Source organism: Bacillus sp. FSL M8-0063, from assembly GCF_038005545.1.
GTDB classification, from domain to species: domain Bacteria; phylum Bacillota; class Bacilli; order Bacillales; family Bacillaceae_G; genus Bacillus_A; species Bacillus_A wiedmannii.
Map to the genome: position 1 here is coordinate 1,515,524 of NZ_JBBOTJ010000001.1, position 922,746 is coordinate 2,438,269.

The 922,746-nt window shown below is 33.5% G+C and carries 882 protein-coding genes, 56 pseudogenes, 3 riboswitches and 9 other annotated features (2 of these 950 only partly in view); of the genes and pseudogenes, 604 read left to right on the forward strand and 334 right to left on the reverse strand.

The annotated features are described in order from the left end of the window. On the reverse strand, positions 1–678 hold the 5' portion of the coding sequence (locus tag MKX31_RS07640) for a DMT family transporter (protein ID WP_064476376.1). Its footprint begins 228 nt before the window's first position; only the first 678 of its 906 coding nucleotides appear in the window; its start codon is at positions 676–678; its stop codon lies beyond the left edge, outside the window. A 97-nt stretch (positions 679–775) separates the two neighbouring features. Between MKX31_RS07640 and MKX31_RS07645 the strand changes: the two genes are divergently transcribed. The 4 genes from MKX31_RS07645 to MKX31_RS07660 all read left to right on the forward strand — a co-directional run bounded on the left by MKX31_RS07645 (position 776) and on the right by MKX31_RS07660 (position 3,578). Then, a complete protein-coding gene (locus MKX31_RS07645) occupies positions 776–1,645 on the forward strand; it encodes a LysR family transcriptional regulator (protein ID WP_222661017.1) in 870 nt (289 codons plus the stop codon). 120 nt (positions 1,646–1,765) lie between these two features. Further along, positions 1,766–2,197, forward strand: coding sequence for an Rrf2 family transcriptional regulator (locus MKX31_RS07650; protein ID WP_064476374.1), 432 nt, complete (start codon positions 1,766–1,768; stop codon positions 2,195–2,197). A 70-nt stretch (positions 2,198–2,267) separates the two neighbouring features. Continuing rightward, the gene (locus MKX31_RS07655) at positions 2,268–2,918 is read left to right on the forward strand and encodes a DsbA family oxidoreductase (RefSeq protein WP_000216675.1); all 651 of its coding nucleotides are present in this window, start codon (positions 2,268–2,270) and stop codon (positions 2,916–2,918) included. Positions 2,919–2,975: 57 nt separating this feature from the next. Then, a complete protein-coding gene (locus MKX31_RS07660) occupies positions 2,976–3,578 on the forward strand; it encodes a nitroreductase family protein (protein ID WP_064476373.1) in 603 nt (200 codons plus the stop codon). Positions 3,579–3,729: 151 nt separating this feature from the next. On the opposite strand, the gene MKX31_RS07665 is transcribed toward MKX31_RS07660, so the two are convergent. Beyond that, positions 3,730–4,149: a GNAT family N-acetyltransferase gene (locus MKX31_RS07665; RefSeq protein ID WP_258125884.1), complete on the reverse strand. Its 420-nt coding sequence runs from the start codon at positions 4,147–4,149 to the stop codon at positions 3,730–3,732. 184 nt (positions 4,150–4,333) lie between these two features. Here MKX31_RS07665 and MKX31_RS07670 point away from each other — a divergent pair, with 184 nt between their 5' ends. The 3 genes from MKX31_RS07670 to MKX31_RS07680 all read left to right on the forward strand — a co-directional run bounded on the left by MKX31_RS07670 (position 4,334) and on the right by MKX31_RS07680 (position 7,376). Further along, entirely contained in the window at positions 4,334–4,468 is a 135-nt protein-coding gene (locus tag MKX31_RS07670) for a hypothetical protein (RefSeq protein ID WP_258125885.1), read from the forward strand. Between the two features lie 105 nt (positions 4,469–4,573). Further along, positions 4,574–6,184 (forward strand): amidase family protein, encoded by a 1,611-nt coding sequence (locus MKX31_RS07675; RefSeq protein ID WP_098102317.1) that lies wholly within the window; start codon positions 4,574–4,576, stop codon positions 6,182–6,184. Between the two features lie 178 nt (positions 6,185–6,362). Next, a complete protein-coding gene (locus MKX31_RS07680) occupies positions 6,363–7,376 on the forward strand; it encodes an AI-2E family transporter (protein WP_064476370.1) in 1,014 nt (337 codons plus the stop codon). Positions 7,377–7,462: 86 nt separating this feature from the next. Here MKX31_RS07680 and MKX31_RS07685 read toward each other — a convergent pair whose 3' ends face one another. Continuing rightward, positions 7,463–8,407 carry an L-lactate dehydrogenase gene (locus MKX31_RS07685; RefSeq protein WP_064476369.1) on the reverse strand — a complete coding sequence of 315 codons (945 nt, stop codon included), beginning with the start codon at positions 8,405–8,407 and terminating at the stop codon, positions 7,463–7,465. A 201-nt stretch (positions 8,408–8,608) separates the two neighbouring features. On the opposite strand from MKX31_RS07685, the gene MKX31_RS07690 reads away from it, so the two are divergent. Both MKX31_RS07690 and MKX31_RS07695 read left to right on the forward strand, forming a co-directional pair. Beyond that, positions 8,609–10,045 carry a flavin monoamine oxidase family protein gene (locus MKX31_RS07690; protein ID WP_340980485.1) on the forward strand — a complete coding sequence of 479 codons (1,437 nt, stop codon included), beginning with the start codon at positions 8,609–8,611 and terminating at the stop codon, positions 10,043–10,045. Positions 10,046–10,148: 103 nt separating this feature from the next. After that, a complete protein-coding gene (locus MKX31_RS07695) occupies positions 10,149–11,072 on the forward strand; it encodes a CobW family GTP-binding protein (RefSeq protein ID WP_064476367.1) in 924 nt (307 codons plus the stop codon). 100 nt (positions 11,073–11,172) lie between these two features. Here MKX31_RS07695 and MKX31_RS07700 read toward each other — a convergent pair whose 3' ends face one another. Continuing rightward, positions 11,173–12,168, reverse strand: a complete 996-nt coding sequence (locus tag MKX31_RS07700) for an S-layer homology domain-containing protein (protein ID WP_149174108.1) — start codon at positions 12,166–12,168, stop codon at positions 11,173–11,175. A gap of 233 nt (positions 12,169–12,401) precedes the next feature. On the opposite strand from MKX31_RS07700, the pseudogene MKX31_RS07705 reads away from it, so the two are divergent. From MKX31_RS07705 to MKX31_RS07730, 6 genes and pseudogenes are all read left to right on the forward strand, one after another. Beyond that, positions 12,402–12,851 (forward strand): annotated as a pseudogene (locus MKX31_RS07705) (3-oxoacyl-[acyl-carrier-protein] synthase III C-terminal domain-containing protein); the annotation flags it as partial. A gap of 181 nt (positions 12,852–13,032) precedes the next feature. Continuing rightward, positions 13,033–14,250, forward strand: a complete 1,218-nt coding sequence (locus MKX31_RS07710) for a substrate-binding domain-containing protein (protein ID WP_340980487.1) — start codon at positions 13,033–13,035, stop codon at positions 14,248–14,250. 90 nt (positions 14,251–14,340) lie between these two features. Next, on the forward strand, positions 14,341–15,114 hold the full coding sequence (locus MKX31_RS07715) for an ABC transporter ATP-binding protein (RefSeq protein WP_240368853.1): 774 nt from the start codon (positions 14,341–14,343) through the stop codon (positions 15,112–15,114). Beyond that, positions 15,092–15,793 (forward strand): branched-chain amino acid ABC transporter ATP-binding protein, encoded by a 702-nt coding sequence (locus tag MKX31_RS07720; RefSeq protein WP_064476363.1) that lies wholly within the window; start codon positions 15,092–15,094, stop codon positions 15,791–15,793. The genes MKX31_RS07715 and MKX31_RS07720 overlap by 23 nt, the downstream gene beginning before the upstream one ends. A gap of 21 nt (positions 15,794–15,814) precedes the next feature. Beyond that, entirely contained in the window at positions 15,815–16,675 is an 861-nt protein-coding gene (locus MKX31_RS07725; protein ID WP_149174105.1) for a branched-chain amino acid ABC transporter permease, read from the forward strand. A 49-nt stretch (positions 16,676–16,724) separates the two neighbouring features. Next, a complete protein-coding gene (locus MKX31_RS07730; protein ID WP_064476679.1) occupies positions 16,725–17,678 on the forward strand; it encodes a branched-chain amino acid ABC transporter permease in 954 nt (317 codons plus the stop codon). Positions 17,679–17,770: 92 nt separating this feature from the next. Here MKX31_RS07730 and MKX31_RS07735 read toward each other — a convergent pair whose 3' ends face one another. Next, a complete protein-coding gene (locus MKX31_RS07735; protein ID WP_064476361.1) occupies positions 17,771–18,559 on the reverse strand; it encodes a LysR family transcriptional regulator in 789 nt (262 codons plus the stop codon). Positions 18,560–18,679: 120 nt separating this feature from the next. Between MKX31_RS07735 and MKX31_RS07740 the strand changes: the two genes are divergently transcribed. The 12 genes from MKX31_RS07740 to MKX31_RS07795 all read left to right on the forward strand — a co-directional run bounded on the left by MKX31_RS07740 (position 18,680) and on the right by MKX31_RS07795 (position 32,162). Then, positions 18,680–19,228 (forward strand): DUF4865 family protein, encoded by a 549-nt coding sequence (locus MKX31_RS07740; protein WP_064476360.1) that lies wholly within the window; start codon positions 18,680–18,682, stop codon positions 19,226–19,228. A gap of 41 nt (positions 19,229–19,269) precedes the next feature. Continuing rightward, entirely contained in the window at positions 19,270–19,677 is a 408-nt protein-coding gene (locus MKX31_RS07745; protein WP_064476359.1) for a tautomerase family protein, read from the forward strand. Positions 19,678–19,685: 8 nt separating this feature from the next. Further along, entirely contained in the window at positions 19,686–20,006 is a 321-nt protein-coding gene (locus MKX31_RS07750; protein ID WP_064476358.1) for a carboxymuconolactone decarboxylase family protein, read from the forward strand. 154 nt (positions 20,007–20,160) lie between these two features. Beyond that, complete coding sequence (locus MKX31_RS07755) at positions 20,161–20,604, forward strand: MarR family winged helix-turn-helix transcriptional regulator (RefSeq protein WP_001205523.1); 444 nt, start codon at positions 20,161–20,163, stop codon at positions 20,602–20,604. Positions 20,605–20,687: 83 nt separating this feature from the next. Continuing rightward, positions 20,688–21,743 (forward strand): LLM class flavin-dependent oxidoreductase, encoded by a 1,056-nt coding sequence (locus tag MKX31_RS07760; RefSeq protein ID WP_064476357.1) that lies wholly within the window; start codon positions 20,688–20,690, stop codon positions 21,741–21,743. Between the two features lie 616 nt (positions 21,744–22,359). Next, positions 22,360–23,763: a cytochrome ubiquinol oxidase subunit I gene (cydA, locus tag MKX31_RS07765; RefSeq protein ID WP_064476356.1), complete on the forward strand. Its 1,404-nt coding sequence runs from the start codon at positions 22,360–22,362 to the stop codon at positions 23,761–23,763. Then, positions 23,750–24,766 carry a cytochrome d ubiquinol oxidase subunit II gene (gene cydB, locus MKX31_RS07770; protein WP_064476355.1) on the forward strand — a complete coding sequence of 339 codons (1,017 nt, stop codon included), beginning with the start codon at positions 23,750–23,752 and terminating at the stop codon, positions 24,764–24,766. Before cydA ends, cydB begins: the two co-directional genes overlap by 14 nt. Then, positions 24,766–26,481, forward strand: coding sequence for a thiol reductant ABC exporter subunit CydD (gene cydD, locus MKX31_RS07775; RefSeq protein ID WP_064476354.1), 1,716 nt, complete (start codon positions 24,766–24,768; stop codon positions 26,479–26,481). Before cydB ends, cydD begins: the two co-directional genes overlap by 1 nt. Before the next feature lie 2 nt (positions 26,482–26,483). Next, the gene (gene cydC / locus MKX31_RS07780) at positions 26,484–28,208 is read left to right on the forward strand and encodes a thiol reductant ABC exporter subunit CydC (RefSeq protein WP_149173261.1); all 1,725 of its coding nucleotides are present in this window, start codon (positions 26,484–26,486) and stop codon (positions 28,206–28,208) included. Positions 28,209–28,637: 429 nt separating this feature from the next. After that, the gene (locus tag MKX31_RS07785) at positions 28,638–31,199 is read left to right on the forward strand and encodes a glycosyltransferase (RefSeq protein WP_222661037.1); all 2,562 of its coding nucleotides are present in this window, start codon (positions 28,638–28,640) and stop codon (positions 31,197–31,199) included. 205 nt (positions 31,200–31,404) lie between these two features. Further along, positions 31,405–31,626 (forward strand): hypothetical protein, encoded by a 222-nt coding sequence (locus tag MKX31_RS07790; RefSeq protein WP_048543215.1) that lies wholly within the window; start codon positions 31,405–31,407, stop codon positions 31,624–31,626. 89 nt (positions 31,627–31,715) lie between these two features. Further along, positions 31,716–32,162 carry a DUF6376 family protein gene (locus MKX31_RS07795; RefSeq protein WP_048543214.1) on the forward strand — a complete coding sequence of 149 codons (447 nt, stop codon included), beginning with the start codon at positions 31,716–31,718 and terminating at the stop codon, positions 32,160–32,162. Positions 32,163–32,251: 89 nt separating this feature from the next. Here MKX31_RS07795 and MKX31_RS07800 read toward each other — a convergent pair whose 3' ends face one another. Further along, complete coding sequence (locus MKX31_RS07800; RefSeq protein ID WP_064476351.1) at positions 32,252–33,253, reverse strand: S66 family peptidase; 1,002 nt, start codon at positions 33,251–33,253, stop codon at positions 32,252–32,254. A gap of 188 nt (positions 33,254–33,441) precedes the next feature. Between MKX31_RS07800 and MKX31_RS07805 the strand changes: the two genes are divergently transcribed. Continuing rightward, the gene (locus tag MKX31_RS07805) at positions 33,442–34,395 is read left to right on the forward strand and encodes a D-alanyl-D-alanine carboxypeptidase family protein (protein WP_064476350.1); all 954 of its coding nucleotides are present in this window, start codon (positions 33,442–33,444) and stop codon (positions 34,393–34,395) included. 236 nt (positions 34,396–34,631) lie between these two features. Then, positions 34,632–35,234, forward strand: a complete 603-nt coding sequence (locus tag MKX31_RS07810; protein WP_176713072.1) for a nitroreductase family protein — start codon at positions 34,632–34,634, stop codon at positions 35,232–35,234. 45 nt (positions 35,235–35,279) lie between these two features. Here the strand turns inward: MKX31_RS07810 and MKX31_RS07815 are convergent, their stop codons facing one another. Beyond that, entirely contained in the window at positions 35,280–35,450 is a 171-nt protein-coding gene (locus tag MKX31_RS07815) for a DNA mismatch repair protein MutT (RefSeq protein WP_141537796.1), read from the reverse strand. 699 nt (positions 35,451–36,149) lie between these two features. Between MKX31_RS07815 and entFM the strand changes: the two genes are divergently transcribed. Next, positions 36,150–37,436, forward strand: a complete 1,287-nt coding sequence (gene entFM / locus MKX31_RS07820; protein WP_000755538.1) for an enterotoxin EntFM — start codon at positions 36,150–36,152, stop codon at positions 37,434–37,436. Positions 37,437–37,535: 99 nt separating this feature from the next. Here the strand turns inward: entFM and MKX31_RS07825 are convergent, their stop codons facing one another. Beyond that, positions 37,536–38,300: an alpha/beta fold hydrolase gene (locus MKX31_RS07825; protein ID WP_064476347.1), complete on the reverse strand. Its 765-nt coding sequence runs from the start codon at positions 38,298–38,300 to the stop codon at positions 37,536–37,538. Positions 38,301–38,540: 240 nt separating this feature from the next. On the opposite strand from MKX31_RS07825, the gene MKX31_RS07830 reads away from it, so the two are divergent. From MKX31_RS07830 to hitS, 3 genes are all read left to right on the forward strand, one after another. Then, a complete protein-coding gene (locus tag MKX31_RS07830; RefSeq protein WP_064476346.1) occupies positions 38,541–40,301 on the forward strand; it encodes an ABC transporter ATP-binding protein in 1,761 nt (586 codons plus the stop codon). 88 nt (positions 40,302–40,389) lie between these two features. Continuing rightward, positions 40,390–41,067 carry an envelope stress response regulator transcription factor HitR gene (gene hitR / locus MKX31_RS07835; protein WP_064476345.1) on the forward strand — a complete coding sequence of 226 codons (678 nt, stop codon included), beginning with the start codon at positions 40,390–40,392 and terminating at the stop codon, positions 41,065–41,067. Further along, positions 41,064–42,137 (forward strand): envelope stress sensor histidine kinase HitS, encoded by a 1,074-nt coding sequence (gene hitS / locus MKX31_RS07840; RefSeq protein WP_064476344.1) that lies wholly within the window; start codon positions 41,064–41,066, stop codon positions 42,135–42,137. The genes hitR and hitS overlap by 4 nt, the downstream gene beginning before the upstream one ends. A 23-nt stretch (positions 42,138–42,160) precedes the next feature. Here hitS and MKX31_RS07845 read toward each other — a convergent pair. Continuing rightward, positions 42,161–42,749 (reverse strand): annotated as a pseudogene (locus tag MKX31_RS07845) (DUF3139 domain-containing protein). A gap of 196 nt (positions 42,750–42,945) precedes the next feature. On the opposite strand from MKX31_RS07845, the gene MKX31_RS07850 reads away from it, so the two are divergent. The 5 genes from MKX31_RS07850 to MKX31_RS07870 all read left to right on the forward strand — a co-directional run bounded on the left by MKX31_RS07850 (position 42,946) and on the right by MKX31_RS07870 (position 46,914). Beyond that, positions 42,946–43,665: a 3-ketoacyl-ACP reductase gene (locus tag MKX31_RS07850; RefSeq protein ID WP_000818985.1), complete on the forward strand. Its 720-nt coding sequence runs from the start codon at positions 42,946–42,948 to the stop codon at positions 43,663–43,665. Positions 43,666–43,805: 140 nt separating this feature from the next. Further along, entirely contained in the window at positions 43,806–44,477 is a 672-nt protein-coding gene (locus tag MKX31_RS07855) for an O-methyltransferase (RefSeq protein ID WP_064476343.1), read from the forward strand. Between the two features lie 53 nt (positions 44,478–44,530). Continuing rightward, the gene (locus MKX31_RS07860; RefSeq protein WP_064476342.1) at positions 44,531–44,971 is read left to right on the forward strand and encodes an ASCH domain-containing protein; all 441 of its coding nucleotides are present in this window, start codon (positions 44,531–44,533) and stop codon (positions 44,969–44,971) included. A gap of 125 nt (positions 44,972–45,096) precedes the next feature. Continuing rightward, entirely contained in the window at positions 45,097–45,969 is an 873-nt protein-coding gene (locus tag MKX31_RS07865) for an aminoglycoside 6-adenylyltransferase (RefSeq protein ID WP_340980504.1), read from the forward strand. A 117-nt stretch (positions 45,970–46,086) separates the two neighbouring features. Next, positions 46,087–46,914 (forward strand): peptidoglycan-N-acetylglucosamine deacetylase, encoded by an 828-nt coding sequence (locus MKX31_RS07870; RefSeq protein WP_064476340.1) that lies wholly within the window; start codon positions 46,087–46,089, stop codon positions 46,912–46,914. 184 nt (positions 46,915–47,098) lie between these two features. Here MKX31_RS07870 and MKX31_RS07875 read toward each other — a convergent pair whose 3' ends face one another. Beyond that, complete coding sequence (locus tag MKX31_RS07875; protein ID WP_064476339.1) at positions 47,099–47,707, reverse strand: NUDIX hydrolase; 609 nt, start codon at positions 47,705–47,707, stop codon at positions 47,099–47,101. A gap of 81 nt (positions 47,708–47,788) precedes the next feature. Between MKX31_RS07875 and MKX31_RS07880 the strand changes: the two genes are divergently transcribed. The 22 genes from MKX31_RS07880 (at position 47,789) to MKX31_RS07985 (ending at position 72,124) form a co-directional block, all read left to right on the forward strand. After that, positions 47,789–48,427, forward strand: coding sequence for a pyridoxamine 5'-phosphate oxidase family protein (locus MKX31_RS07880; protein ID WP_064476338.1), 639 nt, complete (start codon positions 47,789–47,791; stop codon positions 48,425–48,427). A gap of 234 nt (positions 48,428–48,661) precedes the next feature. After that, positions 48,662–48,893 (forward strand) — a binding site (T-box leader). A 154-nt stretch (positions 48,894–49,047) separates the two neighbouring features. Further along, positions 49,048–50,343 carry a homoserine dehydrogenase gene (locus tag MKX31_RS07885; RefSeq protein ID WP_064474237.1) on the forward strand — a complete coding sequence of 432 codons (1,296 nt, stop codon included), beginning with the start codon at positions 49,048–49,050 and terminating at the stop codon, positions 50,341–50,343. Continuing rightward, entirely contained in the window at positions 50,336–51,394 is a 1,059-nt protein-coding gene (gene thrC / locus MKX31_RS07890; RefSeq protein WP_098096288.1) for a threonine synthase, read from the forward strand. Before MKX31_RS07885 ends, thrC begins: the two co-directional genes overlap by 8 nt. Then, a complete protein-coding gene (thrB, locus tag MKX31_RS07895; RefSeq protein ID WP_048559639.1) occupies positions 51,391–52,284 on the forward strand; it encodes a homoserine kinase in 894 nt (297 codons plus the stop codon). Before thrC ends, thrB begins: the two co-directional genes overlap by 4 nt. A gap of 112 nt (positions 52,285–52,396) precedes the next feature. Beyond that, positions 52,397–52,606: a DUF6366 family protein gene (locus MKX31_RS07900; RefSeq protein WP_064474235.1), complete on the forward strand. Its 210-nt coding sequence runs from the start codon at positions 52,397–52,399 to the stop codon at positions 52,604–52,606. A 213-nt stretch (positions 52,607–52,819) separates the two neighbouring features. Continuing rightward, on the forward strand, positions 52,820–55,126 hold the full coding sequence (locus MKX31_RS07905) for a glycoside hydrolase (protein ID WP_149173264.1): 2,307 nt from the start codon (positions 52,820–52,822) through the stop codon (positions 55,124–55,126). A 283-nt stretch (positions 55,127–55,409) separates the two neighbouring features. Further along, the gene (locus MKX31_RS07910) at positions 55,410–56,411 is read left to right on the forward strand and encodes an LCP family protein (RefSeq protein ID WP_340980511.1); all 1,002 of its coding nucleotides are present in this window, start codon (positions 55,410–55,412) and stop codon (positions 56,409–56,411) included. Between the two features lie 164 nt (positions 56,412–56,575). After that, positions 56,576–57,823, forward strand: coding sequence for a hypothetical protein (locus MKX31_RS07915; RefSeq protein WP_064474233.1), 1,248 nt, complete (start codon positions 56,576–56,578; stop codon positions 57,821–57,823). A gap of 13 nt (positions 57,824–57,836) precedes the next feature. After that, the gene (locus MKX31_RS07920) at positions 57,837–58,526 is read left to right on the forward strand and encodes a response regulator transcription factor (RefSeq protein WP_064474232.1); all 690 of its coding nucleotides are present in this window, start codon (positions 57,837–57,839) and stop codon (positions 58,524–58,526) included. Continuing rightward, entirely contained in the window at positions 58,523–59,884 is a 1,362-nt protein-coding gene (locus tag MKX31_RS07925) for a sensor histidine kinase (RefSeq protein WP_064474231.1), read from the forward strand. Before MKX31_RS07920 ends, MKX31_RS07925 begins: the two co-directional genes overlap by 4 nt. A gap of 101 nt (positions 59,885–59,985) precedes the next feature. Then, positions 59,986–60,807 carry a peptidoglycan-N-acetylglucosamine deacetylase gene (locus MKX31_RS07930; protein WP_064474230.1) on the forward strand — a complete coding sequence of 274 codons (822 nt, stop codon included), beginning with the start codon at positions 59,986–59,988 and terminating at the stop codon, positions 60,805–60,807. Between the two features lie 14 nt (positions 60,808–60,821). Continuing rightward, positions 60,822–61,478: a YkyA family protein gene (locus tag MKX31_RS07935; protein WP_064474229.1), complete on the forward strand. Its 657-nt coding sequence runs from the start codon at positions 60,822–60,824 to the stop codon at positions 61,476–61,478. A gap of 159 nt (positions 61,479–61,637) precedes the next feature. Further along, the gene (locus MKX31_RS07940; RefSeq protein ID WP_000119503.1) at positions 61,638–62,318 is read left to right on the forward strand and encodes an MgtC/SapB family protein; all 681 of its coding nucleotides are present in this window, start codon (positions 61,638–61,640) and stop codon (positions 62,316–62,318) included. A gap of 96 nt (positions 62,319–62,414) precedes the next feature. Further along, positions 62,415–62,936, forward strand: a complete 522-nt coding sequence (locus tag MKX31_RS07945; protein ID WP_000402429.1) for a GNAT family N-acetyltransferase — start codon at positions 62,415–62,417, stop codon at positions 62,934–62,936. A gap of 298 nt (positions 62,937–63,234) precedes the next feature. Next, positions 63,235–65,043: an IucA/IucC family protein gene (locus MKX31_RS07950; RefSeq protein WP_064474228.1), complete on the forward strand. Its 1,809-nt coding sequence runs from the start codon at positions 63,235–63,237 to the stop codon at positions 65,041–65,043. A gap of 59 nt (positions 65,044–65,102) precedes the next feature. After that, positions 65,103–66,941: an IucA/IucC family protein gene (locus tag MKX31_RS07955; protein ID WP_149173266.1), complete on the forward strand. Its 1,839-nt coding sequence runs from the start codon at positions 65,103–65,105 to the stop codon at positions 66,939–66,941. Beyond that, positions 66,928–68,166, forward strand: coding sequence for a 3,4-dihydroxybenzoic acid-AMP ligase AsbC (gene asbC, locus MKX31_RS07960; protein WP_064474226.1), 1,239 nt, complete (start codon positions 66,928–66,930; stop codon positions 68,164–68,166). The genes MKX31_RS07955 and asbC overlap by 14 nt, the downstream gene beginning before the upstream one ends. Then, positions 68,163–68,417 (forward strand): petrobactin biosynthesis protein AsbD, encoded by a 255-nt coding sequence (gene asbD / locus MKX31_RS07965; RefSeq protein ID WP_064474225.1) that lies wholly within the window; start codon positions 68,163–68,165, stop codon positions 68,415–68,417. The genes asbC and asbD overlap by 4 nt, the downstream gene beginning before the upstream one ends. A gap of 44 nt (positions 68,418–68,461) precedes the next feature. Further along, entirely contained in the window at positions 68,462–69,445 is a 984-nt protein-coding gene (gene asbE, locus MKX31_RS07970) for a petrobactin biosynthesis protein AsbE (protein WP_064474224.1), read from the forward strand. Positions 69,446–69,482: 37 nt separating this feature from the next. Beyond that, positions 69,483–70,325, forward strand: a complete 843-nt coding sequence (locus MKX31_RS07975; RefSeq protein WP_064474223.1) for a sugar phosphate isomerase/epimerase family protein — start codon at positions 69,483–69,485, stop codon at positions 70,323–70,325. A gap of 126 nt (positions 70,326–70,451) precedes the next feature. Further along, positions 70,452–70,658 carry an alpha/beta-type small acid-soluble spore protein gene (locus MKX31_RS07980; RefSeq protein ID WP_000113545.1) on the forward strand — a complete coding sequence of 69 codons (207 nt, stop codon included), beginning with the start codon at positions 70,452–70,454 and terminating at the stop codon, positions 70,656–70,658. Positions 70,659–70,894: 236 nt separating this feature from the next. Next, positions 70,895–72,124 (forward strand): MFS transporter, encoded by a 1,230-nt coding sequence (locus tag MKX31_RS07985; protein WP_064474222.1) that lies wholly within the window; start codon positions 70,895–70,897, stop codon positions 72,122–72,124. A 53-nt stretch (positions 72,125–72,177) separates the two neighbouring features. Here the strand turns inward: MKX31_RS07985 and MKX31_RS07990 are convergent, their stop codons facing one another. Continuing rightward, positions 72,178–72,792: a LysE/ArgO family amino acid transporter gene (locus tag MKX31_RS07990; protein ID WP_064474221.1), complete on the reverse strand. Its 615-nt coding sequence runs from the start codon at positions 72,790–72,792 to the stop codon at positions 72,178–72,180. A gap of 118 nt (positions 72,793–72,910) precedes the next feature. Between MKX31_RS07990 and pdxR (MKX31_RS07995) the strand changes: the two genes are divergently transcribed. Together pdxR (MKX31_RS07995) and MKX31_RS08000 are read left to right on the forward strand one after the other, a co-directional pair. Continuing rightward, the gene (gene pdxR, locus MKX31_RS07995; protein ID WP_064474220.1) at positions 72,911–74,353 is read left to right on the forward strand and encodes a MocR-like pyridoxine biosynthesis transcription factor PdxR; all 1,443 of its coding nucleotides are present in this window, start codon (positions 72,911–72,913) and stop codon (positions 74,351–74,353) included. Positions 74,354–74,365: 12 nt separating this feature from the next. Beyond that, a complete protein-coding gene (locus MKX31_RS08000) occupies positions 74,366–74,533 on the forward strand; it encodes a DUF3933 family protein (protein WP_000816376.1) in 168 nt (55 codons plus the stop codon). 111 nt (positions 74,534–74,644) lie between these two features. Here MKX31_RS08000 and MKX31_RS08005 read toward each other — a convergent pair whose 3' ends face one another. Then, on the reverse strand, positions 74,645–75,610 hold the full coding sequence (locus MKX31_RS08005; protein WP_064474219.1) for a patatin-like phospholipase family protein: 966 nt from the start codon (positions 75,608–75,610) through the stop codon (positions 74,645–74,647). Positions 75,611–75,697: 87 nt separating this feature from the next. Then, complete coding sequence (locus tag MKX31_RS08010; RefSeq protein WP_000540425.1) at positions 75,698–75,844, reverse strand: YjcZ family sporulation protein; 147 nt, start codon at positions 75,842–75,844, stop codon at positions 75,698–75,700. 224 nt (positions 75,845–76,068) lie between these two features. Here MKX31_RS08010 and MKX31_RS08015 point away from each other — a divergent pair, with 224 nt between their 5' ends. From MKX31_RS08015 to MKX31_RS08030, 4 genes are all read left to right on the forward strand, one after another. Continuing rightward, positions 76,069–76,821 (forward strand): YwqG family protein, encoded by a 753-nt coding sequence (locus tag MKX31_RS08015; RefSeq protein WP_088048525.1) that lies wholly within the window; start codon positions 76,069–76,071, stop codon positions 76,819–76,821. Between the two features lie 146 nt (positions 76,822–76,967). Then, on the forward strand, positions 76,968–78,128 hold the full coding sequence (locus MKX31_RS08020; protein ID WP_088048526.1) for a transglutaminase domain-containing protein: 1,161 nt from the start codon (positions 76,968–76,970) through the stop codon (positions 78,126–78,128). A 99-nt stretch (positions 78,129–78,227) separates the two neighbouring features. Continuing rightward, on the forward strand, positions 78,228–78,425 hold the full coding sequence (locus MKX31_RS08025) for a DUF4083 domain-containing protein (protein ID WP_088048527.1): 198 nt from the start codon (positions 78,228–78,230) through the stop codon (positions 78,423–78,425). A 30-nt stretch (positions 78,426–78,455) separates the two neighbouring features. Further along, a complete protein-coding gene (locus MKX31_RS08030; RefSeq protein ID WP_088048528.1) occupies positions 78,456–78,917 on the forward strand; it encodes an NUDIX hydrolase in 462 nt (153 codons plus the stop codon). A 44-nt stretch (positions 78,918–78,961) separates the two neighbouring features. On the opposite strand, the gene nadE is transcribed toward MKX31_RS08030, so the two are convergent. Next, a complete protein-coding gene (nadE, locus tag MKX31_RS08035; protein WP_088048529.1) occupies positions 78,962–79,780 on the reverse strand; it encodes an ammonia-dependent NAD(+) synthetase in 819 nt (272 codons plus the stop codon). Between the two features lie 270 nt (positions 79,781–80,050). Here nadE and MKX31_RS08040 point away from each other — a divergent pair, with 270 nt between their 5' ends. The 4 genes from MKX31_RS08040 to galT all read left to right on the forward strand — a co-directional run bounded on the left by MKX31_RS08040 (position 80,051) and on the right by galT (position 85,247). Further along, complete coding sequence (locus MKX31_RS08040; protein WP_088048530.1) at positions 80,051–81,931, forward strand: FtsX-like permease family protein; 1,881 nt, start codon at positions 80,051–80,053, stop codon at positions 81,929–81,931. A 115-nt stretch (positions 81,932–82,046) separates the two neighbouring features. Beyond that, the gene (locus MKX31_RS08045) at positions 82,047–82,334 is read left to right on the forward strand and encodes an AbrB/MazE/SpoVT family DNA-binding domain-containing protein (RefSeq protein ID WP_064474212.1); all 288 of its coding nucleotides are present in this window, start codon (positions 82,047–82,049) and stop codon (positions 82,332–82,334) included. Positions 82,335–82,593: 259 nt separating this feature from the next. Continuing rightward, a complete protein-coding gene (locus MKX31_RS08050; RefSeq protein WP_064474211.1) occupies positions 82,594–83,544 on the forward strand; it encodes a serine protease in 951 nt (316 codons plus the stop codon). A gap of 212 nt (positions 83,545–83,756) precedes the next feature. After that, positions 83,757–85,247 (forward strand): UDP-glucose--hexose-1-phosphate uridylyltransferase, encoded by a 1,491-nt coding sequence (galT, locus tag MKX31_RS08055; protein WP_064474210.1) that lies wholly within the window; start codon positions 83,757–83,759, stop codon positions 85,245–85,247. A gap of 303 nt (positions 85,248–85,550) precedes the next feature. On the opposite strand, the gene MKX31_RS08060 is transcribed toward galT, so the two are convergent. Beyond that, positions 85,551–85,859, reverse strand: a complete 309-nt coding sequence (locus MKX31_RS08060) for an ArsR/SmtB family transcription factor (protein ID WP_064474209.1) — start codon at positions 85,857–85,859, stop codon at positions 85,551–85,553. 108 nt (positions 85,860–85,967) lie between these two features. Between MKX31_RS08060 and MKX31_RS08065 the strand changes: the two genes are divergently transcribed. The 4 genes and pseudogenes from MKX31_RS08065 (at position 85,968) to MKX31_RS08080 (ending at position 89,041) form a co-directional block, all read left to right on the forward strand. After that, positions 85,968–86,903, forward strand: a complete 936-nt coding sequence (locus MKX31_RS08065) for an aldo/keto reductase (RefSeq protein ID WP_064474208.1) — start codon at positions 85,968–85,970, stop codon at positions 86,901–86,903. A 201-nt stretch (positions 86,904–87,104) separates the two neighbouring features. Further along, positions 87,105–88,280, forward strand: coding sequence for an MFS transporter (locus tag MKX31_RS08070; protein ID WP_064474207.1), 1,176 nt, complete (start codon positions 87,105–87,107; stop codon positions 88,278–88,280). Positions 88,281–88,328: 48 nt separating this feature from the next. Next, positions 88,329–88,536 (forward strand): annotated as a pseudogene (locus MKX31_RS08075) (hypothetical protein). Positions 88,537–88,678: 142 nt separating this feature from the next. After that, the gene (locus MKX31_RS08080; protein ID WP_064474206.1) at positions 88,679–89,041 is read left to right on the forward strand and encodes a DUF805 domain-containing protein; all 363 of its coding nucleotides are present in this window, start codon (positions 88,679–88,681) and stop codon (positions 89,039–89,041) included. Between the two features lie 96 nt (positions 89,042–89,137). Here the strand turns inward: MKX31_RS08080 and MKX31_RS08085 are convergent, their stop codons facing one another. Next, complete coding sequence (locus MKX31_RS08085; protein ID WP_000162604.1) at positions 89,138–89,362, reverse strand: hypothetical protein; 225 nt, start codon at positions 89,360–89,362, stop codon at positions 89,138–89,140. A gap of 84 nt (positions 89,363–89,446) precedes the next feature. After that, positions 89,447–89,794: a DUF4257 domain-containing protein gene (locus MKX31_RS08090; protein WP_000426320.1), complete on the reverse strand. Its 348-nt coding sequence runs from the start codon at positions 89,792–89,794 to the stop codon at positions 89,447–89,449. A 171-nt stretch (positions 89,795–89,965) separates the two neighbouring features. Between MKX31_RS08090 and MKX31_RS08095 the strand changes: the two genes are divergently transcribed. The 6 genes and pseudogenes from MKX31_RS08095 to MKX31_RS08115 all read left to right on the forward strand — a co-directional run bounded on the left by MKX31_RS08095 (position 89,966) and on the right by MKX31_RS08115 (position 95,085). Further along, complete coding sequence (locus MKX31_RS08095; protein WP_064474205.1) at positions 89,966–90,493, forward strand: DinB family protein; 528 nt, start codon at positions 89,966–89,968, stop codon at positions 90,491–90,493. A gap of 182 nt (positions 90,494–90,675) precedes the next feature. Then, positions 90,676–91,725: a ribosome small subunit-dependent GTPase A gene (gene rsgA, locus MKX31_RS08100; protein ID WP_064474204.1), complete on the forward strand. Its 1,050-nt coding sequence runs from the start codon at positions 90,676–90,678 to the stop codon at positions 91,723–91,725. Between the two features lie 309 nt (positions 91,726–92,034). After that, positions 92,035–92,973: pseudogene (locus MKX31_RS29230) on the forward strand (HAMP domain-containing protein); the annotation flags it as partial. 123 nt (positions 92,974–93,096) lie between these two features. Beyond that, positions 93,097–93,915, forward strand: a complete 819-nt coding sequence (locus tag MKX31_RS29235) for a methyl-accepting chemotaxis protein (protein ID WP_420707519.1) — start codon at positions 93,097–93,099, stop codon at positions 93,913–93,915. Between the two features lie 199 nt (positions 93,916–94,114). After that, entirely contained in the window at positions 94,115–94,420 is a 306-nt protein-coding gene (locus MKX31_RS08110; protein ID WP_064474202.1) for a hypothetical protein, read from the forward strand. 296 nt (positions 94,421–94,716) lie between these two features. Further along, the gene (locus MKX31_RS08115; protein ID WP_064474201.1) at positions 94,717–95,085 is read left to right on the forward strand and encodes a DUF3979 family protein; all 369 of its coding nucleotides are present in this window, start codon (positions 94,717–94,719) and stop codon (positions 95,083–95,085) included. A 36-nt stretch (positions 95,086–95,121) separates the two neighbouring features. On the opposite strand, the gene MKX31_RS08120 is transcribed toward MKX31_RS08115, so the two are convergent. Further along, positions 95,122–96,162: a YkvI family membrane protein gene (locus MKX31_RS08120; RefSeq protein WP_064474200.1), complete on the reverse strand. Its 1,041-nt coding sequence runs from the start codon at positions 96,160–96,162 to the stop codon at positions 95,122–95,124. A gap of 241 nt (positions 96,163–96,403) precedes the next feature. Between MKX31_RS08120 and MKX31_RS08125 the strand changes: the two genes are divergently transcribed. The 3 genes from MKX31_RS08125 (at position 96,404) to MKX31_RS08135 (ending at position 98,562) form a co-directional block, all read left to right on the forward strand. Continuing rightward, a complete protein-coding gene (locus MKX31_RS08125; protein ID WP_064474199.1) occupies positions 96,404–96,847 on the forward strand; it encodes a Dps family protein in 444 nt (147 codons plus the stop codon). A 107-nt stretch (positions 96,848–96,954) separates the two neighbouring features. Next, positions 96,955–97,410, forward strand: coding sequence for a DUF3939 domain-containing protein (locus MKX31_RS08130; RefSeq protein ID WP_064474198.1), 456 nt, complete (start codon positions 96,955–96,957; stop codon positions 97,408–97,410). Between the two features lie 207 nt (positions 97,411–97,617). After that, positions 97,618–98,562, forward strand: coding sequence for an alpha/beta hydrolase (locus MKX31_RS08135; protein ID WP_064474197.1), 945 nt, complete (start codon positions 97,618–97,620; stop codon positions 98,560–98,562). 45 nt (positions 98,563–98,607) lie between these two features. On the opposite strand, the gene MKX31_RS08140 is transcribed toward MKX31_RS08135, so the two are convergent. Next, positions 98,608–99,609 carry an LLM class flavin-dependent oxidoreductase gene (locus MKX31_RS08140; RefSeq protein ID WP_064474196.1) on the reverse strand — a complete coding sequence of 334 codons (1,002 nt, stop codon included), beginning with the start codon at positions 99,607–99,609 and terminating at the stop codon, positions 98,608–98,610. 105 nt (positions 99,610–99,714) lie between these two features. Continuing rightward, positions 99,715–99,906, reverse strand: coding sequence for a DUF3896 family protein (locus MKX31_RS08145; protein ID WP_064474195.1), 192 nt, complete (start codon positions 99,904–99,906; stop codon positions 99,715–99,717). 177 nt (positions 99,907–100,083) lie between these two features. Here MKX31_RS08145 and MKX31_RS08150 point away from each other — a divergent pair, with 177 nt between their 5' ends. Together MKX31_RS08150 and MKX31_RS08155 are read left to right on the forward strand one after the other, a co-directional pair. Further along, positions 100,084–101,547, forward strand: a complete 1,464-nt coding sequence (locus MKX31_RS08150) for a flavin monoamine oxidase family protein (protein WP_064474194.1) — start codon at positions 100,084–100,086, stop codon at positions 101,545–101,547. Positions 101,548–101,631: 84 nt separating this feature from the next. After that, a complete protein-coding gene (locus tag MKX31_RS08155; protein WP_064474193.1) occupies positions 101,632–102,216 on the forward strand; it encodes a GNAT family N-acetyltransferase in 585 nt (194 codons plus the stop codon). A 24-nt stretch (positions 102,217–102,240) separates the two neighbouring features. Here the strand turns inward: MKX31_RS08155 and MKX31_RS08160 are convergent, their stop codons facing one another. Continuing rightward, positions 102,241–103,143: an aldo/keto reductase gene (locus tag MKX31_RS08160; protein ID WP_064474192.1), complete on the reverse strand. Its 903-nt coding sequence runs from the start codon at positions 103,141–103,143 to the stop codon at positions 102,241–102,243. A 165-nt stretch (positions 103,144–103,308) separates the two neighbouring features. Here MKX31_RS08160 and MKX31_RS08165 point away from each other — a divergent pair, with 165 nt between their 5' ends. Next, entirely contained in the window at positions 103,309–104,259 is a 951-nt protein-coding gene (locus MKX31_RS08165) for a CobW family GTP-binding protein (RefSeq protein WP_064474191.1), read from the forward strand. A 97-nt stretch (positions 104,260–104,356) separates the two neighbouring features. On the opposite strand, the gene MKX31_RS08170 is transcribed toward MKX31_RS08165, so the two are convergent. Next, the gene (locus MKX31_RS08170; RefSeq protein WP_064474190.1) at positions 104,357–104,827 is read right to left on the reverse strand and encodes a GNAT family N-acetyltransferase; all 471 of its coding nucleotides are present in this window, start codon (positions 104,825–104,827) and stop codon (positions 104,357–104,359) included. 135 nt (positions 104,828–104,962) lie between these two features. Continuing rightward, a complete protein-coding gene (locus MKX31_RS08175) occupies positions 104,963–105,913 on the reverse strand; it encodes a metal ABC transporter substrate-binding protein (RefSeq protein WP_064474189.1) in 951 nt (316 codons plus the stop codon). 267 nt (positions 105,914–106,180) lie between these two features. Here MKX31_RS08175 and MKX31_RS08180 point away from each other — a divergent pair, with 267 nt between their 5' ends. From MKX31_RS08180 to MKX31_RS08190, 3 genes and pseudogenes are all read left to right on the forward strand, one after another. Beyond that, positions 106,181–106,330, forward strand: a complete 150-nt coding sequence (locus tag MKX31_RS08180; protein WP_176713054.1) for a hypothetical protein — start codon at positions 106,181–106,183, stop codon at positions 106,328–106,330. Positions 106,331–106,445: 115 nt separating this feature from the next. After that, complete coding sequence (locus tag MKX31_RS08185) at positions 106,446–107,105, forward strand: oxidoreductase (RefSeq protein ID WP_048559679.1); 660 nt, start codon at positions 106,446–106,448, stop codon at positions 107,103–107,105. A gap of 506 nt (positions 107,106–107,611) precedes the next feature. Beyond that, a pseudogene (locus tag MKX31_RS08190) lies at positions 107,612–107,686 on the forward strand (DinB family protein); the annotation flags it as partial. Positions 107,687–108,009: 323 nt separating this feature from the next. Here the strand turns inward: MKX31_RS08190 and namA are convergent. Then, positions 108,010–109,047 (reverse strand): NADPH dehydrogenase NamA, encoded by a 1,038-nt coding sequence (gene namA, locus MKX31_RS08195; RefSeq protein WP_064474188.1) that lies wholly within the window; start codon positions 109,045–109,047, stop codon positions 108,010–108,012. A gap of 131 nt (positions 109,048–109,178) precedes the next feature. Between namA and MKX31_RS08200 the strand changes: the two genes are divergently transcribed. From MKX31_RS08200 to MKX31_RS08225, 6 genes are all read left to right on the forward strand, one after another. Further along, entirely contained in the window at positions 109,179–109,631 is a 453-nt protein-coding gene (locus tag MKX31_RS08200) for a methylated-DNA--[protein]-cysteine S-methyltransferase (protein ID WP_064474187.1), read from the forward strand. Between the two features lie 7 nt (positions 109,632–109,638). After that, positions 109,639–110,652, forward strand: a complete 1,014-nt coding sequence (locus tag MKX31_RS08205) for a DUF2628 domain-containing protein (protein ID WP_081257109.1) — start codon at positions 109,639–109,641, stop codon at positions 110,650–110,652. Between the two features lie 76 nt (positions 110,653–110,728). Further along, on the forward strand, positions 110,729–112,390 hold the full coding sequence (locus MKX31_RS08210) for a peptide ABC transporter substrate-binding protein (RefSeq protein ID WP_064474185.1): 1,662 nt from the start codon (positions 110,729–110,731) through the stop codon (positions 112,388–112,390). Positions 112,391–112,448: 58 nt separating this feature from the next. Then, entirely contained in the window at positions 112,449–112,865 is a 417-nt protein-coding gene (fosB, locus tag MKX31_RS08215; protein WP_000911696.1) for a FosBx1 family fosfomycin resistance bacillithiol transferase, read from the forward strand. A 12-nt stretch (positions 112,866–112,877) separates the two neighbouring features. Further along, positions 112,878–113,423, forward strand: a complete 546-nt coding sequence (locus tag MKX31_RS08220) for a short-chain dehydrogenase (RefSeq protein WP_064474183.1) — start codon at positions 112,878–112,880, stop codon at positions 113,421–113,423. Positions 113,424–113,436: 13 nt separating this feature from the next. After that, the gene (locus MKX31_RS08225; RefSeq protein ID WP_064474182.1) at positions 113,437–114,048 is read left to right on the forward strand and encodes a phosphoserine phosphatase 1; all 612 of its coding nucleotides are present in this window, start codon (positions 113,437–113,439) and stop codon (positions 114,046–114,048) included. A gap of 45 nt (positions 114,049–114,093) precedes the next feature. On the opposite strand, the gene exsB is transcribed toward MKX31_RS08225, so the two are convergent. Further along, positions 114,094–114,672: an exosporium protein ExsB gene (exsB, locus tag MKX31_RS08230; protein WP_000817494.1), complete on the reverse strand. Its 579-nt coding sequence runs from the start codon at positions 114,670–114,672 to the stop codon at positions 114,094–114,096. A gap of 181 nt (positions 114,673–114,853) precedes the next feature. Here exsB and cotH point away from each other — a divergent pair, with 181 nt between their 5' ends. The 8 genes from cotH to MKX31_RS08270 all read left to right on the forward strand — a co-directional run bounded on the left by cotH (position 114,854) and on the right by MKX31_RS08270 (position 122,640). After that, on the forward strand, positions 114,854–115,930 hold the full coding sequence (gene cotH / locus MKX31_RS08235; protein WP_000937986.1) for a spore coat protein CotH: 1,077 nt from the start codon (positions 114,854–114,856) through the stop codon (positions 115,928–115,930). Positions 115,931–116,036: 106 nt separating this feature from the next. Then, on the forward strand, positions 116,037–116,654 hold the full coding sequence (locus MKX31_RS08240) for an NUDIX hydrolase N-terminal domain-containing protein (RefSeq protein WP_064474181.1): 618 nt from the start codon (positions 116,037–116,039) through the stop codon (positions 116,652–116,654). 104 nt (positions 116,655–116,758) lie between these two features. Continuing rightward, complete coding sequence (locus MKX31_RS08245; protein ID WP_048559690.1) at positions 116,759–117,361, forward strand: DedA family protein; 603 nt, start codon at positions 116,759–116,761, stop codon at positions 117,359–117,361. A 97-nt stretch (positions 117,362–117,458) separates the two neighbouring features. Then, positions 117,459–118,838 (forward strand): putative polysaccharide biosynthesis protein, encoded by a 1,380-nt coding sequence (locus MKX31_RS08250; RefSeq protein ID WP_242289298.1) that lies wholly within the window; start codon positions 117,459–117,461, stop codon positions 118,836–118,838. 184 nt (positions 118,839–119,022) lie between these two features. Further along, the gene (locus MKX31_RS08255) at positions 119,023–119,964 is read left to right on the forward strand and encodes a magnesium transporter CorA family protein (RefSeq protein WP_000932392.1); all 942 of its coding nucleotides are present in this window, start codon (positions 119,023–119,025) and stop codon (positions 119,962–119,964) included. A gap of 198 nt (positions 119,965–120,162) precedes the next feature. Further along, positions 120,163–121,059: a permease gene (locus MKX31_RS08260; protein WP_000418724.1), complete on the forward strand. Its 897-nt coding sequence runs from the start codon at positions 120,163–120,165 to the stop codon at positions 121,057–121,059. A 3-nt stretch (positions 121,060–121,062) separates the two neighbouring features. Continuing rightward, on the forward strand, positions 121,063–121,938 hold the full coding sequence (locus tag MKX31_RS08265; protein WP_064474180.1) for a TIGR03943 family putative permease subunit: 876 nt from the start codon (positions 121,063–121,065) through the stop codon (positions 121,936–121,938). A 195-nt stretch (positions 121,939–122,133) separates the two neighbouring features. Then, positions 122,134–122,640, forward strand: a complete 507-nt coding sequence (locus MKX31_RS08270; protein ID WP_000141167.1) for an acyl-CoA thioesterase — start codon at positions 122,134–122,136, stop codon at positions 122,638–122,640. A 126-nt stretch (positions 122,641–122,766) separates the two neighbouring features. Here the strand turns inward: MKX31_RS08270 and MKX31_RS08275 are convergent, their stop codons facing one another. Beyond that, positions 122,767–122,853 (reverse strand): YjcZ family sporulation protein, encoded by an 87-nt coding sequence (locus tag MKX31_RS08275; RefSeq protein WP_000505094.1) that lies wholly within the window; start codon positions 122,851–122,853, stop codon positions 122,767–122,769. A 160-nt stretch (positions 122,854–123,013) separates the two neighbouring features. Between MKX31_RS08275 and cls the strand changes: the two genes are divergently transcribed. The 4 genes from cls (at position 123,014) to MKX31_RS08295 (ending at position 125,779) form a co-directional block, all read left to right on the forward strand. Beyond that, on the forward strand, positions 123,014–124,198 hold the full coding sequence (gene cls / locus MKX31_RS08280) for a cardiolipin synthase (protein WP_064474179.1): 1,185 nt from the start codon (positions 123,014–123,016) through the stop codon (positions 124,196–124,198). A gap of 31 nt (positions 124,199–124,229) precedes the next feature. Then, positions 124,230–124,688, forward strand: coding sequence for a spore coat protein (locus MKX31_RS08285; protein ID WP_340980551.1), 459 nt, complete (start codon positions 124,230–124,232; stop codon positions 124,686–124,688). A gap of 189 nt (positions 124,689–124,877) precedes the next feature. Continuing rightward, positions 124,878–125,057 carry a hypothetical protein gene (locus tag MKX31_RS08290; protein WP_001045960.1) on the forward strand — a complete coding sequence of 60 codons (180 nt, stop codon included), beginning with the start codon at positions 124,878–124,880 and terminating at the stop codon, positions 125,055–125,057. Between the two features lie 101 nt (positions 125,058–125,158). Continuing rightward, positions 125,159–125,779, forward strand: a complete 621-nt coding sequence (locus tag MKX31_RS08295) for an NAD(P)-dependent oxidoreductase (protein WP_000861614.1) — start codon at positions 125,159–125,161, stop codon at positions 125,777–125,779. A 25-nt stretch (positions 125,780–125,804) separates the two neighbouring features. Here the strand turns inward: MKX31_RS08295 and MKX31_RS08300 are convergent, their stop codons facing one another. From MKX31_RS08300 to MKX31_RS08310, 3 genes are all read right to left on the reverse strand, one after another. Continuing rightward, the gene (locus MKX31_RS08300; protein ID WP_000217333.1) at positions 125,805–126,287 is read right to left on the reverse strand and encodes a DUF456 domain-containing protein; all 483 of its coding nucleotides are present in this window, start codon (positions 126,285–126,287) and stop codon (positions 125,805–125,807) included. Between the two features lies 1 nt (position 126,288). Beyond that, the gene (locus MKX31_RS08305) at positions 126,289–127,596 is read right to left on the reverse strand and encodes a hemolysin family protein (RefSeq protein ID WP_046959212.1); all 1,308 of its coding nucleotides are present in this window, start codon (positions 127,594–127,596) and stop codon (positions 126,289–126,291) included. 208 nt (positions 127,597–127,804) lie between these two features. After that, positions 127,805–128,674, reverse strand: coding sequence for a hypothetical protein (locus MKX31_RS08310; RefSeq protein WP_340980553.1), 870 nt, complete (start codon positions 128,672–128,674; stop codon positions 127,805–127,807). 256 nt (positions 128,675–128,930) lie between these two features. Here MKX31_RS08310 and cbpA point away from each other — a divergent pair, with 256 nt between their 5' ends. The 4 genes from cbpA to MKX31_RS08330 all read left to right on the forward strand — a co-directional run bounded on the left by cbpA (position 128,931) and on the right by MKX31_RS08330 (position 132,294). Further along, the gene (cbpA, locus tag MKX31_RS08315) at positions 128,931–129,578 is read left to right on the forward strand and encodes a cyclic di-AMP binding protein CbpA (protein ID WP_064474177.1); all 648 of its coding nucleotides are present in this window, start codon (positions 128,931–128,933) and stop codon (positions 129,576–129,578) included. Positions 129,579–130,013: 435 nt separating this feature from the next. Next, positions 130,014–131,351: a branched-chain amino acid transport system II carrier protein BrnQ4 gene (gene brnQ4, locus MKX31_RS08320; protein WP_396021591.1), complete on the forward strand. Its 1,338-nt coding sequence runs from the start codon at positions 130,014–130,016 to the stop codon at positions 131,349–131,351. A 67-nt stretch (positions 131,352–131,418) separates the two neighbouring features. Beyond that, positions 131,419–131,748: a chaperone CsaA gene (gene csaA / locus MKX31_RS08325; protein WP_064474175.1), complete on the forward strand. Its 330-nt coding sequence runs from the start codon at positions 131,419–131,421 to the stop codon at positions 131,746–131,748. An 18-nt stretch (positions 131,749–131,766) separates the two neighbouring features. Continuing rightward, positions 131,767–132,294 (forward strand): DUF1572 domain-containing protein, encoded by a 528-nt coding sequence (locus tag MKX31_RS08330; RefSeq protein WP_064474174.1) that lies wholly within the window; start codon positions 131,767–131,769, stop codon positions 132,292–132,294. On the opposite strand, the gene MKX31_RS08335 is transcribed toward MKX31_RS08330, so the two are convergent. Both MKX31_RS08335 and MKX31_RS08340 read right to left on the reverse strand, forming a co-directional pair. Next, the gene (locus tag MKX31_RS08335; RefSeq protein ID WP_141669099.1) at positions 132,267–132,572 is read right to left on the reverse strand and encodes a permease; all 306 of its coding nucleotides are present in this window, start codon (positions 132,570–132,572) and stop codon (positions 132,267–132,269) included. The two genes, MKX31_RS08330 and MKX31_RS08335, sit on opposite strands and share 28 nt — an antisense overlap. Before the next feature lie 4 nt (positions 132,573–132,576). Continuing rightward, positions 132,577–132,873, reverse strand: a complete 297-nt coding sequence (locus MKX31_RS08340; RefSeq protein ID WP_064474173.1) for a hypothetical protein — start codon at positions 132,871–132,873, stop codon at positions 132,577–132,579. Positions 132,874–132,962: 89 nt separating this feature from the next. On the opposite strand from MKX31_RS08340, the gene spoIIP reads away from it, so the two are divergent. From spoIIP to MKX31_RS08365, 5 genes are all read left to right on the forward strand, one after another. Continuing rightward, the gene (spoIIP, locus tag MKX31_RS08345) at positions 132,963–134,117 is read left to right on the forward strand and encodes a stage II sporulation protein SpoIIP (RefSeq protein WP_098102950.1); all 1,155 of its coding nucleotides are present in this window, start codon (positions 132,963–132,965) and stop codon (positions 134,115–134,117) included. 226 nt (positions 134,118–134,343) lie between these two features. Continuing rightward, a complete protein-coding gene (locus MKX31_RS08350) occupies positions 134,344–134,841 on the forward strand; it encodes a GNAT family N-acetyltransferase (RefSeq protein WP_142315068.1) in 498 nt (165 codons plus the stop codon). Positions 134,842–134,852: 11 nt separating this feature from the next. Next, positions 134,853–135,593 (forward strand): M15 family metallopeptidase, encoded by a 741-nt coding sequence (locus tag MKX31_RS08355; RefSeq protein ID WP_064474170.1) that lies wholly within the window; start codon positions 134,853–134,855, stop codon positions 135,591–135,593. A gap of 23 nt (positions 135,594–135,616) precedes the next feature. After that, the gene (locus tag MKX31_RS08360; protein WP_064474169.1) at positions 135,617–136,063 is read left to right on the forward strand and encodes an NUDIX hydrolase; all 447 of its coding nucleotides are present in this window, start codon (positions 135,617–135,619) and stop codon (positions 136,061–136,063) included. 186 nt (positions 136,064–136,249) lie between these two features. After that, entirely contained in the window at positions 136,250–137,725 is a 1,476-nt protein-coding gene (locus tag MKX31_RS08365) for an amidase family protein (protein WP_340980560.1), read from the forward strand. Between the two features lie 45 nt (positions 137,726–137,770). Here the strand turns inward: MKX31_RS08365 and MKX31_RS08370 are convergent, their stop codons facing one another. Continuing rightward, entirely contained in the window at positions 137,771–138,988 is a 1,218-nt protein-coding gene (locus tag MKX31_RS08370) for an MFS transporter (RefSeq protein WP_064474167.1), read from the reverse strand. 276 nt (positions 138,989–139,264) lie between these two features. On the opposite strand from MKX31_RS08370, the gene MKX31_RS08375 reads away from it, so the two are divergent. The 8 genes and pseudogenes from MKX31_RS08375 (at position 139,265) to MKX31_RS08410 (ending at position 146,285) form a co-directional block, all read left to right on the forward strand. Next, a complete protein-coding gene (locus MKX31_RS08375; protein ID WP_064474166.1) occupies positions 139,265–139,693 on the forward strand; it encodes an NfeD family protein in 429 nt (142 codons plus the stop codon). 2 nt (positions 139,694–139,695) lie between these two features. Then, the gene (locus MKX31_RS08380; RefSeq protein ID WP_000257391.1) at positions 139,696–140,667 is read left to right on the forward strand and encodes an SPFH domain-containing protein; all 972 of its coding nucleotides are present in this window, start codon (positions 139,696–139,698) and stop codon (positions 140,665–140,667) included. A 234-nt stretch (positions 140,668–140,901) separates the two neighbouring features. Continuing rightward, positions 140,902–141,024 (forward strand): annotated as a pseudogene (locus tag MKX31_RS08385) (histidine phosphatase family protein); the annotation flags it as partial. A gap of 640 nt (positions 141,025–141,664) precedes the next feature. Then, entirely contained in the window at positions 141,665–142,795 is a 1,131-nt protein-coding gene (locus MKX31_RS08390) for an RNA-guided endonuclease InsQ/TnpB family protein (RefSeq protein WP_340980564.1), read from the forward strand. 141 nt (positions 142,796–142,936) lie between these two features. Then, positions 142,937–143,437 (forward strand): annotated as a pseudogene (locus tag MKX31_RS08395) (histidine phosphatase family protein); the annotation flags it as partial. 6 nt (positions 143,438–143,443) lie between these two features. Beyond that, on the forward strand, positions 143,444–144,226 hold the full coding sequence (locus MKX31_RS08400; protein ID WP_103654985.1) for a Cof-type HAD-IIB family hydrolase: 783 nt from the start codon (positions 143,444–143,446) through the stop codon (positions 144,224–144,226). A gap of 142 nt (positions 144,227–144,368) precedes the next feature. Further along, positions 144,369–144,914 (forward strand): MarR family winged helix-turn-helix transcriptional regulator, encoded by a 546-nt coding sequence (locus MKX31_RS08405; RefSeq protein ID WP_064474002.1) that lies wholly within the window; start codon positions 144,369–144,371, stop codon positions 144,912–144,914. Between the two features lie 171 nt (positions 144,915–145,085). Beyond that, positions 145,086–146,285 carry an MFS transporter gene (locus tag MKX31_RS08410; protein ID WP_142387345.1) on the forward strand — a complete coding sequence of 400 codons (1,200 nt, stop codon included), beginning with the start codon at positions 145,086–145,088 and terminating at the stop codon, positions 146,283–146,285. Positions 146,286–146,309: 24 nt separating this feature from the next. Here MKX31_RS08410 and MKX31_RS08415 read toward each other — a convergent pair whose 3' ends face one another. Beyond that, complete coding sequence (locus tag MKX31_RS08415; RefSeq protein ID WP_064474001.1) at positions 146,310–146,771, reverse strand: DinB family protein; 462 nt, start codon at positions 146,769–146,771, stop codon at positions 146,310–146,312. A gap of 171 nt (positions 146,772–146,942) precedes the next feature. Between MKX31_RS08415 and alr the strand changes: the two genes are divergently transcribed. Beyond that, positions 146,943–148,118, forward strand: coding sequence for an alanine racemase (gene alr, locus MKX31_RS08420; RefSeq protein WP_103655013.1), 1,176 nt, complete (start codon positions 146,943–146,945; stop codon positions 148,116–148,118). A 20-nt stretch (positions 148,119–148,138) separates the two neighbouring features. Here the strand turns inward: alr and MKX31_RS08425 are convergent, their stop codons facing one another. The 3 genes from MKX31_RS08425 to MKX31_RS08435 are packed head-to-tail and all read right to left on the reverse strand — an operon-like array spanning position 148,139 to position 150,634. Next, on the reverse strand, positions 148,139–148,852 hold the full coding sequence (locus tag MKX31_RS08425) for a class I SAM-dependent methyltransferase (protein ID WP_064474000.1): 714 nt from the start codon (positions 148,850–148,852) through the stop codon (positions 148,139–148,141). Beyond that, entirely contained in the window at positions 148,845–149,732 is an 888-nt protein-coding gene (locus MKX31_RS08430) for a GNAT family N-acetyltransferase (RefSeq protein WP_103654986.1), read from the reverse strand. The genes MKX31_RS08425 and MKX31_RS08430 overlap by 8 nt, the downstream gene beginning before the upstream one ends. Before the next feature lie 23 nt (positions 149,733–149,755). Then, entirely contained in the window at positions 149,756–150,634 is an 879-nt protein-coding gene (locus tag MKX31_RS08435) for an aminoglycoside phosphotransferase family protein (protein ID WP_242289944.1), read from the reverse strand. 385 nt (positions 150,635–151,019) lie between these two features. Here MKX31_RS08435 and MKX31_RS08440 point away from each other — a divergent pair, with 385 nt between their 5' ends. Both MKX31_RS08440 and MKX31_RS08445 read left to right on the forward strand, forming a co-directional pair. Next, entirely contained in the window at positions 151,020–152,228 is a 1,209-nt protein-coding gene (locus MKX31_RS08440) for a macrolide family glycosyltransferase (RefSeq protein WP_340980572.1), read from the forward strand. Between the two features lie 169 nt (positions 152,229–152,397). Then, positions 152,398–153,243: a YitT family protein gene (locus tag MKX31_RS08445; protein ID WP_087980914.1), complete on the forward strand. Its 846-nt coding sequence runs from the start codon at positions 152,398–152,400 to the stop codon at positions 153,241–153,243. A gap of 46 nt (positions 153,244–153,289) precedes the next feature. Here the strand turns inward: MKX31_RS08445 and pdxR (MKX31_RS08450) are convergent, their stop codons facing one another. After that, positions 153,290–154,690: a MocR-like pyridoxine biosynthesis transcription factor PdxR gene (gene pdxR / locus MKX31_RS08450; protein ID WP_340980575.1), complete on the reverse strand. Its 1,401-nt coding sequence runs from the start codon at positions 154,688–154,690 to the stop codon at positions 153,290–153,292. A 130-nt stretch (positions 154,691–154,820) separates the two neighbouring features. On the opposite strand from pdxR (MKX31_RS08450), the gene MKX31_RS08455 reads away from it, so the two are divergent. Both MKX31_RS08455 and MKX31_RS08460 read left to right on the forward strand, forming a co-directional pair. Further along, the gene (locus tag MKX31_RS08455) at positions 154,821–155,243 is read left to right on the forward strand and encodes a GNAT family N-acetyltransferase (RefSeq protein ID WP_340980576.1); all 423 of its coding nucleotides are present in this window, start codon (positions 154,821–154,823) and stop codon (positions 155,241–155,243) included. A gap of 147 nt (positions 155,244–155,390) precedes the next feature. Then, positions 155,391–156,503, forward strand: a complete 1,113-nt coding sequence (locus MKX31_RS08460; RefSeq protein ID WP_064473994.1) for a metallophosphoesterase — start codon at positions 155,391–155,393, stop codon at positions 156,501–156,503. Between the two features lie 26 nt (positions 156,504–156,529). Here the strand turns inward: MKX31_RS08460 and MKX31_RS08465 are convergent, their stop codons facing one another. After that, entirely contained in the window at positions 156,530–157,156 is a 627-nt protein-coding gene (locus MKX31_RS08465; RefSeq protein ID WP_340980577.1) for a DUF1648 domain-containing protein, read from the reverse strand. 136 nt (positions 157,157–157,292) lie between these two features. Between MKX31_RS08465 and MKX31_RS08470 the strand changes: the two genes are divergently transcribed. The 9 genes and pseudogenes from MKX31_RS08470 (at position 157,293) to MKX31_RS08510 (ending at position 161,937) form a co-directional block, all read left to right on the forward strand. Beyond that, positions 157,293–157,859 (forward strand): GNAT family N-acetyltransferase, encoded by a 567-nt coding sequence (locus MKX31_RS08470; protein ID WP_064473993.1) that lies wholly within the window; start codon positions 157,293–157,295, stop codon positions 157,857–157,859. Between the two features lie 6 nt (positions 157,860–157,865). Beyond that, positions 157,866–158,426, forward strand: coding sequence for a 2'-5' RNA ligase family protein (locus MKX31_RS08475; RefSeq protein ID WP_064473992.1), 561 nt, complete (start codon positions 157,866–157,868; stop codon positions 158,424–158,426). Beyond that, complete coding sequence (locus tag MKX31_RS08480) at positions 158,423–158,908, forward strand: GNAT family N-acetyltransferase (protein ID WP_064473991.1); 486 nt, start codon at positions 158,423–158,425, stop codon at positions 158,906–158,908. Before MKX31_RS08475 ends, MKX31_RS08480 begins: the two co-directional genes overlap by 4 nt. Positions 158,909–158,920: 12 nt before the next feature. Beyond that, positions 158,921–159,292, forward strand: a pseudogene (locus MKX31_RS08485) (cupin). Next, on the forward strand, positions 159,289–159,717 hold the full coding sequence (locus MKX31_RS08490; RefSeq protein ID WP_088046617.1) for a GNAT family N-acetyltransferase: 429 nt from the start codon (positions 159,289–159,291) through the stop codon (positions 159,715–159,717). The pseudogene MKX31_RS08485 and the gene MKX31_RS08490 overlap by 4 nt, the downstream one beginning before the upstream one ends. Before the next feature lie 203 nt (positions 159,718–159,920). Continuing rightward, the gene (gene ytfJ, locus MKX31_RS08495) at positions 159,921–160,346 is read left to right on the forward strand and encodes a GerW family sporulation protein (RefSeq protein ID WP_000349987.1); all 426 of its coding nucleotides are present in this window, start codon (positions 159,921–159,923) and stop codon (positions 160,344–160,346) included. Positions 160,347–160,506: 160 nt separating this feature from the next. Then, entirely contained in the window at positions 160,507–161,283 is a 777-nt protein-coding gene (locus MKX31_RS08500; RefSeq protein WP_064473989.1) for a hypothetical protein, read from the forward strand. 51 nt (positions 161,284–161,334) lie between these two features. After that, on the forward strand, positions 161,335–161,655 hold the full coding sequence (locus tag MKX31_RS08505) for a hypothetical protein (RefSeq protein ID WP_048540982.1): 321 nt from the start codon (positions 161,335–161,337) through the stop codon (positions 161,653–161,655). Between the two features lie 69 nt (positions 161,656–161,724). After that, positions 161,725–161,937, forward strand: coding sequence for a hypothetical protein (locus tag MKX31_RS08510; protein WP_000798747.1), 213 nt, complete (start codon positions 161,725–161,727; stop codon positions 161,935–161,937). Positions 161,938–161,967: 30 nt separating this feature from the next. On the opposite strand, the gene MKX31_RS08515 is transcribed toward MKX31_RS08510, so the two are convergent. Next, positions 161,968–162,306: a hypothetical protein gene (locus tag MKX31_RS08515; protein ID WP_001253201.1), complete on the reverse strand. Its 339-nt coding sequence runs from the start codon at positions 162,304–162,306 to the stop codon at positions 161,968–161,970. 204 nt (positions 162,307–162,510) lie between these two features. Between MKX31_RS08515 and MKX31_RS08520 the strand changes: the two genes are divergently transcribed. The 6 genes from MKX31_RS08520 to MKX31_RS08545 all read left to right on the forward strand — a co-directional run bounded on the left by MKX31_RS08520 (position 162,511) and on the right by MKX31_RS08545 (position 168,226). Continuing rightward, positions 162,511–163,191, forward strand: coding sequence for a class I SAM-dependent methyltransferase (locus MKX31_RS08520; RefSeq protein WP_064473988.1), 681 nt, complete (start codon positions 162,511–162,513; stop codon positions 163,189–163,191). Between the two features lie 94 nt (positions 163,192–163,285). Further along, positions 163,286–164,974 (forward strand): formate--tetrahydrofolate ligase, encoded by a 1,689-nt coding sequence (locus MKX31_RS08525; protein ID WP_046953671.1) that lies wholly within the window; start codon positions 163,286–163,288, stop codon positions 164,972–164,974. Positions 164,975–165,064: 90 nt separating this feature from the next. Then, entirely contained in the window at positions 165,065–165,592 is a 528-nt protein-coding gene (locus MKX31_RS08530) for a hypothetical protein (protein ID WP_000460226.1), read from the forward strand. A gap of 19 nt (positions 165,593–165,611) precedes the next feature. Further along, entirely contained in the window at positions 165,612–166,781 is a 1,170-nt protein-coding gene (locus MKX31_RS08535) for a DEAD/DEAH box helicase (protein WP_000588609.1), read from the forward strand. A 196-nt stretch (positions 166,782–166,977) separates the two neighbouring features. Further along, positions 166,978–167,772, forward strand: a complete 795-nt coding sequence (locus MKX31_RS08540) for a sugar phosphate isomerase/epimerase family protein (RefSeq protein WP_064473987.1) — start codon at positions 166,978–166,980, stop codon at positions 167,770–167,772. Between the two features lie 70 nt (positions 167,773–167,842). Next, on the forward strand, positions 167,843–168,226 hold the full coding sequence (locus MKX31_RS08545) for a VOC family protein (RefSeq protein WP_064056645.1): 384 nt from the start codon (positions 167,843–167,845) through the stop codon (positions 168,224–168,226). Between the two features lie 44 nt (positions 168,227–168,270). On the opposite strand, the gene MKX31_RS08550 is transcribed toward MKX31_RS08545, so the two are convergent. Continuing rightward, positions 168,271–168,909, reverse strand: coding sequence for a zinc dependent phospholipase C family protein (locus tag MKX31_RS08550; protein ID WP_061672518.1), 639 nt, complete (start codon positions 168,907–168,909; stop codon positions 168,271–168,273). A gap of 29 nt (positions 168,910–168,938) precedes the next feature. Further along, entirely contained in the window at positions 168,939–169,925 is a 987-nt protein-coding gene (locus MKX31_RS08555; protein ID WP_340980578.1) for a quinone oxidoreductase family protein, read from the reverse strand. 206 nt (positions 169,926–170,131) lie between these two features. Here MKX31_RS08555 and MKX31_RS08560 point away from each other — a divergent pair, with 206 nt between their 5' ends. Together MKX31_RS08560 and MKX31_RS08565 are read left to right on the forward strand one after the other, a co-directional pair. Continuing rightward, positions 170,132–170,710, forward strand: coding sequence for a sigma-70 family RNA polymerase sigma factor (locus MKX31_RS08560; RefSeq protein WP_340980580.1), 579 nt, complete (start codon positions 170,132–170,134; stop codon positions 170,708–170,710). Beyond that, entirely contained in the window at positions 170,707–171,387 is a 681-nt protein-coding gene (locus tag MKX31_RS08565; RefSeq protein WP_064473985.1) for a DUF3600 domain-containing protein, read from the forward strand. The genes MKX31_RS08560 and MKX31_RS08565 overlap by 4 nt, the downstream gene beginning before the upstream one ends. 54 nt (positions 171,388–171,441) lie before the next feature. On the opposite strand, the gene MKX31_RS08570 is transcribed toward MKX31_RS08565, so the two are convergent. The 4 genes from MKX31_RS08570 to MKX31_RS08585 all read right to left on the reverse strand — a co-directional run bounded on the left by MKX31_RS08570 (position 171,442) and on the right by MKX31_RS08585 (position 173,791). Further along, on the reverse strand, positions 171,442–171,684 hold the full coding sequence (locus MKX31_RS08570; protein WP_002065089.1) for a hypothetical protein: 243 nt from the start codon (positions 171,682–171,684) through the stop codon (positions 171,442–171,444). Positions 171,685–171,994: 310 nt separating this feature from the next. Beyond that, positions 171,995–172,429, reverse strand: a complete 435-nt coding sequence (locus MKX31_RS08575; protein WP_048561713.1) for a hypothetical protein — start codon at positions 172,427–172,429, stop codon at positions 171,995–171,997. An 85-nt stretch (positions 172,430–172,514) separates the two neighbouring features. Further along, complete coding sequence (locus MKX31_RS08580; RefSeq protein ID WP_064473984.1) at positions 172,515–173,486, reverse strand: MBL fold metallo-hydrolase; 972 nt, start codon at positions 173,484–173,486, stop codon at positions 172,515–172,517. Between the two features lie 95 nt (positions 173,487–173,581). Then, positions 173,582–173,791, reverse strand: coding sequence for a DUF3925 family protein (locus tag MKX31_RS08585; protein ID WP_064473983.1), 210 nt, complete (start codon positions 173,789–173,791; stop codon positions 173,582–173,584). Positions 173,792–174,015: 224 nt separating this feature from the next. On the opposite strand from MKX31_RS08585, the gene bsaA reads away from it, so the two are divergent. Continuing rightward, entirely contained in the window at positions 174,016–174,498 is a 483-nt protein-coding gene (gene bsaA / locus MKX31_RS08590) for a glutathione peroxidase (RefSeq protein WP_064473982.1), read from the forward strand. Positions 174,499–174,581: 83 nt separating this feature from the next. On the opposite strand, the gene MKX31_RS08595 is transcribed toward bsaA, so the two are convergent. The 5 genes from MKX31_RS08595 to MKX31_RS08615 form a co-directional block, all read right to left on the reverse strand. Next, positions 174,582–176,810 (reverse strand): transglutaminase TgpA family protein, encoded by a 2,229-nt coding sequence (locus MKX31_RS08595; RefSeq protein WP_064473981.1) that lies wholly within the window; start codon positions 176,808–176,810, stop codon positions 174,582–174,584. Then, a complete protein-coding gene (locus tag MKX31_RS08600; protein WP_064473980.1) occupies positions 176,807–178,021 on the reverse strand; it encodes a DUF58 domain-containing protein in 1,215 nt (404 codons plus the stop codon). Before MKX31_RS08600 ends, MKX31_RS08595 begins: the two co-directional genes overlap by 4 nt. Then, positions 178,021–178,983, reverse strand: a complete 963-nt coding sequence (locus tag MKX31_RS08605; protein ID WP_098110835.1) for an AAA family ATPase — start codon at positions 178,981–178,983, stop codon at positions 178,021–178,023. The genes MKX31_RS08600 and MKX31_RS08605 overlap by 1 nt, the downstream gene beginning before the upstream one ends. Before the next feature lie 403 nt (positions 178,984–179,386). Beyond that, positions 179,387–179,728 (reverse strand): hypothetical protein, encoded by a 342-nt coding sequence (locus MKX31_RS08610; protein WP_064473978.1) that lies wholly within the window; start codon positions 179,726–179,728, stop codon positions 179,387–179,389. 115 nt (positions 179,729–179,843) lie between these two features. Then, positions 179,844–180,344: a hypothetical protein gene (locus MKX31_RS08615; protein WP_044797210.1), complete on the reverse strand. Its 501-nt coding sequence runs from the start codon at positions 180,342–180,344 to the stop codon at positions 179,844–179,846. 477 nt (positions 180,345–180,821) lie between these two features. Here MKX31_RS08615 and MKX31_RS08620 point away from each other — a divergent pair, with 477 nt between their 5' ends. The 4 genes from MKX31_RS08620 to narI are packed head-to-tail and all read left to right on the forward strand — an operon-like array spanning position 180,822 to position 187,227. After that, entirely contained in the window at positions 180,822–184,505 is a 3,684-nt protein-coding gene (locus MKX31_RS08620) for a nitrate reductase subunit alpha (protein WP_064473977.1), read from the forward strand. Further along, on the forward strand, positions 184,495–185,970 hold the full coding sequence (narH, locus tag MKX31_RS08625) for a nitrate reductase subunit beta (RefSeq protein WP_048561721.1): 1,476 nt from the start codon (positions 184,495–184,497) through the stop codon (positions 185,968–185,970). The genes MKX31_RS08620 and narH overlap by 11 nt, the downstream gene beginning before the upstream one ends. 19 nt (positions 185,971–185,989) lie before the next feature. Further along, complete coding sequence (gene narJ, locus MKX31_RS08630) at positions 185,990–186,520, forward strand: nitrate reductase molybdenum cofactor assembly chaperone (RefSeq protein WP_340980587.1); 531 nt, start codon at positions 185,990–185,992, stop codon at positions 186,518–186,520. Positions 186,521–186,537: 17 nt separating this feature from the next. Next, the gene (gene narI, locus MKX31_RS08635) at positions 186,538–187,227 is read left to right on the forward strand and encodes a respiratory nitrate reductase subunit gamma (protein WP_000969205.1); all 690 of its coding nucleotides are present in this window, start codon (positions 186,538–186,540) and stop codon (positions 187,225–187,227) included. Between the two features lie 93 nt (positions 187,228–187,320). Here the strand turns inward: narI and MKX31_RS08640 are convergent, their stop codons facing one another. Next, positions 187,321–188,013, reverse strand: coding sequence for a Crp/Fnr family transcriptional regulator (locus tag MKX31_RS08640; protein ID WP_000013863.1), 693 nt, complete (start codon positions 188,011–188,013; stop codon positions 187,321–187,323). Between the two features lie 278 nt (positions 188,014–188,291). Between MKX31_RS08640 and moaA the strand changes: the two genes are divergently transcribed. The 7 genes from moaA (at position 188,292) to MKX31_RS08675 (ending at position 194,129) form a co-directional block, all read left to right on the forward strand. Next, complete coding sequence (gene moaA / locus MKX31_RS08645) at positions 188,292–189,305, forward strand: GTP 3',8-cyclase MoaA (protein ID WP_064473976.1); 1,014 nt, start codon at positions 188,292–188,294, stop codon at positions 189,303–189,305. Positions 189,306–189,322: 17 nt separating this feature from the next. Further along, positions 189,323–190,336 (forward strand): molybdopterin-synthase adenylyltransferase MoeB, encoded by a 1,014-nt coding sequence (locus MKX31_RS08650; RefSeq protein ID WP_340980590.1) that lies wholly within the window; start codon positions 189,323–189,325, stop codon positions 190,334–190,336. A gap of 42 nt (positions 190,337–190,378) precedes the next feature. Beyond that, entirely contained in the window at positions 190,379–191,668 is a 1,290-nt protein-coding gene (locus MKX31_RS08655; RefSeq protein ID WP_340980592.1) for a molybdopterin molybdotransferase MoeA, read from the forward strand. A gap of 44 nt (positions 191,669–191,712) precedes the next feature. Continuing rightward, on the forward strand, positions 191,713–192,183 hold the full coding sequence (locus MKX31_RS08660) for a molybdenum cofactor biosynthesis protein MoaE (protein ID WP_340980594.1): 471 nt from the start codon (positions 191,713–191,715) through the stop codon (positions 192,181–192,183). Beyond that, positions 192,180–192,413 carry a molybdopterin converting factor subunit 1 gene (gene moaD / locus MKX31_RS08665; protein ID WP_000573685.1) on the forward strand — a complete coding sequence of 78 codons (234 nt, stop codon included), beginning with the start codon at positions 192,180–192,182 and terminating at the stop codon, positions 192,411–192,413. Before MKX31_RS08660 ends, moaD begins: the two co-directional genes overlap by 4 nt. Positions 192,414–192,493: 80 nt before the next feature. Further along, complete coding sequence (gene narK, locus MKX31_RS08670; RefSeq protein WP_340980596.1) at positions 192,494–193,663, forward strand: nitrate transporter NarK; 1,170 nt, start codon at positions 192,494–192,496, stop codon at positions 193,661–193,663. Between the two features lie 268 nt (positions 193,664–193,931). Then, positions 193,932–194,129, forward strand: coding sequence for a PspC domain-containing protein (locus tag MKX31_RS08675; RefSeq protein ID WP_064473971.1), 198 nt, complete (start codon positions 193,932–193,934; stop codon positions 194,127–194,129). A 182-nt stretch (positions 194,130–194,311) separates the two neighbouring features. Here the strand turns inward: MKX31_RS08675 and MKX31_RS08680 are convergent, their stop codons facing one another. From MKX31_RS08680 to MKX31_RS08710, 7 genes are all read right to left on the reverse strand, one after another. After that, positions 194,312–194,785, reverse strand: a complete 474-nt coding sequence (locus MKX31_RS08680; RefSeq protein ID WP_149173278.1) for a precorrin-2 dehydrogenase — start codon at positions 194,783–194,785, stop codon at positions 194,312–194,314. Continuing rightward, the gene (locus tag MKX31_RS08685; RefSeq protein WP_064473968.1) at positions 194,778–195,488 is read right to left on the reverse strand and encodes a sirohydrochlorin chelatase; all 711 of its coding nucleotides are present in this window, start codon (positions 195,486–195,488) and stop codon (positions 194,778–194,780) included. The genes MKX31_RS08680 and MKX31_RS08685 overlap by 8 nt, the downstream gene beginning before the upstream one ends. Then, positions 195,485–196,909, reverse strand: a complete 1,425-nt coding sequence (locus tag MKX31_RS08690; RefSeq protein ID WP_088046621.1) for a uroporphyrin-III C-methyltransferase — start codon at positions 196,907–196,909, stop codon at positions 195,485–195,487. The genes MKX31_RS08685 and MKX31_RS08690 overlap by 4 nt, the downstream gene beginning before the upstream one ends. A 61-nt stretch (positions 196,910–196,970) precedes the next feature. Beyond that, positions 196,971–197,288, reverse strand: coding sequence for a nitrite reductase small subunit NirD (gene nirD, locus MKX31_RS08695; RefSeq protein ID WP_340980598.1), 318 nt, complete (start codon positions 197,286–197,288; stop codon positions 196,971–196,973). Positions 197,289–197,303: 15 nt separating this feature from the next. After that, positions 197,304–199,709 (reverse strand): NADPH-nitrite reductase large subunit, encoded by a 2,406-nt coding sequence (gene nirB, locus MKX31_RS08700; RefSeq protein ID WP_064473965.1) that lies wholly within the window; start codon positions 199,707–199,709, stop codon positions 197,304–197,306. A 211-nt stretch (positions 199,710–199,920) separates the two neighbouring features. Further along, the gene (gene ric / locus MKX31_RS08705; RefSeq protein WP_088046623.1) at positions 199,921–200,628 is read right to left on the reverse strand and encodes an iron-sulfur cluster repair di-iron protein; all 708 of its coding nucleotides are present in this window, start codon (positions 200,626–200,628) and stop codon (positions 199,921–199,923) included. Positions 200,629–200,827: 199 nt separating this feature from the next. Continuing rightward, positions 200,828–201,766: an excalibur calcium-binding domain-containing protein gene (locus tag MKX31_RS08710; protein WP_445661303.1), complete on the reverse strand. Its 939-nt coding sequence runs from the start codon at positions 201,764–201,766 to the stop codon at positions 200,828–200,830. A 208-nt stretch (positions 201,767–201,974) separates the two neighbouring features. Between MKX31_RS08710 and exsG the strand changes: the two genes are divergently transcribed. Both exsG and MKX31_RS08720 read left to right on the forward strand, forming a co-directional pair. Next, positions 201,975–202,127, forward strand: a complete 153-nt coding sequence (gene exsG, locus MKX31_RS08715; protein ID WP_000395678.1) for an exosporium protein ExsG — start codon at positions 201,975–201,977, stop codon at positions 202,125–202,127. A 216-nt stretch (positions 202,128–202,343) separates the two neighbouring features. Beyond that, positions 202,344–202,553 carry a hypothetical protein gene (locus MKX31_RS08720; protein WP_000830254.1) on the forward strand — a complete coding sequence of 70 codons (210 nt, stop codon included), beginning with the start codon at positions 202,344–202,346 and terminating at the stop codon, positions 202,551–202,553. Positions 202,554–202,648: 95 nt separating this feature from the next. Here the strand turns inward: MKX31_RS08720 and MKX31_RS08725 are convergent, their stop codons facing one another. Further along, positions 202,649–203,488 carry an arylamine N-acetyltransferase family protein gene (locus tag MKX31_RS08725; protein WP_340980600.1) on the reverse strand — a complete coding sequence of 280 codons (840 nt, stop codon included), beginning with the start codon at positions 203,486–203,488 and terminating at the stop codon, positions 202,649–202,651. A 548-nt stretch (positions 203,489–204,036) separates the two neighbouring features. On the opposite strand from MKX31_RS08725, the gene MKX31_RS08730 reads away from it, so the two are divergent. Continuing rightward, positions 204,037–205,638 (forward strand): esterase/lipase family protein, encoded by a 1,602-nt coding sequence (locus MKX31_RS08730; RefSeq protein ID WP_340980601.1) that lies wholly within the window; start codon positions 204,037–204,039, stop codon positions 205,636–205,638. 184 nt (positions 205,639–205,822) lie between these two features. Here MKX31_RS08730 and MKX31_RS08735 read toward each other — a convergent pair whose 3' ends face one another. Then, a complete protein-coding gene (locus MKX31_RS08735; RefSeq protein WP_064473960.1) occupies positions 205,823–206,407 on the reverse strand; it encodes a hypothetical protein in 585 nt (194 codons plus the stop codon). Positions 206,408–206,889: 482 nt separating this feature from the next. On the opposite strand from MKX31_RS08735, the gene spoVS reads away from it, so the two are divergent. After that, complete coding sequence (spoVS, locus tag MKX31_RS08740; RefSeq protein ID WP_000427790.1) at positions 206,890–207,162, forward strand: stage V sporulation protein SpoVS; 273 nt, start codon at positions 206,890–206,892, stop codon at positions 207,160–207,162. 240 nt (positions 207,163–207,402) lie between these two features. Here the strand turns inward: spoVS and MKX31_RS08745 are convergent. From MKX31_RS08745 to MKX31_RS08770, 6 genes and pseudogenes are all read right to left on the reverse strand, one after another. After that, positions 207,403–207,689 (reverse strand): annotated as a pseudogene (locus MKX31_RS08745) (tyrosine-type recombinase/integrase); the annotation flags it as partial. 72 nt (positions 207,690–207,761) lie between these two features. Next, positions 207,762–207,842 (reverse strand): annotated as a pseudogene (locus tag MKX31_RS08750) (exosporium leader peptide-containing protein); the annotation flags it as partial. Between the two features lie 262 nt (positions 207,843–208,104). Next, positions 208,105–208,701 (reverse strand): exosporium leader peptide-containing protein, encoded by a 597-nt coding sequence (locus MKX31_RS08755; protein ID WP_340980603.1) that lies wholly within the window; start codon positions 208,699–208,701, stop codon positions 208,105–208,107. A gap of 553 nt (positions 208,702–209,254) precedes the next feature. Beyond that, positions 209,255–210,121, reverse strand: coding sequence for an exosporium protein D (locus MKX31_RS08760; RefSeq protein WP_106081247.1), 867 nt, complete (start codon positions 210,119–210,121; stop codon positions 209,255–209,257). Between the two features lie 294 nt (positions 210,122–210,415). Then, positions 210,416–210,991: an exosporium leader peptide-containing protein gene (locus tag MKX31_RS08765; protein WP_340980606.1), complete on the reverse strand. Its 576-nt coding sequence runs from the start codon at positions 210,989–210,991 to the stop codon at positions 210,416–210,418. A gap of 524 nt (positions 210,992–211,515) precedes the next feature. Further along, positions 211,516–212,595 (reverse strand): BclA C-terminal domain-containing protein, encoded by a 1,080-nt coding sequence (locus MKX31_RS08770; protein WP_340980607.1) that lies wholly within the window; start codon positions 212,593–212,595, stop codon positions 211,516–211,518. Between the two features lie 1,054 nt (positions 212,596–213,649). Between MKX31_RS08770 and MKX31_RS08775 the strand changes: the two genes are divergently transcribed. From MKX31_RS08775 to MKX31_RS08790, 4 genes and pseudogenes are all read left to right on the forward strand, one after another. Beyond that, positions 213,650–214,306, forward strand: a complete 657-nt coding sequence (locus tag MKX31_RS08775) for a DUF6944 family repetitive protein (protein WP_340980608.1) — start codon at positions 213,650–213,652, stop codon at positions 214,304–214,306. A 159-nt stretch (positions 214,307–214,465) separates the two neighbouring features. After that, a complete protein-coding gene (locus tag MKX31_RS08780; RefSeq protein WP_240368319.1) occupies positions 214,466–214,636 on the forward strand; it encodes a hypothetical protein in 171 nt (56 codons plus the stop codon). 27 nt (positions 214,637–214,663) lie between these two features. Then, a pseudogene (locus tag MKX31_RS08785) lies at positions 214,664–215,133 on the forward strand (ArpU family phage packaging/lysis transcriptional regulator). Further along, positions 215,133–215,670, forward strand: a pseudogene (locus tag MKX31_RS08790) (site-specific integrase). The pseudogenes MKX31_RS08785 and MKX31_RS08790 overlap by 1 nt, the downstream one beginning before the upstream one ends. 253 nt (positions 215,671–215,923) lie before the next feature. On the opposite strand, the gene MKX31_RS08795 reads toward MKX31_RS08790, so the two are convergent. Together MKX31_RS08795 and MKX31_RS08800 are read right to left on the reverse strand one after the other, a co-directional pair. Beyond that, positions 215,924–216,550: a hypothetical protein gene (locus tag MKX31_RS08795; RefSeq protein WP_000069270.1), complete on the reverse strand. Its 627-nt coding sequence runs from the start codon at positions 216,548–216,550 to the stop codon at positions 215,924–215,926. Positions 216,551–217,138: 588 nt separating this feature from the next. Further along, positions 217,139–217,540 (reverse strand): WGxxGxxG family protein, encoded by a 402-nt coding sequence (locus tag MKX31_RS08800; protein ID WP_340980609.1) that lies wholly within the window; start codon positions 217,538–217,540, stop codon positions 217,139–217,141. A gap of 280 nt (positions 217,541–217,820) precedes the next feature. Here MKX31_RS08800 and MKX31_RS08805 point away from each other — a divergent pair, with 280 nt between their 5' ends. Beyond that, positions 217,821–218,336 carry a DUF3231 family protein gene (locus tag MKX31_RS08805; RefSeq protein ID WP_000512143.1) on the forward strand — a complete coding sequence of 172 codons (516 nt, stop codon included), beginning with the start codon at positions 217,821–217,823 and terminating at the stop codon, positions 218,334–218,336. A gap of 472 nt (positions 218,337–218,808) precedes the next feature. Next, the gene (locus MKX31_RS08810) at positions 218,809–218,946 is read left to right on the forward strand and encodes a hypothetical protein (RefSeq protein ID WP_340980611.1); all 138 of its coding nucleotides are present in this window, start codon (positions 218,809–218,811) and stop codon (positions 218,944–218,946) included. 48 nt (positions 218,947–218,994) lie between these two features. Here the strand turns inward: MKX31_RS08810 and MKX31_RS08815 are convergent, their stop codons facing one another. Beyond that, positions 218,995–219,132: a DUF3956 domain-containing protein gene (locus MKX31_RS08815; protein WP_000443221.1), complete on the reverse strand. Its 138-nt coding sequence runs from the start codon at positions 219,130–219,132 to the stop codon at positions 218,995–218,997. Between the two features lie 177 nt (positions 219,133–219,309). On the opposite strand from MKX31_RS08815, the gene MKX31_RS08820 reads away from it, so the two are divergent. Further along, on the forward strand, positions 219,310–220,275 hold the full coding sequence (locus MKX31_RS08820; protein WP_064473954.1) for an N-acetylmuramoyl-L-alanine amidase: 966 nt from the start codon (positions 219,310–219,312) through the stop codon (positions 220,273–220,275). Between the two features lie 302 nt (positions 220,276–220,577). Here MKX31_RS08820 and MKX31_RS08825 read toward each other — a convergent pair whose 3' ends face one another. Then, a complete protein-coding gene (locus MKX31_RS08825; protein WP_149173281.1) occupies positions 220,578–221,363 on the reverse strand; it encodes a hypothetical protein in 786 nt (261 codons plus the stop codon). A gap of 109 nt (positions 221,364–221,472) precedes the next feature. Here MKX31_RS08825 and MKX31_RS08830 point away from each other — a divergent pair, with 109 nt between their 5' ends. The 14 genes and pseudogenes from MKX31_RS08830 (at position 221,473) to MKX31_RS08895 (ending at position 241,620) form a co-directional block, all read left to right on the forward strand. Next, the gene (locus MKX31_RS08830; RefSeq protein WP_000165957.1) at positions 221,473–222,120 is read left to right on the forward strand and encodes an HD domain-containing protein; all 648 of its coding nucleotides are present in this window, start codon (positions 221,473–221,475) and stop codon (positions 222,118–222,120) included. Beyond that, positions 222,117–224,012, forward strand: a complete 1,896-nt coding sequence (locus MKX31_RS08835; protein ID WP_064473952.1) for an ABC-F family ATP-binding cassette domain-containing protein — start codon at positions 222,117–222,119, stop codon at positions 224,010–224,012. The genes MKX31_RS08830 and MKX31_RS08835 overlap by 4 nt, the downstream gene beginning before the upstream one ends. Before the next feature lie 75 nt (positions 224,013–224,087). After that, positions 224,088–224,819, forward strand: coding sequence for a Bax inhibitor-1/YccA family protein (locus tag MKX31_RS08840; protein WP_001260655.1), 732 nt, complete (start codon positions 224,088–224,090; stop codon positions 224,817–224,819). Positions 224,820–224,973: 154 nt separating this feature from the next. After that, entirely contained in the window at positions 224,974–225,228 is a 255-nt protein-coding gene (locus MKX31_RS08845; RefSeq protein ID WP_000975142.1) for a DUF4318 domain-containing protein, read from the forward strand. 158 nt (positions 225,229–225,386) lie between these two features. Beyond that, on the forward strand, positions 225,387–225,725 hold the full coding sequence (locus MKX31_RS08850; protein WP_064473950.1) for a single-stranded DNA-binding protein: 339 nt from the start codon (positions 225,387–225,389) through the stop codon (positions 225,723–225,725). A 164-nt stretch (positions 225,726–225,889) separates the two neighbouring features. Continuing rightward, on the forward strand, positions 225,890–227,017 hold the full coding sequence (locus MKX31_RS08855; protein WP_064473949.1) for a conserved virulence factor C family protein: 1,128 nt from the start codon (positions 225,890–225,892) through the stop codon (positions 227,015–227,017). Positions 227,018–227,020: 3 nt separating this feature from the next. After that, positions 227,021–227,404, forward strand: a complete 384-nt coding sequence (locus tag MKX31_RS08860) for a thiol-disulfide oxidoreductase DCC family protein (protein WP_262787107.1) — start codon at positions 227,021–227,023, stop codon at positions 227,402–227,404. Between the two features lie 83 nt (positions 227,405–227,487). Continuing rightward, the gene (locus tag MKX31_RS08865; RefSeq protein WP_000063705.1) at positions 227,488–227,922 is read left to right on the forward strand and encodes a BrxA/BrxB family bacilliredoxin; all 435 of its coding nucleotides are present in this window, start codon (positions 227,488–227,490) and stop codon (positions 227,920–227,922) included. A 49-nt stretch (positions 227,923–227,971) separates the two neighbouring features. Next, positions 227,972–228,748: a class I SAM-dependent methyltransferase gene (locus MKX31_RS08870; protein ID WP_103655002.1), complete on the forward strand. Its 777-nt coding sequence runs from the start codon at positions 227,972–227,974 to the stop codon at positions 228,746–228,748. A 40-nt stretch (positions 228,749–228,788) separates the two neighbouring features. Then, positions 228,789–229,003 (forward strand) — a binding site (T-box leader). Positions 229,004–229,047: 44 nt separating this feature from the next. Continuing rightward, complete coding sequence (gene argS, locus MKX31_RS08875; RefSeq protein ID WP_340980616.1) at positions 229,048–230,736, forward strand: arginine--tRNA ligase; 1,689 nt, start codon at positions 229,048–229,050, stop codon at positions 230,734–230,736. A gap of 175 nt (positions 230,737–230,911) precedes the next feature. Next, positions 230,912–231,776: pseudogene (locus MKX31_RS08880) on the forward strand (class I SAM-dependent methyltransferase). Positions 231,777–232,094: 318 nt separating this feature from the next. Continuing rightward, positions 232,095–236,324: a bacteriocin-processing peptidase family protein gene (locus tag MKX31_RS08885; protein WP_103655004.1), complete on the forward strand. Its 4,230-nt coding sequence runs from the start codon at positions 232,095–232,097 to the stop codon at positions 236,322–236,324. A gap of 69 nt (positions 236,325–236,393) precedes the next feature. After that, positions 236,394–236,633: a binding site (T-box leader), on the forward strand. Positions 236,634–236,687: 54 nt separating this feature from the next. Next, complete coding sequence (gene ileS, locus MKX31_RS08890) at positions 236,688–239,789, forward strand: isoleucine--tRNA ligase (protein WP_098111902.1); 3,102 nt, start codon at positions 236,688–236,690, stop codon at positions 239,787–239,789. 319 nt (positions 239,790–240,108) lie between these two features. Then, complete coding sequence (locus tag MKX31_RS08895; protein ID WP_340980617.1) at positions 240,109–241,620, forward strand: M36 family metallopeptidase; 1,512 nt, start codon at positions 240,109–240,111, stop codon at positions 241,618–241,620. A gap of 103 nt (positions 241,621–241,723) precedes the next feature. Here MKX31_RS08895 and MKX31_RS08900 read toward each other — a convergent pair whose 3' ends face one another. Then, entirely contained in the window at positions 241,724–242,206 is a 483-nt protein-coding gene (locus tag MKX31_RS08900; RefSeq protein ID WP_340980619.1) for a hypothetical protein, read from the reverse strand. Between the two features lie 244 nt (positions 242,207–242,450). Between MKX31_RS08900 and MKX31_RS08905 the strand changes: the two genes are divergently transcribed. From MKX31_RS08905 to MKX31_RS08995, 19 genes and pseudogenes are all read left to right on the forward strand, one after another. After that, positions 242,451–243,806 (forward strand): UDP-N-acetylmuramoyl-tripeptide--D-alanyl-D-alanine ligase, encoded by a 1,356-nt coding sequence (locus tag MKX31_RS08905; RefSeq protein ID WP_340981548.1) that lies wholly within the window; start codon positions 242,451–242,453, stop codon positions 243,804–243,806. A 65-nt stretch (positions 243,807–243,871) separates the two neighbouring features. Beyond that, positions 243,872–244,083: a binding site (T-box leader), on the forward strand. A gap of 105 nt (positions 244,084–244,188) precedes the next feature. Then, positions 244,189–245,487, forward strand: a complete 1,299-nt coding sequence (gene aspS, locus MKX31_RS08910) for an aspartate--tRNA(Asn) ligase (RefSeq protein WP_064473940.1) — start codon at positions 244,189–244,191, stop codon at positions 245,485–245,487. A 195-nt stretch (positions 245,488–245,682) separates the two neighbouring features. Continuing rightward, positions 245,683–246,447 (forward strand): vWA domain-containing protein, encoded by a 765-nt coding sequence (locus tag MKX31_RS08915; protein ID WP_064473939.1) that lies wholly within the window; start codon positions 245,683–245,685, stop codon positions 246,445–246,447. A gap of 9 nt (positions 246,448–246,456) precedes the next feature. Beyond that, on the forward strand, positions 246,457–247,230 hold the full coding sequence (locus MKX31_RS08920) for a hypothetical protein (RefSeq protein WP_064473938.1): 774 nt from the start codon (positions 246,457–246,459) through the stop codon (positions 247,228–247,230). Between the two features lie 29 nt (positions 247,231–247,259). Beyond that, positions 247,260–247,622, forward strand: a complete 363-nt coding sequence (locus MKX31_RS08925; RefSeq protein WP_064473937.1) for a hypothetical protein — start codon at positions 247,260–247,262, stop codon at positions 247,620–247,622. Positions 247,623–247,653: 31 nt separating this feature from the next. Beyond that, the gene (gene essC, locus MKX31_RS08930) at positions 247,654–251,661 is read left to right on the forward strand and encodes a type VII secretion protein EssC (RefSeq protein ID WP_142289300.1); all 4,008 of its coding nucleotides are present in this window, start codon (positions 247,654–247,656) and stop codon (positions 251,659–251,661) included. A 127-nt stretch (positions 251,662–251,788) separates the two neighbouring features. Further along, positions 251,789–252,061, forward strand: coding sequence for a WXG100 family type VII secretion target (locus tag MKX31_RS08935; RefSeq protein WP_064473935.1), 273 nt, complete (start codon positions 251,789–251,791; stop codon positions 252,059–252,061). A gap of 82 nt (positions 252,062–252,143) precedes the next feature. Continuing rightward, positions 252,144–254,819, forward strand: a complete 2,676-nt coding sequence (locus MKX31_RS08940; RefSeq protein WP_098111905.1) for a tetratricopeptide repeat protein — start codon at positions 252,144–252,146, stop codon at positions 254,817–254,819. A gap of 23 nt (positions 254,820–254,842) precedes the next feature. After that, a complete protein-coding gene (locus MKX31_RS08945) occupies positions 254,843–257,560 on the forward strand; it encodes a hypothetical protein (protein WP_340980624.1) in 2,718 nt (905 codons plus the stop codon). A 70-nt stretch (positions 257,561–257,630) separates the two neighbouring features. Next, positions 257,631–258,068, forward strand: a complete 438-nt coding sequence (locus MKX31_RS08950) for an SseB family protein (RefSeq protein WP_064473932.1) — start codon at positions 257,631–257,633, stop codon at positions 258,066–258,068. A 56-nt stretch (positions 258,069–258,124) separates the two neighbouring features. Next, the gene (locus tag MKX31_RS08955) at positions 258,125–259,510 is read left to right on the forward strand and encodes a WXG100 family type VII secretion target (RefSeq protein WP_340980626.1); all 1,386 of its coding nucleotides are present in this window, start codon (positions 258,125–258,127) and stop codon (positions 259,508–259,510) included. Between the two features lie 3 nt (positions 259,511–259,513). Next, positions 259,514–259,897 (forward strand): immunity 22 family protein, encoded by a 384-nt coding sequence (locus MKX31_RS08960; protein ID WP_340980628.1) that lies wholly within the window; start codon positions 259,514–259,516, stop codon positions 259,895–259,897. A gap of 363 nt (positions 259,898–260,260) precedes the next feature. Next, on the forward strand, positions 260,261–261,445 hold the full coding sequence (locus MKX31_RS08965) for a glycerate kinase family protein (RefSeq protein WP_340980630.1): 1,185 nt from the start codon (positions 260,261–260,263) through the stop codon (positions 261,443–261,445). Further along, positions 261,442–262,872 (forward strand): SLC13 family permease, encoded by a 1,431-nt coding sequence (locus MKX31_RS08970; protein ID WP_340980632.1) that lies wholly within the window; start codon positions 261,442–261,444, stop codon positions 262,870–262,872. Before MKX31_RS08965 ends, MKX31_RS08970 begins: the two co-directional genes overlap by 4 nt. Before the next feature lie 134 nt (positions 262,873–263,006). After that, positions 263,007–263,690 (forward strand): response regulator transcription factor, encoded by a 684-nt coding sequence (locus MKX31_RS08975; RefSeq protein WP_340980634.1) that lies wholly within the window; start codon positions 263,007–263,009, stop codon positions 263,688–263,690. 3 nt (positions 263,691–263,693) lie between these two features. Continuing rightward, positions 263,694–265,052 (forward strand): HAMP domain-containing sensor histidine kinase, encoded by a 1,359-nt coding sequence (locus MKX31_RS08980; protein ID WP_098111644.1) that lies wholly within the window; start codon positions 263,694–263,696, stop codon positions 265,050–265,052. 18 nt (positions 265,053–265,070) lie between these two features. After that, positions 265,071–266,030 carry a PepSY domain-containing protein gene (locus MKX31_RS08985; RefSeq protein ID WP_340980637.1) on the forward strand — a complete coding sequence of 320 codons (960 nt, stop codon included), beginning with the start codon at positions 265,071–265,073 and terminating at the stop codon, positions 266,028–266,030. Positions 266,031–266,137: 107 nt separating this feature from the next. Further along, positions 266,138–266,386, forward strand: a binding site (T-box leader). Positions 266,387–266,502: 116 nt separating this feature from the next. Beyond that, a complete protein-coding gene (locus tag MKX31_RS08990) occupies positions 266,503–267,843 on the forward strand; it encodes a sodium-dependent transporter (RefSeq protein ID WP_340980638.1) in 1,341 nt (446 codons plus the stop codon). 37 nt (positions 267,844–267,880) lie between these two features. After that, positions 267,881–268,395, forward strand: a pseudogene (locus tag MKX31_RS08995) (alpha/beta hydrolase). A gap of 39 nt (positions 268,396–268,434) precedes the next feature. Here the strand turns inward: MKX31_RS08995 and MKX31_RS09000 are convergent. Together MKX31_RS09000 and MKX31_RS09005 are read right to left on the reverse strand one after the other, a co-directional pair. Beyond that, entirely contained in the window at positions 268,435–269,010 is a 576-nt protein-coding gene (locus MKX31_RS09000; RefSeq protein WP_340980640.1) for a nucleotidyltransferase family protein, read from the reverse strand. Between the two features lie 31 nt (positions 269,011–269,041). Then, positions 269,042–269,839, reverse strand: coding sequence for a lipid II flippase Amj family protein (locus MKX31_RS09005; protein ID WP_340980642.1), 798 nt, complete (start codon positions 269,837–269,839; stop codon positions 269,042–269,044). A gap of 192 nt (positions 269,840–270,031) precedes the next feature. Here MKX31_RS09005 and MKX31_RS09010 point away from each other — a divergent pair, with 192 nt between their 5' ends. From MKX31_RS09010 to MKX31_RS09035, 6 genes are all read left to right on the forward strand, one after another. Beyond that, positions 270,032–270,697 carry an HAD family hydrolase gene (locus MKX31_RS09010; RefSeq protein ID WP_340980644.1) on the forward strand — a complete coding sequence of 222 codons (666 nt, stop codon included), beginning with the start codon at positions 270,032–270,034 and terminating at the stop codon, positions 270,695–270,697. Positions 270,698–270,903: 206 nt separating this feature from the next. Beyond that, a complete protein-coding gene (locus tag MKX31_RS09015) occupies positions 270,904–272,343 on the forward strand; it encodes a GntP family permease (RefSeq protein WP_064477378.1) in 1,440 nt (479 codons plus the stop codon). Between the two features lie 52 nt (positions 272,344–272,395). Further along, positions 272,396–273,598, forward strand: a complete 1,203-nt coding sequence (gene eutG, locus MKX31_RS09020; protein WP_064477377.1) for an alcohol dehydrogenase EutG — start codon at positions 272,396–272,398, stop codon at positions 273,596–273,598. Between the two features lie 147 nt (positions 273,599–273,745). Next, positions 273,746–274,444: an aspartate/glutamate racemase family protein gene (locus tag MKX31_RS09025; RefSeq protein ID WP_088046794.1), complete on the forward strand. Its 699-nt coding sequence runs from the start codon at positions 273,746–273,748 to the stop codon at positions 274,442–274,444. Positions 274,445–274,531: 87 nt separating this feature from the next. Further along, positions 274,532–275,005: an SAM-dependent methyltransferase gene (locus MKX31_RS09030; RefSeq protein WP_103655297.1), complete on the forward strand. Its 474-nt coding sequence runs from the start codon at positions 274,532–274,534 to the stop codon at positions 275,003–275,005. Then, the gene (locus tag MKX31_RS09035) at positions 275,002–275,442 is read left to right on the forward strand and encodes a GNAT family N-acetyltransferase (RefSeq protein ID WP_061679521.1); all 441 of its coding nucleotides are present in this window, start codon (positions 275,002–275,004) and stop codon (positions 275,440–275,442) included. Before MKX31_RS09030 ends, MKX31_RS09035 begins: the two co-directional genes overlap by 4 nt. Positions 275,443–275,499: 57 nt before the next feature. On the opposite strand, the gene MKX31_RS09040 is transcribed toward MKX31_RS09035, so the two are convergent. Together MKX31_RS09040 and MKX31_RS09045 are read right to left on the reverse strand one after the other, a co-directional pair. Continuing rightward, positions 275,500–276,027, reverse strand: coding sequence for an HAD-IIIA family hydrolase (locus MKX31_RS09040; RefSeq protein ID WP_064477374.1), 528 nt, complete (start codon positions 276,025–276,027; stop codon positions 275,500–275,502). A gap of 29 nt (positions 276,028–276,056) precedes the next feature. After that, on the reverse strand, positions 276,057–276,488 hold the full coding sequence (locus MKX31_RS09045) for a GNAT family N-acetyltransferase (protein ID WP_000009770.1): 432 nt from the start codon (positions 276,486–276,488) through the stop codon (positions 276,057–276,059). A 153-nt stretch (positions 276,489–276,641) separates the two neighbouring features. Between MKX31_RS09045 and MKX31_RS09050 the strand changes: the two genes are divergently transcribed. The 6 genes and pseudogenes from MKX31_RS09050 (at position 276,642) to MKX31_RS09075 (ending at position 281,223) form a co-directional block, all read left to right on the forward strand. Beyond that, positions 276,642–277,352 carry an ABC transporter ATP-binding protein gene (locus MKX31_RS09050; protein ID WP_000887839.1) on the forward strand — a complete coding sequence of 237 codons (711 nt, stop codon included), beginning with the start codon at positions 276,642–276,644 and terminating at the stop codon, positions 277,350–277,352. Beyond that, positions 277,345–278,544 carry an ABC transporter permease gene (locus MKX31_RS09055; protein WP_098103305.1) on the forward strand — a complete coding sequence of 400 codons (1,200 nt, stop codon included), beginning with the start codon at positions 277,345–277,347 and terminating at the stop codon, positions 278,542–278,544. Before MKX31_RS09050 ends, MKX31_RS09055 begins: the two co-directional genes overlap by 8 nt. Positions 278,545–278,826: 282 nt before the next feature. Continuing rightward, complete coding sequence (locus tag MKX31_RS09060; RefSeq protein WP_064477370.1) at positions 278,827–279,414, forward strand: YpjP family protein; 588 nt, start codon at positions 278,827–278,829, stop codon at positions 279,412–279,414. 106 nt (positions 279,415–279,520) lie between these two features. Further along, positions 279,521–280,156 carry an HAD family hydrolase gene (locus MKX31_RS09065; protein WP_001174998.1) on the forward strand — a complete coding sequence of 212 codons (636 nt, stop codon included), beginning with the start codon at positions 279,521–279,523 and terminating at the stop codon, positions 280,154–280,156. A gap of 1 nt (position 280,157) precedes the next feature. After that, positions 280,158–280,267 (forward strand): annotated as a pseudogene (locus MKX31_RS29240) (aminoglycoside phosphotransferase); the annotation flags it as partial. Between the two features lie 29 nt (positions 280,268–280,296). Beyond that, entirely contained in the window at positions 280,297–281,223 is a 927-nt protein-coding gene (locus tag MKX31_RS09075) for an aminoglycoside phosphotransferase family protein (RefSeq protein ID WP_098103303.1), read from the forward strand. 41 nt (positions 281,224–281,264) lie between these two features. On the opposite strand, the gene MKX31_RS09080 is transcribed toward MKX31_RS09075, so the two are convergent. Next, on the reverse strand, positions 281,265–282,548 hold the full coding sequence (locus MKX31_RS09080; protein ID WP_340980650.1) for a S41 family peptidase: 1,284 nt from the start codon (positions 282,546–282,548) through the stop codon (positions 281,265–281,267). A gap of 129 nt (positions 282,549–282,677) precedes the next feature. Beyond that, the gene (locus MKX31_RS09085; protein WP_098103302.1) at positions 282,678–284,135 is read right to left on the reverse strand and encodes a serine hydrolase; all 1,458 of its coding nucleotides are present in this window, start codon (positions 284,133–284,135) and stop codon (positions 282,678–282,680) included. A 184-nt stretch (positions 284,136–284,319) separates the two neighbouring features. Here MKX31_RS09085 and MKX31_RS09090 point away from each other — a divergent pair. The 6 genes and pseudogenes from MKX31_RS09090 (at position 284,320) to MKX31_RS09115 (ending at position 292,321) form a co-directional block, all read left to right on the forward strand. Next, positions 284,320–286,901 (forward strand): annotated as a pseudogene (locus MKX31_RS09090) (family 78 glycoside hydrolase catalytic domain). Positions 286,902–287,007: 106 nt separating this feature from the next. After that, on the forward strand, positions 287,008–287,964 hold the full coding sequence (locus tag MKX31_RS09095; RefSeq protein WP_000679597.1) for a thymidylate synthase: 957 nt from the start codon (positions 287,008–287,010) through the stop codon (positions 287,962–287,964). A gap of 19 nt (positions 287,965–287,983) precedes the next feature. Continuing rightward, positions 287,984–288,472, forward strand: a complete 489-nt coding sequence (locus MKX31_RS09100; RefSeq protein WP_000637214.1) for a dihydrofolate reductase — start codon at positions 287,984–287,986, stop codon at positions 288,470–288,472. 154 nt (positions 288,473–288,626) lie between these two features. Further along, a complete protein-coding gene (gene pbpC / locus MKX31_RS09105; protein ID WP_064477366.1) occupies positions 288,627–290,612 on the forward strand; it encodes a penicillin-binding protein 3 in 1,986 nt (661 codons plus the stop codon). Positions 290,613–290,854: 242 nt separating this feature from the next. Continuing rightward, positions 290,855–291,490 carry an FMN-dependent NADH-azoreductase gene (locus MKX31_RS09110; RefSeq protein WP_064477365.1) on the forward strand — a complete coding sequence of 212 codons (636 nt, stop codon included), beginning with the start codon at positions 290,855–290,857 and terminating at the stop codon, positions 291,488–291,490. A gap of 111 nt (positions 291,491–291,601) precedes the next feature. Further along, positions 291,602–292,321 (forward strand): lysophospholipid acyltransferase family protein, encoded by a 720-nt coding sequence (locus MKX31_RS09115; protein ID WP_064477364.1) that lies wholly within the window; start codon positions 291,602–291,604, stop codon positions 292,319–292,321. Positions 292,322–292,361: 40 nt separating this feature from the next. Here the strand turns inward: MKX31_RS09115 and trhA are convergent, their stop codons facing one another. After that, on the reverse strand, positions 292,362–293,018 hold the full coding sequence (gene trhA / locus MKX31_RS09120; RefSeq protein ID WP_064477363.1) for a PAQR family membrane homeostasis protein TrhA: 657 nt from the start codon (positions 293,016–293,018) through the stop codon (positions 292,362–292,364). Between the two features lie 213 nt (positions 293,019–293,231). Between trhA and MKX31_RS09125 the strand changes: the two genes are divergently transcribed. The 4 genes from MKX31_RS09125 (at position 293,232) to MKX31_RS09140 (ending at position 295,778) form a co-directional block, all read left to right on the forward strand. Next, entirely contained in the window at positions 293,232–293,417 is a 186-nt protein-coding gene (locus tag MKX31_RS09125) for a twin-arginine translocase TatA/TatE family subunit (RefSeq protein ID WP_064477362.1), read from the forward strand. A gap of 42 nt (positions 293,418–293,459) precedes the next feature. After that, positions 293,460–294,203, forward strand: coding sequence for a twin-arginine translocase subunit TatC (gene tatC / locus MKX31_RS09130; RefSeq protein ID WP_000390124.1), 744 nt, complete (start codon positions 293,460–293,462; stop codon positions 294,201–294,203). A 328-nt stretch (positions 294,204–294,531) separates the two neighbouring features. Next, positions 294,532–294,783: a DUF2535 family protein gene (locus MKX31_RS09135; protein WP_000629012.1), complete on the forward strand. Its 252-nt coding sequence runs from the start codon at positions 294,532–294,534 to the stop codon at positions 294,781–294,783. Positions 294,784–294,935: 152 nt separating this feature from the next. Next, positions 294,936–295,778, forward strand: a complete 843-nt coding sequence (locus MKX31_RS09140; protein WP_033657798.1) for a DegV family protein — start codon at positions 294,936–294,938, stop codon at positions 295,776–295,778. Between the two features lie 199 nt (positions 295,779–295,977). Here the strand turns inward: MKX31_RS09140 and MKX31_RS09145 are convergent, their stop codons facing one another. Beyond that, positions 295,978–296,952, reverse strand: a complete 975-nt coding sequence (locus MKX31_RS09145) for an MBL fold metallo-hydrolase (protein WP_088046797.1) — start codon at positions 296,950–296,952, stop codon at positions 295,978–295,980. Positions 296,953–297,287: 335 nt separating this feature from the next. Here MKX31_RS09145 and MKX31_RS09150 point away from each other — a divergent pair, with 335 nt between their 5' ends. Continuing rightward, the gene (locus tag MKX31_RS09150) at positions 297,288–297,875 is read left to right on the forward strand and encodes an SCO family protein (RefSeq protein WP_046959312.1); all 588 of its coding nucleotides are present in this window, start codon (positions 297,288–297,290) and stop codon (positions 297,873–297,875) included. A 34-nt stretch (positions 297,876–297,909) separates the two neighbouring features. Here the strand turns inward: MKX31_RS09150 and MKX31_RS09155 are convergent, their stop codons facing one another. Continuing rightward, complete coding sequence (locus MKX31_RS09155; protein WP_001288088.1) at positions 297,910–298,374, reverse strand: Hsp20/alpha crystallin family protein; 465 nt, start codon at positions 298,372–298,374, stop codon at positions 297,910–297,912. A 217-nt stretch (positions 298,375–298,591) separates the two neighbouring features. Here MKX31_RS09155 and asnB point away from each other — a divergent pair, with 217 nt between their 5' ends. The 10 genes and pseudogenes from asnB (at position 298,592) to MKX31_RS09205 (ending at position 307,108) form a co-directional block, all read left to right on the forward strand. Then, positions 298,592–300,493 carry an asparagine synthase (glutamine-hydrolyzing) gene (gene asnB, locus MKX31_RS09160; protein ID WP_064477360.1) on the forward strand — a complete coding sequence of 634 codons (1,902 nt, stop codon included), beginning with the start codon at positions 298,592–298,594 and terminating at the stop codon, positions 300,491–300,493. A gap of 93 nt (positions 300,494–300,586) precedes the next feature. Beyond that, positions 300,587–300,946: a GNAT family N-acetyltransferase gene (locus tag MKX31_RS09165; protein ID WP_064477359.1), complete on the forward strand. Its 360-nt coding sequence runs from the start codon at positions 300,587–300,589 to the stop codon at positions 300,944–300,946. Between the two features lie 48 nt (positions 300,947–300,994). Then, positions 300,995–301,324, forward strand: a complete 330-nt coding sequence (locus MKX31_RS09170) for a hypothetical protein (RefSeq protein ID WP_064477358.1) — start codon at positions 300,995–300,997, stop codon at positions 301,322–301,324. 386 nt (positions 301,325–301,710) lie between these two features. Then, the gene (locus MKX31_RS09175; protein WP_103655305.1) at positions 301,711–302,565 is read left to right on the forward strand and encodes a phosphatase PAP2 family protein; all 855 of its coding nucleotides are present in this window, start codon (positions 301,711–301,713) and stop codon (positions 302,563–302,565) included. Between the two features lie 138 nt (positions 302,566–302,703). Beyond that, positions 302,704–303,666 carry an ABC transporter substrate-binding protein gene (locus tag MKX31_RS09180; protein ID WP_340980659.1) on the forward strand — a complete coding sequence of 321 codons (963 nt, stop codon included), beginning with the start codon at positions 302,704–302,706 and terminating at the stop codon, positions 303,664–303,666. Between the two features lie 130 nt (positions 303,667–303,796). After that, the gene (gene dat / locus MKX31_RS09185; RefSeq protein ID WP_064477356.1) at positions 303,797–304,672 is read left to right on the forward strand and encodes a D-amino-acid transaminase; all 876 of its coding nucleotides are present in this window, start codon (positions 303,797–303,799) and stop codon (positions 304,670–304,672) included. A gap of 98 nt (positions 304,673–304,770) precedes the next feature. After that, on the forward strand, positions 304,771–305,418 hold the full coding sequence (locus MKX31_RS09190; protein ID WP_064477355.1) for a nitroreductase family protein: 648 nt from the start codon (positions 304,771–304,773) through the stop codon (positions 305,416–305,418). Between the two features lie 258 nt (positions 305,419–305,676). Next, positions 305,677–306,165, forward strand: coding sequence for a hypothetical protein (locus MKX31_RS09195; RefSeq protein WP_064477354.1), 489 nt, complete (start codon positions 305,677–305,679; stop codon positions 306,163–306,165). Positions 306,166–306,250: 85 nt separating this feature from the next. Next, positions 306,251–306,445, forward strand: a pseudogene (locus tag MKX31_RS09200) (hypothetical protein). Between the two features lie 114 nt (positions 306,446–306,559). Beyond that, a complete protein-coding gene (locus MKX31_RS09205) occupies positions 306,560–307,108 on the forward strand; it encodes a cysteine hydrolase family protein (RefSeq protein ID WP_098102801.1) in 549 nt (182 codons plus the stop codon). A gap of 35 nt (positions 307,109–307,143) precedes the next feature. On the opposite strand, the gene MKX31_RS09210 is transcribed toward MKX31_RS09205, so the two are convergent. Then, positions 307,144–307,593, reverse strand: coding sequence for an NUDIX hydrolase (locus MKX31_RS09210; protein WP_064477352.1), 450 nt, complete (start codon positions 307,591–307,593; stop codon positions 307,144–307,146). Between the two features lie 254 nt (positions 307,594–307,847). Here MKX31_RS09210 and MKX31_RS09215 point away from each other — a divergent pair, with 254 nt between their 5' ends. The 5 genes from MKX31_RS09215 to adhP all read left to right on the forward strand — a co-directional run bounded on the left by MKX31_RS09215 (position 307,848) and on the right by adhP (position 313,127). Further along, positions 307,848–308,741 (forward strand): mechanosensitive ion channel family protein, encoded by an 894-nt coding sequence (locus tag MKX31_RS09215; protein ID WP_064477351.1) that lies wholly within the window; start codon positions 307,848–307,850, stop codon positions 308,739–308,741. A 179-nt stretch (positions 308,742–308,920) separates the two neighbouring features. After that, a complete protein-coding gene (locus MKX31_RS09220) occupies positions 308,921–310,018 on the forward strand; it encodes a sensor histidine kinase (RefSeq protein ID WP_176713076.1) in 1,098 nt (365 codons plus the stop codon). A 14-nt stretch (positions 310,019–310,032) separates the two neighbouring features. Continuing rightward, the gene (locus MKX31_RS09225) at positions 310,033–310,680 is read left to right on the forward strand and encodes a response regulator (protein ID WP_064477349.1); all 648 of its coding nucleotides are present in this window, start codon (positions 310,033–310,035) and stop codon (positions 310,678–310,680) included. A 192-nt stretch (positions 310,681–310,872) separates the two neighbouring features. Further along, the gene (locus MKX31_RS09230; RefSeq protein ID WP_340980663.1) at positions 310,873–311,727 is read left to right on the forward strand and encodes a MurR/RpiR family transcriptional regulator; all 855 of its coding nucleotides are present in this window, start codon (positions 310,873–310,875) and stop codon (positions 311,725–311,727) included. Between the two features lie 362 nt (positions 311,728–312,089). After that, positions 312,090–313,127 carry an alcohol dehydrogenase AdhP gene (gene adhP, locus MKX31_RS09235; RefSeq protein WP_340980664.1) on the forward strand — a complete coding sequence of 346 codons (1,038 nt, stop codon included), beginning with the start codon at positions 312,090–312,092 and terminating at the stop codon, positions 313,125–313,127. A gap of 140 nt (positions 313,128–313,267) precedes the next feature. On the opposite strand, the gene MKX31_RS09240 is transcribed toward adhP, so the two are convergent. Next, on the reverse strand, positions 313,268–314,287 hold the full coding sequence (locus tag MKX31_RS09240; protein ID WP_340980666.1) for an ABC transporter permease: 1,020 nt from the start codon (positions 314,285–314,287) through the stop codon (positions 313,268–313,270). Next, positions 314,284–315,186 (reverse strand): ABC transporter permease subunit, encoded by a 903-nt coding sequence (locus MKX31_RS09245; RefSeq protein ID WP_340980668.1) that lies wholly within the window; start codon positions 315,184–315,186, stop codon positions 314,284–314,286. The genes MKX31_RS09240 and MKX31_RS09245 overlap by 4 nt, the downstream gene beginning before the upstream one ends. 512 nt (positions 315,187–315,698) lie before the next feature. Between MKX31_RS09245 and gntK the strand changes: the two genes are divergently transcribed. The 15 genes from gntK to MKX31_RS09320 all read left to right on the forward strand — a co-directional run bounded on the left by gntK (position 315,699) and on the right by MKX31_RS09320 (position 334,046). Next, positions 315,699–317,237: a gluconokinase gene (gene gntK / locus MKX31_RS09250; RefSeq protein ID WP_088046801.1), complete on the forward strand. Its 1,539-nt coding sequence runs from the start codon at positions 315,699–315,701 to the stop codon at positions 317,235–317,237. A 14-nt stretch (positions 317,238–317,251) separates the two neighbouring features. Further along, positions 317,252–318,601, forward strand: a complete 1,350-nt coding sequence (locus MKX31_RS09255) for a GntP family permease (protein ID WP_064477346.1) — start codon at positions 317,252–317,254, stop codon at positions 318,599–318,601. 18 nt (positions 318,602–318,619) lie between these two features. Further along, positions 318,620–319,516, forward strand: coding sequence for a phosphogluconate dehydrogenase (NAD(+)-dependent, decarboxylating) (gene gnd, locus MKX31_RS09260; RefSeq protein WP_098110998.1), 897 nt, complete (start codon positions 318,620–318,622; stop codon positions 319,514–319,516). A 270-nt stretch (positions 319,517–319,786) separates the two neighbouring features. Continuing rightward, positions 319,787–321,007 carry a tetratricopeptide repeat-containing glycosyltransferase gene (locus tag MKX31_RS09265; RefSeq protein ID WP_098102803.1) on the forward strand — a complete coding sequence of 407 codons (1,221 nt, stop codon included), beginning with the start codon at positions 319,787–319,789 and terminating at the stop codon, positions 321,005–321,007. 34 nt (positions 321,008–321,041) lie between these two features. Further along, positions 321,042–322,196, forward strand: a complete 1,155-nt coding sequence (locus MKX31_RS09270; RefSeq protein ID WP_340980671.1) for a glycosyltransferase family 1 protein — start codon at positions 321,042–321,044, stop codon at positions 322,194–322,196. Between the two features lie 146 nt (positions 322,197–322,342). Next, on the forward strand, positions 322,343–322,879 hold the full coding sequence (locus MKX31_RS09275; RefSeq protein ID WP_046955699.1) for an NADPH-dependent FMN reductase: 537 nt from the start codon (positions 322,343–322,345) through the stop codon (positions 322,877–322,879). 1 nt (position 322,880) lies between these two features. Continuing rightward, a complete protein-coding gene (locus MKX31_RS09280) occupies positions 322,881–324,110 on the forward strand; it encodes an MFS transporter (RefSeq protein ID WP_340980673.1) in 1,230 nt (409 codons plus the stop codon). A 201-nt stretch (positions 324,111–324,311) separates the two neighbouring features. Continuing rightward, complete coding sequence (locus MKX31_RS09285) at positions 324,312–324,869, forward strand: YdcF family protein (protein ID WP_064477341.1); 558 nt, start codon at positions 324,312–324,314, stop codon at positions 324,867–324,869. 100 nt (positions 324,870–324,969) lie between these two features. Then, positions 324,970–325,917: an ABC transporter ATP-binding protein gene (locus MKX31_RS09290; RefSeq protein ID WP_064477340.1), complete on the forward strand. Its 948-nt coding sequence runs from the start codon at positions 324,970–324,972 to the stop codon at positions 325,915–325,917. A gap of 3 nt (positions 325,918–325,920) precedes the next feature. After that, positions 325,921–327,432 carry an ABC transporter permease/substrate-binding protein gene (locus tag MKX31_RS09295; protein WP_048563114.1) on the forward strand — a complete coding sequence of 504 codons (1,512 nt, stop codon included), beginning with the start codon at positions 325,921–325,923 and terminating at the stop codon, positions 327,430–327,432. Positions 327,433–327,645: 213 nt separating this feature from the next. Next, positions 327,646–329,073: a basic amino acid/polyamine antiporter gene (locus MKX31_RS09300; protein ID WP_000129472.1), complete on the forward strand. Its 1,428-nt coding sequence runs from the start codon at positions 327,646–327,648 to the stop codon at positions 329,071–329,073. A gap of 56 nt (positions 329,074–329,129) precedes the next feature. Next, positions 329,130–329,408 (forward strand): LemA domain protein, encoded by a 279-nt coding sequence (locus tag MKX31_RS09305; protein WP_340981552.1) that lies wholly within the window; start codon positions 329,130–329,132, stop codon positions 329,406–329,408. A 106-nt stretch (positions 329,409–329,514) separates the two neighbouring features. Continuing rightward, positions 329,515–331,335, forward strand: a complete 1,821-nt coding sequence (locus MKX31_RS09310; protein WP_340980674.1) for an AAA family ATPase — start codon at positions 329,515–329,517, stop codon at positions 331,333–331,335. Next, on the forward strand, positions 331,325–333,175 hold the full coding sequence (locus MKX31_RS09315) for a hypothetical protein (RefSeq protein ID WP_340980675.1): 1,851 nt from the start codon (positions 331,325–331,327) through the stop codon (positions 333,173–333,175). The genes MKX31_RS09310 and MKX31_RS09315 overlap by 11 nt, the downstream gene beginning before the upstream one ends. Positions 333,176–333,449: 274 nt before the next feature. After that, positions 333,450–334,046, forward strand: a complete 597-nt coding sequence (locus MKX31_RS09320; protein WP_000487799.1) for a hypothetical protein — start codon at positions 333,450–333,452, stop codon at positions 334,044–334,046. Between the two features lie 96 nt (positions 334,047–334,142). Here the strand turns inward: MKX31_RS09320 and racA are convergent, their stop codons facing one another. Further along, on the reverse strand, positions 334,143–334,685 hold the full coding sequence (gene racA, locus MKX31_RS09325; RefSeq protein ID WP_064477336.1) for a chromosome-anchoring protein RacA: 543 nt from the start codon (positions 334,683–334,685) through the stop codon (positions 334,143–334,145). 353 nt (positions 334,686–335,038) lie between these two features. Here racA and MKX31_RS09330 point away from each other — a divergent pair, with 353 nt between their 5' ends. Beyond that, on the forward strand, positions 335,039–336,394 hold the full coding sequence (locus MKX31_RS09330) for a hemolysin family protein (RefSeq protein ID WP_064477335.1): 1,356 nt from the start codon (positions 335,039–335,041) through the stop codon (positions 336,392–336,394). A gap of 132 nt (positions 336,395–336,526) precedes the next feature. Continuing rightward, positions 336,527–337,951, forward strand: a complete 1,425-nt coding sequence (locus MKX31_RS09335; RefSeq protein ID WP_064477334.1) for an aldehyde dehydrogenase family protein — start codon at positions 336,527–336,529, stop codon at positions 337,949–337,951. A gap of 120 nt (positions 337,952–338,071) precedes the next feature. On the opposite strand, the gene MKX31_RS09340 is transcribed toward MKX31_RS09335, so the two are convergent. Beyond that, positions 338,072–338,464 carry a YueI family protein gene (locus MKX31_RS09340; protein WP_064477333.1) on the reverse strand — a complete coding sequence of 131 codons (393 nt, stop codon included), beginning with the start codon at positions 338,462–338,464 and terminating at the stop codon, positions 338,072–338,074. Positions 338,465–338,697: 233 nt separating this feature from the next. On the opposite strand from MKX31_RS09340, the gene MKX31_RS09345 reads away from it, so the two are divergent. After that, complete coding sequence (locus MKX31_RS09345) at positions 338,698–339,831, forward strand: BA2291 family sporulation histidine kinase (RefSeq protein ID WP_081257457.1); 1,134 nt, start codon at positions 338,698–338,700, stop codon at positions 339,829–339,831. 33 nt (positions 339,832–339,864) lie between these two features. Here the strand turns inward: MKX31_RS09345 and MKX31_RS09350 are convergent, their stop codons facing one another. Continuing rightward, the gene (locus tag MKX31_RS09350) at positions 339,865–340,614 is read right to left on the reverse strand and encodes a DUF4397 domain-containing protein (RefSeq protein WP_064477332.1); all 750 of its coding nucleotides are present in this window, start codon (positions 340,612–340,614) and stop codon (positions 339,865–339,867) included. Between the two features lie 1,004 nt (positions 340,615–341,618). Between MKX31_RS09350 and MKX31_RS09355 the strand changes: the two genes are divergently transcribed. The 10 genes from MKX31_RS09355 to MKX31_RS09400 all read left to right on the forward strand — a co-directional run bounded on the left by MKX31_RS09355 (position 341,619) and on the right by MKX31_RS09400 (position 350,923). Continuing rightward, positions 341,619–342,929, forward strand: coding sequence for an aspartate aminotransferase family protein (locus MKX31_RS09355; protein WP_001205889.1), 1,311 nt, complete (start codon positions 341,619–341,621; stop codon positions 342,927–342,929). Then, complete coding sequence (gene atoD, locus MKX31_RS09360) at positions 342,926–343,624, forward strand: acetate CoA-transferase subunit alpha (RefSeq protein WP_000208097.1); 699 nt, start codon at positions 342,926–342,928, stop codon at positions 343,622–343,624. The genes MKX31_RS09355 and atoD overlap by 4 nt, the downstream gene beginning before the upstream one ends. Then, on the forward strand, positions 343,609–344,271 hold the full coding sequence (locus MKX31_RS09365) for a CoA transferase subunit B (protein ID WP_064477331.1): 663 nt from the start codon (positions 343,609–343,611) through the stop codon (positions 344,269–344,271). The genes atoD and MKX31_RS09365 overlap by 16 nt, the downstream gene beginning before the upstream one ends. 15 nt (positions 344,272–344,286) lie before the next feature. Further along, a complete protein-coding gene (locus tag MKX31_RS09370) occupies positions 344,287–345,555 on the forward strand; it encodes a peptidase (RefSeq protein WP_064477330.1) in 1,269 nt (422 codons plus the stop codon). Continuing rightward, complete coding sequence (gene ablB / locus MKX31_RS09375; RefSeq protein WP_064477329.1) at positions 345,552–346,397, forward strand: putative beta-lysine N-acetyltransferase; 846 nt, start codon at positions 345,552–345,554, stop codon at positions 346,395–346,397. The genes MKX31_RS09370 and ablB overlap by 4 nt, the downstream gene beginning before the upstream one ends. 99 nt (positions 346,398–346,496) lie before the next feature. Continuing rightward, complete coding sequence (rocR, locus tag MKX31_RS09380; RefSeq protein ID WP_087980322.1) at positions 346,497–347,882, forward strand: arginine utilization transcriptional regulator RocR; 1,386 nt, start codon at positions 346,497–346,499, stop codon at positions 347,880–347,882. 210 nt (positions 347,883–348,092) lie between these two features. After that, positions 348,093–349,514, forward strand: a complete 1,422-nt coding sequence (gene ablA / locus MKX31_RS09385; protein ID WP_000902134.1) for a lysine 2,3-aminomutase — start codon at positions 348,093–348,095, stop codon at positions 349,512–349,514. Beyond that, positions 349,511–349,783 carry a YokU family protein gene (locus MKX31_RS09390; protein WP_000995761.1) on the forward strand — a complete coding sequence of 91 codons (273 nt, stop codon included), beginning with the start codon at positions 349,511–349,513 and terminating at the stop codon, positions 349,781–349,783. Before ablA ends, MKX31_RS09390 begins: the two co-directional genes overlap by 4 nt. 72 nt (positions 349,784–349,855) lie before the next feature. After that, on the forward strand, positions 349,856–350,071 hold the full coding sequence (locus MKX31_RS09395) for a YozE family protein (protein ID WP_000750728.1): 216 nt from the start codon (positions 349,856–349,858) through the stop codon (positions 350,069–350,071). Positions 350,072–350,260: 189 nt separating this feature from the next. Further along, a complete protein-coding gene (locus MKX31_RS09400; protein ID WP_000101496.1) occupies positions 350,261–350,923 on the forward strand; it encodes a hypothetical protein in 663 nt (220 codons plus the stop codon). 4 nt (positions 350,924–350,927) lie between these two features. Here the strand turns inward: MKX31_RS09400 and MKX31_RS09405 are convergent, their stop codons facing one another. After that, positions 350,928–351,095, reverse strand: a complete 168-nt coding sequence (locus tag MKX31_RS09405; protein ID WP_000456535.1) for a DUF3930 family protein — start codon at positions 351,093–351,095, stop codon at positions 350,928–350,930. Positions 351,096–351,245: 150 nt separating this feature from the next. Here MKX31_RS09405 and MKX31_RS09410 point away from each other — a divergent pair, with 150 nt between their 5' ends. The 5 genes from MKX31_RS09410 (at position 351,246) to MKX31_RS09430 (ending at position 353,989) form a co-directional block, all read left to right on the forward strand. Then, positions 351,246–351,425: a YozD family protein gene (locus MKX31_RS09410; protein ID WP_000658451.1), complete on the forward strand. Its 180-nt coding sequence runs from the start codon at positions 351,246–351,248 to the stop codon at positions 351,423–351,425. A gap of 110 nt (positions 351,426–351,535) precedes the next feature. Continuing rightward, positions 351,536–351,718, forward strand: coding sequence for a hypothetical protein (locus MKX31_RS09415; protein ID WP_000473373.1), 183 nt, complete (start codon positions 351,536–351,538; stop codon positions 351,716–351,718). After that, entirely contained in the window at positions 351,718–352,539 is an 822-nt protein-coding gene (locus MKX31_RS09420; RefSeq protein WP_064477327.1) for a serine/threonine protein kinase, read from the forward strand. The genes MKX31_RS09415 and MKX31_RS09420 overlap by 1 nt, the downstream gene beginning before the upstream one ends. Beyond that, positions 352,521–353,276, forward strand: coding sequence for a sporulation protein (locus MKX31_RS09425; RefSeq protein ID WP_340980683.1), 756 nt, complete (start codon positions 352,521–352,523; stop codon positions 353,274–353,276). The genes MKX31_RS09420 and MKX31_RS09425 overlap by 19 nt, the downstream gene beginning before the upstream one ends. 77 nt (positions 353,277–353,353) lie before the next feature. Then, entirely contained in the window at positions 353,354–353,989 is a 636-nt protein-coding gene (locus MKX31_RS09430; protein ID WP_064477325.1) for a phosphatase PAP2 family protein, read from the forward strand. Here the strand turns inward: MKX31_RS09430 and MKX31_RS09435 are convergent. Then, the gene (locus MKX31_RS09435; protein WP_000380378.1) at positions 353,979–354,860 is read right to left on the reverse strand and encodes a cation diffusion facilitator family transporter; all 882 of its coding nucleotides are present in this window, start codon (positions 354,858–354,860) and stop codon (positions 353,979–353,981) included. The two genes, MKX31_RS09430 and MKX31_RS09435, sit on opposite strands and share 11 nt — an antisense overlap. Positions 354,861–355,071: 211 nt before the next feature. On the opposite strand from MKX31_RS09435, the gene MKX31_RS09440 reads away from it, so the two are divergent. Then, complete coding sequence (locus MKX31_RS09440; RefSeq protein ID WP_088046811.1) at positions 355,072–355,452, forward strand: hypothetical protein; 381 nt, start codon at positions 355,072–355,074, stop codon at positions 355,450–355,452. A 66-nt stretch (positions 355,453–355,518) separates the two neighbouring features. Here MKX31_RS09440 and MKX31_RS09445 read toward each other — a convergent pair whose 3' ends face one another. Both MKX31_RS09445 and MKX31_RS29245 read right to left on the reverse strand, forming a co-directional pair. After that, positions 355,519–355,833: a thioredoxin family protein gene (locus MKX31_RS09445; protein ID WP_064477323.1), complete on the reverse strand. Its 315-nt coding sequence runs from the start codon at positions 355,831–355,833 to the stop codon at positions 355,519–355,521. 23 nt (positions 355,834–355,856) lie between these two features. Then, positions 355,857–356,009, reverse strand: a complete 153-nt coding sequence (locus MKX31_RS29245; protein WP_229135726.1) for a hypothetical protein — start codon at positions 356,007–356,009, stop codon at positions 355,857–355,859. Between the two features lie 604 nt (positions 356,010–356,613). On the opposite strand from MKX31_RS29245, the gene MKX31_RS09455 reads away from it, so the two are divergent. Next, a complete protein-coding gene (locus MKX31_RS09455; RefSeq protein WP_154131299.1) occupies positions 356,614–356,787 on the forward strand; it encodes a hypothetical protein in 174 nt (57 codons plus the stop codon). Here MKX31_RS09455 and MKX31_RS09460 read toward each other — a convergent pair. Further along, positions 356,766–357,374, reverse strand: a complete 609-nt coding sequence (locus MKX31_RS09460) for a hypothetical protein (RefSeq protein ID WP_088046813.1) — start codon at positions 357,372–357,374, stop codon at positions 356,766–356,768. The genes MKX31_RS09455 and MKX31_RS09460 overlap by 22 nt on opposite strands. Positions 357,375–358,074: 700 nt before the next feature. Between MKX31_RS09460 and MKX31_RS09465 the strand changes: the two genes are divergently transcribed. The 3 genes from MKX31_RS09465 to MKX31_RS09475 all read left to right on the forward strand — a co-directional run bounded on the left by MKX31_RS09465 (position 358,075) and on the right by MKX31_RS09475 (position 359,878). Further along, a complete protein-coding gene (locus tag MKX31_RS09465; protein WP_088046814.1) occupies positions 358,075–358,428 on the forward strand; it encodes a hypothetical protein in 354 nt (117 codons plus the stop codon). Positions 358,429–358,708: 280 nt separating this feature from the next. Continuing rightward, positions 358,709–359,365 (forward strand): DUF6944 family repetitive protein, encoded by a 657-nt coding sequence (locus tag MKX31_RS09470; protein ID WP_088046815.1) that lies wholly within the window; start codon positions 358,709–358,711, stop codon positions 359,363–359,365. Between the two features lie 234 nt (positions 359,366–359,599). After that, complete coding sequence (locus MKX31_RS09475; RefSeq protein WP_098110990.1) at positions 359,600–359,878, forward strand: hypothetical protein; 279 nt, start codon at positions 359,600–359,602, stop codon at positions 359,876–359,878. A 119-nt stretch (positions 359,879–359,997) separates the two neighbouring features. On the opposite strand, the gene MKX31_RS09480 is transcribed toward MKX31_RS09475, so the two are convergent. Continuing rightward, positions 359,998–360,135: a DUF3956 family protein gene (locus MKX31_RS09480; RefSeq protein WP_000443219.1), complete on the reverse strand. Its 138-nt coding sequence runs from the start codon at positions 360,133–360,135 to the stop codon at positions 359,998–360,000. A gap of 190 nt (positions 360,136–360,325) precedes the next feature. Here MKX31_RS09480 and MKX31_RS09485 point away from each other — a divergent pair, with 190 nt between their 5' ends. The 7 genes from MKX31_RS09485 (at position 360,326) to MKX31_RS09515 (ending at position 365,268) form a co-directional block, all read left to right on the forward strand. Then, positions 360,326–360,724: a CHRD domain-containing protein gene (locus MKX31_RS09485; RefSeq protein ID WP_064477318.1), complete on the forward strand. Its 399-nt coding sequence runs from the start codon at positions 360,326–360,328 to the stop codon at positions 360,722–360,724. A 376-nt stretch (positions 360,725–361,100) separates the two neighbouring features. Next, positions 361,101–361,352: a DUF3947 family protein gene (locus MKX31_RS09490; RefSeq protein WP_098110989.1), complete on the forward strand. Its 252-nt coding sequence runs from the start codon at positions 361,101–361,103 to the stop codon at positions 361,350–361,352. A 619-nt stretch (positions 361,353–361,971) separates the two neighbouring features. Next, a complete protein-coding gene (locus MKX31_RS09495; RefSeq protein WP_103655312.1) occupies positions 361,972–362,472 on the forward strand; it encodes a sigma-70 family RNA polymerase sigma factor in 501 nt (166 codons plus the stop codon). After that, positions 362,462–363,484, forward strand: coding sequence for an anti-sigma factor (locus MKX31_RS09500; protein WP_064477315.1), 1,023 nt, complete (start codon positions 362,462–362,464; stop codon positions 363,482–363,484). Before MKX31_RS09495 ends, MKX31_RS09500 begins: the two co-directional genes overlap by 11 nt. Next, positions 363,466–363,777, forward strand: a complete 312-nt coding sequence (locus tag MKX31_RS09505; protein WP_064477314.1) for a hypothetical protein — start codon at positions 363,466–363,468, stop codon at positions 363,775–363,777. Before MKX31_RS09500 ends, MKX31_RS09505 begins: the two co-directional genes overlap by 19 nt. Before the next feature lie 235 nt (positions 363,778–364,012). Then, on the forward strand, positions 364,013–364,549 hold the full coding sequence (locus MKX31_RS09510; protein ID WP_064477313.1) for a C1q-like domain-containing protein: 537 nt from the start codon (positions 364,013–364,015) through the stop codon (positions 364,547–364,549). 116 nt (positions 364,550–364,665) lie between these two features. Beyond that, positions 364,666–365,268 (forward strand): C1q-like domain-containing protein, encoded by a 603-nt coding sequence (locus MKX31_RS09515; protein ID WP_340981554.1) that lies wholly within the window; start codon positions 364,666–364,668, stop codon positions 365,266–365,268. A gap of 718 nt (positions 365,269–365,986) precedes the next feature. On the opposite strand, the gene MKX31_RS09520 is transcribed toward MKX31_RS09515, so the two are convergent. Together MKX31_RS09520 and MKX31_RS09525 are read right to left on the reverse strand one after the other, a co-directional pair. After that, on the reverse strand, positions 365,987–366,412 hold the full coding sequence (locus MKX31_RS09520) for a GIY-YIG nuclease family protein (protein WP_081257454.1): 426 nt from the start codon (positions 366,410–366,412) through the stop codon (positions 365,987–365,989). 418 nt (positions 366,413–366,830) lie between these two features. Next, positions 366,831–367,025 carry a hypothetical protein gene (locus MKX31_RS09525; protein WP_000412573.1) on the reverse strand — a complete coding sequence of 65 codons (195 nt, stop codon included), beginning with the start codon at positions 367,023–367,025 and terminating at the stop codon, positions 366,831–366,833. Positions 367,026–367,294: 269 nt separating this feature from the next. Between MKX31_RS09525 and MKX31_RS09530 the strand changes: the two genes are divergently transcribed. The 5 genes from MKX31_RS09530 (at position 367,295) to MKX31_RS09550 (ending at position 371,475) form a co-directional block, all read left to right on the forward strand. Then, positions 367,295–368,308, forward strand: a complete 1,014-nt coding sequence (locus MKX31_RS09530) for a glycoside hydrolase family 25 protein (protein ID WP_088046820.1) — start codon at positions 367,295–367,297, stop codon at positions 368,306–368,308. A 177-nt stretch (positions 368,309–368,485) separates the two neighbouring features. After that, entirely contained in the window at positions 368,486–369,337 is an 852-nt protein-coding gene (locus MKX31_RS09535; protein ID WP_064477310.1) for a peptidylprolyl isomerase PrsA, read from the forward strand. Positions 369,338–369,826: 489 nt separating this feature from the next. Further along, positions 369,827–370,045: a hypothetical protein gene (locus MKX31_RS09540; protein WP_000864293.1), complete on the forward strand. Its 219-nt coding sequence runs from the start codon at positions 369,827–369,829 to the stop codon at positions 370,043–370,045. Between the two features lie 228 nt (positions 370,046–370,273). Continuing rightward, positions 370,274–370,681 carry a hypothetical protein gene (locus tag MKX31_RS09545; protein ID WP_064477309.1) on the forward strand — a complete coding sequence of 136 codons (408 nt, stop codon included), beginning with the start codon at positions 370,274–370,276 and terminating at the stop codon, positions 370,679–370,681. 458 nt (positions 370,682–371,139) lie between these two features. Beyond that, on the forward strand, positions 371,140–371,475 hold the full coding sequence (locus MKX31_RS09550; protein ID WP_064477390.1) for a YolD-like family protein: 336 nt from the start codon (positions 371,140–371,142) through the stop codon (positions 371,473–371,475). Positions 371,476–371,692: 217 nt separating this feature from the next. Here the strand turns inward: MKX31_RS09550 and gerPF are convergent, their stop codons facing one another. Then, positions 371,693–371,908 carry a spore germination protein GerPF gene (gene gerPF / locus MKX31_RS09555; RefSeq protein WP_001141565.1) on the reverse strand — a complete coding sequence of 72 codons (216 nt, stop codon included), beginning with the start codon at positions 371,906–371,908 and terminating at the stop codon, positions 371,693–371,695. 209 nt (positions 371,909–372,117) lie between these two features. Here gerPF and MKX31_RS09560 point away from each other — a divergent pair, with 209 nt between their 5' ends. The 5 genes from MKX31_RS09560 to MKX31_RS09580 all read left to right on the forward strand — a co-directional run bounded on the left by MKX31_RS09560 (position 372,118) and on the right by MKX31_RS09580 (position 374,729). Further along, positions 372,118–372,453 (forward strand): hypothetical protein, encoded by a 336-nt coding sequence (locus tag MKX31_RS09560; protein WP_064477308.1) that lies wholly within the window; start codon positions 372,118–372,120, stop codon positions 372,451–372,453. 41 nt (positions 372,454–372,494) lie between these two features. Next, complete coding sequence (locus tag MKX31_RS09565; RefSeq protein WP_064477307.1) at positions 372,495–372,695, forward strand: hypothetical protein; 201 nt, start codon at positions 372,495–372,497, stop codon at positions 372,693–372,695. Positions 372,696–372,827: 132 nt separating this feature from the next. Next, a complete protein-coding gene (locus tag MKX31_RS09570; protein ID WP_064477306.1) occupies positions 372,828–373,535 on the forward strand; it encodes an SDR family oxidoreductase in 708 nt (235 codons plus the stop codon). Positions 373,536–373,722: 187 nt separating this feature from the next. Continuing rightward, complete coding sequence (locus tag MKX31_RS09575; protein ID WP_154132010.1) at positions 373,723–374,382, forward strand: DUF6944 family repetitive protein; 660 nt, start codon at positions 373,723–373,725, stop codon at positions 374,380–374,382. Positions 374,383–374,516: 134 nt separating this feature from the next. Further along, positions 374,517–374,729: a YqaE/Pmp3 family membrane protein gene (locus MKX31_RS09580; RefSeq protein WP_064477304.1), complete on the forward strand. Its 213-nt coding sequence runs from the start codon at positions 374,517–374,519 to the stop codon at positions 374,727–374,729. A gap of 68 nt (positions 374,730–374,797) precedes the next feature. Here MKX31_RS09580 and MKX31_RS09585 read toward each other — a convergent pair whose 3' ends face one another. Continuing rightward, positions 374,798–375,007, reverse strand: a complete 210-nt coding sequence (locus MKX31_RS09585) for a KTSC domain-containing protein (RefSeq protein ID WP_000977083.1) — start codon at positions 375,005–375,007, stop codon at positions 374,798–374,800. A 465-nt stretch (positions 375,008–375,472) separates the two neighbouring features. On the opposite strand from MKX31_RS09585, the gene MKX31_RS09590 reads away from it, so the two are divergent. Further along, positions 375,473–377,863 carry a transglycosylase domain-containing protein gene (locus MKX31_RS09590; RefSeq protein ID WP_340980695.1) on the forward strand — a complete coding sequence of 797 codons (2,391 nt, stop codon included), beginning with the start codon at positions 375,473–375,475 and terminating at the stop codon, positions 377,861–377,863. A 220-nt stretch (positions 377,864–378,083) separates the two neighbouring features. Here the strand turns inward: MKX31_RS09590 and MKX31_RS09595 are convergent, their stop codons facing one another. Then, positions 378,084–378,365: a hypothetical protein gene (locus MKX31_RS09595; RefSeq protein WP_064477302.1), complete on the reverse strand. Its 282-nt coding sequence runs from the start codon at positions 378,363–378,365 to the stop codon at positions 378,084–378,086. A gap of 237 nt (positions 378,366–378,602) precedes the next feature. Between MKX31_RS09595 and MKX31_RS09600 the strand changes: the two genes are divergently transcribed. The 8 genes and pseudogenes from MKX31_RS09600 to MKX31_RS09635 all read left to right on the forward strand — a co-directional run bounded on the left by MKX31_RS09600 (position 378,603) and on the right by MKX31_RS09635 (position 388,254). Beyond that, entirely contained in the window at positions 378,603–379,748 is a 1,146-nt protein-coding gene (locus MKX31_RS09600; RefSeq protein WP_088046824.1) for an MFS transporter, read from the forward strand. A 15-nt stretch (positions 379,749–379,763) separates the two neighbouring features. Next, positions 379,764–380,006: pseudogene (locus MKX31_RS09605) on the forward strand (HesB/YadR/YfhF family protein). Between the two features lie 396 nt (positions 380,007–380,402). Continuing rightward, positions 380,403–381,524, forward strand: a complete 1,122-nt coding sequence (gene mmgD / locus MKX31_RS09610; RefSeq protein ID WP_064477300.1) for a citrate synthase — start codon at positions 380,403–380,405, stop codon at positions 381,522–381,524. A 98-nt stretch (positions 381,525–381,622) separates the two neighbouring features. Beyond that, the gene (prpD, locus tag MKX31_RS09615) at positions 381,623–383,059 is read left to right on the forward strand and encodes a 2-methylcitrate dehydratase (RefSeq protein WP_064477299.1); all 1,437 of its coding nucleotides are present in this window, start codon (positions 381,623–381,625) and stop codon (positions 383,057–383,059) included. Positions 383,060–383,077: 18 nt separating this feature from the next. Then, entirely contained in the window at positions 383,078–383,986 is a 909-nt protein-coding gene (prpB, locus tag MKX31_RS09620; protein WP_063261135.1) for a methylisocitrate lyase, read from the forward strand. Positions 383,987–384,140: 154 nt separating this feature from the next. After that, positions 384,141–385,850 carry an acyl-CoA dehydrogenase family protein gene (locus tag MKX31_RS09625; protein WP_064477298.1) on the forward strand — a complete coding sequence of 570 codons (1,710 nt, stop codon included), beginning with the start codon at positions 384,141–384,143 and terminating at the stop codon, positions 385,848–385,850. Positions 385,851–385,866: 16 nt separating this feature from the next. Further along, positions 385,867–386,757 carry an NAD(P)-dependent oxidoreductase gene (locus tag MKX31_RS09630; RefSeq protein WP_064477297.1) on the forward strand — a complete coding sequence of 297 codons (891 nt, stop codon included), beginning with the start codon at positions 385,867–385,869 and terminating at the stop codon, positions 386,755–386,757. A 36-nt stretch (positions 386,758–386,793) separates the two neighbouring features. Further along, on the forward strand, positions 386,794–388,254 hold the full coding sequence (locus MKX31_RS09635) for a CoA-acylating methylmalonate-semialdehyde dehydrogenase (RefSeq protein WP_064477296.1): 1,461 nt from the start codon (positions 386,794–386,796) through the stop codon (positions 388,252–388,254). Between the two features lie 70 nt (positions 388,255–388,324). Here MKX31_RS09635 and MKX31_RS09640 read toward each other — a convergent pair whose 3' ends face one another. Both MKX31_RS09640 and MKX31_RS09645 read right to left on the reverse strand, forming a co-directional pair. Beyond that, complete coding sequence (locus MKX31_RS09640) at positions 388,325–388,957, reverse strand: LysE family translocator (protein WP_340980696.1); 633 nt, start codon at positions 388,955–388,957, stop codon at positions 388,325–388,327. Positions 388,958–389,184: 227 nt separating this feature from the next. Continuing rightward, positions 389,185–390,240, reverse strand: a complete 1,056-nt coding sequence (locus tag MKX31_RS09645) for an enoyl-CoA hydratase/isomerase family protein (RefSeq protein WP_088046895.1) — start codon at positions 390,238–390,240, stop codon at positions 389,185–389,187. Between the two features lie 316 nt (positions 390,241–390,556). On the opposite strand from MKX31_RS09645, the gene MKX31_RS09650 reads away from it, so the two are divergent. From MKX31_RS09650 to MKX31_RS09665, 4 genes are all read left to right on the forward strand, one after another. Then, positions 390,557–390,814, forward strand: a complete 258-nt coding sequence (locus MKX31_RS09650) for a hypothetical protein (RefSeq protein ID WP_046955733.1) — start codon at positions 390,557–390,559, stop codon at positions 390,812–390,814. A gap of 183 nt (positions 390,815–390,997) precedes the next feature. Next, positions 390,998–391,237: a DUF2584 family protein gene (locus MKX31_RS09655; RefSeq protein WP_000667347.1), complete on the forward strand. Its 240-nt coding sequence runs from the start codon at positions 390,998–391,000 to the stop codon at positions 391,235–391,237. A gap of 15 nt (positions 391,238–391,252) precedes the next feature. Beyond that, a complete protein-coding gene (locus MKX31_RS09660) occupies positions 391,253–392,410 on the forward strand; it encodes an exonuclease SbcCD subunit D (RefSeq protein ID WP_088046894.1) in 1,158 nt (385 codons plus the stop codon). Further along, complete coding sequence (locus MKX31_RS09665) at positions 392,407–395,496, forward strand: AAA family ATPase (protein ID WP_088046893.1); 3,090 nt, start codon at positions 392,407–392,409, stop codon at positions 395,494–395,496. The genes MKX31_RS09660 and MKX31_RS09665 overlap by 4 nt, the downstream gene beginning before the upstream one ends. 123 nt (positions 395,497–395,619) lie before the next feature. Here the strand turns inward: MKX31_RS09665 and MKX31_RS09670 are convergent, their stop codons facing one another. Continuing rightward, positions 395,620–395,793 carry a hypothetical protein gene (locus tag MKX31_RS09670; protein WP_064477291.1) on the reverse strand — a complete coding sequence of 58 codons (174 nt, stop codon included), beginning with the start codon at positions 395,791–395,793 and terminating at the stop codon, positions 395,620–395,622. 330 nt (positions 395,794–396,123) lie between these two features. Here MKX31_RS09670 and MKX31_RS09675 point away from each other — a divergent pair, with 330 nt between their 5' ends. Next, positions 396,124–396,423, forward strand: coding sequence for an ArsR/SmtB family transcription factor (locus MKX31_RS09675; RefSeq protein WP_064477290.1), 300 nt, complete (start codon positions 396,124–396,126; stop codon positions 396,421–396,423). A 58-nt stretch (positions 396,424–396,481) separates the two neighbouring features. On the opposite strand, the gene MKX31_RS09680 is transcribed toward MKX31_RS09675, so the two are convergent. Continuing rightward, the gene (locus MKX31_RS09680; RefSeq protein ID WP_000646787.1) at positions 396,482–396,667 is read right to left on the reverse strand and encodes a YkvS family protein; all 186 of its coding nucleotides are present in this window, start codon (positions 396,665–396,667) and stop codon (positions 396,482–396,484) included. A 489-nt stretch (positions 396,668–397,156) separates the two neighbouring features. Here MKX31_RS09680 and MKX31_RS09685 point away from each other — a divergent pair, with 489 nt between their 5' ends. From MKX31_RS09685 to MKX31_RS09730, 10 genes are all read left to right on the forward strand, one after another. Then, entirely contained in the window at positions 397,157–398,359 is a 1,203-nt protein-coding gene (locus tag MKX31_RS09685; protein ID WP_088046892.1) for an L-lactate MFS transporter, read from the forward strand. 637 nt (positions 398,360–398,996) lie between these two features. Beyond that, positions 398,997–399,782 (forward strand): 2,3-dihydro-2,3-dihydroxybenzoate dehydrogenase, encoded by a 786-nt coding sequence (dhbA, locus tag MKX31_RS09690; protein ID WP_064477287.1) that lies wholly within the window; start codon positions 398,997–398,999, stop codon positions 399,780–399,782. A 26-nt stretch (positions 399,783–399,808) separates the two neighbouring features. Next, positions 399,809–401,008, forward strand: coding sequence for an isochorismate synthase DhbC (gene dhbC / locus MKX31_RS09695; RefSeq protein WP_088046891.1), 1,200 nt, complete (start codon positions 399,809–399,811; stop codon positions 401,006–401,008). A gap of 12 nt (positions 401,009–401,020) precedes the next feature. Beyond that, a complete protein-coding gene (locus tag MKX31_RS09700) occupies positions 401,021–402,637 on the forward strand; it encodes a (2,3-dihydroxybenzoyl)adenylate synthase (protein ID WP_088046890.1) in 1,617 nt (538 codons plus the stop codon). A 30-nt stretch (positions 402,638–402,667) separates the two neighbouring features. After that, positions 402,668–403,561, forward strand: a complete 894-nt coding sequence (locus MKX31_RS09705; protein ID WP_064477284.1) for an isochorismatase family protein — start codon at positions 402,668–402,670, stop codon at positions 403,559–403,561. 33 nt (positions 403,562–403,594) lie between these two features. Continuing rightward, on the forward strand, positions 403,595–410,755 hold the full coding sequence (locus MKX31_RS09710; protein ID WP_340980699.1) for an amino acid adenylation domain-containing protein: 7,161 nt from the start codon (positions 403,595–403,597) through the stop codon (positions 410,753–410,755). Further along, on the forward strand, positions 410,752–410,976 hold the full coding sequence (locus MKX31_RS09715; RefSeq protein WP_000184070.1) for an MbtH family protein: 225 nt from the start codon (positions 410,752–410,754) through the stop codon (positions 410,974–410,976). Before MKX31_RS09710 ends, MKX31_RS09715 begins: the two co-directional genes overlap by 4 nt. Beyond that, complete coding sequence (locus MKX31_RS09720) at positions 410,976–412,418, forward strand: MDR family MFS transporter (RefSeq protein ID WP_340980700.1); 1,443 nt, start codon at positions 410,976–410,978, stop codon at positions 412,416–412,418. The genes MKX31_RS09715 and MKX31_RS09720 overlap by 1 nt, the downstream gene beginning before the upstream one ends. A 63-nt stretch (positions 412,419–412,481) precedes the next feature. Then, a complete protein-coding gene (gene sfp / locus MKX31_RS09725) occupies positions 412,482–413,231 on the forward strand; it encodes a 4'-phosphopantetheinyl transferase Sfp (protein WP_000573029.1) in 750 nt (249 codons plus the stop codon). A 35-nt stretch (positions 413,232–413,266) separates the two neighbouring features. Beyond that, entirely contained in the window at positions 413,267–413,809 is a 543-nt protein-coding gene (locus MKX31_RS09730) for a cold-shock protein (protein WP_340980703.1), read from the forward strand. Between the two features lie 37 nt (positions 413,810–413,846). Here the strand turns inward: MKX31_RS09730 and MKX31_RS09735 are convergent, their stop codons facing one another. Further along, a complete protein-coding gene (locus tag MKX31_RS09735; RefSeq protein ID WP_001043960.1) occupies positions 413,847–414,119 on the reverse strand; it encodes an HU family DNA-binding protein in 273 nt (90 codons plus the stop codon). A 204-nt stretch (positions 414,120–414,323) separates the two neighbouring features. Between MKX31_RS09735 and MKX31_RS09740 the strand changes: the two genes are divergently transcribed. Together MKX31_RS09740 and MKX31_RS09745 are read left to right on the forward strand one after the other, a co-directional pair. Continuing rightward, complete coding sequence (locus tag MKX31_RS09740) at positions 414,324–415,091, forward strand: DUF3891 family protein (protein WP_000577278.1); 768 nt, start codon at positions 414,324–414,326, stop codon at positions 415,089–415,091. A 14-nt stretch (positions 415,092–415,105) separates the two neighbouring features. After that, on the forward strand, positions 415,106–415,630 hold the full coding sequence (locus MKX31_RS09745) for a DinB family protein (RefSeq protein ID WP_088046887.1): 525 nt from the start codon (positions 415,106–415,108) through the stop codon (positions 415,628–415,630). A 100-nt stretch (positions 415,631–415,730) separates the two neighbouring features. On the opposite strand, the gene MKX31_RS09750 is transcribed toward MKX31_RS09745, so the two are convergent. The 3 genes from MKX31_RS09750 to MKX31_RS09760 form a co-directional block, all read right to left on the reverse strand. Further along, on the reverse strand, positions 415,731–416,924 hold the full coding sequence (locus MKX31_RS09750) for a S8 family peptidase (RefSeq protein WP_000790928.1): 1,194 nt from the start codon (positions 416,922–416,924) through the stop codon (positions 415,731–415,733). Positions 416,925–417,156: 232 nt separating this feature from the next. After that, on the reverse strand, positions 417,157–418,524 hold the full coding sequence (locus tag MKX31_RS09755) for an alanine/glycine:cation symporter family protein (protein ID WP_000451054.1): 1,368 nt from the start codon (positions 418,522–418,524) through the stop codon (positions 417,157–417,159). 107 nt (positions 418,525–418,631) lie between these two features. Continuing rightward, positions 418,632–418,751: riboswitch (glycine riboswitch) on the reverse strand. 208 nt (positions 418,752–418,959) lie between these two features. Further along, entirely contained in the window at positions 418,960–419,535 is a 576-nt protein-coding gene (locus tag MKX31_RS09760) for a hypothetical protein (protein WP_064477280.1), read from the reverse strand. Positions 419,536–419,667: 132 nt separating this feature from the next. Between MKX31_RS09760 and MKX31_RS09765 the strand changes: the two genes are divergently transcribed. From MKX31_RS09765 to thrS, 4 genes are all read left to right on the forward strand, one after another. Continuing rightward, a complete protein-coding gene (locus MKX31_RS09765) occupies positions 419,668–420,033 on the forward strand; it encodes a hypothetical protein (protein ID WP_098102826.1) in 366 nt (121 codons plus the stop codon). Between the two features lie 206 nt (positions 420,034–420,239). Next, positions 420,240–420,860 carry a YdbC family protein gene (locus MKX31_RS09770; RefSeq protein WP_064477278.1) on the forward strand — a complete coding sequence of 207 codons (621 nt, stop codon included), beginning with the start codon at positions 420,240–420,242 and terminating at the stop codon, positions 420,858–420,860. A gap of 183 nt (positions 420,861–421,043) precedes the next feature. After that, positions 421,044–421,751, forward strand: a complete 708-nt coding sequence (gene rluF, locus MKX31_RS09775; protein ID WP_001222161.1) for a 23S rRNA pseudouridine(2604) synthase RluF — start codon at positions 421,044–421,046, stop codon at positions 421,749–421,751. A gap of 125 nt (positions 421,752–421,876) precedes the next feature. Further along, positions 421,877–422,101, forward strand: a binding site (T-box leader). A 35-nt stretch (positions 422,102–422,136) separates the two neighbouring features. Beyond that, positions 422,137–422,359, forward strand: a binding site (T-box leader). Positions 422,360–422,403: 44 nt separating this feature from the next. Then, positions 422,404–424,323, forward strand: a complete 1,920-nt coding sequence (gene thrS, locus MKX31_RS09780; protein WP_088046886.1) for a threonine--tRNA ligase — start codon at positions 422,404–422,406, stop codon at positions 424,321–424,323. 125 nt (positions 424,324–424,448) lie between these two features. On the opposite strand, the gene MKX31_RS09785 is transcribed toward thrS, so the two are convergent. Next, positions 424,449–424,931, reverse strand: coding sequence for a DUF2975 domain-containing protein (locus tag MKX31_RS09785; RefSeq protein WP_088046885.1), 483 nt, complete (start codon positions 424,929–424,931; stop codon positions 424,449–424,451). A 388-nt stretch (positions 424,932–425,319) separates the two neighbouring features. Here MKX31_RS09785 and MKX31_RS09790 point away from each other — a divergent pair, with 388 nt between their 5' ends. From MKX31_RS09790 to MKX31_RS09815, 6 genes are all read left to right on the forward strand, one after another. Then, positions 425,320–426,087 (forward strand): ABC transporter ATP-binding protein, encoded by a 768-nt coding sequence (locus MKX31_RS09790; RefSeq protein ID WP_064474093.1) that lies wholly within the window; start codon positions 425,320–425,322, stop codon positions 426,085–426,087. A 12-nt stretch (positions 426,088–426,099) separates the two neighbouring features. Continuing rightward, entirely contained in the window at positions 426,100–427,983 is a 1,884-nt protein-coding gene (locus tag MKX31_RS09795) for an FtsX-like permease family protein (protein ID WP_064474094.1), read from the forward strand. Positions 427,984–428,243: 260 nt separating this feature from the next. Then, positions 428,244–429,275 (forward strand): alpha/beta fold hydrolase, encoded by a 1,032-nt coding sequence (locus tag MKX31_RS09800; RefSeq protein WP_088046884.1) that lies wholly within the window; start codon positions 428,244–428,246, stop codon positions 429,273–429,275. A gap of 238 nt (positions 429,276–429,513) precedes the next feature. Beyond that, positions 429,514–430,776: an MFS transporter gene (locus tag MKX31_RS09805; protein ID WP_229135892.1), complete on the forward strand. Its 1,263-nt coding sequence runs from the start codon at positions 429,514–429,516 to the stop codon at positions 430,774–430,776. A gap of 54 nt (positions 430,777–430,830) precedes the next feature. Next, positions 430,831–431,697, forward strand: coding sequence for an ABC transporter permease subunit (locus MKX31_RS09810; protein WP_098112040.1), 867 nt, complete (start codon positions 430,831–430,833; stop codon positions 431,695–431,697). 1 nt (position 431,698) lies between these two features. Then, the gene (locus MKX31_RS09815; protein WP_340980706.1) at positions 431,699–432,703 is read left to right on the forward strand and encodes an ABC transporter permease subunit; all 1,005 of its coding nucleotides are present in this window, start codon (positions 431,699–431,701) and stop codon (positions 432,701–432,703) included. A 43-nt stretch (positions 432,704–432,746) separates the two neighbouring features. Here MKX31_RS09815 and MKX31_RS09820 read toward each other — a convergent pair whose 3' ends face one another. Beyond that, positions 432,747–434,447, reverse strand: a complete 1,701-nt coding sequence (locus MKX31_RS09820; protein ID WP_340980707.1) for a pyruvate oxidase — start codon at positions 434,445–434,447, stop codon at positions 432,747–432,749. Between the two features lie 81 nt (positions 434,448–434,528). Continuing rightward, positions 434,529–435,266 (reverse strand): ZIP family metal transporter, encoded by a 738-nt coding sequence (locus MKX31_RS09825; RefSeq protein ID WP_340980708.1) that lies wholly within the window; start codon positions 435,264–435,266, stop codon positions 434,529–434,531. A gap of 135 nt (positions 435,267–435,401) precedes the next feature. Here MKX31_RS09825 and MKX31_RS09830 point away from each other — a divergent pair, with 135 nt between their 5' ends. The 3 genes and pseudogenes from MKX31_RS09830 to MKX31_RS09840 all read left to right on the forward strand — a co-directional run bounded on the left by MKX31_RS09830 (position 435,402) and on the right by MKX31_RS09840 (position 437,845). Further along, the gene (locus MKX31_RS09830) at positions 435,402–436,190 is read left to right on the forward strand and encodes a class I SAM-dependent methyltransferase (protein ID WP_340980709.1); all 789 of its coding nucleotides are present in this window, start codon (positions 435,402–435,404) and stop codon (positions 436,188–436,190) included. 48 nt (positions 436,191–436,238) lie between these two features. Further along, positions 436,239–436,869 (forward strand): annotated as a pseudogene (locus tag MKX31_RS09835) (immunity protein Imm33 domain-containing protein). A gap of 112 nt (positions 436,870–436,981) precedes the next feature. Then, on the forward strand, positions 436,982–437,845 hold the full coding sequence (locus MKX31_RS09840; RefSeq protein ID WP_340980711.1) for an MBL fold metallo-hydrolase: 864 nt from the start codon (positions 436,982–436,984) through the stop codon (positions 437,843–437,845). A 166-nt stretch (positions 437,846–438,011) separates the two neighbouring features. Here MKX31_RS09840 and MKX31_RS09845 read toward each other — a convergent pair whose 3' ends face one another. Together MKX31_RS09845 and MKX31_RS09850 are read right to left on the reverse strand one after the other, a co-directional pair. Continuing rightward, on the reverse strand, positions 438,012–438,950 hold the full coding sequence (locus MKX31_RS09845; RefSeq protein ID WP_098102818.1) for a nucleoside hydrolase: 939 nt from the start codon (positions 438,948–438,950) through the stop codon (positions 438,012–438,014). 37 nt (positions 438,951–438,987) lie between these two features. Beyond that, positions 438,988–439,590 (reverse strand): DUF2441 domain-containing protein, encoded by a 603-nt coding sequence (locus MKX31_RS09850; RefSeq protein WP_098102817.1) that lies wholly within the window; start codon positions 439,588–439,590, stop codon positions 438,988–438,990. A 212-nt stretch (positions 439,591–439,802) separates the two neighbouring features. On the opposite strand from MKX31_RS09850, the gene MKX31_RS09855 reads away from it, so the two are divergent. From MKX31_RS09855 to MKX31_RS09880, 6 genes are all read left to right on the forward strand, one after another. Further along, on the forward strand, positions 439,803–440,288 hold the full coding sequence (locus MKX31_RS09855; RefSeq protein ID WP_098102816.1) for a DUF2798 domain-containing protein: 486 nt from the start codon (positions 439,803–439,805) through the stop codon (positions 440,286–440,288). A 181-nt stretch (positions 440,289–440,469) separates the two neighbouring features. Then, entirely contained in the window at positions 440,470–440,895 is a 426-nt protein-coding gene (locus tag MKX31_RS09860; protein ID WP_098102815.1) for a DMT family transporter, read from the forward strand. A 19-nt stretch (positions 440,896–440,914) separates the two neighbouring features. Further along, complete coding sequence (locus tag MKX31_RS09865) at positions 440,915–441,610, forward strand: Crp/Fnr family transcriptional regulator (protein ID WP_340980712.1); 696 nt, start codon at positions 440,915–440,917, stop codon at positions 441,608–441,610. Between the two features lie 16 nt (positions 441,611–441,626). Continuing rightward, positions 441,627–442,097 (forward strand): DMT family transporter, encoded by a 471-nt coding sequence (locus tag MKX31_RS09870; protein WP_340980714.1) that lies wholly within the window; start codon positions 441,627–441,629, stop codon positions 442,095–442,097. Positions 442,098–442,680: 583 nt separating this feature from the next. Then, the gene (locus MKX31_RS09875; RefSeq protein ID WP_064474106.1) at positions 442,681–443,088 is read left to right on the forward strand and encodes a GNAT family N-acetyltransferase; all 408 of its coding nucleotides are present in this window, start codon (positions 442,681–442,683) and stop codon (positions 443,086–443,088) included. Positions 443,089–443,154: 66 nt separating this feature from the next. Next, positions 443,155–443,808: an MBL fold metallo-hydrolase gene (locus tag MKX31_RS09880; RefSeq protein ID WP_340980716.1), complete on the forward strand. Its 654-nt coding sequence runs from the start codon at positions 443,155–443,157 to the stop codon at positions 443,806–443,808. 127 nt (positions 443,809–443,935) lie between these two features. Here the strand turns inward: MKX31_RS09880 and MKX31_RS09885 are convergent, their stop codons facing one another. Continuing rightward, positions 443,936–444,559 carry a TetR/AcrR family transcriptional regulator gene (locus tag MKX31_RS09885; protein ID WP_081257100.1) on the reverse strand — a complete coding sequence of 208 codons (624 nt, stop codon included), beginning with the start codon at positions 444,557–444,559 and terminating at the stop codon, positions 443,936–443,938. A 116-nt stretch (positions 444,560–444,675) separates the two neighbouring features. On the opposite strand from MKX31_RS09885, the gene MKX31_RS09890 reads away from it, so the two are divergent. Continuing rightward, positions 444,676–446,907 (forward strand): MMPL family transporter, encoded by a 2,232-nt coding sequence (locus MKX31_RS09890; protein WP_340980718.1) that lies wholly within the window; start codon positions 444,676–444,678, stop codon positions 446,905–446,907. A gap of 50 nt (positions 446,908–446,957) precedes the next feature. Here MKX31_RS09890 and MKX31_RS09895 read toward each other — a convergent pair whose 3' ends face one another. Further along, positions 446,958–447,140, reverse strand: a complete 183-nt coding sequence (locus MKX31_RS09895) for a DUF4021 domain-containing protein (protein ID WP_000998381.1) — start codon at positions 447,138–447,140, stop codon at positions 446,958–446,960. A 198-nt stretch (positions 447,141–447,338) separates the two neighbouring features. On the opposite strand from MKX31_RS09895, the gene catA reads away from it, so the two are divergent. From catA to MKX31_RS09910, 3 genes are all read left to right on the forward strand, one after another. Beyond that, the gene (gene catA, locus MKX31_RS09900) at positions 447,339–447,989 is read left to right on the forward strand and encodes a type A chloramphenicol O-acetyltransferase (RefSeq protein WP_064474110.1); all 651 of its coding nucleotides are present in this window, start codon (positions 447,339–447,341) and stop codon (positions 447,987–447,989) included. 221 nt (positions 447,990–448,210) lie between these two features. After that, positions 448,211–449,137 carry a GNAT family N-acetyltransferase gene (locus tag MKX31_RS09905; RefSeq protein WP_064474111.1) on the forward strand — a complete coding sequence of 309 codons (927 nt, stop codon included), beginning with the start codon at positions 448,211–448,213 and terminating at the stop codon, positions 449,135–449,137. Between the two features lie 151 nt (positions 449,138–449,288). Continuing rightward, positions 449,289–449,801, forward strand: a complete 513-nt coding sequence (locus MKX31_RS09910; protein ID WP_048529052.1) for a GNAT family N-acetyltransferase — start codon at positions 449,289–449,291, stop codon at positions 449,799–449,801. 38 nt (positions 449,802–449,839) lie between these two features. Here the strand turns inward: MKX31_RS09910 and MKX31_RS09915 are convergent, their stop codons facing one another. After that, positions 449,840–450,727 carry a DMT family transporter gene (locus MKX31_RS09915; RefSeq protein WP_064474112.1) on the reverse strand — a complete coding sequence of 296 codons (888 nt, stop codon included), beginning with the start codon at positions 450,725–450,727 and terminating at the stop codon, positions 449,840–449,842. A 138-nt stretch (positions 450,728–450,865) separates the two neighbouring features. Between MKX31_RS09915 and MKX31_RS09920 the strand changes: the two genes are divergently transcribed. The 5 genes from MKX31_RS09920 (at position 450,866) to MKX31_RS09940 (ending at position 455,059) form a co-directional block, all read left to right on the forward strand. Next, the gene (locus MKX31_RS09920) at positions 450,866–451,459 is read left to right on the forward strand and encodes a helix-turn-helix domain-containing protein (RefSeq protein WP_306461236.1); all 594 of its coding nucleotides are present in this window, start codon (positions 450,866–450,868) and stop codon (positions 451,457–451,459) included. A 34-nt stretch (positions 451,460–451,493) separates the two neighbouring features. Beyond that, positions 451,494–452,441: a hypothetical protein gene (locus MKX31_RS09925; RefSeq protein ID WP_064474113.1), complete on the forward strand. Its 948-nt coding sequence runs from the start codon at positions 451,494–451,496 to the stop codon at positions 452,439–452,441. Positions 452,442–452,606: 165 nt separating this feature from the next. Further along, entirely contained in the window at positions 452,607–452,756 is a 150-nt protein-coding gene (locus tag MKX31_RS09930; protein ID WP_000424361.1) for an aspartyl-phosphate phosphatase Spo0E family protein, read from the forward strand. A gap of 113 nt (positions 452,757–452,869) precedes the next feature. Then, positions 452,870–453,598, forward strand: coding sequence for an alpha/beta fold hydrolase (locus MKX31_RS09935; protein WP_098111943.1), 729 nt, complete (start codon positions 452,870–452,872; stop codon positions 453,596–453,598). Between the two features lie 60 nt (positions 453,599–453,658). Then, positions 453,659–455,059: a protoporphyrinogen oxidase gene (locus tag MKX31_RS09940; RefSeq protein WP_064474115.1), complete on the forward strand. Its 1,401-nt coding sequence runs from the start codon at positions 453,659–453,661 to the stop codon at positions 455,057–455,059. Positions 455,060–455,110: 51 nt separating this feature from the next. On the opposite strand, the gene MKX31_RS09945 is transcribed toward MKX31_RS09940, so the two are convergent. Further along, on the reverse strand, positions 455,111–455,659 hold the full coding sequence (locus tag MKX31_RS09945) for a hypothetical protein (RefSeq protein ID WP_064474116.1): 549 nt from the start codon (positions 455,657–455,659) through the stop codon (positions 455,111–455,113). Between the two features lie 518 nt (positions 455,660–456,177). On the opposite strand from MKX31_RS09945, the gene MKX31_RS09950 reads away from it, so the two are divergent. After that, entirely contained in the window at positions 456,178–456,729 is a 552-nt protein-coding gene (locus MKX31_RS09950) for a GNAT family N-acetyltransferase (RefSeq protein WP_064474117.1), read from the forward strand. A gap of 38 nt (positions 456,730–456,767) precedes the next feature. Here the strand turns inward: MKX31_RS09950 and MKX31_RS09955 are convergent, their stop codons facing one another. Together MKX31_RS09955 and cspD are read right to left on the reverse strand one after the other, a co-directional pair. Then, complete coding sequence (locus tag MKX31_RS09955) at positions 456,768–456,953, reverse strand: cold-shock protein (protein ID WP_000286202.1); 186 nt, start codon at positions 456,951–456,953, stop codon at positions 456,768–456,770. Positions 456,954–457,039: 86 nt separating this feature from the next. Then, positions 457,040–457,243 (reverse strand): cold-shock protein CspD, encoded by a 204-nt coding sequence (cspD, locus tag MKX31_RS09960; protein WP_000176365.1) that lies wholly within the window; start codon positions 457,241–457,243, stop codon positions 457,040–457,042. Between the two features lie 373 nt (positions 457,244–457,616). Between cspD and MKX31_RS09965 the strand changes: the two genes are divergently transcribed. Together MKX31_RS09965 and MKX31_RS09970 are read left to right on the forward strand one after the other, a co-directional pair. Further along, positions 457,617–458,513: a CPBP family intramembrane glutamic endopeptidase gene (locus MKX31_RS09965; protein ID WP_340980722.1), complete on the forward strand. Its 897-nt coding sequence runs from the start codon at positions 457,617–457,619 to the stop codon at positions 458,511–458,513. A 17-nt stretch (positions 458,514–458,530) separates the two neighbouring features. Next, positions 458,531–459,172, forward strand: coding sequence for an AAA family ATPase (locus MKX31_RS09970; RefSeq protein ID WP_098112037.1), 642 nt, complete (start codon positions 458,531–458,533; stop codon positions 459,170–459,172). Positions 459,173–459,207: 35 nt separating this feature from the next. Here the strand turns inward: MKX31_RS09970 and MKX31_RS09975 are convergent. Then, a pseudogene (locus tag MKX31_RS09975) lies at positions 459,208–459,969 on the reverse strand (arginase family protein). Between the two features lie 210 nt (positions 459,970–460,179). On the opposite strand from MKX31_RS09975, the gene MKX31_RS09980 reads away from it, so the two are divergent. Then, positions 460,180–460,785, forward strand: a complete 606-nt coding sequence (locus MKX31_RS09980) for a PRK06770 family protein (protein WP_149173313.1) — start codon at positions 460,180–460,182, stop codon at positions 460,783–460,785. Positions 460,786–460,844: 59 nt separating this feature from the next. Here MKX31_RS09980 and MKX31_RS09985 read toward each other — a convergent pair whose 3' ends face one another. Then, positions 460,845–461,735 (reverse strand): LysR family transcriptional regulator, encoded by an 891-nt coding sequence (locus MKX31_RS09985; RefSeq protein ID WP_098102520.1) that lies wholly within the window; start codon positions 461,733–461,735, stop codon positions 460,845–460,847. 105 nt (positions 461,736–461,840) lie between these two features. Here MKX31_RS09985 and MKX31_RS09990 point away from each other — a divergent pair, with 105 nt between their 5' ends. From MKX31_RS09990 to MKX31_RS10000, 3 genes and pseudogenes are all read left to right on the forward strand, one after another. Then, on the forward strand, positions 461,841–462,884 hold the full coding sequence (locus tag MKX31_RS09990; protein WP_103655330.1) for an aspartate-semialdehyde dehydrogenase: 1,044 nt from the start codon (positions 461,841–461,843) through the stop codon (positions 462,882–462,884). A 167-nt stretch (positions 462,885–463,051) separates the two neighbouring features. Then, on the forward strand, positions 463,052–464,158 hold the full coding sequence (locus MKX31_RS09995; protein ID WP_340980724.1) for a C45 family peptidase: 1,107 nt from the start codon (positions 463,052–463,054) through the stop codon (positions 464,156–464,158). Positions 464,159–464,219: 61 nt separating this feature from the next. Beyond that, positions 464,220–464,482 (forward strand): annotated as a pseudogene (locus MKX31_RS10000) (hypothetical protein). A gap of 97 nt (positions 464,483–464,579) precedes the next feature. On the opposite strand, the gene MKX31_RS10005 reads toward MKX31_RS10000, so the two are convergent. Further along, positions 464,580–465,482 (reverse strand): LysR family transcriptional regulator, encoded by a 903-nt coding sequence (locus MKX31_RS10005; protein ID WP_098112022.1) that lies wholly within the window; start codon positions 465,480–465,482, stop codon positions 464,580–464,582. A 263-nt stretch (positions 465,483–465,745) separates the two neighbouring features. Here MKX31_RS10005 and MKX31_RS10010 point away from each other — a divergent pair, with 263 nt between their 5' ends. The 4 genes from MKX31_RS10010 to MKX31_RS10025 all read left to right on the forward strand — a co-directional run bounded on the left by MKX31_RS10010 (position 465,746) and on the right by MKX31_RS10025 (position 471,464). Further along, entirely contained in the window at positions 465,746–466,432 is a 687-nt protein-coding gene (locus MKX31_RS10010; protein WP_088046635.1) for an MOSC domain-containing protein, read from the forward strand. A 261-nt stretch (positions 466,433–466,693) separates the two neighbouring features. Continuing rightward, positions 466,694–467,578 carry a GNAT family N-acetyltransferase gene (locus tag MKX31_RS10015; RefSeq protein WP_064474125.1) on the forward strand — a complete coding sequence of 295 codons (885 nt, stop codon included), beginning with the start codon at positions 466,694–466,696 and terminating at the stop codon, positions 467,576–467,578. 342 nt (positions 467,579–467,920) lie between these two features. After that, the gene (locus MKX31_RS10020; RefSeq protein WP_088046636.1) at positions 467,921–469,675 is read left to right on the forward strand and encodes an ABC transporter ATP-binding protein; all 1,755 of its coding nucleotides are present in this window, start codon (positions 467,921–467,923) and stop codon (positions 469,673–469,675) included. Beyond that, positions 469,668–471,464 (forward strand): ABC transporter ATP-binding protein, encoded by a 1,797-nt coding sequence (locus MKX31_RS10025; RefSeq protein ID WP_064474127.1) that lies wholly within the window; start codon positions 469,668–469,670, stop codon positions 471,462–471,464. The genes MKX31_RS10020 and MKX31_RS10025 overlap by 8 nt, the downstream gene beginning before the upstream one ends. Before the next feature lie 276 nt (positions 471,465–471,740). On the opposite strand, the pseudogene MKX31_RS10030 reads toward MKX31_RS10025, so the two are convergent. Further along, positions 471,741–472,525 (reverse strand): annotated as a pseudogene (locus tag MKX31_RS10030) (sulfotransferase family 2 domain-containing protein). Positions 472,526–472,819: 294 nt separating this feature from the next. Further along, positions 472,820–473,080 (reverse strand): annotated as a pseudogene (locus MKX31_RS10035) (hypothetical protein). 278 nt (positions 473,081–473,358) lie between these two features. Here MKX31_RS10035 and MKX31_RS10040 point away from each other — a divergent pair. After that, complete coding sequence (locus MKX31_RS10040) at positions 473,359–474,096, forward strand: N-acetylmuramoyl-L-alanine amidase (RefSeq protein WP_064474129.1); 738 nt, start codon at positions 473,359–473,361, stop codon at positions 474,094–474,096. Positions 474,097–474,315: 219 nt separating this feature from the next. Here the strand turns inward: MKX31_RS10040 and MKX31_RS10045 are convergent, their stop codons facing one another. Next, entirely contained in the window at positions 474,316–474,900 is a 585-nt protein-coding gene (locus MKX31_RS10045) for a LysE family transporter (RefSeq protein WP_064474130.1), read from the reverse strand. A gap of 59 nt (positions 474,901–474,959) precedes the next feature. On the opposite strand from MKX31_RS10045, the gene MKX31_RS10050 reads away from it, so the two are divergent. Then, positions 474,960–475,574, forward strand: coding sequence for a helix-turn-helix domain-containing protein (locus MKX31_RS10050; protein ID WP_098103702.1), 615 nt, complete (start codon positions 474,960–474,962; stop codon positions 475,572–475,574). 406 nt (positions 475,575–475,980) lie between these two features. Here MKX31_RS10050 and MKX31_RS10055 read toward each other — a convergent pair whose 3' ends face one another. After that, positions 475,981–476,568 carry a BclA C-terminal domain-containing protein gene (locus tag MKX31_RS10055; protein WP_340980729.1) on the reverse strand — a complete coding sequence of 196 codons (588 nt, stop codon included), beginning with the start codon at positions 476,566–476,568 and terminating at the stop codon, positions 475,981–475,983. A 209-nt stretch (positions 476,569–476,777) separates the two neighbouring features. On the opposite strand from MKX31_RS10055, the pseudogene MKX31_RS10060 reads away from it, so the two are divergent. After that, positions 476,778–477,760: pseudogene (locus MKX31_RS10060) on the forward strand (DUF4183 domain-containing protein). Between the two features lie 60 nt (positions 477,761–477,820). Here MKX31_RS10060 and MKX31_RS10065 read toward each other — a convergent pair. Then, positions 477,821–478,111, reverse strand: a pseudogene (locus MKX31_RS10065) (DUF4183 domain-containing protein). Between the two features lie 450 nt (positions 478,112–478,561). Here MKX31_RS10065 and MKX31_RS10070 point away from each other — a divergent pair. Next, positions 478,562–479,851, forward strand: a pseudogene (locus MKX31_RS10070) (exosporium glycoprotein BclB-related protein). Between the two features lie 578 nt (positions 479,852–480,429). Here the strand turns inward: MKX31_RS10070 and MKX31_RS10075 are convergent. After that, complete coding sequence (locus MKX31_RS10075; RefSeq protein WP_064474135.1) at positions 480,430–481,062, reverse strand: cupin domain-containing protein; 633 nt, start codon at positions 481,060–481,062, stop codon at positions 480,430–480,432. 280 nt (positions 481,063–481,342) lie between these two features. Then, positions 481,343–482,731 carry an HD domain-containing protein gene (locus MKX31_RS10080; protein WP_098110721.1) on the reverse strand — a complete coding sequence of 463 codons (1,389 nt, stop codon included), beginning with the start codon at positions 482,729–482,731 and terminating at the stop codon, positions 481,343–481,345. A 205-nt stretch (positions 482,732–482,936) separates the two neighbouring features. On the opposite strand from MKX31_RS10080, the gene MKX31_RS10085 reads away from it, so the two are divergent. The 3 genes from MKX31_RS10085 (at position 482,937) to MKX31_RS10095 (ending at position 485,494) form a co-directional block, all read left to right on the forward strand. Continuing rightward, the gene (locus tag MKX31_RS10085) at positions 482,937–483,242 is read left to right on the forward strand and encodes a luciferase domain-containing protein (RefSeq protein WP_002035104.1); all 306 of its coding nucleotides are present in this window, start codon (positions 482,937–482,939) and stop codon (positions 483,240–483,242) included. A 94-nt stretch (positions 483,243–483,336) separates the two neighbouring features. Further along, positions 483,337–484,647 carry a phytoene desaturase family protein gene (locus MKX31_RS10090; protein WP_098110720.1) on the forward strand — a complete coding sequence of 437 codons (1,311 nt, stop codon included), beginning with the start codon at positions 483,337–483,339 and terminating at the stop codon, positions 484,645–484,647. Then, a complete protein-coding gene (locus tag MKX31_RS10095) occupies positions 484,625–485,494 on the forward strand; it encodes a sigma-70 family RNA polymerase sigma factor (RefSeq protein WP_064474138.1) in 870 nt (289 codons plus the stop codon). The genes MKX31_RS10090 and MKX31_RS10095 overlap by 23 nt, the downstream gene beginning before the upstream one ends. Positions 485,495–485,529: 35 nt before the next feature. Here MKX31_RS10095 and MKX31_RS10100 read toward each other — a convergent pair whose 3' ends face one another. Next, positions 485,530–485,688, reverse strand: a complete 159-nt coding sequence (locus tag MKX31_RS10100) for a hypothetical protein (protein WP_001100983.1) — start codon at positions 485,686–485,688, stop codon at positions 485,530–485,532. A gap of 311 nt (positions 485,689–485,999) precedes the next feature. Between MKX31_RS10100 and MKX31_RS10105 the strand changes: the two genes are divergently transcribed. The 3 genes from MKX31_RS10105 to MKX31_RS10115 all read left to right on the forward strand — a co-directional run bounded on the left by MKX31_RS10105 (position 486,000) and on the right by MKX31_RS10115 (position 488,869). Further along, positions 486,000–486,584 (forward strand): O-methyltransferase, encoded by a 585-nt coding sequence (locus MKX31_RS10105; RefSeq protein WP_000380142.1) that lies wholly within the window; start codon positions 486,000–486,002, stop codon positions 486,582–486,584. A gap of 314 nt (positions 486,585–486,898) precedes the next feature. Beyond that, positions 486,899–488,011, forward strand: coding sequence for a toxic anion resistance protein (locus MKX31_RS10110; RefSeq protein ID WP_000137410.1), 1,113 nt, complete (start codon positions 486,899–486,901; stop codon positions 488,009–488,011). Between the two features lie 24 nt (positions 488,012–488,035). Further along, the gene (locus MKX31_RS10115) at positions 488,036–488,869 is read left to right on the forward strand and encodes a DUF3974 domain-containing protein (protein WP_064474139.1); all 834 of its coding nucleotides are present in this window, start codon (positions 488,036–488,038) and stop codon (positions 488,867–488,869) included. A 54-nt stretch (positions 488,870–488,923) separates the two neighbouring features. Here MKX31_RS10115 and MKX31_RS10120 read toward each other — a convergent pair whose 3' ends face one another. Next, positions 488,924–490,483 (reverse strand): glycoside hydrolase family 10 protein, encoded by a 1,560-nt coding sequence (locus MKX31_RS10120; RefSeq protein ID WP_340981555.1) that lies wholly within the window; start codon positions 490,481–490,483, stop codon positions 488,924–488,926. A 226-nt stretch (positions 490,484–490,709) separates the two neighbouring features. Here MKX31_RS10120 and MKX31_RS10125 point away from each other — a divergent pair, with 226 nt between their 5' ends. The 11 genes from MKX31_RS10125 to MKX31_RS10175 all read left to right on the forward strand — a co-directional run bounded on the left by MKX31_RS10125 (position 490,710) and on the right by MKX31_RS10175 (position 501,772). Continuing rightward, the gene (locus tag MKX31_RS10125) at positions 490,710–491,015 is read left to right on the forward strand and encodes a PTS sugar transporter subunit IIB (RefSeq protein ID WP_064474141.1); all 306 of its coding nucleotides are present in this window, start codon (positions 490,710–490,712) and stop codon (positions 491,013–491,015) included. Positions 491,016–491,026: 11 nt separating this feature from the next. Next, positions 491,027–492,310, forward strand: a complete 1,284-nt coding sequence (locus tag MKX31_RS10130) for a PTS sugar transporter subunit IIC (protein WP_001032306.1) — start codon at positions 491,027–491,029, stop codon at positions 492,308–492,310. A 77-nt stretch (positions 492,311–492,387) separates the two neighbouring features. Further along, positions 492,388–492,654 (forward strand): hypothetical protein, encoded by a 267-nt coding sequence (locus MKX31_RS10135; RefSeq protein WP_016126936.1) that lies wholly within the window; start codon positions 492,388–492,390, stop codon positions 492,652–492,654. 22 nt (positions 492,655–492,676) lie between these two features. Beyond that, positions 492,677–493,834 (forward strand): anhydro-N-acetylmuramic acid kinase AnmK, encoded by a 1,158-nt coding sequence (gene anmK, locus MKX31_RS10140; protein ID WP_098112142.1) that lies wholly within the window; start codon positions 492,677–492,679, stop codon positions 493,832–493,834. Between the two features lie 9 nt (positions 493,835–493,843). After that, positions 493,844–494,743: a BadF/BadG/BcrA/BcrD ATPase family protein gene (locus tag MKX31_RS10145; protein ID WP_064474142.1), complete on the forward strand. Its 900-nt coding sequence runs from the start codon at positions 493,844–493,846 to the stop codon at positions 494,741–494,743. Between the two features lie 134 nt (positions 494,744–494,877). Then, entirely contained in the window at positions 494,878–495,426 is a 549-nt protein-coding gene (gene plsY / locus MKX31_RS10150; protein WP_064474143.1) for a glycerol-3-phosphate 1-O-acyltransferase PlsY, read from the forward strand. Between the two features lie 69 nt (positions 495,427–495,495). Beyond that, a complete protein-coding gene (locus MKX31_RS10155) occupies positions 495,496–497,079 on the forward strand; it encodes an aminotransferase class V-fold PLP-dependent enzyme (RefSeq protein WP_340980733.1) in 1,584 nt (527 codons plus the stop codon). Between the two features lie 86 nt (positions 497,080–497,165). After that, a complete protein-coding gene (gene tdcB / locus MKX31_RS10160) occupies positions 497,166–498,167 on the forward strand; it encodes a bifunctional threonine ammonia-lyase/L-serine ammonia-lyase TdcB (RefSeq protein ID WP_064474145.1) in 1,002 nt (333 codons plus the stop codon). Positions 498,168–498,616: 449 nt separating this feature from the next. After that, positions 498,617–499,729 (forward strand): RNA-guided endonuclease TnpB family protein, encoded by a 1,113-nt coding sequence (locus MKX31_RS10165; RefSeq protein WP_064474146.1) that lies wholly within the window; start codon positions 498,617–498,619, stop codon positions 499,727–499,729. Between the two features lie 185 nt (positions 499,730–499,914). Next, on the forward strand, positions 499,915–500,385 hold the full coding sequence (locus MKX31_RS10170; protein WP_064474147.1) for a MarR family transcriptional regulator: 471 nt from the start codon (positions 499,915–499,917) through the stop codon (positions 500,383–500,385). 157 nt (positions 500,386–500,542) lie between these two features. Beyond that, positions 500,543–501,772, forward strand: a complete 1,230-nt coding sequence (locus tag MKX31_RS10175; RefSeq protein ID WP_098112132.1) for an MFS transporter — start codon at positions 500,543–500,545, stop codon at positions 501,770–501,772. A 237-nt stretch (positions 501,773–502,009) separates the two neighbouring features. Here the strand turns inward: MKX31_RS10175 and MKX31_RS10180 are convergent, their stop codons facing one another. Continuing rightward, entirely contained in the window at positions 502,010–502,339 is a 330-nt protein-coding gene (locus MKX31_RS10180; protein WP_064474149.1) for a YkvA family protein, read from the reverse strand. A gap of 245 nt (positions 502,340–502,584) precedes the next feature. Between MKX31_RS10180 and MKX31_RS10185 the strand changes: the two genes are divergently transcribed. Continuing rightward, on the forward strand, positions 502,585–503,271 hold the full coding sequence (locus MKX31_RS10185) for an MBL fold metallo-hydrolase (RefSeq protein ID WP_064474150.1): 687 nt from the start codon (positions 502,585–502,587) through the stop codon (positions 503,269–503,271). 41 nt (positions 503,272–503,312) lie between these two features. Here MKX31_RS10185 and MKX31_RS10190 read toward each other — a convergent pair whose 3' ends face one another. After that, complete coding sequence (locus MKX31_RS10190; RefSeq protein WP_098111914.1) at positions 503,313–504,104, reverse strand: hypothetical protein; 792 nt, start codon at positions 504,102–504,104, stop codon at positions 503,313–503,315. Between the two features lie 29 nt (positions 504,105–504,133). On the opposite strand from MKX31_RS10190, the gene MKX31_RS10195 reads away from it, so the two are divergent. The 5 genes and pseudogenes from MKX31_RS10195 (at position 504,134) to MKX31_RS10210 (ending at position 507,664) form a co-directional block, all read left to right on the forward strand. After that, the gene (locus MKX31_RS10195) at positions 504,134–504,403 is read left to right on the forward strand and encodes a hypothetical protein (protein WP_098111915.1); all 270 of its coding nucleotides are present in this window, start codon (positions 504,134–504,136) and stop codon (positions 504,401–504,403) included. Positions 504,404–504,476: 73 nt separating this feature from the next. Beyond that, complete coding sequence (locus MKX31_RS10200; protein ID WP_340980736.1) at positions 504,477–505,817, forward strand: DEAD/DEAH box helicase; 1,341 nt, start codon at positions 504,477–504,479, stop codon at positions 505,815–505,817. A gap of 172 nt (positions 505,818–505,989) precedes the next feature. Then, positions 505,990–506,263 (forward strand): annotated as a pseudogene (locus tag MKX31_RS29250) (hypothetical protein). A 792-nt stretch (positions 506,264–507,055) separates the two neighbouring features. Next, on the forward strand, positions 507,056–507,391 hold the full coding sequence (locus MKX31_RS10205) for a DUF1064 domain-containing protein (protein ID WP_081257102.1): 336 nt from the start codon (positions 507,056–507,058) through the stop codon (positions 507,389–507,391). 123 nt (positions 507,392–507,514) lie between these two features. Continuing rightward, complete coding sequence (locus MKX31_RS10210) at positions 507,515–507,664, forward strand: hypothetical protein (protein WP_176546182.1); 150 nt, start codon at positions 507,515–507,517, stop codon at positions 507,662–507,664. A 136-nt stretch (positions 507,665–507,800) separates the two neighbouring features. On the opposite strand, the pseudogene MKX31_RS10215 reads toward MKX31_RS10210, so the two are convergent. The 4 genes and pseudogenes from MKX31_RS10215 to MKX31_RS10230 all read right to left on the reverse strand — a co-directional run. Next, positions 507,801–508,796: pseudogene (locus tag MKX31_RS10215) on the reverse strand (exosporium leader peptide); the annotation flags it as partial. A 425-nt stretch (positions 508,797–509,221) separates the two neighbouring features. After that, the gene (locus MKX31_RS10220; protein ID WP_064474155.1) at positions 509,222–509,686 is read right to left on the reverse strand and encodes a hypothetical protein; all 465 of its coding nucleotides are present in this window, start codon (positions 509,684–509,686) and stop codon (positions 509,222–509,224) included. 403 nt (positions 509,687–510,089) lie between these two features. After that, positions 510,090–510,817 (reverse strand): annotated as a pseudogene (locus MKX31_RS10225) (collagen-like protein). 822 nt (positions 510,818–511,639) lie between these two features. After that, positions 511,640–511,852: a hypothetical protein gene (locus MKX31_RS10230; RefSeq protein WP_098112170.1), complete on the reverse strand. Its 213-nt coding sequence runs from the start codon at positions 511,850–511,852 to the stop codon at positions 511,640–511,642. A 287-nt stretch (positions 511,853–512,139) separates the two neighbouring features. On the opposite strand from MKX31_RS10230, the gene MKX31_RS10235 reads away from it, so the two are divergent. After that, entirely contained in the window at positions 512,140–512,850 is a 711-nt protein-coding gene (locus tag MKX31_RS10235; RefSeq protein WP_000787500.1) for a class I SAM-dependent methyltransferase, read from the forward strand. Positions 512,851–512,970: 120 nt separating this feature from the next. Next, a complete protein-coding gene (locus MKX31_RS10240) occupies positions 512,971–513,378 on the forward strand; it encodes a VOC family protein (protein ID WP_098112129.1) in 408 nt (135 codons plus the stop codon). Positions 513,379–513,427: 49 nt separating this feature from the next. Here the strand turns inward: MKX31_RS10240 and MKX31_RS10245 are convergent, their stop codons facing one another. After that, positions 513,428–515,104 (reverse strand): alpha-keto acid decarboxylase family protein, encoded by a 1,677-nt coding sequence (locus tag MKX31_RS10245; RefSeq protein WP_340980739.1) that lies wholly within the window; start codon positions 515,102–515,104, stop codon positions 513,428–513,430. Between the two features lie 116 nt (positions 515,105–515,220). Here MKX31_RS10245 and MKX31_RS10250 point away from each other — a divergent pair, with 116 nt between their 5' ends. The 5 genes and pseudogenes from MKX31_RS10250 to spoIISB (MKX31_RS29255) all read left to right on the forward strand — a co-directional run bounded on the left by MKX31_RS10250 (position 515,221) and on the right by spoIISB (MKX31_RS29255) (position 518,157). Further along, positions 515,221–515,703 carry a MarR family winged helix-turn-helix transcriptional regulator gene (locus tag MKX31_RS10250; RefSeq protein ID WP_340980740.1) on the forward strand — a complete coding sequence of 161 codons (483 nt, stop codon included), beginning with the start codon at positions 515,221–515,223 and terminating at the stop codon, positions 515,701–515,703. 167 nt (positions 515,704–515,870) lie between these two features. Next, complete coding sequence (gene gpmA, locus MKX31_RS10255; protein WP_340980741.1) at positions 515,871–516,608, forward strand: 2,3-diphosphoglycerate-dependent phosphoglycerate mutase; 738 nt, start codon at positions 515,871–515,873, stop codon at positions 516,606–516,608. Positions 516,609–516,930: 322 nt separating this feature from the next. After that, entirely contained in the window at positions 516,931–517,671 is a 741-nt protein-coding gene (locus MKX31_RS10260) for a type II toxin-antitoxin system SpoIISA family toxin (RefSeq protein ID WP_064474160.1), read from the forward strand. A 112-nt stretch (positions 517,672–517,783) separates the two neighbouring features. After that, a complete protein-coding gene (locus MKX31_RS10265; protein WP_064474161.1) occupies positions 517,784–517,909 on the forward strand; it encodes a hypothetical protein in 126 nt (41 codons plus the stop codon). 75 nt (positions 517,910–517,984) lie between these two features. Beyond that, positions 517,985–518,157 (forward strand): annotated as a pseudogene (gene spoIISB / locus MKX31_RS29255) (stage II sporulation protein SB). Positions 518,158–518,200: 43 nt separating this feature from the next. Here spoIISB (MKX31_RS29255) and MKX31_RS10270 read toward each other — a convergent pair. The 3 genes and pseudogenes from MKX31_RS10270 to MKX31_RS10280 all read right to left on the reverse strand — a co-directional run bounded on the left by MKX31_RS10270 (position 518,201) and on the right by MKX31_RS10280 (position 520,336). Beyond that, positions 518,201–518,475: pseudogene (locus MKX31_RS10270) on the reverse strand (hypothetical protein). 26 nt (positions 518,476–518,501) lie between these two features. Next, positions 518,502–519,296 carry a hypothetical protein gene (locus tag MKX31_RS10275; protein ID WP_176713062.1) on the reverse strand — a complete coding sequence of 265 codons (795 nt, stop codon included), beginning with the start codon at positions 519,294–519,296 and terminating at the stop codon, positions 518,502–518,504. A gap of 59 nt (positions 519,297–519,355) precedes the next feature. Next, positions 519,356–520,336: a WXG100 family type VII secretion target gene (locus tag MKX31_RS10280; RefSeq protein WP_064475200.1), complete on the reverse strand. Its 981-nt coding sequence runs from the start codon at positions 520,334–520,336 to the stop codon at positions 519,356–519,358. A gap of 331 nt (positions 520,337–520,667) precedes the next feature. Here MKX31_RS10280 and spoIISB (MKX31_RS10285) point away from each other — a divergent pair, with 331 nt between their 5' ends. Both spoIISB (MKX31_RS10285) and pepD read left to right on the forward strand, forming a co-directional pair. Further along, the gene (gene spoIISB / locus MKX31_RS10285) at positions 520,668–520,844 is read left to right on the forward strand and encodes a stage II sporulation protein SB (RefSeq protein ID WP_000852619.1); all 177 of its coding nucleotides are present in this window, start codon (positions 520,668–520,670) and stop codon (positions 520,842–520,844) included. A 141-nt stretch (positions 520,845–520,985) separates the two neighbouring features. Beyond that, entirely contained in the window at positions 520,986–522,455 is a 1,470-nt protein-coding gene (pepD, locus tag MKX31_RS10290; RefSeq protein ID WP_064475201.1) for a beta-Ala-His dipeptidase, read from the forward strand. Positions 522,456–523,042: 587 nt separating this feature from the next. On the opposite strand, the gene MKX31_RS10295 is transcribed toward pepD, so the two are convergent. Further along, positions 523,043–523,513, reverse strand: a complete 471-nt coding sequence (locus MKX31_RS10295) for a DUF5065 family protein (RefSeq protein ID WP_098111442.1) — start codon at positions 523,511–523,513, stop codon at positions 523,043–523,045. 453 nt (positions 523,514–523,966) lie between these two features. Between MKX31_RS10295 and MKX31_RS10300 the strand changes: the two genes are divergently transcribed. The 7 genes from MKX31_RS10300 (at position 523,967) to MKX31_RS10330 (ending at position 533,028) form a co-directional block, all read left to right on the forward strand. Continuing rightward, a complete protein-coding gene (locus tag MKX31_RS10300) occupies positions 523,967–524,626 on the forward strand; it encodes a CatB-related O-acetyltransferase (protein WP_000682543.1) in 660 nt (219 codons plus the stop codon). A 265-nt stretch (positions 524,627–524,891) separates the two neighbouring features. After that, positions 524,892–526,205: a D-alanyl-D-alanine carboxypeptidase family protein gene (locus MKX31_RS10305; protein WP_340980743.1), complete on the forward strand. Its 1,314-nt coding sequence runs from the start codon at positions 524,892–524,894 to the stop codon at positions 526,203–526,205. Positions 526,206–526,722: 517 nt separating this feature from the next. After that, positions 526,723–527,871: an acyltransferase family protein gene (locus MKX31_RS10310; protein ID WP_081257232.1), complete on the forward strand. Its 1,149-nt coding sequence runs from the start codon at positions 526,723–526,725 to the stop codon at positions 527,869–527,871. 187 nt (positions 527,872–528,058) lie between these two features. After that, complete coding sequence (locus MKX31_RS10315) at positions 528,059–528,652, forward strand: SGNH/GDSL hydrolase family protein (RefSeq protein WP_064475205.1); 594 nt, start codon at positions 528,059–528,061, stop codon at positions 528,650–528,652. Between the two features lie 454 nt (positions 528,653–529,106). Then, the gene (locus MKX31_RS10320) at positions 529,107–531,077 is read left to right on the forward strand and encodes a penicillin-binding transpeptidase domain-containing protein (protein WP_340980744.1); all 1,971 of its coding nucleotides are present in this window, start codon (positions 529,107–529,109) and stop codon (positions 531,075–531,077) included. A gap of 600 nt (positions 531,078–531,677) precedes the next feature. Further along, positions 531,678–532,211 (forward strand): RNA polymerase sigma factor, encoded by a 534-nt coding sequence (locus MKX31_RS10325; RefSeq protein ID WP_060488847.1) that lies wholly within the window; start codon positions 531,678–531,680, stop codon positions 532,209–532,211. Then, positions 532,201–533,028 carry an anti-sigma factor gene (locus MKX31_RS10330; protein ID WP_088047194.1) on the forward strand — a complete coding sequence of 276 codons (828 nt, stop codon included), beginning with the start codon at positions 532,201–532,203 and terminating at the stop codon, positions 533,026–533,028. Before MKX31_RS10325 ends, MKX31_RS10330 begins: the two co-directional genes overlap by 11 nt. Before the next feature lie 11 nt (positions 533,029–533,039). Here the strand turns inward: MKX31_RS10330 and MKX31_RS10335 are convergent, their stop codons facing one another. After that, the gene (locus tag MKX31_RS10335) at positions 533,040–534,800 is read right to left on the reverse strand and encodes a peptidoglycan D,D-transpeptidase FtsI family protein (RefSeq protein ID WP_098111723.1); all 1,761 of its coding nucleotides are present in this window, start codon (positions 534,798–534,800) and stop codon (positions 533,040–533,042) included. A 393-nt stretch (positions 534,801–535,193) separates the two neighbouring features. On the opposite strand from MKX31_RS10335, the gene MKX31_RS10340 reads away from it, so the two are divergent. Together MKX31_RS10340 and bla are read left to right on the forward strand one after the other, a co-directional pair. After that, a complete protein-coding gene (locus MKX31_RS10340) occupies positions 535,194–537,332 on the forward strand; it encodes a peptidoglycan D,D-transpeptidase FtsI family protein (RefSeq protein WP_088047192.1) in 2,139 nt (712 codons plus the stop codon). A gap of 279 nt (positions 537,333–537,611) precedes the next feature. Continuing rightward, a complete protein-coding gene (gene bla, locus MKX31_RS10345) occupies positions 537,612–538,538 on the forward strand; it encodes a class A beta-lactamase Bla1 (RefSeq protein WP_370458083.1) in 927 nt (308 codons plus the stop codon). 19 nt (positions 538,539–538,557) lie between these two features. On the opposite strand, the pseudogene MKX31_RS29260 reads toward bla, so the two are convergent. Then, positions 538,558–538,632: pseudogene (locus MKX31_RS29260) on the reverse strand (undecaprenyl-diphosphatase); the annotation flags it as partial. Positions 538,633–539,240: 608 nt separating this feature from the next. Between MKX31_RS29260 and hblC the strand changes: the two are divergent. From hblC to MKX31_RS10375, 6 genes and pseudogenes are all read left to right on the forward strand, one after another. After that, positions 539,241–540,560, forward strand: a complete 1,320-nt coding sequence (gene hblC / locus MKX31_RS10350; RefSeq protein ID WP_064475210.1) for a hemolysin BL lytic component L2 — start codon at positions 539,241–539,243, stop codon at positions 540,558–540,560. A 65-nt stretch (positions 540,561–540,625) separates the two neighbouring features. Continuing rightward, a complete protein-coding gene (hblD, locus tag MKX31_RS10355) occupies positions 540,626–541,852 on the forward strand; it encodes a hemolysin BL lytic component L1 (protein WP_098101942.1) in 1,227 nt (408 codons plus the stop codon). Positions 541,853–541,883: 31 nt separating this feature from the next. Continuing rightward, entirely contained in the window at positions 541,884–543,017 is a 1,134-nt protein-coding gene (gene hblA / locus MKX31_RS10360) for a hemolysin BL binding component B (RefSeq protein ID WP_064475212.1), read from the forward strand. A 511-nt stretch (positions 543,018–543,528) separates the two neighbouring features. Next, positions 543,529–545,736 (forward strand): M60 family metallopeptidase, encoded by a 2,208-nt coding sequence (locus MKX31_RS10365; RefSeq protein WP_197248745.1) that lies wholly within the window; start codon positions 543,529–543,531, stop codon positions 545,734–545,736. Positions 545,737–546,274: 538 nt separating this feature from the next. Continuing rightward, positions 546,275–547,750: pseudogene (locus tag MKX31_RS10370) on the forward strand (serine hydrolase). Between the two features lie 475 nt (positions 547,751–548,225). Further along, positions 548,226–548,460, forward strand: a pseudogene (locus tag MKX31_RS10375) (hypothetical protein); the annotation flags it as partial. 220 nt (positions 548,461–548,680) lie between these two features. Here the strand turns inward: MKX31_RS10375 and MKX31_RS10380 are convergent. Beyond that, positions 548,681–549,970 (reverse strand): glycosyltransferase family 2 protein, encoded by a 1,290-nt coding sequence (locus MKX31_RS10380; protein WP_064475259.1) that lies wholly within the window; start codon positions 549,968–549,970, stop codon positions 548,681–548,683. A gap of 269 nt (positions 549,971–550,239) precedes the next feature. Between MKX31_RS10380 and MKX31_RS10385 the strand changes: the two genes are divergently transcribed. From MKX31_RS10385 to pseI, 9 genes are all read left to right on the forward strand, one after another. Then, complete coding sequence (locus tag MKX31_RS10385) at positions 550,240–551,007, forward strand: glycosyltransferase family 2 protein (protein WP_103655337.1); 768 nt, start codon at positions 550,240–550,242, stop codon at positions 551,005–551,007. 4 nt (positions 551,008–551,011) lie between these two features. After that, entirely contained in the window at positions 551,012–552,415 is a 1,404-nt protein-coding gene (locus MKX31_RS10390) for a CDP-glycerol glycerophosphotransferase family protein (protein WP_088046559.1), read from the forward strand. 227 nt (positions 552,416–552,642) lie between these two features. Then, positions 552,643–553,668, forward strand: a complete 1,026-nt coding sequence (locus MKX31_RS10395) for an SDR family NAD(P)-dependent oxidoreductase (RefSeq protein ID WP_064475262.1) — start codon at positions 552,643–552,645, stop codon at positions 553,666–553,668. After that, complete coding sequence (locus MKX31_RS10400) at positions 553,665–554,627, forward strand: GDP-mannose 4,6-dehydratase (RefSeq protein ID WP_064475263.1); 963 nt, start codon at positions 553,665–553,667, stop codon at positions 554,625–554,627. The genes MKX31_RS10395 and MKX31_RS10400 overlap by 4 nt, the downstream gene beginning before the upstream one ends. After that, positions 554,627–555,832 carry a UDP-4-amino-4,6-dideoxy-N-acetyl-beta-L-altrosamine transaminase gene (pseC, locus tag MKX31_RS10405; protein WP_064475264.1) on the forward strand — a complete coding sequence of 402 codons (1,206 nt, stop codon included), beginning with the start codon at positions 554,627–554,629 and terminating at the stop codon, positions 555,830–555,832. Before MKX31_RS10400 ends, pseC begins: the two co-directional genes overlap by 1 nt. Then, the gene (locus MKX31_RS10410; protein WP_064475265.1) at positions 555,833–556,828 is read left to right on the forward strand and encodes a cytidylyltransferase domain-containing protein; all 996 of its coding nucleotides are present in this window, start codon (positions 555,833–555,835) and stop codon (positions 556,826–556,828) included. It abuts the gene before it with no gap. Between the two features lie 39 nt (positions 556,829–556,867). Next, positions 556,868–557,968 carry a UDP-2,4-diacetamido-2,4,6-trideoxy-beta-L-altropyranose hydrolase gene (gene pseG / locus MKX31_RS10415; RefSeq protein WP_064475266.1) on the forward strand — a complete coding sequence of 367 codons (1,101 nt, stop codon included), beginning with the start codon at positions 556,868–556,870 and terminating at the stop codon, positions 557,966–557,968. Between the two features lies 1 nt (position 557,969). Further along, positions 557,970–558,530: a UDP-4-amino-4,6-dideoxy-N-acetyl-beta-L-altrosamine N-acetyltransferase gene (pseH, locus tag MKX31_RS10420; RefSeq protein WP_064475267.1), complete on the forward strand. Its 561-nt coding sequence runs from the start codon at positions 557,970–557,972 to the stop codon at positions 558,528–558,530. Continuing rightward, positions 558,523–559,578, forward strand: a complete 1,056-nt coding sequence (pseI, locus tag MKX31_RS10425; RefSeq protein ID WP_064475268.1) for a pseudaminic acid synthase — start codon at positions 558,523–558,525, stop codon at positions 559,576–559,578. Before pseH ends, pseI begins: the two co-directional genes overlap by 8 nt. A 727-nt stretch (positions 559,579–560,305) precedes the next feature. Here pseI and MKX31_RS10430 read toward each other — a convergent pair. The 3 genes from MKX31_RS10430 to MKX31_RS10440 all read right to left on the reverse strand — a co-directional run bounded on the left by MKX31_RS10430 (position 560,306) and on the right by MKX31_RS10440 (position 562,010). Beyond that, on the reverse strand, positions 560,306–561,283 hold the full coding sequence (locus tag MKX31_RS10430; RefSeq protein WP_064475269.1) for a CgeB family protein: 978 nt from the start codon (positions 561,281–561,283) through the stop codon (positions 560,306–560,308). Between the two features lie 31 nt (positions 561,284–561,314). Further along, positions 561,315–561,560 (reverse strand): hypothetical protein, encoded by a 246-nt coding sequence (locus MKX31_RS10435; RefSeq protein ID WP_000477970.1) that lies wholly within the window; start codon positions 561,558–561,560, stop codon positions 561,315–561,317. 216 nt (positions 561,561–561,776) lie between these two features. After that, positions 561,777–562,010, reverse strand: a complete 234-nt coding sequence (locus tag MKX31_RS10440; RefSeq protein WP_064475270.1) for a hypothetical protein — start codon at positions 562,008–562,010, stop codon at positions 561,777–561,779. A 1,398-nt stretch (positions 562,011–563,408) separates the two neighbouring features. On the opposite strand from MKX31_RS10440, the gene MKX31_RS10445 reads away from it, so the two are divergent. Next, complete coding sequence (locus tag MKX31_RS10445) at positions 563,409–564,608, forward strand: NAD(P)/FAD-dependent oxidoreductase (protein WP_088046567.1); 1,200 nt, start codon at positions 563,409–563,411, stop codon at positions 564,606–564,608. Positions 564,609–564,674: 66 nt separating this feature from the next. Next, the gene (locus tag MKX31_RS10450; RefSeq protein WP_340980745.1) at positions 564,675–566,111 is read left to right on the forward strand and encodes an MBL fold metallo-hydrolase; all 1,437 of its coding nucleotides are present in this window, start codon (positions 564,675–564,677) and stop codon (positions 566,109–566,111) included. 483 nt (positions 566,112–566,594) lie between these two features. Here the strand turns inward: MKX31_RS10450 and MKX31_RS10455 are convergent, their stop codons facing one another. The 5 genes from MKX31_RS10455 to MKX31_RS10475 form a co-directional block, all read right to left on the reverse strand. After that, positions 566,595–567,722 (reverse strand): Ger(x)C family spore germination protein, encoded by a 1,128-nt coding sequence (locus MKX31_RS10455; RefSeq protein ID WP_064475273.1) that lies wholly within the window; start codon positions 567,720–567,722, stop codon positions 566,595–566,597. Beyond that, complete coding sequence (locus MKX31_RS10460) at positions 567,719–568,822, reverse strand: GerAB/ArcD/ProY family transporter (RefSeq protein WP_088046569.1); 1,104 nt, start codon at positions 568,820–568,822, stop codon at positions 567,719–567,721. Before MKX31_RS10460 ends, MKX31_RS10455 begins: the two co-directional genes overlap by 4 nt. Beyond that, positions 568,809–570,317: a spore germination protein gene (locus tag MKX31_RS10465; RefSeq protein ID WP_064475275.1), complete on the reverse strand. Its 1,509-nt coding sequence runs from the start codon at positions 570,315–570,317 to the stop codon at positions 568,809–568,811. The genes MKX31_RS10460 and MKX31_RS10465 overlap by 14 nt, the downstream gene beginning before the upstream one ends. An 842-nt stretch (positions 570,318–571,159) precedes the next feature. Continuing rightward, positions 571,160–572,203, reverse strand: a complete 1,044-nt coding sequence (locus MKX31_RS10470; protein WP_098103462.1) for a Fic family protein — start codon at positions 572,201–572,203, stop codon at positions 571,160–571,162. Between the two features lie 1,689 nt (positions 572,204–573,892). Then, entirely contained in the window at positions 573,893–574,216 is a 324-nt protein-coding gene (locus MKX31_RS10475; protein ID WP_064475277.1) for a hypothetical protein, read from the reverse strand. 603 nt (positions 574,217–574,819) lie between these two features. Between MKX31_RS10475 and MKX31_RS10480 the strand changes: the two genes are divergently transcribed. Next, on the forward strand, positions 574,820–576,196 hold the full coding sequence (locus tag MKX31_RS10480; protein ID WP_064475278.1) for a lytic polysaccharide monooxygenase: 1,377 nt from the start codon (positions 574,820–574,822) through the stop codon (positions 576,194–576,196). A 194-nt stretch (positions 576,197–576,390) separates the two neighbouring features. Here MKX31_RS10480 and MKX31_RS10485 read toward each other — a convergent pair whose 3' ends face one another. Together MKX31_RS10485 and MKX31_RS10490 are read right to left on the reverse strand one after the other, a co-directional pair. Further along, on the reverse strand, positions 576,391–577,791 hold the full coding sequence (locus tag MKX31_RS10485) for a phosphatidylinositol-specific phospholipase C (protein ID WP_340980749.1): 1,401 nt from the start codon (positions 577,789–577,791) through the stop codon (positions 576,391–576,393). 418 nt (positions 577,792–578,209) lie between these two features. Continuing rightward, positions 578,210–578,779, reverse strand: a complete 570-nt coding sequence (locus MKX31_RS10490) for a hypothetical protein (protein ID WP_064475280.1) — start codon at positions 578,777–578,779, stop codon at positions 578,210–578,212. Positions 578,780–579,423: 644 nt separating this feature from the next. Between MKX31_RS10490 and MKX31_RS10495 the strand changes: the two genes are divergently transcribed. From MKX31_RS10495 to MKX31_RS10555, 13 genes are all read left to right on the forward strand, one after another. Continuing rightward, positions 579,424–580,266 carry a metallophosphoesterase gene (locus MKX31_RS10495; RefSeq protein WP_340980750.1) on the forward strand — a complete coding sequence of 281 codons (843 nt, stop codon included), beginning with the start codon at positions 579,424–579,426 and terminating at the stop codon, positions 580,264–580,266. Positions 580,267–580,473: 207 nt separating this feature from the next. Next, the gene (locus MKX31_RS10500; protein ID WP_000548621.1) at positions 580,474–580,725 is read left to right on the forward strand and encodes a hypothetical protein; all 252 of its coding nucleotides are present in this window, start codon (positions 580,474–580,476) and stop codon (positions 580,723–580,725) included. A 178-nt stretch (positions 580,726–580,903) separates the two neighbouring features. Continuing rightward, positions 580,904–581,629: an ABC transporter ATP-binding protein gene (locus tag MKX31_RS10505; RefSeq protein WP_064475282.1), complete on the forward strand. Its 726-nt coding sequence runs from the start codon at positions 580,904–580,906 to the stop codon at positions 581,627–581,629. Next, positions 581,626–582,645 carry an ABC transporter permease gene (locus MKX31_RS10510; protein WP_098103539.1) on the forward strand — a complete coding sequence of 340 codons (1,020 nt, stop codon included), beginning with the start codon at positions 581,626–581,628 and terminating at the stop codon, positions 582,643–582,645. The genes MKX31_RS10505 and MKX31_RS10510 overlap by 4 nt, the downstream gene beginning before the upstream one ends. A gap of 24 nt (positions 582,646–582,669) precedes the next feature. Next, positions 582,670–583,323: a TetR/AcrR family transcriptional regulator gene (locus MKX31_RS10515; RefSeq protein ID WP_064475284.1), complete on the forward strand. Its 654-nt coding sequence runs from the start codon at positions 582,670–582,672 to the stop codon at positions 583,321–583,323. Positions 583,324–583,327: 4 nt separating this feature from the next. Next, on the forward strand, positions 583,328–584,296 hold the full coding sequence (locus tag MKX31_RS10520; protein ID WP_340980753.1) for a YbgA family protein: 969 nt from the start codon (positions 583,328–583,330) through the stop codon (positions 584,294–584,296). A gap of 216 nt (positions 584,297–584,512) precedes the next feature. Further along, positions 584,513–585,658 carry an acyl-CoA dehydrogenase gene (locus MKX31_RS10525; RefSeq protein ID WP_000397276.1) on the forward strand — a complete coding sequence of 382 codons (1,146 nt, stop codon included), beginning with the start codon at positions 584,513–584,515 and terminating at the stop codon, positions 585,656–585,658. A 15-nt stretch (positions 585,659–585,673) separates the two neighbouring features. Next, positions 585,674–587,011 (forward strand): acetyl-CoA carboxylase biotin carboxylase subunit, encoded by a 1,338-nt coding sequence (locus MKX31_RS10530; RefSeq protein WP_000486754.1) that lies wholly within the window; start codon positions 585,674–585,676, stop codon positions 587,009–587,011. Positions 587,012–587,037: 26 nt separating this feature from the next. Next, a complete protein-coding gene (locus tag MKX31_RS10535; RefSeq protein WP_001987345.1) occupies positions 587,038–587,253 on the forward strand; it encodes an acetyl-CoA carboxylase biotin carboxyl carrier protein subunit in 216 nt (71 codons plus the stop codon). Between the two features lie 21 nt (positions 587,254–587,274). After that, on the forward strand, positions 587,275–588,186 hold the full coding sequence (gene mvaB / locus MKX31_RS10540) for a hydroxymethylglutaryl-CoA lyase (protein WP_000775428.1): 912 nt from the start codon (positions 587,275–587,277) through the stop codon (positions 588,184–588,186). A 4-nt stretch (positions 588,187–588,190) separates the two neighbouring features. Beyond that, complete coding sequence (locus MKX31_RS10545) at positions 588,191–588,979, forward strand: enoyl-CoA hydratase (RefSeq protein WP_048546966.1); 789 nt, start codon at positions 588,191–588,193, stop codon at positions 588,977–588,979. Positions 588,980–588,981: 2 nt separating this feature from the next. Further along, a complete protein-coding gene (locus MKX31_RS10550; RefSeq protein ID WP_064475286.1) occupies positions 588,982–590,523 on the forward strand; it encodes an acyl-CoA carboxylase subunit beta in 1,542 nt (513 codons plus the stop codon). Between the two features lie 49 nt (positions 590,524–590,572). Beyond that, entirely contained in the window at positions 590,573–592,513 is a 1,941-nt protein-coding gene (locus tag MKX31_RS10555; RefSeq protein WP_064475287.1) for an AMP-binding protein, read from the forward strand. 443 nt (positions 592,514–592,956) lie between these two features. On the opposite strand, the gene MKX31_RS10560 is transcribed toward MKX31_RS10555, so the two are convergent. After that, complete coding sequence (locus tag MKX31_RS10560) at positions 592,957–593,154, reverse strand: hypothetical protein (protein WP_000358738.1); 198 nt, start codon at positions 593,152–593,154, stop codon at positions 592,957–592,959. Between the two features lie 316 nt (positions 593,155–593,470). Between MKX31_RS10560 and MKX31_RS10565 the strand changes: the two genes are divergently transcribed. Beyond that, on the forward strand, positions 593,471–593,686 hold the full coding sequence (locus tag MKX31_RS10565) for a hypothetical protein (RefSeq protein WP_000237380.1): 216 nt from the start codon (positions 593,471–593,473) through the stop codon (positions 593,684–593,686). Between the two features lie 239 nt (positions 593,687–593,925). Here MKX31_RS10565 and MKX31_RS10570 read toward each other — a convergent pair. Together MKX31_RS10570 and MKX31_RS10575 are read right to left on the reverse strand one after the other, a co-directional pair. Then, positions 593,926–593,982 (reverse strand): annotated as a pseudogene (locus MKX31_RS10570) (exosporium leader peptide-containing protein); the annotation flags it as partial. 197 nt (positions 593,983–594,179) lie between these two features. Continuing rightward, a complete protein-coding gene (locus MKX31_RS10575; RefSeq protein WP_064475289.1) occupies positions 594,180–594,548 on the reverse strand; it encodes an FtsB family cell division protein in 369 nt (122 codons plus the stop codon). A gap of 665 nt (positions 594,549–595,213) precedes the next feature. Between MKX31_RS10575 and MKX31_RS10580 the strand changes: the two genes are divergently transcribed. From MKX31_RS10580 to MKX31_RS10590, 3 genes and pseudogenes are all read left to right on the forward strand, one after another. Beyond that, complete coding sequence (locus MKX31_RS10580) at positions 595,214–595,594, forward strand: hypothetical protein (RefSeq protein ID WP_064475290.1); 381 nt, start codon at positions 595,214–595,216, stop codon at positions 595,592–595,594. Between the two features lie 57 nt (positions 595,595–595,651). Next, positions 595,652–595,820 (forward strand): annotated as a pseudogene (locus tag MKX31_RS10585) (terminase large subunit); the annotation flags it as partial. Position 595,821: 1 nt separating this feature from the next. Next, a pseudogene (locus tag MKX31_RS10590) lies at positions 595,822–596,101 on the forward strand (N-acetylmuramoyl-L-alanine amidase); the annotation flags it as partial. Between the two features lie 210 nt (positions 596,102–596,311). On the opposite strand, the gene MKX31_RS10595 reads toward MKX31_RS10590, so the two are convergent. Beyond that, positions 596,312–596,548 (reverse strand): hypothetical protein, encoded by a 237-nt coding sequence (locus MKX31_RS10595; protein WP_340980756.1) that lies wholly within the window; start codon positions 596,546–596,548, stop codon positions 596,312–596,314. 698 nt (positions 596,549–597,246) lie between these two features. Here MKX31_RS10595 and MKX31_RS10600 point away from each other — a divergent pair. The 5 genes from MKX31_RS10600 to MKX31_RS10620 all read left to right on the forward strand — a co-directional run bounded on the left by MKX31_RS10600 (position 597,247) and on the right by MKX31_RS10620 (position 600,049). Next, on the forward strand, positions 597,247–597,603 hold the full coding sequence (locus MKX31_RS10600; protein WP_064475292.1) for a hypothetical protein: 357 nt from the start codon (positions 597,247–597,249) through the stop codon (positions 597,601–597,603). 118 nt (positions 597,604–597,721) lie between these two features. Continuing rightward, positions 597,722–598,243, forward strand: coding sequence for a GNAT family N-acetyltransferase (locus MKX31_RS10605; RefSeq protein WP_340980757.1), 522 nt, complete (start codon positions 597,722–597,724; stop codon positions 598,241–598,243). Positions 598,244–598,294: 51 nt separating this feature from the next. Beyond that, positions 598,295–598,855, forward strand: coding sequence for a hypothetical protein (locus MKX31_RS10610; protein ID WP_064475965.1), 561 nt, complete (start codon positions 598,295–598,297; stop codon positions 598,853–598,855). Then, positions 598,848–599,588: an alpha/beta fold hydrolase gene (locus MKX31_RS10615; RefSeq protein WP_064475294.1), complete on the forward strand. Its 741-nt coding sequence runs from the start codon at positions 598,848–598,850 to the stop codon at positions 599,586–599,588. The genes MKX31_RS10610 and MKX31_RS10615 overlap by 8 nt, the downstream gene beginning before the upstream one ends. Before the next feature lie 2 nt (positions 599,589–599,590). Continuing rightward, entirely contained in the window at positions 599,591–600,049 is a 459-nt protein-coding gene (locus MKX31_RS10620) for a DinB family protein (protein WP_088046630.1), read from the forward strand. Positions 600,050–600,107: 58 nt separating this feature from the next. Here MKX31_RS10620 and MKX31_RS10625 read toward each other — a convergent pair whose 3' ends face one another. From MKX31_RS10625 to MKX31_RS10635, 3 genes are all read right to left on the reverse strand, one after another. After that, positions 600,108–601,124, reverse strand: coding sequence for a D-alanyl-D-alanine carboxypeptidase family protein (locus tag MKX31_RS10625; RefSeq protein WP_340980759.1), 1,017 nt, complete (start codon positions 601,122–601,124; stop codon positions 600,108–600,110). Between the two features lie 181 nt (positions 601,125–601,305). After that, entirely contained in the window at positions 601,306–602,463 is a 1,158-nt protein-coding gene (locus MKX31_RS10630) for a sensor histidine kinase (RefSeq protein ID WP_064475297.1), read from the reverse strand. Then, positions 602,453–603,148 (reverse strand): response regulator transcription factor, encoded by a 696-nt coding sequence (locus MKX31_RS10635; protein WP_001038818.1) that lies wholly within the window; start codon positions 603,146–603,148, stop codon positions 602,453–602,455. Before MKX31_RS10635 ends, MKX31_RS10630 begins: the two co-directional genes overlap by 11 nt. 192 nt (positions 603,149–603,340) lie before the next feature. On the opposite strand from MKX31_RS10635, the gene yqeK reads away from it, so the two are divergent. The 7 genes and pseudogenes from yqeK to MKX31_RS10670 all read left to right on the forward strand — a co-directional run bounded on the left by yqeK (position 603,341) and on the right by MKX31_RS10670 (position 610,342). Beyond that, positions 603,341–603,949 carry a bis(5'-nucleosyl)-tetraphosphatase (symmetrical) YqeK gene (yqeK, locus tag MKX31_RS10640; protein ID WP_064475299.1) on the forward strand — a complete coding sequence of 203 codons (609 nt, stop codon included), beginning with the start codon at positions 603,341–603,343 and terminating at the stop codon, positions 603,947–603,949. Between the two features lie 13 nt (positions 603,950–603,962). Continuing rightward, positions 603,963–604,645, forward strand: a pseudogene (locus MKX31_RS10645) (DUF3885 domain-containing protein). Then, on the forward strand, positions 604,642–605,382 hold the full coding sequence (gene mtnN / locus MKX31_RS10650; protein ID WP_098102356.1) for a 5'-methylthioadenosine/S-adenosylhomocysteine nucleosidase: 741 nt from the start codon (positions 604,642–604,644) through the stop codon (positions 605,380–605,382). Before MKX31_RS10645 ends, mtnN begins: the two are co-directional and overlap by 4 nt. A gap of 15 nt (positions 605,383–605,397) precedes the next feature. Next, positions 605,398–606,033: an SDR family oxidoreductase gene (locus MKX31_RS10655; RefSeq protein ID WP_340980762.1), complete on the forward strand. Its 636-nt coding sequence runs from the start codon at positions 605,398–605,400 to the stop codon at positions 606,031–606,033. 102 nt (positions 606,034–606,135) lie between these two features. Further along, entirely contained in the window at positions 606,136–606,984 is an 849-nt protein-coding gene (locus MKX31_RS10660; protein WP_000617082.1) for a GNAT family N-acetyltransferase, read from the forward strand. A gap of 108 nt (positions 606,985–607,092) precedes the next feature. Beyond that, positions 607,093–607,467, forward strand: a complete 375-nt coding sequence (locus MKX31_RS10665) for a hypothetical protein (RefSeq protein ID WP_001059012.1) — start codon at positions 607,093–607,095, stop codon at positions 607,465–607,467. 208 nt (positions 607,468–607,675) lie between these two features. Beyond that, the gene (locus tag MKX31_RS10670) at positions 607,676–610,342 is read left to right on the forward strand and encodes a M4 family metallopeptidase (protein WP_340980765.1); all 2,667 of its coding nucleotides are present in this window, start codon (positions 607,676–607,678) and stop codon (positions 610,340–610,342) included. Positions 610,343–610,640: 298 nt separating this feature from the next. Here MKX31_RS10670 and MKX31_RS10675 read toward each other — a convergent pair whose 3' ends face one another. Further along, positions 610,641–611,867, reverse strand: coding sequence for an AraC family transcriptional regulator (locus tag MKX31_RS10675; RefSeq protein WP_064475303.1), 1,227 nt, complete (start codon positions 611,865–611,867; stop codon positions 610,641–610,643). A 572-nt stretch (positions 611,868–612,439) separates the two neighbouring features. Between MKX31_RS10675 and MKX31_RS10680 the strand changes: the two genes are divergently transcribed. From MKX31_RS10680 to MKX31_RS10730, 11 genes and pseudogenes are all read left to right on the forward strand, one after another. Next, the gene (locus tag MKX31_RS10680) at positions 612,440–614,119 is read left to right on the forward strand and encodes an LPXTG cell wall anchor domain-containing protein (RefSeq protein ID WP_088046642.1); all 1,680 of its coding nucleotides are present in this window, start codon (positions 612,440–612,442) and stop codon (positions 614,117–614,119) included. 92 nt (positions 614,120–614,211) lie between these two features. Continuing rightward, entirely contained in the window at positions 614,212–615,018 is an 807-nt protein-coding gene (locus tag MKX31_RS10685; protein WP_103655349.1) for a class C sortase, read from the forward strand. A 153-nt stretch (positions 615,019–615,171) separates the two neighbouring features. Next, complete coding sequence (locus tag MKX31_RS10690) at positions 615,172–617,409, forward strand: SpaA isopeptide-forming pilin-related protein (RefSeq protein WP_103655350.1); 2,238 nt, start codon at positions 615,172–615,174, stop codon at positions 617,407–617,409. Positions 617,410–617,528: 119 nt separating this feature from the next. Beyond that, positions 617,529–618,086, forward strand: a complete 558-nt coding sequence (locus MKX31_RS10695; RefSeq protein ID WP_064475307.1) for a class I SAM-dependent methyltransferase — start codon at positions 617,529–617,531, stop codon at positions 618,084–618,086. A gap of 79 nt (positions 618,087–618,165) precedes the next feature. Beyond that, the gene (locus MKX31_RS10700) at positions 618,166–618,903 is read left to right on the forward strand and encodes a hypothetical protein (protein ID WP_064475308.1); all 738 of its coding nucleotides are present in this window, start codon (positions 618,166–618,168) and stop codon (positions 618,901–618,903) included. 97 nt (positions 618,904–619,000) lie between these two features. Next, positions 619,001–619,480, forward strand: coding sequence for an SRPBCC family protein (locus MKX31_RS10705; RefSeq protein WP_064475309.1), 480 nt, complete (start codon positions 619,001–619,003; stop codon positions 619,478–619,480). Between the two features lie 79 nt (positions 619,481–619,559). Then, complete coding sequence (locus MKX31_RS10710; protein ID WP_258126102.1) at positions 619,560–622,730, forward strand: ATP-binding cassette domain-containing protein; 3,171 nt, start codon at positions 619,560–619,562, stop codon at positions 622,728–622,730. Between the two features lie 183 nt (positions 622,731–622,913). Beyond that, positions 622,914–623,723 (forward strand): MerR family transcriptional regulator, encoded by an 810-nt coding sequence (locus MKX31_RS10715; protein WP_340980768.1) that lies wholly within the window; start codon positions 622,914–622,916, stop codon positions 623,721–623,723. Between the two features lie 226 nt (positions 623,724–623,949). Beyond that, positions 623,950–624,186, forward strand: a pseudogene (locus MKX31_RS10720) (helix-turn-helix domain-containing protein); the annotation flags it as partial. A 64-nt stretch (positions 624,187–624,250) separates the two neighbouring features. Beyond that, positions 624,251–625,219 carry a helix-turn-helix transcriptional regulator gene (locus tag MKX31_RS10725; protein WP_340980770.1) on the forward strand — a complete coding sequence of 323 codons (969 nt, stop codon included), beginning with the start codon at positions 624,251–624,253 and terminating at the stop codon, positions 625,217–625,219. A gap of 33 nt (positions 625,220–625,252) precedes the next feature. After that, positions 625,253–625,885 (forward strand): type 1 glutamine amidotransferase family protein, encoded by a 633-nt coding sequence (locus MKX31_RS10730; protein ID WP_340980772.1) that lies wholly within the window; start codon positions 625,253–625,255, stop codon positions 625,883–625,885. Between the two features lie 269 nt (positions 625,886–626,154). Here MKX31_RS10730 and MKX31_RS10735 read toward each other — a convergent pair. Then, positions 626,155–626,406 (reverse strand): annotated as a pseudogene (locus MKX31_RS10735) (MFS transporter); the annotation flags it as partial. Between the two features lie 342 nt (positions 626,407–626,748). On the opposite strand from MKX31_RS10735, the gene MKX31_RS10740 reads away from it, so the two are divergent. Next, complete coding sequence (locus tag MKX31_RS10740; protein WP_064475314.1) at positions 626,749–627,324, forward strand: NUDIX domain-containing protein; 576 nt, start codon at positions 626,749–626,751, stop codon at positions 627,322–627,324. 42 nt (positions 627,325–627,366) lie between these two features. On the opposite strand, the pseudogene MKX31_RS10745 reads toward MKX31_RS10740, so the two are convergent. Continuing rightward, positions 627,367–628,084 (reverse strand): annotated as a pseudogene (locus MKX31_RS10745) (SDR family oxidoreductase). Between the two features lie 153 nt (positions 628,085–628,237). Here MKX31_RS10745 and MKX31_RS10750 point away from each other — a divergent pair. From MKX31_RS10750 to MKX31_RS10760, 3 genes and pseudogenes are all read left to right on the forward strand, one after another. Beyond that, positions 628,238–628,576: a winged helix-turn-helix transcriptional regulator gene (locus MKX31_RS10750; RefSeq protein WP_064469748.1), complete on the forward strand. Its 339-nt coding sequence runs from the start codon at positions 628,238–628,240 to the stop codon at positions 628,574–628,576. Positions 628,577–628,842: 266 nt separating this feature from the next. After that, on the forward strand, positions 628,843–629,595 hold the full coding sequence (locus MKX31_RS10755) for a class I SAM-dependent methyltransferase (protein WP_340980774.1): 753 nt from the start codon (positions 628,843–628,845) through the stop codon (positions 629,593–629,595). Positions 629,596–629,637: 42 nt separating this feature from the next. Then, positions 629,638–629,805, forward strand: a pseudogene (locus MKX31_RS10760) (alpha/beta hydrolase); the annotation flags it as partial. 140 nt (positions 629,806–629,945) lie between these two features. On the opposite strand, the gene MKX31_RS10765 reads toward MKX31_RS10760, so the two are convergent. Beyond that, entirely contained in the window at positions 629,946–630,389 is a 444-nt protein-coding gene (locus MKX31_RS10765) for a carboxymuconolactone decarboxylase family protein (RefSeq protein ID WP_064469746.1), read from the reverse strand. Positions 630,390–630,639: 250 nt separating this feature from the next. Between MKX31_RS10765 and MKX31_RS10770 the strand changes: the two genes are divergently transcribed. Further along, complete coding sequence (locus MKX31_RS10770) at positions 630,640–631,434, forward strand: VOC family protein (RefSeq protein ID WP_064475318.1); 795 nt, start codon at positions 630,640–630,642, stop codon at positions 631,432–631,434. A 116-nt stretch (positions 631,435–631,550) separates the two neighbouring features. Continuing rightward, a complete protein-coding gene (locus MKX31_RS10775) occupies positions 631,551–632,300 on the forward strand; it encodes an aminoglycoside phosphotransferase family protein (protein WP_340980777.1) in 750 nt (249 codons plus the stop codon). Between the two features lie 83 nt (positions 632,301–632,383). Here MKX31_RS10775 and MKX31_RS10780 read toward each other — a convergent pair whose 3' ends face one another. Continuing rightward, a complete protein-coding gene (locus MKX31_RS10780) occupies positions 632,384–633,331 on the reverse strand; it encodes a phosphotransferase enzyme family protein (protein ID WP_340980778.1) in 948 nt (315 codons plus the stop codon). A gap of 192 nt (positions 633,332–633,523) precedes the next feature. On the opposite strand from MKX31_RS10780, the gene MKX31_RS10785 reads away from it, so the two are divergent. Beyond that, positions 633,524–634,612, forward strand: coding sequence for a helix-turn-helix domain-containing protein (locus MKX31_RS10785; protein ID WP_340980779.1), 1,089 nt, complete (start codon positions 633,524–633,526; stop codon positions 634,610–634,612). A 14-nt stretch (positions 634,613–634,626) separates the two neighbouring features. On the opposite strand, the gene MKX31_RS10790 is transcribed toward MKX31_RS10785, so the two are convergent. Both MKX31_RS10790 and MKX31_RS10795 read right to left on the reverse strand, forming a co-directional pair. Next, positions 634,627–636,318, reverse strand: coding sequence for a M3 family oligoendopeptidase (locus MKX31_RS10790; protein ID WP_340980780.1), 1,692 nt, complete (start codon positions 636,316–636,318; stop codon positions 634,627–634,629). A gap of 17 nt (positions 636,319–636,335) precedes the next feature. Next, on the reverse strand, positions 636,336–637,274 hold the full coding sequence (locus MKX31_RS10795) for a DMT family transporter (RefSeq protein ID WP_340980781.1): 939 nt from the start codon (positions 637,272–637,274) through the stop codon (positions 636,336–636,338). A gap of 127 nt (positions 637,275–637,401) precedes the next feature. Here MKX31_RS10795 and MKX31_RS10800 point away from each other — a divergent pair, with 127 nt between their 5' ends. Both MKX31_RS10800 and MKX31_RS10805 read left to right on the forward strand, forming a co-directional pair. Continuing rightward, complete coding sequence (locus MKX31_RS10800; protein WP_340980783.1) at positions 637,402–638,781, forward strand: aminotransferase-like domain-containing protein; 1,380 nt, start codon at positions 637,402–637,404, stop codon at positions 638,779–638,781. 11 nt (positions 638,782–638,792) lie between these two features. Further along, positions 638,793–639,140, forward strand: a complete 348-nt coding sequence (locus tag MKX31_RS10805) for a carboxypeptidase regulatory-like domain-containing protein (RefSeq protein WP_340980784.1) — start codon at positions 638,793–638,795, stop codon at positions 639,138–639,140. A 189-nt stretch (positions 639,141–639,329) separates the two neighbouring features. Here MKX31_RS10805 and MKX31_RS10810 read toward each other — a convergent pair whose 3' ends face one another. Then, on the reverse strand, positions 639,330–639,740 hold the full coding sequence (locus tag MKX31_RS10810; protein WP_340980786.1) for a hypothetical protein: 411 nt from the start codon (positions 639,738–639,740) through the stop codon (positions 639,330–639,332). Positions 639,741–640,246: 506 nt separating this feature from the next. On the opposite strand from MKX31_RS10810, the gene MKX31_RS10815 reads away from it, so the two are divergent. The 3 genes from MKX31_RS10815 to MKX31_RS10825 all read left to right on the forward strand — a co-directional run bounded on the left by MKX31_RS10815 (position 640,247) and on the right by MKX31_RS10825 (position 643,368). Further along, positions 640,247–640,759, forward strand: coding sequence for a hypothetical protein (locus tag MKX31_RS10815; protein ID WP_000197227.1), 513 nt, complete (start codon positions 640,247–640,249; stop codon positions 640,757–640,759). A 440-nt stretch (positions 640,760–641,199) separates the two neighbouring features. After that, on the forward strand, positions 641,200–642,681 hold the full coding sequence (locus tag MKX31_RS10820; RefSeq protein WP_340980788.1) for a UDP-N-acetylmuramoyl-L-alanyl-D-glutamate--2,6-diaminopimelate ligase: 1,482 nt from the start codon (positions 641,200–641,202) through the stop codon (positions 642,679–642,681). Positions 642,682–642,735: 54 nt separating this feature from the next. Continuing rightward, positions 642,736–643,368, forward strand: coding sequence for a type 1 glutamine amidotransferase family protein (locus MKX31_RS10825; RefSeq protein WP_064475330.1), 633 nt, complete (start codon positions 642,736–642,738; stop codon positions 643,366–643,368). 146 nt (positions 643,369–643,514) lie between these two features. On the opposite strand, the gene MKX31_RS10830 is transcribed toward MKX31_RS10825, so the two are convergent. Continuing rightward, positions 643,515–644,216 carry a class I SAM-dependent methyltransferase gene (locus MKX31_RS10830; RefSeq protein ID WP_340980791.1) on the reverse strand — a complete coding sequence of 234 codons (702 nt, stop codon included), beginning with the start codon at positions 644,214–644,216 and terminating at the stop codon, positions 643,515–643,517. A 236-nt stretch (positions 644,217–644,452) separates the two neighbouring features. On the opposite strand from MKX31_RS10830, the gene MKX31_RS10835 reads away from it, so the two are divergent. Then, positions 644,453–644,617 carry a DUF2197 domain-containing protein gene (locus MKX31_RS10835; protein WP_064505453.1) on the forward strand — a complete coding sequence of 55 codons (165 nt, stop codon included), beginning with the start codon at positions 644,453–644,455 and terminating at the stop codon, positions 644,615–644,617. 66 nt (positions 644,618–644,683) lie between these two features. Beyond that, positions 644,684–644,940 (forward strand) — a binding site (T-box leader). A gap of 83 nt (positions 644,941–645,023) precedes the next feature. Continuing rightward, on the forward strand, positions 645,024–646,577 hold the full coding sequence (gene lysS, locus MKX31_RS10840) for a lysine--tRNA ligase (RefSeq protein WP_340980793.1): 1,554 nt from the start codon (positions 645,024–645,026) through the stop codon (positions 646,575–646,577). Positions 646,578–646,634: 57 nt separating this feature from the next. Here the strand turns inward: lysS and MKX31_RS10845 are convergent, their stop codons facing one another. Then, positions 646,635–647,063, reverse strand: coding sequence for a cell wall hydrolase (locus tag MKX31_RS10845; protein ID WP_064475333.1), 429 nt, complete (start codon positions 647,061–647,063; stop codon positions 646,635–646,637). Positions 647,064–647,219: 156 nt separating this feature from the next. Between MKX31_RS10845 and MKX31_RS10850 the strand changes: the two genes are divergently transcribed. The 3 genes from MKX31_RS10850 (at position 647,220) to MKX31_RS10860 (ending at position 649,948) form a co-directional block, all read left to right on the forward strand. Then, positions 647,220–648,134, forward strand: a complete 915-nt coding sequence (locus MKX31_RS10850; protein ID WP_340980794.1) for an acetamidase/formamidase family protein — start codon at positions 647,220–647,222, stop codon at positions 648,132–648,134. 126 nt (positions 648,135–648,260) lie between these two features. Then, a complete protein-coding gene (locus MKX31_RS10855; protein WP_088046637.1) occupies positions 648,261–648,968 on the forward strand; it encodes a response regulator transcription factor in 708 nt (235 codons plus the stop codon). Continuing rightward, complete coding sequence (locus MKX31_RS10860; protein ID WP_064475336.1) at positions 648,965–649,948, forward strand: sensor histidine kinase; 984 nt, start codon at positions 648,965–648,967, stop codon at positions 649,946–649,948. Before MKX31_RS10855 ends, MKX31_RS10860 begins: the two co-directional genes overlap by 4 nt. 472 nt (positions 649,949–650,420) lie before the next feature. Here MKX31_RS10860 and MKX31_RS10865 read toward each other — a convergent pair whose 3' ends face one another. Next, positions 650,421–651,047 (reverse strand): DUF6518 family protein, encoded by a 627-nt coding sequence (locus MKX31_RS10865; protein WP_340980796.1) that lies wholly within the window; start codon positions 651,045–651,047, stop codon positions 650,421–650,423. 367 nt (positions 651,048–651,414) lie between these two features. Between MKX31_RS10865 and MKX31_RS10870 the strand changes: the two genes are divergently transcribed. Then, the gene (locus MKX31_RS10870; RefSeq protein WP_064475338.1) at positions 651,415–652,314 is read left to right on the forward strand and encodes a LysR family transcriptional regulator; all 900 of its coding nucleotides are present in this window, start codon (positions 651,415–651,417) and stop codon (positions 652,312–652,314) included. Positions 652,315–652,386: 72 nt separating this feature from the next. Here the strand turns inward: MKX31_RS10870 and MKX31_RS10875 are convergent, their stop codons facing one another. Next, positions 652,387–653,376: an aldo/keto reductase family protein gene (locus tag MKX31_RS10875; RefSeq protein WP_064475339.1), complete on the reverse strand. Its 990-nt coding sequence runs from the start codon at positions 653,374–653,376 to the stop codon at positions 652,387–652,389. Positions 653,377–653,892: 516 nt separating this feature from the next. Here MKX31_RS10875 and abc-f point away from each other — a divergent pair. The 5 genes from abc-f to MKX31_RS10900 all read left to right on the forward strand — a co-directional run bounded on the left by abc-f (position 653,893) and on the right by MKX31_RS10900 (position 659,829). Continuing rightward, positions 653,893–655,521, forward strand: a complete 1,629-nt coding sequence (gene abc-f / locus MKX31_RS10880) for a ribosomal protection-like ABC-F family protein (RefSeq protein WP_340980799.1) — start codon at positions 653,893–653,895, stop codon at positions 655,519–655,521. A gap of 20 nt (positions 655,522–655,541) precedes the next feature. Further along, positions 655,542–656,135 carry a GNAT family N-acetyltransferase gene (locus tag MKX31_RS10885; RefSeq protein WP_064475340.1) on the forward strand — a complete coding sequence of 198 codons (594 nt, stop codon included), beginning with the start codon at positions 655,542–655,544 and terminating at the stop codon, positions 656,133–656,135. A 274-nt stretch (positions 656,136–656,409) separates the two neighbouring features. Next, positions 656,410–657,180 (forward strand): ABC transporter ATP-binding protein, encoded by a 771-nt coding sequence (locus tag MKX31_RS10890; protein ID WP_340980801.1) that lies wholly within the window; start codon positions 656,410–656,412, stop codon positions 657,178–657,180. After that, positions 657,155–659,089: an ABC transporter permease gene (locus MKX31_RS10895; RefSeq protein ID WP_064475341.1), complete on the forward strand. Its 1,935-nt coding sequence runs from the start codon at positions 657,155–657,157 to the stop codon at positions 659,087–659,089. The genes MKX31_RS10890 and MKX31_RS10895 overlap by 26 nt, the downstream gene beginning before the upstream one ends. 68 nt (positions 659,090–659,157) lie before the next feature. After that, complete coding sequence (locus MKX31_RS10900) at positions 659,158–659,829, forward strand: lipoprotein BA_5634 family protein (RefSeq protein WP_149173628.1); 672 nt, start codon at positions 659,158–659,160, stop codon at positions 659,827–659,829. 75 nt (positions 659,830–659,904) lie between these two features. Here MKX31_RS10900 and MKX31_RS10905 read toward each other — a convergent pair whose 3' ends face one another. Continuing rightward, positions 659,905–660,246, reverse strand: a complete 342-nt coding sequence (locus MKX31_RS10905; RefSeq protein WP_098102331.1) for a DUF3914 domain-containing protein — start codon at positions 660,244–660,246, stop codon at positions 659,905–659,907. A gap of 268 nt (positions 660,247–660,514) precedes the next feature. On the opposite strand from MKX31_RS10905, the gene MKX31_RS10910 reads away from it, so the two are divergent. The 13 genes and pseudogenes from MKX31_RS10910 (at position 660,515) to MKX31_RS10970 (ending at position 675,623) form a co-directional block, all read left to right on the forward strand. Beyond that, positions 660,515–661,756 (forward strand): esterase/lipase family protein, encoded by a 1,242-nt coding sequence (locus MKX31_RS10910; RefSeq protein ID WP_340980805.1) that lies wholly within the window; start codon positions 660,515–660,517, stop codon positions 661,754–661,756. A gap of 88 nt (positions 661,757–661,844) precedes the next feature. After that, complete coding sequence (locus MKX31_RS10915; RefSeq protein ID WP_064475345.1) at positions 661,845–662,888, forward strand: homoserine dehydrogenase; 1,044 nt, start codon at positions 661,845–661,847, stop codon at positions 662,886–662,888. 159 nt (positions 662,889–663,047) lie between these two features. Further along, entirely contained in the window at positions 663,048–664,496 is a 1,449-nt protein-coding gene (gene pdxR / locus MKX31_RS10920; RefSeq protein WP_000471626.1) for a MocR-like pyridoxine biosynthesis transcription factor PdxR, read from the forward strand. Positions 664,497–664,500: 4 nt separating this feature from the next. After that, a complete protein-coding gene (gene ddlB / locus MKX31_RS10925) occupies positions 664,501–665,415 on the forward strand; it encodes a D-alanine--D-alanine ligase (RefSeq protein WP_064475969.1) in 915 nt (304 codons plus the stop codon). A gap of 72 nt (positions 665,416–665,487) precedes the next feature. Continuing rightward, a riboswitch (TPP riboswitch) is annotated at positions 665,488–665,593 on the forward strand. A gap of 124 nt (positions 665,594–665,717) precedes the next feature. Beyond that, positions 665,718–666,407 (forward strand): thiaminase II, encoded by a 690-nt coding sequence (gene tenA / locus MKX31_RS10930; RefSeq protein WP_098112046.1) that lies wholly within the window; start codon positions 665,718–665,720, stop codon positions 666,405–666,407. Positions 666,408–666,852: 445 nt separating this feature from the next. Further along, positions 666,853–667,176: a heterocycloanthracin/sonorensin family bacteriocin gene (locus MKX31_RS10935; protein ID WP_141669115.1), complete on the forward strand. Its 324-nt coding sequence runs from the start codon at positions 666,853–666,855 to the stop codon at positions 667,174–667,176. 515 nt (positions 667,177–667,691) lie between these two features. Beyond that, positions 667,692–668,024 carry a DUF898 family protein gene (locus tag MKX31_RS10940; protein WP_000402399.1) on the forward strand — a complete coding sequence of 111 codons (333 nt, stop codon included), beginning with the start codon at positions 667,692–667,694 and terminating at the stop codon, positions 668,022–668,024. Positions 668,025–668,855: 831 nt separating this feature from the next. After that, entirely contained in the window at positions 668,856–670,388 is a 1,533-nt protein-coding gene (locus MKX31_RS10945; protein WP_340980810.1) for an alpha/beta hydrolase, read from the forward strand. A 386-nt stretch (positions 670,389–670,774) separates the two neighbouring features. Continuing rightward, positions 670,775–671,044: pseudogene (locus MKX31_RS10950) on the forward strand (thiaminase II); the annotation flags it as partial. Between the two features lie 329 nt (positions 671,045–671,373). After that, a complete protein-coding gene (locus MKX31_RS10955) occupies positions 671,374–673,764 on the forward strand; it encodes an RNaseH domain-containing protein (protein ID WP_340980812.1) in 2,391 nt (796 codons plus the stop codon). Between the two features lie 204 nt (positions 673,765–673,968). After that, positions 673,969–674,733, forward strand: a complete 765-nt coding sequence (locus MKX31_RS10960; RefSeq protein WP_098102617.1) for a DUF3959 family protein — start codon at positions 673,969–673,971, stop codon at positions 674,731–674,733. 130 nt (positions 674,734–674,863) lie between these two features. After that, positions 674,864–675,280 carry a DUF3995 domain-containing protein gene (locus tag MKX31_RS10965; RefSeq protein WP_340980813.1) on the forward strand — a complete coding sequence of 139 codons (417 nt, stop codon included), beginning with the start codon at positions 674,864–674,866 and terminating at the stop codon, positions 675,278–675,280. A gap of 139 nt (positions 675,281–675,419) precedes the next feature. Then, positions 675,420–675,623, forward strand: a complete 204-nt coding sequence (locus MKX31_RS10970; RefSeq protein WP_000878362.1) for a hypothetical protein — start codon at positions 675,420–675,422, stop codon at positions 675,621–675,623. Between the two features lie 250 nt (positions 675,624–675,873). Here the strand turns inward: MKX31_RS10970 and MKX31_RS10975 are convergent, their stop codons facing one another. Continuing rightward, complete coding sequence (locus MKX31_RS10975; RefSeq protein ID WP_000409414.1) at positions 675,874–676,086, reverse strand: hypothetical protein; 213 nt, start codon at positions 676,084–676,086, stop codon at positions 675,874–675,876. A 229-nt stretch (positions 676,087–676,315) separates the two neighbouring features. Here MKX31_RS10975 and MKX31_RS10980 point away from each other — a divergent pair, with 229 nt between their 5' ends. The 7 genes and pseudogenes from MKX31_RS10980 to MKX31_RS11010 all read left to right on the forward strand — a co-directional run bounded on the left by MKX31_RS10980 (position 676,316) and on the right by MKX31_RS11010 (position 682,121). Beyond that, positions 676,316–677,317 carry a DUF1835 domain-containing protein gene (locus tag MKX31_RS10980; RefSeq protein WP_149173583.1) on the forward strand — a complete coding sequence of 334 codons (1,002 nt, stop codon included), beginning with the start codon at positions 676,316–676,318 and terminating at the stop codon, positions 677,315–677,317. 177 nt (positions 677,318–677,494) lie between these two features. Then, positions 677,495–677,776, forward strand: a pseudogene (locus MKX31_RS10985) (hypothetical protein); the annotation flags it as partial. Positions 677,777–677,924: 148 nt separating this feature from the next. Further along, the gene (locus MKX31_RS10990) at positions 677,925–678,329 is read left to right on the forward strand and encodes a hypothetical protein (protein ID WP_064475354.1); all 405 of its coding nucleotides are present in this window, start codon (positions 677,925–677,927) and stop codon (positions 678,327–678,329) included. A 158-nt stretch (positions 678,330–678,487) separates the two neighbouring features. Next, positions 678,488–679,723: a cytochrome P450 gene (cypA, locus tag MKX31_RS10995; protein ID WP_340980815.1), complete on the forward strand. Its 1,236-nt coding sequence runs from the start codon at positions 678,488–678,490 to the stop codon at positions 679,721–679,723. Between the two features lie 266 nt (positions 679,724–679,989). Next, positions 679,990–681,273 (forward strand): MFS transporter, encoded by a 1,284-nt coding sequence (locus MKX31_RS11000; protein ID WP_064475356.1) that lies wholly within the window; start codon positions 679,990–679,992, stop codon positions 681,271–681,273. Then, the gene (locus MKX31_RS11005) at positions 681,263–681,892 is read left to right on the forward strand and encodes a Vat family streptogramin A O-acetyltransferase (RefSeq protein WP_064475357.1); all 630 of its coding nucleotides are present in this window, start codon (positions 681,263–681,265) and stop codon (positions 681,890–681,892) included. The genes MKX31_RS11000 and MKX31_RS11005 overlap by 11 nt, the downstream gene beginning before the upstream one ends. Positions 681,893–681,965: 73 nt before the next feature. After that, positions 681,966–682,121, forward strand: a complete 156-nt coding sequence (locus tag MKX31_RS11010) for a DUF1540 domain-containing protein (protein WP_000046093.1) — start codon at positions 681,966–681,968, stop codon at positions 682,119–682,121. Between the two features lie 102 nt (positions 682,122–682,223). On the opposite strand, the gene MKX31_RS11015 is transcribed toward MKX31_RS11010, so the two are convergent. Beyond that, complete coding sequence (locus tag MKX31_RS11015) at positions 682,224–682,721, reverse strand: PadR family transcriptional regulator (RefSeq protein WP_064475358.1); 498 nt, start codon at positions 682,719–682,721, stop codon at positions 682,224–682,226. Between the two features lie 140 nt (positions 682,722–682,861). Between MKX31_RS11015 and MKX31_RS11020 the strand changes: the two genes are divergently transcribed. The 6 genes from MKX31_RS11020 to MKX31_RS11045 all read left to right on the forward strand — a co-directional run bounded on the left by MKX31_RS11020 (position 682,862) and on the right by MKX31_RS11045 (position 691,906). Then, positions 682,862–684,076 (forward strand): cytochrome P450, encoded by a 1,215-nt coding sequence (locus tag MKX31_RS11020; protein ID WP_064475359.1) that lies wholly within the window; start codon positions 682,862–682,864, stop codon positions 684,074–684,076. Positions 684,077–684,188: 112 nt separating this feature from the next. Next, complete coding sequence (locus MKX31_RS11025) at positions 684,189–684,767, forward strand: cysteine dioxygenase family protein (RefSeq protein WP_064475360.1); 579 nt, start codon at positions 684,189–684,191, stop codon at positions 684,765–684,767. A 177-nt stretch (positions 684,768–684,944) separates the two neighbouring features. Continuing rightward, positions 684,945–685,796: a Cof-type HAD-IIB family hydrolase gene (locus MKX31_RS11030; RefSeq protein WP_064475361.1), complete on the forward strand. Its 852-nt coding sequence runs from the start codon at positions 684,945–684,947 to the stop codon at positions 685,794–685,796. A gap of 456 nt (positions 685,797–686,252) precedes the next feature. After that, entirely contained in the window at positions 686,253–688,040 is a 1,788-nt protein-coding gene (locus tag MKX31_RS11035) for a PAS domain-containing sensor histidine kinase (RefSeq protein WP_064475362.1), read from the forward strand. A gap of 222 nt (positions 688,041–688,262) precedes the next feature. Further along, positions 688,263–690,389: a peptidoglycan D,D-transpeptidase FtsI family protein gene (locus MKX31_RS11040; RefSeq protein WP_064475363.1), complete on the forward strand. Its 2,127-nt coding sequence runs from the start codon at positions 688,263–688,265 to the stop codon at positions 690,387–690,389. A 338-nt stretch (positions 690,390–690,727) separates the two neighbouring features. Next, positions 690,728–691,906, forward strand: a complete 1,179-nt coding sequence (locus tag MKX31_RS11045) for a macrolide family glycosyltransferase (protein ID WP_064475364.1) — start codon at positions 690,728–690,730, stop codon at positions 691,904–691,906. A 49-nt stretch (positions 691,907–691,955) separates the two neighbouring features. Here MKX31_RS11045 and MKX31_RS11050 read toward each other — a convergent pair whose 3' ends face one another. Next, positions 691,956–692,636, reverse strand: a complete 681-nt coding sequence (locus tag MKX31_RS11050) for an aspartate/glutamate racemase family protein (RefSeq protein WP_064475365.1) — start codon at positions 692,634–692,636, stop codon at positions 691,956–691,958. Between the two features lie 153 nt (positions 692,637–692,789). Beyond that, positions 692,790–692,905, forward strand: a riboswitch (SAM riboswitch). Positions 692,906–693,044: 139 nt separating this feature from the next. Here MKX31_RS11050 and MKX31_RS11055 point away from each other — a divergent pair. The 4 genes from MKX31_RS11055 to MKX31_RS11070 all read left to right on the forward strand — a co-directional run bounded on the left by MKX31_RS11055 (position 693,045) and on the right by MKX31_RS11070 (position 696,343). Next, complete coding sequence (locus tag MKX31_RS11055) at positions 693,045–693,593, forward strand: ECF-type riboflavin transporter substrate-binding protein (RefSeq protein ID WP_340980821.1); 549 nt, start codon at positions 693,045–693,047, stop codon at positions 693,591–693,593. A gap of 10 nt (positions 693,594–693,603) precedes the next feature. Continuing rightward, on the forward strand, positions 693,604–695,307 hold the full coding sequence (locus tag MKX31_RS11060) for an ABC transporter ATP-binding protein (protein WP_064475366.1): 1,704 nt from the start codon (positions 693,604–693,606) through the stop codon (positions 695,305–695,307). Next, a complete protein-coding gene (locus MKX31_RS11065; RefSeq protein WP_064475367.1) occupies positions 695,300–696,100 on the forward strand; it encodes an energy-coupling factor transporter transmembrane component T family protein in 801 nt (266 codons plus the stop codon). The genes MKX31_RS11060 and MKX31_RS11065 overlap by 8 nt, the downstream gene beginning before the upstream one ends. A 135-nt stretch (positions 696,101–696,235) precedes the next feature. Continuing rightward, complete coding sequence (locus tag MKX31_RS11070; protein ID WP_000120182.1) at positions 696,236–696,343, forward strand: YjcZ family sporulation protein; 108 nt, start codon at positions 696,236–696,238, stop codon at positions 696,341–696,343. 92 nt (positions 696,344–696,435) lie between these two features. Here MKX31_RS11070 and MKX31_RS11075 read toward each other — a convergent pair whose 3' ends face one another. The 3 genes from MKX31_RS11075 to MKX31_RS29270 all read right to left on the reverse strand — a co-directional run bounded on the left by MKX31_RS11075 (position 696,436) and on the right by MKX31_RS29270 (position 698,940). Next, complete coding sequence (locus tag MKX31_RS11075; RefSeq protein ID WP_064475368.1) at positions 696,436–697,704, reverse strand: sensor histidine kinase; 1,269 nt, start codon at positions 697,702–697,704, stop codon at positions 696,436–696,438. A 125-nt stretch (positions 697,705–697,829) separates the two neighbouring features. Then, a complete protein-coding gene (locus MKX31_RS29265; RefSeq protein ID WP_372584339.1) occupies positions 697,830–698,372 on the reverse strand; it encodes a site-specific integrase in 543 nt (180 codons plus the stop codon). After that, positions 698,299–698,940 (reverse strand): Arm DNA-binding domain-containing protein, encoded by a 642-nt coding sequence (locus MKX31_RS29270; protein ID WP_373696158.1) that lies wholly within the window; start codon positions 698,938–698,940, stop codon positions 698,299–698,301. The genes MKX31_RS29265 and MKX31_RS29270 overlap by 74 nt, the downstream gene beginning before the upstream one ends. Positions 698,941–699,175: 235 nt before the next feature. Here MKX31_RS29270 and MKX31_RS11085 point away from each other — a divergent pair, with 235 nt between their 5' ends. From MKX31_RS11085 to MKX31_RS11105, 5 genes and pseudogenes are all read left to right on the forward strand, one after another. Then, positions 699,176–699,637 carry a hypothetical protein gene (locus MKX31_RS11085; RefSeq protein ID WP_340980824.1) on the forward strand — a complete coding sequence of 154 codons (462 nt, stop codon included), beginning with the start codon at positions 699,176–699,178 and terminating at the stop codon, positions 699,635–699,637. Further along, a complete protein-coding gene (locus MKX31_RS11090; protein ID WP_340980825.1) occupies positions 699,630–699,989 on the forward strand; it encodes an IDEAL domain-containing protein in 360 nt (119 codons plus the stop codon). Before MKX31_RS11085 ends, MKX31_RS11090 begins: the two co-directional genes overlap by 8 nt. Before the next feature lie 15 nt (positions 699,990–700,004). Next, positions 700,005–700,451, forward strand: a complete 447-nt coding sequence (locus MKX31_RS11095; RefSeq protein WP_340980826.1) for an MFS transporter — start codon at positions 700,005–700,007, stop codon at positions 700,449–700,451. Between the two features lie 561 nt (positions 700,452–701,012). Continuing rightward, positions 701,013–701,177 (forward strand): annotated as a pseudogene (locus MKX31_RS11100) (dUTP diphosphatase); the annotation flags it as partial. A 2-nt stretch (positions 701,178–701,179) separates the two neighbouring features. After that, positions 701,180–701,353: pseudogene (locus tag MKX31_RS11105) on the forward strand (N-acetylmuramoyl-L-alanine amidase C-terminal domain-containing protein); the annotation flags it as partial. On the opposite strand, the pseudogene MKX31_RS11110 reads toward MKX31_RS11105, so the two are convergent. After that, a pseudogene (locus MKX31_RS11110) lies at positions 701,334–701,770 on the reverse strand (restriction endonuclease). The pseudogenes MKX31_RS11105 and MKX31_RS11110 overlap by 20 nt on opposite strands. A 121-nt stretch (positions 701,771–701,891) precedes the next feature. Between MKX31_RS11110 and MKX31_RS11115 the strand changes: the two are divergent. Next, the gene (locus tag MKX31_RS11115; RefSeq protein WP_064475373.1) at positions 701,892–702,341 is read left to right on the forward strand and encodes a hypothetical protein; all 450 of its coding nucleotides are present in this window, start codon (positions 701,892–701,894) and stop codon (positions 702,339–702,341) included. A gap of 25 nt (positions 702,342–702,366) precedes the next feature. Here MKX31_RS11115 and MKX31_RS11120 read toward each other — a convergent pair whose 3' ends face one another. Next, entirely contained in the window at positions 702,367–702,564 is a 198-nt protein-coding gene (locus tag MKX31_RS11120; RefSeq protein ID WP_340980828.1) for a helix-turn-helix transcriptional regulator, read from the reverse strand. A gap of 150 nt (positions 702,565–702,714) precedes the next feature. Here MKX31_RS11120 and MKX31_RS11125 point away from each other — a divergent pair. Both MKX31_RS11125 and MKX31_RS29275 read left to right on the forward strand, forming a co-directional pair. Then, a pseudogene (locus tag MKX31_RS11125) lies at positions 702,715–703,016 on the forward strand (hypothetical protein). Positions 703,017–703,025: 9 nt separating this feature from the next. Continuing rightward, a pseudogene (locus MKX31_RS29275) lies at positions 703,026–703,151 on the forward strand (replication-relaxation family protein); the annotation flags it as partial. 274 nt (positions 703,152–703,425) lie between these two features. On the opposite strand, the gene splB reads toward MKX31_RS29275, so the two are convergent. The 3 genes from splB to MKX31_RS11140 all read right to left on the reverse strand — a co-directional run bounded on the left by splB (position 703,426) and on the right by MKX31_RS11140 (position 705,050). After that, positions 703,426–704,454: a spore photoproduct lyase gene (gene splB / locus MKX31_RS11130; protein ID WP_340980830.1), complete on the reverse strand. Its 1,029-nt coding sequence runs from the start codon at positions 704,452–704,454 to the stop codon at positions 703,426–703,428. Then, a complete protein-coding gene (locus MKX31_RS11135; protein ID WP_064475375.1) occupies positions 704,451–704,714 on the reverse strand; it encodes a transcriptional regulator SplA domain-containing protein in 264 nt (87 codons plus the stop codon). The genes splB and MKX31_RS11135 overlap by 4 nt, the downstream gene beginning before the upstream one ends. 162 nt (positions 704,715–704,876) lie before the next feature. Continuing rightward, the gene (locus tag MKX31_RS11140; protein WP_000354585.1) at positions 704,877–705,050 is read right to left on the reverse strand and encodes a hypothetical protein; all 174 of its coding nucleotides are present in this window, start codon (positions 705,048–705,050) and stop codon (positions 704,877–704,879) included. 257 nt (positions 705,051–705,307) lie between these two features. Between MKX31_RS11140 and MKX31_RS11145 the strand changes: the two genes are divergently transcribed. Beyond that, a complete protein-coding gene (locus MKX31_RS11145; protein WP_340980832.1) occupies positions 705,308–705,670 on the forward strand; it encodes a carboxymuconolactone decarboxylase family protein in 363 nt (120 codons plus the stop codon). A 119-nt stretch (positions 705,671–705,789) separates the two neighbouring features. Here the strand turns inward: MKX31_RS11145 and MKX31_RS11150 are convergent, their stop codons facing one another. Both MKX31_RS11150 and MKX31_RS11155 read right to left on the reverse strand, forming a co-directional pair. Continuing rightward, the gene (locus MKX31_RS11150) at positions 705,790–706,245 is read right to left on the reverse strand and encodes a TspO/MBR family protein (RefSeq protein ID WP_088046698.1); all 456 of its coding nucleotides are present in this window, start codon (positions 706,243–706,245) and stop codon (positions 705,790–705,792) included. A gap of 347 nt (positions 706,246–706,592) precedes the next feature. Continuing rightward, complete coding sequence (locus MKX31_RS11155; RefSeq protein ID WP_064475378.1) at positions 706,593–707,474, reverse strand: protein kinase domain-containing protein; 882 nt, start codon at positions 707,472–707,474, stop codon at positions 706,593–706,595. 127 nt (positions 707,475–707,601) lie between these two features. Here MKX31_RS11155 and MKX31_RS11160 point away from each other — a divergent pair, with 127 nt between their 5' ends. The 9 genes and pseudogenes from MKX31_RS11160 to MKX31_RS11195 all read left to right on the forward strand — a co-directional run bounded on the left by MKX31_RS11160 (position 707,602) and on the right by MKX31_RS11195 (position 716,543). Continuing rightward, entirely contained in the window at positions 707,602–708,114 is a 513-nt protein-coding gene (locus MKX31_RS11160; protein ID WP_088046696.1) for a GrpB family protein, read from the forward strand. Positions 708,115–708,285: 171 nt separating this feature from the next. Continuing rightward, positions 708,286–709,275 carry a zinc-binding dehydrogenase gene (locus tag MKX31_RS11165; protein ID WP_064475380.1) on the forward strand — a complete coding sequence of 330 codons (990 nt, stop codon included), beginning with the start codon at positions 708,286–708,288 and terminating at the stop codon, positions 709,273–709,275. A gap of 261 nt (positions 709,276–709,536) precedes the next feature. Continuing rightward, the gene (locus MKX31_RS11170) at positions 709,537–710,136 is read left to right on the forward strand and encodes an undecaprenyl-diphosphatase (protein WP_064475381.1); all 600 of its coding nucleotides are present in this window, start codon (positions 709,537–709,539) and stop codon (positions 710,134–710,136) included. A 297-nt stretch (positions 710,137–710,433) separates the two neighbouring features. After that, positions 710,434–712,572 carry a penicillin-binding protein gene (locus MKX31_RS11175; protein ID WP_064475382.1) on the forward strand — a complete coding sequence of 713 codons (2,139 nt, stop codon included), beginning with the start codon at positions 710,434–710,436 and terminating at the stop codon, positions 712,570–712,572. A 176-nt stretch (positions 712,573–712,748) separates the two neighbouring features. Beyond that, positions 712,749–713,007, forward strand: a binding site (T-box leader). A 65-nt stretch (positions 713,008–713,072) separates the two neighbouring features. Further along, positions 713,073–714,311, forward strand: a complete 1,239-nt coding sequence (locus tag MKX31_RS11180; protein ID WP_064475383.1) for an MFS transporter — start codon at positions 713,073–713,075, stop codon at positions 714,309–714,311. A 123-nt stretch (positions 714,312–714,434) separates the two neighbouring features. After that, positions 714,435–714,540, forward strand: a pseudogene (locus tag MKX31_RS29280) (penicillin-binding protein); the annotation flags it as partial. A gap of 22 nt (positions 714,541–714,562) precedes the next feature. Then, positions 714,563–714,772: pseudogene (locus MKX31_RS11185) on the forward strand (GNAT family N-acetyltransferase); the annotation flags it as partial. A 257-nt stretch (positions 714,773–715,029) separates the two neighbouring features. After that, positions 715,030–715,536: a DUF3189 family protein gene (locus MKX31_RS11190; protein WP_064475384.1), complete on the forward strand. Its 507-nt coding sequence runs from the start codon at positions 715,030–715,032 to the stop codon at positions 715,534–715,536. A 200-nt stretch (positions 715,537–715,736) separates the two neighbouring features. Further along, positions 715,737–716,543, forward strand: a complete 807-nt coding sequence (locus MKX31_RS11195) for a DegV family protein (protein ID WP_064475385.1) — start codon at positions 715,737–715,739, stop codon at positions 716,541–716,543. A gap of 134 nt (positions 716,544–716,677) precedes the next feature. On the opposite strand, the gene MKX31_RS11200 is transcribed toward MKX31_RS11195, so the two are convergent. Continuing rightward, positions 716,678–717,250, reverse strand: coding sequence for a DJ-1/PfpI family protein (locus MKX31_RS11200; protein ID WP_064475386.1), 573 nt, complete (start codon positions 717,248–717,250; stop codon positions 716,678–716,680). 584 nt (positions 717,251–717,834) lie between these two features. On the opposite strand from MKX31_RS11200, the gene MKX31_RS11205 reads away from it, so the two are divergent. The 3 genes from MKX31_RS11205 (at position 717,835) to MKX31_RS11215 (ending at position 721,500) form a co-directional block, all read left to right on the forward strand. Next, positions 717,835–719,058, forward strand: a complete 1,224-nt coding sequence (locus MKX31_RS11205; RefSeq protein WP_064475387.1) for a methyltransferase domain-containing protein — start codon at positions 717,835–717,837, stop codon at positions 719,056–719,058. A gap of 112 nt (positions 719,059–719,170) precedes the next feature. Further along, the gene (locus MKX31_RS11210) at positions 719,171–720,475 is read left to right on the forward strand and encodes an MFS transporter (RefSeq protein WP_064475388.1); all 1,305 of its coding nucleotides are present in this window, start codon (positions 719,171–719,173) and stop codon (positions 720,473–720,475) included. 515 nt (positions 720,476–720,990) lie between these two features. Continuing rightward, complete coding sequence (locus tag MKX31_RS11215; protein WP_340980835.1) at positions 720,991–721,500, forward strand: DUF7018 domain-containing (lipo)protein; 510 nt, start codon at positions 720,991–720,993, stop codon at positions 721,498–721,500. Between the two features lie 198 nt (positions 721,501–721,698). Here MKX31_RS11215 and MKX31_RS11220 read toward each other — a convergent pair whose 3' ends face one another. Then, complete coding sequence (locus MKX31_RS11220; protein WP_064475390.1) at positions 721,699–722,397, reverse strand: hypothetical protein; 699 nt, start codon at positions 722,395–722,397, stop codon at positions 721,699–721,701. Between the two features lie 509 nt (positions 722,398–722,906). Here MKX31_RS11220 and MKX31_RS11225 point away from each other — a divergent pair. Together MKX31_RS11225 and MKX31_RS11230 are read left to right on the forward strand one after the other, a co-directional pair. Then, a complete protein-coding gene (locus tag MKX31_RS11225) occupies positions 722,907–723,707 on the forward strand; it encodes a GNAT family N-acetyltransferase (RefSeq protein ID WP_064475391.1) in 801 nt (266 codons plus the stop codon). Between the two features lie 45 nt (positions 723,708–723,752). After that, entirely contained in the window at positions 723,753–724,616 is an 864-nt protein-coding gene (locus tag MKX31_RS11230) for a glycerophosphodiester phosphodiesterase (RefSeq protein WP_064475392.1), read from the forward strand. Positions 724,617–724,874: 258 nt separating this feature from the next. Here MKX31_RS11230 and MKX31_RS11235 read toward each other — a convergent pair whose 3' ends face one another. Beyond that, positions 724,875–725,336, reverse strand: coding sequence for a DUF2306 domain-containing protein (locus MKX31_RS11235; RefSeq protein WP_064475393.1), 462 nt, complete (start codon positions 725,334–725,336; stop codon positions 724,875–724,877). Positions 725,337–725,510: 174 nt separating this feature from the next. Between MKX31_RS11235 and MKX31_RS11240 the strand changes: the two genes are divergently transcribed. Next, complete coding sequence (locus tag MKX31_RS11240; protein ID WP_064475394.1) at positions 725,511–726,041, forward strand: DUF4269 domain-containing protein; 531 nt, start codon at positions 725,511–725,513, stop codon at positions 726,039–726,041. 43 nt (positions 726,042–726,084) lie between these two features. Here MKX31_RS11240 and norG read toward each other — a convergent pair whose 3' ends face one another. Beyond that, a complete protein-coding gene (norG, locus tag MKX31_RS11245; protein ID WP_064475395.1) occupies positions 726,085–727,518 on the reverse strand; it encodes an efflux pump transcription regulator NorG in 1,434 nt (477 codons plus the stop codon). A gap of 151 nt (positions 727,519–727,669) precedes the next feature. On the opposite strand from norG, the gene MKX31_RS11250 reads away from it, so the two are divergent. The 15 genes from MKX31_RS11250 to MKX31_RS11320 all read left to right on the forward strand — a co-directional run bounded on the left by MKX31_RS11250 (position 727,670) and on the right by MKX31_RS11320 (position 740,383). Next, positions 727,670–728,584 (forward strand): DMT family transporter, encoded by a 915-nt coding sequence (locus MKX31_RS11250; RefSeq protein WP_340980840.1) that lies wholly within the window; start codon positions 727,670–727,672, stop codon positions 728,582–728,584. Between the two features lie 138 nt (positions 728,585–728,722). After that, a complete protein-coding gene (locus MKX31_RS11255; protein WP_340980842.1) occupies positions 728,723–730,084 on the forward strand; it encodes a glycosyl hydrolase family 8 in 1,362 nt (453 codons plus the stop codon). Positions 730,085–730,245: 161 nt separating this feature from the next. Continuing rightward, positions 730,246–731,169, forward strand: a complete 924-nt coding sequence (locus MKX31_RS11260; protein WP_064475397.1) for a nucleoside hydrolase — start codon at positions 730,246–730,248, stop codon at positions 731,167–731,169. A gap of 76 nt (positions 731,170–731,245) precedes the next feature. Next, positions 731,246–731,704, forward strand: coding sequence for a GNAT family N-acetyltransferase (locus MKX31_RS11265; RefSeq protein WP_098101551.1), 459 nt, complete (start codon positions 731,246–731,248; stop codon positions 731,702–731,704). 60 nt (positions 731,705–731,764) lie between these two features. Further along, positions 731,765–732,211, forward strand: a complete 447-nt coding sequence (locus MKX31_RS11270) for an NUDIX domain-containing protein (protein WP_149173575.1) — start codon at positions 731,765–731,767, stop codon at positions 732,209–732,211. A 199-nt stretch (positions 732,212–732,410) separates the two neighbouring features. Continuing rightward, the gene (locus MKX31_RS11275; RefSeq protein WP_064475399.1) at positions 732,411–732,683 is read left to right on the forward strand and encodes a heterocycloanthracin/sonorensin family bacteriocin; all 273 of its coding nucleotides are present in this window, start codon (positions 732,411–732,413) and stop codon (positions 732,681–732,683) included. Positions 732,684–732,785: 102 nt separating this feature from the next. Continuing rightward, the gene (locus MKX31_RS11280; protein ID WP_098101555.1) at positions 732,786–733,802 is read left to right on the forward strand and encodes a serine hydrolase domain-containing protein; all 1,017 of its coding nucleotides are present in this window, start codon (positions 732,786–732,788) and stop codon (positions 733,800–733,802) included. Positions 733,803–733,833: 31 nt separating this feature from the next. Continuing rightward, on the forward strand, positions 733,834–733,977 hold the full coding sequence (locus MKX31_RS11285; RefSeq protein ID WP_000653369.1) for a hypothetical protein: 144 nt from the start codon (positions 733,834–733,836) through the stop codon (positions 733,975–733,977). A gap of 284 nt (positions 733,978–734,261) precedes the next feature. Beyond that, complete coding sequence (locus MKX31_RS11290) at positions 734,262–735,470, forward strand: L-lactate MFS transporter (RefSeq protein WP_064475401.1); 1,209 nt, start codon at positions 734,262–734,264, stop codon at positions 735,468–735,470. Positions 735,471–735,759: 289 nt separating this feature from the next. Continuing rightward, a complete protein-coding gene (locus tag MKX31_RS11295) occupies positions 735,760–736,386 on the forward strand; it encodes a cadmium resistance transporter (RefSeq protein ID WP_064475402.1) in 627 nt (208 codons plus the stop codon). Between the two features lie 189 nt (positions 736,387–736,575). Continuing rightward, the gene (locus MKX31_RS11300) at positions 736,576–737,001 is read left to right on the forward strand and encodes a GNAT family N-acetyltransferase (RefSeq protein WP_064475403.1); all 426 of its coding nucleotides are present in this window, start codon (positions 736,576–736,578) and stop codon (positions 736,999–737,001) included. 206 nt (positions 737,002–737,207) lie between these two features. Beyond that, positions 737,208–737,651, forward strand: a complete 444-nt coding sequence (locus MKX31_RS11305) for an NUDIX hydrolase (protein ID WP_000757647.1) — start codon at positions 737,208–737,210, stop codon at positions 737,649–737,651. A 30-nt stretch (positions 737,652–737,681) separates the two neighbouring features. Next, positions 737,682–738,812, forward strand: coding sequence for a DNA polymerase III subunit beta (gene dnaN, locus MKX31_RS11310; protein WP_064475404.1), 1,131 nt, complete (start codon positions 737,682–737,684; stop codon positions 738,810–738,812). A gap of 22 nt (positions 738,813–738,834) precedes the next feature. Continuing rightward, positions 738,835–739,314 carry an NUDIX hydrolase gene (locus MKX31_RS11315; RefSeq protein WP_064475405.1) on the forward strand — a complete coding sequence of 160 codons (480 nt, stop codon included), beginning with the start codon at positions 738,835–738,837 and terminating at the stop codon, positions 739,312–739,314. A 130-nt stretch (positions 739,315–739,444) separates the two neighbouring features. After that, positions 739,445–740,383 carry a hypothetical protein gene (locus MKX31_RS11320; RefSeq protein WP_098101558.1) on the forward strand — a complete coding sequence of 313 codons (939 nt, stop codon included), beginning with the start codon at positions 739,445–739,447 and terminating at the stop codon, positions 740,381–740,383. Positions 740,384–740,443: 60 nt separating this feature from the next. Here MKX31_RS11320 and MKX31_RS11325 read toward each other — a convergent pair whose 3' ends face one another. Then, a complete protein-coding gene (locus MKX31_RS11325) occupies positions 740,444–741,406 on the reverse strand; it encodes an MBL fold metallo-hydrolase (protein ID WP_098101559.1) in 963 nt (320 codons plus the stop codon). Between the two features lie 296 nt (positions 741,407–741,702). Here MKX31_RS11325 and MKX31_RS11330 point away from each other — a divergent pair. Both MKX31_RS11330 and MKX31_RS11335 read left to right on the forward strand, forming a co-directional pair. Then, positions 741,703–742,295, forward strand: a pseudogene (locus tag MKX31_RS11330) (hypothetical protein). Between the two features lie 152 nt (positions 742,296–742,447). Then, entirely contained in the window at positions 742,448–742,843 is a 396-nt protein-coding gene (locus tag MKX31_RS11335; RefSeq protein WP_340980847.1) for a RidA family protein, read from the forward strand. Between the two features lie 714 nt (positions 742,844–743,557). Here MKX31_RS11335 and MKX31_RS11340 read toward each other — a convergent pair. From MKX31_RS11340 to MKX31_RS11365, 6 genes are all read right to left on the reverse strand, one after another. Further along, positions 743,558–744,373: a YwqG family protein gene (locus tag MKX31_RS11340; protein ID WP_098112145.1), complete on the reverse strand. Its 816-nt coding sequence runs from the start codon at positions 744,371–744,373 to the stop codon at positions 743,558–743,560. A gap of 78 nt (positions 744,374–744,451) precedes the next feature. After that, positions 744,452–744,859 carry a DnaJ family domain-containing protein gene (locus MKX31_RS11345; protein WP_078183532.1) on the reverse strand — a complete coding sequence of 136 codons (408 nt, stop codon included), beginning with the start codon at positions 744,857–744,859 and terminating at the stop codon, positions 744,452–744,454. A 21-nt stretch (positions 744,860–744,880) separates the two neighbouring features. Next, on the reverse strand, positions 744,881–746,077 hold the full coding sequence (locus MKX31_RS11350) for an alpha/beta hydrolase (protein WP_262763263.1): 1,197 nt from the start codon (positions 746,075–746,077) through the stop codon (positions 744,881–744,883). Positions 746,078–746,164: 87 nt separating this feature from the next. Further along, entirely contained in the window at positions 746,165–746,527 is a 363-nt protein-coding gene (locus MKX31_RS11355) for a hypothetical protein (RefSeq protein ID WP_002127600.1), read from the reverse strand. Positions 746,528–746,797: 270 nt separating this feature from the next. Further along, positions 746,798–747,169, reverse strand: coding sequence for a YxiJ-like family protein (locus MKX31_RS11360; RefSeq protein ID WP_002127599.1), 372 nt, complete (start codon positions 747,167–747,169; stop codon positions 746,798–746,800). 12 nt (positions 747,170–747,181) lie between these two features. After that, positions 747,182–748,033, reverse strand: coding sequence for a patatin-like phospholipase family protein (locus tag MKX31_RS11365; protein ID WP_340980852.1), 852 nt, complete (start codon positions 748,031–748,033; stop codon positions 747,182–747,184). 179 nt (positions 748,034–748,212) lie between these two features. Between MKX31_RS11365 and MKX31_RS11370 the strand changes: the two genes are divergently transcribed. Continuing rightward, positions 748,213–748,590: a PH domain-containing protein gene (locus MKX31_RS11370; protein ID WP_002065713.1), complete on the forward strand. Its 378-nt coding sequence runs from the start codon at positions 748,213–748,215 to the stop codon at positions 748,588–748,590. 112 nt (positions 748,591–748,702) lie between these two features. Here the strand turns inward: MKX31_RS11370 and MKX31_RS11375 are convergent. The 5 genes and pseudogenes from MKX31_RS11375 to MKX31_RS11395 all read right to left on the reverse strand — a co-directional run. Next, positions 748,703–749,182: pseudogene (locus MKX31_RS11375) on the reverse strand (GNAT family N-acetyltransferase); the annotation flags it as partial. A 1-nt stretch (position 749,183) separates the two neighbouring features. Then, positions 749,184–749,705, reverse strand: a complete 522-nt coding sequence (locus MKX31_RS11380; protein WP_064475413.1) for a YfiT family bacillithiol transferase — start codon at positions 749,703–749,705, stop codon at positions 749,184–749,186. A 17-nt stretch (positions 749,706–749,722) separates the two neighbouring features. Continuing rightward, positions 749,723–750,250 (reverse strand): GNAT family N-acetyltransferase, encoded by a 528-nt coding sequence (locus tag MKX31_RS11385; protein ID WP_064475414.1) that lies wholly within the window; start codon positions 750,248–750,250, stop codon positions 749,723–749,725. Positions 750,251–750,294: 44 nt separating this feature from the next. Next, positions 750,295–751,635 carry an FAD-dependent oxidoreductase gene (locus tag MKX31_RS11390; RefSeq protein WP_088046687.1) on the reverse strand — a complete coding sequence of 447 codons (1,341 nt, stop codon included), beginning with the start codon at positions 751,633–751,635 and terminating at the stop codon, positions 750,295–750,297. A 62-nt stretch (positions 751,636–751,697) separates the two neighbouring features. Beyond that, positions 751,698–752,477 (reverse strand): undecaprenyl-diphosphate phosphatase, encoded by a 780-nt coding sequence (locus tag MKX31_RS11395; protein WP_088046686.1) that lies wholly within the window; start codon positions 752,475–752,477, stop codon positions 751,698–751,700. Positions 752,478–752,609: 132 nt separating this feature from the next. Between MKX31_RS11395 and MKX31_RS11400 the strand changes: the two genes are divergently transcribed. Then, positions 752,610–752,816, forward strand: a complete 207-nt coding sequence (locus MKX31_RS11400) for a hypothetical protein (protein WP_000267713.1) — start codon at positions 752,610–752,612, stop codon at positions 752,814–752,816. Positions 752,817–752,869: 53 nt separating this feature from the next. Here MKX31_RS11400 and MKX31_RS11405 read toward each other — a convergent pair whose 3' ends face one another. From MKX31_RS11405 to MKX31_RS11420, 4 genes are all read right to left on the reverse strand, one after another. Next, complete coding sequence (locus tag MKX31_RS11405; protein WP_001048941.1) at positions 752,870–753,250, reverse strand: nucleotide excision repair endonuclease; 381 nt, start codon at positions 753,248–753,250, stop codon at positions 752,870–752,872. A gap of 77 nt (positions 753,251–753,327) precedes the next feature. After that, on the reverse strand, positions 753,328–753,891 hold the full coding sequence (locus MKX31_RS11410) for a GNAT family N-acetyltransferase (RefSeq protein ID WP_088046684.1): 564 nt from the start codon (positions 753,889–753,891) through the stop codon (positions 753,328–753,330). A gap of 39 nt (positions 753,892–753,930) precedes the next feature. Continuing rightward, a complete protein-coding gene (locus MKX31_RS11415) occupies positions 753,931–754,503 on the reverse strand; it encodes a hypothetical protein (RefSeq protein WP_064475419.1) in 573 nt (190 codons plus the stop codon). Positions 754,504–754,577: 74 nt separating this feature from the next. Continuing rightward, the gene (locus MKX31_RS11420) at positions 754,578–756,008 is read right to left on the reverse strand and encodes a PQQ-dependent sugar dehydrogenase (protein ID WP_088046683.1); all 1,431 of its coding nucleotides are present in this window, start codon (positions 756,006–756,008) and stop codon (positions 754,578–754,580) included. Positions 756,009–756,210: 202 nt separating this feature from the next. On the opposite strand from MKX31_RS11420, the gene MKX31_RS11425 reads away from it, so the two are divergent. Beyond that, positions 756,211–756,468 (forward strand): hypothetical protein, encoded by a 258-nt coding sequence (locus MKX31_RS11425; protein ID WP_088046682.1) that lies wholly within the window; start codon positions 756,211–756,213, stop codon positions 756,466–756,468. A 48-nt stretch (positions 756,469–756,516) separates the two neighbouring features. After that, positions 756,517–756,966 (forward strand): NUDIX hydrolase, encoded by a 450-nt coding sequence (locus MKX31_RS11430; RefSeq protein ID WP_088046681.1) that lies wholly within the window; start codon positions 756,517–756,519, stop codon positions 756,964–756,966. A gap of 441 nt (positions 756,967–757,407) precedes the next feature. Here MKX31_RS11430 and MKX31_RS11435 read toward each other — a convergent pair whose 3' ends face one another. The 8 genes from MKX31_RS11435 to MKX31_RS11470 all read right to left on the reverse strand — a co-directional run bounded on the left by MKX31_RS11435 (position 757,408) and on the right by MKX31_RS11470 (position 763,599). Further along, a complete protein-coding gene (locus MKX31_RS11435; protein ID WP_048560902.1) occupies positions 757,408–757,596 on the reverse strand; it encodes a hypothetical protein in 189 nt (62 codons plus the stop codon). A gap of 16 nt (positions 757,597–757,612) precedes the next feature. Further along, complete coding sequence (locus MKX31_RS11440) at positions 757,613–758,290, reverse strand: DNA alkylation repair protein (RefSeq protein ID WP_064475423.1); 678 nt, start codon at positions 758,288–758,290, stop codon at positions 757,613–757,615. 467 nt (positions 758,291–758,757) lie between these two features. Next, positions 758,758–759,873: an NAD(P)/FAD-dependent oxidoreductase gene (locus tag MKX31_RS11445; protein WP_000844362.1), complete on the reverse strand. Its 1,116-nt coding sequence runs from the start codon at positions 759,871–759,873 to the stop codon at positions 758,758–758,760. Positions 759,874–759,999: 126 nt separating this feature from the next. After that, positions 760,000–760,653, reverse strand: a complete 654-nt coding sequence (locus MKX31_RS11450; RefSeq protein WP_000022224.1) for a YdeI/OmpD-associated family protein — start codon at positions 760,651–760,653, stop codon at positions 760,000–760,002. Positions 760,654–760,806: 153 nt separating this feature from the next. Then, entirely contained in the window at positions 760,807–761,577 is a 771-nt protein-coding gene (locus MKX31_RS11455; RefSeq protein WP_098111186.1) for an arylamine N-acetyltransferase family protein, read from the reverse strand. Between the two features lie 194 nt (positions 761,578–761,771). Next, positions 761,772–762,275 (reverse strand): MepB family protein, encoded by a 504-nt coding sequence (locus tag MKX31_RS11460; RefSeq protein ID WP_064475427.1) that lies wholly within the window; start codon positions 762,273–762,275, stop codon positions 761,772–761,774. 102 nt (positions 762,276–762,377) lie between these two features. After that, entirely contained in the window at positions 762,378–762,749 is a 372-nt protein-coding gene (locus MKX31_RS11465; RefSeq protein ID WP_064475428.1) for a DUF4180 domain-containing protein, read from the reverse strand. Positions 762,750–762,906: 157 nt separating this feature from the next. After that, a complete protein-coding gene (locus tag MKX31_RS11470) occupies positions 762,907–763,599 on the reverse strand; it encodes an HAD family hydrolase (protein WP_242288816.1) in 693 nt (230 codons plus the stop codon). A 445-nt stretch (positions 763,600–764,044) separates the two neighbouring features. On the opposite strand from MKX31_RS11470, the gene MKX31_RS11475 reads away from it, so the two are divergent. The 4 genes and pseudogenes from MKX31_RS11475 (at position 764,045) to MKX31_RS11490 (ending at position 766,945) form a co-directional block, all read left to right on the forward strand. Further along, positions 764,045–764,710 (forward strand): response regulator transcription factor, encoded by a 666-nt coding sequence (locus MKX31_RS11475; RefSeq protein ID WP_046959592.1) that lies wholly within the window; start codon positions 764,045–764,047, stop codon positions 764,708–764,710. Then, a complete protein-coding gene (locus tag MKX31_RS11480) occupies positions 764,703–766,178 on the forward strand; it encodes a sensor histidine kinase (protein ID WP_064475431.1) in 1,476 nt (491 codons plus the stop codon). Before MKX31_RS11475 ends, MKX31_RS11480 begins: the two co-directional genes overlap by 8 nt. A 343-nt stretch (positions 766,179–766,521) precedes the next feature. After that, a pseudogene (locus tag MKX31_RS11485) lies at positions 766,522–766,608 on the forward strand (DinB family protein); the annotation flags it as partial. Positions 766,609–766,762: 154 nt separating this feature from the next. Continuing rightward, complete coding sequence (locus tag MKX31_RS11490) at positions 766,763–766,945, forward strand: hypothetical protein (protein ID WP_000273229.1); 183 nt, start codon at positions 766,763–766,765, stop codon at positions 766,943–766,945. A 295-nt stretch (positions 766,946–767,240) separates the two neighbouring features. Here MKX31_RS11490 and MKX31_RS11495 read toward each other — a convergent pair whose 3' ends face one another. Next, positions 767,241–767,918, reverse strand: coding sequence for an ABC transporter ATP-binding protein (locus tag MKX31_RS11495; RefSeq protein WP_064475433.1), 678 nt, complete (start codon positions 767,916–767,918; stop codon positions 767,241–767,243). A gap of 11 nt (positions 767,919–767,929) precedes the next feature. Continuing rightward, positions 767,930–769,363 carry an ABC transporter permease gene (locus tag MKX31_RS11500; RefSeq protein WP_064475434.1) on the reverse strand — a complete coding sequence of 478 codons (1,434 nt, stop codon included), beginning with the start codon at positions 769,361–769,363 and terminating at the stop codon, positions 767,930–767,932. 667 nt (positions 769,364–770,030) lie between these two features. Between MKX31_RS11500 and MKX31_RS11505 the strand changes: the two genes are divergently transcribed. Then, positions 770,031–770,987 (forward strand): alpha/beta hydrolase, encoded by a 957-nt coding sequence (locus MKX31_RS11505; RefSeq protein ID WP_064475435.1) that lies wholly within the window; start codon positions 770,031–770,033, stop codon positions 770,985–770,987. Between the two features lie 86 nt (positions 770,988–771,073). Here MKX31_RS11505 and MKX31_RS11510 read toward each other — a convergent pair whose 3' ends face one another. The 7 genes from MKX31_RS11510 to MKX31_RS11540 all read right to left on the reverse strand — a co-directional run bounded on the left by MKX31_RS11510 (position 771,074) and on the right by MKX31_RS11540 (position 790,086). Beyond that, the gene (locus MKX31_RS11510) at positions 771,074–772,528 is read right to left on the reverse strand and encodes a pyridoxal phosphate-dependent decarboxylase family protein (RefSeq protein WP_064475436.1); all 1,455 of its coding nucleotides are present in this window, start codon (positions 772,526–772,528) and stop codon (positions 771,074–771,076) included. A 55-nt stretch (positions 772,529–772,583) separates the two neighbouring features. Beyond that, the gene (locus MKX31_RS11515; protein WP_340980861.1) at positions 772,584–779,594 is read right to left on the reverse strand and encodes an amino acid adenylation domain-containing protein; all 7,011 of its coding nucleotides are present in this window, start codon (positions 779,592–779,594) and stop codon (positions 772,584–772,586) included. A gap of 32 nt (positions 779,595–779,626) precedes the next feature. Further along, positions 779,627–780,604 carry a SagB/ThcOx family dehydrogenase gene (locus MKX31_RS11520; RefSeq protein ID WP_064475438.1) on the reverse strand — a complete coding sequence of 326 codons (978 nt, stop codon included), beginning with the start codon at positions 780,602–780,604 and terminating at the stop codon, positions 779,627–779,629. 781 nt (positions 780,605–781,385) lie between these two features. Next, complete coding sequence (gene pulA, locus MKX31_RS11525; protein WP_088046676.1) at positions 781,386–783,956, reverse strand: type I pullulanase; 2,571 nt, start codon at positions 783,954–783,956, stop codon at positions 781,386–781,388. Positions 783,957–784,443: 487 nt separating this feature from the next. Continuing rightward, the gene (locus tag MKX31_RS11530) at positions 784,444–786,147 is read right to left on the reverse strand and encodes a M4 family metallopeptidase (RefSeq protein ID WP_088046675.1); all 1,704 of its coding nucleotides are present in this window, start codon (positions 786,145–786,147) and stop codon (positions 784,444–784,446) included. A gap of 890 nt (positions 786,148–787,037) precedes the next feature. Then, a complete protein-coding gene (locus MKX31_RS11535; protein WP_064475441.1) occupies positions 787,038–788,984 on the reverse strand; it encodes a bifunctional metallophosphatase/5'-nucleotidase in 1,947 nt (648 codons plus the stop codon). A 586-nt stretch (positions 788,985–789,570) separates the two neighbouring features. Beyond that, positions 789,571–790,086: a DinB family protein gene (locus MKX31_RS11540; RefSeq protein WP_088046674.1), complete on the reverse strand. Its 516-nt coding sequence runs from the start codon at positions 790,084–790,086 to the stop codon at positions 789,571–789,573. 535 nt (positions 790,087–790,621) lie between these two features. On the opposite strand from MKX31_RS11540, the gene secY reads away from it, so the two are divergent. Continuing rightward, entirely contained in the window at positions 790,622–791,926 is a 1,305-nt protein-coding gene (gene secY / locus MKX31_RS11545; protein ID WP_088046673.1) for a preprotein translocase subunit SecY, read from the forward strand. Between the two features lie 17 nt (positions 791,927–791,943). Here the strand turns inward: secY and MKX31_RS11550 are convergent. Together MKX31_RS11550 and MKX31_RS11555 are read right to left on the reverse strand one after the other, a co-directional pair. Continuing rightward, positions 791,944–792,814, reverse strand: a pseudogene (locus tag MKX31_RS11550) (DnaA N-terminal domain-containing protein). Positions 792,815–792,949: 135 nt separating this feature from the next. Continuing rightward, on the reverse strand, positions 792,950–793,867 hold the full coding sequence (locus MKX31_RS11555) for a DMT family transporter (RefSeq protein ID WP_064475444.1): 918 nt from the start codon (positions 793,865–793,867) through the stop codon (positions 792,950–792,952). 146 nt (positions 793,868–794,013) lie between these two features. Here MKX31_RS11555 and pdxR (MKX31_RS11560) point away from each other — a divergent pair, with 146 nt between their 5' ends. Then, entirely contained in the window at positions 794,014–795,447 is a 1,434-nt protein-coding gene (gene pdxR / locus MKX31_RS11560) for a MocR-like pyridoxine biosynthesis transcription factor PdxR (protein WP_088046672.1), read from the forward strand. Between the two features lie 126 nt (positions 795,448–795,573). Here the strand turns inward: pdxR (MKX31_RS11560) and MKX31_RS11565 are convergent, their stop codons facing one another. Next, complete coding sequence (locus MKX31_RS11565; protein WP_064475446.1) at positions 795,574–796,500, reverse strand: NADP-dependent oxidoreductase; 927 nt, start codon at positions 796,498–796,500, stop codon at positions 795,574–795,576. Between the two features lie 186 nt (positions 796,501–796,686). Between MKX31_RS11565 and MKX31_RS11570 the strand changes: the two genes are divergently transcribed. Beyond that, entirely contained in the window at positions 796,687–797,541 is an 855-nt protein-coding gene (locus tag MKX31_RS11570; RefSeq protein ID WP_064475447.1) for an alpha/beta fold hydrolase, read from the forward strand. A gap of 118 nt (positions 797,542–797,659) precedes the next feature. Here MKX31_RS11570 and MKX31_RS11575 read toward each other — a convergent pair whose 3' ends face one another. Beyond that, positions 797,660–797,995 (reverse strand): hypothetical protein, encoded by a 336-nt coding sequence (locus MKX31_RS11575; protein ID WP_064475448.1) that lies wholly within the window; start codon positions 797,993–797,995, stop codon positions 797,660–797,662. A gap of 11 nt (positions 797,996–798,006) precedes the next feature. Further along, complete coding sequence (locus MKX31_RS11580) at positions 798,007–799,176, reverse strand: ParM/StbA family protein (protein ID WP_000025617.1); 1,170 nt, start codon at positions 799,174–799,176, stop codon at positions 798,007–798,009. Between the two features lie 210 nt (positions 799,177–799,386). Between MKX31_RS11580 and MKX31_RS11585 the strand changes: the two genes are divergently transcribed. Continuing rightward, a complete protein-coding gene (locus tag MKX31_RS11585) occupies positions 799,387–799,788 on the forward strand; it encodes a hypothetical protein (protein ID WP_064475449.1) in 402 nt (133 codons plus the stop codon). 139 nt (positions 799,789–799,927) lie between these two features. Here the strand turns inward: MKX31_RS11585 and MKX31_RS11590 are convergent, their stop codons facing one another. The 9 genes from MKX31_RS11590 to sleB all read right to left on the reverse strand — a co-directional run bounded on the left by MKX31_RS11590 (position 799,928) and on the right by sleB (position 806,258). After that, positions 799,928–800,512, reverse strand: a complete 585-nt coding sequence (locus tag MKX31_RS11590; RefSeq protein ID WP_064475450.1) for an SMI1/KNR4 family protein — start codon at positions 800,510–800,512, stop codon at positions 799,928–799,930. Positions 800,513–800,608: 96 nt separating this feature from the next. Beyond that, a complete protein-coding gene (locus tag MKX31_RS11595) occupies positions 800,609–801,037 on the reverse strand; it encodes a hypothetical protein (RefSeq protein ID WP_098112032.1) in 429 nt (142 codons plus the stop codon). Positions 801,038–801,187: 150 nt separating this feature from the next. Further along, positions 801,188–801,724, reverse strand: a complete 537-nt coding sequence (locus MKX31_RS11600; RefSeq protein ID WP_098112031.1) for a DUF1697 domain-containing protein — start codon at positions 801,722–801,724, stop codon at positions 801,188–801,190. Positions 801,725–801,877: 153 nt separating this feature from the next. Beyond that, complete coding sequence (locus MKX31_RS11605) at positions 801,878–802,336, reverse strand: GNAT family N-acetyltransferase (RefSeq protein WP_064475453.1); 459 nt, start codon at positions 802,334–802,336, stop codon at positions 801,878–801,880. Positions 802,337–802,530: 194 nt separating this feature from the next. Beyond that, complete coding sequence (locus MKX31_RS11610) at positions 802,531–803,028, reverse strand: GNAT family N-acetyltransferase (protein WP_340980866.1); 498 nt, start codon at positions 803,026–803,028, stop codon at positions 802,531–802,533. 26 nt (positions 803,029–803,054) lie between these two features. Further along, the gene (locus MKX31_RS11615; RefSeq protein WP_064475455.1) at positions 803,055–803,411 is read right to left on the reverse strand and encodes a hypothetical protein; all 357 of its coding nucleotides are present in this window, start codon (positions 803,409–803,411) and stop codon (positions 803,055–803,057) included. A 106-nt stretch (positions 803,412–803,517) separates the two neighbouring features. Continuing rightward, positions 803,518–804,114, reverse strand: coding sequence for a YhcN/YlaJ family sporulation lipoprotein (locus MKX31_RS11620; protein WP_064475456.1), 597 nt, complete (start codon positions 804,112–804,114; stop codon positions 803,518–803,520). 26 nt (positions 804,115–804,140) lie between these two features. Beyond that, on the reverse strand, positions 804,141–805,481 hold the full coding sequence (gene ypeB / locus MKX31_RS11625; protein WP_064475457.1) for a germination protein YpeB: 1,341 nt from the start codon (positions 805,479–805,481) through the stop codon (positions 804,141–804,143). Between the two features lie 15 nt (positions 805,482–805,496). Then, positions 805,497–806,258 carry a spore cortex-lytic enzyme gene (sleB, locus tag MKX31_RS11630; protein ID WP_064475458.1) on the reverse strand — a complete coding sequence of 254 codons (762 nt, stop codon included), beginning with the start codon at positions 806,256–806,258 and terminating at the stop codon, positions 805,497–805,499. 144 nt (positions 806,259–806,402) lie between these two features. Between sleB and MKX31_RS11635 the strand changes: the two genes are divergently transcribed. After that, entirely contained in the window at positions 806,403–806,735 is a 333-nt protein-coding gene (locus tag MKX31_RS11635; protein WP_088046838.1) for a DUF3889 domain-containing protein, read from the forward strand. Between the two features lie 45 nt (positions 806,736–806,780). On the opposite strand, the gene MKX31_RS11640 is transcribed toward MKX31_RS11635, so the two are convergent. From MKX31_RS11640 to kynU, 5 genes are all read right to left on the reverse strand, one after another. Then, positions 806,781–807,404 carry a Pr6Pr family membrane protein gene (locus MKX31_RS11640; RefSeq protein ID WP_340980869.1) on the reverse strand — a complete coding sequence of 208 codons (624 nt, stop codon included), beginning with the start codon at positions 807,402–807,404 and terminating at the stop codon, positions 806,781–806,783. A gap of 16 nt (positions 807,405–807,420) precedes the next feature. Continuing rightward, positions 807,421–808,338: a serine hydrolase domain-containing protein gene (locus tag MKX31_RS11645; RefSeq protein ID WP_103656073.1), complete on the reverse strand. Its 918-nt coding sequence runs from the start codon at positions 808,336–808,338 to the stop codon at positions 807,421–807,423. 117 nt (positions 808,339–808,455) lie between these two features. Further along, on the reverse strand, positions 808,456–809,295 hold the full coding sequence (gene kynA / locus MKX31_RS11650; RefSeq protein ID WP_098102858.1) for a tryptophan 2,3-dioxygenase: 840 nt from the start codon (positions 809,293–809,295) through the stop codon (positions 808,456–808,458). Between the two features lie 32 nt (positions 809,296–809,327). Then, positions 809,328–809,957, reverse strand: a complete 630-nt coding sequence (gene kynB / locus MKX31_RS11655) for an arylformamidase (protein WP_098102857.1) — start codon at positions 809,955–809,957, stop codon at positions 809,328–809,330. A gap of 2 nt (positions 809,958–809,959) precedes the next feature. After that, entirely contained in the window at positions 809,960–811,246 is a 1,287-nt protein-coding gene (kynU, locus tag MKX31_RS11660) for a kynureninase (RefSeq protein WP_098102856.1), read from the reverse strand. Between the two features lie 159 nt (positions 811,247–811,405). Here kynU and MKX31_RS11665 point away from each other — a divergent pair, with 159 nt between their 5' ends. After that, complete coding sequence (locus MKX31_RS11665) at positions 811,406–812,017, forward strand: TetR/AcrR family transcriptional regulator (protein ID WP_088046841.1); 612 nt, start codon at positions 811,406–811,408, stop codon at positions 812,015–812,017. A gap of 258 nt (positions 812,018–812,275) precedes the next feature. Here MKX31_RS11665 and MKX31_RS11670 read toward each other — a convergent pair whose 3' ends face one another. The 6 genes from MKX31_RS11670 to MKX31_RS11695 form a co-directional block, all read right to left on the reverse strand. After that, the gene (locus MKX31_RS11670; protein ID WP_064475465.1) at positions 812,276–812,515 is read right to left on the reverse strand and encodes a DUF3953 domain-containing protein; all 240 of its coding nucleotides are present in this window, start codon (positions 812,513–812,515) and stop codon (positions 812,276–812,278) included. Positions 812,516–812,535: 20 nt separating this feature from the next. Beyond that, entirely contained in the window at positions 812,536–812,781 is a 246-nt protein-coding gene (locus MKX31_RS11675) for a DUF3977 family protein (protein ID WP_064475466.1), read from the reverse strand. Between the two features lie 111 nt (positions 812,782–812,892). Beyond that, the gene (locus MKX31_RS11680) at positions 812,893–814,743 is read right to left on the reverse strand and encodes a sigma-54-dependent Fis family transcriptional regulator (RefSeq protein WP_088046842.1); all 1,851 of its coding nucleotides are present in this window, start codon (positions 814,741–814,743) and stop codon (positions 812,893–812,895) included. 314 nt (positions 814,744–815,057) lie between these two features. After that, on the reverse strand, positions 815,058–815,396 hold the full coding sequence (locus MKX31_RS11685; protein WP_064475468.1) for an NIPSNAP family protein: 339 nt from the start codon (positions 815,394–815,396) through the stop codon (positions 815,058–815,060). Between the two features lie 4 nt (positions 815,397–815,400). Continuing rightward, entirely contained in the window at positions 815,401–815,952 is a 552-nt protein-coding gene (locus tag MKX31_RS11690) for a GNAT family N-acetyltransferase (protein WP_064475469.1), read from the reverse strand. A 12-nt stretch (positions 815,953–815,964) separates the two neighbouring features. Further along, positions 815,965–816,735, reverse strand: a complete 771-nt coding sequence (locus MKX31_RS11695) for a DeoR/GlpR family DNA-binding transcription regulator (protein ID WP_064475470.1) — start codon at positions 816,733–816,735, stop codon at positions 815,965–815,967. A gap of 250 nt (positions 816,736–816,985) precedes the next feature. Here MKX31_RS11695 and MKX31_RS11700 point away from each other — a divergent pair, with 250 nt between their 5' ends. After that, positions 816,986–817,477: a hypothetical protein gene (locus tag MKX31_RS11700; protein WP_088046843.1), complete on the forward strand. Its 492-nt coding sequence runs from the start codon at positions 816,986–816,988 to the stop codon at positions 817,475–817,477. A gap of 49 nt (positions 817,478–817,526) precedes the next feature. Here the strand turns inward: MKX31_RS11700 and MKX31_RS11705 are convergent, their stop codons facing one another. Beyond that, the gene (locus MKX31_RS11705; protein ID WP_088046844.1) at positions 817,527–818,183 is read right to left on the reverse strand and encodes a DUF4085 family protein; all 657 of its coding nucleotides are present in this window, start codon (positions 818,181–818,183) and stop codon (positions 817,527–817,529) included. A gap of 220 nt (positions 818,184–818,403) precedes the next feature. On the opposite strand from MKX31_RS11705, the gene MKX31_RS11710 reads away from it, so the two are divergent. Continuing rightward, positions 818,404–819,000, forward strand: a complete 597-nt coding sequence (locus MKX31_RS11710) for a hypothetical protein (RefSeq protein ID WP_064475473.1) — start codon at positions 818,404–818,406, stop codon at positions 818,998–819,000. A gap of 82 nt (positions 819,001–819,082) precedes the next feature. On the opposite strand, the gene lpdA is transcribed toward MKX31_RS11710, so the two are convergent. From lpdA to MKX31_RS11745, 7 genes are all read right to left on the reverse strand, one after another. After that, a complete protein-coding gene (gene lpdA / locus MKX31_RS11715) occupies positions 819,083–820,462 on the reverse strand; it encodes a dihydrolipoyl dehydrogenase (RefSeq protein ID WP_340980877.1) in 1,380 nt (459 codons plus the stop codon). A gap of 15 nt (positions 820,463–820,477) precedes the next feature. Beyond that, entirely contained in the window at positions 820,478–821,677 is a 1,200-nt protein-coding gene (locus MKX31_RS11720; protein ID WP_103656074.1) for a dihydrolipoamide acetyltransferase family protein, read from the reverse strand. 27 nt (positions 821,678–821,704) lie between these two features. Beyond that, positions 821,705–822,739 (reverse strand): acetoin:2,6-dichlorophenolindophenol oxidoreductase subunit beta, encoded by a 1,035-nt coding sequence (acoB, locus tag MKX31_RS11725; RefSeq protein ID WP_064475476.1) that lies wholly within the window; start codon positions 822,737–822,739, stop codon positions 821,705–821,707. Between the two features lie 17 nt (positions 822,740–822,756). Beyond that, positions 822,757–823,755, reverse strand: coding sequence for an acetoin:2,6-dichlorophenolindophenol oxidoreductase subunit alpha (gene acoA / locus MKX31_RS11730; protein ID WP_064475477.1), 999 nt, complete (start codon positions 823,753–823,755; stop codon positions 822,757–822,759). A 169-nt stretch (positions 823,756–823,924) separates the two neighbouring features. Then, positions 823,925–824,404, reverse strand: a complete 480-nt coding sequence (locus MKX31_RS11735; RefSeq protein ID WP_048560849.1) for a DinB family protein — start codon at positions 824,402–824,404, stop codon at positions 823,925–823,927. 41 nt (positions 824,405–824,445) lie between these two features. Continuing rightward, positions 824,446–825,642: an MFS transporter gene (locus MKX31_RS11740; protein ID WP_064475478.1), complete on the reverse strand. Its 1,197-nt coding sequence runs from the start codon at positions 825,640–825,642 to the stop codon at positions 824,446–824,448. Positions 825,643–825,765: 123 nt separating this feature from the next. Beyond that, entirely contained in the window at positions 825,766–826,725 is a 960-nt protein-coding gene (locus MKX31_RS11745) for a helix-turn-helix domain-containing protein (RefSeq protein ID WP_064475479.1), read from the reverse strand. Positions 826,726–826,860: 135 nt separating this feature from the next. Here MKX31_RS11745 and MKX31_RS11750 point away from each other — a divergent pair, with 135 nt between their 5' ends. Together MKX31_RS11750 and MKX31_RS11755 are read left to right on the forward strand one after the other, a co-directional pair. Then, positions 826,861–827,706: an oxidoreductase gene (locus MKX31_RS11750; protein ID WP_064475480.1), complete on the forward strand. Its 846-nt coding sequence runs from the start codon at positions 826,861–826,863 to the stop codon at positions 827,704–827,706. A gap of 40 nt (positions 827,707–827,746) precedes the next feature. Continuing rightward, positions 827,747–828,265: a GrpB family protein gene (locus tag MKX31_RS11755; RefSeq protein WP_064475481.1), complete on the forward strand. Its 519-nt coding sequence runs from the start codon at positions 827,747–827,749 to the stop codon at positions 828,263–828,265. Between the two features lie 72 nt (positions 828,266–828,337). Here MKX31_RS11755 and MKX31_RS11760 read toward each other — a convergent pair whose 3' ends face one another. The 6 genes from MKX31_RS11760 to MKX31_RS11785 form a co-directional block, all read right to left on the reverse strand. Next, a complete protein-coding gene (locus MKX31_RS11760) occupies positions 828,338–828,718 on the reverse strand; it encodes a DUF4181 domain-containing protein (RefSeq protein WP_064475482.1) in 381 nt (126 codons plus the stop codon). Between the two features lie 21 nt (positions 828,719–828,739). Further along, positions 828,740–829,180 (reverse strand): NUDIX domain-containing protein, encoded by a 441-nt coding sequence (locus tag MKX31_RS11765; protein ID WP_098102849.1) that lies wholly within the window; start codon positions 829,178–829,180, stop codon positions 828,740–828,742. Positions 829,181–829,207: 27 nt separating this feature from the next. Then, entirely contained in the window at positions 829,208–829,531 is a 324-nt protein-coding gene (locus MKX31_RS11770) for a DUF4181 domain-containing protein (RefSeq protein WP_081257260.1), read from the reverse strand. A gap of 68 nt (positions 829,532–829,599) precedes the next feature. Continuing rightward, the gene (locus MKX31_RS11775) at positions 829,600–830,424 is read right to left on the reverse strand and encodes a PP2C family serine/threonine-protein phosphatase (RefSeq protein ID WP_098112025.1); all 825 of its coding nucleotides are present in this window, start codon (positions 830,422–830,424) and stop codon (positions 829,600–829,602) included. Continuing rightward, a complete protein-coding gene (locus tag MKX31_RS11780; protein WP_098102847.1) occupies positions 830,408–830,899 on the reverse strand; it encodes an HIT family protein in 492 nt (163 codons plus the stop codon). Before MKX31_RS11780 ends, MKX31_RS11775 begins: the two co-directional genes overlap by 17 nt. Positions 830,900–830,992: 93 nt before the next feature. Further along, complete coding sequence (locus tag MKX31_RS11785) at positions 830,993–831,163, reverse strand: hypothetical protein (RefSeq protein WP_064475484.1); 171 nt, start codon at positions 831,161–831,163, stop codon at positions 830,993–830,995. Positions 831,164–831,381: 218 nt separating this feature from the next. Between MKX31_RS11785 and MKX31_RS11790 the strand changes: the two genes are divergently transcribed. Continuing rightward, positions 831,382–831,618 (forward strand): hypothetical protein, encoded by a 237-nt coding sequence (locus tag MKX31_RS11790; protein ID WP_064475485.1) that lies wholly within the window; start codon positions 831,382–831,384, stop codon positions 831,616–831,618. 48 nt (positions 831,619–831,666) lie between these two features. Here MKX31_RS11790 and MKX31_RS11795 read toward each other — a convergent pair whose 3' ends face one another. After that, a complete protein-coding gene (locus tag MKX31_RS11795) occupies positions 831,667–832,503 on the reverse strand; it encodes an ABC transporter permease (RefSeq protein ID WP_098112026.1) in 837 nt (278 codons plus the stop codon). Next, the gene (locus tag MKX31_RS11800) at positions 832,496–833,701 is read right to left on the reverse strand and encodes a quaternary amine ABC transporter ATP-binding protein (RefSeq protein ID WP_064475487.1); all 1,206 of its coding nucleotides are present in this window, start codon (positions 833,699–833,701) and stop codon (positions 832,496–832,498) included. Before MKX31_RS11800 ends, MKX31_RS11795 begins: the two co-directional genes overlap by 8 nt. 171 nt (positions 833,702–833,872) lie before the next feature. On the opposite strand from MKX31_RS11800, the gene MKX31_RS11805 reads away from it, so the two are divergent. Then, positions 833,873–834,730: a glycine betaine ABC transporter substrate-binding protein gene (locus tag MKX31_RS11805; RefSeq protein ID WP_064475488.1), complete on the forward strand. Its 858-nt coding sequence runs from the start codon at positions 833,873–833,875 to the stop codon at positions 834,728–834,730. Positions 834,731–834,775: 45 nt separating this feature from the next. Here MKX31_RS11805 and clpP read toward each other — a convergent pair whose 3' ends face one another. Then, positions 834,776–835,357 carry an ATP-dependent Clp endopeptidase proteolytic subunit ClpP gene (gene clpP, locus MKX31_RS11810; protein WP_000991621.1) on the reverse strand — a complete coding sequence of 194 codons (582 nt, stop codon included), beginning with the start codon at positions 835,355–835,357 and terminating at the stop codon, positions 834,776–834,778. Positions 835,358–835,378: 21 nt separating this feature from the next. After that, the gene (locus MKX31_RS11815) at positions 835,379–836,065 is read right to left on the reverse strand and encodes an RNA polymerase subunit sigma-70 (RefSeq protein ID WP_064475489.1); all 687 of its coding nucleotides are present in this window, start codon (positions 836,063–836,065) and stop codon (positions 835,379–835,381) included. Between the two features lie 143 nt (positions 836,066–836,208). On the opposite strand from MKX31_RS11815, the gene MKX31_RS11820 reads away from it, so the two are divergent. The 3 genes from MKX31_RS11820 (at position 836,209) to MKX31_RS11830 (ending at position 837,737) form a co-directional block, all read left to right on the forward strand. Next, the gene (locus MKX31_RS11820; RefSeq protein WP_001125375.1) at positions 836,209–836,529 is read left to right on the forward strand and encodes a 2Fe-2S iron-sulfur cluster-binding protein; all 321 of its coding nucleotides are present in this window, start codon (positions 836,209–836,211) and stop codon (positions 836,527–836,529) included. A gap of 1 nt (position 836,530) precedes the next feature. Further along, on the forward strand, positions 836,531–837,196 hold the full coding sequence (rpiA, locus tag MKX31_RS11825) for a ribose 5-phosphate isomerase A (protein WP_064475490.1): 666 nt from the start codon (positions 836,531–836,533) through the stop codon (positions 837,194–837,196). Between the two features lie 106 nt (positions 837,197–837,302). Further along, the gene (locus MKX31_RS11830) at positions 837,303–837,737 is read left to right on the forward strand and encodes a GNAT family N-acetyltransferase (RefSeq protein ID WP_048560834.1); all 435 of its coding nucleotides are present in this window, start codon (positions 837,303–837,305) and stop codon (positions 837,735–837,737) included. A gap of 179 nt (positions 837,738–837,916) precedes the next feature. On the opposite strand, the gene MKX31_RS11835 is transcribed toward MKX31_RS11830, so the two are convergent. After that, entirely contained in the window at positions 837,917–838,519 is a 603-nt protein-coding gene (locus tag MKX31_RS11835; RefSeq protein ID WP_048560833.1) for a DUF6944 family repetitive protein, read from the reverse strand. A 701-nt stretch (positions 838,520–839,220) separates the two neighbouring features. Here MKX31_RS11835 and MKX31_RS11840 point away from each other — a divergent pair. Beyond that, positions 839,221–839,684: pseudogene (locus tag MKX31_RS11840) on the forward strand (exosporium protein D). A 303-nt stretch (positions 839,685–839,987) separates the two neighbouring features. Here the strand turns inward: MKX31_RS11840 and MKX31_RS11845 are convergent. The 8 genes from MKX31_RS11845 to MKX31_RS11880 form a co-directional block, all read right to left on the reverse strand. Further along, entirely contained in the window at positions 839,988–841,355 is a 1,368-nt protein-coding gene (locus tag MKX31_RS11845) for a lytic polysaccharide monooxygenase (RefSeq protein ID WP_098112178.1), read from the reverse strand. A gap of 357 nt (positions 841,356–841,712) precedes the next feature. Then, positions 841,713–842,906 (reverse strand): macrolide family glycosyltransferase, encoded by a 1,194-nt coding sequence (locus MKX31_RS11850; protein ID WP_340980888.1) that lies wholly within the window; start codon positions 842,904–842,906, stop codon positions 841,713–841,715. A gap of 69 nt (positions 842,907–842,975) precedes the next feature. Continuing rightward, a complete protein-coding gene (locus MKX31_RS11855; RefSeq protein WP_098112176.1) occupies positions 842,976–843,653 on the reverse strand; it encodes a formylglycine-generating enzyme family protein in 678 nt (225 codons plus the stop codon). A gap of 32 nt (positions 843,654–843,685) precedes the next feature. Next, positions 843,686–844,204, reverse strand: a complete 519-nt coding sequence (locus MKX31_RS11860) for a DNA topology modulation protein (RefSeq protein ID WP_103655053.1) — start codon at positions 844,202–844,204, stop codon at positions 843,686–843,688. Positions 844,205–844,225: 21 nt separating this feature from the next. Next, positions 844,226–844,612: a ribosomal maturation YjgA family protein gene (locus tag MKX31_RS11865; protein WP_098111921.1), complete on the reverse strand. Its 387-nt coding sequence runs from the start codon at positions 844,610–844,612 to the stop codon at positions 844,226–844,228. A 65-nt stretch (positions 844,613–844,677) separates the two neighbouring features. Further along, entirely contained in the window at positions 844,678–845,385 is a 708-nt protein-coding gene (locus tag MKX31_RS11870; RefSeq protein ID WP_064475496.1) for a class I SAM-dependent methyltransferase, read from the reverse strand. A gap of 21 nt (positions 845,386–845,406) precedes the next feature. Continuing rightward, a complete protein-coding gene (locus MKX31_RS11875) occupies positions 845,407–845,760 on the reverse strand; it encodes an MmcQ/YjbR family DNA-binding protein (protein ID WP_098111923.1) in 354 nt (117 codons plus the stop codon). 15 nt (positions 845,761–845,775) lie between these two features. Beyond that, positions 845,776–846,180: a GNAT family N-acetyltransferase gene (locus MKX31_RS11880; protein ID WP_098103155.1), complete on the reverse strand. Its 405-nt coding sequence runs from the start codon at positions 846,178–846,180 to the stop codon at positions 845,776–845,778. Positions 846,181–846,487: 307 nt separating this feature from the next. Between MKX31_RS11880 and MKX31_RS11885 the strand changes: the two genes are divergently transcribed. Together MKX31_RS11885 and MKX31_RS11890 are read left to right on the forward strand one after the other, a co-directional pair. Further along, positions 846,488–847,873, forward strand: a complete 1,386-nt coding sequence (locus MKX31_RS11885; protein ID WP_098111214.1) for an S-layer homology domain-containing protein — start codon at positions 846,488–846,490, stop codon at positions 847,871–847,873. Between the two features lie 2 nt (positions 847,874–847,875). Continuing rightward, positions 847,876–848,088 carry a DUF3006 domain-containing protein gene (locus MKX31_RS11890; protein WP_064475499.1) on the forward strand — a complete coding sequence of 71 codons (213 nt, stop codon included), beginning with the start codon at positions 847,876–847,878 and terminating at the stop codon, positions 848,086–848,088. A 67-nt stretch (positions 848,089–848,155) separates the two neighbouring features. Here the strand turns inward: MKX31_RS11890 and MKX31_RS11895 are convergent, their stop codons facing one another. From MKX31_RS11895 to recQ, 11 genes are all read right to left on the reverse strand, one after another. After that, positions 848,156–848,962: a GH25 family lysozyme gene (locus MKX31_RS11895; RefSeq protein ID WP_098103153.1), complete on the reverse strand. Its 807-nt coding sequence runs from the start codon at positions 848,960–848,962 to the stop codon at positions 848,156–848,158. Between the two features lie 285 nt (positions 848,963–849,247). After that, positions 849,248–849,664 carry a GNAT family N-acetyltransferase gene (locus MKX31_RS11900; RefSeq protein ID WP_064475501.1) on the reverse strand — a complete coding sequence of 139 codons (417 nt, stop codon included), beginning with the start codon at positions 849,662–849,664 and terminating at the stop codon, positions 849,248–849,250. A gap of 32 nt (positions 849,665–849,696) precedes the next feature. Further along, positions 849,697–850,068 carry a hypothetical protein gene (locus MKX31_RS11905; protein ID WP_064475502.1) on the reverse strand — a complete coding sequence of 124 codons (372 nt, stop codon included), beginning with the start codon at positions 850,066–850,068 and terminating at the stop codon, positions 849,697–849,699. A 207-nt stretch (positions 850,069–850,275) separates the two neighbouring features. Continuing rightward, positions 850,276–850,788, reverse strand: a complete 513-nt coding sequence (locus MKX31_RS11910; protein WP_033662712.1) for a GNAT family N-acetyltransferase — start codon at positions 850,786–850,788, stop codon at positions 850,276–850,278. Positions 850,789–850,831: 43 nt separating this feature from the next. Continuing rightward, entirely contained in the window at positions 850,832–851,833 is a 1,002-nt protein-coding gene (locus tag MKX31_RS11915; protein WP_098111215.1) for an HAAS signaling domain-containing protein, read from the reverse strand. Further along, positions 851,820–852,167 (reverse strand): PadR family transcriptional regulator, encoded by a 348-nt coding sequence (locus MKX31_RS11920; protein ID WP_061679735.1) that lies wholly within the window; start codon positions 852,165–852,167, stop codon positions 851,820–851,822. The genes MKX31_RS11915 and MKX31_RS11920 overlap by 14 nt, the downstream gene beginning before the upstream one ends. A gap of 169 nt (positions 852,168–852,336) precedes the next feature. Beyond that, a complete protein-coding gene (locus MKX31_RS11925; protein WP_064475504.1) occupies positions 852,337–852,669 on the reverse strand; it encodes a DUF952 domain-containing protein in 333 nt (110 codons plus the stop codon). 82 nt (positions 852,670–852,751) lie between these two features. Beyond that, entirely contained in the window at positions 852,752–854,827 is a 2,076-nt protein-coding gene (locus MKX31_RS11930) for a HelD family protein (RefSeq protein ID WP_242288812.1), read from the reverse strand. 116 nt (positions 854,828–854,943) lie between these two features. Continuing rightward, positions 854,944–855,687 carry a class I SAM-dependent methyltransferase gene (locus tag MKX31_RS11935; protein WP_340980895.1) on the reverse strand — a complete coding sequence of 248 codons (744 nt, stop codon included), beginning with the start codon at positions 855,685–855,687 and terminating at the stop codon, positions 854,944–854,946. A gap of 179 nt (positions 855,688–855,866) precedes the next feature. Continuing rightward, entirely contained in the window at positions 855,867–856,250 is a 384-nt protein-coding gene (locus MKX31_RS11940) for a gamma-glutamylcyclotransferase family protein (RefSeq protein ID WP_098112193.1), read from the reverse strand. A 25-nt stretch (positions 856,251–856,275) separates the two neighbouring features. Then, positions 856,276–858,393 (reverse strand): DNA helicase RecQ, encoded by a 2,118-nt coding sequence (gene recQ, locus MKX31_RS11945; protein ID WP_098112192.1) that lies wholly within the window; start codon positions 858,391–858,393, stop codon positions 856,276–856,278. Between the two features lie 279 nt (positions 858,394–858,672). Here recQ and MKX31_RS11950 point away from each other — a divergent pair, with 279 nt between their 5' ends. The 4 genes from MKX31_RS11950 (at position 858,673) to MKX31_RS11965 (ending at position 861,219) form a co-directional block, all read left to right on the forward strand. Then, positions 858,673–858,834, forward strand: a complete 162-nt coding sequence (locus tag MKX31_RS11950) for a hypothetical protein (RefSeq protein WP_176713064.1) — start codon at positions 858,673–858,675, stop codon at positions 858,832–858,834. A 684-nt stretch (positions 858,835–859,518) separates the two neighbouring features. Further along, positions 859,519–860,142 (forward strand): hypothetical protein, encoded by a 624-nt coding sequence (locus MKX31_RS11955; RefSeq protein ID WP_064475509.1) that lies wholly within the window; start codon positions 859,519–859,521, stop codon positions 860,140–860,142. Between the two features lie 129 nt (positions 860,143–860,271). Then, complete coding sequence (locus tag MKX31_RS11960) at positions 860,272–860,628, forward strand: hypothetical protein (RefSeq protein WP_064475510.1); 357 nt, start codon at positions 860,272–860,274, stop codon at positions 860,626–860,628. Between the two features lie 138 nt (positions 860,629–860,766). Further along, on the forward strand, positions 860,767–861,219 hold the full coding sequence (locus MKX31_RS11965) for a hypothetical protein (protein WP_064475511.1): 453 nt from the start codon (positions 860,767–860,769) through the stop codon (positions 861,217–861,219). Positions 861,220–861,221: 2 nt separating this feature from the next. Here the strand turns inward: MKX31_RS11965 and MKX31_RS11970 are convergent, their stop codons facing one another. From MKX31_RS11970 to MKX31_RS11980, 3 genes are all read right to left on the reverse strand, one after another. After that, on the reverse strand, positions 861,222–861,404 hold the full coding sequence (locus MKX31_RS11970) for a hypothetical protein (protein ID WP_306461243.1): 183 nt from the start codon (positions 861,402–861,404) through the stop codon (positions 861,222–861,224). A 401-nt stretch (positions 861,405–861,805) separates the two neighbouring features. Next, complete coding sequence (locus MKX31_RS11975; protein WP_064475513.1) at positions 861,806–862,255, reverse strand: DUF6884 domain-containing protein; 450 nt, start codon at positions 862,253–862,255, stop codon at positions 861,806–861,808. Positions 862,256–862,275: 20 nt separating this feature from the next. Beyond that, complete coding sequence (locus MKX31_RS11980; protein ID WP_064475514.1) at positions 862,276–863,481, reverse strand: hypothetical protein; 1,206 nt, start codon at positions 863,479–863,481, stop codon at positions 862,276–862,278. 161 nt (positions 863,482–863,642) lie between these two features. Here MKX31_RS11980 and MKX31_RS11985 point away from each other — a divergent pair, with 161 nt between their 5' ends. After that, on the forward strand, positions 863,643–863,840 hold the full coding sequence (locus tag MKX31_RS11985) for a DUF4017 family protein (protein ID WP_098112157.1): 198 nt from the start codon (positions 863,643–863,645) through the stop codon (positions 863,838–863,840). Between the two features lie 18 nt (positions 863,841–863,858). On the opposite strand, the gene MKX31_RS11990 is transcribed toward MKX31_RS11985, so the two are convergent. From MKX31_RS11990 to MKX31_RS12005, 4 genes are all read right to left on the reverse strand, one after another. Further along, on the reverse strand, positions 863,859–865,505 hold the full coding sequence (locus tag MKX31_RS11990; protein ID WP_098103145.1) for a M3 family oligoendopeptidase: 1,647 nt from the start codon (positions 865,503–865,505) through the stop codon (positions 863,859–863,861). A gap of 108 nt (positions 865,506–865,613) precedes the next feature. After that, the gene (gene ppaC, locus MKX31_RS11995; RefSeq protein ID WP_340980896.1) at positions 865,614–866,543 is read right to left on the reverse strand and encodes a manganese-dependent inorganic pyrophosphatase; all 930 of its coding nucleotides are present in this window, start codon (positions 866,541–866,543) and stop codon (positions 865,614–865,616) included. Positions 866,544–866,704: 161 nt separating this feature from the next. Next, positions 866,705–867,370: a lytic polysaccharide monooxygenase gene (locus tag MKX31_RS12000; protein ID WP_064475516.1), complete on the reverse strand. Its 666-nt coding sequence runs from the start codon at positions 867,368–867,370 to the stop codon at positions 866,705–866,707. Between the two features lie 237 nt (positions 867,371–867,607). Continuing rightward, complete coding sequence (locus MKX31_RS12005) at positions 867,608–868,111, reverse strand: GNAT family N-acetyltransferase (protein ID WP_064475517.1); 504 nt, start codon at positions 868,109–868,111, stop codon at positions 867,608–867,610. A 105-nt stretch (positions 868,112–868,216) separates the two neighbouring features. Between MKX31_RS12005 and MKX31_RS12010 the strand changes: the two genes are divergently transcribed. Next, positions 868,217–868,858, forward strand: a complete 642-nt coding sequence (locus MKX31_RS12010) for an HD domain-containing protein (RefSeq protein WP_064475518.1) — start codon at positions 868,217–868,219, stop codon at positions 868,856–868,858. 247 nt (positions 868,859–869,105) lie between these two features. On the opposite strand, the gene MKX31_RS12015 is transcribed toward MKX31_RS12010, so the two are convergent. From MKX31_RS12015 to MKX31_RS12045, 7 genes are all read right to left on the reverse strand, one after another. Then, positions 869,106–869,543: a carboxymuconolactone decarboxylase gene (locus MKX31_RS12015; RefSeq protein ID WP_139326442.1), complete on the reverse strand. Its 438-nt coding sequence runs from the start codon at positions 869,541–869,543 to the stop codon at positions 869,106–869,108. 30 nt (positions 869,544–869,573) lie between these two features. Continuing rightward, complete coding sequence (locus tag MKX31_RS12020) at positions 869,574–871,064, reverse strand: alanine/glycine:cation symporter family protein (protein WP_064475519.1); 1,491 nt, start codon at positions 871,062–871,064, stop codon at positions 869,574–869,576. A gap of 130 nt (positions 871,065–871,194) precedes the next feature. Then, on the reverse strand, positions 871,195–872,679 hold the full coding sequence (locus tag MKX31_RS12025; RefSeq protein ID WP_064475520.1) for an aldehyde dehydrogenase family protein: 1,485 nt from the start codon (positions 872,677–872,679) through the stop codon (positions 871,195–871,197). An 18-nt stretch (positions 872,680–872,697) separates the two neighbouring features. Next, the gene (gene dapA, locus MKX31_RS12030; protein WP_064475521.1) at positions 872,698–873,594 is read right to left on the reverse strand and encodes a 4-hydroxy-tetrahydrodipicolinate synthase; all 897 of its coding nucleotides are present in this window, start codon (positions 873,592–873,594) and stop codon (positions 872,698–872,700) included. 22 nt (positions 873,595–873,616) lie between these two features. Further along, positions 873,617–874,558, reverse strand: a complete 942-nt coding sequence (locus tag MKX31_RS12035) for a proline racemase family protein (RefSeq protein ID WP_064475522.1) — start codon at positions 874,556–874,558, stop codon at positions 873,617–873,619. After that, entirely contained in the window at positions 874,555–875,592 is a 1,038-nt protein-coding gene (locus tag MKX31_RS12040; protein WP_340980897.1) for a proline racemase family protein, read from the reverse strand. The genes MKX31_RS12035 and MKX31_RS12040 overlap by 4 nt, the downstream gene beginning before the upstream one ends. Next, entirely contained in the window at positions 875,589–876,764 is a 1,176-nt protein-coding gene (locus MKX31_RS12045; RefSeq protein ID WP_340980898.1) for an NAD(P)/FAD-dependent oxidoreductase, read from the reverse strand. The genes MKX31_RS12040 and MKX31_RS12045 overlap by 4 nt, the downstream gene beginning before the upstream one ends. Positions 876,765–876,945: 181 nt before the next feature. Here MKX31_RS12045 and MKX31_RS12050 point away from each other — a divergent pair, with 181 nt between their 5' ends. The 4 genes from MKX31_RS12050 to MKX31_RS12065 all read left to right on the forward strand — a co-directional run bounded on the left by MKX31_RS12050 (position 876,946) and on the right by MKX31_RS12065 (position 880,512). Continuing rightward, positions 876,946–878,607: a sigma-54 interaction domain-containing protein gene (locus MKX31_RS12050; protein ID WP_340980899.1), complete on the forward strand. Its 1,662-nt coding sequence runs from the start codon at positions 876,946–876,948 to the stop codon at positions 878,605–878,607. 71 nt (positions 878,608–878,678) lie between these two features. Next, positions 878,679–878,951 carry a (2Fe-2S)-binding protein gene (locus tag MKX31_RS12055; RefSeq protein WP_098103141.1) on the forward strand — a complete coding sequence of 91 codons (273 nt, stop codon included), beginning with the start codon at positions 878,679–878,681 and terminating at the stop codon, positions 878,949–878,951. After that, complete coding sequence (locus MKX31_RS12060; RefSeq protein WP_064475526.1) at positions 878,948–879,280, forward strand: (2Fe-2S)-binding protein; 333 nt, start codon at positions 878,948–878,950, stop codon at positions 879,278–879,280. The genes MKX31_RS12055 and MKX31_RS12060 overlap by 4 nt, the downstream gene beginning before the upstream one ends. Then, positions 879,277–880,512, forward strand: a complete 1,236-nt coding sequence (locus tag MKX31_RS12065; RefSeq protein ID WP_064475527.1) for an NAD(P)/FAD-dependent oxidoreductase — start codon at positions 879,277–879,279, stop codon at positions 880,510–880,512. Before MKX31_RS12060 ends, MKX31_RS12065 begins: the two co-directional genes overlap by 4 nt. 40 nt (positions 880,513–880,552) lie before the next feature. Here the strand turns inward: MKX31_RS12065 and MKX31_RS12070 are convergent, their stop codons facing one another. Then, positions 880,553–880,846, reverse strand: coding sequence for a YxcD family protein (locus MKX31_RS12070; protein WP_103655049.1), 294 nt, complete (start codon positions 880,844–880,846; stop codon positions 880,553–880,555). Then, on the reverse strand, positions 880,834–881,283 hold the full coding sequence (locus MKX31_RS12075) for a hypothetical protein (protein ID WP_000914488.1): 450 nt from the start codon (positions 881,281–881,283) through the stop codon (positions 880,834–880,836). The genes MKX31_RS12070 and MKX31_RS12075 overlap by 13 nt, the downstream gene beginning before the upstream one ends. Before the next feature lie 259 nt (positions 881,284–881,542). On the opposite strand from MKX31_RS12075, the gene MKX31_RS12080 reads away from it, so the two are divergent. The 3 genes from MKX31_RS12080 (at position 881,543) to MKX31_RS12090 (ending at position 883,542) form a co-directional block, all read left to right on the forward strand. Continuing rightward, positions 881,543–882,307 (forward strand): DUF1836 domain-containing protein, encoded by a 765-nt coding sequence (locus MKX31_RS12080; protein ID WP_000447228.1) that lies wholly within the window; start codon positions 881,543–881,545, stop codon positions 882,305–882,307. A gap of 233 nt (positions 882,308–882,540) precedes the next feature. Further along, positions 882,541–883,146, forward strand: a complete 606-nt coding sequence (locus MKX31_RS12085) for a DedA family protein (protein WP_064475528.1) — start codon at positions 882,541–882,543, stop codon at positions 883,144–883,146. A gap of 171 nt (positions 883,147–883,317) precedes the next feature. Continuing rightward, positions 883,318–883,542 carry a hypothetical protein gene (locus MKX31_RS12090; RefSeq protein WP_000558703.1) on the forward strand — a complete coding sequence of 75 codons (225 nt, stop codon included), beginning with the start codon at positions 883,318–883,320 and terminating at the stop codon, positions 883,540–883,542. Positions 883,543–883,581: 39 nt separating this feature from the next. Here MKX31_RS12090 and dltD read toward each other — a convergent pair whose 3' ends face one another. The 7 genes from dltD to MKX31_RS12125 form a co-directional block, all read right to left on the reverse strand. Continuing rightward, complete coding sequence (gene dltD, locus MKX31_RS12095; protein ID WP_098094607.1) at positions 883,582–884,763, reverse strand: D-alanyl-lipoteichoic acid biosynthesis protein DltD; 1,182 nt, start codon at positions 884,761–884,763, stop codon at positions 883,582–883,584. 333 nt (positions 884,764–885,096) lie between these two features. Continuing rightward, complete coding sequence (locus MKX31_RS12100; protein WP_340980900.1) at positions 885,097–886,719, reverse strand: peptide ABC transporter substrate-binding protein; 1,623 nt, start codon at positions 886,717–886,719, stop codon at positions 885,097–885,099. 20 nt (positions 886,720–886,739) lie between these two features. Then, the gene (locus MKX31_RS12105; RefSeq protein ID WP_064475532.1) at positions 886,740–887,741 is read right to left on the reverse strand and encodes a C40 family peptidase; all 1,002 of its coding nucleotides are present in this window, start codon (positions 887,739–887,741) and stop codon (positions 886,740–886,742) included. Positions 887,742–887,780: 39 nt separating this feature from the next. Then, positions 887,781–888,842, reverse strand: coding sequence for a dipeptide epimerase (locus MKX31_RS12110; RefSeq protein ID WP_141669117.1), 1,062 nt, complete (start codon positions 888,840–888,842; stop codon positions 887,781–887,783). 154 nt (positions 888,843–888,996) lie between these two features. After that, positions 888,997–889,323: a DUF3870 domain-containing protein gene (locus MKX31_RS12115; RefSeq protein ID WP_046954146.1), complete on the reverse strand. Its 327-nt coding sequence runs from the start codon at positions 889,321–889,323 to the stop codon at positions 888,997–888,999. Between the two features lie 259 nt (positions 889,324–889,582). Then, complete coding sequence (locus tag MKX31_RS12120; RefSeq protein WP_222655627.1) at positions 889,583–889,939, reverse strand: FtsB family cell division protein; 357 nt, start codon at positions 889,937–889,939, stop codon at positions 889,583–889,585. 394 nt (positions 889,940–890,333) lie between these two features. Continuing rightward, entirely contained in the window at positions 890,334–890,924 is a 591-nt protein-coding gene (locus MKX31_RS12125) for a DJ-1/PfpI family protein (protein ID WP_064475536.1), read from the reverse strand. Positions 890,925–891,181: 257 nt separating this feature from the next. On the opposite strand from MKX31_RS12125, the gene MKX31_RS12135 reads away from it, so the two are divergent. Further along, positions 891,182–891,613 (forward strand): cytidine deaminase, encoded by a 432-nt coding sequence (locus MKX31_RS12135; protein WP_064475537.1) that lies wholly within the window; start codon positions 891,182–891,184, stop codon positions 891,611–891,613. A gap of 257 nt (positions 891,614–891,870) precedes the next feature. Here MKX31_RS12135 and MKX31_RS12140 read toward each other — a convergent pair whose 3' ends face one another. From MKX31_RS12140 to MKX31_RS12150, 3 genes are all read right to left on the reverse strand, one after another. Next, the gene (locus tag MKX31_RS12140) at positions 891,871–892,101 is read right to left on the reverse strand and encodes a hypothetical protein (protein ID WP_000789031.1); all 231 of its coding nucleotides are present in this window, start codon (positions 892,099–892,101) and stop codon (positions 891,871–891,873) included. 374 nt (positions 892,102–892,475) lie between these two features. Continuing rightward, the gene (locus tag MKX31_RS12145; RefSeq protein ID WP_064475538.1) at positions 892,476–892,739 is read right to left on the reverse strand and encodes a hypothetical protein; all 264 of its coding nucleotides are present in this window, start codon (positions 892,737–892,739) and stop codon (positions 892,476–892,478) included. Between the two features lie 202 nt (positions 892,740–892,941). Then, positions 892,942–893,706: a class I SAM-dependent methyltransferase gene (locus MKX31_RS12150; protein ID WP_340980901.1), complete on the reverse strand. Its 765-nt coding sequence runs from the start codon at positions 893,704–893,706 to the stop codon at positions 892,942–892,944. Between the two features lie 194 nt (positions 893,707–893,900). Between MKX31_RS12150 and MKX31_RS12155 the strand changes: the two genes are divergently transcribed. Then, the gene (locus tag MKX31_RS12155; protein WP_098102868.1) at positions 893,901–894,182 is read left to right on the forward strand and encodes a hypothetical protein; all 282 of its coding nucleotides are present in this window, start codon (positions 893,901–893,903) and stop codon (positions 894,180–894,182) included. 62 nt (positions 894,183–894,244) lie between these two features. Here the strand turns inward: MKX31_RS12155 and MKX31_RS12160 are convergent, their stop codons facing one another. The 3 genes from MKX31_RS12160 to MKX31_RS12170 all read right to left on the reverse strand — a co-directional run bounded on the left by MKX31_RS12160 (position 894,245) and on the right by MKX31_RS12170 (position 898,256). Further along, positions 894,245–896,038, reverse strand: a complete 1,794-nt coding sequence (locus MKX31_RS12160; RefSeq protein WP_154131985.1) for a Xaa-Pro dipeptidyl-peptidase — start codon at positions 896,036–896,038, stop codon at positions 894,245–894,247. 201 nt (positions 896,039–896,239) lie between these two features. Continuing rightward, positions 896,240–897,616, reverse strand: coding sequence for a sensor histidine kinase (locus tag MKX31_RS12165; protein ID WP_098102870.1), 1,377 nt, complete (start codon positions 897,614–897,616; stop codon positions 896,240–896,242). Beyond that, positions 897,609–898,256, reverse strand: coding sequence for a response regulator transcription factor (locus tag MKX31_RS12170; protein WP_098102871.1), 648 nt, complete (start codon positions 898,254–898,256; stop codon positions 897,609–897,611). Before MKX31_RS12170 ends, MKX31_RS12165 begins: the two co-directional genes overlap by 8 nt. A gap of 121 nt (positions 898,257–898,377) precedes the next feature. Between MKX31_RS12170 and MKX31_RS12175 the strand changes: the two genes are divergently transcribed. Next, on the forward strand, positions 898,378–898,794 hold the full coding sequence (locus MKX31_RS12175) for a hypothetical protein (RefSeq protein ID WP_064475544.1): 417 nt from the start codon (positions 898,378–898,380) through the stop codon (positions 898,792–898,794). 58 nt (positions 898,795–898,852) lie between these two features. Here the strand turns inward: MKX31_RS12175 and MKX31_RS12180 are convergent, their stop codons facing one another. The 5 genes from MKX31_RS12180 to MKX31_RS12200 form a co-directional block, all read right to left on the reverse strand. Continuing rightward, complete coding sequence (locus tag MKX31_RS12180) at positions 898,853–899,302, reverse strand: GNAT family N-acetyltransferase (protein WP_340980902.1); 450 nt, start codon at positions 899,300–899,302, stop codon at positions 898,853–898,855. A gap of 390 nt (positions 899,303–899,692) precedes the next feature. Beyond that, entirely contained in the window at positions 899,693–900,397 is a 705-nt protein-coding gene (locus MKX31_RS12185; RefSeq protein ID WP_154131823.1) for an alpha/beta hydrolase, read from the reverse strand. Positions 900,398–900,566: 169 nt separating this feature from the next. Continuing rightward, entirely contained in the window at positions 900,567–901,946 is a 1,380-nt protein-coding gene (locus MKX31_RS12190; protein ID WP_064475546.1) for a 5'-methylthioadenosine/adenosylhomocysteine nucleosidase, read from the reverse strand. A gap of 22 nt (positions 901,947–901,968) precedes the next feature. After that, the gene (locus MKX31_RS12195; protein WP_064475547.1) at positions 901,969–903,558 is read right to left on the reverse strand and encodes a M3 family metallopeptidase; all 1,590 of its coding nucleotides are present in this window, start codon (positions 903,556–903,558) and stop codon (positions 901,969–901,971) included. A gap of 116 nt (positions 903,559–903,674) precedes the next feature. Next, the gene (locus tag MKX31_RS12200) at positions 903,675–904,943 is read right to left on the reverse strand and encodes an APC family permease (protein WP_064475548.1); all 1,269 of its coding nucleotides are present in this window, start codon (positions 904,941–904,943) and stop codon (positions 903,675–903,677) included. A gap of 142 nt (positions 904,944–905,085) precedes the next feature. Between MKX31_RS12200 and MKX31_RS12205 the strand changes: the two genes are divergently transcribed. Further along, entirely contained in the window at positions 905,086–905,520 is a 435-nt protein-coding gene (locus tag MKX31_RS12205) for an Lrp/AsnC family transcriptional regulator (protein WP_000357671.1), read from the forward strand. A gap of 33 nt (positions 905,521–905,553) precedes the next feature. On the opposite strand, the gene MKX31_RS12210 is transcribed toward MKX31_RS12205, so the two are convergent. Then, positions 905,554–906,414, reverse strand: a complete 861-nt coding sequence (locus MKX31_RS12210; protein ID WP_000538283.1) for a DegV family protein — start codon at positions 906,412–906,414, stop codon at positions 905,554–905,556. An 834-nt stretch (positions 906,415–907,248) separates the two neighbouring features. On the opposite strand from MKX31_RS12210, the gene MKX31_RS12215 reads away from it, so the two are divergent. Continuing rightward, on the forward strand, positions 907,249–907,680 hold the full coding sequence (locus tag MKX31_RS12215) for a GNAT family N-acetyltransferase (protein WP_064475549.1): 432 nt from the start codon (positions 907,249–907,251) through the stop codon (positions 907,678–907,680). Between the two features lie 297 nt (positions 907,681–907,977). Here MKX31_RS12215 and MKX31_RS12220 read toward each other — a convergent pair whose 3' ends face one another. The 4 genes from MKX31_RS12220 to MKX31_RS12235 form a co-directional block, all read right to left on the reverse strand. After that, on the reverse strand, positions 907,978–909,105 hold the full coding sequence (locus tag MKX31_RS12220) for a BC_2427 family protein (protein ID WP_340980904.1): 1,128 nt from the start codon (positions 909,103–909,105) through the stop codon (positions 907,978–907,980). A 129-nt stretch (positions 909,106–909,234) separates the two neighbouring features. Beyond that, positions 909,235–909,930: a CsxC family protein gene (locus tag MKX31_RS12225; RefSeq protein WP_262765796.1), complete on the reverse strand. Its 696-nt coding sequence runs from the start codon at positions 909,928–909,930 to the stop codon at positions 909,235–909,237. 521 nt (positions 909,931–910,451) lie between these two features. Beyond that, entirely contained in the window at positions 910,452–911,222 is a 771-nt protein-coding gene (locus MKX31_RS12230) for a GNAT family N-acetyltransferase (protein WP_222655314.1), read from the reverse strand. Positions 911,223–911,480: 258 nt separating this feature from the next. After that, complete coding sequence (locus tag MKX31_RS12235) at positions 911,481–912,260, reverse strand: BC_2878 family exosporium-associated protein (RefSeq protein ID WP_262765803.1); 780 nt, start codon at positions 912,258–912,260, stop codon at positions 911,481–911,483. Between the two features lie 253 nt (positions 912,261–912,513). Here MKX31_RS12235 and MKX31_RS12240 point away from each other — a divergent pair, with 253 nt between their 5' ends. Then, positions 912,514–912,834, forward strand: a complete 321-nt coding sequence (locus MKX31_RS12240) for a hypothetical protein (RefSeq protein ID WP_001062728.1) — start codon at positions 912,514–912,516, stop codon at positions 912,832–912,834. A 54-nt stretch (positions 912,835–912,888) separates the two neighbouring features. On the opposite strand, the gene MKX31_RS12245 is transcribed toward MKX31_RS12240, so the two are convergent. The 5 genes from MKX31_RS12245 to MKX31_RS12265 form a co-directional block, all read right to left on the reverse strand. Beyond that, entirely contained in the window at positions 912,889–914,424 is a 1,536-nt protein-coding gene (locus MKX31_RS12245) for an MDR family MFS transporter (protein WP_222655312.1), read from the reverse strand. A gap of 23 nt (positions 914,425–914,447) precedes the next feature. Beyond that, positions 914,448–915,155, reverse strand: coding sequence for a hypothetical protein (locus MKX31_RS12250; RefSeq protein ID WP_000401032.1), 708 nt, complete (start codon positions 915,153–915,155; stop codon positions 914,448–914,450). A gap of 18 nt (positions 915,156–915,173) precedes the next feature. Further along, positions 915,174–915,884: a bactofilin family protein gene (locus MKX31_RS12255; RefSeq protein ID WP_001258388.1), complete on the reverse strand. Its 711-nt coding sequence runs from the start codon at positions 915,882–915,884 to the stop codon at positions 915,174–915,176. A gap of 13 nt (positions 915,885–915,897) precedes the next feature. After that, on the reverse strand, positions 915,898–916,521 hold the full coding sequence (locus MKX31_RS12260) for a YhbD family protein (protein ID WP_000102255.1): 624 nt from the start codon (positions 916,519–916,521) through the stop codon (positions 915,898–915,900). 159 nt (positions 916,522–916,680) lie between these two features. Next, positions 916,681–918,417 (reverse strand): ABC transporter substrate-binding protein, encoded by a 1,737-nt coding sequence (locus MKX31_RS12265; protein ID WP_340980910.1) that lies wholly within the window; start codon positions 918,415–918,417, stop codon positions 916,681–916,683. Between the two features lie 101 nt (positions 918,418–918,518). Here MKX31_RS12265 and MKX31_RS12270 point away from each other — a divergent pair, with 101 nt between their 5' ends. Next, positions 918,519–919,745 carry an MDR family MFS transporter gene (locus tag MKX31_RS12270; RefSeq protein WP_340980911.1) on the forward strand — a complete coding sequence of 409 codons (1,227 nt, stop codon included), beginning with the start codon at positions 918,519–918,521 and terminating at the stop codon, positions 919,743–919,745. 65 nt (positions 919,746–919,810) lie between these two features. On the opposite strand, the gene MKX31_RS12275 is transcribed toward MKX31_RS12270, so the two are convergent. From MKX31_RS12275 to MKX31_RS12295, 5 genes are all read right to left on the reverse strand, one after another. Continuing rightward, positions 919,811–920,479 carry a YjgB family protein gene (locus MKX31_RS12275; protein ID WP_340980912.1) on the reverse strand — a complete coding sequence of 223 codons (669 nt, stop codon included), beginning with the start codon at positions 920,477–920,479 and terminating at the stop codon, positions 919,811–919,813. Positions 920,480–920,496: 17 nt separating this feature from the next. Next, positions 920,497–921,354 (reverse strand): aminopeptidase, encoded by an 858-nt coding sequence (locus MKX31_RS12280; RefSeq protein WP_340980913.1) that lies wholly within the window; start codon positions 921,352–921,354, stop codon positions 920,497–920,499. Positions 921,355–921,569: 215 nt separating this feature from the next. Then, complete coding sequence (locus MKX31_RS12285) at positions 921,570–921,965, reverse strand: hypothetical protein (protein ID WP_000847586.1); 396 nt, start codon at positions 921,963–921,965, stop codon at positions 921,570–921,572. Between the two features lie 77 nt (positions 921,966–922,042). Then, positions 922,043–922,285, reverse strand: a complete 243-nt coding sequence (locus MKX31_RS12290) for a GlsB/YeaQ/YmgE family stress response membrane protein (RefSeq protein ID WP_064475557.1) — start codon at positions 922,283–922,285, stop codon at positions 922,043–922,045. A 165-nt stretch (positions 922,286–922,450) separates the two neighbouring features. Then, a protein-coding gene (locus MKX31_RS12295; protein WP_064475558.1) for a nucleoside hydrolase crosses the window boundary here: on the reverse strand, positions 922,451–922,746 show its 3' end. Its footprint extends 670 nt past the window's final position; the window shows 296 of its 966 coding nt (coding positions 671–966); its start codon lies off the right edge, out of view — the gene reads right to left on this strand; it ends in the stop codon at positions 922,451–922,453.

Here is a 922,746-nt window from a genome sequence, read left to right on the forward strand (position 1 = left end):
TGCAATAACAAAGAATGAAATAAAGAGTAGTACGCTAACAAATGGTATACTCCAAGCGATACTAGACCAGCTTTCAAACTCTGAACCAAATCCAATTAAGCAAAGCCCGCCAATAATGAGCTGAAGTGTTACCATCCAAATGGAATTAACGCGGTGCCCAGTCTTCTTAATAAATACTGTTCCAAGTGCCCAGCCAATCGCGCATCCTATCGCGAGAAGGATTCCGATAATAGAAATATGTCCAGTTAAACTACTAGAGCTAATGACACCCACGCCAATAAATCCAAGAACAAGCCCAAAAATTTTTAAGCCGTACATAGATTCTTCAAGCCAAATCCATGAGAAAATGCCGAGTAAAACAGGTTGTAGAAATACAATGGCGGAAAATAACCCAGCGGGCATATATTGAAGGCCTACAGTTTGTAATCCGTAAAATATAATGATGTTAAGTAAAGAAGAAATAACGTATAAATGCCAAGTTTCTTTTAAGTGTAACTCTTTGTATTTCGGTAATGCGAAAAGGAGTAAAATGAATCCTCCAATTAAAGTTCGAACGCCTGCAAATAAAACGGGTGGTGTATAATGCAGGGCAAACTTAGATAAAGGCCAATTGATTCCCCACATGAAAACGAGAAAGGTAAGGATTATGGCCGTCTTAGTTCGAGAAAGCTGTGTCACGGTAAGACCTCCTTGTTGTTATTCATTTCACTATGATATGATATCGACTGTAATAAATAAAATGAATCTTTTTTATGGGGAGTATAAGTGATTAGTTATGACCATTACACAACTGCAAGTATTAATAAAAACTGTTGAGTTAGGTAGTTTTACGAAGGCTGCTCGGGTGTTAAATATGACGCAGCCAGCTGTAAGTCATGCAATTTCAAGTATTGAGTCAGAGTTAGGAGTTATGATTCTTATACGTGATAAACGAAAAGGGCTAATCGTGACGGATGTAGGAAACAGAATTCTTGTGCATATTAGAGAGATTTTGAACGGTGTAGAGAAAATTGAGCAAGAAGTTGCGATGGAGAAAGGACACGAAGTTGGGACGATTCGAATTGGGAGTTTTCCGAGTGCCTCTGCACATTTCTTACCCAAAATGATAAACCTTTTTAAGGAGAAGTATCCGAACTTAGAAGTCGTTCTTTGTGAAGGAACGATTAAAGAAGTTGAAGATTGGTTAGTATCGAGGGTTGTTGATATAGGAATTGTTATTTTGCCTAATAAAGAGATGGAGATTGTCCCATTAACGAAGGGGAAAATGGTTGCTATCTTAAGAGATGATCATCCTCTTTGTAAGAAGGACTCTATTACAATTAGTGATTTAGAGAATGAACCGATCATATTATGTAAGGGTGGATACGAACCACCCATTATTGATATGTTTAAACAAGCAAACGTACCACTTCGGGCTGAGTATGTAATATCAACCGTTACTACAGCTTTAAACATGATTCAAGAAGGGCTAGGTATTGCAATATTAGCCGAATTATCTTTAACGAATTTACCACAGAATGTGCAAACGAGAGAATTGGAACCACAAGTATGGAGAGAAATTGCTTTAGCTGTTCCTTTATTAAAGGATTCCTCAATCGCTGTGCAGCTATTTATTGAAGAATTTCAAGCGCTATTTGCAGAATAAAAAGAGGTGTCTCATATATCATAATGGGACACTTTTTTATTTGCTTATAAAAAATCTATGAAAAGGATTGACTTATCTTTTCGTTGTAACTATAATGATTACATCAGGGTGGTGATCACGATGAAAATTAGTAGCCGCTTTTCTATAGCTGTTCATATTTTATCTATTTTGAAAAACAATCCATCTTCACTTTGTACTTCAGACTATATAGCTGAAAGTGTAAACACAAATCCAGTAGTCATTCGTAAAATTATGTCGTACTTGAAACAAGCTGGTTTTGTATATGTAAATCGCGGTCCAGGTGGTGCGGGATTATTAAAGGATTTACATGAAATCACATTGTTAGATGTATACTATGCAGTAAATGTAGTCGAAGAAGACAAACTATTTCATATTCACGAGCAACCAAATCCAGATTGTCCAATTGGAGCAAATATTCAAGCGGTGTTAGAAGTTATATTAATACAAGCGCAATCCGCGATGGAAGAAGTTTTGAGAAATATTACGATGGGGCATTTGTTTGAAATTTTGCAAGAAAAAATGAATGCTTAAATCATATTTATATTTTTTTGTTATCAATGTAACTGATTTGATTACAACTATAAAGGTAAGGTGTAAAAGTATGACTGTAAAAATGAAAGTATACTCAGATTTTATATGTCCATTTTGTTTTTTAGCAAAAGGTCCATTAGATGAAGTAGCGAAAGAGAAAGATGTAGAAATTGAATGGATGCCATTTGAATTACGTCCAAGTCCATATTCAAAAATAGATCCATGGAATGAGCCAGAAAAATTAGGCTCATGGGATGCTTTTATTCTTCCAACTGCGAAGAAGTTAGGAATCGATATGCGTTTGCCACGTGTTTCTCCGCATCCATATACACATTTAGCTTTCGAAGGGTGTCAATTTGCGAAAGAACGTGGACTAGGAAATGAGTATCATCACCGCGTATTCACAGCATTTTTCCAAGAAGAGCAAAACATTGAAGATATTGATGTTTTAACAAAATTAGCGGTAGAAGTAGGTCTTCCTGAAGCTGAATTTAAAGATGCGTTAGTAACTCGTAAATATAAAGAAAAGCATCAAGAAGCAATTCAGCATGCATATGATGAAGCGAATATTATGGCTGTTCCAACTGTCATGATTGGAGATGAAGTCATTCAAGGGCTAGCTAGTAAAGAAACGCTACAAAGAGTCATTGATAAAGAAATTGAAAAGGATAAAACAAATTCATTTGAAGGTATGCAATGTAATACAGATGGATATTGCTAATTCGCTTGTTATGAAATAACAAAATAAATTATAAAACAAATATTTGGAGGAATTAAAATGTCAGCAACTACAACAAACTTAAAAGAAGCAATTGTGAACCGTCGTTCTATTCGTAAAGTAACAAAAAACGATGCAATTACGAAAGAAAGAATTGAAGAAGTTTTAAAAACAGCGTTACACGCACCAACATCTTTCAATATGCAAAGTGGTCGTATGGTTGTATTAATGGATGGAGAGCATGAAAAGTTTTGGGATATTGTTAAAGAAACACTAAGAGCTCGCGTACCAGCAGAAAACTTTGAAGCGACTGTAGAAAGATTAAAAGGTTTCCATACAGGTGTTGGGACTGTGTTATTCTTTGAAAATCAAGCAACAGTAGAAAAAATGCAAGAAAATGCACCATTATATAAAGATCAGTTCCCATTCTGGTCTCATCAAGGAAATGCAATGTTACAACATACTGTATGGATGTTATTATCGGCTGAAGGAATTGGTGCATCATTACAACATTACAATCCAATCGTAGATGCTGAAGTGAAAGAAACTTGGAACATTCCAGCAGAGTGGAGTTTAGTAGGACAAATGCCATTTGGTGAGCCAAATGAACAACCAGGAGAAAGAACTTTCTTACCTACTGAAGATGTAGTGAAATTTTATTAAGAAATTTAATGTATAAAAAGTTAAATAAAAGGAGAGTACATATTAGCCATATATGTACTCTCCTTTCGTATGCAATGTTAAACTCTTACTGCAAGAACGATTTCCTTCATATGAATTGAAGTTTTTCCGTACAATTAAAAATCTGTTATGTTTATTGTTTTGTAATGACAGTAAACATCCCCGTCATGTGTGGTGAGTAATCCTTAAAATCAAATTTTTCATAGAACGATTCTTTACCTTGTGATGCAAATAAACCGACAAACGCCTTATCAGGGGCATTCTCATGTAAGTATGCAGCTAAACGATACATGATTTCTTTCCCGATACCATGTTTCTGATAATCTGGATGAACTACTATATCTTGAATATAGAAATAGATAGATCCATCGCCGACAATTCTTCCCATGCCGATAATTTGTTCATTATCTTTGACTGTGATGCATTGAATAGAATGCTTCAGTGAAGTTTCCGCCACTTCAAAATTCATATAATTAGACCAACCAACAGAATCACACAAATATTTATACTCTTGTAGAGTTGGAATGTTATGTTTAAACTCATATGTATTCAAAATATATCCTCCAAGTCCTTAAATTCAACAAGTATATAAATTCGACATTTTTTTGTCTTTTCCTCTTACGTAATTGCCTTCACCTATTGAGTTTCGTACAGTTTCCTTATTTATATTTGTGTTAATTTATAAGAGTTTAGGGGAAAAATATAAGAAATAATGCAGTAGAAAGGGAAGTGGAAAAATGAATGATGAGAAAAAATATACAGTGGTAGGTACTAATGTTGAGGAAGTAAAACGTTTAAATAAAGATTCAGGATTAACGTATAATCAAGTGAAGGAATTATTAGTGAAGCAAATGCAAAAAAGAATGAATTAAATTGAAATTCTTCATTTTTTCATTTAGCATTTTAATAAGAGAGGGTTATAAGGATAACTCTCTTTTTCAATACAATTTAGCAACTTTTAGAGCGGAGGAAACAGCATGAAAAAGTGGGTAAAGATAACGCTGTCAATTGCTGGGGGTATTGTCCTATTGGCATGTGCCGGAGGATATTACGTGTATAAAAATTATTTTCCAAAGGAACCTGAGCGTATCGTATATGATAAAGATAGAGTGTTAAAACCGATACATAATCAGCTGAAAGGAATCAACATAGATAAAGTAAAGATAAAAGAAAAAGAGGTTGTAAATGCGACTGTGAACGAGCTTCAAAAAATGATTGATGATGGAAAATTATCATATGAAGAATTAACGAGTATTTATCTTTTTAGAATACAAGAACATGACCAAAATGGAATATCATTAAATGCTGTTACAGAGATTAATCCAAATGCAATGGAAGAAGCGCGAAAGTTAGATAAAGAAAGGTCTTCAAATAAGAAATCGAACTTATACGGTATGCCGGTTATCGTAAAAGATAATGTACAAACAGAAAAGGTGATGCCGACAAGTGCGGGCACGTATGTGTTAAAAGATTGGATTGCAGATAAAGATGCGACAATCGTGAAGAAGTTGAAAGAAGAAGGTGCTTTTGTTTTAGGGAAAGCGAATATGTCTGAGTGGGCAAATTATTTATCCTTTACAATGCCTAGCGGATATAGCGGGAAAAAAGGACAAAATTTGAATCCATACGGTCCGATTACGTTTGATACATCGGGATCAAGTTCTGGATCTGCTACAGTAGTTGCGGCAGATTTTGCACCACTTGCAATCGGGACGGAAACGACTGGGTCAATTGTAGCACCCGCGACGCAACAATCAGTAGTTGGGTTACGTCCATCACTAGGTATGGTGAGTAGATCTGGCATTATTCCGTTAGCTGAAACACTTGATACAGCAGGGCCGATGGCAAGAACACTGAGGGATGCGGCAACGTTATTTAGCATAATGGTAAGTTATGATGAAAAAGATGCTATGACAGAAAAAATGAAAGATAAAGAAAGAGTTGATTATGCGAAGGATTTATCGATAGATGGATTGAAAGGGAAAAAAATAGGAGTTCTTTTTTCAATAGATCGACAAGATGAAAATAGAAAAGAAGTAGCAGAAAAAATTAGAAAAGACCTTCAAGATGCAGGTGCAATATTGACTGATGATATTCAGTTAAACGCTGAGGGTGTAGATAATCTACAAACATTAGAATATGAGTTCAAACATAATGTTAAGGATTATCTTTCACAGCAAAAAAATGTGCCGGTAAAATCGCTAGAAGAGATTATAGCGTTTAATAAAAAGGATAGTAATAGACGAATAAAATACGGACAAACATTAATTGAGGGATCTGAAAAATCTGCTATAACGAAAGATGAGTTTGAAAAAATAGTGCGATCGAGTCAAGAAAATGCAAGAAAAGAGCTAGATAGATATTTAGTAGAAAAAGGTTTGGATGCTTTAGTTATGATTAACAACGAAGAAGTTCTTCTATCAGCTGTAGCTGGCTATCCAGAATTAGCGGTGCCAGCAGGATATGATAACAATGGAGAGCCGGTAGGTGCAGTGTTTGTCGGGAAGCAATTTGGTGAAAAGGAACTGTTCAATATGGGATATGCGTATGAGCAGCAGTCTAAAAATAGAAAATCACCAAAACTGTAAAAGGATAAACGAAAAATAGAGCTCCACTGAAATATGTTGGTGGGCTAATATGAAAAGAATCTAACAATATAAAAAGAAAAAAAGGATTCTTCTCAATTAGTAAGAAAGATTGTCTATAGAAGTTCATAAAATGTAATATATTCAATTTCCATCCATTGAAGGGGGAGGTTAAATTTTAATGAATGAAGTGAAAAATTTCTTTCGAAGTAGAGGGTTCCAACGGTTTCTCGTTTTAATAATAGTAGCGCTTGTATTATATGGATTAAAAAGTATGATCAATTTAATATTAATTACGTTCATACTGACATTTTTAATGGATCGGTTTCAACGTTTTATTTCAAAGAAATTGAAAGTGAATCGGAAAATTGTTATCGCATGTTTGTATATAATATTAGTTACTTTTATCGGCACAACATTATATAAATATTTACCTGTGCTAACGATACAAATTTCCCAATTGATTTATCAGTTTAGGTTGTTTTTTCAAAATCCACCTGATAATGAAATCATTAAATATGCACTTTCAACAATTAATGGGATGGAAGTATCAAAATATGTAGAACAAGGTGTAGATGTCATATATCAATCGATTGCAAATATAGGAAAAGTCAGTTTGCAAATACTACTTTCTCTTATTTTAAGTTTATTTTTCTTATTAGAAAAAGAACGCATAATATCATTTACTTCGAAATTTAAAGATAGTAGTCTGAAGGTTTTTTATGAGGAGATTGCATATTTTGGTGAAAGGTTTGCAAGATCGTTCGGTAAAGTAATTGAAGCACAGTTTTTAATTGCGGTTGTCAATTGTGTACTCACTGTAATTGCACTTGTGATTTTAGGATTTCCGCAGCTTCTTGTATTGGCCGTCATGGTCTTTCTACTCGGTTTGATTCCAGTTGCTGGTGTTATCATTTCCTTGTTTCCACTTTGTATTATTGCTTATAACGTAGGCGGAGTAATGTACGTTGTGTACATACTTGTGTTCATTACAGTAATCCATGCTCTTGAAAGTTATTTTTTAAACCCAAAATTCATGTCTGCGAAAACGAATTTACCAATCTTTTATACATTTATGATTCTCATCTTCTCAGAACATTTCCTTGGAATATGGGGGCTTATTATAGGGATACCAATCTTTATCTTTTTATTAGATGTACTTGATGTAAACAATGAGGAACAGTTTAAAAAATAGGAAAAGATAGAAAATAACTGATGTTTTTAAGGAGCAATCAAAAAAAGCAATCCAAAATAAATTGGATTGCTTTTTTGCATACACGATTACAGAACAGGAGCCATTGTTTCTTTCAAAACTTGAACAGAGTGATCGAATTTTAATTCTTCTTCTTCACTTAATTCCACTTCTAAAATTTCACGAACACCGCCGCGATTTAATACAGCAGGTACACCGATATAAACATCTTTTTGACCATATTGACCTTCTAAGTAAGCTGATACTGTTAATACGCTATTTTCGTCGTTTAAAATCGCCTTTGTAACACGTAGAAGTGACATACCAATACCATAGTAAGTTGCACCTTTTCGCTCAATAATATGGTAAGCTGCGTCACGAACGTTTATGAAGATTTTGTCTAAATCTTCTTGCGTGTATGTGTTGTCTTTATCAAGAAGCGTTTGTAGTTTTTGAATACCAATTGATACGTGACTCCAAACAGGAAGTTCCGTATCACCATGTTCTCCGATAATATAAGCATGAATGTTGTGTGGACCAATATCGAAATACTCACCTAACATATAGCGGAAACGAGCAGAATCAAGCGTTGTACCAGAACCGATTACGCGTTCTTTTGGTAAACCAGATTCTTTCCAAGTTACGTAAGTTAAAATATCGACAGGGTTAGTTGCGATTAAGAAGATACCATCAAATCCGCTATCCATAATACTACGAACGATTTGTTTAAAGATTTTCGCGTTTTTCTCAACTAAATCTAAACGTGTTTCGCCTGGTTTTTGTGGTAATCCAGCCGTAATGACTACAAGGTCAGCATCTTTACAATCTTCGTAGCTACCTTTCCATACTCTAGTTGGAGCTGGTGCAAAAGGAACAGCATGACTTAAATCCATTGCTTCTCCTTCAGCTTTTGCCTCGTTTACATCAACTAAAACAAATTCTTCAGCTACAGCTTGGTTAATCATACAGTAAGCATAACTACATCCAACTGCTCCTGTTCCTACTAATACTACACGGTTAATACCCTTTTTCATTTCAAAATTCCTCGCAATTTCATTGATTTTATTATGTAAGATAATACGTCTTACTTCTATAGATTCATATCTAGTTTATTACATTTTATAAAAGATATTCAAGTTTTTGAAAATGTATCCGTGCAATTTCGTGCACGAAACATAGGAAGTAAGTGAACCGAATATAATGCAATAAAATCCTTTATCGAAGGGGAAAAGGGCATGATGCAGCCATTAACGATGGAAAGAATGCTTCATATTATTAATGTGGGACTCGTAAAAACGAAGAATCCAAAGCAAATTATTATTGCTGGTGCAGGAATTTCAGGATTAGTTGCAGCCTCGTTATTGAAAGAATCAGGGCATAGCATAACAATTTTAGAAGCGAATAACCGAATAGGCGGAAGAATATATACGATCCGTGAACCGTTTAGCAGAGGCTTATATTTTAATGCAGGGCCAATGCGAATTCCTGAAACGCACGAGTTAACTTTAGCTTACATTCGTAAATTTAAATTACCGTTAAATCTTTTTATAAATAAAACCGCTTCAGATATTATTTATACGAATAATATTAAAACGAGATTGAATGTGTTTGAAAAAAATCCAAGTATACTTGGATATCCAATTTTAGAGAACGAAAATGGAAAAACGGCAGAAGAGTTAATGTTAGTAGTATTAGAACCAATACTTAATTTTATAAAAAAAGATCCTAATAAAAACTGGATCATCGTTGAAAAAAAGTATAAAACATATTCACTCGGATCATTTTTAAGTGAGTATTATTCAGATGGAGCAATAGATATGATTGGGGTACTTCTAGATATGGAAGCATATATGGGAATGTCTTTAATTGAAGCATTACGTGAAATGATCTTTTTTACTTCAACGACAAAATATTATGAGGTAACGGGCGGAATGGATACATTACCAAATTCATTTTTACCGAAGTTAAAAGATAATATTTTTATGTCTTATAAAGTAGAAAAAATTATACAGGAAGATAATAAAGTGATGATGCAAGTAACAAATGAACAAACGTCACATCCATTTATGGTAACAGGCGACATTGCTATTATCACAATTCCATTTTCAGCGTTACGATTTGTAGAAGTTCAGCCATATCATTTATTCTCTTATTTTAAAAGACGAGCAATTCGTGAATTAAATTATATTGCTGCAACTAAAATTGCGATAGAATTTAAAAGTAGATTTTGGGAGAAAGCGAGACAATGTGGTGGAAAATCTATTACAGATTTACCTATACGATTTACATATTATCCGAGTTATGGTATTCATACACAAGGGGCAGCTATCGTTTTAGCGAGTTATACGTGGGCAGATGAGGCGTTAACATGGGATAGTCTCCCGCAAAGAGATCGTATTCGTTACGCATTGAAAAATTTAGCGGAAATATACGGTGACATCGTCTATAGTGAGTTTGTTACTGGAACATCTTTTAGCTGGAGTCAAAATTCATATTCTTGCGGCGCATTTACAGCTTTCGAACCAGGCCAAGAGTTAGAGTTATTTCCGTATATTACGCCGCCAGCTGGCAAAGTACACTTTGCAGGAGAGCATACGACATTAACGCATGGATGGATGCAAGGAGCAATAGAGTCTGGAATTAGAGTTGCTTATGAAGTAAACGAACAGTGAAGATATATTTACAAATCACAATTCTTTTAATAAAATAATAAATATAAATCGTAATTATTACGCTTTGAATACGTTTGAAATAAAGAAATGGATGGTCGATCAAATGAAAAAAGTAGAAATTCATATATTAGGTGGCTTTTTAGGTAGCGGAAAATCAACATTATTACAAAATTTATTGTTAGCGGAGAAAAAGAAGAATAGAAAAGTTGCAGTATTAATGAATGAAATTGGTGAATACTCGGTAGATACGGATATTATTGGAAAAGAAAATGTGTTAAGAGAACTTCTGAAAGGATGTATTTGTTGTACGCTAAAAGAAGAGCTTGAAATACAATTACACTCGTTATATCAGCAAGAAAGACCAGATGTCATTTATATAGAAACGACAGGTGTTGCACATCCAATTGAAGTGTTAGATGCATGTGTATCACCCATTTTAGCACCTTTCTTAGAAGTGAAATCAATTGTAGTCGTTTTAGATGCAGTAAGATGGTTAAATCGAAGAGTATTAAGTGCAAACGTTCAGCAATTACTGCATGAGCAACTGAAGTTTGGTAGCCACATTTTAATTAATAAATCAGATTTACTAACAGATGCGGATAAGAACAAAGTAATTGAAGAAGTGAAAGCAATAAACAATCATGCGAAATTGTTTGAAACAAAATATTGTAATATATCTTTAGAAGACATAGAAGAAGCTGAATTTACGAATGATGGGGAACATGAGACACTACATGTCAAACAGCATTTACATATACAAACGATGACGTATCAATTTACGAAATCGATTGATCAAGATAAATTATACGAATGGCTTTCGAATGTACCAGATAGTATTTATCGCGTAAAAGGATTTGTGAAATTCCATGGAGATAAATACCCGCACCTATTCCAATATTCGTTCGGGGTACCGACTTTATTGGAACAAGACTTCGGTTTCCCAACGAACTTGGTAGTAATAGGAGAAGGGCTAGATAAGAAACAATTGGCTAAAGGATTAGAGAAAGTGGAACTTAATTCTAATTAAGATTAAAGGAGCTGCCCCACAAGTCGTTGAAACCGACTTGTGGGGCAGCCTTTTTATTTCTTATGAGAGCTACTTGTATTCATGTTAAATAGTCACTCTTTTAGTATTTTTGTTTTCCAAGATAAACATTTACACTAGTACTAGAGTCTCTACTAAATTCAATTTTGCGACCATCTAATTTTATTGTTCGAGAGCTTGTAGTAGGATTTTTAATTAGACTATACAGATAATCTGCTTTAGTTGGTAGTAGTGTATTTAGGATTTTTTTCACCGGCTCGTTTAATACAGGATCATCACTATGAATAGACATTCTATATGCGCTGTCATCATAGGGAGAAAAATTAAAATACATAATGCCATCATATGTTCGACCAGTTTTAGTATATACATAGTTATAATCTGTTTTTAAAAATCCAGAATCAATCAGTATATTCTCAATTTCTTTATACTTATCCTCATCTTTCGCAGGAATAGAATCAGGAACAAAATAAGGGTTTACATTAATTGCGTTATACATAAACGTTGCAAATTGTTCTCTTGTTACATTCATTTCTCCGCCGTATCGATAGTTTCCAATTCCTTTTGTAATTCCATTACTATACAATGAACGAACAGAGTCTGTTGCCCAAAAATTATTTGGAACATCATAGAAAAGGTCGTTTGTTTTTACAGGTAGATGAAACGCTTTTTGTAAGATAACAGCCATTTCGTATCGAGTTAATGTATCGTCTGGTCTAAACTTGTCAGTGCTATTGTCCCCTGTCATGAGTCCTTTTTGAGCAACTGCTTTAATATTGTTTTCAAACATATGCCCATGAATATCAGAGAAATGTTTAATTGTAGATCCAGTATTTTCTAATTTTAAGTATCTTGAAATAATCGCAGCTACTTGCCCACGAGTTACATTGTCCCCAAATCCAAATTTTCCGTTGCCATAGCCACTAATGACCTTTTGTTCAGTTAAGTAGTTAATCGAATCTTTAGACCAATGTTCCTTTGGTACATCAATGAAATGTTCAGTTTGTGCATGAGCATTCGTTGCACCAAATAGTGTGGCGGTAATTAAGCCTGTTGCAAGTACATGTTTAAAATTCATTATGATTCCTCCTAAGTATGTAAAACAATATCTTCTCACTTATATCAGTTCCTTTTAAGTGATAATCACTTATCTATTATATTAGCATATTTTGTTTTTGTAAAATATGGATTTACCTTCGTAATGTTGTTTAAATATATGTGGTGTTATAAGAAGGAGGGGAGTGCAAAAAGGTTAACTGACGGGGGCGTTTATTCATTTTGATTAGGGATATGCTATAAAATTCTGATAAATTAACAGATGGTTCATTTCATGACGATGTTCGTATTCCAGCTGGTGGATCGAAGCAGGTTGCGAGCTATGATACAGTTGAGAATCGACAACATTATATTGATGTAATAGATCCTAATAGTATGAAAGAACGTCTAGACCGGGTTTCAATCCCTAATTTTGACAAGGTTATTAGGGAGGCGTTAAGAAAAAGTGGATGTACTCCTAAAGATATTAAAGTATTGTTACCACTGCATACAAAACGTTCCATGTTAATAGAATTGATACAGGGACTAGGGCTAGAAGAAGAACAAGTTGTATATTTAGATCATTATGGACATATGTCAGCGCTTGATCCTTGCATTGGTCTTCACTTTGCAAATGAACAGGGAAAATTACAGGCCGGAGATATTGCAGTAGTAGTTAGTGCCGGGACTGGGTATACATGGGCAGCGACTGTAATTAGGTGGTGAAAAATACTAGATGAATATATGATAAATGGAGGTATTTGGAAAGAGGCGGCGAATGTAAAGGTACTTCATTAAATTTTTCAAACAGCTGTGTTTGTATGATTCAAAGGAAAAGTCATAATTACGGATGGGTAACTTTGGCGTGTTTGACTCTATCAGAAAGTAAAGTATGGGGAGGATCACAATGTCGATAAAAAAACGTAAATGGCTAAGAATGGTGGCTACTGGTTGTGTGTTAGGTTCGTTATTAATAACGGCAGCTTGTTCAGGAAAGAAAACAAGTACTGAGGATGAAAAGACGATTAAGGTAGGGGTTCTTGCTTCATTAACAGGTCCATTAGAATCATATGGAAAACAAACAGTGAATGGATTTGAATTAGGGTTAGACTATGCGACGGATGGAACGGGGAAAGTGGAAGGGAAGAAGATTAAGTTTGTTGTAGAAAATACGGAAACGAAAGCAGAGGTAGCAGTTAAAAAAGCTACGAAATTATTAGAAGAAGAGAAAGTGGATTTTTTAGTCGGATCGTCTAGTTCAAGTGATACATTAGCGGTTTTACCACTAGCTGAAGAATATGAAAAAATAATGGTTGTAGAACCGGCAGTTGCTGATAGTATTACCGGAAAGAATTGGAATAAATATGTTTTTAGAACAGGAAGAAGCTCTTCGCAAGATGCGATTGCAGGAGCAGCTGCAATTGCAAAAAAAGATATAAAGATTGCGACGTTTGCCCCGGATAATGCATTTGGCCGTGAAGGGATTGCAGCGTTTAAAGCTGGAGCGAAGAAATTAGGTGCGAATATTGTAAACGAGCAATATGCAGATACAAATTCGACTGACTTCACTGCAAATATTCAAAATATCATTAGCTCAAAACCAGATTATTTATTTATCGTTTGGGCAGGGGCAAACTCACCTTGGAAACAGTTAAAAGATATGAATGTGGAAGCACAAGGTATTAAAATTTCTACAGGTGCACCAGATATACCGGCATTAAAAACGATGGATGCGTTAGTAGGAATGCAAGGTTTTTCTGTTTATTATCATACACTTCCGAAAAATAAGGTGAATGATTGGTTAGTTGAAGAACATAAAAAACGATTTAATGGTGCGGTGCCAGATTTATTTACAGCGGGTGGAATGTCAGCGGCAATTTCTATTGTAGAAGCTTTAAAGAAAACAAAAGGTGATACAGATGTAGATACATTGATTAAGAAAATGGAAGGAATGGAATTTGATACACCGAAAGGAAAGATGAAGTTTAGAGAAAAGGATCACCAAGCGATGCAGACACTGTATTCTATCAAATTGAAAAAGCAAGATGGTGTTGACTATCCGGTGCCAGTATTAGAGCGAGAATTAACGATGAAAGAGACAGAACCACCAGTTCAAAATAAATAAACTGAATTTTCCGTTGATTTTGTATAAAGAGGGGGACGCCCTCTTTATACGTATTTCTTTTGTACTTAAAGCTTTAAAAGGAGGGATTTCGTGACACATTTGCTAGAAACGAAAAATCTTTGCGTATCTTTTGGCGAGCATCATGTTATTAAAGATGTGAATGTAACAGTACAAAAAGGAAAGCTCATTTCCATTATTGGACCTAATGGTGCAGGAAAGACAACGTTATTTAATTTACTAAGTGGACAAATTTCTCCAACAAAGGGGGAAGTATATTTTAAAGGACGAGAGATTACAAAATTATCAATTTCGGATCGAACTCGATTAGGAATTGGTCGTTCTTTTCAACTTACAAATATATTCCCAGAGTTAACGGTACTTGAAAATGTTCGTTTAAGTGTTCAATCATTTGTGCAAGATTACTATAGTTTTTTTCCGAGTTCGGCAAAATTTAAGCAACAAGTGGGAGAGGCGAGACGTGTCTTAAAAACTGTATTACTTCAGGAAAAAGAACATGTATTAGCGAAAGATTTAGCGCATGGAGAAAAACGAAAGTTAGAGCTTGCAATGTTATTAGCTTTAAAAACAGATGTGTTACTACTTGATGAGCCGACGGCAGGTATATCAGTTGAGGAAGTACCGGCTATTTTACAAGTGATTGAAAATATTAAGAAACATCCAGAGAGTACAATTGTACTAATTGAACACAAAATGGATATGGTACTAGATTTGTCAGACCATCTTATCGTTTTATTCCATGGAGAGCTATTGGCTGAAGGTTTGCCCGAAGAGATTATGAAAGATGAGCGTGTACAAAGTGCTTATTTAGGGGGATTATATAGTGGCACTATTACAAGTGAATAATATAGAGACGTATTTAGATCAGTTTCATATTTTACAAGGCGTATCTCTTGCTGTTGAGAAAGGAACGATTACTGTACTGTTTGGAAGAAATGGGGCAGGGAAGACGACGACATTACGTTCGGTTATGGGATTTCACCATATCGCACATGGTGAAATTTATTATGATAGTACACAAGTAAATGGATTATCTACACATTTAATTTCAAGAAAAGGAATAGGGTATGTACCAGAAAATCAAGGTATTTTTCACGATTTGACAGTAGAAGAAACATTCGCTCTTGCTAGGGGTAAGGGAGAAGAAGCGGAAGAGAAAATTGAGTGGATGCTTGAACTATTTCCAGATTTAAAGCAGTTTTGGCACAAAAAAAGCGGACTATTAAGCGGAGGACAAAAGCAAATGCTAGCAATTTCAAGAGCATTTATTAATAGTGATGGTTTATTACTTATCGATGAGCCGAGTAAAGGCTTGTCCCCTATTATGATAGAAAAATTAATGATAGCCATTTTGAAAATGAAGAAGAAAACAACCGTTTTACTCGTTGAACAAAACTTTATGATGGCTAGTCAAATTGGTGATTACTTTTATATTATGGATAACGGAAAAATTGTTCATAACGGTTTTATGCATGAATTAAAAGAGGATAAGGAAATGTGTCACAAATATTTAGGAATCTCTTAACATGAATCCGAGGTGAGAAGGATGGATGTGTTAATCAATTTATTTGTAAATGGGATTTCAACAGGGATGCTCATTTTTTTATTAGCATCAGGTCTTTCACTGATTTTCGGTTTAATGAGCGTTCTAAACTTCGCACATGGTGGTTTATTTGCCTGGGGAGCGTTTACAGGTGTTTGGCTATTTAATATGACAGGTAGTTATGTATTAGCGTTAATTGGAGCAATTGCTATGGGAATGTTTCTTGGATTCATTTTAGAAAGATTCCTTATTAGACCGGTATATGGAAATCATGTTCGCCAGCTTCTTGTGACGCTTGGAGGAATGCTTGTACTTAGTGAATGTATTAAAGTATTTTGGGGGCCAAATCCAATTGGTGCTAAATTACCGTTATGGTTACAAGGTAGTTATACATTTGAAGGTATTATATTAATTAAATATCGTCTATTCGTAATTTTAATTGGGATCATCATTTATATTGCCTTACTATTATTGCTTAAAAAAACAAAGATAGGTCTAATGATCCGCGCAGGTGTAATGGATAAAGAAATGGTTCAAGCGCTCGGTATTAACGTAAAAGCGATATTTTCTTTCGTCTTTTTATTAGGAGCAGGGATGGCAGCGTTGGGAGGCTTCTTATTAGCGCCGTATTCAGGAGTTATTTTCGCCGAGATGGGTATGCAGTATGCGATTTTAGCTTTCATAGTAGTAATAATTGGAGGATTAGGAAGCGTACAAGGTTCAGCAATCGCATCTTTAATTGTCGGATTAGCTGGTGCTTTTACAGCGTATTTTATGCCGGATTTCTCACTTGCAATCAATATGTTAATGTTACTATTTTTCTTAATCGTGAAGCCAAATGGACTTGTTAGTGAAAAGGGGTGAAATGGTGAACAGCACTTCAAATCGAATTAAAGTATACTTCGGAGTATGTATGCTCATTTGTTTAAGTGTATTTCCATTCGTAAATGATTCACGGAGCTTGTTAATTTTGTTCACTCAAATCTTCATCTTTGCTATTTTTGCAATGAGTTTTGATGTATTGCTTGGATATACAGGAATTGTATCATTCGGTCATTGTATGTTCTTTGGAATAGGGGCATATGGCGTAGCACTTTTATTTGATCGGCAAGGAGTATCCATAACGAACTTTTTAATAGGGCTAGTAGCTGCAATTATCATTTCAGCAATTGTTAGTTATATAATCGGTTTGCTTTCGTTACGACTGAAAAGTCATTTTTATGCAATGTTAACACTTGCTATTTCACAGTTGTTTTTCGTACTTGCTGAAAAATGGCGTGGGCTCACTCACGGAGGGGACGGTTTTACATTTGGTGTACCAGACTTATTCCGTGATCGTTTTACGTTTTATTATGTAACACTTATATGTTTAATTGTCATTTTTATTCTGTTACGTCTTTTCACAAAATCTTCTATCGGAAAAGTATTAAAGGCAATTTCACAAAATGAACAACGTGTTGAAGCATTAGGATATAAAGTTCTTCATTATAAAATTATTGCTAGTATTGTTGCAGGAGTAGTTGCTACGATTAGCGGTGGTTTATTTGTTATCACACTACGCTTTGTTAATACAACTGTATTTTCAATTGAAATGACATTAAATGCATTATTGATGACAATGATTGGAGGCGTTGGAACGTTAATTGGAGCAATTGCTGGAGCTGGAATTATTGAATCACTGAAATATTATTTATCAGAACTAGCTACAGCGTATCCGATTTTTGAACGATGGACGATTATTCTTGGTTTATTGTACATTATCGTCTTGCTAGTTTTCCCGAAAGGATTAGTTGGAACGGTAAAGAGTTTGAAGAATATGAAACGGAATAAGAAGGAGAAAAGTGCAGAAGTGGAGCAAAATGTGTGAAAAATCAATTGTATAGAATATGAAAATCCCTCTTTTAGATTCGTAAAGGAGGGATTTTTATTGGTGTATGTAATTAGTTTATAGCTATTCTATTAATTAAATAGTTCATCAGGGATTTGTTTTAAAGAGTGTTGATTCGTAAAAAAATGAACAGCTAATTTCTCAATTGGAAAATCTTCAATTGGTACCAATGTATCATTTCTAATCGGCAAAAAGGCTATTCCTTTTCCATCCTGAATAAACTCTTCCATAAGCGAATAAGAATCTAATTGTTGAAGTTGACGCTGAGATAAATTATTTTCTTTTAAAAATTGTATTGTCTTATTTCTAAAAGGGCACCTTTTGTCATTACTAACGAAGAAGAGTTCCTTTGAATAGTCAATGGTAGGCGTTTCTTTCGCTTTTAATAAGCCTACAGAAATTGAAGCAGTAAATACTTTTTTAAAAGCTGCGTCGGGATCATCCTCGTAAGTAATGACCATATCAACTTTTTGTTGTTGCAGTAATTTTTGCAAATGACTACTATTTTCTACATATATTTGATAATTCCTGAAATTTTCTTTAATGCGCTTACTTACATAATTAGTCAAAATAGATTGTGACGTCGCGATTATATAAGAAGAACTACTCGTTTTAATTTTATCTTTCGCTTCTTCTACTAGAGTTAATATTTGATTCGTGTAGTCTAATAAAATATCACCAGAAGGTAACAAGGATACTCCTTTGTTATCTCTATGTAGTAAAGGCGTTTCTAATTCTTGTTCTAATTTTTTGATTCGCTCAGTTACGTTCGGTTGAACATATCCTAACTCTTTCGCAGCTTTACTAATAGAACCTTCGCTGGCTACAGTTTTGAATATAATAAGATCATTTATGTCCATATATCACAGCCCCTTATTTGATATCATTATAAATGATATCAAATATAATTTATACCTATTTTACGTTAGTCAATCATCGGTTTATCATTGTGTATATAAGATTGAAAGTGAGTGATAAACATGATTGGAATGCAATATAAGGTCATTTTGCCAAAGGATTATGACATAGAGATTATTAAAAAAAGGGTAAAGGATAATGGATATAAAACGGATGGTTTTCAAGAATTGAATTTCAAAGCATATTTAATTACTGAGACAGGTAAGGATGGGAATTTCTATAACTGTTATGCACCTTTATATATTTGGAATGGCCATGAAGGAATGAACAAATTTATCTTTGAAGGGTATTACGATAATATTTTACAATCTTTTGGGTGGCAACAAATAAATATAGGTGTTCCATTAGTTGTTAATCTAAGTGATGATTTTAAGAAAAGTAAATATGCTGTTGAATATGTAGGGAGTATTTCTCAAAGTAATTCACTGAGGGAGACTCAATTAAAAACTATGAATGAATGTGTACAAAATATAGAAAAGTGTTTAGGAAATGTAATGATTTATAATTCAGATAAATGGAGGTATAGTCAGTTAAGTTTTTATGAAGAAAAGCCTGAAATGGTAACAAATAAAGGTGTTACAGTATATGAGATTTTGCACATTTCACGATGAAAACTTGTTGAAGTTAAATTAGGAAAAAGGAATGAAAATGTATGCCTTTTGTGAACGTTTATTATCATGAAAATATATTAAATAAAGAAGAGTTGAAAAAGATAGGTGAATGTATTCATCTGTCATTAATTGAACATTTTAACATCCTTGAAAATGATTTTTTTCAAATGTTTTTACCTTATCAACAAAATCACTTTTTATATAATCCATATTATTTATTAGAAAGAGGAGAAAAGAGAACAGAGAAGATGATTTATGTTTCTATTACATGCGGACCGGGAAGAACGATAAAACAGAAAATGAATCTATATCAGTCGATATCCTTGAAGATTTCTGAATGTTCTAGTATAAAAAGTGCAGATATTTTTATTACGCTAAATGAGACATCTGCTGAAAATTGGTCATTTGGTCAAGGATTGACACAATTGGTAAAAGTGAAGGGAGAGTGAAATGATGAATGAATCAATCAATTAAATATTGTATTCAAGAGAGAATGAAAGAAATGGCACCTGCATTTGCTCATTATAGTGAAGAGATATTGTTCGAGGAAGTGTGGCGGGATGACACTTTAACATTAAGAGAAAGAAGTTTATGTACAGTGTCGGTATTAATCAGTCTTGGTCATACAGAACAATTACCATTTCATTTGCGACTGGCCAAACAAAATGGAATTGGAGAAAATGAAATGATCGCATTAATAACACATATGGCTTTTTATGTTGGTTGGCCCAAAGCAGTGGGAGCTTTAAATATAGCAATGAATGAAATGGAAAGTTAAGAATAACGATAAGAAAGAATTCATTTAAATATGAATTCTTTCTTATCGTTATTTATGCAATACTCTAATGAGATTATTTTTCACTTTTTCTCTTGCTTTTTTATCACTTGCGTAGTAAAGTGATAGTAAGATTCACGATAGGAAGTGATCAAACATGCGTGATAATACGATAGGGTCATTAATATGGTTACGCTTAATACGATTTACGAACCAAAGTAATCAGATGTCAAATGAGTTTTTAAAACGGTTTGATTTAACGACAGCTCAATTTGATGTGCTTTTGCAAATACGTACGTATCAGCCACTCACACAAATGGAGTTAGCTGAAAAGGTAACTGTTACACAAGGCGGTATTTCTCGAATGTTAACTCGTCTTGAAAAAGAAGGATATATTGTACGAAAACAAGATTGGAAAACGAAAACAATTAGTCTTACAGAGCAAGGGGAAGCAGCTTTAGAGAGAGCATTGCCAGAGCAACTTGCATTTCAATCATCGTTTTTTGATGATGTATTAAATGAAGAAGAGCAGAAAATATTATACGAGCTAATGACGAAAGTTCATAAGCATAGCGAAAAAAAAGAATTGCCGCAAGAGTAATTTTTTTTACACTATCAATTGACTAATCAAGTGAAAAATAATTGAAGAATATGAATACGACTGAATTAAAGGAGAGAGCAACTATGGAAAAATACCGTATGGATACAAGTAAAGGAATAGAGTTTGGATTATATTCAATTGGGGATCATGTTTTAAATCCGCATAATGGAGAGAAAATTAGTGCAGAACAAAGAATTCATGAATTAATTGAAACAGCTAAGTTAGCGGATGAAGCTGGACTTGATGTATTTGCTGTCGGTGAAAGTCATCAAACTCATTTTACAACGCAAGCTCATACAGTTATTTTAGGAGCTATTGCACAAGCTACGAAAAATATAAAAATTGCAAGTTCAGCAACGATAGTAAGCACATCTGATCCGGTACGAGTATATGAGGATTTTGCTACAATTGACTTGATTTCTAATGGACGTGCAGAAATCGTGGCTGGTCGTGGATCTCGTATTGGGGGATATAGTTTACTTGGTTATGACGTGAATGATTATGAAGAGTTATTTGAAGAGAAGATGGATCTTTTATTAAAAATTAATAACGAGGAACATGTAACATGGAACGGACAGTTCAGAGCGCCGCTTGCACATGCATCGGTGATTCCGAGAGCGAAGAATAATAACTTACCAATTTGGCGTGCAGTTGGTGGCCCGCCAGCTAGTGCGATTAAAGCAGGACGTGCGGGTGTACCTATGATGATAACAACACTAGGTGGTCCAGCTATTAACTTTAAAGGGTCAGTAGATGCTTACCGTGAGGCTGCGGCGCAAAGTGGATTTAATCCAGCAAGTTTGCCAGTTGCAACGACGAGTTTATTTTATACAGCAAAAAATTCACAAGATGCATTTAGTGAATACTATCCTCATATTAATGCTGGTATGCTTACACTGCGTGGTGGTGGGTATCCGAAGCAACAATTTACAAATGCAGTAGATTACCGTGACGCATTAATGGTTGGTAGCCCGCAACAAATTATTGAAAAAATGCTTTACCAATATGAATTGTTTGGACAACAACGTTTTATGGCACAAATTGATTTTGGTGGTGTACCACTTAATAAAATTGAGAAAAATATTGAATTAATTGCTACTGAAATTTTACCGGCTGTTAGAAAACATACAGCGAAATAATTTAAAAAATACCGAGAGTCTAATCGATTCTCGGTATTTTTTATGTATGAATTCAGTTTGAAAAAATGATAAAAAAATGAATTTTCAGTCTAGAAAGAGGGAGGGGATTTTCTATTTTCGAATAACAATATTTTGTGTTTGAATTTTAAAAATACATTTTCTTCTTGACAAAAAACTAACTGATTTCTCCTTTAGTTTAGAGGACATTTTTCTGCGTGAAAGTCAAGTGTATGAAGAGGGAAATGATTATTTTATTGATATGGAAGTAAGTCTTATATTAAAAAAATACATTTTATTAATGAGAAAAATATAATTCAAAAAAATGACAAAAGACATATTTCAGACAAAATGATGTCAATAATACGTCAAAAATCAGTTGAATTTACTATGCAGGTATATTATACAATTCGATTAACGGATAAAACACTACTGAAATAGTGAAAAGGTAAATTTTATGAGAAAGTTCTTTTGTAATGATCTTGAAAACTGAAAATTTATATTTTCTAAAAGTACATAAACAAATTTATCTTTCTATATTTCTAAGATTTGAGTTGTTTTATTCATACAACTCAATCGAAAATACGATATAAAAAATTATGAAGGAAGTGATTGTAGTATGGAAACGCTCGAATTGGCACGAATACAATTCGCATCAACAACGATTTTCCATTACTTTTTTGTTCCGCTGTCTATTGGTTTAGCTTTTATCATTGCATTAATGCAAACGTTATATGTGGTAAAGGGACAAGAAATTTATAAGAAGATGACGAAGTTTTGGACACAAATATTCCTTGTAAACTTTGCGGTAGGTGTAGTAACTGGTATTCTACAAGAATTCCAGTTTGGTATGAACTGGTCAACCTATTCACGTTTCGTAGGTGATGTGTTTGGTCCATCACTTGCGATTGAAGGTTTATTAGCATTTTTCATTGAGTCTACATTCCTAGGTTTATGGGTATTCGGTGAGGATAAATTGCCGAAGCGTGTTCACCTTTTATGTATTTGGCTCCTTTCAATTGGAACAATGTTATCAGCATTTTGGATTTTAACTGCAAGTGCATTTATGCAATCGCCAGTAGGGTATGAAATGGCAGCAGATGGACGTGCACAAATGAATGATTTCTTAGCGATTATTCAAAACCCACAATTATGGGTACAATTCCCGCATACAATTACAGCGGCAATTGCAACTGGTGCATTCTTTATTGCAGGTGTGAGTGCATGGAAAATAACAAAAGCTCAAGAAACTGAAGTGTTTAAAAAATCGTTCCGCATTTCTATCATTGTTGGAACACTTACAACTGCGCTAGTATTATTCTTCGGTCATGCGCAAGCACAACAATTAATTAAGACACATCCAATGAAAATGGCAGCAGCTGAAGCGTTATGGAATACGAGTGAGGATCCAGCGCCATTTACAGTATTTGCGAAAATTGATGCAGAGAAGCAAGAAAATTCGTTTGAAATTCAAATCCCTTATATGCTAAGTCTATTATCATTTGATAAATTTAGTGGTCAAGTAGAAGGAATGAATCAAATTCAAAAACAATATGAAGAAAAATATGGGCCTGGAGATTATATACCGCCAGTACACACTATGTTCTGGAGTTTTAGAGCGATGGTAATGAGTGGAACATTTATGCTTCTTCTAGGAGCATACGGATGGTTCTTATCAAGAAAAGATCGTTTAGCTGAAAAAACTTGGTATTTAAAATTAATGGTGTATGCAATTGCACTACCGTTTATCGGTAATACAGTAGGATGGATTATGACTGAAATGGGACGTCAGCCTTGGGTAGTTTTCGGTGTTATGAAAACGGAAGATGCTGTATCTCCAAATGTTACGTTCGGAGAAGTATTATTCTCTTTAGTTTCGTTCACATCACTATATTTAATTATAGGTGGAATTACTATTTACTTATTCGTTCGTGTCATTAAAGGACATGAGAATAAGAAAACGAAACAGGATTCTCAAAGCCATGATCCATTTGATAAGGAGGATGAGTATGTTATCTCTTAATGAGTTGTGGTTTATCATTATTGCAATTTTATTCGTAGGCTTCTTTGTACTTGAAGGTTTCGATTTCGGTGTAGGTATAGTTTCAAGGTTTTTAGGGGAAAACGATTTAGAGAAAAGAATATATTTAAATACAATTGGTCCATTTTGGCACGCGAATGAAGTATGGCTTGTTTGTGCTGGTGGAGCTATGTTCGCAGCATTCCCGCACTGGTATGCAACTTTATTTAGCGGGTTTTACATTCCGTTTGTATTTATGCTTCTTGCTTTAATTATAAGAGGGGTTTCCTTTAAATTCCGTGCGAAAATAGATAATCATAAATGGAAAGGTTTTTGGGATTGGGGTATGTTTTTAGGAAGTTTACTACCACCTATCCTTTGGGGGGTTGCAATTGCTAACTTTATGGTAGGTATTCCAATTGATGAAACGAAAAATGCTGTAGGTGGATTCTTACCATTACTACATCCATTTGCATTACTTGGAGGAGTTATGTTCCTTCTGCTATGTATTGTTCACGGATTGCAATTCCTTACTATACGTACAACTGGTAAGTTAAGAGAACGTGCACGTATTGCTGCGTTGAAAATTGCACCGCTTGCAATTATAGCACTCCTTATTTTTGCCGGATTGGGATTATGGAAAACAGATATTTTCACTGCCCATGGTACAGAGTGGATTATGGTTCCGATTGGAGCTTTTGTAGCATTATGTGCGTCAACATTATTAAATAAAAGAAGAAGAGATGGTTGGGCTTTCGTTATGACGAGTTTAACAATCATTTTACTAAGTGCGAGTGTGTTCGCCGGCATGTTCCCACGTGTCTTAATTAGCTCGTTAGGGTCAATATACGATTTAACAATTTATAATGCAGCATCAGGAGATTATGCACTAAAACTGATGACGTATTTTTCAATTGCTATATTGCCATTTGTTTTGGGAAGTCAAATATGGAGTTTCTATGTGTTTAGACAACCTGTTAAGTCAGATAAAGATTTGGAGTACTAATGAAAAGAAAAAGAGGACTTCCGTCGTATCCTGGTAGCCGAGTTTTATATGTAGTGTTAACAATCATTAGCATTTTAGAAGCTGTAAGTATTATTGCCCAAACAGTGTTTTTAGCGCGGGCTATTACGTTTTTATTTCAAGGAGAAACTGTGCAATCTTTGTTAAATGAAACGGTTTATTTTGGGATCACGTTTGCAGTACGTCATATGCTAGTGCGAATATCGCAAATATTAGTGGAACGTTTCGCTGAAAAAACAGGATCACTACTGAGAAAACAATTAATAGAGGCGTATTTCACATTAGGTCCACGTTATGTTCAAACTGCTGGAACTGGTCATCTGGTTACCTTATCGATAGAAGGTATTGAGAAGTTTAAAACATATATAGAATTAACAATTCCTAAAATGATTAGAAGTAGTATCATACCGGGGCTAATTGTACTATATGTTTTTACGCTAGATATTGAGTCTGGAATCATTTTAGTTGTAACGATTCCTATCGTGATTATATTTATGATCCTACTAGGATTAGCAGCGCAAAAGATGGCGGATAGTCAGTATGAGTCGTATCGTGTACTTTCTAATCATTTTGTAGATACGTTAAAAGGATTAGAAACATTAAAGTATTTAGGTAAAAGTAAACAGCACGAAGGAAAGATTGAAAAAGTAAGTAAAAGATATAGAAAAGCAACGATGCGTACTTTGCGAGTTGCTTTTCTTTCTTCTTTTGCATTAGATTTCTTTACGAGTTTATCAATCGCATTTGTGGCGGTCGGATTAGGGATACGTTTAATAGATGGGACAATTGTACTATTGCCAGCCCTTACGATTTTAATTTTAGCTCCGGAATATTTTCTGCCGATTAAACAAGTTGGAGCGAATTATCATGCTACGTTAGATGGACAACTTGCAATGGAGCAAATAGAAGAGATTTTACAGCAACAAAAAGAAATAGGAACGAAAGAATCAAATGTAGGTCTAATATGGAATTCCTCTAGTAACTTGAAATTACAAGATGTAAAAGTAAAGAATGATGAATCGGAAAAATCTATATTAGAGGGAATTGATTTTACTTGGAAAGGTACCGGTGCTATAGGTGTAATTGGTGAAAGTGGGGCAGGGAAATCGACGTTAATTGACGTATTAGCAGGATTTTTAACTCCTTCGGGTGGAAAGCTGATAGTAAATGGTGTGGAAATTGACGGGGCTACTCGAGAAGATTGGCAAAAGAATATTGCATATATTCCACAGCAACCTTATATTTTCCCGCTTTCATTAAAAGATAACATTTGTTTCTATGAAACAAATACAACTGATGCAGAAGTGGAAAGAGTTATTAATGAAGTTGGTCTTCGTTCACTCGTTACATCGCTTCCGAACGGGATGTATGAAAGAATTGGAGAAGGTGGACGTATGCTTAGTGGCGGGCAAGAACAACGTGTCGCTATGGCGCGTGCTCTTTTAAGTAAAAAGCCAATTATTCTATTAGACGAGCCTACAGCACATCTTGATATTGAAACTGAATTTGAAATAAAGCAAGCGATGTTACGTCTGTTTGAAGGTAAGTTAGTATTTCTTGCAACACATCGTCTTCACTGGATGAAACAGATGGATCATATTCTTATTTTAAATAAAGGGGAAATGATAGAAAGAGGAACGTATGAAGAACTTTTAAAGAATGAGGCATTACATTTTCACAGGAAAGAGAGGGGATAGAGATGAGTAACTGGATTAAACCTTATATACAGCAAAATAAAGGTAGAATGACTTTAACTATTTTCCTTGGTCTTCTTGGAGTTAGTTCAGGTGCGATGTTACTTTTCATTTCAGGTTATTTAATCTCTAAATCTGCTCTTAGACCAGAAAATGTAATGGCTGTATATGTTCCTATCGTTGCAACACGTGCGTTTAGTATAGGACAAGCGGTATTTCATTATTTAGAGCGTTTAGTTGGACACGATGTCGTACTACGCATATTAGAAAAGATGAGAACGAAACTATACAGAATAGTAGAACCGCAAGCGTTATTTTTCCGTTCACGATTTCAAACGGGCGATATGTTAGGTATATTATCCGAAGATATAGAGCATTTGCAAAACCTATATTTACGTACAATATTTCCTAGTCTATTAGCATTAGTTGTATATAGCATATTCGTACTTGTTATCGGTGCATTTGACGTAGTATTTGCACTTATTGCAGCATGTATGTTGGCTATTATCGTTTTTCTGCTTCCGTTTGTATCATTACTTTTAATGAAGCAACATCATGTTACTTTAAAACAAGGAAGAAGCCGTTTGTATCAACAATTAACAGACGCTGTTTTTGGATTATCAGATTGGCAAGCAAGTGGTAGAAAAGATGAATTCATCGATAAGTATGTAGAGCAAAATAATGAGTTGTTAAAAACGGAAAAAAGAATGAAACGCTGGAATCATATTCGGGACAGTATCATTCAATTAGTAGTGGGGATTGTAGTTATTTCAATGATCATATGGACTGGAAATGAGGCGGCAAGTGAACAGATTGCACCTACCGTTATTGCGGCTTTCGTCTTAATGACGTTATCAGTCACAAACGCGCTTATCCCTCTTTCAGATGCTATCGATCGAATTCCATCATATGTAGAATCTGCTCATCGTCTAAATAAAGTAGAAGCTAATGATGTTTTACAGGATGAAAAGGAATTACATGAGGATAAAGATTATGTTGCATCAAAACATATAGACATTGAATTAAATAATGTATCGTATCGTTACCCAGATAGTAATGAATTTGTATTGAAAGAAGTATCACTGCAAATAAAGGCAGGAAAGAAAATCGCCATTTTAGGAAGAAGTGGAACAGGAAAATCTACTTTGTTAAAATTGTTAGCAGGTGCGCTAAGCCCGTTACATGGTGAAGTTTTATTGAATAGTGAACATGCTCATACGAATCTTATATCAAAATATATCTCTGTATTGAATCAAAAGCCGCATTTATTCGATACGACAATTGGAAATAATGTGCGAATCGGTAAACCAGAGGCTACGGATGAAGAGATATGGACAGCTTTAGAGAAAGCACAATTAGCTTCGCATATAGCTTCTCTTCCAGATGGATTGCAAACAAAAATGCATGAAATGGGAAAAAGGTTTTCTGGTGGAGAAAGACAACGGGTTGCTTTTGCTAGAACGCTAATGCAAGAGGCTCCAATTATTGTACTTGATGAACCTACGATCGGCTTAGATCCAAAGACAGAACTATCTTTAATAGAAACAATGTTTTCTGCAACAGAAGAAAAGACTGTTATTTGGATTACACACCACCTTGTAGGAATTGAACATGTAGATGAAGTTATATTCCTTGATCGTGGCCAAATTGTGATGCAAGGCAGTCATGAACAACTTCTGAAAGAAAACGAGAAGTATCGTAAGCTGTATGAGTTAGATAAAGGAATATAGTTTGAATAAGTAATAATTGTAAAATAGCTACGCCTAATGGTGCAGCTATTTTTTTGTTAAGAAATATATTCTTTTTAAGGTATAGATTTATCTCGCTATTTGCAGGGCAAGATCCGGCTGATGTGAGGAAGTTAGGCGGGAGATTAACTGTACGTAAAAGTCCGATTGGTGAGGGGGATAATCAGAAGGGATGGAGAAGCCCCCCTGATTAAAGTTTCGTTTTATTTGTCTTACATTATTTTATGATAGAAATCAAATGTATAAAAAACAGCTAATCAAATACTTAAATTATTGAATATGTATATTTTGGAGTGAAAAGTAGGATATTTTGTTATGGGCTTGCATAAAAGTATAAAGGTTTCATACGGTTTAAGTAATGTGATATTATGTCGCGTATATAAATAATATGCGAAAAGGTGGAGGGAAAAGATGGGGAAACGTTTTGAAAAAAGTGAAGAGGCGATAGAGCGAATTCCGTTGGTAAGTGTATTAATTCCTACTTATAATCGTCCTGGCTACTTTGAAAAAGCATTGTGTAGTGTATTACAACAAACATATTCTAATATAGAAATTATTGTTGGAGATGATAGCACGAATGACGAAACGGAAAATGTGTTACAAAAATACTTATGTGATCATTCAAATATTATTTATATAAAAAACAGGTCAACTCTCGGACAATTTGAAAATGCGCTAATGTTATTTAATGAAGCGAACGGTGAGTATATAAATTTTTTAATGGATGATGATATATTTCATATGAATAAAATTGAAAAAATGATGAAGTATTTTTTCAATGATTTAGATAATGAAATCAAGCTTGTAACATCTCATCGTCAAGTAATTGATGATAAAGGGAAAGAACTACGACATATTTATTCAACTGTCCGTTTATTTGAAGAGGATACGATTATAGAGGGAACAGAATTAGGAAATAGGGTAATTGTGGATCAAAAAAATTATATTGGAGAACCGACAACAGTTTTATTTCGTAAAAATGATTTACAAGAACCGTATGGGATTTTTGATAAGAGGAGGTATCTATGTAATGTAGATATAGCCTCATGGTTATCTTTATTAAGTAAAGGAAAAGCAGTATATATAGCAGAGACACTTAGTTACTTCCGATTACATTCAGGTCAACAGTTGAATGAATCTAATAAACTTATGGATGGAGTAGAGGATTTTTCACATAGTATTATAGTTGGAGAAAAGTATGGTTTTTTATCTACTGAAAAAGAGTTATATAAAGCGATAACTAATTTCCTAGACTATGCAAAAAAATTAGTTCCATCATCAATATTATATACATTAGACTACTACCGACAAATTAAGCGAAAGGAAATAAATATAGAAAAGAAAAAACAGTATCGGAATAACAACTCTCATTTACCGAAAGTCAGTATACTTATTCCTGCCTATAATAAACCTCATTACTTGGAATTAGCTCTCAAAAGTGCTTTGAATCAAACATATGAAAATATTGAAATAATAATTTCTGACGATAGTACAAACGGTGAAATTCAAGCGATGATCCAACCATATTTAAGTGAATATGAATGTATTACATATGTTAAAAATAAACCTCGATTAGAAGCAGAGAACTTTAATAAGTGTATAGAACTTGCAAATGGAGATTATATAAACTTTTTATTAGATGATGACTTATTTCATCCTGAAAAGATTAAAAGAATGATGAACTGTTTTTTTAGACTAGAAAACATTTCATTTGTGACGTCATATCGGGAATTAATTGATGAGAATGGAAAAGTATTACCACCATCAACATTGAATATGAAAATTGCAAAAGAAACTACACTTTTTAAAGGGAAAGAATTAGGTAATTATATGTTAAAAAACTTAAAAAATGTAGTTGGTGAGCCTACAACAGTTCTGTTTAATCGGAAATTTTTTGAAGGGGCTTTTGGGTGTTTTAAGGGAAAGGGTTATTCAGCTATTAATGACATTGCAACATGGCTAGATATGATGAAGAAAGGAAATGTAGTTTATATAGAGGAACCTCTTAGTTATTTTAGACAACATGGTGGGAAAAATCAAAAACAAATGCAATTTACATTAAGGGCAATTGAAGAATGGACTGAATTAATAATAGATGCATATAATAGTGGGTTTTTAAATCGTGAGCAAGATTATAAAACGTGTTTAACTCATTGTTTGGAAAATGTGGTGTCAATAATTAAGGATGCGGTAAAAAATGGACAATTAAATCAAATTGATAATGAAAAGATGGAGAGGGAATTAAATAAGTTAGTTAATCGTATATTTGAGGAAGAAGTATGCTATTGTCAATTTTGCAATCAACAATTTGAAAAATTTTCTCCTTGGCCAGAACATTATGATTTTCCAAAATATAAATTTGAGATGTGGAATAAAGATACGGGAATTTGTTCGGTATGTGATTCGATGGATCGTGAAAGGTTATATCGTGTATATATTGAAATGGAAACGGAGTTATTAAGTGGAAATGATACTATGCTTCATATTGCACCTGAAGCGAAGTTAAGAAGTTGGTTTGCCCAGTATAAAAACATTACATATGTATGTGGAGATATTGAACCAAAGGATCCATTAATGCAGGAAATTGATGTTACTAGAATTCCATATGAAAATGATACATTTGATGTGATTTTATGTGGTCATGTATTACAGCACGTTCAAGATGATGAAAAAGCGATGAGAGAGTTATATAGAGTATTAAAGACAAATGGATGGGGAATTATTCAAGCGCCAATCGTAATGAATGTAGATAGTATTATAGAGAATGAATTAATTTTAACGCCAAAATTGAGAAGATTAGCTTTTGGTCATGAAGAACATGTAAGGATTTATAATCGATCAGGATTTATACAACGATTAATGAATGTAGGATTTAAGGTGGAATTGTATAACATAGCTGAAAAACAAGGAATGAGAAGTGCTAGGAAATTTGGTTTATCTGAAACTGATGTACTCTATATTGTCCGGAAATGAAGAATTGAGGGGAATTGAAATAATTCGCATAATACGGATTATGGGCAGTTAAATCGAAGTTTTGAAGAAGCATTAACCTTAAAAAAAGAATTAATGCTTCTTATTTTAATTATAGAGCGATGTGCATCTTATTTTTAGGTTTTAAATTTAGCTGACAAAGGCAATACTGAGCCATAGTGAATGTAAAGTTGGAGGGCGAGCGTATATGTTTGATGAGGATGGGATTGTTTTAATTATGGAACCAGCTGATGAAAGAAACTTGAGGAGATTTATTTTTTCGGTGCCAAAGTCAGTGTATGAAAAAAAGGGGCTTACATTACACTATGGAGCAGCTATAGGACAAGGATATATGGATATAATTGAAGATATTATTAGCGTACACATAGAAGTAGATGTGGTAACGATTATAGGACATGTAAGAGTCTAGATAGTTATTTAAAAAAGGGTATAGGCAATTTGGCTAGAAGTTATGATAGAGAAAATTGTAGACAATTATAAAGACGAAGGGAGTCTAAAATGAAAATCAAATCAATTTTATTAGTATTTATAGTTTCAATTGGTTTAATGGGATGTTCACTAGTAGAGCAAGGAAAGAACTCTTTAGATTATGCTCAGAAAGCGACAGACTACGTAAATGAAATAAGTGCATTTGCAAATGATGCACCAGCATTAGCTGAAAAAGCCGTTAATGATAGCGAAGCTCGAAAAGAATTAGAAACGAAGCTTAGTGAAATTAAAAAAGATATACCCGCTTTCAATGAATTAACGCCACCTGATGTAGCAAAGGATCTTCATCAGCAAATCGTCGGATATAACGAAAAGTTAAACACATTAATTGATACGGCGATGGCAAAGATAGAAGAAGGTAAAGTGGATGTAGAGCAATTTAAAAACTCTGAGCTTATGCAGACGATAGATCAAGTTCGTGATTTGAAAGACAAGGTTCAAAATTTAGGACAATAATAAAAAGGCTCCGTTTGTGATGAACGGAGCTTTTTTCTGTTTTCTAATGGAAAGTTTATAATATTTTCTTCCTATAATATAAGCTTTTTTTAATTCTTCCATTTCTCTAAAATATGTATTGTTTTATTGGTTGCATCCATGTTCACTTGAACACCTATCGGCATAGTGATCATCGGATGGGTATGACAACAATCAAAGTCAGCTAGTAAAGGGATTCTTTGATTTTGCAGTACTTCCAATAATATTTCGTAAGGTTTGCGATTTGTACCACAATCATCAAACTGCTCATGTTTTCCAAGAATAATACCTGAAACTTTATCAAATACGCCGTTAACCTTAAGTAATGAAAAGCTTCTTTCAATAGTAGCTGCATCTTTTGAGCTATCCTCAATAAATAAAATATCGCCTTCTTGAATGCTTGGCATATAAGAGCTACCCCAAATTCCTTCTATTGTATTTAAGTTCCCACCAATAATACGTCCAGTAGCTTGTCCGTTTGTTACAGAAATCCAATTGTTTGGTCTAAGTTCTTTTTCTTTCGTCTTCTCTTCCCAATTAATAAATTCATCTGACCAAAATAAAGGTTGTTTTATGTTGTAAGGAAGCAATTGATCATGTAGTAATGTTTCTACAAAATATTTGTATGTATTATCTACAAAAGGCTCAAATTCTCCAAAGGAGGGAATGAGTGCTGGACCGTAAAATGTAGGGATTCCTGTTTTTGCATAAATCCCTAATAATAAAGCTGTTGCATCTGAATAGCCAATCATTATTTTAGGGTTATTTTGAAAAGCATCATAATCAATATAAGGTAATAAGGAATTAGAATTCATACCGCCAATTGTTGACATAATACAAGATACATTAGGATTCCTTATTAAAGCATTCAGTTCCTCGGCACGCTCTTGTATACTGCCAGAGCGATAATAATCATATCGACCTGTTAGGGAACCTTCTAATATGTGAAATCCTTTCTGTTGTAAATAAGATTTCGCTCGTTCAAATCTTTTTGGAGAAGTGTATGTTGCTGGTGAAGAGGGCGAATAAATGCCGATTGTGTCTCCGTATTTTAATGTTTTTGGAAGTAGCATCGTAAGAATCCTTTCTATTAAGTAGTTAAATTAAGAAAATATAACATTGAATATTCTTATATTTCGGTATTTTAATTGTAACATAAATGTATTAGATGAATAAATATGCCTTTTGCCTTGACGATATAAAGTAATTATTGTTATGGTTAAACGTGAGTGTATAAAAGGTTTGCTAAAGGAGTTTTGAAATGAAGCGGTTAAAATGGGGAAGGCTGACGATCCTAGTAGTCATTATTTTAGGGATATGTTGGTTCTTATTCCAAGGAACTCAAAAGAGTGCAACAAATATAGAGGGACAACCTTTACAAGTGGCAGAACTACCTCAAACAGGATTAGCTGAAAAAGTAGTGCCACCAAAGTACATACCACCTGAAATTGATGCAAAAGCAGCTATGATTATCGATGCGAGTAATGGAGATATTATTTATCAACATAATGAAAATGAAGCTTTTGCGCCAGCAAGTATGTCTAAGATGATGACAGCGTACCTTCTATTAGAAAATGTACATAATGGGAAAGTTCGCTGGGAAGATCCGGTGAAAATGAGTGCGAAAGCGGCACAAACAGAGGGTGCGAGAATCCCAGTCCAAGTGAATGACACATTAACTGTTAAAGATTTGTACCATGCATTAATGATTGAATCAGCAAATAATTCGGCTGTAGCTCTAGCAGAACATATGGCTAAGACGGAGAAAGATTTCGTGCAGCTTATGAATGAAAAAGCAAAGCAGTTAAAAATGTCGGATTATGCTAAATTCGCAAATGCATCAGGACTACAAGAACCTGATGGAAGTGAGACGAAGATGACAGCTGCTGATGTAGCAAACTTGGCGTATCATCTAATAAAAGACTATCCAGAAATATTAGAAGTGACTCACTTACGTCAAAGTCAGTTAGCATTTAATAATATTAATGTTGTAAGTACAAATGATATGTTAAACAAAAATAATAAAGCTTTATATATAGAAGGAATAGACGGATTAAAAACAGGATTCACAGATAGCGCAGGGTATTGTTTTACGGGTACAGCAAAACAAGGTGATACTCGTATTATTACAGTTGTAATGGGAACGAAAGGTAAAACGAAGCGTTTTACAGAGACGAACAAGCTAATGTCTTATGCATTTGGCTTAGTTAATTAAGTGAAATACTGAGTTGGATCATCATATAAGAAAGGCAATTTGTTGTTACTTATTATCGGTAACAATAAATTGCCTTTTTATTTTTAGCATTAGGAAGTAAAAATGTGAGTGTAATTATTTGAGTTTATTATTGTTTGTTGATAGTCTAAAGTTAGAAACTTATTAATGATAAGTTTTAAGAGGCGAAACATGATGTATACATATGAAAAAGCCTCAAATGAAAATTGGAGGGAATTATGATGGCAAAAGATTTTTACACAGCAATTGAAGACAGAAGATCTATTTACGCGATTAGTAAAGAGCAAGTAGTTTCTGATGAAAAAATTCAAGAAGTGATTTATCATGCTGTAAAACATACACCTTCAGCTTTTAACTCTCAGAGCGCTCGCGTTGTCGTCTTGCTAGGAGAACAACATGATAAGTTATGGGATATTACGAAAGAAACGTTACGAAAAATTGTACCTGAAAATAACTTTGCATCTACCGAAGAAAAAATGAATGCATTTAAAAGTGGTTATGGAACGGTTTTATACTTTGAAGACAGTCAAGTAGTGGAAAAACTGCAAGAAAACTTTGCATTATACAAAGAGAATTTCCCAACGTGGTCACAGCAATCCTCAGGAATGTTACAATTTGCAATTTGGACAGCTTTAGAAATTGAAGGATTTGGTGCTACATTGCAGCATTACAATCCATTAATTGATGAAGAAGTGAGAAAAGAATGGGAAGTTCCAGAAAGCTGGAAACTTACTGCGCAAATGCCGTTTGGTAAACCGGTGGTACCTGCAGGTGAAAAAGAATACCAACCTTTAGAAAATCGTGTAAAAATTTATAAATAATGTAGGAACTATAAAAGGTGAACAGGGATACAACCTGTTCACCTTTTATAAGTAATAAGGATTTTTTTGATAGGAATTTTTCATCTGATTTTTTAATTCGTTTTTACGTGTTTCAATAGTTGATACTTTTTGTAAGGTAATAAATGAAACGAATTGGAAAAAAGCATAGTACAATTCTATATTTTTATTTATAGGATCATCTATTATGTTTTTCATAAATATACCTCCTTTTTTAATCCCAATATTTGCGGGCAATAAGACTTCCATCTTAAAATTCAATGTACCGACCTGTAAAAGTTCGATAGGTTTCAGTGTAGGGTAAATAAAATTTGTATTGGTTAACATACCACTATATATATGATAATATAAATATCCTGGAAATTCCATAGTTAGTGAAAAGTAGGTAGTGAGGTGTGTGTTTTCGCCAAATTAGAACAGGATTCTTGAAGTTAAATCTTACAAATCGTCAAATCTTTTAAAAGCGATAGATAGTATCAAAAATAGTTTTCTAAAAATATTATACTATTGATAAAAAAAGTATTTTTTGTCATGATAAGAGTATGCTTCATGGAAGGAACTTTACTAGGAAATACATTCATTGCATTGGATTAGATAAATAGAGTTTTTCAAATTGGATAGAAAATGTATATTAAGATAATGAATGAAATGTCGAATTTTCAATAAAATACATAAGAGAATTGAAAAAAGCATTGCAAAAACAATAAGTTTAATGGTAAAGTTCACATGAAGTTCACACGGAATTCACTTCATTCGTTTAAAATGAACTCTGTGTGAAAAATAAAACTCTTGTTAAAAAATGGAACTTAATGAATATTTTACTTTGATAATATTGTAATGTATTAAGTTTATAAGTTTTTTTAAGAGGATAGTAGGGAAAGGAAGTAAAGACAACTTATGAAAAAAGTAATTGCAGGTTTAGCAGCAGCTTCTGTAGTGGGTGTTGCAGTTCCAGGTATGGATTCTGCTCAGGCACAAGTTTCAAATGAGGCGCTAAAAGAAATTAATGGACAAACTCAAACTCAAACGACTGTAACTGAAACAAAAAAGGTAGAAACAACTTCTGAATTAAAATACACGGTAACAGCTGATGTATTAAATGTACGTTCAGGTGCTGGTACAGGACATAACGTTATTTCTAAAGTGAAATCAGGTCAAGTACTACAAGTAATTGGACAAGAAAACGGTTGGTTCAAAGTAACTGTAAACGGTCAAACTGGTTATGTAAGTGGTGACTTCGTAACGACTGGTGGTAAAACAGGAACTACTGTTCAACAAGGAACTGGTACTTACACAGTAAACGTTTCTTCACTTAACGTACGTACAGGCCCAAGTACATCTCATACAGTATTAGGCTCTGTAAATAAAGGTAAAACAGTACAAGTTGTAGGTGAAGTACAAGATTGGTTTAAAATTAACTTCAATGGTGGAACTGGATACGTAAGCAAAGACTTCGTAACAAAAGGTGGTTCTGCTGTATCTAACGAAACAAAACAACCAACTACAAACAACAATACTACTACAGTTCAAACTGGTGGTTCTTATGTTGTTAACACTGGTGCTTTAAAAGTACGTACAGGCCCAGCTACATACAACGCTGTAATCGGTGGCGTAACAAACGGTACAGTATTAAACGTTACTGGTGCTGAAAATGGTTGGTACAAAATTAACCATAACGGCCGTACAGGTTACGTAAGCGCAGACTTCGTTAAGTTTGTAAAAGGCGGAGTAAACAACGTTACGAATAACAATAACAATAACGTTACAAATAACGTTCAACAACCAGGTAAAGACGTACAAAAACCAACAACAGGTGGAGATACATCTTCAATCGCTGGATTCGCTAGATCTTTAAATGGTTCACCATACAGAACTGCTGGTACAACACCTGCTGGTTTTGACTGCAGTGGATTCATTCACTACGTATTAAATCAAACTGGTCATAAAGGCGCTCGTCAAACAGTTGCTGGATACTGGAGCTCTAAAACAAAAACTAGCAATCCACAACCAGGTGATTTAGTATACTTCCAAAATACTTATAAATCAGGTCCTTCTCACATGGGCGTTTACTTAGGAAACGGTCAGTTCATTAGTGCAGAAACTGATGCAACTGGTGTACGAATTAGTTCTGTAAGTAACTCTTACTGGAGCAAGCACATGTTAGGTTACACAAAAGCATACTAAGAAAAAGTAGTTTTATATACTTTTCGTATAGAGAAAAGGCTTTCCAGGGAAACTTGGGAAGCCTTTTTATAGTTGAATAAATTGGGAGTGTAGTAGTTTTTACTGTAACTTCCCATTTAAAAATCGAGCGTATAGGTCATGAAAGTAGTTCGGACGAAATAAGTTTGCTGCATGTCCTGCAAGCGGTATTTCTTTATATAAAACGTTAGGAAGAATGGATTTTAAATCAAAAAGACAAGATTTATAGAGATGATCATGTTCACCCATTACCCATAGAATAGGATGGGGAAGTGATTTTAATTTAGATTTCAAATCAAATTCTAACCGGTGTCGTAATGATTGGGCAATAATTGATGAATGTAATTGCAATCCGAAACGGTAATAAATATTTCTTGAAATGACTGCGAACGGATTTGCCTTTAATATGCCACTTGGAAAAATAGTATTTGCGTATTGAGAGAGCCATTTAGAGTAATCGTCTCCTCGCTTCTCCCAAAACTTTTGAAATACGTTATATAAAAGGGAAGGGTTATTATAATGTCCACCAATATGACAAATGCTCAAAACTTTTTCTGGGTGCATTTGTGCAAAAATTGTAGAGATATAACAGCCGTAGCTTAAAGCGCAAATATGGGCCTTTTTAATGCCTTCTTTTTCGTATAAATTCAATAATTGATCTACGAGACGCTGTAATGAAAATTCGATAGCTTCTCCTTTATCGTCGCCGTGACCTAATAAGTCATAGGTAATAATGTTGTAAGAGGTGGAAAATCGTTTATGCTCTTTTTTGAAGGCACGACGATTGCCAACTAATCCATGAATAAAAATGATTGTTTCTTTTTCGGAATGTATACTTGTTTGCAAAAAGGATACTCCTTTCAATAACGGGAGATTTATATAGTATCGTAAATTGGTTATTTATAATTCACATAGAATAATATTTAGTACTAGGTAATAATATCAGATGTTTATATCTGTTGTAAAGATGCGTTTTTATGTATATTTTGTAAAAATAGAAAAAGTGTGTTTACATTCAGTTTACATTCGTATTGTATTCTATTTTTAGAAAGAACAGTTTGGTTTAACACGAGGAGATGAACAGGAATGGAAGTTAGAAATGAGATGAAGAAAAAAGGGAGCTGGAGGCAGTTTTTACGCCTTATTCAAGATACAAATCCTCCGAAAGGGATTCTTGCTTTTGCATTATTAATGAGTTTGCTTTCTACGGGAGCGAGTTTATTTATTCCGATGTTAACGAAGGGGTTAGTAGATAATTTTTCACTTTCTTCAATTAGTACAGGGCAAATTGTTGGGCTAGTTGCATTCTTTATTATGCAAACTATAGCTGCAGGATTGTCTATATATTTATTAAATTATATTGGACAGAAGATTGTAGCTGGACTGAGAGAACGTTTGTGGAAAAAGGTGCTTATTTTACCGGTAACTTATTATGATCAAAATAGAACAGGCGATACAATTAGTCGTATGACAAATGATACAGGAGTTGTGAAAACGTTAATTTCTGAGCATTTGTCAAATTTATTAACAGGCGGTATTTCAATTGTTGGATCATTAATTGTATTATTTGTTTTAGATTGGAAAATGACACTTTTACTTTTAACGGTTATTCCATTATCAGTACTCATTTTAGTTCCGCTTGGACGAAAAATGTATAAAATTTCAAAAGCACTTCAAGATGAAACAGCATCTTTTACTAGTGTATTAACACAAGTGTTATCAGAAATTCGTTTAGTGAAATCTTCGAACACAGAAAAAAAGGAATATGAAACTGGAAATAAAGGTATTGAAAAGCTATTACAATTTGGTTTGAAAGAGGGAAAAGTGCAAGCGTTAATTTCACCAGTTATGTCGTTTGTTTTAATGGCATTGCTTGTTATTATCGTAGGGTATGGTGGAATGCGAGTTTCTAGCGGTGCATTAACAACAGGAGAACTAGTAGCGTTTATTTTATATTTAGTTCAAATTATAATGCCAATGAGTCAATTATCTATGTTCTTTACACAATTTCAAAAGGCGATTGGTGCAACGGAAAGAATTAATACAATTTTAGAATATGAAGTAGAAGATCATGAAACTGGTGTGAAGGTCACAAATGCTAAGCAGCCGATCGTTCTTGAAAATGTGCATTTCGAGTATAACGAAGAAGAGCAAGTTTTAAAGAATATTGATTTCACAATTGAATCAGGAAAAGTAACAGCAATCGTAGGACCAAGTGGTAGCGGGAAAACGACGTTATTCTCACTATTAGAACGTTTTTACGAGCCAACTAGCGGTGCTATTAAATTAGGAAAAGACTCAATTACGAGTTATTCATTGCAATCATGGCGACGTCAAATTGGTTACGTTTCACAAGATAGTCCGTTAATCGATGGGACAATTCGTGATAATATTTGCTACGGTGTTGAGGGTGAAGTGACAGATGCAGAAATTGAAAAAGTAGCAGCGATGGCATATGTTGATGCATTTATTCATGATTTGCCAAACGGATACGCAACAGAAGTTGGAGAACGTGGTGTGAAGCTTTCAGGAGGGCAAAGACAACGAATTGCGATTGCTCGAGCGTTACTTCGAAATCCACAAATTCTTATGTTAGATGAAGCAACTTCAAGTCTAGATAGTAAATCAGAGTCTGTCGTTCAGAAAGCGTTAAATAACTTAATGAAAGGCAGAACAACGTTAGTTATTGCACATAGACTTTCTACTGTTGTGGATGCAGATAAAATTATCTTTATAGAAAAAGGGAATCTTACAGGAAGTGGTACACATGATGAATTATTACAGACACATGATATGTATCGTGAATTTGCAACGCAACAATTGAAAATTAAAGAGGGCGTATTATAAAATGAATCATCAGTGGGGTTTTTACTCCACTAATGATTCATTTTTAAAAGTTTTATAAAGGATGCGAATTAGAAAGGAAATGGTTTCTTTGATACCTAACATTTTAATAGTAGACGATGATCCGCATATTAGAGAACTTGTTTCTGTATTTTTAGAACGAGAAGGTTTTCAAACATATGAGGCAATTGATGGACTAGATGCACTTCAGAAAATAGACGAAGTAAAAGTTGATATGGTTATTCTTGATATTATGATGCCAAATATGGATGGATTTGATGTATGTTTTGAATTAAGGAAGTACTATGATATTCCGATTTTGATGCTAACTGCTAAAGGGGAAACGTCTCAAAAAGTAAAAGGATTTCACCTTGGCACCGATGATTATCTTGTAAAACCATTTGATCCTATAGAACTAGTAGTGAGAGTTAAGGCGTTATTGAAACGTTACCAAATTACAGTGTCGCAATCGATTCAAATTGGGAATGTACTGTTAAATCGTAAAACATTTGAAGTTACAGCCGGAGAACAAACAGTCACATTACCGCTAAAAGAATTCGAATTGCTCTTTACTTTAGGTTCTAAAGCAGGAAGAACATGTTCGAGAGAGCAGTTAATTGAAGATGTATGGGGATATGATTTTGAAGGGAATGAACGTACACTGGATGTTCATATTAATCGTCTACGTGAGAAGTTTCAAGAAGAGAAATCGAAATTTAGTATTAAAACGATAAGAGGATTAGGGTATCGCTTAGAGGTAAGTAAATGAGGAAAAGAAAACGAATGAGTAAGGTGAAGATGTTGAAAGTAACGGGAGCGGTATTAGCGCTTTTTTCTTTTCTCACTATAATTTGGTCTATCGCATTTTATGTAGCAACTAGTATATTGAATGCTTTTGAAGTAAACGTATCGTCGTTTGTTGCCTTTCTAATTAGTGATATGGTCGGTTTTATATTTATTGTTCTTATCTGGACATTGATTGGGATATTAATGAGACCAAAACGAGAGGCAATGATTTGGACTATTATTGAACCGATACAAAAAATTGCAAAAGGAGACTTCTCCGTAAAAATACGAAATGAAGAAAAGTATGATGGAGAAATTGGTGTACTCGTAAAAAGTATAAATGATATGACAGATGAACTGAATGCGATGGAGAAAATGCGCCAGGAATTTGTATCGAATGTTTCTCATGAAATACAGTCACCTTTAACTTCTATAAAAGGATTTGCTAGAGCACTACAAGATAACAATCTTTCGGAGGAAAAAAGAAAGCATTATCTTACCATTATTGAAACGGAAACGACGAGATTATCTAAACTAAGCCAAAATTTACTGAAACTAACTCTTTTAGAGTCAGAGGAGTATACACCAGAAAAAGCGACTTATCGATTAGATCAACAGTTAAAGCAAATTGTGTTAAATAGTGAACCGCTCTGGGCTGAAAAAGAAATTGAATTAGACCTTGATTTAGAAAAAGTGCATATAACTGCCGATCAAGAAAGTATGAGTCAAGTGTGGATTAATTTAATTCATAATAGTATTAAATTTACTCCAAGTCGTGGCACAATTACAATTCAGTTACAAGAACATGAGAAATTCGTAGAAATACGTATTCGTGACACTGGAATTGGTATATCTGAAGAACAGAAACAACATATTTTTGAGCGTTTTTATAAAGCGGACTCTTCACGAAATCGTACTTATGGAGGAAGTGGATTAGGTTTAGCTATCGTAAAAAAGGTACTCGACCTTCATCAAGGAAAAATAAAAGTCGAGAGTGAAGAGGGGAATGGGACAGAATTTATTGTTTGTATTCCAAATTCTGAAGAGAAATAGTGTTAGGAGGATATCTTCTAACACTATTTCTCTTTAAAAATACATTTTCCATTACTGCAACTATATTGATAAGCTTTTCCTTCGTTATTCATACGGTGTGAATAATCTGATTTTTTATCTTTCTTAAAGTCAACATATGCTTCTGCACCGTTTTTATCATTATCGATATCAATGAATTGAACATAGCGTATAGAATAATCTTTCTTTTCACTTAAACCTCTTTTTTTGCAGGTTTGTATGAATACCGTCTACTAACTCGTCAAACAATGACCAGTTTAAATTAAGACTTTCAAATGACTCAGTATGTCTTCCTAAAATGCCGTTGTCTTGTATTATTTTCTTATTCTTATCGTATGTATAAGAGTATGTAAAATAAGGTTCGTCTTTATATACGACCTCTGCATAATAGCCGATATTATAAATGAGAGTATATTTTCCGGTTATGCTTTGTATTTCTTTTTGCTTATAGCCTTTTATAGTATAGAGGTAGTCGCTAGTATCTTTTTCTATTACTTTATAATGTAATGGATTACCAAATATAAAGTACATAGCCAAAAATATGATACATAGTCCGACTGCAGTTAGTGATAAGAACCATTTTTTTCTTTTCATACACATGCACTCTCCTATGCAGGATTTATTTTTATTTTACATGAATTATGGCAAAAACATGAGACTTATCAATAAAAACTTTCCATAGTTACCTATAAGTAACCTACGCACATGAAAGTGCATCATTGCCTTTTTACATAAACACAGATACAATTTTAATATAATACATAACTGAGATGATTAAGGAGTGTTATACTTGGCAGAATTATTACAAGGTAAAAATGCTTTAATTACAGGAGCAGGTAGAGGGATTGGTCGTGCTGTAGCGATCGCATTAGCGAAAGAGGGCGTAAATGTAGGTCTTTTAGCTCGTTCAGAAGAAAACTTAAAAGCTGTAGCGAAAGAAGTAGAAGCAGAAGGCGTAAAAGCTGTTATTGCGACTGCTGATGTATCTTCATATGAAGAGGTAACGACTGCAATTGAAACGTTAAAAAATGGTTTAGGATCTATCGATATTTTAATTAATAACGCTGGTATTTCTAAATTCGGTAAGTTTTTAGAACTAGATGTTGCTGATTGGGAAAAAATCATTCAAGTAAACTTAATGGGTGTATACTATGCAACTCGTGCAGCTTTACCAAGCATGATTGAACAACAATCTGGTGATATTATTAACATTTCATCTACAGCAGGACAAAAAGGTGCACCTGTAACAAGTGCATATAGTGCTTCTAAATTTGGTGTTCTTGGCTTAACGGAATCGTTAGCGATGGAAGTTCGCAAACATAACATTCGTGTAACAGCTTTAACTCCAAGTACTGTAGCAACTGATATGGCTGTAGATTTAGGATTAACTGATGGGAATCCAGATAAAGTAATGCAAGCAGAAGATATTGCAGAGTTTATCGTAGCGCAGCTGAAATTAAATAAACGTACATTTATTAAATCAGCAGGACTTTGGTCTACTAATCCGTAAGGGATAAATGTATAAACAAAAGAAGGGATATTTATTCTGTAATGGAGTAGATGTCCCTTCTTTATTTTTGTTTATGAGACGGAATTTTCGGTATAATCAAATGTGAATAGTAGAAAAGTATTGAAAGGGATGGTATTTACATGAGTACGATTGAGAAATGGACGGCTGTTGATCAATATGTGAGTGATGTATTAATACCGAAAGATTCTACATTAGAAGAAGTACTTCAAGCAAACGCTGCAGCTAATTTACCAGCACATGATGTATCGCCAACGCAAGGGAAGTTTTTGCAACTATTAGTACAAATTCAAGGAGCTCGAAACATTTTGGAAATTGGTACTCTAGGTGGATATAGCACGATATGGCTTGCAAGGGGATTGCCACCTGGAGGCAGAGTTGTTACATTGGAGGCAAGTGAAAAGCATGCTGAAATTGCACGTAGCAATATTGAGCGTGCAAATTTGAATGATATAATTGAAGTGCGAGCAGGATTAGCTTTAGATTCTTTACAGCAAATCGAAAATGAGAATTATAAACCTTTTGATTTTATTTTCATAGACGCTGATAAACAAAATAACCCTACCTATTTTGAATGGGCACTGAAACTATCACGCCCTGGTACTATAATTATTGGTGATAACGTAGTACGTGAAGGAGAAGTTATTGACAATACGAGTAACGATCCTCGCATACAAGGGATACGTCGCTTCTATGAATTAATAGCTGCAGAGCCACGTGTAAGTGCTACTGCGCTTCAAACTGTCGGAAGTAAAGGATACGATGGGTTTGTAATGGCAGTCGTAAAAGAGTGACACGGTTCGAAAGTCTATTACACTTATAGTAGAGTTTAGGGGAGTGAGAGATAATGAATGAAGCAGCGCAACAATACTGGACGGAGTATTGGAAAGATGCTGAGATACCAAAATCGGTGAGTGCATGGAAATTTGGTGATACCCCAAATCGTCTTGCTAAGCAAGTAGTTGACGGAACGAAAACCGCAACTTGTTCTGCATATCTCTTCTATGAATTAAAGAATATACCGTTACCAACTACAGAGGACTACTCTGTTATTTTGGATCACGATGAAAATCCGGTAGCAATTGTAAAGACGATTGAAGTAACAATAGTACCTATGAATGAAATTACAGAAGAATTTGCAATTGCTGAAGGGGATGAAAGCTATAAAAATTGGAAGGAGATCCATGAAAGATATTTCAGAAGTAAATTGAATGAAGTGGGTCATGATTTTTCTGATGATATATTGCTTGTATGTGAACGATTTAGAAGAATAGATATAAAAAAATAGGAGGAGAGAAAATGAAAAAGATGTTTCAAAAATTATAACATGTATCGTGTACAACACAGCTAGCTCGTGGACCTCCAATATACTTGGAAATATAAGCTTATATAAAAATTGGAGGTTAGGAATAGATGAGAACTGAAAAAGACATGCTAGACTTAATTATTAATACAGCAAAAGAGGATGAAAGAATTCGAGCTGTCATCATGAATGGATCACGTGTAAATCCAAATGTGAAAAAAGATTGTTTTCAAGACTATGATATTATGTATGTTGTAAATGATATACAATCTTTTACGTCTAATCATAATTGGATACGTAGATTTGGAGAAATAATGATTGTACAAATGCCAGAAGAAATGTCATTAGTTCCAGCGGACGAAGACGGGAAATTTCCGTATTTAATGCAGTTTATGGATGGAAATCGAATTGATTTAACGCTCGTTCCATTTGATTTGATAAATAAGTTTGTTGGACAAGATAGTTTAAGTGAACTGCTTCTGGATAAAGATGATTGTATTGATGAATTTCCACCAGCAAGCGATAAAGACTACTTAATAAAAAAGCCTACAGAAAAAGAGTTTTTAGATTGCTGTAATGAATTTTGGTGGTGTAGTACGAATGTGGCAAAAGGACTATGGAGAGAAGAACTTTCTTATGCGAAAGGAATACTTGATGGCCCGGTGCGGGATATGTTTATCGTAATGTTAGAATGGCATATTGGTATGAAAACAGACTTTACAGTTAATGTAGGGAAGTTTGGAAAGATTTTCGAGCAATATATTGAAAAAGATATGTGGGAGCAATTTAAACGGACCTATTCGGATGCTGAATATGAAAACATATGGGAGTCATTTTTTGTAATGGGCGATTTATTTAGAAAAGTTGCGAACGAAATTGCTAACACATATGGGTATCAATACCCGCAAGGTGATGATGACAGAGTGACAGGCTATTTAAAACATGTGAAAGCTTTGCCGAAAGATAGTGCATCGATTTATTAATTGTATAAAGCAGTAAGACTGTCCTAATTATGGACAGTCTTATTTTTGTTCATGAATAATAATTTCTCTAACAAAGTGCAGATGAATCACATATGAAATTTTAGGGAGGTTTTTATCATGTATTATTTTTATTCGTCAGAAATGTTTGCCCCATATCAATGGGGACTAGAACGAGATGTTTCGTACGCCTATATGCCATATCACTCATTTTATTATGGAGACTATATAAGCTCATTGCCATACGCATATATCCCTCAAAACTATACAGTACAAATGAAAGTATATGAGCGTGGATCGTGGACACCATTTTCTTGGGTCGAAAAATATGCGTATGCATTTTCAGGGTCGTACAATAAAGCGGAAGTCGCTCTTACATTTGATGATGGACCAGATTTAGAATTTACGCCGAAAATTTTAGATAAGTTAAAACAACATAATGTGAAGGCGACTTTCTTCTTGCTTGGTGAAAACGCAGAAAAGTATCCGAATGTAGTAAAACGTATTGCAAATGAAGGGCATGTAATTGGTAATCATACGTACAGCCATCCAAATTTAGCGAAAGTAAATGAGGCGGAGTATCGTAATCAAATTATAAAAACAGAAGAAATATTAAATCGTTTAGCTGGTTATGCACCGAAATTTATTCGTCCGCCATACGGTGAAATACTTGAAAATCAATTGAAGTGGGCAACAGAGCAAAATTTTATGATTGTACAATGGAGTGTTGATACGGTTGATTGGAAAGGAGTAAGCGCTGATACGATTACAAATAATGTGTTAGGGAATTCATTTCCAGGTAGTGTCATACTTCAGCATTCAACTCCAGGCGGGCATTTACAAGGATCTGTAGAGGCGCTAGACAAAATTATTCCGCAGTTAAAAACGAAAGGGGCACGCTTTGTAACGCTGCCAAGTATGTTCCAGACATCGAAAGAGAGAAAATAAAATGGATTTTAAATCACTCGGATTGTGTCTGTTATCTACTGATTATTAGCCCACTCGTACGGGCGCCCGACTTCAAACTCACTCATTGCATTTACAGAAATTTGAGGTGGGATTCTTATTGCACGCAAATAGCAGGATAAAGAATAGGAGTCCCAAGTACTTTAAAATGGGAGTCCTATTTTATTTATAAACTATTATTTTTTAGTAATTCTTTTCCTTGTTCTACAACGAATTCATAGTATGCAAGATCATACGGATAAATATCTTCAAATGTTATCGTTATCGGTGTATTGCTTAAAACAGAAATAGCCGTAAAAGATGAAATCTCTCTTTTTAATAGTTGTAGAAAAGGAGTTGCATGTATTTTCATCACATCGTCTACTTCTTCACCTGGTGCAAATGGAAGTGTATTGATGACATTATGAAAATACATATGACAAAATTCACGATCAGTAAGATTTGAAATTTCATAATCTATTTTAAAGATTCCTTTGTATGCTAAATCGGTAGTTTGAAAGAAAAGCCCTAGTTCTTCTTCAATTTCACGAAGACCGCCAATTTGTACATCTTCATTATGCATAATATGTCCAGCTGAAGTAATATCCCATATACCCGGAGCTTCTTTTTTATTTTTAGAGCGTAATTGGAAATATAAAAACATATCTTCAGCATCTTTTTCTACAAACCAACAATGAAATGTTTCGTGCCAATCACCGTCGCGATGCACTTCATCACGTAATTTCTTCCCAAGTATATTATTTTCAGTATCAAATATTGTTAACCACTCTGTCATTTAAATTCCCCTTTCTGCCAATTATATTATACAATATTTGTATTGAATTTTGGGAAAATAAAGAAAAAGGGGTGGGTATAAGTGGGGATAGAGAATAAGGAAATAAAATCGATTATTTCAACAGAGGAAGAGTTACGAAAAATATTGGGGCGACCAAGTGAGCGAGCTTTGAAAAAAGTTATTTCATCATTAGACCATCATTGCATAGATTTTCTGTCTAAATCTCCTTTTCTAGTATTATCTACTGCAAATAAATTAGGAGAGTGTGATGCTTCGCCGAGAGGAGACGCACCTGGATTTGTATACGTATTAAATAATAATAAAATTATCATTCCAGAAAGACCAGGCAACCGTCGTATAGACTCCATTTTGAATATTATTTCAAATCCGCACGTAGGGTTACTCTTTTTGATCCCTGGTCTTGGGGAGACACTCCGAATAAACGGCCGAGCATTCATTACAAACGATGAAGAAATTTTGCAAGAAATGCAGGCAAATGGACGCAATCCGTTACTTGGAATTGTTGTTGAAATAGAGGAATGCTATATTCATTGCGCAAAAGCTTTTATTCGTTCTAAGATGTGGGATTCAGAGTCATGGCTAAATAAAAAAGAGTTACCTTTAGCAGCAAAAATGTTGTTGGAGCATGCGAAAGTGAATGCTTCAGAAGAAGATATTGCACGTTCTTTAGAAGAAAGTTATACGAAAAGATTGTATTGAAAAAAACTTTAGTAATATATTTTTAAAGGCGGATTTCTAATCGTTTTGGAATGGAATATTTATATATGAACTGTTGATTTACAAACTGGAGAAATAACGAAATAGGTAAATCGAGAGGTAGTTGCATAATGTTATTGTGAAATATAATAAAATAGTATCTTGAAAATAGTTAGTAAAAATAGGCTTGCTTTTTAAAAAGTTGATAACTATAATAAGTTAACAAATAGACATGAACGAAAAGTAACGATAAGGACATGAAATCATTTTTACGGTTTACAGAGAGGGAAGTCAAGGGTGTGAGCTTCCTAACACGAGAAATGATTTTACCACCTTTGAACTTCAATAGTGAACGAGTAATCTAGTAATTATTGACGGAATCAGCCGTTATCTGAACTTGAGCAATCTAGAAGGAAATAAGTCTGGATTGGAACAAGGGTGGAACCACGAAAACACATTCGTCCCTTTCCTAGGGATGAGTGTGTTTTTTTATTACTTTGAAAGGAGGTGCTGTAACATGAAACGATTTGTACGTACGGAAATAACCACCACCTGCATGATTAAAAAACAGAGCAAGGTGATTGATAGAGATAAAAAATAAAATTGTAGGAGGAGATTAGAAGATGAATAACGTTATTAATATTGGAGTGTTAGGCTTAGGTACGGTCGGAAGTGGTGTTGTCCATATTTTGAAAGAACATTATAAAAAAATTGCACTTGATACAGGGTATGAAGTGAAGGTAAAGACAGTCGTTGTACGTGACTTAGAAAAAGAACGTGATGTTTGCATTGATGGGATCGTAGTAACAAGTCATGTTGATGAAGTTCTAAATGATTCAAATATTGATATTGTAGTAGAGGTAATGGGCGGAATTGAAGAAGCAAAGCAACATATTGTTAAGGCTTTACGAAATAAGAAACATGTCGTGACAGCAAATAAAGATTTAATGGCTGTATACGGTGCAGAACTTCTTCAATTAGCGAACGAAAATGATTGTGATCTATGTTATGAAGCAAGTGTAGCGGGCGGTATTCCGGTGTTAAGAGGATTAACAGACGGATTAGCTTCAGATCAAATTGAAAAAATAATGGGAATTGTAAATGGAACAACAAATTACATGTTAACAAAGATGAGTCAAAAGGGATGGTCGTATGAAGAGGCTTTACAGGAAGCGCAAAAATTAGGTTTCGCAGAATCGGATCCAACAGCGGATGTAGATGGGTTAGATGCGGCGAGAAAGGTAGCCATTCTTGCAAACTTAGGTTTTTCGATGAATGTTTCTTTAGATGATGTGCAAGTAAGAGGGATTCGAAAGGTCGAAAAAGAAGATTTACAAATGGCTGAAAAGTTAGGATTTACTATGAAATTAATTGGTAAAGCAGAGAAACAAGGGTCAGCCATTCATTTAAGTGTAGAACCGACTCTTTTACCAAGTCATCATCCATTATCGAATGTAAATAATGAATTTAATGCAGTATATGTTCACGGTCAAGCAGTAGGAGAAGTAATGTTTTACGGGCCTGGAGCTGGGAAGTTACCAACTGGTTCTGCTGTAGTAAGTGATATTATTTCAATCGTTAAAAATATGAATCAAGTTCCGAAAAGTAAAAGTGCGTTAAAAGAACCAGAGCCATATGAGTTACAAGGGGATGAAGAAGTCGTTTCGAAATATTTCTTACGTATTTCATTACGAGATGAACCTGGGATGTTGCAAAAAATAACAGAATGTTTCGTTAATTATTCTGTAAGTTTAAAAGAAGTGATTCAATTACCTTTAAATCGCGAACTTGCAGAAGTCGTTGTTGTGACACATCAAACTTCAAAGTATCAATTTCAACGAGTACTAGGAGCGATAGAAGATGTCGCAAGTGAAATAAACAGTTATTACATTATTGAGGAGGAAAAACAATATGTATAAAGGATTATTAAAACAGTATGCTTCTTATTTACCGGTGAATGAAAATACACCTGATGTTAGCTTAATGGAAGGAAATACACCTCTTATTCCGCTATTAAATATATCAAAACAATTAGGGATTCAGTTATACGGTAAGTACGAAGGAGCGAATCCGACAGGTTCTTTTAAAGATCGTGGTATGGTAATGGCAGTCGCGAAGGCGAAAGAAGAGGGTTCAGAGGCAATCATTTGTGCATCAACAGGTAATACATCAGCATCGGCCGCAGCATACGCGGCACGCCTTGGAATGAAATGTATAATCGTAATCCCGGAAGGAAAGATTGCACATGGAAAATTAGCGCAAGCAGTCGCTTACGGAGCTGAAATCATTTCAATAGAAGGAAATTTTGATGATGCACTTAAGGCTGTAAGAAATATTGCTGCGGAAGAGCCGATTACATTAGTAAACTCAGTGAATCCTTATCGAATTGAAGGGCAAAAGACAGCAGCATTTGAAATTTGTGACCAGTTGCAAAGTGCACCAGATGTTTTAGCGATTCCTGTTGGGAATGCTGGGAATATTACAGCGTACTGGAAAGGTTTCTGTGAATATGAGAAAGAAAAAGGCTATAAGAAGCCAAGAATTCACGGATTTGAAGCGGAGGGAGCAGCTGCTATTGTAAAAGGACATGTCATTGAAGAACCTGAAACAATTGCAACAGCGATTCGTATCGGTAACCCCGCAAGTTGGTCATATGCAGTAGAGGCTGCTGAACAGTCTCACGGTGAAATAGATATGGTATCAGATGAAGAAATTTTACATGCGTATAGATTATTAGCAAAAACGGAAGGGGTTTTCGCTGAGCCGGGATCAAATGCTTCATTAGCAGGTGTAATTAAACATGTTCAATCTGGAAAAATCAAAAAAGGAGAGACAGTTGTTGCAATTTTAACTGGAAACGGCTTGAAAGATCCTGATATCGCAATTTCTTCTAATACATTAGACATTGCAAGTGTTTCAAATAATATAGAACAAATTAAAGAGCATATTAAAGGGGTGATTATGTCGTGATACCATTAAGTATTCGTGTTCCTGCTAGTACAGCGAATGTTGGACCAGGATTTGATTCAGTAGGAATAGCTTTGTCATTATATTTAGATGTGGTGGTAAAAGAAAAAGCTGATAGATGGCAAGTAATCCATTCCTTTGAAGAATCAATTCCGACAGACGATAAAAATTTAATCGTTAGCACGGCATGTAAAGTATGTCCTTCTTTATCACCTCAAATAATAGAAGTTACTGGTAATATCCCGCTTACAAGAGGTCTAGGAAGTAGTGCATCAGCAATTGTAGCAGGGATAGAGCTTGCGAATCAACTTGGTAATTTGAACTTAACGACTGATCAAAAAGTTCAAATTGCAACAAATTTTGAAGGGCATCCAGATAATGTTGCGGCTTCTATATTAGGAGGAACTGTAATCGGAGCACTTGATGGAAAGAATGTTTCGGTTGTAAGAATTGAAAGTAAGGAATTAGGTGTAATTTCTCTTATTCCAAATGAAGAGTTAAATACAGAGGAAAGCCGATCTGTATTACCAGATGTGTTTCCTTTTCATGAAGCAGTTAAGGCTAGTGCAATCAGCAACGTATTAGTAGCTGCGTTTTGTCAAAAGAAGTGGGAAGTTGTAGGGGAAATGATGGAAAGAGATCATTTTCACGAGCCGTATCGTTTAGAACTCGTACCGCTATTACCCTCAATTCGTAAATGTGCAAAAGAGTTTGGCGCATACGGCACAGCGCTTAGTGGTGCAGGTCCATCTATTTTTATATTAACGCCATATGATAAACGTCAAGAAATTGCTGAACAGTTAGCGAGAGTATTTACGTCTATGAAAGTGTGTGAGCTAGAAATCGATCATAGAGGAATTACTGTAAATAAAGAAGAACATATAGAACTATAAAAAAGCTAGCATTGCTAGCTTTTTTTGTTGTAAATATCTTTTCAGTTGGCATATATAAGAAAAGTAATAATGTATAATTTAGTAAAGCGTGTATTAATTTGGAGGTGATTATATGAATAAAGAGTCACCAGAAGAAAAAAGAGAACGTGTAAGGCAAAGTGAATTGAAAAATAATCCTACCGGTTCTTTACATGATGGACTCAACAGAGCTGAAACAGGTAGTCCAGTTGATATGGCGGGTGGTATGAATTGGAAAGGTACAGCGCTAGTAATTTTAGTGCTAGTTTTAGGGTATATTATATACACTTATTTTTTTAGTTAAGAAATGCATGTTAAAGCTTCGAATTATTTGCTTTTATATTTAGTGGAGATGAAAAAACACGGTTATTGTACTACATATACTTTAAGCAGATTATAGTTGTTCATACACATTTATTTATAATACTCAAAATAGAGCTAGCATTATGCTGGTTCTATTTTTTTGCCACATTCCTGTAACAAAGCTCCTGTATATTCAGTGGTGGAGGTGCAGAAGATGAAAAAAATGATAGCAATATGTCTTCTTACAACGATGCCATTTTCGACTTTAGTCGGGTGTGATGTAAAAGGTAGCAATACTGTACAAGAGTCTAAGGTAAAGAAAGCGACCTATAAAGAGTTCACTTACGATGTAAATCCAGAGACTTTCACGTTAACTGTAGAACATGATGGTGTAAAGGAACAGGCATCACAGCCGTTACCGAAAATGAAGGTGTCGAATGTAAAAAAAGACAAGGGTCGCACATCTTGGGAATATCCAGATCAAAAAGTAAAAGTGAATCTAGAAAAGAAAAAAGATCACTTAAATATTGAAGTGGAATCGACTGGTGCAGAAAGTTTTACATGGCCGAAAGTACAAGCTGAAAATTATACACTTCCGTTATGGGAAGGAAAGCAAATTCCGAGTAATGATGAAAATTGGAAGAAGTTTTTAAAGGATGATGCATATTCATTTGCTGAATCATTTTCTATGAAGTTTTTTGCGTTAAATGGTTCGAAATATTCCATTGTATATATTGCGAACAATATGTTTAATAATGAATTGAAATTTCATTCCGATCCGAAAATAGGATTTGATTTTATACATGAATTCCCGCGTATAAATAAAAATAAAGCATATGGATTTCAATTATATGTGACAAATAATGATGCAGTCAGTATTGCTAAACTGTATAAGGATAATATTGCTCAAAAAGGTGAATTTAAAACATTACAAGAAAAAGCTAGAAAAAATAAAGAGATTGAAAAACTTTATGGTGCGGCTCATTTTTATTTTTGGAATCAAAATGGTTTGTCTGACAGTAACATAAATTGGCCGAAGATAAGAGAACAAATAAATAGTCCTGTGTTTAGTCATATAAAAGGGCTTATTCAAAAGAATAGTTCGGAGCCTGGAGAACTGAGTGTGTTTGAGCAAGTAAGTAAACAAGATTTCATTGATAAGTACCAAAAAAATGTTATTTTGCGTTATGTAAATGAAGTATTATCAATGAAGGAATTGTATAAAAAGGATATTTTCCAAAATGTTGATCAGAAGGCTAGTGAGTTATTAAACAAAGGGGTAGATCACTTATCGAAGATGGAGTTATATAACTTAAATAAGCATGTATTAAAGTCGGCGCTCGGTGATGCGGTTGAAGAAGTAAGTAAATGGGGTAAGGCAGATGGAACGGATATTATAAAGGAAATGAAAGAATCAGGAATAGACAATGCATGGATTGGGCTACCGAACTGGGAACAAGGGTATATGCAGCCTGATTTCGTGACAGAAGCTAAGAAAATAGGATATTTAGTTGGTCCGTATGATTCTTATCATTCTATTCACGAAAAAGCTGATAAAAATTGGAATACAGCTTCTTTTCAGGATTCATCGCTATATGAAGAGGCAACTGTGACGAAGAAAAATGGAGAAAAAGTGCAAGGATTTTTAGGTAGAGGGCGAAAATTAAATCCAACTTTATCTCTTAATAGTGTAAAAGAGCGAATGAACGAGATATTACAAAATGGACCTAAATATAATTCATGGTTTATTGATTGTGATGCAACAGGTGAAATTTATGATGATTATTCGGCCAAACATATAACGACACAAGAACAAGATTTAAAAGCAAGGTTGCAACGAATGGATTATATTGCGCAAGAAAAAGGTATGGTAGTTGGCTCAGAAGGCGGAAATGACTTTGCAAGTAGCACGATTGCATTTGCTCACGGCATTGAAACGCCTGTTATTAAATGGGACGATGAAGATATGAGGAAAAATAAAACAAGTCCGTATTATGTGGGCGGATATTGGTCGCCGAATCAAAATGTTCCAGAAAAATATGCAAAACAAGTACCGTTAAAAGAAGAATATAAACAAGTACATTTAAATCCAGTATATTCGGTACCGTTATATAAATTAGTATACAACGATTCTGTAATTACAACGCACCACTGGGAATGGGGAAGTTTGAAAGTAAAAGATGAGGTAGGAAACCGAATGTTATATGAGTTATTGTATAATGTGCCTCCGTTGTACCATTTAGATGAAGTAGAGTGGAATAAACATAAACAAGAAATTACGCAGCATCTAAAAGTTTGGAATGAAGTTCATGAAAAGGCAGTAAAAGAAGAAATGACGAACTTTGCATATTTGTCAGAAGATAAATTAGTCCAATCTGCCTCATATGGAAAAGATATTAAAATTATTGTGAATTTCTCAAATGAAGAGATAGAAATAGATAAGGTGAAACTAAAAGCAAAATCCGCTTTCATTTATAATCATGGGAAGAAAACAATGTATACACCGTTCGAGAAAAAATAAAATGCAATGTATTGTTGCATTGCTGATTTTTTAGGTGAAAATTGAAGGATTCGAAACGGATAAATTTATAAATCTGTAATTTCGGATGTTGCGAAGTGTTAAATATTTGAAGTTGGAAAATAGTGACTTGCCAAAAATAAGCACGAGAGTATAATGTGAAATGGAATACATATTGGATTCATCATGTAACCTTACAAAAATGTAAGGTGTTTGAAAGGAAATTCAATATGAAGAATACTAGACATACATTATACTAGGGAAAGAGAAAGAGAGGCGAATGAAGATGAGCTCTGAATTAGAACAAAATACGAGAAGTAATAAAAAACGTTCTAAAAGAAGGTCAATAAAATGGTTCATTTTAATTCCATTTTTCCTACTTATTTTTGGAGGAGTAGGATATGGATCATTAATATATAATAAAGCAAAAGCTGTTGTAAGTGATGCGTATGCACAAATTGATAAGTCATCGAAGCGTGATAAAGAAGTTGAACCTTTAAAGGATAACATTTCAATTTTAATCATGGGTGTAGATGGTAGTGAAATGCGAAAAAGTCAATATGGTGAAGCTGTTCGCACAGATGCACTTTTATTAGCAACAATTAATAAAGATGATAAATCAGTTAAATTAGTAAGTATTCCGCGTGATTCACGTGTATATATCCCATCTAGAAAGAAATTAGATAAAATTACACACGCACACGTATTTGGTGGTGTTGAAAGTACACGAGATACAGTGGAAAGATTTTTAAATGTTCCTGTTGATTATTATGTGAAGTTTAACTTTGAATCATTCGTACAAATTGTCGATTCACTTGGTGGTATTGATATTGATGTACCTGTTACTTTCACAGAGCAAGATAGTAAAGACCAAGCGGGTATGATTCATTTAGAAAAAGGCTTCCAACATTTAAATGGAGAACAAGCACTTGCACTTGCAAGAACGCGTAAAATTGATAGTGACGCAATGCGTGGACAAAGACAACAACTTGTAATAGAAGCAATTGCAAAAAAAGCGATGTCTGTGCAATCAATTAGCAAAATGAGCTCTTTACTTGATGCGGTTGATAAAAATATGAAAACGAACTTAACTTTCGATGATATGCTTGCAATTACAAAAAATATGGCAGGATCTAATTTGGAAATGGAAAAAATGCAAATAGAAGGTACGGATAAACGTATCGGAGGTATTTATTATTACATTCCAAACGAAAAAAATGTAAAAGATATTTCGAAAAAATTAAATGAGCATTTAGGTGTAACGCCAAAACCAGTTCGAAATGAATAATAAAAAAAGATTGGCTTTCGCCAATCTTTTTTTATCGGAATGGATTTGTAACTTTTCTGTAACGATTTTTTATTTTAGAAAAATTATACTCATATGTATGAGAATATTGGAGAAGCAAAAAGTAAAGAGAAATAATGAAAATCTGTAATAAGGAAAGATATCATATGCAGAAATGGATAGGCATTATGGGAATCATTTTTATGTTGACTGGATGTAAAATGTCTGAAGCTCCAACAAGTTTAATGAGTGCTCCCGCCAATGAAAAATGGATTAATGAACTAAAAGAGCAAATAGATAAAGATTTGCCTGTTAATTATCGATTGCTTACTCCAATGTCTAATAAAGATAAACAGATGATTTGGTCAATGGATTTTAAACAAGATAATAAGAAAGAAGCCATCTTATTTTATAAATTACCGAATGAAGATCATAGCGTATATTTAGCTGTCTATGAAGAAGTTGGAAATGGCTGGAAAGTAAAGTCCACGCATAGATTTGATGGTGGAGATGTAGATATCGTTGAAGTCGGTGATTTTACAGGGAACGGGAAGCGAGAGTTATTAATCGGAATTTCTGTAAGTCGTGAATCGTTAGAACATGTTATGTATGTTTTTTCGGAAGAAAATGAAGATATGAAGGAAATATATAATCGAAGTTATACGAAGTTATTCATAGAGGATTTAAATAAAAATGGACTGAAAGATATAAGCCTTGTTACGTATGAAAAAGATGAGAAGTTGACAGTTGAGTTTATGGAACAATTTAAAACTTTATCTGAAGCATCATTCGATCCATTTATAAATAGCATTCAAAGAATACAAATGGGCCGCATTTCTGAATCACTAAAGGCGATTGTAATTGACGCAGGTGTTGGCGCTCATTCAGGGATAACATATGTAGCAAAATTTGATAAGGGTCATTATGAGGTATTGCCTATAGATGGGAAAGAAGATTTGTTCAATGAATATGTTGTAGAAAGTAAAGATGTTAATGAAGACGGCATTATTGAATTTGTTCGTACAGTGCGTCCGCAAGGTTGGGAAGATAAATCACATGGTGATAGTCCGCTTTTTGAACGTTACATACAGTGGAGTGAATCTGGAATTAAACCAATTGAAGAAAGATATATCGATATAGAAAAAGGATATTATGTGAAAATTCCTGAAGAGTTAATTGGAAAAATTACGATACCAGATGAGCAAAAGGAATCAAATTCTCAAAAGTTTTTGGAGACAAGTACAAATGAACTATGGCTTGAAGTCCATATATTTAAGCGGAAAGAATGGTTCAAAATAAAAGGATACGAAGCAACAGTTAAAACAGCTTCTCACGTATATGCTGTACCGAAACAATCACATTTTGAAAAAGTGAAAGCATATGTAAAACCGCTAGCGGATTATCAACAAGAGTAGGGAGGTGGAAATTATGCCAACAATTTTAGTTTTAGAAGATGAAATGCCTATTCGTAGTTTTATCGTCTTGAATTTGAAACGTGCTGGATTTTATGTGTTAGAAGCTAGTACGGGAGAAGAGGCGTTACAGATTTTATGTGAACATACTGTTGATGTAGCATTACTTGATGTAATGTTACCAGGAATTGATGGTTTTCAAGTTTGTAAATCCATCCGGGAAGAAAATAAGAAAATAGGTATTATTATGTTAAGCGCACGCGTACAAAATGAAGATAAAGTACAAGGACTAGGAATTGGTGCAGATGATTATATCGCAAAGCCGTTTAGTCCAGTGGAACTAACTGCACGTATACAATCGTTACTAAGAAGAATAGAAGTACATGATGAAAAAGCGAATACGATCATATCTGGCCCGTTTTCGTTAAATGTTATAGAAGAAAGATTATATAAAAGTGGACAGTTAGTTGATTTAACCCCTACAGAGTATATGATATTACAGTATTTGATGAATCAGGCTTCAAAGCCGGTTTCACGTGATGAAATTTTAAATATGATTTGGGGAACGAATTATGTAGGTGAGACGAAAGTAGTAGATGTAAATATGAGGCGGTTACGCCAAAAGATAGAATGTAATCCATCAGAACCTGAATTTATTCTTACTGTGTGGGGAAAAGGATATGTGTGGAAGGAAAGTATAAGATGAAAAGAAAAGTGACTTTATATTTTATGACGGTCATTATACTTATGCTTGTATTATTTGAAGTCGTATTTTCAGTCTCCATTTATCGATATTATTATAATGGTATTGCGCAATATATAGAATCTCATGCGAAGACAAGTACACGATTTTTCTCTGAATACAATTCCCTATACTTTATTCGTTTGCAAGAATACAGCGGGGATATAATTGAGAGCTTTCAGTTAGAAGGAACTGAATTACAATTAATTGATCGACATGGTACGATTATACAATCGTCAAGTGGACAAAAGGTAGAAGGTAAAGTAGTTATTCCGTATTCGTTACTAGAAGGAGAAATGTATCATCAAGTGACTGCTACGAAAGAAAATGTGAAACAATTAGAAGTGATTAGTCCACTTATTCATCAAGGACAAACGATAGGTGTTTTGAAATATACGACTGTTTTAACGAGTGTAAATGCAAAGATTATTGAAATTATTATGTTTACTATTTCAGTTGGAATTGTCATTTCTGGTATCGTATTCTTAATCAGTAGACGATTAGCGAATTCGTTTGTTAAACCTATCGAATCTATTATTCATGCTTCTTCACAAATTGCAGAAGGTACATTAAAGAAGAAAATTAAAGAAGATTATCCAGGTGAATTAGGTGAGTTAGCATATAGTTTAAATCATATGTCTAATAAAATAGAAAAAGCGGAACAGATGAAAAATGAATTCATTGCTTCTATTTCTCATGAAATACGAACGCCTTTAACTGGAATTAAAGGTTGGAGTGAGACGTTAAAAACGGTAGATCATTTAACAGAAGAAGAGATAAAGCAAGGCATGGGAATTATTTCAGGTGAGACAGACCGATTGATTCATTTAGTAGAAGAATTGCTAGATTTTTCAAGATTACAATCAAATCATTTTAATTTATATAAACAAAATGTACAAATGTACGATATACTAGAGGAGACGATTTGGCAATTAACTCCTAACGCTGAAGAGAAACAAATTCAATTTATTAATACGATAGAAAGAATTGAATTGATGGGAGATCGAAATAGGCTAAAGCAAATTTTCTTGAATATCGTTCAAAATGCTATTAAATATTCACATGAAAAAGGTACAATTCATATTGAAGCGACTAAAAATGAAGGACAAGCAGTGATCAAGGTGAAAGACGAAGGGATTGGAATTGCTAAAGAGCATTTACCGTATATAGAACAGTCATTTTACCAGATTAATAACAATGCTACAGGTGCAGGTCTCGGTTTAGCCATCGTTAAAAAAATGATAGAGCTTCATGGAGGCACACTTAATTTTATAAGTAAAGAAGGAATAGGAACAACCATTTTGATAAAACTCCCACTATAATACATATATAGGTCTGTTTATATAGTGTAATAAAATAAATAGATGTATAATTATATTGGGTGATTTATATATAAGATTAATAGGGAGAGGAATTCGATAGAATGGAAAAAGCTTTTAAAATTAAACGAGTAGTAGTCGTTTTAATAGCGATTGCAGCAGTAGCTATTGGGTATTTCATGTTTCAATCCATTACTTCACCAGCAAAGGCTGTTGCAAAACAAGAAAACGTAGTACAGCTTGCAAGTGAACAACCGAAAGTAGAAATGAATAAAACGGCACCAAGTCGTTTTAATGGAAAAGAAAGAAAAGTTGCTTATCTTACATTTGATGATGGCCCAGGGAAATATACGGCTGAATTGTTAAATATGTTAAAACAGCATGATGCGAAGGCGACGTTCTTTTTAATTGGAGCGAATGTAAAAGAATTTCCGGATTTAGTGAAACGTGAAAATGCAGAGGGTCATTATGTAGGTATGCATAGTATGACACATAATTTTGCGAAGTTATATAAAAATGGCGAGTATGTAAATGAAATGAAAGAAAATCAAAGCTTAATCGCAAATATTATTGGAAAATCACCTAAATTAACACGTCCACCATACGGTTCGAAGCCTGGATTAAATGAAGGTCTTCGAAATAAAGTGGTAGAGGGCGGTTTTAAAGTATGGGATTGGACAATTGATTCATTAGATTGGAAATATAACAAAATGCAAGTTGATGCAGCGGCAGCACAAATTGCTCAAAACGTATTAACAAATGCAACAAAACCACAGGAAGTTATTTTAATGCATGACATTCACCCACAATCAGTTGCTGCTGTGCCAGCAATTTTAAAAGGGTTAAAAGAAAAGGGTTATGAGTTTGAAGCTTATCATGAAGAGAGTCACTTTCCAGTGAATCTTTGGCATGATAACCGTATGTAATGGAGGAATGAACGTTGAAGTATGGAAAAGTAGCAGTAGTTGGAGCACTATCAGTAGGACTATTAACAGGTTGTTTCGGTGAAAAACCAGAAGAAAATCTATACACAGCTTTTGAAACAGCAGCGACACAAGAAAAATCATTAGTTGATGAAGCGAAGAAATTAGAGAAATTAGAGAATGAAGGTCAAGAGCTATATTCTCAAATTTTACAAGAAGGTAAAGATCATAATGACGCTGTTATGAAGAAAATAGAGCAAGCTACTGCAAATGTAGATGACCGTGAAAAAGTATTGAAAAATGAGAAAGAAATGCTAGAAAAAGCTCAGAAAGAAACAAAATCTGTTCAAGGAAATATAGAGAAGCTTGAAGATAAGAAGTTACAAAAACAAGCGAAAGCGGTAGAAGAGTCGTATAAAAAACGTTATGATGCATTCCAAAAGATGAATGAAAATTATACGAAGGCGTTAGCGACTGAAAAAGAACTGTATGAAAAATTAAAAGTAAAAGAAACGAAATTAAAAGAGATTGGTGAAAAAGTTAAGGCTGTTAATGAATTAACTGTGGAAGCACAAAAATCAAAAGAGCAATTTAACAATTTTACAAAAGAGTATAATGACAGTAAATTAGCATTCTACAAAGATGCAGAGATTAAGATTAAAGATCAGAAATAAAGAAGAATCTTAAGCATAATAAAAAGCCGGAGAAACATCGTTACAAATGTTTTTTCGGTTTTTTACGTTGAATGAATAGAAAAGACTGGAATTGATATCATAAAAGAGTTATAGTGAATTATTCCAAGGGAAATATTGTAAAGTAAGGAGAATGGAAATATGTCATATGAATTTTTACTCAAATTAGGTTTAGCACTCTTTTTAGGATTATTCATCGGGATAGATAGGCAGCTAAAGAATAAACCGCTTGGTGTGAAAACAAGTATGGTTATTTCTGTAGCAAGTTGTTTAATTACGATGGTTTCAATTGAAGCCGTACATGTATATTCTGTTCCAGGGCATACAAATATGGATCCAATGCGTCTAGCTGCTCAAATTGTGAGTGGGATTGGTTTTCTTGGGGCAGGTGTTATTTTACGAAGAAGTAATGATGTTATTTCTGGATTAACGACAGCTTCTATGGTGTGGGCTGCTTCAGCTTTAGGTATAGCAATTGGGGCAGGCTTTTATTTACAAGCGACGGTTGCTATGATTTTAATTATTTTAGCAATTAACGTACTTCCACAACTTGTGAAAATTGCAGGTCCGTATTCATTAAGACAAAAAGATTTATCTATAAAAATTACTGTAAAAGAGCATCATGAGTTAGATGGTATATTTAAGCAAATTAAAAATTTAGGTATGCATGTGAAACGCGTAAAAATTAAAGATATAGATAGTGGAGCATTTCAGCAACTGGAAATGGTTATTTTAGCTCCAGAAGATTTATATACAACAGAGTTATATAGTTCCCTGAAAGAGATTGATCGTGTTGTTTCAGTTGAAGTGGAAAGTAGATAATTATGATAAAAAAGAGTGAAGTGCATTCGCTCTTTTTTATTTGGATTTTTAAGGAAAAAAATTGATATAATGATGAATAACAAGGGGGGAGAAATGATGGAAATACATATTAGAAGAGCGATAAAAGATGATATACGAGGTATAGCAAAGGTGCATGTTGATAGCTGGAAAACAACGTATAAAGGGATATTTGCTGACGAATTTTTAGAAAATATAACATATGAGCAACGAGAAAAACAATGGGAAAACATTTTTCAACAAGAAGATACATACCAATATAGATTTGTAGCAGAGACGTCAGATGAAACAATAATCGGATTCATTGACGGGGGAGTGGAAAGAAGTGGTGCATATAATTGTGATGGGGAATTATATGCGATCTACCTTTTACAAGAGTATCAAGGAATGAAAATAGGACAAAAGTTATTTCAATCTCTATTATCAGAATGTATAAATAATGATATGCAATCACTTTTAGTATGGGTTGTTACGAATAATCCTTCTAAAAATTTTTATGAAAAATTTAATCCAGAAAAAATTGATACAAAATTTTTAGAGCGAGTACAGGTAGAAGAGACAGCCTATTGTTGGAGAGATATAAATAATATTATTATGTAAACTTATTCTTTGAAAGAGGTATGCCAATTAAGGTATATCTCTTTTGTTTAACTATTTTGGATGGATTACTAATGAAAAATAGTAAGTATGTAGTTTGAAATTGAGTATTTTTTTCGTGAATTTTTAACTAGATTAAAGAAAAGAGAGAAAACAAGAAAAATTAAATTAGATAAAAAAATTCTGAAATATACTATTGAATTGAATATCGTTATCAATTAGAATCATAATTGATAACGATATTCAATTGTTGTTTATTATATAAAATTTCGATAGCTTTAATATAAAGAGGAGGACCAATATGCAGCATGCGAAACAAATCGCAGAACATGCAACATTACAAAGTTTTTTAAACTGTTATTTAAGAGAAACAGGGAGTGGAGAATGGATTACAGAGGATGAAAAAATGAAAAGTATCTTCAGTAATACGTTGAATAGAGATATAGTCCCCACATATTTATATTGTCGGCTATCGGCACAACACATTACTTTGTATGGAGAAGTTATATATAAATCAGCAACAGATCGCCATTTGTTTGGAGAACAATTTTATTATCAAATGGGAGAAAATAAGAATGTTATAAAAGCAGATTATGTTACAGTTATTACGTTCTTAATAAAAGAGATGTCTATCAACTACGGAGAAGGGACGAATCCTGCTGAACTTATGCTTCGAGTTATCCGTAGTTGTCAAAATATTGAAGAATTTACAAGGGAGAGAATAGAAGATACATCTGCATTATACGGTTTCCATACATCCTTTATAGAAGCGGAGCAATCTTTATTATTTGGACATTTAACGCATCCAACTCCAAAGAGTAGACAAGGTATTTTGGAATGGAAAAGTGCCATGTATTCTCCAGAATTAAAAGGAGAATGTCAGCTTCATTATTTTAGGGCACATAAAAGTATAGTAAATGAAAAATCATTATTGTTAGATTCTACAACAATAATTCTAAAAGAAGAGTTACGTAATGATGAGATGGTTAGTAAAGAATTTATATCGAAGTATTGTAATGAAGATGAATATTCATTACTTCCAATTCATCCGCTTCAGGCAGAATGGCTATTACACCAATCATACGTACAGGATTGGATAGATCAAGGAGTACTTGAATATATCGGTCCTGTCGGTAAGTATTATATGGCAACATCATCACTTAGGACGTTATATCATCCCCAATCAAAATATATGCTTAAGTTTTCATTTCCAGTAAAAGTAACAAATTCAATGCGTATTAATAAATTGAAGGAACTAGAGAGTGGTCTTGAAGGAAAGGAAATGCTAAATACAGCAATTGGTGAAGTGTTAGAGAAATTTCCAGGTTTTGATTTTATTTGTGATCCAGCATTTATTACATTAAATTACGGGGCAAAAGAATCTGGATTTGAAGTAATTATACGAGAGAATCCTTTTTATGGTGAACATGCAAATGACGCTACTTTAATTGCTGGATTAGTGCAAGATGCTATACCTGGGGAACGTACTCGTTTATCGAATATTATTCATCGACTAGCAGATTTAGAAGGTAGAAGCTGTGAAGAAGTAAGTTTAGATTGGTTTAGACGATATATGAATATTTCTTTAAAGCCGATGGTATGGATGTACTTACGTTATGGTGTTGCATTAGAAGCGCATCAGCAAAATAGCGTTGTTCAGCTAAAGAATGGTTATCCGGTCAAATATTATTTCCGTGATAATCAAGGGTTTTATTTCTGTAATTCAATGAAAGAGATGCTTAATAATGAGTTGGCTGGCATTGGAGAGCATACTGGAAATTTATATGACGATTATATTGTAGATGAGAGATTTCGTTACTACTTAATTTTCAATCATATGTTTGGTCTCATTAACGGTTTTGGCACAGCAGGATTAATTAAGGAGGAAATTCTTCTCTCTGAATTAAGGTCTGTACTTGAATCGTTCCTTCCGTATAACCGTGAACCTTCTACCTTTTTAAGAGAATTGTTAGAAGAGCATAAGTTGGCATGTAAAGCAAATTTATTAACGAGATTTTTCGATGTCGATGAGTTAAGTAATCCTTTAGAACAAGCAATTTACGTACAGGTACAGAATCCGCTTGTTAGAGAAGTGGCTGTACGTTCATAAATAACGTTAAAATTTCACGTAATACAAATAATGGTATTTTTTCGTAAGGCGGGGGAGTTATGAGAGTGGACATGTATCATACGAGAATATTGAAAGCGCTTGAATCAGAAGATTACATTTCAGTACGAAGAAGAGTGTTACGTCAATTAGTAGAGTCGTTAATTTATGAGGGAATTATTACGCCAATTCGCATAGAAAACGAAGAACAAATTCTTTTTCTTATACAAGGACTTGATGAGGACAACAAAAGTGTCACGTACGAATGTTACGGAAGAGAACGAATGACATTTGGACGTATCTCTATAGATTCATTAGTAATAAGAGTTCAAGAAGAAAAACAAGAAATACAATCAGTTTCGCAATTTTTGGAAGAAGTTTTTCGGATTGTTAACGTGGAAAAAACGAAATTAGATTCTTTTATTCATGAATTAGAACAAACGATATTTAAAGATACAATTGCACAATATGAAAGACATAATAAGGTGAAATATACTCAAAAATCGTACGATGACTTTGAAAGCCATTTAATAGACGGTCATCCATATCATCCTAGCTATAAAGCGCGCATTGGATTTCAATATCGTGACAATTTTCAATATGGATATGAATTTATGAGATCAATAAAAATTATATGGATTGCAGCGCATAAGAAATATGCGGCTGTAGGTAATGAAAATGAAGTGATTTATGACAATATTTTAAAAGGTGAGATAGGCGAGCATACATTAGAAGCGTATATGGAACAAATTCACAGTGCGGGATGCGATTCAAAGCAGTACGTGTTTATACCTGTTCATCCTTGGCAGTGGGAGAATTTCATCATTCCCAATTACGCTGATCATTTACAGGATAAAAATATTATTTATTTAGGAAAATCAGAGGATGATTATTGCGCGCAACAATCGATGAGGACGTTAAGAAATGTTACGAATCCAAAGAGACCATATGTGAAGTTATCGCTGAACATACTTAACACTTCAACACTCCGTACGCTGAAACCATATTCAGTTGTGAGTGCACCAGCTATATCGAATTGGTTAAGCGATGTCGTAAGTCAGGATTCTTATTTAAGGGATAAATCGCGCATTATTTTTCTAAAGGAATTTTCGAGTGTAACGTATGATACGAATAAGAAAGCCACATATGGTTCATTAGGATGCATTTGGCGTGAAAGCGTTCATAAATATTTAAATGAGAAAGAGGATGCGGTTCCCTTTAACGGCTTATATGCAAAAGAGAAAGACGGGACACCAGTTATTGATGCATGGTTAAACAAATATGGGATAGAAAATTGGCTACGATTACTGATTCAAAAAGCGATCATACCAGTTATACATCTTGTTGTAGAGCATGGAATCGCATTAGAATCACACGGACAAAATATGATTTTAGTTCATAAAGAAGGGCTACCTGTCCGTATTGCATTAAAGGATTTCCATGAAGGACTTGAGTTTTATCGTCCATTCTTAAAAGAAATGAATAAATGTCCAGACTTTACTAAAATGCATAAAACGTATGCGGATGGAAAAATGAATGATTTCTTTGAAATGGATCGTATTGAATGTTTACAAGAGATGGTATTAGATGCACTGTTCTTATTTAATGTAGGAGAATTAGCTTTCGTACTTGCAGACGAATATGATTGGAAAGAAGAAAGTTTTTGGATAATAGTTGTCGAAGAAATTGAAAATCATTTTAGAAAATATCCACACTTGAAAGATAGATTTGAAAGTATTCAGCTATACACTCCTACATTCTATGCTGAGCAATTAACGAAGCGTCGATTATATATGGATGTGGAATCGCTTGTTCATGAAGTTCCAAATCCATTGTATAGAGCAAGACAACTTATGAAACAAAAATCAGTTGTTACAGGGGGAAATTATGCTAATCGTTAATAAACAAGAGTATAGCAAAAGTGATTTTGATTTGAGATTACAAGTTTATGAGGAAATGGAACAATTTAAAGAAGCAGAAGGAAATAGATTTGCGCTTTGTCTGAAAGATCCATTCGATATTATTACGCTTGTTTTTTTCTTAAAAGAAAAGAAATTATCAGTATTGCTTATACATGAAGATACGCCAAAAGAAACGGCTATTGAAATGGCAAAGCGTGCAAATTGTATCGGGATATTATATGGAGAATATGGCGATTTTACGAAATTAGAAGTAGTGAACGCTTTACTCGAAGAGCCTTCTTTATTGCAATATAGTTCTGGAACTACCGGAGAACCAAAACTGATTCGTAGAGCATGGGCGGAAGTGGATACAGAAATTACGGCTTATAATGAAGCTTTAAACTGTGAAGTAGATGAAGTGCCGATTGTTATGGCTCCTGTTTCACATTCATACGGACTAATATGTGGTACGTTATCTGCAATTACGCGGGGAAGCAAACCTATCATCATTACAAATAAAAACCCTAAATTCGCCTTAAATATAGTTCGCAATACAGAAAAACATATCATATATGCAGTACCACTTATGTTACATATTATGGGGAGTTTCCCGCAAGGAACGTTTCAGTTTCATAAAATTATGACATCCGGAGCGCCTTTGCCAGAAGCATTGTTTTATAAACTAAAAGAAACGACAACATATATGATGCAGCAATACGGTTGTTCTGAAGCAGGTTGTATTAGTATATGTCATGATATGAAAAGCCATTTAGATTTAGGAAATCCACTACCTCATGCGAGTATAAGCATAGGTTCAGATGAAAATATGCCTGAAGAAATCGTAGTGAAAATGAACGATAAGGAAATTTTCACGAAAGATTTGGGGTATAAATCTGAGCGCGGCCTTCATTTTATGGGGCGCATGGATGATGTGATTAACGTTTCAGGATTAAAAGTCTTTCCTATAGAGGTAGAAGAAACGATGCTTCGACTAGAAGGTGTTAAAGAGGCAATTGTATATCGAGGGAAACATCCTGTGATGGGCGAAATAGTTAAAGCGAAAGTAATCTCTCATATTGATCCGGTTCGAATAAGAGAATGGTGTATACAGCATTTACCAGCTTATAAAGTTCCACATGAGATTGAAAGTGTAACTGAAATTCCGAAAAATAAAACTGGAAAAGTAAGTAGAAAGTTACTAGAGATGGGAGAGGTTACAACATGAGACGTGAAACATTAAAAAATGAAGTATTGAAAATTATGAAAGAAAAAATGGAACTAAAAAATGTAACGCATTTAGAAGAAACGATGCGTTTAAACCAAGATTTATATATAGATTCGGTAATGATGTTACAACTCATAGTTTACATAGAAATGGATGTAAAGCTATGCGTTCCAGAGGATGAGGTAGATCCAAAGGCATTTCTTACTGTAGGATCTTTACTTGATTTTATGGAGGAGCTACAGCTGGTATAAGAAGTAAATGTGAATAATTAACCTTTAGGAAAGTGGATGAGAATATGACTTCAATTAAAGTTCACTGTTTAGTGAGTTGTTTTTGTGAAATTATAAAAAGGCGTAGCGATATAGATTTCCGTCCATTTTATTTTGGATTATGGGACGGCGATTTTGATATAACAGAAGGCGGAATTATTTCGTATCACTCTGAAAACATTAACCATGATAATTACTTACTATGGTATGAAAAATTGTATGGTATGAAAGTGAACGAATGGTATGATCATGCAAAAGATAAAGATAGCAATGTAGAGACGTTTTTACAATTAGTAGAAAACAAGCCAGAAAATCGCTATGTCATTGTAATGGTTGATATGTCTCTATTGCCAGAGAGGGAAAATAAATTCCATCAAAAACCGTTTCCGCATTATTTAATGATATCGAAGACAGAGAAAGAAGAAGAATGGTTCATGCTAGACCCTGATTTTCGTTGGGAAGGGAATATGGAAAGAGAAAAAGTGCTTTACTCTGTTCAAGATAACCCATTTGGTGGAGGGTATTTCATTGATGTAGAAGAAATTCAGGAGCCAACAGAAGAAATGGTAGCGAGTTATTTCATAGAAACTTTCAAAAGAAATGACAATGAACTGACTATGGAGCTGAAAAATTTAATTATAAAAATGGCAAATGAAGAAGATGGGTATTCGCTTTCTGGTCTTGTAGCGGCAGTCAAACAAATACCAGTACTTGCGATTCGTAAATATAGTTATGAACATGCCTTTGCATACTTCCGTGAAACGTTGCAATATTCGGAGCAAGAGTTTGATTATTGGTGTGATCGGGTAGAGGATATTGTACAAGGATTTACAAATGTACAGTATCGAGCAATTAAAATGGCAATGACGAATAATAAAGGTATGTTATTATCAATTGTTGAAAAGTTGGATGAAATGAATGCAATTGAACTGCAAATTAAGGCTGAATTAGAGAGACAGTTTTTATCATGGAAAGAAATGAAAACAAACCAGTCTGTCTTAGCATTTTAAAAACCTAACTGAATTTAAGATAAGGGAGTTCAAACCTATGAAATATTCATTATGTACTATTTCCTTTCGTCATCAATTAATTTCATTTACTGATATTGTTCAATTTGCATATGAAAACGGTTTTGAAGGAATTGAATTGTGGGGGACTCATGCACAAAATTTGTATATGCAAGAGTATGAAACGACAGAACGAGAATTGAATTGTTTAAAGGATAAAAACTTGGGAATTACGATGATAAGTGATTACTTAGACATATCACTATCGGCAGATTTTGAAAAAACGATAGAGAAATGTGAACAACTTGCAATATTAGCTAATTGGTTTAAAACGAACAAAATTCGTACGTTTGCTGGACAAAAAGGTAGCGAAGATTTCTCGGAACAGGAGAGAAAAGAGTATGTGAATCGTATTCGCATCATTTGTGAAGTATTTGCTCAGCATAATATGTATGTACTTTTAGAAACACATCCAAATACGTTAACGGATACGCTGCCTTCTACTTTGGAATTATTAGGAGAAGTAGATCATCCGAATTTGAAAATAAACCTTGATTTTCTTCATATATGGGAGTCTGGTGCAGATCCAATAGACAGCTTCCATCGACTAAAGCCGTGGATACAACATTACCATTTTAAGAATATATCGTCAGCAGATTATTTGCATGTGTTTGAACCACATAATGTATATGCAGCAGCGGGAAGTCGAATTGGTATGGTTCCATTATTTGAAGGTGTGGTAAATTATGATGAGATTATTCAGGAAGTGAGAGATACTGACCATTTTGCTTCACTCGAATGGTTTGGACATCATGCGAAAGATATATTAAAAGAAGAAATGAAAGTATTAACAAATAGAAATTTAGAAGTAGTAACTTCTTAATATAAAATGATGTAAGAGTCTCTCATTGTAGAGACTCTTTTTTAAAAAATATAAATAACCAAAAATTACCATGTATTTAAATTAAAATTTAACACAATTTATATATAAATAAGGAGGTGATTGGTAATGGCTAGAAATCGTAATTCTAATCAATTAGCATCACATGGAGCACAAGCAGCTTTAGATCAAATGAAATATGAAATTGCACAAGAATTTGGTGTACAACTTGGAGCTGACACTTCTTCACGTGCAAACGGTTCTGTAGGCGGTGAAATTACAAAACGTCTAGTAGCGATGGCAGAACAACAACTTGGTGGCGGATATACTCGCTAATTGTAGAAGGTTATAGGAGAAAGGAAGGATTCTTCCTTTCTTTTTTTTCAATTAATTGGTATGAATATATTGCGAACTGAATTCAAAGAATAGGAATAATACTATATTTTCCCCAATTTCTTTTGTTGTAAATGGGAAGTAGTAAAGATGTAATAGCCCTGGTGGAATGAAAAATTACGTTCCAGCAGGGCTATTATATGGTCAGAAATATACGATGAAAGGGTTCCGAAGCCAACATGTTAAAAAAAGAAAACTGTTGTTTAATTGCGCTTGCATCAGTTCCACTTGTTATGACATTAGGGAATTCAATGCTCATTCCAATCCTACCGACTATCGAAAAGGAATTACATATTTCATCGTTTCAAGTATCCATGATTATTACAATTTACTCTATTGTAGCCATTTTACTTATACCGATTGCTGGTTATTTATCAGATCGATGGGGACGAAAGATGATAATGGTTCCGAGTTTGCTGATTGCGGCTATAGGAGGAGCGATAACTGGTTGGGTATCATGGAAAGTTGATAATCCCTACACTTGGATATTGATTGGTAGAGCGATTCAAGGTATTGGTGCTGCTGGTGCAATGCCAGTTGTTATACCGTGTGTTGGTGATTTATACAAAGATGAAAAACAAGTTAGTACAGGTTTAGGAATCATTGAAACATCCAATACATTTGGAAAAGTGCTGAGCCCTATTTTAGGATCTGCTCTTGCCGCCGTTGTATGGTTCTTACCATTTTGGGCGATTCCAGTTTTATGCGTAGTATCAATTGTTTTATTACTTGTTCTAGTAAAGGCAAAGAAACAAGAAGGAGAAGTACCACCACTTAAAGAGTTTATAAAATCGATTATCTCTACGTTTCGAGAAAAGGGAAGATGGTTGATTGCCATTTTTGTATTAGGTGCAATTATTATGCTTATTTTATTCGGAATTCTCTTTTATTTGTCGACTATACTGGAATCAAAGTATGACATTCATGGTATATGGAAAGGGTGTGTACTTGCTATCCCGCTACTTGTACTGTCACTTAGTTCATATATGGCCGGTAAAAAAATTGGAGATAATCAAAATGTTATGAAGAAGTGTATTTATATTGGTTTTTTAATGGCAGCTGCATCAGTCATCATTCCTTTATTTATAAAAGGAATTTATTTACTACTTCTTTGTCTCGTTATCATGGGGATAGGAATTGGTATGGCACTCCCATGTTTAGACTCCCTAATTACACAAGGAATTGAAAAGGAGCAAAGGGGAACGGTTACATCTTTTTATAGTTCAATGCGATTTATCGGTGTAGCAGCTGGACCACCTCTATATTCTTTTTTCATGAAGGGTGCTGACCATGAAGTGTTTTATGTAACTAGTATTTTCGCTGGTATTGGTGCTGTTATAGCAATGATTTGGATTAAACCAGCAAAAGATGCAAAGACGGTAAAACAGAAAACGGAACCTACTTCATAATCTGTAAGAGAATTGCATGGTGTTTTAAGGAACATGCAATTCTCTTTCGTTCATTAAGAATACATAACTTGTTTTAACATATAAAGCGCGACGCCCCAAATGATGAGACCCGAAAACTTATTTAATAATACGATTGTCTTTCCAGTTGAGTCTATTCTTTTTAGAAATTTCCCCGCTAAGGCTAAGCTTATAAACCAAATCCAAGAAACGATAATAGTTGCAAGTGTGAAAGCCCATTTTTCACTTCCTATGTATTGAATAGAATTTGTTCCGATTACACCGATTGTATCTAAAATTGCATGTGGATTTAATAACGAAACCGATGCAGCAAAAAGGATTTGCTTTTTTAATGGCATACTGTTTTCTTTTTTTTTATCGTTGGAAGGGTTACTTCTCCAAATAACAAAGCCCATATATAGGAGAAAGAAAAATCCAATTATATATAACGTGTTAGTTAGCCAAGAAAAAGTAAGGAGTATAAGGGAGACACCCTGCACTGCAATCAATATGAGTAACGTATCACATATAGAGGCAGTTAATACTACAGGGGCTGCCCTCCAAATGTTTGGTTGGCTCGCACCTTGGTTAAAGACGAAAATATTTTGGACACCTAATGGAATGATAAGACCAAATGCAAGAATGATACCATGAATAATTGCTTCACTCATCATATTACCTCCTATTTTAATTCAGTATGATAGTGTATATTGTATAGAAGAAATGAAAATTTGTATCCATCCATATGGTTGGAGAGGTTACCAACCATAAAGAATATAAGGTGATATGATGGAAAGATTCGTTTGGAAACCGAATATGTCTCTAGCGACTCCTCTGTATAAACAAATAGAAACGTATATAAAAGAAAGAATCGTTAATGGAGAATGGACTGTTGGAACGAAATTACCTTCACAAAGAGATTTGGCACATACATTCGGTGTGAACCGGAGTACAATTGTAATGGCTTTCGATGAACTAGTGGCAAAGGGATACATTGAAGGAAATGGCAGGAAAGGAACAATTGTTGTAAATAATAATGAGAATGCTTCAACGTACGCGCCCCCACCTAATTGGCAGTCTTATGTAGAAACAGGACTTCATTATCCGAATCTGCCTGCTATTCAAGAGATTAATCAAGCTGAATTTTATCCGCATGTAATTCGTTTAGGAACCGGGGAGCTCGCGCCAAGTCTTTTACCTGAAAAAAAGATGAAAGAGATTATGAATAAGCTTTTAGCATCAAAGGTGACACTTGGCTATGAAGAGCCGAAAGGAAGTCTCTCTTTAAGGGAAAAGATTGCGGACTATTTAAAAGGACATGGTATAGATGTAACTCCTGATTCTATATTAATTGTTTCAGGAGCGATTCAAGCGTTGCAACTTATTTCTATGGGGCTTCTTCCAAAAGGGGCATCCATCTTATTAGAAAAACCATCTTATTTATATTCTCTTAATGTTTTTCAATCAGCAGGAATGCGTTTAATTGGTATACCAATGGATGAGAACGGTTTACATGCATCATATATTACGAAATATAAGAAGCAATTTAATGCATCTATTTTATATACAATCCCGTCTTTTCATAATCCGACGAACTTTAGTATGAATGCGAAGAAACGAATAGAAGTGATGGAAATATGTAACGAAATTGGTTTGCCTATTATAGAAGACGCGGTGTACCAAGACTTATGGTTTGATGAGCCTGTTTCAAAGCCTTTAAAAGCATATGATAAAAACGGAATTGTACTACATATTGGGAGTATGTCTAAAGTTATTAGTCCAGGGTTAAGAATTGGATGGATTGTTGGATCTGAGCCAGTCATTCAAAGATTGGCAGACATAAAAATGCAAACAGATTATGGTTCAAGTTCTATATCCCAGCAAATTGCAGCGGAATGGTTTGCAGATGGATTGTATGATGAACATTTACAGTTTGTAAGAACTAAGTTGAAAAAACGTAGAGATTTTATGTTGCAAATGTTAGAGAAATATTGTCGTGATATAGCAACATGGTATGAACCGACAGGTGGTTTTTATATTTGGTTACATATGAATGTACCCGTTTCGAACCGTAGCTTATTCGACAAAGCTTTGAAAGAAAAGATTTTATTAAATCCAGGTACTTTGTATGATAGAAGTGCAAACCAATTTTTGCGTCTATCCTATTCATACGCAACGTTAGAAGAAATTGAAATAGGTATCAAAAAACTTGCACAACTAATGAAAAAGTAAGAGGAGAAAATAATGAAACAATACGTAATTTGCCAAATTATCAATGGAGAAAAATATTTAGCTGCTTATGCGGAGTCGAAGCAGGATGCAATTGAAAAAGCAGAATTGTTAGGATTACGAACGGGAAATCGATACACAGTTATTACTGCGGAAGAAGCTGAAGGGTTAACGTATCCTTAAGCAACGAATAATAATGATGCAGCAGGAAGTAAATAAGCCTCGTAATCTATGATATTACTAGGCTTATTTTTTTTGAAAGCGTTACGTGTTCTCGTATGAAAAATAATAGTATTATGAGTCAAGTTGACGGAAATACCGATTTGTTTTTCGGTCCTGATTTCCGTTTCTATAGTCATCAATATATTGTCTGAAGTTCCAAGATTGTAAAAACTTATTTGCGGCGTTATAACCAGAATTGTAAAGCCACTCTTTTTCTTCCTTTGTTAACTCAAAGTTTGTACTTGTAATGGATCCTGTTGGAATTGTAATTGTTCTTGCTTTTGATTCCTTATCTAAATGACGTAAATCATGGGCTTGCATCATTGTTTTAAAAAGTCCTTTGAACATGGAGATAGGCTCGTTATAATGGGCAGGATCAGCTTGAATCTCATCTTTTACGAAATGAAATCCAAATGTTGGCCAGCGAGGAGAGGAAGGTGAGTCGAAAATCCAAATTGGGTAATTGCTTAAAATCCCTCCATCAACCATATAACAAGGTTGCTTCCATTTTGGGGTTCTCCATTTTACCGGTTCAAAGAAGAAAGGGATTGTACTACTCATTCTTACAGCTTTAGCAATAGAGAAGCGATAATTTAAAAATCCGTAGTTTGGTAAGTCATCAGGAAAGATAACCATTTTACCATTACTTATATCAGAAGCGATAATTTTAAGTTTATTTAAATCAGGTAAATCTGTAAATAAGTGAACTCCTTTTTTACGAAGTAATTCTTCAATCCATTCTTCTATAAATATATTAGAGTAAATACCAAGAGTAGTCCATGCGCTTAATCCTTTTCCGATAAAGGGGATTCTGTCAATAAAGGTTCTCTTCGTAAATGTATTATAATCGATATCAGTTATAATCGTTTTTAACTCTGAACAAGAATATCCTGCTGCTAGGAGCGCAGCGATAATGGAACCAGCTGATGTTCCAGCTACACGCTCCCATTCATAGCCTTTTTCAGCTAACGCGCAAATTGCCCCTACATGTGCAATCCCGCGTACACCGCCTCCTTCAAAAACACCATCAATCTTCATCAATCATACTTCCTTTCGAATAAAAGATTTGAAAATGGAAAAAAAGCACGTATTGTACGTGCTTTTTTACAATAGTTTTTAAATTTACTAGCAGCCTACAAAGCCGCCCCAACAGCTAGCTCCGATGATGATTAGAAGGATAAATAAAACGATTAATAAAGCGAAACCTCCATAACCACATCCACCACAACTACCGCCGTAACCGTAACCGCCGCAACTATATCCGTAACCCATGTGGAATTCCTCCTTAAATTAAAAATAAAAATGAACGAGGGGAAAATGTACTGGAAGAAATAATGAACTATCGTGTTTGTAGGAACAATGTATACTATGCTTTTTTTAACTTGTTCGCGTATGAAGGAAGAGCCCGTTTTTTTGGAGGCTTGTTGTTTTTACAAAGAATGGAGTATAATTTTTGTGCGATGATACAAATAAGTATGTAAATATAAGGAGAATTTATGAATAAACAAATTGAAGTATTAATTGATAAATATGGGCTGACACATTTAAAAGAAGAACTTATTAATACTGTATTTCCTAGTGTGAAAGTTGTGCCAAAGCAGGAGGAAACAGTTGCGGTAGGTAGTTCGAAAATGGGAGGAGTTCCTGATTTACCATCTGCATTTGAATACCCAATGTACAAAGGAAACCCGTTACAGTTTATCGCTCAATTTAATTTAAATGATTTACAAAATGTTGGTATGGAGTACAATCTACCTAAGACAGGAATATTATACTTTTTCAGCGTTGAAAATTACTTTGAAGAAGATGTGAATCCAACTGAAGCGGGACGTGTACTTTATTATGATGTTCCTGTAGAGCAATTACGAAGGGCCGATGAATTGCAAACAAATTATAACCAGTGTGCAACTACTTTTGAACTGACATATAAATTGCCAGAGCTTTTCATTGAAGATGAGGCTGATTCAGATCGTTTCTTACAATTGCTTGAAGAGTTAATTCCAGATAACTACGATAACCATCAAATGTTTGGTGAGCCATTCTCTGTACAAGAGGAAGTATTATATGAGACAGGAGAATATATGGGGATCGACCCGCAGCAAATGACACTTTTATTCCAAATTGACTCAGATACTAAAAATTGTAATATGATGTGGGGAGATTTAGGGATGCTTTATTTCTGTATTGGAAATGAAGACTTGAAAAATCAACGTTTTGAAAATGCATGTTGCGTATTACAAACTTGTTAAGAAAAAAGGTTGTTCTTGTAAAAAGAACAACCTTTTTACAATGTTAAATATGCATAATCTCATATGACCTATACGAAAAAGTATTGTATACTCTGAAACTATACGATACTTTTTTCGTATAGTTATAGAATGTAAGGAGTGACGAGATGGGAAAGACAAGTAAGTATGTGACAGCTACCCTGCTTTGTTCAACAATAGTAATGGGAGGCTTACAGGCGTCATCTGTATCTTATGCAGCTACGAATTCAACTGTAGCGACATCACAATCAGATGCAAAGTTGTTAAATGATGTTAGAAAAGAATTAAAACAACAGGTTGATAATCGAGAAGAAAATATTACAATCACATATAAATCAAAAGATAGAAATGCTAGAAATGTTATGGACCAATTGTATGGCGAGTTTAATAAAGTTGTAGACGCAGATGAGTATGTAAAATATAATGTAGCGTCTACTAAATATTCTATTAAAGGGTTACCAGGAAACTATACGTTTACACTGCAAGTGAAATACCGTGAATCAAAAGAGCAAACACAATATGTGAAATCTCAGGCAAAAGCAATTATCGGTTCAATTGTAAAACCAGGAATGGATGAGCATGAGAAAGTAAAAGCTATTCACGATTATGTTGTGAAACATGTATCTTATGATACGTCTTATAAAGCGTATACAGCATATGAAGCATTAGCGAATCGTTCTGCCGTTTGCCAAGGATATACGTTATTAACATATGAATTGCTACAAGAAGCGGGTATCCAAAATCATATTGTAACAGGTACAGGAAATGGACAAGCTCACGCATGGAATATAGTGAACATTGAAAACAAATGGTACCACCTTGATACGACATTCGATGATCCAGTACCGGATAAAGCTGGGCGCGTAACATATTCATATTTTAATATGTCTGACGAGCAATTAAGTAAAGATCATGAATGGGATCGTAGTAAATACCCGGCGGCAACTACAAGTTACTTTAATGAATTAACAAACAAAATAAAAGCGGATAGTTCAAAAACTGCTACGTATGAACAAATGTTAAAAGAAACAAATTTAAAATATTTGTCTGCACAATACGGAGCAGATAATTATAGTGAATTTAAGAAAAAATTACAGCAACAATTCGCTTCTAAACCAGAAAAGGTAGAAGTACGATATAAGCAATCTATGGATGGAACGATGCAAGATATAAAGAAAGTGTTAAATGAAATAAATTGGCCAAAAGGTGCAAAACGTGTATCTTATGAAGTAGCACCATATAGTGCAATGGCAGATTATTCATTAGCGACAATTACATTTACTTATTAATTAAGAAGAGCATCTTGGAAAGGTGCTCTTTTTATTATGTATCACTTTAAAAAACAGAATTGTGTGATAAAATATAAAAAGGAAGGATGTGGGATTTGAATGGATTTGTTCGAAAGTAATATTTTTACATTGATATATACTTGTTTAGTAATCGGACTTATCGTTTTGTTTTTCCTATCATTTACTTTGTTCCATAGAAGATTATTGCAAAACAGCGCTGCAAAAAAACAACATGTAATTAATATGAATAAGAAGCTAGATCGAATGATTGAATTGCTTGAAAAAGATAAGAAATAATGATAGAAGATGTATGAAAAGGGGAAGAGGATGGCTAATTATATAAAAGAATTACGTGAAAAAGTAGGTCACGACTGTGTTCTCATAAACTTTGCGGGTGGTTGTGTGTTGAATGAACATGGAGAAGTATTACTGCAAAAAAGAGGTGATTTTAACGCTTGGGGATTTCCTGGCGGTGCAATGGAAATTGGAGAATCTGCCGCAGAAACCGCGATTCGAGAAATAAAGGAAGAAACAGGTTATGATGTGAAAATAAATGAGCTTATCGGGGTGTATACAAAATATTTTCAAGCATATCCAAATGGAGATAATGCCCAGTCAATTTTAATATTCTTTTCATGCTCAATTGCCGGAGGAGAGCAAAAAGTAGACGGTGATGAAACGTTGGAATTGAAGTTTTTCCCGCTAAACCAAATGCCACCATTGTTTAATCAACAACATGAGGATTGTTTACAGGACTTACTAGAGAAAAGAGTAGGGGTGTATCGTTAACATAAAAAAGAAGCTAATGAGGTTAGCTTCTTTTTTTATATAATTTATTTCCACCAATCATCAAACATAGACGCTGGTACTTGTCTTTTATGTTCGCTCACTGTGTAACGTTTTTCAATTTTTTCTGCAACGTCAGCTGGAACTGCTTTACCTTCTAAATAATCATCTAGTTGATCATATGTAATGCCTAACTCTGTTTCATCAGCTTGACCTGGTTTTTCATCTAATAAATCAGCTGTTGGCATTTTTAAGTAAAGTCGCTCGTCTGCATCTAATTCTTGTAATAGAGCGCGTCCTTGGCGTTTCGTTAATCCCGTTAATGGTAATAGGTCTGCACCACCATCTCCGAATTTTGTAAAGAATCCTGTAACAGCTTCTGCCGCGTGATCAGTTCCAATCACAAGTAGCCCTTGTTGACCACCGATTGCGTACTGCGTAACCATACGGATACGTGCTTTCACGTTACCTTTATTGAAATCTGTTAATGATTCACCTAGTACGTTTTCGTATTGATTTGAGAAAGTATCAACTGTTGACGCAATATCAAATGCAACAGATTGATCAGCTTGAATAAATTGTAATGCTAATTGCGCATCATCTTCGTCTTTTTGCACTTTATAAGGAAGGCGCACTGCGATAAACGTTGCGTTACCACCTTCATTACGAATTTCCTCCACTGCAAGCTGAGCTAAACGTCCAGCTAATGTAGAGTCTTGTCCGCCACTAATTCCAAGTACAAATCCTTTCGCACCCGTTTTTTTCACATAATCTTTTAAGAAATCAACACGTTTACGGATTTCTGTTTTCGGATCAATTACAGGCTGAACATGTAATGCTTTCATAATCTGTTCTTGTAATGTCATTATGTTTCCTCCTATTCGTATTAAAGCGGTAAATAAGTTTATATGTATATTGGCACATACTTCTATCCTTTATTATTTCGCAAAACTAACGAATGTACAATAGGATGCGTGTATGAATATGAATGTAGTCATTATAATGAAACTGCTTCATTTAAGCAATTTTTTTGAAACCTTTCAATAATGTAAGGTTTTTGTCATTTGAATCGATGGAAGCTATTTCCGCATTTTACTAATATAAGAACATAGTTAGCAGAAGGGCGGAGAAGTAATATGAACATTAGAGAACTCGCATACCGGAATGTAACACGAAATAGACGAACATACTCAGCATATTTTTTAAGTAGTGCATTTGCAATTATGGCCTTTTTTGTGTACTCATTTTTTGCGTTTCATCCGGCATTAAGCGCTGGAGAATTGGGGCAGTATGTATTCGTAAGTATGTCTTTTGCACAGTCCATTATTTACCTATTTACGTTTTTCTTTATTTTATATTCGATGGGAATGTTTTTAAAAACGAGAAAGCGTGAATTAGGAATTTTAATGATGTTAGGTATGACGAAATATCAATTAAAGCGTCTTATCTTCTTTGAAAATATTATGATTGGAATAGGGGCCATTATTTTTGGGATACTTGCTGGAATGCTGTTTTCCGGAATATTAATATTTGTAGCTCCGATGATATTAAAGTTAGATATTTCCTTAGCTTATTACATACCAATGAAAGCCATTGTTGTAACGAGTATTATGTTTTTCGTATTATTTATGATCATTTCATTGTTTAGTGCAGGAATGATTCGGAAAAATAAAATTATGAAATTGTTTAGAGGATCAGCAGAAGCGAAGCCGGAACCGAAAGCTTCCATTATTTCTTCTATATTAGCAGTCATATTGCTTAGTGCGGGATATGCAGGAGCGCTTCTGTCACACGGCGCAATGGTATTTGTCATGATGATTCCTGTTACAACGGTAGTCATTATTGGTACGTATTTGCTGTACAAGCAGTTGAGTGTCTTTATTATTAGACTATGTAAAAAAAGTAAACGTTTCTATTGGACACAGACAAATATTGTTACGTTATCAGATTTAGCTTACCGTATGAGAGACAACGCCAGAATGTTCTTTATTGTAACTATTATTTCAACTGTAGCATTTTCAGCAATAGGTACATTAGTTGGTTTCGCATCAATGACGAAAGGAATTATGGAGAGACCAATTGCGTTTCAGTATCATTCTAAGCAAGGAAATAGTAATGAATCACAACATTTGAAGCTGATTGACGAAGGATTAAAGAAGCATAGTATAGCAGCTGTTAAAGCTACTATTTCAACGAAAAGGACAGAGGAGCAGTCGCTAAGAAGCGTCATTTTCATAAAAGAATTAGATTATAAGGAGTATGCAAAGTTAACAGGAGAACCATTTCAAACTGTTGCAAATAAAGAAGCTTTATTTTTATCAGTCGATATACCAGGACCACCGATGAAAGAAAGAAAAGAAATTACTTTACCACATTTGAATGAATCTTTAAAAGTGAAAAAAGTTAATACTTCTTCATTAAGTAAAATACTAAGAGGTAACGTTTATGTAATCTCTAAAAATCAATATGACGCATTACAAGATGGATTTAAAGAGGAAAAAGATTATGTGTACAAAACAGAAGGAATGAAAGATGAAATAGAGGTTGGTAAAGAACTTACTCATCAAATGAAGACTTATGAAGAACATGCAACGTTTAGTGCAGAAGAGTATGAACAAAACCAAAGTTTACAAATCGCAGGACCAATTCTATTTGTAGGTTTCTTTATCGGTATAGTATTTTTCGTATGTGCAGGAAGCTTCCTTTACTTCCGTTTGTTTTCTGATTTGGAGGATGATACTCGTTTGTTTGAAATGATTCGAAAAGTAGGCTTAACGAGTGGAGAATTATCGAAAGTAGTTACAATTCGATTGGCACTTTTATTCTTCGTTCCAATAGGTGTTGCAACATTACATGGAGCAGTAGCGTTAACTGCTCTGGGACAGATGTTTGAGTATTCACTATTTAAAGAAAATGCGATTGTATTAAGTATTTTCGTAGGAATTCAAATTGGTTACTTTTTACTGATAAGATCCCGTTATTTAAAACAATTGAAAGAGAGATTACGCATTCGTTAAATGTGTTTTTTTAACTTGAGTACAAAATTTTCTAAAAAGAGACAAGTATTACCAAAAAGTGATAAAATGGAAAGAGCGAGGTGGAAAAACTAATAGAAAGTAAGGGGGAATTAATATGAAAGCAACAGGAGTTATTCGAAAAGTAGACGAATTAGGACGAATTGTTATTCCTAAAGAATTACGTGATGTATTGGGAATACAAATCAAATCACCACTTGAAATTTTCGTAGAAGAAGATAAAGTCATTTTACAAAAATATCAACCTTACAATGCTTGTCAAATAACAGGTGATGTTTCAAATCAAAACATATCATTAGCAAATGGAAACATTACTGTTAGTATAGATGGAGCGAAACATTTAATAAAAGAAATAGAGAAGTTTTTAAATAAGAGTGAGGTTTAGTCTTAATTTAATTTATTTTTAAAATTTCATATCATTCTTTAAAAACTATAAAAGGACCATTAAATTGGTTCTTTTATTTATCTCGTAATTTTTCGTGTCTAAAAATTACGAGATAAATAAAAGAGTAGTATAAAATTAGTAAGCTATATTGAGAAATATTTTTAAGGAAGGAAAACGAAACGAATAAAACGAATGTTACATTTAAACCTTTTCAAAAGTGGTCTGAAATGAAAATAATATATTTTCAGGAGGGATTACGATGAATAGTAGTACAGCGAATAAACAAAAAGGTATACAATTGATTCCTTTTACAGTAGATAAGGTGGTTGAACAAGTAAATGAAATTCCACCAGGTGTACAACTCATTCATGCTCCACAAGTATGGGAGAAGAGTGCGAAAGGAAAAGATATTGTTGTTGCCGTATTAGATACAGGTTGTGATGTGAATCATATAGATTTAAAGGATCGTATTATCGGTGGAAGAAATTTCACGAAAGATTACGAAGGGGATCCAAATATTTATCTTGATAATAACGGACACGGTACTCATGTAGCGGGGACAATTGCAGCGACTGAAAATGGGGTCGGTGTTTTAGGAGTCGCACCACTTGCTAAAATGTTAGTGTTAAAGGTTTTAGCGGGAGATGGTTCTGGAAGTTATGAGCAAATTATTGAGGCGATTCATTATGCTGTAAATTGGAGAGGACCTAATAAAGAAAGAGTTAGAGTCATTTCAATGTCACTTGGTGGCCCGCAAGACGTTCCAGAATTACATGAAGCAATTCAAAATGCGGTAAGGCAAGATGTTCTCGTCGTATGTGCTGCTGGGAATAATGGAGATTGTAATGATAACACGGAGGAACTGGACTTCCCAGGTGCGTACTCAGAAGTAATTGAAGTCGGCGCTGTTAATTTAGAACGGAAAATCACATGTTTTAGTAATTCGAATCAAGAAATTGACTTAGTGGCGCCAGGCGATGAAATTTTATCTACGTATCCTGAAGGGAAATATGCGGTATTAAGTGGAACTTCTATGGCGACACCGCATGTCGCTGGAGCGCTCGCATTGCTTATTAAGCAGTGTGAGAGAGAATATGGTAGAAAATTATCAGAGCCAGAAATATATGCACAACTTATTAAAAGAACTATACCTTTAGGGTATGAACGTACATCTGAAGGGAATGGATTAATAGATTTATTAAAAGAATAGCAAATACGAAAAAACATCTCATATGAATATGAGATGTTTTTTCGTATGGTTCTGTCGCATATACAAGGGAATCTAGTATTTAATTCTTTTTCATGCAACGTATATTAGAATGGTGGTTATCCCATACGTCTGTTCATAAAATTATAAAAGGTACATAAGAACTTGCATCGTAACAACGAAAACCGCTATAAGGTTAGAGGAGGTATATACGGATGATATATCAAGCTATCCAGCAGTTAATTGATCGTGCTATTGAAGTTCAATTGATTGAAAAAGAAGATGAAATATATACAAGAAATCAAATCCTTTCCTTACTTCGTTTAGATGACTTTGTAGTGGAAGCGTCAGCGCCCGCAAAGAAAGCAATTTCGGAGTTATTGGAAGAGTTAATTGAATATGCTTGTATGCATAAAGTCATTGAGGCAGTAATGGACGAGAAGGAGATTTTAGCAAGTGCAATTATGGATGTATTTATGTCCAAACCGTCCGTTATCAATTCGCTATTTTATGAAAAATACGAACAAAATCCGAAGGCTGCGACAAATTACTTCTATGAGTTAAGTAAAAACAGCAACTATATCCAGATGAAGCAAATTTCCAAAAATATAAATTATAAAGTAAATACGGAATATGGACCCATTGATATAACGATTAATTTATCAAAACCGGAAAAAGACCCGAAACAAATTGCTAGAGAGAGAGTATTGGAAAGTACAAATTATCCAAAATGTTTACTCTGTATTGAGAATGAAGGATATAGAGGCAGAATTGGACATCCAGCACGCTCGAATCATCGTATGATTCGTATGAATCTTACAGATGAAAGCTGGTTTCTACAGTATTCTCCGTATATATATTTCAATGAACACTGTATTGTATTGTCTTCAGAACACCGTGATATGAAAATTGACCGTCAAACATTTTTACGTTTGTTAAAATTTGTAGAAAAATTCCCACATTATTTCCTTGGTTCCAATGCAGATTTGCCAATTGTAGGAGGATCTATTCTAACACATGACCACTATCAAGGTGGAAACTATGAATTTGCTATGGCAAATGCATCAATCGACTTAATTTTTGAACTCACTAACTTTCCAGAAATGCAATGTTCTATTATTAAATGGCCTATGTCAGTTATTCGCTTAAGAAGTAACGACATAGAACAAATAGTAAATGCAGGGGAGTACATATTAGAGAGGTGGAAGGGATATAGTGATCCTTCTGTTCATACATTTGCATTTACGAATGATGTTCCACATAATACGATTACGCCGATTGCCCGCTACCGGAATAATATGTACGAATTGGACCTTGTTTTGCGAAACAATCGTATAAGTGAAGAACATCCGCTAGGTATTTTCCACCCTCATGCGGAAATACAACATATTAAAAAGGAAAATATCGGACTGATTGAAGTAATGGGGTTAGCTGTACTTCCGGCGCGATTAAAAACAGAACTTCAGGAAGTGGAAAAATTCTTACTTAACATTCCAAGTGATATTCCAACGCCTCATATACGATGGGCAGAACAATTAAAAATCAAATATGAAAATCGGATACATGAACAAAATGTACAGGAGATTATAAGAAAAGAAGTGGGACGGAAATTTATACAGGCGCTTGAAGATGCTGGTGTTTTTAAACGAGATGACGAAGGGATATCGGCATTTAAACGTTTTATTCAGAAGTTAAATAAGGAATGAACTTAGTAGTGATGGTGATTACAAAATGACCTAATTATATGATAAGGGAGGTAATAATATGGAGGAGTGTGAGCATAAGCAACTACAGGAATTGAAACAGATAGGCGGCCCTATATTAATGATGTGTATAAAATGTAATCAAATAATTAAAGTGTCCAAAGGATCCAGTACAAAAATAAAGTGAAAAAGAATGAAGTGTGTATATTCCTAGTGTGTGATGAACAAAGTTCCTGCTGATTAAAGTTGCATTTTATTAAAAGAATAGAAAAAACTAAAAACATCTCATATGAATATGAGATGTTTTTAGTATGGTTCTGTCGCATGTAATACGACGTCTAATAAACCGGGAAATCTAGCATGTAAGTCATCTTCACGAATTGAAATGAAACGCTGTGTTCCTTCAATGCGTGTATACATAACACCGGATTCACGTAAAACCTTGAAATGGTGAGATAAAGTTGATTTCGCAATTGGAATGTTTAACGCACCACAAGATTGTTCATTTTTCTCTAATAGCATCGTTACAATTTGTAAACGAATTTGATCGCTAAGTGCGTATAAAACAGAAGAGAATTGAATTTCTTCTCGATTTGGATGATAGAGAGTACGCATTTTTTCACCTGCTTGTATAAGTTAATATAGTTTGCACTATAACATATAAAGTGGTATATTTCTATTGTTCGAATATAATAGAACAATAGAAATATAGGGGGAGAAAAAATGAAATATACCAAATTGCAAAAGGCAGGACTACATATTTCGAAGTTGGGGTTAGGAACAAACGCTGTAGGGGGACATAATTTATATGCTGATGTGAATGAGGAGGAAGGAAAACGATTAATAGAAGAAGCTATCCAGCAAGGGATTACATTTTTTGATACAGCAGATTCATATGGTTTCGGTAGATCAGAGGAATTAGTAGGAGAAGTATTGAAAGGAAGACGCCAAGAATTTGTACTTGCTACAAAAGGCGGAATACAGCCGTTATTAAATGGAGAGGTTTATATTAATAATGAACGAAGCTATTTAAGAAATGCTGTGGAAAATAGCTTAAGAAGATTACAAACTGATTATATTGATTTATATTATTTACATTTTACAAATCCAGAAACAAGTTACATAGATTCAATTGGAGAGCTTGCTCGTCTAAAAGAAGAAGGAAAACTTCGTGCAATTGGAATATCTAACGTAAACGTAGAGCAATTAAAAGAAGCGAATCAGCATGGACAGATAGATGTTGTACAAGCACCGTATAATATGTTGGATCGTGCTGTTGGGGAAGAACTTTTGCCGTATTGTATAGAATCAGGTATTTCATTTATTCCATACGGGCCTCTTGCTTTTGGGATATTAGGTGGTAAATATACAGAAGATTTTAAATTGAATGAAGGAGATTGGCGTCAAAGTGTAAGTTTATTTGAAGAAAATACATATAAGAGTAACTTTAAAAAAGTTGAGAAGTTAAAAGGCGTAGCTAGAGAAGAGAGTGTCGAAGTATCGCATTTAGCTTTAGCGTGGCTATTAAACAAAAAAGGAATTGATACTGTTATACCTGGTGGGAAACGGGCGGAGCAAATAAGAGAAAGTGTAAGAGCGGTGGAAGTTTCATTGAATGAGAAGGTTATGAAAGAAATTGCATCTATTTTAGAAGATTAGTTGAGAAGAGGGGTACTTCCCTCTTTTTATCCCGCATTAACGGGCAGTAAGACACCCACCTCAAAATTTAGCGGAAGCAAAGAAGTTAGGTGGGGGATCAACTGCCCGTAAAAGCCCGATTGGTTCAACTAATAATCAGTGGGGGATGAATAAAACCCCCACTGATTAAAGTTTCACTTTATATAAAAGGAGAAGGTTTAAATGAAAAGAGTACTAGCTGTATTCTTTATGATAATGTTTATGATAGGTACAGATACTTTCTTAATTTCGCCACTTTTACCGACATTACAACAGGTGTATCATGTTTCAACTGAGCTATCAGGATGGATGGTGAGTTCATATGCTTTAGGATACGCTGGATTTGCGCTTATTGCTGGTCCTATATCAGATGGCTTAAATAGAAAAAAAGTGATGGTAATAGGAATGAGTTTTTTTGCGTTAAGTACGTTTTTATGTGGAATGGCACCGAGTTTTCTATGGATGCTAGCATTTAGATTTTTAGCAGGTGTAAGTGCAGCCTTTGTATCTCCACAAGTGTGGGCATCTATTCCGCTCCTTATAGAGAAGGAGCAAATTGTAAAGGCAATTGGAATTGCAACAGCAGGGTTAGCAATCTCTCAAATTTTAGGGCTGCCAGTTGGATCGTATTTGGCAATGATACACTACACAATACCATTCTTCATCATCGGTATATTATCAGCACTACTTGTCGTTCTTATCTATGTAGTATTACCAGAAATACAACCGGTTTATATAGGTGGAAGTAAAACAAACATCTTAAAGCGCTATAAACAATTACTTACAGATTCAAAGGTTTCACTTTCTTATTTTGCATATTTTGTTTTTCAAACTGGTAATTTTGCTGCATTTTCATTTTTCGGTGTATGGCTTTCCATTCAATTTGGTTTACAAGTTCATGAAATAGGAACAGCTATGCTTGTATTAGGGTTAGGAAATTTAACAGGGAATATTTTTGGCCCAAGAATTGTAAATAAAATTGGTTATAACCTTTCTTTCTATGGTGGAATTATATTTACAGCAGTGCTATATGTAGTACTTCCTCATGTAAAGAACATTATATTTGTGGAGCTATTATTCTTTGTTTTATTTTTTGTGACAGGAATTTTGTTTGTATTGATGATGAGGCACTTACAAAACCTGTCTAGTGTAGCAAGAGGAACAGGAGCCGCGCTTGCTAATGCTTCTATGTATATTGGTCAAATGATTGGAGCGGCAATAGCAGGACTGCTATTTGCAGCATCTCACAATTTTATACTTATAGGTAGTTTTACTGCGTTACTATATATAGGAGCTTTATTTTTGTTTAGAAAAAGTGAAAAGCTTAATGAAGATAGTGAAACAGGAATTGCATCATAAAGCCTGTATAAATATTTCGCAAATCAGAATTAATCAGAGTGTGAATACATGAATGTGCTTTTAATTACAGTGGTTACTAAAAGTATAGAAATAGTAGAAGAAATGTATTGTAACAATGTTATGAGGACTTCAAAAATAAAAAATCCCTACAAAGATAGGGATTTATATATCGGCATATAGTTCCTTGGAAAAGGATATATGTAGTTTAACATATAGGACTACTTATATTTGTGAAATAGATGTGAAAGTAATGTGAAAAATGCTGAAAAAAAAACTATTTAAATAGAGGGTAATTTAGATGAGGATATGGATTTTACATAAATGCTGTGTTATATTTCTACTTATCTGTTAATAATTACATGTTTTAATTTTATTGGGGATAAAAGGGAGAGATTTAAATGCAATGGTATTTGAAAGCTCTAAAGGATTATGGGAATTTTAGTGGTAGAGCTACGCGAAAAGAGTACTGGACTTTTAGTTTATCGAATATCGTAATTTTTTGGTTATTGGTATTTTTCTCATCATTTTCAGAGGTGTTAGTTGCTATTATTGCGTTGCTATTTATGTTAGTAATGATTATACCAAGTTTTTCGGTTGGTGCACGACGATTGCATGATATTGGGAAAACAGGATGGTGGCAACTATTAAATTTTGTACCGTTTGGTAGCATTGTTTTACTTGTATTTTTTATCATTGAAAGTGAAGAAAATGACAATCAATACGGACCAAATCCGCATTCAGATTTAAAAGAAGCGATTTAATAAACCTATTATTAAAATGGTTTGCACGGGCTAATATTATATAGCATGGCAAGAAGAAAAAATTCTAAATAAAAAGCACTGTTTTAGTTAATGTAACTAAAACAGTGCTTTTCTCTTTGATTGAACTGTTGCTGCATTTTCATCATGTATGCCTGCATCTTTAATAATTCGTTGTTTTGCTTTATTTAATAGATGGTCTACTGCTTCACCAAAATAATTAGCTTCGCTTTTTGTGCGGGCTTCTCGTAAACATTTATAGTTTTCTAGCAGTTCCTCTTTTTCAGTGTTTGTTAAGAAATCTTCTATTTTCTTTTTTGTCATACGAAACACCCTTTCTTCTGACAAACGACGCAATAGAAAATATTTATTGTTTATTATAGCAATAATTTTTAAAGAAAGTATAGACTAACGTCGTAATAATTTGTCAATTTCTTGAATCTTCTCATCAGCTTTCCCAATTTGTGTATTTTTAGCCTGCTCACCACCAAGCGCTTGGTGCAGTAAGAAAGTCTGACCGGAAATAGCAGTCACAATGGATACTTTTATAATTTCTTTTATTAAGGTGACATCGAATAGAACGAGTCCAAGAAGTGCAGCTAAGCTACCAGTGAAAATATCAGTCAAAAACCCAAAGTGAAAAAAAGTTTTCAAACGGCGTGGAAGCAATAACTTGCCTTGGTTATTGATAAGATGGGAAACGAAACCAGTAATGCCACCAACGAGAACAGCAGTTAGCCATTGATACATTTCCATCGAATCCACTCCTTTTAGTGAATAAGATTCGATTCTTTTATATTGATTCCTTTTAATATTTCATAGAAGCATATTGAGAAAGTTTGTTTGGGTTTATTACGTATTCAATTTAATTATAACAGAAAAATCTGATATTTTTCAGTCTATTATATGAAGCGGTTATTCCTTAATATGAATATAAATTATCGAATAAGAAGTGTAGATGGTTATACAAAAAATATAGGGGAATTAGTAAGGATGCTGGAGCATACGAGGGCTGTAACATTACAGGAAATAAACGATCTATCTGTTGAGCAATTAGATTTCATTATGACGAGTGGAGGGAATTCCATCGGAGCGTTACTAAAGCATATAGCAGCTATAGAAAAAGCCCATCAACTTATTTCATTTCAAGAGCGCGACTTTACAAAAGAAGAATTAGAAATATGGGAAGACGCACTATATTTAGGGAAAGCGGGGAGAATAATCCGTAGTCATGAAATACAGTATTATGTACAACTTCTACAAAGTGTTCGAGAAGAATCTCTGAAGTATTTGAATGAACAAGATGATGAATGGCTTATGTCAGAAGGAAAGTGGCCTAACGGTGTAGCGTATAACCAGCACTATCTGTGGTTTCATGTGCTAGAAGATGAGGTTAGTCACTGTGGACAAATTAGAATGATGAAAAATAAAATATTTGAAAATTGTGTTAAATAAGGTAGCTTTTTAAATGGATATTCCATATAATGAGAGTAATTAAAATGAGAACGGAGTGATGTATTATGGCGAAAATAACGTATATGAATAATAAACCAAATACAAAGGTGGATGGAAAGGGCGAGACTGTATAAGTGAGCGCACGATCCTTCCGCTTAGCTTAAACTAGGGAGGATATCAATTTGAATCAAAATATTTTAGAATCATTCGGCTGGGATTCTTTTTTTGAAGAACAAGCTGTAGAGAACTTTGAAGTAGGGCGTATTTTACTTGAGCATAAACATATATATCGAATTATTTGTAATGATGGTGAATATATGGCAGAGCTGTCTGGAAAGTTTCGGCATGAAGTAGTAACGAAGGGAGATTATCCAGCGGTTGGTGATTGGGTGTATATAAAGAAAATAGAGAATGAAAAGAAAGCAATTATTCATCGTATTTTTCAAAGAAGAAGCTCTTTTTCTAGACAAGAGGCTGGTAATCGAACGGAAGAACAAGTAATAGCAGCAAATGTAGATTATCTATTTTTAGTAAATGCACTTAACCATGATTTTAACGTAAGAAGAATAGAACGTTATTTACTATTAGCGTATGAAAGTGGTGCAATGCCTGTTATTGTTTTAACAAAGAGTAGCTTATGTGAAGACGTGGAACAGAAAATTGTTGAAACGGAAGCTGTGGCAATTGGTGTTCCGATTTTCGTCGTTGATAGTTTAGAGCATACTGGTATTGAATCGTTGCAGCAATTTGTTTCTTCTGGGAAAACAATTGCTCTAGTCGGATCATCGGGGGTTGGAAAATCGACTTTGCTAAATGCACTTATAGGAATTGAAGTAGCAAAAATGGGAGATATTCGTGAGGAAGATAGTAAAGGAAGGCATACGACAACTCATCGTGAATTGTTCCGATTACCGAGTGGTAGTTTAGTTATTGATACTCCGGGTATGAGGGAACTGCAGCTTTGGGAAGGTAGCGATGCAATTCAAACAACATTTTCTGATATTGAAAAATTAGCAAAAACGTGCCGTTTTAGGGACTGTAAGCATGAAAATGAGCCAGGATGCGCAGTGCATCATGCAATTGATAACGGAATTGTTACGATAAATCGTTTGCAAAGCTATAAAAAATTACAAAAAGAACTGGCGTATTTTATGAGAAAACAAGATGCTGTTCTTGCAAGAGCAGAGCGTGATAAGTGGAAAAAGATTTCTAAACAGCATAAAAAAATGTAAAAAGCCAAAGGGTGGTTCCCTTTGGCTTTTTTTTGTATTTGTAAATTTTATAATAATATTATTCAAATATATAGACAAAGGGAATTTAATTGTTTAAACTTTACAAAGTATTCATCGTAATAGATTATGAAAATAATAATTTAGGGATGGGAAATGTTTAGAACTCGCTAGATTTAACTTTTGAAATTGAAAAGCAGGAGGTTTGTAATGGGTAGACTATTAAATTGGTTTCGTGATATGAAAGTAGCAAAAAAACTACTAATTTCGTTTTTTATCATTTTAATTGCGGCTGTCTCTATTATTGGAGGTATGTCTTATCAAACAGCTAAAAAGAATTTTGAATCACAAATTACGAGCAGTGCTCACGACAATATAAAAATATTAGATAATTTAATCAATCAAATGATTGAGGCGAAATTTAATGATGTGAATAACTTTGCACGGGTGATTCAAGGTAATATGTATCAAGGGGATAATCAAGAAGAATTAAGAAAGATGTTATCTCAATATATCAATTTGAATAAAGATATTGAACAAGTATACGTTGCTGGGAATGATAAGAAATTTGTGCAAGAACCAAATATACAAATGGCAGCAGACTATGATCCAACAGAACGTTCTTGGTATAAAGATGCAGTGGCAAAACAAGGTGGTATTGTAATTACTGAGCCCTACAAAGCGAAGGGGAATGGACATATTGTCGTAACGATTGCAAAACAAGTAGAAGATAAAAACGGTGTTGTAGCGGTAGATTTAAGTTTAGAGAATTTATTAAAAACAACAAAGTTAATCAATATTGGTAAAAAGGGATATGCTTTCATTTTAGATGGGCAACAAAAAATAATTGCACATCCTCAAGAAAAATCAGGGGGAAAAGCAGCTGATTCTTGGGCGAAGAAAATTTATGAAGATAATCATGGCGCTTTTTCATATATGTATGATGGCAGCGAAAAACAAATGGTATTTGCTACAAATGTAAAAACAGGTTGGAAAATCGGTGGGACGATGTACTCAAATGAAGTAATTGAAGCTGCGCAGCCTGTATTTTACAATATGTTAATCGTTATGTTCATTTCATTAGTTATAGGTGGGTCACTTATTTATTTTGTGACACTTTCTATAACGAAGCCATTAAAGAGATTAGTTATTACTTCTAAAGAAATAAGTGAGGGAGATTTAACGCAAACAATCGAAATTCATTCTAATGATGAAATTGGCCAACTTGCAAAAGGATTTAATGAGATGACAGATGCATTGCGAACGTTAATTGGAAGAATTAATACTTCGGCCGGGCATGTTGCAGCAGCATCAGAAGAGCTAACGGCAAGTGTAAGACAAGCGAGTGAAGCGACTGAGCAAATTACAATGGCAATGGATGAAATATCGAGTGGGGCAACTACGCAAACGACAAGTGTAGAAAATGGTGCAATGTTACTATTTGATGTAACAGAAGGAATTCAGCATGTAGCAAATAGTTCATCATCAATTAGTACGGCTTCTGCTCATACTCGTGAAAAAGCAGAAGATGGTGGAAAACTAGTCGGAAAAACAGTAAATCAAATGCAGTCTATTGCAGAATCTGTTTCACAATCAGATGAAGTTATACAGTTGCTAAATAATAAATCAAAACAAATTGGTGACATACTAGAAGTCATTCAAAATATTGCAGATCAAACAAATCTTCTAGCTTTGAATGCGGCAATTGAAGCTGCAAGAGCAGGAGAGCATGGAAGAGGATTTGCAATTGTTGCAGATGAAGTACGTAAATTGGCGGAGAAGTCTAGCGAATCTTCTAGTGAGATTAGTAAATTAATATGTGAAATACAAGATGACATGAGTAAGACGGTAAAATCTATGGGTCATGTAAATGAAGAAGTTCAATCTGGACTTGTTATTGCGAATGAAACGAAGCAAAACTTTACTGAGATTTTACAATCTACAAATGAAATTGCAGATCAAATTAAAACGATGGTTGAAACGGCTAATGGGATGTCGAAAGGTGCAAATGAAGTGTCTATTTCAGTAGGTCAAATTGCAATGACAGCACAGAATAATGCGACGAGTACCCAAAACGTTGCAGCATCAGCAGAAGAACAACTAGCGTCCATTGAGGAGATTAGTTCTGCGGCGGGTACATTATCTCAAATGGCTGAAGAGTTACAAGGATTAATTGAAAGATTTAAAGTGTAACAGAGGACAGACTACTCCAAAATAGCAGTATGCGATTTTGGAGTAGTCTGTTTTTATTATGTAACATGAAATGGGATAGAGAGTATTTTTATGATGTTTAAAGGTATATCATGTATAATATTTGTCGAAAAATAGAGGTATTTGTTAACTTTATGTATAATTATAATCATATAGAATGCAAATAAAGGAGATTATTAATATGGGAGTGTACTGGGGGACCAAAAGACATTCTTGGCTTAGTTATGTCTCATTTTGGTTAAGTATTTCATTTTTTATTGTTTTTCTAATTGAAGTGTTTATTTTAAAAACACTTTCGAATAGTTCGGTGCAAATTGTTAAATATTTTTATTTTATATTTGTACCAGTAAACATCTTTCTTAGTTTAAAATTACTCTTTAAGAAGAATGAAAAGAAAGCATTACCTATTTTTAGTTTCATTGTATCATTATTATTTACAATTTTAATACTAGTATTAGCGTTAGCAGCTACTGGGAAATTCTTTTAAGGAGAGTGATATAAGTCACTCTTCTTTTTTGTTGTTGCAAGCAAATAATAAGTGGAGGATGGACAAAAAGTGGATTTGCTTAAGTGTGATATTATTTGAAAGCTATAGAAGAGTATTAAGAAATGAAATAGGAGATAACTCACACCGCAATGAAGAGAATCAGGTATTTTATATGCATCTATGAAGCAAATGAATACGGTAAAAACGGCGATATATGGTACAATACATATGGAAAGTGATAGAGATAAAGGGTATATAAAATACTCATCGTTTTTTAGTAAGAGAGGGGTTATCTTATGCTATACGAGGATTTGATGACATTATTTCAAGCAGCTCCGAAAGAAGAAGGTAGAGGCGGCTGGAAATATATAATCCAGGAACGAAATGATAAATATGAAATTGTTGATGAAATGTTGAAAAATCAAATGAGTGTTGAAGTGTATTTTAATGAATATGATGAGGTGAAAATCACTTTATATAAAGATGGAATGCCTATTTCTATTATGCAAAGAATTGCGATTGCAAAAGTTGAATTAGACGAAGATGAAGAAGGGATTCAATTCGTTTTAGAACGTATGCCTAGTCGGATGATTCGCTTGCAATTAAAGCCATATTTAGCACTCGAAATGGGGCCGTACTGGGAAGTATGCGATGATTGTGAATGAACATAAAAGAAGCATCCAATAACATGGATGCTTCTTTTATGTTTTTTGAAGTTGTTTAAAAGCAATAATTGGCAGTAAAATGATGCTGACCCACCCGATTATAGGGTATAGAATGTGGAGTAATTCACTGTAACCAATGTAACTAAAGCAATAACTAATTAGTAAAATGAAGAAAATAATATTGTTACTTTTCCATCCGGTGATGGATTGCATTTGTTTTGTCATTCCGAACACATTACCAACTAAAGTTGTGAACACTTCACCGAAAATGATAAGAACAAAGAAAAAGTGAAAAGTTGCATTGAATTTTCTTATGACTTCAGCCATTGGGATATTATATTGATAAAATTGATCGACTGATAAGATAGCTAAATGGCTACATAATAAAATTAAAGAAAGTCCTGCACCGCCTAAAATACCGCCCCATAAAATGGCCTTTCGATCTTTTACTTCACTGGCTAACGGGACGAGAACGCTTTGGGCGAGAGAAAGATTTAAGGCGACATATGTAATAGGACTAGTAATCCACTTCATATTCCAGCTTTCTGCAGGAATAGTGTCACTAATAGAAGTTGTACCGTGAAAAAAAGTTGTAATAGCAAGTCCGATAATAAAAATCATCATAATAGGTACGACAAGTGTATTAACTTCAAAAACCCCTTGTAACCCGCGACTACCTATAATGAGACAGGCGATCAATATAATGAAAATACCAAGTTGTCTTGGTAAACGAAGTTGCTCTTCAAATACCGCCCCCGCTCCTGATAACATAACGCTCGTTACACCAAATAATACGAGTAATAATAGTGTGTTTACAACATTGCCAAATACATCCCCAAATAAATATTTGTTAAATTCTTGCGCTGAAAATGCACCAATTTGTGATGAAAGTAACATCATCTTTGTGCCAAGCCAAATAAAAAAAAATCCACTTACACATATGCCAATTGTTCCATATAATCCGTTCACTGTGAAAAATTCAACAATTTCTCGTCCAGTAGCAAATCCAGCTCCAACGACTGTTCCAATATAAGTAGCAGCGACTTTCTTTGCCACTTGCCATTGTTGATTGTCCATGTTATCCCTCTTTCTACTACGATGAGCTTGATTTACTATTATGCATATGTATGAGCTTGGACAATTAGACGTATGAAGTGTTTGAAAACATACATGAATTAAAAGATATTAGGGAAGTATTAAAGGTGTTAAAACTTTGTTACATATGAGCCAATCGTTCGAAAGGATAGGAAATGTATGGTAACATGTAACTAGGTTATTAAAAGATAAACATTATGAAATGATAAGAGGAGTGGATTGTATGAGTACGAAAACAAATGTTGTTGAAGTATTAAACAAGCAGGTAGCAAACTGGAATGTGTTATATGTGAAACTACATAATTATCACTGGTATGTGACAGGACCACACTTCTTTACGTTACATGAAAAATTTGAAGAGTTTTACAATGAAGCTGGAACAAATATTGATGAATTAGCAGAACGTATTTTAGCGTTGGAAGGTAAACCGCTAGCGACAATGAAAGAATATCTTGTAACATCTAGTGTGAATGAAGGGACAAGCAAGGAATCTGCAGAAGAAATGGTGCAAACATTAGTGAATGATTATTCTGCACTTATTCAAGAATTAAAAGAAGGTATGGAAGTTGCTGGTGAAGCTGGCGATGAAACATCAGCGGACATGTTGTTAGCGATTCATACAACATTAGAACAACATGTATGGATGCTAAGTGCGTTCTTAAAATAAATATAAGTATATAAAGAAAAAAGGCATTGAAAAATTCTTTCAATGGCTTTTTTTGTAATTTTTCAGTTTTCTTTTATGCTATAATATAGTAAAAAGGAGGCGATGCGATGTTTCGCTTTTTCAGAACTGGAAAAGAAGAGCGTGAAATTACGAAAGATGAATTAGAACAAGCGATGGCTAAGTTTCTAGAAAAGAATGCTAATATTGTTTATACAGTATTAGTAAATGATAATTATACAGTAAATTATGATTTGTTAAAGCCGTATTTACTTGCATTTCCAACAAATAGTTTTCTTATTACGAAGGAAACGCTTGAGGTATTTGAACATACAGAAGAAAACCTAAACCTAGTTAAAGAAATTGATATCGTACAAAAAGCAGTAGATCAGTACGTAACAGAAAAAGAAATGTTTCCAATTGTTGAAGGTAGTGAAGAGCGTCTTATATGCGGGATGAAATTAGGACCGTATTTAAATCGTATATTAAAAAGAGATTTATATATTTCAGAAAAACATTATTTAGTTTCAAGTAAACCAGACAGAAAAAAACAAAAGAGTGGGTAGATGTATTGAAAACAACAATAAATATATTGTTGTCTTTTTTTGTTTATAAAAATATTGATTTTTCAGTCTATTCAATTTTATACTAAACTTATTGGACGAAGGGGAGTAATGATTAAGTATTGTTAGCTTGAGTTATATACAGTGATTACAGAATGGTATAAAGGTTTGAGAACTAAATATTATAAAAGATTACGGGGGAATGGGTGTATGAAAAATAGTATGACTTACATTCAATTATTAAATGAAACGTTACATTGTTACGCAAATAAAGGAAGTTTGGAAGCATACACTTATATAATGGAGCATGCGAAAGGCATAGTGGGGAATGAGGCGCAAATATATAATTTCAAATATGCACTAGCGAGTGCAGCGGGGCTTGAAGAAGAAGCGTTACAGTTAATGAAGGAAGCTATTATAGACAATGGATTTTGGTACGGAAATGAATATTTAATTACCGACGACGATTTAAAATCACTACATAAATTTGAAGAGTTTCATAAAATGGTTCAATTATGTAAAGAGAGAGAAGAATTAGCAAAGAAAACAGAACGAGCAGACGTGAAATTTATAGATGGTAAGAAAAAAGAAAAACTATTTATTGCAATGCACGGAGATCAAGAAAATATAGAAATAATAGAACCATATTGGAAAACTGTTTTGACACAAGACTATACGTTAGCTTTACCACAGTCTTCGCAAATTCAGTTTTCAGATGGGTTTGTTTGGGATGATATACATAGAGGGAAAGAAGAATTAAAAGAGCATTACGTTAATTTTAAAGAAAATCATACAGTAGAAAGTGTAATAATTGGTGGTTTTTCTGCTGGTGCAAGAGTAGCTTTGTATACGATTTTACAAAAAGATATAGATGTAGATGGTTTTATTTTTGTGGCGCCGTGGCTTCCAGAGATTGAAGAATGGAATGAGTTGTTAGGAGTGCTACAAGATAAAAATATAAAGGGATATATAGTGTGTGGGGAACAAGATGAAGATTGTTTCGAATGTACGCAGCAATTTGTACAATTATTAAAAGATAGGAACATTGAACATAAGTATAAAGTTGTACCTAACTTAAATCATGATTACCCTAATCATTTTGATGAGTTATTAAAAGAGGCTATTGAATATATAGAAAATGAAAACAAGAAGTAGTAAGAAAGGGAGATGCATCGTAATTGATGTATCTCCCTTTTATCATTATAAATGAAAAGCATTTGCTAGTAAGCGATAGGAATTCAATTTATCTTCAAATCGATGGGTAATTGTGACAATCATAAATTCTTCAGTATTGTACGCTTTGCTTAAGTTTACGATTTTTTCTTTCACAGAAGATGGATCACCGACGATCATACGTTGACGATTTTCTTTTATACGGAATAAATCATAAGCGCTGTATGAATAATTTTGTGCAGTTTCAATAGAAGGAGTACCAGTTGTACGCTTTCCTTGTTCTAGTAATAAGATTGATAAATCTAAACTAGAAGCGATTTTTTCAGCCTCTTCATTTGTTTCTCCGCAAATAACAAAAATAGCGACGATTGATTTTGGTTTATCTCCTAAATAGGAAGGTTGGAATTGTTCCTGATAAGCTTCCATTACTTCAGGGCCACCGTATCCGTTAATGAACTGTGCGAATACAAAAGAAGCACCTTGTTTTGCAGCAATCATTGCACTCTCTCCGCTAGAACCGAGCATCCACATCTCAGGAGATGTTGTAATTACAGGAGTAGCCTTTAAATTTGCATAATGATGGTTTTCTGGTACTTGATCATGTAAGTACATTGCCACATCGGCAATTTGTTCTGGATATTGATCAAGTGAGACCATTTTCCCTTCTTGAAGTGCGCGAGTTGCAATTGGCATACCACCAGGTGCTCTGCCGACACCAAGGTCAATACGATTTGGATAAAGCGCTTCTAAAACGCGGAAATTCTCAGCAACTTTATATGGGCTATAGTGCGGCAACATAACACCACCTGAACCCACTCTCATACGATCTGTTTTTGCTGCAATATGAGAAATAAGTATTTCAGGACTTGAACCAGCAAGGCTGACAGAGTTGTGATGCTCCGATACCCAAAAGCGTGTATATCCGAGTTTTTCAACTTCTTGTGCAAGCGTAACTGTATGTGAAAAAGCTTGGGCTGCTGTACTTCCATCTGAAATAGGTGATTGGTCTAATACACTTAATTTGATCATAGAATATACCTCTCAATCTTAATGTACATCCTATTATATATTTACTTACGAAAAATGCGTAATAAAATGCTCAAAATATAAAGTGGATAAATTCTATATTTACTTTTAACGAGAAAATCCTCGTTCATAATGATTCATTTCAACTAAATTTAAAATATATTCGTAGTTATCAATCTCAAGTTTTAGTTGTTCACGCTCTTTTTTAGATAGATGCTTACAACTAAGTTTGTTGCATAGTTGGTGTTTCTTTCCTTCTAAATATTTCTTTGTAGCGTGGTAGTCGTAAGTTTGTTTCATTTTCAACCACTCCTTCTTTGCTGTTGCTATATTATACGAAGCGTGAAGAGATGTGAAAGCTACCTCTTATGTACTTTTAGTGAATATTCCACTTGCTATGTTGTTATGTTTATAGGAATTTATGAATAAAATGCACTAAACCACTAATGCCCATTTTATGAAGTAAGGGGTGGAATTGTGCAGAAAGATATAATGTATAACATTGAGATGGATGAAGTGTTGAAAGTGATAAATCAAGGGTTAAAGAAGACGACACGTTCGAAACAAATTATAGTAGTAGGGGCCGGTATGGCTGGGTTGGTTTCGGCATCTTTATTAAAGGCTGCAGGACATGATGTGAAGATTTTTGAAGCAAACAACCGGGTAGGTGGCCGCATAGAGACGGTTAGAATGGAAGATACCGGATTATATTTAGATGTTGGGGCAATGAGAATTCCGTATTCGCACACATTAACGATGGCATATATAAGAAAATTTGGGCTACAGGTGAGCCCGTTTATTAATAGGAATGAGACGGATATCATTTTCGTAAATGGCCGGAAAACGACATTAAAACAATACGAAAAAGATCCAAGTATATTAAAGTATCCTGTAGAAATGAATGAGGTCGGAAAAACGTCTGAGGAGCTATTATTGCTAGCGGTACAGCCCATTATAAATTTTATAAAAAAGAACCCAGAGAAAAATTGGGATGTTGTAGTAAAGGATTTTGGGAGATACTCTACAGGACAATTTTTAAAGTATCATCCTTATCAATATAATACGTATTTCTCGCCAGTAACAATTGAGATGATCGGTGTTCTATTAGATTTAGAAGGTTTTTTGGAAAGGTCATTTGTTGAGACACTACGCTTTTTATACATTATGCAGGAGGAGAGTGGATTTTGTGAAATAGTAGGCGGGAATGATAGATTACCAAAGTCTTTCTTACCACAATTAGAAGAAAATATTATATATAATCAAAAATTAATGAAGCTACATCAACACAATAACGGTGTGACAGCTTTCTATCGAAACGAGGAAACTTTTGAGTATAGTAGTATTACAGGGGATTTAGTTATTATTACAATTCCATTTTCGACAATGCGCTTTGTGGAAGTAGATCCATTTGATTCTATATCTCATGAAAAATGGAAAGCAATTCGTGAATTGCATTATATGCCAGCGACAAAAATAGGAATTCAATTTAAAAGTCGATTTTGGGAAGAACAAGGACAGTTAGGTGGCAGGATTATAACGGATTTACCAATTCGTTACGCCTATTATCCAAGTCACGGAATTGGAGAAAAAGGACCTGCTATGATGTTAGGCAGCTATACATGGTCTTATGATGCGTTGTTATGGGATGGGTTATCAAAAGGTGATCGTATTTATTACACATTACAAAATTTAGCGACAATATTAGGCGGTCAAGTATATGATGAGTTCATGTCTGGCATATCAAAAAGTTGGACATTGGATCCATATGCACTTGGAGGGTTTGCGCTATTTCAGGCAGGGCAAGAATCTGAGCTACAACCAGCGATTATAAAACCAGAGGGGAGATTATACTTTGCAGGTGATCATACAACGTTATATCACGGATGGATACAAGGTGCAATTGAATCTGGAGTTCGTGTAGCGGTAGAGGTAAATGGTTAAAATGTGTAAAATTCAGAAATTTCTTTACTGTATGGTTTGAGATGGATATTATTATATATAAAAGCATTAAAAGGAGTGTTGAAAGTGAATCCGTTATTATTCGATTTTCCTTCTGAATTTTATACTGATAGGCTATTTATTCGAATGCCGAAACCGGGTGACGGTAAAGCTGTATACGATGCAATTCAAGCTTCTATGAAAGAATTAAAACCATGGATGGTTTTTGCACAGAAAGAGCAAACAGAGGAAGAAGTAGAGATGAGTATTAGAAAATCGCATATTCAATTTTTGCAACGTGAGGATTTAAGATTACTAGTTTTTTCGAAAGAAACAGGTGAATTTATTGCATCAGCTGGATTGCATCGCATTAATTGGGATATACCTCAATTTGAAATTGGGTATTGGATTGATTCAAGGTTTAGTGGAAAGGGTTATATGCTAGAGGCTGCAAAAGGTATAATGGAGTTTGCTTTCACTGAATTGAAAGCAAACCGCGTAGAAATTCGATGCGATTCTTTAAATAAGAAGAGTAGAGCGATACCTGAGAAATTAGGCTTTAAGTTAGAAGGCACATTGGAAAGTGCGAGTGTAGCGGTAGATGGAAATGGATTAAGGGATATGTGTGTATTTGCCATGACTAGAAATACATATGAAAAAGAAGAGCTGTAAAGAAACAGCTCTTCTTTTTGTGTATTATGGTACAGGATGTCCATTAGAGCTTTCGAAAATTGTAAACCATTGTTGACGATCTAAATTAACTTTTGTAGCAAGAGCGGCTGTTTTAACACGGTCTAATTTACCAGATCCAACGATTGGCATCATGTTAGCTGGATGAGCAAGCAGCCATGCATACATAACTGTATCGATGCTAGTAACATCTAGTTCAGTAGCAACCTTTTGTAACGTTTCACGTAAACGTACGGCACGTTCTGATTGACCAGTAAAGATTTCTCCGCCAGCAAGAGGCGACCAAATCATAGGATTGATTCGCTTTTCTTGGCATAAATCAATTGTCCCTTTTTCGAAATGTTCAAGCTGCATCGCAGATACTTCAATTTGATTTGTAATGAGCGGGAAATCTAAATAAGAACTTAACATATTAAACTGTGAAGGTAAAAAGTTAGATACACCGAAGTGACGGACTTTTCCTTCTTGCTTTAAGCGTGAGAACGCTTCTGCTACTTCATTTGGATCCATAAATGGATCAGGGCGATGAATGAGCAGTACATCAATATAATCAGTATGTAAGTTTCGTAATGAGTCTTCCGCGCTTTTTATTATATGTTCAGTACTCGTATTGTAGTGCGCAACATATCGCTCTGGAAATTTTGGTGATGGGGGAGCGATTCCACATTTTGTGATAATTTGCATGTCTTCGCGTAAGGAAGGCTTGAGTTGTAATGCTTCTCCAAATAATCCTTCACACGTATATCCGCCATAAATATCAGCATGATCGAAAGTAGTAATTCCCATATCCATACAAGCTTCCATAAAAGAGAGTAACTCTTGCTTTGTCATATTCCATTCTGCTAAACGCCAAAAACCTTGAATAATACGAGAAAATTCTAGTGTTTCGGCCATTTGAACTCGTTCCATTATAAGTACCTCCTTGATGAATGAATCATTTTTTGAAAAGGCTTTCTTGCTACATATTATTATATAGTTACAGTGTCGTACATACAATAAATATGTTTTGCTACAAAAACGATTTTCCCTATATGCTATAATGTAAAAACATATAGCTATAAGGAGATGTACGAAATGATTCCAGTAACGATATTAACTGGTTTTCTTGGATCAGGGAAAACGACATTATTAAATCGCATTTTATCAGAAAATCACGGTCATAAATTAGCAGTGATAGTAAATGAAATAGGGCAAATTGGTATTGATAATCAGTTAATTATGAATGTCGAAGAAGAGATTATGGAGATGACGAATGGATGTTTATGTTGTACTGTACGTGAAGATTTACTAGTCGCTTTAAAACAATTACTGGACGTAAAAGCAGAAGGTAAAATGGAATTTGATGGATTAGTAATTGAAACGACTGGTCTTGCAAATCCAGGTCCGATTATTCAAACATTCTTTTTAGATCCTGTGATTCAATCTGCATACCAAATTAACGGCGTTGTAACAGTAGTAGATAGTTACCATATACATAAACATTTTGAAAAAGGACTAGAAGCAAAGGAACAAATTGCATTTGCTGATGTCGTTTTAGTAAATAAATTAGATTTAGTGGATGAAAGTGAAAAGGAAAATCTATTGCAGGAACTGCAAGGTATTAACCCAACTGCAGAGTTAATCGAGGCGACTAACTGTGATGTAGATATTCCATCGTTACTACAAATTCAAACGTTTAAAACGAAAGATACGTTACAAATTTATCCTCATAAAGAGCATAATCATCTAGAAGGGGTAAAGTCGTTTGTACTACGCGAAGAGCGACCGTTAGATTTACAAAAACTAAATGAGTGGATGTCAGCTGTCGTTCAAGAGCTAGGGGAGTATTTATATCGCTACAAAGGAATTTTATCGATTGATGGAGTAGATAAACGTATCGTTTTCCAAGGTGTGCATACACTGTTTGCTGCATCATATGATAGAGAGTGGCAAGAGGGCGAAGAACGAGTAAGTGAAGTTGTGTTTATCGGAAAAGATATTAATAAGGAATGGTTCCAAGAACATTTCGGGGAGTGTGTGAAATAAGTCTGCATATATTGCAGGCTTATTTTTTTGACTTAACTAAGTATTTTGTAGAAAAATGCTAGATTGCAAAAAACGAAGGATAATAAAAAGCCTGTTTTCACAGGCTTGTATGTTCATCTAATAGTAACTCCATTACAACACCTACAACTGGACCATCGTCATCAATATCACCATTTAAACGGAAACCAAATGACTCGTATAACCCCATTGCGAGTTTGTTGTCTGGATGTAAACTTAAATAAATTATTTTACATTCATATTTATCTTGTAAGAATTGAATGAGTATGCGAAGGAAACGTTTTGCATATCCTTTTCCTTGATATTGTTGGTCAATCATAAATCGATCTAACCATACGCTTTTGCGTTTTTCCAAATACCATCCATACATTGCATACCCTACAAGTGTTTCTCCATCATATAAACCTACTGACGTTCCGTTTCCTTCAAATAATGATTCTGCTAGAGAAAACGCATTGCTTTCAATAAATTGCTGCTGGTCTTTTGCAACGTTTAAAGCAGCTACTGAACGCCAATTTTTTTCTGTTACTTCACGAATGTGAAGAGTCATAATTCCAACTCACCTTCTAAATTAATAAAGCTTAAAAGCTAATATGGATAATTTTACTTGTTATTTTAGTCAAGTCAAGTAAGAACAAATAAAAAAGAAGCTGAATGAAATATTCAGCTTCTTTTAAAAATTTGATTAGTTAGTAGCTTCTTTTAATGTATTTACGTTTTCTTCCATTAAAGTGAAGTAATCTTTATTGTTCTTCGCATCATCTTCAGAAATAGTAGCAAGATGATTTAAGCGTAAAATTTTTGTACCTGTCTCTTTCTGAATTACGGATGCTACCTTTGGTGTAGAGAATGTTTCAAATAAAATATATTGTAGATTATGTTCTTTTACTGTTTTTGTAATGTCAGCAAGCTGTTTTTGAGATGGTTCATTAGAAGCTGAAATACCAGCGATAGCAATTTGTTTCAGGCCATAGCGTTGTTCCCAGTATCCATAAGCCGCATGAGAAACTAAAATATCTTTCGTTTTTGCATTCGAAACAGCTGCTTTAAATTGATCATCTAAATCAGTAAATTTTGTTTGCAGTGCTGCGAAATTTTTTTCGAACTCTTGTTTATGATCAGGCTGTAATTCTACAAGTGCATTTTTTATTTTTTCTGCCTGTTTCATTGCTAGAGTAGGGTCTAACCAAATATGTGGGTCTTTATCGTGATGATGTTCATCCTCTTTATGGCCGTCTCCGTGATCATGATGCTCTTCTTCAGTAGAAGTACGCAGTTCAATACCTTTTGATGCATTTACAATTTTAACATTCTCTTTTTGTAATGCTTTTTCCATTTTTTCAGCAAATGGTTCTAATTCAGCGCCGTTATAAACGAATAAATCGGCTTTTGCAACTTGTACTGTTTGTTTTTGACTTGGTTCAAATGTATGTGAATCTGCACCAGGTGGGTAAATCGCTTCAACAGTTACATAGTCGCCACCAATTTTTTTTGCAAAATCTGCAAGAGGAAAAATAGTAGTATAAACAGTTAGCTTTCCGTCTTTCTTGGCATTACCTTCTTTTTTATTTGAGCAGCCAGTAAAAATTAAAGTGAAAATAAGTAAGAATGAAAATATAGTCAATCTTTTAGGCATGAAGTTCTCCTCTTTTCTTTTTTTACGGATATATTTTCCCCAATTATAGAAGAAAAATATCATTTTAATACAAAACGGAATAATTACGTTTTAGTTTGCGAACTTAGTATAATACATCTTTTATAAAGTTGCAATAAATAATAATCATTCCGATTTGTTTTTGTTATAAAGTTGTCAAATTTGGATGTATTATTTTTAGGAATGCATGCATATGTGACAACGCTACGTTCATATATTTGAAAGGAGGGTGTAGAGGGGGATGAGTGTTTGGGTTACTTAATGGAAGCTATTTTATTGATATTAGCGGTAGTATTACCATTAGTCTTAGTCTTAATTTTTTTAAGAAGATTAATAAGTAATTTAGGAGATGCATCAACAGTAACAAAATTGCGAGAGAAAGATGAGAAAAAAGAGTGAGTAAAGCACTATGCGTACGCATAGTGCTTTACTTGTGGTAAAATGAGAGAAGGAAACTCCTAAAAGTTGTATTTTACTGAAGGAGAGAAAAGTAAAATAAGAGGTATATGCATATATGAATAAGCGAACAGCGTTAGTACTTGGTGCAAGTGGTTTAGTTGGACAAGAGATAACGCGTCTATTACTTGAATCAGATTACTACGATTCGGTTACTATTTTTGTAAGGGAACCAATGCAATGGCAACATGAAAAGTTACAGCAAAAGCAAATAGATTTTTCGATGTTAGAGGAATATAAAGAGTTTTTTGCTGTAGATGACGTATTTAGTTGTCTAGGAACAACAATCAAAAAAGCAAAAACAAAGGCAAATTTCAAAAAGGTAGATTATGAATATACGTTACGAGCTGCTTGTTTAGCTGAAAAACAAGGGGTACAAAATTTCCTTGTTGTGTCCTCAATGGGAGCAAAACCTAAATCGTTCTTCTTTTATTCGCAAGTTAAAGGGAGAATGGAAGAGGAATTACAAAAGTTAGTCATTGGTGGTATTCACATTTTTAGGCCATCTTTATTAGTAGGAAATCGACAAGAATTTCGTTTCGGTGAACGAATGGCTGAAAAGCTGTCTCGTATCATTCCTTTTATATTTAAAGGGGCTTTCAAAAAGTATAAACCAATTTCAGCGAAAGATGTGGCGAAAGGGATGTATATCACTGCATTGCGAGAAGAAACGGGTATTTATATTTATAACTCAAATGAAATTACAACGATAGAATAAAAAACGAAAAAATGGCATGTATTTAAAAAAAGTTTGAATCTTGAATGAATAGTAAATACATGTAGTTTAACAATTATAAGAAAGTAAAAAAGGAGTGGGAAGCCCACTCCTTTTTTACGATAATTTATTATGCAAATCGCATTTTTATCCCGCTATTTGTCGACAGCAAACCCCCGCGGATTAAAGTTTCACTTTATACGCCTCCAACACTCTTGATCTTATACGACAAGTGACCTCGTTTATTGCAATGCTATTTTTAGAGTCGTATTATACAAACGGATGATTTCGTGTTATAAGAATGTTTCACCTCATTTGAAAATATACTACTATTATATATCCATTGTTTGTAATGCCAATAAATCAAATAGAATATACTTTCTATTTGGAAATAATCTGTTTTTATATCTGTTTGAGTAAAACCTGAAGGGAACTGGGTTCCGAAGATATAAAAGTCCTATATGTACTATTCCGTATTTTGGGGAGATTTGCAAAAGGAGGATATACGAATGAGTAAAAAAGAAATGGTGCAAAATGGAATTAAGCAAGTGTTTTACGAAGAAGAATGGTATCCACCTTGTTCATGGCCAGTGCATCGTTCTTATTTGTAAATGATAATTAAAATTGTTGGAGTTTCAAACTAAACACACGAATTAATATGTAGAATACTACTATATCAAAAAACAATTTCTCACTTAATCTGAGAAATTGTTTTTTTCGTAATCACGATTGTGGAATTCGATTTTTAACTCTGTCACATATTCAGAACGGGAGATAAATACATAAAAAAATAGGTGTATCAAGCAAAATGTTGATTCACCTTAAAACGATATTATGAAATAACATACGTTATCTTATAGTATACTTTTTATTCTTCTAGATTCAGTAGTACATATTATTCTCGGTTTTATTTATTCGTATGGATTTTCCCCGGTGCTCGTTTGTATTGATACGGTTCTTCTAACTCAAAGCTAAGTTCATTGGCGGCTATTCTTGGGAAGTAAGGATTGCGAAGTAACTCACGTCCGATAAAAATTAAATCTGCTTCGTTATTATTTAAAATTTGTTCTGCCTGTACTCCAGTCGTAATCAAACCAACAGCCCCAGTTGCAATGTTAGCATGTTCTTTAATATGTTTAGCATATTGCACTTGATACCCGGGATATACATCGATGTGTGCCGGAACAACAGCTCCAGAACTACAATCAATTAAATCTACTCCTTGTTCTTTCATCCAGTTTGTATATGGAACGTAATCTTGAACCGTTAAACCGTCAGGATGATAATCGTTTGCTGAAATACGAATAAATAACGGTCCGTTCCAAACTTTATTTATTGAGTCAATGATTTCACGTAAGAAACGATAGCGATTTTCAGGTGAACCTCCATATTCATCAGTCCGTTTATTAGAAAGTGGAGAAAGAAATTCATTAATAAGATAACCGTGAGCGCCGTGTATTTCAATAACGTCAAATCCAGCTTGTTTGGATCGTATTGCAGCCTCTTGAAAAGCTAATATGGTCTTTTTTATTTGCTGTATACTCATTTCTACTGGGATTTTCATAGTTTCATTAAACGGAATTGCGGATGGAGCGAGAGCATCCGTTTCTAATTCAGCTTTTCTTCCGGCGTGAGCAAGTTGAATGGCGGCTTTTGCGCCGTTATCATGTATAAAAGTTGTCGTTTTATGTAAGCCTTCAATTAGGCTATCATCCCATATACCTAGGTCTTTATTAGAAATTCTTCCTTCAGGTAACACGGCTGTTGCTTCGATCATAACTAAACCAACTTGACCAGCAGCTCTTGTTCCGTAATGAACGTGATGGAAATTAGTTACTTGGCCATCCTCGTTTTCTGATGAATACATGCACATAGGTGACATAACGATACGGTTTTTTAATGTAACGTCCTTAATTGTATAAGGTGAAAAAAGTTCAGAATTCATCATAGCCTCCTAGATCGAATTTTCTTACATTGTATCATTCTTGTTTTTGTTTCCCTAATAAAACGCTTATACGAAAAATTTTGTCTATTCGTGTTACAATAATTAATATGAATTGAATTGGAGGATGACATATGTACCAGGCTTATTATGAAAGTGAATTAGGCTTGCTGGAAATTACAGCGAACGATAAAGGAATTACGTCTGTTATATTTGTTGATGAGAGACAAGAAGAACATAAAAATGAAATAATAGATCAATGTATAAATGAGCTAGATGAATATTTTAAGGGGAAAAGAAAAGAGTTTACGGTCCCGCTGTCTGCTGAGGGAACAGCATTTCAAAAAAATGTATGGGATGCGCTCTATACTATCCCTTATGGCGTAAGTGCTTCATATTTAGATATTGCAGAGAAGGTCGGAAATACGAAAGCTGTACGAGCGATAGGAGGAGCAAATAGTCGTAATCCAATTTCAATTATCGTTCCGTGTCATCGTGTAATAGGAAAGAGTGGGAAGCTTGTTGGGTATGCGGGCGGTTTATGGAGGAAAGAGTGGTTATTAAATCACGAAGGTATTTTGAAATGACGTATGGATGGGAAGAGGGATTGTTTTGAAATGTATAAATTGTGGGCAACTTTGTGAGGGAGATCAGTTGAATTGTGAAAGTTGCCAGTGGACTTTGCATTCTGAACAAGGTGAAGGATGCTCGCTAATAGACAAGGAATTAGAAGTATATGTAGGTAGACAATATCGGTATTACAAAAAGAAATGGGAACTTGAGGATAAGCGGATTGCTAGGTGGAGCTGGAATGGTTGGGCTGCTATTTTCAATGTGGGTTGGCTTGGATATCGTAAGTATTATGTACCAGCAGCATTATTTTTACTGTTATTAGTAGCATGTGATGCGTTTTCTTATTATATGGGCTTCAACGTAGCGTTACCAATCATTAATATGGTGCCTCTTACGTTTCTATTACTCGTTTTTATTTTATTTGGAATGGCGATTTTTGCGAATGGATTATATTATCAATTTGCAGAAAGGCGTATATATCGAATAAAAGCACGAGAAATTCAAGATGAATCGGTTGAAAATTATCTCATCCGTGATAGTGGTGGAACGAGTAAAATGGGAGCAACGATCGTTACGATTTTAGCGGTTGCTAGTATTTTTTTCAGCCATTTCTTTTTCCCGACGGATCGAGATATTATTCAAAAAGTTCGTACAAGCTCGCTTTATGAATATCCGTTCTTTTCCATTGGTGAATCGTTTGAAAGTTACTTTAGAAATCCAGGTTGGGTATATTATCGTGGAACGGAAGGGTTAGAATTAGTAGAATTTCAAGGGACTAGTCCTGATATGCCAAGGAAAAAGGTGAAAATCCAATTTATTGTTGATTATAAATTGGGTGAGATTGAGCCGTACTCACTTACGATTAACGGCGAATCTAAAAATGAGGAAGAATTTTTGAAGATAATGGACGAAATATTTAAAGTTCAAAACCCATTTGATATAGAGGATGGATTACAAGTAAAAGAAATAGAAAAAGAAGTGGATAGAAGAGTTTTCTATCAGCTTCTTTTTTTACTGTACAAAAATAATATTTGAAATAATCTGAATCTTTTGTATAATAATATATATTATACTGGCTTTCATTTATACATATAGATTGGGGGAAGGAAGAATGAAGAGAAAGACAACAACAATTGCTGCACTTGCGTTAACGACGAGTGTATTGGTTGCAGGATGTGGGAATGGTGAGAAGGCTTCGACAACGAAGAAAGAATCGAATAAGGGAGCAGCAGATAAGCAAGTATTAAACTTACTAGAAACAGCAGAAATCCCTTCAATGGATACGTCAAAATCAACAGACTCTGTATCATTCCGTGCCTTTGTAAATGCAATGGAAGGGTTATATCGTTTAGATAAGGATAATAAACCAACACCAGGCATGGCAAAAGATGTGAAGATTAGTGAAGATAAAAAGACATATACATTTGAATTACGTGATGCGAAATGGTCAAATGGTGATCCAGTTCGAGCACAAGATTTTGTATATGCATGGCAACGTACATTAGATAAAGCAATAGCGGCAGAATATGCATTTATTTTATTTGATGTGAAAAATGCACAGAAAGTAAATAAAGGAGAATTACCGCTAGATCAATTAGGAGTGAAAGCGAAGGATGATAAAACGTTAGTAGTAGAATTAGAACAGCCAGCACCATATTTCCTTGAGCTTACTTCATTCCCTACATTTTTCCCTTTAAATGAAAAATATGTGAAAGAACAAGGGGATAAATATGCATTAGAAGCAGATAAACTATTATATAATGGACCATTTACGATGAGTGAATGGAAACATGAACGAAGTTATCAGTTAAAGAAAAACCCTAATTATTGGGATAAAGATACTGTGAAGTTAGAAGAAATTAATGTAAATATTGTGAAGGAAACGAGCACGGGAGTAAACTTATATGATAGTGATCAAGCGGACCGTGTTATTTTAAGTTCTGAATTTGTTGATAAGTATAAAAAGAATAAGCCGGATGAATTTAAAACGAAGTTAGATCCACGTATGTATTTCTTACGTTTTAACCAGAAAAATGCAACGTTTAAAAACCAAAAAGTTCGTGAAGCGATTGATCTGGCATACGATAAAAAAGGAATTGCAAATGTTATTTTAAATGACGGATCATTACCAGCATATTTCTTAGTACCTGAGAAATTTACGACAGGACCAGATGGGAAAGATTTCCGTACTGTAAATAAAAATTTCCGTGACAGCAAAGATAATGCTGAAAAAGCAAAAAAATTATGGGAAGAAGCGAAGAAAGAGCTTGGCCAAGATACAATTACAGTAGAATTTCTAAATGATGATAACGGTAGCCGTAAAAAAGTGGGTGACTTTATTAAAGAAGAGTTAGAGAAAAATTTACCTGGTATTAAAGTGAATTTGAAACAACAACCATATAAGCAAAAGCTAGAGTTAGAAAAGAAATTTGAATATGAATTCTCATTATCTGCATGGAGTCCGGACTATCCAGATCCAATGACTTATATTGATATGTTTGTTACTGGAAGCTCATTTAATGAAATGGATTATTCTAATCCGAAGTATGATGATTTAGTAGCGAAATCAAAAGGAGAGCTATTAAAAGATGATAAAGCACGCTGGAATGCCCTTGCAGAAGCTGAAAAAATCTTAATTGGTCAAGATGCTGCCATTTCTCCTACGTACCAACAAAGTACGGCTTACTTAGAGAAGCCATACGTAAAAGGTATTGCGAATCATACGTTTGGTGGGGACTTCAGTTATAAATGGGCATATATTACAAAGAAATAGTATAATAAAAGATGAGTGAATTTTCGCTCATCTTTTATTTGTATAGGAGGAATTAGAGTTGTTAAAGGGAATCAATCATCTTTGTTTTTCAGTGTCTAATTTAGAAAAATCTATTATATTTTACGAAAAAGTACTAGAAGGAGAATTATTAGTTAAAGGGAGAAAACTTGCGTATTTTAATATATGTGGGGTATGGGTAGCACTTAATGAAGAAACACATATTCCGAGAAATGAGATTCATCAATCTTATACGCATATTGCGTTTTCAGTTGAACAGAAAGACTTTGAACGTCTACTGCAACGATTAGAAGAAAACGATGTTCATATTTTACAAGGAAGAGAACGGGATGTAAGGGATTGTAAGTCTATATATTTTGTTGATCCTGACGGCCATAAGTTTGAATTTCATTCAGGGACATTGCAAGACCGACTGAACTATTATAGGGAAGATAAGTCTCATATGACATTTTACTAAGGGTGGAAGAAGTTGCATGCGCTAGTAATTGGTGGAACAGGAATGCTAAAGAGAGTTTCTATGTGGCTTTGTGAGCAAGGATTTCATGTTTCTATTATTGGACGAGATAAAGTGAAATTAGAAAATGTTAAGCGAGAGAGTGCTGCGCCAGAAAGTATCACATGTCTTCCGTTAGATTATCATAATGATGACGATGTAAAGCTAGCTATTAAAAGTACAATTGAGCGGAATGGCCCCATGACATTAGTTGTCGCATGGGTACACGCAAGTGCGAAGGATACGTTGTCATTCATTTGTAGAGAAGTGGATTTGTCGTCTGAAACATACAACGTTTTTCATATTTTAGGTAGTAAAGCGTCGCGTATACCCGCACAAAAAATAGGTGGTACGCGATGTAGCTACCATAGAATAATATTAGGTTTTATATTAGAAGATACATACGGGAGATGGCTTACCCATGAAGAAATATCGGATGGGGTAATAAAAGGAATTGAGAATAAATGTGATGAATGGATTGTAGGACGAGTAGAACCGTGGAGATTGCGGCCAAAATGGTAAGGGGGAATGTGAAATGAAGACAACTGTATATGTAACAAGGCACGGTGAGACGGAATGGAATGTATCGAAACGAATGCAAGGCCGGAAAAATTCTGCTTTAACTGAAAATGGTATGTTACAAGCAAAGCAATTAGGAGACCGAATGAAAGATTTATCTATCCATGCGATCTATAGTAGTCCGAGTGAAAGAACCCTTCATACTGCAGAGTTAATAAAGGGTGATCGTGATATACCGATAATAGCGGATGAGCATTTCTATGAAATTAACATGGGTATATGGGAAGGACAGACAGTCGCTGATATAGAAAGGGAATACCCAGATGAAATACAATTGTTTTGGTATGAGCCACATCTTTTTCAGTCAACATCAGGAGAAAATTTTGAGTCTGTTTATAAAAGGGTAATTGAGGGGATACAACTTCTTTTAGAAAAGCATAAAGGAGAAAGTATATTAATTGTTTCCCATGCGGCAGCGGCAAAACTACTTGTAGGACATTTTGCGGGTATTGAAATAGAAAATGTGTGGGATGATCCATTTATGCATAGTGCTAGTCTAAGTATAATAGAATTTGAAGAAGATAAAGGTGAAGTGAAGCAATTTGCAGATATAAGTCATTTTCAATGAACGTAAAAAAGGCCGCAAAACGGCCTTTTTTTGTAGGCATAAAAACTAGCAATTACGTTTTTTATACCAGAAGTGATCGAATTTCTTGTTTTTGCAAGATGGGAATTTATGTCCGCCTTTGCAATCATTCCATTTGTGTCCATTATCGTGACAGTCTCTGCCATGATCACATGAATCATCGCACGAGTGACCGTCTCTATGCGGGAAGAATTCGCATTTTTTACAGAAACTTCGTTTTGTCCAGAAAAATTTCTTTTCAAAGCGTATGCATTTTGTAACGAAAGTACAATGTTTTCTACGAGTACGTTTTGTAACTAAAACGCATTCTTTTCTACGAGTCACTTTCGTAACGAATGTCCATTTTTGAACGCGCACACGAGTACATTTTGTAACAAATGTCCATTTTTTTACGTGCGTACATTTTGTAATAAAAGTACAATGTTTCACGCGAGTACATCTTGTTCTTGGACATTTACCCCCAGTTGTACATTTACAACCTGTTGTACATCGATGATGAGAGAATTTATCATCATCGCACTCAAAAGTACTTGGATCTTGGTGTAAGAAATCCTCCATCCCAGCACTTTTGATTTCTTCAACAGCTTTTCTAATATCACGTTTCATAGAAATCCTCCTTATCATGTATTCAGGTGAAAAGGTATTCTTTTTCCTTAACATGATATGAGATATGACGTCTTTCTGAACAAGACAAGAGTGTAATTTTATATAAATGGATGATAGCGGATGTATGGACAAGACAAGGCGCATACATTGAATGAAGAGAACTGAGAAGGGATGAGAAAACATGCTACCTTCATATGATTTTTTTATTCATCCAATGTACTTAGTGGAATTAAAAAAAGACATTTGGTCAGATAGTCCAGTGCCAGCAAAATTAACTTATGGAAAAAAGAAGTATGATATTGATATCGTATACCGGGGGGCTCATATTCGTGAGTTTGAGAAAAAGTCTTATCATGTTATGTTTTATAAACCGAAAAAATTTCAAGGTGCGAAAGAAATTCATTTAAATTCTGAGTTTATGGATCCGTCTCTCATACGAAACAAATTATCTTTAGACTTTTTTCATGATATTGGTGTACTTTCACCAAAATCACAACATGTATTTATAAAAATTAATGGTCAAATTCAAGGTGTATATTTACAGTTAGAATCAGTTGATGAAAACTTTTTGAAAAATAGAGGATTACCAAGTGGTTCTATTTATTATGCAATAGATGATGATGCGAATTTTTCTTTAATGAGTGAGAGAGATAAAGATGTTAAGACCGAGCTCTTTGCGGGTTATGAATTTAAATATTCGAATAAAAATAGTGAAGAACAACTGAGTGAATTTGTATTTCAAGCGAATGCTTTGTCGAGGGAAGCTTATGAAAAAGAAATTGGAAAGTTTCTACATGTTGATAAATATTTAAGGTGGTTAGCTGGCGTTATTTTCACACAAAACTTTGATGGTTTCGTTCATAACTATGCACTATATCATAACGATGAAACAAATTTATTTGAAGTGATACCGTGGGATTATGATGCAACTTGGGGGCGAGATGTACAAGGGAGACCACTTAATCATGAGTATATTCGCATTCAAGGCTATAACACGTTAAGTGCAAGATTATTAGATATACCTGTATTTAGAAAGCAATACCGAAGTATTTTGGAAGAAATACTAGAAGAACAATTTACCGTTTCGTTTATGATGCCGAAAGTTGAAAGTTTGTGTGAATCGATTCGTCCATATTTACTACAAGATCCATATATGAAAGAAAAATTAGAAACATTTGATCAAGAAGCTGATATGATCGATGAATATATAAATAAAAGAAGAAAGTATATACAAGACCACTTACATGAATTAGATTAATTTTGAAAGAGATTGGAACATTATCAATCTCTTTTTTTGTATAATAAAGATGTATCAACAAAACTGACTTACTATTCACTTAAAAGAGTATGGGGGATGTGGAAACATGACGGTAAAATGGATTGATTGGGTAAAACAAATACAAGCTATAGCCCAAGCGGGTTTAACGTATTCTAAAGATGTGTATGATATAGAGCGTTTCCAACAATTACGGGATATTTCCATTTCGATGATGTCACATTACACAAAGACAGATTGGGAAATAGTAGAGAAATTATTTGCAAGTGAGACAGGCTATCAAACACCAAAAGTTGATATAAGAGCAGTCGTTTTTCAAAATGAAAAGTTATTATTTGTGAAAGAAAAAAGTGATGGGAAATGGGCATTGCCAGGTGGATGGGCCGATATCGGTTATACGCCAACAGAAGTAGCAGCAAAAGAAGTTTTAGAGGAGACTGGTTATGAAGTAGATGATTTTAAGCTATTCGCTATATTTGATAAAGAAAAACATCAACTATCGCCTTCAGCAACACACGTATATAAAATTTTTATTAGCTGTAAGATTATTGGTGGCGAAAAGAAAACTAGTATTGAAACAGAAGATGTGGAGTTTTTTGGTGAGAATGAATTGCCTAATTTATCGATTGCTAGAAATACAGAAGAGCAAATTAAAGAAATGTTTGCCTACATGAAAGAACCTCAAAAAGACACTTTAATAGATTAATCATGCTTATGCCGATAATATTGTTGAAATGAAGATATTGGCAGAATGCGACCTTTATGTAATAATGGGATGGTATGTGAAGAAAAAAGGAGATAGAAAATAAAATGTTAGCAAGCATAATAGATCAGTTATTGCAATTTTTTGCAAGCTTAGGTTACTTTGGAGTAGCGCTAGCTTTAATGATTGAAATTATCCCGAGTGAAATTGTACTTTCGTATGCTGGATTTTTAGTAGCGGATGGTAAAATTAGTTTTGTTGGTGCAGTTATCGCCGGAACTATTGGTGGTACTTTAGCCCAAATCTTTTTATACTGGCTTGGATATTACGGAGGGCGTCCGGTTGTAGAGAAATATGGGAAATATCTACTTATTAATAAACACCATTTAGACATAGCGGAAGGTTGGTTTAAGCGTTACGGAGCAGGAGTAATCTTTTCTGCACGCTTTATCCCAGTAGTACGTCATGCAATCTCGATTCCAGCAGGATTAGCTAAGATGCCATTAAAACTATTTACACTGTATACTGTGGTTGCGATTATTCCATGGTCAATACTATTTATCTACTTAGGTGAAAAGCTTGGTGGGAATTGGAGACACATTAAAGAGTATGCATCTGATTACACACATTACATAATTATAGGAGCTGTTCTCTTTGGTGCTCTATACTTCGGTTTAAAGTATTTCAAAAAGAAAAAAGCAGCGCGTTAAAGTCAATGATTGTTCATTGGCTTTTTTTATTTGTTTCGGTTCTAAAAAAAAAGAGTTGTCCATAATGTGTAATAATAAAGTGTAGCGGAGGAATGTGATGAAAGGGTCACCGTTTATACGTGGAACGATATTTTTAACGATGGCAACGATGATATCTAAAATGTTAGGATTTATATATGTTATACCGTTTACAGCAATGGTCGGTACGAGTGGGTACGTTTTATACACGTATGCTTATCGCCCGTATACGATTATGCTCAGCATTGCGACGATGGGACTACCACTTGCCGTTTCAAAAATGGTATCAAAATATGATCAACTGAATGATTATCATACGGTTAAGAGAGTACTTAAGAGTGGTATCTTTTTTATGTTAATAATGGGAGTCATCTCATGTTTTGCGCTATATATATTAGCTCCACATTTAGCTAAACTTGTAATCGATGGAAATGATCAAACTGGGAATAGCATAACAGCTGTCACTAATAATATTCAAATTGTAAGTTTTGCGTTAATACTTGTACCAGTAATGAGTTTATTAAGGGGCTTCTTTCAAGGGTTTCAATCGATGGGGCCTTCTGCTTTAAGTGTAGTTGTTGAGCAATTTTTTCGGGTCTTAACCATATTAATAGGAAGCTTTGTCGTTTTATATATTTTAAAAGCTTCTATCTCGCTAGCTGTTGGTATTTCAACGTTCGGTGCTTTTATGGGAGCGATAGGTGGATTAACAGTTTTAAGTGCGTATTACATAAGGAGGAGAAAGCACTTAAAGAAAAAAGAGATGGCAAGTATACCGCAAACAACGAAATCTTTCTTCTCGCTGTATAAGGAGCTCTTTACATATTCAATACCGTTTGTTGTGGTTGGTTTAGCAATTCCGTTGTATCAGACGATTGATACATTTACAATTAATAAACTACTTATACAAATAGGGTATATGCAAGGAGAAGCGGAGAAGATTAATGCAATAATTGGTCTTGTCCAGATGGTTGTACTTATCCCGGTTTCCGTTGCGACTGCTTTTAGTATGTCTCTCGTACCTGAGATGACAAAAGCCTATACAGCAGGGAATGTGAAGTTACTGTACAAACATTTTACGAGAACGAATGTATTAGTAGTAGGTATTACGGTACCAGCGGCGATTGGAATGATGGTGTTAGCAAAACCAGTATATACTCTTTTATTTGGTGCCGGAAATGATCCGGAGATGGGGAGAGTTATTTTACAGTATTATGCTCCTGCCTGTATACTATTTTCGCTTTTTACAGTAACAGCTGCGATGTTACAAGGAATTAATCAACAACAGAAAACAGTGCTAGGATTAGTAATTGGTATTATTGTGAAGATAGTTTTAAATATCGTATTGCTTCCGTATTTCGATTATGTAAGTTTTATTATTTCAACATACGCTGGTTATACGATTTCAGTTGGCTTTAACTTGTGGATGCTTTCTAAATATGTTATAAAGGCAACATAAGCTTTTTAAGGCAGAGAGCACTCTGTCTTTTTCTTTGTTTAGAATATTTTTCTTGTAAAAACGTTTTCAAAATAATTTTTCTATTGAAATTTAAACGTATGTTTCATATGCTGAGAATGGCGGTTCAAAAACTGTTATGTAAGAGAGGTAGATTCCTACATGTAAAAAGAATCGGGGTGATAGTATGTTAAATATTTATTTAACAGACCGAAACGGAAAACTACAAGAGGTTGAGGAAATGCAAAAGGGTTGCTGGATTAATGTACTTCATCCAACGGAAGAAGAAATTCAATATCTAGTACAAACTTTAAATGTAGACTTAGATTTCATTAAAGACCCTTTAGATGATGAAGAACGCTCTCGTATTGAAAAGGAAGACAATAATACTTTAATAATCGTGGATATCCCAACAGTTAGACATGATGAAGAAGGAAATTCGATTTATGACACGATTCCAATAGGTATGATTGTAATGCCAGATTGCTTTGTGACAATTTGTTTAGAAGAAAACCCAATTTTTGAACGTTTTATTAATCAACGTATTAAAGAATTTTATACGTTTAAAAAGACACGCTTTGCACTTCAGCTCTTATATACGATTTCTACTTATTATTTAAGATACTTAAAGCAAATTAACAGAAAAACAATCGATTTAGAGCACCAATTAAATAAGTCGATGAAAAATAAAGAGATTTTCACATTGCTAGGCCTTGAAAAAAGTTTAGTTTACTTTACAACATCATTAAAGGCGAATAAAATTGTAATTCAAAAATTAATGCGTAACAGTACATTTTTAAAAATGTATGAAGACGATCAAGATTTATTAGAAGATGTATTAATTGAAAATAAACAGGCTATTGAAATGGCGGAAATATATAGTCACATTTTAAGTGGAATGATGAATACTTTTAGCTCTGTTATATCAAATAATTTAAATAGTGTTATGAAACTGTTAACGTCTATTACAATCATTTTATCGTTACCAACGATGGTTTCTAGTTTCTTTGGAATGAACGTAAAGGTTCCGTTTGAAGGGGAAGCACATGGTTTTGTAATTGTACTCATAATATGTGTAACACTATCTTTCACATTAGCATTTGTTTTTTGGAAGAAACGTTACTTTTAACGAGAAGAAAGCTGCTCTAGCATAGTTGTGTAACTGCGCTAGAGCAGCTTTTTTGCTATGAAATCCAAAGTTTTGAATAGAATATAACTTATAAAATGTAATGTATATGAAAGGGGTGAATTCCGTATAAGTCTTGTCCAATTCATAAAATGGGGTTAAAATTACATATTGTTAATGAAAAGTTGGAGGAAATACATCATGGAATTGTTTCAATTACCGAAAGCATTCCTGCAAATGAATACAATTTTTATCTCCATATTGATCGAAGCACTTCCTTTTGTGCTCATTGGTGTATTTATTTCAGGATTCATTCAAATGTTTGTAACAGAAGATATGGTAGCAAAATGGATGCCGAAAAATCGATTTCTGTCTGTTTTAATGGCTACTTTTTTAGGGATGATGTTTCCGGGCTGTGAATGTGGAATCGTTCCGATTGTTAGGCGATTAATTGGAAAAGGGGTTCCGCCATATGCCGGGATTGCATTTATGTTAACTGGACCAATCATTAATCCAGTCGTATTATTTGCAACATACGTTGCCTTTGGCAGTAGTATGCACATGGTATGGTATCGTTCTATTGTAGCGATTATCGTAGCAATAATCGTTGGAATTATATTATCATTTATGTTTAAAGAACATCAATTACGAGATGATCACTTCCCAGAAGTGAATCATAAGCGTCCATTACGTAAAAAAATGTGGGATGTATGTACGCATGCTGTTGAGGAATTTTTCTCGATGGGAAAATATTTAGTATTAGGTGCGTTAATTGCAGCGGCAGTTCAAACGTTCGTACAAACTTCAACACTTCTTGCTATAGGACAAGGGCCGTTCTCTTCACCAGCTGTTATGATGGGACTAGCTTACATTTTATCACTTTGTTCAGAAGCGGATGCATTTATTGCTTCGTCATTCCAAAGTACATTTTCAACAGCGTCACTTGTCGCGTTCCTCGTATATGGACCGATGGTGGATATTAAAAATATGTTTATGATGCTTGCGACATTTAAAACGAAATTTGTAATTGTCGTTACAGTTACAGTTACACTTGTTGTTTATGCAAGCTCACTACTCATTTATGCGATGGGGTGGTAGGTTATGTTTCGAGCATATATATTATTAGGTTTTACAATCTTAATTGCGCAGCTTCATATTTCAGGTAATATTACGAAGTATATCAATATGAAGTATGCCTATTTATCAAAAACAGCAGCTATTATTTTAGGATTTTTAACGATTGTTCAAATTATTATCGTTTTCCAGAAAGAACATCAAAAAGAAAAAGAAAAAGAACAGCACAATTGTGGTTGCGATCATAGCCATTGTGGGCATGATCATTCAAAAGATGAGAATACATGGTGGAAAAAAGCATTTTCGTACACATTGTTTTGTTTTCCGATAGTCTCAGGATTGTTTTTCCCGATTGCAACGTTAGATTCAGATATCGTTAAGGCGAAAGGATTTCATTTTCCTGTTGCGCAAGCAGAAAGTACAGATCCATTTATGACAAGGCAATTTCTAAAACCTGATACGAGCATTTATTACGGGAAAGAAGGATACCGTGGTGTAATGGAAAAGGGGAAAAAAGAGTTTGTTACGAAAGATAGTATTACTTTAAAAGATGAAGATTTTCTAAAAGGGATGGAAACAATTTATAATTATCCTGGCGAGTTTACTGGGAAAAAATTATCTTTTAAAGGGTTTGTTTTCAAAGATGACTCTTCTCAAAAAGAACAATATTTCTTATTCCGTTTCGGGATTATACATTGTGTAGCGGATTCTGGTGTATATGGTATGTTAGTAAAAAAACCAGAAGGTGTAGAATGGAAAAATGATGATTGGATTCAAGTTGAAGGAGAAATATCAACGGAATTTTATCAGCCGTTCCATGCAAATATCCCTGTATTAGAAGTAACGAAATGGAATAAGGTTGAACCGCCAAAAGAGCAATATGTATTTAGAGGAGCCGATTGATAACATCGGTTCTTTTTTGTGGACTAAGAGTTCTGAATGTTGTTAATATTAAATGTGTAGTGATAGTAAGCTCATACCGTTCTAGTGTTAATTGGAAATAGAACTCTTACCGAACTTCTTTGCTCCAGCTGAATTTTGTGGTGGGAGTCTTAATGTCTGCAAATAGCGGGTTAAATAATCAAAGAGGTGATAACAATGACTGAAGTGAAAGGGAAAACAGCGAATGAGTCTAGAGTGTTTAAAACGAGCCGAGTATTTCCAACAGATTTAAACGATCATAATACGCTATTTGGTGGGAAGATATTAGCCGAGATGGATATGGTTGCTTCTATTTCAGCAACGAGGCACGCAAGAAAAGAATGTGTCACAGCATCTATGGATTGGGTAGATTTCTTACATCCTGTTCGCTCTTCAGATTGTGTTAGTTATGAATCCTTTGTAATTTGGACGGGTAGAACTTCGATGGAAGTATTTGTGAAGGTAGTAGCAGAAGATTTAATTTCAGGTGAGAAGCGTATAGCAGCAACGTCATTTGTTACTTTTGTTGCGCTTAGTAAGGAAAATAATCCAGTTCCAGTGCCGCGAGTAATCCCTGAAACAGAAGAAGAGAAAGAATTACATCGCATTGCTGTGTTACGTGCAGAACAACGCCATATACGTAAGGCGGAGAGTAAGAAAGTAGCTACATTATTAACTTTTTGAGTTGAATATGTAGTCGTTAAAGGCACAATAACAAACGGAAATGTTTTTCATATGAAAAGCGGACACCTAAAAATAGGTGTCCGCTTTTATAGTTTTTTCATCCACATATCATATGACGATAACTACTTAGCAGAAGCAAGCAGCACCGACGATGATTAAGAGGATAAATAATACGACTAATAGCGCGAATCCATTACCATGTGCGAAGCCCATTGTTATTTCCTCCTTTTATTTTAAGATACAACATACAATATGCAAATGAGCTATCGTTTGATATGGACATATATCATGTAATGACATATTTTCTTGAATGATATTGTATTAAAAAAGGGAAGATATAGAAATAACAGTAAGTGGAGGAAGGAAAATATCCATGAAACACTTTTTCGTTGTAATCCTTTGTTTAATAGGTGTATTCATATGGATGAACATCGATGTGGAAATGGGGAAAAAAATGGCTAGTGAATATGAATTAGGACAAGTTCGATTAGGTGAATTTCAACTTTATACGAACGGTGAAGAGTTATATAAGAAATTATTTGAGGATATACGTAATGCAGAAAAGTACATATATGTCCATTTTTACATTGTAGGTAAAGATGAAATAAGCCAAGAGTTTTTGCAGTTGCTTGAGAAAAAGGCATCGAGTGGAGTAGAAGTAAAATTGTCAGTTGATCGAATAGGTGGATATAAGCTGAAGAAAAAGGTAATTCGTCAACTAAAAAACAATGGTGTCCAGTTTACGTTTAGTAAAAAACCTAAATTGAAACATTTATTCTATTCGTTGCATCAACGAAACCATAGACGCATTGTTACGATTGACGGAAAAGTATCATATATCGGCGGCTTTAACATTGGAAAGGAGTATCTTGGACAAGATCCGAAATTTGGCCCGTGGCGTGATTATCATGTAAGAGTCAATGGGAATGGTGCTACGGATATGGAAAGAAAATTTGCTGCTGACTGGAAAGAAGATACGGGAGAAAAAATGCCTGTACATGAAAGTTTACCTGAGATAGGGAATGTAAAATATCAATATTTATTTTCAGATGGAAAAGGGTTATGGCAAAAATATGGAGCGCTTTTAAAGCAAGCTAAAAAGTCTTTAATTATTGCTACGCCATATTTTGTACCAAGTAAAGAAATGATAAAAGAATTAAAAGGTGCATTAAACCGAGGTGTCAATGTGAAAATTCTCGTACCATTTAAAAGCGACGCAGTATTGTTAAAACAAGCTGCCTATCCGTATTTGAGAGAGATGAACCATGCTGGAGCGGAGATCTATCAATATCGGAATGGTTTTTTTCACGGGAAAGTAACAATCATTGATGGAGAAATTGTTGATATAGGTACAGCGAATTTTGATAATAGAAGTTTTTATTTAAATTGTGAATCAAACTGTATCGTATATGATACAAGAGTTGTTGCTGACGTATGGAGCCGATTAAAAGAAGACTTTCATAAATCAAAAAGATTTTCAGAAGAAGACTTTGAGAAAATTAGTAAGTGGAATTGGTTTTTAGCAAGAATAGCAAATGTTATAGCATCATATTTATAACATATAGACAAAAGAGAAGGGAGGCATTTTCATGGATTGTATGAAAGAATTAATGAGGTATAGTTATATGCTTATTTATAAGGTTGGGGAGTATACAGGAAAGGTAAGAGACGAAGAATTAAAGGAGCTATTACAGCATCATTTACCATATATGTTGCAAGCGTATAATGAACAAGTGAATTTTCAAGAAGGAGAGAATGTACAGCATATAACTTGTGAACCAATTTCATCTCATTTTCATGAAATGGAAAAGGAGACTGATAGTAAATATACAGGGGATGTCCATATTGCAACTTGTTATATTTCGCATTTAAAACGGTTAGCACTAAAGTTCGCTCAAGTAGCAGTTGAAGTTGCGAATCCAGAATACCGCTCGTTTTTAGAAAATTGCTTCCTGAAAATGAATCGTTATGCCTATAGTGTATGGCAATATGTTGTGAAGAAAGAGTATAAGATTAAACATGTATATGAAAATGAGGAGTTTGCATAAGAAACTAAGGCGGAAAGATAGGCGCCTTAGTTTTTTTACTTTTCATGGAGAAAAAAAGAATAGGTGTCTGTATTTATTATCAGAAAATTTACAAATATTTACCGTTTATTTACTATTTTTCAATCTTTCCTTTAAAAATAGAGAGTAATATGGGGGTTGTACATATTCTATCTAAAGGAGGAAACGCAAATGAACAAATGGGTTAAATCATTAACTGCTATGGCACTTGCAAGTTCTTTATTAATGGTAGGTTGTAGTAAAGGTGAGGACAAGAAGAAAGAAGACGATACAACAACACAACAAGAGGACAAAAAGGATAAAGAAACAAGTGGAACTGAGAAATCTACAGATTCTAAAGAAAAGAAATAAAATAATAATAGAGCTTCCTCTTATATATGAGGAAGCTTTTTTGTTGAAAATTGATTAAAATTATTGAAAAATAGAGAAAGAATGAAAAAGGGGGAAAACAAATGAAAGTATGTATATTGGGAGCAACTGGTCGAGTAGGTTCAAACATAATAAAATTAGCATTAAAGGATGCAGCTGAAGTGACTGCATTAGCGCGTGATTTAAATAGAATAGAAATAAATCATGAAAGGTTACGAGTTATAGAAGGTAATGTATGGAATGAAAATGATATAAAGAAAGTGATAGAAGGAAGCGATATAGTAATTAGTGCACTTGGAACGGATCAAAATGGGACATTGGCGAAGAGTATGCCACATATTATAAAGAAAATGGAAGAAGTAGGGGTTCATAAGATCATTACAATAGGAACAGCTGGTATTTTACAAGCAAGAACAAATCTAAATTTATATCGTTTTCAATCAGCTGAGTCAAAAAGGAAAATGACAACAGCAGCAGAAGATCATTTAGCTGCATATAAGATACTTAGTAGTAGTAATTTATGTTGGACGGTCGTTTGTCCGACGCATTTAATAGACGGTGATGTGACAGGAGTGTATCGAACTGAAAAAGATGTATTACCAGAAGGGGGAGCGAAAATAACAGTTGGTGATACAGCGCAATTCACGTGGAATCTATGTAGTGAAAACAAATATGAGAATAGTCGAGTAGGTATTTCATATTAAAAAAACCATCCCGAAATTGGGATGGTTAAAAGATGATATAACATACAAATATGAGAATCATAATGATTTGGAGAATAGCTTTCGCTACTGTACTGCTTAAAAAACCAACTACAGTAGCAACTCCTACTAGAAAGGCGTCTTTTGGCGCTTTTTTATGCATGAGTTCTGTAATAAATACCGATAAGAACGGTATGATAATTAAACCGAATGGTGGGAAGAAGAAAGATCCGACAATGATAGAAATCATACCGACACGCTCTCCCCATTTAGAACTCCCGTATTTCTTTAAGAAATATCCATTTGCAATAAAATCAGCAATGAAAATAAATAGTGTGAAAATGACTTGAATAATCCAAAAGGAAGTTGTTAGTTCTCCGCCATTTATACCAAAATGGTAAATTAAATATCCAGCCCAGACAGCAAGGATGCCTGGAATGATAGGATAAATAAAGGCGAGAAATGAAACAATGAAACAGGCAATGATACAGATTGTTAATAATACTGTCACTTTATAACTCCTTCTTCGTGTCTAATTTATGTACCGCAATTTTTTTCACTTGATGTCCATCAAGTTCTAGAGCTTTAAATTGAAAACCGGCAAATTCAATGGAATAACCAGCTTCAATATTTAAATCAACTGCTTGAGAGAGGAGCCAGCCTCCGATTGTATCTAAATCGCTATCATCAATATGCAGGCCAAACATATCATTTACTTCAGAAATGAGCACCTTCCCATCTAAAACAGTAAGCTTCGGCGTACGTTTTTCAATCATAGGTGATTCATCCGCATCAAACTCATCTTGAATTTCTCCAATAATTTCTTCAAGAATATCTTCCATTGTTAAAAGTCCAGCAGTACCACCATATTCATCCATAACGATTGCCATCTGAACGCGATTCTTTTGTAGATGTACTAATGTTTTGCGAATTGGAACAGTTTCAAATACAGTTAGTACTGGATGTATGTAAGATTCAAGTGGTTTATGAATGCCTTTCGTTTGATCGTGAAAGACTTCTTTCGTATTGATCATACCGATAATATCATCTTTATCTTTTTCGATGATCGGATAGCGTGTATACTTTTCAGTTGCGACGATATCCATATTCTCTTCTAACGTATTTTCAGTAGATAAGCAAATCATTTCTGTACGAGGGACCATAATTTCTTTCGCGACCCGGTCGTCAAATTCAAAAATATTATTTACATATTTATATTCGGTTTGGTTTATTTCTCCGCTTTTGAAACTTTCACCTAAAATGAGTCGTAGTTCCTCTTCAGAATGGGCAAGTTCATTTTCTTTCGCAGGCTCTAAACCGAGTAGTTTTGTGAAAAAGATTGCCGTACTATTAAGTAGCCAAATGAATGGATACATAATTTTATCAAATAAAATAAGTGGTCGTGCAAATTTAAGTGTTATTGCTTCTGCTTTTTGAATGGCGAAAGACTTTGGAACTAGTTCACCTAATACAACATGGAAAAATGTAATAACACTAAAAGCTATAATAAAGGATAAAGTATTCGCCATTGTTCCAGTAATATTAATCTTTTCAAAGAGCGGTCGTAGTAAATGTTCCACAGTCGGTTCACCGAGCCAACCGAGGCCTAAAGAAGTAATCGTAATCCCGAGCTGACAAGCTGATAAATAAACATCTAAATTAGATAGGACACTTCTTGCAGCTAAAGCTTGTTTATTGCCTTCGTTTGCAAGTTGGTCAATTCGACTTTTTCGTACTTTTACAACAGCGAATTCTGATGCAACGAAAAAGCCGGAAATAAGGATGAGTACAAAGATGAGAAAAATATTTAATATGTCCAAGTGTGTTCCCTATTCCGTAGTTTGGAATAAAGATGTCACCTCCTGCGTTTATGTTATACTTTTATAATAAATCCAAACGAAAAGAATAGTCAAAGAAAAAGGGTAAATATTGGTATGTTTCTGCAATTGTTTTTGAATTTGCTGTTATTTTGTCCGCTATACAAAAGGAATAACCCCCTACTTTCAGATTATAGAGGGTTATTTCAAATTAAGGTTTTGGAATACTTCTCGTTAAAGCGTATGATTGTTGTTTAATGTGATTTGTCGTCCATAGTGTTTGAAGGAAAGAGAGTATGCAATATGGGATATACAAAAGTAATAAGCTAATTGTAACAATAACAGGTGCATTTCCGCCGAATTGAACGATAAATTGCAATAGTCCGCTTGCATGAAAAACGCATTCCATAATAACGAATGAAAGAATAATGGAACCTAGAATAGATTTGTGATTCGAAGTAAGCGCTAAAAACAATGTATCTACAAGGAAAGAAGATTGTTTTATTTCATATTCATTTGTGTTACTTAAGAAAGGAACCCACTTTTTAATTGCTTGCATAACGATAATCATGGAAGTACTACAAACGATGATAAAAGATGAGTAGTAAGGAAGCTTTATCAATTTTGTGATGTATAGGAGTAGTAATAAGACTGAGCATTGTAATAATACAGTACAAAAAGAGTACGGTATCCATTTTAATAAAGAAGTGAACTTCTTAACCGATTGAGGTGCTTTAAAAAATAAATGGCCGATCCCTAAGCTGATAAAGAATCCGATTGCAAGAGTAAAGGTAAAACGAACAGCCGATAAAAAATATATTTCCCATATGTAAGGGAATAACGGTGTTGAATGATTAGAAGTATGAACCATTTGATTTGCTGAGAAAAAGATAGATTCGTGCATCCAATCAATCTTTGGAATTGTCATAGAAGAAAGTTGTGCGAAGTTATGAAAAATGCTTATAAAGCCAGTTATGTATGAGTATTTATGTGTAATGAATAATGCAGGAATAGGACTAATGATAAATATAATGAGAACACCAACTATAAATTTACATATATGTGAGCGCAATAAAGACATGTAATCACCTACTCTTAGAATATTCAGAAAATTCTTATTCTTATTTTAGCTTTTTTTGGCGTAAGTTACAATATATTTTCTTAAAGAAGTTTAGAGAGAATGTTTCGTATTGTAGGGGATAAAAGTGAATGAAACGTGAATAAATTATGACAAGAAAATGGATAATTTTCAGAAAAGTGAAATAAATTATTTATTTTTTTCTGAAAATATAATATAGTTATGGCACAGAAAGTATTTTAACATAAGGAGGCTGTTTATGAGGATTAAAGGGAATTATGTGCCGAAAAGGGAAGTTTTATTTTGCTCAAGTTCAATTACGATAGGGGAAGCACTGGAGCATTTAAATAAAACTGGGTATCGTTGTGTACCAGTTTTAGATGAAAAAAAAGAGAAATATTTAGGAAATGTATACAAAGTAGATATTTTAGAATATAAAGGTTCGCTGGAAGAGAGTGTAGTACAATTATTAAACGATAAAGAAGGTTATGTTAGAGAAGATTCTTCGTTCTTTAAAGTATTTTTTACAATAAAAAAATTACCTTATTTATCAGTAGTTGATGAAAATGGAGTCTTTCTTGGAATTTTAACGCATAAAAAGGTTTTCGAGTTATTAGAAGATGCTTGGGGCGTTCATTCTAGTAAATATTCTGTCATGATTGGGACACAAGATTATAATGGAGCCATTCAAAAATTATCGACAGTATTAAAAAAATATACAGGTATCCAAAGTTTAATGACTTTTGATAATGATGCCTTATTAGTTCGTAGAATTATGTTTACATTAGGAGAAGAATTTAACGACGGTGAATTAGATACGTTATTGAAAGATTTAGAAGACCATGGATTTAGAGTTGTGTATGTGGAAGAGATGAAAAATCCACGTGAAGTTGAAACAATAGAATAACATACAAAAGCCATCTAATAATGTTGGATGGCTTTTGCTATGTTCGTGTATAAAATTATTTGGAAATAACGATAGGATAAAAGTTGAGATTGTAACAATATTTGTGTGAAAGAATGAAAAATGTAGATAATTTTGATTTTCAAAAAAATCAATTTGAAAATATGTTTTTATTTTTCAACTAAATATGGTACTATATGTGTGATAAAAACAAAGAGGTCTGACAACTATACTCCACGCAATACCACTCTAATGAGTTAAAAATTCAAAAAAATCAAAAATTAATAGTTAGAGTAAGAATAAGGGGAATGGAGAAATTATGGAGAAAGACACTGCTTTGTAAGGGGCATATTTTATCATCTTGAGCAGAGAGGAGGATGCATAGCATATTGTGAAAATAAAGATAAACAATGAAAAAGTGCTATGCAAATGAAAAGTATGAAGGGACGTTTAAGGCCAGGTGATACGATAGCAATTGGTTTAATGTTATTTGCACTATTTTTAGGAGCAGGAAATTTAATTTTTCCGCCAGTTTTAGGGCAACAAGCTGGAGAGAATGTTTGGATTGCTACAATTGGATTCCTAGTGACGGGAGTCGGATTACCCCTATTAGCTGTAACAGCTGTCGCGTTTGTAGAGGGGGACTTGAAAGCGCTATCTTCTAGAGTTCACCCTATATTTGCGTTTATTTTCCCATTGATTAGTTATTTAGCGATTGGACCATTTTTCGCGATTCCGCGTACGGGAGCCGTTTCATTTGAAATGGGTATGAAGCCGTTTTTATCAGAGGCAATGGTTTCAGAGTGGTATATGCTGTTTCTATTCACAATAGTTTTCTTCGGAATAACGTGGTATTTATCATTAAATCCATCTAAATTAGTGGATTGGTTCGGAAAATTCCTTACACCATTGTTAGTATTGATTGTTGCTGTTATTGTCGGAAAGGCAATTATTGATCCAATTGGAGAACCAGCTGCGCCGCTAGCGGCATATCAAGAAAATGCTTTCTTTGGTGGATTTATACAAGGATATTTAACGATGGATGCAATTAGTGCGCTTGTATTTGGAATTGTCGTTGTACAAGTTATCCGCTCTAAAGGGATACAAGAGAGTAGTGAAGTTGCAAAAATAACAGTAGTATCAGGTATTATTGCTGTACTTGGTTTAACGTTAATCTATTTATCACTTGCTTATCTTGGTTCAACAAGTACATCACTTGGTGTTTCCGAGAATGGTGGACTTATTTTAACGAATGTTGTAAATGAGTTATATGGAACAAGTGGTAAAATTTTATTAGGACTTGTTATTATACTTGCTTGTTTAACAACTTCTGTTGGATTAACATCAGCTTGTGCTGGCTTCTTTACAAACATATTCCCAAAACTTTCGCATAAAATGATTGTTACGATGGTATGTGTGTTTAGTTTAATTGTATCTAACCTAGGTTTAACACAATTAATTGCAGTCACTTTACCAGTGTTAATGATCATTTATCCAGTTGCAATCGTATTAATCGTACTTTCTTACTTCCATAAATGGATAGGGAAGCGTAATACCATTTATATTGGAGCTATTTTAGGTGCATTGTTAATTAGTTTCTTTAACGGTTTAGAAAGTGCGAACATTCAAATTGACGCGATTTCTAACGTATTACAAATGCTACCATTATATAAAGAAGGAATAGGATGGTTAATCCCATCATGTATTGGCGGGATTCTCGGTTTCTTCTTCTATAAATCAAATGAATCAAGTGAATTACAAAAGAAAGGTGCTTAGGCGCCTTTCTTTTTTTAAAAGGGAATTTTTGTGTTTTGTCTAAGTAATAATTGGGAGGAATGATAAAATGGCTAATTTTGAAGATTTTTTAGCTTTGGATTTACGAATTGGAACTGTAACACATGCAGAGGAATTTAAAGAAGCGAGAGTTCCGGCAATTAAACTTGAAATTGATTTTGGAGAGCTTGGAATTAAGCAGTCAAGTGCTCAAATTACGAAGAGATATAATCCAGAAGATTTAATTGGTCAGCAAATCGTTGCGATTGTAAACTTTCCACCGAAGCGCGTGGCTGGATTTAAATCAGAAGTACTTGTTTTAGGCGGAGTACCTGAAGCTGGTGATGTCGTATTACTTCAGCCTAATATGGAATTACCAAATGGAACAAAAATTAGTTAGTGTAAAGGCGGGGGTAACATGGATATTCGACGAGAATATTTACAATGTGCCATATCGAATTTTGAAGCAACAAAGAAACAAGGGGAACGGGTGCTTTCTCAATTATCATATGAACAGATCGAATGGTCTTCTCATGAAGCAACAAATAGTATATCGGTTATTATAAAGCATCTGCAAGGTAATATGCGTTCTAGATGGACGGATTTTTTAACATCTGATGGTGAAAAAATAGATCGTAACCGAGATGCTGAATTTGAAGGTGGTTATCATTCTAAGGAAGAGGTTCTAGCAGCATGGAATGGCGGATGGGAATATGTTTTGAAAACGATGCATGTGCTAACGCCAGAAGATTTATTACAGACGGTATATATTCGTGGTGAAGCACATACGGTCATGCAAGCAATTGAAAGACAAATTTCTCATTATGCTTTGCATATAGGACAAATTATTTACATTGGTAAAATGTTAAAAGAAAACGAGTGGGAATGTTTAAGTATTCCTAGAGGACAGTCTGCACGTTATGTAGAGAAAAAACGTTCAACATAATAATAGGAAAGAAAACGATATAAAATGGGAAATAAGAAAACCACCCAAATAATAGATGGTTCTGTAATCATAAGCATGCTGCCAAAAATAAGTCCATATATAATAAGAAAGAAATTAAAAAGCGTATTTACGGGGATAAATCGTGAGATGAATACTTGCTGTCGTTTAAAGCAATCACTGTGAAATAAATAAAAGCGGAAGTACGATGTGGCAGTAATAAGATCTTTCTTTCGCGCAATTCTTTTTTTGCATGTATGACAGATGAATGGTGGTTGCATTTCATTACGCTCCATTTTTTATTTTCGTAATAATGTAAGACAAGATTAAGTGCAAGGAGTATATTCCTATATACGCTCCTGATATAAGAAAAAATGGGTTTAGTAAAATTCCATGAATGCTTGTCATAAAAACTAAATCTTGTATTAAAACGTCATATATATTAATAGAAATAATTGTACCGAGTACATAAAGTGCTACATAAGCTGAAATATGTAACGCAACACGGATTGTAGGATGCTTAGTAAGCCAATAAAAAATAAATGATAGTACAATGGGTAATGTTCCTATTAGTAGCTTCAATTCATTTCACCTCATTAACAATATAGCCGGAATTTAGACGGTCTATTCTCTAGAGCTTGTACATAACTTGAAATAGAGAGGGTGATAGTATGAATCGAGGCTTTTTTTATGTGAAGTTCACAAGTGTACGTAAGTTAGTTTTATTTATTATTACTACAGTACTAGCGACTTTTTTTCTTATTAGTATGATGGTAACCTCTATGAAAGAGACAAAGTCAACGTATTTATATAATTGGTTAAATGAGTTATCGATGAATGGTTACATGTACGTTCTTGGGAAAGAGAATCATTATTTTACACAGGAGTATCGAAATTTAAATCAAGATTTTTCAATTTCTTCGTTTCTCTTTTCTATGGCTACGAATATTCGTTTTAACGATGTACGCAGTTTTGTCGGCAAAGAGTTACCTGGTTTTGGAAAGTACGATACAGAAATTGTTATTGCGGGTGAAGGGACAAATTATTCTAACTTACCGATAGAGTCGAGCGTTCCGCTTGAAGAAGTGGTAAAAGAACGGACTGGTGAAGGTGGACAGGCTCAAAAGCCGGATACAAACAAAGAGAAAAAGCAACCGGCTCAAACGACAGGAAAAAGACAAGTTGCGCTTATTTATCATTCGCATAGTTGGGAATCTTATTTGCCGTTACTAAATTTAGCAAACGATCCAAATCCGAATAAAGCAACAAGTTCCGTTACGAATATTTCAATAGTCGGCGATCGATTTCGTGAACAATTAGAAAGTGAAGGGATAGGAGCTACTAATGACAAGACTGATGTCGGCCAAAAGTTGATTAGTAAAGGGTTAAATAGTAATAGTTCTTACAAAGTGTCACGGGAAATTGTACAAGAAGCAATGACAGGCAATAAAGAACTGCAGTACTTCTTTGACTTGCATCGTGATAGTGCTCGGAAAAATGTCACGACAAAAGCAATTGGAGATAAATCATATGCAAAGCTTGCTTTCGTAATAGGGAAAGGCAATAAAAATTATGAAAAGAACTTAAAATTAGCAACAGCTCTTCATGAGGAAATTAATAAGAAATATCCAGGAATGAGTCGTGGTGTCATTCAAAAAGGATTCCAAACAGGAAATGGTGTCTACAATCAAGACTTATCAGGGCAAGCGATATTAATTGAAGTTGGTGGCGTAGATAATACAGAGGAAGAACTAAATCGATCAATTGATGTACTTGCTAAAGCGTTTGGTGAATATTTCTGGCAGGCAGAAAAGGTGAATGGATAAAATGAAACATAAATTAGTGGGAGAGTCTGAAAAAACGTGAGTGTAAATCTTGCGTTTTTTCTTTGTAATGATGAGGTGTCACAGAATAGACAAAATTTGCCGTTGTTATGGTAATATCGAAATTTGTCAAATAATACTGGGAGATTTACAAAGGGATTTTCGGAAAATTAGAGAAAATCTTTTTACAAGGAAAACTTTTTATTATAAAACTGGTAGGGTGATAGAAGTGATTAGGGAGATCAAAATAGAAGATGCAGCACCATTTTTGCAATTAAGTAAGCAACTAGATGAAGAAACGAAATTTATGTTATATGAACCAGGAGAAAGAAAATTTACAGTCGAGCAACAAGAACAAATGATTCATCGCTTTATAGAAAATGAATATGCAACAATATTCGTAGCAGTTGAAGAAGAACGTGTAGTAGGGTTTATTTTAGTGAATGGAAATCATATTCAAAGAAAGAGACATGTAGCAAGTATTGTAATTGGTATTTTGCAAGAGTATAGCGGGCGAGGTATTGGGACGAGATTGTTTAAAGATGCTGAGAAGTGGGCAAGATTACATGATGTATGGCGTTTAGAATTAACGGTAATGGCCCACAATACAAGAGCTCAGGCACTATATAAAAAAGCTGGATTTGAGAAAGAAGGTGTCAAAAGAGCTGCTCTTATTATCGATGGAGAGAACATCGATGAGTATGAAATGGCCAAATTATTAAAATAAGAGGTCGTTATATGAAAAAAAGATGGACACTACTTGGTATCGTAGCGATGATACTCATTGTTGGAGTAGCAGGAATCAATTATAAAATGTATAAGGATAAGCAGGCTCGAGAGGTAAATGTGAATAACATATTTCCGAAAGCGAAAGAAACGATTGCGAATATGGATGGTGATATTGCGGTAATTAGTAATCCGAATTCGATGCTTGTACTTGTGAATAAAAGTAGACGCTTACCAGATGGATATAGACCGCCAGATTTAGTTATTCCGAAAGTGCGCTATTCTAGTGAAGGTGATCAAGAAAAGAAAAAAATGAGAAAAGAGGCAGCGAGTGCGTTAGAGGAAATGTTTCAGCAAGCTGATCAGGAGCGCATTTTCTTGTTTGCAGTCTCTGGATTTAGATCTTTTGATCGACAAAAAGCATTAAATACGATGTATAAAAAGCAAGATGGAGAAGCAAAAACAGCGATGTCTAGCGCGGTTCCTGGTACGAGTGAACATCAAACAGGGCTTGCTATGGATATTACATCTCAAGCTGCTAAGTTTCAGTTAGAGACAATTTTTGGTGAAACGAAAGAAGGGCAGTGGCTGTCTGAAAATGCCCATAAATTTGGCTTTGTAATTCGATATTCAAAAGAGAAAGAATCGCTTACGGGCTATCGATATGAACCATGGCACGTAAGGTATGTGGGGAACCCACAAGCTACATATTTATATGAAAATCAACTGACACTTGAAGAAGTAACGCAGTGAACAATTGAGGGGAGAGAAGGATTATGACGGTGCTATATAAGAAAAAAGTACACGCATATGTGACAAGAGAAAAAGAAGGAGTAATGCAACTGCTTGTTTTTAAACATCGTGATATACCTGAAGCTGGTATACAAGTACCAGGGGGAACAGTTGACGAAGGGGAAACGTTAGAAGCAGCAATTTTACGTGAAGTACAAGAAGAGTCTGGATTACGTCATTTATGCATAGAAAGATTCCTAGCCGATTACATCATACTTGTGAAAGAGAAAAAGGAATATCAAAAGCGGCATTTTTTCCACGTAACGTTACTAACAGATGTAAAAGATGATTGGGAACATATTGTAAGTGCCGGTGAGGAAGATCAAGGATTAGCATTTTGCTACGAATGGATTAATATTGCAAAATGCCCTGCATTAGCTGGGAAACAAGGTGAGTTTTTACATTTGTTAGATGAGGTATATGTAAAGTAATAAAAGAGTCTGAAGCGGAAATCCAATCGTTTCAGACTCTTTTTATTTTTCAGGAAATAAAAGGTTTTTACATTGGTAAGTTGAATTCTTTGAAAGGGATTGTAGTTGTATATGCGAGGAGCGGAGAAAATGAAAAAGTAATAGATACACGTTATCAATAAAAGCTTTTAAAGAAGGAGAATGAAGATGGAGATTCAGTTCAATGCACGATTACAAAAAGAATTAACAATTCATGATATACAAGTAGCGATGAAAGCTGGGCAATTAACTTCAAAAGAATTAGTTATGTATTATCTTCATAGAATCGCGAAATATGATCAAGAAGGACCAAAAATCAATTCTATTTTAGAAATCAATCCAGACGCTATCTTTATTGCAGAAGCGTTAGATTATGAAAGAAAGACAAAAGGTGGACGGGGACCATTACATGGTATACCTGTTTTACTTAAGGACAATATTGAAACGAATGACTCTATGCATACCAGTGCAGGTACGATTGCCTTGGAACAAAATATTAGTAGTGAAGATGCATTTCTTGTTACGAAACTACGAGAAGCAGGAGCAGTGATAATAGGAAAAACAAATATGACAGAATTAGCAAATGGAATGTCTTTTGACATGTGGGCTGGATATAGTGCAAGAGGTGGACAAACAATAAACCCTTACGGTACAGGTGAGGATGATATGTTTGTTGGAGGCTCAAGTACAGGATCTGCGATAGCAGTTGCTGCTAATTTTACAGTAGTATCTGTTGGAACGGAAACAGATGGTTCTATATTGAGTCCAGCTGTTCAAAACTCTGTAGTCGGTATTAAACCGACTGTTGGTCTAATTAGTCGTAGGGGAATTATTCCGCTTACTTATTCACAGGATACAGCGGGACCATTTGCTAGAACGGTAACAGATGCTTCTATTTTGCTAGGGAGTTTAACTGGGGTAGATGAGAAGGATGTAGCTACTCATAAAAGTGAAGGTATGGCAGAGCAGGATTATACAAAATATCTTGATGTTAATGGCTTACATGGCGCAAAGATTGGTGTATTTAGCAATGCACCTAAAGGTTATTATGAAACTGGTGAGTATGATAAAAAATTGTTTAAGGAAACGATTGAAGTGTTGCGTAGTGGGGGTGCGACAGTAGTAGAGGATATTAATATTCCGTCTTTTCATAGAGAATGGAGCTGGGGTGTATCGCTCTATGAATTAAAGCATAGTTTAGATAACTATCTTTCAAAATTACCTTCTACTATTCCAGTGCATTCTATTTCAGAGTTAATGGAGTTTAATGAAAATATAGCAGAAAGAGCTTTGAAATATGGACAAACTAAGTTGGAGAGAAGAAAAGATGTTCCTAATACGTTAAGAAATCCAGAATATTTAAATGCAAGATTAGAAGATATATATTTTTCTCAAGAACAAGGCATTGATTTTGCACTGGAAAAATATAATCTGGATGCGATTCTGTTCCCTTCTTATATAGGCTCCACTATATGTGCGAAAGCAGGTTATCCGTCTATAGCAATACCTGCGGGATATATGGATAATGGGAGACCGTTTGGAATTACTCTTGCAAGCAATGCTTTTTCTGAGGGGACCTTGATTAAACTAGCATACGCTTTTGAACAAGCGACAAAGCATCGGAAAATCCCTAACTTATCATGAATAAAATAAATAGGACAGGAATTCCTGTCCTATTTATTTTGTTCATTAAAGTGAAATATCTTTTTTCTCTGTTTTATCATATTTTAATAAGTTAAATGATAAACAAGCAGAGCACAATATAAGGAAAGAAGCGAGAATATAAATAGTACGAACACCGAACAGGTCGGTAATAATTCCAACGCTAAGCATAGAAAGACCAGAAGCTGTCGAGAGGATTGCACCATGAGCTGTATACATTTTTGATAATAAAGTAGGGGCTACACTAGATTGTAGTACTGTCGTTTGAGAAATATCTCTAATTTGATAACATGGCCCCATTAGAACGCATAGAAAAAGCGCAATAAACCCGCTACTTGTCATACCATATAAAAATGTAAGAATACTAAACATAAGAGAGCCTATCGCCATGGAGCGTATTAAATTGTTTTGAATGTATGTACTCATTTTCCATGCTAATATCCCGCCAATTAACGTCCCTACATAATAACTTGTATTAATATATCCCCACCATTCTTCTCCTTTATGAAGAACAGTCGTTACATAAGCCATTGTAATAGCACCGATCCAGATTGTCCCTGCGAAAGTTTCAATTAAGTCCATACATGTAACGATACGGAGAGACGGGTTTTGAAATAAGAGTCTCCAACCTTCCAATAAAGCAGCGCCTTTTGAAGAAGAAGGCTCTATTACTCGTTCAGTATGTATGGAACGTAATGAAAGGTGTAGTGCAACACACCCAAAAATCATCAAAATGTTATTCATCATGAGTGTAGAAGTAGCATCGATAAGAAGAACTATAACACTTGTAAATGAATAAGCAGCGGCTTGCGCAATTTGTGTGGAAAAGGAAAAAATACTATTTACTTTTACTAATTGTTCTTTTCGTGTAAGGCGAGGAAGGATACCGTATAATAACGGTGCGCTCCAGCCGCTACATAAAGAAATGAAAAAAATGAAAATGAATAGTGTTACAACGTTTGAGGAAAGGGCCGGGAATAATATCATTAATAAAAATAATAGAACAGTTTTTGTCCATTGTAGTGTGAAAAGTAATGAATAAGATGAAAAACGATTCATTATAAGTGGTGCAGATGTATTTGCTATAAGATTAGTTATGACTTGTGCTAATGGAAAAAGAGCGGTTAATGTAGCTGATTTCGTTGTGATATACATATGAGTTGTAATAATCATGATGTATACGATGTCAGCGAGAGTAATGCATATTTTAGAGCCTAAATAGTAAGTTAATGAACGACTTTGCAACAAGCACACCACTTTCCTAAAAAATAATATTTTAGTAGTTAAAATAATTATAAATTGAAAATTAAATTTTCGAAAGAATTTCATTTTTTTGTCGCTTTTTGAAAGGGATTTTCATATATAATGAAGAATATATTAATATAGTATTTTATTGATGCTTTTTATAACAGTGAATATGTACAATAGCTTGTAGTAAATGCCCCGGTATAAGAAAGGGCGGATAAACCATTCTTTTCTTCATATACATATAGAAAATGAGAAAGAAAGTGAGGGTTGCATATGGCTGCTTGGGTAATTTGGTTTGTAATAGCTGGTATTTTATTTATTGCGGAAATGTTGTCGATTACGTTTTACATGCTTTGGCTTGGAATTGGAGCTGTTGTCGGAGGTCTAATTGCCTTGTTTGCTCCTGAAGCACTACTGTTACAAGTTGTTGCTGGTGCGATTGTAAGTTTAACATTGACTTTCTTTACGAAAAGAATTTCAAAAAACTTTCGAGAAGCAAAAGGTTTTACTGATACAGTAGATATGCTTGTCGGTAAAAAAGGCATTGTTATGCAAGCGATTACAAAAGAAGCGAATGGTATTGTGAAGGTGGATGGAGATATTTGGACAGCTATTGCAGATGATCCAATTGATGCTGGAGAAAAAGTTATTGTTATAAAGAGGCATAGTACTATATTACAAGTAAAGAAGGAGAGTGAATAAATATGGCAGTAGCATTAACATTAACGATTATTTTCGCACTAATTGTTGTTACATTTATTGCATTAACAATTAAAATTATTCCACAGCAAAAAGTTGGAGTCGTTGAAAGATTTGGTAAGTTTCAGCGTATTATGGAGCCGGGATTAAATTTATTAATACCAATTGTAGACCGTGTTCGTGTATATCATGACTTACGTATTCAACAAACGAATGTACCACCACAGAAGGTAATTACGAAAGATAATGTACAAGTAGAAATTGATACAATCATTTTCTATCAAATTGTGGAACCAGAACTTGCGACATATGGTATTTCGAATTATGAATATGGTGTTCGTAATATTACTTCTGCAACGATGCGTCAAATCATTGGTAAAATGGAACTGGATGAAACGTTATCTGGTCGTGAAAAAATTTCAACAGAAATTCGCTTAGCACTTGATGAAGCAACAGAAAAATGGGGCGTTCGCATTGAGCGTGTTGAAGTTGTTGATATTAATCCGCCAAAAGATGTGCAAGCATCGATGGAAAAACAAATGAAAGCAGAACGTAATAAACGTGCGATCATTTTAGAAGCTGAAGCTGCAAAACAAGATAAAGTCCTTCGTGCTGAAGGTGAAAAGCAAAGTAAAATCTTAATGGCTGAAGGGGATAAAGAAGCACGTATTCGAGAAGCTGAAGGTATAAAGGAAGCAAAAGAACTAGAAGCGCAAGGGGAAGCAAGAGCGATTGAGGAAATTGCAAAAGCAGAACAAAATCGAATTGAATTACTTCGTGCAGCAGATTTAGATGAACGCGTACTTGCCTATAAATCATTTGAATCATTGATTGAGGTTGCAAAAGGTCCAGCAAATAAAGTCTTTATTCCGTCTAATGCAATTGAAACACTTGGTACTCTCGGGGCAATTGGAGAAATCTTTAAAGAAAAACAAGCGAAGAAATTGCCTTCTTCCGATACACCAAAAGAACAATAAGAGTGAAAAAGAGAAATGGGATGCCATTTCTCTTTTTATTTTTGAGTAGGATAAAAAATATTAGTCCTTTGCCATTATGGATAGGGCTTTTTTGTTTGTCACTTTTCAAAGAATTATAAGTTTAGAGTGTTTGGAATTGTTAAGTGGAATAACACGTTTACTAGACGGTTAAAAAACTGTCAAAGTAATATATTTTTGTTAAAGAAAATTTAAAATATGATATAATGGGATTTTGTGGATATTAAACAAGGGAGTGGGAAACAAGTGCAAATATTATTAATACGTCACGGTGAATCCGAAGCAGATATTTTACATGTACATGAAGGACGAGCTGACTTTGAATTAACAGAAAAGGGTAACTAACTGTTACGATTTATTTAACCAATTATAACGAAAGTTAATTAAATATATCAGTAAGCCCTGCTAGTCAAGTGATTGGCTAGTAGTGAGGGTTAACTGCGGGCAATCCCTAAAGCTGATTGAACTACAACGTGGCTAGAAATAGCGAGCGTGAATGTCGCGAAAGCAGAAAAAATCAATCAGATCGTGCAAGGTTAAATCCTAAACACTAGAACAATGGGTCTTCCGCCTCGAATCATCTAAGTCAAAATGGATAAGAGGAACGTTCAACGACTATCTCGTATAACTGACGAGAGTACATCACAAGCCTATGGTGATGGAAAAATCCTCTATCTTTAAGTAGATAAACATATAGTCTGCGCTCATGTGAAAACATGAGAAGTTCATAAGAGAACTGGCTAAGGAATTGCGCCCTTAGTTGAACAAGATAAATTTTATTGAATCTATCAAACTTTATTGAAAACACCGAACATACGCGCTATGTTAGGTTCAATGAGGTGAGAATAATAATGAAATTTTCACGAGTTAGTCAAGTATCAGAATTAACAGGTTTGCATCCGAGTAGTCTAAGGAGAATGCTGGTGGAACACGCTACTATTCAGAAGAACAAATCTTTCATTAAAGGAGTTAAATTCTGATGATATTGGCGAAGAAAGTCAGACTAATTCCAACGCCTGAACAAGAAAAAGTGCTTAGAAACCATGCTGGTGCTGCAAGATTCGCTTATAACTATTGTAAAAGAATGAGTGATAGATATTATAAGCTATTTGGAAAATCTGTTTCACAGTTAGCTTTACAGAAACGATTTACAAGGATCAAGAAGCGAAAGAGATATGAGTGGTTAAAAGACATCAATGCACAAGTTCCTAAACAGGCTTCAAAAGATTTTGATACGGCGAGAAAAAATTCGTTCAAAAAGTACAAAAATGGTTCTCACACTTCTTATAAATCTAAAAAAGATTTAATCCAAGGATTTTATGCCAATTATGAAAGACTGGTTATAGGAAAGAAAGTAGTTCATATTCAGTCTATTGGAAAAGTGAAAACAAGCCAACAACTACCAAGAAACAAAAAACCATCCAATCCAAGAGTTACCTTTGATGGTCGTCACTGGTGGATTAGTGTAGGATTCCAAGAAGACTTTGAATTACAAGAACTAACCGATGAGTCGATTGGTGTGGATGTTGGTTTAAAAGAGCTGTGTGTAGCTTCTAATGGTACGAAAGAACGAAATATAAATAAAGATGCTAAGGTTAAAAAACTTTTGAAAAGGAAAAAGTTAGCACAAAGAGATATGTCTAGGAGATTTAAAAAAGGTGTAAAAATTCAATCTGCCGGATATGAAAAAGCGAAAGCTGAGCACCTGCGGTTATCTAGGAAAATTACGAATATCCGAAATAACCATATCCATCAAGCAACAGCAAAATTGGTGAAAACCAAACCAATGAGGATTGTTGTGGAAGACTTACCTATCTCAAACCTGTTAAAAAACAAAAAACTATCGAAAGCATTTTCACTTCAAAAATTAAACTTCTTCTTTCAATGTTTGTCATACAAGTGCGAGAAGTATGGCATTGAGTATGTAAAAGCTGATAAATGGTTCGCCTCAAGCAAGATTTGTTCATGTTGCGGAGTAAAATACGACCATTCAGTTCAACCAGAAGGACAGTGGAGTTTAAAAATACGTGAGTGGTGTTGTGTTGGGTGCAATAGCCACCACGATAGAGATTTAAATGCTTCGATAAATTTATCAAGATGGGTAAAATAAATGCTTGATAATAGGAGGTAACGATACTGCCTCGTGTGGAGTGTTATACCCCTCGTCCCTTCGGGGTTGCGAGAACACGATGAAGCACTAACTCGTGTAAATTTGATTGAATTGTATAGATTTAGTTAAGTTTATCGTATCGGAAGACAGCAAGTGCAAAGGCTTGTAAAGAAAGTGAAAGCAGATTTTCCACCAGATTTCATTTGGGCAAGTACATTAAAGCGTGCTCGTGAAACTGGTGAAACGTTAGCTGAAGGAATTGGATGCCCAATTCAACTAGAAGAGGAATTAATGGAGTTTAATAACGGAGTGCAAGCAGGCTTATCTTTTGAAGAAGCAAAGAAATATCCAGAGCCAAAGTTTCTTCATGACCGTTTTGAAAATGGGGAATCATTTATTGAATTTAGAATGAGAATAGAAGGAATCTTTTCTAAAATCGTGACAGAGAATACATATGACCGAATTGCAATCGTTGCACACGGTGGTGTAATAAATAGTCTATTACGTGCGTTTTTCAAAATGCCAATTTCAATGGATTATTATTTTAGAATGGGAGATACGGGAATAAGTTTAATTGAAATTGATGGGGAACAAAAAACGGTACATTTTATTAATGATACGAATCATTTGAACGGGGTGTAAAGACCTATGTACAAAGTAGTGTTCTTTGATGTTGACGGTACACTTTTAAGTGAGATTGACAGAAGTATGCACGAAAGTACAAAAGAAGCAATACAAAGATTAATAGATAAAGGGATTCACGTAGTTGTTACAACAGGGAGACCATATAGCTTATGTTCGCAATTTAAGGAACTAGGCATAAATACGTTTATTTCTGCAAATGGTGCACATATTAAGTGTGAGGAAACAGTTATACATAAATCAGTACTTTCCAGTGAAATCGTTCATGATATCTCAGAGTTTGCAGAATTAAATGGTCACGGCGTTTCTTATTTTACTGAGGGTTTTACAATGAACGGAATAGCCTCAGATAATGAGCGTGTAATGCAAGCGCTTAGCGAGACGTTAAATTTAGGGGAGTACCCTGAAAAAAGCAAGGATTTGTCTGAAGAGATCTATTGTTTATGTCTGTATGCGGATGAAATAGAATCTCAAAAATTTATTGAAAAATACCCAATGCTTACATTCGACCGTTTTCATGGTTATGTCATAAATGTATTGGAAGATAATAAAGTATCGAAGCTCACCGCAATTCAAAAAGTATTGGATCACTTAAACATTTGTAAATCAGAAGCAATTGCTTTTGGTGATGGTGGAAACGATATTGAGATGTTGCAATATGTAGGATTAGGAATTGCGATGGGGAATGGCGGAGAAGTACTAAAAACAAAAGCTGATTTCGTTACAAAGAAGGCGAGTGAAGGTGGTATTTCCTTTGCCTTAAAGGAGTTTCGTATTATTGAAAAATAATAGCTAGTCAGTTTGAAAAATCCTGTTTTCATGACAGGATTTTTTGTTTAACAATATTCTTGCAATAAAAGTAAAAATGTGAGTATAATGAAAAAGTAGTTAGGTAAGCTAATTAATTTAAGGGAAAGGAGAGTGAAGATAAATGGGTTCAAAAAATGATTCTCTTCCTTTAGGGATTGGGCCGTATACAGAGTTAATAAAAAAGACAGCATCAGCGGATACGGATCCAATCGCAGCAAAACTTGGTTTGTTAATGTTATGGACGTCTGATAATGTTCTTGATGCTGTTGATGTAGATTTAGCTCCGCTTGGTATATCGGAAAGTAAATTAGATTTTTTACTGTTGTTTATTTTGCGTGAAATGGAATCAAATGGGGAAGAAGTGAATATGAGTCCTTCTGATATTGCGAGTCGATTAGGGATAACACGTGCTTCTGTCACTGGCTTATTAGATTGGATGGAGAAACGAGAGTTAATCGTAAGATTCCATCATTCTGAAGATCGAAGAAGATTAAAAGTGAAAATTACTCCGAAAGGAAAAGAACTAGTTACGCACTCTTTACCAACTTTTTGGTTATCTTGCGCTTCATTAGTTGATGACTTTAATCAAGAAGAGCGTCAAGTTTTAGAGAAGCTATTAAATAAAATGCAAGTAAATATGCAGGTGAAATTAGGAGAAGGTAGGTAAATAAGTTGATTATAAGGGTCAACTTATTTATTTGGGAATATAATTAGTATACCTTATTATATGTTTAGCTAACTTTAGAGGCAATCATACTTTTTACGATGTAATTAAAATAAGTAAGCGTACTTTAGAGGTTTTAAATAGAAAAAATCGTAATAAGGGAGTGATATTATGATGGCAATAGGAAAGAAAATAAATAGTGAAAAGAATTACACAATAATGACCGTTGTATTATGTTGGTCGGGTATGGTAGTTATGTCTAGCTTATATGTAACAATCCCTTTAATTGCACTATTTTCAGACCTTTTTAATGTTTCACTAGCGCAATCTGCAGCTACAGGCAGTATATTTTCTGTTGGCTTTGCTATAGGTTGCTTGTTATTTGGGGCAATCTCTGATAAATATGGGCGAAAAAAAGTGATCTTCATTGGATTACTTGCTCTGTCGATTATTTCGTTTTCCTTAGGGTTTGTGGATAGTATATTGTGGCTTGTTATTTTTAGGGGCTTACAGGGTATTGCAGCATCTACATTTTCTCCGGTAGCGTTAGCTTACGTTGTAGAAATATTTCCAGTAGAAAAAAAGGTTACAACAATAGGATTTGTTAGTACCGGTTTTTTAGTAGCTGGAATTGTAGGTCAGGTAATAAGTACGGTTGTTAGTCAACATTTTGGATGGCATATGGTGTTCTTTCTTCTTAGCGTTCTCTACATGATTACTGCTGTATGGGTTCATTTTTCACTTCCGAAAGGGGGAATATCTCAATCCTATACTGATATTTTGGGACCGATTAAACAGATGGGTAAAGTATTTACACATAAAAGCTTAGTATTGAGCTATATGATTGCGTTTGTTTTATTGATGGCTTTTGTTAATATGTATACTGTTTTAGGGAATTATTTGAGCTCTTCTACTTACAATTTAACTGCAGAACAAATCCTTTATTTTCGCTTAGCGGGGCTATTTGGTATGATGATGTCACCGATTGCGGGTCGTTTAACAAAGAGGTTCGAAGTAAGGAAAGTTCTTCAAGGTGGATTGTTGGTCGCTATTTTTAGTCTAAGTGCAATGGGCTTTGTTTCGTATTTGCCTTTTCTTGTCATAATGAGTGTTTGTTTTGTAATAGGTATTGCTATATCCGTTCCGTCTTTAGTTGCTCTTGTCGGCCAATTGGGAGGGAAAGCAAGGGGAATAGCAGTTTCTATCTATACCTTTGTTTTATTTTTAGGTACTAGTATAGGACCCCTCATTTCTATTTATCTTATGAAAATAGGAAGTTATACTCAAACGTTTATTTTATTAGGAATGTTACTTTTTATTGGATTTATTGCTTCTCTATTTATTAATAATGAACGTGTATTTGATGATATGTAAATTGGATAATGAATGAGTGGAAAATCACTCAAATAAAGGAATGCGAGGATCTTTCATATGCTCGCACAATAAAATATGAACTTGCCCACGATGATGATAAAAATGTGAGAGAATTTCAAGTAACCATTCAAACCGAGAATAAGAAACACCCCAATAGGCAGTCATAACTTCTGCTAATTCTTCTTGGGAATAGGATAAAAAAGTTTTAGAAAGTAAATCGTAGCCCTGTATCATCGTTTGTTGCATTTGCGTAATTGTTTCGGGTGTTTGTTCTTTATAGAAAGTATGTAGTTGTTTTTCTGTAATACCATTTAAAATGAGTAAATCTGCATGGCAAATAAGAGAAAGATGTGCACACATTTCAAATACAGATCGCTTTGCGTGAATGGGTTGTATTTTTAAACTATCTTCATTATATTGGTTAAGCATTTGAATAGAAGTATCAACAGCAACTTGTAGTTGATGCAAGGCAGATTGTACAAACATTGTAATTCTCCTCTTCTCCGTATATAATAGTTTCTTAAGAGTATTATATCATACTCAAAATTCCGAAAATTCTAGTAGTTTGACTAGCATATTGAAAAGTATTATATTGTAAAAGGTCATATGAAACGTGAAATAGAATGGAATGCAATTATTGAGTTAGGAGTTAGACCAATGAGTTTGAAATATGGAAGAGATACAATTATTGAAATTGACTTAAATGCAGTAAAACATAATGTAAAAGAATTTAAAAAGCGTGTGAATGATGAAAATATTGCAATGATGGCTGCTGTAAAAGCAAATGGGTATGGCCACGGGGCGGTTGAAGTTGCGAAAGCTGCTATTGAAGTAGGAATAAATCAGCTTGCAGTTGCATTTGTAGATGAAGCGATAGAGTTAAGAGAAGCAGGAATTAACGTGCCGATTTTAATTTTAGGTTATACATCAGTAGCAGCGGCGGAAGAGGCAATTCAATATGACGTTATGATGACTGTTTATAGAAGTGAAGATTTACAAGGTATAAATGAAATCGCAAACCGTCTTCAAAAGAAAGCGCAAATTCAGGTGAAAATTGATACAGGAATGAGTCGTATCGGTTTACAAGAAGAAGAGGTTAAACCATTTTTAGAAGAATTAAACCGTATGGAGTATGTAGAGGTAGTAGGAATGTTTACACATTACTCTACGGCAGATGAAATTGATAAATCATATACGAATATGCAAACAAGTTTATTTGAGAAAGCTGTCAATGCAGCAAAAGAATTAGGAATTCATATTCCATATATTCATAGTTCAAATAGTGCAGGTTCAATGGAGCTTAGCAATACATTTCAAAATATGGTCCGTGTAGGTATTGGAATATATGGAATGTATCCTTCAAAAGAGGTAGATCATGCAGTCGTTTCTTTACAGCCTGCGTTGTCGTTAAAATCAAAAGTAGCTCATATTAAACATGCGAAGAAGAATCGCGGTGTAAGTTATGGGAATACGTACGTAACGACTGGTGAAGAATGGATTGCAACTGTACCGATTGGTTATGCTGATGGCTATAATCGTCAGTTATCTAATAAAGGGTATGCATTAATAAATGGAGTTCGAGTACCTGTTATTGGCCGTGTTTGTATGGATCAGCTCATGTTAGACGTTTCAAAAGCAATGCCAGTACAAGTTGGGGATAAAGTAGTATTCTACGGTAAACAAGGTGAAGAAGAAATTGCGGTAGAAGAAGTAGCGGATATGTTAGGTACAATTAACTATGAAGTTACATGTATGTTAGACAGAAGAATCCCGCGTGTTTATAAAGAGAATAATGAAACGGCTGCTGTCGTAAATATACTAAGAAAAAACTGAATCGTTATGATTCAGTTTTTTTATTTTTGACAAATGAAAAATGCTCTATTTGTACCGTGTAATTGAATGTTCTTAAAACCTACAGATTCCAACGAAGAAATTATTTCTTCATCGGAATAACAAGCTTCCTCAAAAGAAAAGTCACTTCTTGTCCAAGTATTATCTATGTCATGTTGAAATAGTATAAAGTTCATTTCTGCTTTTTTATTTTCGTTATCATAGGTAGAATCAATCGTACATACATATTCTTCCACTGAAATATGAAATGAAGCAATCCAATTTTCAAGAAAACCTTTCTCCATATTCATATCAAATACAAATGTACCTTTGCTATGTAATACGGAGTAAACATTACGAAAAACATTTATTAATTCATCTAATTTTAAAATATGGTTTAAGCTATCGCCAGTAGAGATAACATAGTGAAATTGCTCATTTATATTGAAATAACGAGCATCATCGACGATAAAGGTTGCATCCGGCGCGTTTTGACGTGCGTATTCAATCATTTGAGCAGAACCATCTATACCAGTTACTACAAAAGTATTATCAATTAATTTCTTAGTAAGGTGACCAGTCCCGCAGCAAAGATCTAAAATATGAGAATGTGGTGGTGCATATTGTAAAACGATTTTTTCCAAAAGTAGATAGGAGTGTTCAGCATAATGCCCCCAATGTTTATTATAAATGGATGCGAAAATATCATAATCAGAATAAATTAGTTTTTTACACATATGTATTCACCTCAAGATTCATTACATTATAATAGTCATGCTTCGTTTTCATTTCAAAACCACATTGTGTATATAGTTTTAAAGCATTGTTATTTTTCGTTTCGACGTCTAATTCAATTGTTGAAACTCCTTTTGTAATAAGGGTATGTACCATATAACTAAGAATATCTTTACCATATCCTTTACCTTGATAAGAAGGATGAACGGCGAATCCTGATAGTGTAGTAGATTGTTCTTGCTCAGAAACCGTAATCGTTCCTATCACTTTTTCGTCGATAAGGGCACTGTAAACTTGATGGGAAGGTGAATTCATCATTTTTTGTAGCCATGTAGCGGTATTTTCTACTGAATCTCCAAAAGCTTTACTGGAAATTTCAATAAGATCAAGAAGTGATTCTGAAGAGGCAAGAGGGAACTGTATAGTATTCTTTGTTGTTTTTTGTACTTCTTTTGCTTTGAACTCCATACTATATTCACTATATAAATAAGGTAACTTCATATGTTTTGCAAATTCTTTCCCGGAAATAGAATCTCCATTTATAATAAGAAGAGCTTCATCTGCCTCTCTTATTCGTATTTCTTTTATTGCAGCTTGTAAAAGAGTAGTGCCTATATGTTGTTTCCTATAGTTCGGATGAACAAACCCTATTAACTCCAGTTTTGTCGGTCTTTCAAAGTCATACATACTTAATACACCGATTAATTGAGTATCGTCATAAAGTAGAAAATCATTTATCTCTTTATTAGTACGAGCAGCTAAAAAGTTTATATGTAAATCTGACGAATAATCAATTTGATCGTATTCCCCGCAAATATGAGCTAAATCTTTCATTTGCTGGATTTCGTTCGCTGTTAAAGATTGTTTTTGTACAATATTCATTTCATAATCCCTCTCATTCTTATTTAAAAATAGGCTGGATGACTTAGCCACTTTTCTAAATCCACACTGCCCTGAACAGATAATAATCGGTACAAATATCGATAGGGATGTCTACATTCTTCAAGACGGGGAATGGGCATAATGGTTTCGTAACCTTGTTTAAAAGCATGAGCTTCTTTCTCTGTAAATACATATTCTAAGCTGATAAAATCAAACTCCCTTGGAGCAACTGCGTAGGCTTCTGTATCTACTAATCCCGTAATAGTTGTACCATCTGATAAAAACTGGGTAGGATCCATATCAATTAAAATGAGCGTTGATTCCTTTGGTGCTGGTAAGGAAGAAAGCTGTGATTCAAAAGTAGGAAATGCGCTTTGTATGCTTTCATTATCGGAATAAAACATAGTCACAAGCTCTTTACTCACATTCAAAATGTGTGATTGGAATTCATCTAGTGTAATTTGGAAGGAACTTGACACATTTCCTATGTAATTAGCTTTATATTTATGTATTTCTGCAAGCCCTTTTCCTAGACTGAATAAAATAGAATCAGGTTGTCCGATAAAAGATTGAACTGTGTTACCTACTAATTTTTCGGCTACAACGAATTCACGACCATTTAAAATATGTTTTTCTAATATTGCTGGGATAGGAAGATTAGTATGTTCTTGCAGCAATGTATGTACAGCTTCTAAATGATGTACGTTCCTTGGATCAATTCCAAATAGGTTTTTACATCCCCACCAAAAATCATTATTTGGTTCTTCATTCATTTTAGAAGAACGAACGATGACTTCTGCATCTTCTGTCCGGACGAGAAACACATCGCTTGCATGGTCTTCATAACCTGGGTGTAAAGCTTGAACAGATAAAATAGGTGAAGTGAATAGTTGTTGTAGCATGAAGTTACTCCTTTTTCTGTAAATTCTATAAATTCATTATATAACAGAATATGTTCCAAGTGGATAATGATGAGGACAACATAGAACTTAAATAAATTTATAGTGAGAAATCAGTGTGAAAATTATATTTTTCTACTTTTGTATGAATTATCAAAATAATATTTCTGATGATAAATCTGTAAAAACACCCGAATGTAAATCTCTTATTTTCAGTAAATGAAGAGTTAAGCGCTCTTTTATAAGAATTATAATGTTGGTTATGAAAAATATTTCTCAATAATAAAATGAAGAGAAATATATGAAGAAGTAGAATAGATTCCTTTATAATAGTTTTAAATTAATTAATATAATTAATTATTAATAATATTAGATAGGAGAGAATATGATGGCAAATGTACTCGTAATAAATTTCCCTGGAGAAGGTCATATAAATCCGACTTTAGCTATTGTAAGTGAGTTAATTCGGCAAGGGGAGACAGTTGTTTCGTATTGTATTGAAGATTATAGAAAGAAGATTGAAGCAACAGGTGCAGAACTCCGAGTGTTTGAGAATTTCCTCTCTCAAATTAATATTATGGAACGAGTAAATGAAGGTGGGAGTCCTTTGACGATGCTATCTCATATGATTGAAGCATCAGAGCGTATTGTGACTCAAATTGTAGAAGAAACAAAAGGGGAAAAGTACGATTACGTGATATACGATAATCATTTTCCCGTAGGACGTATTATAGCCAATGTTTTAAAATTACCTAGCGTTTCTTCTTGTACAACATTTGCTTTTAATCAGTACATTACTTTTCATGATGAACAAGAATCGAGACAAGTAGACGAAACGAATCCATTATATCAATCTTGTTTAGCGGGAATGGAAAAATGGAATAGGCAGTATGGAATGAAATGTAATAGTATGTATGATATTATGAATCATCTTGGTGATATTACTATCGTATATACTTCAAAAGAATACCAGCCCCGATCAGATGTATTCGATGAATCGTATAAGTTCGTCGGCCCATCAATTGCTACGCGTAAAGAAGTAGGCAGCTTTCCTATGGTAGATTTAAAAGATGAAAAATTGATTTTCATTTCTATGGGAACAGTTTTTAATGAACAACCTGAACTATATGAAAAATGTTTTGAAGCGTTTAAAGATGTAGAAGCGACAGTCATAATAGTTGTTGGTAAGAAGATAAATATAAGTCAATTTGAAAACATTCCGAATAACTTTAAGTTGTTTAATTATGTACCGCAATTAGAAGTATTACAGCATGCTGATGTATTCGTGACACACGGTGGTATGAATAGTTCGAGCGAAGCACTATATTACGGTGTCCCGTTAGTTGTAATTCCAGTAACAGGAGATCAACCTTTAGTTGCGAAACGAGTGAGTGAAGTAGGAGCTGGAATAAGGCTTAATCGTAAAGAATTAACTTCTGAATCGTTACGTGAAGCTGTAGAGAAAGTAACGAATGATGTAACGTTTAAGGAAAATAGTCGTAAAGTTGGAGAGTCACTTCGAAATGCTGGTGGGTATAATAGGGCAGTTGATGAAATATTAAAAATGAAAATGAATTCATACTCAAAACTTAAATAAATGTTTGGAGCACACTTACTGTAATATGTAAGTGTGTTTCTATAAATAAATTACATAAAAAATCACTGTAAAGGTGAAACTTTTGTGTATATAAACTCATATCTTTGAATTAGTAGTAAAATTACGTTAAAATAATACTAAGAAAATACATAAGTTTTGGGGGTAATGAATGAAAAGAGTATTTGAATACGTATTATTAACAATTGGATCGATTATTGTAGCGGGTTCATTAGAGCTTATTTTAGCACCTAATGGATTAGTAGATGGTGGGGTAACGGCCATTGCTATTATGGCAAATAAAGTTGCTGGATTACCGCTGTACGGAGTGTTTTTAGGACTTAATATTCCTATCCTGCTATTTACAGCAAGAGTAATGGGGAAGAAATTCTTTATCCGTACATCTTATGCAAATGTTGTTACAACACTCGGATTAATTTATTTAAAACCATTTCCAGCGATTACAACTTCTGAACTATTAATTGTACTTTATGGCGGAGTATTGTTTGGAATTGGCGTTGGGATTGTTGTTAAAATGGGCGGAGCAATAGACGGATCAGAAATGTTAGCAGTTTGGATGAACAAACACTTTAAAGTACCGATTAGTACATTTTTACTTGCGGTAAATGCAGTTATTTTCACATTTGTAGCGATTTTATTTTCAATCGAACAAGCGATGTTCTCATTAGCAATTTTCTATATTGTTACGAAGATGATTGATTTCATATTAGATGGTATAAATCAAGGAAAGAGCGTTATGATTATTTCTGGTAAAAATAAAGAAGTAGGCGATCTACTTATGAAAGAATTGCAATTATCCGTTACGTATCTACATGGAGAAGGTGGTTTTTTAGGAGAAGAAAAGAGAATCATTTATTGTATTACGAACCGTTTCATTTATCCGAAAATGAAAGATCTCGTTCTCTCTGTAGATCCAACTGCTATCATTGAAGCTTCTTATTCAACAGAAACAACAGGTGTTAAACGACCAGGAAGAACAGCGAAATCAGAAAAATAGTGAATGAAGATAGCTCCACGTAAGTATAACTTGCGTGGAGCTATTCTTATTTAGGGAACCAGGATTTTTTCAGTAATTGGACAACAGTTTCGATACGATCCTCTGGAATACTGCCAAAACCGAGTAATACATACGAGTCCTCTCTTATATTATGAACAGAATCGTATGTGGAGAGAGGGTATAACTTAATACGTTGTTTCGCAGCCGCATGAATAAGTTCTTGTTCGTTCATCCCATTATGAACGTGAAGTACGATATGAAGTCCTGATTGTTCACCGAGTATACGAATGTTATTACCCATTTCGTTTGTAATAGATTTAATTAAAGAAATATGTTTTCTTTTATATAACGTGCGGCTTCGGTTAATATGACGTTCCCAATCACCATTTTGAATAAAGGTAGCAAAGGTAAGTTGTTGCAGCGTAGAAACTGTTTGTTTAAACATACCACCAAGTTCTTGATAAGCTCCTAATAGATGAGGTGGTAAAACGATATATCCCATTCGTAAAGAAGGTAAAAAAGATTTTGAGAAAGTTCCCATATAAATAACACGTTCATTTGAATCTAGCCCTTGTAAAGAAGGAATAGGTTTTCCTATATAGCGAAATTCCCCGTCGTAATCATCTTCAATAATATAGCCCTTACAATCATTCGCCCATTTTAATAACTCGAGTCTTCTAGATAACGGCATAATGATTCCAAGTGGAAATTGGTGAGATGGAGTGACATACGCTACATTGGAAGCCGATTTACGTAAAGCGGAAATATGAATCCCTTTATCATCTAAAGGGATAGGGTGAACGGGAAGGCCAGAACTTTGAATCATAGCAGGGATACGGTGAAATCCAGGATTTTCGATTCCGTATTCTTTTTTTGGACCAAGTAGTTGAAGTAGTAGCCAAAGAAGAGGTTGCGTACCTGCTCCGATAATAATTTGATCAGGTGAAGAATGTACCCCGCGAGCATGATATAAATACTTTGAAATATGTTCTCGTAGAACGAGCGCACCTTGTGGATCTTCTTTAGCAAACAATTCATTTTCATACTGAAATAAAGTTTCGTGTATTGCTCTTTTCCAGTTTGTTATTGGAAAAGATTTTTGATCAATAAGTCCTTGACTACAATCATAGTCATATTGTTCTTTTTCTTTATCGTTAGTACTGTTTGACGCAATTTGCTGCTTCTTTTGAATGACATCAATATCAACTTCTGCAACAAAAATCCCTCGCTTCGGTTCGCTTTCTACATACCCTTCAGCTAGTAATTGTTGATAAGCAGATTCAACTGTAATACGGCTCACATTAAGTTGCATAGCTAAATTTCTGTGAGAAGGAAGGCGTGTACCGGCACATAGTGATCCATGAGAGATTTCTCGTTTCACATATTCGTAAATCTGTATGTAAATGGGTGTTTTACTTTGTAATTGTAATGGGATAGTAAGATCCATTCGTAGACACTCCTCTTTATACTGGCCTTATAAAAAAGAATAGAACTGTCACTTAAGCTAAGGGCAGTTGTTTTCTATAATGATGATATAACATTTAGAAAATTTTATAAATAGTAAGGAGAGAGTCATAATGAATATTAGAGCAGTAGTAACAGAAGTGGATTTACATGATGTATTTCCCGTATTACAGCAGTTAAGAACAAAACTTTCAAAAGAAGAAGCAAGTTCTTTATTTCAAAAAATGAAAGAAGAAAACTATAAACTATTTTCGCTACGTAATGAAGAGGAAGAAGTTGTGAGTCTGGCCGGTGTAGCGATTTGTACGAATTTTTATAATGAGAAACATGTTTTTGTGTATGACCTTGTAACTGCGGAAGCACACAGATCAAAAGGATATGGTAAAGTTCTACTGTCATATGTAGAAAAATGGGGGGAAGAAAAAGGGTGCAGCTCTATCGTTCTTACATCTGCGTTTCAAAGAATGGATGCACATCGTTTTTATGAAAGAGAGGGCTATGATAAGGTAAGCTATTCTTTTTATAAAGAGCTATAATATTAAGTAGGTTCCGTGTTTGAAAATATATGGAACCTATTTTCTTTTCTGGATTTGAGCTAGTAACAGGTCCAGTAATATAATTTGTTGAATATTAGAAAATAACAAGGGGATATTGAATTTAGAGAATGTTAGGAGCGTTTATACTTGGAAAAAATAAAGAAATTATCTATACCAAATGATGGAAGAGTCATCATTATTTCTGATATTCATGGAGAATTAAATCTTTTTAATGAACTACTACATAAAATTAATTTTAAAGATGAGGATTATTTAATTATTAATGGTGATCTTTGTGAGAAAGGAAGAAATAGCATTGGCGTCGTAAACTATGTGATGGATCTAGTAGTTAGCAAGCCAAACGTTTATGTAATTGAAGGGAATTGTGAAGTTGTAGTTGAAGCACTTGTAAATGAAAATCCCGCGCTAATACATTATTTATGTACGCGAAAGAATACAATTTTTAATGAGTGGCTAGCGGAATTGAGTGTTACCGTTAATGAAGAAAGTGATATTTGTGAAGTGAAAAACATATTGATGGGTCATTTTTCAAAAGAAATAAAGTGGTTAACAGAATTACCAACAGCGATTGAAACAGAAGATTATATTTTTGTACATGCTGGCCTTGATGATAAAGAAGATTGGAAAGAAACAGAGCGCAAAAATGCGATAGCAATGCCAGAGTTTTTCAATAAATCACATAGAGCAAATAAGTATGTAGTTGTCGGTCATTGGCCTGTTGTAAACTATTCAGACAAGGCACCGTCTAACAATCCAGTTATTGATGAGGAGAAAAAGATTATTGCGATTGATGGGGGAAATGCGATTAAAGAAGCAGGACAATTAAACGCATTTATCATTCAGAGGGAAAGTGGAAGGGATACGTTTTTTTATACATATGTAGACTATTTTCCAGAGTATGAAGTAATAGCTGATTTTAATGCGAACACATCAATGCAGGGCGGGGTGACCTATCCGTACTATTACATAGAGCCTATGGAGAAGATGAAAGATTATACAATATGTAAGCAAAAGGAAACGAATAAATTACTCTCTGTGAAAAATGAATATATTAGGCAACTTGAGACAGGTGAATACACAGTGAAAACCGATATTTCTTGTGCACAAATAAGCGTAAGAAAAGGGGACATTGTTTCTCTCATTGATGGCAGCTGCTCAGGATATGATTTAATTAAAAGAGATGGAGTAGAAGGCTGGATAGAGAAAGGTATTTTAGTTGAGATAGAAAAGATGAAATAGGAGGTATGGAGCCTCCTATTTTTTTATTATCTTTTTAAATGAGTAGATTGTTTACTGTCTTTCAGAAGTAAGTAAATCGTACTCGGTAAAATGACAAGCGTCATTCCTAAAAAAATTGTGAGTATAGCATAACCTCTATACGGAGCAGGAATGATAAATGGAAGCCCGGCTAGGAAAATACCTGCTATCATCATTGAAATACTACAAATATTTGAAGCTCTTTTTTCAAGATGCTTATCATTCCATTCCAATGAAATTGTTGATTTAGTCGTATCAATTTTTGAACTGAAATAGCCTATTAATATAAATAAAAGCCCTAATGCTAAAAATATTAAATGATCAAGAGGGAGTGCGAAGCCAAGAGCAATGAGAGCGATGACAATATCGACAAAAAATAAAAATAGTAAAATTGTGTTGCCGATCCAAAGGGGAGATTTCTGGTTACTCGCTGCTTTAGATAAAGCTAAAAATAAAAAGAATAAGAAGGAACAAATAATTATATTTACGATAACAAAAGTGCTTTTATCCATTGTTGATGTAGGCGTTCCATTGAAGTCCCATTTTGTAACAATACGTAATGGTAAGAAGAAATAGAGAATAATATTTGTTGTAATAATAGTGAGAAATAAAGTAATACTACATCGATTATTCATTGAATCACCAGCTTTCCACATGAATAATTGGTATCTTATAACAAAATTATACAATATAATAAAGGATATTTGTTTTGATTTTTCTGAAAAAATATTATAATTATATATGAAATAAAGAGGAGTGTAGGAGGAAATTATGCAAAACGTAAGAGTAAAAGGGGATAAAGTTACAATTCGTACAATTGAAGAATCAGATATAAAAACATTATGGAGTCTCGTATTTAAAGAAGAAAATCCAGAATGGAAAAAATGGGATGCACCGTATTTTCCGTTTTCAATGCAAGAATACCCGTCTTATAAAGAAAAGATGCAAACTCGTTTAAAAGAAGAACCTCTATCTAAATTAATTATAGAAAATAACGGCCAAATTATAGGGACAATCGGGTTTTATTGGGAGCATAAACTGACGCGTTGGTTGGAGATGGGGCTTGTTATTTATAATCCAAATTACTGGAATGGTGGCTACGGTACAGAAGCGTTAACGTTATATCGAGATTTAATATTTGAAAAGATGGAAATTGGTAGGGTAGGAATCACGACTTGGTCTGGTAATAAACGAATGATGAAAGTAGCGGAGAAAATAGGAATGACATTAGAAGGTAGAATGCGCAAATGCCGTTATTATAACGGAACATACTATGATTCTATTAGAATGGGTATGATTCGTGAAGAATGGGAAGCGCTATATGTAACGAAGGGGTGAGGAAGTATGTACGCTATTATTGCTACATTTGATCGTGTGTTTACTAATAAAATTATAGAATTGCAAAATGAAATAACAAATATCATTGGCACGAATCAATTAGCAGGAGTAGAACCTCATATTACATTAGCTGATTACCATGAGTTAGACGTTCATTTATATAAGGAGAAATTAGAGGTGTTTGTAGCTGTTCAAGAGAATATGGCTGAGGTAACTTTTCCTTCTGTTGGAATTTTTCCTACTAACGGAACGGTCTTTTTAGCACCGACCATTACAGATGAATTGTTAAAACTTCATCATTCTTATCATGATAATTTTAAAATTTTTCATGATAATTTAAATTCATATTATGTGCCAGGAAAATGGGTTCCACATTGTACAATTGCAAATAAGTTACATGTAAATCAGTTTTTAATTGCAATGGAATATATTTATGAAAAATTTGATCATGCAACAGCTTCCATTGAGAAATTAAAATTAATTAAAGTAAATTATGAAAATGGTTCTGCCATTTCTTCTAGTATATTAGCAGAATATAATTTTAAGAGAATGGAGACAACGAGATGACATATGTAATTAGAGAAATGAAGCAAGAAGACATTCACGCTGTACAATCAGTAGCGAAAATAGCTTGGCATGATACATACGAAGACATTATTCCGAGAAAGATTCAAGACAGTTTCTTAGATGAGGCTTATTCTGATGAAAAAATGAAATATCGTCTTGAAAATACACATTTATTCGTTGCGGAAGAAGAGGGAGAAGTAATTGGCTTTGCGAATTTTTCACCCGTTAGATTGCAAAACGAAGCAGAATTAGGAGCGATTTATTTGTTACCAGATCAGCAAGGGAAAGGGGTAGGAAGTGCTTTATTACAAAAAGGGTTAACGGAATTAAAAGGAATTCGGAAACTATACATTCATGTAGAAGCAGCGAATGAAAAAGGAAAACGTTTTTATGAAGCGAAAGGTTTTGCTCAATTAGAGGAATTTGAAGAAGATTTTGAAGGACATATGATGCAGACAGTAAGGATGGTTTTATACGTATAGGGAGGACTAGTAATGAAAATTTTTGATTTTAGTGAAAAAGTGGGAAAGAAAATCTCAGCATTTTAATCTAATTTCATAATGTCAAAAATATTAAACCATAAAGGAAATGTACATATTGGTGCTATGCATTTACGAGAGAATGGAATAATTGGATATCATGAAGCAGTTGTATCACAGCTGCTTCTTATTGTGGACGGAGAAGGATATGTATGCGGAGCAGATAAAGAAAAAGTGAAGGTGGAAGCGGGACAAGCTGTGTTTTGGGAGAAGGACGAATCTCATGAAACGAGTACGGAACAGGGATTGATGGCAATTGTGATTGAGTCGGAGGAACTTGAACGAGCAATATTAATGCCTATTAAAGAGGAGAGTTGTGAAAAATGATAGAAAAGGCGAATCGGGAAGAAACGGACGAAATAATACAATATGCAGCTCAATCGCTTTTTGAAGGAACGAGGGGAAATTGTCAGTTAAGTACAGAGAAAGCAATTGAAATTACAAGGCCGATTGTAGAAAAGGGAGCATATTATTTAGTCGTTAAAGAAGAAAAGAAAGTAATGGGGTGGATATTAATAGGGGAAAATGCAGACTATTTTTCTCGTGAAAAACTTGGATTTATATATGAGCTATACGTTTTTCCAGAATATCGCGGGAAAGGACTGTCGAGAGAACTGATGGAAGCTGGTATTAAGGAGTTGAAGGAGACGTTTTCAGAAATTCGTTTGAATGTATTTGCTGGGAATTTTGCGAAAGAGATGTACGAAGAGTTTGGTTTTGTTGAAAGACAGGTAATTATGACTTTGAAGTGAGAACATTAAGTAGGAGAATAAATAAAAAAGGTTATTTAATGTGAAGTGCCCTTGAATTGTTAGAGACATCCATACAATTCAAGGGCATTTTTTTGTTTTTGCTGAGATTATAAAAATATTTTTGAAATCAATATAAAATTTTATGTTTAGTTCACAAACTTTCGGAAAAACTAGGAAAGATATGACAAAGGAGGTTATGAACGGTGGATCATCCAATTCAAGGGTTAATGAAAGCGGCAATGGAAAATTTAAAAGAAATGGTCGATGTAAATACGATTGTTGGAGAGCCTGTTCAAACGGCTGACGGTGGTGTGGTGTTAACGGTTTCTAAAGTAGCGTTCGGGTTTGGAGCAGGAGGTTCTGATTTCCAAACGAATGATGGACAAAGAGCGAACGGTAACCCTGCATTTGGTGGCGGTAGCGCGGGTGGTGTTTCTATTACACCAGTAGCATTTCTTGTAGTGAATAAAGATGGAGTAAATATTCTGCATCTACAAAATGCGACACATTTAGCAGAAAAAATGATTGAATTAGCTCCACAAACAATTGATAAAATTCAATCGATGTTCCAAAAAGATGAAAAGAAAGAGGGAAATCATCACCCTCAAAACCCAGATGAAATCCTTTAAAAACGCCTGCTCACGAGCAGGTGTTTTTTCTTGTAATCACTATGTAATAAAACACATGAAATTGTAAATAGTTTTTGAATTTTTTTCTATGTTTCTAAAATTTTTCATGTTAAAATATGCTATAGAATTGAAACATATAAAACGAAGGTGGCTAGGTGCTTTGTCTGGAGGATCTGACCAAGTAAAGAATATGATATATATTAATGGTAATCGTCGGGGTCATTGTTTTATTACATCAGGAATTACGTTTAAAGAGTTTGCAAGTAACATCCCTTCACCGCTTCATCAAGTGTTGCTTTTGAAGCATAACTTTGAATGGACAGATTTTCATTATCATACTTTATTTGAATATGTTGAGGAAGAAAATATACATAAGCTAATTCAAGCAGAGATTGATGAATTTGATGAATTTTGTTGGGTAGATTTTGATGATGCAAGCGATTTAGATGAATTAGAGCCAAAAGAAATTGCAGAGCTTTTATATTTGGCTCACAAAAAAGAACCACTTGCAAGAACATTCTTTCCGCTATTGAAAAATAGATTTGTTTATTTTTCACATGATGATGGATGGTACAACAAAGTGTATTATCGTAGAATTGCTGACTTTGTAGGGATGTTAAGTAAAGTCATTCCTTATAAACTCGGTGCTTTCGGTAAGAAACGTTTTTCTTTGTTCCAAAAATCAAAAATTTTCCCAGCAATTTCGAAAGAAGTGATCATGGGGCTTCTTCCATTAATGGAGGATGGTCTTTATATTGATCTAGCAGGGAAAATTGAGTCAAGAAGAGGTCTTGAAATTCCGGTATATGTAGTTGGTTCGTATGAAAGCACGGATGAGGTACTAGATAATATTGATGAATTGAAAGCAGAAGCAACAGAGACAGGTTGGCTCATTTTTGATAAGAAAGAACAAGAATGGCAATGGGTTGTGGACTAAGAAAACTTGGCGCATGAAGTCAAGTTTTCTTGTCATTTGAAAGGAGTACAAATGAAGAAATATTATACAATTGTGGGTATTGTAAGTATTATTCTCGTAGCGATTTTACTTATTACTTGTCCGAAAGAATCGGATTTTAAAGTATATGTAGAGGATAAGTATGCATTGAAATGTGATGAGAGTAGTTTTGAATGCACACAAAATGTAGATGGTAAAAAAGAAAAATTACAATTTGAAAGTACAGATGCACGAAATGGTGTATTCTTTATGACTGCAAAGCAAACATTTAAAACAGAAGCTGGTGTTACGAAAGAATATAGCGGAGTAGGAATGTTTGGTACATTTCTTTTTGTTTCAGAGAAGACTTTCTAGTAATAGAAGGTCTTTTTTTTATGCTTATGTTCATATAGATGAAGTAAGACAAGCATAGGAGGGGTAGTGATGAAGAATACATGTATCGTTTGCGGTGGTGAGGAGTTTTTTTCCTCAACTTTGTATGCACGGACGAAACAAGATTGGGCATATGCACCAAATATGTATCGATTTGAAAAGGTGTTTATTGAGCATCGGGATGAAGAGAATTATCCAGTGTTTCAAGAAATTACAGCGAAACATTGTTGTGGATGCGGTCATATTATGTTGTACCACGAATGAACACACCAAGTATAACTTGGTGTGTTTTTTTTAAAACGCTGACAAAGCAAGCGGATAGAGTAAAGTAAATAAAACAGAAAAACTACCAAAACCAATTGCTGTATATCCAAGTGTTCTTGCGCCGAAATTGACAGCTAATAAGCCGACTAAAATCGCAAGAGAGCCGAGTGTAACCGGATAAAATGCAATTGAGAAAAGCGAAAGAAATAAAGCGACATAGCCTACCATTGCACCGGTATTTGTACCTTCTATTTCATTTGCAATTTCTTTACGCTTATGTCTAATTGGTATGCCAGCTGGTGATATTTCAGCTGCATACTCTTCGTTTTTTTCACCACTTTTAAAATGATGATTTCTCTTTCTTCGCATGTACATCCCTCTCTTTCAATTGGGTGTACCTATAGTATCTTACATAAAGAGAAGAACATGAGTATGAGTTAAACCCAAGTAAAGCAAAAATTGGAGAATAAAGATTCCATTATTAGCTTGTACATCTCCTAGTGAAGATAAACAGGAATTTTGGAAAATGATGTAGAATGAAATGAGTGATAAAACGTGAAGGCAGGGGAATGTATGACGAAATTTAATTGGCATGAATCAGCAGAGAAAAAATGGGATAGTAGTGCAGAATTTTGGACTCAAAATAGTCAAGAGATGTGGGACAGCGGGAGTAGGAGTACAATTATTCCATTTTTTGAAAAATACGTGAAAAAAGAAGCTCAAGTGCTCGATGTTGGTTGTGGTGATGGATACGGTACATATAAATTAAGTCGCGCGGGCTATAAAGCAGTTGGAGTAGATTTATCAGAAGTGATGATTCAAAAAGGGAAGGAGCGTGGAGAAGGACCGAATTTATCTTTTATAAAAGGGGATCTTTCTTACTTACCATTTGAAAATGAGCAATTTGAATCAATTATGGCAATTAATTCTTTAGAATGGACCGAGGAGCCATTACGGGCATTAAATGAGATAAAGCGCGTTTTAAAAAGAGATGGGTATGCATGTATTGCAATTTTAGGACCGACAGCAAAGCCTCGAGAGAACAGTTATCCTCGTTTATATGGCAAAGACGTTGTTTGTAATACGATGATGCCTTGGGAGTTTGAACAGTTAGCGAAAGAACAAGGTTTTGAAGTTGTAGATGGCATCGGTGTATATAAGCGCGGAGTAAATGAGAAGATGCTAGGTCAACTACCTATCGAGTTACAACAATCGTTAACATTCTTATGGGTATTTATGTTAAAAAACGTATAAAGAAATGAAAGAATTTTTAGGAGGTAAATAAGTGCAGAAAATACAAAAAACTGATACAATATCATCAGAACCAATTAAAGGGGGACTAGGGTATATGACAACTACTACAACAGTTAAATCCGACATTGAAATCGCACAAGAAGCGAGTATGAAGAAGATTCAAGAAATTGCAGCTGAATTAAATATTTTAGAAGATGAATTAGAGCCATACGGACATTATAAAGGTAAGTTATCTCTTGACATTTTTAAGCGCTTACAGGATGAGAAAGACGGTAAAGTTGTTTTAGTAACAGCGATTAACCCAACTCCAGCTGGAGAAGGTAAATCAACAGTAACAGTTGGTTTAGGTCAAGCTTTTAATAAAATTGGTAAGAAAACAGTAATTGCACTTCGCGAACCATCTCTTGGACCAACGATGGGACTAAAAGGCGGAGCAGCAGGTGGTGGTTTTTCACAGGTTGTACCTATGGAAGACATTAACCTTCACTTTACTGGAGATATTCATGCGATCACAACTGCTAATAACGCGTTAGCGGCGTTTATTGATAATCATATCCAACAAGGAAACACACTTGGGATTGATACGCGTAAAATCGTTTGGAAACGCTGTGTTGACTTAAATGATCGTGCCCTACGTAACGTAGTAATTGGTCTTGGTGGACCAGTTCAAGGTGTACCACGTGAAGACGGTTTCGATATTACAGTGGCATCTGAAATTATGGCCGTATTCTGCCTTGCAACAGATATTCAAGATTTAAAAGCGCGTCTATCTCGCATCGTAGTTGCTTATAACTTTGCAAATCAACCTGTAACGGTTAAAGATTTAGGTGTAGAAGGTGCGTTAACATTATTATTAAAAGACGCATTAAAACCAAACTTAGTGCAAACGTTAGAAAATACACCAGCTATCATTCACGGTGGACCATTTGCGAATATCGCTCACGGTTGTAACAGTGTTATCGCTACAACAATGGCCGCAAAATTAGGTGATTATGTTATTACAGAAGCTGGATTTGGTGCTGATTTAGGTGCAGAGAAGTTTTTAGATATTAAAGCTCGTGCTGCTGGCATTAAACCAGAAGCAGTTGTTATTGTTGCGACGATCCGTGCGCTTAAAATGCATGGCGGCGTAGCAAAAGATCAATTAAAAGAAGAAAATGTAGACGCATTAGCAAAAGGTATGGAAAACTTACAGAAGCATGTTGAAACAATTCAAAGCTTCGGTGTACCTTTCGTAATTGCAATTAATAAATTTATTACAGATACAGATGCAGAAGTTGCATACTTACAAGAGTGGTGCAATGAGCGTGGTTATGCAGTATCCTTAACGGAAGTTTGGGAGAAAGGTGGCCAAGGCGGAGTTGACCTTGCTGAAAAAGTATTAAAAGAAATCGAAAAAGGTGAGAACAACTACGCACCACTTTATGAATTAGAATTACCATTAGAAGAAAAAATTCGTACAATTGCTCAAAAGGTGTACGGTGCAAAAGATATTGAGTTTGCTCCGAAAGCACGTAAGCAATTAGCTCAATATGAAGGAGAAGGATGGAGTAACCTACCAATTTGTATGGCTAAAACACAATACTCTCTTTCTGACGATGCAACAAAATTAGGTCGTCCATCTGACTTTATCGTTACAATTCGTGAGCTAAAACCATCTATTGGTGCAGGGTTTATCGTTGCGTTAACAGGAACAATGTTAACAATGCCAGGCCTTCCAAAACAGCCAGCAGCACTACAAATGGATGTAAATGAAGATGGAAAAGCAGTAGGTTTATTCTAAAAGGTTGTAATTCATCTCGTTTATCTGTAAACTATATATACATCAAGTGGCGCCTTTCCATCGAAAGGCGCCTGTTTTTTGGAGGAAATTATGTTTGATCCAACTGCTTTTGATAATTTAAAAGTAATCGTAGAAGGTGCTGTTTATGATTTTGATTTACATGGAGATATTCTTGTAACAGATCGAAAAGATATGATGGACCTTGCCTCATTAAGTCGTATATACCATATTTCATTTCAATTAACAGAACCGTTCGAACCGGTAGTAAAAGCAACATTTTCACTATCTGTAGATGCAAAGAACTTGTCTGGTGAAATATTGGAAGTACCACAATTTACACCAGGTTGTGAAATGAAGTTAGCATTTTCATTCCCGATAGAAAAGCCAGAGGTAGTGTGTGAAGAAATTGAAACTTTCATGCATTCTATATGGGGAAAAGAAAGAATGATTACGCAGAAAATTTCATACGAATATAATAAGCAAGCGATTTCATATCATAATAAGGTAGAGGTTCTATTTCAAAAAGCGATTACAGAAGACCATGTTGATGATTTAATAGCTGTTATTTCACACATGATAGAAACGGTGCGAACAATACAACATTTTCTTCAAAAATAGAGATAAAGGAGAAAAACAAATGATAAAAGATATGCAACCATTTTTACAACAAGCTTGGGAGAAGGCTGGTTTTAAAGAATTAACTGAAATTCAAAAACAAGCGATTCCAACTATTTTAGAAGGACAAGACGTTATAGCTGAATCTCCAACTGGAACAGGAAAAACATTAGCGTACTTATTACCCCTTTTACATAAAATCAATCCTGAAGTAAAACAACCACAAGTTGTTGTTTTAGCGCCAACACGTGAGCTTGTCATGCAAATTCACGAAGAGGTTCAAAAGTTTACAGCAGGGACTGAAATTTCAGGGGCATCTTTAATTGGTGGTGCAGATATTAAGCGCCAAGTTGAAAAATTAAAGAAACACCCGAGAGTAATTGTCGGTTCACCAGGACGTATTTTAGAATTAATTCGAATGAAAAAGCTAAAGATGCATGAAGTAAAAACGATTGTATTTGATGAGTTTGATCAAATTGTAAAACAAAAGATGATGGGCGCAGTACAAGATGTAATTAAATCTACAATGCGAGATCGTCAATTAGTATTCTTCTCGGCGACAATTACAAAAGCGGCAGAAGATGCTGCACGTGATTTAGCAGTTGAACCACAATTAGTACGTATAACACGTGCAGAGTCAAAAAGCCTAGTTGAGCATACGTATATCATTTGTGAGCGACGCGAAAAAAATGATTACGTAAGAAGAATTATGCATATGGGCGATGTAAAAGCTGTTGCTTTCTTAAATGACCCATTCCGTTTAGATGAAATTACTCAGAAATTGCAATTCCGTAAAATGAAAGCAGCAGCTCTTCATTCAGAGGCAAGTAAGCAAGAGCGTGAAGCAACGATGCGTGCTTTCCGCAGCGGGAAATTAGAAATTCTACTTGCTACTGATATTGCAGCACGTGGAATAGATATCGATGATTTAACACATGTAATCCACTTGGAGTTACCAGACACAGTAGACCAATATATTCACCGCTCAGGACGTACAGGACGTATGGGTAAAGAAGGAACTGTCGTTTCTCTTGTAACACAACAAGAAGAGCGTAAATTACTTCAATTTGCAAAAAAATTAGGTATCGTGTTTACGAAGCAAGAAATGTTCAACGGATCATTTGTAGAAACGAAACCGAAAGCACCAAAGAAAAAGAAACCAGCATTTACTGGGAAGAAAAAACCTAGATAAATAATTAGGGAGACGTAACTATTTGTAGTTACGTCTTTTTTGTTTGTAATTCAATAACAAAGGGAATTTAAATGTACCTATATTATAAGAAATATCGATAAAGGTAAATTATTTCTCATTTAGTTTTGTACAAGGAAGTAATATAAAGAGAGTCGAATATTAAACTGATGCGAAATAATAAAAAGAAGGTACATATATGGATAGGAAATTAGGAATGTTTTTAAATACGAAACATATTGAAGTAAATGAAGGAATAAATAAGGCGAGAGAATGGAATGTAGAATGTATTCAATTATATGCTATGAATAAGAACTTCAACTTAGCTAATATTCCAAGGGTAGAATGGAATACTTTAAAGAAAAGCTTATCTTTTAATGGAATAAAGGTTCCATCATTAGCAATTAGCTTTGGAGAAAATGGAATTGTGGGAACGGAAGTTGACAGTGAAATAGATCAGTTTAAATACATTACTGACAGAGGTTTGGATCTAGGAGCAAAGATAATAACAGCTCATATCGGGGGAATTCCAGATGATGAAAAAAGTGAGTATTATAATAAAATGGAACGAGTTTGTTATGAGATAGGGGAATTAGCACTCAAATTTGGAGGGATTTTCGCAATTGAGACTGGTTCTGAAAAAGCGATAGTGTTAAAAAGATTTTTAGAAAATATAAATTCAAAAGGACTAGCGGTTAACTTTGACCCAGCAAATTTAATAAGTAATGTAAATGAAAATCCGGTAGAAGGTTTATTACTATTAAAAGATTATATAGTACAAACTCATATTAAAGATTGTAAAGAAGTAAAAAGTGATAGTTCGAGTAAGTATATAGAAGTAGCAGCAGGAAATGGTGAAGTGGATTTCGATATATTCTTCAAGGTATTAGATGAAATTAGATTCGACGGATATAACATGATTGAAAGAAATGATTACTTTGACGAATTGGATGGGATGAGTCAGTCGATAAATTTTGCAAAGAAGTACATATAAATTCAAAAGGAATAACGGTAGCACCTGTAGAAACCTACATAGAATATAAAAACCATTAGGGGGAAATGAAATGATCCATAAAGTTGGACAAATTATGTTGTATGTAAATAATCAAGATGAGGCAGTAAATTTTTGGACGGAAAAGGTAGGGTTTCATGTAGTTGCAGAGGAAGATAACAAGCAAGGAATGAGATGGATTGAAATCGCTCCGACTAACGGTGCAGAAACGAGTATCATACTACATAACAAAGAAGTTATTTCTAAGATGAGCCCAGAATTAAATCTTGGTACACCATCTTTAATGTTCTTCTCAGAAAATCTTGATCAATTATATACAGATTTAAAAAATAAAAATGTTACTGTTGGTGAAATGGTAACTATGCCTTCTGGTAAAGTATTTAACTTTGCTGATAGTGAAGGCAATTATTTTGCGGTTATGGAAAAGAACAAATAATAATATTGCTATGTGAAAATCCCCCTCAAATATATTGAGGGGGATTACATGTTTGAAGTGGATTTTTCATTAGAGAGTTGATTAATATAAAATACGCCTTTTTCAATAGCTGTCTCAATATAACCAATGATTTGATTAAACGTAAATACTTGTAAGTCTTCATGCAAATGTTGCTCCGGATACAACATATCTTCAAAAAGATACTTCCGAAAAGCTAATATGTTTTCTTTAGAAACTTCTTCAATATCCACAATGTGAGCCTCTTGGTTGAGAAGAGAGAAGAGCTGCTGTTCTGTATCATAATGATGAAGCAACTTTGCATTTAACAATTTAAAATCGTTATAGTACATAGGTGCGATCGTTTCGTCATTTTCTATTCTATTTTTTAGCCATGGTAGAAAAAAGCCACTTAGCCAATTGTCATCGGCAATGAGATGGGTGTAATAGCCAAGAAGAAAAGGGGAATCCATATGAGCTTTATATTTTTGAAAAAAAGAATTGAAATCTATCCTTCTCGTATAGTTTTTCGTTGTGCCAGCGTAAAAGTGTGAAGTTCCTTTTTCTTCTGCTGAATGAACCGCATCAGGGGCCACACCTCCAAGTATGAAAGAAGTTTTATCTTGAATAGATAATTTCTCGGCAATCCTGTTAGCGATAATAGCATGCATAATTCGTGATCCCATGAATGACACCTCGGTTTCAAGTATTCATTTCAGGAAGAGGACTGAACAGTTAGTATTACTTTCCCTGTACTTTTTCTACTTTCGACCCATTCATGTGCTTTCCCTGCATCTTGAAGTGGAAAAGATTTCGTGGCTTTAATTTGTAAACTTCCGTCACGCAAATAGCGGAAAACTTCATTTGCAGTTTCTTGGAGGAGTTCAGGACGTTTTTTTCGTGTAGTGCCGAAGCTAAAACCGAGTATAGAGCGGCAACTTGCGTGTAAATCTTTCGTTTGAAAGTTACCAATTTCACCGCTTGCATTACCGAAATGAACGAGGCGACCGTAATAAGCAAGACATTTTAAACTTCTTTCCGAAACCGTTCCAGAAATAGAATCTAAAATTACATCGACCCCTTCGCCATTTGTCAGCGCATTGATTTTCTCTACAAAACCCTCATCTTGATGACAAATAACATAATCAGCTCCAGCATCTAAAGCGATTTTACCTTTCGCTTCATTTCCAACAGTACCGATAATTGTTCCAGCCCCTAATCGTTTTGCAAGTTGAATTGCTGTCGTACCAATTCCACCAGCCGCTGCATGAATGAGTACAGAATCACCTTGTTGAAGCCTTGCAACATTTGCGAGTAAATTATAGCTTGTAAAAGATACAATCGGACAAGCAGCTGCAGTTTGAAAATCGACGTTATCAGGTAAAACGAAAGTAAGGTTTTCGTTTGCGAAAACGTATTCTGCGTAAGATCCATTTTGAGGAAAAGCAATGACACGTTGTCCAGGATAAATATTTTTCACTTGAGAACCGACACGTTCTACAATACCAGCGGCATCTATCCCTGGTATAAAAGGTAGTGCTGTATTTCCTTTTTTACCATAACGGGATTTAATATCGGCGAAATTTATACTAGTAGCAACAACGCGAATCAAAACTTGATCTTCTGAAATAGTCGGCATATCCACATCTGTATATTTCATCACTTCAGGACCACCGAACGACGTTACAATGATAGCTTTCATATACATCCTCCTAAATTTGAATATATATATTATTTTAAATCTTTATTAGAAATTGGAAAATTATATAATTGTTATGCAGGGTTATAAGTGAAGCTTATGAAGTCATTGCATCATTATATTAATTTATTTGAAAAAACTTTGAAAGAAATCGAACGAAATATCGTTTTCTTGCCAATATATAGTGTAGGACAAAGGAGGGATGGTACATGAAGGGGGAAACAGTGTATTCAGATTTAATCCAATTAACTTTATCAGGCAATAAAGAAGCGTATAGCGAATTGTATGATAAAACGATTCAAGAAGTATATAAAACAGCACATTTTTTAATAGGTGATAAAACGGATGTAGATGATGTCGTTCAAGAAATATACATACAACTATATGAATCGCTTCGTAAGTATGATGGTGAGAAGCTATTTCGTCCTTGGCTAATTGGACTTGCGATTAAACAAATTCACTCTTATAGAAGAAAGAGGTGGATGCGACTACGCATTATAAAAAAAGCAGAAGAACAAAGAAAACCAGTGCAAATTGATTTTTCTAATGATGTTGTAAGTAAAATATCAAATCAAAAACTAATCAAACTCATTCATAAATTACCGTATAAATTGAAACAAGTTATTATCTTAAGATACTTACACGATTACACTCAAGAAGAAGTAGCACACATATTACATATTCCAATCGGTACAGTGAAGTCTAGAATTCATGCGGCATTAAAGAAACTACGTCAAAAAGAGCAAGTAGAAGAAATCTTTTTAGGAGAGGTAGGGAATGTGAAATGAGCTTAGATTGTAGAGTTAGAGAATCTATACAAGAAGAAGCGAAGGGGATTATTGCTCCGCCGGAGTTAAAGGAAAAAGTAATTGTCCAAATAAAAATGAAGAGCGGGGGAAGTAAAAGGAAGAAGCGCCTTATCGCAGGGGTGCTTGCGGCAGCATTTTTACTCCCAACGACTGGTTTTGCGTATCAATCTATTATGGCGGATGGTATATACGGATCGTTTGAGAATTTAAAAAAACATGCTGGAGCAATGACGTTAGAAACATATATGCGTTTTAATGCAAAATTATCAGAAGCGAAAGATGAAATGGGTGCGAAGGAATATGAAGAATTTACAAAAGAACTAAAAAAATTAACAAATGCAAAGCTTGCGTACGGGGATTCGAACGGTAATATTGATTATGATCAATTATCACCAGAAAAAAGAGAAGAAATGAAAAAGGTAAGTATGGGCCTTCAACCATACTTTGATAAATTAAATGGTCATAAATCTAGTAAAGAAATATTAACGAAAGAAGAGTTTGATCGCTATATGGAAGCTTTAATGACACATGAAATAGTACGAGTGAAGACTAAATCGACTGGTGGAATAAAAGTAGAAGATATACCTGAGGCGTACAAAGAAAGGTTTATGAAAGCAGAGCAGTTTATGGAGTATGTAGATGAAAAGGTGCGATAAATAAAAAAGCTCATAGCCTAAGCTGTGAGCTTTTCTTATTGAAACGTAAATATATTAACCACCTATTCCTTTTGCTAGCAATAAGAAATATACAAATACTAATATTACTGCATTTAATGCTGTACCAACTATTCCGAATAACCAATTTTTTGATGCGATCGCAAAAATAATTCCGAGTAATGAAAGTATGCCTAAAATCGTAATAATTAAAGTTAAATTTGCATGAGGTCCTCTTAAAATAAAGAAAGAACATATACTTGCGAGAAACGTTAGAAACGAGAAAGTCCCTAATTTCATAATAAGTCTCCCTTGTTTGAAATATATTTTGACTTAGTGCACGACTTTCTTAATTTTAACATAAATTTCCTATTGTCAATTAAATATATGAACAATAAAAAACGAGTATAAAATCTATGCGATTTCATACTCGTTTTGTTATTACATAAATTTCCTTACCACATATATAGCAACTCTTACAAGGAGTATTGCACTTATAAATAAACTACCATAACCAACGACACTTAAAAATTGAACATTAAGTTCTTTTGCATACAAGTCAGGGCATAATTATCTTGATTTGCTTAATAAAGTAAAAGTGGGAAATCACTTAGTTATATTCCTTACTATTCTCCTTGTCTTTTTGTATAAAACAATCTAAAAGGGAATAACCAGCTATTAAACTAATTATCGTAACAAAAGTTGTATTTATAAGAATAATATTAGCTAAATAAGGTAGGTATGCACCAACGGGTGAAAAGAGTAGAGCTGGAGAAAAGGAAATGAATAGCGTAGGCAACGTAAGCGCGATAAATTTATCCGGTTGAAAGCTCCAGTTTTGTTTACTCGTTTCGCGATTAATGGATTGAAGGAATCGTAATAAAATGCCAACTATAAGAGGGAAGAGTGTAAAGTAGAATAACCTTGGATACACGTTAAAGTTCACCTGCGCGTCTGTATCTAAATAAAATTGAATTTTCACTCCGACAAATAATAATAAGACGATAAATAAGGTGAAGCAGAGATATAGCATCACTTTTTGCATTACATTCCACCATCCTTTACTCAAAATATATTCAAAAAAAGAAGAGATATACAATAACTACCGTTGTATATCTCTTCTTTTACGGTTATTTAATAGTGGAATTTACTTTTTCTTGCTTCGTGAAATAATCTATAATGCCCATCGCGCTAATTTCTATATCTAGATGTAAAATGTTATAAACGGAATGATCTGATGGAACCTTTAATTTTGTAAGGTGAGAAGAGATCTTATCCATTAATACAGTTTGTAATGCTTTAGTAGCCTCATCGAAATCATTATACTGTTCAAAGACCTCTTTACCAGTATGAACGAAAATAGGTAACCAATGTTCCAGTTGGTTATATACTTCTGTAACATTGGATGATGCACCGTAATGGCCGAAATAAATAGTATCTACATTCATACTTTGAATATGATTTTTAGAAGCAATCATCGCATCTGGTTGGAATTGTGAAGGGGACGTTGATGGTAAATATAGTTCTACACCAAGGTCTGCGAGTTCTCTATAGTAAATTCCTATTGTATCGCCAGTAAAAATGCCATTTGTTAATGAATCGTGAATGCTAATATGGTGCTTAGCATGTCCCGGTGTATCGTAAAATGTAAGTGTACGGTCTTCGGCAATTTTTAACGTATCACCATTTTGTACAATACGAACACGTTTTTCTTCTATAGGAAGAATTGGATCAAATAGTTTATCGAAATCTTCTTTGTATACAGCTTTTGCGCCTAAAATGAGTTTTGTTGGGTCAATCATATGACGAGCACCGCGAGAATGCACATATAAAGTAGCATGTGGACACTTTTCCATCATTAAACCAGCAGCCCCGGCGTGATCTAAATGAACATGTGTAACAACAATGTTTTTTACATCGCTTAAATCAATATGTAATTGTTGTAAGCCGTCTAAAATATACGGAAGAGAAGGGGCTGCACAAGTTTCAATTAAAGTAATATCGTCACCTAATAAAACGTACGTACCAGTTCGTTCGTTATGTTGTAAATCGAAATCATCAATAAGATATAGGTGAGAAGATAATTGCTCTACTTTTTTCATCATTACCACTCCTTAGTTACTGCATGTTTCTATTATACGCTAAAATAGAAAAAGGCAGAAAACGAAAGCTCGTCTTCTGCCTTTTTAAAGTGTTGTTATTTCGTTTGTTCTTTATTGATAGACATAACGAACAGTCCAACTATGCCACCAACGATTGGAAGCATAATTTCTCCTGCTAAATTAAAGTAGGAGCTTAAAAATAAACCATTTACATCGATTACCCAGCCAATCACATACAATAACATCATATATAGTACGAAATAAAACTCGCGATTTGAAATCATTTCATGTTGTGCAGTTTTCATAATGAACACCATCCTTTTCTTTTATAATGGAATATAAACTGTCACATTTTGTTCACAATTTAATTGTAAAACTTTCCATCATAAAAGTCTAGTAGTTTGTGTCGAATTTTCGAACAGAAATAAAGCGCTATCATTTGAGGGTGTAAGTACGTAAAAAGAGCTGTATATTCATGAATGTAGTATAGTATAAACATAGAATGATAGTGAAGAGAGGAGCAAGGACAATGACAATTTATGATTTTTCAGCTAAAACGATAACAGGAGAAGATAAATCGTTAAAAGATTACGAAGGAAAAGCACTTCTTATTGTAAATGTAGCTAGCAAATGTGGTTTTACACCGCAATATAAAGGATTACAAGAAGTATATGATAAATATAAAGACCAAGGACTAGAAATACTCGGTTTCCCTTGTAACCAATTCGGAGGACAAGAACCAGGTACAGAAGCGGATATTACTAGTTTTTGTGAATTAAACTACGGTGTAAATTTCCCGATGTTTGCAAAGGTTGATGTGAAAGGTGATAAGGCACATCCGCTTTATACATACATGACAGAACAAGCACCAGGTTTACTAGGTATGAAAGCAGTGAAATGGAACTTTACTAAGTTTTTAATCGGAAAAGACGGGAAAGTAGTAGGGCGTTTTGCGCCACAAACGAAACCGGTGGATTTAGAGGTTGAGATTGAGAAGGTACTTGGAGAATAACTAGGAGTTTCACTTTATTAAAAAAAGCCTCAAAGAACAATGTTGTTCTTTGAGGCTTTTTCTTTTAACTCACATTATCAAGATTAAATCGCTGAATGGAAGTCATTTGATTTAGGCGGAGAAGCTGCTTTTTTCATAAGAATTTCCCATAAGTGTACGGATTTTTTCCATTCTACTGCAGCCTGTCCTTTTTGATACATAGCGTTCTCATAACTGAAAGTAAGTTGTTGCATATCGGCCGAGTTGTAAAGTGTATCGATGTGGAGAGCGTATTCTCGGAACGTTTGACTTTCCCCACGTGGTATACCGGTTCGCGCAAATTGTTTTAAAAGTGCGCCATAAGCTTTGTTATAAACAGCATCATCTTTTCGGTATTTATAGAAAAGAATGATAAAAAATGTAATCCATTTCATTCTAGTAGCGAAGAGAGTGTATCCTATAATACTAATTAGTATCGAAGAGAGGAATATGTACCACCAAGAAAATCTATTTTTAGCAGTTGTAATCTTTTTAGTAGGAGTTTCTTCTGTATCTTCTATTAAACTTTTGAGCTTTGCTTCATTGTTTCTTTTGTGCATTTGCGCGTTTTGAGAATTAGTTTCTTCGCTATTTTGTGTAGTAGGAGCAGGCGTATTATTTGTAAAATTATAGGGATTCGTAAATCCTTTTGTTGGTTCGAATGGAATCCATCCGTATCCAGGGAAATATACTTCGACCCAAGAGTGTGCGTTATCGTTCGCGATTTTATAAACATCCTCACCTTCTGCAGAGGCAAGCGTATTATCAAGAGTTCCTTCAGTATAACCTTTTACCCAGCGAGCAGGAATACCGGCAGAACGAAGTAACACGATCATAGACGTCGAAAAATTATTACAGTAGCCACTTTTTGTATCGAAAAGAAATTGATCAACATAATCTTGGTTTTTGGCAGGGAACGAGACATTCATTGTTTCATATACAAAAGAATGGTCGGTAAAGTAGTTTTCAATAGCTAATACTTTATCATATCGGTTGTCTGTATCATTTGTTAGATTAGCAGCTAAGTCTTTTACTCGCTGCGGTAATGATTCGGGAAGTTGCGTGTATTTTGTCATGAAATAAGGATTTGTTTCTTGGCCTTCATTTGTCTTTACAGCTTTCAATTTTTCTATGGAAAACTCGGGAATCTCATACGTTACTTTATATGAATGTAAAGTAGTAGAGGAGTCTCCGTCCATCGTATAGATTTTTTCTGTAAATGGGTCAATGCTGTATTCTACATTAGAAGAAGCCTCAACAGATATTAACCCTGCTGGATAGGTAAGGTGAGGATAACTTTTTTGCATGTTGATTGTTGCCTTAGTTGTTTCCGTTTTTGTATGTTGTTCGTACCAGCTCACGACGTCGTTTTTATTTTTAAAAGAAATCTTTTTTTGATTTTCAGAAATTTCCCAGCCTTTTCCGGTATAAAAATCTTTCGTTTCAACTCTCCAATATTGTTTATTTTGCGTTTGTGCTGTGAAAACAATTGTAGGGTCAGCCTTAAAAGGACCGCCTAATCTCGAGTCATCTAAACCATACCCAATTTTAGAAACTTCTTGTTTTTTACTTGCTTCGGATGTGTTGAATTTTAAAAAATCCATTGGGTTTGGCCATTGAGGACCAAATTTTGGAGCGAAGTATGCGATGGTTGCTGACAATACAATAAATACTGTAAGAGGTCTAAGTAATTTTGAGATTTCTCTAGCATAATTTTGTAAGTGTTCCAGCTCTTTTATTCGTTCTATGCGAAGAAGACTAAGCATAATAAAGCCGATGACAACAGTACGAATAATAGCGTAGTTTGCATTGTATAAATGTAAGTTATGAAAAACGGTGATATAAATAATAGTCAATATAAGAAATAACAAACCGCGTTTTTTATGAATCATCCAAAAAGAGATGAAAGCACTCAAAAACCAAAATGATAAAAAAAATAAAAGTGTTGGAAAAACTGGAGAGATATCTAGTAAATTCCCCTGAAATAACAGGGAGAAATTTCGAGAAATATCAGTAAAAAATTTCGTTAGCCAAGATGGATTTATAAAAGCATTTTTATAATACAGGAAATGAATGATGAATAAAATCGTGATGATCTTTATTGGAATCTGCCATCTTGTTTGAAAAAAAGAGAGAGTGAGGCAAATTCCTATAAATATTACAAAAATATCTAATCTACCTACGTTTGTAATACCTATAAGAGGCCTTAGCCATTCTAATAAAAGTAAAAATGCACACGCATGCATAAAGAATCTATTCATATCCAATTGTTTTTTTGCCTGGAATGTTATCATTTGTTCACCTCAAAAAACACGTTTGTATACTGGTTTCCATAAACCGCTTTTACAAATATTTTTCGTTTTTGTAGAGTTTCTAGAATACTGAGTTCTCGATGTGAGAGTTGATTTGCTTTTTCTTTTACGACAAACACCATTAATTTTCTATTTTTAACAGCAGCATAGTCAGCCGCCTTTTGAATATCGGGAGATAGATCGCTTGTCACGAGTATAATCGTGACGGGCTCATAAATTTTTCTTAATTCCATTTCTACACTTCGGGAGAGCGGGAATACACTATCTGCTTGTACTTTCGCTAAATGACAAAAGATTTGATGCAACTGACTATCTCCATTGTCTAAAGGGAAAAAAGTTCGTTCTTTTCCGACAGATACGAATGACGCAGGTGAATTTTGCTTCAAGACAGACCTGACAATAGAGGCAGTAAATGTGACGACTGATTCGAATAGAGGGGATGGGGTTCTGTCCATGAATATCATAATATTATGGCTGCGCTGTTGTTCAAACTCTTTCGTCATAATGTTGTTTGTTCGGGCAGTTGCTTTCCAATCAATCCATGAAAAGCGGTCACCAGGTTTATAGTCTCTCACACCGACAGAAATGGTAGAGTCTTTTACTAAATTTATATTTGCTGAAAGTGCTCCTTGTTCGAAATGATTTTCCATTTGTCGATATGTTATATCTACATACTGGGGATAGACTAAAAATGTATCTGGAACTGAAAAAGTTATTTCTTTCTCCATCATACCGAATAAATCACCAGTTTTGACACGTACGCTTGAAAAAGAGTGCTCTCCTCTAGGGATTGTATCAATTGCATATTGAAACGAAATATTTCGTTTCAATCCTGGAAAGAGTATTACTTTATTCATCTTTGTTTGTTTACAATTTGTAAATTGTGATGGCAGTACATCTTCTATAATTAAATAAAGTAAGGGAAAAGGAAAACTTCTTTTTATTGTAATCGTACTTAAAAATGGTTCTCCTGCTACATATTCGTCTTGATTTGTTATTCGTTTTACCTCGGCGTTCCGTAAAGCATAGAAGGGAAGCAGTAGTGAATAAAGTCCAATAGGAATCATACTGTAAAACAAAAACCAACTTACAAATCCTCCTTGAAGCATAGCGTATACAAATGTTAAGACTAGGCATAACGGAATAAGTGATAACTTAGTAAAATGATAGAGTGCTCGTAGTATCCGTTTCATCAAAGGTTCATCTTCCTTTGAGTCGGAACGGTAGTTCGTGCAACGATTTTTGCAATAATTTGTTCTCCTATTATCCCTTCAAATTTTGCCTCCATTTTTAGAATGAGTCTGTGAGCCAATACGTAAGGAGCTAAAAATTTAACATCGTCTGGAATAACATAATTTCTGCCATGGATGAATGCATAAGCTTGTGAAGCTTTCATTAAAGCAATCGAGCCACGTGGACTTGCACCTAGTTGTATAGAACTATAAGAACGAGTCTGACTAACAAGCTTTACAATGTAATGCTTGATTGCTTTGTCCATGCTTATTTCCCGTACGCTTTGTTGTAAATAAAGTAATTCTTCTATTGTTGTAATAGCTTGTAAATGGGAGATGGGATTTGTTTTTTCCATCCGGTTTAAAATTTCAAATTCTTCTTCTGGTGTAGGATACCCCATTTTTAGTTTTAATAAGAAACGATCGAGCTGTGCTTCTGGTAAAGGGTATGTTCCCTCATATTCGACCGGATTCTGTGTAGCCATTACAAAGAACGGTTTTGGTAACGGTCTTGTCCTGCCATCTATTGTAATATTGCCTTCTTCCATACTTTCAAGTAAGGCAGATTGTGTTTTTGGAGATGTACGATTAATTTCATCAGCAAGTATAAAATTCCCCATGATTGGTCCAGGTTTGAACTCAAATTGGAGCTCTTTCGGATTATAAATAGAAACACCTGTTACATCTGACGGCAGTAAATCAGGTGTGAATTGAATGCGCTTGTAATCAGCATCAATAGATTTAGAAAGAGCACGTACTAACATTGTTTTCCCAACGCCAGGAACATCTTCTAATAGTACATGACCTTCAGCTAAGAGAGCTGTCAAAGCTAAGATCGTTTCTTTTCGTTTTCCAACCATTAATTTTTCAATATTGTTGATTATTTTTTCTATAATGGGATGTAATGAATCAAGCTGGTGCATCGTAATCCTCCTAATGTGTTATTATCGTTTTCTAATCTATTTGGTGAAAAATAGAACGTACCTCTCTATGTGCGAGTATAAAACTATTACCTTTAATTCTAAGAATATTCAGATTATTTATTCTGGTTACATCTAGTATAATTGTTTCAGTAACTAAGGGCAATATGGTAAATAATGATTTCTCTTTTTATGTGAAATATGTCTTGATATAGAATAGTATCGTCGGTAAAAGTAGAAGAGGAGAAGGAAAGATTGACCTCAATGAGCAAAATAAATAGCGTAGGAAACCCTACGCGTAAAGTTTGGAACATATATTAATACGCCTTGTGAATAAAATGTATATGAATAAAAAATAAAGTCGACTTCTCATGAAGAGGCCAGCTATTTAAATTATTACACTCCTTTATTTTTTATCTTTCTTATATTCTTTTCGTTTATTTAACCAAATATGAATTAATTCTACCAATTCCATTGTTTCAATCTCACAATATTCTCCTTTACCATCTTCGGCTAAATTGTCTAACACAGTAGTTGTGTCGTTCCGAATTTCTAAACTGCAAATGTTGCCATTTACTACTATATAATTTTTTTCTCCGTTTAAAACATTATGTATTTCTTCTAAAATCCAATCTCCAAAAGATGTAACTTCAATTCCTAAAAAAGTTTCAACAAGTTTAATTTCTTGAGGAAGTCTCATAACTAAATCACTACTGTTAAGCACTTCAAAACTATATGGATATTTCATGACTATTTTACTCCTTTATTTCTGGCTTTAGTGACTCTATTTACTTCTCTATTAATCTCATAAGCTCTATTAAGGTAATAAATTCTTATACTATCATCACTATTTCCTACTTAAATTATAGTAAAAGTAGATTATTATTAAACTTATCTATCCAATATTTCTCTGATGTAGGTATGAATTCAGTGAAATCTTCATATGTACCACTCCAATCTTTTGGTACATAGTTTTCGTATGATGCCGGTTCTGGAAACATTGAATATAGTATTTTATTATCAAAGTTAATTAATAAGATTGGACTAAAATCTAATAGATCTTCTCCTGCATTTTTCCTTTTAATATTTTCAAGTAGTAAATAATTTAATTCTTCTTTAGTTGTTTTATATTGATTAATCCTTACTAAAAATACTTCTACATTTTCATGATCTAATACTTTTATTCCATTTCTTTCTTCCGTTTCGTCATTATCTTCAATGCTTATACCTAAATTTTTATATGCATTATCTAATTTATTATAATCTAAAAACCATAGTTCTTTATCTGTTACATACCATCTAAACTCATTTTTATATATGACGGCTACTATAATGTTTTCTGCATAAAGCGGTTCTAATTTCATAATATACTCCTTGTATTATTATCTTAAAATCCTGCCATTCTTGGTTTATTCTTCTATTGATTCAATCCAAGTTGCTGACAATTCATATGGATTTCCTTGCGTTTTTTGTTCAACTATTTTCAGGATAGTTGCCCTTGATATGGTGGATTTAAAGTATTGTATTTTTATTTATTAACTCTTCTAACGATTTAGGTATACCAAATTTAACTACTCCCAAATTACTTCCTCTATTATATAAGAAATTTTTTGCAAGCTCATTATTATCTGTACTTCATCTTAAACTTTGCTAGAAGCAAGGAAGTAATTTAACAGTCAGTGAAGGATGTGAGCCCTCCACAATGATTAGATTTTCACTTTTTTATATTTTTTCCGGAATTTTTGACAATCTCTTGAACTGTGCGAAATGTCACATCTGAATTTTACAACCTCTCTTATAGTAAGGGTATGTAAGAGAGACGTATTAAAGGAGTGAACAGTATGAAGAAGAAACCTTCAGCACTAATGAGACGTTTAAAATATTTTTCACCAATAGATCGTTATAACGATAATCATACACAAGAAACATATGAAGATCGCGAATGGGAGAATGTGTACAGAAAGCGTTGGCAGCACGATAAAGTAATTCGTTCTACACACGGCGTGAACTGTACTGGTTCATGTAGCTGGAATATATATGTGAAAGATGGAATTGTAACTTGGGAAGGACAAGAGCTTAACTATCCGACTACAGGTCCTGATATGCCTGATTTTGAACCGCGAGGATGTCCACGTGGAGCAAGTTTTTCTTGGTACATTTATAGCCCGCTTCGTGTGAAATATCCATATGTACGTGGTGTTCTTTGGAATATGTGGCAAGAAGAACTGCAAAATAACGAGTCACCATTAGACGCTTGGAAAAGCATTGTGGAAAACCCTGAAAAGGCACGTACGTATAAGCAGGCGCGTGGTAAAGGGGGATTCATTCGTGCGAATTGGGATGAAGTATTACAACTCGTTTCAGCTTCTTTACTATACACAGTAATGAAATACGGTCCAGACCGAAATGTTGGTTTCTCACCAATTCCAGCTATGTCGATGTTAAGTCATGCAGCTGGTAGTCGCTTTATGCAACTTATGGGGGGACCGATGCTTAGCTTCTATGATTGGTACGCAGATTTACCACCAGCTTCTCCGCAAATTTGGGGTGATCAAACAGATGTACCAGAAAGTAGTGATTGGTATAACTCTGGTTACATTATGACATGGGGTTCAAATGTACCGATGACGAGAACACCAGATGCTCACTTTTTAGCAGAGGTTCGATATAAAGGAACGAAAGTTGTTTCTGTAAGTCCTGATTTCGCTGAGTCTACAAAGTTTGCGGATGATTGGATTAGTGTGAAACAAGGTACAGACGGTGCACTGGCGATGGCAATGGGGCACGTAATCTTACAAGAATTTTACGTAGATAATCAAGTGGAATACTTCACAAAGTATGCGAAGCAATATACTGATTTTCCTTTCTTCGTCACATTGAAACAAAAAGGGAATCAATTCGTTGCAGATCGTTTCTTAAACGCTTCTGATATTGGACGCGAAACGAAGTTAGGAGAATGGAAACCTGTACTTTGGAACGAGAACACGAATGATTTTGCAACACCTCACGGCACAATGGGGTCACGTTGGGATAACGAAAAGAAATGGAACTTACGTTTAGAAGATGAAGAAACAGGTGAAAAGATTGAACCACGTCTATCTTTACTTGGAATGGAAGATAGTGTTGAAACGGTGCAAATTCCATACTTCTCTGATGACGGAAATACAATATTAGAACGTACAATTCCAGTGAAAAAGGTTATGACAGAAGAAGGCGAAGTGTTCGTTACAACTGTATACGACTTAACGTTAGCAAATTACGGTGTGAACCGAGGGCTTGGCGGACAAGAGCCGAAAGACTTCAATGATGATGTACCGTTTACTCCTGCTTGGCAAGAGAAAATGACAGGAGTGAAACGAGAGCTTATTACTCAAATCGCTCGTGAGTTCGCACAAAATGCTGTTGATACAAATGGTCGCTCAATGATTATTGTCGGAGCTGGTATTAACCATTGGTTTAACTCTGATACGATTTATCGCGCCGTTTTAAATCTTGTTCTTCTCGTTGGGGCACAAGGTGTAAACGGCGGTGGTTGGGCGCATTACGTTGGTCAAGAGAAATTACGTCCAGCAGAAGGATGGCAAACAATCGCGATGGCAAAAGATTGGCAAGGGCCACCAAAATTACAAAACGGTACATCTTTCTTCTATTTCGTAACAGATCAATGGCGCTATGAAGATACACCAGTTGGACATTTAGCATCACCAGTGGAAGGCAACTCTCGTTATCAACATCACGGTGATTACAACGTATTAGCAGCGCGACTTGGCTGGTTACCTTCGTATCCGACATTCGAGAAAAATGGGATTGAATTATATAAAGAAGCTGTTGCTTCTGGTGCAACAACGCAAGAAGAAATCGGAAAATACGTTGCACAAAAATTAAAAGATAAAGAACTGAAATTTGCGATTGAAGATCCTGATAATAAAAATAACTTCCCGCGCAACTTATTCGTATGGCGTGCAAATTTAATTTCAAGTTCTGGTAAAGGGCATGAATATTTCTTGAAACATTTGTTAGGTACAACGAACGGATTAATGAATGACGATAGTGATTCGTTACGACCAGAAGAAATAAAGTGGCATGAAGAAGCACCAGAAGGGAAGTTAGATTTACTCATTAATTTAGATTTCCGTATGGCTGGAACAGCGCTTTATTCTGATATCGTCTTACCTGCTTCAACTTGGTATGAAAAGCATGATTTAAGTAGTACAGATATGCATCCATTTGTACATCCATTTAATCCAGCAATCGGTTCACCGTGGGAAGCACGCTCTGACTGGGACATTTTCACTTCTCTTTCTAAAGCTGTGTCTGATTTAGCGAAGAAAATAGATCTTGAACCAATGAAAGAAGTTGTTGCAACACCACTTCTTCACGATACACCACAAGAATTAGCGCAACCACTTGGCAAGATTAAAGATTGGAGCAAAGGTGAGTGTGAACCGATCCCAGGTAAAACGATGCCACAAATTCATGTTGTCGAAAGGGATTATAAAACGATTTATGACAAAATGACTGCGCTAGGACCAAATACCGGAAAACAGCCAATTGGTACGAAAGGGATTTCTTGGTCTGCGGAAAAAGAATATGAGCAATTAAAGAGCCGATTAGGAGTCGTTCGAACGGATTCTATTGCGAAAGGTTGCCCAGACATAAAAGAAGCAATTAATGCTGCTGAAGCGGTATTAACACTTTCTTCTACAACAAACGGTCATATGGCTGTAAAAGCATGGGAAGCACTTGAAAAACAAACGGATTTAAAACTACGTGATTTAGCAGAAGAACGTGAAGAAGAATGCTTCACATTCGAACAAATTACAGCGCAGCCGAAAACAGTAATTACTTCTCCAGCATTTACAGGTTCAGAAAAAGGTGGACGCCGTTATTCACCATTTACTACAAATGTAGAACGTCTCATTCCTTGGAGAACGATAACTGGTCGACAATCTTTCTATTTAGATCATGACATGATGAAAGAATTTGGTGAAACGATGGCAACATTTAAACCAATTCTGCAACATAAGCCGTTCCGTAAATCACGGCCTGAAGTAGAAGGGAAAGAAATTACTTTAAACTATTTAACACCACATAATAAGTGGTCAATTCATAGTATGTATTTCGATTCATTACCGATGTTAACGCTATTTAGAGGTGGTCCAACTGTTTGGATGAATAAAGAGGACGCTGCAGAAGCTGGCGTTGCAGATAATGATTGGATTGAGTGCTTTAACCGTAACGGAGTTGTTGTAGCACGTGCTGTTGTAACGCACCGTATACCAAGGGGAATGGCATTTATGCACCATGCACAAGATCGTCACATTAACGTGCCTGGTACGAAATTAACAAGCACCCGCGGAGGAACGCATAATAGTCCAACCCGTATTCATGTGAAACCGACACATATGATTGGTGGATATGGCCAATTAAGCTACGGATTTAACTATTATGGTCCAACAGGGAACCAGCGTGACTTAAACGTTGTAATTCGCAAACTGAAGGAGGTAGATTGGCTTGAAGATTAAAGCACAAGTCGGAATGGTAATGAACCTAGATAAATGCATCGGCTGCCATACTTGTAGTGTAACGTGCAAAAACACCTGGACAAATCGTCCAGGTGCTGAATATATGTACTTCAATAACGTAGAAACGAAACCGGGAATTGGTTATCCGAAGCAATGGGAAGATCAGGAGAAATATAAAGGCGGCTGGGAATTGAAAAATGGTGAAATTCAACTGAAATCCGGTTCAAAAATGAAGCGCCTTATGAATATTTTCCACAATCCAGATCAACCAACAATTGATGATTACTTTGAACCTTGGAACTATGATTATGAAACGTTAACAAATAGTCCGCAGCGTAAGCATCAGCCAGTTGCTCGTCCGAAATCAGCAATTACAGGTGAATTTATCGACAAAATTGAATGGGGTCCAAACTGGGAAGATGATTTAGCTGGCGGACATATAACAGGATTGCAAGACCCGAACGTAAAGAAAATGGAAGAAGAAATTAAAACGGATTTTGAAAATGTCTTTATGATGTATTTACCGCGCATATGCGAACACTGTATGAATCCATCTTGTGTATCTTCGTGTCCATCGGGTGCGATGTATAAACGTGAAGAAGATGGGATTGTCCTTGTAGATCAAAATGCATGTCGTGCTTGGAGATTTTGCGTATCTTCTTGTCCGTATAAAAAAGTGTATTTTAACTGGCAAACAAATAAAGCTGAAAAATGCACAATGTGCTTCCCGCGTATTGAAGCGGGTATGCCAACAATTTGTTCGGAAACATGTGTAGGACGTATTCGATATATTGGGGTAATGCTATATGACGCTGACAAAGTAAAAGAAGCGGCGTCTGTTGAAGATGAAAAAGATTTATATGAATCTCAGCTTACTGTTTTCCTAGATCCAAATGATCCAGAAGTAGCAGCTGAAGCGAAAAAACAAGGGATTCCTGAAGAATGGATTAAAGCGGCACAACAGTCACCAATCTATAAAATGATTATTGATTGGAAAATCGCTCTACCTCTTCATCCAGAGTATCGTACAATGCCGATGGTTTGGTATATCCCGCCGCTTAGCCCAATTATGAACATGGTGGAGGGGAAAGGTAGTAACTGGCAAGCAGAAGAGATTTTCCCTGCTATTGATAATATGCGTATTCCAATTCAATATTTAGCGAATTTACTCACTGCAGGAGATGAATCACATATTCGTCTTACATTGAAAAAAATGGCTGTTATGCGAACACATATGAGAGCATTGCAAATTAATAAAGAACCAAATGAATCGGTATTAAAAGAACTTGGCTTAACGAAACAAGATGTAGAAGATATGTATCGTCTTCTTGCTATCGCGAAATATAAAGATCGCTTCGTCATCCCGACATCTCACCGCGAGCAAGTTGCAGATTTATATAACGAACAAGGAAGCTGTGGTTTATCTTTCGCAGGTGGCCCAGGCTCTTGCACGACAATTTCTTAAATAATGGGGGCGGAAAAATATGAAACAAAGTTTACAAACTGCTTTTTCATGTTCTTCATTCCTTCTTTCCTATCCGGAACTCGGGTGGAGAGAAGCTTTAACTGAATTGCAAGAAGAGATTGAAGCGATTGAACAGGAAGACGTTAAAGCATCACTTACAGTATTTATAAAGCAAGCGCTGGATAAAATGGATGATCAATTAATTGACTGTTACGTATATACATTTGATTTTGGTAAAAAGACAAATATGTATTTAACTTATATGAACACCGGCGAACAAAGAGAAAGAGGTATTGAATTACTAGAGTTAAAGCAGCATTATAAAAAATCTGGTTTTGAAGTAACAGATAAAGAACTACCTGATTATTTACCGTTATTACTCGAGTTTTTTGCAAATGCAAATGAGCAAGACAGTGAACCAATTATGAGTAAATACAAGGAGAACATACAAGCATTACACGTTCAGTTAAAAGAAGCAGGTAGTATGTATGAACCGATTCTTGCGGCTGTTCTACTCGCTATCGATACATGGGGTGTACAGACAAATTAGAAAGGAGAGTTGTCAAAATGATGGATCAATTTCTATGGGTATTGTTTCCCTATATCATTTTTGCGATCTTTATCGGTGGACATATTTTCAGATACAACTATGATCAATTTGGATGGACATCAAAATCTAGTGAACTATTAGAAAAGAAAATGCTACGAATTGGAAGTCTATTATTCCACTTTGGGATCATGTTCGTAATTGGCGGTCATGTTATGGGGATTTTAATTCCAGAGGCTGTTTATCGTTCAATAGGTATTTCGGAGCATATGTATCACATAATAGCAATTAGTTTCGGACTTCCGGCAGGTATTGCTTCTATCATCGGTTTAATTATATTAACGTACCGCCGTGTAACAGTAAAACGCATCATTGCAACGAGTACAAAGGGAGATTATATTGCGCTTATTTTATTACTTATCGTAATGCTAGCAGGACTTTCTTCAACTTTTTTAAACATCGACTCAAAAGGGTTTGATTATCGTACAACGATCGGTCCGTGGTTCCGAAGTCTCTTTATTTTCCAACCGAAAGTTGAATATATGATGGAAGTGCCTGTATGGTTTAAAATTCATATTCTCGCAGGGATGGGGCTTTTCGCAGTATGGCCATTTACAAGACTAGTACATGTTTTTAGTGCCCCAATTAAATATTTAAGCCGTAGTTATGTGATTTACAGAAGACGTATTCCAAATGAATTGAAAAAATGATTTAGTTTTATATGTTTAGTAATTTATAAGGAAAGCCGAGATCTAATTGGAGACCTCGGCTTTCCTTATAGGTATAAGTATCTAAATAAGATGCTAATCAATACTACAAACAGAGGCAGAGCAATCTTCACATGCAATTTCACATTTTAAAAATTGTAAATCGTGGATTGTAATCTTTCCTTTATGAATAGAAATTGTGCCTTGCTTTTTTAATTCATTTAACATTCGATTTACACTTTCACGTGAAGTTGCACAGAAATTAGCAAGTTCTTGATTCGTTAATGGTAAATCGATGAGAATACCATTTTCCTTTAACACACCATAACTATTTGTCATTCGTATGAGAGTAGAATACAGGGCACCTTTTTTGCCGTGTAATACTAAATCTCGGAACTTCGTTTGCATTCTTCTTAAATGTTCACTAATCCATTTCATAAATTCAAATACAAGTGCGGGTTTTTGGAGTAATGCTTTTTCTAAGGTTTCACGCTTTATTACTCCTACTTCAACATCTTCAAGGCATTTTGAATTTAATAAATACTTCGCATTGTCCGTGAATAATGTTAATTCTCCAATAATGTCGTATGCCGAACAAATACGGAGTGTTAATTCTTGCCCGTCAGCACTTAGTTTACTAATTTGTACTTTTCCTGAGTGGATGATATAGAGTTCTGTTGCTTCCATACCTTCTTGAAAAATAAAACTCCCCTTTTTAATCTGCATTTTATATTCAACAGATGCAAGTAATTCCTTTAAATCTTGAGATAATGTCATACTGTTTGCCACAGCAATCACCTTTCTTCTTATAAGCAATACATTTCCTATTTTGAGTGTAAATATGCTGGAAATGCAAGAGCTATTTTAAAAATAAAGTGAAATTTCAATGACCGTAAGGAGGAGAGACTGAAGATGTGAACAAAATTCGAACGGATTTGTGAAAATTTTTTGAATGGGGAAAGTGATGTGAGAAATGTCACATTGAATATGTAGCTTCTTTTTTATAATAAAGGCAAATAAAAAATTGAAAACTTACTAAGGATTGCAGTAGAAAAGAAGGGATATAGATGCACGAGAAAATGAAAGATTCTTTAAAGCGGCCACTTCAAGATTTACGTATTTCAGTTATTGATCGTTGTAATTTTAGGTGCACATATTGTATGCCCGCTGAAGTGTTCGGACCTGATTACGCTTTTTTACAGGAAGAGTTTTTATTAACGTTCGATGAAATAGAAAGATTAGCACGATTATTTATAAGTATGGGAGTCAATAAAATTAGGCTTACTGGCGGTGAACCGTTATTGCGTAAAGACTTACCGCAGTTAATCGCAAGACTTGCAAAGATAGAAGGTTTAAAAGATATTGGGCTCACAACAAACGGTATTCATTTAGCAAAACAAGCTAAGGAGTTAAAAGACGCGGGATTAAAACGTGTAAATATTAGTTTAGATGCGATAGAGGATCACGTCTTCCAAAAAATCAATGGAAGAAATGTAAGTACAAAACCTGTATTAAAAGGAATTGAAGCAGCAAAGGCTGCAGGATTAGAAGTGAAAGTAAATATGGTCGTAAAAAAGGGAATGAATGATAGTCAAATCCTTTATATGGCTCGTTATTTTAAAGAACAAGAAATTCAGCTCCGCTTTATTGAGTTTATGGATGTAGGCAGTACGAACGGATGGAATTTTGAACAAGTTATTACGAAGGAACAATTAATAGAGAAGATTAATCGCGTATATCCGATTGAGCCTGTTCAACCTCGTTACTTTGGCGAAGTTGCGAAATTGTATCGATATGTAGGGAGCGATGCCGAAGTTGGATTTATTACTTCAGTATCTGAGTCATTTTGTTCTTCTTGTACGAGAGCTCGTATTTCGGCAGACGGCAAGTTTTATACGTGCTTATTTGGAGAAAAAGGAACGGATTTGCGAACGCTTCTTCGAGAAAATATTTCGGATGCCTCACTATTAAAAATTTTACAACATACATGGCGATATAGAACAGATCGATATTCAGATGAAAGAACGGTGGAAAGTACAAATAAACGTCCAAAAGTTGAAATGTCTTACATTGGCGGATAGTGAAAGGAGGATTCTCTATGCAAGAGCGATATTCAAGGCAAGTATTGTTTTCTGGAATTGGTGAAATGGGACAAAGAAAAATAAGAGAAAAGCAAGTGCTCCTAATCGGTGCGGGTGCACTAGGAGCTGCAAATGCGGAAGCGCTCGTTAGGATGGGAATTGGGAAATTGACAATTGCCGATCGTGACTACGTCGAATGGAGTAATTTACAGCGGCAACAGTTATATACAGAAGAAGATGCAAAGCAGTCTAAACCGAAAGCAATTGCAGCGGCAGAACATGTAAGAAAGATTAATTCTGAAGTGGAAATTGTACCAGTTGTAACGGATGTCACAATGCAAGAAATAGAAGAGTTAACAAAAGAAGTAGATCTCATATTAGATGCGACTGACAATTTTGATACGCGCCTACTTATAAATGACATCTCACAAAAAGAAAATATACCTTGGATATACGGAGGATGCATTGGAAGTTACGGTGTAACGTATACAATTCTTCCTGGGAAAACACCATGTTTTCGCTGTCTAATGGATCATCCTATGGGCGGTGCAACATGCGATACAGCCGGAATTATTCAGCCAGCTGTACAGATGGTTGTTGCTCACCAAGTGACAGAGGCGATGAAAATATTGGTGGATGATTATGAGTCGCTAAGAGGAACGATGTTATCATTTGATATTTGGAACAATCAATATCTCTCATTAAAAGTAAATAGACAGAAAAAAACTACATGTCCATCTTGTGGGAAATCACGAACGTATCCAAGTCTAGCATTTGAAGCGCAGATGAAAACGGAAGTGCTATGCGGACGGAATACGGTTCAAATCCGTTCAGGAATAAAGAGAAATCTTAATTTAAACGAAATTCAAAAACGATTACAAAAAAGTGTACATGTCCAAAAAACACCTTACTTACTATCATTTCAAATTGATGAATATCGTTTCGTTTTATTTACAGACGGAAGGGCATTTATTCATGGAACAAATGATGTAAAAATAGCAAAACGATTATACGCAAAATATATAGGATGAACAGAAAGAGCGTTGCCCCTTATTAAAACGAGGTGAAAAAGAATGTTAGAAAAACGTATACCAATTCCGGTGGCAGAAGCAGTGGCACGTGTAATGAAATACGCTCATCAAGGTGAAATAGAAGAGGTTTCTCTTATAGAAAGTTACGGAAGAATTCTTGGAGAAGATGTTATTGCAGATCATGATGTCCCTCACTTTGATCGCTCTCCATACGACGGGTTTGCGATTCGAGCAGAAGATACAAAAGAAGCAAGTAGCAGTAATCCCATTCTGTTTGAAGTGATTGGTGAGATTGGAGCCGGTTTTGTTTTTACAGAAGAAGTGAAAGCATTTCAAGCTGTCCGTATTATGACAGGAGCCGCAATTCCAAAAGGGTGTAATGCGGTTGTTATGTTAGAGCTAACGGAAGGATTTGAAGAAAAAGAAAAGACGTATATGAAATTAAAACGCTCCTTCGCCGCCGGTGATAACATTTCTTTTAAAGGTGAAGATGTAAAACAAAATACCATCCTTGTGAAAAAAGGGACTGTTATTAACCCTGGAGTAGTGGCGCTTCTTTCTACGTTTGGTTATAGTACCGTTTACGTTGTAAAACAGCCGGTTATCGGAATTGTAACGACAGGAAGTGAACTGCTTGAAGTACATGAACAATTAAAGCCAGGGAAGATTCGAAATAGTAACTCCTATATGATAGCTGCTCAAGTTGAACGAGCGGGCGGAGTTGTACAGTATTATGGACAATTCGCTGACGATTTTGAGACGTGTTATAACACTGTGAAAAAAGCGATAAAAGAAGTCGATATTTTAATTACAACTGGTGGCGTTTCGGTAGGAGACTATGACTATTTACCTGCTATTTATGAGAGATTACGAGCTAATGTGCTTTTCAACAAAATAGCGATGCGACCGGGAAGTGTGACAACTGTAGCTGAGCTAGAAGGAAAACTATTATTTGGTCTATCTGGTAATCCTTCAGCTTGTTATGTCGGTTGTGAATTATATGTTCGGCCAGTCATTGGAACATATTTGCATAGAAAAGATTCGCACGTATATCGTGCAGAGGCAATATTACAGAAAGACTTTCTGAAAGCAAACCCATTTACTCGTTTTGTACGAGGGAAAGTGGAAATTGTAGATGGAACATTGCAAGCTACACCAGTTGGTTTAGACAAATCTAGTGCAATTTCTTCACTTGCAGAGGCGAATGCATGTATCGTCCTGCCGGGAGGAACGAGAGGATTTAAAGCAGGAATAACTGTCTCGGTACTGTTATTAGAATCAAGCGCCGGAAGTGAGTGGAAGTGGGAAGGACAGTTTCGATCATACAAATAATAGAAAAATAGATTGCTAACTTATACAAAGATAAGAGGTGCAAGATGACACATACGTATTATGAAGTAATTGATACACCTATTTCAATTGAAGAAGTTACAAACAAAGTAATTCGTCGTGAATGTGGCGCAGTTGCAACTTTCATTGGTACTGTCAGAGAATTTACGAAAGGGCGTCGTACACTATATTTACAGTATGTAGCCTATAAGACAATGGCGGAGAAACAGCTTAAGAGAATTGGCACCGAAGTAGGAGAGAAGTGGCCTGGGACAAATGTCGCCATTACACATCGCATTGGTACATTACAAATTTCTGATCTTGCTGTTGTCGTCGCTGTTTCTACACCACATCGGAAAGCTGCCTATGAGGCGAACGAATATATTATGGAGCGTATAAAACAAATTGTTCCAATATGGAAGAAAGAGTTTTGGGAAGATGGTGAGTCATGGATAGGTGATCAGTTAGAGAAGGTAGCGTATGCAAATGGTGAGCCTAGAAAGGAGATGAGAATATGATTGAAGTACTATTATTTGCACATTTACAAGAAGAAGTAAGTAAGTCAGCATTACACATAGATTGTGAAAATATTACGGTTGCTGAACTAAAGGAAGTCCTTATTACGAAATACAACGTAGCAATTTCAAGTGAGATAATGGTCGCTATCAATGAAGAGTATGCAAATGAGGATGATATCATTCAAACTGGCGATGTCATAGCAATGATTCCGCCAGTAAGTGGTGGTTGATTCTTTTCAGCCTAATCATGTTAGGACGTGATTAGGCTGGAGGGAATGAATATAACTATGCATACATAGGAGGGAACAGGATGAAAGGTCCTAATTTTCAATTAAGTTTACAAACTTCTAATCTAGTTATCGGTTTTATGGTATGGGTTATTTTATCATCATTAATGCCTTATATTAAAGCGGATATTCTATTAACTGCGGGACAAATTTCTATGGTAACAGCAGTACCGGTTATTTTAGGTTCTGTTCTTCGCATTCCAATTGGTTATTGGACAAATCGTTTCGGAGCAAGAAAATTATTCTTTATTAGTTTTATTCTATTATTATTTCCTGTCTTTTATATTAGTGTTGCCAATTCAATGATGGATTTAATTATTGGTGGCTTATTCGTCGGAATCGGTGGGGCCGTATTCTCCGTAGGGGTAACTTCTTTACCGAAATACTTTCCGAAAGAGAGTCACGGTTTTGTAAATGGTATTTACGGTGTCGGTAACGCTGGAACAGCAATTACTTCGTTTTTAGCACCTGTCATTGCAACTTCAGTTGGCTGGAGAACGACAGTACAGTGTTATTTAGTTTTACTTGCAGCATTTGCACTTATGAACTTTTTATTAGGTGATCGTAAGGAGAAAAAGGTGAATACACCATTAATGGAACAAATAAAAGGTGTATATAAAAATGAAAAACTTTGGTTTTTATGTATCTTTTACTTTTTAACATTCGGATCATTTGTCGCATTTACAGTATACTTACCAAACTTTTTAGTATCTCACTTCGGATTAGAAAAAGTAGATGCAGGTATGCGGACAGCCGGATTCATCGTATTAGCAACAATGATGCGTCCGATTGGTGGTTGGCTTGGTGATAAGTTTAACCCGTTTAAAATATTAATCTTCGTATTTATCGGTTTAACACTTTCAGGTATTATTTTATCATTTATGCCTAGTATGAACGTGTATACATTTGGTTGCCTACTAGTCGCATTTTGTGCAGGGATTGGTAATGGTACAATCTTCAAACTCGTTCCAATGTACTTCTCAGAACAAGCTGGTATTGTAAATGGACTCGTTTCAGCTTTAGGCGGACTAGGAGGGTTCTTCCCACCCCTAATTTTAACTTTACTATTCCAACTAACAGGTCATTATGCAATTGGATTTATGGCATTATCAGAAGTCGCACTTGCTTGTTTAATCATTACAGTATGGATGTATAGTCAAGAAAAGCTGTTAGTGATGTTAAAGAATCATTAATAAAGAAAAAGAACCCTCCTAAAGTAATCTAGGAGGGTTCTTTTAGTAATAGGCTTCGATATGTTTTTTATTGCTAGCTTAACAAACACTTGTATTCTAAAATAATGTGGTTTAAAAATGAAAAACAGAAGTTTTATGGAATTTTATGTTAAAATATAGATATCAGATGTTATTCAATTAAAGGGTTAGTTAAAGAAATTTTAAATCTCTTCCAAAGATCGAACTAATTTTTAGCATACAAATATTTAATCGGATCGGGGGTGTTTAGATGAAAAAGTTATATAAGTCTACTCAAGATAAACAAGTATCAGGTGTATTAGGTGGCTTAAGCGATAAGTATGGAATTGATGTAAGTATCCTTCGTATAGTAACTGCATTATCAGCCTTTTTTACTAGCGGATTTACAGTGTTACTTTATATAATAGCTGCAATTGTTTTGCCTACAGATAAAGAAATTAAGAGATAAATGTATGAACTCAAATAATGGGACCTTTAACAGAACAAGTAGATAAAGGCATTCCGCCTCTTATACGACTAGGATATGAGAAAAGAACTTCCACTGACGTGAGTCATAGCTGTAGGAGTGGCAATTATTTGTTTAATAATAAAAAGAACAAACGTCTTTAAAAAACGTTTGTCCAAATTAAATTACGATTTATGTGTACGAGAAAGCTTTTTTATAAGTTTAGGAAACATAGATGTTAGTTCTTGCTTCATACGCTTTGTAAACGATGGATCTTTACCTGAGGTTGAAATCGTTACAACATATTCATCATATCGAATGATACCCGGTGTGTGAAACGATGATTCTGTACCGTCACTTACAACGTTAACCCATTGAAAATCAAGTGCGGCTTGTTTGACCATCATATTTATATCATGTTGATTTGTAGCTGCATAAATAAGATGAGCATCTTTAATATCATCATCACTAAAAGTTTTTTGCTTCCAAGTAATATAAGGCAGTTCTTTCAATTCCTCGCAAATTTCTGGGCTGATAATGGTGACAAAAGCGCCTGTATCTTTTAATCCAGACGCTTTTCGATATGCGATTTTACCTCCACCAATGATAACGACCACTTTTTTATTTAGATTAAACATAAGAGGGTACATGTTATACATACACACATTCCTCCATTCGTTCTAATAATGTTAACTTCATATATGTATCAAACTGAAGGCAGTTACAAGTCGTAACGTGATCATATTTTTTTGTATGCAATTTAATTTTTTGAAGCAACAATCCGGTAAAGAGCAGGTACGGCATGACATATACATGGGGCGCAGTCGATGTTATAGCCTTGAGCTCAGCAGTAAAAGAGGGCGCTCCTTTCGTTAAAAAGGAGCACGATACTTGCATACCGAGTTTTCGTTCGACAGCTGCTCCGATTTGTTGTAACTCATGTATCGGCTGTGGATCACTGCTACCTCGTCCTACGAGTAAAATACTACTATCTTGCATTGGCATAGTTTCACGTATTCTTTTCACTACAAGTTCCACCATATGTGGATGCGTACTAAAAGGTGGTACAACTGAAAATGTTATTTGTGGATATTTCTTTTGTAGTTGCTCTATTTCAAAAGGAATATCACGTTTATAGTGAGCTGCTGCAAATAATAAAACAGGTACAATCATTATTTCAGTTGATCCCTCCAGTATCGCTTCTGTAACTGCATCAGAAATGGTAGGTGTCGTTAGCTCTAGAAAAGCTATTTTTTGAATTCTTTCGTTACGTTCTTTCATAACAGATTGAATAAAGTGAATGAATTGTTCGTTCCCTTCTTGCAAGCGACTCCCGTGTCCAACATATACAATTCCTTTCATCGTACCACCAAATCTTTCTTCATAATCATGTCTTGTAATTGCTCATCTACATTATGAAATCCGACTTTATTCGCATAGTGTAAAGTTGGAATGTCGGTATACGAGAAGGGGAGAGTAAGAATATCGATAAAGCCAAGGCGCTTTACTTCTGATAGAAACGTATCAATTGAAGCACGGCCGTCAAACACAATGCTATCCCATGAGAATTCAGAAAGCATACGAGAATGGACTTCATCGAAACGATGATCAATTGTATACGCATGAGTCATCATATATGACCCGGCACCAATTTTCTCTTGAATAAAAGCAATCCGATTAATATTTCGTCCTAAATAAATAGTAGTATCGGAAGAGAACTCTGCTTGTTTACTTAGTAGCCCATATTGCATCAGTTTTTCTTGAGTGGCAACGTTCAAATATTGCAGTTGCGCCTGTAAGGAACGAATATCTTTCTGATGTTTACTACATGATCGCATCAATATTTCTACACTTTCAGCTGAACAAAAAACAAGGCGATCAACGTTAAAAATTTCATTGATTTGTTCAAATGTTAATGTGTATTCTTCCTTTTTGAAAGTTGGAATTTGATATATTTCTGCACCGGCTTCTTGTAACTTTTGCACCATTGAACTTGTTTTATTTGTTGCGGATGCAAATAAAACTTTTTTACCATGCAATGGTTTACGTTCTTTCCAAGCGATTTGATCCCGTAAGGAAACGACATCACCAACAATTGTCATGGATGGATTAGAAATATTTTCGTTTTTGACGATAGAAACAATGCTTGAAAGTGTACCTGTGACGACGCGTTGTTTACCAGTTGTACCCCATTCAATGACTGCTACTGGCGTATTGTCTTTCTTTCCTGCTTGTAGTAAGGTTTCACAAATTGTAGGTAAGTTTTTTATACCCATGTAGTAGGCGATAGTGTCGCTATTGTGAGATGAATTATATTTTCCATGATCGGTTAAAGGACCTTTTGCATGCCCAGTTAATAAAGTGACGCTATTACTGTAGTTACGGTGGGTGAGGGGGATACCTGCATAGCTACTAGCGGCGATGCTAGATGTAATACCTGGTACAATTTCATATGGAACGTTCACTGCTGCTAAAGTTTCTGCTTCTTCACCAACGCGGCCAAAAATAGATGGATCTCCGCCCTTTAAGCGGACAACGATTTTTCCTTCTTTCGCAAATTGAAGGAGGTGGGCGTTAATCATTTCTTGTCGCATAGTATGATTCTTTGGCATTTTTCCGCAATAAATAAGTTCACATGTTTCTTTTGTATAACTAAGAAAGAAAGGGTTTAATAAACGGTCATATAAAACGATATCTGCACGCTTTAAACAATCTATCGCTTTCTTTGTAATAAGCCCTTCATCACCTGGTCCTGCACCAACTAAATATACATATCCGTTCATAATCGCACCTCTTCTATTTTTATGTAAAAGGAAGCCAGGGGGAGGCTTCCTTTTTTAAAAATTACATGTATATATAAATGTCACCATTAATAACTTCTACTTCATAAGTTTGAATACAACCGTCATCAGGTTTTTGAACTTCACCTGTTAGTAATGAAATTTTCCAATCATGCAGTGGACAAAAGACGAATTCACCAGATACAATTCCTTCTGCTAACGGTCCGTTTTTATGAGGACAACGATTTTCTACAGCTCGAATATCGCCATTTGAAAGACGGAATAGGGCGATAGACATACCTTTCATTTGCACCTCTTTACCGATTTGTATAGGAAGGTCTTCTGCACACATAACTTTTATTTTTTCTTTCGTTTGTATCATTTAAATCACAGCTCCTTATTTCACAGTTTCTACTTCATACATCGCTTTTAATGACTTAGTTTCTAGTGCTTGTCCCCACGCTTCCGTATATGTGCTACGAGCTGTTTGGAAGCGTTCATTTAGCGTAGTAACCATACTTGTATCTTGCAGTATTTCTTTTATGTGATCGAAGCCTAAACGTTCTGTCCAGTAAGCAGTACGCTCTCCGTAAATACCAGTTTCACGATAATATTGCATGTAAGCTGTAGCGATGCGAAGGACATCATCTTCAGTAGGCACGATCATTACAAAATCAGCTTCGCGTACTTCTGTACCACCATTTCCGCCAATATAAAGTTGGTATCCATTTTCGACACATACAACGCCAAAATCTTTCGTCAGTACTTCCGCACAGTTACGTGGACAGCCCGTTACTCCCATCTTCATTTTATGGGGTGTATCTACCATTTCTAATGATTGTTCAAGTAACATACCAAGTCCTAATGAATCTTTCGTGCCGAAACGGCAGAAGCGAGAACCAACACATGATTTTACATTACGAAGCGATTTTGAATACGCATATCCCGAAGTCATATGTAAGTCAGCCCATACGTTAGGTAAATCTTGTTTTTTAACACCATATAAGCCGATTCGGCTCGCACCTGTAATTTTCACAAGAGGAACATCGTACTTTTTCGCAACTTCAGCAATTTTCATTAAATCATCTGCTGTTGTAACACCACCGTACATACGTGGAATAACAGAGAATGTACCATCGTGCTGAATGTTCCCGTTCATTCTTTCATTAACGAAACGGGACGCTTTATCATCTTCATATTCTTCTGGAATCGCCATCCGTAAGTAGTAATTTAAAGCAGGGCGACATTTTGAACAGCCATCTTCATGTACAAAACGAAGAACATTTCGTACTTCTTTTGGAGATTTTAAACCTTTCTCGTGAATGGCGGCTACGACTTCATCACGTGATAAAGTTGTACATCCGCACATACCAGCAGACTGCGCGGAAGCATCAAAAGCATCTCCGAGTGTATGAGATAAAACTTGCTCCACAAGCGGACGACATTTACCACAAGATCCTGCGGCTTTCGTGCATCCTTTTACTTCTTCAAAAGTAGTTAACTCTTGCTCTAAAATGGCATGAACGATTGTACCTTTCGTAACACCATTACATCCACAAATCGTGTCATCTGCACTCATTGTAGCAACGTCAAGTTCACTTTCTTCACCAGCTTTGTGAAGAAGGGAAGCGGCTGTATATTCTTGTATATCTTCTTCTTTCTTTAACATGCTAAAGAGGCGTGTACCGTCAGCTGTGTCACCATATAAAACGATACCGACGACTTTATTATCACGAATTAATACTTTTTTATAGGAACGTTTACATTCATCAAAGATTGAAATTGCTTTCGTTTGATCATCTTCATAAATTTGGCCAGCAGAGAATAAATCACAACCAGCAACTTTTAATTGCGTACCAACGATACTGCCCATATATCCATTCGTTTGTAAATTCGTTATATGTTTTGCTAATATTGTGCCTTGTTCATAAAGAGGGGCAACAAGTCCATATGCGATACCATCATGTTCTGCGCATTCGCCAACTGCATAAATGGCTTCATCATTTGTTAGCATATAGTCATTGACTACAATGCCGCGATTGACAATGAGACCAGCATCTCTGGCTATTTTCGTATTTGGTCGTATTCCGACAGCCATTACGATTAAATCACAATCTACAACTTCACCATCTTCAAATTGAATGCCAGCAACATAGTCTGTACCAAGAATTTTTACAGTTTTCTTTTCCATTAAAAACTTCATGCCTTGCGCTTCTAAATCTTCACGCAATAAAGAAGCTGCTTTCGTATCTAGTTGTTGCTCCATTAAGTTTGGCATTAAATGAACAACATGCACGTCCATTCCTAAGTCAATTAGACCTCTTGCGGCTTCTAAACCGAGTAACCCGCCACCAATGACAACGGCCTTTTTCTTTTCTTTAGCGGTATCTATCATAAATTGTGTATCTTCAATAGTTCGAAATCCTGTTACACCAGGAAGAGTGGAACCTTCAACAGGTAAAATAAAAGCACTAGAACCTGTTGCAATAATGAGCTTGTCATATGTAAGAGTACGATTCTTTTCTGTAATGATAATTTTTTCTTCTCGGTTAATACTTTGAACTCTTTCGTTTGTGTATAAAGTTATTTCGTTTTCTTCGTACCAACTATATTCATTCATAATGATATCTTGCATATTTGTTTTGCCTTGTAAAACATGAGAGAGCATAATACGGTTGTAGTTTGGATGCGGTTCATCTCCAAAAATAGTAATCTCATATGAATCACTATCATGTTTTAATATTTCTTCCATACAGCGTATGCCAGCCATACCATTTCCGATCATAACTAAACGTTTTTTCATTTTCGTTTCCCCTTTTTATGTGAAATGTTGAACAAAGGATTATATTTCTATTATAGAAAATCAAAAAAGCGGGAGATGTGATATTTATCACATTTCTATAATGATTCACAAATTATTAAAATTCGGGTTAATGTGAAGGGGAGAAGTGTGGATGTTATTCACGTAATGAAAAAGCAGGACATGAGTAGAAATACTCATGTCCTGCTTTTATTTATGCTCTCGTAATTGCACGTGGAAATAAAATATTATTTTCTAAATGAATATGCTCAAATAAATCAGACTCTAGCGCTTCAAGACGTTGATAAACAAGTCGATAAGTGCCGCAAGCTCCTTCTGGAGGAGTAAAGTCATTTGTCACTTTACGAAGTTCTTTTATAATATTTCCGGCATGATTGTGCTCATTTTCTAGTTCATCTACTACTTTACGTAATTTTGCATAGTTTTCATCAGTTGGATTTTGTTCAAATTCTAAAATTAATGGAAAATCTTCTGTTTCTTCTTTAATTAAATGCTGTTCTAATTCCATTTTAAGTTCATGAAACAGCTTATGAATTTGAGCTAAATGAGGCTGATTTGCTCCATGAACGCGTAATACTTTCGTCACATATGGACTTAACTGCGGTAACTCTTCATTTAAATAACGATGATGCTTATTAATTACATAATCAATCAATTCGCGATAAGAAGCATTTTTCCAATCAATTTCAGATTCATTTAATAGTTTCGTATTATGATAAAGCGTATTTAACTCTGTAATTACTTCAGAAGCTGATAAATTTCTTTCATGAATTGCATCAATAAGTGGCTTATTACCACCGCAACAAAAATCTATTCTATACGATTTAAAAAGATCACTAGCTTTCGGAAATTGTGTAACAATCTCACCAACAATTGAAGTTTCAGTAAATGTATGTTCCATATGAATGCCTCCATAAAGTTTAAATGTAATATCTAAATTAAGAATAGCGATAAATGAAAAACAATGTGGTGATTGAAATCACTTATAATGTGTCAGTTTTGAGAATAATAGGAGTGTTATAAACGGAAGAGAGAGGAGGTAATTAGTCGCAATACTATTTGATAAAAAAAGAAGCTTACTAGAAGCTTCTTTTTTATTACTATTTTTCACATGCAACTCCATCACCATCACGATCAAGTTTAGAGCTATAACCTGGTTGGTCTTTATATAATGGAGCTTTTCCAGCATTTTTAACTTCAGTACAATTTTTGTAAGTTACATTACTATTGTTACTTGCAGCTGGTTGTGTTTGAGCTTGCTGTGCTTTTTTTTGTTCCTCTTGTTGTTTGCGAGCTTGCTCATCAGCTTGGCGTTTTTGTTCCTCTTGTTGTTTACGAGCTTGCTCATCAGCCTGACGTTTTTGTTCTTCTTGTTGTTTACGAGCTTGTTCATCAGCTTGGCGTTTTTGCTCTTCTTGTTGTTTACGAGTTTGTTCATCAGCTAGACGTTTTTGTTCTTCTTGTTGTTTACGAGCTTGTTCATCAGCTAGACGTTTTTGTTCTTCTTGTTGTTTGCGAGCTTGCTCTTCGGCTTGGCGTTTTTCATCCTCTTGCTTACGAGCTTGTTCATCGGCTAGACGCTTCTCATCTTCTTGCTTTTGAGTTTTCTCGTCCGCTTCTTTCTTTTTATCATCTTTTTTCTCTGCATTATTAGAAGCGACTTGTTTATTTGTTGCTGTCGTCTTTTCAGAAGAAGGAGCTGAAATACTTGATAATGCAACAAAAATGACAAATAAAATAGCAGTGATAATAAATTGTTTTTTTGCTACACCTGTCTTTTTAATTACGGATAAGATTGCTAGAACAAGGAAAAAAATAAATAAAATTAAACTTAAAGTAGCAAAAAAATCGATGACTGGGTGTTCAGATTTTGTAGTGCCCATTCCTATTAAGAGAATTGAAATCATAAAAAGAATAGCAGTAGGACGACCATATTGTTTTGCTTTTCCATTTTTCTTAAAGAATGAAATGATACATAGTATTAAAAGAATAAAAGCAATAAAAAATAAAGCTGCACCAATATTACTCAAAATCGCCATTTTTATACCTCCATTTGTAAGATTTTCACTATTGATTATATAGGAACTTATTGGATATTACACGATTTATATAAATTTAGAAAATTAGTATTTTTAATAGACTTATAAACATTTATTTTATATATAAAGAAAAATAGATATATTTCCTATTACGTTTTTAAAGAGAATTCATAAAGTATAATATATCGATTGAAAGGAGGGGGTTTAAATGGAATTTCAATTATTGGTAACTTGCATATTACAAGAAGGTAATGCTTTCTTTTTAGTAACGAAAGTAGACGATGTTATTACGTTAAAAGTACCGATTACTGCGGGAGTAGCAGGTTTATTCTTAGCTTTAGGTGTACCAAGATGTTCTTAATTTAAATTTCTAGAGTAGAAGGGAAGGGATATAACTTTCTCTTCTACTATTACATAATATGATTATGTAAACTAAAATATTGTTTTGTAATAGCACGTTTAAAATGGACATGCATATACTATAATGTTTCATTGGATGTTAGTGATGAAAGGTAGTTTTCACACGTGCATGTAATGATGTTCATTAAGTTATGAAATTAAAGAGGTGCAATTATATATGAAAAGAAGAACATTTGATATTCCAGTTACATTGCGAAGAGAGTGGTTTTTAATAGAATTAGCTCATTTAACGAAAAAATATGGAATTGAAATTGCAACTAGCAAAATGGAAGCTGCACCGTTTTTAAGAGATCAAGTAACGGAATCAAAAATAGGATCAGGGCTCCAATACGATAAATATGATGATGAGTATATGATTGAAAATTAAAGGATAAGAGCAAAACAAATTTCTTTATAACAAAATATAAAATAAAGCAGATTCTAAATATGGAATCTGCTTTATTATGAAATACTTCTAGTCAACTAGCCTCTTTCTAGTGTTTTTCCTACATATTTCACTTGCGTTATTCCAAAAGATTCACGAAGAATGCGAGCATAATCTTTTGATTCTATTGGACGTTTATTTTTGATGCCTTTAAAGGTTTCTGTATAATTTTTATTTGTTAATGATACGTGACCATAATCAGTTAATTTACAAGTGATAGCTCCTTTATTAAAAGGAGATTCTTTATGTTCTACAATCACTTTTTGAATGTTATTCACCTTTTTCTCATCTATTGGATCTAAAGTAAAGGCATAGCCTATTTTCCATTCATGTGAAGGTTCAGATTGCAAGAAATTTGTAGATTCCCCGTTAGCTCCTTTTCTCATTTCTAAAATGTGTGTACCTTTTCGGGTAGTTCGTTTGCGAATTCGATATTCACCCGTTTGAGAAGAGATGACTTCTCCGTTAAAAGGGACTGGATGTAAAGGTAGATGAGAGGCAAAACCGGCATCTATAACATAATCTTTATTATTATGATTTAATATGATAATGACATGACCATCATCGGGTTTCCATTTATTATCATAAAGATCATAAACAGTACCAGCTACTTTATATACTTGAAATCCACAATCAATTAAAAAGTAATACAATAAGGAGTTTAATTCATAACAAAGACCGCCTCGTTTTTGAATAAGTAACTTTTCTACTAAGTTCTTTTTTGAGATGTCTTTAAAAGTACCAGCCATAATATCAAGATTTTCATAGGGCAGAATCAATCCCATTTTTAAGAGGATTTCATCTAAATCATCAAATGTTACTTCTTCTGCAGGAATTTTTAATCGTTTAAAAAACTCCTTTTGTAACTTGGTCATCATAAAGCATTCTCCTTTCTTGTTACAGAATTTTCTTCTGCTCATCGCTAGGTTAGTACTTCTAAAAGTTTAATTCAAGTCTGCAGAAATTATCATAATATATGTTTCTGGAAATGTTATTTTCTATTCTGAAATTTCAGTTTAATTTTTAATGTTAGGAAAGTCTTATAGTATAAGCCTCTATTTTGTTTAGTTTGTATTTAATTAAATAAAAGTACATATCTTCATTAACTTTTTTATAATTAGCTGGTAATAAAGTGTTTTTTTACTAAAGTTTTTTCAAGATTTGTATGCTTTATATAAACAATAATAATTGGAGGATATTTGGATTCAGTAAAGTTAACAATTGTTGAGAAACTTTTTTGTAGCGCTCTCTCAAAAGGAAGAGATTGAATCAAAGAGAATAACGTGTGTTAAGGAAGAAGGGGTACTAGTAATCTCTTGAGAATAGGGACAAGATCTTGTTTAAGTAAAAAGATTATCTAGTATTAAGAGAGAAGATAAAAAAATTACAAAGAGCACCTTCTTTCAAAAAAAGTGGGGGGAGTAACATGCGATTGATGAGAAGATGTGTTGCCTTACTAATTGTATTTTTTATCATGGTTCCAATGATTAGCACAAATGTGCGAGCAGAAGTTGTAAAAGAGCTTGGAAAGGGATTTCCTGATACAGAAGTATTTACACCTGGAGAATGGTTTTTAGGTCAAAAACCTGCTAATTACGATGAGAATAAGCCTCCAATTCTTTTTGTACAAGGAAGGAATGGGAATGCTGATAGTTGGTATGGAAAGACAGTGTATCACGATATAAATGATATGTATGACTATGCTTTAAAAGCAGGTTATCAAACAGTATTTATCCAATTATATGATGCTGCTGGGAAAGGGTCAGCTAGTCAGTGGGATAACGGAAAATTGTTAGCACAAAAATTAGAAGAAATATATAATCACTTCGGTAAAAAAGTTAATATTGTAGCACATAGTAAAGGCGGTATCGATACACAGGCTGCATTAGTAGGATATGGTGCAAATCGATTTGTTGGAAATGTTATAACGCTTGCGACGCCACATCATGGATCAAACTTGGCGGATTTATCATATAGTTGGTGGGCAGGATGGCTTGCTTCTATATTAGGTCAAAAAGATGATGGTACGTACTCATTACAAATGGGGGAAATGGCAAAATTTCGTTCAACGATTGATAATAATCCAGCAGCTAAATTAAACCGTTACTATACGGTTACCGGTACTAGCTGGGGACCAGTATTTTCTGCGTTATCTATGGGCGGGTTCTATTTGTCATCATACGGTTCAAATGATGGACTAGTAAATGAGTGGAGTGCTAAGTTACCGTATGGAACGCATTTATTTACAGATTCCAGATTTGATCATGATAATATAAGAAAAGGATCTGCTGTTTTCTCTCGAATTGAACCATATTTACGTACATCAAATGTAGCTGTACCAGCTTTAGTAGCATCCAGCACTAGTTCAAATGAAAATATAGAACAACTAAATACAACTTCAAATCAAAACATTTTAGGAGGAGAATTGCCACAAAATCAGTGGATAGAGCAAACCGTTACGGTTGATAAAAAAGCTGAAGGAATAGTTTCTATCTTAACAGCGTCTTCTGATGTAGAAGTACAAATGATATCTCCAAAAGGAAAAATGTATACAAATAAGGATAGCGTTATTACTACTGGTGAAGGTGAATCTTTCTTTGGTGGTGCGACAATTAGAACATTTAAATTTGATAAAATGGATGTAGGAGAATGGAAAGTTAAAATGATGGCGAAGCAGTCGAAAGATGCATTTTTAATTGTAAGCGATTACGATAGTGGCGCACCATTTGTTCTCCAAATGCCTACAAAAGTTAAAGTGAATAAATCTGAGTATAAATTGAAAAAATCACCTGTAGCACCTGAAATGAAAGGGGATCTTTCCATAACAGTAAGAGTAGTTAATAAAGAAGGGAAACTAGTCTCTGAATATAATGAATTACAAAATGTTAATAATACTACATTTACTGGTGCTTTGAAGGACATAAAGCAACCAGGAGTATACAACATTACGATGGATATAAAAGGGATGAATAAAGAAGGACAACCGTATAATCGTACAATTGTTAAGTCGGTTTATGTGGAGAAGTAAGAAAGAATGAGAAGTTTTTAATATAAAAAGTACCGAACTTTTGTAGTAGAAGAGTTCGGTACTTTTTTCATGTTTATTAGATTAACAGAAACGTACAATGGAATTTATGTTTGATTATAGGAATCAAAAGGACATTATTCAATAAAAAAGATGCTGAAATAGCATCTGAATGTGAAGAGGATTATTAACTTAGTTTTATAACTGTTAATTCAACGGAATTAATACCATTATCACAAGTTGTAATACTTTGACGATTAAAACCACTATTATTTTTCAGTTGAAGAGTGGAATTAGCTGTCACTGTAACAATTGTTTCGCCTGCTAGTTGAAGACATTCGTTATTTGATGAAGTATTCATTTGGAAAGCGAAATCACCTTGACTATTAGCAAGTGGATTATTATTTAAAAATATAGTCATGACTGGAATATGTGGAAAGACAGGATTTGAAGTAGTGTTAATAGTTGAAATGAAAGAAACTCTATAATCACCAGTTTGACTAATTTGTATAGTAGTAGGATTTAGTAAGGAAACTCCTCCTGCTATAGGGCCAACGTGATTAAATGGAAAAGGATCTCCAAAAGGAACAGTTATAAACTCAGTTTGCCAAAAAGTGCCGTATGCTGGACAGCTTTTTTTATGTGAATGGTCGCATGAACATTTTTTATAGGAACTGGAAGAAGAGTTACATGAACATTTTTTATATGAGCTGGAAGAAGAGTTGCATGAACATTTTTTATTGGAGTTTGAAGAATGATAGTATGAACCCAATATATTACCCCCTATTATGAATGAAGTGTATACTCATAGTATTTTATGCTTGTCTTATATAAAAGGTGATAGATTTGGAGTATAAAGTGCTAATACGATGAAATATAGTAATAGAATAGTAGTTGTAACAATTTTTGAAGAAGAAAAGGTTAATGATTTGGTAAAAATATCAGTGGAATATCTTGAAATGTTAAAGTATAGTGGGAATGCTTATTTTAATTTCACATGTAAAAATAAAACCAGTAGCCTCAGTTGCAATGATGTGATCGTTTAAGTGAATGTCTATTTTTGAAATGTTTGTATATTAGAGTTTGTGGTTGTTTTCTTTTATTTACGTAGTGGGGCAGGAAGAAGACGAAAAGTATCGAATGAATGTACATATGTAGCATTGTTTGCTTTTGGTGTGAATAGTAGTAAAAGATACGTTGAAATATTTTAAACCGTAACAAAAGAGCGATTAAATAATAGAGGGAGCAACTTACATGGAAAATATATTAAAAGTATCTTCAAAATCAAAACCAAATTCAGTAGCAGGTGCAATAGCTGGTGTACTAAGAACAAGTGGCAATGTGGAAATTCAGGCGATTGGGGCGGGTTCTATAAATCAAGCGATTAAAGCAATTGCAATCGCAAGAGGATTTGTTGCTCCAAGTGGTATTGATTTGGCCTTTGTTCCAGCATTTCAAGAGGTTACTATTAATGATCAAGAAAGAACGGCAATTAAATTAATTGTAGGTCCTAGAAGGAAAAGGTAACTGCAGTAATTCAGTATTGAAATGATATTTAACATAACAAACAAAAAGTGTCACAAATGCTTATGAAATAGGCATTTGTGACACTTTTATAGTTTTGTGAGAATAAAAACCCCTAAAACTGCTCATTCTTCTCCGAAGATTCCACAATATAGCATGAGAAACCTTATTATATCAAGGTTTGTAAGTGGTGATTTACCTCGATGCTCACATTTTGCTCACATTAAATCTTTTCATTTGTTATCAGGTGTTTTCATTAGATTTTATTATGCTCTCGAAGTTTTCCGCCGCTTGTTGCTGCATGTTCTGTGTGATGTGACTATACTTGTCTAAAGTCATTTGAATAGATGAATGCCCCCTCAGTGGTCTTGTACGATTTTAGGGTGTTCTCCAGCCTGAAGCATGAGTGTAGCGTGAGTATGTCGCAAGTCGTGTATACGAATTCGAGGAACACCAGCTTTTTTATAGTGATCGTTCAAAAAGCGATGAGGAGCATCTATATGTAAGGGCGAGTGTATCGTATTGCCGGTAGGTCCAGTGTCGCCGGTAGATCCAGTATTGCCGGTGGGCCCTGTAGATATTGTAAAAGTTGGAGTAGGTGGTAATGTAGGGCTGATAGAACTTGGATCTAATGTAGCTCCTTGTAAGATTTCATACGAATTAACTTGATTTTCTTTTGACATATTTCACCTCCAAAAATTAAATCACTATTAGTAAATGAAACTTGTAAGTGAAATATGAAATTAGAGAAGGAAAATAAATAGTAATGTTTAAAATTAAAAATTAAATAAAAGCGGTATTTGATATGTAAATTTTGCATAATTCCTCCGGAAATTTCAGCTATTAGTTAACATAGTGTTATCAAATGTATCTGGAGAAATTTAATAAATTCCCTTCAGGGGATCTAAAGGGAATTTTCGTTCGGAAAATCAGTATTATTGGTATTTAATTAGGAGTAATTTCTTCGGCAGTGAAGACAACATTGGTTATGCGTTCGTTATTCGTACCTGGAGGAGTAGTTACACGTATTAAATTTGCACTTAGTACATAAGTAAAAGTTCCTACTCCAGGGTTATCAAAAGCTGTAAAAGTAGTAGTTGTAAAGTCAAAATCTGTATTAGCAGCGCCGGAAACAGCTATAGGTGGTGCAACACGATCAATTCGATATGATACTAAAGTCCCATCGAGTGGGTTGCTACTTACGCTTGAAAACGTAGTCCCCGAATTTATTGTTACTATAAACCTGACGGTATTACCAGGGACATCTATGGTAATTGTCAATTGTGAAAGCGGAACAAGCACATCTAGAGTTGATAATGTGGGAAGAGGTGTAACATTAGTCCCCACTGTAACCCGATTAAATTCAGTCGGCCCAGTGTCACCAGTCGGTCCAGTAACGCCAGTAGGCCCAGTGTCCCCGGTAGGTCCAGTGCCTCCGGTAGGTCCAGTGGGTCCGGTAGGCAGTGTGAATGGTGGAATAGCTGGTAAAGTAGGTCCGAGTAAATCAGGACTTATTGAAGCAGAAGATAAAAAATCGTCCATTATATTTTCACCTCTGAAAAATTCGTATTACTAATAGTAAATGTGAAGATAGAGTAAAGTGAAATGGACAAACGAGGAATTAGGCAATGGGATTTAAAAAAAGCGTTATTTGAATAGAAAAGAGGCAAGCAAAGATAAAATAAGACCGCTCCTTTTATAGGGACGGCCGTACAAATATCATGTGCTGGAGGTCGCTCCAAATGGCATAAGATGTTTTCTCTAAAAAGTTTGGACAAGAAGTTTTACGATTATACGTAAAAACGGCAGGCAACTAATTAAGTTACCCGCCTGTCCTCAAGTGGTACGGAGGAGAGAGCTCCGTTTGGAAAGAGTACAGCCGTGGGAAATCGGCTTGCAGATAGTATGTACGATATAAAAAAGATTATTCGTAAAGTGAAATATGAATGATTTTTTAATGAAAGTATTATTTTGTAGGATATTAATTAAATTGGAATTTTGTTAAGAGATGAAATGTTGAACAAATGTAAATGATTAGATGATACTAAGGTAAAAGAAAAAGAACCCTTTATAAGGATTCTTTTGGGGAGTCAATCTAACATTCACATTCGTAATCACGGTAATATTCATCGCACGAATCATTTCTATCATTGCAGCAGATACAAAATGTCTTTTTAATCAATACTTCAATGAAATTAAGGAATTCGGTATTATTTGTGAGAGTAAGGCTTTGAAAATCTTCTACTTGAAATACTCTTGTTTCATTTGTAGCAAGAGTCACGATAATTGGTGTAGGAGATTTTCTTGTTTGAATAGTGACTTCGATGGGGGAGACATCTTCGGGAACAGATATTTGAAGTAATGTTTTGTTGTGATTATTAGTGAAATCTTCAAAAACTCTTCTTGAAGTGTCAGGGGGTACGATAATAGTTAAAGGTGCATTTTCGGTTGGGGTAGTTTCTGAACCAGCTACGGTATGAGTTTCGATGAAACAGTTATCTTTTTGATAGTGAGAATTTGATTGTTCTTTATAATACTTGTTACGAGAATCATTTTGATTATTGCAACAGATACAAAATGTTTTTTGAATGAATATACCAATATTGCTATTGATATTAGTATTATTTGTGAGAGTGAGACTATGGAAATCCTCTACTTGGAATACCTTGGTTTCACCTGCAACTATTGTTACAGTAATCGGCAGACGAGAACTTCTTGTTCGGATAGTTACTTCAATTGGTTGGGAAGTACCGGGAATGCGAAGATCAAGTAATGTTTTATTGTGGTTATTGGTGAAATCTTCAAAAGCAGTTCTTGTAGTGTTAGCTGGTACGCTGAAATTTAAAGTTGTATTAGAACCAGATAATGTATGGGTTTCAATAAAACAGTTGTCTTTTTGGTGGTGAGAATACGATTGTTTTTTGTAATATTTTTTACCATCTTTATAAAAATAATCAGCCATACTTATGTCGCTCTCCTTTCTTTGAGATATCTATATATTTTATTAAAAGAAGAATAGAGTGCTTGTACAAAATAATAAAATCCGCTCTCGTAATTAATTAAAAACGTTATTTGATATGTAAATGTAAGAGCACTTCGGGAAGTGCTCTGTAAAGACTATTCATTCTAAAAGAAAAGAATATAAAATATTTTATGAATTTATTTTTGATTTTGTGTGTATTCTTTGTACAAAAATTTCATTGGAAACTGCAAACTAGATGCCATAATAACACCTAGTTTTAAAGACGTACTTGTACTAGTTTAATTTGATAATGTTTAATTCTAAAGCATTTATTCCATTATCGCATGTACGAATGGCTGTTTCGCCTATAAAGCTATTATTTATAAGTTGAAGTGTTGAGTTGGCTGGGACTGATAAAATAGTGTCTCCAATGAGTTGAGCGCAATCTACATCCTCTGGATCTAGTATTGAAAGACCGAAAGTAGCTTTGAAATTTGGAATCAGACTGTTATTTAATAGTATAGAAATGGTAGGCGAATAAGGAAATGAAAGGGCTACAGTCAAGTTAATCGAGGAAATGAAAGAAATTCGATAATCCCCAGCTTGTGTGATATTAATTGTGGTTGGATTTAACAGAGAAATTCCCCCCACCATAGGGTCAGCCTGATTAAAAGAAAAAGGGGATTCGAAAGGGACTGTAATGATTTCCGTTTGCCAAAAAGTTCCGTAAGCTACTGATAGTGATCCAGTCGGTCCAGTCGGTCCAGTCGGCCCAGTTGGCCCAGTCGGTAGTGTGAATGGTGGAACGGGTGGTAAAGTAGGTCCAACTAAATTAGGGTTTATTGAAGTAGAAGATAAAAACTCGTCCATTATATTTTCACCTCTGAAAAGGTCAGTTCTTATTACTAATAGTAAATGTAGGGGTAGAACAAAATGAAATGGACAAGCGCTTGTATTTTATAAATTAAATAAAATAGTTATTGTATAGATAAAAATATACAGAACCCGCTAGTTATAACGGGTTCTGTGTACAAGGAATACAAGGAATACAAGGAATACAAGGAGGCTGGTCCAGGGCGACCTGTGTATTCACTTGGATGATAATACTATATTCAAAGTGGATAAAAAGGTTAATGGCAACTAAATAAAATTCTTATTTCATAGCAAATACAAAAGAGCACACATATAAGCGTGCTCTTAAATAAGAAAGGTAGAATGCTATGAATGGGAAGCTTCCATAAAATAACATATGCTTGTCTGGTTTAAATGTGAAAAGTTTTAAACAAAAGCGTTATTTTAATTAAAAGAGCAGCTAGCAAAAGCTAACTGCTTGTTAAAAAAAGAATCCACTCTAGGTTATTAACTGCTAGAGTTTCAAGAAATAAATCATTAAATTAAATTAATCTTTCAATTACAATCGAAGCATTTATATTCGTTTGTGTTCCACCTGCCAAAGTCTGCAAAGTAACTGCAGCAGCGGAAGTATGATTATTAAGGGTAATAATATCACCTGCAGCTAAAGCGAGGATTGTTTGGCCGTTGTTTGGTTGAGTTCCTGCACCTGATCCATAAACTGCGCTGGTAACCGGAGCACCATTTAAAAAAAGTGTGAATTGATTAGGCTCAACTCCTGATACAGAAAAAGAAATTTTATAATCTCCTGCATTAAGAACCATTAATTGAGAAGTTCCCAGTGTATGAGTAAAACCAGATGTCATTCTACCATGTGAATTAAAAAGAATAGGTGCTTCTAAGGCAACAACTTGAGCTGCTGTATTGAAAACATAAGCATAATGAGATAACCCAGATACTGTAAGTCCGGTAGGCCCAGTAGGGCCAGTAGCTCCAACAGTTCCTGGCAATCCGGTAGGTCCAGTAGGCCCTGGAGGTCCATCAGAAGGCCCAGTTGCTCCAGTTATTCCGGTAGGCCCCGGAGGTCCAACAGTTCCTGGCAATCCGGTAGGTCCAGTAGGCCCTGGAGGTCCACCAGAAGGTCCGGTTACTCCAGTTATTCCGGTAGGTCCAGTAGGCCCCGGAGGTCCACCAGAAGGTCCGGTTACTCCAGTTATTCCGGTAGGCCCAGTAGGCCCCGGAGGTCCAGCAGTTCCTGGCAATCCGGTAGGTCCAGTAGGCCCTGGAGGTCCACCAGAAGGTCCAGTTGCTCCAGTTATTCCGGTAGGTCCAGTAGGCCCTGGAGGTCCACCAGAAGGTCCAGTTGCTCCGGTTATGCCGGTAGGCCCAGTAGGCCCCGGAGGTCCACCAGAAGGTCCAGTTGCTCCGGTTATGCCGGTAGGTCCAGTAGGCCCCGGAGGTCCACCAGAAGGTCCGGTTACTCCAGTTATTCCAGTAGGTCCAGTAGGCCCCGGAGGTCCACCAGAAGGTCCTGTCGCTCCGGTTATGCCGGTAGGCCCTATTTGAGGTAAAGGAAAGGCACATGGAAAGGGTATGTGACAATTCTTTTTAAATTTACTCATTTTTTCACCTCCCTTATAAATTAACTACCAATTTATATTTATACTTTAACAACTTATGAGTAAACAACCACACGGGTGTAAGGAAAAAACCTATAATAATTACATAAAAGGTTTTAAGAGCAAGCCTTTATTTCACATTCCATACCAAAAAGAGCACTATATATAAGTGCTCTTCGGATCAAATCTCTTAGTGTAAAAGAGTACGTGATACCAAATGTAATTTTTTCATGTGCGTGAAGTATTTGAAGAAAAAGCTATTTTAGTAGGGAACAAGTTTAAAAGGCCCTGGTTGACACAGGACCTTTTAAAAGGGAACAACACTTGACATGTTAATAATTATGACTGAAAGTTACTTTCATATTACCATTATTGGGATTTTAATTCTAATAATGGTTGTTGAGAAATAAAAAATTATTTGGCACAACAAAGCAGCTAGCTGAAGTAGCTAACTGCTCCATTGTACGCTTTTAGAAGTAGCATAGGATACAACTATAGTATAAACGGATATCGAAATATTATGCAGGAAAGAAAACTAAACAAAAATTTCATTTTGTAGAAATATAGAAACTAAAAAAGAGCACCATGCATAAGTGCTCTTTAAGATAGGAGGTAACACTTTGAGCTGGGGCTAGGTTAGAAGCATATGGTGTAAAAAAAGAAATAAGACCTAAATTTTATTATTAAATCAATATAAAAGAGCAGCTAGCAAAAGCTAACTGCTCAGTCTTAAATAAGATCTAACTGGTTACAGCACATTAAAGATGGGTTATCTATAGTATGGATGGAATATTGAGTTTTATTCAGTGGATAGATGCATTTAATGAAAGAATGCAGACCACCATATTCCGAATAATGCAATCCAATCAATGCTAAGTAATATGTATAAAAGCAATATAGAATTACGTTTAATAAATACGTATAATTCCTAAAAAGGTACTTTTATAAGACATTATTATAAAAAAGGAGATGGTAAAGAGACATTTGAAATTATTACCAGTGAGATGAGTAATTGAATAGGATTATATTAATTACTTAATGCTGGGATATGTTTTAAATGGAGAACCAATTTAAAGAGATATTTGGTGCATGGGTTGCAGCAATAGGAACAATTACTTCCGCTATTGGAAGTACGCCTTTTGATTTTATAAGCAGTAATGTAAGAAAGGATTTAAATGTTTATGGAAACGTATTACAGGCTGTTGGAAATGCCTTAGAGGCTGATGGTCAAGGAGAAGTTTCTCTTGAACAAATTGGTAATGAAATCCAATCGATTGGTAACGTCACTGTAATATCTGGATTAATTATTGATTTTAAAGAGGAAACACAAATTAAATTAGTGATTGCCGGGAATTGGACGCAAGCATTGGGTGGACTTACAGCATTAGCAGATGAATTTGAGGATACATCCGATAAAGATGAACACTTAAATATTATAGGAAACTTATTACAATCAATTGGGAATTCATTACAGGTAATAGGGGGTATTGACGAATTAAAAAGTATCAGAAATGAGGACCAGTCTAATAAAGAAGGTAATGTAAATGATGTGGAGAAAGATACAAACACTCAGGTAAACAACGAAACTAATGAAAATGAAGAAGGAAAGCTAATAGATATTATAGGAAGTTGGGTTCAAGCAGTTGGTTCTGTAATTTCATTAATTGGACAAATACGTGAAGAGAGTGAGGAATTGGAAGGGAACGATGAATAGAGTAATTTAATAGAACAGTTAAAACAGTAATTCTTTTAAAGTGAAAGCAAACAGAATATAGTCCGGCTAGAAAACTAGAGGACACCAATTCATTAAAGCAGTAATTAAAGCTGTTTTAAGAATAGGTGTCCTTTTTATTTTAAAAAAGGGGATGGGGAAATGAAGGTGATAAGAGATCAGTTACGTGAGTGGGAAAAGCAATCAAAACAAGCAAAGAAGAAAAATAAGAAAAAACGAAAAGAGAAATTAAGCAATCGTGACATTGAAGATTTAATGGGATTTTATGGGCCGCGTTATGAGCGTAGACGTGGAGCTTTAAGACAAAAGTAATTAAAAAATAAAAAGGAGTGGTCTTACATGACTAAACAATTATCTTTCTTACCAAAAATCGATAGAACGGCAACACAAGAGGAATTAGAAGGCGTGTTGGAAAGTGTACGTATACATAGGCAATTTGGGATGATGCGTAAAGAAATGAAAGTCACTCCTTCTTATGAAATGCGTGAACACGGGCCTACACATGCAGTTGGTAAGCCATTAGAACAAACATTCAACAAAGCAAACGAGAAGAGTGGCTTGAAAGAATATCATTACGTATAGATCAATTTTTAAATCGATTAGGGAACGGACGTGCAGGAAGCATTCAAAGAGATATTATTTATAAACGCTATTTAGAAGAAGAGGACGTATGTGATTACATGGTTTATAACGAAATAGGGATGTCAGAGCGTACTTATCGACGTTGGAAGTCCAAAGCGTTTTATAAACTTGCTTTTGCACTTGGATTAGAAGTTTACGAGACAGAAGAAACGGGAGGTAATAAATAATGAATTTTGTTCAACCGATACGTGATCCAGAGCAAATACAACAGCTAAAAGAGTACTTTAAGGAAAAAAGCTTACGTAATTACATTCTCTTCATTATGGGTATTAATACAGGTCTTAGAATCTCAGATATTTTGAAACTAAAAGTAGGGGATGTCAAAGGCAGTCATATATCTATGAGGGAAAAGAAAACAGGGAAACAAAAACGAATACAAATTACTGCAGCACTGAAAAGAGAACTTAAATGGTTTATGGAAGAAAGAGAAGACAATGAGTATTTATTACAAAGTAGACAAGGGAAGAATCGTCCAATTGGTCGTAGCATGGCATATAAGATATTAAGTGGAGCAGCGGCAGAGTTTGGGTTAGATGAAATAGGAACCCATACGTTAAGAAAGACGTATGGGTATCATATGTACATGCAAACGAAAAACATAGCATTACTTATGGAAATATTTAATCATTCGTCAGAGAAGGTTACGTTATATAGGTGTAAATCAAGATGCAATGGATAAAGCAATGATTAGGTTTAAAATCTAATCATTGCTTTTTTCTTTTTAAATCTAGGGGTATTGCCAGCATTGTTGAAAAAACCACGCTAAGAGCATACAAAATTTTATACAGTTTTCGACTAATCCAGTAACAAACGAGAACTCGAAAACCCGCACCAGGAGTAGGTCCCCTTGTCAGAGTAAGGGGCCACTTTTTCCTTGCTACCGATAATAGGACGTTATATTAACTAGTTTTGTATAGAATATTCATGTGTTCCTTAGAAAACTAAAGGGCCAGTTTATCATTCACAACTGTACTTGAACTTAGGTTCTGTCTGAATATAAAAAGCATTTCTTACTTGTGCACTCCAATTTGCAAAAGCTGATCGCCATTCAGGAGTGTTAAAGAATTGGTCTACAGTTTGAGTTTCAGAATGCCAAACTATAAATAGGTTAAGTGGGGCAATTCCTCCTGCCCAAATTCCATTATTTACGTCAGTATCTTCTTCTCTTACTAATAATAAGGGTAGACCAAATTGAAAAGCCATTGAAGGTTCTACTTGTGAATAAACTGATCCTACCCAGAATGGAGTTGATGGTGGAAGAGGTCCTACATTGACGTCAACTGTTTGAATTTTAAAACGACGAAGGTTTACTGCCAACATTCCATAGCTTGATGAAACTAGACGACGAATATCAGTTAAAATGGATTCCGGATAACTTTCACTTAAAGGCAATGTACGTGGAAAAAGCAAAGCATACTCAATTTCTAAAATTAGACGGTTTAGAAACCGTTGTTGGTTGTCATTTAAATGAGTTGTCGTACTTAAAAATATGGGAATACGATAAGCACGGTCAATACACTCTTGATGTGCCGATTCTATTTTCACTTTATTTTTACTTAAAGATTTATGCTCATTATTACTCATTTTCTCACCTCCTTTTTTAATACTATATAGAAAAGGAATTAGTTAGTTTGGACATAATTGCCTTTATGGGAACCTAAAGGGTTTTTCTTAATTAAAAAAATAAGTTATAAAAATTAATACAGGTACTCAAAGAAGGAAAAACTGATAAAATTTAACTTCCAATAACGAGAAATATGTAAACAAGCTGTCCATATGGGCAGCTTATTTTATTTTTTTACACAGCGTAGGTTATTTTGCAAAATGTTGGTGGTATCCCTATACAGTTACTCATAATTTTTGTACTGTGTAACTCAAAAGAGAAAGTGAAATGAAATCAATGATAGCAAGGGATTTCACGCTAGGGTCAGTTACACACAATATAAGATATGGGTAAGTGAAGAAAAGGCATAAAAAAGGAGCGTAGTTCGTCAAATAGATGTAATGTTCTATTACTATTAAGTTGAGAAATTCATTGTTTCCGATTAATTGCATCTGTTTATTGTGATTCTTATTGATTTTAAAAAATAAAAAATCGCCTTATTAAAGGCGATTCATTTTGTATTCTTTTGATAAATAAATATCTTTTAAAATTAAATGCAATGTTCTACATTAACGTGTTTCTGGATCTTTGTCTTTTTTTCTAAGACCGAATAATCCTACTAGTCCCAATAAACCAAGCCAAGCCCAATTATTATTTTTATCACGATTATCATTTAAATCATTTGTCGTATTTACATTTCGAGTTCTCACATCATTATTAACTCTATTCATGTTATAGTCATTAACTCTATTCATGTTATAGTCATTAACTCTATTCATGTTATAGTCATTAACTCTATTCATGTTATAGTCATTAACTCTATTCGTGTTATAGTCATTAACTCGAGTTGTAGTATTATTATTGTTAACTCTATTCGTATTATATCCATCGTATTCAGCATGGACGCTTGTACCAAAAACCGTAATAGTTAGTAATAGGGCACCTAAAATAGATGAAAGTTTTTTCTTCATAGTTTTCCCCCTCCTTTCATATTCAGTAATGTCTCCAGTTTTTTAGGCAATATTCGTTTGAAAATATATAAAACCATTTGAATTGAAATGTATTTATTATTTATAAGAATAAATTTTTGGTAACTGTACATTCTATGAGAGGTAATTACTATATTTGGGTAAGGTGTTCCTTATGAGTTATAAGAACTTATTTTCTTTAATCCAGAACATGGTTAGGAAAATTTTTTCTATAGTAAGTATTGTTGCTAAAAGTCTAATTTCTTTAAGGAGGAATATTTTTATGGGTATTTTAAGTGGAAATCCACAAAATGAACCAATGCACTATGGAGAAGTCTTTGGGATTTGGAGTTACCTTGCGGCGGCACAAGGTGCAATTGCTGGATATCAAGTTCTTATTAACCACACAGGAGACGAGGATTTAAAGAAATTTTTAGAAAACCTTGTAGAGAATGATATCCAATCAGAAGTTGAAGAATTAAAAAATATATTAAAATTGAATGGTGTTGCATTACCACCAGCACCTCCAGAAAGACCAGTTGCATCTATTGAAACGATTCCTCCTGGTGCTCGTATTAATGATGCGGAAATTGCAGCTAAAGTTTCTATGGATCTTGCTGCTGGGTTAGTAGCATGTAGTCAAGCTATGGGACAATCTCTTCGAGAAGATGTTGGAATGATGTTTGGTCAATTTCATATGAAAAAAGCACAAGCTGGAGCTATATTACTTCGTCTAAATAAGAAAAAAGGTTGGATTATTCCACCTCCATTACATGTTCTACAATCAGATCAAGCATAATACCTAAATAAAATTCAATCTATTCTTTATGACTGTTGCAGTGAAGTTGTCTAGAAAAATAAAGGTTACTAGTGAATTAAAATAAGTGGCAGAGTCGTGACCGCTTTTTGGCAGTAAATGTGCCGGCTGTTTAGGAATCAACGTGATATATTTGTATTGTGAGTAGTGGCGGAAAACATCACTTATAAAATTCCTGATAACTGAAAATGGATCGTCATAACCGGTGGCGATGGTTGCAGATTGGATGAACAGTTGTTTCTTAATTTTACATTCAATTGCAATTTACGTTGTATAAACGGAGAAGGGCTTTAGCTCTTCTTCCAGTTACTTAATAATGCATAAAAAGATTTGTGCAGCAACATTAGGTGATTGGAAGAAGGGTAAAACTTCATTTACCGTAATTAAAATACAAATAAATAATTGATATCAGAGCATCCATTCAGGTTCTTTTTATTTTGGAGGAGATTGTACTTTGAAAATACCATTTAAAAAATGGTGCTTGAATAAAAGTTGTGGATTTAAAGAGGCTTCTCATACGATACGTGATGGTTGTAAATGCCATGAACGTAATGGGTCAATGATGAATCAAATTGGTGCAAATGAAAGATAAGAAAATAAAAAAGAGGGCTGAATCCCTCTTTTTCTTTTGATATGCTAATTAATCACAAATCGGTATTCCAAGCACTCTTAGAGCTAATGCTACTTGAAGAGAAATCTCTAATCTAGCAATCTCGATACCTGCTACTGTAAGAACTAAAAAAGGTTGGCCATTTACAAACACAACGCAACTTTCCATGGTTACGCCTCCTTTCTAGCAAACTACTACAGTATATGAATTGAATATGAATATGTAATAGTTAAATTGATGGATTTAATAGAATTGATAGATTTACCTTGTTCTAACAAAACAAACTCAACTCAACCCATTTAATGGAAAGATAGTTAAAATACCATCTAATGTAACACATCATATATTATCCAAGACTTGCCGAAACAAGCGTATCGCAACGGTGTAGGCGCGTATGAGGGCGTTGTAGCACATAGTACAGCAACACCAGAAGCACCAGCAATTAATATTCAAAAGTATGAGTCTCATACATGGCGCTCTGCCTTTGTTCATTATGCAGTAGATTGGGATGAAACAATCCAAATTGCTGATACAAAATATATCGCTTATGGTGCTGGACCAGCTGCTAACAAACGATTTGTTCACGTAGAGCTTTCTGAAACTAGTAATCCAGCTAAATTTAAAGCTTCTTATGAACGTTATATAAAACTATTAGCTAAAATTTTAAAAGATAGAGGAATTCATCCAAGCAAAGGATTATGGACACATAAAGATATTACTTACAAATTAGGTGGAACCGACCACGAAGATCCGCTTGATTACCTTCGTAGTCATGGTGTATCAGAATCACAATTCAGAGCGGATGTACAAAAGGCGTATGAAGGCGAAACAGTTACAGTTAAACCAAAACCACAAGAACCTTCTCAAAACGTAACATGGACAACAGGGCTTGCTTATATCGATGGATATAATGTAAACCTTAGAAATGGACCATCAACAAATTACGGTATTATCCGTCAATTAAGTAAAGATGAATCCTATCAAGTGTGGGGAAAGCAAGGTAATTGGTTAAATCTTGGTGGTAATCAATGGATTTATAACAATCCATCCTACATTAAATATCAAGGGGAACAAACTTCTGCTGCAAGTTCTGAAGTAGGAAAACGCGTTGTTTCTAAAGTGGACAACCTTCGCTTCTATGATTCTGCTTCTTGGTCTGATAAAGATGTAGCTGGAACTGTAGATGAAGGACTTGGTTTCATTATCGATGCCAAAATAAGTGTTAATGGCTCACCGCAATATAAAGTACACAACAGCCAAGGGAAAATATACTATGTAACTGCATGTGAAGTCTACGTATATATGAAGTGAAAAAGTATGCCCAAGTTTAGACATACTTTGGATGATGAAGAATTAGGGTTTACTGTGAATCTAAAAGTTAAAGTAAATGGTTTGCCCTGATATGAAATTCAAAATAGTAAAGGCGTTTCGTGTGCCGTTTATGTTCACATATTTGCTCACATTTTGTTCACGTATTATATAAAAAAGTATGAAAATCCATAAAAATAATTATTCTAATAAACTATATTTTGGATACTAAAAAGCGCCAAACCCCTTGTGGTATAAGGGATTTGGCACTTTTATATTTTTTATGTTTTATCAAATGAACACCCTTAAAACTGCTCATTCTTTTCCCAAGATTCCACAATATAATGTGCAATCGTCGGGTTGAATCCTTTCCCAACTAAAAACATAATCGCAGCAACTTCTGTTAAAGCGTGTTTGTGTGATGTATGTTTTGCTTCATTTAAACCGTAATCTACCCAAGGTTTTACGAAATCTAGTACAGGTTTCTTTAAAGGTAAAAACTGTGTACCGACCACTTGCTGGATTTGTTGTTGTGTTGGTTCTGTAATTGGTCCAGGGGGTAAGATTTGAGGTTGTGTAATATCGAGTGTTGGTCCTGGTGGCAAAATTTGTGGTTGTGTTGGATCGATCGTTTGAGGTGCCGGTGGTGAAACACGCGCGTCATAGTTTGGTTGATACATTTGCGGCTGAGTTGTGTATGGATTTTGTTGAAATTGTTGTTCTTGATTTTGAGGTGCTACATATGGATTTTGCGGGTATTCATAATTAGGACGTGTGTCGTATAAGTTTTGTTGATATTCAGTTTCATGATTTTGCGTTGTTGCGTATGGATTTTGTTGAAATTGTTGTTCTTGATCTTGTGGTGCTGCATATGGGTTTTGAGGATATTCATAATTAGGACGTGTGTCGTATGCGTTTTGTTGATAATTAGCTTCTTGATTTTGTGGTGTTGCGTATGGATTTTGTTCATATTGTTGTTCTTGTTCTTCATATTGTTGTTCTTGTTTTTCATATTGTTGTGTGTATCTTTGGTCCTGTTGCTGAGGGTAAAATGGTTGTTGTGGATAAGGCGGTTGGTTATTATAGAACATATTTATTCCTCCTTCATGATGATGCCTACCACCCAGTGTATGGGCGGACAAGAAAATATGTGATGAAAAAATGCGGGCGTGTTACAATAAGTAACTGGGTGAAGATAAAATGACAAAACAAGAAAAGATTCAAAAAACAATTACTTTTGTAAAACATATTTTAGAAAAAGATGCGAGTGGGCATGATTGGTATCATATTGAACGCGTACATAAACTGGCGATTTCTTTATCCGAGCAAGAAGGGGGAAATCGTTTTATAATTGAAATGGCAGCATTACTTCACGATGTGGCAGATGAGAAGTTAAATGAAAGTGAAGAAGCAGGAATGAAAAAAGTTTCTGATTGGTTAGAAGAGTTACATGTTGAAGCAGAGGAAAGTAAACATGTTCTTCATATCATTGCCAATATGTCTTATAAAGGTGGTCATGGCGGTAAAGTGGATTCACTTGAAGGGAAGCTTGTTCAAGATGCGGATCGCTTAGACGCTCTTGGAGCAATTGGAATAGCTCGCACATTTGCGTATGGTGGAGCGAAAGGGAGATTAATGTATGATCCAACTATTCCTCCACGTGAAGTGATGACGAAAGATGAATATAGAAAAAATAACGATCCATCTTTAAATCATTTTTATGAAAAACTTTTGAAACTAAAAGACTTAATGAACACGAACGCAGCAAAGCAAGAGGCTGAAGTTCGTCATCGTTATATGGAACAGTTTATTGAACAATTTATGAAAGAGTGGAATGCACAAATATGAAAATGTTAACTGTGGAAAACTTATCGAAATCATACGGAGAAAAACCGTTATTTGATGGATTATCATGTAGTATTACAGAAGGACAACGTGTCGGAATTATTGGTGTAAACGGTACTGGTAAATCGACATTATTAAAAATTATTGCAGGGTTAGAAACTCCTGATACAGGTGATATGACGCATTCCCGTGGGTATACAATTAGTTATTTATCACAGCAACCAGAGTTTGATGAAAAACTAACAGTATTAGAGCAAGTGTTCCATGGTGATACACCTTTAATTCGTCTTCTTCGTGATTATGAACAATCGTTATTAAATATCGAAAAAGATCCAAGTAATGAAAAAGTACAGGAACAATTATTTGCAGTGCAGCAACGTATGGATGCGATGAGTGCATGGGAAGCAAATGCGAATGCAAAATCGTTATTAACGAAATTAGGAATTACTGATTTTACAGCAACTGTTGGAAACCTATCTGGTGGACAAAAAAAGCGTATTGCAATGGCGCAATGTTTTATTGAAACACCTGATTTATTAATTTTGGATGAGCCTACGAACCATCTTGACCATGAGACAGTTGAATGGTTGGAAGAATATTTAGCAAGATATAATGGTGCGGTATTACTTGTAACCCATGATCGTTATTTCTTAGATCGTGTGACAAACCGTATTTTTGAATTAGACAATGGTAAACTATATAGTTACGAAGGAAACTATAGTACATTTTTAGAAGCGAAAGCACTTCGTGAAGAACAAGAAATTGCGCAAGAATCAAAACGTCAAAACTTATATCGCCGCGAACTAGCATGGATCCGCCGCGGTGCAAAAGCTCGTTCGACAAAGCAAAAAGCACGTATTCAACGATTTGATGAGTTAAAAGGTCAAGAAGGACCAGCTGCAAAACAGTCAGTTGATATTGCGCTTAGCGGCAGTCGCCTCGGTAAAAAAGTACTTGAGTTAAAAGATGTAACGAAAAAATTCGGTGATAAAACGGTATTACACAACTTTAATCATATTGTGAAACCAGGAGATCGTATCGGAATCATTGGAGCGAATGGAAGCGGAAAATCTTCTCTATTAAATATGCTTGCAGGCAAGTTAGCTCCTGATAGTGGTGAAGTTGAAGTAGGACAAACTGTAAAAGTTGCTTATTATACGCAAGAAAATGAAGAGATGAATTTAAATCAGCGTATGATTGAATACATTAAAGAGATTGCAGAAGTTATTCATACGACAGATGGAAAAGTAATTGGTGCATCTCAAATGCTAGAACGTTTCTTATTCCCGACGCACTCACATGGTACACCGCTTGGTAAACTATCTGGTGGGGAAAGAAGACGTTTATATTTATTACGTATTTTAATGGGAGAACCAAACGTACTATTACTGGATGAACCTACGAATGATCTAGATACACAAACATTAACAGTACTGGAAGATTATTTAGAAGATTTCCCAGGTGTCGTTTTAACTGTATCGCATGACCGTTACTTCTTAGATAAAGTAGTAGATGAATTGTTCATCTTTAGTGGTGGAGGCGAAGTGCGTGAATTCCTAGGTAGTTATACGGACTTTTTAGAAATGGAAAAGACGAAAGAACTTATTGAGAAGGCGGAAGTTCAAAAAGAGAAAAAAGTGGTAGAAGAAGCTCCGAAACAACAACGTAAACGTAAACTTTCATACAAGGAGCAGCGTGAATGGGAAACAATTGAAGATACAATTGCCGAACTAGAAGAGAAAATTGAGTCAATTGGAGAAGAACTTGCGAAAGTTGGATCTGACTTCACAAAGGCACAAGAATTATCTGAAGCACAGCAAAAAACAGAAGAAGAGCTAGAAAAAACGATGGAAAGATGGAGTGAACTATCAGACATCGTTGAAGGATTAAAATAAAAACAAGCTGCATATATTGAAAAGTAAAGAGAAAAACTTTACACTATTGGTAGAACCTATTTTAGGAGGGAAAAAATGAGAACATCTAATCCAATGTTGAAAAAAGAGGCATTCCGTAAAGAGGGAGCAAGTGCTTCTGCGATGACGATTGGCGGAACAGTAGGCAAAACGTTTATTATGCTTATCTTGCTACTTGCAACGTCTGTCTATTCATACATACAGATGATGCAGGGGACGATGAAGATGCCAGTACTAATTGGTGCTTTAATCGTTGCGGCAATCATCGCATTTGCGTCTATGTTCTTCCCACGTATTTCACCTTTTGGTGCACCAATCTATGCGGCAGTAGAAGGGGTTGTATTAGGTAGTATTTCAGCGGTTTATACAATGAAGTTTGGCGATTCTATCGTTTTAAATGCTGTATTACTAACAATCTCAATTCTATTTGCAATGTTAGTGTTATATGCAACGCGTGTAGTAAAGGTAACGGATAAATTCCGTACAGGCGTGATGGCAGCAACACTTGGAATTATGGTTATGTATTTAGTCGTATTTCTACTAAACATGTTTGGTGTAACTGTTCCGTACATTCACCAAGGCGGTACAATTGGTATTATTATTAGTGCAGTTGTTATCGTAGTTGCTGCATTAAACTTATTACTAGATTTCGATTTAATCGAAAATGGTGTACGTAGTCAAGCTCCGAAATATATGGAGTGGTACACTGCGATGGGACTAATGCTTACATTAGTTTGGTTATACTTAGAAATTCTTCGTTTCGTTTCTTACTTTACGAAAAATGACTAATAAAAAAATCCTGCATGAAAAATGCAGGATTTTTTTATTTTCAAAGATAGAGTGAAATTTTAATCAGTGAGGCTTATACTGCCTGTTAATGCAAGTTAATTTCGGTAATGGTATAATATGGTTGTTGGTAACTCAAATTGAAGGGGGATGGAATATGATGAAAGAGAAGAAAGGGATTATGAAAAAACTATTTTCTAAAAGTTTTTTCATAGAACTAGAAGATGCTTTAACGTATCCATCATCAGAAGTTATTATTTCCGCTATCGAAAGGTATGCGGTTGAATGTCAGGAACAATTGAATTTTGAGAGTAAAGTTAAACCGATTACTTTTTACTTAGAAAATGTAATGTATCGTGTTGAGATAAAGATGGCTCGCGGTGGATATTACATTTCCTGTAGTGAAGTATAAATTTTGAAACCTTACATGTTTAATATATGTAAGGTTTCTTTTTTTCTTTTACAGCATATAAAATAATATTTTTTACTTTAAAATATATTATTTTACGTTTTTTACCCTTCATACATTTTTCTTTACAATAAAGAAAAATATGTGAGGTGGTATAACATATGATGAATCGAGTTGTATTAATCGGTAGATTGACAAAGGAGCCAGAATTATACTACACAAAGCAAGGGGTCGCTTATGCACGAATATGTGTTGCGGTGAATAGAGGTTTTCGAAATAGTTTAGGTGAGCAACAAGTAGATTTTATTAATTGTGTCGTTTGGCGCAGATCGGCTGAGAATGTAACTGAATATTGTACGAAGGCGTCTCTTGTTGGAATTACCGGACGTATTCATACGAGTAATTACGAGGATGATCAAGGTAAGAGAATATATAAAACGGAAGTTGTAATTGAGAGCATTACATTTTTGGAGAGAAGGCGGGAGGGCGCATCGCAATAAGATGGGATTTTAAACAATGGGTTTGGGGGAATTAGGTGGAAAGAGAAAGAATGAAAAGTATGATGATTGAAAGAAATCAGCAAGATAAAGCATCCGAGTAGGTTTAAAGAGGTGGAACATGTTACAATACAGCTAAGAACATGCAATAAAGGAGAGTTTTTTACGTGAAGATTAAAGCAATTGAACCGACGCCAAGTCCAAATACAATGAAAGTTATTTTGAATGAAGTATTACCATCAGGAGCGCGTAATAATTATACAAATGAAAATAAAGAACAAGCACCAATGCAAGTGCAAGAAATTTTGAAAATTGAAGGCATTAAAGGTGTATATCATGTAGCCGACTTTTTAGCAGTGGAGCGAAATGCAAAGTTTGATTGGAAAGTTTTATTACAACAAGTTCGTGCTGTTTTCGGCGAAGAGGTAGTAGAAGAGAGTGAAGGACAACAACTTGCTCATTTTGGAGAAGTGAAAGTGTTTGTTCAAATGTTCTTTACAATTCCAATGCAAGTAAAGTTAACAGATGGAACAACAGAAGAACGTGTTGGCTTACCAGATCGTTTTAAAGAATCAATTATGAAAGTTCAAATGTCTGCACCAAACGTTGTAAAAGAACGTAAATGGGTGGAACAAAGTACACGTTACGGTAATTTTGAAGAAATCGGGAAAGAAGTAGTGGAAGAGATTGTTGCTGCTTATTCAGAAGAACGTGTAAATGAAACAGTTAAAGAATTATTAAACCAGGCAGGTGCTGTTGAAGTAACGATTCAAAAGCGTGAGCCATATAAAGTAACAGAAGAGATGATGAAAGATGCTGACTGGAAAAACCGTTTTGCGGCATTAGAACAAATGGATCCTACTGAAGAAGATATGCTAGTGTTGCAGATGGCGTTAGATGATGAAAAAGTTTCGATCCGCCGTTTAGCAACAGCGTATTTAGGTATGGTAAAAGGTGATGGAGTATTGCCGTTATTATATAAAGCGTTATTAGATCGTTCAGTAAGTGTTCGCCGTACAGCGGGCGATTGCTTATCTGACGTAGGTGATCCAGCAGCGATGTTCGTTATGATTAAATCTCTGAAAGATTCAAGTAAATTAGTACGCTGGCGTGCAGCGATGTTCTTATTTGAACTTGGAGATGAAAGTGCGATTCCGGCATTAAAAGCAGCGCAGGATGATCCAGAGTTTGAAGTAGCGATGCAAGCGCGTCTAGCATTAGAGCGTATTGAAGGCGGAGAAGAAGCAAAAGGTTCTGTATGGAAACAAATGACGGAGTCTCGTAAAGGAGAATAATGTATGATTGTTTTCTATGATAGTTGGTGCCCGATGTGTACGGCGGTTGCAGAACGTACGAAAAAATTAGATAAAAAGGGTAAGATGAAATTTGTTTCATTTCGAGATGAAGATGTAGTTGAGAAGTATGAACTCTCTCAAGAACTACAAAGCAAGATGGAACAAAGATTGTATATTTTAAAAAATAATAAGTGGTATGACGGGATTCATAGCATACATGTATTAGCAAAGGCTTTTCCATCTTACTGGTTTGCCGTGCCTTTTATAAAACTATCTATTGTACTTGGATTTGGAAGTAAAGTATACGATTATATCGCTAACAATAGAAAACTTGTACCAGTTGGACATTGCCGTGAAGGGGTTTGTGAAATCCCTACAAAAAAATGAAATCATCGTAATCTTTCTTTTGCACCTAGTAATAGAGCGTGATATGATGAATTTGGAATGAAAGTTGAAGGAGAGATTACAAGATGTCAAATGCTTATGAAGAATACATGCGTCAAATGGTAATCCCAATGCGTCAAGAATTAGTGCGTTCTGGGTTTGAAGAGTTAACTACAGAAGAAGCTGTAACAGAATTTATGGAAAACACGGCAGGTACAACTTTAGTAGTTGTAAACTCTGTTTGTGGTTGTGCAGCTGGTTTAGCACGTCCATCAGCAGGTCAAGCAGTTGTTCGTGCTGAAAAACAACCTGATCATCTTGTAACTGTATTCGCAGGCCAAGATAAAGATGCTACTGCAAAAATGCGTGAATACTTCGGAGAAATTCCTCCATCTTCACCATCTATGGCATTGTTAAAAGGAAAAGAAGTTGTTCACTTCATTCACCGACATGAAATTGAAGGTGCAACTATGGACGAAATTATTACGAACTTAGAACAAGCTTTCGAAAAGAATTGCTAAAGAAGGGGGAGAGTAAATCTCCCTCTTTTCTTTATATAGAGGTGAAAAAATGATCGTAACAACAGCAGGAAGAACGAACAAAGAAATGACAGATTATGCAAACAAGGTAGCAGCAGAATTAAATCGTTCTTTCGTTAAACGTAATGACGTAACAGTACATAAACTGCATGAGCAGTATGAACAAGATGTACTTGTTGTAGGGAAAAACCGATTAGCTATTTATCCGAGAGGAACGGAAGAGTCGTTTTTCTTTCATCCAAACTCAGCGATGTTTCGTGTGAAAAGGTTAATGCGCGGAGAACATGATCCGTTTGTACAAGCCACGCAATTAGAGACCGGAATGACAGTGTTAGATTGTACGCTTGGCATGGCATCAGATAGTATTGTAGCTAGTTATATTGTTGGTGAAAGAGGAAAAGTAACGGGACTTGAAGGCAATGAGTATATGGCTTATATTATGGAAAATGGTTTGAAAACATGGTCTTCATCTGTTTCTGAAATTGATGAGGCAATGCAACGAATCGATGTGAAACAAACGGAGCATTACGCATTTTTAACACAATGTGAAGATAATAGTTATGATGTCGTGTACCTTGACCCAATGTTTGAAGAAACTGTTATAGAATCAGATGGAATAAAAGGATTAAAACACTTCGCTTTGTATCATGATATTACTGATGAAACAATTGCGGAAGCGAAGCGTGTGGCGAGAAAGCGTGTCGTTTTGAAAGATCATTTCCGTAGTTCTAGATTTGAAAAACACAATTTTCACGTATACAAAAGAAAAAGTGCTAAGTTTCACTTTGGTGTAATTGACCCTTGCTAATTGTTTGAAAAGATGTATAATAAGCAATAATTAATTAAATATACTGTCGGTGACGAAGAGAGTAGTCTTTTTTTGAAGGAAAGCGAGCTAGGGGTGGTGTGAGCCTAGTGCAGAAGAAAAAGATGAAGCGCACTTCGGAGATGCTTCTTGAACGAATAGTAGAGTAAGCCGAGGCCCCCTGTCCTCGTTATAAACGGGAAAGTGGTTCGTAATGAACAACAAGGGTGGTACCACGGGTTAAAACTCGTCTCTTTTTAGAGACGAGTTTTTTGTGTTTTAAAAATTAAGGAGGTTGTAGTATGGATTATAAAACGCAGTTTGCGGAAAGTTTATCTAATATTTTCACGAATGAATTAACACAAAACCAAATTTTAGATTTAATCGAAACGCCGAAACAAGATGAATTCGGAGATGCGGCATTTCCATGTTTTTCACTTGCGAAGCAATATAAAAAATCACCAGCTATTATCGCAAAGGAAGTTGCGGAGAAATTACATGATCTGTTCTTTACGAAAGTAGAGGCTGTTGGTCCTTACGTAAATGTATTTTTTAATCGTGAAACTGTAAGTGATGCAGTGTTAAAAACGATTTTAGCGGAGAAAGAAAAGTACGGTCAAAATCACTTTGGATGTGAAAAGACTGTAGTTATCGACTATTCCTCTCCGAATATCGCGAAACCTTTTTCAATGGGGCATTTACGTTCTACAATGATAGGGAATTCATTGAAACATATCGCTGAAAAATGTGGCTACGAAGTTGTAGGAATTAATTATATTGGAGACTGGGGCACACAGTTTGGAAAGTTAATTACCGCTTATAAAAAATGGGGAAATGAAGCAGTAGTTAAAGAAGATCCAATCCGTGAACTATTTAAGTTATATGTTCAATTCCATGAAGAGGTAAAAGACGACGAAGAACTAGAAGAAGATGGACGCGCTTGGTTTAAGAAATTAGAAGAAGGTGATGAAGAAGCGGTTGAGCTTTGGAATTGGTTCCGTCACGAATCCTTAAAAGAATTTTCTCGTATTTATGAACTTCTCGGTGTTGAATTTACTAATTTTCAAGGAGAAGCTTTTTATAATAACTTAATGGAAGATTTTATTGGAATTTTAGAAGAACATGATTTGCTTGAAGAGTCTGAAGGCGCGTTAGTCGTTAATTTAGAAGAAGAGGGAATGCCGCCTTGCTTAATTAGAAAATCAGATGGTGCGACGATTTACGCAACACGTGACTTAACGGCAGCTGTATACCGTCAAAACACATATGCATTTGATAAAGCGTTATATGTAGTTGGCCCAGAACAAAGTTTACATTTTAATCAATTTTTCACTGTATTAAAAAAGCTTGGTTACAATTGGGTTGAGGGCATGGAACATGTACCGTTTGGGTTCATTTTAAAAGACGGTAAGAAAATGTCGACACGTAAAGGAAGAGTTATTTTACTTGAAGAAGTACTTGAAGATGCAATAGACCTTGCAATACAAAATATTGAAGAGAAAAATCCAAACTTAAAACAAAAAGAAGAAGTAGCAAAGCAAGTTGGTGTAGGGGCAGTTATTTTTCATGATTTAAAAAATGAGCGTATGCATAATATTGAATTCTCATTAGAAAATATGCTGAAATTTGAAGGTGAAACAGGACCGTATGTACAGTACACACATGCACGTGCTTGCTCTATTTTAAGAAAAGAAAGTGTAGAATTTGAAACGTGTACGTTTGCATTAAAAGATGATCATAGCTGGAGTGTCGTAAAATTACTTAATAAATTCCCACAAGTAATTGAGGCAGCCTTCAACAAAAATGAGCCATCAATCATTTCGAAATACGTATTAGATCTAGCACAATCGTTTAATAAATATTACGGAAATGTACGTATATTGGAAGAGAGTAAAGAGAAAGACAGCAGACTTGCATTAGTGTATGCTGTGACAGTTGTCTTAAAAGAGGGGTTACGATTACTTGGGGTGGATGCTCCTGAGGAGATGTAAAATAAATAGGTATACGTATCATAGTAGATATGTATGCCTATTTATTTTTATAGAAAATATGAAAGCAGAAGTTTTATTTTATTAAATCTAAATTTTTCTAGAATTGTTTCAGGTGTAGGAATGTCCTTATTAAATGGAGAATTGTAATGTCATATATAAAAAGGAGGTGTTAAACTTGGAAACATACGATTGGAACAGTAAATTAAAATATTTAAAAAACACGAGAGATTTATATTACAATGACGATTATGTCAGCTTTTTAGTAAATACAGTTTGGAAGATTACTAAGCCATTACATATCGTTGATTATGGTTGTGGATATGGTTATTTAGGCGTAGTATTAATGCCTTTACTTCCAGAAGGATCAAAGTATACAGGCATTGATAGTGGAGAAACATTACTAGCTGAAGCGAGAGAGTTGTTTCGTTTACTTCCGTATGAGACAGAATTTCTTGAGGGAGATGCTACAGAAATTGAATTGAACGATACATACGATATAGCAATTTGTCATGCTTTCTTATTACATATGAGTTCGCCAAAAACGATACTACAAAAAATGATACATTCAATTAAAAAGGGCGGAAAAATAATCTGTTTTGAACCACATTGCATATCAAATATGTCTTCATACTCTTTAGATGGAGAGAATCAATCGGAAATTATTAGGCTAGGTGCTTTGCAGAAGTTATTTGAAAGTGACATGCAGAGAAGCGGAAAAGATGAAAATACCGATGTTTTTAAGTGAACTAGGCGTAAAAAATATTGAATGTAGAGTAAGTGATAAAGTGAACTTTTTAGATTCTAATATGCACCATAATGATAAACAAAGGTTGTATCATTCATTAAAAGAAGAAGGGATTGCAGGGGATCCGGGTGATAAACAGCATTTTATAGAACGTTTAATGGCTAGAGGGCTAACATATGATGATGCGCTAACTCAATATGAAGCTGAACTACGATTTTTTAAAGCATTTCAATTGCATTCTTCTTTAGTATATGCACCGAATATGAAAATTACATTTGGTGAAATAGAATGTTGAAAGATAGCGGTTTATTGAGGATTGTCATTTTTTATCGGTAAGTCGATATCCACCGTATAATTGCTGATATATTTGAATTATCGCCGATATAATTTTATGTACTCATTTCAGTTTCAGAAAGATAAGATTCTCATGTTATGTTATTCCATTTAATTAAACAAAATATGGAGAAAAACAATCATTTTTACTATATTTTGTTATAAATTTGAATAATATTAATTAATACCATCCATTATAAGAGATTTTAGTTGAATACCTACAATATGATGTGTAAAATCTAAGCAAGTAGCAGTATAAATAAATATTCGAGGTGAATACATGCTAGATTTTAAGCAGTTAGATGCTTGTTTGAAAGACAAGAGATTTATAGATGGATTACAGGAAATAAATAATGAAATTTCATATATAAAAGAAAAGAATGCTTTATCTTATTTGAAGAATTGGCTTGCTAGTGTTCCTTCGCATAAGGAGTTTGACATATTAATACGTCTTACTGATGAAGGGCTTATGCACCAATACAGTTCATTCCTCATTCGCTACGCCTACAAAAAATTCCCAAATATGAGAACGCTCTCTTTATATTGTGATGAGTTAATTGATGAGCGGAAAATACTTGAAGTAGAACAGTTGTTAAAAGACTCATTAGAAGAGGTAAATAAAGAAGAAATAGAAGCTGATCTTTTAGCGAAAACATATTTTACGTTAGTACGATGTTTGTTGGAAATGAAACGAAATGAAGAAGCCCTAATCTATATGCAAAAGGCAGAGGAGTACAGTTCACGTGCCGTATTTGATAAATGGGGCTACGTCTATATGCATACAGGTGAATGGGAGAAAGCAGAAGAACAATTTATAGCTGGCATGCAGCATAAAGATTGTGAAGAGTTATCTACCTATTTATTATCACAGTTATATGCGAATCAAGGAGAACAAAAACGTGCTTTACAGCTAATTGATGATGCGATTGTAAAGTTCCCGCAAGTACCATATTTTCATTTTGAAAAGGTAAAATATTTATTAGATTTAAGGAAGTATGAAGAAATGTTAGCGGTAATAGATAATATAAATAATCAGCTTCCTTATCATGCGTATAAAGCTTACTTTGTACATTTACGTGCAGAAGCGCTTTACAAAATGAATAAACTTGTAGATTTACAACAGTTATTAAAAGAAGAAAAAAGTTTAAAAGAGTCTTTATATCATAATTTAGAAAAAAATCCAGATGGAAAAAAGGTGCACTTACCGATAGTTCCGATTGTACAAAAGGATAATTATTGTGTTCCGACAAGTTTAGAAATGATGTTGCAATTATGGGGAGAAAAACGTACACAAGATGAAATAGCAGAGTTTATTTTTGATATGACAGGCTCAAAGTTTTCAGATACTGTTTCTTATTTAGAACAATTAGGTTATGAGTATCGTTATTTTAAAGGTAATGAGGAAAATTATAAGAGACTGCTGGATGAAGGGATTCCTGTTTTATTAAGTATAGATATTGAGCATGCTTCACATGTACAAGTGCTATCTGGATATGATGATACGTTACAAGCTTTTTATGTTCAAGATCCGAACTTTATAGAACCAGTTATTGTGGAATATAGTAAGTTACAAGAAAAATATCGTTACACAGGTTGTTTAGCGATTACGTTTGTTCCGAAAGAAAAGAAGGAGCGATTAGCATTTTTAAATGAAGAAGAAAATCATTATTTTAAATCTGTTTTTTCTCTTACGGATCATTTAGATGAACATGATAAAGAGGGGATTCATAACTTAGTACAATTTTTAAAAGAGACGAGTGATAATCCGAATACGTGGTTATATACGGTTAAGCATTTAGATGTTGAAGTAGATAATGAGTTTATTATATGTTGTATTGAAAAGTTAATGGAGAAGTTTCCAAACTCAGATTTTGTTAAATTGCATGGTGCGCAGTGCTTTATTCGCCTTCAAGAATTAGAAAAAGCCGGGCAAATGCTGACAAGTGTTGAGAAGAAAAATAATCGTGCTTTATATCATTTAATAAACGGAAGATATGCTTTTGAACAGGAGAGTTATATAGAAGCGATTTCAAGTTTTCGTTCATCATTACAATTAGACGCAGATCAGCCGATTACTTGGAGTTTTCTCGCTTTATCATACATGTATATCGATCAATCTGAAAAGGCGTTGCAGTTTTCTCAAGTTGCTTTAGAACGTAGTCCAGAAAGATTCACTTTAACGAATCACGGATTAATATTAATAGATTTAGAAAGATATGAAGAAGCGTATGAAATTTTTAATGACCTATTAAGAGAGAATAAAAATGAGGCACATGTATGGTATGAGCGCGCGAGATGTGCGCATCATTTAGGGAAATTACATTTAGCGATAAAAGGGCTTAAAGTAGCGATTTATTTGGATAGTAATGCACCTTACATCTATACGAAACTTTCGGAAATATACGAGTCTGATTTGAAGGATGAGGAAAGTACGAAAGAAATTTTATTAAAAGGTATTGAGAATTGTGACGATAAGGCACCTCTATATGTAAAACTCGGTGACTATCATTTTCAAAATGATAGTCTGGAAGAAGCAGAAACATTGTATAATCGTGCATTAGAAGAAAATCATGATGATGTTTATTCTCACTTTGGACTTACGCAAGTTTATATGGCGAAAGAACAATACAAGGAAGCGAAACAATATATTCTCGGTATTGAAAAACAAATTGAAAAGAGCCAAGATTTTCTTATGAATGCGGGAATGGTTCTATGGGATGCTGAGGTTGAACTTGGTGGAAATGAAGAAGGGTTTAAAGTAGCTTTGTCTAAGTTAGAGAGTGGTATAAAACAGAGCGAATATAATGTGGCAAGTGCGTTAGATGAATATGTGAATCGAATTAAAGGAACGGTATTTGTACAAAGAGGTATAGCATTCTTAAGAACGTTACACAAAGAAAGAAATGAAATAAGCGAATACGGTTGTTATACAGGTATTTTATATGAATCTATTGGGCAGTACGGCCAAGCGATGAAAAGGTATAATAAGGCGATAGAACAAAAGGAAACGGCATTACCTTATTACCGAATGGGTGAAACACTTATGGTATTAGGGCAATTGACGGAAGCAAAACAAGCGTATGAAACATGTTTAGAGCTTGATGAGAATTTCGAAGGTGTACATTTACAGCTTGCAGAAATATACGAAAAAGAAGAAAATCGTTCTAAAGAACAAAGTCATATGGTTCAGGCTATGAAAGAAGAGCCGATGCATATTAATATGGAATATTTGGCGCAGCTTTCAGTAGAAATGAGTCTTCAGGAAGAGTTACTGACAGAACTAGAACAATTAGCGGACGAAGCACCTGAAATATGGCGATTAGATGCGATTGCATATGTGTATGGAGCGATGGATGAAATAGATAAAGAACAAGCACAGATTGAAGAGGCACTTCAATTAGATAGTGAGCATATAGAAGTTCTATATCATTATGCCAAAGTGTTAGTGAAAAAAAGAGATGAAAAAGCAATTGAAATTGCAATGAAAGTTATACAAAAAGATGCAAATAATGAACGAATATTTGATGTGTATGTAAAAGCGATAGAACAACATAAGAAATTGTCTAACATACGAGATTTTCTTCATACATTAAAGGTGAAGAAGGCAGAAAGAAGTATGGCATTTATGTATGCTGCATCTGCGGTGACGGAAAGATGGATTGAACGTCAACAAAATGAACAGCCGAAGAAATCCATAATTACGAGAGCTTTTTATCGTATGAAAAACCGTGCGAAAGAAATTTCGATTATTACTACAATCATTGATTTGTATGAAATTTCGTTAAAGTTAAATCAAAAAAATAGTATGGCAGCGCAGCGATTTTCACTATTTTACGAGAATGTGGCGATGTATAAAGAGGCGAAAGATGTATTGCAAACATCGTTAGAAAATAAATGGGATTACGATGTAGCGAAGCAACTTGTAAATCTTTTCATAGCGTGTGAGGAAGAAGATATGTTACGGGATGCTTCAGAAATAACGAAGCAAATGGTTCGAGAGTTACCAGATGATTATGATACGCTTCTTTTACAAGCGCAAGTATTCTTTAAAATAGGAGAAGAAAGAAAAGCAGAAAAGATTACCTTACAATTAATGGAGCAAACACCGTTTGTAAGTAGAGCGTTTCTTGCTTTAGGAGAAATGTATCAAAGTCAAGAAAGGTTTGAAGAGGCAATTCATGTATTAGAAAATGCTTCTATACATCATCCAAATGAAGCAGCAATTCTTCTTTCTTTAGCATCTTCGTATCATGGTGCCGGACAAACACTAAAGGCAGAAAAAATAACAAATGATGTATTAACAATAGATGCGAGTGATTTGTTAGCAAGATACGATCGCGCTTGTTATTTAGCACAGTTAAACAGAATTGAAGAGGCGAAGGAAGAGCTTGAAATTGTTCTTCGTGAGGATGAATCAGGATTCTTTGCTGAGCTTATTGAAGAAGATGAAGATTTAGCTGGAATACAAGAATTTGAGAAATTGTATAGGAATAGTGAAAAAAGGATATAAATAAATATATATTTCGAATTAGTTGACAATTTATTGCCCAATGGCATAAAATAGCTTTTAATAAAGTATACAAATCTGAAGACGAGAACGAGTAAAATAATGAATTGTTCCCCAGAGAGCCGGTGTATAGCTGAAAGCCGGTGTGCAGACATTATTTGAAAATCATCTCCGAGGAGCCGAGGCTGAAAATAAGTAAGCCCGGACGGATGTCTACCGTTACAAAGAACACGTATGATAGTACGTTGCTAAGTGCTATTAGCGAAGAGCTAATAGAATTAGGGTGGTAACGCGGTTAAACCCGTCCCTACTTCATAGGGACGGGTTTTTTGTGTGCTTTAAAATATTCAAAAGGAGTGATTGTAGATGAAGAAAGTAGATGTAAAAGAGTCAGCTGTAGGGAGAGAAACACGTATTCGTAAGCAGTGGAACGAGCAAAGTATTTTCGAGCAATCAATTCAGAATCGAGAAGGCGCACAGTCTTTCGTATTTTATGAAGGACCACCAACGGCGAATGGATTACCGCATGTAGGTCATGCGCTTGGACGGACAATTAAAGATGTAGTAGCAAGATATAAAACGATGGCTGGTTATAAAGTGTTAAGAAAAGCGGGATGGGATACACATGGTTTACCTGTAGAATTAGGTGTTGAGAAGCAACTCGGTATTTCTGGTAAACATGAAATCGAAGAGTATGGAATTGAGCCATTTATTCAGAAGTGTAAAGAGAGTGTATTCACATATGAGAAGCAGTGGCGCGAATTCACTGAAAGCATCGGTTATTGGGTAGATATGGATGATCCATACGTTACGCTAAAGAATCCATATATCGAAAGTGTATGGCATATTTTAGGGACGATTCATGAAAAAGGATTATTGTACAAAGGGCATAGAGTCTCACCATACTGCCCAAGTTGTCAAACTTCACTAAGTTCACATGAGGTTGCACAAGGGTATAAAACAGTAAAAGACTTAAGTGCAACAGTTAAGTTTAAAGTGAAAGATAGTGAAAATGAATATTTCCTAGGGTGGACAACAACACCTTGGACACTTCCAGCAAATGTTGCGCTCGCTGTACATCCAAATATGGAATACGTGAAAGCGAAACAAGAAGGTCATGTATATATTGTTGCGAAAGAACGTGTACAAGATGTATTAAAAGAAGACTATGAAGTATTATCTGTTCATAAAGGTGAAGAATTAGTAAACACATCTTATATGCCGCCATTTCCAATGAAAGAAGTTACAAATGGCTATCACGTTATCACAGCCGATTTTGTCACGGCAGATAGTGGTACAGGACTCGTTCATATTGCTCCAGCATATGGGGAGGACGATTATAGAGTCGTTCAAAGTGAAGGATTGTCATTCTTGCATGTTGTAGATGAGAAAGGTGAATATACAGAAGCAGTACCATTTTTGAAAGGGAAATTTGTTAAAGATTGTGACGTGGATATCGTTCGTTATTTAGCGAAGGAAGGTTTACTATATCATAAAGAAAAGTATGAACATAGCTACCCACATTGCTGGCGTTGTGATTCACCACTTCTTTATTATGCAGGAGAGAGTTGGTTAATCCGAACAACTGCAATTAAAGATACATTTTTGCAAAATAACGATTCTGTTACTTGGTATCCAGACCATATGAAACATGGACGCTTTGGTAAGTTTTTAGAAAATATGGTGGACTGGAATATTAGCCGAAATAGATATTGGGGAACACCATTAAACGTATGGGAATGTGAAAGTTGCGATCATCAATTCGCACCGAAAAGCATTGCCGATTTAAGAAAGCATAGTACGAAAGAAACACCTGAAGATTTGGAATTGCATAAGCCATATGTAGATGAAGTGCAAGTTAGCTGTGAAAAATGCGGAAGTACAATGAATCGTACACCAGAAGTAATTGATGTTTGGTTTGATAGTGGTTCCATGCCATTTGCGCAATATCATTATCCATTTGAAAATAAAGAGTTATTTGAAGAACAGTTTCCAGCGGATGTTATTGCAGAAGGCATTGATCAAACACGTGGATGGTTTTATAGTTTATTAGCAGTATCAGCACTATATACAGGAAAAGTGCCTTATAAACGAGTGTTATCACTAGGGCATGTATTAGACGAAGAAGGACAGAAAATGTCTAAAAGTAAAGGGAATGCACTAGATCCAGTTGATTTAGTAAATCAGTTTGGTGCAGATGCATTAAGATGGGCGCTACTCGTTGACAGTGCTCCATGGAATGCGAAACGTTTCTCGGAAAGAACAGTACTGGAAGCAAAGTCTAAATTTGTAGATACATTAGTCAATGTGTATAGCTTCTACGTTTTATATGCAAATTTAGATGAGTATAATCCGAAAGAAACGTATGACGCAAAGCGGACGAAATTGGATGAATGGGTATTATCAAGATTGCATAGCACAACGAAAAAAGTGAGAACAGCACTTGATGATTATCAATTTACGAATGCAGCTCGTGAAATCGCGGCGCTTGTAGATGAAGTAAGTAACTGGTATGTAAGACGATCACGTAATCGTTTCTGGGAAGCTGGTATGAATGCTGAAAAAGCAGCTGCGTATGAGACACTTCATGAAGTGCTTGTGACAATTAGTAAATTAATTGCACCATTTACACCGTTTGTCGCTGAAGATATTCATTTAAATTTAACTGGAAGTAGCGTTCATTTAGAGGATTATCCAGTTGTAAATGAATCACTACTTCAGCCGGAATTAGAAGCGGAAATGGATGCTGTTTTACAAGTTGTTGAACTTGGAAGAAGTAACCGTAATCAACATTCTTTAAAAGTAAAACAGCCGTTAGCAGAACTTGTATTACTAGCGCATAATGAAAATGATATGGATTGGGAATCTTATCGTGATATCGTCATGGATGAGCTAAATGTCAAAGCGTTTCATGTTGAACTCGATGAAACGAAATATATGTCCTATCAATTAAAGCTGAATTTTAAAGCGGCTGGGCCGAAGTTTGGTAAAAATGTGAATGCATTAAATGGATGGTTAAAACAATTATCAAAAGAAGAAGTACAACACTTTGTATCTACAGAAAGAGCAGTTTACGAAGCAGCATCAGGAGAAGAAGTAGTTGTAACAGCTGAAGATGTACTAGTAGAGAAAGTCGCAAAATCAGGATTTTCTAATACGACTAACGGACAATATACAGTTATGTTAGATACGAATGTAACGGAAGAGTTGTTACAAGAAGGAGTAGCGCGTGAATTTATTCGAGCGGTTCAAGAATATCGTAAGCAGTTGAATTTACCAGTTAATTTACGAGTCGATGTTATTCTTGATACAGAGGAAGAACTAAAGCGAACGTTAACGAATCATAAAGAGTTGTTGGAAGAAAACTTACTCGTTAAGCAATTTACATTTGGAAACTTAACGAATGAAGACGATGAACTATCTTTAGGTGAAGCGAAAGTTCGAATTAAATTAAGCGCGGCTCATTAAAGAAAAAAGGAAGTTGGAATCATTCCAACTTCCTTTTTGTATGATTAGAATTTCCTCATAATTCATGCGATAGGACCGCTAGCAAAGGTCTTTCTTCATAGCATACTAAATAAAATACTGTAGAAATATATTTCTACAGTATTTTTCTCATTTTATACATAAATATTGAGAAAATTTCACTCACCCTAAATGGAAAGGTAATAGAATTGTTTATAGAGAATTACTCGTAGATTCAATTTTTATCCTCCCATTTTGTGGGGAATGATTGCCTAGTGGTAATGGGATAAGGTTGAGCTACTTTATTAGGGGGAGTGGTTCTATGTTTAATAAAAAAATGGTGGCAATGGCAATGACTGTGCCGTTAGTAATGGGGACGATTTCTACGGTTTCGGCATTGGAAAAACAGCAGCAAGTAAAGCTAGAAGCTTATTCGCCGCAGAAAAAAGCAACTGAATATTTAAAAGAAAATGCTGCACAGTATGGATTGAAAACAGACCTTTCAGACTTGCAATATATTTCTACAACAGAAACGTCAGTAGCTTCATATGTTAGATTCCAACAAGTTGTTAATGGTGCGCCTGTATTTTCAAAACAAATTACAGTTACTCTTAACGGAGAGGGAAAGGGAGTACTTGCTGTATCTGATTATCAATCCGTTAAAGGTGTGAAGGAAGTAACGACAAAAATTAGTGAAAAAGATGCAATACAAAAATCAATGGCGTATGTTGGAGAAGCAAGTGAGCAAAACTTATGGGCTCCTACAGAGAAAGAATTCGGATATATTGTGGAAGAGGGAATTGCTCGTCCAGTATATAAAGTTGTAGTCCATTCTAATAATCCATTTGGTGCATGGGAAACATTTATTGATGCAGAAAATGGGAAGTTAATTAAAAAGGTTGATATAAACCGAAAAGCTGAAGGGACAGGAAAAGTATTTTTACCTAACCCAGTCGTATCTAGCGGTAGCAAAGTAGGCTTAAAAGATAATAACGATGCAGATTCAACAGCGTTAACGAATCAATTGAAGGCTGTTACGTTAAAAGGTTTAGATGGGACAGGATTTTTAATTGGAGAGTATGTAACGATTTCTTCAAAAGCAAAAACAAAATCTACAAATTTACAATTTAACTATACACGTGCAAATGATAGCTTTGAAGATGTTATGTCGTATTATCATATCGATACAATACAACGTTACATTCAAGGGTTGGGTTTTAAAAATATTAATAATCGCTCTATTAAAGTGAATGTGAATGGAACGACAGATGATAACTCATTTTATTCTCCGACAACGAAAGCTTTAACTTTTGGTACTGGCGGAGTAGATGATGCAGAAGATGCTGGTATTATCGCACATGAATACGGACATTCAATTCAAGATAACCAAGTTCCTGGCTTTGGTAGTTCAGCAGAAGGCGGAGCGATGGGAGAAGGATTTGGTGACTTCTTAGGTGCTACGTATGAAGATGCAGTATCGACAACAGGCTACGGAAAAGCATGTGTTGGAGAATGGGATGCGGCTGCTTATTCTAGTTCAGATCCAACGTGCTTACGCCGTTTAGATACGAATAAAGTGTATCCGAAAGATGTTACAAATGAGGTACATGATGATGGGGAAATTTGGGCACAAGGCCAATACGAAATGGCACAAGCTTTTGGACGTGATGTAGCAACGAAAATTATTTTACAATCACACTGGTCATTAACACCAAACTCTAAATTCAGTGATGGAGCAAAAGCGATTAAGCAAGCGGATGCTCTTTTATATGGCGGACAACATGCTGCTGATATCGATCGTATTTGGACAGCAAGAGGAATTAGTACGAATTAATATAAAAAGTCGTGGCGTTTATAAGCCACGACTTTTTAATTTGCTTAAGCACTGGTACTAGTAAAGTAAGCTATAGGAATGATAGTGTGAATTTATACGCATTCTATTTATTTTTTTCATCTTTAAAAACAAAATGCTCTTTAAATTTTCTAGACTCAACTTTTTGACCGTTTCGCATCGAGCGGAAAGGGTGTTCTTGCCAAGTAATGATTACATCAACTTCATTTGATTTTGTGGCAACGGGAAAATTAGTATGTTCAAATCCAGTTTTTCCACTTGCTAAGCGACTTTCCTTTCGTGAGAAAAGTTCATATTTCGTTTTTGTTTTTGGCTCGTTGCGGAATACTTCGACTTGTACGTTATATACTTCACTGTTACCAACATTTTTTACTGAAAATTGATATGTTTTAAATTCATCTTCTTTAGCTTGAAGCATATTTTTATCTATGTTCTTCGGTTCATCAATACTCACTTTCCATTGATCAGAGTTTTGGGAGATTGGTAAAGATTTTGGTGAATAGGCGTATGTTTCATTCACTGCAATTAGGCATAACAAAAGAAGAAAGAAACTAATCGCTTTTTTCATATAAACACCTCGCTATAAAATTTTTATCCCGCATTAACGGGCAGTAAGACCCTCCACCTCAAAATTCAGGGAAAGCAAAGAAGTTAGGTGGGGGATCAACTGCTCGTAAAAGCCCGATTGGTGAGGGCTGATAATCAGTGAGGAGGAACAAAATCCCCACTGATTAAAGTTTCACTTTATCAATATGCGTAAATGAAACGGAAATTATGTAATAAAATGGAAAAAAAGTGATAGTTTGATTCAAATGAATTTGAAAAAACTTGAAGAAGTAGTAGGTGGTGAAGGGTTACAAGAATCGTTTCATCACATAGAGATACATGGTGTCTGCATAGATTCCAAAAGCATGAAAGAAGGAAATTTATTTGTTCCAATCATTAGGGTGAAAGATGGACATGATTATGTGAAAGAGGCATTCGATAATGGAGCTGTCGCTTCCTTATGGAAAAAGTCTTACGGCACTCCGCCAAAAGGGATGCCAATTATATTTGTTGATGACACTTTGTTTGCTTTGCAACAATTGGCACAATTTTATCGAAAAGAGCTAAATGTAAAAGTAATTGGAATTACAGGTAGTAATGGTAAGACAACGGTAAAAGATATAATAAGCACGATTTTAAGTACAACTCATCGTGTGCATAAAACAAAGGGCAATTTTAATAGTCAAATCGGTTTACCATTAACAATTTTAGAGATGAAACGAGATACAGAGTTTTTAATTCTTGAAATGGGGATGAGTGAAAAAGGACAAATTCGAAACTTATCAATAATAGCACAGCCAGATGTAGTGATCATTACAATGATTGGACATTCTCACTTAGAGACGCTTGGATCAAAAGAAGAGATTGCGAAGGCTAAATTAGAAATTATTGACGGGTTAAAAGGAAATGGTTTGTTTTTATATAACGGTGATGAACCATTGCTTTTGCAAAATAAAAATCTATCGAGTATAAATTGTAAGACATTTGGTGAAAAGTATACAAATGATTTGTTTCCAACAAACGTGCAATTAGATGAATATGGTGTTCATTTTAAATTAAATGATTCAAAAATACAGTACGATGTTCACTTGCATGGAAAACATAATATTTTAAATACGATTGTCGGAATCGCTGTAGGTCAATATTATAATGTCCCTACAGAAAAAATACAGGAAGCATTACGACAAGTAAATATTACCCATATGCGCTTTCAATTTTTAACTGCAAAAACAGGATTTACAATTATTAACGATGCATGGAATGCCAGTCCCTCTTCAATGAAGGCTGCAATTGAAACGTTACAGACATTAAATGCCTATAAGAAAAAAATGATAGTAATTGGGGATATGTTGGAGTTAGGGAAGAATGCTGAAACATATCATAGAGAAATTGGTAAAATGTTAAATGAAGAGAGCATTCAATATGTATTCACTTATGGAGAGTTAGCTGAAATTGTAGCGGAAGAAGCAAGAAAGAAATATGATACAGGAAAAGTACAGTCATTTAATAGTAAAGCCAAGATAGCAGAGGAAGTATTAAAAGTTATAACGAAAAAGGACATCATATTATTGAAAGGCTCACGTGGAATGGCTTTAGAGGAGATTGTACAAAATTGGATATGAAAAATCAAAATATATTTAAAAGGCTTGCGTTTTATAAAACAAAGAGATAGAATACTCTGTAAATATAAAAAGTGAGGATCAGGAAAAGTACATGATGCAAAGGTCTACAGAGAGCAATCGGTTGCTGAGAAGATTGCGATACCGCATGATGGAAAGACACCTGTGAGTGTTGCTTTGAACGTGATAATTAGTAAAAGCAAACGGTACCTACCGTTATCAGGGCTAAGATGGTCATTATGACAATTTGGGTGGTACCGCGGAAAAATCCGTCCCTATTTATAGGGGCGGATTTTTGTATTCTTTGAAAGGAGGTGAGTGACCGTGGATGATGACGATGACAACAATAACGTAAATAAATATAAAATTACTGGAGGGAAAAATAATGGAGTCAATAATGAAGCGTGCACTCACAAAAGATTGTACGGAGCAAGGTGGAAAGGTTGTATTACTTCAAGGATGGGTAAAAAAGATTCGTCATCTAGGTAATGTTAGTTTTTTATTAATAAGGGATCGATCGGGAGTTATGCAATGTGTATTAGAACATGAGTTAGCTGGATTTAAAGTAGATGTGGAAAGTGTTGTGCAAGTCGTTGGTGAAATTGTAGAGACTTCGAAAACAGAGTTAGGGGTTGAAGTGCTTGCTCACGAAGTGAAAATATTAAATGGCGCAGAACCACTTCCGTTTGAAATAAATAAAAAGAAGTTACAAATTGGTTTAGATCAACTACTGAATGAGCGGGTATTATCATTAAGGCATGAGCGAACCGCGGCGATATTTAAAGTGAAATCTACACTCGTTCAGAGCTTTAGTGAATTTCTTATAGAGAACGATTTCACACGTATATTTACTCCGAAAATTGTTTCACAAGGGGCAGAAGGAGGAGCGAATGTTTTTAAACTTCCATACTTTCAAAAAGAAGCTTATTTAGCACAATCACCACAGTTTTATAAACAGATGATGGTAGCTGGAGGGTTAGAACGTGTTTTTGAAGTTGCACCTGTTTACAGAGCGGAACATCATAATTCTTCCCGTCATTTGAATGAATATATATCGTTAGACGTAGAACTTGGATTTATTCATGATTTTTATGAAGTGATGCAATTAGAAACGGATGTTTTACGATATATGTTTCGACAAGTAGCAAAAAACTGTGAAAAAGAACTACAACTATTACAAATAGAAGTACCTGCTATTACAGAAATACCGAAAATTACATTGTTAGAAGCACAAGAAATTTTGAAAAATAAATACCGGAAAGAGTCGCCAAGTGGGGATTTAGATACAGAAGGTGAAAAACTACTAGGGAAATATGTGAAGGAAACATATAAGAGTGAGTTAGTTTTCATTACACATTATCCGAAAGAAGCTAGGCCGATGTATACGATGCCGAGTAATGAGAATCCGTCTATTACTGATTCGTTCGACTTACTATATAAAGGATTAGAAATAACATCAGGGGCACAACGAATTCATGAATATGAAATGTTACTTGCTTCTTTTAAAGAAAAGGGATTACATCCAGATACATTTCAATCTTATTTAAATACATTCCGATACGGTTGTCCCCCGCATGGTGGTTTTGGAATTGGATTAGAGAGAGTTGTATACAAACTATTAGAATTAACAAATGTACGAGAGGCGAGTGCCTTTCCGAGAGATTGTATGCGTCTTATACCGTAATAATAAACCCCTTCTATAGTATGAAGGGGTTTATTCCTTTCAACATATGTTAAAAGGAATAAATTTTTTGTGTGAAAATATGTAAATTACATTAAGAACATTTTATAATGAATTGAGAAAAAGAAAATTCATAAGTTATAATGAAATATGAATATAAAAAAAGTTCATATAATAATGTATGGAAGGGTATGAAACATGTTATATCAAACTCAAGCAACACAGCAAACACCAGCTTATATAATTTATCTTCTTGATGTAAGCGCATCAATGAACCAAATGATGGATGCAGGCGGAGAAGAAAAAAGAAGAATTGATATTGTAACGGATGCTCTTTCTTTAGCGATTCGTCAAATGGTATTTCGTTCAACAAAAGGTAGTCGCTTGCTTCCGAGATATAAGTTATCTATTTTAGCCTATAGCGATCATGTTTTTGATTTATTGGGTGGTGTGAAAACAATAGATGAGGTAGCAAGACTTCGCCCACTAGAAAAAATCCAAACGCATCGTTTAACTGATACAGCAAAAGCTTTCTCTGTAGTGGAGAAGTTATTGCAAAAGGAACTACCAAATTTACAAGACGGACCAGCTCCTATTGTCTGTCATATGACAGATGGGGCATCAACTGGTGAAGATCCAGAATTAATTGTACGAAGAATTATGAATATGTCTGTACCTGATGGAAACGTACTAATTGAAAATATTTTTATTTCAGATGAAATTATGCAAGAACAAATTTCTAATATAAAGAAGTGGGAAGGAATTATGCCAAATACAGAGATTACAGATGAATATGGTGCAAAGTTGCAAAGACTTTCATCGCCTATCCCTCAAAGCTATCGTGAGATGATGATGGAACATGGGTTTCATATTGCAGATGGTGCTGTGATGATGTTTCCTGGGACAAATGCGGACTTAGTATCACTTGGATTTCAAATGTCTGCTGCAACGCCGGTTCGATAGGAGAGAAGTATGATGAAATATATTCTATCTCAAGAGAAAGAAACGGTATTGCAAGAAAAGGAAACGAAACATTTTACTTATCGATATAGCTATGTAAGAGCAAAAGAAACGCAGGATTTAAACGAGAGTGGAGAAGACTTTCTAGTATTTCTAGATAATGGAACTAGTTTCATATTTGCGTTATGTGATGGTGTAGGGCTGTCTTTTCATGGTGAAATTGCTGCGAAATTTCTTGGTATGAAGTTAGTAAACTTGTTTGAAACATGTCAAGAAAGTGGACTGGATATTGCTACATTATTAAATGAACAGTTAAAAAATTGGATAGAAGAAGCTTCAGAGGAAGTGAGTGCATTTCGATTGCCAGAAGAAACACCGTGGTTACTACGCGATGTTTTGGAAGAAAAGCGAAAACAAGGTAGTGAAACGATGTTTATTGGAGGGAAAATAGAACTTATTTCAAATCAAGATAAAGCAAAGATAACGATAGTTACACATGGCGATTCATTTGTACAGTTGTTTCAAGATAAGGAGAATTGTTCGAATGTAATGAAGTTTAAGAGAAATATAGAGAAAAGATGGTCTACACAGCGAGGCATTATTGGTGTGGAATTGGCGGTTTTTTCAAAGACATTATCAAGACAAGAAGCTAATCGGATAGTTATTCACTCAGACGGACTTGTACCGCTTAAGCAGTATAACTTTGAGGAAGTGTTAAAAGAAATTGAGAGGGCACAGAACTCTCCGACAAGCGATGATATTTCATTTTTAGATGTTTCTTGGTAACAAACATGATGGAAAAAAGGTGAATAAACGTGGAAGAGATTATTGTGACATACATAAAACAGTCAAATGAAGAAATTGATATTGCAATTCCAAATGACGTGAAAGCGGTACAAATTATTGAAGCAATTTTACATCATGAAAAAATAGATGAAGCATTAAGCGGGATCTATGAAATTAGAGTGGCAAAAGATAAAGAAGAGTGGCATTCTATTCGAAATGATGAAACGTTGCGCGATAATGATGTGTGGGATGGACAATATGTAATACTACATAAAAAAGGGACAATTATCCCTTCTTTTGAAATGATGCCGGCAGAAGAAGTTTATAATGAACCTGTTAAACAAGGTATGTCTTCTAGTGAAGAAGATTATGTATGGAAAATCATTGAGTAATAGTTTTTGGATGGGGAAGGAGAAATGTTTTGTGCAAAAATCACCGTATTTTCAACGCTCTCCGCGTGTGAAAGTAGATATACCGACAGGGGATGTTATTATTCATGATCCACCGAATATACCGGAGGAGCCGAAGTTTTCAATTGAAACAATGTTACTGCCTGCAATGATGACGGTTTTAACATTGGTATTATATTTTGTAATGATGAAATTTATGAAGATGAATTCAAGTTATATGCCATTAATGATGGTTTCAAGTATTCCGATGTTGGGGTCATATATAATTACAACGATGGGGCATTTCCGTAAAAAGAAAGAACATCGTCAAATGGTTGAACAATTACAAACAAGGTACTTAGAGCAAATTCAAAAGCATCGAGTGGAATTAGATACGTTAAAGGTTGAACAAGCAAAATATTTAATTACACAAAACCCAAGCCCATTAAAAAGTGTACAAAGAATTGAAAATCGGGAAAGTAATTTATGGGAGCGTACACCTGAAAGTCCAGACTTTTTAGATATTCGTATTGGTACAGGAGAAAGACCATTCCTTGTAGAATTGAAGGTGCCTGAGCAGAAAGGTTATGAAGAAAATCCATTAGTTACAGAAGCGCAAAATGTGAAAAGGGATTTCAATACGATACCAAATGGACACATTTCAATTTCTTTGAAAAAAAACGATGTAATTGGTGTAGTTGGAAATAAAGAAGATAGACTAAACTTTATTCGAATTGTAACGACACAAATTATGACGCATCATGCACCAAATGAAGTGAAAATAGCAGCATTTTATCATGAAAAGGAAAAAAAACAATGGGATTGGATGAGGTGGCTTCCTCACGTATGGGATGAACAGAGAAGTATGCGCTTTTTATCTGAAAATCAACAAGATGCACAGAAACTAGCAGAAGTATTATTTACTCCACTTAATATGCGCAGAATATATAATTCTTCTGCGCAAGCAGATGCAAAAGTTCCTTTAATTCCGATGTATGTCTTTTTCTTATCAGCGAGAGAATTTTTAGAGGATGATCCTTTAACTCCAATGTTACTTAGAGAAGGTGAAAGTGTAGGAGCTTCTACATTTATTTTTGCAGAACAAAGGGAAAGGTTACCGATGGAATGTGATCTTGTAATAAGCTTAAATGGAGAAAATGGAGAGTTAGTAGAAACGTTTTCAAGTTCAGCTGAAAACAATGGAACAACGCGTGCGAGTTTTAAAGTAGATCGACTTTCATTCGAACGATGTGAGCTAGGAGCGCGAAACATTGCTCCAATTCGAATGAAAAGTTCTACAGCAGCCAACATTCCGAAAGTATTAACATTTTTAGACTTGTTTCAAGCTAAAAACATGGAAGAGTTACAAGTGCTAGAGAGATGGAAAGAAAATCGGTATCCGACTTCATTACCGGTTCCAATTGGTGTAAGAGAAGGAAGTAAACCTGTTTTTCTAAATATTCACGATAAAATAGAGAAAAAGGGGCATGGTCCGCACGGTCTAATGGCTGGTACAACTGGATCAGGAAAAAGTGAAGTGATTCAGTCTATAATAGCCGCGTTAGCGGCAACCTATCATCCTCATGAGATGGCATTTATGCTTATCGACTATAAAGGTGGTGGAATGTCAAACACATTTGCGGGATTACCGCATATTATTGCATCTATTACGAACTTAGAAGATCCAAACTTAATTGAGCGTGCCAGAATTTCATTAAAGGCAGAATTAGAGCGGAGACAAAAATTATTCATTCAGGCTGGAAATGTTCAGCATCTAGATGAATATTATGAAACAAGCTGGCGTGAAAAAGAACCTTTACCACATTTATTTATTGTTATTGATGAGTTTGCTCAAATGAAAAAGGAACAACCAGACTTTATGGACGAGCTAATTAGTGTCGCTGCAATAGGAAGGACGTTAGGAGTTCATTTATTATTAGCAACTCAAAAACCTTCAGGGGTTGTAAATGACAAGATTTGGAGTAACTCGCGTTTTCGAATTTGTTTACGTGTACAAGATGATGCGGATAGTCGTGAAATGTTAAAGATTCCAGATGCATCTAAAATTAATGTACCAGGACGAGGGTATCTCCAAGTTGGTAGCAATGAAGTATTGGAATTATTCCAGTCTGCATGGAGTGGAGCACCTTATAATCCAGATGAAGAGAAAGTTCTTGATATTGTTGATTTTACAGAAGTTAAGCTCTCGGGTGAAAGAATAAAAGTGAAAAAGCGTCCAAAACCAATGACAAATAGTCCGAAACAATTACAAGCTTTTATTCAATATGTACAGAGCGTATCAGAAAAAGAAAATATTAAAGCATTACCAGGACCTTGGCTGGATCCATTACCGGAAAAATTATTGTTAAAAGAATTTTATGCTATGGAAGATTGGACAATTGGTGAGTGGAATAAACCGAAAGAATATTTACAAGTAACAGTTGGATTAATTGATGATGTTGCAAAACAAGCACAATTTCCGCTGAAGTTAGATTTACAAGAAGGGCATTTAAATATTTATGGTATGCCAGGTACAGGAAAAACAACGATGTTGCAAACTATTATTATGTCTCTAGCTGTATCTCACACACCAGAAGAAGTGAATTTCTATGTTATTGATTTTGGTCGTATGTTTTTAGATTTTAGAGATTTACCTCATATTGGTGGGATTATACAAGAAGGCGAAAATGAGAAAATGAAACGTCTATTCGGATTTTTAAAGAAGGAAATCACGCTTAGAAAAGAGAGCTTTTCTAATATCGGTGCAAAGTCATTCTCTATGTATAACCGAATGGTAGAAAAGAAAATACCAGCTATAGTAGTAATGGTAGATGGTTATATAAGGTTCAAAAATGAATTCGAGAAAGAAAATGAAGTATTAGAATTATTATTGCGTGAATCAAGTACATACGGTGTATATTTCTATTTCTCTCTGAATCAAACAATTGATATGTTTGATCGTGTTCGTAATAATATACCGATGGCACTTACATTTGAATTACAAGATGGAACAGAATATCATAACTTAGTTGGCAGACCTAAATTCCCATTAATTGAAGTTCCTGTTGGCCGTGGGTTAATGAAAGGACAACCGCCGGAATTATTCCAAGCAGCATTGCCGTTTATTGGTGAAAGTGAACTTGAGTACTCTCAACAATTAAAAACAATTATTCGAAAAATGAATGGAGAATGGGATGGTGAAAAAGCAAAAGCCATTCCAATGGTACCTAAAGAAATATTTGTAGAGCATATGGTTGAAAAATTGGAAACAGCCCAAATTTCAGCAGGTATGGAAACAGAGGATATTCAATTACAAAGTATTTCTTTAGATGAAATGAGTCATATATTTGTTGGGGGAAGAATAGAAGGTGGAAAAACATCGCTTTTACAAACACTTCTGTTCACTACTACATACCAATACTCTCCTGAAAAGGTTGAGCTATACTTAGTAGACCTTGGTGAAAGACCTACAGGTATATTAGCTCTTGGAGATTTACCTCATGTGAAGAAGAAAGTTACAGATGGTATGCAATTAAAAGAAATGTTAGATGAATTGTTAGAGCTAATAAATAATAGAGAACCAATAATGCCTTCTATAGATCCAAACGCAACAGTGGAGATTCCATATAAGAGAATAATCATTGCGATTGATGATATCGATCAAATGTTAACTATATTATCTACTGATTATGAAGCAAAAAACAAAATGGAACTAATTGTCCAAAACTGTAAAAATAAAGGGATTCACTTTATGACAGCTGCTACAACGTCTAGCTTAAATAGCTATTCTCATGAAAAATGGTTTGCGGAAATTAGAAAGAGAAGTATTGGATATTTATTGGGAACGACACAAAATAATGATGTGTATTTCTTTAATATGAAACTGCCACATACTGAAATGGATCAAGAATTATTAAGTGGGGATGGGTATTGCATACGTAGAAAGCCAATAAAAATAAAATGTGCATATACACCATTACATTTACTTCGCACGATGACAGATAAAATTAGTGTGAAATGGTCTGAATTAAAAGTGAAATAATATTAAAATAGGGTTAAATTACTAGAAAATAGAATATTTTTGTAATTAAACCCTTTAAAAATTGTATGAATATAGTTTATAATCTAATTGTTGTATTATTTATGATTTGAAAGGGGAAATTATTAAGATGGCAGAAATTAAAATCACACCAGAAGAACTTGAAAGAATCGCAGGAAACTTTAAAAACGCAGCAGGAGAAGCACAAAGTCAAATTAATAGACTTGAAGGCGATATTAATAGTTTAGAAGGACAATGGGCTGGGGCAACACAAGCAAAATTCCGTGGAGAATTTATGCAATCTAAACAAGCAATGCAACAATACATTCCAATTTTAGAAGGTATTTCAACAGATTTAAAACGTATCGCTGATAAATTCCGTAATACAGATAACGCATACTAAGAATAGAACAATTGCAAAAGACCAGGAGCTATTGTTCCTGGTCTTTTTTTGAAAAATTGTTATACGAGAGTAAGGGGATAAAATGGGATTCCGACCAGAAGTAGGAGAAAAAATTAGCCTTAATAAAGATGTTTATCGTTTTGAGAAACACCCAGCTGTAATTGGTATTGAGATGCCCTATGGTCAAGAGGGAAGACAAGGAACAGTTTATCAATTACAACAGGAAAATGGTGTTGAACGAATTGCATTAAAAGTTTTTAAGGAACGCTATCGCGAAGAAAAACATCAACTAGCATTTTTGAAACCACTATCTTCCTTAGTGGGTCTGAAAGTATGTTCACGTTATATCGTTACTAAAGAAGAACATACATCTGCTATCGAAAAATCAGAAGATCTTGCTAATAGTATTGTAATGCCTTGGATTGAAGGTCCAACATGGGCTGATATAATACAAGAACAAAGAATGTTATCAAAAGAACAATGTTTCTTTATTGCAGAAGCATTTCTTACAACACTTAAAATGATGGAAGAAAATGAAGTTGCTCATAATGATTTATCGTCTAGCAACGTACTCGTACCTTTCTTAAGTGAAAATCTAATTGAAGGTCAACACAATATCGAACTTGTTGATGTTGAGCAAATGTATGGCCCGAAAACGAAAAGACCTTCATTATTGCCAGCAGGTTCAGCGGGCTACGCACCGATGTATTTAAAAAGTGGAGTATGGCAAAAAGAAGCCGATCGATTTGCAGGTGCTATTTTATTAGGAGAAATATTAAGTTGGTGTAGTGAGGAAGTTCGAAATAAAAAATGGACGGATGCAAGTTACTTTAAAACGGAAGAAATGCAGACAGAATGTGAAAGATATACGTTACTTCAGCAAGTATTACATAATCAATGGAACGGAGAGATTGCAAAATTATTTAGGCAGGCATGGAGTAGTAACTCTTTCGCAGAATGCCCAAGCTTTGCGCAGTGGTACGATGTCTTTAATAGCGCGAGAGAAAGAATGAAAATTGATGCGGAAAGGCAGTCAACAGAAGAACACTCTCTTTTTGTATCAAAATGTTTGGAAATTGCAAGATTATTAGAAGAGAGAGGATTTAAACAAGCGGCATTATATGAATATAAAATAATTTTCAATTCACTCAATCCATCAACAGCTCTGCAAAAAGAACTCGCATATATCATTCAAACTATGGAGAGTCAAGAGCCTGAAATAAATAATAAAATGGTCCTACAACATTATTTGGAATTAGCTACTGAATTGGAACGAGAAAACAATGCAGCATTTGCTTGTTTCGTCTATTCACGAATCGTACAATTTCCAAACATTGACCAGGCGTTAAAACAGGAAATTGAAAGCATTATTGAAGAGATAAAAGAAGAGCAAGGAACACAGTCGCAGCAAGAAGTAGCAGCTACAATTACAGTGCCAACTAGCATTCTACAGAGCCGGAAACAAACGAAAAAACAAGTGGAATATGATGTAGATGATGAGATTTTAAATGCAAAAGCATCAAATCAACCACTTACAATAACGCATGAGCAAAGTGAACCGTCGGCCTTTTCTAAATGGTGGAAAAAGAATAAAAAACGGATTTTGATTATTGGCTCAACTGTAGTTGTTGTTATAGGTGGTTCAACGTTATTTTATTTCTACACAACAAACGCTAAATATCAAAAGTTTATGGAACAAGCACGACAAGCCTATCATGATAAAAAATATACAAAAGCTGAAGAAGCTGTTGAACATGCAATTGCTGTAAAGGGTAAAGACGAGGCTTATCTCCAATTAGCAACGATTTACGTTGCTGAAGGGAAAAATAAAATTGCAATCGATTATATTACAAAACTAATAAAAGATAGAGAAATCGATAAAGAAAATAATGAAGCTGCTTATCTATTAGCTTCAGCAAATTTCCGCATTGGAAAATATCAAGAAGCAGTGCAAAATTTTGAACAAGCGTTAGCGAATAATGCAAAAGGAATTGAACCATACAAAAAAGATGCAATGCGAGATTTAGCTGTATGTCATATGAAAATGAAAGAATTTGAAAAAGCGGAAGATGTTATTGTCAAAATGAGTACGAAGACAAATGAAGATAAAGCAATTGTTTCGTATTTAAAAGGTCAATTATCAACCGCAACGGTACAGTTAGACAAAGCAGAATCTTTCTTTAAAGAAGCTATTATGCAAGATTCAAAGAATGCCATATATACAATTGAACTTTCAAATCTATATGTGCTTTGGAATAAAACAAACCTAATTGATAGTGCGAAGAAAGAAATGAATTATCAACAAGCATCTCACATTTTACAAGTAGCGATTCAAAAAGATATGAAAAATATTGAGTTGTTAAATCAACTAGGAATTGTGTATTACGAAGCGGGTCAATTTTATGAAACGCGAGATGGTGCAAAGAGTACTGCCGCATATCAGCAAGCGTTAGAAGCTTACAATAGAGTTGTCAGCAGTGGAACACGCGACATAAATACGCTTGTAAATATAGGGATTTTATACGATAAAGTGGGACAAGGAAATGAAGCAGAGAAGCTTTTCACAGAAGCATACTCACAAAACGATGAAAATCCACATGTGAATTTTGCATTCGGGATGTTTAAAATTAAACAGAAAAAATACGAGGAAGCAAGTCGTTTCTTAAGAAAAACAGTTCAAGCAAATGAAAATGAATCCGAAGTAAGAGCTGCGCAAGAAAAACTAACAGAAATGAAAACAAACGGTTGGATTCAATAAAGATAGGAAAAGGGGAAAAGGACATGGAGGAAAACAATAATAACTTAGGGAAAAAAGTCGCTATATCAGTAATGTCGGTAGCATTACTAGGAACATCAGGATATCTTGTGTATGACAAAGGCTTTAAGACAGCAGGAAAAGAACAAGTAAAACTAGCAAGTAATACAGAAGAGAAAAAAGATGATCGTATTACAGGGGGCGATTTACAGTCTATGTTCCCAAATTTAGTCGCTGATCCTGCAAAAAAAGATGAAAAACCTGGCGAAAAACCAACTATTAATTTAGCAGACTTAATTGGAAATAATAAATCACCAATTACGCCAGTAACGTATAAACCTGATGAAGTATCGGTCGAAAAGAAAGATCCACAAATCAAATTATCAGATGCACCAACTCCGCAAAAGCCAGAGTTGCCAATTAATATGGTTGGACCTGTGGCGGATAATCCTAAGTCACCAGCAGATTCGAATACACCAGTGGACCCTAAGTTACAGGTAGATCCGAACACTAAGCCACCAGTAGATTCGAATACGCCAGTAGGTCCTAAGCTACCGGTAGATCAAAATACGCCAGTGGATCCAAAGTCACCAGTAGATCCAAATGCACCAGTGGTAGATCCAAAGCCACCAGTGGTAGATCCAAAGCCACCAGTGGTAGATCCAAAGCCACCAGTGGTAGATCCAAAGCCACCAGTAGTAGATCCGAAGCCACCAGAACCAACACACCCAACAATTACAGTATCACCAAAAACGGGTGATATTTTAGTTGAGTGGTACGCAGGAAATGGAAAATACTACTCATCTGTTTTCTTTAATGATTTTTATACGAGTCAAAAAGAACTGGATGAAAATGCATTAAATAATTTAACGAACTACTATAGCAAAAAAGAAGACTGGACGCTTGTTAGCCAATTGAATACACCATCAAAATCAAAATCGATAGCTGAACATAAGTTAGCATTAGATAATGTAGAACAAATTCTTACAAGTGGTGAATATTCAAATGAGAGAGCACTATTCTATTTACGTAATCAAATGAATGTACTAAATGAATCGGTTACTACACAAGAAGAGTTACAAAGATATTTAAGTGAAAATAAGAAAGATTATATTAAATCTGTAGCAGAAAAAGTTTATCAAACAGCAATAGAAGAAAAAAGAGAGTGGTCAAATACAGGGGATGTAGCATCTTTAGAACAAGCATTAAGTAAATTTTATTTAGTTACATCAGTACTTGAAAGCGTAGATCCTACATTAGTAGAAAAAGCGAATCAAGGTGTAGAAGATATTTTCAACAAGCTATTACAACAAGAATTACAGAACCTTAATATCCAAACAACAGTAGTGCAGTCTGCAACTGAGACAAAAGAAAAAGCAAGCCCTGTAAAAGAAAATACTAGCAGTAATGAAGGAAAGGCAGTTACAGAAGGAAATGAGGCAACAAGTACAGCAACAGAGAAAAACCTAAAAGATTCAAAGACTGAGGATGTCAAAAATAACGATAAAACAAATACTATTGATTCTAATACTCAAAAAGTACAAGTGAAATCTGACCCATTTAGTCAAGAGATTGATCAAATAGAAGCGTATTTAAATCCAGTGAGTCCACAATATGAAAATGCTTTACTATTAGCAAATCAGTATATTGGTGGGGCAACAGGTGAACAAAAAGAAAAGTTAGAAAAGCAATTTGTTGCGGCTGTAGAGGGACTTCGTGGACAATTAAAAGATCCTAATTTTAAAGTGGAAGATGCTATAAATAAAGCGAATTTATTAGCAAATACGGCAAGAGTAGAAAAATCTGTTCAAGATGAATCTCATAAGTTATTAATGCCGCTAATGTTTGAAAGAAAAGCAAACGATGCAGCAAATAATGGAGAATATTATACAGCGGTATTAAATATTGCAAATGCAATTCGTACAAAGCACCCATTGGAACGTTCAAGAGAAGAAATGGTTAATTATGCGAATAAATTATGGACAGATACAGAAAATGAATGGAATAAAATAAATGGAACGACAGGATGGCAAAGTGAAGTAAGTAAAAACTTATTACCATCATACACATTACTTGCACAGTTAAAGGATATTGATAAAACGATTGGCCAAATTAGTGGTATGAATATGATTGATAATGCATCCAAAAAAATGGAGGGAATTCAACTTATTCAGTTAGCAGGTGATGAAGCAAATAAAGAAGGACAAACGAGCCTTTATAATGCTTTACATTATTATGGTCAAGCAGCTTCACGCGGTGTGGTTGACAAAACAGGATTTTCTAATGTAGCTGGTCTTGTAATTAAAGAAGCAAAACAGTTAGAAAAAACGCAATATAAATCAGCATTAAACAACTATCAAATTTTATATAAAACACCAGGTATTGAAGAATTAGGAATTAAAGATGGGGTAAAAGCGGCAATTGAGTATTTGAGTACATTTGAAGCTGCAAAGGTAAGCGGGAATAAAGATACGATTGAAGATTTAGCTTCAGCAATTGAATTAACTTACCACTCTATGGAACTAGGATATCCAGAAGCAGATGCAAAAGAATGGATGAATACGGTAGCTCTAAAAATGTTTAATAAAGGCGCAGGATGTATGTCTGCAACTGATATGAATAATGCATATAAATGTTTTGAATTTTTAACTCGTGATAAATATGCAAATGCTATTAATGGAGAAATAACGAAACAAGCAAAAGAGAATGTAGAAAAAATTAAATCTATGAACGTTAAAAAATAATTAGATTTAACATTCGCCATCTTACTTTGCGTAAGATGGCGAAATTATTTCACATAAGGAGTGAAGTTCAATGAGTTTACTAGAAATTTGTCCATTAGATGAGGCGCTAGTGGAAGCTTTACAGAATGAAGAAAAAAGATTTCGTTTTTATGAGATATTACAGAAATCAAATTTGTACGTTGTTGCTTCTGTAGAGGGAGATACAAATGTAGATGAAGAAGGGAATTTGATTTCAACTGAAAATACACAATTGCAAATTCATTATTTTGAAATGGAAGAAGGATTAATGTTACCACTGTATTCTGATTTGAAACATTTAGAAATGGTTATTCCAGAAGAATGTCCATATGTCTCTATGAATGCGATTGAATTATTAAAGACGATAGATTTAGAAGCAAATGTAATATTAAACCCAGGAACAAAATTTCAAAAATTATTTGTGAAGGAAGAAATTGAAGCGATTTGTGATAACAGTATTTTTGATGTTTTTTCTAAAGGGAACAAGTAAAAATTGATGCAGTTATATTTCTTTTTGGTATAAAATAGAGGAAGGTGGGAGAGGGTTTGGAGATCAAGGTCAAACCTGAACAACTCGAACAAATTGCCAAAAACATATCAGAGATGCAAACACACAGCCAGAACATACAACAAAATCTCAATCAATCTATGTTTAGTATTCAAATGCAATGGCAAGGAGCAACGAGTCAGCATTTTTATGGGGAATATATGAGATCAATGAGACTCATGGAATCTTACATACGTAACTTACAAGTTACAGAAAAAGAATTACGGCGTATCGCTCAAAAGTTTCGTCAAGCAGATGAAGAATATCAAAAGAAACAAAATGAAAAATTGAAAGAAACCCATAAAACAGAAAAGAAACATGAAAAATCATGGTGGGAAAAAGGAGTAGAAGGAGCAGCTGAATTCATTGGAGTAAATGATGCAATTCGTGCCGTTACCGGTAAAGACCCTATTACAGGAAAAGAATTATCATCAAAAGAAAGACTCATCGCCGCAGGATGGACACTCCTAAACTTTGTTCCTGTTGGAAAAGTGGCAAGTCTTGCTGGAAAAGGAATAAAGTATGTCGCTTCTAGCTTTGGGAAGACGATTGTAAAAGCAGGAAAAAGACTAGGCGAAGGCGTAACAATGGTAGCCGGAAAAGCTGGAAAAGCAGCTGTCGATGGTATAAAAACAGCCAGCCACAAAGTAACAGAAGGTGTAAACTTTGTAGCCTCCACAGCAAAAGGCTTTGCCGATAAAATCGGAAGTCTATGGAATAAAGGTGCCACAACCGTAAAAACAACTTTCTTGCAGGGAAATGAAAAGATCCAGCACGCAGTAAAAACATTGCTGGAGTACAAATGGATCCCAGGTGAGGGAAAAGGCTTCGCCATGGCTGGAGTAGGAAATGTCTCAGGGGGAGGACAGTATTCTCTGAAAGAGGCTTATCAGTATATGGAGAGTAAGGTTGTTAAGGGTACGGGTGAAGGTAGTAAGAGTACTAGTGGGAATAGTAAGCATTTAAGTGATGTGAAAATTCCATCAGTAAGAAACAATGAGTTTAATAAATGGTTTGATAATCTGTCAGCAAAACAATTTGAGGAAATGTGGAATAATCCTCAGTTGAGAAGTAAAATAGAGGATAGGATTAGACGCCCAGGAGGATACCATGAGTGGCATCTTGTAGCAAGAACTCCTAAATTTAAGCAGTGGGGAATTAGTATGGATGATATTAAAGAAATGAGGTCTCTGACTAAAGATGTTGAATTTGTAAATCCACCTGGTCGTCATGGAAGAAGAGGCTCGACAAAAGCACATAATGAAATGTTAAAGATTATTGATTCTGCTTCTGACTATGAAAGTTTTGTTAAAGGGCTTAATGAGTGGGCTGAAAATAGAATGAAAAATGGCATTATGGATTTACCAGAAGGTTTGAGGAGGTAAAAAATGAAAAATGATGTTTCTTTATGGTTAGGATGCTTTAGTGATTTTGATGAACTCGAAACATACACTGAAATAAAATATAATGAAGATGGAGATAGTATTCCCTCTATTTTTGAGAAAGATTTTAAATTAGGTTATTATGATAGGGACTTAGTTGAAAAAGATTGGATTCCTGATGCTGAAGATGACATAGAAAAGCTGTTAGTAGATTTTTCATATGATAATCAATTAATACAACAGTACAATAACATTAAGTTAAGGTCTAAATACAATACCATTATTTTAATTTATAATTATGATTATAATAAAGAAGGTAAAATTGTTAACTTCGTAGATAAGACTACCTACAAATTAGATTTCATTGGTACGGCAGAATATATAGATTAATGAAAATCAAGTATATTTGCAGTGAAAAGAATAGGCTGTTAGAAAGTACGTACTTCATGATGTACAAAAGGTGTCATACTGTTACTACAAAACTTACAAAATATAAACTTAAAGCAATTGCTTGTTGAGTACAGGAAACGCGAAATCATACAAGTATTGTCCCGTAATAGAGAAATAAAATTGAATAAAGAGTAAAGGAATAAATCCGTTGTGCTATTTCATAGTACAACGGATTTTTTAGATCACAAAACTCAGCACTTTCTCACCAAATTTTAATGTAAGCTTAATTGTGCTCTCTTTTTTCACCTTTAGTATAAGCCTTAGAAACGAAAGAGATATACAAGGTGAAGGGAGAAATATTACATGCGTATTTTAGTTGTACCATCGGGATTTAAAGAAAGTTTAGGGGCGAAGGAAGCTGCTGATATAATGAAAGAGGGGATTTTAAAAGTCATGCCGTTAGCTACTGTAGAGACTTTACCAATGGTTGATGGCGGGGAAGGTTTTACAGAGGCAATTATAAATATTACTGATGGAAAAATGTATAAAGTACAAGTAACGGGACCTGTTGGAGAAAAGATACAATCTTATTTTGGAGTTTTTGAAACGAGAAATGGTGAGCGTACAGCTGTTATTGAAATGGCTGCTGCTGCGGGGCTACGACTTGTACCGAGAGATTTACGTGATCCTAGAAAAACGACTACTCATGGTGTTGGGGAGTTAATAGAATTAGCCTTAAATAAAGGGGTAGATCGTATATTAATTGGATGTGGTGATTCAGGAACATCTGATGGAGGAGCTGGTATGGCTGAAGCTTTAGGTGTAAAGTTTTTAAATGAAGCTGGAAAGGAAATACAAATTCATGGTGGAACCTCTTTATTACAAGTTTCAAAAATAGATACATCACAAGTAGATCCTAGATTAAGGCATGTTCAAATCGATGTTGCCTGTAATTGGTTTAATCAATTATGCGGCGAACAAGGAGTAGCGCGAGTATTCGGTCCGCAAAAAGGTGCTAACAAAGCACAAGTAATAGAACTAGAAAAAGCACTGGAGCGCTATGCTTCTGTTATAAAAAAAGATATGGGTATAGATGTACATCATACACCAGGAAGCGGTGCATCTGGTGGGCTTGGTGCTGGATTACAAGCTTTAATTGGTGCAACGCTTCATCCGAGATACAATATTATTATGAAGTATATGGATTTAAATAAACTATTGTTAGCGTGTGATCTTGTATTTACTGCGGAAGGAAGTATAGATTTTCAAACACCACGTGGGAAAATTCCAGCTGAGGTGGCTAAATGTGCAAAAAAATATGGATTACCAGTAATCGCATTAGTAGGGACAGTCGGTAAAGGTGCACGTATCAATTACGATTATGGAATTGATGCATATACAAGTATATTGCCAATGCCATCTTCATTAGAAAATGCATTTTCTAATGCGGAGAAATGGCTTCGTGATTGCACAGAGAGTACGATGCGTACAGTTTTAGTCGGTTATCAAATCGCTTCTCGGTTGAATAACAGTGGGTACGTATCATGATTGAAAAAAATGTAGTGGAATCACATGTGAATAGTACCGATAATCCGAAAACTAAGCCATCTTGGGTTTTGCCCGTAGCACTTATAGTAATGGTAGAAATAGTTCTTTTGCTTCCATCGTCATTAACGATGGAAGCAAAATGGAGTTTGTTTGGATTTTGCTGTGCAATTATTTTATGGACAACAACAACGATAAATTCGGCCTATATCGCACTAGGGTCTGTCTTATTTCTAATTATTTCAGGAACAGCAAAGCAAGATCTTTTATTCGATTCGTTAGCTTCAGATGTTATTTGGCTGATGATCGGTTCCTTTATTTTAGGAAGGGCACTTCAAGTTACCGGTTTAGCTGAGAAAATGACGTACTTTGTTGTAAATCGTGCTCGGAATATAGCCGGTTTGTGCGGGATTTTGACAATGATTATTCAAATACTCGCCTTTTTTATTCCATCAACATCTGGACGCGCAGCGGTTGTATTACCTGTTTTTCAAGCTATCTCAAAAGAAATTGGGAGTAGAAGAATTACGAAAGCATTAGCAATTTTAATGCCTACTGTTATTTTAGTATCAACAAGTTCTACAATTATTGGGGCAGGCTCACATTTAATCGCCCTAGATATGTTAAAAAAATTTAATAATAAAACCATTACATTTGTAGAGTGGTTAATATGGGGGTTCCCATTTGGAGTCATAATGAGCTGTATAAGTTGTCGCGTAATATTATTTTTATTTTTAGACAAAGAGGAAGTAAAAACAAAACTGAAACAGAAAAAAATTAAGTTTGAATTATCGCGAAATGAGAAGTATACAATTAGTATTTTAATAGCGATGGTCGCTTTTTGGTTAACAGAGTCGCTACATGGTTTGGAAATTGCAACTGTTACGATAATCGGAGTATTTTTATTAACTTTACCAAAACTCGGCGTGATGCAGTGGAAAGAAAGTTTAAAAGGTGTCTCGTGGAACTTAATTCTATTTGTTGGAGCAGCAATTGCATTAGGGAAATCTTTAATGGAGAGTGGTGCAGCGCAATGGATTATGCAAAAGTTATTTTTAGTAACAGAACTAATTAATAAGCAATCCATTTTTATCGTGTTACTCGTAATTGTTATTCTTTCAGTCACATCACATTTATATATTACATCTCACACGACGAGAGCGGTAATTTTTATTCCGCCATTACTATATTTTGCTAGTAGTCTACAGCTTAATGAAGTAGCTGTACTATTTTTAGGGATTGTTGGCATGAATTATTGTTTAACCTTTCCAGTCAGTTCTAAAGCTTTACTTTTATTTCAAGAAAGTGATAGAGAAACTTTTCAATCGCAAGATTTATTAAAGTTAAGTAGCTATTTAAGTGTTATATATATGCTTCTAATGGTCTTATTTTATTATGCATATTGGCAATGGGTTGGATTGTCTCTCTAACAATCAGGAATATATTTCGTTCCTCATTTTTTTCATTAAGTCGGACAGAATACTGGGCATTATTTCTTTTTGAGGAAAGTATTACTTGTTATACTGGAATGGTATGAAAAGATTATATAATGCGGGAGGCTTTTATGGGAGAAAGGATTTTAATTGTTGAGGATGAAGAAAAAATTGCGCGTGTCGTACAGTTAGAACTAGAATTTGAAGGATATGAAAGTGAAATTGCTAAAACAGGAACAGAGGCAATGGAAAAGTTTCACGATAGTAAATGGGATTTAATTTTACTTGATGTAATGCTTCCAAACATAAGTGGATTAGAAGTACTTCGAAGGATACGTTTGAAAAATGCTGTAATACCTATTATTTTATTAACCGCTCGTGACTCAGTTGTTGATAAAGTAAGTGGCTTAGATCAAGGAGCAAGTGATTATATTACAAAGCCATTTCAAATAGAAGAACTTTTAGCGAGAATTCGTGCATGTTTAAGAATTTCAAACGTAAGAAAAGAAGAGGAAAATAGTAGTTATCAAATTGCAGATTTATATATAGACGAGAAAACACGAGAAGTGAAAAGAGGGAATCATTTAGTGGAATTAACACCACGAGAGTTTGATTTATTACTATTTTTAATGAAGCATGAAAATCAAGTGTTAAATCGAGAACAAATCGTAACGAATGTTTGGGGATTTGATTATTATGGTGATACAAATGTTGTCGATGTATATATTCGATATATACGTAAAAAAGTAGATTGTAATGTGGACGTACCACTTATTCACACTGTTAGAGGTGTTGGGTATGTCTTAAAGGTATAGTATATGAAAATTAAAAATAAAATATATTTATTCTCTACAGTATGGTTACTACTTATTTTGTTACTTATTAATAGTTCTATATACTTTTTGTTTTATAAAGTTACAACGAACGGAGAGTTAGAACGTTTAAAACGTGAGGCAGTACATATTATAGAAGGAATGAATGCTGAATCAGCAAAAGAAATAGACGCAGTAAATCTACTACAGCCATACTTACCTTCAAACGGTATGATTAGAGTTATTAATGAAAATTCAAAGGTAATGATTAGACAAGAAGTGGATAGTGCAAAACCAATCCCAGCAGTAAATACGAAATTTGAAAGAAAAGAATCGGCGGGAATTTATGAGAAGAATGGTGGGAAATTCGCTTATATAAAAATGCCAATTATTTGGAATGATGGGAAAATCGTTTCATTAGAAATGACAGAACGTTTAGATAGTTTGCAAGAGAATTTAAATATGTTAAAAAATGTATTAGTTATTGCATCGCTTTTCGTTTTAATTCCGTCTTTTTTTGCGGGGAGAATGTTAAGTAAACTCATTTTAAAACCTGTAAATTCTTTAATACAAACAATGGAGCATATACAAGATAGAGGGATATTCAAAAAAATACCACTTGAGAAAAAATCAAAAGATGAATTGCATAAAATGGGGACAACATTTAATAAAATGATAGATTTATTACATCAAAACTTTGAAAAGCAGCAGCAGTTCGTTTCAGATGCTTCACATGAATTGAGAACACCGTTAACAGTTATTGAAAGTTATGCAAAATTATTAAAAAGATGGGGAATGAAAAAACAAGATGTTTTAGAAGAATCTGTAGAAGCGATATACTCCGAGGCAATAAGAATGAAAGGCATGACAAATCAAATGTTACTGCTTGCCAACAGTAGTGCAGAGTGGAAGTTGGAAACGAAAGAATCAGATTTAGTTCGGTTATGTAAGATGACTGCGGAACAACTAGAAAAAACATATAATCGGGATTTTCGTGTTATTACAGAGGAAGAAAAGATTGTTGTAAATATTGATGAACAAAAAATAAAACAAGTATTAGTAGTATTATTGGATAATGCAATGAAATACAGTAAAGATTCAATCGATTTGATAGTAGGAATACAAAAAGAAAGAATCTTTTTTTCTATTCAAGATTACGGTATGGGAATTCCTAAGGAAGATATACAGAAAGTGTTTGATCGCTATTTTCGAGTTGATAAAGCGAGGAGTAGGGAAACAGGAGGAACAGGTCTAGGATTGTCGATTGCGAAACAGATTATTGATGCTCATGAAGGAAATATACAACTGGAAAGTGAAGAGGGAGAATGGACGAAAGTTACCGTATATTTGCCTCGTTTTTTATAAAGAGATAGGAGTTTGAAAATGAAAAAGAAATGGAAGGTTACATTGTTACTTTGTTTTGTGCTTGTAAGTGTAGCTTTTGTATCACAACGTATTGTTTCTAAGCAAGGAGAAAAAATATTATCTGAAAAACAAATTCAGAATATTGTGTCTGAACAGTATCCTGGAAAAATAAAAAATATGAAATTAGTAAACAAAGGGGAACAAGATGTATATAAGGTAAATCTTTTAAATGAAAAAGGCTCATATGAAATAATAGTAGATGCTCAAAGTGGTAACATAAAACGTGCAAAAGAAATATCATTAAAAAGTAATACAATAACGAAAGAAAAAGCGGAAGAAATGGCACTTCAGAAAGTACAGGGGATCATTAAACAAACTATATTAGAAAAAAGAAAGGGGATAGAGGTATTTGTAATATCGGTAGAAACAAATGCTACTCAAAGTACAATAGTTGAGATTGAAAAAACTACCGGGAAAATTCAATTGTTACAGAAACAAACGACAAAAGTTACAGAGCAGCAAGCAAAAGAGATTGCAGTGCAGCAAGTACAAGGGAATGTGAAAGGGATAAGACTAGAGAAAAAGAACGAAAAAAATGTATATGTAATAGAGATAGAGAAAAGTGCAAATGAGAATGTAATGGTAGAAATTGAAGAAGCGACGGGTGCTTTTATTGGTACTTCACAAATACAAAAAGTCGTTACAGAAGAGCAGGCGAAAGAAGTTGCGTTACAAAAAGTACCAGGCGGTTTTATCGAGAAGGTAAGTGTAGTCGATATAAATGGTATGTCTACCTACCAAATTATAATAAAAAAACAAACAGAAACGGTTGATGTAAGAGTACATACAATAACAGGTGAAGTCATGTCTACTACAGCGGTAAATAATGCTATTCAGCAAAAGGAGTCATCTCAACAACAAGATGACGATGATCAAGAAGAAGGTACTGATGATCACGGTGATGATGATGAAGGATAATGAAAAATAAAAGGGGTTTCTCATCAAATTTTAATATAGCCCTTGACAGTTATAAATATAACCGATATACTTCATATTAATTTCAAAAGAAAATATATTCTAAATATTAAAATGTGTTGAATAGGAGTAGTAAGGTCGTATATTTGTACAGAGAGCTATGGGTTGGTGTGACATAGTCAAATGACATCCTGAACTCGCCTAGGAGCAGTAAGGTGGAACGGAATCACATTCTTAGTAAATCTTAACGGTTAACCTTCGATATTAGGTTTGTAATCAAACGATTACTACTAAGGTGGATTCATAATGGAATCAATAAGGGTGGTACCGCGTTAAGTAAATGGCTTAGCGTCTCTTTATATAGAGACGTTGAGCCATTTTTTTATTTTATGGAAATAGAAATGGAGGGTTTATTCGGATTGGTTTGAAAAATTTAATTATTTATATAAAGTAATTTAACTAGGAGGAAAATAAGATGAAACAGACGGAGCAATGGACTTCGAAATTAGGTTTTATAATGGCTGCAGCAGGATCAGCAATTGGACTAGGCGCAATATGGAAGTTTCCTTATATCGCTGGGAAGAGCGGGGGAGGAGCATTCTTTTTAATCTTTATATTATTTACGGTATTAATTGGACTACCACTACTTATAGCTGAATTTATGATTGGGCGCAGTACACAGAAACAAGCAGTTGGAGCATTTAAAAGTATCGCACCTAATACAGGATGGCACTGGATTGGACGCCTTGGCGTTGGAACATGTTTTATACTACTTTCGTTTTATAGTGTTGTAGGTGGATGGGTGTTAATTTATTTATTCAGAGGAGTAACGGGACAACTTATTACTCCGGGACAAAATTATGGAGTATTATTGACTGAAACAATTGGAAATCCCGCTTGGGCGATTATGGGACATTTCGCTTTTATGTTCATTACGATTTGGGTTGTATCAAAAGGTGTACAAAACGGAATTGAAAAAGCAAGTAAATATATGTTGCCAGCATTGTTCGTATTATTTGTTGCTCTTATTGTTCGCTCACTAACACTTGATAACGCAATGAAAGGTGTGAAGTTTTTCTTACAACCAGATTTCTCAAAGATTACTTCAGAAAGTATTTTGTTCGCAATGGGCCAATCATTTTTTGCGATTAGTATCGGGATTTCGATTATGGTCACGTATAGTTCCTATTTAAATAAAAAAGAAAGTTTACCAAAATCAGCAATAACAATTGTTGGATTGAATTTATTTGTTTCATTATTTGCGGGTCTTGCTATTTTTCCGGCCGTATTTTCATTAGGAATGGAACCAACAGAAGGGCCTGGGTTACTATTTATCGTATTACCATCTGTATTTAGTCAAATTCCATTCGGTGGGTTGTTCTTAACGGTATTTCTTGCACTATTTACATTTGCGACATTAACATCGGCATTTTCTCTACTAGAGACAGTTGTTTCAGCATTAGCAAATGGTGAACAAGAAAAGAGAACGAAATTATCATGGATGATCGGTTTCGGCATTTTCTTAGTAGGTATACCATCAGCATTATCATTTGGAGTATGGGGTGATATTACGATTTTCGGAAAGAATATTTTTGATGCAGTAGACTTCTTATCTAGTAATATCTTAATGCCACTTGGAGCACTATTTATTAGTATTTTCGTTTCATTCAAAATGGAAAAGAAGGTGCTAGAAGCAGAGTTTTTTGTAGGTGGAAATTATGGAAAGAAAGTATTTATTTGTTGGGCGTTTTTACTTCGATTTGTAGCACCACTTGCAATAATCGTTGTCTTTTTAAATGTAATAGGGATTATTTAACAGAAAATGTTATAATATTCAGTAAAAAAAGAAGGTGATGATTATAAAGACGAATTTGATAGAAGTAGGGAAACACATGAACATTAGAGGGAAAAAGCTATACGTTGAAACGCATGGGAATCCTAAAAATAAACCGGTCTTATACTTGCATGGTGGACCAGGAGAAAGTTGCTAGAAGCCTATATAAGATTAAGCGATGAATTAAAAGAAAAAAGAATGGAGATTTACAATTATAAGGAAGATGTGACAGATGAGAGTTTATATAGTGATGATGAGTGGGAAGTATTTTCAAATCGTTCCAAAATTCATTTTGATAGATTGAAATTAGAAGGAGTATTCCACACTTCATTATTACCTAAGATACAAGATATACAAAATCCAATGTTATTAATTGTAGGAAAACATGATGTAGTAACGTGTGAAAAACAAATTGAAACATTTAATAAAGATGCTCAAAATGGGGATTATATTGTATTTGAAGAGAGTGGTCATACACCGCATTATGAAGAAGCAGATCGATTTGCTGAAATAGTCATTCAGTTTTTGAAATAAAGTAGAAAAGGAGCTTCGTGTAATGCGAAGCTCCTTTTCTTACATTTTGGGATAAGTGATTGTAATATTAGGCCATTTGTTTTGCCAGTTCTTTTTATTAACTCTAGTGTTGTATATATGTAATCGTTCTTTTGTTTCAAGAAAATGAGCTGTTGGTCTCACTTGTAAGGAAAGAACATCTTCAATACCGCATGGGGCTGTTAATATAACTTTGTTTTTTTCGTCTAATGTAACCCCTAAAGCGGTTGCTGTTTCAGGAAATTTAGAAATAGCATCAACAGAAGAAGAGTACGGTGGCATATTATTCACCACATGCATACGAGCTTGATTCTTTACCGACCAAGGGATAATAGCATCAATATTCTTTAATTTCGTTTCTAATGATTGTTCGTATATCTCATCTTTATGTAGACTATTATAATAAATTACATCAACATCAGGCATAGTTGTTCTAGCTTCATAGTTATGTAAAGTATCCCAAATTTTAGAACGAACAAATCCGGCGCAAATCCACCAATCAGGTAACTCTATTGATTTTGCCATTTGTAATACGTTCATCATCCATTCGTCGTTTTCTATTAAGCGAATTATATCTTGCTCTGTTTGTATAGTCATTTGTTATCCCACCTACTATTTTTATAGAGGACTAATTCATCAGTTTAATAATCCATGTGATCCAGTAAGCACCTGGTATGAATAATAGTTGTGCTAATAACGTACCAAAAAGTCTAGAAATCATTAGCCAACCATACATTTTACTCATTGCTTCTGCACCTTCTTTTGATTGAAGAGCTCGCTCTGTTAAAAGAGCGATACGTGGATCAAGCAGCACTGTTAATAAAATAGTAGCAAAACCATTAATAAGGCCAGAAGCTGTAGTAGCTTTGGTTGCGTAAGCTGGAAGTAAAAAAGAAGCATATAGGGCTGAAAGAACACCAGCTGTATAAATTGCAGTAGCAAACATATTAATAAGCATAATACGTTTTGGAATACCACCGATACGCAGTCTATGAATCATTTCTAGTTTTGGAAAGCGTACATATTTTTTGGTGTACTTTAATTTTTGGATGTTATTCGTTTTCATCATTCGAATGAAAGAACCGTCAGTTTCAAAGTTTTGAATGACGTATCCAAATAATTTGGTCAAAGTTGGATACAGTATAATCGCAAGTAAAGTACCGACAGAGGCGGATAATAGAACGAGCCGTATAGTATGTTCTAAATTAATGGAAGCGTCTTGTTTTGCCTCATCGACAATCCCGCCGATTAAAAAGGCTTGTAGCATGTTAGATGTTCTTGATATAAGTAACACCATGCCTACGACAGATAAAGCAACAGCAATTCTCTTTAAACGCACTCCAGCTAATCGAATACTATAAGAGCTTGTTTCAACCGCGTGAATAACAATTGTGAAAATCATTATAACAATTAACGTTATTGACATTAGAATCACCAGTTTCTATTAAAATAATTGTAACTTTTTTACTTTATCATATGTATTCCATTTTGTAACTGAACGTATGTGACATAGAAGGGATAATTTTTTGAAAAGATAAATAATGGTAATATAGTAAAAGGTAGGCATGAAAAAGCCTTCTATATAATATGTAAAGTAAATTGGAGTGGGGGATTAAATGTGTATACAACATTTCTATTTGACTTAGATGGAACATTGACGGATCCGAAAGAAGGAATTATAAATTCAGTATTGTATGCATTAAAAAAAGTTGGAATTGAAGAATTACATGTAAATGAGTTAGACTCATTTATCGGTCCGCCCATCCAACAATCATTCGTAGAGAGGTATAATATGAATGAAGCAGAAGTTGAAAGAGCTGTTTTTTATTTCAGAGAGTATTTAAAACAAAGTGGATTGTTAGAAAATAATGTATACGAGGGTGTTCCAAGTCTTTTAAAACAATTAAAAGATACCGGAAATCGTTTATTTATAGCAACTTCCAAGCCTACTATATTTGCTGAACAAGTACTAGATCATTTTCAACTAACGAATTATTTCGAAAGTATCATTGGAAGTAACTTAGATGGTACGAGAATAAAAAAAGAAGAAATCATTGCTCATATTTTACAAACAAATGAAGATTTTAATAAAGAAGAGATTGTTATGATTGGAGATAGAAAACACGATATAATCGGTGCGAATTATAATGGAATTTCCTCAATAGGCGTTTTATATGGCTATGGTAGTGAAACAGAATTGACTGAAATTGGTGCGACTTATATAGTAAATGATGTAAAAGAACTACGGCATTTTTGTGCAGAAAATAGTTTGGTAAAGAAGTAAATATAGAGACTAACAATCCCTTTATAACGTATGACGATGAAATCGTTTATGTTTAAAGGGATTTTTCATATGTAATCGAATACTTATAATTAGACATTTTTAGCATGAAAAATTTGTATGAATAAGAGGAGGGATGTCAAAATCAAAAGATTAGTAGAATTATATTTATAAAAGTTTGAATTTTCTGTTTAAATGGAGGGGTATAATTGGAGCTAGTTATTATATTATTAGCACTTAGTTTACTAATGTTTGTAGCATATAGAGGGTTTTCTGTTATTTTATTTGCACCGATTTTTGCTTTATTTGCGGTATTTTTGACAGAACCTAGTTTTGTATTACCTTTCTTTTCGAATATCTTTATGGAGAAAATGGTAGGTTTTATTAAACTATATTTTCCTGTATTTTTACTTGGTGCAATATTTGGTAAAGTAGTAGAAATGTCAGGAATTGCAGACTCGATTGCAAAAACAATTATAGAGTTAGTTGGTGAAAAACGTACGATTTTAGCGATTGTATTAATGGGTGCTATTTTAACGTATAGTGGTGTTAGTGTGTATGTAGTAGTGTTTGCTGTATATCCGTTCGCAGCTAAGTTGTTTCGCCAAGCGAATATTCCAAAGCGTTTAATCCCTGGAACAATTGTTCTTGGAGCAGTTACGTTTACAATGGATGCGCTACCTGGATCACCACAAATTCAAAATGTAATACCTACAACCTTTTTTAAAACGGACATTTATGCTGCGCCGATACTTGGTATTGTAGGGGCAATTTTTGTACTCACGTTAGGTTTACTATATTTAGAGAGTAGACGTAAGAAGGCGAAGGTAGCAGGAGAAGGGTATTTTGGTTTTAACGATGGGAATACTGAAATGGCAGCTTCTTTGCAAGTAGAACAAAAAGATATGCCGATGCTTAAAAGTATTGAAATTACAAGAGTACAGCAAGTGATTGCTTTTATACCACTTATTTTAGTAGGTGTAATGAATAAAGTTTTTACTATTATGATACCGAAGTGGTATCCGAATGGTTTTGATTTTTCTGCAATTGGTATGAGAGCATTTGGAAAAGTAGAATTAAGTGCAGTAGTTGGAATTTGGTCAGTAGAATTAGCACTTATTATAGGTATTGTAACAACGTTATTATTATATTGGAAACGAGTAGTAACAGGATTTCAAGCTGGATTGAATACAAGTATTGGTGGAGCGTTACTTGCAACGATGAATACAGGTGCTGAGTTTGGATTCGGTGGGGTAATTGCAGCACTTCCAGGTTTCGCGATTATGAGAGACGGCATTTCTGCCACATTCACGAATCCTTTAGTGAATGGAGCAGTAACGACGAATATTTTAGCTGGAATTACAGGCTCTGCATCAGGAGGAATGGGAATTGTTTTAAGTGCGATGGGAGATAAGTTTATTGCAGCGGCCAATCAATTTGATATTCCATTAGAAGTAATGCATCGTATCGTGTCAATGGCATCGGGAGGAATGGATACATTACCACATAACGGGGCTATTATTACTATTCTTACAGTCACAGGTTTAACACATAAACAGTCGTATAAAGATATTTTTGCTATTACAATTTTGAAAACGGTTGCTGTATTTTTAGTAATTGCATTCTATACTGCAACAGGAATTTATTAAGTCGATATTTTATAAACTAAAATATAAATTAGGGTAAGAAGGGGTGGAGTACTTGCAAGATGTTGCTGAGTTTCGTATGCCGAAGTCTGTATTATATGGAAGAAATTCGCTTGAAAAGCTGGGGGAACAATCTAAGAAGTTGGGGAAAAGAGCGTTTATAGTTACGGATACAATTATGGAGGATTTAGGATATGTTGAGAGGTGTATACAACAATTAAATACGAAAGGTATAACTGTTATTACATATAATAAAGTAAATGCTGAGCCTACAAATATACACGTGTTAGAAGCGTTAACACTTTGTAAAGAAGGAAAGTGTGATTTTATTATCGGTATTGGTGGTGGAAGTTGTATTGATGCTGCGAAAGCAGTTGCGGTGTTATATACAAATGGTGGAGAAGTGGAAGATTACGTCCAAAAAGATATGGAAATAGAAAACGATCCGCTACCACTAATTGCAATCCCAACAACTTCTGGTACTGGATCGGAAGTAACAAGTGTAGCAGTAATTACGAATAAACGAACAGATGTAAAAATGATGATGAAGCATCCGAGTTTTACCCCACAAGTAGCGATTATTGACCCAATTTTAACGCGTTCGGTACCACCTCATATTACAGCAGCAACAGGGATAGATGCATTATGTCATGCAGTCGAAGCATATATATCTAAAGTTTCACAATCGCTTACCGATGTACTTGCACTTTCCGCTATTGAAAGTATTATGAAATATTTACGTATTGCATATGAAGATAGAGAGAATATGGAGGCAAGAGAAGCGATGATGATTGCTTCCTTACAAGCTGGAATCGCATTTTCAAATGCATCTGTTACGTTAGTTCATGGAATGTCAAGGCCGGTAGGAGCGTTATTTCATGTACCACATGGTATATCGAATGCAATACTATTACCTACAGTTTTAGAATATACAAAAGTTAGTGCAGTAAAAAGACTAGCAGAAATTGGACGTTGTATAAATAAAGATTTGTATTCCTATTGTGATGAAGAAGTAGCCGACTACACGCTGAGGGAAATAAAAAAACTTTGTTTTGATCTTCGTATCCCAAATTTAAAAGAATACGGAATTGGTGAAGTTGAATTTGAAACAGCTATTTCTAAAATGGCATTGGATGCAATTGAAAGTGGAAGTCCAGCAAATAATCCACGTGTGCCATCATATGATGAAATTAAACAGTTGTATCGAGAATGTTTTCATTATCAATATGAAGATTCTATAAAAACATCCAATAATTAATTTCAGAATATTCTTATAAAATTTCCTTGGAAATAGTTAAAACAAGACTTTATATTATAAACGTAAAGTCTTGTTTTATTATGTATAATATACATAATAAAATGTTGTGATTAGTTTTATAAAACAGTATAAGGTGGGTTTGTTGTAATGAAAACAATAGGTTTAATTGGTGGTATGAGTTGGGAATCAACTTCTGAATATTATCGAATCATAAATGAAGAAATAAAAGAGAGATTGGGAGGGTTACATTCAGCAAAATGTATGATTAATAGTGTGGACTTTGAAGAGATTGAGCGATTCCAGTCTAACGGAGATTGGAATGGAGCAGGAGAAATATTAGGAAATGCAGCATATTCGTTACAGAGGGGAGGAGCAGATTTTATAATTATTTGCACAAATACAATGCATAAAGTAGTTGAGAAAATAAAGAAGAATATTCATATTCCAGTCTTACATATCGCTGATGCAACTGCGAAAGAAATTAAAAGGAAAGATATTCAAAAGGTTGGTTTGCTTGGAACTAAATATACAATGGAGCAAGATTTTTATAAGTTACGCATAGAAGAGAATCATATAAAAGTAATGGTTCCATCAGAAAAGGATAGAGATAAAATAAATGAAGTAATATATAAAGAATTGTGTTTAGGAAAGATAACATCCCAATCTAGAGAGTATTATAAAAGAGTTATAGAAGAGCTAGTAAAAGAAGGGGCACAAGGAATCATATTAGGTTGTACAGAAATAGGGTTATTAATAAAACAGGAAGACATATCCATTCCGGTATTCGACACAACTTATATACATGCAGTTGAAGCAGTTAATTTCGCTTTACGAAATAGATCATAATTATATTATGTAACCTAGTTCGTGTTTGTGGAAAACATTCTGAAAATACTTTATAATGTAAGTGGTTACATTTAAGGGGGAATGCGTATGTTTTCAGTTCAACCAATCGCATTTGTACATAATAAAAGAAAGGAAATAAAAGATGATGAGTGGGGAGAAGTAAGATCCAATATTACTTTAACTGAAATATATACAGAGGAAAGTATACAAGGGATTGAAGATTTTTCTCATATTGAAGTTGTTTTTTATTTTCATAAAGTAACTGATGAACAAATTCAATATTTTGCTAGACATCCTAGAAATAATAATGATTATCCTAAAGTAGGCATTTTTGCACAGCGCGGGAAAAATCGTCCGAATCGCATAGGAACCACAATTGTAAAGGTGATCAAAAGAGAAGGTAAATCAATTATTGTTGAGGGATTAGATGCTATTGATGGCACCCCTATATTGGATATAAAGCCGATAATGAAAGAGTTTATGCCGAAAGAAGAAATTGTACAGCCTAAATGGGCAACAGATATAATGAGAGAGTATTGGAAGGGGAATGGAGTAAAATGAGAATATATGAGGCAACAATTGCAGATTTAGATGGACTAGCATCAGTTTTTAATAACTATCGTATGTTTTATAGACAAGATTCCGATTTAGAAGGAGCAAAAGTATTTTTGCGAAATCGAATAGAGAGAAAAGAATCCGTTATTTTTGTAGCAGTTGAAGACGGTGAATATATAGGCTTCACACAATTATATCCATCATTTTCTTCCATTTCGATGAAAGAATTATGGATATTAAATGATTTATTTGTACAAGCCACTAAGCGCGGAGCAGGAACAGGTAAAAAATTACTAGAAGCTGCTAAAGAATTTGCATTAGAAAATGGTGCAAAAGGTGTAAAATTACAAACGGAGATTGATAATTTATCAGCACAGCGATTATATGCTGAAAATGGTTATTTGAGAGATAATCGTTATTTCCATTATGAATTAACGTTTTAAAAAAATATAAGATTAAAAGAGATGCTTTCATTGTGAAAACGTCTCTTTTAATTTGTATTATTGTTGATTTAAAATCCAATTTGTAGCATCTTCAAAGTTTTCTGCAATGTAGTTTGGTTCAATATGTGCCCATTTGTCTCGGTACGTATGTAAAGCATCATATCCAGCGCCTGTTCGAACTAATATCGTTGTCGCATGTACTGTTGCTCCTGCAACGATATCAGTCCAGCGATCACCAATTACAGCGCATTTTGTTAAATTAAGCCCGTGTTTTTCAGCCGCTTGCAGCAGCATACCTGTACTTGGTTTACGGCATTCACAACCATCACCGTGTTTATGAGGACATACGTATATATCATCAAAACCGAAGCCTTCTAATTCTTGTACAAAATCAGCTACAGTCGCTATCCCATCTGCGATACCTGGTTGATTTGTGAAAGAGAAAATTTTTATATTTTGAGCTTTTAGTTTTTGCAGAGCTGCTTTTGTGAAAGGAAATAATGTAAAAGAGCCTGGATAATGTATTGTAGTGTCACCGCCAATTGTACCGTCACGATCAATAAAAATAGCTTCGATGTTTGTCATAGTTTTAGTCCTTTCCATTTATAAGTAGTTTAAAAATGTTTTACAAATCGATATCCATTTACTTCATATCCTAATTTTTTGTAAAAAGGATGTGCTTCTACTCTTTTTGTTCCACTGACTAGCCATGTGCCGATACAATTATGTGTCTTTGCTAATTGTTCTGCATAATCCATTAATACTTGTCCAATGCCTTTCCGTCGTATTGTAGAATTAACGCTAATAATTGAAATCTCCCCATAACGAGTTATATCTTCTAAATTTTCACGTATACGAAACCCAAGTAATCCACATATGGTTTCTTCTTCCTCATAAACATATAAAAAATCAAAAGGACTCATTTGTACGAATTGCAATCGGTTGTTCATATCTTCATAGGAAATAGAAGAACCTTTTAATTCTTTCGCTAAAGAACAAAGTGCATCTATATCGTCTATTGTAGCTTCGCGAATTTGAAAAGACATATAATCCACTCCAATAAAATGTAATCAAACATTAAATATTCTGTTAAAAAGTATGTATTCCTGCTATGAAAATAAATATTTTATAATGATATATAGATAGTTATATGTTATTCTTTTCCTTGATTTTATTGGAAATGGAAAGAAGGGGAATGTATGTTAGACGTGAATATTCGCTCTGCCGGATATGATATAGGGGAAAAGACAATTCATGATATTGCCTTTTCAATTGAAAAAGGTGAATTAGTTGCACTTATTGGTGCGAATGGTGCTGGGAAGAGTACGACGATTAAAACGATGCTCGGTTTACTTGTAAATATGAATGGTGAAATATCATTTGGTGAAAAGAAAAATCCTTATGCATACGTGCCGGAACACCCGACATATTATGATTATTTGACGCTTTGGGAACATATCGAACTATTAATGGATGCTCGCGAGAACGAAGTAGGAAGCTGGGAAAGAAAAGCAGAAGAGTTATTACATATGTTTCGAATGGATAAACATAAACATGAGTATTTATCAAAGTTTTCAAAAGGTATGAAACAAAAATCGATGCTCATTTTGGCATTTTTAACTGAACCAGATTTTTATATCATTGATGAACCTTTTATCGGTTTAGATCCAGTAGCTACGAAAGAGTTTTTAAGTTATTTATATAAAGAAAAAGAACGTGGCGCAGGTATTTTACTTTGTACGCACGTATTAGACACAGCTGAAAGAATTTGTGAGAGATTTTTACTCATTTCACAAGGTACATTAGTCGCAGATGGAAATCTAGAATCTATCCAAGCGTTAGCAGAAATGCCAGGGAGTTCATTATTAGACTGCTTTGATGTAATAGTAAGGCGTGAACAGCATGATTAAACAACAATTTTATAAAAGATTGCGCCATGAACTGGGGCGTAAATGGAAGTCCATACGTTCTATAACGGATTGGACGGTTGCACTATATATTATTATTCCTGCACTTATATTTATAGGGATTTATTATCGTTCACTATGGATGGAAGAATTATCGATGGGAGAGACAGTTTATTTCGGATTAGGTTTACTCGCATTTTATGTGATTACATATTCTAGAGGAGTTCGCTCATTTTTTGAACAAGCGGATAGTTTATTTTTAATTTCTTATCCCGCTCACATGCAAAAGTTAATCCAGTATGGCATGACATATACGTTAATTCGAATAGCGATAACGAATGTAGTGGTAGTAGTTGCTATGTTACCAGTGTTGATGAAAAGTATTGGAGTGGCGCAGGTACAAATCATATTATTTTGGCTATTTTTTACTGCATTTCGATTTATGTTGTCGTTGTTAACGAGATTTATTCATATACGTGTGGGGAAACGATGGCTACTATGGATTGTAAAAAATGTGATATTTTCTATAAGTCTATCCTTTTTTGGATTGAGTCTGTTTCTTATTTATAAAAATTCCTTTTATTCTATACTATGTATCGGTCTAGCAGTTTTATTAATTATCGTATTGATAAAAGAAAAACTAAATTATAAAAATTGCTTTTTTAAAGAAGTTGAGAAAGAGAAAGAAGAAAGTATGCGCTGGACGAGTGGGATTATGCAAGTTGGTGGTCATGCGGCTAAACCGAGTAGTTCGAATAAAAAGCCGTGGATGTTTCCATGTTCTAAAAAGTTTTTAGGGAAGAAAAAAGATTCTCGTATTGTTGAATCCTTTTTAAAAGAATTTTTCCGTACAAGTAGTGCACGAATATTTTATATTCAAATTGTATGTATAAGTACTGTAAGTATTATCATGAGTCCGAGGTGGATTGTAGCTATTATTCTTGTATTTTCTTTAGTTGCAATTTCTCGTTATGCGCGCGATTATTGGAATGAATTTACGAAAAAAATGTTTCTTCATTTATATTGTGATGAAGGAAAATTACTACTGTTAAGATGGAAGGCAGATCGCTATTTATTACTTCCAGTACTGCTTTTGTATGGAATAGTTATACTTTCTCATTTTTATTTATTACCTGCTGTAATTGCCGGGATTATTTTTATAGTATGGATTGGTTGGATTGTATTTTTACCATAGAAAAAGAGCCGGAAAATGGCTCTTTTTTTAATCTGTTACACATTGATAAAGGAAATATACTAAAACGAGTATGCTTGCGGCGGAATACATGACATCTAAAGTCATCTGATTGCCTCCTCATTGTTGTTGTACTTATATTGTATGAAATCTTACAATTTCATATTCAAGTGAAAAATATGTGAACGTTAACAAAATTGTAAAGTGCAAAAATTACAATCATTTTGTATAATAGAAGAAACAACCGTTATATAAAATATAATGAGTGAAAGGGAGGGAACATAAATGCCAAATTGGTTTAGAAAAACCTTAGTCGCATTAATTACCGTATTTACATTTGGTTTAGTGACGCCTCCTTCCATATTGCTTGATAATGCCAAAGCTGCGGACAAGCCTACGAGTACAGCTGGGCAACAAAATTTGGAGAGTACGTCCTATACATATGAAGAAACGAATGACAGGTTAACCACCGATACTTTTATTACTTATGCAATGCTAGAAGCAGAGAAGCAGTCGATGCAAAAGTTTGGCACTAAAATTGGTCCAGTAATTGAAGATGAGTTTAAAGATGTAATATTACCGAAAATTGAAGAGGCAATTGCTCAGCTTGCCAATGATGTACCAGAAGATTCGCTGCAATCATTAGCGATTTCTCAAAGGCCAGCTGGCGGAAATAATGAAAAGATTTTTCATGTGTATGACACGAAATCAGGAAATGACTTATTGCGATTTCATGTAAGAAGAGATCATCCACCGCAAGATGGTTACTATTTTAATTTCCACTATCATCGATTTGATGATGGGTACTCAGGACACCATGAGTTAGGAAATATTTATTGGAATACGAATGTACCGCCAAAATGGCTTTCTTAAAAAGAACAAGAGAAAATCTTGTTCTTTTTTATGCTTATAGAAGGGTAAGACAACTATATTGTTGAATAAAATAGGTTTAGGAAAAAAGAAGTAAGGGAGTATGGGAATGCAAAAATATATTGTTTTTGACTTTGATGGCACATTAGTAGATTCACAAAATATATTTGTACCAATTTATAACCAGCTTGCTGAAAAGCATGGATATAAAACCGTAAGGGAAGAAGAAATTGAGTATTTACGTAAATTAACGATGCCGGAGAGATGTAAACAACTCGATGTACCACTGTATAAACTACCGATATTAGCATTAGAGTTTTATAAATTGTATCAACCTGCTATAAAAGATCTCATTTTGTTCCATGGGATGAAGGATGTATTAGATGAACTACATAAGAAAGGCTACGGAATTGCAGTCATATCATCGAACTCAGAAGAGCATATTCGAGCATTTTTACACAATAATGATATAGAAAATATTCAAGAAGTGTATTGTTCAAAAAATTTGTTCGGAAAAGATAAAATGATAAAACGGTTTTTAAAATCCAAAAAGATAACAGAGAAAGATATGTTATATGTTGGTGACGAACAGCGAGACGTAGCAGCATGTAAAAAGGCTGGGGTAAATGTAATTTGGGTATCTTGGGGATATGATGTCATTGAAACAGTGAAAAAAGATGCACCAGATTATATGGTCAATACACCGATGGAAATTGTACAAGTAGTACAAGGGGCGTATTCTTAATATGAATACACTTCGAGCAGGTATTCATCATATTGAATTTTGGGTAGCAAATTAGAGGAGCCCATTTCTTTTTACGATCCGAATGGTTTTATAATAGAAGTAGCGTATACACCAAATGTAGAAATGTAAGGGGAGTATATATGAAGACAATTACAGCATGGCAAAACAATATACAAATAGTAAAGGATGCAGTTAATATTGAAGAAATCTCCAAAGGTTTCTCACCAGATAAGAAATATATAATTACGTGTGCGAATAACGAAAAATATTTATTGCGGACAGGCGATATGAAAGAGTATGAAAGAAAGAAAATAGAGTTTCAAATTTTAAATGAAATGCAAAACCGTAGTGTGCAAGCACAAAAACCAATTGAAATGGGTTTGTTGGCAGAAAAAGGTTTATGCTATGGCATTTTTTCATATTTAGAAGGGGAAGATGCGAAGAAGCTATTGCCTACGTATTCACCAAAAGAACAATATGAAATTGGTATAGAGGCAGGAAAAGATTTAGCAAAAATGCATACATATGAAGCTCCTAAGGATATCCTTCCATGGTATGAAAGAGCAATGAAAAAACATCGAAAATATGTAGAGGCATATAAAACATGTGGAATAAAAATAAAAAAAGATGATAAAATCATTAAGTTTATAGATGAAAATGAAATATATTTACAAAGCCGCCCAAATCGATTTCAACACGATGATTTTCATTTAGAAAATATAATTGTACGTGATGCGAAATATGTAGGTGTTGTTGATTTTAATGGCTACGATTGGGGCGACCCACTTCATGATTTCGTAAAAATTGCACTATTTGCAAGGGACATTAGTATTCCGTATTCAATCGGACAAATAGAAGGATACTTTAACGGGAGAATACCAGAGGAGTTTTGGAAATTATATGCGGTTTACGTTGGCATGACGGTTTTCTCTTCAGTTGTCTGGAGTTTACGAGCAGCACCGCACATGTTAGATGATACGTTAGAGCGTCTTACTATAGTTTTAGAAGATCATAAAGACTTTGAGTCATTAAAGCCAATTTGGTTTCAACCAGAAAAATTAATATGAAATAGAAAAGGTAGGTGTGATTCACATCTACCTTTATTTTTTTACCATTCTTCGTTTTGAAGCAGTTGTAATGCTAATTTTAAATCAACATCTTCTTGTAGATGTTCCGGAGTCCACGGGATATGTATATGCGGCTGTATACCAATTCCGGACATTCCTTCGCCTTTATCTATAATAGAGAGCCGTGAAGTAGGGTAGTAAAGTGCAAATGTATCAGCCCATTCCATTACCGCTAAATTAGAATAATCATTTAAACCAGCAGTAGGACGACCAATTACTTTTACTTTCAATGATTTTTTTGCTACTTCTACAAAAGAATCACCAGAACTTCCACATGTAACATCTGTTAATATAACTACTCTACAAGGTGATTTTCGTCCGTGTATTTTTAATGATTGAAGTTCTTTTGGTAACTCAGAAGTATCAAATGTAACGAATCCTTTTTTATAATTCTTTTTTAAATTTTGAATAAATATATCTGTGAATATTTTGGAAAGTTCGTCTAAAGAATCATAATCTTCCATTTCGATGTCTTTCATGCGTAAATGAAAGTTTCGTTCTGTATGATTTAATTGCATTGTATCTGAAGAATCTAAAAGGGAAATCTCTTTGTCTTCGAATAAGTAAGGAAGTAATTTAAAAAATGCATCATCACTCCCGCCACGATTCAATCGCACATCTATTATTAAGTTCGGAAAAGTATTAAGCTCATCTTTATGTAAGTCTAATAATTTATTAATAGCATCAGTATTTGCGAAATCCGTCAAAGTAATTAAGATTGTATCTTTATTCTGCTGTTTAAATGAATAAATAGGCGTATATTCGCTTTGTTTATACTTTTGTAAAGTAATGGTTTCGGTTACGCCATTTTCATCTATAAGTGTACAATTTGATGATTTTAATAAAACATAATCCCATTTTTCACGTTCATATGTATTCTCATTTAAATACTTCTTATATTTTATTAATAACTCTGGAATTTTCATATTATCTAATGCTAGAATAGTCTGTCCTTTTTTCACTCTTATTTCTTGTGAATTGGATGTAATATATAGGCGGTCTTCGTATCTTTTCACCTGGAAGCCAACACTGTTAAGAGGTTGATTTTTAGAGTGCATTTTGAAAAACATATGATTATCTTTAAAGTCTAGTAAGTAATCACGTACAATTTCAGTAAATTGTACTGGTGTTAGTTCTCCTTGTCTCTCTAGTTTTTCAACTGTCTGTAAATAAGTAGCAGGATCGTCCCATCCTTCCTTATCTATACAACCTGAATAATCGTGATGAGTAATCGAAACAATTTCTTTGGAAATTTCTGTGTACACAGCTTTTCCTCTTGGTAATTTAATTAGTTGAATAATAGAATTCTGTATCCTTTACGTATTATCCTTTTTTTCGGATGGATAATTTAAAGGGAAATAGAGGGAAGTGTTATCTTCCCTCTATTAAAATATTTATTTAATTTTCTTAAATGCAAGCGGCTGCGTGCTTAACATAGTTGGTACATGTAACTGAAGGGATGGGAATTCACCACTAACACTCATTTCATAAGCCAATAATAAACTCATTTTCATTTGGAATAAGTCAACTTTTGCAGAGAAGATGTCGTAATGATGATGCGCTAATTGAATGTCCATCTCCATAAATTTTACAAATAACGAATCATCTCGTTTGTATACTTGTAATGTTCCATATGCAGGATGCTCGAAAGTACCGGTATAATCTTCTAACTTGTGAGAAGGTGTAGTCCCTTTAATTTGTTCAGGAATGGATTCAGTTGCTTCTTTCATCATTTCCTTCATTTTTTCAGTATCTTCTACAGCACGTTTATGCCAATCAATGGATTCTAATTCAAGTAGTTCGTCATAAATTTGATTAGCGAGATAAGTAGGTAGTAATGTACCTCCAGCATTCGTTAAAATGACAAGGCCTATGTTTTCTGTTGGTATGAATGAAACAAGCGCTGAAAATCCATCAATATTACCACCATGATGAATCACCTTATTACCACGATAAGCGCTAATAAACCAACCAAGGCCGTAACTATTTAATGGAGATTCAGGTAGTGATAAAACCGGTTGATCTGGAATTGAATTGTGCGGTGTATACATTTGTTGTAATAATTCAGGAGAAATTAATTCATGCTCTCCAAATTTCCCTTGTTTTAAGTGAAGAAGGACCCAATTGGCCATATCTTCAATTGTAGAATTAATACAACCAGCAGCGCCAACCGTATCAATATTGCGGAATGGAACTTCTTTTATTTCACCTTCATTTTCAATGTAAGGTAAAGCATAATCATCTGTAGTTTGTGAATCTGTAACAGAGAAATTTGTATGTCTCATATTTAAAGGTTCTAAAATATGTTCTGTAGCGTATTGCTCCCACGTTTGATTTGTAATGTTTTCAACAATGTAGCTAATTGTTGCATACATTAAGTTGTTATAAAGAAATGCTGTGCGGAACGGTGCATCAAGTTGTAAATGTTTTATTTTTTCAACGAGATCTTTTCGAGATAAGGAAGAGCTGTACCAAAGAGCCTCATGACGGCTTACACCAGTTCGATGAGAAGCTAAATCTCGTCCGGTAACTTGTGAGCTAGCAAGTAGTTCAGATAAAGAGAAGTTAGGTATATAAGACTGGACAGGAGTATCCCAATTAAACTTATTTTGTTGTGCTAACAAGCTTAATGAAAGTGTACCAAAAGCTTTCGTTGAGGAACCGATTGCGAACCGAGTATTCGGTGTAACAGTGTCTTTTGTCCCTAAATTTCGATAGCCAAATCCTTCTGAAATAATAACTTCACCGTCTTTTATAACAGCTACAGCAGCTCCAGGAACATTTAAATCCTTCATCATTTTTTCAACCGTTGTTTGTAAAGAAGTCATAACAGGAGTTTCAATTTTAGACATACTTCTAACCTCCAAATATAAATTTTGTTCTACCGCACTATACTTTCGGTAATAGAAAATGAAAACCTTTATAAATTTGGAAAGTTAATAATTTTGTAAGAATGAATGAAATTATTATTTGTTTAGAATTTTATTTTTATTATAATTAATTTAAATTAAGATATAGAAAAGATGGTGAAGAAGTGTGCTAACAATAAAGAGAGTACTTTGCGATAATAAAAAAATCCGATAGGTATAGATTCAAAAGTTGTTAAAATGAGTTGGCTGCTTGAGTCGAGTAACCGAAATGTAAAACAACTTGCTTATCAATTGCAGGTTGCGAAGGATAGAGATTTTGAAATTATAATGTTTGATTCGCGAAAAGTAGAAACAGATCAAAGTTTACATATACCAATCAATTCATTTTCATACAGAGCGGAAACGCGTTATTTTTACCGGGTAAAGGTATGGGATAATTACGGAGAAGAATCATCTTGGTCAGAAGTAGCATTTTGGGAGACTGGATTACAAGGGCAAGATAACTGGAGCGGGAACTGGATTGCTGCGAAAAAAGAACGAACGCAAGTTATGTCTTTTAATAAATTTTTTTCTATTACAAAAGTAGTTAAAAAAGCGCGTTTATATATCACAAGTTTAGGATTATACGAGGCTTCTATAAATGGAGAGCGCATTGGAGATTGTTATTTTACCCCTGGATGGACAAGTTATGATAAGAGAGTACTGTATCAAACGTATGATATAACGCATTTATTAAAGGTTGAGCAGAATACTATTTCGGTTCTGGTAGGTAATGGCTGGTATAAGGGACCACTTACCATGCATCATGTACGTAATTATTACGGGAGAAGACGAGCAATAATTGCTCAATTACATATAACGTATGAAGATGGAACGAAAGAAAAAATTGTAACGGATGAAACATGGAAAGTAACTCCAAGCCCTATTTTGTATTCGGAAATTTATGAAGGTGAGGTTTATGACGCTAGGCTAGAAGAAAGTGGGCAAGAGCTAGAAGGTGTTGAAGTAACTGAGCATTCTAAACAAATAATTGTTGCACAAGAAAATGAATCAATTCGTAAAATGAAAATTATAAAACCGATTTCTATTTCAAAACTACCGAATCACGAATGGCTCATTGATATGGGGCAAAATATGGTAGGGTGGGTTCGATTTATAGTCCGTCATGTTTATATTGGGCAAAAGATAGAATTGCATCATGCTGAAATATTAAATAAAGATGGTAGTTTTTATACTGGAAATCTCCGAAAGGCAAAACAAAAAATAGTGTATATAGCAAAAGGAGAAGAAGAGGAAACGTTTGAACCACATTTTACATATCAAGGCTTTAGGTATGTGAAAATAAGTGGATTAACCCAGCCACCTCAAATAACAGATTTTGAAGGGATTGTATTACATACGGATATGGAAAAAGCGACTGAATTTGAAACGTCTAATCCATTAATCAATCAACTTCATCATAATGTGGAATGGTCTCAAAGAGGGAACTTTTTTGATGTGCCAACAGATTGTCCGCAGCGAGATGATCGACTTGGATGGACCGGAGATGCACAAATGTTCATTGGGACAGCTACGCAAATTATGAATGTACAATTGTTCTTTAAAAAGTGGCTCCAAGATTTATCATTAGATCAAAATGTTAATGGAGCTGTGCCTTTAGTTATTCCAGATGCTTTTGGGAAAAGAGCGGATTTTGATTTACATACTTCTGGTGGTTGGGGCGATGCAGCAATTATATGCCCGTGGGTTCATTATTTACATTACGGAGATGTATCGATTTTAAAAGAACAATATAACAGTATGAAGAAGTATATAGATTACATACGTTCACAAGGTGAGAACGAGTATTTATGGGATACAGGCTATCATTTAGGAGATTGGCTTGCATTAGATACGAAACCAGATGTATATGAAGGCGGAACAGACAAGCATTTTATTGCGACAGCTTATTATGCGTATTCTACATCGCTTTTACGAAGAATTGCTGAGATTTTAGATGAAACTACAGATGCTAAGTTTTATGCAGAGTTACATGGAAATATTGTTCAAGCGTTTCAAAATGAATTCGTTACACCGAATGGAAGGTTAATTTCAAATACCCAAACAGCCCACATATTAGTACTTCTTTTTGAACTAGTGAAAGATGATGTGAAGGAGAAAGTATTTAATCGCTTAATTGAGCTATTAAAAGAAAATAAAAATCATTTAACAACAGGTTTTTTAGGAACACCGTATTTGAATTTAATATTAAGCAAGTTTAACAGGCATGACCTTGCTTGTAAGCTTCTATTTTATGAAGATTATCCATCATGGTTATACCAAGTGAAAAAAGGTGCCACAACGATTTGGGAACATTGGGATGGCGTGAAAGAGGATGGAACACTTTGGAATGATAGTATGAATTCTTATAATCATTACGCATATGGCTCTATCGTTGAATGGATATACCGATATATTATTGGATTAGAAATGGATGAGACAAAACCTGCATATAAACATTTTTATGTACAACCACATTTTGATTCGAATTTAGAATGGATTAGAGTAAAACGTGAGACAGCTTATGGAGAAATTAAGATTGAGTGGCGTGTAGAAAATGAACAAGCCTTTCTCAAGATTTCTGTACCACCAAATACAAGCACTACATTGCGGATAGACGAAACGAATTGGAAAGCAGAACATAACATTGAAAAGGATTTAGGATCAGGCGATTATAAATTTACCTTTTGTAAAAATATAAAGGGGTAGAATTCTGTTAATATAGAAATATTTTTTATTGATTAGGATGATTAAATTTACTATTTTTCATGTTATGATAAATTTCATACACGATTGAAAGAAGGTTTTACTACATATGAAACATGCTGAAAATGAATACTTAAATTTATGCCGCCATGTAATGGAGCATGGTACGAAGAAAGAAGATCGTACAGGGACAGGCACTGTATCTGTATTTGGATATCAAATGCGTTTTGATCTAAGTAAAGGTTTTCCTTTATTAACGACAAAGAGAGTGCCGTTTCGCCTTGTAGCAAGTGAACTGCTTTGGTTTATGAAAGGTGATACAAATATTCGTTATTTATTGCAGCATAATAATAATATTTGGAATGAATGGGCATTTAAGAGCTGGGTAGAAAGCGATGAGTATACTGGTCCTGATATGACTGATTTCGGTCTTCGCTCACAACAAGATGAGGAATTTAAAGTGCAGTACGATGAGCAAATGGAATTGTTTAAAAAGAACGTTTTAGAAGATGATGATTTCTCAAATAAATATGGTTATTTAGGAGACGTATACGGTAAGCAGTGGCGTGCTTGGAAAACGACAGCTGGTGAGACACTTGATCAATTAAAAGATGTAATTGAAATGATTAAAAAAACGCCAGACTCACGTCGCCTAATTGTTTCTGCTTGGAATCCTGAAGATGTACCAAGTATGGCATTACCGCCTTGTCATACGCTATTCCAATTTTATGTAGCGGATGGCAAACTTTCTTGTCAGCTATATCAAAGAAGTGGAGATATATTCCTTGGAATTCCATTTAACATTGCAAGTTACTCATTACTAACACATTTAATCGCACATGAATGTGGTCTTGAAGTGGGAGAATTTGTTCATACAATTGGAGATGCACACATTTATACGAATCATTTTGAACAAGTAGAAAAGCAATTGGCACGTGAACCACGTCCATTCCCGGAACTTACATTAAATCCAGATGTGAAATCTGTGTTTGATTTTGAAATGGAAGATTTAACGATTGAAGGATATGATCCACACCCAGCAATTAAAGCACCGGTTGCAGTATAATTGTAGAGGAGATGAAAAAATGATTGTTTCATTTATGGTCGCAATGGACGAGAATAGAGTAATTGGCAAAGATAATAATTTACCTTGGCGTTTACCGAGTGAATTACAGTATGTAAAAAAAACAACGATGGGCCATTCACTTATTATGGGCAGAAAGAACTACGAAGCGATTGGTAGACCACTGCCTGGAAGACGTAATATTATTGTAACTCGTAATGAAGGGTATCATGTTGAAGGTTGTGAAGTAGCACATTCTGTAGAAGAAGTGTTTGAACTATGCAAAAATGAAGAGGAAATCTTTATTTTCGGCGGAGCACAAATTTATGATCTCTTTTTACCTTACGTAGACAAGTTATATATAACAAAAATCCATCATGCATTTGAAGGAGATACATTCTTCCCAGAAATGGATATGACAAATTGGAAAGAAGTTTTTGTTGAAAAAGGTTTAACGGATGAAAAGAATCCGTATACGTACTATTATCATGTATATGAGAAGCAACAATAATAATAAGGATTGATGTGAAATTCACATCAATCTTTTTATTTGTATTCGTTAATATAAGTTTATAGATGATATTCAATAGTGCTATAATGAAATCTAGCATGTAAAAATGCTAAAATTTTCAAAAGTATTCATATAGAAAGAGGAGGAGAATCGATTGAGAAAGATATGGGGGATTCTTTTTCTTTGCTTAACGTTCATGTTAGTTGGATGTGGTAAAGAAGAAAAACCACAAGAAGCGTTTGATACATATACAAAAGCATGGAATAAACAAAAATTTGCAGAAATGTATGATCAATTATCCGAAAAGGCAAAAAAAGATATTTCAAAGAAAGAGTTCACTGAGAAATATGAAAAAATTTATTCTGGCATTGAAGTGAAAAACTTAAAAGTAGAAGTAGGAGAACTAAAAGAAGATAAAAAAGATGAAGGTCCTGTTCCTTTTAAAGTAAGTATGGATACAGTTGGTGGTAAAATCACTTTTGGTCATGAAGCAAAAATGGTGAAAGAAAAAGATGGAGATAAAGAATCTTGGAAAATAGATTGGACTCCTGATTTTATATTCCCAGGTATGACAAAAGATAGTAAAGTGCGTATGCAAACAACACAACCAAAACGTGGTGAAATATACGATCGTAATGGAAAAGGTCTTGCGACGAATGGGAAAGCTTCTGAGATTGGAATTGTTCCAGAAAAATTAGATGAAACTGCTCCGCAAACGAAAGAAGCAGTAGCGAAGTTGTTAAATATGTCTGTAGAAGAGATTGATCAAAAACTAGCTGCGAAATGGGTAAAACCAGGGTATCTCGTACCAATTGGAATTTTGCCTGAGGGAGCAACGCAAAATACGTACATCAATTTACCAGGTGTTGCAGCAAAACCTGTAAATGTTCGTACATATCCGTTAGGGGAAGCAGCAGCGCATCTTACTGGTTATATCGGAAAAGTAAATGCTGAAGATTTAAAAACGCTTCAAAAGAAAGGCTATCAAGCCGATGAGCCAGTTGGTAAGGCTGGATTAGAGCAAGTATTGGAAGAACAGCTACGCGGGAAAAAAGGTGGCCGTGTCTTCATGGAAGATGCACAGGGAAAAGAAATTAAAAATTTAGCGAAGACAGATGCTGTTGATGGAGAAAATGTAACTTTAACTATCGATAGTGTTGTTCAAGAAAAAACGTATAATGAAATGAAGGGAGAAGCTGGTTCAAGTGCGGCAATTAATCCGAAAAGTGGAGAAACTATTGCTCTTGTAAGTAGTCCAGCTTATAATCCTAATTTAATTGCACGAGGAACATCAAAAGCACAACGCGAGGCTTGGAATAATGATCCGAAAAAACCGATGACGAATCGATTTACACAATTATCGGTACCAGGTTCTGTATTTAAGCCAATTACAGGTGCAATTGGTCTTGAAACGAAAACAATCGATCCAAAAGAAGAATTGAAAATTGAAGGACTGAAATGGACGAAAGATTCTTCTTGGGGCAATTATTACGTAACACGTGTAAAAGATGCGAATCCGATTGATTTTGATAAGGCAATGAAATACTCGGATAATATTTATTTCGCACAAGAAGCTTTGAAAATTGGAAAAGATAAATTTATGGCTGAGGCGAAAAAATTCGGATTTGATGAGAAATTACCAATTGAATACGGATTCCCAGCTTCTAAAATCGCAAATGATGGAATTAAAAATGATATTCAAATGGCAGACACAGGTTATGGACAAGGGCAAGTATTAATGACGCCACTCCATCTAGCATTAACGTACGCACCAATTGTTAATGATGGAAACATACCTTCTCCATATATTATTAAAACAGATAAGCAACCAAAAGTTTGGAAAGAGAATGTAATTTCAAAAGGCAATCAGGATATATTAAAGACTGCTATGACGAAAGTAATTAATGATCCAGATGGTACTGGAAAAATTGCTAAAATTGATGGTAAGACGCTTGCTGGAAAAACAGGTACAGCGGAATTGAAAGTATCAAAAGAGGCCGAAGGAAAAGAACTAGGCTGGTTCGCTGCATTTGATTTAAATTCACCAGATATGGTCATTACAATGATGATTGAAGATGTAAAAGGTAGAGGCGGAAGTAATATTCCGGCTGAAAAAGTGAAACATGTGTTTCAAAAATAACATGTAATAAAAGGCTATCTCTATAATTTGTAGAGATAGCCTTTTTGTATGAAAAAATTTTTAATATCTATATACTGAATTTTAAAGAAACAAAATAAATCATTAACTTACGAAAAAAAAGTAGCTATTTTTTATTGACATCACACACGACTTTTTGTATTATACTTACATAAGGTAAGTTATTTACTTTCGAATTATAAATCTCAAATTAAAGATAAAGTGTGTAAAAGGGAGAGAATACAATGACAAAAGTACTATTTATTACAGCAAATCCAAATTCAGCAGAAGGTTCTTTCGGAGTGGCAGTAGGGGAAGCTTTCATCGAAGCTTATAAAAACGAACATCCACAAGACGAAGTTGTAACAATTGATTTATTCAACACTACAGTACCAGCAATCGATGCAGATGTATTCGCTGCTTGGGGTAAATTTGCAGCAGGTGAAGGCTTTGAAACTTTAACTGAAGTTCAACAACAAAAAGTTGCAGCAATGAACACAAACTTAGAAACATTTATGCATGCGGATCGTTATGTATTCGTAACTCCAATGTGGAACTTTAGCTATCCACCAGTAGTAAAAGCATACTTAGATAACTTAGCAATCGCAGGTAAAACATTCAAATATACTGAAAATGGACCAGTTGGCTTATTAGAAGGCAAAAAAGCACTTCACATTCAAGCAACAGGTGGCATTTATTCTGAAGGAGCGTACGCAGCTGTAGACTTCGGCCGCAATCACTTAAAAACAGTATTAGGATTTATCGGTGTAAATGAAACTGAATATATTGCAGTTGAAGGTATGAATGCAAACCCTGAAAAAGCACCAGAAATTAAAGAAGCAGCAATTGCTAATGCTCGTGAATTAGCAAAACGTTTCTAATATAGAATACTTAAAAATGTCCAAGCACTTGTTGTTTGGACATTTTTTCTTCTTTTTCCTTCGTTTGTCTAGTATAATGAAGGTCGGAATGATAATAGGTGGGGGTTCTGTATGATTCAAACGTTTTTTAAAATCTTTTATTTAATTTTAATCGTAATTGCGATTACACCGAGAATGTGGCGTCTGAAAAAACAAGTAAATACGATGTCGCCACAAGAAAAAGATAATGTTGTGTATAAAACGACAAATTGGTTTGGTAAGAAAATGGTACGTGTAGCTGGTGGGGCAGTTGAAGTAAAGGGACTTGAAAATGTTCCTAAAGATAAGCCGGTACTAGTTGTAAGTAATCATCAAAGTAATATGGATATTCCCGTATTATTAGGTTACTTAAATAAGCCAATTGGATTCGTTTCAAAAGCAGAGATTAAGAAGTTTCCAGTTGTACCAACTTGGATGGAACTTATGAATTGTGTATTTATGGTTCGTAATGATCGTCGTCAATCTCTTCAAGCGATTAAAGATGGAATTGAACTATTAAAGAATGGACATTCTATCGTAATTTTCCCAGAAGGGACGAGAAGTAAGGGTGGCGAAATCGGAGAGTTTAAGGCTGGGAGTTTTCACCTTGCAGTAAAATCTGGTGTAGCAATCTTACCTGTAACATTAGATGGGACATATAAAATGTTTGAAGCGAATGGCAACCGTATGAAACCAGCTCATGCAACAGTAACAATTTCTAAGCCGATTACACCTGAAGAGTACGCGAATATGGATATTAAAGAGTTAACGAAACATACACAGGACGTTATCGCATCACAATTACATAAGTAATAAAAAAGGTTTCAGCTTACATTAAGCTGAAACCTTTTTATTACGCTGTAGGTAAGACATAAAAGAGTACGCAGAAGAACATCATCGCACTACCACCTAAAACGAAAAGATGCCAAATGGCATGATTGAAAGGTAATTTTTCCCAAAGGAAGAATATAGCCCCTACAGAATATAAAATTCCGCCTGCTAAAAGTAGTGAAAAACCATGTCCAGTTAGATTTTCATAAAGTGGTTTAATAGCAACGATTATGAGCCATCCCATTATGATATAACATAATGTTGATGCTTTAATAAAGCGACGTACAAAGAAAATTTTGAAGATGATACCCCCGATTGCTAGTGTCCATATAATAGCGAGTAACGTCCAGCCTAATGGTCCACGAAGTGTAATCAGTAAAAAAGGAGTATATGTGCCAGCGATTAATAAATAAATGGCTGAGTGATCTAGTATAGTAAATAATTTTTCTACTTTTGGATGGTGAATGCTATGTAACAATGTAGAAAACAAGTACAGTAAGAACATGCTTACACCATAAACCGTAAATGCAAATACAGCAGATGCGGTACCATGCTTAGAGGCATGAATAATTAATATAATTAAGGCAGGGATGCTTAAAATGGCACCGATACCATGTGTAATTGCATTTGCAATTTCTTCTTTCACAAATTGCGTCATTCTTGTCATTTTTTCAGTCATAATGCAAATCCTTTCTACTATCATAAAATAATATGTCGTTTCCCTTACCATATCATACACAAGGGCAATAGAAAATGAAATTTGTATAATTGATTATATTTTTGAATTTTTTTGACAAAAGGCAATGGATTTGTTGACGTTTTCAAACTTTTTTGACAAAATAAAATTATGCAATAGTAGGACAAGGAATCTACTAATAAAGGGGATGGAGAAATGTTTTCAAATATTGGCTTTCCAGGATTAATTTTAATTTTAGTAGCTGTACTTATTTTGTTTGGGCCGAAAAAATTGCCGGAAATCGGAAAGGCTTTAGGGGAAACGTTAAAAGAATTCAAGAAATCAACGAAAGAATTGACTGATGATGCATTTCAAGACAAGGAAAAGAAAGAAAAAATGTAATGGATTTTCCTCGAAATGGATAAATAAAGTGTGGTGAACGAGATGGAAGATCGGGAAATGAGCGTAGTAGAACATATTGTTGAGCTTCGCAAACGAGTAATATATACAGTGCTATCCTTTGTCCTATTTTTAATTATCGGATTTACTTTTACGAAGGATATTTATTTTTGGCTAGTAAAAGATTTACCAATGAAATTAACAGTTCTCGGTCCAAGTGATGTATTATGGATTTTTTTCTCGATTGCTACAGTATTTGCTATCGTTTGTACAATTCCTTTTGCTGCTATACAAATTTGGTTATTTGTAAAACCGGGTTTACATCCAAATGAACAAAAAATGACAGTAATGTATATACCGGTATTGTCTATATTATTTATTGCAGGTTTATGTTTTGGATATTTCGTTGTAATGCCGTTTTTATTTCATTTTTTAACTACGATAGGTAATGAAATGTTTAATACGATGTTTACGACAGAAAAGTATTTTCATTTTGTACTTAATTTAACAGTTCCATTTGCTGTGATTTTTGAATTACCTGTAGTTGTCATGTTTTTAACGAGTATTGGACTGTTAACGGCGGAATTTCTAATAAAAATAAGAAGGTATGCTTACGTAGCATTGATTATCATTGCATCGTGTATATCACCGCCTGATTTTTTATCTCATAGTTTAGTAGCGGTACCGCTTATTTGTATTTATGAAATTAGTATCGCTTTATCAAAGATTGTTAATAAGCGAAAAAAGAAAAGAGAAGAAGAAATACAGTCGAAAAGTGCCTCGTTATAAAGGCACTTTTTTTATTTATTTGTTATACTTTAGATATAAACGTATACAATATATAGAAGAAAAAAATTATAGAATCTCCAAAATTTAGACAAACTTTGCGCTTTGCTAAGTTTATACTAAAATTATTAAGCAATATACGGATAACGGGATTCCTGTCTTATCGGATATTTAGGACGGAGGATGAATAGAGTATAAATCTTCTAACCAAAAGGACTACAGGGATTGACTAAGGATACTTTTGTATTCATAGAAGTCTCCACTTTAAACAACGTGTTACAGCGTAAAGTAGAGGAAGTTCAAAAATCCAATGAAAAAGAGGATTGATATTGTGATTACGAAAAGTTTTTATTTCACTCATTCAACAGGGGATTGTATTAAAATATTCGAAATCCCTGTCCTACAGGCACAGCATCCATTATCGTTTCTAATTCAGTCTCGTCTTCAATTATTTATTGCAAAAATTCAAAAACAAAAGCACCCAAGATTTTCGTATTCTTTCCGTGAATATTTGCAAAATTGTTTGAAGTGGAATGATTATTTAAATGTATATAAAACAAATACCCTTGAAAAAAATGCATGATACAGAGTATGGACAGGGTTAGTAAACTCTGTCTTTTTCATTTTAGGTATAAAAATATAATTAATTTGGTGAAATTTGTTCGAAATTGTTGAAAGCACAGGGAATGCTAGTATAATAACAAGGAGAGCGTATTGGAAAGGGAAGAATATAATATGCAAAAAATTAAAATTGTAACAGATTCAACTGCGGATTTAACGCAGGATGTAATCGAAAAGTATGGCATTCATGTGCTACCATTATCAATCTCTGTAAATGGACAAACATATTTAGATCGCGTTGATTTACAACCTGATGAATTTATTGAAGAAATGATTAAATCAGAGGAATTACCAAAAACATCACAACCGGCAATGGGTACATTTGTAGAAATGTATGACAAGTTAGGTGAAGATGGAAGTGAAGTACTTTCCATTCATATGACAAGTGGAATGAGTGGTACTGTGGCAACTGCCAATAGTGCTGCATCAATGACCGACACAAAAGTAACAGTTGTTGATTCTCAATTTATTACACATGCTTTAGCATATCAAGTAATAGAAGCTGCGAAAATGGCAAATGAAGGACGCTCACTAGAAGAAATTTTAAAACGTGTAGATGAAGTGAGAAAGAATACTCGTTTATATGTAGTAGTAGATACATTAGAAAATTTAGTGAAGGGTGGGCGTATCGGTAAAGGAAAAGCGTTTATCGGTTCGCTACTTAATATAAAGCCAATTGCTAGCCTTGAAGATGGTGTTTATAACCCTGTTACGAAAGTGCGTAGCCAAGGTCAAATTGTAAAAACGTTAGCTAAGTTATTTGAGGAAGATACAGCTGGAAAAGTTGTAAAAGCTGTTGCAATTCCACACGCGAAAGCAATTCCTTTAGCTGAAAATGTAAAAGCGGCTGTTGAAAAAGTGAGTGGATTTGCTCAATCAGAAATTTTCTTTACAACGCCTATTATTAGTACTCATACAGGTCCGGGTGCGATCGGATTTATGTATTTAGCAGAGTAATAAAAAAGCTACTTGAAATGAATTTTCAAGTAGCTTTTTTATGTGAATAGAAAGTAAGAAATAAGAAGGGTTATACAGGCACTCCCGCTAATGATATAGCGAGTCTGTAAATATTCATTCATAGAAAACACCCACTGATTAAAGTTTTACTTTATGATTTTCTATAGTATATGTTGGATATAGAAAATAAGTAGTTACGTTATACGTGTAATGTTTCAATTTTTTCATTTACTTGCTTATCGTTTGTTGCGCTATTATAAGTAAAAGTTTGGCCTAAAAAGAGTACATGCAGTTGTTCCCACGGTAACATACGTAAATTCCAATTATTTCGGAGCTTTGTTACTGCCTCGCGGGGTGTTTCATCGGCGAGGGCAAAGGCTCCGTAATGCATCGGTATAAAGTGTGTAGCGTTTAAATCTAAATAAGCTTGCACTGCCTCTTCAGGTGAAACATGAGATACTTTCATAAACCATTCTGGTTCATAAGCGCCAATTGGCATAAGGGCAATATCAATTGAAAAGCGTTTGCCAATTTCTTTGAAACCTTGGAAATATCCACTGTCACCACAAAAATAAATGGTTTCTTTCGTTGTTTCATTGCTAATAATCCATCCACCCCAGTGAGATGTATTCATATCAAATAAGGATCTTCTCGTCCAGTGTTGGGCCGGTACGAAGTGAAAGGAAACATCATTAATGATTGTATTTTCCCACCAATTATGCTCTTCCACACGAGTAAATTTTTTGCGAGTAAATAGTTTTTTCAGTCCAATAGGTACAAGGTATAAAACATCATCATTTAGCTGGCGAAGCGTTGAAAAATCTAAATGATCATAATGACCGTGTGAAATGAGGACAATATCAATTTTAGGTAGTTCTTGTATAGAAAGACCAGGTTCAGTAAGTCTTGGAACTAATTTTAATTTAGTAGCCCATACTGGATCTGTTAATATATTTAGCCCATTCGTTTGGATAAGGAATGTGGAATGACCAATCCAAGTTACAGTCGTCTTTTCAAAGTTGTTTTGTAGGAATTTACTTTGTTTAACAGGTGATTGTTCTACTAAAAAAGAAAAATCCTTTTTATTTTGTTTTCGTTCTTTTCGCCAACGTATAAAGGAACGAATTGATTTTTTTGTACTCACATTATCCATGTTTTCATAACGTTTTGTCATGAACATCACCTCATTTAAAATCGTTGTAATTGTATTGTACCGAAATGTTGTTAAGGAATACAGTGTATAACATGGATGAATGTTTAAGGAATTGTTAAAAAATAGGGGGATGCGTTTACAAAAGTAACAATAAAATTAGTTTTGCAACTTCTATTTAGAGAAATAATAGTAAAAAAATAAATTTTGTCTAGTAATTAGCTTGAAATAAAGAAGTAACATACGTAAATTCGTACGATTTCGTGAACAAATGTAGTAAACAATTTTCTCGTAGTGTTAACTTTTGTTATGATAAACATAACCTATTTAAATTTAGGATAGAGAAAAGAGGTTTATAAATGAAGCGTTATCAAAAAATAATTGGTCTTATGGTTGTATTTTGTCTCTTTGTACTTGCTGGATGTAGTGGATCGGGTTCAAAGCTTCGTAAACCATTGAATTGGGATTTAGAAACTTTCCAATTTACAAATCAAGATGGAAAGTCATTTGGTACAAAAGATTTAAAAGGGAAAGTTTGGGTTGCTGATTTTATGTTCACAAATTGCCAAACAGTTTGTCCGCCAATGACTGCTAATATGGCAAAACTGCAAAAAATGGCAAAAGAAGAGAAATTAGACGTTCAGTTTGTTTCGTTTAGTGTAGATCCAGACCTTGATAAGCCGGAGAATTTGAAGGCTTTCATTCAAAAGTTTACAGAGGATACTAGTAACTGGAATTTATTAACGGGTTATTCATTAGAAGATATTACAAAGTTTTCAAAAGATAATTTCCAATCACTTGTAGATAAACCTGAGGATGGTCAAGTTATACATGGTACATCATTTTATTTAATTGATCAAAACGGAAAAGTAATGAAAAAGTATAGTGGTATTAGTAATACGCCGTACGAAGACATTATACGTGATATGAAGAGATTAGTGGATTAAAAAGAAGGGTGCACAGCACCCTTCTTTTTTTACATTAGTCTATGGATAAAATGTCATGTTGTTGTGGAAGTTTTGGTGCCCGAATTTCTAACACGCCGTTTTGATACGAAGCTTTCGCTGCTTTTTTATTAATTGAGTACGGTAATTTAATCAATCTTGATGCTTCTGAAATGGAACGTTCTCGGCGATAATAGTTATGAGATGTTTCTTCCTCGACCTCTTCAAGTATCTCTTCTTTTACAGAGACTTTTAAGTATTCACTTTGTATTTCAATTTGAATTTGTTCTTTTTGTATACCTGGTAGCTCAGCTGTAACAACGAGTTCTTCACCAACTTCATATAAATCTACGGGGAATGTTAATAAACGATTTCCTTTTTGGAAAAAATGATTTAAATCAGCGATTACATTGCGAAGTGGTGTTTGCTCGAAGAAATCATCAATTTGCTTTAAATAATTGCGAACCGGTGGGCGAGAAGAGTCTTTTTTTTCTTCACTCATGGTATTCCCTCCTAGAAATCAATTTGCAATATCATATGACAAAAGCGGAGAAAGGTGATTGCCTAGTTTTCATGTTTTCATAAAAAATTGTTAAAAATGTGAAATGGAGTGATTTTTTTATAGTTTTTGGTCGCCATATTCAATTGATTATGCTAGTATAAATAGGGTTGATATAGTAGTATATAGACAGAATGAAAACTGAAAGAGGGTAAGAAGTATGTGTGGTTTTGTAGGATGTTTATGTGAAAACCCTAGAGAGTTTTCAGAAACAGAAAAACATCAATTTGAAAATATGAACACGATGATTTTCCACCGCGGTCCAGATGACGAAGGATATTTTCGTGATGAACATGTACAATTTGGCTTCCGCCGTTTAAGCATCATTGACTTAGAGGCAGGACATCAGCCGCTAACTTATGAAAATGATCGATATGTAATTATTTTTAATGGTGAAATTTACAATTATGTAGAATTACGTGAAATGTTACTTGAAAAAGGTGCAACGTTTGCAACACAATCAGATACAGAAGTTATCATTGCATTGTATGCACATATGAAAGAAAAATGTGTAGACTATCTTCGTGGTATGTTTGCATTTATGATTTGGGATCGTGAAGAGAAGAAACTTTTCGGTGCACGTGACCACTTCGGTATTAAACCTTTATACGTCGCACAACAAGGTGATACTACATTCTTCGCATCTGAGAAGAAAAGTATTATGCATGTGATGGAAGATAAAGGCGTTAATCCAACGTCACTACAACATTACTTTACGTACCAATATGGTCCAGAGCCAGAAACATTAACAATTGATGTTAATAAAATCGAGCCTGGTCATTATTTCGTAAAAGAAATCGGTAAAGAGATGAAAATCCATCGCTACTGGAAACCTTATTTCAATGCTTCAAGCGCAACGAAAGAGGAGCATATCCAAGCAATTCGTGATGTGTTATATGATTCAGTAAAAGTGCATATGCGCAGTGATGTACCAGTAGGTTCATTCTTATCTGGTGGTATCGATTCATCTATTATCGCTTCTATCGCAAGAGAAATGAATCCAAATCTTTTAACATTCTCTATTGGTTTTGAACAACGTGGTTTCAGTGAAGTTGATGTTGCCAAAGAAACTGCTGAGAAATTAGGCGTTAAAAACCATAACGTATTCATTTCAGCGAAAGAGTTTATGGATGAGTTCCCAAAAATCATTTGGCATATGGATGATCCTTTAGCAGATCCAGCAGCTGTACCATTGTACTTCGTTGCAAAAGAAGCACGTAAGCATGTAACAGTTGTTCTTTCAGGTGAAGGTGCAGACGAGCTATTTGGCGGTTATAACATTTATCGTGAGCCAAACTCACTAAAAATGTTCTCTTACATTCCTAGCCCAGGTAAGAGCGTTCTAAAAGCATTAAGTGGTGCTCTTAAAGAAGGCTTTAAAGGAAAGAGCTTCCTAGAGCGTGGATGTACGCCGATTGAAGAGCGTTACTATGGAAACGCGAAAATCTTCCGTGAAGAAGAGAAAGTTGAATTAATGAAGTATTACAATGAAAGTGTTAACTATATGGATATCACGAAACCATTGTATAACGAAATTAAAGATTATGATGATGTAAGCAAAATGCAGTACATTGACATGTTCACATGGTTACGCGGTGACATTTTATTAAAAGCTGATAAAATGACAATGGCAAACTCATTAGAACTTCGTGTACCGTTCTTAGATAAAGAAGTATTCGATGTTGCATCTAAAATTCCAACTGAATTTAAGATTGCTAACGGAACTACGAAAGCTATTTTACGTGAAGCAGCACGCGGAATCGTTCCAGATCACGTATTAGATCGTAAAAAACTTGGATTCCCAGTACCAATTCGTCACTGGTTAAAAGACGAAATGCATGATTGGGCTATCAATATTATAAACGAGAGTAAAACAGAGCATTTAATCGACAAACAGTATGTATTAAACTTACTGGAAGCACATTGTGCAGATAAAGGCGATTATAGCCGTAAAATTTGGACTGTACTTGCGTTTATGGTATGGCATCAAATTTATGTTGAGCATAAATACGATACGAATAAGTTCCACGAAGAAACGAAACGTGCGTATAGCTTAGTTTAATTAGAAAAACCTTAAGATCGCATATGATCTTAAGGTTTTTTTCATAAATGGAACGAATTATTGATACAATAATAGTAAAAGGATGGACAACATATGATTACGTTTGAAAAAGTAAATGTAGAAAATGAAAACGTTGTTAAAGAAATGTTTCGCTCACATAGTTTAAGTGAGAATCAGGTACAGTATTGTGTGAAAGTTGATGATACATATATTGGTGTAATAGATTATCTTGTTCAAGAGGAGAGTGCGGTTTTATCTCAGTTAATTATTCACTTTGATTATCAAAGTTACGGTTATGGGACAAATACGTATTTTACATTTGAAGCAATGATGAAAGAAAGAAATGTGAAAGAGATAAAGGTACTGCAAACGGAATTAACAGAACAAGCAAAATCTTTCATAGAGGGCTTTGGTTTTAATGAAGAAGATGGAATATATGTGAAGAAAATATAACGATGAGTAGTTATGCAGGATAAATATAAGGCAGGTGGATGTATGACGATGACTTCTGGTCTTTTATTAATTGGAGGGTGTTTTCTAGTAGCAGAGCTAATCCATATGTTCATTCGAAAAAGAATGAATAAGAAGAGAAAGCCGTATGAATTACAATATGCCCCTGTGTTTTTCCTTTTATTTTGTATGCTTATTACATTACAAAACATAACGAACTTTCCGCCACTGTTAAATGTTTTTTTAAAGTTCGGTTTGCTGTATAGTAGCACTGGAATAGCCCTTTTATTTCTTTTATTTTGCATACGTTATATTCACTATCAATCGTATATATTTATTTTAAATTGGTTAAAGCACAACGATAGAAACCGCCTTACATAAGGCGGTTTTTTTATTTGTAATTGTAATGGCCTTATGTGTTACTTATACATAATGATGGGCACGGGCTTTGAAAGTTATATTTTTCTAATTGTAGTTCCATATATCAATAACACACACAAATACGAAGTGCGATGGATGCAATCTGAAATGAAATATAAGTAATGGGATAACAAGATGTATATGTTTTTGTATATAAAGCTCAAAATCCCACTAGAATTTATAAAAATGATTAGATGATTTAACATATTATCTATTATTAGTATGTGATACTATATATTCTTGATCTATAACGTAAGTAGGTGAATAAATTTGAAATGTGAATCAACTAGTTTATCTTAAGTGCTAACAAATAGTAGAAGGTGTTTTTTAGGAGGTATCGTTTTTGTATGTTTAATATTGATATGTTATTTCTTGAGTGGATGACCAGTCTGGAGGGAAGTGTGCCTACAACATTTTTTAAACTTGTATCTAGTATTGCAAATGAGACGTTGTATTTAGTTATTATTTCGATTTTATATTGGTGCGTTTCTAAAAGAAAAGCGTTTCATATGATTGTTATGCTTTGCTTCTCTGGTTATATGGGGATAGTGGTAAAGGAGTTCATGAAAATCCCACGACCGTATACATACGAGGGAATTCAAGCTTTATATGAAAAATCAGCAGCAGGTTATTCTTTTCCAAGTACACACGTCCACTTAGCTGCAACATTTTGGAGCTCACTCATGATTTTATGTAAAAAGAAAATCATTTGGATCATTGGAATTATTTTTATAATATTGGTTGCTACTTCTCGTCTATATTTACGTGTACATTGGCTCAGTGATATAATAAGTGCCGTTTTAATTAGTGTCATAGTTGTTTATTTATATACGAAAGTAACAGGGGAATTAAGTGATAGGAAATTTATATTGTTACAACGAATTGTATTGGCAGTTTCACTCATTATGTATTTTATAACAGACCAAATAGATAATTTAAAGTTACTTGGAGTTGTGACAGGTTCTACGATTGGTATAATATTAGAAAATCACTTTATTAAAATAAATGAAAATAATAATTTAAAAATGCAAGTGATAAAAACAGTATTAGGCCTTAGTGTCATGCTAATAATGCAGTTTATACTAAAAAAAGTAATACCTGATATGTATTATGTACGTTATGTATTGACTGGAATTACAATTACTTTCTTATGTCCATTTATTTTTTATATGCTACGGTTAAAAAATGTGAGTAGCAAATAAGTAAAGAAGTATTTTGAATAAAGATGAGGTCTGAATTATATATATTAAAAAAGTTTTCTGATATATCTATTGACAATGTATGAGATATACATTACTCTTTAAAATGTAAATGATAATCAATTTCAACTAGGAGGACTTATGACACGCACTAAAAATATGTTTATATTTTGCATTATGTTACTAACGATCATAATTGCAGGATGTAGTAAAGAAGAGAAGAAAGAAAATGATACATCAGCTAAAGCAAAAGATTCATATACGATAAAACATGCAATGGGCGAAACGACAGTAAATGGTACGCCAAAAAGAGTTGTTGTTTTAACAAATGAGGGTGCTGAGGCACTTTTAAGTGTTGGAGTAATGCCAGTTGGAACTACAAAACCACGAGCTGGTGATGAATGGTATTCTCATTTAGCGAAAGAGTTAAAAAATACGAAAGTAGTAGGAACAGAGCGTGACATTAATTTAGAGGCAGTAATGAAGCTTAAGCCGGATTTAATTATCGGAAATAAAATGCGTCACGAAAAAATATACGAGCAGTTAAAAGAAATCGCGCCAACAGTATATGCTGAAACATTGCGCGGTGATTGGAAAGAAAACTTTACGCTTTATACAAAAGCTGTAAATAAAGAAAAAGAAGGACAAAATGCTCTTAATGATTATAAAAAGCGTATTGCAGGAATAAAAGAACAATTAGGTGATAAAATTAACTCTAAAGTTTCAATTATTCGCTTCGTCCCAGGTGATGTTCGTATTTATCAAAAAAATTCATTCTCAGGCGTTGTATTAAATGATATTGGATTTAAACGACCACCACTACAAGATAAAGATGAATTTGCGATAAAAGGAATTACAAAAGAACAAATTCCAAATATGGACGGGGACTATTTATTCTATTTCACATCTGATAAAGATGCGGATAAGAATAATGAAGGAAACACGTTAGCGAAAGAATGGATAGAAGATCCGCTCTTTAAGCAGTTACAGGCTTCTAAAGATAATAAAGTATTCCAAGTAGATGAAGTGATTTGGAATACAGCAGGTGGTATTGTAGCTGCAAACCTTATGTTAGATGATATTGAAAAATATTTTCTAAAGTAAATAAATGGTCAAGTACATCACTGTAAATGAGTGATGTACTTTTTTAATTATAAAATACAGAAAATTCCTTCTTTTGATCGTGGATAAGTTGTACAATTAAAACAATTCTGGAATAAAGGAGTGGGAATGAATGAAAGCTACTCATAAAGATTGGATTTTGTTTAATGGAAGAATTGTAAATACGAAGGAAGAACAGCCGATGATTCCATTGGAGGAGAGAGGCTTTCAATTTGGTGATGGTATATACGAGGTATTCAGACTATATGATGGGAAGCCACATTTATTAGATCTACATTTGGAACGATTCTTTAATTCTATGGAAGAAATAAAACTAATTCCACCTTTTACTAAGAAGGAGTTAGTGGAAGAGTTGCATCAAATGATTGAAAAAAATCAATTTCAAGAAGATGGGAATGTATATTTGCAAATATCAAGAGGTGCTCAAGCACGTAATCATGTATATGAGTCAAATATGCAACCAACATATTTTGCAAATATTGTTTCGTTTCCAAGACCAATTGCTGCTATGGAACGAGGAGTAAAAGTTACTGTAGAAGAGGATATAAGATGGAAGTTCTGTCATATAAAATCTTTAAATCTGCTACCTAATATTATGATTAAAAATAAAATAAACGAACAAGGCTATCAAGAAGCGATATTAGTACGAGATGGAATTGTAACTGAAGGGTGTCATTCAAATTTCTTTATGGTGAAGAATAATAAATTGATTACACATCCGGCTGACAATTTCATTCTACACGGCATTACACGTCACTTCGTTATTACATTAGCGAAAGAGTTACATATTGAAGTAGAAGAACGAGAATTTTCACTACAAGAAGTATATGAGGCTGATGAGTGCTTCTTTACAGCGACACCACTTGAAATATTCCCAGTCGTTCAAATAGGTGATGAACAGTTTAGAACCGGCGAAAGAGGATCGATTACAAAGAAACTCCAAGTTGCATATGAAGAAAGTATTCGTTTGTTTAAAGTTACGAACTAATATTGAAGAAAAAAGCTGGTATTCCTCCAGCTTTTTTTCATGATATAATTCAAGCATAGGACCAGATTTGAAAACGCTGTAAAAAGGGGATTTAATGTATGAATTATGAAGATTTTAAAGAAGTAATTCACGGTAGACGAAGTGTTAGGAAGTTCACAGAACAAGAAGTATCCACTAGTGATATAAAAGAAATTATTGATTGTGCTCGTTATGCACCGAGTGATACAAACTCACAAACTTGGGAATTCTTGGTCATTATGAACCGAGAGAAAATTAAAGAAATTGAACAAATGACATGGGATGCATTACATAAACTTGCGGCAAAAGCGGCAGAAAACGGAGAAGAGAAAGCAGGGAAATTACTTACACGTTCTTTCGGACCATATGCAACAGCTTTCTCGGAGGCGCCAGTATTAATCGTATGTTTGGCAACACCATATGAATCAAAGTTTCGTGAAAAGATTTTTGATCCAATTGCTTTTGTTCCAGATTCAGTTTGGGAAGAAGAAGGAATTAAGAGTAGCTGTTTAGCGGCACAAAACTTAATGTTGGCTGCATATGCGAAGGGGCTTGGTACTTGCCCGATGACAGGACCGGTATTGTTAGCTCAAGATGAACTACGACAATATTTACAAATTGAGCCTGAAAAACAAATAAATATGGTTATTTCACTCGGTTTTCCAAAAGATAAGCCGAAGAAACTTCCAAGGAAAGAAGTAGATGAGATTACAACATTTGTTTTTTAAAGCCCAAAATAAAAAGACATTGAATGAACAATGTCTTTTTATTTTGGACAGGTATGTAATTCATCTGTTGGGCTAAAATGATAGATAAGAGGGAATTACTATTTATTTCATAAAAAAATTAATGTTCTATTAAGGAAAGTATGATACATTAATCGTGAGCAATATTCTATTTGTTCATGAAAGTGTAAAAAGTAGTCTTAAAATTTAAAAGTTATTTTTGTATAATAAATTATAATGAAATGACAGGGGGGATGAATTTTGAAAAAATTCATAATCACTGGATTGTCTGTATTGTTATTAGTTGGTTGCGGTGCTCCGCAGGAAAAAGAGGGTACACAACCAAAGCAGGAAGAAAAAGTTGTAAACGCAAGTAATGAGAATATAGTTGTATTTCCTGAAGGAGCAGTGCCAGTCGGAGAAGGAAAAGTAAAAGTCATTACACCAGATGGCACTTCTGAGAATGGTAATATACCGGCTGTATTCATCAAAAAGGATACTTTAATTCAGCAAGTTGAATTAGAGCTTTCTAATTTTCAAAACGATAAAGAAACATTTATATTTGTAGACCAAGTGTATGCAGATAAACATCAAGTCACTAGTACAACACAGACAACAGTACAATTAAAAGAAAAGACGCTTGAGACAGGTAGTCATACGATTACTGCAGTTCAGTATGAAAACAATGACCCAAAAGGAAAGGTTATTAGTTTAAATCAAGCAACATTCGAAACAAAACCAGCGTCATAAGAAGAATAAAAAGTACATTACTCAAAAAGTAGTGTACTTTTTTGTTTATACTAGAGGATGTCATGGTAAATCACTTGTTTCTACTATGACAGAGAAAGAGGCTGAAGATGTGAATCGGTGTATTCGTATCGTCTTTATTCGTATAACGATGTCATTAATTTGGTTTACGATACAAGAAGTAATTCAAATTACGCTCAATTAACAAATTCATGATTTGTTAAAAGGAGCTATTTGTTTTACCATTGTTTATCTATCATATGATAAACTCGGATTAAGGTAAGTTTTGAGGGAAATATGTAGGTATTTCATTTGAAATGTCGAATAGTACATACGATGTCGTAATAACAAATTTTCTATTGTTTACTGTGAAACAGAAGAAGGGGAGATAGTAGTTATGAAACGAGCGCTTATTAATATTGATTATACATATGATTTTGTAGCTGAAAAAGGTGCTTTAACATGCGGGAAACCAGGACAAGAAATTGAGAAGGAAATTGTCCATATAACGAAGCAATATATTGAAAATGGAGATTATGTTGTCTTTGCGATTGATAAACACGAAGAAAACGATGTATACCATCCAGAATCAAAGTTATTCCCGCCTCATAACATAGCTGGTACAAATGGGAGAGATTTGTTTGGTGAATTACAAGAAGTGTACGAAACATATAAAAATGCAGAGAATGTATATTATATGGATAAAACACGATATAGTGCATTTGCAGGAACAGACTTAGAAATGAAGTTACGAGAAAGAGGAATAGAAGAAGTTCATCTTGTAGGTGTTTGTACTGATATTTGTGTTCTTCACACAGCAGTAGACGCTTATAATAAAGGATTTAAAATCGTAGTTTATAAAAAGGCAGTTGCATCTTTTAATGCGCAAGGACATGAATTTGCACTTGGACATTTTAAGTCATGCTTACATGCAGAAGTGAAGTGAAAAAAAGAGGCCTTTAAAAAGGTCTCTTTTTTCGTTTAAATTGTGACGACGTTTTGCTCGATTAGTTTTTTTATGAATGGACTAATTTTTTCTGGTAATCCATTTAAATTAAAAAATTGTACATGCAATGATTCAAACCCATCAGCTTTTAACGTACCACCTGTAATATTTTTGCAAAGGTATGCGATTGTTATAGGGTAAAATTCATCTCCGTTCGGTAATTTCACAAAAAATTCTTTTCCGGAAAATACATGTATTAACTGTAAAGTTCCTATTTCAATCCCTGTTTCTTCAAGAACTTCACGTCTTCCGGCTTCTTCTGTTGATTCACCAAGTTCAACAAATCCACCGGGAACACCCCAAACACCATTTCGCCTTTGTTGTAGTAATATTTGTCCTTGTTCATTGAAAACAGCTACAGCAACGCCAGCTAGATTGAGTGGTCTTGATCCAATAATTTCTCTTAGTTCTTCGATATAGCCCATTGTTAGTTAACCTCCGCGAGTCAAAATATTTTCAAATGAACAATTCGGCGTTGTGTTAATATTCCCCTTTTTGTTTAGGTAAGTATTGAGGTCTTAACATAAAGGCATTTATAAAAAATTCTATTGTTATCTCCCTTTAGATAATAAAAAAGGGTATATTTATAGAAGAAAGTGTAACAAGTTTTAAGGAAATCAAAAGGTATGACAATAAATTAGTTTTTCATGAAATTTTCATTAGTTAAGGGTGTGGATGGATGAGTGTATTAACGTATACTGAAGAATTTTTTAATTATGTAAGAGAGTTTTTACTTTTAAGATTTTTACTATTTGCTTTAGTTTTAATCATTATCTCTTTTGTAATCAACCGAATTATTGATTGGTTTTTTAGGAAATCAAGCTTTTTTGATGAAGAGGTAGAGCAAACGATTCAAAGTGTGATTCGATCTATTTTTAGATATATCATTATCATCAGTCTAATCATATATTTAATTAGCCAATTTGTAGATATAAAAAGTATCATTGCAGGTGCAGGGATAGCGGGAGTTGTTATTGGTTTTGCTGCACAACAGATGTTAAAAGATGTTATATTAGGCTTTGCGAGATTAGCGGACAAAGAGTTTCGTGTTGGCGATTTTGTTACTTTTAACGGAACAAATTCAGGAACAATTGAGGAAATTAGTATTCGTTTTATGCAAATTCGTGAATGGTCAGGAAAACTCCTTACGATACCACACGGAGAGATTAGGACGATACAAAATTTTAATAAAGGATGGATGCGCGTAATTGAACGGATTACGGTAAGCTATCAGGAAGACCCTACAAGAGTTAAGGAATTGTTAGAAGAAGTTTGTGTTAACTGCAATGAAAAATTCGCTCCAAATCTTTATAAAGTAGAAGATGAAGCTGTGGAACCGTTTAAATACGTTGGTGTTACAGATTTAAATCCGAATCTTAAATACGTTGGATATGAATTTTGTATTACAGGTTTAATAAAGCCGGAAGATTATTTTGAAATTTCTAGACAAGTAAGATTTGAATTAATGTCTATGTTCCATAAGAATCAAGTGCAAATGCCATCAGCAAATATGTTCATTACTACTGAAAGTATACAGCATGCCCATGGTGGACAATCTTTATCGGACAGCTAAAATAGAATAGTTTGTTAACAAAAATCTAGCTTCCAACATTGGATAGAAAAACAATAATAAAATGATTAAAATAAAGAAAGAACTGAAGGAATTCAGTTCTTTCTTTATTTGTAGAATTTAGAAATTTCTTAATGTTATAATGATAGATGGTGATGAAAATGAACTTTGAAGAAAAAGAGATGTATCGTTTAGAAGCATTAAAAGCAATTGCAGAATTATTAAATGAAGCAACAGACTTACAAGACATGTTAGAAAAAGTGTTACATACATTGTTACAAGTTATGAATTTACAAACAGGGTGGATTTTTTTTATTGATGAAAGTGGAAAGCACCGTATGCTTGTAGATGAAAACTTACCGCCAGCTCTTACGTGGCAAGAGAAGAAGCCAATGTGTGAAGGAGACTGTTGGTGTGTAGAGCGCTTTGTGAATGGCAGATTGGAAAAAGCGACAAATATTATTGAATGTAAGCGAATAGAGGATGCGATTGAATGTAATTGGGGAGAGACCGAAGATGTTACGCATCATGCGACAATTCCCCTTAGGTCTGGATCGGAGAAATTTGGTCTATTAAATGTGGCCTCGCCTCAAAAAACACATTTTTCAGAGGAAGAATTAGCATTATTAGAATCGATTGCATTTCAAATAGGAACGACAATACAACGTATTCAGTTAGTGGAGAAAGAACGTAAATATGTAGTGGTAGCTGAAAGAAATCGATTAGCTCGTGATTTACATGATTCAGTAAAACAATTGTTATTTTCTATTATGCTAACAGCAAAAGGTACTTTAAATATGACGCAAGATAGAGACTTGCAAGAGATGTTGAGCTATATTGGAGAATTATCACAGGAAGCATTACAAGAAATGACACTTTTAATTTGGCAATTAAGACCGGAAGGGTTAGAGAAAGGTTTAGCAGAGGCGATTAAAAATTATGGTAAGTTGTTAGGGATTCACGTGGAAGTTCGAATTGATGGAATGGTTTCAATTGGAGATGAAATAGAAGAAGTTTTATGGCGTATTAGTCAAGAAGCAATACATAATTGTAAAAAACACGCTTTATGTGAAAAAGTAAATATTCTTTTGAAAATAGAAAATAATCAGTTGTATTTTTACATAGAGGATAACGGAATAGGATTTATACAAGATCACGTAAGAGAGTCAGCGCTCGGTTTAAAAAGTATGAAGGAACGTATTCAGTTAATGAGGGGATCATTTCAAATAAAAACTGAGCTGAAAAAGGGTACGAAAATTGAAATTCAATTGCCGGTTTAAAGGGGAGAAGAAGATTGAAGATTAAATTACTACTAGTTGAGGATCATCATATCGTTCGAAGAGGACTTGTATTCTTTTTAAAAACGAGAGAAGAATTTGAAATAGTTGGGGAAGCAGAAAATGGTGAAGAGGCATTAACATTCATTCAAACGGAAAGACCAGATGTAGTATTAATGGATCTATCAATGCCGAAGATGGATGGTATAGAAGCAACAAAACGGATAAAAAAATATGATGAAACAATAAAGATACTTATATTAAGCAGTTTTTCAGAGCAAGACTATGTTTTACCAGCACTGGAGGCTGGAGCAGATGGTTATCAATTAAAAGAAGTACAACCTGAGCAACTTGTTGCTTCTATCATTGCAGTACATCAAGGAAATGCGAATTTTCATCCGAAAGTAACACCGGCACTATTAGGACGGTCAGCAGAAAAGAAAGAAAAAGAAAACCCTTTTTCCATGTTAACGAAAAGAGAGCAAGAAGTACTTCGTGAAATCGCGAAAGGGCGAAGTAATAAAGAAATTGCAGCAGAGCTTCATATTACAGAACAGACTGTGAAAACACATGTTTCAAATGTTTTAGCTAAATTGGAAGTAGATGATCGTACGCAAGCTGCATTATATGCGGTGAAGCATGGAGGAAATAATAAATATGAATAATTATGTACCATGTAACGACAGAATACATAGGAGTATTTAAAATTTATCAAGCTATTTGCGGGCTTATAATCAGTGGGAGATGTACAATACTCTCACTGATTAAAGTTTCAATGTATAGTAGTGCCAAATAAAGGTTTTTCTTCTTTCGATAATTAGGTACAATAAAGCTACGATGGAAGGGGAAGATATGCTATGCCAGGTACAAGAAGTGGGATTGGTAAGATTCAGGCTTCGTTAAACGGTTTATCACCGAAATTGCGAAGTATTGCCGAACATATATTGAAACATCCACAAGATGTTGTACATAAATCTATTACAGAATTAGCTGAAGTTACGAATAGTTCTGAAGCTACGATATTCCGCTTATGTAAGCACCTTGGTTTTCAAGGTTTTCAAGATTTAAAGATTACATTAGCTCGTGAAATTGTACATACTCCGATGCAAAATATTCATGAAGAAGTATCGGCGGAAGATAGTATGGTAACTGTTGCTAAAAAAGTTTTTCATTCGCATATTACAGGACTGCAAGATACATTACATTTGCTAAATGATACAGCGCTAGAGCAAGCCGTAAAGGTATTACAAGACGCAAGTCGTATTGAGTTTTATGGAAATGGTGGTTCTGGTATTATTGCGATGGATGCATATCATAAATTTATGAGAACGGGTATTTCTTGTATTGCTCATACAGATTCACATTTTCAAATTATGGGTGCGGGTTTACTTACTAAAGAAGCAGTGGTCATTGCAATTTCTCATTCTGGTAGCAATAAAGGGTTACTGGAAGCGTTAGAAGTAGCAAAAGCAAGGGGTGCTAGCATTATTGCAATTACGAGCTATCAGAAATCAGCATTAAGTCAACTTGCTGATATTACATTATATACTTCAACACGTGAGACGGAATTCCACACAGAAGCAAGTTCATCAAGATTAGCACAGTTAAGTTTATTAGATACTTTGTACGTTGGGTTATCGTTACAACGCCAAGAAGAGACGTTGCAAAATTTACAAAGTATACGTGAAACAATTTCGATGAAACGAATATAAAAAGTCCTTCAGTTGAAGGGCTTTTTATATTGGCCAATAGTCTTTTGTGAAAATTTGATGATTATAATTTCCTGTTTTAAAAAATCTTTATTAATTGAGTCTCATACTCCGCACATTGAATTCTAATAAGCTTATATATGGATGAAATTTCAGTTTTCCTTCAAATATAGTAAGAAAACATTTGGTTAATAATTCAAATATTGTTCAATATTTAACAATAGGCTTTTAAAATTACATGTTATGATGAACATGTAATGATGATTGAACACTTAAATTTGGCATAATGATTAGCCGAACCAGTGAAGACAGAAGTTGTGAGATGAACTCATTAAAATTCTAAAACACTAAAGGGGAGATCACATATGAAAGCAGTAGTAGTTAATAAAAATAGTAAAGCAAACATTGAAGTTATTGAAAAGGAATTACGTCCGTTACACTCAGGTGAAGCGCTAGTAGATGTAGAGTATTGTGGGGTTTGTCATACTGATTTACACGTTGCAAATCATGATTTTGGAAACACAGATGGCCGTATTCTTGGTCATGAGGGTGTAGGTATTGTTACGAAAATTGCTGATGATGTAACTTCACTAAAGGTAGGTGACCGTGTAAGTATTGCATGGATGTTCCAATCTTGTGGACGTTGTGAATATTGCGTAACAGGTAGAGAAACATTTTGCCGTGAAGTTAAGAACGCTGGTTATTCAGTAGATGGTGGTATGGCAGAACAATGTATCGTTACAGCTGATTATGCGGTGAAAGTACCAGAAGGATTAGATCCTGCTCAAGCATCATCAATCACATGTGCGGGCGTAACTACATATAAAGCGATAAAAGTATCAGACATTAAACCTGGTCAACCTATCGTCATCTATGGTTGTGGTGGATTAGGTAACCTAGCTATCCAATATGCTAAAAACGTATTTGGTGCAAAGGTAATTGCAGTAGATATTAATGACGATAAATTAGCGTTAGCAAAAGAGGTTGGTGCGGATATGACTATCAATCCAATTTCTCAAGGTCCTGCTGATAAGATTGTTCAAGATGAGTTTGGTGGTGCTTATGCTGCTGTAGTAACAGCCGTTTCTAAAGTAGCATTCAACTCAGCAGTTGATGCAGTACGTGCTTGTGGTAAAGTCGTTGCAGTAGGTTTACCAGTAGAAACTATGGATTTAAACATTCCGCGACTTGTACTAGATGGAATTGAAGTAGTTGGTTCTCTAGTCGGTACTCGTAAAGACTTAGAAGAGGCATTCATGTTCGGTGCAGAAGGAAAAGTAGTGCCGATTGTTCAAACTTGTTCTCTAGATAAAGTACAAAATGTATTCGAAGAAATGGAAGAAGGTAGAATTCAAGGACGTATGGTAATCGATTTTAAACAGCATAATTGTGATTGCAAATAATTCACTTTAAATATAAAAAGCATGAGTCTAGCTAAAGACATGTAAAAAAGTTAGACAGCAGAAAGAAGATGATCCCTGCATTCAACAGGAATCATCTTCTTTTCATTCCACTACTATCAATGTCGACTAACGAGAAAGGATTAAAGGTTCACTTTATCTACAAACGAAAAAGAATCTTTACTTTTAACAATTTTTTTATGATTTGGAACGGTTTGAATTGCTACAACTTGCGAATCTCTTGCTTTCAGTGCATCTTGAATCCCGATTGTCATAAGCTTAATAAATAGAATCGTAATAAAGAATGAAACGAGAGTATACAAAATAATCCACCATGAAATATTCATTTCATAACGATTTAATCCAATAAGGCCTGCCCAATCATTCGATAGAGAAACAGGTTTGAGTACTCCGTCATAGAGTTCACGCATTTGTATCCCACCAATTATAATATCAAGCAACGCTAAATGGATAACGAGTATGAGAGTTTGGACGATATGTTCCATAAATAAAACAAATAAGCGGTCAAGTAATAAGACTCGTAAGTGTTTTTTGATAATATGAAAACGGCTAGCACCCAGTAATTGTGAACTTAAAATATAATCTTGTTTCATAAATTCATCAACCTCTGAGGATATATATAAAGAAAGTGTAGGCAGAGCGACGAAAATAAGTACAAGTACTTGATAAAATGCAAATGAAATATTTGGATCTAATCTATCAGCATTTGATATGATTACAATATTAACGGGCGTGATGAGTATAAATGCGATAAATAAAGTAGGAATATAGTAAAACACTTCTGAGCATGACTGGAAAAATCTCTTGAATTTTGGAGCATATAAACTTAAGAGAATTCCTATACATGTTCCGAATAAAATTCGAAAGAAGCTAATTGCCACAGCTAATAAGATAGTGAATTTTGCTCCTTCTATAATTTGTAAGAAAACAGACTCTCCAAAACGATCAGATCCAAAAGGCGGTATTAACGATGGTGGAAAGGGGGCCTTTCCAAGTAATTCGTTATTGTCATTGTAAAGTAACTGAGGAGGTTTTGGGATGTTATCTTTAAAGAACCAACTATAAATAAAACTAGCTGAAACAAGTATGAATAAATAAGTAAAGCCGATTAAAAAGCGTTTTGATTTCCAAATAGATTTCATAAAGCTGCTCCTTTCAATTGCTTTTGCCATCTATTCATCATGAAAGAGATTATTTGAAAAATGGCATAAAACGGTAAGATAATCATGACAAGTATGATAAATGCAGCTGGAGGTGAAATAAACGCCTTTTTAAATAAAAATTGAATAATGCCTTGCATATTAAAAACAAATTCTAAAATAAATAAGTTAGAAAGTAAGAAAACAAAAATCGTTTTTAAATGGTGGAAGAAGTGGATAGATATATTTTTGAATAAATGAATGCATAGTATATAACTTGATGAAAACCCTTTTCCATATGCAACCTCTACGTAATGTTTTCCATGTTCTTCTTTTATGTATAACACCATCGTCCGAAACATTTGTAATGTAGGTAAGACAGCTAAAGATAAAATAGGGAGTAAATAAGCTCGATTTTCATTAAAAGAAATAATGGTGACAGGTAATTCCCCGAATTTCCGCAGTAACCATATGAAAAATATTTGTAAACAAATCATCATCATCATATCAGGGACAGCTTCTAATATGAACACAATTCGGTTTATCCATTTTTTTATATAATCTTTTGCTAAAAAATAAAAAAATGCCATGCTAGATGAGATAAAGAGCGCAAGCAAAAAGGCTACAAATAATATAATAAACGAATATAGGTAAGGTTCTAAAACAGTTGGAAATAATGGTGTTGTTTTTAAATGACCAAACTTTGGGTCTGATCCTATAACCAACAATGATTCAGGTGAGAAAACCTGTTTTAACATAGTAACGATCTGGTTAAAAAAATAAATTGGTTGAAAGGTGAATCCTTGTTGAGTGATAAATAAATAAGGTAAATTTAATAATAGTAACAGTGATAAAAGAATGGATGAAAGCTTAATTGTGAATTGAGATATTTTATGTAACATTAAATCCCTCCGACATCTTTTTACAACATTATACAATAATGTCTAAAAAATTGTTTTATTTTTCTGAAAAATATAAATACTATTTGATTTTATAGCATGGAACATATATTTACAAGTTAATAAAGTGATAGTAGGATACGCGCTCTAAGACTATTAAGAGAAAAGTACGAGAGAACTTAATACAATAAAAACGAGCAAAGTGCACAAAGTTTCCATTGAGGAGGTAGTTGCTGTACAACTCCTTTTTCATGCAAATAAGTAGAATGTATGGAAGGAGTATATATGTGTTGTTAATGAAAGAAAAAGAGTGTGTTGCGCAACGAATAGAACGCAACTTTACCGCAGGGAAAAGCTAAATTTAGTATGTAAGTGAAATGGAATGAGGGGATTTATTTTTTGTGATGAAAAAAATTTTCTTTTTAAAACTTGATTAATGAAAAAATATTTTATATACTAATTCATGTAAACGGTTTACTAGTTCGTATTTTACTAGAAACGAAGGGAAGATTCGCATGGAAACAAGGGGGAGAGTAATCGGGATTGATATCGGTACCACAAGTACAAAAACGGTTGTGTTCACAGAAAAAGGAAAAGTCGTTGCATCACATGCAGTTGATTATCCAATTATTCAACCGAACGTCGGATGGGCTGAGCAAGATCCTGATGTAATATGTGCTGCTGTATACAAAACTGTAAGCGTTGCCATTGAAAAAGGTAACGTGTTACCAGAAGATATTTCGTCAATCGGTATTAGTACAGCGATGCACTCATTAATTGCAGTAGATGAAAACAGTACGCCATTAACGCGTTCTATCATTTGGGCAGATAATCGAAGTACGAAGCAATCAGAAAAATTATTACAACATATGAATGGGCATGAAATTTATAGACGAACGGGTACACCAGTTCATCCGATGTCGCCGCTTTCTAAATTATTGTGGATGAAAGAGGAAGAGCCAGAATTATATAGGAGCGCTTATAAATTTATTTCCATTAAAGAATATGTTATTTATCAATTATTTTCACGCTACGTAGTGGATTATTCAATTGCATCTGCTACTGGGTTATTTAATTTAGAAACATTAAACTGGGATGAAGATGTTTTAACGATGTTACATATGTCACCAGAACAATTATCAACACCTGTGCCAACTACATATATTTTATCGGGTATGAAACCTGAATTAGCACAGAAGATGGGCATTCGTGAAGATACGCCAGTTGTTATTGGTGCAAGTGATGGTGTTCTTGCGAATGTAGGCGTTGGGGCAATATCGCCTGGCTCAGCTGCAATTACAATTGGTACAAGTGGTGCAGTTCGAACAATTTCATCAAGTGTTAATACAGATGAAAAAGGAAGAACGTTTTGTTATGCATTAACAGACGAGCACTGGGTGATTGGCGGACCAACGAATAACGGCGGAATATTACTGAGATGGTTACGTGATGAATTTGGTAGCCCAGAACAAGAAGTTGCAAGGAAGCTTGGCATTGATCCGTATGATTTATTAATTAAGTATGCGGAAAGTGTACCAGCTGGAGCGGGTGGATTGCTATTTTTACCGTTTCTATCTGGAGAACGTGCACCTTACTGGAATGCAAATGCTCGTGGTACATTCTTTGGAATAAACCTTCAGCATAAACGAGAACATTTTATACGTGCAGTCATGGAAGGTGTTTGTATGAGCGTATATTCTGTTGCACTCGCAATCAGGGATTGTACAGGGCCACTTACTGAAATACGCGTTTCAGGAGGTTTTGCGAAATCTGCATTTTGGAGACAAATGTTATCCGATATGATGGGAAAAGAATTGCTTGTTCCTGAAAGTCATGAAGCATCTGCGCTTGGGGCAGCGGCAGTTGCTTTATATGCTGTAGGAAAAATTGATTCTCTTGAAGAGGTAAAGGATTGGATTGATATTGTTCATCATCATGTACCGAATAAAGAAAATACGGCTATATATTTAGAAATGTTTTATATGTATGAACGACTTTACAATCGCTTGAAAGAAGAATTTGATTGTATAGCTGCTTTCCAACGTAAACAATAGGGGGATTGGGAGAAATGGTAGTTGGAATCGTACTAGCGGCAGTTGTCATACTACTTTTACTTATTACGGTAGTAAAATGGCATCCGTTTGTCGCGTTAATATTAACAGCAATTGGTGTAGGGCTAGCAATGGGAATGCCATTGATTGGAACTTCACCAAAAGATCCAGGGATTATCGATTCTATTAAACTAGGGCTTGGTAATACGTTAGGGTTTTTAGCGATAGTTTTAGCATTAGGAACGATGCTTGGAAAAATGATGGCCGAATCTGGCGGTGCTGAACGAATTGCTACCACATTAATAGATCGTTTTGGGAAGAAACGTGTTCACTGGGCGATGATGTTCGTTGCATTTTTAGTAGGGATTCCAGTATTTTTCCAAGTTGGATTTGTACTACTAATTCCATTAGTATTTACAATTGCGTTAGAAACAGGGGTATCGCTTATTACAATTGGTATTCCACTAGTAGCAGGACTATCTGTTGTACACGGACTCGTTCCACCGCATCCGGCAGCGATGGCAGCGGTAGGTATTTTTAAAGCAGATGTAGGGAAAACAATTTTATATGCATTAATTGTCGGACTTCCAACTGCAATCATTTCAGGTCCGCTTTACGGGAAATGGATCGGTGCTCGTATACATAAAGAAGTACCATTAGATATAGCGGAGCAATTTATTGAAAGAGATAAGAAGAAGGAACTTCCTAGTTTCGGAAATACATTGTTTACTATTTTACTTCCAGTATTTCTTATGCTAGGTGCATCGATTGCGGAAGTAGGGCTAAGCAAAACAAGTCAACTTGCACAAGTATTGCACTTCATTGGAGATCCAATAGTCGCGTTATTAATTGCAACGATATATTCTTTCTTTAGTCTTGGTTATGCAAAAGGTTTCTCAAAAGATAAAGTATTACAATTTACAAATGATTGTTTAGGGCCAATTGCGAACATACTGTTAGTTATTGGTGCAGGCGGTGCGTTTAATAAAGTATTATTAGATTCTGGAATTGGAACGACAATCGCAGAAATGGCGAAAGAATCTCATATTTCACCGATATTATTAGGTTGGGGAATTGCGGCACTTATCCGAATTGCGACTGGATCTGCTACAGTTTCTATGATGACAGCAGCTGGAATTGTAGCACCGATTGCAGCAAGTACACCAGGTGTAAATGTTGAACTACTAGCACTTGCAACAGGTGCAGGTTCATTAATTTTATCACATGTAAATGATTCTGGGTTTTGGATGATTAAAGAGTATTTCGGAATGACTGTGAAAGAAACATTATTAACATGGACTGCAATGGAGACGATATTATCTGTTGTAGCACTTGGACTAATTTCGTTATTAAATATATTTGTATAGAATGGGAGATTGATGAATATGAAACTAGGTTTAATTGGATTAGGAAAAATGGGATTCCCATTAGCAGAACATTTATATGAAGACAAGCATGAAGTAGTTGTATATGACGTTAATAAAGAACTTGTTGAAAAAGCAGGGGCTTTAGGGATTACTGCTCGTCATACATTAAAAGAAATGGTTGCTGAACTAGAAGCTCCTCGTACAATTTGGGTAATGGTACCTGCGGGAGAAGTTGTAGAGTCAGTATTAAAAGATGTATATCCATTATTAGAGGAAGGCGATATCGTTATTGAAGGCGGAAATTCATTCTATAAAGATACGTTACGCCGTGCGGAAGAAGCGAAAAGATTTGGTTTACATTACGTAGATATCGGAACATCAGGAGGTGTAGAAGGAGCTAGATACGGTGCTTGCTTAATGGTTGGTGGAGAAAAAGAAATTTACGATCAATTAGAACCTTTATTTAAAGATTTAGCAGTAGAAAATGGGTATTCTTATGCAGGCCGCGTCGGAAGTGGTCATTTCTTAAAAATGGTTCATAACGGTATTGAATACGGTATGATGCAAGCAATTGCTGAAGGCTTTGAAGTGTTAGATAAAAGTGATTTTGATTTCAATTATGAAGATGTTGCAAAAGTATGGGCAAACGGATCGGTTATCCGCGGTTGGTTAATGGACTTAACTGAAAAGGCGTTTGCAGATGATCCAAAACTAGATGGCATTAAAGGTGTGATGAATTCTTCAGGAGAAGGGAAATGGACTGTGGAAACGGCACTTGAACTTCAAGCGGCAGCACCGGTAATCGCGATGTCATTATTTATGCGCTACCGTTCTCAAGAAGATGATACATTCCACGGAAAAGTAGTTTCAGCTCTTCGTAATCAGTTCGGTGGACATGAAGTTGTGAAAAAATAGGAAATGATTTTTGAAAGAAACTTGTGCAAAGGCGCAAGTTTCTTTTTTATAGTGTAAGAAATTTCTAAATTGAAAATACCAATCAATCATTATTTATTTGTACTGGATGTATCAAATATATAGTGAAGCATGAAAGATGTCCCAACATAAAAATAAGAATAAATAAAATGAAATTTTCATAAATAGTAAAAGGATGATTATGTCATCAATGTAGCTATGAAGTGGTGTTACATATGAAAAGAGCGTGTTAATAAAATATGAGGTGGTTAAATGGGAAATGAGCAAGTGAAGAATGCAGGGAAAGAAAAAAAGTTATGTCTTTGTATGATTGTTAAAAACGAGTCTAGAATTATGGAAAGATGTTTAAATGCTACAAAATCAATTGTAGACTTTGTTTCTATTTGTGATACGGGATCAACTGATCATACACCCGAAATTATTGAAAATTGGTGTAAAGAAAATGAAATCCCAGGAACAGTTCATCATGAACCATTTAAAAACTTTGGTTATAACAGAAGTTTAGCTGTTTCATTGGCACAAAAAACATATCCAGAAGCAGATTATTTATTAATATTAGATGCAGATATGATATTAGAAGTTGATCCTGAGTTTGATAAGACTAGTTTAACGGAAGACCATTATCTTACATTGCAATATGATATTCATATTAAGTATTGGCTTACACGCCTTTTGAAAGCTTCTTTACCATGGAAATCTGTCGGTGTTACTCATGAGTATTGGGATATAGATCGTTCCAAAGTTGGTGCGAATTACAATACGAGAGTAGCAAGGTTAGAGACGCTTGTCGTTAACGACCCTGGTGATGGCGGTAGTAAAGCTGATAAATTTGAGAGAGATGAGAGATTATTGTTAGAAGGGATTAATGATCCAGAAACAACGCCTGATTTGCATATAAGATATTTATTTTATTTAGCCCAAACTTATTTTCATTTAAGTCAATTTGAAGATTCGATTAAATGGTACAAAAAAAGAGTGGAAGCAGGGGGATGGGTTGAAGAAGTTTTCTATTCGTTATTGCGAATAGGATTTTGTTATGAACAATTAGCAAACCGTTCGGCAAATCAGCAACATGAAGTAACAGAAGCGGAAGAAAAAGAAACTATGAAGAAGCAAGAAGAACAATATACAGCATTAGCAATTCTTTATTTTCAAAAAGCGTGGGAATACCGACCAACTAGAGCTGAACCATTATACCAACTTGCAAGAATGTATCGATTAAAATCTCAAAATAATATTGCTTTGATGTATGCCTTGCAAGGGAAGGAAGTTCCTTTTCCGAATAATGATCTTCTATTTGTAGATTACCATGTGTATGATTACTTATTTGACTATGAGATTTCTATAAGTGCTTTTTATATACCGCATAAAAAACATTTAGGTGCAGTGTCACAAAAATTTTTGGAATCGAAAAAAGAAGAGTTACCGTTGCATATAGCAAATATGGTAGAAAGTAATGCGAAATTTTATTAAATACAATTTCGGTTAAAGGAGTAGTGGAGTAATAATGGAATTAATACGATGGGCGCTAGAACTAGGAGAATCTGTGCATGGAAATACGTATGAAGAATTGATGCCACTACTAGATTATTATTATGATCGTGATCATTTAAAAGCGTATTGTATTGCAAATCTGCTTTTAGACATGGACGTAGCAGATGAGCATCGGCAAAGGATTGAATTAAGAAGGTGCATTGCTGCTTATTATGCTGGATTATATAAAGTAGCAAAAAAACATGCAAATGAGCTTTTACTTAAATATCCGGATGTGGATTTGTATAAAAATAATTTAAGGCTAATGGAAGCTTATTTGAATAAAGAATATGATTATTGTCTTTTTATATGCCCAAAGACGTATGGTAGTTTCATAGATGTCGCGCGAGCTTTGAAATGGCGATTGGAGCAGGAGGGAAATACAGCAATTATTTCAGAAACAATACTAGAAAATGTGAAAAATACAATTGTTTTTGGAGCGCATACATATGCACATAACCCGAATCTACTTCCGAAAAATGCAATTATTTATAATTTAGAACAGCTATATGAAGGAAGCCCTTATGCGCACCCCCTTTATTTAATGTTATTAAAAGATAAGGAAATTTGGGATTATAGTAAACAAAATATAGCATGGTTAAAACAAAAAGGTGTAGGAAAAGAAATAAGACATATAGGAATGAACTATGCCCCAACTTTGGAAATAAAAAAAGATGCATTTGAAGATGAGATAACTGAAGACATCGATATACTGTTTATAGGTGCTCTTAATCCGAGGCGGCAAGCTATTTTAGATCAATTAAAAGCAGTTGCCCCCAATTTAAATATTGTTTTTAAAAATAATGCGTGGGGAATTGTTAGAAATGAGTTGATCGCTAGGTCTAAAATTATATTAAATATTCATTTTTACTTATCAGGAATTCTTGAAACACCTCGAGTTTCTTATGCGGTGGCAAATAAGAAATTTATTATTTCGGAAAATAGTAATCCAGAGGACGAGATAGAGTGGCCAGGAATTGTGTTTACTCCATACGAAAAAATAATAGAAAATATTATGAAATATGTAGCTTTACCAGAAGAGCGTATTAAATTAGCAGAAAAAGCGTATAACCATTTTGAAGCGAAAGGAAACATTGGCATACTGTGTCATAAAGAGGAGGAAAAGTAATTGTGAAGAACTCATACTTTCGTAGGAGTTCTTTTTTTCGTCTATCATACTATTTTATCAAGCTAGTTCCCTCTTTATATTGTGTTTTGTATAGAAATTTCTGATAATATATAAGTATAACTGAAAAACAAAGGAGAGAAATAATTATGAAACTAGTCGTTATTAACGGTACTCCAAGAAAATTCGGTAGAACTCGTGTGGTGGCGAAATATATTGCTGATCAATTTGAAGGGGAGTTATACGATTTATCAGTAGAGGAACTGCCTTTATATAACGGGGAAGAATCACAACGTGAATTAGAAGCGGTAAAAAAATTAAAGGCATTAGTGAAAACTGCAGACGGTGTAGTACTATGTACACCTGAATATCATAATGCAATGAGTGGGGCGTTGAAAAATTCGTTAGATTACTTAAGCAGTAGTGAATTTGTTCATAAACCTGTCGCATTACTTGCAGTTGCTGGAGGCGGTAAAGGTGGCATTAACGCATTAAACAATATGCGTATTGTTGCTAGAGGGGTGTACGCAAATGCAATCCCAAAACAAGTTGTGCTTGATGGACTTCATGTACAAGACGGTGAACTTGGAGAAGATGCAAAACCATTAATTCATGATTTAGTTAAAGAATTAAAAGCATATATGAGCGTATATAAAGAGGTGAAAAAACAACTAGGAGTTGAGTGATATGTCATCTCTGTATAAAGATTCACGCTTGTATTTCATTCTAGGGGCCAATAGTCTATCAGCTATTGGCTCCGGTATTGTTATGATAACGATTCCGTGGTTGTTAATTAAAGAGAATGGAGGAGAGACAACGTTTGGTTATGTCTCCATCATCGCAACTCTTATTATGTTTTTATTAACACCGTTTATCAGGCAGAGTATTGATCGTTTTTCAAGAAAATCTTTATTATTATGTAATGAAGGTATTGGGATAGTCATTATAGGGATGATGGCTATATGGGGATTTACTGGGCAACCTTATCATTCTATTCACTATATTCTTATATATATAGCAGGGTCATTTTACTATTTATTATTTTATCCTACAATATTTGCGTTTAACCAAGAGATATTTCAAGCAGAACATTATAAAAATTTAAGTGGAACAATGGAAATACAAGGACAGTTAACTCAAGTTATTTTAGGAGCGGCTGCTAGCTTCCTTATTGAAATCATTTCTTTAAAATGGATTTTGTTAGTAGATATGTTAACTTTTGCAGGAGCATTTTTCCTTTTCTTATGTATACCGTACGTAAAGAAAAAGGAAGTAAAAAGGAAAGTAACATTTAAGAAGCAATTGTTCGAAGGGATTCACTTTATGCAAAAGCGTCTGAAGTTCTTTTGGTTTTTACTGGCGACTTATATGCCGTTTATCGGTGTCATGATGGCAAATTATTTAATCCCGGTATATATTTCAGATCTATTAAAAGCCAGTGCCTCAGTATACGCAATAGAAGGTATGATGTACGGCGTCGGAGCGGTTCTTGCGGGAATAGGTATTCCAATTATGATGAAATATATAAAGATAGAAGTTTCAATCGTCATGACGATGCTCATTTATGTAATTTCAATTACCGCAATGATTATTGAACCTTCCGTAATGTTGTTATATGGACTTGCAATTTTTCATGCAATTGGCAATGCAGGTACAAGAGTGGCAAGAAATGTATTGATGATGGAGGAAATTCCAAACGAAGTAATGGGACGTGTAGACAGCTTATTTCGATTAATTGGTACAGGAATACGAATTGTATTATTAATGCTGTTTACAGCTGGTGTATCTAAAACTGGGGTAATGCTCCCTTTTTACGTATTAAGCTGCATATTGATTTTTTCATTAGGAATCGCAATTTATTATGTACTTTCACAACGTAAAGTAGGGACGAACGTTTCAAATAAATCAATCGTATAAAGTGAAACTTTATACCGTGGGGGTTCTGTTCACCCCTCACCAATCGGGCTTTTACGGGCAGCCCGAATCCCACCTAACTTCTTTGCTTTCGCTGAATTTTGAGTTGGGGGTCTTACTGCCCAGCAAATAGCGGGATAAAAAATACTTCTGCCTCCCTATCTTTTTCTATATAATAAAAAGAAAGGGAGTGCAAACTTATTTATGAACAAATGGATATTGCTTATAATCTTATTACTACCGCCACTATACATTCTTTATATGACGTTTCGAATGAAGAAAGTTGCTCGTGAAAAATTGAGTAATCACTCTCCATACGTTCTTATATTAGGCGCAAAGTTATTTGGAGATAGACCGTCTTTATCTCTTCAAAACCGTTTGGATGTAGCGTTGGAATATTTATATTCCCATCCTGAAGCGAAAGTAATTGTTTCAGGTGGTCAAGGGGAAGATGAAGATATACCGGAAGCTCATAGTATGAGAAACTATTTAATGGTACATGGTATAGATGAGAATCGTATTTTAATAGAAGATCAATCTACAAATACGTATGAGAATGTAAAGTTTAGTATGGATTTATATGATGTGAAACATGCGGTAGTTGTAAGTAATACGTATCATTTATATAGAACGAAAATAATCGCAAAGCGTTTAGGCATGAAGATGGAGGCACTAGCTGCTGAAACACCAATGCGCTCTAAGAAAAAAATGTATGTACGTGAATATGCTGCAATAATGAAAACAATATTGTTCGACCGTTAGAGCTCAAATGTGGGCTCTTTTTTAATTATAAAGCGTATCATTTGAAATGAATGCCGTATTCCATCAAAATAAAGGAAACAACATTAAAGGAGCTGTATTTGTGATTCAATTTAATCATGTGTCAAAAGCGTATGAAGATGGCACGAAAGCAGTGGATTCATTGCATTTAGAAATTAATAAGGGAGAATTTTTTGTTCTCATTGGTCCGAGTGGTTGCGGGAAAACAACGACAATGAAAATGATTAACCGTTTAATTGAAACGACTGAAGGATCTATTTTAATCGATGGAAAAGATATTCAACAATATAATATTAATGAATTGCGTTGGAATATAGGATACGTATTGCAGCAAATCGCTTTGTTTCCGCATATGACAATTGCAGAAAACATTGCAGTTGTTCCTGAAATGAGAAAATGGAGCAAAGAAAAAATAAAAGCTCGTGTCGATGAGTTGCTACAGATGGTCGGGCTAGATCCAGACGTATATCGCGATCGTATGCCTGATGAATTGTCAGGAGGGCAAAAGCAGCGCGTTGGTGTCGTAAGGGCATTAGCCGCAAACCCGAAAATCGTTCTTATGGATGAACCGTTTAGTGCGTTAGATCCATTAAGTAGGGAACAGCTTCAGAAGGATATCGTACAATTGCAAAAAAAGATTCAAAAAACAATTGTGTTCGTAACACATGATATGCAAGAAGCGTTATCGCTTGGAGATCGTATTTGTATTATGAAAGAAGGAAAAGTTGTTCAATTAGATACACCAGAAGGTATTATACATAATCCGAAAAATGAGTTTGTAGAGGAGTTCATTGGAAATCGTGGACGACCTTGGTATGAGGGGAAAAGTATAGAAGATGTATTACCACTTGATAAAAGTATGCGGATAGAAGGGGATGCACTATCATTGCATTCTTCTTTACAAGAAGCATTAATTCGTGTACGAGCTGACGAAGTCGTTCCAGTTGAAGAAAATGGTCAATATGTTGGAGCTTTAACAAGTCGTCATATTGTTAATTACATTGTTGAACAAATGAAGGAAAGAGGCTAAACAGTGACTGATTTTATACAAACGTTCCAAGAGCGAAAAATAGAATTACTAACTGCATTAAGTGAGCATTTACAAATATCGCTTATTTCACTATTTTTTGCAGTAATTATTGCGGTGCCACTTGGCATTTTATTAACGAGAAAACAACGAATGGCTGAATTTATAATAGGAACTTCTGCAGTTATGCAGACTGTCCCATCACTGGCATTACTCGGACTTTTAATTCCGTTAGTAGGAATTGGAAAACTTCCTGCCATTATTGCATTAGTTGTGTATGCACTATTACCTATTTTACGAAACACATATACAGGAATAAGGGAGTTAGATGAATCTTTAATCGAGGCAGCGAGAGCTATGGGGATGAATAGCTGGAGAAGACTGTGGAAGGTAGAACTTCCTCTTGCTTTACCAATTATTATGGCCGGTATTCGTACGGCGATGGTATTAATTGTTGGAACAGCTACATTAGCAGCTCTTATAGGTGCTGGTGGGCTCGGAAAACTCATATTACTTGGTATCGATCGAAATGATCATGCGCTTATCATTTTAGGGGCCGTACCAGCCGCGTTACTCGCTTTATTTTTTGATGTAGTACTTAGAGTGCTTGAGAGTCCAAAACGCTCCTCTAAGCGTATTATATTGACGATATGTATTACTTGTATAATGATTGCTTCTCCCTTTCTTTGGAACACACAAAAGAAAGATATTGTTATTGCCGGCAAACTTGGATCAGAACCTGAAATTTTAATTCAAATGTATAAGCAACTTATCGAACAAGATACCGATTTACACGTAGAATTAAAACCAGGTCTTGGAAAAACAGCATTTGTATTTGAAGCATTGAAATCAGGAGAAGTAGATATATACCCTGAATTTTCAGGAACAGCTTTATCTACTTTCGTGAAAGAAGAGCCAAAAAGTACAAATCGGGATGAAGTATATGAGCAGGCTCGCATTGGAATGGAAAAGAAATATAATATGGTTATGTTGAAGCCGATGGAGTATAACAATACATATGCACTAGCTATGCCGAAAAAAATAGCAGATCAAAATAATATAAATACAATTTCTGATTTAGGAAAAATGGCACAGGATGCTAAAGTAGGATTCACATTAGAATTTGCTGATCGTGAAGACGGTTATAAAGGAATGCAAAAATTATATAACTATAAGTTTTTAAATGTGAAAACGATGGAACCGAAACTACGTTATAGTGCAATTCAATCAGGGGATGTTAACGTAATCGATGCATATTCAACTGATAGTGAACTTGAGCAGTATGGACTGAAAGTGCTACAAGATGATAAAGGGTTATTCCCACCGTACCAAGGTGCACCATTATTAAGAAAAGAGACGTTACAGAAATACCCTGAACTTGAAAAAGTATTAAATACATTATCTGGGAAGATTACAGATGAAGAAATGCGAAAAATGAATTATGAAGTAAATGTGAATGGAAAAAGTAGTGAAGAAGTTGCGAAACAATTTTTACAAAAAGAGAATTTACTTCGTTAATTTTACAAGAAATATACAAATTTATATGTATGAAATGACCGTTCATTACAAAATGAACGGTTTTTTTGTGCATACTTATACATTTTTTCAAAAAAGTATTCCATTTTTCTTCATTTTCTTTTAGAATAAGTAATGTTTTCCTGAAAAAATATAAGAGAAACGTCTATTAGAGAAAAAGGTGACTTTAATAGTTGAACGAACATAACACCTAGAATGACAGATGGGGTGGTACAAATAGAAAAGAAGTTAGGTTTTTTTCCATTAATTGCATTAGTAGTCGGAACGATGGTTGGTGGCGGTGTTTTTAGTTTACCGCATGATTTAGCAGTAGGAGCGAATAGCGGCTCTATAATAATTGGTTGGTGTATTACAGCGATGGGAATGATTCCACTCGCGCTCGTATATCAAACGTTAGCAAGACAAAAACCGGAGCTTGAGGGCGGAATTTATAGTTATGCACGTGCTGGTTTCGGAGAATATATCGGATTTAACAGTGCTTGGGGATATTGGCTAGCAGGAATTTTAGGAAACGTTGCAACAATCATGTTACTGTTTAGTACATTAGGTTATTTCTTCCCCATTTTTAAAGGTGGAAATAATGTTGCGTCTATTGTTGGAGCGTCACTTTTATTATGGACACTTCATTTTCTAATTTTATTTGGAATTCGTGAAGCATCTATTATGAATGTTATTGCAACGATAGGGAAATTAGTTCCAATCGTATTATTTATTGTTGTAATGGTAACAGCATTTCGCTGGGATACGTTTACACATGATTTTTGGGGAGAAGGAACTATATCAGTTTCCTCTATACTTGGTCAAGTGAAAAATACAATGCTTGTAACTCTTTGGGTTTTCATTGGGGTTGAAGGAGCGGTTGTATTATCTGGTAGAGCGAAAAATAGCCGAGATGTTGGTAAAGCGACAGTACTTGGACTTATTTTAGTAATGTCTATTTATATTTTAATTTCTGTCTTGTCTATGGGAGCGATGACAAGAGGAGAGCTTTCCGTGTTAGAAACCCCATCAATGGGACATGTATTAGAACATGTTGTTGGGACATGGGGCGCAGTTGCGATTAACATTGGGTTAGTTGCTTCACTTGTAGGTACATTAATAGGCTGGTTTTTACTTGTTTCTGAAATTTCCCACGTAGCAGGAAAAGATGGCGTGTTTCCGAAAGTCTTTACGAAAACAAATAAAAAACAAACGCCACATATGGCATTATGGATTTCAAATTGCGTTGCCCAAATTATATTTATAATCGTTCTGTTTTCAGAATCAACATATCAAATTATGTATTTCATAGCTTCAACATCAATTTTAGTACCATATTTATTATCAGCGTTATTCCAATTCAAATTAGTTATTACAAACGAACTAAAAGATGCAAAAGTAAAAAACGGCTCGTTAGCTTTAATTGCTTCTATTTATTCTGTATGGCTTCTATATGCAGCAGGTTTGAAAAATTTATTACTTGTTTCAATCGTGTATGGAATCGGGATTATTGTTTACATGTATGCAAGAAAAGAAAAAGGAAATCGTTGTTTTAAAGGTATTGAGAGATATGTAATGTGGGCAATTGTTATCGCAGCTATCACATCACTTTATATGCTATTAACTGGAAATATAAAAATGTAAAAGTCCTTTTAAATAAAGGGCTTTTTTCTTTGTCTAGAGAATATTTAATACATAAGATATTCAGGAGGGATGAAAATGGAAGAAAAAAACAGTTAACCAGAATTGTTGATTTAGCGAGTGAAGTAAGGAAAGTATTAGTGCAAGAATCCTTTTTTAATCATCATCCTGAACTACGAGGAGTGATTGAAAATTTAGCGAGTGCTGTAGAGAATTTGGCGGAATTACAGCAAAATACAGATGAAAACGCTGAAGATCGATTACGATATGTACTTGCTAAAATGAAAATTGCTCATAATGCCATTTTACAAGAGAAAAAAGCATTTCCATCTCATTAATATACGTTTTTATTTTGAACCTGGCGGATAACGTCAGGTTTTTTGTTTCTAGTTTTTCATTTCTTTCATACACTAAGAATAGTATGAAAAAAAGAAGGTGACGAAGGTGAAATTACATAAAGCTCTTCAGCCAAGTTTTATAAAAAGAATGTACTATATGAGGTTTATCGGAAAGTTTACAAAAGCAGAGAGAGAGAAGAATGGAGAGAATTTTTTTGTGCAATGCCTATCGCCAATACCATTCACGTTACAAGAGCAATTAAAAAATGAACCATACGTATTTGAAGGTTTATGTAGCAATAAAAAGAATGAAAAAGTCTTTTCGGAATTAAAGAAAAGAAAATTAGAAAAGCAATTGGTTATGTTTCGTCTCTATTATGAAAGAGGACATATATACGTGGAGTTAATTTGTGCGGAAGAACCACGAGAAATGGCCAATGGCTATAAAATGATTCCAGTACCTAAAGTTTCCGAATACAAAAAAGGAGAGTCTTTAGAAAGAAAACTTGGAAATGGCTATTTGTCATTTCTAATGCCAAAATATCCGAAAGACTTTGAGCCTCCCGAATTATTGTGGCACGATGGAAGGTTATATGGAAATATATCTTTAAAGTCATCATCAATTAGTTCAATCGCCTATTTTGAACAGCAGCGGGAATGTAAGTATATAGACTTACATGACTGGATGAAGTATGTGGAAATAGCGGTAGAAGATCAATTGTATTTTGTAAGCAATCACATGTATGAGCAATTAAAAAAACGAATGACTGAAGAAGGTAAGCATGTAGAAGTAGAGGAAATAAAAGTGCACAAGGATGAATGGGAATGGGATGAGCGTGAATCCGTCTTTTTACAGTATGTAAAAAGTTTTGTACGTAATAAAGGGCTATATTTGGATGAAACGGACATTTATAATTTCCATATAAGTGCGAAAACAAATATGTTGACGATTCTAGGTGGTATACCAGGCGCTGGGAAATCCCGATTTGTGCAAGCTTATGCAGAAGCACTTGGATTACAGTATGGGGAAGAATTGGTTTGGATTCCGATTTCACCATCGTATCAAGAACCACATGATTTACTTGGTTACCTTCACCCAAATGGTACTTTTATTGAAAGTGAAACAAAATTAGTTAGGGCGTTAATGAAGGCAAAAGAAAATCAAAATCAACTATATATAATCGTTTTTGATGAAATGAATATGTCGCATATTGAGCATTGGTTTACTCCATTTCTATCTGTTCTTCAACTTGAAAAGCAAAACCGTATTCTAAATTTGTATGAAGGTGTACAAGAAAAAGAAAATCCAATTCCATCAACAATTGAAATTGGTGAAAATATTATATTTGTAGGTACAGTAAATTTTGATGAAACAACGAAAGAACTCTCAGATCGATTATTAGATCGGACGAATTTAATAACGTTACAAAAGATTCCGTTTTGTGAGATGTGTATGGAACAAGAGAAAATTGTATTACAACCACCTCTGAAAGTAACTGCAGGAGAATTTCGTATAAGCTGGGTCAGGAATAAAGCGATGATTGAGGTGTTTTCTGAAGAAGAGTTAGAACTATTAGATAAGTTACATGTTGTATTGTCATCACATGATATGTCAAAGGGAATTTCATTTCGATGTGCAAACGCAATCGCTACTTACTTGCAAAATATACCGTTCCAAAATAATCATTCCTATATGATCAGTAGAGAAGAGGGATTTGATTTACAAATCAAGCAACGTGTATTGACGAAAATAAGAGGGACTGAAATGATGGTTGGGTCTTTACTTTCTGAAGACGTAAAAAGGGGGGCAACATTACTACCTCTTTTGCAATCGCCACTTGCAAACAGAGTATCTACATTTGAACACTCTTTAGCATATATAAGAGAAAAGCGTAGAGAACTGGAGCTGTATGGCTATGCAAAATGAAGGGCGATATGAAACAGAAATCGTTGATACGAAAGAAACGCTCCCTTTTGTATTAAAGTTAATCATTGGAACTGAGGCAAAAGGGGAATATATTTTATTAAATCGTCTTTGTACATCTACTACAGAATTAGTTCAATGTATTTATAAAGTACAAGAATTAAAACCAATTAGATTGCATTACCATTATGAAAGTCCAATGAATATTACTTTTATATGGAATAAAGTATATGAGGGACAGAAAAATATAAAAGAGTCAAAATATGAAATAAATGAAAAAAAACAAAAGGTATTAATATATGAACATGGAAAAACGGAATTCTTTTATCCATGGCGTTGTGGATTATATCATTTTGAAGTGAATATAGAAGATAGAACGTATTATGGCGCATTTCAAATCGTCCCCAAAAATTTTTTTGATGATCAATTTGAAATGATTCAAAACTATGTAAAGTCAATTTTGAATGAGTTGATTTTAGATAGAGGTTATTATAAAAAGACTTTCTCTGCACTTAGTGATATTGAAGATTCTTCTTATTTAGTGTTACTTAGAAAGTTGCCGCAAAAAATGAAAAAGATAAAGCAAATTTTCAAGAAAATAGAATCGAGTTCAAAATTTATACATGAATATAAATGGGAAGAAAAGGAGCGGAAAGCGACGAGAAAAGGAGCCATAGTGGCGGAAAGAAAACCGTATGCAAAATATTATAATCGTAAGTTGATAGAACAAAAAAATAGTAAGGAAAATGCATTTCTTAAATTTAAAGCGATGCAATTTTATCTCTATTTACTTGAAGCGGAAAGTTTTTTGCGCCAAACAATTGAAATATTAGAAAGAGCAAAAAGGAAGAAATTAGAAGAATTTCAAGCTGTAAAAACGATTATACAAACAATTGAGCGTAATGGATCAGTGACCGATAGAGAGAAACAAAAATATAAAAATATACATTTACTAAAAGAGGCGGATTTGCGAAAAAGCTCTATGAAGATACAAGAATATAAAATATTAGCGCATTTTGTACATGAAAGTGTACAATACTTTCAAACTTTAATGCATTCTCCATTTTGGAGAGAAGTTTCCGAAACTGGTAACATGCACTCACATAATTTACCGATACCACATCAACAACTACTACAGCATTTAGATTTACTTCCACAATATACAGAACAATCTCCATCTTTATTATTTGTTTATAAACCAACATTTTTAGTGTATGAATATTACGCTTTTTTTATCGTTATTTCCATGTTAGAGCAAATTGGTTTTGAGGCTAGAAATTCCATTCGTGAACAAATTCAAGAACATTTTTATGTAGATGGATTACAGGATGGAACGACAGTAGTTTTACAACGAGATGATATTAGAGTACAAGTCGCATTTAATGATTTAATTGAAACTCATCCTCTTATTGCATTAAGTAAAGGGAGTAATTTTTATAATGGAGAAGATACGAAGAAGCCAGACATTCGCTTAGACTGTTATGTAAAGGAAGAAGGGAAATACGTATATCAATCTTCTATTATTATCGAAGTGAAGTATAGCCCCATGTACAATATTTTTCAGCACGTTGGAAATACGAAGGCAACTGAGCAAATGTATAAGTACTGGTCTATAAAATATGTAGAAGAACAGGATGGAAAGAGAGTCTATTATCGAAGGGCCATTTATGAAGTTATTTGTGTATATCCAGGAAGTCATATGCATAGTAAAAAAATTGAGTCTGGATGTGGTGTGTTCTTGCAATTATATCCATATAAAACGAAACAAGGGGAAGAGAAATTAGCCGGAAAACATGGAATGGTACAAATTTTTGAGAAGTGGTTAAAAAGCATGAAGAAGTAAAAAAATCCTTTTTTATAAAGGATTTTTTTAGATTAAGAAGAAATATATGCTGTATGGAAGGCAGCTTTATACGATTTGAATTTGAAAGTAATATAAATATATTGTTAGAAGAACGGTACATGAGGGATAAAAGACAATTAAGATGGAATTTAATTCACTTTGCAGAATATAATAAGTCATAAATATTTTTAGTTGCATACGAAGATTTGTTCTTATATGATAGATAGTGAAAGCGTTATCAAAAACAGAGCGGCGATGGGAAAGGCGGGTAAATATGTTCCAGCGTGTTCAAACAAAAGAAGAACATTTTTGGTTCGAGCAACTATGGGGAGATTTTTGTGAAGAAAGAAACTTAATGTTCGTAGAACGTAATTTAAATCCATCACGATTTTTATTAATAGAAGATGAACATCATATTGGTACAGTAGAATGTATTAAGTATACGGAACCAGAGCAATCGAATTCTGAGTTTTTCTATCCGTTTTCTAAAAATGATTTAGTGAAAGATTTGAAAAATGTGTATGAAATAGGCAAGTTAAGTATTGCGAAAACGTCTCGTGGGAGAGGACACTTCAAAAGACTAACAGCTATTTTATTTATGCATGCATTAGAAACGAAAGCAGAATGGTATATTGCAGCAGTGACAAAAAGAATGTATATGTATTTATTAACACTCGGTTTCCCAATTGAACCGGTAGATAAGCCATTTCAGTTTCATGATACTTTACAAGGTGTACCAGTGCGAATTCATGCCCGAAAAGGGGCTACGCATTTGTATTCTTTAAAAGAATTTCGAGATGTGATTCAAGGGAATGCTCATGCACAGGCATTAATCGCAGAATACAGTAAAAATATTATGTTAACAAAATAAAGCGAAATGAATATATATAATAAAGAGAATGCTATTTTAATATGAAGTCTTTCTTCATGAAAAAAGACCCTTATTATTTTAATAAGGGTCTAAAAATTATAATCCAAATATACTAAAAATCATTTTGCGGCGCTTCGGCTTCTTTTCTCGTTCATATGTTGGTTTTGAATCGGGAGTAATATATATTGGTTCTTCTTTCTTGAGGGAAGCTTCTAGCTTTTGAATCCGCTCTAACATTTCCTCCATTTCACGGCGATGTTGTAAAAGTTGGTACGTAACAACATCATTTGCCTTATCTTGCATTTGTTCTTCCATTCGATCTAGCCTTCTCGTAATAGTGTTTAATTGAGCTGCTAATTGCTCAAATTCATGTGATGATTTGTTTTGAACAATTGTATTTACTTGAGTTTTTAATTCTTCAACATCATTTGATGATGTTTTTTGAGTAGGGTGAGAGTTTTGAGACTGCTCTATTTGTAAAAGATGGAATTCTAACATTTGATCTAAATCTTCTTGTGTGAAAATAAAGTGACCATATTTATTTTTTTCTATCGTAAGATTTAATTGTTGTGCAATCCGGACAACAGCCTTTGGGCTAACACCTAATTTTTTTGCGATAAATGGTGTTTTATATTCCAAAATAATCCCTCCTATATATATCCTGTTGAATGATTTCGATCTATGAAGGAAGTTCCCTTCTAGTGTGACAAAAGAAGTGTGGAATCGGCAAAGAAAGTGTTTTTTCACGAAATGAAGCTGTGAAGAATATATCGTTTATATAAAATGTTTTATCTTAAGATTTAGAACTATTTGACTAAGGGAAATGAATTAGATTATCATAATGATAAATATCTTTTTTATGTATGCATATAATATATAAAAAGGTGGTTGCTAATGTAGAATTTTGTTAGAGTATTAGAATGCTTACTTCACTTGAATAAAATTAAGTAGGAGGTGGCTTCCTTGCTTACAATGTAAGTAAGGAGAAGTATTTGGACATATATAGTATAAGTATAGTGATTGTTTTAATTGCCTTAACGGCATTTTTCGTTGCAGCAGAATTTGCAATTGTTAAAGTGCGAAGTTCACGAATTGACTATTTAATTGCAGAAGGAAATAATCGCGCAACATCTGTCAAAACAGTCATTACAAACTTAGACGAATATTTATCTGCTTGTCAGCTAGGAATAACAGTTACAGCTCTGGGGATTGGGTGGTTTGGTAAACCGGCGTTAAAGCAAATGTTTGACACGCTTTTTGCAAATTTGAACATTTCTACTCAACTAGCAGACATGTTTGCTGTAATTTTAGTGTTTTTGTTTATTACATTTTTACATGTTGTAATAGGGGAATTGGCCCCAAAAACATTCGCGATTCAAAAAGCTGAACAAGTGAGTTTGTTTGTTGCTAAACCATTAATTTTCTTTTATCGTATGGCGTTTCCATTTATTTGGCTATTAAATGGATCAGCCCGCATTATTACGAAGTTGTTAGGGCTGAAACCACCGAAAGGGCACGATGAGGTTCATTCAGAAGAAGAATTACGGTTATTAGTTTCAGAAAGTTACAAAAATGGAGAGATTAATCAGTCTGAATATAAATATGTAAATAAAATTTTTGAATTTGATGATCGTATAGCGAAAGAAATAATGGTACCCCGAACTGAGATGCATATTATAAGTAAAGAAATGCCTGCTGAAGAAGCTTTGCAAAAAATGTCTCGGGAAAAATATACGAGATATCCAGTTGTAGATGGGGACAAAGATCACGTAATAGGCTTTGTAAACTTTAAAGATATTTTCACAGATTTTGTGCAGCATAATGCAGTAAGTAATAAGAAAGTAGAGCAATATATTAGGCCAATCATTTTAGTTATCGACTCTATCCCAATACACGACTTATTTTTAAAAATGCAAAAAGAAAGAACACATATTGCTATATTGATAGATGAATATGGTGGTACGTCTGGACTTGTTACAGTTGAAGACATTTTAGAAGAAATAGTGGGAGATATTCAAGATGAGTTTGATACGGATGAACAGCCAGAAATTCAAAAAGTTAGTGAAACGAAAACAATACTAGAGGGAAAAGTGCTTGTTAGTGAAGTGAATACGTTATTAGGTTTAACGATTGATGATAATGGTGTTGATACAATTGGTGGTTGGATTTTAACGAAGAATATAGAAATTGCTGAAGAGGATTTCATTGAAATTGAAAATTATAAGTTTTGTGTAAAAGAATTAGATGGACACTATATAAAGAGATTAGAAGTAACAAAAACTGTAGAATCAATTGTTATTTTAGAAGATGAAAAACAAATTCCATTTCAAGAACAAATTAGTTCGTAGACTCTGCTATATGGCAGGGTTTTTTTGAGCATAATGTTTTTGGCAGAATAAGTGCTATGATACAATGACATAAGTCAGACCTTTCACTAGGTGAAATATTGTTGTAAACATATATTTGGAAGGGGAAGAATTATGAAAAAGCATTTATATATAAATGGAGATTGGAAGCCTGTAAACACTTATAAACCATTATACGCACCATATTCTGAAGAAACGTTAGCGGAAATTGCACAAGGAACGGAAGAAGATGTACAAGAGGCTGTTACTGCTGCAAAAAATGCAATGAAAAAAATGAATACATTATCTGCATATGATCGTGCGACTATTTTAGAGAAGGTTGCACAAAAAATGGATGAAAGAAGAGAAGAATTTGCAGAGATTATTGCAAAAGAGGCTGCAAAACCAATTCGTGCTGCGAGGGGAGAAGTAGATCGTACCGTTCAGACATACAAATTTGCAGCGGAAGAAGCGAAGCGTATATACGGTGAGACACTGCCACTTGATGCAGCACCTGGTGCAGATGGGCGTATTGCATACACAATACGTAAACCGATTGGGGTTATAGGAGCTATTACACCATTTAATTTCCCATTAAATTTAGTGGCGCATAAAGTCGGCCCTGCAATTGCTGCCGGAAACACAGTTGTGTTAAAACCAGCTGATCAAACGCCATTATCGTCTTACGCATTAGTTGAATTATTTGAAGAGGCAGGATTGCCAAAAGGAGCTTTAAATATTATTTCTGGTCCCGGTTCAACTGTAGGTGAGGCGATAGTTACAAATGATGATGTTGCTTCCATTACTTTTACGGGAAGTCCGAAAGTTGGAATTGGAATTAAGGCAAAGGCTGGGTTAAAGCGAGTTACATTGGAACTAGGATCAAATGCTGCTGTAATTATTGATGAAGATGTAGAATTAGCAGATGAATTAATTGAACGTGTAAAATGGGGAGCATTTGTAAACAATGGACAAGTTTGTATTTCGGTACAACGTGTTTTTGTACATGAAAAGAGAATGGATGAATTTCTTTCAAAGCTAAAGAAAGCGATGGAAACAGTTGTTGTTGGGGATCCATTGCTGGAAGAAACGGATGTATCGGCTTTAATTTCGAAAAAAGATGTAGAGCGAATAGAAATGTGGGTGCAAGAAGCTATTAAGGAAGGGGCAGCTGTTTTATACGGTGGTAAGAAACGTGATGCAAGGATTTTTGAACCAACTGTATTAACAAATGTTCCAGAGTATGTATCTGTTCAGTGCCAAGAAGTATTTGGTCCACTCATGACAGTAAATACATTTAAAGAATTTGATGAAGCGATAGAGCAAGTAAATCATTCACGTTACGGCCTACAAGCAGGTGTGTTTACAAATAATTTGTTTAAAGCAATGCGTGCAATTGATGAGCTTGAAGTTGGTGGTGTCATGATAAATGATATTCCAACGTTTAGGGTAGATCATATGCCTTACGGTGGTGTGAAAGAAAGCGGTACGGGGCGTGAAGGAATTAAATATGCAATAGAAGAAATGACAGAAATGAAATTAGTGTGTATTAAAAAATAAAGTAGATTAAGCTTAAACAAAACAATAAAAAACGAGAAGGAAATGTTTACGATTCCATACTCGTTTTTTATTGTTTGTTTTACGTTTTTCAGAACGATTTCATTTAATCAAGTGTACCTTTTATTTCATTTCTTGTTTGAAAATAGCATCTTCTACATAAATTTGTTCTTTGTCAATAGCGGTGCTATGAGATAATACTAAACCGATTGGTGTTTCTATGCCTTTATTTTGAACAATTGTAAAAGGAACATTTTTTTCATTTGCTAATTTAATGTATTTTGATAAATGTGGGTAAGCAATGCCACCATTTAGGAATATTTGTAATGATTGAGAAGAGCGCATGCTACTAGCTACTTCAGAATATACATTACTTTGCATTACTTGACCGATAGTTAAAGCGATTTCTACACGCTCACGTAATGTAGTTAAATACATATTACGTTCTTCTGGTTTGTTCTGCTTTTGGCCGTAAATGCCTTCTTGGAGATAATCTTCCACATTTTTATTTACCATATTTTTCACACCTTTCATTTTCTATTGTACGAAAGAATGAAGCAGGATGCAAAAAAAGTCGCATCGAATGTAAAAAAATTTGAATGAAAGGAAGGAAAATGGAATGTATCAATTTAAACTTTTAATAAAGACATTAAAAATTTTATCAACACATATTAACAAAATGTGACAATAATCTATTAACGAATCGCATTTTTTGTGTTAATATTCAAAATATAAAGGGTATTCGTCGCATGGAAATGGAGGGAATGGGGGTTTTTCCAATCGATAAGGATATTAAAGAAGTATTTTGTTCGCACTTGAAAAACAACAGGCACCAATTCGTTGAGAACTGGAAAAACAAAATGATAATTTCCGATAAAGATCCATATAAACTAGAAGCAGTTCAAAATGGAGAGGATTTATTAGAGTTAATTATCGAACTTACTATGGAAGAAAAAGATATAGATTATCTTCAGCCATTATGCGAGAAAATTGCTATTGAACGTGCAGGGGCAGATGCGAATATTGGAGATTTTGTTTATAATGCAAATGTGGGAAGAAATGAACTTTTCGAAGCGATGTGTGAATTAGATGTTAGCGCACGTGAATTGAAACCGATTATGGCCCAAATACATACTTGTTTTGATAAATTAATTTATTATACTGTTTTAAAATACTCGGAAATTATATCAAAAAATTTAGAGGAAAAACAGCAATATATTAACGAAACACATAAAGAAAGGCTGACGATTTTAGGGCAAATGTCAGCAAGTTTTGTACATGAATTCCGTAACCCACTCACTTCAATTATGGGATTTGTTAAATTATTAAAAGCAGATCATCCAAGTTTATCGTATTTAGATATTATTTCGCATGAATTAGACCAGTTAAATTTTCGTATTTCGCAATTTTTACTCGTATCGAAAAAAGAAATGTGGAATGAATCAGAACGATTTTGGCTTAACGATTTGTTTCAAGATATTATACAGTTCTTATATCCGAGTTTGGTCAATGCAAATGTTTCGATTGAAAAGAATTTACCGTATCAAATTCCACTTGTTGGCTATCGGAGTGAAGTGAGACAAGTATTTTTAAATATATTAATGAACTCAATTGACGCTCTAGAATCAATGAAAGAAGAACGGAAAATTATCATTGATGTATTTGAAGAAGATCAATCGATTCGAATTGTGATAAAAAATAATGGGCCAATGATTCCAGCTGAAAGTGTAGAAACGATTTTTGAACCATTTGTAACTACTAAAAAGTTAGGAACTGGTATTGGATTATTTGTATGTAAACAAATTGTAGAAAAACATAATGGGTCCATCATGTGCCGTTCAGATAACGAATGGACAGAATTTCAAATTGTATTTCAAAAATAAACAGTCTACACCAAATGAATGGTGTAGACTGTTTTAATTTGTAAGTATAACGGCTTCTAATTTAGGATCTTTCGCTGAATAACCTAAAAGTGAAATTGTATATATGATGTTCGGTTCGACTTTGAAATTCGGTATAGTTAGTAAGACGCTGGGATTATCGGCGAGTGAAACTTCAATATCTGCTGTACCAGGACTAACTTCTAAAAAATCTGTTATTTGTTTAAAGAGTACATTTTCAAATAAATGATCTCCACCTTTTAAATCTACATTTACAACAGGGGTATCTGGAGAAAAATGTGCAAAACGCATTTTTGCTTGACCAGCTGGTAAATGTGTATTATCAAGCATAGGTTGTAATTGTAGATGATTGTCACTATTTATTGCAGCAAAAGTATAAGTGTGATTCCCCATTATTGGTACTAAAGCTGAAAAGATGGGAGTTTCATTTCCAACTGGGACAATATCTATACGGTATTTACCTTGCACTAATGTTAAATAGGGACTAAATTGTTTGAAAGAAATATTTTTAATAACCTTTTGCCCGTTTACTAAAATGTCAACCGCAGGTGTATTTGAAGCAGAGTGAAAAAAACGTATGTGTGACGGTAAAGCAGCTTCTTGTGAATCTCTTTTTTCATACGCCTGTACAAGTTTCGTAAGCGCATCGTAATATTTCATATATAGTTCTACATATTTTTTCGGATTATTAAATTGATAGTAACGAGCGAGCTGTTCGTAACGTGCAGCTTCTTGTCCATATTTTTCAATTTCAGATTGAGACATGAACATTCCTCCTTTGTCATCATTAAAACTATATGCTTAACAAGAAAGAAGTTATGCGAGAAAATTGTTTTTTGAAGGAGAAAACTTAAAAATTAATAAAGAGTATTGCTTATGGATAAGTGTATTTTAGGTGAAAGTGCCTTATAATTTTCTAGAGTAAACAGCAATATATCATCTATGTTGGGTGATGATGTACCGATTACAATGTATATTTCGAAATAAAAAACCTTAAGAGCGTATGAAGTAACATATCGAAAACATGTCCAAAAATCCTTAGGAAACTAGGGATTTTTTTAATAATGGGCAAATACACATACAAAGTGATAATTGTCCTACATAAATTATAAAGGAAAGGTAGTTCAAATATAAGGAAAGGAATGAAATATTGGGATGGGGATATCCCAAAAGGAATTATGAATGGCGTTATGGACGATTTTGTGCTTTAGGATGTAGGATGAATTTTGAATTTGTAACATTATTTTTTCTATTTACGTTAGCAAGTGGCAGTATTAACCGATAAAAGAGCGTCGTGCCGAACTGATTAATGTGGTTAATCGGTTCTTTTTTTATTGTATAAAACGGAGGAGAATGTATGTGAAATATTGGTTTCTATAAAAATAATTGCTATGCATTTAGTGGGATTAATTGTCGATATTTGTTTGAAAATATGCAATATAAAGTAGGAGAATAGGAAGGAGTTTAAAGGGAGTTTCGTCGAAGTTTACACAATGTCGGCAATTGAGGGCAGCTGATATTATGTTGAGAAAGTATGTAGTGAAGCGTTTATTTTATATAAAGGAGGGTTATTTGAGCGTATAGATAAGGGTTGGTCTTCGTTTTTAAGTTCTGAATTTTCTGTTTTTCGAATTAATATTTAGCACTCATTTGTATATTTTATAATAGTTTTTTGATAAAATCACTGCTTTCGCAGAGGGTTCTTTTTTATGAAAGAAACGTCAATTTTCTTCATATATATATACAAATTGGAGAAATGGGGGAGCGCTATGCGCGATTACTTAATTAAACCACTTGTTGGTCAGCCGTATCCAATGATTTCACATGGAAAAGGTGTGTATTTGTATGATCAAAACGGAAATAAATATTTTGATGGCTCGTCAGGGGCAATTACGGCAGGTATTGGGCATGGCGTAAAGGAGATTGCAGATGTTATAAAAAAGCAAGCAGAGGAGATTGCTTTCGTTTATAGATCACAGTTTACGAGTGAACCAGCTGAAAAATTAGCGAAGAAATTAAGCGATTTAAGTGTAGGAGATTTGAACTGGAGCTTTTTTGTGAATAGTGGTACGGAAGCAAATGAAACAGCTATGAAAATTGCAATCCAGCATTTTCAAGAGCGAGGTATTCAAGGGAAGCATAAAATTTTGTCACGATGGATGAGTTATCACGGTATTACGATGGGAGCCTTATCAATGTCTGGGCATCCACTGCGCAGACAACGTTTCGTGTCAATTTTAGAAGATTATCCAACTATTCCAGCTCCATATTGTTTTAGATGTCCAGTGCAAAAGGTATATCCAACTTGTCAGCTTGCTTGCGCGACTGAACTAGAAAGATCAATTGAAAGAATTGGTGCAGAACATATCGCAGCTTTTATCGCTGAACCGATTATCGGAGCAGCTGGAGGCGCAGTCGTTCCGCCGAAAGAATATTATAAAGTCATTAAAGATATTTGTAGTCATTACGATATTTTATTTATTGCTGATGAAGTAATGACAGGGCTTGGTCGTACTGGCGCATGGTTTGCGATGGAGCATTGGGGGGTAGAACCGGATATTATGACTCTTGGTAAAGGTTTAGGAGCTGGATATACACCGATGGCAGCGACGATTGTAAGTGACCGTGTTATGGAGCCAATTTTACGTGGATCGCGTTCTGTAATGAGTGGGCATACGTTAAGTGCAAATCCATTATCTGCAGCAACAGCTCTAGCTGTTATTGAATATATGGAGAAACATAATCTACCTGAAAAAACTGCAGAAAAGGGAGAGTATTTAATAAAAGGACTACAGAAAGTTCAGCAACAATCGACAATCATTGCTGATGTGCGCGGAAAAGGGTTGCTGATTGGAGTAGAATTGCAACCGTTTACAAAAGCGTCGGAACTTATTTCGGTTGCAGCTAAAAATGGTCTTCTTTTATACCAAGCTGTTTCAGGGCAAGCAGGAAAAGAAGATAGTGCACTGCTTGTAGCACCGCCGATGACAACTACATATTCCGAGTTAGATGAATTACTTTCGATTTTTGCAAAAAGTGTAGAAGAAATGATGCAAAAAGGAGGGCATAGTATCGCATGACAACTATTACGAATACATTCGATAAATTAAAAGAGATAGAGGAAGTAATTTCTTTGTTCCACGATGATATGACATTAATGTTTGGAGGATTTGGGGGGATCGGATCTCCCCCATCTTTAATACAGGCGATTTTAGAAAAAGGAGTTACAAATTTAAATTTAATAGGAAATGACACGGGATTTCCTGATGTAGGAATCGGTCGTCTTGTTACGAATGAAAGAGTAAAATCATTAATTACTTCACATATTGGTTCAAATCCAAATGCAGGAAGACAGCTCAACGAAGGAAGGTTACAAATCGAGTTTTCTCCTCAAGGAACATTAGCAGAGCGTATTCGCGCTGGTGGTGTAGGACTTGGAGGTGTATTAGTTGATGTAGGTGTTGATACGATTGTAGAAGAGGGAAAACGTACAGTTGAAATGAATGGCAAGACATATTTAGTTGAAACAGCATTAACTGCTGAGGTTGCAATTGTATATGCAAAAAAAGCGGATCCGTTTGGTAATCTTGTGTTTGATAAAAGTGCTCGAAATATGAATCCTCACGTTGCTATGGCAGGGGATATAACAATTGTAGAAGCAGAAGAAATCGTTCCACTTGGAAGTTTAGATCCAGAAGAAATTGTTGTCCCAGGAGTATTTGTAAATTATATCGTACCGTCGGAAGGAGTGAATTGGAAATGGGTATGGGCGTAGAAGTGAGAGATAAGATTGCTAGGCGCGCGGCAAAAGAAATACAAAATGGTATGATTGTAAATTTAGGTATTGGTATACCATCGCTTGTACCGAATCATCTTTCTGACGATATAAACGTTATGTTTCATGCGGAAAATGGAATTGTAGGTATGGGACCTACGCCAAGAAAAGGGAATGAAGACGAAAATTTATGTAATGCAGCAGGTTTACCGACTTCTCTTATTACAGGAGCGAGTTATTTTGATAGTTGCACAGCGTTTGGGATGATTCGAAAAGGTTTATTAGACATAACGATTCTTGGTTCATTACAAGTAAGTGAGAATGGTGATTTAGCGAACTGGATTGTACCAGGAAAACGCGTTCCAGGTATTGGGGGAGCGATGGATTTGGCACAAAAAGCGAAGCGGGTCGTTGTTGTGATGAATCATGTCGATAAATACGGAAATGCAAAAATTGTTTCGGAGTGTACATTACCATTAACTTCAAAGAAATGTGTAGATTTAATTATTACGGATATGGCAGTTATGGAAGTGACGCAGGATGGACTCGTTTTACAAGAATTAATGAGTCCATACACAGTGGAAGATATAAAACAACATACAGAAGCTGATTTTAAAATTGGCTCTAACTTACTAGTAATCGAATGAGGGGAGATGTAATATATGGAGCAATTAAAAAAGAAAATTTGTGATTATATCGAGAGTCATGAAGAGGAAAGCGTAAAATTTTTAAAACGATTAATTCAAGAAAAAAGCGTATCTGGTGATGAAAGTGGTGCGCAGGCAATTGTAATTGAAAAATTACGTGAGCTAGGTTTAGATCTTGATATTTGGGAACCTTCATTTTCTAAAATGAAAGATCATCCTTATTTTGTATCACCGCGTACAAGTTTTTCGGATAGCCCGAACATAGTGGCAACTTTAAAAGGAAGTGGCGACGGGAAATCTATGATATTAAATGGACATATTGATGTCGTACCAGAAGGAGATGTGAATCAGTGGGACCATCACCCTTATAGTGGTGAGCAAATAGGGAATCGTATATATGGTCGTGGAACAACGGATATGAAAGGCGGCAATGTCGCACTGATGCTTGCGATGGAAGCCATTATTGAATCTGGTATTGAATTAAAAGGAGATATTTATTTTCAAAGTGTAATTGAAGAAGAAAGCGGCGGGGCAGGAACATTAGCGACTATATTACGAGGATATAAAGCAGATGGTGTTATTATTCCAGAACCGACAAATATGAAGTTTTTCCCGAAACAACAAGGGTCCATGTGGTTTCGTCTACATGTGAAAGGCAAAGCAGCACACGGTGGAACGCGTTATGAAGGAGTAAGTGCAATTGAAAAAAGTATGTTTGTTGTAGATCATTTGAGAAAATTGGAAGTTAAGAGAAATGACCGAATTACAGACCCGTTATTTAAAGGAATCCCGATTCCAATTCCAATTAATATTGGGAAAATTGAAGGTGGGAGCTGGCCAAGTTCTGTTCCTGATTCGTTAAATTTAGAAGGAAGATGTGGTATTGCGCCGAATGAGACTATAGAGGCAGCAAAAGAAGAGTTTGAGAATTGGATCGCTGAATTAAATGATGTGGACAATTGGTTTGTTGAAAATCCTGTAGAAGTAGAGTGGTTTGGAGCGAGGTGGGTTCCTGGTGAACTAGAAGAAAATCATGAGTTAATTACGACACTAGAGCATAACTTTGTTGAAATCGAAGGGAACAAACCAATTATTGAAGCATCTCCGTGGGGGACTGATGGAGGTTTATTTACACAAATCGCTAACGTACCAACGATAGTATTTGGTCCAGGAGAGACGAAAGTAGCACATTATCCAAACGAATATATAGAAGTTGATAAAATGATAGCTGCCGCAAAAATTATTGCATGTACATTACTAGATTGGTGTGAGGTGAAAAAATGAAATACTATGAATCTTTTAGAGAACAGACGAATGGCTATACAGTAGAAGGCGTTTTAGACTATTTTAATAAACGTATTCGAGTAGACCACTACACAGGAAATATTGAGAGGATTATCCAAACAATTGACGAATTAGCAGAGAAGCATTCTTTCACTAAATGTATTATTAAAGGAAAGGGAGAGCATGTTTCTACATGGCTCTCTTTCGGTTTTTTATTGGAAGCAACAATACCGCATTATTTTCAAGGTCACGATGCATACTTCTTCGTGAAATTTATTAATGATGAAAGGCGAAATAGTATTCATTGGGCTGAGGAAGATACCATTTTAAGCGGTGTTAAAGCAAAAGAAGTAAAGGAAAAAATAGTCCCAGAGAAATTTTTATTAAGAAAAGCGACAGAAGAGGATGCGGAAGAATTAGCAGCTGTCTTTGGAGAAGTATTTGAAGTTTATCCGACGCCTTTAAACGAAGCGAGTTATGTAAAACAAACGATGAAAGAAGACGATACAATATACTATGTGTATGAATTTGAGGGGAAAATAATTAGTACAGCCTCTGCAGAAATGAATATAAAAGAAGGAAATGCAGAATTAACGAATTGTGCTACTTTACCCGAATATCGTAAACATGGGTTTATGAAAAGTTTACTAATTAAGTTAGAAGAAGAACTGCAAGAAAAATCGATTTTCTGCTCCTATACAATTGCTCGATCGCTTTCTTTCGGAATGAATGCGGCTTTTCATCAGTTAGGTTATACGTATACAGGAAGACTGGCGAACAATTGCTACATTTTCGATAAGCTGGAAGATATGAATATATGGGTGAAAGATTTGTCTAAATAGTACGGTATAAAAAATAGAACGGAATCGTCATGCTTATAATCGCATATAGGTATGCCAGAAATTCGGCATGTTATTGCTGGATTTTCGGCAAAAGGGGGGATGACATTGCTAGCAGTTTCGACACAAGAAGTCATTGAAGCGATTTTGGGCAGTATTGATGAGGCTATACACGCAGTAGATGAAAATGGTATTACAATTTTTTATAATACTGTAGCTGCAAAACACGATGGATCAAAAATTGAAAAAGTGTTAGGAAAACATTTGTTAGAAGCGTTTCCTTCTTTATCTAGGGAAACAAGTACGTTAATGAAAGTGTTAGATACAAAAAAACCAATCGTTCATCAAGTTCAGCATTATCAAAATTTAAATGGGGAAGACATTTGTACAGTAAATACGACGTTACCTATTTTTATAGATGGAAATATTGCTGGAGCTGTTGAAATTGCAAAGGACTATTCTACAGTTCAAAAACTTACGGATACAATTGTAGATTTGCAGTCAAAAATAAAGCGGTCATCTAGAAAAAAAGCAATTAAAAAGCATGTTGCATTTGAGACGATCGTGACGGATGATGCTCGATTTAAACAGACGAAAGAATTAGCACAAAAAGTAGCGCCAACTGATGCGAATGTTTTAATATATGGGGAAACAGGAACAGGGAAAGAGTTATTTGTACAAGCGATTCATGAAGATTCTAAACGGAAGAACAAGCCATTTATTGCACAAAACTGCGCAGCTTTGCCAGAGTCGCTATTAGAAAGTTTATTGTTCGGAACGACAAAAGGTAGCTATACCGGGGCAATTGAACGAGCGGGGTTATTTGAACTTGTAGATGGTGGGACATTGTTTTTAGACGAACTGAATTCAATGCCTCTCGATTTACAAGCGAAAATGCTACGTGTGTTAGAAGATGGTGTAATTCGTCGAATTGGTGATAATAAGACGAGAAAAGTAGATGTTCGCGTTATTACCGCAATGAATCAGCCACCAGAAGTATGTTTAAGAGAGAATAAAATTCGTACGGATTTATATTATCGATTAAATGTCTTTTCATTATATATTCCGCCGCTACGTGAAAGAACTGAGGATGTATTATTATTAGCGTCTTATTTTTTGAACGAATATAATAAAAGTTATAAAAAAGGTGTACTTCAAATGGATAAGGAAGCGAAAGAAAGACTACAAGCTTATCAATGGCCTGGCAATGTTCGTGAACTAAAACATACGATCGAACATGCTGTCATTATTGCAGAAGGGGATACACTAACAGCCAATTGTTTACCGCGTACATTTCGGAAAGAGGATCTGCCAAAGAAGAAGAGCATATTGCCACTTAGAGAAGCACTTCATCAAACGGAAAAGGAATTAATAGATCAAGCGTTAATTGAAACGGAAGGGAATATATTACAAGCTGCAAAAATGTTAGGTATCCCTCGCCAAACGCTTCAATATAAATTGAGTAAGTACGACAAAACCGCCGAATAATTGGCGGTTTTTGTGTGTTTGCACCAATAAAAGCGTGTTTACATATATAAAAAGTAATGAATATGATAGTATGTATGGATTTCATACAGTGCTTACAAATATTTTTTTGTTTATGTAATAGCGTTCTCCATACATTTACTTATCAATAATGTAAAGTTGGCATAACTATTGCTTATATAAAGGATGAGCGTATAAAAAGGGGGAATAGCAATGTTACATGATGTATACAAACCAAATCGTCACTGGAAGGATATCGAGTTGTGGAAGGATGTTACTGAAGAGCAATGGAATGACTGGGTTTGGCAATTAACGAATACGATCAAAACTTTGGATGACTTAAAGAAAGTGATTAATTTAATACCTGAAGAAGAAGAAGGCGTTAAAATTTCAACAAAAACGATCCCGTTAAATATTACACCGTACTATGCTTGGCTAATGAATCCTGATGACCCACGCTGTCCGATTCGGATGCAATCTGTACCGATCTCGGAAGAGTTATATAAAACAAAATATGATTTAGAAGATCCGCTTCATGAAGATGAAGATTCACCAGTTCCAGGGCTAACACATCGTTATCCAGACCGCGTATTGTTCTTAGTAACGAATCAATGTTCTATGTATTGTCGTTACTGTACACGACGTCGTTTTAGTGGACAAATTGGAATGGGTGTGCCGAAGAAACAATTAGATGATGCAATTGGTTACATTCGTGATACACCACAAGTACGAGATGTATTAATTTCTGGTGGTGACGGTCTTCTTATTAACGATAAAATTTTAGAATATGTATTAAAAAATTTACGAGAGATTCCGCATGTCGAGATTATTCGTATCGGAACGAGAGCGCCGGTAGTATTCCCGCAGCGTATTACAGAAAACTTATGTAATATTATTAAAAAATACCATCCAGTATGGTTAAATACACATTTCAATACTTCTATTGAAATTACAGAGGAATCGAAAAAAGCATGTGAAATGCTAGCGAATGCTGGTGTTCCAGTTGGAAACCAAGCAGTAATTTTAGCTGGTATTAACGACAGCGTTCCAATTATGAAAAAACTTATGCATGACTTAGTAAAAATCCGTGTACGTCCATACTATATTTATCAATGTGACTTATCTGAAGGTATTGGTCATTTCCGTGCACCAGTATCTAAAGGTCTTGAAATTATTGAAGGTTTACGCGGTCATACATCTGGTTATGCGGTTCCAACATTCGTTGTAGATGCACCAGGAGGCGGCGGGAAAATTGCGCTTCAACCAAACTATTTAATTTCGCAAAGTGCAGATAAAGTTGTACTTCGTAACTTTGAAGGTGTTATTACAACGTATCCAGAGCCAGAGAGTTATATCCCAGGAAGAGCAGAAGGGTACTTTAAAGAAATCTATCCAAACTACGAAGAAAAACGTTCAGATGTTGGTATTGCAGGTCTTATGAGTGATAAGAAATTTAACCTTGTTCCAGACGACTTACAGCGTATGAGCCGTCGTAAAGACTATGAAGATAATGACACTCATGCATCACTAAAAGATAAACGTGATAAGCGTGATCAACTTAAAGATAAAAAGTATCAATCGCAAATGGCTAAATTAGAAGAAAACGACAAAAAAAATGAGGGTGATGCAGTATGAATTGTATGTGGTGTGACAGTACAGAAGCGAAAGAAAGCTTGAATACTGTATATTGGGAATTACCAGATGGTACGAAAGCCATTGAAATCCAAGAGACACCATGCATTTCTTGTTCCTCATGTGGTATGGACTATCAAGCAGATCAAACAGTGAAAGAAATAGAAGATCAATTGTTTCTAATTTATACGAAAGATTTACCAAAACAACTAACATATGAAGAATTAATGGGAAGACCACGTCTATTAAAAAGAAATTATTTCGACTTTTAACCAGCTTTTATGCTGGTTTTTTTCTTTTTTGCCTTGTATAATGTATCCAAGTTAGAAAGGCAGGGAATATTTTTGAAAAAGACATTTTACCACTATATGATGAAGCATCGTGCAGCTTTATTTAGTAATGAAGTATCGAATTTAGCAGAAGCAATGTATGATGATTTAAGCTTTCCAAAGCAATCTGAAGATTATGATGAAATTAGTTCATACTTAGAGTTAAGTGGATTGCTAGAAAGTATGTCTATATTTGATGAAGCTTGGGATTTATACATACAAGAGAGATAAGAACTATATGAAATTTTTGACGTGAAGCTAGTCTATTTGCTAGCTTTTTTTACGTTGTAAATAATTTTTTTATACGGTGATATTTTTTATTGAAAAAATTTATGAATATACGCTTCTGTGATAAGCGTTTTTATGTAGGTTGCATATACTGTTATCAAAATCACGACGTCAAAAAAAGGAGAGATATAGATGGCGAGAAAAAAGCAACCTAAATATAACGTAGGGGACATAGTCGTGATTACGCTATATGGAACCGTTGGTAAAATCACAAATATGAAGGTTTTAGATGGAGTTTACGTTTACGAAGTCAATAATCACGATGGGTTTTACGTAGAGCAAACGTTGCAGCACGTTTCAGAGCAAGATATGAAAAAAGGTGAAACTGAGTGGATTGAATTAAACTATAATTTCACATTTGGTGATCTCGTGCAAGTAACAGGATATGATAAAGATGTGTTTCGTATTGTTGGTTTTCGTACAGAAGTATGGAGATATAAAAATGACGCATGGGAAGATACTATATACGAATTGTCACGAATTACGGATGGTGAATGGTTAGAAGCGGATGAATCAGATTTAACGTTACTTGCTAATGCTCAAACGGCAAATGCAATTTTGAAGAAAATGAAACAAGATAAAGCTGGTATGAATAAATTAGATTTAGGAAAATTAAAGTCAATTAACAACTCAAAAAAAGTGAGTGTTAAGACAAATCGTCAAGAAATCATTGATGGATTACTTGATATTTATAACGATTATCAATTGTTATTCGATACATTTAAAGATGAAGAATACAAAATTGTTATGGATGTTGTTCATAATTATTTAGTTAAATTGACAGAGAAAAAATAGTTAACTAGAAAGAGAGAATGAATTGAACAACAACATATGCAGTATAAGGTATGCCTACAATTATTAAAAAAATAAAAAGCCATTTAATAAGAGAGTCTGCCCATTGATCTTCATGCATGAACTCTTCTTTTGTTTGCCCTACTTCTTGTTCTACCTCATATTGGTACTCCATAATTAAATCCCCCTTTTTGATAGCTTGTACTACCATCGTATGTATCTCGTCCAAAGGATATGACCTATAAAAAAAGAAAAACTATTTTTCTAATCTCATATACATAATTTTGAGATTTTTTCATAAAACAGAAATAAAGGAGTGATGCTCATGAAGGAAATTGAGGTCGTAATTGATACGGAAGAGATTGCGGAGTTTTTTTATGAGCAACTAATTGAAAGAGGATACGTCCCAAAACGAGAAGAAATTGAAGATCTCGCAGATATTACATTCGAGTATTTATTAGAGAAATGTATGATTGATGAAGTTTTTGATGAAGAGGATGAGTGAAAGTAACGGCGGGCTTAACTCGTCGTTTTTTACTCTTTACAAACTTGTCACAACTATAGTCGGAAATTATTGGTATAATTAAAAGAAAATTTTACTCAAGAGGTGAAGGGATGTTCAAAAAAATTATTGATTCTTTATTAGGTAGGAAAAAAAATCGTTCGTATTCTAGTAGTGATTATCGCCATAGAGGTCGCTCTTATTCAAGTAGCGATTATAAACGACGTTCATCTGGTTATGGGCATCAGCATTATAAAAGAAAACGTAAAAGCCGTAGCTTCTTTTCAAGTAGCTGATGAAATGGCGTCGTATACTAGCTTTATTTGATAGACCACTGCGAAAAAATACAATCGTTGCAGAACGTTATAAAATTGAATCAGTAATTGGAATGGGCAGTTATGGGGTTACATATGTCGTTAATGATTTACAAATAAATAGAAATAAAGTCTTAAAACAATTAAGACAAAGTAAACAAAGGTATGAGTCTGGTAGAAAATCATTTGAACAAGAGAAAATGATTTTACAAACATTAAATCATCATGCAATTCCTAGTTTATATGATCATTTCGTATGGGAGAAAAAAAGCTTTTTCGTGATGGAATATATGCCTGGTAAAAATTTCGAAGATTATATTTTCTTAGATGGGCATGCATATACAGAACGTGAAGTTTTAAAAATTTTATATGAAATATTAGAAATTGTATCGGTGTTTCATAGTAAAGGTATTATTCACCGAGATTTACGCATTCCAAACATATTAATGAAAGAAAACCAAATTAGTATTATTGATTTTGGATTAGCTAAATTGAAGGGTGAGGGTGATGAACGAGCTACAGCTTATGAAGGTGAACAAGCTTTGATGCGAGAAGTTCACTTTCGTAGCGATTTTTATGCGCTTGGTCATTTCTCGTTATTTTTATTATATGCAGGCTATGAATCTAATGAAAAACATGAAAAACCATGGTATGACGAATTAACTTTGGAAAATTATAACCGTGAAATGCTTATGCGAATGTTACAAATAAAAACGCCGTACTATGAGAATGTACAAGATTTAAAAAAAGATATAGCTTTTGCTTTAGAAAGGATGGAGGTTCCATGTTTCAAAAGTTTTTAGCAAGTGTTGGTATTGGTAATGCAAAAGTAGATACAGTTCTTGAAAAAGATGAGTATATTGTTGGAGAAGAGATAATAGGGAAGGTTCATATAACTGGTGGTTCAGTTAACCAACAAATTGAAAGCATTTACTTAACGTTATCGACGTCGTATGTACGAGAAGTGGATGATAAAAAAGTAACAGCAACATATGATTTAGAGCGAGTTCGTTTAACAGAACCTTTTTCTGTTGAGCCAAATGAAAAAAAAGAAATTCCATTTTCATTTATAATGCCAGTTGAAACGCCGCTTACACTTGGAATGAAAACAGTTTGGGTGCATACAGGTCTTGATATTAAACGCAGTATAGATCCAAGTGATCGTGATTACATTCAAGTGTTGCCCAATGCACTATTAAATAGTGTGTTAGAGAGTGTAAATCAATTAGGTTTTAAAGCGCGTCATATAGAATGTGAAGAATTACCGTATCGATTACGTAAGCAAGTTCCGTTTGCACAAGAATTTGAGTTTGTTCCTGTTTCCGGAGAGTATTATGGGAAATTAGATGAACTAGAATTATTAATCTTACCAAGCGCTTACGATCGCTTAGAAATTATTATGGAAGTAGACAGAAAATCTCGCGGATTAGCAGGTTTATTTGCAGAGGCGCTTGATCTTGACGAGAAAGTGATTCGCTTTACAGTAACGAATGAAGATATTCCAACAATGCAAGAAAAAATTAACAATTATATTTTTTAATAAACTATGCATAAAAAAGAAATGGAGAGGAAAACTAAAACAACCGCTCCATTTTTTTGCATAGTGAGGTTATGTATGTGAAACGATATCGACATTTATACTTGTTAAGTTTTACGCTACTCATTTGTTTTGTCGTATTATCACTTTCGTATCATACCGCTTGTATTGAGAAATTTGACAATATAGTCGCGCATTTTATTCAAAGCTTTCGAAACGATTACTTGACAGCCTACTTTACTTGGATGTCTTTTATCGGTTCCAAAAGAATATATTTTCCGTTACTCATCATTCTTGTAATGTATTTTCTCGTTAGAAAAAAGTTGCTTAGCGCATTACTTCTAACAATTAATTATTATGGATCTCGTTATTTAAACAGTATGCTTAAACTATGGTACGAACGAGCAAGACCGGATGTAACGCAGCTTGTTACGGCAACTGGATATAGTTTTCCGAGCGGTCATACGATGAATGCTACTGCTTTTTTAGGATTTATTGCATACGTCACAATTACAGAAGAACGTATTACATTGCATAAAAAATTGTTGATTATTTTTATAGCGAGCTTTGTTGTATTATCTATTTCAGTTAGCCGAATATATCTTGGCGTTCACTATCCATCTGACATATTAGCAGGATGGGCAGCTGGCGGTAGCTGGCTCGTTTTATGTGTTATATTTCATAAAGCGTTCATTAAAAAAGAACCTATGTCATAATAGGTTCTTTTTCCATTGGTTCAACATGAATGTGTGCATGGTAAATGCCAAACTTTTTCCGAAGCATAGCCTCGATGTTGTCAGTAATACAATGACTTTCACCAACATCCATACGAGCATCTACCTCGATTGTAATATCAACGTACGTTTGATTCCCGTACATACGCGCGCGAATGTCTACGATGTTTTCCACCCCACCAATATGTTCAATAGCACCAGCGTACTCTTCCATCTTATCTGGATCGATTCCATCCGTTAACATATGAGAAGCTTCTACGAAAATCTCCCATGCAGTTTTACAAATAATAAGGCCGACAATTAAAGCGGCAATAGGGTCTAAAATAGGCATTTGGAACTGCGAACCGACAATACCTACTACTGTACCGATACTTACGAGAGCATCTGATAAATTATCCTTTGCAGCGGCTTCTAATGATTTACTTTTTGTTCGTGCTGCAATCTTTTTCGTATACAAATACACAAAGTACATAACGACAGCAGAAAATAAGGCTACCCATGCAGCAAGTACATTAGGCGCTGCTTGTTTCGGATTAAAAAAAGATTGAATGGCACTAATAACAACTTCTAAACCGACCGTTGCCATAATAAAAGAAGCAACGAGTGATGCAATTTGTTCTGCGCGCGAATGCCCATAAGGATGATCTGGATCACGAGGTTTACGAGAGATTTTTAGACCAATTAATATCGCTAAAGAAGCACCGATATCCGTTAAGTTATTTAAACCGTCAGCACGTAATGCGCTAGAGAGGGTAATATAACTGATGATGATTTTCATAGAGGATAAAAATATGTAGGCCATAATGCTAACAATAGCACCTTTATCAGCTTCTTTATGAGAAAGAGTATCCATTTTAATCACTCACCTTTCTACAAGGAATTTCTTTCTATAAATAGAGTACCAAACAAAACTCGTGTGGGTCTATACAAACATTGTTGACGTTTTTTAGGTTTTTAAGAAGGGGATAACAAAGTTTCGTGAAGGAAAAATATGTTGTAAAGTGCAAAGTTAGAGTGTGAAATTTATTGGGTTTTATTTCCAATTAAAAAGGGAGGGTAAGAGGATGAAAAAACTAATATTGTTCTTACTATGTATTGTTCTTATAATGATTGGTTGTAATTCATCAAATATCGAAAATATGAAGGAACATAATATTTCTAAAGTATCCATATCTACTTTTAATGGCTACGGTGGATTAAATGAAAATTATTTTCTAAACATAGAAGACAAACAAATAATCAATGGAATTAATAATATGTTTAATGGCATGAAAAAACAAAAGAAAAGAGGCGAAACACCACAATACGATATACTAATTACATATGAAAATAGTGATACGAAGGGGATACATTTATACCTCGGAGATGAAGGGGAAAGGAGTGTAATTATGTACATTGGTCATGAAGAAACTGTATACTACACTTCTGAAGAAATGACGAAATAACTACGAAAGATAATTGTGAAAAAAGATTAAAACCCTCTAGAAATTATTTTTCAGAGGGTTTTAATCTTAGTATGCTTCTAAAAACTCAGTAACTTGCTCTTCAGTTTTTGCGTTAGCACTGTGTAAGTGGCCTAGTTTCTCACCATTTTGATATACAAGTAAACTTGGAATACCCATTACTTGATACTCTTCAGCGATACTTGGAAACTCATCTTTGTTAATAGAATACCATCCAAACTTATTGAACTCTTCCATTACATCTCCGATAAAGTTGTCCATACGCACGCAATCTGGGCACCATGTCGTAAAGAACTTAACAACTACTGGTTCCTCACTTGCGATGATATCTTTGAATTCCTGTTCAGATTTGATTTCTTTCATGTTTTGTTTCTCCTTTTTCACTATCAATATTTTTGGTTGTTTAGTTGGTGTATTTGCTGTGAAACGAAAACTTCTAACGAAATTCTAACTAGAGTTTTCTTTCCGAATAATTCGTTTGCAAATTGATCCACCGCAGTTTCTTGAAGTCCTGGTACAACATGGAAGTAATTGTCCAATGTGATACCTACTCTGTTAAGTCCGAAACGTTCGCTTGTGATCTGCGGATATATACCTTAGATACTAGAAAAGAATATTAGGAACCTCACTTTTCTTTATAAGCTTTTTCATGAGCTGTGTCAAACTTATGAATTGTAAGGTTACTATTTTAAGTAGGGTAAATCAAATTGTATTCATGATAGCCATCGCTATAACGTTCTTCTCTCACATATTTTTATGAGATGTTTATGAAGCGACTGAAATGTAATATCGGATAAAACAAGCAATCTCTTTCCGGTACTTAGAGAAGGTAAACGGTGGTTGATCATTACTCATAAATTTTATGAGTAATGATCAACAAGCAGGAAATTCAAAAAAAGATGTAGGGGATGCATATATGATCGTTATAAGAACTTATTCGTGAAGTTGTGAGAGAAGAGATTAGGGCGGCGTTATCAGAATTCCAGTAATAATCACAACCAAATAAAGTAATGTGGGTGAAACAAGCGTGACTAACAAGAGGGGATGTATAGAGTGAAAGAAAAAACATGATGTGGAACGTGAAAGGGATCATAAGAAGATCTTAGGAATTATTTAGCGGTTAAGAAGTCAGGGGGAATTAGGGTGTTGAAATGGGGGAAGAAACAAAAACGCCCACCTTGCATTGTTTGTGAGAAACAAGAAGGTGAGCCTCAATTAAACGAAACGAATTGGATTTGTGAAAATTGTGCCCAAATTACGCATGAACAAGGTATTGAAAGAGATACCTATACCCTTTATATCTTATTCCATAAATAACAAAGCTGGTGGGCTTCTGATTCAAGAGCTATTAAATGATCGTTATTAATAGAGTTATTCGTATACATTTTGTTCTTTTGGATGTTAAGGACAGTATAATTCACATCGTTATATTCATTTGAAAATGTTGATTCGTTTAATAATGTCAGTGTTGAGTTGATGTTATATTTATCAATTCGCTCTTTCTTTCCTTTGAAAAATAGTTTAATAAGATGCGGCTCATCATTTATGAGCAAACCGAGTTCAGGTGATGAGCGGACGATTAAATTATCTGATAACCAATGCGATTTACCTGGATCAAACCAAGAGACGTCTTTGTTTTTAATAAATTTTTTGTACTGCTTTATAACATCAATGTAGTTTTGCTTTTTCTTCTGGTCAACAGTTTGTACTAATGTTTCAAAACATTCAAAAGGTAGTTCGTTTTTATGAAATTTAATAACAGTTTCTCGTAATTGTTTCCAGTAATCAAAAACCGGGTGATATTCAGGTTGAGATTTTAGATTCTTTACAAAATTTGTTTTAGCTGCACTACTTTTCAGTGTGAAGTCTAAAAATTGTGTAAGTCCCACTTTAATTTCCTCCATGTTACACCCCCTTTCCAAACATTACAAATTCGATATTGGATAGGGAAATCCTGCATTTTTAAGGAGATGAACTAGATGCTAGAAAAATCGATGTTCATACACAATGGCAATTGTAAAGCTGATTCGCAAAAATGACGAATAACGTGCTTTTTTTATTTTCTTTATAAAGCGCATGCATATTCATTGATTTACAGATATGTATTACATGAGCATAGTGTTTTTGATAAATAATAGAATGGTTATAAGATGGGAATAAACGGAAATGCAATTATATGAAAAAAGGTCCTGTTGTTTTCAACAGGACCTTTCCTAAAATGGCAAAGAGTAACTCTTACCTTACTCTTCTCGTATATAATACATCAAAAAGATAGATGTGTATACAACAAGAAATTCCAATATAATTATTTGAATATAGGGTTTAAAAATGATAAGGTGGAATTTTAAATAAGGAATTAAATGACAAATGTTGATTTGTCAGGTGATTCAAATGAATTTCTATCAAATTGTAGTTAATAAAGTAATATTGAGATAATAAGATATGCAATTTTGCATACCGGATTTTAATAGCGAACAAGAGTATGAAATATCTAAATAATACGGAAGTTGAGGGAGAGTAATACTAAAATTTCATTTGTTTTTTACTGTAATAAATAAATTCATTTGAATAGAGTCGAAAAATAGAGGTTTGCCTTAGTCATTTATGAAAGTCAAGAATATTTATAACCATAGGAGTAAATACGCAGGTCCGATTTTTGTAATGATGGAGGGAATTGATGTGGACATAACTCAAAGCATGGCAAGAATAGTGGTAAATGGAAAGGATCTTCCGTTTATTTCAGTTAGAACTTCTGTATGGAATCAAGGACCTGTAAATGATTTAATTGTTTCGACAAACTTGAGAGTCGAGGAGCTTTATCAGTTTATGTGGTCGCAAGTGCCAGTAATGCTTGCGATGTATTTTCTTCAAGGAGCGGACTTAATGCGGTTTGCTAGAATTAATGGGATTAATCAAAGGGGAATGGGAGAATATATATATCATTTCACTTGGGGATAAAACGAATGTAATGTAGCTTAACAGCTGCTTTTTTATTTTGTAGAAAGAAAGTGGGGATTTTAATACCTTACAAATGTATAGTCATTAAAAAAGAAGTAGCAATATGTATAAAAATAATACAGAATTACGCTCAATATATGAGCATGATTTCTTAGAAAATTTGCTTTTATAAAGCAACCTAATAAAAGAGGGAAAACGAAGAGATAATTTGAATTTTTAACAGGTAGATGTGGGATTGAATAAGATGAAAGTAATTACTTAATGTTGGGATAGGTTATAAATGGAGAACCAACTAAAGGAAATATTTGGTGCGTTAATAGCAGCTATAGGTACAATAACTGCCGCTATTGGAAGTACACCTTTTTATTTTATAAGCAGTAATGTAAGGAAAGATTTGAATGTATACGGGAACGTATTACAAGCAGTTGGAAATGCTTTAGAGGCTGATGGTCAAGGGGAAATATCGCTTGAAAAAATCGGAAATGAAATTCAATCAATTGGTAATGTAACTGTAATATCTGGATTGGTTATTGAGTTTAAAGATGAAACAAAAATTAAATTAGTGATTGCTGGGAATTGGACACAGGCTTTAGGAGGACTTACAGCATTAGCAGATGAATTTGAGGATACTTCAGATAAAGATGAATCTTTAAATATTGTAGGAAACTTATTGCAAGCTATAGGGAATTCATTGCAAGCAATTGGGGGTATTTATGAACTGAAAACTAATAGAGAAGAGAGACAGTATGGTAAAGAAAATCAATTAAATGATATTGAAAAAAATTCAAACATTCAAGTGAATAGCGAACCGAATGAAAAAAATAAAGAAGGTCAACTTATAGAAATAACAGGAAGTTGGATACAAGCCGTAGGTTCCGTAATTTCATTAATTGGACAAATACGTGAAGAAAGTGAGGAGTTGGAAGGGAGCGATTGATAGACTAGCTTAAAAAATTAAAATGTAACTATGTTCTAAAACGACAATGAGTAATTTTCACCTTTTTTTGATGAACCATTATTATATGAAAATCATATAATATATTGTAGGACAAGCAACCAGCTTATAATCTATTAAATACTCAAAGAGCTTACCTTTTATATATCTTCGCATCTACTGATCTAGATGCTCTTTTTTATTGAACAAAACAACCATTTGGATAGGAGGTTAATAATGGGGATGACATTAGAAGAATTAGAAAAGTGTTATAATAAAGCCTTTATTGAGGGAGCAGAGTACGTAGCTGTTCAGATTGAAATGGATGGATTTCATAGCGATGAAGTAATTATTAACGACAAATACAGTATAGATTCTAAATTAAAGTATTATAAGAAAACATACAATGAAAATTTAGAACATAGATGGATTCCAGGGATTCGTATTGTAGGTTTTGCATATGGCTATTCGTTCTCGGAAATTCTATATGAATTAGGGTTGCTAGTGAAGAAATGATTAAACAAATAGCAGTTATTTTACGCGATGCCGTGCTTTTAGTGGTGTCTTTTTTGTTGTGAAGGAAAGATATAAATAAAAAGAGAGCCTAAGCTCTCTTTTGAATAGATACCTAACGTTTATGCACAGATTGGAATTCCTAATGCTATTAGGGTCAATGCTACTTGAAGAGAAAGTTCTAATCTAGCAATTTCGATTCCAGCGACTGAGACCACTAAAAGAGGTTGTCCATTAACGAACAAAACACAACTTTCCATACTTATGCCTCCTTCCGAGTAATCTAATATAGTATATGAATAAAAATTTAATACGTAATAGTCAGATTATAGAATTGATAATTTAACCTATGGTATAAAAAATTTAAGTAGACTAACAGCCGATTTATTAACACCATATATGAAGGGCAAGAATATATTAGGAGTATATAAAAACGTAGGAGTGGTAAATATGTTCTTTGCAAAGTTACGCGGTAGGAATGAAGTTCCATCAGTAGAAACAGATGCTCGAGGAGAGGCTTTTTTTAAATTAAGCCTGGACAAGCTTAGCTTAAAATTCAAATTAGATTTATTCGATATAGAGGATGTAGTTGTTGCCCATCTGCATCTTGGATCAAAAGGAACGAACGGTCCTGTTGTAGCTTTTTTATTTGGACCTATAACAAATCCAGTTTCAATAGAGTGTGCAACCCTCACAGGAATGATTACTCAAGATGATTTGATAGGGCCGTTAGCGGGTCAAACATTAGGTAACCTTGTAAATGAAATCATATCTGGAAACATATATATTAATGTTCATACAGTACAATATCCTAATGGTGAAATTCGTGGACAATTGAAGTATTGCTAATGAATTATAGTATTGTAAAAAATAAAGCATCCGTTGAGGGTGCTTTTATTTGGAGGAGGATGTATTAATAAGTCATATACCTTTAATAATCTTGAAAATTCATTTTCATAGTTTCAAAAGTAAATGAATTTAATTAGACGTAGTTAATTCACTATCTCTTTAGTTTGTGAATCTATTGACAGAAAAATCAAAATCAAACACCCTCTAAAATTAAATTAGTATTAGTAGATGAACCTTGTAAATGAAATATGAAAGTGTAACAGATAATAAAAATCTTTAAACCTAATCAAAGCTAATAGATTAACTCTCCGCACCCACTGAAATAAAGAATCATAACATAAATTGTAATTACTTTTACGGAAGTGAGTTGAAAATAATGTATTATTCATATTTTGCTTCTCAAGCAGGTATGCGACCAGCGTATGGTACATCAAAAACGTTTAGCGGAGCACAAAGTACAGTTCAAGCTGTTCAACAAGCGTTACAAATGCAACAACAAATGCAAATGCAGCAACAAGGTATCCAGCCGTATTATTCATCTACGGAGTATTTTTACCCAGTGCATCAAATCACACCGTATGGAAGTTCTTTTCTTACTATCCCATATGGAACTGTATTTAATCTATAAATTGAAAGTTTAATTAGTAGGGGCAAGTATCCCAAACCGATTATTAGTCCTCACAAAGTGGACATATACGGACGATCCGGCTCCTACCTATCTTTCTTGCATGTTCCGAAATTTTTTTTTGAGTCTTATTACCCGCAAATGGAGAGGGGGATATGTAAGCGTCAAATAGTTCTCAACTACAATTTGTAAATAGTCGATGAGATAATCTCCGTACATACTACAAGTGTTTTTGATGAGATGATACCGATTAAAGAAAAAGTGAGGATTACTTTATCATGAAAAATGATGGTTAGTGGCTCTGTATGAAAGGATACATAAATATTTACTTACGCGAACCTGGTTGAGATGTAAAAACGAAGTCCTATCTGTGGTTATTTTGTACAGGAAGATTGTCCTAAGACTATCAAGTTACAAGAGTAGGAGAACATCTGAGTCGTTTTTTGACTGTTTTTGAAAGATATTCACAGTCATAACATCACATGTTTTGTTTATAATTGTAAATAGTTATTAAAATGTATAAATGATGTTTTTTTTTAAATAAAAAATAAAAAAGAAAAAAGGAAAAATAATGCAACTTTTTAATTTGTTTATTCGTGTTATGTATGAAAGGAGGAGGGGGATGGAGATTGAAGAAATATATAAAGTTTATATAAACGATGTGTATCGGTATTTATTTTCCCTTTCTCGTAGCCATCACGTAGCGGAGGACTTGATGCAGGAGACTTTTTATCGGGCGTATCTTTATTTAGAAGACTATGAAAACCAAACGGTAAAATCATGGCTATTTAAAGTGGCATATCATACGTTTATTGATTTTGTTAGGAAAGAGAAAAAAATAACCTTTGTAGGAATGGAGGAATTAGAGACAATACAAGCAGGGGAATCTACAGAAGAGTATGTAGTCGCAAAAAATAGTTGCGAGAAGTTAATTCAGATTATTCATACTTTGCCGGTGGTAGAGGCACAATCTATTTTATTATGTGACGTACATCAATTAACGTACGAAGAGGGTGCTTCTGTACTAGATTTAAAGGTAAATACGTATAAAAGTCACATATTTCGCGGGAGAAAGAGATTAAAAGAATTGTTAAAGGGGGAAAAGAGTCAAAATGACAAATGATAAACCTCATTCTGAACAAGATAATTATAAAGAATTGTTACAAGAAGCTCTTCATCAAAGACCGGCTTCACTTCCTGATGGAAAACAGGAACAAGTGTTGAAAATAGGTAAAAAAAGAGCGCGTATTACGAATGTTTTGATTGTATTTACTTTTTTACTACTTATTCAACCTATTTTATATATATCTACACTCTTATATTATACAGTGGCACCTACAAACGCAATGGAGATACGGAATGTAGTAAATCAAACGTTAAGTGTAACAGAATCAAATGTATTTTTGAAAGATAGGGACATGGAGCAAACATTGCTACCGCTTAGTTTGCAATTGCATTTTGATTTGTATAAAAGGGTAGGAAAGAAAGATATTCGAATAGGAGAAGAGAAAACAGATTATGTATTAAGTAGAGCAACGAAAGTAAGCCGTGAATATACAACAGATGAAAAAATTCCAGAAGTCCCATATGTAGATAACGAGGTGTTGTCTCATCCTAATAATTATAATGTGTCCTATAATAGTAGCGAAGAAGCGCAGGTATTAAAGGGTCTTCCGCAAGAATCTGTTGTAGAAGCATTTGTATCTTTTAGAGAATTATTAAGTGTACAAGAGGTAACGAATATGTTTCCTACTATTGATATTGTGTGGTATGCCGTTAATACAGGATTAGAGGAGAAGCAAACGAATGAAGAGGGTATGTATGTAGCCCCGATTGGCTTTCCAGCAGATATGATTTCAAGTCCAAGTGGTGCTTTTGTAAGTGATTTACCTCATGAGGAACAATTTATTGATGTGTTAAAGTCATTACAGAAGCATGAAAATTTAGCAGTGAAGCTATCTAGAGCGAAAGTATTAGAGTTGTCAAAGCGTATTTCTTTCCTTGAAAAAAATGGGATAAAAACATACGGGGCAGTTGTAACTGGGCCTAAAGTAGAAGTTGAAAAATTGATGAGCCACGAAAAAGTTAGAAAATTGAAAGTAGGTGAAGCGAGGTTATGGAATTGGCATTCTTAAAAAAAGGACAGAATCGTATGTATAAACAGGAAACGTGGATGGGGACTATTTCATTAATTATTGCCTTTCTAGCGTTATTGTATTTGAACATTATATTGCTTATTCAAGAAACATTTATAGGTAAAAGTTTTCTGCAAATAGTTGGTATTGGAGTGGTGTGCTCAGTCATAGGTATGATTACCAAAAACAAAAGTCGAAAATATGCATTGTGGGCATGTAGTTTATTTATTTTTATACTGCTGTTTTCTGTATTTGGATTTATGCTAGGTTGGATGATAAGCTTTGGGCCATAAAAAAAGAGCGAATGTAGATTCGCTCTTTTTTATGTATAAAAGTAAACTAGATAAGAGAAGAACTTATGAAATTTGAATAGTAAGCATTATACATCTAGGTTGAAGTTTTATTGATATGTTTTCCGCCCGTGTATATATAAATAGGCGCAAATTTTGGACTAAAACAATAGCTCGTCCAAACATTGCCAATCCCTCTTACATAATATGTAGTAATAAGCATGAAAGGGGAACTAGTATGTCTTGTTATTACTACTGTAAGTATTGTAAAGAGTATAAAAAGAAACAGCATGATTGTTGTAAGTGCACGAGTAAGTGTAATGACAACGAGGAGAAGCTTGTTAGGGCATCTGCATTTAGAGCTAGAAATACGGTGAATCAAACAGTTCCTGCCAATACTTTTGTAAAGGTATTGTTCCAAAATGAACAATTTGATTTAGCAAATGAGTATAATCCAGTAACGTCTATTTTTATTCCGAAGACTAGGGGAGTTTACTCTATTATTGGAACGATTGGTTTCTTTCCAAACGATCCTAGCTTAAATTATAGAGCTCGTGTAGAAATTCGTGTAAATGGAAACGCAGCAATAGCTATAGATAATGACTTTTTCGGTCCAATAAGTTTTGGAAATGTAGTAAGTGTTTCGACGATTATTCAATTGAATGAAGGAGATCAAGTTGAGGTTTATGCACAAAGTAGCATAGACGGAGTTTTAAGCACTTCGGAAGACGGCTCACATTTTGAAGCTGCAAGATTCCCTTCTCCAATTAAATAAAGTCGAACATACAGAAAATAAAGAATAATCCTCATCGAAATGGTGGGGATTTTTTTTGTTGAAAATAGTATCAGTTTGTCCAAACTATTCTAATCTATATTGCATAGTATGTAATAATAAATAAATATAAAGGGGGACTTACTACGTCATATTATTACTGTAAGTATTGTCAAGGTTACAAAAATAAAAGTCATGATTGCTTTAGAAAAAATAGTCAATGTGATAGAAAGTATGTACAAGTGAATTGTTGTGATGATAAGAAAGAAAAGCTTGTAAGAGCGTCTGCGTTTAGAGCTGTTAATACAATGAATCAGCCTGTTCCGGAAAATACTCCTGTTAAAGTATTATTTCAAAATGAACAGTTTGATCTAGCAAATGAATATAATCCTGCAACATCTATTTTTACTCCGAAGACTAAAGGGGTATATAGTGTATTAGGGAATATAACATTTTCTCCAAATGATTTTAATGTAAATTACAGAGCTAGGGTTGAAATTCGTGTGAATGGAAATCCAGCAATAGCAATCGATAATGATTTCTTTGGGACCGAGGTATTTTTTAATAATGATGTTTCAGTAACGTCTATTTTGCAATTAGAAGCAGGGGATTCAGTTGAAGTTTTTGCTGAGAGTAGTGTTGCTGGAGTAATTGTTCAAAATGTTAATGGTTTGAATACAGTTCATTTTGAAGCTGCAAGATTTCCTTCTCCAATTAAATAACGAAGAGAATATATTACTTTTCAGTAGGTTTAGTTAATCCCCTTTACCAAATGGTGGGGGATTATTATTGTTTTTCTAAAATATATAAGTAAATAGGTTAATTATAGTTTGTTTCAGGAGAATTTCACATGCTAGGATGTAAGGTTGAAAGTGCTAGCTTATTATGGGTATTAGATATTCTGCAGGTAATAAAAAGAGTAAAACAAAAAAATGTAACATGGTTGTGAAAATTTTTTGTTTTACATTTGCCAGTTGTCTTATAGAATAGCAAAGACATCTTGACTTATGAATATATATAAGTCCGTATAATTACGGTTTTTTTCTTTACTATATAGAAATTACATATTTAACATAGGTTTGTGTAGTTATTGCTATTGAATGGAAAGGAATAACATTAAGGCGATTACACTATATAAAAATAAAATTAATCCTAAGATGAGTAGTATGGGATACAACTTGAACATGTTGGACCTCCTTGAGTATATAAAGAATTTTAATAAATATTTGGTCAATTTAGAAGGGGAATGTATGAATGAGAATTGAATAATACACTAATTTAACAGCGATTAGTTTAAAGGAAAAAGAGCATGACATAGCTATCAAGCTCTTTTTTCAATGGCGAAGAATAAGTCTTTATATTGTCTTGTTATCCGCTAAAAACCATAGCGGACTTTAAGGGAGAGTGCCAAACTCTATTAAACTAATTTATGATCTGAGCTCATGCCCATTCATAGTTCTGAGTAGTTATTTTTTTATCAATTAATCCTCTTTGTCCAAAGCTGATAACTTCTAAGGCTTCTCTTCCTATATAGTAATTCGTACATTGGGTGTTTTCTAGTGGAGTATGCCAAGAAATTAAAAGTGCTTCTACATCTGATAATTTTTGCTCAGAATATTTACCTCCATTAGGAAATTCTAACATCCCTAACCTTACATGGATGCCTCTTGCCCCATGAATCCATTCTTTGTAATGTTCATTTAATCGTTTCGAAAAACTTCTTTTTGTTTTTCCGATATATAGTAATTTTTCCTTCCCACGATACACTCTATAAATTGCATATATACCTTTTGAAAAAGCTTCTTCATAATGATTGATTTCAGATAAATTATAAAGTTTAGACCACCTAATATGTACAATAGTCATACATCTCACCCTTTTATCAAGATATTAAAATAAATCGTCTTTTTTCAATTTCTCAAAAATCGAAAGAAAATGCAAGGATTATAGTGAACGTATAATAAATAAAGGAGTATTGTTGATTACACATTGATTAAATTGTTTATAAGCAGCAGGTAGATTGATCGCTCGTAAAATATAAAAGTGAGCAGGTTTATGTGTACAGAATGAGAGATAAATAAAAAAAAGAGCATACATAAAAAGTACGCTCTAAAGAAAGATAGGTTTTATGAGTGGATAATCTCCATACGATAATATATGCTCGATTAATAAAAACGTGTAAAAAATCAATAGATTATCAATGGAATAACATGAAATGAGTAATTTTGGTCTATTCCCGTAGTCGCGGAGCTAACCAAATTGTAAGGATTGCGAATAGAATGGATTAACAACTGGATAATGATCGTACTTCAGTTTCGTATTTCTTATAGTTTGGATATTGCGTAATAGTTTGACACTTAGGTGTGGAAAGTTGATTAATTATAGAAACATTTGTAATTACCTCGTTACAAGGACCGAAAAATGTGATTTTTAGTTTTGAGTTTGGTGGAACTTTGACCACGATAGGTTTTTTTTCCATGAAATCAGCTCCTAAGACGCAGTATTGTATACTGCGTTTTTTTGTTTAGATTAATATATAATATGAAATTTTTAGTTGAGTTGATAATGATATGGAGTTTGATGGTGTGATTAGATTATGAAAAATTAGTAGAAACTTAATTAAAAGATCGTATATTTTGAAAAATAATATAGATTTTCTTTATTTATAGTATAGATAGCTAGTATTAGGCATAAGGGGCTTTCAATAAGTCAAGCTTTGAATATGATATTAAAAGGGGATGAATTGTATTGGGGTATATTATCGATATTTCAAAATGGAATGGAACTATTGATTGGGGTATTGCAGCATCTCAGCTAGATTTAGTTATTGTTAGAGTTCAAGATGGCTCGAATACGGTAGATTTTATGTATCAAAATTATGTGAATGAAATGAAGAAACGCAGTATTCCATTTGGTAATTATGCATTTTGTCGTTTTATATCTATTGCTGATGCAAGGAAAGAGGCACAAGATTTTTGGAGTCGTGGCGATAAATCTGCTAAGTTTTGGGTGGTGGACGTAGAAATTCAAACGATGATGGATATGCAAGGGGGGACACAAGCGTTTATAGATGAATTACGCCGTTTAGGTGCGAAAAAAGTAGGGCTATACGTGGGGCATCACACGTATGTATCATTTGGAGCACGTAATATTGAAGTTGATTTTTTATGGATTCCTCGTTATGGAGGAAAGAAGCCAGCATATCCGTGTGATATTTGGCAATATACTGATACGGGAAATGTTCCTGGTATTGGGAAATGTGATTTAAATCAATTAATAGGAAATAAGTCGCTTTCTTGGTTTATAGGCTCGGATCAAGTAAATCAATCTATTCAATTTAACAGAGAGAATACACAGCAATCAAATGGTATTGGTATTGCAGTTTCGAAATATTCTGATGGATATGAAATAAACCTATATGAAAATCCTGCGAATCCTCAGTTTACAGGTACAATCACTCAAAAAAATCCATATTTAGTCTTACATGGTTATTGGGAAGACGCAGATAAAGATATGATTTGCTTAGGCAATGATAAACAGTGGGTATATGTAAAACATTTTGATGTAGAATGGTTTTATGCAGTTTCAAAATATTCTGTTGGGTATGGAGTGAATTATTATGCAGAGCCTGAATGTATAAATTATAAAGGAAATATTGATGGATCAAAATCTTTTCGTGTGTGGGGCAGAGCCAAAAATGCGGTAGATATCGGGCAAAATAATTGGATACTGGAAGAACATGTAACTATTAAGAATCTATAGGAATACGTAAAGGGTCATTTTACTGATACATAGTAAGATGACCTTTAATATTTGAACAAAAAAGAACATGATACATAGCTTATTCAAATGAAATGAATTACATGTGGAAAACACATTGTTAACACAAGTACATTGTATAGTTATTCTTATAGAATAATAAAAGTGAGGTATTTTGAATTGAAAAAGAAAAAGCTATTTTTAGGAACAATTATTTCATGCGTAGTACTGGCATTATCGGCATGTGGTTCCTCAGACAATGTAGTAACATCAAAAATAGGGAATGTTACAGAGAAAGAGTTAAGTAAAGAATTAAGACAAAAATATGGGGAAAGTACTTTATACCAAATGGTGTTAAGTAAGGCGTTGCTAGATAAATATAAAGTTTCAGATGAGGAAGCAAAAAAACAAGTAGAAGAAGCAAAAGATAAAATGGGTGACAACTTCAAATCGACTTTAGAGCAAGTTGGATTGAAAAATGAAGATGAATTAAAAGAAAAAATGAAGCCAGAAATCGCATTTGAGAAAGCGATTAAAGCGACTGTCACAGAAAAAGATGTAAAAGATAACTATAAACCAGAAATGAAGGTAAGTCACATTTTAGTGAAAGATGAAAAGACTGCTAAAGAAGTGAAAGAGAAAGTAAATAATGGAGAAGATTTTGCAGCTTTAGCGAAGCAATATTCAGAGGATACTGGTTCAAAAGAACAAGGTGGAGAAATAACTGGTTTTGCTCCAGGGCAAACGGTGAAAGAATTTGAGGAAGCTGCATATAAATTAGATGCAGGACAAGTAAGTGAGCCGGTAAAAACAACTTACGGATACCATATTATTAAAGTGACAGATAAAAAAGAATTGAAGCCATTTGATGAAGTAAAAGATCAAATTCGTAAAGATTTAGAACAGCAAAGACTACAAGATACGACAGGTAAATGGAAACAACAAGTAGTTAATGATTTATTGAAAGATGCTGATATTAAAGTGAATGATAAAGAATTTAAAAATACATTTGAATTTCTAGAAAAGAAATAATGATTGGAATTAGAAAAGGGAACCTATATAGGTTCCCTTTTCTAATTAGTGTGTGTGTTATAAATAGATAGTAAGACAATATAATATTACATTTAAATATTAAGAATTACAATGGGAATTTATGTAATTATTTTAAATAGGAATGATCAATGCTTCATAGAATGTTGATATTATAATGTTTCGTTTGCTTAATTTCATTAAATATAAAGTGGATTTATTAATTTCATCCCACTATTTGCATGTAGTCTGATTGGCGTGGGCTAATTAAAACCTGAATTGATTTAAGTTTTTCTTTATTGAAGTGGATAAACATAATTTACAGAATGAAACATACAATAGTATTGAAAAAATATTGATATTAAATGAAGTGAAAGCAGAGCATTCTACTAAAAAAGGATGTTCTTTTTAGTATGAAATTTTTAGGATATAGAAAGAATGCTTTTAAACGAATTACTTAATAGATAAATATATTATGTAGGAGGAGAAAATATGAAAGTAATTTTTCAGAGAGAAGGCGGGGGGAAGGTTTTTGAATCGCATGATGAAGATATAAGTAACTTATTAGCTATTTTAAAAGAAACGAAAGGGATTAAGATTGGGATGGTTGACTATGAAGTATTAAAATACGAATTAGAGTATTTTCGTAACCCAAAAAAAGCAGTAACGGAGAGGGAATTACATATAATAGTACAACCAAAATATATGTAGTAAGGGGAGATTATGTATTCTTAAACAGTATGTACGGAAAGAGAGTGTTTACATTGCTCTCTTTTCTATAGAAATTTTGTGAGTTCGTTCTTTATAATATATGCTTTCATTTATAGTTGGTTAATAAACTTGAAAAATTAAAACTTTTTAGTTTAGGCAGGGATTTTATATTCGAGTAGATAAATGTTCATATAAAGTGTTTTTCATACAAATATTGGAGGAGTAAAAATGAGTTTAGCAAGTTATATAGGGTGCAATGTAGAAATTCCGTTAACGAATCCAGATTCCAATGATGTAATTGTTTTTGGATCGTGCTTTTCAGATGAAAGTATGCTTGAAATTGTACAAGAATTTCAATTTCAAACAAGTTACACGTATGAAGTTTCAACGAGCTGGGGCATTGAACTTGTTGAGTGGCAAATTGAAAAGGAGAAGAAAGATGCTAAAAAAAAGCTATTAGCTTTATGCTCGATTATGGAAGGTTATTTAAATGAGGGGGACTATTTTGAATTATTCAGTTGTTGGGTTGGTGATGAAGATCAGGAACGAGTGGGAGAATTAAAATTAAAAATAAATCATTTTAATATAGATGAGATTTGTATTCCGGAAAGAACGCTTGTCAGGATAGAAAAGTAAATATAGAAATATACGTTATTAGAAAAAAGCGACTTCTCTTTGTATGAAGTCGCTTTTTCTGTTGATATGTGAACGGCCTATTATATAAGAAGTGAAAAGCTCATTTGATGAAGAAAAAATAAATGATGGATAAAAATATAATTTAAATCATTCCAAAAGAACGTAGGTTCGTGTATAATTAGAACGAATGTTCTTGTGTGTGTACATAGTATACGAATAAGAAATAAAGTGAAACTTTAATTAGCGAGGTGTTCATCGTCCGTTATTTATTAGCTTTCACCAATTAAGCGTTTACGGGCAGTTGATTTTCGTATTACCTCCTCGCATATAGCGGATTTTGAGGTAGGAGCTCCACTACCTGTTAATGCGGGATAAATATGAGCCTAGCAATTATTAACGAATAATTGAGGAACAATATGTGTGAAATAGAATGGATAAATGATCAAGGAGATAAAGAAATGAATGATGTAAAGGTGCAGAAAATAGAAAGAGAATGGGTTCCATTTACAGTAATGTCGGAACAGTTGTTAAGTATGCGAAAGGTTGTTGTAGAGAAGTTTAAAGTACAAAAACCGTTCTTAACAAACGAAGCAAAAGAGAGAATTTCTGATAAATTATTAACGTCATTATTGTCTGAGAAAGAAATATTGGTGACATATTTTGAAGATGGATACATCCTTACAAGTTATATGACAGTTGTGCATATAAATCCGCTAAAGCACAGTGTAATATGTACTGACGCATTTTATAAAACTTACGTATTTAATACTTCTGATATTATTGAAATAACGTAAGGGAAGCTGAAATTTCAATTTTAGCTTCCTTTACGTTATGTTAGATGAGGGATATAAATAATGAAACGAAAAAGCAGCTAGCTTCATACTAGCTGCTGAGCCCCAGGGAAAGGGAGAAAAAGATAGGGTACTCCAAAAATCAATAATAGCTGTGTAACAGCCTGATTATAGTATAGACAAATTTAAAATTCCTAAACAGAACGATGAAAAAATAGGATTAGGCTGTACCCACTTGGTTTTGATCTGCAAGGTCAGAATCAAACGTATTAGTCGCGCTCACGCCATTAAAAGTATTAACAACAAAACCAACATTTGAAGCACCAGATCCATTATAAGCCTTCGTATTTTCTTTCGGAGAAACGTTGTAGAAATCACCTAAATTAAATGAACCGTTACTATTTTGTACAACTAAATTCCCTACAACTGAGGGCATAGTTTTCACCCGCTTTACAATCATTTGTTAACACTACTATATGGTCTTATAGTCCAAATGGTTCATGTAACAAAAATTGTGGAATAGTAAAACGTTTGAAGTGTAGCTTAATCCCGTAATAAAAGTATGCTAAAATTAATGTAAGGTTGAGTAATTAATAATAACAATTGTATAATTAATATATACGAAATCGAAGGAGGCAAAATGTAATGAATAATGTTATAAAAAAAGTAGATTTAACAGATACAAAATCAAGTAATCTTGTTGCGCTTATTTATAGCAATGAAGTTATTTTGGTTGAAGAAGCATTTTGTCCAAATGAAATAAAATTAAAGTTTAATGAAATTGCAATTTTATCGGCTATTAAAACAGCACATATAATGAAAGTAACCATGAGAAAAGAACTGGAAGCAATTTTTCATGACACTGGTGTTTTATTTGTGAAGCATAGTGTTGATTATGGTAACAGTCAATCTATCACTATGCATTTTGAACAATTCAAAAAGTTGCAAAATGAGATTGAGAATTTAAATAAAAATAGGTAATCAGACTAGATGAAGATTCTTTCATAGAGGTGAACTGTTCTATGATGAAAAATTGGTTTGAAATTTTTTCAGATGTATCTCACTGTAAGCATAAATATGGTTTTATTAAGATGCAGGATAATGAAGATTTTAAAAGAAGTAATCTACGTGTAGCTTTTATGTATCGGTGTGAGAAATGCGGGAAAGAGAAGCGGAAATATAAAAGCAATAACGAAATGAATAATGACTTTTTTGATATATAAGCAAGAGTAACTGTTATGGTTACTCTTTTTGCTTACATAAAAACTCCTACTAAAGTATGAAATGAGTTGATACTTTAGTAAATGGCTGAATGAAAAGGGAGAGTGTAAAATTTTATAAAGGAGGAGAGGTACATGCAACGAAACGAAACTGGAAAAATTGTAATGATTACAGGAGTGACGCAAGGATTAGGTCGTGCAATGGTTGATCGATTTCATGAATTGGGATGGAATATATATGGCTGTGGACGTTCAAAAGATAAAATTGAAGAATTGAAAAAATATTACGGTAATATACATGATTTTCAAATAATCGATGTTTCAGACTCCCAGCAAGTAAGTAGTTGGGCAAATTATATACTTCATAGAAATAGAGCACCAGATTTGCTAATAAATAATGCATCGATTGTTAATAAAAATGCGCCACTGTGGAAAGTAACCGCTCAAGAATTCGAAAATATAATGAATGTAAACGTAAATGGTGTAGTAAATGTAATTAGGGCATTTGTCCCAGCGATGGTAGCTAGGAAAGAAGGAATGATTATTAATATGAGTTCTAGTTGGGGCCGAGAGGGAGAAGCTGAGCTTGCGCCATATTGTGCCTCAAAGTTTGCAATTGAAGGTATCACGAAATCTATGGCACTTGAATTACCCTATGGTATGGCTGTTGTTGCTTTAGATCCGGGCGGAAGTATCAGTACCCCAATGCTGTATTCATGTGCACCACAGTATGTAAATGAATCACCCACACCTGAAATGTGGTCACGTAATGCGATTAAATTTATATTAAATATAACAATAGATAAAAATGGAGCTTCATTGACATGCCCAGAATGTACGTAAATATATATTGAGTTGCCATATTTTTAGTGATACACACTTTGTCCAAAAAAGTACCTTTCAGGTGCTTTTTTTGTATGATTAGCACATTATAGAATGCACAAAATTACATATAGAAAATAAATATGAGTTAGAGGATACCATTTATGTATTTCGAAAGCACTAGAAAATTTCTAAATAGGTGATAAAAATGAATCCAAGCGGTTTAAAAGTGACAGGGGCATGGTTTCAAGTAGGAGGAAATCTTACAGCGGCTATTGGGACGACAAGAGGATTTATTGGAGAAGAGAAAGTTGAATCGGATCTTGTAATTGTAGGAAGCTCATTACAAGCCCTCGGGTATATATTACAAATTATAGCGAGTAATGATACCGGAGATGAACCTGAAAGAGAAAATCAAAATATGTGTTTGGAGAATAAAATTGAAATGCTTGATAAAATGGGCATTGAGTTATTAGCATTAGGGAATATATCAAATATAATAGGAACATATTTTAATATACATGAACAATTGAAAGAGAATGATTATCTTATAATTGTCGGAAACAGTTTACAATCGATTGGTGCATTTTTAGGAGTGGAAGCGGCTTTGCTTCAGATGAAAGCAATACAGAGAATTATTATATTAGGTAATTCTCTGCAAAGTTTAGGTGCTGGACTTCAAGCGTATCAAGGTATTATTAATGTATCAAAGAACGAAATAGAAAAGGAAGACAGTACGGTTGATAAGAAAAATGAGAGAATAATAGCACTCATTGGTGTTTGGATACAAGCGATAGGAACTTCTATTTCTGCGATTGGATTAACTATAATAGAGGAAGAAGAAAGATTAGAAAAAATAGATATGTGAAAATACACATTTGATAAAGGTAGGGAAATTTCAATTTTACATATGTGGTAAGATTGAAGTAGTAGGTTTTTAGGCATATGAATAGAATATATAAGAATAGAGATAAAAAATACAAAACAAGGAGTTTTCAAGAGATGATGTATTTATTGGCAATTCTACTACCACCTGTAGCTGTATTATTTTGCGGAAAACCATTTCAAGCAATCATTAACTTCATATTAACATTAATATTTTGGGTTCCAGGAGTTATACATGCGATATTAGTTGTACATGATAAAAAAGCAGACCGGAGATTAAAAAAACAAATTCAAGCATATGATGAAATGAATAAGAGGGATAGAAGATAGCTAAGTCGTGAAATGATTAAAAAAAGAAAGGGGGGACTACCTCCTTTCTTTTTTCATTCTGTTTAAGTTTAAATTTTAGTATAGCGGTAAGAATTTTTAATATAAGTATTGTGATAATTAGTTTTAGATTGTGCACTTAATAAACCGGTGTAAATATTTTCAGGCACGTTAAAGAAATCATACATTCCATTCTTTAATTGAATGCGTAAAATCATAGAAAAAGGATTATAGCCAACAGCAACTATATTTTTTGAACTCACGGGAGATAGCTTCATCATTACGCAACTCCTCACTTTTCATTTTTTATTATTTCTTGTAGATGTTGAGTTTGTGGTGTTGAAATCCTTATAATTAAAGAGGTATTATACTTATATGCAATATATTAAATGTTTGTTATACGTAATAATAAGGAAGTTCACACGAAGTACATATCGTTGTGCTATTTTTATTTCACCTTTGATTTATAAATAAGAAAATATTGACCATTTGAAAAAAAGGTATATTATTTATACGAGGTATAAAAATTCACTTTTTACATTCTATGCTTAAAGGGGCAGCATTATTAGGGTAAATAGAAGTGAAAATAGTTTGTATACGAAGAATTCTAAAAATTATAATCTGTGAATTAGGAAAATATTGAATGCTCCAGGTCAATATACTTTCTTAATTAACTTCAGTTTAGAAAGTGACCTCAATATTTTTAAGTAAATCAACGGGAGAATTGAAAGGCAGGAGAAAGTAACATGTCAGAAAATTATCGTTCTCGAGAGGAGCGACGACAAGTTAAAAAGAAAAAACAGCCAGCTTCTAAAACACAAAAACCAAAAGGGAAAACATCGTTCTTTCGTAAGTTTTTAATTACTTGTTTATTACTTGGTATTGTTGGTTTAGTGGCAGGGGTTGCTACCTTCTTCGTAATGATTAAGGATGCACCAAAACTTGAGAAAGCAAAACTTGTTAATCCGTTATCCTCAAAAATTTATGATAAAAATGGCGATTTGGTTTATGAATATGGGAAAGAAAAACGGACGAATGTTACGTATGATCAAATTCCTAAATTAGTAGAAAATGCATTTTTAGCAACAGAAGATGCACGTTTTTATGAGCATAGCGGAGTAGACTTCAAAGGTACTGCCCGTGCTGTGTTGGTGAGCCTTAAAGGAGATTACGGTTCACAGGGTGGAAGTACGATAACGCAGCAGGTTATTAAAAACTATTTCTTATCGATGGAAAAAACATCAAAACGTAAGGTTCAGGAAATATATTTAGCGTATAAGCTAGAACAACAGTATTCAAAACATGAAATTTTAGAAATGTATTTAAATAAAATTAATTTAGGAAACCGTTCGTATGGTATCGCAACAGCAGCACAAAACTACTATGGTAAAGAATTAAAAGAGTTAACATTACCAGAAGTTGCGATGCTTGCAGGTTTACCGAAAGCACCGAATAACTATGATCCAACGAAAACGGACAATATTCAAAGAGCAACAGAAAGAAGAGATGTTGTACTAAAATTAATGAATCGACATGGTTATATTACGAAGGCAGAAATGGAAGAAGCTTCGAAAGTTAAAGTAACAGATGGACTTAAAACTGCAACTGTACAAGCAATGCCATATCCTGCATTTATGGATGCAGTTGTGAAAGAAGTAGAAAAAGAATTGCCAGATGCTAATATTGGTTCTGACGGTTTGGAAATTTATACAACTTTAGATAAAGATGCACAGAAAGCTGCTGATAGGATATTAGATGAAAATATTATTAACTATCCAAATGATAAATTCCAAGGTGCTTTCACATTTATGGATACGAAAACAGGTGAGGTTCGTGCTATAGGTAGTGGGCGCGGTGAAAATAAAGCAGTATTTAAAGGGCATAATATGGCAATTGAATTAGATCGTGCAGCTGGTTCGACGATGAAGCCAATCTTTGATTACGGTCCTGCAATTGAATACTTAAAATGGGCTACGTATCATCAAATTGATGATTCTCCATTTAAATATTCAACTGGACAAGAACTTCGAAATGCGGACAGAAGTCATTTAGGCCCAATTACTATGCGTGAAGCATTAAAAATGTCGCGTAACGTTCCAGCAGTTAAAACTGCAAAAGAAGTAGGACTTAATAAATCAAAGGAATTCTCTGAGAAATTAGGTATTACATTTAATAAACCGCTGGCAGAATCAACAGCTATAGGTACAAATGAAGTTTCACCAACTGAAATGGCGGGTGCTTATGCGACATTTGGTAATGGTGGAAAGTATGCAAAACCGCATTTTGTTAAGAAAGTAGTTTATCCAGACGGCAAGTCACAAAGTTTTGAGCAAAAACCAAAACAAGTTATAGCTGACTCTACAGCATATATGATCACTGATATGCTTCGTTCAGTAGTAACATCAGGTACTGGTACAGCAGCAAATATTAGCTCTTTAGATGTAGCTGGTAAAACAGGTACAACAAACTATGCTTCAAAACAATTAGCTCAATATAACATTCCAGAAAGTGCGACTCGTGATAGTTGGTTTGCAGGTTATACGCCGCAATATACGATGGCGGTATGGACTGGATATATGAAAGATGGTAAAGACGAGTATATTAGTAGTAAAAATACGAAAATTGCACAGTTGATCTTTAAAGAAATGATGAGTGAGTTTGCTACTGACAAATCACGCTTTAAAATGCCAAGTAGCGTTATTCAAGAAGGTAGTGAGCTACGTATAAAAGGTGAAAAACGTGATTCTTCACCAAATACGAGCGTACCGGATACAACGGAACAACCAAAACAAGATCAAAAGCAAAAAACTGAAGAAGAGAAAAACAAAGAAGAATTAAAGAAACAAGAAGAGCTTAAAAAACAAGAAGAACAAAAGCAACAAGAGGAACTGAAGAAGCAAGAAGAACAAAAGAAACTAGAAGAGCAAAAGAAACAAGAAGAAGAAAAGAAACAAAATGAACAAAATAATGGAAATGGCCAAGGAACGACACCTCCAGCAAATAACGGAGGAGGCCAAGGAAATACAACACCTCCAGCAAATAATGGAGGAGGTCAAGGAAATACAACACCTCCAGCGACCACACAACCAGATACTGGCGGGAATGCAGGAGAAGCCCCTGTCAATAATGGACAATAAGAGAAGTTAATAAAAAGCACTTAAGATTTGTAAAAATTACAATCTTAAGTGCTTTTTTATCGTTTAAATTAAAATGTTGATTATTGATTTCCTACAGAAAAGTCTATAGTAAGCAGTTTATAGGTTTTTAGGATTAAATAGTTGTTCTGTGAAATTACTACATAATTTTCTATTTGAAGTATTATTTTCGTTAAAATGCAGCAGCTATGCAAGGATGAATTTAAATGTTAAAAGTACCGTGGAAATTTTGGAAATAAATAGAAGGGAAATGATAAAAAACTTGAGCCTGAGGTAATGGAGGATAACTTTGGCTTTGAAAGGTGGTACTACTTGGATGTGCGCCATGATGCCAAAATGAGGGAGTAACTTGACCTGGAATTTGATATTGTTGCCAAGTTGCAGGAAGTTCAATTCCTACATCGGAACTAGCTGTATGAACGGCTGGAACGTGTATCCCAGGAGTCGAAGGAACGACGGCCGTTACTCTTGAAGATACCCACATAACATAATCACTCCTAAGTTGTGATAATAAAGTAGTATATTCTTTTCACGCGTATAAAGGTACATATAGATAGGACTTTAGGCTAATGTATACTTATAAAGTTGTAAGACCAATTTATATTGATGGTGGACCATTTATTATAAAAAGTTACGTCTATTTACGGAGGGAAAAGGGACTAAGAAAATGTAAAATGGAGGTGTTAATTGCAAGAATATACGTGTTTATGGAGGAATTTTAATGGAACGATTATGGACGAAATCATTTATTCAAATGACTTTCGCAATGTTATTTTTATTTACAGGATTTTATTTACTTGTACCAACGCTCCCGCTCTTTATTAAAGAGATAGGCGGCAATGAATCACAAGTTGGACTCATGATGGGAATGTTTACAATAGCTGCAGTTGTAATACGACCGATTATTGGAGGGATGTTAGATCAATATGGTAGAAGATCGTTTATTATTTTCGGACTCATCCTTTTTGGGCTAACGATGTATTCCTATAATTTAGCATCGACTATAGTCCTTTTAGCAGTTTTACGCGTTATTCACGGAGTGACATGGGCTGTTTCTACAACAGCTGTTGGAACAGCGATAACTGATATTATTCCAGATTCACGCCGTGGTGAAGGTATGGGTTGGTACGGGATGGCTATGACAATTGCAATGGCAATCGGCCCAATGATTGGATTATCGGTTGTACAACATTATTCATTTCACGGTCTATTCTTGTTGGCAACTCTTTTATCCTTTATGGCAGTCCTATTATCGTTCATGACGAAAATGCCATTCACACCACAAAAAGAAAAAGGGAAAATGCAGTTGTTTGAAAAATCGGTTCTATCCATTACAATTGTAGTTTTCTTTTTATCATTTGCATATGGAGGAATTACGACGTTTTTACCGCTATTTGCATCTTCAATCGATGTGAATCCTGGGACATTCTTTCTTGTATATGCAGTTGCTTTAACGATTGTAAGACCAATTTCAGGAAAACTATTAGATAAGTATGGAGAAGTATTTATTATACTCCCGGCACTATGTATTACGATTATCGCGATAGTTGTATTAACGATTTCAAATAGTTTAATAGGGGTAGTTATCGCAGCTGCATTATACGGTGTTGGATTCGGTTCAGCACAGCCCGCATTACAAGCAGCGATGCTTACAATTGTTGATCCGAGTAAAAGAGGAGTTGCTAACGCTTCATTCTTTACTGCATTTGATTTAGGGATTGGACTTGGTGCGATTTTACTTGGAGTTATTTCGCAAATGTTTGGTTACCGTATTTTATTTGTAGGTAGTGCAATTTCAGGACTAATCGCTTTCATTATTTTTGTCATTTTTGTAAAACAGCGATTAGGTAAAAAAGAATTTGCGTAAACGGGAGTAACAAAGATGAAAATTTCAATTGAACTTAACGATTTACAATGGTTAAAGGATAACATAATAATAGTTCAATTCAGCCGGCCTATTCTTTAGGGATAGTTTCTGAGAAATCAGATGGGGAAATCGTGTCAGCTGAGAAGGAAGTCATTCTATTTTGGGAGATGTTTATAATCTTTGGTACTTTAAAACTATCATTTAGTTAAATGTTACTATGAGGAAACGGAAGAAATTCAATTTAATTATGTGAAATAATAACTTTTTTAAAAATAAATAAGTTTTATATAAGAATTATATTGATGAGATAGTGAAATAAATATCATGTAGAAACGAGTTGTATATGTGTACAGCTCGTTTTTTTTATTTTCTTAAAAAAATTGGTTGAATGATATACTCTGTAGGATTTTCTGAGTCATCCTTATATTTTGTTTTAATAAGACACATAAAGAAGTCAGTCCTTTCTTTATAAAATGTGAAAATTATTTTTAAAAAATTGTATTGTTACATCGGTAAAAGTATAGGAAACTTATCATTATAAAATAAATTGAAATCTTCTAAAAACTCTGATACATTGAAATAGAAATGTAGTTTCACGATTTTGTAAAGGCTTACAGTTATGTGCACGAAGATCTATTAGGATTGGAGGAAATAATGATGAAAGCTGAAGAAAAATTTTCCCCGGGATTAGATGGTATAGTGGCAGCGGAGACGAAAATTTCGTTTCTTGACACAGTGAAAGGTGAAATTGTAATTCAAGGGTATGATTTAATCGAACTCTCAAAAACAAAAGAGTATTTAGATATTGTGCACCTTTTATTGGAAGAACATCTACCGAATGAGGATGAAAAAGCACAACTTGAAAAGAAATTAAAAGAAGAATACGCGGTACCAGAAGGTGTATTCAACGTATTAAAGGCATTACCGAAAGAAACGCACCCGATGGATGGATTGCGTACAGGTGTGTCCGCATTAGCTGGTTACGATAATGATATCGAAAACCGCTCGTTAGAAGTAAACAAAAGCCGCGGGTACAAATTATTGAGCAAAGTACCAAACATTGTAGCGAATAGCTATCATATTTTAAATAATGAAGAGCCAATCCAGCCTCTTCAAGAATTAACATATAGCGCGAATTTCTTCTATATGTTAACAGGTAAAAAACCAACTGAACTTGAGGAGAAGATCTTTGATCGTTCCCTTGTTTTATATAGTGAACATGAAATGCCAAACTCTACATTTACAGCGCGCGTTATTGCATCAACGCAATCGGACTTATATGGTGCTTTAACAGGGGCAGTTGCATCTTTAAAAGGTAGCTTACACGGTGGTGCGAACGAAGCGGTTATGTACATGCTGTTAGAAGCTGGTAATGTTGAGAAGTTTGAAGAGTTGTTACAGAAGAAATTATATAACAAAGAAAAAATTATGGGCTTTGGACATCGTGTGTACATGAAGAAGATGGATCCAAGAGCACTGATGATGAAGGAAGCTTTGAAGCAGTTATGTGATGTAAAAGGTGATTATACACTATATGAAATGTGTGAAGCTGGAGAAAAGATTATGGAGAAGGAAAAAGGAATTTATCCGAACCTTGATTATTATGCAGCTCCAGTATATTGGATGCTTGGTATTCCAATTCAACTTTACACACCAATCTTCTTTAGCTCTAGAACAGTAGGACTATGTGCGCACGTAATTGAGCAACATGCGAACAATCGATTGTTCCGTCCACGTGTTAATTATATTGGCGAGCGACATGTGCTTAGTAAATAAGAACAACTGGGGAGTTGTTAGCGCCGCCCGCTAGATGGGTGTTTGACCGACACCCATCATTAATAATAACGAATTTTCGACAGAAAGGGAAGAATAGTATGATTAAAACAAATGAAATTAAACAAAAAGATGCATTATTAGAAGAAATTGCGGATTATGTATTAAATAAAGAGGTAACTAGCGCAGAAGCATTCAGTACTGCTCGTTACGTATTACTTGATACACTTGGATGCGGAATTTTAGCACTACAATATCCAGAGTGTACGAAATTACTAGGACCAGTTGTACCAGGAACGATTGTGCCGAATGGTACACGTGTACCAGGTACGTCATATGTGCTTGATCCAGTGAAAGGTGCATTTAATATCGGATGTATGATCCGTTGGTTAGACTATAACGATACTTGGCTTGCAGCAGAGTGGGGACATCCATCTGATAACTTAGGCGGAATTTTAGCAGTTGCAGATTATATTAGCCGTGTTCGTATTTCAGAAGGAAAAGAACCATTAAAAGTACGTGAAGTATTAGAAATGATGATTAAAGCACATGAAATTCAAGGTGTACTAGCTTTAGAAAATAGTTTGAATCGTGTTGGTCTTGACCACGTATTATACGTAAAAGTAGCAACAACTGCTGTAGTTGCAAAAATGCTTGGCGGAACACGTGAAGAAATCTTTAATGCATTATCACATGCATGGATTGATAATTCTAGTCTTCGTACATATCGTCATGCACCAAATACTGGCTCACGTAAATCATGGGCAGCAGGTGATGCAACAAGTCGTGGTGTTCATCTTGCAATGACTGCTCTAAAAGGTGAAATGGGTTATCCAACAGCATTATCTGCACCAGGTTGGGGATTCCAAGATGTATTATTCAATAAACAAGAATTAAAGTTAGCAAGACCGTTAGAGTCTTATGTAATGGAAAATGTATTATTTAAAGTTTCATACCCAGCAGAGTTCCATGCACAAACAGCTGCAGAGTGTGCTGTGAAATTACATCCAGAAATTAAAGAAAGATTAGATGAAATTGACCGTATTACAATTACAACTCATGAATCAGCAATTCGTATTATCGATAAAGAAGGTCCATTAAATAACCCAGCTGATCGTGATCATTGCTTACAATACATTACGGCAATTGGTTTATTAAAAGGAGATATCGTTGCGGATGATTATGAGGATGTAGTAGCAAATGATCCACGTGTAGATGAATTACGTAATAAGATGGTTGTTGTTGAAAACAAACAGTACAGTTTAGATTACCTTGACCCGAACAAGCGCTCAATCGCCAACGCTGTTCAAGTTCATTTCAAGAATGGCACTGTAACAGAAAATGTGGAATGTGAATATCCACTTGGTCACCGTTTCCGTAGAGACGAAGCAATTCCAAAAGTTGTTCAAAAATTCACTGCAAATATGGCAGGTCATTATTCTAGTAAGCAGCAAGAACAAATTCATGAAGTTTGCCTAAATGAAGAAAAACTAGAAAATATGAATGTAAACGAATTTGTAGATCTATTTTTAAATTAATGATAGGGGGAATTTAGAATGGCTTGGGTTGTGAATAAACAGTCAACACAAGAGGAGCTTGCGAATCGCTTCCGAGCTTTAGTAGAAGCAAATGAAATTTTGCAAATTCCAGGTGCACATGACGCAATGGCAGCTTTAGTTGCGAGAAATACAGGATTTTCAGCTCTTTATTTATCAGGAGCTGCTTATACTGCAAGTAAAGGACTGCCTGATTTAGGAATCGTGACGTCTACTGAAGTAGCAGAGAGAGCAAGAGATCTAGTAAGAGCTACAGACTTACCAGTTCTTGTTGACATTGATACAGGATTTGGCGGTGTCTTAAACGTAGCGAGAACAGCGGTAGAAATGGTAGAAGCGAAAGTTGCAGCTGTTCAAATTGAAGATCAACAATTACCAAAGAAATGTGGACATTTAAATGGTAAGAAACTCGTTACTACAGAAGAATTAGTTCAAAAGATTAAAGCGATTAAAGAAGTTGCACCAAGCTTATATATTGTGGCACGTACAGATGCTCGAGGTGTAGAAGGCTTAGATGAAGCGATCGATAGAGCGAACGCCTATGTAAAAGCAGGTGCAGATGCGATATTCCCTGAAGCACTTCAATCAGAAGAAGAGTTCCGTCTATTTAATAGTAAAGTAAATGCACCTTTACTTGCGAATATGACTGAGTTCGGGAAAACGCCGTATTATAGTGCAGAGGAATTTGCGAATATGGGCTTCCAAATGGTTATTTATCCTGTAACTTCACTTCGTGTTGCAGCGAAAGCATATGAGAATGTGTTTACTTTAATTAAGGAAACAGGTTCTCAAAAAGATGCACTTTCAAGTATGCAAACGAGAAGTGAGTTATATGAAACAATTTCATATCATGACTTTGAAGAATTAGATACTGGAATTGCAAAAACAGTATTATCAGAGGATCAATAGATAAAACAACTAAGGCGATGAGAATACATCTTTGGCAAAACGAACTGCTTGATGTGAAAATTCATCGCCTTCTGTTTTCAAAAATAAGAAATTCCACTCATCGTAGACGAGCATACGTAGTAGCAAGTAAGGCCGAAATGATAGGGGGATTCAGATGGAGAAAACGAAGTTACCGTGGGATGAATTTTTTTCACTTAATAAAAATGTGAATCATAGTTTCTTTACGCCAGAAGATTTTTCCGGAGATGAAGATTTAATCGCAAAAACGACAGAACAATTCGTTAAACAAGAAATTGTTCCACAAATGGAGACTATTGAACAACATAACTATGAAGTTTCTCGTCAATTATTTGAGAAAGCTGGAGAACTTGGATTATTAAGTATCGAGGTCCCAGAAGAGTACGGTGGATTTGAGTTAGGAAAGGCAGTTTCAGGGCTTGTAGCAGAAAAAATGGGATATGCTGGTGCATTTAGCGTTTCCTTTAATATACACGCTGGTGTAGGTACATTGCCTTACATATATTATGGAACGAAAGAACAAAAAGAAAAATATTTGCCGAAAATTGCGTCTGGAGAATGGATTGGGGCTTATGCTTTAACTGAGCCAAATGCTGGTTCTGATGCTTTAAGTGCAAAAACGAGTGCTGTATTAAATGAAGATGGAACTGCTTGGAAGTTAAATGGTGAGAAGCAGTGGATTACAAATGCTCATATGGCAGATGTATACGTTGTTTTTGCGAAGACAAATAAAGGAATGACAGCGTTTATTGTCGAAAGAACATGTGAAGGTGTATCCATTGGACTAGAAGAAAAGAAAATGGGGATTAAAGGTTCTTCAACGGCTACCCTAATTTTAGAAGATGTTGTCATCCCTGCTGAAAATGTTTTAGGGGAAGTTGGGAAAGGGCATCACGTAGCTCTTAATATCCTTAACTTTGCTAGACTAAAGCTGGCTTTTGGAAATATTGGAACAGCAAAACAAGCAATTGGTTTATCGGTTCAATATGGAAAAGAGCGAAAACAGTTCCAAACAGAATTAGTAGATTTTACGATGATTCAAGAGAAAATTGCAAATATGATCATTGCTACATATGGAGCAGAAAGTGCAGCTTATCGTACAGCAGGTGTCATTGATGAAGCAATTCATGAGAGTGATGAAGATCTTATGAAGAAAATGTCTCAATTTGCAATTGAATGTGCACTTAATAAAGTAAATGCTTCTGAAACACTTGGTCATATCGTAGATGAAGCTGTACAAATTCATGGTGGTTACGGTTATATGCAAGAGTACGAGGTAGAACGATTATATCGTGATGCTAGAATTAGTCGTATTTTTGAAGGAACGAACGAAATTAATAGATTAACAGTTGCCAAAATGTTAATGAAGCAAATGGAACAAATTGAAGATACTGAAGTAGAAATTGATGTAGAAAATGTCGAAAGAAACCATCGTTACATTTTATTAGCAAAAAAATTGTTGAAACAATCTTTGAAAACGCTCTCTAAAACTCCGGGGTTGAAAATTGATCAAGAGCAAGAATATTCACGTGTATTATCAAATATGTTAACGGACGTGTACGTCATGGAATCAGCATTTTTACGTACGAGTAAAGCAATTAGTAAAAATGGTGATGAGAAAGAGCGTACGAAACAAATGATAACTGACGTTATTTGTGAAGAAGGCTATCGTAATGTAGAAGAAGCAGCGGTTTCTATACTTTCAGCGGCTGTCACAGAAGAACAAGATAGACACGTGATTTTAACTGAAATTCGTCAATTATTAGTGCCTTTATACACGAACGTATTTACAAAAAAGAGAGAAATTGCGAAAGCTATTATAAATCGTGGAAAGTATATTGTGTAAATAGGAGGAAAGCGATATGAAAAAGATTGGTTTTATCGGTTTAGGTAACATGGGTCTTCCAATGTCTAAAAATTTAGTTAAATCAAGTTACACAGTATATGGTGTGGATTTAAATAAAGAGGCTGAAGCTTCCTTTGAAAAAGAAGGAGGAATTATCGGCTTATCAATTTCAAAACTAGCAGAAACATGTGATGTGATTTTTACAAGTTTACCTTCACCTCGCGCTGTTGAAGCGGTATATTTTGGCGAAGAAGGCTTATTTGAAAATAGCCATTCGAATGTAATTTTAATTGATACAAGTACTGTATCTCCACAGTTAAACAAACAGTTAGAGGAAGCTGCGAAGGGAAAGAAAGTAGACTTTTTAGCCGCACCTGTTAGTGGTGGGGTAATTGGAGCCGAAAACCGTACATTAACGTTTATGGTTGGTGGATCGAAAGAAGTATATGAGAAAACGGAATCTATCATGAGCGTACTAGGCGCGAATGTTTTCCATGTTAGTGAGAATATTGATAGTGGTACAACAGTGAAATTAATTAATAACTTATTAATTGGTTTTTATACAGCTGGTGTGAGTGAAGCTTTAACATTAGCGAAAAAGAATAATATGGATTTAGATAAAATGTTTGATATTTTAAATGTAAGTTACGGTCAAAGCAGAATTTATGAGCGTAATTATAAAAGTTTCATTGCAACTGAAAACTACGATCCAGGCTTTACTGTAAATTTATTAAAGAAAGATTTAGGATTTGCAGTAGATTTAGCGAAAGAAAGCGAACTGCACTTACCAGTTAGTGAGATGCTATTAAACGTATATGAAGAAGCAAGTGAAGCTGGGTACGGCGAAAACGATATGGCTGCTTTATATAAGAAAGTTAGTGAACAATTAATTTCTAATCAAAAATAATAGAATTATATACATCATAAAAAAGGAGAGAATATAATGATTACAACTGAAATTAAACGAGTAAAAAATCATATTAATGGTGAGTGGGTAGAATCTACTGGTACAGAAGTAGAAGCAGTTCCAAATCCGGCGACTGGAAAAATTATCGCTTACGTTCCATTATCTCCGAAAGAAGATGTTGAAAAAGCTGTTGAAGCGGCAAAAGCAGCATACGAAACATGGTCTAAAGTACCAGTTCCGAATCGTTCAAGACAATTGTATAAATATTTACAGCTTTTACAAGAAAACAAAGACGAGCTTGCAAAAATCATTACGCTAGAAAATGGTAAAACGTTAACGGATGCAACTGGTGAAGTACAGCGTGGGATTGAAGCGGTAGAACTTGCAACATCAGCACCAAATTTAATGATGGGACAAGCTCTTCCGAATATTGCTAGCGGCATTGATGGATCGATTTGGCGCTATCCAATTGGAGTTGTTGCTGGTATTACACCGTTTAACTTCCCAATGATGATTCCATTATGGATGTTCCCACTTGCAATTGCTTGCGGTAATACATTCGTATTAAAAACATCTGAAAGAACGCCACTTTTAGCAGAGCGACTTGTAGAATTATTCTATGAAGCTGGTTTTCCAAAAGGAGTATTAAATTTAGTACAAGGCGGAAAAGATGTTGTAAATAGCATTTTAGAAAGTAAAGATATTCAAGCTGTTTCGTTCGTTGGCTCTGAGCCGGTAGCTCGTTACGTGTATGAAACAGGTACGAAACACGGGAAACGTGTACAAGCGTTAGCTGGTGCGAAAAACCATGCGATTGTAATGCCAGATTGCAATCTTGAGAAAACAGTGCAAGGTGTAATTGGATCTGCATTCGCAAGTAGTGGAGAGCGCTGCATGGCATGTTCAGTAGTAGCGGTAGTAGATGAAATTGCTGATGAATTCATCGACGTACTAGTAGCAGAGACGAAGAAATTAAAAGTAGGTGACGGTTTCCACGAAGATAATTATGTTGGACCATTAATTCGTGAATCTCATAAAGAGCGTGTATTAGGCTATATTAATAGCGGTGTAGCAGATGGAGCAACCTTATTAGTTGATGGCCGCAAAATTAAGGAAGAAGTTGGAGAAGGTTACTTTGTAGGTGCGACAATCTTTGATGGTGTAAATCAAGAAATGAAAATTTGGCAAGATGAAATTTTTGCTCCAGTATTAAGCATTGTACGAGTTAAAGATTTAGAAGAAGGTATTAAATTAACAAATCAATCTAAATTTGCAAATGGCGCGGTTATTTATACGTCAAATGGTAAACATGCACAAACGTTCCGTGATAATATCGATGCTGGTATGATCGGTGTAAACGTAAACGTTCCAGCACCAATGGCATTCTTCGCATTTGCAGGAAATAAAGCTTCCTTCTTTGGTGATTTAGGTACAAATGGTACAGATGGTGTTCAATTCTATACACGTAAAAAAGTTGTAACTGAGCGCTGGTTTTAATATAGAGTGAACAGCCAAATCAGTTGTTAAATGAAAACCACCACTATTAATAGTGGTGGTTTTCGTCTTGTTAATTATTTTTTTCAAAAGCTAGTTTAATACCAAAACCGATTAAGACGATTCCTGTTAAGCCTTGAATATAACGTTGCGTCCTCGTTTTTTTCATAAAAGCACTAATTTTATCAATTAAAAATATATAAAAAGCGAACCAAATAACTGTTAAAACGAGGTAAGTAAGACCCATTACGAGAAGTTGGATAAACGTATTATGATTTGGATTTAAAAATTGCGGTAAAAAGGTTAAAAAGAAGACTGCAACTTTAGGGTTTAATAAATTCGTAAGAAACCCTTGGCGAAAGCAAGAAGTGTGTTCATCTTCATTATTTAAAGATATATCGTTCGTATCAAAGCCTTCTTTGTTTCTTACCGCTAAAAGGGCTTTAATGCCAATATAAATTAAATATAGAGCTCCAACGTACTTGAAAATAGAAAATAAAAGAGCTGACTTTACAATAATTGCGGAAAGTCCGATTACTGCTGCTAAAGTATGAATTAAAAGTGCAACACATGTACCGAACACTGTTTTCACTCCACCGACCTTACCAGCAACCAATGTATTTTTCGTCGCCATTGCAGTATCAGGACCGGGTAAAATAATAAGACAAATAGACATAATGATGAAAAAAAAATAATTTTCAATCATAGTTGCTCCTCCTTTTTTATTTTTAGAATATTTGATTAAAAATAGTGTAGCACATATTTTGATTTAATAAAATTAAATTTTATTAAAAATTATTAAATGAGAAAGAGGCTATATAGTAGTGGAATTTCACTACTATATAGCCTCAATTTTAGCCCGCATGACCGGACGATCGGTGAGGGCTAATAATAAGCGGGCAATGCACCCCCACTTATTAATATTTCACCTTATTATGCATTAAGTAAGTTAAAGAACCGATTTACATCTTCTTCTGAAACATCACTTAATTGCTTATATTTATAATTCGGATTTTGATCTTTATCAACGACAACGGATCGTACTCCTTCGAAGAAATCTTCATGTCTCATGAAATTTTTAGCAAGTACAAGGTCGGTAGCGAAACATTCTTCAACAGATTTATCTTGTCCATCAATAAATTGTTTTAATGTTACTTTTAATGAAATAGGGGATTTTGATAATAGTGTTTCGTTTGTTTTTAAAGCAAAGGAACTTTGAGCTTTTTCCAATGAATCGGTGATCTCTTCAATTGTATCGAATGCAAAATGTGAATTAATTTCTTCTAATGAAGGAGAAAGTTCGCTTTCTAAGTTTGGAGCAGTTGCAAATGTACGAATGACTTCTTTTAAATTAGTATGTACATCATCTTTTTTATGCCAATTTACACTTTCAAGTTCAGTAAGGAAATTTGGTAATGAATCAGATGTCATAAAGTAATCAGCAGCGTTTATAAATAATACGTCAGCAGCTTTTAAAACAGCTGCTGTTAAAGCAACATATCGGCCAGCAAACCCTGGAGCTTTATTTAAGAAATATGCAGCACCGACGTCTGGGAAGAAGCCGATATTCATCTCTGGCATTGCCCATTTCGTACGCTCAGTTACAATTCGATATTTCGCACCATTTGTAAGACCGACACCACCACCCATTACAATTCCATCTAAACAAGCGATGATTGGTTTTTTATATTGATAAATATATGTATCAATTGCATACTCTTCTTCAAAGAAACGTTCCGCATGCTGTAATGCAGCTTCATTTGAACGTGCTTCATAAAGAGTTTTAATGTCGCCGCCTGCACAAAAACCTTTAGTGCCAGCTCCTTTTAATACGATAAGCGCAATTCGCTCATCATGTTCCCATTCTTTCAGTTTTTGCCCGATTGGTTGCAACATGTCATAAGATAAAGAATTAAGTGCTTTTGGGCGGTTTAAAGTAATTGATGCAACGCCGTTTTCGCTAATAGAAAATAAAACGTGTTCAGTCATAATTCATCCTCCCTTACATATCTTCTTATTCTTAATTCTTGATACGTACTGAAATGTCCTTTATAAATTTTGTCTAAAGTTGACGGTATGTGTTAATTTGTATACCGCATATTTTGACGAGATATATTTGCAGGATTTTTGAGGTTGAAAATGAATATTACAACATTACTGTAATTGTAATTATTTGAAATTATCATGATAAACACGCTATTATATATGTGTAAATTGTACATAATCACTTCAAAAAGAGTATTTGAAGTGATTATGACGAAAGAAAAATTGCTTTTCATTAGAAATAGAGAAAGGAGAAATCGGAATGCCAGGACCTTTACTATTGTCGGTGATTATTTTGTCTTCTTTAATGATAGGGATTACGCAGTATTTTCATCATACAGATACGACAGAGGAAGTGAAGGATAAAGTACGGCTTGTATTTCCGATTTTTATCATATCTATTTCTTTTTGCATTTTATTAAATAAGGATGGGTACATTATCGCAGTATTTTCATTTTTTGTAGCGATCGTTTTCATTACAGTTTTATATTATGTAATGAAAGACTTTATACAAAAATAAAGATGTTACATTAGACATTTTTATTTTTACAATAAATAAAATTTCACATACCGTATTATATGTAAAAATAAAAAACATATAGCGGTAGAAAAGTGTGTACTTTGCCGTGTATTTACTTGTCAATCTTGCATAGCCAATATACTATTAATAATGTGGAAATTAGAAAAAGGGGTTGTATCTGTCATGAAATTTGAGATGCACACAAAAATTATTTCAAATGAAAAAGAAGTAAGATTACATATAGAAGAAAACATATTTCAATTAAAATTGGATGGTTATCACTTATTTACAGTTCAAGAAATATTGCCTTTATATAAATCAAATGAAGAAAGAATTGGTAGTGCAATGATACAAAAGTTAGAGTGGGAAAACGGAAAAACTACAATAAACTATCAACTCGTATCACTAAAATCAGTAAATTAAAAGGAGCAGGAAACTATGAAGTTATTTCATACAGCGGATTGGCATTTAGGAAAGCTCGTTCATGGCGTGTATATGACTGAAGATCAAAAGATTGTATTAGATCAGTTTGTACAAGCTGTTGAAGAAGAAAAACCAGATGCGGTAATTATTGCAGGGGATTTATATGACCGAGCAATTCCACCTACGGAAGCAGTAGACTTATTAAATGATGTTTTACAAAAAATAGTGATTGACTTACAAACACCAGTTATTGCGGTTGCTGGAAACCATGATAGTCCAGATCGTATTCATTTTGGAAGTAATTTAATGAAGAAACAAGGATTATTTATTGTGGGACAATTTCAATTTCCATATGAGCCAATTATATTAAATGATGAATATGGCGAGGTTCACTTCCATCTCGTTCCATATGCGGATCCAAGCATAGTTAGACATGTTTTGAAAAACGAAGACGTACGTTCTCATGATGATGCGATGCGTATTTTTATGAATGAGCTTTCTGAAACGATGGATAAAGAAGTAAGACACGTATTTGTTGGTCATGCATTTGTAACTTCTGCGGGAGAAGCGGAAGAGAATACAAGTGATGCAGAACGACCACTTTCAATTGGTGGTGCTGAATACGTAAATAGTCATTATTTTGATAAGTTTCATTACACAGCGCTTGGACATTTACATCAAGCGCATTTCGTACGTAATGAGACAATTCGATATTCAGGTTCTCCACTTGCATATTCTATTTCTGAAGAAAAACATAAAAAAGGATATTATATTGTGGAACTGGACGAGCAAGGTGAAGCAACAATTGAAAAAAGGTTACTTGCACCACGTCGTAAAATGCGAACAGTAGAAGCGAAAATAGATGAATTATTACAACATCCAGTAAGTGAAGATTACGTGTTTGTAAAATTATTAGACGAAAATCCTGTCTTGCAGCCAATGGAAAAAATACGCTCTGTATATCCAAATGCAATGCATGTTGAAAGATCTATTCAAAGACGAGAGTTCACAGAGTCAAATGAAGTAACTGTTTCAAGACATAAAACGGATGATTTATCGTTATTAAAGGCTTTTTATAAAGAAATGAAAGGCATAGATTTATCAGAAGAGAAAGAACGTCTATTTGTAGAAGTACTACAAACAGTGCAAGAACGGGAAGGTGAACGAGGATGAGACCGATTCAGCTAATTATGACAGCATTTGGGCCATATAAACAGAAAGAAGTAATCGATTTTAACGATCTTGGAGATCATCGTATTTTCGCCATTTCTGGGAATACAGGAGCTGGAAAGACAACGATTTTTGATGCGATTTGTTATGTGTTATATGGTGAGGCAAGCGGAGAAGAACGTAGTGATACGAGCATGCTTCGCAGTCAATTTGCTGATGATAATATGTATACAAGTGTAGAACTAACCTTTCAGTTAAAAGGGAAACGTTATGAAATAAAACGACAACTTGGACATAAAAAACAAGGGAACAAGACAATTACGGGACATGCAGTAGAACTATATGAAGTGATTGATGAAGAAAATGTTCCAGCTGTTGATCGTTTCCATGTAACGGATGTAAATAAAAAAGTGGAAGATTTAATTGGTTTAAGTAAACATCAATTTAGCCAAATTGTTATGTTACCACAAGGGGAATTCCGAAAACTATTAACATCTGAGACAGAAAACAAAGAAGAAATTTTACGTCGAATTTTTAAAACGGATCGTTATAAGTTAATGCGTGAGTTACTTGATCAAAAACGAAAACAATGGAAAGACGTTTTACAAGAAAAGCAGAAAGAGCGAGAGTTATACTTCCGTAATGTTTTTAAATTACCAATCCGCGATGGAGCATTATTAGAGACATTAGTGGAACAAGAACATGTAAACACGCATCAAGTAGTAGAAGCATTAGAACAAGAAACAGCTGCGTATAAGGTAGAGGTTGAGCAATTACAACTAGAACAAGATGTTCAAACGAAGCAATTAAAAGATGCTGAAACTCGTTTTCATACAGCGAAATCTGTAAATGAGAAATTTATAGATTTACAACAAAAGAATGAGAAATATAATACTTTACAAGAAAATCGTACCGTTATTGAAATGAAAGAAACATCTTTTAAACGTGCGGAAGAAGCGAAGCGCTTATTACCATTTGAACAATGGTATGAAGAAGCAATGCAAAATGAGCAGAAGGCTGAAAGTTTGTTAAAACAAATAATCGCCAAAAAAGAAAATATAACGAGTAGCTTTGAACTTGCTCAGGAGAAATATGAAGCAGTAAAGAATAAAGAACCTGAGAGAGAAAATGCAAAAAAACTTGTTCAAAGATTAGAAGAGTTACAACCGATTATTGCATCATTGGCTGAGAAACAATTGAATTTAAAAAATGCAGAACTTCAAGTAGGGAAACTAAAAGAAAGTATGCAAAACTTAGATCGACAATTAGAGGAGCATACAAATCAAAAACAGCTAATGTCTGGTGAATTACAGCAATTAGAACGAGCACTTGAGCAATATGTAGCTAAAGTAGAAGAACTAACGAATATGCGAGAAGATGCAAAAGTTTTAAAGCAAGCATATGATGTTTGGCAAGAAAAACAAAAATTCGAGAACGAAAAAGAAGCGGCATACAATAAGATGCAAATGGCAGTGAACGCATATGAAAATATGGAACGCCGCTGGTTAAGTGAACAAGCTGGTATATTAGCTCTTCATTTACATGATGGTGGATCTTGTCCAGTATGCGGTAGTACGAACCATCCGAAAAAAGCTACAGAACAAAGTAATGCGATCGATGAAAAAGAGTTAAATGATTTAAGAGACAAGAAGAATATTGCTGAAAAGTTACATGTTCAATTAGAGGAGAAATGGAATTTCTATCATCTTCAATATGAGCAGGTAATAGAAGATGTTAAGAAGCGAGGCTATCGCTCGGAAGAATTAGTTGAAACATATAGTGCGCTTGTTCAAAAGGGAAAGCAATTAGCAACTGAAGTGAATACGTTAAAAGCAAGCGAAGAAACGCGTAAGCAAACTGCTGTGAATATAAAAAGCGTAGAAGAAAAAATAGATGCACTTCAAAAGCAAAAGCGTGAGGTAGAAACAGAGCAGCACCGTATAGAAATGGAGTGTATGCAGCTTCGTACGTCATATGAACATGATAAGAAAAATATTCCTGAAAACTTACAAACAGTCCAAGCTTGGAAAGTCCAGTTTGACCAAGCTATGCATGAACTCAAATTAATGGAGGACGAATGGAAGAAAGTGCAGGAAGCGTATCAACATTGGCAAAATGAAAATATACGAATTCAAGCAGAACAGGAAAGTGCTTCTAATCAATTTGAAAGTACAAAATTAAAGAAAGAAGAGACGTTTACGCGCTTTATGAAAGAGCTTGAACAGAGCGGATTTACAGATCAATCCACGTATAAAGAAGCTAAATTAAGTGATATTGAGATGGAGATGTTACAAAAAGAAATTCAAAGTTATTATTCATCTCTTGAAGTGCTTGCAAAACAAATTGAAGAGTTACATGCTGAATTAAAAGATAAAGAGTACATGGATATTACGGCGTTAGGTGAACACATAATAGAATTACAAATTAATCTCGATATAATAAAAGAAAAACGTCAACGTGCGCAAACTGCGGTAACATATATTTCTGATTTACATGAAAACATTAGACGAATTGATGAACAAATTCATGAGGAAGAAAAAGCTTTCCAAGAACTTGTTGATTTATATGAAGTAATGAAAGGTGATAACGAAAGCCGTATATCATTTGAACGTTACATCTTAATTGAGTATTTAGAACAAATTGTTCAAATTGCAAACGAACGATTACGTAAATTATCAAATGGACAATTTTATTTAAAACGAAGTGAACGAGTTGAGAAGAGAAATCGTCAAAGTGGATTAGGCTTAGATGTATACGACGCATATACAGGTCAAACACGCGATGTAAAAACATTATCTGGCGGTGAGAAATTTAATGCATCACTTTGTTTAGCGCTTGGAATGGCAGACGTCATTCAATCGTATGAAGGTGGTATTTCCATCGAAACGATGTTTATCGACGAAGGTTTTGGTTCATTAGATGAGGAGTCATTAACAAAAGCAGTTGACGCCTTAATTGACTTACAAAAATCAGGCCGATTTATCGGTGTTATTTCACACGTTCAAGAGCTGAAAAACGCAATGCCGGCTGTGTTAGAAGTAACGAAGCAGAAGGATGGGTGTAGTCAGACTAGGTTTGTGGTGAAGTAAGTTCAATTGTAATTCATGCACAAAGTATTGTTTGCGATTTTCTAGTAAAGAACTTATGAACAAACAAATGCCGTCTCTTTTTAGAGACGGCATTTGTTTGTTATTCAGAATTAAATAATTCACCTAAGAGTTATCTGTAGAAGGCGGTGTATTTTCCAAGCGATTATACGTTTTAAAGGCCGAAATTGCCGAGATAACACCACCGACTAAAAATAAAGCTGATCCACCGACCAATATGATACGACTGACATATGTTTCGTGCGCTTCTTCAACTTCTTCTTGTAACATTGTTGGCATTTGAAATCCCCCTAAACAACATTTATTTTGTAGATAGTATATACAAACGCCTAAAATATGTTAAAATCACTGGATAGTATTATGAGGATGTATATAGTTAGATGTGAATTGTTTGAAAAATCTTCATTACAAATTTATGCTAACTTCACATAGAGCACATATTAAAATTGTATTATGTATATGTACCAAATAAATAAAGTGAATTGTATTTCGTTCTGTTTTTAAAAATTTAAAATTCTATTATTTTTATATAAAGGTTTCACATCGGAGTTTTAAATATTTTGGAAATAGATCTAAATAAGAGGAATTCATATAAAAGGGGAATGTCTTATGACAACATATACGAATGAAATGAGAAAAAGTTTAGTTTCAGAAGAAGATGTAGATATTTTAAAAATCATGGCGCATCCAATCCGATTACAAATTGTAAATGAATTAAGTACGAGAAAAACTTGTAACGTAACACAATTAACAGAATTACTAAATATTCCACAATCGACTGTTTCGCAACATTTATCAAAAATGAAAGGTAAAGTGTTACGAGCTGAGCGAAGAGGTTTAGAAATTTATTATCATATTAATAATTTAAAAGCGAGTAAGATTGTAAGTGTTTTAGGATATATAAACTAATGAAGTGTTTTCATATAAAATAGCCGCTGCTGGTGAGCAGGGGCTATTTTTTGTTGTTTTATGTATTCGCATTTAAAATTTTATAGTTTTTATGATTTACAATTGTTCGATCAAATTCAAAAGTACCACCGCTTACATCTGTAATTTCAACTAAGACCGATTCAGTATAAAGTTTTAGTACAGATCCCGTAATTTTTAAATTATTTCGTTGAAAAAGTATAGTATCGCCTACGTTTGCTTTCATAGTACCTCCTCATTAAAGACAGAAATATTTTTTTATTATATATATTAAACCACGTAAAGCTATATTAGTGAATATTTAGTTTTATTTTTTTAAAAAATATTTGTTGTTTTATTGATAAATAAAACTAAAGTACATCGTAGTGTAAAAAGTGTTTTTTTCTGTTTGTATAGGAAAATCAAAATTTTGCAATCTAGCCATCATATAAATTGAGACATAATTTTTATAAAAGAAGATGATAAAACCGCTGTAAGTCGTATTGATGCAAAACATTATAATAGCTACTTACGTATTTAATAATTCGTTTTTTGTATTTCGACCTTCGTTTTCTGTAACTGATTCCATATTTTTGACGCTCTATCTTGTAAGTGCTTACATAATCAGGAACATCTTATACAATGAAGGTGTTAAATCAAATGAGGTGGCCAATATGAACATAAAAAAAGAAAATTTAGCGAATAGCATTGAAATAGAAAGAGGAGGCGGAATGATATGAAAAAATCAAATGTTAATCCATGGCTTGTTGTCCTTGGCACAGTCATAGTACAAATGGGACTTGGGACGATATATACATGGAGTTTATTCAATCAGCCTTTAGTTAGTAAATATGGTTGGAGTCTAAACGCTGTTGCTATAACTTTCTCAATTACTAGTCTTTCCTTAGCGTTTTCAACTTTATTTGCGAGTAAATTGCAAGAAAAGTGGGGACTTCGAAAACTTATTATGATAGCTGGACTAGCGTTAGGACTAGGATTAATACTTAGTTCACAAGCTTCCTCATTATTATTGCTTTATGTACTAGCAGGGGTTGTTGTAGGTTATGCAGATGGTACAGCATATATCACTTCACTATCCAATTTAATAAAGTGGTTTCCAAAGCGTAAAGGTTTAATTGCTGGTATTTCTGTCTCTGCATATGGTTCGGGTAGCTTAATCTTTAAATATATTAACGCACAGTTAATTGAATCAGTTGGTGTATCACAAGCGTTTATATACTGGGGTTTAATTGTTACAGCTATGATTGTCCTTGGCGCTTGTTTAATCCATCAAGCTGCAGATCAAGGAGCAGTTCATGAAACAAAAACTCAGGAATATACAACGAAAGAAATGTTAGGCACAAAACAAGTATACTTATTATTTATTATGTTATTTACATCATGTATGAGTGGCTTATACTTAATTGGTATGGTAAAAGACATTGGTGTTCAACTTGTAGGGCTTAGCGCAGCGCCAGCAGCTAATGCGGTGGCTATGGTTGCAATCTTCAATACATTAGGTCGTATTATTTTAGGACCGTTATCAGATAAAATTGGCCGTTTAAAAATCGTTACTGGTACATTTGTTGTTATGGCAGCTTCAGTCTTGGTTTTAAGTTTCGTAGATTTAAATTATGGTATCTACTTCGTATGTGTAGCAAGCGTAGCGTTTTGCTTTGGTGGAAATATCACTATTTTCCCAGCTATCGTTGGTGATTTCTACGGTATGAAAAACCATAGTAAGAACTACGGAATTGTGTATCAAGGATTTGGATTTGGAGCACTTGCAGGTTCCTTTATCGGTGCTCTTCTAGGTGGATTCAAACCAACCTTCACGGTGATCGGTGTATTATGTGTCGTATCATTTGTTATCGCAATATTAATTCAAGCACCTAAGCAGAAAAAAGAAAAAGAAGAAGAGTATCGCAGTGTAGCATAAGTATATAAATCTTCTATCACACTATAAATACGAAAAAGCATCCTATTAAATAGGGTGCTTTTTTATGAATGGTTGTAACGAAGTTATATAATTTTTGGGATTTTTTGAGACAAAAAAGTTAGTGAAATACCAATTTGGATTATATTGGAATATTGAAAAATGATACATCATATTCGAAATACGAATTAAATCTTAAATTATAAACAAGACATACATTAGTAATTGCAAGATATATTTTATCGGTATTTTCAGAAAAATATTGAGAAAATATGTACTTGAGTTTTTGATAAGGCTTTGTAAATGAAGGTATCTACAGTTAATCTTCTACAAGTTTAAAAAGAGGGGGATGAATTAAATGTGTAATGTAAGTACTTATTAATGCTTTTAGATGTAATTGTATTGAGAATCACTAAAATATTTTATCTGAAAAATAAAAATAGGTTGACAAGTTTATTGAGAAAGATTATCATTTAGGTGTAAGAATATTAAATGAAAAACATTATCAATGAATAATATTTTGATGAAAAGTACACTTGACCAATTAGTTTAGTAAGTGTATTATTTTTTACATCGATAATGATAATCGTTATCATTATTTGTTTAATTAGATTAATTTTCAAATGAAAGGATAGAGGAAATGAACATAGGGGAATTTGATAAGAAAACGGTTTTAGTAACTGGTGCAGCCCAAGGTATAGGTAGTGTTGTAGCAAACATGTTTTTAGAAAGAGGAGCTACAGTTATTGCGGCTGATCAAACTGAAGAGGGGTTAAACGTACTCTTAAATCAAAATGAATTAAATGAAACACGTGTGAAAACGTTTCGTTTAGATGTGAGTGATAGTGTCGCTGTTGAAGATATGGTAAAGAGTATTGAAAATGATATAGCACCGATAGATATATTAGTAAATGTTGCAGGAGTTTTACGTATGGGAGCAATTCACTCTTTAAGTGATGAAGATTGGAATAAAACATTCTCTGTAAATTCTACAGGAGTTTTCTATATGTGCCGAGCAGTAAGTAAATATATGATGCAAAGAAAGTCAGGGGCAATTGTTACAGTTGGTTCAAATGCAGCAAATACGCCCAGAATGGAGATGGCTGCGTATGCTGCATCAAAAGCTGCAACGACGATGTTTATGAAGTGTTTAGGATTGGAACTTGCAGCGTATAACATTCGCTGTAACTTAGTTTCTCCAGGTTCTACTGAAACTGAAATGCAAAGGTTACTATGGGCTGATGAGAATGGAGCAAAAAATATAATTGCGGGTTCTCAAGATACGTATAGACTCGGTATACCGTTACAAAAAATTGCACAGCCTTCAGAAGTTGCTGAAGCAGTATTGTTTTTAGCTTCAGATAAAGCGAGTCATATTACAATGCACAATTTATGTGTCGATGGCGGAGCTACATTAGGAGTTTAATAAAAAATTCAGGGGGTTACTATACTATGAATGAATTTACGGCTGTAAAGGAACTGTCAGAAAAATTACTAGAAGATTATAAGACTGAATCTTCATTCTTTTTTGCTTCACCAACTCGAACGATATTGACAGAAGGAGGATTTACTACAGTAAAGCATCGTGAAATTGAAAGTTTCCCAGAGCTTGTGCAAGCAGTATTACGTAATGCAAAACAAGCAGGAAATCCGAATCCTATCGTTGTCGGTGCCTTGCCATTTGATCGAAGAAAAGAAGTTCAACTTATCGTACCAGAATATAGTAGGATTTCCGAGTGTTTACAATTGGATACAACAAATCAGCTTGAAACAAATGAGAACTTAACATTTGAAATGACGCCTGTACCAGATCCTGAAGTTTATATGAATGGTGTAAAGCAAGGGATTCAAAAAATAAAGGACGGCGATTTAAAGAAAATCGTTCTATCTAGATCGCTAGATGTTGAATCTTCCGAAAAGATTGATAAGCAAAAACTCCTTCGAGAATTAGCAGAGCATAATAAGCATGGTTATACATTTGCTGTGAATTTACCGGAAGATGAAAACGAGTGTAATAAGACATTAATTGGAGCAAGTCCTGAATTACTCGTTTCACGTAATGGTATGCAAGTTATTTCTAATCCGTTAGCTGGTTCAAGACCACGTAGTGATGATCCAGTAGAAGATAAGAGAAGAGCAGAGGAATTACTTTCTTCTCCGAAAGATTTACATGAACATGCGGTAGTAGTGGAAGCGGTTGCTGCTGCGCTTCGTCCATACTGTCATACATTACATGTTCCGGAAAAACCAGCCGTTATTCATAGTGAAGCAATGTGGCATTTGTCTACTGAAGTGAAAGGTGAACTAAAGGATCCAAATACTACTTCTTTGGAATTAGCAATTGCTCTTCATCCTACGCCAGCAGTTTGCGGTACGCCGATGGAAGAAGCGAGAGAGGCGATTCAAAAAATTGAGCCATTTGACCGTGAATTCTTTACAGGAATGCTAGGGTGGAGCGATTTAAATGGAGATGGTGAATGGATTGTTACAATTCGCTGTGCTGAAGTGCAGGAAAATACACTTCGATTATTTGCAGGAGCAGGAGTTGTTGCTGAGTCAAAACCAGAAGATGAGTTAGCAGAAACATCAGCTAAGTTCCAAACAATGCTGAAGGCTCTAGGATTAAGAGATAATTCGCTGAATCAAAAATAGGGGGAAGAAAGAATGTTAACAGGTTATACGGAATGGCCAGAAGAATTTGCAAATCGTTATCGAGAAGTAGGATGTTGGCCTGGAGAAACTTTTGGTTCGTTGTTAAGAGAACGTGCTGAAAAGCATGGAGATGAAATTGCGGTTGTAAGTGGTGATACGCAAATAACATATAGTGAGCTTGATAAAAAAGTAGATCGCTTAGCTGCAGGCTTACTGGATTTAGGAATAAAGCAAGAGGATCGAGTTGTAATCCAATTACCTAACATTATCGAGTTTTTCGAAATATGCTTTGCGCTATTTCGCATTGGAGCACTTCCTGTTTTTGCACTACCTTCACATCGAAGCAGTGAAATTAGTTATTTTTGCGAGTTTGGTGAGGCGAGTGCTTACGTTATTTCAGATAAGGCTCTCGGCTTTGATTACCGAAAACTAGCAAGAGAAGTAAAAGAAAAAGTGCCTACTTTACAACATGTAATCGTAGTAGGAGAAGAAGAAGAATTTGTGAGTATAAATGAACTTTACATGGATCCCGTTCCATTACCAGAAGTTCAGCCAAGTGATGTTGCGTTTCTCCAATTATCAGGAGGGACAACAGGACTTTCTAAATTAATTCCTAGAACACATGATGACTATATTTATAGTTTACGTGTTAGTGCTGAAATTTGTAATTTGAATGCAGATAGCGTCTATATGGCTGTTCTTCCAGTAGCACACAATTACCCGATGAGTTCGCCTGGTACATTTGGAACTTTCTATGCGGGTGGAAAAGTAGTGTTGGCAACTGGTGGTAGCCCAGATGAGGCATTTGCTCTTATAGAAAAAGAAAAAGTTACGATTACTGCTCTCGTTCCACCATTAGCAATGATTTGGCTTGATGCAGCTTCTTCTCGTAATAACGATTTATCGAGCTTAGAAGTGATTCAAGTAGGTGGTGCTAAGTTTAGCGCTGAGGTTGCAAAGCGCATACACCCTACATTTGGATGTACGTTACAGCAAGTGTTCGGTATGGCAGAAGGGTTAGTAAATTACACAAGATTAAATGATCCTGAAGAAATCATCATTCATACACAAGGGAGACCGATGTCTACATTCGATGAAGTAAGGGTCGTTGATGAAAATGATAACGATGTGAAACCTGGTGAAGTAGGTAGTTTATTAACACGAGGGCCATATACAATTCGTGGCTATTATAAAGCGGAAGAGCATAATGCAAGGTCATTTACTGAAGATGGATTTTATCGCACAGGTGATCTTGTAAAAGTAAATGAACAAGGTTACATCATTGTAGAAGGTAGAGATAAAGATCAAATTAACCGTGGTGGCGAGAAGGTTGCTGCTGAAGAAGTTGAAAATCATTTATTAGCACATGATGCAGTACATGATGTAGCCATTGTATCAATGCCTGATGATTATTTAGGGGAACGTACTTGTGCCTTTGTTATAGCTCGAGGACAAGCTCCAACAGTAAGCGAATTAAAAATGTTTTTAAGAGAACGGGGTATAGCGGCTTATAAGATTCCAGATCGAATTGAATTTATTGATTCATTCCCGCAAACAGGTGTTGGAAAGGTAAGCAAAAAAGAGTTACGTAAAGTCATTACTGAAAAACTTATTACGGTAAAACAATAAAAAATATAAAAATTGGAAGGAAGTGATTAGATGGCTATCCCATCTATTTCAGTATACAAAATGCCAGTTGAATCAGAACTACCAAAAAATAAAGTGAACTGGAAACCAGATCCGAAACGTGCGGTTCTTCTAATCCATGACATGCAAGAATATTTTCTTGATGCATATAGCGATAAAGAATCACCAAAAGTAGAACTTATTTCAAATATTAAGGTGATTAGAGAAAAATGTAAGGAACTTGGTATACCAGTTGTTTATACAGCACAACCAGGTGGACAAACGTTAGAACAACGAGGGTTATTACAAGATTTCTGGGGGGACGGTATTCCTGCTGGACCAGATAAAAAGAAAATTGTCGATGAACTTACTCCTGATGAGGATGATATATTCTTAACAAAATGGAGATATAGTGCATTTAAAAAGACAAATCTATTAGAAATCTTAAATAAACAGGGAAGAGATCAACTTATTATTTGCGGTATTTATGCGCATATCGGCTGCCTTTTAACAGCTTGCGAAGCATTTATGGATGGTATAGAGCCGTTCTTTGTAGCAGATGCAGTTGCTGATTTTTCATTAGAGCATCATAAACAAGCATTGGAGTATGCATCTAATAGATGTGCAGTAACGACATCAACAAACATACTGTTAAAAGATTTACAAAGTGTAAAAAGTGATGAGAGTGAAGGAATCACTATACAGGAAGTGCATGAACTAGTTGCACAACTACTTCGTGAGCCAGTAGTGAGTATTGATATTGATGAGGACTTACTAAATAGAGGACTTGATTCGGTCAGAATTATGAGTTTAGTAGAGAAGTGGCGTCGCGAAGGGAAAGAAATAACTTTTGCAGATTTAGCAGAACGTCCAACTGTTTCCGATTGGTACAGTTTACTATCTTCACAGACAGCACAGGTACTGTAACAAATAGACTACATAATAAAGGGGTAGTAAAGAATGCCTAATAGTCAAAAGCTTCGCCATTCGTTATCATCTGCGCAGACTGGTATGTGGTTTGCACAACAATTAGATCCGCTGAATCCGATTTATAATACTGGGGAATATGTTGAAATAAATGGAAATATTAATCAAGGAATTTTCGAATTAGCAGTACGTAAAGTTGTAATGGAAGTAGAAGCACTACATGTTCGTTTCGAAGAGGATGAAATTGGTCCGTGGCAAGTTATTGAGAAATCGTCAAATTTTCATATGCATTTTATTGACGTTCGTAAAGAAGAAGATCCTGAAGAGGCTGCTAAAGTATGGATGAAAAATGATTTATCTATGCCCGTGGATTTAAAAGAGGATAAATTATTTACTGAAGCACTTATTCAAGTGGAAAAAAATCGGTTCTTTTGGTATCAGCGCATCCATCACATTGTGATGGATGGCTATGGATTTTCACTTCTTAGCCAAAAGGTAGCGAGAGAGTATACAAAACTTATAGAAGAAACAAATAAGAAAGAGAAACCATTTGGTACTCTTTCAAAGATTGTACAAGAAGATATTGTATATCGTGAGTCGAAACAATTTCAGGAAGATCGTACTTTTTGGTTAGAGAAGTTTGCTGATGAACCAGAAGTTGTAAGTTTAGCAGAAAGAGCACCGAGAACATCAAATGGATTTTTACGGGAAACAGCTTATTTATCTAGTTCTAGTACGAAAACTTTACTAGAAGATATTAATGTTTCGTTAACAAGTTGGCCAGAATTCATTGTGGCTGTAACAAGTATTTATATACATAAGTTAACAGGTGCAAATGATATTGTTTTAGGTTTACCGATGATGGGGCGTCTAGGTAGTGCATCAATTCATACACCGAGTATGGTAATGAATTTAGTACCACTTCGTCTCACTGTAACTCCAAATATAACTATTACGGAATTATTACAGCAAGTTTCTAAAGAAATCCGAGACGTACGTCGTCATCATAAATATCGTCATGAGGAATTAAGAAGAGACTTAAAGTTACTAGGTGAAAATCAAAGGTTATTTGGGCCGTTAGTGAATGTTATGCCTTTTGATTACGGTCTTAACTTTGCTGGGAATCGTGGTATTACACATAATTTATCAGCAGGACCTGTCGATGATTTATCGATAAATGTTTATAAACGTTTCGATGAAAATGAGCTAATGATTCATTTTGATGCGAACCCGGAAGTATATAATGGCTCGGAACTAGCATTGCATAAAGAAAGATTTATGAATGTATTAGAATTAGTGATAAATGATTATGAAAAAGACGCGTCGATTGGAAGTATAAACATTACTCTTCCTGAAGAAAATCAAAAAGTTTTATTCGAATGGAATGAAACTAAAGAAGCGGAAGAGTTAATTTCTCTACCTATATTATTTGAAAAACAAGTACAAAAAAATCCAAATAAAATAGCAGTTACTTGTAATGGAATAAATCTTACGTATAAAGAGCTAAATGAACGAGCGAATGAACTAGCACACTATTTAGTAGAAGAAGGAATAGGGTCAAATCAGTTTGTAGCTTTAGTATTTCCAAGATCAACGGAAATGGTAGTTAGTATGCTAGCAGTATTAAAGGCTGGTGCAGCGTATTTACCGATAGATCCAGAATATCCAGCCGAGCGAATAAATTATATAGTAAATGATGCAAAACCAGCTTGTATTATAACGCATTTATCGGTTGCATCAACTTTAGTTATAGAAAATGATATAAAAAAGATCGAATTAAATAGTGAAAAAATGCAACTAGCGTTAAACACATATTCTCATATGAATCTACCATTTAGAAATGAAGAATCACTTTTAAAGCCTGCGTATACAATTTACACTTCAGGCTCCACTGGCAATCCAAAAGGTGTAATTGTTCCTATGAAAGCTTTAAGTAACTTTTTATTGTCCATGGATGATATGTTTTCATTACATGAAAATGATCATTTATTAGCAGTTACAACATTTGCGTTTGATATTTCTGCTCTAGAGATTTATTTACCTCTTGTTAGTGGTGCAAGTATAACAATCGCTCCAAAAGAGGTGATTCAAGAGCCTTCGGCGTTAACGGCATTGTTACAAGAAGAAAGAGTGACAATTATGCAAGCTACACCGACACTATGGCAGGCGTTAGTAACTGAATATCCAGAGAGGCTACAAGGACTAAATGTGCTCGTTGGTGGTGAAGCGCTTCCGGCCCATTTAGCAAATACATTAAAAGAATTAGGTTGCTCTATTACAAATTTATATGGACCAACTGAAACGACTATTTGGTCTACTTTCATGAACATCGATGAAAGGGAAAGTGGTATACCTCCTATTGGAAAGCCAATTTGGAGTACAGATGTGTATGTATTAGATGCAGGTTTACAACCAGTACCACCTGGAGTAATTGGTGAATTATATATTGCAGGGGAAGGGCTTGCGAACGGATATTTAGGAAAACCAGAGTTAACGGCTGAACGGTTTGTTGCAGATCCTTATGGAAAACCAGGGAAGCGCATGTACCGCACAGGTGATCTGGTAAAATGGCGTAACGATGGAGTGTTAGAGTACATGAGCCGCGCAGATCATCAAATTAAAATTCGTGGTTTCCGAATTGAATTAGCTGAAATTGAAATGGTATTACAACGACATGAATATATTCAACAAGCGGTAGTAATGGTACGAGAAGATCGCCCAAATGATAAACGAATCATTGCGTATATCGTTGCCGAAGGGAGTGAAGGGATTAACCTTTCAGAAATTCGTTCTTATGTTTCAGAAAGTTTAGCGAATTATATGGTGCCATCGGCATTTGTTGTGCTAGAAGAATTACCATTAACGCCAAATGGTAAGGTTGATAGAAAGAAATTACCTGCTCCTGATTTTAATGAAATGAATAAGGAGAGAGTTGCTAGAAATCCGAAAGAAGAAATATTATGTGATTTATTTGCAGAAGTACTTGGTGTTTCTCGCATTAGTATTGATGATAATTTTTTTGAAATGGGTGGCCATTCGCTTCTTGCATCTCGTCTAATGGCAAGAATCCGTGAAACGTTAAGTGTTGAATTAGGAATTGGAAAACTATTTGAATCGCCAACTGTTGCTGAACTTGCGAAACAATTGGATCAAGCAAAAACTGCAAGACCAGCTATTAAGAAAGTAAGTAGACCAAATGAAGTTCCACTTTCATTTGCGCAGCGCAGGTTATGGTTCTTAAATTGTTTAGAAGGTCCAAGTCCTACTTATAATATTCCATTAGTCATTCGTATTTCTGGAAAGTTGAACGAGGAATCATTGCAAGGTGCTTTTTATGATGTAGTTGAGAAACATGAAACGCTTAGAACGATTTTCCCTAACGTATTAGGTAGTTCCTATCAGAAAATTTTAGATATGGAAAATTTAAATCTAGAGATGATAATAACAAAAACATGTAAAGATGAATTAGAAAGTGTGCTTGTAGAGGCGGTAAGATATAGTTTTAACCTTGATGTTGAACCAGCAGTTCGTCTGCAACTATTTACAGTGAATGAAAACGAACATGTATTACTAATTCTATTGCACCATATTGTAGGGGATGGCTGGTCATTACAACCGTTAACGAGAGATTTTACAGCGGCATATAAAGCACGATGTCAAGGTAACAGATTTCAGTTAGAGACACTTCCAGTTCAATACGCAGATTATGCACTTTGGCAACAACAGTTGCTTGGTGATGAAACTACACAAGAGAGTCTTATTTCAACACAATTAGAGTTTTGGAAGAAAGAGCTAGAAGGTTTACCAGATCAGCTGGAGTTACCTACAGATTACCAGCGTCCAATTGAAACGAGTTATCGCGGAGAAACAATTCATTTTCAAATAGATGCGGGTATGCATAGTAGGTTAGTAGAGCTTGCACGGAAAAACGGAGTTAGTTTGTTTATGGTGTTGCAAGCAGGACTTAGTGCGCTATTTACAAGATTAGGTGCAGGTACTGATATACCAATCGGTAGTCCGATTGCTGGAAGAAACGATGATGCACTCACTGACATAGTTGGTTTATTTGTAAATACATTAGTGTTACGTACAAATACATCAGGAGATCCAAGTTTTAAAGAATTATTAAATAGAGTGAAGCAGTCAAATCTTGCAGCTTATGAAAATCAAGATGTTCCATTTGAACGACTCGTTGAAGTGTTAAACCCAGTACGTACTCGAAATAGTCATCCGCTGTTTCAAGTTATGTTAGCTTTCCAAAATACGCCAGAAGCAACGTTTGATGCTCCGGATATAGAAGCGAACCTTGAAATTCAAAGCGTTGGTTCTGCGAAATTTGATCTAACATTTGAAATTAGCGAGAGTAACGGAGTTGATGGTACGCCAGACGGCTTAAACGGGTTACTAGAATTTAGTACGGATTTATATAAACGTGAAACGATTCAAAAATTGATTGAACGATTCATTTTGTTATTGGCTGATGCAGCGAAACATCCGGATCAATCAATTGGCACATTAGAAATATTAACTTTAGCAGAGAAAAATACAGTGTTAGAAAAGTGGAATGGTGGTTTTCAAATTGTACCAGAAATGACATTGCCACAATTATTTGAAAAGCAGGCTCATATAAATCCAAATTCTATTGCTGTCGTCTTTGAAGATGAAAAGTTAACTTATGAAGAGTTGAATAAAAAAGCGAATAAAATAGCTCGATTGCTAATTGCAAAAGGAGTTGGCCCTGATCAACTCGTTGCTTTAGCGATGCCGAGATCTTTAAATATGGTTGTAAGCTTACTAGCTGTTCTGAAAGCTGGTGCGGGATACCTTCCGTTAGATCCGGATTATCCGTCAGATCGTATTTCATTTATGCTCCACGATGCGAAACCATCATGTGTTTTAACAAATTCAGATGTGGAAATTGAATGTGATGAGGAACTGAAAATTTTAGTTGATGATGTGAAAGTAATAGGGGAAATTGAGAAATATAGTGAAGACAATATTGATGAAATGGAGCTCATGAAGCAGTTATCTCCTTCCCACATTGCGTATGTTATTTATACATCAGGCTCAACTGGTAGACCGAAAGGCGTTATGATACCTCATCAAAATGTAGTAAGACTTTTAGGCGCAACTGATCATTGGTTCCAATTTGACGAGAACGATGTATGGACAATGTTTCATTCATATGCTTTTGATTTCTCGGTTTGGGAAATTTGGGGACCTTTATTATATGGTGGGCGTTTAGTCGTAGTACCACATACTGTAAGTCGCTCACCGAAAGAATTTTTACAACTTCTTGTTAAAGAAAAGGTAACTGTTTTAAACCAAACTCCATCAGCGTTCTATCAATTGATGCAAGCAGATCGTGAAAATGAAGAAATTGGCCAAAAATTATCTTTACGATATGTTGTTTTTGGAGGAGAAGCACTTGAGCTAAGTCGATTAGAAGATTGGTATAGTCGACATTCTCATAACGCACCAAAACTTATTAATATGTACGGTATTACGGAGACGACAGTACATGTTAGTTATATTGAATTAGATGAAACAATCGTCTCTTTACGAGCAAATAGTTTAATTGGGTGTAGTATACCTGATCTTAAAGTGTATGTGTTAGACAACTATTTACAACCGGTGCCACCTGGAGTAGTTGGAGAAATGTATGTTGCAGGTGCAGGGCTTGCTCGTGGATATTTAGGAAGAGCAGGTTTAACTGCAGAACGTTTTATTGCAGATCCATTTGGTAAGCCAGGTACAAGAATGTATCGTACTGGAGACTTAGCACGTTGGCGTCAAGATGGGACGCTAGATTATATAGGACGTGCAGATCATCAAATAAAAATTCGTGGATTCCGAATTGAATTAGGGGAAATAGAAGCGGTAATAATGAAACATCCTAAAGTTGAGCAAGTAGCTGTTATTGTACGGGAAGATCAACCAGGGGATAAACGGTTAGTTTCTTATATCGTTGCATTAAATAATGAAATGATTGATACGAATGAAATGCGTAAGTATGCTGGAGGTAGTTTACCAGATTACATGGTTCCATACGCTTTTGTAGTAGTAAATGAGTTGCCTTTAACTCCAAACGGTAAATTAGATAGAAAGGCATTGCCGGCTCCAGAATTTATCGCATCATCTTCTAGTCGTGGACCAAGAACACCGCAAGAAGAAATGTTATGTGACTTGTTTACAGAAGTTTTAAGTGTGCCGCAAATTGGAATTGATGACGGATTCTTTGATCTAGGTGGCCATTCACTTCTTGCAGTGCAGCTTATGAGTCGTATTAAAGAAGCACTTGGGGTTGAACTAAATATCGGAACTTTATTTGCCGCACCTACTGTTGCGGGTCTTGCTGAAAGACTTGAGGTCGGAAATGGACAAAGTGCACTTGATGTGTTGCTTCCATTACGAGCAAGCGGAGAACAACTACCACTATTTTGTGTACACCCAGCAGGTGGATTAAGTTGGTGCTATGCAGGACTTATGAAATCTTTAGGGACAGATTATCCAATCTACGGTGTCCAAGCACGTGGTATCGCTAAAAATGAAGAACTTCCAAGAAGTTTAGAGGAGATGGCGGCGGATTATTTAAAACACGTTCGTGAAGTACAGCCTCACGGACCATATCGGTTACTCGGTTGGTCGCTCGGAGGAAATGTTGTTCATGCAATGGCGGCGCAACTGCAAAATGAAGGAGAAGAAGTAGAATTACTCGTTATGTTAGATTCTTATCCAGGTCACTTCTTACCGAATACGGAAGCACCTACTGAAGAAGAAGCGTTAATCGCATTACTTGCTTTAGGCGGATACGATCCAGATAATATGGATGGTAAACCACTTACGATGGAAAGTGCAGTAGAAATACTTCGTAAAGATGGTAGTGCATTAGCAAGTCTTGAAGAAGAGACTATTTTGAACTTGAAAGAAACATATGTAAATTCGGTAGGATTGTTAGGGAAATATGTACCGAAAGTTTATAACGGAGATATTTTATTCTTTAGATCTACTGTTATACCAGACTGGTTTGATCCTATCTCTCCAAATACGTGGCTAAATTATTTAGATGGGCAAATTGTGCAACACGATATTGATTGTAGACATAAAGATTTATGTCAACCAGGACCACTTACAGAAATTGGACAAGTATTAGCGAAATATTTGCAGAATAAGAAAGGGGTAAGTACAGTATGACGAATCCGTTTGAAAATGATAATTACACATACAAAGTATTAAAAAATGAGGAGGGCCAGTATTCTCTCTGGCCTGTCTTTCTTGATGTACCTATTGGTTGGAATGTCGTACATGAAGAGGCTAGTAGGAATGATTGTTTACAATATGTTGAAAATAACTGGAAAGATTTGAATCCAAAAAGTAATCAAGTTGGCGAAAAAATATTAGTAGGAAAACGATAATGAAGGCAAAAATAAATCCAAAAATAGTTGTAAGTATCGTATATATAACAGCGATGTTTATGGCTGCGATGGATGCAACGATTGTGAATGTAGCACTCCAAACAATAAGTAAAGAACTACAAGTGCCTCCATCTGCAATGGGGACGGTTAATGTTGGGTATTTAGTTAGCTTAGCTGTTTTCCTTCCGATTTCTGGTTGGTTAGGAGATCGCTTCGGTACGAAAAGGGTATTTCTAACTGCTCTTTTCGTATTTACAACTGCGTCTGTATTATGTGGAATAGCGAACGATATTACTTCATTGAATATTTTTCGTATCATTCAAGGTGCTGGCGGGGGGCTTTTAACGCCAGTTGGGATGGCGATGTTATTCCGAACATTCTCACCAGAGGAAAGGCCGAAAATTTCACGGTTTATTGTGTTGCCAATTGCTGTCGCACCGGCAGTAGGACCAATTATTGGCGGTTTCTTTGTAGATCAAATGTCTTGGCGCTGGGCATTTTATATTAATGTACCGTTTGGAATCTTAGCGTTACTATTCGGTCTTCTATTTTTAAAAGAGCATATTGAAAAATCAGCTGGTCGCTTTGATTCTCTCGGTTTTGTTCTTTCAGCACCAGGATTTGCGATGCTTATTTATGCACTTAGCCAAGGACCATCAAAAGGCTGGGTTTCTCCAGAAATTATGAGTACTGGGATAGCTGGGATTGTACTCATTACATTGTTCATCATTGTAGAACTTAGAGTAAAGCAACCGATGTTAGATTTACGCTTATTAAAAGAACCAGTCTTTAGAAAAATGAGTCTTATTTCATTGTTTTCATCCGCTGGTTTACTAGGAATGTTATTTGTTTTTCCACTTATGTATCAAAATGTAATAGGAGTTTCCGCATTGGAATCAGGTCTTACGACATTCCCAGAGGCGATTGGGTTAATGATATCGTCACAGATTGTCCCATGGTCATATAAGAAATTAGGAGCTCGAAAGGTAATTTCTATTGGACTAATTTGTACGGCGATTATTTTTGTTTTATTAAGTTTTGTAAATCACGATACGAACCCATGGCAAATTCGGGCATTATTGTTTGGTATCGGTATTTTCTTAGGTCAGTCTGTTGGAGCAGTTCAATTTTCGGCATTTAATACTATCACGCCACCTTCTATGGGGAGAGCTACGACTATATTTAATGTGCAAAATCGATTAGGTTCAGCGATAGGAGTTGCAGTTTTAGCTAGTATACTAGCCGGTTTTGGAAATAAAAGTGTACAAAATAATGCTCAGTCAGATTTCTTACCATATCAAGCTGCATTAATTGGATCAGCAATATTTTTACTTGTAGCATTACTATTTTCTTTACGTATTTCTGATAAAGAGGTAATGGCAAAGAAGAAGAAAAAGCCGTTACCTGTATTACAAAAAGAGAAAGAAGCTGTAAACGAATAAGTTAATAGCATGATAATATTTTTGAAATAAAGTGATATTCGTACTAAGAAGGAGAGAGTTTACATGATAGAGAGTAAAGTTGTAGATTCTGTACCAACTCTTAATGAGAATAGTTGTCAAATATGGTGGGCAAGAATTTCAGATTTACAATCAGGGCATTACAATTTACTAAACGATGTTGAACGAGAGAAAGCAAATTCATATCATCAATCGGCAGATCGTGCACGATTTATAATAGGTTGTGTAATTAGTAGATTAGTTCTTGGAAAGATCCTTTCTATGTCGCCAGTTCAAGTACCGATTGATCGAATGTGCCCTGTATGTAAGTTACAACATGGTAGACCACAATTACCAGAAGGAATGCCGCAAATATCTGTTTCACATTCGGGTGAGTGGGTTGTTGTTGCATTTACAAAGTCTGCACTTGTTGGCGTTGATGTTGAACAAATGAATCCAAATGTAGATGTTATGAAAATGGCAGAGGGCGTATTAACAGACATTGAAATAGCACAAGTTATGAAATTACCTAATGAACAGAAAATAGAAGGTTTTTTAACATATTGGACTCGAAAAGAAGCAGTACTAAAAGCGACAGGTGAAGGACTAATGATTCCGCCAGTACATATTACTGTGTCGGCTCCAAATGATCCTCCAAATTTGTTAGTTTTTAAGGATAGGCAAGAATTAGTAGAAAATACAATGATGGCAGATATAAGGCCTAGTGTAGATTATATGGCTTCAATTGCAATATTTAGTAAAGAAGTAACTGAAATCACACAGTTAGATGCAGTAGCGCTTTTAAATTATAAATAAGTTAAATAAAAAATCTTATAGAAGAGGTGTTCCTCATGTTAGTAGCGGAAAATAGAACAAATGAATTCACTTATAATGTACAAGCAATAAAAAATATTTTATTTTCTGGAGATACATCATCTATTCATGCATTAGAAAAGATTTTGAATGATACAGTTCAGTTTGATGTTCTCGAACAAGAGGTACTTGATAGACAGTACATCCCAAAAGAAGCAAAGAATTTCTTTGATAAAAACGGAACATTTCTTTACCGTGTATCCAATGTTAGTTATAAAGGAAAAGTGTTATCTGAGAATCTAATTTTTGCGGACACTTCGTTTTTACCAAATACAATTAAGAGTGAATTAGAGAGTGGAAATATTCCAGTTGAAAAACTTATAGAAAAGATGGAAGTAAGAAGAAACGTACTATACGAAGGATATCAGCCATCTGGGAATATTATTGAATTGTTTGATGGATGCTCTGTTACGGCGAATGTGTATCCAACTAGAAAATATCAAATTGTAAGTAACTGCAAATGTATATTTTATATTTGTGAAGTGTATCATGCTGAGAATATAAAGGAATTACTTAAATAAAACAAGAAACCAGCCTATAAAATGGCTGGTTTCTTGTTTATTTAACAGCTTCTTTTAACTCTTTACCTGCTTTAAATGCTGGAACTTTACCGGCAGCGATTTGAATTTCTTCGCCAGTTTGCGGGTTACGTCCTGTACGAGCAGATCTTTCGCGCACTTCAAAAGTTCCAAAGCCGATTAATTGAACTTTATCGCCTGATTGTAATGCAGTAGCAATTGTGTCAAATACGGATTGTACCGCTGCAGAAGCTTCCTTTTGAGAAATATCAGCGGATTGTGCCACGTTTTTAACTAATTCTGTTTTGTTCATGTTTTCACCTCATAAAAAGTTTTTTAGAATGAATGTTTTAGTATAATGGATAGTATAGAGAAAGCTATTTATATGGTTAGAAAGAATACTATATAGTTATGTTAATTTCGTTGTAAGAGACTGAATCCCTGCTAATAATTAGGGATTAATTAAGAATTGATGTATAGAAAACGCTGTAATATGAGGATGAGGGGGAGAATATGAATGATTTTTCGTGAAAAGAATGAGAAAGAAAGTATATTAATTCGTCAACATGATCATGGTTTTTTAGCTGGAGAGATTGCAAAGCATATAAAAGAAGATTTTTTTGAAGATGAAACATACTTAAAAGAGACAATTGATGCAATATATGAGCATGATAGAGGATGGATAGAACTTGATAAAGTACCAATTTTGAATGATGCTAAAAATATTCCATATACATTTATGGATTGTCCAAGTTCATTGCGTTTTGTTTTTTATACGATTGGTTTGAATGAAATTGAAGATTCAAATCCATACGGAGCATTACTTTGTAGTAAACATTTTTTATCATTTCCATTAAATGATGAAGATGAAGAGATGCTTTCATTTTATACAGGGGAGTTGGAACGACAAAAAAGAATATTGAAAACGTTAACAAAAGAACAATTTGCGATGTTCGATAAACATTATAGATTATTAAAGTTTTGCGATGAACTTTCTTTATATGTGTGTATGAATAAACCTGGCGTAGAAAAGACAGATGAAATTGATTTGTTTAAAGATGGTTTTGAAGGAACAGAAATGTTTAATAGTAAAGTGGAGAAACCTATTCAAGCTGAATGGGTGGACGAGGAAACAATTCGGATTACACCGTTTCCATTTCAAACGGAATTTCATACGTATGTAAATTATAAAACAATAAATAAACGTGAAATTGAAGAAAAAGGAATTGCAAAAGCTGATAGAGAATCGGAAATGGAGAAACAAAACATTCGTTTCGTACAATAAGGAGGCGATTTAGATTGAAAGAGTACATGTTAAAACAGGTGGATTACCATGTTTGGGCTAATATACGGTTATTCAATCGACTAAAAGAATTACCAAGCTATGAGACTATTTTTAATGAACAGATACAGAGTGTATTTCCATCAATTAAGGATACTTTTACGCATATTTATATTACAGATCAAGTGTGGTTACACGTATTGCATGGTAAAAGTATGAATGAAGCAATACAAGACCGAGAAAATTTACGCAAACAAATCGAAACTAAATCGTTACATGAATTAGAAAAAATGTTTGAAAACATGGCAAATCAATATAAAGACTTCTTAATTACAATACAAGACGTGAATGCTGTATTTGTTATTGAGAATCCATATGCAGGGAAATTAGAAACTTCAATTTTAGAGTTAGTACAACATGTTGTAAATCATGGGACATATCATAGAGGAAATATAACAGCGATGATCCGTCAACTTGGTCATTCATCGACAATGACGGATTTTGTGCTATATTTACATATGGTTAAAAAGCAGGGGGAGTAATATAGTTTGTAAGAAGGAGAGGCTTTAATTGTAGAAGTCTCTCCTTCTATTTTATTTCGTATTAATGATAGATCGACTGATTAAAGTTTTGCATTATTTCTTAAGAAGCTTTATTTTCTTGTAATTGCTTAGCGTATTGTACAGCCTTATATGCATTGACTCTACCGTTTTTCCAGTACGTACCTGTACCACTAATTTTATCAGTAGTAGACTCAATAATTTGGCGGATTTGTGTATTGCTATATCCTTGATTTGCTAAAAGAGCAGCGACTCCTGCAACATGAGGTGTTGCCATAGATGTACCACTTAATGATTGATACGTGCTTCCTTTATATGTGGAATATATATTTGAACCTGGTGCTGCAACATCTACCCAGCTACCATAAGTAGAAAATGAAGATTTCTTATCTGATTGATCTGTAGAAGCAACTGCAATCACTTCGCTGTAATAAGCAGGGTAATTAGCTTTTGTATTTCCAGCATTTCCAGCAGCTGCAACTATAACAGAACCTTTATTCCATGCATATTGAACGGCTTGTTGTAATGCAGTACCACCATTTGGAGCTCCTAAACTTAAACTAATTACTTTTGCACCCGAATCAGCAGCTTCTCGAATACCTTGCGCTACAGCATCAAGAGTCCCACTTCCTTGATTATCTAATACGCGGACAGCATAAATTGAAGTTTGTGGGGCAACACCAGCAATTCCGACACTGTTATTCGTAAGTGCTCCAGTAATTCCAGCGCAATGTGTACCATGACCATTACCATCATCAGATGTATTGTCGTTATCAACATAATCATGGCCGTAAATTACTTTCAAAGCCAAATCAGGGTGTGAGCCTTGAACTCCTGTATCAATAATAGCTACTTTTACACCAGGATCACTTCGTTGGCTATCCCAAGCTTGTGGAGCTTGAATCTTTTGCAATCCATATTGATTTTTAAAATATGGGTCGTTTGGAGTCCAAAAGGCGTGAACGTAATAATTCGGTTCTGCATATTCTACATCTGGATTATTTTTATAACTCTTTATTTTTTCTTTTACAGTACCTTTCGAAAATTGAACGACTTCAAAACCTAACTTATCATCTTTAGATAAGACATTGGCTCCGACAGATTTATGAAAAGATTGCACATTACTTAAAGATGCATTTTGCTTGAACTTAACGATTAATTGGTTAGGAACGTAATCAGTAGATGATGTTTCAGCGCTTGAAGTATTCGTGTTAAAGAAGAAACCACCAATAATAAAAGATAAAACAGATAGGAAAACAATGATTTTGTTTTTCAAAAGATTTTTCCTCCCTTTTCTTGTATGAGTTTTTCAGCGACACTTTAATGTCGCATTCTTTTTCAACTATATAGTTAGACCATACGATTTATGACATTTATGTGAAAAACTTTTGGAGGAATAAAAAGGAGTAAACATTGATATAAATATATTTTTAATGAAAGTAATTAAGTAAAAGAGGGGATAAAAAAAGGAATGCTCATCATGTATGAGTCATTCCTTTTTTCATAGATTAACTTGCCTGTTTTTTATGACTTTCTTTCAATTTTTCTGCTTGTAAAAAGCGATTTGTTTCAGCAACAACAATACCACTTAACCCAATAAGGCCAATTAAGTTTGGAATCGCCATAAGTCCATTTGCAATATCAGCAAACGTCCATACGATGCCTAATTTTAAATTCGCACCAATTGCAATCATGACGATAAAGATTGCTTTATAATATTTAACAGCACCTTCTCCAAACAAATAAGCCACGCACTTCTCGCCGTAATACGACCATCCTAAAATAGTAGAGTAGGCAAATAATATAATTGCGATACCAAGAATCATACTACCAGCAGTGCCAAATACAGATTGGAACGCAAGTGTCGTCGCTTCAACGCCAGTTTTACCTGATTTCCATGCACCTGTAGTAATTAATACTAGCCCTGTAATTGTACATACGATAAACGTATCTAGAAAAGTACCAGTCATAGAAACTAAAGCTTGCTTTGCAGGCGAATCTGTTTTTGCAGCCGCTGCTGCAATAGGGGCGCTCCCTAAACCAGCTTCGTTCGCAAATACACCGCGCGCCATTCCAATTTGAATTGCAGATGCAATTGTTGCGCCAATAAAACCACCAGCAGCTGCAGTACCATTGAATGCGCCGGAAAAAATAAGTGAAAATGCTTCTGGAATTTGATCGTAGTGATAGAAAATAATAATAAGTCCAGCAATGATATAAAAGAAAGCTTTAATAGGAACGATGTATCCTGTCACTTTCCCGATTTTTTTCACACCGCCTAAAATAACAATGGCGATTAAAAACGACATGAATATACCAGTTAAAGCAGGGGGGAAAGAGAAATTAATTCGCATTGCCTCTGCAACTGAGTTAGATTGCACCATATTACCGATACCGAAAGAAGCAGTTGTACCGAATATAGCGAATAAAACAGCAAGCCATTTCTTACCTAAACCACGTTCTAAATAGTACATTGGACCACCTGAATATTCACCATTTTCATTACTAACACGGTATTTCACCGCAAGAATGGCTTCGGCATACTTTGTTGCCATACCGAACAAAGCAGTAATCCACATCCAAAAGATTGCACCGGGTCCACCAATTGTCACAGCAGTTGCAACACCGGCTATATTCCCCATACCAATCGTTGCCGCCATAGCTGTCATAAGTGCTTGGAAGTGGCTAATATCTCCAGAGGAGGATGTATCTTCTGATTTTTTAAAAGCTAGTTTGTGAGCGTATAATAGTTTACTAAACTGTAAACCTTTTAAACGCACTGTGAGAATGATACCAGTACCAACGAGTAACAACAACGTTGGTAATCCCCACACATAGTGATTGATTTGTTCTAATACTGTACTTACTGTCTCCATCTGTATTCTCCTTTTTATGAAAAAATAAAAACCACTTCAAGAAAATGAAATGGTCTCTGGAGAAACAAGGGATAGAAAAATAAACCGATACAAATCGGCATTTTCTTTCGCTTGTCTCTGTCCTTTTACCTGAGAGATTATCCGCTATAGTAGCGGATTTGCTCCTTCGGTGCTCGTTTTCCTCCGCGCTATATAAAGCGAGAGGGAGTCTCTCCAGAGATTCGTCCCCATGCAGTTCTACTTGTAACCAAGACCTGAGAGTTTCAAAGTTGATTCAGCAACTTTTTGCCCCGTCGGTAGATCAATAGACCTTCTCCTGAATGGTTCATCCGAATTATAAAATTTATAAAAACATTGATTGTAAATCAATAAAAACATTATAGACAGACAAAATGTGAATTGCAATCTTTTTTTATTTTAAAATAGTAACCAGTTTTATTTTTTTGCGAGTCCTAATTTAACTTCAACTTCATTTAACGTAGATAAAGCGAGGACAATATGTTGGTCCGCAAGTCCTAAAGCATGTTTAGTATTTTCAATTGTTTCATTGGATGGAGTAGAGTTATTTGCTCCGTCTATAATTAAATCTGCTGCGTTTTTCATAAATTTAGAAGCAGTCTTAAATTCAGTTTTGAAATAAATTAGTTGTTCTTGTATTTGTACTTCCGATATATTTTCTTTAATTTTCACAGTGTCTATTTCGTTTATAATTTTTTCATATTGCTTGGAAATAGCAGTCATTGTGACTAATAGTTTATTTCTGTCTACTGAATCTCCGTTCGTGTTAATCTCTTCCCAGGCAGGCAACCAATCTTTTTCGATGATGTCATTATAATTTGTAGTTAATTCATCAATTTTTGGTTGTAATTTAGTTTTAAAAGTTTTTGTATCAATTGTTTCTACGGTGGTTTTTTCGTTATTATTTTTATCTTTAGTTGTGTAGAAAATCGTACAGGTAATAATAAAAATAGAAATAACTATTGTCCATTTATTAAAAAATAATTTCTTCAATGGGTAATCCCTCCAAAAATAAACATCTTATAATTGTAATATATAACAATAATATTATTAATGGTAGAGAATATAGTATGTAATTGATTTTAATTATATTTTTTATATACATAAATAACTAAGATTAGTAAAATGATGAAAGTAATATGTGAGAAAAGAGGGTTTTTAGTGAAAACGAATAGAAAAAAGCTAGTTTCAAATATTTCAATGGCTATGATATTAGTTGGCTTATTTGCACTCATATATCTGGACAAAGAATCTAAAATGGAAGATTTTCCAGTACCAATGTCAGCAATCCATATTAACGATGATAATGAAGCGGATTATAAATATATAAGTGTAATACCTATTACAAAGGCAAGTGGATGGGAGCACTTAGGGGAAAATGGGCATACTAATAGTTTTAAAAAAGGGGAGCGGAAGGTAACTGTATTACATTATCCAGGAGAAATTACATATTATTTATTTGAACAAAAGGTGAATAAGAAAGGGAGATAAGATAAAGTTGTAATTCGTTAAGGGTTACAGCTTTTCTTTTAATTCTGAATTATTTGAAATGAAATCAGATAAATGGTTTGATAGATGTAGTGATAAATATGATTAGTTCTATATGTCTATAAAGAGTATTAGAGGATTATAAAATTATTATGTGAACTAAATGTTGTGAGAAGAAAATAAATTATATTCTAAAGGGGGAATTAAAAATGTTACTAAAAACAATCTATTGTAAAGTGGAAGAAGAGAAAAAAGAGTTATTTTCAATCGCACAAGAAAAATGGCGTGATATACAGCATCTAGATGGTTTTCACGGACAATTTGGTGGATGGAATGAAGATGAGGCGTGTGTTTATACTTTATGGAATGATAGGGGTGCGTATCAATCATTTATGAATGGTGCTCACGATACCATTTATTTAAATAGTAATCAAGAGGATACGTTTCTTTCATGTGAAATTGAACTGTTTCAAACATTGTATGATATAACTGATATGCCTTTGAAAGAGGTTGTTACAGAAGGGTCATTTGTCAGAGTTGCTATATGTGATGTAAAACAACAGAGAGAAAAGCAGTTTTTACATAAGCAAGAGGAAATTTGGAATAAAGGAATGGAAAAAGCAAACGGGATGATAGGTGGAGTAGTTGGGAAGTCTTTAAAAACTGAAAATCGTTACATAGTGTTAACTTATTGGAAAGATGAAATGGCGCATCAAAATTATGTAGAAGAGATTTTCCCAGAGCTGTATAAACTAGCTAATATTCATGAGGATTTAAAAGACATAAGAGGTAAACAAGCTGTATGTAAGGAAGAGTGGCTTGTATATTAAGTGTTCAAAACGTGCATAAATGAATGTATAATAAAGATATTTTCTTATAAACGAGTAATTAATAGAAGACGTTATATACCCTTTCATGTTAATATATTTAAGTTATAATAGAAGGCTTACCCTTTTGTATTGTACGGTAGAATCAGTGTGAGCTAGAATTTTTTTGAAAAGGATGTGCCTAATTTGCGTATCAATAAATTTATTAGTGAAGCTGGAAAAGCGTCTCGACGTGGAGCAGATAAACTAATTAATGAGAGAAGAGTAATTATTAACGGTAAGGTTGCAAAAATTGGTGACCAAGTAAATCCAGGTGATGATGTACGCGTAAATGGAGAGCAACTTCGTATTGCTCGAGATCACGTATATATCGCTTTAAATAAACCAGTAGGTATTACATGTACGAGTGAAAAAGCTGTAAAAGGTAATATTATCGATTTAGTGAATCATCCATTACGAATTAGTCACATTGGACGTCTTGATAAAGATTCAGACGGTTTAATTTTATTAACGAATGATGGTGATATTGTTAATGAAATTTTACGTGCTGAAAACAAACATGAAAAAGAATATATCGTTTCAGTAGATAAGCCAATTACACCTGATTTTCTAGAGAAAATGGCAGCTGGTGTGAAAATTTTAGGAACGAAAACCCTTCCTTGTGAGGTAACACAGTTATCAAAATATGAATTCCAAATTATTTTAACTCAAGGGTTGAATCGTCAAATTCGTCGTATGTGTGAAGCTTTAGGTTATCAAGTATACACGTTAAAGCGTACAAGAATTATGAATATAGAATTAAATAATTTACCTGTTGGACAGTGGAGAGATTTATCGAAGAAAGAGAAACGACGTCTATTTTCAGACTTAAATTACGAACCACAAGATTGGTAAAATTGAGAAGAGGAAACCAAAAATCTATTTTTGGTTTCTTTTTTTATTTAATAAAAAATCATTTTTAAACACTTGCAAAAATAAAATGAATAAGATATAGTAAATAACAATTAATGGATGTACTTTTAAAAGCAAAGAAAAGGACACGAGTTATTTTATCCGGTTATACAGAGAAGGAAGGAAAGCTGAGAACTTCCTAACGCAGAAAAATAACTTACCACCTTAGAGCTGCACTAGGGAAACTAAGTATCTAGTGCCGTGTAAGCGACGTTATCGCAAAAGAAGCCATTATGTTTTTTTGTGATGGGAATCTGGGTGGAACCACGGATATAAGCATATTCGTCCCTATTTTAGGGATGAATATGCTTTTTTGTATTCAATTTCATAATAAGCGAAGAAAAGGACACGAGTTATTTTATCCGGTTATACAGAGAAGGAAGGAAAGCTGAGAACTTCCTAACGCAGAAAAATAACTTACCACCTTAGAGCTGCACTGGGGAAATTAAGTATCTAGTGCCGTGTAAACGACGTTACCGTAAAAGAAGCCATTGTATATTTACAATGGGAATCTGGGTGGAACCACGGGTAAAAGCACGCTCGTCCCTATTTTAGGGATGAGTGTGCTTTTTATTATGAAATGGAGAGATGAAAAATGAAAGAACAGATGATTGAAATGAAATTTCCGGATGGAAGCGTTAAAGAATTTGTAAAAGGAATTACTTTAGAAGAAATTGCGGGATCCATTAGCAGTAGTTTAAAAAAGAAAGCAGTTGCAGGGAAAGTAAATGATCAGTTATATGATTTACGCCGAAATATTGAAGAAAATGCGGAAGTAGAAATCGTTACTATAGATTCAAATGAAGGGGTAGAAATTGCAAGACACTCTGCGGCACATATTTTAGCGCAAGCTGTAAAGAGAATACATGGTAATGTAAACCTTGGTGTAGGACCTGTTATTGAAAATGGATTTTATTATGATATGGATCTTCCGAGTAGTGTAAACGTAGAAGATTTACCGGAAATCGAAAAAGAAATGAAAAAAATTATAAATGAAAATATAAAAATAGAGCGAGTTGAGGTTTCACGAGAAGAGGCAAAAAAACTGTTTCAAGAAATGAATGATCACCTGAAATTAGAATTGTTAGAAGCAATTCCTAGTGGGGAAAGTGTAACACTATATAAACAAGGTGAATTTGTAGACTTATGTAGAGGACCACATGTACCGTCAACAGGCTATTTGAAAGCATTCCAATTAACTCACGTTTCTGGTGCATATTGGCGAGGTGATAGTAACAATCAAGTGCTTCAGCGTATATATGGTGTTGCGTTCTCTTCTCAAAAAGAATTAGAAGATTATTTACATTTCGTTGAAGAAGCAGCAAAAAGAAATCATCGTAAATTAGGTAGTGAGCTGGAGTTATTTATGTTTTCTGAAGAGGCTCCGGGAATGCCATTTTATTTACCGAAAGGACAAATTATTCGTAATGAATTAGAAGCATTTTTAAGAAAAATTCAAAAAGAGTATAAGTATCAAGAAGTACGTACTCCGTTTATGATGAACCAAGAATTATGGGAGAAATCAGGACACTGGGGACATTACAAAGACAACATGTATTTCTCTGAAGTAGACAATAAAAGTTTCGCATTAAAACCAATGAACTGCCCAGGACATATGTTAATGTTCAAAAATAAATTACACTCTTATCGCGAATTGCCAATTCGTATGTGTGAGTTCGGTCAAGTACACCGACACGAATTTAGCGGGGCATTAAATGGATTATTAAGAGTACGTACTTTCTGCCAAGATGATGCTCATTTATTTGTAACTCCAGAACAAATTGAAGATGAAATTAAATCTGTAATGGCGCAAATTGATTATGTTTATAAAACTTTTGGATTCGAATATGAAGTAGAGCTTTCTACTCGTCCAGAAGATTCAATGGGTGATGATAAGTTGTGGGAGCAAGCAGAAGAGGCATTAGAAAATGTATTACATTCATTGAATTATAAATATAGACTAAATGAAGGTGACGGTGCATTTTATGGACCGAAAATCGACTTCCATATTAAAGACGCCTTAAATAGAAGTCATCAGTGCGGGACAATCCAACTAGATTTCCAAATGCCAGAGAAGTTTGATTTAAATTATATAGATGAGAAGAATGAAAAGAGAAGACCAGTTGTCATTCACAGAGCAGTTTTAGGATCTTTAGACCGTTTCTTAGCGATATTAATTGAGCACTTTGGAGGCGCGTTCCCGGCATGGGTGGCACCGGTTCAAGTGAAGGTAATTCCAGTTTCGAATGCAGTCCATGTACAATACGCAGATGAGATTGCGGATAAATTAGCACAAGCTGGCATTCGTGTTGAAAGAGATGTACGAGATGAAAAGTTAGGATATAAAATAAGAGAAGCACAAATGGAAAAAGTTCCTTATGTTCTTGTTATTGGGGATAAGGAAATGGAGAACGGATCTGTAAATGTACGTAAATACGGTGAAGACCAGTCAGAAGTTATTGAACTAAATGGGTTTGTGGAGAGTATAAAAGAGGAAATAAAAAATAAGAAATAGAGATTGAAAATAAAATACACCATTAACATGTATTACTGAATTTAAAGTAAGTAAAGAACCATAATAAATGATGAAGAGATAGCGATTAAGCTATCCCTTCATCATTTATTGCCATATACTTCACTTCATACTGTTAAATCATTTTCTGATTTTATATTAATGGCTTCTTGTAAGAGCTTTTGGAGAACTGCAGCAAAAATAGCAACCAAGATAGAGGTGAAAATAATGATTAGTCCAATTGGTATAAAACTTGGAGGATCAATTTTTTTTGCCATAAGATAGTAGAGCGGCATACCTAGTAAGTATATGGTACCGATCGTGAGAGCACAGTATTTTATGTTTTTTAAATACTTTACTGATAATTCCGAGAACGCTTTGTTCTTATCAATATAACTTAAAAGTTTAAAAACTTGATACAGAGCAAAGTAAAAAGGTATCGTTGCTACGTAAATATCGATTAAAACGAGAGATTTCATATAAGCGATAGCTGGATACAATTCTCCAGCAAAATTCCCGATTTTAGGCACTAAAAATATGCACAATGCAAGTACTACTATACCTATAAAAACAATAGCTAGTTTTAAAAAGAGTGTTGTAACTTGTTTCATAAAAAGCACCTCGTTTATTTAATAACAACATGATTTTATCATATAATTTATCGTTTTAAAATAAAATTATATTGTTTTTTAATTTATTATTATTGTTATTTATGTATCCTATTCGTTTTGATGAAAATAAAAAGCTTTTTCATTACAAAGAAAATGCCCTTATAAAGTGGTCTGTCATATTTTTACCTTACAAAAATGTAAGGTAAATGTAAGCGAAATCGAAGGAACGAGTTTTAGAAAAGTGAGAATATGAAATAGGAAAAAGGTTTACGTTACTCGTGTAATCCTTACTGATTGAAAAATTAAAAAATTCTTAAGGGTTTACATGAGAAAAAGATAAGAAATATGTGAGAAAGTAATTTTATACAAAAGGGATGGAGTGAAAGAGATGTCAACAAATGTAGTTACTGTAGAAAGTGTAGAAAAAACGTATGGGAAAAGAAATGAGAATCAGTCAAAAGCATTAAGGGGTGTGTCATTAAGTATAAAAGAAGGAGAATTCGTCGGGATTATGGGTCCTTCTGGATCTGGAAAAACGACTTTACTTAATGTGATTAGTACATTGGATCAAGCGACAGGTGGCAGTGTGACAATAGCCGGTACTAATATTACTTCGATGAAGGGGAATGCTTTATCAGATTTTCGATCTCAAAAATTAGGTTTCATTTTTCAAGATTTTAACTTACTTGAAAACTTATCAATTTATGAAAATATCGCTTTACCACTTTCTCTGCAAGGCGTACCTTCAAGTGAGATTACTGGAAAGGTGAATGAGGTTGCGAAGAAGTTAGGGATTACTGAAATTTTAACGAAATATCCAACTGCTGTTTCTGGTGGACAAAAGCAAAGAACAGCGGCAGCACGAGCTTTAGTACATAATCCAGCAATCATATTAGCAGATGAACCGACAGGAGCGCTTGATAGTAAAAATGCCAAAAGCTTATTAGAAGCGATGCAAGACTTACATGAAAATCACAATGTAAGTATTTTAATGGTTACACACGATGCATTTAGTGCAAGTTATTGTGAACGTATTTTATTTATTCAAGACGGACTTCTATATAAAGAGCTAAAGCGTCAAGGAACGCGAGAAAGTTTCTATCAAGACATTTTAGGTGTGCTCGCTCATATGGGCTCAGCTGCTGAGTCTAAGTAGGGGGGCGAAACTATGTTATTCAAATTATCACGTCATAGTATGAAAAAGATGTTAAAAGATTATATGGTGTTACTAATTGGTCTCGTTATTAGTATTAGTATTTTCTACATGTTCCAAACAATGGCGATGAATAGTGAATTTACGAAGGATAATAGTCTTATTAGTAGTATTAGACTCGTATTTTGGGTAGGTGCCATACTATTATCTTTCATTACTGTATTTTATATTATATATGCCAATTCGTTCTTACTCACATTAAGAAGAAAAGAACTCGGTATGTATATGATGCTCGGTGCGAAAAAGAAAAAAGTAGCACAGTTACTATTTATTGAAACATTCGGTATGGGTATTGTCAGTATTATTATTGGTATTTTAGTAGGGATGTTACTTGCAAGTGTAGCAGGAAACCTTTTAATGAATGGTATGGAAATTTCAGCAAAAGGTAGTTATTCATCTGTATATACACCAGCAATCTTAGTTACAGCTATTTTCTTCTTAATACTATTTTTTATTACTGGTTTAATGAATAGCATCCGGTTATTACGTAAAACAGAATTGGAGTTAATTCGTGAAGATGAAACACTAGATGAAGTAAAGAAAAGTAAAACTCGCATTATTATAATGACGGTACTTGGTATATTGCTAGTAAGTATAGGATACTACTTTATGATCAATGTAAAAATATATGCTGAAATCGGTTTTATAATAGCGACAATCGTTACAACACTTGGAACATATTTTATCTTTAGTTCATTGCTCCCATTTTTTGTGATGAAAATTAAAGGGAATAAAAAACGAAATGAAGTGGGCTTAAATAGTTTTACATATGCACAGCTACGCTTTCGTGTAAATAGTTTATCGAGAGTATTAGGTACTGTAGCGATGTTAATTGCATTAGGTGCAGGGGCAATGACGGCAGGTATGGCGTTTCAAAAAAATGTCGGCATTATGACAGACTTTTCTCGTGTATATGATGTTGTAATTCATGATCCAAATGATCAAGATAAAGCAGCCTTAAAAGAAATGGAAATTGTGGAAGAAAGCAAGTATAAGTATAAAGTAGATGGAGAAGCAGTTTATTATTTACGTAACGACTTAACGGCGAAACCACCACTCGTTTCCGATCACTTTGATACAAAAACTTTAAAAGAGCCAGCTCGAAAACGTGTGGCTGAACCTTTAACTGAACCTGTTTATTCTGCTTTGGAAGCTCCCGAAGCAGCCAATAAACTTCCTCGTATGCCAAGGGATTGGGAAGATGCGGTTGTAAGAGAAATACAAATTACACATAATCAATTTAACGGAAAACCGGTAAGAATTGCTGATGAAGAACACTACAAAGCAGTTCAAGGAACGGAACATAGTGTAACATTAGCAAAAGTAGATGATATGAAAAAATATAAACCGTTGTTGCTCGATATAGATAAGAGACAAAAAGAACAAATTGAAAAAACAACAGGTACAAAAGTAGACTTATTTACAAAAATGACAATTTATCAGTTTATGAACAGTTTCATGAGTGGAACAATGTTTATGGGATTTTTCCTTGGAATTGCCTTTTTAGCAATGATGGCAAGTTCGCTAATGTTCAAAATATTAACAGGTGCTTCTCGTGACGTACGCCGTTATGAAATGTTACGAAAAATCGGTGTGAGACGTAGTATGTTAACGAAAAGTATTTATAAAGAAATTTCATATTTATTTATCTTCCCAGCAATTATTGGAATTTCCCACGTGTTAGTAGGGCTTAACTTATTTAGCTTTATATTAGTTGACCCGTTTGTGAAGGTATGGGTGCCGATAGGGATTTTCTTAGTCATTTATTTCATCTATTACTGGATTACTGTCCAGCTTTATAAAGGTATGGTAATGCCGAAAGAAGAGGTTGCGAAATAGTTAAAGGAAAAAAGTCTTTGTTTTGAAAACAAGGGCTTTTTTCTTTATTTTTAATACATTGTGATCGAGTCATTCTAAGAATTTTATATTGAAAATTAAGGGAATATTAAGAGTTTATATAGCGGAAAGTTAAGAAGTGTATGGGATATTAAGAATGTGCAAAAGATCAAGGTGAAATTGTTGTATATTTATATTTTTTTGAGGTAGTTTTACTGAACTAAATTGATGTTTTTATAAATTTAAAAGAAAGGAAACTACTTATGAAGAAGATAAAAAAATTAATAAAACTTATTGGAGTCATCATTTTACTATTATTAATCGTAGCACTAATATTTCCTACATGGACCTCGCAAATAAAAGGGAAAAACAGTATAAGTACATTAGAGCAAGTAGAGATAAATGGAAGTGATCATGAAATTATGATACGCGGAAAAGATAAGAACAATCCGGTTATTATTTTTGTACATGGTGGACCAGGTACTTCAGAAATACCATATGCGCAAAAATACCAAAACTTATTGGAAGAGAAATTTACAGTTGTTAATTACGATCAAAGAGCGAGTGGGAAGTCGTATCATTTCTTTGAAGACTATTCGAATCTTACATCAGATCTTCTTGTAGAAGATTTATTAGCTATGACAGATTATGTTTCAAAACATCTTGGTAAAGAAAAAGTAATATTGGTTGGTCATTCTTACGGTACATATATCGGAATGCAAGCTGCCAATAAAGCCCCTGAAAAATATGAAGCATATGTTGGCATAGGGCAAATGAGTGATACAGTAGAAAGTGAAATGGATAGTTTAAACTATGTGATTGAACAGGCACAAAGTGCTGGGAATACAGATGAGGTTGCCTATTTAAATGAGTTGACTGAAAAAATTAAAAATGGCGATACATACACTCCGAGGAATTATGTTGCAAAATATGGTGGAACATCAAGACTCATTGAAAATCCAGATGGTGATAATATTGGGATGCTACTCAGTAATGAATATAACTTTTTAGATGTAATTCGTTATAACGTTGGATTATCACATTCTCAAACTGTCTTATTAGAAAAGGATTTAAAGAACCCATTGCCTACTAAGGTGACTGAAATGAAGCTACCGCTTTATTTCCTTATGGGAAAATACGACTATAATACTTCATTTCATGCAGCGAAAAAATATTTTGATATGATTGAAGTGAATCAAAAAGAATTCATTACTTTTGAAAAGTCAGCTCATTATCCGCAATTTGAAGAGAAGGAAAAATTTTATGAGTGGATGTGCGATACATTCATAAAATAAATAAAGTATATCCGAACTTTAGAGGATTAAAATAGTTAGCGAGACGTATAAAGATTTTAGCTACATATCATTACGTGAAGCGAAGTTAAATAAAAAGACTCTTGTATAAAAAACATGAGTCTTTTTTTTATTGTGCTCTATACAGAAGGAAAAGATTGGATAATGGTCGAAAAATATAATGTAACTTCCGAGAAATGACTGAAAAAATAAAATTTTGTCGAGAGAAAGGGTTAGAAGTATGAAAGAAATGCTACAGTTATTTCGTAACAAAGTGTATGCACGTTTTTTTCTAGCAAATATTTTAGAGCGACTCGGTTCTATGATTGCTGGAGTTTCTTTAATGTTTTATTTGTTAGATCAATACGGAAAACAACCAGTTTACGCAACGATGACACAAATTATGATGGCATTACCTGCATTAATCTTTTTTCTATTAGTAGGGACAGTAGTGGATCGTTTTGATAGAAAACGTATTTGTACGGTAAGTAACATATGTTGTTCGCTCTGTAATATCGGAATTCTAATTTCGCTTTATTACGGAATGATTATACTCGTCTTTATATTTTTATTTTTGGAAAATGCATGTATACAATTTTTCTCTCCATCAGAACAGTCGATGATACAGGGAGTAGTTCAATCCGACCAATACGGTGCAGCAGCAGGTGTGAATCAAATGGTGAATAGTTTGTATGCTTTGTTTGGTGTAGGAATTGCAACGATGGTGTACTGGACTTTTGGAATATACGGGAGTATTTTAGTAAATACGCTCACTTTTATTATGAGTGGTATTTTGATTCAAACGATCTCCATTCCAGAAAAAGTGCGTTTGCCAAACGGTAGAACAAAATGGAAAGAAGTTAATTTGAAAATGTTAATAACAGAGTTTCAAAAAGGGATCAAGTATATATATCAAAATGACACTTTAAAAAAATTACTTTTAGGATTTATCGTGTTTGGACTATTAAATGGTATTTTAAGCGTATCCACAACTTACATATTAAAATATAAATTAGCACCAGCAACGTATGAAAGTTTAGCGATGGTGGGTGGTGTAGTTGGAGGGATTTCATTACTAATTGGAAGTGTAGTAGCAACAAGTGTAGGGAAGAAATATGCACCCAAGCCTATTATTGTCTTTGGTATGGCTGGCTCAGGGGGCTTTTTCGGTATGTGTTACTTTGTAAACCACGTATGGTCTTTTTATGTATGTATCGCTTTTGCGACTTTCTTTTTACCGTTTATTAATGTTGCAATTATGGGCTGGATGTATGAAATTGTAGAAGAATCATTCATGGGACGTGTTCAAAGTTTGCTTAGTCCATTAACGACAGGATTCCAGCTGTTATCTCTCGGTGCGATAGCGATGTTGTTCCCGAAATGGATTCGTGCAGATACGTTGTATATTATTTTATTTGGTTTATTATTTTTTGTTACGTGTTTATATCAAACCATTTTACCGAGTGGGAAGAAACGGGTGCAAAGTATAGCTGAAGAGATGTAATATATGTGGTTTTTGATTTCTGAATATTCTATCGGGTGGTAAGGGGAAATCGTTATGTTGATGCGAATTGCTAAATGGTGTGGGGTTACTTGTTTACAACTAGTAGCTGCAATTTTATGTATAATCTGTCTAGGCGCGCTACCGCGTTTATTTAAGGGATTGCAAATTGATTTAATCGGTTTTTGGAACACGATTGTCTTTCTTGGAGGGAAGATACTTCAACCGGGTGAAATTACATATGGATTTCGAGACTCAAGAAAATTATTTCCGCAAATATGGATTCATTATTTTGAAACGATGATTGTATTTCTATCAGCGTTTTTACTATCTTTGCTTATAGCGTATATACTTGTCGTTTGGGTATTGCAGCGTTCTTATATGAAACAGAAAATGTGGAACGGGGTTTTTCTTACGCTTGAGAGTATACCGGATATTTTACTTATTTTATTATCGCAACTTCTTGTCGTAATTATGTTTCAAAAAACAGGATTTATGCCGGTCAAACTGGCTGGATTAGGGGAAGAAAGGATACGTTTGTTACCAATTATATGTCTTACAATACCAACAACATTATTGTTTATTAAACTGTTGTTATTTCGGTTTAAAGAAGAATTAGAGAAAGATTATAGTTTGTTTGCCAAGAGTAAAGGGCTAAGCTTCCGGCATATTTTGACACATCATATTTCAAGAAATGTTTTATTAACGACAATTTATTACGCGAAAACAAATATTTTATTTATGCTTTCCAATTTATATATTATTGAATGGATATTTAATACATATGGTATGTTTGTTTTTGTGAAAGAAAATCCAAAATTAGAAATATTTACAGTGAGTCTAGTAATATTATACGTACCGCTTTTTATACTATTTCGTATATTACATACGCTTTTACAAAATGTTATAAAGGAGCGTGTGTAACATGTGGCAAGTTGTAAAAAGAGATGTGAGATTTTGGATAGGTATTACTTTTTTGAGTGTACTAATGATTGTTAGTATTGGATATACGGTGTTTTTTGATGGGAATATTCGTGAACTTACGATGATGTATAACGAAAAAGGGGAACTAGAGGCAGCACCATTTTCGCCATCAAGTAAATTTTGGTTTGGAAGTGATGTGAAAGGTCGTGACCTTGTTCAATTAATAATAGAAGGTGCAAAATGGACAGTTGGAGCGAGTATAATTATAGCGATTTTACGAGTTATAGTTGGAGGGGGAGTTGGTTTACTTCTTGGTATGTATGGTAAACGTTCTTTTCCAGTTATTTCATCCTTTTTTGATCCTTTTAGTATTGTACCGATGGTTATGATTTCTTATTTTATGTTAAATGAAGTTTTAACGTTTGATAGTGGAGCAGAAGTTGTGCCGTTGTATTTGCGTGTGGCATTTCAAATTATAGTTCTTGTATGTCTTGCTGTACCAACGGTTATGTTGTATGTAGCGCAAGAAGTAAAGCGTATTAAGAAAGAAGAATTTATGTTGGCAGCTACTGTGCTCGGCGGAAGTAAGTGGCAGAGGTTGAAGCGCCATATATGGCCGCATATGTTACCGCCATTTCTTTTATTAGTAGCGCAACAATTTGTAAGTACTTTATTACTACTTTTACACCTTGGTTTGTTGCAATTATTTTTTGGTGGAACAATAACCTTCAGTGGAATGGATCCAGATAGTGTAACAAAAGAATGGACTGGCCTAATTGGTCAAAACTTCCGCCATTTAACTACACATACATGGATTGTACTTATACCAATTGCTTTTTATAGTATGACAATTTTAGCGGGAAATCTAGTTAGTAATAGTATGCAAGATGCGATTAAACTAGGAAATGTAAGAACACCAAGGAGCAAGGATAAAGAGGTAAAGGAAGAGAAGCGAGTACAAACTAATGTGAATGATTTTTCCTTTTATAGAGAGATACAAAAATAAAAAAGATAGCTGAAGACAAAGTGTTTTCAGCTCTCTTTTTTGTTTATAGTGGTGGTAAATCAATCTTACCTTCTTCAAATAATTCTTTTATCATATGCTTCGTATAACCAGCGGCTTGACCAAAGGTGATTTTTGCTGGCATTGGTGCTTCGTTTGCATCTACAACTATATCAATAATACAAGGTCTATTTTGTTTTACCGCATTTTCGAAAGCAGGAAGTAGTTCATCTAAATTCTCAACTCGGTATCCAATACCTCCGCACGCCTCTGCGTATTTTGCAAAATCAGGGTTTGTTAAGTCTGTGCCAAATTCGATATTCCCCATAACTTCTTGTTCGAATTTAATCATGGCGATCTTATTATTATTTAAAACAACGACCACGATCGGCAGTTTATATTTAACAGCTGTTACGAAGTCGTTCATTGTCATTCCAAAACCACCGTCACCACAAACTGCAAATACTTGTTTATTCGGGTAAGCAATTTTTCCAGCAAGTGCACCAGGTAAACCGCAGCCAAGTGTTGCGAGCCAACTAGAAATGATAAATTGTTGATTTGTCATACGGAAGTGTCTTGCTGTCCATACTGTTACATTTCCGACATCGACTGATAATATTGCATCATCTTGAGCTACTTGTTGCAGTGCATGCATAACACGTTGTGGCTTAATTGGAGTAGATGTATCGTCTTCTTGATTGTGTAATTTTTCCTCCCAATTTTTCATCATTTCTTGATGATGCTCTAAGAAGGAATGGTCCTCGTGTTTTTCTACATTTTCAATTAACCATTTTAATGTTTTATCAGCATCACCGGCTAAGCCGATATCTGTTACGTAACGTTTACCGATTTGGGCCGGATCAGTATCGATATGAATTGTTTTTGCTTTTTCGGGTAAGAAACCGGTGAATGGATAAGAAGTACCAATCATAATTAAAGTATCTGCATGTTTCATTGCATCATAAGAAGGTTTCGTTCCAATTAATCCTAATCCGCCGATGCAAAGTGGATGTTCATCAGGGATAATCCCTTTAGCTGGTAATGTAAGTACGATTGGAGCACCGATGTGTTCTGCGAAAGTAAGTAAAGATTCTCTCGCATGTTTCGCACCTTTTCCAGCTAAAATTACAGGCTTTTTCGCTTTACTTATTGCGAGTTTTGCAGCATGTAAATCTTCTTCTTGCGGAAATAACTCAGGTAATGTAAAAGAAGTATTTGTAACACGAGCACCACTTTTTACTTCGAATTTCGGAACATCATCTGGAATCGTAAGAACAGATACACCTTTTTTCGTATAAGCCATTCGAATCGCTTGATTCACGACAGCAGGCAACTGTTCTGCTGACATAATGCGCTGGTTATATACCGCAACATCATCGAATAATCTTTCTAAGTTTACTTCTTGGAAAAAATCCGTCCCGAGTAAATCTGTTTCTACTTGACCTGAAATTGCTAGAACAGGGGCTTTATCGAGTTTAGCATCATATAAACCATTTAATAAATGGATAGCGCCCGGCCCTGCGATTGCCATACAAACGCCGAGTTTTCCTGTTAACTTAGCATAGGCAGCTGCTGCTAGTGCACCAGCTTCTTCATGGCGGACTTGAATGAATTTGATTTTATCTTGTTTTTTTCTTAAAGCTTCAATTATAGAATTGATAGAATCTCCAGGCATTCCGTAAATGTGTTCTACTCCCCAGTCAATTAATAGGTCAACTAATGCTTCACCGGCTGTTTTCCCAAACATAATTTTTCCTCCTTATAATAGGTAGATACTATTATGTTTTGGAGAAAAAGGAAAAATATACAAATGATTATATTATTATCTTTAATGATGACCAGTAAATAGTGTAAATACTGTTATTAGTAAAAACCCGCTAGTTGCCCATGTTAAAAATGTAAGGAAGGAGAGCTGTTTTTTAGCCTTCCAAAGCATTTCATGAATTGTGACATAGCCAAGTGAACCGATAGCGCTCCCCATAATGAGCCCTTGTAAATGTAGAGCCTTTCCTTCCATCAAAATACCAAAGACAGTACCAGTTCCGAGAATAAGTGAAAGTAATAAAGTCGTAAATAAAAATGAAATGCATTTATGCTTTGTAAAGAGGAAGGGGATGATTAATGCTAGGCCTTCAGGAATATGGTGAATTATAATCGCAAGTAAGAAAGGAGTGGCAGAATCATTATGATTTATAAATGCTGTACCTAATGCAAAGCCACTCGGCAAATTATGAATAAATATAGCAAAAGAAAGAAAAAGGAAAGTTTGCCACGCTTGTTGATCTTTTTTATGTATCATTGGATGATGACAATAGTTATCTAATAAGTTCATAACCAAAATACCGATAGCTATACCAAGTATAGGCCCAATTATTTCATAGCTTGCAAATGTTTCAGGAATAATTTCAAGGGATAAAAGGCCAAGCAAAATTCCGCCACATAATGCATATAAACGATGCATTTTTTCTTCAATTAGTTGGCGCGTAGCAATGCCGACAGCACCGCCTAATAGTAATCCACCGAATGAAAAAAATGTAACTATCATAGGAATCCATAATCGTTCCATCGTATCACACTCCGATTCTTCCACTTATTTTTAGCTTACGAAAAGGAAAGTTAGATTAGTCCAAGTAATTGTGTTTGATTATAGAGAAAAAACTAATAATTCGTTATAATTTATATATTAAACTTAAGTGGAAATATGAAATGGGGAATACGTTTGCAAACAAAATGGAGTCTATCTGAATACGAAAATCCAAAACGATATGATATAGAAAATAAAAGTCTGTCAGATTTTCCGTTCTTTCTATCATGGGCACAAAAACTAAATATACAAAATGAATGGATTCTAGATATTGCCTGCGGAACAGGAAGGGTTACAATTCCATTTATAGAAAACGGATATCAAATGATTGGTGTAGATATACATGAAGGTATGCTTGCTGAAGCGAAGAGAAAATCTATGGATTGTAAAAAAGTAAAATGGTTACAACAAGACTGTTTACAATTAAAGATTGAAGAAACAATTCTGTTAGCATTTATGGTTGGTCATGGATTTCAACACTTACTTACGAACACAGATCAAAATAAGTTATTAACATTTATTCATCATGTGTTAGCTGATAATGGTATATTTATATTCGATACACGTTTTCCTTCAAAAGAAGAATTAATACAACCATCTACAGAAGAATATTGGACAACTATTATTGATGAAAAGGAAAGAAAATGCGATCTATATACTGAAATGACATACGATTCAATTCAGCAAATACAGCATTACATAACAATAAGAAGGTTTTATGAGGATGATGTGAAAGTAGAAGAACTGAAAACAACGATCGATCTTCGCTATACATATCCGCAAGAGTTAGAAAGATTATTAGTAGTGAATGGTTTTGAATTATTACATATATATAATGATTGGGAAGGAAATGAGTTAGGGGAAGACTGCTATTCTATGGTAGTAGTTTGCCGGAAGAAAAAATAGTGTTATTTTAAAAATATGAGTGTGAAAAGCTTTTAAGGAGAGAAAAAGATGACTTGGTACTTAGATAATGTTTATGAATTAAATAAAGAAGCGCCCTATACATTCTATCTTCCTAGTTCAGAAGTGTTGGAGAAATTAAAGGTTGGAGATTTGGTAAAGCTAATTTTTGTATCTAAAAATGAGGAAGAAGATGGATTTCATGGTGAAAGAATGTGGGTTGTAATCACTGAAAGAAATGAGAAGAAGTTCGTAGGGGAACTGGACAATGATCCGTATCGTTTAGATTTAAAAATAGGTGATAAAATTTCATTTGGAATTGAAAATATATGTGATACGGAATATGATGATCCAGCTTCAAGTGATTGGGATTTTTATTTTGATACGAAGGTAATTGTTAGTGATGATGTACTTGAAAACAGAGAATTTAACTTTATGCTTAGTAGATAATCCAACAGCAGAAGGCGATCCAGGTTGGTCAATTTTAAGTGGCTATGAAAGTGATGACTATGTCAATAATCCTAAAAACTTTCAAATTATTTCAATTGGAGTTATTTTGAATATAGATGATTCTATTTTAAACTTTCTTGAGGAACCACCTTTATGTGCATATGAAAGAAATGATGAAGGTAGATTCTATAAAATTGAAGACTATGATTGGGATGCTTATTTAAATAGATAGATGAAGTTACTATGTTCTAAAGAAAGCGATATATATTATTTCATGCTATGTGCTGGATGAAGGTTTTACAGATAATAATTGAAGAGAATAGTAGTAAATGGAGGAACTAATTATGCAGCAAATAAAAAAAATAGGAAACTCATTTTGGTATATGACACCTGTTTCTGAAACAGATAGACCTATATTAGGAATGGTCGTTGGACAAGAAAAAACTTTAATGATTGATGCAGGGAATTCAGAAGAACATGCACAATTATTTTTAGAAATGCTAAAAGAACAGAATGTATCAAGTCCTGATTTCGTAGCATTAACGCATTGGCACTGGGATCATATTTTTGGATTGCCTGTATTACAAGATGCATTAACTATTGCGCATGCAGAAACGAAGAAAGAAATGCAGCCACTAGTATCTTATGAATGGACAGATGAAGCGTTGGACGCACGTGTAAAAGAGGGTACTGAAATTGCATTTTGTGCGGATTGCATCAAGAAAGAGTTTGAAGAAAAAGCGAGAAATATTAAAATCATTCCTCCGGCCTTAACATTCCAGGATCAAATTGAATTAGACCTTGGTGAAGTGACATGCGTGTTAAAACATGTCGGTGGAGATCATGCACATGATTCAGTTGTTATTTACGTGAAAGAAGAAAAGATATTATTTTTAGGAGACTGTATATATGCAGATATCTTTTCTTCAAAATGGAACTATACGACGAAACGAACGTTCAAATTAATCGAAGAATTGGAGTCATTTGATGCTGAAACTTATATTCTTTCTCATGGGACAGCTATAAGTCGGGATGAGTTTTTACAAGAAATGCATTTGTTAAAAACAGTAGGAACTTATACAGAAATTCATAAAGGCGATGAAGAAAACATAAAGGAAGCGTATAAACGAGACGTAAATAGAGAATTAAATGAAGATGAATTAGAAACAATTACGTTTTTTGTAAATGGTTATGAAATGAATAATTAGTAAGACACTACACTAATCAAATATAATTAAACTGCATAAAAAGAGTATTGAAAGTTAATTCAATACTCTTTTCAATAGTTAAATATGTAGTTTCAAACAAATTCTAAATATGGGGTTTATCGTCTGAAATAATGCCATTCTATTTATTTTTCATATAGATAGTGGTTCAAGTGGAAGCTTTCTTCGCTAATTCAGTTATATAGTTAAAAAATCCATTGTGGTTTACATCATATACTACATTTACAGGTCGTCCAGCAACAGTTTCCACCGTACGCCCCTGGCTAGGTCCATATGTATGAATAATACTATTAATTGTTTGTAATTTTGCAAGGCCAGATTTCCCGATAAAGGCAGCAGTTAATACATCCCACAAATAGTAAGTAGAGTTAGTTGAGAAATGAACGAGGGGAGGAACCATTGCATAGCATTGACCAAGAAAATCAACACCAATATATTTACGCTCTTTTGCCCAACTTTCACGTATGTCTATAGTTAATGGAACTTGGTTTGTACTTTCTAGCGTTACTAAGTCGATTTTAATTTTTGATTCCCACACACGAGCTACTGCTTCAGGATCCCAAAACGAATTCCACTCAGCAGTTCCATCATGTTCTGGTTCATGTACATTGCCGGCAGTACGAAATGTTCCTCCCATCCAAACAAGGCGCTCAATTTTCCCCTCGATTACAGGTGCTTCATATAGTGCACGCGCTAAATCGGTAAGAGGCCCTGTAAATAATAAAGTTGTTTTCTCTTCAGTTTGTAGTAGGGTTTCAATTAAATGATGATGTGCAGGTTTTTCTGCTACGGGTGTTACAACTTTTCCAAACTCATTTAAAATTGGTAAAGCATCTACATAAAATGCATGCATCCGCCAGTCTTTTGGAAATGGATTTTTCGCACGGGAATTTGATGCAGCTACTTCAATATTTTCTTTGCCGAAGCGATCAATAATTTTGCGACTTGCAGACATTGCTGGTTCTAAATAGCAATCTGCAGGGATAACTGAAACACCTGTAAGCTCGACATTATCCATCTGTAGTAATAAAAATAGTGAAATTAAATCATCTACACCACCATCATGATTGAAGTACACTTTTTTCATCTTTGTTAATCTCCATCCTATATGATTTAGTTAGGAATTAAATATGAATTGCAGAAAAATCATCAATAATTTCCACCACTTCGATTTTTCCATTTATCAGTAACTCCGGAAGTTCATTATTTACATTTCCCTTCCAATATCCTCTAGCTTGCTCAATTTTTTGAGAGAAAGGAATACCGTCTTCTTTCGGTAAAAGATTTCCGTCACCTTCAAAACAATGTCCAATTACTCGTAGTTTAACAATCTGCAAAACTTCTCGATTGTAAGAATCAAATAATGCTTTCCATTTTAAAGCATCATCATAGCTCTTTGCAGCATATAAACAAGATAATCTTGAAGGGTATTCAGGAAATTCTTGTAGTCTAACCATTTCTACAATCGTTTCTCTAACCGCTCTAATTGTTTGATCGATATAACTCATAACTACTTTAGCATTTTCATTTTTTATATGTAATTCTTCATTTGTATAATGTTCTTTTAAAATTTGTATAGAATCTTCACCGTTAGAATTGAAATGTTCCTTTTCAAAAAAGAAATGAAATAGGGTATTCGTTTGATTTTTATCGAAATGAATGATTTGTCCGATGCTCATTTTTTTCCTTGTTACGATGTGATATGTGTAAAACTCTTGTTTATACATGGTTATCCTCCTAGTAGTAATGTAATTCAATGTTAAATTTAGTAATTCAACATTGAAATATATAAAACCTTTATAAGTCTTAGTAAGAATTTGATCAGAAAGTATAGTGAATATATGATAACGCTTTAAATTTGTTCACAAAATGTTCACTTACGAAGAGGTTTCCATAATCGATATAATGACAAAGACTTAAACAGAAAGGATGATAGAAATTGCCAACAACAAGAAAGGAAAACCTCCAATTTGGTATGATGATGTGCCTTGGGATGGTTATTGTAATGACGTTTTATAATTTATTACTGAATGGAGCAGGAGGGCCAATTCATATTAAGGAGATCACATTAGAACTACTAATTGGATTCATTATTGCATTATTAATTGAAATATGTATCGTTGGACCTTGTGCGAAAAAACTTGTATTCATGTTACCGTTTGATAAATCGAAGAAAATAAATATGATAGTTGCGATGGCGACAGCTATGGTAATTGGAATGGTTTTCTTTATGTCTTTTTACGGAATGGCTATGATGTATTTACATGGTGGACTACAAGGAGACTCATTTGTATCGATGTATTTTTCAATTTTCATTAAAAATTTCATTTTGGCGTATCCATTACAATTAATTATTATGGGGCCACTTGTGCGTTTCTTATTTGGAAAGTTTGTTATGAAGAATAAAACTGTTAATATAGCGTAGTTATAAATATTAAAATATTATATAACGATAAAACAATAAAAAACACATCTCAAATATTTTGAGTTGTGTTTTTTATTGTTCATTTGTAGCTATTTTCATACTGATGTGTCATTTGTCCTTTTGCCTTTATAGGATTATAACTTTTAATTAAGTCAGAAATAGAAGATTAGGAGATGATTTTTTGAAGGGCGTTGTATTTGCTATTTTAGCTGGCGTATTTATTACACTTCAAGGTACATTTAATGCGAAACTTAGTTCACATATCGGTATATGGTCAACGAGTATTATTACGCATTTCATTGGATTCCTTATTGCAACAACAATATTTTTGTTAAAGAAAGAAGAGAAAATAGCGGATTTAAAGGATGTGAAAAAAATATATTTAGTAGCTGGTGCACTTGGCGGATTAATTATTTGTGCAAAAACAGTAGCGATACATGAAATGGGAGTTACATTAACAGCTGGAACACTTATGGTTGCTCAATTATTAACAGCAACTCTAATTGAAATGAAGGGATTATTTCAAATAAAAAAGATACAGATGGAGAGATATCATATTGTGGGAACAATAGTAATGATTATAGGTATTGTTGTATTTAATATGTAAATGAAAGGAGGAAATGAAAATGGAGAATAGATCAGATTTAATTATCCATTATTTGAAAACTAATAAAATGCTTGAAATTTTTTCAGAGATAGATGCAGCTTATTTTCAAGTAAATCATTTTGAAAAAGGCGAGCTTATTTGCAATATAGATGACGCAATGGCTCGTTTATATTTTGTTGTTAAAGGTAAAGTAAAAGTTTATACGATTACACCAGAGGGAAAGAAACTGATCCTTCGTTTTATCAATCCATTGGCGGTTGTTGGCGATATTGAATTCATACAAAATAGCAAAGCGCATAATGTCGTTGAAGCTTGTTCAGATGTTATAGCCATCTCTATTTCTCATGCTGTAATTAGAAATAAGTTATTACATGATCCTATATTTATGAACTTCTTGCTTGAAAACATTGCAAACACATTAAAAATATCGACTCGTTTTACAGCACTTAATTTACTTTATCCAGTAGAAGTACGTGTAGCTAGTTATTTACTTTCTATTTCTACTGATAGTAACGGGAATATGTATAAAAAAGATTTGGATGCAACTTCGATATCAAGTATTGCGGATTTTATAGGAGTAAGTTATCGGCACGTAATTTGGTTGTTACAAAAATTTTATAAAGAAAAATTAATTGAAAAGAGAAATGGAGTTATTGTAATTAAAGATTTTTTTAGAATGAAGGAAGTTGCTAAAAATAATATATATGAGCAATGAAAAGGGGAGAGGGAGTATGATTGGATTTAGTTTAGCTATATTAGCTGGAGTATTAATTAGCTTACAATCTGTTTTTAATACGAAAGTGAATGAAAATGTAGGGCAGTGGTTAACAACTGCATGTGTTCTTGGAATAGGTTTCATAAGTTCTATTCTATTTTATATCATTACAGAAAACAGTATTAGCATTAAAATGTATACTACAAATTATTTGTTTTATGTAAGTGGATTGTTTGGCATCGGGTTAATAATTTGTATAATGGGTGCAATAAAGAGTTTAGGTCCAGCTTATACGGTGCTAATTAGCCTTATTACTCAATTAGTTGTTGCTCTCTGCATTGATACATTTGGATTATTTGGAATAGAAAGGGTTCCCTTACAAATAAATAAATTACTTGGAATAGCTATATTAATTGTAGGGGTAGGAATTTTTAAAGATCTTTTTTCGAATAAGAAAGATATTAATATAAATGAGGATAGAGCTTAAATAAATTACAGGGAGAGTTGTAAATGGTTAGAGAAGTAGTAGTGAATGCTCTTCTTGTGAAGATGTCACATTTATTTGAGGAAATCGTAGGTTAACAATTAGCATAGTTGAAAAATAAGTAAACAAGCCTTAGATAAATTGTGATCTTTTATATAGCACTTATTATTTTGAAGTTATGTGAACTATCGTAGTAGGAGAAGTGCCTATAAAGTAGGGTATGATTAAAGTTAAATATTACCTAGTATATTTAACTAATGAATACAATGTCTTTTTCAGTTATTATGTTGTAAATAATTTTATGGTAAAATCTTTAACATAATGAAATAAAGGGGTAGTATTCTATGGGTTATTTCTCAAACAGTTTATTAGTTTTGTTTGTCCTGATCGTCTGTAGCTGTATGATTTTTGGTTAATAATATAATGATGGATTTATATAAAAGGAGTTAACTGAGGAGAGGTTAACTTCTTTTTATTTTAAGTTGAGAAGGAATAATATTATTCTTATGGAAGTTTGTATAAATTAATTTCAAAGTAAAGATAATTTTATGAAATAAAAACAAACGAGAAAATAAGGAGTATTTACATGAATAATAGTATAAATTACACATTTAAACACCCAACAAATTTCAATGGATTATTAACTGTATATGAATCTTTAGGATGGAATTCTCTTCAATTAACGGTTAACGAGTTAGAACAAATGTGTAAACAAAGTTGGTATGCAATTTATGCTTTTGATGATAAGAAGTTAGTAGGGATGGGGCGTATTATATCAGATGGCGTAATAACAGGCGTTATTTGTGGTGTTTGTGTATTGCCAGAGTATCAGTCCATTGGTATTGGAAAAGAAATAGTAGAAAGATTAATCCAGCACTGTGAACAAAACAAGGTTATTCCCCAACTTATGTGTGTAGAAAAATTGCAATCTTATTATGAATCTATAGGGTTTGAGGCATTCTCTATTGGGATGACAAAAACTATTAAAAGATAGTGTGGCTTTATATTTTCGGTGTAGTTGTGCATATTTTCAAACTTCATCATAAAGGAGACGGACTATATGGAGATTGCTAAAGGGGTAGAAATGTTACAACTTGAGTTTCAAGAATTTATTATTCACCCAATTCTTTTATGGGATGATGAAATGGCAGTGTTAATAGATACTGGTTTCCCTGGACAATTTGAAGATATACAAATAGAGATGGAGAAAGTTGGGGTATCTTTTGATAAGCTAAAAGTTGTGATTTTGACACATCAGGATATAGATCATATAGGTAGCCTTCCTGATTTATTGGAGAATGGTGTAAGTGATATTAAGGTTTATGCGCACGAGCTAGATAAACCTTATATTGAAGGGGAGTTTCCTTTACTGAAGGATGGACAAGTAAAGAATCCACCAAAAGGAAAAGTGAGTGATACTGTGATAGATGGGCAAGAAATTCCGTATTGCGGTGGGATACTAATTCTACATACCCCAGGACACACTTCAGGTCATATTAGTTTATATTTGAAACAAAGTAAAACCCTTATTGCAGGAGACTCGATGTATAGTGTGAATGGAAAGTTAGAAGGAATTCACGCCCCAACAACTTTAAATGTTAAGGAAGCACAGCAGTCTTTGAAGAGGTATTCAAATCTAGATATTGAATCGGTAGTTTGTTATCATGGGGGATTAAGTAAGGAGAATATAAAGATTCAAATTCAAAATTTGTAAAAGTTGAAGAGGAATTTTTTGTTAAACTGTGCTGAAGTATAATCTAATTAATAGTAAATAAATAATAAAAGAGCATGTTTGAAAAAAATTCAAACATGCTCTTTTATTAAATGAAATCTATTTAAGATTAACGGCCTAACCCGTTCCAATAAAAAGAAACGATTTCTTGGGCTAATTCATCTATATTTGTAAGAATAGGATTGTGATTTTCATCTTTAAAATTCCCAATTGATAATAAAGATACGAATGCATGAGCCGCAAATGTAGCGTTTCCTCTTGGGATTTCTCCAATTTGCATTGCATCATCAAGTGCTTTTTCTAATACTTCATACATGTTGTCTTCAGCATTTTTTAATTGTTTCAATTGTTCTTCAGATAATGATAGTTTTGCATCTTTCATAAAATTCTTCATATCAATATCCATCGTTGCGTGTAAGTAGACTTTAGCGAAGTCCAATAATCTTTCTTTTAAAGTCTTATTTGTAGAAAGGATTTGAGACATATTTTCGCGTATACGTACCATCATTTGAATCATAGTAGCGGTAAATAAATCTGCTTTTGTTGAATAGTAATAGTAGACGGTTGCTTTCGTAACACCACAAACTTTTGCAACTTCATCCATGGAAACGACTTGATAATTTTGAGTAAGAAATAGTCGAGTTGCAACTTCCAAAATGGTTTCTTTTGTAGATTTTGTATTTTTATTTTGACGAGGCCTTCCGAGAGGACGTTGTTTTTGTTCCAAATCCATTCGCTCCTGACATGTATTGTTGAGATAATTATAACACAAAGTTTTATTCATTCTTGATTAATTAACCGACCAGTATATATAATTAATGTTAGAGGAAAAAAGGAAGGTGGGTTTTTATGAAAAAGCACCCGTTACATATGTTAGGGAGGCTTGTAGCAGGGAAGCATACACAGTGGATAACTTTATCGATTTGGATTCTTATTACATTATTACTTTCATTTACATTGCCACAAGTAAACAGTACGAAAGAACCGAATCCAAAAAATTTACCTGAAACAGCTATGTCGCAGCAAGCGGAAGCACTTATGAAAAAAGAGTTTCCGAATAATGCAGGGAATCCTTTATTAGTAGTATGGTATAAGGATGGTGGATTACAGTCACAGGATTATAAACTCATACAAGACGTTTATAAAGAGTTAAAAGCTAGTCCTTTAAAGGAGCAATCAACGTTACCGCCATTTGATACATTACCAGAACAAGTATTATCAAAAAGTGCATCAAAAGATGGTACATCATTTGTTACACCAGTATTCTTTAACAAGGCAGCTGGAACAGATATATTAAAAGGAAATCTTGATGATTTAAAAAACATAGTCAATAGTAAGATCGATGAAGATCCATTCAAACGAAAACTAAGTGGCGCTGGTTTACACGTTCGATTATCTGGACCTGTAGGTATTCAAACGGATGCAGTTAGCTTATTTAGTCAAGCAGATGTGAAATTATTAATTGCTACTGTATTACTCGTATTAGTTTTATTAATTTTACTGTACCGTTCACCGATTTTAGCAATTTTACCCTTACTTGTTGTCGGCTTTGCATACGGTATTATTAGTCCTACACTTGGTTTTTTAGCTAATCACGGATGGATTAAAGTAGATGCTCAGGCAATATCAATCATGACAGTATTATTGTTTGGTGCTGGAACGGACTATTGTTTATTTTTAATTTCAAGATATCGAGAGTACTTGCTAGAAGAAGAAAGTAAATATAAGGCGCTGCAACTTGCAATTAAAGCTTCTGGTGGAGCAATTATAATGAGTGCGCTTACTGTTGTACTTGGATTAGGAACATTATTACTTGCTCATTATGGTGCCTTTCATCGATTTGCAGTACCATTTAGTGTTGCTGTATTCATAATGGGAATTGCTGCTTTAACAATTTTACCAGCATTATTATTAATTTTCGGTAGAGCTGCATTCTTCCCATTTATACCGAGAACAACTTCTATGAATGAGGAGTTTGCAAGAAAGAAAAAGAAAGTCGTAAAAGTTAAAAAATCAAAAGATGCCTTTAGTAAAAAGCTTGGAGATGTTGTAGTACGAAGACCGTGGACAATAATTATGCTCACTGTATTTGTATTAGGTGGATTGGCTTCATTTGTACCACGTATTCAATACACATATGACTTATTAGAATCGTTTCCAAAAGATATGCCTTCCCGCGAAGGGTTTACGTTAATTAGTGATCATTTCTCAGCTGGTGAATTAGCGCCAGTAAAAGTTGTTGTTGATACGAAAGGAAAAGAGCTTCCTATTAAAGAAGAACTAGAGAAGTTTTCTTTCGTACAAACTGTGAAAGATCCAAAAGTGGGCACAGAAAATAAGCAAATACAAATGTATGAGGTTTCTTTAGCTGAAAATCCATACTCAATTGAAGCGTTAGATCAAATCCCTAAATTAAAAAACAGTGTAGAAAAAGTATTAAAAGATGCTGGGGTTAGTAATGCAGAAAATCAACTATTGATTGGCGGAGAAACAGCGTCATTATATGATACAAAGCAAATTACGGAACGTGATGAAGCAGTTATCATTCCAGTAATGATTAGTATTATAGCTTTATTATTACTTGTTTACTTACGATCAATTGTTGCGATGATTTATTTAATTGTAACTGTTGTATTATCGTTCTTCTCGGCACTAGGAGCAGGGTGGCTATTACTTCATTATGGTATGGGAGCGCCGGCCATTCAAGGTGCGATACCGTTGTATGCATTCGTATTTCTAGTTGCTTTAGGTGAAGATTATAATATCTTTATGGTTTCAGAAATATGGAAAAACAGAAAGACACAAAATCATTTGGATGCAGTAAAAAATGGCGTTATACAAACAGGTAGTGTCATTACATCCGCGGGTTTAATTTTAGCAGGAACTTTTGCGGTATTAGGTACACTTCCAATTCAAGTTCTTGTTCAATTTGGTATTGTAACTGCAATTGGTGTATTATTAGATACATTTATTGTTAGACCATTACTTGTACCAGCAATTACAGTTGTTCTAGGTCGCTTTGCTTTTTGGCCAGGAAAGCTTTCAAGAAAGAGTGAAGAAGTACAAAAGGTGGATGCATAGTTAAGAAAGCCAAGGATATTTTCCTTGGCTTTCTTCTATGTAGTAGTTTATTAATTTTTTGAAGTCAAATCATCAGTTACAGCATGATCAGCATCTTCAATAGCAGTTTCTGGCATTCCATATAAGCCATTCATTGCTTGTTCTTCTACATTAAGGTTTACAGTATTATTATTTTGAATAGGTGTATTGTTTGCGATAGCATTATCTTTTTTATTTACATTTTTGTCATTCATGTTTGAATCCTCCAAACGTCAGTTGATTTATTAATAGTATGTGGTTGGATTCCAATAAATATGTGAATGGATTTTTGCAGATGTTATATAATTAAATAAAAAACTTGAGGATAAATTTAAAATATAAGGAGTGAACAGGTATGGTGAAAACAAGAAAGTTAGCCTTCTAAAATAAAAAAATTTTAGGAGGCTATTACAATGAAGTTTCATATAATTGACATAGAAAATTGGAATAGAGAGCAGTATTTTGAACATTATTTAAAATTGAAATGTACGTTTAGTATAACTGTAAATATTGATATAACGATGTTGTTAAAGGAATTACATCAAAAAGGAATAAAATTTTATCCCGTTTTTATATATTTAATTTCTAGAGTAGTAAATAATCATAAAGAATTTCGAACATGTTTTAACGATGAAGGAGTTTTAGGCTATTGGGAGGAAATGATACCAAGTTATACAATCTTCCATAAAGATGATAAGTCTTTTTCAAGTATATGGACGGATTATTCTAGTGATTTCCACATTTTCTATAAAAATTATGAAGAAGATATGAGATGCTATGCTAATGTTCATGGTCTCTTCACGAAAGAGAATATTCCGCCAAATACTTTTCCTATTTCTAGTATACCTTGGGCTAGTTTTACTGGATTTAATCTTAATATTAATAATGATGGTGATTTTCTATTACCAATTATAACTTGTGGGAAATATTTTAATGAAGAAAATAGGGTTATACTACCAGTTTCATTGCAAGTCCATCATTCGGTTTGTGATGGGTATCATGCGAGTCAATTCCTAGAGGATTTACAGGAGTTAAGTAATAGTTGCAACGAGTGGCTAAAGTAATATCTAATTTTTAATAATATACAATTAAAAATAAATAAAAGAAGAGAACATGTTTATATTGCATGTTCTCTTCTTTATTCATTAATATTGAGTTACAATGGAAAATATAGGTTGATTTGTAGTTTAATAGTAAATGAGATGATTAATTTTAATTTTCTTTATTTTATAACTATAAAGTTCATAAAACTTATTATTTTGTAACAATGAAGGGGAAAACAAAAATGACGATAATATGTATAGAAAAAGCTACAATTTTAGATGCTGAAAAGTTAACAGAAATAATGACAAGAACATTTGATGAAGAAGCAAAACGATGGCTATGCGGTCAAGGTGATGTAATTGACTATAACATTCAACCACCAGGTTATTCTTCAGTTGAAATGATGAAATATTCGATTGAAGAATTGGATTGTTACAAAGTGATAATGGATGGAAAAATAATCGGAGGAATTATAGTTACGATCTCAGGTAAGTCATATGGCCGAATTGATCGTATTTTTGTAGAGCCTGTTTATCAAGGAAAAGGAATTGGATCACATGTTATTAAATTAATAGAAGAGGAATATCTAAGCATAAGGATTTGGGATCTCGAAACATCTAGTAGACAAATTAATAATCATCATTTTTATGAAAAAATGGGCTATGAAATAATTTTCAGATCTGAAGATGAGTATTGTTATGTAAAAAGAATAACTGTAGAGTCAGCTAAAGAGAACCTGATTAAAAATAATGATATGAAAAATAGCCAATATGAAAACTGTAATCTAGCAAATACAGAGTATTATCAAGTGAATTTAAAAAATAGTTCCTTTGTTGGTAGTAATATAATGCATATGAATATGAGTAATTGTAATGTAAGTCAATCAAAGTTTAGAAATATAAATTTAAAAAGTTCTTTATATGCAGATTTAAATCTTTCCGGTAGTAAATTTTCTTTTGTGACTTTAGGTGGAGTTCATTTTAAAGATACAAGCCTTGGAGAAGATAAACATCCTATTTCATTTAATAGATGTGATTTGGAAGGTAGTACGATAAGTAATAGTAATCTCAAAAATATGGAAATAGAAAATTGTGATATAACTGGTATGAAAATAAATGGTATTCCAATTGAAAATCTGCTTGAGTTATATAATAAAGTGAAAAGTTAACCCGCATGTGAATTGTAGATAAGCTGGTCGTAATTTGGATATTATACCGAAATAATTGTGTAAAAATAACATAAAGAAATATAGAAGGGAAGGGGTTTCACCCAGGGGTCTAGAATGATATGTATTGTTATGAATATGGAGGGGAGAAAATATGGAGATTAAACTAAGAGCGGTAGAAATACAAGATGCTAGAGCAATTCATCGTATATGCATACAAGATGATGTTTTACCTTATATGGTTTTCTTACCTAGTATGCGTGTAGATGCGATGGAAAATAGAATTCGTAATTTAGCGCCAAATCAATTTGAATTTGTTGCAGAGTATGATGGAGAAGTTGTTGGATTTGTTGGGTTAACCCAAAGCCCAGGACGTAGATCTCATTCGGGTGATTTGTTTATGGGGGTAGATAGTGAATATCATAATAAAGGCATTGGGAAAGCACTTCTTACAAAAATGCTTGATTTGGCTGATAATTGGTTAATGTTAGAGCGAGTAGAGCTTGGTGTTTTAGCAACGAATCCTAAGGCGAAATCGCTATATGAAAAATTTGGATTTGTAGAAGAGGGAATAAAAGTAGGGAATTTGAAGGCTCACGGAAAGTTCATTAATGAAATTATGATGAGTCGTTTTAGACCTGATGGTTTAATCATACATAATGGATAGTGAAAAGCATGACAGTATACTGTCATGCTTTTTATTTGTTAGTTGTTGTTAGGCAGTTTTGGCTGCACTAAAAATAATGCTAAGCCAATAAAAATAACTGTAATGCCTAGTCCTTGTTGTAAAGAAATAGTCTCATTTAATATAAAATACGCTAGTATACAAGTTCCAATCGTTTCTCCTAAAATACTCATAGAAATAACAGTAGCGCTCATCCATTTTAGTAACCAATTGAATATCGTTTGACCTAAAATCGTAGCAATGAAAGCTAAGCCAATAAAGCACAACCAAGTTTGTATAGAGTAATGGATGAAAGATTCTTGCTGCATGTAGGCAAATATACCGAGAAAACAGGCGCTACTTCCATAACTAATTACCGAATACGGTATAAGTGATAAATCTTTACGAACATGTTGGCTAATGAAAAAATAAGCGGTAATAATTCCGGCCGCAATAAATGCTAAAATATCTCCGTATAATGCTTCTCCGCTGATTTGGAAGTCTTGCCATCCGATGACGCTACTTCCTGAAATAGCGATGAGGCAACCAATAACCGCTCCTTTCGTAAATCTCTCTTTAAATAGAAAGTAACCACCAATCATTGAAAATAAAGGTTGTAATGTTACGATAACTGTAGAACTCGCTACAGAAGTGTATTGTAATGATTCAAACCATAGTACATAATGTGCAGCTAAAAATAGCCCGGATATGAATCCGAATCCCCATTGTCCTCTTGTTACTGTTTTTAGCTCGTTTCGATTATTTTTATTAAATAGTAATAACGGTAATAGAATCAGTGTAGCAAAGAATAATCGGTAAAAAGCAATGATAGCCGCAGGAGCATCTGCCAATTTTACGAAAATTGCTGAAGTTGATAGGGCGAATACGCCGAAAAATAAGATGCAATATGAAAGAATAGGTGATTTCACAGTTTGTCCCTCCGATAGACTGTTTATTATAATGAACTAAATAAGATATAATGTACAAAGGTAAGTATATAAGTCCCAGAGATGATAGGAAAGGATTATTTACTTTTGTTTACTATGTCAGCACAAAGGCAATGAAACATGCAATATGATGGACGAAAGGAAGTTTTTATTATGATACATGATAGACTCGGACAAACTGTATTAAGTTATCGTAAGAAAAATAATATGACAATTCGGGAATTTGCTGATTATGCAGGGATTAGTACTTCACTAATTAGTCAAATTGAACGAGGATATGCGAATCCCTCTTTAAGTGTATTGGAATTAATTGCGAAAGCATTAAATGTACCACTATTTACACTTTTTATTAATGAAATTGATACAGATTCACTCATTTCTAAGAAAAAAGATCGAAAAAAAGTATATCGGGAGAACAATGATCACATTGTATATGATGTATTAACACCGGATTTTATGAAAGCACGTATTGAAATGTTAATAATGGATTTAAATAAACAAGCAAACACAACGGAAAGTCACTATTCACATGAAGATAAGGAAGAAATTGCTGTTGTTATGAAAGGGGAAGTGTATGTGGAGTTAGAAGGAAAAGAATATTTTTTAGAAGAAGGCGACGTTGTACGTATACCGCCAAACGTGAAGCATCGGTTTTTAAATAAAAGTGATGAATCCAATCATATTTTATTTGTATTGACGCCATCTTTAGGATGAGTATTAAATGATTTTTATTACGGGGGAAAAATAGATGGAAAATAAAATCGTTTTAAAAAGTGGCCTTTCAATTATTTCTCAATGTAAAAGACAGACAAATAATATTTGGCATGCGCATTTTGGAGCAGCTGCAATTGCTAGTTATTTCTTTATGAAAGACAACAATATGGATGAAGAGATAACTCATAATATGTATTACCAAACAAAAAGGATGCTGAACAAGCAAAACTTAGGTGAAGTCATTGATGATAAAGAGGAAATTGATTTTCAAAGTGCTGAAAAAATGATTATAAAATCATTGGAACATACAATTGATGAACTTCATTGGGTGGGGCATAATGTCATTTATGCTGCATTAAGTTTATTAGCTATGAAAGAGTTACAAAAATGGGGCGATAATCAAGAGATTGAAGGGATTACTAACCTTATAATATCGTTTCGAAAAACAATTCCTGGTAGATCATGGATTGGTTTTACAACAAAGGAAGTAAAACAATTAAGTATAAAAGATGAGATAGAAAGTGAATTAAGAAATCCGAAACAATTATCTACGTTTATTTTAAACGAGCTCTCGCAATTTAATATTATTTATAGAGCGGAATCACATCATGATTTAATTGGTCATTTACTTACTTTTTCTCATGCAATTAATATTATGTATGACTTAGGTCATAGAGATATATTCCAACGAGGTATACGTCCGCTGTTGAAACTAGTATACGTGTTACGTGCTAGTCAAAAATTAACGTCAAATAGTAAAATAACTTTACACTCACCGATAGATTTTTTACCTTTAGTCGAATCTAAACGAGCTCATGTATTACCAACAGAAAAAGAATTTTGGCTAAAAGACTATAGTACATTTGATTGGGATTTCGGACATATCTTTAAATTCTCATATAGTTATTTTGATCATATTAAGAGAGCTCCAAAATATAAAGATATAACATTAGAGAAATTCCGATTTATTATTAATGCGTAATGGAGTCTAATGATCTGTATAAAGGGCTAAATTAAAAAATTCTTTGTTGAAAATATATTATTTTGATATTTGTAAGATTTTACATACTTATTTTACTTTTACTAATTATGTAAGTAGGCTATACTAAAATACATACATTTTATTATTGGAGAGAAATAAAACGACATGGAATTAGTGAAATTAGAGAAAGTAATAGAAATTAAAAAAGAAGAGCTGTTATATTTAGTATCGGATTATGGAATTCAACATGAAAAAGTACTGGCATTAAGCCAAGAAATAGACAAATTGATTAATTACTTTATGTTTTTGAAATAGAAAGAACTATGACATGATGTGAAAATGTTATAGTTCTTTTTATTTGGAAATTCAGATGAATATTCTATATACTGATAATTAATGGAATATTCCGTTTCAAAGGAGGGGCATATATGATTTTACATACTAACATTTCAGGCGAAGGGGAACCAATTGTGCTTTTACATTCTGGTGGTATGACAGGTTTAGAAGAATTTGATGAGCAGGTAGCATTTTTTCGAGAAAAAAATTATCAAGTCATTCGTCCGGATTTAAGAGGACATGGAAGATCAGGCGGGACATTGGAGAATTATTTCCTACGTTCTGTAAAGGATTTACATGATACGTTAGTGCATTTACAAATTGATAGATGTCATATAGCTGGTGTTTCCCTAGGAGGATTAGTCGCTTTATTATTCACAAAAAAATATCCAGATAAAGTGAGAACATTAACTTTTTCTGGTATCTTTCCGCTTAAGGGAGAAAATTGGGAGGAGTCTCAGGAGTATGAAGCGAATTGCCATCAGCAATTGATGGAAAATGAAGAAGTTGTAACTTATATGAATCAAATTCATGAAAAAAGTGATTGGAAAGCATTGCTTGAATCGTGGCAAGTTAAAGATTGGTACCCATTCGATGAAACTGGTGATGTAGCTAATCTTCAAGTACCTACACTTTGTATTGCAGGGGGAGATTCGGAAGATGAAGTTACAGCTGCTACAATGTTCAAACAATTAAATGAAAATATTCATATTGCTATTATTCCGTTTGCTGGTCATTTAGTGCACAACGATCAACCAGAAATATATTCGAATATATTGTCTAATTTCTTACAGAATGCACAAGCTGCTAGTCGAATATAAGGACTTTTGGGTATAATAATAAAGGAATTATTAATTGTATCGGTTAGGAGCGCAGCACATATGAAAACAGTTGTTGTTATCGGTGGAGGTATAACGGGACTTTCTACTATGTTTTATTTAGAAAAATTAAAAAAGGATAATAATATCGATTTAAATTTAATCCTTGTAGAAAAAGAAGAGTACTTAGGTGGTAAAATCCATAGTGTAGAAGAAAAGGATTTTATTATGGAATCAGGAGCAGATTCTATCGTTGCTCGTAATGAACATGTTTTACCGCTTGTAAAAGATTTAAATTTAGAAGAAGAAATGGTATATAATGAAACGGGTATTTCTTACATATATTCTGATAATACTTTACACCCAATTCCATCTGACACTATATTTGGGATACCGATGAGTGTGGAGTCGTTGTTTAGCAGTACGCTAGTTTCAACGAAAGGGAAAATTGTTGCTTTAAAAGATTTCATAACGAAAAATAAAGAGTTTACAAAAGATACTTCGCTTGCTGTATTTTTAGAAAGCTTTTTAGGGAAAGAGTTAGTGGAAAAACAAATTGCTCCGGTGCTTTCAGGTGTATATTCCGGTAAATTAAATGAGCTTACTATGGCATCGACATTACCGTATTTACTGGATTATAAAAATAAATATGGAAGTATTATTAAAGGTTTTGAAGAGAATAAAAAACAGTTTCAATCAGCAGGAAACAAAAAGTTCGTATCATTTAAAGGTGGACTATCTACGATTATTTATCGTTTAGAAGAAATGCTGACTGAGACAGTCGTTAAGAAAGGCGCTGTAACGACTGCTGTAAGGAAACAAGGTGATCGCTATGAAATCTCCTTTGCAAATCATGAATCAATCCAAGCTGATTATGTTGTATTAGCAGCTCCTCACGATATCGCACAAACTTTATTACAGTCTAATGAGTTAAACGAGCAGTTTCATACATTTAAAAACTCATCTCTTATAAGTATTTACTTAGGATTTGATATACTTGATGAACAATTACCGGCGGACGGCACAGGATTTATCGTAACGGAAAACAGTGATTTACATTGTGATGCGTGTACATGGACAAGCCGGAAGTGGAAGCATACATCGGGAAAACAAAAGCTATTAGTAAGAATGTTTTATAAGAGTACAAATCCAGTATATGAAACGATTAAAAATTATAGTGAAGAAGAATTGGTACAAGTCGCTTTATATGATATTGAAAAGAGCCTAGGAATTAAAGGGAAACCAGAAGTAGTTGAAGTTACAAATTGGAAAGATTTAATGCCGAAATATCATTTAGAACATAATCAAGCTGTTCAAATATTACAAGAAAAAATGACGGATCTTTATCCTAATGTATACTTAGCTGGAGCCTCATATTACGGTGTCGGAATTGGTGCGTGTATTGGAAATGGAAAAAACACTGCAAATGAAATAATTGCAACATTAAAGGAACTGTCAAAATAGAATACATATATAAATAAAACGTCCCTCCAGTATATTGGAGGGACGTTTTATTTATTTCACTTGAATTGAGATTTTTTTATTAGTTGTATTATTCTCAGTAATCGTTAATGTTATGTTCCCGGATTCTTTAAATGAATAGGATGAGAGTTGATAAAGCTCTTTTATGCCATGTTTCTCTTTTAATTTATTGGCTGGAAGTGATGTTATGTTCGGTTTCCATGATTCTTGCTTACCTGAAGGATAGTTAACTATTATTTCTGGATTATTTAATTGCATTGGTTCCCATGAGGCAAAATATAGTTCAATTTCTGTATCTTTTTTTAGTAATTCTTCTGAGAAATACCCAAGCTCCCCAACATTACCGAAAACAGTAAAGTTTTGATTTTGTAACGTGATATCTAAATGTTTAGGTTGATATGTTGCTGCGTGGTAGATACCATAGGAAAGTGAAAGAGTGGCGGCGATTAACATGCCAATTGAAAATGTTTTAAAGCTATTGCCTTTAAAACTAGTCATCATGAATGAGTTTGGAGCGAACTTTTTTGCAAATAAAAATATGAGTAATATGAGTAAGAGGGATAAACTGATGAATATATACATAGAAAATATACACCTCCATAACAAAATATATTTTAACTATATTTTACCATAAATGTATGGAGGAGGGTGTTATTTTAGAAGGGAAAAGTGAGTGTGGAAACGAAATTATAAGATATGTTATTACGAGTGGAGTGATGGAGATGAAAAGAAAACAATCAATTTTTATAAATAAAGGTAAGAACAGGATAATAGGAGGGGATGTGATTGTATCCTTTTGTTAATGAGTTAGATACACTACTTAGAGAAACTGGTTTTTCAAGTATAAACTGGAGACAAACAGCTCCATGTCATTGGGCATTAGTTGCATATAAATAGAGTATAAAGAGATGGTCAAAATACTATGATCATCTCTTTATTTTTTCTAATCATGTAAAAGCAAGAAGGGTTACTTTTAGTTCGTATTGAATTAAGAGAATAAGCTTCTCTAGAAATATTTGATTAATGGGACATTAAGGACTTTCCTAATTTGAAATATTTTTTCTGCTATAATGAATGTGTAGAAAGAAAGGAATGATTCTATGGCGTTTCCTATATTAGAAACTGAACGTTTACGTTTAGTTGAAATAGAACAATCTTATTGTCAAAAAATATATGAAATTTTTTCATTGGATGAAGTAACATGTTATTACGGTATGAATTCCTTTACGGAGTTTGGACAAGCGTCGCGTATGATTGAATCTTTTTCAAAAAATTACTTTGAGAAAAAGGCAATACGATGGGGGATTGTATTAAAAAAAACAAATACGTTAGTCGGTACAATTGGATTAAATAATTTACAACTATGGAGTAAACGATCTGAAATTGGATATGACTTACATCCTCGTTATTGGGGAAATGGTTATGCCTCAGAAGCGGCTCAAGAAATTATTCATTATGGATTTCGAGATTTAGGCTTATTTAGAATTGGAGCTATTACATACCCTGAAAATGTTACTTCTTGTAGAATGTTATCTAAAATAGGCTTTCATAAGGAAGGGTTATTACGTGGATATATTCATCAAGGAAATAAGCAACATGATGCACTATTGTATTCTATAATTCGAACGGATATAGAGGATATAAATTTATAATAAAAAACCCCTCTTATAAAAGAGGGGGTAAGTAAAAATTAACCTATTTTAGGTAATAAACGTTCTCCGCTTTTCATGCTACTTTTACATAAAGGGCATTTAGGCTCTTCTTCAAATGAAAAGTTCTTTCTCATCCATCCTAAACAATCCTCTGATTCACATTCCCAGACAGGGGTTTGTTCTGGTGGTACTTCTGCTACATCATTCTTTCGATTGCGATACATATAACCACTCCTTTTATGTAAAAAATTTTAGTTATATATTAAAAAGGTTGTTAACCGAGCTGGTAACAACCTTTTTATTGTTTGAATTATAGCTTTACAACGTTTTTAGCTTGAGGTCCACGGTTACCGTCTTCAACTTCGAAGCTAACTTCTTGACCTTCGTCAAGAGATTTGAAGCCGTCGCCAGTGATAGCTGAGAAGTGAACGAATACGTCGTTACCGTCTGCAACTTCGATGAAACCGAAACCTTTTTCGCTGTTAAACCATTTTACTTTACCTGTTAATGTCATGGTAGTGCCTCCTAAAATTTAAAAAGATTACAATATGATCGGCCTTATTTGAATGAAAAATAAAAGTTCACATATTATCAAACACCCATAAGGAGTATAAAATAATCCTGATTGATACTTGATAATATGCAAAGGAAATATGGTGTTAAATTGACCTTAATTACTATCTTACAACAAATGGTGGGAAATAGCAAGTGCTGGTAATACCAGTGTGCAATAGGATGGAGATAATGGGAAAAGACACAAAGACATCTCTTTTATTTATATATTATTCCTAATTTTGGTTTATGCTAAACGGAGAACATTTTTATTGAAAGTTTGCATTAGAGAAACAATATATAGTATTAATATATTTGTTAAGGAGGCGAGAATATTGCAATTTATTCAATTTAAAATAATTGAAGCAGCCAAAGAAGGAAGAAGAAAAATTCATCCAGTATTCGCTGTTATACTTGCAATTGTATTTTTAACTTTAGGTGAATTGTTCATGTTATTTATGTTGTTTTTACCGAAAGCAGAAACACTTTTAATGAAGGCGATTTATAGTGACATTGAGATGATATTGACGTTTGGCGGAGCTGTATTTTTTGTTTTTTTATGGGTTAGATTTGTAGAGAAAAGATCAATTTCATCCATTGGGTTTTGGAGAAATCAGTGGATAAGAAAATATTTGAGAGGTGCATTATTAGGGCTTGTTTTCATTTCAATACCAGTAATGATACTTTTATTAACAGGAATTGTACAACTACAAATGCAACAAATTACGCCAACCGCTATAATTGGAATTGTGGGATCTTTAGTTGCTTTTTTAATACAAGGTGCAACAGAAGAAATTGTTGTTCGAGGTTGGTTATTTCCGGTCCTATCTGTTAGAAGTCGTATATGGATTGGGATTGTTGTGACTTCTTTTTTATTTGGTTTTCTTCATTTACTAAATCCAGGTATTACAATTCTTTCAATATCGAATATAATATTAGTTGGTGTATTTGCAGCTTTTTACGTTTTGAAAGATAGTAGTCTTTGGGGGATATGCGCATGGCATTCCATTTGGAATTGGGCACAATATAACGTATTCGGATTTGCAGTAAGTGGAATGGCAATGTATTCTACACCACTTTTTAAACCTGTAACAAAAGGATCGGAAGTCCTTCATGGGGGCTCGTTCGGTATTGAGGGGAGTATCATTACAACAATCATGCTTTCTATCGCTTCCATTGTTTTATGGAGACAGTTATGGGGGAAAAATGCGAAGCAAAGAGATTTAAGTTAATGAAAGTGGGAGAAACTATGGGGATTATAGCGTTTGAGGGAGCGAGTGCGGTTGGTAAGAGTAGCACGTGTCGTGAATTAGAAAAAAATTATGGTGCGTACATTATACCTGAAGTGAATGTTTTATTTGAAAGACCAAAAAACGAACATAGAACATGGTATTTTGAAAAACAAGTAGAGCGCTGGAAAATAGCAGTGCAGAAATCAGAGCAATATGAATTAGTAATACTTGATGGCGACATTTATCAACCACTTAGTTATAATTGGTGTTTCCATTTTGATATATTTAATCAGCCGTTATCTTTAATAGAAAACTTTTATAAAGAAAAGCTAATACATAGGGAAATTGGTTTTCCCAATCAATATTTTTATTTATATACGAATGATGAAGAACTTAGAAAAAGGAAAGAATCTGACGAGACAAAAAGAAGAAGAAACTTTGAAAAGCATTTACATATATCAAAATCGTTTCAACGTTATTATGAAAATTTAAATGCTGTTACAGACGGGTACTGCAAAATGATTGATGCGAAAAGTGTAAAATCGAATGAATTAGAAATTGTGAAAAGTGTAAACAGTTTAAATGTGTGTGAAGAGACACGTTTTGATGTTTCGAGGTTAGATGCGATTACGAAGTGGTTAAAAGAATATCGTGCATAAAAACAACGAGTGCCTAATAAGGTACTCGTTGTTTTTTATGTATTATATATTGATTTTATAATTTGTAAGTTTGCTTTTTCATTTTTCTTAATAGCATTTGCATATTTAGCTAGAAAGAGCTCAGAAGGATAAACCGGTAGTTCACCACAAATGTCGATACCATAGACATTTTTATTCCTAATAAGAGAATGTAAACATTTTAATAGTGTAGAAAGTTTCATATGTCCTTGATCCCAATTTGTAATAGTTACTTTTGCATCTAAAACATCTTTATCAATGCTTACATATACAGTCTTTGTATGAATATGCGAAAGTATTGTATGTGCAGATATTTCATTAGCTGTATCTATTGGGAACACTTCTACGCATGAATAATCATTAGAATGAATGGTTAAAGAAGAAGGTCCAATAATAATTACTTTCTTTAATTTCGAATTATTTTGAAGAGCGAATGATACCTATGACCCGCAAGAAATAAGAGTATGTTCATTTTCTTCTTTTAAGTTCATATCAGTGTGATGATCAAATAAAATAAGGCTAAATGGTTCATCTATTTCTTTTAGTAGCAAATCAGATACATAATGATAATTTCCAGAACCGATAAAGGTGATTCCTCTTTGCTTTCTACGATATAACTCCCGTTTTATACGCTTTAAAGAAGGAGTCTCGCAATACAGGTTTGCGTGCTCTAAATGACTAAAATCAATATCTTCATGTGAATAAGAATGAAGGTTATTTTGTAATAAATACGTATCATCAAAGTTTAAAAAAGTTAAACCGATATACAATAAACTCATATTTATTCATCTCCTTTATATGTAGGCTAGCATATATTTTTATAAAATTAAAACGAAATGCTTAGAGATGGATCTGCATTTGAAAAAGATCGAGATTTTTGACGGAATAATCTTTCAATTTATACAGAAAAGAAATACAATATAAGGAAATATACATGTGGTTCAAGAAATAGAAAATATGAATGGGATATGTGGGAGGAAACAAGCAATATGAAAACATTTTTTAAAATAATAGGTATTTTAGCTGGTATGGCGGTAATCGGCGTAGGTTTAACATATGGTATGCTGTATTATCTAAATAATAGTAAACCAGCTGCGAAAAAGGCATCACCAGCTGCTCCGGCAGCAGAAGTACTAGCGGATAGTAAAGTAAAAGCTGAAGATGCAAAGCTTTTAGAAAATGGCAATCATTCATTACCAAATAGCGGTTTTAATAAAAATTTTAAATGGACAGATGAGAACATACAGACAGCATTACATGAAATGGCACATCAAAAAACGAAAGCTGATCAAAAGTGGGGCTATATTTTTATCACACAAGAACGAATTGAAAGTTTACTTGATATTGTAAAGAGTAATGATCTAGTACAAGGAAATACATATACAGATATTTTAGAGAGATGGAAACAAGGGAAATATGAAAAGATGGACGCGGATCACAACAAGATTTGGAAATTACAAAGCGGGAATTTAGGCGAAGGAAAAGGTGTAATGTCAGAAGCGGAACAAAAAGAGTTAATTAATCAATTGTTTATGCAAAAAGGTACATATTCAGGCAGTAAATTAATTGCAGGTGGGGGACAGACTAATAAATAAGATAATATTGGAAGAGAGTAAGTGCTTATTAGGCAGTTACTCTTTTTTGTGTGCAGCTTTTAGTCTTGTTCTAGTAAGGAAAGAAATGATTGTAAAACGGGTGAAATCCATCTAGATTTATGATAGATTACATAGCTTTGAATAACTGCTGGAGTTTCGATAGGCTGAAAACAGAGTTGTTCTTTTTGACAATTTTCTTGTACAACGATGTAAGGAAGAATTGAAATTCCTAACTCACACATTACAGATTGTTTAATGACTTCAACGTTGGAAGTTTCAAATGTTTTAGCTGGAATATTTCCGCTTTGACGTAAAAATCGATCTACCATTGGTCTATAGCCGCAGCTTTGTTCTGTAAAGATAAATTGAGTATCATTTAGTAAACAAAATGGATTAGAGTGTGTAGAGTAATGTGGAGGTAAAATCCATCCAAATGCTTCATTACAAAAAGTACGCGTAATAAAATCATTATGTTCCATACTTTCTCCAATTATGAAAATAACATCTGATTCTCCTTCACGTAGCTTATTCATTGCTTGTTCGTTTGTAGTTGTTTCCAGTACGATATTTACTTTCGGATTCTCCTGTTTGTACATACGTAATAATTGTGGTAATCGGTACACTGCTAATGATTCGTTAGATGTAATCGTTAATGTTCCCTCTAAATCATCACTATTTTGAGGGATTTCTTGCGCTTTTTCATAAATAGCTAGTAATTCTAGAGCATAAGGATGAAATTGATGACCTGCTTTTGTAAGAAGTACTTTTTTCCCTAATCGATCGAAAAGAGGGAGATGTAAATCGTTTTCTAATGCTTTCATATGCGCTGTTACAGTAGATTGCGCATAACCTAACGCATGAGCAGCTTTAGAAAAACCACCATATTTAACAATCGCACAAAATGTTTTAACGTGTCTCATTTCCATAAGCAATCCCTCTTTTATTATCATGATTTGTGAATGATTATATCACGTATTTCAATTTTCCAAATGGTTAAATTCTTTATAAAATGAAATTGTAGAAATATTCATTTAAGTGATATTGGAGGAGAAAAGATGATCAAAAAGGGCTATCATGTAGCTGTAGTTGGGGCTACAGGTGCAGTCGGACAGAAAATTATTGAACTGTTAGAGAAAGAAACTCAATTTAATATAGTTGAAGTTACATTGCTTTCGTCAAAACGATCCGCTGGTAAAGTAGTGCGATTTAAAGGACGGGAGATAATAATAAAAGAGGCAAAAACAACTAGCTTTGAAGGTGTAGATATTGCCTTTTTTAGCGCTGGAGGAGAAGTTTCTAGACAATTTGTCAATCACGCAGTCTCTAGTGGTGCTATCGTAATTGACAACACGAGTGAATACCGAATGGTACATGATGTACCGCTCGTTGTTCCAGAAGTAAATGCGCACACTTTAAAGAAGCATAAAGGGATCATTGCAGTTCCGAATTGTTCAGCATTACAGATGGTGACGGCACTTCAGCCAATTCGAAAAGCATTCGGATTGGAACGAATTATTGTTTCCACATACCAAGCTGTATCAGGTTCAGGAATTCATGCGATTCAGGAATTAAAAGAACAGACTAAGTCAATGCTTGCAGGTGAAGAGGTTAAGGGTACGATATTACCTGTGAAAAAAGATAAAAAGCATTATCCAATTGCGTTTAATGTACTGCCTCAAGTAGATATATTTACAGATAATGATTTTACATTTGAAGAAGTAAAAATGATTCAAGAAACGAAGAAAATTTTAGAAGATCTCAATTTAAAAATGGCAGCTACTTGTGTGCGTGTTCCAGTTGTTTCAGGGCATTCAGAATCGGTTTATATTGAACTTGAAAAAGAAGCGACTGTTGCAGAAATAAGAGAAGTGTTGCTGGATGCACCAGGTGTTATACTGCAAGATAATCCTAGTGAACAGCTGTACCCAATGCCAGTATATGCAGAAGGGAAAATAGATACATTTGTCGGGAGAATTAGAAAAGACCCTGATACACCAAAAGGATTCCATCTTTGGATTGTTTCCGATAATTTATTAAAAGGGGCCGCTTGGAACTCGGTTCAAATTGCAGAAACGTTGGTGGAGGAAGGGATAATATAGTATAGGTAAATTAGGAAACTGTTAATGATTACAGTTTCCTAATTTTTATTTTAGAATTGTTTTCTTTATTCCAGCCAAATTTGATTTGAAAGACAGTAAAAAACATCAAGAATGAATAAAATCCTTTTAGTATGATATGGATATAATCAATGAGAGGGGGAAATATGATGTATGAAGTAAAGGGGTATTTTTCATCATTAAAAGGAAGTCATTATGATATTGGAAGGCAACAAGGAGAGTTTGTGAAAAGTCATCCGTATCTCATTCCACAATTTATACAACAAGAACATTTAGTATCAGATAATTATTGGACAGAATCTAGAAATATATTACATCAATATTGTCCTGGAATTAATGATGAAATTGAAGGTTTTTGTGAAGTGTTGAAAATTCCTGCTAGAAATATGATGTATTATTATCAAACACTATTAAAAGCAGGATGTAGTCATTGTGTCGTATTACCTAAAAAGACAGATTCAAAGCACACATATGTATTAAGAAATTATGATTTGTCACCAAAAATAGATGATATGCGTTTTTGCTCTACACATGTTGAAGGCGCGTATGTCCATAGTGGATTTTCTACTTTTTATTTTGGTCGAACTGAAGGTGTTAATGAGCATGGGTTAGCTGTTACATTTTCAGCATGTGGTCAACCAGTAGGGAGTATTGAAGGCTTACGAAAGCCGGTGTTAAATGGTTTACAATGTTTTGCGGTAATTCGAGTATTATTGGAGAAATGTAAAAATGTGCAGGAGGCGATATCACTAGTTGATGAAATGCCAATTGCAAGTAATATTAATCTAATTGTAGCAGATCCTTTAGACGCAGCGCGTATTGAAATATTTGACGGTTTTAAATCAATAACCACAATTGATGAGGAAAGCCATGATTTTATCGTATCAACAAACCATGCGATTAGTTTACCTATTCAAAAATTGAATAATAGAAGATTAGAACAATCTACAAACAGATATCACACATTGTATGAATATTTAAATCAAAATGAACTAGTGAGCATGAAGTCTTTAAAAGGATTAGTAGAAAAAGAGTATCCTACTGGGCTGACAGTACATAATTATGAAGAATGGTTTGGAACTTTGCATTCTGTCTTATTTGATTTGCATAACCGTACAATGAATATTTGCTTCGGATCTCCACTATTCAACGACTGGTACTCATTGAAAGTTGGAGAGAGCCTATCCTTTTCTAAGTTGAATGTGAAATTTAATAATAAAACGTATACTGACTTTTGGAAAGAAGAACGCTATTAATTGATTCAAGAAGAATAAATGAGATAAAATGGTAATAGTGTATATACGAGAGGGATTGCCATTGCTAAAAGTAATGTTACCGATTGTTCTTATCTTATTTGTTGTCGTTTCAATGTATATTACTTATGAAAAAAGAAAAAAGCAGGGGTAAAAGGATTGAAGAGTGCGTTACCTTCAATTTGTTTCTTTGCAATTGCGATTTTAAATTTCTTTGCATATTGGTTTAGCTTTGGCGGTATGTTTACTTGGTTGTTTTCAATCGTATTATTGCTAATTGGAGCATATTTCACGAAATATATTCCAATATCTAAAAAGGTACATTGAAATCTATATGAATCTTAATATGATGTTTTATTTTGAAAAGAGATTATTCTACTAGGTCGTTGTGAAGCGATTTTATAGGATAATCTCTTTTGTTCGTTTAGCTTTGTAAAGAACGTACTGTTCTATTTAGTTGCTCAATAAACTCTCGAGTTGCAGCACACATATATTTATCTTTTCTATATATAAGTCCAATTTCTATTGTTGGAGTAGGATTTTCTATTTTAATAGCTTGAATGTTTTTATTTTGTAAAAAGTCTATATACGGTTTTGGTAACACTGTAATTCCCATTCCTTTAGAAACCATTTGGATTAAAGATTCCATCGTACTAATTACTAAAATTGGTTTTGGTTTAAAATTGAATTTTTGACAATGAGATGTAATTAGTTCGGTTAAAAAGAAATTTTTAGGTAATAGAATTAAAGGGTAGTTCTGTAATTCAGCAATAGATACATGATTACGTTCAGCTAATCGATGACCAGTTGGTACGACTAATGTAAGTTCACTTTTGTATAGAGGGATAGAAATAATCTCCTTATCTTGCACCGGGAGAAATGTAATGCCAATATCAAGTTCGTTTTGTAATAATTTTTCGCGAATATCTCCTGTACGAAGCCCTAATACAGAGAGTTCTATATTAGGATATAATTGATTAAAATTTAAAATAGCGGGTGGTAGTAAATAATTTACGACGGTTAACAATGATCCTATTGTTAAGGAACCTTGTTGTAACCCGTTTAAATCTTGAATAGCAGAACGAGCTTGTTCGACTTCATGAAAAATGGTTTTACTATGTAATAATAAAATCCTTCCTGCATTAGTTAAAGATATTCTTTTACCAATGCGATCGAAAAGCGGCATTCCTACTTCATGTTCTAATGCACGTATTTGCTGACTTAGAGAAGGTTGTGAAATATTTAATTTCTCAGCTGCTTTTGTGAAATGCAATTCTTTTGAAACAGCTAAAAAATATTCAAGTTGTCGTAATTCGATTGGAATCACCTCAAGTTTAATGATAGGTTATACCTATCATTATTATATAAATAATTGGATTGAACAATGATTTTGTTGAGCTTATAATCACTTTATTAGAGAGGGATTGAAAAGTTTTTGAAGTAAGGATAGATAAGTATCGGAGCAAGGATATTTGAGTGGTTATTACATTTGCTGATCTTTTGTCATTTTAAATGAAAAATAGACAGAGAGTTTGAAAGTATAAATTAATCTATTGAAAAATTGTGGGGTAAGTAAGAGGAGCGATTAAGATGAATAAAGTATATGAGGTACTATCTTTAAACATAGGGTTACCAAAAGAGGTTACATACGGCGGAAAGGTAATTCATACAGGTATAAATAAGAATCAAGTAAGGGAACCAGTGTTTTTATCCTTTTTAAAATTTAATGGAGATGGGCAAGCGGACTTAGTTCATCATGGCGGAGTAGATAAAGCAGTTTGTGTGTATTCTGGAGAACATTATAGATACTGGGAAAAAGAGTTGAATGAAGACCTTGTATATGGAGCATTCGGAGAAAATATAACAATTAGTGGTCTGTGTGAAGAGGATGTTTGTATTGGTGATACATTTCAAATTGGAGAAGCGATTGTCCAAGTGACGCAACCAAGACAACCTTGTTTTAAATTAGCTAAGAAATACAATATTCCAAAGTTACCACTATATTTTCAAGAAACAGGATATACAGGATTTTATTTTCGCGTATTAAAAGAAGGATGGGTATCACCTACTGATACGTTAAAATTACTGAAGTCTGATCCAAAAGGTGTTACGGTAGCATTTGCTAATCGTATCATGCATAAAGAAAAACAAAATGTAGTAGGGCTAAAAAGGATTTTAGAAGTACAGGCGCTTTCTACGAGTTGGAGAAATACATTTGAAAGGCGAATGAGGGGAGAAGAAATTAACACGCAGGAGAGACTAGAAGGAAAAAAATAATAAAAAAATATTTTTTATAAATGGTGCATTTCTATTAGTAAAAACGACTTAGAAAGCACTATTTTTATATAACAAACTTATTAATATTCAAAAATCCTAATATTATTTTATTCGACTTATTTTCAAATAGTCAAAACATAAAATAAATTAGACTTTTTTTTTATATTTTATGATAGTATATTGATTGGTAAGACCTATTACTTTAAGAGTAGGTTCTACAACTACATCTAATTTGATGGAATTAACGTATGGAGGGACAACATGGGGAATGTTGAAAATTTTGAAAAACTTCTTTTAGAAGAACCGAAAAGAGAGCAGTTATTTCCTTTATTTGAAGAAGTGTTTGGGATTACAATTCAAACATTGAATGATTTTTCAGAGAGAGGTTATTGGGATGATACATACAAAGCTTTATCATTTTTACAAGAAGATAAAGCAATTGCAAATGTTGCGGCATTTTCGCTACCATTGCTAGTAAATGGTGAAAGAATAAATGCAGCGGGAATTCAATCGGTAATGACACACTCTAATTTTCGTAGACAAGGACTCATGACACAATTAATGAGTAAAATGATAGAAGAAATCGATAAGAAATGTGAATGTACTTTATTGTTTACGGAAATACCTGAACTATATGCATCATTTGGGTTTAAAGTTGTGCAGGAGTATTTGATGACTATTTCATATGATAAAAAGAATAATAATGATTCTTTACTTAGAAAGTTAGATTATTATATGGAAGAGGATAGAAAGTTAATACATGAAACTATTGATAGTAGCCAAAGACTTTCAAATAATTTTGCAACATTAAACTTCCACCCTTCGTTTTATTTGAATATGTATGACTCGGAATGGAATGAGAAATTGTATTATTCAGAGAAGCTAGATGCTCTTATTGTGTATGAAGTAGATAATGAAATGTTGAAATTATATGGAGTGTTTGCACCAGTACTTCCAGTTTTAGATGAAATATGCGAGGAAATCGCTGAAAGATTTACAGAAATCGAATTTTACTTCTCACCAGATCAATTAGGGATTGAGGATGTACAATTTACAGAATTACAGTCAAGTAAGTGTTTAATGGTTCGAAGTAATAAAGAGCTAGATTTTAAAGGATTTAAATTCCCAGTGTTAACGGAATTTTAAATGTTTATATAGATATTTTTGAGGGGGATACAAGTATACATACTATTAAAATAGGTCTATACATATGAAGTCCACTTGAAAAAATGAATTTGAGATTGAATTTTGCAAGCTAATAAATAAATAGAAAAACCGTATTCTTTCTATTTGAGAATACGGTTTTTCTATTTGCGTAATATAAAGCACATTTATTGACCGGAAAGTCATAAATGCTTATCATTTAATAATGTTAAATATTAATTTGCATAATATAATAGAAGTACTGGAAAACTCAAAATTATATAGCTTAAGTAAGGAGGGTATGAATTATTAAATGGTAATTTCATAGGAAAAAGGAGATGAAGTATGAAATCATTTCGCAAATTATTACATTATTTAAAACCATACATGTTCTTCGCTATTATTGGACCACTATTTATGGTACTTGAGGTTGCGATGGACTTAATTCAACCGACTATTATGCAACATATTATTGATGTTGGGATAGCAAATCGTGATTTGAATTATGTAATAAAAATGGGGCTTCTTATGATAGGAGCTGCAGCACTCGGTTTAGTTGGAGGACTTGGGTGTATGATGTATTCTACAAAAGCAGCTGTTAATTTCGCTACAGACATACGAAAAGATGTATTTGCGAAAATAGAAACATTTTCTAGTGAAAATCGTGATTCATTTGGAACTGGGAAATTATTAACGATTGTGACAAATGATATTACTTCTATTCAATCGGCGATGACGATGACATTACGTGTACTTGTTCGTGGTCCTTTGTTATTTATCGGAAGTATAATAATTGTTTTTGTAACAGCACGCGAGTTATTTCCTATATTACTTGTAGTTGTTCCAATTTTATTACTTGCGATTATATTCATTGCAAGTAAAGCGAGCGGAACGTTCAAAAAAGTGCAAGAAGCATTAGATAAAGTGAATACAAAGCTACAAGAAAATTTATCTGGAGTACGTGTTATTAAAGCGTATGTAAGACAAAAATATGAAATTACTCAGTTTGGAAATGTTAATACAAATTTAACGAAGATAAATATTCGAGCGGTGCAGCTTATTTCTTTAATGATGCCAATCATTATGTTAGTTGTAAGCGGTGGGATTGTCGCAACATTATGGATTGGTGGAGAAAAAGTATTTGATGGAACGCTTCAAGTAGGAGCTATTTTAGCGTTTATAAACTATTTGAATATTATTTTAATGTCACTTATGTCTATAAGTATGGTATTTATGCAAATCGCGCGAGCATTTCCATCTGCGGATCGTGTACAGCAAGTTTTAAATACTGAGGTTGATATTACGACGGAAACAAATGCAGTTGCACCTAATCAAATTGAGGGACAAATTGACTTTAAAAATGTTAGTTATAGTTACACGAAAAATAATGAATATGTTTTAAAAGATATTTCATTTAACATATGTAAAGGTGAAAAAGTAGGAATTATCGGTTCTACAGGAAGTGGTAAATCTACTTTAGCAAAACTGTTACCGCGTTTATACGATGTTGATCATGGGGAAGTATGCATTGATGGAATAAATGTTAGAGCATACGATTTACAAAAACTTCGTGCTTCAATCGGGTTTGTACCTCAAAAGGCATTATTGTTTTCAGGTAGCATAGAAGAGAACTTACGTTATGGTAAAGAAGATGCAACGAATGACGAACTGGAAGTAGCGGCTTCATCAGCTTGTGCGACTGAGTTTATTAACAAGTTGGAAGATTCATATCAATATCATTTAACACAAGGTGCGACGAATTTATCAGGTGGACAAAAACAACGTGTATCAATTGCAAGGGCACTTGTGAGAAAGCCATCCATTCTTATATTAGATGATTCTACATCAGCAGTTGATGCGAAATCAGAATCTAACATTCAATCGGCATTAAGAACAGAATATAAAGGAACAACAACATTATTAATCGCCTCTAAAATCTCATCTATAATAGATGCTGATAAAATTCTCGTTTTAGATAACGGTGAATTAGTTGGTGATGGTACACATGAAGAATTGTTAGAACAATGTGAGGTATATCAAGAAATCTATCTTTCCCAAGGTGGCAATTTACATAAAGAAGGTGGGAAAGAACATGCGTAATTTTCAAGGGCAATTTGCTAATAAAGGTGGACGTAAAGCCCCTAAGATGGGTAAAGCTAGAAATACTAAAGGAACAGTAATGCGAGTATGGAACTATATGGGGTATCAAAAGGCTGCTCTTACGTTCGTTATATTTTTAGTATTTGTTACGACGTTACTTGGATTATTAGGTCCTTATTTAATGGGAGTAATTATAGATCAATATATTGTACCGAAAGATTTAAGTGGAACTGCAAGAATGTGTATGTTACTTATCGCCATTTACGGTGTTACAGTGTTTTTAACATGGTTACAAACATTTGTTATGATTAATGTTGCATTAAAAACAATACAAAAAATACGACAAGATATTTTTGAGAAAATCCAAACGCTTTCTTTACGGTTCTTTGATGTACGTTCTCAAGGGGATTTAATGAGCCGTGTTACAAATGATATAGATAATTTGAATCAAGCGTTGACGCAAAGTGTTGTACAAATTATTTCATCAGCATTAACCTTTATAGGTGTAACGATTGCAATGTTCGCATTAGATTGGATTTTAGCAATTGTTACTTTAATTACAGTACCTATTATGTTTTTCGTTACAAAAAAACTAGTTACTTATAGTGGTAAAAACTTTGCAAAGCGTCAACGAGATTTAGGAGAATTAAATGGTTTTATTGAGGAAGCTATAACAGGAGCGGATGTTACAACGTTATATGGGAAAGAAAAAGAAACCGTACAAAATTTCAATAAAATTAATGAACAACTAAGAGTTTCAGCTACGAAGGCGGATACATTTTCAGCTTTTATTTTTCCAAGTATGAACTTTATAAATAACTTAGGTATGGGGCTTGTAATTGGGACTGGTTCAGTTATGGTTTTAAATGGAATGACAACAGTAGGTGTCATTGCGGCTTTTATTAATTATTCTCGTCAATTCTCAAGACCACTCAGTCAATTCGCAACTTTAATGAATACAATTCAAGCGGCAGTTGCTGGTGGAGAGCGTGTATTTGAAATTATGGATGAAGTACCGGAAATTCAAAATAAAAAAGATGCATGCATTGTACAAAATTTACAAGGGCATGTTGCACTCGAGAATGTTTCATTTGGTTATGAGGAAAATAAAACGATTTTAAAAGAAGTGAGTCTTAAGGCACAGCCAGGGGAGACAATTGCTTTAGTTGGTCCAACTGGATCGGGCAAAACAACAATCATTAATTTGCTAACTCGCTTTTACGATATACAACAAGGGCAAATTCATATCGATGGAAAAGATATAAAAGAGTATGATATGAATTCGTTGCGGAGTAAAATAGGGGTAGTTTTACAAGATACGTATTTATTTGCTGGGACAATTATGGATAATATCCGTTATGGTCGACTAGATGCTAGTGATGAAGAAGTAATCAATGCAGCTAAGGCAGCATCTGCACATTCTTTTATTAAACATTTACCGAATCAATATGAAACAAAAATTGCTTCAGAAGGATCGAATTTAAGTCAAGGACAAAAACAACTTCTTGCGATTGCGCGGGCGATTTTAGCAGATGCAGATATATTAATTCTTGATGAAGCGACATCTAATATTGATACGAGAACAGAATTACAAATACAAGAAGGACTAAACAATTTAATGAGAGGTCGAACAAGTTTCGTAATCGCTCATCGACTGAAAACGATTGAAAAAGCAGATCAAATCCTTGTTATAAAAGATGGAAGTGTTTTGGAAAGAGGGAATCATGAATCTCTTATGGAAGATAGAGGGTTTTACTTTGATTTGTATACGAGTCAGTTTAAAATTTAATAAAAACTTTAATATGATGCGGTTTCTCTAGGAAAGAGAAACCGTATTTTTATATTTGTAAACATTATTATCCAAATAGTTGTTCACTAAATGTTTTACCTGCGTATTCTTGCATCCAAGGTAAAACATGCGTAAGGTTATGAAAACACCTTTATGACCCCAATCGTTCACTTGTAATTTTTGGATGTAAAAATTGTTCCAAAAAAGTGTTGTATGAGGAAACTTAAATAGGTGAATTTAAGTTTCTCTATAATATATGAAACTACAATTAGAAAATCACTTATTTTTTAAAGGAGTTAATGGGTAATTGTACGTGCTAAAATCTTTATTAAAAATATCTTGTACTAATTGGATAGTTTCATAATCATAAAAACTATCGTATGTTGGGAGGCGTGGGAATAAAGGATCGGTAATATCAGCATCTGCAAAATCACCTCTAAAAATCGCTCTTTCCTTCTGATGATGCCATGATTTGGTTAGTATGTGTAAAGGAGAAGTTTTTAATTGATATGTTTGTTCTAAGTGCGCAATTTCAGTAGAGAAATTTTCAAGGTAGATATACTTCGTAACAAACTCCTCCTCAGCTGGTTCATATTGCTGCATTAAATGTGGATCTACTTGTTGTAAATCTTTCATTTGCGCTTTTAAATAGTAGAGAAAGATTTTAAATGAAATAGGCTTATTACAAAATTCATTACCATAATAAAAATTCCGAATAGGATTCCATGCTGGGTTTTCTATGTGAGGGGGGCAATTAGTGAAAAGAATGAACTTACAGCTCTTGTATAGGGGTTTCTTACTAATTTATAGGAATCTTTTCCGTTTGTATATAAAGCCGCAGCTAGTTCAATAAAGTAGTCGGAGGAGTTTTTGTATATTTCATTTTCATAATTATGGATGAAGGAATCGTATTTTATGGCTTGTTTAAATAAATTTATTTGATAAAAAAACCAATGTGCAAGTGAAGTACAGCCACTTTTCTGACTCCAAAATAAAATCAAAGGGAAGTTAGAGTTAAAGTGCGGAACGCGTCCGTATTTAATAATATTTGCAAAATACATAGTTAGCCTCCATTCAGTTATGTCAATTATTTTTAATTTATGAATAAACAACTCGGCATATGAACAAGAGAAGAGGAGTAGAATAGATAATTTAATAACAATATAACTTTGAAATGAAAGCGTTATTTTATAGGGATATGAAAAGAGCACACAAAAAATGTGTACTCATAACAATCTAAATTATTTTAAGGACCATGATATATCATCAAGGGCTTTATAAATATAACTATACATGCGGTAAAAGAGATACTTTGGATTGTATTTTTGTTTCCAATTTATATTGATCACCTCTCGTTAGCAAAAACTAGCAGCTTCAGTGACAAATGGAAGTATTAATTTACGCGGAATTGTAATAATCTCAAGTGCCATCTGTGCTGAATAGAGAAGTATTGGAGTTAATTCTAAAGCGTGAGTTAATAATAATATAAAGCTTGTTAGGATTGCAAAGCTCCCCAAAAAGAAATTTTTTGAAGTGTTATGGAAATCTTTTATTTAGGAAAAGAAAGAAAAAAATACTGTAACAATGAGTATCAAAAATTTATATTTATCAGCCATTAAACCCCTTCTAAAGAACAGAAACTTATATTATAGCTTATTTTTGTGTATTAATATAAAAAGATTTTGAAATGAATAGTTTAAATACGTGAATGCCGCAACTTAAAAATATTAGTTGGGGTATTTATGAGATCTTTGTTTTAGAAAATAAATAATCTTGAATTAAAAATTTAAAAATAGATTAGTGCCCAAATTTTGTTTGCTGGAGATGTACAGGATATTTGACCGGACAATAAGACGAGCTTTGAATATAGTAATAAAAAAGGGGATGTTGAACAATGGCTAGATATAGTTTACATGCAGGTCACAATAGTATTGTACAGGGTGCGAATTATGGAAATCGGAAAGAACATATTATGGATCGCCAAGTGAAGGATGCAGTTGTTGCTAAATTAAGAGCATTGGGGCATACAGTGTATGATGATACTGATGAAGTAGGGACAACGCAAGCTCAAAATTTAAATAATATTGTATCAAAAACAAACTCACATGATGTAGATTTAGTAGTTTCATTTCACTTAAACTCATATGATACGAAAGCTAACGGTGTTGAAGTTTTGTACTATGACCAACAAGCTTTATCAGCAAAAATAGCAGCGCAACTTTCAAAAGATATTGGCTGGTCAAATCGTGGTGCAAAGGAACGAAAAGACCTTTATGTGTTATCGAATACGAAAGCACCTGCAATCTTAATTGAACTTGGATTTATTGATAATGAAGCAGATATGGCAAAATGGGATCCAGATAAGATTGCTAATTCAATTGTATATGCATTAACGGGGCAATCTGGTGGGACAACTCCGCCAGCCCAAAAAAATATCATTCAATCAGGAGCTTTTTCACCATATGAAACACCCGATGTAATGGGAGCATTAACGTCACTAAAAATGACAGCTAACTTCATCTTACAATCTGATGGTTTAACATATTTTATCTCTGAACCAACTTCAGATACGCAACTTAAAGGAATGACAGATTATCTTGATCGTAAAGGCTGGTGGTATGAAGTTAAGTAAAGATTTTAGTTTAGTGGAACAGAATATTTAAAAATCAATAGTCCGAAAAAGAGGATTACTTATAATGAGTAATCCTCTTTTAAAATTTTTATCTCGTATGAATAAGGTTAGATATAGGAGACGCCCGCCTTGAAAATTGATAAGTAATGCATGTAAGTGGGAAATTCATTGGGCATCTTAGCAATATTTTTAAAAAGAAAAGAAATTTAGAATTTGAATTTAAGTGATTACAATTGAAATAGCACTGAAAACTAATAAAACGGCCATAATGATGTTAAATGATTTAGTATGTTTTAATAAAAGTTTTTGGAACATGGAACCAAATAAGCTCCAACTAAATGTGCTCATTAACCCGACTACACCTAGAAATAATGAGGAAAGTAGAAAACTTGAATATGAATTATAGTAAGGGAGAATAAAAGTTGACACTACAGTCAGCCCGAATAGTATCCCTTTAGGATTGACAAATTGAAGAAAAATCCCCACTGTAAATAAGTTTTTATTATGTTTTTCATCGGGATCTGTACTAGTTTTACTAGTGAGTATTTTAAAAGCTAAATATAGCATGTATGCTACACCTAAAATTTTTAAAGGGAATTCGATTATGGGTAGGATATTAATTAGTACAATATTAAAGAAGCTACATAAGGAAGTGAGGATGAAAAACCCGAAAGCTACTCCAAAACAAAATTGCATACTCCTTTTTAAACCATGTTGATTGGCGTATGTCATAGCTAAAAAATTGTTAGGTCCGGGTGTGAAGCTACTTATAAAAACAAATAACAAAAAAGAAAATATAGGCATTTCAAAACCCCCTAAATATATAGTGTGTGTTATAATGACCGAAAAGAACAATATAACGTGTGCTTTTTATTATACATAACGGTCGTTATATTGTATATAGTGTAGGGGTGTTTCTTATGGAAGAAATTCAACTTATTTTAGCAAAAAATTTAAAAACAATACGTGAAAAAGAGAAAATGAGTTTAGAAAAGGTCTCTCAATTAACAGGTGTGAGTAAAACGATGATTGGACAAATTGAACGAGGAGAGTCAAGCCCAACATTAACAACGATATGGAAAATCGCTAATGGTTTGAAAGTGTCTTTTACTTCTTTAATCAATAATCCGCAACCAGATACGAAAGTTGTTTTACGAAATGATGTACAAGTATTATCAGAAGACAATGGGAGATATAAAGTGTATCCTTCCTTTCCTTTTCAAGATGATAGGAACTTTGAAATCTATACGGTTGAAATTGAAACAGAAGGAAAATTAAGTTCGGAAGGCCATAAAGAAGGGACCGAAGAATTTATTACGGTGTTTGAAGGGGAATTGACAATTGAAATAAATGATTGTCAATATAAATTAAATAGCGGGGATGCAATTCGCTTTAAGGCGGATAAATCGCACTCGTATTATAATTCCGGACGAACGCTAACTCGGTTAAGTATGACCATTTATTATCCAACTTCATAAACTTGCGATTACTTTAAGGATATAAAGAAATGTGTGTTGATAAACCATCTATAAGAGATGGTTTTATTTTATGAATTCATAAAAAAAAGACACTCGTTTGAGTGTCAACATAGTATTGCTCTCGCGTATAGGATTGGAGTAGGTTTATCAAATACATATTGAGATGGTTCGCAATTGATAAACTGTCTTCTTACTCAATGTAACATTGGCAGGGAGAAGTGTAAATTGATAATATATATACGGAAAATTTAGTATAGATAATTTCTACTATCAATATAGTACAAATTGTTTTTATTGCTTAATCACTGTCGTGAAATTATTGAAATATTATTAGATTTAGGAATGACGTAATAGTTACTACTTTAGCAGCTAAGAATGTTTATTATAAAAAAGAATGAATCATTTATTAATCGATTCGTATAATTGTTAAAGAGGCACCTGTTGAACCACCTCCAACTAAATTAACTATGGATAATACGCCGAATAGTTGAAGGGAAATTGTATTACCAGCAATTAAATTGGTTATTAAATTATTATTATAATTTGAAGTTGATATTGCGGGTGAAAAAATAGATCCGGGAAGTGGAGTCGAAGAGTTTAATAGTAGCCTTGTACCAGCAAGTAGTGCAGTTGTCGTATTAACTTGGTAGGTTAAATAATATCTCCCAGTAACAGGAATTGTAAATATATCATTTGTAGCGTTCACTGTAAAATTACCGAGACTTTGGTTATTAGAAAGTGGAATATTAGTTCCACCTAATATGACTGAGATGGGACCACCTAACGTATTATTAGCGAACATAGAGTTTGTTGTAATAATGGGTCCAGTAATGCCTGTGGGTCCAGTAATGCCTGTGGGTCCAGTAATGCCTGTGGGACCGGTATTACCTGTGGGACCAGTAGGACCTGTAAGTCTGTATGGAAGAATAATTTCAAGAGCCAGTGATAATAGTTCTTTTTTTATTTTTTCATTCTTATCTTGAATATAAATCACCTCATTTTTAAATTAGAACGTAACCGATTTAGTATTTTGAAATGGACCTATCATTTTATTATATTAATACTACTAGCTATAGCAACGGTAAAAAGTTTATTATATGTAAAAGTCATTTTAGTATGAAAAAGTAGTTATAGAATTTTTCCAAAATGATAGATGTTATATTTTGTTAATTAGTAAACAAAAATGTGGAATGAGGTATTAAATTGAACCGCAATGACAAATTATCGTTGAATAAAGGTATGGTAAGATCTGAAAATATTGGACCTACCTTTCCAGTTCTTCCGCCAATTTATATTCCAACGGGAGCAACAGGTCCAACGGGAGTAACAGGAACAACGGGAGCAACAGGTCCAACGGGAGTAACAGGAACAACGGGAGCAACAGGTCCAACGGGAGTAACAGGAACAACGGGAGCAACAGGTCCAACGGGAGTAACAGGAACAACGGGAGTAACAGGAACAACGGGAGCAACAGGCCCACCGGAAGGAATAGGAACGACCGGGCGAATACAGACCGAGCAACGAGGAACGGGGCGAAATAGTCCTTAACGGGCAACATCAACGGGAGCAACAGGTCCAACGGGAGTAACAGGAACAACGGGAGCAACAGGTCCAACAGGAGTAACAGGAACAACGGGAGCAACAGGTCCAACGGGAGTAACAGGAACAACGGGAGCAACAGGAACAACGCGAGTAACAGGAACAACGGGAGCAACAGGTCCAACGGGAGTAACAGGAACAACGGGAGCAACAGGTCCAACGGGAGTAACAGGTCCAACGGGAGCAACAGGTCCAACGGGAGTAACAGGAACAACGGGAGCAACAGGAACAACGGGAGTAACAGGAACAACGGGAGTAACAGGTCCAACGGGAGTAACAGAGCAACAGGCTCAACAGGTTCAACGGGTCCAACGGGAGTTATTGGTCCCATAACAACAACTAATTTACTATTTTACACTTTTTCAGATGGAGAAAAAACTTATATATACAGATTCAGATGGGATAGCTCAATATGGTACAACACATATATTACCTCCTGATGAGGTTTCCATATTAATTTGTTTATTAATGGAATACTTCAACCACAACCATTATATCAAGTTAGTAATGGTCAGCTAACTTTATTGGATAATCAACCACCAACGCAAGGTTCTTCAATTATTTTGCAATTCATCATTATTAATTAAAAAAGACAGATTCTTAAATAACAAGAATCTGTCTTTTTGTTCTACATTAAAGTAGTTAAACTAAGTGACGATAAATTCGATTGTAATTGGAATTCCGCCGTCTAATGCATCTCCGCCAGGAATTGTAATAGCACCAGTAGGTCCAGTAGTAATACTGGAGTTCACACTAGGTTGAAGAATACCGTTTACATAAAAGTTGTAATACGTAAAAGTCGGAAAAAGCAGTTGCAGTAGTACCAGCATCGTTTAAACAAGCTGTAGCAGCAATTGCAAAAGCGTACCTGTTCCTGTTCCAGCTCCTAGTGTAGATGTAAATCTTCTAGATGCCATAAATGGTTGGATGATTGGCAATTAATTCACCTCCTACATTATTTTTTGAACGAAGTGTAGAATAACTTGTCCGATATATTGTATGAGAGTTTTCTAATAGAAACGGCTTCTTAATTATTGAGAGAACATAATTTTAGTAAAGATATTGTTACTTATCTGAAAAGATGGTGTTGTTACTTGTTGGTTATATGCAAATGCTTAGTTTTAAGATTTAAATTAAAATGTGCTTTTGGACCTAAGAGATAAACGTGGAAAATTAAAAATAAACTCTTAAGTTTAGTGTTTAATCTAAGCAGCTTCAATTATTAAAAACATATAATTAATATGTGAGTCATGAAGATAATTAAATATCGTTTTTTCAGTTTTAACATAATTCATAAGCCTTATTTTAAGTGAATGAAACCTATACACAATTTTATAGTTCTTATAATAGGAAAACACTCAAATATAAGATAAGTAAGGAGGAAATAAATGTCACATAACAATTGTTTTGGTCATAACAACTGCAATAATCCGATTGTTTTCACTCCAGATTGTTGTAACAATCCACAAACGGTTCCACTACTAGTGAACAATTAGAAGATTAATAACTTTACTAAACTCTCTTTAATTGCGGCTATTGCAGCGTTTTTTGCAAATCCAAGTGATGCAAACAGATTAGCTTTACTCAATTTGTTTACTCAACTATTGAATTTACTAAAAATGAATTAGCACCTTCTCCAGAAGGAATTTCAAAACAAATTAATTCAAAGTATTATTAACTTACTACAATCTCCTAAATCCGGACTAGGTCAATTACTTTCTTTATTACAATTAATTCTTCAGTGCTCTTGCACCATTCTTCTTCTCTTTAATTATTGATCCTGCAAGCTTACAACTTCTATTAAACTTATTAGTTCAATCCACTGGTGCTACTCCAGGAGGTGGCCCAACAGGTCCAACAGGTCCAACAGGTCCAGGAGGCGGAGCAACAGGAGCAACAGGGGCAACAGGAGCAACAGGCCCGAGAGAGCGACAGGAGCAGGAGTAACAGGCCCAACGGGAGACAGGAGCAACAGGAGCGACAGGCCCAACAGGTCCAACGGGAGACACAGGAGTAGCAGGCCCAACAGGGTCCAACGGGAGACACAGGAGCAACAGGAGCGACAGGCCCAACAGGAGACACAGGCCCGGAGAGGAGCAACAGGCCCAACAGGTCCGACGGGAGACACAGGTCCAACAGGAGCAACGGGAGCAACAGGATTAACAGGAGCAACAGGAGCAACAGGTGGCGGAGCTATTATTCCATTCGCTTCAGGTACAACACCATCTGCGTTAGTTAACGCATTAATAGCTAATACAGGAACTCTTCTTGGATTTGGATTTAGTCAGCCTGGCATAGCTTTAACGGGTGGAACAAGTATCACATTAGCGTTAGGTATAGGTGATTATGCATTTGTAGCACCACGTGCAGGAACTATTACGTCATTAGCAGGTTTCTTTAGTGCAACAGCTGCATTAGCTCCATTATCACCTGTTCAAGTGCAGATACAAATATTAACTGCACCAGCAGCGAGTAATACGTTTACAGTACAGGGCGCACCTTTATTATTAGCACCAGCATTTGCTGTAATAGCGATTGGTGCTACAGCATCGGGAATCATTCCTGAAGCTATTCCAGTAGCTGCTGGAGATAAAATACTGTTATATGTTTCATTAACAGCAGCAAGTCCAATAGCTGCAGTTGCTGGATTTGTAAGTGCAGGTATTAATATCGAATAACTTGTGGTAATGTATTCTGTATATAGCCCTTCCTAATTTTATTAGGAAGGGCTATATTTTATGGGAAGATAGGTGATAAATCAAAATGTATGATTTATACTTTATTATTTATGGAATAAGTTAAATGATTTGAAAAAATTACCTATAAATAAAAAAGATGAATTCTATTAAAAATAGAATTCATCCATTACATAAACGGTATACAAGGAAAGTAAGGTATTTATCGTGAACGTTGAAATGTTATAGTTCAAATTAGTAATAAACTATTTGTTTTTATTACAGTTACATCCTTTTTTCTTTACATAGCCTTGCTCGGCTAAATCTCTTTGTGATTGGGAATTGGAAGATTGAGAATTCGAAGACTGAGAGGATGCTGATGAACTACTATTTTTATTATTAGAGTAGTTTTTTCGATAGTTATAATTACTCATAGTACTATCACCTCCAATTAAATATATAAATATTATATGTATGTACTCTATTAATTGTTACGAAAAAAATAGGAATGGTGGATATACAATAAAAAATCTCCTACGAATTTTCCGAGGAGATAAAAAATTGTCTATTAATGAAATAAATTAATATCCCCAGTAAAGAGGGAAATAGTATGAATCTTGGTAATATAAATTTTGTTGTGGATTAGGAGGCTGAGTTGTTGGGTTTATCGTGCCGCGGTTTTGATTACAGTTTGCTGGGGGACCAATTACTGTAGTGGATTGAATAGGGGATATCGCTTGTTTCCATTGTTGTTCATCGAGACAGTAAGTATGGGCCATCATATTAGCGGGAGTTAGTCTTAAAATATCAGAACCAAAAATAACTTCTGGGGTTGGGGCATCGAAAATAGCTAATAAATGAGTACCATCTGCTGTAGCAATTTCATAATGCCACCACGCTTGTGGAATGTTGGCAACTTGCCCTGGTTTTATCGGTAAGTTTAATATTTGGTTTGTAAAAGGATTAAGTAAGGAAACAACAGCAGATCCTGAAATACAGTAAACAAGTTCAGCTGCATTTTGATGAATATGCGGCTCTATAACATTTCCTGTACTTAAATAGATATCTAATAAAGAAGTATTTTCTAACGTATTTAATTGTTTCATGCCAAGTACGTTTATATAATTTTGGGCATTTTTCTTAAAAAAATTACTTTTACTTAAATCATGGGTGAAATTAGTTGTGGGGGAAGTGTAGTCGATATTAGAAGTCATTTGTATTACCCGCCTTTCTATAGGTAAGTTAGGTTACAAAATTAGGATATGTGTCTAGTCTTTGTTATGTGCCGTTTTCCGTAGCTTAATAAATTTACATATCCCATAAAGAATATAGATTGTACTTTGTACTTACTTTAATATTGATACGGATATATAACAGTTAATATCGATGTTGGGTTAGGGTTGAAGAATATAGAAATTTATTTCATCAATTTTGAAAAAATGGTTTCATTACGATAAAAGACGACTCCCATTTAGAAAGGTAGTCGTCTTTTATTTAAGATAGTTTTTGCTTAATATTTAATTGTGCTTTAGCGGTATTGGCATAATTGAGCCAATCTAATTCCAAGTTTAGTTTAAAATCAAAATGTATTTCGATGATGTCAAAATGAGAAACCTTTGTTTTAAGTGGAACAGTGATCCCATTTACTTTTGCTTTTTTCATCTTATGTGCAATTTTTGGAAATGCAGAGAAAGAAAAATCAATGATTGTAGCACCATCAGGTAAATAAACTGGTTGTAAATCTGTAGTATAAGCTGTAATAGTATTTTCAAATAGTTCATACGATACTAAACTACGGAAAGTGATTGGATCTGTAGTTAATAAATTGTTATTCACAATTGTATCATCCATTATTTTATAAGATATTGCTTGAATATTTGCAGTTCTATCATTCAATAAAGAAAAAATCCCGTTATCTTTCAACGTTTTTGCTATTTGTGTTTGAATGATAATTGTTTGTTCAGCATCATTCATATTGACTTTAGTTTTTAAGTTGTTATTAAAATGGCTATTTTCAAGTGCTATATTATCCTCGAAATAGTTTATAGTTGGTTTATATAATTGATGTATTATTCCAAGAATTTTATAGCAATCTAGTACACTTGTAGTTGTAATACAAATTTGTGAAATACCTGATACATTTTGTATTTCTTGTAATTGTGAGTATGTAGTATATACTGGGGGGAACTCATAGTTTATTTCAAATGAAAGGTTTGTATTAGAAAAAGAATGTATCCCTTTTCTTAAATGAGTTATATTTTTTTGAAGATGTGGCACATATTCGGTTAAAAATTTATGTACTTCAGTATATCTTCCTTTATGTAGATATTGAAAAGCAAGATTTTCTAATTCATACTGGATTGTATATAACCCTAATCGCTTTGCAAGTGGTGCAAATAGTGTTAATGTTTCATTCGCATAAGCTACTTGTTTTGCGGGTTTTTTAACACTCAATGTTTTTATATTGTGAAGGCGATCTATAACTTTAATAATGCCAACACGTATATCTTGTTGAGAGGATACTAGTAATTTTTTAAAATTAATGGCTTCGTACAATACTTTGTTTTGATCTTGTAGTTTTTTTCCTTTTGTTAATCCGTTTACAATATATTGAATAGTCGCACCAAAATGTGATTCAATTTCTTCTAGAGAGTATTCGGTATCTTCTACAACATCGTGTAATAAAGCAGCAATCAATGTTGTAATGTCAGCTTTATAATTTAGCAGTATTTCTGTAATCGCGAAAGGGTGAATAATATATGGTTCTCCAGTTTGACGGTATTGTCCATCATGTGCTTTCTCTGCAAAATGTATAGCTTTTTTCAAAAGTTTTAATTCATCAGATCGTAGATAATTTGCCTTTTGTAATAATACCGTGCTCATATATATCCATCCCTTAAATTTATTTTTAATAATAATTCTATATAATAGAATAAATACCCTTTGAAATTGTTTTAAGTGTGTAAAAAAATAAAGATATTGAGATTAAACTATATTCGTATATCCATTCATACTTTGGATTGATGGAAAAAAGTAATGAACGTGTTAATTTAATATTACATCAATCATTAATAAGGGGTGAAGGTTCATGTCATTTAGTGAAATGATTAGAAATGAAGTACTTGGCTGGGCAGGTGTTTCTGAAAAACCGCATCGATTTGGTGGTATTGAAATAAATTATGGTAAGAAAGAACTTGGTCATTTGCATGGCGATAAGTTAGTTGATTTACCATTTCCAAAGGTAAAGCGGGATGAATTAGTGAGCCAAGGATTGGTGAAACCACATCACGTATTACCTGAATCAGGATGGATAAGTTATTATATAAAGAGTGAGGAGGATATTCCATTTGCAATTGAGTTATTTCGTATGCAATATGACAGAATAAAAAAATAATGAAATAAAATAGATAAGTAAAAATATATTTTCATGTCACATCCCTCCTTAATCGTTCGTCTTGTATGTAGAACGGATAAGGAGGGATTTTATTATGAAACATTTTGATATAGCAATTGTTGGTGGTGGGCTTGCTGGATTAACAGCATCTATATATTTAGCGAAAGCTGGAAGGAAGGTTATTGTATTAGAAAAGTCCAGTCACTTCGGTGGTCGAGGGATGACTATAAATAAAAACGGCATTTGTATGAATCTTGGTGCACATGCTTTATATAGAGGTGGAGAAGCGTTTATAACTTTTAATGAGCTAGGAGTAGATCTTCCAGGTGGAATCCCATCTACAAAAGCACATGGAATATGGAAAGGGGATATTTATACCATTCCAACAGATTTTCGCTCTATTTTATCAACACCGTTACTTTCATGGTCTGCAAAAGTCCAGTTTGCTCGTCTTATGATTCATTTAGGAAATTTAGATGTAGGAAAAGTTCCAAAAATGAGTCTAACTACATGGGCAGAAAATGAAATTAAAGATCCAATGGTTCGAAATATATTTTATGCATTATGTCGAACAACAACATATACGTATGCTCCTACAATACAATTAGCATCTTCCGTACTAAAACAAATACAGTTTTCTATGAAAGAAGGAGTACTTTATGTAGATGGTGGTTGGGAGACGATAATAACAAATTTAAGAGGAATAGCGAATAATAGTGGTGTACAATTTCTGGCTAAAAAGCATGTTTTGAAAATAGAGCATTGTCAAGGAAAACAAAGAATACATTGTTTTGACGATGAAGTATTTGAAGCAGGTGCAGTCATTGTAACAACTCCACCGAAAGAGGCATGTAAAATTATAAAAGGTACAGAAGGAACAAGTTTGCAAAAATGGAGTGAACAATCTATACAAGTGACCGTGGCAGCTTTAGATATTGGTTTAAAACAATTACCGAATCCTTTGCATCATTTTGCATTGGGATTAGATCAATCTATATTTTTCACGAATCAATCGAGAGCAGCTAAATTAAGTGAAGATGGATCAATTGTAGTGAGTCTAATTAAATACCATAACCCTGTACTAGAACTGAATCATATTCAAGAAGAGAAAGAACAGTTAGAAAATATGATGGAATTGTTACATCCGAATTGGAAAAGAGAAGTTGTTGCACAGCAATATTTACCGAAAATAACGGTAGTATATGATTTTCCTCATATTGACCGTGTTGAAAAACCAGGCCCTAATATACCTGGAATGCCAGGTGTTTATGTTGCAGGAGATTGGGCTGGGCATGATGAAATATTAGCTGATGCTGCGGTGGCAAGCGGAAAACGTGCAGCGTTACACATATTAAAGCAATCCGAAGGTGAGGCAATTCATCATGGAAACGGAGCAATTATATGAAGCGTATCAATCATTATTATTTTCGTTAGCATATAGAATCCTTGGGAGTGTTATGGATGCTGAGGATATCGTTCATGACGTTTTTATCTCGCTAAATAATATAGAGGACGTTCAATCTATAGAAAATATGAAAGCATATTTATGTAAAATGGTAACAAATCGCTCAATTGATAAATTACGTTCGGCGGCACATAAACGGAACGTATATGTTGGAATGTGGTTGCCAGAGCCATTTGTGGAAGAGACTGATGATCCATCAGAGTCATTTGTAATGAAAGAATCCATTTCTACGGCATATTTATTACTTTTACAACAATTGTCTGAGGCAGAGAGAGTTGTTTTCATATTAAGAGAAGTTTTCGGTTATGACTACAGAGAAATCGCTTCAATTGTAGATAAGAGTAGTGCGAACTGCCGAAAAATCTTTCAACGTGCACGAAAAAGTATTTTAGATAAGCCGAAGCAGTCAAAGTTAAGTACGAAGAAAATGGCTGCCTATGTGGAGAAATTTGTATCATCATTGCAGTGTGGGGATGCGCAAGGCATGTTAGAAGTATTAAAAACAGATGCGATATTAAAAGCTGATGGTGGTGGTAAAGCTACAACTGCAATCCATCCAATCTATTCTGCAGATAGAATTATACGTTTATTCTTTGGAATTGGGAAGAAGTTTCCGGGAGAATACAATGTTGATTATAAGATAGTAAATGGCGCCCCAGGTGTTCTTGTTAAAGTGAAAAATAAAGTGACCTATGTGCTTTCATTTACATTTGAGAATGAAAAAATCGCAAACATTTATATGATGGTTAATCCGGAAAAACTTATTCACTTAAATATAATAGTATAAAAAAGACGCATTTCTTTAGAAGTGCGTCTTTTTTATTATTTCTCTAACATTTCAAGAGGTACATCTTTTTCGCCGGCTACCTCAAATTTAATTTCCCCGTCTTCTTCATAAATACGTGAAATAATCGGTATAGTAATCATTAATTTTTTATGTTGTTTGCGCTTTCGAGCAGCATCTAAGCTAATCACGTTCATTGTAAGCATCCTTTCTTCTAGAAATATATAAACAAAAGAAAATGCGTCCGGAAAGGGCGCTTAATTGAATTTGAAATACCGATTCATTTAATTGGGGTTTGTATTTTTTAATAACTGCAATCGAATTAAAAATAGTATGAATGGAATAATTGCACGTAGAAATTAACTTTACCAAAAAACGAAACAATATGCTATAAAAAAATTCAAATCTTTGTCATATAACGGGAAAAAGGTTTTTGTTTCGCATATAATGAAAGTAGACGGGCAGCAAGAGCTTTTTCATCATATTGCTTTGGAAAGGCGATGAAAAAATGGATACGTTAGATTCATTATTATTTCAACTTGAACAATATGGAGAAGAGCATGATCGAAATAAAAAAACACGGGAAGAAAAATTACGGAATATTACTCGTGAGATGGGGCAGTTTTTATCGATTTTAGTAAAAGGGTGTAGCGCAAAAAACATTTTAGAAATCGGAACTTCTAATGGTTATTCTACATTGTGGTTAGCTAACGCGGTAGAAGAAACAAATGGAAATGTAACAACTGTAGAGCTTTCTTCAGAACGAGTTGGAGAGGCACTTGTCAATTTTGAAAAGGCAAACCTTTTACAAAGGATTGATGTTCATAATCAAGAAGCAGGGGCATTTTTAGATGCACAATTAGATCACTCATTTGATTTTATTTTCCTAGATTCAGAGCGTACGCAATACATGTGGTGGCTTGAGCATATAAAACGCATTTTACAACCAAAGGGTTTTCTTGTTGTTGATAATGCAACCTCTCATGCAAGTGAGTTAGCCGAGTTTAGAAAAATGATTGAAGAAGATGAAATGTTTGAAACGGTCTTATTGGCATTTCAAAATGGAGCATTTGTAGCGCTTAAGAAGAGTTAGGATTAAGCGTAATATAATTATCACATTTAAGAAGGGTGTATGTCAAAAGATTGAGTACAGTAGGATGGGAAGGACGTAATTTATATACGTAACATACGAAGAATCCGCCTTCAGCATGTTGTTCTCTAGGTCTTAAGTCTGAGGAAAATAATGTTGAGAACAGGTATACTTATACTAAGAAACAGGGAATGACTGCATAGACAGGCATTTCTAAAAAAATCGATTTCAAGCAGTTAGAATGTATATGAAATACGATATAATAGATGAAATATAGTGCATATAAATTCGCACATATAAATAAAGGAGCGATTTTGTTGACTGAACTCGAGAAAAAAGAACCTGTATCCATTGTGAAAGATAATAATGTAGAAGTAGTAGTAGATACAGTTATAAAAGATCAAGAATTAGAGGAACTGAATAAAGAAGCTGATCTTTATGTACAAAAATTAAATAGCGAGCAAAATACGGATTTATCAAAAGTATTGTCACAGCTAGGAGATTTAGGGGATAAAGAGCAACAAGCAGCAGGACAAACGTTATCAGCATTAAAACGTCCTGTAACAGCGATGATGAATGGAAAGAATGAAGAAATTCCAAATACATTGTTAGAATTACGCAAAGTGGTATCAGAGCTTGATCCGAATTCATTAAAAGCAAGTGGTATGAAGAAAATTATGTTTAAAGTATTCAAGAAAAATCCACTTGAAACATACGTGCATAAATATCAATCTATAGATAAACAAATTGAAGAGATTATAAGATCCCTTCTAATTGGTCGTGACAACTTACAAGAAGATACAGTTGGCCTTGAGATGCTTAAAGAACAATCGCACGATAAAATTCACGCTCTGGATAAACAAGTATACTTAGGAAGAAAACTCGCTGGTATGCTGGAAGCTGAGAAACAAAATCCAGAACGTCAAAGAGATATTCCATTAATTAATGATGCATTAGAAAAAATTCTAGTACGTACACGAAATATGCAGCAAGCGAAAAGTGTACTATTACAATCTATCGCATCTGTAGACATTATTAAAAAAAATAATGAAAAGTTAACAGAGGCAATTCGTAATGCAATTACGATGACGCAAAACGTTGTAACAGTTTCAGCTGCTATCCAGTTAGCCCTAACAAATCAACGTAAAACAATTGATGCAGTGAATGCGACAAATGAAGCAATTGAATCAATGGTATTAAGTAACTCACAAGCATTAAAACAAAATACAGAAGAAACAACAAAACTACTTGAAAATCCTGCAATTAGCATGGATAAATTACGCGAATCATTCCAAAACGTATTTGCTGCGATTGAAGCTTCTGAGAAATCATCAGAACGTATTATAGAGTCAAGTAAGAAGTTTGTTATTGAACTAGACACATTTAATGATGAAATGAAACAAAAACTCATTCAGCGTCCAAGGAAATAACAGACTTTTAGAGGAGGTGAAAAAATGAGTTTCATTCAAACAGTATTAGTACTATTGGGTACATTGCTTTTAATCGCATTTACTGTCGTTGTTTTAGTTGTATATTTCGGACGCAAACTGTTTTTTTCATGGACGAAACCATATAAAAGGGCACACGATTCTTTAGATAAGTTATCGAATAAATCTTTGCCGTTTCTACAAGAATTTACACAACATCCACTTTTTTATCGCTGGATTCGTACGGAAGGAAAGAAAGAACAATATACATTAAACACGCTTTTCTGTGCATCGGGTCAACGTACGAGAGAGCAAGTATTCTCAATGTTACCGAAAGAAAAACAGAAAAAAGTACATGTAATGGCAAAAACAACGAAAAAACTTACAAATGAAGATATTGATGTAGCGGCGATGAAAGTAAAAGATTTTTTAAGACAAGAAACGCAGCAAACAGTAAAACCGACAGACTTATCGTTTTATAAATTGTATTTTTATGATCGATATCCAGATGCATTAAATACAATTCAAGCGTATAAACGCTCAATAAACCCTTCATTACAAAGAACGGTTGATGAAATTACAATTTCAGTATTAAATGCCTTGCCGTATTATCAGGAGCAGCGTATGTTTGAACAACAACATAAACTTGAAACATTCTTAATGAAAGATTTAACAGCGATGCTATCGTTAGTCGTACAATTACCACCTTCACAACGACCAGAAAAAGAAGAAGAATTAAAAATCTACTTGCAAAATTTCCAAAAAGAAATGGAAGTAGTCGAGCGAGATATTCGTGACTCGATTGATCACGATTTGAATGTGAAGATGAGAGCAGCGACTGAGAAATTTAAGAATAAATAAAAAAAGCGCCTTAAAGCTATAGTTCTTAGCTTTTAAGGCGTTTTTTATTAGTTGTTATTTTGCTTTAACGGTAGTATGACTAGATGCAACACTTTCATTATGCAATCGATCAACTGCAGTTACTACATACGTATATGTTTCTCCAGAAATAGCTGTTTTATCTACATAAATTTCTCCAAGTTTTGTTTTTCTTACAGTAGTAAGTAAATGTTTCGGATTTTCTATATCCACTTCATTTTTTCCATTCACACGGTAAATGGCGTAATAAGCAGAATCATTCTCTCTATCATCAATGATACCTACAGCAATACCTTCTTCTCTTGGAATGGCCCCTTTTAAAGTCGGTTGTTTTGGTGGATCATGATCAAGCCAAGGCATAGATGGGATTAATGCAGGATGTTTATATATGTCTTTTGCGAGTCTATCTTTAACCCCTATTGGATTGTTATTAATATCTTTTAAGCTAAAATGCATACTACCTTTTATTTCAGGATATAACCGGTTTAATGCAATTTGTCTTGGATATTCTTCAGGATTAGACCAAGCTGGGACAGAATTATTATTAATTTTATAGGCCGCCTGACCGATGTATAGGTGAATCGGTTTATTATTTGTTTCTTTTACCCACCAATCTACTAATATGTCATATGCAGCTGGTGTGAAACCAATATTCCAATAAATTTGTGGTGTAATGTAGTCAATATATCCTTTTTGTATCCATTCACGTGTATCGGCATAAAGGTCATCATAGTTTCTTTGACCTGCAGTTGTGTTAGAGCCAGTTGGATCGTCAGCTATATTTCGCCATACGCCGAACGGACTTATGCCAAACTTTACGTATGATTTTTCTTGTTTTATAGCAGTATTTAAACCTTTGACAAGTTCATTTACATTGTCACGTCGCCAATCTTCTATATTTGTAAATCTACCATTATTATACGTTTCGAACGTTTTTTGATCGGGGAATTGTTCACCCGCTACTTTATATGGATAAAAATAATCATCCATATGCAGTGCATCAATATCGTAATTTTGTACGATTTCTAAAGCGTCTTCTGTAATAAATTTTTTCACTTCTGGAATACCAGGGTTGTAATATAACTTTCCTCCATAAGGTACAACCCAATCCGGATGCTGTTTTGCAGGGTGGTTATCCGATAACCGATTTATATCAGTGTGATTCATCGTTATTCGGTATGGATTAATCCATGCGTGGAATTCTATATTTCTTTTATGTGCTTCTTCAATCATAAATGCGAGCGGGTCGTATCCAGGATCTTTTCCTTGTGTACCTGTAATGTATTCAGACCAAGGACCGTAATTGGAAGGGTAAAAAGCATCAGCGGTTGGTTTTATTTGTACAACAACTGCATTCATACCAGTGTTTTTTACATCGTCTAATAATCTAATAAACTCTTGTTTTTGATTTGCGATAGGTAAGCCAGTTTTTGAGGGCCAGTCAATATTAAGTACAGATGCAATCCATACAGCACGTAATTCGTGTTTTTTATACGTAGTATTTACTTCAGCGTAAGTAGAGTGAGGAGAAATGAAAGAGAAAGGAATAAAAAAGATGCCGATACAACATATCACTAATAAACGTTTCATGATTATTTATACGCCTCCCTATTATATGGTTAGCTAATATGATATCCGAGGTGAGGTTGTACTTACAATTGAGAAAAATAAATATTGAAACATTAATTTAATAGGAAAAATATTTTTACTGAAATTTACTTTCAATATAACTAAATTCTTTTACTTCTTCATATGCTTGTTAGTAAAGTGAAACTTCCTTTCATCCGAAGGGGATAATTTATAAGTATAGGAGGATTAATAAATGAAGGTTTTATTCGTTTGTTCTGGAGGGATGTCCAGTGCAATTGTTGTAAACGCTTTAAAAAAAGAGGCGGAGAAAAAAGGTGTAAACATGGAAGTCTATGCCATTGGAACAAGTGAGATAGAGGAAGAAGTAAAGAATGGCTGGGACGTTGTAATGGTTGCACCTCAAGTAAGACATAGATTTGACTCTGTTAAAAAATTCGCAGAAGAGGAATCTATCCCGTGCGGTATCATACCGCCACAAGCATACACGCCGCTTGGCGGACCGACTTTATTAAAAACTGTAAATGATTTAATTAGTTAGGGGGAAGCGTTATGAATAAATTTGTCACGTTTCTTGATAGAAACTTATCTGGACCGATGGCAAGGCTTTCTGAACAGAGGCATTTACAAGCAATCCGTGATGGAGTTATTTCAGCGTTACCATTTATTATTGTAGGAAGTTTCTTTTTAATCGTAGCATTTCCACCATTACCGAAAGATAGTTTCATATCTGTTTGGGCATTAAAAAATCAAACAAGTATATTAATACCATATCGTTTAACGATGTTTATTATGTCTTTATATATAGCATTTGGAATAGGGTATAATTTAGCGAAAAGTTATAAGCTAGATGCTTTATCAGGAGCACAGCTTGCAGTATGTTCATTACTATTAACATTAACGCCTGAATTAATTGATAAAAAAGGGTTTATGCTTCCGATGACAAATCTCGGAGGTCATGGATTATTCGTGACAATGATTGTTTCTATTTTATCAGTTGAGATTTTAAGATTTTGTAAGACGAAAAATGTAATGATTAAAATGCCAGAACAAGTACCGCCGTCTGTTTCACGTTCGTTTGAAGCACTTATACCTGCTGCATTCGTTATTATTTTAATGAGTTTAGTAACTGTCGTTTTTAGTATTGATTTACATCATGTAGTTGATAAATTAGCGGCACCGTTAGTAAAAGCTGGTGATAGTTACTTCGGTGTAATCATTCCAGTATTTTTAATTACATTTTTTTGGTCATTCGGAATACATGGTGTGTCGGTTGTTGGAACTGTTGCCCGGCCATTATGGGAAGTATATTTAGGGAAAAATGGTGAAGCAGTTGCTAGTGGCGCAAATCAGTTACCATTCATTTCACCAGAACCATTATACCAATGGTTTATATGGATTGGTGGTTCTGGTGCGACGTTAGGACTTGTATTAGCTATGATTGTATTTGGTCGATCAAAATATTCGAAAGCATTATCAAGAACTTGTATTGTGCCTGGTATTTTTAATATTAATGAACCTGTTATTTTTGGATTGCCAATTGTACTAAACCCAATATTAATTATCCCATTTATCATTACACCACTAGTAACAGCAACTATTGCATACTCAGCAACCGCGATGGGGTTTGTTACACCAACACATATAATGCCTCCATGGACATTACCAGCTCCAATTGGTGCATATTTAGCAACAGGTGGGGATTGGAGAGCGATTGTACTCGTATTTATAAACATAACAATATCATTCCTTATTTATTTACCATTCTTTAAAATGTACGACAAAAACATGCTTGAAATTGAGAAAAATGGTGATGGGGAATCTGTTAATCCGTAAGTTTTATATTTTATTTTGAGTGATAGGCATTTTGTCTATCACTTCTTTCACATGAAGTCCAGAGAGGGTGAAATGGAATGAATATAAAATTTAGTTATAAAGGTGTATTTTTATTACTATTTGGAGTGATATGTGCGAATTTCCTTTTCGTACCTTTATTAAGAATGCTACATCTATCACAAATGCATAGTATATGGCTCGTTACAAGCATTGCGGCAAGTATTTTGCTTACAGTAGTTGTTTCTTTTATTGATGGATCGTTTGCATCAAAAGCTCAGTTATTTTATAGATTTATATTATTTTCGATCGGTTGTACGTTTGTAACTTACATGATTGTTTTTTAGTAAAGGGGAGGTCATGCATGCTATGTATATTGCAGGGATTATGTCCGGTACTTCATTAGATGGAATAGATGTAGCACTCGTTCATATAGAAGGAAGCGGTGTAGGTTCTAAAGTTGAACTCATCCATTTTACTACTGTGCCATTTAGTAATGATATGAAAAATGAGATCCAGCAGGCATTATCAATAGAAAATTCAAATGTACAACTCATATGCAGTTTAAATTTTAAACTCGGTTTATGCTTCGCCAATGCTGTAAAGGAAGTTTGTAAAGAGGCCAATTTTCCTTTGGGACAATTAGATGTAATCGGTTCTCACGGACAAACGATTTATCATCAGCCAAAGCAAGATGGTAATATGATTCCTTCCACATTGCAAATTGGAGAACCAGCAGTTATAGCATATGAAACGAATACGACGGTTATTTCTAATTTTCGAGCGATGGATATCGCAGCAGGGGGACAAGGTGCACCACTTGTACCATATTCAGAGGTTATTTTGTATCGTCATCCAACTAAAAATAGACTACTACAAAATATTGGCGGGATCGGTAATGTTACCGTAATACCAAGTCACCTAAGTGATAAGAACGTTATAGCTTTTGATACTGGTCCAGGTAATATGGTAATTGATGAAATGTGTCAAAGGCTATTTCAGTTGTCATATGATCAAAATGGTAAAATTGCAAAACAGGGAGTAGTTGTAGATGAAATTTTGACATATTGTATGAACCATCCATTTTTGAAAATGAATCCACCAAAATCAACTGGTAGAGAACAGTTTGGAGAAGAATTTGTCAGTGAGTTATTGAAGCGGTATGAAAAGCATAGTAAAGAAAATATAGTGACGACTGTCACGATGTTTACAGCAAGTTCAATTGTTCATCAATATAAGGAGTTTATTCTGCTGTATTATGAAATCGATGAGGTGATTTTAGGCGGTGGTGGCAGTTATAATCGTACACTTGTTGAAATGATACGGTATGGATTGAAGGATGAAAAATGCGCCATATTCATTCAAGAAGATATAGGCTATTCTTCAGAGGCGAAAGAAGCAATCGCCTTTGCCATTTTAGCAAACGAAACGTATCATCGTAATCCGAGTAATGTGCCAAGTGCAACAGGTGCAAAGCAATCTGTAGTTTTAGGGAATATAACATTCCCTCCAATTCGAAGAGAATGAGGCGAACATATGAAATATATGATTGGAGTAGACGGCGGGGGAACAAAGACAGAAGCAATTGCATTTGATCAAGACGGAAGTGAACTTGAAAGGGCTACGAGTGGTTTTGGAAATATATTAATAGATTTTGAAGAAGCACTTTTTCATATTATGGAAGCGATTGATCAATGTCAAGAAGGTTTATTAAATGGGCATTGCGTTTGTATTTGTTTAGGATTAGCGGGTGCAAGCGGAGCAAATACAAATGAATTAACATTACGTCTAAAAAAGAAGTATGGAACACAAATTGAAGTTTTTAATGACGCAATGATTGCTCATGCAGCTGCTTTAAAAGGAAAGGATGGAATTTTAACAATTGGCGGTACAGGTGCGATTTGTATAGGAAAGAAAAGGGAAGTGTACGAGTATAGTGGGGGATGGGGACATATTTTAGGAGATGAAGGAAGTGGATATTGGATTGCATTACAATGTTTAAAGAGAATGGCAAATCAATTTGATCAAGGCGTTGCACTTTGCCCATTAAGCTTAAGGATTCAAGATGAGTTTCAACTTTTGACGTCGTCTCATATAAAAAGACTAGTTTATAGTTCATCAAAAGATAAAGTTGCAGCAATCGCACCATTCATTATTGAGGAAGCGAGAAATGGGAATGATGACGCACGTGAAATTATGGTGCAAGCGGCTACGGAATTAACGAGAATTACGGTGAATATTTACAATAAGATGCAGTTTGATTTATCAATTCCAATTGCAGTAAGTGGCAGTATATTACGTTTCGTTCCTGAAATATATGCTGAATTTAAGAAATGCTGCGAGAAAAGTATGGGAGAAGTTATATTTGTATCACCATCAGAACTAGCAGTGAAAGGAACCTATTACTTAATGAAGAATTTATATTTTAATAAATAGCTGTATGAGAATTTTTGTATGATTTGTAAAAATATGATGTTAAAATGTATAAAGGGATGTAAAGTAAGAAAAGTACAATATACATAGTCATTGAATATTGTATAAGTACTCCCATGTAGAAAGTGAATGATTACATGATTAATAGTATGCAATTTTTGTATTTGGTGGCTTCTTATTTATTTGGAAACATATTGACCGCTTATATAGTGACGAAATGGAAACATAATGTTGATATTCGTCAGGAAGGAAGCGGTAATCCTGGCGCAAGAAATATGGGGCGGGTATATGGAAAAGGGTATTTCATCGCTACATTTTTAGGTGATGCGATCAAAGGGGCAATCGTAATTTCTATTGCAAAATCCCTTTTTGAAGATTCTACATTTGTAATGTTAGCTTTACTGGCTGTTTTACTTGGACATATTTACCCGATTTTATTTAAAGGCAAGGGTGGAAAAGGCATTTCAACATTTATTGGAGGATTAATTGCATTTGATTATTTGATAGCGCTTACCCTTGTTGCTGTTTTCATTATATTTTATTTTATCTTTAAAGGATTTACTAAGCCAGGACTAATTACCATCGCTTGTTTACCAATTTGCATGATTTTGTATTCTTACTCTATTGTTACGACTATTTTAAGTGCACTTATCATTGTACTTATTTTATATGTAAATCGAGAATGAAATGAACTTTTTATAAGTGGAGTTAATCTCCACTTATAATTTTTATTAAATACATAAAGGAGATACAACATGGGGCTAATTTATAAAGTTGCTGATCAAGCTTGGGAATTTGAAAGTATACATAAGTTGAATTATAAAACATTTGTAGAAGAAATTCCGCAACATGAAGAAACGAAAGAGCGTGTTCGTATAGATCGTTTCCATGAAGAAAATACATATTTAATTTGTTTAGATGACGATAAGTTAGTAGGTATGGTTACATTGCGAGGAAAACGACCATTCTCGTTAGATAATAAAATTCCAAATCTAGATTATTATTTGCAAAAACATGGAGAAAACGTATATGAAATTCGTTTACTTTCAGTAGAACGTGAATATAGAAATGGAAGAGCGTTGTTAGGTTTAATTCGCTTTTTACATCGTTATTTGCTCCTAAATGGATATGAATTGGCACTCATTTCTGCTACAACACGTGAACTACCTTTATATGAGCAAATGGGATTCAAATCTTTCCATATGTTAGTTGGTACAGAAGAAGCAGCCTTCCAGCCAATGTATGTTACCCCTGCTATGTTTGAAGCATCGAGTGTTGGGGGAATTATGACGAAAGAATATACGTTTTTACCTGGTCCAGTAGATATTGAAGAAAATGTTCGAAAGGCATTTTCTACTAAGCCTATTTCGCATCGTTCTAAGTCATTTCACGTGACGATGGACAATGTGAAAAAACGGTTACTTCACATGACAAAAGCAAAGCATGTACAACTTATGTTAGGAACAGGGACGTTAGCAAATGATGCCATTGCTTTACAGTTACGTTCTTTAAAAGGGAAAGGACTAGTATTAACAAATGGGGAATTTGGTAATAGATTAGTTGGACATGCAGCACGCGCGCAATTACATTTTGATACGTATAAAAAAGAAATGGGAGAACCGTTTATTTATACCGAATTAGAAAAAATAATGGGAACTGGCAATTATGAATGGCTTTGGTTTGTTCACCATGAAACATCAACCGGAATGTTAAATGATTTAGACGAGCTAAATGTTTTAAGTAAAAAGTATAATGTGAAGCTATGTGTAGATTGTATCAGTTCGATTGGAGCAATACCGATAGACTTGAAGGATGTATATTTTGCAAGCAGTGTTAGCGGAAAGGCAATTAAATCGTTTACTGGATTATCTTTCGTTTTTTATAATCATAATGTGAAAGTAAACGAGACATTACCGGCCTATATGGACGTTGGTATGTACGAAGAAAATGAAAGTATTCCATATTCTCATTCATGGAATTTAATTTATGCACTGCAAGAAGCATTAAAGAGATTTGAAGATGCAAAAGCATTTGAAAAAATAAACGAGACGTATGCATATATTGAACAAGCTATTACTAATATGGGTCTAAATCTTGTTTCACCTAAAGAACATGCCGCGCCAATTATAGTTACCATTCAATTAAATGAAAATCAGTCTTCTAAGGCGATTGGCGATGCGTTAGCGTTACAAGGATACATTGTTCATTATGAGTCATCTTATTTACAAAAAAATAATTGGGTCCAAATTGCATGTTTAAATGATTATAAAGAACGCGATATGAAGAGGATGTTAAATTGTTTGCAAATGTGTGTATTACAGAGTGGGGTACATATATAAAGACTTTTTCTTAATATAGATGGTTTCGTATAAAGGAGTTGCTACATACGAAAACTTAGGAATAGACCATTGGAAGAGGTGTTAGTATGATAACTAAAAAACTACCGTTACATATAGATGATATTAAAAAAGCCCAAACCATTTTAGACAGAAATGCTCGTAAAACGCCACTAGTAAAATCTTTTTATTTGACTAGTAAAACAGGTGGAGAAATTCACTTGAAATTAGAAAATATGCAATTAACCGGTTCTTTTAAATTTCGTGGTGCGTTTAATAAAATGTCACAGTTGACAGATCAAGAAAAAGAGAGAGGAGTAATTGCTTGTTCCGCTGGTAATCATGCGCAAGGAGTTGCTTTATCTGCTCATTTACTTGGTATTAAGAGTAAAATTGTGATGCCAATTTCTGCCCCTCAGGCGAAAGTTGAAGCAACTAGAGGATATGGATCAGAAGTGATTTTATACGGTGAAACTTTTGATGATGCGAAGGCAAAATGTGAGGAGATTATTAAGGAAACAGGTGAAACATACTTACATCCATATGACGATATAGAAGTAATGGCTGGTCAAGGTACAATAGGATTAGATATTCTTGATGATATGTGGGATGTAGATACTGTCATTGTACCAATTGGCGGAGGTGGAATTATTTCTGGTATTGCTGTTGCATTAAAATCTTTTAATCCATCCATTAATATTATTGGTGTCCAAGCAGACAATGTTCATGGGATGAAGGCATCTTATGACAAAGGTACGATTGTAGAGCATTATGAGGCACCTACTATAGCAGATGGTTGCGCAGTTAAAATACCAGGCGATTTAACTTTTGAAGTAGTAAAAGAATTAGTAGATGATATTGTAACTGTATCAGAAGGTGAATTAGAAGTAGCGATGAAAGACTTATTACAACGCGGTAAAGCTGTTGTAGAAGGGGCTGGCGCATTAGCTACTGCTGCTCTACTTGCAGGGAAAGTGGATCCATATATTAAAGGGAAAAAGGTAGTCGCGGTTATATCTGGTGGAAACGTAGACCTGCAGCGCATTTCCAGTGTTTGTGAGCAATTTTTTGTAGCCAATGAAGTGAAATAGTATTTAAAAAACATAAATTTTATGGAAGAAGAGCTAAGACAACTAATCTTAGATCTTACTTTTTGTTTACCGTGTAGGGCATATTATAATATACATGCTTTATTTTCCGTATAGTGAATTATTATATTTTATCGTCTACTTTCATAGATAACTCAAATAATTATATCAATATTGTCGAAACGGAAACAGAAATTTAACGTATTATCCGAAAGAAGCCTCCTTCCTCAAGCGTGTGAAAGACGAAAGTCTAGCGGTAGGTGGGGGATGAATTTCGATTTGGCGTAGCCAAACATTTGGTTTTCCTATTTTTTTCGCCTCTGATATAATCATTCTTATAAGAGGTAAAGTTTGGTATAACAATGAAAGTAGATAATAATAATGTAATGTTCAGGTTGTATAATCACCTTCATAGCTTATGGGAAATGAAGCGAAAACTGAGGTGAATGGAAATGATAAAGCAGAATAAGGCGTACAAATTTCGTCTGTATCCTACAGAAGAACAAGCACATCTCATACGTAAAACGTTCGGATGTGTACGCTTTGTGTATAATAAAATGCTGGCTGAGCGGAAAGAAATATACGAAACATATAATGAGAACAAGGAAGAGCTGAAGAAACAAAAATTCCCTACTCCTGCGAAATACAAAGTGGAGTATGAATGGCTGAAAGAGGTCGATTCCTTAGCATTGGCTAACGCGCAATTAAACTTGCAAACTGCGTATAAGAACTTTTTTAGTGGTCAAAGTGATTTTCCTACATTCAAAAGTAGAAAGAGTAGAAAATCTTATACAACGAATCGCGTAAACGGAAATATTATGTTATTTCATGGTTATATCAAATTACCGAAATTGAAAATGGTGAAACTGAAGCAACATAGGGAGATACCGCCAAGTCATATCATCAAATCGTGTACGATCTCGATGACACCTACTGGTAAATACTATGTGTCCATCTTGACTGAATATGAAAAAGAGATTGTACAAAAAGAAGTACAAAATGTAGTTGGATTAGACTTCGCAATGGCTGAATTATATGTGAGTAGCGAAGATGAGAAAGCCAATTATCCTCGCTTTTATCATCAGATGTTAGACAAATTAGCGAAGGAACAACGAGTATTAGCCAGACGTGTGAAAGATTCGGTACGCTGGAATAAACAACGCATTCGTGTAGCGAAGTTGCATGAAAAGGTCGCAAATCAACGTAAGAATTTCCTTCATCACAAGTCTAAAGAATTGGCTACTCATTTTGACGTTGTAGCAATCGAAGATTTACATATGAAAGGAATGTCACGAGCACTTCGCTTTGGTAAGAGTGTAGCTGATAACGACTGGGGGATGTTAACGACATTTTTAGCATATAAGCTACAAGAACAAGGAAAACAGCTTGTGAAAATAGATAAATGGTTTCCTTCTACAAAGATGTGTAGTCGTTGTGGAAACAAAAAAGAAATGTCACTATCTGAACGTACGTATGCGTGTTCGTGTGGACTAACAATCAGTCGTGACTATAACGCAGCTATCAATATCAAAAAAGAAGCCATGCGGTTATTCGCATTGATATAAAACGTAAGAAATAACCTTTGGAACAAGGGAGTTTGCTCGGCTGTCTTAAGACAAATTCGTTAGCTATCAAAAGTAGCGATGAACCGAGAAGCCCCCACTCGGGGTAAGCTCGTAAGAGATACTAAGTGGTGGGTAGTTCACTATAATGGTTTTAACGTATGAATGAGCTGTTAGGAGGATAGACCATGAATAAGGAAGAACAGGTCATGAACGGTTTCAGGGAATTATATAATAAGATGGTTTGGCTTAATAAGGATAAAATGGAAGAAGGTCTTAAAGGTTTTAAGTCTTCTGAAGTACATTGTATTGAATACATTGAAAACAATTCCGATTCTAACGTGACACAACTTGCAGAGGCTTTTTATGTGACTCGCGGTGCAATAAGTAGAATGACTAAGAAGCTCATAAACAAAGGCCTTATCGAAAGTTACCAGAAATCAGAGAATAAAAAAGAAATCTATTTTAGGCTTACTGAACAAGGGAAAGAAATATATAAAATTCACGAGGAGTTGCACAATGAGTTTCAACAGCGGGATAAAGCTGTATTTGAGCAAGTAACCGAGGCAGAATTCGACAGTATAATTAACTTCGTGGAAAAGTATAGTAGGCATTTGGATGCAGAAATAAAGAAACAAGGTATACATATTAAGTCGTAAATTTGCCTGTTAATGCGAGATATATTTAAATAATAAAAAGGTAGCCTATTCACGGTAAGGCTACCTTTTTATTATTTTATTTTTGTTGACTAATCAACAAAACAGAGTTATTATTTTTGTTGACAAAGCAACAAAGTGTTTTGAGAGGAGAAATTAAATGTCTATTTTTAAATCAAAAAATGAAACTGAAAAAAACATAGATAAACATGCTTTAATATTCGGTCTTATTTCTGTATTTCTTTGTGGTATAGGTTTCAGTATCATTATGCCTGTAGTGCCATTCTTAGTGGAGCCTTATATAAGTAGTCCGGAAGAACAGGCTCTAGTTGTTACGCTACTGACCTCTGTTTATGCGGTCTGCGTGTTTTTCGCTGCTCCTGCACTCGGAGCTTTGAGCGATAAATATGGCCGTCGTCCATTACTTTTAATATGCCTTTTCGGTTCTGCAATCGGGTACTTAGTTTTTGGTATAGGAGGGGCTTTATGGGTACTATTTGCTGGACGTATAGTAGAAGGAATAACAGGCGGGAGCATCAGTACAATTTTTGCATATTTTGCAGATATCATTCCCTCAGAACAGAGAACGAAGTATTTTGGATGGGTGAGTGCAGTGGTAGGTGCAGGAACCATTATCGGACCAACTCTTGGGGGATTACTTGCAAAGTTTGGTCATTCTGTACCTTTATATTTCGGAGCACTTATAACTTTATTAAATGTTTTATATGGGATGAAATATATGCCTGAGAGTCTTGACAAAAATAATAGGTTAAAAGAAATTACTTTTGTAAGGTTAAATCCTTTTGCACAGCTGGCAAACATACTTTCCATGAAAAACTTAAAATGGTTACTTGTCTCAGCATTTTTGCTTTGGATACCTAACGGATCTTTACAAGCAATTTTTACACAATTTACGATGGATACTTTTAGCTGGAAACCTGCACTAATCGGACTTATGTTTTCAATTATGGGCTTTCAAGATATCATTTCACAAGCTTTTATAATGCCCAAGCTTTTGATCAAGCTTAGTGATAAACAAATAGCTATGCTTGGAATGGTTTCGGAGATTATTGGCTACAGTTTTATTGCAGCATCTGCTTTATTTTCCTTATATCCTCTTCTAATCGTTGGGATGTTACTGTTTTGTTTTGGTGACTCAATTTTCGGACCTTCATTTAATGGGATGCTCTCAAAGTCTGTCGATTCTAGTGAACAAGGAAGGATTCAAGGCGGTAGCCAATCTATTCAAGCTTTGGCAAGAATGATTGGTCCAATTATTGGAGGGCAAATCTATGTATCACTTGGTCATGCCGCACCTGCTTTTATGGGGATGATTCTTATAGTAGTGGCCATAGCAGTTTTGTATAGGGGAACACATGTAACTGCATAAACTACATGTACTAATATTTTCTATATTCCTTAATTGAAATCAAATGAATAAGAACAAATAATAGGGAGTCAGAACTTAGGAACAAGTGCTGGCCCCTATTTGTTTACGGCTTGAGAGCTAAGAGAAATTAAGAAAGTATTCTGTAATGATCTCATGGTGAAGGTTAAATAGAACTATCAATAATTAAAGTTAGCTTTTTTGAAAGTAAAAAGCTAGGTAAATGACTAGACAGTATCATTATACTTGTACTGAAGTAAATAATGACTCCATTTTTACTTTGCTCTTTTCTCGAATTTCAGCGTCCGCATGGCGCATTACAAATTTATGCGCTATAGCAATTGCTAAAACATCATCTAATAAGCCAATCCCAATAATAGCAGCTATATCTGGAATGAAGTCGATTGTTAATACGTAATAGGATAAAGCGGCTAAAATTATAAATTTCGCTTTAGTAGGTAACCCTTTTTTTCTCATTGTGTAGTATAAAATAATACTTTCATATACGCTAGATTTCCCGAGGCTTGCTGAGCTTTGTTTGAATTTTTTCCAAAGTGTCTGTTTCTCCATATAAACACTCCTTTTACAAAAACATAGATTTTTTAAAAGGATAGACAAAAAAGTGAAGGAATAATCAATTTTATTATTTATCTTATTGTATATTTCCATAAAAATAAGGAATTACCTGTTCAAAATAATAGAATGTTTGTTATGTAACGACTCACATTGTTTCGTTACATAAGTATGTACAGTAAAATGTATGTGGATGATTTATTTATTATTAAACATTTAATAAGCGGTATGGGGGAAGAAAAATGAAGATAATAGAACTACCAATTGAATTCGAATTTAACGGTGCAAAACAATGTATTTATCCGAGCTTACTTATATTAAACAAGGAATTAACTTTAGTGGATACGGGTTATATCAATTTTTTACCTTTAATTGAAGTCGCAATTGTAAAACATGGGTATGAGATGAAAAACTTAAAAAATATAATTATTACTCATTATGATGACGATCATATAGGATCTTTATATGATTTCAAAGTGAAATATCCTCACGTTAATATTATTGCTAGTGAAATTGAATCCAACTACATTAATGGTGAAATAAAATCGGAGAGACTAGTCCAAGCTGAAGAAATGTTACAACGTATGCCAATTGAAGAAAAAGAATTTGGTAAGTGGTTTATACAACAATTAAAAAATATAAGACATATTTCCGTCGATGAAAAAGTATATGATGGTCAAATGATTTTGAATGATGAATGTCAAATAGTAGCGACCCCTGGACATACTTCGGGGCATATTTCATTATATTTTCCAAATTTAAATTGTGTAATTACAGGGGATGCGGCCGTTCAAAATAATTGTGAATTAGAAATAGCTAATCCGGATTTTTGCTTAGATATAGAAAAAGCGGAAGAATCTTTAAAGAGAATTAAAAACCTTAAAGCAGCAAGGTATTATTGCTATCATGGAGGAAAACTCACTGTATGAATTAAAAAACCGATCTTTCCTATATCGAAAAGATCGGTTTTTTAATTCATAGATTCTGCAAGTCTAATCAAATCATTAACACTGTATTTTCTTTTTATGTATAGTTTGTTACCAATGGCGATTTTATATTGAAAACCGTCCTTCTGAAAGATAAGTTCATATGCTAAATCAAAATGAGGATTATATACTGCCTTTATATTATGTTTTAAAATGTAAAATTTAGTTCCCTTATGTACATATTGATCTAATTTATGTTGAACTGGTGAAACAGTGATTTTTAAAATCCCATTAATACCTTCATTGTAGTATTGGAGGTTTAAGTAATCGTTATAGATGTACCCTTGAAATTCGTGAATTTCGAATGGGAATTTTGTAGGTGTTAGTATATGCCGCTTAATCCTCAATTCATATTCTTTTACAATAGTAGCTTCTTTCATAAGAGGGTTAGTTCCATCATAAATTTGATTAATTCGAGATATTTTATTATTCTTTGTTACTATTTCTAAAATGCAACCGATAGTAAATCCATCATCAGTGTCTTTGGAATAAGAAATGAGGACTGTGGTATCTTCTTTTGGAGATGGTACTATTTTAATTTCATGAATTTGTTTATTTGTTTGGAAAGTAGGTAGTTCAACCCCTTCTGTTACATATGACTGCATTAATTTTTTATCATTTTTGAGTAAAGCATGTTTGAATTCACTTATTACATCTGTTTGAGATTTCGCCATTATAATTGAGGTGGATTGAAAATATAGTAAGAAAAATACGCAAAAAATCTTTATGAATGTATTGGTCAATTTTATCACCTTGTAACTATGTTTCCTTAACATTGAAATATATATGTATAGGAGGGGAGAAGATGAGTTTATTGCTTGATGTAATAATGGCTATAATTACATTTTACCCTGGAAATGACATGAAACTAAAACATCATATTGCTAAATTAAGTGAATTTGAGTGGTTTCGAAATCTACATGAAGATCCGAAGTATACAGGTTTAATTTGGAGTAATAGAAAAATTAAGAAGTTCATTTTGTCTGCTACTAACATGGAAGCATTAATAAAATCTGAGAAAAAGAAAAAAGAATTTGTTCATTTAGTACACGATGAATATAAAAAAAGAAGATAAGAATTTTTTTATTTTTCATATTTGGCGAAACAAATGGTACAATGAAAGCTAATGTGAAAAATAAGGAAAAGAAGTGGTCTATTTGAAAAACTTTTTAGAATTAGGAATTAGTGAAACTTTTAATCATACATTACGTGAAAATGGAATTACAGAAGCAACACCAATTCAAGAGAAGGCAATTCCTGTTATTATGTCAGGTAAAGATATTATTGGACAGGCGAAAACAGGAACGGGTAAAACGTTAGCATTCGTGTTACCGATTTTAGAAAAAATCGATCCAGAGTCTAGTGATGTTCAGGCTTTAATTGTTGCACCAACAAGGGAACTAGCACTGCAAATTACAACTGAAATTAAAAAAATGCTTGTTCAAAGGGAAGATATTAATGTACTAGCGATTTATGGCGGGCAAGATGTAGCACAACAATTGAGAAAATTAAAAGGCAATAAACATATTGTTATTGCGACACCAGGGCGATTATTAGATCATATACGTCGTGAAACAATTGATTTAAGTAATCTTTCAACAATTGTACTAGATGAAGCGGATCAAATGCTTTATTTCGGTTTCTTATATGATATTGAAGATATTTTAGATGAGACACCTGATAGTAAACAAACGATGTTATTCTCAGCAACGATGCCAAAAGATATTAAAAAATTGGCGAAGCGTTATATGGACGAGCCGCAAATGATTCAAGTACAAAGTGAAGAAGTAACGGTAGAGACAATTGAGCAGCGTGTCATTGAGACGACAGATCGTGCAAAGCCAGATGCACTTCGTTTTGTTATGGATCGTGATCAGCCATTTTTAGCAGTTATTTTCTGTCGTACAAAGGTTAGAGCAAGTAAGCTGTATGATAATTTAAAAGGACTAGGTTATAATTGTGCTGAACTTCATGGTGATATACCTCAAGCGAAACGTGAAAGAGTCATGAAGAGTTTCCGCGAAGCTAAAATTCAGTACTTAATTGCGACTGATGTAGCAGCTCGTGGACTTGATGTAGATGGTGTAACGCACGTATTTAACTTTGACATTCCTGAAGATGTAGAAAGTTATATTCACCGCATTGGCCGAACAGGACGTGCAGGTGGATCAGGTATTGCAATTACGTTCGTTGCAGCGAAAGATGAAAAACATTTAGAAGAAATTGAAAAAACGCTTGGTGCACCACTGCAAAGAGAAATAATCGAACAACCGAAGATAAAACGTGTAGATGAAAATGGAAAACCGGTACCAAAGCCGGCTCCAAAGAAATCAGATCAATATCGTCAAAGAGATAGCCGTGAAGGTTCAAGAAGTGGTTCAAAAGGTGGCCCAAGAAATAGTTCGAGAAATGATAACAATCGATCATTTAATAAGCCAAGTAATAAGAAAAGTAGTACAAAACAAGGTCAGCAAAGACGTGGCCGTTAAATAGTTATTATTTAAAAAGAGTCGTAAAGTGTTGCGGCTCTTTTTTTGTTTGTAGACAACAAGGGTGATGCCGAGAAAAAGCAAAAATTTCATTCACCGTATTTAAAATGAATTTTATAGTCCAAAACCAGCAGAGCAAGGGTATTACTACCATGTCGCAATTCAAGAACAAGTGCAACTTACGTATGAACAATATTTAATCGAAAAAAAAATCGAGAGAAAACAATTCGTACTAGCGCCCTGATGATGATACGGGTTATGAAAAAATCAATTGGTATAACGATAAGAAAACATTTTTTGCTAACAAAGAATTGGACGATTTGGTGAAAGAAATTCGTAACACATTCAAACGGTACGGGAATGTTATGCTGCAGCAAAAAGAGAACGGAACTTATTATGTCTACTATTTCGGCAGAATACTTTGGTTGAAAGAAAAGGTAATGTAGCGAGCGAGTATTTTCATTACACATTCCGCAATTATCGAAATGGAACAAGAGAAGTTTATGAAGGATTTAACTCGTATTGGGATACGATCGTTGGAAACTGGAAAACTAATTTGTTCGTTTTGCTCGATGGGGAACTTGAGAAGCACAACTGCCATCCTTATTGGGAAATTGCTTACTACGACGATGAAGGTAATGTAGTACGAAGTTACCTGAAGGGATAGTATGCGATATAAGAAAAAAGGACTAGCAGTCGTACCTGCCGTCCTTTAATAGGAGAAAAAGTATTCTTGTTTAGAACTACGCATAAACAGAAAATCTGCTTGTAATTAGCTTTACCTTAAATGTACGTGTCTATACAAAAAGGGATAAGTAAAAAATACTTATCCCCAGGAAGGGAAATCCCAAGCACCAAAATGGTTCGTATTGGTCTGCAGGTTCAAAAGTAGTATATGTAAAACGAAAAATCTCATACAAAAAGCAGACAACGATTTTGGTTGTCTGCCAGTGAGTTCAATGAGTTAGCTAATTGTAATAAATTGCATCCCCATTACGAGAAGAGTGAAGCTGCTAGTTCAAACAGCTTGTTGGTATTATTTTCGATTTCTTAAAAAATATACAGAGAAAGCAGATAAGTGAAGAACCTACCTGCTTCTGCTGTAACAAAAGAAAGAAGTATTAGCCGTGGACACGGCGGCTTGAAAATAGTATGTATTTTTATTTGAAAAATATTCAAGGGGTGAAGAAACATGGAACGTTTGATAAATGATGTCTGTGAAATTAATCAGCTAATTAATAAAACAAAAGAGAAAAACAAAGAGCAAATATAACAATAAAAAGGTTGAGCTAGATGGTTGTATCTTTAATTCAGAAGCCGAGTCTAAATATTATGAGCTGTTAAAAGAAAAGCAAGGTGCAGGTGAAATACAGGCAATCGAATTGCAACCATCGTTTGTTCTACAACCTGGTTATAAAAAGAATGGCAAACGGTTTGATGCAATTACATATAAAGCAGAATTCATGATCTATTTGCCAAACGGTGATGTAAAAGGTGTAGTAACTGACATCTTTAGTATTAAAAAGAAAATGTTCGAATATTATTTCCCACATTTGTCGCTTGTTGCATCTTGATTATATAACGTTATCAGAACAAATAGTGCGAATGACAGCAATCTTAACAAGTGTTTTACGTTGGATTTATATATTTTAATTTTTTTATAAATGTCTGAATTAATGTATAGGAGGAGTTACGTTATGTTCTGCTTAGAAATCATTATAGGATCCGTATTAGGTTCGTTTGCTACTTGTGGCTTACTCTATTTTGGTTTTAGAGCAGAGGAAAATAAAATAGCGGTTATGCAAAAAATAATGATGGAAATAAAGTTTAATACAATTTGTTTATGATGTATATTAATTTTCAGATATCGGATTTGCTTAGTAACAAAAAAGTCTCTCCAATCAGATTTGAAGAGACTTTTCTTTCACATATCATAGCAATTTAGCTCGTGTTAAATTAGGATTTAAGTTCATTCTAAGATGTTTATGGCGTACCGATAGTTACTGCCAGCAATGCAGCAATTCCATCTAAAGCTTCCTGTACTGTAGTAGGAGGAAGAGGAGCCTAGTTTGCTGGATTATTAGGTGTATAAGCTAAATCGAAAGCATCATCAACTCTAATTAAAGATGTATTTGTTCTTATAAGATTTATTCGGGAACGAATAGGTAATGAATCAACTGTCGCTCTGACTCTTGTAATATCGTTATTAGCGCCGTTGACAAATGAATTTCCAGAATTAGGGCTGGGATTGAAGATGTTTTCTGTAATAGCAAAGCTGGTTAAATTTAAGGGGGCAATTGGAATATGACCAGGTAGCACATTAATAATGACATTACCATTTATTCCTCCACCAACTAAGTTGACTTGGGTATCTGTGGTTGCTTGCGAATTAATAGTAATATTGCCACTAGAAACGAACGAAGCAAACATTTCCATGTTAATTCCATTTTGAGTATAACCAGCGGATAACATTGAATTACGGATATTCACTTGATTCACAGAAGTCGATAAAGTTGTGAATATAGGAGTAGGGGTTATATTAACGCTAACAAAGAATAATTTACCTGAAACACTTTGTGCCGTTTGAAAGTTAAAATCAAGAGGCGAACTTAGTAATGTCAGATTAACAAACCCAGATCTAGGATCCTGGGAAAAGTTTAAATCAAACCAAGACGGATCATTTATATCGAAAGGAATTTGTAATCTAGTCAATAAAGTACTAGTTTCTACTAATTGAACGTTAGCTTTTAAATGAATTAATGGTTCGATATAGTTGCCAGGTCCAATAGAGATAGCATAACGTTTAGTTATATTTAAGGGATCCGGAAATGGTGCTATAGCATCTGTTATTGATGCCATTACTGCAGTCACTGTTAAAAATGGTGCGTATTCAGAATCATCACCAGCTTTGTTTAAATAGACGATTTGAGTGAAAGTTGGTAGGGGTTCTATACATCCTGGTCCGGTAGGCAGAGTGAATGGTGGAATAGCTGGTAAAGTAGGTCCGAGTAAATCAGGCTTTTATTAAAGCGGAAGATAATAACTCGTCCATAATAATTTCACCTCTAAAAAATTAGTATTTCTAATAATAAATGCGAAAATAGAGCAAAGTGAAATGGATAAGTGAAAAATTAGACAACAAAATTTTCGCAAAAGTATTATTTAACTGAAAAGAGCACCAACAGAGAGTGTGGTGCTCTTGGACCAAGGACTATATTTTGTATTTTTTAAAGTTCATATAAGTGTATGAATTTTTAGGATAAACAGTAAATTTATTTTCACTAAAATTCTTATTTAAATAAAGAATCCCTAGGATTAGGGGTTCAAACCTTGGTATATTTCACACGACATTAAAAAAAGAAAAGAACCCTCTATATAAAGAGTTATTCAAGTGATTTAATCTATTAATTGCACTCATGGTAACATTCATCACATGAGTCGTTATTATCGTTACAGCAGATACAAAATGTTTTTTGAACAAATAAACTAACTGCACTAGTAGGACCTTCCTGCTTTGTAAGAGTAAGACTTTGAAAATCTTCAACTTGAAATATTTTTGTTTGAACGGGTTGTAATGTAGTAGTAATTGGTATGCTAGATCTTCTTGTTAGAATAGTTACTTGAACGGGTGCACTCATACCAACAACAAATAACTGGATTAATGTTTTATTGTGATTGTTTGTAAAATCCTCAAATACAGTTTGTGGAGTGGTAGTTTCAAGGAAAACAGATACAGGTATATTTCCATTTGCATTTTCTTCAGAACCTGCAATTGTATGCGTATCAATAAAACAGTTGTTTTTTTGATTGCCCGAATGTGACTGTTTTTTATAATACTTTTTACCATCTTTATAAAAGTAATCAGCCATATGAATATAAATCTACCTTCATTTAGATGTCTATATAGTTTATTTAAAAAGGCGAAGTAGTGCTTGTACAACATAATAAAATCCGCTCTCGTAATTACTTAAAAATGTTATTTGAAAATTAAAGAGCGCCATCCAAGGTACTCTCAGCTAAACACTGATATTGAAAAAGAATACAACATAATATCGTATGTATGCTTCTGAGGGATGTGCGGATTTAATATAAAATAGTTATTGGAATGAAATGAAGAGTAACCAATGGTTTATTAATGAATATATAGTGAGTGGAGTCATGGTTGAGGGGCCAGATTATGATGATTCCTAATATAAAAAGAGAGCTAGAAGGCCCTCTTTAATAGTTGTTGTATTCGCCAGAAAAAAGGAAATTTTCAAGCGTATTAATGTGTTAAAAATTTTGTGAACATGAAGTGCAAGGTCCACCAGTAGGTTGAAATACAACATTGTCAACAAAGGCTGTTGCGCCTTCACCACCTGTAGCAGTATTTTGGAAAGAAATACAAGCTATAGTCACAGTAGCAGGTATACACACAACAAGAACATAATGTTGGAAAAGAGATTGTGGTTGATTCATAAATGGTACAATATGTGGAATGTTTGATGGACCAAGAGTTGCAGGGGCTGGGGGACATGCTTGCCCAAGTTCTGGAAAAGATACAGAAGCTATAAGAAATGCACCATCCCTTACATCTGCAGCAAATGAAAATGTAAAACAACAACCTTCGTCAACATCAACTGTTTGATTAATACTTCCACCTGGACCAATTGATGCAGCTAAGAGACTAAATGACCCATCTGGCAGAAAACGACCACTATGAACGTTTGGAAAACCTACTTCTGAAACAGAACCTACTTGATTCCAACCTGGAACTGGATCTACTCCTACAGGTGGTATGTCAAATCCAGGGTTGTTAAGAACATTATTACATGGACAACATCCTACAGCAGTTGGTCCAGTCGCTCCGGTCGGCCCAGTTGGCCCAGTTGGTCCAGTTGGTCCAGTCGCTCCAGTTGGTCCAGTCGCTCCGGTCGGCCCAGTCGGTCCAACTTGAGGTGGGGTACAGGGGGGAGAAAACAATCACATGGAATATGAAATTTCTTTTTAAATTCACTCATTTTTACACCATCCTTATCATTCATTCACCCACTTACACACTACAACTTATGAATTGGTTAACACACAAGTATAAGAAAAAGGCCCTTGAAAATTAAAATAAATAAAAAAATAAGCCCTTATGTCACAAATATAAACCCATTCCATAATATATAAGGAACATGGGTTCACTCCAAAAAGCTTTTAATATATATAAGGGAGTCCGCTTCCTAAATCAATACCGTTGAACCTGTTGCTTCTGTCGGTAAAGTGAATGACGAAAAATAGATAGAAGTGTTGAATCGATTAAACTTGATTTAACCGCAGTTCCATGTAAAACAATATTTTCTTCATTCATACCTTCATCTCCTATGATTGCTCGTCATAGGAGGTGAAGGTAGCAAAAAGCAAATCATGAAGTTGGAAAGCAATTATATAAAAGGGCAAGGATTGTTAAGGGGAATTAAAGAATGTATCGTAGTGAATGGAAAATACAAGAAGAATTATACGATTATAATGGTTGGATAATATACGATGGTGAATGGGGTGAAGTGGACAAGCGTTTTTATTTTATAAATTAAACAAAAATTTCATTTAATAAGTATTCAAAAATCAAAAAAGAGCACTCAATAAAGTGCTCTCGTGACGAGATTCATTTTGTAATGACTATTTCAAATTATAAAGAAAGGAACACAGAATATTATATGTGCGTGTAGTCAATTGAGTTCGTTTTTTACAAACAAAGAGCAGCTAGAAAAAGCTAACTGCTCAATACTAGGAGATACAGAGAAGACTACTTTAAATGAATCTTGGCATATAGCCTAAATACAGTATTGACCGAATATTTATTTTAAATCCAATTTATTTAAAGTAAACATCCCAATAGATATAATGACTGCGCTTGCTGCAGAACCTAGCAAGTCTCTCCAGCCTAATGTATTTAGAGGTGTATCTGTTAAATCCATAATTAAGAAGAGAGCAAACATTAATACACCAAATGCTAAGCATCCCCAAAATGTTTGCAAATATTTAATCATCTTCTTTCGGAACTTGCTCATATACATCACCCTTGTTAACGCTTTATATTCTTATAAATAAATTGCGGAAATTTATGATTATTACCTTTATGCTCAATGCACAGAAGCTGATTGAGAGTGGCGATAAAAACCCAGCAGAAGCGTTAAAAGAAACATTGAATCCACGGAATGAAGAAGCTGTTAAAATGGTTAGCTGTACTTGGATTTTAAAGACAAAAACTCCTATTGAATATAGGAGTTTTTTCTTTGTTTGAAAGTTCAAAAAGATATATAATAATTTTCTGACTATTAAATTTGGAGGGGTATAAATGAAAAATGAAACGTTGCATACTCAAGAAGATATTAATAAAATGCTCGATTCGTTATTAAGACCGGCAGAACCATTTTGGAATGAATTTTATGAGAATAGAGAAAAAGATGTTCCGTTTTTTGAAAATGTTCCAGATGAGAATCTAGTTTCGTATATCCAAAAAAAGCGGGTTTCAAAAGGAAAAGTACTAGAACTTGGATGTGGTCCGGGTAGAAACGCAATTTATCTAGCAAATAAAGGATTTGAAGTAACAGCAGTGGATTTATCTATAGAGGGCATTAATTGGGCGAAAGAGAGGGCGTTAGCAAAAGGAATAGAAATCGATTTTATTTGTGATTCGATTTTTAATTTAGAGTGTCAAAATGATTTTGATTTTGTGTACGATTCGGGCTGTTTACATCATATTCCACCGCATAGAAGAATAAATTATGTGAATTTAATTAAAAACTCCTTGAAATCGGGTGGTTATTTTGGATTAACATGTTTTTCGGCAGGTGATTTAGATGAGCGAAATGGATCAGAAATAACAGATTGGGATGTATATAGAGGATGGAGTCTACAAGGTGGCCTTGCATATTCAGAAGAAAAATTAAGAGATATATTTGACGAGTTTGAAGTGATCGAAATTAGAAAGATGAAGCAAATTGACCAACCAAATACTATGTTTGGAGAATCATTTCTTTGGACAGCATTATTTAAGAAGAAATAAGAAAGTAGATAATTGACAAACTCATCGTTTTTATAGACAATATATTTATAAGAATATACGTTCGGTTTTTGCTTGCCGGTGTATGTTTTGCATAAATACATAACAAGGGGTTGTCTCTATATGAGTAACACAAATCAAAAAATTACTACGTTTTTAATGTTTGAAGGTAAAGCTGAGGAGGCGATGAATTTTTACACGTCGCTATTCGACCAATCAGAAATTGTAAGTATCTCTCGCTACGATGAAAACGGACCTGGTAAAGAGGGTTCTGTCATTCATGCAATTTTTACGTTAAATGGTCAAGAATTTATGTGCATTGATAGTTATGTAAAGCATGGTTTTACATTTACACCATCTATGTCTCTTTATGTAACTTGTGAGACAGAAGAAGAAATTGAAACGGTCTTTCATAAACTAGTGCAGGATGGATCCGTACTAATGCCTTTAGGTTCCTATCCATTTAGCAAAAAGTTTGGCTGGTTAAATGATAAGTATGGTGTGTCTTGGCAGTTAACGCTTGCGGAATAAAAATTTAATAAGAAAAAGCGTAGCTATAAATGGGCTACGCTTTTTCTTATTAAGAATTTTGCTTACCGAATCTTTTCGCAAGTTTAGCTAACAATTCAGGCTGATCCCCTTGGCTCATTACAACTTCAATAAAGATAAGTTGATTCTTATTTAAAGTTATATTCGTTAAGACTGCTGCTAACTCTGTTTCATTTTCCACTTTACATGTTAGACTTTTTTCCTCTGATCCGAATACATATGCTAGTTTCGTGTAATCCCACATTTGTATGTCATTATACGGTTGATTTTGGCCGTGAATTGCACGTTCAACAGTATATCCATTGTTATTGATTAAAAATATAATCGGTTTTAAATTTTGCCGAAGTATAGTCGATAACTCTTGAACAGTTAATTGGAAAGAACCATCACCAATAATTAAAATGTTACACCGTGATAAATCAGCGAGCTGTGTACCGAGTAGAGCAGGTAATGTATAACCAATTGATCCCCATAATGGTTGTGCTACATATGTAGTGCTATTTGGTAAAGGGATAGCGGCACTACCGAAGAAAGGCGTTCCTTGCTCTGCAATTAAAACATCGTTTTCTTGTAAGAAATGGTATATTTGTTGCCAAAAACGTTTTTGTGTAACCATTTGTGCTTTTGGATTGAACTCTTCTGTCATAGATAGTGATTCTGAAATAAAGGGCTTCATTTCAAGTGTTTCCTCAATACGATGTTCGATTAAATCACTTAATTGTTCTAAAACATCTTTCATTACAACTGGTCCGTATTTTTTATCAATAATTTTCACAGTATAGGGATGGATTTCTATAACTTGCTCTTTTGTAAAACCTTGTGTAAAGCCGCCGGTAATAGTATCAGTTAATTTCACACCAATACTAATAATACAGTCAGATTCATCAATTCTTTTTCGTATGTATGGAGAACTAACATCCCCAGTATAAATCCCTATAAATTGAGGGTGTTTTTCAGGGAATATTCCTTTTCCCATACTTAACGTTGCGATAGGAAACCCAGTTTTTTCTACGAATTGATGCAAATATTCTTCCGCATGAAAACGAGCCACTTCAAAATCAGCTAAAATAACTGTTTTTTTGGCACTGTTTATTCTTGAAGTCGCATGTAGAAGCATTTTATCCAGTGCATCTTTATTACTTAAAACTGGTTTATGTAAAATTGGTTCCGTAGGTTTATTAATTGGCTTATTATATACATCAATTGGTAATTGAATATGAACAGGGCGTTTATCACTCCAACATGCACGTAACACACGGTCAATTTCTTCAGCGGCATGCTCAGGTGTTAATTTTGATTGTGCTACCGTGATTTCTCTATACATATTGGAGAAATGATCGAACTTTCCATCACCTAACGTATGATGAACGAGTGCTCCATTTTCCATTACTGTTGTTGGTGGTGCCCCCGTAATTTTTATAATAGGTACGTTCTCTGCGTATGAGCCAGCAACGCCGTTAATGGCGCTTAACTCTCCAACACCGAAAGTGGTAATAAGAGCGGCGATTCCTTTTATACGAGCATATCCATCAGCAGCATATGCCGCATTTAATTCATTACAATTACCAATCCACTTTAGCTTTTCATGTGCTAGTACGTCATCTAAAAAAGCCAAATTATAATCACCAGGAACACCAAATATATGCTCAATTCCTAATTCGCTTAGTCGATCTAATAAATATGTACTTATAGTATATTGCGATTTCAAATGAATCCTCTCCTAATTTTGCAAAGTATATGTCAATAAATTAAAGAAGTTCCAATGCGTTGATTAAAATATTGATTACTGGATTGTGGTATAATTTACATACAGGGGGAAAGTAGATGACACAACATAAAGAAGAACAGATGAATGAAGCATTAGCATTATTTTACTTTGCATATAAAACATTTACTGAAAAGCCAGATGAAATTATAAAAGAGTATGGCATACAACGAGTACATCACCGAATTTTATTTTTTATCGCACGCTTTCCAGGGATAAGTGTAAATGAGTTATTATCACTGCTAGAAATAAGTAAACAAGCTCTTCACGGACCACTACGACAACTTGTGGAAAAGGGCTTAATTAAGAGTAATGAAGCTACACATGATCGCCGTGTGAAACAGTTATCTTTAACAGAAATAGGTGTAGATTTAGAGGGAAAACTGAGCGATGTTCAAAGACAACAAATGAGTGCTATTTTTTCAAAATTTGGTGAATCGTGTGAAGAAAATTGGCATCAAGTCATGAATGAAATGGCAAATAGTCGATCAGGTTTTGATGCTTGGATATCAAAACGAGAAGTTGTAATCAATCAAAAATAATAAGAAATATATCTGTTTATATAGTTTGAAAAAGAACAAATTTTATCCATACATTTGGCAACTATGGATTGGTCATAGAGTGAATGGATAAAAAGATACATTACTAGTTACTTTATACGTGTACGCAATGGAACAATAAAATTCACATTTCCGAGAGGGGAATTATTATGATAAAACTTGTACTTATTCGTCACGGACAAAGTTTATGGAATCTTGAAAATCGCTTTACAGGATGGACAGATATAGATTTATCAGAGAATGGATTAAGTGAAGCGAGAGAAGCAGGAGCGATATTAAAGAAAAATGGATATACTTTTGATGTCGCTTATACATCTGTATTAAAACGAGCAATCCGGACGTTATGGATTGTACTTCATGAGATGGATCTTGCTTGGGTCCCAGTACATAAATCTTGGAAGCTAAATGAAAGACATTACGGTGCATTGCAAGGGTTGAATAAAGATGAAACTGCGAAAAAGTATGGTGAGGAGCAAGTTCATATTTGGAGAAGAAGTATTGATGTAAGACCACCTGCTCTTACTGAGGATGATCCTAGATATGAAATGAATGATCCAAAATATAAAGCACTTAAAAAAGGTGAGTTTCCATTGACTGAATGTTTAGTGGATACGGAGAAAAGAGTACTTGATTATTGGTATTCAGAAATTGCACCGTCATTAAAAAGTGGTGAAAAGGTAATTATTTCATCACACGGTAATACGATTCGTTCGCTAGTGAAATACTTAGATAACCTTTCAAGCGATGGTGTTGTTTCATTAAATATTCCAACGAGCATTCCACTCGTTTATGAATTAGACGATGATTTACGTCCGATTCGCCATTATTACTTAAGTATGGACGGAGAAGTACCAGAAGGGGAAATTCCGAAACATATTTCTTTTTAACATGAAAATTTGAAACGCATGCTTGTCTACATATACAATGTAGATTCATGATAAAGTGAAACTTTAATCAGTGGGGGGCATCCCCCATTGATTATTAGTTGAACCAATCGGGCTTTTATGGGCAGTTGATCCCCTACCTAACTTCTATGCTTTTGCAGGTGGGGGTCTTACTGCCCGTTAATGCGGGGTAAAAGACGTGGTACCTTCTAATGTATATGCGATATTGCTAAATTTAGAAGCTTGTCCACGTCTTTTGTCATAAAGAGAGCTACTTGTGCATGTAATGATATCGTGAGTAGTTTTTGAATGGAGGGTGATGTCATTGGTGATCTCTAACATTCGAATCGGCTTATTTATTTTAGCAATCGTTTTTCTAGTTCTTGTTTTCTTTTACTGGAGAAATGAAGAGCTCTACGAGGAGAAGAAGCAACGAATTAGAAAGACTTGGTATGGGTTGTTTATAATATTAGTCACCGTGTATTTCATGATAAAAGGAATTGATTTAACCCTCTGGAAAAATCTTTTAATGTTCACTGCAATGGTTATTTTCGTTGATATCGCATTTATTTTAACACCAAATATTTCAGAAATATGGGGAGCGAAATTTAGCGATATCGGTAAGACTGTTCAATCGATAAAACGGTCATTAATTGCTTCTAAAGCAAGAGGAGAAATATACACAACAATTATTCAAAATGTTAATCCAGCAGTATTCGGTACAATGGAATGGCATACGGAAGAGGAATATACAAAGAGCTTAAACGCATTTTTAGATTCGTATGGAGAAAAGATTGGTGCGAAAATTGTTGTATTTGAAGCGGCAAAAGAATTAAATACAAACTTTCGTGGTATCCGTTCTCAATTTAGTATTATCATTCCGTTAGAACACATTGAGCAATTGAATGAACAGAAAGCGGTGCAAGTAGAAAATGTCGGAATAATACCAGCAAAAATGGTGAGTGATGTTTTCATTGTTATTGATGGGAAGAAAAATAACCTGCAAGATCGAGATTTTGAAAATGTATATAATTTAACAATACATCATAGTTATTTTAGTAAATAAGGACAGGATTTTCTTCTGTCCTTTTCACTTATACATAAAGGGAAAGCAAATTTAGACAAACTTGTATAAAATCGGACAATCATTCCTACACTAGCACGTAGAGGTGATTGTAGTGATAAAAGATTATGACAATGATTTTTTTAAAGAAGAAAATGAAGATACAACTGATTTCTCGTTAATAAAAGGAGATACTTTGCAGCAAGTAGAAGAGTTAGAAGAAGAATTAAAAAGAAAATGATACGTGTACACGCTGTCTACATTTGCGATATAATATAAATAGAAGATTGTATCTTTTTGAAGAGGGGGAGAAGAGATGGCTGAAGTAAACGTACAAAAATCTTCATTTTTTAAAGAAAAAAGAAGAACCAAATACAGATTTCTCTCTTGTGAAAGGTGCATTGACTCAAAATATAGATCGATTAGAAAAATTTGTAGAGGCAATTCCATATAAGTATATAAAAGGGTAATTTAAAAGAGAATGCGTAAAAACATTCTCTTTTAAATTATCTCTTTATGATTTGTTTATGCGTTATTTCTTTTTTTGTTTAAAAATGATTTTATACATAAAATACCCAAGGGCTGCAAAAATGAATCCAATAGCAGCACCAACTATTTGTTTCATAAACAATAAGTATAACGAAGCAATAATTAGGTAAATAAGATTAAAATTAATACATACTTTGAAATAAATTCTAACCCTTTGTACACTAGTAGAATGACACCTGAAAGAACAGTGATGATAGGTAATATCCTATTTTCGAAAAAGCCTTCCTTTTTTTTGCTAGAATGCTGTTGTTTATTCAATATAAATATACTCCCGTCTTAAAGGATTAATCTTTTATTAGTTTTGTTATTTCATTTACGAAAAGATTTTTGGTTAAATAGGTTATATCAAAGGAATCATTTATTATATTTCGAGTTAATAGCCATTGGGTGTTGGGTGATTCAATAACAAAGAATCCATTGTCAGAAATAACCTCATTCTTTTCGGTTGTATCTAGACGCATAATAGTGTAAATAGACTGTGTTGTTTTTAAATCTATTATCAAATTTTCAGCATATAAGGAATTAAATCCATTCTCTATTAACATTGTTTTCCCTTCTTGAATAGACAAAGGGAAAAACTTTTCAATATTTTGTACGATATGGTTTGGAAGAGTTCCTACAATGTCACTGCCTTTTTCTTCTTGCTGAAATACTAGCTGTAATAAATTTTTAGATTCTAAAAATAATCTATCGTCTGAAATTTCTTCGATTTTATGTGCAATACCATCTAAACTCTGATATGTAACGTTTGAAGTGTTATCAATATAAATGTTAGCAGTAATCGTTGTTTCGTTTATAAAATCGATTTTTTGAAGTAATAATGAAAGTTGCGGGTTACACATAGTGTTGAATAATTTCTCTATACTCGGTTGTAATTGCATTTCTTTAGTTTGTTGATTAAAGTTTAACAATCCTCTAGCATAAAGGGAATGCGCTGCAGTCAATAATATTTTTTCGACATCTGCTTTCTCTAGTTCATCATAAATAAGACTTAGTAATTCTTTTGCATAAGTTTGATTTTCTTTGGAATTCATTAGAAATGCTAATTCTTCTATAGAAACAATTTGTTTTTTATTCATAGCTCTGAAAAAGTCTAATTAGAGACTTTTTTACCTCATTTCTTCAATTGATTTTTAATTTATTTTAAAAAATTAGTGAAGCTATCTGTAAAACTTGAAATACTCTCTTTAAACTTTTGACGAGGTACAAATTTATCTGCTAATTCATTGAATGCGGTTCCACCTACAGTAGAACCAATAATGCCACCTGCAATTGCACCAACAGCTGTACCAACTGGAGGGAAAATTAATGAGCCAGCTAATGCACCCGCTTCAGCACCCGCTACTCCACCTGCATAAGTTGAAGCTAAATTTCCAACTACCTTTCCTGTAGAATAAACTGTATCCATAGCAATATTAACACCAGCTTGAGAGCCATCATATTTTTTAAAATCACCTTGTATGGCGGATGTTAATGAACTTACTTCTCCTAATGCAGTAAGGGAAATGGAAGCTATACCAAAGGGTTTCATATTTTTTATAATATGCTTAGAAATATTAGATTCTTTAATACTATTTTTAGGAAGAGATTTATCTAATTTCCCTAATGATGCAGCGGTTTTTTCTAATGTTGAAAAGTCTTTTAAGGGAATTAATTTATTCCATATTTCTCCTGCCTTACCATTAACCCATTTACGAGTGACGATATCTACTAAATCATTTCTTTTTTTGTTAGGAATAACATTTAATACACCTGCCATTATACCTAATTTAACGGTGGGAGATAAGGAGGTCATCAATCCCTTTTTGAGAGATTCAAGCAAACTTCCCTCATTTGTAGATAACTCAGCTCCTGTTTCACTATCTACTTTTCTGAATTTTTCGGCCGATCTTTTTAGTTGAATTTCAATCTGTTGAAGGCAATGAATATATTTATTCATTACTTGGCTAGATTGTTGAAAATCATAATAAAACTTTTCTTTGGTAGAACCATACCAAATTGATTCAAGATATGAGATATCTTGTCGAAGGTTAGTGAATTGTACTTGTGCTTGCTCTTGAGCACTTTTAAACTTGTTAGCAGAAGCTTCTAATAATTCTGGAGTCACGATAATATTCAATATGGTTAACCTCCTTGTGTGAAAAATTATTTTAACCAAAAATATATTAGATTATAATTCCATTAAAATCTACTTTTTTATAATATCAAATATTATTATTAAATAGTAGATTAATATTGGTAATTTTATGATAATTAACAAAAATAAAAAAGAGAGAATGCGGGTAGGAGTTAAAGATACAACTGATTTCTCGTTAATAAAAGGAGATACTTTGCAGCAAGTAGAAGAGTTAGAAGAAGAATTAAAAAGAAAATGATACGTGTACACGCTGTCTACATTTGCGATATAATATAAATAGAAGATTGTATCTTTTTGAAGAGGGGGAGAAGAGATGGCTGAAGTAAACGTACAAAAGTCTTCATTTTTTAAAGAAAAAAAAGAAGAACCAAATACAGATTTCTCTCTTGTGAAAGGTGCATTAACGGAAAATATAAATCGTTTAGAGAAATTAATGAATAATGGTACTTCAAAATATATGAGAGCAAAAAAAACGAAAGAAAATGCATAGTGCATTTTCTTTCGTTTTTTTATACGATTAAATATTTAAAGGGTGGATTTTAAAGGATGAAATAGAAAGGGAAAGTAACGAATCATGGTATAATGATAGCAGACTTACATATTATTTTGTCATTTTGAGAGGAGCTTAAAAATGTATTCTACTTTAGAACAATTAACAAAGCACCCTGTATTTTATCATTTTGCAGAAATTTCAAAGATTCCTAGAGGATCTGGTAATGAAAAGGAAATTAGTGATTATTTAGTTGGTTTTGCAAAAGAGCGTAACTTAGAAGTGATTCAAGATGAAGAAATGAATGTCATTATTAAAAAAGACGCAACTACTGGCTATGAAAATGTACCAGCTATTATCATTCAAGGCCATATGGATATGGTATGTGAAAAAAATCAAGCAACCGTACATGATTTTGAAAAAGATCCAATTGAATTACGAATCATTGGGGACATGTTATATGCAAATCAAACGACTTTAGGTGCTGATAATGGTATTGCAGTTGCGTATGCAATGGCTTTATTAGATGCATCAGACATTTCGCATCCAGCACTTGAAGTAGTTATTACTACTGAAGAAGAAACAACAATGGGCGGGGCTTTCGCTGTTGATGCAAATCACTTTGAAGGAAAGATTTTTATAAATATTGATTCTGAAGAAGATCATAAATTACTTGTAAGTAGCGCAGGTGGTGCGAAAGCTGTAGAAACAATTCCAGTAATATGGGATGAAGTGCCAGCGAATACGGATGCATACCGTCTATATGTTGGTGGTTTAAAAGGCGGACATTCTGGTATGGAAATTGATAAACAACGCGGTAATGCGAACAAAGTATTAGGACGAGTATTACGAGATTTATCAGCAAATATCCAATTTGATATAAATGAAGTTCACGGCGGATTAAAAACAAATGCAATTCCGCGTGAAAGTGTAGCTACAATTGTATTAGCTACAGAAGATGTAGAGAAAGTAGAAGAAAAACTAGAATCATGGACAAGAGTATTACAAGAAGAAATGCGTGCTGTTGATCCAGATGTTCATGTAACTCTTACAAAATTGGATGAGAAAGTAGAAAAAGTATTTGCTAAAGAGACGCAAAAGCAACTTATTTCATCATTATTCTTAATTCCAAATGGCATTCAAAGTATGAGCATGGATATTAAAGGCCTAGTAGAAAGTTCAACAAATTTAGGCGTTATTGAAACGTTGCAAGATGAAATTAAATTACGTAACGAAGTGAGAAGTTCTGTCAGTAGTTTAAAACAACATGTTGCAAATGAAATTAAATGTATTGCCGAATTAGTTGGTGCAACATTTGAAATAGAGTCGGAGTATCCAGAATGGCCATACAATCCGAATTCGCAAATTCGTAATTTGTTTGAAAAAGTGCATCAAGAAAAATACAACAAAGATGCTGAAATCTTCGCTGTACATGCGGGTATTGAATGTAGTGCATTCGTTCAAAAGATGCCTGACTTAGATGCAATTTCATTCGGTCCAGATATATTCAATGTTCACACTCCAGATGAACATATTAGTATTTCTTCTGTTGTGAATAACTGGGGCTTCTTCGTTGATGTAATGAAGGGTACGAAAGAATTAGCTAAATAATATGAATGAAATGAAAAGTAGCCTATAAAACTTTATAGGCTACTTTTTTGTATATAGTTTTATTAGAAATTCATTTTTACGATATCATTTAATTTTTGCTTTTATTTCTAGGGGAGATTATACCAAAGACTGCTCCGGATATTGCACCGATTAAAGTCATAAAAATTGTACTCCATGCTGCAAATGACATTATTACACCTCCACATAATAAATTATTGTTTCTTAGCCTTTTGAATAGAAATGATAATTGCAACAACTATTAAGAAAATAAGAGGAGACCAAGAATAGAAAGACATGTAACATTCTCCTTTCAATACTAATTTTATACCTTTATATAAATGAATTATCGCATGTTTTAAAATTGAACATATAGAATATGCAATATTGCATATCGAATTGTAGGACATAAAGAAGTAAAAATGGTTCGTGAATAAAAATGCTAATTGATAAAGAAGGTAAGGATTTCTTCTAGCCTTAAAAAGGGGAAACGATCAAAAAAGCTCCCTATATATAAGGAGAGCTTTTAAAATGATTTTTGTCTAATAAAAATGTATCCAATATTTTTTTACTGATGAGATAAATGTAAATTATTTTGAGATTTTAAAGCTGCCCCCATAATAATAATTTTCTCCAAGTTTCATAACAGCTACATATGTTCCTGGATTATAAACATTAGTAATAGGTGTAACAAATCTACCATAATTATGTTTTAGACCTGAGTCATAAATGGTTTTATATCTATGCAAGTTTATTTCATCATTTTCATTTCCACTCAATTGATATATTTTTACAATACCAGTATCTTTACCACCAGTATATATAGTAACATCGAATGTATCTCCATGCTTTAAGTTACCAACTGCTAACTCTTCTAAAAAATCTGCATTATGATGTAATAAAAAATAGCTTTGCCACCGCCAATTATCTGTAAATCGTGATTCTTTTTGTATAAGTTGCGATTCAGCAGACACAGGTGGGAGTGTACCAATTGTATTCGAAAATAAAAATCCTCCAACAGTCAATGCGCCAATAATTGTTGATTGCCTTAATAGTTTCATGTTCTAAACCTCCTATTTACTTAAGGATTCAGAAATCGTTTTTGTGAAAAACTAGCTGTGAAATCTAATGGATGATAATATCTTCTATAATCATATTAACATTTATTGATTTATCAGACAAATGAATAAATAATAAAACTATATCGAGGGAGTTAAGGCTAATATAAGAAAGAGGTTAGATGTATAGCTAAAAAATCTTTATTATATGTAATTGGGATTTGTTATTTGAAAACTCGATTGTTTTAATGCTGAAATTTCAATTCATACTTCAAGTTTCAGTACATAATTTTACAATTTGACTTATATAATTTATCACGATATGATTCCTTTATAATAAAAGAAAGGCTTGAAGACAATGATTCGTCGTTTGAGAAAGCTAAAAAATGTAGCAGTCGTAGTAAGCTTCTAAGTAAATAGCAAAATATATAATACTTAGAAGCGAGGAATAAAGTTATGAAGCATCCATTATTTAATCATTGGTCAGAAACAAAGTATTTAAAAGATATAGTAACAAATTCACTCATTGAGGTAGGAGAGTACTCCTATTATTCAGGTTATTATGGTCATCAAAATTTTGAAGATGGCTGTGTAAGGTATTTGTGGGGGGATGCTAAGTCCCGAGCGCTGTTCAATCCAATTGAACAGATGGGATGGCATCTTGATAAACTCATTATTGGGAACTATGTTTGTATTGCGAGTGGAGTAGTCATTTTAATGGGTGGTAATCATAATCATCACTCAGAATGGATTACAGTATATCCATTCGCTGAGCAAATTGAACATTCATATGAACCGAAGGGCGATACAGTCATTAAAAGTGATGCTTGGATTGGAATGAATGCTATTATTATGCCTGGCGTTATAATCGGTGAAGGTGCAATCGTTGCAGCTGGATCTGTCGTAAGTAAAGATGTTCCGCCGTATACAATAGTTGGTGGAAATCCTGCTAAGGAAATAAAGAAACGATTCACTGATACAGAAATGAAAATGCTAATGGAAATGCGTTGGTTTGATTGGGATAGAGAATTAGTTGAGAAGGCAATGCCGCTTTTATCTAGTTCATCTATTGAATTATTATATGATTTTTATAACAAGGAAGTAAAAAATAGATAGATCTGTGAGGGAAACTACATTCTATATAGGATGTAGTTTTTTTATTATAAAAAATTAATAATATAGACTAAGGAAAATTCATCTCTGGTATGAGTATAGTAAATAGCTGAATTAAATAATTAAAATCCTTGATAGCTAATAAAACCAGTGTGTCTCGATATTTAATCGGGATACACTGGTTTTATTTTTTGTAAATATGGAACAAACGTATTATTTAGATTGTCTATTCATTGTAATCCTAAAAAATATATTGGAGGTAACAGAAGTGAAAGGTATGTTTTGCAAGAGATTTATTGCAATAGTAACAGTGCTTACACTATTTTGTAGCATAATTGTTACATCTGGAAGAGCAACAGCGGAAACAGTCCCTGTTTTAGATGTAGAAGCAGGATCAGCAATTTTAGTAGAAGCGAATTCCGGAAAAATTTTATATGAAAAAAATGCGGATGAATCACTAGCAATTGCTAGTATGACAAAAATGATGAGTGAATATTTAGTTCATGAAGCGGTGGATAAAGGAAAACTTAAATGGGATCAAAAAGTTAAAATCTCTGAATATGCACATAAGATTTCACAAGATCGCTCATTATCAAACGTTCCATTAGAAAATGGTGGCTCTTATACAGTAAAAGAGTTATATGAGGCAATGGCAATTTACTCTGCAAATGGTGCAACAATTGCTTTAGTTGAAGAAATTGCTGGAAAAGAAGCCGATTTCGTGAAAATGATGAATGATAAGTCAAAAGAGTTTGGAATGAAAAATTATAAATTTGTAAATTCTACAGGCTTAACAAACTATGATTTAAAAGGATATCACCCAGAAGGGACAACTCCAGACGAGAAAAATAAAATGTCCGCAAGAGATTGTGCGATTTTAGCACAACGTCTTATTCAAGATTTTCCGAAAATGTTAGATACTGCAAAAATCCCTAAAAAAACATTCCAACAGGGTGGTAAGTATCCAATTGATATGACGAACTTTAACTGGATGTTAAAAGGTTTAATTAAGCAATACGAAGGTGTAGATGGGTTAAAAACAGGAACTACTCCAGAAGCTGGTGATTGTTTCACTGGTACAGTAGAAAGAAACGGTATGCGTCTAATATCTGTAGTGATAAAAGCAAACTCTCATACAGCACGTTTTGATGAAACGAAGAAATTATATGATTATGGATTTGCAAATTTCGAAGTGAAGAAGGCCTATGGAAAAGACTCAGTAGCAAAAGGGCATGAAACAGTGCGAGTAGCAAATGCGAAAGACAAAGATGTTGTTGTTCAAACGAAGCAAGCTGTTTCACTTCCGATACCAAAGAACAACAAAGACGTATATAAAAAAGAATTTAAAGTATTGAATGAAGAACAAGAAGCACCTATTAAAAAAGGTGTAACAATAAGTAAAATGATTATCTCGCCTAAAGATAGTACAGATCCAGGGTTCTTATTAGGTAAATCATTACAAGTAGACCTTGTAACAAAATCTGATATAGAACAAGCAAATTGGTTTACACGTTTTATGCGTAACATCGGATCTTTTTTTAGCGGTATGTGGGATAGTGCGGTTGATATAGTAAAAAGCTAAATTTATAGGATAAAACTAAATATTAATCTGAAAAAAGAGTTTCGAAGTTTTATAAATTCTTATGTAGATAGTTTGGAATGGAAGATGGTATTAATTTTCAAATTGGATTCTTCGGAACTTTTCTTATTGTAATCAAGCTAAGCTAAATTTGTATCTATAAAAACAAAAAACGCTATTCTTTTTGTAGAAATATACAGAAAGGATGGCGTTTATTATGTATTTTTTGATTCAATGCATTCTAGTACAAAGTTAGTTTAATAAAGTTACATGAAGAAAAAACATCCATTTTTGCATCAAATGACAATAAAAAATGAATATCCGTTACTTATTTCTGTAAAAAGATTTTATAAAAATTTAATAAAATCTTTTCTTTGTATTAAATATTTTGTTTTAAATTATTTATATAAGGAAATGGAGACCAGAAAACAGATGCATAGATTGACTTTGAACTGCTTATATCTGGGATCTAGATAGACATTATGTACAATTCTCCCACTACACTAGTATAGTGGCCTTTATGAACAGCAAAATCTACAATTTACAAGGAGAACATTTTATGAGTAAGAGAATAAAAGAATTAGATTCTATACGAGGGTTAGCGGCACTTACTGTGGTATTTGGACATTTTTGTTTAATGCTACCATCGTTGCCTAATTCTATTAAATTTTCCCCGCTTAGGTTTTTATGGGCGGGTGGGGAAGCTGTTATCGTTTTTTATGTACTAAGTGGTTTTGTGTTATCTATGGCACTTTATCATTCAAAAACAAATTATTGGGGATATTTAATTAAGAGATTTGTAAGAATCTATATTCCTTATTATTTTTGGATAATCATTACCTTTGTTTTATTTATTTTATTTTCGTCGTATGAAGTGGTAGGACTACGGGATTGGTTCTATGATAGGTGGCAAGGGTCTATAACAAAATTAGATATTCTAAACCACTTTGTGCTTCTTAATAACTTTTTTACGGAAAATTATAATCCAGTTATTTGGTCATTGGCTCAAGAAATGCGTATATCTATTGTGTTTCCTTTATTATTCCTTCTTTTTTATAAACTGAATTGGAAGAAAACGATACTATTTGCTTTGAGCTTTTCTTTCATTAGTGTTTTTCTTAATATGTTGCATATTGGGAAAGCTGAAGGATTTTATAATGGTTATGCTGATACACTGCATTTTACATCTATGTTTATGGTTGGAATGTTACTTTTTAAGTATAAGGAAAAACTTATTTACTCATATAGGAATATGAAAAAATTTAAAAAAGGATTTCTTATTGCATTAGGGATTATTTTATATTTATATTCCATTTTAATTTATGGTTTTTCCCGTAATGATACTACTTTCTTATTAAAAGATTGGGGTGTCGTAATGGGGGTTAGTATATTTATTATAATGGCTATGAGTAACCTAAAAGTAAAAGCATTTTTAAATAAGAATGTATTTGTATATTTAGGAGAAATTTCATACAGTATCTATTTGTGTCATTTTCCAATCATGATGGTACTATTTAAACTTTTGTATACAAAGATACCTATCTTTTTCCTTCTTACTTTGTGCATTGCAATGACACTACTTTTTTCTATAATTTCGTATCATTTAATCGAAAAGAAATGTATCAACTGGGCAAAACAAAGAACAACCAATTTTTTGAAAAAAGTATAATTCCTAGAGAGATTTTATTTCTTTAGTAAATATACGAATATGACCGATTCCTAAGTATACTTAGGAATCGGTCAATTTTGGATTCTAAATGTAAATATAATTGAAATCGAAAACTACTTAGAAATAACAATTACGGTGTGAGCTATTGTATAGTATAGATATGGTTAATAATAAAGGGGGACTACATATGTGGAAGCGATTTGTATCGATTGGTGATAGTTTTACAGAGGGCATAGGGGATGAAGTTGAGGGAATAGCATTAAAAAGCTGGGTAGATCATTTTGTTCAACTTTGTGTAAACGATATAGAATATGCTAATTTTGCAAAGCGTGGGTTAGTAACTAAAGAAATACGCTCACAGCAATTGGAAAAGGCATTAACGTTTAATCCAGATTTGGTTAGTCTAATTGCAGGTGCAAACGATGTTTTAAAAGGACGTTGGGATCATCAAGCATATAAGAACGATATGGAATTTATGATAGATACATTAAGTAAAACAGATGCTGATATTATTATAGCAAACCTTCCAGATTTTACAGTTCGGCTACCTATTTCTTCTGAAAAAAAACAAGTGTTAAAAGAACAATTATTAGAGGCAAATGAAATTATACTTTCACTGAGTAGAGAGTATAAGCTTCATCATGTTGACTTTTGGAATCATCATTTAGTTAATGATAATACGCTTTGGTCTACGGATTTGATTCATCCAAACTCAAAAGGATATGTAAAAGTTGCTGAATTGATTTTTAGTAGTTTGCCTGTACATGACTCTTCTAAATAAGCTTTAGAATGAACGCATCGAATCCCCTGTCGCATACAGCGCAGGGGTTTTGATGCGAAATAGAAGGATATAAAGCGCCTATAAATTATACTTTCAGTAATTCTTTTTATTGTTTATACTTAGTTATTTTCTATTGTAGGACCCTTAGTATAAGGGGTCTTTTTTGTTTCAAATATTTACAAAAAAGATAAGAGCGGAGAACTCAAACTAAAAGGTATTTTAAATAAAATTGTTAAAACAGCACTAATAATGACACCGATTGCTAAATAGATTCGCTTTTTTATTTGTAAGAATTTTAAAATCTTCCCCTTCGAATGCATCTGAACCATAAATTAATTTCTTTTGTAAATATGGAACAATCTCATTACTTACACTGTCTATTAAGCGTTACAACATTTTTTATTTAATATATCAAGAAAGGAATAAATATTTTTAACTAAGGGAGAAGATTGAATTGAAAAAATTATGGATGTTGGTTTTCTTTTGTTTTGCAGTTATGTTGGTAGGATGTAATAAAAACGAACCGCCAAAACAAGCATTTGAAGAATATATAAATTTATGGAATGATAAAAAATTCGCAAATATGTATGATCATTTATCAGAACATGCCCAAAAAACGATTTCTAAAAAGGAATTCACCGAGAAATATCAAAAAATCTATGAGGGTATTGGAGTTAAGGATTTAAAAATTAAAACGAAAGGAGAGAATGCTAAAGATAAAGAACTTTTTCTTTTTGAAGTTAATATGGATACGGATGGAGGAACAGCTTCATTTATCCATGAAGCAAAACTTGTAAAAGAAAAAGAATCTTGGAAAATAGATTGGACACCAGATTTCATTTTTCCAGGTATGAAAAAAGATTACAAAGTACGTATGCAAATAGAACAAGGAAAACGTGGAGAAATATATGATCGAAATGGGAAAGGTCTTGCAACGAATGGTAAAGCGACTGAGGTTGGAATTATTCCAGAGAAACTAGGCGAAACGGCAGCGCAAACAAAAGAAATAGTAGCACAGTTACTGGATATGTCTATAGAAGAGGTTGATCAGAAGCTTACAGCGAAATGGATAAAACCAGACTCCTTTGTACCAATTGGTATTTTAAAAGAGGGAACTAGACAGAATGATTATATTGAATTAGAAGGAGTTTCATCTCGCCCAGTAAATATTCGGACGTATTCATTAGGAGAAGCGGCGGCACACTTAACTGGTTATATAGGAAAGGTGAATGCAGAGGAGTTAAAATCGCTTCAAAAAAGAGGTTATCAAGCTGATGATTTAGTAGGTAAGACAGGTTTAGAGAAAGTATTAGAGAATAAATTGCGTGGCGAAAAAGGTGGACGCGTATTTATAGAAGATGAGAATGGAAAAGAGATTAAAAATGTAGCAAAAAAAGAAGCAAAAGAAGGGGAAAACGTTACGTTAACAATTGATGCTGCAATTCAAGAAAAAATCTTTAATGAGATGAAAAATGAAGCAGGATCTAGTGCAGCGGTCAATCCTAAAACAGGTGAAACTATAGCACTTGTAAGTAGCCCTGCTTATAATCCAAATACAATAGTTAGAGGAGCGTCAAAAGCCCAACGAGAAGCATGGAATAACGATTCAAAACTACCAATGATGAATCGTTTCACACAAGCATTTGTACCAGGTTCCGTATTTAAAACGATTACTGGTGCAATTGGTTTGGAAACAAACACTATAAACCCTAAGGAAGAATTTAAAATTCAAGGATTAAAGTGGGCAAAAGATTCATCTTGGGGAAATTATTATGTAACACGTGTGAAGGAAGCTAGTCCAATTGATTTTGATAAGGCAATGAAGTACTCTGATAATATTTATTTTGCTCAACAAGCTTTGAAAATGGGAAAAGATCAGTATGTAAATGAATTTAAGAAATACGGATTTCATGAAAAATTACCAATCGAATACGAATTTCCTATTTCAATCATTGCAAGAGATGGGATAAAAAATGATATTCAACTAGCAGACACGGGATATGGACAAGGACAAGTATTAATGACACCACTCCATTTAGCATTAACATATGCACCGATTGTGAATGAAGGGAATATTCCGTCGCCTCATCTTTTAAAAGAAGCAAAAGTAGAGGGGAATTGGAAAGAAAATGTGGTTTCTAAAAAGAATCAAGAGATATTAAAGAGCGCATTAATAAAAGTCATTAATGACCCTGATGGCGCGGGGAGAATTGCTAAGGTTGATGGTATAACTCTTGCTGGTAAAACCGGTACAGCAGAACTGAAGGAGTCGAAAGAAGCAGACGGAAAAGAACTTGGATGGTTTGCAGCTTTTGATGCAAATGCGCCCGACATGATCGTTACCATGATGATCGAAGATGTAAAAGGAAGAGGGGGGAGTAACGTTCCAGGCGAAAAAGTAAAACATGTTTTTCAGAAAAAATAAGTAACTATAAGGTGAAATCTTTTACTACATTCATTGTTTGCTTAACACGAAGGTATAAATTGAGCAATACAAAGAACAATTAAGTTTCGAAAAAGCATTCTCCTTAATTGAGAATGCTTTTTTGTTGTGGCTGAATAAAGATAATAACACATCTTTGTTTTCATTTTTGAAAGGTTGGTATTGCTAATAGTAAATAGAAGAGTAAAACAAATTGAAAGGGACAAGTGAGGGGGAATTATAAACGTTAACAAAACAGTTATTTAGTAAAACATAAATAGAGCACACAAATAAGTATGCTCTAAGAAAAAAGGTGATACAAGTGGAGTGTTGCGTGAAATGCACAAATAATAATCAGATTTTTTATGAGTGTATTTTTAACATTGTATGCTTTACTTGTTTTTTCGGAGCCTGTCATGTAAAAGAATGTATAGATGATTATTTTATGAAAGTAATTGCACACCTTTACATTTTTAGGAGGATTTTTTTATTAAAAAAAGATAAAGAACGGAACAAATGAAACTTGTATCTTGTCTATATATTGAAACCATAATAAAAGTGAGGGCAGTTTTATCTTTATTCAAATAAGTTCGAGGTGTGGAAATGGAAGAGACGTTTATTGAAAAGTGTATTCATGATGAGCTTGACTATGTTATAAAAGACTATTGGCAAGATGTATGGAATTATTCATTTATTATTACGAAAGATCCACACTTATCAGATGATATCACGCAAGATGTATTTATAAAGGTATTTAAAAATTGGAATTCATTTCGAAAGGAGTCATCTATTAAAACGTGGATATTAAAAATTACAAGAAATACAGCAATAAACTATTTGAAATCCTCCTATTTTAAAAGGATATCATTAGTAGGTTTTTTTAGTGACGATAAGCAATCTCCATCGGCAGAACGAGAGTTTTTTAAGCAAGAGGAAATGAATGAAGTGTGGGATGTTGTTTTAAAGCTACCTAAAAAACACCGTGAAATAATTATTTTAGATGCAAAATATGAATTATCTTATGAAGAAATGGCCGAAACATTAGGTGTATCCATTGGAACTGTTAAATCTAGATTAAGCCGAGCGAGAAGTAAGGTTTCAAAACTAATAGGGGAGGGTAGTAGTGATGAACAATAAAAAAAATCCTGACTGGTATAGTAAATTGAAAAAAGGCCCAATGGAGCATCGGAAAGATGAAGAAGAATTTATTTATAAAATAAAGCAATCGGTATATCAAAATAGTGAAGTAGATTCTGCAACATATAAGAGACCATTTCGTAAAAAAGCATTGCCTGTTGTAGTTGTTTTGGTTTGTACAATGTTATTTTTTATTGTTCAACAACCTTGGCTTGATGATAATAAATCACCGGTACAAAGTAGCACTCAAATTAAGCCTAAAACAAAAGATGAATCTGCTCAAGATCCATCATTAAAACAATTTATGTATGATTTATATCAAAGCACAAATTCAAAAAATGAAAATGATTTGTATAGAGCATTAAATGATGAAGTTCTATTTAAAGGGAAGAGTTATAAGAAGGATGAATTGAAGTTTGATGAAGATATTTTTCATGAGTTGCAAGTCGCTCTTACAATGGGGGGAGAATTTGCAAATGATACAAAAAAAGTATACAAAGTACCAAGTGGATTGACAGAAAGTAACGAACCAAAGCAAGCGCATTTTATATATGCAACGGTTACTGGAAATAAAACAAAAATTTTAGCTGAACCAAAACGAGAATCACAAGTTTTATATGAAGTATCTAATGAAATGGTAAAAGCTTGGATTCCAGAAAAAGTGCAAAATGATGAATATATAAAAATATCGACAATTAACGGTAATACTGGATATGTACAAAAAGAGTATGTTTTAACTGATATTAAGTATTCATTTATGTTCGAAAAGAATGATAATGGTGATTGGAAAATAATAAATATAGATTCTATATGGTAAAAGAGGAAGGTTCACTTTAATGAACCTTCCTCTTTGCTATTATCTTTTTTTTGAAGTGTATGCCAAGACTCTAAAATTTCCGATGTAACGAGAGCAGCGATGTTTTTTTCTGAATTACTACCAGGAATAACGACAGAAATGGCGATTTGTGGATCTTCGGTAGGAGCATATGCAATGAAAAGAGAATGATTTATCATTTTTGCTTGCTCATTCGGAAAACCTGTAATACCCGTTTTACCTGCGACATGAAAGGGTAAGTTTTTAATCTCCTCTATATTTTGACTCATTCCGCCTTGCACGACACTCCAAAATTTCACCGGATAACGATTAGAACTTTCTAAAATTGGTTTAAACCTTTTTGTTTCCTTACCATTTTGATCAATAATAGCACTTACGATTTGAGGTTTATATTTATCACCTTTACTTGCTAAAGTTGCTGCATATTGAGCGAGTTGAAGAGGAGTGTGTACTTCATTTCCTCCCCAAGAGGCATTTAATAAAGCGGAGATACCATTTTCAAACTTGTTTGTTGGATGAAATTCATATTGTCCGTCTTCTTCAAAAGGTAAATCAACCCCGGTTTTAGAACGAAGGCCAAATTGCTTTAAATACTCTGTCCATATATGTGCAACTTTTTCTATATTCCCATTATTTTGGTTGAATAAGGGTAGAGCTACTTTTGCTGTCATAAATGTGTTAGATGAATTAATGATAGCCTGCCTCGGTGTAATCTCACCTGTTGGCGTTCCAGGTGCATTCGTAATGTTATTTTGATTATCATATTGAAAAGTACCTTTATCTAAATAAGTATCTTCAGGTTGAAAAAGCTTTTCGTTTAATCCAATTAAAATAGTAAGTGGCTTTATAGTTGAGGCCATATTTACATAAGATTCACCATACTTTAATTTTTGAATTGCTTTATTTTGCGAAAGTGATTTAATGTTTTCATTTTTAGATGATACATGTGTATTTAATGTATTTGGATCAAACACTGCCGAGTTGGCCATAGTTAAAATTGCGCCAGTTTTTACATCGGTTACTACAATATAACCAGCTTTAGCATCACGTATTTTCTTAATTTGAGATCTTAATGCTTCCTCTGTTTTTTGTTGCAATTTAGAGTCTAAAGCTAGCTGGACATCTTTTCCTTTTTGAACTTTTTGAATGTTCCATAAGAATTTTTTATTATTCATTTTAAAAATCAGTGTTTTTCCGGGTTTTCCTTTTAAATCATTTTCATATTGAAGCTCAATCCCACTTTTTCCAACAGGTCCATACTTAGAATTAAGGTCATTTTCTACATACCCAATTAGCTGTGAACCAACTTCGTGTTTAGGATAATATCGAATCCATTCATCTTTAATTATTACATTATTGGGTTTGTTCTTGTTTATGAATGTAAGTTCACTCTCATTTATGTCAGAGTATAACGGTAAATCATTCATAGTCTGCTTTTTACAAGATTGTTGTAATTGAGATTTTATGTCCACTGTAGAAATGTCATGTTGAAACTCGCTTGAAAATTGATTGAAAAAAGCCAATGTGTTTGCTGCATCTTGTTTCGATAGCTTCTCATCATTAAAAGTGCAATATAGAGACTTAACTTTCTTATTTGTAGCTAGTATTACACCATTTCGATCGGAAATTTTTCCTCTTTCAGCTGAAGAAGTTGCGATAGTAATTGAGATGAAGTTGATTTTTAATAAAATTAGTAAAATCAAACCTACAATAGAAAGAACCGCAAAAAATCTCCATCTTTTTATATGTAACATATAACCCTCCCTTATGTAGCCTATTTCATCTTATAGTTAATTATTTTTTTTGTAAATGTGGAACAATTTTATTATTTAGGTTGTCTATTAAGTATAACAGCATGAAGAAAGGAATAATTAGTATGAAAAGTTACTAGCAAGTCTATGTGTAAGCTTAATATGAGTCATTATACAGTTTAGCATTTCTAATGCAAGCAATAAAAAAATAGAGAGAAAAACAGGAAAGGGGATTTATCAATTACGCGGCTAAACGAAGAAGGCTTGATGCTTACAAGGATGTAGAAAAAAAGATAAGACACTATTTATAACTGAATGGTGATTTCTAATATATAGGGAACGTATTTATTTACTAAGTATTAGTGAGGAGTTCCGGAAGAATTATATGGAGGATTTATGAAAAAACAAAAAGAAAAAAAGCAACAGACATATATATCTATTCGATTAAATATAATGTTCCTTTGCATATTTCTACTATTCTCAGCCATTATTATGCAGCTAGGAAAAGTACAAATCGTTGAGGGAGAGGCTTATAAGAACCAAGTGGAGAGCAGTCAAAATGAAACAACTAGTATACCAGTTCCACGTGGACAAATACTAGATCGAGAAGGGAAAACAGTTGTTAATAATAAATCTCTTCGTACGATTACGTATACAAGGGTAAAGGGAATTACTAGTGAAGATATTTTAAAAACAGCAAAAGACTTAGCGAAAGTGCTTGAAATGCCTGAACAAGATATAAATAAATTAACAGACATCGATAAAAAAGATTTTTGGATGCAGTTGAATAGGCAACGTGCGGAGACAATGATTACTAAAAAAGATATAGAGAAGTTAAAAGATAAGGGAGTAGAGGGAAAAGAGTTAGATAAAAAAATAGAAGACTTAAGACGAAGTCGTGTTACAGAATTAGAATTGGCAGAATTAACAGCACAAGATTTAAAGGTGTTAGCTATTAAAAGTAAAATGAGTTCTGGTTATCAACTAACACCACAAATTATAAAAAAAGATGTAACAGATCAAGAGTATGCGCGAATAAGTGAAAACCTTGCTGAGTTTCCAGGAGTAGATGCAACAGTTGATTGGGAACGTAATTATGTAAATGGTAATTTATTCCGTTCTGTGTTGGGTAATATTACGAGTAGTGAAGAAGGGTTACCGAAAGAAAACTTAGATTCTTATTTGGTACGTGGATATAACCGTAATGATCGTGTAGGAAAAAGTTATATTGAACAACGATATGAAGATGTGTTACACGGTACAAAAGAAGAAGTGAAAAATATTACTGATAAATCAGGAAACATTATAAACACAGAGATAATCTCTAAAGGAAAAAGTGGTAATAGTTTAACATTAACGATTGATATGGAATTACAAAAGAAAGTGGAAGAAAGTATAGAGAAAAATTTGAGAGCGTTTAAGAGTTCAGAGCCACTGTTGGACCGAGCTTTTGTCGTCATGACGAATCCAAATAACGGACAGATTTTATCTATGGCAGGCAAAAAGATTGTAGAAAAAGAAGGGAAATTAGAGATTGAGGATTTGGCATTAGGTAACATGACAACTTCCTATGAGCTAGGGTCCGCTGTAAAAGGTGCAACTGTATTAACTGGATATGAGACAGGGGCAATACAGCCAGGAGATCAATTTTATGATGCACCTATGAAATTTAAAGGTACACAAGCTAAGAAATCGTGGAATGTATCCGGATTTGGTAATATTAATGATTTACGAGCGCTACAAGTATCTTCGAATGTATACATGTTCCAGACAGCTTTAAAAATTGCGGGAGTTAATTACGTACCAAATGGTTCATTGGATATAAAACAAGGAGCATTTGATACGATGCGCTATTATTTTAAACAATTTGGATTAGGAGTTCCAACAGGTATTGATTTACCGAATGAAATAGTAGGACAAACTAGAAAAGTAGATAGTCAGCCTGGGTTTTTACTAGATTTTTCTATTGGTCAGTATGATACGTATACACCGTTGCAATTGGCGCAATATATTTCAACGATTGCTAATGGAGGCTATAGAATGCAACCTCAAATTGTACAAGAAATACGAGAGCAATCAATAAAAGAAGAAGAGGTTGGCAAAGTTATACGCTCTATAGAGCCTGTCGTATTAAATCGAATTGATATGAAGACAGAACATATTGATCGAATAAAAGAAGGGTTTAGATGGGTATTCCAAGAAGGTGATGGAACTGGCGTGAAATATTTCAAAAATGCTCCATATAAACCAGCAGGAAAGACAGGGACAGCTCAAACTGTATATGGTGGAGATGATCCAATTGGTAGAAATGCGAAAGGGGAACGTATGGAATGTTACAACTTAACATTAGTTGGATACGCCCCATATGATAATCCAGAAGTAGCATTCTCAGTAGTAGTCCCATGGCTTCATGATGATAAAAATGGTATTAATTCTATAATTGGAAAGGAAGTTTTAGATGTATACTTTGATTTGAAAAAGCAACGTATACAAGGTGAAACTGCTAGTACAGAGAGTTCGAATCAAAATCATTAATAATTGTGTACTTTTCTCAGGGGAAGAGATCCTGTTTATATAAAAGCCTTTATAAGTTAAAGAAAAAGTAAGATTTGAAATAAGAGTTAGTAGCTATCATAGTTGCTATCTCTTATTTTTGTTAATATCTTGGTTACTAGTTAAAAAAGGTTTTAAATTTATGGAACAAACTTGTTTCTTAGATGGTCTATTATGTGTACGTATAAAAACAGGTATTCAAATAGATACATTGTATTGAATTTACTACTTGTTTTCAGTATTGAAAATTTGAAAGGAATGATGATTTTGAAAAATAAGAGGATGCTAAAAATAGGAATATGCATTGGTATATTAGGTATAAGTCTTACAAGCCTAGAAACTTTTACAGGAGGGGCATTGCAAGTTGAAGCGAAGGAAAAGACAGGGCAAGTTAAACATAAAAAGCATGCGACATATAAAGAATTCTCTCAACTTGAGAAAAAATTTGATGCTCGATTAGGTGTGTATGCTATTGATACGGGTACACATCAAACAATAGCTTATCGACCTAACGAAAGATTTGCCTTTGCATCAACCTACAAGGCGTTAGCCGCAGGAGTATTGCTACAGCAAAACTCAACTAATAAATTAAATGAAGTTATCACTTATACGAAAGACGACTTAGTGGAATATTCACCTGTTACAGAGAAACATGTAGATACCGGAATGACACTAGGAGAAATTGCTGAGGCCGCCGTTCGTTCCAGTGATAATACTGCAGGGAACATTTTATTTAATAAAATAGGTGGACCTAAAGGATATGAAAAAGCGCTTAGACAGATGGGTGATCGGATTACTATGGCTGATCGCTTTGAGACAGAGTTAAACGAGGCTATTCCAGGAGATATTCGTGACACTAGTACAGCGAAAGCAATTGCTACGAATCTGAAAGCTTTAACGGTCGGAAATGCGCTTCCAGCTCATAAACGTAATATTCTTACAGAGTGGATGAAAGGAAATGCTACAGGAGACAAACTTATTCGTGCAGGCGTACCAACTGACTGGATAGTTGGAGATAAATCAGGAGCTGGAAGTTATGGGACACGAAATGATATTGCTATCGTTTGGCCTCCGAATAGAGCACCTATTATCATCGCAATTTTATCTAGTAAAGATGAGAAAGAGGCTACCTATGATAATCAACTAATTGCAGAGGCAGCTGAAGTTATAGTTAAAGCTCTTAGGTAATAATCTCTCAATTCTTTATTTAATGTAATTGAAAATATGAACTTGGAAAGCGATTCTTTTTAATGTGAAAAGAATCGCTTTTTTGTATTCCTATAATGAATAGTAAGTATATAAGCGAAAATTATTATTTCATGGACAATTTATCCCCTAAAGTGCATGAGGGAAATTTTCTCCTGTGGTGTTCGTAGCAATAATATTATTATGTATACGATAATAATATTTTGGACTAGTTAAGCTAGATACTCCTATATGGATATGTAATTTTACATATCCATATAAAAGACACATATGTGCTAATCCCTATTAAATTATATTAAAATCATTTTTAGGTAAGGGGATTCATATAGATTTAAGGGAATCAAAGAATTTTTATGTTTAATTATCATAGTATAATTATTTCACTTTATGAAATGAAATTTGTATATAACTTTTTTAAATATAATATTTTTAAATTCAAATAATAAATATCTGAAAAATCAAATTTAATCAATGTGATTTTCAGGTTTACTTATGAAAAACATAGTGTTTAAAATGAGGGGGAAGTAAGGTCCTTATATTCTATCAAAAATAAATAAAAAACGAGATACGATTACTCTATCGAAAAAATTTCTCTCCTCAAGTGTGTGTGATGAAATCCTAACGTTAGGTTGTACAACATTTACGATTAAAACTGTAAAAAACAATAGTGAAGAGGTGTACGGAATGAAGAATAAAATTATGACAGGATTTTTAATAACATCAATCGTTACTGGAGCGACTATTCCTATCAATACTCTCGCAATGCCAATCGTTCAGGCGGAAACGAAACAAGATAATATAGATATTTCCTCAGCATTACGAAAAATAGGTGCACACTCCAAATTAACACAAACCTTTATAGATGGAGCCTTAGCAAGTCCGAATGTGCAACTTGAAGAAGTTCCATCTTTAAATACAACTCAATTTCTAATTAAACAAGATATGAAAGAGTGGTCATCAGAACTATATCCAAAATTAATTCTATTAAATTCAAAAAGCAAAGGATTTGCAACCAAATTTAATAGCTATTATCCAACATTAAAAGGATTTGTAGATAATAAGGAAGATAAAGAAGGGTTTTTAGATAGACTGGAAGTTCTTCAAGATATGACTATAACAAACCAAGAAAACGTGCAACGTCAGATTAATGAGTTAACAGATCTTAAACTACAGGTAGATAAGAAACTGAAAAATCTTGATACAGATGTGGTAAAAGCACAGAGTGTACTTAGTTCAGAGGGAACAGGAAAAATAGACAAGTTAAAGAATGAAATGCTAAATACAAAAAAATCAATTCAAAATGATTTACAGCAAATAGCATTATTACCAGGAGCTTTAAATGAACAAGGGCTAAAGGTATTCCAAGAAATTTATAGTCTATCAAAAGATATCATTGAACCGGCTGCTCAAACAGCAGTAGTAGCGTATAACAAAGGAAAAGAAATAAACAATGCTATTGTAGAAGCAGAGAAGAAAGCAGAGCAAGAGGCAACAGAAAAGGGAAAATCAGCTATAGAAATTGAAGTTGCCAAAAAAGAGGCACGTGAAACGATAGAGAAAAGTAAAAAAGGTGAAATTGCTGCAGCTGCAGTTACGAAAACGAAAGAGTATGATCTTATGAAAGTAATTGATCCTGAAAAAATTAAAAAAACATATAGTACTTTTGCAGAAATTAATAAACTAACAGCAGAGCAACGAGCGCATTTAGATGATCTAGAGAAACAGAATCAAAAATTATATGACTTAACAACTAAATTAACAGTAGCAGATTTACAAAAATCAATGATTCTTTTCATGCAAAATGATTTGCATACATTTGCTAATCAAGTAGATGGAGAAATTGAGCTAATGAAACGTTATAAAGAGGATTTGAATCTAATAAATAATAGTATTACAAAATTATCGACTGAAGTTGATACTAATAACACTCAGTCTCAAAAAGATACATTAAGACGACTAAAAAATGTAACAAATCAACTCGAAGAACAAGTTAATAAATTTTAATATTAAGAAATAATATTTAACGAAAAAATTATAACGCAACTGAAAATAAGGAGGAGAATCAAAAAATGAAATTTCCATTTAAGGTCATAACTTTGGCCGCTTTAGCAACGGTTATAACTGCTACGAATGGTAGTACTATTCACGCACTTGCACAAGAACAGACAGCACAAGAACAGAAAATAGAAAATTATGCGTTAGGACCTGAAGGGTTAAAGAAAGTGTTGGCTGAAACAGGCTCTCATATTCTTGTAATGGATTTGTACGCAAAAACAATGATTAAGCAACCGAATGTAAATTTATCCAACATTGATTTAGGTTCAGGAGGTGGAGAATTAATCAAAAACATTCACCTGAATCAGGAACTGTCACGAATCAATGCAAATTACTGGCTAGATACAGCGAAGCCAAACATTCAAAAGACAGCACGTAATATTGTAAATTATGATGAACAATTTCAAAATTATTACGACACACTAGTAGATACTGTAAAAAAGAAAGATAAGGCGGGCCTCAAAGAAGGAATAGGGGATTTAATCGGTACAATTCATACAAATTCAAATGAAGTTACGGAAGTTATTAAGATGTTAGAAGCTTTTAAAACAAAGTTGTATACAAATACTGTAGATTTTAAAAATAATGTTGGAGGTCCAGATGGACAAGGGGGATTAACGGCTATATTAGCGGGAAAACAAGCACTAGTCCCACAACTTCAGGCCGAAATTGAGAATTTACGTTCTACGCAGAAAGCACATTTTGATAATGTATTAGCCTGGTCAATTGGTGGTGGATTAGGAGCAGCTATTTTAGTTATTGGAACGATTGCAGGAGCGGTAGTAATTGTTGTGACCGGTGGCACAGCGACACCAGCTGTTGTTGGTGGTCTAACAGCTCTAGGGGCAGCTGGTATCGGTTTAGGAACAGCAGCTGGTGTTGTGGCATCTAATCATATGAGCTCCTATAACGAAATTTCTAATAGAATCGGAGAATTAAGTATGAAAGCCGATCTTGCTAACCAAGCAGTTATTTCACTTACTAATACAAAAGACACGTTGACATATTTGTATCAAACAGTGGATCAAGCAATCATGTCTCTAACGAATATTCAGCAACAATGGAATACGATGGGAGCGAATTATAAAGATCTATATGATAATATCGACCAAATGCAAGAACATAAACTTTCTTTAATACCTGATGATTTAAAGGCTGCAAAACAAAGTTGGAATGATATTCATAAGGATGCAGAATTCATTTCAAAAGACATTGCTTTTAAACAAGAAAAAACAAACTAAAAATCAATATATATGTATAGGAGGAATTAGAATGAATAAAAACTTTCCTTATAAACTACTTGCTGTATCGACGTTTTTGACTCTGACAACAACTACTGTAGTTTCTCCAGTGGCAGCCTTCGCAAATGAAAGTAAAATGGAACAAACTAGTACCGAAGATATATCTCTTTCTGTAAACAGCGAAAAGATGAAAAAAGCTTTGCAAGATGCTGGGGTATTTGCAAAGTCTATGAATGATTACTCTTATTTGTTAATTAAAAACCCAGATGTTAACTTTGAAGGAATTGACATTAAAGGATATACAAATCTACCTAGTCAAATTCTACAAGATCAAAAGAATGCAAGAGAGCATGCTACGAAATGGGATTCACACATAAAAAAACAACTTTTAGATACACTGACGGGGATTGTAGAGTATGATACTAAATTCGACAATTATTATGACACATTAGTAGAAGCGATTAATGAAGGGGATGCAGACACATTAAAAGAAGGCATTACAGATTTACAAGGTGAGATTAAACAAAATCAAGTATATACACAGAATTTAATACAAGAACTGGCTGAGTTAAGAGATAGTATTGGAGAAGATGTCCGGGCATTTGGAGGTCATAAAGATATTTTGCATTCGATTCTGAAAAACCAAGCATCTGGAATTGATGAAGATGAAAAGCGCCTAAATGAAGTTTTAGAGCAAGTAAGACATTTTAAACAAGTAGAATCAGATGGAATTATAACTGTATCAATTCCCTCAATTCCTACGTGGATTGCTGGTGGTGTAATGATAGGGGTAGCAAGAAATAATTTAGGTACGTTAGAGCCATTGTTAGCACAATTACGTCAGACTATAGATTATAAAGTAACATTAAATCGTGTAGTTGGTGTTGCGTATAATAATATTAATGAAATGCACAATGCGATTGGATCGGCTATTAATGCACTTACCTATATGTCTGCACAATGGCATGATTTAGATTCTCAATATTCGGGAGTGCTTAGTCATATTGATAAAGCATCCCAAAAAGCGGATCAAAATAAATTCAAATTCCTAAAACCTAATTTGAATGCAGCGAAAGATAGTTGGAAAACATTGAGAGCGGATGCGTTTACATTAAAAGAAGGGATAAAAACATTAAAAATGGATCCTGTTTCTTCAAAAAAATAGCGGAATACGGTATTTGTTGCAAGGGCATTTATACAGTTATAAAATGATTTTTTGTTCTTTATAAATTGAAAAGACGGAGGTATAATCAGGCCTCTGTCTTTTGTTTTATTGAAATATTTTTATAATTCCATCCTATATGTAGAAAGTAGTTATACAAGTTTGAATTTTTAAGGTGAATGATTTTTATGAATTTTTCCGTAAAACCTAATCTATGATTAGCGAGCTTTATATTCTTATTTTCCTAATTGAATACTTTTATACAATTAGATGGAAGTTAAGAATACTAAATCAAAACATAATAGGTTGTTATTGATGAGTTTATTGTAAAGTTGTTATTTTATGTGTCATCAAATAACATTTATAAACAATTAGAAATAAAGAAAAGGAGACTATTATGAGAAAAAATAGAGTATTAGATACAACATAAATAGCGTAAATAGTTTTTGATGTAAAAACATGATAAATAAAATAATAGTCCTTACATGTACTAAGGGAAAATGAGGGAGATAATATGGGGAATAACTCAAAATATAAAACTAGAAAAATACTTGCAGCCACCGCTACAGTAACTATGCTTGCAACTGCAATGATTTCTACAACAGATATCATTGCAGAGGAAACAAAGCAGCAAAAAAAAATATCGACATTACTGCAAGAGGGAAAGTCAGTTAAATCAGAAAACAGAACATATACAGTCCCAGGAAAAGGGGATGTTGAGGTACTGAAACAACAGGAAAGAAAAAGTATGGCATTTAGTCCATATGAACCCACTGGTTTATATGCAAAGCCAAATGAACAAATAACGATTAATGTAGAAGGAAATCAAAATATTCAAGCATACATTGGAACGTATTCGTATGATGCTTCTTGGAGAGAAGATTCTAAAATAAAATCATTTACATTAAAACCTGGTATAAACACGATTCAATCTCCAAATGGGGGGATGATTTATTTTTATAATAAACAACAAGGTGGCACTATTCGAACAACAATCACAACGGGTGGAGCGACTACTCCTTTCTTTGAACTAGGCAAACATACGAAACAAGATTTAATAAACATGCTGGACCAATATCCAAATGCACATGCGGTGGAGTTAAAAGGAGAACGTGTATTAATTACGGCCAGCCCGGCACGTGTTAAGAAATATTTGTTAGGTTCTAATACAGATCCTGTACAACTCTTAAAAAAGATGGATGAAGCTACTCGAATTCAAGACAAAGTAGCTGGATTATCTGAAGAACAAGCAGATAAACATTATATTCATTACGTAGAAGAAAATCATTCTCCTGATTATTATATGTATGCAACTTCTTATCGAACCGCATATGTGGGAGACGCAATCCAATACGTGTTAGATATTAATAAATTTATAAAAGATGGTTGGGGTCCATGGCATGAGGCAGGGCATTTGAGACAGCAATCACCTTGGAAGTTTTATAATATGACAGAAGTACAAAATAATATTTACAGCCTTTCTGTAGAAAAAGCATTTACATCTAATCAACCTTTTAGATTGCAACAAGAGGGTGCTTATACTAAGGCATTTCAATACTTAGAACAATCTAATAAAAATTATGATGAAATTAGTGATGCTTTTGTTAAGCTTGTTATGCTTTGGCAACTACAATTAGCATATGGAGAAGACTTCTATCCTAAACTGCATCAATTGTATAGAGATATGCCTTCTGATGAACTTCCACAAACAGATGAAAATAAAAAACAATTATTTATGATCTCAGCATCAAAAGTAGCCAAACAAAATTTGATGCCTTTCTTTGAGAAGTGGGGATTACGTCCAAATAATGATACCATTCAAAAAGTGGCTGCATTAGGATATCCAATTTTAACAGCAGAGATTTGGAAGGGTACTGATTCTAATCCGATTAAACCAAATGTGCCTAATGCAAATAATATTTTAGAAGGAAGACAGTTTGCGTGGTCAATGAAAGGAATTAGTGATTTCGAGTTTGCTAAAATCAATTTCAATAAGTCGGCAGAAGAAATGCAAGTGGACTTAAAAGCAGGCGTACCGCATCACTATTTTAATGAAACATATGCGAGTATTAAAGTACAAAATGCATCAGGCAAAGTAGTATACAAGAAAGACATTTATGGAAACAAACAACAAAATGCTGAATCGCAAAAAGTTCCAGTTAAAGTAGGAGATTATATTGAGTTAACACATCTAGAAGGTGTGCATAGAGCTACTTTAACAAATGTAGATAACAGTAAACAAGAAAGCTTTGGAAAAAAAGCAATGTATGAAGTTACAAAAGAAGGCATGAAGAAAGTAGAAAAAATGCCAGAAACAACGGTTTTAGACGGAAATCAATTTGGTTGGTCTTTAAAGGGATATAGTGATAGGGAAATCGCAAAAGTAGATTATAATAGGGCAACAGAGAAAATGCAGGTGAATTTAGAAGCAGGTGTACCACATTCTTACTTTAATAATACGTATGCAAGTATTAAAGTACAGAATTCATCCGGTAGTGTTGTGTACAATAAGGAAATAGTGGGAAATAGACAACAAACTGCTGAAAGCCAAGCCGTGCCCGTAAAAGTGGGAGATTACATTGAGTTTACCCATATAGAAGGGGAAGCAGTAAAGGAAAAGACACGCGCTACACTTATTAACCTTGAGAATAATAAACAAGAATATATAGGCAAAAAAAGAACCTATCAAGTTACTTCTACGGGATTAAACAAAATAGATTAACATGAAGAATATTCAAATTATTAGTAAGATGCTAAATAGCAGTTCATTATGAACGGCTATTTGGCTTTTATTTATATAAAAGTGAAATGAAAATACTCTCTCTATTATATATACTCTTGTTTTCATCAACAGCTATATTTTTTAATGTAACTTGTAAAAAACTCACATTATTAACTGTTTCCCATTCATTCAAGCTATTGAGAGATAGTTAATGGTTTTTTGAATGTTTTATTTCAATTAACTATCGAGTGAATACAAATAGAATATCTTCTTAGAAAAAGCGAACTGACACGGGGTACTCTTTTTTATGGTCGTAATGTCCCACAAGAATAAGTACTAGTATCTACTGATATTGGAAAGTGAATAGCCTGAAAAATGTACGGGATTGATTTTTATTACAAATTTGTAAGGTTATGTAATGAAAATCGATAGAATTGGATGTTTGAATAAAATAATCTGTATAAAGAATAGAATATTATGAAAAAGTAAAAGAACATCTAGTTTTTTTAAAAATGCTGTATGCATATTTATATTCATTATGAGTGAATTGACTTCCACGAAAGTAGTAAGGGCACAATCGAAAATTTTAGCTGATAGGAGCATAGAAAACTTTAAGAAAAAGATGGATGAGCAAGTACCTAAATGGCAGCAGGATTATGATGTACCAGGGGTTGTGATAGGAGTTGTAAACAATGGGCGTATTGCTTATACACTAAATTATGGTTATGCAGATAAAAATAAGAGAAAAGAAGTGAATGATTATACTTTATTTCAGGCAGGTTCGGTGTCCAAAAGTCTTACTGCTTGGGTAGTTCTACATCTTGTAGACGAAGGGCTTCTATCATTAGATGAACCGGTGGGCAACTATCTAAGTAAATGGAAATTACAAAATTCGAAGTTTGATAATAATGAAGTCACGATAAGAAGGTTATTAAGCCATACGGCAGGATTGTCCACACATAAAGGGTATTTAGGAGTGGTATCTGGGGAACCGCTCAATGCTATTGAAGAATCACTGTCTGGGAAATGCAGGAATAGTGATTCTGTTGAGATAATTAAAAAGCCAGGTTCAGAAGCGATATACTCCGGGATTGGCTATACGATTTTGCAGCTTGTTATTGAAGAGGTGATAGGAATTCCCTTTGAACGTTACATGGGTAAACAAATTATGGAACCATTAGGAATGAAATCTAACTCATTCCGACAAACCCCGGATAATTCAAATCTTTCGAAAGCTTACGGATACTTTGGCCAAGAAATCCCGAATTATCAATATACCGAACAGGCTGCTGCAGGTCTCAGAACAAATGTTACGGATATGATGACTTTCATACTGGCAAGCATGGAAACTACTGATCATAAAGGTAAGGGGTATGGTGTCATCAAAAGTGAACGTGTGGAGGAAATGCAAAATCCGGTATTAGGTGAGAATGGTTTAGGTATATTTGAGAGTAAGTTATCTAATCAATGGAAAATGATGTACCATTCTGGTGATAATCGGGGGTGGCATTCCTTTTATGGCTACCAAAGGATGGATTAGTCATTTTCACGAATGGTGAGAATGGTAAAGATGTAAGACAGGACATTTACCATGAATGGATAAAACACGAGACTGGGGAAGTTCCTCGAAAGTTATTTTGCCTTCGAAGAGCAAAGAAAAATAAATGCTATTATATCCGTCGTTATTGGGGCAGTACTTGGTATATACTTGCTACTATTTGTAATTAGATTTAAACAGAGGAAAAGAGCTTTTATTTTGAAACACGAGAAAAAAACTTACATTAGAGTTGGAGTTAGAACACTTCTACTTTTTAGTATTGCTCTGTACTTGTTTTGTCGCACCTACATGTGGAGCACTTTAAGTTTAAGTGCAAGCAATAGAATAAATATAATGCTCATACTGGCATGGATGTTGGCGTTATTAATTGTAGGATTCTTTCCCCAAAAAAAACGAAGTAGCACAAATAAAACGCTAAAGTCTGAAGCTGTTGGTTATAAATCAAAAGGGAATTAAACGTTATGTAGCTGGAAGCTGGGAAAGATTTGTTATTGTACACTTCTAAATTTTGAAGTGTTATATATCTAATTGATAATGACATGTTTAGTTGGGGTTAATTCCTAAAAAATAAAGTGGTAAGTACTTAATATAAGTGTATATTAACGTGCAAACAGGGCTGCAAGTAATTGGTAGTCCTGTTTGTAATGTTAAATAAAGACTCGCTGAGGATCTAATGAGAAGAAAAAGAACCCTATAGGGTTCTTTTTCAAGGCATATTAACAGTAAGGAGAACCATGAAATGCTACTTCAAATCTTTATTAGGGGAAAGATTTTGAAAAGCTTAACATACATCTATTTTTACATAAATGTAATATATAGTGAATTGATAATGTTTATACTTACTATTACTAATATTCAATTAAGATAGTTAACGCTATGTGTATAGTGTTAATGAACGTTTAATGCAGTATACATTTAAAAATATGAGTAAATAATAAATTGTCTTACAAATATCTTGTTTTTTAATACTTATATCTATAACGTTTATCAAGATGAAAATTAACACATGGATGGCTTTAGGATTTACGTTGGTTGTAATAGAAAAAGGTATTAAGGCAGGATATGACTTTTACAAACATGATTACTATGGTGTCAGTTGGAGTTTAGCTATCATTGTCTATTGCATATATGAGATGAAAAATTATCATATTGAAACAAATAAATAGCCGCAAAAAAATAAGGTTTTAGTAGGCGAAATGCTTATTAAAATATACAATAAAGAATGGGGAAAAGTGTATTAGTTTTAGAAATTTGAGTTGAAAAGCGGCTAACAAAAGCTAAGAGTGATTAGAGCATTCATAGATGTAATAAAAAGAGGTTAACCCAAGTAGCTATTCAGCTATATTTGAGGCAACCTTCTTTTTATATTTATTTGTAAAATCCCTGTCACTCTTCTCGGTATTCTTCAGCTAAGTGAGAGGGATATGATGAAATAGGAGGACCAATCTTAAAGTGGGCTAAATTGGTCTTTGAAATTGCTATACAGTTCTTTAATAAATAAAGTTTTTGTAATATATCTTTATCTATTGGATGAAGCATGTGATTTGTCATAATGAAATAATTGTTATGATAAATAAATACTTTTCCTTCAGGGAGGATTGTTTGATTGGATAAATTCGGATGAATAGGTGGTCCATCTGAAAATTGATCTAAACTATTTTGTGAAACTTTAATAATTTCTTGAGCTGTAAATTTAAATTTGCGAAATGCTATCGTGTTAATGAAAAGACGTTTTTGATTATTTTCTATATAAAACAACTCTTTTTTTTCGTTTTGTACAACCCGTAAATTTGGAATTGATTCTGCAAGGGTTATGGGGGGACCTTCTGTATATTTGTAGATGAATGGATCGGGGATTAAGACAATTTCATTTTGATTATATTTGAAGTAGGAAATCATGTCTTTTGAAATGAGCCTACGTTTAAAATTATCAATCAAAAATACTTCACCTTGTGAATTACTAAACAAAATACCATTTAAATCTTTTGAAGGGAGGTTAGCATATAGGTTTTGGAAAGAAAATGGTGTCTTAAAAGTAATATCGAGCACTTTGCTAATAGGATAAAAAGGTTGGAATGTATTTAGGCGTTTCCAAAACATTGCATCTCCAACAAACCAATATATAGGGTTTGTATCCCAATATTCGCAATATTTTTCATAAACCTGTAATAATATTCTTCTAGTATGCATAACTGAACAGTGATCTACAACATTTGCAGCTGTATATAAAATTTTTGAAGCTTCTCTCACAAATTCATGTATAGGCTGTAGGTTGTAATCAACATATTTTACGTATTGAGAAGAGTACACTACATCTATTTCAGGATGTTTTTCTAAGAAAGATAACATTTCAGCTAATCTATTTGGAAGATACATAGTATCATCCGTTAAATAACAAATATAATCTCCATGGGTTAATGGAAGTGCCTCATTGATAAGAGTTGCATATCTTGTGGTTTTATATCTCTCATTATCTTGTATAATACTATTTTTATAATTAATTCGAGGATCATCTAAATAATTTTTTATAATATTTATAGTTTCCGGACAGGAGTTATCATCCATAATAAAAAGTTCCCATTCTTTATAAGTTTGCATTAGGACACTTTCAATAACTTGATTAATTAATGTTGGTTTATTATAGCTAGTAAGGATAATTGATATTAGGGGTTGCAAAGTCTTCACCTCTTTTGAGAATATTGAATGTGGTTTTTCTAGTGAAATCTAATAATTAAACCTGTATTGATACTTTCTTATTTATACTTGAATAGTTTATTACTTTGTAATAGATATGGTATGGATTATAGTGGAGTGGAAAAATACATGCTGCTATAAATTTTAATAGATATATAAATCTTTTTAAAAATTATCGGAACGGATTGTCCTTCTTGTTTATATAATAACGTAACTGTTTTTGTATTTGTTGATAAGGAGGAGAGGGAGATTTGCCTAAAATTTCAGTTATAATGACAAGTTACAATAAGTCTACGTTTGTTGAAAAATCAATATTAAGTGTATTAAACCAAACTTTTCAAGATTTTGAACTTTTTATTATGGATGATGATTCTAATGAAATGACCCAGAAGGTTATTCGACCATTCATAAATAAGGAAAATGTACATTTTTATAAAAGTAATGTGGCTCATATTTCTGAACGCACAAAAAAAGTCAGATATGCGGCTTTAATTAATGAGGCACTTAAGCAGGCGAAAGGGGAATATATAACTTATATTACAGATGATAATCAATATGAAAAAGAACGCCTTAAAAAGATGTCTAGTTATCTTGATGAGAATAAAGAGGTTCAAATTATTTATTCTGCATCAAAAACGATTCATGTAGATGAATCAGATTTACCTATTAAAACGGTTGAAAGACCTGCTAAAAAAATTACGAATAATGCCCCATGTTCAATTGATCATTGTTCTATTATGCATAGAGCCTCTGTTTTACCAATTCTTGAAAAAAGGTGGAATTCTTACTGGGATGAAGATCCTCAGTTTTATCGGATAGGAGATGCCCGCTTTTTTTGGAGATTAAATCACTATTGGGATTTTTATCCCTTAGATGAAATTTTAGATATTAATTATATTACTCCTCATTCAATACATGCGCAGTTATTTGCCGAAGAAAAAAATGAATTTGTACAATTATTACCACCACAAAGAACATGTAAAGAATTAAGAGAAGACCTAAGAAGAAAAAGAGGGTGAAAAATTGAGTGATATTTATTTGAAAAATTACTGGTTATTAAATCTAGAGTATATAAATGTTTTTTTAGAGTTAAAGCATTATAATATTCCTTTACCATTACTGAGTAATTTTTATCAATATTTAGATGCAGATGTAAAAAATAAAATGAAAGAAAATAATTTTTATAAGCAACTGTCAATCGAGCCCATAGAGGAAATGCAGTTACAGTTAGAGTTTGAAAAAATAATGTCTTCATTTCAATCAAAAATAAAAAGCAAGAATCGAAATGGAACAATTCTCCTAAATTCAGATTATCTCCGTTTTTCAGTAAGTAACTTTACTCACTTTAACCCAAATCAAACAAAGATATTAACAAGATCAAAAAAGACAGAACTTTATGGTCTTCCTACAATTTGTGCACCAGATTATATAAATAAAGCCTCTAATAATGCACATGTTTTTATAGAAAAAGCTAAAGAAATCTTTTTAAAGTTTAATAAGCACCCACTATTTTCAAACATGTTTTTTCAAAAAAAATTAATTAGTGATCTCCCTATCATGATTGAGAAACTTAATATGGCCTATTTCATTTTTAAAGAACAAGATATTTCTGGTGTGATTGTTGGTACTACGGAAGATATAGCAAGTCGAGCTCTTACTTTTCTTTCTAGAAGTGAGGGGATACCAAGTTATTGTCTGCAGCATGGTGCAATAATGGGAGAAGAGGCATACTTTCCGGTTTTTGCAACAAAGCAGGTCGTATATGGAAAATATGAACAAGATTGGTACCTTCAAAAAGGAGGCAGTGAATCTCAAATTGAGATTTTAGGGCACCCCAGATATGATGAAATCTTCAATAGGACATATATGGATAAGAAGGAGCTTTTTAAAACATTAAAAATAGATCCCACTACAAAAGTGATTTTTATTGCAACCCAGCCATTTAAAACTTCATTTTATACTGAACTGACAGAAAAATTAGTGAAAGACAAAAAAATTACGGTTATTATAAAGCCACATCCTTGGGAAAAAGGACGTAACCTAGTGGGAGAATACATTAAGTTAAGTAACTTATATCCTAATGTTAAATATATAACAAATGAAGTAAATATGTATGATGTTATTTTACATGCAAATCTTGTGGTTATCTCAAATTCAACAGTAGGGTTAGAAGCAATGTTATTAGATATACCTGTAGTTGTTTATAAATCGCTATTAGAAGATAGAGATTATAAATATTACGATACACTAGATGGGCTTGTAAATCACTCTATTGAGGATTTGCTTAGCACGGTTGAAAAGGTTTTAAATGATTCTTCACAATCAAGTCTAGCGAAAGAATTAAGAAGAAAATTTATTAATGAAAACTATCCGCAAGAAGCATGCACGAAAAGATTAATAAATTTAATTCAAAGTGAAAAAGATTGAGCCTATCATCACTTATTTTTTTGGAAGTAAGGGATTCCTAAAACAACATCATATCCTCAGATTTCAATAAACAATATGTAACATAAATTTGTAATAAAAATGTATGTTTCAATATGCAAAAAGCTAGTTTATCTCTCACTTAATTGTTTGCCAATAGAATTACACCAGAATTAAGGAGAGATTGTTCTTGGCTCAAAGTAACTTTATAAGAGGAGGTATACATTTCTATGTTTTTTAAAGGTAAAAACGTTTTAATTATTGGTGGAACAGGAACAATTGGAAAAAGCATTCTTTCTAAAGTTCTACAGGAAAAGCCAAAAGTGGTAAGGGTTTTTAGTAGAAGTGAATATAATCAATTTTTATTACAAGAAGAATTCAGGGATGAAAATCAAAATATTCGTTATTTAATTGGGGATATTCGCAATTATGATCGAGTGTTTAGTGCGATGGAAAATATTGATTATGTGTTTCATGTGGCCGCAATGAAGCATGTTTCTTTTTGTGAATATAATCCGTTTGAAGCAGTTTTGACCAATATTTTTGGAACACAAAATGTAATAAAAGCGGCAATTGCTCAGAAAGTAAAAAAGGTGATTTTTACAAGTTCTGATAAAGCAATTTCACCAACAAATAATTACGGTGCAACAAAATTGACTGCTGAGAGATTGATTACGTCAGCGGAATATTCAAAAGGTTCAAGTGAAACGATATTTGCCAGTGTTCGTTTCGGAAATGTTATGGGGTCAAGAGGCTCTGTCATTCCTTTATTTGAAAATCAAATTAAACAAAACCAAAAAATAACCGTAACGGACCTTAGTATGAGTAGATTTATGATGACACTGAACCAAGCTACTATGTTAACAATTGAAGCGATGAAAATAGCAAAGGGTGGTGAAACTTTTATATTAAAAATGCCAGTTATTTTATTAAACCATTTAAGTGAAGTGATGATAGAAGAAGTCACAAAGTTATATGGGTTGCCCAAGGAGAATATTAAAATTGAAGAAATTGGGTTAAAACCTGGTGAAAAAATGTATGAAGAACTTATGACACATGATGAATCTTTACAGGCTTTTGAATTACCAGATATGTTTATCATTCCTAGCCCATTAAAAAAGGGTACCCAATATGAAAATGCAAAAAGGGCGAAGGCAGGATTTTACCGTTCTGATCATCAAAATGCAATTACAAAAGAAGAGCTTAGAAATTTAATATTAAACCAGCAACTACTAACAGGAGGGGATAAACTATGAAAATATTAGTAACTGGTGGTGCGGGTTTTATTGGTAGGTGGGTTGTAAAGAGATTATTGCAGGATAAGCATGAAGTATGGATAATAGACAACTTAGCAAATTCAACTACTGTAAATATTACCGAGTTTGCACACGATCTAAATTTAAAGCAATGCATTCAAGGAGATATTAAAGATAAAAAGTTAATTGCTCAATTATTTGAAAATAATTCATTTGACCTTTGTTATCATTTAGCAGCGAGTATTAATGTTCAAGATAGTATAGATGATGCTAGAACAACTTTTGAAAATGATACAATAGGTACTTTTAATTTGTTAGAACAATGCCTTAAGTATCATGTCAAAATGGTCTTTATGAGTACTTGTATGGTTTATGATAAAGCTACTAATATACAAGGGATATCAGAATTAGATCCGATTAAACCAGCTTCTCCATATGCTGGATCAAAAATTGCTGCTGAAAACATGGTTTTATCTTACTATTATGCTTATAAGCTACCTGTAGTGGTTATTCGCCCATTTAATACGTATGGCCCATTTCAGAAAACAGGTGGTGAAGGTGGGGTCGTTGCTATTTTTATAAATAATAAATTAGATAATGTACCACTAAATATTTATGGGGATGGAAAACAAACGAGAGACCTTTTATACGTTGAAGATTGTGCGGATTTTGTTGTGGCAGCAGGATACTCTGCAAAAGCAAATGGTCATATTATCAACGCTGGAACAGGACAAGATATATCCATTAATAAATTAGCAGAATTGATTTCGGGAAATCAAGTAAGTATTCATCATATAACTCATATCCATCCACAAAGTGAAATTCAAAAATTATTATGTAACTATGAAAAGGCAAAAACAATATTAAACTGGGAGCCGAAAGTTTCTTTAGAAGATGGAGTTATTAAAACAGAAGAGTGGATCAAATCTTTAAAAATTGCCCCTAAGGAGAAAAAGTGATGGTAAAGAAAATTCTTGCTATACACGGAGGAAAGCCTGTTAGAGAAACATATTTACCATATGGTCAGCAACAAATTGATGAACATGACATTCAGGCGGTTGTAGATATATTAAAAGGGGATTTTTTAACGACAGGCCCAACGATTCAACAGTTTGAGAAGTCTATTGCGAAATATGTGGGAGCAAAATATGCTGTTTCTTTTTCAAATGGTACAGCTGCATTGCATGCTGCCTGCTATGCAGCTGGCATAACTGAGGGAGATGAGGTAATTACAACTCCAATGACATTTGTAGCAAGTGCAAATTGTATTTTATACCAGGGTGGAAAGCCGGTCTTCGCCGATATTGACAATGAAACATATAACATTAGTCCTAAATCAATAGAGGAAAAGATTACAAACAAAACAAAAGCCATCATTCCCGTACACTTTACTGGGCAGCCTGTAGAGTTAGATGCAATACAAAAAATAGCAAAAAAAAATAATTTGATTATCATTGAAGATGCAGCCCACGCATTAGGAGCCACATATAAAAATAAAAAGATTGGTTCTATTGGTGATATGACAATGTTTAGTTTCCATCCGGTGAAACATATTACTACCGGAGAGGGTGGAGTAATTACCACAAATAATCCTCTGTTTTATGAAAAACTTGTTCAATTCCGTACGCATGGAATTGAAAGGAATCCTCAAAAACTCCTTGAAAATCATGGGCCTTGGTATTATGAAATGCAATTCTTAGGTTACAACTACAGATTAACGGATATACAAGCTGCTCTTGGTTTATCACAGTTAAGTAAATTAGACTCTTTTATTAAGATTCGAAAGAAATATGTAGACATCTATAATAAAGGATTTAGTTGTTTATCTGAAATCACAGTACCAAAGCAATTGCCTCAAACCGATTCAAGTTGGCACCTTTATATTTTTCGTTTAAATACTAAATTATTAAAATGTAATCGAAAAGAAATTTACGAGGCATTACAAAGAGAAAATATCGGTGTGAATGTGCACTATATACCCGTACATTTACAACCGTTTTATCAAAAGTTAGGATATGGAAAAGGTATTTGTCCACAAGCAGAAAACGTATATGAGGAAATTATTACGCTACCTCTATTTCCTAAAATGACGGAAGCTGATGTGTGGGATGTAATAAAGGCAGTAAGAAAAGTTCTTTCGTTTTATAGAGTTGCTAAAAATTAAATGAAAGGGGTGTTATTAAAATTGCAAAACCAAAAATTATTAAGAGCAGTTACAAAAGTTGATATTAGAAAAGGAGAGATTATTACAACTAATAAAGTAACTATGGAATTAGATGTTGTAGAAAATGCGCTGAACGAGCTTGAAGCAGAGGGATTATTACCTCAGGTAGCTCTATATAATTTGTCTGCAGGTACCCCATTAACAAAAGAGGTTATTGAGCCTCCAAAGGTAGTAATAATTGTACTTTGCCGGTTAAAATCTACTAGGTTACCTTTAAAGGCGATATTGCCAATACACGGAGTTCCTTCCATTGAACGATGTCTTATAAATACATTAGCTATTCAAGGAAAACACCAGATCATACTTGCTACTTCAGATATTACGCAAGATGACCCTTTGGAAAAATTTAATTTAGACGGGAAAGTTAAGATTTTCAGAGGTGATCCAGAAAATACTGCTGATCGCATGTTCCAAGCTGCAAAACAAGAAAATGCAAACATAGTCATACGGATTACAGGGGATTGCCCAGCTGTGTCACCAGAAATTAATACTTTTTTACTAGATGAACATTTAAAAAGCGGTGCAGATTATACACAGGCAGAGTTAAGTACGTTACCTGTCGGAACAGCAGGCGATATTTTTACATTAGAGGCAATCGAACGACTACTACAAACCCCAAAACCTTTAACCTATGCAGAATACCTTCCGTTTTATTTTATAAATAATCCACACTTATTCCGCGTCAATATAGTAAAACTCCCTCCATCATTTTGCTATCCTTCTTGGAGGTTAACATTAGATGAACAACCAGATTTAGATTTGTTCAATGAACTTTATAAAGGTCTGAATGTAAAATCTAAACCATTATTTTTTCATCAAATAAAAGATTACATCTTTCGAAATCCTGAACTTATTGAAATTAATAGTCATGTGAAATTGAAATGGGCAAATCAACAATCTTTAGTAGATGAGCTAAATAGAGAAACGATATTATAAATTATTAAATTGTAGTGCTTTTAGTGAGGAGGGAGTATTTTGCTTGAGAAAAAAATTGCCTTTCGCGCCGACGCATCTATTGAAATAGGTACCGGTCATATTATGCGTTGTTTAACATTGGCCCATGAGTTACGGAATAAAGGTGCTCAAGTATATTTCATTTGTCGTAAGCTGCAAGGTGATTTACATCAATATATTTTAAATAAGGGATTTCATGTGTTTGTATTAGATGGAGATGGTGAGAATACGAATTTCTTAAGGACAGAACACGGGAGTTATTTAAATTGGCTAAAATATCATTGGTTTGTTGATGCACAGCAGACCAACGATATTTTATCGCAACTTCCCAACTTTGATTGGTTAATTGTTGATCATTATGGATTAGATAATAAGTGGGAGTCTGCTTTAAGAAAAAATGTAAGAAAAATAATGGTAATCGATGATCTTGCAAATCGAATGCACGACTGTGATTTGTTACTAGACCAAAATTTATACAATAACCTTAATGACCGCTATAAAGATTTAATACCAGAGCATTCATTAGTAAAACTGGGACCTAAATATGCTATATTACGGCCAGAATTTCATGCCGCTAATAAATTTTCACGAAAAAGGACAGGAGAAATTGAAAGGATCTTTATTTTTTTTGGTGGACATGATGTAACAAATGAGACATTAAAAACGTTAAGAGCCTTACAAAATATAGATAAAGATAACTTAAAAATAGACGTTGTGGTAGGAAGCCAAAATCCGCATAAAGAGGAGATTCAAACTTATTGTAAGAGTGTTTCTAACGCTTCGTTTTATTGTCAAATAGAGAACATGGAAGAGTTTCTCATACGAGCGGATTTAGGGATAGGAGCTGGGGGCACAACCACATGGGAACGATGCTTTCTTGGATTACCTTCTATAACAATTACAACTGCCCAAAATCAAATTGAAGTAACCAAGACTGTAGCGAAGGTTGGAGCTACATGGAATATTGGTACAGCTGAAAGTGTTTCGGATAAAGCAATTACGAAATGTCTAAACAAACTTTTATCAGATTATAAAATAGTGAAAGAAATGTCTAATAAAGCTCTTTCTATACAGTGTGCGAGTAATTCAAATGAAATAGCAAAACTTATTTTAGGAGGATAGTATGTTAAATATTAGGGATTTTCAATTGGAAAGGTTAGAAAAGAAAGATTTAGAACTTATTTTACAGTGGCGGAATACAAAAGAAATTCGCTCGGTTATGTATGAAGATCATCAAATAACAATAGACGAACATTTAAAGTGGTATGAAAAACTAGTAGTGGATGATACAAAAGTTGCAAGATTATTAACATATAAAGAAAAACCAATTGGATTTGTTAATTTTACAAAAATAGATAAATTGGATCGGACTTGTTATTGGGGATTTTATATAGGTGAAAAACAAAGCGTAAAACGTGCTGGAACGGTATTAGGTTTATTAGCATTAGACTATATTTTTGAAAAAAAAGACATACACAAAGTGTGTGCAGAAATAATAGAATCAAACCGTATTAGTTTAAATTTCCATCAGAGATTTGGGTTCCAAGAAGATGGAAGATATGAAAACTATATTTACAGGGATAATGATTATATTGATGTTATTACAATGGCCCTGTCTCATGAACAATGGGCGGAAAGGAAAGAAGCAATAAAAAAAGAACTTGAAGGTGAAAAAGATGAGTAATGTATATATCAGAGGTAGAGAGATTGGCAATAGCTTGCCACCATTTATTATTGCAGAAATGTCAGGGAATCATAATCAATCATTAGATAGGGCGTTGCAAATTGTAGAGGCAGCTGCGGAGGCTGGGGCACAAGGATTTAAAATTCAAACATATACACCAGATACAATGACTTTAAATATAGAAAATGGTGATTTTTTAATTCATGATACAAAAAGCTTATGGAAAGGTAAATCACTTTATCATTTATATAAAGAAGCTTATACACCATGGGAGTGGCATAAACCCATTTTTGATCGCTGTATAGAGTTAGGGATGGTACCATTTAGTACGCCGTTTGATGAAACAGCTGTAGACTTTCTAGAGTCATTAAATGTTTCTTGTTATAAAATCGCATCTTTTGAAAATACTGATATTCCCCTCATACGTAAAGTAGCAGCAACAGGAAAACCAATAATCATTTCGACAGGTATGGCTTCGATTGCTGAACTAGATGAAGCAGTAAGAGCTGCGAGAGAAGAGGGATGTAAAGAATTAATTCTATTAAAATGTACAAGTACGTATCCTGCATCTCCAAAATCTACAAACATAGTTACCATACCTCATATGAAGGAGTTATTTAAGTGTGAGGTAGGTTTATCTGATCATACACTTGGAGTAGGGGTATCAGTAGCGAGTGTTGCCTTTGGGGCAACAGTAATTGAGAAACATTTAACGCTCTCGAGATCGGATGGAGGAGTTGACGCTGATTTTTCAATGGAACCAGCTGAATTTAAATTATTAGTAAGCGAAACTGAAAAAGCATGGGAATCTTTGGGGAATGTATATTATGGCCCTACTGATATAGAAAAAGATTCGTTAAAATTTAGAAGATCATTATATGTAGTAGAAAACATAAAAGCGGGAGAAGTCTTTACAAATGAGAATATTAAAGCTATTAGACCAGGGAATGGTTTATTGCCAAAACACTTATCCAAAATTATCGGAAAAAAAGCGAGTAAGGATATTAAAAAAGGTACACCTATTTCGTGGGATTTAATTGGATACTGAGGAAATTAGAGCATTTATAGAGGGATTTATAACAAAAATGCTATTTTAGTAGAGAATAAATTTTAAAGGGACATTTAATAACTGAAGGTACCTTTATATTACTATTATTGGAATATGGATACCATATGTTGGGTGTTGAGAAATAAAAAATTCATTCGGCACAACAAAGCAGTCAGCGAAGTTAGCTAACCACCTGTTGAACAAAAGGAAATTAGGCCCTGCAAGTAATAGATGTGTAACCTAAAGTTACATTTATAGTGTAAACAAGATTGCATATGGTATACGAAATTGTATGTAATAAAAATTTCATTTTGTAGAAATAAAAAAGGCAATCGTCGCCGAATCGCCTTTTGATAAAACAGAGCACTTTCAAACATAATGTATTCGAAGTCTTACGATATGTGTAAATAAAGGAGCAGCTAGTAAAAGCTAACTGCTCAATACAGAAAAGAGAAGAACTACAGGGACGGTTAAATTCGCCTATCTTTATTATTGACGGAATGTTTAGTTTTATTCTGATAAACCTAAAAAGAGCACATTTAAAAAGTGCTCTTTAAGGAAAAAGTGAGATATCTCGAAGTAAATTAGGGTTTTTTACTTGGAAATAATATATGATTAATTCATCATAATGTTACTTCTTATTTATCTATGAACATTATCTGTAGAACGAATAGATTAATTTGAAAAAATCCCCTTGTGCACCTATATGCAGAAGGGGATTTTTATTTTAATGAAGGTGTGATTGTAAAATAGTCGTTATAAAATGGATTCTCTCATGAAAAGTATGCTGGGTAATAATTTTTGTATGAATTTTTCCGACCATTAATTCTTTTAAAATCGTATCATTCAAATGAAGAGATACTTTATTTAAACAGTCTTCAAAGCTGTTATAGGATATAATTTCATCTTTATTGAAGAAAGATGAAAGGTCAGGTTTTTCTTCAATAATTTGAAATCCTTGGCAAGCTGCAATATCAAAGGTACGATTATTAATAGTATTATTTTTCACTCTATTTTTATTTTTATTCTGTGGAAATAGATGACTACGATGAGGATTTAATATAAGACTAGCGTTATTATAATAGAGAGCAACTTCTTGAGGTGGAATCCATTCTTCTATAATCTTAATTCTTCGGTGATTCTTCCATTTTTTTAATAACTTATTTCTCCAGTGCTTACCAATAATGGTATAGTGATAAGGGGTTTTTTCCAAAAGAAACTGTATCAATTTCACACGGATTGGATAAGGATATCCAATGAACAAAACTTCACTTTTATATTTTGGATTTTTTAGACTAGGTTTAAATACATCTATATTAGTTGCTAATGGTAAGTGATATACATTGATATATCCTAAAGCTGTGTAATATTTAAGTGCTTCGCTATCAATAGTAAATATAAAATCAAAGTTATTTAATAGAAGAAGCGAAGTATCTATATAAAATGGATCCTCAGTTAACCAGACAGCTAATTTAATGTTCCTTTTTTTAAAATAATGAATTGCTTTTTGTGGTAGATGATTCCCTAATAAGGTGAATACAATATCAGGATGAAATGTTGCCGTAATGAAATCCAATTGTTCGAGTAATTCACACGGCTGTACTGCTAACCATTCAAAATTTTGATCGATAAATGCTCTCTGTATGCTTTGATCTAAATATTGATAGATTTTTGAGTAACCAGAAGTAATGTATAAGAGTTTCATATTTCAATCCCTGCTTTAGGTTTAAAATATATTATGAGATAAACGTAACACTTTCTATTTCTTTACAACTGATCTTAGTAATACTTGTAGTAGGAGGAGTAACTGAATTTTCCTCTTCTAATGTGACGATACAAGTATTAGGATTGAAATTTGTAAAAATAGCAGGTCCAATAATATTTCCAGATTTACCAGTAACAGTAACGACTTCGCCTGGTTGTAAATTTTTAAAAATACTACATACTCCACCTGAACAACCAAATAAATTGCATAAGAACAAATTTATCCCTCCTTTAAACAATATACTATATCATATGAAAGTTTGTAGAACGATGTGTAGACAAGTAACCTTTAGAAGAGAAAAAATTGAAATTAAAGCAATTTATTGAAACAATATAATGGTATATTTTGGGGTAAGTTGATTAGATTTTTCATGAAAAAAGACATTCATTAGAATGTCTTAAATATGGATTAAGCTCGAACCATCTGAATCATCTTAAGGAGTGGCTAAAGTAACACTTTCAATATCTTCACAACTTATAAATATAGTATTGGTAGAAGAGGGGGTAATCACATCTTCTTCAACTAAAACCACCGCACAAGTATTCGGAATGAATTGCGAAAAAGTAGCAGGCCCAATAATTTGACCCGATCTAGTAGTAACTGTAACAACTGTTCCCACTGGCCATACAGAGAATATAACACAAGCTAAACCTTCACATGCTGCCATATTAAACCCTCCTAACTCTAAGTATTAATAATGTATTAAATTCCAAACATTTTATAGTGTATGTGATAGTAATGTGAAGTGTTTGGACTAATAGAAGTCACCTCTGGGCTTTATCCCTTCATAATCAATTTGATAACTATTAAACCAATCCAAAGGCTTAAAAATACAATATGGTTAGAAGGTTTATATGTAACTATTTTTAAAAGGGCTTGTTAAGGGGAAATAAATGTTTTAAAAATGTGGCAAAAAATTGAACAAAAGCGTTATCTAAAAAAGAACACAAATCAGTGCTCTTAGAAAGTAGACTATATGGTTTTTGGATTAGTATATAATATCATATGCTAGTTTCTTTTAAGTGTGTAAATAAAATTAAATAAAAAGAACCAAAATACATATGTGCTCCATAAAAAGGTGACAGCTCACAAGGACTAATTTGCAAGCTGAATATAGATGCCAATCCAACTAATATATGCATTTTCCCATGCAGAGTTAAAAGATTCTATTATTTTCTCCGATAGAAGTACCCTTTCTCAAAAATTGAGTTTAATAGTGAAAGTGAAGCTCTAAAGAGCTTGAAATAATAAGCAGAAGGAGAATGGTTTTCAACCAATTATTTATCGTAACAAATAGGGGTTAGATGAGTTATTGCCAATTTTCACCCCAAAGCTTAAGCAGAGTTTTTAATAGAGGGAGTTCTTAATTGTTTTGTAATATAATGGGCTCCTATCCGAGGAGCTTTTTTTTATTACAATTTAACAATTTCATGTACCGTAATTATTAATAATAAAATCAAATATCTACAACAAAGGGATTCAGTTAAAGCTAGGTCAAACTAGGCTACAGTACTACATTAATATATAATGCATAAAAAGCTTATATTCATCTTTTTTCTTACCGTAGGTAAATAATGTAATTTTATAATAAGTGTTTACACAGCAGCTCAATTATTATATATACCGACTGCTCACATTATTGAGGGACTGGAAAAACAACAAAGACGTTCTCAAATGCATGTATAGATATTTATAATAAAGATTCAAAAAAGAATAGGTAATATAGCTATTGGAATAAGATTGTTTTTGTCTATCTCCTGAAAAGGAGGATGGACAAACCATACCAAAGAAACTTGCATTTCATTATCTATAGAAGTGTAATGTCATTAAAGTGAGATAGAATACAGGCTAATATTGAGAAATGTAAAGTTTGTAGAGTTTGAAACAAATTAAAGAAGTAACATAAGGGATTTAAGCATATAGTAATGTCGACGGATAACGTTAACGGAATATTCTTTTTAATAAGACAAAATAATAGTATTTTTATCTTATAATATTGTTACTACGATGAAATAAGGCTAATAATTAGTTAACTTAAAAATTAAATTCAGATAGGAAGAGGATAATGAAGACCAGAGATAATTATAAAATTATTGTGATTGGCGCTGGGACTGCAGGACTATCTTCTACTGCACATTTGTTACGAAATGTACCCCTATTGAAAGAAAGTATAGCTATTATTGATTCATCTAAAAAACATTACTTCCAACCATTATGGAGTTTAGTTGGGGGAGGAATTGTTTCAAAGGAATGTACGATGCGTGATCAAGAATCACTTATTCCAAAAGGAGCAACGTGGATTCCTAAAAGTGTTATTAAGTTGTTTCCAGATCAAAATAAGATACTTTTAGATGATGGAATGCTACTTGAATATGAGATTCTTATTGTAGCAGCCGGTATACAAATAAATTGGGATGGTATTAAAGGCTTAAAGGAGTCTATTGGGACTAATGGGGTTTGTAGCAATTATTCTTATAAATATGTTGATTCTACTTGGAAAGAAATCGAAAAATTTAAAGGAGGAAATGCGATTTTTACCCACCCCAATACTCCTATTAAATGTGGTGGCGCCCCACAAAAAATTATGTATTTAGCAGAAGAGTATTTTTGTAATAGCGGTTTGAAAAATAGAAGTAAAGTAATGTTTTATTCTGCGAACGCTAACATATTTCAGGTACCGCGTTATGCTGAAACATTAGAAAAAGTACTAGAAAGAAAGCAAATTATAACGAACTATAATAAAAACTTAGTAGAAATTATCGCTGAAAAGAGAGAAGCAATTTTTGAAGATACGCAAACACTGAAACGAGAAACAGTACCATATAGTATGATACATGTTGTTCCACCAATGGGGCCACCTAATTTTATTAAAGAGAGTGAGATAAGTGATCATCAAGGCTGGGTTAATATAAGTCCTTATACATTGCAGCATGTACAATATAAGAATATTTTTGGACTTGGAGATTGTACCAATTTACCTACATCTAAAACTGGAGCGGCAATTCGAAAACAAATACCTGTTTTAAAACAAAATATTTTGGATGTACTTAATGGAAGAGACTTGCAGGCTAATTATGATGGGTATACATCCTGTCCGATTGTTACAGGATATAAAAGTCTTATACTCGCTGAATTTAACTATGAACATGAGCCTCAAGAAACGTTTCCGTTTAATCAAGCGAAAGAACGGTATAGTATGTTTTTACTTAAAAGGTATATGTTGCCCTATATGTATTGGAATTTAATGTTGAAAGGGATTCTATAAGGAAAGATAGAGAGTTGTTGTAACAACCGAGAAGTAATTTGAAATAAGCATTTGGAGGGAATAGCTATGCTTTTAAAATATTTTTATGATGAAAAATTAGCTCATGCTTCCTATTTAGTCGGTTGTCAGAAGGAAGGCGTAGCAATTGTTATTGATCCCAGCCGCTATATAGAACAATATGTAGAATTTGCTAAGAAAGAGGGATTGGAAGTAATTGCTGCGGCTGAGACTCATATTCATGCAGATTTTCTATCTGGGTCTAGAGAACTTTCCCTTCTTTTTAATGCAAATTTATATGTATCAGATGAAGGAGATGGTGATTGGAAATATCAAAATCTTAACGAGGGCCGATACAATTTGGTTAGAGAGGGAACAGAGTTTAAGGTTGGTCATATAAAATTCAATGTCATTCATACCCCAGGGCATACGCCTGAAAGTATTTCCTTTTTAGTAACCGATACAACTCAAAATAATTATACGAATGATAAACCGATAGGAATATTCACAGGTGATTTTATATTTGTAGGAGATATAGGTAGACCTGATTTATTAGAAACTGCTGTAGGTATGAAAGATACCGCAAAAATAGGAGCGAAACAATTATTTGATTCTATACAAAAAATAAAAATACTCCCCGATTATTTGCAAATATGGCCATCACATGGTGCAGGAAGTGCATGTGGAAAAGCATTAGGAGCAATTCCAACTTCCACATTAGGTTATGAAAAGATGTTTAATTGGGCGTTTCAGAGTAATGATGAAGATAATTTTATATCGAATGTATTAACGGGACAGCCAGAGCCTCCAAAGTATTTTCCATTAATGAAGTATTTAAATAAGTATGGTCCACCAACTCGTAAGAAGAGAGAGATTACTGCTATTTATATAATAGAAGAACTTCAAGAAGTGATGAGGGGTGTTCAGCAAATAGTTGATATAAGGGATGTAGAGAGTTTTGCTGCTGGCCACATCGAGAAGTCAATTAACATACCGTATAACAATTCTTTCACAACTTGGTGTGGGGGGATATTAGATTATAAAAAAGAAACTTTAATAATTTTAGATGCGGAAAATGTTAAAGTGGAGGAAGTTATTAGAGACTTTGAGTCCATTGGCTTAGATAATATTATTGCTTTTGCACCTTCAAAGGTAATTCAAAGATTCCATAGTTTAGAGATTTATAAGGAAAAAACATCAAATGAATTATATCCGTTAATAAAAGATGGAAGTGTAAAAGTTATCGATGTGCGTAGTAAAAAAGAGTGGGATGAAGGACATCTTCATGATGCAATACATATTACTTTAGGTAATTTACTTGAACGGCTAGATGATGTACCGAAAAATTGTCCAATAGTTTTACAATGTCGAACGGGGTTACGTTCCGCTATAGCAGCTAGCATTTTACAAAAAGCTGATATAAAGAAAGTAGTTAATTTAAAGGGGGGATTTCTTGCGTGGAAAAAAGAAGGGCTCCCCTATACAACATGTAATCAAGAAATTTGAAATATATCAAAAGAGTCAAGGGGATAAATAATAAAATTCAATTGCTATCAGTATGGGATATATAAACTAAAAATGATTTATTAAAGCCGCATTAAACGATAAAATTAAGCACAAATATGCTAATGTGTATCTATTCTATCAAAGTAAATAAATAAGGTATTCGAACGAACTCAAAAAGCCGAAACCCCTTAACTTAGGAATTTCGGCTTTGATGTTAAATCATGGAGTTGCTATAGAAATGGTATCTGGCATGTTTACTGCAATAGAGTTATAAGTTCTTAAATCCCTTAAATTAGAATCTTGTTCTTGATTACCGTAGTTAAATTGTTGCCCTTTTAAAAGAACTGGTTAGATAAAAAAGAAAAATCTATTGGTTAGCATTTAACCGAAAGATTTTTCTTTGAATTAGCGTCTTTTTCATAATAATTATTGAGGAAGGGAAATTCGACTGAGAAATGCTGTCAAATAAAAGAATCGGCTAATCTAATTTCTAATGGTCCCAGTATCTTTTATTTTGACGTGTGTTTTTACAGTTATTTTAGCCTCTGCTAACGCTTGCAACCAATCACCTTTTAGTTTTTTCCACTCGTTATATTGAAAAGCTCTAGCATATAACGATAATCCGATAGGATCAATTTTATTTTTTTGTAATTCATACAACATATTTTGTAATTTCTTATTAATTTCTTTTTGAACCTCATTTTCTAAATTATGTATGTTTTTTTTATTATCATAATGCTCCTTAATTAAATGTGCATTAGTTTTTTCTATTACAGCTACATTAGCGTTTATATCGAAATTAAATACAAACTTTCCTTTTTGAAAATTAACCTCTATTTTCCTAGTCGCATTCTGTATTAATATAGAAGTGTTTGGTTTTTGGCTGGATTTTTTAGGTGGAAGCACAAGGTGTAGTATCATCCGGCCTTTATTTTTGGGCTTATTTAAAAGATTGAAGAACTTAACATTTTTTTTAGGGATACGGCTTAAATATTTACCTTGTCGATCTAAAAGTGCAATTCCTACTGTGTCGATTTCATTCATTGTTTTTTTGATAATTGGAACAGTTTGTGTCATTCCTTCTTCATTTTTTTCTCTCATTAATTGTTGAATCGTGGAAGAAACGGATTGATTATTTTGAATGGAGGATTCGATTACACTACTTATGTAAGATGGTAGTGATGGTTTATCGGGCTTATTAATTGTGAAAATTTCTTCTACAGGTCCATCAACAAGTACTACTTTAGCATTAATGGTGGCGTAAGGATCACGGTAAGAAGAATCAAGCTCCTGCATCCAATTTGCTTCTTGGGCCAATTTTTTCCCAATTAAAATGATTTCAGCTTTTGAGGCTGTCATATAGCCCGTTAACTTCGTATCTATTTTACTGAATCCATTATATACAGTGGATGCCTGCGCCCATTGCTCTATAGTACTTCTTTGCTGTTTATGATGAAAGAGTGGTATGCTTGTGCCCACTTTTATGTCTCCATTAGAAGTTCTATCTAAGGCGATTAACAGGATTAATGAAACCTGTTCAAGAGGGATTCTTTGACTACAACCGATTAAACATACACAACAAGTTACAATCCATATCCATTTTCGAATCAAAGTTGTTTCCTCCTAGTTAACCAAGTGAAAAGTATGCTGTATGCGAAAAAAAAGATTGGTAATAGAATAAAGAAAATGATATTTAAGATATCCATAAGAGAATATATAAACAAATATTGATCTACGTCGGGATTTAGAAAAATAAATAAGCCGACTATTAAAAACATAAAACTAACGAGCACCCAATTGCGAGCATTTTTTTGAAATAAAATGGTTACAGATTCAAAACTGAAAAATAAATACGGATATATTGTAGTAGAAAATACAATCAAATAGTAAGCGATATATATAATTTCTAATCGTTCTATGAATGAAAAACGAACCCCTTTTAACAAATGAAATACTGGCCAAATTACGTCTTTTATCCCCTCCGGACTAAAGTATATATAAGAAAGAATAGTCACATATAGATAGAAAAACATGGTTCCAGTATTCGCTATTAGTATTCCTTTTAGGGCTTTTTGTTTTTTTTGTAAGAACGGATAAATAAAATATGCAATTTCTAAGCCGGCATAAGGGGTAATTGTTTCTTTTGTTGCCTTTACAATAGGGGATATGCCATCTTTAAAAATAGGTAGTAGGTGTAAAGGATTGTAGTTACTCTTTAATGAAAACAGAAGAAATAGTGGCATCCAAGCAGTGAAGAAGAAAACAAGCATAGAATAACTAGTAAGAGCCCTTATCCCACTCAATGATAAAATAATAAAAGGCAATAGTAATAATATGGCGATTTGATAAGCAGGAGTGGAAGGGAATATCCACACTTTTATAATGTCAGTTGCCTTTAATAAAGTATTAAAACCAGCAAAAAATAGATAAAAGGCATATAAAAGAAGAAAAATTGTTCCTAGCCATTTACCAAAGTATGCTTTTAAAATCTGTGAGAAACTTTTGCTAGGACTTTTTTGTAACATTAATACAATAAATACGCCAATTATAGAAGTAACCATCCATCCCAGAATGATAGAAATCCAGCCATCTGTGCCAGCGGTAGTGGCAAGTGGGCTTGGCATAATTAACATACCTGATGCAAGTTGCAGTGAATGGATGAAAACAATAAATTCAAATAAAGTTATGTTTTGAAATTTAAGATTCCCCATGCGAACCACCTTCTTTTTTCTTTTTTTGTTTCGGCTGTCCTGTACTCGAGCGGGTGGTGATCATAGAAATAGGAAATCTTACAAAAGAATCTTTTAACTCTTGGAGACGAAATGGTGCTATTGGCAATCCGTATGGTGAACCATAGGAAGTTAATGAAACAAAATGAGCAAATAAGAGCATTAATCCACTAACAATACCTACAATCCCATAAAAATAGGCCAATAACATCATTGGAAAACGAATAAGCCGAATACAACTTGATAAATCATAATTAGAAACAATAAATGATGCAATGGCGGTAATAGATACGATAATAACCATAACGTTACTCACAAGACCAGCTTGAACAGCCGCCTGCCCAATTACAATCCCTCCAACAATTCCAATTGTTTGTCCAATTGGTTGTGGTAAGCGAATACCAGCTTCACGTAGCATTTCTAGTGTGATTTCCATTATAAAAGCTTCCAATAAAGGAGAGAAAGGGACTTTAACTCTTGACGTTGCAATAGAAGTGTATAGATCTAAAGGAATGATTTCAAAATGAAAAGAGACTATAGCAATATAAATTGCGGGTAAAAAAATAGCTATAATAAATCCTGCAAATCGTAATAAGCGAAAGAATGATGCAATGAGCCAATGTATATTATAATCATCTGGAGTCTGAAAAAATCCAATTAAATTCATTGGGACAATCATCGCACCAGGAGACCTATCAATTAACACTGCTACTTTTCCATCAAGTATATGATTAGAAATGGCATCAGGGCGTTCACTTAAATAAGCCTGTGGAAAAGGAGTCCAATTTTGATCCTTTGTAAAATTAGATAGTTCTCCAATGCTCAATATCGCATCCGTTTTAATTTTACAGATTCTAGTTTCTATTTCTTGGACCACATCTTCGTTTGCTACATCCCCTAAGTAAATTAAATAGACTAAAGAAGTGGCGCGTTCTCCAATTGTCAATTTTTTAATTTTCAATTCAGTAGAAGGAATATATCGACGAATTAAGCCTATGTTTTTTGTGGCATTCTCAATAAACCCATCATGTGAGCCTTTAATAGTAACTTCTGAAATTGGTTCTTGAATCGCTCTCTCTGCCCAACCTTTTGTATTTATTAGAAGGGACCTCTTTTCTCCTTCCATAAACAGTACACATTGTCCCTCAAGTAATCCTTCTTTAATTTCATTCCACGTATGTACTATTTTGGTATGAGTAGCAATAATATTAGAATTAAATATTTGGCTGTCCTCATTCACTTCTTGTAATAATGGTGTAACAACATTTCCTTTTAATGCAACACCATCTGTAAGGCCTTCAAAATAATATAGTAAAATATTCGTGTTTGTTTTTAATTGCAAAGGATGTTCGATTAAATCTGCACTAATATTAAAGATGTTATCTAATGTATTTTTAAGTTCTTTTAAGTTACTTGTTTGGATTTTTTCAATGGTTTTATCTGTCTTTGTTTCTAGGGTCTTTTCATTTAAGGACAAAATTGACACCTCTTTAATATATAACGATTAGTTGTAGTTATTATTTTTATATGTTTGAATTTTATTCACTAATTTAAACGGATTGAGATCAAGAATAACTAAAATTGAAGTACTATATTATAAATTCAATAATTGAGAGTAAAAAAGTAGATGTAATTTGTGTAGAAATCTAAGTATCAAGATAGAAGTGAAATTTGAATGATTATAATAAAAAAGAACCCTTGATAGGTTCTTTTTAATAGTTGGTAAATATGTTGTCAACAATAGATGGCGATAAAGGTAGTAATTTAGATGTCTTTATGTTACTCAGCTGAATTTTGTAGGAAGAATTATTTTTCATACCTCAATGCTCAATAAAAAAGGACATTTCATTTATTTGGGTGTTTTAGTGTATTTGAATTTTGCACGCTAACAAATTTTGTTTAGGGACAAAATGTGAAGTTTTATTCTGAAATAACAGAAAGTTAATGCGGCAAAATTCCTATTGGTAATTTGGATAGGTATCAAATATTCCTTTGGCCTTATTTTCTTGATATGACCGTACGTTTATATGTTTCTAAGGGAAAGAAATATTTTCATTTTTATTACCATCTATTGTTTGATTAAGATGGTAACACGAAAATGAAACGTTTACAACCAGAAAATAAAGAAAAAATATTAAAATACGACTTTTTTCGACAAATATTCCTATAAAACGTTTTGTAGGAATTAGAAATAACTAAATTAGTAATAATAGCTTAATATATTAAAGTGAAATTCAATGAATAAGAGTCCAAAGGCATGAATTTAAATGATAAAGTTATAATTTTCTTTTTTGAACTGTAAGTGTTTTACAAGCATAGTTAAACTTTAATCCAACTAGCATTTCTTCCTTTTGTCACTAGCTTAATATGGCCAAACAATTGCAAGGAATTTAAAGCCTTACTGATTGTACTCTCTGCTATGTCTGGATATGTGTTACGAATACACTCCTTAGTAAAGGGTTGTTTTTGTTTAAGTATAAAATCCTGAATTCTCTCCACTTTAGTATGCTTACATATAGAATCTAGAACTGTATTATGAAGATCTTTGTACGCCTCTAATATAATAGTTAAAAACGTTTTTAACCAAAAGCTACTATTATGTTCCTCGCAGTACCAATTTACCGAAGATTTATAAATCGAATTGTAATATTTAGATTCATTTTTCTTAATGTATTTATCCAGACATACATATTTTACAAATGTATTTCCACTCTTAATTAATAGCAATTGCATTAACATAAGTGCCAATCTGCCGTTACCCTGATTAAAAGGAACTATGCAATAAAAATTAAATATAAAACGAGCTATTAATAAAAGTGAATGATGGCCCTTACTAGAATTTAATGAGTTATATTGATCACATAATTGTTCCATTACTTGTGGAATAAGCTCATGTGGAAGAATGCGGTAACTATTTAAGTGCATTCCGTTTTCAGGAATACCTGGAATAGTAAACGGTTTTTCGCGCCATTTGGCACTGTCAGAGGTAAGGTAATGTATTAATTGAAAATGTAATTCCTGTATAGTCTCTGGATTGATTAATAAATCACAGGAATTCTTATGTACAAAAGTAAGTGTTTGATAAAAACAAAAGATAGCATCTTCCGAAATATTTTGAGGTACTATATCATCTAAAATAAGTTCTTTTAATCTTTTATTTGGGACTTTTATATCTTCATAGGTAGTAGTAAAGTTTTTTATGTAATGAAGTGGTATGGTTTTTTCTAAGCTAGTAAATATATCAGGATTTTGTTCCTGATAAGCAGCTAATTTTCCTTTTAATTCACTAATTTCACTGATTATATTTAATAGTCTCCTTTTTAATTCAATATTTTTATACTTGTCATCGAAAAAATTTCTCATTTTTATTCCCCCTGTAACCCCTTAACATGCTGTTACATAAATCTTTCCATTCTAAAGATAGTTTACAACATTATTTTGAAATAACAATATATTTATTTTGATTTTGAACTTATTTTAGAATCAAAATTGTTATTTAAATTTGATTAACGAGTTAGAACTTATGATTAATCATGTTTGAATAAAGAATGAATATACACAGATAGAAAATATAGTTTGACGTAAATTCCTTTTTATGAATTTACGAGATGAAAATATAATTTTAGAATTATTATTAGTGTAGTTTGCTGTATGATTGCTGGGAAGTTACTAGAAAGTAACTAATTTTCACAAATAAAATAAAGAAATCTTAAAGAGGAATCAATAGGATCTAATTTGAATAGGCATAATCCTAACATTAAATGTGTAAATGTACAATAATTAAATGAAAAAAATATGAAAATATCGACTTTTTTCGACAAAATAAATTAGATAGAAAAACAATCTAATGTAAGAAAATTGTTGCTTTAGATGGTCTCTGCATTTCATAAATTAATATTGAAGGAATTATCAAATGATTTTTACGAGTAATAAAAGAGTAGATATATAGATTAAATTGTGACAATTATAAAGTTAGTATTCTCCATTTTCATTATTTAATTTAACAAATTTAATAATAGCAAGGTAACTTTTCTATATTTAATATAAGTATTTGATGGGTTATGCTCATAAAAAGTGTCATTTTCTATATATCCATGTAGCATTTAGTACTTGTATTGCGAAATATTTTGACATAAGTTAATTTAAATATTAGGTACAGAAACATTTTAAGGAAAAGAGTCAGTATAAAAGTACCCTGAAAAACGTTTCACCCTAAAAACGTTTTTCCTCAAGAGGTTTTCTCAGGAGCACTAAAGGTTTTTAATTTGTTTCTGTGCCTTATTAGATAAAAATAATATAATAAGTTATTTAGAAAAGGTGAAAAATTCCCCCATTATAAAGAACCTTTCATATCACTTAACGTCCGTATGGTCTAGTTAAAGTAGGAATTTAAAGAAAAGGAAAGGGCTAGATCTAGTTATAATTAGTGCAATAAATAGGGGGCTACTCAAATTTTTTTGTTTGATTTGGTAGGAGTAATATTTACGTTTGTTGGACTAGGTGTATTAAAGTGCATACCTTTTTGATTCAACCGATGAGGCGCTAATCAAGGATTTAATCATCTAGAATTTAGAAAGGTTAAATGTGGAACTGAAGTCTCTACTAAATTAGTAGAGACTAAAACAATCCCCTTAAATTGAACTATTCACTACTTAACGTCCTGTTAGATTGTTTGAAGTGTTAGTAGGAAAATCTAAAAATAAAAAAGGATATTCTACTCTTCTTTTATGTATATAAAACAAAGTGTAAGGTAAGTTCCAGATCCAAAGTGTTTTATTTAATATTCATTCAATCTCATGCGTACTACTTTTATTTTCTTAAGAGCATGTATTTGCGTGGATGCTCTTAAGAGAATAAAATGTCTAAAAAAATAAGTATAAGCATACATTTTAAAAATTGATATATCGTATATTATAAAAAACTCATTGTTCTTCAAATAACAAACAATACAATGTGAATGAAACTCTTAGAAGAATTTATATATAGAATTCACCTTAACTTAAAAACCACATTTTATGCAAAATTATATTTGCTGCTATAGAAGGGTGGGGGTTAACATGACCAAAACTGGGTGTAGGTTCGTATTCCTTGTAAAATAAGTGATTCTTTACTGTTTTCTCTAGTTGTATCTATTAATGATTCATCAGGCTTCCTTCCAGTGGAAGGGACATAAGTTGTTACTATCCTTGGAAATATATTAATAAACACCCATTCAAATTTATCGATATTTCTATTGCCAAATTCTAACGTTTCAATTGGCTTAATTGTATTTTCTCTATCAAAAAATTTTATTATGTAAAACCTTTTTGAGAGGTCACTACTATGTTCAATAGTCCAAATTAAATTTTCCATTTTCTTGATTTGCAACAAGTCCATTTCCAAAAATCCTTTCATACATAAATATAGCGAATGTTCCTATTCTATACTAAATATTTTTAAATTTAAATAGTTATCTTATACGATAGAATAAAAAGAAGTTAATACTCTAAAATTTATCTGAGAAAAGGACACACCTACGCATACATATGCTATAGGTGTGTCCTTTTTTAGTTGTTTATAAGTTTCCTACAGAGTTATTATGAAGTAAAGTTTCAACAGTTTCACCATAGTGAAGTGAGATTTATTTAAACCGTATATTAAGTTAATATGAATCGTATATTGGAATTGTACAATATGTGTGTAAGGCGTTTCTGGAATTATATTATTTTGAAAATATAAACTTCAATATACCAAAAAGTAAGAATATTAAACCGTAATCGATATTTGGATTTTTTGTGAATCTTTATTGGTTTTTTATAAACTCTTTACTACATAATGTTACAAAATAGAATTAATTTGCTTAATTTAGCCCCATATCAGGTTAATAAATAAACTAAATGTGTTTATGTTATTGAACTATTAATATATTAGTAGGTGATTTGTTCGTTTATCCCTATATTGCTATTATATTAGCGTAAACAATATATTGGGGGGACAAGTATGAATTTGAAATTAACATCTAAGTTAGAAAGATTAAGAAAAAGTAAAAAAGGAATTGGTGCTTGTGTTTTAGCTGCAGGAGTGACGGCAATTACAATGATTCCTCAAAGTGCATATGCACATGGGTTTGTTGAAAAGCCGAGTAGTCGTGCTGCTTTATGTAGTCAGAATTATGGAGCATTAAATTTAAATTGTGGAAATGTAATGTACGAACCTCAAAGTCTAGAAGCACCTAAAGGATTCCCAGATGGTGGACCGATTGATGGGAAAATTGCTTCGGCAGGAGGACTGTTTGGAGGGACTCTTGACCAACAAACATCAAATCACTGGTTCAAAAACACAATAAAGGGGGGAGCAAATACATTTACATGGAAATACACAGCGGCACATTCTACAAGTAAATGGCATTATTACATTACAAAAAAGGGATGGGATCCTAATAAACCATTAACACGTGCTGAATTAGAACCAATTGGAACTGTGAACCATGACGGTTCGGCCGCATCAAATAATTTAACACATACAATTAATGTACCAACTGATCGAAATGGTTATCATGTTATTTTAGCTGTATGGGATGTAGCAGATACGTCAAATGCGTTTTATAACGTAATTGATGTAAATTTAGTAAATAATGAAACTCCCGACACAGTAGCTCCAAGTCAACCAACGGGATTAAATGCGTCTAAAGTATCTGCCAATAGTGTTGAACTAACATGGAAGGCCTCTACTGATAATATAGGCGTAAAAGAATATCAAGTGTTACGTAATGGAGAAGTAATTGGGACGGTACCAGGTACAACTTTTACTGATAAAAAACTAAAAGCAAATACGGAATATACCTATACAATAAAGGCATTAGACGCTGCTGGAAACATATCAAAAGAAAGTGAAAAACTAAAGGCTAAGACAACAAATGAAATTCCAGATAAAGAGGCTCCGACTCAACCAAAAGGATTACATAGTATGAGTACAACAGCGACAACTGTTAATTTGATGTGGAGTCCGTCTGAAGATAATGTAGGTGTTGACCATTATATTGTATATAGAGAAAGCGCTGGGGTTATGAATAAAATTGGGGCAGCTGATAATACATCATTTATGGATAAAGATTTGAAGGCTAATACATCGTATAAGTATGTAGTGACGGCGGTTGATTTAGCTGGAAATGAATCTAGTAGAAGTGATGTTTTGAATGTAACAACAAAGTCAGGGGATTCCACATATGAAAAATGGGATGCAAGAAAGGCATATACTAAAGGTGATAGAGTAGTACATGAGGGAAAAGTGTATGAAGCGGTTCAAGATTATCAAGGGAACGGCGACTCAAATTGGATTTTTGCCCTATCACTTTGGAAGCCAGTTTTGAATAAATGATAAGCTGGAAAAGGTAGTTAACATTTTGGGATTTCTTTTTGAAAATTCAAGGTCGTTCCAAATACAGATTATCTAATGGTTTAAATGATATGTGAGTAAATTTAATCACCATCTTAATGTTTACGTAATGAAATCAAAAAAGAACCCCAATGGTATTCCATCAAAAAGGAATTCCATTGGGATTCTTTATTTTTTTAATTTGTAATAGCGTATATTTTCACTGTGAATTTGTTAGTGGCACCAATTGGACTTGCAATATAATATTTAGTATTTGTGTAGGCTTCAGTCCTAGATCCATGTGGAATATTTTTCCAAAGAGTAGAATCTGTACCTAGGGAAACGTCGATCATTACATTGAAAGAAATAGAAGAAGGATAATCTTTTTCTGAAGGTTCAATAACCCATTTTAATTCCTTAGTACCTACAGGTAAACTATCAATTTTAAAGTTTTGACTGGATCGGTTTTTTTGTCCGGATAAAGGACTAGATTCGGATGAAATCTGCGAAATTAATACTTCTTTTTCATTCGAATGTATACCATTTAATTTAATGATACTATCAATTAAACCTGGCCCAGGAAAATCAGCTGCGATGATACCAGAATGTTTAATTCCACCTTGTTGCAAGAGTTCGGTCCCAAGTGTATTCATACCACCATAATATACTTGTCCATTTTTATCGCGGGGGAAATCACTCCACGCATTAGTGAAATTCGTTTGAATCAACTTAGGATTACTATCAGTATTTCTGTTCTCTTTTCCACTTGCAACAAACCATGGATATACATTATTTAAAAATGCAGCTGCACCACCTGTACCGCTAAAATGGTTGAGATATATTTTTCCATTATTAAAGTTAGTATTTGCATTTTGTAGATGGGTTTTTACCGCATTCCATTTTCCATATATTTCGTCTGGACCGCTTCCAATTTCAAATTTATCTTGTATATTCAAACTTTCGTAATCAACACCGTAATATTGAGAGGATGTAAAGTTTTGTAAGATTACAATTTTACCCCGGATATCTCCTAAAGTAGGGTTGTTTCTATCTGTAGTTGGTACGGAATTAGGGTCCCAAAAATATGAAGCATTAACGTTTTTATATTTTAAAAATATCTCCTCAAATGATAGTGATCCACTTTCAGGAGTAGTTTCTTCTTTTAAGCGCATTAAAATTGTTTCTGTCGGATAATCTTTTAAAAATTGAATTGCCTCTTTTAATACATCTTCAAACACTGCTTTTTGATTTGCAATACCATGGTACATTGCAAAAGAATCTTTTACACGTTTAACACGCATATCTACATATCGAATTCCAGAGTTTAATTGTTGGGGTAGACTCATAGTTTGATTTCTTGTCAAATTTTCATCAAGAAAACTTGCGCCATGTAAAGCCATTGTACCGTGAGTCCCTGGAATAGATAATTCACTTAATTTTATTGAATTTGCTACTTTCGACATCCAAGCTGGATTTTGATAGCCTATATTGGATTCATAGGAATAACCGGGATGACTATCAGCAAAAATAGTAGATGGTGTACTTAAACTTACTAGTGTAAAACAAGTAAGGATGCTAATTTTAAAGAAGTTGTTCATTTTATCTCTCCTGACCTTTAAACAATAGTTAAAATAAGATGGTTTTTTACTATATTTATTGTTGTCATTCTTTAAATAATGAATTGTTGTATTTGAAAAAAATTAAAAAATAGGAGGTGTAAGTTATTTGAGACTTTAATAATTTGTTGTAATGAATTGTACCTAATAGCCAAACGGATTCTTAAAGAATCGAAGTATGGACTCGAAAAAACAACCTTTTATCGTATTGTATACAAACAAAACAGAAGCCTTAAAAAAGACTTCTATTTTATGACATATAATGAATGATAAGCTGGTTAACAAATCAAGATAATGTGACTGAGTGGTAAAAATCTATTAATAGCTGTTTCAGAATTTCTTATAACAAGGCTACTTAGGAAAAGTGGATCTCTACAATGCTAATAAAAATTTAAAAATTCTATTCATTAAAACTTAAACTAACTACAGTTGCGATAGATTGGGCTGCATGTTCCCAGCTGCCATCTATAACTTTCCCAATCTGCTGACCAAGTGCATTTAAATCATTTGGATTAACTGGGATCCCATTATAAGCAGCAAGAATTGATAAAAGTGGAGCAGCAAATGGTGTCCAACCACCTCTATCAATATTAAATACAGGCTTATCTATTACCTTTCCATCTTGCACTGTAAACTCATAATAAAATTGATCATCTGGACGAAAACTTAAATGATGAGAAATTTGTCCCTTAACATATGTTTTACCGCCACCTAAATTTACTACTTCAATTGGTTTTACATTAAATTCATGCTCAAATACTTTAATTTTTTTAACTTCTGGACCATTTAAGGCAGCCTTAACCGCTGTTTCCAAATTATTTTGTGCGAATGGTTGAATACTCATTTGTACCTCTTTTTGTTGGATAGGAGCCTCTTTTTCTGCAGCAAACACCGATGTAGTCGGTAGTGCACCTGTAGCTAATGTAGCTGCAAGTGCTGTCGTCATCATGATTTTTCTTTTCATCTTCATAGTTTTCTTCCTCCCTTAAAGTAATGATATATAATTTTTTAAAGACTGACATGGGGCAATATTTTATTTCATAATGCACGCAAAAACTAGGTTAAGAATTATGTCAGAAAATCAAAATTAATTATATATTCATTTACAATGATATCTATCTACACATGTTTTTTCAATTTTCTAACAAATGGCACAATAATAACTTTTCATAAGGTAATTTAGTGTTTCAATTCTCTCTATGCACGTTTTAAACAAATTAAAATCGGAGTGGTAATAATATATTTACAAGCAAATGTCGTATATAATTTGAGAAAAGTACACAATTTTTTTATAAAAAACTATAGGAATTATCGTTATATCGTTATCAAACTAAGTAAGATAAATAATAATATGATGAAGAGCTTCCAGTGATTCGCTATAAATTCACTGAAAAATGAGCATGACATCATACACTCATGCACGACAACTAGGATATCAAAGCTCCACTTTATAGCGAATGAGCTAATACGAATGAGATTGAAAAATTTTATTAGTGGCGTATAAAACTATAACAAATACTACAAATCAATTAAAAAATTTCAGTTATTCTGAATGCGAAGGGCACGTAATATTTATTGTGAACTGTAGTACTGATCAAGATTTTAGGAGGAAATATGAACAAAAAGACTAAAAGAATCATATTACTTATTAGTATTTTAGTAAGTTTTAGTATCTTTTTATATTCACAAAACAATTTAATAAGTATAATTGAAGTTAATATAACATCTAATAAAATCCCCTCTTCTTTTAAAGGTTTTAAAATTCTACAAATTTCAGATTTACATAATAAAAAATTTGGCGACAATCAAAAAACTTTAATTCAAAAAGTAAAAAGCATAAATCCAGATATTATTGCTATTACGGGTGATCTAATTGACAGTAAATCATACGATGCAGAAGTTAGTCTGGAATTAATACGAGGGCTTGTAAAGGAGTATCCTATATATTTTGTGACAGGAAACCATGAAAAATGGTCAGGAAAATATAATGATTTAGAGAAAGAGTTGAAGCAACATCATGTTACTGTTTTAAGAAATGAACATGTAAGTATTCAAATAGGGGGACAAGACATACATATACTTGGTATTGATGATCCGGAATTTGTTACTGGAAACCGTGATGAAGGAAATGTTGTAAAAGATGAAATTATAAAAGCGAAATTTGAAATGCAGCCGGATACATATAATGTATTACTATCCCATAGGCCTGAATTTTTAACAGAGTATGCTGATGAGCAAATAGATTTAGTGTTATCAGGGCATGCTCATGGAGGGCAAGTTAGATTGCCATTTATCGGAGGTTTAGTTGCGCCAAATCAAGGGATTCTCCCTACATATACAGCCGGTTTATATGAAAAACAAAATACGTCTATGGTAGTAAATAGAGGACTAGGTAATAGTATCATACCGCAAAGGATTTTCAATAGACCAGAACTTGTAGTCGTACAGTTAAATTGAACTGTACGATTTTTTGTATAGAAAAATAAGCCATATGTAATTTATACAAGTTAACATTACAATTTTGTTAAAAATTTTCTACGTTACATAAAGTAACAAAATTTGACCCAGAGAGTTTGTTATAGTGTAAATAATCAAAAAACTTAAAAATTAGTCGAGTGAAAAGTGTGATAAGTAATTCATGAAAAAACTTAAAGGGGTGTACACATGCATAAAGAATATGAAATTGAAGAGTATACGGCGATTGAGGAACAAATACATTATTATTGTAAATGTTTATTAGTAAGTCATCCTGATCAAATTATAAAGTATTTAGAAAAAAGGTTAGAAAAATATGCAGAAACATTACAATATGCCCATTTATATCCCGACACAGTTATATTACCGTTACAGCAATTAGTTATCGAATATTCTTTAGATGTAGCTAGAATTAGAAAATATATGAATTTAAAAACGTAAAATGAAATATATAATTTAAATGAAACAGAGTCGACTTTAAGAAATGATATTCTAATGTCGACTCTGTTTCATTGTTTAAGATTGAAAATACATACTAATCAATGAATTTTGACATATAATTACGCAAGAGTAAAATGAAAGTGAGTACTCACTCATTTTTGAAAAGGAGGAAGAATACGTGCAGCAACCTGCCATTATTTTACGGACTGTATCAAAAAGTTTTGGAAAAAAAGAAGTAATACACAATCTTTCATTGCAAGTTGAAAAAGCAGAGATATTTGGTTTAGTTGGGCCTTCAGGTTCAGGGAAAACGACTCTTATTAAATTGATTGCAGGTATTAATGAGGCAACAGAAGGTGAAGTGCTTGTTTACAACACGAACATGCCTAATTTAAATGAAATGAAAAGAATTGGTTATATGGCTCAGGCTGATGCATTATACGAAGAGCTATCAGCATATGAAAATGCAGATTTTATTGCAACGATGTATGGATTAAAGGGAAAACATAAAAAAGAAAGAATCGAAGAGGTTTTTGACCTTGTACAATTATCACAACATATAAGACAGCAAGTGCAGCATTTTTCAGGTGGGATGAAGAAGCGTTTATCATTAGCGATAGCACTCCTTCATGAACCTGAAATATTAATTTTAGATGAGCCAACAGTGGGGATAGATCCACTTCTTAGAAAAACAATCTGGGAAAAATTTTATGATTTGAAAAAGAAAGGCACAACTATTATTGTAACGACGCACATTATGGATGAAGCTGAGTTTTGTGAGCGTCTAGGGTTGATTAGAGAAGGAAAGCTAGTTGCGACTGGAATACCTGAAGAATTGAAAAAACGGGTATCATCAGGACGGATTGAAGATGTCTTTTTGTTGGAAGAGGTGGCCCTATCATGAGAGTTACTGGTGTAATCATTCGTATTATTCGCCAATTTTTTCGAGATAAACGTTCGTTAGCGATGATGTTTGGGGCACCCATGTTATTACTTTGGTTATTGTCTCTAGTGTTTACACAAAAAGACTATGTACCGCATATCGCTGTAGTTGATGTGCCTGCTCCTATTGTAAAAACAATGAAAACTCAAGAAGCCTCAATTTATGAATACGGCAAAGAGAAAGCAATTTCAGAGTTAGAACTGCAAAAGGTAGATGCAATAATTTATTTAGAGAATGGGAAAATGAATCTTTTATTAGAAGGAAGTGATTCATCAAAAAATCGTGCTGTACTTCAAGTTTTACAAAAGAGTTCAGAAAAGAATGATGTATCAGTTATGAAGCCTGAAGTAAATTACTTACATGGCTCTAAAGACTTTACAATGTTTGATGGGCTTGGTCCCGTATTGATTGGTTTCTTTACATTTTTCTTTGTATTTATATTGTCTGGAGTTTCCTTTGTTAGAGAACGTTTAAGTGGTACATTAGAGAGGTTATTGTCCACTCCAGTGAGAAGATGGGAAATAGTTGTAGGATATATTATTGGTTTTGGAATCTTTGCATTTATACAATCAATTATAATCGTGAATTTTTCAGTTTATATTTTAGACTTGTATGTAGCTGGCTCCATATGGCTAACGCTACTTATTACATGCATGCTTTCTTTAACGGCATTAACTTTAGGGACGTTTTTATCAGCATACGCAAATAATGAATTTCAAATGATCCAGTTCATACCGCTTGTCATTGTGCCACAAATTTTCTTTTCTGGGTTGTTTCCAATCGAATCTATGAATAAGTGGCTACAAATGTTAGGGAAATTATTTCCACTCACATATGGAGCTGACGCAATGAGACAAGTGATGATTCGAAATCAAGGATTTACAGAGATCGCATTAGATCTTACTGTATTACTACTTTTTTCTCTATTATTTGCAATAGGGAATGTATTTGCATTAAAGAAACATCGGAAAATATAATGATGATACAAAGGGGCATTGTAGATGAAGAAGGATTGGCTGGATGAATTAATTGCCGCAACTAATACGGATAAACGAAATGAACGTCAAATGCGTATTTTAGAGGCAGCTGTTGATATGTTTGGAGAAAAAGGATATGCATCAACTTCTACAAGTGAGATTGCAAAGCGTGCTGGTGTAGCGGAAGGAACAATCTTCCGCTACTATAAAACGAAAAAAGATTTATTGTTAGCGGTCGTCATGCCGACATTAACAAAGTTTGCTGCGCCATTTTTCGTACAAGCCTTCGCAAAGGAAATATTTAAATCGGAGTATGAATCATATGAAGGGCTTCTAAGAGTTGTTATTCATAATAGATTTGAATTTGCAAAAAAGCATTTTCCAATGATAAAAATATTAATTCAAGAAGTGCCATTTCAGCCAGAATTAAAAAATGAAATACAACATTTAGTAGAAACAGAATTACTTTCACATTTTAAAAAGTTAATTGTAAAGTTTCAAGAGGAAGGGGAGATTATTGAAATACCGCCATCTTCTGTATTACGTCTTACTTTATCAGCTGTATTAGGTTTACTATTAACAAGGTTTTTATTATTGCCTGAAGAAAAATGGGATGATGAAGTGGAAATTGAAAATACGATTCAATTTATATTGTACGGATTAACACCACGGAGGTAATGTGATGCGCCAATTTGCTAAACCGAAAATTATTGTAAGTAAATGTTTAGAATTTGATGCCTGTCGTTATAATGCAGAGATGATTCCAGATGTAACAATACGAAATTTGCAACCATTTGTTACATTTCTCCCGGTTTGTCCAGAAGTAGAAATTGGTTTAGGAGTACTTCGCGAAACGATACGAATGGTAGAAGAAAATGGCGTAAATAGACTTGTGCAACCGTCGACACGAGAAGATGTAACTGAAAAAATGGAGCAATTTTCAAATGACTTTTTACAAACGATATCCGATGTGGATGGTTTTATTTTAAAGAATCGTTCGCCAAGTTGTGGTACGCGCGATGTGAAAATTTATTCTGGTTTTGAAAAAGCGCCAGTAAAAGGAAAGGGATCTGGCTTATTTGGCGGAGCAGTAATAAAAAAATTTTCGCATCTTCCAATTGAAGAAGAGGGTAGATTGTCGAATTTTATTATTAGAGAACATTTCTTTACAAGACTGTTTACAATCGCGCATTACAAAATGATTAAACATACTAAAAACATAAAAGAACTCGTATCATTTCAATCAGACTATAAGTATTTATTTATGGCATATAATCAAGTGAAACAAAAAGAATTAGGGCGTATTATTGCAAATCAAAAAAATGAAACGATTGAAGTTGTATTTGATAAGTATGAGAAGACTTTATATGAATTATTTATGCGCACCCCCCGCTATACATCGAATGTAAATGTATGTGAGCATATTTTTGGATATTTTAAAACAAAGTTGAAAAAACAAGAAAAAGATCATTTTTTAGATTTGATACAAAAGTATATAGAAAAGAAAGTCCCGCTTAGTAGCTTACTTACAATTTTAAAATCATGGGCCATTCGATTTGACGATAAGTATTTATTAAGACAAACATATTTTGAACCATACCCTGAAGCTTTAGTAGAAATTTCGGATTCGGGAAAAGGTAGAGATTATTAAACAATAAATTACATAATTCGACACAAAACTTCCTATGTTGTTGTAGAACAATGTAGGAATTTTTTTGTGCATTGGTACAGAATCTGTTTTAAAATTAAGTTATGACAGAATTGTAGAAATTATCTAACTAATATTCGTGTCTTTTAAGAAGCAATGTTTGTAGTAGAAACTCGCACGCTGTCGAAACTCAATATTCGATAAGGGGTGTGTAGCGGAATGGAATTTACTCTAACTCGCGAAAAACAAATGATTAAAGAAATGGTACGTGACTTTGCTGAAAAGGAAATCGCACCGAAAGCTGTGTATTATGACAAAACTGCGGAGTTTCCATATGAAACATTTCAAAAAATGGGCGAACTAGGATTATTAGGTATCCCATTCCCTGAAGAGTATGGAGGTTCAGGTGGCGATACTGTATCGTACGCGTTAGCAGTTGAAGAAATTGGTCGTGCTTGTGGTGGGACAGGATTAAGTTACGCTGCAACAATTTCATTAGGTGCTTCTCCAATTTATTATTTCGGTACAGAAGAACAAAAACAGAAATATTTAGTTCCAATGGCGTCAGGTAAAACATTAGGTGCTTTCGGATTAACTGAGCCGAACGCTGGATCTGATGCAGGCGGCACACAAACGAAAGCTGTATTAGATGGAGATGAATATGTTATTAGTGGTGAAAAGTGTTGGATTACAAATGCAGAGTATGCAAATACAATTATTGTAACCGCTATCAATGGTGTTGAAGATAATGGTAGAAAACGTATTTCGGCATTTATCGTACCGACTACAAGTGAAGGATTAACGATCTCAAGTCCTTACGATAAGATGGGTGTTCGTGCTTCTAATACATGTGAAATCGTACTTGATGGTGTACGTGTACCGAAAGAAAATATTCTTGGTGATGTAAATAAAGGATTTAAACAATTCTTATATACACTTGATGGAGGACGTATTTCAATCGCAGCATTAGCAGTAGGTATTGCACAATCTGCATTTGAACGTGCGCTGCAATATGCGAAAGAACGTCAACAATTTGGAAAGTCAATCTCTAATTTCCAAGCGATTCAATTTAAATTAGCTGATATGGCGACTGAAGTAGAACTTGCACGTAATTTAGTACATAAAGCGGCTTGGTTAAAAGATAATGATAAACCTTTCGGTAAAGAAGCGGCTATGGCAAAGTTATTTGCATCTGAGGCGGCTAGTCGTATTGCAAATCAAGCGGTACAAATTCATGGTGGATACGGCTATATGCGTGAATATGAAGTGGAACGACATATTCGTGATGCAAAACTATTAGAAATTGGTGAAGGAACTTCTGAAATTCAACGTCTCGTAATTGCAAGACATTTAGGATGTAGATAAAAAGGAGGAATCACTATGTTTCAAAAAATATTAATTGCTAATCGCGGGGAAATCGCAGTTCGTATTATGAAAACTTGTCAAAAACTTGGCATTCGCACTGTTGCTATTTATTCTGAGGCTGATGAAAATGCCCTACATGTAAAAATGGCAAATGAAGCTTACTTAGTAGGTGGACCGCGTGTCCAAGAAAGCTATTTAAACCTTGAAAAAATTATTGAAATAGCTAAGAAGACAAATGCTGAAGCAATCCATCCGGGATATGGATTATTATCAGAGAATCCATCCTTTCCGGTTCGCTGTAGAGAAGAAGGAATTGTATTTATCGGTCCATCTGAAGAAATTATTACGAAGATGGGAAGTAAAATCGAATCTCGTATTGCAATGCAAGCTGCAGATGTCCCAGTAGTTCCAGGTATTACTACAAATATTGAAACTGCCGAAGAAGCAATTGAAATTGCAAAACAAATTGGTTATCCATTAATGCTGAAGGCATCCGCAGGCGGCGGAGGCATTGGAATGCAGTTGATGGAAACTGAGCAAACGCTCACCAAAGCATTTGAAAGTAACAAAACAAGAGCACAAAACTTCTTCGGTAACGGAGAAATGTATTTAGAGCGCTATATTGCAGATGCACATCATATTGAAATTCAGCTTTTAGCAGATACACATGGTAACACAGTGTATTTATGGGAGCGTGAATGTTCCGTGCAGCGCCGAAATCAGAAAGTAATTGAAGAAGCACCTTCACCATTTTTAGATGAAGGTACGCGAAAGGCGATGGGAGAAGTTGCTGTACAAGCTGCTAAAGCTCTAGGCTATACAAATGCAGGTACAGTTGAGTTTCTTGTAGATGATCAGAAGAACTTTTATTTCTTAGAGATGAATACGAGATTACAAGTAGAGCATCCAGTTACAGAAGAAATTACTGGTTTAGATCTTGTAGAACAACAACTTTTAATTGCATACGGTGAGAAACTATCATTTACACAAGATGATGTAAAACGTAGTGGTCATGCCATTGAGGCACGTATTTATGCAGAGGATCCGAAAACTTTCTTCCCATCACCTGGGAAAATTACAGATTTAACGCTTCCATCAAATGTACGTATTGATCACTTTTTGGAGAATCAAGTCACGATTACACCTTTCTACGATCCAATGATTGCGAAAGTCATTGCTCATGGTGAAACTCGTGAAGAAGCAATTTCAAAATTACATGATGCTTTAGAAGAATTAAAAGTAGAAGGTATTAAAACAAACACGCCAATGCTACTTCAAGTATTGGAAGACGATGTGTTTAAAAGTGGTATTTATACAACGGGTTTTGTAACGAAACAACTTGTTAAAAAATAAGATTTAACAATATTAAGGGGGAAAAAATGATGACGAAGGTTTATGCATCGATGGCAGGAAATGTATGGAAGATTGTTGTAGGAGTAGGAGATACAGTAGAGGAAGAGCAGGATGTCGTCATTTTGGAATCTATGAAAATGGAAATTCCAATCATTTCAGAAGAAGCTGGCACAGTTATGAAAATTAATGTGCAAGAAGGCGATTTTGTAAATGAAGGAGATGTATTACTAGAGATTGAATAGGGAGATATAGGGGGAAGCGAATTGAAACTACCTAATTTTGCTGTCATTAAAGAAGTCGGGCCACGTGATGGCTTACAAAATGAAAAAAAGATTGTTGGCACAAAAGATAAAGTAAAATGGATTCAACTACTTACAGAGGCGGGATTATCGTATGTTGAAGTTTCCTCATTCGTTCACCCTAAATGGGTCCCTGCATTAGCAGATGCAAATGATGTGTTTTCTGAGCTGAAAAGGGATCCCAATGTTACTTATGCAGCGCTTGTTCCAAATCAAAATGGTTTGGAACGAGCTTTTTTGCAAAATGTAGATGAGGTGAATGTTTTTTTATCAGCAAGTGAATCTCATAATAAAAGTAATATTAATAAATCAATTAAAGAAGCATTAGTTGTAATTGAAGATATAACAAAACAGGCATTATTCGAAGGGAAAAAGGTAAGAGGCTATGTTTCTACTGTATTTGGCTGTCCTTATGAAGGAGATATAAGTGCCACAGCAGTTGACGAATTATGTAATCAACTATTTTCATACGGCATTTATGAAGTATCTCTTGGTGACACGATTGGTGTAGCGAATCCGTTACAAGTAGAGCAAGTTTTAGAACATTTATTGAAGAAATATGATGCTTCGCAGTTTGCAATGCACTTCCATAATACGTATGGAATGGCTCTGGCCAATGTAGTTAAGTCATTAGAATATGGTATTACAACATTTGATAGTTCTTGTGGTGGTCTTGGGGGCTGTCCATATGCACCAGGAGCATCAGGCAATGTTGCAACCGATGACTTAGTTCATATGCTCCATAAGTTAGGAGTCCAGACGAATATTGATGAAGAAAAGTTATTGAGAGCAAGTCAATTTATTCAAAGTAAATTAAATATTCAATTACCGAGTCATGTGTATAGAGCGCTTCAACATAAAACGATAAGTAGGTGAGAAGATGCTACAACTACAAAACATTTCAGTTAATTATGTAACACCTCACGTTGTAAAGATTTCGTTATATCGTGAGAGACAAGCAAACTCATTATCTTTAGCGTTATTAGAAGAGTTACAAAACATATTAACTCAAATAAGTGAAGAGTCCAATACTCGTGTAGTTATTTTAACAGGTGCTGGTGAAAAAGCGTTTTGTGCTGGTGCTGATTTAAAAGAACGTGCTGGTATGAATGAGGAACAAGTTCGCCATGCTGTTAGTATGATTCGCACTACTATGGAGATGGTTGAACAATTACCACAGCCAGTTATTGCTGCTATAAACGGAATCGCCCTTGGTGGCGGTACGGAATTAAGTTTAGCTTGTGATTTTAGAATTGCGGCTGAATCTGCAAGTCTTGGACTTACTGAAACTACACTTGCAATTATACCAGGAGCAGGTGGTACGCAGCGTTTACCAAGATTAATTGGTGTTGGTAGAGCGAAAGAATTAATTTATACAGGCAGACGTATTTCAGCGCAAGAAGCAAAAGAATATGGTTTAGTAGAATTTGTTGTACCAGCTCATTTACTTGAAGAGAAAGCGATTGAAATAGCAGAGAAAATTGCTAGTAATGGTCCTATTGCTGTTCGATTAGCAAAAGAAGCAATTTCAAACGGTATTCAAGTTGATTTACATACCGGATTACAAATGGAAAAACAAGCGTATGAAGGTGTAATCCATACGAAAGATAGATTAGAAGGATTACAAGCATTCAAGGAAAAACGCACACCAATGTATAAGGGGGAGTAAATATGTTAGACCAAAAACAACAATCGAATACATTTGAAGAACGAGTTGAAACGATTAAACAAGGCGGCGCACCAAAGTATCACGAACAAAACAAAGAAAAAGGAAAACTATTCGTTCGAGATCGCTTAGCTCTTTTATTTGATAATGGTGAATATGTAGAAGATGCATTATTTGCAAATTGTGAACAAACAGGATTACCTGCTGATGGTGTTATAACGGCAACGGGTAAAATACATGGTCGTACTGCATGCGTAATGGCAAATGATTCAACCGTAAAGGCTGGATCATGGGGTGCACGTACAGTTGAAAAGATTTTACGTATTCAAGAAACGGCAGAAAAATTACGTGTTCCGTTATTTTATTTAGTTGACTCTGCTGGAGCGCGTATTACAGATCAAGTAGAAATGTTCCCAGGGCGCCGCGGTGCAGGAAGAATCTTCTACAATCAAGTGAAATTATCAGGTAAAGTTCCTCAAGTATGCTTATTATTTGGACCTTCGGCAGCTGGTGGCGCATATATTCCAGCTTTTTGTGACATTGTTATGATGGTAGAAGGAAATGCATCTATGTACTTAGGTTCTCCTCGTATGGCGGAGATGGTTATCGGCGAGAAGGTAACTTTAGAGGAGATGGGCGGAGCTCGTATGCATTGCTCTGTATCAGGATGCGGAGATGTTTTATGTAAAACAGAAGAAGATGCGATTACACAAGCAAGACAATACATTTCATATTTTCCAAACAACTACTTAGAGAAGACTCCATTGGTTACACCTCAAGAACCGAAACAATTCGAAAAAACGTTAGAACAAATCATTCCAGAAAATCAAAATGCTCCTTTCAATATGAAAGATCTCATTAATAGAGTTATTGATGAAGGTTCTTTCTATGAAGTGAAAAAATTATTTGCTCAAGAACTAATTACAGGCTTGGCACGTATTGATGGTAAGCCAGTTGGTATTATTGCAAATCAACCGCGTATGAAAGGCGGCGTATTATTCCACGATTCAGCGGATAAAGCAGCGAAGTTTATTAATTTATGTGATGCATATCATATTCCGTTGTTATTCCTTGCAGATGTACCTGGATTTATGATTGGTACAAAAGTAGAGCGTGCTGGTATTATTCGTCATGGTGCAAAGATGATTTCTGCAATGAGTGAAGCAACTGTACCGAAAATTTCTATCGTTGTTCGTAAAGCATACGGTGCTGGTTTATATGCAATGGCAGGTCCAGCCTTTGAACCAGATTGCTGCCTAGCATTACCGACAGCTTCTATTGCAGTAATGGGTCCAGAAGCGGCAGTCAATGCTGTATATGCAAATAAGATTGCAGCTTTACCAGAAGAAGAGCGTAATAGCTTCATTGCTGAAAAACGCGAAGAGTATAAGAAAGATATTGATATTTACCATTTGGCATCAGAGATGGTCATTGATGGTATTGTTCATCCAAACAATTTAAGAGAAGAGTTAAAAGGACGATTCGAAATGTATATGAGTAAATATCAAGTATTTACAGATCGTAAACATCCTGTTTATCCAGTTTAAAAGCCCTATTTAGGGCTTTCTTGCTCAAAAAGTCAAGGAGGGGAAAACATTGAAACAAGCAGTTTGGTTTCCAACAGAAGAGTATAAAGAAAAAACGCGTTTATATGGTTGGATGAAATCATTGGGCTATGAAGATTATGAAACGTTTTATAATAAATCTATTGAAGAAACAGATTGGTTTTGGGGAGAAGCTGAGAAAGCGGTTGGTTACCAATGGATGAAGCCTTATACAGAAGTGCTAGATTTAGAAAATGGTACACCGTTTGCACAGTGGTATAATGGCGGAACATGTAACGTTGTAGAATCAGTTTTATCACGCTGGCTTGCAGATGATGAAACAAGAACGCAACCAGCACTACAGTACGAGGGAGAAAATGGAACTTCAAAATCATTTACATATGAAGATCTTGACAACTGGGTAAGTCGCGTTGCAAACGGTTTGAAACATGCGGGTATTGAAAAAGGTGACCGTGTAACAATTTATATGCCGATGATTCCAGAAACAGTTGTTGCAATGTTAGCGGTTATGAAAATCGGAGCAATTATTTCACCAATATTCTCAGGATTTGCGTCTGATGCAGTCATGACTCGTGTACAAGCGGCAGGATCAAAAATGATCATTACTGCAGATGGTTTTTCACGCCGAGGTAAAGTTGTTTCATTAAAAGACGAAGTAGATAAAGCTTGCGAACATTGTCCAACTGTTGAAAAAGTTGTTATTGTTCGTCATGCAGGAAATGATTTTACACCACATAATTATGATTTCCCATGGAGTGCACTAGAAAAAGAAAAACCATTTACACATGCTGAAGAGATGAATAGTGATGATCCGTTAATGCTCATTTATACATCAGGTACAACTGGGAAACCGAAAGGAACAGTACATACACATGCTGGTTTCCCTTTGAAATCTGCATTTGATGCAGGATTTGGAATGAACATCAAACAAGGTGACCGCGTATTATGGGTAACTGATATGGGCTGGATGATGGGACCGTTTTTACTATTCGGCTCTCTCATTAATGGAGCAACGATGGTTATGTACGAAGGTGTTCCAGATTTCCCAGAAGCAGATCGTTTATGGGAGACCGTTGATAAATATGAAATTACACATCTCGGTATATCACCAACATTAATTCGTGCGTTAATGGCAAAGGGTGATGAGTATGTAAATAAACATTCGCTCAAGAGTTTAGAAGTATTCGCATCAACAGGTGAACCTTGGAATCCAGATCCTTGGATGTGGCTATTTGAAACAGTTGGAAAAAATAATGTACCAATTTGTAACTATTCAGGCGGAACTGAAATTTCTGGTGGGATTTTCGGAAACGTCCTTATTAAACCGATTGCACCGATTAGTTTTAACGCATCTTTACCAGGAATGGCAGCGGTTGTGCTCAATGATCAAGGCAATCCAATTCGTGATGAAGTTGGAGAATTATGTTTAGAGAAACCTTGGGTTGGTATGACGAAAAGTTTCTGGGAAGACGATGAGCGTTATGTGAACACGTATTGGTCACGTTTTGAAAATAAATGGGTTCATGGTGACTGGGTGATTTATGATGGTGAGCAATATATTATTACAGGACGCTCAGATGATACGTTAAACATTGCTGGAAAACGTATTGGACCTGCAGAATATGAATCTATTCTTGTTAAGCATAATGATGTCATAGAAGCTGCCGCGATTGGTGTACCTGATGATGTAAAAGGTGAAGTTTGTCATTGTTTTGTAGTATTAAGGGACAATGTAACATTCACAGGAGAGTTAAAGAAAGAATTAATGAGTTTAGTAAACTCTCATATCGGAAAAGCATTGTGTCCAAAAGATATTCACGTTGTAGAAGATTTACCAAAAACACGTAATTCTAAAGTAATGCGACGCGTCATTAAAGCTGCTTACTTAGGAAAAGAATTAGGGGATTTATCATCACTTGTAAATCCTGAAGTAGTTCCATTTATTCAGGGGTTACAGTCTAGTAAACTATAAAATTACGAATGAGCTCTATGTAAATAGAGCTCATTTTTAATGTTTACAAAAAGATAAGAGAGAAAAAGTAAATTTGAAGTTAAAAAATCTACTATTAGTGTTAAGTATGTCTGTTTGTTTTTAGTTTTTATCAAAATAGGATACTGTTGCATATCTATCCAATGGAGTAATTGAATTTTGTTAAGAATGAAAATTTAGTGAAGAAAAAAGTAATGAATAAAAGGAGAAATCCCTGGGGGACAGGGATTCAATAAAGGAGATATCATTGTCGTTCAATGTCGAAATTTGGCGTATTCGACAAATTAATATTATCACGAATTTTCAGGAGATTGTGATAGTGGATGTGTCAAAAATGTGTACGGGTTCCATATAAAAGTGTTAATTAAATAGGAAAAGGGAAAAGAATTAAGTTCACTCGTTCTTAAGATTTTTCCCTTTTAAATTTACTGCTTGTTCGTTGTTCTATATACATCTGAAATTGGTAAATCGTCGCCATGTAAAGCTTGAGTACTGTCCTTTTTGTTTGAATCATGTGCCTCCTGAGATGTTTCTTGCATTTGCTCTTGGGCTTTACTAGGGGTATTCAGCGCATCCGATGACACATAATCAAGTTGTTGACTTAATAGATTTTTTTTATCCATGTTATGTAGCTCCTTTTTGAATTTAGATATAAAAACGAAGTGTTTTTAAATAGTTACGTGGGTATTATGTATCTTTGAATGGAATTATATACATAAACTATATTGAGAATTTAACTAATTATAAAAATCACTTGTGATGACAAGTTTAAGAAATATAAAGATCATTAGTTCTTAATAAAAGCTTTATTTTAGTAGGGTGTTTCGAAATTTCATTTGAAAGGAACATCCCAATGATAAGATGAGCACTGTAAATCAGTGCTCATCTTATCAGAAATTGCTTAGTACTTAAAGATAAAACCATTACGGACAATTCACAATGGTAATAGTGACGCTAGCCATTGTTCCAGGAGAATCAAGAAGTGAAGCAGTAACGGTTACTGTTCCAGGCCCATTAGCGGCTAGAAATACAGCGGTAAAGTTACCTGAAGCATTTGTAATGACAGCAAGAGGAACCATGAAAGCAAGAGAAGGATTACTAAATGAAAAACTGACCACTACTCCTGGAGTAGGACTACCGTTTACTAATACTTGACCCGAAAAAAATAAAGTATTATTTCCTTGAGTGGATACACATGTCGTGGTTTCGTTAGAAGTCAAAGTAATAGATGCAGGCCCAGCAGGAAGATTAAATCCAGTTGGTCCAGTTGATCCAGTTGATCCAGTTGATCCAGTTGATCCAGTTGGTCCAGTTGGTCCGGTTGGTCCGGTTGAACCCGTAGCTCCTGTAGAACCGGTGGGACCAGTAGGGAATTGAAAGGGTTGAACAGGTGGAAGTGTAGGTCCAATAGAACCCGGATTAAGTGCAGCAAAAGATAAAAACTCGTCCATTATTTATCACCTCTAAAAATCGTATTACTAATAGTAAATGTAATGATAGAGCAAAGTGAAATGGACAAGCGGTTGTATTTTAATAAATTAAACAAAATTTTTATTTGATAGAAAGAGAGATTAGTACGATTCCTTTAGAAATTAAATATAAAAAGGCGAGTATTTTCAAATCGCCTTTTGGGTAATGCAGTGTAATTTTATTCAGTTATTTGAAAAATAGTTTCATTCGGTTTGGAAAATCCATACAGTTTCCTTGCGAATTTTAAAATTTCTTCTTCACTATCTGTTAAAGTTTTAACATCATTTTTAAGGGAATGACCATCCTTCTTTAAAGAAGATAATTTTTGTTGCTCCGTATTAAGCGTGATTTGTTTTTCTTTAATCATTTCTTGTTGGTTATTAAGAGAATATTGAAGGACAAAAATTATAGGTAATATTAAAACCAAAATAGTTATAATACGGCGTCTTGTTTTTTTATTACTACCTTGTTGGGTGTTAGGGTTCACTTGCTGTGAGGGTATATTAGGATTTGATTGTTGGGATGATACTTTTGGGATGTTTCCCATTAAAAGGCCTCCATTACTGATTGTAGAATTTAAACTATTTAAAAGTATTATAAATGTTCAATAAGGATTTTAGAAGATATTTTAATATAGGTGAGTTTTGTAAAGTTTAAACAAAATTTTTATTTAAATAAAAGAACTCCCGATTGTCCGCGGGCTCCTAAGGGAAATCGTCAAATAATGAAGTACTCGACTAATTAATGATATCATGAATTTTTTGGTAAAAACACTGGTAAATTCATCCGAATTAATGAGAGCATCATTTGAAACAAAAACGCTATTTTAATAGGGAGGGGAATAATGATGATGCCATGGGACAAGCGAGTATACATTGTATCAAGGTGATCATTTTATTACAGAGGGGACAATTTTTGAGGTTAGTGAAAAGGCGAATAAATCATTATATTGGCTTCGGTGCATGTTAGTTCCAAGCTATGAAAAAGTGTGCGGTAATAGTACAAAGCGACTTTGGTTGATTCGGATAGATGATGACGAAGAATGATGTGAAAATTTCATTTCGTAGAGAAATAAGGTGATTAAGGATGGGCATAGAATATGCCATACTTGTATTAAAAAAGAGCAGAATTTAGCCTATATATAAAGATGTTGGAATTGTTCTAAAGGGGGGAATATCTGAAATATAAATAATTGAGGGGAGTGAACTAATAATGGAAACTAGTACTTTTTTAGGATTGTTTTGGGGATGGGTAACGGTTATTGTATCGGGAATACTTTTCGTACGACCATCGGTACTACGTGAATTGAAAAAATTAGTGGTTGAAGACAGAGGATTTGGTATTATGTATGGTTTTCTATCGATTTTCCTAGGGTTAGGTAGTGTAATCCTACATAATGTATGGGTATTCAACTGGCAGGGGTTCCTAACGTTTATTGCATGGCTTGCATTATTAAAGGGAATCTACATAATTGTATATCCTGAACCTTCCAAGAAAACAGACTTTGAAGTAAGGGTACTATCTACACGTATAGCGCTCGCTATCATTGGCGTCTTGGCTTTATGGATGCTTATAGTAATCTATATAAAATAATCTTTTTCTAATAAGGAAGTTAATAAAATATGAGAAAATTCCATTATAATACTAATTTTAGAATGTTGCATTGCGAAATGGTCAGAAATTCTTGCTTACAAATCGTCCATTCCCTAATTTACATGCTCAAAAATTTATAGGAGCATTAGAATTTGCGAGTATTCGGGATTTTGGTGTATGTGGTCTTTTAGTTAGACAAAATGGTGCGTACATTTTTAAAACTCATAGACGGCTGGTTGAATCTTGGCGAAGAGCAATAGATTAAATACGATTCTTTTATGTGAAGTTCGATAAAAAAGTACAGTAGATTCATCTATTGGAGGAAAACGTGGTGTTTCTAAAAGAAATAATTTATGTTTCTATGATTCACCAACTTGGCAGGATAAAGACGTTGCTGGTTCTGTTAATGTATGATTAGAGTTTGTTATTGATGCAAAAGTAAGTGTTAAAGAAACACTACAATACAAGGTGCACAATAGCAAAGGAAAAACATACTGCTGTAAATAAGCTTATTTGTATGTGAAGTAATTAAAGAGTCGATTTATAAGAGTCAGCTTATTTTTCAATACTCCACTCAACTAGTAATTATAGATGCCAGTTTAAATCTCTACGTGTTAATATATAAAAAGCTGACTATATTTAGTCAGCTTTTTATATATTCTAGTATTTATCGGTCCCAAAAGACATATTCTTTCCTTTAATTTGACATTTAATATATTACCAATGTTTTCTTTTACAATGACAACAAATAAAGAAACATTTACAGCGACACTTATTTCGTTTAGAACGCCAATCATCATCACAATGGTGTTGTTCTTTAGATTTCCACCAATCATCATTGCAATGCTTTTCTTTAGAACGCCAATCATCACAATGGTGCTGTTCTTTAGATTTCCACCAGTCATCACAACAATGCTTTTTCTTAGAACTCCAGCAATCATTTTTCCAGGACATTTTTTATACCTCCCTTCAATTAGGGTTCATATTATTCTATGTTTTAGTAAAAAAATGGCTTGTTTATTAACCTATTATTTTACCTTTATATGATAGAGTGCTTTCTACTAAATATAGAATTCATACAAACTATGCTTAATTTTCAAAAGGTAGTGGAGAGAACTGCTGGTTATGATATTAATCAACAAACACTTGTTGAAGAAAACGTTCTGATTTTAAATAATATCTTATTTTGGAGTACGCTTTTTTTAATGTATATTTCACAACAGCAAAGGCAAAACATACTATATTACTGCAAACAAAGCCTATGTATATGTGAAGTAATAGGAAAAGCTGGTCCCTCTTAAAGGAGCCGGCTTATTAAAAAAAACAGGTTCGTTTGAGAAAGAGGTTGTCTAAATTTTAAATTCAGCAGAATTAAATCCAAGTCCAATCATTAAACAGGCCTTTAATTGTTAGAGGTCCGTTTTGTTATTAATAAAGAAAAGAATGTTATTGTCGTTGAAAGCACGTTTATACTAATAATGCTACATATTTGGAGTATTTGAATTGAGTATTCATACAGTAGTATATTCGTCTTTAATATATATATAAAAGTTTAGTACAAGTGTTTGTTTTTTTGTTTCTATGCTTTTGTCTCGTACACTTTTAAGCTATTGGACATACTTTACTAATAGAAATGATTAGGGGGTGAGGATTTGGGTTCTCGATTTAATAATTGTAGAAAAAAATGTACGTGTAAACATGATGATTGTTGGGATGTTTTTGAAGAGTGTAAAAAAGAACAGCATGAGAAATGTGACAGCTCTTGTGTACAAGGAATTAGAGACGAACTTAAAAAATTAATTAATAAAACAGTGCGAATTAACACTGAAGGACGTACTTATATAGGTACTGTTTCTTCTGTAACTTGCGATGTTGTTAAGCTGGCTGCTATTCCTGGTTCAGTTGCAGCAATTATATCTCTTTGTAAAATTGAAGCGATTTTACCACCTGCTACAACTGTTGTTGATGAGTTTGATTTTAACGGTGTTGACGTAGCAAATAAAGAGTAATTATGCTTTATTGATGCTAAGCCATTCTTATGAATGGCTTTTTATTTTGTTTAAAAGGGAATATATTTTTCATATAGAAATAAATTTGAAGGTGTATAAAAGGTTGTGTGAAAGGAGAATGAGAGTGATCAAGCTGAAACAATTTACAAGAACTGATTTCAAACAATTAAAAAATTGGATTGATTGCGAAGAATTTTTAATACAGTGGTCAGGAAATGTATTTACATACCCTTTACATGAACAACAATTAGAAAAATATATTGAATGCAAAAATACGCTTGCATTTAAAGTAATAGATGAAGAGACTATAAAAGTAATTGGTCATATTTCACTTGGGCAAATTGACAATATAAATAAATCTGCAAGAATTGGAAAAGTGTTAGTTGGTGATACGAAAATGCGAGGGCGTTCTATAGGGAAACATATGATAAAAGCAGTATTACAAATTGCATTTAAAGAATTAAAACTACATAGAGTAACTCTTGGTGTTTATGATTTTAATACGTCGGCCATCTCATGTTATGAAAAAATAGGATTTGTAAAAGAAGGTTTATTAAGAGAATCCAAAAAAGTAGGAGAAACATATTGGAATTTATGGGAAATGAGTATGTTAGAATATGAATGGAGTGATAAAAAATAATAGTTTTTTATAATTATGTTATGTCAATTAAAAGGGGTATGGTGGGAAGTTATGAATAAAAATACTAAAGTAATTTCAGTTGCAGCTGTTTCAGGAGGAGGTAAAACTACTGTTACAGAAAGTTTAACTCACAAGTTAATGAATTCAAAAGCACTATATTTTGATAGCTATGACTTTGATAATTGTCCTGCTGATATTTGTAAATGGATTGATGATGGAGCAAATTATGATGAATGGGTACTTACACCATTAATTAAGGATATTCAGCATCTGTTACAAAATAGTTATCTAGATTATATTATTGTAGATTATCCTTTTGCATACCTAAATAGTGAAATGCGACAATTCATTGATGTAACCATATTTATCGACACACCTTTAGATATTGCGATGGCTAGAAGAATTTTGCGAGATTTTAAGGAAGATACAATGAGTGAAATACAAAATAATTTAAAACACTATATAACATATGCTAGAAAAGCATATTTAGAGGCACTTCATACCGTAAAGCCAAATTCAGATATTGTTTTGGATGGATCTTTATCTGTCGATGAAATAATTAATCAAATTTTAGAGTCACTTAATCGGAGAGAAGTAATCGTCAATGGTTAAATGTATAGAGGAATATGTACAAGTTGATGATTTTAAAATGTATTCAAAAGTATTCCAAGGAAAGCAGTTGCAACCTGTTATTATAATGGAGGCAGGCTATGGCGATTATTCAAAGACATGGGATCATATCGCTAAAGAGTTGACGGAATATGGGACGGTACTTACATATGATCGAGCGGGCGTAGGAAAAAGTGGGAAGAGTTCCAAGAGACGTATTAGTTCTGAAATGGTAAAAGATTTAAGGTGTTGCTTGGCGCAATTACAATTGAAACCACCTTATATTTTTGTAGGACATTCTTTTGGCGGTATAAATGCACGTTTATTTGCGACTTTTTATCCCGAAGATATGTTGGGAATCGTTTTGGTTGATTCGACACCGGAAAATTATAAAGAAGATTTTCTGCCAATCATGTCTCCAGAATTTCAAGAAGCTTACTATAAACAGTTTGTATATGAAAGTTCTTATGAAGAGTTTACATTTAGTTTAAGTGAAGTAGATAGACATTGTAAATCAATGAATGATATTCCACTTGTCGTGTTAGCTGCTGGTAAAAAAACTTTTTATTCGCAAGCTGCACAACTGAAGTGGTTACAGTTGCAAGAAGAATTATTACGATTATCATACAATCATAAATTTGTAATTGCAGAACAAAGCGGTCACTATATTCAAAAAGATGAACCATATTATGTAATAGATGCGGTTAAGTGGATTGTTGAGGTAGGGGAGAGATAAATATGTACACGTTATTTCAATACAATTGGCAAGTAAGAGATGATTGGTTTAAGTGGTGTGAACAACTTTCAGAGGAAGAATTACTCCGCAAGCGTGTAGGTGGTGTTGGGAGTGTTTTAGAAACATTATTCCATATTGTCGATGTTGAGTACAGCTGGATTAGTGCGCTTCAAGGAAAAGAAGATAATGAACCGCAGTTTAAAGATTATCAATCCATCCAAAAAGTGAAAGCGTTATCTAATTTATATATACGAGAATTAGAAGATTTTTTACAGTTGTGGTCATTTAGCCTAGAATGTAAGATATTAAAAGCTTCGTGGACAGATAAAACATATACATACGGTGAAGTTTTAAGACATGTAATTGTACATGAAATTCACCATATCGGTCAGCTATCTATATGGGCGAGAGAATTAAATCTTCAGCCTGTTTCAGCGAATTTAATTGGAAGAGGACTATAGATTTAGAAACCGGCTTGCACTGTAAATGCAAGCCGGTTTTTATATATAAGAAGATTTCTTAGTTGAAATCCTCGGTTTTTTTCTGACGTATATGTAAAAACATTAAAATTGTAATAATGAAGAAAATCAATAATGTTTGTATAATCAAATTTTTAAACTGAAGTAAAACTGTCCACGATGTAACAGTATCTTTAAAAGCTTGGAGTGCAGAGTACGAGGAAGGATCAAAACCATACTGTAGTAATTTTTTTGTTTCAATAAAAGTACTGTTTTCATCGTCGGCGTCTAATATTACTGAAATAAGTCTAGTATCTCCTCGTTTTGCTGTACTGACAAAACTATAATTACCATTAGTTGAAAAACTAGTTTGTAAGCCATCAACACCTTGGAGTTTAATGTTTTTATTAAGGGAATAAATCATTTTATTTGTGTTGAAAACTTTTGAGTCTTTGAAGGTAAATTGGTAAGAGGTTAGTTTCGTAATGTTCAATACATTAGGAAAGTCTTTTACTAATTGTGTTGCTAGTTTAGCTACGTCTATAGCTGTTGTAGTTGATTGTTTATTTGTATCGTTATTCATTCCAGTAGCATTTAGAAACGGGGATGGTTGTGATAACTTTAGTTGTTTTGCTTTCTCATTCATTACAAGTGTAAAGTTATCTTCGTTTCCAGCAATCTGTTCTGCAAGGGCAAGTGCGGAACGATTATTCCCTGTCAAAAACAATGCATGAAGTAAATCACGAACTGTCGTTTTATCTTTCGAAGTTACTTGTATAGGGCTCGTTTCTGCTCGGAAAACTTCGTTATTTATTTTTACTAATTCATCTAACTGTATTTTCCCTTCATTCAGCTGCTCCATTGCGATATACTCTGTCATTAATTTAGATAAAGTAGCTGATTGTATAGGAATTTCTTCATTTTTTTTATAAACAACTTCACCTGAATTAGCATCTATTAAAATAGCTGATTTAGCTTGAATAATTGGACCATTTACATAAAGGTAAAAATATAAAACGATAAGTGCTGTAATAACAAAAGATAATAATAAAATTGTGAATTTTTTCAAGAATTGCATAAGCGATCCTCCTACTATGACATCAATAATAGTATTGTAAAAAAGAATGCTTAATTAGGAAGAAAGAAAAGGTAAAGAATTTCTAAAGAATTATAAAGGATTATTTAATTTTGGATATTGATGGAAAATAAAAGGTTCAATTTCTTATATGATAAGAAATTGAACCTAAAATTAAATTGTATTAACATTTATATGGTTGTAGTTTTATAGTGAAAGTTGTTCTTTTCTCATCACTATATACTTCAATTGTTCCTTTATGCAATTCGACAATACTTTTTGCAATTGCCAATCCGAGTCCAGATCCACCAGTGTTTGTCGAGCGCGATTTCTCCACGCGATAAAAACGTTCAAAAATATGAGGTAAATCGGTACTCGGAATAGGCTGGCCGTAATTTGTAATATCAATTGCAATCATATTATTACTTTCGTAAGCAGTAATATCAATATACTCACCATCGCTACCATAAGCGATAGCATTAATAATTAGATTTTCAAATACGCGAACTAATTTATCACCATCAGCTAATACCATGAGTTTTTGAGATGGAAAAGAAGGTCGACATTCTATATTAGCTTCTTGAACCTGTATGCGGAATTGAACAGTTAATTGTCCAAGTAGCTCTACAATATCAATAGGAGCAGAAAATAAACTTAACTCTTTATTTTGAACACGTGTATATTCAAACAAATCATTCATTAATGCATTAAGACGGGTTACTTTATCGTAAATGACTTGTATGTAATAGCGTAATTCCACTTCATCTCTATAATTATCATGGTGGATTAAATTCACGTATCCAACTATAGAGGTAAGAGGAGTACGTAAATCATGCGATACATTTGTAATAAGTTCACTTTTAGCTTGTTCCGCCTGTCTTTCTTCATCAATTGAGACTTTCAATTGTTCAACAATTTGATTAACACCGGTCGCTAACTCTTCCAGATAATTATGATGTACGATAGAAATTTTATGATTGAAGTTTCCATCTGCAATATAACGAATCTCTTCTATCATTTTTTTAATACAAGTTTCATAGTAAAGCTTTCTTTCATGACGATAAAAAATGTATAGGTAGGATGAAAAAATAGAAAATAAAAACAAATAAGATACAATCATCATCCAGAGAGATTCTTTTATTCCTTTATATTTTTCATATCCAAAAATTCTAATGAATTCTTTGCCGAGTTCGCTTAATGTAAGTGAACTTTCAATTACACTTGTAACAAGACGATATATTATTAATTCAGTAATAGGAGTAAGTGTGATGGCTAACATAAACCAAAAAATCAACTTCCATTTTGGGATATCTTTTAATATATCAAATGCTTCATTTCTCAATTTTATAGCCTACTCCCCAAACAGTATGAATAAACTTCTCTCCATTCATTCCTGTTTCAAGTTTATCCCGTAAATTACTAATGTGGACCATTACAGTTTTATTTGAGCCATAACCATCTTCATTCCAAACGCGTTCAAAAATTTCTTCGGAACTAAATACTCTTCCGGTATTACTCGCAAGTAAATATAAAATATCAAATTCAATAGATGTAAGTTTAATATATTCTCCATTTACTTTAACAGTATGATTATGTTTGTGTATTTCAGCAGAACGAATACGAATAATACCATCTTCATTTTTGGAGGAAGTGGCATTTTGGAAAGATGATCTTCGTAACAAAGCTTTCACTCTAGCTACTAATTCTAATGGATTGAATGGCTTAATCATATAATCATCTGCACCTGTCATAAGACCTAATATTTTATCCATATCTTCGGCTTTTGCACTCAGCATAAGAATAGGTACAGTATTATTCTCACGAACTTCCTGGCAAACTTCTAATCCGTTTCGTTTTGGCATCATTATATCCAAAACCATAAGGTCAACTTCATATGTAGAAATCATTTGCAATGCCTCATCGCCATCGTATGCTTTATAAATGTTATAGCCTTCATTTCGCAAATAAACAGCAAGTAACTCAACAATTTCTTTATCATCATCAATAATTAATATGTTTTTATTCATTATGTAGTTCCTTTCCTAACAAATCATTAACATTACTATAATATCAAACATTTATGTATTTTGTAGCCATGATTCCACATAAAATTTCATGTAACGTATAAAAAAGGGATTAAAACATTCATAACGAATACAAATAAAAAGGATATTTAAATACAACGTTATATTGAATGTTTGGAAGAAGGGGGACTTATGATGTTATATAAAGATATTTATTCATTTACTCCGACTGGAAAAATTGAAAATAATATAAAAGTTTTTCTATTAAAATACAATAAAGAACTTACATATAAGCATTCAATTCGGGTAGCAAATGAAGCCCAGAAAATTGTGATTAAGTATCATGAAAACGAGGAAAAGGCAGCAATGGCAGCATATTTACATGATATTAGTGCAATCTTTCCGAATGAAGAGCGGGTTGCAGTTGCTGAACAATTTGGAATAGAGATATTACTAGAAGAACGAGAATTCCCGATGATTATTCATCAAAAATTGTCGAAAATAATTGCAAAAGAGATATTTAAAGTGGAAGATGAAGAAATTTTAAATGCAATTAATTGTCATACTACACTACGTAAGCATGCAACGAAGATGGATTTAGTGTTATTTGTTGCTGATAAAATAGAGTGGGATCATAATGGGACACCACCTTATTTAGTAGAAGTAAAAAAAGGATTAGAAAAATCTTTAGAACATGGTGCTTTTTCATATATTTCATATTTGTGGGATAGAAGAGACACGTTGAAAGTTTTACATCCGTGGCTAGATGATGCATATTGGCAGTTAAAAGAAATTGTAGAGTAGAAAGGGTATAAGAATGCAATTAAAAGAATATATGAATCAAACATTTCCTGGAGTTACATTAGTACCACATATATACTTTCAGTGGAAAAATCATTTGCATTTTCATTTTGGGAAAGGGAAATGTCCAAATGTCGAAATGTCGAAAGAACCGACGATGTAAATATGGAATACTTCACTCAACTATATACATATAATAAATACTTATTTGAAGATATATTTTCAAAAGAAGATGAAGTGTTTTTAGTAATAAATGTTTATCGATTTAAAAAGGAAAACGTGAAAAATTCGCAGAAAATAAATGTATATAATCGATTTATTAAAAAGAGGGATTTAAAGTTCCAAATAAGACAAGAAACAGTACCTTTTCTATTTGAAGATGAAGAAGCTAATTTATATTGTACATATCAACTTTCGTTAAAATGTTTTGCTAGCGATATAAAGTATAAACCGCTTATTCAAGCTGCGAATCATGAAGATTTTCCAGGTCTTAATCCTCGTTTTGGACGTAAGGAAGAGATTTCTTATCCAGATGTATTTCTCATAAATGCAACGAAAGATATTATCATGTTTGTTTATGATGATAGAGGATGTGAAGTAATTGCGAAGAATAAAGAAACAATACGAAATTTATATGAGAAATATAAAGAGTGGATTCCAGATTATGAACGAGAAAGTATAGATAACTTATTTACATGACAACAATGGGGGAAGTGAAGCGTGTAATGAAACGTATTGCAATCGTAGCCGCATGGGAACCAGAACTTACGTATTTGCATCAATATTATCCAAGTGAACGCATTGAAAAAAGAGCAGCTTGGGAATTTCATTTTCATTATATCAATGATCTGGAAATTATTTCTGTTATAACTGGAGTTGGGAAAGTAAGCTGTGCTAGTTGTGCGCAATTATTAATTAGTGAATTTCAGCCAGATGAGTTGTTTATGACAGGTATATGTGGAAGTCTATCAAATAAGGTGAAAAATGGACATATTGTAGTAGCCCTTAATGCAATACAACACGACGTTACTGCTGCTGGTTCGGGGGAAGATGTTTTTAATTTATATAATGGTAGAACAGCACCTATTGAAACAACAAAGTCACTTGTAAGAAGAATAAAAAAGATACGATCTTATGATCCGATTCATTATGGTACATTTTTATCTGGAGATCAACGTATCCGTAGTTCAGAAATGAGATATTTACTCCATACTGTATATGGAGCATTGGCGGTTGATCAAGAAGTGGCAGCTTTTGCTTATGTGTGTCAAATCAATAAAAAACCTTTTCTCATTTTAAAAGCTGCTTCAGATCAAGCAAATGATAAAACGAAAGAGGAACAAAAAATCTTTAAAATGTTAGCGTGTGAACGAGCGTGCGAGCATTTAATTGCTTTTTTACGTGTGTATGAGATTAATGTAGTAAATAATAGATAGTAAGAGGGATTAATATTGGAAAGTACAAATAAAATAGCTATTCTGGGTGCAAACGGGAAAGCTGGGAAATTCCTTGTAAACGAAGCATTAGAAAAGGGATATCAATTAAAAATATTAACAAGAAATTCTAATAATATGACGATAACTAATGAAAATTTAGAGACTATTATTGGAGATGCACGTGATTTTTCTTCAATACGTGAATTACTTCAAGGGTGTCAAGCTGTAATTAATGCGGTAGGTCAACCAAAAAATGAATCTTATATTTTTAGCACAGTAACAAAGCATATTTTAGAAGCAATGAAAGAGTTTGAAATAAAACGATATATTCTAATTTCTGGTGGTTCTTTAGATGTTACAGAAGATCAAAAGGGAATTGTAAATAAAATAGGAGCTACCTTGTTTAAAGCATTTTTATCAAAGATGATGCAAGATAAATATAAAGAATTGCAAACTATTCAAGGCAGTGATGTAGATTGGACAATTGTTAGATTACCATTTGTTATGGAAGGGAAGAGCATTGGAAATATAAAGGAGAGTTTAGTAGATATGCCAGGAATCAAAATTCAAAATAGTGATATTGCACCATTTGTGATAAAACAAATTAACAGTGAGAGATATGTAGGGAAGTGCCCGTTTATTTCAAATTAAATGGTTTAATTAAAAGTTAAAGAATGATGGGTAGATTGGCACTAGTACATTTTACGTATTTGAATGCTAAGTTTAACACGAGTAAGTGGGGGAGAATTTTATATGATTCAATACAAAAGATGCAGTGAAGTAAGTATAGATTTAGTGTATGAAGCTTTTAAAGATGGATTTTCAGATTACATTATTAAAATGGAAGTTTCAAAAGAAGATTTTATAAAAAGGTTTTTGGGACCAGAAGGGAATTCACTAAAACATTCCTTTCTTGCTTTAGACGGTAACAAATCTGTTGGTGTAATACTTGGCGGGATAAAGGATTATGAAAACATAAAAACAATGCGTTGTGGAACATTAGCGGTTCATCCTAATTACCGCGGTATTGGTGTGAGTCAAAAATTATTTGAACTGCATAAGGAAGAGGCGCTTCAAAATGAGTGTAAGCAACTTTTTCTTGAAGTCATTGTAGGCAATGACCGAGCGATTCATTTTTATACGAAATTAGGCTATGAAAAAGTGTACGATCTATCTTATTATAATTTAAAAGATATGACTAAAATAATAAATAAAGATTGTAAGGAAATTGAAGTAAAACAATTAGAATTTCCAGCTTTTAAAGTTGAAATTCAGAAATGGTTACACTTCCATATAAATTGGCAAAATGATATGGATTATATCGAAAAAACAAATAATACATTTTACGGTGCATATGTCGATAATGATTTAAAGGGTTCAATATGTATGAATGAACAAGGTAAAATTAGTTTTATATTCGTAGACAAAGACTATAGAAATCGTAGTATTGGATCAAAATTATTACAAGTAGCAAGAGAAAACTTACATGTATCAAGTTTATCAATTGGGTTTCCAAACAACAATTTACTGGAAGGGTTTTTAAAGAAAACTGGATTTGAAAAGAATTCATTAGCACAATATGAAATGTATGTATTGTTATAAAAAGCGAAAGGAGTCATTATTTCGCTTTTTATTTTTGTGCTATATTGATATTTTATTTTGTATAATATTCTTTTTTTATGTAAAATAGATAGGATGGGAGGGGATGAAATGAATAATGGATTAAAGTTTAAGATTTTTGAATTACATTGTTTCGTTCAAAAGACTTATTCTGATATTAAAATAGCATGTGATATTGCCATTTATCAAGAAAACACTTCTAAATATTTAATTTCATTAGGGTTTTTAAATAAATCATATATGACTTATATAGAAGCAAAAAGATTTTATCGTGAAAATGAAGAACTTATAAGTGTAGAATTTGATAATTTCTTTGATACATATGATAAATTAGAACAAGAATTAAAAAAAGTTATTTCAACTGAAGATAAGAATCCTTCATTGCTACATAACAGGCTTGATCAGTTTCAGCAAAAAGTTGAAAATATAAATGACCTAATAAAAGTATTGCAAAATGCTCGTTAAAGAATACTTTTTCTTTTTCATATAGAAAGTATGTATTAAAAATATATTAGGGATATGACATATTGAAGAGGTGACTTTTGTTGATTACAGAAGTCATCTTTTTATAATACAGTTTTGCGTAATGTGATGTACTTTTTATTTTTTCTATTTTTGATAGGAATACATTGAAGCAGTTTCATATTTTAGGAAATTATACGAGGAAAATAAAATGAAGAATAAAAAAGAAATAGCTATAGTTGCATTAACAACAGGGTTAGTTTTAACAAGTGTAACACCATATGGAATAGCTTATGCAGAAGAAACGGGTCAAATGCAAGTTGAAATTCATGAGGATTCGTTCCGTACAGGTGCACTTACACAACCATCACAAAAGATGCCTGAGAACGTAGTGAAAGATGCACTTAAGGAAAAGGCGGAGCATGCTTTGTCTCCAAAACAAGTTAGTGGGGACAAAGGAGTAGATTACAAAGTTGTTCAAAAACGTGCTTCTTATGATGGGACTACACTTGTGCGTATGCAACAAATATATGAAGGTAAAGAAGTATATGGACACCAATTGACTGCCCATGTAGATAAAAAGGGTATTATTAAAAGTATTTCAGGAGAAAGTGCACAAAATTTAACACAGGTAGATTTAAAGAACACTAGTACTTTCTCAAAAGAAGAAGCAAAACAATATATTTATACGAAATACGGGAACGATATTAAATTTATTTCTGAACCAGAAGTTAAGGAAGTTATTTTTGTTACTGAAAATAATGGGCAGGCTAGCAATGCATATCAAGTTACATTTGCTGCTGCAACACCAAACTATGTAACTGGAACTTATTTAGTGAATGCTCATAATGGTGATATGTTGAAAAATATGGTGCAAGAGTCAGATTTAAAAGTAAGTGAAGAGCATGTTGAAGCTATTAAGGAGAGTAAAAAAAGCAATTTTAAATCATTAACCGGAACTGGAAAAGATGATTTAGGTATAACTCGTACATTCGGTATTTCTGAACAAAGTAACGGGAAATATGCGCTTGCTGATTACACAAGGGGGCAAGGAATTGAGACGTACGATGTAAATTATAGAGATATTACTTTAGAAGGTAAATATTATCCTGGTATATTAGCAACTAGCACTTCAACAACATTTAATGATCCAAAAGCGGTAAGTGCTCATTTCTTAGCAACAAACGTATATGATTTTTATAAAGACAAATATAAGCGTAATAGTTTTGATAATAAGGGGAAAAAAGTAGTTTCAGTTGTACATGCATGGGATTCTGGAGAAATAGATGATCCTAAAAATTGGGGAAATGCATTTAGTGCTAATGTTAACAATGTTAGTATGCTTATATATGGTGATCCAATGGTTAGAGCGTTTGATATAGCGGGCCATGAATTTACACATGCGGTTACATCTAGCGAATCTAATCTTGAATTTTCCGGAGAATCTGGAGCAATTAACGAGGCATTATCTGATATTATGGGAACGGCTATTGAGAAATATATAAATAATGGAGAATTTAATTGGACAATAGGAGAACAAACTGGATCAGCTCTTCGTAATATGAAAAATCCATCTGCAGTCAAATTTTTTAATGGAGTACCGTATCCAGATGATTATAGCAAATACAGTGATTTAAACGGAGAAGATAATGAGGGCGTTCATTTCAACTCAAGTATTATTAATAAAGTCGCGTATTTAATTGCACAAGGTGGCACTCATAACGGTGTAACTGTAAATGGTATTGGTGAAGATAAAATGTTTGATATTTTCTATTATGCAAATACTGATGAATTGAACATGACTTCTAATTTCTCTGAATTAAGATTAGCGTGTCTTAAAGTTGCAACAAACAAATATGGAGCGAACTCAATTGAGATTGAAGCGGTTCAAAAAGCTTTTGATGCAGCAAAAATTAAAGGAACAGTGAAAGAAAACGAAAAAAACGCAGAAAACGAAATCCCAGAGCTAACTGTACCGTTTACAATTACACTGCGTATAGGTGATACGTTTGACCCGATGAGTAACGTAAAAGCTGTTGATAAAGAAGATGGTGATTTAACAAATAAAGTAAAACATAAAGGCGATGTAGATACTTCTAAACCAGGTACATACATTGTGGACTACTCGGTCGTTGACTCTCAAGGGGGACATACAGCGGCTACACAGACTGTAATTGTAGAGGGAAATGGAGAAACATTAGATTTAAACCCTACATTAACAGTGCCTACTGCAGCGACAATTCATGTAGGAGATTCATTCGATCCAATGGCAAAGGTATTAGCTATTGATAAAGAAGACGGCGACCTTACTTCTAAAGTAAAAGTTAATGTTGAAGTAGATAGCACTAAAGCCGGTACTTACGTATTAACGTACATAGTTACAGATTCTAAAGGTCATAAAGTAACTGCGGAACAAACTGTAACGGTCAAAGTTAGAGATGAAGTTAAAAATGAAATACCAATACTAAAAGTACCTGCTACAACTACAATTACTGAGGGGGATCAATTCGATCCAATGGTAGGAGTATCAGCTACTGATAAGGAAAACGGTGACCTTACTTCTAAAGTAGTTTATGAAGGAGATGTAGATCCCTCTAAAGCTGGTACTTTTAAAATAATATATAGTGTCACAGATTCTGTAGGTAATGAGATACATGCAATACAAAAAGTATTAGTGAAGGATAAAGATACTAGCAAAGCTAAAGGTCTTACTAATAACAGTAATATCCCGAACAGCATTAATTCTGATAAAAAAGAATCTACATATAAAGAGCTTCCCAACACGGGTGCAAGTGAAACGAACAGTACAGCAATGGGCATATGGATGATTATTGTCAGTACAGTACTCACTTTGGTTCGCAAATTTAGAAAGATATAAAAATAATAGTAGGGATTATTTCTCACACAATAATTATTAGATGAATTTTTTACTTAATAAGATTTTAGTATTTAAGTAGTGTATTTGGCTTCTATAAAACTTTGTGCCTGGACACTGTTTTGCCTACAGACCTACATTACATATAAAACACGTTACTATTCTCATTCAAATAAAAGAATAGTAACGTGTTTTTTTGATTTAAAAATAGCCTAAATTCAAAAGGCCATGAGTGTGGAAGTAATTCTAATCTGCCATTGATAAGTTACTAAAAACACTTTGTTTTAATGAAAGTTTAACTCTATATGACAACATGAGATTTTCGGTATTTACCAGGTGTTTCGTTAGTGAATTTTTTAAAAATTTTAGTAAAATAGCTTTGATCACTAAAGTTGAGCGAAGCACATATGTCTGATAAGGGATAGGTTGTGAAAGTTAATAACTTTTTTGCTTCTTCGATTCGTTCACGTTGAATGTACTCAATTAATGAAATACCGACTTCTTTTTTGAATAATATAGATAAATAATCTGAATTTACGTTTGCAAATTTAGCAAGTTGTTTAACAGATATTTGATTGTAAATATTTTCAAAAATATAGTTTTTGCAAATAGCGATTGTCTTTGAGTGCTTCTGTACTTTTTGTGCTTTTACACAGTCTGCAAAAGTACAGAAAACATTTCTTAATAAATCCCAAACAGATTGTGTGTCTTTTAAATCCTCTGTCTTTTGAATGTGTAGATCGTAAATCTTGTAAGCGATCCCGGAAGGAAGTCCTCCTTTTATAGCATATCTAGTAGCAAGTGTGATGGATGAAATACAAATGTTTTTATGACGTCTTAATTGATGAAATGAAGATAAGGATGAAAGAGTCTCTTGTTGGAATTCGTAATAATATTTGAGTGCGCTTTCTTTATCCCCGTTTTCTATAGCTCCAAGTAGTTGGTTCTCTATATACAAATTATGACAGATAGATTCGTTTTTTTGCATTGAAATATATACATCCTCGTTTAAGATACTGCTATGACTTACATGAAATGAGTCACTGTTATTTGAAAAGGTACTTACATCTGAATTTTTTTTATAGAGAATGTTATAGAACAATATTGCTATATTTACAAAGAAATTTTGATCTTTGACTGACAATGAAAAATAATGGTCTCTTGTTCTTTTATAATTCGAAATAAAATTAAGGTTACTATCCGTTTTACTTGTAGAAAAATTTACATGTGTCAAGGGCCCAATAATAACAGTACCGTTCACTATATAATGGCTCTTTATGTGAATTAAAATGAAGTGCCCTAAATATTGGTGAATTCTGAAGATAGGCGAATTAAATGAATCATTTTTTTGAAAAAGCACATGTAACTGTTCTATTTTTGATTTATAGAACGAATGTGAATCATCTTTTGATGTAAATTCTAAAAGAATATTTTTGTTACAATCTAAAAAACAAACTGGAATTTCAAAAGATTGGAAAAACATATTACAAATGTACTCTATCTCAACTAGACTGAGCTTTTTAGTCATATTATTCCTCCTTACAGTTGTGTGTAATAGTTGAATGTTTATATATTCCCTTTTTTCATAATAAGTAGAAACGGAAAAACTTTATCTATAAAAATTATAAACTTCTAAGAATAATACCATAATTTAACATGGTTAGCACATATTATTTGAATATACAGGTAATAGTTTTAGGGGGGAACGTAAAATATGAATTGTCACACTTATTCGTTGTTCATTGCTTATATGTATCAAAAATGATTAAGATTGGATTTTAAATAGGGATAGGAAGGGAGAGATTAATGAATTGAAGTTAAGTAATTAATGTGAATTTTCGATAGAAGTTAATATGTAACGATTTTCGAAGTAGAGATATAAGTGTAATTCAGGGGGAAAACTACATATATCATACGGAGAGACAACGTAATAATAGAAAATAAGAAGAGTGAATAAGTGATTGTAAACAATGGATTGTTGGACGACTATGTTTTAGGTTACTCGTTTAAATCTGGTACTTGGCACACTATTGCTTTTAAGAGGGTAATAGTAATAAAGAGATTTTTAAAATGATAGAAGTAGTAAAGGGGATAAGAGAAATGAAAAAAATATTTAGTGTGCTTTTAGTATTTTTCTTAACATTTTCTACATGGTCTAGTGTATTAGTAAAGGCAGCTTCACCATCCAAAGGTACTTTAACGATTCATAAATATGAACAAGAAAAAGAAAAAGAAAAAGAAAAAGATGGCGCACCGGGGCTAGAAGGTGATGGCTCTGCAAATCAAGAGGTACCAACAAATGCGAAACCGTTAAAAGGTGTAACGTTTGAAGTGAAAAGGGTTGCATCGTTTGAAAAAATTTCAAACGATGGGAAAATCGTGAAAGAAGATGTGAAGCCTATAATGGGAGCAACTCCAACTCAAGTAGTAACAGATAATAACGGACAAGCTGTATTAAAAGATCTTCCGCTAGGACGTTATGAAGTGAAAGAAGTGGCAGGACCTCCGCATGTTAACCTAAATCCAAATACGTATACAGTGGATATTCCATTAACGAATAAAGAGGGTAAAGTGCTAAACTATGATGTTCATATGTATCCGAAAAATGAGATTAAACGTGGTGCAGTTGATTTAGTAAAGACTGGTGCAAATGAAAAAGCATTAGCAGGTGCAGTATTCTCTTTATTTAAAAAAGATGGTACAGAAGTGAAAAAAGAGTTAGCAACAGATGGTAATGGGCATATTCGCGTGCAAGGATTAGAGTATGGGGAATACTATTTCCAAGAGACAAAAGCGCCGAAAGGGTATGTACTAGATCCGACTAAACACGAGTTTTTTATAAAGAACTCCGGAACTATTAACGAAGATGGAACAATTACTTCTGGTACAGTAGTTAAAGTAGAAGTGCAAAACTATGAAGAACCAAATATTGATAAAAAGATTAACGGGGATTTAGAAGCGTTACCAATTAATCCGTTAACTAATTACAATTATGATATCAAAACATTAATTCCAGAAGACATTAAAGAATACAAAAAATATGTAGTAACAGATACTTTAGACAATCGTTTAATGATTCAAGGAAAACCAGTCGTGAAAATTGATGGAACGGAAGTAAATGCAAGTATTGTAGAGGTAGCTGTAGAAGGCCAAAAAGTAACAGCTACAGTAAAAGATTTCACAAAGTTAGATGGTAAAAAAGAATTTCATTTACAAATTAAATCACAAGTAAAAGAAGGAGTACTATCTGGTTCGGAAATTTTAAATACAGCAAAAATTGATTTTATAAATAAAAATGATGTAATTGGAGAAAAGGAATCTAAACCTGTAGTTGTTGTTCCGACAACTGGAATTATCGAGTTAACAAAAGTTGATGGTGCTGATAAGAAGAAATTAAAAGGTGCGGAGTTTGTACTTAAAGATAAAAATGGAAAAATAGTTGTTGTGGCAGGTAAAGAAGTCACAGGTGTATCAGATGAAAATGGTGTTATTAAATGGACTAACATTCCGTATGGAGACTATCAAATTTTTGAAACGAAAGCACCAACTTATACAAAAGAAGATGGTACAACAGCTTCATATCAATTATTAAAGGACCCTATTGATGTAAAGATTAGCGAAAATAATCAAACGGTTAAATTATCGATTGAAAATAATAAAAGTGGATGGGTTCTTCCTGTAACGGGTGGTATCGGAACGACTCTATTTACTGTACTAGGCCTTGCGTTAATGGCTACAGCGGCATTTGTTTTCTTTAGAAAAAAGTTTGCTAATAATTAAGGTTTTAGGAACATGTAACCAAGTGATGTGAAAAGGGGAGAAGCAAAATGCTCCCCTCTTTTCAATATTTTAGTATATGCAGAGGTGGAAATATGAAACGAAATTTTGTTTTAGGAGGTATTTTTTTATTTGGATTAGCTATTTTTTTATATCCTACTATTAGTAATTGGTTGGCGACTCGTGCACATTATTCTGAGATTAGCTCCTACGATAAGAAGATCAAAGCACTACAAAAGAAAGAAGTTGAACGTAGGGAAAAAGAAGCAACCGAATATAATAAACAAGTTCAAACTTCCATGAAAACATTTGCAGATCCATTTTCTGAAGAAAAAAATAATCATCATCAAGCGTATGTCGATGCGTTAAATTTAGGTGATGTAATGGGGTATATTGAAATATCGAAAATTAATATAAAACTGCCAATCTATCAAGGGACCTCTGAGGAAGTTTTGAGTCGCGGGGTAGGTCATTTAGATTATTCTTCACTTCCGGCAGGTGGAGAAAATACGCACACTATTTTAACAGGGCATCGTGGTTTACCATCAGCAAAATTATTTACAGATTTAGATAAATTGAGTGAAGGAGATCTTTTTTATATTCATTCTTTAGACAAAATTCTTGCTTATAAAGTAGATCAAATTAAAGTAGTGTTACCACACGAAACGGACGATTTGAAAATTGTGGAAAATAAAGATTATATAACATTAATTACATGTACGCCTTATGGAGTAAATACAAATAGATTACTGGTTCGAGGTGAGCGTGTGGAGTTTAACGAGAAAGTAAAACAAAAAATGCGTAAAGAGATATTTATGTTTAATAAGTGGACCGTAGTAGTCTTAATCCTATTATTCTGTGTGTTACTAGTCGCAATTTATAAGAAAAAATTAACTCGATAGAATGAAGTTATTTATCCTGTATTAATGGGCAGTGGGACCGAAAATCCAGAGATAAGCAAAGAAGGTATATAGGGGATGAAGTAAATCCTCACGGAAAAAAGTTTCACTTTATTCGACTGTAGAAAAAATACGGTAAAGGTGGGAACAAAGGAATTGAGGTTACGATTAAAGTTGGTAAGTATTCATTTTATGGTTTTGTTAATGTTATGTGTAAGTTTTGTCGTATATGCACCAAAAGAAGCATATGGATCCACGACTAACTTAGAAGGTCTAGGGGATATATCGCGTTATAATGCTGTTGTCTTTGGTAACCATATAGCAGTAGGTGGAGACATTGAAGGAGCAATTGCAGTTCAAGGTGATATGGATGCATCTGGTTATACAATTGTAGGTGCAGCAGCGGGAACATCTAATATAGTTGGGGAAAAATGGGATGATGAGGGATATCCATCCTTGTTATTGTCTGGAAAATTTAAAAAATCAAGAGAGGAATCTTTTATCATTCAAAATGGAATAGTCGTAATGACAAAAGAGAGTGATCCAGATCGTATCATACAATCTTCTTATGATCGTATCGTTTATAAAGAAAAACTAGAAATTGACGCGAAATTTAATGAATTTCACAACATAGTGAACCAAGTCAGTAAAAATGCAGGTCAATATAAAACGAATACCCCAATTCCAAATATGAGTTATGGAATTGGAAAAGATATAAACAATCCTAATATTTATGTTTCATCAGAATTGGTAGGGAAAATCAATTTAGATATAAGAGATGTCTTTTTACCTAATGCTAAAGGAAAAGATTTTATCGTTATGTATTCAGATGCAAAAGAGGTTACATTTAAAAATGGTGCTATCTTATATGACACGAACGATATTGGTAGGGCTACAGATATAATTCCTACATCACAACCCTATTCTCCTAATTCACCGTTCACTGAGTTATACGGGAAGGTGATTTGGGTTTTTCCTAATGCAAAAAAGATCACAACAGAGGGATATGGTGTCGTTGGGAGTATGTTTGCTCCAAATGCTGTATTAGAAACAAAAGGCGGTTCGATTAATGGACAAGCATTTGTCGGTGCAGTACAACAAACTGGTGGATTTGAATTTCACAATTTCAAATTTTATTGGCAACATTGGAACAAGCCTAGTACGGGAAAAGTAAAGATAAAAAAAGTAGATAGTAATAATGATAATAAAGAATTGATGGGGGCAAAGTTTCATATTGAAGATTCAAATAAAAAAGTAGTTGGTGAGTTAGTAACAGATGGACAAGGAGAAGCGATATCAAAGGAATTACCAATAGGTAACTATACCCTAGTGGAAGTAGAAGCACCTAAAGGTTATGAATTATTAAAAGATAAAATAGCTGTAAAAGTAGAAAAAGATGTAGTAGTAGAAATTAAAATAGGGAATAAGAAATTACCAGATCCAATGGGGAAAATGAAGTTAGTAAAAGTAGATACGAGCGATAAAAATAAAAAGCTAGCAGGAGCAAAGTTTCATATTGAAGATTCAAATAAAAAAGTAGTTGGTGAGTTAGTAACAGATGAAAAAGGAGAAGCGATATCAAAAGAATTGCCAATAGGTAACTATACCCTAGTGGAAGTAGAAGCACCTAAAGGTTATGAATTATTAAAAGATAAAATAGCTGTAAAAGTAGAAAAAGATGTAGTAGAAATTAAAATAGGGAATAAGAAATTACCAGATCCAATGGGGAAAATGAAGTTAGTAAAAGTAGATACGAGCGATAAAAATAAAAAGCTAGCAGGGGCAAAGTTTCATATTGAAGATTCAAATAAAAAAGTAGTTGGTGAGTTAGTAACAGATGAAAAAGGAGAAGTGATATCAAAGGAATTACCAATAGGTAACTATACCCTAGTGGAAGTAGAAGCACCTAAAGGTTATGAATTATTAAAAGATAAAATAGCTGTAAAAATAGAAAAAGATACAGTAGTAGAAATTAAAATAGGGAATAAGAAATTACCAGACCCGACTGGGCAATTTGAAATTGAGAAAGTTGATGATAAGGATATTAATTTAAAACTAAAAGGTGCTGTATTTCAAGTATTAGATAAAGAAGGTAAAGAAGTTACTAGATTAACAACGGATGAAAAAGGAAAGGTGATTTCCAACCAGTTAGTACTTGGAAAGTATACGATTAAAGAAATAAAAGCGCCAAACGGATATATGTTACTTAGAGATCCAATAGAAATAGAAATTACAAAAGCGGTAAGGACACAAAAACTAACAGTGAAAAATGTGAAAAATAATTGGGTAATCCCTAATACTGGTGGCAGCGGAACAACAAGTTTTTACGTGATTGGTTTTGTGCTAATGTTTGGCGTGCTATATTTCTGTAAGAAAAATCGTTACATTAGATAGTTTTTAGGGGATGAGTTCGGTATTGTACTAGATTCATGCTACTAAATTTGTTGAAGAAGGAAGGATAATAGTAAACATAGAATATATTAATAAATCGAAATTTTCACGAGGTGAAAGTGATGGGAACAAAACAAGATGAAATTAAAGTAGTAGTCGGAGCCGGGGTGTTTAATAATAATCCAGGTTGGATACAAACGCAAGAAGATGAACTTAATTTACTAGATAAAGTTACGTGGGAAGAAAGATTTGAATACAATTCTATTTCAGCTATTTTAGCTGAGCATGTATGGGAACACCTTACGTTTGAAGAGGGTGTAAGGGCAGCAGAAATTTGTTATGAATTTTTAAAGCCAGCAGGGCACATTCGGTGCGGTGTTCCTGATGCATTTTTCCGAGACGAAGCATACCAAAATATAGTTCAAATAGGCGGACCTGGTCCGAAAGATCATCCAGCAGCAAGTCATAAAATTGTTCATAATTATAAAACATTAACGGAAATGTTTAAAATTGCTGGATTTGAGGTATTTTTACTTGAATATTGTGATGAAAATGGTCAGTTTTATTACAACGAATGGGATGCAAATGACGGTGTTATTTTCCGTTCGAAAAGATATGATTCTAGAAATAAAGGTGATAAACTTGGTTTTCCATCTTTAATTGTTGATGCGATTAAATGATAAGTTTTTCAAGCAATTAATTATAAAAAGCAGAAAGTGTTCTTTCTGCTTTTTATTTTGCAAAGGGGATGAATATACTATGCAACCTATAAAACAAGTGGTATTAACATGCATTACTCATGATCCAACAGGGAGCTTATTATCTACAATAAAAGAACTAAAAGAGGAATTGTTAAATTTAAATTATGATAAAAAATATATAACAATTAGTAACGTAACACCAAAAGAGGTTGTAAAAGAACTAGCAGAATGTAACTTCCATATAAATATAGTAGAAAAATTAGGAGTAGGGAACACACGTAGGGATTCTTTGAAGTTTGTTAGTAACTATAATCATGATTACTATCACTATTGTGATTTTGATCGTTTGCTAACTTGGATTAAAGAATATCCAGCTGAGCTTAATTCGTTCATTCAGAATATAGTTGATGTAGATTACTTAATCATTGGCAGAACGGAGAAAGCTTTTCAGACACATCCTAAAGAATGGAAAATTACAGAAACAGTATCGAATAAAATTATGTCATTACAATTAGGGAAACAAGTAGATATTACAGCTGGTTCATGTGCGTTATCAAAACAAGCAATTGATTACATAATAAAATATTCTAAATGCAGAATGACTGATGGAGAATGGCCAATGATTATAAATACTTTTACAGATTTTAATATTGGTTACATTGCGGTAGAAGGTTTAAAATACGTGAACAACCTTAACCAAGATAATATTATTGACCCGATAAAAGCATGGTCAATTAGATTAGAGCTCTCATATATAATAAGTCGATCAATTTTGGAGTTAACAAAAACCTCTTAAATTAATGGGATGTAATAGTGATTTCCTTTTTTATTGAAATCATGTAAAATAAAAATAGAACGTACATTCGTTTAGGCGAAAAGGAGGTTAATTTATAATGTTAGCTGTAATAGATAAACAAGGTAATGAATATGTAGTACAATTTGAGCGTTATTTTTCATATTCGATAGAGGAAGTTTGGTCTGTTTTAACAGAAAACAGTAAGCTTAAAAAATGGATGTCTAATTTACAAATTGAAAGTCTTAAAACGGGTGGAATAATAAAGTTCGACATGATGGACGGTTCATTTATAAATATTGATATTTTAGAGTGTCAAGTAAATTCAGTACTTGAATTTACTTGGGATAAAGATCGTGTCCGATTTGAAATACATAAAGAAGAAAGTGGGACTCTTTTACTTCTTAAAGAGTACATTCATGTATTAACTGATCATACACCGAAAGATATAGCTGGTTGGCATATTTGCTTAGATCTTTTTTCTTCCGTACTAGAAGGGAAAGAAAAAGAATTTTCTAAAGATGAATGGCAACAATGGTTTGAAATATATAAGGATAAGGTTCTTGAAGTGAGAGGATAATTACGTAAGATAATATATTTATTATGTAATTATTATATTGTAAAAATGGTTTTCATGAAAAATAAGAATAGAGGTTAATATGAAAGTAAATCAATTAATTGCTAATAACATAAATAAATTAGATACAGCTATTCCATTTAATAAGTCGTTTGGAATTGCTGGTTTATCAGGATCAGGTAAAACAACCTTTTGTCAAACGATTGGTGAAGAATCAAAAAAACGATTAGTTTCTTTATTGCCAAAGGCTGAATATCAATATTTATTTCCTAACATTATGGAAACGAATTTTAGTGCTATTAAGATAGAAGATATGCCTTTAGTTCTTTTTCTAGGAAAATCATCGATTTCTTCCAATCCACGTTCAACAATCGGTACACATACTGGTGTTTTCACAGAGGTACGTGAAAAACTTGCTGATGTATTTCATCTTTCACCTGAGGTTTTTTCATTCAATAACCAGTTAGGCTGGTGTACTGGCTGTAAAGGCCGAGGTACTACTAAAAATATTGAGTGTAAAAAATGTATGGGAAAACGTTATAGCGAAGAAATCGAACAACATACGATAGATTTATTTGCTAAACCACATACAATTTCAAATATTAATGATTTAAGTGTTGAGTCTATTCTTTCGTTAGCGGAAGAGTTAAATATTAGTGAAGCAAAGCAACATATACTGAAAAATATAATTAATATGAACATTGGTTATTTAACATTAAATCGAATTATGGGTACGTTGTCAGGTGGAGAGTTAACAAGACTATATTTAGCTGAATTTATGGCAGTAAGCGAAAATGCTGTAATTATTATTGATGAGATTTCAGTTGGACTTGATCATGAAACATTATTACAAATATTAGAAGAGATTAAGCAGTTAGGGTGTAAAAATCAAATTTGGCTCATTGATCATTCAGATACTGTACTGGATACAACAGATGAGCAATTGTTCTTTGGACCTGGTAGCGGAAAATATGGTGGACAAATTGTGAAAGAATCGCCAAGACCAAAACCAATACTGTCGGATCTAAATAAAGAAGTACCAACAGAATATTATACATTCCATGAATTAAATTGCCGTAATATCCAAATGGCGGAGTTTCAAATCCCTAAAAATAGGCTTGTGACGGTTACTGGAGAATCTGGATGCGGGAAATCTACACTTGTCAATGAATGTTTAGCTACAGATTTCTTGAAACGATATCCAAAAGATAAATTAGTTATGGTAGGACAAGATCGAAATCAATCCATTACAAGTCGATCAACTGTAGCCACTTTCCTAGATATTAAAAAGAAACTCACAAAGTATAGCGAAGAAATTGATGATATTTTTGAGCGTTCGATTGAGGATATTATAGATGAACTCCCAAATGAAGATATTGCGTATAAACGCTTGAGTCTATTAATTAAATTAGGACTAGGTTATTTAACGTTAGAACGAAAAACACAAACATTATCAACAGGTGAGTTCCAATGTGTTCATTTAGTTTCGGAGTTATTTGCAAACACAAGAAATCCACATACATTATTTATTTTTGATGAGCCTTCAAAAGGTTTATCACAAAATATTTTAAACCAATTTATAGATAGTGTTAGAGGGATATTACAAGATGAATCAGTCTCTATCATCATGATTGAACATAATAGTTATATGTTAGAAAGCTCTGATTATATTGTAGATTTCGGGAAAAGACAGCTTGAATCTATAAAGCATCTTGATGTAGTAAGTCATGAAGATTATTATCGTCAAAAAAGCAGTGTGAATAATGCAGAGCAAATACATATTTCTTCAGCACTTAAGCATAAAGAAGGCGTTCACTATTTAGAAGAAAATCATATTCACTATTTTAAAAATGCCGAAAATATTTATAAGGGTGGTATTTTAAAAAGTTTATCATCAATGGCCCGTTTAATTTATAGTGAATATGAATCTGATACAATTGCACCTGTTGTTGCTATTGATCTTGAAAGACATTTATATAGTCAATATAGTTTCTTATATGAAATTGGTGGACTAATTAATCATATTGTAGCTGCTCATCCAACTAATAAAGATACGAGAAGTTTTGATTTCTATTCACAGGACAATCATTGTCCATCTTGTTCTGGACGCCTTCAAATTGAAGTTTTTGATAAAGATATTGCAATTCAAGATAAAAACGTTCCATTTTGGGATGGTTTATTTGATCCGGAAATCATGAAAGTATTAAAATTTTATCAATATGAAAAAATAGAATTTTTATTTGAAGAAATTAAAAATGAGCTTGGTCACGATTTATCAAAGAGCTATAATGATATGTCAGAAGAAGAAAAGCATACGTTTTGGTACGGATATTTTGAAAAATCATTTTATGATAAAAAAGGAAAGACACGCAGAACATGGGTAGGATTTAATACGATTATTGGTGGATATATTGTTATTTCAAAAGCAGCTATTAAAGAGGAAATTAAGACTTCTAAAGAATTGATAACATGTCCAATTTGTGAGGGAACGGTATTAAATCATCAAAAACCGCTTAAATTTGCTAACTTCGATATTCGTGAAATTATCAATCAACCTATTGATGAAGTGTTGAAGATAGTCGGTGATTTACCTGCACTTCAAAAATTGAAATCTATTGTTGGTGGCGATATGAGATTGACAGAAGATGTTTCTTTATTGCCAAGAAAAGCACAAGTTGCACTGAAAATGTTTGAATTAGAACAGGCAAGCTTTTCAAACTACGAAATGGTGTTACAAAATGTCTTACCATTCTGGGACGAAATAAAAGGAAATATCGAATCCATTAGTGTTAATAATCAAGTAACTGTTTGTGATTTCCCTAATGTTTATGAAACGAGAGAAAACATTATAGATAAGTATTTCACAAATGGTAAATATAAAAAACTTACGTATGTATACGAAGCGTTTGGATACAAAAAGTTAGTTACCCAAATTAATAAAATTAAAAAAAGTAATCCATGTCCATTCTGTAAAGGAAAGAAAGTTATAACGGAAGATAATCTACATGATGGTGTATTTAAACTAACAATTCCATGTGTAACTTGTACTGCAACTGGTATTAATGACGAAGGACTAAAAGAAGTTGTTGAGAGCGTGGATGTACAAACATGGTTAACTGGAAAAGTTTGTGATGTTGTGGATGAAAGCTTATTAACAGAAGATGTTTCGCAAATACCAATTTTTAATCGCATTCGTGAATTGGATAAACAAGATATGATGGCGGTTTATGAATGTCTGGAGATAAATAATTAAGCGAAACAACTAATATGTTGATTAGCATAATTGATTATAAAAACGAAAATATGCAATTTTAATTATATAAATATAACGCATTTAATTATTATTTAAATCATTAAAAGTAGTTGACTCTCACACAATGTCATTGTTTAAGATGAAGTTGAGCTTCGAAGTAGATGTAATTCATAGGAGGAAAACATGTTTAAAATAGGGGATTTTTCAAAACTATCTTCCATTAGTATACGTATGTTGAGACACTACGATAAAGTGGAATTATTACAGCCAGTAAAGGTCGATGAACAAAGTGGATATCGATATTATTCAGCAGCCCAATTAAAGAAAGTAAATCAAATTCAAACATTAAAAGATATGGGGTTTAATATTGCAACTATTAAAGAAATAGTAGAGAGCGATAATATGGAAGTAATAAAATTACAATTTGAAAATCGTAGTGCTCAAATAAAGGATGAAATGGATGACCTCCAAAAACAATTACGTCTTCTCGAAGCCTCAATGAAAACGATGAGAGAGGATGTTGTTGAGATGAACTATCATGTTTCAATAAAAGAAATTCCAGAAAGAAATGTAGCTAGTGTTAGAAAGGTTATTCCATCTTATAATCGCGAAGGGGATTTATGGGGTATATTAATGCAAGAAATACAAATGAAAAATATTAGCATTGCCCATCCGAGTTATAGTATTGCAGTTTTCCATGATCGTGAATACAAAGAAAATGATGTAGATGTAGAAATACAGCTAAGTATTTTAGGGAAGCACGAAAAGACAAAAGACGTTACATTTAAAAATATTGAATCAACTAATGTAGCTTCCATAACGGTTAATGGAAGTTATGAACAAATGACAGCTGTAAATGAGGCTGCAGCAAAATGGATTGAGACAGAAGGTTACGAATTAGCAGGTCCAATGTATAATATTTATCATGTGAGCCCATCGATGGAATCGGATCCTAATAAGTGGGTTACAGAAGTTTGTTATCCAGTTAAATGATGATAAAGAAAAAAGGCATATAATTAATGCCTTTTTTCTTTATGGGTACCGTCAGGGAAATGTTACAATGCTAAACCTTTTTTCCTGACGATTCTCCCGTTTTTAATAATGTTAAGAAAGTTTCAGTGGCCTTAAAGAATCTAATGAGATCACTTTCTCTGAATTAAAATGGTATTTTCCTAGCAAATTAATATGTTCCCAGCAAAAAGGTGACATATGGTGCAAGATTACGGTTATGGCGGGTGTAAACCAACCAGAACGTGATCTTATCCGTATGCGGTAGCGTGAAGGAATTGAACTGGCTAAGAAAGAAGGAAAGTTTAAAGGTCGGTTAAAGAAGTACCATAAACATCATGCAGTAAAGCTTAATAAAGAGGGAGATATGACTGTAAATCAAATTTGTGAAATTACAAATGTGTCTAGGTTCTCATTATATAGAAAGCTATCGGAAAGGAACAGTTGATGAGTTATACTAAAAATAGGAAATATTACAATAGAAAATAAATTTCATATAGAGGTGGAATTATATGCCTAAAATTGACAATATGTTAGCAATTCTATGGATGCTTCGTTCAGGTGAAAAAATTACTGCAAAACAAATTTCAGAAAAGTTAGAGATGAATATAAGGACTGTGTATCGTTATATTGATACAATTTCAACAAGTGGCGTACCTATCATTTCAGAACCAGGACATAACGGTGGATACACTTTATTGAACAATTTTATTGAGGCTCCTCTTTTTTTTGATTTTGAGGAGCAAACTGCACTATTTCACGCTGCTGTTTTTGCAGAAGAAGCGGGATATTATGGAGGTGAAGCACTAAATAGGGCCATTTCAAAACTAAGTAAATACTCAAATCAAGAGCAGGAAACAAAGATAAACCAACATTTAGCTAGTCTTGAAGTAATAAGTCGATTAAGTTCGCTCTCTATGGAACCTTTTTTGAAGGAGTTGGAGCAGGCGGTAGCTGACGGGTACTCAGTAAAAATTATTTACCATAAAAGTGGTGAAAAGCAATTAAATTATAGATTGGTCGATCCGTACAAAATTATCTATTGGAATAATAAGTGGTATGTGATTGGATTTTGTCATCTTAGGAATGATATCCGTAGTTTCAGAGTAGATCGAATTGAAAGTCTAATGCTAACAGAAAATAAGTTTAACCGACCAGAAAATTTTTCAGCACGTGACTTTTTTATAAAAGGTCTTCTTCCAACTATAGAAGATAAGGAAGGGACTATTTCTTTGGTTATTAATGGGGATAAAAGTGTATTGGCTGATATTTGCCAACATTGGTTTTTAGGACATTATTTACAAGAACGGACTTCAAATCAAGCAGTTTTTCTTCTTGAAAAAGATATAATACATACATATGTACCTTATTTACTTTTGCCGTACAATAAATCTATTAAAGTTATTGAGCCAATAAGTCTTAAGAAAAGACTTATTGAAGTTCTTTCAGAATTAATAAAATTTCATCAAGTTATATTATAATAGCTATATAAATTGTGATTGGAGTGTTATTGGATGCAAACAAAAAAAGTATTTCTATATGTATTTAACACAATGTCGGACTGGGAATATGGATATTTAATTGCAGAATTAAACTCAGGAAGATATTTTAAAAAAGATTTAGCACCTTTAAAAGTAATTACAGTAGGAGCTAATAAAGAAATGATTACTACTATGGGAGGACTAAGTATAAAACCAGATATTTCCCTTGATGAATGTACTCTTGAGAGTAAAGATCTTTTAATTTTACCAGGAGGGACTACTTGGAGTGAAGAAATTCATCAACCGATCTTGGAAACAATTGGCCAAGCTTTAAAGCTTGGTACTATTGTTGCTGCAATTTGTGGTGCAACTGAGGGCCTCGCGAATATGGGATACTTAGATACTAGAAAGCATACAAGTAATAACTTAGAATATACTAAAATGGTATGTCCTAACTATAAAGGAGAAAAGTTCTATGAGTCGGAATCTGCGGTATCTGATACGAATTTAGTTACTGCATCAGGAATAGCTCCTCTGGAATTTGCAATGGAGGTACTGAAAAAAATAGATGTATTTACACCAGATGCATTACATTCATGGTATAACCTAAATAAGACTCATAAACCTAAATACTTCTTCAAGTTAATGAATTCAATAAATAAATGAAGTAACTGAAAAGCTCAATTTCTCTATTTTGATTTGTAGAGAAGTTGGGCTTTTTAATTTGGAATTTTCTTATCGTTGTAAATTCGTATTTTCCTGACGCTACCCTTTTATCAACTTATCCGTAAATATCAAGAGAAATTACTTCTTGATTCGATTCGTCAACTACTGTCAAAATTTTATTTAAAAATGTACAAAATGAGCGGAGTGTAATGGATATTTTCGTTCTTCAATTTCAATTAACCAATCATACATAATTATCTTTCCATCCATAGTAACTTTTTTCGATCGTATTGATCAATCATTACACCAACTAAAGGGCCGAATAAAACAATTGGCAAATTAATAGTAAATAAAGAACTCATAATTACAGCTGAACCGGTTAATTGATAGGCAATCCAAGGCAATGCAAAAGTATATAGTGAATCTCCAATTCGTGAAATGAGTAAACCAAAAATGAAAATCTTGTATTCTTTAGAGAAAGTTGTCTTAATGGTAAGCCTGCGTTCTAGTATAAATTTCACAACTGTTTGAACCACCTTTATTATAGAGGAATTTGAAAATCATCCGTCCAATACTTGTTATATATAGAATTCTGTAATTTTTAGATGAATCCTACTTTTTATAGGTATTTTTAAAATCTAAAGGAGGAAATAAAAATGAGGGCAGTATTATGAAAAAGATTTAATTGCGAACAGGATGGGGAGAAAATTCATTAACAAAGTATAGACATTCGTGGAAAGAAACAGTACCTGAGTATATAGCGCAAAACCTACTTGATGCTGTGTGTTGGATTGAAGATAATTTAAATACATAATAAAATTATAGTAAACTATTTTATTCAAAGGTCGTTAGGAGGGAAAATATTGATACATATAGATAAGAATGTGCGAACAGCTGGTGCGTATGTAATATATAAGAATTTATTTGTTTTTCAAGTTGGTCCAACGAATAAAGGTGATACATTAGGTGTAGTAAGGCTCGGAGGACATAAAGAAGGGGATGAAACAGCAGTAGAAACAGCTAAAAGAGAAGTGAAAGAAGAAGCTACTATCGATATTGCTATATTGAGTTCACCAATTACATATTATAAAGAGAATTGGAATGCACAATCAAAGAAAGTAAAAGTAGAAAATGAAGTCAATCCAATTTTAATTATTGATAGTCCAGATGAAACTTTATCTATTATGTATATGGCACATGCAGAAAATGAACCAACTCCATCCTCTGAAACGAACGGGCTCTTATTACTTTCAGTAAGTGATATTAGGCTAATTTGTAGTAAAGAAATAACACTAAACGATTATATTAAGCAAGATGGAATAGCTGTATTGAAAGAAAAAATGAATAAAGAGTTAATCTTACAACCTTTTCCACAACTTATGTTTTTAGCAGGAATTTTAAAAGAGGATCCTTTATTACTGCAGCAGTTTCTAAATTAGCAACAAAAGCCACCTTAATAAGGGGCTTTTGTTTTAAATAATTTAATGGTATGTGTATCCTCCATCAGGAAACAATACATTGCCTGTAGTAAAACTATTTTGCATTAAATATAGAACAGTATGTGCAATTTCATCATTATGCCCAGGCCTCTTTAGAAGAGAAAGAGATTTATAAGCTTCATAAGCAGCTAGTCTATTTTCGTTTTGTTCATTTTCCCTCCGTATCGTTCCAGGGGAAACAACATTAACTCTTATAGGAGCTATTTCAACAGCTAAAGCTTTCCCTAAACTCTCAATAGCACCATTACAAGCTCCATAAGCAGGTGCCCCTTTAAGCGGTTTTTGACTAAATGCACCGGACATTAATACGATAGATCCGGAGTCTGAAAGAAAAGGAATTGCATATTTTACGGCATAATATTGTGGCCAAAACTTGCCGATAAAGCTGCTTTCAGCAATATCATCCGTAGCAGTAATTGGTCCAAGGGTATAAGAGGCTCCTGGGGTGAACAAATGATCAAAATTCCCAAGCTTTTTTGGAAAAATCTTCTAATTGGTTTTTATCCTGATTATCCAATACATAAGTTTGAAGACGGTTGTTACTTATTATTTCTTGAGCAATCATTAGTTTTTCTTTCGAACGCCCTGCAATAATAACATGTGCTCCTTGTTCGATTACTTGTTTTGCTGTTGCTAATCCGATACCTGAGCTCCCACCAATGATAACGATACGATTATCTTTTAATGTAGTAATAGACATATTTTAGCCACTCCCTTAATAAAAACTTTAAAATAAAATTGCTATGCTTTTATTATTCGCTAAAAGATAGCGAGTGAAAAGTACGCACTTTATATGTACATAGTCGCAAATTTCGTACTAACCGCTATTTATGTGGATTTGAGAGGTGAGAAAATGGATTTACAAGAACCGAAATTAAAAGGAGTAATAGCGACATTACAAATCATCGGAGGGAAATGGAAGCCACTCATTTTGTTTATATTATTAACTGATGGAACAAAACGATTTGGTGAATTAAAGCGATTAATACCAGATATATCTCAAGGGACGTTAGCGAAGCAATTGCGTGAATTAGAGCAAGATCAACTAATAAAACGAGAAATTTATCAAGAAATACCACCTAAAGTGGAATATAGTTTATCTGAACATGGAAAAACAGTAAGTACTGTGTTAGATAGCATGTGTGGTTGGGGAAGAAGACATTTAGAATATATTAATGAAGATGAACTGTAAATATATTATGTAAACTGAAATGTATAAAGCTGCTATTTCAATAATTTGTATTTTATAATATACTGAATTAAATGATGTTATCGTACATATTTTCTTTTAATTGTAGTGGGATGAATTTATGTATTACTCGAAGTAAGTAGTCGTTTGGGATTGAAAGATGCGTACCAGATATAAAAGGAGATTAATAAAAATATAAACTATAAGTCTATTTCGATGATGATCAGGATTAAACATTTCATGCACATTAACAAAGGGGAAATAATGAAATGAACGAATTAGAGTACAAAAACTTTTATGATAAAGTAGGAAGATTAAATGGATGGGATTTTAGTAAAATAAAATGTGAAACTGTAGGAGATACATGGGACTTTTATGGAGAGGTAAAAGAAAGATGCAAGCAATCACATATATTACTTGATGTTGGTACAGGTGGAGGAGAGAATGTACTTAACATAGCATCTTCGGCTAAATTATTAATTGGAATAGATAATTCTAACGGAATGATTGAAACAGCACATTCTAACTTGAAAAAATCAGGTGTACAAAATGTTGAGTTTCTTCAAATGGATTCTGAAGCTTTAGTGTTTCCGCATGCGCATTTTGATATAGCTTCAAGTTGTCATGCACCGTTTATAGCATCTGAATTAGCAAAAGTAATGAAAAAAGGTGCTATTTTCTTAACACAACAAATTAGCGAACATGATAAATTGAACTTGAAAGAAGCATTTGGAAGAGGGCAATGCTTAGGCGAAAAAGATGGAATTTTAAAAGAGAAGTATATGAGGGAACTTATTCATGCAGGATTTGAATTCGTGCAAGTACGTGAATATAATATTACTGATTATTACAGTACGCCTGAAGATCTTATTTTCTTGTTAAAACATACGCCTATTATTCCTAGATTTGGAGAAGAGGAAGAGGATTTTACTATTTTACAAAAGTTCATTGATGCAAATAGTTCTGAAAAAGGGATTCGTACGAATTCAAAAAGGTTTATGATTATTGCTGTTAAATTATAATGTGTTATAGATTAAAAGCTGCTTTTCTTTAAAAAAAGCAGCTTTTTGTGTGGAAAAGAAGGTTATACAAGATGGTCTTCATTACTAGAGATTGGAGTTAAGGACCTGGGTATAGAAATAAATTATAAAGTCTGCTGGCATGCGAGAGGTACAACAACGGTTAATATTGTAAGAGGTATGCATAAGGACGAAACATTGGGATTATCCGAAAGTTATAGTAGAAGAAATAAGAAAACATCGGTAAAGTTAAATCCAAAAGGTTGATTTTTGTAATATATAAAAATCAACCTTTTGGAGCGTATGTAATATAGAAATAACGTATAGAGTAAGTAAGATTTTCACTTACAGTTTTATTTTTTAGCAGGTGTATTTCCCATCGCGATAGAAATTCTATTCCAACTATTAATTTGATTAATAATCAAGACAAGGTCAATATATTGTTTTTCATCATAATGTTCACATACTCGTTTGTATAGGGAATCAGGAACTCTTTTAGTAGGAATTAGTGTAATATGTTCAGCTAGTTCAATAGCGACCTTTTCTTCTTCTGTATAAAAAGTACATTCATCCCAAGTACTTAAGCAATAAATCCTTTGTTCAGTTTCTCCCATTTTTCGCGCATCAGATGTATGTAAATCTAAGCAGTAAGCACAACCATTGATCTGAGAAACTCTAATTTTAATAAGCTCTCTAGTCATTCGATTAATCGTTGATTGCTTTGTGTACTTTTCCATGTCCATCATAATTTTCATAGCATCAGGTGCAGCATCATAGTAAGAAATTCTTTGGTTCACAAAACATCACTCCTTTAGCTTAAGATATTGTTCATTATATCTTGATATGGTCGTTTATACCAATTATTTGAACTATAGCGCAAAACGCTTGAAGTTAAAATTTTATTGCATTAGCCGGAAATGTTAGCGTAACTGCTCTAATACAAAAGTATTATTTTGTTAATTAAAGTTTCAATCTCCAGATGGATTCTTCCTGTTAGTTTTTGAAATACAATACTAATAGATATTATGAATTTGGAGGTTTATTACAATGATTACACATATATCAGATATAAAACTACAAACGGTTTCCATAGAAGGGGTAAAACAAGTTTATAAGGACATATTATCTTTTCCAATAAAAAAAGAAACAGCATCATTTATTCAATTTGAAGTAACACCTTATACAACAATTAGTTTTCAAGAAGTATATGAACCAATTGCACCTGCTCACTTTGCTTTTGAGATTCCATATTCAAAATTTCTTGAAACAGTAAGATGGCTAAAGGATTCTGGATTACTCATTGTGAAATGGCAAAATGGAAATGTAATTGGTGAAGAGAATGGTTTATACAATGTATACTTTAAAGACGGGGATGGAAATCTACTCGAAATTATCGCACATAGTTATGTTAAAGAAGATGTATTAGTACCGCAGTCCCCTTTAAATATTTTATATGTAAGGGAAATCGGACTTCCTGTTAAAAGTGTACCTGTATTTACAGAATGGTTAAAATCCAATCTAAATATGAAAACGATGAAAGATGGGGATATTTTCAACTTTGTTATAGGTGGCACTGCATACATCGTTGCAACTTGGTGGCAGCGACCTTGGATCCCGATTGCGATGAAAGCTTTACCACCAAAAGTACACGTATCTTTCGGAACAACAGATCAAGCATTTTTACAGCAAATCCAAATTAACTTTAAGAAAAATAGTGTCCCATTTCAATGTAAACATAATGAAGTATCATTTATTGAGCAGGGATATGCATTTTCAATTGTGCATACACCAAATTTCCCTTCCGATATTCCTAGTAAATTAAACTTACCACTTTCTATTTAAGGATAGAAAGTGGTAAGTTTTTTATATTTTCGTGGAGAAGGGTTTCAGCATAATTACACTGAATTTATAGGGGAGTATAATGTGTCAGCTTAATTTACAGTAAGGAGAGAAATGAATTGAATTTAGGAAATCCGATAGCTAAAGGGAATACAGCAGAAATCTATCTCTATAATACTAAGGTTGTAAAATTATTTAATGAATATCTGCCTGATACAGAGTCTATGAATGAAGCAAAAAAACAAAAATATGCTTATTCATGTGGACTATCAGTTCCGAACGTATTTGAAGTGACAAAGATAAAAAATAGACAGGCAATTATTATGGAATACGTAAAAGGTGACAGTATGGGGGATCTCCTGCTTAATAATCTAAATGAGGCAGAGCATTACATAAATATTTGTGTTAATGAACAAAAAAAGATTCATGCCATACGTGTGAATACGGATGAAATGGAAGCGATGGGGGAAAGGTTAGAGCGTCAAATTAAATATGTACATAAATTGGATGAAAAACAAAAGGAAAGTATATTGAATAAGTTATATTCAATCAAATTTGAACCTAGATTATGCCATGGTGATTTCCATCCATTTAATCTAATTTTGAGTGAAAAGAATGTAAATATTATAGACTGGGTAGATGCTTGTTCAGGTGATATTCGTGCAGATGTGTTTCGTACATATTTATTGTATGCGCAGTCTTATATAGAATTAGCGGAAATGTATTTGCGAATATATTGCAGTAATACCGATCTAACAAGAGATGAGATCTTTCAATGGGCTCCTATTATGATTGGAGCTAGATTTTCAGAGAAAGTATCTCCGCAAAATGAAGTGGATTTAAACAAATTATTGAATCAGTATTTATAAGTAATAAAACAAAGGTTGTCTAGTAGCCAATTAATAAATGCTGTTGTTAAACTAAGTTTCCTTGTAGTTAAACAATAGCATTTTTAAACATTGATATAGGTATATTTAGTTTCCATCTTCATCCTATAAAGATTTATTATCCGTATTTGTTCCTCAGTTAATTCTTCTTTACCCCAATACATATGCATTAAGCTATATTCAAAAATCTCCTTTAATTTTATAAACAATGGAAACTTGTCTATCATCTCTTTAGGGAGTTCATTTTCTTCTTTATATCCTTCAACTAGTGCTTTTGTAATAGAATGCTCATAGTTAACGATATTCCCATTTCCAGCAAATGAATATTCTATCGCACTATAAATAGGAACGGCTAAATCAAATATGTAAAAATGTTTTTCGCAGTCTTGAAAATCAATCATTGTTATGTTTGAATTGTTTTCAACTAATATATTTTCCAGCCATAAATCTCCGTGAATTAAGCCGTAATTGGAAGTGGATTTTTGTAGCTCTTTTATAGAAGTTAAAACGTCAGATGCAATTTCTCTTATAGTAGTTTCTTCTTTAGAGATATACTTAAGAAAATTATATTCTTCATTTTCATACCAATCGTTTATATGTTTAACCGAATTAGTCTGTTCAAAGCTTTTAGAAATGCGATGTAATTTTCCAATTTGTTTACCAAGCTTTTTAAATATATTTGAATTCCAATCACACCTCGGTAAATGTATACCAGGAGCAGCTTTATATAATACAGCAAAAATCTCCTTGTCTAATGGAAACTTTTCTACAAAATTTCCTTGTAAAGAAGGGATTATTGGTGGAACACCTAAGCCATTTTGATATAAAAAATTCGTATATGTAACTTCTTCTAATTGTTCTGCATATGTTTTGTAGTTTGTAATTCTAATGAAATAAGTACCTTGTTGTGCGTTACATTGATACATTTCATTCGTTATGGGTTTAATGTTAATAAAATTTAATGGATATCGTTCATTTATTAATTGGAGTATTTCTTTTTCTAGCTCGTTCATTGTAACTTCCTTTCCAAACTTTAATTTTTTATTTGAGAACTAAAAGATTCTTAATATACAACATTCGTGTTTTATTTTTGATATCCTTTAAAATGAAGCATGAAGTAATGAATGGCTCATGTTATAAAACACAAGAAATATCAAAAGAAAGAAATGACTCTCTTTTATACTTATAAATAAGGAGTGAAGTAAATGAATGAACATATACAGCAAATGATTGATTGGATTGAGAGCAATTTAAAAGAAGAATTTTCATTAAATGAATTATCGCGTTATATGGGTTATTCTCCGTATTACTGTTCTTTTAGATTTCACCAAGTAACAGGCATGAGTATTAGGCGTTATATTCTTTTAAGAAGACTGTATTTATCTACGGGGGATTTGAAGAATGATAGAAAGATAATAGATATTGCATTGGATTACAATTATTCTTCGCAAGAGGCTTATAGTAGAGCTTTCAAAAATGTTTTTGGAATGAATCCAAGAGAATTCCAACTTAACAAAATGCCTATTCAATCATTTATTAAACTAAAAATAGAAGAGGAGTTAAAAATGAATATTTCTAGAAAATTAGAGGTTGAGCAGTTACGTAGCAATAATAATGAGTTGTTTGATAAAGATGTATTAAACATATTGAATGGTCAAATGATGTATGAAGAATTTAAAACGGAGAAGCTAATGGGTGAGTCTGATTATGCCCCATTTAACGAAGCGATGTGTGTAAACACGGCTACTACACAAGTTTTTAATGAAGAATTTATTAAAACAAGAGCAGAAGGACATAATAGTTCAGTAGAAAGTTATACAAAAAAAGTTATAGATCCGTTAGAAAATCTTTTTACGAAAAAGTATAAATGCATTGTTTTATGGTTTGGTGAAGATATGTTCTGCCAAATGAACTTACTTACCATACTTTCATACTTAGAACAATCTTGTTATGAAGGGAAGGTATACTTAAATAGCTTCAGAGAAGATGAATTTAAAGTAAGTCAACTTGAACTGGAATTAGGAAATTATTCTTCTATATACGATGAAGTAGTAGTGAATCATAAAAAAACATCCTATAAAGTACCACCTGTAATCTATCAAGCTATAGACTTATATTTAAATATGTTAAAAGAAGATAATATCGTAGTAAAATTCATCTCTAAAAATAAAGATTTATCAACTCAAGAATTATTAACAAAGTTGTTTAAACTCTTTTCGACAATCGGATATGGTGATTCTCAGTACATAGAACTAATAAATAAAATAAAGAAGAAAGCTGAACCTAAAATATAGGAACAGCTTCTTTCTTACAATTGTTCAAATGACTCTAATTCGCCCTCTACTAATAACATTAGTTCTTTAATTGTTTCACCAGAAAAATCAAAATGAATTCCAGCTGCTTCATATACTTCCGTTAAAGATCTAGAGCTACCTAATGATAAAGCCTTTTTATAATTTTCTATTGCTTGTTTAGGATTTTCTTTATATTGTTTATACATTTGTAGTGCACCAAGTTGTGCGATAGCATATTCGATGTAATAGAATGGTATTTCGAATATGTGTAGTACAGGTAACCAACCAGTTGCAATCCAATTTTCATACCCTTCAATATTTACGACGTTCGATTGGTAAGTGTTATGTAATTCTAAATACTTTGCATTTCTTTCTTTAGCAGTATGATTAGGATTCTTATACATCCAATGTTGGAATTGATCAACGATAAGCATTTGTGGTAAGTACTTAACAATATCTATAAAGAAATCTAATTTTGCTTTTATAAATTCTTCAGTATTCTCATAAAATGTATCCCAATACTCCATCGAAAATAATTCCATTGTCATGCTAGCGAGTTCTGCTGATTCAGAAGGGATTTCCAAATATTTTTGAAGTTCTAACTGCTTCATACATTCATTATGAATACTATGACCCATTTCATGGAGGAAAGTAGTAACATCATAATGTGTATGATTGAGATTCATAAAAACGAAAGATAATCGAGAAGCAGGTAAATATTCGCAAAATCCTCCTGGTCCTTTTCCTTTACGACTTTCTAAATCTAAGCAATTATTTTTACGCATACGGTCCAGTAACCTAGAAAATTCAGGATCTAGTTTGTGTAAAATATGAGAACTTTTTTCGATTAATTCACTGGCGTCTTCGATAGGTTTTAATGCTTTTTGATTTGGTGCGGTTGCTTTTAGATCCCATGGACGAAGACTATCTACTTGAAGTTCAGATGTTTTCTCATTAAATATTTTATTGATAAGTGGTACTACGTATTTACGAATAGATTCAGCAAGTTCATAGCAATCCTCAGGTGTATAATCAAAACGTTCATGTTTTTTAAACATATAATCACGATAATTATCTAATTGAATGTTTTTTGCTTTTTGGTGACGTATTACGATTAATTCATTTAATATCTGTTGTAATGTATCTTCAACAGATAAGAATGTTTCAGAAATGAGTGTTTTCGCTTTTTTTCGTATATTACGATCCGGATCTTGTAAGTAAGACTGTAGTTCAGTAATTGTTTTTTCTTCACCGTCCCATAGTGCAGTTAAACCACCTGTAATTTCGAAGTACTCGGTTACTAGTTTGTCTTCGTCTACTTCTAAATCAATGTTCTTTTCACAAAATAAAGTCTGCGCATTCTTTATTTTTTTATCTAGTAAGCTATACGTTTTTGGATCAAGTTCCATTCGAAAAGGGGACTCTAAATATTTATTATCAAATGAATTTTGATAACGTTTCAAAAGAGGCCTGACAAATTGTTGGTCATATTCAAAAGTATCTTTTATTTTTTTATTATCTGTACTACATTGAAAGGCGATATAGTGAGATGTTAATTGTTCTTCAATTTCCCAAATGAATGTAGATTGTTTTTTTAACCAATTTTCGAGTTCTAGTTTTGAAGAAATCACTTCATTTTCTAAAGTAGAAAGAGTGTTTTCTAATTCTAGAACGTTACTAATATCAATCGTGTTTAAGCGCTGCATGACATATCCCTCACTTTTTATTTATTCATGGAGATATTCTTCTTTTCCACTGTAATTCCTTTTTTACCCAAAAAATTTGTGCCTATTACACCAAAAATAATCATTATTGTACCAATGATATGAAAATAAGAAATTTGCTCGTGTAAAAAAATAACGCCTGCGATAATTGTAATAAGTGTAGATAAGTTACTAAAAACACTTATTTTAGCGGCTTCAATGTATGATAAGGAATAATTTAATAGCAATGCCGTCAGCAAGGAAGATAGTAACCCTAAATATAAGATGGAGATAAGAAATGTTCCATTCGTAAACGGTTTAAAGTATGCCGTTATAGTACCTTTGCTTATATGGCTGGCGATTGCGATTAAATTAAAGCTAATAAAGCCGATTACTGTCATTGTGTAAGTTAAATCCATTAGTTTGAATTTCTTCGTCATTTTTCGAGCTAACACATTATAGAAAGCAGATGATAATGCCGATAGCAAAATAAGAATAACACCTATGAAACTAGTTTCATGAGTCCTTATACCATTCATGATAAATATATAAATGACACCGATAACAGAAATGAGTACAGATATTTTTTGCCATGTATTTGTATACTCTTTTAAAAAATAGGAAGCTAACATCATCGTAAATATAGGAATAGCCGCTTGTATAATTCCAGCTTCGGATGAACTTGTATACACTAAGCCAAATGCTTGGAAAGCAAAAAATAGTGCTGGATAAAATATTGCAAGTGGTAAAAGGGGAAGTATATTTTTGAATGACATATTTAACTTTACGAAACCGAAAACAATGAGAATGCTTGCTGCTATGAAAGCAATTGTAAAACGATGAGCAAGGGTATCAAGTGGGCTTGTAACAGTTAATGCTAATTTCACAAACATAAAGGAGAATCCAATAATAAATGAATAGAGTAAAGCTGATAAATATGCCTTTGTTGTAAGTTTCATAATTTCACCTCATAGTAATTGATTTCTTACTGGCCAGTATACGTACATAGTAATCTTTATGATCTAGTGCTACAATGTGAATAATCACAAACTGTACCGGTACAAATTAAATGTTGAGGTGGTAATGATGTATAAGTATTTACATGTTTTCAACGACTTAGAAAGTATGATTCAAAATGGGGAGATAAAAGAAGGAAAGAAACTACCGTCTATTCGGACACTCGTTACGAAATATGAATGCAATAAGGCGACAGTAATACGAGCGCTACATGAATTAGAAAAGCGTCATATTATTTATTCCGTCCCTCAAAGTGGATACTACGTTGTTCGAAAATCAGGGGAGGTTGTAGAAAATGAAGAGATAATTGATTTTGCTTCCTCAGCACCAGATCCAGATGTTTTTCCATATGTAGATTTTCAACATTGTATAAATAAAGCCATTGATACATATAAAAATGACTTGTTCGTATATGGTACGCCAAAAGGTTTACCGTCTTTAATTCCGGTTATTCAACAACAACTGGTAAACTATCAAGTCTTCACTAAAGAAGAAAATATTTTTATAACGTCAGGTGTACAGCAGGCGCTAGCAATATTAACTTCTATACCATTTCCAAATGAAAATGAAACGATATTAATTGAACAACCAACATATCATCTATATATTGAATATCTAGAAATAAACAAAATTCCTGTAATTGGTATTAAACGTACGAATGAAGGTATTGACTTAAATGAATTGGAACGCATTTTTCGAACAGGTAAAATAAAATTCTTTTATACAATACCAAGATATCATCATCCGCTCGGAACTTCTTATTCTAAAGATGAGAAAGAAAAAATTGTGTTATTGGCTAAGAAATATAATGTATATATAGTTGAAGATGATTATTTAGCAGATTTAGAAATGGATTCAAAAGCAGATCCGTTATATAGCTTGGATAATGGGAATCATGTCATATATTTGAAAAGTTATTCAAAGATTATTTTTCCAGGTTTACGAGTGGGCATAGCAGTAATCCCACCGGTAATAGCGAATGCTTTCCATACATATAAAAAGATTTTAGATATCGATAGCCCGATGATATCCCAAGCTGCTTTAGAAATTTATATAAAGAGTGGCATGTTTGAACGTCATAAAAATAAAATTAAATCTTCCTATCACGATAGATCTAAAAAACTAGCAGAAACATTAGAAATAACTCATAGTGAAAACCCGCTTTTATTCACATATAAAAAGCAAAATACAATTGGAATCCACACTTGTTTAAAATTACACAAAACGAGTATTTCCGAAATGTTTTTCCATAGATTAAATGAAATGCAAATAAGTATTGATGCGATTGATAAAAATTATTTGAGAGGTTTTCCGAAAGATAGACTATTAAAGTTAAACGTATCGAATGTGAAGGAAGATAGGATTGAAGAAGGAATTCGTAAAGTAATTGAGGAAATCAAACAAGTGGAACGTATAACCTTTCAATTTAAAAAAGAAAAAAATGAATAAGGGGGGGTGTTGTGAGACGCAAAATAATTCTCTTGTTTGTGTGTATCGCTATAATAATTGGAGCTATAGTTGTGACTAAATATTATAAAAAAGATGACCAATGCATTGCGGTTGGTAAGTATTCAAGAGGTATTATGGTAAATCAAAATAACGAACCTATATCTAATGTGAAAATTTATGAAGATTCAATCGAAAGTAAGGAACGCAGTATTTCAAATACACAAGGCGAATTTGAAATACTAAATGGAGTTTGTGGTGAGATTGTATTACAATTAGTTACTCCAGATGGTGAAACCTATACGAGGAAATATGATAGTAATCATATACCGGAAGTGATAGAACTGAGTAATAAAAAGTAATAGAAATTATATGAAATCATTACAAGGAAAATGTGTAGAATTAATATTTTTTAGAGCACTCAATAGCTGAGTGCTCTTTTTATTTAGGACATAAGTAATTTAAATGGAAATAAATTACCAATAAATGATAACTTTAAAGTGTAGCTAAGTGATGCGTAAGAACTCGTATCGTTATCCCAAAGTATCGCCTTATATACGTTTAATGAGTTTTATCCCCTCAACAAAGAAAAGCACTAAGTGTATAGTGTTCATTACAAACCATAACATGAGCTTTGAGTTCTTCACAGTTTTCAACTGACTTGATTTTGTATTAGACAATTCTATCTTTAAAGACATTAATATAATAGTATTAGACATAAAACCTAACAATATAAATCCGAATAAAGGTAAGTTTGTAATAGCGCCTATTACCATAATTGCTATGTATACTATAGTTAGCTTTTTAATATACTGTTTATCTTCTTTTAATTTATCTATATTTTTGGTTTTGAACCAGTTTCTTACTATTCTTACAAAAATAATAGTTTGAAATACTAGTACAATTATACTTACAAAGAGAAGGAACAAAGTTCTTGAATTATTTTCCATTAAACCGTTCATTTCGTATGTACCCCTTTTATTTATGTTTATAGTATGAAAATGTAATTTTCAAAGAACCTGCATGTGATTAGTAACGGTACTCGTTCTCTATTTTCATGTTACTCTATCCTTGTTAATTATGGAAAAGGACAAATCTAAGCATTTAACTGTTAGTATGGTATACCCTTTATATATTTTAGGTTAATTTTGATTGTTTGCATATAATTTTATATTGGAATAAGTAATACGTCAAAATGTTTTGTGAAAATTCCGGCTATTAATTGCTTGTACAAAAGAAAAAGATTAGTAGGTGGTCATATCGTAATGGGCGAGGTATACCTTACCTGTTGTCTGCTTAAAATGAAGTTTAACCATGTTGAAAATATGATTTTCATTTAGTATTTCTAGAAACAATAATGTGGTTAATTATGGTGAAATTTAAAATGGAGGAAAAACGTTAGACCACTAGAGTGAATATATTCAAAGCCATATCATGTGTAGTGTTTAATATAATTAGGGGGAACTACATGACAAGAAAACAGATAATCATTACCTTATTTTCAATTACAGCGTTCATACTAATTTTAGTATCACTTGGTGTTTTTGAGGAAGAACTAAAAGAAACAGATTATAGTGAAGTTGTACAATTCATGGAAGATATGAAAAACAAAGAAGAAGTTGAGATTGATGTAGTTACTTACTATTCAGGTAAGGCCTCTTTAGAGAATAGTGTACTCAAACAACCAAATGGTTGGATTATTTATCGTTTAAAAGCTCGTTATGATAAAGTAACAAATCAAAGTTGGATAGATGTGACGCCTGATCTTAGCCGTTTTAAGAATGTGGAGAAAATTTCTGGGGATCTCATTACCTCGCACCAACAATGCGGCTATATTAATCATAATACAGACGAGAATAAAGGAAAAGTAGGATACATGTTAACAGAATGCTTCCATAAGTGGGAATACGATGTGAAGCCATCAGGGTTTGAAGGATATAGGATTAATTACACAGTATTACCGATTTTAGGTTTAAAATAAATTTAGTATTTGTTTTATCAATTTGTTAATCAATTAGCTGATACTGTAGCTGAACAAGTAATGTATGATATTAAATTTATATTTTAATAATAGTTTTGGCTTATCTTTTTTAGGCTATTTGCAATGAGTTGAATAACCTTTATTCTAAAATAGTAATTAAGGAAATTATTTAGTGTTAATATAAATTCTTATATATTGATTATGCACAAATAAAAAGGACAAGCATATAATAGAAATACCTATTAACTTTAAGTAACCTTAACTTTCGTTAATAGGGTATCTCAAAATCCCCAAAAAGAGCACTTGCGGAAACAAGTGCTCTTTTATTTTTTTGTTTATTGAAGATGATTAAATTTCGTCCGACTAATATGGAATTTTAAACCATTATTTTATATAAAGTGGTAAAATAAGTAGGGGAAATTTGTAAGGGGGCGAGGGATTTGAAACTAAAAGAGCTGGCGGATTTGTTTTTGATTAAAGAAACCATTGGAGATATGAATGTAGAAATTACGGGATTAGAAATGGATTCTAGAAAAATAACTAGTGGAAATTTATTTATATGTGTATCAGGTATCGATGGTTTTCTTGAAGATCGACATCAATTTGTTGAAAATGCAGTGAAAAATGGCGCTGTGGCGTTAATTGTAGAAAGAGATGTAAATATTGAAATACCTAAAATAATTGTTAAAGATGCTAGGTATGCTATGGCAGTTATTGCGTCGCATTTTTATGGTTACTCATCTAATGAAATGAAACTAATTGGAATTACAGGAACAAATGGTAAAACAACTACTTCCTATTTACTTGAAAAGATTTTGAGTGATTATGGATTTCAAACAGGGCTTATGGGGAATAACGGAGTGAAAGTTGGTTCGAAATGGTATCCTACTGATATTAATACGCAAGAACCACCGATACTTCAGCGGAATTTGCAAACGATGAAAAATCATAATACAGATTATTGTGTTATGGAAGTTACCTCACAAGGTTTACATATGGAAAGAGTTAAAGGGTGTAACTTTAAAACCGCTGTTTTTACAAATTTAACGCAAGATCATTTGGATTACTATGGTACATTTGAGAAATATAAACATGTAAAAGGTCTTCTTTTTTCAAGATTGGGAAATGATTTTTCTACTACAGATAAAAAAATTGCTATTTTGAATGCAGACGATCCATCGGTAGAATACTTTAAAAAAATTACTTCAGCTGAAGGTATCACATATGGAATACATAATGAAGCAGATGTTCAAGCGAAGGATATTACTTTAAGTTCAAAAGGAATACAGTTTTTAGTTTCTGCCTTTAATGGAGAAATAAAAGTTAATCTAAATCTCGTAGGCCGCTTTAATGTTTATAATGCATTAGCAGCAATAACAGCTGCATTGGTTGAAGGTATTCCGCCTACAAATATTAGTGACAGCTTATCTGATTTAAAGAGCATTGAAGGTAGAATGGAAATTATAGACGAAAACCAAGATTTCCTTGTAATAGTGGACTATGCTCATACGCCCGATGCGTTAGAAAATGTCCTTACTACAATTAGCGAGTTTTCAAAAGGTAAAATCATTACTGTTTTCGGCTGCGGTGGGGATAGAGATGAAAAAAAACGACCTATAATGGGTGAAATTGCTGGAAGTTATAGCGATTTTGTTTATATTACTTCTGATAATCCACGTTCGGAAGACCCGCAGTCAATAATGAAAGATATTGAAAAAGGATTTTCACAGAATAATAATTTGAATTATAAAGTAGAAGTAGATCGTGAACTTGCCATAAAACATGCAATAAACATGGCATCTTCTAATGATATTGTTTTGATTGCAGGGAAAGGGCATGAAACATATCAAATTTTAAAGGATTTGACTATTCATTTTGATGATAAAGAAAAAGCTCGACAAGCAATTATAAATAATAAATAGATTATCTTTTAGAAAAGACTAGATTAGATTAAGTTGTGAATGGAGTGTTATTGAATGCAAACTAGAAAAGCTTATTTATATGTATTTCATACGATGTCCGATTGGGAATACGGACATTTAATTGCTGAACTTAATACAGGTAGATATTTTAAAAAGGGTTTAGCACCTTTTAAAGTAGTTACAGTTGGAATAAATAAAGAAATGGTTATTTCAATGGGAGGCTTGAACGTAAAGCCAGATATTTCCCTAGATGAATGTGTACTTGAGAGTAATGATTTATTGATTTTACCTGGAGGAAATACTTGGACTGAAAACATACATAAACCCATATTGCAAAAAGTTGAAGAAGTTTTAAAGATTGGTACTATTGTGGCTGCAATTTGTGGTGCAACAATAGGCCTTGCAAATTACGGATACTTAAATTCTAGAAAGCATACAAGTAATAGTTTAGATTATATGAAAATGGTTTGTCCTACATATAAAGGGGAAAATTTATATGAAATGGGACCTGTAGCGTCTGGTGAAAATCTTATTACTGCATCTGGAGTAGCTCCTTTGGAATTTGCAATGGAAGTTCTAAAAACATTAGATGTATTTGCGCCAGATACACTCCATTCATGGTATGAATTAAATAAGACACATGAACCTGAACATTTCTTCCAGTTAATGAATTCATTAAATAGCTAAGCAATTTAGTATGATCAATAATAAAAACCATGTTTCTAATGATACTGAAGCATGGTTTTTGTGTTTTGATTAATAAATATATAAAGTAACAAATTTTGTACAATAAAAATGAATTTGAGAGAAAGAGTCACTTCTTTATTATACTATTATTTCTGAACGACAAAAGTAATGGCATTTGTTTTTAATTGAATGTGTTTGCCATTTCGCACTATATTATAAGCTAATTCTTTTATTTCAATTTTTATCTCTTTCCATTCCTTATAAATGTTTTTTAATAGATATATCATATGTTCAGTTGGAAGGTTAATTTCAATTAAAGCATCTAATTCTTCTTTCGTATGTAAGTCAATTTCTTGTATGTTCGAGTTTATAATTAAACAATTGATACCACCAGTCTTTGTACCTTTTTTCATAGAATGGAGCAAGTTTGTTAAATCTTCTTCTGATTTAACATGCTCTAAACTTGATACTGCAACGATATAATCATAGGTATCAGGTTGGATGTAGTAATTTTCAATTGCCGCTTGTTCTGTTTTTATAACTTCAAATACATCATGTTCTTTACTATAAGTTTGTAATTTTGTTAACGCAGAATCCAGTAAGTCCACACATGTAACAGTACCACTAGCATTTTTTATTTTTTGTGCAATTGGAATGCTATTTCTTCCAACGCCAGAGCCTAGATCAAGTACTTGTAAGTTATTTTGTCCTTCAAAGTACTCCATTAAGTCCATAACTGTTTTAACCGGTTTGTAAAGCCAAGAGCCAGTTTCAAATAGTTTGTATTGTTCATAGCAAAGGTCATGATATTTCTTTTCTTCTTGTCTTATGTAATTAATACGATTCATTGTATTTCAACTCCAATACTTTCATTCTAACGAGGCCCTTTAGCAAAACTTGCTAAAGCATCTAAAACTAATTCTATATTACTGATCAAGATTTTCACCTCAACTTATAAGATATTTATATAATTCGATAAGAATGAAGGTAAACCTTTTAGTAAGAGGATATTAAGGTTTTACTGTAGAAAACTGACTATCTTAAGCAATTAAAAAAATGTATAAACATGGAGAGGAAACTGCATATGATGTTTTATGAAATTGTTTGCTTTTCTTGTAAAAATATATTCCGTGTATACGAAGGAAGCGAAAAATATAAGCGATTTAAAGAGAAACCGAAAGGGACATATTGTTGTGATGAATGTAGTCATAAAATTCAATTAGAAGCAATAAAGCATTTATTTAGATAACTTTTTTGTCCGGAAAAGTTTGACAATAAAAGTATTATAAATTATCATATGAAAAAACTAATATTTAAAATGGCATGGAAGAGAAGAGTAGTTAAGAAAGAATACGTACAGAGAGCTCTGGTAGCTGAGAAAGAGCAGTATACATCTTAATGAAAAAAGACTTGGAGCTGCGCAAGGAACTAATTTGTTTAGGGATGGTGCGACGGGTTCTCCCGTTATAGAGATAGGGTATAAGCATATTTTGCCGTACCTGAAGAGGTTAATATGGCGACGTATTAACAAACTGAGGTGGTACCGCGAAGCTAACAACTCTCGTCCTCAAGATGAATAATCTTGGGGGTGGGAGTTTTTTTATTGCATAAAACTGAAAATGTGAAAACAAAAAATCAATTGAGGTGAGTAATATATGCATTGGGCGTATGAAGTAGCACATGAATTAATTAGAAAACATCCAAACAAAGAAACGTTTGTTTGCGCATCTGGAATAAGTCCATCTGGTTCTGTTCATATCGGGAACTTCCGCGAAATAATAACGACATATTTCGTGGTAAAAGCACTACAAGATTTAGGGAAAAAGACTCGTTTTATATTCTCATGGGATGATTATGACAGATTTAGAAAAGTTCCTAAAAATATTGATCCATCTTTTGCAAAATATATTGGTATACCATACTGTGATATTCCAGATCCATATGGTTGTCATAATTCGTATGCAGAGCATTTTGAAAAAGAGTTTGAGAAATCTCTTCAAGCATTTGGGGTTGAAGTGGAATTCATATATCAACATGCTGAATATAGAAGTAGAAGGTATAACAAAAATATATTAGAGGCTTTATATAAAAGAAAAGAAATATATGATATTTTAATGGGATTTAAAACTGGAGAGTGTAGTGAAGAAGAGCGAGAGAGCTTTTATCCAGTTACATTATATTGTGAGAAATGTGGGAAAGATGCAACAACGATTACACATTTTGATGAAGTATTAAAAACAGTTCAGTATGAATGTGTATGTGGAAATCAAAATGAATTATCAGTATTAAATACAAATAAAATGAAACTGAATTGGAAAATCGATTGGCCGATGAGGTGGATGATAGAGGATGTTATTTTTGAACCGGGCGGAAGAGATCATTCATCAGAAACGGGTAGTTATAATGTATCAAAGGAAATTGTGAGGGAAATATTCAATCGTGAAGCTCCTCATTACGTTGCTTATGATTTCATTGGAATTAAAGGGAATCATGAAAAAATGTCTAGTTCATCAGGGAATAGTATTACACCTAGCGAGTTGTTAAAAGTGTATTTACCAGAAGTGATTCTATTTATGTTTGCTAAATACAGACCAAACGCAGCTTTTCATATCGGTCTTGATGAAGATGTGATTCGCAATTATACAGAATATGAACGATTGAAAGATGGTTATGAGAATAAAACGCTCAAAAATGAAGATTTATTTGATGCAATTAAACTCTCTAAAGTTGATGGCAGGTTTAAAGAATATCCAAAATTTAATCAAGTAGCAGGAACGTTACCATTATTAAATTTTGATTCATCTATTTTACAAGGTATATTAGAAAAAACAGATAGGAGTTATGTATTAGATGATATGATAGCGATATGTAACCGTGCAGAGTATTGGATAAGAAGATTTCAATCTGAAAAACTAATTTCGGTAAATCAAGAAAGAAATACAGAGTTTTATAACACATTAGATGAAAGACAGAAAGAATGGCTAGTAGAAGTTTGCAACATACTTCGTTCTAACAAAGATTACTCTAACTTAATGGAACAATTGTATTCGATTTGTCATCATGAAAATAAAAAAATAATGAAAGAAAATCAAAAACAATTATTTCTTATTATATATAGGCTCATTATAAATCAGTCTAGCGGCCCACGTATACCGTTATTAATACATGTAGTAGGCATTGAAAAGTTCATCGCATTATTAGATTTCTAAAAATGCTAAAAGAAACGCAAGTACTCAGAAATCTAAGTACTTGCGTTTCAAATTTTGCTACCGTGAATACATTTTCGGACATTCATCACCACGTGGTTCATAAAAGCAATGACTTTTAAATTGTCCCGCAAATGGCTGGTTATACCATTCAGGCGGACAAGATCCAACTGGACGGAAATACCAAAGAGCCCATCGTGCTGGCCAGCGCCATTCACCTTGTAAAACTTTTCTTGCAATTTCTTTTTCAGAATCACGAGCACGCTGATAAAAATATCCGTATTGCACTGCTTCAAATCCACCGGGACTTTGATATACTGCGTCACGTACAGAACGAAGCTGTTTAAAATCTAAGCAATCACAAAATACACGATTTACTACTACGCAGCCAACAAGTTGTTCACCTTGTCGACCTTCTCCTTCAGCTTCTGCACGAATTAAACGAGCTAGTAAATCAACATCACTTTCGTTATATGGAATAAGGGGCATAGTGCTACCACCTTTCTTTATCTGTTATAGTAAAGAGTGTATGTATGAAAATAAGCTAAGTGCTTTTCTATATGTAAATTCATTAATTTTCACAATTAGCTTTTATGAAAAAAGCTAATTAGTAATTGTAGACTAATGTAAAAGGGGAGAGATAACGTGTATCGAATTCATAAAGACCATATTATTTACGCAATGTCACCAGAAAATAAGCCGTGTATGGAAGTAGAAATTGGGAGTCGTCTTGTATTTGAAACATATGATTGCTTTGAAAATCAAATTGAATCTGGAGATGTTGCGTTTCAAGAATTAGATTGGAACCGAATTAATCCGGCGACTGGGCCTGTATATATTAATGGTGCAGAACCTGGTGATATATTAGTTGTAATGATTGAAAAGATTAAAATTGCAGAGCAAGGTGTTTTAACTACAGGAGCGAATCTTGGCGTAATGGGTGAAGATCTAAACGAAAATACAGTGAAAATCGTCCCAATACATAATGAACATGTTTTGTTTTCAAATGAACTACAAATCCCGATTAATCCAATGATCGGTGTTATTGGTACTGCACCGAAAGAAGAGAGTATTTCATGTGGCACACCGCATGATCACGGCGGGAATATGGACTGTAAAGAAATAAAAGAAGGGACAACATTATTATTACCTGTAAATGTTCCTGGTGCCCTATTAGCATTAGGTGATTTACACGCGGCGATGGGTGATGGTGAAATTGGTGTTAGTGGAGTAGAGGTTGCTGGTGAGGTAACTGTTACAGTTCAAATTATAAAAGGAAAGAAATGGCCACTACCAATGGCGATCCAAAAAGAAAAAATAATGACGATTGCTTCAGAGAAATTGTTAGATGATGCAGCGAATCGCGCTGTACGTAATATGGTGACATTTTTACATAAGGAATTAGAAATGTCTAAAGCTAATGCAACACTTTTATTATCAGCTGCAGGCGATTTAAGAGTTTGCCAAGTTGTAGATCCACTGAAAACAGCACGAATGGAACTAAGTATGAATTATGTGGAGAAGCTAGGTTTTAATTTGAGTAAATTTCATCTTAAATAAGAATGATAGAAGAAGGATGCTGTTGTATAAAAGTATCCTTTTTTGATTTACGGATGATATAAAAACAGGTAGTATTTATTTTATATCATTGAATATAAGATTGTGGATTAAAAAAGGAGTAAAATGATGGTTAAAATTATGATTGTAGAAGACGATATGAAAATTGCAGAACTATTATCAACACATGTCGCGAAATACGGGTATGAAGGAATTATTGTATCGGATTTTCAAAATGTATTAAACATTTTTTTAGAAGAACAACCAGAGTTAGTTTTATTAGATATTAATTTACCAAGTTTTGATGGGTACTATTGGTGTCGTCAAATTCGCGGAGTTTCTACATGTCCGATATTATTTATTTCGGCTCGTGAAGGCACGATGGATCAAGTTATGGCGCTTGAAAACGGTGGCGATGATTTTATTTCAAAGCCCTTCCATTACGAAGTGGTAATGGCTAAAGTTCGTAGTCATTTAAGACGTGCTTATGGAGATTATGCACCGAAAATAGAAGAACGGATGGTTGAACAACAAGGTCTTTGTTTATATCCTGAAAGGCTTGTATTGAAATTGCGTAATCAAGAGATTGATATAACGAGAAATGAAGCCATTTTATTAGAAATGTTAATGAAAAATTATCCGCGTGTTGTGGGTAGAGAAGTGTTGTTGAATAAATTGTGGGATAGCGAATCCTATGTTGATGATAATACATTAAGTGTAAATACAACACGTGTGCGAAAAAAGTTAAAAACTTTACAGATTGAAGATGCGATTGAAACAATTCGTAGTGTCGGTTATAGATTACATATTACTTGGGATACTGGTATGGAGAAATGATAAGATTATTTATTCGTGATCATATACCACTTATTTGTTTTACAGCAATCCAATTACTAGCCATATTTCTTGTATATTGGTTTGATGGGCATAACCATATTGCAACGGCATTATATGCAATGTTTTTAGGTGTCTTTTTTATGGTAGGCTATTTAGTATTTCGTTACTTTACTCATCGTACGTTCTATGAAAGATTAGCAAATCCGTTGTACTCTTTGGATGAATCTGTTCAAAAATCAGATTTTGCAGTTTTATCTACTGCGCTTCAAGAACTACTTGAGGTACAATATCGCCATTATCAAAATCAGCTCCAGATACAAGAGAGAAAAAATAATGATCATTTAACTTTTATGAATCAATGGATACATCAAATGAAAACACCTTTATCTGTAATAGAATTAATTACACAAGATGAAGTCGATCAGCGTTTTGAAAGTATAAATGAGGAATCAGATAGACTGAAAAAGGGATTAGAGATGGCTCTGTATGTCGCACGTTTAGAGGCATTTACACAAGATTTTTATGTGGAAAAAGTACAGCTACATAAAATAGTAAATGATTCTGTACATGAACATAAACGCTTCTTTATTCGAAATTTTGTATATCCAGAGCTTAAAATTGATAAGGACATTAGTGTAGAAAGTGATGCGAAATGGTTACAATTTTTAATTGGACAAATACTATCGAACGCGATTAAATATTCATCTGGTAGTCGAGAGAAGATTAAAGTAAAAGCTTGTAAGGAAGATAACAACGTTATACTTGAAATCATCGATTATGGCGTAGGGATACCGAAGCAAGATTTACCTAGAGTATTTAAACCTTTCTTTACAGGGGAAAATGGCAGAGATTTTAAAGAATCAACTGGAATGGGGCTATATCTTGTATATGAAATTACGAAACAATTAGGGCATAGTGTAGAAATCCATTCAGAAGTTGGTAAAGGTACCGTTGTACGAATTATATTTTTTAATGTGTAAATAAGTGATCTAGGCTAAAGAACTTTGGAGATAAGTTTTATAGACTTATTTTATCCCGCTTTAATGGGCAGTAAGACCCCCACCTCAAAATTCAGCAAAAGCAAAGAAGTTAGGGATCAACTGCCCATTAAAGTCCAATTGGTTCAACTAATAATCAGTAGGGGATGGAGAAAACCCCTATTGATTAAAGTTTCACTTTATAGCGATTATATGAAATGGTAAAAGGTAAAAGGTAATCTTAGTATGTATAATGACACGCTAATAAATACGATTGTTAAATTAGAAGTATTTAATAAAAAGCTGATAAATAGTTTTTGTAAGAAAAAAGCCACCCCTTTGAAAGAGATAGCTTCATGAATACATCCTATGAATAAGTGTATCAACCTTAATAAGTATAATGTTCGAATTCGTGATATGTTTTGTGGATTATAATAGAATTAGTCTTTTGTTTTTTCATGATACAGTATTGTAATTAAGTAAACAAACTTAATAATGTATATCCAATTAATCCTAAAATAGTGATAGGAACCATCATTAAGAAAGAAGAAATTCGATTAGCATTAGAGCGTTCTAACACAAGAATCAAGATAATCCCCACTATCACTTCGGTATATCCAACAGGTAACATGTGACTATAGTCTTCAAAATTTAAAAGAATGTGAAGTCCATCCGTTACAAAAACTCCACTAATAAGCGCGCTTCCGAATTTATGAAGTGGATTTGTAGTATCTTTCCATAGAAAACCTGCGATTCCAAAGATAGTTCCTCCTATAAATGCACATACAATCCATACAGATATAAAATAAATAGAGTGAGCTACATTTTTAATAGGTATTGCATAACCATAGTAGCCTAATATCATACCGAGTAGTGCAAGGGTGCCTGAAAGTATAGCTGTACGCTTAGAATAACTAAAGCTAGCCACAAAAAAGGATGGAACTAACCAAACGCTTCCTAGATTAGCTAATGAATTCCAATGTCCTGGAAGTATACCTTGCCCCAATTTAGTTAGTAAACCAACAATAATCCCTACTATAATTGGGATGAGAAAAATCTTTAAAAACATAGTTAACTTTGTGATTTTTAATGTCCTGTCCATAAATTCAATCCTTACATTAGTATTTTCTGTAAACATATAATAGCTTATTGTAGGGGGATAATCAATAAAAATTTATCGAAAAACAATAAGAGATTGTTGGGTAACGAATAACATTTTGTTTTTATAATTAGGTGAATAAAATATCAAGAACTCGTTACTCAACCAAATGGTAAATCAAATAATATATGCAAGTAATGAAATTGCCCAAAACATGTAATTCAACTTAGTATAAATCTCTCGTAGTTTGATGAAATGATTTATGATAAAAAAGAAACGAAAAGGGACTGATATAGTTTCTTCCTGTTTTTATTTACAATTTATTAGAAGGAGATATTTTTTACTAGTTGTGAATGATAGGGGGATTGTAATGGATATTCGAAAAATGAAATATTTCATAACGGTGGCAGAAGAATTAAATTTTAGTCGTGCAGCAGAACGTCTTATGATGGCACAACCTCCTTTAAGCCAAGAAATTCGTAAATTAGAAGATGAATTAGGGGTCCAACTTTTTCATCGAACAAAAAGAATAGTTGAGCTTACCGATGCTGGCAAAATATTTTTAGAAGGCGCGCGACAAACACTGCTTCAAGTAGATAGAACTATTAAGGAAACACAGCTTGCGAATGAAGGAAAGGTAGGACATTTAATCATCGGTTTTGTCGATTCTACAGAAACTGTTATAGACATATTAAAAACATTTCGAGAACGGTTTCCAAAAATTCAGCTTATATTACGCGAGATGACAACAGACCAGCAAATAAAAGCACTCTATGAAAAACAAATTCATATTGGATTTATTCGTTCTAAGCAGAATAATGAAATATTGTCTTCCGAAGTTTGTTCTAAAGAACGTTTAAAATTGGTTTTACATGAAAATCACGCATTAGTTTCGTTACCTAATATTTCTATTAAAGAACTAGTAGATGAACCATTTGTTTTATTTCCTCGTCATTTCGGTACTAACTTTTATGATTTAATTATTAGTTACTTTTGGGAACATGGAGTAAGTGTAAATATTGTTCAAGAAGCAATTCAAATGCAGACGATTGTTAATTTAGTTGCAGCAGGAATGGGGATTTCTGTCGTTCCATCATCGGTGGAGAGTTATAAAAAATCGGGAGTCATATATAAAGACATTCAGGAACATACACCGGAAATAAACTTATACGCTGGATGGAGGCAGGATGAAAAGTCTGTCGTGCTCGAGAACTTCTTATCAGTTGTTAGAGAGATTTATACGACTTCACAATTTGAATTTGAAAAGTAAAGGCCCATCTTGATTGGATGGGCAGTAGTGATTTGGGAAAGGTACTATATATATTGTTAAGTCACTGACGATTTAACCTGTTTTACTTGGGTCATACTCAATGAAACCTTGTAGCACACTATCAATTTGACCCATAATTTCAGGTGACAATGTAATACTAGAAGCAATTACATTTTCTCTTATTTGCTCCGGATTGGAAGCGCCAATAATAGCAGAGGAAACAGCTGGATTTTGTAGTACCCAAGCAACTGCAAGTTGAGGTAGGGTGAGATGATTTTCTTGTGCAATAGGATTAAGTTTTTGTATAGTAGTAAGTACATTATCACTCATCCAACGTTGTACGAGTTTGTTAAAAAACGGTTTTCCCGCATCTGAATTAGCACGTGATTGGGAAGGAATTGGTTTACCTGGTTGGTATTTTCCAGTGAGAATACCTTGTGCGAGGGGAGACCAAACAACTTGACCAAGTCCTTCACGTTGACATGTAGGTATTATATCTGTTTCGATCACTCGCCATAACATCGAATATTGAGGCTGGCTAGCGATAAGAGGAATGTTCAATTCTCGGGCAAGTGCTGCACCGCGTGTGATTTGCTCCGATGTCCATTCACTTACACCTAAATAAAGGACTTTACCTTGTCTTACAAGATCTGAAAAAGCTAACATCGTTTCTTCCAGAGGAGTTGTTGTATCGAATCGATGTGCATAATAGACATCAATGTAGTCTGTATGTAGCCGTTGTAACGATGCATTACAATTTTCTATAATATGTTTTCGTGATAATCCACGATCATTTTTTCCAGGTCCGGTCGGATGGCATACTTTTGTACAAAGTTCTATACTTTCTCTGCGTATTCCTTTCAAAGAGCGACCAAGTACTTCCTCGGCAATAGTGTCCGAATAAACATCTGCAGTATCGAACGTTGTAATTCCAACATCTAATGCGGCTTTCACACATTCATTTGCAGTATCTTCATTTACTTTTCCGCCATGGTTTATCCAGTTCCCGTATGCAATCTTGCTTACTGTTAATCCACTGTTTCCTAGTTTGCTAAATTCCATTGTAGAATCCCTCCTTAAAAATGATAACTTTATTATAAGAACTGAAATGTAGTCTGTATAATATATAATTAATCTTAAATTTATATAAAAATTATATAAGAGGGGGTGCTTAGAAGTTTCTTGCTAGGGAAATCTAAAGCAAGTAGTACAACAAATGTAATTTGTGCTTGTTCAATTTGAAGTTAAGAAATGATAAATAGCCCTTGAAGAAAGTAAATTTTATAATAGCACATATAATTGCATTTACTCATAAAGTACTATCATGGTACAATATGGTTACTAACGACGGAAAGGAATGATGGGTGGACGATGATTAACTAATCTTATTTTTAAATGTTGAAATTCAATAAATTTCAATTTCTAAAAAATAGGATTAGTCTGCCCAATTTCCATACAACGGTATTGCTATTTATGTTGTGCAATAGCTTATTTGGGTATGAATATTTTAACGACTAATCCTGCCAAATTTATTTGGGAGGATTTTTTTATTCTCCCTTAATGAAAGGGATCGGTATTATGAAAGAACTATTAAAATTAAATGATGTTTATGTTGAAATAAAGGAAAACATTTTGTTAGAGAAAATGAATGTGACAGTAAAACAAGGGGATGTTATCGGATTAATTGGTAAAAACGGGGCTGGTAAATCAACGTTACTTCAATTAATAAATGAGAAGATTGAACCATCAAAAGGTACTGTTGAATGGATGCAAATGAATATGACAACAGCATATGTTGAACAAGAAAAAGAATTTTTCGTTAGTAAGGATATGATTGCAAAAGAAGCGGAACTTCTTGCAAGGTGGGGCGTGCCAACGAACGATTTTCTAACTTTAAGTGGTGGTGAAAAGCTAAAAGTTCGATTAGCAAAAGGATTTGCTGAAAATCCTAATGTATTAATATTAGACGAACCGACAAATCATTTAGATGAGATGAGTACGGAATTTCTCATTAAACAAATAAAAAATATGAAAGGTACAGTTATCGTCGTATCGCATGACCGATACTTTTTAGATGTTGTCGCAACTAGAATATGGTCAATTGAGGATAAGAAATTAATTGACCATAGCGGGAATTATACGAGTTATATGAAAGCACGTGAGCAGAAAAGAATGACGCAGCAGCGTGAATATGAAAAACAACAAAAAAAGATAGAACAAATAGAAACGCATATAAAAGAATTAAGTTCATGGTCACAAAAGGCACATGCGCAGTCTACAAAACAAGAAGGAGTGAAGGAATTTTATCGTGTAAAGGCGAAGCGAATGGACGCGCAAGTTAAATCGAAACGAAAACGTCTTGAAAAAGAGTTGGAGAAAACGAAAGTAGAACGTGTGAAAGAGGAGTATTCAGTTGAATTTTCTATTCAAGCGAGTAAAAAAGTAGGAAAACGTTTCTTAGAAGTAAAACAATTGCGGAAAGAATTTAATAGACGAACATTATTTGAAAACGTTAATTTTACAATTCAGCACGGTGAGAAGGTTGCGATTATTGGACCAAATGGCAGCGGGAAAACAACTTTACTGAAGATGATTATGGGAACAGAAACTGTTGAAGGAGAAGTATGGATTTCACCTTCAGCAAATATCGGCTATTTAACACAAGAAGTATTTGATTTACCACTTGATAAAACACCAGAAGATTTATTTTATAAAGAGACATTTGAAGAAAGAGGAAAAGTCCAAAATTTAATGAAACGTTTAGGATTTGAATCTTCCCAATGGAAAGAGCCGATTCGACATATGAGTATGGGTGAACGAGTAAAGTGTAAGCTAATGGCTTATATTTTAGATGAAAAAGATGTACTTATTTTAGATGAACCGACGAATCACCTTGATCTTCCTTCACGTGAACAGCTTGAAAATACATTAGCTGAGTATAACGGAACACTTGTTATCGTTTCTCACGATCGATATTTTCTGGAGAAAATAATTAATACAAAACTCGTGTTTTTAAACAATACGATACAAAAGCAGCTCGATGAACCTACGAAAACAAGAGATGAAATTGAAGAGTTACGTTTAACGTTAGAAACAGAAAGACAAGAAGTATTAGGGAAATTAAGCTTTTTAACTTCTAAAGACAAAGAATATAAAGAACTAGATGAACGGTTTATGGACCTTACGAAGCAGATTAAGGCGCTTTAACGTAAGGAAGGGGGATTAAAATGGGAGAAGAGAGCTTGACTAAGTTATTTAAAATAGATTGTGGTGATATATACCTACAAGAGTTTGCGGTCAAAGATGCAGAGAGTATTTATAAAATATCAAATGAACCAGAAATAGAAAAGTTTTTACCAGACTGGAAATCAACGATAGAACAAAGAGTTAATTGGGTTACAAATGATGATATACCAGAAAACAAAGCGTTTCTTCATGCTGTTAGAACTAGGACTAACATAGATGATCACATATTAAGACTAGGAATATTTAAGAAAACCACAAATGAATTTGTTGGATGTTGCTGCACAGGTATGAAAGATGAGCTTCCTTCACCGAACAGAGAAATTATGTATGCTGTTTCAAGTGAATATCATAATAATGGTTATGCAACGAAAGCGACAAAAGGCTTGATCGGTTATTTGTTTGAAAATACAAATGTGGATGTCCTTAACGCAATTGCTTTAATTAAAAATGTGCCATCAAATAAAGTTATTGAAAAATGCGGGTTTACTTATTTGGGTCAACAGGTGATAGAAAATCAAATTTATAATCATTATGTATTGAGTAAATCCGGATGGATAAAAAATAGTGCTCTTTAAAGGGAGCGATTATGCAATGCAAAAAAGCTTAGAACTAAAACTCTAAGCTTTTTTGCATTTATATAATAAAGATTTGATATACAATTGTATTTTCTACCACTATACAATTATTATAAGATAGTTATGCGTTAATTTTAGTTTGAAAACAGTTTTATTGTCAGTTTTTTTAGAAATCTTACAAGCGTGTAAGATAAATGAAAGATGAATCAATATGAGCATTAAGACAATTCATTTACACTCTATTGTGAGAAGTGCAAATGAAGGGAGAATAGAAATGGAAATTTTACATGCGAAAAATATTAGTAAAGTATATAAAGGGAAAATACCTTTTAAAGCATTAGTAGATATTGATTTATCAATTCAAGAAGGTGAATTTATAGGGATCATGGGGCCATCTGGTAGCGGGAAAACTACATTATTAAATATGGTATCTACTATCGATTCTCCGTCCTCAGGAGAAATATTAATAAACGGTACAAATCCTTTCCAGTTATCATCAGAAGGTTTAGCTTTATTCCGTAGGAAACAATTAGGATTTGTTTTTCAATCATTTAATTTACTTAGCACGCTTACAGTGAAGGAAAATATCGTATTGCCGATGACATTAGATGGCGTTTCTGTGCAAGAAATGAACAAACGCGTACAAGAAATCGCAGAGAAATTAAATATTACAGATATATTGAATAAAAGAACGTTTGAAATATCAGGAGGCCAAGCTCAAAGAACAGCAATTGCTCGTGCAATTGTTCATAAGCCGCAATTATTACTTGCAGATGAACCAACAGGGAATTTAGATTCTAAATCTTCAAATGATGTAATGGAGATGTTAGATACTCTAAATAAGGAAGAAAAAGCTACGATGATGTTAGTGACTCATGATCCGTATGCAGCGAGTTTTTGCAGCCGAGTAATCTTTATTAAAGATGGTCAACTATATAACGAAATTTATTGTGGCGAAAGCAGGCAAACATTTTATCAAAAGATTATGGATGTCCTTTCTTTGTTAGGAGGGAAAAGGCATGACTTTTCGTCAGTTCGCATTTAACAATATTTTTCGCAATAAGCGTACATATGCTGCCCATTTTTTAAGTAGTGCATTTTCTATTATGATTTTCTTTACGTATGCTCTTTTATTATTCCATCCTGATTTACAGGGGGAGTTGAAATCGACAAGTAAAACAATAAGTACATTTGGTACATTAGGATTTGAAGTTTCTCAAGGTTTGATTTTTGTCTTTTCATTCTTCTTTATTCTATATTCAGTGAGTTCGTTTTTAAAAACGCGTAAGAAAGAATTTGGCATTTTAATGATGCAAGGTATGTCAATGAGACAGCTTAAGAAGTTATTGTTAATTGAAAATATGTTAATTGGACTTGGTTCGATTTGTATTGGGATTCTTATCGGCCTCGTATTTTCTAAACTAGTTTTATTAATAAGTGCCAGTGTATTAATGATTAGTAACGGCTTACCTTTTTATATGCCAGTGAAAGCGGTATTATTAACTGGCATCACGTTTCTATTCTTATTTTTAATTGTTTCGCTAGTTACTTTTAAAATGATAAAAGTAACAGAACTTGTGGAACTTATTCAAGCAGGGGAAAAGCCAAAGCCTGAACCGAAATCGTCAATTTTATTATCAATTTTTTCTTTATTTAGTATAGGATATGGCTATATTTTAGTATTTCGCTTTATCCCAAGTTATAGTTTTATTACGCTCGGAATGGGTGTGCTCCTAGTAATTATAGGAACGTACTTTTTATATACACAGTGTAGCGTTTATATATTGCATCTTGTGAAAAGGAGTGAATCTTTCTTTTTAAAGAGAACCAATATATTAACATTTTCAGAATTAATATACCGTATGAAAGATAATGCAACAATGTTTTTTATAGTATCTATTATTTCAGCAGTTGCTTTTACAGCAATTGGCACGACAGCAGCTCTTGGAAACAAAGATTTGGTAAGGATGACAAACCCGTATACATTTCTGTATACAGCTCCTGATAAAAATAAAATAACGGATAAACATCTCTCGATTATAAAAAAACATCTTGCTGATTCTAATATTCCATATCGAATGGCTTCCACTTCAGATATTTATACAGAAAGTAATGTAAATGTAATGAAGTTAAGTGAATATAACGAACTTGCGAGAGCACTCGGGTACCAACAAGAAACGATTGAAAAAGAAGATGAAATGTTATTAATCCCTGGAGTTGTATCACAAAAACAAGAGTTTAAAAATGGTGATTATAAAAAGAATATTGAAGTCATTCAAGGCGATTGGACAAAGACATTTCATGTGAAAAAAACTGTAGATAATTTAGTTTTGCCACACGATACGGAAGGGATTAATATTGCGATTCAAGATCATGTGTATGATGAAATTCCGCTTAATAGTAATCTAGATTTTGAAAATATTATTCAATATCGAACTTATGGATTTGTTGTAGATGATTGGATAAAAACAAAAGAGATTTCAAACCAATTAAGTGACATATTCGATCAAGATCCTAGAGACATACATTTTGAATTTAGAGCACTAACTATAGAGTTGTTAAGTGCAAAACAAACGAATGGGTTATTACTTATGGCAAGTGTTTTAGTTGGAATCGTCTTCTTTACTTTCGCTGCTAGTTTTATTTATTTCCGGTTATATACTGATTTGGACCGCGATCAGCAGCAATATAAGATGATTTCGAAAATGGGATTAAGTAAACGAGAGTTGAAAAAAGTTGTAACAAGACAATTAGTATTAATGTTCTTCTTACCGATTGTTATTGCAGTGATTCATACTGTGGTCGCTTATTTGGCATTACAACAATTAGTCGATTTTTCTATTATGAATAGCTCTATCATAATTTTAATTTCATTTATATGTATACAAGTTTTATATTTCTTTATAACTCGTTGGCGTTACTTACAAAAGCTTTATAAAACTATGGAACAGTAGAGAATATCAGCAAGTAAGATTGCAGAAAAGCATGTAAAAAAACATTTTGAGTTATGAAAGGAACTGTGATGAAAAAAACACTCTCTATTTTCATATTAAGTATATTAATTTTAATAAGTTTAAGTGCATGCTCTAAAAATGAAAACAGATTTCCAACTAACGGCGTATTAATCATTGGAGATGAGAATCATACTTCAACAATTATGAATCGTTATAAGGAAAATACGAAAGAACTTGAAGTTTTTTCGGTGAAAAAAGGTAAATTTGACCAAAAAAGGGTTTTAATGTTAAATGAATCTACTGCAAAAGCGATGATTAAAGCAAAAATTTTTCGTAAAAGAGATCATTCATCTCATTCTAAACCTTTAGATACGTTACCGAATTTTCCAAAAGAAAGTTCACTATTATTTATAAATGAAGAAGAAAAGAATATAAAAAGTATTGAAATAGAAGGAAAAGTGATACCAGTTACATATGATAGTGATGCTTGGCTTGGTAATAATCGAAATTATGGAACACTATGGTATGTAATTGTGGCGAGCAATAGTGTATATAAAGAAATACAGGCAAATGAAACAAAAATGCAACTTCTTCATCTGAAAAAATCTTTAGGTGACGAAAAACCTAAAATGTCGACAGATAATATATTGACTAATGAATATGTAAAAGTAAGAAAGTTAATTAAAGATTTTGAGGAAGAAGTATCAGTTCAATTTGTCACGATTGGAGAAAAATCATAAAAAAGGGTTCAAGGTTGATAGGGATTTTATCAGTCTTGAACCCTTTTTTATTTTAGACCATTTAGATAACATAATTTACATTACTTCATTTAATCGCGTCTCGCTCGGTTCTTCAATCGCATTTGAATTTTGAACTGAATTATTTTGAGATTCTTTTTCCTTACGAGACCTTTGTAGCATTTCAAGTATGATCCATAAAGGAACACCTTTATCTTTTAACATCTTCCATAAATCTAATTCGTTAAATTTATGCTCAGGTTGTTTCATTTCTTTTTCAGATGAACGAATATCAAACTTGATTGGATCATTTGATTTTTTATCTTCAAGTTTACTAGAAGAGATAATATTACGCTCAAGAGAAGTAGGGGTTAATTTAGTAGGTTGAGGTAGTGTATGAGTATTTATTCCGATTTGCATGCTTTTTCCTCCTCCTTAAGTAATGAAATTAGCTTTCTTATAATTTTTAAAGCTATTTAACTTGAGGAAACTAAACCTAATTATAAATTCAAATAATAAGATTTACAAGTTGTATTGTAAAAGGTAAATGCTTACTTGGATTAATATTTATCAACATTTGTGTATGTTTTCTGTATATACAATGTATATAAAATACTTTACATTATGTTTAAGTTAAAAACTTATTTTTAATAGAAATATGTAAACGTTTTATTAAGGGGGAGAAAGAATGGGGAAGTTAATTTTAAAAATATGTTTTTTCGCATTAGTGACTGTTTTTTCGTTCACAGTAAAAACAACATACGCTGAAGAGAAGCAACAAAATAATTACCCTATCATACTAGTGAATGGATTTGCAGGGTGGGGTAGAGAGGAAATGTTAGGGGTTAAATATTGGGGTGGTGTTCATGATATACAAGAAGATTTAAAAAGAAGTGGCTATACAGTACATACTGCTGCTGTTGGACCTGTTTCTAGTAACTGGGATCGCGCATGTGAATTATATGCGCAAATTAACGGTGGTACAGTAGACTACGGTGCCGCACATGCTGAGAAACATGGACATAATCGTTTTGGCAGAACTTATAGTGGTTTTGCATCGAATTGGAGTGAAACAAATAAAGTTCATTTAGTTGGGCATAGCATGGGTGGACAAACGATTAGAACATTAGTACAGCTATTAAAAGAAGGTAGTTTTGAAGAAAAAAATTATGTGAAAAATCATCCGAACACGAATATTTCACCACTATTTGAGGGCAAGAAATCATTTGTTCATAGTGTGACAACATTAGCAACTCCTCACAATGGCACGACACTTGCGGATGGTAGTCTTCTAGTACCGTTCGTTAAAGATTTGCTTATTACAGCTGCAAGTTTTGGAGGGAATAATAATTTATCGTTATATGATTTTAAATTGGATCAATGGGGTATAAAAAAGAATACTGGAGAGTCTTTTTTCCAATACACTGATCGTATTGTAAATAGTTCACTTTGGAAAGATACAAAAGATATAAGTCAATGGGATTTAAGTACAGATGGTGCAAAGGAGCTTAATAATTGGGTAAAGACGCAATCAGATGTGTATTACTTATCCTATAGTGGACATGCATCACAAGCAGCACTTATTACAGGTTTACATCTACCTCATATAACGATGAATAAAGTGTTAATGGGTAATGCATTTTTCTTAGGTTCCTATGCAAGATATGAAGAAAACCGTCCATTCATTGATACTTCTTGGTGGCAAAATGATGGTGTAGTAAATACAAATTCTATGATCGCGCCTTCTTCTAACACTTCGGTAAATAATAATGAGACTTTACAGATTGGAAAATGGAATCATATTGAAACGAAAGCAAATTGGGACCATCTCGATATGGTAGGACTTAGTGTTTCAGACACGTTAGGTTTTTCTAGCATTCAAGAGTTTTATAGAACAATTGCAGAAAAGTTATCAAGATTACCAAAATAGGTAATAATAAAGCGCTCTCGATGGAATTCGAGAGCGCTTTATATTATATTGAAAGAGGGATATGGTAGAAAAATATGGGGGGTATATTATGAAAATAAAAGTTGTATTATCAGGATATGGAACAGTAGGAAGAGAGTTTATAAAATTATTAAATGAAAAAAATTTATATATAAATGAAATATATGGAATAGATTTAGTGGTAAGTGGTGTATTAGGTAGAAATGTTGCAATACATAATGAGGACGGATTATCTATTCATCACTTATTAATGTATGGTGGCGGTAGCGCTGCAATTGAAGAATATATTGAACATCATCCGAAGGAACGAGCAACAACTAGCATAAGTGGAACTGTATTAGTAGAATCAACAGTTACAAACCTTAAAGATGGAAATCCAGGAAAACAATATATAAAACAAGCGATTGAGAAACATATGGATATTGTCGCAATTTCAAAAGGCGCACTCGTTACAAACTGGAGAGAAATAAATGAAGCAGCAAAAATCGCAAATGTACGAATTCGATATAGTGGTGCAACTGCTGCGGCATTACCGACACTAGATATTGGGCAATTTAGTTTAGCTGGATGCCATATTGAAAAAATAGAAGGAATATTAAACGGGACTACAAATTATATTCTTTCAAAAATGAATGAGGAAGATATTACGTTTGAAGAAGCACTGAAAGAAGCGCAAAGTAAAGGAATTGCTGAAACGAACCCAATATTAGATGTAAGTGGTTCTGATAGTGCGTGTAAATTGTTACTTTTGACAAACAGTTTAATGGGAACAGAAAATACGCTTACCGATATACATATAAAAGGAATCGAACATGTTACACAACAACTAATTCGAAATGCTAAAGACCATAATAAATATATTAAATTAATAGCTTCAGCATATACGGATAAGGATGGTAAAGTGGCTCTTCATGTGGAGCCACACGAAATAGATAAAGATCATCCGCTAGCAAATGTAAATGGGACAGAAAAAGGAATTACCTTCTTTACTGATACGATGGGGCAAGTTACTACAATTGGTGGTGCATCAAATCCACGCGGAGCCGCAGCAGCAGCTTTAAAAGATATAATTAACTTATACCGTAAAGATTTATCACTTAGTAACAGGCAGTAAAACACCTGGTTCGTGAGGGATAATAATCAGTGGGCGATAACAGCCCATTGATTAAAGTTCCACTTTATAAGACCGTACCGCCCTTTATAAAAAATACATATGTAGTGGACCTTTTGAGAAAGAAATAAATATGCAAAAATGATTGCAGGGGGTAAGGAATTGTTTAAAGATTTTAAAGTTGTGAAAGATCGTCCTGTTTATATTCAATTGAAAGATTATTTGAAAAAGATGATTATGAAAGGTCATTTGCTCGGGGATCAAAAAATCCCTTCAACTAGGGAACTAAGTGAATTACTAAGTGTGAGCAGAAATACTGTGCTCGCTGCTTATGCAGATTTAGAGCAAGAAGGACTCATTTATGCAGTTAAAGGTAAAGGGAATTTTGTAGCGAAGGTTGATATATCGAACACTTCGTCTGTTGAAATAGATTGGAAAAATAAACTTAATACAGTTACCTTATTAGCGGATGAATTAGATTTAATGAAACATGGTGTTCGCTGGGAAAAAGGAATGATTGTTTTTAATAGCATTGCTCCGGACGAAAAGCTATTTGATGTGGAAAATTTCAAAAGAGCTTTTCTTACTCGTATGTCCATTGAAGGGGATGTCGTATTAAACTACGGATACGCAAAAGGTTATAGACCTTTAATGAATTATCTACTTCATTATATGGAAATGAAAGGTGTAGATATTTCGAACAAAGATATTTTAATTACAAATGGATTTACAGAAGGATTAGACATCGTACTATCCTCGTTATCGAAGAAATCAGGGCGGGTTATTTGTGAGAATCCAACTCACCATGCGGCATTGAAGCTTTTCCGTTTACATGGACTTGAAGTTCACGGAATTAATATGAATGAAGATGGCATCGATACAAACGAAGTAGAAAAAAGTTTGCGTGAAAAAGAGTTTGATTTCGCGTATTTAATTCCTTCCTATCATAATCCAACCGGTATTGTTACGAGTTCGGAGAAAAGAACGGAACTGATGAGATTATTCTCAAAATATAAGGTTCCTATTATAGAAGATGGATTTAATGAGGAGCTACGTTATTCAGGTTCGCATTTAGCACCATTATTAACTTTTGCTGGAGCTGGTAATAATGTAATTTATATTAGTAGCTTTTCAAAGGTACTTTTCCCTGGTTTACGTGTAGGCTGGATTATCGCAGATAAAGAACTGATTCATCATTTAGAAAGTGTAAAAAGAGCAAGAACGATTCACACATCTACGTTAGATCAAGCTGTTCTATTTCAATATTTACATGAAGGATATTTTGAAAAATATTTAAAAAAGGCAAGATCAGTTTATAAGAAAAAATATGAGTTAGCTGTTGGGGCGTGTAACGAGTACATTCCGTTTCAAAGAATGACCGGTGATGGTGGACTTCATTTATTTATAGAGTTAGAAGAAAAAATTCATGCCCGCACACTTTTACAAAAGTGTTATGAGCAAGGGGTTACATTTTCTCCTGGAGATGTTTTTTATTCTGATGGAGGAGGAGCGACTACTTTTCGATTAGGGTTTTCACGTCTGAAAGAAGAAGAAATAGTTCGTGGAATAAAAATAATCGGTGATACAATAAAAAATGAAATTTGGAGTTGAGGAAATGAGAATTGGCGTTATTATGGGTGGAGTATCCTCTGAAAAACAAGTATCAATTATGACTGGAAATGAAATGATTGCAAATTTAGATAAAAATAAATATGAAATCGTACCAATTACATTAAATGAAAAAATGGATTTAATCGAAAAAGCGAAAGACATTGATTTTGCGCTCCTCGCATTACACGGAAAATACGGGGAAGATGGGACGGTTCAAGGCACGCTTGAAAGTTTAGGGATTCCTTATAGCGGGAGCAATATGTTATCTAGCGGTATATGTATGGACAAAAATATTTCGAAAAAGATTTTACGCTATGAAGGTATAGAAACACCCGATTGGATTGAACTTACAAAAATGGCGGATCTAAATCTTGATGAATTAGATAAGTTAGGATTTCCGTTAGTGGTAAAGCCCAACTCTGGCGGATCAAGTGTTGGGGTAAAGATTGTATATGATAAAGATGAATTAATTTCAATGCTGGAAACTGTGTTTGAATGGGATTCTGAAGTAGTAATAGAGAAGTATATAAAAGGTGATGAGATTACATGTTCCATTTTTGATGGAAAACAGTTACCTATTATTTCAATCCGACATGCAGCTGAGTTCTTTGATTACAATGCAAAATATGATGATGTTAGTACAATTGAAGAAGTTATCGAACTTCCAAGAGAATTGAAGGAACGTGTAAACGAAGCGTCACTGGCTTGCTATAAAGCATTAAAATGCAGCGTTTATGCAAGAGTGGATATGATGGTGAAGGATGGTATTCCATATGTAATGGAGATTAACACATTACCAGGGATGACACAAGCAAGTTTACTACCGAAAAGTGCAGATGCAGCTGGTATTCATTATAGTAAACTATTAGATATGATTATTGAAACTTCATTGAGAGTAAGAAAAGAAGAAGGATTTTAAGTAGCGGTATCATGAATACTTTTGACAGTAACATGAAGTATGTTATGATGAATACAATACGAAAACTTAATATTTATCCACTAGGGGGGCCTAATATAGGCTGAGATCAAATGAGAATTTGAGACTCTTAGTACCTGATCTGGTTAATGCCAGCGTAGGGAAGTGGGAAAGACATTACTATTTTATGAATAAATACTGTCAATTTCACTTTCTTTACGTCTGTAAAGAAAGTTTTTTTATTTTAAAGCGTTAATAACTGTGGATAAATACGTATAATAAATAAATTACTTGGAGGGATTTAAATGACTTTTTCACAATCATTACGTAAAGAAGTAGATTCAATTTGGGAAGCTAGTTTTCATCATCCTTTTGTAAAAAAACTTGGCGAGGGAACGTTAGATTTAGCTAGTTTTCGCTATTACGTGCTTCAAGATTCATATTATTTGAGTCATTTCGCTAGAGTACAAACTTTAGGAGCTGCAAAGGCTCTAGAATTAGAAACGACAGCTCGTATGGCACACCATGCTCAAAATACATATGAAGCAGAATTATCTTTACATGAGAATTTTGCGAAGAAACTAGGGATTACACAAGAAGAAAAAGATAATTTTATCCCTGCTCCAACTGCATATGCGTACACGTCACATATGTATCGTGCTGCGTATGAAGGACATTTAGGTGATATCATTGCAGCAATTTTACCTTGCTATTGGTTATATTATGAAATTGGTGAGCGTTTAAAAGAGTGTCAGCCAGAAGAGCCAATTTATAACGAATGGATTTCTGCTTATGGATCTGATTGGTTCCGTACGCTAGTTGAAGAGCAAATTACAAGATTAGATACTATCGCTGAAAACGTAACAGAGTCTGACCGTAAGCGAATGAAACAGCATTTCATTATTAGCAGTCAATATGAATATTCATTTTGGGAAATGGCTTATACTTTAGAAAAGTGGCCAGTGAATACAGAAGTAGAAGATGTCATTGGATAATGAGTAGGGGTATTGCTATACATAGGTATGGATAATACCTATGTATATGATTTCATAAAAGAAGTATCGCAAAAAGACGCATCAATCTAAGTGCGTCTTTTTTCAATTTATAAAAATGAGCCTATGGAAAAATAACCTAAAAATAGGTATATGAACAAGGTGCATTATCTAGTGATAGGTCATATTTTGTAGGTGTACGTATTGAACTTAATTTATCCCACGTTAACGGACAGTAAAACTCCCACCTCAAAATTCAGTTGGAGCAAAGAAGTTAAGTGGGAGATCAACTGTCCGTAAACGTCCGATTGGTTCAACTAATAATCAGTGGGGGATGAACAAAACCCCCACTGATTAAAGTTTCACTTTATAGCGCTATTTCTACTTAGATTGAACGAACAGAAATATAGGGAAGCATTGAAAAGGTTGAAGTTTATAAACGGAGGTCATGAAAATGAATAAGTTTCAACAAGAACTACAAGCGTTAAGCCTTAATGATTACCAATCTGGAAATATTGTGTATTGGGACCAGCAAAACCAATATCCATATTACTATATTGAAGATGATGCTCGTCGCTGTGGCGGTTGTGGTCGTTGTGGTGGTTGTGGCGGTCGCTGTGGTGGATTTCGTTGTGGTGGATTCCGTTGTATTGGTTGCTTCGGTTGTTTTGGTTGTGGCGGTTGTGGTGGCTGTGGTAGTTGTTCTAATTGTTTTAGTGGTTTTAATGGTACTACTGATACAACTGGTACTATTGTAACATATGAATATTGATAAGAGAAAAAAGGAATCCATTAGTGAAGTATTATACAATTTTTGTAAAAAATCAATCAAAACACATGTAGCATCCTTTCATTTAAAGAAACAAGTTATCCCACCTTTTTATAAACATTGTGACTTTATTTCAAATCAACAATCAAATGTCTTTTTTATGTTCTATACCCTTTACGCGATCTTGGACTTTCGTAAGTAAATTTATTGCACCAGAACCAAAAAGAAGGGCTGCTATCAGCCCTTCTTTCTTTTTTCATATTTCTCATATAATTAAACTTAATCATAAAAAAATCTTACCACCTTATAAATTGTTACAACCAAGGCTAAGAATCCATTTCCACTAAGAACAAAACCAATCCAATGAAAATATTTACGTTTCTGAATTAAACATCTCGATCCAAAAAGAATTTTAAATTTTATTTTACTTTATATTACGATTTATAGACCTGAAACCATTTTATTGTGATATAATTTGTTTTTGTCATTATGAATGTATATATGTTAGGAGTTTTTTTATGGAAATCGGTTCTGAATTAAAAAATGGTCGCCACTCATTTTTTGATGGTGGATTATTCAGCTTTATTGGTTGGAGTATCCTTGGTGTACTTATTACAGTTTTTACCCTTGGTATTTGTTACCCTTGGGCTTTATGTATGGTTTATGGTTGGAAAATAAATCATACAGTAGTTAACGGGCACCGTATGAAATTCAATGGTTCTGCTGTAGGCTTGTTTGGTAATTGGATAAAATGGTTGCTCTTATCAATTATCACTCTAGGAATCTACTCATTCTGGGTTTTCATTAAACTTGAAGACTGGAAAGTAAAAAATACTACATTTATAAATTAAAAAACATTAGCTTTATAATACCAGTCTATAACGACTGGTATTTTTATTTATGGTATGAAAAACGAAAATATAGATAAATAGCCCATGCTCATTCAGTTAACAAATATGAATACCTCCAGAACAAAAATTCCATACATTTTGAAAGAAACCTTTTTATTTTTCGCTCTGAAGAATATCCGTTTCTTAAGTTAATGGTTTTGAAGTCATCCTTAAATGAAAAATTTCTGTTTCTACATTTAGTTATTTTGAGACTTTTCTTTTTCTTAAACTGTTGGATATGAGTACCTTCTAGTATAAATTTACCATTTAAAAAAGTGATTCTAACAACATTAGGATTGTATCATATAGCACAATGTAATTTGTGTTACATAGCAAGAAAAATAATCAAAATTTAAAGCCTGAAAAAGAAGCACCAAAGCAAATTACATTGGTGTTTCTTTTTTTGCGCTTTCGGGCACAGTGGTTCCTGCAGTACTATTATAAAAGCAATTTCGGATGTAAGGAATTTGTAAGTAATAGGTAAGGAAAAAGAGATTTTCTTTGTATATGATAAAAATATAAAGTGGCGCGAAGGGGGAAAAGGGTACGACTTATATATGAAAAACAAACCAGTAACAAGAGTGTTTTAAAGAAAATAAGTAATTTCTAGAGTTAACATACATGTGGAAAAGAGAGCGAAGGCATTTTAAATTGAAGTTTGTTTATAATAGTTTTTTAACCTGTTAGGGGGATCGTAAAGTAGATTATTAATCGCCTTGAAAATATCTATGACCTTATAGTACTAGGCATGCTGTATTAAAAATTTTAATTTTGAAGGGAGAATTAATATATATGAGTACGAAAAAAAGAATGGGTAGTAAGTTATTACTTGTCAGTGCAATTTGTGCGATAACTATTCCTTCGGTTTCATATGCGGAGGAAGTAATGTCACCTAAAAATTTTGAGGATTATTCAAACTTGTTTGAGGGACGGAATAAGGACGTATTGAAAAGAAGTTTATATCCAAATACATACAATAATCCGTTTAGTCACCAAATTAAATCGACATTAAAGGAAACAAACACAAATATAAAAAAAATAGACAATATTGAAGAGGGAAATCCCGTTATATCTACTGCTTTTTCATTTGTCTGTTCTATGCATACTGAAGATTATAAATCTGCATTTGATTTAACTTCTCGATCATTACAGAAAATAATATCTGAAAAATGGTTGAAGAACTATTGGGAAGAACTTCCTACGCAATTACAAAAAGGTTCTTTTATAGAAATTGGAGAGGTTACACAAAAAGAGACAAATTCTGTTCATACAAATGTAGAGATTAACTTAGTTTTTGAACAAATTACTGTACCTTTACTAATAAAACTAGATCCATCTGGAAAAATAGATGATTTTCAACTCAGTATGCCGTTTAGTCCTGTTGCAGATCGGCCATCATATAGTAATCCTAAATCATTTGTTGATAAAGAAGTAGTAGTTGGAAGTGGTGCATTTCCATTACCAGGAACATTATCTGTTCCAAAGGGAAAGGGTCCTTTTCCAGCGGTTATTCTTGTTCATGGAGCTGGAGCAGCCGATCAGGATTCCGCAACGTATGCTTTAAAACCATTTCGTGATTTAGCTGAAGGTCTTGCCTCGAAAGGAATTGCTGTTCTTTGCTATAATAAACGAACCTATGAACATAGATTGAAAACAGAACTTAGTCCTTTTTATACAGTTGATAAAGAGACAACAGATGATGCACTTCTTGTGACTCATTTTCTTCAAAATGAACCTATGATAGATAAGAATCAAATTTATATTCTTGGTCATAGTCAAGGTGGAATGATGATTCCGAGGATAATTGAAAAAAATCAAAATCAAAATATTGCTGGGGCAATTGTGATGGGAGGAGCGGGCAAGGCATTCACAGACAATGTTTTAGATCAACTGGAGTATCGTCTTTCTATTGGAGAAATGAAACCAGAAGAATATAAATTTCACAAATCGCGGTTTGAATTATTAAAGGATCCTAATTTCTCTAGTCAGAATCCGCCAAAGGGTTTTTCTTTAGGACCACCAGTATATTGGGATTCTATCCGTAAAATTAAAGCAGCAGAAATGTCAAAAAAACAAAAAACACCGCTTCTTATTCTTCAAGGAGAAAGAGACTATCAAGTTCTATCAAAAATTGAAATTCCTTATTGGAAAGAACAATTAAAAGAGAGAGATAACATTGATTATCGACTATATCCAAAGTTAAATCACTTCTTTACAGAAGGAGATGGAGAATTAAGTAAACCGGATGAATATTATAGTCCCGCTAATATCCCTGAGTATGTTATAAATGATATTGCTACTTGGGTGCAAGGAAGATCGAACTGAAATTAGCAGCCATATTTTTAAATAGCTATTTTCAGTTCTTAAGGTAGAAATAATAATAATATATTATGATGTGAATAACTATAACGAACGGAGTAAAGTTTCTTATTCAAATACTTTAGATTCTCAAACCTTGGGGCATGATCTATGCCTAGCGTCTTAATATTTTGAAGTATATACAAATACTCTAAACGAAAAAACGGTATTCTTTCTATCTATGATGTAGAAGGACTATCGTTTAATAATCGCTTATATGCCATCTTCAATAATAGCCATTATCATTTAGAACACACTAATACCAAATAATCATAAAAACATTCTTAATATCAAGAGTTTAACCAATCAGATATTTTTTTACTATTGAGTCGAAACCGGGGCATGATATTGATTTCTACTCAATTGATGAATGTTTAAAAGAGCGTCAGCCAGAAGAGCCAATTTATAAAGAATGGATTTCTACATCGGGTTGGTTCCGTACTTTAGTTGAAGAGCAAATTACACGATTAGATGCAATAGCTGAAAAAGTAACAGAGGCAGACCGAAATCGAATGAAACAGCATTTTATTATTAGCAGCCAATATGAATATTCATTTTGGGAAATGGCTTATACTTTAGAAAAGTGGCCAGTGAATACAGATGTAAAAGAAGTAATTGGATAAAAAAGGTATTGTTGAACATAGGAATGAACAATACCTTTTTTATCGTTATTTTTGTAAAGTTATTGTAAATTGCAAATACAATACACTATTTATATTGTATAATTCGAATGTGCTATATTTAATATTAGTAGGTGGTGATGTATATGTTGTGTTTTATAAAGTATAGAAGATAAACAATTATTATTTTTTAATTATAATGTATTATTCGAATAAATTAATAATAATTAAATTTTAAAGAACCGGGTTTTAATTGATTAGATTATGTAACGTAACGGTTTCTTCTAGTTTTTAGATGATCAAGGCAAATGAAGAAAGGAAGTATCCATTACATGGAAAAACTACGGTTATTAACATTTGAGAATATTGTAGAGCCGCTTTTAAATGAAAGTGTATCATTTATATACTTTCCTATCGAATGGCTTGATATTGTAGAAATACATTATAAGACATTTTTATTAACAAGTAAGTTAAAAAGATTGAATGAAAGATTATATGATATGTTTTCTGATATATTATTTATTCAGCACAATCCATATGTATTAAATGAAAATACACCATGGATTGTATGCAAAGAACCTATTAGAAAAGAACAACTCGATTATATTTTCCAAAGTTGGTATGAGGTTATACATGATTGGAAACCTAATAAATTAATAGAATCGCCAAAATATGAATGGCATTACGATTTAATTTCTAATTTAACAGTACTACATGATAATGAAGTATATTCTAAGTGGTTGCCCGCTTTAATTTCACATATTTTTTGTGAACAATCTGTACGATTAGAGAATATTAACGAAGAAGATATATATTTTTCTCCGCTTAGATCACAAAATATTTGTGAGGCAATGTCAGAGCCTATTAAAGATGAAAAAACACAAGATTATTTCGCCTACGTATATCGGTTCGAATGTATCACGCGCGGTGGCGAGAATATTCCGTTATTAAATGTTTCAATAGGAATTCGGAGGTTTTATCAAGAATATAATCATCCAGATATTCCTTTGCTATTAAGACGAAAACGGGGCATGATATTGGTTTCTACTCCAGAATTTTCATCAAATAATACAAAATTACGATTTGTAAAACTAAAAGTACAACAAGCTACAAACGGCATAAAATGGATTAAAATATTTAGAAGTTTAAAAGATGATTTTCATATAGGTGGAGAAGTTGAATTAGAGCATATTCTTCAATATCCGAAAGATTATATGCTAGGAGCAAACATTAGGGTGTTGCTTCCATACAATGAGAGAATATATAAAGTTCAAGGTACAAAAATAAAACCTGGTATAAAAGTAAAGGAAAGTGAGTATCTTTTTAAATGGTTTCAGCAAAAATTCTCTCATTTCACATTACTACCAGAATGTAATAAGCTAGCAACAAATAATGAAAATGAATTATTCCCTTTAATTGCACCAAAAGGATTAGAGACTATAACGTTAGAACTATGGTCTGAAAAAATATCGTTGGAAGTTGAACAAGCGTTATTTGAAAATGAAATTGTGTTAGCTCAAATTGGCGAGTCATCATATGTATTAAATGCAGATTCTCCAGTATTATTAAAAATAGTAAGATATAATATTGAAAAAGTATTGCAAAATCCATATAAAATGCAATATTGTCAGAAATACAAAACAAATTTAGTAGAGGATGTTATGAAAGCCGTTTATGCTACTGCAGGTGAGCGCAATGATGCGACGTTGGCGTTAATCGCAATGAAAAATTGTGATGGGCGTGAAAAAATTGATCCAAAGCAAATCGTTAGAGAAGGGTTTGCACGAACTAACCGTATTTCAGCATTTATTAATTTATTTATTGGCCAAAGTGTATCTCGTAAAACAATTATTAATTGTATCCTTAGTTTATTAGAACAAAAAGGATTTTTGAAACGTAGTTGGAATAAAATAAATTTACCTTGTACATATGTTAATTTATCAATTGAGCGAATCTCGAAATTTGATTTCTTACCTATTTTTTCACAAATAAAAGGAAAAGAAATTTCATATAAACTATATGGGAATACAGAGTGGCAAACGATTGATCGTTTATTATTAAATATAAATAAACATAATGCCTTTTTACCGCAGCCTTCAAAAAGAAATGATATGGAGATTCTATTTAAACAATTTGTTTCTGAAACATTATCAGGAATTTTACAACATGTAAAAGAGCAAAATGAACAAGTGTATTTCATTATAGATGCGAATTTAAGAAAACATTGGATAAAAGAGTTACAAAATAAAAAAATTGATATAGATACTTTCCCTGAGATTGTTCCTGATGTGCTAAAGGTTCCAAACTTAAATATTATAAGAATAAATAAAGCTTTTGATACACCAAAATACGGTATGATAGAACGTGATGATGTTCCGGATGGCACAAGTTTATATACAGATCAAAAGGGGATGTATTATAGCGCTGGTGAATATTCTTTGAATGATAGTGAAACATTGCAGCGATACATACTTGAAATTTTACCTTTAGGTGTAAAATCTGTAGAAAGGAATTATATCGCCAAAATGATACATTACATGTGCTGTAATTCAAGTATGCTGTTAGAAAAGGATGTACACATGCCGTATTCCATGCATATGGCGAAAGTAGTAAAGGGCTATATGACGGATATAGATGCAAGAGAGTTTAAAGAGTTTGATGATGAACTGGATGTAGATATTATGAAAATAGAAAAGAAAGATTCAATATTCTGCTCTAAATAATAGTAGACAAATCCTGCTCATTATATCGGTCAGGATTTGTCATTTTTCCATGTAAATAAGGATATCTTTTGTCATGTATCTTCTCTTTTACGTATTTACTTTATTTACATACAGGATTAAGATGTTTTTTAGAAATAAAAAACTACATCATTTGGGAAAGCAATATGAATTGATTCAAAAGAAATTTGAAAGGAATGAGGAATTGTGAAGAAATTAGATGTGTTATTAATGCTATTGAGCGGCCTCTTTCCGGTTGCAGGAATTATAAAGCAAATCCCACTAGAACAATCTTTATATATCGGGGGCCTTTTATTTTTTACTAGTTTTGGTAGCTATTTTGCGAAAAAAATATATTCACGTATATGTAGTTGGATAGCGTATGCGCCATTTATAACACTACTGTTAGTCATTTGGCATCAAGATATTTCAACAAGTTCAATAATAGGGAATGCGAAAATCGCCGCTTGTATCGCTTTAATTCCATGTTTATTCCGTTTTCGTACATATGGACTTACTTTCGGTTTATTCTCATTATGGGCCGCTTTACTTTGGGATATTAAAGAAGTACAGTCTTTAGTCATACTTGAACGTATGTCGAGTTTAATGACAAGTCATTACTTATATCTTCTACTGTTAGTTGGAGGACTTATATTAGGTGGATTACTTGCGATGTTATTACATCGTAAAGAGCAGGATGATAATAAAGAAAATATAAATCTATTTCAACAAAAAAAGAAGCGCAAAAAATTATCATTTAAGATTCCACTTCCTAGATTACCGAAATTAAAGATCAAATTATTTAAGTTTGGTGGAAAAGCATCAAAACGAAAAACGCCAGAAAAAATACGTGAGCATAATTACGAAGAACCAGCTTCAGCTGCAACATATGAAATGGCAGAGCAAATACAACAAGGTACTGCTCAAGGACAAACGAGGATGGAACGTCGTAGAAATAGGTATAATGTATAAGAAATTTCAGTAAACCCTTTAATGATGTATCATTAAAGGGTTTTTTTATGTAATTAAATATAGATTGCCAATACGGAATTCATAGCATACTCTAAAGATGAGCAATTAAATAAAATAATGGGAGGACAAAATGTTGATTATTACATATATTTCTGTCTGTATATTATTTTTAGTTAGCTTTTTACATGTTTACTGGGCTTTCGGAGGTAAGTGGGCGACAAATAGTGTCATTCCAACAAAATCTGGAGAAAAGGCATTTATACCAGGTGTAGGGATGACATTGTTCATTGCGTTATTATTAAGTATGGTAGCAATGATTTTATTACAACAAACAAATGTTGTTCATTTCGAAGTTCCTAATAGTATTGTTCAATTGGGCTCCTGGATTTGTATGATTGTTTTTTTTATAAGAGTAATTGGTGAGTTTCATTATTTTGGCATCTTTAAGCGAAAAAAAGATACGCGTTTTGCTATAATGGATACTGTTTTATATATACCACTTTGTGCATTTTTATCTTTATCGTTCTTACTAGCAATTATAACGTGAACATAAAATAGTAGCTGCTTTTTCTAAAATAAATAAACGTGAATTAGCAAGGAGTAAAAGTGAGAAATCTAGTAGTAAATAAAAAGGATGTAAGCGTCTTCTTATCGAAATATAGATTATTATGAAAGGCGGTGACACTATGAAGTATGTAAAAGTCTGTATGAATGGCGGAAGTGAACACAAATTCTCGATGACTTTAGATCGGTTTGAAGAACTTATTACTACAGAGAATGGACTATTAGAAAATAAATTAGTTAGTATTGAAAATGTAATGATTAATCCTACTAATATATCTTCTGTAGTTGAAAAAATTGGTGTACCGGCTAAGTTTATGGAAGCTTAAAAATCGATACATAAAAAAAACATCCATAAGGATGTTTTTTTATGTGTAAATATAATAATTACACAATTAATAAATGAGCAGAATTTTTAGCAATACGTATACATTTGATGTTTAATAGATGCACAATAAAATAAGTACAAGCATATATTATATTGTAGGACAAGACCTTCGTGTCCTACTTAATACTCAGAAAAAACCTCTATCACATGAGAGCATCCAATTGCAGGGTGCTCTTTTTTTATCCCGTTCTTTAACTTTCAATTTTAAACATATCTTTGATGTTAATAAATATTAAAAATAATATAATAGCAAAAATTAAGTTTGATAAATAGAAATCTTGATGAAATAGTAGTTCAAAGATGACATCGAAAACATATAATATGGCGATAGTAGGTAATATACAAATAAATATAAATCTCCAATTTTTTAAATAATGTTTATAAGTAGTAATCGCTTTCTCCATGCATATAGCTCCTATATTTTTTATTTTCTATATAATTATACATTTAAATAAAGGGATTTACAAAAAGAATATTTAGTAATTAAGAATTGTAGGAGAGATTTTGTTGAAAATGTGGATAGCTGTAGCAATCTGAATAATAAATGCTTTTACTTAAAAAAACTTTAAAAGAATGATACTAAAATGATACACTATAATATACGTTATTTATGAAATGAATAGAGGGATTTGTATGATAGACAAAATCAAAAATGTTGTAGAGGATATGTATGAAGATGAAGCAAAACATTTACTTCAAAGTATTCTAATTCAGTTAAATTTGTTAGAAGAAAACTATAGTGAAGATGCAATTAAAAATTTGATGGATATTCCTAAGCAACTAACGAGTAATACATCATATATAAGAAATGTAAAAGAAAGCACACACGTACATATTGCGTTTGATGATTCAACAGCTGGATGTTTAAAATATATGCTTAGTCAAGAAGAACAATTGGAAGAGAGGGTTGTCGCTTTTTCTGAATTTTTTTCAATTGGGCCGATAAACAAGTTACATATGTATGAGGGACAACTTGCAAGACAGAAATGGTTAGTAAACAATTTAACTGCTTATGATAATTATTTTGAAGTAGAGTATTTACCAAGGTTTTTAGAAACTATGGAAGAACTACACACTATTCCTATTGAAACACCTATTACAATTTGGAAAGCTAATAACGCACATGAACATGTAGGCCTATGTTTTGTAATGGCGCAATTAAAAGATAAGAAAAACATTCGCGTTATTAATACGTCTGAAGCAAGTAAAGAAATATTAAAAAAAGAGTATGCTATTCGTGGAACAGGAGAATTATCGCCTGACAGTTTAGCTCTATTGCAAAAAAGTTTTGCAGCATTTCCGTATGTAACGAAAGAAAAGCGAATGGAGTATGAATATGAATGGGATAAATTATCGAATAGTACGGAGTTTTTAAGAGTTTGGAATGAAAATGAAGTGTATTCGGTACAAGAAGATTATTTTGATCAATTTATTATTGAATGCGCGAAAAGTGTAGGTGCTGATTGTGAGTTCCTAAAAGCTCCTAGAGTAATTGGTGAGGCACTTGGTCTTGCTGATCAGTTGGTTGGCGATACATTTTTAGAATATCGTTTAAAGCAATTAATTAAAAAAGAAGTTTTTGAATTTGAAGGTTCGTTAAATGAAATGCGTTTTTATAGTGTGAAGTTGAAATAGCAATTAAACAAAAATCCTCTTCTAATAAAGAATTAGAAGGGGATTTTTTGGGGAATAAAAGAGAAGTTTTTCCTTTATGGAAGTTTTATATAAAAAGAAAATTCATATATCATATAGAATTTATTAATAATTAGGAGGAGTAGCTCATTGAACAATCAGTTTTGTTCATGTCAATTAGATGATGCACCAAAGTTACTACCTCCATCGAACCTCCCCAGTTTACCTTCTGCATTTGCTACTCCTGTACCAACATCTCAAATGAGATCATGGATGTGCAATTGTTTAGGAAGATGGGGCTATTTAAGGTTAAATATACCTGCTACTTTTGGAAGAGATTTATGGTTTTTCCCAACAGAAGTTAGCCGGTTTGATGTATCAGGATATACTTGGCAAGATGGTCATCGTTTTAAGGAAACTTACCAATATAAACAAATTAGTAATTATATGTGCTTTGCATAGTGGCAAATAGGAGAGATTTATTTTTGATCTCTTCTATTTGTAGTTTGCAACATTTTTTATGAATTTAGGCTATACATAAGCTTCCTATAGGGGGCATATCACATATGAATGTTAAAGGTACTAAATGAAAAGTAGGTGATTTGTTAATATGTATAACCAGCAAAATTATCCATATGATCAAGGGATGTATTATAATCCGCAAAACTACGGGTATGAATCTGTAAATGAAATGAGAGAATTGGAACAAGAAGATTATAGACCAGATGATGCGGAAGATGCTCCAACGTCACCACCACCGTCACAAGCGCCGTCGTTACCGTCTACATTTGCTTCTCCAGCTCAAGCAGGGAATATGAAATCATGGATGTGTAACTGTCTAGGAAGATGGGGCTATTTACGTTTGCATCGTCCTGGACCTTTCGGAAGAGACTTATGGTTCTTCCCGACTGAAGTGAGGAGAAATGGGGTTTCAGGTTACACTTGGCAAGGTGGTCGCCGTCGTAAAGTAAGTTATCGCTATCAACAAATTAGTAATTTCATGTGCTTTGCGTAAAGAAAAGTGAGAGAGTAAAAGCATTTTACTCTCTCACTTTTTATTTTTCAATATAAGAAGTAAGATTTCGAATGAAAATTTACAATTTTCTCGTTTTTATTAGAGTATAATGCATATGTTGGTTGGTTTTCAAAAACAAATGAGAGTGAGGGAATACAATGTCAATGAAAAACAAAGTTGGGCTAAGAATAGAAGATGGTATTAATTTAGCTTCAGCTCAGTTTAAAGAAGATGCATATGAAATTTATAAAGAATCTAGAAAAGTGCAACCTATCTTATTTGTGAATAAAACTGAATTAGGTGCAGAGTGGCTTATTACAAGATATGAAGATGCTTTGCCACTATTAAAAGATAATCGCTTAAAAAAAGATCCGGCCAATGTATTTTCTCAAGATACATTGAATGTCTTTCTTACTGTTGATAATAGTGATTATTTAACGACGCACATGCTAAATTCAGATCCACCTAACCACAATCGTTTACGATCACTCGTACAAAAAGCTTTTACACCGAAGATGATCACGCAATTGGAAGGAAGAATACAGGATATTGCAGATGATTTGTTAAATGAAGTCGAGCGAAAAAGTTCATTAAATCTTGTTGATGATTACTCGTTTCCTTTACCGATTATTGTAATAAGTGAAATGCTAGGCATTCCAAAAGAAGATCAAGCGAAATTTAGAATTTGGTCTCATGCTGTCATTGCTTCCCCAGAAACACCAGAAGAAATAAGAGAAACTGAAAAGCAACTATCTGAGTTTATTACATATCTTCAATATTTAGTTGATAATAAACGAAAAGAGCCAAAAGAAGACTTGGTGAGTGCATTAATACTTGCGGAAAATGAAGGGTATAAACTTAGCGCCCGAGAACTATATTCAATGATCATGTTACTAATTGTGGCGGGACATGAGACAACGGTAAATTTAATAACAAATACGGTATTAGCACTTCTCGAAAATCCGGATCAATTACAGTTATTAAAAGAAAATCCAAAATTAATTGATGCAGCTATTGAGGAAGTATTACGATATTATTCTCCAGTTGAGGTTACAACTTCAAGATGGGCAGATGAACCTTTTCAAATTCACGACCGAACAATCGAAAGAGGAGATATGGTTGTCATTGCATTAGCTTCTGCAAACCGTGATGAAACGGTATTTGAAAATCCGGAAGTATTCGATATTACTCGGGAGAATAATCGTCATATTGCTTTTGGCCATGGTAGCCATTTCTGCTTAGGTGCTCCGCTTGCTAGGTTAGAAGCAAGGATTGCCATTACTACTTTATTTAATCGAATGCCTGAACTACAAATAAAAGGGAAACGTGAAGACATTAAATGGCAGGGTAATTATTTAATGCGTTCTTTAGAGGAATTACCATTAACATTCTAGAATATTTATTGTAGACATGCATACATAGAAAATGATTTACATAGAGTATGTATGTGTTATTTAAATTCGAAACGGAAGGGTGAAAACATCCCAATGATCAACTAATTCTATTTGTAAGAGATCTTCGTTAAAAAACGAAATATTCTTCTGAATAGGATTAGTCTGTGCATTTATAGAAAAGGGATGTATTTCGCTCTGCGAAAATATAGTCTTTTTATATGATTTGTGCTGCCTCCTGTTCAGAACATGAAATAGGGGGCTTTTTTATGTCGACAAATGTAGTAACGAAACAAAACAATGGGGTATCACAAGTATTAAAAAATCGGTTTGTGCAAGGAATTCTTGCATCAGCATTATTTTTACAAATTGGAATATGGGTTCGGAACTTTGCGGTATTACTATATGTAATGGAAATGACGAAAGGTGATGCTTTTGCTATTTCGATGATTTCGGTTGCTGAGTTTGCTCCAATCTTCATCTTTTCCTTTATAGGTGGAACCTTTGCTGATAGGTGGAAACCAAAGAAGACAATGATATGGTGTGAAACGTTAAGTTCCATTTCAGTATTCGCTGTATTAATTACACTTATGTTTGGAACATGGAAAATCGTGTTTTTTGTTACACTTATTTCTGCAATCCTTTCGCAGTTTTCTCAACCATCAGGTATGAAATTGTTTAAACAGCATTTATCAACGGAACAAATCCAATTAGCGATGTCTATATATCAAACAATATTTGCGATTTTTATGGTGTTAGGACCGATTCTTGGAACATTTATCTTTCATAGTTTTGGAATTTATATTTCAATTATCATAACAGGTATCGCTTTTTTACTGGCAGCAGCTGTGTTGTTATTTCTCCCGAAAGATCTTGAGAATAAAAATGAGAAAAAAGAAATCACGTTGTTACAGGAAATGCTAGACGGTATTAAATACGTAAAAAAGAAAAAAGCATTAACTTTGCTAGGGCTTTGTTTTATGGCAGCAGGACTCGGTATTGGTTTAATTCAGCCACTTGGTATATTTATTGTAACTGAGCAGTTAGGACTATCAAAAGAGAGTTTACAATGGTTACTAACAGTAAATGGTGCAGGAATGATTGTTGGCGGCGCTTTAGCGATGGTATTTGCGAAAAATGTTGCTCCGCAAAAGATGTTAATTGTAGGGATGTTCGGTCAGGCGATCGGCATTGGTATTATAGGTTATTCGACGAATTTATGGGTGACACTTACAGCACAACTTTTTAGTGGGTTAGCTCTTCCATGTATCCAAATAGGTATTAATACGCTCATTATTCAAAACAGCGATACAGATTTTATTGGTCGTGTAAATGGCATTTTAAGTCCACTATTCACCGGTTCAATGGTAGTAACAATGAGTATTGCTGGTTCATTAAAAGAGGTGTTCTCATTAAGTACGATGTATGAGGGCACAGCTTTACTATTTATAATTGGATTATTATTTATTTTACCTATATACAATTTAAAACCAGTAATAGCTGTAGAAAGTGAAATAAATGGTAAAGGAAGTGCTGTACAACATGAATCCTAATCCAAATGTTAAATATCCTATTGAAGGAAATCAAAATGTCCATTTTATAAAAAATACAATAACGAAAGCTAATATACTTGTTGGTGACTATTCTTATTATGATGCGAAAGATGGAGAAACATTTGAAGATCGAGTATTACATCATTATGAATTTCTTGGAGATCATCTTACTATTGGAAAGTTTTGTTGTATTGCAAATGGAGTTACCTTTATTATGAACGGAGCGAATCATCGGATGGATGGATTTTCGGCATATCCATTTAATATATTTGGAAATGGGTGGGAGAAGTATACACCTAATTTGTCTGATTTACCTTACAAAGGTGATACAGTTATAGGAAATGACGTTTGGATTGGTATGGATACAACTATTATGCCAGGAATAAAAGTAGGGGATGGTGCAATTATTGCAGCTAAATCTGTTGTGACTAGAGACGTAGCACCATATACAATTGTTGGCGGAAACCCTGCAAATAAAATAAAGGAACGATTTACAAATACAATAATAGAAGAATTATTGCAAATTCAATGGTGGCATTTTGACATTGAAAAAATAACAGAAAATATAGATGCTATTGTACGAGGAGATATTGAACCATTAAGAAAGCTAAAAAGGTAATAAAAAATGCATGACAAAGAGTATCATACCTCCGAATTTTGTTAATGATAATAGAACAAGGAGGTGTGATACTATGGCACAAGACGTTTTATGTGAAGTAAACAACTGTAAATTTTGGGCTAACGGCAATAAATGTAGTGCAGATGCAATTTATGTAGTAAGTAATAAAGGGAAACAAGCATCAACTACGGAAGAAACAGATTGCAAAACTTTCGATCCAGAAATATAAACTTTTAAAGGGTAGCCAAATCGTGGTTGCCCTTTTATTAATTATAGTATTGATAATAAATATCATTTTCATTCATTGTTTTTAACTTTTCTTGTTATTTTTTCATATTTTGTTCATAAGTGATGTAATCCAGAGCAATTCATGTTCAATACGTGATTTACTAAATGCAATGACTTCTGTAATAAAAGATGAGCTAACATCTAAAGATTGAATAGCAGTAAGCTGTTTATGTAGTACGTCTTGGCGTATTGTTAAAATTTCTTTTCTACCTTCGTAATCAAGTTTTTCAAATAGAGCGATACGTACAAGGAACTCAGCGTTATTTGTCGCAATTTTTTCAGGAAACTCTCTTAACATTTCTGAAAAAATTTCTTCACCTGTTTCAGTTATATCGTACATATTTCGGTTTGGCTTTCCGACTTGTTTATGTATTTTTTTCGTTATAGCACCCATATTTTCGAAGCGCCGAAGAGCGGGATAAAGTGTGTTATGATTTAATTCGAAATTCTCACCTAACCGGTTTTGAACATTTTTCTTTATTTCATATCCATGTTTTGGTCCAGTTGTTAATTCTGCTAATAGTAAAATGTCAACGTACATAAAAATCCCCCTTATATATTTCTCAAGTTCCCCAATGAAAAATCTCCTTTTGTATATGTTAAAATAACATATGTTAGATTATACAACTTTGAACTGCCGACCTATCACTTTTATTGTAAAAGAAAAGGGAGGAAAGAACTATGGCTTCGCCGGAAAATGTGATTTTAGTTCATGAAATTTCAAAGCTGAAAACAAAAGAAGAATTGTGGAATCCGTATGAATGGTATCAATTTATGAGGGATAATCATCCGGTTCATTATGATGAGGAGCAGGATGTATGGAATGTTTTTTTATACGATGATGTAAATCGAGTTTTATCGGATTATCGCTTATTTTCAAGTAGAAGGGAGCGAAGGCAATTCTCAATCCCTCCTTTAGAAACTAGGATAAATATAAACTCTACTGATCCACCAGAACATCGCAATGTACGTTCTATCGTTTCTAAAGCATTTACTCCAAGAAGTTTAGAACAATGGAAACCTCGAATACAGGCTATCGCAAATGAACTTGTACAACATATTGGAAAATATAGTGAGGTTAATATCGTTGAAGAGTTTGCTGCACCTTTACCTGTTACTGTCATATCCGATTTATTAGGAGTACCAATAACTGACCGTAAAAAAATTAAAGAATGGTCTGATATTTTATTTATGCCATATAGTAAAGAAAAATTTAACGATTTGGATGTAGAAAAAGGAGTTGCGTTAAATGAATTTAAAGCATATCTTCTTCCAATTGTTCAAAATAAAAGATATCATTTAACCGACGATATTATCTCAGATTTAATACGAGCTGAATATGAAGGTGAAAGATTAACCGATGAAGAAATTGTTACTTTTTCTTTAGGTTTATTAGCGGCTGGTAATGAAACAACTACAAATTTAATTATTAATAGCTTCTATTGTTTTTTAGTGGACTCGCCTGGAACATATAAAGAATTAAGGGAATCACCTAAATTAATTTCAAAAGCGATTGAGGAAGTATTACGCTATCGCTTTCCCGTTACATTAGCTAGGAGGATTACAGAGGACACAAATATATTTGGACCTTTTATGAAAAAGGATCAAATGATTGTTGCATGGGTAAGTGCAGCAAATGTAGATGAGAAAAAATTCTTACAAGCTTCTGAATTTAATTTACACAGAATAGGAAATGAAAAGCATTTAACCTTTGGTAAAGGACCTCACTTTTGCTTAGGGGCACCACTTGCACGTTTAGAAGCTGAAATTGCATTAACTACCTTTATAAATGTCTTTGAAAAAATAGAGTTATCTCCATCGTTCAATTTAGAAAAATGTATATTGGAAAATGAACAAACATTAAAATACTTACCTATTCTTTTGAAAACTAGGTAAGACGTTGAGCAAGGTGCAATGTATTGTACCTTGTTTTTTATTTCTCAATTGTAAAATTTTAGTGTGTTTTATAGTATGGAAGTGTGTGAAAGAAGAGTAGAGGAGGATACTTATGTTAACGTGTAATGGAAGCAAAACGTTTCAAGTATTTATTAAAGCTGTAACCGATTTAATAGATAGTAATTTATCCGAAGAGAAAATGGTTTGTGCAATTGAAAAATTACTAGGAAAACTATTAGAAAAGAAAAGATGGCTTCCGTTAGAGAAACAGAAGGTGAATTCGACTCAATATGCACGACACTTGCTATATGAAGATCCTTTAAAGCGTTTTGAAGTATTAGCTCTTGTATGGAAAGATGGTCAATCTACACCTTTACATGATCACGATGGCACATGGGGAGTAGAAGGCGTTTTTACAGGAAGAATAATGGTGCAGAACTTTATACAAACTAAGCAGCTTGAAAATTCACTTGTTTATTTAAGGCATACAGGAAATCTTTATTTGGGAGAAGGTGAAACAGATAAAGTCATTCCACCAACTGATTGTCATATTCTTGAAATAGAAGAAAATGAAAGCGTCATCACTATACATATTTACGGAAAACGTTTAGAAAAGTTTAAAGTATATGTTCCAACTGAAGAAAAAAATGTGTATATGTGTGAGACAAAATATATTAGTTATAGTTCATAGTTTAAAATCAAAAGCTTTTCTTTAAAAAGAAAAGCTTTTGATTTTATTTTTAATTATTTCTTGACCTGAAACGCTTTTCATAAATTATAAATAAAGGGTACTTCACGAAATCAGTATGAAAACGATACCTTTCGTTCAATATAAATTCGTGTATATATAGAAAGTGGTGAAGAAATAATGAAATTAATCGCAATTGATTTAGATGGAACTCTTCTTTCGGGGAATAAAATGATTAGTAAAGAGAATGCAGAAGCAATTCGAAAATGTCAGGAAGCGGGTCATGTTGTAGCAATTTGTACAGGACGTTCTATCGTTGACATTGAAAGATTGTTGTTAGAAGTTAATTTAGAGTGTCCAATTATTGCGGAAAATGGTGCGCTTATATATAAAGATAATAAAATGATGAAGAGATATCCAATTCAAAATATGCAAGCACTTGAGATTGTGAATTATCTTGAAGAGAATGGCTTATATTATCAGCTTTATACTAATAAAGGTGTGTACGTACCGGATTATGGAGTAGAGAGTGTACGTAATGAAATCGAGTATGTGAAAAATTCAAAAGAAAATTTCGACTTGAAAGAATTAGAAACTATCGCAGCTTTATACCTGGAGCATACAGCGTTTCATAGTGCAGAAAGTTGTAAACCGATTGTAGAAACAGATATACATGTGCATAAACTTTTACCATTTTCTTATGACATAGAAAAATTAAAAAAATTAAAAGAAACGTTTCTGCATAATACTGATTTAGCAATTACATCTTCATATTGGCATAATTTAGAGATTAATCATCGAGATGCTCAAAAAGGAAATGGATTATATACTTTAGCAGAACACCTGAATATTCCAGTCGAAAATACTGTAGCGATTGGTGATGGGCTAAACGATGTTTCCATGATGGAAAAAGCGAACATATCAATTGCAATGGGGAATGCTGTGGAAGAAATAAAAGCGATGTGTCAATACGAAACCTTATCAAATGAAGAACACGGTGTTGCACATGCTTTATATAAATATGTAATGTAATATAAAAAGAAAAAAAGAATCCAAATAGATTCTTTTTTTCTTTTTATTAGGGGTAAGGTATTCTATGAGATTCATAGAAGCCTTATTACATTTTATTATATAGAATATATTGGAATAAATGTTTATATTTTTCATATTAATTGTGAAAATTTTATGAACTTTATATTTTTTGTATTTTTATACTACTACAAGCGATATGAATAATGCTATTGTCATAGTTAAATCTATGCATGAGGGCGCGTTATCGGTTGCTTGTCAAATTAAAATTGGTGTTTGATGGAATACATAATGATTAAAGTTTCATTTTATACGTAAATTCTTCTCTTTTTTAATTGAAAAATAAAATTTGTTCGAATAATTATTCTGCAGCTATATACCTAAAGGCACATTCTTCGTATAATGGAGAAGTATAAATTTTGAATTTGTATTAATTTTACATATTGAGGTGAAAAAGGAATGAATGCGCGGCTAATGGAACTTATTGATGTGAGTACAATAGAAACCATGGCAGAACAGTTTTATAAATTAACCAACATATCACATCAACTTCTTGATGCTGAAAAAGAATGTATATTTTCTTTTGGAATAAATGAGATGAAAATATGTAAACTTCCCAAAATTGAAATCCCCATTTTTTTATACAATCAACATTTAGGATCTTTTGTAGTATGGTCAAACAAAATTGACATTTTCAATTGTCAAAAATACTTTGAAATGCTTTCAAATCTAATTATAGATGGGGCGACAAAAGTATTTCAAAGTAAAAATACAACGTTACTTTCTCGAAAAGAGGAGGAACTGCATACGATTTTACAAAACATGCCTGTTATGGTTGATGCGCTTGATTATAATGGAGATTTTGTTTTGTGGAATCGGGAGTGTGAAATTGTAACAGGTTATACCGCTGAAGAAATAATAGGAAATCCAAATGCCCTTCAATTATTGTACCCAGATCATAATTATCGTCACCAAATACAAACGAAATTTTTAACTTGCGGAAAAAATTTCAGGGATTGGGAAATGCACTTAACATGTAAAAATGGTGAAATCAAAACAATCATGTGGTCCAATATATCAGAACAGTTTCCTGTAACAGGATATAGCTACTGGGCTGTCGGAGTAGATATTACACATTTAAAAGCGATAGAAGAGCAGTTAAAACAACAAACGTCTGAATTGGAATTAATTTTTAAGGCTTTACCAGATTTATGTTTCTTAACAGAAGATGATGGCACAATTATAGATTATAAAGCAGGATCCCCTTCGAAATTTTATGTACCGGCACAAGCTTTTATGGGAAAAAAGTTTTTCGAAGTATTACCATCTCCAGTAGCACAGCAGTTTCAGGAAGCAATTCATCAAGTGAAGGAAAAAGGAACGAATGTAATTGTTGAATATCCACTTACAATTAATAGGAGTATCGATTTCTTTGAAGCTAGATGCTTACCATTATTACAAGATAAAATTATGATCATTGTACGCGATATTACAGAACGGAAAAAGACAGAAGAATTGCTAAATAAATCAGATACACTTGCAGCAATTGGTCAATTAGCAGCTGGTGTGGCTCATGAAGTGAGGAACCCATTAACTGTCATTAAAGGGTTTATACAGTTATTTCAAATTAATAAAGAAGATCAAGAAAAATATTTTGATTTAATGCTTTCTGAAATTGAAAGAATAGAAGCGATTCTTCAAGAGTTTTTATCAATTGCTAAAACAGATGAGATAAATACAGAACAAAAAAATATTTATCAAATTTATAATAATGTCGTATCGTTAATGAATACAAAAGCAATTATGACGAATATTCAAGTGGAACTATATGCAGACACCAAAGACATAAGCATTGAATGCTCAGAAAATCAATTGAAACAAGTGTTTATTAATATTTTGCAAAATTCAATCGAAGCTATGCCAAATGGCGGGAAAATTACAATTCATATTAAAGAGATAAACGATGAAGGTGTCATTATTCATGTAATTGATGAAGGAATAGGGATACCTGAAGATAGAATTAAGAGATTAGGTGAGCCTTTTTATAGTACAAAAGAAAAAGGTACCGGTATCGGATTAATGTTAAGTTATAAAATCATTGAAAGTCATCAAGGGAATATAAGTATTATGAGTGAAGTTGGAGTCGGGACAACAGTAACGATTTACTTGCCGAAAGCTCAGAGTGAAAAATCTCTATCAAATTATGATGATAGATTCGAATCAATACGTCCAATTATTAACTCTTAAATTACTAAATCCCCAATAACCAAAAGTTAAGCTTTCGGTTATTGGGGATTTTTATATTTAATTTAGTAAACTTTACCTTTTCTTAACCTTTGTTTTAATTTTTATTAAGTTTTTATCAGTATATTAATATTTGTGCAAAGTACTGTATAGAAAATGTGCATTACTTTTAATATATAGATTCAATTATTATTAGGAATTCTGTAAGGAGGAGATTATGACAAGGTGACAAAGCATGAGAAAAAAAGTGGTAGAGCAATACCGACGCGGTTAAATATTTTATTTCTTTGTGTATTTTTATTATTTTCTGCAATGATTATACAGTTAGGTAAAGTGCAAATTTTCGATGGAGAGACTTATAAAAATGAAGTAGAAAAGAGAGAAAATGCAACTGTGAGTCTATCTGTCCCACGTGGAAAAATATTTGATCGAGAAGGGAATCCAGTTGTTGATAATACATCTTTACGCACGATCACGTACACAAAGATGAAAGGTGTAAAATCAGAAGATATATTAAAAACCGCAAGACAACTTGTAGACATAATTGAAATGCCGCAAGAAGATATAGATAAGTTAAATGAGACAGATAAGAAAGATTTTTGGATGCAATTAAATCCGAAACTGGCTGAAAATCTAGTATCGAAAAAAGAAATAGATACATTTAGAGAAAAGGATATTAGCGGCAAGAAGCTAGATAAAAAAATAGAAGAGTTAAAAAGAAAACGGGTTACAGATAAAAATCTTCAGGAATTAACAGAGAAAGATATAAAAGTGTTAGCTATTAAAAGTAAGATGACTTCTGGTTATCAAATGGCCCCTCAAATTATTAAAAAAGATGTTAGTGAAAAGGAATTTACTATAATTAGTGAAGGTTTAGCGAATCTCCCAGGTGTAGACGTATCGGTGGATTGGGAGAGAGTGTACGTAAATGATGGATTATTCCGATCTGTTCTTGGAAATGTTTCTAATTCCGATGAAGGATTACCAAGCGAACGATTAGATTACTACTTGGTACGTGATTATAGCCGAAATGATAGGGTTGGAAAAAGTTATATCGAGCAGCAATATGAAGATGTACTTCATGGTACAAAAAAAGAAGTAAGAAGCGTTGCAGATAAACAAGGTAATACAATTAGAACGGAAACCGTTTCTGAGGGAAAGAGCGGTAAGAATTTAACTTTAACAATAGATATGGAATTACAGAAGAAAGTAGAAGAAAGTATTGAAAAAATATTAAAGGCATATAAAGGGTCAGAATCCATGTTGGACCGTGCTTTCGTTGTGATGATGAATCCGAAAAACGGACAAGTATTATCCATGGCCGGGAAAAGACTTGTAGAAAAAGACGGAAAAACAGAAGTTGAAGACTATGCATTAGGCACAATGACTAGTTCTTATGAGCTTGGATCAACAGTTAAAGGTGCGACAGTTTTAACTGGATTTGAAACGAACGCTATAACACCAGGTACTTATTTTTATGATGCACCTATGAAGTTTAAAGGAACTAAGGAAAAAAAGTCTTGGAAAGAGTTTGGAAATATTGATGATTTAAGAGCGTTACAAGTCTCTTCAAACGTTTATATGTTTAATACAGCATTAAAAATTGCAGGTGTAGATTATGTAAAAAATAGTTCATTGAATATTAAACAGGAGTACTTTGATAAAATGAGGTATTATTTCAGGCAATTTGGATTAGGTGTTCCAACGGGTATTGATTTACCGAATGAAACAGCTGGACAAATTGGTAAAAAAGATAATCAACCTGGTTTCTTACTAGACTACTCAATTGGTCAGTATGACACCTATACGCCACTTCAGCTTGTACAGTATATTTCAACAATCGCAAACGGTGGATATCGAATGAAGCCACAAATTGTTCAAGAGGTAAGAGAGCAAACGTCGCAAAAAGATGAGATTGGTAAAGTGGTGCATGCAGTAGAACCAATCGTTTTAAATAAGATAGATATGAAAGAGGAATATATAAATCAAGTAAAAGAAGGATTTAGAAGGGTATTCCAGGAAGGTGATGGAACAGGAGTAAGGGCGTTCCAAAAAGCATCTTATAAGCCAGCAGGTAAAACAGGGACAGCACAGACAGTATACGGTGGAGAAAGTGATATTGGAAGAAATGAAAAAGGTGAGCGAAGAGAATGTTATAATTTAACGTTAGCAGGATATGCGCCGTATGATAATCCTGAAGTAGCATTCTCTGTAGTTGTGCCGTGGGTTATTAATGATAAATCTGGTATTAACTCTGATATTGGAAAAGAAGTTTTAGATGCTTATTTTGAATTAAAAAATAAGCGATTGACTGGAGAAACTACAAAAATAGATAGCTCTCAAGAAGGTTAAAACATATGAAATGTTATAGAAACTAGAGTCGTCTTATTTATGAATAGATTCAAAATGGATGATAGAGAAGGATAAAATCATTCTATCAACTATGCACACTTTATAAAATAAAACATATATTGATAGCATAGGACAAGCTGAAAAGCTTATTCTAACCTCACAGAACACTCCTTATCACGGTTAGGCATCTACTTATGTAGATGCCTTTTTTAATTTATTAACTGACAATTATTTATCAATCTAAAGTAGTAAGTATATTAGGACTATTAGGGGAAGATGGACGGTAATAATTACAGTATGATTAATAAGAGTATTGAAATGTAAGGAGTGAGAAATAAGTGCTAAATATTTTAGTGGTTAATTTTCCAGCAGAGGGACATGTAAATCCTACATTACGTTTAGTCAAAGCTTTTACTGAACGGGGTGATCACGTACATTATATTACAACAGAACACTTTAAAAGCAGAATTGAAGATTTGGGAGCAACTGTATATACTCATCCAGATTTATTAAAGGAGATTTCTATTGATACTGAAACCTCACATGGGCGGAATTCTTTCTTTCATGTACATGTTCAAACTTCTTTATATATATTAGAAATTACGAAACAATTATGTGAGAGCATCAATTTTGATTTCGTAATTTACGATATATTTGGTGCTGGAGAGTTAGTAAAGGAGTATTTACAAATTCCAGGCGTACTTTCTTCTCCTATATTTTTAATTCCTCCAGAATTTTTGGAGACTTTACCTTTTCATCCAAATGCAGAAATACAATTCCGACCCGATGAGTTTTCTGGAAATTTACTACGTCAAATGGAACATGAATTTGGAGTAAAGCTTAAAAATAATCTTCAATTTATGCATAACAAGGGAGATATTACTCTTGTGTACACAAGTCGCTATTTTCAACCTAATAGCGATTTATTTGGAAGAAATAACATTTTTATTGGTCCTAGTATTTCAAAGCGTAAAACAAATGTAGAGTTTCCATTTGAATTGCTTAAAGGTAAGAAAGTTATATATATTTCAATGGGAACACTGCTTGAGGGGCTCGAACCATTCTTTAATACGTGCATTGATACTTTCTCTGATTTTGATGGAATAGTTGTAATGGCAATTGGTGATAGAAATGATCGTTCTAAAATTAAGAAAGCGCCAGACAATTTTATAATTGCTTCATACGTACCCCAATCAGAAATATTAAGTGAAGCAGATGTTTTTATTACACATGGTGGCATGAACAGCGTACACGATGCTATTTATTTTAATGTCCCATTTGTTATAATTCCACACGATAAAGACCAGCCAATGATAGCACAAAGATTAACTGAACTTGAAGCAGCACATCGATTATTGAAAGAACATGTTAATGTGCAAACTTTAAATGAAGCGGTAACAGACGTTCTTTCAAATGAAAAGTATAAACATGGTATACGAAAACTGAATGATAGTTTTTTAGAATGTGGTGGTACTAAAGAAGCAATTGCAGTTATAAAATCTCTTTTAAATAAATAGTTTGGACAATATAAAAGCATAGAGGATTAACCTTTATGCTTTTATATTATTATACTGCAAACTGCACAGCAGTATTTGCATGTAAAAGCGCGGTATCAAAAACAGGTACAGTAAGGTCGTTTTGGGAAATGAGCAATGGTATTTCAGTGCATCCTAGCAATATACCTTCTGCGCCGTTTTGAATTAATGAGTTTGTAATTTGTAAAAGTTTTTCTTTTGATGTTTCTGAAATAATTCCTTTACTTAATTCATTTAAAATAACATGATGAATAAAATTTCTTTCCTCTTCATTTGGGATGATTGTCTCAATATTAAAATTTGCTAGACGTGATTTATAGAAGTCTTGTTCCATCGTTTGTTTCGTACCCAATAGTCCGATACGCTTTATATTCTGTTCTACCATTTCTTTAGCACTTACATCACCAATGTGAAGAAGTGGAATAGATATTGCATTTTCTACTTCTTCAGCAAATAAATGGACCGTATTGGAACACATTAATAAACAATCAGCTCCGGATTTTTCAACCTTTTTTGCAACTGTGACTAATTCGTTTTTCACTTCTTCGTATTGATGATTTTGTAATAAAGTAGTTACTTCACCAAAGTCCATGCTATATAAAACAAGCTTTGCATTTTGATCATGTTGAGAGAGTGTAAGTGTATTAATATGTTTATAGTATAACGATGTAGATTCCCAACTTAGTCCACCAATTAAACCGATTACTTTCATCGTACATTCCTCCCGTAACTATTTTGAATTTATTATTTCACAATTCCGATAAGAATACAATGATTTAAATGTACCGTTAAACAAAAAATAAAAATAATTAGAAAAGTGTTGAAATTTATACTTGTTAGTGCCATAATACGAATTACAAATTAATACTTATCCAGAGAGGTGGAGGGAACGGCCCTATGAAACCTCAGCAACCCCTATATAACTTTATAGGAAGGTGCTAATTCCGCAGAGGACACAATGTGTTTTTTGGAAGATAAGAGGATTCTTGAACGTAAAAGAAAATGACCTCTTATGTAAGAGGTCATTTTTTGTTGTATAGAAAGGGAGTGTTGATGCATAATTCATTTTCAAAATAAATATAGAGTAATAAAAGTTGACTAATATAGGAGGGGAATTGTAATGAACAAATTATCAACAAAGTTAGTAGTAGCAATCGGAATTGGAGCAGCATTATACGGGATATTAGGACTTTGGGGATTTTCTATTGCACCAAATACATTTATTAAACCTGCATTAGCTATTTTAACCGTTTTTGGAGCGTTATTTGGTCCAGTGGCAGGACTTTTAATAGGACTTATCGGTCATACCGTAACAGATACAATCGCTGGATGGGGTATTTGGTGGGGGTGGGTTATTAGTTCAGGCATTATCGGCTTTGCAATGGGACTCATTCAAAAAAGAGTTAGCTTTAGTGTGAAAAACGGGACGTATAATAAGCGGGATATTTCTTATTTAGCCATTACTGGGTTAATTGGTATTGTCATCGCTATTATATTTGCTGGGGCATTTGATGTTATTGTGATGGGAGAACCATTTGACAAAATTGTTATACAAGTAATAGGAGCAACAATTGCTGATGTTATTGTATTTCTAGTTCTTGGATTGCCAATTACAATAGGTCTAGCTAAATCTAATAAGAAACATACACATTTAAAAATTGAAAAGTAGGGATGTTAACATGAAACCAATCATTTCTTTTGAACAATTCAGCTTTCAATATGAACATGCTGCGCAGCCTACTGTAAAAAACATTACATTTCATATATACCCTGGAGAAAAAGTACTAATTGCTGGACGAAGTGGTTCAGGGAAGTCAACGTTAGCTCATTGTATAAATGGGCTAATCCCGTTTTCTTATGAAGGGATTAGTACTGGTAATATTTTAATTGCCGGAAAAGACCCGAGGAAAGAGAGTGTTTTTGAACAGAGTAAACAGGTAGGAACAATTTTGCAAGATCAAGATGCTCAATTTATTGGTCTTACAGTAGAAGAGGATGTAGCTTTTTATTTAGAAAATGAATGTGTGGTTCAAGATGATATGAAAAAGATTGTTTCGGACTCATTAAAAAAAGTAAAGATGCATGATTTTCATAAACAAAGTCCACATGAATTATCGGGAGGGCAAAAACAAACTGTTTCTTTAGCAGGTTTGTTAACAACAAATGTTGATATATTATTGTTCGATGAACCGTTAGCAAATTTAGATTCAGCAAGTAGTTTACATACGATAGAACTTATTAAAGGTATACATAAACAATATAATAAAACAATTGTAATTATTGAACATCGAATAGAAGAAATGTTAAACCTGGATTTAGATAAAATCATTTTAATGGATGAAGGAGAAATTGTTGCAATAGGGACACCAGAAGAAATTTTAGCGTCAAATATTTTACCATCTATCGGCTTAAGAGAGCCTATGTACATAGAAGTATTAAAGAAATTACAGTTTGATAGCAATCAGGACGTAATATACTACCCACTTCAAAATCTTCAAAGGGAAAGTGTTCGTAGCATAATAAATGAGTGGATGGAGAAGCAAGTTTCTTGTAAAGGTACTCCTACAAAAAAAGAATTATTGAAAGTAGAGAATTTGTCATTCTCCTATCCTAATAAACAAAAAGTATTGGACAATGTAAATTTCTCCATATATGAAGGCGAAATTGTAGCACTTTTGGGCCATAATGGAGCCGGTAAATCAACATTAGCTCATAGTCTTATAGGCATAAACAAAACAAAAAATGATAGGATTGTATTTGATGAAGTAAATATCAATTCTTGGTCTATTCGTAAACGTGGAGAGATTATATCTTATGTGATGCAAAATCCAAATCATATGATTACACAACCTACTGTTATAGAAGAGGTTTCATTTTCATTAAAATTAAAAAAGGTTTCAAAGGAAGAAATTAAGCTTAGAGCAGAAGAAACATTAAAACTTTGTGGTTTGTATCCACTTCGAAATTGGCCAATTCAGGCATTAAGTTATGGACAAAAGAAGAGAGTAACGATTGCATCTGTACTAATAGCAAATCCGAAACTTATCATATTAGATGAACCGACAGCGGGACAAGATTATTATCATTATAAACAGTTTATGTCGTTTATTAGAAAACTAGCTGTAAAGGGAATATCTTTTATTTTTATTACACATGATATGAATCTCGCTTTAGAATATGCAGACAGAGCAATTGTTCTAGATGAAGGGGAAATTATTGCGAATAATTCCGCGCCCATTGTATTAGGGGATACAGAAACGCTACAAAGGGCGAACCTAAGGGAAAGTTCTTTATTCAAACTAGTTAAATTTAGTGGAATTTCATATTCTGAAAGGTTTATGGAACATTATTTTGAGGATATTAGGAGGGAGGAAGGTGTATAGTACATATTTTCATCGCATGGATGGAGCAGTGAAATTGTTGTTATTTATTTTTTGTATGACACTTACTTTTTTGTTTTTCGATTTTCGTATATTGCTATTTATATTTATAATTGGATGTATCGGACTATTTATTGCTAAAATTCCATTTCGTAAAATTTGCATTGTTTTTACTGTTATATTTACATTTAGTTTATTAAATTCTGTCATGATTTTATTTATTACACCAACTCATGGATCTGAATTAACCGAATCATATACTTCGTTTTTACATATCGGATATGCAACAATTACATATGAAACATTATTTTATGCAGCTACACTTTCATTAAAATATTTTACGTTATTACCATTTACACTTATTTTTATATATACGACTGATCCAAGCAAATTTGTGAGTAGCTTAAGTAAATTTCGAATTCATTATAAGATTACATATGCAATAAATATTGCATTACGTTACATACCTGATATTCAGTCCGAATATAAAGTTATTAAACATGCGCAAGAGGCGAGAGGAGTAGCTTTTGAAAAAGGAGAAGCAAGTTTATGGATTCGTATGAAAAACCGTGTCTTAATTTTTTGGCCTTTAATTATTCATTCACTAGATAGAATCGATACAGTTTCAAATGCAATGGATTTAAGAGGATTTGGAAAGAAGAATACACGAACTTGGTTTTATACAAATAAAGCGAAAAGCGGGGATTTCATTGCTTTATTTGTAGGTGTTTTTATTTTAATTGTTGCAGTGTATTTAAAGTTACATGTATTTCAAAACTTTTGGTATCCATTTTAAAGCACTCTTAAATGAGTGCTTTTACTTATTTTTATGTGGACATGCTCAAAAAAGGGATATTTACATAATGTATAATACGAACCAGTTAAAATGATCAACTACCTATTAGTTTTCAAACCAAAAGGAGGAGAAAATATGAGTTACGGTGGTTCTTGTGGTTTTGGTGGAGGTTTCGCGTTATTAGTTGTGTTATTTATTTTATTAATTATCGTTGGATGCAGCTGCTGGGGCGGAGGGTACTAATTTCTAATTAGTCTCCACAAATGTAAACTTAAAAAACATAGAAGATACTTATGTATCGAAACAAATAAAAAAGGAGCAATTATGCTCCTTTTTTATTTGTTTTCAGATGAGTTCATATTACATTTCGGCAATGTAATTGTCAAAGTTGTACCTTTATTAATAACGCTTCGGATTTTCAAACTACCTTGCATCGTTTCAATGATCTTAACAGCAACCATTGTACCTAAACCTGTACCTTTTGTTTTTGTACTAAAATATGGTTCACCAAATCGATTTACTTGCTCTTGTGACATACCAATTCCGCTATCCTCAATTAGAATAATAACTTTATTATTACTAATAGATGAGGAGATATGTAAAGTACCACCATTAGGCATTGCTTCAATCCCATTTTTTATTAAGTTTAAAAAACATTGTTGAAAGTGCTGTTTATTGCCTACAATTGTTGCCGTGGAAAAATCTTTTGTAATATGTATTGTATTCATATTACATAATGGTAAGATCATATTAATAACTCGGTTCAATTCTTGTTCTACTGAAATATGATCTGATTTTTCTGAAGCAGGTTTGGCAAACGTTAAATAATCATCAATAATTCCTTGTGCACGATGTAATTCTTCAAGTATATGTTCAATATACTCGTCTCTTGATTCTGGAGTTAAATTAGGTGTTTTTAAAAGTTGAGTAAATCCTTTTACGACAGTTAAGGGATTTCTTACTTCGTGCGATATACTAGCAGCAAGTTGGCTGACAATCTCCATTTTTTCCATTTTAATGATCTTCGATCGCATACATACTGCATCTTTTAAAACTTCATTAAAATAAATGACAAACAACATCAAAATGGTTGGTAATATTATGAAATAAATAATGTACAAATTATTCACTTCAAAATCTGATAAAGTTAATACAATTACAGTTGTAAATATTGCTAGAAAAAATGTTAAAAACATTCCATAAGCTACTTTAATTTTTCTATTATACTTATTAAATTTTGCGGATGCGAATGCTGTAACGATAAACATTGTGCCATAAACTATTATTGTTAACATACTAAATCCATAAAATGAAAATCTTGTAATTAATAAAATAGCAAACAAAATGATACCAACAGGGAAGCCACCATAAAGTGTGCCTATTATAACTGGTATTTGTCTTAAATCATGAATACAATTTTCATCCATATAGATTGGATAGCGCATACATAAAATAAGAGGGATACTCGTACAAAGGATAATAAGTAGCTTTTTATATTTCTTTAAATAGCGTCCGCTATCATATATAAAATAAAAAATAAATATACTACTTAAAATGTAAAGAAGATTATTTAATACGTTTTGATTAATATAAACAAAGTTCATAATATTTTCCTCGTTATTTTGAATTTCCATTTTATATGTATTATACATGATAACATGTATTAAGCTGAACGAACCTTGATAATAAAGGTTTTGTTTGGATTTTTATTGCAAATTGCAAACATTAGCTAACCAAAGATACTTTTACCAAAATTTTTTACTGCTTCTTCTTGCATATTCGGTAAAACATGAGAATAAATTCTAAGCGTTAATGAAATATCTGTATGACCTAATCTCTCACTGATAATTTTAGGATTAACTCCTTGTTTCAATAATAAAGTTGCGTGTGTATGTCTTAAATCATGAATTTTAATTTTTTTCACTGCTGCATTTTTTATTTCTTTATAAAATTTTAACCTGAAAGTATTTCTGTATAAAACCTCACCAGATTTATTACAATTAATTAAATTAAAATCTTGATAAGCAGAACCCATTCGTAATTTCTCTTTATTAATTTGAATTCGATGTTTTTTTGCTGCTTCTATTGTTTCTACAGGAACAGGGATTGTACGGTTTGATGCACTTGTTTTCGCGGTGTTTTTAATTTTATCATCACCACCAACAGTTTGATTGATGGTAACTGTATGATTTTCAAAATCAACATCCTGCCAACGTAAACCTAAAACTTCTCCAAGACGCATCCCTGTAGTAATTACTAATAAGTAAGCAATGTGATATCGTGAGTCTTGTGAATGTAATAGAAATCTTTTTACTTCTTCCTCCGTCCAAGTCTGGATGGGGCTTTTTTCTTTTTTTGGGTAACTCAACAAATTGAGCGGGATTTCTAGAAATAATATTTTGTTTTACTGCTAGATTTAAAGCTGTTTTTAGTACTCGATGCAATTGGATTAAGGAATTATTTGAAATACCAGTATCTAATGCTGATTTATAGCATTTTTGAATGTGCATAACATTTAATTTATGAAGTGCAATCATTCCTATACTCGGTATAACATGATGGGTTACATTGTTATAATAAGAAACGTAGCTATTTCTTTCTAAACTCATCCTTTTAATTTCTAACCACTGAACCAGATAGTCTTTTAAAGTAAGCTTAGACGGCTCCACAAAAATCCCTTCATTTAACTCCGTAATCTTTTTCGCCACATCTTTTTCGGCTTCTTTTTTTGTCTTATAACCAGAAAACCACTTCTGTCTTCTTTTTCCTGCCTCTGGATCAGGATCGATATCAATAATGATACAGTAATTATTTCCTCTTTTTCGAATATGTCCTTTCACTTAATACACTCCTTCATTTTGTTTTGAATCATGTTGTATAAGTCTAGTTGTAATTTTGCTGCTATGAAAATTACATGTTTGGACATATCAGCGATAGATACATTTTACCATATATGAACAAATTCAGTTATAGGGTATGATTGTCAGATAATACTAATTTCATCTTTGCAATATACAGAAAATTCGATAATATAATCGATGGAATTATAAAGCGATTCAAGGGGGAGGAAGAAAGATGAAAAAGTTATTAGCAGTATTTTTCGCACTAGCATTAGCATTTACGGCTATTGGTTCTACACCAGCTATGGCAGCGGGGAATTCTGATGCAAGAATTGTAACTTATGTCGGAGTACTACAGAACTATATTTATGGTAAAAAGCCACTATTCAATAGTCCAAGTGATCCAACAGTAGTAGGGTATGTAGCTAATCAATATGTAACAATAAAGCAACCATGGTTTATTGTTAATACATCTTTAGGGGAAAAATGGATGGGATTCAATCAATGGGAAGTTTCACTATGGCGTGATTTTGATGCAGGTGTGGGACGTTTATATGTAGACGGAAAAGTGGCAATACGTAATGATCCGGGCTCTCAACCAGTAGGTTATGTTGCTAATCAAAACGTTACAGTAAAACAAGCTTGGTATTTAATTAATACATCTTTAGGACAAAAATGGATAGGTTATAATGTGTAAAAAAGCGCTCATTATGAGTGCTTTTTTATTTGTATATATTGAGATTTCAGCAGGATTTTCAGGAGGCAACACGTTCGCATTTTATAAACCGAATCTAACTGGTACGGAAGGAATAGCTGCATATAACCATTTCAATGCGAACGATGTTCCAATTTATATTCAAATCAATTTCAAAGGTAAATACAAGGAGCCTTTATACATGGAAGTACTTGAAGATGGTGACTGTTCACTTGAAACACATATCGACGGGGAAGATCATGATGAAATTGATCAGTTAATTAAATATAACCTCATCGACCATGCATTAGACACAAGAAACGAAGAATTGTTCCATAAGTTAATTGTAAATTAAGGGGAAGGTGGAAGGATGGCGGTCCTTTACAAATTCAAACTCACAACCATTTTCGAACACTGGCCAAATGAAGAATTTGTAGTAGCAGAAACCGAAGGAAAAGCAAGATTCCTATATTGGCAAAAGTTCAGAACAAAGTTTCTAACAATGCCGATGGTTGAATTTATGAAGTTTGTAAAGTGTGAGAACGAGGGTGTATTTGATATCAAGCGCATGTACAGCGCGGAGAAAGCTTTTAAGAAAATGCAGAATTTCCGCAACCTCCATTTTGCTTATATGGGTATGCGAGTAAACGTAGCTGGCATATGGGGTACGATCGTTGGAAACTGGAAAACTAATTTGTTTGTTTTGTTCGATGGGGAAATTGAGAGGCATAACTGCCATCCTCATTGGGAAATTGCTTACTATGATGATGAGGGCAATGTGGTTCGAAACTACCAGAAGGGAGAGTATGCGGTATAAGTAAAAAAGGACGAGCAGTCGTACCTGCCGTCCTTTATAGGAGAAAAATTATTCTGGATTAGAACTACGAATAACCAGAAAACGCGCTTTAAAACAGTGTTGTCAAAGATGTAATAATCTATGCAACAAAAAAGCTTAGTCGGAATTCAAAACACCAAATGGCTTGCATTGGTAACAGGCTCAAAAGTAGTATATGTAAAATGAAAAATTTCATACAAAAAGCAGACAACATTTTCGGTTGTCTGCCAGTTAGCCGAATGAGTTAGCTAATTGTGATATATTGCATTCCCATTACGAGAAGAGTGAAGCTGCTAGTTCAAACAGCTTGTTGGTATTATTTTCGATATTTTTAAAAATATACAGTAAGAATTAGAAAAGTTATGAACCAATCTGCCTCTTACTGTAAAGAGAAGGAAGTACCAGCCGTGGATTAAGCGGCTTGAAAATAGTATGTATTGATTTTTGAAAAATATTCAAGGGGTGAAGAAACATGGAATATTTAATAAATGGTGTTTATGAAATTACATTATTGATCAGTGAAGCGAAAGGGAGAAGAGAATAATGAATATCGTAAAATTACGTGGATTACAAAGGATACTTGATAATCGAATTATTAAACAACACGGTTTAGAAGGTCAAAACTTAGTTAGTAATTTAATTTTGGCGCTACAGGTTGAAATCGCTGAATTAGCGAACGAGACACGTTGTTTTAAACATTGGAGTAATCATATGAGGTTCAAGATGCTATGCAAGCTTTAACAACTGTTAAAATGACAGCGAACTTCAAATTACAATCTGATGGCTTAACGTATTTTGTTTCTGAGCCAACGTCAGATACACAACTTAATGCGATGAAAAGATACCTTGACCGTAAATTAATAATTACGGTTTCATCATGTTAATAAGAGCGTCACCATCTACTAACTCAATATTTTTATTCGCAGCGTATTGCCTTGCGTTCTTATTAAATTTACTAAGTGTAACAAAGTATCCTCCAACTGCATCACCATCAATAATAGCGCTATGTAACTTTTGAATGTACGGTCTTCCAATAGATTCCTTTGTATATCTTTTCACTTCAACAAATTTCACTTCATCGTCTTTCCAAAGGATAATGTCTTTTCCGCCATCATTTGAGCCAGGTGTAACTTGTGCTCGATACCCAAGAGAATTAAATAAGTCAGCGATTGCTCTAGATATTCACGATTAGCCTGCTCTCTCAATTGGTTCATACGAATCTCCTCTTCTGAGACTTGTGGTGCTTTAAGGATTATTCCTAATGCAAAAACGATGACTAATGAAAGGATAGCCCAAATCATAGAATTCACCTCAGTATGAGTATGTCCTAAATGAGATTAATTAAAATTCTTGTAGTCACTAATTTTGTTTTATGCTAAAATCCATTGGGTATTTATTATTAATAATTATTTTGGAGGATTTATGAGCAATCAGAACGACAACAAGACAAGCAGTGTTAAAGCAGTCCCAGTAATAATTTTGGGATTATTCTTACCAATCTTTCTTCCGGCTTTATTAATGTTGGGGCTAGGGAAATGGATGCCGAATGAAATTCAATATTCAGGAATAATGTCATTATTCATTTTATCTATTGAAATGTTTATAATAGCGGCTCTTTTTACGAAGATTTTAAGTTTGGTTGGCTTGTCTGAAAAGAAGTTAGATGAGTTAGGCTTTTTAGGGTTTACAATATCAATGGTTACTTCATTTTTAGCAATATACGTAGGGTATTTTTGGATGACCAAAAGTGGTTTATCATCAGTTGAATTAACGTCGAAAGGTATCTTAGTTATTGCTATTGTTGCAACTATTATTTTAGCAATTTTATTAAAAGTTTTAGAAAGAATGGAAAAAAATGAAGTGAAACAGTGAAAAAGACGGTGTATACCGTCTTTTTTTATTTTATATCTTCTTCGATCCAAATTTCTTCTAATTTCATTTCCAGTGCACGAGCAATACGATATGCAACAGGCAAGGTTGGAAGTCCCCCTTTTATTAAATTCGTCATTGCCGAATTACTTATATTCGCTTTCTTTGCGATATATCCATATTTGATGCCTTTTTCATCAAGAATTTGTTTTAATTGACTTGGCATAATTTCCACATCCATTTTAAATTTTTGCTTGTCCATTTAAATATTTTGAGAATGGACAGGCAAAATCCTTCTTTCTAGGTCATATACCTATATCAAAACCACGAGGAATACCGAGTGAAATCAAGGACATCAAGAGGGGAGAGGGCGCGTATGCGTTGGCAATATTCACATTTGAACGAAACGCCTTACCTGTATCCATCAAAAGAATTAAGAGGTATGTATAGGGATTCAAATGGCAAAAAAGAAACAAATGCAATTGTGGACCACATGGCAAGACAGGAGGTTTTTGATAATCGTGAGTACAAGGCTATTACCGTTTATCAAACGATATTATAGATGATTTATATGAAGATGAGGATGAAGTGCTTGAGTGGGGAGATGTCATTAATGAGTATCAGCCGGTTATGACAGCGAAGGGATTACAACTCATTCAAAAAGAGGGATTTAAATGACAATCGTAGGAGAAGCATAACGGGAAAATGTCAGTTATTCATTTCTTTACAGTAACCAAATACAGAGAAAAGAAACTCGAAGAGTTGGCAGCTAAATATGATGTTTTTGTGAAGGTTTATGTAATAGAAGATATATATAAAGTAATAACATGTTTTAAAACGAACTGGTTAACACTTGAGGTAAGAGTTCTATTGCATTTGTAAAAGCAAATTAAGCCTATGTGTATGTGAAGAAAAAACAAAAACCGCCCTTGATGAGACGGCTTTTTAACTAATAAACCTATTAAAAAAATTTAGGATTTGAATTTTCAATGTTTCTAAAGGGTGCGGTGCATTAGCACCATATTCTTTTGTTTTTGGGGTGAGTAATTTCTTAGATTAGTGAAGAAAAGAACGTTGTTCTTTCTTTTTATGTAAAATATTCTAACTTGGCATTAGGAAAGAACTGTTTCATATAGGAATACAGATAATTTTTTATATCCTCTTCTTCTTCTTTTTGATAAATGTATTTTCCGATGCCATATTTCCCCCATTTATATCTTCTTTTCTCTTCATCTAATTCTAATTTTGTCATCGGGTAGTTTTTTTCAATCACCCTCTTAGCTGGCTTTGTAAAACGATGTTGAATAAATTCAAATGTAATATCATCCCGAGCATCAAGAGGTAATTCAGCATTTAGGCGTTCAAACATATGATAGTATCCATCCTGCCAGCCTTCATGAAGGTAAATAGGGGCTACAATGAAACCAAGAGGATAGCCTGCTCTAGCTACTTTTCCTGCTGCTTCAATTCGTTTGGCTAAGGGAGAAGTTCCTGGTTCAAAGTTTTTAATCACATAATCAGCGTTTACACTAAAGCGAAATCTTGTCTTTCCATTATGTTTAGCATCAAGTAAATGATCTACATGGTGGAATTTCGTAACAAACCTCAATTTACCATATTCCGATTCTCCAAAATGCTCGATGGCCCGTTTAAGAGTATGCGTTAAATAATCGATTCCTACAATATCTGAAGTACACGACGCTTCAAATCTTGTTAATTCAGGTGCACGCTCCTCCATATATTTGTCAGCAGCATCTAAAATTTCTTCAACATTTACATACGTTCGTATATATGGCTTACTTCCCAGCGTTGTTTGTAAATAACAATAATGACAATGTCCCATACATCCTGTTGCAAAAGGAATTGCATACTCCGCTGAAGGTTTGGAAGTATCAAATTTCAGCGTTTTTCTAACACCAACAACAAGTGTAGATTTTGCTACTCGATACTTTTGAAAATCGTTATCGCCTGGTAAATCTCTTACTTGATTATGGGAAGTAGTATGTCGAATTTCAACATCCATCTTTGAAAACTTCTCAAACAGCTCTTTCCCCAAAGGATAATCTAAAGCTTTAGGTTCAAAATATACAAGCTTAGGCATAAATGGTTTATTCATTCCAACATCCCCTCTGAAATATCACCATAATAGTAAGTGTACGCTTGGTTTGCCTCATCTTCGGTAGCATATACAGCCATTTCATTTGTTAGTGGATAATACGTTTCATAAAGAAATAATGCTAATTCATTAGGTCTTTCAGGGTTATTTACAACTGCCGCAGCTTGTATATTAGCTACGTCTTGAGTATGGGGATTTCGGTAAAAAATATAGACAATGTCACCAGCATGATATGTTTTACTTTCAGAAGAAAATTCCATTCTATCACCTTTTCATTTTGTATAATTCAATGTACAAATTTTTACTTTCTAATTTTCCTGTAGTGTAACCATTTAATTTCATTAATAAGATTACGTCATACAAACACAATTAATAATTGCACTACCAAAAAGGCAAGCATATATCAATGCTTGCCTTTCGTTCTAACGACGATGTTCAACAAGATCAATTACACCTAAAACCACGTGAGCTAAACCAAAACCAAATACTGTATTTGCAATCATTTTATTAGTTCCACGAGTTTGTTTAAGAGCATAACCTGCTGCTGTCACTGCTGTACCTAGAGCTGTTGGAATTAATCCTTCACGAATGTCCACAGTGATGCCTCCTTGTATCGTAGTTAGTAATAAATTTGTTTCAATCCTTTGAAGTAAAGCGTTGAAACAAGTATTAGTATTTTTCTTTTTAGTAAAATTATGTGGAGTTTTTATGAATAAGTATTTCGGATTCATTACAGCAATAGAGAGTGAAGAAAATATAACCTGTTTTCTATTACCAATTATGAGTAATCAAAACTGTTTAGGCCCATACTAATCTGTGTTTAATACATGATAGATATGAAGTTGAATATAAAATGGAACATAAAGGTAAAAATTCAATAGAAGATGCATTACTTCAGTACAAATATGGTTTGGGAGTATTTGCTGAGAAGATGCCGAAACCTACTGAACAATTTAATTCATTTACGGAAGAGTACTTTAAAGATGGTGCGCTATCAAAAAAGCAAAAACAATTGATTGCATTAGGTATTAGTCTTTATTCACAGGATGAGTATTGTATTATTTATCATACAAAGGGATGTTTTGATCAAGGAGCTTCTGAACAAGAAATACTAGAAAGCATTGGTGTAACGGCAGCATTTGGCTGTGGCCCTACTATGAGTCAAGCAGTCACACTTGTTCAAAAATGTATAGAAGAACTAAAGAATATGAATTAATTAGAATAGAATTGATTGCATGAAAGTTTAGCTTTTTTATTTCTAAAATGTTTTTTTATTAATTGGCAAACATGAAAAAACTTGAGCATTTTTGGTTATGCTCAAGTTTTTATAAGATATTAATTCATACTAAAAATCGTCCAGGATAAGTATGTAGCAAATGCAGACCATAAAAAATATGGGATGAATAAGTAAGTTGATATCTTAGATAATTTCAAAGAAAAGACAATTAGTAACAATGTGGTAATTGTGATTAAAAAACAATCTATTGTTGCTAAAAATAAATTCTTTTGGCTAAATTGAAAATAACTGAACGCTTGATTGCAGATATAATTTAAAAGAAATAGGAACCAATATAGTTTTTGATGAAGCCCATACCTGTTATAAATAATTGTAATTGATAATGCAATAAGCCCATATAAAAAAAACCAAACAATTCCGATTATCATACCAGAAGGAGTCCAAGGTGGTTTTTGCAGGGCATCATACCAAACACGATCGATAGGGAATAAAATACTGGAAAGATAAAATAAACCATATGTGAGTAAGAATATCATGATACTAGATTTTTTCATAAACATTCTCCTTATTATATAGAAGATTACAGAACTCTATACAATAGTATGTCCTTCCAACAAATACAATTATTATATTCAATATGTACATAGGTATTTTTGTTGAAATTATTTAGCATTAGGATCTACAGAGAAAAGAGGCTGGAGGATATAATTGCAAAGGATGTTGTATTTAAAAGGTTTAGTAATAGAAGAAATAAAAAAGTGCTAACAAGTTTGCAAACGAACTTGCTAACACCTATACAAAATAGACTTAACCAAGTAGACAGTACTAATATGCAATATTCATGAAAGCATCTATGTTATACATGATTATAGTAGAAACTTTATGTTTTTAATAATATTGGTTATATATTTTCAGCATTTGCCACGTTTATCCACTCTTCATAAAATACTTTAACTGATTCATATCGTTCAGCTCGGCTTTCATTTACAGCACGATACGCTATTTCATATAAATCCCTACTTGCTTCCCATTTTGTAAAGGAACGATCTTTTCCACCTCCTAAAATTTCGAAAGCCATCGCCCCCATATTAAATACATTTGTTCTTGCATCAATCATAGCGTTTAGCTCAAATTCTTCAGGAGACATAAAACGCGAGGAACCCCATAATCTTCCCATTTTATTCACGTATGGTTTTTTAGAATATAAATCAATATCACAAATCTTCGTCTTATTTGTATGAAAATTATATAAAATACTACCGTCATAAAAATCTATTGCTACATAGTTTTCCTTTTCGACATATGTATGGAAAGAAAACATAGAATTTAAGGATTGAATTCGCTCCAAAACAGATAAATGCTTATATTTATAATAAGGAGAGTTTGGATTTTTATATTTCTCAGGAGGCGGGAAACTCCAATGTGAATGAAGACATTCGCCATCAAACCAATCAAAAATTAAGACATATCCAGATTGAACGGGAAAATGTTCAATTAATTGTATAAGTGATTCATGCTTTAATTCTTCATATAAGGAAACTGAATTTTTTAATCTATCAATTGCATCGCCGGTCTTTCCGTTATATGCAATTGTATGTGCCCCTGCATATTTAATAAATTTCTTATGCCCATCTTTTACTACACCAAAAGATAGATTTCCTGAATCTTGCTGGTCAAAAACCGCAAATACGGTTCCTAATTTCATAAGCCAATCAAAATTATGATATTTTTTTAATTGGAATGTTACTTGATTTAATTGAATTTCAACTGGAATATCTTTCATAATATACCTCACATTTATTATAATTAAGTTGTATATTTCAGTATTCGACATATTTTGTAAAAATCCTATGTTAATTACATTAAATTTTATAAATATAATAATAAATACTTATAAAAGGGTGAACAATATGGAACAACAAATCGTTATTAAACCATATCAAAAAGATTGGTATGAAGAGTATTTAATAGAAAAGGAGAAATTTATTTCATTATTTGGAGGAGAATGTATTGCTATTGAATACATAGGGAGCACATCTGTACAAGGATTAGGAGCGAAACCTCTAATTGATATGATGATTGGCGTAACGGATTTACAAATTACTGAAAAGAGGATTGAAGATTTGTTAAAAATTGGATATGAGTATGTTCCAAAAGAAACACCTAATCGACGTTTTTTTAGAAAAGGAAAATGGAGAGCTGGTACCCATCATTTGCATGTTTATATTTATAATAGTGACGAATGGAAAAACAATCTTTTATTTCGAGACTTTCTAATAAAACATGAATGGGCACGTAAAGAATATAGAGAATTAAAAGAGAAACTTGCAGCTACATATCCTTTTGATCGTGTTTCATATACAAAGGAAAAGGCACCGTTTATTCAAAGAATTTTAGAATTGGCCAAAACTCAAAAAAACTAAAATTACAGATTCTTATCTAAAAAATTTTAAAAACCCCTTCCTACGTTATTTATAGGGAGGAATTTTTTCTTTTGTCATAACGATATACATTATTTCTAATTATTGGAGACGGATTATTTTATTTATTTCGATATTTCTAGTACATTGAAAATATTAAGGGGGAATTAAACAATGAAAGCTATTGTACATCAATATAAAAAAGGGATAGAAGGATTAGAATATAAATTTTCATCTGAAACAAATCCTAATGCTGGTGAAGTAAAAGTAAAGTTAAAAGCTGCAGGATTAAATCATAGGGATTTATTTATTATAAACAATAGAAAAGAAATGGAGCTGCCGTTAGTAATAGGGTCAGATGGTTCAGGAATTGTTATAGAAATCGGAGAAGGTGTTTCAAATAATTTATTAAATAGCGAGGTTATTATAAATCCTAGCATTGGATGGGATAATATTGCTGAAATACCTGAGTTACCAGAGGTGTTAGGTGGACCGAAAGATGGTACGTTTGCTGAATATGTGATTGTACCAGCTGAAAATGTAGTGGCAAAACCGTCATATCTTACTTGGGATGAGGCTGGAGTTTTATCTTTATCGGCATTAACAGCATATAGAGCGCTTTTTACAAAAGGTAGATTGAAGTGTGGAGAACATGTTTTAATTCCGGGAATAGGCGGCGGTGTAGCGACATTTTCCATGTTATTTGCGAAAGCAATTGGTGCAAAAGTGATTGTTACTTCAAGGGTAGCGACTAAAAGACAGCTTGCTGAAAAATATGGCGCAGACATTTCTTTTAATAGTTCTGGAAATTGGGAAGAGAGTTTACGCGGAGAGAAAGTAGATTTAATAATTGATAGTATAGGTCCAGCAACATTTTTACAATATTTTGATGTATTAAAACCAAATGGGAGAATTGTTAATTTTGGTGCTAGCTCAGGAGATAAAATTGAATTACCTTTACGAGCATTATTTTATAATCAAATCGATATTATGGGGACATCTATGGGTAGCCGTGAGGAATTTAATGAAATGATTAAGTTTATAGAGAAATGTAAAATTAAACCAATTATTGATAAAGTTTATTCGTTAGAAGAAGCCATTCAAGCGTTAAGCCGTATGGAACAGGGCGAACAGTTCGGTAATATCGCTCTACGTATGGAATAAAAATATGATTTAATAACCTATGTTTTTATATGAATATGTTATGTAATATATACACTTATAGTTTGTGAATCATTTGATTTAAAAGGTTTTTCCACCCTATATATTTTTAATACATGTAAATAGTTACATAATTGTCAAATGAAAAATAGTAAAATGAATAAATTGAAAATCTAAATGTGTGTAAATATTGTATACTGTGTAAATCAAGTAAACTTGTAACTTAATTTCAAGTAAAACAAGAAATTGTAAGGAGAGAGTAATGTGAATTACACAGTATTTCAATGGATAAACAATTTAGCAGGTACATCTGCGCTCTTAGATAAGGCAATGATTGCTATTACAAATAGCGCTGCATATGTGGCTATTCTATTCATGTTTATCTTATGGTTTCATAACGGAAAGAAAGAGAATGCGATAAGAAAACAATATACAGTGTTGTATACGACACTTTCAGTAATAATTGCATTACTAGTAAATGTTTTTATTCATGTAGTATATTATCATCCACGTCCTTTTGTATCATATGAAGTGAATCAATTAGTACCTCATGCAGAAAACTCATCATTTGTTAGTGATCATTCTGTACTTGTATTATCGATTGCATTCACTTTTATGCTTAGAGGAGAAAAGTTAAGATATATTGCATTTTTATGGGCGGTTTTAGTTTGTATATCTCGTTTGTATGTAGGTGTTCATTTTCCTTTAGATGTAATGGGTGCAGCTGTAATAACGATTATAACAAGCAGTTTATTATTGCAGAAAAAACGTATATTTGAACCAATCGCAAAACTTGTTTTCAAAATGTATGCACTCGTAGCGAAACGAATTCCTTTTCTAAAGAAATATAACCATGTAGCTTAAATTTCATAATTAATCTTATAGATTAGGCAAAAAAGCCTCCTTTGGAAATCCAGAGGAGGATTTTTTGTTGTATACAAGTGAATAGATTACTTCCAACAAAATTAAAAGAATGAATATTCTTGAATTTCACGTACTGTATTTTAAGTATGTAAATAAAATTACAATAACAACAACTAGTTTTGCATTGTTTTAAAGGAATTAAAAAGAAAACTTCGAAACATATAGTATCGAAAACAAAAATCACATATTTTAAAGCGAATCTTTGTATGTATCAATTAATAGAGAAAGGAGATAAACATGCATAAACTTCAAACGAATAAAGGCGCGCGGTATTTTATGGTTGCTTTTATTGTTTTGTTTCTTATTATGCTTTTGCGTTTTTTCTATATTCAGGCAGTAGGAGTCCTGCATAATGTGGATGTAAAGGATCTAGCAAATGAACAACATAATAAAAATGGTGTATTGGAAGCAAATCGTGGCACGATTTATGATCAAACTGGAAAAGTGCTAGTCCAAGATTCCACAACGTATCGTGTTGTTGTGAATTTAAAAGGAAAAGAAAACGTGAAAAATAAAGATGAAACCGCAGAACAATTAGCTGCCGCGCTTGAAATTGATAAAGAGGACGTACTAAAAAATTTTCACGAGGGACGTACGCAAGTTGAAATTGGAAAAGTTGGTCGGAATTTATCTAGAGAAGTGAAGGAAAAAATAAAACAATTAAAAATCCCTGGTGTATCCTTTATGTCAGAGAAAGCCAGAGTATATCCAAATGAAGATTTTGCATCCTATATACTTGGTTTTGCTAGACCAGATGATAAAGGAAATACAGAAGGGAAATTTGGACTTGAAAAAAGTCTAGATAAATATTTGCGCTCTACAAATGGGAAAATAGAATATGTGGGCACGCAAGGGGGGATTCCGCTTACGAATGATATAGGAAAAGTAGAAGCCGCTAAAAATGGAAATAACGTATACCTTACGCTTGATAAACAAATTAATGGTTTTTTAGAAGAAGCAATGAACAAGGCACAAGAACACTATGATCCTTCTATGTTAGTAGGAATCATAGCGGATCCAAAGACAGGCAAAGTTTTAGCGATGTCTAGTAAACCTAGTTTTAACCCCAATAAAGGTGATATCGAGTACTTTTTAAATGATCCAATCGCAAATGCATACGAACCCGGTTCAACAATGAAAATATTTACGTTAGCTGCTGCAATAAATGAAGGGGTATATAACGGGAAAGAATATTTCCAATCTGGAAAATATTCAGTTGGTTCATCTGATATAAAAGATCATAACGGTGGGTTTGGATGGGGATCTATTACATTTGATGAAGGCTTCGAAAGATCATCCAACGTAGCTTTTTCTATTTTAGAAGATCAGTTATTGAAACCGGATAAATTTAAGCAATATATGAATAAATTTGGATTCAACCAAAAAACCGGAATAGATTTACCTGGCGAAAGTAAAAACACATTATTATTAAATACACAAATTCAACAAGTCACAACTTCTTTCGGACAAGGTTCTACAGTAACTCCCATCCAATTAATCCAAGCAGCTACTGCTATAGCAAATGACGGAAAAATGATGCAACCATATATCGTTGACAAAGTTGTAAATCCAACAAACAAACAAGTTATTATGGAAAATCAACCGAAAGAAATTGGGAATCCGATAAAAAAAGAGACAGCGGACAAAGTAAGAGACTTAATGGAGCGTGTTATTACGTCTTCAAAAGGTACTGGTACAATGTATAAAGTGGATGATTATCCAATAGGAGGTAAGACCGGAACAGCGCAAATTCCGAATCCTGAAAATGGACGATATATGGAAGGGAAAGAAAATTATATTTTTTCATTTTTAGGTATGGCTCCGATTGATGACCCAGAGTTAATTGTATACTTAGCTATTAAACACCCAAAGTTAAAGGGAGACGAGTATGGAGCTCAGCCGCTTGCTGAAATATTTAAACCAGTTGTGAAAAATAGCCTTGAATATTTAAAGGTGAAACCATATACAGAAAAACAAATGGTAGATGCAACGAAACGATCCCAATTAAAAGTACAAAACTATGTCAATCAATCAATGGATACAGTAGAGAATAGTGTAAAAAAAGAGAAGCTTCAACCGATAATTTTAGGCGAAGGAAAAATAATAAAACAATATCCGCAATCTGGTGAAGTAATGAGTGAAGGGGATCGTATATTTTTATTAGGGAAGAACGCAATAATGCCAAATTTACAAGGTTGGTCAATGCGTGATGTTATGTATTTCTCTAAATTATTAAAATTAGATTTAAAAACTACAGGTACGGGCTATGTAACGAGTCAGAGCATTGAAAAGGGAGAAGATATACAAGAAGGCGATGCATTAATCCTAGAATTGGAACCACCGTTACAACCGTTAGCAGAGGCGAATACAAACTGATTCGGACAAAGTGAAGGGTCTATATACAATAGGCTCTTTTTTTTATAGATTTAAGTAATTTCACGCACCGTAATTTATTTAAAAAATAATAAATGAGAGAATCAACAGTGACACTTCGTAAATATCTGATTATTTTATATTTACAGTTAACGTAACTTGTGATATTATGGAAAAAATTAAATGTAGTGAAGAGAAGAGTAGATAAAATGAATTTTTCACAGAGAGCTCTATTTAGCTGAAAAGGAGCAAAAATTCTTTATTGAACCAAGCCTCTGAGCAGCACATCGGAACCTTTTATTAGGGGATAGTGTGACGGGAGCTCCCGTTATAGGGCTATGGTATAAGCATGTAATAGAATGCAGTACCTGATAAGGTTAATATGGCGACATATTAACAAACTAGGGTGGCACCGCGATGATAAATCTCGTCCCTAAGACTAAAAGTCTTGGGGGTGGGATTTTTTTATTGTTTTAAAACAATTTGGAAAGCGGGGGCCTAAAATGAAAAACACACTTAAAGATTGGAAATATCCTTTATTACTACTGTCTGGAGTTGGTATTGCGAATTTAGGGGCATGGATTTACTTAATAGCACTAAATGTACTTGTCTATAATATGGGGGGATCAGCCTTAGCTGTTGCTACTTTATATGTAATTAAACCATTAGCCGCTTTATTTACAAACGCTTGGTCAGGAAGTATGATTGATCGTTTAAATAAACGGAAGTTAATGATTCATCTCGATATATATCGTGCGGTATTTATCGCTATTTTACCTCTACTTCCATCACTTTGGTTTGTTTATGTATTCGTATTCTTTATAAGTATGGCCAGTGCGATTTATGAGCCAACTGCTATGACGTATATGACAAAATTAATTCCCGTGGAGCAAAGACAACGTTTTAACTCATTACGTAGTTTAATAGGGTCTGGTGCATTTTTAATTGGTCCAGCGATAGCGGGAGTATTGTTAATAGCAAGTACACCGGAGTTTGCTATATATATAAATGCTATAGCATTTCTCATATCAGGAGTAATTACATTGCTGTTACCTAATCTTGATAAAAAATCCGATATTCATACGTCAAATGACAAGCTATCTCTAGCTGTACTAAAAAAAGATTGGAACATCGTTTTAAATTTTAGTAAAAAATCTTTATATATCGTTTTTGTCTACTTCTTATTTCAAGGAATGATGGTTTTAGTTGCCGCAAATGATTCACTTGAATTATCATTTGCGAAAGAAGTTTTATTGTTAACAGATAGTGAATATGGCTTTTTAGTTAGTATCGCTGGAGCTGGGTTTATTTTAGGAGCCATAACAAATACAATTTTATCAAAAAAATTAACACCATCATTTTTAATTGGAATAGGATCATTATTCATTGCAATCGGTTATTTAATTTATGCTTTTTCAAATGAATTTTTAATAGCGACTATCGGATTCTTTATTTTATCTTTCTCTATGGCATATGCAAATACGGGATTTTATACTTTTTATCAAAATAATATACCTGTCCATATCATGGGACGGATTGGGAGTATATATGGACTTGTGATTGCGGGCATCACCATTTTAATTACGATATTGTTCGGAGTTGCCACTCAATTTATTTCTATACAACTTGTGGTTATTGTAGGCTCATTAGTAATGTTACTTATAACTATCATATTGTGTGTGTTTACTTTATTGCCATCACAGTCTAAGATGTATTCCTCTGAGTCAATCAATTCGAAATAGTTCTCTTGGTTTTGATTTATGGTATTCAATAGGAGGGTTCACCCTCCTATATATGAAAATATAAGAAAGGTGAACAATATTGATAAACAAGGGTGGTTTTTGTAATGAAAACAAAAGATCAAATTTGCACCTGGAAGTAAGTTTCACTACAACAATGCAGGTTTTATCATACTGGGATTAATAATCGAAGAACAGACAGACAGGACTTGAATTTACGGAATATATAGAAAAAACATATTCAATCCAATTAGTATGAAAAGAACGGATTTGTAAACGTAGATTCATATTTACACGTATACTCGGATCATAAAGACGAGATAAAAGGTGTCATGAAAAGTAATATAGATCAGCTATATCCAGTTCAAACATTTGCTCATTATACAGGTGAAAATAAAGAAGACATAAGAAAACAATTTAAACGAGTTCATGATTGTTTTTGTTTCGAAAAGTATTTTAACTAACAGTTCATACAGGTTAATAGATATGTTTGTTTTGAATAAAGATGCTAACAGATGTACGAGTCAAACGTACGTCTGTTTATTTTTATTAATAATGCTTACGACTATTACATTGTGTACCGTAATAAATAGATGATAGTATAATCGAAAAATATATAATGAATTAACAAAAAAATTGTAAATACATTCATCCTTTGTTTATCAATGCTGTGAACGGTAATACTAAATAACATTGAACTTTTACAACAAGGAATGATAATATGATATTTATTTACACAGATTTCGGCGGAACACATTCAACTTCACTTGCTGCAGCTTATCATTTAAATAAATTACCAACGGATCGTAAGTTAACGAAAGAAGAAATTTTGAATGTAGATTACTTTAATAAATTGAAAACAGAGGATATGGGGAAAATTATTTTTCATGGAATAGACGAGAATGGTAATCCGGTTTATACAATTGGATGCGGCGCATCAAAAGTTGTTGTACCTGCGATGAAGCATTTAGGAGAGATTCTGCAAAAACATTATCAAAGTCATGAAAAGATTATTTTTTCTAATACATCACCAACAGTACCTATACCAATGACTTTCGGTGGTCTGTTTTCTAGAAGGTTCCACATTGACTTTATCGGTGTACCGTTACTTGTATGGGGAGCAAAACTTTGCTGTGATAACATACAAAGACTTGTTAGTTATACGAAAGAAGCTGGCCAATTGACGAACGATTATGTTGTAATTTTAGATAATGAAACTTTTAAATAATGTATGATAAGAAGAAAATCGGGCAAATACTTCGATTTTCTTCTTTTTTTGGTGAAAATGACAAAAAATATTCACATTTAATATCCATCTACTATAGCCAAAACAATAAAGTCCTGTTACTATTACAGGGATATTCTCTTTTCGTAACGTAAATATATAGAAAAGTCAGAAAAGAGGAATTGAATTAAGGGAGGAACAACATGAAGCGTGTTGCTTGGATTACTGATAGTACAACTGCGAGTTTTAAAACAGAAGGAGATAACTTTGTTATCCCAATTGAAGTTATTATTGATGGTGTGTCGTACAAAGATTGTGAAGAAGGTGTGCGTGAGCGCGTTTATAATGCTTTGAACGAAGGTAAAACTGTCACTACATCACAGCCTAACATAGGGGAAATGGTAGATTTATTTTCGAAATGCAAAGAAGAATATGAAGAGGGATTTGCAGTTGCTATTAGCGGAAAAGTAAGTGGAACTTATCAAAACATGAAGTTAGCTGCAGACATGGCAGGTTTCCCATTAACGGTATTGGATAGTGAAACAACAAGTTATCCAATGGATGAACTAATTAGAAAAGCGAAATCGTTATACAATGATGGTATGACGTTACAAGATATACACAAAACATTAGTAAATGAAAAAAGAAGACCTTTCCACGTATTCCCGAAAAGTTTAAAAGGCCTTTACGCAAGTGGACGTGTAAAGGGAGTTCAATTTTTACTTGGAAGTTTATTAAGTGTTAACTTAATATTAGAAGTAAAAGGTGGAGAACTTTTACTTGAAAAGAAAGTTCGCAAAATCCAAAAATGTCGAGAATACATTAAAAATGAGCTTGAAAAAGAATTACCAAAAGTACTTCATATGTTCCATGCTAACGATAAAGATGGAGCTGAAGAATGGATTTCAGATATTAGACAAGCATTCCCTGAAATGGACTTTAAATTATATCCATTACCAATTTCATTTGCGGTTCATGCAGGTGAAGGTACAATAGCAATTAGTTATTAAGATGAAAACCCGTGAATGATTCGCGGGTTTTTTATTTAATTAAATTGAAATTGGAGGCATATTACATCGCTATCAAGCAAAAAAGATCATTTTATCATTTTTGGGAGCAACCAATCCCTCAATTTGATTTGAAATTAAAAATATAAACCTTTGCCTACTGGCTGAACAGTTTCTAGCACAGTATTGACCATTTCTTCATTGATTAGGTTCCTTATAATCCAAGCTGAGAGATCTTGAGCTGCAAAACAGCCTGCAGCAGTCGAAATATTTCCTTCGTTCACGAAACTTTGTTCAATAACGTCCACATCAAATTCTTTAAGCTGTTCTACTGCGGATGGATATGTAGTGGCTTTTTTACCTGTTAGCAATTTTTTAGCTCCTAGTAGTAATGAACCAGAACACATAGATCCTATTAATTGTCTTTGAGGATTTACATGAATACTATTAAGATACTCTTGATTTGTATATAAATTTTGTACACCCTTACCACTTGCAAATATTACAGCGTCAGCAGACGGAATATCAGATATGCTTCCTGTCATGGGAATACGTAAGCCAGACATGGATATATGAGTTTTTCCCGTTCCTAATAGTTGAACGTCCCAATCAGAAATACCGCCAACTAAACGTACACGATTTAATAAATCCCATGGTAGAAAAACATCTATATCAGTAAAGTTATCAAAACAGACTATTGCAATTTTCATTTTCTAATCCACCCCTTACTGTTGTTACCAGTGCCAATTAACTTTTCTAATAAAACAATTCCTTTAACATTTGATTCTAATTCCATAAGTATATCCCCTTATTTACAAGATGAACTTCTCCTGTTTATGTTCTATATTAAGTTATAAATCCCTATATATTCCATGCATTTGAAAAAGGTGTTAGCAATTTTTTAACTCACCCAAACATATAAATCAATTAAATCTTCTGCTTAGTTTCTACCGATTCGTTCTACAAAACCAACATTTTTAGCAATAACTTTGTAAGGTATTTGGAAATGAGAATCTTTAACTTTCTCGAGCAAGTTGGTGTAATTCATCACATACAGAAATAGAAATAATAGTGTCATCAGAATAGTAGTCCTGCTCCACGGGTTAAATAAAGGAGAAGTGATGATATCCGTTTACATGTATATTTTATTAAATAAAAAATTATATACTTACAAAATATGTGGCATTGAAATATCCTATACATACCTTAAATTTTGTTGTATAGAGAGATAAAAGGATTTTTAAAGATAAAAATAGAAATCTATATAAAAATATATACAAATGGTAGGGATGTTATGAAAATTGGTAAGTTTGGAGAAGTAAATAACATAAGTATTGATACAATTAGACATTATATGGATCTTGGCCTCATTATTCCTGAAAAAAAGGGCGGTCACAATTTTTTTGACGAGTATTGTCAAACAGATTTAGAGCTTATATTACATTACAAAGAGCTAGGTTTTAGCTTGAATGAAATTAAAGAACTATTTTTTTATAAAAATTTAGCGAAATCTATGAATTACAAAAAAGATACTTTTTACCAATCTTTATTTAAATTGAAATATGACCAGATGGAACAGGAAATAGAACTTTTGGAGAAGAGACGGGATAAATTAAAGGAAGTGTTACATGATTTATTATTAACAAATGAAACTTCGAATTCAATTATAGGGATAGATTTAAACGTACTTCATTTGCTTACATGTTCTAAGTGTAGCAAAAAACTAATTCTTCAAGATGGAATTATTAATAACAATCAAATTACTGAGGGGAGGTTACTTTGTAATTGTGGTGAAGAATACATTATTACTTCAGGAATTATAAATGCTGGTAAATCATTTAAAGCAAATGAGCGAACGTCACTTGAAGATACTATTTCGGATTATATTCATGAAACTGATAATGCGTATTTGGAAAATATGCATAGGGAAGGGGAATGGGCGAAAAAGAAACTAATACATTTAAATTTAAATAACAAATTAATACTGGATTTAGGATCGGGACTTGGATTCTTTTTGAGAAACATTTATGAAGAACTTCCCGAAGATTGCCTATACATTGCAGTGGATCGAGATTTAAATAAACTTTTATTTTTAAAAGATGTATTAGCGAGAAGAAATCCGAAAAGAAACATCCTCTTTATCTGTGCTGATTTTTTGAATATCCCTATTCAGAATCAGTCAGTTGATATTGTAATTGATCATTCTGGTACGAGCAATTATAGTTTTGAGCATGAGGATTTTTTACTTCGCGAATTAAATCCACTCTTTAAAACGGATTGTTATTTAGTAAGTTTATTTATTTTATTTAAAAATTTCAGCTCAAATAGCCAAATTACAAATAACTTTCGAGAAAATTTTACACTTTCAAAAGTAACGAAAGAAATCCAAAATCTACACTTTCAATCCATCGATGAAAGTACTTCAAATTATTTGAAACGAGGAGGAAAGTACGAGGATTTCTTTGTTCAAGGAGAAGAAATTTATACATATTCATTTTTCGGAAAAAGATGGGGTTAACCCCATCTTTTATTTATTTTCCCTGAAAACTTTTCAAATAGTACATATTGCTATTGGGTTGACCCAAGAACTTACAATGTACGTAACACAAAATTAGGCAGGGGGAAAAGTGATGGGAAGTTTACGATTACATATAGAAAATAAAAAAAGAAACCAAGAACTAAGAAATATTTGTTTATATTCAATTGCAAAAACAGTATCAATATTCGGTAGCTCTATGTATAGTTTCGCACTAGGATTATATGTTTTACACATAACTGGATCTGCGTTAAATTTCGCAATTACGCTCATATTAGGAACGATTCCAATGATTGTTATGAATCCATTTGCTGGTGTAATCGCTGATAAGGTTGATAAAAAGAAACTAGTTGTTTGTATGGATTTACTAAGTGGGTGCTTATTAGTAACTGTTTATATATTAAGCAGCTATTATGGATTAAACTTATTCATCATTTATACTACTACCTTTCTAATGACGGTCTTTACAACCTTTTTTGGAATAGGATTAGAGGCTGCAAAACCAAATATCGTCTCTAAAAAGAGGCTTATGAGTATTAATTCAATAAGTAAAATTATCGATTCTGTATCTTTAATACTAGGCCCTATGCTAGGGGGGATTGTTTTTGCAGTCTTTGATATTAAAACATTTATCATTATAAACGGTATTTCATTTATTCTTTCGGGTATATCCATATTATTTATTAACTTTAAATTGTTCGAGCAAAACATAAACGAGGAATGTTCTATGGGAGAAATTAATTTTATTAAAGATATAAAAGAGGGATACTCTTACTTAATTGAGAGGAAAAGCTTAAAGAATACGTTTAATATATTAATTTCCCTTAATTTTTTCTTAGGTTTTGCTGTAACTGTTCCATTACCATACATTATTAATACAGTTCTCAATCTGAGTCCTAAACAATTTGGTATAATTCAAGGGACTTTTCCAATAGGTATGATAGTGGGTGCAATATTAGTAAAAAAGATAACTGATCGTTTTTCTTATTCCTATCTATTGAAAAAAATAAGTTTTATGTTGGCGATTTTTATGATAGTTTCAGGTATCCCTGTTTTATTCAAAAGTATTGAAGTAAGTAATATTGTATTTGTTACTATGTATTGCGCTATTATGTTCTTTGTAGGGCTAACGATAGCATTAATCGATATCCCTTTAATTTATTTTATGCAAAAAGAGATTCCAGATGAATATAGGGGTAGAGTGCTTAGTATTGGATTAAGTATAGGTAAAATGATGCAGCCGATAGCGCTGGTATTATCAGGTCTATTATTAAATCATATTCCAGCCTACACGATTCCAATTGGAGGGGGCATCGTATTTCTTATTTTGAATAAAGTTTATTCAAATAAGTTGAATTTAGAAATTCATTCAAAAGAGTATAGTGTTGAACGTAATTAAATAATATCGAAAAAGCGCTGGATCATCATCTTGCGCTTTTCTATCGTAATTCCGTTGTTATTCCACTTATACACTTATCAATATTATCTTCTTCAATACCAATAAATAATCCTCATACTTTTAAATCGAGATTGTAGAAATATTGTTAGTTGTAGCATGTCTCTTCACTGAATACTTAGACAAAAAGGATCTTAAACGTTGAAAAATACATTAGGGAGAGTATTGAAAAAGCATACGGTGGGGGGGATTATCTACAACTATAATACATGTTATTATATGTTCATATTATTAAAAACCTAAATTTTCCATTAGAGAACAGGAAAGGAACTATTATTTACTTTATGCTAGTCAAATACAACACCTTTAAATAAGTTATAAATAAGAAAAGATGCAACTCTAATTTATATAACGTCTTAAGGTGCAATAAACAATATTCATAGAGTGAATAAATTAGGAAGACTAAAGAAAGAGTTGGAAGAAACGTAGATATAGTTTAAACAAAGGGGTAAATATTAATGAAACGTAAAATATTAACAGTAGTTTTACCAATTACATTAGCATTAGGAGTAGGTTGCAGTAAGGATGTCTCCGAAACAAAGAAAACTGATAGTATAAAAGTAGCAGAAGAAAAGCAAGATGATGGTAGATTAAAAAACGCACATGATTACAAAGAAAAGGTTAATGATGTAGCAAAAGAGTGGGTAAACCAGTATCAAGTTATATCAGATGTAATAGCAAAAGACCCTTCATTTGCTACTACAGAAAATGAGTTTAAAACAGAAATAGGTAATTTTAAGGTTGTAACACAGAAAATGAAAGAGATAAAACCACCTAAGAAATATGATGATTTACAAAAAGAGTTGTCTGATGCAATGTTAATGTACGAAGACTCTTTAACAGAAATGGTAGAAGGTTTAGATAAAGGTAAACCCGAAACAGTCACACAGTCTTCTAAACATATGGATGATGCTTTAAAGAAGATAAAGAAAACAATACAGACAATAAAAGAACTAAACGATAAATAGTAGTAATTAGGATATAGATTTCTATGAGATACAAAATTCTAACTATATCTACAAGGGATTCTTTTGCATAGTGATCAAGATTTCCGGGATATTCCAAGCTAATATAATGATTCCCTACAAAAAATAAGACAGTACACAATATTGATTTAAAGTAAAACTCAAATTATAAAAAGCGCAGGATAATCATCCTGCGCTTATCTATCGTAGTTCAGCTGTTTTTCTAATAACAATCTTATCAATATCATCTTCTTCATCACCGATAAATAAACCGCGTTCTTGTAAATACGCCTCAAAATATAAATCCGCTTCTGCACGTTCATCATATGGTTTTACAGATAGAACGAAACCTAATTTGTTTTGTTCCTCTAAATGAGAAGTGGAGATGTAGGCCGGTACATTGTGGCGTAAAAAGAGTTCTTTAACCGGAATAATCATATCTTTCATTAATTTCGTTAACATACCCATTTCAAACTCGAAATTAAAGCGATCTATGCTACATAAATCAGCGAATACTACACCGATAAAACCTGTATTAAATACTTCTTGATATTCTACTTCTTCGTTACCGTAAAAATTCTTTTCGATTAAATAATTTATAAAGTAAGAAACACCGTCACTTTGTTCAAATGGTTTCGTTGAAAGAACAAAGCCGATTTTCTTTTGTTTATGTAAATACACACATGACATGTATGCTGAAATGTTATGTTCTTTAAATAGAGAACTTGTTGCTCCAGAGAGGCCATCAAGTACGTGATGAACAATTTGAAGTTTTTTACGAGCGAAATAATAGGATTTCTTTTGTAACTCCAATGTATCAATAAAGACAGAGCCAATAAAGCCTGTATTTGAAATAATAGGTGTTTGCTTTTTTCTTCCTCTGCGCTTTGCTTGAGCCATTGTAAAAATCATCCCTTCATGTACAATTAAAATAAAAAAGAACGTTTGTTCGTATATTTATATTTTACTATTAAAACACTCTAAAGTAAAGGGTTTTTGATGAAAAAATAACAAAAAAGACACCTGTAAAAGGTGCCTTAAACGCTGTAGGGAAGAGGGTTCATCCCAACTATTTATATTATGATACAGAAACGATCTCTTCTGTATCTTCTACATCTAAATGACAGTCCATAGTACGAACATCTTGATCTTCATGACTTCCGAAATAAATAGTAATTTTCATATGTATCGCTCCTTTATTCTAGGAATACCTAAAATAATTACTAGTAATGTTACTGTTTATTATATACCACTTTTTTCATTCCGACAACGTTATATCATTTTTAATTCTTTTAGAGGAAAAAAGAGTAATGTATAGAGATATTTTTATAGAAATAGATACATTTCTTATGTGTTATATTTAATACTGAAGAATTCGAAAACGAATTTTTATGAAAGGAGAAAAAAGAATGAATTATAAACAGTTACTAATAGATAACTTCACATATAAAACCTCATATATTGCGCGGCAGTTACATGGAATGAATGTAAAAGAAACGAAGGACTACATTGCTGTCGAATGTGGTTTACCGGCAGATACATTTAATATCATTACTATACTAAACAATAATTTAACGGAAGGTATTGAGAAACTATATAAAGTGGTAAACAACTATAATCAAAAGAAACTTCCAATGAGTGTTTGGTTTTGGGATGATAGGCATGAGCAGACTATAAAAAGCGTATTAATAAAACTTGGCTTAAAAGAAGCAGAACAAAATATCGCGATGGTAGCAGACTTAAAAACAATTCATCCAACAATAAACATGCCAGAAGGTTTTACGATACAAAAATCATCTTCGTCAGGACAAATTAAAAAGTTTGGGGAAACATTAGCTAATCTATTTGGTACATCAGAGGAAGGTACACATGTTCAAGCGTTCTACAATCAAACTGCTTCTTTCGATTTATGGAATAGTGAACAAATGAAACTGTACTTAGGATTTTATAAAGAAGAAGTCGTATCGGTTGGTTCATTAGTATGTACAAAAGATAGTATTGGTATTTATGATATAGCAACTAAAGAAGAATTGAGAGGGAAAGGGTTCGGCTCTGCTATGTTTAATTACTTGCTGCAAGAAGCAAAGGAATTGAAAGTTGCTCAATGCGTATTACAAGCTTCACCTGATGGCATTAATATTTATAAAAAGACTGGTTTTCAATCTGTAGGACAAATGACTGTTTTTGAAAATCGACATTTAATGGAATAAATCATCCAAGTCAAATTGCTTTCATGTAGGAGTTAAAACATCATTATGAAGAAGATATATATCGTTACAATCATTTGCACCTTTATGGTAATAGGTACTTTTGTTTTTCATAAAGCAAATGAACTTAAGTACACGAAAGCTATTAATCAATTAAATCATATAAAAAACATTGCACATAGAGGCGCTTCTGCGTATGCGCCGGAACATACAATAGCAGCGTATAAATTAGGGCAACAATTGAGAGGAGATTATATAGAAATTGATCTCCAAATGACAAAAGACGGACATTTAGTAGCTATGCATGATGAAACAGTAAACCGCACTACAAACGGTACGGGGCTAGTTAAGGAACATACATTAGAAGAAATAAAGCAACTTAATGCAGGTTCTTTTTTTAATGAAAAGCATCCAAGTTTAGCGAAGAAAGAATTTGAAGATGTTAAAGTTCCAACACTAGAAGAAATTATTGAAACGTTTGGGCATAATGCTAATTATTACATTGAAACAAAATCGCCAGATGAATATCCTGGTATGGAAGAAAAGCTATTAGAAATTATAAAGCACTACGAAATAAGTGATAAAATTATTATTCAATCATTTAGTGAAGAAAGTCTGCAAAAGATTCATAGTTTAGATGTTAATATACCGCTAGTACAATTACTATCTTACAAAAAGGCAGCTCATTTAACTGAATTAGAGATAAAAAAGTATAAAACATACTGTATCGGTCTTGGGATGAACTATAAATATATTGATTCAGCTTATGTAAAGAGTATAAAGAAAAACGGATTAGAAGTTCATCCATTTACTGTAGATAATGAAACAGATATGAAAAAGTTACTTTTATGGGGAGTTGACGGGATGTTTACGAATTACCCGGATCGTTTACATTCGTTAGTTAAACTATAATAGTGTAATTATCACTGAACCAATAAAACAAGTACCCACAAGTATACAAAGATAGTTTATGGTTCAAATGGTAACATCATTGAATACATAGCGCCGATATTGAAATGAAATCCGAAAAAGAATCCAATATTTTTATTGGATTCTTTTTATTTAGCTCTAAGTGACGAACTTAAAGCAATATGAATTTGTTAATAAAATATTACATTGGGTATGATTTTTTGTAATTACCATCAGAAAGTAACGGAATTGTAATGAATTTTAACTACGCTTTTTATATTTTTTTGATACACTGGCTACGAGAGGAATACCGATTAATGTAGGTAAAAACCAAAACCATATAGGTGGCAGTAAATTTATTAAGGGAATATGAATACCGACGTTTACTAAAAGTGCAGTTACCGCACCTATATAAGAACCTAACATACCTCTAATATGGTGATGTAGCCAATTTCTCCAACGTTTTTTTCGTGCCAGGTAGCCATAAATCGCAAATGAATAAGAGAAAATTGCTACATAAAATAAATATGCGATTTGATCCCAGTTTATAATGGATAATATAATTGCAGTAAGGGTGATGACAACGTAGGATGCATGATATATTTCACCCCATTCCGTATGTTTTCCTTTCTTCTTTTGGGCAACCATCGCTACAATACCAGTGATTAAGCATATTGTTCCAAATAATATATGGATGGTTAAAAGAATGTTGAAAATGCTCATAATAATTCCTCCTTTTTTATTTTTATAGTATTGCAGTATAGGAGAAAAGTTGAAACATATTTTTTATCGACCTTAATATATTGAAATAAAGGTACTCCTAGAACAAATTTAAACGGACAAATTTTTCTTGGATATAGTGAGACACGTACTACGTGAAATGAAGGAGAGACTTCCATGTTTACATCTATTACATATTTACAATCAGGGAATGAAAAGCAACAAAAAGTGTATGATGTTTTGAATAAACTTAACATTATGGAGGATTTAACTTTGTATAGTCCGGTTCTTTGCGGGACAATTCCTATTAGAATTGATACTCTTCAATCTGACTTAGATATAGTAATGGAAGTACATAACTTTGATGTTTTTGAACAGGAAATGAGATCTTTATACGGTTCTTATAAAGGATTCAAAATAAAAAAGAAAAAAATTAAAACTACAGAATCGATAAAGGTAAATTTTGAGTTTGAAGGTTTTGAATTTGAATTATTTGCTCAGCCTAAGCCAGTACGTAACCAAAATGCATATAGACATATGATAGTAGAGCACATGTTATTAATGCAGCATCCCCATCTAAGGGAAGAAATACTTCACTTAAAAGAGAACGGTTTAAAAACAGAACCTGCTTTTGCTCAAGTATTAAATATTGATGGGGATCCTTATGAGGAACTTATTTTGTTAGGGCAGGAAATGAGATTGTGGTAAATAAGATACATAAAAACTCCTCTATAGTAAAGAGGAGTTTTTGTTATGACATTAGCTTACGGATTAATTCACTCAACAATTTAATCCCGTTAGTCATTTGCTCTGGTGAAGCATATCCATATGATAAGCGAATGTACCGATCTGATTCTTCTTCATAAATACGTCCTGGGTTTAAAAGAATTCCATTTGATAGTGCCTCTGAAAATAATTTCTTCATCGGAATGCTAGGTACAACCTTTAGCCATATAAATAATCCACCACTTGGAATATCCCACGATGCAATGTCTGCACAATATTTATTTAAAGCTTGTATCATTATTCGTCTTCGTTCTTTTAGTTGAATTCTTACGTTTGCAACATGCTCCTCATAATAACCTTTATGTATCCATTCAGCAGCGACTCTTTGAGATAATGAACTCGATCCATAGTCTGTTTGCATTTTTATATCTGACAATCTATCAATAACTGGTTCGGGTCCAATGATCCATCCAATTCTAAGTCCTGGGCTAAGTGTTTTAGAAAGACTACCAACATATAATACATGTCCATGTTTATCTATCGACTTTAAAGGAGCTGGAGGTGGTTCATCAATCCATAATTCTCGGTAAATATCATCTTCAATTATAGGTAACTGTTCCTTTTCACATATTTTTATTATTTCTTTTCTTCGTTCTTGAGACATTAATGCCCCTGTTGGGTTTTGAAAACTAGGGATAGAATATAAAATGTTTTTCTTTTGACTGTATTTAATGCGTTTTAATAATTCGTTAGGTAAAATACCGTGATGATCCATACATATACCAGATAGATTTATATTTGCTGATTGAAATACATGAAGTGAATATAAGTAAGAAGGTTGTTCAAGTAAAACGGTTGATTCTCTATGCAAAAGACCAATTGATATTAATTGGAGTGCTTGTAATGCACCAGAGACGATTAATATAGAACTGGCTGATGCATATATTCCGAATGATTTTACGTATTTACTAATTGCTTCACGTAACGGCAAAAAACCTTTTTGTTCTTCGTATCCAAAATAATCTATTTCGTCACTTACGCTTTTCATAATGGACTGCATAGTTTCTAACGGGAAAAGTTGAGGCGCAAGTTCACCTTTACTAAGATGGATAAGTTTTTTATTTGCTTCTGCTTCATTTATTTCTCGTACCATTAACTTGCTAGGCTTGTGAATACCAGCTTTTACATATTCACTCCAATCAGGCGGGGGATTCGTCGCTAATAATGACCATGTATTATTCGTTACAATTGTTCCTGCTCCAATTTTCCCTTGAATCAATCCATCTGCCATAAGTTCATCTAGCGCAGTTATTACAGTACTTCGATTTACATGAAATAATTTGGCTAACTGCCGTTGACTAGGAATCTTACTTCCGATAGGCCATTCTCCGTTTTCGATTTTTTCTTTCATATAATCTACTATCTGCCGATACTTAGGCAGTTTTTTATTAGTTGTCATAAAAAAACTCCCTCGTTCACTTTAAAAATGCCAAGTGGTTGGTTTTTACGATAAATAACTGGTTGAAGACATTGTAACAACTATTAAATATGATGAAAAGAAATAATTGGTAATTTGAAAATGGTTGGTTTATTAGGGAGGGAGAAACAACATGCAAAATAAAAGATGGGATTTACGCATTATATATGCTCACGCTTTTACGATTCTTATATGGGGAACTGCTTTTCCTGCAATTCGTATGGGGCTTGAATCTTATACACCTGAGCATCTTACTTTACTACGTTTATTAATCGCTTCATTTATACTTCTGTTATTTTCTTTTGTTTACAAGTTACGGTTACCGGATTTAAAGGATATCCCAGCAATTTTTATGTTCGGTGCTTTAGGATTCACTTTTTATCACATTGCATTAAACTACGGCGAAAAAACAGTAAATGCTGGATCTGCAAGTTTAATTGTTTCAGTCACACCTATAGTAACGGCAATTTTTGCTTCTGTTTTTTTGAACGAAAAAATGAAATTAAATGGTTGGATTGGTGGTGTAATTAGTTTTATAGGAATTGCTTTCATATCATTTAGTCAAGGAGATGCTATTCAATTGAATAGTGGAGGATTATTTATATTATTAGCAGCGATTTCAGAAAGCTTATTTTTCGTTTTCCAAATTTCTTACTTAAAAAAGTATGGTTTCTTGCCACTTACCATATATACAATTTTGTCTAGTACTGTATGTATGCTTATTTTCTTACCCGGAGTTTATCAAGAAATACTAGCAGCTCCTCTTGAAGTGAATATGAGTGTTATATTTTTAGGTTTATTTCCAACAGTACTCCCATATATCGCATTGGCATATATCATATCTCATTCTGGTGCTGCTGAGGCAACAAGTTCTCTATATTTAACGCCAGTAACTGCATGTTTTGTTGCTTGGATATGGTTAGGAGAAGTGCCAACTTTTGTTTCGATAATTGGCGGAGGGATTACTATACTTGGAATTGTGATTGCTCATATACCAGTATTAAGAAAAGAAAAACATAGGAATTTAGCAAATAAACAATCCGTATAATGTAATTCAATAATAATTTTATGATACTTTTTTATGTAATTTCCTTCTTATGTTGATAAATATAATATTTTGTATTTCAGTTAAATATTGTATGTTACATTTTATATAGTAAGCATTTTAAAAGGAGATGACAACATAATGAATGGAAAAAGAAAAATTTTCACATGTATTTCTATTATAGGAATTGGACTAGCTAGTTTTTCTAATTCTAGTTTCGCAGCAAATGTAATGGACAATTCAGTACAAACTTCTATTCCCATAGTTAATCAACAAGTAGCTGCTGTAAAAGAAATGAAACCATTTCCCCAGCAAGTTAATTATGCAGGTGTTATAAAACCAAATCATGTTACACAGGAAAGTTTAAATGCTTCTGTAAGAAGTTACTACGATAATTGGAAAAAGAAATATTTGAAAAATGATTTATCTTCTTTACCTGGTGGTTATTACGTAAAAGGAGAGATTACGGGTGATGCTGATGGGTTTAAGCCACTTGGAACTTCAGAAGGTCAAGGGTATGGGATGATAATTACAGTATTAATGACTGGTTATGATTCGAATGCTCAAAAAATCTATGACGGTTTATTAAAAACAGCAAGAACTTTTAAAAGCTCTCAAAATCCTAATTTAATGGGATGGGTTGTCGCAGATAGTAAAAAAGCACAAGGTCATTTTGATTCTGCTACTGATGGGGATTTAGATATTGCGTATTCTCTTCTTCTTGCTCATAAGCAGTGGGGATCACATGGAACGGTTAATTATTTGAAAGAAGCACAAGACATGATTACAAAAGGTATTAAAGCTAGTAATGTTACAAATAATAACCGACTAAATTTGGGAGATTGGGATTCTAAAAATTCATTTGATACGAGACCATCTGATTGGATGATGTCACACCTTAGAGCATTTTATGAATTTACAGGTGATAAAACTTGGCTTACTGTTATTAATAATTTGTACGATGTTTATACGCAATTTAGTAATAAGTACTCTCAAAATACAGGACTTATTTCAGATTTCGTTGTGAAAAACCCACCACAACCCGCACCTAAAGACTTCTTAGATGAGTCAGAATATACAAATGCATATTATTACAATGCTAGTCGGGTACCATTGAGAATTGTAATGGACTATGCGATGTACAGCGAGAAAAGAAGTAAACTCATTTCTGATAAAGTCTCTTCATGGATTCAAAATAAAACGAATGGAAATCCTTCTAAAATTGTGGATGGTTATCAATTAAACGGATCCAATATTGGTAGTTATCCAACTGCTGTATTTGTTTCACCGTTTATTGCTGCAAGTATAACGGATAGCAATAATCAAAAGTGGGTAAATAGCGGTTGGGATTGGATGAAGAATAAGAGAGAAAGCTATTTTAGTGATAGTTATAATTTATTAACTATGTTATTTATTACAGGAAATTGGTGGAAACCTGTACCTGAAGATAAAAAGACACAAAATCAAATAAATGCTGCAATTTATGAAGGATACGATAATTAATTAAATTTGAGAATGGTTACTTAAGAAAGGAATTAGCATACGCTAGTTCCTTTTTAATATTTTGTAAAACATTATCCGTTCTAAAATTTGCATAGATATACTTACTTTTTTCATATACATAGTTATTAATGACTCAATTTTTTATGAGGGGAGGGTATTTCTTGGAAAAAGTATTATTTTTCGGAGACCCAGGTATTGATGACTCATTTGCTATTATGTATGGTTTATTGCATCCCGAAATTGAAATTGTCGGTATTGTAACCGGATACGGAAATGTTGAGCATATACATGCTGCACATAATGCAGCGTATATTTTACAGTTAGCAAATAGACAAGACATTCCTGTCATTAGTGGTGCAACAAAACCACTTACAGAAGAAATTACTATGTACTACCCTGAAATTCACGGAGCAGAAGGATTAGGGCCCATCCATGTTCCAGAAAGCGTATTATCTATTCCAATATACAATTTTGGCAGTATTGCTGCGATTCTTGTAAAGTACGGGAAAGATTTAACAATTGTCGATGTAGGAAGATCTACCTCGTTAGCGATTGCTTTTAATTTATGGAATGATTTAATGCTGAATGTAAAAGGAATCTATTTCATGGGTGGTGTTTTTTTAGAAGTAGGAAACGTTACGCCATTAGCAGAGGCAAACGTGTATGGAGATCCTATAGCAAGTAAAATTATTTTTCAGCAAGCAAAGAATTTATTTATATTCCCTTTAAATGTAACAAATAAAGCTGTGTTAACTCCAAATGTATTTAACTATATCCAAGCTAATGCAAAAAATCCATTTCATACGATAATGAAACCGATGTATGATTACTATTTATCTGCATACCAAAAACTTAATCCATCTATCGAAGGGCCTTTGCTACATGATGTGGTTGCTATAAGTGGATTAGTTAACCCAAGTTTTTTAAAATTTGCGCTTCGTACAGTGAATGTAGATACATACGGAGATACGAAAGGACAAACATTCGCTGATTTTCGCCCTAGCTCTATATCTAAAGGTTCCCGTATAGCGTTAGAAATTGATGAACAACAATTCATTCAAGATTTTATAAAAATCATGTTATAAGTTGTTGTCGAAAAAGGGATATATTTCACTACGTTGAATATATAAATACATTCTTTTTATAAAGGAGCTTACAATATTGAATGTCCAGTTAAAAGTTGTTACGAGAGAGAATTGGGAAGATGCATTAAAGTTACAAGTTAAAGAAGAGCAAATAAAATTTGTTCCATCTGTAGCAGTTTCACTTGCTAAAGTGTATATAAAACCAGATGGAGACAATGTAGAGTATATACCATTTGCGATATATGACGGCAATCTAATGGTTGGTTTTATTATGCATGCTGTTGTAAGAGAAACAACTGATATGTATTGGATAAATGGATTTATTATTGATCAAATGCAGCAAGGTAATGGGTATGGTAAAGCGGCATTACAAGAAAGTATTTACTTAATAAAAAATACATGTAAGGCGTGTAAAGAAATTAGATTAACAGTACATAAAGATAATGTCTTTGCAAAGAAACTGTATGAACTTTACGGTTTTCAACCATTGGGACATGAATATGATGGTGAGCAAGTATATCGTTTGTTCGTTTAAGTAATACGAAGTAAAGATGTGAAATGAAAGATGAAATTAAATAACTGGGAGGAATAGCAATTGAAAAATAAATTTCACCATATTGTACGCGCTGTTATGATAAAGGATAAAAAATTGTTAATGGCTGAATATATTGGCCATCATTATTTTTTACCAGGTGGTCATGTTGAAGTTGGCGAATCAGCTGAGAATGCATTAATAAGAGAACTACGAGAAGAACTCGGAGTAAACTGTAGTATAAAAAACTTTTTAGGAGTCATAGAAAACCAATGGGAAGACCGAGAAGTTATTCATCATGAAATCAATCACATTTTTGAAGTAGATTCGCAAGAGTTACATATTGATTTCATACCACAATCTAAAGAATCTCATTTAGCGTTTCACTGGATAGATTATAATCAAGAAGCTTTACATACGTATAAAATCATGCCAGTGCCTTCAGTTAAAGAGTTACTAGAAAGAAAATTAAGTGATGAACTACTCAACTGTTGGATTAGTAATTTTTAAGCACCTCTATTAATAGTAAATACGTTCACTGAAAGGAGATTAAGAAAATAGGCTATAAAACAAGGTACATCACCTAGTGTAAGTTCATATTTTGTTGATGTACGCATTTAGTCTATAGTCTGATTTCTACTTTGTTTGCAAAAATAGATAAACTGTAACATTTGGACGGAATTTATTTGTATAAATGGAGGGTTTCGTAATGAATCAGTTTCAACAAGAATTACAATCATTAAACCTTAATGATTATCAATCTGGTAATGTTGTGTATTGGGATCAACTACAACAAAATCAATATCCATACTATTACATTCAAGACGAAGCGCGTCGTTGTGGCGGATGTGGAGGTTGTGGTGGACGCTGTGGTGGATGTGGCGGCGGAAGATGCGGAGGTTGTGCAGGACGTTGTGGCGGATGCGTAGGTTGCGCTGGATGTTTCAGCTGCTTTAATTGCTGGAACTGGTGGATCATTTAAGTATAGAACATCAATAATATTTCACATGAAAGAAAGGTGTAAATACTATTTTATACTTTTCTTTCATGTTGTAATTTTTTATTCATGGTAAGGGGGATTTATTTGTATACGTACGATAAATTGATTTCTTGGGTTGAGAATATAAAAGAAGAAAATCATAGTTCTGCAACAGCACTGTGCATTATAAAAGATAATAAAATTGTACTAGAGCATTATAGTGGTCATCATTCAAATATATCTACAAGTAAAAAAATAACAGCATCTTCACAATTTAATGTTGCTTCTGCGAGAAAAAGTTATTTAGGATTAATGGTAGCATATGCGCTTTACGAGGGGAAAATAAATTCTATTGATGACGAGGCGATAAAGTACTTTAATGATTTCGACCCTGTATTACTTGGTAAAACAACGATAAGACATTTAGTAACCCATTCGCACGGTTTAGGAGAAACGAATGACGGGACAATTTTTCGTGAATTTGAACCTGGACAAGCATGGGCGTATAGAGATATTAATGTAAGAATGGTAACACGTCTTATTTATCAGCTATATAACAAAAGTTTTCCTGAATTGTTAAAGGAGCGTGTTTTTGATCTAGCTAACTTCAAAGAAACAGGTTGGAGAATTCAGCAAGATGAAAACTTAGTTAAAGTTGTTGATAATCCAAATGAAGACGCAATTAGTGAAATTGGTACGGTAGATGATGGTACTGAAAAAAATCTGTTTGTCTCAGCTAGAGAATTTGCTTATTGGGGCAATCTTCATTTAAATCAAGGTGTGATAAATGGTAAGAAAATTATTCCAAAAGAAGTGATAGAAATTGCAACAGGTTTGCAGAGTCCAACATTTACAAACAATGAACTACCACAAAACGGGTTGTTTTGGTATGTTCAAAATGAACCTGCGCTTTCAAGTGAACTTGGTGAACGAGTGCCGAAAGGATCGTATCAAATATTAGGAATTACAGGACCGACTCTTTTAGTAATACCTGAATGTAATGTAGTTGTTGCGAAAATGTACAATAAAAGATATAACTACGGCGGTGATAATTATTTATATTATTTACGTGAATTTAGCAATTTAGTCGCTGATACATTTCGTAACGGTAATAGGGCATAATTACACCTATAATGAAAAGGAGTGAAAGAAAATGAAAGATAAAATGAATAAAAACAAAAAACAAAATATTAAAGATGTGAATACAGAACAAAATGCAATTTATAGCGATCCTAAAGATGCTGCTAATATGCAAACGGTACCGCAGCCGAAGGATTTTGATGAAATTGAATACTAATTTTTCGTTCATCGGACTATATGATGAATGAAAAATACATCTTAAGTCCCATCACATAACAAAAATCTTTTGGTATCCTATATACATAAGCATTCGAAAATGTCTTATCTTAACAAAGATTTCTTTAAGTAAATCTAATATAACCTGCAAAAAGACACTTCATTATGAAGTGTCTTTTTGTGTATATGAACTTAATTTCCATTTTCCACACAGTATCTTGCATTTTATGATGGTTATACTAACTGTGAAAAATCATGTCAAAATAAAAGAAGGGGACAGTTAGTATGAAACAAACTTCTATAAATCCGTTACTAATTGTTCTAGGTACAATTATTGTTCAAATTGGCCTTGGAACAATTTATACATGGAGTTTATTTAATCAACCCCTTGTTAGTAAGTTTGGATGGAACCTCAATTCCGTAGCGATAACTTTCTCCATAACAAGTTTTTCATTATCATTCTCAACCTTATTTGCAGGAAAGTTGCAGCAAAAATTAGGACTTCGTAAACTCATCGCTACTGCAGGGATTGTTTTGGGGCTCGGTTTAATACTTAGTTCACAAGTTTCTTCCTTACCATTACTATATTTATTAGCTGGTGTCGTTGTTGGTTATGCAGATGGAACTGCTTATATTACATCACTATCTAATTTAATTAAATGGTTTCCAAATCGAAAAGGACTTATTTCTGGTATATCTGTTTCGGCATATGGAATGGGCAGCTTAATCTTTAGATATATAAACGGAAGTCTTATCGATAGTCTTGGTGTATCACAAGCATTTTTATATTGGGGTATCATCGTTTTACTTTTAGTATTAACCGGATCGTTCTTCTTACGTGAAGCAATAGTGAGTAATACTGTAACTGAGACATTACACAATGATTATACGCCTCGTGAAATGATGCGAACGAAACAAGTATATCTTTTGTTTTTTATGCTATTCACATCGTGTATGGGCGGTCTATATTTAATCGGTATGGTGAAAGATATTGGGGTACAGCTCGTTGGACTTAGTGCAGCAACCGCCGCTAACGCCGTTGCAATGATTGCAATTTTTAATACGGTAGGTAGAATCGTTCTTGGAACGTTATCAGATAAAATTGGCCGAATGAAAATTGTCTCTGCAACGTTTATTATTATTGGATTGTCAGTCTTTACTTTAAGTTTCATTCCACTAAATTACGGTATTTATTTCGCTTGTGTAGCAAGTGTTGCCTTTTGCTTTGGTGGTAATATCACAATCTTCCCAGCAATTGTTGGAGATTTCTTCGGATTAAAAAACCATAGTACAAATTACGGGATTGTATATCAAGGTTTCGGGTTTGGTGCACTTGCAGGAGCGTTCATTGGAGCATTACTTGGTGGATTTCAACCGACCTTTATTATAATCGGTGTTTTAAGTGTTATTTCCTTCATTATTTCGATTTTAATTCGTCCACCAAAAGCAGAAAAGAATAAAGAAACACAACATTTGTATCGGAAGATAGCTTAATTATAAAAAGAGTCCTTATATAGGGCTCTTTTTATATTGCAAAATATTTGATTTTCCGTTTTTACTACTCGTGTAGTAAGAAAAGAATTACTTAATTCTAAGTAAAATGATTTGAAAAGTAATAAAATGATTTATTTCTCAACGAACTAAGTAGCAGATTAGTAAAATATTCATATGGTTTTATAAACGGAACTGAAATGTTATTTTAAACCTACATTAACCAATTTTTTTATTAGACATGAAATTCATTTATATACCAGTATTTTATTATAAAGGTAATTGGCTTATATTGGTTACAACCATAATTTCTTCTTTTATGGCATTCACTTCAACAAATATTGATGACATTTTTATACTCCTTGTTTTATTTTCACAAGTAAAGACAGGAGTAATTAAGAAAGAAGGTAGAGCTGTCCGGGAAAAAACTAAGATGAAAGAACTTTATATTGTTGTTGGACAATATTTAGGGTTTAGTGTAATTATTTTCCTAAGTATCATTGGTTCTTTAAGCTCTTTTTTCATTCCTATATCGTGGATTGGGTTATTAGGATTCGTGCCAATGTATATGGGGGTAAAAGTACTATTGTCACTTCGTTCTTATAAAAGGAATGAAGTCATTGATAACGCTTCTAGCTCATTATTTAAAGTAGCCTCGATTACATTAGCTAATGGAGCTGATAATATTTCAATTTATATACCCATGTTCGCTAGTCAAAATCTTAAAACTAATATTGTTACATTAGTTATCTTTTTTTGTATGATAGCAATATGGTGTTTTATTAGCTACACATTGTTAAGAGCTCCTATTTTAGCTAAAGTACTTGAGAGAAATTGTCATATTATCGTTCCAATTGTTCTAATTGGCTTAGGAATGTTCATTCTTTTTCGCAGTAATACAATTGAATTATTGTACTAATATGTTAAAACTAACGGAAGTTTTAATTAAAAAGAATCAAACGCCGTATAAAGCCGTACTACAGATAAAATGTAGTACGGCTTTTCTTTATTTTAGTGAAATGAAACAGTGCTCTACGACTATTAAGTTAGACAGGATATTACGATTATTAAATTGAATATATACTTTAAAAGGAGTGTGCTACTTAAAATGAAAATAGTAAAACAATGGGTCCAAGAAGATAGTGATTACATAAGAGAAAAAGTAATTGAATATAACCAAAAACATATTTCGGATGAAGAGAAAAAGCCTTCAGAAAAAATTAGTTTTATAGTGAGAAATGAAAAGGAAGAAATTGTAGGCGGAATAACTGCAATTACATTTTGGCACCACGTACATGTCGATTTCCTTTGGGTTTCTGATGAGTATAGACACGAAGGCTACGGAAGCAAGTTATTAAAACTTATTGAAGAATTTGCAATTGAAAATGAATGTAGGCTAATCAATTTAGATACTTTTAGCTTTCAAGCTCCTGATTTTTATAAAAAGCATGGATATAAGGTGATTGGAGTAAGTGAAGACCACCCTAAAGGGCACAATCGATATTATTTAGAAAAAAGATTAGAAAATATATAGAATCCCAAAATAAAGCATAAAGAGCGTACGTTGAATATTTACTTTCAAAATACGTTCTTTTTTATTTAGTAATGAAGGTTTATCGATTATTACTTTTACTAAGAGCAGATAAATGAACTACTCTATTAACTTTTTTATATTTTAAAACGATTAAATGGTAGAATGTAACAAAGGCAGAAAATTCTCGTTATTAAAGGTGGACTTAGATGAAAAAAGTAAATGTTACATATGCACTTTTATACGATAATACAAACGAAAAGATCTTAATGGTAAAAAACAAAGGAAAGAACGGTTCTTATTACACGCTACCAGGTGGCGCAGTTAAATTGGGAGAAACGTTAGAAGAGGCAGTAACTCGGGAAGTGAAAGAAGAAACAGGGTTACATATAACTGTAAACGGTATTTGTTCTATTAGCGAAGCTTTTTTCGAAGAGAGAGGTCACCATGCAATTTTCTTTAATTTTTTAGGCGAAATAATTGGCGGAGAGACATATATATCAAGGCCAAAAGAAATTGAAGAGATTACTTGGATGGAATTACATAGAGCAGCACCGCATTTACGTATACCAGAACACTTATTAAATACATTACAAAGGAAAGAAACAGTACCTTACTTCTTTAACGGAACAATCATTCATCAATCTTCATAAAATTATCATTTCATGTAAGGCGGGGAAAAAATGGAGTTTATCGTTAATCATAAACATTTCACTCAAGCACTTTCAGAAGTAAGTAAAGCTATATCTACCAAAGCTATAATCCCTATACTATCCGGTATAAAAATAATTGCAGATCAATCTGGAATTACTTTAATCGCAAGTAATTCAAATATTTTCATCGAAAGATTCATCCCTAGTTCTAACGAAGACGACCAAATTACAACTATATTAAAAGTAGGGACTATTGTAGTACCTGCAAAATATTTCATTGAAATTATAAAGAAAATGCCAAGCAATGTAACAATAAAAAGTAAGGATGAGCAAATTATTGCGATACAGTCAGAAGAAATTACATTAAACTTAAATGGACTTCCAACATATGAGTTTCCGAATGTACCACTTATAGACGATCATGCAAAAGTACAAGTAGAAACGGAACAATTGATTGAAGTGTTTAAACAAACAGCCTTTGCAGTAGCTAAAAATGAATCTAGACCTGTTCTTACTGGTGTTCATTTAGAGTTAGATTATACTAAGTTAATTTGCGTAGCAACTGATTCACATAGACTTGCTATACGCGAAACGAAAATATCTACAGATGTGAAAGCAAGTTGTATCGTACCAAGTGCAACTATTAGTGAACTGCTAAAATTAATGAATAGTAATTCAGAATTCGTATACATCTATCTTTCAGAAAGTCACATTATTTTTACATTCGGTACAACTACATTATATTCAAGATTAATTGAAGGAAAATATCCTAATATATCTAGTTTAATTCCAAATGAATTTCAAACAGTCATTAACGTAGATAGAAAAAGGATTTTACAAGGTGTAGATCGATCAAACTTATTAGCAAGCGAATGGGCAAATAACAATGTCAACTTAGAAATCATAAACGAATCAACAATTAAAATTTCTTCTAATGCTTCTCAGATTGGAAAAATATCCGAGACACAACAGATAGATAAGATTCAAGGTGAAAAACAATTAAATATATCTTTTGATGGACGATTTATGATGGATGCGTTAAAGGCAATAAAAGAAGAAACGGTTACTTTAAGTTTCAGTGGTTCTATGAGACCGATATTAATTGAAGCAGGGACACAATCTGCAGCAGTACATCTTATATCTCCAGTAAGAGCTTATTAATAACAAAGGAAGGAATCACATTATGTACAAGCACACTTTATGTTTTATAAAGAGAAATGAAGAGATACTTATGTTAAATAGAGAATATGACCCTGTAAAAGGATTATGGAACGGGGTAGGTGGAAAGATAGAAAAGGGAGAAACACCTTTAGAAAATGCGATTCGTGAAATAAAAGAAGAGACTAATATAGAAGTTAAGCATGATCAAATTCAATTTAAAGGCATTATTAAATGGGAGGATTCTTCATATTCTGGCGGTATGTATATTTATCTAGTAGAGCTACTTAGTGAATTTACATATCAAACTCCCAAAAAAGCATCAGAAGGAATTTTAGATTGGAAAGAGATTTCTTGGATTTTAAGTGACTATAATTACGGCGTAGGAGAGATGATACCTAAATTTTTATCTAAAATACTCCACAATGAATTAATATTAGAACACAACTTTGTTTTATCTAATCATAAATTAATAGATTATAGGAATGAAGAATTGGCTAAGTAGGACAGTTCTATAGATAATATAGTTCAATTATAAAAAGCAGGAATTGTAATCTATAATACACAGCACAATCATTATAACCTAAATATAAAAGCCATAGATTATTCGAAGAGTAGCCAAGGAGAAAACTTATATGAGGATGAGTGTAATGAAGAAAATAATTATTTTACTCATAGCTGTAGTTCTAATTACTTTTGCTTTTTATCAATTCAATAAAAAAGATAGTTTAGCTAAAAATGATAAGGTGTATGTAGAAGACTTTAAAGGTAAAAATGATTCAAACAAAATACAATCTGCTATTAATAAAGCAGAGGCTAGTACAATTAAAACAGTATTGCTTGAGGATAAGAAATATAAAATTACGTCACCAATCGTAGTGAAAAAAGGTGTAAAATTATTATTCGGTTATGGAACACAGTTTGTTGTTGAAGGTAATTTTAGAGTTCTAGAATTAGAAAAAAACGCTTCTATCGAAGGAGCTTATATAGCGATAGACGATCCTACATTTAATTCTGAAGTTATATATTTAGACGGAAAAAATAAGTATTATAACACTTGGCACAAAACACAAATAAAAGATATAAATATTATTAATTGGACAGAAACGAATAAAGGTACCGGAATTTCATTGTATGCTGGTGGGAAAGAAAATGAAATTTCATTTATTAACTTTGAAAATATAAAAGTTGTAGGAATGGAAACTGGGCTGAAATTAGTAGCAAAGAAACCGCAATCTGGTTATGCTTGGATAAATGCCAACCGTTTTATGAACTTCTCACTTGAAGATTGTGTAAATATGATTTATATGGATAGTAATGTAACTACACCAAATGAAATTAGTGGGAACCAATTTACAAATCTACAAATACAACCATCAAGTAAAACGAAAAATATAGTAAGAGTAAGTGGACAGCATAACGAGTTCAATGGAATGGTGTGGGATTTACAGAAAATCAATCACGAAAACGAACTCATTGAACTAACTGATAAAAGTATGAATACGGTTATTAATATTACCTCTGTACAAACAAATAGAGTTTTAGATAGCGGGAAAGCAAACATAGTGAAATAAGTTTACATACAGAAAAAGAGCGAATTCCTTATAAAAGGGTTCACTCTTTTTTATTTATAATTAAATTTCTCTCCACCAGGCTGATGACGGATAGTCTGTAGATTTTAACGTAGTCGATTCACCAATTTGCGGCGTTGCGATTTTAACTCCTAAACGTTGTGCTTCATTCGTAACTCGTTCAATCGGATCACTCCATTCATGTAATGCTAATGTAAAAGCACCCCAATGAATCGGAAGAAGTAATTCTCCTTTTACATCAATATGAGCTTGTACCGTTTCTTCAGGCAACATATGAATCGCAGGCCATCTCGGATCATATTGCCCGCATTCCATCAATGTAAGATCAAATGGACCGTATTTATCACCAATTTCCTTAAAGTGAGGAGCATAGCCGCTATCACCACTAAAGAAAACCTTAGTCTCTTGACCAAGAATAAGCCATGAACACCATAACGAACAATCTCTATCTGTCATACTTCGTCCTGAGAAATGCCTTGCAGGTGCACAAACTAATTTTATATTATCAAACGCAATTTCGTCCCACCAATTATGCTCACTAATTTTACTAGGTGAAACGCCCCATTTCATTAAATATTGCGCAACTCCAGTTGGAACATAAAAATGTTTTGCACGATCTTTTAACTGCATAATACTCTTGTAATTCAAATGGTCATAGTGATTATGTGAAATGATAATCGCATCAATTTCTTGAAGCTCTTCACGTTCTAAAGAAAAAACACCACTATAACGTTTACTATTAAACAGAGGAAATGGGGAAGAGGCATCTCCAAACATCGGGTCTAATAACAATGTTTTACCTTCTATTTTTAAAAGAGAAGCAGAGTGCCCAAACCATGTCAGACTCTCTAAAGATTCATTATTTTTATTCGATAAAACAGTAGGTAAATTCTTTACAGGACGCAGCTTTGTTTTCATTTTAAAGTAATCCGTCATTAAACCTATAATATCTTTCGGTTTAAAACTTACATCAGTATGAATTTGATTTATATATTTCTTTTTCATTCGTTCTCCTTTTTACGTTTAACAATATACGTATGTTGTTATTGTAGCTAATTGTAGTTTAAACGAAATCATTTTACCTTTCATCTTTAATGCAGTACATTTCATAAATTTGTAAAATTCATTATTCTTATATATAAAATACAAATCATATAGCAGCAGATAAAACCAATATAAAGTAAATGTAAATTGTTTTAATTTAGTAAATACCTTCTTATACGCAACGAAGAACATACGTTTCATTGTATGTTATAGAAGTAAATACGCCTTTAAATAATAAAAGGAAGGAGAATTAATAAATGCAAGTAAATAGAAAAAAGTACTCAAAATGTAAACTATCAAAATCTGAAATAACGCAGCTATATGCAGAAGGGAAGAGCACCTCAGAAATCGCTACACTTGCTAATGTTTCTGCTAGGTATATTCGTATGGTGTTAACAGAGAATAACGTTCCAAGTCGCACTATAGGGAGTTGGAAGAGAAAGTATGACATAACAGAAGATTATTTTAAAACGTGGTCAAATAACACAGCTTATATTTTAGGGTTTATAGCAGCAGATGGTATCATACAGAAAGAAAATCAATACAACTATTTTCAAATTGGATTTATAAAGACAAAGATATTTATTTGCATAGAAAATATGAAGTGTTTCAGAAAGAAAGTCTAAGTTTAGACCAAGTACAAGATCGAAAACTAAAACAAACTCAAACTGCCGTTAAACAAAGAAAACAAAATTTCCTTAAAGAATATGTGAAAAATAAATGCAATGCTACAACTTGTTCAAATTTAGAAATAAGCGAATCGACTTTTAAACGTTGGTTAAAAAATGATAATCAATTTAAAAGAGAGTATGAAGAGATTAATTTGACAAGTTCCACTAGCGATAACTAAATATAAAACTCTAGAAAACCTTAGTATAGGTATGAAGATAGCTATACTAAGGTTTTTAATTTGAAATCATTAAAGGATTCTTAGTTTTATTTATGGAACATAATAAATACATGGATTTTACAATTAATTTACTAAAAAAGGAGAGAGACACCATGCAAAAGAAATTTATCAATCCAGAAACGATGCCACCAACTTTTGGATACTCGCATGTAGTCGAAATTAGTAACGCAAAACGAACAATTTACATATCTGGGCAAGTAGCAATAAATACTGATGGTCAAATAGTTGGTGTTGGTGATTTAGCTACACAAACGCAACAAGTATTCGAAAATATTAAAAGTGTATTAGAAACTTCGGAATTACAATTTAATGATGTAGTAAAATTAACATTTTTCTTAACAGATATTTCTCAAATGGCCATTGTTAGAGATATACGAGATCAATACATAGATACTAAAAATCCACCAGCAAGTTCAGCTGTAGAAGTTAGAAAGTTAATTACCGATAACTTATTAATTGAAATTGAAGCAATTGCTGTAGCAAACTAATTTTAAAAACTTATTATTAATAATTTATCCATGCAATTCGTTTAATGCGTTCATTTAAAACGAATTGCATTTTTTATTGTCTTAAATATAATTTATACTTGAAGACATTATCATCAAGAACTTATAAAACAAATAACTAAACAATCCATCACACAGAATGATTTAAAAGAAAAAGGGGAGGCTAACCACTAAAACTAACTTATAATAAGTTTATTACTTTTTACTAGTTAACATAATATATATTATAGGAAGTTATAGAACCAAAGCAATTACAGGTATCAAAAGCCAAGTAAACTATACTTAATGAGACGAAGCAGAGATTTTTAGTGAGATTCACATAAAATCGTACCTAAACGAATTTCTACAGTTTTTATCATTCTTTTTGTTATAAATCCATCACAGCAAATTCAAATCAATAATCCGTTAAGAATTATCGAATCAAAATCATTTTTGTTTGGCAAGAAATTTTTATACAAAAAAATATTTCTATACAAAATATAAATTAGTAATTTTATTTTATGTTTTACTTAATGAATTTATTGCTATTTGCACACGTTTTACAACTTTACATTATTTGTTGTTGTTTTTGTTATTTACGCTTGACTTTCATTACACTCATTGTTCTAGTTAACATAACGTTTATTTTTAACATAAAAAAATCTCCCTCACCTTTAGGAAGATTTTTTAGCTTGCTAGTATTTCATTTATATATTTTTAATAACAATCCCAATTGTAAATAACATTGGAAAAATCTAGATTTAATAAATCTTCTTTCTTTATAAAGAAATTAGCAACACCAGAATCTCCCCACATAATATTTAATGAATCATCTGTATCAATTTGCAACAATAACATGTCATGTTGCTGGTATTTTTCTTCCCATTCCCTTGGATCTGTCTGTGTGAAAAATGGATAACCACCAATTTTATGCCCTTGATCTTTACATAAATCATCATACAGTTCGCCTAATTCTGTATGATTTTCTTCATCAACAATTTCTTCCCAATCAATTTCCTCACTAAACATCTTTTCAAATCGATAATCCCTTGATGTTACGGGTTGATAACCCAATTCAAACTTTAATTTCGCTGCTTCAGGTATGATAAAGTCCTCTAATTCTGAAGTGTTTAAATAACTAAAATCAGTAATAACCTTATTTAAATCTTCTATAACTGTAGAATAATAAATAATTCGAAAGTCTTTTTGGATTGTTGGATGATCAAAATCTGCTCCATAAAGTTCATCTTCAGCACTTACGAAAAACTGTAACATTCCCTTTTGAGGCATATATTCAACATGCGGCATTTCTTCAAAGTTTAACTGCGCAAGTAACATCATAGGTTGTCCATTTGAATCTTTAGGATGCTCTTGATCTATAGGTAAATACGGATAACCACCAAACTTACTATCAAAAAGCGTTGTCTCTGCTTTCGCTCCAGACACTTTAATATACGGCTTCACACTTTCTTCTAAAATACTACGATACTGCTCTAGTTCTTTCGGAATTTGAAGTTGATACGTATTCTTCATTACATTTGCCTCCCTTTAATAATGAATTGAAAATGCCTTACTTAATTATATAGCAAGAGATAGCTGCATTGAAAATCGTTAAATATCCGTTTTCATCCTCGTTTTTTGCGCACTTGGTGGACAAAGTAAATTATGTTCTAAAACTTTTTTATTAATAGTTCGAATTAAATCAGCTGCTTCTGCAGTATTTGTATTTTCTTTTATTCTCTCTTTTAAATCATCAATTTCTTTTGAAAGCTCAATCCACCTAGGTAAAACATGATTATTCTTTAGCGTTCTATACAGTTGCTTTTCAGGATTGTAAGAAAGATCATTATCAAGATTAAGAGGCTTCCCTTTACCGGGTAAATTATCAAAAGACCCTTTCTTTTCTGCTTCTTTAACGATAGAACTAATATGGTCCTCATACGTAAAGGACCAAACTTTCTCATCTTTTACTAATATCTCTTGCTTTTTTAGTTTTTTATCTAGTTCTTCTTGATTCATAGACTCTCTCTCCTTTTTAATTTAGGGTGTCGTTTTTGTAAGTTTTGATGCTTTCAATCCATCAAACAACTTTTCTCGCCACCAAACACCGTCATGTCCGCCTTGAAACTCTTCATAAGTAATTTGGTATCCTTTTTCTTTTAAAGCTTTATACAGGCGTCTATTAGCCGTTAAAAGAGGTTTGTTTTCAAGTTCTCCTGCTGCTATGTAAAAATGAGGTTGACTCGTATTAGAATCTATAGATGAAATTTGATTTTCAATCCAAGGAATTTGATTTTCATAACCATCCTTTTTCCAATGCACGGATCCAGACATTGACAACACGTTTCCGAAAACATGTGGATTTTGAAGCGCTGCATAAAAAGCTGCTAAGCCACCAAGACTGAAACCAGCAATTGTTGTATGATTCTTTTCTTGATATACGTGATACCTAGCTTGAATCCATGGAAGTAGTTCCTCCGTTAAAAATGTATTCATTTTATCGTTATAAGTTAGCTCTTCTAGTCGATCAACGGGTTCTATTGCAACAGCAATACAAGATGGGATTTCTTTTTCGTATATTAAATAATTGAGTGTTCTTGCGATTGAAAGGTTATTAATGAATGAATTCCCATCAAACACAATGAGAAGTTCTTGAAGATGTGAAGTGTGAGAATAGTCATGAGGCGTATAAATATAAATTTTACGTGTGTCATTTAAAATCGTACTATGAAAAGAATATGTTTCAATTTTTCCAGATGGATAATGATCTGAAGGAAAACAACTGCTATACTGTACTTCCATTCCTATGTTTAACACAGACGCTTTATTGGCATCTTCTCCAAATGTATTTTTATTAAATCGATCTAGTTGGTACTTTTCACTGCGCTTTATCCAATCATTTTCGAAAAAATCGTTTACTGAAAAATAGTACGTTGAAATAAAACTCTCATCCGTCCTAAACGTTACATACCAAATATCTTTCTGTAACAACCGTTGTAGTTGATTTACAGACAGATCCCAACCAGGAAAACTACCGAATACATAAACGTTTTCAGTTTTTTGATCCCCTAACCATATATACGTTATAAGCTTATACTGATTTTCTACAGGACATTGTTCTATTAGTGGCGTATTATTTGACTTTATTTCATGCAAAAAAGTATAAATTGCTTTCTCGTTTCCTTTTTTTAATTGATTATTAAGCTCCTCTAACTTAGGACTAATTATTGAAGTCACCCATCTGCCTCCTTTGTATTTCTTTCTTTTCACTAGATTGCTTTTATAAAATTTAGGATTAGTATGTTATGTATTTAGATGAGTTATTTATTTAGAAGGTTTATCAATTGCCTGAATAGAAAGTTCCAACGCTTTTATTCTTCTTTCTAAAAGTGTTCTTTGAGGACTACCAGCCTTAGACTTATCATAGGCTCTCTCAATTGATGGAAGCAAACCAGCAAGGATATTACGAGCTTCTGCTAACTCTTCTTGGCTATACCGATGACTTTCTTGATTCCACACGTTCTCTAACACTGCTAGCCCTATACAAACGGCTTTAAGCCTTTTTTTCACTAAGGTAGTATTTGCTCCCTTTTGAGTCATCTGTGAAAAAGCATTTTCAAGTTTACGAATTGTCGATTGTAAAGATTTTATTGATTCCAATTTATCTATATTTGACACGTTTTCCATGTTACTATTGTTCCTCCTGGCTTAACTTATTTAATACTGGATATAATAAGTACTTGATTTCACTCGAAATATTTTATCATAAATAACTTACTATATTCGAATTGGATAATGGATTAAAGGAAAACGGTATCTAAACGCCTCTCCCTCCTTTACATCATTCTATATGTACTTCTTTCTTCGTATTAGAATCCCTATATAAACAAGGTATTAAAATTGTATTTTTTATGAACAAAAAAACGCACAAGCAGCATAACTTGTACGTTTTTATTTTTATTCAGTAAGATAATACAGTAATAGTTTCCGGGCCTTCTCATAATTCATGAAATCTCTATACAAAATGGGATACTTCACAATTTCTGTTTCTATAAAACGATATTGCGGAAACCATTCAAAAAACGATTTCTTTAGCCACTTTATTTGATCAAACACAATCTCCTTTTCGTTGTTATTAAGTATGTAACTTAAAGTACCTGCTGTATGCATCCAATAATAATTTAAATCAGCGCTTATGCAATCATCTTCTGTAAACATATTATTAAAATCTTTTCGTATTTTTCGAAGGTCACAATTCGGAAACGGTTTAAGCAGCGGACTATGCATTTTCTGCAATTCATTAAAAATAACCTTTTTACCTAATAGCAACTTTCCACCCCTTTATTTCTCTATCCAATTTAATAATTTTTCATAATGATATTGAGCATCTGTATAGCCGAGATTATATAGGTTAACAAGTTTCTCTTTATTTCTTTCTATTCCGCTTATAGGAAGCTGTGCGCTTGGCTGAATTACATAAAAATTATCTTTGTGTTCGTTGTGATTCATATAAGATACAGTTTCATTATAAAAACGATAATGTTCTACTAAATGCTCTGCGATTTTTGGATATCTTCTATATAAAATTTTAGCTAGTCCAGAAAATTTATTACGCTGCTTCTCGTATCCTTCTGGCTTTGTCATTATAACAACGTTTTTTAAATAACCATCATTTTGCGCTTTAAGAACTGGAATAGGATCTATAATCCCTCCATCTAACAATTTTCGATTATCATATTCTACAGCAGGTGCTATAAACGGCACAGAGCTTGATGCACGAATAATTTTTAAAATATCATTTCCATGTTCTGTTTTATTATAATAAACTGCCTGTCCTGATTCACAATCAGTCGTTCCGATTACAAACTGTTCATTTGAATTTAGGAATGTTTGAAAATCAAACGGTACAATTTTGTTTGGTACTTCATCAAATAAAAAATCCATTCCAAATAATTCACGTTTTTGAATTAAGTTTCGATAAGATATATACCTGTGATCTGCTACTAGCTCTGTATTCACTTTTTTATTTCTTCCTTTTTGACGTGACAAATATGTTGCTCCCATACACGCTCCGGCGGATACACCGACTACATACGGAAAGAATAATTCCCTTTCCATAAAATATTCGAGTACTCCTGCAGTATATAATCCTTTCATTCCGCCGCCTTCTAATACTAAACCGATATTTTTCATGCTATATCCCTCTACTTCTGTTTTCTTAATTATATGTTAGCACAAGATTTTAGGATGAGGTTATATAAATTGGTTGCAATAATAACAAAAAACTATTGAAGCAATGTCATAATCTATTAGCCATTCGCATGGTACAATATAAGAAACTCATTCCACATATTATAAAGGAGGAATTTCATATGGGTTTATTTAGTGGTATTTTAGGAAATGCATCAAGTGCGAGTACAGAAAGCGTTGAACGTGATTTAGAAAAGATTATGCTAGACGATGAGAAAGTTGAGCATGCTTATAAATTAATTCGTGATTTAATCGTATTTACAAATCGTCGTCTTATTTTAGTAGATAAACAAGGAATATCAGGTAAAAAAACAGAGTATCATTCTATTCCTTATAAAAGCATTACACAATTTAGCATTGAAACAGCTGGGCATTTTGATTTAGATGCAGAGCTTAAAATTTGGGTATCTAGTATGGATGATCCAATTACGAAAGAATTTAAAGGTGACGATAGTATTTTAAGCATTCAAAAAGCGTTAGTAACATATACGACGAAATAACGCCTTTCCGCATATTTATTCATTATCGAAATTACTAACCCGAGTATTTCGGAAGAATATGCGTTGTTTTTGTATATTTAATCTAAAATAACATAAAAAGGTAAAGCGTATTTCAAATGCTTTTTTCTTTTTTGTAATAAATAAGTGTAGTTTTATCATTTAATTTCTTTATTACTTCTGTTCTTTTATACCCCATTTTTTCGTATAGAAAACAATTTCTTTCTTCTTCTAAAATCGTAGCAAGTTCAAAACTCCGTGCTTCTGGAAACATCTCTTCAATTAAAATAAGTACCTTCTGAGCGATTCCTTTCCCTTGATAGTTTGGATGAATAAACATTGGACTGATCCAAAATTTATAAGGTATTTCTTTTTGGGATATACAAATCGCTCCAACAAGTTTCGAATCTATTATCATCTTATAAAAATTACTGCTGGGATTATTTATTCTTAAAATAGTTTTTTCAATAGATTCATTTGCTGGATTTGTTTCATAGTCTTTATATTTATTTAATAAAGGACTAAATGAGTCTATTTGCATTTGAAATAAAACTGCTGCATCATTTTCTGTCGCTTTCTCTAATGTAATCTCCATGTTACCAATTTAGTCGCTTTCTTAATGAAGTTATATGCGCTGTATGATGACGTCCGTGCCATGCATAGAGTCCAATTGCAGCAGCAAGTTTTGTTTCACCAGTTTCCGGATGATTAAATGTCTTTTCTAGATGTTGTAGTTCTAGAGAATATAATAGGTTAACCCATCTTTTATGTAACGAATCTAACATTACTAGTGAAACGTCTACTGGTAATTTAGAATCAGGTAGTTCGGCCCACTTCTCTTCTTTATATGGTTTAATAGTTGGATTCTTTTCTGTTAGTGCTAATTTAAAGCGTATGTAGCTATTCATATGGCTATCAACAACGTGATGGACTACTTGACGAACTGTCCATCCACCAACTCGATACGGTGTGTCTAACTGCTTCTGATCTAAATCTTTAATTGCTTTTGCTAGTTCATTAGGTAAATCTTCAATTTCTTGAATCCATGTATCAATCATTTCTTCAGTTATAGGACGTTTGTATGTAAATTGCCCAATTGGATAACGTAAATCATTCATGTATAAGTCCCCCCTTATTATAAGCGTGAAGTATTTCTCCATATATAATGTACAAACTTCACATGTTCCCCGTTTAATTCTACAGATGTTGTATCTGCTTCGTTATGATAAGAAGAAAATCCGCTTTTTTCTAGTACAATTTGTGATGCGAGATTATTAATAGTTGTTTTAGCATGAATCTCATTAATTTCATTATTTTTCGCTACGTCTAAAACTAATTTTACAGCTGCTGTTGCAACTCCTTTTTTAGTAAACTTTTCTCCGACTCGATAACCTAACGAACTGCTCCGGAATTCCATATCTATATCTACTAAATTTATTCGTCCTACAATTTCTTTTTCTTCATTACGAATTAAATAAAAATAAGAATCTCCATCCGCTTGTTCTATTAATAAATCGTCTAATAGCTTTTGAAAATATTCAAAATCAAAATATTGCGAGCCACGATTTGGTACCATTGTTTCAAAAAAAGATTTATTCGTAAGTTCAAACGTAAATAAATCCTTCGCATCGTGTTTCTTTAATTGTTCTATGTATATTTTCATCTCGCTTACTCCTTCTATATATACTAACTGTTATATATTCTTTTTTAATCGATTATTTTCCTGCTATTTTTACGCTTCAGTAACACAGCAAGTAGTACTTTCGGATGAAATAGATGCAATGGACTACGAATTAAATTCATCACTCTTACTAATCGAATATAAACGTCAGAGTCAGTTGCAGATAGTTGATATATTTGTTTCGTATACCATAGCTGAAATTTTTGCTTTATCGTTAATTCTCTTTTTAGCTGAGGATGACGTGATATTTCCGTTGTAGTCATTTCCCAAGGGGTTTGTATGATATGAGCAGTCTCTTTATAAAACTGCTTTGTAAATGCTTTATCAAGCTTTTGTTTCCTTTGTAAAAGTAACTGCAATTGGTGAGCTTCTATAGCTGCAACTGAAACACCTTGCCCAAAAACAGGATCGAAACGACAATGTGCATCCCCAACTACTAACAATCTTTCGGGTAGATGATTCACTAAATCAAATCGCCTACGTACTTGATATGGAATTTTGTACGTTTTGATATTTGAAATTGCCTCAGCTTTATTTAGAAAATCTGTCACATTAGAAATTGATAAGTTTTCAGCAAAATCATAAAATCCATCATCTGTTTGTGGTGCTTTCTCATTTGCATATCCGCTGAAAGTAACAAAATAACGATTATCCTCAATCGTTTGAATAAGTACGCCATACGGATTGTCAGGGAAGCTTGGAGACATTAGCATATTACAGCAGTCTAATTTCTCATTTTCTTTAAGTTTAAACATTCTAGTTGCGTAAAATAAATCAATACGCACTTTCTCTTCTTGCACTTCAATATTGTATTCACGTAACCAAGCTATACTTTTTGAACCGAATCCACTCGCATCAACAACAATATCTGCTTGAATGTTTTCTTGTGTGCCAGTCTCTAAACATTTAGTTTTTACTGCACATACTTTGTTAAGCTTCCTATCTACTAATAACCCTTCAACTAATGTTCCAAATTTAATAGTAATATTTGAAATTTGATGTATTCGTTTTTGAATATGCCATTCAAGCAAATGCCTACTTTGTTGAATCATATGTACTTCTCCTGTGAATGGTTGTTTCCATAAACCAAATTGATGCCATTTTAAGTCACGAGTAAAGTTATTTATGATACTACCCGCTTCAATTAATTCATTAGTGATAGTAGGAAACAATTCCTCAATCGCTTTTTCTCCACCTTTCAATAACACATGAGGATGATTACTTTGTGGAACTCTTTTTCTTGAAGACTTTCCATCCCAGCTTTCACCAACTTCTATAATGATTACTTCTTTAAAAGTAGATGATAATGCTTTTGCTGCGAGTTTTCCTGCTATACTTCCTCCGATAACGATAGCCTTATTAAACATATTTGCCCCCTTAATGAAAAAAGACCCTGCCTTGTATGAATGAAACAGGATCTGTTACTAAATTAAAACACATGAGTATATTGCAACGTTAAAATTATAATGCCTAACCCCCATACGTAATACGCGAATACTTTTAATGAGTGACGTTTTAAATATTGAATCATCCATGAAACGGCTATGTAACCGAAAAACGCCGCTGATAACGTTCCGACAATTAAAGATGTACTAGAAATAGATTCTGCTTTCCCTTGATAAACATCTGCTAATTGCAAAATAATGGCTCCGACAATGGCTGGCGTTGATAATAAAAAAGAAAAGTAAGCAGCTGTTTCGCGGTCTAACTGCCTCCATAATGCAGCGACGATTGTCATACCAGAACGAGAAATCGCTGGGAAAATAGCAGCAGCTTGAAAGGAACCGATAATTAATGCATCTTTATATGTAATGTCATCCATTTTTTTACGACCATTTTTTTGTCTATCTGCCATGTAGAGAAAGAACCCTGTCACTAAAAACTCCCAACCAATCGTAATACCTGTTTTTGAAATATCCTCAAAGAAGTCTTTAAATAACAATCCGATTACAACTGCGGGTATCGTCCCAACAATAAGTAGTAACATTAGTTTTGAAAATGGATTTTTAATTAAATATATAAATTCTTTTTTGTAATAAATAAACACTGCAAGTAAAGTCCCAATATGCAGCATCGTATCTAAAAACAATCCTGCTTCATCTAATTGAAACAAATGCCTTCCTAAATAAAGATGACCTGTACTACTTATCGGTAAAAACTCTGTTAAACCTTGTATGATCCCTAATATAAAAGCTTCTAACCAATTCATGATGGTCCCCTTTCTCGTTTGCTTGTACCAATATATGAAGGTTAAATTTTCGATATGAAAAAAACTATATTTCTCTATGAATTTACTTTTATTTTATGGATATATATGTAAAAAGGAGTGAGGAGGGTTACTATGTGGCAACATACGAAATTCGGTAATGTATTACTGTGGGCAGGACCTATCCTTGTGTTTATAGGGTTATGTATGACAAATGTTATTTCTGATATTCCATTCTTTGAGGGAAAACATAAATCAATTGGAATTGTACTTATATGTATAGGTGTATGCTGTTTTATTGTTGCTAATCATTTAAAAAAAGGAGAAAAATATGAGGACTAAATTTAAATAAAAAAACAATCCCAGTATATGCGCTAGGATTGTTTTTTTGTTACTTATTTATAGAACACTTTATCAACGTTATATTTTGCTTTGTATTCATTAATGATATATGTTTCGTAAATTTCTCTTTCTGTTGGATCTTCTACGATACATGCATCGATGCGGTATACTTCATCACGGTGATTTTTAATTGGTGAAACATTGTCTTCAAAATGCTTCTTAATACGTTGTCTAATTTTACGAGCTTTACCTACGAAAAGAAGTTCGTCATTAATATTGTAAAACATAAAAATGCCGCCTTTATCTCTAGGGAACAAGTGGAAATCGATAAAACCATTAATTGGAGTGATTATTGGCTCGTCTCCTTTAATAACTTGTTTACGTTCAGTAATTGAAACATCAGCTTCAGGAATATTAATTTTAATCAAGTTCATTCACGTCCTCTTTTATTATAAAGATAAATAATAGCATACATATGTAAGAAAAGCTACGTTCAGAGGCATATTTCATTTTATAATTCAAATATTAAAGGTGTATCATGTAAACTCTTCTTCCAAATCATATGATCACTTGATTCTCCCCAATAATCCTTCAGTACATAACAAGGTTCTCCAAACTTCTTCGTCCATATACTTTGTGCTTTTTTGTATCCACTATCTAAACAGTATTCAGTTATTCCTCTGCTAAGTAACGTAATATACATAGCATTTAGTAATAAATTACCTATGCCCTTTCGTTGATATTCATGTCGTACAAATACAGTTCCTATTTCATATAAATCTTTAAACACACCACCTGTACAACTATGAATCAATGTACTTGCTGGACCGATTTCAATTGTTCCAATGATTTTATCGTTACTTGTATCAATTGCTAATAAAAAGTAACGACTTTCTCCATTACTCTCCAAATCATTTTTCAAATACTGTTTTTTCGTGTTAATTTCATTTTCTATGTCATCTAATAACTGTGATAACCCTTCATATTTAAATGTATCAGTAATAACAAGACGAAAAAACATATTCAGTTCATCTACATCATCCGAATTTGGTCTTCTAATTTTAACGTTATACACGACGTGAATCTCCAATCTTTAAAAATATATAAGAAATTGTTAAGACCATACTTTATATACTCTATTCAACATTATTCTACAAATGCCTGCATAGATCCAACAGTATAGAAAGCTCAGAATACATATTGATAGAATAATTTTCATATCAAAAGTTGTATGAACAGTAGGACCTAATACAGGAAATCGAAACACATTAAGAACAATCATAATTCCAATAACAAGACATAACGCGGAAAAGGAAACAATCCAAATCCTTCTCTTGAATTGTATAAAGGATACTCCTAACGCTATACCTAATAAACCTGTAGTAAAAGGAAAGACAATTAGTTCGCTTGGCTCAATAATAAATAATAGGAGAATAGTAAGAATGTAAGAAAGTATTCCCGTGCGAGTAGAATAACAAATAGCGAAAAATATAGGCAACGTCGCAAAAGGACTAATAAATAAGCCGATACCAGGGATTAAGTTCCCGGCAGATTGAAAAATAGCAGCAAGTGAACCAAGTAACGCTGTAATGACTAACCTCTTTGCTGGCGTCACCTTTCTTTTATGAACAAAATTCGCATCATGCGCGATCATCAGTTGATACCAATAGTTGCTAAAGTGATTCATCAAAATCCCCCTAAAGATATCTAATTATGCAATGGACGATTATATAATGAATGATTCTGAGAGTATGTATCATATTAAGGAACGATTTCAAAAATAGTACCTTTGTTAAAGTCTGTTACTTTCATAGAACCGTAAACTCCTAAATATAATCTAGTCTGATCTAAATTTGTTCCTAAACTCATATAATAAGCTGCCTGATCACCGAAATCATAATGGGTTTCAATAACATGAAAGTCAGTATTTTTACCATGCGTACCAGCTCTAGAATAAGCTAACGCACCCTTTACTGGAGACTGAGATTCTTCTTTCTTAGCAAGATCAGTAAACACGATACTACCCGTTAAACTAGGTATTGCAGTTCCCATATATGGCTGGACTCCTGTAAGTGAAGTTCCTCCAAATTTATCTGGTCTGGAATCTTTATGAAAATAACTGATTAGAGGCTGGATACGCTTCGCGGTTGTTTCTATTGTTTCATTATAATAAGCCATTGTTCTCTCTTCTAAAGTAGGATTCTCAGAACAGTGCCTTATAAAAGAAGTAGGTAATTCTCCTTCCCATCCTCTCCAACCGAAATTAATAAATCCATATTGATCAGGAGTATCTCTCATTAAATTGGTTTGAACAAGTTCGGTAACTGGTATTGGTTTGTATTGAACAAATGAAAAAATAGACTCTACTATATCTTGCCCGACGTTTCCGGCATATTTGATATATTGATTATAAAACCTTTGAAATGAAATACCTGTTATATTACGTACGCCTTTTGCAATTAATGTAAGAGTTTCTCGAATAGATAGAGGAAGTTCATTAAAACGTGTAACTACTGGAGGATTATTTATGGACGTATTTTTACTTACATCGATTTCAATTATTTTACCTGCTATTTCTAAATCATCCTGGCTTAATCTAAACGGATCATAGCCAGAACCACCATCTCCATTAGTAAAAACAAGTTTTCCAGTCTCAGGTGAAAAGTTTAAGCTATTTACGCCGTTATGATTAAAAAATGGCCTTTTTATATTAAGTAAAGTTCGTCGCTTTTGAGGTTGACCGTTTGATTGTAAAATCCATTCTTCAACTGTATCAATATGATCATATTGAGTATCTCTATTTGTCCACTTTAAATTTAAAGTTTTCGGATCACACGGATTGGGTTTAAATTGTTCTGAAAGCGCACCAGGTCCTTGAGTCCCGGCCATAGAATAATGAAGATAAAATAAGCCGTTATGATTAAATTGCGGATGAAACGCTAATCCCAGCAATCCGCGTTCATCATAACCGCTACTAGAAACACCTTCTTCAAATGTGCCTAATTTAATAATTCGGTGACGAATATTTAAAAATGCCTTTATAGCTCCGTCTCCTATGTAAAAAACCTCTCCTAATTGAGTTGCGATAAATAGCCTTTCAGTCGATTGACCTGGAAGTATTGCTGTTTTTATTACAGTTGGTAAATTTACTTTATGAACGATGGGCCGTAAACGAACCTTAACTTTTGTCAATTAACTGTACACCCCTTTTTATTCTTTTTAATAGAAGAATATGATTAGAGTAGTTCAATTAGTATCAAAACTATAGACGTGAAGTCGTAATATCTCTGTTCATACAAGTCTGTTTTCTACTTAGCATCAATTAACTTATATTCCTCTTTATTACATTTCTCGGTATAATATAAGTAGAAAATATAAATTAGGGGGACAATCCGTGGCAATCTTACTACAAATCATCGTACCACTTATATGTGCAATATACTTATTTACCCTCTATCGTAATAGTACTATTGGAAAAGCCACTTTTCTCTTAGCAGTCATAATAGGCATTTTCGGTATAGAAAATATTTTTCAATATGCTAGTTTAACAGATCATGCTGTTTATCCATATTGGGGGAGTTTGAAGGCCGTAATCTTTATTTTATCAGTTGTATTTTTATTCAAAAGAACACCCACTCCATATAATAATTAAAAATTATTCATGTTTATTTAAAGCTTATTTTCGGGAAGAGGTTATGCAATGAGAGCGCCATATCAAGTATTAATATTTCCTTATATAATAACTGATGATTCTATTCAATATGCTATTTTTAACCGAAGTGATTACGGTTATTGGCAAGGAATAGCTGGTGGTGGAGAAGATGGTGAGACTCCTATTGAATCAGCAAAACGAGAATCTTTTGAAGAGGCTGGTATTTTAAGAGAATATCCCTATATAAAATTAGATTCTGTTTCTTCACTACCAGTAGAGGATGTAGTTGGAGGATTTATTTGGGGAGAAGATGTTTATGTAATAAAAGAATTTACTTTTGGAGTTAAAGTTCCTACAAAAAACATTGCATTATCCAAAGAACACTTCAATTATAAATGGTTATGCTTTGAGGAAGCAGTAATGCTGTTGAAATGGGATAGTAACAAAACAGCATTATGGGAATTAAACAAAAGGTTATTAAAAGAATTAAAGTATTAGCTAACAAAGCCGTTAGTGCAACAAGAATTAAACAACTTCAAAAACCTTGCTGCATTGGGGGTATTTCCGAATTCTTAGGTTAATAGGCATGTGGCGGAACCCCAATTAGAATTTCTGAAAGTAGTTAATTTATCGCAACGAAAGATAAAAGCAATAAAAATGTAGGGGTTTGTGTAGCAATGGAACCAAATCACGCAATAAGCATTAGCGGACATTGTTTATGCATAAAAATCACCTTACCACTATTTTGTGAAAACTATATTCTAAGACATTTTTCAAACCAAAAACCCTTGATTTTCTACTCAACGTAGATAAATCAAGGGTTTCATTTATATTCTTTTGATTTATCTATTTTCATATAGATTATTGTTATCTGATCAGATATAAAGAGACTGATATAGTCAGTTGTATAAAATTTAGTTGTTTCACAGTTTCTTTGTATTATGAAACAAACTCACATTTCAAGGTATTTCGATTTACTATAATATATTTACCTGTTGATTTATTCATTACTTGAGACACTTCCTTGGTATGTGTTACCTCAAACCAATCATTTTGTATATCCACCAATAATTTTATTTCCACATCACTTTTTCCATATTTTAAACCACTATAAGATACTTTCGTCATTGTGATCGTCCCTTTCTTAATGATTATAATCATTTCGTCGTTTGTTAACTTCAATCGTAATGAACTCCGGCAAATAGCTGGGAGTACATCCTTTTGCTACTATTACATCTTTGTAAAGACCTGTTTTCTCACCAAGTTTAATACAACGTGCACGATTCTTTTCATCATAAACGCCTATCCAGCCTGCGGTGAAGTTCATAGCCCATTGAACTTCCGGTTCTTCCTGCGTAATATTAGCTTCTAATGCAGATAGCAAGTCTGCGGTGTTATCAGGCGGTGTTTGTCCAGTCCATCTCAATCGCCCTTGATAATACCAAAAAGCTCGCCTTTGAAGAGCAGAAGGACTACTTTCCCATGACTCCATTAATGCAATTTTCTTCTTGTCTTTGGTGAGCTGATTAGCCATTAACCAATCCATTAAGTTATTTCGCTCATCAAAAGTGTGAGTCTGCATATCCTTATCAAGCTTATTTAGCACATCTTGTGAAAGAAGTTTTTTGTCCATAATTAAGATTGCTAATAGCCTGGGCAAAAACTCTTCGGTTGACCAAAGTTCCATAGCTATTACGTGATCTTTTTTAATGTCCTTCGCGATTTTTCGTAAGTCGCCTAGCTTAGTTTTACTATTGATCTGAGATAGAATGTTTTCTGCTTTTGAAGAGCGTTTTATTTCTGTATCTTTTTTTTCATTCATTTTATACAACTCCTTTATTTAAGCACTGTTTCATAATATATCCTTGACGGGATATATCAAGAACTTAATTTCATCATAAGTCTTATTGCAAACGTTTTTCCATTTTTCAGGAAAATCGTCTCCTTAATTTGATGACGATGTATGGTGACCCCTAATAATTAAGAAAAAGCTGATTTTATATATGGAAATAAATATAAGTCTATGACCTATTTTTACACGTATCTCGGCTGTACCCAATTATATTATCTCGCCCACTTTTTCATCTAAATATTTCAAAGACTCTTCCATTTTATCTTTTTTATATAAATTTCGCGATTAAAATCAATTGTCTTCAATTAACATAACCATCTTATCTGTAGTCAACGATGCATAATTTTTTTATGGGAGTAATTAAAAATATTAGCTTGATGGGTATGTCGTGCTACCCCAAATAAAAAAGATTAGGAGCGAATCCTAATCTTTTTTTATTATTCAATTGCACCCGCAACGTCATAATCGTTTAAATCTAATTCAATTGTTTGTCCGAGTGCTAGTTTAGCTAACTCTGACCCTAAATATGGACCGGCAGTTAAACCTGAAGCACCTAATCCGTTCGCAATGAGAATACCTTCAAAGTTAGGCAGTGGTCCAATAACAGGTAAGAATCCTGGTGTAAATGGTCTAAATCCAACTCTCGTTTCAAGCATAGTACCATCTTCTAAACCAGGCGCAACTGTTAATGCTTTATGAAATACTTCATGTAAACCACCTGCTGTTACACGATGATCGAAGCCAGTTTCGTTTTCATGGGTAGCTCCAATTACGACATGACCATTGTCAAATGTTAAAATGTATTGATCGTTTGGCGGCATAACAACTGGCATATTTTCTGTTGCTGTATTTTCAATTTGTAAATGAACAATTTGTCCTTTTTGGAATGTAACTAAGAAATTAATTCCTAATGGATTCAAGATTTCATTCGCCCATGCGCCTGCAGTTACAATTACCTTTTCTGCTACAATTGTTTCGTCGTTTACTGTAACTCCAGTAATACGATTCCCTTCACGAACTAATATAGCATCTCCTTTTATAAACGTAGCACCATGTTTTTTCGCAGCACTTATTAATGCGTTACGTAATGATCTTCCGTTTACTCGTGCAGCGCCACTAATATGAACAGAACTGTATTCTTCTGATAATGCTGGGAATAATTTTTTCGTTTCTTCAGCTGATAAACGTGTAATTTCTCCAATCTCTGGTGCATCTTCACGTCGTTTATAAGCGCGTTCTTCCATTTGATCTAGTTTTTTCTCGTCAGTATGTAAACTAATTGCACCTACACGGTTGTAACCTGTATCCGTTTCACCGTCTTCTTCTAATTGTTGGATTAACGAAGAATAGTAACGTGCACCGCCTTTAACGATTTTATACCATGCTTTATTACGACGCTGTGAAAGCCAAGGACATACAATACCAGCCGCTGCATCAGTTGCTTGACCTAATTGTTGGCGATCCACGATAGTAACGTTCGCACCTGCTTTAGCAAGATGATAAGCAGTAGACGCTCCTAAAATCCCAGCTCCAACTACAATATACGATTTCATTTCAAACACCTTTTCTCTTTTGCTAATTATTTAAATATAAGAACATACTTTAGTATACTGAAAGGAATTCTTTTTTCAATGTGCTAAGTGTAATTAATTGTTGCATCATTGTGACTTTCCTTATCGTTATTGTTTCTTCTTACGGAATAATTCAATTGTTTTATAGCCTTGTGAAAGGATTTCAATCATTTTCTCAAGACGTTTATCGCGTGTTTTTTCTTGTTTTACAGAAAACAAATTACGTGCCCAATCTTTTTGATATCCAGGTGTTAAACTTTGATAAAACGTAAGTTCATTTGGATGATTAGCCAATAATGCTTCAACATCTTTAATACGATCTGCATAATCGGCAACACATTGACTCATAGTAGGCGTTTTCTTCTCTTTTTTCTTTTCACGCTTTAAGCCTACAACAGTAAAGACATCGTCCATACTTACCATTCGTGCAAATTTAATATCACTCTGTCCTACATACCCATCTTCGCCAACGCTTAATGCAGGAAACATCTCATCACGGTGAATAAACGTACTGTAACGAGAATTACCTTTTTTCGGATATGCGAAGAATATGTAGCCTTTTTCAATTAGTAATTCTTCATTATTAATAATATAATTCGTTTGTTTCACCATCTCATCAAGTGTTTCTACAAAAATAAAAATAGCATCGTGTTCTTTTGAAAATGCAGTTTCTTTCCCTGTAAAAATGTCATAATCACTAGGTTCATGAATTACGACCATATTTGTATACTTATTAAGTTTCAATTTATCAATAATTGACATGAAAATCTTCCTTTACATTCAAAATCATTATTTATAATTTTCCATACTGTTCTAGTGTATTATATCTAATTAGAAAATCAAACTTTAATAGTAGTTTTAAAATAAAGTTAATAAAATAGCCGATTCTGTGTAAGAACCGGCTAGCTATTCGTTTCATGACAACTGAATAGCAAATAAAGTATTTAATAGCTCTCTATATTGTTCTTCTGTAATTTCACGTTTCGTTTTTTCCCCATGAATCATTTCAGTTAAACTAGTATTCGTTAAAGAAACATGGCCAAAGTCCGTCAATTTAACTGCAATTGGTCCTTTATTGAAAATAGATTTCTCATCTTCTATTACTCTTCTTTGAACCTCATTTACTACTGCCTCATCAATGATACAATTATAAAAAGCATGACAAACTTTCCACTCTCTGTTCGTATCTTTTCTTTCTAGAATGTAATTTCCTTTACTCGTATCTTTTTGTCTCACTCGATACGTACCATTTTTAGAGGAAATAGACTCACCGGTAAAAGGTACAGGGACCAGAGGTACTAAAGAAGCAATACCTACATCAATTAAGTATCGTTCGTTAGCATACTTTAGAATAATCGTTATATGTCCATCCTCAAGTGCCCATGCGTTGATTTCATTTTTATATACGGTTCCAAGTGCAAGTTGTACATCATAACCACAATCTTTTAAAAAGTAGTAAAACAGAGTATTTAATTCATAACAAAGCCCGCCGCGGGATGTAGTTAAAATTTTATTCTGTAAATTTTCCATAGTAATTGTATTCGCATTACGTGCTATAACATCTAAATTCTCAAATGGTATAGTGTGTGCAAATGCAAAGAGAATTGTATTTAATTCTTCAAACTTTACTTCCGCACGTTTTTCAAGGTTCAATCTTGTAAAAAGCTGATCTTGTAATCTTGTCATATACAGCACCCCTAAATAAGTTATAAGTTAAAATAGTATATGCTGATTGTAATTTTGATGGGGTACTGAAACAATGTACATTTCGTTTAACTGTACCGGTACAAAAAAAATCATAAGATAACTGAATATGAGAATTCAAATAAAAGACATCATACTTTGGGATACGGCAACAAATTCACATACAAAACTAAAAGCTACGAATACAAAGTTAATAGTTTGTCTATAGGTAAATTATTAGGATTGCTTAAATCAACAAAATATTGAAGTTGCCACATTTGGCTCTTTTTCGCTTGATTGCTAACAGGAGTATCCCAAAGCGGATAAATCCTCATAGCCATCTTTCCTTTTTGACTTTGCGTTTTCAATATTTTTTCTTTAAGTAGAATTTCTTTAGGGAAAATAAATTGCCCTAGTTTATTATCATTAATACAAGTGATAACTAATAAGTCAGGAGCAGCGTCATAAGAGAACGCTTGATTTTGCATATTTGCATCTTTTTCCCAAAAAGAAACAAATTGACCAATTTTATTAGGCGTAATTTTTGATACTCTAAAACGGATAGTTTTCTTATTTAAGTGAAATAAACATCCTACATATTCTGCGTTTTGCTTTTCTTCTATTAGATCCGTAATCATTAAATTGTTAGGTTTGTAAACTAAGTTGTTTAAATTTCGGATTGTGTCATTAAAATTGTTCAAGAAAATTCCCCCTTTATTCACCTCTTAGTTTATCACAAACATCAGTTCTTATATGCTGTAGATAATATGTGACGTGAAAAAGAGGGATATTTTACTGAGGTATTATTGCTTTAATGTACTTAGTTTTTCAATTGCTTGTTGTTCAGTTGCTAAGTAAAAAATATCTTTACCTTTATTACATTCATAAATAAAATCCTTTAAGCTTTTACTAGTATACATAGAGAAATCTCCAATGATAGCAATCTTTACCTTGTAGTTTATAAACTTTTGAAGAATATCACCCGCAAGCCGTGTTTTTAAGTCAAAGAAGCTTTCGCTTATTAATGATTTGTCGATAATAATATGTTTCGCATCGACCTCATATTGAACTGTTGCCATAAAATCCAATGCCGTTTGAACATCGGATATTAGTACTTTTTCATTTCTTATGACCGCAATGTTTATTCCGTCAATTACTACTTTCTTTATTTCCATAGTATCACTCCTCCATAATTTTCATATCATGCTTTGTTAGTTCATTTGAAAATACTAATATTGGTAGCGGAAAGAGATTTAAGTGTCTGTGTCTGTTTATTTTTATTTTTTATATTACGGTGAATGAAATCCTTTTAATGATCACTCCATAGCATTTTCACTTATTATAAAAATATTGTGGAGTAATGTAACTTAATAAACTATCAAAAGTATCAATCTCAGAATACGGTTTTATTTCAGTCCTATTTGTGATTCTATGAGGATTAAACCATATTCCATTTATATTTGCATTTTGACAACCAGCAATATCCTTTTCTAAGTCATCCCCAACAAATAAAGTATTTTTCGGCTGTACATTTAGCTTATTTAACGCTAGTTCGAATATACGTTTATCAGGTTTACTCAATCCTACTTCTTCAAAAATAATAATCGTATCAAAGTAATTGTTTAAATTCGTGTTAATTATTTTAGCTTTTTGTCTATGCGTTGAGCCATTTGTTATAATTCCAATTTTAAAGTGCCTCTTTATATGATTTAAGAAATGAATAGTATTTTGGTCTATTGAAAAACATTTAGGGAAATTTTCATTCCAAAAATCTTGGATATAATTGTGTGGCAATCTATATTTCGGCGCGAATTCATTAAATAATGATTCTAAAACTATCGTTTTATCACTAATGCCGTATTCCCTTTTATCGTATTCTTTGAATTTCTGTAACATATTGTTTTTGACTGTATCACTAACATCCTCATAACACTTTTCTAAAACAAATAAAAACAATTTATCTACTGCCTTATCCCTATCAAGTAACGTATCATCTAAATCAAACAGCATCGCTTTATAACCCATCAAATAATTTCACAACCTTTCTCACATGATTTAATAATCCCTTGTTCGCACCTTGGGCCTTTACTAAATTAGCAAAAAAACTACAAAGTTTGTGGCGTACGCTCTAGAATTTCGCTGGCTTCTTTTATATTTAAATTCATCTCCCTTTCTCCTTCTAGTAAAGTATCGAAAGTATATTTTCAAACAGTTAAAAAACTACATACAATTTACATTATTATACATTAGTTTTTTTGTAAATATTATCGTTCAGCTTTTTATATGATAAGTTTTTTCAAGCACGCAAATATTTCTCCATAAAAAAGGAATATGGGTAATAATACTTTTTTATGGAGAATACAGAATCTTGAAAATGGAGTTAATACGTTAAACGTCCTATGAAGTTTCCTACTGTATCTCCACATAAACTACAGATAGTACGGCTATAATGACTACCAGAGGTGATATTATGAAAAACTATCATATCCTCGTGGTTGAGGACGATCAAGAAATTCAGGAATTAATTAAACAATTTTTAATGACACAACAGTATACAGTGGTAGTTGCTTCAGATGGACTAGAGGGTATGACACAATTTAATAAGCAATCCTTTGATTTAGTTCTTCTAGATGTAATGATGCCCAATCTTAATGGATTTGAAGTTGCTAAAATGATTCGAAGTCAGTCAAACATACCAATTATTATGCTAACTGCGTTAGAAGAAGAGGAAGATCAAATGAAAGGGTTCGATCTTGGGATTGATGATTATATAACAAAACCCTTTTCGTTTCATGTTTTGATTAGACGAGTCGAAGCTGTACTTAGAAGAAGTTATGATAAAAATGTAAATAATCATTTGGTATTTAAAGAAGTGCGCATTGATGTTGATGCATATAGAGTATATGTAACTGATGTTGAAATTTTGTTAACGACAAAAGAGTTCGAAATTCTACAACTACTATTTCAAAATGAAAGAAAAGTACTTACAAGAGAAAATATCGTAGAAAAAGTTTGGGGATACGATTATTTTGGAGAAACACGAATAATAGATACGCATATTAAAAATCTACGTAAAAAACTAGCCATCCCCTATATTAAAACAATAAAGGGTATTGGGTATAAAATTGATGAATAGCATTGTAAAAATCATGAAGATGAAGCAAATTACTTATAAACTCTTTATGACTACATCTCTCATTTTGTTATCCTTTGCAGTGTTGATTTATTTAACTTTATATTTCTTTCTCCCTACGTTTTATGAGCAATACAAAACAGATCAACTTCAAACAGGGATAAAAGAAATAATTGATAAGTCCAAAGATCTTACGTTTCAAGATGCGATACCACTTTTTGATGAATACGCAAAAAAAAATAACGCGATGCTTTCGCTTCAAAATAAAGAAGGAATAATTATTTACTCGCCTTCATTTTCTTTTATTCAAAGTGGTACACAAACAACAGTAGTTACTAAAGCAGCACGATTTGAGAATGCAGGTACCATTAGCAATTCATATAATGTTACGGAACCAATTCAATTCCAAGATGGTAGTTTAACGCTTGTAGTGTTCGCAACATTTCAACCGATTGATGAAGCTTCGCAAGTATTAGTGCGTTTTCTCCCCTATATTAGTATCATTGTGATCGTAATTGGTATAGGGAGTGCTTATTTCTATTCCAGGTTTATTACAAAGCCACTTATTTATATTAATGAGGGTGCACAAAAGATGGCAAATTTAGATTTCTCCGAAAAAATTGAGGTTCGTTCTACAGATGAGTTAGGAGAATTATCTAATAGTTTGAATGACATGTCTATTAACTTACAACAAGCTATGTTTGATTTAAAAAAAGCAAATGAACAATTAAAAAATGATATTGAAAAAGAAAGAGAAATAGAAACAAAACGCAGAGAGTTTTTTGCAATTGTAGCACATGAATTAAAGTCCCCTCTTACTGTAATGAAAGGATACTTAGAAGGGATGATATACAATATTGGCCCTTATCAAAATCGTGATCAATATTTAAAGAAAAATCATCAAATTATTGAAAGTATGGAACAACTAGTTCGTGAAATTTTAAGTATGTCAAAGTTAGAACAACACACTTTTAAACTAAAAATAGAAGAAATTAATCTTTCAAAGTTAATAGGTACAATCACAAAAGATCTCGAATTTTTCGCTTCTCAAAAAAGCATCCAAATAATAAAAGAAATTGACTCTGACCTTTCTGTTTATACAGATCGTGTTCTTTTTGAAAAAGCATGTAAAAATATTATCCATAATGCAGTTATGTATTCACCACATAATGAAAAAGTCTATATAAAGTTAAGTAAGGATTCTAAACAAGGTCAAATTAAAATGCAAATTATAAATACAGGTATCAATATTAAAGATGAAGATATACAACAAATTTTCAAACCATTTTATCGAATTGAAAAATCTCGGAATCGAAATACCGGAGGAAGTGGTTTAGGTCTATATATTGTTAAACAAATTCTTGAAAGACTAGATATAAAGTATTCAATAAAAAATATGGAACATAGTGTGCAATTTAGCATGCGTATTCCATTATCTAAACACAAAAACAAACAAACTCGTCCTATTTAAAGGAGAGTTTGTTTGTTTTTGTAGTAAGTATAAACTTATTAACAGGCTTTTGATTTAATGATATATGCTACTTCTTAAATTGCGATTGTCATAAGTAGTGACAAACTGTATCCAACTTAAATATTCACCTTCTACTATAACAGCAAAAAAACAAAATTCCGCTTAGCAGCAAATTAGATTCTCTTATTTGAGATGCATTTCATCTATGCAACTGAAAAGGAAGATGAAAAATGCATATTTGCCTCCATTTTTCAGATTAATTTGGAATTCTTTTATGATAAGCTATATGTAAAGATTAAATATAAAACATAAAGGATGATTCGTATGCAAATAAGACCAAAGGTCATACATCATTGCTGGTCATGAGCTTCATCATCTTCAAATTATAAAAGAACGCTATCTTGGTTCTAATGCATATCCAGCAAGTTAATACTTGAAGAAACATAATCTTATTTATGTAGGGCTCTTTTTCAGTATTTATAAAATTCACCACATAATATTAAGTTATCCCCTTGTATTCTGTACATAATTTTCTTCAGGCTGATATACTATAAACACAATAGTTCTGGAAAGGTTATGATGTTATGTATGAACAACAAAATAATAGAGATAGAGATCAAAAAATGATGTTTTCTATGCAGGGAGTTCCCTCAAATAAAATTAACATGAATCAATTACCTAAATGGATTAGAATTTTTGGCTATTGTGCGTTTGGTTGGATAATAGTATTTAGTTTAATTATGATTGTAGGTTTAATTCTGCAATAACTATACAGATACACAGTTAAACGGGACAGCATTTAGATTATATATCTAGGTAATGTCCCGTTTTTTATGTGTGATTATCCCATGATATAGGTAACCAATTATAAGAAAAAGAACTTGTAGAATATCCTACAAGTTCTTTTTCAAATATTATTAAAAAGGGAACAACAAACTATTTTAACATTCAGTACAGGGAGACCATTTTGATTATGGCTTGATTTTATTATAAATCAAATATAAGCTTTTGAACGAGCTAAATTTTGAAAATTATGTGAATTGAACAGCTACGATGTTTATATTAGATTTCATTTACGACCAACTTCTTCTTACTTAAATACACTGCACGATCTGATTTTTTAGCAACTTCCTGTGAGTGCGTCACAACAATAATGCATTTATTCTCTTTATGTGCAAGTTCTTGAAACAGTTCTATTATATCCATTGTGGTTTCCTCGTCGAGGTTTCCTGTCGGCTCATCTGCAATCAGTAAATCAACATTACAAGATAGTGCTCGAGCAATTGCTACACGCTGTTGTTGCCCACCACTTAGTTGCAGGACATTTCGTTTCGCTTCAGCTTCTGTGAGTCCTACTTTCTCTAATAACTCTAATGCCCTTACCGTCTTATTTTTCACTTTAACACCTGTAATTTCCATTGCTGTTAAGACGTTTTGAAGAGCTGTCATATAGGTAATTAAGTTATAAGATTGGAAAATTACAGATACATTTTGATTACGGTATCGATCCAAACCAATTTTTCTAATATCTTTGCCATTATACAGTACATAACCATTTTTAGGGACATCTAGTCCACAACCTAAACTTAGCGTTGTGGTTTTACCAGATCCAGATGGTCCTAAAATCGTGTAGAAATGCCCTTTTTGAAAAGAAAAGTTAACATTCTCTAGTATCGCTACATTTTTTCCATTACTTTCATAATAATAATCCAAATTTTTAAATTGTAAAATCGTTTCCATATTATGCCTCCTTATTCATCTTTTAAAAGAATTTGTTTTGGATTTAAACGTAGAATTGATAATGCTGGAAGAAGCGTTGCTATTATAGCAATAGCTAGTCCAACCCCCCCCATTTTCCCTACATCTTCTCCTGTTACACTTACATCAATTTTATCAATTGGATCTTCTTTTTGATTTTGTAGCGTACCACCAGGTCCAGACATCATTACAGTACTATTATTTCGCATGGTGTCCGTTTCTTCGCTTGTTGTAGCGATTTCACTCGAAAGTAAATTATCCCCGATATATTGAGAAACCTTAGCTCCTGTTGTTATGGATAATCCAAATGCTAAAATAGCGACACATACTACTTCTACTACGAACTGCGCCATCAGTTTCCATTTTTTCTCTCCAATAGATAACAGTATTCCCATTTCCTTACGACGTCCTTTAATTGATAGCATAATGATTAACCCTAATATAATCGCACCTGCAATTGATACAATATAAATAATCATTTGAGAAGTAGAAGAAATATTTTCGATAGGACCAATCATTTGTTTGTACAATGAATCATGTGCATCTAATTTATAATAATTAAAATCAATATTAGATTTTTTTGCTTCTTTTTTAAATGCATCAATATATTTTGGATCATTCAAGAAATACACGACTTGAACACTACTTATACCTTGGTCTACTTCTAATTTTTTCATAGTTGAATGCGGCATATATAGTTTATTAGCTGGATCCATAATAGGAGGAGCCTGTTGACCCATTGCTTGCTCATTCGTTTCGTAAATACCGATAATTTCAATCTCGAGGGTTTCCTTCTTATCCCCTGATTGCACTTTAACTTTGTCTCCTACTTTCAAATTGTTTAATTCCGCTAATCGTTTTTCCATTAAAGCTACATTCTGATCCTTCATTTGCTCTGTAATTGGTTTTCCATCAATGATTTTACTTTTTCCGTTTTTAAAGCTTTCTTGTAATGCAGTCTTGCGGACCCCCTCAATCATAAAAGAAGCATTCATATCTATTTCTGTACCAGAGCTTGAACCGCCTCGCACAGCCGCCATTCCCACTTTACCTTTTCCTTCTTCTTCTCCTTCTGAAGCTCCTACTAGTTTAAGTCCATCAGAAATACCGAAAGTGTTAGCTATGTAATTATAGTCTTTTACATACTTGGATTTCGCTAATTGATCTGTTTCTTTTGTTTTAAGCTTCGGTGGATTAGGCATCTCTCCAGTTTCTCGAGCTTGTTGACCTAATTTGTCAAAATCAAGACTTAAAGTAACATCTGCACCTAGTTTTTTTCTTGCTGCATCCGCAGCTTTTTTTGATGCATTTTGGATTGTGAACCCTGAAAGAACCAAATTTGTAACAATCAGAAAAACTGCCATCAAAATTAATGATGTTCCTATCCTTTTTTTCATACTGAGAATTGCACGTTTCATAAAATTCATTTTTTCTTACCTCCTTGATAACTTGTATTCTATATAGGTTATCTAGAGTCTATATGGAGCTAATCGGTAGTTTATCTAGAGATATAAGGAGTTTATGTGTAGTTATTCAATGACCTGGTCAAGAAAAACCGGAACACGAATCCAAAAACGTAATCGTTTTTGAATATTGGCAAGGAGGTTTTGGCCTTAGCTAGCATTGAATGAAAGCATACAAATCCATGCTTGAATCTACTCCTTTTTTAGCCAAATAAAAGGATTTTTTTTAAACAGTTATTTTAATTTGTACTGTTCTCCTATATTAATGCCTGCCCATGAGTATTTCCCTGAATTATATATTAAGGAATGAAAATGTATTAATTCATTCCGAGTATGAATTCAAATAGGTATCACTTGCAATATGTCATTAAAATAAAAGGATTATCACTTGGTTTAATTAGAAAACTAAGTGTACATAAATACAACGACATGAAAACACTTTGCTCCTAGATCCACTACTTGTATTATTGGTTACTTGAAACTCCTTCTTGAGAAAGGTTTTAATTTCCTAATATTCTGTTGACTGTTATCGCATATCCAATTTACAATTTAATTGTGATGTTCTTTCACAATTAAACTACTTAGAACACACTTCATTTATTTGAAAACAATTACAAATAGAGGTGTTAAAATGAAAACAAGAGTAAATCCAGAGTTATTACAAGGGTTAGAGATGTTTCCAGATCTCGATTTACGCCCGGAAAACTTGCAAGCAATCAGAGAAGGAATAGCTCAAATGAGACCACCTACCGTTGTTGATGACTCCCTTTCGTTAACAGATGAAGTCATTGTTGGACCAGATGCTAATTCGTTACCATTAAGAATTTATCGCCCAAAATCAAATCATGAATCTTTACCTGTCTTATTATGGATACATGGTGGTGGTTATATCTTAGGGTCTATAGATGATAACGATGATACTTGTATGAGGTTTGCAAAAGAAGCTGGCTGTGTGGTCGTATCTGTAGACTACCGCTTAGCTCCTGAACATCCTTACCCAGCACCAATTGAAGATTGTTATTCAGCTTTAAAATGGATTGCTGATAATGCAGAGTCATTAAACATTGATTCGAATCGAATTGGGGTTGCAGGAGTAAGCGCTGGAGGTGGACTAACAGCAGCATTATCATTATTAGCCCGAGATCGAAAATATCCTTCGATTTGTTTACAAATGCCACTCTATCCAATGATTGATGATCGAAATAATACACCTTCAGCCAATGAAATTAAAGAGGGATTTGTTTGGAATCAGAAGGCAAATGAAGCTGGTTGGAAAATGTATTTAGGAGAAATGTATGGAGCGGATCATATCCCTGCCTATGCAGCACCTTCTCGAGCAGAGGATTATAGTGATTTGCCATATACTTATACATTTGTTGGTCAATTAGATCCATTCCGTAGTGAAACATTGACCTATGTAAGCAAACTAGCGCAAGCTGGTGTTGATGTCGAATTTCATTTATATCCAAATTCTTATCACTGGTTTGAAGGATTAAATCCAAATGCCGATGTATCTATTTACGCTGTGAACGAAATGGTACAAGCAGTAAGGACTGGTTTCAAAAGAGTATCTAAGGTTGAGGCCTAATCCCTTTACAAGAAAAACACTCCGTAAATATAATAGCCGATTCTCATTTAGAATCGGCTATTAATATGTAAAATTCACCTAATATATCAAGGTTGAGAAACAGATATAAGATGTTTAGGCGATGTGTTTATTTCCTCTGCCAACGCCTTAATGCTCATCATGATTTGAAGTATTTCTTCTAATGTTGTCCTCGGGTTGATAGAGCAAAGTCGAATTACTACTTTTTCTTTTAATTTAGTCGTACTTAGCATAGCAAATCCTCTTTGATTAATTTCTTCCACCAGTTTTTTGTTTATTTCATGAATTGTTTCTGTAGACGTTCGCTTACAAGGAATATAACGAAAAGTAACAATTCCTAATTGGGCAGGTGTTACTACTTCCCAATCTTTTTCTTTCCTTAAAAACTCTTCAACTTGTTCAGCCAACATAATACCATGATCAATTGCCTCACGAAAAGCTGTGACTCCAAATGCTTTAAAAGAAAGCCATACCTTTAATGCCCTAAATCTACGAGAAAGTTCAATTCCACGCTCCCCAAAATTCACTTTTTCTTCTATATTAGTTTCCGTATCCTTAATATACTCTGGGATCATACGGAACGTTTCACTTAAATATTGGCTATTTCGAATAAGTACACAACCAACATCATAAGGCTGAAAAAGCCATTTATGCGGGTCTAATGTCAAAGAATCAGCACGATGAATTCCTCTTAATAACTCCCTTCCTTTTTCACTGAGAATTGCTGCAGCCCCATAAGCACCATCCGCGTGTAGCCATACATCTTCATCACCACATAGATCAGCCAATTCATCGAGGGAGTCCACCGCTCCGCAATTCGTTGTCCCTGCATTAGCAATAACACAAAATGGTTTTTTCCCTTTTAATCGATCTTCTTTTATTTGCTTTCTTAAAGTACTAACTGAAATTCTTAAATCTTCATCTGTTTCAATTCGGCAAATTTGATGATGTTTAAAACCTAATACTTTAAGTGCTCGATCTACAGAAAAATGAGTTTGGTTAGAAAAATACACAATGGCATTTTCTATGTCATTATTCAGCTTGACCTGTCTCGCTACAGTAAGTGCAGTCAAATTAGCCATGGAACCGCCACTGACAAATAGCCCTTCAGCTGAATCAGGGAATCCTAGCATTGATTTTAACCAGTTGATTGTCGTTAATTCAATTTGTTCAGCACCTGCACCTACTATCCAAGCTGTAGGAAATACATTAAACCCACTTGCTAAAAAATCTGCTACTACACCAACATAATTATTAGGACCTGGCACAAAAGCCATAAAATGAGGATGATCCACATGAGTAATTTGATTAAACACATTGTTATTAAGAAAATGAAGTAACTCTTTTGGATTGGATCCGTTTTCTGGAATCGTTTCAATTAGCTTGTCTCTAAAAATATTACTATCAATCGTTTCCGAAACTGGTTTACTTTTTAAATGATTCATATGATCAACAATCAAGTCCACCGCTTGATATCCTAACTGACGCATCTCTTCGGCTGATAACTGCAAGTTTTTTGTCATTTGGTTTACTCCTATTCTATTTAAAAAGGCGAGTTCTTGCTCGCCTTTTCATTTTTTATAATTTGTAATCACCGATTGCCTGTATTGGATTTTGAAGAATCCTATTGATTAACTGATGGATGTGATTCAATATTTCCTGTATTTTCTCCGCTTCATATACGGATTGATCATATCCAAACTTTATTGTAAGTTTCTCTTCAGGGAAGCACATAATTCCATACTTTACATGAGGCTCATCAACAACTTCGTAATCTGTGATGGCAAAATTTCTGTTTTCATTTGAAGAAAAGATAGCTGAGTTAGTCGGATAGTTTTCAAAAACCCAAAGATGGTCAGTCAACTCAGTTTTTAATTCACTTTGTTTTTGTATATCAACATATGAATAGTATGCATACTCATTACATTTCAATGTTTCTAGTTGTACTTTTTGCAGGAAGTCCACAAAAGATTGCGTTTCTGTCCATGCTAGTCGGATAGGCAAAACATTTGTGAACAGACCGAACATATTTTCAATCCCTTCTACTTCGGGAGGTCTGACTGATACTAGATTAGGTAATACTACTTCTCTCATTCCGTTGTATTTGCCAAGCAATATTCCCCATACAGCTAGTAATGCCGAATTCATAGTTATATTGTTTTTAGTTACAAATGTCTGTAACTGATTAGTCAAATCCTTATCTAATATTAAATCCATAAATGTGAAATTTAACCCTTCACTTTGAGTTGATACTTTCTTTTTAGGAATACTAATTTTTCGATTGTATCCTGATAAATAATCCCGCCAAAAATGACGTGCTTTCTCATGATCTCGTGCTACAGTCCAATCTATGAATGTCTCAAAAGGTTTCACCATAGGTAACTCTGCCGTAGTTCCCGCATTTATTAATTCATAGAGCTGGAATAATTCGTCTATCAAAATGCTGACGCTCCAACCATCACATAATAGATGATGGGAACTCCAAACCACCTTATGCTCGTTATTTCCTAGCTGGAATATACAGAGACGGGTCATGAGTTCATCTTTTTTGAATCCTTGACTTGAATTTTCATTCATCCACTGGTCTAGGAATTCTTGCTGTTCTTGTTTCGTCATCTCAATCAAGTTTTTTATCTCTGAAATCATTTGAACATCGTGTAAAACAGCTTGCCAAGGTTGTGCTTGTTCATCTTGCACAATTATCGTCCTTAAAGAATCATGACGATCAACTAATTGTTGGAAACACTGAATAAAGAGATTAATATCCAGCTCCCCCTCAAGCGCCCAAATTGTTTGTTCGAAATATGCATTTGTATCAGGTTCAGTCGCAGCATGTTCATAAATAACTTCCTGGAAAGGTGCCAATGGGTAAATACGTTCTATTTTTATTTCTGGCATTTTTTCTTGTATTTTGATAAGTGTATGTTGATTAAGTTGTTTGTTTTTAACATTTAGTGATGTAATTTTATTATCATTCATTTTGTTTACATCACTTGTTTGCGAATTTGGAAGATGATCAAGCTTTTTAACAAATTGAACCATGTCTCCTAATATAGGAAATGAAAATAAATTTTTTGGCTCTAGCTCAAATCCTTGTCTATACAGTCTGACGGAAACTTGAATCGCTTTTATCGAATCTCCACCTAAGGAAAAGAAATGATCGTTTACTCCAATCCGATCTACTTTGAGTACTTCTTGCCAAACACTAGTTAATATTTTTTCCATTTCAGTTTTTGGAGCAATAAATACTTCATTTGTTTGTTTCTCCGGAGTAGGGAGCGCTTTTCTATCTAATTTCCCGTTTGGAGTCAAGGGCAATTGTTCCAAATAAACAAAATAAGAAGGAATCATGTAATCTGGCAAGTGATCTCGCAAATGCTTTCGTAGTTCTGTTGTGCTAATATTTTGCTCAGTTACCACATATGCGACTAAAAATTTTATACCATACTCATCTGTCTGATCAATCACTGCTGCATGTTCGACTTGTTTGTAAGTGAGAAGACAATGTGCGATTTCTTCTAACTCTACTCGATATCCTTGAATTTTAACTTGATAATCTTGGCGGCCTAAAAATTCAATATATCCCTCAGGATGCATTTTTCCACAGTCTCCTGTCTTATAAATAAGACCAAAATCAGAATGTGATACAAATGCTTCATTTGTTTTCTGTTCATCATTTAAATATCCTTTAGCAAGGCCCACTCCCCCAATATATAAATCTCCAATTACACCAACAGGGCACATTTTCTTTTCATAGTTCAACACATAATACGTTTGGTTTGCCAAAGGTATCCCGTATGGAATACTCTTCCAATTCGATTCCACCTGTTTGACCGGATAATAAATTGACCAAATCGATGCTTCTGTTGCTCCTCCGAGTGAAACTACTTCCGCAATCGGAAAATGTCGTTTTATTTTTTCTGGTAAAGAAAGTGGAATCCAATCTCCACTATGTAAAACTAAACGCAAGGAAGAATGTTCAAAATGAGAACCTACTTGATCTAATGCCAAATCCATAATTGCAGGTACTGTATTCCAAATTGTAATTCCTCTACGTTCGACAGTACGGATTAATTCTTGCATGTCTCTTGGGTCACGAATCATTACCAACATTGCACCTGTGCTTAACGTTCCGAAAATATCGTATACAGATAAGTCAAAACACATAGAAGAAATACCAATAATACGATCATCTTCATTTACCTGATATTTTTGATTAATATCTTGAATGGTATTTGTAACCGCTTGGTGAGTAATAATTACTCCTTTCGGTTTTCCTGTACTTCCTGAAGTGTAGATAATATAGGCAAGATCTTCCGGACCAGCAATAGCAGGCATATCTTCTGTTGTATATAATGACAAGCGGTTTTCTGCATAAAGACTAGATTCTAATAAAAGTTTGCATGAGCTATTTTCTAAAATATATGTTTGGCGATCTGAAGGATGGTCGGGATCAATTGGAACATAAGCGGCACCTGCTTTTAAAATACCTATCATATTAGCAATTGTGTCAACTCGTCTTAGTGCTAAAAGACCAACTTTGTCACCTAGACCAATTCCTTGTTCTTTTAAAAAGTGCGCAACTTGATTGGAGCGCTTATGAAGCTCGGAGTATGTTAAGTAGTCCTGTTCAAAAACTACTGCTACTTCATCCGGTGTACGTTTTACTTGGTCTGTAAATAATTGATATAAAGTAGTCGACGGTATTTTTTCTGTTGTCTCATTGTATTGCTCAATTAAAGCATGGTCTGACTCTTTCATCTGCAAAGATGTTACGTCACTTTGTTTCACTAATTGTTCCAATAAGTCAACAAATTGGTGAAACATCGCTTCTATCACATCAACATCAAACAATTCTTCAACATAGTTCCAGCTAATTAATAACTCTCCATTTTTTTCAATTACCACATTATCCAAATACACTTGTGGAGTCCGAGCATGAATATGGCGAAGTGAACCAAGCTGTTCCCAAGCAAAAGCCCCCGCACCTGCTAACATCGAGGTGAAAACAATTGGCATAACTGCTTTTGGCGTCATTTGATGATATCGAGTAAAATCTCGAATGAAATTAACTCCATCGTAATGGCGATGTTCGAGACCATTTAATAAAGTAGATTGCGTTTCTTTTACTCTAGTAAAGAAAGATTGATCTGGATTCACATCAACATCCAACAAGATGAGTGAAGTGAAATCTCCCACAATTTGCTCTACTTCTTCATGAACAGGATAACGGTTAAATACAGTCAAATTAATTGCCAATCGACGTTGATTACTCCAATATGCCAATACATCACCATATATTGTACAAAGCAGAGCCGAAGGAGTTACTTCTTTCTCTTGTGCTAACTTTCGTAGCTTTTTCCATATTTCATTGTCCAGGATCTTAGTAAGTGATTGAAACTTAGGAGTAGCAATCTCTGCCGGATCCTTTTTTAACAGCAAAGAAGGCGCAAACGGAAAGGCAGGAAGCTTACTTGTCCAATAATCTTTTGCTGTTTTATATTCTGTACTTTGTTCCAGTTCATCATAGATAAACATGTAATCTTGAAAATCAAAAGATAGAGGTTCTAACCTTTGCTCTGGTTTATAATAATAATGAAACAAATCCTGTCCAACAATGTTCATACTAGCTCCATCCATTAATAAAGCATCGTATCGAAAACATAATAAATACGTGTCTTCTTTTACAAGAAAGGCTTTTAATTCAAACAAAGGCCATTGCCCCAAAGGGAATACATGGTTAGTCATTCGAGAACGTTCTTCTCGCAAGCGAGCATTTTGTTTCCCATCATCTAAATCTATGAGGCTCACTATTTCAATCTCGTAATCAGGAATATTTTCTAATATTTGCTGTTTTCCCTCTGGTAAAATTACAGCTCGCAACATTGGATGACGATAAATTACCTTTTGAAGACTTTTTGAAAGACGATTGATATCCAATTCTGTTTCATATTCAAAATATGTTTGAGGTGAAATACCACTTAATTCAAACTGTGAATTCCTTCCTAACATATACGCTGTCTGAACTTCTGTTAAGGGAAATGGCTTAGACAAATTTTTAACATGAGTTGGTCTATTTTCAAACCTTTCCTCTTTATGCTCTACCTCTATACAAGAACTAAGTTGAGCAATCGTAGGGTGCTTAAAAAAATCTGTTGTACTTATTTTCAAACAGTCTTTTCTTAATAAATTTATTACCTGTAATGCTTTAATCGATTCTCCTTTTAGTGCGAAAAAATTATCATGAATACCAATTCCCTCAATCTCCATAACTTTTTCCCATGCATGCACCAATTTTTGTTCAATTTCATTGCGCGGGGCAACGTATGGAATTGATACATAATCTGTTTGTGTTATCTCTAATAACCTTTTCCTATCTACTTTCCCATTTGGATTCAACGGAATCTCTTCCACCTGAATCATTTTTTCAGGAATCATAAACTCAGGTAATTTATCACTTAAATATTTTCTGATTTCATCAAAAGAGACCTTATTATCCGATACATAGTACGCAGCTAATAATTTCCTATTTCCATATACTTGATCAACAACGATAGCTTGGTTTATTTCTGGATATTCCCTTAACTGGCTTTCGATTTCTCTTAATTCAATCCGATATCCCCGAATTTTTACTTGATGATCCATTCGACCTAGATATTCAAGTTCTCCATTAGGCAACCAACGAACGAGATCACCCGTATGATACATCATTTCTCCTGCTGTAAAAGGACTCGGTACAAACTTTTCATCTGTCAGTTTAGATTTCCCAAGATACCCTCGTGCTACCGCCACGCCACCAATGCAGAGTTCACCCGGAATTCCAAATGGTTTTAATTGACCATACTTATTCAATATATAGGAATGATAATTCGGGTTGGGACTTCCAATCGTAACTTCTTTGGCAGAGCTCAAATCCTTTACTGTTGCACAAATGGTTGTTTCTGTAGGACCATAAATATTTAAAATTGTCGCTTCACTGATGCATCGGATTTTTTCAACCAAATCAATGGAAAATGCTTCTCCTGCTAACAAAATAGATTTTAAATCTTTTAGAAAACTTGCCCCTTCTGGATCACTCAAAATCACTTCCATTCGCGATGGCGTTGATTCCCATAAATCCACCTTATGTTCTTTGACCAAATAAGCTAATTCTTTTGTTGCGAACTGATCCTCTGTAGCAATAACTACTTTCGAACCTTGTGTTAAAGGCAGACATATTTCTAACAAGGAGATATCAAAAGATACACTAGCAAGAAACAAGAATGACTGATTATCTTTTACTTTTTCTCTCATTACACTTAAAAAATGGACAAGCGATTTCTGTTCCACCATTACTCCTTTTGGATTTCCTGTCGATCCTGATGTGTAAATAACATAAGCCAAATCATTAGGATGACTTTCTCGAACTAAATTACTTTCTTCACCTTGGAAGAAATGCCCCTCATCAAGATACAGCACTTCACCCGCAAATTGTGGCAATTCTACTTCTGTTCGCTTGCTCAGTAAACATTTTGCTTGACTATCTTGTAACATATATTCAATTCGTTCAGTTGGATAGTTAGGATCGATAGGTAAGTAAGCTGCTCCTGCTTTTAAAATCCCCACCATGCCAATGATCATTTCCAATGAACGATCTACCATAACCCCAATAATACTTTCTTTCGAAACACCTTTACTTTGAAGAATAGAAGCCAATTGATTTGCTTTCTTATTCAATTCTCTATATGTCAAAGATTGATTATTACAAACAACAGCAATTTGATCTGGGGTTTTTAACACTTGCTCCTCAAACAAATCTTGAAATGATTGAGACGATTCTATGTCCGCCTGACCTTGATTCAATTCTTCTAGCAATTCTTTCTCTTCTTCTGAAATGATACAAATATCTTTCACAGCCAAATTCGAATTTGTTGACACTTGCTTTAAAACATAAAGATATGAATTTGCAAACTGTTGCAAAGAAGAAAATGAATGAGACTTGAAAGAAATTTGAATTTCAAATTCATTATGTATTTCATTCCATTTTCTTTGTATCCAGATGGCTAAATTATTCTCTGCATATTCTTCTAGCAAATTTTCGTTATGTAATCCTTCCATCCCAATAACAATTTGAAAAGGAGTTAAATTGTGTTTAATTAATAATTCAGAGAGCGGATACTCCTGATTTTCATACCCGAATAAAGTCTTTTGTTCAATCTGATTTACTACTTGTTTAAAGCTGTGATGCGGATGGATTTCATTTCCTAAAGGAATCAATTTATTAAGATTCTCGCTTTGTTCAATATTCTTTTCAATTACAGGAATACCAATAGTAATCCTTTCTTGATCTGTATAGTGTGCCAAACAAATCCTTAACGCGGCCTGTAACCAGCTAAATAATAATAAATCTTGAGACTTAATTATTTTTTGTATACTTTTACTAAACTCTACATTCATTATGACTTGAACGTGCTCGCAAGGATTTTCTTTATTTAGTTGGTAACCGCTATTAAATACAGAAAAATCGAGAACCTCGGAAGATAACTGCTCCTTCCAAAACGCCTCTACCCCTTTATTTTCATGAATCGAACTTCGATCTTTAATGTGCATTTTTATCTTTATCCCCCTAATATTCATTTCATCTATTCGTTAATCTTCAGACCAATTTCAAGCCCATGGAGAAATACTTGATGATTATCCAAACATAAAAACTGCTGAATCTCTTCAAATTTCATATGACCAACTGAACAAACGCCTAAATTCAATGTCTCAGCCACCATATTTAAGGTAGCAGTGATAATACCAGACTCAATACAAGCAAATAAATATCCATCTGAACCGTATTTCGGGATGGAAGCGTTCGCATTATAGACCAAATAAACTGAAAAGGCAGACTGAGTAAATAAATCTTGGTTAATTAACTCATGATCACTTTTGATTACTTGATCAATATTATTTACAATCACAAGACAGTTTTTTGATGGGTTATAATAATAAAACCCAGCTTTCATACCTTCTATACGTTTGGGTTTTATATAAACAAAGATATCAATAGGGTAGAGTCCGCCTGCACTTGCGTAATGATAGTATATATTTTCTTTCCTAACCTGTTTTAGAGTTGATATGAATTGGGAAAATTCTAAAAAACTAATATGTTTTTTCATATCAAATTGGCGACAAGACCTACGTTCCTTGATTATAGTGGGTAGATCATTTGTTGTTTCAAGTTGAATTTCGGTTGACCGCACAGCATGGTGCGTTCGATTCAATTGTTCACTCATATACTTATCTAAATCTTCTTTAGAAAAGCGAATCTGGTTGCTATATGGATTTGGAAAAATCTTTTCTTGTGTGGAAAATACTTCTCTTGGCGGTAATATGTTACTTACTAACACACGATTTTTTATCATAAGCTCTATTGTTTTTTGTGTCTCTTCTACATTTCCTAAAGAAAAGCGTTCTACTAGTTCACTAATTTTCACACCTTTTTGAGTCAAAAAATAAAACTCAGGAAACCACTCAGACAGAACGCCTGTAAATCTCATTTCCCCTATCAAAACTTCATTATGCAACTTCTCCCAATGTTTAATAGGAGACCAATAATAAATTTTCTCGCTCATATAACCCTCCATAAACTTTTAACTTAATTTTTAAATACACTTTTCTAATCTACAAAAATAATTTTTAGATTCTTCCTCTTGTCTCGAAGTGATTATAAATACATGTACTTCAATAAAGCTTGAGAATAATAAAATAACTTTTTCTTCATTAAAATTTTTTATTTCATCATAAAAAATATTTTTTTATTAGACATTTCACATCCTTTCCCATAGTAATCCTATAAGGTATAAACCATTTAGAACATTGGGAATATTCGTGTATTTCCAATGTGAAATTATTGTAATGGATTGGAAAGCAGATGGATATAGTTATTAAACACAATAATATTGAGAAAGTTTTATTTGTTATAGCGATAAAATTTTCTAATGAGATTTATTACATATAGATTAAGAAAAGAATTTAATATTTTTCTTTTGAAGTTAGTGTGAAAATGCAACTTACTTTTACATACAAGTTAATTACTAACATATCGTATTTAAAATAGAGAAAAGACACCTTAAATGGTGTCTTTTCTCTATTTTAATTCCATATACTTTTTCATCTTTGCTATTTTTTAAACGATTTGTAGGAATTAATACAAAGATATCTTCTCCTCCTACTGTTACAATAGAAATAATTTCTTGTCTATTTCCTTTATTAAATTGTAATATAATTACAGTATGTGAAATTATATTAATTTAATTTTAAAAGCGAAGTGAAAATAACCGTCACTTCGCTTTTTGCATGTACAATCCTTATTACATGTACTCAATTCAGTATATACTTCCACATGACTTGCTTTTATTTAATCGGTTTCGCTGTTTTTAAAACGAATGAACTTAATGCAGGAACTTTAATTTTATTATTATGGACAACATAAAGTGTTTTACTATCTGCCTGCTTACCATCTACTAGTACTTTCCAAGGACCTTTCGATGGCAAAGTTATGTCAACGGATTCTCTATTTGCATTGTGAGCCACCATAAAGTTTTCATTTTTATTCCCATTCCCCTTTCCATCTATTGAATAAGCTATAACATTTTTGGGAGCATCTATAAATGATATATGCTTTTTAATTTGCTCAGGAGATGTCATTCGAAAAGCTGAATACTTTTGGCGTAAATCTATTAAGCCCTTCATATATTCTACCTCATTATTAAATGCTGCACGGCGCAACCAATCCATTTGGTTAATTGGATCAGGAGATTTGTAACTGTTATGATCACCATACTTCGTGCGCATAAACTCTTGTCCTGCATGTAAGAATGGAATACCTTGTGATGTTAATAAAATCGAAGAAGACAATTTGTGCATTTGTTTTCGCACTTCTTCACTGTCACCTGGATTAGTCAACTCAAGTTTGTCCCATAATGTATGATTATCATGTGCTTCCACATAAGTTAGCACTTGCTCAGGATCTTGATAAGTAGACGAATTTATATCGTAGTCAATGCCTGCCGTAATCCCTTTTTTAATGCGGTCTTCCATGTTGTCCTTTCCATTTACAAATCCATTTTCCTTCTCCTCAAATACACTACCTTTCAATCCATCTCGTATATTATCGTTAAAATGAGCAATCCCTTTCATTTTCTCCGCATTTTTTTGATTTGCTTTCAACTCAGCTGCAAGAGGTGTATTTAAATCCCACCCTTCTCCATGCAGTATAATAGAAGGATCAATTTGATTAACAGCTTTACGTATTTCATTCATCGTTTCATAATCATGAATACCCATTAAATCAAAACGGAATCCGTCTAAATTGTATTCTTTTGCCCAGTATGTCACCGAATCCACCATAAATTTTCTCATCATTTTTCGTTCTGAAGCTGTATCATTTCCTACTCCGGTTCCATTTGCAAATGTTCCATCTTCATTGTAACGGTAATAATAACCTGGAACTAACTTATGAAAATTAGATTCAGCAGCATTATACATGTGGTTATATACTACATCCATTACAACACGAAGATTATTATCATGCAGTGTTTGAATCATTTGCTTTAATTCAGTTATTCGAACAGTTGGCTCATATGGATTTGTAGAATAGGATCCTTCTGGAACATTGAAATTTTTCGGATCATATCCCCAGTTATATTGTGGTTCATTTAAACTCTCTTCATTTACTGATGCATAATCAAATATCGGTAAAAGCTGCACGTGCGTAACACCAAGATCTTTCATATGATCAAGGCCTGTTTTCACACCTTCAGGACCTCTTGTTCCTTTTTCTGTTACCCCTAAATATTTTCCTTTCTGTTTAATACCACTTTCGGGCTGAATAGAAAGATCACGTACATGCAATTCATAAATAATAGCATCTTCCGGATTTTTAAATTTTGGTTTTTTGTTTGCTTTCCATTTTTTCGGATTTGTTTCTTCTAAATCAACAACTGCACCTTTATCTCCATTTACTGCAGCAGCACGTGCATACGGATCAACTGCTTCAGTCCACTTATCACCAATTTTCACCTTATACGTATAATAGAGCCCTTTTTGGTTCCCTTTAAGTTCTGCTTTCCAAGTTCCTTTTTCACCTTGTTTCATGTTTATTTCAGTACCTATTTTATCGTTCCATTTTTTATATGTAACTAACTTCGCTTCACTCGCAGTAGGAGCCCATACACGGAACTTAGTGTGTTGCGGCGTATATATATTACCTAAATCGTTACCAGCATAATAAAATGAATGATCAAATTCCTCACTACGAATGACTTTACCGATTTCAGTATTCGTATCAGCTACGTTTTCGATTTTAACTTTGTATGTCTGTTTTAAATCAATTTTCTGCTCCGTAATTATTTTAACCTTATTAGTAACATTTCCACTGTTTATATCATAAGGACTAATATCCTTAATTTTAATGCCTTCAATTTCAATATTCCGTTCCTTAATATGAAACGGCACATTAGTCGTTACAGTAATTTCATTGAAACTATCAATAGTTGCTTTTTGAATTGATAGATCCGAAGAAGGCTTAGAGTTATATACTTTTTCATCACCAGAAAGAATCCATACTTCAGCACGACCGTCCTTTATATTTTCAATCCAACGATCGCCACCATCTTTTTCCCACTCATTCGTACGAATGATAAATCCTACACGTTCATAGTCATCATCTATATTAATCTTAGCGTACTTTCCAAATTCATCTTCACCAGTAAATTCATATGATTTACCATTCGCATTTTCTCCCCATAACCAAAGGTTCCAATCCTTTGTATTTCCAGACTGTTCTTTGTAATGAATGATAACTTCAGTTGTTTTCGAATTTGAAACTGCCTTTACACTTTGAAAAGAGAAAACAGAAGATAACATAACGATTATAGTAAGTAATAAAACTGATTTGTTAATTAATTTTTTTAACATTTGCACCACATACACCCTTTCTTTAAATAGTACGCACAATTTAATATGTTCGTACTAAATTACACTACTTAAATTAATCTAGAAATCTCTTTTATTTCACCCCCCATATTGGCAATTTTCACATATGGATTTCCATGATCTTTTTAATACGAAAACGTTTGCATTAATGTTTAAAAAAATAGATTTATTTATGTCTACATATATTTGTAAATACTAAAAGATCAGGGAAATCATTTTAAAGCAATCGTTTGTTATCGCTTTCATTCTATAGCACTTTCTATTAAGAGGTCAATATATTATTAATTTTCTGTTTTTATATACTTTAAACCTTATATATGTGTCGTAAATTCAGAAAGATAGACAACCTAATTATTGCTTATTAAGTGTATTTTCAATCATACATTGCTGTATAAAAAACAGCTACTATCTTTAAAATGACAGTAGCTGTTTTTTCATAATGTAATAATATATGAATGAAAACTATATTTCTAACTTACTTAATTTTCGCTGCATCAAATGCCTTTTGAACTGCTTGAACTTCAGCAGTATTTGCTCCATATTTATTAGTTGCCACTCGAATACATGCTGATCTCAATTCTTTGAAATTAGAAGTCATGTTTAACTCATCTGTATTTGCATAATAGAAGATATCAAACATTTTATCTTCACCAATTCCTTTAACAGTTACACCGTTATGAGTTCCACCTTTTGCAATGAGATACGCCACTTTATTAATAATACTTGAATTAAAATGAACGCCACCTTGATCCCATCCATTAAAATCGTTAAATTCACTGTAATCATCTGGATAAGGTACTCCAAGTGAAGATGGAACAGAAGCCGGGTTTTCCATATCACGGAAAACAGATCCAGTTTGTTCTCCCATCGTCCAGTTAAAGCTTCCATTATTTACGTATTTCTCAATAGATGTTCCCATAATATCAGAAAGCGCCTCATTAATCGCACCAGATTCACCGTAATATTCAAGATTAGATTCGCTAGAAGTAACTGCATGTGTAAATTCATGGCCAGCTACGTCGTATGCCTTGACGATAGGATCTCCGTATACAAGCATACTTCCATTATTCGCACTTAATGCATTCTGCCAATTTTTCGGATCATTCGTATCTCCAGAATCCCAAGCATGTACAACTGAAACTACCTTTTGTCCCTTATTATCAAAGCTATTACGCTTGTATTTATCTTTATAAAAATCAAATACTTTTGTTGCTAAGTAATGAGCACTTACTGCTTTTGGATCGTTAAATGTTGTTGAAGTACTAGTTGCTAATGTACCAGGATAATAGCTTTCTTCTTTAGTAATGTCTCTATAATTCACATCATATGTTTCAATTCCTTGCCCTCTTGTATAATCAGCAAGAGCATATTTTCCATTACCTTGTTGAGAGATTCCAAATGTACGTGATATACCTAAATCATCTTTTCCTGTTCCAGTTAATGATGTAAGATTGCTTTTTTTACTCTTCTTTAATGCTCCAACTAGTTTTTCACTTGCTTTTAAGTTAGATTCTTGTACCATATTTTTTAACATATCACCATTTTGTGCATTTACTAAATAAGTTCCAGAAACATATTTTGGTGTTGCAGCTTCAAATGTAACCTGGTATGCATTGCTAGCTTGTCCATTATTTTCATCAACAAAAATAACTTCTTTAACTTCTGGCTCAGAAATAAAATTGATATCGTTCCCGTACTTCGTATAAATATATTGTTTTGCTTCATCTTTTGATAGATTAATAGGTTTTTTCAATTCTTCTTGTTTTAAATTTTGCGCACTATCGCCTGAAATACTTTTAATAACACCGTTATTATCTACGTGTGCAGTTAATTGATGGCCATATACTTCTTTTCCTTCGTATGTTTGCTGAATACGTACAAGTGTAGTCCCATCATATGAACCACGTTTTTGAAGAACTTTATAATCTACTCCAGTTTCTCCATTTACTTGCTTTGGAGAAAGAGCTTGTTCTGTTTTCTCCTTAAGAGCATCTTTTACTACATTTTCGGGTGCCTTTTGTGACGGTTGTGTAAGTTCACCCGAACGGAACGATTCTTCCTGAATTTGAACTTGTAGTTGTTCTGTTTCCTCTGCATAACCTACTCCGTATGGTGCTACAGCTGTTAAAGCTAAGCCTGTTGTTAATGCTACCTTAGTTAATGTCTTTTTGTTTTTCATTTTTTTCACCTCGTATAATTTTTGAAATAGAAAGCTTGTACAAAGTATACTGTCTATTTCTGTCGGAAAAAAGAGAAAATACAAAATTCATGTAACATTATGCAAAATTACATATATGTGGTCGATGATATAAATAAAGAACGACACATATATGTATATTAATTTCAATAAAAAAGAGCTCTTTTAGGCGCTCATCCAATTGGTTAGTTGTCAATTATCTATATTCATTCTAATCAAAGTACCCTTACATCTAAATAACAACATAAAAACCCACTCTTTACTATTTTAAGAGTAGGTTTAATGCTATTAAAATAACAATTATTATAGGACATCTTATAATTTATATTACTTATTTAAACTTATATTTCGGACATGAAGTTGATTTAGGATAAAGATGGATCAAATGAATACTAATGACCTTGATAAACAAGAAGAAGAAAGTGCGTGTTTTGTTTTATGATATATATAGTATATAAATACTTTAGTGAGGCAGCGCATCTACAATTTAGATTTTTTAATATAATGTTGTTATGTATGTCTATAGCTGCATGGATTGTAACATTATGAGATAGCTGAAGTCTCATATGAGTTTCAGGCTTTTTTATTTTGTCAAAAATATCTTTAATTTGTCTCCCATTAAAATATAGTAAAAGACACATCTATTGCATGTTATTAGCTCAAGGTATGTTCTTTTAAAGCATATTATAAATATGCATAGTAAGAAATAAAACCAAAATTATTCAAATAAAAAATCCCCCGGATTTGTTTAATAATCCAGGGGATTTTTTATCGTTGATTCTTTATATTTCCATACCAATCACAAACTTTTTTTAGGATAATGGTATGTCCAAGTTTAATAGTTTTTTGCACGAAAGCTATCTATTTTATATTTATTTAATTATCCTACTAAGTTTTTTGTAAAATTCTCCTTTTCTTTTTACATGATTAAACTGATTTGGATTAATATTAGCTTTTTGTGAGAGTGCTACAATCTCTTCTTTTGTAATTGAATCTTTAGTATTTATAGATGCTATATTTGTATATTTTCCATCTTCAGTTTTTGGAATTTCTAAAATCCCTTTATTTACAAGATCCACTACAGCCCTATGCTCTGAAGAATGTGTATTCACGCCAGTAATTTTCCAATTATGCATAACTTTTGGTGTGTATACACCATTCTTTACCTCTTTTAAATATGTAATAGCAAGGTTACGAATGGTTCCACCAGTTTCTCCGAATGCATTCTCTTGTTTAGATGACCAAGTTTGTTCAAATTTCCGTCCCTCTAAAGCTCCCCCTTTTGCCTGAAGAGCCTCCATTCTATACGCATTCATTCCTAGCGTCATAACATCACTCATTTTGATTGGTTTATTTGTACGAATAGAACGTAAATTTGTAATTCTACTTCCATATGGTTTTGTTAAGTCAATTTCATATTTTACGCCTCCAAAGAAATCATTCGTACTGTATTTAGAAGCACGACGGGTTTTATCAAAACTAACTGTTACATCTCCGGCACGAGATGAGTTAAAGTACCCTGCCGCCCATTCCATATAGTCTTTTAAGTCTTTCCCAGTTACCTTATAGACCGTAATTTCTCCCAAAGCATATTGATAATTATACGCAATATCTTTTTTCTTAATAGGACCTACATCCAAACGAGCATTATCGTTATCAATTTGATGGGCTACTACATCTGCTTTGCTGTAGTAGAGCATGACTTCATGAAAGAAATCTGATAAAGGTGTCTCTTGAATCTGCACACTTGGAATACCCTTTATTTCATTTTCAGGAACAAGGTTTCTACCCTTTAATTGAGCGACAACAACATTTGCATCTCCTCTCGCATACTCGTGAAAAGGTGTCAGTGTGTCTTCAAGTGTGGGATCAGATACTATTGTTGTTCCATCAGTATTTTTTACAGGTATAGCGGTAGCATTTTTATTTTTTAGAACCATCTTTCCATCTTGCTTTGTAAAAGTAAGATCAATACGTGAAATATGTGTTCCATATTTATCTGGTTCTGTAATAATAACGCCATTTACAACTTCTTTTTTAACAAGTTTATGCATATGAGCTGCAAAAATAGCACTTAGTTCCGGACAAGCATTCGCAATATCTTGAACACCAGTACCTGGGATTCCATTCTCATTTTCTAGTCCCATATGCATAACCCCTACCATTACATCTACTTTACCTTCTAATTCTTTAATTGCCTTTTTTGTCTCTTCTACTGGATTTTTCACTACCAATCCATCCAAATGATCTGTCCCTTTTTCGAAATCACTAATCATTGGTGTATTCATACCAATTATCCCGACTTTAATTCCACCTTTTTCAACAATCGTATATGCAGGAAGAAAACGCTCTCCATTTTCCTTATAAATATTTCCTGCTAACGTCTTTCCCTTATATTGCTCACTAACTTTTTTCAATGTATCTAATCCAAAGTTGAATTCATGATTTCCAAATGCCCAGGCGTCATATCCCATTGTATTCATCGCTACCATCATTGGCGATTGTGGCTTATCATTGAATAATTCTACTGAGTTTCCTTGAATTGTATCCCCAGCATCTACTAATATGGTATTTGGATTTTCTTGACGTACCTTCTTTATAACCGTATAAAGCTGTGTTAAACTTCCGCTCGTATTTGCTCCATCAAGTGCATAATCCCAAGGCATAAATCTACCATGAATATCTGCAGTACCTAACAATGTAATATTAACATCAGATTCCTCAGCTTTTGAGATAGATGGCTTGACTATTACTGCTGTTCCAAGAAGTATAAAAATAACAAAATAACATAAATAGGTCTTCCATTTCATTTTTTGCATAATAACAATATTTCTCCCCTTTTTGTACTGCTATAAAGTTGCTTGAACTTTAAAAATGTAACTTATTATTCGGAAAAATTCAACTGCAAAAGATAATTTTGGAGGTGGTTCTGCTGTGAAAATATAGAGAATAAAATACATATCCCCCCTAGCAGAATCGTATTTTCTTCTTCCTCTAACGTGTGAAGAGCGCTAAACCAACGGTAGATGTATATGTACTGTCAAAATTATGGACATATAACTCATTTCCGGAAATCATTATAACTTAAAGATATAGTGTGTAATGCTGGTTACATTTTCGGATTTCATTGCTAATTTATTTCCTTCTAAATAAAAATGCTGAGATCACTTCCAAAAATAATAACCCCGTTCTTCATTTAAGACGGGGTTACACTTATACAGCAATTCGGATTCAGTTTTTTTGAATGTTCGTTTCCTATTCAAGAGAAAGATCTGCTAGTTTCGTATTTTCTTCTGCTTATTGGTTGCTTTCAACTAAATTCATCATAATTTTAATCAAGACTTGTATTTTATCACTCAAACCCTTGATGCTATCCTAAATCGCTCAATAAATAGATAATAATTTTTACTTTTCAACTTCACAAAGCAATTTGACCTCTTTGATTTGTTCTATATGACGCTGTTCATGCAAATAGATTAATTCTATCCACTGATCAAGAAATAATTCTCCAAGAGCTGGATGCATCACTGATTTTTTTACCAATTTAGATTCATCTTCTATTGTACTCAGAAAACGCATCAATTCTTTTCTAGAGTCGTTTAACAAATCAACCATTTGCAGCACTTCAAATGGTTCTATACTTGGTTCAATCATTTCTGGTGCTATAAATTTTATCGATCTATCTAATACAATAGTATGAATTTCTTTACGCTCATTTTGGAAACTATCCATCTTTTTTAATCCTGACGAAATAACCGTTATAACTCTCTCATCTAATAAAACTAAGTGATGACAAATTTGTGCTATACTCCATTTATCCTTATCTGATTTTCTATTAAATTGAGCATCATTTAACAAAGTAATTTCCTCAAATAATTGATTTCTCGTTTCATAAAACTTGTCCTTTACAAATGTATTCATGTGAATTCTCCTTTCATTAGAACCTATATACTTAGATTCCTGCGTTAGAAATATTCTCTATAGAAGAAAGATTTTCCTTCACTACTATTTTATTCAAATCTTTTCTTGCTTTAATAGTTTCTCTAATTCACGACTAAATATATGAGTTTTCTCAATATCCTCGAAGATTTCCTTGAGGTTATCATGTGCTACAGCTACACCATAATACTTTCCACGGAATCCTTTCAATACAACTACATAAAACGTTCCTAATTATCAATCTAGCATTACATAAATGTAAAAAATGCCCCTATTCATTCATTTTTCATGCGTATGTATGTACATTTGTTAATTTATTCGATATATTATGTGTATTGAATGATTACGAAAAGCTTATTGGTCGCTAAAAAACACCTTATATTTTTATATCCGAGAAAACTACAAAATGTATAAAATTCCATTTGTCAAATGAATTTAATGCGGAAGGAGGTTTGTGGTTACTTCATCGGGATATAATAATCAGTTTTGAACTGATAAAAATATAGGAGGCGACATAATGTTTCGTACGATTTCAAATTTCATGAGAGTAGCTGAGATAAGAAACAAAATTCTTTTTACACTAGCGATGCTAATTGTTTTTCGAATTGGCACGTTTATTCCAGTTCCTCATACTAACGCAGAGGTATTAAAAGTACAAGATCAAGCTAACGTTTTAGGTATGCTAAACGTATTTGGCGGAGGAGCATTGCAACACTTCTCAATCTTTGCTGTAGGTATTACACCATATATTACAGCTTCCATCATAGTACAATTACTACAAATGGACGTTATACCTAAATTTTCGGAATGGGCAAAGCAAGGAGAAATGGGCCGTAAGAAATCAGCTCAATTCACTCGATACTTTACAATCATTCTCGCATTCATACAAGCCATTGGGATGTCTTATGGTTTTAATAATATAGCAGGTGGACAATTAATTACAGATCAAAGCTGGACTACATACTTATTTATTGCGACAGTTTTAACTGCAGGTACTGCATTTTTACTTTGGTTAGGTGAACAAATTACCGCTAATGGCGTTGGTAATGGTATTTCGATGATTATCTTCGCAGGACTTGTTGCGGCAATTCCAAATGTTGCGAACCAAATTTATTTGCAACAATTTCAAAATGCAGGCGATCAATTATTCATGCACATCATAAAGATGATCTTAATTGGTCTCGTAATTTTAGCGATAGTTGTTGGCGTTATTTACATTCAACAAGCTGTACGTAAAATACCGATTCAATATGCAAAAGCTGTTTCAGGAAACAATCAATACCAAGGAGCAAAAAACACTCATTTACCTCTTAAAGTAAATAGTGCTGGTGTAATTCCAGTTATCTTTGCTTCCGCATTTTTAATGACGCCGCGTACAATCGCGCAGCTCTTCCCTGATTCAAGCGTATCGCAATGGTTAGTTGCAAATCTTGATTTCGCACATCCAATTGGAATGACGCTTTATGTCGGTCTGATCGTTGCTTTCACATACTTCTACGCATTTATTCAAGTAAACCCTGAACAAATGGCTGAGAATTTGAAAAAGCAAAATGGCTATGTGCCTGGTATTCGTCCTGGTAAATCAACAGAACAATATGTAACTAAAATTTTATACCGTTTAACATTTATCGGGGCAATTTTCTTAGGGGCGATTTCAATTTTACCGCTCTTATTCACGAAAATTGCTACATTACCACCTTCTGCACAAATCGGTGGTACAAGCTTACTTATCATCGTCGGTGTAGCGCTTGAAACAATGAAGACTTTAGAAAGTCAGCTTGTAAAACGTCATTATAAAGGGTTTATCAATAAAGCGAATTAAGTAAAAAACACAGTTGGTTATTTTTCCAACTGTGTTTTTAATTCTACTACCTCTAATTTTCCCACTAATGTATCTATTACATTTTCCAACTTCACTATTTTTCCTTCTAAAGCTTGAATACGTTTATCGCTATCTTCTATATCATTACTTTTTAAATTATCAGTAGTGACTTTGAGGTGCTTCTCTAATTTGGAAATAATATTATCAATAGTTGATTTTGATTTTTCACCATTATTGCTTGCAATTGTATTTGATTTTAATTCAAATTGAAGCTCATATGTATTTTCAGTTAACTCTTTTGCTATATGCAAAATTAAATCTTTATAAGACTTTTCAACCCACTCTTGTTGGAATTCGTTTTTAAAATAAATAGTCAATGAATTTTCATTTAAACTGGCTGTAGTTTCTTTGATCCATGTTTCATATGAAGGTCTTGAAATTGTTACTTGTACTTTATCTTTTATTTGATTCCAAATTATTTTTGATTCCTCTTGTCCGTAAGTGAGTTGCTTATTTTGCATATGATGAATTTGTGCTATTGAAGCGGCGTTTGATCCTATTTCGAACCAAATTTGATATTCTTCATTAGTAATTTTCTGTACGGTACTTGAAATTATATTTTTATACTCCCCTTCAAGTAAATCACGATGAAACGCATTTTCACAAAAAATTATTAATTTATTATCTTCTATAGTAGCATTTGTATTTCTAATCCATGTCATAAATGTGTTCTCTGCTAATTTTGGCCTTAACGCTTTCTTTACTTCATCCCAGCTATTACGTTTTTCTTTTTGAACATCTTTCCACTTAGATGGTTCGCCATTACTAGGATGGTTTTGAAATTTGCGGTCGAATTTTTTCCTTTACTTCAGTCCAGTTTATTTTCATAATAACTCCCCCTCTTTTTGTGGTTCTCTTTCATATAGCTTAATAATATTACGACTTTCCAATAAATAAAGTCAATCCGTATCATGAATAAAATTCAAGCATCCCTGTTTTATACAGGGCTGCTTCTTTATACAACTACATTTCCTTCTCAAATAATTTCCCTTGTTTGAAATAGCTCCGGAGTGTCGATCGATTAGCTAAAAATACACCAACCAAAATAAAACAAGCACCTATTCCCATTGTAGGGTTTAAAGGTTCTCCTAATATGATATATCCTACAATAATAGCAATTAACGGTGATACATATAACCACGTTGACGGGAATACAGGATTCGTTTTTGATAAGAGCCAGTAATATAATCCGTGCCCACCAATTGATCCGATAAAGATGAGATATAAAATAGGCCACTGTACACTCCATGAAGCTAATACAGTTACATTCGGTTGTTCTACTATGACGGATACGATTAGTAATAAAACTCCTCCGTAAAACATTTGAATACCATTAATGAGAAATGGTGATACACTTTGTAAATCCGAAAGTATTTCTTTTGAGCGGATAGAGCCTATTCCGTAAAATAACTCTCCTATTATTAAAACAAAACAAGCGATACTCCATATGAAACTTACTTCTTGTTGCATTCCTGGTAAAGAAACAAAAACAACACCTATTAGTGCAATAATTAATGCTACGAGTTGCTCTTTTTGTAATTTTGCCTTATTTCTCTTTGCCTGTAATAATAAAATCATCATCGGCCCCGTAGCAGAAAGTACAGCAGCTAACCCTGAAGAAATATATTGTTCCGCCCAGTACAAAGTTGCGAATGTCATAAACGTTAAGCAAAAACCAGCATATATAATACGTTTTGAAAATACATGTGGCATAATTTCTTTTCGCTTTAACTTAAATATAATCATCAGAATTACGCCTGCTAACAAGAAACGAATTCCTGCTGAAAATAATGGGGGCGCTCCTGCTTCAATTCCGATTTTTATCGTTAAAAATGTTGTTCCGAAAATAATACATACTAAAATATAATTGAAAATGACCATTTTTCTTCCTCCTTTTTACTCTTAACATGAGTATAGAAGGTATGGTGTATAACAGTGTATCTATGTATATAACAGTTACTTAAAATTGTAGTTGATTCCCTTTATATTTTTCGCTTTAATAAAATAAAAACGAAAAAGGTGAAACCATGAAAATTGTCCTTCGTAAAGAATCCAACATACCGTATTACCAGCAAATATATATGCAAATCGTTGAAAGAGTACAAAGTGGCATGCTTTCACATGGTGACTCACTTCCATCTTTACGCTCTATGGCCGAAGATTTGCAGATTAGCCTATTAACTGTTCGTAAGGCATATAAGCAATTAGAAAAGAAAGAATATATACGCATTGAGCAAGGAAAAGGTGCTTATATACATAAACATGTAAAGAAAGATTTCAAACCAATTCCGTACAAATGGCAACAAACGAAAACGATTAATGTTATGCGATCTCAATATGCAATGAATCAGCACCGAAAATATTACGATTTTTCACAAGCGATTTTGTATCCACGTTTATTGCCAAATCCATTCTTAGCAGACGAAATGCATAAAATACTCAATAAAGACCAGATGATCCTAGCAACTTATGGGCCAGTACAGGGTGATTATGAACTGCGAGTTGAAATAGCAAATTACTTAAGTGAACACCAGAATTTAGTGACCGATCCATCTCAATTATTAATTACAAGCGGCGCACAACAAGGAATTGATTTAATTGCTCAAACATTATTAAAGCCTGGTGATATTGTATTAGTGGAAAGTCCTTGTTATAGTGCTGCGCTTGATATTTTCATCAATAAAGGTGCTCAAATTATACCTATTTCTCTTGATAATCATGGAGTTCGCTCCGACTTAATCGATGATATTTGTCAAAGTAAAAATCCTGTTTTATTGTATACGAATCCAACTTTCCAGAATCCAACAGGTACAGTAATGAGTAAAGAACGGAGAATGGAACTTATAGAACTAGCAGAGTTATATGAGTTTTTTATAATTGAAGATGATTCTTTCGGAGAAATATATTTTGAGGGTGCGACTGTTCCCCCTCCTATCAAAAAATTTGATATAAACGGCCACGTAATATATATAAAAGGATTTAGTAAAACGTTAGCACCAGGATTGCGTATCGCATCTCTTATTGCCGATGGGCCTATTTTTGAATGGTTATATGCTGTAAAAGGTTCAATGGATATCGGTAGTCCTTTATTAACGCAAAAAGCACTCCTTCCTTTTTTACGTGCAGAACGTATGAAAAACCATTTAGAAAAATTACGTACTGCTTTACAAATTAGACGTGATATAACGATTGACTTGTTATCACCACTTAAAGAATTACGATTTGAAATACCAAATGGTGGCTTTAATTTATGGATTACACTTCCGGATTCGATAGATCCCTTTACCTTATTACAAAAAGCAAATGAAGTAGATGTCTCTTTTTTACCAGGAACAGCTTGTCTATTAAATACCGATATAAATAATAACAAATTACGGATTAGCTATTCAATGTTAAATGAAAAAGATATGTTGATTGGTTTAGAGAAATTACATGATACAATACGAAACTGTATATTATAGAGATAACATTACATGTCCAATAATAAACACTATCCCAAAATGAAAATGTGAATTTTGGGATAGTATTTATTTCTAAGTTTTTTTCTGGTTCAAATTCACTTTCTCTACAAGCCACTATCTTCATTATCATCCGACTTTCATTACAATCTTACCTCTAACATGTTGACCTTCACTCAAAATATGAGCTTCTCTAGCCCCCTCTTCATTAAATGGCACAACTTTACTTATAATTGGTTTTATTTTTCCGTGTACAATTAAACCTGATAATTGTTCTAGTTGTTTTCCGTTTGGTTTTAGCCATAGAAATCCTGATTTTATCCCTTTTACTTTTTGAATTGGCTCATGAACAATCGAAACTAAAACACCACCAGATTTTATAATTTGAAAGCTTTTTTCTTGTACTTCGCCACCTATTGTATCTAATACAATATCGAAATCTGATAGTAATTCTTCAAATTTATCTTTTTTATAATCAATAACGAGATCTGCTCCTAAAGACTTTAAAAACTCTTCATTCTTACTACTTGCAGTTGTCGCAACAAAAGCTCCAAATGATTTTGCGATTTGGATTGCCAAACTTCCAACTCCACCAGCTCCAGCATGAATGAGTACTCGGTCATGTTCTTTTATTTTTGCGTAATCTACAAGACTTTGCCACGCTGTAAGTCCTGCCAGAGGAATAGAAGCTGCCTCTTCATAACTTAGATTAGTAGGCATATAGGATACTAAATCCGATTTTACTGTAATGAATTCAGCATAAGAGCCCTTCCCTATATTTTCAGGTTTCGTAAATACTTTATCTCCTACTTTGAAGCACTCTACCTCTTCCCCAACTTCTTCAATAACACCAGCTACATCTAACCCTAAAATAATTGGAAATGAAAATCGTAACTGTTCTTGTAAGTCTCCTTTTCTTATTTTCCAATCAACAGGATTAATAGATGTTGCGAGAATGCGTATTAATACCTCGTTATCTTTAACAACCGGTTTTAAAACTTGTCTTTCTTTTAATTCTTCAACATTACCATATTGATCTATAACAATTGCTTTCATTTCCATTCCTCCTTGCTATTTATTTTAATAACATACAAATATTTCTCAAAATTTTTTGCCTTGAATGGCTATATACTTATTTTTAGGGGTTATTGCACTATTAATTCCAAAACGAAACTTACATACACCTTAGAATCACTCAACATTGTATTTTTAATGAAATTCAAAAGAAATGGGGAGAACTCTATGACTGAAAAGATATTTAAAATAAACGGGATTGATATATGTACAGAAAGCTTTGGGAACCCTAAAAACCCAGCTATTTTATTAATTATGGGTGCTACGTGTTCAATGGTGTATTGGGATGAAGAGTTTTGTGAACAGTTGGCTAACACAGGGAAATTTGTTATTCGTTTTGATAACCGGGATGTGGGACGCTCTGTTACATATGAACCTGGAACTTCCAATTATACAGTTACAAATATGGCTGAAGATGCAATTGGGGTACTAGATGCTTATCAAATTGATAAAGCACATCTATTTGGTATGTCTTTAGGTGGTATGATAGCTCAAATTGCTGCTGTAAAATATCCTGAAAGAATATCGTCGTTAACATTACTAGCTACAAGTGTAATAGGCTCTGACGATAACACGCGCGATTTACCCCCGATGGATGAAAGGATTTTAACACATCACGCAAATGGCACGCATTTAGATTGGACAAATGATAAAGTTGTAGCAGAATATTTAGTTTCTGGATCTCGCCTATTATGTGGATCCAAACGAACATTTGATAAAAAAAGAGTCTATACTCAAGTAAAACAAGAAATAGAACGCGCAAACAATCTATTAAGTATGTTTAATCACGCTTTACTTCAAGGTGATGATGCTTATGAAGGTGTGCTTCACTCCATACAAGCACCTACATTAGTTATTCACGGAACAGACGATACAGCGCTCCCTTTTGAACATGGTCTCGCACTTATTGATGAAATTCCTAACTCAGTCCTACTAACCCTTGATGGCGCAGGACATGAAAATCATCCTGATGACTGGGCAGACATCATTCATGCAGTTACTGAACATACATCTAAAATATAGATAAATAACGAATAGAAGGGGCACACCACAATTTGTGCCCCTTCTATTCGTTACATGTAAAAAAGCCCATCACTGTATCAGTATGTATAGTGATGGGCAATACTTATTTTTTCTATGTTTAAAAAAACGGACAATCTAATTGATCAACAGATTCCCATGATTTTTTTTTTATATTATCGGTGGATTTATTAGCTTCTAGTGGCACGTTTTTAAAGGGATTTACTTCGACCTTTAATAAAGATGATGGCTCCACGTATAATGAGAAAACATGGCTACTAGGTATAGCTTTTGACACATCAATATCTCCTACTTGTTTAAAGAGTTGCTGCGCTGCAAAGAAAAAGAAATTGGTTGGGTTTGATTGTTTATTCAGCCATGCAATCATTTCAGGTGATACTGATTTATGAATATTGATTTTTACTCGATCACCATGTTTATATCGCCTAGATCGCATACTTCCACCAACTAACTTATCGTTAAGTTTGTAAATCCTAACTCTTTTTGCTTATGCTCTCTATATTTTGGCGAACAAGTGTAGACTAATAATCCACGTGCATTTGTAAATAACGGATTATCTACAAAGATTACATTTGTTAGTCGTCCTTTTTGTTTTAAAATCATTTTTAAACTGTTTTTAATAATTACTGCGCCCCCACCATAAATAAATACGTATGGATCGTCTTTCATATCATCAATTTTGTTTATGATATCCGTTGCGACACGCGCTGCTAAACCTAATAATGCTGGCTGTGATTCTTCAACTAGTAACGCATTTCTTGGGTGCTTTTCATTTAAATAAATTTGGTTAAATTCTGTAATACTATCAATCGTCTTTGTTGGATACTTCCGGTTCCATCTTGTAATAATTTGTAGTAACGTTTCTTTCACACCGTATGATAAGCCCTTACTTAGTTGTGGTCTAAAGTTCACACCTAGTGAAACTACTTCTTCTGTCGTCCCTGCACCAATATCAAAAGACAATAAAGTTTTATCAACAAAATCAATTTCTGAAACTTGATTTTGTTCACATTCTATTTTATGTTTCACAACATTTCCTTCTTCATCATATACAATGCCCCACGTCCCAGAAGCGCCCTCAGGTAGGCATTTACAATATTCGATTGAAATATTAATTGTCACATCACGTCCGTTTGGATAATGGAACACAACTTTATGATTGCCCATATAACGTTTCGCATTTTCCGCAGCTATTTCTTGTGTAATAAGTTGCATAGGAAGAGCCACAGATAAATCATAACGAATATTAATATGACTAGAAGTTGGGCTTTGACGCATAGCACTTACCGCTAAACCAGATAGAATTGTAATAACCATTAACTCATCAGTTGACTTATTTGATTTCTTCTCAACCTCAGTACCTTTTAATTGATCTTGAATGACTTTTTCCCCAACGATATACCGCACGTTATTTAACATTAGCGATGGAGAACTAATGGTCACATCAATGTGATTTTCTAATTCAGATAATGAAACATCACTCTCATCTAACAATCCTGTAGGCTCTCCTATATATAAAGAATATATACTCGGAATAAAAATAGGGTCTTGCCCTTTCACCATTAACTTCAAACCGTTATTTCCTGCATCAGCACCAGCTTTTAATAGAATAGACATAACTACCCCCTAAATTAATCTGACATCCCTTCCAAATATATGCGAGCCCATTCTTTTACATTCAAATGTAATGTAATTTTTTATAAATCGTAAAAACAAAATACCATATTATTGCACCATTTATGTAAAAAGTATTTGACATTAAACTTTTCCAATTTTATACTATGGATGTAAAGAGTTTTTTACATCACTGGAGGTGTCATTTCTAAATTGAATCATAAAAAATTTATTTTCATAATTATCGTTTTATCATTAATTGGAGTCCTCATACATGGCGCATATAAATATGTAACGGAAGGTTCGATTTTTGGAGGGACAATATTCGCTTTTTCGTTAATACTTGGTAATTTAATTAATCAAATTACTTGGGGAGATCCAAACGGAGTATCGGAAGAAAGCAAAGATGAAATGGGACAACAAATTAAATATAAAAGCTTTAAAATTGCTTATTTTGCACTTATATGCCTTATGTTTTTTATTGTAATATTATCAGAAGGATTTTCATTCCTATTACTCGATGAAATAAAGAATCTTCCTCTTTTTATCGCACTTTGTTCTTCGTTCTTTATTTATCCTATCGTCGAACTTATAGTCGCAAAACAATATAAATAAAAAGATGAGATTTTGTAAAGTGATAATAATGTTATTTAATTTTGATTAAAAAATATAAGAGCCTCGCTACAAATCATATTGTAGTAAGGCTCTTTAAAGTTGTTTAATTTCTAACCTTTTAAATGAGTTTGTAGACAAATTATTGGGATTCTTCTTCTAGAAAATTAAAATCACCATTAATAAGATTCTGTAAATACTCATCAAAGCTGTTTGCAATCACTTCATATTCATCAGGGTCGTGCAAAAAACGAATGATTTGACCACATACACCTTCATCAGAAGGGTTAAAATCAATATAGAGTCTTGATGTTCCACCATTGTTCATACAGTCTGAAAAATGAATATAAGTGCCAGGGAGAAGTCCTTTTGGATTTATCTTAGAATCAACAGCATCCTCGTCATCTTGGTATTCTAAAAGATAGGATACGTCTTCTTCTTCTTTTGAACTTTCGAGCATCTGCTGTGTAGAAAGCAAATAATATGGATACTCTTCAACATCTGAGCCTAAAATACATACCGCAACTTTGTTTTCTCCATATTTCCGCCAATATGTACCATCAATATTTTCAAGAAAAGAGATTAGTGATTCTGGACAATTTGGATATTCTAGCCTTAATGTATCAATATCCTCTTTTGTAGCACCGCACGCTTTATTTAGTGTTTCGAGATCATCTGTTGATAATGCTGCTCTCAAGCCGTTTAAAAATTTGTTTACCAAATCCATTACTTCGTCCTCCCAATAATAAAATATAAAAATTTTTTATTAATCTATATACCTAACATAAATAAGATTTGACTTTTAACTGTTTTCACATCTAATTTAATTTGTACCATTACACTCTATTCCTTCTCGATTAAAGTATTGTTCTAGTAATTCTTTACCTGTTTTGATTGTAGTATAGTACTCTCCACCATACAGTTTCCCTTCTGATGGATTGTGAAAATCTTCGTATTTCTTGAAGTCTTCATTTTCTTCAAATGATTTCTTTGCAAGTTCCATGTCTGTTGTTTCAATCGCACCAAAAACTCTACCAATATCAAAAACCCCTTCTTCATCAAAACTCTCTTCTAAAAAATAGTGTTTATCCTCTTCTATAGACGTTATCTTACCTTTTGTAACTGAGTATAGGTGCTTCGTTTCTTCTACTTGTACCATGATAAAAATCCAACCAACTCTTATAACTGTACATGGTGCTAACCCCTCTAATGTAAATGCAACTACCTTTTGGTCTTTCACAAATTTCCCCATCTTACCTACCTCTTAATTCGTTTTATTTTATACTATAACCATAGTCTCTTAAACATTTATCTACCCTAAGTAATACGTCTCTAAGAGTTTTCTTTTCTGTAGATGTTAATCTATTGTCAATCGTATTCCAATATACTTTACCGTATTTCTTTACATCCCCTCAACTATCGCTTTTAATTTATTCACAGTCCGCCAATTTCTTACTGTAGCTGGTGTCTGTAACTTCTGAAACTGGTTCATTAATTTAGAATTTCGGATGCTATTTTTGAAAAATAAATACACAAATTTTTCATGAATATAGCAATCTTCAGTCTCATTTTTTTGCATAAGCAGCTGATCTTTTTCTTTTTCAGAAAGTTCATTTGCTAAGAAAGCAACATGTATACTCTCACCTTCTAGCAATGAATCAGCTTCATAGGGGCATCTTTTTATCATATTTATAAATTCATCATGTGTACTTAACATGACAGAAACATCAAAATCAAAAACGTTTTTAATTTCAAATTGTATTCGTTCCTTTAGAAATATTATATCTTCCTCAGATTGGAACACAATATTACCGCTTTGAATATATGTTTTTACTTGTTTTAACCCTATGGATTCAAACATTTCTTTTAAATCTGCCATTTTCATTACCTTATGCCCGCCTACATTGATTCCTCTTAGTAATGCAATATAAATTGTCATATCATTTCTCCTCGTTTAAATGTGTTTCAAAGTTGATGTAAAGATATTTAATACGCTATAAGAACCTTACTACATTTTATTGTAGTAAGGTTCTTATAGCGGTTTAATTTTATTCAACGAAAGCACCTGTTTTTTAAATAAAAAGTGCTTTTGTTATAGAGCCGTTGACTTTTTAAACAAAGGTATGTACCCTCCACTAGGCCCATAAGCAACTCCAATTTTTTCCCATCCATATTTTTCATAATAGTCTTTAAGATCTGAAGTAAGATAAAGAAATTGGTACCCTCTCTTTGCAGCTTCTAGCAATCCATGATTCAACAATTTTGCTCCTACAGAATTACCCCTAAATTTTTCGTTTACAAACAAACATGCTAGCCAAGGGCTCAAATCTTGACGACTATTTAAATCATTGCGAATTAATGCATACGTTCCGATGATCTCATCATCTACTTTTGCAATGTAAAAACTCGGTATGCCATTTGGATCAGTTAAAGCATTAATCATACAATCTTCATAGAATGCGCGCCCACCTTCCTCACCCCATTCTTTCCAAAAAACATCTATGGCCTTATTAAATAAGTCATCCTTCTTTAGCAATTGAATGATTTCCATAAAGCTACGCCTCCCAAAAGTATGAATTAATGATTGTATAACTATAAAGAATAAATGTACTTCAAGTATCTATATTTTTTATGTGACTATCTATAATTTTTTTACTCTTAAATTTAGCCTATTAATATGTATTCTTTGATTGTCTACATAAAAAAACTTACTACTTTGTTATGCAAGAGTAAGTTTTTTTCTCGTTATTTCATGATAGGTAAATGCATAATAATTTGTTGACCAATTGGTCCCATTTTTCTAAAGCCTTTATTTTGGAAGCCGACTTTTTCATATAAATTTTGTGCCGGAATATTTTTTTCATTCACTGCAAGTACAACTTCATTTTTTATCGGAAAATAACGTTTTACAAACTCTTGTAATAAAGCCAATGACTTTTTATCATATCCTTTTTTTTGTCTATCTTGATTTATAGAAAACGAAGTTAAAAGTAAAGCGTTTTCATTATTTGTGAATTCCTGTACTCTATCTCCCGTTTGCAATGCGAAAAGACCAACAGGTACCCCATTGTAATCTAAAATAACAATGACATTTTTTGTTCGATCACTTTTTGCTTTCTCCAGTAATTCACCTGGGTCTGATGTGAATTGAACTTGTTCACTTGGTAAAGTAAATGTTTGTATAATTTCTTTATATTTCTCTTTATACGGAACTAATTGAATTTCCCCTGTATGTATGTTCATGCGAAACTCTCCCATTTTTCAACATATTAACTTAAACCTTGCTGCGCTTTTGAATGCACTTTTCCATCTAAAAAGGTAATTTCAACTAATGAAGTTGGATCACTTCCCTTCCAAGAAAAAATTTGTTTAATTTGTGTAGAATCTTCTACACCTTCTTCTATAAGTAAATTACCATCAAAACCAATTACATCTTTCACTTCTGTATAAGTCATTCCTTCATTTATGTTCGAGAAATGATTTAAATTGATAGAATCTTTCTTCTCACTTTCCAACACAGTAGAAGAAGTCGCTGTTTGTTTTTTCATTTCCTTCTTCTGTTCACACGCTGTCATACTGAAACCTAAGCATAAACTACATACTATTAATGCGCTTTTTTTCATCATAACAGTTGTCCCTCCCATCATAATTAAACCATATATTCCCTTAAAAATAAACTGAATATTAAATATTATATTGAAAATCCCCGTACATTTTAGTACGGGGTTCGTTTTATTTATTCAAATGATTATTTGATTGGTCATTCTGTTCTTTTCTTAGTTCTTGTTCTTCATCGTTTGGTAATTGTTTATCATTATCTTTAATTGGATTCGTTTCTCGATTTTCAATCATGTCATTTGGAACTTGTGGCATTACTCGGCCAACAATTGCTGCTAACTCATCAAGTATACCTTCACCTGTTTTTCCTTTTTTAATTTGCTTTCCAATTTGTTTGAGTCGTTCATACGTATCAACATCCGCTACAACGACTGCATTTGCACCATCCGGATCGTTTTTTAAACTTTCTGCTACAGAGTATTTAATGGACTCCACGCGAGTTCGATCGAGTTTCGCTTTTACATCAATACCTACAATAGCATATTTGCCGACTACTACGGCTGTTGCATCATTCACACCTGGCACACTTGCGGCTAAAGATGCTAAATGGTCCGCCGCTTTTTCATTTGGCTTATTTGATTTGTTCGTATAATTAACATTTTTCGTCGAAACATTTTTTTGCTCTGGTTTTTCGTTTGGATTGTCCTTTTTTCCAATACTGCATCCAGTTATAAACAAGCAAAGCATTAACATATATATTAGGATTTTCATTATTCTCACCACTTTACTATTAAAGTTTAATCATAAATTTTTTCAACAGCTTGCATTTTCTTCACTTTTTCCTCTGCTCCACTATTTGCATTAATGAAAATTTGGTACGTATCTTTCCCTAAAGTACCTACAAATTCATAGCAAAGTACTTCATTATGCAAATCATTTACTACGACAGCTTTGCGCTCTTCCATAACTTTAACATCTGGATTGATTTTCTTTCTTGCTTCTGCTGCAGTTAGCTTTGCTGATGGAACTGTTCGTTTTTGGTGTGATGCTAAATATTCTTTTGCGGAAAATCCAACGATGGAACCGTCATCTAAAGCGATTTTCATTTGGATTGCCTCTGGGTAAATTCGTACGCCGTTCTCATTTACTACATACGTAAATATTCCAACGTTATCATATTGTGAGCTATCATAAAGCTCCATATTATTAAACTTATGGTCCTTTAAGAATGTCAAACCTTTATTTCCTGCATCGTTTAAACTAATTTTCTGTTCCTTGATTTCTCGATTATTCATAACCCAAATTGGATATCCGCCTTTTCCGGTAATATCCATATAAAACTCATTATTCGTTGCGGAATCTTTAATTTTCACACTATAGAAAGATTCTTTTGCACCTTTTCCGCTTTTCTCAACATCTACTTTTTCATTTCCTTTTAAATTTAAAAATGATTTTGCAATTTTTGCCGCTTCATCTTTAGAAATTGCTTTTCCTTCTGCTTCAAATCCGCCTTTTTTATTTTTTTGCGCACTTGTAAAGGTCGGTCCGAAGTTTGTAGACGAATACGATGTTACGTTTTTCTCCACTGTTTTTAATCCGTCAATAATTGTATTGTCTGCAGGATCACGATTTGATGCAAGTGCCATCTCAACATCCATCCAGCGTAAATTATTTTTCAAAACAAGATGTTGTACTTTTCGTAGTTCATCTTGAATGTTACCTGCGTTTGAATATAACGTTTGCAATGTTTTATATTCTTGATCATTTAGCGGCTCTTTTTCTAAATCACGAATGGCCGCACGGTAACTAAAATCACCGATATTTGCTAAGAATTCTTCCGTTTTATTAAATGGCATCAACGTTAATGGTAATTGCCCTACATCCGATCGCGCTTCTGATGTTAATCGCCATACATCTGCTAATGCTGGTGATAAAGATGCACGTGAATTCATCGCCAGCGTTGTTCCAATTTTATCGTGCAATAAATCAACTTCGTATGCTAAATCATGAAACGCACGTTGATAACTATTTTCCGCTCGAATTAATACAGCATTCTTCTCTTGGTGCTCTTTATAGCCCCAGTATCCAGTTCCAACTACACCGACTGTTAATAATACGATTATAATACCTCGTAACATAGTTCCACCTCCGCTCTATTTACAGAAAATATGTTTCCCAATCTTTTTAATTTGTGGACGAGTCCAAATCCATTTACTCGTTGCAGTATCTGGATTGAAATAATACAATGCATTTCCTGTTGGATCCCATCCATTAATTGCATCTAATACAGCTTTTTTCGCTGTTTCATTTGGCGTTAAATATATTTGTCCGTCTGCTACCGCTGTAAATGCTCTTGGCTCAAAGATGACACCCGAAACGGTATTTGGGAACGATGCACTTGTAACCCGATTTAAAATAACTGCAGCTACTGCAACTTGCCCTAAGTACGGTTCACCACGAGATTCTCCATATACTGCGTTTGCCATAAGCTGAATGTCATTTTGAGAATAACCGTTTGGAACATTTGTCCCTTTATTTTGAGATGGTTTATTTCCTTGTGCAGTACCACCACTATTTCCTTTATTAGCAGTTGACTTGTCATACTTCGTTGCCTTTACGAGCATTTGCTTCGTTTTAGCTCCCGCTAAACCATCAACAGGTAGTCCGAATTTCTCTTGAAAATTTCGAAGTGCCCAGTATGTACCCCATCCGAAAACACCATCCACTTTTCCCGTATAAAATCCGTTATATTTCAAACGAGATTGTAGTTCAATGACATCTTCACCAGATGCTCCTCTTTGAATGACTTGATTAGAAAAAGCTTCTACATTCTTTAGTTGTATACTACTGACCATCAAAGATAGTCCTATGAACACAAGTAAAACTGCTATTTTAAAAATAGCTTTTTGACGCATAATTTTCCCTCCTTAATTACGGAAATGATTTCTTGGTTATGTTTTGTAAAAGCCTCGCTTTTATGTAAAGAAGACAAAAAAATCCAAACTCATATCGTTGAAAAAATATGTAAACAATATGAAAAAAGATAAAAGGAGTTCATCATGAAGAAATTGTTAAAGCGTATCGCACTCGTCATTCTGTTCATAACAACATGTTCAAATGTATATACTGGCCCATCAATTGTTCATGCGCAGCCACCGTATGCCAAATGGGGGAAACTTGCTGTAGAAAAGACGAAAGAACAATACCCAAAAGCGGAAATTATTGATTACCTTCATATAGGTAGAAAACCGAAAACCGTTCAAATAACAGTTGAAAAATTTAAATTGTGGCTACGTGAAAATGGAAAAGAATATGGTGTTTTTGTTGATGTAGAATTTGAAACGAAGACAGATAAATTTATAAAAATGTCGTTTCAGAAGACGAGTAGATAAAATGAAAACCCCACTGTTAAAATGTTAACAGTGGGGTTTTCATTTCTAAAATTTTTTCCTAAAATCTCGGTTCCCTAAAAATCTTACCAATATACAAATAGCACCAATTACAACTGCTATCCCTATACTGTATATAAGTACTCTACCATATCCACCTATTCTCGGATCTAAAAACGGATATGGATACCAATTTACGATTGGACCACGAATTAAGCTGTACACAACGTAAAAAAACGGGAATAAGAGCCAACTTGCAGCTTGTTTCCAAGTGATTTTCTTACTAGGTGGATTTAAAATCCAATCTAAAAGCATGGCAATTGGCATGATATAATGTAGCACCGTATTCACCCATGGTATTGCGGTTTGAAGTGATTCTTCTAATCCTCTTAATAGCAAAAAATAAATGAGTCCTGTCGTAAGTATATATACAGTTGCGGCACCACGAAGTATACTAAACTGCTCTGATCGACCAAATGTAGCTGTTCCAATGCTACTTAAAAGGAGAATACATGCAACTAAGATGTTACTTTCAATCGTAAAGAAACTAAAAAAGTTAACTGGATTGAACGGTTTCACTTGTGCCCTTATTATAAATTGCGTAATAATGGCGCTACATGCTAGAAGACTTAAACATAGTCTAAATAAAGCTAATGTTTTTACACCTCTCATACATTCTCTCCTCTTCTTATATCAACTTATCATTCTCTTGTACATGCTCAATAAATAATTTCAATGGAACGAGTCCGCGTTTTGGCATATGGCTACTAATAACTGCTACCAGTTCTAACTGTGGAATGATAACGATGTATTGTCCGCCGTATCCCATAGCAAAATACATACAATACGGTATGTGAAATCTTTCGTTATTCAATACCCACCAGTGATATCCATATGCCCCGACATGTTCATACGTTTCAAATAGAGGTGTACTTGATTCTTCTAACCATTTCGAGGATACAATTTCATTACCCTGCCAATATCCATTCTGCAAACATAATATTCCGAGTTTTAATAAATCTTTAGATTTCATTTTCATACCAAATCCACCAACATATATGCTTTGAGGATCTTGCTGCCACTCATATTCGGTAATTTCTAACGGATCAAATAAATATCTTTTTGCAAATTGTTCTGTCGACATTCCAGTAGCTTCTTGAATAATATAACTAAGCAAATGCGAAGACCCTGAGTTATAATTCATTTTTGTAACGGGTTCTTCAATTATTGGTTTTTCTAATATGTATTGCACCCAGTTTTCTGATTCTACAAAATCATTTGGGAACACTACTCCATTTCCGAACTCTTTCCAATCTTCACCTGTAGTCATCGTTAATAGATGATAAATTGTTAATTCGTTTTTTTCTTCTGGTATATTTGGAATCCATTTTGTAATCGGTGTATGTATATCATTTATATAGCCTTTATCGATTGCAATACCAATTAATATAGATACAATGCTTTTTGTAATCGAATTTATTTTAAATAGATTATTTTCACACTCTAACGTTTTATAATACTCACTTGTTAACTCACCTTTTTGATAAACGAGAAATGTATTTACTTTTTTCTTTTCAAATTTATTTTCTAGTGGCTTGAAATCCAAAACTTTACCTCCAATTAATTCATTACCTAATTTATTATATCTTGTAACTTTCATTAAAACATAATTGCGTTCAAATAAAAAACAAACCTGCCAGTAATGAACTGACAGGTTTGTTTTTTATAATTTCGTGCGAACATTCCAAAGCTCTGGGAAGAAACATTGATCAAGTACCCTTTTCAAATAAGATACGCCAGAAGAGCCACCTGTTCCCATTTTATGACCAATAATTCGTTCTACCGTTTTCATATGACGGAAACGCCATTGTTGTAGCCAGTCTTCAATATCGATTAATTTCTCTGCAAGCTGATATAAATCCCAATATTTCTGCACGTCCGCATATACTTCTATCCAAGCCGCTTCTACAGTTGCATCCTCTTCGTAAGGCTGCGTAATATCACGATTTAACACATCTTTATGAATTGGGAATCCTTCTTTAACAAGCGCTTGTATCGCCACATCATACAAACTTGGTGTATGAAGTGCTTTATGAAGACGAGCATGTAATTCTGGGTCCTTTTCATAAATCTTTAATGCATGTGGTGTTTTATAGCCAAGTGCATACTCAATCATACGATATTGATACGATTGAAACCCTGAGGCTTGACCGAGTGAGTCACGGAATTCAATGTACTCTGATGGTGTTAATGTCGCAAGAATATCCCAAGATTGAATAATTTGCGACTGAATTTTTGATACACGTGCTAACATTTTAAAAGCTGGTTGTAATTTATCATTTTTAATAGATTCGATTGCTGCATTTAACTCATGTAAAATTAATTTCATCCAAAGCTCGCTTGCTTGGTGAATCACGATGAATAACATTTCATCATGATGATCTGATAATCTCTTTTGAGAAGATAGTAAACTATCTAATTGTAAATACTCCCCGTACGTCATATTCTCTTTAAAGTCCGTATGAATTCCTTTTTCCATAATTACCTTTTCGTTTTCTTTCATATTAGCCAAACGCCCCTTATATATATTTCTACTTATATTGGTCTAATAACTGCTCGAACTGGACTTCCATCTGCATCTGTTAAGGCAAGTGGTAATGCGATTAATTCATAATCACCGTCTGCTACATGATCTAGTACGACATTTTCTAAAATGTGTATGCCATGTTTAAACAATTGATGGTGCGCCGCTAATTCTTTATCATCTAATGGATCAACTGATGGTACATCCACGCCAATTAAACGAATTCCCTTTTCAGAAAGAAATGGTGCGATATCAGCACGTAAATGCGGGATTACATCTGGGAATTCATTCACTTTACCATGTGAAGATGTGCGTAACAACAAGCGTTCTACGCCTTCTAAATGAAAGTTCTCTAATTCCTTTTTCCCGATACTTTCAAGATTAGAAACATCAATGACCCGTGCTGGACCGACATAAACTTGAACATCTAAATCTATTACTTTCTTTCCATCATTATCAAAATGAAACGGTGCGTCAATATGAGTACCTGTATGAATACTCATCATTAACTTTCCGACATTGACTGAGCCACTTTCTTCTTTTGACCATGAAACTTCATACGAGAACGGTGTATCTCCTGGCCAAGTGGCAATATCATTATTTAGCGGTTGTGAAATATCAATCCACTCTGATGATTTCATATTTATGCCACAACCTCTCGCTTATTTTCAAACTGCTTATATTCTTCATCTTTCATGATTTTCTTTAAAATTTGAACAGAATTCCATACTTCTTCGTATGTATTATATAAAGCAACTGGCGCAAGTCTTACTCCATTAGGTGCACGGAAATCAGGGATAACTCCATTTACTTTTAGCGCTTTACATATGCGTGCTGCTTCTGCATGTTCTAAATAAATGTGCCCGCCTCGTTTTTCATCCTCTAATGGATTTCCAATTATAAATCCGAAATCTTTTAATTCATGATCAATTAAATCCAGCATGTATCTTGTAATATGTAGCGATTTTTCGCGTAAACGTTCTATACCAGCATCTTTAAATATTTCAAGAGAACCAATTAAAGGTGCAGTACTTAATACGTGCGGTGTACCAATTTGATAAGCACCTGCATGATCAGCAGCTGTTAATATATGTTCCATATCGAACTGCTTATCTTTTCTAGAACTAAACCAACCTGATAATCCTGGAATTCTATTAAAATGCTTTTTATTTATATAAAGACCCCCAACTCCACCTGGTCCTGCATTTAAATATTTATAATTACACCAAATAGCGAAATCAACATCCCATTCTTTGAAATGATGCGGAATAGAACCGATTGAATGACATAAATCGAATCCGATATGAATACCACGCTTATGTGCTTCGGCTGTTAAACGTTTCATATCAAGAATTTGGCCACTTCTATATAGTACAGAAGGTAATAAAATTAACGCGATATCATCTGTCATTTCCCGAATAATATCATCTTCAAAAAGTGTTCTACCATCTCGGCTCTTCACTCGTACTAAATGCTCATCTGGATCTAATCCTTTTAAACGAATTTGACTTTGAAGTGCATATATATCTGACGGGAATGTTAATTCATCCGCAAGAATTTTTGTACGTATTCCTTTCGGCTCATAAAATGTCGCAATCACTTGGTGTATATTCGTCGTTGTGGAACCGGTTACAATAACTTCTTCCGGTAAAGCTCCAATAAGAGGCGCTGTCAATTCACCTAATTTCTCCGAAAGGAAAAACCATGGATGCTCTCCTTCAGTCCAGCCGTCAATTCCATACTCCTTCCATGAATCGAGCAACGTAAGTAACGATTTCTCTGCTCTTTTTGAAAGTAGTCCTAATGAGTTTCCATCTAAATATATTGTTCCTTCTTTTTTATAGAATTCAGTTTGAAAATCTTTCAGTTCATCATGTTTATCACATTCAAGCGCATATTCATAAGTTGATTGAAATGGTTCTTTATACATGGTGTCACCTTCTTTTAATTTTCTTTTTATTCTAACTAATTGAAATATATCACCATAGTTGATATAACGTCAATGATATTATGTCAGTTGACTTTATATATGAATTTCTTTTACAATATAGTTATATTTTCAGATATTTCAGTATAAAGAGGTGATTCTTTGAAAAACAATACTCTTTCATCAAGAAAACACCGCTCCATAGAGACAAAGAAGAAACTATTACACGCTGGTTACACTATTTTTATACAGAACGGATTTCAAAAAACGACAATTACACAAATTATTAAACATGCAGAAACCGGTTATGGAACGGCATATGTATACTTTAAAAACAAAGATGATCTCCTCATCGTTTTAATGGAAGATGTTATGAATCAATTTTATGATATTGCTGAGCGCTCCTTTTCGCCTCAAACGAAAGAAGAAGCACATAAAATGATTCAAAATCAAGTTAGAGCATTCCTACAACTAGCAGAAAAAGAACGAGCTATATTGCAAGTTGTTCAAGAAGCTATAGGATTATCAAAAGAGATACGTCAAAAATGGGACGAGATACGGGAACGCTTTATAAACAGTATTGCGCAGGATATTACATACTCTCAAGAAGGTGGCTTAGCACAGCCTGAATTAAATAAAGAAATTGTAGCACGTGCTTGGTTCGCAATGAATGAGATGTTTCTTTGGACGATTGTGAAAAATGATAAAAAATTAGAATTAGAAGTGATAGTACATACATTGACGGAAATGTATACGACTGGGCTATATAAATAGCACACTCATTTATATAAGTGTGCTATTATATGGTCTATATGTGGGTATGGTTATGCTAAAAGTGTTGTTTTAAATAACAGGAATGTTTTAGCAATATTTCCAAGGTAAGAAAAAAGAATGTATTCTCACCTCTTTTGAACTTACTTATTGGATAACAGAAAGATTTTGTATTGTTAAAAAAATGTACAAAACAGCTACTAGAATTTTAATGAGAAAACTTAAAAAAATAAACTGTTACTCGATATGTTGAGTAACAGTTTATTTTAAATATTTTATTAAAGATACAATGATACAAAATAACGATGTAAGTAAAAGCAACAGTCCCATATTCTTATTCTTTTTTTCATCCTTCTTAACATTTTGTATCCCCATACTAGCAAGCATAAAACCTAATAATAATTGCAAAATAAGCATGCTTTGCTTCGAATCATCATTCCAACTGTAAATAGAATAGCCCATTACAATAAAAGCGAGTATGAATGTGGTAATTCTAATCATAAAAACACCCCTATTTAATTCTATTGTTTTAACCTACTTACGATTCCAACAATAAACTTATATTCAGCTCTACTTTTTCTTGCGTTCTTAAACCCTTCTTTCGTATCAAAGATAAAACACGTTTTCCGAAACCAAATTCGTACATATAAAGACTCAAAATAAATAGGTTTTATAATTCCTTGTTCCTCAAATTCAGTTCCATCTTTATTTTCAGTTTCCGTTCGAACGAACCACCTATTTCCGATGCCAATTTCAATATACTTCACATATTCCACCTTCCGAAAATTATTTTCTAACTATTCTATTATTTCCCCGGCAAGCGCACATTCCGACAGAACATGAGCCCACAAAGAAAAAGTAGATTACAAAAATCTACTTTATAGCTTATATTTTTGCATTCGCTTATAAAATGTACTTCGAGGTACATCTAACAATTTTGCAGCTAATGAAACATTTCCGTTCGTCTTTTCTAGCGCTTCAATCATGCTATCACGCTGTATTTTTTCACGGAAATTTAATGTATGCTCCGTTTTATTTTCTACTTGCAATGCAAGTTGATGTTGATTTCCCATCATGGTTTGTAATAAAAAAGAAATTTGTTTTTCGCATATTTCCTGACCTTGCGACAAAATGTAAATACGTTCTAATACATTTAATAACTCTCGAATATTTCCGCGCCATGTATGCTGAGAAAATTGATTACAAATACTTTTTGGAAATACAACCTTCCAATCTTTTTGTTCACAAAAATGTTGTATGAAGTATGGAATATCCTCTTTTCTTTCCATTAACGATGGAACATATAGCGGATATACATGTAAACGATAATATAAATCTTGACGGAATTTCCCTTCTTCTACTAATCTCAGTAAATCTTTATGTGTCGCAGTAATAATACGAATATTTACTGGTACCTCTTTTGAACTACCAATTGGGGTTACTGTTCGTTCTTGTAAAACACGCAATAATGCGACTTGCATCTCTGGCGGTACTTCACCAATTTCGTCTAAAAATATTGTCCCTCCGTCTGCTTGTTCGAATTTCCCTTTATATCCTTGGCGCCGTGCACCTGTAAACGCTCCTTCAACATAACCGAACAATTCACTTTCCATTAATTCTTTCGGCAATGAACCACAGTTAACAGCTATAAAAGGACCATTTTTTCTTGGACTATTTTCATGAATCGCTCTCGCTACATATTCTTTCCCTACACCTGTTTCACCACAAACATATACACTAGCGTCAGTTGGAGATACAAGCTTAATTTCTTCTAAAGTATGTTGAAATGCATTGCTTGTCCCAATAACTCCAGGGAAAGTAATTCCGTTTATAAATGGAGAAGTTGAAAATACATTTCCTTGTTTATTTTCCTTTACATAAATACATTTCCCGATCATTCTTTCATTACTATATACTGGTACTTCTAATTTAGATTTCAATCCATATTGCATTAAAACTTTAAGTTTCATTCGTGACCAATTAGAAACACGTTCCCGAATCCTCTTACTAGCAGAAACGATAACATCACGATGATTACATATAACAACCTGTTCATCACTGTCAATTACATCTAAAAAACGATGGATTAAGTGTAGTTCGTTTTGATGCACTCGAATACTACATTCACGTTCAATCGCATGTGCAATCGAAGTTACCATCCCTAGCATATATGGATGTGAAAATTCAATTGGACAGGAGAAATCTAGAACTCCAATTAATTTCCCATCATCATTATGAATGGGAGCGGCCGCACAGCTCCAGCTATGAGATGCGATAGAATAATGCTCTGTACCACTTATCATAATAGCCTCTTCAATCTGTAATGCGGTTCCTATCGCATTTGTACCAACAGCTGCTTCCGTCCATTTCACACCTTCAATGAAATTAATATGTTTCGCTCGTTTTAACGTTTGTTGATTTCCACTTAACGATAGAACGTAACCGTCTGGATCAATTAATAATGCCATCATTTGCAGCTCATCAATGGTTTTCCTCATATTTTGTAATTGAGGTATTGCTATATCAAGGAAGATTTCACTCTTTTTCTTTTGATCTTGAAAAACATTAGAAGACAAAATTTTCTGACCTTTATTCATATGAGGATTCACATTTGCTTGTTTACATCGATGCCATGACTCTGAAATTCTTTCGTTCATACGGTTCGAATCAAGGATTCCTTCATCAACAAACTTTTTCCATGTATGTAAGTAAAACGGTGAAGCTAACATTGTATCATCTCCCTATTCATTATTTTGGAGATTTGTAAAAACATACTTTTATTATAAAACTGAATAAAAGCGTTTTCAATAAAACTAGAAAGACGACACAAATATGTTAATAATTTGAATATCTTAATGCACTTCTTTATTCTTTTTTAGTAAAACTATATTTTGTATAATAGACGCAAAGAAAATACATAACCAAAACCACTTTTGTGGAGTATCATTTATAAAGAAAACTATGACCGTTATTGCAAATAAAATGGTAGAAGCTAAACTAGAATATAATTTTGTTTTAATTCTCATAATCTCTCACTCCTCTATCACTTTACAGTACATACTAACTCTTCATTTTTTAACTCTAATATGTACTTCTGAAAAACATATTCTCTTCCGCCATGTTTTTCATACCAATCATGTATTCTTTTAATATGCATCTCGTCGCTTCTAATTTTCGATTCAATTTCTTTATACTGTTTATAACTATCATATTCCCATATGGCGAATATTTCAGTTGTACCATCATTATTATCTTTCATCCAGCGTCCTATTAGCCTGGAACCATGCTTTAACTGGTTAGGTAAGTTTGTGTTAGTAAAATGCTCATTAAATATTTCTACAAATTCATTTTTTACTATATAGTACTTTCTTCTGTAAAACATCCCACTACACCTCTTTTATGAATCTTCCCATTACAACCGTATTATAATACTTCCCATCCGACAGCTTTTTGTCATTTTTCAAAATACCTTCTACTTCAAAACCTAATTTTTTATAAAGTTGAATAGCTTTTTCATTTGTCTCTAGCACTTGTAATGATATCTTTTTTACTTCATTTTCATCAGCCCACTGAATAGATTGTTGCAAGAGACTCTTACCAATTCTATATCCCCAAAACTCTCTTAAAATACAAACACCAAATTCTACTTTATGAGTTAATCTCTTCAAATTTGATCCTTCACATCTTGAAAATCCCACGATTCGCTTGTCCACTTCTGCAACTAAAAAGAGATTTTTCGTCTCTTCACTATCTGTTTTTATTATTTTTTGAAAACCTATCTTATCTATAAATCCCTCTCCAGCTTCTCTATCCATATTTTCAGTTTCGCCATCGATCTGAGCTCTAATTTCCGATAACTGCTCAGCATCCGTTTCAGCTGTAGAACGAATTGTAAAAGTTAATCCATTTATATGAAACTCTTGTCCTTTTATAATCATTTCAAACTCCTTTTAAATGGGGGTTATTGACGCTATTATAATTTCTTTACCTTGTTTCTCAAATTGTTGAATCGTTTCTTTACTAGCCTCTTCATCTGTTATTATAAGGTCAATTTCTATTAGTGACTCTCCTTTAATAAAGCAGTCTATTCCGAGTTTATTATGAGGAGCTAAACAAATGTTTCTTCTAGCAATTTTACTTACTGTTTTTCCAAAATAAGCAACTTCCGGCGTTGCAGTACTTATACCATTCAATGAAATGCCCCCACCTGTAGAGAAATAAAGATCAATAGATAATCTACTTATCATTTCAGAGGCAATTGTATCTGTCATATTCCCTGATGGTTTCACCTTTCCACCAATTAAGTATGTATCAATGTTCTTATATTCCCGTAAGGTACTAGCAATTTCTAAAGAATTCGTAATCACTGTAAATGACATTTCAGGTAAGTATTTTAACATAGCATAATGAGTAGAAGCCCCGCCAATAAAAACGGAATCGCCTTCTTGTATGTAGGATACAGCAACTTTCGCAATCGCATCTTCCTCTATTGAACTATCACGATAACGTTTCGTTGGTTCGGCAGCTAAGTTTCTCACTCGCGTAAGTTCGATTGCACCTCCATGTGTTCTTTTTAACAAGCCATCCTTCTCCATAATAGACAAATCTCTTCTTATAGAATCAATAGACATATCGAAACTTTCCGCAAGATCTTTAGCAATTACCCTTCCACCTTTCTTAAGTAACTCCAAAATTTTCTCTCTACGCTCTTCAGTAAACATATACCCACCGCCGTTATTGAAGATTCTGAAATCTCATCCTTATTTTAATTATATGCATGTCTCTTCCGTTTTACAATATTTTCAATTCTTATTCACTCCGTTTTATTCAGCTTTTTCCCTCTTTCTATACCATTAACTTTATAACGAAATAAATGTATATTTGTATATTTCACAAACATACTTCCATTTAACTTCCTATTGATGTAAAATTATTCCTATGTTTTACTTTTTAACACAGAAAGGAATTATTATGAAATCTATAATTAAAGTAACTTGTACAGCATTATTATTTACAGGAATAATGGTAGGATGTAATGGTAGTACTACACCAAAACAAGAAAAGAGCGCTCTTGAAAAGGATGCAATGCATTATGGGGAAATATATAAAAATGAATACTATAGAGCAACTGTTGAAAATGCTAAATTCGAAAAAATAGACAAAGAGTGGCGTCTCACAGCTCGTGTTACTATGAATAATGCTCGTGCTGACGGACAAACGATAGATCTTTCAGAAATAAAATATTTCATAAAAGATGAAAAAACAGGTGAAAGACACGAAGGTGAAGTTATACAAAATGAAAATGCTAAAAAGGTTCCTTCTGAGTTTTCTTTAACTACCGACATTGTATTTAATATGAAAGCTTCTCCAAAAGATTTAAATAATATGTATTTATACATAGATAGCAAAGCTGCGCCGTTAACAGATACTTATTGGAAACTTGATAATTTAGCATCTAAATAAAAAACAGTCTTATAAGACTGTTTTTTTGTTTGTAAAGTTATAAAGTTTACTAGTTACCTATCTCAAGCAATACGTCTTTTGCACAAATTGTCACTTCTTCAAATGGGCAATCAAATAAAACACCCAATTCGAACCCTTCATTAGTAAGATCTATTTCATGACATAACCACCAAGCACCTTCAAAATCTTCCGGAATAGAACATTTCGTTACCCCTATAAAAGTTACTTGCAGTTTATCAAATTCACTGAAAGTACCACTGCAATCTAAAGTTATTATTAGCTTATCTTCTGACCTTCTTTCTACTGATTTGACTACACTGTCATGTAGTGAGTATTCATGTAGTTGAACGACATTCTGCGCAAGCTTTTCTTTTATAGTATTATAATTATCTAAATACGCTTGTTCTAAATCACTCATTCTTTTCTCATAATCTACTGTCCACTCAAGCGTAAGTTTCTTTAATTTTTCCGATGGGTATTCTGAATTAATTGTATTTTCATGAATGTATGGATGTAATGACTTAGGTAGACACTTTAATAGATTTTCTTTCTTTTCTTCCACGTCTTCTCTTAAACCTTGCTTGTAATCCATTCCTATCTTTTTGCTCTCTCGCAACAACTCTTCCCATTCTTCTACTGTTTCTGGGAAAATTAAAAATCCAGATACTTGCATTTCTTTATACCAATCTTTATTGAAATACTTCAATCGCTTCCCTCCTAAAACATTTTAACATCCAACAAAAGCAATACATCTATTTATTATATCATTCCAATAACTATTTTTTCTAAAGAAAAAATGCAAAACTGTAAATATTCCGCCTTTTATTTCTAAAACTTCAGAATATTTACAATAGTTAATAATTAGAATACATTTTACTAGTACAAAGTTTCACCTGTACAAAATCTAAACAAAAAGGGATGGTTATATGTTGAAGAAATTAGTAGCAGGTACACTAGTAGCGGGATTTGCATTCACTGGAGGACTAGGAGTAGCAAGTGCTGAAGAAAAAAGTAATGTAATTAAATCATTTGATTATTTAAAAGTTGATGAACAAAATGTTACTTCTTTTGCAAAATTAAGCGAGCAGGAGAAAAAAGACATCCAAATTACTATGGTCCTACCTGAGCAAAATGAAAATGGAGATTGGTTAGCTTACGGGTTTACTAGTAGAGAAACATTGGATGCTTATGTTGAAAAGGATAAAAAAGCGCTTAAAAATAAAATTAATCCTTTAGGTAGCGGTGCTGGTAGTACTGATTTTTATGAACATAAAGATAAAGGTGGCCAATATATTTACTGGAGCAGCGGTTTTAAAAACTTGCCTTCTAGCTGGAATGACAGAATTTCTTCTGTAAGTACAGCATCGCCTTCAGCAAGTTATTCAACGACACTTTGGGAGCATACTTCAACACAAGGATATGGAAAAGGTGTTGTATTCAAACATGCTGATTGGTACGGTAAAACTGCTAATTTAGCTGCTGATTGGAACGATATTACTTCAGCGATTGACGTTAAAAAGTAAAAAGTTATTTAATTTCTTCTATAAAAACCCAAACCACTATTCTCTCATTCATTTAGAGAATAGTGGTTTATTATATTTTCATTTAAGCATGTACAGCATGTCCTATAGCTTGTAATAACGCTTCATGAATCGCTTCAGATAAAGTTGGATGTGCTGCAATATAATCTCTCATAATATCAGCGGTAACTTCTGTATGAATCATTACAGTTCCTTGTCCGATTAGTTCCGTTGCACGAGGACCGATAATAGAAATCCCAACAATTTCTTGATATTTAGGTTCCACAATAACTTTTACTTTACCCGTTTGTTCTCCAATAATAAGCGCTTTTCCGTTCGCTGTAAAAGGAAATTCTCCGATAAGAATATCACCATATTGTTCTCTTGCATCTTTTTCGCTTAAACCAACACTTGCGATTTCTGGGGATGTGTATATACATCGAGGTACTGCATGATAGTTAACTTTTACATCTTCTCCGCTCGCATGTAATGCTGCTGTCATCCCTTCATGGAAGGCAACGTGAGCAAGTTGTATTCCACCAATCACATCACCTGCTGCGTAAATATGTGATCTGTTTGTTTGCATATGTTCATTCACAGAAATTCCTTTATTTGAAAATTGAATACCTGCTTTTTCTAAACCTAATTCTTCTACACGTGGTTTTCGGCCGACAGAAACGATAACATATTCCGGATTGGCTTCTTGGATACTTCCTTCATATTCAAATGAAGCTTGCTTCTTATAAGTATTTAATCCTTTTAAAGCAGCTCCTGTAAATATTTCTGCGCCATCATTTTCTAGTTTATCTCTTAAAATATTTGCGATATCTTCATCTTCACCAGGTAATAATTGCGATGCCCTTTCAACAATCGTAACTTTTGTTCCAAGACGACTATAAATACTTGCAAACTCGCAACCTATTACACCACCGCCAACGATTAGTAATGATTTTGGTATACTTTCTAGGGACATTGCATGGCTACTATTTAAAATCCACTTCCCATCAAATGGAGCAAAAGGTAATTCAGTCGGTTCTGATCCTGCCGCTATAATGAACTGTTCTCCATCTACTACATCCTCTTTATTATCGTTTGTAACTCGTACTCGGTGATCCGTTTCAAAATTCGCTTTACCTTGTATAACTTTTATTTTATTTTTCTTCATTAAATATTGAATTCCTTGGACGAGCTGCGTTACGATTTGTGATTTCCTCGCCTGTATTTGCTTCCAATCAATTGATATACTTCCATTGTTAAGTGCAATTCCATAATGATTCGCTTTTCTCACAATGTCATGCACTTCTGCACTTTCTAACAATGATTTCGTAGGCATACAACCAACATTTAAACAAGTCCCGCCAAGATCCGCTTCATCAATAAGAGTGACATCTTTCCCATTTTGAGCCGCGGTAATTGCTGCTACATAGCCAGCAGGTCCGCCTCCAATAACGACTAATTTACTCATTCTCTCACCTTCTCTTTATAAAAGAATTGTTACAGATTCTTCTAAATAACGTTTAATTGTGCGTAAAAATGCAGCTGCTGGTGCACCGTCTAGTACACGATGATCGAATGTTAAACTTAAAGGTAACATACTTCCTTTTCTTAATTTTTTCCCTTTATATACAGGGACATGTTCAATTGCACCAACACCTAAAATACCAGTCTCAGGTGTATTTAATACCGGCGTAAAATATTCAATACCGAAGCTACCTAAATTACTAATTGTAAAGGTTGTTCCTTGCATATCATCACTATTTAAACTGCCTGCTCGTGCCTTTTGTGCCACATTTTTAATTTCTTTAGATAACTCTACTAAAGATAAATGATTAGCAAAGCGAATAGCCGGAACGACTAATCCTTTTTCTAACGCGACTGCCATGCCTAAATGAACATGTTCAAATTGATGAATTGCATCATCTATATAAGCGCTGTTCATTTCTTTATGCTCCGCAAGTGCTAATACAACAGCGCGAGAAACGAAATCCGTAATGGTTAGTTTGTTATCGTATCGTTTTTGTACAACTTCCGCTATGTCTTTATGTAAAGCAACTAAATCTGTCACATCTACTTTCATCGTTAATGTTAATTGCGCACTATTTTGTAAGCTTGTATGCATACGGTTTGCGATTGCTTTCCGCATACCAGTAACAGGAATGACTTTACTTCCCTCTTGTTCAAGTACTTCTGGAATTGTAACTCTTTCCTCAAGTGCCTTTAAAACATCTACCTTTGTAATTCTTCCGCCAGGACCTGTACCAATTAATGATCTAATATCAAGATTTTCAGTTTTTGCAATTTTCTTCGCAACAGGAGATATTTTGACTCTTTGCTTCGTCACATCTATCGCATATTGTTCTGCATGTTGTAAAATTTTAGGTTCTGGATTCGGTGTTTTCTCTTCTTCAACATTTGTACTTTCATAGACATCTACTTTTTCGCTCGGTTTACCGATATAGCAAATTACAGTGCCAGGTGGAACTCCCTCATCTTCACTTACAGCTATGTCAAGAACAGTTCCATCAGCTGGTGCTTCTATTTCCGTTTCGATTTTTTCTGAGTTAATACTAGCAATTAGTTCACCTTTTTCTACATTATCACCTGCTTTAATATTCCAGCTCGTAATAATACCTTCTTTCATCGCCATACCTAACTTTGGCATTACAACTTCTACAGCCATAGTTCTCTCTCCCTTCTAATCGTTTCATTACACATGTAATAAAGATTGGTCTCCGATCATTTCTGATACAGTTTCAATTACTTTCTCCGGCGTTGGTAAATATAACTTTTCAAGTGGTGGTGAGAACGGAACTGGTGTATGTGGTGCTGTAATTCGTTTAATTGGTGCATCTAACAAATCGAATCCTTTATCCGCTACAATTGCTGCAATATCTGTTGCGATACTACATCTTGGATTTGCTTCGTCAATAACAATCAGGCGATTCGTTTTTTCAACAGATGCTAAAATCGTATCTTCATCCAGCGGTGATAAAGAACGTGGATCGATTACTTCTACTTCGAGTCCCTTTTTCGATAATTGCTTTGCAGCTGCAAGTGCTGTATGAACTTGTTTTCCAATTGCGACGATTGTTACATCAGAACCTTCACGTTTAATATCTGCTTTTCCTAAAGGAATTGTATAGTACCCTTCTGGCACTTCACCTTTCATATTGTAAAGTGTTTTATCTTCAAAGAAGATTACTGGATCATCATCTTCAATTGCCGCCAATAATAAGCCTTTTGCGTCATACGGAGTAGAAGGAACGACGACTTTTATACCTGGAATGCTCGTAAATAAAGCATATAAACTTTGTGAATGCTGCGCTGCTGCACTAAAACCAGCACCATGCATCGTACGTACTGTAACTGGTACTTTCGCTTTACCACCGAACATATAACGGAATTTTGCACCTTGGTTTAATATTTGATCAAGACAACTACCGATAAAGTCATTAAACATTAATTCAGCAATCGGACGTAATCCTGTTGCCGCAGCTGCCATCGCTGCTCCCATATAACCAGCTTCAGAAATTGGAGTATCTAAAATACGATTTCGGCCAAATTCTTGTACAAGTCCTTTCGTAACACCAAGAACACCGCCCCATGCTTCATCATCTTGCAAGTGATCAACTTGTGCACCTCCTGCAACGTCTTCTCCTATCAAAATTACATTTTCATCACGACGCATTGAAATTTTCATCGCTTCATTAATTGCAGTTGACATACTTACTGTTCTAGTCATTATTTTTCACCCTCCTCTTATTTGTAAGAAACGTATACATCTTTTAATAATTCTTCATCCTCTGGATATGGACTATTTTCACTAAATTCAATCGATCTTTGCACTGCTTCATCTACTGCCTTTTCCATATCCACAAGTTCGGATTCCGTTAATAAAGCTTCATGAATTAAATGCTTGCGGAAATGCACAATCGCATCTTTTTCATTTAAATGTTCTTCTTTTTCTTCCGCTGTTTTATACGTTTGTGCTTCTCCTTCAAAATGACCGTAATTACGATATGTCATGCATTCAATTAAAGTTGGGCCACCGCCATTACGTGCACGCTCAACAGCCTCTTCCGCCGCTTTATATACTGCTAATAGATCTTTTCCATCTACTTGAACACCCGGAATGTTATATGCTTTTGCACGATCAGCAATAGAGTTACAACTAGAAGCATATTCAAATGTCGTTGCTTCACCGTAACCGTTATTTTCTGCGATAAAAATAACTGGTAACTTCCAAATCGCTGCTAAATTAACCCCTTCATGGAATGTTCCTTCATTATTTGCTCCGTCACCGAAGAAGCAAACACTTACATCTTTCGTTCCTTTATATTTAGCTGTTAATGCTGAGCCGCAAGCAAGTGGAAAACCTCCGCCTACAATCCCATTTGCACCAAGCATTCCTTTATTTAAATCGGCAATATGCATGGAACCGCCTTTACCTTTACATAACCCTGTCACTTTCCCGAAAAGTTCAGCCATCATCCCGTTTAAATCACAGCCTTTTGCGATACAATGTCCATGTCCTCTATGCGTACTTGTAATACTGTCACTATCTGTTAAGTGGGCACATACACCAACTGCTACTGCTTCTTCACCAGCGTATAAATGAACGAAACCTGGCAGAACGCCTTGCGCGAACAATTCATGCACCTTGTCTTCAAACTTACGAATCTCTAACATTTTTTCATACATCCAACGAGCTTGTTCTTTCGTAATTTCATTCCCTTTACTTTCAGTTGTTTTTAACATGTCCAGCCCTCCTATTTTCTTGTTCATCTTTTATATTGCAAGTACTGTGCCAAATTCTAATCCTTGATTTCATGGGTTTTCTCATTTCTTTCATAATAAAAAAGTGGACAAAATGAGACATATGTCTCGTTTTGTCCACTTTTGTTCACCTAATTTGAGAATTATTATCTTATTCATTCTCAAAACTCTTCTGTAACTTCCGGATGTAAATAATTTGACCAATATGATAAGCATTATGAGTTGTTACATTCGCCAATATTTCCCACCACTTTGCGGAAACAGAAAATCCAACTACATCACTTTCCACCTTCTCTTCATTTATAAGCTTTTGCCATTGTAACAGTTTCTCTAGTAGTTTTTCTCTCAACTCATCGAAGGTTTGATTATTTGAAAGCATAAAACTTTTGTTATTATCACCAATAGCGGGCACGGCATCCACATTCGATTCTTTGTACCTAGTTTGCCACGTTGAATTCCAATACAGTAGATGTTGTACAATTTCAGCTATACTATTACTCTCTTCATTCGGTTTCCAGAAAGCTTCTCTCTCAGGTAGATCTTTCACTGCATCTGAAAATGGAATATACCAACTAGGATCGTTTGCATTCGCTAATAATTGATCTGCTAATACATCTTTCACATGTACCACTTTACGTCCTCCCTTTAAAAAGATTCATTTCATGACAATACTCACTTCTCTAAATACGCTGAGTTTGTAAGATTTCCTCTTTTTAAACGCAATCCCATACATATACATATAAAGAAACCGAACGCACCTAATCCATAAGCAGCTGTATAACCACTTGTTTCAATAATCCAGCCTGCAAGTCCTGGTCCAATCATTTGACCAACTGCATAAAAAACAGATATAAAACTAATTGCCATCGATACATACTTTTGGGATACTTGCTTTGATGCTGCAACTTGTATTAATAAAAGGATACCACCGAGGCTAGAACCCCAAATTATTGCCGATACGATAAAACCCATTATGTTTTCAAAAAGGATTGGCACCACATCACCTATTACAGCTAATATAAGTGCAATACATAACGTTTTCTTTATGCCAATCCGATCTGAAATCAATCCCCAGATAGGAGCTCCTACTATTGAAAACATACCGGCAATTGCATAAATAGTTCCTGACATCGCTGCCGAAATACCACTATCAATCATAAAACTAGTTTGATATAAATTCGGAATTAAGTAAACAATGCCCACAATAAAATACATCCATGCAATAACATATAGTTCTTTTGTTTTCCATAAAAACGATTTATAATTCCCTTTTTCCTCATCTTCGGTTACATCAGGATTTTTCAAAATAATTGAAGCGATACATACTACGATACATGTAATAACCCCAAACAAAAACCATACACCACGCCAACTGTACGCAGGAAATGTACGTACTACATAAGGAACAATTATTCCACTAAATAACATACCTATGCCAGCACCGCTTAATAACAGCCCCATTACAGTTCCTCTTTTGTCCGGAAACCATCCTACCGTTATTGACATGAGTGGTGTATATACTAAAGCACTACCAGCTCCAGCACATAGCATACAAATAGCGACTAGCCAAAATGAATAAACAAAGGCTAATCCCAATAAGCTTACAACAACAAGCCAACTCCCTATTAATAAAACGGATTTTGCGCCGAAACGGATAGTAAATATTCCAGATGTTCCTACAGTTAATAAATATCCTAAAAAAAGTATTGTTCCTAACATACCTGATTGAGCTGTAGATAAATGAAGTCCCTCTTGCATAAATGGCAATATAATTCCATATGCCATACGTGCAAAACCGGTTGTTGTTATAATAAGAAACATCCCTGTTAATACAAATAGCCAAAAATGACTTTCATTCCGCTCTTTCATTTAAATTCCTCCATAAAAAATTATTTCCAATTGGATGTTGTTTGTAATTATAATGACCATTACAAAAAGCAACTACCAAATAACGGAGGAATTTACGGTATAGCGGATTATTCCTGTTTTACGTTAATAAATACGTAAAAGTTTTGATGGATTCATTCCATACTTTTTACGAAATAACTCTGAAAAATGACTGACATTATTGTACCCAACTGCAAATGCCGTTTCGGTCACATTACTATTTCCCGAACGTAGTAAATCTATCGCATGTTCCATACGTTTTTCTCGTAAATATGCAAATGTGGACATCCCAAATAATTCTTTAAATCCAATTTTTAATTTATAATCATTTAATCCTACTATTTTAGCCAATTCTAATAATGATGGGGGTGATTCCATTCGTTGAAGTAAAATTTCTTCAGCCTGTTTTATTTTATTCAAATCCTTTTTTGATAATTGACTCCTTTTATTTGCGTCACAATCATTAAGCAACACTCTCCCAAAATGTATAGAAAGCAATTCGAGCGCTTTACTTTCTAATTCTAGTTGACTAATACGATCCTTTTGGGGAGGCTCTATCATTTTCTTAATAAGATTAGATGTTATAGAATCAATTGGATTTTGAAACTTTTTAAAAGATTGATTTCCTAATATAGAATGAAAATCAAGACTTTTTTCAATAGCATTATTCATCATGAAATGATTAAATAATTGTACAGGAATCCCAATTGCTAATGAATATAGAGGCCTTTCTTTTTCATATTCAAATAACACATCAAAATCATTCATAAAATATAAATAACTATTTCCAGTCATTAATTCATACGCGGAATGACCAACTTGCACTTCTCCGAACCCTTGTAAACAAAAATTAAGCTCAACCATTGCTGCATCAGATGCAAACTGGATGCGATAATTTTTATGAAATTGATAATTTGATAACACAATTTCCATTCCTGAAAATGAAGTCCATCTTCGTATTTCACCCTTACCTATTGTTTTGGGCATATTCATATGCCTTTCCTCTACAACTTGTAAACCATGAAAGTATTTATGAAAAATATCATGAAAACCGTTAGTCTCCATGAAATCCACACTCCTTTTATGTGAAAACTAAATTTAATTGATAACCATTTTCAATTATAACAAATATCTTTATACAATAAATAGATTTTATCCCCATAACTCGTTATGATAAAAGAAAAAGAAAGCTGGCGGAAAATGGATAAAAAAATCGCAGTTATAACTGGGGCTTCAAGTGGTTTCGGTCTTTTAACAACACTTGAGCTTGCGAAAAAAGACTATTTAGTCATAGCTACAATGCGAAACCTTAATAAACGAGAAGTTTTAATATCTCAAGCTACTCAACTCAACTTACAACAAAACATAACAGTTCAACAATTAGATGTAACCAATCAAAATTCTATACATAACTTTCAATTATATTTAAAAGAAATAAACAGAGTAGACCTACTGATTAATAATGCAGGATATGCAAATGGGGGCTTTGTAGAAGAAATTCCAGTAGAGGAATACCGTAAACAATTTGAAACGAACCTTTTTGGAGCTGTATCAATTACTCAACTTGTATTACCTTATATGAGAGTACAAAAAAGTGGGAAAATCATTAATATAAGCAGCATTAGTGGTCAAGTTGGATTCCCTGGTCTATCCCCTTACGTTTCTTCAAAATATGCGTTAGAAGGCTGGAGTGAATCACTTCGTTTAGAAGTAAAACCGTTCGGAATAGATGTTGCTTTAATTGAACCTGGTTCTTATAACACAAATATTTGGGAAGTTGGTAAACAACTAGCTACAAACCAATCTGATAGACCTTCTCCTTACAAAGAATATATGGTTAAAATACAAAAACATATTAATAGCGGCAGTGATACATTTGGTAATCCGATAGATGTTGCTAATAAAATTGTAGAGATTGCTGAATCTAAGCGTACGAAATTACGATATCCGATTGGAAAAGGTGTAAAATTTATGATCTTTGCGAAGAAGATTCTTCCTTGGAGATTGTGGGAATACCTTGTTTTGAGAAGCTTTAAGAAAATGTAGTTTACTTTTTTGATAACATTTTGAAAGAGGTGCTAATCAAATGTTAGGTTTACCGTTTGGAAAAGTGTTTTTAGTTCCATGGACTGAAGAATGGCAAATTGAGTTTATGAAAGAAAAACAACTCATTGAAGAACAAATTGGCAAACATATTTTAGCGATACACCATATTGGTAGTACCTCTATTCCACATTTAAGTGCAAAGCCAATTATTGATATTGCAATCGAACTAGAAAATTATACGGACGGTTTAACATGTATAAAAAAGTTAGAACTACTAAACTATAAATACAGAAAAGATGTACTGCCTGAACGATATTATTTTAATAAAGGAGAACCACGAACTCATCAAATTCATATATATGAACAAGGCAATACATATTTAATAGAACAATTACAATTCAGAGATTACTTAATTGACAATAAAACTTCTCGTATACAGTATGAACAGTTAAAGGTTCAACTTTCACAAGCTAATCCTAATGAAAAACATCAATATGCAGAGGATAAAACAAATTTCGTTACATCCATTTTAGCTAAAATAAATGATAAATTTAAATAAGAAACCATTTACTACTCAATGGTTTCTTATTAATTAGTTAACTCTTGATTTGTACCATTAATAATCACCTTATTATGCAGCAGGTGGAACGAAATAAACTAGTATTGAGAGCATCAATATAAATGCAACCATTCCCGTTATTGAAAGTATATATTCTTTTGATTCTCTATCATACTTCCATTCCATCCATGCTCTTAAAGTCAATGATATCCCTAAATAAGTGAACATAACATAAGCCATTTTAGAGTTTTCAAATTTAAACATATAATAACAACTACCTATTATATAAATAATCATAAGCCCTATTTCCAATTTTACATGTAAACTATTCACATGCTTATATCCAAATAATCCTCTTTTTTCCGCATTCAACTTTCTTCTTAAAAACTGTTCTAAAAAGTAACCACCTATAGGCAGTCCAATAATAATAATCAAAATTGTAGAGGTACTCATTGTTGTTCCCCTCCTATTACTTTATTTATTTTTAGAAATAAAGTGGACTATATTTCGGTTATTCTCTTCTAAATAACTTACAATCCCTTCAGGATATGTGGGCTTCTCCTTTAATTCATTTATACTTTTCCAAGTTAATATAATATCCTCATATTCTTTATGTCTTATTTCATTTGTTATTCTCTCTTTAACAGATCCCCAATGCATCAATGTGCAATGATGTCCTTTTTCGTTATTCCACTTGAAAATATCCTCATTTACAACGGCTAACTCTTGAACATCAATCTTCAAATCGTATTCTTCTATTAATTCTCGTATTATTGCTTCTTTTGATGTTTCACCAAATTCAATAGAACCGCCTGGAAAACGATAAAATGTTCCCCTTAAATCACATTGAACAAGCACTTTAGAATGGTCTTCATTTAAAATCATTACTTCAGCACGTAATTTAGGATTTTTCATTTGTCTCCCCATTCATTCCACATATGATTAAATCCAATAGTTATAAAAGAATAGATTAATCATAATTCCTGTTATTATTAATAATGGAACTGTTCCTAAAGAAATGACATATTCCCTCGACTCTTTATCATATTTCCACTCCATATATGATTGAAAGCAGTATAAAGTTATTAAAAATAATATGGGTAAATTACTAATATAAATAGGATTTAAAGTGGCACATATCATCGTTACTATTATATAAGAAATGATAAGAGCCCTAATGCCCCATTTATGAGCGTTGTTTACATATTTACTATTCCAGTCAGTTTGTTTCGGTATATTTAATTTTTTTCTCACTACTTTTTCCAAAATAACTAATAATATGATCCATAATACTAATAAAATCCCTTTAACTAAAAGCAGTGATGTCTCCTCCTTTACCTTTTATCCGGTTGATCACTCGGATAAGTAGCATTCTCTTTGTTTTCAACGTCCCAACTAATAATTGTCGCACTATCTCGTCCGAATTGATGATGAACTTGCTCTAATACATGATGAACACTTTCTTCAAGTTCTATATTATTTCTATTCATATCATTATACAGATTCAATGGTGTTTCATAATGACGTTCCCCGCATTCTAATACCCCATCTGTAACCATTACAATTCGATTCTTTCCAGCACGTAATTCACGAATTCCTGTTGAATAGCAAGGGACTGGTAAATGAAATGTATTTACATTTCCAATCCATTCGTAAAAATGGCGTTGATTTAATGCATATTGTCCTAACTTATGTAACTCTTCATGAAATACATAAACTAAACAATCACCAATAGATAACCACCATATGTAGTTTTCTTTTCTTACACATATTAAGCACGCTGTTTCACCTTTTACTTTTTTGCACTTTTCTTTAAATGAGGGGGATTTAAAGATTGTAAGTAGATGATTTTCAACCGATCGAAATACTGTATCAATCGATTCATTCAACATTGCTTTTATATGTTCATATTCTTTTTGGATTGTATTTACTACTAAATCAACACTTTCCGCACTATTATGTCCATCTAAAATAGCTGCAAATTCCCAATCACCATTCGACCAAACTAACGCACCATCTTCATTCTTTTTTGCTCCAGCACTTATATTCCCGCCATATGCACCGAGTACGATATCACCATATTGTTTTACTGAAACTTCGTCTAAACACATCTTCTTATTTCCAACCCATGAACATTGTCTATTATTTGTTGTATGCATATTCACTCACCATATACTTTCGTATTCTTTCGCATAGTTTTTTGATTTTTTCTGCGTCACCATATGGTGCACCAGTCCATTTCGCTACTTCAGTCGGTGACCAAAACTCTTTGGGTGTATTTGGATAACGCGGTATAATGTGCATATGCGTATGTGGTACACCATTCCCTGAAACAAAAGTGTAAATATGTTCTGCACCTTCACTTTCTTTTAGCGCTTTACTTACTCTACTTGTTATAAGTCCGAACGCTTTCGCTTCTTCATCTGTTAGTTCAGCAAGACCAGGTACATGTCTTTTTATATCTATCATTACATAACCAAGGTATGTTTCTTCACTATCCCAGTGGACATGTCCTACGTAAACGAGTTCATCTTCGTATATAGCTCCACCTGGAACTATTATGTTTCCTCTATGTTTTTCGCAAATAAAGCAGTTTTGTTCTACTTGATTGTTTGTTGACATATCCATCACCATCCTTTTTATTTATAATATCATAAAAAAAGGAAAAACAGGATTTATATTCCGAAAATCCATTTAACGGGGTAATTTTTGAAATGATTTTAATACTCACTTTTTCTTCAAAAATGCAACGCCAATTACGATTCCTATCACAATTCCGATTACCAAATTATTAGTAAAAAACCCTTGAAACACACCGATTACAACCCCTATACCGATACCTATTGCCAAGGCTTCATTTCTTTTATTATTTTTAGCCAAAATTGCATCTCCTCCCATCATTTCTCCCTAAATAACATACATTTACTTGAATGTATTAATATATTCACTACCTCACTTGAATATTTCCAAAAAATGTACCTTAACTTCACATAATAATATTTTCCATTTTCTGTACATACTCCTTTTATCATAATAAAATTTCAAGTAACCATTAATTATACATAGGCATTTACTATAAAAAAGCTTCGTAATTTATTGAAGGAGGAAAGGTTTAAATGCATCCTCACTGGAATCCAAATATAAATCAACAATATGTGTATTCCCCACATCCCGTAAGAAATACACTGCATCATGATTCACAATATATGATGCAGCGTATCGCAAGTCTTGAAAGTCAATTAGCGAAATTAATCTCATTAATCGAAGAGAATAATCATTTAATTAAATCAATGGAACAACAACAAAACCATGTTTGTGCACCAGCTGGTAGTTCTGTTATCGTTCGTATGTAATTTTTCCGAACAAAAAACACACTTTGTATAATAAAGTGTGTTTTCCTTTTATCTTCTTTTTTGATGAAATCCTTGTGTAATACGGTCTAGTATAATTGCAATGACAACAATAGCTAGTCCGGCTTCAAATCCCATTCCGATATTAACTTGTGTGACAGAGCGGTATACATCAACTCCAAGACCTGGCGCTCCTACAAGAGATGCTGTTACTACCATCGATAAAGAAAGCATAATACTTTGGTTCACACCAGCCATGATTGTTCCAGTTGCGAGTGGTAATTGTACTTTAAATAATTTTTGTGATGCAGTAGAGCCAAACGCATTCGCTGCTTCAATTAAATCTTCTGGAACTTGTCTAATTCCTAAGTCAGTAAAACGAATTGTCGGTGGCATTGCAAAGATTACGGATGCGATAATCCCAGGCACTACACCTACTCCGAAAAATGTAATTGCAGGAATAAGATATACGAAAGCCGGCATTGTTTGCATAAAGTCTAATGTCGGTTTTAAAAATTTTGAGAAGCGTTCATTTTGAGAAGCTAAAATTCCGATTGGGATTCCTAAAATAATTGAAATAATAACAGACGTAAGTACAAGTGCTAATGTTTGCATCGTCTGTGCCCAGTAGTTAATATTTAAAATAAATAATAAACCGATGAGTGTAAAAATAATTAAAGATACCTTTCTCGTTGTGTACCAAATGAGGAAACAAAGGATAATAATCATCAATATGGCCGGTATTATTGTTAAAAAATTAGTGAGTAAATCAACGAATCCACCGATAATATAAGAGAATCCTCGGAATAAGCCTTCAAGATGCTCATATAAACTTGCAACAAATGAATCGACCCATTCCCCTAATGGAATACGTGGTATACTACTCATCGTCTTTCACCTCTTCCTCAATATTACCTGCAAGAGCTTGAATGACACTTTCGCGTTTAATAATTCCTCTTAGCCTTTTCTTCTCATCAATTACGGGTAACGGATATTTCATCTCCGCCATTTTTGCATATGTTTCTTCCAGTAAAGTATCTAAATACACGTGCGGAATATCGTTTAGTAATAAATCAGCAATTGGCCATTGTTTTTGAACGGCTTTACTCGCATCATCCGCAGTTAATATACCTAAAAACTCATATTTTTTGTTAACAACATATACAGTTGAAACACCTGCATTTCTCATAATCTGAAGTGCTACACGTGGTCCACGATCAATTAATAAAGTCTCTGGTCGTTTTAATATAGATTCCGCCGTAATTACTTTTCCTAAATTTACGTCCGCAACAAACTTCTCAACAAATTCATTCGCTGGACTCATCATAATTTCTTCCGGCGTTCCAATTTGAACAATCTCTCCATCTTTCATTAACGCAATCCGATCGCCAATTCGAAGCGCTTCATCTAAATCATGCGTAATAAATATAATTGTTTTCTCCATTTTATCTTGTAGCTCTAACAATTCATCTTGCATTTCTTTGCGAATCAGTGGATCTAATGCACTAAATGACTCATCCATTAACAATACATCTGGATTATTTGTTAATGCCCTTGCGATTCCAACACGCTGCTGCATACCGCCACTAAGTTGACTCGGATAATTATCTTTATGATGATCGAGTCCTACTAACTGTAGCGATTCTAATGCTTTATTTTCTCGTTCCTCTACTGGAACTCCTTGAATTTCTAACCCGTACGCAACATTTTGTATCACTGTACGGTGAGGGAATAAAGCGAATTTTTGAAACACCATGCTCATCTTCGTTCTTCTCACTCTTCGCAACTCTTCTTTTCCCATCGTTGCGATATCTTCACCATCTATGTATATATGCCCCGCCGTTGGTCTAATTAATTGGTTTAACATACGGACCAACGTAGATTTTCCGCTACCAGACAAACCCATAATTACAAAAATTTCTCCCGTGTATACTTCAAACGTTGCCTTTTTCACACCAACGTTCATTCCTGTCTCTTTTAAAATTTCCGATTTGCTTTTTCCTTCTTTTAATAAAGACAGCGCTCTTTGCGGGTGTTTCCCAAATACTTTTGTTACGTTTTCAACACGCACCTTTGTATTATCCATGTCACTACTCCTTTTCTACCCATCTATTCATATAGTGTTGCGATTTTACAAAGAAATATTACATAAAAATGACATTCATAAGATTTCTTTAAAATTCGCGTTTCCGTTCATAATAAGAATGCTTACTTATACATTTATTTAAAAAGGCAAAAGTTTCTTAGGAGGGTTTCGATGAAAAAGAAAATATGGCTTATATGCCTTGCATTATTTATTACTATGATTTTCTCTTCATGTAATGCAACAAATGCAAATTCGAAAGGAAAAATTAAACTTGGTGTAACAAGTTGGAAAGAAAACATTGCAACTGCAAACATGTGGAAAGTTCTATTAGAACAAAAAGGCTATAAAGTTGAACTCATGTATTTAGAAAAAGCTGCGATTTGGACTGGCGTTGCTCGTGGTGATGTGGATGCGAATTTAGAAGTATGGCTACCCGTTACGGATAAACCGCTAAATGCTCGTTATAAAGATGATATTGTCTTAAAATCCAAATGGTATGAGGGTACTGGGCTAGGCTTAGTCGTCCCTTCTTATGTGAAAAACATAAACAGTATCGAAGATTTAAATGCTCATAAAGATGAGCTAGATAACAAAATTGTCGGTATCGAACCCGGTAGTAGTCTTATGAATTTAACAAATAAAGCAATGAAGGAATATGATATAAAACTAAAGCTTGTCCAATCTTCTGAAGCTGCGATGATGAGTGAACTAAAGAAAGCATATAAGAAAAAGAAACCAATCGCTGTTACGCTTTGGAATCCGCATTGGGGCTTTTCAGAATTTGACTTAAAATATTTAAAAGACCCTAAGAAAGTATATGGTGAAAAAGATGACATTTATTACTCTGTTCGTAAAGGTTTCGAAAAAGATCATCCGGATATCGTGAAATACTTTGACAAATGGAAAATGAATGATGAGCAGCTTGGCACATTAATGGTCACGTTAAATAAAACGAAAGATCCCGAAGAAGCTGCACGAAAATGGATTGAAAAAAATCAAGCACTAGTTGATGAATGGGTAAAAGATTAATAAAACAGGCTAGAGGATTAGCATATCCTCTAGCCTGTTTTTATCTTATTTTTTTGTAACAACATCATCTACAATCCCATACTCCTTTGCCTCTTCAGCAGTCATAAAATAATCTCTTTCTGTATCATGTGCTACTCTTTCAATCGATTGCCCCGTTTTTTCTGCAATCATTTTATTAATATCACGCTTTAACTTTAGTATTCTTTTCGCTGTTATTTCAATTTCTGTTGCCTGTCCTTGCGCACCACCAAGTGGCTGATGAATCATAATTTCACTGTTAGGGAGTGCAAATCGTTTTCCTTTTGCACCTGATAATAATAACAATGCACCAAATGATGCTGCAAATCCCATACAAAGTGTTTGCACATCTGGTTTGATTAGATTCATCGTATCTAATATGGCAAAACCTGCTGTCGTTGAACCACCTGGGCTGTTGATGTATAAATATATATCTTTCTCTGCATCTTCCGCTTCTAAAAATAATAATTGAGCTACGACACTACTCGCTACTTGATCATTAATTTCTGAACCGATAATAATAATGCGGTCTTTTAATAACCTTGAATATATATCATAGGAACGTTCTCCTAATTTCGTTTGTTCTACCACATATGGAATTGCATTCATTTTAAATCCCTCCAATAATTGTTATGCCGCTAAAAGCATACAACTGTAAGAAGAAGGTTTTTTCGCATTAAATAATAAGACTGGCTGTTTAGATGGTAACTTAGTAAAATCTATTGTCGGAAGAAGCTTAGTTAACAATTCCGGCCTTTCTTCCCGAATAGACGTTACTACAACTTCAATATCATCTGTGAATTCGACTATCTCAATCCCTTCTTCACTTACAGTTTTCAGCCTATTTCTACTCCGAAATAAAGAAGCTTTCACTGCACCTTCTGATACGGAACATACTTTAGCAATATCAGCTATACTATATTGAAACACATCTTTTAATAGTAAAATTGCGGATTGCTGTACATTTAATGACGATAATACTTTCCCTACCATTTCATGCAAATCTGCAATGTTCTCTTGTGGGGCATCAAAAATAATTTGTTTCTTTATTTTTTCATGAACTGATTTTGATTTCATCTGGTCTATCCAGCGATTTCTAGCTATTTTATATACAAGCGTCATACAAATATCTTTCTTACTATATTTTTGAAGAACTTTACAAACCGTTTCTTGGGCAAGATCTTCGCCGTCCCATTTATTTTTCGTTAAAAATGTACAATACCTTTTCAACTCTCCGTATTGCTCAATTAAAAAGTTTATATTTGAATGATTTATATCGATATGATTCTTTAAAATATGAGTTACTTTTGTGCACAAAATAACCACTCCTTTTCAGCGCTTACTTAATTAACGATTCAACAAATAAAAAAGTTACGGGGCATATAAAAAAATTATGTTTATGTTCAATAATTCGCGGTCATAAATATGTTATGTACAATTTTACTTGAGGAGGAATAAATTTGCCAAAATTAACAATTGAAGGTGCGGGAACTTTCGATGTGAAAGAAGGCACAAAGTTAGTATTAGCGATCGAAGATAACGGTGTACACATTCTCCATCGCTGCGGCGGGAAAGCCCGCTGTACAACTTGTAGAGTAGAAATTATAGCAGGTGAGTTTTGTGAAGCCAGTTCTAATGAAAAAAATGCGATTACAGAAAAAGGAATTGAAGATCACTTACGTTTATCATGCCAAATGCACGTACATAAAGATATAGTCGTTCGTCCTATACTTACAGTAGAAAATTCAGGTCTTGATGCAGGCCCACGTCCAGCAGAATGATATGCTAAATTTCAAACAGCTCGCTGGTGAATATGCTGCTAACTTTGTAAAAGATGGGATGAAAGTTGGACTTGGTACAGGTTCTACTGTATATTGGACGATACAAAAATTAGGTGAGCGTGTAAAAGAAGGATTATCATTTCAAGCTGTACCAACGTCAAAAGAAACGGAATTATTAGCTAAACAACTAAATATCTCTCTAATTTCGTTAAACGACGTACAAAGTCTTGATCTTACAATTGATGGAGCGGATGAAATTGATGCTAATTTACAGCTTATAAAAGGTGGTGGTGGCGCATTACTTCGCGAGAAAATTGTTGCCACTTCCTCCAAAGAACTAATTATTATTGCTGATGAATCGAAACTTGTAACACATTTAGGTACTTTCCCATTACCTGTTGAAATTATACCTTTTTCATGGAAACAAACCGAAAGGAAAATTCAATCTTTAGGTTGTCAAACAACGTTACGTTTAAAAAATAATGAAACGTTTTTTACCGATAACAATAACATGATTATTGATTGTATATTCCCTCATAACATAACTAATCCTGCCAATTTACACACTCAATTAAAAATGATTACAGGTGTAGTTGAAACAGGGTTGTTTGTTAATATGACTAGTAAGGCGATTATTGGAACAAAAAATGGGATAAAGGAATTATAATGAAAGCTGACTCTTACAGTCAGCTTTTTATATTTTCTCTTTATTGCGTATCATTATGATATACTATGAAAACAAAAGCACATCACACTAGAAAGGGCTGAACAATTTGCACTCCAAACTCATAACAGAACTTACAGATTTAGAAACTGCCTTTCATATTCGAAAAGAAGTATTTGTAAAGGAACAAAATGTACCTCTTGAAGATGAATTCGATACATTCGATGAAATCGGTGAGGAATGTAAACATATTTTAGTTTATTATAACGAGCTTCCTGTAGGTACAGGTCGTATACGATTTGTTGAGGGCGCAGGAAAATTAGAACGTATTTGTATTTTAAAAGACTATCGTAAATACGGATTAGGTAAAGTCATCATTCAAATGTTAGAAGAAATTGCTCGTAATGAACAAGCTACAAAAGTGAAATTACACGGGCAAACACAAGCTGAAGGATTTTATAGGAAATTAGGCTACGAAACTTCTTCTGATATATTTATGGAAGATGGTATTCCACATATACTTATGATGAAAGTGTTATCATAATAGAAAGATGGCTATATTGTTTATTCATATAGTCACCTTTCTGTATCTTATTCACTTGAAAGCAAAGAACCTAGCATACATAGTCTTAAAAGAACCTTAATGAATTGGCGTTCTCTAGTTTTCTATTCGCACTATATTCTGTTTGCTTTCACTTTAAAAAGATTATTTTATTAAACTCACTATGAATTGTTATCTACTATCTCTTGTCTTTCTTCTCTTATTTGACCGATTAATGAAACTACAGAACCAACTGCTTGAATCCAGCTCCCCGTAATTACTATAATCTGTCCATCCTCCTCATTGCCTTCCGAAATCCCCTCCACTTTATCCCGACTAGCTTTCAATTCATCAATTCCACCTATTGCCTGTAATGAATTTCCGGTCGCTTGTAACACATTCCCGGCAATGTTATACGATTCATCTATATCGGAACTATCCTCTAATTCTCCACCTATTGCTGTAATACCACCTAATGCTTGTATCCAATTCCCTGCAATCACTACTTTTTTTTGTGTATTATCTTCAAATTCTATAATGAGTCCTGTTAAAACCGTTACATTACCAATTGATTGGATTTCATTACCGATTTTTTCAAGAGATATTTCCCCTTGTCCATCAGCTTCCAGACCGTTCCCTGTTGCCTGTAATACATTCCCCCATATGTTTAAATCTCTTCTTAATTCGTCGTTCAATTTTTTAAAAGGTGTACTACCAACCGCAGCAATAATTGTCCCTACTGCAACAAACCAAGCACCAACTATCTCCTTAATCGGATCATCCATTTTCAATCTATCCCGTCATTAATTTACTACTTACAGGATATGAATTTATGCATCTCCATGTTAATAGCCTACTTCTCTCCATTTGAATAAAACTCGATATTTCGTTAATACTATAAATACATCAAGTGTGACATCCTTGTTTGGAGCAGTTAGCTTTTGCTAATCGCTCTTTTATTTCGTTCTTGCTTCTCGAAGAATTCTTTAAATACGTTTCCCAATACGTACACATTCTGTATTCCCCCTCGAATACAATACATAACTCAATATAATATCTATGTATCTAGATTACTACCCCTGTATTGATTAGTTAAAGTTGGCTAACCGCTTCATTATTTGCAATGAAATTAAATTTCTGATTTTTTTAAAAATCCATCTCGATATTCATAATTCCAAACATCTAAAATCAAAAAATATAATTGTATCATCACAGGAAAATTTTCCGAATAACTTTTTTGTTAAAAAGTTTTCACCTTAAAATTAGACAAGCATATGTTATTGAATGGAGATTCTCCATTCATAAGATTCTTACCTTTCTTATCTAGAGCACACTTTAATGTGTGCTTATTTTTAGTTAGAAACTACAACATCCTCAAATATATTTCTTTTTTTACAAAAGCGGATATTATTCTTTTGTACAAGCACTCTTTCCTTTTAATTAATAATATATATTGATATTACAAAGAAAGGAGAGCAAAATATTTATGGCTAATTATTTTTATAAAGATGGTAAAAAATATTATAAAAATCAATCGCATTCGAACGATCAAAAAATAACTGTTTTATTGAAACTCATACGATAACTGGTTCTGCAGAAAATGCAAATGGAAATATACCTTTATCTGTTTTCCTTGAAACCACCGCGCCACAAATTGTATTTGAGGATTTCACAAACAATCATAATAAAACATTAATTCAGTTATTCGTTGTCGGGATGAGTGCACCCGTTCAAGTAACTATTCTAACAAGAAAATCTAGCCGCCCAATTACTGCAACATTACAACCTGTTCAAACAAAAATATTTCAAGTTGAAGATTTTCAAAGTCTTACTTTTACCAAACAGGAGGGTCCTACTAGTATAGTTAGTTTATTTGTGCAAAAAACATTTTGTATTTGCTGTAACGATAATAAGGATTCGTGTGATGAATATTATCAAGATTGTAATTAATAGATTAACGCAGCAAAAGAAACCGTTTTATACAGGGTTCTTTTTATTTCGCTCCATACATTTTCAAAAACATTTTAGAATCATACACTATGATTTTTCTTTAATTCTCTCCTTCCCCGTTATTTTATAAAAATAACACTTTAGTTTAATTACGGGACTTATCATCATTTAATGAAGGAAAGTAAAATTTAGAAAAAAAGACGACGTATTCAACGTCGTCTTTTTTATAAACAGAAAAGTGAATTCTCAAGATTTCCTTTTACGTCAAAGCCCATCATCTCTTAGTTCATACCTAGGTAAAGCTTACACTGTTTTCCATAATGATAAGGCATAAATCCAGTTTGGATCCCCATTTCCTTGATAGCTCTGGACTGCTTCATATACTTTTCCTTCGTGTAGAACTCTATCTCCCTTTTCATATGCTTTCTTTGCATCCCAACCTTCATATGAAGCGCTTTCAGTTTTTGTAGTAATTGTGAATATATCACTCTGTACAGATTCATTTCCAGCTACATCAACAGCTTTCACTACATATTTATAAGTAGTATTAGAGAGTAAATTTTTATCCATATAAGAAGTCGTATTAGATGTTGCAATCTTTTTCATTGATCCTTCTGTTTCTCTATAAATATCGTAATGGTCTACACTAATATTATCGTCAGATGGACTCCACATTAAATCAACACTTGATGCTGTCGTTCCCATACTATGTAATCCTTTTGGCTGTGTTGGTGCTTCTGTATCAGGAGCCTCAACTGTTGTTTTTACTGTAAGCGCTGCACTTTCTTTCGAGACATTTCCAGCTACGTCAATTGCTTTTACAGTATAAGAGTATTCTGTACTTGGTTGTAATTTTTTATCAATAAAATGAGTTCCTGGTACTGTATCAATCATCTCTCCGTTACGGAAGATTTGATACCCTTTTACCCCTACATTATCCGTAGAAGCGTTCCATGCTAGTTCTATACTATTCGCTGTTACTTTTTGTGCCTGAATTCCATTTGGAATACTTGGAGCTTCTGTATCTAGTTTTACGTCATTGATAAGATTAACATCGATTACATTATAGAATGCATTTGCTGTATCAGCTACATCCCATACTGCTAAAATCACATGATATCCACTACGATCAGTAGGTACATTGATTTTGTGAGTTAAATGATTTGAGGCTGCAGAACCATCATGTTGTACAGTTCCAATTGGTTCAAAATCTGCTCTTGTGAGCGCTTTATTTGGATTCCATCCTTTTTTTGTAATATAGTAATGCCATTTGCTCGTTAAGTGAGGCGCTGTATACTTCCAAGTAAATGTATTTTCTCCACCAGTGATTGTATTTTTAAACCAACGATTTGCTGTTTGTTGATCTAAAATACCACCAAATTTACCACCTGCAGAAGCGATTTGTCCATCAAGTGGGCCACCTTGCGGGAATCCTTTTGGTGCTTCTAAGCTTTGCGGTTCATACATAACACTTCCGCAGTTTACATTTAGTGCACCATAAGTTGGACTACATAAAGCAGATCGACTGCCAGGCTTTTCAACAAAACCGTGCGCGTATGCGTTTTGAGGAATAAGTGTCGTGCCAATAATTCCGGCTGTTAATGCAACAGCTCCTAGACTTTTTTTGTTCATTTTCATGTTTTGTAGTTGTTTTAAAAATCGATTATTCATGTTTCTGTCCCCTTCTTGTTATACTTCGTAGTGTAATGTGGGCTTTGATGTAAAAGAATAACAAGAGACAATCTTGTATCGATGTATGTGTTAGTAATTCATACACCATAGCGAGAATATATTTCGTTTCTTGTGAAATATTTCACTTAATGAATATATCATGACATAGAAATTACCAAAACATGTGCAAAAGTTGTGCAGAAACTGTGAAATCATTAGTAACACGTAAAACTATCACCTAAATTTATAATGCAGGATATTCAACCTTTCAAAACAATCGATTCTTCGCTCCATATAACAGAAGAGTGCCTATATCCTTTCATATAGACACTCTTCTCATGTTTAATTTTCTATTTATTACTGACCAGCAAATGTAGTAATTTCATCAACAGCTTGCTTATATCCACCAGACTTCCGGAAAGACTCCTTCAAATTCAAAGCAGATTCTTTATATGAAGGATTATTTAATACAAGTTCTACACTTTCACGTAGTTGTTCCTCAGTCAATTCTTTCATGTGCAACTTAACCCCAGCTCGGAGATTCTCCACTTGCTTCGCGATAACTGGCTGATCTGCACTTTGCGGAATTACAATAAGCGGAATCCCGTTATATAATCCTTCATGTGTACTGTTCATTCCGCCATGTGTAATAAATAACTTTGTATATGTAAGTAGTTTCGTTTGTGGTACATAGTTTTTTACAATGAAGTTTTTAGGAATTTCACCTAAATCACTTATTCTCGTTTTATTACCAATAGACATCACAATTGTATGATTACTATTCTCGAACGCTTTAAAACAAAGTTTATAAAAATTAAGTGCTTCATTAAAAACAGTACCTAGTGAAATGTAAATCGGGCTTTTCCCTTCAATTGTAGTAAAATCAAACTCTTCATTTTTTGCTTGTGTAGAGATAGATGGACCTACAAATGTAAATGTTTCATCAAACATGTCTCCAAAAGGTTGGAACTCCTTTATTGTATACACAATAGTAAATGGCGCTGGATTACAAAAAACTTCATACGGTGAGTTTATTTCAACACCATATTTTTCCGTGATTCCCTTTGTTAATCTTTCAAAATCATTATGTATCCTATTATGAACTTCCACTGGGATATTTTTAGACAAGTGGTCTAACATTTGTTCAAATGATTTTTCATCCTGTGCAAACGATGTGCAGGAATTTATTGCTGGAAGCTTTAAAATTTGAGCAATTATATGTCCACAACCAAACATTGAATCATGAATGATGTAATCAAAATGTTCCCCTTCAATTTGTTCAAGAACATTTGGTATAATAACATCTGCCGTATGTAAAAGACCATTTATTCTCTCTGATAAATAATTTCGACCACCAGAAAGAAAAGCTTTTAAAAACTTTTGCTCTTCAATTGTTCGTACAGTAGCACCCGTTCTCTCAATACGATCTCTAAAAGATTCAATTGAAAAATAAACTACCTCTTCCCCGCGTGAAACTAATTCTTCTACAACTTGCAACGTTGGATTTATATGTCCTTCTGATCCAGTATTAATGAATAAAACACGTGCCACTTTAAACACTCCTTAATTTAAATCTTGTCTATGTTGCCATTAGTATTATAGGTATTTTGTCTTATTCTTCTAAATGGACCTAGCAAGCCTAAACCCAAGGTCATCTATATGAAATGTAGGATGACTACGGCGACGACAAGTCGCACCGCAACCTCTAGCTGCTTCAGCCCAGCTACCGCCGCGGAAAATTCGGTATGATCCGTACACTTGTTCATCATATAAATCATAGCACCATTCCCAAACGTTTCCTAACATATCGTAAAGTCCCCATGCATTCGGTTCTTTTTTTCCGACCTCATGAATATATCCACTTGAATTTTCATTGTACCAAGCAATCTCTTTCAGTTCTCCATATATGTATCCCGTAGTTCCTGCCTTACACGCATATTGCCACTCTGCTTCAAAAGGTAATCGGTAGCCATTTGAATCTAAATTACAACTAACAATTAGACCATCTTCACTAATAGAATAATATTCTTTTAATCCCGCTTTTTTGGAAAGTAAATTACAAAATATAATGGCATCATTCCATGAAATATTTACAACTGGTTTATTTTTATCTTTCAATAAACTTGGTTTGTTATTCGCAATCGCATCATATAATTCCATCGTTACAACATATTTTGCAAGAAGAAATGGTTTTATTTGTACTTGCCATTGTTTTTTTATTCGATCATCTCTTAATTCTACTTTTCCTGCTGGAATTTTCACCATATTAGAATCAACGGAGCCAATGAATCTATTCAATGCTATTCCCCCATTTGACTTCTTTTTATAATCTAACAATTTAAGTGATCGTACTTCTCTAAAAATAATCTTACTTCATTTGAAGATTTTAAAATAATAACATCTTTATCTTTACTCAATTGATTTAACCTCTTTAAAATTGAAGGTCGTTTCGTTTTAGGATATTCCCATATCCATTTAAAAAATTGCAAATCAAACCTTTCTTCACATCCAGCACCCATATCCGGTCTTGTTTTATTCCGATATTGTACAACCCTTTTAAAAGCACGATAAACACATATTGTTCTATGAATATCAAGAAAGATGATTGTATCAGCTGCGTTAATTCTTATGTCCATTGTCCCGCCATAATTCCCATCAATAATCCACTCATCTTCTTTAACTAATTCATTTTGAACCGTTCTTTGCTCCTCTTTGGAAACCCCCTCCCAATTTGGTTTCCAAAATAGTGCATCAAGATGATGCACCTTAATATTTAGTTTGTTTCCTAATTGTCTTGCTAATGTAGATTTTCCTGAACCACCAGAACCTATTAATATTATTTTTTTCATAAATACCCCTTCTTACATCTATTATTTCTTCCGTAACATAAACTCACAAAACATTCCAATCCCAACACCAATTGTATAAGCAACTAAATCACTCCACAAACATCCGTAACCTAATACGAGTCCGCCTAAAGTCGTTGCACGAATGCTATCTATCCATCCGGCATGATACAATTGGCTCACTTCAATCCCATAACAAAACAGCAAACTTATAAAAGCCAATTTCATCGTGTTTATTTTAGGAAATAAAAATCCGCATCCAGTAAAAATCATACATGCCCATAAAGCATCACCTAAGTACTCGTTTAATAGATGAGGTAACGCAAAAGCTAACTTTCTTGAGCTAAGACCTAAAATAATTATAACGATAGTAAATAGCGCATATAATAATCTACTTCGTTTCTTATTCATCTCAAAATCTCCTAATATGTAATTTAAAACTGTAAATAGCTAGTAAAATATAATTATTTTACTAGCTATTTTTTAATCGCTTTCATAATAAGAAAATGTGGATTTGTATTTAGATAATGATATGATTTTTCGTTTACTTCTCTCATTTTTTCAACTGGCCTCGGTTCCTCTATTTTATCTAACACAAAATAATTTGTTGTTTCATTAATTATATCTTGGAGTGATCTTCTAAAAAAACTAACTTCTATTGTAATATTTGGTTTAACCCAAGTATCTACTAATAATTGTTTTTCGAAATAATTTTCACAAGGAAACTTTGTAAAGTCCATAAAAGGATGATGAATGGAGTATATAAATTCGCCATCTGGCTTCAATACGCGATGAAACTCCTGAAATACTTTATTCCAATTTTCTAAGTAATGAAGCGTTAACGAACTTACAATAACATCAAAAGTATTATCTTCAAATGGTAATACTTCTTGCAAATCATGACAAAGAAACGTTGCTTTATTACCCGTACTTTCCTTTGCAGCTTTTACCATTTCAGAACTTACGTCAATTGCAGTAACATTTGCTCCTCTTTCTAAAAATTGAGAAGTATACCATCCAGCTGCACATCCAGCATCTAGTATACTCTTCCCTTCTAAATTCTTTGGAATCATCTCCATCATCGCTGGTCTTTCGTAATAGCTATTATATGGATTTGCCACATCTAGGTTTTCTTTATATGTACTCGCTAATTTATCATATGTACCTTTAATCGTGTCTTTCAATACTGCCACCCCTTATACATATTAATTTAATAACTCTTGCTGCTTTTTCTTTGAAAATGATTGTAGAACTAAATCATATGACCAATCAATCATCTTATTAATTTGCTCTTGCTCTATATCTTTATGTATATACACTGTATTCCAATGCTTTTTATTCATATGATACCCCGGAATGATTGCTTCTGGATACTCTTCTCTTAATCTTAATGCAAGTTCTGGATCACATTTTAAAGTAATCGCAGCTTTTTCTCCTTCTTCATGGTTTACTATCGCAAATATTTTATTATTAAGCCTCATACATGTTGCATTCCAACCATCAGGAGAATCTTCTGTTGCTTTTCTTTTTGATAAACAATATGTTCTTGTTGTATTCATTCTCATTGGCACCTCTTATTCTTTCACTATTTGATTACGATGCATCACAATTTGCTTTGTCGCTTGAAATTTCTGTTCACCATAAAACTTTATTAATTTCTCTCCACAAAATAGACTAACAATATGAACATGAGATATTTCTTGAAGTAATATTGTAAGCATCTTCTCTCCAATACCTTTATTTCTTACATTCTCATGTACGACAACATCTTCTATGTACGCTCGAAAAACGCCATCAGAAACAACTCTAGCAAATCCAATTAATTCATTTTCTTCCCATACCCCAATTGCTATACTATGCTTTAACATTTTTTGAATATCGATTTCTTTTCTTTCTGGCCACCAACCGACAGAGTCATAAAGTTTTTTTATTTTTTCTACGCAAATTGGTTGTTCATTTTGCAATTTATATGTGTACATTTTCCTTCTCCCATCAAATTGCTCATTATATATAATTTGTCTTACTTTACTTCTTTCCATATAAAACTATAGAATCCAACCTGTTACAAAAAACCTTCATAAAATAAATTTATTATATCGATTTTACAATTGCAATCGTTACTCTCATCCTTTCATATTAATTATACCAAATATACAAAATAAGAGAAAATCAATGAATATAACACCAAAAGTATTTCTATTATAATATTTACCTATTAAAACTTGAATTTATTGAAAAAAATGGTAAAGTTAATTAGGTAAAAAATACATAAAGTGAGGCGATCTTTTGAAAAAGTTTAGTTTATTATTAACAGCATTTGTCATAATCTTATCATTATTCATCCCTAATTTTACAAGTGCTAAATCTTTCCCTGATGTCCAATCTAATCATTGGGCAATTAAAGAAATTAACTATTTATCGGATAAAGGTATCATTAAAGGTACGCCAGAAGGAACTTTTAAACCGAGTGATGATGTAACTCGTGGACAAATGGCCTTAATGCTAGATTTATCATTAAAATTAGAAAAACCATCTAGCTATAATCATATTTTTTCCGATGTAGCCAAAGGTATCTATTACTATGATTCTGTACATAAGTTAGCACATAATAACATTGTACAACGTGAAACAAACTATTTCCCTGACCGCTCATTAACTCGTGCAGAAATGGCAGTAGTTTTAGTTAAAACTTTTAATTTGAAGTCTACAGGTGCAGACGTCAATTTCCCTGATGTTCCATCTAATCACTGGGGTTACAATTATGTCAAAATTTTAGCACAAAATAATATTACTACTGGATTGCCTGATGGTACATTTGGTCCAGGTGTAAAAGTAACTCGTGAGCAATTCGCTGCATTTTTGGCTCGTGTATTAGAACCAAATTTCCGTCCAGCTCTTCCTAAGCCAAAAGGTAACTTAGAGGTACATTATATTGATGTCGGACAAGGTGATGCTACTTTTATTAAATCTCCAAGTGGAGAAACGATCCTTATTGACGCTGGTAACAACGGCAAAGGTAAAGTAGTAGCAAATTATTTAAAAGGATTAGGATTCCAAACTATTGATTATATGATTGCCACTCATCCTGATGCTGATCATGTAGGCGGATTAGATGAAGTGCTTTATGCTATGAATGTAAAAAACGTTTATGCCCCTAAAGTAAGTCATACGACACAAACGTTCAAAGACTTCCTAACTGCAGTAGCTAACAAAGGATTAACAATTAAAGAAGCGAAATCTGGAGTAACTTTACCAATCAACGGTTTAAACTCACAATTTTTAGCTCCCGTGAAAGAATACGGTAACGATCTAAATGAGTGGAGTGCGGTATTAAAAGTAACACACGGTAGCAAATCTTTCTTATTTACTGGTGATGCTGAATCTAAAAGCGAAAAAGATATGGTTCTAGCACATGGTTCTAACCTAAAATCTGATGTATTAAAACCTGGTCATCATGGAAGTAAGACATCTTCTTCTCAGCCATTTTTAGATGCAGTGAAACCAAGTATCGCTCTGATCAGTGCCGGTGCAGGTAACCGCTATGGCCATCCTACACAGGAAACTTTGGCAAAGTTAAATGCAATGTCTGTTAATGTATATAGAACAGATTTAAATGGAACTGTAGTTATTAATAGTGATGGTTCAAAAATTTCTGTAAGAACGGAGAGATAATTATGAAAAGAGGTATTATTGACCGTTTTGAAGGCGAACTAGCAGTTATTGAAGTAAATAACGTAACAATTGATGTACCTAAATCAAAACTCCCTTCTACTGCAAAAGAAGGTGATATTCTTATAATCGAGGATGATACGTATACAATTGATAAGAACGAAACAGATAAAAGAAGACGTGAAATCCAGAATTTAATGGATAAATTATTTGAATAGCAAGATTCAATAATAATTTGAGAAGAGCCGTCCTGTTGGATGGCTCTTCTTTTTTCACATATAGGAGCTATTTAACTTCATACCACCAACCTTTTTGATCAAGCCAGCCTTTCATAGCATTTAATTGCGTATCACTGGTAGGTTCAGTAACAAAATACGTTAAACCATCCGATTGTAAAATGAAGGTAGCAGTCATTTTTAAAGAAGTTAATGCTCCCATAACATCTGGAGTTTCATAAGGTGAAAAGGCTCCAGATTGGATAATATTTTGTTTAGAAACTTGTGCCTGTATATTTTCTTGTTTTGGTACTGATTCAGTAAACCAGAAAAGTGGCTTATTTCCTATTAATTGATTTAAATCACATTTTCCAATACCTGGTACATCACCTGTCTCGGTGTATTGCCAAATATCACAAGGATATGCTGGTTTATTACCTCCATATCTAGGAATCCATACAAAATCACTTTTTACGTTCGCCATACCGAATGGTTCATATACATGATGACCAACATATAAGCCAACTTTCTTAGCTCCTAGTCGGCGTAATTCATCGATAAAAGCTTGTGTACCGGCTCTCATATCATCCATTGTTTTTACTTCTACATCAGCCGCCCAAACTGTAGCGCTCTTATCACCGCGATTCCAAAAATCTTGCGCTTCCTTCTTCGCATCAGAAATTGAAATAAATCGGCAAAATGCATAATTACCGAAAGGAATATTTCTTATTTTCATTGCTTGAGCGTAATTTTTATATAAAGGGTCTACGTAATTCGAACCATCTTGTACCCTAGCGATTACGAAATCTAATTGTGGAGCTGCTACATCCCAGTTAATGTTACCGTTCCATTTCGAAATATCTACAATATAACCCATTGCTTAACACCTCCTTTATCATTATTATATTCAGAGCTCGTCTTATTGCTCTTCCTCTCCTAAAAATTCAATAGTATTTATTAGTACATATAGTAAATACGACAAGTGTCTTTTACAAAGACAGTAACTCATTTACAGTAAAAAAGAAAATCATAGCTATACGAATCGTACTATTTGTCCCCATAATTACATCAGCTTGAGTAGTTGCTATAAATTAAAAATAGCATCACCTTGTTTGGTGATGCTTTTAAAATCCACTTTCCTTCTAGAACACGAATACTATTACTATAACCGCTTCTCTAAAAAGTGTTGACTATGTCCTTTAGGATGATCTTCAACTACACCATATTCTCGGTATCCGTGCTTTTTATAAAATTCTGGTGCTTGAAAACTAAATGAATCTAATAATATTAATCTACAACGTTTTTCCTTCGCAATGTCTTCAATTTTATGTAACAGTTGACTACCATAACCATCATGACGAACTGATTCATCAACCCACAAAAAATCTATATGAAGGTGATAAAAATACATCGTTCCTGTTACCCCGCCAAAGATTTTTCCACCCTCATCTTTCACTACGAAACTTACTTGTTCCATCGGCTGTTTTGCTTCATCTGTTAAAATAGACATGTTATATTGAATTACTTTATTTTTTATGTATTCTCCTTCAGCGCGAGTCCCATTCTCTAAGTGTTTCATATATTTCTTCCTTTCAATTTAGTTAGCTACCTTTAATTTTTCCTTTTCCTTTTTAAAATACTAATAAACACGAATCCACCATAAGTAACAAAACATGAAAAACCAATTATCCCTGGCACAGAGACATAGCCTATTCTTATATAACTTATAACGGCAAAACAAGCGATAGATAATAAAATAGATGGCCAAAATATAAGTGCTGTTTTTCTTCGTCTCTGTTTCGATGTACTTTCTTTCTCTTCAGAAACACGTGTGCCAAAAAGCAATACAATACAAATGAGGATTGCTGCAAAGTAAATTGTATCTAATGACAGATTATGATCGTAAATCGCGATTCCAACTTCCATAGCGATAATCGTTAAAATTAATATGATGATTGTTGAAGTTTTTAAGTTTCTTTTCAATCACTCACCCCTAGTATGCCTTTGCTATACTTTTTGTAAATGCATATCCATACCTCTTTTTATATTGTTTTATCATCTTCTCACAATTCGATATAGAATATAAAAAACCTTTTTTATTACATGTTATTTATCCATACAATAAAAAAGATAGCATGAAATTTTCCCATACTATCTTTCTAAAATACATAATTCGCATAACGCAAACATTTACTCTTCCGTAGGCTTTTTAGGACCATTAAGCTCCAATTGATAAAAAGCTAAATCTAACCACCTGTTAAACTTATAACCAGCCTTCTTAATTGTCCCCGCATGAACAAATCCATAGTTTTCATGTAAGGCAATGCTTTTCTCATTTTCTGCATCAATTCCAGCAATTAAGGTCATATATTCCCTTTCTTTTGCAACTGTAATCAATGCTTTCATTAAAGAAGTTCCTATCCCATTTTTTCTATATTCCTTATGAACGTACACAGAATGCTCAATTGAATATTTATAGGCAGGCCAAGCTCTAAACGGGCCAAATGTCGCAAATCCTACTATTTTATTATCTAATTCACATACTAAAATCGGATAGCCGTTAGCCTTTTTTTGTTCATACCAATCTATTCTATTTTCAAGGGTTACAGGTTTATACGTATAGACGGCTGTTGTATTCAATATAGCATCATTATAAATATCTAACATGTATGTTACATCTTGTTTCCTTGCTTCCCTTATCATTGCTTTCTTCCTTTCATAAAGTATATCTTCTTTCCTTTCACTACTACATACGAATACGAGCTTTTCGGAAACCATCAAATATATTTAATACCGCAGATAAAATATAAATGATAATACCTCCACCAATTAACCACTTTTTAAATTCCTCTGGAGAAGTAGTAAACACATTTGCCACATACGTAATAAATCCTTCGTTAAATAAATGTGGATTTACTACAATTACAATGAATACTATTGTTCCAGCTATTTGAAGTATAGCATTCCCGATTGCTAATCTTCGCGTCCATTGTCCCTGTACTAACTTATAAAGAGATATACCTATTTCAAATACAATCATAATAGCAACGATTGGACAATACTGAATTAATACATCTTGATTAAACGTCGGCGCAATAAACTTCAATCCATTTTCCGTACCGTGGTATACGCCAACGAGATGATTCGCATAAAAGTAAAGTGTCGCCCATATTGCCGTCCACATTAGACCTCCAAACACTTCGAACTTTGAGATCGACTTTTTCTTTGGAACATACGAAGTATTTTTCAAATCATCAGGCGTCCATTTTTTTAAACTTGTCGTCAACGGTTGAGTACCTTTGTCTTTATCTGTTCTTTCTAAAATTGCAAATACAAGTGTCAACCAGAAAAATACATGGAGGCCTACTTCGACAATTTCCCCAATTCCTTTACCTATCAAATTTAAAATAACATTTAATACCGCTTGCTCACCATTATATCCTACAAAATTTTCTGCAACCATTGCAATAAGTGCGATTACAGCTGCTATTGGTATGATCATTTTTAACAATGTCGTATATACATCAAAATAACGTGGTCCAATTAAATGCATCGGTCTATCCAGATAGCCATTAGCCAATGAAACTGGGCTTCCCAATTTTTCAAGGACACTCTTTACATCTTCCTCATTATACTCATCAGGTAACATATCCTCGATAGTTGACCGTAGTTCAAGAATAATATCTTCACGATTTTTTTCAGGTAATCTCTTCGCTACTTCTTCGACATAAATATCAATCAAATTCATTCTTGTCCTCCTCCTTTAATAAGTTATAAAGTTCTTTCGAATCCTTTATCCATTCCTTTTTTAACTGCAAAAATATCTCTAATCCGTATTCACTTAAAACGTAATACTTACGAGGCCTACTCTCCGTTTTATCCCAACTACTCGTCACTAGCTCTTGCTTTTCTAATCGGCGAAGTAGTGGATATAAAGTACTTTGATCGATTGTGATCCCTGATTGCTCCAATAATTGGACAAGTGAATACCCATACTGCGGTGTTCTTAACTGGCTTAAAACCGCTAATGTTAATGTCCCTCTTCTTAGTTCAGTAATTAACGAATTTAATAAAGCATCCATTCACTCACCTCATTTCCATTACTATATGTCATACAGTATATGTTTTATACTATGTATCGTACAGTATTAGTGTGATAAAAACAATGCGTATTTACAAAAAATAGATAATAAAAAAGCACAAACTATATAATTTGTGCTTTTCTTGTTAATTTAAACGGCTATTACAACCTTAATTTTGTACCTCTTGTAATATAAACTCTCCTTTTTCTTTAGTAAATGGGGTAACACCTACAATTGCCTCAATATTAATTACTCCATATACATGCGGATATTCTTGACCGTTAGAAGCAAGTTCATATTTTATTTCTGCTTTTATTAAGGATGGATCGATTGTCAGTAATAAAACATCTTCTTCATGACTAAAATATTTTTCAACAACTTTTAAAGCTTGCTGTAAAAATGAACAATGAATAAATCCCTCTTCTTTAAGTGAAGCTTCATTAACTTCTCCATCTACCTTTGCGATTTCCCAATTTCTTTTTGTTATTACTTTTGTTATCATAGTTATCCTCTCTCCATGTCTTTATATAGAAAAACAAGAGGTTCTTCTTTTTGTTACTAGAAAATCCTCTTGTATGTAATATTTATTTTAATCCATTAATTAAAGGCGATATTTCTCCGCTATGGAAAATCCATAAATCATGAAGTGACCTTGTACATCCGACATATAGTAACTTTGCATCATGTTTCGTATTTTTATAATGTTCTTCATCAACATCGATTAATAGAACAGCATCAAATTCTAGCCCTTTTGCCAAGTATACAGGTACTACTGAAATACCACCTTCATATTTACTTTGATCTGCTTCAATGACGTTTACGGCCAATCCTGCTTTTGTTAATTTTCCATATATATCGCGGCATTCATCGTCTGTTCTTCCTATTACCGCAATGGTTTTCACATCTTCGTTTTGTAGATGTTTTAACGTCTTCATAATCTCATTAAATTGATCTTCTGCATGGATTACCTTAACATCTTCACCACTGCGAAAAACTGGTGTTGCGAGCCCAACTGGAATCTCTGCATTTTTAATTATTTCGTTCGCAAATTCTATAATTTCTTTTGTAGAACGATAACTTCTCGTCAGTTCATAATAACCTGTTTCTTGGAATACTTCTTTAAAAGCACTCCAATCTTCAATCCCTTGATAATCATAAATTGCTTGAGATAAATCACCTAATATAGTAAAAGAATTACCTAGTGTAATTTCTTTTACTACATAAACTTGGAATGGCGAGAAATCTTGCGCTTCATCAATAACGACGTGATGGAATTTCTGTCCGATTTCAATACCTGTTATGCGGTGATGTATGTAAATTAAAGCTGGTAAATCTTCTACATACACTTCTTTTTTACGACAACTCTTTTCAGTTTCTTTCACAAGTTCTTCAGGCAATACTTCGAGTATTTCTTTACTTTTCAATATTGAACTATATAGTGAAAGTGCACTCATTTTCGGCCAAAACTTCATATATGTGTTCAATCTCTTTGTCGCTTCTTTTTTTAGTAATTTCTTCTCGTTTGTTTCTCCATACTTTTTCAGTTCAATTTCAATCCAGCGCTTCATTCTGCCGACTAATCTTTCTCTTCTTTTCTTTAATGGATAATGTTTATATTCAACTTGCATCCATTTTTTTATGTCTTCTACCGGAATAATAGCTTTGTCCCATGCCTCAAAATTACTTGTTGGTACTAATTCATTTTCAAATTGAATCATTCTCTCTTCAATAAAGGACTTAAATTCCAGTGTACCTTTCAATTTACCGAGCATAACCTTTTCTTCATCACGATTAATAGAAAAGGCTTCTTTCAATTTTTCTTCTGTCTGCTTCAATTTCACCGAATCATCTAACGTACGTAATGCCCAATCTGGAAATGTTGTTTGACTAATATTCCCTACACCTAATTCAGGAAGTACACTCGAAATATAGTCTAAAAACAGACTATTCGGAGCGAATACAATCATTCTCTCAGCTTCTAGCTGCTCACGATATTCATAAATTAAAAAAGCAAGGCGATGTAAAGCAATCGTTGTTTTTCCGCTTCCCGCAACCCCTTGAATCAATAATGGTAAGTTTCTTTCCGCACGAATAATATCATTTTGCTCCGATTGTATCGTTGAAACAATATCTTTTAGTTTATTATCTTTATTTTCACCTAATCGATATAGAAGAAAATCATCGGCATGAGATACATCTTCATTTCCTTTTACATATGTATCAACAACACGTTCTAGTTCTCTTTTTCGGATAGAGATATTTCGCTTTAAATAAACATCACCTTCTACTAATCCGTCTGGCGATTGATAAAACGCTAATTCATCTCCCCCGGTAAATGAATAAAACATACTTGCGACAGGTGCCCGCCAATCAATTACAATTGGTTTCATCGTATCTTTATGTGAAACACCTACTTTACCGATGTAAATCGGCATAACATCTTCCTTACCATCCTCCTGAAAATCTAATCTTCCAAAGTATGGCTCCTGCACACCAATACGTAAGTTTTGTCTATTAGACTCCCTCATACTTTCAAGAATTTGCTCTTTAAAATCTTCTCCATAATAAACTGGAATTTTTTCAAGTTGTTCTAATTGATCCTCCATCGTACATAACGTATCTTTCATTTTTTGTAACTCTTCGTCAAAAATGCTGTTCATTTGATGATTCCCTCCTGTCCGTTCTAATTTTTCAGTCGAGATACAATTGTATTAAAAATCCATTTATAAAGTCAATAGATTTAGCAAGAATTTTCTAAATCAAAAAAGAATAGAGATTAATCCCTACTCTTCCTTACTTTAATTCGATATGCCAAACATTCATTTAATGTTGCTAATTCTTTATATTTTCGTTTTTCAAAATCATATGCTCCGCCTGGGAAGAACCCTACAATACTTAATCCAGCTTCAGCACATAGATTGCTAATCTCATCTACCGTATAACATCGTAAAGACTGTGTAACTATATCATTGGGATTATTAGGGTGCCACCAATGATCTAACATTCTTTCATTTATACTATCATATTCGTATTTTCGCATAGCTGCACTTAAGGTCATTTCTTGTCCACTTACTTTTTTCCAATACAATGGTTGATACATATCAATAAGTGCACATCCATCATCCTTCATCCAGTTTTTAATGCGTTTTAATAGAATCAATTGCTCATCATCTGTTCCTACACCAAATCCATCAAAATAACTAACAACATCAAACTTTTCTTCAAAATTAATTTTATAAAAATCAGCGCAATGAATATCTATATCATTAGTAGAATGTTCTTTTGCAAACATAACTAACTCTGGAACAAGCTCAACAGTAGTCATCTTTACACGTAACTTAGACATCGCCCTTGCAAATCCACCATTTCCTGCACCTAGTTCTAACATCGACTGAAATGGATGTCCAATTTGCTCTTTAACTTCTTTCGCAACTTGATTTAACCAGCTTTCTGTATTGATATCGTAATTGGATAGTTTAAATTGTTTTTCGTAAAATTCTCTCACATTTAATTCATTCATTATTATTCTCCTCCTGCAATAGATTTTTCTTCTACAGGTGAAAAACTAAATTTCTGACACCCATGAAAAAATCATTATTATTCCCTATATTTACAATTTATCAAAATAATAAGAAAATTAAAAGTATAAATATTAAAAGCAGATAATGGATGATACCACTATCTGCTCTATGGCTGCTATTATTTTTCTTGTTGATACTCTACCCAATCACCAGAAATGATAACTTTCTTTAGCATCCTTATATCTTGAGCAACATACACAAATGCACGTATTTCTCTATCACCTAAATAAACCGTTTCGGTGATTCGGTCATATAAATCACTTTCTGCATTACCTGTATATTCTTCAAGTTCATCTAATTTTTGCAGAACAACCTCATTTACTTCATAAACTTCTCCGTATACTTTGTCCTCATTTGAACAAATCATTGCCGGATACCCTTCGTTTGTATCAAATAATTTACCATACGTCCATGCTCCGTCTGCGATGCATATTGCCCCTTGCATAAAATGAGCATTCGTTTGCTCTTTTCTTAATGTGCCATACACGAAAACGTGATGCATATATCCCTATCCCCTTTTTATATATCTACTTTCTAAATTGTAAATATGCACGAATCATAAAGTAACTCACTTCATTTGGAAGTTGTTCCTTAATTGATTTCAGACCACCCTCTGCATTTTGCACGGCAGTTTCAATCAGTGATTCATATTCTGCAGGAACAAAACTGTTCCAGTCTATTTCCATTCCATCTTCAAAAGAGCGAATTAAATGATTTTCAATTGTTTGTCTTGATAAGCCACGTTCTTTCGCAATTTCATCTAGATCAATGCCTTGTTTATACATTTCATACGTTTCTAAATGAGAATTTGCTGAAGCTTTCCCTGACTTTTTCCGCTCTGTCACTACTTCTGTTTTAACTGTTTCGGCATAGTTTGGATTGTCCTTAATAAAGTGCTGAACTGCTTGTAAGAAGTGAGAACCATACTTCACAAGTTTATGTTCGCCGATCCCTTTCACAGTTAAAAGTTCAGAGTCACTTTGCGGCATTTTTGCACACATATCTTTCAACGTTTGATCAGAGAAAATAACGAATGGAGGTACACCTTCTCCTTGCGCAATTTCTTTACGTACTTCGCGAAGCACTTCAAATAAAGGATGATCTTGAACAATTTGTCTTGTCTCTACTCGTTCTTTACGTAAAACATTCTCTTTACCTAATAATACTTCTTTCCCTTTTTCCGTAACTTTTAATGTTGGATACGTACCATGTTCAACTGCAATTAACTCATCTGAAATTAGAAACTCAATAAATTCACTGACTTCTTTGACGCTTCGATTTGATAGTAATCCGTATGTTGGTAAAGTATGAAAATTAAATTCAATAACTTTCTTATTTTTAGATCCAGTTAGTACTTGTGCAATCATTTGTTTTCCAAATCGCTGGTTCGTCCTAATCATGCAAGATAGAACCATTTGTGATTCTCTCGTCACATCGATACTTTCGCGGTCGTCCGTACAATTACCGCAGCGGCCGCAATCTTCTTTCGGTTCTTCTCCAAAGTATTGCAAAATAAATGATTGTAAACATTGTTCTGTATGACAGTAATCAGTCATATTTTGCAGTTTTTCAAGTTCATTTGAAAAACGAGATTCTCCTGTCGATTGGTCAATTAAAAAGCGCTGTACTTGCACATCTTGAGAAGAATATAACAATATACATGCACTATCTAATCCATCACGGCCAGCACGTCCTGCTTCTTGATAATAACTTTCCATGTTTTTTGGCAGTTGATAATGGATAACGTAACGAATATTCGATTTATCAATTCCCATCCCAAATGCAGATGTCGCTACCATTACACTCACTTCATCACGTAAAAAGAGTTCTTGCTGCTCATTTCGATCTGTATCACTCATACCAGCATGGTATTTTGATACAGAAACTCCTGCTTTCATTAAATCTTCATACAACTGATCAACTACTTTTCTAGTAGCTGCATATATAATCCCAGATTCTTTTTGATTTTGACGAATATAATCCGCTAAATATGCATTACGATCTTGTCCTTTAATAACAGAAAATGATAAGTTCTCGCGCTCAAACGTTGTCATAATCGTATTTTCTTGATTAATTCCAAGCGTGTTGCAAATATCTTCACGAACTTGTGGTGTTGCCGTCGCAGTTAATGCTAGGACAAGCGGTTTTTCTGGAAGATAATCTAATATGCGATGTATATGTAAATAACTCGGACGGAAATCATGTCCCCACTGCGAAATACAGTGCGCCTCATCAATTGCAATCATCGGGATTTTCATATCGATAAGTTGGTCAACAAATTCCATTGAATCAAGACGCTCCGGCGCCACATAAAGTAACTTATAATGTCCTTGTTTTGCTAATTGAATTCGTTGATTCGCTTCCGCAATCGAAATAGAACTATTAATATAAGTAGCTGAAATACCGTTTTGTACTAATGTATCTACTTGGTCTTTCATAAGTGAAATCAAAGGTGAAATAACTAATGTCGTTCCTTCGAATACTAATGCGGGAATTTGATAACAAATTGACTTACCACCGCCCGTAGGCATGATACAGACTGTATCTTTCCCATCTAATACATTTTTAATTGTTTCATCTTGCCCTCTTCGGAATGACGAATAACCGAAATAAGACGCTAAAAGTTCTTGTGCTTTTGTAAACAAAAAAGAGTCACCTGCTTTTCTTTATCTTTCATCTATTACTATTATATCATCACTTATGTGTCATGAAAGTGATGAATACAAGACTAACAGCTTGCTTTTTCATTATTTTATGCTTCTCTACGTTTTAGAGGTTGTTTAGCAACGGTGTTTTAATGGCTATTTATAAATTTTAAAACATAAATAAAGCACATATAAAATGAATTACAAAATAAATATACATTTTATTAATCTTCCTTGAATACTACTAATCTTATACATATGAATTCAGGAGGTTACTATATGAAACAGCAGAATATTAGTTCCACCAAGCAGAAAACAGTACCGAATCAACTCCAATTCTCGAATCATGATGCGTGGAAATATGAAGCATATTATAAATACCAGCCATTATTTTCTTATAAAAAGCTTTTTCATTTTCTTTCTCAACTTTTTAAACGTTAATACGTGTGCGAAATATATCCATTCACAAAACTTTTCTCAATATAAACCTTATAGACTTAATACAATACAGTTGATATCATATGACATATTCTGTTGGATAAAACCCCTTAATTTGACCTGCTTATATAAGCAGGTCTTTTTTGACTATTATATATTTCATTACGCTTTTAGATGCTTGCAAGTCTTTTCTCCATTTTATAACCATACTTCACTTACAACAAATGATTATATTAACCAGAAGTAAAATATAAGTTCTTAACATTTAATGAAGTAATTCTTTTTTTCTCAATACACAAAACGATTTTTACTTGTTACTATAAAAGTACTCTAGATGAGTTTTTGCTCATCAACATTATCTAGTTAAAGGGATCTGCTGCGGGAAGCGGATCCCTTTAACTTTATTAAAGATCCACTTTTATTTGGACACATTTACCAGGTTTTTTTAATAGAATTTTATGATAACATTACTTAGTCGAGTCCGACATCTCGGCAATACCCTTTTGAGGCTCTGCAACTTCCCTTGCAGAGCCTTGTTTATTTTTATATTCATTTTATTTATATATACCACAATAAAATCCTTCATCTTTTTCCATATCAATTTCTGAAATTAATCTAGGACACGTAACTAAAAATAAATTCCCATCATACTTTGAGTTATACATGTTCAAAGGAGTGTTACCGTTTATGTATTCTTATTGGCAATCGTATTACTCCCCCTATCATAACCCTTATGTACACTTTGATACATCTGTACGTAATTACCGAATTAGTAAAAACGAGAACTTTTTAAAAGGTTATATGCGTTCTTTATGGGAACAACATGTCGCTTGGACGAGATTAGCTATTATAAGTATTGTCTTTAATTTACCAGACGTTAACGTGACAGTTGGGCGTCTTCTTCAAAATGCAACACATATGGGACTATCACTTGAACCATTCTATGGTGAGGATGCTGTAAAAAAATATAGTGCATTAATTAAAGACCACTTAGTCATTGCTGCGGATCTAGTTAAAGCCGCAAAAGCTGGTGATCAAAATGCAGCTGCCGCTATAGAGAAAAAATGGTACGCTAATGGTGATGAAATTGTGGCGTTTCTTGCTAGCATCAACCCTTATATAGAAAAAGAAGAATTCAGAAAAATGTTTTATGAACATTTAGCACTTACGAAAGCAGAAGCGCTTGCCTTCCTAAATAAAGATTTTGAAGCAAGCGTAAAACTATATGATAAAATTGAAAAAGAAGCATTAGAAATGGCTGATATGATAACAAACGCAATCGTAAAACAATTCCCGCAAGTGTTTCAATAATAATAAGCCGATTTGAAAACACAAATCGGCTTATTAAACTTTCTATCAATGAAATTTCACCTCTCCTCTTTACATTTAACGTATATCGATATATTTTATTAATATCCGTTTTTTATAGGAGGAAATAGTTTGATTAACGCCATTGGTCTCGTATTTATCCTCACAAATAAACACGAGAAAAAGAAGAAAGTTTATCTAAATGAAAAATTCGCATTAATAGACATTATTGATTCTAAAGAAGTAATTGATGAAGAAGGGAACTCACTAGTAGAACTAACATGTAAATACAGTATTTATCTAGATGAAAAATATTACTGTAAATCTCTCGATGATTATACTGGACAAGTATTTCCGTTCTTGAGCGCTAAAATAGGAAAAGGTCTTCTTAGAAACTTAAATTACTATTTCTCTTACGTTGATGCCTATGATAAAAAACCACCCGTTAAAGAAATTAGACCACTTATGAAACAAGTAACGAACAGATAGCGAAATATACGCAAAAAAGAAAGCATCTAACTTCGGATGCTTTCTTTTTTGAATCAAGCACTCGTTAACTTCTATCTTTCTTCTAAAAATATGTATCTAGGCATACTTTAAATTAAAAACATTGGAGGATTAAACTGGATGAAATACTCAGAAACAATTGTTAGTAAACGGCTTCGAACACTTAAAATATTTACTATGTTTATCATGCTAGTTTTAATCGCATGGCTTGGATATACAAAATTAATTTTTGAAAACGGATTTCTTCAAGAAAAGAAACTTTCAGTTGAAGTAATGAATACTAGTATTACAGGTGAAATCGAACAAAGTTTCCATGTGAATTTACAAGGTTACCGTAAAATAGACGTTGATACTATTATAGATGCAAGTAAAACCGATCCGAGCGAACTATCATTAATCGAGCTAATTAATACATCTTGTTCGCGAGATTGCATAAGTGAACCATTGACATATGTGGACGAAAACAATGGATATATCTTTTATAAGGAATCTACCGGAACTAATGTAGCTATCAAGATTAAAAAACAAGACACGTGGGAAATTGTAAAAAAATCTGTTCAAGATGGAATATAACCTTAAAAAATTAAAGAGTACTTAGCGTACTCTTTTTTATTATTAATACCCTTCATGTTTACAATGACATTTCGGTTTCTCTTTACAATTGCATTTTTCACAATCACACTTCGATTTCTCCTTGCAGCGACACTCGTCACAATCACATTTCGGTTTCTCTTTGCAACGACATTCGTGACAATCACATTTCGGTTTCTCTTTGCAACGACATTCGTGACAATCACATTTCGGTTTCTCTTTGCAACGACATTCGTGACAATCCCTGCATTTACATCCACATCTTCCGAACATTAAATCATCCCAAAATGAACGCCTGCAATTACAATGATTCCCCATAAATATTCCTCCTCCTAAATAGAATTCATCATATTCTATGATGAAAAGTAGAAAGAGGTTTGTTTACTAGTCTACATTCTAGATTTATAAGTATAGTTATAAATGTTATAATTTTCTATTAGTTGTACCTAATATATTTAAAGAGATTACTACAAAGAAAAAAGCCCAATATTTGAGCTTTAAATTAATATGTATTTTCTATTTTTTTGCTCACAATATATATAACTAAAAAGCTCTTACAACAAGTTGGCTATAGTTCCTTTCCTTCCCCCACAGCCCCTTTCAACCTCTGTAACATATATCCAATTCCTTTACATCCTGCTAACGGATACGTAATGTTTTCTTCTGGATATAATTGTGTCACTACTTTCTTATGCTTCTTGCCTGCAAGTAAAACAATTTCATCAAACTGAAGCAAGTCTTTTTCAATCATCTGTTGTTTTAATTGTTCCACGCTAATAATCTCATCGCTTTTTGAATCAAATGCAAGGTCATAGTTTTCTAGAACAATATCATTTGGTCTTAAAAATCCATGCTTCGCCGATAAGATAACCCAATTCTCGAAAAACAGAGTTGCATACGCCTGACATGCTTTTCCGAACGGGCTAATATATACATCTTTTGCCTCCATCGGTCCGAAATCTGGATACTTATCCCAAATCTTCTTTTTTCCGCATGGAATTATGCATAACCTTTTCATCTTTATTTCTTACCTCACTTCTAACTTTTTAAATATAAAAATATAGAATTCTCTTCTTCTTCATACTCAGCTTCTATATCACCAACACCCACTACGTTCCAACCATTATTTGTTACTATCGGCTTTTCATTCATTATAATATGAACTTGTGTCATATTTTTAAAATTTTCTTCAAAAGATGCTAAAACAGGTTGATTTATCATATATGTTTTATTATGTATACATACACTTAAAAAGGTTTTATGTAACGCTTTATTTTTGTTTAATTTTACATTCATTGGATTAAACGAATTTAATTTTATATTCCCTACAATATACAGATGATACCCTTCTTCTTTATAAAATTGCATAAAATCCTTATCCCTTTCGTTTTGTACAAAATGAAGGATTTGCTTCGTTTCTTTACTTATTGCAAATTCATTATTTAAACTTAAAACAACATTAATGTTTTGTTTTAAAAAAGCATATAATGATTTATCACTATTAAAGAAGCTCGTTCTCCATTCAGAATGCATCTCATCTAATAATAAACATAAAAGCATTCCTGAGCTATAGCAACTCTTCCTAATGTTACAATTAGCATCATATATATCTAAAATAAGTCCGCTATATTTTCGTAATGTTTCACTTTCATCATTTTTACATACTGCAATGTGGGCGTTCATTTCAACATACCAAGCAGGCCCCTCTATACTTTCAACCATACACTCATAAGTGATAAACTCTTCTTTCATAAAACTAGTTCTTTGCTCTCTTAGTTCAATAAATTGCTTAATATAATTATATTTCTCAGCTTGTGACTTACAATGCACAGCATCATATAAACACATTCGTTCTTTATTTCGCAATTCTATATTTCCCTCTATTATAGGATATTGAAATCCTAAAGTTTCATTTGGAAATCTACTTTCTTTATTCAAATATTGATAGCAATGAAAAAGTTCGTGCACCACAACTGCAAGTAAACTTTCATAATCTCTATGCCTATTCATATTCACGATGGCAGTCGGATAATCTTTTAATAGGATAAATGTATCAGCCTTAAATTGTTCATCCCGCTTTAAAATGGCATACTCACCATCATCTTTCAAAAATAATGGATGATGAAATACATACACATGCTCATCATTATATAGTGCAAATGCAGCCCTATTAAAACCAGGCCATAGTGTATTCAATAATTCTATACTTACATCTTTCTTTATTCGATTTAATATATTGTTCATTATATGTAACACCCCTATATCATTCTACATACACCTATTCTATTCCACTTAATAACAACCCTTTTATTTACATAAATGTTAGAAAAACATATATCTTTTCTCAAACTATAATGTATTATACAAATATACATGTGATAATTTTATGAAAAGGAGGTGAACAAATGAAAAATATAATCCCTGCACTAGTACTCTATATTATTGTTTGCATAATCGCTATGATTGCTCCAGCATCTGAAGGTTATAATCATATTGGCTGGAAGTTGTTTGTTGGGCAAGCGTATGCCATACCTATTTTCATCATTGCGGCTATTATTCCATTTTATATAAACAAGAAAAAATCTACGAACAAACAGTTATAAGGATAGCAAATGCTATCCTTATTTTAATTCATTAATTAGATCAAAAATTACACTTGCAGTACTTTCTATCCTTTCTTCCGAAAAGTCAAACGTGATACCTGTTTTTTCATATATTTCTTGCATGGATAAATTCCAATCTGCACTCGCACCTTCTTTAAAGAAAGCAATCGCTTTTTCTGGGTCTTCTCGATAAATTTGAAACAATTGCATTGCTCCTATTTGTGCAATTGCATATTCAATTTTATAAAAAGGAAACTGAATAAAATGAAATGATTCTAACCAACTTGAACTAATTTCATCTTCTAATCCAGCAATATCGACTGATGAATATTGATACCTTTCGCATAGTTCCATATATTTCTTATCACGTTCTCCTGGAGTATGGTTTGGATTTGAATACAGCCAGTGCTGAAATACATCTCCTGCAATTGACGACATTAACAGTGAGAAAGCACGATATAATTGTACGCGCTGTACTTCTTTATATTCATCCTCTTGCTTATAAAAGATATCCAGCTTATCCATTACTAGCAACTCAAGACTGAGAGAATAAAGCTCAGCCACTTCTTCGCGAAGATATTTTTCTTGCATACTACTATCATTGTTAAATTGTTTATAAAAATGAAAGGCATGCCCTACTTCATGTATAAGTGCATTAATTGCATAAAATGATGGACTAAAATTAGAATACACAAAAACCTCTTTACTATGAGGCAAGGTAAAACAAGCGGCTCCTGGCGCTTTATTTTCACGTTCTTCTACGTCAATGAATCCAGCTTTCCTTATATGAATAAATTTCTCATAAAAATATAAATCAGTCTTCCGAAACACTTCTTCCACCCCATACAATAAATCAACGGTATTTTGAAATGGGACTTTTAGTAAATTACAAGGCGTTAGATCCCACGGGCGATACGTTTTTACACCGAGATTCTTTTTAGAAAGACTTCCCAACTGTTTCCAAATTGGTACAACATACTTTTCTATAGATTCATGAAGTTTATAACACTCTTCAATACTATAATCTCTATTTTTTTGTTTAAAAGCATATTCACTATAATTATTAAATCCTGCATGTAAAGCTGTCTCATTCCGCAATTGTACGAGTTCATTCATAATACAATCTATTTCTATTTTCACTACACTTCTTGCTTCACATAAAGCGTACCAAGCTTTTTCACGAATAGCTCTATTAGGGTTATCTAGCTTTGCTTTTACATATGCATACGTCTTTTGCTCGCCTTCCCAATTAATAGATATGTTAGACATTATTTCTCTATATTTCGTAATAAGCTCTTGCTCTTTAATGGTAAGAGCAATGTTCTTGTCATTAAACATTTTACTTTTTATCAATCTTGCTTTTGTCATAAAACCGTATTTCTGCTCATCTAATAAGTCGGAAAACGGAGACTCTATAAATTTCTGGTCAAATTTTGCATTGTATCTTTTTAAAAGTGGTTGAATTGTATTTTGATTATACATATGTAAATTACGTTTATTTCTGTCATTTGTATCTCTATACGTGGCGATTAAACTACTTGTTATCTCCTCTTCTATTTCAGCAGTTACACTCTGTTCATCCAAAAGCCAATTCTCTAATTCTGAAACAGAAGTAATATTTCGCTCTAAAAGTGACTGTAATTTACTCTCCAAATCATTAAGCATACACAATCCTCCTGTTTTAAAATTTTAATTTTCTGTTTTTTAGAGATAGAAAAGGACAAATAGCCAATCCGACTACTTGTCCTTGCTGTTTATCTGTACTTAATAAAATTAAGCTTGGAATGCTTCTGTTAATACTGGTACGATTTGTTTTTTACGAGATACAACACCTTTTAATGTAGCAGTGTTGTTTTCTAGAGATACGTTGTATGCTTTCTCAACAACGTTTGCTGCTTTACCGATCGCAAGACCGACAGAATCGTTAGTTAAGATATCAGTTACAACGAATAAGAATAGGTCTAAACCTTTTTCTTCTACTACTGCAGAGATAACTTTTTCAAGTTCCCCTTGGTGTACAAGAACGTCGTTTGTATCAACAGCGTTTACTTGTGCGATTTCAACTTTCGCATTACCCATTTGGAATTCTTTAGCGTCAAGAGAGATTAATTGCTCCATTGTTTTTCCGCTTAAGTCAGCACCAGCTTTTAACATTTCTAAGCCGTAGCTATCAGCATCTACACCAGCGATTTCCGCTAATTCACGAGCTGCTGCTACGTCTTGCTCTGTGCAAGTTGGAGATTTGAATAGTAAAGAATCTGAAATGATTGCAGATAACATTAAGCCTGCAACTTCTTTACGAATTGTAACGCCATTTTCTTTGTACATTTTGTTTAAGATTGTAGCTGTACAACCAACTGGCTCACAACGGTAGTAAATAGGATCGCTTGTTTCAAAGTTAGCAATACGGTGATGGTCAATAACTTCTAACACACGAACAGATTCGATATCGTTAGCACTTTGTTGACGCTCGTTATGATCAACTAAAATAACGTTGTCCACTTCGCTTGCAACTGTCTCAACAAAACGCGGTCCTTCTACTTTAAAATGATCTAACGCAAATTGAGTTTCACCGCTGATTTCACCTAAACGTACAGGCTCAGCATTCATTCCTAATTCTTTTTTCAATTCTGCATAAGCAATTGCAGAACAAATTGCATCTGTATCTGGGTTTTTATGCCCGAAAACTAGTACTTTTTCCATGTTTTCCACCTCTTCATGAAAAGGATATCTTAAAGAAGCAAATATGACAATATTTAAAGCCCATTTTTTTATAAATAATTGCACTTTCTTCTATATTTTTCATCGTTTTTCGGAAAAAAGATCATCTAAAATGAATTAGATGATCGAAATGTATATTTTATTTAAAATAAGGTAGGAGCCTGCACTACATGATTTAGCGCGAAATTTGATGCTAAACCGTTATTTACAAGGTTAACATCTATAACTTGATAAAATGCATTCCCAGTATCTGCAATTTCCCAAACAGCTAAAATAAGGTGATATCCATTTCTATCAGTAGGTACATTTGCTTCATGTGTTACTGAAGTTCCTGGTCTAGTTCCTCCATCATTTTTCACATAGAATGGCACTAAATCTAAATCAGACCTTGTTAACGGCTTATTTGGATTCCAATCTTTTTTCGTAATATAGTATTTCCATTCTTTCGTACTATGAGGTGCCGTTAGTTTCCACTTGAATGTATTCGTCCCGCCGTTTAACGTAACTTTCTTCCACCTATCAACTGTTTGAACGTCTAAAGCAGGAAAATGGCCAGCTCCGGCAATTTGTCCATCAGAAGGTCCTAATTGCGGGAATCCACCTATTCCTTCTACACTTTGTGGCTCATATTGAATCGGTCCGCAATTCACATTTACCCCTTGCTTACATAAATAAGAACGGCTTGCTGGTGATTCAACATATCCATGAGCTGAAGCTTTCTCTGAAAAACCGAAAGTTAACAATCCCGTAAGTAATATGCTACCACTTAACATAACTTTCTTCACCTTCTGTAAACCTTTCGTTTTCATCCCGACATCCCCTTTCGCATAATAAAGCGAAAACAACTATAGTTGCCTAGTCATCTCCTCTACATTCATTATAAGATGAGAGACTATACAAACATAACCCTCTAAAAACTTTCTCAAATTCAATTAGTACATTAAATTAATTTTATTGATACATTCAAATAACACCGCTAGAGAAATATAGGCGGTGTTAAAAATCGGAGTTTATTATTTTTAGCATAATAGCTTTTTAATCATAACTTATAAAACTTTATAATAAATAACTGTAGCATCTAAATCACCACTCGGAGAAATTGCGTATTCTGGTATTTTTCCAACTTCTTTATAGTCTAATGATTTATACAATCTATTAGAAGGGTCTCCTTCTCTCGTATCTAGTACAATAAGAGACCTTTTTTCTTGCTTTGCTCGCTCCTCTGCTTTTTGCATAAGTAAACGCCCAATGCCATTACGTCTAAAGTTTGGATGAGTCATTAACTTACAAATTTCAGCTCTATGAATCCCATTAAGTTTTGTAACTAAATGTAATTGAATACTCCCGGCCACTTCATTATTTATTTTAGCGACATATAAGATTACTTCTGGTGCTAATACAGTTTCCCAATACTTCGCTGATTCTTTCCGTTCCAGTGGAGGTAAAAAACCAATTGACGCCCCATCATTTACAACCGTTTTCAAAAGTTTAGAAAGCTCTTCCACATCATCTTTTATTTGCTTAATTTCTTCAATTACTACATTTTGCATTACTAATCCCCCTTTTATGTCATTGTACCAAGTTTTAAGGAAGGAAAAATGAATTACTAAGATGAAATTATTTAAAGTACAATTTTTTAGAGAAAGGATACCTATATGAAGTATATATTAGATAGGACATATGCAAGAGAATTACTCGAGTGGGCATATAAACAAAGCCCAGGTCCGTGGTTCGAACATTCATGTAATGTTGCCCTTGCAACTGAAAAGATAGTTGTAGAACTTATTAATAATGGGTATGACCTAAATGCTGACATAGCATATAATGCTGCTCTGCTACATGATATAGGAAGGTATAAAGGTTTTACTAAATCTGTTATTCATTCCTATGATGGTTATATGTATATGAATGATTTAGGGTATACAGGAAACGCAATTATTTGCGTGACACACTCTTTCCCGTGCAAAAATGAGCATTTAAATATCGCAGCGGAGTGGAGCCTTGTTCCTGATTATATGAAAAGCCAATTAATTGAAATATTAAATGAAAATAGTGACTACGACTTATACAGTAAGGTCATTACCCTTTGTGACGCACTTGCTGATGCGGAAGGCTTTACTACTCTTGAAAAAAGATTGATTTCAGTTGGTTTACGACATGGAACAACCCCTCATTCCTCTTTACATTGGAAAGGTTTCTACACAATTAAAAACGAATTAGAATCTTTAATCAGTAAGAGTATATACAGAGTTCTTCCTGACGTAGAGAAATCGATTTATAAAAATATGGAATATTAAATTACATACAACTTAATAACGATAGAATTTGTATGTAAACAAAAGAACAAAACAAAAGCTATTGATTATATGAAACAATTAAAACTTTTTAGAAAATCTTAAAACTAAATAAATAATTGTGCTTTCACATTCCCACAAATTTAAAAACCTTACTTTATTACATCACATACCAGATAATTTTTATACTCAAATTTAATCTCACGTAAAAGAACGTTTTAAACATAAAGTTTAAAACGTTCTTTTATATTCAATGCTTTTGATTTTTCAGTTCACTTAAACACTCTTGTACTAATGTTACTGCTTGACTCATTGCAGCTCCGCCAGCAAATGCTGCTGAAACACCGCATGCTTCCAGAATTTCTTTATCTGAACACCCTTGATCAAGACAACCTTTTGTATGATAAATGGTACAGTACTCATCTTGCGTTGCTAGACTAATTCCTAATGCAATAAGTTGTTTTTCTCTTTTTGTTAAAGAACCCTCTTGAAAACAAGCTTGCGTGAATGCATTATATGTTTCAGCAATTTCAGGGATTTGGTTAGTAAAACTACCGATACCTTCTTTATAATGATGTAGAACATCATTTACTGAACTATGTTGTTCGTGTTCCATCTTATTATTACCCCCATTCAAATTATGTGTACCTATTGTAGTATGTGATGAAAAGAAGGCAATATACCTCATTTAAAAGAATGAATATTCAGTTTATTCAAGTTACAATTTCAGACTATCATCTACTACAGATTGTTCCTTATAGTTTTTCCTTTCAATCTCTTTACTTCTCTCTTCCCAAAAAACTAATCCTTCAATCCCAACATTTTTAGGATTAAATACTGGATCTTTCCCTTCTTTTTTCTGTGCTTCATAATCTTTTAACACTTTTAATGCGATTTTACTTAATAGTAGAATCGCAATTAAGTTTAACCATGCCATACTACCGATTCCTAAATCTCCAAGATTCCATAAAAGCGACGCTGATTCAACGCTACCGATGTAAACCATAATTAAAAATCCAATTTTTAAAACTGGTTTTAACCAGCTATGTTTAAGATCACGATCTAAATAAGTAAGCGTCGTTTCAGCAATATAGTAGTATGCGAGTAATGTTGTAAATGCGAAGAAGAAAATTGCGATTGAAATAAATAATGGACCAAACCCTGTCATAACAGTTTCAACTGCTTGTTGTGTATATATCGGACCTGCATCAACATTCCCTATGTTCTTTACAATAGCGCTTTTCCCTTCCGGTATAACATTATACATACCTGTTATTAAAATCATAAGAGCTGTCGCTGTACATACAACAATAGTATCGATATATACAGAAAATGCTTGAACTAATCCTTGTTTTGCAGGATGGGATACTTCAGCAGCAGCGGAGCTATACGTCGCTTCTCCAACACCTGCAACATTTGAAAATACAGCGCGCTTTACGCCCCATGCAATTGCTGCACCGACGATTCCGCCAAACATTTCATTTACACCAAAAGCACTAGAGAAAATTAAAGCGAACATACTTGGAATTTCTGTTACATTCGCAATTAATACGATACATGTAACAATTACATAACCAATTGCCATAAATGGAACAAGCATTTGCGAAACGCCCGCAATTCTCCTTACGCCACCAAAAATGATTGATGCTAATAAAATAACTAATAATATTCCAGTTATATATTTGCTAATGCCATTAGAGTTTTCAAATCCAACTGCGATACTACTAGACTGAATACCTGGTAATAAAACGCCATATGAAAGTGTTACAACAACCGCTACAATGACTGCAAACCATTTCATTTTCAGGCCTTTTTCAATGAAATATGGTGTACCACCGCGGTATTCATTTCCGACTTTACTTTTATATACTTGAGATAATGTTGATTCAACAAATGCACTCGCTGCTCCTAAAAGAGCCATTACCCACATCCAAAACACGGCTCCCGGTCCGCCAAAAGCGATAGCTGTCGCGACCCCTGCGATATTACCTATTCCAACCCTACCTGATAAGGCTAAACAAAATGCTTGAAAGGATGAAATTCCCGTCTCCGAGCTCTTCCCTTCAAATAATAGTTTAATCATCTCTTTAAAATAACGAATTTGCAGAAAACGAGTGGCAATTGTAAAATACACACCTGCCCCTAATGCAAAAACAACTAACCCAATACTCCATACTTGCCCTACTAACCACTCTACTAATTGCTCCATCCAAATCCCCCTTAACATTCTTTTGAAAACTATTTTATATATAAGAAAACGGACAACTATTATTAAACCTTCCAGTTGTCCGCAGCTCTTATTATTGCACCCCTCTATTTATTAACAGTTAGATTCTCTATTACTTTATATTTACCCAAACGCTTTTCACTTCTGTATAGTTATCAAGCGCATATGAACCTAACTCACGACCGATACCAGATTGTTTAAAGCCACCAAATGGTGCAGCTGCATTTTCTAAATTATAATCATTAATCCATACTGTTCCTGCTTTTAATTTATTAGCAACTTGATGTCCTGTTTTAATATTTTGTGTCCATACGCCCGCTGCGAGTCCGTATGAAGAGCGATTTGCTCTTTCGATTACCTCTTCTGTTGAATCAAATGGAAGTACAACGACAACTGGTCCAAAAATTTCTTCTTTCACAATTGTCATATCATCAGTAACATTTGTGAATACTGTCGGCTGTACAAAATATCCTTTTTCAAATGCCCGTTCACCACCAGCAGCAACAGTAGCACCTTCTGCCTTTCCTTGTTCAATGTAATGTAGAACACGCTCTTGTTGCTTTTTAGATACAAGTGGACCCATTTCCGTTTCCTTCTCCATACCTGCTCCAAGCTTCACGTTATTCGCCATTTTCACTAGTTCATTTACGACTGTTTCGTAATGTTTTCGGTGAACGAATACGCGAGATCCGGCACTACAATTTTGGCCGTGATTATACATAATGCCGTGGAATGCACCGTTAATCGCTTCTTCTAAATCAGCATCTTCTAAAATGATATTTGGTGATTTACCACCAAGTTCTAACGTTACATGTTTAATTGTTTCTGCAGATTGACGCATAATATATTTTCCTGTAACTGTTGAACCTGTGAAGGCTACTTTATCAATATCATGATGGTTTACGATTGCAGCTCCTGCTTCTGGGCCAAAACCTGGAACAAAGTTTACAACACCGTTTGGAAAACCTGCTTCTTTAAAGAGCTTCGCTGTATATAATAACGATAAAGGCGTTTGCTCTGCTGGTTTTAATACGATTGTACAACCTGTTGCTAGTGCAGCTCCCATTTTCCAAGAAGACATAACGAGTGGAAAATTCCAAGGAATAATTTGACCTACAACGCCAACAGGTTCATGGCGTGTGTAATTTAAGTAATCTTTTGAAATCGGAATCGTTTGCCCGATAATTTTTGTAGCCCATCCTGCATAATAGCGATAATTTTCTACAGTCGCTGCAATATCATCATCCAGTGCTACTTGATATGGTTTCCCATTATCTAAAGCTTCTAACTGCGCTAATTCTTCTCCATGCTCTTCAATTAAGTCTGCTAATTTATAAATAAGGTGCGCTCTTTCAGCGGTAGTCATTTCTGCCCAAGGTCCTGATTCAAATGCAGATCTTGCCGCTTTTACAGCGACATCAATATCATCTTCTTGCGCTTCACATACGACAGCCAGAACATCTTCTGTTGCTGGATTGTATGTCTCAAATGTCTTCCCGCTAATGGAAGGAACAAATTCACCATTAATAAACATTTTAATTTCTTCATTTAAAAACGCTTTCACTTTTGGTCTCAGCTCAATGTTTGTCGCTAACATATATGATCTCCTCCTTATTTAAACAGCTGCATGAGCTGCAATTTTTGAAATAATCGTTTGAAGTTTTTGATCTTCTTCTTCAGTTAATCCGAGTCTCGGATAACGAGAAGGCCCCCCCGCTTGTCCGTGTAATTCCATTGAGCGTTTAACGATTTGTACATATTTTCCTGATCCTTCAAGAAACTCGCAAAGAGGTAAAATAGCATCGTTTATTTCCCAGGCTTTTTCTAATTCACCATTTTGGAAATGCTCATGCATTTTCGTAACAAGTCCCGGTACAATATTTCCTGCTACTGAAACCCATCCCGTTGCACCTACTAAATAAGATTCCATAACTAAATCTTCAGATCCACAGAATACTTGAAAAGCACCTTCGCCTTGTCTTACTAAATCTCTTGCTTTACGAATATCTCCGCTAGATTCTTTAATATGTGTAACATTTTCACATTCTTTTCCAATACGTAGCATGAGCTCTGTACTCATATTGATACCAGATGTAAACGGATTATTGTATAACATAATTGGTATATTTACAGCGTTTGAGATTTCTTTAAAATGAAAATAAATTTCCTCTTCTTTCGGCTTACAATAGTACGAGTTAATAATTAATGCGCAATCCGCTCCGTGTGCTTCTGCATGTTTCGTATATTCAATCGTTTCTTTCGTCGTTTCTGCTGCAGTTCCTACAATAACTGGAATACGGCCATCAACTTCTTTTAATACTGTTTCTACCATTTTAAATCGTTCTTCTTTTGATAAACTAACAAACTCACCTGTGCTTCCATTAATAATAATGCCAGCTACCTTTTGATCGATAAAATAGTTTACGTTTTGTTTTACACCGTTCCAATTAATTTCTTGAAACTCATCCATCGGTGTGATCAATACTGGAAATGCCCCTTTAATTTTTTTCATATTTATCTCTCCCTTTACTATTTTATTTTAATAAAAATCCTGTCGGAAATGGATCTGTAGGGTCTAATAGAAACGTCTGCATCCCTGTAATAAATCCTCTACTTTCAAAACTGAAAATGTAACCCGTTTCTTCCTTCTTCACTTTTTCAACTGTTATAAAGCTATTAAATATACTTTCATTTATAAAAGGTTTATCCGCCAAATAATCATTTTTAAATAACGCATGAACATAAGATACAATAGTAGAAACAAAACCTGGCGAACGTACGATAAAGTTATCTTCATGAAATGTAATCGACTTTATATAGTTCTTATCTTTCTGCGAAGAATCTACTAAAATAAGCCTTTTTATTAACGACTGTTTTTGTATAGCTTGTAGTGTAGCTTCTCCCCATTTTTTCAATTCAGAAATGTTTTCAATACGAATGTCTGGTGAATACGTATCTTTTTCTACAACTGCATATACTTTATCTGCTTGAATGAGAGAGTAACTTATATTACCCACTTGTAAATTTTTCTCAATCCTATAACATAGTTTACTTTCAAACGAAACTGATACAACTTCATCATTCTCTACATACGCATGGATTGAAAATATACCAGATAGCGTTTCGATTTTGTATTGGTTCGTCTCTCTCTTTTTTAAATACCCGCTTTCTAGTAACATCGTTATTACTGCGACAATGCCTCCATAATGAAGCGGCATGGATCCTTCATGATTAAAAAATAATACAGCGGCATCGACTTCCATATGAATAGAAGGAACGACAATACATCCATTTAATCCGATAAAACCACGTGGCTCATTTAATAAAAGCTTCATTCCTTCTGCTAATTCACCTGAAATTTGTTCGTTTAATTGCTCTAAACTGTAGTAGTATTTGCATGGTACATCTTTCATTACACGAAATGCTTCACCATTTACATGTACGTCTACTGTTGTATACATTTTTTGAATGTTCATTTTACATCCTCCGTTTCATGTTCCATCGGCGGAATTAGCAAAAAGCCTTCTTTCAGTGGGTCCTTTTCATTATAAAAAAATCTATGCATCCCCATAAGCCAAGCTGAACCTGTAATTTTCGTTACGACAGCTTCAATATTTTCTACAGATGTTGTATTTATGACGCACCCTTTAAATAAAGAGCCAACGATACTCTCATGAATAAACTCTTCATCCACTTCAATTTTTTGATTTGCGTATAATACAGCTAACTTCGCTGATGTTCCTGTACCACATGGAGAACGATCAATTCCTCCTGGCGGAACGACAACTGTATTTTTCACATGAGCACTTTCATGAGTAGGATCTGTATAAAATTCAATATGGGTTAACCCTCTAATAAACGAGTACTGCGGATGAATGATTTCAAATTCCTCATTAATGATATTTCTAATATGAATTGCCTTATCGATAATTGTAGATGCATTTTCCGGTACTAACTCTAAACCTACTGACTTCGCATCGATAATGGCATAAAAATTCCCTCCATACGCAATATCTGCTTCTACAGTTCCAATTCCTTCAACTTGTACAGTAATATGTTTCAGTAAAAAAGCTGGTATGTTACAGAAAGAGACTTCTTTCGCTTTTCCATCTTGAACAAAGATATCAACTTCAACTAAGCCCGCTGGCGTGTCTAACTTTAACAAAGTAATCGGTTCAACTACCGGAATTAAACCTGATTCAATTAAAGCTGTACATACACCAATTGTATCGTGACCACACATTGGTAAATATCCACCTGTCTCTATGTATATAACACCAATATCTGCTTCAGGATGACATGGATCTGTTAATAATGCTCCTGACATTACATCATGACCACGCGGTTCATTCATTAACAATTTGCGAATCCAGTCATACTCCTTTTTCATATGTAACATCTTCTCTGCCATCGTCTCTCCAATTAACTTTGGAAGTCCGCTTATCAATGTCCTCGTCGGATTCCCGCCCGTATGTGTATCAATCGTCGTAAAGACTCTTTGTGACCTCATCCGTTTAACACCCTTTCTGTAAAACGACTCAAACGAAGTGGTTCAATAGGAATGATTGTTTCTTTTTCATTTAACAACTCTTCAATCACTTTCCCTGTAACTGCTGCCAGGCTAATGCCATCCCCTTCATGCCCCGCGGCGATAAAGTAGTTCGGGATATGTTCCACGCGTGAAATGATTGGCAAATGATCTTCTGTCCACGGGCGTAATCCAGCATATGAACGAATCACCATCATATCCGCCATTTTCGGATAAAAACGAATTGCTCTGTTTGCAATACATTTAATAACCTCGTTGTTTATCTTCGTATGAAAGCCTACAAACTCTCTACTACTACCAATTAAAAAATTTTGGCTTTCTGTCGGCTCAAACACAAGAGCTATCCCATATTTCTCAGTTAAAGCATCCACTTTTCGTTTTCCGCCAAATTTAGAAATTAAATAACCAAATTCCATTACTTTACGGCAACCAACGTGTTGTTGCCTTGAAGCTACAATAATATGTCCTTTTCTCGGTTCAATTGGGATATTTACATCCAACATTTCTCCGATTTTTGGAGCCCACACACCAGCTGCGTTCACCACTTGCTTCGCGGTAAACGTCCCGTTAGTCGTTTCTACAATAAAGGAACCGTCTATATCTCTTTTCATTTCTTTTACTTCCGTATAATTAAAAGCTTTCGCACCCATTTTTTTCGACTCTGCTAAAAGTGAAAATGCAAGGAGATATGGATTTACAGTAGAATCCGTTGCGCATTCTAAACCACCCAATAAATCGTCCGCAAAAAATGGCGATTCCGCTCTTATATCTTGCCTATCAAGCATTCGGAACGGTAACCCAACTTCTTTTTGACGATTCACCCATTGCTGTGCTGCTGCCATTTCTTCATCTGATTCACATACGAGAATACTTCCTGGCGCCCTATATTCAAATGAGTGCTCTAACTCTTCACTTAAATCATTTACTAATTTTTGACTTACTAACGACATTTGACTATCAAATCCTGGGTCTTTATCAATAGCCAAAATATTCCCGTCACACCGTGAAGACGTCCCACTGACAAATTCTCCTTTTTCAATGATTGTTACGTCTCTTCCATATTTTGATGTGTAATAAGCGATAGAACAGCCTATAATTCCACCACCTATTATTAAAACGTCACAGTGCCTCACGTAGCACCCCTCCCTTCTTTTTAATTCCTCACTTTCTTTCATGCAATTGACGTGCCAACTATACATATATACACTTTTTATAAAAAATATTTTTATTTGTAAAAATATTTCAAATTTATCGTAAATAGGTGTATTATTTTTTTATCACTGTCAAAATTTTTATACATAACAGGAGGACAATATGGCATTCTCATTTCCCACAATAAAAGAATTTCTAAAAATTTTATCCATCGATCATACATACAGCATGCAACCTACCCAGCAAGTTAACGAAAAATTTTATTACCGCCCTTCTACTACAGAAGAATATAACTGCGCAGTTATATATGAAGATGACTCATTCACTGCTTTAATTGACGCGTTTTCTAATGAAATGGCCGTTATCGTAATGAACAAAAATAAAGAGCCTATATGCTGTATAACGTCTCAGCAAATCATTCCGTTTCTTATTAAGTCTTACAATGAACTACAATCTTTTTATAACACCGTAATACAAACAACGGATTCTTCTGTTACAGTTATCGATGATAAAGAATGTGTTCGCACTTGGACAGATGGCGCCGAAAAGATTTTTTCAGTCAACTATACTGAAATTATTGGACAACCTATCACTCGTTTTTTTGACTATAAAGATTTGGAAATCTTGCAATCATTACATGACGGAAAAAGCATAATTGCTCAGTTCCATCAGCCTCGTCCAGATTTGTTCGTATTAATTAATTCAAATCCAGTGTATTGTAACGATGAAATTATCGGAGCTGTCGTTTCAGAAACTGATGTAACAAATCAAGTCGCTTTAAATGAAAAACTATTTAATATGTCACATGAAATGCACCGTTTAGAACAAGAGGTTGCAAAGTACAAAGATGAACCCGACCCTTTCCTTGCGATGAATGGAAAAAGCCCTGTTATACAAAGAACGATACAATTAGCTAGAAAAGTTTGTTCGGTGAAATCAACTGTTTTAATACTCGGCGAAAGTGGTGTTGGAAAAGAAGTATTTGCAAAAGCGATTCATGAAGCAAGTGAATCAGCTAAGGCACCTTTCATTTCAATTAACTGTGGCGCCATTCCAGAAGCGTTATTTGAAAGTGAATTATTTGGGTATGAACGCGGGGCGTTTTCTGGTGCAAGTAGTAAAGGCAAAAAGGGTAAAATAGAGCTCGCGCAAGGCGGTACTTTATTTCTAGATGAAATAGGAGAAATGCCGCTCGATATGCAAGTAAAACTATTGCGTGTACTACAAGAACGAAAATATTACCGAGTTGGTGGAGAAAAAGAGATTCATATTAATTTCCGCATTATCGCGGCTACAAATCGTGATTTACAAGAAGAAATGAGAAAAGGTACGTTCCGAGAAGATTTATACTATCGCCTAAATGTAGTTAGCTTGCATATTCCACCGCTGCGAGAAAGACGCGAGGATATTATTGAATTAACTTATTCTTTCTTAAACGATTTTTCAATCAACTACAACAGACCAATTCGTGACTTACCTTCTAGCATTATGCATGAACTGCTTCATTACAATTGGCCAGGTAATATTCGCGAGCTTCGTAACGTCGTTGAAAGACTTGTCGTATTTGCGACTGACGGGATTATAAAACAAGAATATTTACCATTTCATACAACTGAAACGTTAGACAATCATACGGCTCATTCCGTATTACTCAGCAACAATCATACAATCCTCTCCTTACAAGAAGAGATGGATGAACATGAGAAAAAAGTCATCGAGAGGGCTTTACGCATTTTAAATGGGAATAAATTAGAATGCGCGAAACAGCTCGGTGTTACGAGGGCCACTTTATATAACCGCCTAAAAAAACTCGGGTTACAATAAACCTTCCTTCTCTATTTTGGCATAGTTTTTGCATAATAATTTGTGCAAACCGAACTAGAGGAGGAATACATATGACGAATAAAGATCACTTAATTGTTTGTCGATGTGAAGAAGTTACATACGGACAACTTCAATCGACAATTGCTGCATATAAATGCTCGGCAAGAGAATTAAAACTAAGAACACGTGCTGGCATGGGATTTTGCAGTGGCCGCACATGTAGAATGATGATAGATCGAATGATTGAAAGTGCAAATCCCGACGTAAACACTAATGAAATTCCATTAAAATATCAACCACCAGTTCGCGCAGTTACCTTTGGAGCGGTAGGTGAAAATCAATGAATAGAATTACACATCACCCTATTTTAGGAAGTTTAAATAGTAGGAAGCGCATCACTTTCCAATTTAACGGGCAACAGTATGAAGCCTATGAACATGAAACGATTGGGGCGGCTTTACTTGCAAACGGAATAAGAACTTTAAGAGTGCATGAAGATAGCGGAACACCGCGAGGTATTTACTGTAATATCGGGCATTGTTCTGAATGCCGCGTGACAGTAAACAATCAAACGAACGTACGAGCATGCTTAACTGTTGTTGAAAAAGATATGGTAGTTGATAGCGGCAAACAGCATCCAAATATCGTGAGAGAGATGGTGAAAAAGCGATGAACGATGTCATTATTATCGGAGCTGGACCAGCAGGTTTGTCAGCCTCCATCTCTTGTGCTCATTTTGGACTAAATGTACTTGTTATTGATGAATTTATGAAGCCTGGCGGAAGGTTGCTCGGACAATTACATCAAGAACCTACTGGAGAATGGTGGAACGGAATAGAAGAATCAAAACGCCTTCACGAAGAAGCAAAATCACTTTCAGTTGATATTCGATGCGGCATTTCCGTCTATAATTTAGATAAAGATGAAAGTTCTTGGTTCGTACATACGAATATCGGTACGTTAGAAGCACCGTTCGTTTTACTTGCTACTGGCGCTGCTGAATACTCCATTCCCCTTCCTGGTTGGACACTTCCAGGAGTCATGTCAATCGGGGCAGCCCAAGTAATGACAAATGTACATCGCGTTCAAGTTGGGCGAAAAGGAGTAATCATTGGTGCTAACATTTTGTCCTTCGCTATTTTAAATGAATTACAATTAGCAGGTATTAAAGTGGAACATATCGTACTTCCTGAAAAAAGTGAATTAAGTCAAAAGGCTGGTGAACCAGAAGAAGTTTTAAACTCTCTATTACATGCTGCACACCTTGCCCCTTCGCCTTTATTACGTATAGGTAGTCGATTGATGAAATATAATTGGGCGAAACAAGCTGGATTAAACTTCTATCCAAATAACGGTATGAAAATAAATGGCACACCGCTTCACCTTCGAAAAGCAGCTCTTGAAATTATCGGTACAGATCAAGTTAAAGGTGTACGCGTTGCTACTATTGATACGAAAGGAAACATCATAACTGGATCGGAACAAATATATGAGGCAGACTTCGTTTGTATTGCCGGTGGCTTATACCCTCTTGCTGAGCTAGCCGCTGTAGCTGGTTGTCCTTTCCGTTACATTCCGGAATTAGGCGGGCACGTTCCTCTCCATTCCGAAACGATGGAAACCCCTCTTACCGGTTTATTTGTAGCCGGCAATATAGCTGGCATTGAAAGCGGAAAAATCGCTATGGCACAAGGAACTGTTGCTGGATATTCAATCGTAAAACAAGCAAATACAAAATCCCATTCGGTTGAACTACACTTGCAACAGGCGATCCAACATGTACATACCGTACGACAACAAGCTGCCATTCAATTTAACCCGATGATTGATGTCGGTAGACGGAAAATGAATGAAATTTGGCGTGATTATTCCCTAGCATATGCACATACTAAAAAGAGCTGCTGAGATTACTCTCAACAGCTCTTTTTTCTACTCATTTGAGTTATTAAAACTTTGCTAATGCGTAAATGCCTTCTTCATCGTCTAATTCAAGTTGTAACCTTGCTGCAAATGAATTGACATTATATTCTCTATCAAGCAATAAGCGTAGTGCTTCGATTAAGTTCGCTTGAATTAAAATTTGTTTGCGACCATTTACCTCTACTTCAGCAGAGAAACCATAGTCATCGTCATACATTAATTCAACTAAAACTTCTTCTGGACCGACTTGTCTTTTTTCAGCGATATATACGCAAAGTGCATTTATTAATTCTTGTTCAGAAATTTTTATTGTTTCCATGCTACTTCATCTGCCTTTTTCTTACGTTGATCTTTGAAGTATTTAAATGCACGAACTGCTAACATTACGATACCAGCCATTACTAACATATTTACCATAAACGCTAATACAGAACCAAGAGCTCCCATATTTGCAAATAAGCTACCCATTAGTAAACCACCAAGACCACCTAGTAATAAACCTTTCATAAAGCTTCCTTTATTACTTTTTGGTGCTGTGTTTGTTGCTTTGTTTTTTGAATCTGTTGTTGTTTTTTGTGAATTCACGTTAGTATCTTTTTTGTTCAAATCAACTTTTGACTTTTGACCAGAACTTGGTGTGTATGATTTTTTACCAGATTTGTAACTCTTCGCTGCTGCGTGATCTACAAACATGAAGCTACTAGCTCCAAAGATAACCATGAATGCTGTCATGACTGCTACAAGTTTTTTCAACATATTATATCCATTCTCCTTTTATATAGATATATGTGAAATCTACCTTTCTAGTAAATTCAGAATGATAGATTTGTTTTTAAAAACATTTTAAAGGTTCTTATGAACTTATTATATGAACTTTTGTCGAAATATGCAAGCTTTATTTACTTACAACAGTTTGGTGACAAAGGAAAAATTAAGCAAAACAGAATTGACTTTAAATAAAACAAAACATATTATAGGTTCATAAGAACTTTTTAATATTTTTGGAGGTGAAAAGATGGAAACATTTCATCTCACACGAAACGAAATGGCTACCCTTCTTCTATCTTTAAGAGGATGGAATACGAAAAAGCCTCTCGGTATTTTACAAGAAGCGTGGGCAAAGTCACATAAAAAAGATATTGAAAGCGGACAAAGCGTAACTGCTTTTATTACTACCGCACTTTCACCTATTTTTGAAAAACTGATTAAAATTGATGATACAGACGTCGGTTTTTCATTAAATGAAATAGTTGCGCTTGGAAATCAGATTGAAAATACAAGTTTCTCAGTAACGGCCATGCAAAACTGGGTAAAACGAGATATTAAAGAAATGATTGGCTCCCCTCAAAAAGGGAAAAAATATTCAATTGAACAAGCAGCCTTACTATTCATTGTCGAAGATTTAAAAACAGCACTTGATTTTGAATCCATTCGTAAGCTATTACGCCTTATCGTAAATGACCCAGCCGATCGAAGTGATGACTTAATCAATCCTGTTCATTTATATGGAGCATACTCTTCCCTATTTGAAGAACTCAATCAAGGGAATTGCTTACAACTAAATGCAACAGATACAGTTCATACAATTGAAAACATCGTAAAAGAAAAAGCTGATAAAATCGCAAGCAAGTTCGATCAGGTTAACAACGAACAACGTGAAGCAATTCGTAACGCTATTATTATTGCGACACTTTCTGTACATACCGCTTATGTACAAATGTTAGCGAAACGTTACGTAACAGCAACTTTATTTTTACAAAATTTAGAAGTGAAACCGTAAAAAAATAGGAGCAGCAATGCTTCTATTTTTTATGAGAAATTTTTAATAATTTTTTCATTATCTCTTCATGAAAACTGGGCTTATATCCTTCACTATAATACTTATGAGAGACATAAAAGAATTGAAATAGCAATCCCCTATATAAATAAGGTATAATCTACATATAGTGAACCTTTTACATTGTTAAATAAAGGGACATTTATTCAAAAATACATAAACTAGAAGGTGCAACAATGGTAAGTAGTTTTATTCATTCAGTATTAACATTTTTTGAAGGATTAGGTTATTGGGGCATTATGCTTGGTCTAATGATTGAGATTATTCCAAGTGAAATCGTCCTTGCTTATGCGGGATTCTTAGTATTCAATGGTAGTATCTCATTTGTAGGCGCCGTTGTATTCGGTACAATTGGCGGCGTTATTGCTCAAATCTTTATTTATTGGCTTGGACGATACGGTGGACGACCTATATTAGAACGATACGGAAAATATATTTTCATTCATAAAAAACATATAGATGCAGCTGAAGATTGGTTTAACCGTTACGGGACTGGTGTAATTTTCACTGCACGCTTTATTCCAGTAGTACGTCATGCGATTTCAATTCCTGCTGGTATTACAAAAATGCCATTATTACGTTTCACTACATTAACAGCACTTGCAATCATCCCTTGGTCTATCATTTTCATTTATTTAGGTGAAAAACTAGGTCAAAATTGGGAGAATATTAATGATATTGCTGGGCCATATGTGAAATCATTCGCAATTGGCGGTGTCATACTCGTTCTTTTATACTTCATCATTAAAAAATGGACAAAAAAACGTAAAAATCTTGCTTAAGATAATAAATAAAAACCGCTATATATTCATTACGAACTATAGCGGTTTTTTATGTTTAAATTGACTAATCTTGAGAAATCACAAGAAAACCCCTCAGTTTAACATTTACATGGATAAGCAACAATTCACTCGTCCATTTCGTATATTATCTCAAAAAGGAGTGATTTCCCTATGCATTGGCAACAAAAAATACAATACTTAATCGGACGCCCTATCGGTATTTCTTTCATAAATGGGCAAGGAACTTCTGGTGTATTATGTTCAGCACATGATGGTCAATTATATGTGTATGAATACCTTTATCAAGCTCAATTCGCAATGAAGCATTATGATTTTAGACAAATTCAAGATATACATGCCTTTCCGAATTGCCCACATCAAAATCCTCTGTACTAAAAAAAGGAACAGCTTATAGCCGTTCCTTTTTCTCCACACTTATTTTTCAGTATAAAAGTTATGCACTGCTTCATCAAAGTAAATCCAGCCTTTCCAACCTAAATGAATTGTATCTTTTAAGAAATACTTATCATATTCATGGCCAGAAAAATCAACTACTGGGTATCCTGCTTTCTCAACTTGTTCCCGAACTTTTTTATAATACACTTCGCGGCGTTCTTTAGGGAAACCAGCGTAATCATACCACGGTCCATTTACAGGTACAGAAATGAATAGTGGCTTAACATTTTTCTCTTTAAATATATTTAAAACAATTTGTAAGTCATCATATTCTGGTGATTCTTCATATGATTCATTTGCTCTAAAGTTTTTTAAACCTTTTAATTTTTTCTTCAAATTATGTTTATAGTAATACGGATTTTCAATTCCGAATGTGTTTGTAGTAGATTCCAATTTCCCTTCTTCCTCCGCATGTTTACGTGCATCTACCCAAGAAATTGAACGTAGTCCTATATTTGTTTTTTCTTTCATCGGTTCAATCTTAAATAAAGAGTTAAATACATCTCTATGATCTAAAATATTTCGATGCATATAAGCAAGCGGTTTGACTAAACCTGCTTTTATGTTATGTTTCGTATCATTATATACAATACCTTCTAATGAATTTTTTAATATATCATCTTTTTGAACAACTTTATAGTCTAATAGTCGTTTCGCAATTTGCTTCTTCATTTCAGTATTTATTTCATCATTAAAAATAAAATGATATGCTTGTTGTTTAGAGAAATTGTTAGTGAAATCCCCCTGTGATACCCCTGTCTTTGTAAACCATTGTGGCGATAAAACAAAGACTACTTTTTTACCTTCTAATCCATCCATCGTAGACGTCATATTCAATATATGAGCTAAACTTTGCGTACCGCCAATTCCCATTAAATATGGCGTAAAACCTGCGGGATTTACTTTAAAGTAATTAGACGGATGATATGCATCCATTCGTAAAAATTCAGATGAACCATACATCGGTAAATACTGCGAATTCTCTAACATTTTTTGCTGCAAGAAAACACTTTGCAATTTTTCTTTTTGTAAGGAAGTTGCCGCATCTTCTACCTTTTTATCACTAATAAGTGATACTAAACTTTTCGATGGAATGAGTATGATAATGAAAAAAAGCACACACGCTAAAATTATGGGACCAAAAGCATGCTTCATTTTCATCGTCTCTTCCTCTTTCTATCGCTATTAAATTGTAACCCTTGTTTTTGACACGCCATCATTTCTCTCCTTTTTCTCTTTACATGTTCCATTCTATTTATCTATTATATACATGTATGTATTTCTTTCCTTGTTCTATTAAGTCCTATATAAATAGCACAAGAAAATGTTTCCATAGAAACACGTTAATTATACAAGATTCTACATAAATTTCACACTGGAATTTTACTAATAATTTTATTTTTAAGACATGAAAAAATATATAAAATGTCTATACATTTGAAACTGTACAAAAAAACAGACAATCACATACGTGAAGTCTGTTTCTCCATAATTTTATTTCTGCACATCTGCCCATTTTAAACTTGTAGCTGGACCGAATTGATGTACATATAAATCTTTCACATGCGGCTTTTGTAAGTATGATAATCCGCGCTGGAATACCGGTGCAATTACTGCATCATCGAGTAATATTTTCTCAGCATCTTGCATTGCTTTCCAACGAGCTTTTTCATCATTACCTAATTCTGTTTTAATCTTCTTAATTAACGCATCGTAATCTGGGTTTGCATATTCTGTATTGTTCACACTGCTTCCAGAAAGGAATACTTCTAAATAAGTCATTGGATCTGGATAATCTGGTAACCAGCGTGATAATGACATTTCGTATTCCTTCTTCTTCTCTAACGCCAGTTTTTGCGTATGTGGTTGTAATTTTACATTTACCTTTAAGCCTGGTAAGTTTTTCTCTAGCTCTTCTTTAATGTATTCTCCTACTTTTTTGAAGTTTTCTAAGTCATAGTTTAATAACTCAAGCGTCACTTCATTTGTACCAGTCTCTTGCTTCGCCTTTTCCCAATATTCTTTCGCCTGTTTTACATCAGTTTTATTAAACTCACCTGCTGTACTTCTAAAATCTTTTTTATCTGTACCTTTTAAAAATCCTTTTGGTACATAATAGTTAGCAGCAACCGAACCATCATTTAAAAATGAATTCGCAAGTCCTTTCTTATCAAACACTGTACTTAGCGCAAGCCTTGCGTTTTTATTTTTAAGAATAGGTACATTTTCATTGAATCGGAAGAAGTACATAACCGGATCTGTATATTGTTTTAGCTCTTTATTATTTTTATATTTATCGACGAATTCTGTAGAAATGACAGCTCTATCCACTTTATCTGTTTCATATAAATTTACCGCAGTTGAAATTTCCTTTACAATTTGATAGTTTATTTCATCTAGCTTCACTTCTTTTTTATCCCAATACTTATCGTTTTTCTTCATTGTAAAACTCGCTTCATGCTTCCACTCCGATAATGTAAATGGCCCGTTATATACCGCTTTATTTGCTTCTAATCCGTATTTATCACCTTGTTCTTTCGCATATTTTTCGTTAATTGGATAGAAGGACGGTAAAATAAGTAGTTTTGTAAAATACGGTACAGGATGTTCTAACTCTACAACGAACGTTTTATCATCCTTTGCTTTTACTCCTAATTCCTCTAACCCTAGTTGTTTTTTATTTATTTTCTCCGCATTTTTCACATCGTACGCAATGTATGCATATTGAGAAGCTGTATCTGGATTAATAAGCTGCTTCCAAGCGTATACGTAATCTTGTGCTGTTACTGGATCTCCGTTAGACCATTTCGCATCACGTAAGTGGAATGTATATGTTTTCCCATCTTGACTCACTTCATATTTTTGTGCTCCAGCTTCAATCACTTCATCATTTTTCGATAAACGGAATAATCCTTCCATTACGTTATTTAAAACGTTAAACGATACCGCATCTGTTACTTTCCCTGAATGTAAAGACAGAATTTCACCTGTTTCTAATAACTGTAATACTTTTTTCTCATCTTTCGGCTTTGTCGTTGTTTTTTCTTTTGCGCAGCCAACTAAAAATGAAGAGGCTAATAAAGTACTAACTAATGAGTAACGAACAACTTTTTTCATTTGAAAACCCCCTCTACTTTTTATGGTAAGTAACGACGAGCACCAGCGTATTCTTCTATATATCCTGGTGTATTAAGCGGTATAATCTCTACTGATCTTTCAGCTCTCGGCGAGTGAATCATATTTCCGTCACCAATATACATCCCCACATGATGAACACTGCCTTTTCCTTGATCATGTGCAAAGAAGATTAAATCTCCTTTTTGTAAATGTTCTTTATCAACTGCAACTCCATTTCTCGATTGCGGACCTGAATCTCGCGGAATTGTAATACCGTGCGATTTATAAATCGTATGTGTAAATCCAGAGCAATCAAATCCGAAACCACTTGTACCAGCCCATATATACGGTAATCCTAAAAACATTTTCCCTGTGTTTATTAAATCATCGGCCGCCGGAGTTGGAATATCATTTTGAGAACGGTAAACCGTTCCATCATTTTTTCGTAGCCAAGCTTTCTGTCCGTTTGGTAACAACACGCGATATGAAATCGTATCTTCACTAAGTAGCGGCAGTCGCGTATTATAACTCACTTCAAGCGATTTATGTTTTTCAGAAGGATTTATATATAAAATGGCTGTCGGTTTCGTTACTAATACGAAAGGTTCATTTGTTTTATCTGCAAATTCTTGATTATATGTTAACTGTTTTTCAGGCATCCACCCTGGGTAGCCTTCTTCATTTCGCGGTGTTGGCTGACCGTGGACTAGCACTTTCACCCAGTCCCCTTTTTTATCAACAACCGTTACTTCTTGACCTAATAGCGCTTGCGTTTCTAATTTATTTGCATTTGTTAACCAAAGTTTCTCATCAAGCGTCATCGATTTCGTCCACTTCCACAAATCAACTGGATTTGTAGCACTCGGTGCATCAATTGGTCGTAATGAATCAGGTGCAGTCCAAAGTGTTGCGGCAGATACATCGATAAACGCCTTACTATCTTTCTTTTCTTCAGCATGTACTGATGTAAACGATGAAAATATAAATAAAGTTGTTAAAAATGCAGTTCCTACTTTTTTCATACATATCCCCCTTAAAAGATAGTTTACTTGTCTCTTCTCCTAAGATTTACTATTCACTGTTGATTGAAGGTTTACCTTTGATCCCGCATAAGTCATTCCTTCCGGTTCTTCCATTAACCAAAGTGGTGCATCCAAATCGAAGTAATGAATATTAGGATGTGCAGCAGCTAAATGGGCTACAGCACTAACAGAAAGTGAGGATTCCATCATACTTCCGACCATACATTTCACACCAGCTGTTTCAGCAATATCGGCAATACGCCACGCTTCACGTATACCACCACATTTCATTAATTTAATATTGATTAAGTCTGCATATCCTCCTTGAACAATTTTCAATGCATCACTCGCTGAAAATATGCTTTCATCTGCCATAATGGGCGTTTGCACATGATCTTTGACGTACTTTAATCCATCCCAATCTTTCGCATGAACAGGTTGTTCAATAAATTCAATATTTAAATTGCGATTTTCCATCTCTTTAATGATCGTAACCGCTTCTTTTGGATTCCACCCTTGATTTGCATCTAATCGTAACGTCGTATTTTTTGGTACGCTATTTCGAATCGCTTCAATACGTTCTAAGTCTAAAGGAGCAGATTTTCCCACTTTAATTTTTAAAGTTTGAAATCCTTTTTCTACATGTTGCTTTGCCTCTTTCGCCATAATAAAAGGCTCATCTACACTCACCGTAATATCTGTATGAATATCTTTCTTCCCGCCTAATAATGCGTAAAGTGGAACGTTTTGGTGTTGACAATACACATCATATAAAGCAATATCTACCGCCGCTTTCGCACTTGGGTTTCCAATACAACTCATCTGAATGTGCTGTAGTAACTGCTGAAATTGAATGATATCTTGACCAATTAAACAGGAACGCATCGGCCCAATTATTGCTTCTTCAATCCCGTTAGCGAAATCACCTGTAATAACGGGTGTTGCGGTTGCAGCCCCCTTGCCAACAATTCCTTCATCAGTATGAATATATACATCTAAACTTTCTATTTCAGTTACGGTACGAAGCGCTGTTTTAAACGGTGTGTGAAGATTAACACGTCTACGATTTACTTTTACATCAGTGATTTTCATATTGTTCATCCTTTCGTTGTCTAACAAAGTGGAACCTTACTATTTAAAAATAAATTATGTTTTTACGTACAATTCATCTCCTCCTTTGCTTGCTTTTCATGTAGGAGGTTAATGTGAAATAAAAAAATCCAGCCATAAGAAGATTCTTACGGCTGGATTTTGTCTAGGAATGTGTAGACAAAGCAGCGATTTGATTATATTTTTTCTGCGCATCTTTTAACGCTACAAGTAGTGCTTTTTGAGACGAACCGAAGTATCTATTTTTTATTTCTGTTACTAATAGTGGGTCATTAATATTTTTATGTAGAAACAAATATTTAACGAATTGAGATGTTAATGCAATTGTCGCTGAGCAATCTGCATCTACAATTTCCCCAGTCTCCTTAACAAGTACAAACGCTACAAAATAGCTTTTAAACTTTTCGGTAATGGGATTATTTTGAGGTGCTTTCGCATCCCCTACGACATAAATTGTATTTGAAGCGTACACAGCTATCTTCCTTTCTAATACGGGATAACGGTTTTCTTAATAGTCGCATGAGTGATAAACTCAACGTTGATTAAAAAATGTATCCGCTTACCTTGTATTATAATATAATTAACAGAATTTTAACAACATTTATTTCGGTATATATTCCATAACTATAAAAACAGCTCAAACTCTTCATGTTTACAATATGTGATTGTTTCTTGTACCATGCCATTCATACATGAAAAAACAGTTAGCTATCGCTAACTGTTCTATTACACTACTTCGGCAACACAAATATAGTTTCATTTGACTTAGAAAACTGATATTCTTTTCTCGCAAACTTCAAAATTTCTTCCTCATCGTCTGTTAAATTTTCTATGTTAGTCTTTAAAGAAGCCTGATTTTTCTTTAAAGAAACCAATTGTTTTTTTTGATTCGTTATTGTATCTTTTTTTTCTACGATTATTTCTTGTTGTTTCGTTAAAATAAATTGAAGGTACAAAGTAGCCGCCGCAATAAATATAAACATGAATATAAATCGTCTTAGTTTTTTCTTATTAATTGCTCGCTTCTCATTAGGCTGTGATAGTTGCTCTTCTATATTAGGAACATTTATTCGCTTGAGTTTCCTCATTATGAAATCCCCCTAACACATATATTTTCACTACCCTCGGCATAATCCCTTACTAACTTTAATTCTATTCTTATAAAATAAGCTCCTTCACAAAAATATCTCACAAATTAACCAATTAAAGATAGCATTCGACGACATTTCCATATTTACATTGCATTTTTTTATGTATGCTGCCATAAAATAGTAGTTTCTGTTATTCTTTTTCTACTATTGTAGAAGAGTTTTTTCACACACAAAATTTCTCCTTGTTATAACATGCTTACAAGGAGGGAAAAGATAAATTATCGTATATTCGATAAAACTGGAATTACTGTTTTAGAACTAAGACTTTGAGTATAGATCACCTGTTAAGAAACTTTACTAAATAAAAAAGCCCCAATTGGGCTTTTTTATTTTACAATTCAATTTCATATTCCATGCTTTTTGCCGTATTCTCAGCATTCTCCTCACCTAACAAATTTTTCACGATATGAAATGACATGTTAATACCAGCTGAAATACCTGCAGATGTAATAATGTGTCCTTCATCTACAAATTTCACATTCTCCATTACTTCTACATTCGGAAAATCTTTTTTGAAGGTTTGAATACTAGCCCAATGCGTTGTTGCTTTTAAGCCTTCCAGTAAACCGGCTTTCGCAAGTAATAGCGCACCCGTACAAACTGAAGTCATTAGCTTTACTTCTTTCATTTGCTGACGGACCCAATTTATTATAATATCATTTTTCACTTCATTTTCCCGAACTCCTTTACCACCTGGAATGATTAAAATATCAACTGGTGGTAAATCTTCAATACTATAATCCGGCAGTACCTTTAATCCGTTTCTTGCTGTAATCATTTCTCCATTTTGGCTAACTGTATAGACAGTAAATGGTTTTTCTTCATCCGCTTCGGTTACAGAAAAAACTTCAAATGGCCCAGCAAAGTCTAACACTTCTACCTCGTTAAATAAAAATATGCCTACACTCCATTTATTTATCATACGTTCACTTCCTGTTTTAAATAATGTAAAAGGTGATCATGTCCTTTTGCTAATGCAATATGAAATGCTGTTCCCCCATCTTTCAAAATATTTAAGTATCCCTTCTTCTATATGTTCTATTGATTATGATATTTTCCTGTTAAAACTAAAGTTTACATAATAATATTATCTATCTAATTCCTATCTTTTGTTTTAAATATTAAAATTTTCTGTCAAAATAACTATGATCATGTTTAATACGGAGGATAACATATGATATGTTACAAGTAATGCATTTAAATAATGAAGACTATGATTTAATTACAGCTGCTAAAAAAGTAATTGAAAAAAAATATAAATATGGCCGTCATCATATCGGTTCAGCTGTAAGAACTAAAACAGGTAATATTTATGCAGCAGTGCATGTTGAAGCGAATGTTGGAAGGATAACAGTATGTGGTGAAGCAATGGCGATTGGAAAATCTATTTCAGAAGGCGATTATGAATTTGATACCATTGTAGCAGTTGCTCACCCGCACCCTCATAAAGACATAGAAAAATGTTGGGTTGTTGCTCCATGTGGTATGTGTCGAGAATTAATAAGTGATTACGGAAAAAATACGAACGTTATACTTTCTTATAATGGTGAACTTGTAAAATGTAACGTAATGGAATTATTACCTGAAAAGTATACAAGTGAAGTAGAATAATCATTCATACTTTCAACATATCAAATAATATTATTCCAATAAAAAACAATCCATTTTAAAAACGGATTGTTTTTTTTCTTTTTTATGCAGTTTATTTTATTTTTCTATTTTCGATAATTATGAAATTAACATTAACAAAAATGAAATACAAATATTTAAGTACGTATTGCGGTTCGTTTTTCATTTGAAAGTAAAAATATAATTTCTCCTTACATTTGAAAAAAATCAATATGGACCCTCTAAAATCAGCAGTCTTATCATACCAATCTATAACAATTCTGTCTTCTTCCCTTACCAGTTTCCTTTAACACATATGATTTTAAAACAAGGGCCGTTAATGAATCTGTTAATGTTTTATATGATAAATTAGATAATGCCAATAGATCGTTCGTATATAACATTCTATGCTTCTCTAATAATAATAGTACTAATCGTTCAGACGGTTTTAATGCCTCATCACTTTCTAGTATAAAGTCTATATTTTTCATTTCTCTAATTGTTACTCCTTATATAAAAAAATACTTGCACAACTAATTTAATATAAAAATAATACACAACAAGATTTGAAGTATATTAAAATAACATCATTTCGAAACACTATTATACTATAACATAGAAAAAGCATTTCCCGAAATAGGAAATACTTTTTAAAATTTCTTATATATTTCTTCCAAACTTACATTATATTTCGAATTCTTATCCGTACAATTTCCTCCTAATTTTTGCTGGTCATACAGATGTATTTGTATTAAATTAACCTATTCTAAATTGATTTAAATAAATAAAAAACGGTTAGTCTATTATGCTCTAAACATGAATGACTAACCGTTTTCCAGCTTCTTCTCAATTATCATGTTCTACCTTAAATATTTCTTGCAATATGCGGCTTACTGTAATGACTTGTACCACCGCCACCTACTACTACTTTACCGCCTTTTTCAAAAATCAGTAATTTACTTGAACCATCTGCAAGAAGTACTATTACTTCAGCATTGTTACTTGTTGCTACATAAATTACATAACCACTTTTTGATATACACGTTTCCCAATTCGCATCAAATTCTGATCTTAATACACGATTGGAATACACTTGATTTTCAACTCTATCTTGTGCTTCGTTTCCCAAAATTTATCCCCCTAATTCTCCAAAATATCATTTACAAAAAATAACGATTCTATTTAAAATAGTAACTGTCTTTAATATAAATAGTATATGTAGGTAGTAGAAAAATGCTTGGACAATGAAAACGTAATAACATGTAAGTAATATACAATTGAAATAAGGCAATCGATACAGTATCGATTGCCTTATTTTCATAAATAATTCTTTATTTTTCATTTCGCATAGCTTCAAAAGTAAACATTTGATTTGCATTTGACGGTTCATTTTCATAAACATAGTCAGCCGAGCAAGTAATGTTAGAGAAACCTATACTTTCTAACAGAAGTTTAAACTCGTCTATTCCATACCAGCGCACCGCAAAGCGTTGCAGTTCTGATTGTACTAACTGTCCCTTACTCCATTTTTCATATTTTAAATATGATAGAGTAATTTGGTTCAACCAATCTATTTCAATTGATTTATTTTCTAATGTAATTCCGTCTCCGCTTGGCAAAGAAAAGGTCGATGTATGAATCTCTCCAGTCTTCCAGTCATGCGGAAGCATAATATCTACGATTAAACGCCCGCCTGGATTAAGGTGTTCATAAAAACATTTCAATGCGTTTATAGAATCCGCACGATTTTCAATTAAACAAAAGGATCCAGTAGGAATGATAATTGCCTCATATTTATGCGGCAGTGAAAATTGTTGTAAACTTCCTTCATACAAATGAGGATGTAAGCCTCTCTCATTACATCGTATACGGCACGATTCTAGCATTTCAGGTGAATAGTCAATCCCATCCACTTTAAAACCAGCTTCAAGAAGTGGGATGATAACACGCCCTGATCCGACTGCCGCTTCGAGAATTCTTCCTCTACCATTTTTTAAACGTTCTTCGTAATACTCAATATCACCATTTAAAGAATACCCGACAGGCTTTGTGTAATCATAAAGTTCCGTGCAAAGTGTACTATAAAAACTAAACATTTATTTTCTCCTCCGTTTTATACGTACGGAAGATTTTAACTCAATTAATCTTCCTGCACCTTTATTTTTAATAAAAATTCGAAAGAGCTGACTGTCATAATATATCACTCGCTTTCCATACAATATAATTATATTGTATAATATTCCATTCAAAATGAACATATGAAAATTCAGAATTATATTGAAAGGAGGATATGATGAATTCATTAATTGGATTTATTTTTCTTCTTATCACTTTTAATACACTGATTTTCTTTATAGCAAAGAAATATCAACGAATATGGAAAATAGCCAGTGGTATTTTCATACTTTCTTCTCCCGTTGTTTTCTTCGCCACTTTGCACGTAATTGGTGAAAAAGTAGGAGATGGATTCGCTGGAGGTTTTGCTGGGCTTACCTTTAGTGGTCTATTGATCATGAATGCAATTTTTTTATTTGTTGTAAGCATTTTTGTATCTACTAATAAAAATTCATAATAAACTCCCCATTTCAAAGTTTAAAGAGCTTACTATGCAGTAAGCTCTTTATTCATAACTATTTATTTCACAATCGGCAATGTTACTTCACTTAATTTTACTGTAAGCTTCGTGCCCGCTTTCGGTCTAATTGTATAATCATAGTCACTAGCGATTAAAATGACCCCTATTTGATGCCCCGCTTTAAATACATAATCATCAGGCTGCATATCCCATGTAAATGTATAATCTTTGCCCGGTTGAATCGCTGTTGAATTTTCTATACTCTTTAAGTTTTGTGGATCCATCCAGCCTCTCGTTACAATTTCCGGCTTTGCTCCACCATAATCAACAAGTAAAGCAGTTAAATTTGATACAGATCGATCAATATTTCCTCTAATTGAAATCTTTGGTGTACCGCTTATACGCGTATCTTTTTGAAGTACAGGCATTGTATACACTAATCGATTGGCTACTTCTAATTCTGGGTTTGCTATTAATTGATTTGATTTCATTTTTGCATCATCTACGAATGAGAAAACTTTATTTGCAGAGCCCATACTTAATGGCAAATTAACTGCTTTGTTACTTAAATACATACGAACTTTTGACGGTACAGCTGCTGGATCCGGCCAATTTTTTATTTTATCCCAAGTTTTATTTTCACGTTGAACATCAACCATTGGTTCATTCATAATTCCATTTTCAATTCCATACAACCAATAATCGAGCCATTTATTTTGTGTTCTTTGCCAGTCATTCGTTGATGTTCCACCATGTCCACCCTGATGTAACCACATTTTACGAGGAACATTATTTTCTCCAAGTGCATCCCACCATTGCGCGAACTGCTTCGTCTTTACATTCCAATCATTTAAACCATGAACAACAAATACGCTTGCTTTTACATTTTTAGCATCTTTTACATAATTACGTTTATCCCAAAAATCATTATAATTACCAGTTTTTCGGTCTTGTCCAGCTGTTAACTCTTTTATTACTTGTCCGCAAACTTCAGGATTTTCTCTTGTTAGAACTGCTTCTGCCATATTATCAGTATCTTCTCCTTGGTATCCACCTGGCGCAATGACTGCACCGTTTGCACGATAATAATCATACCAACTACTAATCGCTGCGATTGGAATAATTGTTTTTAAACCTTCAACACCAGTCGTCGCTACAGCATTCGGTAACGTACCATTATAAGAAACTCCTGTCATACCTACATTTCCTGTAGACCAATCAGCCTTAACTTCCTCACCATTTTCTGTATACGCTTTCGCACGTCCATTCGCCCAATCAATGACCGATTTCGTCCCTAATATTTCTTGCTCATCCCCAGTAGTCGGACATCCATCTGATTTACCAGTTCCAATACTTTCACCTAAAATGACTGCATAGCCTCTTGGCACATAATAATTTCCGTATGAACCAAGATTAACAGCTCCATACGGTTTCCCTTCATACGCATACAATTCTTCATCTACATTATATACAGGAACATCTTTTAAGCCAGATCGATATGGACTCATTTCATAAATAACGGGAACTTTCACATTCGAATCAGTTTTTGGACGCATAACTTTTACTGATACACGATCCTTTTTTCCATCTCGATCACTATCAACTTCTGTTTCTACAAATAAATTTTCAATAATTGCTTCATCAAGCGAATAAATCGGTTTTGTCATTCCATTTTCTAATTCTATCTTCGTGTTTGAACGTACCGCTTCTGAAACATTTCCATTTAACTTCACATCATTCTCATTTATGTAGTTTGTTTCTTTACTGTCTGCATACGCAGTCATACTAGAAACTCCTGACGTAATTGATAAAGATAATATTGCTGATAGTGCTGCTATTTTCTTTTTCCCCATACCCTTCCCTCCCCATATATTTCTCCTTTTACTATACACTAAAATTACAGAAAATTCAGTTTATATTTTATGCAACAACTTGAAAAATTTGTATAACACTCTTCAAACGAGCTTTCGAGTTTATATTTTATGATTTACTGCTCTCATATAATCAATAAAAAACATCGCCTAATAATAGACGATGCTTCTAATAGTATTGAATTAAACATTCTTCATATCAATATAAAATCGTATTTCTCCATCTATAGTAGATACTCCATAGTCAAAACCATGTCTTTCTAAAATGCTTTTTACGATCGCTAAACCTAATCCTGTACCTGAATGGTCTTTACTGCGAGAAGATTCTAAGACGTAAAAAGGTTCCCAAATTTTATCGATATCTTTCATTTGCTCAGTGTTCATACCATTTTGAATTTGAAAATATATATTTTCATTTCGATTTTCTAAAGTAATTTTTATATTTTGATTTGCTGTATATTTTATCGCATTAGATATTAAATTTTGAAACACCATTCTCATTTTATTTACATCAGCATAAACAACTGCATCGCCAACATTATAGTTCACATGCAAATTAATTTCTTTCGATTCCAGTTCAATCTTATGCTTATCTAATATACTTTGTACTAGTGATTTAATATCGAATTCTTCTTTTTCTAAAACATCTCTTTCTAGTTTAGAAAATCGTAATAACTCTTCAATTAGGTTTGAGATGTGATCAGTTTGTTTTATGATTGTATCTATGTATGTACCATCATCTAAACCATCTTTTATTCCCATAGAATATGCTTTCACTAATGCGATTGGAGTTTTTAATTCATGCGTCACATCACCCATAAATCGTTTTAAATGTTCATTTCGATCTGTTAAATCTTCATGCGCTTCATGTAGTTTCTCACTCATAATATTAATACTATTAGCTAAGTCCCCTATTTCATCATTTGTTTTCACTTTCGCTCGTTCAAATTTCAAATTTGAAATATCTTCTGCAACATTACTTAATTCTTTCAATGGTCTGGTGATTGTTGTTGAAAGTATCCATACAAGTACGATAATGAGAAAAATCGTAATGCCAAAAATATAAAAATAAAATGAATTTAACGTTTTTATTACTTCATTAGAATTTGCGATCGAAACTCCTACCAAAATTAACATATCGTCTTTCGCAATGTATTTCACAAAAAAACTAGATTTAATCTTTTCTTGATCATATATTTTATTCGCTTGCCCGAAGTTCTTTACTTTCATTACTTCTTCTTTTGTAATCCAAAGTTTATTAAGGGCAACCCTTTTCCTTGTAAGTTGCATACGTAACTCATCATTAATTTGATCTTCCGAATTGTTAATCAATGTATACGCAATCGTAACATTTCCTTTATTTTCAATACTAGTAATTGCTTCATCCAGTTGTTTGCTCGGTATGGACTGTATTTGTGCTGTAATACCTTCTAAACTTTCTCGCGTTTTGTAAATATTATATTTCGGTAAAAGATAGTTAATTAATAATAAAGAGATTGTAAAAATAAGAATAACAGTTAAAGAAATGCTGAGAAATAGCTTTTTTCCAAGTTTATTCACTCTGCTCCTCCAAACTATATCCTAAACCACGATGCGTCTTTATAATATTTTCTCCTACTTTTTTACGTAATCTTCTTACATGTGTATCAACAGTTCGCTCTTCTCCAAAATAGTCAAATCCCCATACGATATCTAACAATTTTTTACGAGTTAAAATCATGCCTTTATGATTTAAAAAACATTTTATTAATTCTAGCTCTGTTTTTGTAATATCTAACTCTTTGTCATTTTTATAAACTTTATTTTTAGTGAAATCTATTTTCAAATCTTGAACTTGAATGACATCATTATGCTGTATAAGCTTTTTCGCCCTAGTTATTAATACGCCTGGATGAAATGGTTTTTTTACGTACTCATCTGCACCACTTTGAAGCGCCGCTAATTCGTCTTCGCTTTCACTTTTCGCCGTAAGCATTAATACTTTAACGCTTGAGTTCTTTTTTATTTCCTGACAAACAGTAATACCACTATGTTTCGGCATCATCCAGTCTAAAACAGCTAAATCAATTTTTTCATCATAAAATATTTGAAGTGCTTCTTCTCCATCTTTCGCTAATAAAACTTCGAAGCCTTCTTTCTCGAAATAAGCTTTTAAAATCCTTAACATATCTTGTTCATCATCTGCTATTAATACTTTCATACATTATCCTCCATTGCTTTTAAACAAAAACCAATTGTATTATATAACTTCTTTGTTACATAAATGTGACAGAAAAATATTTAAACTTTTTAAGGGTATAGTAAAGACGAGGTGTTGTACTATGATTAAAAAAATCGGGTTCATTACTCTTCTTTGTTTCTTATTATCAACAAATGTGTTCGCAAATACAAATCAACAAATTGAAGTGTTTGATTGTCAAAAAGAAATGGTCGTTCAAAAACAATCTTTAGATCCAGCTATCCAAAAAGAAGCTGTTCAATATGCTAAATCCATTACTGGCCCGTTCAAAAACTTAAACGTCGTTCCAAAAGATGGTCACATGATAAAGATCCCTTTATCTAAACCAGTTTCTATTACAAATCAATGGTTACATACAACAATTGATGAAGTACTAATTCTTCTACCGCTTAATCAAAAGCCTTATATTATGCTTTACGATGATGAAAACAACCCGCATTTTTATTATGTGAAAGGTGATCCTGTATTACTATTGAAACAAATGAATGTTAAAACATAATTGATTAGCAAAAAGAGACTTCATAAGCTTATTTTTCGAAGCTGGGGTCTCTTTTTTACTAATATAATACTTTATAGTGACTAAATCCTTTATATACTTCCCCCTTCACAAATCCATTTACAGTATAAAACGCATCGCCTTGCTTTGTATCTGTATGTAAAACAACCACTTTAAAATACTTTTCCGAATGAGATAATAGCCGGTTTAATAACAAGTTCCCTAGCCCTACACGACGATTGTCCTTTGAAATATAAAATCTCCTTACCCTACCAATCTTATTGTTTTCTGTATATGGATCCTCATTTAGCCCTCCTATTCCAATTAACTTTTCCCCTTGAAAAATCCCAAATAAGCATTCACCATTTTTATTAAATGTGTTTATTTTATTTTCATATTCACTTATTAGTTTTATTAGGAAATAAAACCCTTCGTCTTTGCTTTCTTGAACAAGGTAATCGTGTTCGTATATCATTAAATCTTCTATTTGTTGAATATGTATATCTTTCAAGTGATTTCCCCCTTAATTTGAAAATACATAAAAATGCTCAAGAATCATTTATTCTGAGCATTTTTATGGTTGTTACTTTATTCAATTCGTAACATGCGTATTCTTCACTTCAGATGTAAATCGATAATATAGTTGTTTTATTTTATTATGAAAATATAAGAGCCTTGCTACACTCTAGTGTGTGGTAAAGCTCTTTAAAGTTATTTAATTTCTATACATATAAAGATATTTGTACTCAAAAAATCATTAATAAAGTTGTTTAATTCTTATTGAACTAAGGCAATTGTTTGTTTAAGTGAATACTTTTACATTTATAATGTCTCTCAAATATAATATTAGTTTATATATTCACTATTCTTCTCTAACAGGTTCATGATAAATTATAATTTGTTAATCGATATGTTTGTGTAACCACTGTTCAAATATCTTGAACTGTTCTTCAGTATGAAAATAATGTTCACCTGTCTCCATGACTTCTAATTTACAACGATGTTTTTTTGTAAAATAGTTAATAGTTTCAAATTCGCACAGTTCATCCTTGGATCCGTACATAATATATGTATCTGTATTCCATGTATTAATAGGATGTTCTTTTACATAACATAAATAATCCCAATATAACTTTTGACCAATCGGTGTCTCTATAGTCATTTCTTTTTGCAAAAGCTCTGGTGTTACATTAAACCATTTCATCATATTTTCGATAATTCGTTCCATATTAACTACTGGTGATAAAAATAATGCCTTTTCTATCACATCATTTTGATAAGCTAAAAGGCTAAAATAAGCTCCTATACTACATGCAAACACGCTTACTTCTTTCCAATGTTCTTTTGCGTAATTCATAATTATAGATAATTCACTAACACAAAACTGTACTTTGCAAGGAGTATTATCATTTTTTCTGTCTCCATGCTCAGGTAAATCAAAGCTTAATACTTGATAACCTTTTTGATTAGCTTCTTCAGCTAATATTTGAATAACTGCATCTTCCTTATTTGATATATTTCCATGTACTGCAATAAAAACTCTTTCACTTTTATCTCCCCACAAAACCGCGGGAATATTACTAATGTTAAAATTATCTTTCAGCATATTTCCTCCGTGGAATAAGATATATAGGAATTGGCAAAAAACTGCACACACTTAATAATCCTCTACTCAGTTTTTAAAAAAATCAAACTATTACTAATTTATCACAAATGATTCTACTCCGTTCGTGGAAGAAGGATTTTTAAAATATTATATGATTTGTTAAATGACTTTATAATCTCTGCACAGTAGGCAATATCCCCTTTAGCTCCATTAAATCATCTATTACTAAATCCGCCTGCGCAAGTTCATCTTCTTGTGCAAAATCAAAATTACATCCAATCGCAATCAAGCCATTATCTTTAGCTGCATTTATATCAGATAAACGGTCCCCAACTACCGCTGCTTCTTTTATCTCATATTTGTTCAAAATACTTTTTACTAAGTCACTTTTATTAAGTGAGTTTATTTGTTCAATACTAAACGTTTCAGTAACCCACTGGTCTAAAGAATAATAAGATACGATTGCTCGTAAATATTCAGTTAAACCATTACTAGCAATATATATTGAACAATTATTTTCTTTTATGTATGTAAAAACTTCTTTTACGTTCGGATATAAAGCACCTTTTCCACTCTTAATGTTTTCAATTAGTCTTTCTAAAAAATATGCATCTGTTTGTTCTCTTACTTTAAGAGAATGATGCGGTAATAAAGCTTCCCAAACTTTCGGTAATGGCACACCCATAATTTCACGATATTTTTCAATAGGTGTTACCGTATCCCATAACTGTAATGATCTTAAGTGATCAAATGTATCATCTAACGATAATTCTAAAATTTTATCTGTCTGAAATAACGTTCCGTCCATATCAAAAATTAATGCTTGTAACATGTCATTCTCTCCTTTTGAACTATAAGTATTACTCGATATATTTTTCAGCATCTCCACGATAATTTCTGAACAATAATTTGCGGCAGTTTTCGCGAAGTCATCATAGGAAACTTGCGCTTCATCGTCTGCACTGTCAGAAATACATCTTATAACGAGAAACGGTACTTCATTTATGTAAGCAACATGTCCAATTGCTGCACCTTCCATTTCTGTACAATGCGGCGCATATTCGTCTATTAATTTCGCTTTTAGTTTTGAATCTTCAACAAAACATTCACCGCTGACAATTCTTCCTTCATGAACCTCTATATGTAAACTACTACTATTGCATGCTGTACGTGCTAACTCTATTAATTCCTTACTTGCATTAAATTCTTCTTGGAACGGGAATAAGTTTTTCATTTGAGTTTTACTTACATCATGATGGGTAACATTCGTTGAAATAACTACATCACCAACTTTTACACCCGGGTGTAATCCGCCAGCAATACCCGTATTGATAATAGCATCTACATGAAATTTATGAATTAATGTTTGCGTACATGCGGCTGCATTTACTTTTCCTACACCACATCTTGTAATAATCACTTCAGTTCCCATGAATTCGCCAATGTAAAAAGGCATTCCCGCAATCGTCTGTTCCTCTTGTATAGCTAGTTTTTCTAAAAGTAAGTCTATTTCAATTTGCATTGCTCCGATAATGCCGATTCTGTTCATGTATCTTGTCCCCTTTTTCACTCTAAATAAGCCTCAAATATTCATCAATATCTTTAGAAATTTGTCTAAAAGCTTTATCCCAGAACGCATAACCTGTTATATCTATTTCAAAATGTTTTTTCATAAGCTCTTCCACTGGAGCTTTTCCTGTTTCTCGTAAAAACTCTTTATATTTCGAATGAAAAGTACTTTTACTTTCTTGAGCTATTTCTAATAAACTAAAACTAGCTAAATACCCAAATGTGTATGGATAATTATAAAAAGGAACATCTACAATATAAAATTGAACATATTTCATCCAAACAAACGGCTGATATTCTGATAATGCATTCCCGTATGCTTTTTCTTGCGCTGCTATAGATAATCTCTCGATTTCATCAGCACTTAAAGGACCTTCTTTACATTTTTCATAAAAATTCTTCTCAAATTCAAATGATGCTCGAATTGCCATTACATAATTACAACAGTTTCTTATTTTCCAACTAAGCAATGACTTTTTCATATCTATACTATCTGTTGTTTGAATTAGATAGTTTATAAGCACGGTTTCAAAGAATATAGACGCCGATTCAGCCGTACTCATTGGCAAATAATCATCTAAAAAAGAAGAGGATTGCTCAAAACTCATATTATAAAAGTGCCAAGCATGTCCTAGTTCGTGTGCAAGTACTCTTACACTATCAATACTTCCGTCATAACGCATAGAGATCCGTGATTCTTTTTCACCGAAGAAAGGAGCACAAAAGCCACCTGGTGGTTTATTCTCTCTCGGTTCCGCATCTACCCATCCATTCTCTATTGCATTCCGTGCAAATTCTGCTAATTCTTTATCTATATTTTCAAACGCATCGTATATGCTTTGAAGTGCTACTGAAAAAGGGATATTAACCTCATTATTTTCCTTTACTGTCATAAGTTCATGCCATGTAATTGAAGATTCCCCCTTCTTATACACGTTTAAAGCACTTACTAATGTATCAAGATTTTCTTCTGTCGCATTCCACATTTGTAATAATACAGTTTCAGAAATACCATTCGCATGTAGAGATTGAGTTAAAATCACTCTATCTTCTAATTCATTACTCTTTGTATTGCGTAATCTCCCTATTTGATTTAAGACAGTAGCGAAGATTTCTTTTTCCTTATGTAAGGCACTTGTTAATAACTCGAATACTTCTAATCTTTCCTTTTCATTATCACTATTCATTTCAATATTATTTGCTTGGCCAAATGATAATTGCTTATTATCGTGCTCTATTTCTATTTTATTCCTTAATTGTATGTACATATTTTCCCATGCGTTAAGTTCATCTTTTATTAACCTAGTATTAATATTATCGGAAGTTTCCACTTCACTTTTTTGTATTACTTGCTGCACTTCTCTTTTCAGATTTTTTACTGTAGCAGTCAATATGGTAAGATCAGATGAAACACTTTCTTCAGCTGATCGGCAATACAAAAAGTATTCTGCTTTTTCAATAGCTTGTATAAGTTTTGAAAGAATCGCTACATCTTTTGTCGCATAATATTGTTCTTTCAGCCCCAATATTGGAGTTAGAATATCCTCAATCGGATACAATCGATCTAAATCCCACTTAGCAATTTCATTCACTTTTATAGCCGCCTCCTATTTTTACAAATAGTTACAGATGTTTCTCCCCACACAATTATAAACGAAATGTAAAAATTTTAATATCTTTAAATATTTCGATTTATACAAACACATTCTTATTTATATTCTTTTCTTCTGCTACTGAAACGCACATAACATAAACATATGAATGCTACGGCTACTGGAATCAGTATTACTCCTCCAATAAAAGGATAAACTACTATACAACATGTAAAAGCTACTATAGAAAAAATTTTACCTAACCTATTCTTTATTAATTTCATTCCAGAAGCAGTACCTACTATGTATGTAACAATCCCTAACGAATTCGGTATTAAAACAATTTTATCTATACTAATATGGAAAACGAAACTTATTAACAAACCTATTATTGCAATACAACCTACAACTTTTACTGCATTTGTTGGTGTTTCTCTTTTTTTATTAATATGTGCTAAATAACGCGGTGCAACTTCTTCTTTTCCTAGTGAATAACCTAGGCGCCCCATACTTGCGATAAATGCATTTGTCGTCCCTAAACAAATGATAAAAGCTACAAATCCAATTATCCATGAAAATTGGCCGCCTAATGTTTGCTTGATTACAAGCACGAGAGCTGTCGTATTATCAGTATTTATATGATAAGATTTCGTTCCAATTACTGATAATGCAATACCAATATATAAAACTCCAATAATAACGATCGCAAATCCCGTAGATAAAATAATATTTCTTTTTCTAGGTGTTTTAAATTCTGGAGCCAAACTTGCAATGGCTTCCCAGCCGAAAAAAGACCAAAAAATTAATAAAGATGCATCTAAAATCGAATTTATTTTTTGCATAGAAATATATACATTTATATTTTTCATTTCAATATAAGGTAGTGAGCTAATAATCGTTACAATTAAAATAAAGAAAGTTAATACACCAATACACACTTGAAACCAACCACTCATTTTTAACCCGTATAAATTAAAACCAATTGAAATACTTAAAATAATAAGCGCTATAACGTAAGAGAAATATGGTGATAAAGCAAACACTCTCACTATATACATTCCACCAGTCATTGAGACTACGATTTGACCAACACTACCCGCAATAAAAAAACACCATCCTATAATAGCACCTATATTTTTACCGAAAGCTTTTTCTGCAAACGTGGCAATTCCACCTGCACTTGAGTACTCAATCGATAAAAAAGCGAACGTAAATGCAAGTGGAATACTAAGTAATATCATAACAAGCCAAGAAACAATCGCATTCCCTTCTGCTACACTCGCGGTCATACCAGGTAATATAAGGATTCCCGATCCTAAAACTGCTCCGACATATAAGGCTGTTCCCCTTTTAATAGAAATTGTTTCGTCAAAATGATTAGACATTACAAGCACCTCCATTTATATTTTAATTATAGAAAGTTATCAGTCTATTCAATATACAAAAGTGTATGTAATTTAACTTAAGGTTTTATATTATGTATTTGTTTAAGAAATTTACTTTCAATTTTGCAAAGGAGTATAATTCATGGATAAAATTGACAAGAAAATAACCCTATTGCTACAAGAAGATGCCAGAATGACAATTACAGAAATGACTGAGCACTTACACCTCAGCCGCCCTAGTGTTACCGAAAGACTAAAGAGATTACAAGATGCAGGAATAATTGAGAAATATACCGCACGGATATCATTAGATGCAGTTGGAAAATCAATTCAAGCATTTTTAAGAATTGAAAATCTAAAGATTCCTTGTAAAAAATTTGAGGAGAAAATCTACGAAGAATATAGAATACTCGAATGTCATCGAGTAACAGGTGAAAGTAGCTATTACTTAAAAGTAGCAGTTCACTCTATGAAAGAATTAGAGGAATTAATTGATATCGTTATTCCGTTTGGCACGGTGAAAACTTCGATGATATTATCTTCACCGATACCATATAGACCGATTATTACAGATTAATAAGAAAAAAGGATTGATCAAAAGACCAATCCTTTACTCTACCTCATTTAAGAAGAACAATGTTAACGCACCAGGTCCTGTATGCGCACCGATTGCTGCTCCAATTGTATTTACAATAAATACTTCACAACCAAATCTTTCCGTAATTAATGTTTTTAAAGCCTCAGCTGTTTCTAAGTCATCACCGTGAGTCATAGCGATTGTTTGACCTTTAAGGTCTTTTCCGCGCTCTTCCATAATATCTACAATTCGGCCAAGTACTTTCTTTTTCCCTCGTACTTTTTCAAGTGGTACAAGCTTTCCTTCTTCCACGTTTAAGATTGGCTTAATATTTAGTAAACCACCGATAAAACCAGCTACTTTACTTAAACGTCCACCTTTCACAAGGTACTGTAAATCAGCTACAGTGAAGATGTGCTCCATATGGTTCATTAGAAAATCAACACGTTTTAAAATATCTTCCTTTGATGCGCCGTCTTTTGCCATTTTAGCAGCTTCTAATACGACAAGCCCTTGACCAAGCGAAGCACATTTCGTATCGATAATTTCTAAATCTAAATCAGCATATGTTTCTTTCACTTCTTCTTTAATAACAACTGACGATTGATATGTACCAGACAGTTCAGATGAAAAAGCTAAATATATACAAGGATTACCTTCTTTTGCATAAGAAATAAATTTTTCTTGGAAAGTTTCAAGTGAAGGCAATGACGTTCTATAAACAGCGCCTTCTCTCATGTTTTGCAATAATGTAACTGACTCTAATGTAACTCCATCTAAATACTCTGTTTCTGCTTCATCATAAACACGGAGTGGAATTAAATCAATATCATATGCTTGCAGCAATTCTACCGGTAAATCCGCCGCACTATCCGTAATGATTTTAACACCCATTTTTAAACCTCTATTCTGTTATAAATATAAAAAATATAAAATAAAAATAGTACTTTTAAATTATATACGTAAAACTTAAATGAAGAAAGGAAAAGACTTTATATTGTATGCACTATTCTTCAAAACTTGAACTGTTATTAAAAATCATTCCATTTTAACCATTTTTTTATTGTTATTTTTTCTATAACACAAATAATTTTATGGGAATTTTACATAATTGCATTTAAATTATTTAATTTAGGATAATCTTTTCAAATTTATACTGTTTAAAATTTAAAAGCTAAATCCAATAAAGTAGTGCTTTGTTTTACTGAAAAGAGGTTGCGGAAACAACCGCCTATTTATTTGGAATAAAATAAATCTTTTATATAAAGGGTCCATAATTAAATACACTTAACTTCATATGATATATTGCATCCTTTCTTTTTAGAATGAGTAGTCATTACTGAAGGGCACTTTTCGAAGTGCTCTTATATTTAAATCCCTCTTCCTTTTCCCCTATTTCAAGAGGAGTTTTTGACCAAATCTTAATACGATTTGTATCACTCAGGCTGGCAATTACCACATTTCCTTAATAGTTTCAATTAATACAGTAGCTGCTAATTAAAATAACTCTATGATCTCTATACGCATAAACTAATTTTCATTTTGACTATGTAACACTAAATTCACAAGATTATTATCCTCTGTTTGGTGAAGCCATCATTTCAATACCAGTAAACCCATACCTTCAACTAATAACTTAAATAAATGTGCTATATCAAGGTTCTTTTGATATAGCATCTTATGTTTTATATAATGAAGATAGCGCTAATATTCCGAAGGAGGATGTATATGAGTATTCAATTGGCCACATCTAACGATTTAGAATGGATTAACAATCAATATGATTCAATAGGATTTGTACGAAGTGATTTAAAAAGTGATAAAGTTGCAATTATTACATACAACAACGAGTATGCAGGTATGGGTCGATTAGTCCAAATAGATGAAGATACTATAGAAATGGGCGGGATTTTTATTCTTCCTAAATTTAGAGGTCTACAATTAGCTAAGAAGCTCGTGTCATTCTTAATACAAACTGCGAAAACATTAGAAATACAAAACGTATATTGTCTTCCTTTTGAAGAACTCGAGAGTTTTTATAAAACATACGGCTTTACTGATGTTGATACAACGAAAGAAATTGTCCATCCAATTATTCTAAAAAAATATAATTGGTGTTTAGAAAATTATGATAAACATGTATTACTATTTAAATTGTGAGTCCTGTAAAAAAAGAAGTGAATACACTTTATTTTACACATCAGTTTATAACAAGTAATTATCAATGTTTTTTATTAAATTCTTAAATTAAACCACATATAATCCAAATTTTATATCTGTTTTTAATAAGTGTTAGTAAGTTTGTTTTCAAACATGTTAGCACTTATTTTTTCATAGACCTAAATAGATTCATATAATAAAGTAACTATCCCCGTTAGCAAAAATTAGTATTCATAAATATTACACTGAATTTATTGAGGAAAAACCATTTGTAGCATTTAGAGAATATATTCATTTTTATTTCATTCGTACTTGTACTTCCTGTTCTTGTATTACTTGAACGACTAATTCCAGTACAATATTTTGCATTAATTGATACATATTATTATGAAATGTACTTTGTTCTGATATGTATTCAATACATTGATAAATATAGCCTTCTACAAATAAGCTCCCTTTTTCAACTGTAAATGTATTTTGTCCATTTTTTATTACTTTTGGCACTAAGAATTCAGTTTTTGTCAAAACAATCTCCTGTTCCACCTCTTTTATTCCTATGACTTTTTCTTTAAATACAACTTTTTCTCGTAAAATAATTTCACCTTTATATTTTCCTATTTCTATTGGTAGCTTGGCTGTTATAACATTATTTATTTCTCCTTCATTTTCACCCTCTAATACTATGCTATGTATTGGGGTCCATGAAGATGTCTCTACCTTTTTCTCTTCAATATTCCCTATAACTTTTTTATTATATAATTCCATAAGCACTCTCTTTTCATGAAGATTAAAAGAAACTATTTCACAATAAGCCTCCGAATGATACTGTTGTACTGTAGTTAATAACTTAGAATCTAATTCACGCCTACCTACATCTTTTTCATTTTGAAAAACAAACGCTTCTTGATTTTTTATGTTTATTTTTGGAAATATTTTAAAACTTGACACTTCAGAAATAATAGAAAATGGTGTTTTCACTACCATTGAACGCACTGAAGATTCTAATTGTGATTCAGATGTTGCATTTTCTTTCTTTACTTCAGATACTTCTTCTTCTTTCTTTACTTCAGATACTTCCTCCTCTTTCTTTACTTCAGATACTTCCTCTTCTTTCTTTACTTCACATACTTCCTCTTCTTTCTTTACTTCAGATACTTCCTCTTCTTTCTTTACTTCACATACTTCCTCTTCTTTCTTTACTTCACATACTTCCTCTTCTTTCTTTACTTCAGATACTTCCTCTTCTTTCTTTACTTCACATACTTCCTCTTCTTTCTTTACTTCAGATACTTCCTCTTCTTTCTTTACTTCAGATACTTCCTCTTCTTTCTTTACTATTCTTTCTCGTGAATTATCTTGTTTATTTAGATCTTTATACTTGTGAATTTCATCCCATAGCACCTTACCAATCCATGGCTTATTCATCACCATCCCCCCATCTAATAAAATTCAGGAAAATATGTTATTTTACACGTATTCATTTTCATCATTATATATGTTTTATAATAATAAAAAAGACATTGTCTTTTTATTAAAGACAATGCTTTTTTAGTCTTATACTTGTACTTGTTGTACTTGTAAAACTTTTAAAGTAAGATCTAGTACAATTTTTTCACGAAGAGTTCCAAATGGCTCGTTTAATTCTGTTGGACAAGGTGAAAAGTCTAATTCGAAAAATTGTGCGCTTACTAATTCACAATATGGTTGTTCATTATAAAAAACTGTATTTTCGAAGAAGTATTTGTCTAAACGTGGTAAATCACCATTTTTAGGATTAATAAAGTGAGAAGTAGTATCTGAGGAAGCAGCTACTATAGCTAATGATAGAAAATCAGCTGCTGTTAAATCTGCAAAACCAGAAAATGGAACATTTGCAATACGATCATATAGCACTCCATTACACTCATCATTTGCATATTCAATATTTTTACGAATATATCCTTGTACAAATAATTTTGCTCTTGTAACTCGTCGGTAATTTGTACCTGGTACTGGAGTAAATGCTACAGGAACTAACTTACATTGTGTTAAAAATACATTTTTTAACACACGTTTAATCTCAGTTGCTGGAGGATCTAATGAAATATCAGATTCTACAACAATTTGAATTGTTCTTTCTGCTAATACAACTGGTATTTTTACAATCGGTGTTCCTGGAGTAAGAATTGGTGTTGCAGCTGCATCACTTAATGGCGTTTGAGTTTGTCCATCTACCTGACATGGTACATTAATTGGGCATTGTTCGCTCATATTTTATAATCTCCTTTATAAAAAAATTAGAGTTTTTTAACTCTCTTTACTGTATATGTATTTTTTCTATTAATGCGTGGGTTTGTATCATAGTCACTTTTATCATTTGCAAATAAAGATAGTATTCTATCTTTAATAGTCAAATACACACAGTTTAATATAATTAGTTTTTATGAATATTTACCTATTAAAAAAATTCTTAACTATTATCGCGGAAAAACACCATAATATGTTGATTAAGTTCAATAGTAAAAAGGATATCCATATTTTCGAAGAAACTTTCAAAAATCTATTCTTAAATTTATTAAGACAAATAAAATTAATTTTGTTAATTTCTTCATTCCATAATATCTATGCAACAGCAAATTAATATTGGATGCACCTTATTGTTAAAAAATAAAAACCGACTTTTTCAAGTCGATTTTTATACCCAATTTGTAATTTAAAAAAAGAGTAATTAACACGAATTTTATAGGATTTTCTAGACTTTTTCTGTTGTACAATTGTACAAATTCATTCATTTACCTATTATCCACAAAATAAGCATCATACGCCTTATCAAAAACATATCCTAGCTTTTCTGCTAGTTTAGCAGACGTAGTATTCGCTGCATCCCAATTTGGATATATCCCTTTTTCTAGACACTCCAAGATTAACGCCGCACTAACTATAGTTGCCAACCCTTTTCTTCTATGATTGTGATCAGTCGCCACTTCAATTTCAATGCCATTATCATAAATACTATACGATGATGCACCACATACAACTTCATCTTTATATAAAATGCTATAACCTATACCTCGGTTTATATAATCTTCCACCGTTTGAAATTGACTTGTAAAATCTTCAGAGACCTTATGTAATGTGGGAATATTTACGATATGTTCATCTATTTTTCGTAACTCGTATCCTTTTGGAAGCGCTGATATAAAAGATTGTAATTTTGAATGATTAAAAACTTCCGCATTCCGTTTGAACTTATAGCGTAAAAACTTATCTATTTTTCTTTCGTAAAATGTTTCTAAACGCTTTTTCCACTCTTCACTATTTGCGATTACTAACATTCTATCAGGAATGTTACGTACTAATTCTTCAGTTTCTTTCGCATTCGAATCACCAGCGTAAAATGTAAAGATCCCTACCTTAACTTGCGCTACTGTTGGGTTTTCAAGATTATTTACCCAAGCAGTACCCATATGTCCTTGTAAATAAGAAAGTAAAACAACGTTATTGAAATCCTCGAACATAGTAACTAATTTTTCTCTCGTATGTATACTCGCTTCATATATCATGTACATTCCCGCTTTCTTTGGAATCAGTTTAACTCTACTTTTCATATATAAACAAAAGTTTATTAAACTATATATAATCGTAAAATATTCGTAAATATAAAATTATTATAACATCTAATGAATAGTAAGCGACTGTCCTGTATAAAGGTTAACAGTAAATATACTTAATAATAATTGCAATCTACATGTAACCGATTATCATCTTTTATTATGTAATACCCCTCAATACTCGTTTGAGGGTTCATTTAAATACGTATGTTATAACTCCTTCTTATAAATAAATGATTCTGTTCCTCCGTTTTTATATACTTTAGTCACTTTAACAACAGATGTGTACGTATTATCGACATTCGATATCATCTTTTTCATCTCTTCTATCTCAGCATTACCAGTTCCACTCTCGATTTTCAAGCAGTTCGAAATGTTGAGGTATCCACTCGATGCGAAAAGAATAATAAACGTAAGATCAGGGAAATTAATGAACAGTATTCCAAACTTTAAAGGATTCGTAGCCGTATAAGATAAAACTAATCGAAAGTTTAATAGTTCCGGCACTTGAACAAAATCTTTAGAAACAATCGCTTCACCTATTATAGTAATTTGCTTTACGACATTCCCCAGCTCATCTATAAATTCAGTACAACTAGGTGCATCAATTGTTTTTGCTTGTAGTGATATATTCAATTCTGGATTGTCAAAATCAAAAAAGAGTGTACTTCCCTCTGTTAAACATTGCGGACAAACATTTCCAAGTAGACTAAAATCCTCTTCAATAAATTTAACTTTCGTTTTACAACTACAAACTTTTCCTATTCGGATTGCATCAATCCTAGAGCAATCTACAAAAATAACCTCATTGTCCTCTTGTACGAAGGATACGATACCATTCCTCTTATTAAATGATAGAAAATAAGATACATAAATTTCGTTTCCAGCTATTTCAATACTCTCAACTTTTGTAAAAGGCTCTAGACTTCGCAAAAATTCACAAATACTATTTTGGCAGCATTGATAATTTCGTTTCGGCTCACAACCCACTTACACTCCATCCCTTCCCTATATGTTTTATCTAATACATATAATATGAACGGAGCATAAAAAAGCTTGGACAATATAACTTTAACTCAGGAATATAGGTACTTACTTATCACATTAATAATGAAATTACGCCAATAATGAGTAATAACACATAAATTTCCCTATAAATACATATAACAATTTCATCTTTCATGAAAAAAACGTTATAATAAGGTGTAGCCTCTACGATTACGTTATAAAGGAGAATAAAACAATGGCTAAAATTAAAGTATACCAAGCAAAAGAAGAAAATATGGATGCAGTAAAGAACATCATTGATGTTGAGGAACAAAACCCAACTGCTGAAAACTTACAAAATCTATATGCATGTGTATTAGAAACAGAAGATATGGCATTGCCTGAATCATACATTGAAGAAGATATCTTAATTGATTCTATGGAAGTTATGGTTAACGCTTCTCAAAACAAACTAAGAGACTTAGGTGCATACGATGTAATCGAAGTTCAAAACAAAGGTAAGAAGACACAAATTTTATTATTAGCAGACGAAGAATACGAAATTATCGAAGGCTAATCTAAATCCGTACATACGAAAAAGCTCCTTTCCAATTGGAAAGGAGCTTTTTCATTACGCTTTTGATGTTTCACTCTTTTTATTCGTTTGTTTTTTCTTAATTACCATACGCTCATTTCCCATAAAGAAAATAAATATGAATGCTAGACCTGCTGGTACCAATGCCCACATAAATGTTTGAACAATGGAGCTAGAAAGAGCGTCAATAATTTTCTCTAATATTTGCGGCGGGATTTGAGATCTTGCCGATTCTGATAGAATAGCTCTTGAATCTCCTAAAGCGTTTGTATTCATTCCTCCGCTCATACCTTTAAAAGCTTCTTCTAATTGATCTTGGAAACCTGTTCTTTGAATCATTCCGAAGATTGTAATACCAAGTGTCATTCCTAGTGAACGAATGAAATTACTCGTTGAAGTTGCAGATCCACGCTGTTCTATACCGAAGTTGTGAATAGCTGCCATACTTAGTACAGAGAATGAGAAACCTACTCCAAATCCAATAATAATCATATAAACCGTTAATAATATACGACTTGTTTCTGGCGTTAATGTGCTTAATAAGAATAGTCCAATTAGCATAATAACAGCAGAAATAATCATAATGTTTCGGTAGCTAAGCTTCGTCGTTAAAAATCCACCTAATTGAGCTGTTACGACTGATCCTAACATCATCGGTAAAAGTAATAATCCTGAGTTTGTTGCGCTACCACCGTATACACCTTGAATGAATAACGGTATGTATACAGTTGCTGACATGAACGCAGCACCGTAACATAATGCAATAATGGTACTCATTCCGAATAAACGTTGTTTAAACATTTCAAATGAAATGATCGGTTCTTCTACTTTACGTTCAATAAAAATAAATGCAATAATTAAAATAGCGAATCCGCCAAATAAACTTAAAATAAAGTTAGAATCCCAATCATACTTTTGTCCACCTAGTTCTAAAGCAAACATTAGCGAAACTACTGCACCAACTAAAGTAATTGCGCCAAACCAATCAATTTTTTGCTTTCTATGAACTCGTGATTCTTTATAAAAGAATGTAATAAAAATAAGTGCTAAAACGCCAAGCGGTAAGTTAATGTAAAATACCCAGTGCCAGCTTATGTAATCTGTAATATACGCACCAAGCAGCGGACCAAAAATACTTGATAAACCAAATACTGCTCCGAATAATCCACCCATTTTCCCGCGCTTTTCAGGAGGGAAAATATCAAAAACGATAGTAAACGCGATCGGCACTAATGCCCCGCCGCCAATACCTTGAATGGCACGATAAATACCTAACTGTGTAATATTTTCAGCAGTACCACAAAGTGCCGAACCAATCATAAAGACGATTAAACCGAAAATAAAGAATCTCTTTCTACCATACATATCTGATAGTTTTCCGAATATCGGCATACCTGCCATTTCTGCGACCATATAGGCAGAAACGACCCATACAAAGTTTTCAAGGCCTCCTAAGTCACCAACAATCGTTCCCATCGCCGTTACGACAATGGTATTATCCATTGATGCCATTAAAATACCTAGCAATAAGCCCGCCACAACAAAGCCGAGCTTATTATTCTTCTCAACCATAACCTTGCTCTCCCTCGTACTACTTATATTTGTTTATGTTCTTTTACGACTGCATTACCTTTTTGGTTAAAACTAGTATGATATTCTACAACACTAATTTCACATCCTGGACCAATGGTAACGTTGTTTCCTCTTACAACTTCAGCAATCGTATGCTCTAAATAAATTTCATCTCCTTCAATGATAGACGTTTGGAGGCTTCCAGCATGACTTGTAAATGGAATAAATCTCGCTTTTTTATGAACGGTAATCTTCTTACCGCCAATCTCTCTCACTTTACTTCCTTCATAACGAAGTGAAATATCAATATTTTCAGCATTAAGTAATCCATCACTTTCAAGGCCACCAGTTAGTGATAGTTCTTCAACTTCAATATCTCCTTTCACATTTAAAGCGCCTTTCACATCTACGAAATCACCAGTAAACTTCCCTTTAACTTCTATCATACCTCTTACTTTCGTTTTTTCAATATGGGCATCACTATTCATTTGTGTATTTCCGTATACTTTTACATATTCAGCAGTTACATTTCCTTGTACTTCACTATCTCCATACACGACATAATTTTTCACTTTCATATTACCGCGCACTTCACTCGTTCCGTACGTTTTAAATTCATTACAGCTCATATCATTAGAAATCGTTCCTTCACCGCGAATCTTCACTTTGTTATAATCCCCGCCTGCTGAACTACCAGAACCATTAACAGTAAGACTATGTTGATGTTCCATATTACTTTCTCCCTTCCATTAAATCTGCTTCATTTCTTTTACATTTGCGCTTTTATCAACAGTAAGAACACCCGTATATTCGATCAGTTCAATCTCACAGTTCGCTCCTACTGTAACATTGTTTCCTCTTACCGTTTTTATGTGAGCATAATCAATATCGATATTGTCACCTTCTAATAGTTCAGCCTCTAATTGCATACCAAATACTGATTTAAACAGTCTACTAAAAGTACTTAGTCTATGTTTTACTTTAATCGTTTGACCACCAATTTCTTTTGCTCGACATGTACCGTGAATATTAATATTTATTTCATCGGCGCTTAATAATCCACCAATTGTAAATTGTCCTTCTGAAGAAAAAGTATCCACTTCACAATTCCCATCAATCGTTGCTTGACCGTTGATTTTAAATTTTTCACCAGTTACATTTCCACCTACTGTACCTTTTCCTGCAATTTTTAAACTGTTCGCCTTCACATCTTGCGTAATTGTTGCTTTCCCATCAATTCGCATCGTTTCCGCAATAACTGTACCATCGACTTTACCCGATCCACTAATTCTTGCATTGCTACTTTTCAAATTTCCAGTAACAGCACCGTAACCGTTACATTCAAATTGATCACATTCAACATTTCCATTAACAGTCCCTTTTCCATTTAATTGCACTTTAAGAAACTCGCCGCCATTCGATGAACCGTAACCATTTATAATCAAATTATCTGTACGCATACTTTCTCCTCCACTACAACAGTTTCGTTTTTAATGCTTCGGTATATTTCATAATCGCTTCGCGTAAAACTATTTTGGTACCTTTTTCAAAAATTAAATCGTCCACGTTTGAAACTAAGAAACATGTAGAAATCCCTAACTTTCGGACGATGATTAAGTCACAAGCTTTATGCTTAATCGCCTCATAATTTTCACGTAAAACTTGCAAGACCATTTTTCCTTCTTCTAAACTAATCTCTCCCGATTGTAGTAATTCTTCTAACATATACACATAAAGAATATCTACAAATTGAAACTCTGTTGTTTTATTCGTTTGTTCTATGAAGAATTGTAAAACTGGCTCTGATGCAATTCCTTTACGTAAGACGTCTTCCTTTGTTAAAAGGATTTCTCTTACACTCGGTGAAAACATATTTGCTAGTTCATCAAGTGATAAATCTTCTTTCATCGTTTGGATTTTATCAATACGCTCTAATATCTTTTCTTTCGGAAAAAATGTCTCTTGACCCGTGAATGTTGACTTTCGTACAAACCAATCTTCCGGTATTAAATTTTTTCTTTTCCACCTATATAACTGTCCGTATGAAATACCAGTTAGTTCTAATAAATCTTTTTTTGAAATTAAATCTGTACTCAACTGTATAACACTCCTTCCTGATAACAATGTAACATAACACTGTTACGCTGTAAATAGACTTTTATCATAGGTAGCGTAACAATGTGTAAAACAACCCTCTTTCACACAAAAAAATAAGGTTCTCACGCATCCTATAAAATGCGTAAAAACCCTTATATATCAGCATGTAAACCATATTTCATAAAAATCAATCCACCCTTGTGAATTAATCATTATATTTTGTACTTTTTCGTGAGAAGTTACTTGTTGTTTGTTACGATATAAAGGAATAATATGAATGTGACGCAACAAAGTGTCCTCAATATTGCGTAACAATGTAACTCTATTCTCTAAATGTTCTTCTTTAAAATACGGGGACAACATTTTATGAAAGTTCATGCTGCTTTGCCCATGAATAAAGCTATTTTTTGTAAGAAACATATATAGCAGACTATCTTCAATACGTTCACTAATAGTTGCACTATCATGCATCATATCAGCCTTTTGTATCGTACTGATTTCCAATAACTCTTCAACTTCAAGAAATTTATTTTCTACACGAATCCCATACTTCGCACACTCTTTCTGAATCCATTGTGCATCTTCTACGTGATCTTGTCCTGTAAATGTGTAGAGTTGTAGCACTTCATAATGGTACGTACTCCTTTTAATTAAACTAGCTATATCTTCCTCAATCTCTACTATGCTTTCATTTGCTAATATTAGTTTCTTTGCCACTTCTCCACGTTCGCCGCAGAGCTCTTGAACAATTTTATCGCCATGAATAATTTTATAAAGCGCCTTTCGAAACAACTCATCTTGCATTGGCCCTTCTTTTACAAGATTGCACGTTACATATGTCACGTTCGATTCAAGCCGAGACAACTCTTTATTGGGCTTTTCTTTATCTTTATACTGCGTCTTTACTAATACATCATACGTATTTACATTTTGCTCTACATTCATTAGTTCAATTCGGTCAAGAAAAGGTCTTTCACGATAATATAAATCATGCACTTCTAATACAAATAACTGTGCATTTTTCTCACGTAATATAAAAGGACCTGTACCAATAAAGTTTCCTGCTTCATCTTCATTTACGATAGAACACTGTTCTGCACTTAGTATATGTAAAAACATCCTATTTTCCGTATGTAATTGAATTTCAACAACAAATTCATCCACTGCACGGACATTTTTAACATGTTGCAACATCCATGCGTGTGGGTTGTTTTCCGCTTTCATAAATCGATTTAATGAATGTATAACATCATGTGCGGTAAGTCGTTTTCTATTATGAAGATGAACGCCTTTTCTTAAATAAAATGTCCAAACCTTTTCAGCGTCATTATATTGCCAGTGAAAAGCAAGTCTTGGCTCTATACAATTTGTTTCCTCATTCACATATACGAGTGTATCAAAAATATGTTTAACCATATGACATTCTGAGCGCATCGTAGCGTATACCGGATCTAAAGCGATGTCTAGATTCATTTGTACTTGCAACCGAAGTACATCTTTTCTTCCTTCAGGTGTCCTTTCTATTTTATGACCAAATATTGAATCTACCCAAGCTTCATATTCTTTCTTTACTGATGGAAATTGTGAGCTGTAGCGTTCCACAAATGAGATTCCACTTTTCACATCCCCTTTTTTCGTTAGTTCTTTTCCTCTGTCTAAAATCAATGTCATCGGTTGCTTTTGAAATATTAATTTAGAACGATTCCCTCTTCCGCGCCCTGGAAACCAAGCGATCCAATTTAACTCTTCTAATTTTTTTATTATTAATTTACTATTACGCTCCGTACAAAATAATGTTTCTGCTATCATTTGTACGGTTACTTCTAATTGTTCTCCTTCTTGTCTCCCTTTACCATAGGTACACCATAGTGCAATATACTGATCTAAAATAAACATCATAATCCCCCTAAAAGGTGAAAAATAACCTCTTTTGTTTCTACCCTTTTTCCACTTCTCCTTTCATCTTATCATTTCAATATAGAAAGGAGGATTTAATATTGAACAATCTCTTACTACGTTATAATAAACCAATTATTATAAGACTGTGCGGCGAATTATTAACCCGAACAACCGAATCCATGTTAGCTCTTATTATGATTATTTACGTTAATAAAATGTTAAACGGTAATATAATAATAACTATGCTCATCTTTGGACTACAACCACTATCAGACATTGTATTTACACTTATTGCTGGGGGAATTACTGATAAATATGGGCGAAAGAAAATTATGTTACTCGGCTTATTGCTACAAGGCGTTGCAATCGGTAGCTTCATCTTTGCTCAATCTGTTTTTATATTTGCTTTGCTTTACGTCATAAATGGGGTTGGCCGTTCCCTATATATTCCCGCTCAACGTGCACAAATTGCTGATTTAACAAAACAAAAACAACAAGCAGAAATTTTTGCTCTTTTGCATACGATGGCTGCAATTGGTTCCGTAATCGGTCCAATAATTGGTGCTATCTTTTATCGTACTCACCCTGAATATTTATTTATAATGCAAAGCATTACACTTATGGTATATGCAGTAGTTGTATGGACGCAGCTTCCAGAAACCGCTCCAGTATTTATAAAGCCAAAGCAAAAAGTTGAAGTATCATCTTCAAAACAATTTGTAAGCAAGCATTACGCCGTTTTAGGACTTATGATTACTACACTCCCTATTAGCTTTTTTTATGCTCAAACTGAGACAAATTATCGCATTTTCGCTAAAGATATATTTCCAGATTTCGTATTCATGCTCGCTTTTATTTCAACATGCAAGGCTATAATGGAAATCTTCCTGCAAGTTTTCCTTGTGAAATGGTCTGAACGATTTTCTATGGCGAAAATTATTCTTATTTCTTATACCTGCTATACAATAGCTGCAATTGGCTACGGGATTTCAGCAACAATCACGTCACTATTCTTCACTTTACTTTTTTTAGTCATTGGGGAAAGTATTGCCTTAAACCATTTACTTCGATTCGTTTCAGAAATCGCTCCTACAGATAAGCGTGGATTGTATTTTTCAATTTACGGGTTACATTGGGATATATCTCGTACGTGCGGTCCTGTACTTGGTGCGGTTTTATTAAGTAAACTAAACGGTAGCATGCTATTTTATATTTGCGCTTGTTTCTTAATAATGGGAGGGATTATTCAAGCACTGTTTATTCATAATGTAGAACGTAATAAAATAAATAAAGACGTTTCGGAGCATACCCCTCATATTTTATAGGATGCTTTCTTTATAAAAAGAAGGATGTCACAAAAGTCTCGAGACTTTTGTGACACCCTTTTTTATTACCCTGCCATTTTATTAATACTATCTTCTGGTGAAAATACCGAAATATGATTTACCTTACCAGTCGATTTTGGAATAATGAATTTTAACTCAAACTGATTGTTTACTTTATATACGTATATTTTATCTTCCCCATTTACTTTAACTGAAGCTGGTTTTCCTAATGCTTTCTCTATTTCTTGTAATGTAATTAATTTTAGCTCTGCATGATAGGAGCGTACATCAAAAACTTGTGATCCTTTATTAAAACCGAAGGAAACATTTTTATTTGTAAAGGTAGCGTACATTCCGTTGCCTGCTTGTTCCGTTTTATCTGCTTTACCCCAATCTTTTTCTATTTCTTCAATATCACCTGTATGTGCTGCGAACGGAACATTAGGTACTTTTCCTTCTTTCGCTAGTTCAAACAAATCTTTAATGTGGTTAATTGATTTTTGATTTATAACTGTATCTTTCGTGCTTGAATCTGTCTTTGTTTTTTCTGATCCTTCATTATTTGATTTTACTTCGGGCTCTTTCTTTTCTTCAGAAGAATTATTTTGTCCGTTTTTACTATTTTCCGAGGTTGGGTTTGTTTCCTTTTTTTCGTCTGTCCCTTTACATGCTACTAATGCAAATATGCATGTAAAAGCGAGAAATAACATAGCTATCTTTACATACACTTTCATACATTTCAGCCCCCCTATTATAATCTTATTCCTTTCGATAACCAATCCATGACACCGCTTTTCAAATTGTGTTTGTTCCAAAAAGTAAATGCTTCACTCTCTCCCAATACTTGTACAACATATTCTACAAAAGCTGTTCCTAAAAAATAACCGAGTCGGTTGTATCCAAAATACTGTCCTCCAGATAACCGAAACCACTCTTTCTCTTTTTCAAACGTCCATCCTTCTATATAATCTTCCAAAAAACGATTCTTTATTTGTTCTTCATTTTCTATATAGCATTGTAACCAACGTTCGCCATCATTGTTATATGAGTAGTACACTGATTCATTTAAACCTCTCATAATTTGCTTTGATAAATATGTTGCAACACCTTCACGATACAAATTAACTGATCCGTCAGTCCAATCGGCTTTCCCCCAATCCATTCCATCATTGTGTAACATAACATTATGATATATATGTCCTATTTCGTGAGCGACAATAACACGAAGGTGATTTACATCTGGAGATAATTTTTCTGCCGCAAAAAATATGTCTCCAATAATTTCCTTTTCTACAAATGCATTAGAGCCAAAAGCTCCAACAAATAGATGAAAATTCATATTTACATCAAAGTTATATTTATAATGATATTCATTCGTTATTTCTTGAATAATAGTCGGTAATGTTTCTGCAATGATACGAATTTCTTCTATTTTTGCGGGATATTGTTTAATGGCATTAGAAACTCGTTCTCTCGTATGTGGACAATGATACTTAAAGTATTCTTCAAATATCTCTGGATACGAAGTAAAGTATTGGTTGAGGACTGCTAATTCTACATCGTTACTTTCCCATAATTTTAAAAAACTTGGAATTGTATTATTTATCATTTTTTCCATCTCCTTATATATCCCTTCTCGCCATTTACACTGCAATCCTTCCTGAAACGTAGAAAAAGCAACAAAGATGAGTCTTCTTTGTTGCTTTTTCTGTTTAATCAAACCATTTATCACCATCAGAAATCCATTTACCATTATGCAAATCATAACATTTATTATAATAATAAAAAAAGCTGCCCAAAAAGGACAGCTTTACATATGTATTTTTACACTTCGATTGACTTACCATCTTCAACAATATGATAAAGTAAGTGAGCTAAATGATGAATTGGGCCATACTCTTCCTCTTCCTCATCTGTTTCACCGTGGAATTCAAGATCATTTAAGTATAGTGCTAAAAATTGATAGTATAATTTTAAATCAAATCCGTAGCACGCAGTTGGCTCTTCATGATCCCCTTCGTATTGTAACATTAAGTATTGATCATTACCTTCTGCATCTTCTGCATCAAAGAATACGAAGAATCCAACGTTTGTATCTAAATCAAATAGATGACGAGTGCCTTTTTCTGTTGCTTTATTGAAGTCCTCTTCACTTAATTTATGTACTGTTGTCGCTTTAGCATTATCTTCTTGATGGAAATTTACTGTAAATGTTTTCAATGCTGACACCTCCTGATTGTATAATACTAGCATAACATATAAAAAGGACTGCTTACAAATGTAAACAGTCCGTACATTCATTTCCGCATTGCTCGTAATAAAAAGCTTACGATGAAAATTAAAATAATCGCACCGATTAAAGCTGGAATAATTGCAAACCCGCCTATTACAGGGCCAAAACTACCAAGTAATTTCGTACCAACCCAAGAACCGATAATACCAGCAATAATATTACCAATTACACCACCTGGTACGTCTCTTCCAGTAATTAAGCTTGCAAACCATCCTAATAAACCACCAACGATTAAAGACCAAATCATATGATAACCTCCTTTATATTTCACCAATCAAAATATAATTAGAAACAATTGCTTACCATTAGTTATGTTACATTTTCCATAAGTTATTCATACAGCTTAACCACTAAGTTAGTTCAAAACAGTGAACGATCTTTTTTGAACTGACAATTTATACAGTTCCACATATTAAGGACAATCAGGCTTTAATATCGTTCGCATAAATTCTTCTTTAAAAGCCAGATAGTTAAAACCAACTGCAATTTTTTGGATAGGCCTATTATCAAACGTTGTCGGCTCAGCTATTTTTCTAAAGTCTGCCACACTTTGTCCTCTTGTTACGTCATTTGTCGTACTAATCCAAACTGCAGATTTTTTATATTCAAAAATATCATCATTTATAAAAGAAATGAACGGAAGTAAATCGTGAATTGGACTTCCAGCAATACCCGGGTATTCTTTTTTATAAAAGTTCTCATAATAAA

Bases quoted from the DNA above. Each gene is read 5' to 3' on its own strand.
- MKX31_RS07645 (WP_222661017.1), top strand. From the start codon at position 776: ATGACCATTACACAACTGCAAGTATTAATAAAAACTGTTGAGTTAGGT.
- MKX31_RS07650 (WP_064476374.1), top strand. From the start codon at position 1,766: ATGAAAATTAGTAGCCGCTTTTCTATAGCTGTTCATATTTTATCTATT.
- MKX31_RS07655 (WP_000216675.1), top strand. From the start codon at position 2,268: ATGACTGTAAAAATGAAAGTATACTCAGATTTTATATGTCCATTTTGT.
- MKX31_RS07660 (WP_064476373.1), top strand. From the start codon at position 2,976: ATGTCAGCAACTACAACAAACTTAAAAGAAGCAATTGTGAACCGTCGT.
- MKX31_RS07670 (WP_258125885.1), top strand. From the start codon at position 4,334: ATGAATGATGAGAAAAAATATACAGTGGTAGGTACTAATGTTGAGGAA.
- MKX31_RS07675 (WP_098102317.1), top strand. From the start codon at position 4,574: ATGAAAAAGTGGGTAAAGATAACGCTGTCAATTGCTGGGGGTATTGTC.
- MKX31_RS07680 (WP_064476370.1), top strand. From the start codon at position 6,363: ATGAATGAAGTGAAAAATTTCTTTCGAAGTAGAGGGTTCCAACGGTTT.
- MKX31_RS07685 (WP_064476369.1), bottom strand. From the start codon at position 8,407: ATGAAAAAGGGTATTAACCGTGTAGTATTAGTAGGAACAGGAGCAGTT.
- MKX31_RS07690 (WP_340980485.1), top strand. From the start codon at position 8,609: ATGATGCAGCCATTAACGATGGAAAGAATGCTTCATATTATTAATGTG.
- MKX31_RS07695 (WP_064476367.1), top strand. From the start codon at position 10,149: ATGAAAAAAGTAGAAATTCATATATTAGGTGGCTTTTTAGGTAGCGGA.
- MKX31_RS07700 (WP_149174108.1), bottom strand. From the start codon at position 12,168: ATGAATTTTAAACATGTACTTGCAACAGGCTTAATTACCGCCACACTA.
- MKX31_RS07710 (WP_340980487.1), top strand. From the start codon at position 13,033: ATGTCGATAAAAAAACGTAAATGGCTAAGAATGGTGGCTACTGGTTGT.
- MKX31_RS07725 (WP_149174105.1), top strand. From the start codon at position 15,815: ATGGATGTGTTAATCAATTTATTTGTAAATGGGATTTCAACAGGGATG.
- MKX31_RS07730 (WP_064476679.1), top strand. From the start codon at position 16,725: ATGCTCATTTGTTTAAGTGTATTTCCATTCGTAAATGATTCACGGAGC.
- MKX31_RS07735 (WP_064476361.1), bottom strand. From the start codon at position 18,559: ATGGACATAAATGATCTTATTATATTCAAAACTGTAGCCAGCGAAGGT.
- MKX31_RS07740 (WP_064476360.1), top strand. From the start codon at position 18,680: ATGATTGGAATGCAATATAAGGTCATTTTGCCAAAGGATTATGACATA.
- MKX31_RS07745 (WP_064476359.1), top strand. From the start codon at position 19,270: ATGCCTTTTGTGAACGTTTATTATCATGAAAATATATTAAATAAAGAA.
- MKX31_RS07750 (WP_064476358.1), top strand. From the start codon at position 19,686: ATGAATCAATCAATTAAATATTGTATTCAAGAGAGAATGAAAGAAATG.
- MKX31_RS07755 (WP_001205523.1), top strand. From the start codon at position 20,161: ATGCGTGATAATACGATAGGGTCATTAATATGGTTACGCTTAATACGA.
- MKX31_RS07760 (WP_064476357.1), top strand. From the start codon at position 20,688: ATGGAAAAATACCGTATGGATACAAGTAAAGGAATAGAGTTTGGATTA.
- cydA (WP_064476356.1), top strand. From the start codon at position 22,360: ATGGAAACGCTCGAATTGGCACGAATACAATTCGCATCAACAACGATT.
- cydB (WP_064476355.1), top strand. From the start codon at position 23,750: ATGTTATCTCTTAATGAGTTGTGGTTTATCATTATTGCAATTTTATTC.
- cydD (WP_064476354.1), top strand. From the start codon at position 24,766: ATGAAAAGAAAAAGAGGACTTCCGTCGTATCCTGGTAGCCGAGTTTTA.
- cydC (WP_149173261.1), top strand. From the start codon at position 26,484: ATGAGTAACTGGATTAAACCTTATATACAGCAAAATAAAGGTAGAATG.
- MKX31_RS07785 (WP_222661037.1), top strand. From the start codon at position 28,638: ATGGGGAAACGTTTTGAAAAAAGTGAAGAGGCGATAGAGCGAATTCCG.
- MKX31_RS07790 (WP_048543215.1), top strand. From the start codon at position 31,405: ATGTTTGATGAGGATGGGATTGTTTTAATTATGGAACCAGCTGATGAA.
- MKX31_RS07795 (WP_048543214.1), top strand. From the start codon at position 31,716: ATGAAAATCAAATCAATTTTATTAGTATTTATAGTTTCAATTGGTTTA.
- MKX31_RS07800 (WP_064476351.1), bottom strand. From the start codon at position 33,253: ATGCTACTTCCAAAAACATTAAAATACGGAGACACAATCGGCATTTAT.
- MKX31_RS07805 (WP_064476350.1), top strand. From the start codon at position 33,442: ATGAAGCGGTTAAAATGGGGAAGGCTGACGATCCTAGTAGTCATTATT.
- MKX31_RS07810 (WP_176713072.1), top strand. From the start codon at position 34,632: ATGATGGCAAAAGATTTTTACACAGCAATTGAAGACAGAAGATCTATT.
- MKX31_RS07815 (WP_141537796.1), bottom strand. From the start codon at position 35,450: ATGAAAAACATAATAGATGATCCTATAAATAAAAATATAGAATTGTAC.
- entFM (WP_000755538.1), top strand. From the start codon at position 36,150: ATGAAAAAAGTAATTGCAGGTTTAGCAGCAGCTTCTGTAGTGGGTGTT.
- MKX31_RS07830 (WP_064476346.1), top strand. From the start codon at position 38,541: ATGGAAGTTAGAAATGAGATGAAGAAAAAAGGGAGCTGGAGGCAGTTT.
- hitS (WP_064476344.1), top strand. From the start codon at position 41,064: ATGAGGAAAAGAAAACGAATGAGTAAGGTGAAGATGTTGAAAGTAACG.
- MKX31_RS07855 (WP_064476343.1), top strand. From the start codon at position 43,806: ATGAGTACGATTGAGAAATGGACGGCTGTTGATCAATATGTGAGTGAT.
- MKX31_RS07860 (WP_064476342.1), top strand. From the start codon at position 44,531: ATGAATGAAGCAGCGCAACAATACTGGACGGAGTATTGGAAAGATGCT.
- MKX31_RS07865 (WP_340980504.1), top strand. From the start codon at position 45,097: ATGAGAACTGAAAAAGACATGCTAGACTTAATTATTAATACAGCAAAA.
- MKX31_RS07870 (WP_064476340.1), top strand. From the start codon at position 46,087: ATGTATTATTTTTATTCGTCAGAAATGTTTGCCCCATATCAATGGGGA.
- MKX31_RS07875 (WP_064476339.1), bottom strand. From the start codon at position 47,707: ATGACAGAGTGGTTAACAATATTTGATACTGAAAATAATATACTTGGG.
- MKX31_RS07885 (WP_064474237.1), top strand. From the start codon at position 49,048: ATGAATAACGTTATTAATATTGGAGTGTTAGGCTTAGGTACGGTCGGA.
- thrC (WP_098096288.1), top strand. From the start codon at position 50,336: ATGTATAAAGGATTATTAAAACAGTATGCTTCTTATTTACCGGTGAAT.
- MKX31_RS07900 (WP_064474235.1), top strand. From the start codon at position 52,397: ATGAATAAAGAGTCACCAGAAGAAAAAAGAGAACGTGTAAGGCAAAGT.
- MKX31_RS07905 (WP_149173264.1), top strand. From the start codon at position 52,820: ATGAAAAAAATGATAGCAATATGTCTTCTTACAACGATGCCATTTTCG.
- MKX31_RS07910 (WP_340980511.1), top strand. From the start codon at position 55,410: ATGAGCTCTGAATTAGAACAAAATACGAGAAGTAATAAAAAACGTTCT.
- MKX31_RS07915 (WP_064474233.1), top strand. From the start codon at position 56,576: ATGCAGAAATGGATAGGCATTATGGGAATCATTTTTATGTTGACTGGA.
- MKX31_RS07920 (WP_064474232.1), top strand. From the start codon at position 57,837: ATGCCAACAATTTTAGTTTTAGAAGATGAAATGCCTATTCGTAGTTTT.
- MKX31_RS07925 (WP_064474231.1), top strand. From the start codon at position 58,523: ATGAAAAGAAAAGTGACTTTATATTTTATGACGGTCATTATACTTATG.
- MKX31_RS07930 (WP_064474230.1), top strand. From the start codon at position 59,986: ATGGAAAAAGCTTTTAAAATTAAACGAGTAGTAGTCGTTTTAATAGCG.
- MKX31_RS07940 (WP_000119503.1), top strand. From the start codon at position 61,638: ATGTCATATGAATTTTTACTCAAATTAGGTTTAGCACTCTTTTTAGGA.
- MKX31_RS07945 (WP_000402429.1), top strand. From the start codon at position 62,415: ATGGAAATACATATTAGAAGAGCGATAAAAGATGATATACGAGGTATA.
- MKX31_RS07950 (WP_064474228.1), top strand. From the start codon at position 63,235: ATGCAGCATGCGAAACAAATCGCAGAACATGCAACATTACAAAGTTTT.
- MKX31_RS07955 (WP_149173266.1), top strand. From the start codon at position 65,103: ATGAGAGTGGACATGTATCATACGAGAATATTGAAAGCGCTTGAATCA.
- asbC (WP_064474226.1), top strand. From the start codon at position 66,928: ATGCTAATCGTTAATAAACAAGAGTATAGCAAAAGTGATTTTGATTTG.
- asbD (WP_064474225.1), top strand. From the start codon at position 68,163: ATGAGACGTGAAACATTAAAAAATGAAGTATTGAAAATTATGAAAGAA.
- asbE (WP_064474224.1), top strand. From the start codon at position 68,462: ATGACTTCAATTAAAGTTCACTGTTTAGTGAGTTGTTTTTGTGAAATT.
- MKX31_RS07975 (WP_064474223.1), top strand. From the start codon at position 69,483: ATGAAATATTCATTATGTACTATTTCCTTTCGTCATCAATTAATTTCA.
- MKX31_RS07980 (WP_000113545.1), top strand. From the start codon at position 70,452: ATGGCTAGAAATCGTAATTCTAATCAATTAGCATCACATGGAGCACAA.
- MKX31_RS07985 (WP_064474222.1), top strand. From the start codon at position 70,895: ATGTTAAAAAAAGAAAACTGTTGTTTAATTGCGCTTGCATCAGTTCCA.
- MKX31_RS07990 (WP_064474221.1), bottom strand. From the start codon at position 72,792: ATGAGTGAAGCAATTATTCATGGTATCATTCTTGCATTTGGTCTTATC.
- pdxR (WP_064474220.1), top strand. From the start codon at position 72,911: ATGGAAAGATTCGTTTGGAAACCGAATATGTCTCTAGCGACTCCTCTG.
- MKX31_RS08000 (WP_000816376.1), top strand. From the start codon at position 74,366: ATGAAACAATACGTAATTTGCCAAATTATCAATGGAGAAAAATATTTA.
- MKX31_RS08005 (WP_064474219.1), bottom strand. From the start codon at position 75,610: ATGAAGATTGATGGTGTTTTTGAAGGAGGCGGTGTACGCGGGATTGCA.
- MKX31_RS08010 (WP_000540425.1), bottom strand. From the start codon at position 75,844: ATGGGTTACGGATATAGTTGCGGCGGTTACGGTTACGGCGGTAGTTGT.
- MKX31_RS08015 (WP_088048525.1), top strand. From the start codon at position 76,069: ATGAATAAACAAATTGAAGTATTAATTGATAAATATGGGCTGACACAT.
- MKX31_RS08020 (WP_088048526.1), top strand. From the start codon at position 76,968: ATGGGAAAGACAAGTAAGTATGTGACAGCTACCCTGCTTTGTTCAACA.
- MKX31_RS08025 (WP_088048527.1), top strand. From the start codon at position 78,228: ATGGATTTGTTCGAAAGTAATATTTTTACATTGATATATACTTGTTTA.
- MKX31_RS08030 (WP_088048528.1), top strand. From the start codon at position 78,456: ATGGCTAATTATATAAAAGAATTACGTGAAAAAGTAGGTCACGACTGT.
- nadE (WP_088048529.1), bottom strand. From the start codon at position 79,780: ATGACATTACAAGAACAGATTATGAAAGCATTACATGTTCAGCCTGTA.
- MKX31_RS08040 (WP_088048530.1), top strand. From the start codon at position 80,051: ATGAACATTAGAGAACTCGCATACCGGAATGTAACACGAAATAGACGA.
- MKX31_RS08045 (WP_064474212.1), top strand. From the start codon at position 82,047: ATGAAAGCAACAGGAGTTATTCGAAAAGTAGACGAATTAGGACGAATT.
- MKX31_RS08050 (WP_064474211.1), top strand. From the start codon at position 82,594: ATGAATAGTAGTACAGCGAATAAACAAAAAGGTATACAATTGATTCCT.
- galT (WP_064474210.1), top strand. From the start codon at position 83,757: ATGATATATCAAGCTATCCAGCAGTTAATTGATCGTGCTATTGAAGTT.
- MKX31_RS08060 (WP_064474209.1), bottom strand. From the start codon at position 85,859: ATGCGTACTCTCTATCATCCAAATCGAGAAGAAATTCAATTCTCTTCT.
- MKX31_RS08065 (WP_064474208.1), top strand. From the start codon at position 85,968: ATGAAATATACCAAATTGCAAAAGGCAGGACTACATATTTCGAAGTTG.
- MKX31_RS08070 (WP_064474207.1), top strand. From the start codon at position 87,105: ATGAAAAGAGTACTAGCTGTATTCTTTATGATAATGTTTATGATAGGT.
- MKX31_RS08080 (WP_064474206.1), top strand. From the start codon at position 88,679: ATGCAATGGTATTTGAAAGCTCTAAAGGATTATGGGAATTTTAGTGGT.
- MKX31_RS08085 (WP_000162604.1), bottom strand. From the start codon at position 89,362: ATGACAAAAAAGAAAATAGAAGATTTCTTAACAAACACTGAAAAAGAG.
- MKX31_RS08090 (WP_000426320.1), bottom strand. From the start codon at position 89,794: ATGGAAATGTATCAATGGCTAACTGCTGTTCTCGTTGGTGGCATTACT.
- MKX31_RS08095 (WP_064474205.1), top strand. From the start codon at position 89,966: ATGAATATAAATTATCGAATAAGAAGTGTAGATGGTTATACAAAAAAT.
- MKX31_RS29235 (WP_420707519.1), top strand. From the start codon at position 93,097: ATGGATGAAATATCGAGTGGGGCAACTACGCAAACGACAAGTGTAGAA.
- MKX31_RS08110 (WP_064474202.1), top strand. From the start codon at position 94,115: ATGGGAGTGTACTGGGGGACCAAAAGACATTCTTGGCTTAGTTATGTC.
- MKX31_RS08115 (WP_064474201.1), top strand. From the start codon at position 94,717: ATGCTATACGAGGATTTGATGACATTATTTCAAGCAGCTCCGAAAGAA.
- MKX31_RS08120 (WP_064474200.1), bottom strand. From the start codon at position 96,162: ATGGACAATCAACAATGGCAAGTGGCAAAGAAAGTCGCTGCTACTTAT.
- MKX31_RS08125 (WP_064474199.1), top strand. From the start codon at position 96,404: ATGAGTACGAAAACAAATGTTGTTGAAGTATTAAACAAGCAGGTAGCA.
- MKX31_RS08130 (WP_064474198.1), top strand. From the start codon at position 96,955: ATGTTTCGCTTTTTCAGAACTGGAAAAGAAGAGCGTGAAATTACGAAA.
- MKX31_RS08135 (WP_064474197.1), top strand. From the start codon at position 97,618: ATGAAAAATAGTATGACTTACATTCAATTATTAAATGAAACGTTACAT.
- MKX31_RS08140 (WP_064474196.1), bottom strand. From the start codon at position 99,609: ATGATCAAATTAAGTGTATTAGACCAATCACCTATTTCAGATGGAAGT.
- MKX31_RS08145 (WP_064474195.1), bottom strand. From the start codon at position 99,906: ATGAAACAAACTTACGACTACCACGCTACAAAGAAATATTTAGAAGGA.
- MKX31_RS08160 (WP_064474192.1), bottom strand. From the start codon at position 103,143: ATGGAACGAGTTCAAATGGCCGAAACACTAGAATTTTCTCGTATTATT.
- MKX31_RS08165 (WP_064474191.1), top strand. From the start codon at position 103,309: ATGATTCCAGTAACGATATTAACTGGTTTTCTTGGATCAGGGAAAACG.
- MKX31_RS08170 (WP_064474190.1), bottom strand. From the start codon at position 104,827: ATGACTCTTCACATTCGTGAAGTAACAGAAAAAAATTGGCGTTCAGTA.
- MKX31_RS08175 (WP_064474189.1), bottom strand. From the start codon at position 105,913: ATGCCTAAAAGATTGACTATATTTTCATTCTTACTTATTTTCACTTTA.
- MKX31_RS08185 (WP_048559679.1), top strand. From the start codon at position 106,446: ATGAATAAGCGAACAGCGTTAGTACTTGGTGCAAGTGGTTTAGTTGGA.
- namA (WP_064474188.1), bottom strand. From the start codon at position 109,047: ATGAATTCTGAACTTTTTTCACCTTATACAATTAAGGACGTTACATTA.
- MKX31_RS08200 (WP_064474187.1), top strand. From the start codon at position 109,179: ATGTACCAGGCTTATTATGAAAGTGAATTAGGCTTGCTGGAAATTACA.
- MKX31_RS08205 (WP_081257109.1), top strand. From the start codon at position 109,639: ATGGGAAGAGGGATTGTTTTGAAATGTATAAATTGTGGGCAACTTTGT.
- MKX31_RS08210 (WP_064474185.1), top strand. From the start codon at position 110,729: ATGAAGAGAAAGACAACAACAATTGCTGCACTTGCGTTAACGACGAGT.
- MKX31_RS08225 (WP_064474182.1), top strand. From the start codon at position 113,437: ATGAAGACAACTGTATATGTAACAAGGCACGGTGAGACGGAATGGAAT.
- exsB (WP_000817494.1), bottom strand. From the start codon at position 114,672: ATGAAACGTGATATTAGAAAAGCTGTTGAAGAAATCAAAAGTGCTGGG.
- cotH (WP_000937986.1), top strand. From the start codon at position 114,854: ATGCTACCTTCATATGATTTTTTTATTCATCCAATGTACTTAGTGGAA.
- MKX31_RS08240 (WP_064474181.1), top strand. From the start codon at position 116,037: ATGACGGTAAAATGGATTGATTGGGTAAAACAAATACAAGCTATAGCC.
- MKX31_RS08245 (WP_048559690.1), top strand. From the start codon at position 116,759: ATGTTAGCAAGCATAATAGATCAGTTATTGCAATTTTTTGCAAGCTTA.
- MKX31_RS08250 (WP_242289298.1), top strand. From the start codon at position 117,459: ATGAAAGGGTCACCGTTTATACGTGGAACGATATTTTTAACGATGGCA.
- MKX31_RS08255 (WP_000932392.1), top strand. From the start codon at position 119,023: ATGTTAAATATTTATTTAACAGACCGAAACGGAAAACTACAAGAGGTT.
- MKX31_RS08260 (WP_000418724.1), top strand. From the start codon at position 120,163: ATGGAATTGTTTCAATTACCGAAAGCATTCCTGCAAATGAATACAATT.
- MKX31_RS08265 (WP_064474180.1), top strand. From the start codon at position 121,063: ATGTTTCGAGCATATATATTATTAGGTTTTACAATCTTAATTGCGCAG.
- MKX31_RS08270 (WP_000141167.1), top strand. From the start codon at position 122,134: ATGACTGAAGTGAAAGGGAAAACAGCGAATGAGTCTAGAGTGTTTAAA.
- MKX31_RS08275 (WP_000505094.1), bottom strand. From the start codon at position 122,853: ATGGGCTTCGCACATGGTAATGGATTCGCGCTATTAGTCGTATTATTT.
- cls (WP_064474179.1), top strand. From the start codon at position 123,014: ATGAAACACTTTTTCGTTGTAATCCTTTGTTTAATAGGTGTATTCATA.
- MKX31_RS08285 (WP_340980551.1), top strand. From the start codon at position 124,230: ATGGATTGTATGAAAGAATTAATGAGGTATAGTTATATGCTTATTTAT.
- MKX31_RS08290 (WP_001045960.1), top strand. From the start codon at position 124,878: ATGAACAAATGGGTTAAATCATTAACTGCTATGGCACTTGCAAGTTCT.
- MKX31_RS08295 (WP_000861614.1), top strand. From the start codon at position 125,159: ATGAAAGTATGTATATTGGGAGCAACTGGTCGAGTAGGTTCAAACATA.
- MKX31_RS08310 (WP_340980553.1), bottom strand. From the start codon at position 128,674: ATGTCTTTATTGCGCTCACATATATGTAAATTTATAGTTGGTGTTCTC.
- cbpA (WP_064474177.1), top strand. From the start codon at position 128,931: ATGAGGATTAAAGGGAATTATGTGCCGAAAAGGGAAGTTTTATTTTGC.
- brnQ4 (WP_396021591.1), top strand. From the start codon at position 130,014: ATGAAGGGACGTTTAAGGCCAGGTGATACGATAGCAATTGGTTTAATG.
- csaA (WP_064474175.1), top strand. From the start codon at position 131,419: ATGGCTAATTTTGAAGATTTTTTAGCTTTGGATTTACGAATTGGAACT.
- MKX31_RS08330 (WP_064474174.1), top strand. From the start codon at position 131,767: ATGGATATTCGACGAGAATATTTACAATGTGCCATATCGAATTTTGAA.
- MKX31_RS08335 (WP_141669099.1), bottom strand. From the start codon at position 132,572: ATGCAACCACCATTCATCTGTCATACATGCAAAAAAAGAATTGCGCGA.
- spoIIP (WP_098102950.1), top strand. From the start codon at position 132,963: ATGAATCGAGGCTTTTTTTATGTGAAGTTCACAAGTGTACGTAAGTTA.
- MKX31_RS08355 (WP_064474170.1), top strand. From the start codon at position 134,853: ATGAAAAAAAGATGGACACTACTTGGTATCGTAGCGATGATACTCATT.
- MKX31_RS08360 (WP_064474169.1), top strand. From the start codon at position 135,617: ATGACGGTGCTATATAAGAAAAAAGTACACGCATATGTGACAAGAGAA.
- MKX31_RS08365 (WP_340980560.1), top strand. From the start codon at position 136,250: ATGGAGATTCAGTTCAATGCACGATTACAAAAAGAATTAACAATTCAT.
- MKX31_RS08375 (WP_064474166.1), top strand. From the start codon at position 139,265: ATGGCTGCTTGGGTAATTTGGTTTGTAATAGCTGGTATTTTATTTATT.
- MKX31_RS08380 (WP_000257391.1), top strand. From the start codon at position 139,696: ATGGCAGTAGCATTAACATTAACGATTATTTTCGCACTAATTGTTGTT.
- MKX31_RS08390 (WP_340980564.1), top strand. From the start codon at position 141,665: ATGATATTGGCGAAGAAAGTCAGACTAATTCCAACGCCTGAACAAGAA.
- MKX31_RS08400 (WP_103654985.1), top strand. From the start codon at position 143,444: ATGTACAAAGTAGTGTTCTTTGATGTTGACGGTACACTTTTAAGTGAG.
- MKX31_RS08405 (WP_064474002.1), top strand. From the start codon at position 144,369: ATGGGTTCAAAAAATGATTCTCTTCCTTTAGGGATTGGGCCGTATACA.
- MKX31_RS08410 (WP_142387345.1), top strand. From the start codon at position 145,086: ATGGCAATAGGAAAGAAAATAAATAGTGAAAAGAATTACACAATAATG.
- MKX31_RS08415 (WP_064474001.1), bottom strand. From the start codon at position 146,771: ATGTTTGTACAATCTGCCTTGCATCAACTACAAGTTGCTGTTGATACT.
- alr (WP_103655013.1), top strand. From the start codon at position 146,943: ATGAGTTTGAAATATGGAAGAGATACAATTATTGAAATTGACTTAAAT.
- MKX31_RS08425 (WP_064474000.1), bottom strand. From the start codon at position 148,852: ATGTGTAAAAAACTAATTTATTCTGATTATGATATTTTCGCATCCATT.
- MKX31_RS08430 (WP_103654986.1), bottom strand. From the start codon at position 149,732: ATGAATATTGTACAAAAACAATCTTTAACAGCGAACGAAATCCAGCAA.
- MKX31_RS08435 (WP_242289944.1), bottom strand. From the start codon at position 150,634: ATGCTACAACAACTATTCACTTCACCTATTTTATCTGTTCAAGCTTTA.
- MKX31_RS08440 (WP_340980572.1), top strand. From the start codon at position 151,020: ATGGCAAATGTACTCGTAATAAATTTCCCTGGAGAAGGTCATATAAAT.
- MKX31_RS08445 (WP_087980914.1), top strand. From the start codon at position 152,398: ATGAAAAGAGTATTTGAATACGTATTATTAACAATTGGATCGATTATT.
- pdxR (WP_340980575.1), bottom strand. From the start codon at position 154,690: ATGGATCTTACTATCCCATTACAATTACAAAGTAAAACACCCATTTAC.
- MKX31_RS08455 (WP_340980576.1), top strand. From the start codon at position 154,821: ATGAATATTAGAGCAGTAGTAACAGAAGTGGATTTACATGATGTATTT.
- MKX31_RS08465 (WP_340980577.1), bottom strand. From the start codon at position 157,156: ATGAATAATCGATGTAGTATTACTTTATTTCTCACTATTATTACAACA.
- MKX31_RS08470 (WP_064473993.1), top strand. From the start codon at position 157,293: ATGCAAAACGTAAGAGTAAAAGGGGATAAAGTTACAATTCGTACAATT.
- MKX31_RS08475 (WP_064473992.1), top strand. From the start codon at position 157,866: ATGTACGCTATTATTGCTACATTTGATCGTGTGTTTACTAATAAAATT.
- MKX31_RS08480 (WP_064473991.1), top strand. From the start codon at position 158,423: ATGACATATGTAATTAGAGAAATGAAGCAAGAAGACATTCACGCTGTA.
- MKX31_RS08490 (WP_088046617.1), top strand. From the start codon at position 159,289: ATGATAGAAAAGGCGAATCGGGAAGAAACGGACGAAATAATACAATAT.
- MKX31_RS08505 (WP_048540982.1), top strand. From the start codon at position 161,335: ATGAAGAAATATTATACAATTGTGGGTATTGTAAGTATTATTCTCGTA.
- MKX31_RS08510 (WP_000798747.1), top strand. From the start codon at position 161,725: ATGAAGAATACATGTATCGTTTGCGGTGGTGAGGAGTTTTTTTCCTCA.
- MKX31_RS08515 (WP_001253201.1), bottom strand. From the start codon at position 162,306: ATGCGAAGAAAGAGAAATCATCATTTTAAAAGTGGTGAAAAAAACGAA.
- MKX31_RS08520 (WP_064473988.1), top strand. From the start codon at position 162,511: ATGACGAAATTTAATTGGCATGAATCAGCAGAGAAAAAATGGGATAGT.
- MKX31_RS08525 (WP_046953671.1), top strand. From the start codon at position 163,286: ATGACAACTACTACAACAGTTAAATCCGACATTGAAATCGCACAAGAA.
- MKX31_RS08530 (WP_000460226.1), top strand. From the start codon at position 165,065: ATGTTTGATCCAACTGCTTTTGATAATTTAAAAGTAATCGTAGAAGGT.
- MKX31_RS08535 (WP_000588609.1), top strand. From the start codon at position 165,612: ATGATAAAAGATATGCAACCATTTTTACAACAAGCTTGGGAGAAGGCT.
- MKX31_RS08540 (WP_064473987.1), top strand. From the start codon at position 166,978: ATGGATAGGAAATTAGGAATGTTTTTAAATACGAAACATATTGAAGTA.
- MKX31_RS08545 (WP_064056645.1), top strand. From the start codon at position 167,843: ATGATCCATAAAGTTGGACAAATTATGTTGTATGTAAATAATCAAGAT.
- MKX31_RS08550 (WP_061672518.1), bottom strand. From the start codon at position 168,909: ATGGGATCACGAATTATGCATGCTATTATCGCTAACAGGATTGCCGAG.
- MKX31_RS08555 (WP_340980578.1), bottom strand. From the start codon at position 169,925: ATGAAAGCTATCATTGTAACGTCGTTCGGTGGTCCTGAAGTGATGAAA.
- MKX31_RS08560 (WP_340980580.1), top strand. From the start codon at position 170,132: ATGAAGGGGGAAACAGTGTATTCAGATTTAATCCAATTAACTTTATCA.
- MKX31_RS08565 (WP_064473985.1), top strand. From the start codon at position 170,707: ATGAGCTTAGATTGTAGAGTTAGAGAATCTATACAAGAAGAAGCGAAG.
- MKX31_RS08570 (WP_002065089.1), bottom strand. From the start codon at position 171,684: ATGAAATTAGGGACTTTCTCGTTTCTAACGTTTCTCGCAAGTATATGT.
- MKX31_RS08575 (WP_048561713.1), bottom strand. From the start codon at position 172,429: ATGCAAAAAGTGATGCTATATCTCTGCTTCACCTTATTTATCGTCTTA.
- MKX31_RS08580 (WP_064473984.1), bottom strand. From the start codon at position 173,486: ATGAAAAAAGTAGAGCAATTATCTTCTCACCTATATCTTATTGATGAT.
- MKX31_RS08585 (WP_064473983.1), bottom strand. From the start codon at position 173,791: ATGAAAACTGCACAACATGAAATGATTTCAAATCGCGAGTTTTATTTC.
- bsaA (WP_064473982.1), top strand. From the start codon at position 174,016: ATGACAATTTATGATTTTTCAGCTAAAACGATAACAGGAGAAGATAAA.
- MKX31_RS08595 (WP_064473981.1), bottom strand. From the start codon at position 176,810: ATGATAACATTCCAGGCAAAAAAACAATTGGATATGAATAGATTCTTT.
- MKX31_RS08600 (WP_064473980.1), bottom strand. From the start codon at position 178,021: ATGAAACGGATACTACGAGCACTCTATCATTTTACTAAGTTATCACTT.
- MKX31_RS08605 (WP_098110835.1), bottom strand. From the start codon at position 178,983: ATGCACCAGCTTGATTCATTACATCCCATTATAGAAAAAATAATCAAC.
- MKX31_RS08610 (WP_064473978.1), bottom strand. From the start codon at position 179,728: ATGAAATATCCATATAGTTTTGAAGTGCTTAACAGTAGTGATTTAGTT.
- MKX31_RS08615 (WP_044797210.1), bottom strand. From the start codon at position 180,344: ATGAAATTAGAACCGCTTTATGCAGAAAACATTATAGTAGCCGTCATA.
- MKX31_RS08620 (WP_064473977.1), top strand. From the start codon at position 180,822: ATGAAGAAGAAACCTTCAGCACTAATGAGACGTTTAAAATATTTTTCA.
- narJ (WP_340980587.1), top strand. From the start codon at position 185,990: ATGAAACAAAGTTTACAAACTGCTTTTTCATGTTCTTCATTCCTTCTT.
- narI (WP_000969205.1), top strand. From the start codon at position 186,538: ATGATGGATCAATTTCTATGGGTATTGTTTCCCTATATCATTTTTGCG.
- moaA (WP_064473976.1), top strand. From the start codon at position 188,292: ATGCACGAGAAAATGAAAGATTCTTTAAAGCGGCCACTTCAAGATTTA.
- MKX31_RS08650 (WP_340980590.1), top strand. From the start codon at position 189,323: ATGCAAGAGCGATATTCAAGGCAAGTATTGTTTTCTGGAATTGGTGAA.
- MKX31_RS08655 (WP_340980592.1), top strand. From the start codon at position 190,379: ATGTTAGAAAAACGTATACCAATTCCGGTGGCAGAAGCAGTGGCACGT.
- MKX31_RS08660 (WP_340980594.1), top strand. From the start codon at position 191,713: ATGACACATACGTATTATGAAGTAATTGATACACCTATTTCAATTGAA.
- moaD (WP_000573685.1), top strand. From the start codon at position 192,180: ATGATTGAAGTACTATTATTTGCACATTTACAAGAAGAAGTAAGTAAG.
- narK (WP_340980596.1), top strand. From the start codon at position 192,494: ATGAAAGGTCCTAATTTTCAATTAAGTTTACAAACTTCTAATCTAGTT.
- MKX31_RS08675 (WP_064473971.1), top strand. From the start codon at position 193,932: ATGAAAAAGTTATATAAGTCTACTCAAGATAAACAAGTATCAGGTGTA.
- MKX31_RS08680 (WP_149173278.1), bottom strand. From the start codon at position 194,785: ATGTATAACATGTACCCTCTTATGTTTAATCTAAATAAAAAAGTGGTC.
- MKX31_RS08685 (WP_064473968.1), bottom strand. From the start codon at position 195,488: ATGAAAGGAATTGTATATGTTGGACACGGGAGTCGCTTGCAAGAAGGG.
- MKX31_RS08690 (WP_088046621.1), bottom strand. From the start codon at position 196,909: ATGAACGGATATGTATATTTAGTTGGTGCAGGACCAGGTGATGAAGGG.
- nirD (WP_340980598.1), bottom strand. From the start codon at position 197,288: ATGATACAAACGAAAGAAAAAATAAAAGTTATGTGTGCAGAAGACCTT.
- nirB (WP_064473965.1), bottom strand. From the start codon at position 199,709: ATGAAAAAACGTTTAGTTATGATCGGAAATGGTATGGCTGGCATACGC.
- ric (WP_088046623.1), bottom strand. From the start codon at position 200,628: ATGGAACATACATTTACTGAAACTTCAATTGTTGGTGAGATTGTTACA.
- MKX31_RS08710 (WP_445661303.1), bottom strand. From the start codon at position 201,766: ATGGCGATTTTGAGTAATATTGGTGCAGCTTTATTTTTTATTGCTTTT.
- exsG (WP_000395678.1), top strand. From the start codon at position 201,975: ATGGAATTTCAATTATTGGTAACTTGCATATTACAAGAAGGTAATGCT.
- MKX31_RS08720 (WP_000830254.1), top strand. From the start codon at position 202,344: ATGAAAAGAAGAACATTTGATATTCCAGTTACATTGCGAAGAGAGTGG.
- MKX31_RS08725 (WP_340980600.1), bottom strand. From the start codon at position 203,488: ATGATGACCAAGTTACAAAAGGAGTTTTTTAAACGATTAAAAATTCCT.
- MKX31_RS08730 (WP_340980601.1), top strand. From the start codon at position 204,037: ATGCGATTGATGAGAAGATGTGTTGCCTTACTAATTGTATTTTTTATC.
- spoVS (WP_000427790.1), top strand. From the start codon at position 206,890: ATGGAAAATATATTAAAAGTATCTTCAAAATCAAAACCAAATTCAGTA.
- MKX31_RS08755 (WP_340980603.1), bottom strand. From the start codon at position 208,701: ATGGACGATTTTTTATCTTCTGCTTCAATAAGTCCTGATTTACTCGGA.
- MKX31_RS08760 (WP_106081247.1), bottom strand. From the start codon at position 210,121: ATGGCTGATTATTTTTATAAAGATGGTAAAAAATATTACAAAAAACAA.
- MKX31_RS08765 (WP_340980606.1), bottom strand. From the start codon at position 210,991: ATGGACGAGTTTTTATCTTCTACTTCAATAAACCCTAATTTAGTTGGA.
- MKX31_RS08770 (WP_340980607.1), bottom strand. From the start codon at position 212,595: ATGAGTAAATTTAAAAAGAATTGTCACATACCCTTTCCATGTGCCTTT.
- MKX31_RS08775 (WP_340980608.1), top strand. From the start codon at position 213,650: ATGGAGAACCAATTTAAAGAGATATTTGGTGCATGGGTTGCAGCAATA.
- MKX31_RS08780 (WP_240368319.1), top strand. From the start codon at position 214,466: ATGAAGGTGATAAGAGATCAGTTACGTGAGTGGGAAAAGCAATCAAAA.
- MKX31_RS08795 (WP_000069270.1), bottom strand. From the start codon at position 216,550: ATGAGTAATAATGAGCATAAATCTTTAAGTAAAAATAAAGTGAAAATA.
- MKX31_RS08800 (WP_340980609.1), bottom strand. From the start codon at position 217,540: ATGAAGAAAAAACTTTCATCTATTTTAGGTGCCCTATTACTAACTATT.
- MKX31_RS08805 (WP_000512143.1), top strand. From the start codon at position 217,821: ATGGGTATTTTAAGTGGAAATCCACAAAATGAACCAATGCACTATGGA.
- MKX31_RS08815 (WP_000443221.1), bottom strand. From the start codon at position 219,132: ATGGAAAGTTGCGTTGTGTTTGTAAATGGCCAACCTTTTTTAGTTCTT.
- MKX31_RS08825 (WP_149173281.1), bottom strand. From the start codon at position 221,363: ATGTTCTATAATAACCAACCGCCTTATCCACAACAACCATTTTACCCT.
- MKX31_RS08830 (WP_000165957.1), top strand. From the start codon at position 221,473: ATGACAAAACAAGAAAAGATTCAAAAAACAATTACTTTTGTAAAACAT.
- MKX31_RS08835 (WP_064473952.1), top strand. From the start codon at position 222,117: ATGAAAATGTTAACTGTGGAAAACTTATCGAAATCATACGGAGAAAAA.
- MKX31_RS08840 (WP_001260655.1), top strand. From the start codon at position 224,088: ATGAGAACATCTAATCCAATGTTGAAAAAAGAGGCATTCCGTAAAGAG.
- MKX31_RS08845 (WP_000975142.1), top strand. From the start codon at position 224,974: ATGATGAAAGAGAAGAAAGGGATTATGAAAAAACTATTTTCTAAAAGT.
- MKX31_RS08850 (WP_064473950.1), top strand. From the start codon at position 225,387: ATGATGAATCGAGTTGTATTAATCGGTAGATTGACAAAGGAGCCAGAA.
- MKX31_RS08860 (WP_262787107.1), top strand. From the start codon at position 227,021: ATGATTGTTTTCTATGATAGTTGGTGCCCGATGTGTACGGCGGTTGCA.
- MKX31_RS08865 (WP_000063705.1), top strand. From the start codon at position 227,488: ATGTCAAATGCTTATGAAGAATACATGCGTCAAATGGTAATCCCAATG.
- MKX31_RS08870 (WP_103655002.1), top strand. From the start codon at position 227,972: ATGATCGTAACAACAGCAGGAAGAACGAACAAAGAAATGACAGATTAT.
- argS (WP_340980616.1), top strand. From the start codon at position 229,048: ATGGATTATAAAACGCAGTTTGCGGAAAGTTTATCTAATATTTTCACG.
- MKX31_RS08885 (WP_103655004.1), top strand. From the start codon at position 232,095: ATGCTAGATTTTAAGCAGTTAGATGCTTGTTTGAAAGACAAGAGATTT.
- ileS (WP_098111902.1), top strand. From the start codon at position 236,688: ATGAAGAAAGTAGATGTAAAAGAGTCAGCTGTAGGGAGAGAAACACGT.
- MKX31_RS08895 (WP_340980617.1), top strand. From the start codon at position 240,109: ATGTTTAATAAAAAAATGGTGGCAATGGCAATGACTGTGCCGTTAGTA.
- MKX31_RS08900 (WP_340980619.1), bottom strand. From the start codon at position 242,206: ATGAAAAAAGCGATTAGTTTCTTTCTTCTTTTGTTATGCCTAATTGCA.
- MKX31_RS08905 (WP_340981548.1), top strand. From the start codon at position 242,451: ATGAATTTGAAAAAACTTGAAGAAGTAGTAGGTGGTGAAGGGTTACAA.
- aspS (WP_064473940.1), top strand. From the start codon at position 244,189: ATGGAGTCAATAATGAAGCGTGCACTCACAAAAGATTGTACGGAGCAA.
- MKX31_RS08915 (WP_064473939.1), top strand. From the start codon at position 245,683: ATGTTATATCAAACTCAAGCAACACAGCAAACACCAGCTTATATAATT.
- MKX31_RS08920 (WP_064473938.1), top strand. From the start codon at position 246,457: ATGATGAAATATATTCTATCTCAAGAGAAAGAAACGGTATTGCAAGAA.
- MKX31_RS08935 (WP_064473935.1), top strand. From the start codon at position 251,789: ATGGCAGAAATTAAAATCACACCAGAAGAACTTGAAAGAATCGCAGGA.
- MKX31_RS08940 (WP_098111905.1), top strand. From the start codon at position 252,144: ATGGGATTCCGACCAGAAGTAGGAGAAAAAATTAGCCTTAATAAAGAT.
- MKX31_RS08945 (WP_340980624.1), top strand. From the start codon at position 254,843: ATGGAGGAAAACAATAATAACTTAGGGAAAAAAGTCGCTATATCAGTA.
- MKX31_RS08950 (WP_064473932.1), top strand. From the start codon at position 257,631: ATGAGTTTACTAGAAATTTGTCCATTAGATGAGGCGCTAGTGGAAGCT.
- MKX31_RS08960 (WP_340980628.1), top strand. From the start codon at position 259,514: ATGAAAAATGATGTTTCTTTATGGTTAGGATGCTTTAGTGATTTTGAT.
- MKX31_RS08965 (WP_340980630.1), top strand. From the start codon at position 260,261: ATGCGTATTTTAGTTGTACCATCGGGATTTAAAGAAAGTTTAGGGGCG.
- MKX31_RS08970 (WP_340980632.1), top strand. From the start codon at position 261,442: ATGATTGAAAAAAATGTAGTGGAATCACATGTGAATAGTACCGATAAT.
- MKX31_RS08975 (WP_340980634.1), top strand. From the start codon at position 263,007: ATGGGAGAAAGGATTTTAATTGTTGAGGATGAAGAAAAAATTGCGCGT.
- MKX31_RS08980 (WP_098111644.1), top strand. From the start codon at position 263,694: ATGAAAATTAAAAATAAAATATATTTATTCTCTACAGTATGGTTACTA.
- MKX31_RS08985 (WP_340980637.1), top strand. From the start codon at position 265,071: ATGAAAAAGAAATGGAAGGTTACATTGTTACTTTGTTTTGTGCTTGTA.
- MKX31_RS08990 (WP_340980638.1), top strand. From the start codon at position 266,503: ATGAAACAGACGGAGCAATGGACTTCGAAATTAGGTTTTATAATGGCT.
- MKX31_RS09000 (WP_340980640.1), bottom strand. From the start codon at position 269,010: ATGACTATACAAACAGAGCAAGATATAATTCGCTTAATAGAAAACGAC.
- MKX31_RS09005 (WP_340980642.1), bottom strand. From the start codon at position 269,839: ATGTCAATAACGTTAATTGTTATAATGATTTTCACAATTGTTATTCAC.
- MKX31_RS09025 (WP_088046794.1), top strand. From the start codon at position 273,746: ATGAAAACAATAGGTTTAATTGGTGGTATGAGTTGGGAATCAACTTCT.
- MKX31_RS09030 (WP_103655297.1), top strand. From the start codon at position 274,532: ATGTTTTCAGTTCAACCAATCGCATTTGTACATAATAAAAGAAAGGAA.
- MKX31_RS09035 (WP_061679521.1), top strand. From the start codon at position 275,002: ATGAGAATATATGAGGCAACAATTGCAGATTTAGATGGACTAGCATCA.
- MKX31_RS09040 (WP_064477374.1), bottom strand. From the start codon at position 276,027: ATGACAAACATCGAAGCTATTTTTATTGATCGTGACGGTACAATTGGC.
- MKX31_RS09045 (WP_000009770.1), bottom strand. From the start codon at position 276,488: ATGTCTTTTCAAATTCGCGAAGCTACAATAGACGATATAGATGCACTT.
- MKX31_RS09050 (WP_000887839.1), top strand. From the start codon at position 276,642: ATGTTAGACGTGAATATTCGCTCTGCCGGATATGATATAGGGGAAAAG.
- MKX31_RS09055 (WP_098103305.1), top strand. From the start codon at position 277,345: ATGATTAAACAACAATTTTATAAAAGATTGCGCCATGAACTGGGGCGT.
- MKX31_RS09060 (WP_064477370.1), top strand. From the start codon at position 278,827: ATGCCAAATTGGTTTAGAAAAACCTTAGTCGCATTAATTACCGTATTT.
- MKX31_RS09065 (WP_001174998.1), top strand. From the start codon at position 279,521: ATGCAAAAATATATTGTTTTTGACTTTGATGGCACATTAGTAGATTCA.
- MKX31_RS09075 (WP_098103303.1), top strand. From the start codon at position 280,297: ATGAAGACAATTACAGCATGGCAAAACAATATACAAATAGTAAAGGAT.
- MKX31_RS09085 (WP_098103302.1), bottom strand. From the start codon at position 284,135: ATGTCTAAAATTGAAACTCCTGTTATGACTTCTTTACAAACAACGGTT.
- MKX31_RS09095 (WP_000679597.1), top strand. From the start codon at position 287,008: ATGAAACATGCTGAAAATGAATACTTAAATTTATGCCGCCATGTAATG.
- MKX31_RS09100 (WP_000637214.1), top strand. From the start codon at position 287,984: ATGATTGTTTCATTTATGGTCGCAATGGACGAGAATAGAGTAATTGGC.
- MKX31_RS09110 (WP_064477365.1), top strand. From the start codon at position 290,855: ATGACAAAAGTACTATTTATTACAGCAAATCCAAATTCAGCAGAAGGT.
- MKX31_RS09115 (WP_064477364.1), top strand. From the start codon at position 291,602: ATGATTCAAACGTTTTTTAAAATCTTTTATTTAATTTTAATCGTAATT.
- trhA (WP_064477363.1), bottom strand. From the start codon at position 293,018: ATGACTGAAAAAATGACAAGAATGACGCAATTTGTGAAAGAAGAAATT.
- MKX31_RS09125 (WP_064477362.1), top strand. From the start codon at position 293,232: ATGTTTTCAAATATTGGCTTTCCAGGATTAATTTTAATTTTAGTAGCT.
- tatC (WP_000390124.1), top strand. From the start codon at position 293,460: ATGGAAGATCGGGAAATGAGCGTAGTAGAACATATTGTTGAGCTTCGC.
- MKX31_RS09140 (WP_033657798.1), top strand. From the start codon at position 294,936: ATGCAAAAAATTAAAATTGTAACAGATTCAACTGCGGATTTAACGCAG.
- MKX31_RS09145 (WP_088046797.1), bottom strand. From the start codon at position 296,952: ATGACAAAACGTTATGAAAACATGGATAATGTGAGTACAAAAAAATCA.
- MKX31_RS09150 (WP_046959312.1), top strand. From the start codon at position 297,288: ATGAAGCGTTATCAAAAAATAATTGGTCTTATGGTTGTATTTTGTCTC.
- MKX31_RS09155 (WP_001288088.1), bottom strand. From the start codon at position 298,374: ATGAGTGAAGAAAAAAAAGACTCTTCTCGCCCACCGGTTCGCAATTAT.
- asnB (WP_064477360.1), top strand. From the start codon at position 298,592: ATGTGTGGTTTTGTAGGATGTTTATGTGAAAACCCTAGAGAGTTTTCA.
- MKX31_RS09165 (WP_064477359.1), top strand. From the start codon at position 300,587: ATGATTACGTTTGAAAAAGTAAATGTAGAAAATGAAAACGTTGTTAAA.
- MKX31_RS09170 (WP_064477358.1), top strand. From the start codon at position 300,995: ATGACTTCTGGTCTTTTATTAATTGGAGGGTGTTTTCTAGTAGCAGAG.
- MKX31_RS09175 (WP_103655305.1), top strand. From the start codon at position 301,711: ATGTTTAATATTGATATGTTATTTCTTGAGTGGATGACCAGTCTGGAG.
- MKX31_RS09180 (WP_340980659.1), top strand. From the start codon at position 302,704: ATGACACGCACTAAAAATATGTTTATATTTTGCATTATGTTACTAACG.
- dat (WP_064477356.1), top strand. From the start codon at position 303,797: ATGAAAGCTACTCATAAAGATTGGATTTTGTTTAATGGAAGAATTGTA.
- MKX31_RS09190 (WP_064477355.1), top strand. From the start codon at position 304,771: ATGAATTATGAAGATTTTAAAGAAGTAATTCACGGTAGACGAAGTGTT.
- MKX31_RS09205 (WP_098102801.1), top strand. From the start codon at position 306,560: ATGAAACGAGCGCTTATTAATATTGATTATACATATGATTTTGTAGCT.
- MKX31_RS09210 (WP_064477352.1), bottom strand. From the start codon at position 307,593: ATGGGCTATATCGAAGAACTAAGAGAAATTATTGGATCAAGACCACTC.
- MKX31_RS09215 (WP_064477351.1), top strand. From the start codon at position 307,848: ATGAGTGTATTAACGTATACTGAAGAATTTTTTAATTATGTAAGAGAG.
- MKX31_RS09220 (WP_176713076.1), top strand. From the start codon at position 308,921: ATGTATCGTTTAGAAGCATTAAAAGCAATTGCAGAATTATTAAATGAA.
- MKX31_RS09230 (WP_340980663.1), top strand. From the start codon at position 310,873: ATGCCAGGTACAAGAAGTGGGATTGGTAAGATTCAGGCTTCGTTAAAC.
- adhP (WP_340980664.1), top strand. From the start codon at position 312,090: ATGAAAGCAGTAGTAGTTAATAAAAATAGTAAAGCAAACATTGAAGTT.
- MKX31_RS09240 (WP_340980666.1), bottom strand. From the start codon at position 314,287: ATGAAATCTATTTGGAAATCAAAACGCTTTTTAATCGGCTTTACTTAT.
- MKX31_RS09245 (WP_340980668.1), bottom strand. From the start codon at position 315,186: ATGTTACATAAAATATCTCAATTCACAATTAAGCTTTCATCCATTCTT.
- gntK (WP_088046801.1), top strand. From the start codon at position 315,699: ATGGAAACAAGGGGGAGAGTAATCGGGATTGATATCGGTACCACAAGT.
- MKX31_RS09255 (WP_064477346.1), top strand. From the start codon at position 317,252: ATGGTAGTTGGAATCGTACTAGCGGCAGTTGTCATACTACTTTTACTT.
- gnd (WP_098110998.1), top strand. From the start codon at position 318,620: ATGAAACTAGGTTTAATTGGATTAGGAAAAATGGGATTCCCATTAGCA.
- MKX31_RS09265 (WP_098102803.1), top strand. From the start codon at position 319,787: ATGGGAAATGAGCAAGTGAAGAATGCAGGGAAAGAAAAAAAGTTATGT.
- MKX31_RS09270 (WP_340980671.1), top strand. From the start codon at position 321,042: ATGGAATTAATACGATGGGCGCTAGAACTAGGAGAATCTGTGCATGGA.
- MKX31_RS09275 (WP_046955699.1), top strand. From the start codon at position 322,343: ATGAAACTAGTCGTTATTAACGGTACTCCAAGAAAATTCGGTAGAACT.
- MKX31_RS09280 (WP_340980673.1), top strand. From the start codon at position 322,881: ATGTCATCTCTGTATAAAGATTCACGCTTGTATTTCATTCTAGGGGCC.
- MKX31_RS09285 (WP_064477341.1), top strand. From the start codon at position 324,312: ATGAACAAATGGATATTGCTTATAATCTTATTACTACCGCCACTATAC.
- MKX31_RS09300 (WP_000129472.1), top strand. From the start codon at position 327,646: ATGACAGATGGGGTGGTACAAATAGAAAAGAAGTTAGGTTTTTTTCCA.
- MKX31_RS09315 (WP_340980675.1), top strand. From the start codon at position 331,325: ATGCAAAATGAAGGGCGATATGAAACAGAAATCGTTGATACGAAAGAA.
- MKX31_RS09320 (WP_000487799.1), top strand. From the start codon at position 333,450: ATGTTCCAGCGTGTTCAAACAAAAGAAGAACATTTTTGGTTCGAGCAA.
- MKX31_RS09335 (WP_064477334.1), top strand. From the start codon at position 336,527: ATGAAAAAGCATTTATATATAAATGGAGATTGGAAGCCTGTAAACACT.
- MKX31_RS09340 (WP_064477333.1), bottom strand. From the start codon at position 338,464: ATGGTAAATAAAAATGTGGAAGATTATCTCCAAGAAGGCATTTACGGC.
- MKX31_RS09345 (WP_081257457.1), top strand. From the start codon at position 338,698: ATGGAAATGGAGGGAATGGGGGTTTTTCCAATCGATAAGGATATTAAA.
- MKX31_RS09350 (WP_064477332.1), bottom strand. From the start codon at position 340,614: ATGTCTCAATCTGAAATTGAAAAATATGGACAAGAAGCTGCACGTTAC.
- MKX31_RS09355 (WP_001205889.1), top strand. From the start codon at position 341,619: ATGCGCGATTACTTAATTAAACCACTTGTTGGTCAGCCGTATCCAATG.
- atoD (WP_000208097.1), top strand. From the start codon at position 342,926: ATGACAACTATTACGAATACATTCGATAAATTAAAAGAGATAGAGGAA.
- MKX31_RS09365 (WP_064477331.1), top strand. From the start codon at position 343,609: ATGGGTATGGGCGTAGAAGTGAGAGATAAGATTGCTAGGCGCGCGGCA.
- MKX31_RS09370 (WP_064477330.1), top strand. From the start codon at position 344,287: ATGGAGCAATTAAAAAAGAAAATTTGTGATTATATCGAGAGTCATGAA.
- ablB (WP_064477329.1), top strand. From the start codon at position 345,552: ATGAAATACTATGAATCTTTTAGAGAACAGACGAATGGCTATACAGTA.
- rocR (WP_087980322.1), top strand. From the start codon at position 346,497: ATGACATTGCTAGCAGTTTCGACACAAGAAGTCATTGAAGCGATTTTG.
- ablA (WP_000902134.1), top strand. From the start codon at position 348,093: ATGTTACATGATGTATACAAACCAAATCGTCACTGGAAGGATATCGAG.
- MKX31_RS09390 (WP_000995761.1), top strand. From the start codon at position 349,511: ATGAATTGTATGTGGTGTGACAGTACAGAAGCGAAAGAAAGCTTGAAT.
- MKX31_RS09400 (WP_000101496.1), top strand. From the start codon at position 350,261: ATGGCGAGAAAAAAGCAACCTAAATATAACGTAGGGGACATAGTCGTG.
- MKX31_RS09405 (WP_000456535.1), bottom strand. From the start codon at position 351,095: ATGGAGTACCAATATGAGGTAGAACAAGAAGTAGGGCAAACAAAAGAA.
- MKX31_RS09410 (WP_000658451.1), top strand. From the start codon at position 351,246: ATGAAGGAAATTGAGGTCGTAATTGATACGGAAGAGATTGCGGAGTTT.
- MKX31_RS09415 (WP_000473373.1), top strand. From the start codon at position 351,536: ATGTTCAAAAAAATTATTGATTCTTTATTAGGTAGGAAAAAAAATCGT.
- MKX31_RS09420 (WP_064477327.1), top strand. From the start codon at position 351,718: ATGAAATGGCGTCGTATACTAGCTTTATTTGATAGACCACTGCGAAAA.
- MKX31_RS09425 (WP_340980683.1), top strand. From the start codon at position 352,521: ATGTTTCAAAAGTTTTTAGCAAGTGTTGGTATTGGTAATGCAAAAGTA.
- MKX31_RS09435 (WP_000380378.1), bottom strand. From the start codon at position 354,860: ATGGATACTCTTTCTCATAAAGAAGCTGATAAAGGTGCTATTGTTAGC.
- MKX31_RS09440 (WP_088046811.1), top strand. From the start codon at position 355,072: ATGAAAAAACTAATATTGTTCTTACTATGTATTGTTCTTATAATGATT.
- MKX31_RS09445 (WP_064477323.1), bottom strand. From the start codon at position 355,833: ATGAAAGAAATCAAATCTGAACAGGAATTCAAAGATATCATCGCAAGT.
- MKX31_RS09460 (WP_088046813.1), bottom strand. From the start codon at position 357,374: ATGGAGGAAATTAAAGTGGGACTTACACAATTTTTAGACTTCACACTG.
- MKX31_RS09465 (WP_088046814.1), top strand. From the start codon at position 358,075: ATGAAAGTCAAGAATATTTATAACCATAGGAGTAAATACGCAGGTCCG.
- MKX31_RS09470 (WP_088046815.1), top strand. From the start codon at position 358,709: ATGGAGAACCAACTAAAGGAAATATTTGGTGCGTTAATAGCAGCTATA.
- MKX31_RS09475 (WP_098110990.1), top strand. From the start codon at position 359,600: ATGGGGATGACATTAGAAGAATTAGAAAAGTGTTATAATAAAGCCTTT.
- MKX31_RS09480 (WP_000443219.1), bottom strand. From the start codon at position 360,135: ATGGAAAGTTGTGTTTTGTTCGTTAATGGACAACCTCTTTTAGTGGTC.
- MKX31_RS09485 (WP_064477318.1), top strand. From the start codon at position 360,326: ATGTTCTTTGCAAAGTTACGCGGTAGGAATGAAGTTCCATCAGTAGAA.
- MKX31_RS09490 (WP_098110989.1), top strand. From the start codon at position 361,101: ATGTATTATTCATATTTTGCTTCTCAAGCAGGTATGCGACCAGCGTAT.
- MKX31_RS09495 (WP_103655312.1), top strand. From the start codon at position 361,972: ATGGAGATTGAAGAAATATATAAAGTTTATATAAACGATGTGTATCGG.
- MKX31_RS09500 (WP_064477315.1), top strand. From the start codon at position 362,462: ATGACAAATGATAAACCTCATTCTGAACAAGATAATTATAAAGAATTG.
- MKX31_RS09505 (WP_064477314.1), top strand. From the start codon at position 363,466: ATGGAATTGGCATTCTTAAAAAAAGGACAGAATCGTATGTATAAACAG.
- MKX31_RS09510 (WP_064477313.1), top strand. From the start codon at position 364,013: ATGTCTTGTTATTACTACTGTAAGTATTGTAAAGAGTATAAAAAGAAA.
- MKX31_RS09520 (WP_081257454.1), bottom strand. From the start codon at position 366,412: ATGACTATTGTACATATTAGGTGGTCTAAACTTTATAATTTATCTGAA.
- MKX31_RS09525 (WP_000412573.1), bottom strand. From the start codon at position 367,025: ATGGAAAAAAAACCTATCGTGGTCAAAGTTCCACCAAACTCAAAACTA.
- MKX31_RS09540 (WP_000864293.1), top strand. From the start codon at position 369,827: ATGAAAGTAATTTTTCAGAGAGAAGGCGGGGGGAAGGTTTTTGAATCG.
- MKX31_RS09545 (WP_064477309.1), top strand. From the start codon at position 370,274: ATGAGTTTAGCAAGTTATATAGGGTGCAATGTAGAAATTCCGTTAACG.
- MKX31_RS09550 (WP_064477390.1), top strand. From the start codon at position 371,140: ATGAATGATGTAAAGGTGCAGAAAATAGAAAGAGAATGGGTTCCATTT.
- gerPF (WP_001141565.1), bottom strand. From the start codon at position 371,908: ATGCCCTCAGTTGTAGGGAATTTAGTTGTACAAAATAGTAACGGTTCA.
- MKX31_RS09560 (WP_064477308.1), top strand. From the start codon at position 372,118: ATGAATAATGTTATAAAAAAAGTAGATTTAACAGATACAAAATCAAGT.
- MKX31_RS09565 (WP_064477307.1), top strand. From the start codon at position 372,495: ATGATGAAAAATTGGTTTGAAATTTTTTCAGATGTATCTCACTGTAAG.
- MKX31_RS09570 (WP_064477306.1), top strand. From the start codon at position 372,828: ATGCAACGAAACGAAACTGGAAAAATTGTAATGATTACAGGAGTGACG.
- MKX31_RS09575 (WP_154132010.1), top strand. From the start codon at position 373,723: ATGAATCCAAGCGGTTTAAAAGTGACAGGGGCATGGTTTCAAGTAGGA.
- MKX31_RS09580 (WP_064477304.1), top strand. From the start codon at position 374,517: ATGATGTATTTATTGGCAATTCTACTACCACCTGTAGCTGTATTATTT.
- MKX31_RS09585 (WP_000977083.1), bottom strand. From the start codon at position 375,007: ATGATGAAGCTATCTCCCGTGAGTTCAAAAAATATAGTTGCTGTTGGC.
- MKX31_RS09590 (WP_340980695.1), top strand. From the start codon at position 375,473: ATGTCAGAAAATTATCGTTCTCGAGAGGAGCGACGACAAGTTAAAAAG.
- MKX31_RS09595 (WP_064477302.1), bottom strand. From the start codon at position 378,365: ATGTGGGTATCTTCAAGAGTAACGGCCGTCGTTCCTTCGACTCCTGGG.
- MKX31_RS09600 (WP_088046824.1), top strand. From the start codon at position 378,603: ATGGAACGATTATGGACGAAATCATTTATTCAAATGACTTTCGCAATG.
- mmgD (WP_064477300.1), top strand. From the start codon at position 380,403: ATGATGAAAGCTGAAGAAAAATTTTCCCCGGGATTAGATGGTATAGTG.
- prpD (WP_064477299.1), top strand. From the start codon at position 381,623: ATGATTAAAACAAATGAAATTAAACAAAAAGATGCATTATTAGAAGAA.
- prpB (WP_063261135.1), top strand. From the start codon at position 383,078: ATGGCTTGGGTTGTGAATAAACAGTCAACACAAGAGGAGCTTGCGAAT.
- MKX31_RS09625 (WP_064477298.1), top strand. From the start codon at position 384,141: ATGGAGAAAACGAAGTTACCGTGGGATGAATTTTTTTCACTTAATAAA.
- MKX31_RS09630 (WP_064477297.1), top strand. From the start codon at position 385,867: ATGAAAAAGATTGGTTTTATCGGTTTAGGTAACATGGGTCTTCCAATG.
- MKX31_RS09635 (WP_064477296.1), top strand. From the start codon at position 386,794: ATGATTACAACTGAAATTAAACGAGTAAAAAATCATATTAATGGTGAG.
- MKX31_RS09640 (WP_340980696.1), bottom strand. From the start codon at position 388,957: ATGATTGAAAATTATTTTTTTTTCATCATTATGTCTATTTGTCTTATT.
- MKX31_RS09645 (WP_088046895.1), bottom strand. From the start codon at position 390,240: ATGACTGAACACGTTTTATTTTCTATTAGCGAAAACGGCGTTGCATCA.
- MKX31_RS09650 (WP_046955733.1), top strand. From the start codon at position 390,557: ATGCCAGGACCTTTACTATTGTCGGTGATTATTTTGTCTTCTTTAATG.
- MKX31_RS09655 (WP_000667347.1), top strand. From the start codon at position 390,998: ATGAAATTTGAGATGCACACAAAAATTATTTCAAATGAAAAAGAAGTA.
- MKX31_RS09660 (WP_088046894.1), top strand. From the start codon at position 391,253: ATGAAGTTATTTCATACAGCGGATTGGCATTTAGGAAAGCTCGTTCAT.
- MKX31_RS09665 (WP_088046893.1), top strand. From the start codon at position 392,407: ATGAGACCGATTCAGCTAATTATGACAGCATTTGGGCCATATAAACAG.
- MKX31_RS09670 (WP_064477291.1), bottom strand. From the start codon at position 395,793: ATGCCAACAATGTTACAAGAAGAAGTTGAAGAAGCGCACGAAACATAT.
- MKX31_RS09675 (WP_064477290.1), top strand. From the start codon at position 396,124: ATGACAACATATACGAATGAAATGAGAAAAAGTTTAGTTTCAGAAGAA.
- MKX31_RS09680 (WP_000646787.1), bottom strand. From the start codon at position 396,667: ATGAAAGCAAACGTAGGCGATACTATACTTTTTCAACGAAATAATTTA.
- MKX31_RS09685 (WP_088046892.1), top strand. From the start codon at position 397,157: ATGAAAAAATCAAATGTTAATCCATGGCTTGTTGTCCTTGGCACAGTC.
- dhbA (WP_064477287.1), top strand. From the start codon at position 398,997: ATGAACATAGGGGAATTTGATAAGAAAACGGTTTTAGTAACTGGTGCA.
- dhbC (WP_088046891.1), top strand. From the start codon at position 399,809: ATGAATGAATTTACGGCTGTAAAGGAACTGTCAGAAAAATTACTAGAA.
- MKX31_RS09700 (WP_088046890.1), top strand. From the start codon at position 401,021: ATGTTAACAGGTTATACGGAATGGCCAGAAGAATTTGCAAATCGTTAT.
- MKX31_RS09705 (WP_064477284.1), top strand. From the start codon at position 402,668: ATGGCTATCCCATCTATTTCAGTATACAAAATGCCAGTTGAATCAGAA.
- MKX31_RS09710 (WP_340980699.1), top strand. From the start codon at position 403,595: ATGCCTAATAGTCAAAAGCTTCGCCATTCGTTATCATCTGCGCAGACT.
- MKX31_RS09715 (WP_000184070.1), top strand. From the start codon at position 410,752: ATGACGAATCCGTTTGAAAATGATAATTACACATACAAAGTATTAAAA.
- MKX31_RS09720 (WP_340980700.1), top strand. From the start codon at position 410,976: ATGAAGGCAAAAATAAATCCAAAAATAGTTGTAAGTATCGTATATATA.
- sfp (WP_000573029.1), top strand. From the start codon at position 412,482: ATGATAGAGAGTAAAGTTGTAGATTCTGTACCAACTCTTAATGAGAAT.
- MKX31_RS09730 (WP_340980703.1), top strand. From the start codon at position 413,267: ATGTTAGTAGCGGAAAATAGAACAAATGAATTCACTTATAATGTACAA.
- MKX31_RS09735 (WP_001043960.1), bottom strand. From the start codon at position 414,119: ATGAACAAAACAGAATTAGTTAAAAACGTGGCACAATCCGCTGATATT.
- MKX31_RS09740 (WP_000577278.1), top strand. From the start codon at position 414,324: ATGATTTTTCGTGAAAAGAATGAGAAAGAAAGTATATTAATTCGTCAA.
- MKX31_RS09755 (WP_000451054.1), bottom strand. From the start codon at position 418,524: ATGGAGACAGTAAGTACAGTATTAGAACAAATCAATCACTATGTGTGG.
- MKX31_RS09765 (WP_098102826.1), top strand. From the start codon at position 419,668: ATGATGAAAGTAATATGTGAGAAAAGAGGGTTTTTAGTGAAAACGAAT.
- MKX31_RS09770 (WP_064477278.1), top strand. From the start codon at position 420,240: ATGTTACTAAAAACAATCTATTGTAAAGTGGAAGAAGAGAAAAAAGAG.
- thrS (WP_088046886.1), top strand. From the start codon at position 422,404: ATGAAAGAACAGATGATTGAAATGAAATTTCCGGATGGAAGCGTTAAA.
- MKX31_RS09785 (WP_088046885.1), bottom strand. From the start codon at position 424,931: ATGAAACAAGTTACAACACTCTTTTTAAAACTAGCTATTGTTTTTATA.
- MKX31_RS09790 (WP_064474093.1), top strand. From the start codon at position 425,320: ATGTCAACAAATGTAGTTACTGTAGAAAGTGTAGAAAAAACGTATGGG.
- MKX31_RS09795 (WP_064474094.1), top strand. From the start codon at position 426,100: ATGTTATTCAAATTATCACGTCATAGTATGAAAAAGATGTTAAAAGAT.
- MKX31_RS09800 (WP_088046884.1), top strand. From the start codon at position 428,244: ATGAAGAAGATAAAAAAATTAATAAAACTTATTGGAGTCATCATTTTA.
- MKX31_RS09805 (WP_229135892.1), top strand. From the start codon at position 429,514: ATGAAAGAAATGCTACAGTTATTTCGTAACAAAGTGTATGCACGTTTT.
- MKX31_RS09810 (WP_098112040.1), top strand. From the start codon at position 430,831: ATGTTGATGCGAATTGCTAAATGGTGTGGGGTTACTTGTTTACAACTA.
- MKX31_RS09815 (WP_340980706.1), top strand. From the start codon at position 431,699: ATGTGGCAAGTTGTAAAAAGAGATGTGAGATTTTGGATAGGTATTACT.
- MKX31_RS09820 (WP_340980707.1), bottom strand. From the start codon at position 434,447: ATGTTTGGGAAAACAGCCGGTGAAGCATTAGTTGACCTATTAATTGAC.
- MKX31_RS09825 (WP_340980708.1), bottom strand. From the start codon at position 435,266: ATGGAACGATTATGGATTCCTATGATAGTTACATTTTTTTCATTCGGT.
- MKX31_RS09830 (WP_340980709.1), top strand. From the start codon at position 435,402: ATGAAATGGGGAATACGTTTGCAAACAAAATGGAGTCTATCTGAATAC.
- MKX31_RS09840 (WP_340980711.1), top strand. From the start codon at position 436,982: ATGCAGCAAATAAAAAAAATAGGAAACTCATTTTGGTATATGACACCT.
- MKX31_RS09845 (WP_098102818.1), bottom strand. From the start codon at position 438,950: ATGAAAAAAGTGTACTTCAATCATGATGGTGGTGTAGATGATTTAATT.
- MKX31_RS09850 (WP_098102817.1), bottom strand. From the start codon at position 439,590: ATGTATAAACAAGAGTTTTACACATATCACATCGTAACAAGGAAAAAA.
- MKX31_RS09865 (WP_340980712.1), top strand. From the start codon at position 440,915: ATGGAGAATAGATCAGATTTAATTATCCATTATTTGAAAACTAATAAA.
- MKX31_RS09870 (WP_340980714.1), top strand. From the start codon at position 441,627: ATGATTGGATTTAGTTTAGCTATATTAGCTGGAGTATTAATTAGCTTA.
- MKX31_RS09875 (WP_064474106.1), top strand. From the start codon at position 442,681: ATGAATAATAGTATAAATTACACATTTAAACACCCAACAAATTTCAAT.
- MKX31_RS09880 (WP_340980716.1), top strand. From the start codon at position 443,155: ATGGAGATTGCTAAAGGGGTAGAAATGTTACAACTTGAGTTTCAAGAA.
- MKX31_RS09885 (WP_081257100.1), bottom strand. From the start codon at position 444,559: ATGGATTTGGAACAAAAACAACGTCCTCTCGGAAGGCCTCGTCAAAAT.
- MKX31_RS09890 (WP_340980718.1), top strand. From the start codon at position 444,676: ATGAAAAAGCACCCGTTACATATGTTAGGGAGGCTTGTAGCAGGGAAG.
- MKX31_RS09895 (WP_000998381.1), bottom strand. From the start codon at position 447,140: ATGAATGACAAAAATGTAAATAAAAAAGATAATGCTATCGCAAACAAT.
- catA (WP_064474110.1), top strand. From the start codon at position 447,339: ATGAAGTTTCATATAATTGACATAGAAAATTGGAATAGAGAGCAGTAT.
- MKX31_RS09905 (WP_064474111.1), top strand. From the start codon at position 448,211: ATGACGATAATATGTATAGAAAAAGCTACAATTTTAGATGCTGAAAAG.
- MKX31_RS09910 (WP_048529052.1), top strand. From the start codon at position 449,289: ATGGAGATTAAACTAAGAGCGGTAGAAATACAAGATGCTAGAGCAATT.
- MKX31_RS09920 (WP_306461236.1), top strand. From the start codon at position 450,866: ATGCAATATGATGGACGAAAGGAAGTTTTTATTATGATACATGATAGA.
- MKX31_RS09925 (WP_064474113.1), top strand. From the start codon at position 451,494: ATGGAAAATAAAATCGTTTTAAAAAGTGGCCTTTCAATTATTTCTCAA.
- MKX31_RS09930 (WP_000424361.1), top strand. From the start codon at position 452,607: ATGGAATTAGTGAAATTAGAGAAAGTAATAGAAATTAAAAAAGAAGAG.
- MKX31_RS09935 (WP_098111943.1), top strand. From the start codon at position 452,870: ATGATTTTACATACTAACATTTCAGGCGAAGGGGAACCAATTGTGCTT.
- MKX31_RS09940 (WP_064474115.1), top strand. From the start codon at position 453,659: ATGAAAACAGTTGTTGTTATCGGTGGAGGTATAACGGGACTTTCTACT.
- MKX31_RS09945 (WP_064474116.1), bottom strand. From the start codon at position 455,659: ATGTATATATTCATCAGTTTATCCCTCTTACTCATATTACTCATATTT.
- MKX31_RS09950 (WP_064474117.1), top strand. From the start codon at position 456,178: ATGGCGTTTCCTATATTAGAAACTGAACGTTTACGTTTAGTTGAAATA.
- MKX31_RS09955 (WP_000286202.1), bottom strand. From the start codon at position 456,953: ATGTATCGCAATCGAAAGAATGATGTAGCAGAAGTACCACCAGAACAA.
- cspD (WP_000176365.1), bottom strand. From the start codon at position 457,243: ATGACATTAACAGGTAAAGTAAAATGGTTTAACAGCGAAAAAGGTTTC.
- MKX31_RS09970 (WP_098112037.1), top strand. From the start codon at position 458,531: ATGGGGATTATAGCGTTTGAGGGAGCGAGTGCGGTTGGTAAGAGTAGC.
- MKX31_RS09980 (WP_149173313.1), top strand. From the start codon at position 460,180: ATGAAAACATTTTTTAAAATAATAGGTATTTTAGCTGGTATGGCGGTA.
- MKX31_RS09985 (WP_098102520.1), bottom strand. From the start codon at position 461,735: ATGATAATAAAAGAGGGATTGCTTATGGAAATGAGACACGTTAAAACA.
- MKX31_RS09990 (WP_103655330.1), top strand. From the start codon at position 461,841: ATGATCAAAAAGGGCTATCATGTAGCTGTAGTTGGGGCTACAGGTGCA.
- MKX31_RS09995 (WP_340980724.1), top strand. From the start codon at position 463,052: ATGTATGAAGTAAAGGGGTATTTTTCATCATTAAAAGGAAGTCATTAT.
- MKX31_RS10010 (WP_088046635.1), top strand. From the start codon at position 465,746: ATGAATAAAGTATATGAGGTACTATCTTTAAACATAGGGTTACCAAAA.
- MKX31_RS10015 (WP_064474125.1), top strand. From the start codon at position 466,694: ATGGGGAATGTTGAAAATTTTGAAAAACTTCTTTTAGAAGAACCGAAA.
- MKX31_RS10020 (WP_088046636.1), top strand. From the start codon at position 467,921: ATGAAATCATTTCGCAAATTATTACATTATTTAAAACCATACATGTTC.
- MKX31_RS10025 (WP_064474127.1), top strand. From the start codon at position 469,668: ATGCGTAATTTTCAAGGGCAATTTGCTAATAAAGGTGGACGTAAAGCC.
- MKX31_RS10040 (WP_064474129.1), top strand. From the start codon at position 473,359: ATGGCTAGATATAGTTTACATGCAGGTCACAATAGTATTGTACAGGGT.
- MKX31_RS10045 (WP_064474130.1), bottom strand. From the start codon at position 474,900: ATGCCTATATTTTCTTTTTTGTTATTTGTTTTTATAAGTAGCTTCACA.
- MKX31_RS10075 (WP_064474135.1), bottom strand. From the start codon at position 481,062: ATGACTTCTAATATCGACTACACTTCCCCCACAACTAATTTCACCCAT.
- MKX31_RS10080 (WP_098110721.1), bottom strand. From the start codon at position 482,731: ATGAGCACGGTATTATTACAAAAGGCAAATTATCTACGATCTGATGAA.
- MKX31_RS10085 (WP_002035104.1), top strand. From the start codon at position 482,937: ATGTCATTTAGTGAAATGATTAGAAATGAAGTACTTGGCTGGGCAGGT.
- MKX31_RS10090 (WP_098110720.1), top strand. From the start codon at position 483,337: ATGAAACATTTTGATATAGCAATTGTTGGTGGTGGGCTTGCTGGATTA.
- MKX31_RS10095 (WP_064474138.1), top strand. From the start codon at position 484,625: ATGGAAACGGAGCAATTATATGAAGCGTATCAATCATTATTATTTTCG.
- MKX31_RS10100 (WP_001100983.1), bottom strand. From the start codon at position 485,688: ATGAACGTGATTAGCTTAGATGCTGCTCGAAAGCGCAAACAACATAAA.
- MKX31_RS10105 (WP_000380142.1), top strand. From the start codon at position 486,000: ATGGATACGTTAGATTCATTATTATTTCAACTTGAACAATATGGAGAA.
- MKX31_RS10115 (WP_064474139.1), top strand. From the start codon at position 488,036: ATGAGTTTCATTCAAACAGTATTAGTACTATTGGGTACATTGCTTTTA.
- MKX31_RS10125 (WP_064474141.1), top strand. From the start codon at position 490,710: ATGAAGGTTTTATTCGTTTGTTCTGGAGGGATGTCCAGTGCAATTGTT.
- MKX31_RS10130 (WP_001032306.1), top strand. From the start codon at position 491,027: ATGAATAAATTTGTCACGTTTCTTGATAGAAACTTATCTGGACCGATG.
- MKX31_RS10135 (WP_016126936.1), top strand. From the start codon at position 492,388: ATGAATATAAAATTTAGTTATAAAGGTGTATTTTTATTACTATTTGGA.
- anmK (WP_098112142.1), top strand. From the start codon at position 492,677: ATGTATATTGCAGGGATTATGTCCGGTACTTCATTAGATGGAATAGAT.
- MKX31_RS10145 (WP_064474142.1), top strand. From the start codon at position 493,844: ATGAAATATATGATTGGAGTAGACGGCGGGGGAACAAAGACAGAAGCA.
- plsY (WP_064474143.1), top strand. From the start codon at position 494,878: ATGATTAATAGTATGCAATTTTTGTATTTGGTGGCTTCTTATTTATTT.
- MKX31_RS10155 (WP_340980733.1), top strand. From the start codon at position 495,496: ATGGGGCTAATTTATAAAGTTGCTGATCAAGCTTGGGAATTTGAAAGT.
- tdcB (WP_064474145.1), top strand. From the start codon at position 497,166: ATGATAACTAAAAAACTACCGTTACATATAGATGATATTAAAAAAGCC.
- MKX31_RS10165 (WP_064474146.1), top strand. From the start codon at position 498,617: ATGATAAAGCAGAATAAGGCGTACAAATTTCGTCTGTATCCTACAGAA.
- MKX31_RS10170 (WP_064474147.1), top strand. From the start codon at position 499,915: ATGAATAAGGAAGAACAGGTCATGAACGGTTTCAGGGAATTATATAAT.
- MKX31_RS10175 (WP_098112132.1), top strand. From the start codon at position 500,543: ATGTCTATTTTTAAATCAAAAAATGAAACTGAAAAAAACATAGATAAA.
- MKX31_RS10180 (WP_064474149.1), bottom strand. From the start codon at position 502,339: ATGGAGAAACAGACACTTTGGAAAAAATTCAAACAAAGCTCAGCAAGC.
- MKX31_RS10185 (WP_064474150.1), top strand. From the start codon at position 502,585: ATGAAGATAATAGAACTACCAATTGAATTCGAATTTAACGGTGCAAAA.
- MKX31_RS10190 (WP_098111914.1), bottom strand. From the start codon at position 504,104: ATGTTAAGGAAACATAGTTACAAGGTGATAAAATTGACCAATACATTC.
- MKX31_RS10195 (WP_098111915.1), top strand. From the start codon at position 504,134: ATGAGTTTATTGCTTGATGTAATAATGGCTATAATTACATTTTACCCT.
- MKX31_RS10210 (WP_176546182.1), top strand. From the start codon at position 507,515: ATGTTCTGCTTAGAAATCATTATAGGATCCGTATTAGGTTCGTTTGCT.
- MKX31_RS10220 (WP_064474155.1), bottom strand. From the start codon at position 509,686: ATGGCTGATTACTTTTATAAAGATGGTAAAAAGTATTATAAAAAACAG.
- MKX31_RS10230 (WP_098112170.1), bottom strand. From the start codon at position 511,852: ATGAGCAAGTTCCGAAAGAAGATGATTAAATATTTGCAAACATTTTGG.
- MKX31_RS10235 (WP_000787500.1), top strand. From the start codon at position 512,140: ATGAAAAATGAAACGTTGCATACTCAAGAAGATATTAATAAAATGCTC.
- MKX31_RS10240 (WP_098112129.1), top strand. From the start codon at position 512,971: ATGAGTAACACAAATCAAAAAATTACTACGTTTTTAATGTTTGAAGGT.
- MKX31_RS10250 (WP_340980740.1), top strand. From the start codon at position 515,221: ATGACACAACATAAAGAAGAACAGATGAATGAAGCATTAGCATTATTT.
- gpmA (WP_340980741.1), top strand. From the start codon at position 515,871: ATGATAAAACTTGTACTTATTCGTCACGGACAAAGTTTATGGAATCTT.
- MKX31_RS10275 (WP_176713062.1), bottom strand. From the start codon at position 519,296: ATGAATAAAAAACAAATTGTTTCTATAGAAGAATTAGCATTTCTAATG.
- spoIISB (WP_000852619.1), top strand. From the start codon at position 520,668: ATGGCTGAAGTAAACGTACAAAAGTCTTCATTTTTTAAAGAAAAAAAA.
- pepD (WP_064475201.1), top strand. From the start codon at position 520,986: ATGTATTCTACTTTAGAACAATTAACAAAGCACCCTGTATTTTATCAT.
- MKX31_RS10295 (WP_098111442.1), bottom strand. From the start codon at position 523,513: ATGAAACTATTAAGGCAATCAACAATTATTGGCGCATTGACTGTTGGA.
- MKX31_RS10300 (WP_000682543.1), top strand. From the start codon at position 523,967: ATGAAGCATCCATTATTTAATCATTGGTCAGAAACAAAGTATTTAAAA.
- MKX31_RS10310 (WP_081257232.1), top strand. From the start codon at position 526,723: ATGAACAGCAAAATCTACAATTTACAAGGAGAACATTTTATGAGTAAG.
- MKX31_RS10315 (WP_064475205.1), top strand. From the start codon at position 528,059: ATGTGGAAGCGATTTGTATCGATTGGTGATAGTTTTACAGAGGGCATA.
- MKX31_RS10325 (WP_060488847.1), top strand. From the start codon at position 531,678: ATGGAAGAGACGTTTATTGAAAAGTGTATTCATGATGAGCTTGACTAT.
- MKX31_RS10330 (WP_088047194.1), top strand. From the start codon at position 532,201: ATGAACAATAAAAAAAATCCTGACTGGTATAGTAAATTGAAAAAAGGC.
- MKX31_RS10335 (WP_098111723.1), bottom strand. From the start codon at position 534,800: ATGTTACATATAAAAAGATGGAGATTTTTTGCGGTTCTTTCTATTGTA.
- MKX31_RS10340 (WP_088047192.1), top strand. From the start codon at position 535,194: ATGAAAAAACAAAAAGAAAAAAAGCAACAGACATATATATCTATTCGA.
- bla (WP_370458083.1), top strand. From the start codon at position 537,612: ATGATTTTGAAAAATAAGAGGATGCTAAAAATAGGAATATGCATTGGT.
- hblC (WP_064475210.1), top strand. From the start codon at position 539,241: ATGAAGAATAAAATTATGACAGGATTTTTAATAACATCAATCGTTACT.
- hblD (WP_098101942.1), top strand. From the start codon at position 540,626: ATGAAATTTCCATTTAAGGTCATAACTTTGGCCGCTTTAGCAACGGTT.
- hblA (WP_064475212.1), top strand. From the start codon at position 541,884: ATGAATAAAAACTTTCCTTATAAACTACTTGCTGTATCGACGTTTTTG.
- MKX31_RS10365 (WP_197248745.1), top strand. From the start codon at position 543,529: ATGGGGAATAACTCAAAATATAAAACTAGAAAAATACTTGCAGCCACC.
- MKX31_RS10395 (WP_064475262.1), top strand. From the start codon at position 552,643: ATGTTTTTTAAAGGTAAAAACGTTTTAATTATTGGTGGAACAGGAACA.
- MKX31_RS10400 (WP_064475263.1), top strand. From the start codon at position 553,665: ATGAAAATATTAGTAACTGGTGGTGCGGGTTTTATTGGTAGGTGGGTT.
- pseC (WP_064475264.1), top strand. From the start codon at position 554,627: ATGGTAAAGAAAATTCTTGCTATACACGGAGGAAAGCCTGTTAGAGAA.
- MKX31_RS10410 (WP_064475265.1), top strand. From the start codon at position 555,833: ATGAAAGGGGTGTTATTAAAATTGCAAAACCAAAAATTATTAAGAGCA.
- pseH (WP_064475267.1), top strand. From the start codon at position 557,970: ATGTTAAATATTAGGGATTTTCAATTGGAAAGGTTAGAAAAGAAAGAT.
- pseI (WP_064475268.1), top strand. From the start codon at position 558,523: ATGAGTAATGTATATATCAGAGGTAGAGAGATTGGCAATAGCTTGCCA.
- MKX31_RS10430 (WP_064475269.1), bottom strand. From the start codon at position 561,283: ATGAAACTCTTATACATTACTTCTGGTTACTCAAAAATCTATCAATAT.
- MKX31_RS10440 (WP_064475270.1), bottom strand. From the start codon at position 562,010: ATGGCAGCATGTGAAGGTTTAGCTTGTGTTATATTCTCTGTATGGCCA.
- MKX31_RS10445 (WP_088046567.1), top strand. From the start codon at position 563,409: ATGAAGACCAGAGATAATTATAAAATTATTGTGATTGGCGCTGGGACT.
- MKX31_RS10450 (WP_340980745.1), top strand. From the start codon at position 564,675: ATGCTTTTAAAATATTTTTATGATGAAAAATTAGCTCATGCTTCCTAT.
- MKX31_RS10460 (WP_088046569.1), bottom strand. From the start codon at position 568,822: ATGGGGAATCTTAAATTTCAAAACATAACTTTATTTGAATTTATTGTT.
- MKX31_RS10470 (WP_098103462.1), bottom strand. From the start codon at position 572,203: ATGAGAAATTTTTTCGATGACAAGTATAAAAATATTGAATTAAAAAGG.
- MKX31_RS10475 (WP_064475277.1), bottom strand. From the start codon at position 574,216: ATGGACTTGTTGCAAATCAAGAAAATGGAAAATTTAATTTGGACTATT.
- MKX31_RS10480 (WP_064475278.1), top strand. From the start codon at position 574,820: ATGAATTTGAAATTAACATCTAAGTTAGAAAGATTAAGAAAAAGTAAA.
- MKX31_RS10485 (WP_340980749.1), bottom strand. From the start codon at position 577,791: ATGAACAACTTCTTTAAAATTAGCATCCTTACTTGTTTTACACTAGTA.
- MKX31_RS10490 (WP_064475280.1), bottom strand. From the start codon at position 578,779: ATGAAGATGAAAAGAAAAATCATGATGACGACAGCACTTGCAGCTACA.
- MKX31_RS10495 (WP_340980750.1), top strand. From the start codon at position 579,424: ATGAACAAAAAGACTAAAAGAATCATATTACTTATTAGTATTTTAGTA.
- MKX31_RS10500 (WP_000548621.1), top strand. From the start codon at position 580,474: ATGCATAAAGAATATGAAATTGAAGAGTATACGGCGATTGAGGAACAA.
- MKX31_RS10510 (WP_098103539.1), top strand. From the start codon at position 581,626: ATGAGAGTTACTGGTGTAATCATTCGTATTATTCGCCAATTTTTTCGA.
- MKX31_RS10515 (WP_064475284.1), top strand. From the start codon at position 582,670: ATGAAGAAGGATTGGCTGGATGAATTAATTGCCGCAACTAATACGGAT.
- MKX31_RS10520 (WP_340980753.1), top strand. From the start codon at position 583,328: ATGCGCCAATTTGCTAAACCGAAAATTATTGTAAGTAAATGTTTAGAA.
- MKX31_RS10525 (WP_000397276.1), top strand. From the start codon at position 584,513: ATGGAATTTACTCTAACTCGCGAAAAACAAATGATTAAAGAAATGGTA.
- MKX31_RS10530 (WP_000486754.1), top strand. From the start codon at position 585,674: ATGTTTCAAAAAATATTAATTGCTAATCGCGGGGAAATCGCAGTTCGT.
- MKX31_RS10535 (WP_001987345.1), top strand. From the start codon at position 587,038: ATGATGACGAAGGTTTATGCATCGATGGCAGGAAATGTATGGAAGATT.
- MKX31_RS10545 (WP_048546966.1), top strand. From the start codon at position 588,191: ATGCTACAACTACAAAACATTTCAGTTAATTATGTAACACCTCACGTT.
- MKX31_RS10550 (WP_064475286.1), top strand. From the start codon at position 588,982: ATGTTAGACCAAAAACAACAATCGAATACATTTGAAGAACGAGTTGAA.
- MKX31_RS10560 (WP_000358738.1), bottom strand. From the start codon at position 593,154: ATGGATAAAAAAAATCTATTAAGTCAACAACTTGATTATGTGTCATCG.
- MKX31_RS10565 (WP_000237380.1), top strand. From the start codon at position 593,471: ATGGTAATAGTGACGCTAGCCATTGTTCCAGGAGAATCAAGAAGTGAA.
- MKX31_RS10575 (WP_064475289.1), bottom strand. From the start codon at position 594,548: ATGGGAAACATCCCAAAAGTATCATCCCAACAATCAAATCCTAATATA.
- MKX31_RS10580 (WP_064475290.1), top strand. From the start codon at position 595,214: ATGGAAACTAGTACTTTTTTAGGATTGTTTTGGGGATGGGTAACGGTT.
- MKX31_RS10595 (WP_340980756.1), bottom strand. From the start codon at position 596,548: ATGTCCTGGAAAAATGATTGCTGGAGTTCTAAGAAAAAGCATTGTTGT.
- MKX31_RS10605 (WP_340980757.1), top strand. From the start codon at position 597,722: ATGAGAGTGATCAAGCTGAAACAATTTACAAGAACTGATTTCAAACAA.
- MKX31_RS10610 (WP_064475965.1), top strand. From the start codon at position 598,295: ATGAATAAAAATACTAAAGTAATTTCAGTTGCAGCTGTTTCAGGAGGA.
- MKX31_RS10615 (WP_064475294.1), top strand. From the start codon at position 598,848: ATGGTTAAATGTATAGAGGAATATGTACAAGTTGATGATTTTAAAATG.
- MKX31_RS10620 (WP_088046630.1), top strand. From the start codon at position 599,591: ATGTACACGTTATTTCAATACAATTGGCAAGTAAGAGATGATTGGTTT.
- MKX31_RS10625 (WP_340980759.1), bottom strand. From the start codon at position 601,124: ATGCAATTCTTGAAAAAATTCACAATTTTATTATTATCTTTTGTTATT.
- MKX31_RS10635 (WP_001038818.1), bottom strand. From the start codon at position 603,148: ATGAATAAAAACATATTAATTATTGATGATGATAAAGAAATTGTTGAG.
- yqeK (WP_064475299.1), top strand. From the start codon at position 603,341: ATGTTATATAAAGATATTTATTCATTTACTCCGACTGGAAAAATTGAA.
- mtnN (WP_098102356.1), top strand. From the start codon at position 604,642: ATGACAACAATGGGGGAAGTGAAGCGTGTAATGAAACGTATTGCAATC.
- MKX31_RS10660 (WP_000617082.1), top strand. From the start codon at position 606,136: ATGATTCAATACAAAAGATGCAGTGAAGTAAGTATAGATTTAGTGTAT.
- MKX31_RS10665 (WP_001059012.1), top strand. From the start codon at position 607,093: ATGAATAATGGATTAAAGTTTAAGATTTTTGAATTACATTGTTTCGTT.
- MKX31_RS10670 (WP_340980765.1), top strand. From the start codon at position 607,676: ATGAAGAATAAAAAAGAAATAGCTATAGTTGCATTAACAACAGGGTTA.
- MKX31_RS10675 (WP_064475303.1), bottom strand. From the start codon at position 611,867: ATGACTAAAAAGCTCAGTCTAGTTGAGATAGAGTACATTTGTAATATG.
- MKX31_RS10680 (WP_088046642.1), top strand. From the start codon at position 612,440: ATGAAAAAAATATTTAGTGTGCTTTTAGTATTTTTCTTAACATTTTCT.
- MKX31_RS10685 (WP_103655349.1), top strand. From the start codon at position 614,212: ATGAAACGAAATTTTGTTTTAGGAGGTATTTTTTTATTTGGATTAGCT.
- MKX31_RS10695 (WP_064475307.1), top strand. From the start codon at position 617,529: ATGGGAACAAAACAAGATGAAATTAAAGTAGTAGTCGGAGCCGGGGTG.
- MKX31_RS10700 (WP_064475308.1), top strand. From the start codon at position 618,166: ATGCAACCTATAAAACAAGTGGTATTAACATGCATTACTCATGATCCA.
- MKX31_RS10705 (WP_064475309.1), top strand. From the start codon at position 619,001: ATGTTAGCTGTAATAGATAAACAAGGTAATGAATATGTAGTACAATTT.
- MKX31_RS10710 (WP_258126102.1), top strand. From the start codon at position 619,560: ATGAAAGTAAATCAATTAATTGCTAATAACATAAATAAATTAGATACA.
- MKX31_RS10715 (WP_340980768.1), top strand. From the start codon at position 622,914: ATGTTTAAAATAGGGGATTTTTCAAAACTATCTTCCATTAGTATACGT.
- MKX31_RS10725 (WP_340980770.1), top strand. From the start codon at position 624,251: ATGCCTAAAATTGACAATATGTTAGCAATTCTATGGATGCTTCGTTCA.
- MKX31_RS10730 (WP_340980772.1), top strand. From the start codon at position 625,253: ATGCAAACAAAAAAAGTATTTCTATATGTATTTAACACAATGTCGGAC.
- MKX31_RS10750 (WP_064469748.1), top strand. From the start codon at position 628,238: ATGGATTTACAAGAACCGAAATTAAAAGGAGTAATAGCGACATTACAA.
- MKX31_RS10755 (WP_340980774.1), top strand. From the start codon at position 628,843: ATGAACGAATTAGAGTACAAAAACTTTTATGATAAAGTAGGAAGATTA.
- MKX31_RS10770 (WP_064475318.1), top strand. From the start codon at position 630,640: ATGATTACACATATATCAGATATAAAACTACAAACGGTTTCCATAGAA.
- MKX31_RS10780 (WP_340980778.1), bottom strand. From the start codon at position 633,331: ATGAACGAGCTAGAAAAAGAAATACTCCAATTAATAAATGAACGATAT.
- MKX31_RS10785 (WP_340980779.1), top strand. From the start codon at position 633,524: ATGAATGAACATATACAGCAAATGATTGATTGGATTGAGAGCAATTTA.
- MKX31_RS10790 (WP_340980780.1), bottom strand. From the start codon at position 636,318: ATGCAGCGCTTAAACACGATTGATATTAGTAACGTTCTAGAATTAGAA.
- MKX31_RS10795 (WP_340980781.1), bottom strand. From the start codon at position 637,274: ATGAAACTTACAACAAAGGCATATTTATCAGCTTTACTCTATTCATTT.
- MKX31_RS10800 (WP_340980783.1), top strand. From the start codon at position 637,402: ATGTATAAGTATTTACATGTTTTCAACGACTTAGAAAGTATGATTCAA.
- MKX31_RS10810 (WP_340980786.1), bottom strand. From the start codon at position 639,740: ATGAACGGTTTAATGGAAAATAATTCAAGAACTTTGTTCCTTCTCTTT.
- MKX31_RS10815 (WP_000197227.1), top strand. From the start codon at position 640,247: ATGACAAGAAAACAGATAATCATTACCTTATTTTCAATTACAGCGTTC.
- MKX31_RS10825 (WP_064475330.1), top strand. From the start codon at position 642,736: ATGCAAACTAGAAAAGCTTATTTATATGTATTTCATACGATGTCCGAT.
- MKX31_RS10830 (WP_340980791.1), bottom strand. From the start codon at position 644,216: ATGAATCGTATTAATTACATAAGACAAGAAGAAAAGAAATATCATGAC.
- MKX31_RS10835 (WP_064505453.1), top strand. From the start codon at position 644,453: ATGATGTTTTATGAAATTGTTTGCTTTTCTTGTAAAAATATATTCCGT.
- lysS (WP_340980793.1), top strand. From the start codon at position 645,024: ATGCATTGGGCGTATGAAGTAGCACATGAATTAATTAGAAAACATCCA.
- MKX31_RS10845 (WP_064475333.1), bottom strand. From the start codon at position 647,063: ATGCCCCTTATTCCATATAACGAAAGTGATGTTGATTTACTAGCTCGT.
- MKX31_RS10855 (WP_088046637.1), top strand. From the start codon at position 648,261: ATGGTTAAAATTATGATTGTAGAAGACGATATGAAAATTGCAGAACTA.
- MKX31_RS10860 (WP_064475336.1), top strand. From the start codon at position 648,965: ATGATAAGATTATTTATTCGTGATCATATACCACTTATTTGTTTTACA.
- MKX31_RS10865 (WP_340980796.1), bottom strand. From the start codon at position 651,047: ATGGACAGGACATTAAAAATCACAAAGTTAACTATGTTTTTAAAGATT.
- MKX31_RS10870 (WP_064475338.1), top strand. From the start codon at position 651,415: ATGGATATTCGAAAAATGAAATATTTCATAACGGTGGCAGAAGAATTA.
- MKX31_RS10875 (WP_064475339.1), bottom strand. From the start codon at position 653,376: ATGGAATTTAGCAAACTAGGAAACAGTGGATTAACAGTAAGCAAGATT.
- abc-f (WP_340980799.1), top strand. From the start codon at position 653,893: ATGAAAGAACTATTAAAATTAAATGATGTTTATGTTGAAATAAAGGAA.
- MKX31_RS10885 (WP_064475340.1), top strand. From the start codon at position 655,542: ATGGGAGAAGAGAGCTTGACTAAGTTATTTAAAATAGATTGTGGTGAT.
- MKX31_RS10890 (WP_340980801.1), top strand. From the start codon at position 656,410: ATGGAAATTTTACATGCGAAAAATATTAGTAAAGTATATAAAGGGAAA.
- MKX31_RS10895 (WP_064475341.1), top strand. From the start codon at position 657,155: ATGACTTTTCGTCAGTTCGCATTTAACAATATTTTTCGCAATAAGCGT.
- MKX31_RS10900 (WP_149173628.1), top strand. From the start codon at position 659,158: ATGAAAAAAACACTCTCTATTTTCATATTAAGTATATTAATTTTAATA.
- MKX31_RS10905 (WP_098102331.1), bottom strand. From the start codon at position 660,246: ATGCAAATCGGAATAAATACTCATACACTACCTCAACCTACTAAATTA.
- MKX31_RS10910 (WP_340980805.1), top strand. From the start codon at position 660,515: ATGGGGAAGTTAATTTTAAAAATATGTTTTTTCGCATTAGTGACTGTT.
- MKX31_RS10915 (WP_064475345.1), top strand. From the start codon at position 661,845: ATGAAAATAAAAGTTGTATTATCAGGATATGGAACAGTAGGAAGAGAG.
- ddlB (WP_064475969.1), top strand. From the start codon at position 664,501: ATGAGAATTGGCGTTATTATGGGTGGAGTATCCTCTGAAAAACAAGTA.
- tenA (WP_098112046.1), top strand. From the start codon at position 665,718: ATGACTTTTTCACAATCATTACGTAAAGAAGTAGATTCAATTTGGGAA.
- MKX31_RS10935 (WP_141669115.1), top strand. From the start codon at position 666,853: ATGAAAATGAATAAGTTTCAACAAGAACTACAAGCGTTAAGCCTTAAT.
- MKX31_RS10940 (WP_000402399.1), top strand. From the start codon at position 667,692: ATGGAAATCGGTTCTGAATTAAAAAATGGTCGCCACTCATTTTTTGAT.
- MKX31_RS10945 (WP_340980810.1), top strand. From the start codon at position 668,856: ATGAGTACGAAAAAAAGAATGGGTAGTAAGTTATTACTTGTCAGTGCA.
- MKX31_RS10955 (WP_340980812.1), top strand. From the start codon at position 671,374: ATGGAAAAACTACGGTTATTAACATTTGAGAATATTGTAGAGCCGCTT.
- MKX31_RS10965 (WP_340980813.1), top strand. From the start codon at position 674,864: ATGTTGATTATTACATATATTTCTGTCTGTATATTATTTTTAGTTAGC.
- MKX31_RS10970 (WP_000878362.1), top strand. From the start codon at position 675,420: ATGAAGTATGTAAAAGTCTGTATGAATGGCGGAAGTGAACACAAATTC.
- MKX31_RS10975 (WP_000409414.1), bottom strand. From the start codon at position 676,086: ATGGAGAAAGCGATTACTACTTATAAACATTATTTAAAAAATTGGAGA.
- MKX31_RS10980 (WP_149173583.1), top strand. From the start codon at position 676,316: ATGATAGACAAAATCAAAAATGTTGTAGAGGATATGTATGAAGATGAA.
- MKX31_RS10990 (WP_064475354.1), top strand. From the start codon at position 677,925: ATGTATAACCAGCAAAATTATCCATATGATCAAGGGATGTATTATAAT.
- cypA (WP_340980815.1), top strand. From the start codon at position 678,488: ATGTCAATGAAAAACAAAGTTGGGCTAAGAATAGAAGATGGTATTAAT.
- MKX31_RS11000 (WP_064475356.1), top strand. From the start codon at position 679,990: ATGTCGACAAATGTAGTAACGAAACAAAACAATGGGGTATCACAAGTA.
- MKX31_RS11005 (WP_064475357.1), top strand. From the start codon at position 681,263: ATGAATCCTAATCCAAATGTTAAATATCCTATTGAAGGAAATCAAAAT.
- MKX31_RS11010 (WP_000046093.1), top strand. From the start codon at position 681,966: ATGGCACAAGACGTTTTATGTGAAGTAAACAACTGTAAATTTTGGGCT.
- MKX31_RS11015 (WP_064475358.1), bottom strand. From the start codon at position 682,721: ATGTACGTTGACATTTTACTATTAGCAGAATTAACAACTGGACCAAAA.
- MKX31_RS11020 (WP_064475359.1), top strand. From the start codon at position 682,862: ATGGCTTCGCCGGAAAATGTGATTTTAGTTCATGAAATTTCAAAGCTG.
- MKX31_RS11025 (WP_064475360.1), top strand. From the start codon at position 684,189: ATGTTAACGTGTAATGGAAGCAAAACGTTTCAAGTATTTATTAAAGCT.
- MKX31_RS11030 (WP_064475361.1), top strand. From the start codon at position 684,945: ATGAAATTAATCGCAATTGATTTAGATGGAACTCTTCTTTCGGGGAAT.
- MKX31_RS11035 (WP_064475362.1), top strand. From the start codon at position 686,253: ATGAATGCGCGGCTAATGGAACTTATTGATGTGAGTACAATAGAAACC.
- MKX31_RS11050 (WP_064475365.1), bottom strand. From the start codon at position 692,636: ATGAAAGTAATCGGTTTAATTGGTGGACTAAGTTGGGAATCTACATCG.
- MKX31_RS11055 (WP_340980821.1), top strand. From the start codon at position 693,045: ATGAACAAATTATCAACAAAGTTAGTAGTAGCAATCGGAATTGGAGCA.
- MKX31_RS11060 (WP_064475366.1), top strand. From the start codon at position 693,604: ATGAAACCAATCATTTCTTTTGAACAATTCAGCTTTCAATATGAACAT.
- MKX31_RS11070 (WP_000120182.1), top strand. From the start codon at position 696,236: ATGAGTTACGGTGGTTCTTGTGGTTTTGGTGGAGGTTTCGCGTTATTA.
- MKX31_RS11075 (WP_064475368.1), bottom strand. From the start codon at position 697,704: ATGAACTTTGTTTATATTAATCAAAACGTATTAAATAATCTTCTTTAC.
- MKX31_RS11085 (WP_340980824.1), top strand. From the start codon at position 699,176: ATGAAAAAGTTATTAGCAGTATTTTTCGCACTAGCATTAGCATTTACG.
- MKX31_RS11090 (WP_340980825.1), top strand. From the start codon at position 699,630: ATGTGTAAAAAAGCGCTCATTATGAGTGCTTTTTTATTTGTATATATT.
- MKX31_RS11095 (WP_340980826.1), top strand. From the start codon at position 700,005: ATGGCGGTCCTTTACAAATTCAAACTCACAACCATTTTCGAACACTGG.
- MKX31_RS11115 (WP_064475373.1), top strand. From the start codon at position 701,892: ATGAGCAATCAGAACGACAACAAGACAAGCAGTGTTAAAGCAGTCCCA.
- MKX31_RS11120 (WP_340980828.1), bottom strand. From the start codon at position 702,564: ATGCCAAGTCAATTAAAACAAATTCTTGATGAAAAAGGCATCAAATAT.
- splB (WP_340980830.1), bottom strand. From the start codon at position 704,454: ATGAATAAACCATTTATGCCTAAGCTTGTATATTTTGAACCTAAAGCT.
- MKX31_RS11135 (WP_064475375.1), bottom strand. From the start codon at position 704,714: ATGGAATTTTCTTCTGAAAGTAAAACATATCATGCTGGTGACATTGTC.
- MKX31_RS11145 (WP_340980832.1), top strand. From the start codon at position 705,308: ATGGAACATAAAGGTAAAAATTCAATAGAAGATGCATTACTTCAGTAC.
- MKX31_RS11150 (WP_088046698.1), bottom strand. From the start codon at position 706,245: ATGAAAAAATCTAGTATCATGATATTCTTACTCACATATGGTTTATTT.
- MKX31_RS11155 (WP_064475378.1), bottom strand. From the start codon at position 707,474: ATGAAAGATATTCCAGTTGAAATTCAATTAAATCAAGTAACATTCCAA.
- MKX31_RS11160 (WP_088046696.1), top strand. From the start codon at position 707,602: ATGGAACAACAAATCGTTATTAAACCATATCAAAAAGATTGGTATGAA.
- MKX31_RS11165 (WP_064475380.1), top strand. From the start codon at position 708,286: ATGAAAGCTATTGTACATCAATATAAAAAAGGGATAGAAGGATTAGAA.
- MKX31_RS11175 (WP_064475382.1), top strand. From the start codon at position 710,434: ATGCATAAACTTCAAACGAATAAAGGCGCGCGGTATTTTATGGTTGCT.
- MKX31_RS11180 (WP_064475383.1), top strand. From the start codon at position 713,073: ATGAAAAACACACTTAAAGATTGGAAATATCCTTTATTACTACTGTCT.
- MKX31_RS11190 (WP_064475384.1), top strand. From the start codon at position 715,030: ATGATATTTATTTACACAGATTTCGGCGGAACACATTCAACTTCACTT.
- MKX31_RS11195 (WP_064475385.1), top strand. From the start codon at position 715,737: ATGAAGCGTGTTGCTTGGATTACTGATAGTACAACTGCGAGTTTTAAA.
- MKX31_RS11200 (WP_064475386.1), bottom strand. From the start codon at position 717,250: ATGAAAATTGCAATAGTCTGTTTTGATAACTTTACTGATATAGATGTT.
- MKX31_RS11205 (WP_064475387.1), top strand. From the start codon at position 717,835: ATGAAAATTGGTAAGTTTGGAGAAGTAAATAACATAAGTATTGATACA.
- MKX31_RS11210 (WP_064475388.1), top strand. From the start codon at position 719,171: ATGGGAAGTTTACGATTACATATAGAAAATAAAAAAAGAAACCAAGAA.
- MKX31_RS11215 (WP_340980835.1), top strand. From the start codon at position 720,991: ATGAAACGTAAAATATTAACAGTAGTTTTACCAATTACATTAGCATTA.
- MKX31_RS11220 (WP_064475390.1), bottom strand. From the start codon at position 722,397: ATGGCTCAAGCAAAGCGCAGAGGAAGAAAAAAGCAAACACCTATTATT.
- MKX31_RS11225 (WP_064475391.1), top strand. From the start codon at position 722,907: ATGAATTATAAACAGTTACTAATAGATAACTTCACATATAAAACCTCA.
- MKX31_RS11230 (WP_064475392.1), top strand. From the start codon at position 723,753: ATGAAGAAGATATATATCGTTACAATCATTTGCACCTTTATGGTAATA.
- MKX31_RS11235 (WP_064475393.1), bottom strand. From the start codon at position 725,336: ATGAGCATTTTCAACATTCTTTTAACCATCCATATATTATTTGGAACA.
- MKX31_RS11240 (WP_064475394.1), top strand. From the start codon at position 725,511: ATGTTTACATCTATTACATATTTACAATCAGGGAATGAAAAGCAACAA.
- norG (WP_064475395.1), bottom strand. From the start codon at position 727,518: ATGACAACTAATAAAAAACTGCCTAAGTATCGGCAGATAGTAGATTAT.
- MKX31_RS11250 (WP_340980840.1), top strand. From the start codon at position 727,670: ATGCAAAATAAAAGATGGGATTTACGCATTATATATGCTCACGCTTTT.
- MKX31_RS11255 (WP_340980842.1), top strand. From the start codon at position 728,723: ATGAATGGAAAAAGAAAAATTTTCACATGTATTTCTATTATAGGAATT.
- MKX31_RS11275 (WP_064475399.1), top strand. From the start codon at position 732,411: ATGAATCAGTTTCAACAAGAATTACAATCATTAAACCTTAATGATTAT.
- MKX31_RS11285 (WP_000653369.1), top strand. From the start codon at position 733,834: ATGAAAGATAAAATGAATAAAAACAAAAAACAAAATATTAAAGATGTG.
- MKX31_RS11290 (WP_064475401.1), top strand. From the start codon at position 734,262: ATGAAACAAACTTCTATAAATCCGTTACTAATTGTTCTAGGTACAATT.
- MKX31_RS11300 (WP_064475403.1), top strand. From the start codon at position 736,576: ATGAAAATAGTAAAACAATGGGTCCAAGAAGATAGTGATTACATAAGA.
- MKX31_RS11305 (WP_000757647.1), top strand. From the start codon at position 737,208: ATGAAAAAAGTAAATGTTACATATGCACTTTTATACGATAATACAAAC.
- dnaN (WP_064475404.1), top strand. From the start codon at position 737,682: ATGGAGTTTATCGTTAATCATAAACATTTCACTCAAGCACTTTCAGAA.
- MKX31_RS11315 (WP_064475405.1), top strand. From the start codon at position 738,835: ATGTACAAGCACACTTTATGTTTTATAAAGAGAAATGAAGAGATACTT.
- MKX31_RS11320 (WP_098101558.1), top strand. From the start codon at position 739,445: ATGAGGATGAGTGTAATGAAGAAAATAATTATTTTACTCATAGCTGTA.
- MKX31_RS11325 (WP_098101559.1), bottom strand. From the start codon at position 741,406: ATGAAAAAGAAATATATAAATCAAATTCATACTGATGTAAGTTTTAAA.
- MKX31_RS11335 (WP_340980847.1), top strand. From the start codon at position 742,448: ATGCAAAAGAAATTTATCAATCCAGAAACGATGCCACCAACTTTTGGA.
- MKX31_RS11340 (WP_098112145.1), bottom strand. From the start codon at position 744,373: ATGAAGAATACGTATCAACTTCAAATTCCGAAAGAACTAGAGCAGTAT.
- MKX31_RS11345 (WP_078183532.1), bottom strand. From the start codon at position 744,859: ATGAATCAAGAAGAACTAGATAAAAAACTAAAAAAGCAAGAGATATTA.
- MKX31_RS11355 (WP_002127600.1), bottom strand. From the start codon at position 746,527: ATGGAAAACGTGTCAAATATAGATAAATTGGAATCAATAAAATCTTTA.
- MKX31_RS11365 (WP_340980852.1), bottom strand. From the start codon at position 748,033: ATGAAAAATATCGGTTTAGTATTAGAAGGCGGCGGAATGAAAGGATTA.
- MKX31_RS11370 (WP_002065713.1), top strand. From the start codon at position 748,213: ATGGGTTTATTTAGTGGTATTTTAGGAAATGCATCAAGTGCGAGTACA.
- MKX31_RS11380 (WP_064475413.1), bottom strand. From the start codon at position 749,705: ATGAATGATTTACGTTATCCAATTGGGCAATTTACATACAAACGTCCT.
- MKX31_RS11385 (WP_064475414.1), bottom strand. From the start codon at position 750,250: ATGAAAATATACATAGAACAATTAAAGAAACACGATGCGAAGGATTTA.
- MKX31_RS11390 (WP_088046687.1), bottom strand. From the start codon at position 751,635: ATGTTTAATAAGGCTATCGTTATCGGAGGAAGTATAGCAGGAAAACTC.
- MKX31_RS11395 (WP_088046686.1), bottom strand. From the start codon at position 752,477: ATGAATTGGTTAGAAGCTTTTATATTAGGGATCATACAAGGTTTAACA.
- MKX31_RS11400 (WP_000267713.1), top strand. From the start codon at position 752,610: ATGTGGCAACATACGAAATTCGGTAATGTATTACTGTGGGCAGGACCT.
- MKX31_RS11405 (WP_001048941.1), bottom strand. From the start codon at position 753,250: ATGAACTTGATTAAAATTAATATTCCTGAAGCTGATGTTTCAATTACT.
- MKX31_RS11415 (WP_064475419.1), bottom strand. From the start codon at position 754,503: ATGAATCACTTTAGCAACTATTGGTATCAACTGATGATCGCGCATGAT.
- MKX31_RS11430 (WP_088046681.1), top strand. From the start codon at position 756,517: ATGAGAGCGCCATATCAAGTATTAATATTTCCTTATATAATAACTGAT.
- MKX31_RS11435 (WP_048560902.1), bottom strand. From the start codon at position 757,596: ATGACGAAAGTATCTTATAGTGGTTTAAAATATGGAAAAAGTGATGTG.
- MKX31_RS11440 (WP_064475423.1), bottom strand. From the start codon at position 758,290: ATGAATGAAAAAAAAGATACAGAAATAAAACGCTCTTCAAAAGCAGAA.
- MKX31_RS11445 (WP_000844362.1), bottom strand. From the start codon at position 759,873: ATGAAATCGTATATTGTAGTTGGAGCTGGGATTTTAGGAGCGTCTACT.
- MKX31_RS11450 (WP_000022224.1), bottom strand. From the start codon at position 760,653: ATGTCAATTATTGATAAATTGAAACTTAATAAGTATACAAATATGGTC.
- MKX31_RS11455 (WP_098111186.1), bottom strand. From the start codon at position 761,577: ATGACAAGATTACAAGATCAGCTTTTTACAAGATTGAACCTTGAAAAA.
- MKX31_RS11465 (WP_064475428.1), bottom strand. From the start codon at position 762,749: ATGGAAATAAAGAAAGTAGTAATTGACGGAATAAACATTGCGGTCATA.
- MKX31_RS11470 (WP_242288816.1), bottom strand. From the start codon at position 763,599: ATGGGTTATAAAGCGATGCTGTTTGATTTAGATGATACGTTACTTGAT.
- MKX31_RS11475 (WP_046959592.1), top strand. From the start codon at position 764,045: ATGAAAAACTATCATATCCTCGTGGTTGAGGACGATCAAGAAATTCAG.
- MKX31_RS11480 (WP_064475431.1), top strand. From the start codon at position 764,703: ATGAATAGCATTGTAAAAATCATGAAGATGAAGCAAATTACTTATAAA.
- MKX31_RS11490 (WP_000273229.1), top strand. From the start codon at position 766,763: ATGTATGAACAACAAAATAATAGAGATAGAGATCAAAAAATGATGTTT.
- MKX31_RS11495 (WP_064475433.1), bottom strand. From the start codon at position 767,918: ATGGAAACGATTTTACAATTTAAAAATTTGGATTATTATTATGAAAGT.
- MKX31_RS11500 (WP_064475434.1), bottom strand. From the start codon at position 769,363: ATGAATTTTATGAAACGTGCAATTCTCAGTATGAAAAAAAGGATAGGA.
- MKX31_RS11505 (WP_064475435.1), top strand. From the start codon at position 770,031: ATGAAAACAAGAGTAAATCCAGAGTTATTACAAGGGTTAGAGATGTTT.
- MKX31_RS11510 (WP_064475436.1), bottom strand. From the start codon at position 772,528: ATGACAAAAAACTTGCAGTTATCAGCCGAAGAGATGCGTCAGTTAGGA.
- MKX31_RS11515 (WP_340980861.1), bottom strand. From the start codon at position 779,594: ATGCACATTAAAGATCGAAGTTCGATTCATGAAAATAAAGGGGTAGAG.
- MKX31_RS11520 (WP_064475438.1), bottom strand. From the start codon at position 780,604: ATGAGCGAGAAAATTTATTATTGGTCTCCTATTAAACATTGGGAGAAG.
- MKX31_RS11530 (WP_088046675.1), bottom strand. From the start codon at position 786,147: ATGAAAAACAAAAAGACATTAACTAAGGTAGCATTAACAACAGGCTTA.
- MKX31_RS11535 (WP_064475441.1), bottom strand. From the start codon at position 788,984: ATGCAAAAAATGAAATGGAAGACCTATTTATGTTATTTTGTTATTTTT.
- MKX31_RS11540 (WP_088046674.1), bottom strand. From the start codon at position 790,086: ATGAATACATTTGTAAAGGACAAGTTTTATGAAACGAGAAATCAATTA.
- secY (WP_088046673.1), top strand. From the start codon at position 790,622: ATGTTTCGTACGATTTCAAATTTCATGAGAGTAGCTGAGATAAGAAAC.
- MKX31_RS11555 (WP_064475444.1), bottom strand. From the start codon at position 793,867: ATGGTCATTTTCAATTATATTTTAGTATGTATTATTTTCGGAACAACA.
- pdxR (WP_088046672.1), top strand. From the start codon at position 794,014: ATGAAAATTGTCCTTCGTAAAGAATCCAACATACCGTATTACCAGCAA.
- MKX31_RS11565 (WP_064475446.1), bottom strand. From the start codon at position 796,500: ATGAAAGCAATTGTTATAGATCAATATGGTAATGTTGAAGAATTAAAA.
- MKX31_RS11570 (WP_064475447.1), top strand. From the start codon at position 796,687: ATGACTGAAAAGATATTTAAAATAAACGGGATTGATATATGTACAGAA.
- MKX31_RS11575 (WP_064475448.1), bottom strand. From the start codon at position 797,995: ATGCGATCTAGGCGATATAAACATGGTGATCGAGTAAAAATCAATATT.
- MKX31_RS11580 (WP_000025617.1), bottom strand. From the start codon at position 799,176: ATGTCTATTCTATTAAAAGCTGGTGCTGATGCAGGAAATAACGGTTTG.
- MKX31_RS11590 (WP_064475450.1), bottom strand. From the start codon at position 800,512: ATGGATTTGGTAAACAAATTTTTAAACGGCTTGAGAGCAGCATTATCA.
- MKX31_RS11595 (WP_098112032.1), bottom strand. From the start codon at position 801,037: ATGGGGAAATTTGTGAAAGACCAAAAGGTAGTTGCATTTACATTAGAG.
- MKX31_RS11600 (WP_098112031.1), bottom strand. From the start codon at position 801,724: ATGACAATTTATATTGCATTACTAAGAGGAATCAATGTAGGCGGGCAT.
- MKX31_RS11605 (WP_064475453.1), bottom strand. From the start codon at position 802,336: ATGGAAATCATTCAATTGCTAAAGAAGGATGACTTATTTAATAAGGCC.
- MKX31_RS11610 (WP_340980866.1), bottom strand. From the start codon at position 803,028: ATGAACATACATACAGGGGAAATTCAATTAGTTCCGTATAAAGAGAAA.
- MKX31_RS11615 (WP_064475455.1), bottom strand. From the start codon at position 803,411: ATGATGAAAAAAAGCGCATTAATAGTATGTAGTTTATGCTTAGGTTTC.
- MKX31_RS11620 (WP_064475456.1), bottom strand. From the start codon at position 804,114: ATGAAAATCCTAATATATATGTTAATGCTTTGCTTGTTTATAACTGGA.
- ypeB (WP_064475457.1), bottom strand. From the start codon at position 805,481: ATGTTACGAGGTATTATAATCGTATTATTAACAGTCGGTGTAGTTGGA.
- sleB (WP_064475458.1), bottom strand. From the start codon at position 806,258: ATGCGTCAAAAAGCTATTTTTAAAATAGCAGTTTTACTTGTGTTCATA.
- MKX31_RS11635 (WP_088046838.1), top strand. From the start codon at position 806,403: ATGAAGAAATTGTTAAAGCGTATCGCACTCGTCATTCTGTTCATAACA.
- MKX31_RS11640 (WP_340980869.1), bottom strand. From the start codon at position 807,404: ATGAGAGGTGTAAAAACATTAGCTTTATTTAGACTATGTTTAAGTCTT.
- kynA (WP_098102858.1), bottom strand. From the start codon at position 809,295: ATGAAAGAAAACGAAAAGGTAATTATGGAAAAAGGAATTCATACGGAC.
- kynB (WP_098102857.1), bottom strand. From the start codon at position 809,957: ATGAAATCATCAGAGTGGATTGATATTTCACAACCGCTAAATAATGAT.
- kynU (WP_098102856.1), bottom strand. From the start codon at position 811,246: ATGTATAAAGAACCATTTCAATCAACTTATGAATATGCGCTTGAATGT.
- MKX31_RS11670 (WP_064475465.1), bottom strand. From the start codon at position 812,515: ATGATTAGAATTACCACATTCATACTCGCTTTTATTGTAATGGGCTAT.
- MKX31_RS11680 (WP_088046842.1), bottom strand. From the start codon at position 814,743: ATGTTAGCTTCACCGTTTTACTTACATACATGGAAAAAGTTTGTTGAT.
- MKX31_RS11685 (WP_064475468.1), bottom strand. From the start codon at position 815,396: ATGTTTTACAGAAGAAAGTACTATATAGTAAAAAATGAATTTGTAGAA.
- MKX31_RS11690 (WP_064475469.1), bottom strand. From the start codon at position 815,952: ATGATTATAAAAGGACAAGAGTTTCATATAAATGGATTAACTTTTACA.
- MKX31_RS11695 (WP_064475470.1), bottom strand. From the start codon at position 816,735: ATGTTTACTGAAGAGCGTAGAGAGAAAATTTTGGAGTTACTTAAGAAA.
- MKX31_RS11700 (WP_088046843.1), top strand. From the start codon at position 816,986: ATGAAATCTATAATTAAAGTAACTTGTACAGCATTATTATTTACAGGA.
- MKX31_RS11710 (WP_064475473.1), top strand. From the start codon at position 818,404: ATGTTGAAGAAATTAGTAGCAGGTACACTAGTAGCGGGATTTGCATTC.
- lpdA (WP_340980877.1), bottom strand. From the start codon at position 820,462: ATGAGTAAATTAGTCGTTATTGGAGGCGGACCTGCTGGCTATGTAGCA.
- MKX31_RS11720 (WP_103656074.1), bottom strand. From the start codon at position 821,677: ATGGCTGTAGAAGTTGTAATGCCAAAGTTAGGTATGGCGATGAAAGAA.
- acoB (WP_064475476.1), bottom strand. From the start codon at position 822,739: ATGACTAGAACAGTAAGTATGTCAACTGCAATTAATGAAGCGATGAAA.
- acoA (WP_064475477.1), bottom strand. From the start codon at position 823,755: ATGTTAAAAACAACTGAAAGTAAAGGGAATGAAATTACGAAAGAACAA.
- MKX31_RS11740 (WP_064475478.1), bottom strand. From the start codon at position 825,642: ATGAAAGAGCGGAATGAAAGTCATTTTTGGCTATTTGTATTAACAGGG.
- MKX31_RS11745 (WP_064475479.1), bottom strand. From the start codon at position 826,725: ATGGAGACTAACGGTTTTCATGATATTTTTCATAAATACTTTCATGGT.
- MKX31_RS11750 (WP_064475480.1), top strand. From the start codon at position 826,861: ATGGATAAAAAAATCGCAGTTATAACTGGGGCTTCAAGTGGTTTCGGT.
- MKX31_RS11755 (WP_064475481.1), top strand. From the start codon at position 827,747: ATGTTAGGTTTACCGTTTGGAAAAGTGTTTTTAGTTCCATGGACTGAA.
- MKX31_RS11760 (WP_064475482.1), bottom strand. From the start codon at position 828,718: ATGAGTACCTCTACAATTTTGATTATTATTATTGGACTGCCTATAGGT.
- MKX31_RS11765 (WP_098102849.1), bottom strand. From the start codon at position 829,180: ATGAAAAATCCTAAATTACGTGCTGAAGTAATGATTTTAAATGAAGAC.
- MKX31_RS11775 (WP_098112025.1), bottom strand. From the start codon at position 830,424: ATGCATACAACAAATAATAGACAATGTTCATGGGTTGGAAATAAGAAG.
- MKX31_RS11780 (WP_098102847.1), bottom strand. From the start codon at position 830,899: ATGGTGATGGATATGTCAACAAACAATCAAGTAGAACAAAACTGCTTT.
- MKX31_RS11785 (WP_064475484.1), bottom strand. From the start codon at position 831,163: ATGGGAGGAGATGCAATTTTGGCTAAAAATAATAAAAGAAATGAAGCC.
- MKX31_RS11790 (WP_064475485.1), top strand. From the start codon at position 831,382: ATGCATCCTCACTGGAATCCAAATATAAATCAACAATATGTGTATTCC.
- MKX31_RS11795 (WP_098112026.1), bottom strand. From the start codon at position 832,503: ATGAGTAGTATACCACGTATTCCATTAGGGGAATGGGTCGATTCATTT.
- MKX31_RS11800 (WP_064475487.1), bottom strand. From the start codon at position 833,701: ATGGATAATACAAAGGTGCGTGTTGAAAACGTAACAAAAGTATTTGGG.
- MKX31_RS11805 (WP_064475488.1), top strand. From the start codon at position 833,873: ATGAAAAAGAAAATATGGCTTATATGCCTTGCATTATTTATTACTATG.
- clpP (WP_000991621.1), bottom strand. From the start codon at position 835,357: ATGAATGCAATTCCATATGTGGTAGAACAAACGAAATTAGGAGAACGT.
- rpiA (WP_064475490.1), top strand. From the start codon at position 836,531: ATGCTAAATTTCAAACAGCTCGCTGGTGAATATGCTGCTAACTTTGTA.
- MKX31_RS11835 (WP_048560833.1), bottom strand. From the start codon at position 838,519: ATGGATGATCCGATTAAGGAGATAGTTGGTGCTTGGTTTGTTGCAGTA.
- MKX31_RS11845 (WP_098112178.1), bottom strand. From the start codon at position 841,355: ATGAATAATCGATTTTTAAAACAACTACAAAACATGAAAATGAACAAA.
- MKX31_RS11860 (WP_103655053.1), bottom strand. From the start codon at position 844,204: ATGAAAAAAATAATATTAATAGGTTCTGGTGGTTCAGGAAAATCTACA.
- MKX31_RS11865 (WP_098111921.1), bottom strand. From the start codon at position 844,612: ATGAATAAGAAACGAAGTAGATTATTATATGCGCTATTTACTATCGTT.
- MKX31_RS11875 (WP_098111923.1), bottom strand. From the start codon at position 845,760: ATGAATACAACAAGAACATATTGTTTATCAAAAAGAAAAGCAACAGAA.
- MKX31_RS11880 (WP_098103155.1), bottom strand. From the start codon at position 846,180: ATGTACACATATAAATTGCAAAATGAACAACCAATTTGCGTAGAAAAA.
- MKX31_RS11890 (WP_064475499.1), top strand. From the start codon at position 847,876: ATGAAAAGAGGTATTATTGACCGTTTTGAAGGCGAACTAGCAGTTATT.
- MKX31_RS11895 (WP_098103153.1), bottom strand. From the start codon at position 848,962: ATGGGTTATATTGTAGATATTTCGAAATGGAACGGTAACATTAACTGG.
- MKX31_RS11900 (WP_064475501.1), bottom strand. From the start codon at position 849,664: ATGAAACACTTAGAGAATGGGACTCGCGCTGAAGGAGAATACATAAAA.
- MKX31_RS11910 (WP_033662712.1), bottom strand. From the start codon at position 850,788: ATGATAAGGGAAGCAAGGAAACAAGATGTAACATACATGTTAGATATT.
- MKX31_RS11915 (WP_098111215.1), bottom strand. From the start codon at position 851,833: ATGAATTTGATTGATATTTATGTCGAAGAAGTAGCGAAGAGATTACCT.
- MKX31_RS11920 (WP_061679735.1), bottom strand. From the start codon at position 852,167: ATGGATGCTTTATTAAATTCGTTAATTACTGAACTAAGAAGAGGGACA.
- MKX31_RS11925 (WP_064475504.1), bottom strand. From the start codon at position 852,669: ATGATAACAAAAGTAATAACAAAAAGAAATTGGGAAATCGCAAAGGTA.
- MKX31_RS11930 (WP_242288812.1), bottom strand. From the start codon at position 854,827: ATGAACAGCATTTTTGACGAAGAGTTACAAAAAATGAAAGATACGTTA.
- MKX31_RS11935 (WP_340980895.1), bottom strand. From the start codon at position 855,687: ATGAATGAATTAAATGTGAGAGAATTTTACGAAAAACAATTTAAACTA.
- MKX31_RS11940 (WP_098112193.1), bottom strand. From the start codon at position 856,250: ATGCATCACGTTTTCGTGTATGGCACATTAAGAAAAGAGCAAACGAAT.
- MKX31_RS11950 (WP_176713064.1), top strand. From the start codon at position 858,673: ATGAAACAGCAGAATATTAGTTCCACCAAGCAGAAAACAGTACCGAAT.
- MKX31_RS11955 (WP_064475509.1), top strand. From the start codon at position 859,519: ATGTATTCTTATTGGCAATCGTATTACTCCCCCTATCATAACCCTTAT.
- MKX31_RS11965 (WP_064475511.1), top strand. From the start codon at position 860,767: ATGAAATACTCAGAAACAATTGTTAGTAAACGGCTTCGAACACTTAAA.
- MKX31_RS11975 (WP_064475513.1), bottom strand. From the start codon at position 862,255: ATGAAAAGGTTATGCATAATTCCATGCGGAAAAAAGAAGATTTGGGAT.
- MKX31_RS11980 (WP_064475514.1), bottom strand. From the start codon at position 863,481: ATGAACAATATATTAAATCGAATAAAGAAAGATGTAAGTATAGAATTA.
- MKX31_RS11985 (WP_098112157.1), top strand. From the start codon at position 863,643: ATGAAAAATATAATCCCTGCACTAGTACTCTATATTATTGTTTGCATA.
- MKX31_RS11990 (WP_098103145.1), bottom strand. From the start codon at position 865,505: ATGCTTAATGATTTGGAGAGTAAATTACAGTCACTTTTAGAGCGAAAT.
- ppaC (WP_340980896.1), bottom strand. From the start codon at position 866,543: ATGGAAAAAGTACTAGTTTTCGGGCATAAAAACCCAGATACAGATGCA.
- MKX31_RS12000 (WP_064475516.1), bottom strand. From the start codon at position 867,370: ATGAAAACGAAAGGTTTACAGAAGGTGAAGAAAGTTATGTTAAGTGGT.
- MKX31_RS12005 (WP_064475517.1), bottom strand. From the start codon at position 868,111: ATGCAAAATGTAGTAATTGAAGAAATTAAGCAAATAAAAGATGATGTG.
- MKX31_RS12010 (WP_064475518.1), top strand. From the start codon at position 868,217: ATGAAGTATATATTAGATAGGACATATGCAAGAGAATTACTCGAGTGG.
- MKX31_RS12015 (WP_139326442.1), bottom strand. From the start codon at position 869,543: ATGAGGTATATTGCCTTCTTTTCATCACATACTACAATAGGTACACAT.
- MKX31_RS12020 (WP_064475519.1), bottom strand. From the start codon at position 871,064: ATGGAGCAATTAGTAGAGTGGTTAGTAGGGCAAGTATGGAGTATTGGG.
- MKX31_RS12025 (WP_064475520.1), bottom strand. From the start codon at position 872,679: ATGTTAGCGACAAACATTGAGCTGAGACCAAAAGTGAAAGCGTTTTTA.
- dapA (WP_064475521.1), bottom strand. From the start codon at position 873,594: ATGAAAAAAATTAAAGGGGCATTTCCAGTATTGATCACACCGATGGAT.
- MKX31_RS12035 (WP_064475522.1), bottom strand. From the start codon at position 874,558: ATGAACATTCAAAAAATGTATACAACAGTAGACGTACATGTAAATGGT.
- MKX31_RS12040 (WP_340980897.1), bottom strand. From the start codon at position 875,592: ATGAGGTCACAAAGAGTCTTTACGACGATTGATACACATACGGGCGGG.
- MKX31_RS12050 (WP_340980899.1), top strand. From the start codon at position 876,946: ATGGCATTCTCATTTCCCACAATAAAAGAATTTCTAAAAATTTTATCC.
- MKX31_RS12055 (WP_098103141.1), top strand. From the start codon at position 878,679: ATGACGAATAAAGATCACTTAATTGTTTGTCGATGTGAAGAAGTTACA.
- MKX31_RS12060 (WP_064475526.1), top strand. From the start codon at position 878,948: ATGAATAGAATTACACATCACCCTATTTTAGGAAGTTTAAATAGTAGG.
- MKX31_RS12065 (WP_064475527.1), top strand. From the start codon at position 879,277: ATGAACGATGTCATTATTATCGGAGCTGGACCAGCAGGTTTGTCAGCC.
- MKX31_RS12070 (WP_103655049.1), bottom strand. From the start codon at position 880,846: ATGGAAACAATAAAAATTTCTGAACAAGAATTAATAAATGCACTTTGC.
- MKX31_RS12075 (WP_000914488.1), bottom strand. From the start codon at position 881,283: ATGTTGAAAAAACTTGTAGCAGTCATGACAGCATTCATGGTTATCTTT.
- MKX31_RS12080 (WP_000447228.1), top strand. From the start codon at position 881,543: ATGGAAACATTTCATCTCACACGAAACGAAATGGCTACCCTTCTTCTA.
- MKX31_RS12085 (WP_064475528.1), top strand. From the start codon at position 882,541: ATGGTAAGTAGTTTTATTCATTCAGTATTAACATTTTTTGAAGGATTA.
- MKX31_RS12090 (WP_000558703.1), top strand. From the start codon at position 883,318: ATGCATTGGCAACAAAAAATACAATACTTAATCGGACGCCCTATCGGT.
- dltD (WP_098094607.1), bottom strand. From the start codon at position 884,763: ATGAAAATGAAGCATGCTTTTGGTCCCATAATTTTAGCGTGTGTGCTT.
- MKX31_RS12100 (WP_340980900.1), bottom strand. From the start codon at position 886,719: ATGAAAAAAGTTGTTCGTTACTCATTAGTTAGTACTTTATTAGCCTCT.
- MKX31_RS12105 (WP_064475532.1), bottom strand. From the start codon at position 887,741: ATGAAAAAAGTAGGAACTGCATTTTTAACAACTTTATTTATATTTTCA.
- MKX31_RS12110 (WP_141669117.1), bottom strand. From the start codon at position 888,842: ATGAACAATATGAAAATCACTGATGTAAAAGTAAATCGTAGACGTGTT.
- MKX31_RS12120 (WP_222655627.1), bottom strand. From the start codon at position 889,939: ATGAGGAAACTCAAGCGAATAAATGTTCCTAATATAGAAGAGCAACTA.
- MKX31_RS12125 (WP_064475536.1), bottom strand. From the start codon at position 890,924: ATGATAAATAAATGGAGTGTAGGCATATTTTTATTTAACGAGGTAGAA.
- MKX31_RS12135 (WP_064475537.1), top strand. From the start codon at position 891,182: ATGTTACAAGTAATGCATTTAAATAATGAAGACTATGATTTAATTACA.
- MKX31_RS12140 (WP_000789031.1), bottom strand. From the start codon at position 892,101: ATGAAAAATATAGACTTTATACTAGAAAGTGATGAGGCATTAAAACCG.
- MKX31_RS12150 (WP_340980901.1), bottom strand. From the start codon at position 893,706: ATGTTTAGTTTTTATAGTACACTTTGCACGGAACTTTATGATTACACA.
- MKX31_RS12155 (WP_098102868.1), top strand. From the start codon at position 893,901: ATGATGAATTCATTAATTGGATTTATTTTTCTTCTTATCACTTTTAAT.
- MKX31_RS12160 (WP_154131985.1), bottom strand. From the start codon at position 896,038: ATGGGGAAAAAGAAAATAGCAGCACTATCAGCAATATTATCTTTATCA.
- MKX31_RS12170 (WP_098102871.1), bottom strand. From the start codon at position 898,256: ATGAAAGTATTAATAGCAGATGATGAACAAGATATGTTAAGGATTTTA.
- MKX31_RS12175 (WP_064475544.1), top strand. From the start codon at position 898,378: ATGATTAAAAAAATCGGGTTCATTACTCTTCTTTGTTTCTTATTATCA.
- MKX31_RS12185 (WP_154131823.1), bottom strand. From the start codon at position 900,397: ATGCTGAAAGATAATTTTAACATTAGTAATATTCCCGCGGTTTTGTGG.
- MKX31_RS12190 (WP_064475546.1), bottom strand. From the start codon at position 901,946: ATGAACAGAATCGGCATTATCGGAGCAATGCAAATTGAAATAGACTTA.
- MKX31_RS12200 (WP_064475548.1), bottom strand. From the start codon at position 904,943: ATGTCTAATCATTTTGACGAAACAATTTCTATTAAAAGGGGAACAGCC.
- MKX31_RS12205 (WP_000357671.1), top strand. From the start codon at position 905,086: ATGGATAAAATTGACAAGAAAATAACCCTATTGCTACAAGAAGATGCC.
- MKX31_RS12210 (WP_000538283.1), bottom strand. From the start codon at position 906,414: ATGGGTGTTAAAATCATTACGGATAGTGCGGCGGATTTACCGGTAGAA.
- MKX31_RS12215 (WP_064475549.1), top strand. From the start codon at position 907,249: ATGAGTATTCAATTGGCCACATCTAACGATTTAGAATGGATTAACAAT.
- MKX31_RS12220 (WP_340980904.1), bottom strand. From the start codon at position 909,105: ATGAATAAGCCATGGATTGGTAAGGTGCTATGGGATGAAATTCACAAG.
- MKX31_RS12225 (WP_262765796.1), bottom strand. From the start codon at position 909,930: ATGAGCGAACAATGCCCAATTAATGTACCATGTCAGGTAGATGGACAA.
- MKX31_RS12230 (WP_222655314.1), bottom strand. From the start codon at position 911,222: ATGATATATGAAGCGAGTATACATACGAGAGAAAAATTAGTTACTATG.
- MKX31_RS12240 (WP_001062728.1), top strand. From the start codon at position 912,514: ATGGCTAAAATTAAAGTATACCAAGCAAAAGAAGAAAATATGGATGCA.
- MKX31_RS12245 (WP_222655312.1), bottom strand. From the start codon at position 914,424: ATGGTTGAGAAGAATAATAAGCTCGGCTTTGTTGTGGCGGGCTTATTG.
- MKX31_RS12250 (WP_000401032.1), bottom strand. From the start codon at position 915,155: ATGGAACATCAACATAGTCTTACTGTTAATGGTTCTGGTAGTTCAGCA.
- MKX31_RS12255 (WP_001258388.1), bottom strand. From the start codon at position 915,884: ATGCGTACAGATAATTTGATTATAAATGGTTACGGTTCATCGAATGGC.
- MKX31_RS12265 (WP_340980910.1), bottom strand. From the start codon at position 918,417: ATGTTTATTTTAGATCAGTATATTGCACTATGGTGTACCTATGGTAAA.
- MKX31_RS12275 (WP_340980912.1), bottom strand. From the start codon at position 920,479: ATGAAAGTGTATGTAAAGATAGCTATGTTATTTCTCGCTTTTACATGC.
- MKX31_RS12280 (WP_340980913.1), bottom strand. From the start codon at position 921,354: ATGATAAATAATACAATTCCAAGTTTTTTAAAATTATGGGAAAGTAAC.
- MKX31_RS12290 (WP_064475557.1), bottom strand. From the start codon at position 922,285: ATGATTTGGTCTTTAATCGTTGGTGGTTTATTAGGATGGTTTGCAAGC.